Source organism: Zophobihabitans entericus, from assembly GCF_011745665.1.
Classification (GTDB): domain Bacteria; phylum Pseudomonadota; class Gammaproteobacteria; order Enterobacterales; family Orbaceae; genus Zophobihabitans; species Zophobihabitans entericus.
Genome location: NZ_CP050253.1, coordinates 1,845,486 through 2,634,037 on the forward strand (window position 1 = coordinate 1,845,486; position 788,552 = coordinate 2,634,037).

Sequence of the window (788,552 nt, forward strand, 5' to 3'; positions counted from 1 at the left end):
CGCTGATCCTGTTGAAGCATGGCAATCTATCGTAAGTGACCCAGAAAAAACAAAACTCTATAAGCAAAAACGTGGACGTGGTGGTTTTATCCGTTCCGACTGGCAAGAAGTTAATGAACTGATTGCCGCTTCAAATATCTATACGATTAAAGAATTTGGTCCCGACCGTATTGCGGGATTCTCGCCAATCCCGGCCATGTCGATGGTTTCTTATGCTGCAGGTTCACGCTATTTATCATTAATTGGTGGTGTCTGTTTAAGTTTCTACGACTGGTATTGTGATTTACCACCAGCATCACCGATGACTTGGGGTGAACAAACGGATGTACCTGAATCAGCAGATTGGTATAACTCTTCTTACATAATTGCCTGGGGCTCTAATGTTCCTCAAACGCGAACACCAGATGCCCACTTCTTTACTGAGGTCAGATATAAAGGCACCAAGACAGTCGCCATTTCTCCTGATTACTCTGAAGTGGCAAAATTTAGTGATGAGTGGTTAAGCCCAAAACAAGGTACTGATAGCGCACTCGCTTTAGCAATGGGGCACGTGATTTTAAAAGAGTATCATCATGCTGAGAAAAGTGCTTATTTTACGGATTATGTGCGTCGTTTCTCTGATTTCCCAATGCTTGTATTACTGGATAAAAATACTCAAGGCCAGTACTCAGCAGGCCGTTTATTGCGAGCCAGTGATTTAGTTGATCATTTAGGACAGAGCAATAATCCAGAGTGGAAAACGGTGGCTATTGATGAAGAAACTAAATCATTCGTCTGCCCACAAGGTTCAGCTGGTTTCCGTTGGGGAGAAGATGGCAAGTGGAACCTAGAAGCTAAAGAAGGGCTAAATCAAAAAGACGTTAAGTTGCAATTAAGCTTATTGAATGACCATGATAGCGTGGTTGATGTAGGGCTCCCATATTTTGGTGGTGAAGAGCAACAATATTTTGATAGCGTAAAATTGGATGACGTTCTCTATCGTAAACTGCCAGCTAAAACGGTTCAACTTGCTGATGGAACGGAAGCATTAGTCACCTCTGTTTATGATCTTATCATGGCAAACTATGGTGTTGAACGTGGTTTAAATGATGAAAATGCAGCGGCTAATTATGATGAAGTCAAAGCCTATACGCCGGCATGGGCAGAAAAAATTACAGGTGTTCCAAAAAACCGTATTATCAAAATAGCGCGTGAATTTGCCGATAATGCACATAAAACCCATGGTCGTTCAATGGTTATCGTGGGCGCTGGTCTAAACCATTGGTTCCATATGGATATGAATTACCGTGGTTTAATTAATATGCTGGTATTTTGTGGCTGTGTAGGACAATCGGGCGGTGGTTGGTCACATTATGTGGGACAAGAAAAACTACGTCCACAAACAGGTTGGTTGCCACTAGCTTTTGCGCTTGATTGGCAAAGACCACCACGTCATATGAATAGTACTTCGTTTTTCTATAATCATTCTGGACAGTGGCGCCATGAAACAGTATCTGCACATAACTTATTATCGCCTTTAGCGGATAAAGATAAATATTCAGACAGTTTGATTGACTTTAATGTGAGAGCTGAACGTATGGGATGGTTACCTTCAGCTCCCCAGTTAGATACTAATCCAATTAAAATTAGCAAACAGGCTGAAGCAGCAGGTCTTGATGCTGTTGAGTATACTGCTAAGGCGTTAAAAGATGGCAAGATTCACTTTGCGGCTGAAGCGCCAGACGATAGCAAAAATCATCCACGCCAAATGTTTATATGGCGCTCTAATCTATTAGGGTCTTCAGGTAAAGGACATGAATACTTATTACATTACCTACTTGGTACTGAAAATGGTATTCAAAATAAAGATTTAGGAGCGCAAGGCTTACAAAAACCAGAAGAGGTGAAATGGGAAGAGCAAGCCATTACAGGTAAATTAGATTTAGTTGTGACACTTGATTTTCGCATGTCCAGCACTTGTTTGTTTTCTGATATTGTTTTACCAACAGCAACCTGGTATGAAAAAGATGATATGAATACCTCGGATATGCATCCATTTATTCATCCACTCTCTGCTGCTGTTGATCCAGCCTGGGAAGCCAAAAGCGACTGGGATATTTATAAAGATTTAGCTGAGACATTCTCTAAATTATGTCCGGGTCATTTAGGTGAAGAAACCGATATTGTGACCTTACCCATTCAGCATGATTCTGCGGCCGAGCTTGGCCAGCCATTTGATGTAAAAGATTGGAAACGTGGTGAATGTGAGCTCATTCCGGGTAAAACGGCGCCGCATATTATGAAAGTTACCCGTAATTATCCAGAGACATATACGCGTTTTACTTCTGTTGGTCCTTTACTGGAAAAACACGGTAATGGTGGTAAAGGTATTAGCTGGAATACGGATAAAGAAGTCGAGTTCTTAAGACAACTCAATGGCAGTCAGGATAGTGAGAAGCACGGTTCTCGTCCAAAAATTAATACGGCTATTGATGCAGCAGAGGTTATTTTATCTCTTGCACCGGAAACTAATGGTCAGGTAGCAGTTAAAGCATGGGAAGCCCTTGGTGAAAAAACAGGACTTGATCATAAACATTTAGCGTTGAATAAAGAAGATGAAAAAATCCGTTTCCGAGATATTCAGGCACAACCGAGAAAAATCATCTCCAGCCCGACATGGTCAGGCCTTGAGGATGAACATGTTTCTTATAATGCAGGTTATACCAATGTCCATGAGTTAATTCCATGGCGTACCATTTCTGGTCGTCAGCAACTGTATCAAGATCATGTCTGGATGCGTGATTTTGGTGAAAGCTTAATTGCTTATCGTCCGCCGGTCGATACACGTTCTGTAGAACCGATGATGAATAAAAAATCTAACGGTAATCCTGAGTTAGCACTTAACTTTATTACGCCACATCAAAAATGGGGTATTCACTCAACATATAGTGAAAACATTCATATGTTAACACTTTCTCGTGGCGGTCCTGTTGTTTGGTTAAGTGAAGGTGATGCTAGTTCACTTGGAATTGTCGATAATGACTGGATTGAGGCATTTAATACTAATGGAGCACTAACAGCACGGGCTATTGTCAGCCAACGTGTTCCGGATGGTATGGTCATTATGTACCATGCTCAAGAACGTTTGGTCAATATTCCTGGTTCCGAAATTACAGGACAACGTGGGGGGATTCATAACTCAGTCACTCGTGTTTATCCAAAACCTACTCATATGATCGGTGGTTATGTCCATTTAGCTTATGGTTTTAACTATTACGGTACTGTAGGTTCTAATCGTGATGAATTTGTCGTGGTCAGAAAAATGAATAAAGTTGACTGGTTAGATCAAGACCAACAACAGGAGAACAAATAATGAAAATTCGTTCACAAATTGGCATGGTCCTTAATTTAGATAAATGTATTGGTTGTCATACATGCTCTGTAACTTGTAAGAATGTCTGGACGAATCGTAAAGGTGTTGAGTATGCGTGGTTTAATAACGTAGAAAGTAAACCAGGTGTAGGTTTTCCTGTTGAATGGGAAAATCAAGAGCGTTGGAACGGCGGCTGGAGTTTAAATAAAAGAGGTAAATTGGTTCTAAAAGCGGGGGGTAAAGTCAGCTTATTATCTAAAATCTTTGCCAATCCTGATTTACCTGAAATTGATGATTATTATGAACCTTTTGATTTTGACTATGCACATTTAAAAAATGCACCGGAATCAAAAGCACAGCCAATTGCTCGTCCAACCTCCAAAATTACAGGACTGCGTATAGAGAAAATTATTGCTGGTCCAAATTGGGAAGATGACTTAGGTGGTGAGTTCTCTATACGTGGTAAAGATGCTAATTTCCGAGAAATGGAAAAGCAAATTTATGGTCAGTTTGAAAATACGTTTCTCGCTTATTTACCGCGTTTATGTGAGCACTGCTTAAATCCGGCCTGTGCTGCATCATGTCCAAGTGGTGCTATTTATAAGCGTGAAGAAGACGGTATTGTTTTAATTGATCAGGATAAATGTCGTGGTTGGCGTATGTGTATCTCTGGATGCCCATACAAGAAAATTTATTTTAACTGGAATAGTGGCAAATCTGAAAAATGTATCTTCTGCTATCCGCGTATTGAATCAGGAATGCCAACGGTTTGTTCTGAAACATGTGTCGGTCGTATTCGATATTTAGGTGTTATTTTATATGATGCAGATAAGATAAAAGAAGCAGCTTCAACAACAGATGAAAAAGATTTATACAAACAGCAATTATCCGTATTCTTAGATCCAAATGATCCAGAAATTATTAAGCAGGCTTTAGCTGATGGTATACCACAAAGTGTTATTGACGCTGCACAAAAGTCACCGGTGTATAAACTTGCTATAGACTGGCAATTGGCATTACCACTCCATCCTGAGTATCGAACGTTACCAATGGTTTGGTATGTTCCTCCACTATCACCAATTCAATCTGCAATAGGGAATGATGAATCAAATGAGGCATTATTACCAAATATTGAACAGTTACGTATCCCATTACAATATCTAGCAAATTTATTAACTGCTGGTGATGTAGAACCGGTATTGCTTGCACTTAAACGTATGATGGCGATGCGTCAATATAAACGTGCAGAATTGGTTGATAATATAAAAGCTGAGGCACTCTTGACTGAAGTGGGCTTAACAGAAGCACAGATTCAGGAAATGTATCGTTATTTAGCTATTGCTAATTATGAAGATCGTTTTGTCATTCCAACCCATCATCCGGAACTCTCTCATCCTGTTTTTGCAGAAGCAGGAGGATGTGGTTTCTCATTTGGTGATGGTTGTAATGGTAGCGATAGTCGTTATAACTTATTTGATGCTCATCAGGCAAAACCCATTGAAGTGGTTGAACCAAGAAAAATGAAGGGGTAAATAATAATGAAAAGTTTAATGATTATCTCCTGTTTGCTGGAGCATCCTACAAAAGAGATCTGGCAGGCAAAAGACGAACTACTGACAGAAGTCGCGACTTGTGATGAGCTTTCTGTAGAACAAAAACATCAACTCATGTCGTTTATTCAGACTTATTTATCAATGCCTCTACTGGAAGCACAATCACTATATTGTGAGACGTTTGATTTAGGACAAGTAACATCCTTACTGATTTTTGAACATGTTCATGGTGATTCCCGTGAGCGTGGACAGGCGATGGTGGAACTGATGAACCATTATCAACAGGCTGGACTCATGTTACATGACCAAAAACAATTACCCGATTACTTGCCATTATTTTTGGAGTTTATTGCCCAATTACCGGTAGATAAGCAGCCATCATGGTTACATGGTATTGCAACAGTGATTCGTTTACTTGAAATGCGATTAGAGAAAAAAGAGAGTATCTATCAATCTCTATTTACACTCCTATTTGCCTTAAGTGCTACCCAAGTTGATGAACCAACACTACAGCAACAAGTTGCGCAAGAAGAGGTCAGCTATACGCCACAAATGCTAGATAAGATCTGGCAGGAAGAGCAAATATTATTTCAGGCTGGTTCATCTTGTCAGGATAATATTGCTGCAAAAAATCGTAATTATATGCAGGCCCCTGTTTACTATATTGATATGGATGAAGATAAAAGGAGTAGAGCATGAATTTTATTCATTCGTTCTTTTTTAATATTTACCCTTATATTGTGGTTACTGTCTTTATTGTTGGTAGCTTACTGCGTTATGATTATGGCCAATATACATGGAGAGCGGGTTCCAGCCAGTTACTGAGTAAGAAAAATATGCGTTGGGCCTCTAACTTATTTCATGTTGGAATTATTGGGATTTTCTTTGGACATCTTGTTGGCCTGTTAACACCACATTGGGTATATGAACCTTTTATTTCGGCTGGACATAAACAAATTTTAGCCATGACTGCTGGTGGGATTTTTGGAATAATGACGTTGATTGGTGGTGGAGCATTATTTTACCGTCGCCTGACTAATCAACGTGTACGAGCAACATCAAGTATTGCTGATATTTTAGTTATTGGCATTTTAGTGGTACAAGTGATACTAGGTTTAACTACTATTGTGTCATCAACTCAACATCTGGATGGTAGTGTTATGTTGCTTCTTTCTCAATGGTGTCAGGATATTGTGACATTTAGATTTGGTGCAGGTGATTTATTAATTAATGTTCCTTTGATTTTTAAATTACATATAGTACTTGGTATGACGATTTTCTTAATTTTTCCATTTACACGACTCGTACACATCTGGAGTGTACCATTGGAATATTTAACACGCCGTTATCAAATTGTACGAACCAGAAAATAAATTATTATTTGTAACAAAAAGGCGGTAAATCCGCCTTTTTTAATATCTAAATAAAATTCATCGATCGGTAATGACATCCCCTTTATTAAAAAAGATACCTGAGAATAGTTGGAAGTTGATCATCAATCCCTGATAGAATAAAATTCATTGTAGTAACAGAATTACTTCACCTATTAAATTAAGGACGCCAGAAATGCCAAAAATTACTGTTGAATACTCTAAAAATCTTACTGATCAACAAGCGTTTGATCCAAGAACATTATTGGTTGAAATTAATAAAGCAGTAAATTCTGTTGGTGAATTTAAAGAACAAAATATTCGTAGCGTTATTCATTGTAATGATGTTTTTGTTGTTGGTATTCATCCTGAAAATCGTGCATTTATTGAAGTGTCTATTCAAATTATTGACGGGCGCTCTTTTGCGATCAAAAATGATGTGACAACACGTGTTTTAAATGTGCTGAAAGCACAAGTGAAACCGGTTGGTAATTTAGGGATTAACTTTTCTGTTGATGTGAGCGATTTAAATCGTAACGTATTTGTAAATGAAGTCTTTGTGACGTTGCCAAATACCTGATTTATTTTTAATATCAGTTAAATAAACAGGCATCTTGCTACTATTGGAAGATGCCTATTTTCTTTCTGTGACATGTAAAACCGGATTATATTCAGAACGCATGTAGGAGAGATTATATTCACATGGTGTACCATCATTCAGATAAGTCACTTCTTCCAGTCTCAGTAACGGCACATTTTTAGTGATGTGTAGCAACGCAACCAGTTCATGATCAGTGGCACTCACCGCGGTAATGGTTTGAATTTGTTTCTTCATCTTTTTACCAGTACTGTGTTCAATATACTCAAATTTTGATTTTTCCAGTTCACTGAATTCAAATTGTGGGATCAGATAAGTCGGGATATAGGTATATTGCAGCACAACTGGGATTTCATCAAAACTGAGTAAACGCTTCACATAATAAACATAATCAGTGGCCTTAATTTTAAGGAAACTGGCCATCTCTTTATCCGGAACCGGAATAATGCTGGCGGAAATCACCTTACGCTGACCTTTATGCCCGCGCTTTTTAGCCTGATAGTCAAAATGGGAATGCACATTAAATTTACCAGTCAAATTCACTTTATTATTGGGTGAACCTAAATGAATTCCGGATCCTTTAATCCGATAAATCAGTCCTTCTTCAATTAAATGCCTCGTGGCTTCTCTGACGGTCACACGGGTCACACCTAATTCCTGAGCAATATTAATTTCAGTATCGATTTTATCGTCGATAGATAAGTTCTTTTTCTCTATCAATGCAGTAATGTAATCGATCACTGTTTGCTGTTTATTTGTAATTTTATTGCTCATGGCAGTCCTTACCTTGCATAGACAAATTGGAGCATTATAGCTTGAAATATTATTGTACCCTTTAACTTTATAGATAACGATAAATATTTCACCTGGCACACAATTCTATTAATAAATTTATTTTAAACATATAGTTATTACATTAATTGATATGTTGTTATGCAGTTTATCATAAAAAATAAAGAATTTGTGATCAAATTAACAAATTAAAAAGTTTATTAAAATTTTCTCTTTTCATCTTTTTTATTATCTCTATAATTCAATATGACTATACATAATTATCTTGTATATACAAATAAGTGATTTTTAAGATAAAAAAACACGATGCTGAGTAAAAATTCATAGTCTTTATCATTAAATATTTTATTTATATTAAGTTAAAGATTAATTTGATTTATTTTTAGAAAGAGAAAGCAAGTTGATTGTGTAGACAAATAAAGATTTTTATCCAAATATTTTGCAGTAACACAAATAAAGAAAGCTAAATCGATACACGTTAGGTTAGGCATAGCGCCTTTTCTGAAAACAATGCATAGAGATTTAAGAGGTATTTATTATGGTAAGCAAATGGTTAGATCTTGATAGTAAAGTAATCATCGTGACCGGCGGCAGCGCAGGTATTGGTGAAAATATTGTCGCTAATTTATTAGCAAATAACGCAGAGGTGGTGATAGCAGACAGAAATCCACCACAAGTATCTCATCCAAAAATAACCTTTATCCAATGTAACGTAGCGATCCGGGCTGACGTACAAAATATGGTGCAAAGTGTTATCTCAAAATTTCATCGAATCGATGGACTCGTCAATAATGCTGGTGTGAACCGGGCTCGTTTATTAGTTGATTATTATCATAACGATAAAAACCATGAGCTCAGTGACGATGATTTTGATCATATGGTCAACGTTAATCAAAAAGCGGTGTTCATCTGTAGTCAGGAAGTCGCACGACAAATGGTTAAACAACAATCGGGCGTCATTGTGAATATCGCGTCAGAAGCGGGTATTGAGGGTTCTAAAGGGCAGAGTTGTTATTCTGCCACTAAAGCCGCTGTGCATGCCTTTACGTTGTCGTGGGCTAAAGAACTGGGACAATTCAATATTCGTGTTGTGGGTGTTGCGCCAGGTATCAACGAACCAACGCCAATGGGCAATCCTGCTCATCAAAAAGATCTCGCTTATACCAGAGGCATGGAAGTCTCTGGTGTGAAAGGAAATTATCAACAATCTATTCCGCTTGGCCGTCCTGGGCGATTAGAGGAGATTGCTGATTTGGTCTCTTATTTGGTCTCTGACCACTCAAGTTATATCACTGGTACAACGGTAAATATTACTGGCGGAAAATCCAGAGGTTAATCAGCGTGTTAATTTGATTTTAGATTGTAACAAAACAGGAATATTCGATGAGTAAAACATCTACACTCCCGTGGATCTTAGTGGTAACCCACGGCAATTTTGGGCAAGAACTGGTGAAAAGCTGTGAAATGATTGTGGGAAAAATGAAGGATGTTTATTGTTTTTCTTTAATTGCAGACATGGCTCCGGAGCAGCTTTACGAAAAGATTGCCCAGACATTAAAAGACGCACCGACTGGTAGCATTATTTTAACCGATATTTATGGAGGAACCCCATCAAACGTAAGCGCTATATTTGCTAAAAAATATCAGTACCCAGTGATCAGTGGTATCAGTTTACCCATCTTAATTGAAGCTGATATGTCACGTGATGAATTACAGGGTAATGAGCTTTCTGGTCGAATATTTGAGACTGGTGTGCAAGGTATTAAAAACATCACTCAAATAGTAAATGAAAGGGGATAAGTATGAAAAATATAAAACTCGTTCGGGTCGATTTCCGACTGATTCATGGGCAAGTGATTACTAAATGGAAAAATATTATCGCCGCTAATCAAATCATTATTGTTGATGACAAATTAGCTAAAGATCCTTTTTTATCTGATATTTATGTAATGGCGGCGCCGCCTGATGTTGCAGTACATGTGCTTCCTGAAGATGACTTTGTGGCAAAAGTACAGCAAGGTACTTTTGATGATGGTAGCAGCAATGTTCTGATTTTATTCAAATCTATTGGTAATGTGCGTCGTATTGTCGAAAAAGGTGTGCCATTTTCTGAATTACAAATTGGTGGCTTAGGTGGTGGTGAAAACCGTAAAACTGTCGTCACTGGTGTTTCTATTGATACTAACGATCTTGAAGACCTGAAATTTATGCAAAGTAAAAATGTGAATGTGCATTTTCAGGTCACTCCAGAGGAGGCTAAGGTCGGTTTAGATAAAGCAATCAGTAAACTAGGAGGATAACTTATGTTAGGAGTCGCAATATTTGCAGGCTTATGGTACTGGATCTGTAAAACAGATATTGGTTATGCCATTACTCATGCTATCAGACAGCCTCTGTTTTCCGCGGTGATTATCGGGATCCTGATGAATGATATTACTCAGGCCGTCATTATCGGTGCTGCGATACAAATTCTTTATATTGGACTGGTTGCAGCCGGTTCTAATTTACCCGCTGATGACTGCTTAGCCGGACTGATCGCTATTCCCTTAGCGATTAAAACAGGATTAACACCAGAACTGGCTATAGCCATTGCGGTACCAATTGGTGTGATGGGTGTATTTATCGATCAGTTTAGAAAAACCGTCAATGCTGTGTTTGTCCATATGGCAGATAAATATGCCGATGAATGTAATGTCCGTCAGATAAAAATGTGTGCCATTGTCTACCCGACAATTCTGAGTTTCTTTTTACGTTTTCCGGTACCATTTTTAGCCATTATGTATGGTGAAAACAGTATTAATGCTTTCCTCAATAATGTTCCTGAGTGGCTGATTCATGGCTTTAGTGTGGCGGGCGGTTTATTACCTGCGCTGGGCTTTGCCTTAACCATTTTTGTGATTGGTAAAAAAGCCTTACTACCGTGGTTCTTTATTGGCTATTTCATCGTGCAATTTAGTGGCATTCCGGTATTTGGTGCAGCCGTATTTGGCTTATGTGCCGTACTACTTATTGCTCATTATCAAAGTAAAAAAGAAGCGTAAGAGGAATAACAAATGGATAATCAAATTACCGAAAAAGATGTCAAAAACAGCTGGCTTTATTACTACATTGTTTGTGAGATGGGGATCTCTTATGAGCGTCTGCAGGCACTGGGTTTTACTGTTGCCATGATCCCAATTCTGGAAAAACTTTATCCTAATAAAGAAGACTTAAAACAAGCGTTAAAGCGCCATCTGGTTTTTTATAATACTGAGGCCGTTTATGGTGCACCAATTAACGGTATTGTCATTGCAATGGAAGAACAAAAAGCCAAAGGCGCCGATATTGAAGATGACGCAATTACGGGAATTAAAACCGGACTTATGGGGCCTATGGCGGGTATTGGTGACTCAATTGACTGGGCAACGCTGAAGCCGATCATCTTTGGTTTAGCCGTAACTCTTTCTACTAATGGCAGTATTATCGGTGCGCTATTTATGCTACTCCTGCCGTTAATCCAAATCGTAGTGGGTAGAAAACTGGCGGCTTACGGTTACCGCGCAGGTCAGGCATCAATTCGTGAAATCTTAAATTCCGGACATATTAAAACACTCATTCTTGGTGCCAGTACGCTTGGTCTGTTTATGATGGGGGCATTATCTTCTACGTACGTCAAGCTAAGTACGCCGATTACCTTTAGTTTTGGCGATGCTAACCGGCCATTTGTATTACAAGACGTTATCAACAGTATTATTCCGGGTTTATTACCGCTGATTGCCGTCTTTGGTATCTATTGGTGGCTTTTGAAGAAAAACCAAAACTTTACCATGATTATGATCTTAATTGTAACTATCTCAATTGGTGGCTCATTTATTGGATTGTTTTAAATAACAAAGGCACCGGGTAGCTGACACCCGGTGCTAATTAAGATAATTTTTAGGAGAGTGAAAGTGAAAGCAATCCATTTTGGAGCTGGCAGTATCGGGCGCGGTTTTATTGGTGATTTACTGCATGATTCTGGTTATCAAATTGTGTTTATTGATGTTAATGCTCAGTTAGCCGAACAGATGAATAAAACCGGTAGTTATGATCTCTATTTAGTTGATGAGAACTACAAAAAGAAGACCATTAATCAGGTCTCGGCTCTGTCCCCTTTGACACAAAAAGAGCAGGTGATTGCAGCAATTTGTGATGCGGACTTAATCACTACATCAGTCTGGGCAGATAATCTGGCAAAAATTGCTCCGGTATTACATCTGGGCTTACTTGCCAGAAAAGCTAAAAACAGACCTAAAGTGAATGTTGTTGTTTGTGAAAATGCCATGGAAAATGGTGATATTTTGCTAGCAGAGCTTTTGAAATGTCAGCCATCAGTAACAAAATCTGAACTGAACCAACTGGCTTGTTTCCCAAATACTGCTGTAGATCGCTTAGTGTTAAATTCTCACCGGGACGGTAATGATACGATTGATATTGGTCGTGATTTTGAGCTGGTGATTGAAAAGCATAAACTCGTCGACTCTACTGATGAACCTATTAAAGGTGCTGAATATACCGATAATCTGAGTAAATATTTAGCGCGTAAACTCTATGTGATTAATGGTGGACATGCCTGGGCTGGTTATATCGGCTATGTGTATGGTTATGACATTATTCAGGATGTCTTTAATGATCAAAAACTGGTAGGTCAGGTTAAAGAGACGATGCGCGAAGTTGCCCAGCTACTGGTCAAACAATATCAGTTTGATTATCAGGAATTACTCGACTATATCGACTTTGCGGTGAATCGTTTCCAGACTCCGGGGATTGTTGACACCATTAATCGAGTTTGTCGTTCTCCAATTCGTAAATTAGCTCCTCAGGATCGTTTAGTCGGCCCGGCTGTACTTTGTGAACAATATCAGTGTGATAATCACTTCATAATCAAAGGTATTGCAGCTGCATTCCTATTCTTTAACGCTGATGACCAGCAATGTATTGAACTCAAACAATATATTGAACAAAACAGTATTGAAAAAGCAATTACACATTACACCGCGATCAAGCCGGAAGCTTCCATGTATCAGCAGATTTTACAAAATTATTATGAGTTAAAAGCAATTAAACAACAGCATCGACATGACGGGTAGGTGACAGAGATGAAATTTTCCAATAAAAGCGGGCTGTTTATTGTTGAACAGCTAATTACTGCGATACAGGCTAATAAAGAGTATCTCAGTGATATTGACGGTGCTGTAGGTGATGGCGATCACGGCATCAATATGAATAAAGGTTTCGCCTTAGCCAGAGAAGAACTGGATAACCAGACAATGAATCTGAGTGATGGTTTGATGACTATCAGTAAAGTGCTGGTGAATAAAATTGGTGGTTCCATGGGGCCACTCTATGGCAGCTTATTTAGAGGGCTGAGCGTGGCATCTCGCATCAGTGAGCAAATCGATAAAGAGGTGATGTTTGCCATGCTAGAAAAGGCCAGTAACAACGTTAAACAATTAACCACGGCGCAAGTTGGTGATAAGACGCTGATCGATGTACTTGACCCTGCAATAGCTGCTTATGAGCAGGCGTTGCAACAAAATAAATCTTTTATTGAATGTTTAGATGCGATGACTCATGCCAGTGAGAAAGGCTGGCAGTCGACCAAAGATTTAATTGCTAAAGTTGGGCGTGGTAGTCGTCTAGGTGAAAGAACAGTTGGTCATCTTGATGCCGGGGCAACATCCTGTCACATCATTTTGAACACTATCGCAGAGTCGGCAATGACTTTACTGCAAAAACAGGGGGAACAGTATGCAACGATTTATTAATGATCCTGACTTAGTGGTTGAAGATATGTTAAAGGGTTATCAAAAAGCCCATCAGGATTTAATTACGGTTTCTAAAAATAATGATCGAGTCATTAAACTAAAAAATGCGCCGATTAAAGGAAAAGTAGGCATTGTTACTGGTGGTGGTAGCGGGCATGAGCCCTGTTTTTTAGGCTATGTTGGTCATAATATGGTTGATGCGGTCGCGGTCGGAGAAGTGTTCTCATCACCAACCGCTCAGTCATTCTATGATGCCTTTACTGAAGCAGATGCCGGTCAGGGAGTCGCCTGTTTATTTGGTAACTATGCCGGTGACAATATGAACGTCAAAATGGCAATTCAAATGGCAGAAGATGATGGTATTACTGTGAAATACGTTACTGCCACAGATGATGTTGCCTCATCACCAAAAGAGACTCGTCATAAACGGCATGGCATTGCCGGTGGTGTCTTTATGTGGAAAGTTGGCGGCGCCAGAGCAGCACTTGGCGGCTCGCTTGATGAAGTAATAACTTCTGCACAAAAGGCGGTGGATAACACGCGCAGTATTTGTGTTGGGCTTTCAGCCTGTACGATTCCAGCTGTTGGTCATCCAAACTTTAAAATTGCTGAAAATACGATGGAATTTGGGATTGGTCATCATGGTGAAGCGGGTATTCGGGTTGAAGCCATTAAAACCGCAGATGAAATTGCCACAGAAATGACGCAGGCAATTTTAGATGATTTTTCTTTCTCTGATTCAAATCATGAACTGGCTGTCATGCTATCCGGGCTGGGTACCACACCAATTATGGAGTTGTATATCTTGTATGACAAAGTAGAAAAAATCCTCAAGGAAAAGGGACTCTGTATCTACAAAGTCTTTATCGGAAATTATGTGACATCGCTGGATATGAATGGGACTTGCCTGACCATTATGCAACTTGATGATGAGTTGAAAACTTTACTTGATCATCCTGCTAAATCAGTCGGAATTGAAATTAGCGCAAAATAATAACTAGATATTTTTATATGACTTAGAACTTCAATTTAACTAAAGGATAGTATGTATGAAACTACAATTAGCACTTGATGAGTTAAAACTTCCTGAAGCCTTAGCCTTAGCTGAAAAGGTGATTGATTATGTGGATATTATTGAAATTGGTACTCCGTTTGTGATCGATGAAGGAATGAATGCGGTCAGAAAATTTAGAGAGAAGTTTCCGCACGTAGAGATACTTTCTGACGAAAAGATTATGGATGGTGGGCACCTGGAGTCAAAGCTGGCTTTTGAAGCTGGGGCAAACTACGTTACGGTGCTTGGTGTGACTGATATTTTAACTGTTAAAGCATGTTTAAAAGCAGCAAAAGAGTATAACAAAGAAGTTGTAGTGGACATGATTTGTGTTGAAGATCTGCCGACAAAAATTCGTGAGATGGAAGAGATTGGCGCTCATGTTTTAGCGGTGCATACTGGCGCTGACCAGCAGGCAGCCGGGCGTCAGCCAATTGATGATTTAAAAGTGATGGTAGCTCATGCTAAAAAAGCCAAAATTGCAGTTGCTGGTGGAATTAACAGTAAGACTATTCATAAATACGTTGAGCTTAATCCGGATATTATTATTGTTGGTTCTGGGATTGGTAATGCAGCAGACCCGGTTGAAGAAGCTCGCCTGATTAAACAAGCCATGACTAAATAGGGAAGGAATATCGTATGTCAAAATGTAAAAATTTATTGGCGATTATTACTGAATTATCGAGTGATGCACAATTAGTTGATAGTAAGAGTGTGGAAAAAGTACAGAAGCTAATTTGTAATGCCAAGCGGATTTTTTTGGCCGGAGCAGGGCGTTCAGGTTTTGCTGCCAGGGCTTTCTCTAACCGCTTAATGCACTTGGGTTATACGGTGTATTTTGTGGGTGAACCGACAACTCCATCAATCCAAAAAGGTGACTTACTGATTATTGGATCAGGATCCGGCGAAACTGGGAGTTTGGTCACTATGGCGCAAAAAGCTCATAAACAAGGCGCTAAGATCGCAACATTGACAATCTTTCCTGAGAATACAATCGGCAAACTGGCAAGTGCTTGTATTAAGATTCCAGGAATGACGGCAAAAAGCGATTCTAAAAATGAGAAAGCAGAAACAGTACAGCCACTTGGTTCTTCGTTTGAGCAATTAAGCTGGCTGGTTTATGACAGCATGATTATTGAACTGAAGAAAATCACCGGGCAGTCAGATGAACAGATGTTTTATCGGCATGCGAATTTAGAGTAGGGATTGGGGCTGTTGGCCCCTTTTTAATGCGGATTTAGTGTTGTTATTAGCAGGGTATTTAAGCGGGGAGCACGCCCCACTTTACGTGTTTTTTGTGTAGTTAGTTGTTATTAGCATTGGGTTTGGGGCGGGCTGCGCCGCCCGTGCGTAATGTTTTGGTGATGTCATTAGTAGGGTTTTGAGTGGGGTAGTGACCCCACTGTCGCTTTGCTTTTGTTTTGTGTAGTGGCTGGTGCAGTGGGACTTGATGGCCTACCGCACCCCATAGGCACCCGCTCGAGGACTCGCTAAGACCTATGAGGTACGCTCTCCATCAATCACGGCAACGGCTTTGTAAATTACAGTACAACCATCAAAACTAATCATAATAAAATTAACATTAAAAATAGATTTTCTTATTAAATTCAATGTACAAATATAATCTTTATATCTTTGGATATTATAGAAAGTCAATTGAGCTTAGCGGTGCTATGGAGTAAGCGTTACATGGATTGCATGTTCAGCGCATCGGAATAGTACCGTTAAGCTCACCCACAGACTAATTATTGTCACCATACTAAGATCTATCAAGCGCGGCAGTGCCGCGCAACACATCAACTAAGCAACTTGAAAATATAAAAACTTCAATAAAATCAAATGCTTATAATTTTAACTATTTGATTTTATTACAGATTTTAATAAACGATAGACAATAAAAATGACCCTAAAGGCCATTTTTATTATAAACAGAATGAGATTTAGACTAACTGTTATAGCTCTTCCTGATGCTTCTTCCCAGCTTCGATAAAGTTAGCCAGTTGTTCCAGACCAATACGCAGTGCCTTTGGCATAGTATCAAGATCAATAGAATCCATCAGATTTTTAACATTTAACCCAAGCTCAGTATCACCCTCAATAATCAGGCGGCGCTGGAAAAATAGAGTATCTGGATCCTGACGGCGCGTTGCAATCAGTACTAAATCATTGGTCTCACCACTGAACGAGACATCAGGAATTTCATCCTGACTGACCACCAACTGATTATCAATAAGACTGATGAACCAGCTTAGCTGCAAGTCTCGGACTTCAATTTTCAGCCAACGGTTCTCCAGAAAATCTAAATCACCATCTTCAAGAGACTGCTGAAATTGTAATTGTAAGAGTTGTTCAATAAGTTTACGTTTTACCGAAAATGGAACATAACGCAGTGGCACACTTAATACATCCGGTGCTTTTTCCATGACCATTACATGTAATTTTTTGTACATATCCATCACGACTAATTCCTAGTTTTCATCTGATAACATTTTCTCGTAGAGGTCGAGATCATAACTTAAACGTTCGAATGTTTCATTAGTAATTGTATGTTGAGCTTTTAACTGATAAAGCGATGAACGTTCGGCACCAATGGCAACCAAGCGTAAACGACGTTCAAGATTCTCTGCTTCCAGTGATTTTTCTTCCAGATCTTTAAGACCAGTACGGCGACGCAGTGAAGCAAGAACACGTGAACTCACTTCATTGACAATGTCTAAATCAACACCAGAAGCGGTAGTTTTTTGTAAGCTATCATACATTTTTTCCAGTGATTCAATTGCCCCTTCTGCCATAATACCTTTAGCATACAGGAGCTCTTTATCAAGTTCTGAGGTGCTCATCGCCTCTGAATTTCTTAATAAGATTGGCATAATAATCACAGCAACAACTAATGAAATTAAAATAACACCAGTAGCAATAAAGACCAGCTCATAACGACCCGTAATTGACATTGGGATAGAGAGCACACCGGCGAGAGTAATCGCACCACGTACACCGGCAAAAGTTGAAATTAACAAATCTCGGGTTGAATACTTAGTGAAAGCCAATGCTGGTCGCTTACCAATTTTAGGTGAATGTCTCATCAGCCATAACCAGAAAAAGCGCATCGCCATTAAAGCAATGTAAACCAGAACCACAATAATGGTTAGTTGCCAAAGTTCGATCGAAGCATCGGTTTCATTTTCAATATAAGTATTAGTTACAATACGAGGTAACTGAATACCCAGTAGTGTAAAGACGAATCCGTTGAACGCGAAGGTCAGCATCGACCAGGTACTATCTGATTGTAAACGCATAGTCAGTGGAGCATTACGCATCATACCTGACTGGCTTACTGTCATACCAGCACTGACTGCCGCTAAGATACCTGAGAATCCAACATGTTCAGCGATGATATAGACCGCAAACGGGAGTAAAAATAGCAATAAAATCTGTGTCGCTGGGTCTTCATTAGTCAGCTTATTAATTAAACGCAGCACTCGGGTAAAAATCCATGTAACCAGAAAACCAGTCGCCAGACCACCAAGAGCCACAAATAAGAAGGTTAATGAAATATCAAACAAATTGAATTCCATCTGACCAACAGCGATTAAAATAGCAAATTTTAAACACACAAGGCCAGAAGCATCATTCATGAGAGCTTCACCCTCAATGATCTCCATTTTGCTTTTTTCAATACGGCCTTTACCGACGATACCACCTAAGGCCACGGCATCGGTTGGAGATAGAACAGCAGCGAGTGCTAAAGCAGCAGGTAGTGAAACATTTGGTAAAATCCAGTGCAACAGGTAACCTAGTGCAACTACGGTAATAATGACCAGTACTAAGGCAAGACCCACGATTTCTCTGACATTATGCACAAAATCTTTTAAAACTGTTTTACGACCATCATCAAATAATAATGGTGGAATAAACAGAACTAAGAATAGCTCAGGATCAAATTCTACATAGAAACCAAATGCGGCTAAAATGCAGCCCAGCAAAATTTGCATAAGTGGAAGTGGAATTTGAAAAGGAAGGATTTTAACCGCCACACCCGAGAGTGAAACGAGTAAGATAAGTGCAAGAATCGTCGAGAATAATACCATGATTTACAGACTTTTTTACGTAATTAATTTGGTAAGATTATATCTGATTTCAATAATTATTTCAGATAAAATTGATGATAATTTGTGCGGAAAAAAGAGGGAAATACAAAAATTATGCTCCCTATGCACAGAAATTTCCTGTACATAGGGAGAAAATAAGCATTTTTATAATGATGCTAAACGGTGACCTAAACTATTCCTGAATGCATAGTTCAATAGGTTTAAAGGCTTTTACATCAAATAAACCGGTTGAAGTCAGCTTCAATTGTGGAATAACGGGTAAGGTCATAAATACCAGCGTCATCAGAGGATGAGCTTTTGGATTGATACCAAATGACTCTTTAGCCACTTTTATCATCACTTCAAGCGACTCTGCTACTTCTTGTGCCGGTTTATCCGACATCAGACCACCAACAGGGAGTGGTAGGTTAGCCAGAATTTTACCGTTTTGACATAGGGAGAAACCACCGCCCATTTTCTCGATGTCTTTAACAGCTGCCAGCATATCGGCGTCATTGTCACCAACGACTACAATGTTATGTGAATCATGGGCTACTGATACAGCAATAGCGCCATTTTTTAAACCATAGTTAGCAATAACACCAAGCCCAATATTTCCTGTTGCATGATGGCGTTCAATAACTGCCAGTTTATTTAAACCATCGTTTAATTTAGCATCAAAATTACCATTAGCATCGGTATTGACGGTTAATTGCAGATGTGAGGTTAAAACACTACCAGGTTTAACCCCAATCGCATTCACTTTGGTTGAGCTTAAAGGGAGTTTAAAGCTATCAACCGATAATGGCGCTAAACGAATGGTATTAAGCACAGTATCTGACGTGTAGTTTGGTACTTCAACAATCATCTTACCATCACGGGCGACTTCTTTACCTGCAACAAAGACATGACGTGGTTTAAAGGCTTTCAGGTCTTCAACAATCAGTAAATCGGCATCATAACCCGGCGCGATAACACCTTTACCTTTGAGCCGGAAGCACTCAGCGGCATTAAGCGTTGCTAAAGAGATAGCAATCAGTGGATCAAGCCCATGTTCAACGGCCAGACGTAAACTCTTATTAATATGGCCGGTTGATAAAATATCTGCCGGTTCACGGTCATCAGTACAAAGTACACAACGACGGGAGTTAGCCGGAGTAATCGCTGGGATTAAGTTGAGTAAGTCTTTACAGGTTGAGCCTTCACGTAATAAGACATATTGGCCTAAACGAATACGCTCAAGCATTGCTGCCTGTGTGCTACATTCATGGTCAGTCATTATACCGCCCATCACATAAGCGGTCAGATCTTTACCTGTCACGCCCGGACTATGACCATCGATCACGCGATCATGCTTTTTCGCCATCAACAGTTTGTTCATCATGGAATCGGAATGATGAATAACACTTGGATAATCCATCACTTCACCAAGACCTAAAACCCCCGGATCCTTGATGAGCTGTTCTAAATCTTCTGCTTCAAGCACAGCACCAGCTTGCTCAAATGGAGTTGCAGGCACGCAGGAAGGTAGCATAATTCTGACATTAAGCGGCAGCTTACGAGAAGCATCTAACATATAACGAATACCATCTAAACCACAAACGTTAGCGATTTCATGCGGATCGGCAATAATCGTGGTGGTACCATAAGGCAGAATACAGCGGGCGAATTGAGGTGGTGTTAAGGATGAAGATTCGATATGTACATGACCATCGATTAAGCCTGGCATTACAAAACCACCTTTGGCATCGATCGTCTCTTTAGCCTGATAGCCTTCACCATAGCCGACAATTTTGCCATGGCCAATTGCCAGCGGGCCATCAACAATTGTTTGATTATAGACATCGATAACTTTACAGTTAGTGATAAGCAGGTCAGCAACTTTTCGTCCTGCTGCCATATCGATTAAATCATTGAGTTGGGTATGATTTGTCACAAGATACCTCTTTTAAACTATTTTAAAACGACAAAAGAAACAGCATCAGCATAGAGTAAATAGGTGGTGAAAACCACCTATCAAATACTTTGATACTGACTATTGTTTAGCCCCTTAGTGATGGCACTTCGGGTGTAACTTACCGTGGCTACAACCACATTTAAAGACCGGAGCAAAGGTTTTTTGTTCATGGAAATCAATCACACCAAGATCAGTAATTGCATAATCAGGAATTGCAGTGATTTGTAAACAACACATATAGAACAGAGGATCAGGTAGATCACAACCTAACTGACGAGCAAGTTGTAGGAGTTTCTCTTCCTCAGCAGCCATCGTGAATGGATCAAGATCAGAAACGATACCGCAAATTGGTAGTGATAAGAAGCCAAGCACTTTGCCATCTTTGACAATTACCTGACCACCGCCATTTTCAGCTAAATAGTTAATCGCAATTGCCATGTCTTCTGAATTGGTACCAATACAAACTACGTTGTTATCATCCGGCGCACAAGAACTTGCCATCGCACCCGCTTTCAATTTCCAGCCAGAACAAAAGCCAACAGCTGGTTTAGTCGTTGTTTTACCAAAACGTTCAACTACAGTTGCATATAAGACGTCGTTCGCTGGATCTGGCATTACAACACCATCTTTAATATCAAGCTCTACCTGACGACCACGGCGCACAAACGGAATATCAAAATCAACATCTAAGGAGAGTGCATGAACGCGCGCTTCTTTAAGATCTGTTCTGACTTTCATATCATCAGCAGTCACTGGTTTTAATTTCATGCTTTGCAGTAACACATTGCTGCGTTTTGGTGCCACAAAGTTATAGACCGTTTCATTGTCCTGAACCACGATTTGGCCTTTAGCAATCACGGTATCAATTTCAAACTTAACTAAATCCTCAACCAGCAGAATGTCTGCAAAACGTCCCGGAGAGATTGAACCTACTAAGTGGTCAATACGATACGCTTCTGCCGAGTTGATTGAGCCCATTTGAATGGCTGTCATTGGATCAACTCCGCGAGCAATTGCCATACGAATCAGTTTGTCCATATGACCATTAGCAATAATATCGGAAGCGATAACATCATCAGTACAGAAACTAACACGACGAGATAAGCGTGGATTTAGATGAGTAATCACTTTCACGTTTTCATCTAAGAAGTGAGAGATAGATGACTCACGAATAATCACATTCATGCCTTTACGGATTTTTTCCATCATCTCTTCGTGATCGTAGCTTTCGTGATCAAGACGTACACCGGCACAAAGGATTGAGTTTAATTTATGACCACGAGTCATCGGCGCACAACCAAATACCGGCAAACGATTAACACGAGCAAATTCAATGGCTTTCATCACGTCATCATGTTGATTCTCGATAAACTCGCTAACTGTTTCCCACACACCAAACACTTCAGGCCATTTTTGTACTTCAGCATGTGTTTGAGCTGTTACGTTAAAACCAACATTACTTTTTGGCAGAGTATAAGGTGTTAAGAATGGTAATCCCCAGAAAACTTTCAGTGGTGTACCATCAATTTCAGCTAAAATTTCTTTAATGCCTTCAAGGCCGGCTGTCACAATATATTGATCCAAACCAGAAATAATACTGGTGGTACCATGTGGCAGAACCGCTTTAGCAAAACTGGTCATGGATAATTTACTACATTCGATATGTAAATGACCATCGATTAAGCCAGGAACAATATATTTACCTTTAGCGTCAATTTCTTTAGTGTTATTACCGATATAAGCAGAAACATCACCGGTTGCAACGATTTTTGAGCGATAAATTGCTACATCAGCAGTATAAATTTCTGCTGAGTTAACGTTGACTAATTTACCGTTTTTGATAACTAAATCAGCCGGAATCTTAGCTGCACCAGCGTCGATCATTTCACGAATATCTTCTCTATACATTGTTGTCATAATAAAGGCTCCAAAATATATTAACTATTTGTAATATCTTCTAAATTAAAATAAAAATGCGTAACGGGCGAGGAATAGCACGGCCATTACTGCTGCACAGATGGTGATCTCTTTATAACGACCAGTGAACAGCTTCATAAATACGTAAGTGATAAATCCTGTTGCAATCCCCTCTGTGATAGTAAAACTAAAAGGCATCATAATGGTGGCAACAAACGCCGGTACTGCTTCGGTTAAATCATCCCACTTAACGCGGGCAAGATCAGACGCCATGAGTACCCCAATATAGATTAAAGCACCGGTTGTTGCATAAAGTGGCACCATTCTTTCCAGTGGTGATAAGAACACGGCACACAGGAATAACACACCAACACCAAGTGCCATCATCCCGGTACGACCACCAACAGCAACACCAGAAGCACTTTCCACATAAGCAGTGACGGCTGATGTTCCCATTGCTGCACCAAGAGCTGATGAAGCACTATCGATATATAGGGATTTCTGTTGATTTGGGTAACGGCCATCTTTATCAGCCAATCCAGCTTTTTCTGTTACGGCAATAAATGTACCTGAGGATTCAAACAGGTTAATTAGCATCACAGAAATGATGATACCAACCAGCGTAACTTCAAACACTTTAGAAAAATCTAATTGCCCGACCACACCAGAAATATCCGGCGGTAAGCTAACCAGACCGTGATAAGTCACTTCCGGGTCGATTGCCCAGCCAATTAAGGTCACAATCACAAAGGATAACAGGATAGAAGAGTTCCACTTGCGCTGTGCCAGAACGGCAACGATTAGAAAGCTTAAACAACCTAAAATAAACGGAATTGAGGTTGGATTACCTAAGCGAACCATCGTGTCGGGATCAGCAATAATAATATGTGCGTTATGTAAACCAATTAGGGTAATCAGAAGTCCACAACCACTACTCACACCAATACGTAGTGATAATGGAATATTTGAGATCATCCAGTAACGCAGACGGAAAACAGAAAGTAAAAACAGACCTGCTGCACCTAAAAAGATCAGAGTCATACCTGTTTGCCAGGTGAGTCCCATTGAACCAACAAGTACATAAGCAAAGTAGGCGTTAATGCCCATGCCAGGAGCCAGTGCGATTGGGAGTTTAGCCACAATCCCCATCAGCATACAGGCAATACCGGTAATGAGTGCGGTGGTAACAAATACCGCTTGAGAATCCATCCCTGCATCACCGAGAATTTTCGGGTTAACAAAGACGATATATACCATAGTAATAAAAGTAGTAAAACTGGCAATTAATTCAGTTTTTAGATTGGTACGATGCTCTTGAAATTGAAAATAGCGATCTAAAAACGATCTTTTTACAGATTGAGAATTATTAGTAGACACGGGAAAGCTCCAAAATGGGGTATTTGGTTAGATAAGTTATAATATGAGAATGTTTGGGAATCATTTAACAATCAGTCTGTTACTATGATGTCTTTGGCGCGGGCGCGCTAATAATAGCCATCATAGGCTGTGTCGTGGCGAATTATAACAAGTGTCTTAACAAAGCTCTATCATTATTTTTGATCGTTTTATCAGAGAAACGTTTTGATGATGTTAATATCTTATTATTAAATAAGTAATTTTGTTTTTGCTGAGAGTGATCAAATAATTCTATAAAAAGATCAGTGCAGTCATAAATATCAAAGTAGAAAGAACCATAAACAGGTAATCAAACCATCTTACTTTCATGATGACAAAATGAGTTCGGGGACTGTTTTCATCAAAGCCTTTGGACTCCATAGCAATAGCCAGACTTTCTGACCAGCGAATTGATTTTACCATCAGCGGAGTCAGAATATGTAAGGAGAGGGGGAAAGCTAAGCGCCCGCGTGCCTGCAAAGCATGGACACTCTTTTTATATTCGTATGGTAAAAGAGGCGCTAAGTTAAGGGCTGCTAAAATACCATAAGCAAATTTAGACGGCAGGCGGAATTGTTGTTCTAAAGAGTAAACAAACTGCTGCATATTAGTGGTTAAAGCAAACAAGAGTCCTAAACCTGCAAATGCATAAATTCTGGTTGCAAGTTGTAAGCCACTCTGTACTGAGACCGGCATCATTACGGCCTGATTTAAGCTGGTTGAAATAGATGTTTCTGGTGCTGATGAGAAGAAAAAACCAGCAGTAAAAAAGCCCGCTGCTGCTAACGAGACCCAAAACAGAATGATAAATAGCTTTTTGAGATTTGCTTTGGCCAGAAGGAGCAGGATTAATGCAACCACAAAAACGGTAAGATTAAAATAAATATGGTAGGTGAGAGAGAGTAAAATCCCGCAGATAATAATTGTCAGGCATTTATACGCCGGATTTAAATATTGCATTGTGATTCCTCCGAGCCTGTATAACAGTTGATAATCGTTCCTTCTTCACAATGATACCAATATTGTCCGTAAGATTTTGCCAGTTCAAGATCATGGGTGGTAAAAATGATTGAGATATGGCGCTCTTTCACTTGTCTGAGTAAAAAGTTCATCATATTTTGGGCTGAACGCCTGTCCAGTCCATAAGTTGGCTCGTCGCATAACAGAATTTCGCACTGGCAGGCCATTAAGGCACAAACAGCAAGTCGTCGTTGTTGTCCCTGACTGAGCATATAAGGAGAAAAGTCCCGGTACTGCCATAAGTTTACTTGTTGTAAATAATATTGAACGAGGGTAGGGATTTCTGCCTGATGAGCAATTTCCGGTAGACTAAAAGCGATCTCATCATAGACGCTATTGGTAATAAACTGATCCAGTGGATTTTGAAAAACAATACCCACTTTAATCGCATAAGATTTAGCCGAGATTTTTTTTATTGGTTTATCCTGCAGGAAAATAGTCCCCTGATAATTCAGCATTCTGGATAAAGCCGAGAGCAGAGAGCTTTTTCCACTGCCACTTTTACCGGTTAAGGCCGTCATCTTGCCCCGATAAAAATCCAAATTGATATCGTTAAGAATTTGTCTGTCTTCATAACGAATACCAACATTTTTTAAAGTAAAAATAGGTGCGTGTTTTATTGGTTCACTGGGTTCAAAAAGCGTCGGACGATAGGCCTGTTTGGGTAAAGCAACGCCGGCTTCTGTTAGTTTGTCGGAATACTGAGACAGATTATTTCTATCTATATGGCGGTATAAGATCTTACCTTTTGGGCCAAGGACAATCATCTCATCAGCGATGTTAATAAAATTACTGATATGGTGATCGACAATAATCAGTGTCGCCTGATGTTCTTGTTGGTAAGCAGCCAGTCGATCACAGAGTTTTTTAGAAGTCGCCGGATCGATATTGGCAAAGGGTTCATCCAGAATAATATACTGGCTACCCAAGGCAATCATACAGGCGAGCATCACTTGCTGTTTTTCTCCACCAGAGAGGGTATAGAGTTCACGGTGGCGCAAAGACTCGATGTGACAAAAGCTCAGGGTCTCATCAACTTTTGGCTGAATATCTGCTCTTGGTGTTTGAATATTTTCCAGACAGAAAATCAGCTCATTCTCGACCGTATTCATACAAAATTGCAGATTAGGATTTTGAAACATCAACCCTACAGTTTTAGCACGCTCAGCAGCGGGTAAATTTTGAATATCCTGACCATTGAACAATACTTCTCCGTGACTTATATGACCGGAATGTTTTGGATAAATGCCAGCTAATATATGACAAAGAGTACTTTTACCACATCCGGATGCACCGGTGAAAAGCACAACACTACCCTGAGGAATTTCAATATTGAAATCCTCAAGAATAGGTTCATCACTTTCCGGGTGATAATAAAATGTTAGCTGCTTAACGGACAATCCCTGTGTCATTTTGCACCTTTGGTTGGGTAATGTGTTTTCCTAGCGGATAACTTTTTAACACGCCTGATTTTGCCAGTCTGTCACCGCAGATTTTCATGAGTAGCCCGGCAAATATCAGAGAAGAAGCCAGACGGACTAAAAACATGGCAATCAGTATTCCGAACGATAACTGACCAAAACCAGAACGGAAAAAGCCCCAAATAAAACTCATAATGCAACATCCTGTTGCAGCACTACAAATGGCTAAAGTATCAAAACGTCTATAACGAAACAGGGCAAAGCCAAGCTCTGCACCAAGACCTTGTAAAAAACCGGAGACAAACACAATCGGACCATAGAAATTACCCATAATCACCTCGAGTAACGCTGCCAGCATTTCAGCAATAATTGCCACACCGGCTTTTTGCATAATATAAGCAGCCAGCGTTGCTGCCATAAACCAGATGCCAAAAACCAGTTCATTAGCAAATAGGGCTAAGCCAAATGGTGTTAACAAAACAGCAAGAAGCGCGGCAAAATGTACAGTTACCAGATAAATGACAGAAAAGAACAGAGCAAGGATTGCCACCATAATGATGTCTTTGAGTTGCCATTGATAAGTCTTTTTCATCTTAGTTCTCCATCACTTTTGATGGGCTATTAACTGATAAGGTTGCTTCCAGCACATAGTGAGGCAAATGTTGACGAGCATAAGCAAGAACCTCATCAAAATAGGCAAAAATCTGACTTGCTGAGCCGTTAATCATTGTCACGTAATGAGCTTTTTGGGGGCTTAATTGATATTTATGTGCCAGTTCAACGACGTGTTGAATATGTGACATATAACTATCCACACCAAAGGCATAGAAAGAGATTTTAGCGCTAACGGGAATATTTTTACCTTGGGGAATTGTGATTAAATTGTTAGCGATATCATCAGTATTTAAGAAACTATCAGCATCCACATCACCCGGGCAACCGCGCGAGAAGGTTAGTTCACTTACCATATGCAAGTTTGGTTGATAGGCGTAAATAAAAGCGGCTCTTACGCAATCAATCACATGCAACTGTTTACCGCGGTAAAGTGTACTTAAGTGATCAGTCTGTGCCCAGACTTTTTCAGTATTTAGTTTATGTATTGCTGACACAATAACTTCAACAAACTGGTCTGTCATTGGATAGAGAGAAAAGCGGCAACCGGTGACATCAACAGCACCTTGTGTACCACAGGCAGAAGAACAAGAGGACAAATTGGACATAAAAACTCCCTTCAATATTAGAATAATATTTGAGGAGTAAAAAATAGAAATCAGTGTGTTACGACTGAATAATTTATGACATTCTATTTAATACTCCCTTCGGCGGTATTAACCGCATCAGGTTCAACGGGTATCATCTCAGCTTGTTACAGCACCCCGGTATTCAAAAAAGTAACATAATCTGTTGGTGAGATCAAATGACACTTTTGTCATTGATAGTATTGATGGCAAACAGTTTAGTGATTTTTTATCAATAAAAACTTTAATAAAATCAAAGGGTTATGAATTTTACTTTAAGGTGTAGCTTATTGATTTTATTCGAGTTTTTGAAGTGTGTTTTCAGGTTTAAGCTCTGATTCTTCCTGAGCAATTTCTGCAATTTGTGGGTTAATTGGCTTTTTAACTTCAATCCCTTGTTCACGGAATTGTTCCAGCTGACCAATGACATTACCTCTGCCGCGTGACAGCTTATTCATAGCGCTTTGGAAGGTGTCCTGAGAACGTTCGATAATATTACCCAGATTCTCCATATCTTCGACAAAACCACGCATTTTGTCATACAGTTTGCTGGCTTTCTCGGCAATTTCTTGCGCATTACGGTTTTGATTATCATAACGCCATAAATTATTAATGGTTCTTAAAGCGACCAGTAATGTAGTTGGGCTCACCAGAATAATGTTATTTTTGAGTGCTTCATTAATCAAAGTTGGATCGCGATCAATGGCTGCCACAAACGCTGGCTCAACCGGAATAAACATTAAAATATAATCCAGTGATTTAATACCCAGTAGCTTGTGATAATCCTTTTGACTTAGTTGCTTAATGTGACTACGGACAGAGATTAGATGCTCACTTAACGCTTGTTCTTTCTTCTGTTCGTCATCACTATTAAAGTAACGTTCATAAGCCACCAGTGTCATTTTAGCATCGATAACTACGTCATGCCCGTGTGGTAAATGAACGAGGACATCAGGTTGAGAACGACCATTAGAGCCATCATCTTTTTGCAGGCTGGCCTGTACATCATATTCATAACCTTCACGCAGACCAGATGATTCAAGCACCCGGCTGAGAACGACTTCCCCCCAGTTACCCTGAGTTTTGTTATTCCCTTTTAACGCATTGGTAAGATTAACCGCATCTTTAGCCATCTGTTCATTAAGCTGTTTTAGGTGACGAATTTCAAACGCAAGAGTATGACGCTCTTTGGCTTCTTCGTTATAACTGTCCTGAACCTGTTTTTTAAAGCCTTCGAGTTGCTCTTTCAGTGGTGATAACATCAAATCTAAACTTTGCTTATTTTGTTGCTCAAATTTCTTACCACTTTGATCGAAAATACGATTGGCCAGATTTTCAAATTGTTCAGTCAGACGTTGTTCACTTTGTATGAGTAAACGTTGTTTTTCATCAGCGGCGGAGCGGGTCTCTTCCAGACGGGTTTTTGCTTCAGCCAGTTCTGCATAGAGCTGAGTGTTGGTGAGGCGTAATTGATTGAGCTCTTGTAGGAGCTTTTCTTGCTGCTGCTGATAGAGCGGAATTTGCTGGGCTTTTTCAGCTAGCGCAGCGTATTTGATATTGAGTTCACTACGTTCCTGATAAAGCTGTTGCAGAGTCTCTTCCGCTTTTTGGTAACTGGTTGCCAGTTCTAAGTTATCTTGTTGTCTTTCACGCAGTTGCAGTTCAGCAATTTGTTGCTGAGATTTCAAATTTAAACGAGATTTAATTGCATAGATGCAGAGAATCAGGCATAACACGGCCAGAATTATTGTCGCTGTCATTAATAATTCAGGTTGGTTCATGGCATTGACTCTCTGTTATGAATGGGATTCGTAAAATCTATAATTAAGCCTTGTCTATTGTGAAGGACATAACATCTTTCAGGCTTTGTGCTTCTAATGCTAACATAATTAATCGATCAAGACCTAATGCAACACCGGCACAATTTGGCAGACCTGCTGTTAACGCTGAAAGAAAGTTTTCATCAATCACTTGTTCTGGCAGGCCTTTTTCCTGACGAATTTGATTGTCCTTTTCAAAGCGATGACGCTGTTCTTCCACTTCAACCAGTTCTTTAAAGCCATTAGCCAGTTCTACACCTTTATAGTAAAACTCAAAGCGTTTAGCTACACGGTTATCTTCGGTACTGATTTCTGCCAGCGCAGCCTGAGAAGCAGGGAAGTTATAAACTACAATTGGTTTTTCTAAACCAATTTGTGGTTCAACACCAAAGGTGAATAAAAATTGTAGTAATGTATCATTATCTACATCTGTAGTCTCAAAGCCTAAGTTAAGATTATTCACTGCGGCAATTAAAGTGTCCCTATCGTCACTGAGCGGATCAATATCTAAATGGCGTTGGAAAGCTTTTTGGTAAGTAATCTGTTCGGCCGGTTCACAATCTAAAATAATCTGTAACAGATCGTCCACTTCATTAATAATTTGCAGCATATCAAACTGAATACGATACCATTCAAGCATAGTAAATTCAGGGTTGTGATAGCGGCCAGCCTCTTCATTACGGAAACATTTACAGATTTGATAAATTGGGCCACTACCTGCCGCAATCAGGCGTTTCATATGGTATTCAGGACTGGTAATCAAAGACAAAGCCTGTCCTTTTTGGTCATTTGGTGTGCCCGGTGTAAAGTACTCGGTATGGAAAGAGGCTAAATGTACATCTGTTACAGCAGCATGGCTAAGGATTGGAGTTTCCACTTCAATCACACCGCGATCAGCAAAAAATTGACGAATTTTGTTAATAATCTTCGTACGTTTTAATAAATTGGCAATGGGAGCATCTGGCTGCCACATTACTGACTCACTCATGAAAAGTAACCTTTCTATTTGAAAATTGCCGCATAGTTTACCGTCATTCTCAATATAAACAAAACCGAAATGATAACTGCTTAAAAATCATTTGATTATAAATTTCACGACACATCGTTTGGTAACGATGTAACAGAATTTATCTGGTTTAGGCAGACCTTCATAAACCGACAGATTTTTTAAAATGATAAAACAGACTGGGTTATTTTAGGGTTATGAATACTTATTTGAAGATGGCGATGTATACAGACAAAATAGCACAAGGATTTTCCTTATTAGAGCTGCTTTTTGTTATCAGTGTGATTGGTGTTTTATCTGCTATTGGCTTACATGGCTGGCAGACTATACAGCAGCGTGCTCAGCTCTCTTCTGCCACTATGCAATTGCTGGCTTTTATCAAAGAGGTACAGGATGATGCTAACTGGCGTAATCAAACCAATACGTTACATCTTTTTATAGGGAGTAAGTTTACGCCGTGGTGTCTGGCTGTTACAGAAGAGAGCAGACCGGTAAGTTGTGATACCAGGCTACGTTTTATTCAACCAGATCCGTCTGTTGAGATAACTGGTTTTACTGAAATCTCCACTTTAGCGTTTTATGGTAAACGAGAAATGGCACAAACAGGAACAATCAGACTGGAAAATAGCTTAGGGCAAACCAGAGTGATTGTATCTACCCGTGGGCGCATTCGTTACTGCGCCTATAACTTTTACTTAAGTGGATTTCCTAAATGTTAGAACGTGGATTCTCATTGTTTGAAATGCTTATCGTATTGAGTTTATCGAGCTTAATGATGATGGCTGCGATGGTATTTTACCCGCAATTACAACTGCAAATTGTTAAAGCATATCAGGTCTACCGACTCGATCAATCATTACGTGGTGCCTTAGCAGGACTTGGTAAAGATCTACGCAGAGCAGGGTTTATCGCCGGTGATACAGGTAATGCTGTTGGTGAACCGATAGAAATTAGCAGTGCTAAAGATTGTGTGATTATCCGCTATGACTTAGATCGTACCGGAAAGTGGGAGTATCACATTGGTGATGCAAAAACTTCAGATATTTTTGTCTATCGTCTGAATAAAAATAATCTGGAGTATCGTACTGGTGTACCAAATTGTACCGGCACAGGTTGGGAGAAAATCTTAGATGAAAAAGAGATCAAAATAGTGGCTTTTAAGTTACAGGAACAACATGGCTATATTCAAATTATCCTGACGGGTTTATTAAAGAATCAGATATCTATTGAGCAAACTCTTACACAAATTATTAAGTATGAAAATCGTTTATTATCCTGATAACTGTGATCAGCAGGGCTTTAGTGCTATTGCTCTGGTGCTGGTTTTATTATTGCTGGGGATGTTACTGTTGACCGGATTTTATCAGTCTCTGTTTATCTGGCAAAAAAGTGATGTGTATGAGAGGCGTTATTTCCGTTCTTATAATCAGGCCAGTTCAGGGCTGGTATGGGGAAAATTACAAAGCTGGAACACTCCAACAGAAAGCTGGCAATGTCAGAAAGAGCTCTCTTTGAAACTTGACGTGTGTGTTAAGCAAGCCTCTTTTGGAGGAATGATAATACTCAAAAGTATTGGTCAGGATTTAGTGTTATACCATTTGGCTTATTATGACTCAGTAACACAAAAACTGGTGTCAGAATCAGGTCACTGGCTGGATTTTTGCCCGGAGCGAGTAGGTTATGATTGTGAATAAATCTGGTTTAAGTGAATCGGGTATGAGTTTAGTTGAAACATTAATCGCACTCTTTTTATTTGCCGGTGTTATCGTGAGTTTACTGACTTACCAGCAAACCTTAACGGAGAGTTTTTATACCAAACAAAAACAGCAACAAGCATGGAGAATAGGGTTTCAGTTACTCGATAGTTATCCGGATTCTTTGTCGGGGATAATTCCAGATAACTGGCAGGCTCGGGTTAACGTGGTGAGACATCTTGAGGATTGTAAAGTAGTTGAGGTAAGTGTGAAGCCAGATATTGGGCAAATGATTAGTTTAGTCAGGCTTATTTGTTGAGTGGTTTGGGGCGGACTTCGCTGTCCGGAACCATGTTTTTTGTTTAGTGTTTGTTATTAGCATGGTATTGAGCGGGGGCACGCCCCGCTTGCGTGATCTCTTTGGTGAAGTGGCTGGTTCTGTGGGCTTGATGGCCTACCATACACCAGAGGCACCCGTTCGTCAGGCTCACTAAGACCTCTGGAATATGGTCTCCATCAATCAAAGCAATGTTGGCGGAAACAGGACACTTCTTTTATTTAGATTGATAAGATTTATACTGATTTGGTGAAGAATATTACTTTATCATGTAAAAATATTAACCATTTGATTTTATTTAAGAAATTTAAAGCTGTAATATTTCTGGTTTATTGGTGAATAATTAAATGATTTCAAAACGTTAACTATTCAAGAATCCTCATCATATCTCTATCCACAAATGACTAATATCATCATTTAATGACCAAGAATTTTTAGTTAAGTGATTAGGTCATGATGTTAAGTGTTTTATTTACTTTGCTTACTTTATTTACTTTGTTTACAACGGTGAAGCTTTGATTGATGGAGAGCGTACCTCATAGGTCTTAGCGAGTCCTCGAGCGGGTGCCTATGGGGTGCGGTAGGCCATCAAGTCTCACCGAATCTGCAACATCACCAAAAACATTGCGCCTAGGCGGCGCAGTCCGCCTCAAACCAAATGCTAATAACAAATAACAACACTAAAAAATTGCGCCCGGGCGGCGCAGTCCGCCCCAAACCCAATGTTAATAAACAGAGAAAACACGACAGCGGGGCGTGCTCCCCGCCAACTCCAGGCTAATAACCAAAAAAGCCCTAAATCGCTTTTATATATCCCTTAATAACATCTACCGAGTGCTTAAATTGCTCTTTCTCTTTAGCATTAAAATCCAGTTGAATGATTTTTTTAATGCCATGCTGATCAATAACTGCCGGTACGCCAATGGCGACATCTTTATAACCATATTCACCGTCCAGTACACAAGATACTGCAAGGGCACGATGGCTATTGGTGAAAATATTATGACAGATCTCTGCAATGGTGCTGGCGATACCATATTCAGTACGGCCTTTCTGGTTCAAAATCTCAAAGCCCATCTTTCTGGCTTTATCTCCAAGGGCGTCAAAATCAAGCGGAACACGTTCATAACCATTTAAATTCATGCCATAAACAGAAGAGTGTGACCAGACCGGAAATTGTGAATCACCATGTTCACCGACAATAAAGGCATCAATACTTTGTGGACCAATTTGTAATTCATCTGCAAGAATACGACGCAAGCGTGTGGTGTCGAGCCAAACCCCGGTCCCAATAATTTTATGGCGAGGTAAGCCGGATAACTTCCAGACCTGATAAGTAATAGCATCACAAGGATTGGTTGCGATAAGGAAAATACCTTTAAATCCATGTTTCATCATATCCGGAATTAGCGTCTTCATTATTCGGGATGTTCCTGCTAGTTCCTCTGTACGCGATTTTGAAGCAAGTCCACCTGTCAGAGTAATAATCGCAATATCAATATCAGCACAATCTGTTGACTCACGGACACTGATTTTTAACATGCTTGGTCGGTAAGATGCTGCATCCATTAAATCTTTGGCGTGACCCTGAACCAGCTCTTTATTGAGATCGACAAGTGCGATTTCTTCACAAATGCCACGATTGACGAGTGTATAAGTGCTGGTTGAACCTACATTGCCAACGCCAATAATCATTACTTTGCGTAGTTTCATAAGATGTTTCCTTTCATCATTAAGCATACAAATATATTAGGCTTGTGCCTGTAAATGATCAATAGAACGGATATAAAAGTCTCTGTCTTATTTCCTCTGATCTTTCTTGCTTAAAGATGAATTATCACTGGCAAATTATATTTGCTTTATATATAATACGCCGTCGCTTTCAACCAACTCTTTTTTCACGTTCCTTGCTTTCATGGGCTATGGTTGACCCGGACAGAAAGCTGATTAATCCGTAGGGAGCACTAATGCGTCATTACGAAATCGTATTTATGGTTCATCCAGACCAAAGCGAACAAGTGCCTGGTATGATTGAACGTTATACTGGTACTTTATCAACTGATGGTGGCAAGATTCATCGCCTGGAAGACTGGGGTCGTCGTCAATTGGCTTATCCAATCGAAAAATTGCACAAAGCACACTATGTTCTTATGAACGTAGAAGCTACTCAAGAAGCGGTTAACGAGTTAGAAGATAACTTCCGTTTCAACGATGCAGTGATTCGTAGTTTAATTATGCGTACTAAACACGCTGTGACTGAAACTTCTCCAATGTTAAAAGCAAAAGATGACCGTAAAGGAAATCAAGAAAGCTTTGCTGACGTTGATACAGAAGACAGTTCTGAGGAATCAGAAGATTAATCATTGATGGCTAATCGTTTGGTTATGTCGGGTACAGTGTATAAGACACCCATCCGAAAAGTAAGTCCAAATGGCATTCCGCATTGTCAGTTTTATTTAGAGCATAGCTCAAACCAAACTGAAGCAGGATTTAGCCGACAAGCGTGGTGTAACATCCCCGTTATTGTAAGTGGACACAATGATTTAACACACAGTATTAAAAAAGGCAGTAAGATTCAGGTAAGTGGTTTTATTAGTACACATAAAAGTCGTAATAATTTAAACCAACTGGTTTTACATGCTGACCATATTGAATTATTAGGAGAGTAGCCAATGGCTCGTTATTTCCGTCGTCGTAAATTCTGCCGTTTTACAGCAGAAGGCATTCAAGAAATTGATTACAAAGATATTTCTATGCTAAAAAGTTTTATCACTGAAAGTGGTAAAATTGTTCCTAGCCGTATCACTGGTACAAGCGCTAAATACCAACGCCAGTTAGCTCGCGCAATCAAACGCGCTCGTTACCTAGCTTTATTACCATATACTGATAACCATCAGTAATTAGCAACAGAGGAAAACATAATGCAAATTATTCTACTCGACAAAGTTGCTAATTTAGGCAGCTTAGGTGATCAAGTTAATGTTCGTGCAGGTTATGCTCGTAACTTTTTGATTCCACAAGGGAAAGCAGTTCCTGCAACTAAAAAGAACGTTGAGTTTTTCGAAGCTCGTCGTGCTGAATTAGAAGCTAAACTTGCTGACACATTAAAAGCAGCTGAAGCTCGTGCAGCATCAGTCGTAGCACTAGGTAGTGTATCTATCGCATCTAAAGCAGGTGACGAAGGTAAACTATTTGGTTCTATTGGTACGCGTGATATCGCAGATGCAGTTAAAGCAGCAGGTGTTGAAGTTTCTAAGAGCGAAGTTCGTTTACCAAATGGTGTATTACGTACACTTGGTGAACACGAAGTTTCTTTCCAACTTCACAGTGAAGTATTTGCGAAACTTATCGTAAATATCGTTGCTGAAGCTTAAGTATACTGGAACACAATTTCTAGTGTTTATATAAACCCGCGCTATGCGGGTTTTTTTATCCATAAAGCTATTCATAAGGCTTAGCTATAAGGCTTATTTATAAGGAAAGCAAAATGACAAAATCATTTGAGACTATTGAAGAACAGGCAAGCTATGGTATTGGTTTACAAATTGGCCAACAGCTACAAGAATCAGGCTTAAAGAATTTAAGCTCTAAAGCGATTGAAGCAGGTCTGGCTGATGTATTAGCAGGTAATCCACCAGCGCTTTCTCTGGAAGTGTTACACAATGCGTTAAGCAAATTGCATGAAGCTGCTGCACAAGAACGTCAGGAAAAATCTAAATTAGCAGCTAAAGAAGGTACTGAATTCTTAGCTGCTAATTTAGCTAAAGATGGTGTGAAGAGTACTGAATCAGGTTTACAATACAAAGTATTAAATCAGGGTTCTGGTGCAATTCCATCAGCGGCTGATCATGTACGTGTGCATTATACCGGTCGTTTAATCGATGGCACTGTATTTGATAGTTCAGAACAACGCGGACAACCTGCAGAGTTTCCGGTAAGTGGCGTTATTGCTGGTTGGGTTGAAGCATTACAACTTATGCCTGTCGGCTCTAAATGGCAGCTTTATATCCCTCAGGAACTGGCTTATGGTGAGCGTGGTGCTGGTGCATCAATTCCGCCATACAGTGCACTTATTTTTGATGTAGAGTTATTAGATATTATCTAATTATTATTCCTGATGAGGGTAATTTATACCCTCATATTCTTATTTCTATTGATTAATTCTGCGTTTAGAGCTTCTAAAGAAAATTCAGCTGTGATGCCTATTTGTTGTAAAAATAAGACGTCGTGAGAAACCAAGATCATTGTTCCCGTATAGCCTGATAGAACTTGGATGAGATACTCTTTGGTCGTGAGATCAATATTATTAGTGATTTCATCAAGTAGCAGTAAAACAGGAGGATTAGCCGTAATTTTAGCGAGACTTAATCTCACTTTTTCACCACCAGATAATGTCTCAACGGTTTGATTTAGTGCTTCATGTTTATAAAATAAAAATGTATTAAGATGTTGTCGAATCTGTTGTTCATTCCAGTCAGGTGCGGACTTTTCAAGTTCTTGTTGTACAGTTAAATGTAAATCTAGCTCAGGGTAATTTTGCTGTAAATAACCAATATCTTTTGGTTCAGGTAAATGCCAGCTTCCTGTTTTAAATAGTGTATTATCTCCATAAATTGCTCTTAGAAGTGTGGTTTTACCACTTCCATTATTACCTTGAATCACCAGTCTATCACCACTATAACACCTTAAATTAAGGTGATTTAGTAATGGCGAATCTTTTGTATATCCCAAACTTCCATCTCGTATCTCTATCACTAAACTATTTTTAATTATTTTAGGATTGAGCTGAAAAGTAGGGGAGAGCATTTTAGGAAGATAGAGTGAAGACATCTGTTGTTGTAATTTATCTTTTTGCTCGGCAATCAGCTTCTGTTTTTTACCAGTGTTCTCTTGTGCATAACTCGATTTCATATGGCCAACAATAGGTGACCATTTCTTATCTTGAATACTTTTAAGTCCTTTAGACTTACTTCTTGCTGTCCTTTTTTGTTCCTGCATGCGCTTATTGTGTAGCTCTTTTTGTTGCTGTTGTAACTGCCTTTGTTGCGAGGCAATACTCTCTTTTAACTGTTGGTTCACTGACAAATAATTTTCATAGCTACCACTAAATTGTGTGATTTTTTGATTATTGATATGCCAAAGCTCTGTCGTGCAGCGAGTAATCAGTTCCGGGTCATGAGTAACCACCAGTAAAGTACCCTGATAACGTTCCAAAAGAGCAAATAAACTCTTACGGTTTTTATGATCTAAATGATTGGTTGGCTCGTCTAGTAACAGAATATTTGGATGCTTAGCTAAAACTTGTGAGAGCTGCTTATTTAATGCTTGCCCGCCACTGAGTTGTTTATCATTGTCAAAAAACTGTGGTAAATAGCCGACAATAACATTATCAGGTAGAGATATTTGGCCGTCATGGACGATATTATTCGCAGAGTGTGAATGACTGAGCAGAGTTAATAGCGTTGATTTACCTGAACCATTATCTCCAATAATAGCGATTTTTTGGCCTGAATAAATAGTTGTGCTGAAATGACTAAAACAGGTTTTATGGGGAAACGATAAACCCAAATCGTTAATAGCAATAGGAGAATGCATAAACATGACCTTTTAACAGTAATAAGAAGAAGGACTTTGATTCTATGATTCAAGTTCAATCCACTTAGCTTGAATCTGTTAAAGATGTTTGTTCATGAGCTTTATTCTCCTGTGAGATAGATCTTTAAGACTTAAATATTGGTGCATACTTTAATCGTAAAATTATAGTGGAGTAAACAGTTATTTTGTCAAAATAAGCAACTTTATGGTTAACGTTTTAATAAAGAATAACTTTTATTCAGAGATTAATTTTAGTAAAAGCGAGTAAGAACGACTAAAACAGAGATAAACGTTATTCATAGTCAGAGTTAATTTTGCTACAATAAATTTTTATTTTATAAAAAAGAGATTCTCATGACAAATAATCCAATTCGAATTGCTATTGCAGGTGCTGGTGGGCGCATGGGGCGTCAGCTAATTCAGGCAACAGAACAACTTGATGGCGTGGTACTTGGTGCTGCATTTGAACGTACTGGTTCTTCATTACTTGGCGCTGATGCTGGTGAACTGGCGGGCATTGGTAAAAACGGTATTGTGGTAACAGACAGTCTGGATAAAGCCAAGGATCAGTTTGATGTTTTTATTGACTTTACCCGTCCGGAAGGAACCTTAGTACATCTGGAATTCTGTGTTGCTCATCATAAAAATATGGTAATTGGGACAACCGGTATTGATGATGCAGGTAAAGCAAAAATCAAGCAAGCAGCAGAGAAGATTGGTATTGTTTTTGCAGCTAACTTTAGTGTCGGTGTTAACGTATTATTAAAGTTGCTCGAAAAAGCCTCTAAAGTCATGGGCGATTATACTGATATTGAAATTATTGAAGCTCATCACCGTCATAAAGTTGATGCTCCGTCAGGAACAGCACTGGCAATGGGTGAAGTGATTGCTGAAACACTGGGGCGGGATCTTAAGAAGTGCGCCGTTTATGCCAGAGAGGGGCATACCGGTGAGCGTGCGCGGGATAGTATTGGTTTTGCCACTATTCGTGCCGGTGATATTATCGGCGAACATACGGCTATTTTTGCTGATATTGGTGAGCGCGTAGAGATTACTCATAAAGCATCAAGCCGCATGACATTTGCTAATGGCGCTGTACGTTCAGCCAACTGGCTGGCGAAACAACCGGTTGGTTTATATGATATGCGTGATGTGCTTGGTTTAAATGAATTGTAGTTAAGTTTAATTAAATCAAATGGTTATAAAAAGCGGGATTTCCCCGCTTTTCCTTTATTAGTCGTTCTTAAATTACTCGAGAAAACTGTTGCTGACGTGCTAAACGACGTAAATAAACATCAAAACACATACAGATATTACGAATCAACAGACGGCCTTTTGGTGTGACTTCCAGACTGGTTTCTGTCAGGTTAATCAGCTTATCCTGCACCAGTGGATTTAACAGTTGTAAATCTTCAGCAAAATACTCATCAAAATGGATGTTATGCAGTTTTTCAATCTGTGATTTATCAAGAGAGAAATGGCAAATAAGCTGCTTAATCACATCACGACGGATTTTATCATCTTCATTCATCACAAAGCCTTTCCAGAGTGCATGACCTTGTTTAGTCACTTCTGCTTCATAAACAGATAATTCTTTTTGATTTTGTGAATAACAGTCACCAAGCATACTGATAGCTGAAACACCAAGACCCAGCAGGTCATTATTCCCCTGTGTGGTATAACCCTGGAAGTTACGATGTAAAATACCTTCTTTTTGCGCCAGAGCCAGTTCATCTGTCGGTTTAGCAAAGTGATCCATGCCAATGAACTGATAACCTGATTGTGTTAAAAACTTAATCGTTTCCTGCAAAATTTTCAGTTTTTCTGGTGCTGTTGGCAAATCATGATCTTTGATTTTACGCTGCGCTGCAAAGCGTTGTGGTAAATGTGCGTAGTTAAAGACACTGAGTCTGTCCGGTGAAAGTTCTGCCACTTTTTGCAGTGTATACATAAAACTTTCTACCGTTTGTTTTGGTAAACCGTAAATTAAATCCAGATTGATAGACTGGAATTTCTGCTGTTTGGCACGCTCAATCAGGCTAGTAATGAATTTCTCATCCTGCTCACGGTTAACCAGTTTTTGGACTTCTTTATTAAAGTCTTGAATACCAATACTTAAACGATTAAATCCAACATGGGCTAAGTGATCAACCATGCTGAGATCGATTTCCCGCGGATCGACTTCTAAAGAAAGCTCGGCATCAGCTGCAAAGTTGAAGTTCTCACGTAACGCTTTCATTAAACGGTCAATTTCAAACTTATTTAAAAATGTTGGTGTTCCACCACCCCAGTGCATTTGAGTTACTGTTCTATTCTTAAATAGTTTGGCGCGTTGAATAATTTCCTGCTCAAGTATGTCCAGATAGCGGGTGACTTTATCCGTCTGGCGGGTAATCATTTTATTACAACCACAGAAGTAACAAAGCTTATGGCAAAATGGAATATGAATATATAAAGACAGGGCACGATCCGGATAGTGGTTCGTTTCGGTGAGAAATTGTTGCTCGGTAAAGGCTTCATTAAATTCCAGCGCAGTCGGGTAAGAGGTATAACGTGGTCCGGAATAGTTATACTTCTCGATTAGTGACTGATCCCACTCAACGGGCAGATTGACATTTGACATGCTACTTCCAAAGTTTATCAGCGCAACTTTTTATTATTTTTGATCTGGCTGTGATTTATTTTATTTAACTGATTCTTCTGTTTACGTTTTCTTAATCGATACAGGCATAGTCCGACGGTTATAACTAAACCGACATAAAAACTAAGCATGATTAATAGTAACATATTTACTGTTTCTTAAGTAAACTCATAATATCTTCTGGTTTATCATCTTCTTCATCGTCGTCATCTTCTCCTTCATATTGCAGACCTAATTTTTCCATTAGCACTTCAATACGGTCAAGAGAGCGATCAACATAACGTTGCTCTTCAGTTGATAAACTTTCCCCTTGTTCTAAGCGATCAAGTAATTGCTCTAACTTAGTATTATTTTCCAACTGAGTAAGTTCTTCCATTGGTGATAATTTTACTTTTTCTGCCGCCGGTTTGGCTTTAGTTGTACTCACTTTCCCATCAGCAATTAATGGAATTGGAGTTTTACTGCCTGTTCTTGGGTCTAAAGCCGCTTTACCGCCATGACCGTTATTTTGCTTAGACGCATCACTATGACGAGTTCCACTAGGCAAGCCTTTATGCTTACGCTTTTTCTTTAGTAGACGTCCTTCTTCATTTAGTTCCTGACGTGTTTTTTTCTGCTTTTTGCTTTTTGGAATATAGTTTGCCATGTTATGCCATAGTGTTAGTGAACAGACGTTATTTAGATACGTCTTAGATGTTGTAAAATGTATCAGAAAGGCAAAAAAAAGTATAGTTTGAACCATAAAGTACTTGCGGTTTTATCGTTCATTAGTAAAAATGTGCTATCAGAAATTGAATTACTTATTTATTAGGTCACTAAATTAAGTGGCTTTAAATTTGTCTTTGACAAAAATAACCAGCGAATAATATCAGTATGAGTATTAACATAAGCCCTTATATGAAGTTTGAGCGCCCGGAATGGGCAATGTTGCGGGACTCTGTACCTATGACATTAACTCAGGATGAATTGGCTTCACTGCAAGGGATAAATGAAAATCTTTCTTTAGATGAAGTCATTGATATTTATCTTCCCTTATCTCGTCTTATTAATTACTACATTAGTGCCAATATCAGTCGGCAATTAGTGTTATCTAAGTTTTTAGGAAAAAGTCAGAAGACACCTTATATTATTGGGATTGCCGGCAGTGTTGCTGTAGGTAAAAGTACGACTGCCCGTGTAATGCAGGCACTATTAACACGCTGGCCGGAACACAGAAAAGTCGCACTCGTTACAACAGATGGATTTTTATATCCAAATAAAGTATTACAAGAACGCGGTATCATGAATAAGAAGGGATTCCCGCAATCTTATGATACTAAAAAACTTTTGCAATTTGTCTCTGATATCAAGTCCGGTAAGCCAAAAGTGCTTGCACCGGTTTACTCCCATCTCGAGTATGATATTATACCCGACGAAAGTATCGTTATCGATAATCCAGACATTGTAATTTTGGAAGGACTCAACGTATTACAGGGAACGGTAAATTACTCCCAACAAGAGAACCGCGTCTTTGTTTCTGATTATGTTGATTTCTCTATCTATGTCGATGCTGACATTGATTTACTCCATCATTGGTATGTAAATCGATTCTTAAAGTTCCGTGCTGGTGCGTTTAGTGATCCCACGTCTTATTTTCATAATTATTCGAAATTGTCGGAAGATGAAGCGATGAAAGTGGCAAATACGATTTGGAAAGAGATCAATGAACGTAACTTAATGGAAAATGTATTACCTACTCGTGAACGTGCTAACCTGATTTTATCTAAAGGTGAAGAACATCGGGTTAATTGTGTTTATCTGCGTAAGTAGGTTCAATATAAAGGGTATAAAATAAATGATTTTTTGGAGAACATTAATGATGAAAAATCAATTAATGAAAGGAATTGTAGTTTTATCTGCACTGGTATCATTTAGTGCATTCGCAGCAAAAGGTAGCTACACTTGCGAAGCAAAAGCAAAAGAAGTTGAAAACCAAATTAGCTATGCTAAAGCGCATGGCAATACACACCGTGTAACAGGTTTAACTAAAGCTTTACTAGATATTCAACAATATTGTACTAATGGTGATCTTGAAGAAGATTACAAAGAAGAAGTCCAGGATAAACTAGAGGATGTTGCTGAGCGTGAAGCAGAGCTTGCTAAAGCGCGCATCAAAGGTGACCCGGATAAGATTATTAAGCAAGAAAACAAACTTGCTGAAGCGAAAGCTGAGCTTGAAAAAGCAAGAGCTGAACTTGAAGCATTCTATGCTGAGTTAAAAGCGAAATAGAACAATAAGTTAAGATTAAAGCAGCCAAGAGCTGCTTTTTTGTTATCTGAGAAAAAATAAAGTCCCTACATTTATTAATATTATTATCAATTAATGTGATAAGGATCACTTTAACTTTCGTTCGAAAGTTGTTTAATAAGCAACAACGGAGGGAAGTATGATTTTTAATATTCAGCGATATTCGACTCATGATGGTCCCGGTATTCGAACAGTTGTCTTTCTAAAGGGCTGTTCGCTAGGCTGTCGTTGGTGTCAAAACCCGGAAAGTCGTTCAGACAAAAAACAAGTTTTGTTCGATGCAAGGCTTTGTATTGCTGATTGTCAGTTGTGCTGCACAAGCATCCCTCATGGTTTTAATAAAGCGAATCAAACGCTCACTATCGATCGTAGTCAATTGACTGAACAGGATTATCAAAAACTAGAAAAACTTTGCCCAAGTCTGGCTCTTACTGTTTGTGGTAAAGATACTTCAGTTGATGACATCATGTCTGCGGTTAAAAAAGATGTTGCTTTTTATGAGCGAACAGGTGGTGGTGTGACATTGTCAGGTGGCGAACCTTTTATGCAACCCGATTTGTGCGCTGAAATCTTAAAGCGTTGTCATCATGAAAACTACCATACCGCAGTTGAAACTTGCTTACATGTTCCATGGAAATATATTGAACCATCGCTACCTTATCTGAATCTGTTTTTAGCTGATTTAAAACAGATCAATGATGTGATTTTTAAACAATGGACAGATGGTTCTGCAGCCAGGATTTTAGATAATTTCAGACGTCTGGCTAAAACTGATATTGAGATGATTATCCGTGTTCCTCTGATTCAGGGCTTTAATGCAGATGAGAAATCCGTGAAAGCCATTATTGATTTTACTGCTGATGAAAGCAGTGCTAAAGAGATTCATTTTTTACCTTATCACACATTGGGAATAAATAAGTACAACATGTTGAATATGTCTTATCAGGCACCACTGACGCCACTGGATGATTCAGCACTCATTGAATATGCACAGAACTATGCAAGTGAGAAGAACCTCACTGCTATTTTAAGAGGATAATACCATGACTACTCTTGATCTAAATACTGTTACACCTCGAATCAGGGCGCATAAAGATGCACTTGTTCACATTATTAAGCCACCAATTTGTGTGGAACGAGCGGAGCACTACACAGAATCTTATCAGGAACATTTAGCCCAGCCTGTAGCTGTTCGCCGTGCCTTGGCGCTTGCTAACCATTTAAAGAAACGTACTATCTGGATTAAAAATGATGAGTTAATCGTTGGTAATCAGGCAAGTCAGCCAAGAGCAGCGCCGATCTTTCCTGAATATACAGTTGGCTGGATTGAGAAAGAGATCGATATTTTAGGAGATCGCCCGGGTGCCGGGTTCCACGTTACTGATCATGATAAAGAAGTGTTACATCGAATCTGTCCATGGTGGCATGGCCAGACAGTACTTGATCGCTGTTTTGCACTTTTTTCTGATGAGCATAAATCGCTGCTTGATACAGTCATGATCAAAGCGGAAGGCAATATGAACTCCGGTGATGCTCATTTAGCGGTTAATTTTCCACTGATTCTTGAGAAAGGTTTAGATGGTATTGTTGAAAAGGTGAGAGAGCGTCGTAGCCGTATTGATCTGACTAATCTGGATGATTTTTATAAAGATCATTTCTTAAAAGCGGTTGATATTGCTATGGTTGCTATGAGTGAGCATATTGAGCGTTATGCTGAACTGGCTAAAGAGATGGCGGCTAAAGAGTCACGTGAATGGCGTCAAAAAGAGTTACTTGAAATTGCTGCTAACTGTGAGTTGATCGCACATAAACCGCCACAAACTTTCTGGCAGGCATTGCAGTTATCCTATTTTGTAATGTTACTGTTACAAATTGAATCGAATGGTCACTCAGTCTCTTTTGGTCGTTTAGATCAATATCTGGCTCCATGGTATGAGAGAGATGTTGAGACTAATAAAACGTTAGATAAAGAATATGCTATTGAGATGTTACATAGCTGCTGGTTGAAGCTACTTGAAGTGAACAAAATTCGTTCCGGCTCACATTCAAAAACCTCCGCAGGTAGTCCGATGTATCAAAATGTGACTATTGGTGGACAAAAACTGGTAAATGGCCAACCGGTTGATGCGGTGAATTCACTGTCTTACGCTATTTTAGAATCTTGTGGACGCTTGCGTTCAACTCAGCCAAATTTAAGTGTGCGCTATCATGCTGGCATTAATAATGACTTCCTTGATGCTTGTGTACAGGTTATTCGTTGTGGCTTTGGTATGCCGGCGTTTAATAATGATGAAATCGTGATTCCGGAATTTATTAAGCTGGGTGTGGAAAGAGAAGATGCCTACGAATACTCAGCGATTGGTTGTATTGAAACCGCCGTACCGGGTAAATGGGGATATCGTTGTACCGGGATGAGTTTTATTAACTTTGCTCGTGTAGTTCTGGCTGCGCTTGAAGGTGGTACAGATGCCACCAGCGGAGTGACTTATCTACCACAAGAGAAGGCACTGAGTAAAGGTAACTTTAAAGATTTTGCTGATGTCATGCAATCCTGGAATGAGCAAATTCGCTACTACACTCGTAAATCGATTGAAATTGAATACGTGATCGACACCATGCTGGAAGAAAATGCTCACGACATTATCTGTTCAGCACTGGTTGATGATTGTATTGAGCGTGGTAAAACGCTTAAAGAGGGCGGTGCAAAATACGACTGGGTATCTGGATTACAGGTCGGTATTGCAAATACAGGAAATAGTCTGGAAGCAGTCAAAAAACTGGTATTTGATGAAGGTATTATCGGGCAGCAAGAACTGGCAAAAGCACTGGCAAATGATTTTGAAGGTCTGGATGGTGAACAACTGCGTCAACGTCTGCTGAACGGTGCGCCAAAATATGGTAATGATGATGATGAAGTGGATATGTTACTGGTTGCAGCCTATAACAGTTATATCGAAGAGTTAAAACATTATCATAATCCGCGTTATGGCAGAGGACCGATCGGCGGTACTTATTATGCGGGTACGTCATCCATTTCTGCTAATGTGCCATTTGGTGCGCAAACAGCAGCAACACCGGATGGACGCAAAGCGTGGTCACCGCTGGCAGAAGGTGCAAGCCCGTCATCAGGTACTGATACTTTAGGACCAACAGCAGTGTTTAACTCTATTGGTAAATTACCGACAGATAAGATTTTAGGTGGTGTGTTGCTGAATCAGAAACTCAATCCATCGACGCTGGATAATCCAAGAGATCGTCAAAAACTGATGTTAATGTTACGTACTTTCTTTGAGGTGCATAAAGGCTGGCACGTGCAATATAATGTGGTTTCACGAGATACTTTAGTGGCAGCCAAAGCAAATCCTGATCGCTATCGTGATTTGGTAGTGCGTGTTGCCGGATATTCCGCGTTCTTCACAGCGTTATCACCAGATACTCAGGATGATATTATCGCCAGAACGGAGCATGTGATTTAAAGTAGTTAGATAGTTTTTCTATTAGTGGAAGATGGCGCGACTAAGGTCGCGCTATTTTTTTGTGCTTAGTTTGGTGTTTGGAGCTGCGCGCGCAATAGTGTTTTGGACAGGTAATTAGCAGGGTTTTAGGTGGGGTAGCGACCCCACTGTCGCTTTGTTTTTATTTTATGTAGTTGCAGGTTCCATGAAAAGAGAACATGTGTCACTATATTTTTTGTGTCATTGTTTGTTATTAGCATTGGGTTTGGGGTGGACAGGGCCACCTGTACGCAATGTTTTTAGGCTTGGGTCTGTTATTAGCTGGGTGGTTGGCAGGGGCACGCCCCCGCTGGCGTGTATCTTTTTGTGATTTTGTAGGTTCCGTGGGAGTTGATGGCCTACTGCCCCCCCACAGGCTAAGTATTCTCACAATCCTAAGATCTACAAAGCGCGGCCGCGCCGCGCAACTCAACATCATTATATCTATAAACATTTTGTGCTATTATAGGTAACTAATTTTTATTATTAAAAATCATTTTGCAGGGAATAATGGATGTTTGAATATTACAATAATTTTGCCCAATTTTTTGACCCGTTAAGTATTATCTGGGGTGGGATTAAATATGCATTATTAGCTTTAGTTTTAACGATTATCGTCTTGATTATTTTCAGACGTAAAATCTTAGTGCCACGCGCAAACAAATTTCTGACATTTTTGTCTTATTTTTATCTGATTTTTATTCCGGTTGTTATGATAGCGGGCGGCTTTTTCTACGGTTCTGTGCAAGCGACCAAGCAAGGATTACAGGAGAGTGAAGGGCAGTACAGGGCAGCTGTTCAGTCTTTACTTGATACCTATGTTGATGACTCTTTTGTGGTAAAAGTAGAATCTGATTTAACACTAGGACAAGCTGTTGATTCTGTGATTCCCTTAGTAAAAACAGAAATAGTAAAACAGCTTGAACTTGCAGAACTCCATAATAATAAAATTGCTGATCTGGCTTTAGTGGCGCTGGACACGCCTATGGCAACAGAGTTTTTACGTAATAAATTAACTGATTTAGTGGCAGGCCATCTGGGTACAGAATCAGGGCTGGTTGATGAGCTTTTTGAGCTTACACCACAGCAGTTTTTAACGGGTGAATTTGTGGTAAAAGTCGTATTTTATAAAGTGATGCAACAAATTGATTCTATTTATAGTAAAGTAAAAATTATCTGGGTATTACTGCTATTATTGCCACTGATTGAAATTATTATCGCTAATCGTCGTGATAAGAAAGTAAACCCGGCGTAGTCGCTATTTTAAGAGAGAGCTGAGATCATGTTACATTTTATGAATGAGCGTCAGGAAGTCATTTTATATAAAGTGAATGAAGTCGGGCAGATTAGTGTGGCTGAACTGGCTGAATTAACAGGTGTTTCAGTTGTGACTATCCGTCAGGATCTCAATTTTCTGGAACAAAATGGTCATTTAAAACGTGTACACGGTTCTGCGGTTGCTATCGACGGTGAAAGTGTTGATGCTCGTATGAAAGTCAATTTTGTCGTGAAGCAAAAAATTGCTGAATATGCGGCATCACTGGTTGAAAATGGTGAACGTATTTTCATCGAAGGTGGTAGTACCAACGCCTTACTGGCACGCTATTTAGCTTATAGTAAACGGATTACTCTGATTACTTCCAGTTACTATATCGCTCATTTGCTTGGTCAAATTGAAGCGCCGATCGAAGTGATTGTCCTGGGTGGTGAATATCAAAAGCATAGTGAAAGTGTGGTTGGTGATCTGGCTTGTCTTGGTATCGGTCATCTCTCTTTTAGTAAAGCATTTATTGGTATCGATGGTTATCACTCAAGCACCGGATTTGCCGGTCGTAATAAGCAACGTACGGAAGTGGTAAATGCCATTCTGGCTAAAGATAGTGAAAATATTGTTATCACCGACTCATCGAAATTTGGTCAGGTTCAGGCTTATCCTTTTATGTCGCCGGTGAATAATATTGATCGGGTAATCACCGATGGCTACCTACTTAATCAACATGAACAGCACTTAATTCAAAAAGGTGTGATTGTTGATAAAGTAATGGGTGAGTAAATTAATTTAAAGGAGTATCAGGATTAATGTTCCTTTTACTCCCCTAAAACTTTAATTTTATAACTTATTGATTTTATTGAATATTTTAATTGTTAAAGGCTCTTTCACCATGGCTGTTAATATCAAGACCTTCTCGTTCCTGATCTTCAGACACGCGTAAGCCGACACATTTATCAGCAATCTTATAAGCAATAAATGCAACAACACTAGTCCAGATGATACAAGTAATAATACTCATCGCCTGAATGCCAACTTGATCAAGCATAGTAATCCCTTCGCTATAGCCCACACCACCCAATGTTTCCGACGTAAATACTCCAGTCAGGATACAACCGATAATACCGCATACACCATGTACACCAAAAACGTCGCAGGTATCGTCAACGTGTAGTAAACGTTTGAGTGTTGATACTCCCCACACTCCAGCTGCACCACAGACTAAACCAATAATTAAAGCACCACCAACACCAACAAATCCGGCTGCGGGTGTAATACCAACTAATCCGGCAATCACGCCAGAGCTGGCACCTAAGCAGGAAGGCTTACCTCTGTGAATCCATTCAACCAGTGACCATGACAAAACAGCTGCAGCAGTAGCGACAAAGGTATTGATAAACGCTAGTCCGGCGATTTCATTAGCTTGACCTGCGGAACCGGCATTAAAGCCAAACCAGCCGATATAGAGAATAGCTGCACCAAGATAGACATAAGCTAAGTTAAAGGGTCTTAAAGACTCTTTATTAAAATCTAAGCGTTTTTTTAGTAAATAAGCACCAACCAGTCCGGCAACGGCAGCATTAATATGCACAACGGTACCACCAGCAAAATCCAACGCACCTTCGTCACCTAAAATTCCGCCGCCCCAAACCATGTGAGCGATCGGGATATAAGAAAAAGTAAACCAGAGCACCATAAAGATGAGTACTGCAGAAAAGCGAATACGCTCTGCAAATGCACCGGGAATCAGACAACAGGTGATACAGGCAAATGATCCCTGAAATGCCACCCAGATTAATTGATTCATAGTTCCTTGTACGTCAGCGAGTCCAATGCCTGAGAGTAAGATAGCGTCAAAATTACCAAAGAACCAGTTACCTGCACCAAAAGTGAGTGAATAACCATAAATAATCCATAACACCGAGATAAGGGAGAAGCTCACCAGTACTTGCGATAACATCGATAAAACGTTTTTAGAGCGCAATAAACCACCATAAAATAATGCAATACCGGGAATTGACATAAATAAGACCAGAGCAGTACAAATCATCATAAAACCATTGTCGGCTTTGTCTGCCACTTGAGCGACTTCTTCTATAACAACATCGTCAGCCAGTGCACTGCCTGATACAAGGAGACTGAATAAAACAATTAGTTTTCTACACATAGCGTTAACCCTACATTAGTTGATCCTGTAAATTATGCTTAGCACTATCCTATAATGCTGCCTCGTCTATTTCGCCGGTACGAATTCGTATGACGCTATCTAGTGTGGTAATAAAAATTTTGCCATCACCGATCTTGCCGGTATAGGTTGCTTTACTGATAGTGGACACTACGTCCTCAAGAAGATCATCGGTGATGGCAACTTCTACTTTGACTTTAGGCAGAAAGTTGACAGTGTATTCTGCACCGCGATAAAGCTCTGCATGTCCTTTCTGGCGGCCAAATCCTTTGACTTCGGTGACGGTGAGTCCATTTACACCAATATCAGATAATGCTTCTCTGACTTCCTCTAATTTAAAAGGTCTGATTACAACAGTGACTAGTTTCATCATTTGCTCCTGTTTAAGTGAAAACCACAACCAGGCTTTTGCAAGGAGTATGCCAAACATCAAAAATAAATTTATAACTTATTAATTAATAATGAGTAATTTTATATATTTCATAAGCTGGGATTAATTTTAAAAAGAAAGAAGAACAGATTATTTTTGTGCAAATGATCTGGCGACAAAACAGGGAAAATACGTTTATTGAATTGGTTTCTCAATAGTTCTCAATTGGTGCACTACAAAAATCAGGCTTCTCCCAAAAATGGCGCAATTGCCTTATAAATACACATTAGTTCTATTAATACTGAGCATAATATTATTAATTCGTTGAATTTCAGTATTTCTTAAAATTGCGTAAAAAATCTGTCTCAGACTTTGTTAATTGGTGTCTCACTCCACTTTTATATTTAGGGCTGGTATTGATATCCGGCTTATTGTCTGACTCAATCTGGCTTAGTATTTGCATAAACATAAAGTATAGATATAAACATATTTGGAATATGAAAAATATTGTTTAGTGCTGAGTTATTTTAGACAGCAATAAACAGATAAAAATGATAAAGAGGGCAATGATATGTTATACGACCAGCACTATGAGAAGGATAACTGCGGCTTTGGGTTAATCGCTCATATAGAAGGGAAAGCAAGTCATAAAGTGGTGCGAACCGCTATTCACGGTCTGGCAAGGATGCAACACCGTGGTGCGATTTTAGTTGATGGAAAAACCGGAGATGGCTGTGGCTTATTACTACAAAAGCCGGACAGATTTTTTCATATCGTGGCGCAGGAGGCGGGCTGGCGACTGGCCAGTAATTATGCGGTTGGAATGTTATTTCTTAGCCAAAATGAATCCGAGGCACAACTAAGTCGTGAGATTGTTGAAGAGGAACTGGCAAAAGAGACACTTTCATTGGTTGGCTGGCGGAAAGTACCAATTGATATCAGTGTGCTGGGTGAAATTGCGCTCTCTTCTTTACCACAAATTGAGCAGGTTTTTATTAATGCGCCGGCTGGCTGGAGTCATATTGATTTAGAACGCCGTTTATATATGGTGCGCAGACGTATTGAAAAACGAGTTATCGATGACTCTTTCTATATCTGTAGTTTCTCTAATCAGGTCAATATTTATAAAGGTTTGTGTATGCCTAAAGACCTGCCAAGATTCTATCTGGATTTGGCGGATTTACGTATGGAATCAGCAATCTGCCTGTTCCATCAACGCTTTTCCACCAATACGGTACCCAAGTGGCCACTGGCGCAGCCATTCAGACATTTAGCCCATAATGGCGAAATTAATACGATTGAGGGCAACCGCCAGTGGGCAAGAGCGCGCTCTTATAAATTCAAAACACCACTGATTCCTGATTTGCAGGAAGCTGCACCCTTTGTTAATGAAACAGGTTCCGACTCCAGCTCTTTAGATAATATGCTGGAACTGTTTTTAGTAGGTGGTATGGACATCGTACGGGCGATGCGTCTGCTGGTTCCGCCGGCCTGGCAAAACAATCCGGATATGAATGATGATCTGCGCGCTTTCTTTGATTTTAACTCTATGCATATGGAACCCTGGGATGGTCCGGCAGGGATTGTGATGTCAGACGGGCGTTACGCAGCCTGTAGTTTAGATCGCAACGGACTAAGACCAGCCCGATATGTGATGACAACGGATGGTTTAATTACCTGTGCTTCTGAAGTAGGTATCTGGGATTATGAGCCGGATGAAGTGATGAAAAAAGGCCGGGTCGGGCCCGGTGAGTTACTGGTTATTGATACTCACGAAGGGCGAATTTTACAATCAGCCGAAACCGATAATGACCTGCAAAAACGTCATCCGTATAAAACATGGCTGGCCAAAAATGTTAAATGCCTGACACCGTTTGAAGAACTACCAGATGACCATATCGGACAACGAGATTTTGATGATGCACTCCTTGCCAGTTATCAAAAACAATTTGCCTATTCCTTTGAGGAACTGGAACAGGTTATTCGTTCGCTGGGGGAAAATGGTCAGGAAGCGACAGGTTCAATGGGAGATGATACACCATTTGCTGTGCTCTCGAGTCGTCCACGTATTATTTATGATTACTTCAGACAAAAATTTGCTCAGGTCACCAATCCACCGATTGATTCGCTGCGAGAAGCGCATGTTATGTCTCTGTCAACCAGCATCGGCCGGGAGATGAATGTTTTTGCGGAAGCAGAAGGTCAAGCCTATCGGGTCTCTTTTAAATCACCAGTTCTGCTTTATTCTGATTTTACGCAGTTAACTGCATTAGAATCAAAGCACTATAAATCAGAAGTATTAGATATCACTTATGAGATTGATGATAATCTGAGTGATGCTATTGAGCAATTATGTAATGATGCTGAGACTAAAGTCAAAGCCGGAGCTGTGCTTTTGGTTTTGTCCGACAAAAATATCAGTGCCGATCGCCTGCCGGTTCCAGCACCAATGGCTGTTGGTGCAATACAACAGAGACTGGTTGAGCGTAATCTGCGTTGTGATGCCAATATTATTGTTGAAACGGCCAGCGTACGTGACCCTCATCAATTTGCTGTACTGATTGGTTTAGGTGCTACAGCCATTTATCCTTATCTGGCTTATGAAACACTGGCTCAGATGATAGACATGGGTACTATCGATAAAAGTTACCGTGAAGTGATGCTGAACTATCGTAACGGGATTAATAAAGGGCTGTATAAAATTATGTCCAAGATGGGGATTTCAACGGTTGCCTCGTACCGCTGTTCACAACTGTTTGAAGCAGTTGGACTACATCAGGACGTGATGAGGATGTGTTTTCCTGGAGTGAGTAGCCGTATTAGCGGAGCAAATTTTGATGATTTTCAACAAGACTTATTTAACCTGTCAAAACGAGCATGGCTAAAACGTAAACCTTTGGAGCAAGGTGGTCTGCTTAAATATATTCATGGTGGTGAATATCATGCTTACAATCCTGATGTGGTACAAAGCCTGCAACAAGCAGTAAATAGCGGAAATTATGCTGACTATCGTCAGTATGCCGATATTGTTAACCAGCGTCCGGTAACAACGCTTAGAGATTTATTAAAACTCACGCCACCAAAAGATGCTGCTATTGCCATTGAACAGGTTGAACCTTGTGAAGCATTATTTAAGCGGTTTGATTCAGCAGCTATGTCCATTGGAGCGCTCAGTCCTGAAGCTCATGAATCTTTAGCTGAAGCAATGAATACGCTGGGCGGGTATTCAAACTCTGGCGAAGGTGGTGAAGATCCTGCTCGTTATAATACCAATAAAGTTTCCCGAATTAAGCAGGTGGCTTCTGGTCGATTTGGTGTTACACCCGGCTATTTAATGAGTGCTGATGTGATTCAGATTAAAGTGGCACAGGGCGCAAAACCGGGTGAGGGTGGACAACTGCCGGGTGATAAAGTGACTCCGTATATTGCCAGACTACGTTTTTCTGTGCCGGGGGTGACGTTGATTTCTCCGCCACCACATCATGATATCTACTCAATTGAAGATTTAGCTCAGCTGATCTTTGACTTAAAACAGATCAATCCAAAAGCTATGATCTCAGTAAAACTGGTATCTGAACCGGGTGTTGGCACAATTGCGACCGGTGTGGCTAAAGCCTATGCCGATATGATTACCATCGCTGGCTATGATGGCGGTACAGGTGCCAGCCCACTCACTTCTGTTAAATATGCCGGTTCACCGTGGGAGCTGGGGTTGGTTGAAACCCAACAGGCGCTCGTGGCTAATGGTCTGCGTCACAAGATTCGTTTACAGGTTGATGGTGGGCTGAAAACCGGTCTGGATATTGTTAAAGCGGCTATTTTAGGTGCTGAGAGCTTTGGTTTTGGTACCGGACCAATGGTGGCTCTGGGTTGTAAGTATTTACGTATTTGTCATCTGAATAACTGTGCCACCGGTGTAGCTACTCAGGACGATAAACTGCGCAGGGATCATTATCATGGTTTGCCGGAAAAGGCGATGAATTACTTCCGCTTTTTGGCACAGGAGACCAGAGAAATTATGGCTGAACTGGGGGTCAGTCGTATTACTGATTTAATCGGACGCACGGATTTATTAACTGAACTTGATGGCTTTACAGCTAAGCAAAATAAACTGGATTTATCTGGTTTACTGGAAACTGCTGCACCAATCAATGGTTATGCGGTTTATCATACCGAGTCAAATTCCCCTTTTGATAAAGGTGTGTTAAATAACGAAATCATCACTCAGGCTAAAGAGTTTGTGGATAACAAGCAGTCTAAGCAGTTTTATTTTGATATTCAAAATACGCATCGCTCAATTGGTGCAACGCTATCAGGCTATATTGCTACACAGCATGGTGAACAGGGACTGGCAGCAGATCCAATCAAATTAAACTTTAGCGGTACTGCCGGGCAAAGTTTTGGTGTCTGGAATGCGGGTGGGGTAGAACTTACTCTGACTGGTGATGCGAATGATTACGTCGGTAAAGGGATGGCAGGTGGTCAGATTGTGATTCGTCCACCAGTTGGTTCAGCGTTTTTAAGTCATGAAGCAACCATTATTGGTAATACCTGTCTGTACGGCGCAACCGGTGGGCGATTATTTGCTGCCGGAACAGCGGGTGAAAGATTTGCTGTACGTAATTCAGGTGCTGTTACTGTTGTGGAAGGGATTGGTGATAACGGCTGTGAATATATGACTGGTGGTATTGTCTGTGTGCTGGGTAAAACCGGTGTCAATTTTGGTGCCGGCATGACTGGTGGTTTTGCCTACATTCTAAATGAAGATGGCGAATTTACTAAGCGCATTAATCAGGAGCTGGTTGAGATGCTGGATGTGACTCAATACGCTATTCATGAAGAACATCTGCGTGGTCTGATTATGGAACATGCCAACCTGACTCATTCATCACGGGCAGAAGACATTCTGGCTAACTGGCAGCAATATGCTAAACAGTTTGTGTTAGTTAAACCTAAATCAAGCGATATCAAAGCACTGCTTGGACACCGTAGCCGTTCGGCAGCAGAATTACGTGTACAGGCACAATAAGGAGAAACACTATGAGCCAAAATGTTTATCAATTCATCGATTTACAACGTGTTGATCCACCGAAGAAATCGCTAAAAGTCAGAAAGATTGAGTTTGTGGAAATCTATGAAGGGTTTTCACTGCCTCAGGCTAAAGCCCAGTCAGATCGTTGTTTATCATGTGGTAACCCTTACTGTGAATGGAAATGCCCGGTACATAACTACATTCCTAACTGGTTAAAACTGGTGAATGAAGGACGTATTTTAGAAGCGGTTGAACTATGTCATCAAACCAATAGCCTGCCGGAAGTATGTGGACGCGTTTGTCCACAAGACAGATTGTGTGAAGGCTCCTGTACGCTCAACGCAGAATTTGGTGCGGTAACCATTGGTAATATTGAAAAATATATTACTGATGAAGCCTTTAAGATGGGCTGGAAGCCCAATATGTCTGGCGTTGAAATGACCGGTAAACGAGTTGCTATTATTGGTGCCGGTCCGGCAGGACTGGCGTGTGCCGATGTACTTATTCGCCACGGCGTTACTCCGGTGGTTTTTGATCGCAATCCGGAGATTGGCGGACTGCTTACTTTTGGTATACCGGCCTTTAAGCTGGATAAAGATATTTTAATTAACCGCAGACGTATTTTTACTGAAATGGGCGTCGAGTTCCGCTTAAATACTGATGTGGGTACGGATATTACCTTAGCAGACTTACTCACTGAGTTTGATGCAGTATTTTTAGGTACTGGTACTTATCAATCTATGCGTGCCGGGCTTGAAAATGAAGATGCTAAAGGCGTTTATGAAGCGTTACCGTTTTTAATCGCTAATACTAAACATCTGATGAACCACTCTCAGGATGAACAGAATCCTTATGTAGATATGCAGGGTAAGAAGGTGGTCGTACTTGGTGGTGGTGATACGGCGATGGACTGCGTACGTACCTCAATTCGTCAGGGAGCAGAGACAGTGATTTGTGCTTATCGTCGTGATGAAGCAAATATGCCCGGTTCTAAGCGGGAAGTGAAAAACGCACGGGAAGAGGGTGTTGAATTTCTGTTTAATGTACAGCCAGTCAGTATTGAACTTGATAAAAGTGGGCAAGTCATCGGTATTAAAATGGTGAGAACAGTGCTGGGTGAGCCTGATGCTAAAGGTCGTCAGTCACCAGTTATCATTGCTGGCAGTGAGTTTGTATTACCTGCTGATGCGGTGATTATGGCATTTGGTTTTAAACCGCATGCGATGTCTTGGCTGACTGAACATAACGTTGAACTTGATCAACAAGGGAGGATTATTGCGCCTGAACAGCAAGGTTATCAGACTTCTAATCCTAAAATTTTTGCTGGTGGAGATATTGTCCGTGGCTCAGATTTAGTGGTGACAGCCATTGCAGAAGGACGTAAAGCAGCTGAGGGAATTTTAGATTATCTTGAGGTCTGATACTTTCATTAACGTCATTAAATCAGGCGCTATACAAGCAAGATATTGTGTAAAGCGGGGCAATGCCCCGCTCAAAAGCTAACTAATAGTGAGAAACTTTTGATTGTTAAAACCTTTCTATCATTACTTAATTTAAAAATACGTCTCTACCGCTTCCAGCACATTATACTGCCCATCAACAAAATAGAGCTGACGCCACTTATCAAAGGTAATACAAGGGTGCGAAGTGCCAAAAATTAAAATATCACCGACCTGCAAATCAACATCCTTACTGTAATGCAGCATAGCATGTTGATCCATAATGTTTTGTGTCTTCATAGTACCTGTAACAAAAGGCATTGCCTGACCGTGACGATAATGGGCAATTGGCTGAGGAAGCCCTTCATCAAAAGCAGCATCACGCTTACCAAAACCAATAATCGCTAAATCAGGCTCTGGCATAGATTGTACAAACGCACACAGTTCCATGGCTGAAGCTAAATCGCCCTGAATATGGCAGGCAAGTTCACTACGGTTTTTGAGCGCATTATGGGATTGTTGATATACGCCTTTATCCTGGGTTACGTAGCATCCCGGGCGAATGACATAACGTATATTCTGTCCCAGATTGGCTTGTTGCATTTGCTGGCAAACAAGGTCATACCAGACCGAGCCGGCTCCGGTTAAAATAACTTCTTCAGAGTCTGGGAATAAATTTAATTTAATCAAATTGTTAGATGTGTTGATGACACGAGTTAAAAAGCCATTAATTTTATCAATATCCGTCAGTTCATTTTGACTATGAATTACGCCCTCATAAAATTCGACACCAGACAATTTAAGCCCCGGTAAGGAATGGATATATTTTGCCAGCTCGATCGCTTCTGACTCAGAGCGGCAGCCGCATCTGCCTCCTTCAATACCAAGTTCCAGTAACACATTCATCGTTTGTTCTTGTGCAGCAAAATGGGTTGAAAGCTGTAAAGCATTCCCTTTATTATCTACACAACAAAAAATCTTAGTATTTGACTGTTGTTTGAGTTTTGACACAAATAACATATTGGCTTTACCAATCAGCTGATTTGCCATAATGATATTGGTGATACCCGATTCAATAGCAATTTTGGCCTGATAAGCTGTACCCACACCAATTCCCCATGCTCCGGCTTGTAACTGTTTCTTGAAAATAGCCGGCGTCATAGTGGTTTTACCATGAGGTGCTAAAGAAACCTGACAGGCATTTGTATAATCCTGCATCCAGCGAATGTTATTATCAAGTATCTGCTCTTTAATCACGACGACGGGTAAGCACACATCTTCATTAAGAATATTGATCTGTCCGTCCGTAGAATGAGACATGGCCGCGGCTTTATGATCCAGCTTGCCTGATATTAATTGATTTTTCATACTATCCCTCTTATTCATCACACTTTGATAAAATATTCAAAGCGCTACTAAAAATATTCTGTTCATCAATATAAAATCATTGAATGGATAAGAGAGGAGTAACCCTCTCTTATTAAGATTTACTGATGACTTAATCAATCACTTTTTTAAGCATTATTTTCACGCTCATCAGTGATCATTTTTAGGACTTCCTCGCGGGATAATTTATTTGCCGGAGTAACCAAGGTAACAAGTACAGAAGCAACTAAACTCACCGTTAAGGCAGGAATACATGGATTACCAAAATAAGCAGACCAGTCACTGTTTAGAATAATGGCTACTGACGTTAAGCTACCACCAAGTAACGCAGCGATACAACCTTGCCAGTTAAAGCGCATCCAGAATTTACCAAGTAATACAGAGATACACATACCTGACATTACGGTTGAAATCATTTTAGTGATATAACCGATGATGTCATTGGAAGTTAATGCAAAGACCAACGCCAAACAAATAACCACTAACAGGAATAAACGGGATAAGTTAATCGCTTTGTCTTTTGGCGGCATTTTGCCAGTAATTAAGGTATAAATATCGCGTAGAATAATAGAAACACCTGCGATTGCATCAGAACTACCTGATGACATATTGGCAGACATCCCAGCGATTAATACCACCATTGCCAATGCATAAGGTAAAGCGTTAGTTGCGTATAAGAAGGCGAAACTACTATTTTCAAGATTCGGTTCCATTACATGAGTTGCCATACCGATAATAGCCGGTAAGAACGAGAAACCCATATAGAGCAAACCAGTAATGATAAAGGATTGTCTGATAGCTGTGGTTGATTTTGCTGCGTAAATGCGTTGACGATAAGATGGTGTTGCTAAAACTCCAATACAAATCACTATTGAGAGCGAAATCGCTGGCAAAATACCTAACTTACCAATACCAAATGGGGTAAAGGCTTTTGGGTCAGTGTTAGCCACAACCACATCCCAGCCACCAACGTAACTGACTGACATCACTGCCAGAACAATAAAGCCTAGGAACAAGACAATAGATTGTAAAGTATCGATCCAGGATACTGCTTTATATCCGCCGATTCCGACATAGAAGATGAAGCCAACGGCAATAATGATTTTAGCAACAGTAATATCAATGTCAGCAGCCCAGGCTAAATACAGACCACCACCTAAAATATGTGCCCCCAGCCAGCCAAGAGAAGCTAAAAAGATAATTAGCGCCACCACGTTTTTTACGACTTTACTACCACCAGTGTAATAACAAAGTTCTTCACTCATAGTCATAAAACGCAGGTTACGCACCGGTCCAAATAACCAGGCAGTGACTAAAATACCCGTTGCACCGCCAATACCATATAGCATACCAGCCCAACCATTGGCATAACCAAAACTAACCGCACCGATACTTGAGCCTGTACCAACCATCGTACCAACAGTAGAGCCCAATGTGAGTAACATCGGTAACTTACGTCCACCAAGAATAAAATCATCACCGGTTTTTTGATGGCGGGTCACGTACCAGCCAATAAACATCATCCCAACCGCATAAAGTAGAAACCACATTAAAAAATTATCATGATTCATAAAGATATCTCCAGCTTACGTTACTTTGTAATCTATTTAATTTATTTGAATTTTTTATTAAAGCAGGTCATATCAACTTCAACCATGCAATCAACAACTAAGTCCGCAACACAGCACACTCTGGCTGGTGGACAATCACTAAAGAACTCTTTAAATACTTTATTAAATGATTGAAAGTAACGTGCGTCAGTAAGGAACACCTTCATATGCACAATATCTTCTTTACTAAATCCGGCTTGCTCAACAATATCCAGACAATTTTGGATTGCTAATTGTGACTGAGCGATAATACCGCCGTCAATAATTTCACCATCAATCATTGGGGTTTGCCCCGAAACATATAACCAACCGTCTGCGGCAACGGCTTTGGCAAAAGGTAAGGATTGTCCTCCTGTCCCTTTACCACCTTCAATGCCATATCGTTTAATCATGTTCTTGCTCCTATGCTTATCAATTTTGTTTTAATCATTTTTGTTGTATAGATACTATTGTTGTCTTTCGATAAATCGTCCTGCCCGTTTACCCGTCATCTGTTTTTGGGTATAAGTCAGAACGCCGTTTACAAACACATATTCAATGCCGTCAGCCTTTTGTTTTGGATCTTCAAATGTCGCGCTGGCATTAATTTTTTGCGGGTCAAATAACACTAAATCGGCAAAATAGTCCTCACGAATAAAGCCTCTGCCCGTGAGAGAGAAACGCTCTGCTGATTTACCTGTCATCTTGTGAATAGCGATGGCTAGTGGAAAGAGTTTCTCGTCTCGACTGTAATAACCTAAAACGCGAGGAAAGGTTCCCCATAAACGTGGGTGAGGATTAGGATCACAAGGCAGACCGTCTGACCCAATCATTGAAGTGTCATGTTGCAGGACGCGTCTGACATCGTCTTCATGCATCTGAAAATAAATGGCACCAGCAGGGAGAAGTTTTTCAGCTGCTGCAAGTAGTGTGACTGACCAGATTTTGGCAATCTCTGCCAGTGTTTTACCTGCCATCTCCGGATGAGGTGTTGACCATGAAATCACAATATCGTAATCAGAGGTAACCTGACCTAAATCCAGATTGGAAGAACCGGCACGATAAGGATAGCAATCACAACTGATGTCTTGTTGTTTACGATATTTATCAATCAGGGCTAATGTTTCAACTGTTCTACCCCAGTTTTTAGCACCGGCGCATTTATGATGAGAGATTTGAACCGGTACTTTGCCATGTCGGCCAATCAGGAAAGCCTCATGCATAGCGTCAATAATACAGTCATACTCAGTACGCATATGCGTTGCATAAAGTCCTTTATACTGCGCAAGCACTTCTGACAGAGCACAAATTTCTTCAGTTGAGGAGTTAATCGCGTTACCGTAGGATAAGCCTGTTGTCAGTCCTAAAGCACCTTGCTCCATGGCTTCAATAAGTTTTTGCTTCATCACGGCAACATTGGCTTCTGTTGCTGGTTTTAACAGTGACTCCACACAGTTATTACGTAAGGTGGTATGACCAACAAAGGTGCCGACATTGACACTGGGTGAGATATCATTAATTTTTTGCTTATAAGATTTGAGGTCAGGATAGACAAACTCATCCAGTTCACCGAGTAGGTTTATCGGATCAGGGACTTCGCCATGCATCGTAGCACAAACTCCACTGATACCACAGTTACCAACAATAATAGAGGTGACACCTTGTGAGGTTTTAGCCTCATACTCAGGTTGTCTGATCACCACTAAATCATCATGTGTGTGGACATCAATAAAACCGGGGGATAATATTTTATCCTGACAATCGATAACGATATTCGCCTCATCATCAATTTTCAGTGCAATTTTAGCTATTTTATCGTTTTTTACCGCAAGATCAGCACGGTAGCCTTCTTGTCCTGAGCCATCAATAATCGTGGCATTTTTAAATACATAATCATATTTCATACTATTTTTACCTTATTCACCTGTAATGTTATTTTGCTCACTAAAGTTTGTTAAAGCTTTGGTAAGCCTGAATAAATGCTGCTGCTTTTTGTCTTGTAGCGTCAGGGGATTGCCCGGCTTTATAGAGATCGCTGCCCAGCCCTGCACCGACACAACCTGCCCGCAAATAATCATGTAAGTTTTCTGGTGTAATTCCACCCACCGCGAAAATACCGATGTGTTTTGGAATCACCGCGGTTAAAGCTTTGATATAATCAGGACCAAAGGCAGAAGAGGGGAACACTTTTAAATTAGGCGAACCGGCATCAATAGCGGTAAAAGCTTCTGTGGCAGTGGCACACCCGGGGCAAATCACCAGTCCTAGTTGTAGGGCTTTTTTAATTACACTTTCATTGATATTTGGTGTCACAATTAATCGCCCGCCAAGACGGGCAACTTCTTCTACCTGTTCAGCTTTGAGGACTGTGCCGGCACCTATCAGAGCCAAATGTCCGTAACGTTCTACCGCAATACGAATACTTTCCTGCCAGTTTGGTGAGTTCAGCGGAATCTCTATCGCATCAAAGCCTGCTTCAATCAATAAGGAGATGTGCTGTTCAACTTCGTCAGGAGTGATTCCTCTTAAGATTGCAATTAAGGGAATTTTGGTTGTTTGCCATGTCATTGAGATATCTCCTTTTCAGATAATAAATTAGCTATTTTTGCCAGAGCGATAGAGCCTAAACCTGATAGGGGTTGTTCTTTTTGTTCGTTCAATTCGATAATTTTCCCGGTAAAAAAATCGTCGTGAGAAATCAATAGTTGTAGTGCTTGTTGTAGAATTTTTTTACCAGTCAGGATAATTGTGGTGTCAGCCTCAACGTTAAGAGCCTGACTTTGTTTAATCGTTAATAGATCGCCATATAGCACAGCGCCAAGTAGATAATTGGCTCGTTGATTGATCGTGGTCTGGCCAAATAAATCCAGCAGACGAACCAGAAAACAGCTACGTGCCAGACCGACGTCTTGGCAAGACGCAGCACCTTTTAGTAGATAATCCTGGTCAATTGATTTTGCAAATTGATGATCCAGTGAACCACTAATAATGGTTTGCTGGGTGATGATATCTAGCATCTCACCCGCTATCGTGGTGGTACAGGCAGTAATGTTTTTTTGTTGATCTATTTTGACAAATTTAGAGTGTGAGCCCGGTAAGACAATTAATGCTGGAGAGTTGATATCTGACAGGGAAAGAACACCTATTGTTTCGGTTTCTTCACCGCGCATGATATCCATCATTTCACAATCATCAAGACTAATAGGGTTAGCACTATTTTTAACGCCGGGAATAAACCAGACCGGTGAGGAGGATATTTCAGGCAATAATTTTTTTACCATATTGGCGGCTAAATCTTTCATGCTGACTGGTGTAACCAGATGAGGAATTTCACAAAGTCCCAGATTAGAGGTGATCATGCCACAAGCCAGAATCAATAAAGGTTGTTCAGGTTTAATTTTGGCAGTCAGTAAGGCTTCATCAAGCGCGGTTTTGACGGCTTGTTTTAATTTAATAGTATTTCCGGTAATGGCGGTATCGCGCACACCAACAGATTGAGTTGCTTCAGCAATCACTTTTTGTTCCGACCAGACTCTGACTCTGGTATTGGTTGTTCCAGAATCGATGGTGACTATAGGTAGTATTTCACTCATAACTTCTCCTAAAAAAAGGCAAAAAAATCCCCTGAATGACCAGTTATGAACTGGTCACTAAATTAAATTTAGTTTCTTTAATGAATATTTACTGGAGTACGCTAATCACCAAGAGGCTGTCTGTTGTTTCCTCCGCGGTGGCTATCTAGCGCAACTTTAACTCGCCTTAAGCGGTCTCTGGCATGGCGCTGATTAGAAACACCAAGTTCAGTCGCCAGTACGTCAATAGCAGCCAACATCACGTAGCGGGACGCAGTTGGTTTATAGATATAGTCATTTTCCTGAACGATGATGGGTAACAAGGCATCTGCATGTTTGGCAAGTGGTGTGTTTTCTTGCGTCACAATAATAATTTTTGCACCATATTGTTTAGCAATAGCGACACTTTCGATAATTTCATTGGTGTAACCGCCAAGAGAAAGGGCAATCACTACGTCATTTTTTTCAACTGCAGCAGTCACCATACGTACTAATAAGCCATCGTTATAGGATGTAACAGGGATTCCCAATCGGAATAAACGATGCTGAACTTCTTGTGCCACAAAACTGGAACCGCCGCCCATACCAATGACGATTGTGTGTCTGGCATGACTTACCCAGTTAGCGGCTTTTTTGAGAACCTTTTCATCAATGACATTACGATTGACCATTAATGCATTGATGATGGTACTATAGACACCCTGAATACCGTCTAGATCAGGAACGTCATTGATAAAGCGTTGTCCGGCGGAAAGTGACTGAGCCAGACTTAGTTTTAGGTCACGTACATCATCACAGCCGAGTGATTTTGCGAATCTCGTGATAGTAGCTGGGCTCACTGCCATTTCATGAGCGAGTTTGGCAATAGGTAAACGGCTAACAGATTCGATGTCATCCAAAATAAATTGGGCAACTCTCTTTTCAGAACCGGTCATTTCAACAAATTTCTCTTTAATGCGAGAAATAATATCAATACGATAATTCATGTCATTCTCCCACCAATAATCTGATGATAGGAAGTCTACAGGAAAATAGAAAGAAAACCTTGAAGGGACACACAAATACAGCAGGTTTTTATGATACTAAATATCATAATTTATGAGGAATTTTTAATTAGTTTTTTAAAATCAAAAAGTTAAAAAAGATACTGAAAATATAAAAACTAATAACCTTATTGATATAATGTTATTTAATATTTTTTGAGTTGCGCGACGTAGTCGCGCTTTTAGATCTTAGTGCAGTGAAAGTAATTAGGTTTTTTCGAGTTGCGTGGCGCAGCCACGCTTTGTGGCTCTTAGAGCGGTGTTGTAATTAGCCTGTGGGTGAGCTTAGCGGTACTATTCCGATGCGCTGGACATGCAAGCCATGTAACGCTTACTCCATAGCACTGCTAAGCTCAATTGACTTTCTATAATATCCAAAGATAGAAGATAATATTTTAGATTGGGTTTTGAGTTGCGCGACGTAGTCGCGCTTTATGGATCTTAGAACGGTGATTGTAATTAGCCTGTGGGTGAGCTTAGCGGTACTATTCCGATGCGCTGAACATGCAAGCCATGTAACGCTTACTCCATAGCACCGCTAAGCTTAGTCTACTTTTAATAACATCTAAAGATAAAAGATAAAATTAGATTCTGATTTTGATATGAGTTCTATAGTTTTCTGATATTTATTTTATGGTTGAGATAATTGATTTGATAGTTTTATTTCAAGTTACAGCACTGTTGCTATGATTGATGGAGAGCGTACCTCATAGGTCTTAGCGAGCCCTCGAGCGGGCGCCTATGGGGTGCGGTAGGCCATCAAGTCTCACTGAGCCTACAACATCACCAAAAACATTGCGCTGGGCGGCGCAGTCCGCCCCAAACCCCATGTTAATAACAAGCGCCAAACAAAAATTACACGCAGGGCGGGGCGTGCTCCCTGACAATCACCATGCTAATAACAACACCAAACCTTTAAAATCAGCACCTTTTCTACCCCGGTTATTTAAAAACTGTAATAAAATCAACAACTTATAATTAATTTAACTGTTTGATTTTATTAAATATTTTATTTCTTGATAAAAACCTGACAACAACGCTATCTTTTGCGACAATACTCACTGTTTTTATTTTTGGTCGATTATTTGTAGGATTAGGTAAGTTCATGTCAGCAAAAATTATTGATGGTAAGGCTTTAGCACAACAGGTTCGTAGTAAAGTCGCAGAACGTGTTAAAGAACGTTTAGCAAGTGGTTTAAGAGCTCCTGGTTTAGCTGTTATTCAGGTTGGTTCTGACCCGGCATCACAAATCTATGTAAATAATAAACGTAAAGCGTGTGATGAAGTGGGCTTAGTTTCTAAAGCGTATGATTTTCCTTCTTCGAGTACCGATGAACTGTTAGATTTAATTACTGAATTAAATAACGATCCCACTATCGATGGTATTTTAGTACAACTACCTTTACCGGATAATATCGATAAAACCCGAGTGCTTGAACACATTCACCCAAATAAAGATGTGGATGGTTTCCACCCTTATAATATTGGTCACCTGTGCCAGCGTGATCCAAAACTGCGTCCTTGTACGCCTTACGGTATAGTCACTATGCTTGAGTCAACCGGTGTTAAGCTTTCTGGCTTAAATGCGGTCGTTGTGGGTGCTTCAAATATTGTTGGTCGTCCGATGGCGATGGAATTATTACTTATTGGTTGCACGACCACAATTACTCACAGCCGTACCGTTGATTTAGAAGACCATGTGCGTCGTGCTGATGTGGTGATTGCCGGTGTTGGTATGCCGGGTTTTGTAAAAGGTGAATGGATTAAACCGGGAGCTATTGTGATCGATGTGGGGATTAATCGTCTTCCATCAGGCAAAGTTGTCGGTGATGTTGAGTTTGATACAGCAGCACAACGCGCTGGTTTTATTACGCCAGTTCCGGGTGGTGTAGGACCAATGACGGTTGCTACACTGATTAGAAATACACTTGAAGCTTGTGAAAAATTTCATTCTTAAGCGATAATAGCCACACAACTGAATATAGCTGCCCCTGAGGTTAGCATTGATTAATTATTTAAGGAAAAAATCATGATTATTTTTCATACCAATAAAGGCGATATTAAGATCAAAACGTTTGATAAAGAAGCACCGGAATCCTCTAAAAACTTTATCAAATATTGTCAGGACGGTTTTTATAACAACACGATTTTTCACCGTGTAATCAATGGTTTTATGATTCAGGGTGGTGGCTTTGAACCGGGTATGAAACAAAAACGTAACAATGCGCCTATCAAAAATGAAGCAGACAACGGTTTAAAAAATACTCGTGGTACGCTTTCTATGGCACGTACTTCTGATCCGCATTCAGCAACGTCTCAGTTCTTTATCAATGTGGTTGATAATGACTTCTTAAATTACCGTTCATCAGATATGAATGGCTGGGGATATGCCGTATTTGCTGAAGTGGTTGAAGGTATGGATGTAGTTGATGCCATCAAAGGTGTTAAAACTGGCCGTAACGGTATGCATCAGGATGTTCCTGTTGAGGACGTTGTGATTCAAAGCGTTACTGTTGAATAGTCATTGTTGAATAAATACCAATGACAAGTTTTTTTGTTGCGGACGTTCATTTAGATATCAAACAGCCTTCAATTACCGAAGGCTTTTTGCGTTTCCTGCATCGTTTACCTGATGGCAGTAATCTGTATATTTTAGGTGACCTTTTTGATTATTGGGTCGGGGATGACATTCTCACTGATTTTCATCAGCAAATTGCTGGCGAGTTAGCCGCGTTATCTGGACGTAACATCAAAACTTATTTTATTCAGGGTAATCGAGATTTTATGATCGGTCAGCCTTATGCGGCTTTGTGTAAGATGACACTGTTACCTGATGTGACTTTAATTACTCCAAATAATATTAAAGTGGTGATACTGCATGGCGATACGTTATGTACCAATGATGTGTCCTATCAGCGTTTTCGTCGTTTTACCCGTATTAAATTTTATCAAAAAATCTTTCTCTGGCTACCGCGCTCTTTCCGCCAAAAACTGGGCGGGGATATTCGTAAAGAGAGTCGTAAGCACAACAAAAAATACAACTCTGAGAAGTCAGCTTATATTTTAGATGTCAATCAGGATACTGTTGTTGAAACCATGGAAAAGTATCAGGCGACGATTATGATCCACGGGCATACACATAAACCGGCTGTTCATCAGTTTGAGATGAATGGGCAACCTGTACAACGTATTGTGCTGGGTGCGTGGCATGATGCCTGTGATTATGTGGTATTTGATGAGGCGCCGATTTTACTGCCTTTTATGAATTTATCATGAATACCTAAGTGGTGAGGAGGAGATTAAATGAAACCTATTGAGTCCCCGGCTGTTGCTGCTGTTTTTAATCATTATCCTGTTGAATACCAAAAATCTTTACTGGCAATTCGCCAGCTTATTTTTGATACCGCTGATACGCTCTCTCCTGAAATGATTGTTGCTGAAAGTTTGAAATGGAATCAGCCAAGTTATTCAACAAAATTTGGCTCACCGATTAGAATTGATCGCTTTGGTGATAATAAAATCGCGCTTCTTTTTCATTGTCAGACTTCACTTGTTGGAACATTCAGAGCAATGTTTGCTGACCTGTTTGAGTTTTCTAAGAATAGGGCTATTGTTCTTGACCCAAAGCAGAAATTACCGGTTAAAGAGCTTGCTCTGTGTATTGAGATGGCGCTTACTTATCATAAAAAGTAGTGGTGATTTCTCACGATTTTGTTCTATAACCAGTCTTTGAAATAATCACTTTCCAAAACTTGTGCTGTTGGGCCTGAGTTAATAATTTCACCCTGATTCATTACCAGTACATGACTGGCAATCTGCCGAGCTTCATTCATGTTATGTGTGACGTAGATGATTGGAATATTGATTTCCTGCACTAGTTTTTGGATATAAGTTAATAGTTCTTTTTTTCTTGGCATATCCAGCGCTGACAGGGGTTCATCCATCAGTAAGAAGCGTGGACCGGAAAGAAGTGCTCGTCCGATTGAGACACGCTGTTTTTCACCACCAGAAAGCATTGCCGGGTAACGATTGAGTAAGTTACGAATATTGAGGACATCAATAATTTCATCAAACCGGCGCTGCATATGAGGAGCCATACCATAAGTCAGATTATTGATGACTTTATAATGAGGAAAAAGTAAGGCTTCCTGAAATACGGTACCGATATGGCGTCTCTCAGGCGGAATGAAAATAGAATTCTCGGTATCGAACAGAATCGTATTATTCCACTGAATCAAGCCTTGATCAGGTTTAGTTAAGCCATTAATGAGATTGATTAAAGTCGTTTTTCCTGAACCTGATACGCCAAGTACAGCAGTGACTCCCTCACAGGCAAGCTGAGTATTAACACATAAGGTAAAGTGGGCGAGCCGTTTTTTAGCCTGAATAATTAGCATCATTTACCCCGCGAGTTTTCGTTTGTGCCAGCGCAATAGCCAGTCAGAAAAAAGCAGGGCACCAAGTGATAGAATAATAGCAATAACACATAGACGCATCGCAGCTTGCTCACCATTTGGACTTTCAATTAGCGTGTACATGGCTAGTGGTAAGGTACGGGTTTCGCCAGGAATATTAGACACAAAGGTAATTGTGGCGCCAAACTCCCCAAGACAACGGGCAAAACCAAGCACGATACCCATCAAGATTCCAGGTAAAGCCAGTGGCAGGGTGATAGTAAAAAAGATGCGTAATCTGGTCGCGCCCAGTGTTCTGGCTACATTTTCAAGCCGTAAATCGATCGATTCAATTGATAAACGAATAGAGCGAACAACCAGTGGAAAAGCCACAACGGCAGAAGCCAGTGCTGCACCTTTCCAGTTTAAACTAAAGCTGATATTAAAATGTTCGTATAGCCATGCACCGATAAAACCGCGCCTGCCCATGGTGATCAGTAACAGATAACCAAGCACAACAGGTGGCAAAACAAGCGGTAAATGGATGATGCTATCAAACAGAGATTTGCCCCAGAACTGGCGACGGGCAAGCAGCCATGCGACTAAAATGCCGAGCGGTAAACTAAAAACAATTGCTGCTCCGGCTATTTTTAAGCTGAGTAGCAATACCTGCCATTCTGAGTCAGTTAGTATCATTGAGTCACAAAACCATATTGATCAAATACTGCTTTAGCCAGATCAGTTTGTAAGAAGTTATAGAAACCTTCTGCATCTTTATTTAAAAGCGCAACCGGGTATTCAATGGATGCAAAAGTATCAGCCGGGAATTCACCGATGATTTTCACTTTATTACTTACTTTAGCATCTGTGCTGTAGACGATACCAATTGGTGTTTCTTGCAATTCGACTAAAGTTAGTGCTGCACGAACGTTATTAGCACGCGCAAGTTGTGGTTCAAGTTTGCTATATACACCTAGATTAGTCAGTGATTCTTTAGCATATAAACCAGCCGGAACGTGGTCAGGGTCACCAACAGCTAAACGCTCACCCGTTGGTAGTAATTGACTCCAGTCAGTTTGCTTATTGATTGTCACATCAGTTAGTGTTGAATCTGCTGCGGTAATTAATACCAGTGAGTTTTTTAGTAGGGTTTCTTTTTGTTTAACGATATTTTTCTCAATCAGGTAATCCATCCATTTTTGATCGGCAGACATAAAAATATCAACAGGTGCACCTTGTTCAATTTGTCTGGCTAGCGTTGATGATGAAGCAAAAGAGAAAACAATTTTAGTATCCTGATTTTGTTGCTCATATAACTTACCAATATCTTCCATGGCGTTAGTCAGAGAAGCAGCAGCAAAGACAGTGACTTTTTGTTCTGCATTAACATTTAAACAAAATAAGACAGCGATAATCCCAATCAGTTTTTTCATAACAGATCCCAGGTAATAGTGAGTGAGGACAAATATATTCGTTATATAATAAAAAACATAACGATAATATCAGATGTAAATCTGTTCGTACAGAGGAAGGAATCAAAGAAATTTTCTTGAATAGCGCGTATAATATGACACAATTATTTGATAACTATTTTTCGCCTGACAGGGTAAGTGTGCATAGAGCCTGATATGTCTGAATCTGAAATTTTATTAACCTTAAAACGAAATCAGCAACTGTTTGCTGATCCTCGTCGTATTGCTTTATTAAAACAGATCGATAAAACTGGTTCTTTATCTCAGGCGGCTAAAATTGTTGGGGTGAGTTATAAAACTGCCTGGGATGCGATTCATGAGATGAATCAGCTCTCTTTACATCCACTGGTTAATAGTATGACCGGAGGTAAAGGCGGTGGCGGTGCTCAGTTGACAGCTTATGCAGTACGTTTTATTCAGTTATATGATTTACTGACGACTATTCAGCATAATGCGTTCAATATCCTTAGTGACGATGATGCCCCACTGGATAATTTACTGGCAGCAACAGCCAGACTTTCGTTACAAACTAGTGCGCGTAATCAGTTGTATGGCACTATCTCTGACGTAATATCAAATACTGTTTATAGTCAGGTCATTATCATGCTAAATGATCAGCAAACAGTGATAAAAGTGAATGTGACAAGGCGTAGTATTGACCGTTTACAGTTAAGTAAAAATAAAGCGGTTATTCTCTTGATAAAAGCACCGGCAGTAGCCATATCCTTAACAAACTCGTTGAGTGAAAACAGTTTTAAAGCCACGATTAAACAAATTCGTCAGGATAATATCTGGAGTGAGCTGGATTTATCACTTTCAGATGATGTGGTGATTTGTGCAACCAAACTCACGCAGGAATTTCAGGCGCTCAATCTTCAGCTCAATCAAACGGTATATATCAATATTCATCCGGAAAATATTATTATTGCAACACTGGTGTGATAAAACTTATTGATTTATAAAGAGGTTTTAATATGTTAGCGATTAAACAAGCAAAATATCGTATTAGTGACACCCGAGTTTTTACCATTCCGGAGTTAACTATCTCTTCCGGTAGCAGCTGGGCTTTTGTTGGCAGTAATGGCAGCGGTAAATCAACACTGGCTAAAGCGTTAGCTAATGTTCTGCCATTATTGAGTGGTGAAGTGACGAATCAGTTTACGACTATTGCCCGTATTTCGCTTGAGCAATTGCAGAAATTGGTTGAAGAAGAGTGGCAACGCAATAATACTGATTTACTCAGCCCGGGCGAGGATGATACAGGAAGAACCACAGCTGAAATTATTCAGGAACATATTAAGAATGAAGCGCGTTGTCAGCAACTGGCACAGCAATTTGGTATCAGTCATTTACTGAGCCGTCGTTTTAAATATTTATCCACCGGTGAAACACGTAAAACATTATTGTGCCAGACATTAATGTCTGAACCGGATTTGTTAGTGCTGGATGAACCATTTGATGGACTGGATGTGTTATCGCGTCAACAATTGGCTAAGTTATTGGAACAACTTTCAGGTCATGGGATCACGATTGTACTTGTACTTAATCGGTTTGATGATATACCTGATTTTATTGAGAATATTGGCGTTCTAGTTGAGTGTGAATTAATTAAAACGGGTAAAAAAGCAGAGTTAATGGCTGACCCGGTGGTGACACAACTCAGTAATCTGGAACATTTAGAGCATATTACGTTGCCTGATGCTGATGAAGAACCTGTCAGACCATCAACAACCGATGCCTTAATTGTGCTTAATGATGCTCATGTTCACTATAATGATCGGCCGATTATTCAGGGGTTAAGCTGGCAGGTTAAGTCAGGTGAACACTGGCAGATTGTTGGTCCAAATGGAGCAGGTAAGTCAACACTGCTTAGTCTGGTGACAGGTGATCATCCTCAAGGGTACAGTAATGATTTGACCTTATTTGGACGAAGACGCGGTTCTGGTGAAACGATCTGGGATATCAAAAAGCATATTGGTTATGTCAGCAGCAGTCTGCATCTGGATTATCGGGTGAGTTCCAGCGTAATGAATGTACTGGTGTCAGGATATTTTGACTCTATTGGCGTTTATAATGCCATTAGTGATAAGCAGCGTAATCTGGCCATGCAGTGGCTGACCCTACTGGGACTAAATAAATACGCTGAGCAACCGTTTCATGCCTTGTCATGGGGACAGCAGCGTATTGTGTTAATCGCAAGAGCTTTAGTTAAACACCCGACACTGCTTATTCTGGATGAGCCGTTACAAGGCTTAGATCAGCTAAATCGTGAACTGGTAAAACGCTGGATCGATTTATTGATTCGGGAAGGGCAGAGTCAATTGTTATTTGTGTCTCATCATGCGGAAGATGCACCGGCTTGTATTACACATCGATTAACATTTGTTCATGTAAAAGAGAGTGTTTATCAATATCAGTTCGAACGTTTATAGGCGGGTAGCTGTCAAGCTATTAAAGTGCATTTAAAAATAGATAAAAAGTATTAAAAAAAATTTAAATTAGCCGGAATTTTTATCTTGGATTTTTACCCGTAAGGGAAAAAATATAGATAACACTAGGCTTTAGTAAGTTATCCCCGAAGGCTGTGGATAACTCTGTTGATAGTTTAATAGAAATGGCAAAAAATGCTGATAGCGTCTGTAATTAGGCTAATTTGTTTAGATTGTAATCATAAAACGTCATTTCTTTTAAAATCAAATAGTTATATTAAATCAATAACGATTTTGATAAGCATAAGTTAGTTAATTTTCCTCAAAAGAAGTAAAAAATGAAGAAAAATAAAAGGTCAAGCTTTTTTGGGGATAAATTTATTAATAGGTAAAATTTAAGGTACTATTTTAATGAAAAAATTTGAATTGTGTTCTAGCTTCAAACCAGCCGGTGATCAGCCAGAAGCAATTAGACGAATAAATGAAAATTTACAAGACGGTATTGCCCACCAGACTCTGCTTGGAGTAACGGGTTCAGGTAAAACATTTACTATGGCAAACGTCATTGCTACACATAATCGTCCAACGATCATTTTGGCACCGAATAAAACACTTGCGGCACAGTTATATGGAGAGATGAAAGAGTTTTTCCCCAATAATGCAGTTGAGTATTTTGTGTCGTACTATGATTATTATCAGCCGGAATCTTATGTGCCAACTACAGATACATTTATTGAAAAGGATGCGTCTATCAATGAGCATATAGAACAAATGCGTCTGTCAGCGACTAAATCGATGCTGGAACGTCGTGATGTCATTATTGTAGCTTCGGTCTCGGCAATCTATGGACTTGGTGCACCTGAAAGTTATATGGCAATGATTTTGCATTTAACTAAAGGCACAATTACCGATCAGCGTGCGATTTTAACTCGTCTGGCAGAACTTCAATATAAGCGTAATGATGTTGGCTTCTTCCGTGGTACGTTCCGCGTGCGTGGTGATGTGATTGATATTTTCCCGGCTGATTCAGATTCTACTGCGGTGAAAATCGAGTTATTTGATAACGAAGTTGAACGTATTAGTATTTTTGATCCGTTAACAGGTCACACGGTGAGTGAAGTACCACGTATCACTATTCACCCTAAAACGCATTATGCTACGCCGCGTGATATTTTGATGAAAGCGGTAGAACAGATTAAGGTGGATTTAACTAAACGCCAGAAAGAGCTGTTAGATAATCACCGTTTGGTTGAAGAGCAGCGATTAACACAGCGTACTCAGTTTGATTTAGAGATGATGACGGAAATGGGTTATTGTTCAGGGATCGAAAACTATTCACTGTATCTGGATCAGCGTCAAACCGGTGAACCACCATCGACCTTGTTCGACTATCTGCCGGCAGATGGCTTATTGTTTATTGATGAATCTCACGTTGGTGTTCCGCAAATCTCCGGTATGTATAATGGTGACCGTTCACGTAAGATGACACTGGTTGAATATGGTTTCCGTTTACCATCAGCACTGGATAACCGTCCACTGCGTTTTGCTGAATTTGAAAGTATTATGCCCCAGACCATCTATGTGTCAGCGACACCGGCTAAATATGAGTTAGAAAAATCAGGCACCGAGATTATTGAGCAGGTAGTGCGTCCAACCGGATTACTTGACCCAATTATTGAAGTCAGACCGGCAACAACACAGGTGGATGATTTGCTGTCAGAAATTCGTCAGCGCGTGGCTAATAATGAAAGGATTATCGTAACCACATTAACCAAACGTATGTCAGAGAACTTATCGGATTATCTGGCAGAGCATCAGGTCAATGTTAAGTATCTGCACTCAGATATTAATACCGTTGAGCGTATGGAAATCATTCGTGATTTACGTTTAGGTGAGATCGATGTACTGGTTGGGATCAACTTGTTACGAGAAGGTTTAGATATTCCGGAAGTCTCACTTGTGGCAGTGCTTGACGCGGATAGAGAAGGGTTCCTGCGCTCTGAAAGTGCACTCATGCAGACAGTTGGACGTGCCGCGCGTAATGCGAATGGTAAAGCAATTTTATATGCCGATAAGATTACGCCGTCAATGCAAAGAACGATTGATGAAACTGCGCGTCGTCGTATTAAGCAGGAAGCTTATAATACTGAGCATGGTATTACACCAAAATCGGTGATTAAACGGATTAAAGATATACTGGAAATTACTCAAATGGGTGGTAAGAAAACCAGTAAAGGTAAGGCGGCAGAGCAAACTAAACATTATGCAGCGTTATCGGTTAAAGATATTCATCAGCATATTAAAGAGCTGGAAGCACAAATGTATGAAGCTGCTAAGAATCTGGAATTTGAAAAAGCTGGCGTTCTGCGTGATGAGATTAAGCAGTTAAGAGAAGAATTTATTCAGATATCGTAAGGTATTAAGACAATATGCTGGATATGAAACAGGTATTGTCAGGAATTATATCAATATCATAAGAAAGGAGACATTATGTCTATTACAAGAATTGATCCGGCAGCTCGTTGGTCGGAAGCCGTTGTTCACAATGGCGTAGTTTATTACACCAGTGTTCCAGCTAATTTAGTGGCAGATGCCTATGAACAAACCAAAAGCACTCTGGCAGAAATTGATGCCATGCTTGCACGGGTAAATAGCGATAAATCAATGATCTTAGATGCCACGATTTTTTTGGTTAATAAAGAAGACTTTCAGGCGATGAATAAAGCGTGGGATGAATGGGTGGTTGCGGGTAGTGCTCCAGTTCGTTGTACTGTGCATTCAGGTCTGATGAAAGACAGCTACAAAGTTGAAATCAAAATTGTGGCTGCGGTGAAAGGGTAATTAGTCTTTACTTCAGCTTAAATAAAAAAAGCGACTTTATTAGTCGCTTTTTTGTAAATTCAGTTCAGGTATTTCCGGATTAGAACGCGCTGGTATCCTGGAATAGACCGACTTTAAGATCAGTTGCCTGATAAATGAGTTTACCATCAACAAAAACTTCGCCATCAGCTAAGCCCATGATTAATTTACGGTTAATGACACGTTTGAAGTGAATTTTGTAAACCACTTTTTTCGCCGTTGGCAGAACCTGACCAGTGAATTTAACTTCACCCACACCCAGTGCGCGACCTTTGCCTTTACCACCAAGCCAGCCTAAGTAGAAACCAACTAATTGCCACATCGCATCAAGGCCTAAACAACCAGGCATCACCGGATCGTTTTTAAAGTGACATTTGAAGAACCATAGATCAGGATTGATATCCAGTTCAGCTTCAACATAACCTTTTTCAAAATGGCCACCAGTTTCATTCATCTCATTGACGCGATCCATCATCAGCATATTATCTGCTGGTAATGGTGGGCCATCGTGACCAAATAGTTCGTTATTTCCTGATTTAATTAGGTCTTCTTTTGAGTAAGAGGATTTTCTTTCAAATGTCATAACTTACCTTAATTATAGATTTTAAGTGTTGATTAAAATTAGCGTACAAGTGTAAGCCGAAAAAACTTGATTTGCAAATATTTAATCGGCTTATTTGTGACTATTTAAACCATTTGGAAAACAAGCCGCCTTGCTTACGATCTAAACTTAGCATCTGCTGGATTCTGGTCTGAATCAGAGTATATAAATTAATCCCTGATTTATTCTTATATTCAATACCTGTCAGTAAATAGAGCGCTTCGCTAACATGTTCAACTGTCCAGATGGAGAACTGCTCATTTTTAATTGCGTCCAGTACTTCATCACTTAAACAGAGGTGGCGGCTGTTAGATGCGGGAATAACCACACCTTGTTGACCCGTTAAGCCCTGATTTTTACAAACCGCGTAGAAACCTTCAATCTTTTCGTTAATCCCGCCAATTGGCTGGATATTACCAAACTGGTCAACTGAACCTGTAACTGCCAGTTGTTGGTCGATAGGCTGTTCTGCCAGTGCGCTCATCAGCACACATAAACTGGCCAAAGAAGCACTATCACCATCAACTTCATTATATGATTGTTCAAATACCAGTGAGGCAGAAAACGGGAGCTGGTGTTGTAGCGCAAATTCTGAGGTAATAAATGATTGCATGATCATCATACCTTTGGAGTGAATATTGCCGGCCAGTTCATTCTTGCGCTCAATATCAATAAATTCACCATCACCAAAATGCACTACGCAGCTTAGTCTGGTCGGTTCACCAATCGCTTTTGGGTAACCCGGATATTCAATAACAGATAACCCATTGATTTGTCCAACGATCTGATCCTGAGTATTAATCATGATCTGTTTAGCATAGATTTGTTCACGGAAGCGCTGAAGTAAATAGCCTTCTCGCCAGTCTTTTTGCTGAATGGCTTTTTCAATCGCTTCGCCATTAATCACATTATCGGCATAGCGTGCAGCATCAGATAACAAACTATTCACCCAGTCAGGAGAAAGGGGGAAGTAATATTGATCTTCCAGATAACGGGTTGCCGCTTTCATGATTGGATTATAGGCGGAGCCATCCAGTTCTGGTAAATTTTGATATTTTGCAATGGCTTTTAGATAACTTGCCCAGTCAGTAATGACTTGTTCTTTATCAATAAAGAGATCTTCTTCAAATTCTGCATACAGCGCGGTTTGATAGAAATCGGGATCAAATTCCTGTAAATCGGATAAAGACACGCGATCGCCCACAAGAATAATACGTAAATCCAGTGGCAGTGGGGGAATAGAAAACGGTAACGGATGAGAGTCATCGTTAGAAAACCATTGATATTCCCGGTTGAGTACCATATTTTTCAAACGTAGCCAGAGCATTGGGTGATCAAGCAAAGACTGCAAGCCAATAATGAGTACTCCACCATTGGCTTTGTGTACCAGACCCGCTTGTAGTTTAAAAGTTTCATCATCAGGCTGACGGACGCAACCAAATAATATCTCGCTCTCTACCCACTGAGCTGCCAGACAGCTATCTGAGGCAGCAAAATTATCCTGACGATTTTGTGTTTCAGTCAATGTCACTTTATGTTCATTGATATGATAAGCAAAGGCGGTATTATTTTCTGGCAGACGTGATTTTATCTCACTTTGTAGCAGAGACAACATAAGATGACTGTCACTGGCCTTAATCAGCATAAACTGATGATCAAAATGACGCCGTTTGGTAGGGCACAAAATATCCAGACCAGATAGTAAACGTGACTGTAATGCTAAAGGGGAGACATCGCCAGAGGCAGATGTAAAAATGTCCGGAGCATTATCGATATTAGGTTGTATCTGTTCCCAGATTAATTGAGTAATTGCCAAAGTGTTGATCTTGTTTTTAGTGATTAATAGTTTGATTATAACAGGAAACCATACTGAGAATATATCCGAACAAAAATATTACAGAAAGATTTATCAAAATACGGTAAACTACTCAACAATTTTAATTAAACTAATCCCATTATGATACGGGTAATGACTGATATTAATTGTCTTAAACCTGTTTGATATTGAATAGACTCTATGCATAAGATAAAGAATAATCATACTAAAGATGAAAAATCATCCCAGATTGTTAGTTGGGGGCACTGGTTTACTCTTTTTAATATTTTTTTAGTGATTATTTTAGGTAGCCGTTACATACTCCTTGCTGACTGGCCATCGACTTTTATGGGGCGGTTTTATGCTATTATCAGCAGTCTTGGTCATTTTAGCTTTCTGACTTTTGCTGTTTATCTGATTCTGTTATTCCCGCTCAGTTTCTTCATTCACTCCCAGCGCTGGAACCGTATTATTGCAACTGTAGTGGCAACGATTGGAATCACGCTACTGCTTATTGATATTGAAGTCTTTGCCCGCTTTAGGATGCACCTTAATTTAACTATTTGGGATATTCTTACCTCAACGGAAGATAATATTCTCAATGCTGACTGGCAGAAACTATTTATCTTTGTCCCGCTCATCTTTTTTATTGAAACGGTCTTTTCTATCTGGAGCTGGAAAAAGCTGCGTAGCTTATCAAAGCGCAAGTTTATAGCCAGACCGATCGTGGTTATTCTGGTTTTATCATTCCTGTCTTCACATATCATTCATATCTGGGCTGATGCTAACTTCTATCGCCCAATTACGATGCAAAGAGCAAGTTATCCGCTATCTAATCCGCTGACAGCACGTCACTTCCTTGAAAAATATGGTTTCCTAAATCCTGGTGATTATAGTGAACGAGCAGAACAAGAGGGGAATCACTTTGCTGTTGCGGTTGAATATCCACTGAGTCGGGTGAGTTTTGACCGTCAGGATAATCCATATAATTTATTGTTGATAGTAATGGATGGATTGCCGGTACAGTCAATGACCAATGATATGCCATTTTTAACCAGTTTTTCTGGTCAAAACAGTAATTATACACAGCACTATAGCTCCAGTAATCGGGATACGCTTGGTGTGTTCTCGTTATTTTATGGTCTTGACCCTAACTATTATAATAGTATTTTGGCGAGTCATACCTCATCAGTATTGTTAGATGGCTTAACTCGCCAACGCTATAATTTAGGATTGTTCTCAACTGATGGCTTTAATCAGCCGCTCTATCGTCATGCTTTATTGTCAAATTTCTCCTTACCTAAGCCGAAATTTACCAACAATGGTACAGTGACTAAATATTGGGAAGAGTGGCTGGATAATTTAAATCAATCAGAGACACAGACGCCTTGGTTCTCGTTCTTAAATTATCAGGTAGTTGATAAAGAGAGAACGCTTAAATCTCCTGCGACAATGAGTGAGAAAGAGTTTAGCCAGTACCTGCAAAAAATGGATAATCAGATTAAAGAAGTGATTACTCATCTGGAAGAAAACGGGCAGCTGAATAATACAGTGGTTGTTATTACCGCAGCGAAAGGACTCATGACTGAAGGTCAAAAAGTGGTACTAAGCAATGATAGTGATTTACGTAGCTATGATCGTGAGTCTTTACATGTACCTTTAGTGATTTCGTGGCCAACTCAGGTTAATCAAATGGTAGATACACGAACAACACACACTGATATTATGCAGACTTTGATGCAAAACTTATTGCAAGCGAAAACATCGCCAGCTCAGTATAGTCAGGGTATGAATCTGTTTGATCTTTCTACCCGTAACTGGTTAATAGCGGGTAATGAGAGTGAAGTGGCTGCGCTTTATGAAGATAAGACGATTGTGATTGATTCATTCGGTCATTACCGTATTTATGATACAAATAATGAGTTACAAAAAGATGAAAAACTGAGTTTATCTATTTTCTTACAATTGATTACAACAAATCGTCGATTTATGGTAACTAATTAGATTTATAACTTATTGATTAATAAAGAAAAATATAAAAGATGCCAGATGGCACCTTTTATATTTATAGTGAAAAGATTAACGAGCTAACCAGCCACCATCAACAGCTACGGTGTAACCATTGATATAGTCAGATGCTGGGGAGGCAAGGAATACTACAGGTCCCATAACATCAGACGGGAAGCCCCAACGACCTGCCGGAATACGTCCTAAAATCTCATTACTGCGCGCTTCATCAGCACGAAGCTGTTCAGTATTATTGGTTGACATATAACCCGGAGCAATCGCATTAACATTGATATTATGCTTCGCCCATTCGTTAGCCATCAGGCGAGTAATCCCCATCACGCCGCTTTTTGATGCTGTATAAGAAGGTACACGAATCCCCCCCTGGAATGACAGCATCGAAGCGATGTTAATGATCTTGCCGCCAGTACCTTGTTTAATAAATTGTTTAGCAATCGCCTGAGACAGGAAGAATACGGTTTTGATATTCACATTCATCACATCATCCCAGTCTTTTTCTGAAAACTCGATAGCATCCTGACGGCGAATAATACCCGCATTATTAACCAGAATATCGATACGTCCAAAAACACTAATTGCTTTATCCGCTACTGTCTGAATGCTGTCATACTGACTCAAATCTGCAGAGATATTCACAAACTGACGTCCCAGTTTTTCAATTTGTTGCTTAGTTTCAACTGGTTCTGTAATATTTACACCGATAATATCACAGCCTGCTTGTGCAAGCCCGACTGCCATACCCTGTCCAAGTCCGGTATTACAACCCGTCACAAGAGCAACTTTCCCGGTTAATTTAAATTGATCTAAAATCATAATAATCCTCTATTCTTTATAAACTGATCACTCTTTATGAGCTAGTTTGCTATAAATTAGCGAATGTCTTTCATGGCGATATGATCCATATCATCAAAGGTTAAATTCTCACCAATCATACCCCAGATAAAGGTGTAACGTTTGGTACCCACACCTGAGTGAATTGACCAGCTTGGGGAGATAACGGCTTGTTCATTATGCATAACCACGTGACGGGTTTCTTGTGGTTTACCCATCATATGGAAGACAATAGTTTCATCATCCATATCGAAGTAGAAGTAAACTTCCATACGACGTTCATGAGTGTGAGTTGGCATTGAGTTCCAGTTGCTGCCTTCTTCCAGACGAGTCATTCCCATACTAAGCTGGCAGGTTTCCAGTACGTCAGGAACAAGGTATTTGCGAATAGTACGCTTATTACAGGTTTCTAAGCTGCCAAGTGGTTGGGCAACCGTATCATTTTTAGTAATAGTACGAGTTGGATAAGTGTGATGTGCCGGTGCGCTGTTATAATACAGTTTTGCTGGTTTACTGCTATCAACACTTTTAAATTCAAGCGATTTAGCGCCTTTACCAATATAAAGCGCCTCTTCATTTTTAACAGTATAAGTGGTGCCATCAACGATGATTGTGGCATCACCACCAATATTGATGAGTCCCAGTTCACGACGCTCCAAAAAATAGTTAACGCCAAATTGTTTACCTACTTCAGCACCAATTGTGACCGTATTTTTAACCGGCATAATACCGCCGATGACAATACGGTCGATATGGCTGTAAACCATTGTGTATTTATCAGCTTCAAAGATTTTTTCTACTAAAAATTCTTTTCTGATTCCGGTAGTATCAAGTGTTTTTGCATGATCACTGTGAATACTTTGTCTTACGTCCATGATATATCCTCTGTGTTATATACAATGACAAATGGGGCTAGTCCTATTTATCATTGTGTGTTGATATTCTGTTATTACAAGATGTTAACTAAAAATTCTTATCTTATTCTGCCGGAGCAGCAGCCGGAGCTGTTTGTGTACTGGCTTTTTTAATATGTTTTGCCCAAAGTGCCGTGATAATTGGTACAAGAATAGATGTTACAATCACGCTGGTTGCGACCAGTGCGGTAGCTGCAGGGGCAACAGGTGCAAAATCCGGAATCATTTCTGCAATCAAGACTGGCGTAGCTACTGCAGCACCTGCGGTACTTGACGCAGCAACACCAGCTGTTCCATCACCACCACCCAGGAATTTATCTGCCAGAATCAGTGGAATGCCAGTCACGATGATAACTGCAACGCCTAAGAAAATACCGGCAAAACCTGTTTGTACAATAACTTGTAGTTTGATGGTATTACCCAGAGCAAAGGCAAAGAACGGAATAAGTGTTTGAACTGCACCACCAAACATTTTACGTAGCTCTGGATCAAGATTACCTAGTGCAAAACCAACTAAGAAAGGAAGTACCGCACCAACAAAGAGTTGTGGTTCAAATGAAGCAATTCCGGCGGTACCTAAAATAATCATGGTCATTAAAGGACCAGATTCTAAAGACATTAAAACAAAGGCTCCGGCTTCTTCTTTTGAACCGTATTGATTCATGAGTGCTGCATATAAACCACCATTGGTCATATCCATTGCAGCAACCAGAGCAAGTGTTGAGATCCCTGCAAAAATTCCGGTTTGCACGCCGGTTAATGGCAGGAATGAACCAACTACCATCGCTACAACCCAGGCTGTAGCTATTTTGGTTACTACAAGCACGCCAGATTTTCTAAGCATTGTACCTGTTGCTTTGAGCTCTATTGATGCGCCCATACAAAAGAACCATACCGCTAAAATGGGAACGGTTCCAGTGATGAGGCCATTAGTAAATGAACCTAAATATTTACCTGTTCCGGGCGCAAGTGTATTACATAGTGCGCCTAAGAATAGTGGTACTAACATCAGACCACCGGGAATTTTGTCTATCGCTTTCTTGATTTGCATGATTCACTTCCTCAATTAATTTAAAATTAAACTATCAATTCATTGTCATGTACTACGGAAAACATATTTTTACTATTGACTCAATTCTCTTACTGACTTGCGTACTTACAAACTAAATAACTGTTTGGTTCAGACTACTTTTTTAGTCCAAAATTTATGGCATTAGATATTTTTTCTGTGGTGGCTAATAAATGGTTTAAGTATTCCTCCTTTTTACCATTAGCAAATTGAGAGACCATACCTGTCAGCCCGATGGCGCAAAGTACTTCTCCTTTGGTATTAAATACTGGGGCAGAGATACAGCGGATTTCATTAATATTCTCTCCGTCATCATAGGCCCAGCCTTGTTGTTTAACTAAAGCTAGGTGTTTTATAAAACTCTCTTTATCAGTAATTGTGGATTCAGTTTTTTTGACAAACTTTGCTTTATCCAGAATCTGATTTACTTGTTCGGTGGGTTTCCAGGCTAGTAAAATTTTCCCCAGAGAAGTACTGTGCAAACGAATGCGCTTACCTTCCCATGAGGTTAAAATAATCGCATGTGGAGATTGAATTTTGCTTAAGAAGAAAGCTTCATCACCTTCCATAATGCCCTGATGGCAGGTTAAACCGGTGAGTTCAACCAGTTCATGTAAATAGGGAATAACCTCCTGACGCATATCCAGCCCACTGGCTGCGAGTCCACCAAGTTCAAATAGGTGTAAGCCCAGAGCATAGCGACCATCGACACGCTGGCGCAGCATTTGTGTTTCACATAAAACATCAAGTAAATGATGAGTACTACTTTTAGGAATGGCGAGCTGAGAGCTAATTTCACTAAAACTAGCAGCTCCTTTCTCAGCGATGAAATCTAAAATCGCGACCAGCCTGACGGCTGCCGGTGCTTTACTTTCTTTTAAACTTTCAGGAATACTCATTATTATTTACTCTTTTTGTTTTATATATAGAACTTTAAATATCATAAGTGAAACTATAAAGAGAAGTAATAGAAAAAAACGTTAACCTGATCACATTATTTCACCAGATAAGGTTTTTAGTATAAAGATCGTGAATAGGATCACGTTTTTTTATTTCAGAGGATGTTTTTTATTTTTAAATAGAGGATATTCAATAAGACAATAAAATTTTCTATTTTTAATCAATCAGGGAGGTTTTATGATTATCGGTAATATTCATCACTTAGATCTGGTTCCTTATTTACCCGCAAAAATCAAGCAAGCAATTGAATTTGTTAGACAAAATATTAATGATAATACACCAGCAGGTGAGTATGAAATCGACGGACGTCAGGCTTATGTGATGTTGTCTGATACCGCAACTCGTCATATTCATGAAGCCTATCCGGAATATCATGCTAAATATCTGGATATTCAGATTGTATTTAAAGGACCGGAAGGAATGGCATTTAGTTTGCAGCCACCACATACTGAAATGGTGACAGATAAGCTAAAAGATAATGATATTGCTTTTGTGCAGACACCTAAAGATGAAACGATGATTGTCATGAATGAAGGAGATTTTATTATTTTTTATCCTCATGAAGTTCATAAACCGCTGTGTGTGATCAATGGTGTGGTTTCTCCTGTACGTAAAGCTGTCGTCAAAATCGCAGTAGATTACTTATAATTTAATCAGGACGAGAAAATTTATCCAATTAATCAGAAGGATTCTTTATGACAACAAATATTGCTGTGATTGGCGAGTGTATGATTGAACTTTCCGAAAAGCATAAGCAAGCTAAACGTAGCTTTGGTGGTGATACACTCAATACATCAGTTTATATGGCTCGTTTACTGCCTCATCAGGATTATAAAATTCATTATGTGACCGGTCTTGGAACCGATTCCTTTAGCGATGAGATGATCACTGCCTGGCAAAAAGAGGGTGTAGCTACTGATCTGGTACAGAGAATGGCGAATAAACTTCCTGGTTTATATGCAATTGTCACAGATGATAAAGGGGAGAGGAGTTTCTATTACTGGCGTAATGATGCTGCTGCACGTTTCTGGTTGAAGACGGCAGAAACAGAAATTATTTTAAAGCAGATAGAAAATTATCAATATCTCTATCTTAGTGGTATTAGTATTGCTATCTTAGATGGCGAAAGTCTTAGAAAACTGGTTGAGTTATTAAAACGATTCAGAGCTAAAGGCGGTAAAGTAGCATTTGATAACAATTATCGGCCAAGACTTTGGGCAGATCAGCAACAGGCTCAGGCGGTATATTGGGACATTTTGTCTTGTACTGATATTGCTTTTTTAACACTTGATGATGAAGATCTGTTATGGGGTAAACAATCCCTTGAATCTGTGATAAAACGCTCAAAACAATTAGGAATTTCTGAGATAATTATCAAGCGCGGTGCAGAGAGCTGTATCATTGATGCACCGGAAGGACAGTTTGATGTTCCGGCTAATAAGATTGCTAAATCGGCGATTGTTGATACCACAGCAGCAGGTGATTCATTTAGTGCAGGATATTTAGCTGCCCGTTTACAAGGTAAAGATCCTGTCAGTGCAGCCAAACAAGGTCATTTAGTCGCAGGAACAGTAATTCAACATCAAGGTGCAGTCATTCCAAAGGAAGCAATGCCCAAAATAAAGTAGGTTTATGATTCATGGCTGGTCCAAAGTTTTCAATTTTATCGCAAATTTCTATCGCCCATTTGGTCAGCCATATCCATATGATGGCACTGCCAGCACTGATGCCGTTTATGGTTGTCCAGACTGAACTGAGCTTTATTCAGATCGGTCTTGCGATTAGTGTGTTTAATATTGTGTCTGCCTTAATTCAGGCTCCGATGGGCTTTTTTGTCGATCATATTGGCGCTAAGCGGGTATTAATTGGCGCTCTTATCTTTGGTGGATGTTCGTTTATCTCAATTGGTTTAATTGATCACTATTACTGGCTGATTATTGCTATGGGACTGGCAGGGGTTGCCAATTCCGTCTACCATCCGGCGGATTATGCCATTTTATCCCAAAATATTGTAGAAAATCGTATGGGAAGAGCGTTTTCCATCCATACGTTCTGTGGCTTTTTAGGTACAGCTATTACTCCAGTATTATTACTCGCTATCGCAGCCTTTAGCGGTATTGCGTCTGCGTTTATTGTTACCGGGCTGATTGGGATTGTGTCAGCATTAGTCTTAATTCCACCCGCTAAAGAACAGGCAGTGGCTCGTCAGGTTGAAGCTAAACCGGTGGCAAAAAAACTGAATGTACGCAAAAGAGATTTGCTTACTCCATCCATTTTATTGATGTTGATGTTGTTTTTATTAACCAGCTTAAGTGGTGGGGCGATTCAAAACTTTTCAGTTTCTGCCTTTATTACCGGCTATGGCTTACCATTAACTGAAGCGAATATTGCATTAACCACGTTTTTATTTGCCAATGCTGCAGGTGTTTTAATTGGTGGACAACTAGCTGATTACACTCAGCGTCATGGCATGATAGCTGCAATGGCCTTGATATTTACTGCGATACTGGCGATGTTTATTGTCTATTATGATTTTTCTTCAATGACACTTCTGATCATTATGGGCTTGATGGGATGCGGTTCTGGTATCATTGCACCATCACGAGATATGCTGGTACGTGCTGCTGCCCCCGTTGGTGCTGAAGGGCGAGTATTTGGTATTGTTTCCACTGGCTTTAATATTGGGGGGACGATAGGCCCATTACTCTTTGCCTGGATTCTTGATCAGGGGCACCCAAGAGGTATTTTCTTGTGTGCCGCACTATTTATGGTGATGACATCAGCGATTGCAATTTATCAGGAGCTTTATGGAACGAAAAGAGCCCCAGTTGCTGCTGTTAGCTCTTAAGACTTCACCAGATACATAATCGCAGTAACAACGCTTAAAACCATAAGTACAATGCCAAAATATTGCATTGGGATCCAGTAAAAACGATGTTTATTATGTGGAGTCAAGCGATATTGTGGTTTGGTTTGGACCATTGAATCTTCTTGTGGGATCAATTCTTTATGCGTATTCCATTTTTTACCCAGAAAATAGATGATAATTCCTGATAATAAAAAGCTGGCAGCTATCCACATCAAAGACGTATCAGAAGAGAAAAAAGGAATTAATACCATAGCACTCACAACAACTACTAACGGGATCACTAACCCCCGACCTGACCAAGAAATGAACATATATATTTCCTAATTTTTATTTTTATATTGATTTATAGCCCGGCTATTCTATGCTCTAAATTAGAGATTAATCAAATAAATTAGAAGAATATTATCAGTTATCAATGTTTCTAATTAATGATATTTGTACTGATTTTTGGAACCTATATTTCACGGTATCAAATCATAGCCCTTATGATATAATTTCGCTCATTACTCAGAAATAACGAGAAGTCATTATGTGGTGTTTTATTTATCGAAGTACGAAAAAAATGGGTAGCTACTTGTATATTGAAAAAGAGAATGATTTTTCTCCGGTACCGGAAGAGCTCATGAAACTATTTGGTAAACCGGTTTTTGCGATGAAGTTATACTTAGACGATGCGCGTAAACTTGCCGCGGCAACACCACAAGAAATTAAGCAAAAAATGGCTGAACAAGGTTATTTTTTACAGATGTTAAGAGAAGACGATTTTAAAATTTAGCAGGTCAAGTATGAAACAATATACGAAATTATTTTTATCACTAGCCATTAGCGCAGTATTAATTAGTTGTTCTGATAATCAGCTAAGAGCAGAATCAACCAAAGATGAAATTATTTATACTGACTCGCGTGATGCTGAGCACTTCCCGCAATATGTTGAAGAACTTAAACAATATGCACGTTTAAATGGTATCGATGAAGAGACGATTAAGATCGCTTTTACTGATGTTTATCATATCGATCGGGTGATTACCGCTGACAGAAATCAGCCGGAAAAGAAAAGTGATCTTAATGAATATTTAACACGAGTGTTATCTGAAAATCGTTTAAAAACAACACAGCAAAAATATACTGAATTCCGTTCTGATTTAGCAACAGCAACAGAGCAGACAGGTGTTCCGGGCAATTATATTGTTTCACTCTGGGGCATTGAAAGTGGCTTTGGCCGTTATCAGGGTAATGAAGACGTGATTTCAGCCGTATCGACACTGGCTTTTGAAGGACGACGAGAGAAGTTTTTTGGACGTGAATTACTGGCGGCCTTAACTGTCCTGGAACGTGGATATATCACTAAAGATAAACTTAAAGGTTCCTGGGCGGGAGCGATGGGGCAGTCTCAGTTTATGCCATCGTCTTTACTGGCTTACGGTAAAGATGGTGATAATGATGGTGTGATTGATATCTGGAATAATCAACACGATGTTTTTGCCTCAATTGGTAATTATCTGGCAACAGTTGGGTGGAATGCTCAGGATCGCTGGGGTAATAAAGTCAATCTGCCAAAGAACTTTGATATCAGTTTGACCGGGCTTGATAACAATAAAGCTAAAACGATTGCTCAGTGGCAAAAACTGGGGGTGGTGATCACTGATGGTAAGCTGACACCAGCAAAAGAAACTAATGCCTGGGTTATTCTGCCTGATGACGAGCCCGCTAAGGCCTATCTGGTTTATAATAACTTCAAAACGTTAATGAACTGGAATCGTTCATATTACTTTGCATTAAGTGTGGGATTATTGGCAGATAGTCTGGATACTAAAACTACCGGTTCAACAAAATAGTCATTGAGAATAGAGAGATGAGTCAAAATCGTTTTTGGGAAACGAAAACCCTTGATGAAATGAGTGATGCAGAATGGGAACAGCTATGTGATGGTTGTGGTCAGTGCTGCCTGAATAAACTCATGGATGATGATACTGATGAAATTCTCTACACTAATGTGGCGTGTGATCAGCTAGATAGTCAGACCTGCCAGTGCAGGGACTATGAGAACCGATTTAAACTTGAGCCTGATTGTATTAAGTTAACCAGAGAGAGTGTGCTCACTATCCCTTGGCTACCTAAAACTTGTGCTTATGTGTTGATTGAAAACAAGCTACCGCTTGCCAGCTGGCATCCGCTTATTGCTGGCGATAAAACTAAGATGCATAAGAAGCGTATCTCGATTCGTAACCGTGTGGTGTATGAACGAGATGTGATTCACTGGGAAGATCATATTCTTTAATTATTCCTTTAAATTAATTTCTTCAATAAAATCAAAGGGTTATATTTTTATTTAACTCTTTGATTTTATTACTTTTTTACTGCTATTTTACTTCTTTACCCATCGCTTGTAGATCTGCATGATAGGATGAACGAACAAAAGGCCCACAAGCGGCGTGAGTAAAGCCCATATTAAGTGCCACTTGTTTTAATTCATCAAATTCTTGCGGAGAGACATAACGATGTAATGGGTGATGATGTTTGCTTGGTTGCAGATATTGCCCCAAAGTCAGCATAGTCACGCCATGAGTTCTTAAATCCTGCATAACTTTAATCAGCTCTTCATTGGTTTCACCAAGACCAACCATTAAACCTGATTTGGTTGGAATTTCCGGGTGGCGCTGTTTAAATTCAGCCAGTAAATCTAAAGAACCCTGATAACTTGCCCCTAAGCGAATCTCTTTATATAAACGGGGAACATTTTCCAGGTTGTGATTGAAAACATCAGGTGGTGTCTTGGTAAGTATGTCTAAAGCAATATCCATACGACCACGGAAATCCGGTACCAACGTTTCAATTTTAATCTCTGGATTTAGGGCGCGAATCTCTCTGATACTCTCAGCAAAATGTTGTGCTCCACCATCTTTAAGATCATCACGATCAACAGAAGTGATAACGATATAACGCAGCTTCATCTCCTGAATCATCTTAGCTAGTTTTGCGGGCTCGTGAGCATCAGGCGGTAAAGGCCGGCCATGTGCGACGTCACAAAATGAACAGCGGCGTGTACAGATATCACCTAAAATCATAAACGTTGCTGTACCGTGATGGAAACATTCAGACAGGTTAGGGCAGGCAGCTTCTTCACAAACTGAATGCAGGCCATGTTTACGCATTGTATCTTTGATATGTTGAATCTTTTCTGATGTTGCTGGGAGCTTAATTCTCATCCAGTCTGGTTTTTTCAGAGGTAAGTTATCTAAAGAAACAGTTGGAATCAGGCGAACTTTGTCTGCATCGCGGTATTTCGTACTTCGATTAACTGTTTGAGTTTCTACGCTATTATTCATTGTGTTACCACTTATCCGTATTGAGTGTTGTATTCGTAGTGAACATTGTCATAATGCAAAAGCTGAGTAAAAGTATTGACCATCTGCTGACAGACCTGTTGTTGGTCGATATCAGGAATATAGTCATGTAGTTGTGTCATTTGTAATCCTTGATAACCACAAGGATTGATATCATTAAAAGGTGATAAATCCATTTTTATGTTGAGGGCCAGTCCGTGTAAGGTGCAGCCTTTTTTAACATGTAAACCTAAAGAGGCAATTTTTTTGTGATCAATATACACACCGGGAGCACCGGGTTTGGTATAAGAATCTAAATGATATCTGCTTAGAGTTTGAGTGACGCTTTGCTCCAGAGCATCAACCAGTGTGCGAATATTCAACTCTGCTCGTCTTAAATCAATCATAACATACATAATCTGTTGGCCCGGACTATGGTAAGTCACTTGCCCACCGCGATCTGTGTGTACGATAGGAATATGGCTGGTTCGTAGGATATGTTCCGCTTTACCCGTTCTGCCTTGTGTAAAGGTGGGAAAGTGTTCGACTAACCAGATTTCATCCTGGGTATTTTGTGTTCGGGACGTCGTAAAGTTATGCATAGCCTGATAGGTATCGAGGTATGAAGTCAAACCAAGTTGTCGGATTTGCATCGATTTTTCGGTCATTGTACCTCTCATCCATGAAGTGCTGTCAATTGGTCAAGATTCTAACATTGAATAATTATTTATGTGAGTATAAAAAATAACTGTGATGTTATGCGTAACTTCAATTTATTCTTTTTAAAACCATTGAAAATTGAGATAAATCAAAAGGTACGGTTAATCCCCTAAATTAACTAGGGTATTAAATCAGGATAACGAATTAATTTAATAGGAAAAATCATAAGTTTTATGCTGGTCACTTGTTGATAGCTTTGATAATTTATTGCACAGCTTGATATTATTGGATAAGGGTATATATTTATGCGGTACAGTGCTGTATATTTATATTGTGCAACATCAAATATTTATACTCTTCCTGTCTTTAACTAAAGAGGCCACTACATGTCTGATATTTTAACAAATGATATCGATCCCATTGAAACAAAGGACTGGTTACAAAGCATCGAATCAGTGATCCGCGAAGAAGGTACAGAAAGAGCTCAATACATCATTGAGCAAATTATCAATCAAGCAAGACAAGGCGGCGTACCGCTACTGTTTGGTTCTTCAACAAGTAACTATATCAACACGATTCCAAAGGAAGAAGAGCCTGAATATCCTGGGGATTGGGAACTTGAGCGTCGCATTCGTTCTATCGTGCGTTGGAATGCGTTAATGATGGTACTTAGAGCGTCTAAAAAGGATTTAGACCTTGGTGGTCATATGGCATCATTCCAGTCTGCAGCAACATTTTATGAAGTGGGTTTTAACCATTTCTTCCGTGCTCGTAACGAGAAAGATGGCGGTGACTTAGTTTACTTCCAGGGGCATATTTCTCCGGGTGTTTATTCCCGCGCATTTATCGAAGGTCGTTTAACCGAAGCACAACTGGACAATTTCCGTCAGGAAGTCGATGGTAAAGGATTATCTTCTTATCCACATCCAAAATTAATGCCTGAATTCTGGCAGTTCCCAACAGTATCAATGGGTCTTGGGCCAATCAGTGCAATCTATCAAGCTCGTTTCTTAAAATACTTGCATAACCGTGGACTGAAAGATACATCAGAACAAACTGTATATGCGTTCCTTGGTGATGGCGAGATGGACGAGCCGGAATCAAAAGGTGCAATTACCGTTGCAACGCGTGAGAAGTTAGATAACTTAGTTTTTGTTATCAACTGTAACTTACAACGTCTGGATGGTCCGGTAACAGGTAATGGTAAAATCATCAATGAACTTGAAGGTATTTTTGCAGGTGCTGGCTGGCAGGTAATTAAAGTTATCTGGGGTGATCGTTGGGATAAATTACTGCAAAAAGACAAATCAGGTAAATTGATTCGTCTGATGAACGAAACATTAGATGGTGATTACCAAACATTTAAATCAAGAGATGGTGCTTATGTTCGTGAGCATTTCTTTGGTAAATATCCGGAAACCGCTGAACTGGTTAAAGATATGTCTGATGATGAGATCTTCCGCCTAAATCGTGGTGGTCAGGATCCGGCTAAGATGTTTACTGCTTTCCAAAAAGCGAAAGATACTAAAGGTTGTCCTACAGTGATTCTTGCACATACCATTAAAGGTTATGGTATGGGTGATGCAGCAGAAGGTAAAAATATCGCTCACCAGGTGAAGAAAATGAATATGGACAACGTGCGTCATGTTCGTGATTTCTTCAATATTCCGGTAACTGATGATGCGCTTGAAAAACTACCATATATCAAGTTTGAAGAGCATACACCTGAGTACAAATATTTACATGAACGTCGTCAAGCGTTAAAAGGTTATGTACCAAGTCGTTTACCGAACTTTACTCAACCGCTTTCAATTCCGCCATTAAGTGAATTCAGTTCATTACTTGAAGCACAATCTAAAGATATTTCAACCACGATCGGTTTTGTGCGTGCGTTAAATATCATGCTGAAAGATAAAGAACTTGCTCCACGCTTAGTGCCAATCTTAGCCGATGAAGCTCGTACATTTGGTATGGAAGGTCTGTTCCGTCAAATTGGTATTTATAATCCTCATGGTCAGCAATATATCCCTCAGGATAAAGAGCAAGTTGCTTATTACCGTGAAGACGAAAAAGGTCAAATTCTGCAAGAAGGTATCAATGAAATGGGTGCTGGTGCGTCATGGCTTGCAGCTGCAACGTCATACAGCACAAATGACTGCCCGATGATTCCTTTCTATGTTTACTACTCAATGTTTGGTTTCCAACGTATTGGCGATTTACTGTGGGCTGCGGGCGACCAACAAGCGCGCGGTTTCTTAATCGGTGGTACTTCTGGTCGTACAACACTGAATGGTGAAGGTTTACAACATGAAGATGGTCATAGCCATATTCAATCATTAACCATTCCTAACTGTATCTCTTATGATCCAGCTTATGTGTATGAAGTCGCGGTTATCATGCAAGATGGTTTACGTCGCATGTATGGTGATCAAGAGAATATTTACTACTACATTACTACCCTAAATGAAAACTATGCTCAACCGGCAATGCCAGAGGGTGCAGAAGAGGGTATTCGTAAAGGTATTTATAAACTTGATACTGTTAAAGGGCAGGATGGTAAACCAGCTATTCAGTTACTTGGTTCGGGTTCAATTCTACGCCACGTTCGCGATGCGGCAGATATCCTTGCCCGCGAGTATGGTATTACTTCTGATGTGTATAGTGTGACCTCATTCACTGAGGTAGCACGTGAAGGTCAGGATTGTGAACGCTGGAATATGTTAAATCCAACTGAAACACCAAAAGTACCTTACATTGCACAAGTTATGAATAAAGCACCTGCGATTGTTTCAACAGATTATATGAAACTATTAGCAGAGCAAGTTCGTGCTTATGTTCCGGCTGAAAGTTATAAAGTACTTGGTACAGACGGCTTTGGTCGTTCAGATAGTCGTGAGAACTTACGCCACCACTTCGAAGTTGATGCGTCATATGTTGTGGTTGCAGCACTGAGTGAATTGGCAAAACGTGGTGATATTAACGTATCTGTTGTGACTGATGCGATGAAGAAATTTAATATCGATCCAAACAAAGTTAACCCACGAATTGCTTAAGAGGTAAAGTTATGAGTATGGAAATTAAACTGCCTGATATCGGTTCGGATGAAGTTGAAGTTACCGAAATTCTGGTTAAAGTTGGCGATAAAGTCGAAGTTGATCAGTCGTTACTTTCTGTTGAAGGCGATAAAGCATCAATGGAAATCCCAGCATCTGTCGCGGGTGTTGTGAAATCAATTACAGTTGCTGTTGGTGATAAAGTTCAGACTGGTTCAAGCATTATGGTGTTTGATGTTGAAGGTACAGCTACGGCAGCGCCAGCTCCGGCACCAAAAGCTGAAGCTGCACCTGCTCCAGCCGCGGCTCCTGCTGCAGGTGGAACAACGACGCAAGATGTTGCTGTTCCGGACATTGGTCCAGATGAAGTTGAAGTAACAGAAGTTCTGGTTAAGGTTGGCGATAAAGTTGACGTTGATCAGTCACTACTGACTGTTGAAGGTGATAAAGCTTCAATGGAGATCCCGGCATCGGTTGCTGGTGTAGTGAAATCAATCAGTATCGCTGTTGGTGATAAAGTTAAAACTGGTTCTAAAGTGATGGTCTTTGAAGTGGCAGCTAGTGGCTCCGCTCCAGTGGCAGCACCGGCTCCTGCCGCTGCGCCTGAAGCACCAAAAGCAGCTGCTCCAGCCCCGGCAGCAACGCCAGCACCAGCTAAGTCATCAGGTAATGAATTTGTTGAAAATGATGCTTACGCCCATGCAACGCCATCAGTACGCCGTTTAGCACGTGAGTTTGGTGTTAACTTAGCTAAAGTTGCGGCAACAGGTGCGAAAAAACGCATCCTGCGCGAAGACTTACAAGCTTATGTGAAAAATGCAGTTAAACAAGTTGAATCAGGTTCGTCATCAGCGGGTGGTTCTTTACCTGGTTTATTACCATGGCCAAAAGTAGATTTCAGTAAATTTGGTCCAGTTGAAGAACTTGAACTGACTAAGATCCAAAAAATCTCAGGTGCGAATTTACATCGTAACTGGGTTATGATTCCTCATGTAACTCATTTTGATGAAACAGATATCACTGAACTTGAAGCATTCCGTAAGCAACAAAATGCAGAAGCAGAGAAGAAGAAACTTAATTTGAAAATTACGCCACTTGTTTTCATTATGAAAGCAGTAGCGAGTGCGCTTGAAGCCTACCCACGTGTGAACAGCTCGATTTCTGAAGATGGACAAAAATTGACGCTTAAGAAATATGTCAATATTGGTGTTGCGGTTGATACACCAAATGGTTTAGTTGTTCCTGTGATTAAAGATGTGAACAAGAAGGGTATTATTGCTCTTTCTAATGAACTTTCAGAAATTTCTAAGAAAGCACGTGACGGTAAATTGACGGGTGCTGATATGCAAGGTGGTTGTTTCACTATCTCTAGCCTTGGTGGTATTGGTACAACTTCATTTACACCGATTGTGAATGCACCAGAAGTAGCAATTTTAGGTGTTTCTCGTTCAGCGATGAAACCTGTCTGGAATGGTCAGACATTTGAACCTAAATTAATGCTTCCTCTATCATTATCATTTGATCACCGTGTGATTGATGGTGCTGATGGTGCGCGTTTCTTAAGTCACATTACATCAGTTCTTTCTGATGTTCGTCGTTTAATCATGTAATTTGGAGATAGCGATGAGTACAGAAATTAAAACTCAGGTTGTTGTTCTTGGTGCAGGTCCGGCTGGTTATTCAGCCGCTTTCCGTGCAGCAGATTTAGGTTTAAATGTTGTTCTGGTTGAGCGTTACTCTACCTTAGGTGGTGTGTGTTTAAATGTAGGTTGTATTCCATCTAAAGCCTTATTACATGTGGCCAAAGTTATTGATGAAGCGAAATCATTAACTGCTCATGGTATTGTATTTGGTGAACCAACACTTGATTTAGATAAAGTTCGTGGCTGGAAAGAGAAAGTTATCAACCAACTAACAGGTGGTCTTGGCGGAATGGCTAAGATGCGTAAAGTGACTGTGGTTGAAGGTGAAGGTAAGTTTGTCAGCGCTAATACTATTGAAGTGAAAACTAAAGACGGTATTACGAATGTTAACTTTGATAATGCAATTATTGCTGCTGGTTCTCGTCCGGTTAAATTACCATTTATTCCACATGATGATCCGCGCGTTTGGGATTCGACAGATGCACTTGCTCTGCGTGAAGTACCAAAACGCCTACTATTAATGGGTGGTGGTATTATCGGTCTGGAAATGGGGACGGTATACCATGCTCTGGGTTCAGAAGTTGATGTCGTGGAAATGTTTGATCAGGTTATTCCTCCTGCTGATAAAGATGTAGTGAAAGTCTTTACCAAACAAATCGAAAAGAAATTTAAACTGATTCTTGAAACGAAAGTGACAGCAGTTGAAGCTAAACCTGATGGTATTTATGTTTCAATGGAAGGCGATAAAGCACCTAAAGAGCCACAGCGTTATGATGCGGTATTAGTTGCGATTGGTCGTTCACCAAATGGTAAACTATTAGATGCAGAGAAAGCAGGTGTTAACGTTGATGAGCGTGGTTTTATCAAAGTTGATAAACAAATGCGTACCAATGTGCCAAACATTTATGCAATTGGTGATATTGTTGGTCAACCGATGCTTGCACATAAAGGTGTGCATGAAGGTCACGTTGCTGCAGAAGTTATTGCTGGTAAACAACACTATTTCGATCCAAAAGTGATTCCTTCTATCGCCTATACTGAGCCTGAAGTTGCCTGGGTTGGTGTAACGGAAAAAGAAGCGAAAGCTAAAGGTCTTAACTATGAAACTGCGGTATTCCCGTGGGCTGCTTCTGGTCGAGCGATTGCTTCTGACTGTGCAGAAGGTATGACTAAACTAATCTTTGATAAAGAGACTCACCGTATTTTAGGTGGGGCGATTGTCGGGGTGAATGGTGGTGAGCTACTTGGCGAAATCACCTTAGCTATTGAAATGGGTTGTGATGCAGAGGATATTGCTTTAACTATCCATGCTCACCCAACATTACATGAGTCAATTGGTTTAGCTGCAGAAATCTATGAAGGCTCTGTGACTGATTTACCAAATCCAAAAGCTAAGAAAAAGTAATATACTTATTTCTTACATATATGCAGAAAAGCCATCATAAAGATGGCTTTTTTATTAATAAACATAAAGTTATCGGTAACAAAAGCTAGTTATTCGAACTTTTAATTTAATTTTATTCTATTATAGTGATATTTATTTTATCTATTGATTTTTTGTGTATAATTTAGTCGGGATTTCTTTCTAATTGTATTGAGTTGATTCCTGTTTTCTTATTTGCATGCAAAATTTGAAAATAAACTTTCATTACTAACATTGAGATTTATCCCTGTCCGTTCCCTTGGCTCGATATCTACTCCGATATCGGGTCATTTTTTTATCTTAGAAAAAGTAAAGTTGTAAACTGACAGTTGTCATGATATTTTATTGTCATATGTCTTTTTTGATGGGTGAAGTATGACAAATAAAGTTAAAGAATATCGTAAGACTGCAGAACCAATAGCTTCTTCATACCATTCGGATAAGATTTGGCAATTAGCGGGATTCCCTGCTAGTGGTGGTCTTACTTTAATTCAAGAGTTACAACGTGGTTTATCGGTTGATGTTATTAACCGATTAAATAATGGGTTAAATTTATCCAAAAAATACGTATTAGAGATTACTGGTATTAATGAGCGAAATCTGGCACGTCGTAAAAAAACTGATGATCAAAGACTTAACCCGGAAGAGAGTGAAAGAGTTGCGCGTTTAGTTCGTGTCATGGATATTGCTATTGATCTATTCGATGGTGATAAAGATGCAGCAATTGACTGGTTAAATACACCTGCTATTGCGTTAGGGAACCGTTCTCCTGTAGAGCTACTGGCCACAGAAACAGGTGCTCTTGAAGTATCTAATTTGATCGGACGTCTTGAGCATGGAGTTTTTTCGTGAAACTCTACCGTATTGTGAAGACGGAACATATCGCCTCAGCCTGGTCTGGTTATGGGGCTCAGCAGTTTGGTGGCCGATGGAATCATCCGGGTCGGGCAATGGTATATACTGCCAGTAGTATTTCTTTAGCAATGCTTGAAATTTTGGTTCATCTGCAAAAAAGTCAGTTTATGTCGTCTTATTCTTTATTAAGTATTGAGATCCCTGATAAGAAGTTACTAAATTTGGATAGTGATAAATTAAGCCGTAAATGGAATACTTATCCGGCACTGGATGAAACTATGGACGTTGGTGATAAGTGGCTGGAAGAGGGGAAAAGTGTTGGATTAATTGTACCCTCTGTGATTATTCCACTGGAAAAAAATGTAGTACTCAATCCTGCTCATCCTGATTTTTCAGGTTATATTAAAGAGCAAACAATACAGCTTGTCTCTTTTGATTCGAGACTAATTAAGTAATCTGTTTTAAGTAAAAATTCTTCTCTTTATCTATTAAATTAATAGTTATCTATTTATTCATTAATGGATTATATTTAATCTTATACTGAATGAAATTTACACAATTTAGTATGTAAAGGTTTAGTAAAATAGCATTTTCAGTGCTATTTGTTACTAAATAAAGTTTGATAATGGATTTATTAAATGGTTTCTAATAGACAAGGATGAAATACTTCAATTATCTCTGGCGTTATCAGTAGGATTATGCTGATAGGAGATATAAGTCCTATTGTTCATTCTTGTTCAATGGCTAAAAGGAGGTTTCTATGTTTACGTTCAAAAAAACAATCATCGCATTAAGTTTATCATTACTATTCCCTCTCTCTTTTGCACAAGCAGCAAATGAAGGTGAAATTATTAATCCGGCTCTGGACTCTGCTGTTGTCATTAAAGGTGATAAACCAGTTGTTCCTGAAAAAAGCGAAGCACTATACTTTGTCAGTAAAACTGAAGATGGTAAGTTAAATATCATCTATTCTGACTTCAATAAAACTGACGCGAATCCAAATAATTATGTGATTGAGTTAAAACAAGTTGAGGGCATGTATGTATTCCCAAGATATATGCAAAACCCATTTGTTCCTTATGAAGTTGTAACTCATCGAGGTTATTATCCAAATGTAGTTGATTTAGATAAAGATGCGGTAAAAATTGCTGCAGAAAAAGGCGCGTTTGCTTATCAAATTTCCAGAGTAGAGGAAGTTAACTCTGACGGTGAGAATATCGATATGGATATTTCTCTTTATAATGCTGACGCTCCACTTAGACATATGGGTTCTGTTTATTACACTTATAATGGCCATACTGCACGTAAATTACCTTTGGGTATGATTAAACAAATGAACCCAACCAGTACTTTTTCTTTTGATACGGATGCATCGCTTGGCTATGCTTTAGAATTTGAAGCCGCTAAACAAGCTATTGATCGTGGAGCAAAAGCCTTCTATATCTCTAATATTCAGGAGTCTTCATCAAGTGTTCGCAAAACAGTTGATGTAAATATCTACTAATTTATGTATATAGTGAAAAGGCCATGTTAAGCCATGGCCTTTTTTATTAGTCATTATTTTGTATCTGTGTTCAAAAAATGCCTCTCTTTATCATATCTTGTTTGCTTTCAGTATATAAAATCGATAAGATTTAGCCTCAATAATTGCAGGGTCTGACTATGAGAAAAACATTATTAACCATCGCGTTGTGTGCATTTATCATTTTTACTTCTTTTAGTATGTACATTATGGCGACAGTAAAAAATAAAGATGTACTGAACTATAATATGGTTAATGCCTGTTCTCAGATTATTCAAGAAAAAAGTTCAGCCACAGATTCATGGAATATTTCAGATGTGAAAGTTTCATCGAATGTAACGTGGAGTAAGGATGAGATTAATAAATTCCTTAATCTTGAGCATAAAAATGTCAGTATGGATCAAGATATAGGCTTTAGTGATTTTTATAACACGACAGTATCTTTTAACTTTTCAATTGATAGTATCCAAGATTCTAAGGTAAGCTCTGCACAGTGTGAGATATTAACTTATCTGCAAGGTCGAACTTATAAAGTAGAGCGTTTAGACAGCCTTATGATTAATGAAGCAATATTGATCATGACAAGTGATGAATTAGCTTCTGTAAATAATATTTTTATTGAAGCTCAGGAAAATAACGTAATGAATCAATTTAGAGCTTATTTCAATAAATATTAATGATATAAGGTAAATACTGAAAGACTACAAATTTGTGGTCTTTTCATTACTAGGTGATTAGAGATTTAGCGAATATGAATCTTAACCTTTTAATTAAATTGAGTATTTTAAAGATGTTATTTTAATCTTAATTTAATTACGTATTACTTGACTCATTTACGTTTTTACTGTATATTTAAACAGTAGAAATGCCATTTTTGCGTATATTACAACAATCAGAAGACCGCGAAAGCGGTTTTTTTATGCCTAAAATTTAGTATTTACTTAACCGCCTTTTGGCGGTTTTTTATTGGAGAAAAATATGACAGTAAGACAAAATACAAATAACTTGGTTCCATCGAATAATATGAAAGATTTAAATGATAACACCATTATTCTTGATGAATGGGTAAATAGTGAAAATGATTATACTCAGGATCGTTTTGGTAATACGTTTGAAACACGAAAAAAGGTTTTGGCTGATTTGAGTAGTACAGTAAAAGAAATAAAAGAAGGGACAGGGTTTTTACCAATATCTGGTGGAGAACTATCCGGTAACTTAAATGTACAAGGTAAGTTACTACAAGAGAACGTTGATGTTTTAACAAAAAATGGTGGGGAAATTTCGGGTGATATTAATATTATTAGAAATATGACTATATCAGGTAATACAAATGTGAATGGTAATTTAAAACAAAATGGGGTTAATGTATTTACTGAAGATGGTGGAGTTGTCACTCGTAGAACAAACTTTACAGATAAACTACAGCAGAATAGCCATGATGTGTTGACTTCTGAGTCTTTTCCCCAGCAGTTACTTTATCCAAATGGAACGCCAGAAGCGCCGGATCAGCTTGTTGTTAATAATAGGGTATCTATTCCAAATCCATTGGGTGATTTAAGTAATACAAGAGTACAAGTTGAAATATTAGTTAATGGACAATGGGGAACATATAATAATGTAGTGAGGTCAATTGCTGAGGGCACAGGTTCATCGAGAGGGATAGGAATCAAAATTGAACTTGTTGAAAGCGACATTGTTATTCAGACAGGCACATCAGGATTACTTCAACCGTCAGCGGTGGATGGAAATCCATTTGGCTTAACAGTAGCAATTAATACCGTTCCTTATCGCGTAAGAGTTTTTAAGGTATAAACTAATAAGCCAGTTTTAACTGGCTTTTATAACTATTTCATTCAATTTCTTTGTATATACTACACAATTATCTGGTAGAGATTTATCTACAAATGATAGTGCACCAATGCGAACATTGTCACCAATGACAAATTCACCTCCTAGTATTACACTATTTGCGCCAGCATAAAAATTATTGCCTATTGTTATTTTTATGTGTTGTTCTCTATGCTTCATTCCAATTGTTACACCTTGTAATAATGTTGCGTTATCACCAATCTCAACCTTGTCATTAATAACTATTCCGCGTGTATGTGCAAGATGTAAGTTTTTCCCTATTTTTGCGCCAAGCAATATTTCAGTATTGTATTTCATCAACAGGTCACAGTTAATTGATAACGCAATATTCTTATACTTTTGATTTTCTGTTAAATACATTTCATTAGCCAGTCTCCACCAAAACCAATAAAATTCTTGTCTAGATTTTCGTTTTGACTCTTTAAGCCTGCGTAAAATTCTACGCCATTTAAATGATTTGTTTTTGATAATTTCAGATTGCCAAAATTCTTTTAATTTAGTTGTGTCATGTGTCATTAAAAAAATAAGTATGTGAATATATTTCATAGATACTCCTTTATCGTTTTTTTTATTGTACATAAAAAAGCCCTGATTAACAGGGCTTAATTAATTAAAATTCATTTAATGCTTGAGTTCTAATCATAGGTAAAACATTTTTCCAGTTTGTAGCTTGTTCGCCTTGATTATTCGCAATAATATGCTTGGTTTCCCTCTCAATAATAACTAGTGTCGTTTAGTTCTTCTGTGAGAATATGAATAGTTATATGAGTTTTAATTGTGATCATCGGTTGATGATAAATGACTGTTAAAAGTGACTAATAAGAGAGAGTGATTTTTGGGATATGGCTCGGAAAAATTACCAGTAATTTTCATTTGTGGATAACTGGGAAATGTGAATAAATCTGTTGATATTAAAATATTGGTAGCGGGGAATAATACAACTGGATATTACAAGTTTATTACAAGTGTGATTTTTGATGTTTATTTTGAGCTGTAGATTGTTGATTTTATTGGTATTTGATGGCTGGGGTACGAGGATTCGAACCTCGGAGTGGCGGGATCAAAACCCGCTGCCTTACCGCTTGGCTATACCCCATCAGAGGTAAGAAGTTTAAGATAAAATGGTGCGGGTGGAGAGACTTGAACTCACACGCCTCGCGGCGCCAGAACCTAAATCTGGTGCGTCTACCAATTTCGCCACACCCGCATTCTATCTTACTACTAACTTTTTAATGGTGGCTACGACGGGATTCGAACCTGTGACCCCATCATTATGAGTGATGTGCTCTAACCAACTGAGCTACGTAGCCAACTAATGTCGCAACGTCATAACCAACACTGCGAGGCGCATTATGCTTTTCTTCACGCTAATCGTCAACCCCTTTTTATAAAAAATTTTATCGATTGTTTGAGTTATAAACAATCTGCTGGAAAAAAAGACATGATTTTACCTGCTTTGTCGAGTTTTTAATCAAAAAGATAAAATTTTCAACAAAAATAAAATTAGCCTATTTTAGGGGAATGTTGTTTCCATTGTTCGACCGCTTTTACCCGGCGACGATGTAATTCGGTTTTAATATCTTTATCTTTATATCCATCAGAGATTACGTCTTGTACCGGAACTTGTTTAGCAACAAGATAGACATTACGCAGGTAGTCTGCTTGCGGATAGGGCTGATTTTCCCAGCCTGTGCGCCCTAATGAGTCTGCTTTACTGGATAGGACTAATTGCTCTAAGTTGTGTGGATTACGCCAGACATCTAATGAATCAAGTAAATTAACTAACGTATTACTACGTAGCTGATCAATGGTATGGACGATATCGTGATACTGGCAAATACGTAGCGCAGCATCGCGATAAGAATTAGGGATTTTAAATCGTTCACAAAGATTTTTAATCAAAGGCATTGCCGCAGGACCGTGCCCATGATGATGTGGCCATCTAGATGGTGGAGTCAAACCTTTACCTAAATCATGACACAGAACAGAAAATCGAACTTCCAGTTCATCAGTGAGTAAAGCTGCCTGTTTTAGAGATAACATGGTATGAATACCTGTGTCTATTTCAGGATGCCATTTGGCTGGCGCAGGGACACCATATAAGTTATCTATCTCTGGGAATAATACTTTTAGTCCATGACATTCACGCAGCACTTCAAAATAAATTTGTGGATCTTGAGTACGTAACGCCTTTTCCGTTTCTCGCCAGACACGTTCAGGCGTCAGATGAGATAACTCTCCCTGCTGAACAATTTCTGTCATTAAAGTCATGGTTTCTGGTGCGATAGTGAATCCTAAATGATAAAAACGTGCCGCAAAACGGGCAACTCGTAGAACTCTTAAGGGATCTTCACGAAAAGCGAGGGAGACATGGCGTAGAATTTTAGCGTTTAAATCGGTAACACCATGATAAGGATCGATGATCTTACCCTGAGCATCCTGCGCAATAGCATTAATTGTCAGATCTCGACGGATTAAATCTTGATCTAAAGTGATCTCTGAGCCGAAATCACAAATGAACCCAGTATAGCCTTTGCCTGATTTACGTTCAGTTCTGGCTAAGGCGTATTCTTCACCTGTCCTTGGGTGTAAAAATACCGGGAAGTCCTTACCAACTTGAATATAACCTTGCTGTAATAACTGTTCAGGTGTGCTACCAACTACTACCCAATCTTTTTCTGTAACGGGTAAGTTGAGCAGGGCGTCTCTGACTGCTCCTCCAACAAGGTAGATATCCATTAATTCATCCAGCGATCTTTCTTACGGCGACGAGGCATGATAATTGGTAAAATTAGACCAAGAAGCAGACCACCACCAGCAACAAGTCCACCATATAAGAACCAGGTTAGAATCAAACTTTGACGTTTTTCATCTAAATGATTGTTAAGTGAATCAATTTCTTTTTCAAGTGCGATAACTTGTAATTTTAAATCTTGATTCTCTGTTGTCAGGTTGCTAATTGTTGTTTCTGAGACAGAGACAGCATTTCTTAAGTCAGCAGTGGTATTTAAGTGATTATCACTGGTATTAGCAATTTCTTGTTTTAGCGTTTCAATTTGTTGCTCAAGTTCAGGAATACGAACTTTTAAACTTGGTAGATCGCTTAAAGCACTACTTTCTATCCAGGCGACTCGGCCACGTGCATCTCTAATTTGAGTAAATTTACCATCTGCACTGACTTCTAAAACGGTGACTTTCTCACCTGCATTTAAAGTACCAGACAGACCATATTGTACGCTTGGTCCTCTTCTTAAGAATGTAGAGAGATCATCAGACACATATTTTTCTGCTGCTAACACAGTTCCTGCTGTTAGTGTTGAACTAACCAATAAAAGTGTGGTTAAGAGTTTATTTATTTTCATGTTGATTTGATTCTTAAGTGACAATTAAATTGAACAAGATAATAGCATAATTTGTTGATAATAGTAAAAATATCAAAGTATATTCTCTTTTTGTTCTCTACCCGTTATAAATCTGTTATCTTACCGTTATATTTGTTTAATAATTGATGAATATTAATAATGACTAATCAAAAACTTACTCATATTAACCAGCATGGTGAAGCTCATATGGTTGATGTATCGGATAAGCAAATTACGTTCCGTGAGGCCAGAGCTGAAGCATTTATTTCTATGCGGGCAGAGACTTTACAAATGGTTTTAAATAATCAGTTAAAAAAAGGAGATGTACTGGCAACTGCACGTATTGCGGGTATTCAGGCTGCTAAAAAGACCTGGGATTTGATTCCTTTATGTCATCCGCTGTTACTTAGTAAAATAGAAATTATGATTGAACCGGATCTTAATAAGCAACAAATTAGGATTGAGTCGTTATGTAAGTTATCAGGACAAACTGGCGTAGAGATGGAAGCACTGGTCGCTGCATCAACGGCGGCATTAACAATTTATGATATGTGTAAAGCGGTACAAAAAGATATGGTGATTACTCAGATACGTTTATTGACTAAGACCGGTGGTAAATCAGGTGATTTTCGGGCGGATTAACTATGATTAAAGTATTATTTTTTGCTCAGATAAGAGAAATTATTGGTGAAAGTAGTCTGGAATTACAAGCTCAAGGTCAGTCGATCTCCGAATTATTGCGGAATTTAAGCCAGCGTAATAGCCGCTTTGCTTTAGCACTACAAGATAAGAAAGTATTGTGTTCTGTTAATAAAGTATTAGTTGATGAGCTATACATTATTCAGGATGGAGATGAAGTTGCATTTTTTCCTCCGGTAACAGGTGGTTAGAATGAATCGTATCGTTGTTAATTGTGAACCATTTGACGTTAATGAATTGTATCAATGGCTTTCAAGTTGTCCGCAAGATGGAGCGATTGTTACATTTACCGGGAAAGTAAGAAAGCTTGAATCTGAGACGATCAGCCTGTTTCTTGAACACTATGCCGGGATGACAGAAGCCGTTCTTGAGAAGATTATTCAACAGGCCAGAGCACGCTGGAGTTTAAATCGGGTTGTAGTGATTCACCGAATTGGTGAAATTCAGGCTAATGAATCGATCGTATTTGTTGGTGTGAGCAGTGCTCATCGGACTGATTCTTTTGCAGCAGCAGAATTTATTATGGATGTCTTAAAAACAGAAGCCCCATTTTGGAAGCGTGAAAAGACACCAACAGGAGAGAGCTGGGTAGAAGCAAAAAATTCTGACCAGGAATCCTTGAAAAAATGGCAATAGCCCTTATTTTATATGACAGAAGATTAATAAAATTTCTGTAGTACGTTTAACGTTATCATGGCATAATTGCCAATGAAGTTGTTTTTGCATGAGGGGTTTTTTAGATGAACAATTATTCACCTAATGGTTCAATTGTTGAACAAACAGGTAGTAAAATTCAAACATATATGAGCCATGTATATGGTTGGATGAGTGTTGGTTTATTATTAACTGGTTTAGTTGCCTGGTACGCATCAGGTAACTATACGTTGTTAAATATGTTATATAAAGGTATGTGGGTATTATTAATTGCCCAGTTAGGTTTAGTGTTTGTATTATCAGGAATGGTAAACAAATTATCTGGTTCGGTCGCAACCGGCTTATTTATGCTTTACTCTGTTTTAACGGGATTAACCTGTTCAATTTACTTCCTGGTTTATACCGGTGAGTCAATTGCAAGTACGTTCTTTATTACAACAGGTATGTTTGCTGCGTTAAGTATTTTTGGTTATACCACAAAACGTGATTTATCAGGTTTAGGTAGCTTCTTATTTATGGGATTAATCGGGATTGTTCTGGCGTCTCTGGTAAACTTATTCCTGCAAAGTGAGCCACTAATGTGGGCTGTAACTTATATTGGTGTGTTTGTATTTGCTGGTTTAACTGCTTATGATACACAAAAATTAAAGAATATTGGTGAACAATTACCTACTGATGATTCTAACGTATTCCGTCGTTATGTTATCTTAGGTGCATTAACATTATACTTAGACTTTATTAACCTATTTATCATGTTACTTCGTATCCTTGGTAACAGAAGATAATCAGAATTTAAGTAATAAAAAAGCATCCATTTGGATGCTTTTTTTATATCTATCTAATTTGATTAGGCACTAAGTGCTTTACTCGCCTGATCGTCCTGAATTAATTCAATCTTATATCCGTCAGGATCTTCCACAAAGGCGATGATAGTTGTACCACCTTTAACCGGACCTGCTTCACGAGTCACTTTACCGCCTGCTTTTTTGATATTTTCACAAGCGACAGCAACATCTTCAACACCTAGAGCAATATGACCAAAAGCATTACCGTGCTCATATTCTGAAACACCCCAGTTATAGGTTAGTTCGATAACAGAACCATGAGCCTCATCAGTATAACCAACAAAAGCCAGAGAATATTTATATTCAGGATTTTCATCCCGACGTAGCACTCGCATACCAAGTACTTTAGTGTAAAAATCAATAGAGCGGTTTAAATCACCGACTCGAATCATGGTATGCAATGTTCTCATTTCTCTTCCTTATTTTGAATTATTGACTATCTTTAATTTGCTGTTGATTTAACATGTAACGAGGTGAAGCATTAATTTGCTTACCGTTAGTAACTAAACGGACTTCCTGACCAACATAGAATTGATTAGCTGTTGCTTTTTGTACTAAAACGACAGTCCCACCATTTTCCTGTTGGACTTCAAGTTCTACCGCATTCACCTGGCTGACTTCATCTTCAACTGCTCCACCAACAACAGAACCGGCAATAGCACCTGTAGCAATAGCTAATGAACGACCAGAACCACTACCAATAGTATTACCTAAAAATCCACCTAAAATAGCACCACCCAGAGAACCGACAACATTATTGTTTGAACCTGATGTAGCATTAGTTTGTAATTTAACCGGACGGACAGAGGTGACTGTGCCGTAGCTAACGCGTTGTGCTTGTTTGGCCTGATCAGCGGTATAAACGTCACCTGAGTAAATATCACTGTTACGACAGCCTGCGAGTACAGCAACAACAATAGCAAGTGCGACAAATTTTTTCATGATTTTCTATTCCTTATTAAAAACATATCCCTATGTGAAAGACAGCATATTCCTAATTTCTAGTTTATGACAATCTCTTTTTACAATTTTAGCGATAGATGTTAATTTTCCAAGTGTTTTTAAGTATAATTGAGTGAATTATATTAGTCAGGATGGTTAACATGTTAGCATATACACGGAATATATTTATTACCTCACTTACAGCGCTATTTCTATTAACTGCATGTGATAATGATAAACCTCAGTTACAAAATGGGGGTGATTCAGCCTCAATTCAAGTCTCTGTACCCATTTCAACTTCTGAAACTGATGAGGCAGAATTAAATTCTCAAAACGTGGCAGATGAATGTCTTGATATTAATGAAGCAAATTCAACACAGACAGACTCTACAGTGAAGTTAGGTGCTCAGGCCGGCTTTAGTTGTTCACTGGATTAATATTACACATTATAAAAAAGAGAACAGATAATGAAGACAATTGAAATTGATGATGAACTTTATCATTATATTGCCAGTCAGACACAGCACATTGGTGAAAGTGCCTCAAGTATTTTACGTCGCTTATTAAAATGTGAAACGACAACTGTACCGTCAATGGTCGTAGCTAATGTAGCTTCCCAGACATCAATAAAACTGCCTGCTACCTCATTACTTTCACTAATTCATCACAGTAATTATATTGATGAGAAGAAAACAGTGAATCGTTTTCTAATGCTGTTGTCAGCACTTTATCAGGAAAATAGCTCTCGTTTTTCTTTAGCCGCAACGTCATTACATGGTAGTAAAAGACGATATTTAGCGACAGATGAAAAGTCACTCATAGATACGGGTAATAATACTAAGCCTAAAGCGATACCTGATACACCTTACTGGGTGGTTACTAACAATAATTCAGCACGTAAGAGCTATATTCTGAAAACGATTATGGATAATATGGAACTCTCCCCATCAATTATTACTACGGTACTTGATAATTTTATTGCTAAGGCTGGTGAGTGATGACACAAAAACATAATCGGGCAGGGCAACCGGCGCAAGCTGAAGATTTAATCGATGTCAGCCAGCTGATAAAAGATTACTATGATTCTCAGCCTGATGCTAGTGATGCCAGTCAATTAGTGATTTTTGGTACATCTGGTCATCGTGGTTCTTCCCATAGACAAACTTTTAATGAAAACCATATTTTAGCAGTAGCGCAAGCTATTGCTGATGTGCGTAAGCTACATAAAATTGATGGTCCTTGTTTTGTTGGTAAAGATACTCATGCTTTATCTGATTTAGCTCTACAAACTGTGCTGGAAGTTTTTGCGGCTAATCATATTGAAACTGTTATTGCTAAAGATCGTGGCTATACGCCAACACCAGTTATTTCTCACGCTATCATCACATATAATCAAAATCGACATGAACATTTTGCTGATGGAGTCGTCATTACACCGTCTCATAATCCACCGGAAGACGGTGGGATAAAGTATAACTGGATTAATGGTGGACCGGCTGATACGGTACTAACCAAAGCGATTGAACAAAGAGCTAATGAGCTACTACAAAATTCGCTTAATCAGGTCAAAAGAGTGCCATTAAAGCAAGCTCAGGAAAGTGGTTATATTCATGAGAAGCAATTTGAACAGGACTATATTAACGATTTAGTCAATGTAATTGATATTCAGGCTATTGCAGATTCTACCCTTAATATTGGTGTAGATCCACTTGGTGGAGCCGGGATCACCTATTGGCAACAAATTCAGGATCAATATGGTTTAAATCTGAATATTGTTAACAATAAAGTAGACCCAACCTTTAGCTTTATGCATTTGGATCACGACAATGTTATTCGTATGGACTGTTCAAGTGCTTATGCAATGGCAGGCCTATTGAAACATAAAAACCGTTTTGACTTAGCTTTTGGTAATGATACTGACTTTGATCGTCACGGTATTGTGACCCCGCAAGGGCTAATGAATCCAAATGCTTATTTATCCGTAGTGGCTAATTATCTGTTTCAGAACCGCCCGGACTGGAATGCCAATGTTGCTTTAGGTAAAACAGTGGTTACCAGTGCTATGCTTAATCGTGTAGCTGATTCACTTGAACGTGAATTTAAAGAATTCCCGGTTGGTTTTAAATGGTATTCTGAAGGGCTATTTTCAGGTGCTATTGGTTTTGCATGTGAAGAGAGTGCTGGTGCCTCATTCCTGCGCCATAACGGTAAAGTATGGACTACCGATAAAGATGGTATTATTTTATGTCTGATTGCTGCTGAAATTATGGCTAAAACAGGACTAGACCCGCAGGAGCATTATAAGCAACTTACCGACCAGTTTGGTATCTCTTATTATGGTCGAATTCAGGCTCCGGCAACATTTGCTGAAAAACAAAAACTATCTAAACTTGATGCGAACCAAATAACAGTGAGTAAATTAGCTGGGGAAGAGATTCAACAATCTCTTACTACCGCGCCAGCTAATGATGCACCAATAGGTGGCTTAAAAGTGATTACTGAAAATGGCTGGTTTGCTGCTCGCCCATCAGGGACAGAAGAAGCCTACAAAATCTATGCGGAAAGTTTTGTCAGTCATGACCATTTAAAACAATTAGAAGACGAAGCAGCTAAACTTATCTCAAAAGCTTTAAACTAATTGAAATATAAGTAATATAAAAAAAGAAGCGGTATATGAGTACCGCTTCTTTTTATTTGAGAATTGATTAAATACCAGAACGATAGTTTGGTGATTCTTTAGTAATTGCCACGTCATGTACATGGCTCTCTTTAATACCTGCGCCAGTAATACGAGAGAACTGAGATTTAGTTCTTAATTCATCAATCGTACCACAACCGGTTAATCCCATACATGAACGCAAGCCACCCATTTGTTGGTGAATGATTTCTTTCAAAGCACCTTTATAGGCCACACGACCTTCAATGCCTTCCGGGACCAGTTTGTCAGCAGCATTATCAGTCTGGAAGTAACGATCTGATGAACCTTTCGACATCGCACCAAGTGAACCCATACCACGGTAAGACTTGTAAGCACGACCCTGATAAAGTTCAATCTCACCAGGGGCTTCTTCTGTTCCTGCAAACATTGAACCAACCATAACGCAAGATGCGCCAGCAGCGATTGCTTTAGCAACGTCACCTGAATAACGAATACCACCGTCAGCAATAACCGGAATACCATGTTTACTGGCAGCTTCCACAGCATCCATAATAGCGGTAATCTGAGGTACACCAACACCAGTAACAATACGTGTAGTACAAATTGAGCCCGGGCCAATACCCACTTTTACAGCACTTACACCTGCTTTAATTAACGCTAAAGCACCTTCAGCAGTGGCAACATTACCGCCGATGATTTGTAAATCAGGGTAGGCTTTACGTGTCGCGTGAATACGCTGTAACACACCTTCTGAGTGACCATGTGATGAATCGATAAGTAAAACGTCAACACCAGCTTCAACCAGTGCTTTAATTCGTTCTTCATTACCAGGTGCTGCGCCAACAGCAGCGCCAACGCGTAAACGACCTTGTTCATCTTTACAGGCATTTGGTTTTTGTTCTGCTTTTTGAATATCGTTAACAGTGATCATACCTTTAAGGTGATAAGCATTATCAACAACCAGAACTTTTTCAATACGACGTTCATGCATACGCTGTAGGATTGTCTCTTTTGATTCGCCTTCAAGCACAGTGACTAAACGCTCTTTTGGTGTCATAACAGCAGTCACTGGTTGAGTTAAATCAGTGGCAAAGCGTACGTCGCGCGCAGTAATAATACCAACTAAATCTTTTTGTTTGGTGACTACCGGGAATCCTGCAAAACCGTGCTCTTTAGCCAGTTCAACCACGTCTTTAATCGTTGCGGTTGGCAGAACTGTGATTGGGTCTTGTACCACACCACTTTCATGTTTTTTTACTTTACGTACTGCTTCAGCCTGGCGCTCAATAGACATATTTTTATGGATAAAACCAATACCACCTTCCTGAGCAAGAGCAATAGCCAGACTTGCTTCTGTAACTGTATCCATTGCTGCCGATAGCATAGGAATATTTAAACGAATAGTTTTGGTTAACTGGGTGCTTAGATCAGCAGTATTTGGCAGAACTGTTGAGTGAGCAGGGATGAGAAGGACATCGTCAAATGTAAGGGCTTCTTTGATTATTCGAGACATGGCAATATTCACCGTTTTGAAGTTGAAAAATATTGCCGAGATATATTATAGATTTTTACGTGAAATTACCAGATTTTTTTATGGGAAATGTGAAAAATCTCAAAGTAAATTATTGAGAGGAGGTTAGCCAACCCCCTTACCTGAAGATTAATTTCTAGTTTTTATCAAATTAGTGACTTAACTTATACTGACTAATAAATGAAGTGGCCAATATAGTTAACATCAATATTGCGGCTTAAAGAAAACTCATTTTTAAGCAGGTGATATTCAATGCCGATAAATTCTTCAGTTTTTAAGTTAGCCTGACTAGCCCAGTTCATCATCTCCGATGGGCGAATAAATTTATGGAAGTCATGTGTTCCAATCGGTACTAAACGGGCGATATATTCGGCACCAACAATTAACATGAAGCGTGATTTATTATTACGATTAATTGTGGATAGAAACAGGTGTCCATCTGGTTTTAGAAGTGTTGCACAAGCCTGAATAATTGACTCCGGACTCGGGACGTGCTCCAGCATCTCCATACAGGTGATGACATCATATTTTTGAGGGTTATTCTGAGCGTGCTCTTCAACAGATTGTAGGATATATTGGATAGTTAGCTGATTCTGTGCTGCATGTGCCTTAGCTATATTTAACGAGGCTTCGGCCATATCCAGACCTGTGACAATTCCACCTTGTTTTGCCAGACTTTCGGTTAAAATACCGCCCCCGCAACCAACATCTAATATTTGTTTACCTGATAAATTGCCCGCTTTTTGTAAAACATAATCAAGGCGTAATGGATTGATTATATGTAGTGGCTTGAATTTACCCTTAGGGTCCCACCATTCTGCAGCCATAGCTGAAAACTTAGCAATTTCATCCTGATCAATATTGGTTGAGGAGTAATTGAATGACATGTTTAGTCCTTTAATAATTTATTAAGTTCGTTCATTAAGTACGAATGACATCTAAATAAGCATGGAGTATCTGTGCTGTGAGTCCCCAGATAATATACTGTTTATAAGGATAAAAATAAACGGCATGAGAAGAACGAATACGCCACTCTTTTGGGTGATTAGGAAGTAAGTTAAATGGAAAATCATCTGCTGGTTTTGAACCTGACTGCATATGTGCAATTTGAGGAGGACTCGCCAGTAGCCAGGAAACTGGGACTGTAAACACTTCAGCAACCTCATCCGGATTAATTTTTATATTCTCAGGATGGAGTATTTCTCCCATAACCGGAAAAATCTCCAGACCAAGTGCGGCATTAAATGAGGGTAAAATACCATGTACCAGAAGATCTTCGTCAGATAGCCCCAGTTCTTCACACGTTTCACGACAAGCCGCTGCAACAGGTGAACTATCAGAAGGTTCAATTTTACCGCCCGGAAAGCTAATATCTCCTGGTTGCCAGACTAAAGTATAAGAACGTACCTGAAAAAGGAGATGAAGCTCCTGATCAACTTCCACCAGTGGAATAAATACCGCTGCTTTAGGTAGTGAAACTTTTGTCGTTTTCGTTTTAGTGCTCTTAAGACGAGAAATAATGTCTGATTTCGTTTTCATAAATAACAATAACAGTAGATTTTAGCTTAATACTAGTCCTGTTCGGTATTTTACACAATAGCATCTGATTATTCTAAAAGCTTTATCTTATTTGAAATAATAAAAATTCGCCTCATATTATCAATAAGTTAGCAAAATATTGGGTAATGAAAGGGATTATGGTTGAGGCAAAATACCTGTTTAAAATGATTATTTTTAAATAGATTGGAAGTCCAATGTAATGCCTCTTTACCTTGAAAAGATAACATGTTAGATTGCGCATTGGAATATAAATGTGTGTAATGTCACATTTTTGGAGTCCATTTTTTTACATGCAACACTATATTGATGAAATAAATATAGAATTACAAGAACTTGCTCAATTAAGAAGAGAGCGAGCGCTGGTCGGTATGCCTGAAAATTACCAGCATGTTCTGTTATTATTACCAGCATTATTTCATCTGCATAAACCTTGTTTGCCAGGATATGAACAAGATAATGTTCCTTTTGGTATCGCGCACTACGAATTAAATTCTGATTTATTTCAAATCATTCAAAACCAATATCATTGTGAAATCTCACAGGAAGAGCTTGCCCATAAACCCGCTATTGCTGGTCTGTATACGATGGGTAGTACCAGTTCTTTAGGGCAATCAATTCTTTCTGATCTTGATATATGGGTCTGTATTGAACAGCCTTTATCGACCAGTGAAAAAGAAAGGCTCCAGCGTAAATGCCACTCGATTGAGTATTGGGCGGAAGCGCAGGGAGTCGAACTCAGTTTATTTATTGTTGACGTTAATCGTTTCAGAAATAATCATCATGACTGCCTGATCGGAGATAACTGCGGTTCAGCCCAGCATATGTTGCTACTGGAAGAGTTTTACCGGACAGCGAATGTGTTAGCTGGCAAATTGTTACTTTGGTATCGTATTCCTTCTGACTTAACCCTAAATGACGTGACATATTCTTCTTATGAAGAGTGCGTACAAGCATTGATTAATGAAAAAGCGATTAATCCGGATGACTGGTTAGATTTTGGCTCATTTGTGTCACTATCTGCAGAAGAGTACTTTGGTGCCAGCTTGTGGCAATTATATAAGAGTATTGATTCACCTTATAAAGCGGTGCTTAAAACATTACTGCTTGAGGCTTATTCCTGGGAATACCCAAATAATCGACCTGTTGCCTATGAAATTAAAGAACTCATTCACCATAACAGGATGCGTTATTTCCATCTGGATCCTTACTTTATGGTGTTTAATAAAGTCACTAAGTACCTGATTGCAATTCATGATGAAGAGCGTTTGTTGCTTGCCAGACGCTGTCTATATATGAAAGTGAACGAGAAGCTTTCAATACCATCAGATAATCCAAACTGGCGCCGTCAGGCACTTACTCAGTTGGTGGGTGAATGGGGCTGGGGGATTGAAGAGCTTACATATTTAGATCAATGTGATAAATGGACTATTCGTGAGGCCAGAGCCTCCCATGAAGAGTTGCTTCATGCCATGATGACCGGATATCGTAATTTATTGAATTTTGGTCGTCGTAATAACCTGGAAGCGCTAATCAGTCCGCAAGATCTGGCTATTTTGACCCGTAAACTGTATACCGCATTTGAAGTGTTACCGGGAAAAGTTTCTGTTATTAACCCTAACATAGCCAAAGATTTATCAGAGAAAAATTTAACATTCATCCATGTTAAAGAAGATCGGGTTAATCGTGCTGGTTGGTACTTATATAATCAACGACCAGATATTAAGTCTATTTTAGGACACCAGTATCTGGAGTTTACCCGTAATCTGGTCAAACTAGTGGCCTGGTCATATTTTAATGGCTTAATCTCCAAAGATACTGAGCTGTTCTTGTGGAATGGTGGTAATCGAGATAATAGTAAATTGGTTCAGCTGGTGAATGACCTAAGAGGCTATTTTCCGGTTAAAGTAGCAAGCGCTACAGAAGAGGCGCTCTATGGTCCATGTGAGATTCGTCATTTAGCTATTATTGTGAATCTGACGGATGATCCCACTGAAGAGCTAGCTAACAATATCAAAGAGCAAGATCAACTTTCTACCAATATGCTGAGTTATGGAGAGAAAGAACGTAACTTAGTCGGTTCAATTGATCTGCTGTATCGTAACTCTTGGAATGAAATTCGTATTTTAAATTTTAGCGGTGAACTGAGCGTACTTGATGCTTTAAAAACAGTTTTAAACCGTATGCATAAAGATGCCGATGTTCCTGACTCTATTGAAATATTTTGTTATAGCAAACATTTTAAACAGGTGATTACAGAACAGCTTCGTTCTTTAATGAATAAATGTGTTGAGCTCCGTTTAACCACCTCACAAAATAACTTATCAAAGTTTAAACCACTGCGTTTAGCCGGTAATTCGTGGGGGCTATTCTTCGAGCGTTTGGGTGTTTCCCTACATCAGTTTGATAATACTATCGACTTTTATGGGGCTATCTCAAATAATAAGCTGCAAGGTCGGGCACTAAATATTTTAGATGAGACTAATGAGCTCCCGAAAGAAATTGATAGCGTGGCCAGTGAAGGAATTATCCAGTTCTTCTTTGAAGACACAGCTACAGGCTTTGATCTCTATATTCTTAACGAACATAATCAGGTAGAAATTTACCGTAATTGTAACGGGTGTAAAGAAAGCATGGTTAACGATGTGAATCAGTTTTATACGCTTGCTGATGACCGTTTTACTTTTGCTTCCAGCTCATCGGTTAATTTTAACCTTCCTCAGTTTTACCAAATCATTCATTGTGTGGATGGTCCTCGTCAGGTTGTACCGTTTAGCTAAAATTGGCGAATAATACTTTTTGGCTAAAATTAATTTTTTATTTTTTTATGATTTCAATTGTAACTAATTGATTTTATTGTATATTTTAAAGATTTCTTTAATGAATAAAGTAATAACATGATGAAAATTAATCAGAAACATAAAAAACATACCAATTTATTGATAAATAATATTAAAATGTTGGGAACTTTTTTGAAATTTTAAACTCTAACCTTGTGAATGTGCATTGATTGAATAAATATTCAGGCCGTCAGAAGGTTGATTAATTAGTGGAGATGGCCTGAATGAGTGAGCAAGTGGCCGATCAAGTATTGGTTGAACGTGTTCTGCAAGGGGATAAAAATGCATTTAATCTATTGGTGATTCGTTACCAAAATAGATTATCTCATTTAGTCTCACGCTACGTTCTACAGGCAGAGGTGCCTGACGTAGTGCAGGAAACGTTTATCAAGGCTTATCGATCTTTAGCTTCTTTCAAAGGGGAAAGTATTTTTTATACCTGGTTGTATCGCATTGCGGTCAACACGGCGAAAAACTACCTGACCGCTCAAGGCCGGCGCCCACCATCATCAGATATTGATGTGGTTGATGCAGAAAATTATGAAAGTGCAGACTCATTGCGTGATATAGATAACCCGGAAAACTTAATGTTATCTAATGAAATTAAAAAAGTCGTTTTTGATGCAATAGAGGCGTTGCCAGAAGATTTAAAAACAGCGATTACCCTGCGTGAGATTGATGGTTTAAGTTACGAAGAAATCGCTGAAATAATGGATACACCTGTTGGAACTGTACGCTCGAGAATTTTTAGAGCGCGGGAAGCAATAGATGAAAAGCTCAAACCGCTAATTTAGTCACAGTAGTTAGAGTTATAGTAAAAAGATATTTTTTGATTATTAATTGTACAAATTAAGGTATTCAAATTATGCAAAAACAGACGCTTTCTTCATTAATGGATGGTGAATTAGTTGATAATATTGACTTATCTGCTATTACAGAAGAAGTGCAACAGGATTGGCATCGTTATCATATCATCCGTGAAAGTATGCGTGGGTCAGTACATTCACAATGTGTTAACCTTGATATGACCAGCCAAATTGCCAGTATTATTGCCAATGAAACCATTGAGCCTGTGATGAATGATCAGCCAGATCTCAGCAAGCAAGCACCGGTTAAAGTGAAGAATTTATTCTGGAGTAAAGTTATTGATGTAACTTCTCGCATCGGACAAGTTGGTTTAGCTGCTTGTGTAACACTTGCTATTATTGCCGGTGTGCAATTATACAGTAACGATCAGGGAGCTGGTGATGTGCCTGTCATAAATACAGTACCAATTGGGGTGCAAGTTTCTCCAGTTGGGGGAACACTTTCTCAGGACAACAGCAAATATCAAATTAATGAAAGTACGATAGATAAACAAGAGTCAGAAAAAATTCATCTATTACTACAAGATTACGAGTTACAAAAACGTTTAAATGCAAACCGATAGTTTTGTGCTTTTATCATTAAAATCGCTGACTGCTTTGACTTGTCGTAAAGTAGTAGCGGTTTTTTTATCGCTAATTTCATTTGCTCTTAGTCCTGCTGTCATGGCAGAACAAACAGAGACAATCAACCAAGCCAGCGCAGTTATCGAATCTCCTCAGGCAAATGGAATATCACTTAGTAGTGTGCAACTACTGAATAATATGCAGGACGCTGTTCTTAGCCAAAATTATCAGATCTCTTTTATCAATACCGAAAATGGTAAGTTAACTGATGCGTTTAAGTTTCGACATATTATCGTCGACGACAAGCCATTGGCACAGCTCCTTTATCTTGATGGACCCGCGAAAGAAATACTCTTACGTAACAATATTGTGAGCTACTTTCAGTTAGATAACGAGTCGTTTTCATTGAATAGTTCTCGTATTATCGAGGCTTTTCCGGATGTCGTTTTTAATAATTTTAATACGCTTGCCAATTACTATGATTTTTTCCCATTAGGAAAAGCCAGAGCGGCAAATCGTAGTTGTCAGCTTGTGCGTATTGTATCTAAAGATAAAGATCGCTATAGCTATATCATCTGGATCGATGATAAAACCTTCTTACCACTACGTGTTGATTTGTTTGATATGAATAACGCGCTGCTGGAACAATTTAAAGTTGTCGAACTTGAGTCAATTGAAGATCCGGCTGATTTTGAAAATTATGTGACTAAAACACCTTATCCAGTCCTATTGGCCGCAGAAGATGTAAAACCTGAAAGTGATACCTGGGAGCTGACAACACTGCCAGCCGGGTTCAAAGAGTTGTCTTATTCATCCCTGAATTTCCAGCAGGAAACGATTAGTTCTAAGTTATTCTCTGATGGCGTATTTTCTTTTACTATTAACGTCTCAAATTCAGCTGGAGATAATAAAAATCATGCGATACTGCGTGGTAGTCGTACTATCTATAATACTCATAGTAACGATAAAGATATTGTCATTATCGGTAACTTACCACTTGAGACAATTCAACAAATTGCAAAAAATATTGTAATTATTACTCACTAGTCTCTATCTAAAACTATGCTTAGCACTGATTAATGTGTAAAATGCACGACATTAAAATATTCTCTATTCAGTTTATTAAAGCGACAGTAATCTTAGATATATAATTATGAATAAAAACATTAGAAACTTCTCAATTATTGCCCATATTGATCATGGTAAATCAACATTATCCGATCGTATTATCCAGATTTGTGGTGGTTTATCTGACCGTGAAATGGAAGCTCAGGTTCTTGATTCAATGGATCTGGAACGGGAGCGTGGTATTACGATTAAAGCCCAAAGTGTAACTTTAGATTACCATGCACAAAATGGTGAGACTTATCAGCTTAACTTTATCGACACCCCGGGGCACGTTGACTTTTCATATGAGGTATCACGATCACTGGCTGCTTGTGAAGGTGCTTTACTGGTAGTTGACGCAGGTCAGGGAGTAGAAGCCCAGACTCTGGCTAACTGCTACACGGCGATCGAAATGGATTTAGAAGTGGTTCCTGTTCTGAATAAAATTGATTTACCTGCAGCTGAACCTGAACGCGTCGCTGAAGAGATTGAAGATATCGTTGGTATTGATGCGACAGATGCTGTGCGCTGTTCAGCTAAAACCGGTGTTGGTGTTGTTGATGTGATTGAGCGCTTAGTGCGTGATATTCCACCACCAGAAGGTGATTCTGATGCACCACTACAGGCACTGATTATTGACTCATGGTTTGACAACTACTTAGGTGTTGTTTCTTTAATTCGCGTAAAAAATGGTGTACTACGTAAAGGCGATAAAATTAAAGTCATGAGTACAGGTATGACTTACAACGTTGATCGTTTAGGTATCTCAACACCAAAACAAATTGATAAAGATGTATTAAATTGTGGTGAAGTGGGCTGGGTTGTCTGTGCGATTAAAGATATTCAGGGGGCTCCAGTAGGTGATACCTTAACTCTGGCTCGTAATCCTGCTGATAAAGCATTGCCAGGATTTAAAAAAGTAAAACCACAAGTTTATGCAGGTCTATTCCCAACTAGTTCTGATGATTATGAAGCATTTAGAGATGCACTGGCTAAACTTAGTTTAAATGATGCCTCACTATTCTACGAACCAGAAACATCCAGCGCACTTGGCTTTGGTTTCCGCTGCGGATTCTTAGGCCTGCTGCACATGGAGATTATTCAGGAACGTCTGGAACGTGAATATGACCTTGACTTGATTACAACCGCACCAACCGTTATTTATGAAGTATTAACCACTTCTAATGAAACCATTTATGTTGATAGCCCGGCTAAGTTACCTGCGCTAAATAATATTTTAGAACTTCGTGAACCGATCGCAGAATGTAATATTTTAGTGCCGCAAACTTATTTAGGTAATGTCATAACGCTATGTGTTGAAAAACGCGGCGTACAAACGAATATGGTCTACCATGGCAATCAGGTTGCGCTAACGTATGAAATTCCAATGGCAGAAGTGGTTCTTGATTTCTTTGATAAATTAAAATCAACTTCACGTGGTTATGCTTCACTGGATTACAGCTTTAAACGCTTCCAGACTTCTGACATGGTTCGTTTAGATGTATTATTAAACGGTGAACGTGTTGATGCCTTAGCCATTATTACTCACCGTGCTAATGCGCCATATCGTGGCAGAGAGCTGGTTGAAAAAATGAAAGATTTAATTCATCGTCAACAGTTTGATATCGCTATTCAGGCAGCTATTGGTAATCATATTATTGCCCGCTCGACGGTTAAACAATTACGTAAAAACGTACTGGCAAAATGTTACGGTGGGGACGTCAGTCGTAAGAAGAAACTTCTGCAAAAACAAAAAGAAGGTAAAAAACGTATGAAACAAGTAGGTAATGTTGAATTACCACAAGAAGCGTTTTTAGCGATACTGCACGTTGGTAAAGAGTAAATTTGCTGACTTTTTAAACTAAAAAATCAAAGGAAGCCTATGATAAATAGGCTTTTTTATTACTTTATAAAATAAGTAGTTAACACAACTTTTTCAAATTTCTTCGTATATTTGTACGAGAATTCGATTCCCATTTCCTATATGATGCGATACTATTAACAGCGAAATACTAAGTTTAGTTAGTATAAATTTATCACTAAAGTTTTGTTATCTTTAGTTTTAGGTTGTGTACCAACTGTAACGTTACATAGTATTTTTCCTATTATTACTTTGGCGTCTATATATAATATAGGCGCTCTTTTTTTATTAGCAGAATAAAGTCAGACAACTAACAGAGACTTGCTAATACATATCTTATATTGCAATAAAATCATCCAGTTAATATTTTATTCAATAAATTGTAAGATTCACGGTATAATATCTCATTTCAGGTTAAATAACCCTTGTAGAGGAAACACAATGGCGGGATCATTTGCCATCATATTGACGGTAGCGACATTTATTACAGGTATTTTGTGGTGTTTAGAAAGATTTAAGTGGGCTCCAGCTAGACAACGGAAAGTTGAAGAAGTTAGAAAACAAACAGAAGGAAAGATTGACGGTAATGTCCTTGCTGAAGTAGGAAAACCTAAAAACTGGGTAGATTCTTTAGCTTCGCTATTTCCTGTATTGTTTGTGGTATTTGTGATCCGTTCATTTATTTATGAACCGTTTCAGATTCCGTCAGGCTCTATGATGCCAAATTTACTTGTTGGTGATTTTATTGCAGTCGAGAAGTTTGCTTATGGTATTAAAGATCCAATCACTAACACGACATTGATTCCAACTGGTACACCGGAACGTGGTGACGTTGTGGTGTTTAAATATCCAAGAGATACACGTATTGATTTTATTAAACGTGTGGTAGGCCTGCCAGGTGATAAGATTACTTATAATGCCAATACTAAACAAGTGACTATTTACCCTGCATGTCAGGAAGATGAAGTGAACTGTCAGACCACTTCAACGACAACGCTTAACCTGCAATATTCACCTGTCGTTGATAGTAACTGGCAGCAAGTTTTCTCTGAAACATCAACAAATTTTTATACATTATCTCAGTTTGAAGATATCAAGGGTAATTTACCACGTAATACCCCTAACTTTAATCTGAAAACCCGAACCGAACATTTAGGTGAAGATGAACACGCGATTTTAACGCTACCAATGGTTATTTATCAACCGCGTGATTTTTATAAACAAGCTGACTTACCTTCAGGTGAATGGATCGTTCCGGAAGGGCAATATTTCATGATGGGCGATAACCGTGATAATAGCGAAGATAGCCGTTTCTGGGGATTTGTTCCGGAGAAGAATCTGGTTGGACGAGCTACATTCATCTGGCTCAGTTTAGAGAAACAACCTGATGAATGGCCAACAGGCATTCGATTCAGTCAGATGGGTAGAATTAAATAAGTGAATATTATGCATTCTTTATCTATAGAGCGCTTACAAAAACAACTTGGTTACCGCTTTAACAAGATTGAGCTGCTACAGCAAGCTTTAACACATCGTAGTGCGGATAAGTCGCACAATGAGCGTCTGGAGTTTTTAGGTGACTCTATTTTAAGTTTTGTGATCGCGAATGAACTTTTTCATCGTTTTCCGCAGGTGGCAGAAGGTGATCTGAGCCAGATGCGCTCAACACTTGTTTGTGGACAAGCCTTGGCTGATATTGGTAAAAACTTTGATTTAGGTGATAACTTAATCCTTGGCCCGGGTGAGTTAAAAAGTGGCGGTTGCCGTCGTGAATCTATCATCTCTGATGCGGTGGAAGCCATTATTGGTGCTGTTTATCTGGATAGTGATATGGCAACTATCAGTCAACTGTTATTACAGTGGTATCAGGAACGACTGGACGAGATTAAGCCGGGTAACAAGCAAAAAGATTCTAAAACACGTTTACAGGAATACTTACAAGGTATTCATCAGGAAAGACCGACTTATTTGATACTTGAAGTTAAAGGCTGTGATCATGAACAAGAGTTTGTGGTGCAATGCAAAATTCAGGATCAAGATCAAGAGTTTATCGGCCGTGGAGCCAGTCGCCGTAAAGCAGAACAAGCTGCCGCAGAAGAGGCGATCAATCAATTAGGAATAAAATGACAGAAAACACTATGCAAGATGAAACTAAACAACCTCATTGTGGTTTCGTTGCAATCGTAGGTCGCCCAAACGTAGGTAAATCAACTTTACTTAATCAATTGCTTGGGCAAAAGGTATCGATTACCTCCAAAAAGCCGCAAACTACGCGTCACCGTATTATGGGGATTGATACTCAGGATAATTATCAGGCGATCTATGTGGATACACCAGGTTTGCACGTGGAAGAGAAGCGTGCAATTAATCGCTTAATGAATCGTGCTGCCAATAGTTCAATTGGTGATGTGGAGTTGGTGATTTTTGTGGTGGAAGGCACTAAGTGGAATGATGACGATGAGATGGTGGTCAATAAACTAAAAAATCTTAAAAGCCCGGTGTTGCTGGCAATTAACAAAATTGACAATGTCACAGACAAAACCATTTTGTTACCGCATATTGCTAAAATTAGCCAAAAAATGAATTTTCTGAATGTAGTGCCGATTTGTGCTGAAACCGGTGAGGGGGTAGATACCATCGCCAAAATCGCCCGTGAGCATCTGCCTGTAGCAGAACATCACTTTCCGGAAGATTACATTACCGATCGTTCTCAACGGTTTATGGCGTCAGAAATCATTCGTGAAAAACTGATGCGCTTTTTGGGTGAAGAATTACCTTATTCAGTGACTGTTGAAATCGAACGTTTTGTGGTAAATGAAAAAGGTTATTTTGATATCAATGGTCTTATTCTGGTGGAACGTGATGGTCAAAAGAAAATGGTCATCGGTAATCAGGGACAGAAGATCAAGCAAATTGGTATTGAAGCACGCCGCGATATGCAGGAGTTTTTCCAGACTAAAGTGCATTTAGAACTTTGGGTAAAAGTCAAAGCTGGTTGGGCTGATGATGAGCGAGCTCTACGCAGTCTTGGCTATGTTGATGATTTATAAGTAATTTTTAATATTTTAACTCTTTGATTTTATTGAAGAAATTTTATGAGTAATTGGCAAAGGGCATTTGTATTACATAGTCGGCCTTATAGTGAAACCAGTTTACTTGTTGATCTTTTTGTTGAGCAAGCCGGGCGTGTGACTGTGCTTGCCAAAGGCGCCAGACGTAAGCGTTCAGCTCAAAAGGGCTCTTTGCAGCCCTTTACGCCTTTGATTGTCCAGTATAGTGGCAGTGGTAGCCTGAAAACGCTCAGGCAGGTGGAAGCTATATCATTAGCTTTACCTCTGTCAGGGACTAGCCTCTATAGTGCATTTTATTTGAATGAACTGGTTCACCGCGTGATTGTGGCTGAGTCAGATACAACTTCTCTCTTTCTGGAATATCTCAATTGTCTGCAATCTTTAGCACTACAGCAGCGTTCACCGGAACATGCGTTGCGTCGTTTTGAGCTGGCATTACTGGATAATCTAGGTTATACCGTTGATTTTATTCACTGCTCTGCTACAGGTGATGATGTGGCGGATGAGATGACTTACCAATACCGGGCTGAGAAAGGCTTTATAGGAAGTCTTATTACGGATAACTATAGTTTTACCGGACGGCAATTAAAGTCACTGGCAGCAAAAGAGTTTCCGGATGGAGAGTGTTTAAAAGCGGCTAAGCGTTTTACTCGAATTGCGTTAAAGCCTTATACAGGCTCCCAGCCATTTAAAAGCCGGGAGTTGTTTAGAAAATAGGAGTTCAGAAAAGAGGGCGAGTTGATTATTCATCAATCTCATCAAGGAAGTCACCAAGTACTGCCTCTTCACGTTTTTGCTGTTGTGACGTGTCAACATTACCATCTGCAGCTAAGAAGTCATGGCGCTGGAAATAAGCCTGACGCATAAAGCTATATGGATCGCTGCTGTTATTAAGCATATCTTCGTATTCAAGGAACTGCGCACGTGTTTCAAGCCCCTGGAAGATCCATTTAGTAATAACCAGTTCGCTGGTAAGTAAGCTTAGAGGTGGATAGAGGAAATCAACGACATCACCACCATCTTCACGCAGTGTTGCCTGACCATAGAAAGGTAGTACAACATATGGACCATAACCAACCTGATAATGTCCGAGTACGCTACCAAATGCTCTGGCTTCTGGTTTTTGTAACTGTGGATCGGCCATGCTAGCTACATCAATCAGACCACCTAAACCAAAGACAGTATTTAAGAAGAAACGAGTAAAGTGAATGGCGGCTTTTTTACCTTCACCTTGTAATAAATAGTTAACCATTGAAGCGGGTTCGCTCAGGTTAGATGTCACGTTAGAGATACCAATACGAACAGGTTTTGGAATATAGCTTTTCCAAAATACGGCAGCAGGGCGCACGATGTAAGGATCTAAAACATTATAGTTAAAATTGAACATAGTACGGTTAAAGCCTTCCATTGGATCGGAATAGCTATTTGTCTCAGGATCATAAGTTGCACAGCTGGTTAATGTGGTGAGCGCAAACAGAATCGTGATAAGAAATTTTTTCATAATGTTCAATTTAAATTTATTGTTCTATAAAATATGTGGCAGAATTGTATCATGTATTTTAACAGAGTCGAAAAACAATTATCTGATCTGACTCTTTCATTCTGATTTATTTATACATTTTCAATGTCCTCATAGTTAAATGGATATAACGAGCCCCTCCTAAGGGCTAGTTGCAGGTTCGATTCCTGCTGGGGACAAGATCTATTTTTATTGTATTGATTGACTGTATGAAAATGTTAGTCTTTACAAAATTATCGATTAATTTACATTTTATGCACAAAAAATAATTTTTTATTCTCTTAAAGAATAAATAGATATATTAAATATGAATAATAATCAATGGATTATATTTAGGACAAAAGTCCCGAGGGGAGTATGGAATTACTTGATTTAGAGTTAACTCATGAACAACAACAAGCAGCGGTGGAAGAAATTCAAAAGCTGATGGCAGAGGGGGTGAGTTGTGCTGAGGCGATCATCATCGTGGCCCAAAAAATCCGTGAAAATACTCCTGCGAACGATAAATAGCTGCTTAATTGTATGTTTTTTGCAAAATAATGTGATACGTGTCTTAAAATACCCGATTAAGCCCTTGCTTTAAGTGCCATTATATGCGGTAATAGTCGCGGACATAATTTGCAGTTCTGCTTGTTATAACATTGGGTATAAGTAGTTCCTGTTTAAACATAATCTTCGATTTAGCTTTAACAGATCTCTTCTTGGATGTTCTTATAAGTAAATGCTAATCTTATGGCCAAGAGAGCCGTTCCGGCTAATATTAATTATCGTTAGGAAGTTTAGTAATGACTAAGAAAACTGGCCACGTTAAGTGGTTCAATGAAAGCAAAGGTTTTGGTTTTATCACTCCAGCTGATGGAAGCAAAGATGTATTCGTACATTTCTCAGCAATCGCTGGTGATGGTTTCAAAACTTTAGCTGAAGGCCAACAAGTAGAGTTCGCTATCCAGGATAGCCCTCGTGGTCCAGCAGCGGCTGAAGTTGTTGTAATCTAACATCAGTTTGAATGATTAAAACCCGTCTTATGGCGGGTTTTGTTGTTTTAGGAAAGAATAAATTTAATGTAAACATTTAAAATTTATTTTAGTTAACATATAATTGAACCATACTCAGCTTATGGTGGAAATTATGTTATATCTTGTCATTGTTACTCTCATCTGGTCTTTTTCTTTTAGTTTCATTGGTGTGTACTTAAGCGGACAGGTTGACTCCTGGTTTGCGGTAGCTATCCGGATTGTACTGGCTTGTTTATTATTTTTACCTTTTCTGCGTTTTAAATCAGTATCACTTAAGCAGTGTATTCTCTTTATGTTGGTTGGAGCTTCTCAGCTCAGTATTATGTATATCTTTTACTATCATTCGTTTAACTACATCAGTGTGCCAGAGATTTTACTGTTCACCATCATGACGCCTGTTTATGTCACGCTAATATATGATCTCTTACAACGTCATCCACTACGCTGGGCCTATCTGTTTACTGCTGTTTTGGCAGTAATTGGTACCGCGATTATTCGTTATAACCAAATCAGCACTAATTTTATCGTTGGTTTTTTACTGATTCAGGGGGCAAATATTTTCTTTGCGCTGGGTCAGGTTGGTTATAAACGTATTATGGAGCTCTATCCGATGCCGCAGCATCAGGCCTTTTCCTGGGTCTATTTGGGGGCAGCAGTTGTGGCTGTAATTTGTTGGTTACTTTTTGGTGATATGAACAGGTTTCCAACCACGACAACGCAATGGATTGTACTGCTTTGGCTTGGTATCGTCGCATCAGGTGTGTGTTATTTTCTCTGGAATTATGGTGCGACAAAAGTGGATTCCGGTACCCTGGCAATTATGAATAATGCGGTAGTACCGCTGGGTATTTTAGTTAATGTGGTTGTCTGGCAACAACAGATAGAGTGGGGGCGATTTATTATTGGTTCGATTGTAATTATTGCAGCATTGGTTCTTCATCGATATTGGATTGTCAAAACAGACAGTTTATAATGCATGGCGCAGAAAAGAAAAAAGCCGCCTAAACTAAGGCGGCCGTTCATAATTTAAAATGAAAAATAATGCAGTGGCACTTATTAAGACAAACTAAAAATTAATAAGTTCCCCATAATATAAAAATAATTAAATATTTTTTGAAAAATGATCAAATAAGGCGACAGATGACGATACAGTGTGATTATTATGCAAAAAAACAGTGTCTATCCTGTCAGTGGTTAGCGAAGCCTTACACTAAACAAATTGAAGTTAAACAACATAATTTATCAGATAAACTCAAATCTTTTCATCCTGAATTAATTTTATCGCCTGTTGTTAGTGAACTATTTCATTTCCGTAATAAAGCCAAAATGGTTGTTACCGGAACAGTGGAAAAGCCGATTTTGGGTATTATTAATCATGAACAGCAAGGAATTGATCTATGCCACTGTCCTTTATATGAACGAGGTATTGCTGAAACACTTGAACTCTTAAAAGGGTTTATTAAAAAGAATAGTCTGGTTCCTTATAATATTAATAAAAAGAAAGGTGAACTTAAGTTCATTATTCTGACTGTGCATCAAACAAAAATCATGCTACGTTTTGTGTTGCGTTCTGAAAATATGGTGGAACAGATTCGGGTTGTTTTACCTGAACTACAACAATTAATTCCGAATCTGGTGGTAGTTTCTGCCAATATTCAGCCTAAACATGCAGCAATTTTAGAGGGTGAACAGGAAATTATCTTGACCGAGAATGGTGTACTACCTGTGATGCTTAATCAGATTCCACTATTTATCCGTCCACAAAGTTTTTTCCAAACCAACACCAACGTTGCTGAAAAACTCTATCAAACCGCAAATGAGTGGATCGATGAGTTAAATTGTTCCTCACAACAAGTGCAATCTATTTGGGACCTTTTTTGTGGTGTAGGTGGTTTTGGATTGCATTGCACTAAACCCAATATGCGCCTGACCGGGATTGAAATTAATCAGGAGGCGATCGCCTGTGCCAAAAAATCGGCGGAGCAATTAGGGTTGTCTCACACTGATTTTCGTTCTCTGGATTCCACCGCTTTTGCTCTGGCACAGCAAGATATTCCGGATTTAGTTCTGGTTAATCCACCCCGTCGGGGGATTGGCAAGGTACTGGCTGAATATCTGCAACAAGTCGCTCCAAAATATATTTTATATTCGAGTTGTAATCCAGATAGCTTAGGGCAGGACCTGCTTAGTTTGACTAATTATCAGCTAAATAAAGTACAACTTTTTGATATGTTTCCCCATACAGAACATATGGAAGTCATGGTACTATTAATTAAAAAATAACCATTTAAAAAATCTAACAAAAGGTCAGAATATGCAAACAATTGGCTTACTTGGCGGTATGAGCTGGGAAAGTACGGTGACTTATTATCAAGTGATTAACCGTATTATCAAAAAACAATTGGGTGGATTACACTCAGCAAAATGTGTTTTGTATAGCGTCGATTTTCAGGAGATTGAATCCTGTCAAGCCAATGGTGACTGGGAACAGAGCGCTAAAATTCTGACTAAGGCTGCTCAAAATCTGGAAAAAGCAGGTGCAGATTTTATTGTGATTTGTACTAATACTATGCATAAGGTAGCTTCGCAGATTCAGGCCGGTATCGCTATTCCAATTCATCATATTGCAGAGATGACAGCTAAACAATTACAGCATAAAAAGATTAAACGTGTTGCGTTATTAGGTACAAAATACACCATGGAGCAGGATTTTTACAAAAATGTGCTTATTAAGAATGGTATTGAAGTCTTGATCCCAGACGAAGAAGAACGTACTTGTGTTAACGATATTATCTATCATGAACTCTGTCTTGGTGTGATTAAATCTGAATCTAAACAACAATATTTAAGGATAATTGACCATTTAGTTAAACAAGGTGCTGAAGGTATTATTCTTGGTTGTACTGAGATTGGTTTATTAATTAATCAAACAGATACCAATGCACCATTATTTGATACCAGTTTAATTCATGCAACCAGTGCAGCACTACGGGCTATTGGACTTAATGAATAACATTTGATTATTACTGTTTAGTGATAAGAGTGATAGATAAAATCCCGACTGTATAAAGTGAAGTTATGTTATGATGAGCCACCTAAAAATAGGTATAATTAATAATTATCGCCAATTTATATTTATCTAAAGATGTGGAGGCAATTTTGATCCCAAATGTATCTAATGCTCTATCCTGGTTAGAGAAACACCATACCATTTTGCAAGGAATTCAACGTGGTTTAGAACGTGAAACGCTGAGAATTCTTCCGGATGGGACCTTAGCAAGTACGCCTTTCCCAAGTTCAATTGGTTCAGCTTTAACTCACCCTTGGGTGACCACTGATTTTGCGGAGTCAATGTTAGAGTTTATTACTCCAGTGAATTGTAACATCGATTATATGTTGACGTTTTTACGCGATCTGCATCGCTACACGAGTGTAAGTATTGGTGATGAGCTGATGTGGCCACTGAGCATGCCATGTTTTGTTGCCAAAGAAGATGACATTATTTTAGCGCAGTATGGTACGTCTAACGAAGGGCGTATGAAAACTCTTTATCGTGAAGGCTTAAAACGCCGTTATGGTGCAATGATGCAAACCATTTCCGGTGTTCATTATAACTTCTCTCTGCCGATGGCGTTTTGGCAGGCACGTGATGGTGTTAAAAATGCTGATGAAGGTAAAGATGTTATTTCAGAAGGCTATTTCAGACTCATTCGTAACTATTACCGATTTGGTTGGGTGATTCCATTCTTATTTGGTGCTTCACCATCTATGTGTTCTTCATTTATTAAAGATCCTAAGAAAGCGGCTGAGTTTGAAAAAATGACTCAGGGTAAAGGTTATTTACCTTATGCGACTTCTTTAAGAATGAGTGATTTAGGCTATACCAATGATGCGCAGCGTAGTCTGGGCATTACATTTAATCATTTAGATACTTACGCTGAAGGGCTTAAACGAGCAACTCAACTTAAGTCAGAAGAATTTAGTAAAATTGGTGTGAAAGTTGATGGTGAATATCGTCAGCTCAATGATAATATTTTGCAGATTGAAAATGAGTTTTATGGCCCAATTCGTCCTAAACGCGTGACTCAACCGGGTGAGACTCCGTCAGATGCTCTGCTACGTGGTGGCATTGAGTATATCGAGGTTCGGGCACTGGACGTTAATCCCTTCTCTCCAATTGGTATTACTGAAGAACAAATTCGTTTTATTGATCTATTCCTTATCTGGTGTGCTTTGGCTGATGCGCCGGACATGAGTGCAGCAGAGCTTGAGTGTGCTAAACTTAACTGGAGCAGGGTGATTATGGAAGGGCGTAAACCTGATCAGACTATCAGCTTTGAGTGTGATAGTTATCGCAAGCCATTATCAAAAGTAGGCCATGCATTATTTGATGATTTGCTCAGAGTAGCAGATGTTCTTGATCGTTCAGAACAGAAAAAACCATATCGTGAGGTTTGCGAACGTCTGCGTGTCACGTTTGATGAACCTGAACTTACATTATCAGGCAGGACTCTACAAGCGATCCGTGATTTAGGCACTGGGGAGTTTGGTCTGGCGCTGGCAAAACAATATCAACAGCAGCTGGTCAAAGAACCATTACAGGTTCTGACAGAAAAAGACTTCTTAAAACAAAGAGATCTCTCTTTAAATAAACAACGTACTAAAGAGTTACAGCAAACAGAAAGTTTTGATGAGTTTTTAGCAAAAAATAAATCCAAATAACCAGAGGATTCTGATGGCAGATGATATCTATACATTGAGATATTCCGCGAATAAAGATGTTGAGTTTATTCTGCCTGATCACAATATTATTGTGAATCATCCACTCTCAGACGAGAGAAAAATTGATGTTCTGGTCTGGAATATTTTTAAGCAAAAACGCTCTGCCTGGACGAGTGTACTGGAAAAATATGGCAAACCAAGTCAGCTGGTACTACTACAGGAAGCACAGACAACGCCTGAGCTGATCAATTACGTGACAAGAAATCACATCGTGGCTGATCAGGTTCCGGCGTTTTCATTCAACGATAATTATGCTGGTGTGATGACACTGGCCAAAACCTATCCGGTTTGTGCACTACCATTTAAAGAGCGTGAGCCTCTGATTCGTATTCCAAAATCAGCTCTTATTACTATTTATCCTCTTGCTCAAACACATCAAATGTTGATGGTGGCAAATATTCATGCAGTTAATTTTAGTTTTGGGATTAAAATTTATCAGCAGCAGATTCGTTTGTTATTAAATCGAATTTATCAGCATCAGGGGCCGGTTATTTTAGCTGGGGATTTTAACACCTGGAGCAAACAACGTTTAGATTTACTACATTATCTGACTACTTCGATTAACTTACAGCAGGTACGTTTTACGTCTGATATCCGTAAAACTTTTTTAGGCAGGCCTTTAGATTTTGTTTTCTATCGTGGGCTGGATATTGAGCAGGCCAGAACCATCTATACTATGGCATCTGACCATAATCCACTGTCAGTGACTTTTACTTACTAATTAACTGGAACTACCATTACGAACATTAATGGTTAGCTTGTCTCCTGGTCTAAGACGATCAGCATTTTTCAGATTATTCCATTTCAGAATTTCACTGACTTTTACATGATGGTTTTTTGCAATCATTGACAGGTTATCACCTGGCTTTACCTGATAAACGATCTGACTGTTACGACGATGTTGTTGTGCGTAAGTCTGTAAATCAATATCGGTGATACTTTTATATTTAAGGTTGGTTGATGTAATTGCATAAGCGTCATTAAGTTCAGCTTGTTGTGTTGCGCTAATCAGGTCAATGATTTCTGCCTGCGAATAGTTTTCACTCACCAGTCTCTCGTAGAGTAATTCCGCATAACTACTTGGAACTAAAAGATGGAAAGGGCCATTAAGTATTTGTTTAGAATAGCCAGCATTATAAGTTTTCAATTCTTCCATGGTCAGGTCGGTAAACTGAGAAACACGTTCTAATTTAATTTTTTCACCGATATCCACTTTTACTAGAGCATTACTGTAATCAAGTTCAGGTAAGGTAATACCATAATTACCACAATGTTTCACGATATCGATTAGAGCTAACATTTTAGGCACATATTGCATAGTTTCTTTAGGTAAATTTAATGCCCAGTAATGGGTTGGTAAGCCTTTGCTTTTATTCCATGCAATCGCACGACGTACCCGGCCTTCACCAGCATTATAAGCAGCCAGAGTTAATAACCAGTCACCATCAAAGCTTTTATTCAGATATTCCAGTAAATTCAGCGCAGTATTAGTTGATTCAATTAAATCACGACGAGGATCAAACCACTGATTTTTACTCATGCCATAGGCTGACGCAGTAATTGGAACAATTTGCCAAAGACCTGCAGCTTTAGCAGAAGATGTGGCTAAAGGATTATAAGCACTTTCGAGCAATGGTAGTAAGGCTAATTCAATAGGCATATTACGCTGATGTAATGAATTAACAATAAAGTACATATAAGGTTCAGAACGCATCGCTGTTCGCTCAAATGATATTTTATATTTAATAAAATTATCACGTTCAGCAATAATACGTTGATTTAACGGAATGTTAATCTGAGATTCATTTTGAATAAAGACCCACGGATTTTGTAAGTCAGCAGGGGCTGGTTTAGGCGTAGTAATTACTGTTGTATCAGGTTTTGGTTCTGCTGGTTTTTTGCTTGTTGTTTGGCAGCCAGCTAATGCAACAATAAGAATAATAAAGAGTTTTTTCATGTTGTTTTTTGTTTGCTAAGTTATTTTTATAGTTATTACTTGTAGCAGGCGCAAAAAACAGATTAGAATCGGTCCTTCATAGTGCGAAGCTTAGAAAATACTTGCTCACTATCCGTGATCTGTAATTTTTGTTGTATCCTTTCGTCATCCCATCTTAAAAAAAGATTAGTCCTTTTTTCAAGCTCAAGCGTCGTTGGTAACGTTATTTTATTATCTTTTCTTAGTTCTTTGATTTTTTCAAATTGTGCAAGTAAGTCTATGTCATCCGGCAGTACAGACAAGGCGAACTTGAAGTTGTCTAGTGTATATTCATGTGCGCAGCAAATCAATGTTTGATTTGGTAATTGGTATAACTTTTTGAGACTATTAAACATTTGCTCATGAGTCCCTTCAAAAATACGTCCACAACCACCAGCAAACAAAGTATCACCACAAAACAGGTAAGGGGCCTGATAATAGACTACATGATCAAGTGTGTGACCTGGTGTTTCTATAACCTGAAAATCAAAATTTTCTAGCTGAACTTTATCACTTTCATGTACGGTGTGAACAGGTAGTTGTAGTTTTTGCTGAATGGTAGCACTACCAAAGACCAAAATTTCCGGATAAGCCTTCACTAGTTCAGCAACGCCAGCTGTATGATCGTCATGATGATGAGTTAATAATATAGCCACGGGTTTAAGTGAATGCCTGGATAAATAATCAATAACAGGTTTTGCTGTACTTGGGTCAACAATGACAGTTTGTTGCTTGTCATTGGTCAGCAGCCAAATATAATTGGTTTCCAGAGCGGGAATTGTGGTTAATTGATACATAATTATCTCACTTAGCCATATAGAAAAAAACGATATTGAACAGCTATTCTTCAGATGGAATAAAACCTTCATCTTCATGTTTAGGATTTGCAGCTGAATTTCTGGCTAGCTCATCACAACGTTCGTTTTCCGGATGCCCGGCATGACCTTTCACCCAAATCCATTCAATATTTTGTTTAGGTGCCACTTCATCAAGACGCAGCCAAAGATCCAGATTTTTGACGGGTTTTCTATTACTTGTCTTCCAGTTATTACGTTTCCAGTTATAAATCCAGGTGGTAATACCGTTTTTGACGTACTGGCTGTCAGTATAAAGCTTAACATTACAGCGCTCTTTAAGAGTCGAAAGCCCAATAATCGTCGCCAGTAACTCCATTCTGTTGTTGGTAGTCAGATGATAGCCTTCGGTAAGTTCCAGCTCTTTTTTCTTGTAGCGTAAAATCACCGCATAGCCACCAGGCCCAGGGTTTCCAAGACATGAACCATCCGTATAAATTTCTACCTGTTTTAACATTAATCCTAAATCTCTGCTAAAATAATCTCATTGCGTGGAATATACACCACATTGATGTAGAGAACAAATAACAATACGAGCTGGCAGTTACCCTTATGACACAAAATAATCAACCTATACTCGAGCGTCAAATCGTTCTGGATACAGAAACAACCGGTATGAATATGGATGGTACTACTCATTATACCGGACATAAAATTATTGAAATTGGTGCTGTTGAAATTATCAACCGTCGTCTGACAGGTAATCATTTTCATGTGTATTTAAATCCAGGGCGAGCAGTTGATGCTGAAGCTTTTGCGGTCCACGGATTAAGTGATGAGTTTTTAAAAGATAAACCAAAATTTCAGGAAGTTGCAGAGAGCTTTAAACAGTTTATCTCTGGTGCTGAACTGGTCATTCACAACGCATCGTTCGACGTTGGATTTATCGATTATGAATATCGCTTGATGAATTCAGATTTCAAAGTTGAGCAGCACTGCAAAGTGACGGACTCTCTGGCGATGGCTCGTCGTATATTTCCGGGTAAACGGAATAACTTAGACGTACTTTGTGAACGTTATCAGATCGATAACTCTCACCGAACACTGCATGGTGCTTTACTGGATGCGGAGATTCTGGCGGAAGTTTATCTGGCGATGACTGGTGGTCAGACATCAATGTCATTTGTGCAAGATGAAGCTACTGCCAGTCAAACATCTCAAACAATTGAAGTGCCTCGTTTACAACGTAGTGAGTTTAAGTTAAAAGTAATTTCAGCATCTGACATTGAATTATCTGAACACGAAAACACTCTCAATCTGATTGATAAGAAAAGTGGTGGCTCTATCTGGCGAGCTGAATAATCGTCAGGATTGAGAATAAAGGGTCGGATACGTTGATTTTATGAACAATCAGACCCCACAGCAGAAAAAAGCTATTGACGGGCAGAGGATAAGCCTTTAATATTCTGCCTACTTCAAGCAGATACTGTTTGTGGTACGCGGAGCGGTAGTTCAGTTGGTTAGAATACCTGCCTGTCACGCAGGGGGTCGCGGGTTCGAGCCCCGTCCGTTCCGCCAATTTTCTTTTTTTTACCTCTAGTAATATTCAATAAAGTCTAATAAGTTAAAAAATATCAAATATATAATTTAGTTTTCTCCTGCTTTCCTATAATCTTTTATCTATTAAAATTCATTACATTTTAACCACTTCTCAAATCTAAACGCTGGTACAGACATAGGTTCAGTTTTGTCTATTTTTGATACTTATGCAGTCATAATTGGAGCTAGACTATGTGATTCATTATTTAAATGATTCTTTATTGCGTTTTTTAGCTAAAAGTATCAGTTGGATAGAACCATTAGGTTTGAGTAACAACAAAAACAGAATACACAAACACAGCATCCTATCAAAGATAAAGCTTACTACGATAGGATGATGCTGGATAAGACTTGGTCACCCCTTAAGGATGATCCGAATAGTAGACCGATTAATAATCAGGCTAATCGGACTCAAATCTACAATAACATCACCTACCATTATGATGAATTGGGTAATTTGATTAAGCGTGAGAAACCGAATGGGGAAACACTGTATTTAGCTTATGATAATGAAAATCAGCTTTCCTTATCTCACATTGTAAAGCCTAATCATACCGAAACTTGGGGCTATGCTTATGATGCCTTTGGTAGACGAATCAGTAAACATATTACCGATAAACTGGCGTTAAAAAACAACGAACAGCAACAAATACGCTTTGTTTGGGATGGGGCAAAGCTACAACAAGAACAACATAAACAAAACAATGGAATCTTTAGTTATATTTATGAAGCTACTGATAGCTTTGTGCCCATTGCACAAACGGTAAAAGACAATCTAACAGAAAACATCACCCTTAATTATCTACACACCGACCAAATTGGTATTCCTAAAGAGATGACCGATGAGCAGGGTAATTTAGCTTGGTTTGGGCAATACTCCGCTTGGGGTAAGGTAGAAAACGGGACGAATGTTTTACCTGCTCACCAACCGTTTAGATTGCAAAATCAGTATTATGACAATGAAACAGGTTTGCATTATAATTTGTTTAGGTATTATGAGCCTGAGTGTGAGAAGTTTGTTAATCAAGATCCGATTGGGTTGCTAGGTGGGGAGAATTTATACCAATACGCTTCAAACCCTTTTGAATGGATGGACCCTTGGGGGTTAAATCAATATAGAAAGCGTTCAGTTTCTTCCGTAGCAAAACTTAGACATAATTTCGATAAATCTGGAGGAGCAAGAGAAAGATACTTGAAAAAATTGGCAAAGACACCTGAAAAAACAAAAGCCACATTCAAATGTACTGACGAAGATATAGAGCAAATGAAAAAAGGGAAAGTCCCCAAAAATTTTGTTGTCCATCATAAAAAACCTTTATTTAGAGGAGGAAACAATCGTTTTAGCAACTTAACTTTAATGGATAAAAATATCATACAGATAACAATAAAATGTTGCATTGGTATGAAGAAGGAAAAAATTTTTATGGACTTAATTAGGAATAAAATTATGGAAACAATATGCCAAGAATGTCATTCTAAGTTTTTATTATCACAGGAACAAAAAGAATTTGTTTCAAGAATGCAAAGCACTGGGCTTAAAGTTATAATTATTGATTGTCCATACTGCAACAAACCAACTCCTTATACTGACGATTTAGCATTTAAAAATGTTATTTATCAGAATACTGTTGGTGAAAATTTATTACATTGCCCTGTTAGTCATTGTGATGGTTTGATTAGTTTTATTGACTACTCTAAACCCTATTTTTGGGGATGTGGTGAATGTGGTAAGGAATGGTACAAAGAAGAAGACTTGCAAAATGAAATATCCAAAATTGTTCAAAAATATCCTTACAGACAAACATGTTATGAGAAAAAAAAGGAAAAATGGATTGCAGCGCCAGAATCCCAAATTGTTGCAGATTATGAAAGTCTTGTTGAGAAAGAACCGTTTGATGTGTAGTTAATGTTAAGGTTTTTCTACAATAAGGGAAAGAGTAACTAATTCATCATGAAATTAATTCTATAAAACACAAATAATCGGACTAACATATATAGTCCCTTTTACCATTGTTGATTTTTACTTTAAATAAGAGGGAAAAAGAGTATGCTGTTTGAGCTGTGTTAACAGCGAGTTTCCATACTCGCCTCTTATTTAAAGTTAAAATCAATCACCCGTTAGGGCAATGGTATAGGGTGCCCTTTTTTTGCTGTCGTTTTTTTGGGTATGCAAAAAAATGAAGTCGCCATCAAGGCGAAACAAATTATCACAAACCCAACTGAACCCTAAAGACAAAAACCAATGGCTCATTGCCAGTGGCCCTGTCAAACGCAGTTACCTGTATGATAAAGCAGGTAACTTAAAACAAAGTACGGATTTAAGAACCGGTGCCACCAGTTATGTATACGATAAACTCGGGCAAATCTTAAAAGCAGGCAAAGAAACCTTTGCCTTTGACCCTGCCCATAATTTGATTGACCAAAAAGAACAACAAACCAATCAACCACAAAAATCGGTTAAAGACAAAGCTTATTATGACCGAATGATGGCAGATAAGACCTGGTCTCCCCTTAAAGATGACCCGAATAGCAGACCGATTAATACTTATGCTAATCGTACACAAATCTACAATAACATCACCTACCATTATGATGAATTGGGTAATTTGATTAAGCGTGAGAAACCCAATGGGGAAATGCTGCATTTAGCTTATGATAATGAAAATCAGCTATCCTTAGCGCATATTGAAACGCCGAATCAAACCGAAACTTGGGGCTATGCTTATGATGCTTTTGGTAGACGAATCAGTAAACAGATTACCAATAAACTGGCAGTAAAAAATAACGAACAGCAACAAATACGCTTTGTGTGGGATGTGGCGAAACTCCAACAAGAACTACATAAACAAAACAATAGATTCTTTAGTTATATTTATGAAGATACTGATAGCTTTGTGCCCATTGCACAAACAATAAAAGACAATCAAACAGAAAACATTACTCTTAATTATCTACACACCGACCAAATTGGTATCCCTAAAGAGATGACCAATGAGATGGAAGATTTAGCTTGGTTTGCTGAGTACTCAGCTTGGGGTAAGGTAGAAAACGAGACAAATGTTTTACCTGCTCACCAACCGTTTAGGTTGCAAAATCAGTATTATGACAATGAAACGGGTTTGCATTATAATTTGTTTAGGTATTATGAACCTGAATGTGGGAAGTTTGTTAATCAGGATCCTATTGGGTTATTTGGGGGAGAGAACCTTTATTTATTCGCCTCAAATGCTACTTCGTGGGCTGATTTTTGGGAACTAACTTCTAAAAAACCTAATAAATGTTGTACCTTAGTTTATAATCATAAAACAAAAGATAATAAGAAAACTAACAAAGCAGAACTGAGACGACAAATCAGGGGACAAATAGCAGGATTTAATAGGATTTTGGCTACAGAGGGTTTAGCAGGCTTAAAAAAAGAATTCAAGCATACTTAGATGACCCCACTATTGAGAAAAAAGGAAGGGATATTGCAAAAGCTAAAGGAAAGGCGGGTGAAGGGAAAGCTTGGCTCCATGAACCAGATATGTGTGCGGGAAGAGCTCCAGAGGACATTTCAGGTGTAGGAGACTCTCGAACCAACTCAATAATTGGAGGAAACTCTCGAACTATTGCTGATACTATAATGGCTTTACCTAATGACTCAAAAATCGAGAAATTTAGATATATATTGAAAATTACATAGCGTATAAGGGTTAACATGATGAAGAATATGAACATTGAAAAATACAAATCATTAGATTCAGATAATAAAAGAATTGAGTTTTTAAATGAATAAACCGATCCATTAGATTTAACTTTAGCCAATTTTTTTCTAGAAATAATAAAAGACAATAAACAAGACGATGAGGTTAGAATTGCAGCATTAAAAATTATTGGTCTCTATCATGGCGATTACGATCATACAGATATTTTAAACTCATTAGACAGTATCATTTTAAATGAAAAGGAAGATGAATATGTCAGAATTTATGCTCTTCGTGCAATTGAATTTAGCCCTATAACTGATAAAGAAATTCAAATATCATTAGATATTATAAAAAACATAAATGAAGATGTTAATTTAAGAGCTGCTGCTTTTGCTGTTATAAGAAGGCATAGAAAAGATAATATAGTAGCTATAGATGCCTTAAAAGAATTATTAAGTTTAAACGATAAAACATATACTCTTCTCGCCCAGCAAGCATTGGATAATCTGTAAAAAAAACTAAATGGATAAAAAGATAGTTGAAAATATATTGTATAACTATTTCAATTTTATCTTCATATAAGCATCTGGCTATGAATTAAGATAATTTGGAGGCTCCCAAACCACTCAGTTTCAATATGACCGTTTAGGCCAACTGATTGAAGCGAGCAACCAACACAGCCGTATTAGTTTAGCATACGATGAGCTAGGGCAACTAAAAGAAGGGCTACCATATCATGGCTCTAAATATGCAGGAACAAAAAAAGCTGCTTTTGAAAAAGCAGAAAAAGCTTATGCAGGGATGACAGAAAAGGGATATTTAAAGATACCAGGAACTAAAAATGCCATTGTTGAAAATATAACACTATCAGATGCAATCAAATATATAAAAAACATTACTCGTAGGAATACATATTTATGGACTTCATTTTAAAGAATTTTGATTATAGGTTTTTCATTTTAGACACAGTTATGTTAGAAAACACAATGAAAGACAACGGGAAAACTAGAACAAAAAACATTTTGAAATATCTTACGGCACATAAAAATGTATATGAACAATTATGCCAGAATGGATATTTTTTCCCAATACAAGAAATAAACTCTGGCGCTTTTCAGTTTTTTATTAATAAATTACCTAATTCGCTCCCCAGCGAATGGCAAAATATCAGAACATATCATGATCAATTTGATTTCATAGTCACAGATACGTCTTCTATTTGGATCATCGCTGGAGATCAATTATATGAATGGAATCATAACTATTATAAAAATCATCATGAAAAAATTGAAACAATTAATGGTAAAGACTATCTTGCTGGAAAAAAAATCTCTATTGAAGAGGGAATATATTCACTATCAATATCCGTTTTAAAAAGGAAAAACAAAACCCAAGAGCCAAATCTTGGATTTCTAATCAACTTTACTAAAGCTACCAACGCAAATAGCACTATCAATAACCTACCAACAGAATTTAACTTTAATGGAAACAGAGAGTAAAGCTTAGAAAATAATCTCTATATTTAGTTTAGATTAGACAAAGATGGCTTACCGCTTAAACGGATTAATGCCTTAGGCCATGCCTTCCAGTATCAATACGATCAAGCACGACGCTTAACCCAACTGATGAATGAAAATGGTGATGCTTACCGCTTTGAATACGATGCCGTAGACAATTTGATTCAGGAAATGGGTTGGGATGGTAAAGTCACCCAATACCAGTACAATGCCGCTGGCGAACTGATTACCCAATACGAACAAGGACAAGTGATTCACCCGAATGGTGAAGCCACCACCTTAATTGAACACCGCTTTGAACGCGATATATTAGGACAACTGACCAAAAAGACCAGCAGACGGCACTCAAGCTTACCGCAACAATTGTCTGACTGGCTGTTAAATGATAACCATATCAGTGCCAAAGACAGAGGGTTGTTTTTACCGCAAACCCAAACCACTCAGTTTCAATATGACCGTTTGGGCCAATTGATTGAAGCGAGCAACCAACACAGCCGTATTAGCTTAGCATACGATGAGTGAGGGCAACTGCTCAGCGAAACTTAGCTTATGATAATGAAAATCAGCTTTCACTAGCCCATATTGAACAACCCAACAATCAAACCATAAAATGTTCAATTAGTAGTTGCTTGGTATATTTGTATAATTAAAATCTTGTAAGAGTCATTAAGGCATATTAATATCCTTTCTGTTGTCATAGGTCTGGTCGTAGGTTACTTAAAATAGAATAAAAATATCTGAATAAAATCAGATGCATAATATGATTTTTGCGGACGTCCGTTCCTCCAATGCTCCCCTTTTTATATTATTTTCTTACTATTTCTCAAGTTGCCACCTATTTCAAATCTACTATTTTATTTCAAATAGATTTAATCATTTTCATCAATTGACTAATACATAATTACAAATCTATATTGTGCTCAATGACCTGATATATAATACATTAATTTACTTTGAGTAACATTTATCTGGTAACCACAAAGGAGAAAATGATGTCTATTGAACAAATAATCCATTATCAATCAAAACTTGCCTACGAAATGGATTCCGCCGACTTATATCTTTCTTTAAATCAAAAAGAAAACATTGTTATTGTTGATGGACGTTCTCCTGAAGCTTATGAAAATGAACATATTCCGGGAGCTATTAACTTGTGGCATAAAGAGATGTGCCTGAATAATGTTAATCATTTGGATAAAAATAAAGTTTATATTTGTTACTGTGATGGAATAGGTTGTAACGCATCTACAAAGACGGCTCTCAAATTATTAACGTTGGGTTTTCAGGTCAAAGAGTTAATCGGTGGTTTAGACTGGTGGAAGAGGGACGGGTATGCAACTGAAGGAATTAATGCAACAAGTGGTTCTGGAATTGGTTGTAGTTGTTAATTAGAGTGTTCTAATTAGGCTAGCATATATTGCATGCTAGCCATTTTATATAAAGCAAATAGTTAATGATTATTGTGGTTTATGCACAATATCAAAGTACTCAGTTTTACTGTCAGCATTTGGGTAAATGCGGTAAGTATACTCTTCCGGAGTTACTTTTACGTTTTCAACAGTACGTGTGAATAGGATATTACCACTGGCATCTTTAGCGACTAAAGTTCTGGTTTTTCCATCTTCACTCATACTCCAGTCACCTTGCATTTTAGGTTTTCCATCCGGAGATAACATTTTGAATGTATGATCAGCAAAATATTCAGCTACACCAAAATAATTACTGACACCTTGATCTGTGTTTGCAACAGTTTCACCTTTTTGGTTTAACGCTCCGGTTGTAATCCAGACAGGTCCAACCATGATTTTTTCATATTGATTCAATGTTTGAACTGCTTGTGTTGCAGAGATTGCTGTTGCTACAGGTTGGGTTTCTGCAGCCATTGCGTTAAAAGTAAAGCTAGTTGCGGCAATAATAACAAGAGTAGATAATTTGGTTAATTTCATAGATTTCCTCTCCTTAGGAATAAAAATATCAATATAACGGTACTACTTAGCCAGTGTAACATCGATTTTGAAAAATACTAGTAAACGGACATTTTGGTATACTGGCTAAAATTAATCTTATCCATTTGAATTTTATTTACTTATTTATAACTTTGACATTTCTAATTAAAACTCAATTATATTAATAATTGTATCCTATCGTAGATAAAATATTATTGTATACAATAAGTTGGGTGGAGTGGTTTAAATAGAAGGTTTTCTAATTATAAATATTATTTGGTGGAATTAGTTTGTTTTCTACTTCTTTGTTTAAGGAACTGAATAATTCTGCCACCAAAAACGTTAACACATAAACCAAGCATAACAATAAAAGCACCAATAATATCAATATAGCTAAGATGTTCACCCAGAATAATGGCTGCAGCACTTAAACCAAATATTGGCACCAGCAGAGAGAAAGGGGCGACAGTACTGACATTATATTTACGCATCAAACCACCCCAAATAGTATTACCATAAATGGTCGCGATGAGTGATGTATATAAAATAGCACAGACAAAAATGATATCTGCGGAGTGAATAGTTTGTACGATAGCTTCAGGTCCATCGATAACCAAAGAACCGATTAAAAAGGGTAGTAACGGCACAACACCAGTCCAGACGGTTAATGACTTCATATCTGTCCCGGTTAGCTTCTTCATTAAAATATTACCCATTGCCCAGCAGGAGCTGGCAGCTAAGGTAAAAATAAGTCCAATAATCGTGATTGATGCGTCAGCTTGTAAACAAATTAAGGTTAGTCCAGAAGCGGAAACACAAAGTCCAATAAAGCTTCTGATACGAAAGCTCTCACCCAGTAAAAAGGTGGCAAAGAAGACCGTAAAAAAGGCCTGTGCCTGTAAAACCATGGAGGCCATACCTGCAGGCATTCCCAGATTCATACCAAAGAGAAGTAGGGCAAATTGACAAAAATAGAGGACAAATCCATAAGCGATAAACATTTTTAAAGGAATTTTAGGTCGCTTAAAGAAGAACAGTAAAAACACAAAAGGTAAAAAGCGTAAAAATCCGAAAATAAAAGGTGTGGTGTAACTCATACCTATTTTCATGATAATAAAGTTCAGCCCCCATAAAGCGATGACGGAAAGAATGAGAAGTAAATCTTTAATCTGCATAATGTTTGGAAAATAGGAGGAGAAGAGAGGTTATTGTCTGCTTATTTGAGCAGGAAAGCAATGGATAAAACAGTCAAAGACACCATCCATTTTATGCGATGGTGTCTTTAGAGTTAAGCTACTTATTCTAACTCAACACCAGTTTTAGCCGGGATTAAGAATAAGGTTGCAAAAATATCTAACAGATATAAAGAGGCAAGCACTAAAATAGCAACATTAAATGAGAATCCACCAAATGTTACTGCCGCTGTAGCTGATAATGCAGCAACAACTGCTGGACCAAAGCCACCTACACCACGGCCAATATTAAATAATACGTTTTGTGCCGTTGCACGTGCATGAGTTGGATAGGCTTCTGAAATTAAAGCACCATATCCACCTAACATACCGTTAACAAAGATACCAAGAATTGCACCGCCAAATAGTAGTGCCATTGGGTCAACCAGTTGTGAGTAAAGAAGAACCATCACAGTTGCACCTACCTGATAAATCAGGAAGATTGGACGACGTCCAAAACGATCAGCAAGTTGACCAAACAACCAGATACCAAAACCCATACCAATGATAGTAACAGCTGTCCACATTGCCGATTTAGTTAAGGTATAGCCGAATTTATTAGCAAGGTAGCCAGGCATCCAAATCATAATACCGTAGTAACCAAAGTTTTGTACTGAGGTTAAAATGGTGATGCCAATACTGGTTCTGAGTGTTTTACCATCTTTAACCAGTTCTTTAAATGGACTTACTTTATCTTTTTTCTCTTGCATCTCTTTTTGTTTTTCAACAAAGATTTCAGGCTCGCCAATATAGTGACGAATCACGAAAGAGATGAAGGCCGGAATCACACCGACTAAGAACATTCCACGCCAGCCAATGAGTGGTAATAAAATAGGAGTAATAAGGGCGGCAACAAGTACACCAGCCTGCCAGCCTAAGCCAACGTAAGATGACATACGGGTTCTTTCACTTGGTTTACATGCTTCAGCAGCAAGTGCCATACCAATACCAAATTCACCACCAAGACCAAGCCCTGCAATTGTACGATAAACTAACAGATCCCAATATCCTTGCGCAAAAGCACAAAGACCGGTAAAACCAGCAAATAATACAATAGACCAGGTTAATACTTTGATACGGCCATATTTATCGCTCAGCGCACCAAAAATAAATCCACCAATTACTGAACCAATAAGTGTCCAGGTAACAAGTGAGCCAGCTTCGGTAGAAGTTAAACCTAAATCCGCAGAGATCGCGACTAATATGAAACCTAAAATAAGAAGATCAAAACCATCCAGCGCATAACCAACAGTTGAAGCAAGAACCGCTTTTTTAGCATAGCGCCCATCTTCAATCTGCGCCTGAACAGAATCCTGTGACGAATTACTTGACATAGATTAGTACCTTAAAATTTAGTTAACTATCACTCAAATATTAATACATTATAGTGACAAATTGCATATATATGCATCATGAGCGAAAGGATATGCTATTACCCGGGAAGTAAAAAATAGAGGGAATAAGCATACGCATTTTACGGATTGTCGCCCAGATTGCAACTTTTAGTTGCATAAAATTCTTCTTTTGGACTCCAAAATCAGCTTATGTTACACTTTCATAATAAGTTTTAAGAGAGAAATATATGAATACTTCGCATATTGATTATCTAGCTATTGGGCAGCGTTTACGCGCTTATCGAATCGCCGCTTCATTACGTGCAGAAGACGTGGCAGAAAATCTAAAAATCTCTCGGGCAGCAGTGTATCGTCTGGAAAAAGGTGAGCTCGTTAAAATTGAAACTCTAGATCGACTGGCAACATTACTTAATACATCACTGACCAGTCTGCTTGGAGTTGATACTGAGTATTACTCATCAGGTGATGGTTTTTTCGAAAGAATGCGCCAACTAGAAGAACAATCAACCACCGTTTATTCCCATTTTGATCCTTTTTCTTTCCTGTTAACATCAGATAATTATCTGCAACATTTATCTATGATGTTGATGGAATCGTCGTCACTGACTGTGACAGAAAAACATAAAATTGATAGTGCCTTGGCAATTCTCAGAGAGCGTAAAGCACACTTTCAGCAGCATTCCCCTCAGGTGATTAATCTGGTTGGCATTCAGCATATTGAGCGTTTCTTACATTTAGGGCTTGTGGGTAGCTTAAATCTTTCACCCAGTAAGAAAATGGAGAGAACGCTGCTGGCCAGACAAGAAGTTTTGCATCTTATTCAGCAAATCGAAGAGAATCCAAAAACACTGAAAATTGCTATTACTAAGAATGTCGTTCCGTCACTCACATTCCAGATTTTTTACCGGGAAGCTACGCCACTTTCTTTAGCGATTAGTCCGTTTCGTTTAGGAGAGTTCCCCAATGTCAGTACCGGAATTGCGTCGATTACTTCATCAATGGATGCGATAAGACGTTATCAAAAACTTTTTGATCAGCTCTGGGAAAATAGTGTTGAAAATAGCAAGGCGATTGATTTACTCAAAGAGACATTAGAGCGCTATTAAGTGATTTTTATTTTATAAGTTCGGGATTGGCCAATATCTTTGATTAGCCTTATTTTTTAGACAGCTCACCGCATCTTTTTATTGTTTGATGAACAGCTTAATTTATCCCTATTAACTGGTTGAGTTCTCTGTTTATTCCCTCTACAATGCAGAGTTGGTCTATTTAAATCAATTACGAAAAGAGAAATTTAATGTCTGAATCTGTTGCTTCTATTACATTACAACCTATTAAAAAATTCAGTGGCACAATTAATTTACCGGGTTCAAAAAGTGTTTCTAATCGGGCTCTTTTACTGGCCGCATTATCTAAAGGGCAAACACGCCTGACCAATTTGCTAGATAGTGATGATGTGCGCTATATGTTGAATGCATTAACTGAACTGGGCGTAAATTATCAGCTCTCTGATAACCGTACGATTTGTGATATTGATGGGATTGGCGGGGCATTTCAGACAAATAAACCTCTTGAGCTATTTCTTGGTAATGCCGGAACGGCTATGAGACCGCTGGCTGCTGCGTTGTGCCTTGGTTCTCATAATATTATTTTAACCGGTGAACCGCGGATGAAAGAGCGACCGATTGGTCATTTAGTTGACGCGTTAAGACAAGGCAGCGCTGAAGTTGATTATCTGGAGAATGAAGACTATCCGCCACTGCATATTCATGGTGGTTTTACTGGTGGGCATATTCAGGTTGATGGGTCGGTTTCCAGTCAGTTTTTAACCGCACTTTTGATGATGTCACCACTGGCTACACAAGATACAACCATTGCAATTATGGGGGACTTAGTGTCTAAGCCCTATATTGATATTACGCTGGCAATGATGAAAATCTTTGGTGTTGAAGTCCATAATCAAAACTATCAAACTTTCACGATTAAAGGTCAGCAATCTTATATTTCTCCTGGACAATATCTGGTAGAAGGTGATGCATCTTCAGCTTCTTATTTTTTAGCGGCGGCGGCCATTAAAGGTGGAACAGTCAGAGTAACCGGTGTGGGTAAAAAAAGCCTACAAGGTGACACCAAATTTGCTGATGTGTTGGCTAAAATGGGCGCCAAGATTATCTGGGCTGACGATTATATTGAATGTACCGCAGATAAGTTAGTCGCGGTCGATTTAGATATGAATCATATTCCTGATGCTGCAATGACAATTGCCACCACCGCTTTATTTGCCAAAGGGACAACCACTATTCGCAATATCTATAACTGGCGAGTGAAAGAGACCGATCGTTTAAATGCAATGGCAACAGAACTACGTAAAGTCGGTGCAATTGTTGAAGAAGGGCATGACTATATTACAATTACTCCGCCGGCTTACTTAAAGCATGCAGAAATTGCAACTTATAATGATCACCGTATGGCAATGTGCTTCTCTCTGGTGGCGCTGTCTGATACACCTGTGACGATTTTAGATCCTAAATGTACAGCAAAAACATTCCCGGATTATTTTGATAAATTTGCTCAAATGAGTCAGTTAAAATAAAAGTTTAATAAAATCAATTATTTATATAACTATTTGATTTTATTAAAGAAATTAAAATAAGGAAAATATTGATATGTCACTAACATCAACAAGTGTTCCGGTAATTGCCATTGATGGTCCAAGTGGTGTTGGCAAGGGGACATTATGTCAGGCTCTGGCTAAGCATTTTGGTTGGCATTTACTTGATTCAGGGGCAATTTATCGTGTGTTGGCACTGTCAGCATTGACTCAAAATGTGGCACTTAATAATGAAACGAAGCTGGTCGAGTTAGCTAAAAAGTTACCTTTAGAGTTTGTGACTCAAGGTGAACATGTTGTGACATTATTGAATAAGCAAGATGTGTCGCAAGCAATTCGTACTCAGGAGACAGGCGTGGCAGCATCTCAGGTGGCAGCGATTGGCTCAGTCAGAGATGCTCTGCTTGAGCGTCAAAGAGCCTTCCAGCAGGCACCAGGACTTATTGCTGATGGACGTGATATGGGCTCGGTGGTTTTTCCTGATGCACCGGTTAAAATCTTTCTGGATGCTAGTGCAGAAGCTCGTGCGGAAAGACGTATGAAACAGTTGCAAGAAAAGGGCGCTCATGCTATATTTGGTGAGATTTTACAGGAGATTAGTGAACGCGATTATCGAGACCGTAACCGAACGGTTGCGCCACTAAAGCCAACGAATGATGCCTTAGTGATTGATTCAACCTCTCTTACTATTTCGGAAGTCTTTGAAAAAGCACTAATTTACATAAAATCAAATCTAAAGCTGTAAGGCTTTAAAACCAAAGCTCTATTACAAGGATTAGTAGTGGAGTAATTTAAGCAACCCCATTAGGCATGATGCCAGATGGCCGTTAAATTTAACTAAAGAAAATAAATATGACTGAATCTTTTGCTCAACTCTTTGAAGAGTCACTTAACCAACTTGAAACTCGCTCTGGCGGTATTGTTCGTGGTACTGTTGTTGCTATCGATAAAGATGTCGTTCTTGTTGATGCAGGTCTTAAATCTGAATCTGCAATTCCAGCTGAACAATTTAAAAATGCTCAAGGCGAACTAGAAGTTAAAGTTGGCGATGAAGTTGATGTGGTGCTTGACTCTATTGAAGATGGCTTTGGTGAAACAATTCTTTCTCGTGAGAAAGCAAAACGTCATGAAGCATGGATTGTGCTTGAAAAAGCAGCTGAAGAGCATACTACAGTATTAGGTGTTATCAATGGTAAAGTCAAAGGCGGCTTTACGGTTGAACTAAACGGTGTTCGTGCGTTCCTTCCTGGATCACTTGTTGATGTTCGTCCATTACGCGACACTTCACACATCGAAAACCGTGAAATTGAATTAAAAGTTATCAAACTTGACCAAAAACGTAACAACGTAGTTGTATCTCGTCGTGCAGTAATCGAATCTGAAAGCAGCGCTGAAAGAGAACACTTACTTGAAAACCTACAAGAAGGTTCTGAAGTTAAAGGTGTTATCAAAAATCTTACTGACTACGGTGCATTCGTTGATCTTGGTGGTGTTGATGGTCTACTACATATCACTGATATGGCTTGGAAACGTGTTAAACATCCAAGTGAAGTGGTTGAAGTTGGTCAGGAAATCCTGGTTAAAGTTCTTAAATTCGACCGTGATCGTTCACGTGTATCTTTAGGCTTAAAACAATTAGGCGAAGATCCATGGATTTCAATTGCTAAACGTTACCCAGAAGGTACTAAAGCACGTGGTAAAGTAACTAACTTAACTGATTATGGTTGCTTTGTTGAAATTGAAACTGGCGTTGAAGGTCTGGTTCACGTATCTGAAATGGATTGGACAAACAAAAACATTCACCCATCTAAAGTGGTTAGCTTAGGTGACGTGGTTGATGTTGTTGTTCTTGAAATTGATGAAGAACGTCGTCGTATCTCTCTAGGTCTTAAACAATGTAAACCAAACCCATGGTTACAATTTGCTGAGACTCATAACAAAGGCGATCGCGTTGAAGGTAAGATCAAGTCAATCACTGACTTTGGTATCTTCATCGGTCTTGATGGTGGCATTGATGGGTTAGTTCACTTATCTGACATTTCTTGGAATGCACCAGGTGAAGAAACTGTTAAAGCATACAAAAAAGGCGACGATATTGCTGCTGTTGTATTACAAGTTGATGCAGAACGTGAGCGTATCTCTCTAGGTGTTAAACAACTAGAAGAAGATCCGTTTAATAACTTCTCTGCAAATAGCAAAAAAGGCGCTATTGTTAAAGGTAAAGTAACTGCAGTTGATGCTAAAGGTGCAACTATTGAGTTGGCTGATGGTATTGAAGGTTACCTTAAAGCACAAGATATTTCACGTGACCACGTGGAAGACGCATCACAAGTGTTAAAAGTTGGCGAAGAAGTTGAAGCCAAAATTATGAACATTGATCGTAAAACTCGTGCTGTTTCTTTATCAATCAAAGCAAAAGATGAAGCTGATGAAAAAGACGCTATTGCAGCAGTAAATAATACGCCGAAACAAGAAGAGGCTGCATTTACTAACGCTATGGCTGAAGCATTCAAAGCGGCATCAAAAAGCGAGTAATAAAACTGAATAAGGAGAGCGATCTCCTTATTCTTTATATTATAATAATAAGAATACTTAAAAATTCTAAGAGGATATATCATGAATAGATCAGATTTGACAGAAAAGTTAGCAAACTGGCGTACACACCTTCCTGTTCAAATTGTTGATGAAGCTGTGCGCGATATTATCGAGCAAATTTCAACAGCAATGGAAAAGAATGACCGTGTTGAAATTCGTGGTTTTGGTAGTTTTGCTTTAAATTACCGTGCCCCGCGCAAAGCTCGCAACCCAAGAACGGGTGGTAAAGTAACAGTTAAGCAAAAATATATACCTCATTTTAAACCAGGTAAAGAGTTAAGAGAGCGCGTAAACAACGCTTAATTTATTCTTTTAATGAATTAAAATTTTCTTAAGAACCTTCTGTAGTTTTACAGAAGGTTTTTTTGCTACTGTAACAGTAAAATTGTTTTTTCGAGTCAGCTCACATCACCTTAAAGGTTATCTTTTCTTCATGACCTAATTCATTACAGTATAGCTTTTGGCGATATTGTAATGCCTGTTTATATCTCTTTACTTGGTTTTAATCTTAGCTGTGTTATTTTATTATTTATAACAAGGCTACCAACAACTTTGGAACTTACTATTCTGAGTGTTCTGACACTGGTTATCTCACTTTGTATTTGCTGTATTACCAATTGCAAAAAATTATTACGTACAATGCTATGCTTTATTGTTATGGGACTGGTTGGGATATTATGGTCAACACTCAGTGCTAAGCAATATATGGCAAACATTCTGCCTTATATTGATAAACAACTGATGGTGCAGGGAATTGTCACTACAGCAAACATTGACGTTCAGGACGCTACTAGTAAAGAGAATCGATTTGTTTTATTTAATATAGATAGTATTGATAATCAGGAATTATCTGCAAGTGTGCCTATTGTCTTACAGTGGTCAGAACAATTTCCGGCTATTTTTGCAGGTCAGAAATGGCAACTATTAGTTCAGACGCGTGCCAGTCATAGCAGACTTAATGAAGGTAGCTTTGATAGTCAGCGCTGGTCTGTTGCCAACCGAACGGTACTACAGGGACGAGTTAAGAGTTACCAGCTACTTGAGCTGGAATATAGTTTACGGCAGACAATTATCTCTTCGGCCTTAGATTCTATAGGGCAATCTTCCAGGGCAGATATTTTAATTGCTTTAGCCTTTGGTGAGCGTGAACGGTTAACGGAAGAACATAAGCAGATACTTATGCAGACCGGTATTATGCATTTGATGGCGATATCAGGTATGCATATTATGCTGGTTGCTTTGGTCATCTGGCATTTGGTGAGAGCAGCCCAGTATATTCTGCCTAAGCAGTTTATCTCTTTGAAATATCCTATTTTCATCAGCTGGGCAGGCGCTTTATTTTATACCTGGTTATCTGGCATGAACCCTCCAGCTATTCGGGCCATGATAGCCATGAGTTGCTGGCTACTAGTCTATTCAAGACAAATTTATCTCTCTTCATGGCAGATATATCTGTGGGTTGTCACATTACTGTTGCTATTTGATCCTCTAATGGCGCTGTCTGATAGTTTTTGGTTATCCTGCTATGCTGTAGCCAGTCTGATTTTTCTGTTTCAGTGGTTACCACTACCTAAGGTAGTTAAGCGTAAAAAACGAGGGTATTTTGCGCGTTTATTACATTTACAGTTTGGTCTGCTTATTCTATTACTGCCTGTACAGTTTTGGATTTTTCAGGGAATGAGTTATGGGTCATTAATTGCTAATCTGGTGGCTATTCCCATTGTTTCCCTCATCACCTTTCCTGCTATTTTAATTGCTCTCATTCTGCATATATTTAATTTATCGTTATTAGAGTCATATTTTTGGTTTATCGCTAATGAGTCTTTAGAGTGGGTGTTATATTTTATTCAGGTTGTTGATGGTAGCTGGTATTACTTCTCAAAACACATGTATCTGCTAAGCCTTATAGGTTGGCTTGGTTTAATCATCTGGCGTACAGAGTTTTGGCGTTCATTTTATATCACCATAATGTCAGGTTTATTACTGATTTTTTTGCCTTTTTGGCAAAAAGAGCAGGGTGTCTGGCAATTACATGTACTGGATGTGGGACATGGCTTAGTAATTGTTATGCAGCAGGAACAAGATGTTGTTCTATATGATACGGGTCAGCTCTGGGAGTCAGGAAGTATGGCAGAGAAGGTGATTCTGCCTTTTTTACGGTGGAATGATTTTCGTCTAATAGGAATTATTGTCAGTCACGATGATAGCGATCACCGTGGAGGACTTGAAATCTTACAACGATACTATCCACAAAGCTGGTTATTAATGTCTTCAGCAACATCACCTGAGAATCACTGCATAAAAGGTAAATCATGGAAATGGATATCTTTAAATTTTGAAGTACTCTGGCCATTATCGGCAGTTGAACAAGCCAGAAATGCTGACTCTTGCGTGGTGAGAGTTTTTGACGGTAAACATTCAGTTTTATTGACAGGAGATTTGGAAAAAGCACAGGAGTACAGACTGGTAGAGCAGTATAAATATGGATTATCTTCAACAATTTTACAAATTCCTCATCATGGCAGTAATACGTCGTCCAGTTATGCCTTTTTAAACCATGTTATGCCGGAAATAGCGGTTAATTCTATTCCCCGTTATAATCCGTGGCATTTACCTTCAGATAAAGTCATAGCACGCTATAGTGATAAACAAATTCCTGTTTTTTCAACAGCCAGCGCTGGACAAATTAGTATACTGTTTACTCATGAGAATTGGCACGTCAACACATATAGACAACAAATAAAACCCCGTTGGTATCACGATTGGTTTGGTGCTTTGACGAATTAAAGGTAAAATAGATTAATTTTCTTTTAGATGGATTACATAGTGGATAATAAAGTAACTGATAAGGACTTTTCGGTCTGGCAAACCTTTAAACGTTTATGGCCGATGATATCTGTATTTAAAGCAGTTTTAATGATATCTGTCGTTTGTTTAATTATGAACGCAGTTGCGGATACTGCATTAATTTCTTTATTAAAACCGTTACTAGATGATGGTTTTGGTAAAAGTGACAGAAGTATTCTATTTTGGATGCCATTTGTTGTCGTAGGGCTCATTACTATGCGTGGTGTGGCTAACTATACATCAACTTATTGCTTGTCATGGGTTTCTGGCAAAATAGTGATGAATATTCGTCAGAAGATTTTTAACCATTTATTAAAAGCTCCAGTACCATTTTATGATCAAAATTCAACCGGACGATTACTTTCTCGTATTACTTATGATTCAGAACAAGTCGCGGCTTCTTCTGCCGGTGCACTTATTGTTGTTGTGCGAGAAACGGCTTATTTGATCGGGTTGTTTTCCATTATGTTTTACAACAGCTGGCAGCTATCTTTAGTACTTATTGTGATAGCACCAATTGTTGGAATTATTATTAAAATTGTTTCTAAGCGTTTTCGAGATATTAGTAAAAATATCCAAAATAGTATGGGCGCAGTGACTTCAGCAGCAGAGCAAATGCTAAGAGGCCATAAAGAAGTTCTGATTTTTGGTGCGCAGGAAGTAGAAAAGAATAACTTTGATAAAGTGAGTGATCATATTCGTAGATTGGGTATGAAGATGGTTTCTATTTCAGCATTATCGACACCGATTATTCAGATTATCGCTTCTTTTGCTCTGGCATTTATTTTGTTTATGGCAAGTAATTCTGATTTCTCTGATATCTCTGCCGGTTCATTCACAGTAGTCTTTTCAGCAATGGTCGCGTTGATGAAACCTTTAAAAGAACTGACCTCTGTAAATGCACAGTTCCAGCGCGGAATGGCCGCCTGTCAGACGCTATTTGCTCTACTAGATGAACCTCTGGAAGAAGATAAAGGAACACTTGAGGTTGAAAGGGTTAAAGGTGACATTGAGTTTAAAAATGTGGTATTTACTTATTCTACCCGTGAAGATCCGGCTTTGAATGATGTTAGCTTTACTGTACCTGCCGGTACAACTGTAGCATTAGTTGGTCGTTCCGGTTCTGGTAAATCAACAATAGCAAGCTTATTAACCCGTTTTTATGAGGTTGATCAAGGTGAGATTTTATTAGATCAACATAATATTAAAGAGTATACGCTGCAATCGTTAAGAAACCAGATCGGACTCGTTTCGCAAAATGTGCATCTGTTTCATGATACGATTGCGAATAATATCGCTTATGGTCGGGTTGGTGAATACACTCGTGAACAGATTGTTCAAGCAGCAACGCTTGCTCATGCGATGGACTTTATTGAAAAACTGGATAATGGTTTAGATACTATGGTGGGGGAGAACGGTGTTCTTCTTTCTGGTGGGCAGCGCCAACGTATCGCGATTGCGCGTGCTTTATTGCGTGATAATCCTATCCTTATTCTGGACGAAGCAACATCAGCGCTGGATACAGAATCTGAACGTGCGATTCAGTCAGCACTAGATGAATTACAAAAAAATCGTACCTCAATCGTTATTGCCCACCGCTTATCAACTATTGAAAAAGCTGATGAGATTATTGTCGTGCATGATGGACGTATTATTGAACGTGGTAGCCACAAAGTACTATTGGACAAAGGTGGTGCTTATATGCAATTACACAGTATGCAATTTGGTGAATAGATGATTGCCAGAATATGGTCAGGACAGAATAAGCTCTATTTATTATTACTGCCGTTTTCTCTGTTATATGGTTGTATTGCCACAGTTCGTCGCTGGTTATATAAAACAGGTGTTCTTCCTTCGTGGAAAGCACCTGTTCCTGTTATTGTGGTAGGTAATTTAAGTGTTGGTGGTAATGGTAAAACACCTGTTGTTATCTATCTGGTTGAAGAGTTACAAAAACGTGGGCATCGTGTTGGTGTGATCTCTCGTGGATATGGTGGTAAGAGTGAGAATTATCCATTAATTCTGAATGAGACGACTACAACAGCGCAAGCCGGAGATGAACCAGTACTGATTTTTCAACGGACACAAGTTCCAGTTGCTGTGGCACCAAAGCGTAGCGAAGCGGCTAAAGCGTTACTTGAGAAGTATCAACTGGATGTGATTGTTACTGATGATGGTCTGCAACATTATGCCCTGCAAAGAGATATTGAAATTGTGGTTATTGATGGTACGCGTTGGTTTGGTAATGGCTGGTGGTTACCTGCAGGTCCAATGCGTGAAAGTCAGCGTCGTTTAAAGTCTGTTGATTTTACGATTATTAACGGCAATTCTGAGAGTGACCATGGTTTAATTAACCCTGTGACTATGCAGCTTAAACCACAACAGGTAATTAATTTACAGACAGGTGAAAAACGTGGTTTAAGTGAGCTTTCTCATATTCAGGCGATGGCGGGAATTGGTCATCCGGCACGTTTTTTTGATATGTTAATGCAACTGGGAGCGATAGTTGAAAGTCAGCACGCTTTTGCTGATCATCAGGATTATCTGCAAGACCAGTTACAATGTTTAGCAACACCAGCACAATCTTTACTGATGACAGAAAAAGATGCTGTAAAATGCAGAAGTTATGCTCAGCAAAACTGGTGGTACTTACCGATTAGTGCAACACTACCTGAGACTTTTATTACTGATGTCACCAATAAGTTAGAGATATTAAAACATAAGGCATAAATAAAAATGGAACAACGTTTACTGGATGCATTAGCTTGCCCAAAATGTTTTGGCAAACTTATTTATAATAAAGAAAAGAACTGTTTAATTTGTCAAAAAGACCAACTGGTTTTTTTAATAAAAGATAATATTCCTGTGCTGCTCGAAAACGAAGCATTACCACTAAGTGGGGACAACTAAGATGGGATTTACAGTTATTATTCCTGCTCGTTTTGCATCAACTCGTTTGCCGGGTAAACCACTTGCTGATATCGCCGGTAAACCGATGGTGATTCGTGTGATGGAACAAGCCTTAAAATCAGGTGCGAATCGCGTGATTGTAGCAACGGATAATCAGGACGTATTTAATACAGTTAAACAACTTGGTGGTGAAGTCTGTTTGACCAGTGACAAGCACAATTCAGGGACTGAGCGCTTAGCAGAAGTCATCGATAAATATAAATTTAGCGATGATGAGATTATTGTGAATGTTCAGGGTGATGAGCCATTAATTCCACCGGTTATTATTGATCAGGTCGCACATAACTTAGTGCAATATAAAACAGGCATGGCAACACTAGCAGTTCCTATTGAAAGTGTTGAAGAGGCTTTTAATCCCGGAGCAGTAAAAGTTGTTATGGATAAAGATGGTTATGCACTTTATTTTTCCCGAGCAACAATCCCTTGGGATCGTGATCGTTTTGCAAAATCTAAAGACCAAATTGGTCAGTTTTATTTCCGCCATATCGGTATTTACGCTTATCGTGCTGGATTTATTCGCCAGTATATTCAGTGGCAACCGACTCAGCTGGAACAGATTGAGATGCTGGAACAATTACGTGTGCTTTGGTATGGTGAAAGAATTCATGTGGGTGTTGCTAAAGAGACGCCGGCAATTGGTGTTGATACTATTGAGGATTTAGAAGCAGTTCGTAAGATTTTTTTAAATAAAAAGTAGTCCATATTAATGGAATAAACATTAAAATCATAAGAGAGGCAGGGTATGAAAATTATTTATACAAAAGATTATCAGGCAATGTCTGCAGAAGGATTTAAAGTCATTAAGCATATCTTTGATACAGTACCAAATCCGGTTATCAATACCACCACAGGCGCCAGTTATGATGGTATTTTTGAACTGATGGTTAAGGCGATTAATGATGGAAGTATCAAGTTAGAAAATTGTGTGTTGATGAATCTGGATGAATATATTTCTCCTCGCCACGCATCTTATAATGTTTATACTTATATGCATAAAAAACTCTATGATTTGATTAAATCGCGTCCTAAAGTGATTGGTTTAATGGATGCTAGTGTGACAGACCGTCAGGCTGAGCTTAACCGCTATAATCAAATACTCGCTAAATATCCTCGTGATCTACAAATCGTCGGACTTGGTGTTAATGGTCATCTAGGAGCTAATGAACCCGGTACGTCATTTGATTCTCGCCTATTCTTTGCTAAAAGTGACGAGTCTACAGTGCAAAGTACCATGTTATATAATGGCTTAACACGTGATGAAGCACCAGAAGGTATGATGACGCTTGGTCTGGCTGATATAATGGATGCAAAACAAGTATTAGTGACAGCCTCAGGTAAACGTAAAGCGGAAGCTGTTAAAGGAATGATTGAAGGCCCGATTACGATAGATGTTCCAGCTTCTATTTTACAAAAACATCCTAATGTTGTTGTGGTACTAGACGAAGATGCGGCATCGCTATTAACGCAGCGTAAATAAAAATAATTTAGAAATGGCACATCAGGTTGCCATTTTATCTGTATTAATTAAAATGACATTTTAAATGATTTTTAACTTATTGATTTATTTATATTATTTAATTGATATTAAATGATGCAGATAACTATTATTGATAAGGTATGAGATGAAAACAAAATTTACCGGTTTTAGCCAGGAAGGTTTAAACTTTCTACAAACTGTTCGTTTAAAAAATGACAAAGAGTGGTTTGAAGAACATCGTCCAGTATATGAAAAGCGAGTGTTAGAACCCTTTAAATTATTAGTTGAAGAACTGACGCCTTGTATGTTGAAAATTGATCAATGGTTTGAAACTAAACCAGCTGTGAATAAAACCATATCACGTATTCATCGTGATACGCGCTTTTCTAATGACAAGACTCGTTACCGGGATCGCTTTTGGTTAACATTCAAGCGACCAAGTAAAGACTGGAAAGAGTCACCGGCTTATTTTTTTGAAATTGGACCTGATGCTTATCGCTATGGACTGGGTTATTATTGTACTTCAAAAGAGACGATGGATATTTTTCGTAAAGAAATTAACCGTGATCCGGAAGCGTTTTTAAACGTTGCTAAAAGCTGTAAGAAACCTTTTGAGCTGGTGGGTGAGAGTTATAAACGTCCATTAATAAAAGAACAACCAACCGAAATTGCAACCTGGTATAATCGTAAAAGTTTCGCGGTTATGGTCACAAGTCATCAAGTGGAAGAGACATTTAGTCCTGATCTTGTCAAGAGACTGACTAAAGGATTTCAACAACTAGTGCCATTATATGACTACTTAATGCGTGTTGAAATTATTAAGAATATTCCTGAGTAGTTTTTTCTAAGTTTATAAGAAACGTATCTAAGGAGGATTTCTTAGACACGCTCCTTAAATAAATCTTTATATAAGGTGACGGACATAAATAGAGTCACCTTGTGTATCAACAGCCACAGTAACTGGCATATCTTTCACAACAAATTCATAAATTGCTTCCATTCCCAGCTCTGGGAAAGCAACTACTTTCGCCTGTTTAATCGTTTGTGCTACCAGATAAGCCGCGCCACCAACAGCCATAAAATAAACTGCACCATTCTCTTTAATGGCGGTGACGGTATCATCCCCACGCTCGGCTTTACCAATCATACCTATTACACCTGTTTGCTCTAAAAGCTGGCGAGTAAATTTATCCATTCTGGTTGAAGTTGTTGGTCCTGCTGAGCCAACAACTTCGTCTTTAACCGGATCAACAGGACCGACGTAATAAATTATCTTATTGGTTAAATCAACCGGCAAAGGCTGATTGTTATTTAGCAGATCAATCAACTTTTTATGAGCGGCATCACGCGCAGTGAGTAATGTACCCGAGAGTAATACTTGCTCTCCTTGTTTGAGTGAACGGAGGTCTGCCTTAGTAATATTATCCAGATTAAGGCGCTTAGTGTTTGCCTGAGTTAAGTTAATATGTGGCCAGTCATAGGTGGGTGGAGTTAATTTAACTGGGCCATTACCATTTAAAGTAAAAGTAACATGACGGGTAGCAGCACAGTTAGGCACTAAAGCCACTGGCAGACTGGCGGCGTGAGTCGGGTAATCAAGAATTTTTACATCCAAAACTGTACTGAGTCCGCCAAGACCCTGAGCACCAATTTCCAATCGATTAATTTTTTCAAAGAGTGTCAGGCGCAGGGTTTCAATTGATGTTAGTTTTTGGTTAAATTTAACTTTTTCTTGAAGCTCATGAATGTCGACATGAGACATTAAAGATTGCTTAGCCATGAGCATCGCTTTTTCTGCAGTACCACCAATTCCAATGCCGATCACACCCGGAGGGCACCAGCCGGCTCCCAGTGTTGGTATCGTTTTTAATACCCAGTCAACGACGGAGTCTGAAGGATTTAACATAGCCAGACGGGCTTTATTTTCTGAGCCGCCACCTTTGGCTGAACAGGTAATTTCCAGTTCATCACCGGGAACTATGTCAACATGCAAAACGGCAGGAGTATTATCTTTGGTATTGATTCTGTTACCCGCAGGATCAGAAACTACAGAAGCTCTTAAGATATTATCTGTATGAAGATAAGCTCGCTTTACGCCTGCATTAACCATCTCTTCTAGTGAAAGTTTCGCATCCCACTGAATATTCATACCGACTTTAAGAAACACTGTAGCAATACCAGTATCCTGACAAAGTGGTCTTTTATTCTCAGCACACATCTGGCTGTTAATAATTATTTGAGCAAGGGCATTTTTAGCGGCCAGATTTCTTTCTTTTTTCCAGGCTGCGATCATGGCATCAATAAAATCTTGAGGATGGTAATAACTGATGAATTGAAATGCATCACTAATACTTTGAATAAAATCATCCTGTTTGATAACAGTCATAACCTTTGCCTTATTGCCTGAAAATGTAGGTACAATTTAAAAAAATAAGCGTAAATTCTACCTTATTTATGATTTTAAAAGAAATCTTAATCTAATTTTTTAGACAAAAATAAAATTAATTGGCAAAATAGAGGGCTTCAAATAAAAAGAACAATGAATAAGTGAGTCTGGTTCTATGTCTGTAAAACTTGTAATTCGCCGGCCAGATGACTGGCATCTGCATCTGCGGGATAATGAAATGTTGGCAACTGTATTACCTTATAGTAGCCAGATTTATGGTCGGGCAGTTGTTATGCCAAACCTTGTTCCACCACTCAAGACGACTTCTGCTATTAGTGATTATCGTGAGCGTATTTTAGGTTCTATGCCTGAAAATCATCACTTTCAGCCATTAATGACTGCTTATTTGTCTGACGATTCGGATGCTAAAGATTTACTAAGTGGCTATCAAAGTGGTGTAATTAAAGCGGTGAAACTTTATCCTGCACATGCAACAACTAACTCAGCTCATGGTGTGAGTTCTGTTGATGCGGTAATGCCAGTGCTTGAAATGATGCAAAAAGAGCGAATTCCGTTACTTATTCATGGTGAAGTGACAGACAGTCATATTGATGTTTTTGATCGCGAAGCTCGTTTTATTGAAACAATCTTAGTTCCGTTACTTAATCGCTTACCTGAATTAAAAGTCGTACTGGAACACGCTACAACGAAAGAAGCAGCCGAGTTTGTATTAAACGGAAAAGATAATTTAGCAGCAACAATTACCCCACAACATTTATTATTAAATCGTAATGCACTGTTTCAGGGCGGGCTCAGACCACACAATTATTGTTTACCGATCTTAAAGCGTGAGATTCACCGTCAGGCACTGGTTAAAGCAGTAACTTCTGGTTCATCACGTTTCTTCTTAGGTACAGATTCAGCACCACATGAGCAGGGCAAGAAAGAAGGTGCTTGTGGTTGTGCTGGTGCTTTTAATGTGATTACAGCTCTCTCTATTTATGCGCATATTTTTGAACAAGAAAATGCTCTGGATAAACTGGAAGCCTTCACCTCTTTAAATGGCCCACGTTTTTATGGACTCCCGACAAACACTGAAACTATTACTTTAATTAAACAACCAATGTTTGTACCGGAAAGTATTGAGGTTGTCAGTGGTGGAAAACTGATTCCATTTTTAGCCGGAGAGCTGCTTGAATGGTCGATAGTTACTGATTAGTTTATATAAGTTAACTCAAAATAAAAAAGGCTTGAATGATCAAGCCTTTGTTTTATCTGTTAGTAAATTCGTTAATTAAAACGGAATATCATCATCAAAATCCATCGGCGGTTCATTGCTCACTGGTTGCTGTGGTGCAGCCTGTTGAGCAGGGCGAGATGCTGCCGGCGCTGATGATTGATTGTTAGGACTTTGTCCCCAGCTTTGTTGGCCTGCGCCTTCACCCGCTGAACGAGAGCTAAGAATTTGCATCACACCACCGATGTTAACAACAACTTCTGTTGAGTAACGGTCCTGACCTGATTGATCCTGCCATTTACGCGTTTGTAGTGAACCTTCAATATAAACTTGTGAACCCTTTTTCAAATATTCACCTGCGATTTCTGCTAATTTACCGAAAATAACCACACGGTGCCATTCAGTACGATCTTTCTGTTCGCCAGTTTGTTTATCTTTCCATGTTTCCGAAGTAGCAATACTGATATTGGTGACCGCTCCACCATTAGGTAAATAACGCACCTCAGGATCTTGTCCAAGGTTACCTACAAGAATTACTTTATTGATACCGCGACTTGCCATTCTAGACTCCTAAACTAATTTTATCGGTATATTTATCGATATGAAATTTATTGCAGCATTGTAGCATAGCTAACAAAAATAACAGAATAGAATTCTACGGGTAATCAGTGAGTTTGGAATTTATGTCGCATTTTTACACAGAGATTATGTCCGAAAATTTTGCTTAATTAAAAACTACCTACTCTTGAAATAGGCATAATAACCAATACATCTTATATACAAATTTTGTTATAATGGACTGTTAATTTTATTAGTAAGAGATCTTATGTCTATCAAGAATATTGAAGTTCGTGGTGCGAGAACGCATAACTTAAAAAATATCAATTTAATCATCCCACGCGATAAATTAGTTGTTATTACTGGTCTGTCCGGTTCCGGAAAATCATCATTAGCATTTGATACTTTATATGCAGAAGGTCAACGTCGTTATGTTGAATCTCTGTCAGCTTATGCGCGTCAGTTTTTGTCATTAATGGAAAAACCAGATGTTGATCATATTGAAGGTTTGTCGCCAGCGATTTCAATTGAACAAAAATCGACATCACATAACCCGCGTTCAACAGTAGGTACTATCACTGAAATTTATGACTATTTACGTCTGTTATTTGCCCGTGTAGGCGAACCGCGTTGCCCTAACCATAATTTACCACTTAAAGCACAAACGGTAACGCAAATGGTCGATTTGATTATGGCATTGCCGGCAGAAAATCGTTATATGATTCTGGCTCCAGTAATCAAAGAACGTAAAGGCGAATATGTTAAATTATTTGAGCAGCTTTCAGCCAGTGGCTATATCCGTGTGCGTGTTGATGGCGAGATTTATGATCTATCTCAACCACCAGAACTTGAATTACAGAAAAAACATACTATTGAAGTGGTTGTTGACCGCTTCAGAATTCGTGATGATTTAAAATCACGTCTGGCTGAATCACTGGAGACAGCGCTAGATCTTGCCAGTGGGATTGTCACGATCGCTAATTTAGATGATCCAAAGGCAGAAGAAATCATTTTATCAGCTAACTTTGCCTGCCCAATTTGTGGTTATAGCTTAGCTGAACTTGAACCAAGATTATTCTCATTCAACAATCCGGCTGGGGCATGTCCTGATTGTGATGGTTTAGGTGTACAGCAATATTTTGATCCACAGCGTATTATTCATATGCCGGAAGTATCGCTGGCATCAGGTGCTATTAAAGGCTGGGATCGTCGCCATTTTTATTACTTTCAGATGTTAAAATCATTAGCAGAGCACTATAAATTTGATATCGATGCAGCTTATGAATCACTACCTGAAAATGTCAAAGATATTTTGTTAAATGGCTCTGGTGATGATGAAATTCAGTTTAAATATACCAATGATCGTGGGGATGTTGTACTGCGTACTCATCCATTTGAGGGTATTGTTAATAATTTAAGTCGTCGCTACCGTGAAACGGATTCACAAACGATTCGTGAAGAGCTCGCTAAATATATCAGTAATCGCTCATGTCCAACTTGTCATGGTTCTCGCTTATGTCGTGAAGCACGTAACGTATTTATTCATGATACTAATTTACCGTCTATCACAGACCTTGGCATTAAAAAAGCCAAACAGTTTTTTGATACTTTAGAGTTAAGTGGTCAAAGTGCTAAGATTGCTGAGAAAATCTTAAAAGAGATCAATGAACGCCTTCAGTTCTTAATTAATGTTGGGTTAGATTACTTAACGTTATCCCGCTCTGCTGAAACATTATCAGGTGGTGAGGCACAGCGTATCCGTCTGGCCAGTCAAATCGGTGCCGGCCTGGTTGGTGTAATGTACGTACTTGATGAACCCTCAATTGGTTTACATCAACGTGATAATTCACGCCTGATCGATACACTGACTCATTTAAGAAATTTAGGTAATACCGTGATTGTCGTTGAACATGATGAAGAAGCCATTATGGCTGCGGATTATGTGATCGATATTGGTCCGGGGGCAGGTGTACATGGCGGTGAAATTGTGGCACAAGGTACGCCACAAGATATCATGAATAATCCTAATTCCCTGACCGGTAAATTCCTGTCCGGTAAAGAGTGTATCGAAGTGCCTAAAAAACGTGTTAAACCAGATGCAAAGCGTCAGCTAGTACTACGAGGGGCAACAGGTAATAACTTAAAAGATGTCACACTGAGTATTCCGGTTGGTCTGTTTACTTGTATTACTGGTGTTTCCGGGTCAGGTAAATCAACACTGATTAATGATACTTTATATCCACTGGCTCAAAATGAACTGAATGGTGCGGAAAAAAGTGAAATTGCGCCTTATAAATCAATCGATGGTTTAAATCATTTTGATAAAGTGATCGCGATCGACCAAAGCCCGATTGGACGAACTCCACGTTCAAACCCGGCGACATATACCGGATTTTTCACCTCTATTCGTGAACTTTATGCAGGTGTTCCTGAGTCACGAGCGCGTGGTTATAATCCGGGGCGTTTTAGTTTTAACGTTAAAGGTGGGCGCTGCGAGGCATGTCAGGGTGATGGTCTAATTAAAGTAGAAATGCACTTTTTACCAGATATCTATGTTCCTTGTGATCAATGTCATGGTAAACGTTATAACCGTGAAACTCTGGAAATCAAATACAAAGGTAAATCAATTAACGAAATTCTGGATATGACTGTTGAAGAAGGTCGTGACTTCTTTGATGCTGTGCCGATGATTTCTCGTAAATTACAAACTCTGGTTGATGTTGGTCTGTCTTATATTACTATCGGCCAGTCAGCAACAACGTTATCAGGTGGTGAAGCACAGCGCGTTAAATTATCTAAAGAGTTATCTAAACGTGATACAGGTAATACACTATATATTTTAGATGAACCAACCACCGGTTTACACTTTGCCGATGTGAAACAGCTTCTTAATCAACTTCATGTGTTAAGCGAAAGAGGTAACACTGTCGTGGTTATTGAGCATAATCTTGACGTGATTAAGACAGCAGACTGGATTGTTGACCTTGGTCCTGAAGGCGGTAGTGGCGGTGGTGAAATTATTGCTGAAGGTACACCTGAAGATGTTGCTCAAGTGGCAAGATCTTACACTGGCCAATTCTTAAAGCCAATTTTAGAAAAAGCACTTGGTGTTACACTTAAAGCAAGTGATAAGCCTAAAATCAGTGCCAAAGACGCAAAATCTGCCCCGGCAGAAAAAGCGACTAAAGTAGCTAAAGATTCTAAAGTTGCTGAATCAGCTAAAACCGAGAAAGTAGCCAAAGAGACAAAACCAGTTAAAACAGTAAAAACGGTAAAAGCTACTAGCAAAGAGAAAGTTGTAGCGGAACCAGTTAAAAAGAAAACTACCCAAAAGACGACTAAAAAGTCATAATAGTTGTCAGTTGATGTAAACAAGGAGAATAGGGTTGTTATATTCAGTATTGATCATGATAGCTGTTGCTTATTTATGCGGATCACTGTCCGGGGCAATGATTATTAGTCGATTAATGCATTTAACTAATCCAACTGAACACGGCTCTTTAAATCCGGGTGCAACGAATATGCTGCGTTTAAACGGTGCGTTGCCCGGTGTTTTAGTCCTGCTCTTTGATATATTAAAAGGGATGCTACCTGTCTGGTTTGCTTATCGTTTAGGCATTTCTCCTTTCTTTCTTGGTATCATTGCTATTGCTGCTTGTCTTGGGCATATTTACCCATGCTTTTTTCATTTTAAAGGTGGTAAAGGCGTAGCCACTGCACTGGGAACAATGGCGGCTATTGGCTGGGATTTTTCAGCGCTATTCTCTGTGACCTGGTTGTTGGCTGTTTTAATTTCCGGTTACTCTTCTGTTGGTGCGATAGTAAGTTTTTTACTGGCACCATTATATGTATGGCTGTTTAAACCTGAATTAACCATGCCAGTGGCAATGCTATCTTGTCTCATTCTGGCAAGACATAGCAGTAATATACAAAGACTGTTTAAAGGTGAAGAACCCAAAGTCTGGCGCAAGAAAAAAATTAAATAAAAAAGAGAACTTAAAGTTCTCTTTTTTATTTAAGATATTTAATTATGATTCACTAAGAGGCCAGCGAGGCTTGACATTAATCGCTAAATCAACAGTTTCGTTACGTTTAAAGTGAATCATACCTGCATAAGCGATCATTGCACCATTATCGGTACAAAACTCAATACGAGGATAGAATACCTGCCCATGACGCTGTTCCATCATTTTGGCCAGTTTAGTTCGTAATGTTTTATTGGCACTGACACCACCAGCGATCACTAAACGATTAAAACCTGTTTGTTCCAGCGCCCTGCGGGATTTAATAATCAAAGTATCTACTAAGGCATCTTCAAATGCTCTGGCAATATCTGAGCGAGTTTGTTCATCCTGCTGGCCTTGTTCATTTTGATTTTGACGAATAGTATTGGCACTAAACGTTTTCAGTCCGGAGAAACTAAAATCCAGTCCTGGTCTGTCGGTCATTGGACGTGGAAAGGTGAAACGTTCTGAGTGACCCTGTTCAGCTAATTTGGATAAGCGGGCACCGCCGGGGTAATCAAGTCCAAGTAGTTTAGCTGTTTTATCAAAAGCTTCACCAGCAGCATCATCAATTGATTCACCCAGCAGTTTATATTCCCCAATTCCGGTTACACTAATTAGCTGTGTATGACCACCGGAAACCAGCAGAGCAACAAACGGAAACTCCGGTGGGTTATCTTCAAGCATCGGTGCAAGCAGATGGCCTTCCATATGATGTACTGCCACAGCCGGAACGTTCCATGCATAAGCCAGTGAACGACCTATTGATGCACCAACTAGCAGTGCTCCAATTAGTCCAGGACCAGCAGTATACGCCACGCCATCGATATCTTTAGAGGTCAGGTTAGCTTCTTGCAAAGCTGCCTGAATTAACGGAATGGTTTTACGGATATGATCACGAGAAGCAAGCTCAGGTACTACACCGCCATAATCGGCATGAAGTTTTACCTGACTATAAAGCTGATTAGCCAGTAAGCCTTTTTCATCATCATAAATAGCAATTCCTGTTTCATCACAGGAAGTCTCAATACCAAGTATGCGCATTACTTCTCATCTCTATCAATTTGGGACAAAATCTCATCACTCCAGAGTTCACTGTCGGTGACTGCTTCATTACTTGGGATTTTATTTTCTTCATTTGCCCAGTCACCAAGATCAATGAGCTGGCAACGCTTGCTACAAAATGGTCTGAATGGATTTTTTTCGTTCCACTCAACTCTTTTTTGACAAGTAGGGCAGTTTACATAAACAATTTCATCATTACTCATAAAGTTCTAACTCTATATGGCTAGCAGCAAGCCAGCTCAAATTGGAACGCACATCTTTGTTCCTGCTCACCGGTTTTAAAGGGTAAAAAACGGATAGCATAACGGGACTTAGCTCCGGAAACTTGTGGAAAAACACGTGGCTCTAAAGGCACACGGATACGTAATAGTTCGGCTTCTTCATTATTATCCTGATAGAAGTTACTATTACACTGATACGGTTTAAATATACTGGTCTGACGGATAAGCTGCATACAAATTGCTAAGGCATCATGTAACGAAGAGAAACAGCTAATCCAGTTAAGAACCTGGGTATCGCGCTCAGATTGGGGTAAATGCAGCCACAAGTAGAATGATGGCAAATCAAAGCTACAGCAACCACCAGGGATCATTAAACGCTGGCGAATAGAAGATAAGAAGCGATCCTCTTTTAATTCCTGTCCTAGTCTTGGATTGGTATTTAACTGAATCGATAAAGCAGATAGCTTATCTAGTAATGAGTGCAATAAAGCTACATCAACGCCATCGACATTTGACCAGACAGCTAATTTTTGTTTTTGGATTTCCAATTCTTTTAGCAAATCTGAACGTACATCGCTGCGTTCGACAATTTCCAACAACTCACTCAAGGTATGAAAGAATAACAGAGCATTATCCTGATTAAATATTTTATTGGTGTAAATCTGTTTAATTAGAAACTCAATCCGTAACCATGTACGCATTTTTTCACTTAAAGGATGTTCAAATATAATTTTAGGTAACGAATCGCTCATAACGTTAGTCTGCTCTAGTCATTATAATTGGTTGAAAGTTCAAGATACTTAGCATGTAATGTGTTCACTAAAGCAGTGAGTTCCTCCGTGGAATAATTATTCTCAATAATATCATCTGCATGCAGGCGTCGAACTGTATTAGATGCCTGTGATGATATCATGTTTTTAGCCAGATCCTCAGTAATATTATCTCGATTTTTCAGGCGTGAGATCTGGATCTCGGGTTTAACGTCAATGAGTAAAACTCGATTAGCACAAAATTGCAGATTATTTTCAATAAGTAATGGATTTACCCAGAGTAAATAGGGTGCTTTTATTTGTTCAAATTGTCTGAGCGTTTCTTGTTGAATAATCGGATGTAGTAGCTGATTGAGCCACAGTCTTTCCGCTTCATGACTAAAGATAATCGTACGTAATTTTGCCCGATTAAGGGAACCATCGGTATGTAAAATACCATCCCCGAAATGTTCGGTAATTTTTTGCAGAGCAACCGTTCCTTTTTCTACTACCTGACGGGCAATAATATCGGCGTCGACGATAGGTACACCAAGACGGGCAAAAAGTTTTTCAACTGTACTCTTACCACTGGCAATACCACCAGTCAGCGCCACAATATATGTCATAAGTTAACGAGTAAATTTAATTAGGGGAGAAATAAATCATAAGAAGCCAGCCACTCAATAGTAAACAAGGCCCAAAAGGAATCTTCCGTGGTAAGGACTTCTTAATCAGATACAGGTATAAACTATATCCTAGTCCGGCAAGAGAAGCAATTATCAGTAGGTAAGGGAGTTGTGTATAAGGAATCCATGTACCTAAAGCAGACAAGAGCTTAATATCTCCACCACCCAGTCCGGTCTTTTTAGTAAATAAGTAATATAAGTTAGCAGGTATCCAGAGTAGCAAAAAGCCGATTATGCAACCAAGAAAGGCTTGCTCCAAAGAAAGGAGCGTTATCTTCCAGCAGGCACAAAGTAAGCCAAACCAGAGTAATGGCAGGGTTAATATATCTGGTAGCAGGTAGTTATCTAGGTCAATTAAAGCGAGCACAATAAACCAGCAGCTGAGTCCGCAAAATAACATAATTTGAAGTGGGGTATTGAAGTGATTAGATAGCAGAATAAATACGGTGGTAGTTATGATTTCAATGACAAAATAACGGGAGGATATTTTAATAAAGCAGCTGCGACATTTACCTTTTAATAGTAGCCATGAAAATACCGGGATCAGATCTATGACTGAGAGCTGTATCTGGCAGTGAGGGCACCGGGAACGATCAAAAGTAATTAAGTTAAGTAAGTGCCAGACTGAAGACGCTTGTTGCCATCGGTATACAATAACATTCAGAAAGCTACCTACGCAGGCTCCGACTAGGGCGATAATTAATATATTCATAAAATTCCTGCAAGCTAATGAATAACGTCACCCAGCTGGAAGATAGGTAAATACATGGCAATGACCAGTCCACCAACAATAATTCCCAGAACTAACATTAGAATGGGTTCAAGTTTTTGTGATAATTGTTCTGCCAGTTCATTAGTCTGTTGTTGAAAATGCAAAGCGAGCTTTTCCAGCATTAAATCTAATGTTCCTGATTCTTCCCCAATACGTATAAGCTGATAACAGAGGCTTGGGAAATTATGTTGTTTTATTGACTGACTAAAGGAATGACCTTGCTCAATCGATTGTTGAATATGACTAAGAATGTTTTTATAAACTAAGCTTGATAGTGTGTTTTTAGTCGCCGTCAACCCTGCAAATAAAGGTATTCCGGCTGACTGAGTCATCATCAGAGTCTGAAAGATTTGGGCTAAATAACTAAGTTGTAACACTTTGCCAATAACAGGAAGCTGTAGTAACCGCACCTGAATCTGATAGGGATATTTAAGTAGCAAATACTTTTTATAGAACAGATAGATACTGAGAGAGAAGACGGGTAAAAATAGAAAATAGTCACGTAATAGCTCTGACAGGGAGATAATACTTTGAGTAAACCAGGGCAGCTGGGCATCAAAGCTGGCATAAACGGTCGCAAACTGAGGTAACACAAAAAGTAGCATTAATAGTGTCACAGCGATAGAGACACTCAGTAAAAAGAGTGGATAACGCAGCGTCTTTTTAACTTTCTTTTGTAGTGCTAAGCTGCTTTCTTGTTGTATAACCAGATGATAGCAACATTGTTCCAGCTGACCAGTTAGCTCGCCAGTGGCAATAAGTTGTCGGTAAAGTGGTGGAAATATTTCGGAATAATATGTTAATGAATCAGAGAAAGTATTCCCTTGTGCAATACGCTGCTCAATATCTGACAAAATAAAACGCCATTGTGATTGTGGATGTTCACTGGCAATTAACGTCAGGCAACTATTGAGAGGTAATCCGGCCTGCAGCATCGCGGCTAGTTGTCTGGTTATCAAAAGTAGGGCTGGTCTGGAAAAGTTACGAGATTCAATCTTAGGGCCACTTTGTATCTTTACCGGTAAATGACCTTTTAAGAGTAACCGGGCTCTGGCTTCTTGTACTGAGAGAGCAGCAATTTCACTCTGTTGATATTGTTGATTTTGATTGTAACCTTGCCATAGGTAAATTCGTAACGATGTCATAAATATCCTTAATTATCAAGAACTCTGACCAGTTCGCTGTAAGAAGTTATACCTTGTTTAACCAGAGAGAGTCCTGACTGATATAAACTTTGCATACCCTGTTGCTGCGCAACGGTTTGAATTTGTTTGACTGAAAACGATTGAGAAGAGAGCAGTAGTGCTTGTATTTCTGGTGAAATGATTAACAGTTCATATACACCAATACGCTGATAATAGCCTGATAAACAGTGCTCACAGCCTACTGGTATCCAGTGTTGAAAAGTATCATATTGCTGGTTGGTTTCAATGGTGATGGGTTCTGCTGCGTTCTGTTTACAATAAGGGCATAACTTACGGATTAAACGCTGGGCAATAACCAGTTTTAAACTAGAGGCTAACAGATAATTAGCGATTCCCATTTGATTAAGACGAATTAGTGTTTCATAACTGGAATTAGTATGCAGTGTAGAAAGAACCAGATGACCAGTCTGTGCAGCCTGCACGGCAATTTCCGCTGTTTCAGTATCACGAATCTCACCTACCATAATCACATCCGGATCCTGACGCAAAAATGAACGTAGTGTATGGGCAAAAGTGAGCCCTGATTTAGTATTAATTTGTGTCTGGTTAATCCCTGAAAGTGGAATTTCAATCGGGTCTTCAATACTACAGATATTATATCCTTCCTGATTGAGTTCTTTTAAACCGCTATACAGTGTCATTGTTTTACCACTTCCAGTCGGACCAGTGACCAGAATTAATCCCTGAGAATTATTTAAAACTTGCTGATACAGCGTGAGGGCTTCTTCTGCTAATCCTAGTTGACTAATATCCAGATGTTGCTGATTAGACTCTATCACTCTTAAGACAATTTTTTCACCATAATTCACTGGTAAAGTAGAAATTCGCATAGAAAACTGCTGTTCATAATGAGTAATGACCAGCAACCCGTCTTGCGGTAAACGATGCTCAGCAATATTTAGCTGTCCCATAATTTTGAGTCGTGCAGCGATTTGTCTGGCGATTGTTCTTGGTGGTGATAAATGGTGTTGCAAAACACCATCAATCCGAAAGCGAATACGATAGCTATCCTGATAAGGTTCAAAGTGAATATCTGAAGCCCGCTGATTTAGTGCATTAATTAAGATGTCATTCACCAGTTTGATAATGGATGTTTCTTCCTGTGTCAGAGACTTATTGTCAGCAGCAGACAAATAGCTTTGTACCTGTTTAAAGGCCTCTGTCAGTTGATGTTCACTCCAGATAGTGACCTGAATGGTACAACCAAGTGCAAACCTCAGTGCAGCATCCCTTTTTAAGGAATGTTCTGAGGCAGCAATTTCTAAATGTTTGTCGTGCAGAGATATCGGAACAACCTGATGTATCACACACTGATTTAATATTTCGAGACTAAAAGACTGGTAAGGGGACATAGTAGCTCACTCAATTAGAAACGAAAAACATCATTACAGGCATCAGTTAAACTGGTATTTGCTGGTGTAGCGACACAAGTTCTGGACCAGTTTAGATGACCATGAGTCGTATCAATAGTTGGTGTCATTGTTACAATAAGTCCGGATAGTGCACTTTGTCCGGTGAGAGTGATAACGCCACCAGATGTGCTAACAGACGTCACGTAGGTAGTTGTTTTGGTTGCCGGAATACCACTGCTACCCGAATTACAAGCGGTGAGGGCTCCTTGTTCTAAAGCGCAAATCTCTACACCTGTTTTATAAGGTGTCATGGTTTGCAGCATATCAGTCATCGCAGCTTTTTGTACGTAGCCCTGATAAGCAGGTAAACCTATTGCAGTTAAAATTGCGATAACTGCAATTGCAATCATCAGTTCAAACAGAGTAAAACCAGATTGATGGAAATGCATAACTTCTCCTTTTGGATTAAGTAAAAACTCAGGAGAGTTATAAAGCAATCACTTAAATAAGAAGGGGTTAATGAGTAAAATTGCCTGATAATGAGTAAACAGAAAGAGTGTGTTTGAGTCGTTGCAAGATTTTTGTGAGCGGACATCGAAATTCTCAATAGATTTAATAAGTAAAGGAAGGACAATAATTTGTTAAAAATATCTTTTTATGGTTTCTTTTGAGTGAGTAACTTATTAAAATAACGGGGTTATTTTATCAATTTTTAAAGGACTATATTTATGCGTTGGCAAGGTCGTCGTGAAAGTAATAATGTAGAAGACCGTCGTGGTCAATCACGCCAGGGAATTGGTGGCTTAGGTGGGCTTGTTACCGGTAAGGGTAAGATTGTTTTATTAGTTGTGGTACTGGTTGCTGGTTATTATGGTGTGGATCTGTCACCAATTCTTGGTGGTAGTAATAGCTTAACTTCAGGTTCAACCAATACTGAATATACCACTAGTTCTCCGGAAGAAGAAAAAGCCGCTCAATTTACTTCTATTATTTTAGCTTCCACAGAAGATACCTGGGCAGAGATATTTCAGGATATGAGCAAAACGTATGTGCCACCAAAACTCGTAATGTATACGGGTAGCACAAGAACAGGTTGTGGTACAGGTCAGGCAGTGATGGGACCATTTTATTGTCCAACAGACAGCACTGTTTATATCGATCTATCGTTTTATAATGATATGAAACAAAAATTAGGTGGTGGCGGTGACTTTGCTCAGGCTTATGTTATTGCTCATGAAGTTGGACACCATGTTCAAACTCTACTTGGTACAACAAATAAAGTCAGAGAGCTACAACAAGGCCAAAGCGAAAAACGTGTGAATCAGTTATCGGTGATGACTGAACTCCAGGCTGACTGTTATGCCGGTGTTTGGGGTGCTTCGCTTAAAGATCAAAATATTTTAGAAAGAGGTGATTTAGAAGCGGCATTAAGAACTGCTCAGGCGATTGGCGATGATCGCCTGCAACATCAAAGTTCAGGACGAGTAGTACCAGATAGCTTTACACACGGTACCTCACAACAACGTTATGACTGGTTCCAGCGTGGTTTTGAGAAAGGTGACATTACTCAGTGTAATACTTTTAAAAGTAATATCTAATCTGAGTAATGAATGAAATAAGTGAGAAACAGATGCATCCTGAAATAATCGATGGTTTTATGACAGGCATTAAGCAGGTTGCATCTCCTTACTTTAATGATCGCCCGGATAACCAGTTGCCGACTTTACTTGTTATTCATAATATTAGTTTACCACCAGATCGATATGGTGGTCCTCATGTCGAGCAGTTATTTACCGGTCAGCTCGATCCAAACGAGCATCCTTATTTTGCTACTATTGCCCATTTAGAAGTCTCCAGTCACTTTTTTATTCGTCGTACCGGTGAGCTTATTCAGTTTGTTTCCTGTGATAAGCGAGCATGGCATGCGGGTGTGTCAAGTTATCATGGACGAAAAAATTGTAACGATTTTTCAATTGGCATTGAACTGGAAGGTTGCGATACAGAAAGTTTTACCGATGTTCAGTATCAGGTACTGGCTAAGTTAACCGAACTGTTATTTCAGTTTTATCCCCTTACCGATATCGTTGGTCATAGCGATATAGCGCCAGGGCGTAAAACAGATCCTGGTCCTTATTTTGACTGGATACGTTATAGAACCTTAATCAATTTTAATCAGGAAAAGTCTATGCTTGAACAACATTTACCAGTGTTACAATTGTTAAATGATATTGAATCTGAAATGCGCAAGACGTCATTATGGCAGACTTCAGCACCAGAGCCATCTGCATTTGAGAGTGTCGAGCCATTTTGTGTGGACAGAATGCATGCACATGAATGGTTGCAATGGATTTTTCTGCCACGCATGAAAGCATTGATTGATATGCGGGCAGAGCTGCCTACTAATTTTGCTCTGCATCCTTACTTTGAAGAAGCATTTAAAGAGCAGGATGAGCATAATAAATTACTTGAGCTTATTAAGCAGCTGGACGAGTTGTCTCAGAATTAACTAACTGATTATTAACACAAATTATTGTTAATGTTTTTTTTAACCATTTGATTTTATTAAGAAAATTTGTAGCTGGTCATGCTTAAAGCCCCTAAGCTAAACTCTTCAGCAAAGACTTCTATTTTGTCACTTTCATTTTTACAACCTAAGATATAGATTAGTGGTAAAAAGTGATCCTCTGTCGGGACTGCGTATTTTGCTGCTGAATGGGTTTTATAGTTTAAAACGTTTCCGAGTTTATCATTGACGATTGCGTCTTTAATGTAAGAGTTAAACTCAATAGCCCATGGGTGAGGGAGTGCGTTTTCATTCCAAATAATCATACGTAAATTATGTACCACGTTACCGCTACCCAGAATAAGTACGCCTTGTTCACGCAGATAATTTAATTTTTTACCCAGTTCATAGTGATACTCGATCGGTTTACTTGAGTCAATGCTGAGTTGGACAACCGGAATATCTGCTTCAGGATAAAGATGAACGAGTACACTCCAGGCACCGTGATCAATTCCCCATTGCTCATTATCAGATAAAACAGTGATTTCTGGTGACAAGTGCTCTTTAATGCTTTTAACCAGTTCCTGTGAACCGGGAGCAGGGTATTGAATCGCGAATAACTCTGGTGGAAAACCATAAAAGTCATGAATCGTTTTTGGATGTTCAGAAGAGGTTACAGCAGTGGCTTTAACATACCAGTGAGCTGAGATAACTAAAATAGCTTTAGGTTTAGGAAAGGATTCAATTTGCTTTTTCCAGGCGGCTGTTACGCTATTGTTTTCAACCGCATTCATTGGACTACCATGGCCGATAAATAATGCTGGCATCTTCATTGAATCTTCTCCTTATATCATTAAAACTTCATGTTTATGAATTATCTTACACAGATAGAGAGAAATTACTTTTTAGTCTTACCCTGAGCTTTTAGCTTTTCAACATCGGCTTCAATTTCTGAGATTTTATTAGCGACAACACGTTGTAAATGCTGTAAATCGGTTAAAATTTTGGTGGCAAGATCGAGATCTTTATCTTTTTGTTGCAGTTTTAAAGCATCAAGTTCATTGATGATATTCACCAGAACCGGGTTGATCTCTTTCACTTCTTTATAGCGTTCACCATTACTATCTGCCGTGACCATTTTACGTTGACGTGGATATTTAAATTTTACACTACGGGCAAAGAATTCTCCTTTCTCTTTCACGAAGTAAATTTTTAAAATATCGTTCACTCCTTCCTGACGAAGGGTATAGTGGGTAATCTTCTCAGGGTCAAAAATACCTAATTGCTTAAGGTTTTTATACATAGAGGTGTCCTCAAAATTCCATTTTATAATGCACTGTTGGCAACAATTAATTGTTGTACTTTTTGTGATTCATTCACAAGACCTAATTGGTCATAAGCATTTTTCATCAGCACTAAGCCTTCACGTGTGGCTTCGGTATCTGAAAATTGCTCTAACATATAATTGACACGATTAATAACGGCAACATATGCCTGACGGTCAGTATAGTACTGAGCGATTTTTAATTGATATCTGGCTAAACGGTTTTTTAAATACGTTAAACGTTGTTGAGCATCATAACTGTAAGGGCTGTATGGATAGCTGGAAACAAGATAAGTGAAATCTTTAAATGCGGTTTCAGCAAAGTCCGGATCACGGTCTGAACGGTCAACGTTAAACCAACCCTGAATCTGATTATCATCCAGCGCCATGTTAGATAAACCGCGCAGGTAAATTACCCAGTCAATATTTGGATGAGTTGGATTTAATTTAAGGAAACGGTCAATAGAGGCAATAGCTAACGCTAAATCAGCAGCCTTATAATAAGAATAAATCAGGTTAAGCTGAACTTGTTGAGAGTAAGGTCCAAATGGGTAACTTTTATCCATTTCCTCTAGAACAGTCACGGCTGATTTCATCAAACCACCCTGAAGTTGCTCTTCTGCCTGACTGTACAAGTCAATTTCAGGAACGTCTTTAAGATCAGGTTTAGAAGTTGTACAACCAACAACTGTTAAAGCAAATAAACTTGTTAATAAAAGACGTGTACATAATTTCATTCTATTTTCTCGATTTTGCAAAATAAACATTAACCCTTTATGGCTGTTATGATACTCTAATTTGAAATTTCATAAAACTGAATCTTACTTTATTTAATATGTCGCAAGAAATTAATTTACAAGCTGAAATCGAATCATCGCAACTTGGTCAACGTTTAGACCAGGCATTAGCTGAATTGTTCCCGGATTATTCACGTTCTCGTATCAAAGACTGGATTTTGGATAACCGCGTAACCGTCAACGGTCAAATTGTCAATAAAGCGAAAGAAAAAGTCCTTGGCGGTGAACAAATTGTTATTCAGGCTACACTGGATGAAGACACTCGTTTTATTCCACAGGACATTGAGCTTAATATCGTCTATGAAGATGATGATATTCTGGTTATTAACAAACCGCGTGATTTAGTGGTTCATCCGGGAGCAGGTAATCCCGATGGTACTATTTTAAATGCACTTCTGCATCGCTATCCGGAAATTGCCAGTGTCCCACGCGCAGGTATTGTGCATCGTCTGGATAAAGACACGACAGGTTTAATGGTGGTAGCTAAAACGGTTGCCGCGCAGACTCATTTAGTTGAAATGCTGCAACTGCGAGAAATCACCCGTGAATATGAAGCTGTCGTCATGGGGACAATGACTGCTGGCGGTACCGTTGATCAGCCAATTGCCCGTCATCCAACTAAACGTACTCATATGTCTGTTTATCCAATGGGTAAACCAGCAGTGACACATTACCGGGTGATGGAAAAGTTCCGCTGTCATACGCGTCTGCGTCTGCGTCTGGAAACTGGACGTACTCACCAGATCCGTGTCCATATGGCCTATATTACTCATCCTTTAGTAGGGGATCAGTTATATGGTGGCCGACCAAAACCACCTAAAGGTGCATCTGACAAGTTCATGGATACTTTACGTAATTTTGACCGTCAGGCATTACATGCAACGATGCTGCGTTTGTTCCATCCAATTACTGGTGAACAGATGGAGTGGCATGCCCCGATTCCTGAAGATATGGAAAACCTGATAGCGGTATTACGTGAAGATACCGAACAATTTAAGGATCAACTAGATTGGTAATGTCATTGATTTATCCTGACTGGCCAGCGCCGGCAAATATTCGTGCGTTTACTACAACTCGTTTAGGTGGAGTGAGTGAAGGGGTATATCAATCGTTAAATTTGGGCACAAGAGTAGGCGATGATATCAATCATGTGTTGGAAAATCGCGCTCGCTTAAAGCAATTTTCTCAGTTACCTGCTGAACCTGTCTGGCTTAAACAAACTCATACGACTGATGTTGTCAATATTGATCAGGCAACACCTGATATTGTTTTAGATGCGGATGGAAGTTATAGCTCAAAAATAAATCGGGTCAATGTGGTGATGACTGCCGATTGTTTACCGGTTTTATTTTGTACTACGCAAAGCAGTGAAGTTGCTGCTGCCCATGCTGGTTGGCGGGGACTCTGTGACGGTATTTTAGAACAAACGGTTAAACATTTTACTGCTCCTTCATCATCAATCATGGCATGGCTTGGGCCGGCTATCGGACCTGAAAAATTTGAAGTAGGGCAAGAGGTCAAACAACTGTTTGAACAAGTCTGCGTTTCTGATGGCTCTGCGTTTAAACCGTCTCCAACAACATCAGGCAAATATTTTGCAGATATCTATGAGTTAGCTCGTTTACGTTTACATCGCATGGGCATCACCCGAATTTATGGCGGTGATTATTGTACGATGACTGATAGCGAGAGATTCTTTTCTTATCGCAGGGATAAACAAACCGGACGAATGGCTTCTTTGATCTGGTGTGAGTGAAAGCAGGCAATAATAAAAAAGCGATATTTGATTATCGCTTTTTTATTGGGTATTGATATCATTACCCAAAATGTTAATTTATTAATTAATAATGACTTTTATTTCTTTCTTTGAATAATACGCTCTAACTCAGCCATGGTTGATGTCCCTTCCATAGGCCCACGTTTTGAAATAGCAAAAGCACCGCTGGCATTGGCATATTGAAGTGCCTGTTCAACCGAATATCCTGCCAGCATTAAACTAACAAAAGTAGCACCAAAACAATCACCTGCTCCTGTTGGATCAATCGCTTCTGTCGGATAACTATCAACATGCGATGTTTTGAGATTACCTTGTTCATCTAAGCCATAATAGTTAGCGCCTTTACTGCCACATTTGACTACAATATGTTTGATACCTTTTTTTAGTAAGGCTTTAGCAACGTCGCTCTCAGAGTCTTTTGGATTATTAGCAAAGTAACTGACTTCTCCTTCGCTTGGCAGGAAAATGTCGGTATATTCCATAATATAATCAAAAGATTGTTCCATTTCCGGAATATCCAGCATCTCTTTACGAATATTAGGATCAAAGGAGACAGTGCCACCATTTTTCTTAATAATATCAATGGCTTTACGCATAGCATCGATCACTCTGAACGAGTATAAAGATGATCCCATGACATGCAGATGGGTACAATCCTCTAAAAGTTTTGCATCAATATTTTCAAAAGAAAGCAGGCCACAGGCACTGTTGGGAATATTGAAGATAAAATCTCTGTCATTTTGCCCACGGTAAGTGACAAAAGCACTACCAGTATTGGCTTTATTGTGACTAGAGATGCCATCAATAATCACACCATCCTGCTTTAAGCGGGAAATACACATTTTGCCAAAGGCATCTTTACCCACGCAGCTAAAGATCACAATAGGAAACCCCAGTTTAGCCACCTGATCGGCAAAAATTGCCGGGGCACCACTTGGGAAAGGGCCTAAAAACTCGCCAGTCTCATCAAAGCGTTGATTTGAGTTTTTAGCCAAAAATTCAACCAGTAATTCACCAATAGTACATATTTTAGTTGCCATCGTTTTACCCCTGAATTTTTTGATAAACGACACTTTTCTTATTTGTTAATGATTGCTTAAACTGACAATCAAGTAATTGTTGATGATATTCCGTCATCGCTGAACGCGAAAGAATCGCTGTATCAATATGTTCTAATAAACCAATACTGTTCACTTCGTTATGGGACATTCTTTGTGGTAGAACGATTACACTTTTATGCGCATTTTTGAGTAATAGCTGATAGCTACCCATTAAACCTGAATCCTGAATAATTAATTCATTTTCTGGACTAATAGCGTTGACTTCGGTAATAAAGAGTGAGACCGGATGATTTTTTAAAACTGAATCTAATTCTTTGTTATAAATAATCACATTGTGTTCTGAAATCATCCCGCCAATCACCAGTACTTCTGCCTGTGTAAACTCTTTCGCCAGTACCACATGAGAGATATCATTAACAATAATGGTCAAATTCTTCTTGTTATATAGATACGGAATCAACTTACGTAACAAGTTACCGTGACCTAAAAACAGCGTGTCATCATCATTAATCAGGTCAAGGCAGGCTAAAACCAGCTCTATATCATTGTTCTCTACACTATTTGTTAGCTGAGTATTACTGACCTTGGTATGGATGCCATGTTCAGGGGCGACATAAATTGCTCCACCAAAAGAACGCTTCAGATATCCTTGTTGTTCAAGATAATTAAGATCCTGCCGTATTGTTACTCCTGACACATTAAGAAGCTCAGAAAGCTCATCAACTTTCACTTCTCCTTTCTCTCGTACTATGTCTGCAATATCAAGTCTTCGCTTAAGTAACATTGAAGATGTCTTTGCCAATTTGCTCACCTCAGCAGTGAAAATCTCTCTCTATTATCTTTCATTTTTTAAATAAAAATAGATTTTTTATTTTCATTTTGAAAGTTAAAACCAAAATTGAGATCTTAATCACAGCTTTTTTTTGTTTTTAGGTTATATTTTGTAAGTATAAAAATGAAATTTAACTTTCATTTTGAAAGTTATCGTAGTTAATTAATCTGTAAATAAACCAGTAAGAGGTTATCACTCATGTATATTATTTCAAGTAGCAACATGTTAAAAAAAGCATATTCAGAAAAATATGCAGTACCTGCATTCAACGTACATAACCTAGAGACTATGCAGGTCATTGTTGAAACAGTTGCCCAGTATCAATCTCCTGTAATTCTTGCAGCAACACCAGGTACTTATAGCTACGCAGGTGTGGAAAATGTGATTGCAATTGCAGAAGCACTGGCGAAAAAGCATCGTGTTCCTCTGGCTGTTCATTTAGACCATCATGAAAGTTATAACGATATTGTTAATAAAATTAATTTAGGTATTCGTTCGGTCATGATCGATGGTTCTCATCATCCGTTTGATGAAAATGTCGAAATCGTTAAAAAAGTGGTTGAGTATGCTCATCGTTTTGATGTGAGTGTAGAAGCTGAACTGGGCCGTCTTGGTGGAGTTGAAGATGATTTAGTGGTTGACAGTAAAGATGCGCTTTATACCTCTCCAGCGCAAGCGGTTGAATTTATCGAAAGAACAGGTATCGATTCTTTAGCTGTAGCAATTGGTACTGCACATGGTATGTACGAATCTGAACCAAAACTGGATTTTGACCGTTTAGCTGAAATTAACTCAAGAGTAGATATTCCTTTGGTGCTGCATGGTGCTTCTGGTATTCCTGAGCGCGATGTTCGCAGATGTATTGAGAATGGTATTAGTAAAGTTAACGTTGCAACAGAACTGAAAATTGCTTTCTCTGACGCCCTAAAACAGTACTTTGCTGAAAATCCAAACGCTAACGACCCGCGCCACTATATGCAACCGGCTAAAGCGGCCATGAAGGAGATAGTAGAAAAAATTATTAACACTTGTGGCTGTGCTGGAAAACTGTAGCTGAGGCAGATCCATGATATATACATTAACACTTAATACAGCAATAGATATGAATATCCGGTGTAGTGGTTTGGCACCCAATACCGTTAACCGTACTTCTCATACTGAATATAGTCCAAACGGGAAAGCGATTAATGTCTCAATTGTATTAAAGAGATTTAGCATCGCTTCTACAGCAATGGGTTTTTTTGGTGGATTCTCTGGCAAATATATTTTTGACGAGATGATAAAGAGGGATATCACGACTAAACCTTGCTGGGTTGATGATATGACCCGTATTAATGTGTTTATTAATGATGGTAAAGATGAGTACAAACTGGTGGGTAAAGGGCCGTTTATCCCTGAGGATAAAAAAACAGAAATGTTGCAGCAGTTAGAGTCTTTAACTGATTGTACTCATTTAGTCATTAGCGGCAGCTTACCCAATAACGTAGAGCCTGAGTTTTATACCCATATTCTGACTCTTTGTGAGCGTAAAAAAATTGAAGTTATTCTGGATATCAGTCATCCAAAACTTCAGGAACTGTTAGCGTATAAACCATTATTAATTAAGCCTAATGATGACGAAGTGAAAGAGATCTTCGGGCTTGAGACCAAGACTGAAGAGCAAATTCTCTTTGCACTGCAACAAATTCACGCGCAAGGTGCCAGAAATATCTTACTGACACTTGGGGATAAAGGACTTTATTTCTCAAATGGTCAACATGTCTGGTTTTGTAATTCCGTAAAAATAAAACTTGTTAGTTCTGCCTGTGCCGGTGATGCCGCTTTAGCCGCCTTCCTTAGTGAATGGTTAAGCGCATCAACAAATCAGGAATCTATTGAGTTAGCAATAAAAAAAGCCTCGGCAACAGGAGCCAACGTCGCCGAATCAGATGGATTGGGGTTACTCGATAAAGTAACCACTTATATGCATCAACTTACCGTAACCCAAATAAAATAAAAGAGGGAGCAAGTATGAAGAAAATATTAGCTGTGACCGGATGTCCTACAGGTATTGCTCATACCTATATGGCAGAGGAAGCATTAAAAACTGCGGCTAAAAAGCTGGGAGTGGAAATTAAAGTAGAAACCAATGGTGCCGGCGGTGTGGACAACGCTATCACCGAACAAGATATCAGTGAAGCGGTTGGTGTCATCATCGCTGCAGATAAAGATGTCAATCCCGATCGGTTCAATGGTAAACCTGTGATCGAAGTGCCGGTTAAAGATGGTATTCATAAAGCAGGTGCTTTAGTTGAACAAATTCTGTCTGGTAATGTGCCTGTTCGTAAAGGACAAGCCTCTCAGACATCAAGCTCAGCAAAAAGTGATGAAGTTCAATCAGTACAACCAACAGAATCAATTGGTCGACAAATTTATAAGCATCTGATGAGTGGTGTTTCGAATATGTTACCGTTTGTTGTGGCTGGTGGTGTACTTATCGCCTTATCTTTCCTGTGGGGGATCTACTCAGCCGATCCAACTAATGAACAATATAACGCATTTGCTGCGTTACTGATGAAAATTGGTGGTCAGGCATTTGGTATCATGGTGCCGGTGTTTACTGCATTTATCGCAGCATCTATTGCAGGTCGTCCTGGTATGGTTGCCGGCTTTGTTGGTGGTTTAGTGGCCAATGCTACTGGTGCTGGGTTCTTAGGTGGCATCATCGCTGGTTTTGCCGCCGGTTATTTAATGCTGTACGTTAAAAAGATGCTTGATCATCTGCCGCGTCAGTTTGAAGGCTTAAAATCTATTTTCATCATGCCTCTGATTGGTGTATTTGTGATCGGTGCCTTTATGTTCCTGCTTGGTGAGCCAATAGCAAGTATTAACGAAGGCATGAAATCATGGTTAAGTTCACTACAAACTGCAAACCCAATTCTTCTTGGTATTGTGATTGGCGCAATGTGTTCATTTGACTTTGGTGGCCCGGTAAATAAAGCCGCTTATGTGACAGGTGTAATGCTGCTTGGTGAAGGTAACTTCTACTTTATGGCGGGTGTTTCTGCTGCGTGTATTGTTCCGCCGTTTGTTATTGCATTCTCAACCACTATCTTCCGTGGTAAGTGCTTTACTGATGATGAACGTGCTGCTGGTTTAGTGAACTACGTACTGGGCTCAACACATATTACTGAAGGTGCGATTCCATTTGCAGCTAAAGATCCATTACGCGTGATTCCTATCATGATGTTCTCATCAGCGATCGCTTCTGTACTGACATTCTTAAGTGGTATTCAAGTACCGGCACCACACGGTGGATTCTTAGTACTGCCACTGGTCAATAAACCACTCATGTGGGTGCTATGTATTTTTGCTGGTGCACTTGTTGGAGCTATTTTACTTGGTCTTACTCGTTTATCAGAAAAACGTAAGAATAAAGGCCCGGTAGCTGAACAGGCTGGTTAATATTGATTGAATAAGCATAAATAGCCGTCAAAAACTGGCGGCTATTCTAGATAAATAGGATAGACAGAATGAGTTCAATAACACTAAATATTGATGATATTACTTTATTAGATAAGCCAATCTCAAAAAGAGAAGCTATCAGTCAGGTTGCTCAAAAGATGATTGCAGGTGGGCTCGTTAAAGATGATTATGAACAAGCTATGTTTGATCGAGATGCACAAATCTCGACTTATCTGGGTAATGGTATTGCTATTCCCCATGGTACGACAGAGAAAAGAGATAGTGTACTCAATACCGGTCTTAAAGTTCTTTATAGTAAAGAGGGCATCACATGGGATGACGATGAAACCGCTCATATTGTCATCGGAATTGCCGCTAAATCTAATGAACATTTAAATATCTTACGACAATTAACACGCGTTGTTATTGATGAATCTGCTCTGACAAAAATCAAAGCGATTACTACCAGTCAGCAGTTATTAGCGCTCCTTACCGGTCAGGAAGAAGAACCTGTTTTAGAAACTCATAACCAGATATCTGGTGATGTTGAATTTACTGTCAAAATTTATAACCCACACGGTTTGCATACTCGTCCGGCAGCCGCTTTTGTTAAAGAAATAAAACCATTTGAAAGCGATATTCAGGTTGCTGATTTAGACGGTAGCGGCGAATTCATCAATGCAAAAAGTATGATGAAACTGGTTAGCTTAGGTGTAAAACCACTGAACACGTTGAAGTTTGTCATTACCGGTTCTGATGCAAAACAAGCTGCAGATACTATTAAACGCATTATTGATGAAGGACTTGGAGAAGATATCAGCTCCTTAAAACCGGAGTCATAATAAGTAGGACCGCTCAGTAGTTATTCAATTTTATTATTCACAATAATAGATTTGGAGTGAAATTATTTTTACTCAAAGCGCGCTTATATTATCAATATTTATAACTTATTGATTAATAAGCAAAAATATAATTAATGATAGGGTGTATGATAATGAAAAAAGACATGAAAAATAAATTAAAATATAGCTCAGTTTTGCTCGCCGCACTTATCGCTCTACCTACATCTGTTTTTGCCTGGGAAAAAGATACTGACTACAACATTACCATTTTACATACCAATGATCATCACGGACATTTTTGGAAAAATGAATTTGGTGAATATGGACTCGCTGCTCGTAAAACATTAATTGATAATATCCGCCAGGAAGTTGAAAAGAATGGTGGTTCAGTATTACTGCTTGATGGTGGTGACGTAAATAGTGGTGTGCCGGAGTCTGATTTACAAAACGCCAAACCGGATTTTGTCGGTATGGATCTGGCTGGTTATGATGCGATGGCGATCGGTAATCATGAATTTGATAAACCACTGTCGGTGCTTTTAGAGCAAGAAAAATGGGTGTCATTCCCGTTATTGTCTGCCAATATTTATCAAAAAAGTACCGGTCAAAGACTTTTCAAACCTTATACCATTTTTGATAAACAAGGTATTAAAATTGCCATCATTGGATTAACCACTGATGATACACCGCGTATTGGTAATCCAAAATTCTTTGATGATATTGCCTTTACCGATCCAAAAATTGAAGCGCAAGCGACTATCTATGAACTGAAAAATAACTACCAACCTGATATTATTATTGGTCTGACGCACATGGGACATTACGATGATGGTAACAGCGGTTCTAATGCTCCTGGTGATGTGACACTGGCTCGTTATTTAGAACCGGGTTCAATGAATATGATTATTGGTGGACATTCACAAGATCCGGTTTGTATGGCGGAAGAGAACAAAAAACAAATTAACTATGTACCGGGTACACCTTGTGCGCCAGATCGTCAAAATGGTACATGGATTGTACAAGCTCATGAATGGGGTAAATATTTAGGTCGTGCTGATTTCACTTTCCGTAATGGTGAATTTACTTTAACTAATTATCAGTTAATTCCGGTGAACCTAAAATCAAACAGAACACCCGATAGTGCGGATGATACAAATGATTTTTATACCCAAAAAATCACACCAAATAGTGACATGTTGACTCTGTTAACGCCATATCAGGAAAAAGCAGAAGAGATGCTGTCAGAAAAAGTGGCTACAGTTGATGGTCGTCTTGAGGGTAATCGTAATGAAGTGAGATTTAGACAAACCAATTTAGGTCGTCTGGTATTAACATCTTTAATTGATAAAGCGGACGCTGATTTAGGAGTAATGAGTGGTGGTTTGATTCGTGATTCTATTCAGGCGGGTGATATCACTTATCGTGATGTACTGCGTATTCAGCCATTTGGTTATACCTTAGCGTATGTCGATATAAAAGGTGACAAACTGTTTGATTACCTAACTGTTGCCGCTCACAGAAAACAAAATTCAGGTGGCTTTGCTCAGTTTGCGAATGTTGGTTTTACTGCTCACAGAAGTAATGAAACCATCAGTAATGTGACTATCAAAGGTGAGCCTTTAGATCTCAACAGAACTTACCGCCTGGCAACTATTAGCTTAAATGGTGGTGGTGGTGACGGTTACTACGTAGTATCAAATATGGATACTTATGTAGATACTGAAATTGTGGATGCTGAAATCTTTAAAGAGTACGTGCAAAAACATTCACCAATTCGTTTAAATGATTACGTGGTCACTGGTGAAGTGATTTATGAAGACTAAGACTATTTGAGATAAGTGAGTCATAATAAAAAAGCGGTAAATATACCGCTTTTTTATGCCATCTTTCTAATTAGAAAGTATAAGTAATACCTGTACTAAATACTGCATCATAAGACTTATCAACCATCGGGCTGTCTTTCGCTTCAGAACTCAGGAAAGAAACTCGTCCGGTTGCATAAAGTGTCCAGCTTGATGTTAAAGAATAATTAGCGTTTAGTGATAGATAGGTAGAAACACCGCTGTCAGCACTGTATTTTGACAGACCGCTGCGAGTAGATTCTGTACTGCTGACACCAAAGTAGTAATCATTAAACTGACGACTTTGCCACTGTACACCAATCCCCGGAGTAATACGGAATTTATCAATGTGAATTGGATAGAAATAAGCTAAATCTGCAATGATGCCATCACTTTTACCTAGTACGTCACCAGCAAGTTCTGCACGGATAATACCCCAGGTATCAGTATATTGATAACCAAGACCCGCCATCATAGTCGAACGACGTCTGTTTAACTGATTTAAGGCTTTATCATCACTATCTGATGGCTTGAAATGCAGTGGTGAATAATAAGCATTAACCGTTAAACGGTGATGATCATTTTTTAATAGAAACACACCCGCACTAATACCACGGACATAGAAATAATCATTTTCATAACTAATTACCGGCGCAGGCCAGAATTTAGTGTCATAACTTTTATAAGGGAGTTTGCCAACAGCAATACCAGCACCAAGAGAAACATTACCATTTGCGTGCGCTGTGCTGATCAGAAGTGTGCTGGCTAAAGTAAAAACACTCAAAGCCAGTGTTTTGGTCGAAAATTTACGACTCATTTTTTTCATCATTATTTCCTTTAATTAAATGTCGCACATATATTAATGGCTATCTTACATCAGAGAATTAGCAATTAGTGTGGTGTTTTATTAATTTTTGTCAAATATTTTATATGGTTAGTCTGTTTTACGTTTTAACATAAGTATTGCAATAAGTGTTGCGAATAAAGTACCTAGAATACTTATAAGTGACAGCAAAATTGAATGAAAAAATGTTGCCTTGATGCCATAGAAAATCAGTTCAGATAAGATGTTTAAACAAACAAGGTAAATGGCAAAACTACAAGGCACCATCAACATAAAGCGTTTTAAGGTAGAGAACTTAGGAGAAAGTATTCCATAACAAAGACCAAGCAAGAGACTAGGTACTGCCGTAAAAATATAAACCAAAGCCATAATGAGCCCGAAGTCTTCTGAAGAAGGCTCAAACGCTACAATAATCAAGCCATTAACTAAAGGACAAATAATCACAAAGAGTAAAATGGAAAAGAAGATATAAAGAGGTTTATTCATTATCATTTTTATTAAAAATCCTTGGTATATCAGTGCTTATCTTATGTGGTCAAATCTAGTTGTTAACTTAGTACTTTAGCTGTTTTAGTCTATCAGAATGTGTGCAATAAATGTGACTAGTAATGTACTTATTACACATAAGCTTGGATATATGACTAAATAATAGTGAGGTATTGCTATACCAGAGGCTATCACTGTAGCAATAAAATACCATAAAGCAGAATAGATAGTGATAGCAAAAATTGTCATTAATATAAAACGTATTAATGTGGAGGAGAGTAATGTAGTTAAACTATAAAAAAGTCCAGTTAAAATACAAACAGGCAAAATGATGCCATAGCATCCATTCAGGGGTACCCTTTCTATAGGAAACAAGAAAGACATAATATATAACAATAAAGGACATACAATTGAAAAAAGAAGCAGAGAACAGAGTATATGCAGTAATTTGTTCATGATATTCCTGTGGTTAGAGAAATATTTCCAACAATGAATTCAAAAATAACTTACCGTGACCAGTTAAATACCAGTTATTTTTATCTTCGGTTAAATAGCCTTTTTGTAGTGCTTCATCTATCTGTGCCTGAACACTTGATAGCGGTAAAAATGTGCGCTGACAAAAATCATTTTTTGGTGTGGCTTCAAATAAACGGAAGCGGTTCATAAAAAACTCAAACGGTAATTCACTTGATTCAACAGTATATTGCTTTTCTAAGTAGCGACCAGCCAGATAACCTTGTGGATGGCGAGTTTTTATTGTTCGAATAATTGTATTATCAGTCTGAGTTAATTTACCATGAGCACCACAACCAATGCCTAAATAGTCACCAAAGCGCCAGTAATTGAGATTATGCTGACATTGTAATCCCGGTTTTGAATAAGCGGAGGTTTCATATTGTTGATAACCAGCCTGACTTAGCAGCTGATGGCCCTGCTGATAGATATCCCATAGAATATCATCATCAGGTAGTACCGGTGGGCGTGAGCCAAATAAAGTATTAGGCTCAATCGTTAACTGGTACCATGACAGATGTGGAGGAGCGAGCAGGATTGCCTGGTTTAAGTCTGACAGCGCATCTTCTAAAGATTGCTCAGGCAAACCATGCATCAAATCTAAATTGAAACTACGTAAGTTCAGTGATTTTGCCAGTTGTGCTGCTTCAATCGCTTCTTGTACATTATGGACTCGGCCTAACCGCGCCAGCTTATCCGCCTGAAAACTTTGCACACCGATGGAAATACGATTGATTCCTGCCTGTTGATAACCTTTAAAACGCTCTGCATCAGCACTATTAGGATTAGCTTCAATGGTAATTTCAGCATCTGCTTCAAAAGGTATTTCCTGACGGATCTTATTGAGTAAAGTGTGAATCAGATCGGACGGAATCAGACTTGGCGTTCCTCCACCGATAAAAACAGAGTGAACAGGGCGGCCAGCTGTCAGGGGAATGTCTTTACGCAAATCGGTAAGCAAATGATCAATATAGGCCTGATAGTCCGATTCGCTTTTTAACTTATGAGAGTTAAAATCGCAATAAGGACATTTTTGTATACACCATGGAATATGGATATAAAGGCTTAACGGAATATTCATCATTACTCGATATTAGTTGTTTAACTGATGCATGTAATTTATAAACTTAACGCAGCCAGCATCTGTTTTAAGGCTTGACCGCGGTGAGAAATCAGACTTTTTTGCTCTCGTGGCAGTTCTGCTGAGGTACAACCCAGTTCAGGAACAAAAAATAGCGGGTCATAACCAAAACCACCTTCACCATGTTCTTCCGTCAGAATATAGCCTTCCCAAATACCTTGACAAATAATAGGCGTTGGATCTTCCGCATGACGCAAATAAACTAAAGCACAATGGAACTGAGCTCCACGTTTTTCTTTAGGTACGCCAGCCAGCGCTTGAAGTAACTTTTGATTATTCTTTTTATCATCACCATGCTCGCCGCTATAGCGCGCAGAATAAATACCTGGTGCACCTTGCAGATAATCGACCGCCAGTCCTGAATCATCAGCAATAGCTGGTAAACCCGTTAATGCTGATGCGTGACGTGCTTTAAGGATGGCATTTTCAACAAATGTTAAGCCGGTTTCATCAGCATCAGGAACATTGAACTGACTTTGAGCGATCACTTCATAACCAGCCCCGGCAAGGAGTGAATCCAGTTCCCGAACTTTACCCTGATTTCCTGTCGCTAAAACAATTTTTTTCATAGTTCCCTCGTGATGGTTCTCTTGTAATGATTTATTGTATCTGAACCTAAAAATCAGGCTCACAGGTAAATGTCACCCGCTCACCGGTTTTAGGATGAGTGATAGATAAAGATTGTGCGTGCAATTGTAATCGTTTTGCCATCGCTAGTCCTTCTGGTGTGGCGTAAAACTTATCACCTAAAATAGCATGACCCAGTGACTGCATATGTACGCGCAGCTGATGAGAACGACCAGTAAATGGAATAAGTTTGACCCGGGTTGTATTGTCGCTATCTCTGGAGATGACCTGATATTCCGTAAAGGCTTTTTTGCCATGTTCAAAGCAAACTTTCTGTTTTGGTCTGTTTGGCCAGTCACAAATCAGCGGTAAATCGACAGATCCCAAGTCGTGCTCTAAATGGCCAAATACTCTGGCGATATAATATTTTTTAGGTTCCCGTTCACGAAACTGACGCTTAAGCTCTCTTTCCGCTTCTTTGGTTAATGCAACAACCATGATACCACTGGTCGCCATATCTAAACGATGCACTGATTCAACAAAAGTAAAATCCCGTTGCAAGCGTGTGATAATGCTATCGGGGAACTGAGCGCCAGGTACTGACAATAAACCGCTTTGTTTATTAACAACAACGATGTGCTCATCCTGATAAAGGATATTTAGCCAGGGTGATGTGGGCGGATTGTATTCAAGTAACATATCATTATAGAAACCATAGACAGAAAATTAGCCGGCATTTTATCAGAAGTTCAGCAAATAGTGAAAAAGAGAAGAATGATTACCTTAATTTAAGGTTAAGTAAAACTCTAATAAAATCAAAGGGTTATAAAATGGGGTTTTACATTCAACCCTTTGATTTATTTTAATTATTCATTCCACATCGCGCGGTTACGAGGTTTGAATAATTGAGAAATAAGGACAAGTAAACCTACGATAAAATAACAAGAGAAAATAATTAGTAACCATTGAGACATTTCGATCGTTAAGAAATCCCAGACACGCTCAGAACAGACGCCATAAGGTTTAAACATCGCAGGGAACCATGAGTCTAAAGGTAACCAGCTTGGGAACTGTACATCGACCGGACATGAGTTAAAAATAGACGGTCTGAATTGTAGAACAACCTGATCATACGCGAGCAGAAAACCCTGAACAGCAGAGAATAACCAGATGATTATTGCAACAAAACGCAGGAAAAAACTCTTTGGTTTAATCATGGCAATCAGGCTGGAGATCATAATGCCTAATATTACACAACGTTGGTAGATACACAGAACACAGGGAGCAAGCGCTAAAACATGTTGAAAATAGAGAGCAACAATTTCAAATGAGACTGCTGATAGAAAAAGCAAGAACCAGGCAGTTCGCCCTCTTGAATACTGACTAAGTAAACGCAACATATTGATATCCTTCCAATCAAGATTCCATTTCAAACAAATTGGCATAGTTTAAGTTATTTTTATATAATGTACACATTATTCTTTAGCTTGTTAACCCCATATTGGCTTTGCATGACATCTTTATTACCTCAGGTTACTTTTATTACCGTTACATCTGAATACGCAGAACAGCGTATCGATAATTTCCTTCGTACTCAGTTAAAGGGCGTACCTAAAAGTATGATTTATCGTATTTTGCGTAAAGGTGAAGTCAGGGTAAATAAAAAACGAGTTAAACCAGAGTACAAACTTATAGATGGCGATGAAATCAGAATTCCACCCGTTCGAGTAGCCGAAAAAGAAACACCAGAAGTTTCACCTAAACTGGAAAAAGTTGCCAGTCTGGAAAGTACCATTATTTTTGAAGATGATTCACTGCTGGTGATCAATAAACCATCCGGTATTGCTGTGCATGGTGGTAGCGGACTCAGTTTTGGTGTTATTGAAGGATTACGTGCACTAAGACCAGAAGCGAAGTTTTTAGAACTGGTACATCGCATTGACCGTGAAACCTCCGGCATTTTACTCATTGCTAAAAAGCGCTCGGTGCTGCGTTCTTTACATGAACAACTGCGATTAAAACAGGTACAAAAAGACTATCTGGCACTTGTTAAAGGAACATGGCCATCTGCCTGTAAAGTGGTTGAAGCTCCTTTATTAAAAAATACCTTACAAAGCGGTGAACGAGTCGTGAAAGTTAATCGGGAAGGTAAACCTTCAGAAACCCGTTTTAAAGTCGAGGAACGTTTTGAACAGGCAACACTGATTAAAGCCAGCCCGGTAACTGGAAGGACTCACCAGATTCGTGTACATACTCAATATGTTGAGCATCCAATTGCTTTTGACCCACGTTATGGTGATGCTGAATTTGATCGAAAACTCTCAGCTACTGGCTTAACGCGCCTGTTTTTACACGCTGCTAATATTCGTTTTGAACACCCTAAAACGGGGGAAACGATGATTTTAAATGCACCATTAGATACGATGTTACAGAATTGTTTAAAACAACTACGTCATCAAAATCATTCATAAAACAACCAGATAAAATAAACAAGAATAAGGATAAACCATGAAAGATCTTAATCTCTACCTTGTACGCCACGGTGAAACTGAGTGGAATCTTCTTAATCAAATGCAGGGTTCACAAAACTCACCATTGACTGAAAAAGGGATTGCCGGTGCTAAAACAACAGGTAAGTTTTTAGCTAACGTTCCTTTCGTGAAAGCTTATTCAAGTAATCAAAAGCGCGCGATTGAGACCCGTGACTATATTCTGGCAGAACGCGCTGATAAAGGCGTTAATGTTCCGCGTAAGGAGCTACCGGGCTTTGCGGAAATGGATTTTGGTTCATGGGAAGGCGTATATGTACCAGATTTAGCTAAGCTACCAGAATTCCAAATCTATTTAACTTCACCAGAAAACTATGATCCAACCAGTAATCAGGGTGAATGGTATTTAGACGTACTGGCTAGAATGAAAGCGGCACTAGAGCAAGTGATTGCTGAAAATAGTACTGGTGATGTATTAATTGTTTCTCACGGTTCAGCACTGAGAATTTTATTACACGTGCTGCGTGGTGGTGACTGGCGTGAGCATCGTGAAGAAGAGCTTTGCCCGCGTATTTTAAATACCAGTATCAGTTTAGTGAATTATAAACAAGCTGAGGGTGAGAAAGAAGGAACTTACACATTCCAATGCTTTAATGATGTGAGTCATCTTGAATAATAGCTGATAGTAAATCAGCTATTATCTTTTAACTTTAGTGAATCAAACATTAGAAGATTTGTACCCACAGTGCTGATATTGGCATTACCAGTACTAAGCCAAATAACATATTGGCAACAGGGAAGGACTTAATTCCACAGATTCTAAAACCTGTTGCCAGCATGATCATTCCGCCGCAGGCAGAGAAGTCGCCAAACATTTCAGGTGTAACTAGTGGCTGAATTAAACTGGCCAGTAAAAAGAGGGCAGCCTGAATAATAAATTGTGGAATCGCAATTAACGAGACGGAATAGCCCAGCGTAATTGCGAAAATAGCCGCCGTAAATAAATCCAGACAAGCTTTTGTAATCAATAATGAAGGGTCGCCTGACATGCCTTCTGTTAATGAACCAAAGACTCCCATGCCACTGGCACAAAATAGCACAACTAACGCGACATATTTTTCAATGAATTCTTCGTGGCTGGCGTAAAGAACTGTATCCGGACTAGGTTTATCAACAAATTTACGAAGTTTTAGAGACAGGTTTTCTATACGATTTTCAAGGCGCAGAAGCTCACCAATTAAAGAACCTATCAACAAGGATAAAATGACAGCTGGAATGAAATTGACTTTGATAATAAGAGCCACACCAATACCCATTGACGCACAACCGAATGTCATTGGTAACGCTTCACGAACTCTGGCTGGAATTTTTTTACCAAAACTGGCACCAAAAAGACCGCCGATTAAAATGGCTGTGCCATTAACAATTGGACCTATCATCATACAAATTATCTCTTGAGGTTTATCTATAATACGAAGTGAGGAGATTGGTTTCTTCATTGATTGCAAGGTTATGAGACGAACAAGAACTAAGCTACCACCAATGATAAACAAATATCAATCGATACATCGACATGAGATTATTACGATAATTGTAGTAAAGCAGGTACAAATTTGGCATGAACGACATATGTTTGCACCCAAGAGCTTAATGCTGGTCATTTAAAAACAAGGCAATGACAGAGGAAAGAATCCTGTAAATAATATAAATGGATATTTTCTTTAGTCAATAAAATGTTTTATCTATTTGAAAAATAAATAAATTTATAATGACCAAATGATTTTCAGCGATAATTTAATAACTATCGCTGATAAGTGGCATATCGTTGCTGAAGTTGTTGTAACTGCGCTGCTCTGGCATCCAGACGGGCCAGCAGAATTTGATTATCTTTGGTATAACTTTTCGCGTTAGTTAGTAAATTAATCGCCTGAGCGAATTGCCCCTGCAAAGCTAAAACTTCAGCTCTGGCTGACATTTCTTCCGCGCGTAGACGCTGCGCAGAATAAACAGTTGCCAGCAGCTCCCAGCCATTAATATCACTGTTATTGGCATGAGTATAACGATGTAACAAACTTGAGGCGCGCTGATAGTCTTTATTTTGAATATAAGCATTAGCCAGATTGAGCTGTAATACCTGACTACTTGGATTGGCTTTAATTGCAGCTTGTAAACGTTCAATCGCCTGAGTTTTTTGATTGAGCTCTAAATCCAGATCGGTCATTAAGTCCACGTACCAGATATTGGTGCTATCCTGATTATAGAGCGGTTCTAATTTACTTCTGGCAGACTGATATTGTTGCTTAGTATATAACGACAATGCTTCACCATAGATAATGGCTTTTGCGATTTGAGCATTGTTGGTTTTTTTGTATTCATCCAGTATACGGTCAATGGCGCTTTTATCGTTACTAAATGCAGCAATACGCGCTTTAACCAGATAGTAATCCAGTGAAGACGCTACACTTTTTTGAGCAAACTGATTAGCGCGGTTACGCACGTCAGATAAACGGCTATCGGGTAATGGGTGAGTAAGTAAAATTTCTGGTGGTTTAGACATAAACCTTGCCTGATCTGCCAGTTTTTGTAAAAACTCTGGTGAAGCTTGTGGATCAAATCCAGCGCGGGTTAAAATTCTCATACCGGCACGGTCAGCTTCCTGCTCATTACTTTGAGTAAAACTGATCATACTTTGCTGGGAGCCAGCGATAGTGGTCGACATCGCTGCCATGCCTGCTTCAGGGCTGGCAAGTGCCAGAAGGACTGAACCCAGTGCAGCACCCCACACATAAGGACTGTTATTTTTTTGTGCTTCCATCGCTCTGGCTAAATGGCGCTGTGTGACGTGAGAGATTTCGTGCGCCATCACCGAAGCCAGCTGACTTTCATTATCTGTATCTAAAATTAAGCGAGAATGGATAACAACATTACCACCAAAAAAGGCAAACGCATTGAGCACATTACTGCGCATCACAAAGAAGTTAAATGGAGTTTGTACTGAATCAGCACTGGCAACTAATTTACCACCTAACTTATTCACATATTCTGAAATTAATGGATCATAAGTTAGCGGAGCACTGCCACGCAGCATACGCAGGTAATAGTCACCCATCTCAATCTCCTGACCGATACTGAGCGTACTGACCGCTGCCGTACCAATTTCAGGTAAATTTAAGTTGGTGCTATTAGCGCTCGCTGCAAGCGGTTGTATAAGTAAACCAGTCAGCAAAAGCGCCAGAATTGATTTCTTTGTTTTCATGCAAAAGTGCCTTTAGTCATTCCTGGTGGTGATTTTAGAACAATATCCTATATGATATCAGTTGTAAATGTGATTGTTTATCGATTGATGCGCCCTTGAATTGAAGAGTTCTGCTTACTAATTTAAGCAGAGTCATCTATAATAGCGCTCAATTTTATTTATTTAAGTCGGATTTAGACATGAGAACATTATTTGCCAGCACCAGTCGCGGGTTAGAAGAGCTGCTAAAAAGTGAACTGGAAGCACTGGGAGCACAAGAATGCCGCATCATTCAGGGTGGTGTTTCTTTTCAGGGTGATGATCATGTCATGTATCAAACGCTACTTTCTTGTCGTTTAGCATCGCGTATTCTTTTGCCTCTGGCTGAATTTAATATCTATAGTGATTTAGACTTGTATGCTTGTGTGAATAATATCAGCTGGACAGAGATATTTGATGTTGAGTCAACGTTTGTTATCGCATTTACCGGTACTAATGACTTTATTCGTAATAGTCAATATGGAGCCTTGAAAGTCAAAGATGCTATTGTCGATCACTTTGTACAGAAGCAGCAAAAACGCCCGGATATCGCTAAACAAGAGCCTGATATTCGTTTGCACGTCTATTTAAATCGTAATCAGGTAACGCTTTCTTTAGACCTTAGCGGACAAAGTCTGCATCAGCGTGGTTATCGTCAGGGTGCTGGTGAAGCGCCATTAAAAGAGAATTTATCTGCTGCGATTATTCTGCGTTCTGGCTGGCAAAAAGAAACTGTGCTTCTCGATCCAATGTGTGGTTCCGGTACTTTATTAATCGAAGCAGCAATGATGGCTGCTGATATTGCGCCGGGTATTACGCGTCAGCATTGGGGGTTTAAAGCCTGGAAAGATTTTAACCCAAGTTTATGGAATGAATGTTTGTTTAATGCCAGAGACAAAGCTAAATCGGGCGTGCAAAACGTAAATGGTAAGTTTATTGGTTATGATAACGATACCCGAGTGATTGAGCTGGCAAAAGAGAATGCTAAGCAGGCTGGTGTGGGTGATTTAATCGAATTTTCTGTGCAGGATGTGGCTAAGCTAACAAATCCATGCCCTGATTTAACCGGGACGGTGATCAGTAATCCACCTTATGGTGAGCGTTTAGAGAGTGAACCTGCGTTAATTGCGTTACATACTGCACTTGGGCGTATTATCAAACAAGAGTTTGCCGGCTGGCGAGTGTCACTATTTAGTGCAGCACCGGAGCTGCTTAATTGTTTACAGCTACGTGCCGACAGACAGTTTAAAGCTAAAAATGGTCCACTGGATTGCGTACAAAAAAATTATACTATTGCTGCTAAAAAAGCAGAACAGGTGCAGGAAAACAAAGATGTTACAGCAAAAGAGGAACCGCTCTTTGCCGCTGATTTTGCTAATCGTTTACGTAAGAATGAACAGAAACTTTCTAAATGGGCACAGCAACAAGGAATTGAGTGTTATCGCTTATATGATGCAGATTTACCTGAATACAATGTTGCCATTGACCGCTATAAAGATAAGATTGTGATTCAGGAATATGCACCGCCTAAAAATATCGATCCACAAAAAGCTCGTCAGCGTTTATTTGATGTGATTAATGCCACGCTGGTGACACTTAACTTATCGGCTAATCAGTTGATCTCTAAAACCCGTGAACGGCAAAAAGGTAAACAGCAATATCAAAAACTGGCGCAGAAACAGGACTATTTTTTAGTTAAAGAATATAACGCTCAGTTTTGGGTCAATCTGACAGATTATCTGGATACCGGACTGTTTTTAGATCACCGTATTGCCCGCCGTATGCTGGGTGAGATGTCTAAGGGTAAAGACTTCTTAAATCTGTTTGCTTATACAGGAACAGCGACAGTGCACGCCGGACTTGGTGGGGCTAAAACAACCACTACGGTGGATATGTCTAAAACGTATCTGGAGTGGGCAGATCGTAATTTACATCAAAACGGTTTAACCGGACGCAATCATCGACTGATTCAGGCTGATTGCTTATTCTATTTGAAAGAGAGCCGTGAACAGTTTGATGTAATTTTTATCGATCCACCAACATTTTCTAACTCCAAACGTATGACCGATACCTTTGATGTGCAGCGTGACCACCTGATGCTGATGGAAAATCTAAAGCGTTTATTACGCCCGGATGGCGTGATTATGTTCTCCAATAATAAACGTGGTTTTAAAATCGATGATGAAGGTATGCAGCGTTTGGGCTTAACTTATCAAAACATCACCGATAAGACCCGTTCACTTGATTTTGAACGTAATCGACAAATTCATAACTGTTATCTGATCAGACATCAGAAATAGACTAAATATCAATTAATAAATAAGACCGGATAATTATGGCTCTGATTAACTTATCTGACGCGTATCTCTCATTTAGTGATGCGCCTTTGCTTGACCACATGAATCTGTACATCGAACCGGGCGAGCGCGTCTGTCTGGTTGGGCGTAATGGTGCAGGTAAATCGACACTACTTAAAGTATTAAATAAAGAGTATCCTCTGGATGAAGGGCAGGTTATTTACGAGCAGGGGATTGTCGTTTCACGTTTACAACAAGATCCGCCGCGTAATGTGCAGGGCAGTGTGTTTGATTTTGTGGCAGAAGGTCTTAAAGATCAGGCTGCGCTGTTAAAAAAGTATCATGCGATCTCAAAACTGATCGAGCAAGATCCCAGTGAATCAAATTTAAAACAACTGGCAGATCTTCAGGATCAGTTAGATCATCATAATATTTGGCAGATCGAAAGCCGGATTACGAATGTTTTAATGCAGCTTGAGTTAAATGCTGATACTCAACTGGCATCACTCTCTGGTGGCTGGTTGCGTAAAGCGGCGCTGGCTAAAGCACTGGTATGTAATCCCGATGTTTTATTGCTGGATGAGCCAACCAACCATTTAGATATCGATGCGATTGAATGGCTGGAAATATTTTTGAAGAGTTTTTCCGGTAGTATTGTGTTTATCTCTCATGACCGTTCATTTATTCGTAATATGGCGACCCGAATTGTTGATTTAGACCGTGGACAAGCCTCATCATGGCCAGGAAATTACGACCAATATCTGATTAGTAAAGAAGAAGCTTTGCGTGTTGAAGAGTTACAAAATAACCTGTTTGATAAACGCTTAGCGCAAGAAGAAGTCTGGATTCGTCAGGGTATTAAAGCGCGCAGAACCCGTAATGAAGGTCGTGTTCGGGCATTAAAAGCGATGCGTCAGGAACGTGCAGAACGCCGTCAGGTAATGGGAACTGCGAGAATGCAGGTTGAAGAATCACTACGTTCAGGCAAAATCGTTTTTGAGCTGGAGGATGTCAATTATTCCATTGGTAATAAGCAACTGGTTAAAGATTTCACTGCTCAGGTACTGCGTGGTGACAAGATCGCGTTGATTGGCCCAAATGGTTGTGGTAAAACCACTTTATTGAAACTTATGTTGGAGCAAATTAAACCCGATTCAGGGACTGTACATTGTGGTACTAAGCTGGAAGTTGCGTATTTCGATCAGTACCGTGCTGAGCTCGATCCGGATAGAACGGTGATGGATAATCTGGCGGAAGGTAAGCAGGAAGTGATGGTCAATGGTCGCTCACGTCATGTGCTTGGCTATTTGCAGGACTTTTTATTCCACCCAAAACGAGCGATGACACCGGTTAGCGCACTGTCTGGTGGTGAGAGAAACCGTTTACTACTGGCTAAATTATTCTTAAAACCAAGTAATCTGTTAATTCTCGATGAGCCAACCAATGATCTGGATGTTGAAACACTGGAATTGCTGGAGGAGCTGGTTGATGAATATAAAGGAACTGTGCTACTGGTGAGTCATGATCGTCAGTTTGTTGATAATGCAGTGACACAGTGCTGGATTTTTGAAGGTAATGGTGTAATCAAACAATATGTTGGTGGTTATTTTGATGCTCACCAGCAGCAGCAAAATGTGAAGCAGACTCAACTTAAATCTGAAACAGTAAAAACTAAATCGGTGGAAGATAAAAAAGCCACCGGAAGCCCGGCTACAAATACGACAAAACCAAAAAGTACTCAGCGCCTTAGTTATAATCAAACCAGAGAGCTGGAACAATTACCACAAAAACTGGAACTGCTGGAAGCAAAAATTGCAGAGTTACAAGCACAGGTGAGTGATGTGGAGTTTTTCTCTAAACCCCATGATGTGACCAATAAAATTCTGGAACAATTAGCGCAGAGTGAGACTGAACTAGAACAGGCTTTTGAGCGCTGGGAAGAGTTAGAGTCGATAAAAAACAGTTAATTAATCTACTTACCTTCATTAATCAGTTTATGTTACTGCATAAACTGATTTTTCATGCTTTTTCGCAATTGATGCGTTATTGCTGTAATTGGTCTGGCAAACTATGGCGTCGCTATCAAATCTTTGATATAACAACACTCTTACTAATGCAAAATTGAATGTTACGCTAAATGGATGCCACTAAATTCGACAAAAATCCTTATGATGAACAATATATGTTGTGTCATCACTGTGATCTATTGGTCGAAATTCCTCGTGTAACTAATAAGCAAAATGTGAACTGCCCGCGCTGTCAGGAACGCTTAACGCGTTATCGTCAGGATACTAATCAGCAGGTGGTTGTATATTCGGTATGTGCACTGATTATGCTGGCGGTTGCCTGCTTGTTCTTCTTCGTCAATATTCGTGTGGTTGGTGTAACTAGCAATATGAGTCTGTTTATGGTGCCAAATATTCTTTGGGCAGATAACTACTCTTATTTATCGATGCTGTTTGTGTTTTTTGTGTTGGTCTTTCCTGCTCTTTGTTTGTTGATATTACTGGTTTTAAGCACTGATATTAAACTGCCGACCAGAGTAAAAGTGTTCTTACTGGTCTGGTTTAATCGCTTGCATATCTGGTGCATGGCAGAAATCTTTCTGGCTGGTGTTCTGGTGAGTTTTGTGAAGTTAACCAGTTATGGCGATATTGGTGTCAGTCTGAGCTTTTTACCCTATTGCGCTTTTGTATTGTTACAAATCAGGGCAATCTCTTTGTTTATTCCCCGTGCAGTCTGGCAAAAAATTGGCCCGACAATCTATGTCTTAACACCAATGGTGGCGGGTAAAACCGGTATTGAGCAAAATATTCGTTTATGTCGCTGTTGTCATGCCATTTTACCGATGAATATGAACCGTTGTCCGCGTTGTAAAGAGCATGGTAAAGTACGGGACGTAAAAGGTATTCAATGGACTATGGCACTGCTGCTGACCTCAATTATTTTATATATTCCGGCCAATATGTACTCGGTCATGAGCACCACATTTTTAGGCTCTACGTCTAATTCAACGATTATGGACGGTGTGATTTATATGTGGCAGGAGGGTGATTATCCTGTTGCGCTGGTTATTTTTATCGCCAGTATTGTGATTCCGGTCTTAAAAATTTTAGCATTGATTTGGTTATGTTATTTTGTGTTAAAGCTGAGAGAGCAAACGAGCGATCAAGATTGCTTAAAAATGAAAAAATTATATGACATAGTAGAGATTATTGGACGCTGGTCGATGATCGATATTTTTGTCGTGTCTGTTATCGCTTCACTCATTCGTAATGGTGAATTGATGGCAGTCTATCCAAATATAGGCGCAGTCTTTTTTGCTACCGTTGTGATACTCACGATGATAGCTGCGCATAAATATGATCCTCGTTTAATTTGGGATCGAACAAAATGAGATGGTACTGAGTATGGAAAACGAAACTAAACCAACCCATTCACAAAATAAGATGGCTAAAATTACCCGCTATAAATTTTGGTCTCCAATCTGGATTATTCCTATTGTGACTATTTTGATCGGGGCGTGGGTGATTTTTTCTCACTTTATGGAACAAGGTCGCTCCTTTACACTGATCACGTCTGATGCCAGTGGTATTGTGGCGGGTAAAACAGTGATAAAAAGCCGAAGTGTGGATGTTGGTGTGATCGAATCAGTTACACTCAGTGAAGACTTCTCACAAGTGGTGATTAAAGGCCGATTGAATCAGAATATGGATTCTTTGTTAAATAAAAACTCTATATTCTGGATTGTAAAACCACAAATTGATAAAGACGGTGTCTCAGGTCTTGGTACTTTACTCTCAGGTGTTTATATCGAACTATCGCCGGGTTCAGGAACTGATGAGTATAATAACAAGCCTTTTCAGTTACTTGAATCTGCGCCACTGGCCTCACCAAATACACCGGGTATTCGAATTAATCTGGTGAGTACTCAGTCAGGTGTTATCTCTAAAGGTGCGCCGGTACTATTTCGTGGCTTTAAAGTGGGTAACGTGGAAACATCTGACTTTGATCCGCTAAATCGTTCGATGACTTATCGTCTGTTTATCAAGCATCCATATGAATCACTGGTGACTGAAAATGTTCGCTTCTGGCGGGAAGGAGGAGTGAACTTTGACCTGTCTCCGCGTGGAGCAAGTCTGGAAGTTCCATCGATTGAGGTTCTGCTTGCCGGAGGGATTAGTTTTGATTTACCTGATGGTGCAGCCGCGGGTAATCAGGCGACTGAACTGGCTAAATATACGTTATTTGATGATAAGCGCTCTATTCAGGAATCTCAGTACACACAATATAAAGAGTATCTGTTATTCTTTAAAGACTCTATCGCAGGTTTGTCAAAAGGTGCACCTGTTGAATATCGTGGTATTCGTCTGGGAACCGTGTGGGAAGTCCCTTACTACGTGCCAGAAATGACCTCCATTGCTGCCTTCAAATTTAATATTCCGGTATTGATTCGTATGGAGCCGGAACGCCTGAGTGAAGTGAAAGTGGATGGGTTTGCTCTGCTTGATACTTTTATTGCTGAACAGAAAAATGGTCTGCGAGCAGCCATTAAATCGGCTAACTTATTTACTGGCTCAATGTATATCGATTTAGATTTTTATACCGAAGGTATTGAACAGACTAATGCAACACCAGAAAAAGCCTACGGTCTTGATGTTATTCAGACAGTACCTGCAGGACTTTCACAAATTCAGGCGAAAGTGATTCAGACTCTGGATAATCTGAACCGTTTACCGCTTGACCAAACAGTGGCAGAGATGAATAAAGTATTGGCAGAAGGCCAGAAGTTACTGGATTCATTAAATGGTATGGCGAGCAGTAAAGAAGCTCAGAATATTCCTAAAGATCTGCAGAATACGATTAAGCGTTTAGAAGAGACGTTAAAAGGATTACAACCAGGTTCTGATTTCCATAATTCACTCCAAACAGATATGGAAAAATTTGGTCAGACCTTGGAAAAATTACAACCATTACTTGATACTTTGAATGAGAAAAGTAATGCATTAATCTTTGCTGCTCCGACTAAACAGGATCCGCAGCCAAAAGCGAGAGAAAACTAATGAAGAAGCTAATTGTTACCCTTTGTGTATTATTTGTAGTGAGCTGCTCCAGCAGTTCACCTGCTAAACGCTACTTTCAATTAACCAGTGATTTTTCTCAGACTGAGCAGCCAGCTTCACAAGCGGTAAAAGATTTTATCTGGATTGAGTCCGTTAACGTGGCACCATACTTAAACACATTAGGTATTGTTTATCAAACTAATGATGTGGAATATGTAACGGCCAATAATAATCTGTGGGCATCTTCACTTTCTCAGCAAATTACTGCCCGGGTAGTGCATGACCTGTCTATGTTGTTGCCGGGTCGTCTGGTGTCTGATAAGCCATTAAGTAAACCAGTTACAACGCTGAAAGTCTTTATCGATAGCTTTCATGGTCATTACGCCGGCGATGCATTGATTAAAGGTCGCTGGATTATTAATCATAATGACACTATGACGGTTAAAAACTTTAACTATGTTATCAGACAGTCTCAGGACGGTTATGAAGACTTAGTGAAGACATTATCAAAAGGTTGGCAGGAAGAGGAAGTCGATTTAGTTAAAACTACGAAACTATAACTGCATAACGATTGTATAAAACTGCAAATAAATCAATAAGTTAAATTTATAACTCTTTGATTTATTTGCAGTTTTTATTTTAAAAGATTAAATCAATAATCATGACAATTAGATAAGACGAATTTCAAACCCAAAGGTTGTTGTTTCTTTATCAGAAGATTGTACTGGTTCAGCTATTCGTCCTGTTTCGACACAGACCATCTGTTTGTAGCTATCATTAGCCATATCTTGCATTGACGCAGCCCCTTCTTGCCACGGACTCCAGACTACTACGTTTGGAGCATTCAGGTGAGTGATGGCAATTGTGCGATAGGTATCGTGAATCAAGGTGGTTTTTTCTGGCGCTAAATACAGACGATCAATTGCCTGATTAAATGTCATAGAGCCATCAGTTAAAGACTCTTCTTTACCGGTTAAAAAGTTACGATAAGGATTACCCAGACCAGTAATTTTGACTTTTTCAATATCACTGATATTGAGGTAAGTGTGTAGTGCTGCGGTGAATGTGTAATTTCCCTGACTGGACAAATTGACCCGACAAGTATCACCGAGATAAATTTCAATAGTTAAAGTAAATGCATGATTCCAGAGCTTTCTGGTTTCGGCATTATCCTGTACCTGCAGCGTCAATGTTACACCGGCGGTATCTTCACTGTGTTTAATGAGTTGCCACATGGCCGTACGAACCACGCCATGAGAAGGTGGCCCACCAAGTTTATTAAACCATGGCCAGCACACAGGTACACCGCCACGAATAGCAAGTTCTGGTTTGAAAATAGCTTCTTCGCTCAACCAAATTACGGGATTATTAGTCTTTTTTGGTTGCCAAAAGAGTAAATGCCCACCATGCAGTGAAACGGCAGCAGTACAACGGGGATGATTGACTACCAGTACGGGTAAATCATTTTGTTGAATTTGTTTCAGATAAGGGCTGATGACTTTCGCCTGATTATTGGAGGCTAGTAATGCCTGAGTAATACTCATAGAACCTTCTTTCTTCTTGTTTTTATGATGACCGGAAATGATTATACATCAGAAAAAAGAATATTCTTTAGTTTTTTTACTGTGCGAATAAACTGATCGAGTTGAAAAAGATAAATTAAATAGTAAAGTCGTTTATTTTATCCTATCTGATATGATTAATATTTTATTTAACCTTTTATTTAATTTTAGTTTTTAATAAAAATTAATAAGAATAAAATGAAAACTAAGTTTTTTGTGCTATAAAAATTAAATCTATTCTGGTGAGACATTTCGGAGTGAGATAAAATACCTGCACTATACAAACGAGCTGTTGTGAGTAACTTATATAAACACGAGTAAATAGTTATTATTGATGTAGCTGATATAGTTACAGTGGCTTGTAAAACTTTATTATTTTATATGGTGAAAAAAGTGATAAAGTCATTTCATTCTTAAATATTATTATGGAGTAAGGTTCTATGAGCTATCAATTAGATATCGACTGGCCTCATTTTTTAGCCCACTATTGGCAAAAAAAACCGGTTGTTCTGAGAAAGGCATTTAAAAACTTTCAGGATCCTATTACTCCTGATGAATTGGCTGGTCTGGCAATGGAGCAGGAAATCGAAAGTCGTCTGGTGACAAATAAGCAAGGTAAGTGGGATGCTAAGTTTGGTCCTTTTGAATCTTACGACCATTTGGGTGAAACTAACTGGAGCTTATTAGTTCAGGCTGTTGATCACTGGCATGCAGAAGCGGCGACATTGGTTGAGCCATTTCGGTGTTTACCACAATGGATATTTGATGATCTGATGATTTCTTACGCGACACCAAAAGGTGGCGTGGGCCCGCATATTGATCAGTATGATGTGTTTATCATTCAGGGCATGGGTAAACGTCGCTGGCGGGTAGGGGATATTGACCCAAATTACAAGCAATTCTGCTCTCATCCGGCACTTTTACATGTAGAACAATTTACTCCAATTATTGATGAAGAAATTACTGCCGGGGATATTTTATATATTCCACCTGGATTCCCGCATGATGGTGTTTGTATCGATGAATCGTTAAGTTATTCCGTTGGTTTTAGATCACCAACAGCGCAAGACTTGCTGAGTGGTTTTGCTGATTATGTGCTTGAGCATGATGCGGGTAAGTATCATTATGCTAATCCGGATTTACAACTGGCGCCGGAAGCTATCACTATTCAGCCACATGAAATTAGTCGTCTGAAAGAGATGATGATTGAGCTGATTCAAAATGAAGAGCTGTTTAATAACTGGTTTGGTTGTCAGATTACTCATTCGATGCATGAACTAAATATTGTCCCGGTTGAACCTGAATATACGACGGATGAAGTTGCCGATATTTTATCGTCTGAATCTTTACATAAAGTCACTAGTATTAGAATTGTGAAAATTGCGGAGAATTACTTTATTCATGGTGAACCGCTCCGATTACCGGCATCACTTTGTGATCTGTTAGCGCAGCATTCTATTGTGGAACCTGAGCAATTTGCTGGTTATTTGCATAAGCCTGAAGTGATGAATGAGCTCGTTCAATTGATTAATAAAGGGTATTGGTATTTCTCTGATGAGGGAGAGGAATAAGGATTATTAGAGTTGTGTTGTAATTAGCAGAGTGTTTAGCGGGGGGAGCACGCCCCCGTTAACGTGTTGTTTTGGTGATGTTGCTTATTCTGTGGGCTTGATGGCCGACCATACCATAGAGGCGCCCGCTCGAGGACTCGCTAAGACCTCTAAAGTATGGTTTCCATCAATCAAGGCTCTGGTGATGTCTCAGAATAGTTTCTCAATATCAAGAAATTATCATCTAAAAGAAACTAAATAAGAAAAATTCTTAAATTCTTAAATTCTTAAAAAATCTGTTCTTATCTGTCTTGAAGGTCAACAGAATAAGATGTTATTCCTTTTTTAGTTACATCTCAGATGCCGTGATTGATGGAGAGCGTACCTCATAGGTCTTAGCGAGTCCTCGAGCGGGTGCCTATGGGGTGCGGTAGGCCATCAAGTCTCACAGAACTTGCAACAACACCCAAAACATTGCGCCAGGGCGGCGCAGTCCGCCCCAAATACCATACTAACAACACCACCAGCCTGATAAATAACAAATACAAAATAACAGTTAACAACTTTCTCGATACATAAAAATCCCCCCAAAAGCTGAACTTTTGGGGGGATGGAAGAAATTAATTTTTAAACTAAATTAAGATTACATTTTCTCAACAGCTTTAATACCAAGCATCTGGAAGCCAACAGCCAGTGTTTTAGCCGTTAACGCTGATAATCTTAAACGACTGAGTTTTTGTGTCTCCGTATTTGCTGCCAGCACCGGGCAATTCTCATAGAAGCTAGAAAATAACGTAGCGATATCATAAAGATATGCACAAAGAATATGCGGAAGTCCTTCTTTAGCAACGCTTTGAATCGCTTCTTCAAACTGCATTAAACGGGCAGCTAAAGCATATTCTTTTTCATGTTCTAAAGAAATTTCACCACTTAATTTATCAATATCTAATTCCGCTTTTCTAAATAAAGATAGCACACGGGTATAAGCATATTGTAAATAAGGTGCTGTATTACCTTCAAATGCCAGCATATTATCCCAGTCAAACACATAATCGGTAGTCCGGTTTTTAGAAAGATCAGCGTACTTCACGGCACCAATTGATACCGCTTCTGCGATTTCGTGTAATTCGGTTTCCGGTAAATCAGGATTTTTACCACGGATTAAAACCAGCGCACGTTCAAGCGCTTCATCTAATAGATCGTTAAGTTTAATTGTTTCACCTGAACGCGTTTTAAATGGCTTACCATCTTTACCCAGCATCATTCCAAACATATGGTGTTCAAGTTGCAGTGATTCAGGAATATAACCTGCTTTATGGGCAATCAGCCAGACTTGTTCTAAATGCTGATGCTGGCGTGAATCGGTATAATATAAAATACGATCGCAATGCAGTTTAGTGTAACGATAGATGATTGCCGCAATATCAGTGGTTGCGTAAAGATAGCCACCATCACGTTTCTGGATGATCACACCCATTGGCTCGCCATCTTTATTTTTATATTCATCTAAATAAACAACTGTCGCGCCATCGCTTTCAACTGCCAGACCTTTTTCTCTCAGATCTTTCACAACACCGGCCAGCATATCGTTATACAGGCTTTCACCCATCGTATCTTCAAGTGATAAAGTCACATTCAGGCGTTTATAAGTAGCTACGTTTTGTGACATGGTGATATCTACCAGTTTACGCCACATATCTAAACAATAAGCATCACCACCTTGTAGTTTAACTACATAATTACGGGCTTTTTCTGCAAAGACTTCATCTTCATCATAATGTTTTTTAGCTGCACGATAGAAAGATTCAAGATCAGATAATGCCAGTTCATTAGCATTCTCATTTTGCACTTTTTCTAAATAGGCAATGAGCATACCAAACTGTGTACCCCAGTCACCAACGTGGTTAGCACGAATAACGTTATGACCTAAAAACTCTAATGTTCTGACTGTCGCGTCACCAATGATAGTTGAACGCAAGTGACCAACGTGCATCTCTTTAGCGACGTTAGGTGCCGAGTAGTCAACCAATACCGTTTGTGGTTTGCTGGTTGTGGTGATATTTAATTTATCTGTTGTCAGCGCTAAATCAGCTTGTTTAGCTACCCAGTGCTTATTTAAATAAATATTAATAAAGCCCGGGCCTGCGATTTCAACTTTATCGGCAATATGAGTTAAATCTAAATGACTGATGACTTGTTCTGCCAGCTGGCGAGGTTGCATACCCATTTTTTTAGCTGCGGCCATAATGCCATTTGCCTGATAGTCGCCAAATTGTGCTTTAGCTGATTGTTTAACTAAAGCATCACAATCAGAAGGCGCGCCCGCTGCAATAAGCGCTTGCATGATTTTATCTGATAATAAAGATTGAATATTCACTGATTAGACCTTTTGATAATCTTAAGTAATCTTTAAAAAATGGTAAACATGATAACCGTAACCAAGGAAATTGTCATTTAAGAAACGGGATTTTATTGTGTAAAAGAAAATATAATGGCTAATTTCGTTCTCATTTTGTTAAAAATAATGGAGATTTATTTTTTATTGAGAAGTGATGCGCTAATAATATGTATTAACAATTTTGGTTAAAATTGAGTAAGATAATCAAAAGATAATTTAAGTCATGACTAATTGTTTGAATCTGTAACAAAAGGTTATATTATGAGCCAAATTATTAAAATAAAGAGCAACGGGTATCATTAATGGGTGTAACCACATCAAAGCCGGATCAGAAATCGTTATCTTATCGTATTCGTGATGAACTAAAGCAGGATATTCTTCAGGGTGTTTTATTACCAGGTACTCAACTGCGTCAGGAGTCACTGGCTAAGCGCTTTAATTCCAGCCGGATTCCTGTGAGGGAAGCTCTGCGCCAGCTTGAAGTTGAAGGGTTGGTTAAATCAAAACTAAATCGTGGTGCGATTGTTTCAACCCCTAATTTAAATGATGTTTGTGATCTGCTTGAAATTCGTATTGCACTTGAGTGTAGAGCCGCCAAGTTAGCAGTACCAAATATGACCTCAGAAGATATTGCCAGATTAACTGAAATTCTTAATGCATATAGCCTGGCAAAAACTCCGGCGGAGTGTGCAGAGAACAATCGTCAGTTTCATTTAGCATTGTGCCTGCCAGCTAATAACAAACAGTTGACAGCCTTGATTAAACAATACTGCATGAGTACGTCTTCTCCTTATGCTAATTTTCATTTAGATATGACAACAGCCACAGATATAGAAGCTGTGCATCAGGACCATTATGCGATTTTAGATGCCTGTAAAGCACGGGACGTTGAAGCAGTAGTTACCATTTTAGAAAATCATATTAAAGCGACTAAACTGTGTTTGTTAAAATTTCAGCAATGTGTATAAATGTTATTATTAGTGGAGTTGCGCGACATCGTCACGCTTATAGATATTTGATAGTGAAAAGCCATTAGCCTGTGCGTGAGCTTATCGGTACTATTCCGATGCGCTCGAAATGCAAGCATTAAACGCTGACTCCATAGAACCGATAAGCTCAATTAACACTTCATATAATCCAACGATTAATAAAAAAGGGCTGATTTAGCCCTTTTTTATTGTTCTGTTTTAATCAATCAAGTTAATCAAGACCACTAACATCTCTTTTTGGTAACAGAATGATCATCACCAGAGAAACTGTATAGAGCACGGCTAAAAACGTCATGGCGATAAGCATTGAGTGATGTTCTAGCAGATAACCGATGATAAATGGTGAGAAGCCACCAACAGCGCGGCCGGTATTAAAGATAACGTTATTGGCAGTACTTCTAATTGCGGTTGGATAATGATTACTGATCAGAGCACCATAACCGGCACTCATACCGTTTACAAAGAATCCAACTACAGTACCACCAATAAGCAGAGCGATACTATCTGAAATATAGACATAGACGAAAATAGAAATACCTGCTGCAATCAAGAAAAGTGGGTAAGCGCGTTTAGCCCCGAGTCTGTCCATGATTTGTCCAAAAGTAATCATACCAAGACACATGCCGGCAATAGTACTGATCATCCATAAAGATGAGCCGGTTACCGACAAACCTAATTCTTTTTGTAAGATAGATGGCAGCCAGTTCATCAGACCATAATAACCGGCAACCTGCACAGCAGCCATGACAGTTAAGGCAACAGTGGTAAAGGCTGTTTTAGGTGAATTAAATAGGGTACCAATTGAAATTCTTTGTGTTGGATCTTTTTTATGTTGTCTGAGCCAGGTTGGTGTTTCTTTTAGATGTTTGCGAACAAAGTAAATCCAAAAGACGGGTAATATACCGATCACAAACAGAACACGCCAGCCAAGCCATGGAATAATCAGTGCCGCAAGTAACGCTGCGGCAACAGCACCGGCTTGCCCACCAAGTGATATCATTGATGAAGCACGACCACGTTTATTCGCTGCATACACATCAGCCACCATCGCCATACCAATACCAAACTCACCACCGCCACCAACACCAGCCAGAAAGCGCAATACATATACCCAATAAATATTAGTTGCAAAAGCAGTTAGTGCAGTTGCAATAGCAAACAAGAAAATTGTATAAGTAAAAATACGTACTCGTCCGTAGCGGTCAGCCAGCAGACCAAAAATAACGCCACCAACCAGCATACCTAAGTTGGTGACAGTAGCGATCAGTCCTGCCTCAGCTGAACTAATCCCAAAGGAAACAATAATTGAGGAGAGCGCAAAGGACAGGAACATAATATCCATACCTTCCAGACCAAGCCCCATCATGGCACTACGTAATACTTTTCTTTGATAGGCAGGAGTAATCTCCATGCTGGTATCTTCTGTTGTTTGATTATTCATAGGTAACCTTATTATTTTGTTTGAAGAATTGCTTCGATAACAGTTTTTGCGACGTATTTATGTCTTGCTTGATAATCAGCATCAGACATCCATTTGTCCTGACTTCTGGCAACGTGAGCGACTAAACAGTTAGCAGCCGGCACACGGTACAGAGCAGATAATAGGTAAATAACTGCAGTTTCCATTTCAGCATTAAGTATTTGACGCTTTTTCCAGTAGGATAAAACTTGTTGTGCTTCTTCCTGCCCAAACAGATTGAGATCACGCCCCTGAGACAGATAGAAACCTTCAGCTGTTAAACCTATTCCGGTATGAATTTGGTCATCTTGATTAAATTGCCGATAGATTTGATTGAAGAGAAGGGGATCAGCACTGGCTGGATAAGTTTCAGGCACATAGCAGCTTAACATACCCTGGCTGCGTACCATGGCGTGATTCATAATGATATCACCGGCTTGTATATGGTCTTGCCATGCACCACAACCGCCAATACGCACCAGTCTTTTGGCTCCAGACTGAATTAATTCAATAACGGCAATTTCTGTTGAACCAATACCAATACCTGTGGAGGCAATAGAAATTCGGGTATTTTGATATAAGCCGGTAACACAAATAAACTCACGATTATTCACAATTTCTTTAGGACTATCTAATAATTCGGCAAACAGTTTTACGCGTCCGGGATCACCAACTAATATCGTCAGTTCTCCTGCATCTTGCTCTGTAAATCCCTTAAGATGGTGATTCTCAATTGACATATTAACCTCGAAAGTGAGTGCTTAAATCAACTATATGGATGTAATAATTTTAAACAGATCAAGACCTTGATATTGCTTCAAAAGTATTGAACAGTTTTAGCCAGGTTGATTTATAAGCACCAGAAAACACGGGTGGAAGAATGTATGAAAGCCTGTCACATCATAGTTTAAGTTATAAATAATTTCAAATTTCCATAATAAGAACTATAACTTTTTTAAAGTTTATTTAAATCAATATGTTAAAAAATAATATGTGATATTGGATACATTTTAATATTATTAGTATTAAAAAATGTATCCAATTATGGTTTAATAAAATGGATACATTTTGATAGTCCTTGTTGCTTGTTCAAACTTACTTATCAATTTAATACGTTTATAAGTAGGAATTGAACATAGCTAACCGATTATAGAGACAGTGATGGGTTAGCTATGTTCAAATTTAAAATTCAGAGGATATCATTATGAGTATAGCCAAAAAAGTTGTACCCAGTGCACTTGTTTTAGCTTTAACATCAATTTTCGTTAACGTATTGTGGGGAACCCCATTTCCATTAGTTAAAGAGATGTATGTGGAAATGAATTTACTACCGTCAATACTTGGAGATAACTATAACGGACAAGTTTTAACTGCAATCAGTATTCGTTTCTTTTTAGCTGGTATCATGACATTACTCATGGCGATGTGTATGAAGCAGAACATCTTTGCTGTAAGCAAAAAACAGTGGAAAGATGTGACTTATATGGGGCTGGTAAGTACAACGGCAGCTTATTTCTTTTTTAATATCGGTCTGGTGCATACGGTAACGATTAAATCGTCTATCTTAGCGCAGGCATCGATTTTCTTCTCTGTTTTACTTGCTCACTTTGCCTATAAAAATGACAGAATGAATAAAGCAAAATGGATCGGTTTACTGTTTGGATTTGCAGGACTGGTGATTGTCAACGTCGCTAAACCAACTGCTAATATTAGTGAATTATTTAGCTTTAATCTGCTGGGTGATGGCTTTATGTTACTTTATGGACTAGTTGCGGCAATTGGTATGATGCAGGCTCGAGCGATTGGTTCAACGCTACCAGTGTTTGTCATGACAGGCTGGAATCTGCTGATTGGTTCTATCGTTTTATTTGCTATCGGTATTTTTATGGGAGGTAGCTTATCGTTGATTCACTGGACACCACTTGGCACTATTTTACTCGTCTTCTTAGCATTACTTTCTAGTGTTACTTTTGGTTTATGGTACTGGGTTGTACAATATGCCAAAATTGGTGAAGTTTCTATGTACAAGTTCTTCATGCCGGTTTCAGGAAGTTTGCTTGCAATTATGATCGGTCAGGATGCATTCACAATTCCTTTAGCAATTGGTTTAATTTTAGTTTGTTTTGGTATTGTTATCGTTAATAAACCAGAAATTTTAGGTTTAAAAAAGAAAACAGCACAACAACCAGCAGAAACTATCGAAAAGAAAGAGTAGAATAGCGTACAGATTATTTATGAGTAGTGAATATTTTCACTACTCAAATTGATTAAATAGATAAATTAATGAGGTTTAAATATGAAGCAGCATATTGGTTTTATTGGTTCTGGTAATATGGGAACGGCAATTATTAAAGGTCTTGTTTCTAGTAAAGTTGCTAAAGCCAGCCAAATTTCTGTTTTTGATATTCAACTTGATAAAGTGAAAGCATTAAGCAAAGAGATTGGAATTAATGCGGTTGAGTCTCAAGACAAGATCATGGATGTGGCTGATATCATTTTCTTAGCAGTTAAACCTAATATTATGGGGAAAGTGCTTAGTGATATTAAAGCGAAACTAACAAAGAAATCAATTCTTGTATCAATCGCTGCTGGTGTAACGATTGATACAATTGAGAAAGTGATTGGCAAAGGCTACAAAATTGTACGTATCATGCCAAATACTCCGGCACTGGTGAATATGGGGATGTCATCTATCACGCCAAACGATAAAGTTACTGATAGTGAACTAAAAGTGATTTCAACTATTTTTGATAGCCTTGGTCGTTCTGAAGTGGTGCCAGAGTACTTAATTCACTCAGTCGTAGGTGTGAGTGGTTCTGCTCCGGCTTATGTATTTATGTTTATTGAAGCGATGGCAGATGCGGCTGTTCTGGCGGGTATGCCAAGAGCACAAGCTTATACTTTTGCGGCCCAAACAGTAATGGGTTCAGCCAAAATGGTAATGGAAACCGGTAAACATCCGGGCGAGCTAAAAGATATGGTCTGTTCACCAGGTGGTACAACTATTGAAGCAGTTAAAGTACTGGAAGAAAAAGGCTTCCGCGCAGCAGTCATTGACGCTATGATCAGCTGTATGGATAAGTCAGAAGCATTATCAAATAAATAAGTATTGCGACTTTTAAATACGAATAAACCCGATATATTATCGGGTTTATTTTTTGGTAAAATATTAATTCATTATTCTAAATCAGTTTCTTTAAATAATATCTTTTAGCAGGAAACTGATTTTTCAGTAAATTATAAATTAAATAATTTATCTACTGCTTTAATTTGCTCTGCATTGAGCTTACCACCAAAGTTACGGGAGTTTGGCTCCATATAACCGAATTTTCTCGAAACAGTTGTTTTGATGGTGGTAACAAAATCATCACCAATAGTATAAATACTTGATAAGCGTCCAATCTCTTTATGTAACTCTGCAACATCAGAAAGATTATTGGCTTTATAAGATTTAAATATTTGAGCAAATAGTTCCGGGACGACGTTGTTAAGACCGGATAATACACCACCGCCGCCATTCATCAGGTTAGGGACAAAGTATTCGTCAAATCCACCCCAGACACAGAAATCATCACGTAGCGGTTTTGTTGCCCGGACAATCGCTCGGGTATGAGAAGAGCAGTCCACAGTATCTTTAATACCAATAAATTTTGGACAATGTTGAATGAGTTTTGTGGCAAGTGCTGCATCCACATCACAACCGGTACGGGCAGGGAAGTTGTAGATAAACCAGTTACCCTGAAAACGAGAATCCAGATGCATATAATATTCAAACAGTTGGTTGGCAGTTTGTGCATAGTAATAAGGTGGTAATGCCATGACTGAATCATAACCTGTTTCAAACGCGGCATCAGCCAGTCTGACCATATCATCAATAACGGTAGTTGAAACATGAGCAATAACAGGCAGGTCAGTCATCTTATGAGCCTCTTTAATCAGAGATAGACGCTCTTCCATACTGAGATTTACGAACTCACCGATGGTTCCCATGAGAAGAATACCGGTAATACCTGAATCGGTCAGTCTGGCAAAATGTTTTTCTAAACCGTGGAAATCAATTTTATTGTCGGGCGTAAAAGGAATAATAGAAGGACAAACTGCACCAGTATAATCAATTTTTGCTTTTGTACTCATGATATTACCTCATTAAATAGTATTTAGATTAAATATAATTTAACACCTGTATATGGAGATAATTATCAGTATACTGAATTTTACAAATTATTCATGTTATTATTGATGATTTTGTGAACTAAATAACATATCTACTATGTAGAATAATTGTTAAATATTTATCTCTCTAAATTTTAAATAGTTATTTATAAAAAAGCTTACAATTCAAAGGATAAATTTGCCGGAAATATCATTATCGTGGATGTACTTTGGCAATAGGTCATTGGCAGAACATAGCAATACATTTAAACGATTTGTAGTATCATTTGTAGGAGTGAATTCAGGCTGCTGTTTGATGCTTATGTTAACGAATTTTTTCTGCCAGCATATTAGCAGCACAGATAACATGCTCAGAAAATTGGGCAATTTTTTCAGCCGGCATCTGAAAGACAACACCTGAAGTACTAATAGCTGCAACCACATTACCACGCTGATCAAAGACCGGAGCTGCAATACAGGTGACGCCGTCGTAGTCTTCACCATTATCAAATGCCCAGCCTTTTTGCCTGACAGTGGCAAGTTCTTGTTTAAAAGCTGTACGAGTGGAAATAGACTTGGTAGTTTTAACTGCAAGCTTTTCTTCCGGGAGTAGCTGGTCGATCTTCTCTTCCGGTAGCCAGGCCAGTAACACTTTACCCAGACTTGAAGTATGTAAGGATAATCGCTTACCTAACCAGCTTTTAATCATAATCGCATTCGGGCTTTCGACTTTAGCCAGATAAATGGCTGATTGTCCGTCTAAGATACCTAAGTGACAAGCCAGCTGAGTTTGATCACGCAGATAAGTGAGCGGTTCTATGGCCAGCTCTTTAATATTAAATTGTTCAATCGCTTTATTACCTAGCTCATAGAACATCAGTCCTAAAAAATATTTACCTTCACTTTGTCGGAGTAAACCATGTGCAACCAGACTGGCAAGCAGAGTAGAAGTCGAGCTTTGTGGTAAGGATAGTCCCTGATAGATCTGACTATAAGTAGACGCACCATTTTGCAGTAAAAACTGAAAAATACGGACACTTTTATCCAGAGCAGGGGTTTGGGTTGCTATTTCACTCATATTCAGTAGGAAAGTCAGTTAGTTAATAAGGGCTAGTATAATGGATTTTTGGATTTTCTAAATAGTCAGCCTGACAGATTGCGAATAAGATCAAAGAAAGTTAAATATGGATAAATTTATAGCAGATTTTATTGATACGCCTCTGGTGCTTTAGTGTTTTTACTGTATAATACTGCGCACCCACGTTACTAAACAATGCTTTTCCCGGTATTGTTTAATTTAGAATGATAGCTCGAAGGGGTTGCTGTTCTATGTTAAAAAGTGTAAATAAATAAAAGACTTATGTTTTTAATTTATTAACGTGAGATTAATATTTAATTGGGTAATTAACATAATGAAAACTTTTTCAGCTAAGCCAGAAACAGTTAAACGCGACTGGTATGTTGTTGACGCAACTGGTAAAACACTAGGTCGTTTAGCAACTGAACTTGCTCGTCGTTTACGCGGTAAGCACAAAGCAGAATATACACCACATGTTGATACAGGTGACTATTTAATCGTTATCAATGCGGACAAAGTTGCTGTAACAGGCAGAAAACGTACTGATAAGATCTATTATAGCTACACTGGTTACATTGGTGGTCTTAAAGAAGCAACATTCAATGAGATGATCGAACGTCATCCAGAACGTGTTATTGAAATTGCTGTAAAAGGCATGTTACCAAAAGGTCCTCTTGGTCGCGCAATGTACCGTAAACTTAAAGTTTATGCAGGTAGTGAGCACAATCATGCGGCACAACAACCGCAAGTATTAGACATTTAAGGGGATTAAAGATGGCTGACAATCAATATTACGGCACTGGTCGCCGCAAAAGTTCATCTGCACGTGTGTTTATCAAACCTGGCAGTGGAAATATCGTTATTAACCAACGCAGCTTAGAGCAATATTTTGGTCGCGATACTGCACGTATGGTGGTTATGCAACCACTAGAATTAGTTGAAATGACTAATAAACTTGATCTATACATCACTGTAGCTGGTGGTGGTATCTCTGGTCAGGCTGGTGCTATCCGTCACGGTATTACTCGTGCGCTAATGGAATATGATGAAACATTACGCCCGGCATTACGTCAGGCAGGTTTTGTAACACGTGATGCTCGTAAAGTTGAACGTAAGAAAGTGGGTCTACGCAAAGCGCGTCGTCGTCCACAATTCTCAAAACGTTAATTTTTGTTTTATCGTTTTATATCAAAACCCGGCTATGCCGGGTTTTTTATTGTTTATTTTTCAGCGTGCATAGTAAAACTGTTGAATAAATTATTCTATTTTGTTCTGTCAATTTAGTAAAAAATCGTGATGATTTTATTTTATAATTTTCAAATTACTTTAATAAATTCAAATAATAATAAGATATTTTAGCACTTTGTGTAACAATTTGATAAAATAGACAGATTCACTAATCTCTCTACATTGAATTCTACTTTTTTGGAGTTTTGCATGGTTGTCGCTGTTAATAAACGCTCTGTAATGACACTTTTTTCTGATACAACAAATATTTATGGTCATCAGATCCGTTTGGTTTTAGCTGAGAAGGGCGTAACTGCTGAAGTTGAAGTTGTTGAATCTTCCAACTTACCGCAGGAATTACTCGATCTTAATCCGTATGGAACAATTCCGACATTAATTGATCGTGATTTGACCCTTTATGAACCACATATTGCACTTGAATATCTTGATGAGCGTTTCCCTCATCCACCGCTTATGCCGGTATACCCGATTGCACGTGCAAATTCACGTTTAATTATGTACCGTATTCGTCGTGAATGGTACAGCGCATATGAAACGATTATCGATAATCCGGAATCAAAGAATGCTGCGGCTGCGCGTAAGGTATTACTGGAAGATTTAACAGCTATTTCTGCTATCTTCAAAGAAAAAGATTACTTTATGAGTGATGATTTTGGTTTAAATGATTGCTATATGGCTCCGCTATTATGGCGTCTGCCATTACTTGGTATTGAGTTCCCGAAAGTTGCGGAGAAGAACTTAACACCATATATGAATCGTTTATTTGAACGCGCTGCATTTATTGAATCATTAACCGAAGATGAGAAGAAAATAAGAGCTTAAAATGGAACTTTCTGAAATGTCACCGCGCCGTCCTTATTTGTTCAGGGCGTTTTATGACTGGATTTTAGATAATGAATTAACACCGTATGTGGTAGTAGACGCTACACGTTATGGTGTCGATGTTCCTTTTGAATTTGTTAAAGATGGGCAAATCGTATTAAATATTGCACCGCAATCTGTCGGGCAATTTAATTTAAATAATGATGGTCTGGCTTTTAACGCTCGTTTTGGTGGTGTCCCTCATCAGATTACGGTTCCGATGTCAGCAATTGAAGCGATCTACGCCCGTGAAAACGGAGCAGGTATCGCTTTTGAGCCGGAACCGTTCTATGATAAAGAACGTGATAAACAACTCGCACAGGAAGATGCGACGAACAAACCTGATACGAAAGGTCGTCCGACGTTTCGTGTTGTCAAGTAGTCACTCAGGATGAGCGGCTTCGTAAGTGTAAAAGGAATTTAGGTCATGATGGTCTTAATGGTCGCAATTGGCGGTGCAATCGGTTCAGTCCTGCGTTATTGGACGACAATTCTTTCAGTACAATGTCTTGGCACTTCTTTCCCTTTCGGCACGCTCATTGTTAACGTATTAGGTTCGTTTATCCTTGGACTCATGCTTTCCGCTGTTGAGTTTAATATTCTGCTTTCTCCCTACTGGAAACCACTGATTACAGTTGGTTTACTGGGTGGTTTCACGACATTCTCTACATTTTCATTTGATACTTTGGCTTTGTTTATGCAGGGTGAATATATCAAAGGTGGACTGAATATTGCATTAAACTTAGTGTTAGGTTTGATGGCAGTGTCGCTAGGTTACTATCTGTTAAAACAGTAACCCAGCTTACTTATTTGGTTGTTTTATTTGGCTTGGTTCAAGGCAGAGGCCGGTTTTGCAATCACAGCCTGATATTCTGGTTTTACTTCACTAATTTGCACCGTCAGACGATCAGCAATACGATAAGTTGTCTGATCTTTAATTTTTAGCAAACCTTCATCAGGGGAAATAGTCACATCTTCTTTAACCGGATGGATAAGTGAAGCTGGCATAAATGCCATCGCGCCAATTTCAGTTAGTTTTACTTTAATACCACCTTTATTGATATCGACAATTTCAGCTGCAAATGGTTCATCAATTTTATTTAGCAGATACTGTGCGTAGAGATAATTAGAGAGATCACGTTCAGCACCACGCATCTGTTTACGCCTTTCGACCATTTTTTCTAAAATGGACTCTTCTGGCTTAACAAATTGTTGTTGACGGATCATAGCTTTAATCAGGTGATGATTGAGCATATCGCTATATTTACGAATCGGTGATGTCCAGGTGGTATAAAGCTTAAAGCCTAAACCAAAATGTGGTCTTGGCTGGAAGGTGAAATCAGCCGGGGCCAGGTAACGACGTAATCGGGCATCTAAAAAAGAATTATTTTGCGTTAATCTCTTCAGTTGTATATAGCCATCAAATGAGGCCAGGGCTTCTTTATCAAATTGAGTGATTTGGTTATCAACCAGTATTTTGTGAACCGTTTCCAGATATTTCGGATCAAAACCGATATGAGCACTAAATACACCAAATCCCAATGTGTTTTCTAGTTGTGTCGCTAGTGCCTTATTGGCTGCAATCATCGCCTCTTCAACAATTTTATTTGCGGTGCGACGCTCTTCTTTGACAATACTTTGTACCTGATTTTGCTCATCCAGAATAAAGCGATAATCACTTTGGTCCTGAAACAAAATAGCATTATGATTACGCCACTGAATACGGGCATTAGCCATTTGTACTAAAAGGGGGAATTGTTGCTTAATTTGCTCGTTATCTGGTTGCCAGTCACCTTTGTTTTCCAAATAGTCAGAGACTAAATGGTAAGCAAGTTTGGCTTTTGACTCGATCCAGGCGAGTGTAAATGTAGCATCTTTTAGAATCTGCCCTTGAGGACTAATCATCACGTTACAGACAATTGCCGGGCGCTTAGCTTTTGCTTTTAAAGAACAAAGGTCGTTAGCGACATTTTGTGGTAACATCGACACATGATAATTAGGCAAATAAGTGGTGAAGATACGGTGTTTAGCAACGTTATCCAGAGGGCTATTTTCAGCGATATAAGCTGTTGGGTCAGCGATAGCGACAGATAATAGATAGTTACCATGCTCATCCAGACTAATTTTTAAGGCGTCATCCATATCATAGGTGTCAGCACTATCTATAGTGAAGAACGGCTCATTGGTTAAGTCCTGACGATTTTTCTCTTCACCGGCAAGGAGTTCTAATTGTACATCTTCAGGTGTTTCGGTCTCTAAATTATGACGAGTTAAGGTGATAAGCCACAATGCCAGTTTATTATTTTTATGAGTAATAAATTCAGTCACTTCAGCAGAGAAATGTTTACCATCTTTTTTCAGCGGGTGTTCCTTTAATTCAGCAATAACCCAGTCACCAGCCTCAAGACGTTGTTTTACTGATGGCATGACCTTGCCTCGAATCGTATTTCTGGTCATCAGATGATCAGCATGTAAAACGAGGTGATTATTTTCAAATGCCACACGAGCAATAAAACGAACTAACGGAGTTTCAATTAATGATTCTGGTTCAAATTGTTCCTTTCCATCTTGCTGTTGCAAAATCCCTGAAACACGATCGCCGTGGACCAGCTTACGCATTTGTGTATTAGGAATATAATAACTTTTTTTATTGTTATCTAATTCAAGAAAACCATAGCCTTTTTCATGAGCGCGTACGGTACCTTCGATACGAGGGGTTTCTTTGTGTAACTGTTGTTTAAGTTGAGCAAGTAGTGGATTATTTTGAAACATAAAAGCTAATTAATTCTTTCAGTTATTAGGTGAATTTCAATCTTAACACAAAGTATTTGTAGTAATAAATAGTTATCTCTTACCTGTATCAGTAACCACAATATTTAAAAGGATAAATTTTACCCGGCTAATGCGGTTATTGCCATATCTATACAGATAATCGCAACAGTTTAAATTTTCCTTAATTAATTTAGTGATGAGTATCAAACTTTTGATATTTAATGAAAAATAGCATTAGTAAATGAAAGGTCTTTATGATTAAAATACACCATTGTTTTTTTTAGTCATTTTATGAGGTTTTAAACATGAGTAATAGTTGGCTGGGCTTAGAGTCTGACGTATGTGTTATCACTGGTGCTGTTGGTGGCATGGGGTCTGAGATTTCCCGTGAATTTGCAAAGCAAAAAGCAAAATTAGTATTAGTCGATCTTGATGAAGCAAAATGCCAGCAATTCGCTGCTGAATTATCTAAAGAATATGGGATTGAAGCAATTGGGCTTTCTTGTAATACGACAAATGAAGCAAGTGTTGATGCAGCAGTCCAAAAAGTGAAAGAGAAATTTGGTCGTTGTGATGTGTTGGTCAATACCGCAGCGATTTTGCGTTTCTGTCCACTTGAAGATCTGCCTCTGGATGAGTGGAACCAAACAATTAATGTTAATATGACGGGTTATTTTCTAATGTCTCAACGCTTTGGTCGTTTAATGATCGAGCAAAAATCAGGTCGTATGGTACATATTTCAACTGTGGCGTCTCATACACCAGAAACATACAGTGGTGCATACAGTGCAACTAAAGCAGCAGTATCTATGATGTCTAAACAAATTGCTGCAGAATGGGGCCAATTTGGTATCCGTAGTAATGCGATTTGTCCTTGCTTTGTAAAAACGCCTTTATCAAAAAAATTCTATGAAGATAAAGCGGTAGAAGAAGGTCGTACTCGTATGATCGCAAGTCGTCGTATCGGTGAGACGATGGATATCGCTAATGCGGTGCTTTATCTTGCAAGTAAACGTTCTGATTACTCAAATGGTACAGAACTTGTGGTTGATGGTGGTTACGAAGTCATGCTTGGTGACTTAGTTCCACGCCCTGGTGGTCGTCGTCAGTTTGCTATCGAGCAACACGCAGCCGCGCAAGCAGCTAAAGCTGCAAAAAAATAGTTTTATGTGGTGTGTTTTTACAGGGAGCCTTGGCTCCCTTTTTTATTTTTCATTTCCTCTTATATTCATTATTCACTATAATGGAAAACTAAATCTTCTCTATAACAATGGGTTGTTATTTATGCATAACGCTGCACCTAAAGTTGCTATTGTGATGGGTTCTAAAAGTGATTGGTCAACCATGTTACATGCGGCTGATATCTTAACTGCTTTACAGATTGCCTATCATGTGGAAATTGTCTCTGCTCATCGTACTCCGGATAAACTATTCCAGTTTGCTGAAAATGCCAAAAAAAGTGGTTATGATGTGATTATTGCCGGTGCCGGTGGGGCTGCTCATCTGCCTGGAATGCTGGCAGCTAAAACACTTGTACCGGTATTTGGTGTTCCTGTACAAAGCGCTGCTTTGAGTGGAGTAGATAGTTTGTATTCAATTGTTCAGATGCCAAAAGGTATTCCGGTTGGAACACTCGCTATTGGTAAATCAGGTGCTGCTAATGCGGCGTTACTGGCTGCTCAGGTTTTAGCTTTGCATGATAAAGTGATTTATCAGCGTTTACAGGACTGGCGTTTAAAACAAACGCAGGAAGTGTTAGATAATCCTGATCCCACCGTTGAAGAGTAAGAAATAAGGAATCCTGTTAATGAAATCAGTATGTGTACTGGGTAATGGCCAGTTAGGTCGTATGTTACGTCAGGCTGGTGAGCCTTTGGGTATTAAAGTGTATCCTGTTGGTCTGGATGTTGATCCGGCAACGATCCCTTATCAAGATTCAGTGATTACTGCTGAAATTGAGCGTTGGCCGGAAACCCAATTTACTGAACTCCTTGCTAAACATGAACATTTTATCAATCGGGACGTCTTCCCAATCATTGCCGATCGTTTCACTCAAAAAGAGTTGATTGATGAATTATTACTGCCAACTGCACGCTGGTTCTCATTAAGTACACCAGAACAATGGCCATCTTTTTATACGGCGCTGGGTGATTTGTTAATTGTAAAACGACGTACCGGTGGATATGACGGACGCGGTCAGTGGCGAGTTCATCGTCATGAGTATCTGTCTGTTCCTGATGATGTCTATCACTCCTCTATTGTTGAACAAGCGATTAACTTTGATGGTGAAGTTTCACTGGTTGGGGCGCGTAGCAGCAAAGGTGAGTGTGTGTTTTACCCATTGACTAATAACCTGCATGAAGATGGCATTTTAAAAATGAGTGTAGCCCATCCTTATCTGGCAACGACTTACCAGACGCAGGCAGAAAAAATGCTGACAGCGATTATGGATAAGTTAAATTATGTTGGTGTGATGGCGATGGAGTGTTTTGTGGTTGGTGATCAGTTACTGATTAATGAGCTGGCTCCGCGCGTACATAATAGCGGCCACTGGACACAAAATGGTGCATCTATCAGTCAGTTTGAGTTACATTTGCGCGCAATTCTGGATTTACCACTGGTTAAACCTGTTGTGACCTCACCGTCAGTGATGGTCAATCTGATTGGAACAGAGCTGAATATGAACTGGTTATCAGAGCCATTGGTTCATCTACACTGGTACGAGAAAGAGGTCAGAGAAGGGCGTAAAGTCGGACATTTAAATCTCACTCATCCAGAACAACCGGCTTTACAGCAAGCTCTGAGCAAACTACAACCAACGCTGCCAAAAAGTTATCACTCAGCCATTGAGTGGGCAAAGAAACAGTTATTATAAGAGTCTGAATATGATCGATTTCAATAAAAAAATGAATTATCACCGCCACGTTGAAAAGCGCCGTGAGAATTTATCCGATGAATACGACATTGTTCGTTGTTTTGAAAGCGATCGCGGACGTATTATTAATTCTGCAGCTATTCGTCGTTTACAACAAAAAACGCAAGTTTTTCCATTAGAACGTAATGCAGTAGTCAGAACGCGCCTGACTCATTCTATGGAGGTTCAGCAGGTTGGGCGCTATATTGTTAAAGAGATCCTCTACAGATTAAGTAAAGATAATCAATTAGAATCATTAGGACTAAGTCAGTGGACTGTACCGATGGAAAGCATGGTTGAAATGGCTTGTCTGATGCATGATATCGGTAATCCTCCTTTTGGTCACTTTGGTGAGTCAGCAATTAATAAGTGGTTTAAACATAAACTAGCTTTAAATAAACCGTCTTATTACCACTTACTCAATGATGAAGCTGGTAAAGATAAACTTAATGAGTTACGTCATAAAATCAGGCAGGATCTTTGTCATTTTGAAGGTAATGCTCAGGCTATTCGCCTTGTTCATACTCTACTTAAACTCAATCTTACCTATTCGCAAATTGCCTGTATTTTAAAATATACTCGTCCGGCGTACTGGACAGAAGATATTCCAACAGATTATCAATATTTAATGAAAAAGCCGGGTTTTTATTTATCGGAAGAGGCCTTTATTCAGGAGCTACGAGAGAAGCTGGATATGAAGCCATTTTATCGTTATCCGCTAACTTATATTATGGAAGCAGCTGACGATATCTCTTACTGTATTGCCGACTTGGAAGATGCTGTTGAGAAGAAAATTTTTACTGTCGATAGACTTTATCAGTTATTAGGTAATGCCTGGGGTAAAGTGACTAAAGGTGACTTATTTGATCAAACGGTAAATGTGGCATATCAGCGTTTAAAAGATGCAGATTATTTGCCAACGGGTATCGATCAGTTCTTTATGTTTTTACGAGTGAATACTATTGCTAAACTCGTTCCGCACGCGACAGAGCGTTTCATTGAAAATTTACCGGCTATTTTTGATGGTTCATTTAATTCCGCCTTGCTTGAAGATAAAGGGGCAGAATATCAGCTACTGGAAATCTTTAAAACCGTCGGTTTTAATCACGTATTTAATCATGAATCGATTGAAACCATAGAGATGCAAGGCTACCGAATTATTAGTGGTTTACTGGATATTTATAGTCCGTTACTGGAGATGAATACTCAAGACTTTGCTGGATTGGCTGCTAATAAACGTTCAGTCGTAAAAAATTATATGATTGAATCCCGTTTATTCCATAAATTATCAGCTAAACATTGTGTAGCTTATAACGAAGCAATTAGTCGCTTAGATCCTAATGCTGATGATTATGCTATCTGGGAGTTTTACTATCGCTGTCGTTTGATTCAGGATTATATCAGTGGGATGACTGACCATTTTGCTTATGATGAGTATCGTAAGTTTATTGTGGCTGATTAAAATATTCACAAACTAATCTTCTTAGTGAATATGGCTAAGAGGATTAGCTTTTAATGAACCAGAAACTAAAGCTACTTAGCTCACAACTCCATCAATGTAATACCAGTGCCCATCTTCTTTCACAAAGCGACTTACTTCCTGCATTTTTTCTGCTTTACCATTAGCCGTTTTATATTTGGCGATGAATTCAACAAAAGCTTCATCAGGATTATTTTTTGATGTAGATGTATTTTTGATAATAAGCTCAATCCATTTAGTTGTAACATCATCAAATGAATCAGCACTCGGTCTTGTACTGCTATGCCAGGTTTGCTGAATATAATCCCATTTTTGTCTGGCATAAGCACTATAACGAGAACGCATTAGCAGTTCAGCAGTAGCCGGTATTTTCTGCTCTAAATGATAAGGTTCACAGCATTGACGATATAGTTTGTTGATATTACAAGGACACTGTTGTTCCGCTTTGATTTTTACCATGACTTTTACCTAAATATGCAGAAATAGTGTCATTAAAATCGGTACCAACAGACTTAATAAAAAGCCTTGTACAATGGCTGGTGGTACCATAGAAACACCACCACCTTTTTGTAAGATAGGTAAGGTAAAATCCATAGACGTTGCGCCGCATAAACCAAGCGTTGTCATACGATAACGACGAATCAGCGAAGGTATAAGGAGTACAGCAAACAATTCTCTGAGCAAATCATTAAAAAATGCAGTGCTGCCAAGAATTGGGCCATGAGCTTCTGTTAGTAAAATACCTGATAGTGAATACCAGCCAAAGCCGGAAGAGACAGCCAATCCGGTTTTAACCGGTAAATCTAAAATCACTGCCGCGATAGTGCCACCAATTAAAGCAGTAATAGCCACAATAACAGTCGTCATCAGCCCGATTTTATTCAGTAAAATTTGCTTAATTGTCATACCACTGCTACGTAACTGAATACCTACAATAAATAACAGAATAATTAAAGCAACTTCAATAACTTTGCTGGCATATTCGAAGAACGGTAAAGGTAATAGTCCTACTAAAAAACCAGCAACTAATGAGATACAAATCTGTAATGATTCTAAAATCATTTTTAGTGTTGATGGCAGAGCTTCTGCGTTGTTGCTCTCTTTCCATGGACGAATAACATCAAATACCATCAGAGCAATAAAATTACAACCAAAAGTACAGGCAAAAAAGACACCGGAGTAGATCATGATACTTTGCAGATTACCGCCCAGATCATCTAACTGTGCCAGACTAATTCCCATAAAAAACAGGATGATATAGACAAATAATCCCAGTAGCTTATTAATAAAGTCGAGTAACTTACGTTGCTTTAGCTTAATTAAGTAACCAATAAAGATTGGTAACAAAACAATAAGCAAACCTGAGTACATGGAATATCCTTTTAATTCGTATGAATTATTTTAATGTTGATAATTGTCCTGACACATTTTCTGCCAGTGCGTCAAGCAGGGCATAACGACTACGATATTCAGAACGCTTTTTACTGGCAATATCTTCCAGCGCTTTACGCTGTGTCACTAGAGGTAACACAAAAAGCTGTCTTTTATCCTGCTGGCCATCCAGCGTTAGCCAGAACTCATCATAGTCAGAATGGACATGTTTATGACGACGACGATAACGCCAGTTATTATAGATATGAGTTGAATTACTTACAGCAATAATTTGTTGTAAGCTGAAGTGGCTGGCGATTAGTTGTGCAACTTCAATCACTAAACGTTTAGGAAATAGCCCAAAACAGGCTTTGGTTGCCTGCTGAATAACCTGACGGGAATCAACCACATTGGCACCTTGTAAACCAGCGATAAACAAGGTTGGTTTATTTTGATAACTGATAATCGAAAACGTCAGATTAGCTAAAGAAATATTATCCTGATTAAAAATGGATAGGGTCAGTTCCCCTTCACGTGAGAATTTATCGGTACTTTGAAGTTCTACATAAAAAGTAGCCTCTGCTTTGCCGGTAATATCCGCTAATCGATAAGGTTGATCGTCATAAAATGCCTGTGTGACAGCATCTGGTTGTTGTTCTAAAAAATCATAATGAAAAATTAGCGCATCCAGTGCCTCTTTCTGACTGATACAAGATGACAAATAAGGACGCTGTAATTTACAAGGTAAATTTGTTTGTCTGGATAAGTAATACGGTAGCAGATGATATTGATACAGATGATCCAGCCATGTCAGGGTTTTTGGGTAAGCAAAATAGCTACGTAATAAAAACTTTTTACGATAAAGTGGCTTTTCCCAGAGTGGATTAAGAATGAGTTCACCTTTTACAAGTCGGTTAAAGAGATCTTTGCGACTGGTTGGTAATGGCATGGCTTTAATGTTATTCATATACAAAGGATGACCTTGTCAAATTTACTATACTAATTTTGCGTAATTTGGTATTGTTTTTTTAAATAATCTCTTAAGATAGCAATATTCAAAATTTAACTCAAACTATTAATTGCAGCGTATGAGCATACAGCACGTAATCCAAAAACAACATAGTGACGAAAAACAAAAACAGTTAGCGCCACCATCAAAATATCTGGTCGTTTTACATAATGATGATTACACCACGATGGATTTTGTGATAGAGGTCTTAATGAAATTCTTCGGACATGATGAGACAGCGGCAACGCAGATTATGTTTGCTGTGCATAAACAAGGACGCGGTATTTGTGGTATGTATACGGCCGAAATAGCCGAAACGAAAGTGCAACTTGTCACTGAGTATGCATATCAACATCAACACCCATTACGTTGTACCATGGAGAAAGCATCATGATAATGAACGAAAGTTTACAGTCTGCAATCAGCGAAGCATTTAATGAGGCTAACTCGTTTGGTTATGAATATCTGACGCTTGAGCACTTATTGATATCTTTATTAAAAGATAAATCGGTGGAAAAGACATTAACCGAGTTAGATGTCGACTTTGAGTCACTCATGAATGATCTGATTAATTATCTGGAACATAACATTACCTATTTACCCAATGATGAAAATATTGTGACTGAACCCACGATGGCGTTCCAGCGAGTGATTCAGCGCGCAGCATTACATGTAGAGTCATCCGGTAAAAATCAATTAGACAGTCTTGATGTTCTGGTGTCTATTTTAAGCGAGGAAGAGTGTCAGGCAGCGTATTTGCTCCAGCAGCAGGGTGTCGATCGCTTTAGATTAATTCAGCATATTTCACATAATCAGGCACCGGTGCATGCCCGTACTTCGATGCAATTTGATGAATCAGATGAGCCAAAATCACAGAACCAAAGTGCATTGGATCGTTATACTACAAACTTAAATCTGCTGGCTCAGGATGGTAAGCTTGATCCACTGGTTGGACGTGAGCAGGATATTGAACGAGTTTTACAGGTACTGTGTCGCCGCCGGAAAAATAATCCTATTTTAGTCGGTGAGGCTGGTGTTGGGAAAACAGCTATTGCAGAAGGTTTAGCCTGGTTAATTGAACAGAAAAAAGTACCAGAAATCATCAGTAATTCGGTTGTTTACTCTTTTGATATGGGAGCACTAATTGCTGGAACAACTTATCGTGGAGATTTTGAAAAGCGTTTTAATGAACTGGTTACAGAGCTGGAAAAACAAGAAAATTGCATTTTATTTATCGATGAAATTCATATGATTATTGGTGCTGGCGCTGCTGGTGAAAGTAAAGTAGATACAGCGAATCTATTTAAACCGTTACTTTCTTCTGGTCGAATCCGTGTGATGGGCTCAACCACTTATCAGGAATTTAGTCAGGTGTTTGAAAAAGATCGGGCGCTGGTCAGACGTTTCCAAAAAATTGATGTGCTTGAACCCTCAATTAGCGACACGATTAAGATTCTTAATGGTCTGAAGTCACGTTATGAGGAATATCATCATGTTCACTACACAGCAGGTGCGCTGAAGAATGCAGTAGAATTATCGGTTAAATATCTGCCGACACGTTTCTTACCTGATAAAGCTATCGATTTAATCGATGAAGCGGGTGCTAAGAATGCCTTATTACCAGTTAAAAAACGTAAGAAAACGATCGGTGTTGCTGAGATTGAAGCCATTATTGCTAAAATTGCCAGAATCCCGGAAGTGACTGTTTCTGTCAGTGATAAAACAAGATTACAACAACTACCTGAACAACTAAAATCGGCAGTTTTTGGGCAGGATAAAGCTATCGAAGTGTTATGTGATGCGATTACTTTAAGCCGGGCAGGGCTTGGGCGTGAGCAAAAACCGATCGGTTCATTTCTGTTTGCTGGGCCAACAGGTGTGGGTAAAACAGAGATCACTCTGCAGCTGGCTAAAGCCTTAAATATTGAGCTGCTGCGTTTTGATATGTCTGAATATAAAGAAGCACATACGGTCAGCCGTTTAATTGGATCTCCACCAGGTTACGTTGGATTTGAGCAGGGTGGCTTATTAACTGATGCAGTAATTAAAAAACCACATGCTGTGCTGCTGCTTGATGAAATTGAAAAAGCCCATCCGGATATTTTTAATCTGTTATTACAGATTATGGACAATGGTACTTTAACTGATAGTAATGGCCGTAAAGCAGACTTCCGTAATGTTATTTTAGTGATGACAACCAATGCGGGAGTACAGGAAACGGTCAGAAAAAGTATTGGTTTTGCTGCGCAGGATAATAGTACTGATGCGATGTATGAAATCAACCGTACCTTTAGTCCAGAATTCCGTAACCGTCTGGATAACATTATCTGGTTTAGTCATCTAACCGAAAAAATTGTCTATCAGGTTGCCAGTAAGTTTATCAATGAGCTGCAAACTCAGCTGGAAGCTAAACAGGTTGAGTTAATCATCAGCCAAAACGCTATTCAGTGGCTGGCACAAAAAGGTTATGACAAAACCATGGGCGCAAGGCCGATGAACCGCATTATTCAGGAATACGTCAAAAAACCACTGGCAGGGGAACTTCTGTTTGGAAGATTACAGCAGGGTGGTAAAGTGCAGATAAAACTAGCGAAAGATAAGTTAGAGTTTGTTTATAAGAGTGAGTAGTGGAAGAGTTGCGCGGCGCAGCCGCGCTTTTAGCTCTTGGAGCAGTGAAGGAATTAGATTGTTTGAGTTGTGCGACGTAGTCGCGCTTATAGATTTTGGGGTGGTGAAAGTCGTTAGACTTGGTGTGAGCTTATCGGTACTATTCCGATGCGCTGAACATGCAAGCATGTGTAACGCTTACTCCATAGCACCGCTAAGCTCAGTCTGCATCCAATAATATTTACTGATAAAGGAAAAGGTCAAAAGATTAGCCGATAATCTTTTAGATTTTGAATAGAAGCAGAAGAATTAAAATAAAAAATGCAATAAAATCAAATAGTTAAAATTTTTAAGTGTTTGATTTTATTAGAGTTTTTATATTGTAAATACATTTAAATTGTTATTGGCTTGCGCGGCATAGCCGAGTTTTATAGGTTTTAGTGTTGTGACGTAATGAGATTGTGTGGATTGTGCTACGTTGTCATGCTATTAGCTCTTTAGAGCAGTGGAATTTGATGGAGAGCGTATTCCATAGGTCTTAGCGAGTCCTCGAGCGGGTGCCTATGGTGTACGGTAGGCCATCAAACCCACGGACTATACAAACATCACCAAAACATTGAGCTCAGGCGGCGCACGCCGCCTCAACTCCCAAAGTTGATTCTATCACAAGTCTAAAAAACATTGTGCCAGAGCGGCGCACGCCGCTCCAACCGCCAATCTAATAAAATCACTATTCTAAAAACTATTCATTACCAGAAGAAATACTCACATGACTAACCCTACTCATCATAATCAACTTGCGAAGTAGTGGAGAAGTCAAAATATTGGCCTTGATAATTTTAGTCCAGAGTTTAAGACGCAGTTTTAAGGTTTTCTTTTGATAGGCTTTATTTGGATCATTTAGATTGTCATTCAAGATACCACTCAAAATCTCAGCGCTATCAAACGAATAACTAAACCCTTCTAAAGAACTGGCACTAATAAACCCAGCCGCTTCACCAATTAAAAATATATTCTGATCACCGCAAATAAAGTCAGAAAATTTAGACGGGCAAAGTACAGTACATTTTTCCGTTTTCTCTAATGTGCCAAATTTAAACTGATGACGAGTGAGCTTATGTTTTAACTGTTCAAATTTCTGGTTAGCTTCTTTCATCTCAAAAGCCCCGCCGATAATAAATGACTTATCTTTAGAAATGCTCCAGGCATAACAGGGGGTGATTGAACTATCAAAAATACAAGAATAGAACGGAGTAGCGTGATCTTCCTGAAACCATTGTTGAATCGCCAGATATTTACGAATTTCATGGTCAGGATAAAATGTTCGTCTGACAAGTGAATTAGCACCATCAGCACCAATTAAGTAACGAGCAGTGATGACCTTTATCTCACCATTTTCTTCAAATGTTACCTGATAACCTTGTGCTGTTTTTTCCAGTTTTTTACAAGTGGTATCATGATGAACTTCAACAGTACCCGGGATAAGCGTCTTAAGCCACAGATCGAATTGGTGACGGTTCAGATTGACATAAGGTCTTTGGTAGTTACGGATGATACTGGACTCAAGATCCACCGTTTTAACACTAAATATCTGCGGGTCAGACAAAATAAATTTAGGTAAATTCAGATTAAAACGGATAAAGGCTTTTTGGGCATCTAAAGCTAAAAGTCCGCCACAGGGTTTTTGAAAACCTTCAGTGCCGAAGGATTGTTTCTTATCGAGTGCGATAACTTTAAAACGTTTATTTAATAATCTGGCCAGTGTTGAACCAGCGGGGCCTAATCCAATAATTGCAATATCATAGTCTGGCATAGTCGTGTCATTAATTATTATTATATTGAAAAGTAGAGGTTACTCGTTTTAAACAAGTAACCCGACTATATTATCTTAATTTTTACACTTATATGCATTACCAAACAGAGTTGAGTTTGATGTACCTGCAGAGCTTTCAGTTTGGGTATTATGAGTCGTTTGAATATAAACTGAATCAGCACCTAATTTGTAAGCTTCATTCTTAAGTTCATTTCGGGCACCGATAAGTAAGTTAGTGTTGGTTGTATAACCACCAGTGAACCAGTTTCCTTGAGAACCCATGACTTCACCCATAAGTTGACATGTGCCATACGGAGGAGGAGAGTCTAAAATAGCAACTGTTTCTGCACCTTTATCTAGTGAGTTTGCGCTACAAGCTGATAATAAAACAGCGACTGAGAAACCTAAAACGAGTTTCGATACTTTATTCATTTATTATTTACCTGAAATTATTGTTCAAAAAGCGACTCATTCTATCCAACTCCTTGGGTCAAAGCAATTTACTTGATAGTTTTTACGGTCTTTAAACGTTAACTCCTCTTGATTTTTGTTATTCAAGTCTCCATTTATTTACTATTCTATGGTGTAATAACACGATTAAATGTATTAGCTCGAATCTATAAGGGACTTGAATGAGTAATCCACTATTAACAGCAACAGATTTACCACTATTTTCGCAAATTAAGCCAGAACATGTTGTACCTGCTGTTGAATCATCTATTGAACATTGCCGACAAATTATCACTTCTATTGTTGACCGTGGCGGGCCATATACATGGGACAATCTGGTACAACCAATTGATGAAGCAGACGAAAAATTTGGACGTGTCTGGTCACCAGTCAGTCATTTAAATTCAGTGAAAAACAGTAATGAGCTGCGTGAAGTATATGAGGCGTGTTTACCACTTCTGTCTGAATACAGCACTTGGGTAGGACAACATCAGGGTTTATATCAGGCATACAAAGAATTGAAAGGTAGTTCTGAATATTGCAATCTTAATCAGGCGCAACGCAAAACTATCGACAATACATTACGTGATTTTGAATTGTCAGGTATTGGCTTACCAACAGAACAGCAAAAACGTTATGGTGAAATTGTGGCTCGTTTATCTGAACTGGGTTCCAGCTACAGTAATAATGTGCTTGATGCCACAATGGGCTGGAGTAAATTAATTACAGATATAGAGCTACTGGGTGGTTTACCTGAAAGTGCACTGGCTGCAGCTAAAGCACTGGCAGAAGCTAAAGAACAGGAAGGCTGGTTATTTACACTGGATATGCCAAGTTATATCCCGGTCATGATGTACTGTGATAACCGCGAGCTACGCTATGAAATGTATCACGCTTATGTGACACGAGCTTCAGATCAAGGTCCAAATGCTGGTAAATGGGACAATACTGAAAATATTAAAGAGTTAATGAAGTTGCGTCATGAACTGGCTCAGTTACTTGGTTTTGATACTTACGCCGATAAGTCTTTGGCAACTAAAATGGCGGAGTCTCCAAAACAAGTATTAGACTTTTTACATGATTTAGCCGTTCGCGCTAAACCTCAAGGTGAAAAAGAGCTTGCTCAGTTAAAACGCTATGCTTATGAATATTTTGGTGCCAGCGAATTACAACCATGGGATGTTTCTTATTATAGTGAGAAACAAAAACAATTCCTGTATTCAATCAATGATGAAGAACTGCGTCCTTACTTCCCGGAACAGCGTGTGATTAACGGGCTGTTTGAAGTCATTCACCGCATTTTTGGTATTACTGCAAAAGAGCGTAAAGGTGTGGATGTCTGGTCACCGGAAGTCCGTTTTTTTGATTTGTTTGACTCAAAAGGCGAATTAAAAGGGAGTTTCTATCTGGACTTATACGCCCGTGAACATAAACGCGGCGGTGCCTGGATGGATGACTGTTTAAGCCGAATGCGTTTTGCTGATGGTCATGTACAAACTCCAGTGGCATATTTAACCTGTAACTTTAATCGCCCAATTGGTGATAAACCGGCATTATTTACTCATGATGAAGTAACAACACTATTCCATGAATTTGGTCATGGTTTACATCATATGTTGACAGAAATTGATACAGCGGGCGTATCTGGTATTTCCGGTGTGCCTTGGGATGCGGTGGAATTACCAAGTCAGTTTTTAGAAAACTGGTGCTGGCAACCAGAAGCACTTGAATTTATCTCTGGTCATTATGAAACAGGTGAACCGCTGCCTAAAGAGATGCTTGAGCGTATGCTGGAAGCGAAAAACTATCAGGCAGCACTGTTCATTTTACGTCAGTTAGAGTTTGGTCTGTTTGATTTCCGTTTACATTTTGAGTTCTCAACAAATGGAAACTCATCAGAAGCAGACACGAATATTCTGACTATGCTAAAACAAGTCCGTCAGGAAGTAGCCGTTGTTCCAACTGTTGAATGGGGACGATTTCCACATGCCTTTAGCCATATCTTTGCTGGTGGTTATGCGGCAGGTTATTACAGCTACTTATGGGCAGAAGTGCTTTCTGCTGATGCGTTCTCTCGTTTTGAAGAGGAAGGTATCTTTAATCCACATACCGGTCAGTCATTCTTAGCTCAGATTCTGTCTCGTGGTGGTTCAGATGAGCCGATGAATCTGTTTAAAAACTTCCGTGGTCGGGCTCCTGAGCTTGACGCGTTACTCAGACATTACGGCATTGCCAGTAAAAAGGCATAAGAAGTGATTCAACTTTTATGTGATGGTGATATTAACCCTGCTGCGCTAACAGAATTAGCCCAGCAGTGGTCTCTTTCACATGATGAAAATGCCACTTTAGCTTTAGTCTTAACGCCAGAAAGGCTAGAACTACGTAAACTGGATGAACCAAAACTGGGCGCCATTTATGTCGATTTTGTGTCTGGCGCCATGAATCATCGCCGTCAGTTTGGTGGTGGCAGAGGGGAAGCTGTTGCTAAAGCGGTTGGGATTAAAGGTGATTATCTACCCTATGTGGTTGATGGTACAGCGGGGCTTGGCCGTGATGCGTTTGTGCTGGCAGCAATTGGTTGTAAGGTAACAATGTTTGAGCGTCACCCTGTCGTTGCGGCTCTTCTGGCTGATGGGTTGAACCGTGCTTATCAGAATGCAGAAATTGGCTTCTGGGTAAAAGAGCGTTTGGGCTTAATTCATGATTCCAGTATTACCTCCCTTGCTGAAATAACGGAAAAGCCTGATGTGGTTTACCTTGATCCGATGTTTCCGCACCGTCAAAAAAGTGCTCTGGTTAAAAAAGAGATGCGAGTGTTTCAGTCGCTTGTTGGTAGTGATGATGATGCTGATAGTTTGTTATTGCCAGCCAGAAAGCTGGCTAAAAAACGTATTGTAGTTAAACGTCCTGATTATGCTCCGTTTTTAGATAACCAAAAGCCGCAGGCTGAACTAAAAACTAAAAATCATCGATTTGATATTTACGCTGCACTGAATTAACTTTTCTTTTATTGTTTGATGAGAAAATGCCAGACTTAATCTAATAATCATTTGAATTCGTACTCAGGCATAATATACTATTGTTTAATAAATTAAGGCTCTGTGGTTTTGCCATCAGGGCCTTTTCTCTTACAGTTTAATTTCAGGTATTAGGTATGCGTTTAGATAAGTTTCTGGCTCATCATTTAGGGATTAGCAGAACTCTAGTTGGTAGAGAGTTAAAGGCTCAAAATGTCACGGTTGATGGTGAGATTGTTAAATCCGGTTCTTATCAGCTATCTCTTGATCAAGTGGTTAAATATCAGGGGGAAGAGATTACACCAGTGGTGGATAAACGCTATTTTATGCTAAATAAACCGCAAGGTTATGTCTGTTCAACTGATGATCCTGATCATCCGACAATTCTGTATTTTATTGATGAACCAATGGCTGAAAAGCTACATGCAGCAGGGCGGCTAGATTTAGATACTACCGGACTGGTTTTATTAACTGATGATGGTCAGTGGTCACACCGTATAACTTCACCAAAACATCACTGTGAAAAGAGTTACTTAGTGACAGTTGAATCAGCACTGGAAGAAAAGCTAATTAAAATCTTTGAGGATGGTATTCAGCTTAATAATGAGAGAGATAAAACGAAACCGGCAAAATTGGAAATTTTAGATGATTTTCATGCCCGATTGATAATCAGCGAAGGCCGCTATCATCAGGTAAAACGCATGTTTGCAGCGGTTGGTAACCATGTTGTTGAGCTGCACCGTGAACGTATCGGGACGATCATGCTGGATATCGAAGAGGGCGAATATCGTCCGCTGACAGAAAGTGAAGTTAAATCAATAAGTTAGATTTATAAAGTTATTTTTATAACCTTTTGATTTTATTGAATATTTTATATTGGAAAACCTGTGCAACCACCAATTCAATCTGAAGAGCTTCAGTTAAAGCTGCCACGATCGCTGCTTATTTTTATTCTTGGGTTACTCTCCATGTTGATGCCTCTGTCCATCGATATGTATTTACCAAGTATGCCAACTATTGCCAGTGACTATGCTGTTTCTGACGGCATGGTGCAGCTGACAATTAGTTATTATTTACTGGGCTTTGCCGTTGGTCAGTTAATTTATGGACCACTGAGCGATAGTTTTGGACGTAAATCGATTATCCTGATCGGGCTGATTGTATTTGCTTTTGCGGCAGCGGTTTGTGCTTTATCACAATCTATTGAACAGCTAATTATGGCAAGGTTTTTCCATGGCTTAGCCGCGGCTTCAACCGCTGTCGTGATTAATGCTCTGATGCGGGATATTTTTAAACATCGGGACGAGTTCTCCCGTATGATGTCATTTGTGATGCTGATATCTAATGTGGCACCACTACTTGCGCCAATTCTTGGTGGCATCATTATGTTGTGGTTCAACTGGCATGCGATTTTTTATTCATTATCAGGTACAGCTATTCTTGCGTTTATTTTGGTTTTGTGTTGTATTCCGGAGACTTTATCAACAGCCAGACGTGTGAGTTTTAGCCTGTTTAATATTTTGAAAAACTTTGCATCACTGTTTCGTCACCGTCAGGTTCTGACTTATATGTTACTTGGGGCATTTTCTGGTGCTGGATTATTCTCATTTTTAAGTCTTGGGCCTTTTGTCTATATCAATTTATATGGCGTAGCACCCATTAACTTTGGTTACTATTTTGCGGTAAATATTTTTGTCATGATCGGAATGAATATGACAAATAGCCGTCTGGTTAAAAAGAAAGGTGCGATTAGTATGCTTAAGCTGGGGCTGGTGATACAGGCGAGCATGTCAGTGATTCTTCTGTTAGTCTCAAGTCTTGGTTTAGGTTTTATTCCATTAGTACTGAGTATTGCCGGATATATTGGCTGTATCGCCATTGTGGGTGGCAACGTAATGGCTGTTATTTTAGATATTTACCCGCATATGGCCGGAACTGCTGCGTCATTAACTGGGACATTTCGTTTTACTATTGCTGGTTTAGTTGGTGTATTATTAGCACAGCTTAATCAAACCTCACCAGAAATTGATCTTATCAACCAGATTGCACCGGCAAAAGATTATACTGCCCAGTGGCTGATGGTGGGTTCAATGATTATTTGTAATGTACTGGCCTGTAGTTTCTTTTTATTATCAGGCAAAGATAAAGGAGTGAAAGCATGATTTACCAACTTGATAACCTTAAGCCTGTCATTGATAAAAGCGCTTATATTGCGGATTCTGCTGACATTATTGGTGATGTGCAGCTGGCTAAAAATGTCACTATCTGGTTTAGTGCGGTATTGCGTGGTGATATCGCTTCTATTATTATCGGTGAAAACAGTAATGTGCAGGATAATTCCACCATTCATACTGATTATGGTGTGAATTGTGTTCTCGGTAAAAATGTGACCATTGGTCATAATGTTATTTTGCATAGCTGTGAAATTGATGACAACGTGATTATTGGCATGGGTAGTTGTATTTTAAATAAAGCTAAAATTGCTAAAAATTGTGTCGTGGGGGCCAATTCCTTAGTGACTCATAAACTGCCTTATGAAGAAGGCTGCTTAATTATGGGGCAACCGGCCAGGATTGTACGTAAATTAACAGCTGAAGAAATAGCCCATATTCAGGAAAATGCAGACCACTATAAAGAGAATGGCAAACGATATCAAAAACAGCTGATTGCTTGTTAATAACATAGCAAAGTATGGTAAACTATATCCATAGTAAGTCAGGGAATTCGATATAGTCAGGTGCTTTTTGAAAAAGTCAGAAACAACAAAAAATAATACAGCTAAATTTAGTAATCGCCAGTTAATGATTGAAGTTATTCTTCTGTTAATTGGCATTTCTGCGATCTATCTTTTTATCTCCTTAATTTCATTTGATCCGGCTGACCCAAGTTGGTCACAAACCGCCTTGCATGAACCTATTCGCAACTGGGGCGGTGCCGCAGGTGCTTATTTATCAGATATCTTTCTGCAATTCTTTGGCTTTGCAGCTTATTGTGTACCGTTTTTGGTATTGCTGATTTGTTGTCAGTTAGGCTTTTATATTTATCGTCATTATAATCAACCGATCAATTTCTTTAGTGGTTCTTTACGTGTTATTGGGTTACTGGCTTTTATTTTTAGTCTGACCGGATTTTTAGCCTTAAACGTGAATGACTGGGAGCAGTATCAATCCGGGGGGATTTTAGGTTCTCTGATTGCCGGTGAAACTTTCCCGATGTTTGGCCATTTAGGTTCTACACTGTTATTCATTGCTTTACTGCTAGTTAGCGTGACTTTGCTGACCAGTCTTTCATGGTTATTTATTCTGGAAATCATCGGGACTGTTGTCGTCTTTATTGGTACGCCTATTCTGGCTTTATTTAATCTTCTGTTCCGTAAAAAAGAGAAACCACTATCACGTAAAGAACGTGAGTTTGACGATTTAGGAGCGGAAGAAAATACTCAGGAAGATGAGTCAGGTGGTCAGCTGGAGCTGGTCGAACAGGAATTACCGATCGTCGAAGCTGATAAAGAACCTGTTATGACTGATATTTCGGAAGAAACTGAACATAATCTTCGAATGGAGCAGGAATTAACCAATGAAGTACTGAATAATGCACCTCAGGAAAATGAGACTCACTTGTCAGTTGAAGATCGTGATGATGATTATGTGATTGATAATAGCTTTCCTCCTGTTTATTCAGAAGTTCCGCATAATGCTACTGAGTTGCAGTCACCAAACTTTGGGATAAATCCTGATTACTATTCACCACTCACTCAAGATAGTGATGAAACAGAAGTGGTTGAAGATAAAGATGATGAAGATTCAATGATTGCTCCGGTTGGGACTTATGGTCATTTAGTTGAAGATGAGCCGATCATTGCACCAACACCAGAATCAAGAGTTCAGCATTTTTCTCCTGATGACGAGACAGAAGAACCGGTAGTTTCTGAGTCATATATTTCCGAGCATTCATCAACATACGGTACTAAGAACTCGTTAACATCTGAAGATTTTGATGATTTTAACGATGAAGATGAGGATGACGACGACAATATGGTTCATGAGCAGGAGATTGTTCGTGCTCCTGTTACCAAAGATAACATTCACGAGAGCCTGATTCATCCGTTATTAATGAAAAATGATAAGCCGGCAGCCAAACCAACAACGCCATTGCCGTCGCTGAATTTATTAACTTCCCCGCCTGTGCAGCAAGAGAAGATTGATCACGAAGCGTTAAAAGCCACAGCAGCACTTATCGAGAAAAGTCTGGCGGACTTTAGAGTTAAAGCACGTGTGGTTGATTATTTACCGGGTCCGGTGATTACCCGTTTTGAAATTGAACTGGCGCCGGGTGTTAAAGCGTCCCGTATTTCAACTCTTGATCGTGACCTAGCACGTTCTCTATCGATGCCTTCTGTGCGTGTCGTAGAAGTTATTCCGGGTAAACCTTACGTTGGTATTGAACTACCAAATAAAAATCGTCAGACAGTTTATTTTAGAGAAGTGTTGGATAGCCCACAATTTAGGGAGGCGAAATCGCCACTGACTGTCGTGCTGGGGAAAGATATTTCCGGTCAGTCAGTTGTTGCTGATTTAGCTAAAATGCCTCACTTATTGGTTGCTGGTACGACAGGTTCTGGTAAATCTGTGGGCGTGAACGCCATGATTTTAAGTGTGCTGTATAAATCTAAACCAGAAGACGTCCGTTTTATCATGATAGACCCGAAAATGCTTGAATTATCAGTGTATGAGGGTATTCCTCATCTGTTAACAGAAGTCGTAACTGACATGAAAGACGCCGCTAATGCGCTTAACTGGTGCGTGAATGAGATGGAGCGTCGTTACCGTTTAATGTCAGTACTTGGTGTACGTAATATTGCTGGGTATAACGAAAAGATTGCAATGGCTGAAGAGATGGGCAGACCAATTCCTGATCCTCTCTGGAAACCAACAGATAGCATGGATATTGAAATGCCGGTGCTGGAGAAATTACCATACATCATCGTTATGGTGGATGAGTTTGCAGATCTGATCATGGCTGTGGGTAAAAAAGTGGAAGAGCTGATTGCTCGTCTGGCACAAAAAGCCCGTGCTGCAGGGATTCACTTAGTGCTTGCGACTCAGCGTCCGTCTGTTGATGTTATTACTGGTTTAATTAAAGCCAATATTCCAACCCGAATCGCTTTTACAGTATCAAGTAAAATCGACTCACGAACGATTTTAGATCAAATGGGTGCTGAATCACTGCTTGGTATGGGGGATATGTTATATCTGGCTCCAAATAGTTCGATTCCAATTCGTGTGCACGGTGCATTTGTGCGTGATGAAGAAGTCCATGCAGTAGCACAAGACTGGAAAGCTCGCGGCACACCAAAATATATTGAAAATATCACGGCAAGTTCTGACGATGGTGACAGTGCCGGTGGATTTGATAATATGGAAGAAGAGTTAGATCCATTATTTGATCAGGTTGTGGCTTTTGTCGTGGATAAACGTAGAGCTTCAATTTCAAGTGTTCAAAGACAGTTTAGAATTGGCTATAACCGAGCTGCACGTATTGTTGAGCAAATGGAAATGCAAGGCATCGTCAGTGCGCCAAACCATAGCGGTAACCGGGAAGTGCTGGCTCCGCCATCTCATGGTGATTATTAATATTTGCAATATTCAGGAGAGAATATGAAAAAATTAGGATTGATTTTATGTGCATTAGTGCTATTTAGTAGCTCAGCCTGGGCTGATGCCAAAGATACATTACAACAACGTCTGGCTAAAATGGATGGTTTTTATGCACAGTTTAAGCAGACGGTCAAAACAGCAGATAATCAGCTAGTACAGGAAGGTAAAGGCGAGATCTGGTTAACCCGTCCTTACTATTTTAATTGGCTGATGACGGAGCCGGATGAGACAGAAATCATTTCAGATGGTGAAACAGTTTGGGTTTATACACCAATGGTTGAGCAGGTCACTGCAACATGGTTTAAAGATATTGTTGATAACCGTTTTCTTTTATTATTAACCGATAATGAAAGTCAGGTTTGGAATAATTATCAGGTTAATCGTCGACAAGATCAGTTTGATTTAATTCCAACGGATGATTCAAGTCAACGTTTTGTAATCACAATTTTACCAACAGGTATGATTTCTAATTTCACCATCGTGGAAGAAGATGGTCAGAATAGTTTTTATGACCTGTCTCACCAAAAAATGGGGGCGGTAGATGCGAAAAAATTCCAATTTACTGTTCCGGCTAATGTAACGCTTGACGATCAAAGACAATAGAAGGTTAAAACATGGCCAGCCTGACATTTGATTTTTCCAATAATGATTTTAAACCGTTGGCTGCCAGAATGCGCCCGCGTACGTTAAAAGAGTATATTGGACAAAAGCATCTGTTAGGAGAGAACAAGCCTTTACCTAAAGCAATTGAAGGTGGTCATCTCCACTCTATGATTTTATGGGGACCACCGGGGACAGGTAAAACCACACTGGCTGAAATTATCGCGCATCATGCTGATGCTAAAGTAGAGCGTTTGTCTGCCGTGACATCTGGTATTAAAGATATTCGTGAAGCGGTCGAAAGAGCTAAAATCAATCAGCAGGCAGGGCAAAGAACGATTTTGTTTGTTGATGAAGTTCATCGCTTTAATAAAAGCCAGCAGGATGCATTTTTACCTTTTGTTGAAGATGGTACCGTGACATTTATTGGTGCTACAACGGAAAATCCCTCTTTTGAATTAAATTCGGCACTGTTGTCCAGAGCGCGTATCTATTTACTTAAATCTTTGACTAATCAGGATATTGAAGAGATTATTCAACAAGCGATTGAAGATCCTGATAGAGGTTATGGTAAACGTCATCTTAAGCTACTCACTGAAACTAAAAAGCAACTGGCTGAATTTGCTAATGGTGATGGGCGTAGGTCATTAAACTTACTTGAAGCGTTAGTTGATATGGCAGGGGATACTGATACATTAACACCAGAACTACTGAAAGAAGTGGTTGGTGAGCGTAGTGCACGCTTTGATAATAAAGGCGATCGCTATTATGATTTAATCTCTGCTGTGCATAAATCAATTCGTGGTTCAGCTGCTGATGCTGCGCTATATTGGTATGCTCGAATTATCTCTGCCGGTGGTGATCCTTTATACGTGGCAAGACGTTTACTGGCAATTGCATCTGAAGATGTGGGGAATGCTGACCCAAGAGCTATGCAAGTGGCACTTGCTGCGTGGGATTGTTTTACCCGGGTAGGGCCGGCTGAAGGTGAAAGAGCTATAGCACAGGCGATTGTTTATCTTGCCTATGCACCAAAGAGTAATGCAGTTTACTTAGCTTTTAAACAAGCGATGTCTGATGCTCAGCAACTACCTGATTATGACGTACCTGAACATCTGCGTAATGCGCCGACAAGTCTAATGAAAGATTTAGGTTTTGGGGCTGAGTATCGCTATGCACATGATGAAGTTAATGCTTATGCGGCAGGTGAAAGTTACTTTCCTCCGGAGATGGCTGATAAAGAGTATTACGAGCCAACTTCGCGTGGAGCAGAAAAGCAATATTCAGAAAAGAAAGCTTGGCTTTTAGAACTGGATAAATCTAGTCCAAATAAACGTTATAAGAAAAAATAGACTGATATTTATGTATAAGAAAAAACGCGCCAGATGGCGCGTTTTTCGTTAATTGATAATGTTAGTTTCAATTGACGGGAAGTGCTGTTTTAGCGCTTCAATAAAAGATTATGGAATAATTTGAGCATCCACTGATTGTTTATTTCTTTTTATCATTCTATTTATATCCTGAATGTATTGTCTTATTTTTTCCATGATAGATTTGTATTTTTTATTACTTTAATCTGGACAAAAATTGCTGAGAAAATCGTCCAAAATACGTATTTACAGTTTTACTTATTGCTATATAGCGTATAATGATGAAATATCTTTTATTCGAATTTATAACAAAAAATAGGCCTTGATTATGCTAGATCCTAATTTACTTCGTAATGAACTTGACCTGGTGGCACAAAAGCTTGCGCGCCGTGGATTTAAGTTAGATGTTAATACTATTCGTCAGTTAGAAGAAAAACGTAAGGTGTTACAAGTTGAAACTGAATCCTTACAAGCTGAGCGTAATGCTCGTTCCAAAGAAATTGGCGCAGCAAAAGCACGTGGTGAAGATATTACATCTGTTCGCGAAGAAGTGAACAAATTAGGTGAGCGTCTGGATAAAGCAAAAGCTGAACTTGATGTGCTATTAACTCAAATTCATGATATCTCTGCCAATATTCCAAATATTCCGGATGATTCTGTCCCGGATGGCAAAGATGACAGCGAAAACTTTGAAGTCACTCGCTGGGGTACACCAAGAAAATTTGATTTTGAAGTACAAGATCATGTCGCATTAGGTGAGCGTCTTGATGGTTTAGATTTTGCAGCTGCAGTTAAATTAACAGGTGCCCGTTTTGTAGTGATGAAAGGGCAGATCGCTAAATTGCATCGTGCAATTTCTCAATTTATGTTAGACCTGCATACGAATGAGCATGGTTATCTGGAAACTTATGTTCCTTATTTAGTTAATCAGGCAACACTGTTTGGTACTGGTCAACTCCCTAAATTTGGTGAAGACCTATTCCATACTAAACCATTAACAGAAGAGAGTGAAACAAGTAACTACGGCTTAATTCCAACAGCAGAAGTTCCTGTGACTAACTTAATGCGTGATGAGATTGTTGATGAAAGCGAGCTGCCAATTAAAATGACTGCTCATACTCCATGTTTTCGTTCTGAAGCAGGTTCTTATGGACGTGATACTCGCGGTCTAATCCGTATGCACCAGTTTGATAAAGTAGAATTAGTACAAATTGTTAAACCAGAAGACTCTATGCAGGCACTGGAAGAGTTAACGGGTCATGCAGAAAAAGTATTACAACTGTTAGATCTTCCTTACCGTAAAGTACTGCTTTGTACTGGTGATATGGGTTTTGGTTCTCGTAAAACTTACGATTTAGAAGTTTGGGTTCCGGCACAAAATACGTATCGTGAAATCTCATCTTGTTCAAATATGTGGGATTTCCAGGCGCGTCGTATGCAGGCTCGTTATCGTCAACGCGCAGATAAAAAAGTTTCTTTAGTGCATACATTAAATGGTTCTGGCTTAGCTGTTGGTCGTACACTCGTTGCAGTGATGGAAAACTATCAACAAGCAGATGGTAGTATTAAAGTACCAACTGTGCTTATTCCATATATGCACGGAGTCACAGTGATTAGTTAATATTATTTGTCACTGAAGTAGTTTATTTAATGTAAATAGCGCTAATAGTTAATTAGCGCTTTATTTTTATACAATTCAGGTTAGTCAAATGTCTAATGTGGTAAAAGGTGTTGTCCTTTCAATTTTAGCTTCATGTTTATTCGGGCTTTTATACTATTATCCGGTAGTATTAAGACCGCTTACGACGGTTGAAATCTTTTGCTGGCGTTTACTGATGTCATTACCTGCTATTGCTTTGTTAATTACTGTTGAAAGACGCTGGTCTGCGGTTGTTGAACTGTTTATGCGGGTTAAACAAAAACCAGTGTTCTTTCTGGCTTTAGTACTCAATGCTGCGATGCTTTCTGTACAGATGATTCTGTTTATCTGGGCACCTTTGAATGGTCGGGCACTATCTACTTCTCTTGGTTATTTCATTTTACCTTTAGTCATGGTGGTCTGTGGGCGCTTTATTTATAAAGAGCGTTTTAGCTTTTTCCAAAAAATTGCTATTGGACTAGCTGTTATTGGTGTGGCGCTGGAGATTTATATCACTAATGCATTCTCATGGGAGACAGCAACAGCTGCCATTGGTTATCCTATTTATTTTATCTTCAGACGTGAGATGAAAATTGATGGTATTGCCGGAGTGTTTAGTGACTTCCTGTTTATTACCATTGGTTGTTTAATCTACATGTTAACTCAGTATGAAATGAGTAAAATTATCGCTGATTTTATGCAGTTTTCTTTCTATATTCCAATGCTTGGTATTATTACCGCAATTGCCTTTGCTGCGTATTTTACCTCTTGTAAATTACTACCTTTAGGCTTATTTGGTTTACTTGGCTATGTTGAGCCGGTATTACTGGCCATTGTGTCTGTGCTGTTCCTGAACGAGACTATCTCCAGTGAGCATATCTTCTCTTATGGATTAATCTGGTTAGCTGTTTGTGTACTTGTATTGGAAGGCACCATTTATACTATTTTAAGTATCAAAAGAAAGCGTATAAATAATATCCGCAATAAAGTTTAATTACTGGTCAGATATGGGGCGTACATCATTATAGCGTGATTTTCAGTAACTAAATTTTCTGTTACTGATGAGTTTCGGCTATCTGTTATGCGTTGCCAGATACGATTATGGCGAGTATATCCAACCCAGAGCTGCCGTTTTACCTGATGCTCAGTGTCAAAAACTTCAAAAATACTGTTTTGAACATGATCAGAGAGTAATTCACCATGCAGGTACTTATCATCTAACCATAAATGCAGTTGATAGGTTTGATCGGGTGCGATTAATCAATTGTAGATCCACATAATTATATGCCAGTGTAGCGCCACAGCCAAAAGGATTAGATAGTCTCTTTTGAATAAATAATCACGATATAATATAAGTTAAATAAAATCAAAAAGTTATATTTTTCATTAATACATCACTTTATGACCATAACTCTCAATAATACCTTTCACACGTTCGAGTGTCTCTTTTGACGGAGCTTCTACACCTTCCAGCATGTATTTTTCACCCATTGTTGTCCACTTGTGTTCACCAAGCTTGTGGTAAGGTAAAAGTTCTACTTTTTCAATGTTGGTCATACCTTTAATGAATCGACCTAAACGATGAGCAGAATCATCATCATCTGTCCAGCCAGGAACAACAACATAGCGAACCCAGGTACGTTTATTAATTTTAGCCAGATATTCAGCAAAATCTAAAACACGTTTATTCGGCACACCAACCAGATTTTGGTGAATGCTATCGTTGAGTTGCTTTAAATCTAGCATGACTAAATCAGTCACTTCCATCAGGTCTTCAATAGTTTGATCAATAGCACGGGCATAACCGTTAGTATCAAGACAAGTATGAATTCCTTCTTTATGGCAGGCTCTGAACCATTCAGTGACAAATTCCGCTTGCAGAATTGCTTCACCACCAGAAGCGGTAACCCCACCAGTTGGCATAATAAAGTTCTTATAAGTGACGATCTCTTTCATTAAATCATCAACAGTGACTTCACGGCCACCTTTTAAGTCCCACGTATCACGGTTATGGCAATATAAGCAGCGCATAAGACAGCCTTGAAAGAAGACGATAAAACGGATTCCTGGCCCATCGACGGTACCAAATGATTCAAAGGAGTGAATACGTCCTTTGATCGGTTGTTCTGATGACATTTAATTATGCTCCAACATTATTTATAACTGTTATTTTAGCGCGAAACGATAGGTTTTACATCTATTGAATTCATTAGTCATTTTAATTGTAAGTACTGATAAGTTCATTGTGTTTGAAAAATAATCTAATAAAACATATGGCTGGATAAAATTTTAAACTGATTAATTCAATTTTGTCTTTATTCATCAGAATGGTTATTAAGAAAATTTATATAAAAACAGCAACTAAAAATAGCTTAAAACGATCAATTTAATTATAATTAATAGGTTTTATTTAATTAAAATGAAGGAATTGATCGGTTATATGAATTTTATTTTATACGGAAAAGTGGTTATCCTTAGTCAAATTTTATTTAGTGATCAAATAGGCTATTTAGTATGAATGATACAGATTATTTATCCGGGGAGTGCGTTTGATTAAGAGCACTATAATTAATTCAAAAACAAAAATTAATATTATTTTTAAATATAAATCGCAATATAAAAAACAATAAATAGAAAATAGATGGGAAGGGAAGAATAAAATGAAGTTGATTTCTAAATTAAAATCTGGTGTGGGCAATGTCGTTTATGTGTCTTTATTTTTTCTAGCTTTCACAGAACCCTCTTATGCATTATTGTCAGCATCAAGTATTAATGTTATCCATGGTACAAAGCCACAGCTTACTAATGAAAGTACGATAGCATCCAATTTGAGTTTTACCCTTTCTTCTACAACTTATAAATTAAGTAATAACACTTATACTAGTTCAGTGCTTTTTGCGGCAACGAGCAAATTAAGTGATTTTAAAATTAATGCTTTGACTGGCAGTGATTTTTCTATGACTGATAACTATTTTGATAGTGAAGGTGACATTATTCTCAGTAATGCTCAGTTTACAGGGAAAACACCAACATATCGTTGGCTGGATAGAAATGGTGCGGTTATTCCAACTAGCTCGTACTCACAAACGATTGGAGGATGTTCAACAACTTTAAAAGCTCCGTTAACCCTTGAAATAACTGCATCTGTAAGTGTTAATTCTTCTTATGGCATTCCAACTGGAAGTGACCCGGTTATTATTAAACAAAGTTACAAAATTCAAAGTCCGGCCCAAATTTGTTATTTAAGACCAAATAGTCTGGATTGGGTTGGCTCTGACTGGAATACAGGTAGCACAACTCCAGATAAAGTGACCAGGGGCGGTGGATTTAATAGTGCAACTTTTAGTCAGAATAATGGATTTTTTATCTCCTCGAAGTTTCCAACAACGGGCTTTATTGGTGCACAATTTAAGCTAACAATGGATAGAGTTTCGCAGACAGATTATACCTATACTATGAGAACAAATAGTACGGCTATTTCAGTTGATACGAATGGGCTTGTTACATTCAAGAGTAAACCAAGTGGTGCGGTCACAATACGAGCTCAGGATAAAACATTGGCCAGTCGTTATATTGACTACTCATTTACCATCGCTAATTGGGTAGTTCCAAAACCTACAAAAGGTACCTATGCTCAAATATCTGGGGCTTGTGGAAGTACTGCTAATATTCCATCTCCATCCGTTTTAACTAATTCTCCACAAAGAACCTTACCGGCCAATATTACTCCTAATTATTACTCTCGGGATGTAGGAACAGTGTTCTCTGAGTGGGGACAAACGATAAAGCAGAAATATACAGGCTCTGACTGGCATTCTGACTGGAGTAATATGCCATATTTTTTACCTAATACACACAGTTCAGGATTGCGCTATTCTGTTTCATCTTTAAGCGGGCCTGTTATGGCCGTTGGTTCTGCTGATTTAGGATATATGGTATGTAAAGGATAGTTTATTTAATACTATTTATTACATTTGAGCAGATTCAGTTATTGATTGAATCTGTTTTTTTATATGAGCATTTAATTATTTGTGTTTAATGAATGTAGTGATAATAGAGCAAAATTAAGTATATTTGCTATAAAAAAGCGCCTCATATGAGGCGCTTTGTATTTTAGCTGAATCAAATTACATTGATTGAGTAAATGTACGTGTAATAACGTCTTGTTGTTGCTCTTTAGTTAAAGAGTTGAAACGAACCGCATAACCAGACACACGAATTGTTAATTGTGGGTATTTTTCTGGGTGTTCCACTGCATCAAGCAATGTTTCACGGTTAAGTACGTTCACGTTTAAGTGTTGGCCACCTTCAACAGTTGCTTCGTGGTGGAAGTAACCATCCATTAAGCCTGCTAAGTTAGCTTTACGTACATTATCATCTTTACCTAATGCGTTTGGAACGATAGAGAATGTATAAGAAATACCATCTTTAGCGTAAGCAAACGGTAGTTTAGCAACAGATGTTAATGATGCTACAGCACCTTTTTGGTCACGTCCATGCATTGGGTTTGCACCAGGTCCAAATGGAGCACCAGCGCGACGACCATCAGGAGTGTTACCTGTTTTCTTACCATATACAACGTTTGATGTAATTGTAAGAACTGATTGCGTAGGAATCGCATTACGATATGTTTTAAGTTTTTGAATTTTCTTCATGAAACGTTCAACAAGATCAACTGCGATATCATCAACACGTGGGTCGTTGTTACCAAATTGTGGGTATTCACCTTCGATTTCAAAGTCAATCGCTAAACCATCTTCATCACGAATTGTTTTAACTTTTGCATATTTGATTGCTGAAAGTGAGTCAGCTGCAACAGAAAGACCTGCAATACCACATGCCATTGTACGAACAACGTCACGGTCATGTAGAGCCATAAGTGATGCTTCGTAGCTGTATTTATCATGCATATAGTGAATTGCATTTAGCGCAGTTACGTATTGTTTTGCTAACCAATCCATGAAGTGATCTAAGCTGCTGAATACTTCATCAAAGTTTAGATATTCACCTTTAATTGGAGCGGTTTTTGGACCAACTTGCATTTTAAGTTTTTCGTCCACACCGCCGTTGATTGCATATAGCAATGTTTTAGCTAAGTTTGCACGAGCACCGAAGAATTGCATTTGTTTACCAATGATCATCGGGCTTACACAACATGCGATTGCATAGTCATCATTATTGAAATCAGGACGCATTAAATCGTCGTTTTCATATTGTAACGAAGAAGTATCGATAGACACTTTAGCTGCATATTGTTTGAATGTAGAAGGTAATTTTTCTGACCAAAGGATAGTCATGTTTGGTTCAGGGGATGGGCCCATTGTATATAATGTATTTAAGAAACGGAAAGTTGTCTTAGTTACAAGTGTACGACCATCAACACCCATACCAGCTAGTGATTCAGTTGCCCAGATTGGGTCACCAGAGAATAGCTCATCATACTCAGGAGTACGTAAGAAACGAACCATACGTAATTTCATTACGAAGTGGTCAATGATTTCTTGTGCTTGTTCTTCTGTAATTAAACCAGCTTTAATATCACGGTCAAAATAGATATCAAAGAATGTTGATGTACGACCTAGAGACATCGCCGCACCATTTTGAGATTTAACTGCAGCTAAGTAACCGAAGTAAGTCCATTGAACTGCTTCTTGTGCTGTTGTAGCTGGACCAGAAATATCGTAGCCATATTTAGCAGCCATTTCTTTGATTTGACCAAGAGCACGGAATTGTTCAACGATTTCTTCACGACGTTGCATAGTCATTTGTAAATCTACACCATTTTCAAAATCAGCTTGTAATGATGCAAATTGAGCTTGTTTGTCCGCTCTTAAGAAATCAATACCATATAGAGCAACACGACGGTAGTCACCAATGATACGACCACGGCCATAAGCATCAGGAAGACCTGTGATTACGCCTGATTTACGGCAAGCAAGGATATCTGGAGTATAGATATCAAATACGCCTTGGTTGTGAGTTTTACGGTATTCAGTGAAGATTTTTTTGATCATTGGATCAAGTTCACGACCATAAACTTTACATGAACCTTCAACCATTTTAATACCACCAAATGGAATGATAGCGCGTTTTAATGGTTTATCAGTTTGTAAGCCAACGATTTTTTCTAAATCTTTTTCAATATAACCAGCGTCATGAGCAGTGATAGTTGAAATAACATCAGTATCAAAATCTACAGGAGCATGAGTAGCATTTTCGATCTTAATGCCATCCATTACTTTGTCCCAAAGCTTAGTTGTTGCAGGAGTTGCACCAGCTAGGAAAGACTCATCACCCTCATAAGGCGTGTAGTTTTTTTGGATAAAATCACGGACATCGACAGTTTTTTGCCAATCTCCACCTTTAAAGCTTCCCCAAGCTTTAGATTGTTGCTCGTTTAAATTACTCATACTTTGTCACCTCAGATTTATGATAATTCATTTATTACTTATTTAAATATTGCGCTGATTAAGCAAAAATCAATGGGCCTTACGTAAATAAAGTCCAAAGTAAGTTAAGCCCACAGCTAAACCGCCAATAATATTGCCTATTGTAACAGGAATTAGGTTATTAAACACGAAATGTTCTACAGTGAGAGCACTATATGTATCGGCTGAAATCCCTATTGCCTGCCAAAACTCAGGTCCGGCAAAGTTTTGAATCACAATTCCCATAGGAATCATGAACATATTAGCAATACTATGTTCAAAGCCACTCGCGACAAACATCGCAACGGGTAAAATCATAATTAACATTTTATCAAGCAGACTACGTCCGGCATAACTCATCCATGCTGCAAGGCAAACCATAAGATTGGCCAGAATACCTAAGAAAACTGCTTCGATAAATGTGTGATGTAATTTGTGGTCAGCCGTTTTTAAAACATTAAGTCCCCACAAACCATCTGCTGCCATATGTTGGCCGGCAAACCACATCACCATAACAAAGATGATAGCGCCAATAAAGTTGCCAATATAAACTAACACCCAGTTTTTCAACATTTTGAACCAGGTGATTTTTTTAGTGGCTTTAGGAACAATAGTTAATACAGTTGAAGTAAAGAGGTCTGCACCACAACAAACGACAAGCATAAGTCCCATTGAGAAGCAGATACCGCCAACGAGTTTAGCCAGTCCCCAGGCGACACCGCCAGTGCCTGTGGTTACAGTAATATAGAAAACAAATGCAATCGAGATGAAAATACCTGCAGTAATTGCTGAAAAGATCGTGGTTAAGGATTTTTTATTAACTTTATAAAGTCCGATATTTTCTGCAACTTTGGTCATTTCGGCTGGCGATAATGAATCCAAAATTTTGTCAGTACTCAAACTAACCCCTCAAAAATACTATTTTTTATGGGGTCATTAGTATACTCGGAATTTGAACTAGATCACTATATTTTGTAAAAATAATTTATATAAAATGTTGGCGTAAATTATGCTTTATGAATATGAATCTTCACAATATTTCCGACTAAATTAGTCGGTTAATTGTTGTGGCTTTCTTGTTATCCATTAAAAATCATAAGGTTATTCTTCGGATTGAATCTCTTCTTTGTCCATCAAATGTTCAATTCGGGTATCTGGGATGATCCACATGATGGCAACAATGACATAAAAAACGATAGCAATCCAGGCATTTAACAGACCAAATAATATACCGCACAGATAAAGGACAACAGAAAGCTTTCCTTTGATATCTCTTCCTAACGCTTTTTTAAGTAATGAATGTTGACCCTGAGACGCAATAATTAAACGTTGTAACATATAGAAAGCAATTGCGGACATGAGCAGAATTACACCATAAATACTGGTAGAGAGAAGGGCGAAGTTAGTTTCTCCCATCCAGCTGGTACTGAACGGAATTAAAGATAGCCAGAATAATAAGTGGGTATTAGCCCATAGAATTTTACCGCTTACCTGTTTCACTGTTGCAAACAGGTGATGATGATTATTCCAGTAAAGCCCCACATAAATAAAACTGAGAACGTAGCTGAAAAAATGAGGAAGAAGATGAACGATAGAGCTGATATCTGCCTGACGAGGTGCTTTTAGTTCTAACACCATAATAGTGATAATAATAGCAAGTACACCATCACTAAATGCTTCAACACGGTTTTTAGTAAACATATACATCCCTGTTATAGTTAAATTTCTACATCCTGTAGAAATACTAAACTTGGTTAGAGTATACGCCAGATTAATAGACCCGGTAAGTATTATTGCTCTGGCGTATTTTATTTTTAACTAAACTTTTAAAGCAGTATGAAGTTTTTGATAAACGCTCATTAAGTTCTGATGAACTGGTAATTGATGTAAATCAGTATTAATAGCAAATAAGCCTTCAAATTTTATTTTACCTTGAACAACTTGCCACATTTTATTGACACATTCTTCACCATACATTTTATTAAAAGCAGGTTGATATTGTCCGAACTGTTTTACTTTACGTGAAAGTGCAAACTCTACCAGTGTTTTTAAACAACGATAGTCATGATTACGCTCGGCACTAAAAATTGACTGATTAAACTCAATCGTCCAGTCGACCCACTCTAATGCCTGTTCTAAATCACCACCAGCCAGAGCCAGCATTCCTTTTAACTCGCCTATTCGTAAAGTATACCAAGCATTATTTGCCCCGGTGGCCAGTCCAAGTAGTTCACGTACACGAGCAAAATCGTCTAAACTGTCATCATCAAGTTGCTCAATCAGTGCCAGATATTCTCTTTTTGGTAATTTTGATTTAGGCAGTGATAAAATGGTATCTCGCCAGTGAATTGCCATATTATTATTGGCAAGAATCAAGTCTTCTGGCGGATAGATTTCAGACATGCCAACAGCTAAAATGCGGCAAGTATAAACACCAAGGTGTTCATAATCCATAATGAGAACTTCAGTTTTCTGTTTATTCATAATTTGCATTAAATTAGCGAATTCTTGTTTTGTTTCACCACTAAAATTCCAGTGTACAAACGGATAATCAGCATCTTTTTTAAACAGGTCCCATGAGATAGAACCACTGGAGTCAATAAAGTGAGTCTCTAAATTACTTAAATCAGCTACATCATCATTATCAAAACTTGGTGGTGAGAAAACATCTAAATCTTTGAGGCTACGACCTTGTAAAAGTTCTGTTACTGTTCTTTCCAGTGCTACGCCAAAATCAGGATGTGCACCGAAAGAGGCAAAACAGGTACCGTTTTTAGGATTAAATAGAACCACACAAATAACCGGATAGACACCACCTAACGAACAATCATAACAATAAAGCGGGAAGCCTTCTTGTTCCAGAGTAGCAATAGCTTCAAAAACATTTGGGTAACTTTTTAAAATATCAGTTGGGATTTCAGGCAGGCTAATTGCTTCTGCAATGACTTTATTTTTTATCGCGCGTTCAAAGATTTCAGATAGCGCCTGAACACGCGCTTCATTTTGTGTATTACCTGCCGCCATACCATTAGAGGCGTAGAGGTTAGCAATTAAATTAACGGGTACATAAACTGTTTTTTGATCAGATTGTTGGACAAAGGGCAGGGCGCAAATGCCACGTTCCATATTACTGGATTGTAAATCGATTAAGTCACGACCTGTCAGCTCATTATCAGGATCATAAAACTTTAATAGTTTTTTAGATAATAAGCCTTTTGGCAAACCTTCTTCATCATCAATAGCAAACCATTTTTCATTTGGGTAATGTACAAAATCAGCATCAGCATTTTTTTGTCCCAAATAAAAGTCAGAAAAATAGTAATTCGTCGATAAACGCTCAAAATATTCACCAAGCGCTGAAGCTAAGGCTGATTTTTTGCTGCTGCCTTTACCATTAGAAAAACAGAGAGGGCACTCAACATTTTGAATATGCACCGACCAGACATTTGGCACAGGGTTAAGCCATGAGGCTTCTTTGGCTTCTAAATTAAACTTTTTTAATTGTTTTTGGAAATAATTGATAGAGTCTTCAAGTGCCGCGTCTTTACCGGGAATATAGGTTTTCATTATAAAAATCTCATTTAGAGTATAAAAGTATTGATTAATTAGCAGGTTTCATTTTTAATAGCTGCCCATAATAATATAAACAGGTATAAAAATAGAGTATACTCTATTCGTTATACTATTAAATTGCATCATATCATTAATATAGGAATTAATTATGAAAAAGCCTGATTGTAAATTTAAATGTAATTTTGATTTTAAAGAATTATTATTTTTTAACCGTTTAGTTATGCCACAAATCCTGACAGTTATTTACTGGATTGCGCTTGTTGGTGTTGTGTTATCTGGTATTTTCTTTATGCGATTCAGCTTCTTTGGTGGATTAATGCAAATCATCATCGGCGCTATTGGTGTGCGTATCTCATTTGAACTTATTTGTGTAGTATTTAGCATTAATCGTAATTTAGAGAAGCTAGTTGCTCTTCAATCAGGTGAGAAAGTTGAAGACTGTAAAGACTCAGTTTGTTGTAGTAAACAAGAAGAGATTGTGACAGAAACAAGTTCAGAAGAAAAACCTTCTGAAGAAGACAAATCTGAATAATAATCTATTGTTTATGCTTGGCACTTACGGTTGGTAATTGTAAGTGCCAGCAGATGGCTAAGAAACGAATCGTTAAGATTGTCACCATTCCAAGCAACATCGAATTTTCTAAGTTTAAACCAAAATATTCATACGCAGAAACATGTACCATACCACCGGCAATACAGGCTGTTGCATAGATATCTACTCTAAACACCATGGGTACTTCTCTGGCCAGCACATCACGCAGAACACCACCACCCACACCAGTTAAGACACCCATACAAATCGCGACTAAACCATTAACATCTGAAGCGATAGCTTTATTTACACCAATACCAACAAAAACGGATAAACCAACGGCATCAAAGCTGGACAGAATCCATTTAGGATAATTAATAAATGAAGTGTATCGGATAAATAAAATAGAGATCATAGAAACGACAATAGCTACAACTAAATCAGTTGAATCTGTAACCCAAAAGATAGGTCCATGATCCAGAATAATATCCCGGATAGTTCCACCACCAACTGCTGTCATTACCCCTAGAATAATTGCGCCAAAAGGATCCATGCCAGCTTTTGCTGCAACGAGCACGCCGGAAATCGCAAATACCGCTGTTCCTAAAATATCCAGCCAGAAGAAGAGTTGTGTCATGTGTATCAACCAAAAATATTAACGATGAGAAGTCATCTTTGAAATCATTGTTTCAACAATTAGGGATGACTGTTTTGCTGCAATAGGTAGAAATTCATCAAAACTCATTGGTGAAGCTTTATCCGCTACATCAGAAATTGCTCTCACTACCACAAAAGGAATATTAAATAATGAGCAGACATGACCAATAGCGGCGGCTTCCATCTCAACAGCAATCGCATTTGGGAAATTGTGTTGAATTAATTGTAATGGTTTATCACCATGAATAAAAGCATCGCCACTGCAAATGAGTCCTTGTACTGCGTGCAAATTATGTTGTTCAATACTATCTATCGCTAATTGTTGAGAAGTATGATCTGCTTTAAATGTCGCCGGACAGCCGGCCATTTGACCAAGCTGATATCCAAATGCGGTAACATCAGCATCGTGATAACAAACTTCAGTAGAAACGACGATATCACCAATATTAAGCGATTGATGAAGTCCACCTGCAGACCCGGTATTGATCACCACGTCTATGCCAAATTGATTGAGCAGAAGTGCCGTTCCTGTAGCCGCCGCAACTTTACCAATTCCAGACTTAAGTAGAGTGACATCTGTACCATTTAATTGGCCAGAATAGAACTCGAAACCGGCAATAGTGCGAGTTTCACAATTTTTGATTTTACTACGTAGAATATGCGCTTCTTCATCCATTGCAGCGATAATGGCAATTTTCATGCGGGACCTGTGAGTTTAACTAGTTTGCGTGCTATGATAACGCCTAGTGTAATGACAATTCAATAATGCTTAAGGAATTATTTTGAAATCAGTATTAATTACCGGTTGTTCAAGTGGCATAGGTCTGGTTGCTGCCAATGGATTACGTGAACGTGGATATCGGGTTATCGCTTCTTGTCGTAAGCAGAGTGACTTTGATTCGCTTATCACTCAAGGATTTGAAACAGTATTACTTGATCTGGATAATTCGCAGTCTATTCAACTGGCTGCAGAACAGGTTTTGTCACTCACTAATAATAACTTATACGCTATATTCAATAATGCCGGTTTTGGGGTTTATGGGCCACTGATGACAGTGAGCCGTCAACAGCTGGAACAGCAATTTGCGACTAACTTTTTTGGTTTGCATGAGTTAACACAATATCTGCTGCCAGCAATGAAATCTCAGGGAACAGGGCGAATTATTCAAATGAGCTCGATTATGGGCTTTATTTCTACACCGGGGCGTGGTGCTTATGCGGCAAGTAAATATGCGGTTGAAGCCTGGTCAGATGCCTTAAGACTGGAACTCTATAATACTAATATCAAAGTCTGTTTAATTGAACCGGGGCCGATTAATACTCATTTCTCACAAAATGTAAATCAAACGCAGCAACAAAATATTGTTAAAAACCCACCAATAGCTAAACGTTTTGCATTACCACCAGAGGCAATTTTACCTATTTTATATCACGCGTTGGAGAAAGCTTCTCCCAAAGTAAGATATCGGGTTACGTTGGTTACTAAGGCGACAGCAATATTAAAACGAGTATTGCCGGATAAGTTAATGGATTTAATATTAAAAAGTAAATAAAAGATGACCACGGCTCTTGAATTGAGAGTAAGACAACGCAATGTTAGATAAATCATCATAAATAAAATATATGGTATTTAAATTATGCAGAATCAGTTTATTGTTAATGTAACCGAACAAAATATCCAACAGGTGATTACCGAATCAACTCAAAAACCAGTGCTTTTCTATTTCTGGTCTGAGCGTAGCCCTCATTGCGTAGAGTTAACAGCGACACTGACTCAACTGGCCAATGATTACGCAGGTAAATTTGTCCTGGCTATGCTCAATTGTGACGAACAGAGAATGCTGGCAGGTCAGTTTGGTTTACGGGCAATTCCAACAGTTTATTTATTTCAAAATGGTCAACCAGTAGACGGGTTTGAAGGACCACAACCGGCAGAAGTAGTAAATCAACTGCTGGATAAAGTTCTGCCTAATGAAGATGAACTCAAACTTGTTGAAGGGCAAAGTTTGCTGGTAGAAGAGAAATATGCTGAAGCATTAGTGTTGCTTAATCAGGCATGGCTCGCTTTGAAAGATACTAATGGCAGAACACGTTCAGACATTGGTCTTTTAGTTGCTAAAGCACAAATTCAGTTAAAACAAATTGATGATGCTAAACAGACTTTAGCAACCATTCCTCTGCAAGATCAGGATACTGTTTATCAAGGGCTGGTAGCGGAAATTGAATTACTGGAGCAAGCAGCAGATTCGCCAGAGATTCAACATCTACAACAGCAGTTAGCAGAACAACCTAATAATTATGAAGTGATGATTCAACTGGCCTTACAACTGCATCAGGTGGGTCGTAATGAGGAAGCTCTGGAATTGCTCTTTACGCCACTACAAAAAGATTTAAATATTCAGGATGGTCAGGTGAAAAAGACGCTGATGGATATTTTATCCGCACTTGGTACGGCCAATCCACTAGCCGGAACTTATAGAAGAAAACTTTATTCGCTCTTGTACTAACTCCCATCTGAACTGGCACTTTATGCTGTAATTGTAAAGTGCCAGCCCTTAAAAATATTTACACTTTCGTAAATATTAAACTACATTTTCTGTCAGACATCCTTTTATTAACTTTTTAGTGTATAATCACGCCCACTTATTAATTTACTTATCAATTATATGGACAATTTAAGAGAGCTAACCCTACGTGGAATATTGCTTGGAGCAATTATCACTGTCATATTTACTGCGTCAAATGTCTACCTTGGACTAAAAGTCGGCTTAACATTTTCTTCTGCAATCCCAGCTGCCGTCATTTCAATGGCTATTTTACGTTTCTTCTCCGGAGCAACTATTCTGGAAAATAATATGGTACAAACTCAGGCATCTGCCGCGGGGACGTTATCATCAATTATTTTCGTGTTACCGGGACTATTAATGATTGGCTATTGGCATAGCTTCCCATTCTGGTCAACGATGGCGATTTGTGCCGCGGGTGGTATGCTCGGCGTATTATTCTCGATTCCACTACGTCACGTAATGGTAGTGAAAAGTACCTTACCTTATCCGGAAGGTGTGGCAGCTGCTGAAATTTTAAAAGCGGGTAGCGAATCAACCGAAGAGAGTGAAAAAAGCAATAGCGGTGGCTTAAAAGACATCTTATTTGGTGGTACAATCGCAGCTACTATTAGTGTACTTACCAATGGCTTACGTGCAATATCTGATGGTACTGCGTATTGGTTTACTCAAGGTAAATCTATTTTCCAATTACCGATGGGCTTTTCGCTAGCATTACTTAGTGCAGGTTATTTGATCGGTATCGTATCAGGTATTGCTATTTTAATTGGTAATGTTATCGCCTGGGGCGTAGCGATTCCTATTTTAAGTGCGTCAACTGATTATCCTGAAACGGCGTCTTTACCAAGTGTGGCAATGGGACTATGGGCAAGTGATATTCGTTTCATTGGTGCTGGTACTCTGGCGATTGCTGCAATCTGGACATTAATTACACTATTTAAACCAATGCTTGAAGGGCTTAAAATCTCTTTACGTGCACTGCGTTCTGATGTGGTTGCGAGCGAAATTCCTCGTACTGAAAAAGATATGTCACCAAAATCTATGCTACTGGTAATGGTGAGTATGCTGGCGATTTTAGTCGTGACGTTTTACTCTTTCATCTCTGACAGCGGATTATCAGCTGGGGTAGCCTGGTCTTTAGTTGCATGTTCAGTTATATTTGCTTTCATTATTGGTTTCTTAGTAGCTGCAGCATGTGGTTACATGGCTGGCTTAGTTGGGTCATCAGCGAGTCCAATATCTGGTATTGGTATTATTGCCGTCACTGTGATTTCACTGGTTCTACTTGGGCTTGGTGAAGCTAATGGTATGCTGGCAGAAGCTAATGGTAGTCAGTTTGCAACAGCTCTGGCACTATTTACTACCAGTGCAGTACTTGCGATAGCAACGATTTCAAATGATAACCTGCAAGATCTAAAAACGGGGTATTTAGTTAAAGCAACGCCTTGGCGTCAACAAGTTGCTTTGCTCATTGGTTGTGTGGTTGGTGCGGCTGTTATTGCTCCGGTGCTTGATATTCTTTATAACGCTTATGGTTTTACTGGTGCAATGCCTCGTCCTGATATGGACCCGGCACAAGTGCTGGCAGCTCCACAAGCAACACTGATGACCACGATTGCAAAAGGCATCTTCTCTCATAAACTTGAGTGGACGATGATTATTATTGGTCTGGTGCTTGGTGCAGTCATTATCGTGATCGATTTACTGCTTGGTAAAGCTAATTGTAAATTTAGAATTCCGGCACTGGCTGTGGGTATGGGAATTTACTTACCACCAGTGATTACTTCACCACTGATTATCGGTGCGTTGTTATCCTGGATTATTAAGCGCGCAGTGGCTAAGCGTAGTTCTGAAGCAAACTTTAAAGATAACTTTAAACAAGTTGATCGTCGTGCTGCTTTAATTGCGTCTGGTCTGATTGTTGGTGAAAGCCTGGTTGGCGTACTCATGGCGGTTGTCATCGTGATTAGTATCAGTAGTGGTGGCAGTGATGCGCCTCTGTCTATCGCACCATGGCTGACTTCGGTATTTGGTGAGAACTTTGGTATGGTTCATGAAATTGCAGGTCTGGCAATCTTCATCACGATCTGTATTACGTTCTGCCGTCGTGCACTTTCAGCACTCAAGAAATAAGTTATATTTAACGATCGAAAAGGGCGCTAATTAGCGCCTTTTTTATTATTGTTTAATCTATTTCTTGATTAAAAAAATCAGGGAAGAGTTAGCCCGTTATTAATAGAAAGATACTGCAATATTAAGGTCGGGTTGAGCCAGGTAATTTATTGTGAATTGTTTGGGATTAGTCGCACAAGATTATCGTATTCGATTTGAGATATCTAATTTCTGTTTACCTGACTAATCTTTAAGGGTTTTATAACTATTTGATTTTATTGAATAAATTTAAAAGCTATCTATATTGAGTATAGATAGCCTTAAAATAAGAGGTCTGAATGTAAATACAAAGTTTATTTGTGTTCAATAATACGCGGGAAGTCTTCGTCACTTCTTAATGTTAAAACTTCACAGCCGTTTTCTGTCACAAGCAGAGTATGTTCATATTGGGCTGATAGTCCGTGATCTTTGGTTTTAACGGTCCAGCCATCTTTCATGGTGCGAGTACGCCAGTCACCGGTATTTACCATCGGTTCAATAGTAAAAGTCATACCCGCTTTGAGAATAACACCACCATCATCAGCATCATAATGCAGAACTTGTGGTTCTTCATGATACACATCACCAATACCATGACCACAATATTCACGTACAGATGAATATCCCATTGACTCAACGTATTGCTGAATGGTTTTACCAATCTCTCTTAAACGGATGCCAGGTTTCACAACTTTAATGGCACGGTAAAGACTCTCTTGTGTTACTTTACACAGACGTTCACCTTGAATAGTAGGTTTACCAGCGATATACATTTTTGAGTTATCGCCATGATAACCATCTTTTATTACCGTGACATCAATATTTAAAATATCACCATCTTTAAGTTTCTTCTCAAAACTTGGAATACCGTGACACACAACATCATTGATAGAGATACAACTGGTATGTTGATAACCATGATAACCAATATTGGCCGGAATGGCTTTTTGTACATTGACAATATAGTCATGACAGATCTTATCCAATTCACCTGTGGTAACGCCTGGTTTTACATAAGGTTCTATCATTTCTAACACGTCGGCTGCTAATTTACCGGCGATACGCATCTTTTCGATCTGTTCTGGTGTTTTAAGTGTTATAGACATTTGACTAAAATCCTTTGCTTATATCTGTACTATTCTAACATAGATTCTCATTAGATAAGGGCAATAATTGTTAATATCAATGGTGTGGTTACCGAAGAAAGTACCGTTGATATAATTAAACTTGAGGCGATAGGGGCTTTTAACGCATCAAATTTACGTGCCATTAAGTACACGTTGATACCGATCGACATCGAACCTAACAGGACGACGACATTCGTTTCCAGTGTTGGTAAACCTAGCGCTAATGCTAAAAGCCAGACCACCAGCGGTTGAACCAGTAGCTTCATAAAACAGATAACGCTACTGATATGTAGTCCGTCAGTAATACGGTATTCGGCCAGCCCCATACCCAGTACTAAAAGTGATAAAGGTGCAGCCATGGTACTGATCATCGATGTTGGTTTATCAATAAATTCAGGCATCGGCAGGCCAGAAAAATTAAATAATAGTCCGGTGATTATACCGATGATCACCGGATTTTTAGTCAGCCCGATGACAATTTTAGTTAAACCTTTAAGAGAGAATTGCCCGACTCGCGCCCATTCAACAGAGACAGTAACCAGCGTCCACAGAATTAAGGTATTAAAAACAAGTACCAGAGCAACACAAGGTACAGATTCCGGACCAAGTAATACAATAGCGATTGGCAGTCCGACTAATACGTTATTAGAAAATACACCGGCAATAGAGAAAACTGAACCCGAAACACCATCTAATTTAAAGCACTTTTTAGCGATAAAACGCCCGATTAAAAAGACGATTAAGCAGCTGCCAAAAAAGGCATATAACAGACGATAATCAATATTATCCTGTTCAGAGAAGTTACTCATCATCTTGAACAGCATCACCGGGATGGAAACAGAAAAGGTAAATCGGGTCAGGCTATCTGTCGCTGTCTGGGGCCATTTACCGATTTTAATTAAAGCATATCCTACAAATATCAAAATAAACAACGGTAACGTTGCGTGGAACTGTGACCAAAGTGAGATGATAAACGTCATGATGAATATCTAATGGTTAAAGGTTAATTATTTAGCATGTTGTTCGCTACGTTTAAATACTAACTCCTTGTTCCCGGATTGTGTTTTATCAAATTGATAGCCTTCAAGATTAAACTCTTGCAGAGTTTTACTATCAGTAATTTGATGTTTAATGATAAAACGGCTCATTAAACCACGTGCCTTCTTGGCGTAAAAACTAATGACTTTATATTGCCCCTTTTTCTCGTCCAGAAAAACAGGCTTAATAATAGGTACTGATAATTGTTTGACTTGAACAGCTTTAAAATATTCATCAGACGCTAAATTGACTACCAGATCACTGTTTTGCTCAGCAAGAGTGTTATTGAGCACTTTGGTTATTTTATCGCCCCAAAACTGATAAAGATTATTACCTTTAGTATTTTTTAAGCGAATACCCATTTCCAGTCGGTAAGGTTGAATGAGATCAAGCGGACGTAATACACCGTACAGACCAGACAAAATACGTAGATGATTTTGGGCAAAAGCAAAATCTGCTTTAGTAAAATCATCCACATTCAGACCTTCATAAACATCACCTTTAAAAGCCAGGACAGCCTGGCGGGCATTATCTAGAGTGAACTTTGGTTGCCAGTCTTTAAAACGTTGTTCGTTAAGTTCAGCTAATTTATCGCTGATACTCATTAACTCCATCAAATCGGATGCTGTTAGTTTTTGGCAAACTTTAATTAACTGTTTTGACTCAGAAAGTAACTCGGGTTGAGTATACTCTTTTGTAGACAATGGGCTTTGATAGTCTAATGTCTTAGACGGAGAAACAAGTATTAACATTTGGATTGCCTGTACGATTGATTTAATAGAGAAAAATAATTTTACAGTGGATAAGTTAGCATTTATGGTTGATTATGCAACTAGAAAATGGTTTATTGTTAATGGATCAACCAATTAAAAGGAGTTATTTATGTCACAACAAGAACATCGTCATAATATCGAATCATGGGCGAAAGCTCGCGAAACATCTATTGAAATTGCTAAGGCAATTTTTGAACTTGCAGGAAATGATGAAGTATTAGCAGAAAAAATTTGGGAAGAGGGATCTGATCAAGTACTTCCTTTGGCTTTCTCAAAAACATGCGCTGATATTTTGTTTTGGGGCGAGCAAACGATAGAACGAAAAAATATTTAAATTCGGATAATCGTTAAAAACTATGTGCTTAATAATTAAAATTTTAAGATTTTCTTAATTATTAGATTGTAAAGTAGTTACAGTTTTAACAAAGGAGAGAAATTCAAATGAAAAAAATGACAATTGTTGCTGCAATACTTGGTTTAGCGATTTCTGGTTCAGCACTGGCTGTCGGTGGAGGCTTCTCGGGACCATCTGCAACACAAACCGATACAACAACGGGACAAGTCGTTGGTGGTTTTAATGGTCCCTCAGCAACAATTAATCCAACGACAGTTGAAGCTGCAAAACAATTGGCAGACGATTCTCGCGTTACTTTAACAGGTTATATTGTTCAGCACTTAAGAGGCGAAAACTATCTGTTCAAAGATGACACTGGCACGATCAATATTGAAATCGATCATAAGCGCTGGCGTGGACTTACTGTAACACCAGAAGATAAAGTACAAATTTATGGTGAAGTAGACAAAGATCGTGATTCTACTGAAATTGATGTGAAAAGCATTATCAAAGTAGCCCCATAATATTCAGATTATCCTCCTGAGTTTTCGTGATGAGAGTCACAAAATTCAGGATGGATAAAAAAATTCCTATTAAATTTATAAAAAAGTATTGCACTTTGCCAAAAAACGCGTATTTTCTATATTAAATCAAATTTTCAATCAGACTGAGATCAATACTTATGAATTCTATTTTTAATGCAATCGTCCTCATTATTAGCGTGGTGGTCATTATTCCATCGCGAGGGCGTTGCTTGAGAAAAATAGATTGATCAGATCTAGATTACCAACAAAGCCCTCGCAAAATGCGGGGGCTTTTTTTTGAATCAAATTTAAATAGAGAAATAGCGAAAATAGAGATGAGAGGCAAATTATGACAGGGTCACAGTGGATAGTTAAAACGCTTAAAAATCAAGGGGTTGAAATTGTTTTTGGATATCCTGGCGGACAAATAATGCCTCTTTATGACGCTTTGTATGATGGTGGGCTTGAACATCTGTTATGCCGTCATGAACAAGGTGCGGCAATGGCGGCTATTGGCTATGCAAGAGCAACCGGTAAAACAGGGGTATGTATTGCAACTTCTGGTCCGGGTGCAACAAACTTATTAACTGGTCTTGCTGATGCAATGATTGACTCCGTTCCGGTTGTGGCTATTACCGGACAAGTTCCTACTAATTTAATCGGTACCGATGCTTTTCAGGAAGTTGATGTATTAAGCCTGTCTTTAGCTTGTACTAAACATAGTTTTTTAGTTGAACGGGCAGAGGATTTGCCGGATACCATAAAACAGGCATTTGAAATTGCCAGCTCAGGACGTCCCGGACCCGTTTTAATTGATATTCCTAAAGACATCCAAATAGCTAAAGCCGATTTTGCCAGTTACTTAACTTCATCTTCTCCAACTTATACCTTACCTCAAGCCTCACCAGTGGATCTTGCAACCGCTAAACAGATGCTTTCTCAGTCACAAAAACCAATGTTATATGTTGGTGGTGGTGTTGGTCTTGCAAATGCCGTAACAGAATTAAGAGAATTCGAGGAAGAAACAGGTATTCCTTGTGTTTCAACACTGAAGGGACTTGGTGCGGCAGATTGTGACAATCCGTTTTACTTAGGGCTTCTTGGTATGCATGGTTCTAAGGCCGCTAATCTGGCCGTACAAGAGTGTGATTTATTGATTGCTGTTGGTGTGCGTTTTGATGACCGCGTAACAGGTAAATTAAATGAATTTGCTCGTGATGCGAAAGTGATTCATTTAGATATCGATCCCGCTGAAATTAATAAATTACGTCAGGTTCACGTGGCACTGGAAGGTGACCTGAAAGTATCTCTGCCTGTTTTAAAGCAACCAATGAATATCACTCAGTGGCAACAACATGTTCTTGATTTAACGAAACAATACCCGGTTAGATACGATCACCCGGGCGATGCTATTTATGCACCATTATTATTAAAACAAATCTCAGAACGAAAGTCTCCCCAAACTGTCGTTACAACTGATGTTGGGCAACACCAAATGTGGACTGCTCAGCATATGACCTTTACGTCCCCGGAAAACTTTATCACCTCGAGTGGTCTGGGAACAATGGGATTTGGATTACCTGCTGCAATTGGTGCACAAATTGCAAGACCCGGTGATTGTGTCGTCTGTGTTTCTGGCGATGGTTCATTTATGATGAACGTACAGGAACTGACGACAATTAAACGTAAAAAGCTGCCAGTCAAAATCGTTCTGATAGACAACCAAAGACTTGGTATGGTCAGACAATGGCAACAACTATTTTTTGACGCGCGCTATAGTGAAACTAATTTATCAGACAATCCTGACTTTTTGATCCTGGCCAGTGCGTTTGATATTCCCGGACAACGCATTACTTGTAAGCATGAAGTGTCTGAGGCTTTAGAGAAAATGTTTACTCATCAAGGTCCTTACCTGCTTCATGTTGCGATCGATGAGTTAGAAAACGTCTGGCCGCTTGTTCCACCGGGAGCAGCTAATGAAAAAATGTTAGAAAGTGCATCACAATAAGGATAATAGAATGAAAACCAAGCAATACAATTTTATGATTAAAGCCTATTATCGCTTAGGTGTATTGGAAAGAATGCTGAGAGTGATTCGCCATCGTGGTGGTTATATTCATCAGATGCAAATGGCAGAAAGTGGCGCTGAAACTTTAGAGCTATCACTAACACTTTCGACTGAACGTCCGCCGGAACTGTTGCAGGCACAGCTAAATAAACTGGTTGATGTGATCACGACCGAAATTGCGCCAAAGTAATTACACCAGGGTAATGTGGGCAAAAACAGAATTGAACTGAGTTATATCATTATAAAATTTGATTAAGGATTAATATTATGGGAACAACAAGTAAGTCAGACTATATTTGGTTTAATGGTGAAATGGTTGAATGGGCAAATGCTAAAGTCCACGTGATGTCACATGCCTTACATTATGGTTCATCAGTTTTTGAAGGTATTCGCTGTTATGATACCCATAAAGGTCCGGCTGTTTTCCGTCATCGTGAACATATGCAGCGTCTACATGATTCAGCTAAAATTTATCGTATGCCAATTGCTTATTCTGCTGATGAGCTGATGGCATCAACACGTGCTACGCTCGTCAAAAATAACCTGACCAGCGCTTATATTCGTCCTTTAGTGTTTATTGGTGATGTTGGCATGGGGGTTAATCCAAAAGAGGGATATAAAACAGACGTGATTATTGCGGCTTTCCCTTGGGGGGCTTATTTAGGTGAAGATGCTTTAGAACAAGGTATTAATGCGATGGTTTCATCATGGAACCGTGCAGCTCCAAATACCATTCCAACAGCTGCTAAAGCCGGTGGTAACTACCTATCGTCTTTACTGGTTGGTAACGAAGCCAGACGTCTTGGCTTTCAGGAAGGGATTGCACTGGATGTGAATGGCTATGTGTCAGAAGGAGCAGGGGAAAATATCTTCTTAGTGAAAAATGGTATTCTATTTACTCCAACCTTGACTTCTGCAGCTCTACCGGGGATTACTCGTGATGCTATTCTAACTTTAGCTAAAGATATTGGTATTGAGATCCGTGAACAGACATTATCACGTGAATCACTCTACTTAGCGGATGAAGTATTTATGACTGGTACTGCGGCTGAAATTACACCAGTACGCAGTATCGATGGCATTCAAATAGGTATTGGTCGTCGTGGTGCAGTAACGACTAAAATACAACAGGCTTTCTTTGGTTTATTTAACGGTCAGACAGAAGATAAATACGGCTGGCTGGATTTAGTTAAACCATAAAAATATTTATATAAATCACTCGAATTCTTATACATCTTTTGTAAGAATAGAGAAACTTATTTACTGACAATTTAATTATTGAAAATCGTGGAGTGGCATATGCCAAAGTATCGTTCAGCAACATCAATAGAAGGTCGTAATATGGCAGGTGCTCGTTCTTTATGGCGAGCAACCGGAATGAAAAATGAAGATTTTGGTAAGCCAATTATTGCAGTCGTTAACTCATTTACACAATTTGTTCCGGGTCACGTACATTTAAAAGATATTGGACAATTAGTAGCAAGACACATTGAAGATGCTGGCGGTGTGGCAAAAGAGTTTAATACTATCGCTGTTGATGATGGTATTGCTATGGGACATGGTGGGATGCTTTACTCGCTTCCTTCACGTGAACTGATTGCTGACTCGGTAGAGTATATGGTTAATGCGCACTGTGCTGACGCAATGATCTGTATTTCTAACTGTGACAAAATCACTCCGGGAATGTTGATGGCTGCGCTGCGTCTTAATATTCCGGCAATTTTCGTTTCCGGTGGTCCTATGGAAGCGGGCAAAACTAAGCTTTCCGATCAAATAATTAAACTGGATTTAATCGATGCCATGATTCAGGGCGCAAATCCGGATGTCAGTGATGAAGATAGCCAAAAAATTGAAGAATCTGCGTGTCCAACTTGTGGTTCTTGCTCTGGTATGTTTACTGCTAACTCCATGAACTGTTTAGCTGAAGCACTTGGTTTAGCACTGCCGGGCAACGGTTCTTTAGTGGCAACGCATAAGCAACGTGAACACTTATTTGTTGAAGCTGCAAAACGTATTGTGGATTTAACTAAACGCTACTACGAAAAAGATGATGCTTCAGTTCTGCCACGCGCTATTGCCAGCAAAGCCGCTTATGAAAATGCGATGGCACTAGACATTGCTATGGGTGGTTCAACCAACACTGTTCTGCATTTACTCGCGACAGCGCAAGAGGGTGAAGTCGATTTTGATATGACTGATATCGATCGTCTGTCTCGCTTAATTCCCCATTTATGTAAAGTAGCGCCAAGTACCCAAAAATACCATATGGAAGATGTACACCGTGCAGGTGGTGTTATTTCTATTTTAGCTGAACTTGATAAAGCAGGTTTGGTGAATAATCAGGTGAAAAACGTATTAGGATTAACCCTGTCAGAAACTATCCAACAGTACGATATTTTAAAAACAACCAATGAAGCCGTGAAAAAAATGTATCGTTCAGGGCCGGCGGGTATTCGTACCACTAAGGCATTCTCTCAGGATTGTTATTGGGATGAGCTGGATACCGATCGTGAAAATGGTTGTATCCGTTCTAAAGAGTTTGCTTATAGCCAGGACGGCGGTCTTGCAGCGTTATACGGTAACGTAGCACTGGATGGTGCAATTGTAAAAACAGCGGGTGTTTCAGCAGAAAACTTAGTGTTTAAAGGTCCTGCAAAAGTTTATGAAAGTCAGGAAGATGCTGTTAGTGCAATTCTTGGTGGTAAAGTTGTTGCTGGTGATGTTGTGGTTATCCGCTATGAAGGGCCTAAAGGCGGGCCGGGCATGCAAGAGATGCTATATCCAACCAGCTTCTTAAAATCAATGGGACTGGGTAAAGCGTGTGCGCTAATTACTGATGGTCGTTTCTCTGGCGGTACATCAGGGCTTTCAATTGGTCATATTTCACCAGAAGCAGCCAATGGCGGTATGATTGGTTTAGTTAAAGATGGTGACTTGATCGATATTGATATACCAAAACGTCGTTTAGAACTGCTTGTTTCTCCTGAAGAGTTAGACAGACGCCGAGTGGCAGAAGAGGAACGTGGTGATAAAGCCTGGACACCAAAAGATCGAAAACGTCAGGTTTCTTATGCACTACGTGCCTATGCAAGTCTGGCAACAAGTGCTGATAAAGGCGCAGTCAGAGATAAATCAAAATTAGGCGGTTAACGTGGTGATCAGAAAACAATCTATGACAGGAGCGGACTATTTAAAGGCTACTCTCTGTTCACCCGTTTATGACGTGGCTGTTGTGACTCCACTGGAAAGAATGGAGAAAATCTCAGATCGTTTGGGTAATCAGGTTTTTGTTAAACGCGAAGACCGTCAGCCAGTGCACAGCTTTAAAATTCGTGGTGCTCAGGCGATGATTGCCAGTCTTTCTGACGAAGAGCGCAAAAAAGGGGTTATTGCCGCCTCTGCGGGTAATCATGCACAAGGCGTAGCGCTGTCTGCTTCAAGACGTGGAATTAACTCTCTGATTGTGATGCCAATGACAACACCTGATATCAAAGTTGATGCAGTACGTAACTTTGGTGGGGAGGTGTTACTCTATGGTGCTAATTTTGATGAAGCGAAAACCAAAGCAATAGAGCTGGCAAAACAGCAGGGGCGTACTTTTATTCCACCGTTTGATCATCCGCTGGTGATTGCCGGTCAAGGCAGTGTGGCGATGGAGTTGTTACAGCAAAACGCCAGCCTTGATCGTATTTTTGTACCTGTTGGCGGCGGCGGACTGGCTGCTGGTGTTGCTGTGCTTATCAAACAAATTATGCCGTCGATTAAGGTGATTGCAGTTGAAGCGGAAGATTCTGCTTGTTTAAAAGCTGCGATGGAAGCGGGTGAGCCGGTTGATTTACCACGTGTTGGCTTGTTTGCTGAAGGTGTTGCAGTTAAACGTATTGGTGATGAAACCTTCCGTGTCTGTCAGCAATATTTAGATGATATCGTGGTGGTTGATAGCGATGAAATCTGTGCAGCAGTTAAAGACCTGTTTGATGACGTACGAGCAGTAGCAGAACCTTCAGGTGCACTGGCTCTGGCAGGACTCAAAAAATATGTTGATCAACATAACATTCGTGGTGAAAAGTTAGCACATGTGCTTTCTGGCGCAAATATGAATTTCCATAGTCTGCGTTATGTTTCTGAACGCTGCGAACTGGGCGAGAAACGTGAAGCACTCTTTGCTGTGACAATTCCGGAACAAAAAGGAAGTTTTTTAAAATTCTGTCAGTTACTTGGTGGTCGTTCTGTGACTGAGTTTAATTACCGTTATCACACAGCATCTGATGCCTGTATCTTTGTTGGTGTACGTATCTCTCGTGGTGAAGCAGAAAAAGAAGAGATCATTCGTGAGCTGTCTGTGGGTGGTTATGATGTAGTTGATCTTTCAGATGATGAAATGGCTAAACTCCATGTTCGTTATATGATTGGTGGAAAACCGTGCCAGCCAATTTCAGAACAGTTCTATAGTTTTGAATTTCCGGAATCACCTGGGGCACTACTTAAGTTCTTACAAACTCTGGGAACTAACTGGAATATCTCAATGTTCCATTATCGTAGTCATGGTACTGATTATGGACGTGTGCTGGCAGGATTTGAACTGTCAGAAAAAGATGTGGCTTTTGCCCGTCATTTATCTGAGCTCAATTATGATTATCATGATGAAACAGCCAATCCATCGTTAAAATTCTTTTTAACGCATTCAAAATAATTTCTTTAGTATTTTTCTTAAAAGCGCGACTACGTCGCGCAACTCAATTCAAACCTCTTGTTGGGGTATCAGTATGAGTTTGTTGGGGGAGCACGCCCCCTTTTGCATGTGTTTTTTAAGAGGATGCATACTGAGCTTATCGGTACTATGGAGTAAGCGTTACATGGCTTGCATGTTCAGCGCATCGGAATAGTACCGGTAAGCTCACACCCAGGTTAATACTTTCACCGCTCCAAGATCTACAAGCACGACTACATCGTGCAACACACTCAAGCTAATACTTTCACCACTCTAAGTTCTACAAAGCGCGACTGTGTCGCGCAACTCTAATAATTTCATATCTTAAGCAAAAGTGAAGTGCTATATTATACCCCACATCCATTTAATTATTCATGCTTGAAGGAGTAGGTTATGATTCGATTAGCTATCATTGGTACCAACTGGATTACGGATAAATTTGTTGACGCAGCTCATCAAACCGGCAAGATTAAATTAGTTGCTGTATATTCCAGAAAGATTGAACAAGCTAAAGAGTTTGGTAAAAAATATCACGTTGAACACTATTTTGATTCTTTAGAAGACATGGCAAATTCGGATCTGATCGATGCAGTTTATATTGCCAGCCCAAATTCATTTCACTACCCGCAAGCGAAGTTTTTCCTTGAGCATAAAAAACATGTTGTTTGCGAGAAACCAATCACATCAAATATCGAGCAAACAAGGTCTTTAATTAAGATTGCCAAAGAAAATCAAAAAATTATTTTTGAGGCCTTTAAAACTCCTTATTTGCCAAACTTTGAAGTGGTAAAACAGTTTTTACCAAAACTGGGCAAACTCCGTAAGGTGCTATTAACCTATTGTCAGTATTCATCACGTTACCAACGCTACCTGGATGGTGAAAACCCAAATACCTTTAATCCTGAATTCTCTAATGGTTCAATTATGGATATTGGTCTTTACCCGGCAGGTGCTGCAATTGCACTTTGGGGTAAACCAAAAACTGTTTATGCAAATGCAACACTGCTTGATTCTGGAGTGGATGCGCACGGTACAGTTGTGATGAATTATGGTGATTTTGATGTCACCATTTTCCACTCAAAAGTCAGTGATTCTAACATTCCAAGTGAAATTCAGGGTGAAGACGGCAGCATACTCATTGAACACGAATCAGTGATGGAGAAAGTCACCTTTATTCCAAGAAAAGGCTTAGGCGTGACAGAAAACCTGACTCTTGAGCAGAAAGAAAACACCATGTATTACGAGGCAGAAGTCTTTGCTAAGTTGGTTCAAGATAACCAACTGGATCATAAAGGGCTGGTTTATTCTGAACAGTTATCAGAACTTTTAACTGAAGTGAGAAGACAAACTGGCGTAGTATTTCCTGCTGATAAACAAAGCATTTAAAAATTGCTTATTAATCAAATGGTTATTATTAAAATTAAAAAGGATAAGTATCACTACTTATCCTTTTATTTTTTAAGGTGTTATTTATTTACCCAGTTGGGCATTCACAATTCCAACATAATAAGCTGCACCTGTGGTTAACACTTCATCGTTGAAGTTATAAGCAGGATTGTGTAAGTTTGCTCCCGGACCTGCACCTAACCAGATATAAGCACCCGGTTTTTCCTGTAACATAAAGGCGAAGTCTTCAGCGCCCATTGATGGTTCAACGTCAGTCACTACGTTTTCTGCTCCTACGATTTTAGAAGCTACTTCAATCGCTACATCAGTTTCTACTTTATGATTGATGGTGGCAGGGTAGCGACGCTCATAACGAACTTCAGCTTTAGCATTAAACGTAGCGGCAAGCCCCTGAGAAATCTCATTGATACGTTTTTCAGCCATATCCTGTACATCTTTTTTAAATGAACGCACAGTACCACGAATCACTGCTTCTTGTGGCAGAACGTTCCAGGTATCACCACTATGAATCTGAGTAATACTGACAACCAGCGAATCAAACGGATTAGCATTACGGCTGGCAATCGTCTGTAAAGCAATCGCAATGTGGCTGGCCAGAACAATAGTATCTTTGCCTAAATGTGGCGCAGCAGCGTGAGCACCAAGTCCGGTTAGTTTAATTTCAAACGTGTCATAAGCAGCCATAATTGGACCCTGACAAATTAAGAAATGGCCAAGTGGCATATTAGGTTGGTTATGCATACCAAATACAGACTCGATCGGGAAACGTTTGAATAAACCGTTTTCAACCATCACGCGTCCACCGCCTTCGTTCTCTTCAGCAGGTTGGAAGATTACAACCACAGTACCAGCAAAATCACGATGCTGAGCTAAATACTTTGCGGCACCAAGTAACATTGCGGTATGGCCATCATGACCGCAGGCATGCATTTTGCCCGGGATTTTAGAGCAGTAATTAATATCATTCTTTTCAATAACATCAAGAGCATCGATATCAGCACGTAGTCCGACCCATTTACCTTCTTTTTTACCTTTGATGATACCAACCACACCTGTTGGCGCAAATTCAGTATAAAGTTCATCAATACCAAATGATTTGAGTTGCTCGATAATATACTGAGTCGTTTTTTGTTCTTCAAAAGCAGTTTCAGGATAAGTATGGATATGATGACGCCAGTCAGTCATCTCTTTTTTTAGAGCTTCGATATCTTTAGAAATATTAGTCATTGCTTAGAGTCCTATTCTACAAAAGTCATTACTACACCAAACGTTTCACTTGCGGGAACTAAAATTGATGATTCCCTTTCAATAAATTTGATACTTCCGTCAGCCAGTGCTTGTCTTGTCTGTCCGAGAGATTTGGTTTTAAACGATAAGGCAACTTTACGATCTTTATCGTTTTTTGCTTTTGACAGTGTATCACCAAATTCTTTCTTTGTGGCTTCTGGTGTTAAATAATCGATGACTTTATTCTCAGCTTTAAGACGTAGTCCTCCGGCAATTTCAACAATCTGGCTACCTAGAAAGGTATTGCGCAACAGCTCAATGGATTTAGTCGGATCTTTCGCTTCCAGAACAACACGGACAATATTTAACACGCCATTTTTATGCTTTTGCCATTCAGGACGATAAACCAATTCAGGAGTTAAGTGGTCACAAAAGAAAATTTGCCCGTTTGGAGTATAACTTGGATCGAGTCTTACTGTTTTAAAGCGAGCTTCTGGCTTTGAACCATCAGGTAATTCAACCGGACGGAAGAATGATTTAGGACCATTACCATCGACTTTGACACCATGAGCGATTAATGATTTATATAAACCTTCGGAATCTTTAGTTTTAAACACTAAACCGGTTAAGCCGTTATCAAAGCGCCAGCTAGCATCTACTTTATCGGCATTTTGTGGTTCATAACCAAGGAGTTCCAGATAGGTAGTGCCAAAAATTGCCAGATTATTGCTGGTACCCAGTGAGTGATGACCGCGAGCAGTCATGGTAAAGCCTAATTTTTGATACTGCTTATAAGAGGCATCTAACTGGTCTGAAACAGTGATGACGACGTGGTCAATCTGCGGAATAATTTGTGTCATGCTTTTGCTCCTGTTTTGCTTAGAGTAAGACAGTCTTAAATGTGAATTGCTGGTGACATATCAATTAAACGGGGAGGATTCCAATTCTTCCCCGGCACAGCATCAAGTAGACTTTTGGTATACTCATGTTGTGGCTTGGTAAAAACTTGTGATGCAAGGCCTTGTTCAACAATATTACCGTTTTTCATGACGATAATTGAATCACAAATCTGAGCTGCAACGCGCAGATCATGGGTGATAAAAATTAATGTTAAGCCTAACTTTTCTCTTAGCTCAGCTAAAAGTTGTAATACTTGCTCTTGCACTGACACGTCTAGGGCTGAAACTGGCTCATCAGCCACCAGAATTTTAGGCTCCAGCGCTAATGCTCTGGCCAGACCAATACGCTGACGCTGACCACCAGAAAACTCATGGGGATAACGATGTACCGCTTCACTATCCAGACCGACTAATTTAAACAGCACTTTGGCTTTTTCCATGGCACTTTGCTTTGTCATTCCATATAGCTGAGGACCAATAGCTACTTGTTCTCCTACTTTTTTACGTGGATTGAGTGACGCATAAGGATCCTGAAACACCATCTGAATATTGCGTGAATATTGACGCAGAGTTTTACCTTTTAGGTCAGCAATATTGACGTTATCAAATTCAATTTGTCCCTCATCAATATTCAACAACTTTATGATACAACGTGCAAGTGTTGATTTACCGGAACCGCTCTCTCCAACAATCCCAATGGTGCCTCCCTGAGGAACGGTAAAACTGACATCATTAACAGCGTGAGTAATACGTCTATTGCGCTTAAACAGGCCACCGCTACGATAAGTTTTAGTTACATGATTTACATTTAATATGCTGTTTTGGCTAATTAAACGGGCATCGCTTGGTGATAGCGGCGGCACTGCAGCGATTAATCGTTGAGTATAAGGATGAGTCGGATGATTCAGGACGTCATTAACACTACCTTGTTCAACCAGTTCGCCTTTTTGAATCACAGCCACATGAGTGGCAATTTCTGCCACCACACCAAAGTCATGGGTGATAAACAGCACGGCAGTCCCTTTACGCTGCTGTAAATCACGGATTAGTTTTAAAATATGAGCCTGAGTCGTTACATCCAGCGCTGTTGTTGGTTCATCTGCGATCAAAACGGTGGGCTCTAATGCTAAAGCCATGGCTATCATCGCACGCTGGCGTTGTCCACCTGAGAGTTCATGCGGATAAGCTTTTGCGGCAGCCTCTGGGTTTGGAATCTGTACATCATTTAACAGCTCAAGCACTTTTTTATTGATGTCAGCTTTTTTTAACTTTGTATGGGTCCAATACATCTCTGCGATTTGATCTGCAATGGTACGCAGTGGATTAAGTGCGGTCATCGGCTCCTGAAAAATCATACCAATACGTGCGCCACGAATTTTACGCATCTGAGCATCGTTATAAGTCAGCAGATCTTCACCCTCAAACAGGATTTCACCGGAAGTCGCTTTTACCCGTTCAGGAAGTAATCCCATAATCGCACTGGACATCATCGATTTACCAGAACCGCTCTCACCGACAATACACAGAATTTCGTTATTGTTTAGCTCAAGAGAGACATTACTGATCGCATAGGGGCGATCAGCACCTTTAGGCAAGCTGACACTTAAATTGTGAATAGATAGTAGTGTACTCATCGTCTTTTTAGCCTCGGGTTTAAGGCATCGTTAATACCTTGTCCTACCAGTGAAACAGATAAAACTGTGAATAAAATAGCCAGACCCGGAATAGCGGAAACATACCACTGTGCGCGTAACACAGTGCGTCCACCACCAATTAAATTCCCCCATGATGGCACATTAGGATCAGAGAGATTTAAAAAGGCCAGCGCACTCTCCATTAAAATGGCGGTTGAAAGAATCACACTGGCATACATAATGACAGGTGGCAGGGCATTAGGCAGTATTTCACTAAAGATCAACCGGAAATTGGTCATACCTAGTGTTCGCCCGGCCTGTACAAATTCCTGATTACGTAAGGATAAAAATTCAGCCCGGGTTAAGCGCGCTACCGGCGGCCACGACACCAAGCCAATTGAGACAACGACAATTTCAATCGTCGAACCAAAAACAGCGACAGCCACAAGTAGTAGCAAGAAGTTAGGTAAAATTTGAAAGGCTTCTGTGATTCTCATCAACATATCATCAATAAAACCACCAAAAAAGCCGGAAACAGCGCCCACAGTAATACCGATAACGATAGAAATCACTGTAGCAATCAAGCCAATAAATAAAGAGATTCTGGCACCATGAAAGATTTGCGCTGCAATATTTCGCCCGACCTGATCTGTACCTAAGATAAATTTAGGATTATCCATTGGCCACTGTAGCGGACACCCGGCCAGACTTAATGGATTACCCGGATAAAACCAGTTTGCGCTCAAAGCAACAGCAATAATAACAAGCAACAGAATTAAACCCAATATGGCAACAGGGCTGCGAAAGTAATCTTTTACAAATGACATTTCTTCGCTCCTATTTTCTAATCGCAATACGTGGATCGAGTCTGGTATACAGCATATCGACGATAAAATTGATGATGATTACCACAATTGCTGACACAAAAACCACACCAAGCAGAGTATTCAGATCGCGCTGAATAACTGAGTCATAAGCTAAACGACCAAGCCCCGGAATCGCAAAAATACTTTCTATTACTACCGAACCACCAAGCATGGTTCCGGCTTGTAAGCCAATTAATGTCACCATTGGAAGCATGGCGTTGCGTAATACGTGTTTTACCAGAACCGCTCGTTTAGTGAGCCCTTTAGCACGCGCGGTACGAACAAAATCAAGAGTTGATACTTCAAGCAGCGATGCCCGCATAACGCGCAGGTAAATAGCTAAATAAGTCAGCGCTAAAGTGAATGTTGGCAGAATTAAATACCAGATAAGGTCGAGTACTGCACTAATCCCGGTTAAGGATTTATCAATTGACCCAAACCCACTTGGGGGTAACCAGTTTAAAAAAATAGAGAAGATTACAATTCCCATGAGTCCAAACCAGAAGGATGGAGTAGAGTAAAAAATTAAGCCCAAAATAGAGATTAACGAATCCTGCCAGCCATTGACTTTTTGTGCAGCTAAAATACCAAGTACGGTTCCAAGTGAAAACGCGATCAGCATAGCTGAACCCATCAGTAAAATAGTGGCTGGCAGACGTTCTAAGATAACGTCAACCACAGGTTTACCGTAAATTGCTGATTGTCCTAAATCTAAGTGAACTAAACGCCATAGGTAATTAGCCAGTCTGGAACTGACGCTCTGGTCCAGTTCATAATATTGACGCATTTCATCAATAACACTCTGTTCTGCTCCACCAATTTGTGCCAGCAGGGCGTCAACCGTATCGCCCGGTGCAAGTTGTAGCAGCAGAAACAGTCCTACCAAAATAATAATCAGTGATGGAATCGTGGTTAATAAGCGCCTGCCAGCCTGGCTAAGTAATTGCATCATGCGTTAATCCTTTTCCTTAAGCTTGAGTTACTTTTCAACCCAAACATCATACCAGCTGCTGGATGGCCATCTTGCGGTATTATGATGATTGTGAACTTTAGTACTGATGACAGAAATAAAGTTACGTTCTGTGGCAAACCAAAGTGGTAATTCATCATTTACGATTTGTACAAGTTCAGCATACATGGCTTTACGTTTTACCGGATCAATCTCAGAAGCCGCATTATCAATTAACGTATCGACTTTGTCAGATTGCCAGCCATATTGATTTGTCCACGGCGCACCGTCAGGACTGCCTGAACGTAACCAGACGGTAGTTGAAACAGCGGGATCACCACGGTATTGATGCCAGCCGGTTGCAATATCAAAATCATGTTGTTTATAGACAGCGTTTAGCGCACCGGCAGTATCCATATTGGCGATACTTACTTTGATACCCACTTCTGCTAAAGATTGTTGGATAAATGTGGCAAACATTGGAACATCTTCACTGTTATTAATGTGAACCAGTTTTAAATTAAAACGTGTACCATCAGCCTGACGTGGATATCCGGCTTCATCCAGCAATGCTTCAGCTTTTTGACGATCAAATGGATAAACCACTTTACTATCTTCTGGGTAGAAAGCTTTGGATGAGGACGGAATTAAACCCGTTGCCTGTTTTCCTTCACCATATAAGAAGTTCTCAATAAAGAAGGGGATATCTAAAGACTGTACAATCGCTTGTCTGACTTTTAGGTTAGCGATAATTGGATTCCTAAAGTTAAATTCAACGGTATTGTTAAATACGTTAGCTTCAGAACCTTTGGTTCTTACTTCAAATTGTGGATTACTTTTAAAACGATCAATATCAGCCAGCGTTAACTTAGAATAGACATTCATCTGAATTTGTCCGCTCTCCATAGCCGCTGCCGTTGATGATTTATCATCAATAATACGCCAGACGATTTTATCTAAGTAAGGATAGCCTTTACGCCAGTAATCAGGATTTTTCTCAACAATAATATGCTGACCACGTTGATATTCCACAAATTTGAACGGCCCGGTACCAACCGGTGCTGAGTTGTATGGATTTTCCAGTACATTGGTGCCTTCATACAGATGACGGGGAACCACATAGCCAAAATCAGCCAGTGCTCTGAGTAACAGATTCAATGGAATAGGGCGAGAATAGTTAAATACAGCAGTATGTTCATCGGGTGTATCAACAGATTCTAAGTTTAGTTGCAGAGCGGTTGAAAAATTCAGTTTGGTTTTCCAAAATTCTAAAGCACTGTACTGGACGTCAGCTGAAGTGAATGGTTTGCCGTCATGCCATTTTACGCCTTCACGCAGTTTGAACGTAATTGTCTTACCATCAGGGGAAGATATCCATGACGTTGCCAGAACCGGAACGATATTACTATCAGCATCAAGATCAACCAAAGATTCAACGATTTTACCTGAGATTTCATACACTCCAGTTGAAGCTCGCAGAGCAGGATTTAAAATTCGTTGTTCCCCCGAATAGTGCACAACCAGTGTTCCACCATAAACAGGAGTTTGCTGATCAGATTTTTCATCAGCAAATACACTAAACGGTGATAACGCTGCAATTAGCGCTGTCACCAATAAATTCTTCCGATTAAATAACTTCATTTCCTTGCTCCTGAGTCGTGATACCAGCGCTAATAATAGGGAAATAGATAAACCCTAATTTTCCATAAGACATGAAGAACAATATAGTTGAGTTTAAATAACGAAGAGAAATAACACTTTAGAATATCTTTATAACATTTAGATATATGTTGTAGAGGTAGCTGGTGGAGTGATGAGTCTTAAGTAAGGTCATAAACGAAAGTTATGATAAAAAGTTAAAGTTAAAAGAAGCTATAATTAACGAGAACTAAAATCTTATAATTAAAAGATATAAAGCAGTCAGGAGATAAGAAAAAGGGGCTTATGCCCCTTATCAATTTATAAATCTTTAAACTCTTCCATAAATTTCTCTGCATCTTCAACCATTGATTTAACACCAACAAAGAAAGGAGAACGTTGATGCAGTTCGGTTGGATTAATCTCCAGCACTCGGTTAAATCCGTCACTGGCTTTACCACCAGCTTGTTCTGCTAAAAACGCAATTGGGTTACATTCATAAAGCAGACGTAATTTACCTTTAGAATACTGGGCAGTATTTGGATAAATATAGATTCCGCCTTTAAGTAAATTACGGTGGAAGTCAGAAACCAGTGAACCAATATAACGAGAGGTATAAGGGCGTTTGGTTTTAGCGTCTTCTTCCTGACAATATTTAATATACTTTTTCACGCCGACCGGAAATTTCCAGTAGAAACCTTCATTGATAGAGTAAATATTACCAAATTTAGGGAACTGTACGTTTTCGTGTGATAAACAAAAAACACCAATAGACGGATCGTAAGTAAAAGCATGGACACCGCAACCGGTGGTATAAACCAACATGGTGGATGAACCATAAATAATATAACCTGCGGCTACTTGTTGATGACCGGGTTGTAAAAAGTCTTTTTCTGAAATTGGCTCACCAATTGGTGTGACACGATGATAGATCGAAAAGATGGTTCCGACAGAAACGTTAACATCGATGTTTGATGAACCATCGAGCGGATCCATAAGTACAACGTACTTAGCATGACACGCTTTATCATTACCGAAAATAACCAGTTCGTCTTCTTCCTCAGAAGCAATACCTGCTACAACGCCACGGGCTTCAAGTGCCGCTTTTAAGGTTTCATTGGCAAACACATCGAGTTTCATCTGTGTTTCGCCCTGAATATTTGAAGAACCATTAGCACCGATAATATCGACTAAACCTGCTTTATTGATATCGCGGTTAATAATTTTAGCGCCAAGTTTGATCGCTGACAGTAGTGCAGAAAGTTCACCTGTAGCATGTGGAAACTCATGCTGCTTTTCAATGATAAATTCACCAAGGGTTTTCATTACGATTATTTCCTGTTTAAACGACAGATTAAAATAAATAAGGGAACACATTATGTGAAGCGGTATAGATATACTATAAATAAGGTGAATAATCTATAAGAGATTGATTGCTTTTCACTATTCAAACAATTGCTGTGTCGCTATAATGCAGATTAAATGTACAAAGGATAACGTCTTATGCTAAATACAGAATTAGAGCAAATCATCAATAAAGAACTGAATGTGAATCTGTTCAAAGATTATACAACTAATGGTCTACAGGTTCAGGGTAAAAAGCAAATTCAAAAGATTGTGACCGGTGTGACAGCCTGTCAGCGTTTACTTGATGCAGCTGTTGAGCTTCAGGCAGATGCCGTGCTTGTTCATCATGGCTATTTTTGGGGTAATGAACCACAAATTATCACAGGCATGAAGTATAACCGTATCAAAACGTTGTTGACTAATGATATCAATTTACTGGCTTATCACTTGCCGTTAGATGGTCATTCGACTCTGGGTAATAACGTGTTACTCGCTGCTCTTCTTGGTATTGAGGTTTATCCTCGTCAGGATATTACCGATTTACTGTTTAAAGGTGAGTTTCAGACACCAATTTCAGCAGAACAATTAATCACGCGAATTGAACAGAAGTTGCACCATTCAGTGTTACATAGTGGTGATAATGCACCCGCGACTATAAAACGTATTGCCTGGTGTAGTGGTGGCGGGCAGGATTATCTGGAGCAAGCAGCTCAACAAGGATTTGATGCTTTTATTACCGGGGAAGTTTCTGAGAGAACTATTCACATCGCTCGTGAATATGGTCTTCACTTTTTTGCTGCAGGTCATCATGCGACTGAACGCTATGGAATTAAAGCCCTTGGTGAATGGTTGGCAAAAACACATCAACTATCTGTGGAATTTGTCGATATTGATAATCCGGCTTAAAGCCTGAGTTACAGAGAAAATAGCTTATAAATTCATCAATTATTATTGATAAAATTTATATCACTGCGTTGAATATAAATTGTTGCAATGTCAGGAATGACAAGGTTGAATTTACCTGAGAAATAACGCATACTTGCAACTTTACAGCACACTTATATCTAATCAATGAGAGGTATTTTATGTTTACAGGTAGTATCGTCGCAGTCGTGACCCCAATGGATGTTAAAGGCAATGTCGACCGAGTAAGCCTAAAGAAACTTGTTGATTATCATGTTGCCAGTGGTACATCTGCAATTGTTTCTGTTGGTACTACCGGTGAATCAGCGACACTTGATCACAAAGAACATATCGATGTGATTAAATTAACGGTGGAATATGCAGAAGGCCGTATCCCGGTGATCGCCGGTACAGGTGCTAATGCGACTGCTGAAGCTATCAGTTTAACTAAACAAGTGCAAACACTTGGCGTTGCCGGCTGTTTAACTGTAACTCCATATTACAATAAACCTACTCAGGAAGGTTTATATCAGCATTTTAAAGCAATTGCTGAAAATACGTCATTACCACAAATTCTGTATAACGTACCAGGTCGTACCGGTTGTGATATGCAACCTGAAACGGTCGGGCGTTTGGCCAAAATTAATAACATCGTAGCACTGAAAGATGCAACTGGCGATTTGTCCCGCGTATATAAAACTCGTCAGTTAGTCGGTGACAAATTTAAATTATTAAGTGGTGATGACAATACGTTTTTAGATTTCTTAATTTTAGGTGGTGATGGAACAATTTCTGTGACAGCCAATATTGCAGCCAGAGAACTAGCACGTATTTGCGAACTTGCCGCTGATAAACGCTTTGCTGAAGCGCGTGAAATGAATGAGCGTTTAATTCCACTGCATAGTAAATTATTTATGGAGCCTAACCCAATTCCGGTTAAATGGGCGTGTGAAAAATTAGGTTTAATCCAAAATGCAACTATGCGCTTACCGATGACTCCGCTCAGTGCAGCATCTGTTCCTGTTCTTGAACAGGCACTAAAGTTTGCTAAATTACTGTAAGACAATTTTCAATATGATACGCATTAAACGTATCATATTGATCTGAATTTGCGGTAGAATATGCCATCAATTATTTGAAAGACTTATCATCATGTTAAAAAAATCAGTTATAGTTATTGCCTCTGCGACATCTTTATTACTTGCTGCATGTAGTGCAGACCAGCGTTATAAACGAGAAGTCAACGGTGATGATACCTATCTTGAAACTCCAGCATTAAAACCACTTGTTGCTGCTGACGGTGTTCAGCTGCCGGCTAATCGTGGTGATTATTATGTTTACACTGCAACCACTCAGGGTGAAACAGGGCGTAATGTCGATATTCGTCCACCATCACAACCGATTGCGGCAATTGATGATTCAGTCGCTAATTATCGTCGTGGTGTAGCGTCACTTGACGCGCCAGCACAACCTGCGTTAATGCCTAAAATTGTGAGTGTGCTGCAAAGTATGAATATTCCATTCAGTGGTGATGCAAGTAGCCAGCAATTAAATGTTGGGCCGTATTTTGTCAATCGTGCTGATGAAGAGATCCCTTATGAAGCTGCTTATACTGTGCGTAATACCTCAAATGGTATGCGTCAATACTTAACAGTTGAGTTATCTTCACTCTCTAAACAGACAGTACCGGTAGAAAGCAGTATTGATACGCAACGATATACTGTCGATTTCTTCAATATGCTGGTCATTGAGATTAAAAAGCGAGACTCAATCGATTATAACGCCGGCATAGTAGTGCCATAGTATCTAAAAGAAGGAGCGGAATAAGCTCCTTTTTTCATTCGTAGGTTTTTTAATTATTAAATTTGAAAGGTTAATCAACATGCAAAAGCTAGCAGAACTTTATCGTGGTAAGGCAAAAACAGTTTATACAACCAGTAATCCTGATCTTTTAATTCTTGAATTCCGTAATGATACTTCCGCTTTTGATGGTTTGCGTATTGAACAACTTGATCGTAAAGGCATGGTGAACAATAAATTTAATCACTTTATTATGAGTAAATTAAGTGAGGCGGGGATTCCGACTCAGGTAGAAAAACTGTTATCTGATAATGAAGTGTTAGTTAAAAAACTGGATATGGTACCGGTTGAATGTGTGATTCGTAACCGTGCTGCAGGCTCACTGGTTAAACGCCTTGGTGTTGAAGAAGGGACGATTTTAAAACCAGCAACATTTGAACTTTTTTTGAAAAATGATGCGTTACATGATCCGATGGTAAACGAATATCACTGTCGTGCTTTTGGTTGGGCAACTGACGCTCAGCTGGATAAAATGAAAGAACTTAGTTTTAAAATTAATGAAATTTTGACTGCACTATTTGATAAAGCAGGCCTGATTTTAGTTGATTACAAATTAGAGTTTGGTGTGTTTAAAGGTGAAGTTGTATTGGGTGACGAGTTCTCACCAGATGGTTGCCGTCTGTGGGAGAAAGAGACACTGAAAAAAATGGACAAAGACCGCTTCCGTCAGGGGCTTGGTGGTGTAATTGAAGCCTATGAAGAAGTGGCAAAACGAATCGGTGTTCCACTTTAATTTTTATTTGAATAACGTTAAGCAATGGCAAATTTAGATATTACTTTTTTTGTATTACTCGCATTAGCAGCATTATGTTATGTCACTAACAATAATACTGTTACTTTTGCCATTTTGTTACTCCTTCTGTTTAAGCTGACGCCGCTGTCAGCTTATTTTCCTATGCTTAGCAAATACGGTATGACGGTGGGTATTGTGATACTGACTGCTGCGGTGATGGTTCCTTTAGCTAACGGTAGTATGGGGATACAAGAGATGCTTAAATCTTTTGTGCACTGGAAATCCTTGCTAGCGGTTATTGTAGGTATTTTTGTTTCATGGCTTGGGATGCGTGGTGTGAGCTTAATGAGCGCCAATCCAATGATTGTGAATGGGCTGATTGTTGGAACACTCATTGGTGTAGCTTTCTTAAAAGGTATCCCGGTTGGGCCGCTTATCGCTGCCGGTATGCTGTCTTTAGTTATTGGTAAGTCTTAAAGGCTCATTATAATGAACCTGCCAGCTCACGCTTTAAATCGGCAATTGATTATATTACAAGGTCAGCCATCCCGCCTTTATGCTGACTGCCGTGCTTTTATAAGCCACATTACTGGTGACTGGATTACACTTTCTTATCAAAGCTCCTTACCTAATGTTTTATCACCAGAGCAAGCAAAAAAGTTACTTGGGCAGGAATTTAAACACGCTATTTTTGATGCTACAGAAGGCTTTAATTTAGACGCTTTTGTTATTTTAGCGGGCACTTTATCTGCCGGGAGTGTCTGTCTGCTGCTACTACCTGAGAATCCAGCTCAATGCGCTGATATTGATAGTCTACGCTGGAATGAGTCACCAGAACCGATTCAGACACCTAATTTCTATACTTATTTACAGCAAATTATTGCCTGTACGCAAACTTTGGTTATTCCGTCCGGTTCTGCAGATATTCTTCAACTGATTACTCAGGTTCAGCAAAACAACCAAAGTGTGTCAGCGCAGAATTTGGGTAGGCTAACTCCTTCAGCTGAACAGCAACAGATCCTTGACCTGTTAAAGGTCACTAATAAACCCGCTGTGATATTAACTGCGAAAAGAGGGCGAGGAAAGTCTGCCTTAGCCGGACTCTTTACCTGGCAAAAATTCTGCTGGATTACCGCTCCTAATCGTCAGGCAACGGGTACTTTGCACGAATTTGCTAAGCCGGGTACACCATTTTTTGCACCGGATTGCCTGATCAATGAATTTCATGGGCTTAGTGAGAAACCAGAGTGGTTGATTATTGATGAAGCTGCCATGATTCCGCTCCCTCTCTTATTATCTCTGATTACATTGGGATCAAAAGTGCTTCTGACTACAACCATTGATGGATATGAAGGGACTGGGCAGGGATTTGTTCTAAAACTTTTGCCTCAGCTTAAGCAAGATTATGCATGGTTAACACTACAGGCGCCGATGCGTTGGTCAGATGATGATTCTCTGGAACACTTTGTTGATAGTTTACTTATGAATAACTTTAATCAAAACAAAGAGTTACATAATAAATCTTCAATTAAATCAATAGGTTATAATTATCTTAAGCAGGGTGATTTGATTGCCAGTCAGCCAAATTTAACTCAGATTTATCAATTGCTTAAACAGGCTCATTATCGTACGTCACCAGTTGATTTACGTCGTTTACTGGATGCCGGGAACATTCATATCAGCACAGCAAATAGTGCGCAGACTGTAGGCGTTATTCTCTCTATTGCTGAGGGTGGATTGTCTCCAGAACTTGCTCAGGCGGTCTGGGCAGGGATAAGAAGACCAAAAGGTAATCTGGTGGCTCAGTCACTTGCTGCTCATGCCGGAGTGCAGTTGGCAGCCGAGCTAAAATCATGGCGGGTTAATCGTATTGCTGTTACAGAAGAATATCGTCGACAGGGTATTGCAAAACATCTTATCAGGCAGCATATTCAACTGGCACAGGAGTATTTATGTGACTTTGTCTCTGTCAGCTTTGCTTATACAACAGAGATGGAAGAGTTTTGGACAGCTTGTGGATTTACTGTAGTGCATATTGGTAGTCATAAAGAGGCGAGTAGCGGTTGTTACGCGGCCATGGCTATTTATCCGTTAACACCAGCAGGGGATGGTTTGCAGCAAAAATTGGCTCAAAATCTTGCTCGTAACTGGTTTTGGCAACGGGATATTATCGAGCTCAGTTTACCTATTGAAATCGATACAAATCAAAAGCTTGATCAGCAGGATATTGAATTACTTTCTGGCTTTGCTGCTGCTTTTCGTCCTCTGGAAGGCAGTTATGCGATGCTGTGTCGTTTAATCAATACGTCAGAGCTGGCAGAGGTTTTATCACAATATGCGCCGGTGCTTTGTCTATTATTGAAAGAGAAAAAAACAGAACAACAAGTGATTGCACTTTTTCACTTAACGGGTAAGAATGAGCTGATTCAAGCAATGCGCCGGGAAGCCGGGCAGATTTTACAGATTATAGAAGGTAGAATTTAATTAAATGGAAAGAAAAACAGGTATTGATTACTTTGTACTCGGCTGGAAGTTGATTCAAAAACCCGGAATTACTCGCTTTGTGATATTACCGATGCTGGCAAATATTGTCGTGATGTCACTGCTGTTTTGGTGGCTGTTTGCCCATATTTCCACCTTAATGGATTTAGGTATGCATTATGTTCCCAGCTGGTTGCAGTGGCTGAGTTATATTGTGACCCTTATTGTAGTGGTAACGATGGCGATCTTCTTCTGTTACTTCTTTAGCACTATTACCAATATTATTGCCGCACCATTTAACGGACTTTTAGCTGAGCAGGTTGAAGCCTATTTGACGCAGCAGCCGGCACCAGATACCGGGATCTGGAGTTTAGTTAAAGATATTCCACGTATTTTGAAGCGTGAAGTATATAAACTGATCTATTATATTTTATGGGCGATTCCGCTGTTCTTCTTGTACTGGATTCCGGTATTTGGTCAGACAGTAGCGCCAATTATCTGGTTTATTTTTACTGCATGGATGATTAATATTCAGTATGCTGACTACGCATTTGATAATCATAAAGTGAGTTTTTCACGCATGCGTGAAATGCTAAAACAAGATAAAGCTGACAACCTCTCTTTTGGTGCGCTGGTCAGCCTGTTTACTATGATTCCGGTATTTAATCTGATTATTATGCCGGTGGCAGTGTGTGGTTCAACAGCACTTTGGGTCGATCGTTACCGTCAGCAGGTTTATGAGGACCAAATAGCTGAGCGGATCAGTGCTCAGAAGAGTCGTTTTTAACCTCGCTGTTAACTTCCTCTGCCGGATAATTAACAAACTGAGCAATCGTGCCTGAATGACCATCATGGCGGTTTTTAATAAAGAACTGACCATGATGTAATTTGGTGATACGGTTAACAATACTGAGTCCAAGCCCAATACCTTTATGACGCCTGTCCATGCGAAAGAAAGCTTGTTGTAACAGCTCTGCTTTACTTTCATCAATCCCAGTACCTTCATCTTTCACTTCAATCATAATACCTTGCTCATGATGAATACAGCTGACGGTAATCGTGCTTTCTGACGGGCTATAACGATAAGCATTTTCTACTAAGTTACGGATGAGTAAACGAATAAGTATTGCATCACCATCAAAAGAGATCTGTTTGTCCGGAATCTGCCAGACTAGCTGCTGATCTTTTTGCTGGGTCAGTTCAAATAACTCATCAAACAGAGGAATGGCAACGTCGTGCTCAAAATGAATCTTTTGATATTCACCGACAGTAAACTTTTGACTGGCTCTGGCCAGCAGTAATAATTGTTCAACAGTGCTGACCAGGCGGTCGATACGTTCAATCAGCTCTTTAGCATCAACGTTATAAGCTTTTTCCATAAGCTCTAAGTGCAGACGAATCCCAGCTAAAGGAGTACGCAGTTCATGGGCAACATCAGCCGTAAATAAACGCTCCTGTTGCAGCGTATCACTTAAACGCAGGAACAGATCATTGAGCGATAATGAAATAGACTGAATCTCATTCATTTTACTGGTGTTAGTCATTGGGGTTAAATTATCTGCAGTGCGCTGGACTAGTTCATGTTTTAGTGTTTCCAGCGGTTTTACAATCCATTTAATCGCTTTATAGGATAAAAATAGCGTAACGGCCATCATGGTAAAAGTAGACAAGAATAGGGCAAAAATCGCTTCCAGCTCTTCCCGATGAATAATTTCATCAATTGTTTCTGGTGTGAGGGTGAGATCAACTAAAGCCGCAATCTGTTCCTTACTTTCATGCCAAAGCCAGAGGACGGTGATCGTCTGGCTGATAAACATGATTACTGCCAGCAGGAAGAATAAGTTCCAGCGAATACTATAGCGTGCTTTTGATAGTGATTTCATAGTTGTTCTATTATTCGAATGTTAATCTATAACCATAACCACGAATGGTTTGAATATATTGTTTGCCAATTTTTTGACGTAAGCTGTGCATATAAACTTCCAGCACATTTGAGTTAGGATCGCTTTGCCAGTCATATAAATCATTTTGTAGCACGTCACGATGAACTTTTTCACCTGACTTGAGTGCTAATCGTGACAGAATAGCAAATTCTTTTGGAGTCAAAAATATTTCGTTATCATTTTGCCACACTTGCTGGTTCTTCAGATTAATCTTCAGATTACCAATCAAGAGAATATTATCCGTTGCACCCTGATCACGGCGAATTAGAGCCCGGATTCTGGCCAGAAGTTCTGATAAGGCAAAAGGTTTCACTAAATAGTCATCAGCACCAAAATCTAAACCTTCGACCCGATCTTCAATCGTATCTCTGGCAGTCAAAATCAGTATGGGCGTCTGTATCTTATTTTTCCGCCACTGTTGTAAAAGCTGTAAACCATCGCAATCAGGTAAACCTAAATCCAGTACAATCAAACTGTACTGGGTATAATCAACGAGTTGTGTGGCTTCTTGCCCTGTACCTGCAATTTCACAGGCATAGCCTTCATTTGTTATGCCCTTTAAAAGTCCTTTTTGTAATAAGTTATCGTCTTCAACAACCAGTATTTTCATTCTATTATTCCTGAATAGATTGGCAGGTTTGTAAAATATCTAATGATTTTTGATATTCAGATGTGTCCATATTAAAAATTCCCAGCAAAGAATGGAAGACATTATCCTGAGAAAATTGCTTTTCTTGTGATAATTTTTCTAAACACTGGTTATTAAGAGCATATTGTTTCTGATAACCTTCAGAAAACCAGAGTAAAAACGGGACAGTGGTTTGGCCTTCCGGTGCCACAGAATAAGGCATGCTATGTAGATAGATACCATTTTCTCCCAGTGATTCACCATGATCTGACATATACATCACGACCACGTTATATTCATCCTGATACTGTTTAGCAAATTCAATGGTCTTATTGACGATATAATCAACATAAACAATGGTGTTGTCGTAAGTATTTACTAGTGACTGCTCATCACAATTGTTGATCTCGTTAGTATCGCAAGTTGGGGTAAAACGTTTAAATTCATCCGGATAACGCTGATAATAAGTAGGACCGTGACTACCAATGGTATGTAGAATAATCAGATTATCTTGTTTGCTTTGGGTGGTAATTTTATCTTCTAAACCATCAAAAAGGGTATCATCATAACAAACACCGTTTTGACAATATTTAGGATTATTCTTAGCGGTCATGTCTTCATATTCAATCCGATCGCAAACTCCTTTACAACCGCCATCATTGTCGCGCCATAATACATTTACCTGAGCTTGTTTCAACATATCCAGCACATTAGATTGCCTGTTAGCTAACTTACCATCATAGTCGACTCTTGGCATATTAGAAAACATACATGGCAAAGAGTAAGCCGTTGCAGTACCACATGAAGAGGTATCTTTAAAATAGATAATATCTTGTCGTTGTGACAACAGTGGATTGGTCTGTTTTTCATAACCATTTAAAGAGAAGTTTTGCGCGCGGGATGTCTCACCCAACACTAAAAACATTAAGGTCTTTTTCTCACTGGCAGGAAGTGGCTTTTTAGTGACATCTTCCCCAATCGTAATAAAGGGTAAGTTTTTGGTTTTTTGGTAATCATATTGATTGTAGGTTGCAGCAATATAATTAGATGGTGTGATGTATTTTATTACACCATGATTATTACGCATAAAGGCGGCATAATCTTTATAGAAGAAGGCAGCAATAATTAAGATGACACCTACTGCCAGCGCAATAGAAATGAAACGACGCAGAAGATAAAATCCCCAGTTTTTTACCGGTTTGATTTTAATCAGTAACACCAAAATAGCCGGGATTACACCTAAAAAGAAGATATATCCTATTAATGTTGGTGTAAGTAATGCAGCGCTTTCTGCCTGATTGGTATCCAGAACGTTTTGTATCATTTCTCTGTCAATCATGATACTAAATGTCGACATAAAATAAGTCAGAGGCGCGCCGACTAAAATAAAAATCATGCCGACCAGTTTAATCAGGCGTGGAAAAATAAAGAAGTTCAATACAATGGTGATAACGCAAAAGATAACCAATGGCATAGTAAAGAAGAACAGCGCATTATTGAAAATACCGATATCCAAGCGTAATAAAATTTGTTTGTAATAAGCCAGATTAAGGATAGTGGCTTGATACCCTGCAATTAAAAAAATCAGTAGTGAACTGCTAATTTGATGACGATTTAAAAATGCTTTAATTTTATTCATTATTGTTTTTTCACTTCTTAGTATTTAATTAAACCTAGCTTAATAATAGGGGAAAATAACGAACGGTAAACTTTGAGCAGACTATGCATAAGCGGCTTCTCGATTTTGTTCCAGCTTTTGGCAATAAAGCAGGCACAAGCAAGACTAATCATACCGGCAGCTAAAATATCTTTTGGCCAGTGAACACCAAGATAGATACGGCTCCAGCCAACAAGACCTGCAATTAAGATCATAAGTCCGAGAACGGATTTATAACGAACAGAAGTTGGTAGTGGACGATTAAAAACCATGGCAAACAGCATGGCAAAAATAAAGCTGGCATGCTGACTAGGTAAAGAGTTAGTTGCAGAGTGGCGCAGGAAATTAGTACCGATGTGCTCCACAAATGGTCTTGGACTAGAAACAGCCATACGCATCAGGCTGGCAATCAGAAGGGTAAAACCAATAGTCAGGGTGATTTTGACAATAACTTCACGATATTGAGGCAAACGTAGCCAGCAAAAAAGGGTAAAGGCAGAACAAAAATAGACTAAATAATTCGCACAGAAAATAGCAAACTGAATCATCCAGACGTTGGCATTTTGCGCGGCATTAATAAAAAGAAATAATTCTGAATTGAGTTGAGCCAACATAATTTATCCTTATTTAAGTTGTGTGTATATAGCTTAAATAAGTAACCTTAAAATAACCTTAATGTTGGAATAGTGTTGAAATTTAAATTAGAGAGTTGCGCGACGAAGTCGCGCTGATAAGTTAAAAAAGAAAATAACAGCGAATGAGTTTACGATGGAGTCATGCAGATAGTCTAAAAAACTCATATGAAGACGTTGAACTTGACGGAGAGCGTACCTCATAGGTCTTAGCGAGTCCTCGAGCGGGCGCCTATGGGGTGCGGTAGGCCGTCAAGCCCACAGAATCTGAGATTATCCTCAGAAAATTATTGCGCCAGAGCGGCGCACGCCGCTCTAAACCCCAAAGTTAATTTATACTCAAACCCAAGAAGTTACTTCTTCTTCCAGTCATCCTCTTCATCATCGTCATACGGAATAGGTTTAATGCCTTTTTTCTTTTCCAGATACTCCTTAAAACTCAGTTTTTTTAAATCCTTAATGCCATTTAAAATAACTCCAAGTAAAAGAAGAGGAATTATTATCCACCAGTACTCTTTTAGCCACTCCATCTTAAGCTCCTTCTAAAGGCACTAACTAACCTGACCGCGATTTAAAATATTATTTAAAATACGCTGATAAATATTCACCAGTGTTTTTAAATCTGCACAACTCACGCACTCATTCACTTTATGAATAGTGGCATTTAGCGGACCAAGCTCAATAATTTGACAGCCCATCAAAGCGATAAAGCGACCATCTGAAGTACCACCGCTGGTGGAAAGCTCGGTAGTTAAACTGGTAAACTTCTTAATTGCTTCAGCGGTCACATCCGTTAATGTCCCTTGTGGGGTTAAAAACGGCTTACCAGACAAGCGCCAGCTTAAACTATAACGAAGCTGATACTTATCCAACAAAGCAGTCACACGCTGGCGAATCACATCATCGGTCAGCTCACTGCTATAACGAAAGTTAAACTGTACACTCAGCTCACCCGGAACAACATTTTCTGCACCAGTACCACCATTAATATTTGCTACCTGCATGGTTGTTGCCGGAAAATATTGGTTGCCCTGATCCCACTCGGTTGCGACCAGTTCAGCTAACGCGGGTGCAAAACGATGTACCGGATTGTCTGCCAGATGCGGATAGGCAACGTGTCCCTGTACTCCGTGTACTACTAAATTGGCGGTTAAAGAACCTCTGCGACCATTCTTAATCTGATCACCACATAGCTTGCTACTTGATGGTTCACCAACGATACAATAATCGACGCGCTCTTTGCGTGCCATTAAGGCTTCAACTACTTTTACAGTACCATCTGTTGCTGCGGCTTCTTCATCAGCGGTAATTAAGAATGCCACGCGGCCTTTATGATTTGGATTTTGTTTCACAAAGTTTTCAGCAGCGCAAACCATGGCAGCTAAGCCACCTTTCATATCGGCAGCACCACGACCATATAACATACCGTGTTCATCAATGGTTGGCTCAAAAGGAGGGTAAACCCAGCTATTTTCATTACCAGCTGGTACCACATCAGTATGACCGGCAAAGACCAGAGTCGGTTCATCAGGATTACCATGATAAGCCCACAAATTAAGTGTCTCACCAAATTGCATAGGCTCAAAAGTGAAACCAAGCGGTGTCAGACGATCGATAATCAACTGCTGACAACCTTGATCGGTCGGGCTAATCGACTTTCTCTGAATAAGCTGTTTGGTTAGCTCAATAACTGGATCACGCATTACTTCATGTCCTTAATAAATTGTTGATAGCCATCTGTACTAAAACCAAGCAGGGCTTTTTTACCTTTGACTAATAGAGGACGCTTAATGATTGAGGTATTTTCCAGCATCAACGCTTTAGCTGAGACTTCATTATCAATTGACTGGCGTGTTGCCTCATCCAGCTTACGCCATGTAGTCCCTTTAGTATTCAGTAGCGGCTGCCAGCCAACCAGATCGATAAAAGATTGTAATAATTCCGGAGATAAACCCTCTGTTTTATAATTGTGAAATTCAAACTCTACTTTGTTATCGTTTAACCAGTTAAGGGCTTTTTTCATAGTGTCACAATTTTTGATACCGTAAATTTTATACATAGTGTTTCATCCGTTTTAGTTCATTATATCAATATAACAAGTTTAAATTAATTGTCCTAACTGATTTGCAAAGCGCTCTTTATCTTTATTAGACAAGGCTGCCGGCCCACCAGATTGAACGCCACTGGCTCGCATGGTTTCCATAAAGTCACGCATTACCAGACGTTCTTTAATGGTATCCAGCGTATATCTTTCGCCACGTGGTGTTAAGACGTTAGCCTGTTTGTTTAGCACATCTGAGGCAAGAGGGATGTCAGAAGTAATGACTAAATCACCAGCCTGAACCTGCTCCACAATCTCGTTATCAGCAACATCAAACCCTTTTGGTACGCAGCGCATTTTAATAAAAGGAGAGGGCGGAATTTTAAGTGGCTGATTCGCCACCAGTGTAGTGATAATTTTTTTACGATCTGCCGCCCGAAACAGAATTTCTTTAATTCCGTTTGGGCAGGCATCGGCATCGATCCAAATTTGCATAATTGAGTTCGCTAAATCAGTATTTTTAAAGATTTTGATAGAGAAATAGTAAATTATTAATTAGAGTATATCAATAAACCTAAATTTTGTGATTTTAATCACGAAATATATCTCTATAATTTATTCATAAAATCAAATTCAACGATATAATTCTAAGTTATTGCCTGAATTTAATGAAATGGTAAGTCAATAAAAGAGATAGTAATGATCTCTGGTTATATTTAAATGTGTGATTATTTTCATTAAATTATCATATTAAAATTTTTAATAAAATCAAATAGTTATAAAATCTGTTTAGCGGAGGTAAACATGGCGAAATTATCAGGCGCCGAGATGGTAGTGCAATCCTTGATAGATCAGGGTGTAAAACAAGTGTTTGGTTATCCGGGCGGTAGTGTGCTGGATATCTATGATGCACTCCATACTTTAGGTGGTATCGAACATATTCTCGTTCGCCATGAGCAGGCAGCTGTACATATGGCTGATGGCTTTGCACGTTCAACCGGAGAAGTTGGTGTCGTACTTGTGACATCTGGTCCGGGCGCAACTAATACCATTACCGGTATTGCAACTGCGTATATGGATTCTGTACCGATGGTGGTGCTATCTGGTCAGGTAGCAACCAATCTGATTGGTAATGATGCCTTCCAGGAATGTGACATGATCGGGATTACCCGCCCGGTAGTTAAGCATAGCTTCTTAGTCAGAAATGCTCAGGATATTCCAGAGACAATTAAGAAAGCGTTTTATATTGCTTCGACTGGCCGTCCAGGTCCGGTGGTTGTTGATCTGCCAAAAGACATTTTAAATCCGGCACATAAATTTGCTTATCATTATCCTGAAACCGTTTCTCTGCGTTCTTATAATCCGACTCTGCAGGGCCATAAGGGGCAAATTAAGAAAGCGCTAAAACTACTGACTAGTGCTAAGAAGCCAGTGTTATATGTTGGTGGTGGTGTGATTTGTGCTAATGCCAGCGAGCAACTTAAGCAGTTTGCTGAGAAGTTAGATCTGCCTGTAGCCAGTTCACTGATGGGCTTAAGCGCTTTCCCGGGAACGCATAAACAGTCCTTAGGTATGCTGGGTATGCATGGTGTGTATGAAGCTAATATGGCGATGCACAATGCCGATGTCATTTTTGCTGTGGGTGTGCGTTTTGATGATCGTACCACTAATAATCTGGCGAAGTATTGTCCTAATGCGAAAGTGGTGCATGTTGATATTGATCCAACGTCGATCTCTAAAACTGTTCCTGTTACTGTTCCTGTGGTTGGTGATGCGAAAAGTGTACTTGAAGCGATGCTTGAACATTTAAAAACAGAAACAGTGACTCGTGACGTTGAAGCGATTATCGACTGGTGGAAACAGATCGAACACTGGCGTGCGCGTAAATGTTTATCCTATGCTCAAGAAGGTGAAAATATTAAGCCACAAGAAGCGATTGAAGCACTTTACCGCTTAACTAAAGGCGATGCTTATATTGCGACTGATGTTGGTCAGCACCAGATGTTTGCTGCTTTATATTATCCATTTGATAAACCGCGTCACTTTGTTACATCTGGTGGTCTTGGTACGATGGGCTTTGGTTTGCCGGCGGCGCTAGGGATTAAATTAGCTCATCCAGACAAAACTGTGGTATGTATCACGGGTGATGGTAGTATTCAGATGAATATTCAGGAACTGTCTACTGCACTTCAATACGGTTTACCAGTTATCATTTTAAATCTGAACAATGGTTTCCTTGGTATGGTGAAACAGTGGCAGGATATGATTTATTCAGGTCGTCACTCCAGTTCATATATGGAATCTCTGCCTAAGTTTGCACAAATAGCAGAAGCATATGGCCATGTCGGGATTTCTATTACCAAACGTTCAGAGCTTGAGAAGAAGCTAAAAGAAGCCTTAAAAATTAAGAATCGTTTAGTGTTTGTTGATGTCATGACTGACCCGACAGAACACGTTTATCCAATGCAGATTCGCGGTGGTTCAATGAGCGAAATGTGGTTAAGTAAGACGGAGAGAACCTAATATGTATAATATCTTATCCATTCTAATTGAAAATGAAGCCGGTGCATTGTCACGTGTTGTTGGTCTGTTTTCACAACGTGGTTTTAATATTGAATCACTGACAGTGGCACCAACAGAAGATGCCACTATGTCACGCATGACGATTAAAACATCCGGTGATGCGCACGTTCTTGAGCAAATCCAAAAGCAACTGCATAAACTTGTTGATGTATTCCGTGTAACGGACTTAACAGAAGGTCCGCATGTTGAGCGTGAAATTATGTTAGTTAAAGTGTCAGCCAAGGGCTCAGCAGCACGTGATGAAGTTAAGCGTTGTGCGGATATTTTCCGTGGCTCAATTGTGGATGTTACGGCAACTCAATATATCGTGCAACTTGCTGGCACCAGCAGTAAGCTGGAATCTTTCCTGGCGGCAATTCGTGAAACGTGTGATGTGATTGAAGTCGCCCGTTCAGGAACGGTAGGTCTATCACGTAGTGATAAATCAGCCAAATAAAATAAAAATGCAATAAAATCAACAGGTTATAAAATTGATTTTATTGCATCTCTTTTTATCTAATATCTTGATTATTAACGGCTTTGGTCATCCAGAGCAGCATTTAAAATATTCATTAATGTCGCACCACTTCGGGTACATACCCATTGCCCATCCACGTAGTCAAAATGATAACCTTGTTTGCGTGTTGCCAGCCAGATTTGATGTAATGGTTCCTGAGTATTAAGGATGATTTTACTGTTATTCTCAAAGCTAATTGTCAGAACATTGCCATGGGTTTCATAATCAATATCAACGTCATTTTTGTCCATATACGCATCAAGTATTGATTCCAGATCGGTCATGAGCTGTTCGCTCAATTGATAAAATTCATTGTTATTCATAATTCGTCCAACATTATTTGACAGGCAGATATGTTAAATACTATACAGGGAAATTGGCAAGAGGAAAACTCAGTCTACTTTATCGATTAAATTAGACTGAGTAATACCATTATTTTTTGTTATTAAGCGGGAGATCGCAGGCTATTTTAAAGAAGTTATAGCGCGGTGTATTTTTGTCGAGAACTTCCCAGCGTTTAGGTGCATCGTTAGTATAAAGTAGCTGACCTTCACCAAATAGATCCTGATAGGCATGAATAGTGCCTTTTCCTAATTCCATTTTATTGCAGTTGACATAGTAGGCAGTAACCAGCGATTGATAAGACTGAGTTTTATTATTAGAAATAATCTCTTGTCCCGGTACATAGTTAACAATTTCAGAAAATTGACGAATTCTCGTATTATATTGATGTAATTGAACTGAAGAACGATCAATATAAGTATAAGTTGTAGATTCACCAAAAGTTGATTTTTGCATAGGTAAAAATAGCGAAGGAACTCTTGGATCATTTAAGACCGGGCTTGTTGTCACAGAGGAAACATTACTACTTACCGCACCAAATGAAAGCAATAATAAAGGTAAAAAGGATAATTTATTCATATTAACTATTCTCTTCTAATAACTCTGTCGTATTTTGTTCCGGAGTTAATTCAATATCTTGTAGAAATTGAAGTTGCTTTAATTTTAGATCAGGGCGGTACATTGCAAGAACCGTCTCGCTGACATCACCTTGTAATGAACAGGAAAGAATGCTAGTCCCATCGGGCTGTTTCTCTAAAGATAGTGACTTTTCGACAGTGTGTGCTCTTGGAGCAATACCATCAATAACATAAGGATTTGGTGCCCATGTCGGTGAATCGGCTTGTGTATCAAGGATTTCAGTATTTGCGACATAAGCAGAACTTGAGTATTGTTGCCATTGCAGAGTATTCAGTTGTTGCTTAACCGTGTCCATATTCTCCTGAATAACAAATCCCCAGTAATAGTAATCACCAAGCAGGGCGGTTTTAACGTGAATATCCTGATAACCAATCAGAGTCAATCCATTAAAAGTTACCGGCTTTTTAAATTGGACAGTATGATTTTCTTTATCCGGGGCAATGTAGCCAATTTCTTCGGTTGTGATTACGCCAACAGCATCTTTAATCTCATCCTGAGTTTGTGCTAAGTGCTGAAAGAAAGTGTGATCACAATTTGTGAATGTATTTAATACAGTATTTGTTGAATTGCCTACCGCAGCTATGGACGTCTGGCTGAGAAGTGATAAGCATATTAAAGTAACAAGTTTCTTGGGCATGATAAACATCCTTTTTTATCTGATAGAACAAGGAATAGTACGCAGTTTTCGCTGAGTTTGTAAAGATACTTTAAGCCAGTCAGAAAGTCAATTTGTTAAAAGTAATAATGAGAATAAATTCACAGATTATTTAGTTTATTTAGTAATAAATACTATCAGGTTCCCTTTCTCAAAAGAAATGCTGACTAAATCGTCCTTTGCCTTGTTGCGCAAACTGGTTAAGCCACCCAGTTTTAAATCTGCCTTAGTAAGAGGATACTCAAATCCGGTCAGAGTCAGCCCAAAAACCTCTCCAAAAGGAATCAGAGAAATAGTCTTTCCCTTCACATTATTGAACTGCATTTGAGGTGAAGCAAAGAAAAACTGCGTGTAATTATCATAAAAAGTCAGTTGTAGTGAATCTTTATATTGCAAAGCGACAGACAGATTACCTAAAAAGTGATCGCTTGATTTACCGGAGGCACCATAGATATCGATGCGAGATATTCCCTTGTCCATTAAAAAGAGCAAGGATTTTTCAAAATCAGTTTTATCCTGAGCGGGTGTTGGAATAATAGTAACGCGAGGATCGATAGGTTTGTCGTGAATACTGTCCAGATCACCAATTAAAAAATCGGGCAGGATACCTGAATCTTGCAGATAATTGTGATAAGCACCATCAGTACAGGCAATAATGTTATAAGAAGTTAAGTTTTGAGGGAAAGAGGCTTCACCGTTAACAAATAAAATTGCTTTTTTTTCTGGTGACGTCATAAGTTGCCTCTTTATCGTTAGAATTGTTAGATTAATATTTAAAATGACTCACTAAAAACTTAAGGTATAAGCCATAATAATTGCATCTTCCCGCTGATTATTTTTTGCCGGATAATAGTTAGTTCTGATAGTTATCTCATTAAAGCCTAACTGGTTATATAAGTTAATTGCTGCTGTATTTGAAGCGCGGACTTCAAGCCAGAGTGTCACTACATTACGCGCAGCCAACTCTTCTATCAGGTGATTGAGAAGTTCTGTTGCCAGCCCCTGTTTTTGAAACGCTGGGTCGATAGCAATATTAAATAGATTTGCTTCATCCAGCACGACTTGCGTAATCAGAAAACCAACGATTTGCCCGTCACGCTCAATTTTTAAATTGAGGTAGCGCTCACCCTGATTGGACTCAAAGTTTTGCCAGCTCCACGGAAAAGCATGAGCGGCTTGCCCGATTTTAAACGCAGCAGGAAGATCAGCTTTGTTCAGTATGGAAATAGTGTTCATATTGACAGAGTTCTTGCCAGAGTTGACGTTTATCTTTAGGTGATTTAGCCAGTGCTGATAAAGAGAGTGTTTTAATGGTTGGTCTGTTGTTAACAGAACCACCAGCAGGCCAGCTTTCTGGTAATGGCTGATTAATAAACCAGACAACGGCATTAAACTGTTCCGGTAGCATAATCAGTTGCTCCGGCTTTAAAGTGAGGACATTTTGTCTGGTCAGGCGAATGGCTTTTAGAATATCATCAAAGATCTTTTCTTCAGTCGACTCAGCAGATACTGTGAGTAAACGAATCTCAGGAGTCAGTGTAATTGCTACTTCTCCCATTAAAGACGCAGGTCTGCGCACGGTATATTGGGTAATACCAAGTTGTTCAAGATACCAGTCACGATGATTCATATTGGATAATATTAGCTTATTCATAAGGTAAGATTGTATAATCAGCATCAGATTTTAGAAAGACTATTTTAGGAAAATATCATGAATTCAGCAACAACCCCTGCCAGTCAGGTCATTGAGCGTCATTTAGAAGAGTTTACGGACAGTAAAGTTCTGTTTGCTGGTGATTTACAGGATGATTTTCCTGCTTACCTTACTGCTAAAGCAGTAAAAGTACATACTACTCAGTTCCATTATTATCAGGGATTACATAAAAAGCTGGGTGAGAATATTCGCTTTGGGTTATTGCCTGTGGCTGATCTCTTTAATGACACTGATACTTTGATTTATTACTGGCCAAAAAGCAAAGCTGAAGCTCAGTTTCAGTTATCTGCGTTATTAAACCAGCTCTCTAAAGGTAGCCGGGTTTTTATTGTAGGTGAAAATCGGTCTGGTGTGCGCAGTGTTGAAACGATGCTGGCTGATTTTGGTCGAATTCAAAAAGTGGATACTGCACGTCGCTGTAGCTTATATCATTTTGAAGCAGAAAGCCGTCTGGCCTTTGATCTTAAAGAGTGGTGGCAAACATATCAGATTGATGATGTTACGATTAAAAGTTTACCTGGAGTGTTCAGTGCTCAGCATCTGGATGTTGGAAGCGAATTACTTTTAAGTGCTTTACAGGAAAAACCAGAGATTATTCGAGGTCAGATTCTCGATTTAGGTTGCGGGGCTGGTGTACTTGCTTCTGTAATTGGTACAGCTCATCAAGATGTCACTTTAACACTTACCGATGTTAGTGCCGCTGCGCTGGCAGCGAGTGAAGCAACGCTCAAAGCTAATGGATTAACCGGTAGTATTATCGCCAGTGATGTATTCTCTCATGTAGAAGGGAAGTTTGATTTAATTATTTCAAATCCACCTTTTCATGACGGACGTGAAACGAATTATACAGCAGTTGAGTCTTTGATCCGGGATGCCAAAAAACATCTGACCATCAATGGTAAAATCTGTTTAGTGGCAAATAGCTTTTTACCATATCCTGATTTACTTGACCGGGCTTTTGGACGTCATCAGGTTTTGGTACAAACGAATAAATTTAAGGTATATTTAGCTTAAGTTTTATGACTGACACTGAATGTCAGGTATAGTCTATTACAGTTGATATACATTTATCGTCATAGCAAGAGGGCAAAAGAATGGCAAAAGAGTCAAAAGGAAGTTGTTTGTGCGGTAAAGTCGCTATTACTGTTACTTTAAATAATACCGGCTTACATGCCTGTCATTGTAATACCTGTCGTAAATGGGGTGGTGGCCCTCTATTCGGCTATTTCCATGAAGGTCTGATTGCGTTAAAAGGTAAGGAGTATGTCTCTACTTATAACTCTTCTGACTGGGCGGAACGTTCGTTTTGCAAACATTGTGGCTCTCATTTGTTGTATAAAATAAAAGGGCAGGACATCTATTCTATTTCCGCCTGGATTTTAGATGATGTTGAAAATATTCACTTTGATAGTCAGGTCTTTATTGATAAAAAACCGGCGTATTACAGCCTGGCTGATAAGACCGAAGAGTATACGGAAGAGCAGGTGTTAGCTATGTATGCGAGTGAGAGTCAAAAATAATCATTTCCTCTGAATATAAAAAAGGGCTTACATAAGCCCTTTTTTATATGATTTTTAATGTGGGTTAGACATTAAATAAGAAGTTCATCACATCGCCATCTTTAACGATATAATCTTTTCCTTCTGAGCGCATTTTGCCCGCTTCTTTAGCACCTTGTTCACCTTTGTATTTGATGAAATCATCAAATGCGATAGTTTGAGCACGAATAAAGCCTTTTTCAAAATCGGTATGAATTTTACCGGCAGCTTGTGGTGCAGTATCACCAACAGAGATAGTCCAGGCACGAACTTCTTTTACACCAGCGGTGAAATAGGTTTGCAGATTTAGTAACTGATATCCGGCACGAATCACACGGTTTAGTCCGGGTTCTTCAAGTCCCAGTTCAGCCATAAATTCTGCACGTTCATCATCTTCCAATTCAGCAATATCAGATTCAACGGCTGCACAGACAGGAACAACAACCGCACCTTCATTTTTTGCGATTTCTCTGACGCGATCTAAATAAGGGTTATTTTCAAAACCATCTTCATTGACGTTGGCAATGTACATAGTTGGTTTTAATGTCAGGAAACTTAAGTATTTGATTGCGGCTAGTTCTTCTTTGTCTAAACCAAGTGAGCGGAGCATACCCGCATTCTCAAGTTGTGGCAGACATTTTTCCAGAACAGATTGCTCAAACTTAGCGTCTTTATCGCCACCTTTTGCTTTCTTCTGTACGCGTAAAATAGCACGCTCACATGTTTCAAGATCGGCAAGTGCCAGTTCTGTGTTAATGATATCGATATCTTCTGCTGGATCGATTTTACCCGCAACGTGAATGATATTTTCATTTTCAAAACAGCGCACAACATGGCCGATCGCTTCTGTTTCACGAATATTAGATAAGAACTGATTACCCAGACCCTCACCTTTTGATGCACCTTTAACCAAACCTGCAATATCCACAAACTCCATCGTTGTTGGAACTACGCGTTGTGGTTTGATAATTTCAGCCAGCTGATCTAATCGTGGATCAGGCATTGGTACAACACCAGTATTTGGTTCTATGGTACAGAAAGGAAAGTTAGCAGCTTCAATACCCGCTTTGGTTAGTGCATTAAATAGTGTTGATTTTCCAACATTAGGCAATCCAACAATCCCACATTTAAATCCCATGACAATACCTTTTTCTTTGATAAATTCTATTTAGCGTAGCTATTTTAATGTTAAAGTAACGGCGTATTATATACCAATTTATTCCATTTCCATAACTGAGAATCGATATGAATGTTCTTGCTCATCTTCATTTAGCCACTTTAGCGCAAAGTTCTTTAGTTGGTAATGTGGTTGCTGATTTTGTCAAAGGTAATCCATATCAACAATATCATACAGTGATTGCTGATGGCATTATGATGCACCGTCGTATTGATGCCATGATTGATAATATTCCTGAGGTCAGACAAGCTAAATCACTGTTTGCAACAGAGAATCAACGGGTAGCATTTATTACACTAGATGTCGTGTGGGATCATTTTTTATCTAAACATTGGTCTCAGTTTATGAAAAATAGTACTGTTACTGAATTTAGTGAAGCGGCAAGACAACAAATTCTGCCTGACTTTAGTATGATGCCGGAGAGTTTTCAGCGTTTTATGTCAGCACTATGGCGAGAAAACTGGCTGGAAGAGTATCGTCATATTGAAGCGATTGATGACACATTGAGTAGCATGGCAAAACGCCGACCAAAACTTTCTGCATTAAAAGATTCTTTTACCGATTTTACTTTGCATTATGATGCACTGGAACAGTTATTCTTCCAGTTTTATCCTCGTTTAATTGAGCTGGCTAAGAATGCTAAGCTATAGTTAATTTATACTCAGTTCAAAGGTCTTTTATATTTCTGAGGTAGAAGTAGATAATAATCAATTAAGATTATGCTATAATGTCGCCACATTTAACCCGTTCTATTTTATTGATATATGGCTAAACAAATTAAAGCAATTAAATGCCCACATTGTGGTAGTGTTGAAAAAACCAAACTAGATAAAGACCTCTACCATTGTGAGAACTGTCAGACAGATTATTTTTTAGATAATGATGATGTAAATATTAATATTAATCATAAAACAGATGACTCATCCAAAAAAGAGTTTTCTGATTATGCGAAAAATCCGTTATATATTGTAGGTTCTATTGTATCGGTATTAGTTATTGCTAGTTTTATTATTAGCAGTTTATTCTCAAGCAGTAAGCCTCCGGTACGCACAGTTGTCGTCACACAGCCGCCAGTTACCAGACCAACAGTGACACCGACTCCTGTGCCAACGCCTGAACCTAAGCCAAATAAATATCGTGTAAATCAGTATATGTATTATCCAATGGTGACTAAAAATAATAATATTTTATTACTGAGTTTGCACTATCGGACATATGACAGATCTGGCGATACATTAAATGGCTACTATTTTGAGGTGAAAGATCTCTCTATTATTGATCCAGCAAAACAGATAGTAAAAGAGCAACAGATTAAAGCAGCAGGAACTAAACAATATACCAGTACTTATGAAGACTGGGATTATCGTCAGTTTGCTGATGGTAATGTGTATTTAACTCTGGGGCAAAATAAAGTCTTTAAACTGGATCAGGAAACATTTGAATTTACTGACGTAACCAATACTATTTTTGGTAATCATAGTGAGTTTAGTTCAGGCTTTGCTACGATTAATCTTGCGCCGTGGGGCTATGAAGACAGTCTATATTTAATGACCAACAATGGTAAAGAGTACTACTATTATCCTCTGGCAGATCAGGTTTATGATGCATTTGGTACTGAAATCAGAACGAAGTTTAGCCAGTTAGATAAAGCGCGTAATGAGAGTGATGAGATCTACACCAGAACATCTTATATCTTTGCTAAAGATTCTGCAAAAGATGTAACTCGTCTGATCAAAGTGGTTTATGACACTAAGAATATTTCAGATAAAGATAAGTTCGGTTTTAGCTTCCCAGGTAAAGACGGTGCTCCTTATAAAATAAACTTCCAGTGGCAGGAAGGGCCCGTGCATGAAACTAAAGATCTGACCCCAGATCGTAGCTACTTTAATCCGGGTGTGGTTTATACTGATAAAGATACATTAATTATACGTACTAAACTTAATGCGGCACCTAATGCAGTATATAATCTGCAAAGTCTGGATCCGAATACGGGTGAAGTGAAATGGACGTTCAGAGGCGATGAAAAGCTCAATTTTACTTTACTGGCAACAATGGATACTCATAAACTTTATCAGCATAATGTGCTTGTTCCTTATGAGAAAGGTTATTTCTTGCTACTTGGATATGATAAATATCTATTTTTGAATAAAAATGGTGAGAAAATTAGGGAAAGCCAGTAATTTAGTTATATAAAAAAGCCTTCTGAACAGAAGGCTTTTTACTTTAAAATGAAGTCTTTAAGCTGCAATAGTTAAGATATATTCCACTTTAGCAATAATTTCAAACTTAACCTGACTATTTAATTGAATTAAATAATCTTTATATAACGGATTGTCACTATATATGATAACCATTTTCAATAGGATCGTATTGAATACGTTTAATTAGTAATGTGTTGTTTAAAGCAACAACAAAAATACCTTCAAGTGCTCCAAACCATGGTTTGATATTGATTAAAGCAATATCACCATGAGTTAACAAACCATTTGAACTGTCACCAGAAATCGTGGTCATAAATAGATTTTCATTCAGTAGTTTTTCTTTGCGTAACCAGTTTTTACTTAGTGACCATTGACCTAAAGTTTTGGGAGGATTCTCTTTATCAAGCAGACTATTGAAGTCAACTTCATTGATGAGGTAATTATTAGTTGAGCTGGCTGCTGTAAAGTTACCGCTGATATTATCATTTAATGTATAGCTGTTAGTATTTGTATCAGCAGGATCTTCACCAGTTGCTAGCCATGACACTGAGACATTCCCCACTTTAGCAATAATAAGTAAATTTTGTAGAGTCGGTTCAGAGTCACCACGAACATATTTTCTTATGGCACTTTCTGAAAGTTGACACATTTCAGCAAAAGTTGTCATCGATTGCTTTCCAATAACAAAACGTAGCCTTTGTGCAAATGTATTTGTTTCTTCATTTATATTAGGCAAACTAGTGCTATCCGGGGAATTGCTTTTACTGTTGGCTATCATCACAATGAAATCCTTCTATTTATTTCTAAAATTTACTATCGTCCAATTGATAATAGTATGTACACATTATTTATATGAGTTAGTCCTTTGCTTAAGGCATGATCGCATAAAGAATTGAAAAAATAAAGTGACATAAGCCTGCTTTATGACGTACTTAATGGACATGTTTTAGATAATTCTTAATGAATTTTTGATAAAAAAATCACATTAAATTTACTTTTTTGTAAAACAATTTACTAAAAAATAATAAAAAATTATCAATAATAATTTATCAGTATCAAAACCTCTTCTGATAAATTTGGTTTATGTGGTTAAAATAAGAGAGTGACATTAGAGGCTAATGATGGTTCTGATAAAAGAAGTTTTTGATTAAAAGAAAGAATGGATAATGTTAAATTAATATCCAAAAATATGTATAAAAAAGTGAATGTCCGATGATTCATTTCAATAAAATAAACTGTGAAATTTAACTGCCATGCTGTTACTGATTCTGGCGAATAAGCTGCAAGATAGCTCTAGGTATATTACAACCTTAAAACAAATAAATATAATGATTAACTATGAATATTATAATATCTGAATCATTCTAATTATGGGATTCTGACCAAAAAGAAAAAATATAAAAAGAATAAAAGTAATAATTATAGGTATTTTTGTCATAAAACGGATGTACTTATAAATAAAAAAATCAGTATAGTAAAGAACCTAAAAGAGTATTTTTAGTTCAAAAAATAATCAAAACGGCACAAAAAGATAAAGTTTATTTTTATCTACATTTTATTATTGCTCATTATTTTATTGATATTTATTATATTATTTTAGCAGAGCATTAAATAATTCTACTGTAACCCATTCTCCAGCTGTGACATTCCCGCGTTCTTTTTCGAGGATAATAAAACAATCAGCCAGACTTAAAGATTGAGTGATGTGAGAGCCTTGCTGGCCGGTTGTTGTGACGGTGAGTTCTCCTGATTGAGTGACAAGAAGTTGACCTCGTTGAAAATCCAATCGACCGGGTGATTTTTTTAGGTTAACCAAAGTTTTAGCTTGTAATCCCTGTATTGAAGGGGATTGAGTATATCCGGACATTTTCAAAATGAGTGGTTGGACTAATTGATAAAATGTGACTACTGCTGAAACAGGATTCCCAGGTAGACCACAAAATAGTGTTTTATGAATGTGACCAAAAGCAAAAGGCTTACCGGGTTTCATCGCAATTTTCCAGAAATTAATGTGTCCCAGTTCATTCAAGACTTGTTTAGTATAATCAGCATCACCAACAGAGACTCCTCCACTGGTAATCACTAAATCTGCTAAATCAGCTGCTTGTAAAAAAGCGCGCTTTATTTTTTGTTCATCATCCGGGATAATTCCTAAATCGATCACTTCACAACCAAGCTGTTTAAGTAACAGTAGTAGTGTGAATCGGTTACTATCATAAATCTGTCCCGATTTAAGTTCAGTTCCCAGAGAAACGAGCTCATCACCGGTAGAGAAAATAGCTACTTTCAGAGGTTTATAAACCTCAACCTGTGTAAGTCCAAGTGTTGCAAGGCTTGACAGCATTGGGATGGTCAATTTTTGTCCTGTCGGAATAATTTCCGCATTTTGTTTTGCATCTTCTCCCAGAAAACGAATATTTTGTTTAGGTTTTACTGGATGAGTAAAACGAATGCCAATATCGGTTATTTCAGTTTCTTCCTGCATAACAACAGCTTCAGCCTCTGTTGGCACAGGCGCTCCGGTCATGATTCTTAGGCAAGTACCGATTGGCCAGTCTGGAAGAGTACTTTGTCCGGCAAAGATTTTTCCGGCTACCGGTAAGACAGGTTGCTGAGACAGATCACTTAAACGAATAGCATAGCCATCCATAGCGGAATTATTAAAACCAGGTACATTAATGGGAGATATAATCGGTTTGGCAGTAATACGATGCAAGCAATCTAGAGTTGATAATGTTTCTATTTGTGGAAACGCGGTTGCATGAGCCAAAATTTGTTGTTTAGCATCTGCAAAATCTAAAAAAAGTGCTTGTTTAGTCATGGTATTCTCTTTAAGTAGCCTAATCGTTTTAACCTTAGCATTATTATTCAATAAACTGAGATAAAAAGTATAGTTATCTATTATAACGAGTGATTATATCACTGATAATTTATTTGATAGATCACAACTTTAGTTTAAAAAATAGATATACATCACATTATTAAAGATTAATTATTGTTCGAAAAAGAAAATAACTATATATATAATATATAAATATAATTAAAAACAACGAAAAGCTGTTTTATCATCTGAACTCATGTGGATTGATAAAAACAACATTCAGAACCTAAACATTAATGTTTAGGTTTTTTTTGTCTTGTGAGTATTGATATTACTGCTTATTTTTTATGGCGATTTTTTAAAATAGCGATGACATCTTTAAGGCAGAGCTCCTGATCTTGTAATAAAACTAGCAAGTGATAAATAAGATCAGCTGATTCATTTACTAGTTCATTTTTATCATGAACTGTGGCAGCCAGCGCAGTTTCTACACCTTCTTCACCTACTTTTTGGGCAATACGTTTTGTACCGGAGGCATATAATTTTGCTGTATAAGAACTCTCTGGAGAGGCTGCTTTCCGAGAAGCTAACAATTGTTCCAGTTGATATAGAAATCCCCATTCACTTTGTGTATTACCAAAGCAGCTTGAAGTTCCTAAGTGACAGGTTGGACCAACAGGCTCGGCCAAAATCAGTAACGTATCTTTATCACAATCAAGGCTAATATCGGTAATGTTAAGGTAGTTACCTGAACTTTCACCTTTAGTCCAAAGTCGTTGTTTAGTGCGAGAGTAAAAAGTGACTCTACCTAAGCGTTCTGTTTCAGCCAGTGCTTCCTGATTCATATAGCCAAGCATCAGCACCTCACCAGAAATTGCGTGTTGTATAATTGCCGGAATCAGGTTATCCACTTTTTGCCAGTCAATTTGTTGTTTTTGTTCAGCGCTTAACATATGCGTACCTCAATATTATTTTGAGCAAGAAATTGTTTTAGTTCACCAATATTAATAATTTGTTTGTGAAAAACAGATGCAGCCAGAGCCCCATCTACATTTGCGAGTTTGAAAGCATCTAAAAAGTGTTCCATTGTACCAGCACCACCAGAGGCGATAAGTGGAATATGGCAAACATTGCGGACTTGTTTTAATTGTGTGATATCATAACCATTACGAACACCGTCCTGGTTCATCATATTAAGCACAATTTCACCGGCTCCACGTTTTTGCACTTCCTGAACCCAGTCTAAAGTTTGCCAGGTTGTGGCAATAGTACGTTTTTCGTCTCCGGTAAATTGATAAACATGATAGCTATTCGTTTTTTCATCAAACCAGGTATCAATACCTACGACAATACACTGGACACCAAAGCGATCTGCGAGTTTTGTAATGAGTGAAGGATCTGCCAGAGCAGGGGAGTTGATGGAGATTTTATCAGCACCAAATGAGAGTATCTGCTGAGCATCATCAAGAGTCTTGATACCACCAGCAACACAAAATGGAATATCAATCACTTCTGCAACGCGAGAAACCCAGCTTTTATCTACAACGCGCCCGTCAGAAGATGCGGTAATATCATAAAAGACCAGTTCATCAGCACCTTCTTGTGCGTAACGCTTAGCCAGTGGCACGATATCGCCAATAATTTCGTGATTACGAAATTGTACACCTTTTACTACCTGACCATTGCGAACATCCAGACAGGGAATTATACGTTTTGCCAACATGCAATAGCCTCCGAAACTGTAAATTTACCTTCAAGTAAAGCGCGTCCAACAATAACACCAGTAACACCAGTATTTTTTAATGCTTCAATATCGTTAAGATCGCCAATACCGCCAGATGCCTGAAAATCAATTTGTGGATATTTTTGACAGACTTCTTTATAGAGTTCTACGTTAGAACCGGATAGGGTGCCATCTTTTGAAATATCAGTGCACAGAACATGTTTCAAACCAACATTTAAATAATCATCAATCACTTGCTCTAAGCGTTTATCTGAGTTTTCTTGCCAGCCATGAATGGCAACATATTTTTGCCCAGACTCATCGATTCTGACATCAAGTGCTAGTACCAGAGCATCAGCACCATATTGAGTAAACCATGATTTAACCAAAGCGGGTTCTTTGATGGCGGTTGAGCCAATGACTACGCGCGTGACTCCAGCATCAAGTAAATTTTTTACATCATTTTGAGTACGAATGCCACCACCAACCTGAACCGGGACATTAACTCCTTTAACTAATTTTTTAAGTAATGGAATCTGACGTTTATTAGGATCTTTTGCACCAGTAAGATCAACCAGATGTAAGATCTTTGCTCCCTGATCCTGATAATCCTGCAGGCGTAGTAAAGGATCATTGCCATAATCTCGTTTTTGTTCATAATCCCCCTGATGTAATCTGACGACAGTACCATCAATTAAATCTAAAGCCGGGATGATATAAGTTTGTTTACGCATGATCACATCTCCAGAAAGTTTTTGAGCAATTTCGCACCGGATTTGCCAGAACGTTCTGGATGAAATTGAACGCCGAAAAAGTTTTCTTTTTGTACGGCAGCGGTAAAGCTTTCTCCGTAATTGGTTTCTGCAATAGTGGCTGAGCATAATGGTAAGGCAAATCCATGAACAAAATAAAAATAGGCACCGGGTGTAATATCTCTAAATAAGCGATGACCGGCCTGAGCGTAAACTTTATTCCATCCCATATGTGGCAGAGGTAAACCATGATCAGGAATCGGGCGTATTGTCTCATCAATAATACCCAGTGTTTCAACGTGTCCTTCTTCACTAAATTTTGCCAGTAACTGCATACCAAGACAAATACCAAGAACAGGTTGAGTACAGACTTTTATCAGTTCGATAAGGTTACGTTCTTCCAGTTGTTGCATGGCAGCTTTTGCTGTACCTACACCTGGCAGGAGTAATTTATCTGAACTTAATACGATGTCAGGATCACGACTAACTACCGGCTGATAGCCTAAACGCTCAATCGCATATTTGACCGAAGAGAGATTTGCACAACCGGTATCTAAGATAACAACTTTAGTAGCTTTAAGTGCATCCATTACAAGACTCCTTTTGAGCTAGGTAGCAGATCACCATCAATGCGAATTGCCTGACGCAGCGCTCGTCCAAAGACTTTAAATAAACTCTCTACTTTGTGGTGATCATTATCACCAGTCGTTTCTAAATGCAGAGTACAAGCCATAGAGTAGGAGACGGAGTGGAAGAAGTGTTCCACCATTTCTGTGCTCATATCGCCCACTTTTTGATATTTATACTGAGCAGAATATTTAAGGTACGGGCGGCCTGAAATATCTAGTGCGCATTGAGCTAAACATTCATCCATTGGGAGCACAAAGCCAAAACGAGTAATACCACGTTTATCACCAAGGGCTTTTTTAAGAGCTTCACCCAGTGCCAGACCGGTATCTTCAATAGTGTGGTGATCATCAATATGCAGATCGCCCTGAGTTTGTACATTGAGTCTGAAACCACCATGAGTGGCAATCTGATCAAGCATATGATCGAAGAAACCAATACCGGTCTGAATGTGGCTATTACCTTCACGATCAAGCCAAACTTCTACCGTGATCGAAGTCTCTTTTGTCACTCGTTGTACTTTGGCATAACGATCTGCAGTTGTTAACTTTTGAGCTATTTCGCTCCAGTTTAATATTTTAGGATCGTAGTGTAGTGCTTTGATCCCCATATTTGTAGCCAGCTGAATATCTGTTTCTCTGTCACCAATCACATAGCTATTGGCTTTATCTAGCTGTCCACTAGTAAGATAAGACATGACAAGTGTTGTCTTTGGCTTACGACAATTACAATTATTTGCCGAAAAATGCGGGCAAATTAAGACCTCTTCAAATTTGATACCTTGAGAGGTGAAAATTTGCATCATTAAATTATGTGGTCCGTCAAAGTCAGCTTGCGGATAACTATCAGTACCAAGCCCGTCTTGATTGGTAACCATTACCAACTTAAAGCCTGCACGTTGCAGTTTTAATAAAGCTGGGATGACATTAGGTTCAAAGGCAAGTTTATCAAAGCGATCAACCTGAAAATCAACAGGGGGCTCGGTAATTAATGTTCCGTCACGATCAATAAAAAGATATTTTTGATTCATGTTCTTTCCTTACAATGAATTAAGGGCGCTGATGACTGCATCACATTCAGCCTGAGTACCAATACTGATTCGAATACAATTTTCCAGACCTGGTTGTTTATTTTGGTCTCGCAAAATAATGCCTTTATCCCATAATTGTTTAAACACATTACTATCCGCTTTAAATCTCACAAGGACATAGTTACCAAAGCTTGAGTAAACTTGCTCGACACAGAGTAATTGACGTAACTCATAAACAAATTTTGTTTTTTGAGCATTGATATTCACCACATGTAACTTCATCGTAGTGAGTCCATCACGAGTTAAAGCTTGTGCCGCGATCTCTGCTACAGGAGATGGCAATGGATACGGTGCGATAACCTTAGATAACGCCTGAATAACAGGTTCATTGGCTAGTGTAAATCCACAGCGTAGCCCTGCCAGTGCAAAAGCTTTTGAAAGTGTACGTAGTATCACTAAATGTGGGTATTCCTTTAACCAACTAGCTACTGAGTGCTCAGCAGCAAACTCAATATAGGCTTCATCAACCACAACCAACGCTCTGTTTTTTGCCAGTTTTAATACTGATTTAATATCTTCCGGATTAATTAAGTTACCTGTCGGGTTATTTGGGCTACAAATATAGATTAATTTAACATTTTCCATATTTGCTTCAATAGCAGGTAAATCAAGTTGCCAGTCAGATTTTGCCGGAACAGCTCTGGCTTGAACCCCAAGAGTTTCAGCACTAACTGAATACATACCATAAGTTGGCGGGCAGTAAATAATACTATCCTGATAGGGTTCACAAAAGGCACGCATAAGTAGTTCAATTGCTTCATCAGCACCACGACTGACCAGAACCTGAGTAGGCTGAACACCGGCATAACTGGCATATTGATTAATGACGGTTTCTGGTTGTGGCTCCGGATAACGATTTAGATTTGAATTTTGTAAGTTAAAGTGAGGAGCCAGCGGGTACTCATTGGCATTTAACCAAATATCTCCTTTACCACCAAGACGACGAGCAGATTGATAAGGTGTTAGGCTTTGGATATTTTTTCTGACTAACTTATTAATGTCGATATTCATTATTTGTTCCCTCGCCTTATTTTAGGAATTCTGCTGTTTAAGTGTCTGTACACGTAAAGTAACAGCCTGTTTATGAGCAGTAAGTTGTTCTGCTTGTGCCATGAGTTCAACTGTTGGCGCTAAGGCTAAGAGCCCTGCAGGCGTTAACTGTTGTACTGTCATACGCTTTTGGAAATCAGCTAAGCCAAGGCTAGAGTAGGTTGCTGTATAACCATAAGTAGGTAGCACGTGGTTAGTACCTGATGCATAGTCGCCAACAGATTCCGGAGACCAGTCACCCAGGAAGATGGAGCCGGCACTGGTAATTTTATCCACCAGCTGTTCAGCCTGACGAGTTTGAATAATAAGGTGCTCAGGACCATACTGGTTACTAATATTAATGCATTCTTCTAAGCCGGAAGTAACAATTAAACGGCTGGAACTTAGTGCCTGTTTGGCAATATCTTTACGTGACAATGTCACAAGTTGTTGCTCAATCTCCTGCTCAACAGCAATGGCAATTTTTTCATCCGGAGTGAGTAATATCACTTGTGAATCTGGTCCGTGCTCTGCTTGAGATAATAGGTCAGCAGCGATAAAGACTGGATTAGCACCACTATCAGCAATCACCAGAACTTCTGATGGCCCTGCCGGCATATCAATTGCTGAACCGTCATTACGCTGGCTTACCTGACGTTTAGCTTCGGTCACATAGGCGTTACCTGGGCCAAAGATTTTATCAACTTTTGGTACAGATTCAGTACCAAATGCCATAGCTGCGATAGCTTGTGCGCCACCTAGTTGATAAATTTCCTCAATACCACAAAGTTCTGCTGCATAAAGAATCTCATCAGCAATAGGTGGTGGTGAGCAAAGTACGATTTTACGGCAACCAGCAATTTTGGCAGGTGTAGCCAGCATCAATACGGTGGAAAGTAAAGGTGCTGAACCACCCGGAATATATAAACCAACAGAATTAATCGGGCGATTGACTAACTGACATGTAATACCGGGCATGGTTTCAACTATCAGTGGTGTTGGTTTTTGTGCCTGATGGAATGTATTAATATTAGCAACAGCCACTTGCATTGCTTGTTTTAATTCGTTACTTAGTCTGGAACCAGCAGATTTAATTGCTGTTTTTTCTAAACGAAGAGCGGAAATTTGTACACGGTCAAATTTAGCGCTGAGTTCTTTTAATGCTTCGTCACCGCGGGATTTTACTTGTTCTAAAATAGTACTGACCGATTGGCGAATAGCCTCTGACTCTGTGATTGCCGGGCGCATAAGTAGTGCTTCCTTTTGAGCATTATCACATTGTTGCCAGTAAGTAATCTTCATGTTGTTACTCCATCATTTTTTCAATTGGCAGGACAAGAATAGAACTGGCACCCAGTACTTTAAGCTGTTCCATTGTTTCCCAGAAAAGGGTTTCACTGCTTACCATGTGCATGGCAACACGGCTTTGATCGCCAGCAAGAGGCAAAATTGTCGGGCGTTCAGCTCCGGGTAATAGGGCTATAACATCTTCAAGTGCTGCACTTGGGGCATGTAACATAATATATTTTGACTCTCTGGCTTGCACAACACCCTGAATACGCGTCATCAGTTTATCAATCAGAGCTTGTTTTTCTGCTGAGATGTCGCCTTCACGTTGAATCAGACAGGCTTTGGATTGATAGATAGTTTGTACTTCAACTAAACCATTAGCTTCGAGTGTGGCTCCACTTGATACTAAGTCACAAATCACATCAGATAGACCTGCTCTCGGAGCTACTTCCACCGAACCATTTAACAGACAGGTTTTAAATGAGATATTTTTTTCAGACAGATAACGACGTAACAGGTGAGGATAGGTAGTAGCAATACGTTTTCCTTCTAAACTTTGTAAGCCTTCATACTTTTCATCACGAGGAGCAGCAATTGATAAGCGACAACCACCAAAATCCAGACGGCGTAACTTTTTATATTGAGGATTTTGCCCTTCAGCCTGACGATCCAGAACTTCCTCTTCCAGTACGTTTTCACCAACAATACCAATATCAACAACACCATCAATAACCAGACCAGGAATATCGTCATCACGTACACGCAGGATATCAATCGGCATATTTTCAGCAAAGGCGACTAAACGCTGTTCTTGTAAATTAATTTTGATGCCACATTGGGCTAACAGTTTTTTAGATTCGTCGCTTAAACGACCTGATTTTTGCATTGCAATACGTAAACGTGATTTATCTAACATAACGACCTCTATAATCTATTAATTTAATTGAGAAAGAGAGAGCGATAAAAATGAAAAAACCCTCGGAAGTTGATCTTCCGAGGGCTCTCTCTAATTGCGTTCACCGGAAGATCAAATGTCTTCCAGCACCAAATGCCCGAAGACTATTCAGGGAAATGATGGTGATGATGGAAACGAACGCTATTAGTAAACATAAAAAACCTCTTTAAATATGCTGTTTAATAACTTATACCAACTTTTTGTGGAAAGCAATAACAAATTTTATTTAATTGCTTAAAGAATCGGTGAATGGCGTAATAATTTTCGGTAATGTGGATTAATTTTTGTTAGAATAACGCGGTTATTTATTGGCTGATTATATTTAATTTCAAGGAGTTTAACATGGCGGAACCACTTATTATTGCTAAGAGTCAGGGGAAAGATTTAGTTATTCTACCGGCACTGGCAAATCGTCATGGATTAATTACCGGTGCAACAGGTACAGGTAAAACCGTTACATTGCAAAAAATGGCAGAAAGTTTTTCAAAAATTGGTGTGCCTGTCTTCTTAGCGGATGTCAAAGGGGACTTAACCGGTGTTGGTGTTGAAGGCGTGCTATCTGACAAACTCAAATCCCGTTTAGAAGGAATTGGTGTGACTGACTGGCAAGCGGGCTCATCACCAATTGAACTGTGGGACGTATTTGGTGAGAAAGGTCATCCAGTACGGGCAACGATTTCTGATATTGGACCGCTATTGCTGGCACGTTTACTGAATTTAAATGAAGTCCAATCCGGTATTTTACAACTGGTATTTAAAATTGCTGATGATAATGGTTTATTGTTACTTGATTTTAAAGATCTCAGAACCATGGTGCAGTATGTTGGTGAGAATGCGAAAAAATTTACTACTGAATATGGCAATATCTCCAGTGCTTCTATCGGTGCAATTCAACGTAGCTTACTCTCTTTAGAACAACAAGGAGCTGAGCATTTTCTTGGTGAGCCAATGCTGGATATTAAAGATCTTATGCGTTGTGATGCAGAGGGAAAAGGGGTTATTAATATTTTAGCAGCAGATAAACTTTATAATCTGCCTAAACTCTATTCGGTCTTTTTACTATGGCTATTGTCAGAACTATTTGAAAATTTACCTGAAGTTGGTGACCCGGAAAAACCAAAAATTGTCTTCTTTTTTGATGAGGCACATCTGCTTTTCAGTGATATTACTCCAGTGTTACTGCAAAAAATTGAACAAGTGGTTCGTTTAATTCGTTCTAAAGGAGTGGGTGTTTATTTTGTTACTCAAAATCCAACAGATATTCCGGAAAGTGTACTTGGCCAGTTAGGTAATCGGGTTCAGCATGCTCTGCGTGCATTTACGCCAAAAGATCAAAAAGCGGTAAGAGCCGCGGCACAAACGATGCGTGCAAATCCGGCATTAAATACTGAACAGGCAATTACGGAACTGGGTGTGGGTGAAGCATTAATTTCTTTTTTAGATGAAAAAGGGCGTCCAACTATTGTAGAAAGAGGCTCAATTATTGCACCTGATTCCCGTATGGGGCCTATGACGAGCGATGAATCTAATGGTGTCATTAATCATTCTGCTTTATATGGCAAGTATGAAGATGAAGTCGACAGAGAGTCTGCGTTTGAAATTCTTAAAGCCGGTTTTCAGGTTCCGGGTACCGAAGTCACAAGTACTAAAGAAGCGGCTAAGAAAGAGGTACAGGTTGAAGAAGACAGCGGTGGACTTTTTGGCGCTCTAAATAAATTACTATTTGGCAGTAAGGGCCCACGTGGTGGTCAGAAAGATGGTTTAGTGCAAACTGCGACGAAAACGGCTACCAGACAAATTGCTAATCAGATCGGTCGTAAAATTTCCCGTGGTATTTTAGGTGGATTAATGAAATAAGGTTGTCTATAGTTAAGTAAGATGATGGCTAAGTAATAATTTTTAACTACCTGGCCAGCTTAATTATATAGTTACTCGTTGAACATATTAAAGTGTAATAAAAAACCCGCTTCTGGCGGGTTTTTTATTTGGTTGAAATATTACTTAGTTAAAATTTTATTTTTTAACTTTAGTTAAATCAATCATTTCTGCTGTTGGAGCATTTTTCTTCACTGATTCAATACCTTCATCACGCGCTTTTTCTGATGTGTATTGTTCACTGGTACCAATCACCTGGCCATTGTCGACAGATTTAAGATTGAAATGTTTAGGTTTTTTGTCAAAAGCTTTGTCAAATTGAGAGTTCTTTTTAACTGAAAGAACACCTTTTTTACAGTTATCTTTGGTTGTATAACCTTCGCTTTGTAGGATTACTTGACCATTGCTAGCTTTTAAACGGAAATAAAATTGGTTATTTTTTGGGCTTTTGAAAACTTCGAATTTACCACTCATATCTAACTCCTTGTAGTTAAGTGAATAATAAGCTATTAATCTAAATAGCGTGTTTATATATTACATCTAATAGTTTCTTTGTCTAGTAAAATAAGTAAATAAATATCAATTATAATGATAGTTCAGACAGATAAAGTAAATGAAAATTAACCCTATAAAAATTGTTGTTTATGATAAGATCAGCAGGCTGTATATTTAAGTTATTTTACAAGGAGAAGTAACATGAAGAGACTTTTATTAACAACATCAGTTGTTGCATTATTACTTGTTGGATGTGATAAAAATGATGTTCCGCCAGCACCGGTAGCTACACCTGAATCGCAAACACAAGGAACTGTGAAAGAGATTGAAGTAGGACCAAAACTTGTTGATTGTGTTGGTGTTGCACCTATGCAATGTATGCTGGTAAGAGAAAACGGCGCCGATGAGTGGCAGCTATATTATAGCTCTATTGATGGTTTTGATTATGAACCGGGCTATACTTACAAATTAAAAATTGATGAAAAAAATATTGATCCGGCCAATACTCCGGCTGATGCTTCATCTATTCGTTGGAAGTTAATTGAAGTTTTAGGTAAAGCAGGGGAATCTGAGTAAGAATAGATGACTCAGGATAAATAAAAAGGAGACTATTATGGTCTCCTTTTTATTTTATTACTTATAACGCATTAATTTGTTGTTCTGCTTTGCTAATAGCCTGCACTTTATGTTCAGGAGAAATATCTACACCTTCTGCAATAACAGCTTTAATATCTGTAATACCTAATAAACCAAGTATAGATTGTAGATAAGGCAGTTGGAAGTCATATGAATTCATCGGTTCTTCGCTGTACATACCACCACGAGAGATTGCAAGATAAGTTGGTTTATCTTTAACTAATCCTTTGGGACCGGTTGCGGTATAAGCAAAGGTTCTGCCAGCCTGACAAACTTGATCTACCCATGATTTTAATGATGCCGGAACAGATAAGTTATACATTGGTGCACCAATAACAATAGCATCACACGTCATTAGTTCTTCAATTGAGCGTTCAATTTCAGCAACTTCTTGTTTTACCGCTGCTGATAAACCATCAGTATTACCTGTTCTGATTGCCATCGCTGCTTCTATAGATAAATAAGTAGCTGGACTTTTATATAAATCACGATAAGTCACTTTTGCATTGGGGTGCTTCTGTTTTAATTTTTCAACAATCTTAGCCGTTAACTGACGAGATGTTGAACTTGTTAAATTGATTGATGAATCAATGTGTAAAATATGCATTGTTTATTCCTTTATACTTTAGTGACTTAAGCGCTAACTTTTATACTAATGATAAAATATTATTCCATTAGAGCGCTTTTATCTCTTTAATTGCTGTGTTAATAATATCTAAAATGTGATGCTTTTCTTCTTCAGAACTGTCACGTTTAGCATGTAAAAGTGTTCTAAGCTGATGAATAGCCAGATGTAGCGATTCACCTTCAGGCATTTTGCTTTGTTCCTCAGAGAAAACTTGTTGCATTTGCTCGATCTTTTGACCAACTGCACGAAGTCTTGCATAAAGATCTTCTGCCTGATGGCGATTTTCAGCCAGATAAATTTTACCTGCCTCACTAATATGGTAACACTTTTTATTACTTTCAAGGGTAGCGGTCGCTAAATCACTTTCTTCTAAATAAGTGAGTACAGGATAGATCATGCCAGGGCTTGGTGCATAAAAACCAAACGTATGAGCCTTTAATTCTTTAATGATTTCATAACCGTGTTTTGGTTGTTTTTCGATCATTAGTAATACGATGAGTTGTAGTTCTTCTGAACGAATACGGCGTTTACTGCCAAAGTTATGCATATCAAACTCATCGCCATCCTGGCCATGGCAAAAACCAAGCCCACCCGGGTGGCGCCCACGTCGCATCATACCGTATTCCATACGTTGATCATGATGATGCCCGCGGTGGAAATGTCTGTTTTCACGGTCACAATGATTTATACCGTGATGGAAAGAATGGTGTTCATGATGACCGTGTGAGTACTGTTCCATGTGACGTGCTCTGCCATGAAAACTGTGATGATGTCGTTGTTTGAATTTAGGTTGGTCGGAGTGATGATGAGCACTTTGACGATCTTCAAAATGAAAATGTTTCATTATCTTTTCCTTTTATATAATAGTTAATAAAATATATCTTACGATACATTGAATGCAAAAATATATCTTAAGATATATTTTGTCAAGCAGATGTAGATAAATAAAATAGAGAGCATATTGCTCTCTATTATTTCTCTTTATTAATCAATTGGTTATTTTAATTTAAAATATTAGCAAAGGAAGGCTTATGAATAACAGAATCAGGAAATTGCATTCCTTCAGTGATTTCATTAGTGACAATTAGAGTGGTTAAATTAGCGTTAAGGGCCGCCAGAGAGCCGGTTGGTGTATCTTCAATCGCAAAAGCTTCAGCAGAAAGAATATTTAATCTTTCTAAAGCCAACAAATATAAATCCGGATGTGGCTTTAATTCTTTTACCTGATCGGCTGTTGCAATCGCGTCAAAGTAGGGTAGAAGTTGATACTTTTCTAAAAGAACATCAATATCATCTCTGGTTGAACTGGTAGCAATAGCCAGTTTTAAATTATGTTGTTTGGCGCGTTTAATGAGCTCTAAAGCTCCTGGACGCATTGGAATATGATGATAATTATTTTCTTTCCATTGCTTAACATATTGCACAAAAGGCTCTAACTCAAAATGAGGTAACAGGTGTTTTTGAGTATAACTATTTAGCCATTGTAAGTTTCGTCCTACAAAATATTGATAAGTTTTGATGGTAAAAGGGTAGTTATAGTTTTTCTCAAAATAGTCTTTGGTGGCATGGTATACAGCAGCTTCTGTATCAACCAGTGTTCCATCAAAATCAAAAACAACAGCTTTCATATTTTTCATGAATATATTTCAGCCTTATGGATCAATAAAAGTAAATTGTTTCGATTATACCGACAATAATATTTAATACCAGAAACATGAAAATACTAAAAAGAACTTCCTTCACATATTCGATTCATCTATGATAAAACCAATGAAACTATAGGTTATAAGGATTTGTCATGTTTAAGATGTTTATGAATTGGTACCAACGCCGTTTCAGTGATCCTCATGCAGTATCATTAGTCACGGTATTATTACTGTTCTTCTTGATCATCTATTTCTTTCATTCTATTTTGACGCCGATCCTGATTGCGATTGCTTTAGCCTATATCTTAGAAAAACCAGTTAATTTTCTGGTTCGTCGTGGTGTATCGAGAATTCTGGCGATAGTGACGATGATGTGTTTTTTTATTGCTATTGTGTTGATTGGTGTTGCAATTTTATTACCTCTCATTTGGCAACAAGGTGTGAGTTTAGTGACTAATTTACCCGTCATGTTAAATGCACTTAATCGGTATGTGATGACTTTGCCAGAGCTTTATCCGGAATTACTGGACGCAGGGCTATTTGATGCTTTAATTGAGAGTATTCGCAGTAAGATGTTACAGACGGGTAATTCTCTTGTGCAGTTTTCAATTGCTTCTTTATTTAGTTTAGTTTCCATTATTATTAACGCCGTTTTAGTCCCAATGATTATGTTCTTTTTGCTGAAAGATAAAAAATTAATCTTTGAATTTTGTGGCAAATTATTACCTAAAAATCGCACCACAATTAATCAGGTTGCAGAAGAGATGGACCAGCAAATCAGCAACTATATTAATGGTAAAGTGTTGGAGATTATTATTTTAACCGTTGCGACTTATATTCCATTTTGGTTTTTGAAACTGGATTATGCTTTACTACTGGCAGTTATTGTCGGGCTATCTGTTATTATTCCTTATATTGGGATTGTTATTGCCTCTATTCCTGTAATCTTAATTGCTTTATTCCAGTGGGGAGTCAGCTTAGAGTTCCTTTATTTAATGATTTGTTATTTTATTGTACAGACACTGGATGGTAATGTGGTAACTCCCATCCTCTTTTCTGAAGTATTAAATCTTCATCCATTAGTTGTTATTCTGGCGGTAGTTATTTTTGGAGGATTATGGGGATTCTGGGGGGTGTTTTTTGCTATTCCTCTGGCGACCTTAGTGAAGGCAGTGATTCATGCCTGGCCAAGCAGCTCGTCTGGTAAAAGTAAAACTGTAGCAACACAAGAATAGTTTTATAAAATAGAAAATAATAAAAAAGAGCGATTAAGTCGCTCTTTTTTATTTTGAAACAGTGAGATTATTTACTGGCCTGCTTCAGGTAATTTAACACAACCTCATGGTGATTACTGGTTTTAAAATCATCAAAGACTTTTTCTACTGTACCATTTGCACTGATTAAAAAACTAATACGGTGAATACCATCATAGGTTTTACCCATAAACTCTTTTTGTCCCCATACACCAAACTTTTCTGCCACTTCATGGCTTTCATCAGAAAGCAGGGTGAAGTTTAAAAGATCCTTCTCAACAAAACGAGAAAGTTTTTCTGGTTTATCTGTACTGATGCCAAGGATTGCTACGTTATACTTAGCGAAATCATCAAAGTTATCACGTAGGTTACACGCCTGTACTGTACAACCTGGGGTCATTGCTTTTGGATAAAAGTAAATAAGAACACGTTGTCCTTTAAATTCTTTTAAACTAACAAGTTCGCCATCCTGATCAGGAAGAGAAAACTGAGGTGCTTTTTCACCTTCGGATAGTGGTTTAATCATAAAATACCTATAAATATTTTGTCTGAATAAATATTAATCTTGTGCTCTTTAGTAAGAACCCATGAAATTTTAAAGTGTTGCAAAAAAGTTTCTGGTTGTATCAATCGTATGATTGATCTCTTCTTCCGTATGAGCCAGAGACATAAATCCAGCTTCAAACGCTGATGGTGCGAAGTATACACCGTTGTCTAACATATAGTGATAAAATTTTTTAAATAATTCCACGTCTGATGACATTACATCCTGATATGTAACAACTTCTGGTCGATTGGTAAAGAAAATACCAAACATCGCCCCTACATTATTGATAACCATCGGAATATTATATTCCTGAGCAACCTGACGTAATCCATTACAAAGCATCTCAGTCAGTTCATTGAGTTGTTCATAAACCCCAGTCTGAGTAAGTTGCGTCAAACATTCATATCCAGCAGCCATAGCAATTGGATTACCTGAAAGGGTTCCAGCCTGATAGATAGGACCAGTTGGTGCTAGTTGCTGCATAATATCTGCGCGACCACCAAAAGCACCTACAGGCATACCACCACCAATAATTTTGCCTAAACAAGTTAAGTCCGGTCTGATATTGTAATAATCCTGAGCACCACCTAAAGCCACACGGAATCCTGTCATTACTTCATCGATAATCAGCAAAGCGCCATATTGGTCACAAAGTGTACGTAAACCCTGTAAAAACTCAGGTTTAGCTGGAACACAGTTCATATTACCGGCGACCGGTTCAATAATAATACAAGCGATTTCATCGGGATATTGCTCAAAAGCTTGTTTTACTGATTCAAGATCATTGTAGTTACAAACCAATGTGTGTTTGACAAAATCAGCAGGTACCCCAGGAGAAGTCGGGTTACCAAAAGTCAGAGCACCAGAACCGGCTTTAACCAGCAGATAGTCTGCATGACCATGATAGCAGCCTTCAAATTTGATGATTTTATCCCGTCCGGTAAAACCACGCGCAACACGAATAGCACTCATGGTTGCTTCTGTACCAGAGTTAACCATACGCAGCATTTCAATTGATGGCATAATCTCAGTGACCAGTTCTGCTAGTTTTACTTCCATAGCGGTTGGGGCACCAAAGCTAAGACCATGTTTCATGGCTTTATAAACTGCACTGGCAATATTAGGATTGTTATGACCAAGAATCATCGGTCCCCAAGAGCCAACATAATCAATATAGGCTTTCCCATCCACATCATAGATATAAGCACCATCAGCACTTTCAATAAATAGTGGGGTACCGCCCACACCATTAAAAGCACGTACAGGAGAGTTAACTCCACCCGGCATGACTGTAATTGCTTCCTGATATAAGCTCTCTGACTTATTCATAATCTTAATGTCCCTAATATGATTGTTTTGCGGTATTTATCCATAAAACGCGGATAAGTTCAAGGGTTCAATATACTATTTGTGCGATTAAAACTATTTGTAATTCCTTATTTGGTCATATCGTAAATTGGTTTATAATAGCAAATAGCACTTTTATTGATGTTGAGGATATTATGAGTGACACACTACCACTAGAATTCACAGATGCTGCAGCTAAAAAAGTTAAAGATTTGATCTCTGATGAAGAGAATCCAAATCTAAAACTACGCGTATATATTACCGGCGGTGGTTGTAGTGGATTCCAATACGGCTTCACATTTGATGAAAAAACTAATGATGACGATTTAACCATTGAAAAAGATGGCGTAGCACTTGTTGTTGATCCGATGAGTCTGCAATATTTAATTGGTGGCATTATCGACTACACAGAAGGGCTTCAGGGTTCACGTTTTATCGTGAATAATCCTAATGCTACAACAACTTGTGGCTGTGGCTCATCGTTTAGCGTTTAACCAAATAAACCGTAATTAATCCATAGAAATATTGCGGTTTTATGTCGTTCATATTATAGTTTATATCTCATTAGCACTGCTAATGTATTCTCAGGGCGGGGTGTAAGTCCCCACCGGTGGTTATAGCCCACGAGCGCTTAGTTTTTTAAGGTATATTATTAAAAACTAAGGTCAGCAGATTTGGTGAAATTCCAAGGCCGACAGTTAAAGTCTGGATGAAAGAGAGTAGCTTATATAGTCATGTCTATTTTTTGTTCTTAAGCTAATCACTAGCCCTGGTTCTGGTATTTTTATATTTATTGAGGTTTTTACCATGAATCAGTCTACCCATAATCATTTTGATTTAAAAGAATTCGGCAATCCAAAAGAGCGTGTTGAACAGGCACTTGCTTCGCTACGTGCAGGTAAAGGTGTACTTGTTTTAGATGATGAAGATCGTGAGAACGAAGGAGATATCATCTGGGCGGCAGAAACCATTACTCCGGCGCAAATGGCACTCACTATTCGCTACGGTAGTGGGATTGTGTGTTTATGTTTACCCAAAGCTCGTTGTGAGCAATTAGATATTCCAATGATGGTAACCAATAATACCAGTAAAAATCAGACAGCTTTTACTGTGAGTATCGAAGCAGCAGAAGGTGTAACTACTGGTGTTTCTGCCGCTGATCGCGTCACGACAATTAAAGCAGCGATTGCGACCAATGCTAAGCCATCAGATTTAAGCAGACCAGGTCATGTTTATCCACTGGTTGCCCGTGAAGGTGGGGTATTAACCCGTCGTGGGCACACAGAGGCTACGATTGATTTAGTCACTTTAGCTGGTTTCAAACCTGCTGGTGTACTTTGCGAACTGACTAATGATGATGGTACTATGGCAAGAGCGCCGGAAGTGGTTGCCTTTGCCAAAGCTCACCATATGCCGGTTGTGACAATTGAAGATATTGTGCTGTTTTTAAAAGACAGAGCATAGTTCCAATTCAAAGAAAAAAGTCAGATTCAGTAGGTTATCTGGCTTTAAATTCAAAGGTGACTTGCAAATTAATTTAACATCACTGTTTAAAATGAAGAGAGTGATGATTTATTGCGAGTCACTTCGCACTATTAATCCATCTTCAGTCAATATTTTTAATATGAATACATACTTATTGCTATGTTTTTTATATTTGATAAATACTGATGAAAACACTTCGTATATTCTTACTCTGCTTATTACCTGTTATAGGTTATACCAACTGTCCTGATTATTCTGAATTTCAGGCAGAAAAAGAGCTCTCTTCATTAGCCAGTCAGATTGCCATATGGGATCAAGCTTATTTTGAACAAGGTCAGTCATTAATTAATGATGAGGTCTATGATCAGGTCTTGCTTCGTTACCAACAGCTACAGAGTTGCTTTCCCGATTATCAAATCACTACAACAGCTCAAAAAGTTGTTGAGAATAATAAAGTCATTCATCCTGCAGTACATACTGGTGTCAACAAACTTTATGATGAGCGAGAAATTGAAAAATGGATGACAGTATCTCCGACCGAGCTTTGGGCACAGCCTAAAGTAGATGGCGTAGCTGTTACATTAATCTATGAACAGGGAGAACTGGTTAGTGCCATTAGTCGCGGTGATGGTTATTATGGTGAAAACTGGTTAGATAAAATAAAACAGATACCCAATATACCTAAAATCATATTGACAGAACAACCGACTGTCATTCTACAAGGTGAGTTATTTTGGCACGTTAATGGTCATATACAACATCAAGAAGGTTCCAATAATTACCGCTCAAAAGTAGCCGGGCTGTTAATGTCAAAAATACCGGAAAATAAAAATCTACAACAGATTCATTTTTGGGTATGGGAGTGGGCAAATGGCCCTCTGACTATGCCTGACAGATTAGAGGGATTGGCAAAAATGGGATTTGTATTTGGTGTTAACGATACGCTGAAGATAACCAGTTTTACTCAAGCCAGAAATTACCGTGAGGAATTATTTCACTCACCATTAAATTATCCCACTGATGGTATCATTATTCGACAAGGCTATCGTCCTATGTATGATTCGTGGCAAGTAAAACCACCTTACTGGGTTATTGCATGGAAATACCCAGTGCAAGAGAAATTGACCACGGTGACAAACATTGAGTTTAATATTGGACGAACAGGTAAAATCTCTACCATTGTTAAAGTTGAACCTATAGAGATAGATGGTAAGGTGGTTAGTCGTGTTTACTTAGGTTCATTAAACGAATTTATCAGAAAAAATATCGGGATAGGGGATAGCGTGACTGTCACTTTATCCGGGCAGAGTATTCCTCAATTGCAGTCAGTAATTTTGAGAGCATCAGAGCGCCAGACTGTAAGTATTCCAGCAAAAGAGCACTTCAACTTTTCAAGTTGTTTTAATTATAGTGAGTTATGCCATAAACAGTTTTTATCCAGACTGGTATGGCTAAGTGGAAAACAAGGATTATATTTTCATAAAATTGCTGAAGGCACATGGCTAAAACTGATTCAGGCAAAACAATTAACAACATTAACAGACTGGCTGAATTTGACGACAGATGATTTAAAAAGTGTAAATGGTATTGGTCAGAAACAAGCGGTTCAGATTTATGAACAGTTTCAACTGGCTAAACAATTGTCATTTTTGCAATGGTTAAGTGCAATGGGATTTGTCGGATTAGTTGATGAGGTAAACCAGTATCACTGGCAAGATTTACTGATATGGTCAGTCAGTGATTGGCAACTAAAGATGTATCTGTCTAAAGCCAAAGCTCAGGAGTATTATCAACTGATTCACTCCAATGAAATTAAAGATTCAATTAATCTACTTACTGAACAAAATATAGCAGGATTTGGGTTACATTAAGTGAATTCTAAAAATTGAATTGATTGACCTGAGAGCAAATAACTGTAGTGATATATTTGATATGGTTCTATCGGAATTATATATAAAAGTATTTTGGTGTTATTGATTATCAAACCAACTTTCTAAAATAATTACCGCTGATGTAGCATCAACATGGCCTTTATTTAACGCCCGGTAGCCACCTGATTCAAATATATGAGATTTGGCTTCAACAGTAGTTAAACGTTCATCCTGTAGATGAACCTGATAACCAAAGCGACCATGGAGCCGGTTAGCAAACTTTTTGGCTCTTTCTGTCAGGGGTTGTTCTGTTCCATCCATATTTAAAGGAAGTCCAACGACTAAATAATCGGGTTGCCACTCTTTCAGAACTTTTTCTATTTTCTGCCAGTCAGGGATACCATCTCTGGCTTTAAAAGCAGTGAGTGGGCGAGCTGTTTTAGTGATATCTTGTCCAATGGCAGCACCGATACTACCGGTACCAAAATCAAAAGCAATCACAGTGGCCATCAGGCTTTGCCCATCTGAGAAGAGATTGTGGCAATATTAATACCCAGTTTCTCAGCTGCTTTTTGCCAGCGCTGTTCAATCGCAACATCAAAGATAATGCTCGGATCAGCTTTTATCACCAGCCAATCGTTTTCTACGATCTCTTTTTCTAGTTGTTGTTCCTGCCAGCCTGAGTAACCTAAAGAGAGAAAAATATTCTGTGGCTGATTAGACGTTCCAATTGAGCGTAGTAAATCAAGAGAAGTGGTTACCATCACATCATCTGAAATACGAATACTGGATGAAAAATTAGATTGCGGTGTATGTAAAATGAATCCTTGTTCTTCGGCAATAGGTCCGCCATTGAAAACGGGTTGTTCTAATTCGGCACACTGAGTAGCCGGAATAATATCTAAGCGATTAAGGACAGTTTCAACATTAAGATCATCAATCGGTTTATTGATGATGATCCCCATCGCTCCCTCATTATTATGCTCGCAGATATAGACCACTGACTGGGCAAAGAGTGGGTCACCTAAAGAGGGCATTGCAATCAAAAAATGATCTTTTAAGTTCATATAGTTTTATATTATTTTCAATGATTAAGAACGCAGTTTAATGCGTTGTTCAATACTGTCCATTAACATACCCGTAATAGAAATATCCGGTTGTGCTTCTTGTATCTGACAAACACCCGTTGGGCTGGTTACGTTAATTTCAGTCAGTTTACTGCCAATAATGTCCAAACCAACAAAGATGAGCCCTTTTTGTTTTAAAACAGGGCTTAGTGCATTGGCAATTTTCCAGTCGTTTTCACTAAGCGGTCTGACTTCACCACGACCACCAGCCGCTAAATTTCCGCGTGTTTCACCTTGTTTAGGAATTCTGGCTAAACAATAAGGAACAGGTTGTCCGTCAATAATAATAACGCGTTTATCTCCATCACGAATATCCGGAATAAAATTTTGTGCCATACAGTAGCGGGTATTATTTTCGGTTAAAGTTTCGATGATAACGGAGAGATTTGGATCATCTTGTTTCACACGGAAAATTGATGTACCACCCATGCCATCAAGTGGTTTTAAGATAATATCACCATGTTTTTGGTGGAAATCACGAAGACGTTGTGTCTGACGTGTGACTAAAGTATCCGGAGTAAATTCGGCAAACCAGGCTGTATAAAGTTTCTCGTTACAGTCACGTAAACTTTGTGGTTTATTGACAATTAAAGTTCCCAGATCCTCAGCACGCTCAAGAATATAAGTCGCATAAATAAATTCAGTATCAAATGGAGGATCTTTACGCATTAAAATAACGTCTAAATCACCCAGAGAGATATCTTGCTCTTCATGAAAATCAAACCAGTGCTCAGCATTTTTTTGTACTGTAAGGCGTTTTGTCGTGGCGTAAGGCTGACCTAAATGTAAATAGAGATCATTCATTTCCATGTAGTGAATCTCATAACCACGGCACTGAGCTTCCAGCAGCATGGCAAAACTGGTGTCTTTTTTAATATTTACTTCACTGATTGGATCCATAACGATGCCAAGCTTAATCATATAAACTCCTTAACCAAGGTCACCAAATCTGACCTGTAATGCTGTAATTGCTGTTAAAGCAGCAGTTTCCGTACGTAATATTCTTGATCCTAATAAGATATCAGTAAAATCATACTTTGTCGTCATGGTGATTTCATCTTCTGACAACCCACCCTCAGGACCAATTAATAAATAAATGGTATTACTTGTTAGCGTGAGACCATTTACACCGGATTTTGCTCGAGGATGGAGATTAAGTTTTAAGCTATCTGTTAGGTCAGTATTTAAGCTCTGACACCACTCTTCCAGCTGCATAACCGGATTAATTGTGGGAACAACATTCCTACCACATTGTTCACAGGCTGAAATAGCAATTTTTTGCCATTGTTGCTGTTTCTTTTCTAATCTTTCAGCATCAAGCTTCACGCCACAACGTTCAGAAAATAGGGGGGTAATGGTGTTTACTCCAAGTTCAACTGATTTTTGGATGGTGAACTCCATTTTTTCACCACGTGAGATAACCTGACCTAAATGGAGATTAAGTGGGGATTCCCGATTATCTAAAATACGTTGTGTGGTCTGTGCTGTTGCGGATTTCTTATTAACTTCAATAAGTTTGGCCGGGTAAATATAATTACTACCATCAAACAGTATTACTTCATCACCTTGCTTCATGCGCAGTACACGAATGGCATGATTAAATGCATCGTCATCCAGTAAAATCTGGTTATTTTCAGAAAGAGGTTGTGAGTGATAGAGTCGGGTCATAACTAAGTCTTCGCCAGAACAAATAAACAAGAATTATAACGTAAATAAATTAAATAAGCGAAATTAGCGAATGATTATTGAAGTAGGTAATTCCTAACAAATTATAAGCAATATCTAGTACACTATGAATATTTACAGATAAACAGGATTTTTTTATGAGTGATAAAGTTTTCATTGAAGGGCTGACAGTTATTACCACTATTGGTGCCTACGACTGGGAAAAGGATATCAAACAAAAGCTAGTGCTGGATATTGAAATGGATTTTGATAATCAACCTGCTGGTTTAAGTGACGATGTTAATTTATGTCTGGATTATGCCAAAGTGAGTCAGGCTGTTATTTCTCATCTGGAAAATGGCCGTTTCGAACTGATTGAACGAGTAGCTGAAGAGATTGCTGTACTGATTTTAACCCAGTTTTCTGTTACTAAAGTGAAAGTGAAAGTGAACAAACCGGGTGCTGTGGCTGAGGCTAAAAATGTTGCGGTTATGATTGAGCGTACTGCAACACACTGAACAAAAGTATAATACCAGAGAATTCTAGCTATCTGAATTTTCTGGTGTTATTTCCTGCCTTATTATTTTTTATACATACTTCCAATAATTAACAGTGCAAATGTGAACAACTGCACAATATTCACAATTATTCGTTATTTTCTTTAATTTTTTACCAATAATTCTTTTCGGATGACCTGTTGTTAAAGGTCAACAAGATAAATTCTTCTTAGAATAAATTGAAAAGAGCATCAAAGGTGGAGAATTATGGTTCAAAAACTATATAGCGATGATTTTTTTGTTTCTCATGAACAGGCGATTGCCATTGAGCCAAGAGTTCCACAATATGCTTACCCTGAACATTTTCACGATTTTAATGAAATCGTTATCGTGACAGGTGGTAAGGGAATGCATATTTTAAATGGGAAACCCTATGATTTACACGCAGGAATGATTTTTTATATTGAAGCTGCCGATCACCATCTATATGAAAATGTAGACGATCTGGTATTAACCAATATTCTTTATCGTCATCCTGACAGCTTTCACTTCTTAAATAATATTAGTTCACTTTTACCTGATAGAGAAACTGAACCAGATACTCATTGGTGTCTGGATAAACGCAATTTTCAACAGGTACAAAAGGTGATTGATGAAATGGTTAATCAACGTAGTTTGCCAGCAGTACAAAAAGAGAGCCTTTTTTTGCAAATGCTAATTAGTTTGCAACAAGGACGTTATTTTGAACAAGGGCAAGGGAAAACAGAAGACCGTATACATCAGCTTCTACGCTGGCTAAAAATTCATTTTTATGAAGAGATTGACTGGTTACAGCTGGCAGAAAAATTCTCTCTGTCTTTACGTACTTTACATCGCCATATGAAAAATGACACCGGTTATACACCACAACGTTACTTAACCAAATTAAGATTATCAGAGGCTTATTATCAGCTCTGTCATACCGATAAAAGTATTACTCATATAGCGTTGGATTGTGGTTTCAATGATAGCGCCTATTTTGCTACCAGTTTCAAAAATGAGTTTGAACTTACTCCCAGAGATTTACGAACTAAACCTCTGGTTCAAAATTAATTATTTGGATAAAACGGATTAATTTGAAATAAGTATCAAACTATTAAGGAACAGGTATGAGCAAAATACTTCATCTGTCCAGTCAGGACTATTTTATTTCCTCCCTGAATACTATTACTGTTGAGGAACGACGTAATCAGGAGCCATTTGCTTTGCATTCCCATGAATTTGATGAACTGGTGATCGTATCTGCAGGTCATGGTTTGCATGTCTGGAATGATATCTCTTACCCTATAACTTGTGGGGATATTTTCTATATTAATCATGATGATATACATAGTTATGAGTCAGTAAATAATCTGCGTCTGGATAACATTCTGTACAAGCGCGAGCAGTTATCAGTGCTCTCGATTATTGAACACTATTTACCATCTAAAAAAGCACCGGAAGCAGAGCGGTTCTGGAAGATCAATCCTTCCTATTTAGAACAAATTAGTACCTTAATTGATAATCTGGCCAAAGAGGTTGAAAAACCAGAACCACTGTCAATTCATCTGGCTGAGTCACTCTTCTTACAACTGGTGATTGTACTGTGTCGTTTTCGTTATCATCCTGACCAGATCACCACATCGTCAACGCATCAATTAGATATTCTGTTTTCTGTATTACACAACAACATGGCTACTTCATTTAATTTAGAACTGTTTTGTGAACAACAACAGATCTCATCTCGTTCTCTAAGGCGTCTGTTTAAAGCTAAAACAGGTATGACTATTAAAGGTTATTCTCAGCAGCTCAGAATGTGTAAGGCTATGAATTTATTGCGTAACTCAAAAGAATCAATTAGTACGATAGCAGCAGAATGTGGTTATGACGATAGTAACTACTTTTCCTCTGCTTTTCATAAAGAAACTTCACTAACACCGTCGGAATATCGGTCCCGATTTATTGTTAGCAAATAAGGTAATTGAAATTAAAAGGAGAATATGAATTTTGTGATCTGATTCTCAGGAGATTGTGTGACATGGACACGTTCTTATAAAAGTTGGCAGTGATTTCAAAGTATCTATTTATATATGGATTAAATTAGAGATGACTTATTTATCTTAGAGATATGCCATTAAAACATAACTTATAACTAAGCTTATCTATTAGCTATAAAACAGGAGTTATCGATTTATGCAGTCAAAGATTTCTGAACAGTTTTTTACTAAATCATTAATTAATTTAAGTGGTAGTTTTCCGACTCAACAGGCATTTTTTGAGTCAGCACATCAACATCTACATCAGCTTGGTTATGTTAATGAAAGTTATCTGCCTAATATCTTAATCAGAGAACAGGAATATCCAACAGGACTGGTTATGCCGACCATGAATATTGCTATTCCTCATACTGATCCTTCTCACATCATAAAACCTTTTATCGCGGTGACAAAGCTCACCAGACCTATCACGTTTATGGAAATGGGTACGCTGGATAGCCCGGTTGATGTTGATTGGATCTTTGCCTTAGGTGTCACTGATGGTGAGCATCAGGTGTGCCTGCTTCAGGCTTTGATGCAATTTTTCTGTAATGAAGAGAATGTGAATACCTTGAAGAAACTGAATTCAGTTGATGAAATTTATCATTTTTTAAAAGAACGTATTAGCCAATAACTAAGGGGACCAAGATGGTGATCTACAATATTAATGAAGCTCCATTTATTAAAGAGATGTCAGATATTACAACAAGACTCTGGGATAAAGGGTGGGCGGAAAGAAATGGCGGTAATATCAGCTATATTTTAAAGGAAGAAGAAGTCAGACCTTATTTAGATACATCCAGAGTACTATCAGAAGTTGAGATGGATTTTGCTGTCCCTTATCTGAAAAACCAAATCTTTTTAGTTTCCGGTTCCGGTAAATACTTTAGAAATGTGAAACAAAACCCGGCTGATAATTTAGTTATTTTACGTATTTCTGAAGATGGTAAAAAATATCAAATTCTTTGGGGACTGGTTAATGGTGGTCGCCCGACCAGCGAGCTGGCATCACACTTAAAATGTCACGAAACGCGCTTAAAACAAGATCCTAATCACCGCGTTATTTTACATACTCATGCAACCTCGACTATTGCCATGACTTTTGTTCATGATCTGAGTGAACAAAAGTTTTCTCGGACGCTCTGGCAACAAATTACTGAATGTTTAATTGTCTTCCCAGATGGAGTGGGGATTGTGCCATGGATGCCAGCTGGAACTATCGATCTGGGACTGGCTTCAGCTAAGAAGATGGAATATTGCCGTATTGTCATCTGGGCACATCACGGAATTATGGGAGCAGGGGATTCACTTGATGATGCCTTTGGTTTGGTTGAAACCGTTGATAAAGCTGCTGATATTTATCTTCGTTCAGCTTCTGTCACAACAGGCATTAAACAATCGATTACTGATAAAGAATTACTTGAATTATCAAAAGTTTTTAATGTTGTTCCAAGAAAAAATGTACTTATCTAATAGTAGATAATGTACAGATAAACCTTACTGAAGGTGATCTGTATAGATTGCTTTCAGTTAGTGTCATTTAATAAGGAGTTTTTAATGAAAAATATCAACATTATTTCAGTATGTGGTTCAGGAACTGTGACCAGCTCAATGATAGCAGGAAAAGTGAAGGATATGCTTGAGGAGCATGGCTATAAAGCAAAAACCGTTGAAGTAAATCCTGGCGGTGTTGATCAGCAACTGAGTTCTGGCAAGTGGGATTTAATTGTACATACCAGCCCACTAAAAGGTAAGTATGACCTGCCTTGTATCAATGCTGTTGGTCTACTGACTGGCATGGACGAAGAAGGATTTATTGAAGCCTTATTTAAGGCGGTTGATGGTCTTAAACTTTAATTAATAACTTATTAATTATTATTCCTATAACAATAACAGAGAGATAGATTATGCTTGATTTTCTTTCTAATATTATGAATTCCTTTGGCGCAGCGATTGTTGTTCCTGTGGTTATTTATGTCATTGCATTGATTATGAAAGTAAAACCGAAAAAAGCATTTCAGGCCGGTCTGAATGCGGGTATTGGTTTAACAGGTTTCTCAATGCTTATCGGTGCTTATACACCTGTTGTTACTCCCGTTATTAATCGCATGGTAGAGGTTTCAGGTATTTCTCTGCGTGTACTTGATACAGGCTGGCAGGCAACAAGTGTGGTAGCTTATTCAACTCAGGTTGGGATGATATTCTTGGGGCTGGGGCTATTATTTCAGGTTGTACTTTTCCTGACTCGTTATACTAATATCTTTATGCCATCAGATATGTGGAATAACTATTCCTTTATGCTTTGGGGCTCAATGCTCTATATTGCAACAGGGAATATCTATCTGGCTATTGGTTTAATGCTTCTGTCTAACCTTTATTCTCTGGCTTGTGCTGAAATTGTGGCTAAACGGTGGTCTAATTACTATGGATACCCCGGATGTACCATGACCGCTCCACATCATATTTGCTCAGTCCCTCTGGCTATAGTGGTGGACTGGATTCTTAATAAACTCGGTGCAAACAAAGTTCAATGGAACCCGCAAACATTACAAGATAAATTGGGTTTTATGGGTGAACCAATGAGTTTAGGTCTGGTACTCGGTTGTTTAATTGGCTTGGCTGGTAATATTACTCGTCTTGGAACGCTTGAGGCTTGGGGGGAAATTTGTAAAGTTGGTGTCGCAACGGCGGCTGTAATGTGTATCTTCCCTAAAATTGCAGGTGTATTTGCTTCAGCGTTTACAACTATTACGGATGCTTCCAGAAAAACTGCAAAAAGTGGTGGCAAGAATCGTGTTTGGTATTTAGCGATTAATGACGCTGCTGGCTATGGTGAATCTGCAACTTTATTAACAGGTATGTTATTGATTCCAATTGTGTTTGTGTTAGCGATTATTCTGCCAGGTAATGAAACGTTACCAATGGTCGATTTAATTGCGATTCCTTACATGATCCAGCTTATTATTGCTATTTCAAACGGTAATATTTTCAAATCTCTGATCTCCGGTGCGATTTGGTGTGTGGGTGGACTTTATATCATCACCGCTGTAGCACCGGTATTTACCGAGGTGGCGCGTGATGTCGGTGTAGCTTTACCTGTCGGTGTTATGTTGATTTGTAGTTTTGCAGTAATGACAAATCACATTATGGGTGGTTTATTCCTTATCTTCTTAACTCAAAACCCTCTGTGGATTGCATTAAGTGTGGTGGTTTATGTCATTTTCTATGTATTTGTGAGAGTGAAAAAAGAAGCGATTCACGAATATCTGGAAAGACAAGCGCTGGGTGCGGAGTATCAACCCGCTGAGTCAGAAGTGGCAACAAAAGGATAAACAGAATGAAAATAGTCGTAGTTGGTGATGCACTGGTCAGTAGCGCAACGTTGATTGATGCAGCAAAACAGATAAACTTCCCCGATAAGGGGGAAGTTCAAATCAAAACTTTTGAATGGTTTTCTGATCTTAAAAAAGAGCAGTTTCAGGAAAAAATTTTACTTATTGAGAAAAACGGTCCGGAAGCAGTTGATATTCCGGCTGGTATTCTGGAAGAAATTGTTGATGCTGACTATTTATTAGTTCACATCGCACCCGTTTCTAAAAAGATGATTGAGGCAGCTCAACAGCTAAAATTGATTGGTACCTGTCGTGGTGGTCTGGAGCATTTAGCTTTAGAGTCTATTAAAGCTAAGAATATTCCATTGATTCACGTTATTCGTAATGCAGAACCAGTGGCGGATTTTACAATTGGCCTCATGTATGCAGAAACACGTAACATTGCCAGAGCACATAATGCTATTAAAAATGGCGAGTGGCGTAAAGGGTTCTCTAACGATCCTTATAAAACCGTCCTGGCTAATCATACTGTTGGTTTACTTGGTCTGGGTTATATCGGCAAATTAGTGGTTAAGCGTCTGAATGGATTAGGTGTTAAGGTTATTGCTTATGATCCTTTTGTTGATATGGCTAAGATTAAAGCAGAAGGGCTGGATGTCACACTGCATGATTTAAATACGGTGGTATCACAGGCTGATATTTTATCGTTACATATGCGCTTAAGCCCTGAAACGGAAAATATGATCAATAAAGATATTATCAATCAGATGAAACCGGGTAGCTACATTATTAATACAGCCAGAGCAGGAGTGTTGCATAAAGGTGACTTAATTGAAGCTCTGCAAAATAAACGTATTGCAGGTGCTGCACTGGATGTTAGCTGGGTAGAACCCATTGAGCCAGGTGACCCGCTGCTGAGTCTGGATAATATTACGTTAACAACACATATTGCTGGAGACACAATCGACGCAATCCCACGAGCACCTTACTTACTGAAAACGGTATTAAATGATTATTTCAGAACTGGTGTGAGTGATATGTTAATTAAGTTATAACTTAATATTATATAGAAAACTGGTCGCCTATTCTCAAAGTATAAACAGGGGCTTTGGGGATAGGCGATTTTTTATGGGGGCATTTTGGTTGCGCGACGTAGTCGCGCTTGTAGATCTTAGAGCTGTAAAAGAATTAGCCTGTGTGTGAGCTTAGTGGTACTATTCCGATGCGCTGAACATGCAAGCATGTGTAACGCTTACTCCATAGCACCACTAAGCTCAGTCTATATCTAAGAATATTTACTGATAAAAGATTAAGAAGTTAAGAGATTATCTTTTAGATTTTGAATAGAAACAGAAGAATTAAAATGAAATCAAATAGTTATATTTGATTTCATTTTATTATGATTTTTATGTTGTGTATATTCAGATTGTTGTAGGGTTGTGCAGCACAGCCACGCTTTATAGATTTTAGAGCAGTGATATATTAGATTGTGTGGGTTGTACGGTGTGGTCGTGCTGTCAGGTCTTTAGGACCGCGGATTTGAACTTGATGGAGAGCGTATTCCATAGGTCGAAGCCGGCCTGACGAGCGGGTGCCTATGGTGTACGGTAGGCCATCAAACTCACGGAATCAGCAACTACTCTAAAAGAAACATCTCCAGACAAACATCAGACGAATACAGACACAAAACACAAGTGATTGCGCCCGGGCGGCGCAGTCTGCCCTAAACCCATGCTAATAACAAATAACTAAACAAAGAAATACGTAAAGTGGGCGTGTCCCCGCTCTACACCATGCTTTAAAAAAATAGCCCATAATTCTGGGCTATTTTTTATTAAATATATCTAAAAAGTCAATTAATAGATATCACGATATAGTTGTTCTATCTCTTTGATATTGGTATCGCGTGGATTACCTCCTGTACAAACATCAGCAAAAGCTGCTTTAGCTAAATCAGGAATATCTTCTTGTTTAACACCCACATCACGCAGTCTTGGTGGGATATTAACATCTTTATTTAACTGGATGACAGCATTTACGGCAGCTTCGCGGGCCTGCTCAATAGTCATCGTATCCGTTCCTTTGACACCCATGGCTTTTGCAATATCACGATATTTTTCACCAGTATAAGCAGCATTGTATGCCATGATATGTGGTAATAAAACGGCATTAGCCACGCCATGTGGAGTACTATAAAATGCCCCAAGTGGGTGAGCCATGCCATGCACGAGTCCTAAACCAACGTTTGAGAATCCCATACCTGCAACATATTGTCCAAGTGCCATATCTTCGCCACCTTTTGGATCACCTTTGACCGAAGCACGTAGTGAACGAGCGATTATCTCAATAGCTTTAATATGTACTGTATCACTTAGCTCCCACGCGCCTTTAGTGATATAACCTTCGATGGCATGCGTTAAAGCATCAACACCTGTCGCTGCTTTTAAACTTGCCGGCATACTGGCCATCATCTCAGAGTCGATAATTGCCACCACTGGAATATCATGTGGATCAACACAAACAAATTTACGACGATTTTCTTCATCAGTAATAACGTAGTTGATGGTAACTTCAGCGGCAGTTCCAGCTGTTGTTGGAATAGCGATAGTTGGAACTGCTGGTTTTTTAGTTGGAGCTACGCCTTCAAGACTACGCACGTCAGCAAACTCAGGGTTATTGATAATAATACCAATCGCTTTAGCTGTATCTTGCGGAGAACCGCCACCAATAGCGATAAGGTAATCAGCACCTGACTTTTTAAATACTTCGACACCTTTTTGGACTATAGCAATAGTTGGATTAGGTATGACTTCATCATAAATCTGGTAAGCAAGGCCAGCTTTATCAAGCAAGTCAGTGACTTTAGTGGCAACTTTGAATTTGAGTAAATCTTTATCAGTAACAAGTAATGCTTTTTTAAAACCACGTTTTTGAACTTCTTCAACAATATGCTTAATCGAACCGGCACCAAAATAAGATGTTTCATTTAAGATCATGCGATAGGTCATACTCACTCCTTAATAAAATAAAAGACAAAACAATTAATCGAAAATTTTACTTAGTTAAATTTGTATCAAACCTTTGTTATTACTAATTATTTGGTCACTATAAAAGTGACTAGCGCAGAGCTAAAACTTGTTTCTCGTATTGTCTGACCTCATCCAGCCAGTGTATATCTGTCGGGACATTATGCCTTTCACAGTACATATTCCAGACTGCTTGCCATGGGAGAGATTTTTGCTCTTCAAGCCAGGCTAAGCGCCCGGTAAAATCACCATCTTGTTCGAGTTGACGTAATTGTGTTATCGGTTCCAGTAGCGCACGTAAAAGAGCACGTTTCATATTTCTGGTACCAATGACCCAGGCGGCGATACGATTAATAGAGGCATCAAAAAAATCCAGCCCGATATGTACCCGGTCAAACAGCTGGTGACGCACAATTTCACTGGCAATAGCCTGAGTTTCATCATCCAGCAATACAACGTGATCACTATCCCAGCGGACTGGCCGGCTAACATGCAAAAGTAATTTATCAACAAAAGGTAAAACGGCAGAAATTTTATCTGAGATCACTTCAGTTGGATGGAAATGTCCAGCATCTAAACATAAAGCTGTGTTACGAGATACTGCATAACCTAAATAGAATTCATTGGAACCAACAGTATAAGCCTCAGCACCAATACCAAATAATTTACTTTCAACAGCATCAATGTGATAACGAGGATCTAATGTTTCACTCAGCATGTTATCGAGTGACTGAATCAATCTTTGTCGGGGAGCCAGACGATCTACTGGCAGATCTTTCATACCGTCAGGGATCCAGATATTCATCATTGATGGTGTACCCAGTTCCTGACCAAAGTAGGCAGAAATGTTACGACAGGCTTTACCATGATCAATCCAAAACTGGCGAATAGTATCGTTAGAGTGAGAGAGCGTTGCCTGTTCACTTAAAGGGTGAGAGAAAAATGACGGATTAAAATCTAAACCGAGTTGATGTTTTTTAGCCCACTGTACCCAGTTTTTAAAGTGCTCAGGTTTAATTTGGTTACGTTCAACAGGTAGATTTGATTCCAGATAAAGTGCGTGCAAGTTAACTCTTTTGGGGCCCGGAATAAGTGATAACGCTTGGTCTAAATCGGCTCTTAGTTCTGTAGCATTACGAGCTTTACCTGGATAGTTACCTGTGGCTTGTATTCCGCCAGTGAGTCTGGTATCTGGTTTTTCAAAACCGGCCACATCATCGCCTTGCCAGCAATGAATTGAGACAGGAATCTTTTCCATCATGGAGATAGCCAGTTCAGTATCAACACCAAACTGAGCAAATTGTTCTTGAGCTAAATGGTACGTTTTAAGTGTGATGGTCATTAATGAGGACTCTCCGAGTTTACTCTCAAACTTAATAACTAAAACTATTCAACAACTTTTCAACTTCATTCTATGCGTCATATCATGACGATTTATCACATCTTTTACGATTGATAGAATAGTATAATGATAAATCAGACACTATACTTTCAATTGGTTGCCAGTTTGAGGATAAAATTGACCATCAATTAAATATTTCGGAAAAGATATTTTATGCTCTATGATGAACATTATTCATAATTTTTATAAAAATGAAACAACTCATGTTAAAAAATAATAGATAAAATTGTTTTATGCCAGACAACGCACAAAGTGTGTAGGGACTTTCTTAAGAATTGGATTATGCTTTATGCCATTAACTTTAGAAAGTATGACTTATTGCTTAACGCTTTAAGAGGTTTTCAATGAGAAGGAAACTGCGTATGTTATTTATCTTTATCATACTGTTTATTATTGCTTCAATAATTTCAGTATATAGTTACGGAACCTTTGCTAAAAAAGCTAAAGGTGAAGATAGCTACGCATTACCAGTGATCGAAAACCAAACCCCTATCGATTTTGCTGTTGCCAAAGGATTAGCTGAACATCCGAATGAATCTGGATTAATACTGGTCACTGATAATTTAGACGCTTTTGCTATTCGCGCTATTACAGCCAGAGAGGCCGGACGAAGTCTTGATCTGCAATACTATATCTGGAAAGATGATTTAACTGGTAAGTTACTAGACTTAGAGCTACTTAAAGCTGCTGATCGAGGGGTTAAAATTCGGCTACTCCTTGATGATATGAACGCACATGGCCGTAATAGTATACTGGCTGCTTTAAATGTTCATCCTAATATTCAAATCCGTATGTTTAATCCAACACGTGCCCGGGATAATGGTCTTGTACGTGGTGTTGAACTTATTTTACGAGCCTTGAGTGTCAACCGGCGTATGCATAATAAAGCCTGGATTGCTGATGGCCGTATCGCAATTGTTGGTGGACGTAATGTGGGTGATGAATATTTTGCTGCCTCAAAAGAGAAGAACTTCTTTGATGCAGATTTAGTGATGTCAGGTCAGATTGTTGCAGAGACGTCGCATATTTTTGATCAATTCTGGAACAGTGATTCAGCCATTCCGCTGGAAGCCCTGATCAAGACAGATATTGATGCGCTGGATAATTTCAGAATCTCGATTATAGATGCCAGAAACAGTAAAAGCGCAGAGCCTTACATTGGTCAGATAGAGCAGACCGAAAGTATGAAGGCTGTTTTACAAGGTCAGGGTGAGATGAAGCTTCACTGGACAAAAGACGTTCATGTTTATTCTGATCCTCCTGAAAAAGTCACAGATGAAAATAAAGAGAACTGGCTTATTTACAAACTTCTTCCTGCGATGGTCAGTGCTGACTCAACTTTAAAAGTGATTTCACCATATTTTGTGCCAAGAGAAACGGGATTAGAAAAATTTGCTGAACTGAGTGAAAAGGGTATTCATATTGATATCTTGACCAACTCATTGGCCGCTAATGACGTATTACTTGTTCATGGTGGCTATGCGCCATATCGCGTTCCGTTATTAGAGCATGGTATCAATCTGTATGAATTGAAAACCTTTGGCAAAGTTGATCAGAGTTTTTTTGGTTCCAGTGGTGCAAGTTTACATACTAAAGCCTTTTTAGTTGATGACAGAATTGGTTTTGTGGGTTCATTAAATTTTGATCCTCGTTCAGTTATGCTAAATACTGAAATGGGGGTATTGTTCTCTGAGCCAACTATATTGGCTGCCTTAGCTAAAGAATTTGAGCAAAGAAGCTCTGCGGATTATAGTTATAAACTCATTTTAGAAGATGGTGATTTACGCTGGCTGGATGAATCAGATAAGCAAAACCCACAGATTTGGGATGAGGAACCGCAATCTTCATGGTGGCAGCGTATAACAGCTAAAATTGCTGGTTGGTTGCCAATTGAATCTCAACTATAAAATGGCAAAAATCAGCTCTAAAAGAGAAGACAATACTCTACTGAGTCACTATTCTTGCCAGTGTTAAAAAATAATCCTTACAATTAATAGGTATAGTTAAAATGATATTTCTATATAATGAATTGTAACTTTGGCAAGAGCTTGCCTAACCAAATCTTCACGTCAGTAGAATCAAATTTAATGGAACAAACAAAAACAATTTATTATGAGTTAGCTAATAAAAAAATTAGCCGGCTTTTTTGGCAATATGCGTTGCCAGCTATTATCGGGACAGTGGTTAATACACTTTATAACATTATCGATGGTGTCTTTATCGGGCACTGGGTAGGTAATGAGGCCTTAAGTGGTTTGGGTGTAATTCTTCCTGTTATGAACCTTGCAGCCGCAATTGGTATGCTTGTTGGCGTTGGTTCAGCTAGTCGAATTTCTATCGCTCTTGGGGCTAAAGATTATCAATTAGCAGAAAAGATAGTTGGTGCATCGTTTATTTTGACACTGGTACTGAGTGGTGCAGCACTACTTATAATGTTGTTCTTCTTAAAGCCATTACTGATGTTTGTTGGTGCCAGCGAAGTCACTTATCCATATGCCAGAGACTTCCTGCAAATCTTTTTACCAGGTAGTTTGTTCCTGACCCTCTGCTTTAACTTTAATAATATGATGCGTGCTTGTGGTTATCCGTTTAAAGCTATGATCACAATGTTTGTCAGTGTTATTGCTAACATCATTCTGGCGCCTATTTTTATTATTGTTTTTGGTTGGGGAATGAAAGGAGCGGCGATTGCAACTACCATTTCTATGGCGATTAGTTTTTGCTTTGTAATGCAGCATTTCTTAACCAGTAAAAGTACAATTCGTCTGAGACTGAAGAATATCCGTTTAAACTGGATGATGGTGAAATCAATCGTACCTATCGGGTTATCACCGTTTTTTATTCAAATCGCGGCTTCAATTATTGTGGTTGTGATGAATGCACAGAGCCGTCGTTATGCACCTAGTTATGGTGTCACTGGGGATGATGCAATTGCTGCTTACGCTAACTCTAACCGTCTGATTATGTTGATTGTAATGATTGTTGTTGGATTAACGCAAGGGATGCAGCCAATTATCGGGTATAACTTTGGTGCCAGAAACTTTGCCCGCGTAAAAGAAACACTATTTTATACCATTAAAGTGGCTACACTTTTTACTTTTAGTGGTTTTTTATTGAGCTTTTTAGCTTCGGAAACACTGGTGAGTATTTTTAGTAGTGATCAAGGTATGATTTACTTGTCTGGTATTGCTTTAAGGGATATTACTCTGGCATTTAGTGTGATTGGCTTCCAGATTGTGGTAACCAGTTTCTTCCAGTGTATTGGGATGCCAAAACAGGCTATTTTACTCAGTCTGTCCAGACAAATTTTATTCTCTATTCCGTTGCTGTTTATTGTGCCGATGTTCTTAGGTTTACAGGGAGTTTGGCTGGCAAACCCAATCGCTGATGTGATGGCGGCAGGTGTGACTGCATTCTTGCTATTTCATCAGTTACGACGGTTTAATAAGCAGGGGATAATGTAAGAGTTTTGTCTTATATTTAAATTTAAGAAGGTCACGTTGTAATAAGCGGGGGTGTGCTACCCGCTAAATATCCTGCTTATAATAGCACAGAAATAAAAACTGCAATAAAATCAAATAGTTATAATTTTAACTCCTTGATTCTATTACAGTTATCTAAAAACCTAAGCTTCCGGCGGTGTTTCTACTTCTACGTGCGTAGATAACAATTCCAGCAGCTTGTATTTCGCATTAACCACTTTCTCTGACTCTTTATGCAGAGCACTAGTCAGTGTTGGATTTAGTGTTTCTAAGCGACGGAAACGTTGCTCCTTCATTAAGATTTCGCTCAGCATCTCACTTGATGGAGGACGAGAATCCAGTGTCAGTGCCGCTTTTCCTTCCAGATTACGTGTTGGATCAAAACGATATAATGGCCAGAATCCACTCTTCACTAAGCCCTTCATCTGTTCATGTGAGAACGCTAAATCATAACCATGCTCTTCACACGGACTGTAAGCAATAATCAGTGACGGACCATCATAGGCTTCAGCTTCCTGAATGGCTTTAATCGTTTGGTTAAGCTGTGCACCAAGTGCAATTTGTGCCACATATACATGGCCGTACATCATGATGCTGACACCAAGATCTTTACGGGCTTTATGTTTGCCAAGTTCGGCAAATTTAGCCACAGAACCCATTGGTGTTGCTTTTGATTGCTGACCACCCGTATTTGAATAACACTGAGTATCAAGTACTAAAATATTGACGTTTTCGGTCAGGCTCATAACATGATCAAGACCACCAAACCCAATATCATACGCCCAGCCATCACCACCAATTGCCCAGACTGATTTATCCACCAGATAGTCTGCGTCATCAGCCAATTCTTTAGCTTTAGAAGCCGGCAGTTTAGCTAGTAATCGACGTAGTTGAGCAACTAAAGTACGTTTCTCTTCCACACTGGTTTCTTTTGCTTTTAAGCCAAGGACCAGTTCTGGTGGTAACTCTGCAGCTAACGCGTCAAGCAGACGTAACACACGCGCCTGATGCTGGTCATATGTCAGGCGGAAACCTAAGGCAAATTCAGCGTTATCTTCAAACAGAGAGTTTGCCCACGCCGGGCCACGTCCTTCTCTGTTGGTCGTATATGGTGTTGATGGTAAGTTACCACCATAAATAGATGAACAACCTGTGGCATTAGCAATGGCTAAGCGATCACCAAATAGTTGTGTTAATAGCTTGATATATGGTGTTTCACCACAGCCAGAACACGCACCAGAGAATTCAAATAGTGGAGTCAGAAGCTGTGAAGTACGAATATCAATACGTTCAATAGTATTTTTCTCTCTGTCCGGGAGAGCCTGATAGAATTCAAAATTAACTTTTTCTACTTCTAAATGCTCAAGACGAGAGTGCATATTAATCGCCTTGATCTCCATTTGATTACGGTCACGAGCAGGGCAGACTTCAACACAAAGATTACAACCAGTACAATCTTCAGGAGCAACTTGTAATACATAACGCTGACCTTTCATATCACGCGCTTTGACTTCAAGTGAAGCTAGTGTCTCTGGTGCGCCTTCCATATCTTCAGGCGATACCACTTTGGCTCGAATGGCCGCATGTGGGCAAGCCACGACACAGTGGTTACATTGAGTACAAAGATCAGGACGCCAGATTGGAATCTCTTCAGCAATATTACGTTTTTCCCACTTAGTTGTACCAGTTGGCCATGTACCATCAGGTGGGAAGGCGGAAACAGGTAAGGTATCACCCAGACCAGCGAGCATTGCTGCCGTAACAGTCTTTACAAAATCAGGTGCGTTATCAGGTACAACTGGTGGGCGCTCGTGACTGTTTTGGTCAAGACAACGTAAAGGAACTTGCTCCAGTGACTCAATGGCCATATTGAGTGCTTTCCAGTTACGTTCAACCAGTTCTGCACCTTTACTGCTATAACTTTTTGAAATAACGTCACGTAATTGTTGTAATGAAAAATCGCTTTTAAAGATTTCTGATAAATAGAAGAAGGCTGATTGCATCACGGTATTAATACGTGTTCCAAGTTCGCATTCACGGGCGATTTTAGCTGCATTAATAATATAAAAACGTGCATCTTTCTTAATTAGTTCAGCCTGTACTTCACGCGGCAAACGGTGCCATACTTCATCTTTACTATATGGCGTATTTAGCAGGAAAGTACCACCCGGACGCAGATTTTCAACAATCTGGTATTTATCAATGAATTGATCCTGATGACAACCGATAAAGTGCGCCTGATTAATCAGATAAGCTGATTGAATTGGGTGCAGACTTACGCGTAAATGGGAAACCGTTAAGCCACCGGCTTTTTTAGAGTCGTATACAAAGTAACCCTGTACATAGAATGGTGAACTGTCACCAATAATTTTGATATTATTTTTAGTTGCTGAAACTGTACCGTCACTACCTAAACCATAGAAGAGGGCTTCCAGTTCAGATTTTTGTGGGATAGACTCTTCTGGTAGTGGTAAAGATAGACCAGTAATGTCGTCATAAATACCCACAGTAAAGCGAGGACGAGGTTTCTCAAGGCTTAATTCATTATAAATAGCCAGTACACAACGCGGATCAAACTCTTTAGAAGATAAACCATAACGTCCACCAATAATAAGCGGCATCGTTACACTGTCACCTCGTGAAAAACTCTCTGCAAACGCGGTCATTACATCTAAATACAGAGGTTCAGCAGAAGCACCTGGTTCTTTGGTTCGGTCAAGAACAGCGATTTTCTTAACTGACTTTGGAATGACAGATAACAGGTGGCTGGCAGAGAATGGGCGGAATAGATGCACCACAACAATCCCCACTTTTTTTTGCTTCTCAAGCAGAACGTCAACTACTTCTTTACATGTACCTGCGCCAGAGCCCATCAGAATAATGATATTTTCTGCGTCAGGTGCACCATAATATTCAAATGGTTGATAGTAGCGGCCGGTTTCTTGTCCAAAAGCCAGCATTGCATCAACCACATGTTGATAGCCATTATCATAATAGGTATTAATCGCTTCACGGCACTGGAAGTAGGTATCAGGATTGGCTGAAGTACCACGAATAACCGGATGATCTGGTGTTAAAGCACGATCACGTTGTGCTTTAATCGCTTCCATCGGAAGTAATTTTTTAATTGTTGAATCAGTAACAGGCTCAATTTTATTGATTTCATGTGAAGTTCTAAAGCCATCAAAGAAATGAATAAACGGTAAACGGCTATTCAGTGAGGCAACTTGTGAAATCAGAGCAAAATCTTGTGCCTGCTGAACTGAACTGGCAGAAAGCATAGCACAACCAGTCTGGCGTACTGCCATCACGTCCGAGTGATCACCAAAGATAGATAATGCATGTGTTGCAACTGTTCTGGCTGCTACGTGCAGAACAAACGGTTGTAATTGCCCACCCAATTTATACAGAGTTGGGATCATTAATAGCAAGCCTTGAGATGAGGTAAAACTCGTCGCTAAGGCACCCGTTTGTAAGGCGCCATGAACGGTGGCAATCGCACCAGCCTCTGACTGCATTTCTATAATACGTGGAACATCACCAAAAACGTTCGTTTTTTTGTATTCCGACCAGTTACTTGCTTGTTCAGCCATAGCAGAACTTGGTGTAATTGGATAGATTGCGATGACTTCATTGGCACGATAGGCAACGGAAGAAACGGCACTATTAGCATCAGATGTGATCATGAGGAAACCTTTATAGCATGACATTAATAATATATTTGGGCTATTGTAACAGAATTTAAATAGTTTTTTACAGCAGCTTATGATGAATTGGCTTATTTCTCTGATAGTGTCAGGTCGATTTATATCTATCAGAGTGATTAATTAAACCTTACTTGCGTTTTGAAGAAGCAGCCATATGTTAATATAAAGGCTATTTGATAGCATAAAGATCACAACAGGAGCTTATTATGATCGAAATTCGTCCGTATGCAAAACTAGGAAGCGCTAATCACGGATGGCTAAATGCCAAACACCATTTTTCTTTTGCTAATTATTATGATGCGAATCGTATTCACTGGGGTCAATTACGCGTCTGGAATGATGATACCATCTCTCCACATAATGGTTTTTCACCTCATCCACATGAAGATATGGAAATTATAACTTATGTGTATCAGGGAGCAATTACTCATAAAGACAGCATGGGTAATGAAGGTCGTACCGAAGCTGGTGATGTACAAATTATGAGTGCTGGTACTGGTGTTATTCATAGTGAATATAATTTGGAAGATCAAGAAACGAAGTTATTCCAAATCTGGATTATTCCTGACAAAAAAGGCAATAAACCAACCTGGGGTACACGTAGTTTTCCTAAAGCGGAGCGCCATGGTCAGTTTTCTGTCTTAGCGAGTGGTTATCCTGAGGATAGTTCAGCTTTACCCATTCAGGTGAATGCTAAAGTACTGGCAATTACCTTAAAGGCTGGGCAATCTACAGAATACACGATAGAGTCAGGTAAAAAAGCTTATTTAGTCGCAGCTAAAGGACGCTATCAAGTCAATGGACATGATGTGAATGCTCATGATGGGGTAGCAGTAAAAGATGAGAAAAACCTGATGATACAAGCAGTAGAAGATAGTGAAATCGTTATGGTTGAAGTTTTTTAAAATTGTTGAAGTTAGCAAAATTGCGCGGCATAGCCGCGCTTTTTGTTTTGTGGCATGGTGATGGCATTAGGTTGTTGCTGTTGCGCGACGTAGTCACTCTTTTAGATCTTTGGTCTTTTGGAGTATCATCTTGTGTGTGAGCTTAGCGGTACTATTCCGCTGCGCTGAACATGCAAGCCATGTAACGCTTACTCCATAGCGCCGCTAAGCTCAGCAGGCATCCAATAACATTTACGGATAAAAGATTAAAAGATTATCTTTTATATTGTCATCTATCAGAGAGGTTTAGGGGATACACGGCATAGCCGCGTTTTGTCGCCTTAAACTGGTAAGGTCATTAGCCAGTGTATATTGCACGTTGTCGTCGCGCAGCGAGGCCCTTAGAACCGCGGATATTGAATTTGATGGAGAGCGTATTCCATAGGTCTTAGCGAGTCCCCGAGCGGGCGCCTATGGTGTACGGTAGGCCATCAAACCCACAGAACTGGCAGTCATACCTAAAGAAACATCGTCGGGGGATGTATCCTCCGTAAACATCAAGCTCATATAAACACAGAATAAAACTGATTGCGCCCGGGCGGCGCAGTCCGCCCAACCCCAATGCTAATAACAAACACAGCACAAAGAAACGCGTCAGCGGGGCGTGCTCCCCGCCAAAATACCCTGCTAATCACATCACCAGTCATCATTGCGTATGAGCGGCGATTGCCGCTCCAAAACCTATGATGATTGAAATCACCTATTGAATTAAGTACAGGAATCACTTTGTATTGATAAAGTATTTTCTTTATTCTCAATGATAGGAGTAGAATATCAGGGTTGATTTTACTGAAACAGAATAAATATATTCACTAACAAACACAAATAAATGATTAAGTTAGTCGGCAATGAATGTAGCGCTAAGAATATGTTACAGAAATAAAGTCAACATTAATAAAAAGATTAATAATGATAGGCAAAGGTAGAAAATGAAACGTGTATTTATTATGGTATTAGATTCCTTCGGTATTGGTTATAGCGAAGATGCAAAACGTTTTGGTGATGTCGGGGCAGATACCTTCGGTCATATCGCAAAAGAGTGTGCACTTGGTCGTGCTGATAAAGGTCGTAAAGGACCACTAAATTTACCTAATTTAAATCGTCTTGGCTTAGCCGAAGCTGCATTTGAATCAACAGGCCAATATCCGGCAGGCATGAGTAAGCAAACAGATATTATTGGTGCTTATGGTTATGCCAGCGAACTCTCATCTGGTAAGGATACACCATCAGGCCACTGGGAAATTGCCGGAGTTCCGGTTCTGTTTGACTGGGGATATTTCACCAATCAAACCAATAGTTTCCCGCAAGATCTGCTTGATCGTATTGTTAAAAGAGCTAACTTATCTGGTTATTTAGGTAATTGCCATTCATCAGGAACTGTCATTTTAGACGAGCTTGGTGAAGAACATATGCGTACCGGTAAGCCAATTTTCTATACTTCATCAGATTCCGTATTCCAAATTGCCTGTCATGAAGAAACCTACGGTTTAGATAAACTTTATGAACTTTGTGAAATCGTACGTGATGAACTCAATATCGGCGATTACAATATTGGCCGTGTTATTGCACGTCCGTTCGTTGGTAACAAAAAAGGTGAGTTTGTGCGTACCGGGAATCGTCATGATTTAGCGGTTGAGCCGCCAGCACCGACTGTGCTTAAAAAACTGGTTGATGAAAAGCAGGGGCAAGTGGTATCAATTGGTAAAATTGCCGATATTTATGCTAACGTTGGGATTACCAAAAAAGTAAAAGCGACAGGCTTACCTGCACTATTTGAAGCAACTATTACTGAGATGAAATCAGCAGGTGATAACACCATCGTATTTACCAACTTTGTTGATTTTGACTCATCTTATGGTCATCGTCGTGATGTGGCTGGATATGCAGCAGCACTTGAATATTTTGATTCAAGGGTTCCGGAGTTATTAAAATTAGTGACTAAAGATGATTTAATTATTTTCACTGCTGACCACGGTTGCGACCCGACATGGCAGGGTACAGATCATACCCGTGAACACATTCCGGCACTATTTTATAGTCCGGCGCTAAAAGCGGGCTCACTAGGTCATCGTGAAACATTTGCCGATATCGGTCAAACCGTTGCTGATTACTTTGGTTTATCACCAATGGAATATGGTAAATCGATTTTAAAGAAATAGTTTAGCTGTATTTCAGATAATAAAAAGCCACTTTAACTGTGGCTTTTTTAATGTGACAAAACAGAATTACTTATCGTATTTCTTAGTTAAAAGTCGTAGGGCATTAGCGGTAACCAGAGCTGTTGTACCTGAGTCAGCTAAAACGGCAATCCAAAGACCAGTGATCCCAAGTACGCTGGTCACTAAAAAAATAGCCTTAAAGCCCAGTGCCAGAACAATGTTTTGGCGGATATTAGCGTTAGCAGCCCGGGCTAAACGAATCAATTTAGGCAGACTCACCAGACTGTTTTTACTTAAAGCGGCATCTGCTGTTTCTAGCGCCACATCAGTACCACTACCCATAGCAATACCTACTGTTGCTGCTTTCATGGCCGGAGAGTCATTAATACCATCACCAACCATAGCAATAGGTGTGGTCAGGTTAATTTTTTCGATCTCTTTAAGTTTATCTTCCGGTAACAGCTCAGCCCGGTATTGCATATGTAGCAGTTCAGCAATGGCGTGAGCAGAACGCTGATTATCACCTGTTAACATGATAGAACTAATGCCAAGGTCATTAAGTTCTGCAATTGCCTGACTGGCTTCCGGACGGATTTCATCACGCAGAGCAATCAGCCCCAGAACTTGTTGACCATCAGCAACCACAATGACAGTTTTGCCTTCATCTTCAAAGTCAGATATCTGTTTTTGATGAACTGGTGTAATTGTTAACTGTAATCGTTCAGCTTTATTTGGTGAAATAATTGAAATAAGCTGCTGATGTACTTCACCCTGAATACCAATACCTGCTAGAGACTGGCGATTTTCTGCCTGCGTAAGCTCCACATTGAGTTCTTTTGCCTTATTAATCACAGCTTTGGCCAGCGGATGATGTGAACCGGCTTCAACAGCAGCGGCTAAATACAGAAGTTCCTCATCAGTCAGGTTATTGGTGATAATATCGGTAACTTGTGGTTTACCTTCAGTTAAAGTTCCGGTTTTATCAAAGGCAATTGTTTTAATCTGACCAAGTAGCTCAAGCGCTGCTCCGCCTTTAATTAACACGCCATTACGCGCCGCGGCAGAAAGGGCAGAGGTGATCGCTGCAGGAGTCGAAATAATTAGTGCACATGGACAACCAATAAGTAGTAAAGTTAATCCACGATAAATCCATGGATACCATTCTTGCCCCATAAATAGTGGTGGAATAACCGCAATAAGCAACGCAACGAGTGTGATTGACGGAGTATAGTAACGACTAAACTTATCAATAAAGCGTTCAATCGGTGCTTTGCGTTCTTCAGCATCTTCAATCAGTTGTAAAATACGATCGACTGCATTTTGTCCCGGTTCAGACACTACTTTGAGTTGTACTGTTCGGTCAATAATCAAGGAACCAGCTAAGATTTTTGCGCCACTGCGATATTCAACCGGAATTGATTCACCGGTTAAAGCACTTTCATCAATATTGGCAATCTCACTTATGAGTTCAACGTCAGCGGGCAAGCGACTACCGGAAGAGATCTCAATAATATCACCGGGTACCAGCGATTTACTGGAAACGACTTCACGTTTGCCATCAACGATTTTCACGGTTTCTTCTGGCATAAGTGCCATAAGGGAAGAGATACCTTTTTTAGCTTTATTGGCAGCAATGGCTTCGAGCAGCTCACCAATTAAGAACAAGAAGAGCACCATTGAGGCTTCTTCTGTTGCGCCAATAAACATCGCACCAATAGCTGAGATACTCATCAATGTTTCAATAGCAAAAAATGAGCCGGAACGAGCTAAGTTATACGATTTTTTTAAAATGGGAATTAACCCAATAATGGTTGAGAGAATAAAGGCATATTGCCCGTATTCCTCATTAAAGAAGCTCAGGATAAAGCTGCCTGCAATCATCACTGCAAGTACACCTAAATGGATAAAATCTTTTTTCTCCATTGAGTGTGAGTGTTGATGATTATGTTCTTCATCATCAAGCTGGAAACTATATCCAAGCGAAGTAATCTTATTTTCAATTGCCTGACGAGTTTTATCATCATGTTCAGAGACGCTAACTACCAGTTTTTCTGTAGAGAAAACCGTTTTGGCTTTTACCACATTAGGTAGTCCAAGCACACCACGCTCAATTTTTTGAGCGCAGCTTGGACAATCCATACCACTAATACGCCAGGTAAATGTGTCTGTGTCTGGAGTTGTAGTTGGCTGTGTATCGTCTACATTATTTTGATGTTCATGTTCATGTTCATGTTCATGTGAAGCGTGCTCATGGTCGTGATTTTGGTGCGAATGAGAGGTTTCATTTTCAAATTTGTTATTATATAACATAACGTTATCCTATTTGGTTAACAATAGGGATTGTACCCCAAATAAATAAAATTAAAATCTTTTTTAATCAAATTAGCAGATTTTTTAAAATTTGTGATGAAGTGGATTAAATTCTATTTTTAAATTAGTGTTTTATGCTAAAACCCGTTAATATGCAGAATTAGTTATCAAACCACATCAAATAAATTAATGAGGTCAATAATGAATTTTAATGGATTACAGCTTACTAAATCTGAAGAAAAGGGCGTCCCTGCAAAAGTAGAAGTCGTGTCGTTATCAACTGATGATTTACCTGCGGGTAATGTGACAATTAAAGTGAGTTATTCCACTTTAAATTATAAAGATGCACTTGCTATCACCAGTCATGTTCCGATCGCCAGAATCTCTCCGTTAGTACTTGGTATTGATGGTGTCGGTACTGTGACTGAAAGTCAGGATAACCGTTATAAAGTCGGACAAAAAGTGGTGTTAAATGGCTGGGGTGTGGGTGAAAAGCACTGGGGCTGTTTAGCTCAATATGCACGTCTTGATGCTGACTGGTTAATTCCATTACCAAAAGAGATTTCTGAGTGGGATGCTATGGCAATTGGTACTGCAGGTTATACTGCGGCTCTTTGTGTTGAGAGAATCCTTCATTTAGGTGTAAAACCTGAACATGGACCAGTACTTGTGACAGGTTCGACAGGTGGTGTTGGTTCTGTTGCAGTAGCATTACTGACTAAACTAGGTTATCAGGTTGCGGCCTCAACAGGTAAGCCAAATGAGGCCGATTATTTACGCAAACTGGGTGCCACACAGATTGTTGATCGTAATGAGTTTAGTCAGGCAGGTAAACCGTTGCAAAAAGAGATTTGGGCAGCAGCTGTTGATACGGTTGGCTCACATACACTGGCCAATGTTTGTGCACAGATGAAATATGATGGTGTTGTTGCAGCCTGTGGTTTAGCTCAGGGTATGGACTTTCCAGCGACAGTAGCTCCGTTTATTTTAAGAGGCGTAACACTGGCTGGTATTGATAGTGTTATGGTTCCTTATGCACGCCGAATTAAAGCGTGGAAATTTTTAGCTAAACATTTGGACATGTCTATCTTGCGTGATATTGCTACCACCATTACTTTAAAAGAGTGTGTCGCTGCAGGTGAAGCGATTATTGCTGGTAAAGTTAAAGGCCGCTATATTGTTGATGTGAATGCCTAAATTTCATTATATAAATCAAAGATTTAAAATTTTAAGTCTTTGATTTATTTGTATTTTATTTTTAATTATTTATCCTTAAAGTTAGTAGAAGAAGGTAGTTGAAATGAGTTTATTTGATCGCTTTAAAAAGAAAACGACAGAAGCAAATGATGTCGATCACTTATTATTAAATAAACTTAAACAGCAGCTAACGCAGATGGGTTATCAGGTTGCATTAATAGAGCATGGTGTTGTGATTGAATCTCATCTGACCATTCATCTGCATATTATTAAAGATCCTGATTTGCATCCATCTATGATGGCTGTTGCTGTCAAAATTGAAAATGAGTATTTACCTGAAGGGATAGAAGAAAATCTCACCGGTGTTGGTGAAACCGCAGAAGTACAAATTGATTCAGCATTAAAGAATTTTTTATCGATCTCTTTCCCGCCGGTGCTGGATGTGTTTTCAGAAAGCCACAAGTCAGATTTAGATTTTATGACTGAGATTGTCGGGCGCCGCATTCTGTTTCATCCAAAGGTAGGGAGTTTAGGTTTACAGGGTGAATGGACTGTAGCACCTAAGCAGGATGTGTTTTTTGAGTTACTTAAAAATCAGTTGTCAACACAGCTTCTTGACCGTAAATTTAACTGGTTGAAGATTTATGCCTCTAAGTTAAGTAATGGCTCAACTCATATCCAATGTTCTATGAATAATCAGGACTGGAAAGAGGGTGAGCAGATTATTCAAAATTATGTAGATACATGGAACACACCAACATCATTTTTAGGCCTCAAACAAACTATTATGTTTAGATTGTGTGATGCTTATGAGCAGACATCTTAAGGTTTTATTGTTCTTTTAACTTTGCTTTTTGTACTGCTGGCATTCTGTTTCTACAAACATGATTACGTCGTGAAACTTAATTAAAGTTTGTACTGGTATTAGCAAGGTGTTTGGTGGGAAGCACGCCCCGCGTTCGTATTTCTTGGTGTTGATGTTTATTATTAGCTTTGGGTTTGGGGCGAACAGCGCCGCCCTTACGCAATGTTATTGGATGCCTGCTGAGCTTAGCTGTGCGTTACATGACTTGCATGTTCAGCGCATCGGAATAGTACCCTAAGCTCACCCACAGGCTAATGACTTTCACCACTCTAAGAGCTAAAAAGCGCGACTATGTCGCGCAACTCTCCCCATAATAAAAAAGCCCCTGATTTTCAGAGGCTTTTATCGTATGAAATAGAGTATTAATTATAACTTACGATGCATCATCACAATTAACCTTGTGATCACGATAAATCACATGATTATAGCCATAATCTAAATTACGCTGTTCAATCACTTTACCATCACGAATAAAGAACCAATGTTTACTGATTGGTTTGTAGTAGTTTGTTGTTTTCATGCCGCTAATATCAGCACAAACAGAATAACCAAAAGTGGCTTCTTGTTTCTCTGAATTAGTCACGATATATTCCATACGTGGACTACTGATCGCAAGGTAGGTAACAGATTTAGGATTATCTAAATTATTATTACCCCATTTTTGCACAATCTCAGGATAATTGGTCGGATATTTGCCAAAGTTTGCTGTGGTCATATCCGGGCGCCAGTTCGGATCTGTTGGTGTTGTTGAACAGGCACTTAGTAATAATGTCGCAACACTAATCAGAAGAATTTGTTTTTTCATATTATTTATTTCCTGTAATAATTTCTTACGTAGTTTAACGTCATTATATAGGCTGTCAATCAGACTGTTAAATTATAGCATTTCCAGTGCTTGTTTACGTTTAGGTGCCGGGAAGGCTTTATCAAGTGTTGCCAAATCATCAGCACTTAATACAACTTTTAACGCATTGATATTATCCATAACGTGTTCACTGGAAGACGCTTTAGGAATGGCAATAATATCTTTACGGCGCAGTACCCACGCTAAAGCAATTTGAGCTGGCGTGACTGAATGCTCTTGAGCCAGCGTTGCAAGAACCGGGTGCTTTAAAATTCTGCCTTGCTCTATTGGCGAGTAGGCCATCGTAGGTAAGTGATATTGTTCACTCCATGGCAGTAAATCATACTCAATACCACGACGGCTGAGGTTATATAAAACCTGATTGGTGATGAGTTGTTTACTGGCGACATAATTTTCCAGTTCAAGCAGGTCATCAACATCAAAGTTACTCACACCCCAATGTTTAATCTTTCCCTGCTTGATTAATGTTTCCATCGCATTAACCGTTTCAGCTAAAGGAATTGAGCCAGGCCAGTGGAGAAGGTAGAGATCAACATAATCTGTTTTCATGCGGCGTAAACTGGCTTCACAAGCCTTGATAGTACCGTTTAAGCTAGCATGATAAGGTAACACTTTACTGACCAGAAAGACTTTATCCCGGCGATTCTCTATCGCCAGACCAACGACTTTTTCTGCTCCGCCATCAGCATACATCTCTGCAGTATCAATCAGCGTTAGGCCATTATCAATACCCAGTTGCAAAGCAGTGATTTCTTGTTTTTGCTTATGAGCGTTTTCACCCATAAACCAGGTTCCTTGTCCAAGAGCTGGGACTAAATCACCGGAAGGCAGAGTAACTTGTCGAATAGAAGAAGACATAAAAACTCCTTAATATAATGATTTCATAAAGAAATTTCTAAAGATCACTCTAGCATTTTTATCCTGAAATAGCAGTAAACTTTATAAAATTATTTTGTGACAATGTCACTTTTATTTGTGTTTTACCAAAAGAGTCAGACTCAGAGTTAATTTACTTATCAGGTAAGTCATACCGCTGATTAAAATAATAACCGGTACAGTAATACCAATAACAGAGTGATAAGACATGAGTGTGTGATAAACGATAAAGCCAAATATCCATAGCAGAGTATTTTTTAGATTAAACAATCTATCACTACTTATAGAGCCTTTTTTAAGTAAATAGTAATCAGTAAACAAAATAGCAAATAGCGGGGCAAACACAGAGCCAATTAAATAAAGGAAAGATTCATACTGGGACATTGAAATAAATAAGGCCATCAAGGTGCCCGTGATAGTGGCAAGAATCGCAGCCATCTTTTCACTTATTTTATGACCTAAGTTCGCTAAATTGATACCAGCAGAATAGACATCAAGAAAGGTGGTTGTAACCGTTGAAAATACCACAATAAACAGCGCTACGATACCAAGGCCGGCAGTGAGCAGAATTTGAGTAATATCAGAGCTTCCGACATAAATAGCTGCACCTAAACCAACAATAAACATAAAGCTACTGCCAATAAAGTAACTTATTACACTGGCAAACAGACCAGTCTGAATATTTTTAAGGCGACGAGTATAGTCAGCAATGAGTGGCATCCATGAAAGAGACATTGCGATATTGAGTTCAACAGTAGAACCAAAGCTCATGTTACCGTTAATAAAGATAATGTGCGATGGCTGATTAAAGACGGTATAAGCCAGCACACAAAAGGCTAAAAACAGGGCAGATACAATGATAATATTCACTCGAGTTAAGTTTTTGATACCAAGTAATACCCACAGGATAATTAAAGCGCCAATCAGTAGGCTCCACAGTGATTCGTCACTGTATTGCCACAAGGTAATAGAAATCACATCAAATGCTTTAGCTCCACTGATAATCATCACAGCGGTCCAGCCAAGTAACTGTAAAATATTGAGAACTGAGAAGGCATAAGAGCCATATTGACCAAATGAAAGCGACACAGTCTGTGCGGCGGATAAGCGATGATTCGCGCCAATTTTTCCAGCCAGATATAATATAAAAGCACCAATCAGGTGGCCTGTCAGAATGGCGATAATGCCTTGTTGCAGACCAAGTGGGGCAATCAATGCGCCGGTGATAATTTCAGCCAGAGAGACAGCAGCACCAAACCAGAGTAAAGCCTGACTAAATGAAGAAACAGAATGAGTTGTCGATGACATAAATTCCTCAGTACGTAGTTTTAGTTCAATAGCTAATACCGGGGAGAAATAAAAAAAGCTGCAAAGCAGCCAAGTCATCTAAAAAGGAACAGTTAGATAAATTGCTTCCCTACGTAGGTATTAACCAACAGGTTCAAAGGGTCAGGCTAAGCCTTCTCAACGATATAAATCGTCCCCCCGCACGAGAGAAAATATAGCACAAATAAAAATAGCGTCAATGGTAGGCCAGAGACGCTATTTAAAATGGAGTGAAGATGTAAGGTTAGTTACTCTTTGGTTTACTGTTTTTCCATGGATTATCAGATCTGTTTTTATTTTCAGATTTTGCTTTATTTGGCTGAGCAGAGCGGCCAGTTCTGGCTGGTTTACTTGAAAAGCTGTTACGTTTTGGCGCTGACTGTTTTGGTTTTTGAATAGGCTCCGCTTTAATTTTTGGATCTGGTTCAAAACCCTCGGTCTGCATACGAGGTAAAGAGGTTTTGAGTAATTTCTCAATATCTTTTAAAAGCTGTAATTCATCAACACAAACCAGAGAAACGGCTTGCCCCTGATGTTGAGCACGACCAGTACGCCCGATTCGATGTACATAATCTTCTGCAACTTGTGGTAATTCATAGTTTACAACATAAGGTAGCTGGTCAATATCAATACCACGTGCAGCGATATCGGTAGCAACGAGTACTGTAATGTTGCCGCTTTTAAAATCGGCTAAGGCTTTTGTTCTTGCTCCCTGGCTTTTATTACCATGAATCGCAGCCGCGGTGATACCATCTTTATTGAGTTGTTCCGCTAAATGATTTGCACCATGTTTAGTTCGCATAAATACTAAAACTTGTCGCCACTGCTGAGAACCAATTAAATAAGAGAGTAATTCACGTTTACGTTTTTTATCAACATGATGAATAAATTGCACAATTTGTTCAGAAGCACTATTAGGGCGAGCCACTTCAACCTGGGCAGGTGAATTTAAAAATGTGCCGGCTAGTTCTTTGATTTCATCAGAAAAAGTCGCAGAAAACAGTAAGTTTTGACGTTTTTTAGGTAACTTAGCAATAACCCGGCGAATATCGTGAATAAAGCCCATATCCAGCATTCTGTCAGCTTCATCAAGTACAAAAGTTTTAATCTGGCTAAGATCTACGGCATTTTGCTGTACTAAATCAAGCAGTCGTCCTGGTGTTGCAACTAAGATATCAACGCCACCACGTAGCTTCATCATTTGAGGATTAATACTTACACCACCAAAAACGACTAAAGAGCGAACCGGTAAATATTTGCTATATTCACGTACGTTTTCACCAATTTGAGCTGCAAGTTCTCTGGTTGGAGCCAGAATAAGTGCTTTTAACTGGCGTTTGCTACGCTTAGCCTGATCATTTGCAGGGGCTTTAGGTTGTGTATTTTGTATTTGTTGCAAAATAGGTAATACAAAACCAGCTGTTTTTCCTGTTCCTGTTTGAGCACTGGCCATTAAATCTTTACCGGAAAGTACTACCGGAATTGCTTGTTGTTGAATTGGTGTAGGAGTGGAATAACCCAGTTCTTGTACCGCTTGTAAAATCTCAGTACTTAAACCGAGTGAGGAAAATGACATCAGAAATCCTTGATAAGTCGTTAAATAAAGTATCCGCATAAAAGTACTAATGCAGAGACCTTATGCAAGGGCGCTATTGTGTCTGATTCTTTTAGTGCTGTAAATATAATTTATTATTTAGGGTTGCGCGACGTAGTCGCGCTTGTAGATCTTAGAGTAGTGAAGTAATTAAGATGTTAGGGTGGCGCGGCATAGCCGCGCTTTTAGGGTTTGATCTTGTGGAATATCAGCCAGTGTGTGAGCTTAGCGGTACTATTCCGATGCGCTGGACATGCAAGCCATGTAACGCTCACTCCATAGCACCGCTAAGCTCAGTCTGCATCGAATCACACTCACAGATAAAAGATTAAGAGATTAAAGGATTATTGTTTAGGTTTTAAAGAGAAACTGAAAAGTTAAATTTGATGGAGAGCGTATTCCATAGGTCTTAGCGAGTCCTCGAGCGGGTGCCTATGGCGTACGGTAGGCCATCAAACCCACGGAACCTGCAACTTTATTAAAGATATTGCGGCAGGGCGACGCAGTCCGCCCCCAAGCACCATGCTGATAACAACACTAATAAAACTATTGCGTACGAGCGGCGCATGCCGCTCCAAATCCAATGCTAATATTAAACAACTAAACAGAGAAACACGAACGCGGGGCGTGCTCCCCGCCAAACACCCTGCTAATACTAGCACAAGACTTGAATTGCGCGACGTAGTCGCGCATTTAAGAAAAATACTAAACTCTAGCCTTCAACTGTAAAATAGCTCTAGCCTCATCTGGCGAAGCAACCTCTTTATTGGCTTCTTTCACCAGACGAACAGCTCTTTCGACCAGTTCAGCATTTGATTTAGCCAGACGCCCTTTAGCATAGAACACATTATCTTCAAGACCTACACGAATATGCCCACCAAGCGCAAGTGCAGCGAGCATAATTGGAATATGCCCCTGACCAATACCAAGTGCTGACCAGGTTGAGCCAGCTGGTAACTGGCTTTTCAGATACACCAGATTTTCAACTGTGGCGGTTGAGCCACCCGGAGCACCAAGTACAAACTGATAATGAGCAGGAGCCTGAATGATTCCTTTCTTCATATAATATAAAGAGTTATAAATCATTCCTGCGTCAAATATTTCAATTTCCGGTTTCACCTGATTGTCTATCATCACCTGACCTAATTTCTCAAGAAACGCCGGATGATTCATAAATACAGTTGAATGCGCCCAGTTCATGGTTCCGCAGTCATATGAGCCCATCTCTGGTTTAAGCTCGATTAAATGCTCCATACGAGTCTCATCTGTCGCATTCAAATCACCTGATGTGGTCAGATTTAGTACGATGTCACATTTCTGTTTAATCAGTTCCACCGTTTTTTTAAAGCGCGCTTTATCCATCGTGCCCAGACCATTATCATCACGCATATGTAAATGAGCGATTGCTGCACCGGCTTGCCAACATTCATAAACATCCTGAGCGATCTCTTCCGGAGTCATAGGTACTGCCGGATTATGTTCTTTAGTTGGAAAGGCGCCAGTGGTTGCTACTGTGATGATCACTTTATCATTCATACTATTATTCATTTTATTGTTCATGGGAATTCCTAATTGGTTTTATGGTTAGTGTTAGGTAAAAATAGCATGGTAATTGCCGCAGCAAGGAAGAACAGGGCACAGATACCAATTCCGACGGTTAAACCATATTTGGCCGACACAAAGCCCAGGACAAATGGTGAAAAAGCGGAAAGACCACGACCAACGTTAAAACAAAATCCTGCACCAAGTGTTCTGACTCGGGTTGGATATAGCTCACCAAAATAAGAACCAAATAAACCCGCAAAAGAAATAAAGAAAGCATAAACAGGTCCTAGCCAAAGTAGGGCTATTGTGCTTTCAGACATGACATAAATAGGTAAGGTAACGGTTGTTCCTAAGAACGATAATATAATGGCTTTTTTGCGACCAATAATATCGGCTAAATAGCCAAATAAATTATATCCAACAAACATACCGATATTTAAGATTAAAAAGAAGATCGACATAGTTTGCATATCCAGTCCTCTTTCTTGTACTAAGAAAGTTGGAATCCATGTCGTTGACCCCCAATAAGCGACAAGTGCGAAGCTTGCAGCCAGTGTGGCAAAAAAGGTGATGCGGATAAGCTCTGGTGAGAAGATTTCACTAATAGAAACATTCACTGGTTCACCTTTTTGTAGGCGCTCTTCACGTTGCTTTTTCCACACTTCTGATTCAGGCACAAAAAGATAAATATATAAAGCTGCAACCAGTGAACCCGCACCAGCTAAAAATAGTCCACGCCAGCCATATAAAGGAATAATAACTGAAGCTAAAAAGGCAGAAATACCAGCGCCGGCAGGGAATGAACTTAAGACAAATGCAGCAGCACGACCACGTTGTTTAGCTGGCCATGTTTCAGCGATATAAGCAGCGATAATACCCCAGACACCACCAAGTCCAAGTCCGGCTAAAAAGCGTAAGATTAGAATGGTAATCCAGTTAGGACTTAGTGAAATAGCAGCGGTTAAAATACCAAATAGCACTAAACTCCAGATAAGTGCTTTTCTTCTGCCATAGTTATCAGAATACCAGCCAACTACAATACTACTAATACCAACACCAAGCAGAGTCGCTGTACCAAGCAGACCACCTTCAGCCATGGTCATATTCATATCTTTCATAATGACAGGCAAAGCAACGGCAAGTAAGGTAATATCCATGGCATCAAACATATAACTAAAGAAACCACCGGTTAAGACATGCCATTTGTTCACAATTTTTTCTTTCATCGTTCTTATCCTTATTATTATCGTTATGACAAGATTGCAACGGTTCTGGTCCAGCCAGCACTCGCTTTATGAATTTTAATTGGGAAACATGATACCTTAAATCCAAAAGGAGGTAATTGTTCCAAATTAGTGAGTTTTTCCAGATGGTAATATTCACTTTCAATACCGGCAAAGTGACCTTCCCAAATAATTGATGAATCGCGTGTTTCTCTAAACTCTTCTGCTACCAAAGGAAGAGGACGATCCCAGCTCCAGGCGTCGGTTCCGACAACTTTAACTCCCTGACTTAACAGATAGAGAGTTGCTTCTTTCCCCATGCCACAGCCTTTCACTAAATATTCTTTTGTGCCCCAATACTTTTGAGCACCGGATTGAATAAGAACAATATCCAGCGGTTTTAAAGTGTAATTAATGCGTTTTAGTTCTGCTTTAATGTCAGCTTCTGTGACCAGATAACCATCCGGAAAATGAGAAAAATCCAGCATTACACCATCAGAAAAACACCATTCCAGAGGCATATTATCAATAGTTGTAGCTTCTTCACCATGATTCATGGTTGGATGATAGTGCCACGGCGCATCAAGATGAGTGCCACTATGCGTGGTGAGAGTGATATATTCAATAGACCAGCCAAGCCCACCCGGTAAATCATCATCGGTGGCTTCAGGAAAGAATGTTTTGATATGTTCAGCACCTTTAGAGTGATCCCAATAGTCAATATTAGTTGGCATTGAAGGAGGATCACAAGGCGTTTGATGTTCGATAGAAACGCTTAAATCAATTATCTTCATAGTTTGTACCTTTTGCACAGTTATTTTAGGAAAGTAAAACTGTGCTAACCATAAAATTAATTGAACGACCGATCAATTTTTATTTATTGTAAATTCGAGGCTGATCACAATTATTTGAACGACCGACCAAATAATTTGATGGAAAATAAAGCGCTATTTTTATAACAGTTTGATTTATTTGCGTTTTTTATTGTCAGCTGTATGAATTAAGGTTAATTCAGAAAAAGTATTAGTAAAATCATAAGGTTGCTGACTCAGTACGGCTTTTAAACCGGCTGTGGCAAAATTGAATAAATACTGACAGGAAACTTCTGGTTTTTCGGTAGAACATAAACCAGAGGAGAGGCTATTGATGCGGTCAACTTCGGCAAAAGTATTACACATTGCACCGACTAAAAAATCAAATCCCCATTGAACTTGTTGCTCTGTTGCCTTTGGTGCTGATTTACGGATTTCTGCCAGAAAAAGTTCAGCACTAGGGTCAAACTGTTCTTGTAGAATGGATAAAGACAGATTAGAGCCTGATGAGAGCAGGCGAGCTACCAATTTAGCATAATCACGCCAGCCATCACCGCCATTTAACGTATTATAAAGATATGGCGCGATAAAAGACTCAACAATAAACTCCAGTGGAATCGCTTTTTTACCGTAGGATTCTTTATGTTTCATAAGTAACTGAGTTCTGTCACGACTTAAAATACCAATACGACGCTTGATGAGGGTACGATAAAGCTCTTCTTTAGAACCAAAGTGATAATGTGCCAGTGCCAGTTTGACTTCTGCCGTTTCGGTAATCTGACGAATAGACACTTCATTGTAGCTGTATTCGGCAAAAAGCTTCTCAGCAGCATTCAGTATTTTTTCGGCTGTTTTTAACGGTTTAGATTCTTTCATGGATCACTCAGTATGGATAATAAAACGCTTTATCATACGCTGTTTTGCCCAATAAGAAAATGTTAAGTTGAGCTTTTCCTTTGAAAATAAAGAAGTATTGCGGATAAGTAAATAATAAAATGAAAGTAATAAGATAGAGAATAAGAAATAAAAAAAGCACCAACATAATTTGGTGCTTTTTTGTTATTAATACAAACTAAACTAAATGAGCAATAAGCTCATCAGTTTGACCATGCAGGAAGTTAATTGGAGCGACTTCGATTACGGTATAAGCACCACTTGCTTGTTTCATTGACGCGCGAGCAGAAGAAACTAAGAACTGTGCAGTCAGAGCCGGGTTATTAATACGCATTGAATACTCAAATAATTGATTTTGCGTTTCACCAGAGACACCTTTATGAGTTAAATGTACGCCGTGTCCCATATCTTTTAAGGCATCAATACTTGGTACTTGTTTAACGTGGGTTTCATCAGAAGCAAAATAAGCATCCGCTTTTAAAGTTTTTTCAACAGTCGCAAAATCAGCGCCATTTTCCAGCTCAATATAAACTAAGCGACGATGTACACCAGTACCCAGTGGAATCGTCATTGATAGCGCATCTTTAACACCAGTGATAGCTTTAGCTGCCACGCTGTGCCCCATACTCATACCCGGACCAAAGTTAGTATAAGTAATCCCTTTTGGTGCCATGGCCAGCATTAACGTTCTGACGATTGAATCTGAACCCGGATCCCAGCCAGCAGAAATAATTGCTGTACTGTTATGTGCTTTAGCCATTTTATCCAGACTGTGTTTTAGGTCAACGATTTGAGAGTGAATATCAAAGCTATCAACTGTATTAATCCCTTTTGCCAGAATAGCCAGAGCGGTTTCTTTAATTGCACGAGTAGGGGAACATAAAATAGCAACATCAACGTTATCGAGCTTATCAATTGAATCAACAACTTTGTAAGCCGCCAGTTCTGCAGGATTATTTTGAGTACTGCGTCTGACAATACCTGCAATTTCAAAATCTTCTGCAGCGTTTAATGCTTCTAAAGTATATTTCCCGATGTTGCCATAGCCTATGATGGCAGCTCTGATTTTTTTCGTCACAATTCACTCCTTCTGAATAATTGATCTTAATATCTTAAAATAAGACGAGATCATTTTATTTACGTTTAATAATGGCTAAAAATTATAAAGGATTTCTAAAAGCAGGTTGATAAATAATTTTAATATCAGAATGTCTGATATAACCGACACTATAGCAAATCTGGTAAGTTAAATAGAAAATATTATGGAATATGCTATGATGCGCCCAATTAATTTTGATTTTTATCAGACCATTAAATAACTTATATGAAAATACTGTTAACCACATTAAATGCCCGATATGCTCACACTTCTTTGGGACTGCGCTATTTGTATGCCAATTTAGGCGAGCATCAAAAAAATGCGGTTATTTGTGAATATACGTTAGATCAGCGTCCAATTGATATTGTTGAGCAGCTACTCGCACAAGAGCCAGATGTGATTTCTCTGGGGGTTTATATCTGGAATATTCATCAAAGCGAAGCGATTGCTAAAATGATTAAAGCCGTAAGACCAGACATCATTTTAATTATTGGCGGGCCGGAGGTGAGTTACGAGCATCACTTAAACGCGATTGTTGATGTCGTTGATTATGTTATTTGTGGCTGGGGTGAAGCTAGTTTACCTAAACTCTTATCTGATATTGAAAACCAGCGCCGACCAGTGAATAAGATTATACAAGGGATTAAGTTACCACTTGATGACATTAAATTCCCTTATGATTATTATACCGATACTGATTTAGCTCAGCGTATTTTGTATGTGGAAGCATCACGTGGTTGCCCGTTTACCTGTGAGTTTTGTATTTCAAGTCTGGATGAAAGTGTACAGGCATTTAATATTGACGCTTTTCTGGCTGAAATGGAGAAGTTATTCCAGCGTGGTGCCAGAACGTTTAAATTTGTCGACCGTACATTTAATATCAAATTAGAAAACAGTAAGCGTATTTTACAGTTCTTTTTAGATAAGATTGCAAAGTATCCGGAAGAGGGGATCTTTGCCCATTTTGAGGTAGTACCTGATTATTTACCCGAAGAGTTAAGAAGGCTAATTCAGGCTTTTCCTAAAGGTGCCCTGCAGCTTGAAATTGGTATTCAGACACTAAATCGGGATGTGCAGCGCAATATCTCTCGCCGTACTCATTTAGGTAAGGCGAAAGAAAGTATTTCCTGGTTATCAACTCAAACCGGCGCTCACTTACATGTGGATTTAATTGCCGGATTACCGGGAGAAAATTTAGCCAGTTTTGCTAAAGGTTTTAATGAGCTCTGGAGCTGGCAACCACAAGAGATTCAACTTGGGATTTTGAAGCGTTTAAAAGGCACGCCAATTGTCAGACATACGGATAGCTTTGAATTTGTTTATGACGAATTAGCCCCTTTTGCAGCGTTAAAAAACCGTGATTTATCCTTCGTAGAATTACAGCATATTAATCGCCTGTCACGTTTTTGGGATCTTATTATTAACTCAGGACGATTCCCACATACTACGCCATTGATTTTAGGTGAAACACCGTTTGAAAATATGTGGGAGCTTAGCGACTGGATTTTTAAAACCACTAAACAGACCCATAAGATTGCCTTAGATCGACTGATAAAACTGATTTTTGACTGGTTAACTTCTAAAAACCTGCCAAAGCAAGAAATTATCAGCTTACTGAGTGCTGACTTTATGACAATGGGAATTCAGGGCTGGCCACATTATTTAGGTTCTCCACCAGAAGGATGGCGAGCTAAAGTTAATAATAAAGGGAGTAAAGGTACAGTACGTCAGGATCGTCATATGGTGGGTAATTAATATATTATTACTATTTACCTGTCTGGTGGGTTTTAGGTAAATGATAACGATGCAATTCTTTTGGTTACTTTATTTTAATTTTTATATATAGATAAATTTATCTCTTATACACATTTGGGTGCTGGTAGTAGAAGGTTTCTATCGCTTTATTTAAAGCAAGTTTCGCTGCTTTTGTTGACGTAAAATTATCTGTGATTTGTGAGATGAAATGGTAAGTTTCTGATTGATTATCTTCTGTCAGATACTCTAAATAAGCCACATACTCTTTGGTATCAATACGGTTAATAATACGTAATCGGTAGTGATAATCTGTATCCTCAAAACCTATTTCCCGGTAAGGGTGCTCCTGATAGACGTAGTGATTATAAAAATAACAGGTCTCAGAGCCTTCGTTAAGGAATATTTTACAGCGGACAGGTAACTCTGCTTGCATCACCGGGTGGTTAAACAGTTTATTAAAACGTGCGTCAATATCGAGTGTAAACTCAGAGTAGTTACTGTTTTTTGTCGTATCGATGACAGATTTATTATTGATTATGGCATCAATCACATCACTATCTTCCGGAAAATCCATGTCCCAAAGGACTTCTGTTGAAATATCATCCATTAGAATATCTTGGACGATATGAGTACTTGGATACAGGCTCAGTTTTTTTATTTCATGATTCTGTTCATCAAGTAAGTCGTCAATGGCATAAATATCGTTCCTGCTGATAATTGATGCAGCATGCATTTTGCCAATATAGCATTTCATATCTACAGCAATAATACTTGAAACGTATAATCCACCATGAACATGTAGTTTTCCGTGATTATATTTAGCGTAAATCAGTTCACCACGGACATTCCCACCAATATAATGTGTATGACCACAAAAATGCATATTTTTAGCTGATAAATTACCCAGCACAATAACAGCAGGAGAGAAATCAAGATCTTCACACATCAGGTAGGTTTGAATATGTAAATTTTTTAGAAAAATAATCCCTTGCACCTCAAAATCAGTAATTTGTTCACTAATCTCTGAGAGGTCAAATTTTGATAAATTAACATCATCTTTTGCTAATAGAAAACAGCTGTTGGTTTCTGCCAGTTCAAAAGAATAGGCATCATAGAGTTTCTCGTCACTACCAACACCGTGCAGTTCTTTAATATAGCTAAAGGCGTGTACTGCATCGATAATATCAAACGTATAATCACTAAATTGTATTGTTTGAGCCTTAAACGTTCTGGGAGTATTAAGCAGAGCGATTCGCCGTTTAAAATCTTCAGCACGATCTTGTTTTTGTTGCTGATAATTTTGTTCAGCAACTTCAAGATCCATTACCAGCTCTTTAAATCTAGCAAGCGCTTGCTCGTAGTGTTTTTCTGGCTGATTTTGCAGACTTTGCTGACTAAAAATAAAATTATCACCAATACTAATATGGGACTGATAAAAAAGCTCTACGGCAGATTGATGAGTTAATATGTAGTGATAGATCTCAAAATCATCTTCTTTGTCTGTATTACGATAACTTTTAGCCAGACTAATGCGTATAGTGTGATTTACCTGGTCTTGCTCAAAAAGATAAGTATATTTATTTCCAACATATTGATACTCATAGTTTTGTAAGTTTTGCACAAAATCACTATTGATGAGTTTTTGCATCAAGGCTGGTGTAATATATTGGTTAAATTCGTTGATCTTATTCATATTAACTGAGTGAGTCATATTCTTAGGGCTGTATTTTAGCGCATCTAAATTATAAAGATAGCTGATCAAGCCACCAACGTCCGGCTGGTCCGGGTGGTGAAACATTCGACCAGACAGCATCAATTGAGATGGTTTTTGGCCATCCGGCAATATTCAGCTCTTTTAATGGATAATGACTAAAACGTTTTACCAGCCAGCGCGGTAAGGCTGCCCAGCCAAAACCCAGCTCGGCCATTTCAAGTAAAAGAAGATAACTTGGTGCTGACCAGACAAGTCCCGATGACTTTAATTTATTATGCCCGGAATAGGTATTTAAATAGAGCTGACGGGAATTATTAAGTTGCTCTCTTGTTACTTGTTTCAAAGAAGCTAAAGGATGAGTTGCTGCTACAAAAATAGCAATATCTGTTTGGTGTGGTAAACGGTAATGACTGATGTCAGCCGGGTAAGAAGAGCGTGCTTCAATGACACCAATATTAGCACGACCCGTTTGTAACAGTTCTATCACATCTTCATCTTCTGCCAGCAGACACTCAAATTCAATATCCGGATATTGTTGTTCAAAATCATATAGATTTTTTTCATGGCGTTGAGAGTAATAAATATCTGATAAAATAAAGGTTAAACGAGATTCTGTTTGTGCTGATAAACGGGTTGCCAATTCATCTAGTTTTTCATTAGCGAGTAATATTTCCTTGACCTGATTTAAAATACGTTTCCCTTCCTTTGTTAAAACAGGGTGCTTAGCTTGACGATCAAAAAGAACAACATTAAGATCTGTTTCCAGATTAGCAATTGCAGTGCTGATCGTTGACTGGCTTTTATGTAATTTACGTGCTGCAGCAGAGAAAGAACCTAGCTGTGCAGCTTCTACAAAGGCTCTTAAGGCTTCCGGTGAATATGTCATATCTATCGATTTTCTAGATGGTTAATATCTTTTAAGTATCTCAAAAAACGATGATAATAACCAGCCATAACACAAACTATTTATAACACAAGTATTAGAGTCAGAGTCGAAGTTTATGAACAAATATAGCAGAACATTATATGAACGTATCTTTCATGCGGTCTGTTTCGAGGTGATCGCCATTTTAATTACCGCACCGGCATCAGCACTCATTATGAATCGGCCTATTTTTGATATGGGAGCACTGGCAGTTATCTTATCGACTGCTGCGATGCTGTGGAATGTTATCTATAATTTCATTTTTGACGTGATTTGGCCGGTGATTAAATATCCAAGAACCATGCGGGTCAGGGCGCTGCATGCTGTTGGTTTTGAGGTCGGATTTGGTGTTTTAGGTATAGGGCTTATTATTAGCTGGTTGGGTATTACTATTTTACAGGCATTAATGCTGGAGATAGGTTTTTTACTTTTCTTCTTACCTTATACGATGGTCTATAACTGGATTTATGATTATCTGAGAGAAAAGGTTATTAACAGAAAGACCCAAAAGCTGGCTGCTCAGGAACCAAGATACTAAAGATAATTTTTAAATTGGTATAAAAAAACGGTGACATTTGTCACCGTTTTTTGTTACTAATCTATCTTAGAAATTATAGCGATAACCTAAGTTCACCATAGTTTGATCGAACTGATTACCTTTAGCATAAGTGAAATCAATATATAAGTTATGTACGTTATCAATTTGTGCATTCACACCCACTGCATTATCGATCATATGACCTTTAAAGTTATAAGAGTTATTTTCCATACCATTAAATGCATAGGTTGTATTGCCTTCAAACTCTTTGACGTAACCTGTTTTTACATAGATATCAACCTGGTTATTGTTTTTATCATATGTGGTATAGCCAAGCAGGGCACTAACACGACCAATGACAGACTCATAAGAACCTAAGTTTGTTTTTAAGCCATTACTTGATGAAATAGTGGCTGCACTTTGGTGAGAGTATGTAATTTGAGCTTGTGGCTCAACATACCAGCGACCTTCATCTACTGTTGGTTGTTCAGTAAAGTAAAAACGTTTACCTGTTTCAAGTGATAAGCTGAATCCTTTAGAATCCCCATCACCATAAACTGAATAGCCACCACTCGTTGTTGTATTAAAGCTATTATTCATATTCAAATATTTAGCCACACCATCAACATAGAAGCCATTAACATGTTTGTAAGTACCGTAGAAACCTACATAGTAGCTATTAGTACTGCCGTCACCTTCCTGAAAATCAGTATAAGCACGAGATAAACCAACTACCGCACCGCCATAAATATCATAATCCTCTTCTGTGACAAATTTCTTATCAACACCGATTTGCATGCCCTGATATTTTACTTTAGAGTCTGATAGTGCCTGACTGCCAAAAGAGGTGAGGGCACCAGCATAAACACGACCCCAAACATCACCGTCCATATTAGGGGAACGTCGCAGTTCACCCATACGTTGTAATAATGTTTGGTTTTCAACATAGTTTAATAGATAGCTAATATTTAAGATATTAGCTGAGTTATCAGCAGTATTCGTTAAGCCTCTTTGACTGGTTAAATACCAGTCACTGGTACGTTCACTACGTATTGTGTCACCAGTACTAAGGCCATATTGATAAGCGCCCACATCAACAGTGCCACTGGCATTACTAATAGTAAAGTTTGCATTACCGCCTTCAGTTTTGATGATGTGAATGCGCTCATCACCAGTAACAGTTGAGCCACCATTTAAACTATCATTTACTGTTGTTTTATGATTACCATTTGCCACACCATCAATAACTAAAAAGTCAGTATGGTTATTTGAACCATCAATTTCAGAACGGAAAACGAAAGTACCAGAACCTTCAAGAGTTTTAGCTGTTAGTGTCACTTTATTACTAGGAATAACTGTACTTGTTTGATCTCCAAGTTGAATAGTTGCACCACTGACTTTTAAATCAGTAACAGTTGATGAGTTACTCATACGCCAGAGACTATTAGTACCACTAATATTTAAATTTAAAGTAGAATTCGCATCAACCGTAGTATTGCCTAAGAAGACAGAACCGTTTGTCATATTCAGGTCAATTTTACCGCCAGTTTGTGCCCGCATATTACCAGTTACAGTATAAACGCCTGATGTTCTGGTACCCGTATCTGAATTATTACTTGAAATAACAGAACCTGCACCAGTTGCCTGCATGGCATAACCGTTATTAACAACTGTGACTTTAGTGTCTCCTAATAGATCAACAACACTGCCACGAGTGACGCCACCGGCTGAACCTGCTTCAGCAAAAATACCGTAAGCATTTGCTTGTTTAGTTTCGATTTCAGTGCTACCAAGTTGAATAACACCACCACGGTTAGCATAAATTGCGTGGGCAGATGAGCCATTGGTTGTAATTTTGCTGTTATTACCAATTGTTACTCTGGCCTCACCCACAGCAGACGACGCTGTCCAGCTACGGATACCGGCATAAATACCATAACCTTTTGAGTCGAGAAGGTTTGAACCGCTACCACCAGTGATTACTTCTAAGTTGTCACCAATTTCGATAATGCTTGATACACCAACAGTTTTAGCGATGTTAGCACGTACACCTACACCATCTTGAGAGTAGATATAAGAGCCATTCCCCACTCTTACTGTTGAATTTAGTCCTGAAACATTTTCTGTGACGTTAATACCATCAGCAGAACTACCATAAGCATTGATAGTTAATTTTTCATAAGTTTGAAGAAGACCACCCGCATTCACCTGAATAGCATCAGCGGTGCTACCTTTAGTCGTAATCGTTACATTTTTTAAAGTATAGTTATTTCCATAAATGCCAAACCCCTGCAAAGGTGTGAAGCCTCCAGCAACAGTATTTGTATCAATAATAATTTCATCGTAGCTAGAAAGAGGAGTGGAACCTGAATAATAATAGAGAGTATTATTATAGTTTAGTGTTCCTGCCGCAAATATTGACGTGCTACTCATACCGAGGATTAATCCTATATGAGTATATAGAATTTTCTTTTTGAAGCTTTTCATATGCCACATTCCCAATTTAATTATTTAAAATAATTATTCTGTTTTTTTATTATTGTTGTTTTTTTGCATAGCTTTTATTTATAGATAAACCTTACTCATAACAAGGCTAAAAAAGTAGTACATTAATCAAATTTAATCGTTTTTAAACATAAAAAATACAATGTTAACGATCTATCATTAAAGTGCGTCAATACTATACCTTTTACAAGTTGTGTAAATCTAAATCAGCACTAAAAGCTAAAGAATTTATACCCTAAAAAAATTATGTTTATTAACATCAATAAGATAATAATTTCCAATTTTATATAAAAGTGATAAGGATTTATTAACTCAATGATATTTTAACTATAAATAAGTAAATTTTCGTTAAGAATTTGTTATTTTATTGTGATGAGACTAGCAATATTTTAATTTAAATCAAATAATTAACATTATTTAGATTATCTGTTTAGAGTCTTATGGTTCTATATTTACCTGACTTTTGTAAATTCCAATAATTTAAATGTGAGTATATTAACGCTCTTTATAAATCATTAAATTTATCGTTATTGATTAAAGTACAGATAAGAGAATCGTGAAGAACGAAAAATGTATAAATTTGATTATTTATTCAACAAATAATTTTTTTAAAAAGCAGGTGGATAAAAAATGAGTAAGTTCATTTTTCTCATTTTTCTGTTTTTTTTATGCGATAACTCCTTTTATAAGTTATATTTATAAATATTCATTCAATTGATTAAGTTTAATTTTTTTATCTTTCTCAGTAGTTTTCATAAGATAAAAAACGAATTAATTATTTATTTCTCTTTTAAAATAACTTATTATGCATAGATTAAAACGATCGATCTTTTTTATTTGATCGGCAAAATTAATTATTTTTATCTGCTTTTGCTTAATCGTTTTATTCAAAAAAACAATAATAAAAATAAATAAGTTATAGAAATAGAATTTGGGGAAAGAAAAAACATGAATGAATTTAGATTATTGAATAAATCTAGAATTGCCTTTGCTTTTTTACTGGTACTGCCTTTTAGTTCAACTCAGGCAGCTTATACAGCAACAACGATTGGTCAAATTAATGGTACACCACCATATCTTAATGATCCTTTGGGTAACAAGGTAGAAGATTATACTGAGCTACTCAAGATAAGAGTGAATAATCCTGCCGGTGGTTTTGATGAATATAAAACAACCGGAGTCATTACAGTTCCCAGATATACTAATATGTCTGATATAGAGGCTGCTCTTCCTTTTGATGCCTCTTCAATATATTTACTTGATAACAGTTATTCTCTCAATGATGATGATGGCGATACTCCAGCTACTTTTAATGGCTCTGTAAATATTACTTTTACAAAAAACAATCTAACAGTTGCTAAAGCAAATGTGCCTAATGAGGTTTTGACTAACTGTAATACTTATCAGTTAAGAGTTGCTGTTGCTGATATTAATGTAAAAACCACCGCAGGTTTACCAACTTCTGATCCTGCTCAGACTCCACTATACAGCAGAATAAATACTTATACTTTTCAAACTGATAGACCTGCTTTATGCTATATTAAAACAGTAGATTTGGATGTTTCAACAACGGCTAGTTATTGTAGGAATAACGCAACTAATTGTACTTATTCAGTTGGCTATAATCCAGATATCTATAACACGACTAATGGATTTCTTGTCGAGGCAGTAAGAAAGAATAACTTAAAATTCCCTGTTACCGCTTTCAGAGGCGCTCAATTTACATTAGTTGGCTCGGGGAGTGAAAGTGAGTGGAGTTGTAGTTCAACAAATAATACGAATATTTCATTATCTGGCTGTACGGTAAAATTTAATTCAAAAATGGCTGCACCAGCAACTATCACTATGACGCATACTTCAGGAGTGGTTGATACTTATGTGATTCCTGCAACTGAAACGTGGTTAGATCCATCACCAACCACATTAGCTTACTCCGCAAGTGCTACGTCTTATCCAGCAGCTTCATACTGTAGAGATGGCACAGCTACATCAGTGACAAGTCTGGCTGCAGCACATTCTTATTTTGTCCCGGTGAATAAGATTACCAATGCACCAGTAGAGTTAACGGGCTACGTACAAAATCTTAATAAGCGGTTTGCACGAGATTTAGATGGAACAGTGCTTGGTGAGTGGGGTAAATTAACAGCCTATACTGATTCCGGGTTTAATGTATTAAACTCAACAATCAGTTCATATAAAGATGTCTGGACATCGCAAAACTGGAGTGCGACTCAACAATTTAGTGTGGATGTGTCAAATGGGGTGGTGAGAGCAAGTCCTATGAGTCAATCGGCATATCCAATTGCTGCTTGTAGCAGATAATTAAATTTTATTATAAAGCGTTCACTCAATTTACCTCTTATAGAATAAACGACTATAAGAGGTATTTTTATATTTGCTTATTGTAATTTGTACATAAATATTAACCACAAATATAAATGAAATGGTTTCTATATAGCCACAAAATAAATAATCATTGTCGCAATTTTTATTAAAATAATCAGATGATTACTTTTTCTTTTATCTTTACTCGCTACACGCTATTCATTGTGGCATAATGTGCGCCAAATCACATTCTAACTATTTTAGTTTCCTATTCGAGAGTAAATCCAGTGTTAACAACTAGTAATATCACAATGCAATTTGGTAGTAAGCCACTTTTTGAAAATATTTCTGTCAAGTTTGGTAATGGTAATCGCTACGGCCTGATTGGGGCTAATGGTAGTGGTAAAACCACTTTTATGAAAATATTAGGTGGTGATTTAGTTCCTACATCTGGTAATGTTTCTTTAGACCCACATGAGCGCTTAGGAAAACTCAGACAAGATCAGTTTGCCTTTGAACAATACAGTGTTTTGGATACTGTCATCATGGGGCATCATGAACTGTGGCAAGTAAAAGAAGAGCGTGACCGTATTTATGCGTTAACTGAAATGAGTGAAGAAGACGGTTACAAAGTTGCAGATCTGGAAGTGCAATATGCAGAGATGGATGGCTATAGTGCGGAAGCCAGAGCTGGGGAGCTACTCCTTGGAGTGGGCATTCCAATTGAACAACATTATGGACTAATGAGTGAAGTTGCACCAGGCTGGAAGCTACGTGTGTTACTGGCTCAGGCACTATTTTCTAATCCGGATATTCTACTACTGGATGAGCCAACCAATAACTTAGATATCGATACCATTCGCTGGCTTGAGCAGACACTTAATGAACGCGAAAGTACCATGATTATTATTTCCCATGACCGCCACTTTCTTAATATGGTCTGTACTCATATGGCGGATATGGATTATGGTGAATTGCGCGTTTATCCTGGTAACTATGATGAATATATGACAGCCGCAACTCAGGCCAGAGAGCGCCTGCTGGCAGATAACGCCAAAAAGAAAGCACAAATTAGTGAACTACAGTCATTTGTTAGTCGTTTTAGTGCTAATGCTTCAAAATCAAAACAGGCAACATCACGAGCCAGACAGATTGATAAAATCCAGCTGGAAGAGGTTAAAGCATCCAGCCGTCAGAATCCATTTATTCGTTTTGAGCAAACTAAAAAGCTGTTTCGTAATGCATTAATCGTTCAAGATCTTGCAAAGGGTTTTGATAATGGTCCATTATTTAAAAACTTAAACCTGATGATTGAAGTCGGTGAAAAGGTGGCGATTTTAGGTACCAATGGTATAGGTAAATCGACTCTGCTGAAAACATTAATGGGTGAAATGGCGGCTGATAATGGTGAGATTAAATGGTCGGAGAACGCCAATATTGGTTATTATGCTCAGGATCATGAGTATGAATTTGAACAGGATTTAAATGTGTTTGACTGGATGAGCCAGTGGAAACAACCAAATGATGATGAGCAAGCGGTCAGAAGTATTCTTGGGCGTTTACTGTTTACTCAGGATGATATTAAAAAGAAAGTTAAAGTATTATCCGGTGGTGAGAAAGGGCGCATGTTATTTGGTAAGCTGATGATGCAACGCCCTAATATTATTGTTATGGATGAGCCGACTAACCATTTAGATATGGAGTCAATTGAGTCCCTGAATATGGCTTTAGAACTTTACCAGGGAACGCTGTTTTTTGTCTCTCACGATAGAGAGTTTGTGAGCTCTTTGGCATCAAGGATTATTGAAATTACACCTAATAAAGTTATTGACTATACTGGTAATTATGAAGATTATTTGCGTAGTCGGGGGATTGATGTGTAATTTTTAACTATTTGATTTTATTTAATAAATGTAAATTTCAAAACTATCAGAATAAATACGAATATTATCCTGGTAGTTTTGAATAATTGAAAGCTTAACTTTTTAATTTAACAAGAAAATTTGGTTAATATTAGATTTTTATCAATTTATTCGCTATATTATTAGTCCGATTATCAATAACATATATTTAAGAATACTGAACTATGAATACAGCTCCAAAATATTCTCCGTTACAAATGTTTATCCACTGGTTAAGCGCCATACTCGTTATTTTAGTCATTACTTTACCGCTTATGAAAGGTGTATTGGCTGACTCTTTTGGTGGAATGGGTAATCTGTTCATGATCCATAAATCATTGGGTGTGTTAATATTTTTTATCACTATCTGTCGAATTGTGGTTATCATTCGTCAAGGTGTACCGGAAGTATTAGCTAAACATCAAAAGCTGCAAAGAATATTATCGAAAGCTGTACAGGGCATGATTTATCTTTTATTGCTTGTTTTGCCACTTTCTGGCTACTTAATGAGCTCCAGAACGATTAGCTTTTTTGGTTTATTCACTATTAATGGTCTCAATTTACCAGCAAGTCTGCAATCTTTTCTGCACTCAGTACATATTTTTTCTGCTTACTTAATTATTGCTTTAATTTTATTACATATTCTGGCTGCTTTATATCATCACTACTGGTGTAAAGATAATGTTTTAAGATCAATGTTACCAATCAAGTAATTATTCTGCTGATGTGATTATGCTCAGTTTGAGTGTAATCACATTATTCTGATTAACTCTCCGATTTTACCCCTCTTTTACAGTACACTTATAATCTTTGCAAAGTTACATTTTATATTGCTATATATCAGCAATAATCTATATACATTGCTATTTAAGGTTGAAAAATAGAGATAAAAAATAGACAATGTGACCTTTAAATGGTTTAGCTGTTATGAGTTTTCTGATTATTGAGTATTTGAGCAATAATGATAACTGACTATTATTTCTGATTCTTGTCCTGAAATTTAAAATAATTATAAAATAGGAACTATTGTGTGGTTTATTCGCTTTAAGCAGATCGTTGCTTTTTTATTATTCCCCTGGCTACTTTCGGTATTAATTCAAAGTGCAGGGCGCGTTTTTCTGGTTGTAACAACTGATCTTTCAATTATCTTAACCTATTATAGAGAAGAGCTGTGGCGAGTTTTTACTACTGGTTTAGTTTTTGACATTCGTAGTGCCAGTATTGCTTATGCCATATTATTGGTTATTTCTCTGCCTGTCCTATTTCTACCGACTGTTATTTCTAAAATCTGGCAAACTTGCCTGTTATGGCTTTCAACGTTATTTACCACCATATTTTTAATTTTTACTCTCATTAATATCTTCTTTTATGATACTTATGATCGGCATATTGATGTTTTTATTTTTGGTCTCATTGATGATGATACAAGCGCTATTTTACAAACTGTCTGGTATGATTATCCAATTATTTGGGGAACTCTGGCTATTTTACTGGCGACTTATTTGATTGGGAAACTCTACCAAAAATGGCAACAATTTCTGTTACCTAAACTTAAGAAAACACAATCAAATTTCGTTGCGGTACCATTTCTTTTTCTTACTTTAGTTATCACCTTTATCGGTTGCCGTGGCTCAGTTGATGTTTTTCCGTTAAGAAAATCAGATGCTCAGGTGTCACGTAATAAAACGCTTAATATGTTTGTACCAAATGGATTAATTGCATTTGACTGGGCTTATAAAGATTACTTAGTCAATAATCAGTTTCTGGATATTTCTGATGAAATGAGCCAGCAATTGTTAGATTACTTTTTTATGCAACCAAAACCTAATTCATTAGAGGTTTTTGCCGGTAAAACAGCAACTAATTTAACTGCAGAGCAAAAGCCACCACATGTTATTTTGTCTGTAATGGAAAGTTTAGGCACGCATCTGTTTTTGTTTGATTCGCCACGCAATGATTTACTTGGTTCACTGCGACCGCACTGGCAGCAAGGCTGGAAGTTTACCCGTTTTATCTCTGAAGGTGATGGAACGATTGATACACTAAATCGTTTTTTTGTACGTAGTCCGGTGAGTAAAATTAGTCAGTCATCTGCACAATTTACTGACTTTGACAGTAATATGTTTAAGCCTTTTCTGGCAAAGGGTTACAAAATTGTTTTTATCACGACAGGTAATGGTGCATGGCGTAATTTGAATCAGTTTTTACCACATTTAGGTGTCAGTGAATTTGTGGAACAAACAACCTTAATTCATGAGTTTCCGGAAGCTTCAGCTGATGCATGGGGAGTCCCTGATGAATATATGTTTAAATATGCACAAAGACGCTTACTTGAGGCAGAAGAACAGGGCGATCATCTGCTGATTATGATGCTTTCTGTCACCAATCATCCTCCGTTCCATATCCCGCAAAGTCATGACTATATTAACTTTACATTAAATGCAGCAGAGCAGAAGCGTTTGTCTGATTTTGGTCCGGATGAAGAGGTCAATGATATGCTAAATACTTTCCGCTATAGCAATGATCAGCTTGGTGATTTTATTGACTGGATTAAATCTGAACCTTTGGGTGAGCATACGATTATGTCATTTACTGGTGATCACAATATGCGGGGGATTGGTTATCCTGATCCAAGAGAAAGAGTCCTCAGTCACGGAGTGCCTTTTTATCTGGATATACCTGAAAAATACCGGGTAAATGCTATCTATGATCCTGAGCGAATTGGCAGCCATAAGGATGTTTTCCCAACGCTCTATCAACTTGCCTTATCAGAGACTAATTACTATCAAACTGGTTGTAATTTACTGGCAAAACAACCAGACCCAATATGGTGTGGTGTAGGCTATAACCCGTATACAACGATCGACCAAAATGGTGCTTATTTTCTACAGGATAACGTATTTCATCCATGGCAAAATCAGTCAGAACTTTTGTTAGCTTCACCACAGCCGTTAACGTCTAACGAGGAACAGACTATGTTACGCTGGCAGAGTTTTTCTCAATTATTATATTGGCAAATTACCAAACAAATTGAATGACTTATCAAGATAAGAGTAAATGATATTGTTCGTGTTATTTGAGGTTTTATTTCTGCCTTAAACCAATTTGGATTTGAGATGTTTTCAACCTTTAAAGTTCTGGCTGTTTTTTCCTGCTTACAGTATGATTATGCTTAACTTATTTATAGGCAGGAAAAGCGATGTCTTCGTTACGTTTATTCATTTCTCACTCTTATGATCCCTGGTTTAATTTAGCGGTTGAAGATACTATTTTTCGACAAATGCCAACTGATCAAAGAGTGTTATTTTTATGGCGTAATGACAATACGGTAGTCATTGGCCGGGCGCAAAATCCCTGGAAAGAGTGTAATACCGGAAAAATGCAGGCTGATGGTATTAAATTAGCCCGTCGTAGCAGTGGTGGAGGCACCGTATTTCATGATCTGGGTAATACCTGTTTTACTTTTATGGCCGGTAAACCTGAATATAATAAAGAGATTTCAACTCAAATTATTGTAGATTCATTAAGAACACTTGGGCTGGACGTGCATGCTTCTGGTAGAAATGATTTAGTTCTTAAAACAGCTGATGGTGATAAAAAGATATCAGGCTCAGCTTATAAAGAGACGCTCGATCGTGGTTTCCATCATGGTACTATTTTACTTGATGCCAACTTAAATAAACTGGCGGAGTACTTAAATCCGGATCCTAAAAAACTCCAAGCCAAGGGAATTACCTCTGTTCGTTCCAGAGTAACTAATCTGAAAGAGTATCGCCCCGATATTAACCATGACATGATATGTCAGGTAGTTACGCAAGCATTCTTTAACCACTATGGTGCAGAAACTCAGGCTGAGATCATTTCTCCGGAACAGCTGCCTGATTTGCCCGGATTTAAAGAAATATTCGCCAAACAATCAAGCTGGGAATGGAATTTTGGTAATGCACCAGCCTTTAGTCATATATTGGAAGAGCGTTTTAGTTGGGGTGGTGTCGATTTTCATTTTGATGTCGAGCAAGGAGTAATTAGCCGATGCGAGATGTTTACCGATAGTTTAAATCCTGCTCCAATCAGGGAATTTGCCAGTTTATTATCCAATCAGCGATATAGTCCCGAAACCATTCAATTTGTAACCAGAGAAGTGAGCACTAGATATCCTGAGTTTGCAACTGAATTACTGGAAATGTCGGAATGGCTTATTCAATCCATTAAATAATTTTGTCTGTTTTTTATACAAATAAGTAAGAAATCAGACTAAATATTTTACATTATTTGATTGTAATCAATTATAAATAAATTTCTCTTTTCATAACTTACACCTATTTTTTTGATAGGCGTAAGTTTGCATCTCTTTGTTATATCAGAGCTTTTCCATGTTTTTTAATATGTAAAATCGATCAATAAATTTCATTTAATAGATTTTATCTATTTCAATTGGCAATATTGATCGGTATAAACGATTTTTATTTACTTAATTATTAGTTGATAATTTGCAAAAACCAGCTTAAAGCTTAACAGTTAGTGATTCTGATTTTTGATAATATATGTATATAAATTATATATTTATTAAATCAGATTCTCATGATTTATATAACGTTTAATAAAAAATAATCATAAATATTATAACAATAAATATTATAACAATAATGAACGGATGAAGATTATTATGATTAATGGCAACACTAGAATAATATCGCCAAAAATCTATCCGGATGAGCTTTTTAGTGAATCTGAAATTTTGGGCATATTATTATATTTGTGGTATCAAAATGACAAACATCGGGTTGTCGCTTTGGATGTCGCTATTGATAATATTATACCTATCATACAATCTCGCAATTTTGCTATTTTCATCGTCGATGACGTACCAATTGGTTATGTTAATTGGATCTATTTGAGTGAAGATCAGCAACAACACTATTTAAATAATCAGCTCAGTTACGTTGAAGCCGTCAAAGCATATTCTGTCGATGGTGATCATAAAGATATCTGGCTAATGACCTGGTTTAATTGTCAAAAAAATCATCGTATGCACCGCCTGAGTGAGAAGTACATTTTTAAAGGCAGAAAAGTCTGTTTTGTTTATCACAAAAGCACGGGCAATACTAAAAAAATCATATCAAGAATAGTAAATTAATTTTCTATAAAAATAACTGATAACGTTGATTATCAAGGGGAATGGAGTGAATAAAGTCTACAAATTAAAGTGGAACAAAAGTACGCAGACTTTTGTGGTTTGTTCTGAATTATCAAGATGTATCGGTAAACTGGGTCGCGTTGCGACGATGGTATCCATGCTGGCTTTTCCAGCAGTCAGTTTTGCTGTTGATTGTGTGCCTAACGGTAATGGTTCTTATAATCCTGGTGGAACAGGGGCTAACTATAGTTGTGATAATGTGCCAGACTCTGTAGGTATCGTTAATGTGACTGATTATTATGTATTGATAGATACAGGTGTACATGGAACTGTAACCATTGGTGATATTAATGGTATTGTGACCGGATGGGCGGGTATTGTTAACCGTTATGCCTCTGCTGCTTATGGCGGCTCACCACAAATTATTGCAGGGAATGTTAATTTAGAAATTAATATGGCTGATGGTAGTGCCGGTGGTATTGGTACTCATAGTGGTGTTAATTTAACAGCAAAAGATGTAGCGTTAAAAATTACCACAGGATATTCCGGCGGTAATAGTAGTGGAGGTGTTGCAACCTATGGTGTTTTAGTCGGTTCAACTGTTGATAGTGGTGAAAAAGATCCTAATAATAATGGTAAATTTGTGACTATTACTATGGATAATTTGAAACTTGATCAGACCGTAACCGGAGGAAAGCTTGTTCCTGTACTCAATACTGGTCTTAGAGCTATTCAGGGTGCAGCAGATGATAGTGGTGATGGTTATTCAGGACAAATTGTTGTTCATAATAATTTAGATATGACATTAACTGGTAATCGTATTGAAGCGATTTATGTTTCCGGTTCTGCAACAGATGCCAGTGGTAATGAGGCTACTTCTCAGGTTGTATTAAATAACTCTAATATCAAATTAATCCAAAACTCAACGACCAATAACCAAAGTAGTGTGATTAAAATTGGTAAAGCACGTCCGACTGGTACAGGTAAAGGTGCGGTATATTCACAGGGAATGATGAATGTAGATGCTTCAGGTGCAGTTGGTGATGCTATCAAACTGTATGAGACAGGTTCTCTGTTAAAAGCAGATTATAGTACAAGTAATACTAATGTCTTAGCTAATAAATCAGTTCTTTCTGTTAACTCTGCAGACTGGCAAGTTGCAGCGGGTGTGAATGCTGCTAATGATGTTGTTGCTTCATTTAGAAATGCCAACTTTAACACGGTAAGTACTACAGATTCTTTAGTTAAAGTCTATGGTAATGCGGATAATTTCACGCTCAATATTTCTGGCGATCAATCTGTGTTAAATGCAGCGAGTAATGGCTGGTTAATTGATGTGGGTGATGCTAGTCAGGCTGCCAGTTCAGCAACATTTAATGGGAGTGGTGGTAAATACTTTGGTTTAAGTAATGTGGCAAGCAATGCTTCACTAACCATGAATTTAACTGGTAGTAATACTGTCTGGTATCTGAAAGCTAAAGGAACCAGTAAAACAGCAACTGTAACTGAACTTAATCTGGAAGATGGTGCAACATTAAATGCATCAGGTACCGTTACTCCAGGTAGTCAGACTATTTCAATGCATGATGGTTACACTTTCCAGGCTGCTGATGGCAGCAATTTAACAACAACGGCGCTAACTTCAGATAATGATTTTACACTAGTCGGTAATGTTAATAATCTGTCTGGTGTTATTGATTTGGCAGAAGAGAAAGATCTTAATGCCTTAACTCAATATGTTACTACGTTGACTATTGATGGTGACTACACTGGTGGAAGTAATCAGCCAACTGAAGCTCAGCCTCAACCAAGTGGTAATGGTACGTTAATTGTCAATACGATCTGGAATAATGATAATGACTCTGTGTCAGACTCATTACATATTACCGGCACAGCAACCGGCTATACCGAAGTAAAAACTAAGAGCGGTATTATTGGTAATGTCACACAAGGTGCAACTGAAAAATACTCTGTAGCTGTAGTAACTGTGGATAACCATCAATTAGATTCTAATGCCTTCTATGGCTTTGCTGATACAACCGGAGCTGGTCAGGCGATTTTAGTTCAACAAGATGCGAATAATTATGCCTGGTACTTACCAGTTGGTAGCTCTACTGTCGATCCAATTAAACCAGAAATTCCTGCTTATAGCTTAATGCCAAGAGCCAATATGGAACTAGGATTTAATATCTTAGGGACATTACATCAACGTATTGGCGAGCAACAAACTATGGCATGGGATGATTGTTCTGAGTGTCAGACTGAACATAATTCAGGACAAATCTGGGGACGTCTGCTTGGTAACTATAGCAAAAATAAAGGTGATGACCGATTTGGCTATCGTTCTAAGATGTGGGGACTTCAATTTGGCTATGATTTTGATATCAATTATGACGCGGAGAATAACTCAAGACGCCATACCGGTATGATGTTGACTTATGCGAAAGATAATCTGAAATTTAATGATACTGACTATGTCACTTTTGACCAAAATACGGGTGATTATGTGAGTGGCAATGAGCAGACCGGTAAAGGTCAGTCAGATATGTTTGCCCTTGGTGTATATTCAACTTATTACAGTGAGTATGGCAGTTATTTAGATTTAGTGGGGCAAATTGATTATACACGTAATAAATACAGTTCAATTCGTTCTGATAATGTTAAAAATAACTCTTATGGATTATTACTTTCTGCTGAAGTGGGGCGTCCATTTGCGATTGCACAGAGCCAATGGTTAATTGAGCCACAAGCACAGCTAACTTATCAATATCGTGATTTCAGTAGTTTTAAAACTTTCCATGATGTGGATGTTGATCAGGATAGCCGTAATGCATTACGTGGCCGTGTTGGTTTCAGACTTGGTTATAATGACGGGACTGAACAGCTAAAAACTCAGACAGTTTACTTCACCGCGAATATTATTCATGACTTTATCGATAGTGATCGTGATGTACAAGTTGGTGATGACAGAGTAAAAGAGAAACTTGCCAGAACCTGGGGTGAGCTTGGTTTAGGTCTTCAATTACCGATAGGTGAGATGTCTTATATCTATTCTGATGTTCGTTATGCACACACATTTACTAATGATGATGGCTTAAGAAGAGAGTATCAGGGTAATTTAGGTATTAAGTGGCACTTTTAATTTAATATGTGAGTGTAAGGTAATCTCACTCACATAACTAATAAGGTATTTAAAGAATGAAAATAAAATTATTTAAAACAGGGATTCTGTCACTTTCTACTCTGGTGTTGTTTGCCTGTTCAAATATTGATGACCGCCTGAATGTTAAAAATAGCTGGTGCGCTGAAGAGGAAGAGCCAAAAACAATTGAAATTTTGGAACTATCTTCTGATGCGATGTTTGTTTATAACGGTTCTAAAGTGACCGATCTTCTGCCAGAAGGTCAGCAAAAGCTACAAGAACTGATTTTAATTTTACAAGATGACTATACGTCAATCAGTCAAATTACGATTACGGGTCATACCGATAGAATAGGTTCAGATAACTACAATGATAAGTTAGGTCTGGATCGTGCAACAGCGGTGAAAGCCTATCTGATTGATCATGGTTTAGATGCGACATATATCATTGAAACTAAAGGTAAGCGTGAACCGGTAACAAGTAGTTGCGTGGGTAATAAAGCGACGGCAGAGTTGAAAGCCTGTTTAGCGCCAGATCGACGTGTAGTTTTAGATATTGAAGGAATTAAAGAATAATTACATAACAAAAGGAGGTACTCTGGGAATATGAGTTTTTTACCGGTAAAAGATTTTGTATTTACTGGTGAGAATAGACAGTTCTATGTTTATTTTCCACCATTCTTACATTTCCGATTTTTGCCCTGCCTGTGCAGGGCCTTTTTATGCTCAGAGTAAAACAAATAGATAAATGATCTTTTAGTGATTGCAATAATCATTTTTTCTATTATTATGTATACCGATCTACCTAATTGAGGTTTTAATAAGATGAAATCAGCAAAAGATAAGATTCTAGATGCAGCATCTACGCTGTTTTATAACTATGGAATTACCAGCACAGGTATCAATACGATTACTGATAAAGCCAGTGTGGCTAAAATGTCGCTATATAATAATTTTCCTGCTAAATCAGACTTAGTTTTAGCGTATATTCAGGCAAGGCATCAGGAGTGGCTTGATCTATATGCTAAAAGAGTTGCCAAGACTCACTCTCCACAGGAAGGGATTCTGGCGGTGTTTGATGCTTATCAGGATCATGCAGAATTTGCTTATGAAAATGGCTTTAGAGGATGTGGTCTATTAAATGCTGCTGCTGAATTTCCTGCTAATAGTCCGGAACGGCTCTTAATTAAAGAGCATAAGGATGAAGTGGAAAACATATTAGTAGGTCATTTAACGGAGCTTATTGTAGATAAGCAAAAAGTTTCTCACTTAGCCTTATTACTCGCCTTTATTTTAGAAGGTTCTATTGCTAAAGCGGGGCTGGAGAGTTCCAGTCACAAATTAATTGCTGCTAAGCAGATGGCAAAAGAACTACTTACAAAAAGAACAACTATAAAAATAACCATAAAAAACGATCATAAAAAGAAAAACTTATGAATTTATCAACCAATCTTAATTACGGTTTTATCGCTGTACTCGTTGCCTCATTTCTATGGGGGACAACTGGAACAGTAGCCTCTTTTGCTCCTGATTTAAGCCCGTTAACTATTGGTGCAGCAGCAATGGGTGGTGGGGGATTATTACAGGCACTGCTGGCCAGAAAGAATATCCGACAATGTTTTATGGCTATTCAATATAATATCAAAATTATTTTAATAGGTGCACTTTCTGTTGGGATATATCCGTTAGCATTTTATTCATCAATGTACTATGCCGGAATAACTATTGGTACGGTGGTGACTATTGGTGCAGCCCCTTTATTTAGTGCAATACTTGAAATGCTCTTTGATAAAAAACCTTTATCTATTAGTTGGTTAATTAGTTTTATTTTTGGTATTACGGGAGTGATTTTTCTGTCTCTGGGGGAATCTCATGAAGCAGCTCTTCCTCAGGAGCTGATTACTGATAATAAATTATTGGGAATATTGTTAGGATTGTTAGCTGCTCTGACTTATGCTCTCTATTCATGGATCGCTAAAAAATTGATTGATCGAGGGATTGATTCTAAGGCATCGCTGGGGATTATCTTTGGTTTAGGTGCGATAATTCTATTACCAACTCTTTTTTTCACTGGTACTAATTTGTTTACTGAAAGTATTAATGTGATTGTAGTTGGATATATGATGTTGATACCCATGTTTTTAGGTTATGTATTATTTGGTTATGGACTTAAGAAAGTGCCTACCAGTCAGGCGGTGACGCTGACGTTATTCGAGCCTTTTGTGGCAGCTTTACTGGCGATGACATTAGTTGGGGAACAACTGGCGATGATTGGCTGGGTAGGGATGATTTTTATCTTTATTTGTCTGATTATTCTTTCAAAAAGCAATTAATTTAACTTATTGATTAATTTAAAGAATTTTTTATTGTGACAGGTTGTTTTATTGGTAATAAAAATACCAAATTGAGCGCTGATTTGAAGTAAATAATATATTAAACAGGCTGGATAGCTGAGTTTATAAGATAATCAGACTCGTTTTTTAGTGATATCCTGATGTGGTGCTGCACCAAACTGACGTTTATACTCTCTGCTAAACTGCGGTACACTTTCATATCCAACCTGAAAGGCTGCCGTTTTAGCATTTTTACCTTCCAGTAGCATAAGACGTTCTGCTTCATAAAGGCGTAGCTGTTTTTGTAGCTGGAGCGGACTAAAAGTGGTTATCTGACGAAAATATCGATGAAATGTAGAACCTGACATATTGACCAGCTTGGCCAGACTTGTCACATCAAGTGGCTGAGCATAGTTTTCTTTTAGCCATTGAACAGCCTGAACTATCTGGTGTGACTTTGTGCCTGTTGAGTTAACAAAACACAAACAATCGCCTTGGGAACTATTGAGTAGTAAAAAGTGAATTTCTCGAATAATCATCGGGGCCATCACTGCAATACTTGTTGGGTTATCAAGTAGTTCAATTAATCGTAAAAAAGCATCTTGTATCTCCTGACTTACTTCTGATACTACAATACCAGGAATGTTTTCTTTTTCAGGTAAAGAGCAGGGTGGCATCTCTGTTAAGAGCTGATTAATTGTGTACTTATCCAGTCGCAGTGCGACAGAGAGGAAAGGTTTCTCTGATGAGGCTTCAGTAATTTGATAAACACCAGGTAAATTAACCCCAACAACCATACAATGATTACGGCCATAAATATACTCTTCATTGCCGATAACAGAACGTTTTATACCTTGTAATACAACAGTAATTGTTGGTTGATAGAAATGTTTTCTGGGAGGAAAGGTACTGTCATAGCGAGAAAGTGTCAGTCCTTCAATATCCGTCTGAACAATACCTTGATCGTGTTCAGGTAACCACTGAAGTAACTTTTCTTGCAGATATTTACTGGTTTGTTCTAATCTATTCGTTGACATATTGCTGGTAAGTTCCATCTTTAACCATAATTACCACTATAGTGGTTATCCATATGATATAACCTTAACTATAGTGATAATAACTCAAAATGCAGCAGTATTATTTATTATTAATACGTGGGTCTTCATTTAGTTGTGAAACAGTGAAAGGTTTATCTTGAGAAGCAGTAGCACTGATTTCAGTTGTTTCAACAGTTTTAGTGAAGTGGTTTGTATATTGAGCATAGCTATAAGAAGTCACTAAAGTAAGCATAGCCGCAGCAGTAATAATAAATTTTTTCATGATATGTCCTTAATATATAAATAAAAATCTTTATGTAAACTAACATAAAGTGTAGATAAATATATAAGGATTACCCGGTGAAAACTATACATAAAATTACCTAAAATTTGCCTAATTCTATCATACATGGTAATTTTTAAATTGTGACATAGGTCTCATTTTATATAAAAATACATATAAAAACAATATGTTATATATATTAATTTCACCCTCTATTTGACGACATATTATACATAGTTATTTATGCATAAAATAGCACGATTTGTTAAAAATGATAATGATTCTTAATTATAAAACAGCACGTATAAGTATTTTCGTGTTCATTTTATTATTTTGTTTTAAAAGCAATGATAATTAACATAAACCAGCCAAACATAAAAGCAAATCCCCCAACAGGTGCAGTTCCAATGTTTGGTAAGCCAAAATAGGTGATGCTATACATTGTGCCAGAGAAGAAGATAATACCAAGAGTAAAAAGCCAACCTGCAATATTTAATAAAAGATTTTTCTTGTAATAACTAAAAATAGCTACACCAAAAAGAGCCAAAGCATGATAAAGCTGATATTGCACACCAAGTTTAAAAATATCGATCTGTTCTGGGGTCAAAATTGTTTTAAAAGCATGGGAGGAAAGGGCACCAAGAATAACACCGCTGGCACCAAATAGACCGGCTAAAATAAGAAAAATTCTGTTCATAAAATCCTGCTTAAACATCTCTGTAAATATCAGATAATTTTACCTAATAATCTTTATATTAACCAATTAAATATGGAGTAATGTTTGTTATGAGATATTTAATATAATATCTATATCATATTAATTTATATTAAGATAATTTTTCTATATAGCAGAAGAATATTGAATAGGTAAAAAGAGATACTGATAGAAAGGTTTAGATGATATTTTTTAAGTAAAGCCCATCATTTTATTCATCTATGATGGGCTTGTTAGCTATTTAAATTATTTATAGCGACTTTCTTTAAAAGTAGCAGACAAACATTTATTGTCTCTCATAGGTTCTCAAGAACTCTGCTGATTTAGCAAAATCACCCGTTAATGGTCTGTCATAATCAATTACATCAATCAGCTTTCGGTATTCGTTATACAGTTTAGACGTTGCCGGTGACATATTAAATTGACCACTTTTTTCTCTTCTTAAATCAATCGCTTGAGCTGCGTGGAACAGCTCAATACCATAGATTTGATATAAGTTATCAACCTGATGTTGAACTTTTTGTACCACATAAGGTGCATTAGTCGCAGCATCTTCAACCTGACCTTCTACCGGCGTGGTATTAAGCATTATAGGATTAGACAGGAACATATTTTCACCTTTAAGTGCAACTAATGGGTTTTGCATTGCACCCAGTGCATGAACAGTATTTTTAGTACCAAGGAAACGAGTTAAATGGCTAAAATATTCATCACTCAGACGAAGTGTTCTTTGTGTTGCTACGTTAGAATTTGCACCCACAGTCAGAGATAATCTTTCCAGTCCAACTACCCAAATTAATGGATCAAAGTTAGCGGTTGGAACAATCGCGCCACCACCCTGAATCTTAAATTTCATCTCCATTGGTGACAGGCTATTCGCTTTAGGTGAAATCAAAATACCTGGATTATCATCAGAAGAATTAAATTGAATGTTCATATCTTCATTTAGTTGATCAAAGGCCTGTTGTAATACAGCAATATAATACACAGAATCTCTGACACTTAACGGATCTTGTAGTACACGATCATCATTGACCTGCCATAAGTAACTACCTTGCAATAGATCACGTAGTTCTGCAGAAGTAGATACAAAGTATTTAAATGGACGAAGCTCATTAGCTTCTGCAGAGAATGGTGCAATATTACCGTTGATCGCTTCAAGCGTTAACGCATAATTCAGTTTTGAAATTTTTAATAAATGCTCAACATCAGCAAGTAGCAGGGCAGTAAGTGCTGATGAATAAGCATTGGAGCTTAAAATTGATAGCGCATCTTTACCAAAAAGTACGACAGGTTTAATGTTTTCTGCTTTAAAAGCATCTGCTGCCGGAACAATTTTACCCTGATACCAGACGTCACCTCTTCCCATCATCGCCAGACCAACGTGACCAAGAATCGTAATATCAGCCATACCAGTTGAACCTTTAGATGGAATAACCGGTAAGACATTTTGATTAAGCATTGTTTGTAGCATTTGTACAATTGATTCCTGAACACCACTACCGCCATGAAGCATGTTGTTCAGACGTGCAGCGAGTACTGCTCTGGTGGTTCTGATGTCTGCCGGTGCGCCTAAACCGCCACTATGTGAGTTAATCAGTCCGATATTAAATTCTCTTGAAGCGTTAATCACTTCTTCACTTAATTTGCCTTCAGCATTAACCATTTGGTGGTCTTTATTCATCCCCACCCCAACCGTTAATCCGTAAATTTCATGGCCAGTTTCAGCGCCATTAATTAAGATTTGATGAGAAATTTTAACCCGTTCCAGTGCTTGTGGCGCGATTTTTACTTCTTCACCGTCAGCAATTTTAACGATATCGGTATATTTGACTGAGTTTCCATCTAAAGTAATAGTGGCGGAAGCGAAGGTAGTAACGGAGAGAAGAACAGATGCAAAAACAGCTTTACAACTTGTGGCTAGGGTACTCTGATACAACTTATGCATAACTACTCCTGATGTTAAGTAAAAAATACTAATTCAAGTAACTGTTAATTATAAGTAAATAAAGTATACCCACAACCATGTATATAACGATGTGTGATATATGTTGTAAAAAATTATTAAATATCAATATAAAATGACGTTCAAACAAATAAATTAACGGCAGGGATTGAGGAATTTTTGACCAGAAGTGTTAGTATTTAGTCAAGATATTTACATAAAAAATGACCGGTTTTACCCGGTCATTTTAAGTGAATTATTTCATCGCTTTGATTGCAGCTTCAACACCTGCACCATATTCAGGATGAACATTACGGAATAGTTCAATTTGACGTTTTTGAATTTCTTCTGGTACCTGACAAAGCTCACCAGCAATACGTTTAAACATACGCTGATGCTCTTCTGCACTTAATAGATTATAAAGTGCACGTGGCTGGCTGTAATAGTCATTATCATCTTCACGATGGTTCCAGTGATCAGCAGCGCCACCAAGATTTAGTGGTGGTTCGCTAAAATCACGTTGTTCCTGATACAGACCATAGCTATTTGGTTCATAAGTTGCAGTATTGCCACTGTTACCATCAACACGCATAGCGCCATCACGGTGATAGTTATGGAACGGACAACGTGGTGCATTCACCGGAATTTGATGATGATTTACACCTAAACGATAACGCGCGGCATCACCATAAGAGAATAGACGACCTTGTAACATTCTGTCAGGAGAGAAACTAATACCTGGTACGACGTTAGCCGGATTAAATGCTGCTTGCTCAACTTCTGCAAAATAGTTTTCTGGATTGCGATTCAGCTCAAGAATACCCACTTCAATTAATGGATAATCTTTATGTGGCCAAATTTTAGTTAAATCAAATGGATGATAAGGGACTTTGAGTGCATCTTCTTCTGGCATGATTTGTACATAAAACTTCCAGCTTGGGAATTTACCTCGTTCAATATGATCATACAGGTCACGTTGTGAACTTTCTCTATCCTGACCAATTAAAACTTCAGCTTCATCATCCATCAGATTCTTAATACCTTGCTGAGTTTTAAGATGGAACTTAACCCAATAACGTTTATTATCAGCACTGATAAAACTAAAAGTATGACTACCAAAGCCATGAATATGACGATAAGATTTTGGTAAACCACGGTCACTAAAATCAATAGTTAATTGATGGAGAGATTCGGGTAATTGAGAGAAGAAATCCCATTTATAAGTTGCACTACGCAGGTTAGTACGAGGATCACGTTTTACCACATGGTTCAGATCAGGGAATTTTAGCGCATCACGGAAGTAGAAGACTGGAGTATTATTACCAACTAAGTCCCAGTTACCTTCTTCAGTATAGAACTTCATCGCAAAGCCACGAATATCACGTTCTGCATCAGCAGCACCGCGTTCACCGGCAACAGTTGAGAAACGGATAAATAGATCAGTTTTCTTACCAATTTCAGAGAAAATCTTAGCTCGAGTATATTTAGTAATATCGTGGGTAACAGTGAACGTTCCGTAAGCACCAGAACCTTTAGCATGCATACGGCGTTCAGGAATCACTTCACGGTCAAAATGAGCCAGCTTCTCAAGAAACCAGACATCTTGTAACAGCATCGGGCCACGTGGGCCAGCAGTGACTGAGTTATTGTTATCAACAACAGGTGCTCCAGCTCCAGTCGTTAGTTTCTTCTTCTCCATGTTATCTCCTATATCAAGTTGAGTTAAACCGTAGAAACATATTCACGCCGAATGATTACCAGAAATATGTTTCTTATTAATCGTTCACATGTATTTAAACTGTGTTTTTCCCTACCAGTTAACGACATTTGAATACAAATGTCATCCTTTATCCTTGTTACTTTATGAAGAACAAACAACCCATATTCTCTTAGCATCGAGTATATTGTGATGTAAGTCAAATAGATAAGTAGTAAATGACCAATTTTTTCTTAAATTCCACTCATTATAATAGATAAAAACTATGCTGAATATGTACTGATATATGGTAAAAATCAATCAGCTACCTGAATATCAGAGACTAATAATAAATAAGTTTCGTTCGTTATTTTTTTATAGGATAAGTGAGGAAAATAATACTATTATTGAATGTTTTTAGTTATTTTATTTCTGATAAGAAAAAGTAAAATTTCCTTAAAAAACATTGGGTAAATAATATATTAATGAATAAAAAAGAGATTTGTGATAACTGTCACTGTTTTTATTAAAAATATAGCTAAACTACTTGCGACTATAGTACATTGTGTTGCTATTTCGGAGGGTTAGAGTATGAACCTAATTTCAAATTTACATCCTTCTTGGGTTACCCTCGATCATCGTATTGCTTTTTACTTTCCTGAATAATTCCTCGTTTTTATTTTGTGTCTTACTGACACGATTCATTAGTTTATTTGCGTGAATTTATCATCGTGTTGAATATTTCATTTTGCACGCTGTGATGAGTAGTTGTTTGCGTTAAATAGCTAAAGATCTACCAGAAGTTCTCTATAAACATTTGTTTTATTAACAATACTGTCCGCCTGTCTTCTTGACGACCGGGGTATCTAATTAATTATTAATTGGAGGTATTGATTATGGCCATTAAGTATTTTCCTGAACCGTTCCGTATTAAATCTGTTGAACCTTTACGCATGCTAACCCGCGCTGAGCGTGAACAAAAAATCAAAGAAGCAAACTATAATTTATTCTATTTGAAAGGTGAGGATTGCTATATCGATCTGTTAACAGATTCTGGTACTAATGCCATGAGCCAGGAGCAGTGGGCAGGGGTTATGAAAGGTGATGAAGCCTATGCTGGTGCATCAAGTTATTACAAATTAGTGGAGGCGGGCAGAGATATTTTTAATTATGAATATATTCAGCCGGTACATCAGGGTAGAGCGGGGGAGAAAGTGCTTTTTCCTCTCTTTTTATCCAAGGGCAAAGTAGCTATATCCAATATGTTCTTTGATACAACACGAGCTCATGTTGAACTCGCTGGCGCCAGAGCTATTGACTGTGTCATCGAAGATGCTAAAGATCCGGCTAAACGCGTTAAATTTAAAGGGAATATGGATGTTGCTAAACTGGAAGCCTTAATTAAAGAACACGGTGCTGAAAATGTGGGACTGGTCGTTATGACTGTCACAAATAACTCAGCAGGTGGGCAGCCGGTTTCCATTAAAAATATCCGCGAATCCGCAGCGGTGTGTAAAAAGTATCATATTCCATTCCATATTGATGCAGCTCGTTATGCTGAAAACGCTTTCTTTATCAAACGTGATGAAGAAGAGTTCAAAAATACTTCAATTAAAGACATCATCCGTGAAACATTCAAATATGCAGAAACCTTTACTATGTCAGCCAAAAAGGATGCCATTGTTAATATGGGGGGCCTGATTGGTGTAAAAGATGGTAATTCTGATTTAGTGCTAAAAATTAAAGCTAACTGTATCTCCTTTGAAGGATTCTTTACTTATGGTGGACTGGCCGGGCGTGATTTAGAAGCGCTGGCTATTGGTCTATATGAAGGTATTGATGAAAGTTATTTACAATATCGTAATGGTCAAATGGAATATCTTGCTTCACGCCTTGATGATGCCGGTATTGCTTATCAGGCACCAATTGGTGGTCATGGTGCATTTATTGATGCTAAAGCGATGTTCCCAAATATTCCATATTATGAATTCCCGGGACAGGTGCTGGCAATAGAACTTTATAAAGAAGCAGGTATACGTACCTGTGATATTGGTTCTTATATGCTGGGAAATGATCCTGATACCAAAAAACAGCTAAAAGCAGATTTTGAGTTTACGCGTTTAGCAATTCCACGCCGTGTCTACACTCAGGCTCATATTGATATCATGGCTGATGCCTTGATAGAGATTAAACAAAATGCACATAAAATTACATCCGGCTATAAAATTACCTGGGAGCCACCTATCTTAAGACACTTCCAGGCACATTTAGAACCTGTGAAAAAATAACATTTAACTACGATACATAAATATATTAAGCAGTAGATCATTTGTAAAATATCAGCAAATGATCTACTGAGAGGATATCTGTATCTGTTTTTCTGGCATAAAATAAATTTAAACGTGATTGTATCTTATTAATTAATAAAAGATATTTTCATAAAGTTATTATAAACATGATATTGTCAGGAGAAGTTATGTCTAATTCATCTCCACAGCGTTATCACTCTTCCAAAGGTTCTCTGTTTGGTGGAGCAATGATTATCGGCGCAACTGTCGTTGGTGCCGGAATGTTTTCATTACCTATTGTGATGGCTGGCTCCTGGATATTTTGGGGTGGCCTGGTTTTAGTGTTAACCTGGTTTTGCATGTTAACGTCAGGAGCAATGCTTTTAGAGGCTAATCTACATTATCCTGTAGGATCCAGTTTTAATACGGTAGTTAAAGATTTGTTAGGTAATAAATGGAACGCATTAAATGGCTTTACTGTTGCATTTGTACTTTATATTTTGACCTACGCGTACATTTCGGCAAGTGGTTCTGTATTAAGTTTAACCGCGATTGATAAATTTGGTATACAAATTCCAGCCAGAATTACCGGGACTCTTTTTGCTCTGGTATTTGGCTTTTTTGTATGGGTAAGTACAGCTGCTGTCACACGTGTTGCGGCTTTTGTTTTAGGTGTCAAAATTCTTACTTTCTTTTTAACGTTTGGAAATTTACTTGGACAAGTCGATCCTTTTATTTTACTTAATGTTAATGAGGTTGATGCAAGCTATTTTCCTTATGTACTTATGATATTTCCTTTCTGTTTAGCTTCTTTTGGTTTCCACGGTAATGTCCCAAGTTTAATGATTTATTACGGTAAAGAACCAAGGAGGATTTTTAAGGCATTACTTTTTGGTTCACTGATTGCGCTGGTGCTTTACGTAATCTGGTTAATTTGTGCGATGGGAAATATACCAAGACCTGATTTTAAACCTATTATCGCTGGCGGTGGAAATATTGATACTTTGGTTTCAGCTTTAGGCGGAGTGAGTGAGAAAGGATGGGTACAGATTGTGTTACTGGTATTTTCTAACTTTGCTGTTGCCAGCTCATTTTTGGGTGTCACGCTTGGGTTATTTGATTATATGGCTGATTTGTTTAAATTTGATAATAGTCCGATTGGTCGTCTTAAGACTGCTTTGGTCACTTTTATTCCACCTGTTTTAGGCGGGCTGATTTATCCTAATGGTTTCTTATATGCGATTGGATTTGCTGGACTGGCTGCAACGATATGGGCTGTTATTGTTCCTGCTTTATTAGCACAAGAATCCAGAAGGCGCTTTACTGTCTCGACATTTAAAGTCTGGGGTGGAAAGGTCATGATATATATTGTGCTGCTGTTTGGCATTATTAATATTTTGGCCTTTGTATTATCAAGTCTGGATTTACTACCGGTGTATTAGCCTGGGTTATGAAGTTTTTGCAAAGAAAAGTTTTGAGTTAAACAGTTAATCAATTGATTGAGAAGTTTAACAGGATGTTATTTTAACTGAATCTGAAATTAAGTGAGGTAGTCATTATGAAAAAGATTATTAACACAGATAAATCACCAGCTGCAATTGGGCCTTATGTTCAGGCTATTGATTTAGGGCAATTCTTATTTATGTCCGGACAGCTACCTATTGACCCGGTAACAAATAAAATGCCTGCTGATGTGAATGAGCAGACCCAACAAAGTTTAGCTAATATTAAAGCGATTTTAACTGAAGCTAACTATGCTGTAGCTGACATCATTAAAACCACGATATTTTTAGCTGACATGAATGATTTTGTAGCGGTAAATACTATATATGAGCAGTTTTTTACTCATAATAAGGCCTCATTTCCGGCACGTTCCTGTGTACAGGTGGCTCGTTTGCCTAAAGATGCTAAGGTTGAGATAGAGATAATCGCATCAAAATAGTGTTGTTTTTAATAATCATCAAGAATGAAATGATAAGAGCCAGTCACCATCAGGGTGACTGGTTTTTTATTTATTATTAAATCAGAGTAATTATGACGGTAATCAGTTATGATGTAGCGCATATTTTACTGACTTGTTTTTATAAAAAACATTAATAATCTAAAGAGCTACTGTGGATTTATTATCTTTCTCATCATTACCTTTAAAAAAACCGTTACTGGATAATCTCCAGTTGATGGAATTTTCTTCAATGACACCTATTCAGGCACAATCATTACCATTAATCTTAACTGGCAAAGATGTTATTGCCAAAGCAAAAACCGGCAGCGGTAAAACCGTGGCATTTGGTTTAGGAATTTTATCTAAACTGAATGTTGAACAATTTACCACACAAGCACTCGTGATTTGCCCGACAAGAGAGCTCGCTGATCAGGTTGCAAATGAAATTCGTCGTTTAGCGCGTTTAATGAATAATGTTAAGGTATTAACACTGTGCGGTGGCGTGCCAATAGGACCACAAATTGGTTCTTTAGAACACAGTGCTCATATTATTATTGGGACTCCTGGCCGTTTGGTTGATCATCTGCAACGACAATCCCTCGATTTAAGCCATTTGAATCTATTAGTTCTTGATGAGGCTGATCGAATGCTTGAGATGGGTTTTGAAGATGATATTGAGCGTATTTTGACTAACTCTCCTGTATCTCGTCAGACATTATTATTCTCTGCGACTTATCCGGACAATATCATGCAAATGAGTAAACGAATGCAGAATTCTCCGGAGATGATTTCAGTTGATGAGCAAAATAATGAAATTGAACAGTATTTTTATGAGATTGATAATTATCAGCGCGATCAGGCATTAGCGAAAATTATTAATCTAAATCCTTGTGAATCAACTATTGTATTTTGTAATACTAAAATTGCGTGTCAGGAAGTTGAAGCATATTTGAATAAACAAGGTTTTAGTGCCATTGCTTTACACGGTGATTTGGAACAGAAGGAAAGGGAACAAGTCTTGTTTCAGTTTGCTAATAAAAGTCGTGCTATTTTAGTCGCCACAGATGTTGCCGCTCGTGGTTTAGATATCAAAGAACTGGATGTGGTGATTAATTATCAGATTACGCCAGATCCTGAAGTGCACGTTCACCGGGTTGGGCGCACAGGTCGTGCGGGTGCAAAAGGTTTAGCAGTAACGCTTGTTGCAACTAATGAAATCCAAAGAGCAAATATGATAGAAGAAGTGCTAAACAGTAAGCTAGTCTGGCAAACATTACCTAATCTAACTATCGATTCTGCAAATATTGTTCAACCAAATATGCAAACCATTTGTCTGACTATTGGACGAAAAAATAAAATAAGACCTGGCGATATCCTTGGAGCGTTAACAAAAGATGCCAATTTAGATGGCAAAAATATTGGTAAAATTAATATTACCGAACTCTATACTTATGTTGCTATTCATCATAATACCGTCAAACAGATGCTAACTTACTTTAAGGATGGAAAGATTAAAGGTAAAACGGTTCGGGCTCGGAAGTTATAATGCTTGATACAAAATAGAATAATGATTGGTGCCTGAGGCCGGACTCGAACCGGCACACCCGAAGGCGGTTGATTTTGAATCAACTGCGTCTACCGATTTCGCCACTCAGGCATAAAGAAGTGTGTTTGGGTAAACTGCACAAATTATACCCGCCTAAGATTTCCTTTCAACTGATTATTCCTGATTTAATTATTAATTGCATGAAAATGCAGCATTGATTAGAAATCTTGAATATTTTTGCTATGATATAGCCAAACCTATAACTCTCTATTAGGAATATCGTGATGTTTAAAAATGGAATTGTGATTGGTAAATTTGCACCGCTTACTCGTGGACATATCAACCTGATTAATATTGCTGCATGCCAATGTGAGCACTTAAAAGTGATCATTTCTTATGATCAGCGCTGGGTTGATCAGCAAAATGTCCGTGATCGCAAGAGACTCGGGCTTAAGAATCGCAAAAAGTGGTTGCTGCATACTTATCAGGAGATTAAACATATCTCAATCCATGTTATTGATGAAGCAGATATTCCGTCTTTCCCGGATGGCTGGAAGGAGTTTGCCGGGTTATTACAACCATTTGTTGGTGAAGATTGTGCTATTTTCTCTGGTGAGCCAGAAGAGGTTGCTCAGCTAAAACAATATATCCCAAGTATTACCCCAGTGATTGTTGATTCTCATCGTACTCGTGTTCCCATTTCTGCCACCATGGTGCGTGAAAATATCTATCAAAACTGGGATTATATTCCCTCTATTGTACGTAAAGATTACACCATCAGTGTCTGTCTAATTGGGCAGGAAAGTACCGGTAAATCAACCATGGCGATGATGCTGGGTAAATTATTTAATACCAGCTGGACAGAGGAGTACGGGCGCACATTCTCTGAAAAAGAGCTGTTTATGGATGAGTCGTTGTATGAAAGCTATGATTACGCCAAAATTGCCTATCGTAATAAAGAGCTGGAAGAGCAAGCCTTAAAGAGTGCCAATAAAATTGTCTTTATTGATACCAATGCCTTTATTACTGAGTACTATCATCGGTTATATGAAGGTGTAAGTAACCCAATTGTGACAGCAATCGCCGCCAGCGAGCATTATGACTATGTCATTCATTTAGCACCCACCGTGAAATGGGTTGATGATGGCTTGCGTGTTAACTCTGACAGAAGTAAAACATCACCACTGTTTGAATCTTTACTAAAAGAGTTCCCTAATCAATTACCACAAGGCAGAACATTGTCTATTACATCAGATAATTATCTGGAACGTTTTATGCAGGCAGTTCAATTCGCAGATAAGATTCTGGAGACGGTAAAACAAGGTAAGTATTAATCTCGTGATTGCTTTAAAAATAAAGGCTTTGATTTGATTCAAAGCCTTTTTATATTCTACAGTTTTTGAAAGTCGTTAGCGCTTCTTCTTTAACAAGAATATGCTGATTAATAAAAAGACAGTACTAGTGAGCAGGGCACCAATGATTGGATTAAAGCCAGCAACCACACTAAGTTGAGAGAAGACACTATCAGCTACGTAAAAGATGAACCCTCCAGTGATACCCGCCAGAACTCTTGCTCCCATTGATACAGAACGCAGTGGCCCAAAAATAAACGATAATGCCATAAGGGTCATTACCGCCACAGATAATGGTTTTAACAGTTTTTTCCAGAACAGTAATTTATAGTTAGATGCATCCTGTCCGGTACTTTCTAAATATTGCGTATATTCATATAAGCCACTGGCTGATAAAGAGTCAGGGTCTAGCGCAACAATGCTTAACTTATCAGGTGTGACATTGGTATTCCAGCGTTTATTTAACAAAGAAGTTCCCACTACGCGTTCCGGATTACTTAAGTCAGTTTCTTCAACTTGCATCATAGTCCATGTGCGATCTTTATAATAAGCATAAGCAGCATAAGTGAGCTTAGTCAGACGATCATTTTCAACTGTATAGATATTTAAATTATTGACTGAATTATCACTATTAACCCGACCAATATGAATAAATGTTGAACCATCTTTAGCCCAGACACTGCCCTGACTGGAGATAATTGAACTGCCATAAGTTCTTTCTGAACGCATACTTCTCGCTGTTTGTTCACCAATTGGGGCTACCCATTCTCCAATAGCCATTGTTAAAAGAACCAGCGGAATTGCTGTTTTCATGACTGCTTTGGCAATTTTAATACGGCTAAAGCCGGCTGTTTCCATAACAACCAGCTCACTTTTTGATGCCAGCATACCCAGGCCAATGAGTGCGCCGAGTAGTGCCGCCATCGGAAAGAAGAGCTCAATATCTTTAGGTACCATTAATAGCGCATATAGCCCAGCTGACAGTGCGTCATAGTTCTCTTTAATTTTACGTAATTGATCAATGAAACGAATGATGCCGGATAAGCTGACCAGCATAAACAGCGTAATACCGATAGTACCAAGAATTGTTTTGCCTAAATAGCGATCTAAAATTCCAAACATTACGCTAATCCTTTTATTCTAAAGCGAATCTTACGCATAAACAGGCTATTCCAGAGATTAATCGCGATGGCAAATAAGAAGTAGGCACCATTAACTACAGACATCCAGAGGACGGGATCAAGTCGTCCTTTTATCGCGTTTGCTTTAATGGCACTTTGTAACAGGAAATAGACCAGATACAGCAAAATAGCCGGTAAGAAGTTAGCCACTTTACCCTGACGGGGATTAACGGCACTGAGAGGAATTACCATAAAGGCCATCAGAGGCACGGATAAAATCAGTGTAATACGCCAGAAGTACTCAGTTTTGGCTCTTTGTGACCAGAGAGAGCGCAGCTCCGAGAAGCTTAACTGTTCAACATTACTGTCTTGTATACTGGAATCTATATCAACAGCTTTTGGCTGAATAATAGCCTGATAATCTTTAAATTCAGTAATTCTAAAGTCACGTAGTTGGGCGGTACCTTCGTAGCGGGTGGCGTCATTAAGCAGAATAATCTGGTTACCGTCTTTATCCTGAGCGATATGGCCTTTGCTAGAAATAATAATAGAAGGTCGCTGCGTCTCAGAGTTATTCATCTGAGCAATGAACACATTTTCCAGATTATTTCTGTTCACATTCCCTAAATATAAAACGGCATCACCTTTGGGAGAATGCTGGAATTGACCGGCTAATAGACCAGCTAAACTAGGATTGGCTTTAGCATTTTCAACCAGTTGCTTTTGCTGATACGCTGACCATGGCCCAAACCAGATGGAGTTAGTGAGAGTTAAAAGGCCGGTAACAATAGAGAGAAATAGCACAACATGATAAAGAAAACGCTTTTTTACCCCACATGCGAACATAGCCACCATTTCACTTTCTAAATACAGACGTCCAAAGGCGATTAAAATAGCCAGAAACAGACTAAGTGGCAAAATGAGTTGTGCCATCTCAGAAATCCCGAGCATAAGTAAAGGAAATATCAGGTTATTAGGAATATCACCTTCAACCGCACTGGACAAAATACGGATCAGTTTTTGTGAAAAGAAAATAAGTAACAACACGAATAGAATCGCGAACTGTGTTTTTAGTGTTTCTTTTACGACATATCGGGTGATAATCACATCAAGGGCCTGTTACAAGAGAATAATTAAATTAATGTCAGATATTATAGACTGAAATTACCTGATCTTACATACATTTTTTAGTTGCTAACATTGTGGCAAACTATAGAATAAAGGAATCAATGTTAAGGAGATAACAATGAAATTTTCAATTATTAGTGAAATTAAAAAACAAAAGATACCGTGTTTAGTTGTTGGGTTATTTGAGTCTGATAAATTATCACCCGCGATCAAACAACTGGACACCATTAGTGAAGGCTGGATTAGTCAACTGATTAAGAAAGGAGAAATTAGTACTAAACTAGGTGACACAACTCTTCTTTATCAGGTTCCTAATCTGCTTGTTGATAAATTGCTTTTTGTTGGCTGCGGTAAAGAAGCTGATTTTAATGAGAAAGAGTATAAACAGTTTGTCATTAAAGCAACCGGACAGATTATTACTAAGCAAATTTCTGATGTTGTCTTCTTGCTCTCTGATTTAAATAAATCTAAAGGTTATCAATTTGCTCGTCAATTAGTTGAAGAAGTTCATCAACAAGTGTACCGCTTTGACCAGTTTAAAGTGAAGAAAAAACAACCAGCTATTGCATTAAGTTCAGTGAAACTGGCAATTTCTGGGTCTAAAGAGAATATTAAACAAGCTAAACTGGGTTTAGAGCATGGTCTGGCTATTAGTTCTGCAATCAATGCTACTAAGGATTTAGCAAATTTACCGCCTAACATCTGTAATGCTGCTTACTTAGCTGCACAAGGTCAGCAACTGGCAAAATCTCATACCAGTATTAAAACGACTGTCGTTGGTGAAGCGGGGCTGAAGAAGCTTAAAATGGGTGCTTATCTTGCTGTTGGTGAGGGTTCAGCCAATGAATCTATGATGACTATTATGGAATATCAGGGTGCAGCTAATAAAAAAGCGAAACCAATTGTTTTGGTCGGTAAAGGATTAACGTTTGATTCAGGTGGTATCTCAATTAAGCCGGCTGCTGGCATGGACGAGATGAAATATGATATGTGTGGGGCCGCTTCTGTTTTTGGTGTTATGCAGGCAATTGCAGAGCTAAAACTGCCAGTCAATGTGACTGGTGTGATGGCAGGTTGTGAAAACATGCCAGGTTCTAAGGCTTATCGCCCGGGTGATATTTTAACTACCATGTCAGGTCAGACTGTTGAAGTGATGAATACTGACGCAGAAGGGCGTTTAGTACTTTGTGATGTGCTAACTTATGTTGAGCGTTTTAATCCTGAAGCTGTGATTGATATTGCCACACTAACTGGCGCTTGCATTGTCGCTCTTGGTCATCACTATACCGGTGTTATCGCTAATGATGATGAACTGGCGGCGCGTTTAGTGACTGCTTCAAAACAAGCCAGTGACAAAGCATGGCAGTTACCAATGGATGATGATTTCCAGAAGCAAATTGATTCTCCATTTGCTGATATGGCTAATGCTGCCGGACGTGATGGTGGTACAATTACTGCTGGTTGTTTCCTTGCTCGTTTTACCGAAAAATATCAATGGGCGCATTTAGATATTGCGGGTACCGCCTGGAAGTCAGGTGCTGCTAAAGGTGCGACAGGTCGTCCGGTAGCGATGCTGGTGCAATATCTGCTTAACCGTGTCGGTAAAAACTAAGGTGTAACAAGATATAATGAAAAAAGTCCTGTTCTATCTGTTCGAAGACGCTGCTAATAGTAATGCTGTTAGCGGCCAGCTTACGCCTGAAGAAATTTATGCCTGCCAGAAAGCCATTGAAGCGTGGAAGAATAAAGTCCGTGTTTTGATCGCCTGTCAGTCTCAGACTCAAGCAGAAAAGATAGATGAATATTTGTGGCAACTCAATACTGAAGACTTTGTTCCGCATAATCTAGCCGGAGAAGGGCCAAAAGGTGGTGCCCCGGTTGAAATCTGCTGGCCACAAAAAAGGGGGAGTGGTGCTCGTCAGTTATTAATTAATTTGCAAGATGACATTCCTGATTTTGCAGCATTTTTTAGTGATGTGATTGATTTTGTGCCATCACCGGAGCAACAAAAGAACTTAGCCCGTGAGCGTTATAAATCATATAAAAATCTTGGGTTTAATCTAAAAACGATTCCGGTTGTTAAATCATAAGTTTTGAGTGATAAATACTGCATCTAAGTCTTGTTATTTGGCTCTTCGATTAAATAAAAGACAAAATTTCTTGATCACTAAACATCTTATCGAATTTATAGTAATATATTCAGCAATTTTTAAATAAATCCGTAAATATCAAATACACAATAAACTGGCATAGTTTAAGTTTATTATTTGTCTGTTACTTTTAACTTGATTAGTCACGATAAACATGAAAAAAACATTAGATAAAACATATAATCCGTCAGAGATCGAACAACCTATTTACCGTCACTGGGAAGAGAGCGGTTATTTTCGACCAAATGGCGATAAATCTCAGCCAGGTTATTGTATTGCTATTCCACCACCAAATGTCACCGGTAGTCTGCACATGGGGCACGCGTTCCAGCAGACGATTATGGATGCGTTAATTCGTTATAATCGTATGCAAGGTAAAAATACTTTATGGCAGTCAGGGACTGACCATGCAGGTATTGCTACTCAAATGGTGGTTGAGCGTAAACTGGCAGCAGAAGAGAATAAAACCCGTTATGATTTTACTCGTGAAACATTTATTGAACGTATCTGGCAATGGAAAGCAGAATCTGGCGGTAGCATCACTCGTCAAATGCGCCGTTTAGGTGACTCTGTTGATTGGGAGCGTGAACGTTTTACGATGGATGAAGGCTTATCTAATGCGGTTAAAGAAGTCTTTGTTCAATTACATAAAGATGGGCTTATTTATCGTGGTAAGCGCTTAGTTAACTGGGATCCAAAATTCCGTACGGCTATTTCTGATCTGGAAGTCGAAAACAAAGAAGTTAACGGCTCAATGTGGCATTTACGTTATCCGCTTGCTGATGGCGCTAAAACGGCTGATGGTAAAGACTACCTTATTGTGGCAACTACACGTCCGGAAACTATGCTTGGTGATACTGGTGTTGCTGTAAATCCTGAAGATCCGCGTTATAAAAATTTAATTGGTAAATATGTTACTTTACCACTGGTTAATCGCCGTATTCCAATTATTGGTGATGAACACGCTGATATGGAAAAGGGTACCGGTTGCGTAAAAATTACTCCAGCTCATGACTTTAATGACTATGAAGTAGGTCGTCGTCACCAGTTACCAATGATTAATATCTTTACTTTAGATGCTGATATTCGTGAACAGGCACAGGTATTTGATACTCATGGTCAGGAAAGTGATGTGTACTCAGCTGAATTACCTGCACAGTTCCAAAAACTGGAACGCTTTGCTGCACGTAAAGCGGTGCTGGCCGAAATTGAAGCACTTGGGCTGCTGGAAAAAATTGAACCACATAATTTAACAATTCCATATGGCGATCGTAGTAGTGTGGTTATTGAGCCAATGCTGACCGATCAGTGGTATGTTAAAACTAAACCACTGGCAGAAGTTGCCATTAATGCAGTAAAAGATGGCCAAATTCAATTTGTACCAAAACAGTATGAAAATATGTATTTCTCCTGGATGAATGATATTCAGGATTGGTGTATTTCCCGTCAGTTATGGTGGGGGCATCGTATTCCTGCCTGGTATGATGAACAAGGTAATGTTTATGTTGGACGCAGTGAAGAAGAAGTGCGTAAAGATAACAACATTGCGGCAAACGTTGTATTAAATCAAGATGAAGACGTACTTGATACCTGGTTCTCATCGGGTCTTTGGACATTTTCAACGCTTGGCTGGCCAAATAAAACGGATGACTTAATGACATTCCATCCAACCAGCGTACTGGTGACAGGCTTTGATATTATCTTCTTCTGGGTTGCACGTATGATTATGCTTACGATGCACTTCCTGAAAAATGCTGATGGTACGCCACAGGTTCCGTTTAAAACGGTGTATGTAACTGGTCTTATTCGTGACGAAGAAGGTCAAAAAATGTCTAAATCTAAAGGGAATGTTATTGATCCTTTAGATATGATTGATGGTATCTCGCTTGAAGAATTACTGGAAAAACGTACCGGTAATATGATGCAGCCACAACTGGCAGAGAAAATTCGTAAACGTACCGAGAAACAATTCCCAACAGGTATTGAAGCGCACGGTACTGATGCTCTTCGTTTTACACTTGCTGCGCTGGCATCAACGGGCCGTGATATCAACTGGGATATGAAACGTCTTGAAGGCTATCGTAACTTCTGTAATAAACTATGGAACGCTAGCCGTTACGTAATGATGAATACAGAAGGGCATGACTGTGGCTTAAAAGGCGGGGCGATGGATTACTCTCTGGCAGATAAGTGGATTCTGGCTGAGTTTAATCAAACAGTGAAAGAGTACCGTGAAGCACTCGATACTTACCGTTTTGATATTGCTGCAGGTATTTTATATGAGTTTACCTGGAATCAATTCTGTGACTGGTATTTAGAGTTAACTAAACCTGTGATTGCAAATGGTTCAGCTGATGAACAACGCGCGACAAGACATACACTCGTGACTGTGCTTGAAGCGTTACTACGCTTAGCACATCCAATTATTCCGTTTATCACCGAAGAGATCTGGCAAAACATTAAGCCACTTAAAGGGATTACTGCTGATACAATCATGCTACAGGCAATACCTGAATTTGAGCATAAATGGGTTAATGAACAAGCCGTTGAAGATATTAACTGGATTAAGCAAGTCATTATTGCTGTGCGTAACATTCGGGCTGAAATGAACATTGCACCAAGTAAACCACTTGAGCTGCTTATTCGTGATGCTTCGCCGGCCACACATCGTCGAATCAGTGACAATGTCACGTTTATTGAATCTTTAGCTCGCCTGTCTGAAATTGTTATTTTAGAGAATGGTGAGAAAGGGCCACTATCTGTGACTAAGCTGGTAGATGGTGCAGAGTTACTGATTCCAATGGCGGGTTTAATTGATAAACACGCCGAGTTGGAAAGACTGACTAAAGAGATTGCCAAAGTAGAAGGTGAAATCAGCCGTATCGAAGGTAAACTATCTAATGCGAGTTTTGTTGATAAAGCACCTGAAGCTGTAGTAGCTAAAGAGAAAGAGAAGCTACAAGGTTATGCAGACGATAAAGCTAAACTACAAGAACAATATACTGTTATAAAAAATATGTAATAAAATCAACTGGTTATAATTTCAACTAAACCACCTTATTTTTAAGGTGGTTTTTTATCTGTCAAAATTAAGTGGATGATTATGTTTGAAGATATTCTAAGAGGTGCCATTATTTCCGGTAGCCTGATTATAGCCATCGGCGCCCAAAATCTATTTGTTCTGAAGCAGGGATTAATGAGAAACCATATTTTTTGGGTTTCATTGATCTGTTTTTTATGTGATGCCATCTTAATTAGTATTGGTGTACTTGGTGTAGGAGGTATTATCAGTCAGAGTACGATTGCCACTATCGTTTTAGCCTGTGGTGGAGCAATCTTTTTGCTCTGGTATGGTTTTAATGCGTTTAAGAGCGCCTATAAAGGCAATAGTTTTATTGATTTATCAGATAAAGATCTACGCAATAAAACCCCTCTGGCTAAAATTATTTTAGCAACACTGGCGATTACATTACTTAATCCACATGTTTATTTAGATACAGTTGTGATTATTGGTGGTATTGCCGGAACATTATCTTTTGAACAAAAAGCCTCATTCTTAATTGGTGCCGCTTCAGCTTCTTGTATTTGGTTTTTTGGATTGGGTTATGGTGCGAGACTTTTAACGCCAATGTTTAGAAGTAAAAGAATGTGGCAAATTTTAGATATTTTTGTCGGCTGTGTAATGTTTTTTATCGCTTATGGGCTAATTCGCTACGCGATAAGTATTATGTAGTTTAGTTTTTAAATATTTTATGACTGTTATTAAAAGCTAAAAGAGCGACTTGGTCGCACAAATGAAGACCTGTGATGTTATTAGCAGGGCTTTGCGGGGAGCACGCCCCGCGCACGTGTTTTAGTTTGTTATTAGCATTGGGTTAGGGGCGGACTGCACCGCCCGTGCGCAATGTTTTTGGTGATATTGCTTGTTCCGTGGGCTTGATGGCTGACCATACCATAGAGGCGCCCGCTCGGGGACTCGCTAAGACCTCTAAAGTATGGTTTCCATCAATCAAGGCTCTGGTGATGTCTCAAAATAGTTTCTCAATATCAAGAAACTACTATTTGAAAGAATTTGGATAAAAAAACTCTTAAATTCTTAAATTCTTAAATTCTTAAATTCTTAAATTCTTAAATTCTTAAATTCTTAAATTCTTAAATTCTTACAAGTATTTATTTTCTCTGTGTTGAATGTCAACAGAATAGGTTTTATTCTTTTTTAGCTACATCTCAGATGCAGTGATTGATGGAGAGTGTACCTCATAGGTCTTAGCGAGTCCTCGAGCGGGTGCCTATGGGGTGCGGTAGGCCATCAAGTCGCACTGAACCTGCAACCACATCAATAAAACATCACGCACGGGGGCGTGCTCCCCCAATAAAACCCTGCTAATACAAACTCAAAACAAAAGCGATGACGAAAGGATGGCACTGTCTGCCACAACCGAATGTTGATAAAAATAACGACACAAAAAACACGTACGCGGGGCGTGTTCCCCGCTAAAAAACCGCTAACAATACGAAACCAAAATATCGTAATAAAAAAAGAGCGCTAAATAGCGCTCTTATTATCATCTATCAAAAATCACTTAGGCAAAGCATAAGCAATCACATAATCCCCACGTTCAGGAGATTGTCTTGCACCACCAGCAGAGATCACGACATATTGACGACCTGTAGCAGGAGAGACATAAGTCATCGGCGTACCCTGACTACCAACCGGCAGACGAGCTTTCCAGATTTCTGCACCTGTTGTGCTATCAAAAGCACGTAGATAGAAATCTTGTGTACCGGCGAAGAATAATAGACCTGATTTAGTCGCCATTGAACCGCCAAGTGTTGGCATACCAATTGGCATTGGCAGATGCATCGGAATACCAAAAACACCTGTATCCATCACAGTACCAACTGGAACCTGCCATGCAATTTGTTGAGATCTTAAATCGATAGCCGTCATCGTTCCATAAGGCGGAGCCTGACACGGAACACCAATCACTGACATAAAGCGTTTACGCATTGCACCAAATGGTGTGCCTTCTTGCGGTACAATACCCATCTCAATACCGCTGGCATTTTGTGGGATTTGATCACGCGGAACCATCCAATTAGTTAAACCAATACGCATATCATTAACAAACATATAGCCTGTGGTCGGATCAACTGAAACACTTCCCCAGTTCATACCTCCTAAAGAGCCCGGGTACTGCAATGTTTTATTCATTCCCGGAGGAGTAAATAACCCCTGATATTCAGAGCCAACAAAGTCGATACGACAGAGTAATTGGTCAAATGGTGTAGCTCCCCACATATCAGCTTCTGTTAAAGTTTCATTACCAATTGATGGCATACCAACAGAATACGGCTGAGTTGCTGAATATCGTTCACCTTCAACATTACCTTGTGGTACCTCAATTTCCTCTACTTCGGCAATTGGTGTACCTGTCTCACGGTTTAGTAAGAAGATTTCACCCGATTTTGTGGTTTGTACTAAAGCCTTCGTTACGCCACCCTGACCATTTGGAATATCGTACAACAATGGTTGAGAAGGTAAGTCATAATCCCACAAATCGTGATGCACAGTCTGATAAACCCAGTCTACACGACCACTTTGACGATCAAGAGCGACAACTGAAGAGTTATGTTTCTCATCTGTCTCAGTACGCTGTGCACCATAGAAATCTGGTGTCGGGTTACCTGTTGCAGCATAGATTTTATCTAAGTCTGGATCGTATGAAAGGGTTGCCCACACATTAACACTGGAACGGGTATAAACACCATCAGCAGGCAGATTAGTTGTTGCTTCATTACCCGGATCCCATGCCCACATTTGTTGACCTGTGATCACATTAAAAGCTCGTACAACACCACCTGGTTCATCGGTTGAGAAGTTATCTGCCACGCGTCCACCGATCACAATCATGTCTTTAGCCACAAGCGGAGCAGCAGTTGGCTCATAATAACCTGGTTTGATTTCTCCCATATGCTTGGTTAAATCGACCACTCCATGGTCACCAAAGCTTTCAATTAACTCACCAGTTTTGCTATCTAGCGCCACTAAACGAGCATCAATCGTATTCATAATAATACGGCTGGTTGTGGCATCTTCATAGTAACTAAGACCACGACAACGCTGCCAGTTGGGTGCTGTGGCATGTGGGTCATACTTCCAGCGCTGTTCACCGGTATCAGCATCAACAGCGTAGACAATATTGGTTGCTGTACATAGATAAACAGTATCTTTAATTTGCAGAGGAGTACTTTGATCTTCCGCACCAGAACCATTACTTTGTGGAATATCACCAGTACGGAATGTCCAGGCGACTTCTAACTGATTAATATTATTTTTGGTGATTTGTTCAGCACCGGAAAAACGTGTGCCTTTGGTGGTATTAGCATATTGCTGCCAGTCAGTTGGTAAATCCTTTTGTGCTACAGGTAAAATCTCAGGCAGCGCAGAGTTTGGTATGACGTTATGGCGCATAAAGCCAAGGCCTACTGAAATCACCAGTAGCAGGGCAATAATGCCACCAAGTTTATAACCACCGGCAGATGGTCTTAAAGCAACGGCTTTTCTGAGTGATGGGTAAGCAAAAGCAACCAACATAGCAATTCCGCCAAGGAAGGCGAGTCTTGATAAGAGTGGCCAGTACTCAAAGCCCACTTCCCAAATTGCCCAGACGATAGTCAGAACATAAGCAATGCCATACAGCCAGGCACCAAAAGGTTTAAGTTTAAAGAAGTAGTATCCGGCAACAAGCATCGCAATACCCATGATAGCAAAGTACCAGCTGCCACCCAGAGTAATTAAATAAACGCCTGCAATAGTAAAAAATAGACCGGATAAGATAAGTAATAAGCCAACAATCCAGGCAAATAACTTACCAATGCTACTTAGATTATTATTAATTCCCATAACGAAACTCCATCTCTAATAAAGGAATGATACAAAGTAGTAAGATATTGATAAATCTAGTATGTAAAAAGATATGTAACACTATTTTGTTTGATAAAAATGTCGAATAAACAAAATAGTAACTCCTATTCTAGAACTCATACCGTGTAAGTCAACCCGATAAAATACCAATTGAATTAATAAGTTATATTGATTGAAAAATTTTTTTGTGACGTGAAGCGTTGTTTTCAGGAGAGTTACGTAGATTTTTGATTCCAAAAGTCACATGATTTTAAGTACTTAATTTGACATATTATTTTTATAAAAAGATAAAATAAGTATAAGCATCTAAATTTCACACAATAAACACAGGAATATATTCTTAAATATTCAATTACCACCACTCATTTTACTCATCAAAAAATAGAATAGACCATTCTGTTTTTATCTTTATATCTGTTGTTAAAAGATATTTCTATTATTTTATCTAGATAAAATAAATTTCATATAAATTAATTAGATAATTTGATATATATCATTATTTTATCTGATATCTATAGACATGGAACCGGTAAATGAATTAGCATAGCAACCAGATAAAATTATCTAAATAATTACAAATATTAATAATAAATACTTACAGGTTTTATGGATGAAAATAGCAAAGTTATTAACCTTTGCTGCGTTATTTCCCGTGGCGGCGTTTGCTGTTGAGACGTCATGGAGTGATCAGCAACTTATTAATCAACAAGAACGACAAAAAGCATTAGAAGAACGCCTTAATGTAAGTGCACCTGATATTAGTTTATTACCTAATATTCCTACATCTCAGATTATCAGCTTTCCGGAGGAGTCACCTTGTTTTCAAATTGATCAGGTGATTTTAGAAAAGCGTGATGAGCTGCCGTGGTGGATAACACTCAATAAATTGGCCAGACAGGCAGAAGGGCATTGTTTAGGTTCTCAGGGGATTAATATCCTTATGACCGAGTTACAAAATAAGCTTGTCGGTCATGGTTATATTACCACTCGCGTTGTTGCTCCGCCTCAGGATCTCACTCAGGGTCAACTCATTTTAACACTGGTCAAAGGTGTGACTCGCTACGTGTATTACACGCAAGAAAGTGATCCTTATGCCAAACTGTCCACTGCGATGCCAGTGACAGAAGGGGAAATTTTAGACCTGCGTGATATTGAACAAGGTCTGGAAAATTTACAGCGTTTACCAACCGTGCGGGCTGAAATGCAACTGATTCCGGGTGATGAACCGGGTGAAACTGATATTGTTATTCACCGTGAACAGTCACGTTTTTGGCGTGTTGGTGCTTCTCTGGATGATTCAGGGACAAGAGCAACCGGGCGTTATCAGGGCGGACTGACTTTCTATTTAGATAACCCTTTCCAGTTAAGTGATTCTTTTTATGTCTCGGGCGGGCGAGATATTGATGGTGAAAGGGATCGCTACGGATCATATAACTATCTTTTCCATTATTCTGTACCATTTGGCTACTGGCAATTTAGCACTTCACTGAGTGGTAATAAATATTATCAAACAGTTGCGGGTATTCCGGTTAATTATGAATATAGCGGTCGTAGCCGTAATGCCAGTTTCCAGTTAAGTCGAGTCTTACATCGTGACGAAGCGCAAAAGACTACGTTAACTTATGGTATTAATCTTCGCCAGTCACATAACTATATTAATGATGAAGAAATAGAGATTCAAAAACGTAAAACCACCAGCTGGCAGCTAGGTCTGCAACATCGCCATTATATTGGTAATAATACTCTTAATTTAGGTGTGAGTTATCAGCAAGGAGTACGTTGGTTTGCTGCGCACAAAGCACCGGAAGAGTACATCGATAATGGTACGGCACTTTCACAAATATTTCGTTATAACTTAGGCCTTTCTGTCCCATTTAATCTCTCTGAGGCTAATTTTCGTTACAACTTAGATATTCAAGGGCAACATACCAGACGTGGTATGTTAACTGCACAGGAGCGTTTTTCAATCGGTGGGCGCTGGAGTGTGCGTGGATTTGACGGTGAACTTTCTTTATCAGCAGATCGTGGTATTTCTGTCCGTAATGAACTTTCATGGATCTTACCTGAAAATCAGGAACTTTATTTAGGCATTGATTATGGGCAGGTTTATGGGAATGCATCGGAATATTTACTTGGAAGACATTTAAGTGGTGCAGCTTTAGGCCTGCGTGGTTCATATTGGGGATTCTATTATGATGCCTTTGTCGGGACACCAATTTATAAGCCCGATCTGTTTAAAGCAGATGATGCAACCTTTGGCTTTAATATTAACTGGAGCTACTAACGATGTCTGAATATCAGGTTATTGCACCACTGTTTTTTAACTCTAAACATAGTGAAGCCGAATGTTTAGGTATTGCTACCTGGCTATGGATGCATTCTGAGAATCATAAATATACACCAATTTATGCTTTACCTACTCTAATTTTACCGGCCATTAAAAGACAACAGTTTATTCTGATCATAAAAGATAATAAACCTGTTTGTTATATGAGCTGGGCCAATATGAGTGAAGAGACAGAACAGAAGTATTTACAGGATAAGAGTGCGTTATCGTTAACTGAGTCTGATTGGTATAGCGGTACGCGTATGTGGGCTATTGACTGGATTTCTCCTTTTGGTGAAACGCAAAAACTGGCTTCATTCGTTCTTAAAGACATTTTACCTGATTTTTGTTTCAGAGCGCTTTCTCATCAAGGGAAAAAGAGAGGCTTTCAGATAAAATTTTTCAAAGGTAAACATGTCTCTAAAGTTCAGGCACAACAGTGGCAAATAAATAATCCACTAATAATTAATAACTAAAACAATGACAATTTTAGCAAGGAATAAAAGGAAGTAAGGATGAATAAACATTTTTATCGTGTGGTTTTTAATCGCGCTCGCGGTATGTTAATGGTGGTGTCTGAACTGGTGCGTAGCCACAGTGGTGAATCACGCAGTAGCCAAAAAGCAGAGGCAACAGAAGGTAAAACGCTGGTAGCTAAACTGACATCAATTAGTTTTTTAACTTATTTATCCTTAGGACTCCTGACTGTTACCTTACCGGCACAGGCGACAACGATTCGCGTTGACCCAAACGCGGATAAAACTCAGCGCCCAACCGTGATTGAAAGTGCCAATGGTACAACACAAATCAATATTCAGACTCCAAACAGTAATGGCTTATCCCATAACCGCTATACTCAGTTTGATGTGTCAGACAAAGGGGTTATTTTAAATAACTCCAATAACTCATCAAATACTCAGCTGGGTGGCTGGATTAAGGGGAATGAGTTCTTAGGTGCCACAGGTGGCGCTAAAATTATCTTAAATGAAGTTAATACTAAAAATCCAAGTCAGATAGCCGGCTATATTGAAGTGGCAGGTCAGCGCGCTCAGGTCATTATTGCCAATGCAGCAGGAATTACCTGTAATGGCTGTGGATTTATTAACGCCAGTCGCGGCACCCTGACAACCGGTAAACCGATTATTGAAAACGGCCAACTTAAAGGTTATGAAGTGAGTCAAGGTCATATTGCCATTGAAGGTAAAGGGCTGGATAGCACGCGTCAGGATTATACCGACCTGATAGCCAGAACAGTGTCAATTAACTCCAGTATTCATGCCAATAACTTAAATGTCGTCACCGGACGTAACAGAGTGAGTGCTGATGCCCAGCAAGTCACTAAACTGGCTGATGATGGTTCAGCCGTGCCTGTTGTAGCACTGGACGTGTCTGCACTTGGCGGTATGTATGCTGGTAAGATTCAGATGATAGGGACAGAAGGTGGTGTTGGTGTCCGTAATGCCGGCAGCATTGGGGCCAGTGCGGGTAGTGTCACGATTTCTGCTGACGGACGAATTGAGAATAACGCCAAAATTTATGCCTCAGAAAATATAAATATTCAAAATAATCAAAGCACTATAAATAACGGTGAAATATCATCACAAAAGGGCTCAACCACAATTAATACCAAAGGTGAGCTGGTTAATAATGACAAGATTATTAGCCAGAATCAGCTGACGGTTACGGCTAAAGGAAATATTACCAATACAGGTTCAATGGGAACTATTGAGGGTAAAGCTGATATAAATAGTCAGGCAAATATTATCAATAGTGGAGAGCTATCATCTGAAAAAGGTGATCTGGTTATTCATGCCAATAATAACCTGACAAATACCGGTAAAATTTTTGCGGATAATAAAGCTCAAATCAATGCCGGTAATGAACTGAATAATCAGGGAACAGGGTCGATTGTTGCTGATCATATTCGTCTGCAAGCCATAACGATTAATAATGTGGCTAAAGACGATATTGCACCAGCTATTGCAGCACGCGCGCAGTTAGATATAGCAGCGCATACCATTAATAACGTCGGACATGCACTTATCTATAGTGATGGTGACATCAATATTGGTGGTCAGTTAGCGGATGAAAGTGGTGTGACTGGTCAGGCAGAAGAACTGAATAATCACAGCAGTAATATTGAAGCTGCTGATAATATCCAGTTATCAGTAAACAAAATTAATAATATCAATGACCATTTTGAAGTTGAAATTCAGGAAGTATCCAGAGAAAACATTATTGAATATCAACATGAAGGCTCTTATAAACGTTACTCACCAAGTGAAGTCTATTTCACACATGGTGAAGTAGACTATATGTGTATAAGAAGTACAGGTTCATGTAACGATTACTTCTATAAATATGTTTATGAACGAGTGATTGAAGAGACCGTTATCACTCAAACAGATCCGGCAAAAATTATTGCAGGTAAAGATATTACCATCAAGGCAGATCACCTGTTAAATGATAAGAGCCAAATTATTGCGGGTAATACGCTGACTATTAATGCGAATTCGATTGAGAATATTGAAGTTCCTGGACAGCGTTATATTAAAGATAACGGAACGGCTATTTATTACTACCGAATCCACGAAAAAGGCTCGGACAGTCAGGGTACCAGTTACTCAACCTACCGACCGACAAAAGTTGAAGATATCACGTTGAGACCTTCTGAATTAAAGTCTGAAACGATCGTCAGTGAAAGCGGTAAAGATCGTCATGATAATGTGATTTCATTAGATAATCCAGAGGTGACTTTACCGCCACCAAATAGTTTATTTCAGGTTAATCCGGATCCTCAAGGTAAATATCTGATTGAAACAGATTCACGCTTTACTAATCGTAGCGAGTGGCTGGGCAGTGATTATATGCTGACGCTACTGAAACAAGATCCAGATAATATTCAAAAGCGCTTGGGTGATGGCTACTATGAGCAAAAACTGGTTCGTGAACAAATTATTGAACTAACTGGGCAACGTTATCTGGGCGATTACACCTCTGACTTAGAACAATATAAAGCCTTAATGGATGCGGGTGTTGAGTTTGCTCAGGAACATAATCTCAGTATTGGTATTGCACTAACAGCAGAACAAATGAAGGCGCTTACCTCAGATATTGTCTGGATGGTCAGTAAAACGGTCACCTTAGCAGACGGGAGTCAGCAACAAGTACTTGTGCCTCAGGTTTATGCCGTTGTGAAACAAGGTGATTTAAATGGTAGTGGCGCACTCCTTGCCGGACGCGATATTGATTTGAGTGTCAGTGGTGATATCAATAATCAGGGACGTATTATTGCCGGTAACGAGATTAATATTACTGCTGAGAATATTAGCAATGGTAAAGGCGGTAATATTCAGGGCAGTGACATCTCTTTAACTGCACAGCAGGATATTAATAATATTGGTGGCCACATTAGTGCTAATGAAAGCTTAAGCTTAACGGCTGGCCGTGATATTACGATTAGCTCAACCATTAATAAAACTGAAGTAAGAGATGGTGATAACTCCTTTGTACAGAATACTATAGGTAGTGTTGGCTCGTTGTCTGTCAATAATGATGGTGGACAGATGTCAATTAACGCTGGCCGTGATGTAAATCTTAATGCTGCGCAAATCACCGCTAATGGCCAGGAAAGTCAGATTGCCATTGAAGCTGGCAATAACGTCAATCTTGGTGTTGTTGAAACCACAACCGGGCAAGCAGTCTATTTTGATAGCGACAATTACACCAAACAAACCATTACCACAGAAGTCGGTAGCGCCATTTTAGGTAATGGTGATATTTCCATTAAATCTGGTAACGACGTTGCGATTAAAGGTGCACAAATCAGTGCGCAAGACACACTAGACATTCAGGCTAAAAATGATCTGACGATTGAAGAAGCTCGTCAGCATATTGTTTATGAAGATCACACTAAAACAGAAGATCATAGCGGTGGTGGAACTTCACAAACGATCAATATGCACACTGAGCTTGATCATAATTTAGCACTGGGTAGTCAGCTAAGTGGTGGAGAGGTTAACCTGTCCGCGGGTCGCGATATGCTGGTACAAGGCAGTCAGGTAGTGAGTGAAACAGCAACCAACCTTGACGCCGGACGTGACATTACGATTACTGCAGCGGAGGAGCGTTTCACTGATAATCACTTTGAAAGTAAAGAAAAGTCTGGCTTTATGAGCGGTGGCGGACTTGGTTTTACTTATGGCACATTCAAAGAGTCTACAGATCAAAATGAAGTCGAAAAAAGCTATCTTGGCAGTATGCTAGGTAGTACAGAAGGTAGTGTAAATATCAATGCTGGCCGTGATGTTGCAGTACGTGGTAGTGAAATTATCGCTAAAGAAGATATTGCTGTAAATGCGGAAAATATCACTATTGAGTCACTGGACGCGACAACGCGTTATCAGGAACAGTATGAGATGGAAAAAACCGGGATTACGGTTGCGATCACAGGAACTGCATCTGATGTTTATAATGCGGGCCAAGCCGCACGCAATGCGCATGATCGTGGTAACTCAACCATTTCTGCTTTGAATGATATTAAAGCGGGACTGACCACCATTAATGCCGGACTTGATGTGGCTATGTCAGCACAAGAGAATAATCCACAAGGAAATGGTGCATCAATTGGTGTGAGTGCTTCAGTTGGTACTGAGCGTACAGAGCGTACTATAAATGAAGAAAGCCACAACGTAGTCGGTTCTGGTCTGTCAGCAGGTAATAATATTACCTTAAATGCCAGAGGTAATGAGGCTGGAGAAGGCGGTGATATTCTTATTAAAGGCAGTGAAGTCAGAGCGGGCAATGATATTAATCTGAGTGCTGCTAATGATGTTAATGTCATTGGTGATGTCAATACCCAGCACCGCGACATGGACGAGAAGAGTAGCAGTGCGAGCATTGGTGTGGGTGTTAGTGTAGGAGCTAATACCGGCTGGACTATCAGCGGCAATGCCAACTTTAGCCGTGAACGTGAAAACATGGACGGTTCAGCCTGGACAGAAAGTGTCATTGATGCGGGTAATAATCTCAATATTACGACCGGTCGTGATATGAATATCATTGGTGGTATTGTTAAAGGCGATACTGTCACCGCAGATATTGGTAATAACCTGAATATTGCCTCACTGCAAGACACCGATAACTACGATTACGATAAAATCAGTGGCTCCATCAGCGGGAGCTTTGGACCAAGTTCTGGTGCTGGCGGAAACATCAGCCTGTCCCAAACCGAGATGGAAAGTAACTGGTCAAGTGTCACAGACCAGTCGGGTATTTATGCAGGTAGCGGTGGGTTTGATATCCGGGTAGAGAACAATACCGACCTGAAAGGTGCGGTGATTGCCTCAGAAGCCAAAGATAAGAGTGATAACGTCTTAGATACTGGTACTATTAGTTTTAGCGATATCGAAAATAAAGCGGATTATAACGTTGACCATGTCTCGGTCAATATTGGGACTAATGGCGGGCTTATCCCATCGGCAGGCGCACCGACAACCTATGAAAACAGTGACAGCGCCTCCAGCACCACTCACTCAGCGGTCGAAGAAGGCACTTTAATTGTCCGTGATGAAGATAAACAAAAACAGGATGTGAACGAGTTAAGTCGCGATACTGAAAATGCCAATAACTCGCTGGGACAAATCTTTGATAAACAGAAAGAGCAGGACAGAATGGATACGCTTGATCTGTTGAATGATATTGCCGCACTCGCTAAAGATAGTCTGAATAAAGTGGATATGAATACCGCTTTATCGGATTACAATAATTTATCTGAGGATGAAAAAAGTCAGATAAAATTTGATGAATATTATAAAAATCGTCAGGAGAATGGTGAAACAGTCGGCGGAATGGGCAGCAGTGCCAATAAAGCGATTGATTCGGTTATCTCTATAGTAACGGGTTTAATTACCGGTGATGTGACTGGAGGACTGGCTGGAGCCAGTGCACCGTGGTTGGCTGAGCAGATTAAGAAAGCAACCACCACTTATGGTTCTGATGGTAAGCCTGTTGTGGATATGGAAGCGAATTTACTTGCTCACACCATACTGGGCGCTGTTGTTGCTGAGTTACAAGGCAATTCAGGCTTAGCAGGTGGTGCCGGAGCCCTGACCGGGGAGGCAGCCGCAGCTCTGATCATTAAAGAGTTATATGGTAACAGAGATGTTTCAGATTTAAGTGAAGCTGAAAAACAAAATATTAGCTCATTAGCTCAACTGGCAGCAGGTTTAGCTGCGGCAGCGGGAAGTGGTGGTGATGTAGGGGATATTGGTACAGCTGTTGCTGGAAGTAAAAATGCGGTGGAAAATAATAAGCTTTCACCTACGCAAAAATCAGAATTAGAAAAAGAAATTGCTGCTTGTGGTAGTGATTGGACATGTAACTTAAAAACTCAATTGAAATGGGCAAATATCAATCTACAACAAGACAATGCGTATGTTGATGGTCTAATTGTGGGATGGGGAGTGTCAGGGCCTATAGAATTAGCGGGAGCAGGATTAGCGGATATACTGGGTACATTTTCAACAAATCCAGCTGATTTAGCGAATAAAGATATAGAGCTGGGAAGTAACTTCTGGACTGTCATTGGTGCTATTGGTGATAAAGCAGAAACAATTAAAGACGGCTATATTAATTCAGAAGGCTATGAGTCTAACTTTAATGCAGGACAAGAGGCTGGAGAAGCCGGATTTAATGTTAAAATTTTATTAGATGGTGGTCGGTATATACTTGCCAATACCTCCAATAAAACAGCTGTAGTGGTAGATAGTACAGCTGGAACGACGAAAGTTATTGAAGGGGCAGGAAGTAGTGCTGGTACCAGTTCAGGTACAGGAAATGTAATCAACAAAGTTGAGAATATCACTTCTGATGTAGGAAAGGGGAATACAGGAAATAAGGCCGTTAACTCAATAGAAACACAGGTAAGTGTTGATAAGAAATTGACTACATACTTACTGGATAAAGACCATCCAGTAGGAGGAAGTAAAGCTGAGTGGTTTGATAAAGCACTTGGTTTTAACCAATCTAATTCAGGACAATTATCTAAACAGATTGTATTTGATACTAATACAGCAGTTCAAACTGGAGTAACAGAATTTGGTACTAAGTATAATCAAGTAATTAAAATTACTGGAGCAAACGGAAAACAAATCGATGTTAATTTTGGTTGGATAAAAAATAATGATGGGGTGGTAAGATTAGTTACTGCAATTCCAACCAAAAAATAACTTAATTTAGGATATGATTATTATGATTCAAGAAAACGATGTAGTTATTGCTAAAAAAGATTTATCAAAAATAGTTCTCAAAGGAAGTAAGGGGGCTGTTGTGATGGTATATAAAGAACCAAGATTAGGTTATGAAGTTGAATTTGTTAATAATCATGGTGAGACGTTGGATGTTATAACAGTTTACCCTGAAGATATTGAAGAACTACCTATAACTTCACCCAGAGGTAGAGAGAAAGGATAACCAGTAATAATATTATAGGGAGTTATTACAATATGGATAAAAAGTATTTGAGCCAACAACTAATTTTATAATCCATTATTCAAAAACAGGGGTACATATAGTACCGGCGAGACCATAAATTATGTATGCAGGTAAAACAAAAGAAGAACAAGTAAAAGTAGAAAATAGAATTAATCTATACACGATGTACGGTTTGATCGATCGAGCGTCTAAAAAGATGCGCGGAGTAACCGCAAGTATAGCTGGTCAAGATCTAACAATTGAAATGTTTTTTGATAGTGAGTTAACTGAGGAGGAAGAGGAGGAAATGGAATGTGCTCATACAGATGTTGTTTCCGATTTATATCAAGAGTTTGTCGGAATATATTTGAAGCTTACAGTTATTCCATCTTCCACACCGATATATGATCAAAGAGGTACTCTAGGCTGGATTTATCTGCGTAAAGAGTATTAATTAAAAATATAGATTCCAGCCTTATAAGCTGGGATCTTTTTACAGGGAAAGGAACGACGACTGTTAACACTCCAGATGGTATAAGTTTTAATATTGAACAACCTAAACATTTAGCAACTGTCGATGGGTTTACTCAATCTAAAGGCATTTCAGAACCAAGTAGTTAGTGATGGAGCGAAGGAATAAAAAATATGGAGCAAGGGAATTAGATTATGAATAAAAATTGCATGTTATATTTCTTTTTTCTTTTCTTTACCTTACTTATTCGAAGTTTAATAGCATTATTTGGCGCATATATATTTACTTTTTTTGTTTTAGATTTAATTAATTATATAAATGTTGATTGGAATAAATTATTCATTTTATTTCCATTAAAAAAGTTGATTGGCGGAAGCTTCGTTATGGGAATAACTGCTTGGTTATGGAGTATTCATAAATATAGAAAGTCCATAACAAGAGGGAAAGAAAGTTTAGAGATTTTATCTCAACATGGTTATAAGGCTGAAATTAATGATATATCTCCATTAATTACTATCCCATTTTACCAAATAAATGGAGAGCTTTTTCATAATCATTATCCATTAACTGCAAGAGATGTTAGTTTTGCTTTAGGGGGATTGAAAAAAATTATAAAAAAGAGCGAGATAAAAAATATCGTAATAAATTTAGTGGATGCTTCAGTTGATATTAATAAATTAAAGAAACAATTATTAAATAAGTATTCAGATAAATTAGATAAAATCTTGATCATAGATAAGTCAGGCAATGTTATTTCTCTGAAGTAATTATTATAAGTTTTGCCTATTAATTGTGGTACACGATAATTGAGCAATAGTGGAGTTAGGGCGAGATTGGGTAAAATCAATGAGAGGAAATAAAAAATATATTAATTTATTATGTTCATTAGTATTTTGGATTTTTATTGGTATTTTCACTATATTTATATCTTGCCTTATAGGATTATTTGTTTTAGAAAAAATCCATTATGTTACTGCTGATTGGAAGGTTTTTCTTGATTTAACTATACTCAAAAAAATTATTATAGGTGGTGGATTAATTGGGATTGCAGCTTGGTGGGTCAAAACTTTTGGCTCTGAGAGTAAAAAGAAAAAATAATCTCATAGAATTAGAAAAATCCCGGTTTAAAACTGGGATTTTTTATATCTGAATAAAATGTAACATTGACATGGAGTGATTGCCTCAGAAGCCGAAGACAAATCGAATAATATCTTAGATACCGGCACCATCAGTTTTAGTAATATCGAAAACAAAGCCGATTATGAAGTCACGCATGATTCCATTTCTGTCGGTACCGGTGGTTTTGGTGCAGGTGCACCGACAACCTATGAAAACAGTGACAGCGCCTCCAGCACCACTCACTCAGCGGTCGAAGAAGGCACTTTAATTGTCCGTGATGAAGACAAACAAAAACAGGATGTGAACGAGTTAAGTCGCGATACAGACAATGCCAATAACTCGCTGGAACAAATCTTTGATAAACAGAAAGAGCTGGACAGAATGGAGACGCTGGAACTGGTCAAAGACATTGGTGCGATGGCAAAAGAGAGTCTGAGTAAGGTAGATATGGCCAGTGCATTATCTGATTACAATCAATTATCGGATGATGAAAAAGAGAGTATCAACTTTGATGATTACTATAAAAACCGGCAGAAAGAGGGTGAAACAATTGGCGGAATGGGCAGCAGTGCCAATAAAGCGATTGATTCGGTTATCTCTATAGTAACGGGTTTAATTACGGGTGATGTGACTGGAGGACTGGCAGGAGCCAGTGCACCGTGGCTGGCGGAGCAGATTAAGAAAGCAACCACCACTTATGGTTCTGATGGTAAGCCTGTTGTGGATATGGAAGCGAATTTACTTGCTCACACCATACTGGGCGCTGTTGTTGCAGAGTTACAAGGCAACTCAGGCTTAGCGGGTGGTGCCGGAGCCCTGACCGGGGAGGCAGCCGCAGCTCTGATTATTAAAGAGTTATATGGTAACAGAGATGTTTCAGATTTAAGTGAAGCTGAAAAGCAGAATATCAGCTCATTAGCACAACTGGCAGCAGGTTTAGCTGCGGCAGCGGGTAGTGGTGGTGATGTGGGGGATATTGGTACCGCTGTTGCTGGGAGTAAGAATGCGACGGAGAATAATTTTCTTGATAAAATAGTACATCCTTCTACCGCCGACAATCTAGGTTCATATGTTCATAACGTACCCGCAATAGAATATAAATACATAGATAAAAATGGCATTGAACAAGCAGACATTTATATTCCATTAAATAATGAAGATACCATAAAAGGATTAAATGATGCTATAAAAGGTACAGGAATGCAAAATGGAAGTGATTATGCTTTAAAATGGGGAACTGAAACTCCGGTGATTGCAGCAACTTCTCTGGTTAGTGGTCCAGGAGGTACATATTTAGTTGCTACAGTTGTTGGTGGTGTAACTAATATTGTATATCAAATATCAACTAAACCATTAGATAAATTTGATATTACTGATACAGTTATCTCAACAGCTGTTTCTGCTCTATCAAAAGGAAAGGGTATTTGGGTTTCTACTGGAGTCGGTGGACTTGGTGGTTATGTGAATAGTTCCATAAAGGGTGATAATACAGTTTCAGGAACATTGAGTGGCGCAGCAAGTTCGGCTGGAGGCAAAGTTATAGGAGATATAACTGGACCAGTTGGAGGTGCAATCACTTCTGAATTTATTAATAATCAAATACAAGAAGCTCTCAGCCAATATGAATAAGGAAATTAGATGATTAGAATTTTTTGTTATTTCTTACTACGTTTCATTATACTTAGCACTATATTTATATTTAGTGTTTGTGCTGTATGTTTATTTGTTTTAGATATAACTGGATATGTAAATATTAACTGGAGCAATGTTTTCACTTTTCCTAATGTTACAAAACTTTTATTTGGTGGCGTAATTACAGGGATAGCTTCATGGGTTATGTTTTTTTATCAATATAAAAAATCAGTTGATAGAGGGAAAAGTAGTTTAGATATATTTTTGCAAAATGGTTATGAAATAGAGATAAACCAAATCTCTCCATTAATAGAAGTTCCTTTTTATAAGATTAATGGAAAGTTTTTTCATAATTATGCTCCAGAAGCAAGAGATATTAGTTATTTATTAAGCGGTATAAAGAAAATTGTAAATAAAAGTAGAACACGAAATATTGTTATTAATTTAATGGATTGTTCAATTGATCTTAATAAAGCAAAAAAACGTATCTTAGATAAGTTTAATGAAAAATTAGATAATATCTTGCTTATTGATGGCTCGGGTAATGTTATAAAGTTAAAATAATTAAATAAATACAAAGAGAAAAATAAATGTTGTGCCTTAAATGTGAACAAAAAGAAGCGTTAAGATATTCAGAAAAATGTGCAGATTGTGAAAATAAAGATTTAGGTTTTCTATGGGTGGCTGTAATTGCGCTTGCTATATTAGTTATTTCTATTGTTTTTCAACTAATTCAAACAATTAACCTGAGTGTGATGTTAATGAATTATAGCTATTACTATTTATTCATCCCGGTTATTTTTGAATTTGTTGGTTTATCACTTCTTTTGGCTTTAGCTATTTATACATGTAAATTATTTTGGCAGCGGAACAAGAAACTCCCTCTTATATTTATTATATTAGTCGTCTCTAATTTGATTTTTTACTTACTGGATTTAGCAATTACTTCTTATATTTACGAGATAAAGATTGATTCATCACTTCTGCCTTGGTTTATTAAAAGCTTTGCATTTACTATATTTTGGAGTTGCTACTTTTTAATCTCTGAAAAAGCTAAAAAAGTATTTATCAATTAACTGAGTCCTTCATTCAGCTACAAATAGAATAGCTCTTAAAAGAGTTATTCTATGAAGTGTGACCCAAACACTACCACCTCGTAAACTTTCCAATCATATCTGGGCTAATGCATAAATCTTTTTTTCTCAAAAGAGATTATGCTTAATTGCCCCATTTTTTACAGAGCTCCAGACAATACAGAAACAAACTCATAAGTATTCTTTTGTAAAAATAAACGAAATCACCCAAGTTATAGGATTATTACTATGAATAAGAAAGTGTCGTTGGTTACAGGGGGTAGTAAAGGTATTGGTTTTGCTGCTGCAAAAGCATTGCATGATTTAGGTCATGTGGTGATTATCGCAGCCAGAAATGAAGAACAATTAAATCAGGCTGTGGCTTCTTTTCAGTCCGAAAATGTACGCGGGATTCAGGAGGATGTCTCAAATCCGGATTCAGTAAAGGCGCTATTTAATCAAATTAAACAAGATTATGGTCGCTTAGATTTACTCTTTAATAATGCGGGTAATAATAGCCCAGTAACAACGATTGAAGACATTCCGTTTGAAGAGTGGAAGCGGGTATTTGATGTTAATATCCATGCCACATTCTTATGTGCGCAAGAAGCGATTAAAATCATGAAGAATCAAACACCAATGGGCGGTCGTATCATTAAAATGGTTCGATTTCAGCTAAAACACCAAGACTCTTTACTGCCGCGTATACCGCGTCAAAATATGCGGTTACCGGGCTAACCAAATCTATTTCGCTTGATTGTCGTAAGTTTAATATTGCCTGTAGTCAGATTAATATTGGTAATGCTGAAACAACAATGTCCAATAGAATGCGCAAGGGTGTCTATCAGGCGGATGGAACGATCCAGTCAGAAGCAATGATGAATGTTGAAGATGTTGGTGCAGCTATTGCCATGATGGCGTCATTACCAAATTCAACCAATGTGCTTGATTTAACCATTATGGCTAATGAGATGCCGTTTGTCGGGCGAGGATAGTTATTGTAAATTTGAGTTGTTATATAAAAATATTGCGAGTTACCTCGCAATATTTCATTTAAGATTATTTATCCTTCATCAGAAAACTATATCTTTTACGCATGATATAAGAATCAAGACTAAAGAACACCAGCGCTACCCAAATAAAGCCAAAGGTTAACATGGTGTAAAAATTTAGCGCTTCACCAAAATAGAAAACCGCCAGTAAAAATACCAGAGTTGGCGAGATATATTGTAAGAAGCCAATAGTTGAATATGGCAGGTTTTTAGCGGCAATATTAAACAGAATTAACGGAATTAACGTTAAAGGGCCTGCAAAAATCGCCAGCCACCATAAGTTACTATGCCAAAACTCACTTTGTAGAGTAACAGCTGACGGATGCAGCCAGAGCCAACATAAGGCAATAGGGACTAGTACCCAGGTTTCTACACACATTCCCGGTAATACTTTAATGGGTACGATTTTGCGTACTAAACCATAAATGGCAAAAGATAATCCTAAAAGCAGAGAAATCCATGGCAGTTTACCAAGCAAAATAATCTGAATCATTACACCAATAAGAGCCAGACCGATAGCAATCCACTGGAACAGGCGAAGTCTCTCTTTTAATACCACCATACCAAGGAACACTGAAAGTAATGGGTTGATATAGTAGCCAAGACTGGTTTCCAGCATATAGCCGCTATTAATTGCCCAGACATACAATAACCAGTTACCGGACAGCATCACACCAGTACAAATTAAAATTAACAGATATTTTGGCTTCTCAAGTAGGGGTTTCCACCACTGTTTTTGCTTGATAAAAGCCAGCAGAATCATACAACCAACTGCGGACCAGATAATTCGGTGGATTATAATCTCGCTCGCGGGTAAAGACTGAATACTTTTAAAGTAAAGCGGTGACAGCCCCCAAATAAAATAAGCGAGCATGGCGAGTAAACAAGCATTGAGTTTAGACATGATGGTACATTCTATCTATATGAGAAATAACAAAAGATTGTAACGCGTTTATTTTGTGAATGCTATCAGGGGAGGAAAATAAAGTATAACTTCTCTATACCGCCATTTTATCGCCACAATATTTTGATAAATAGAGTATAGATAAAGTAATGAAGTGGTGGGCTGTGGGGGGATCGAACCCACGACCAATTGATTAAGAGTCAACTGCTCTACCGACTGAGCTAACAGCCCACATGTCAAGATCTTACACCCAGAATAATCAACAAACAATATCTAAGTCTGGATTAATTTTAGATTATTCATCTGGTGAGATGAGTAATGAACTGAGAATATTTAAAATAATAACAGGCAGAACTGTAAATAAATCAATAAGTTAAATTTCATAACTCATTGATTAATAAGCAGAAATTATTCTACACTCTTAGGTTTAGCAAAGTAATCCAAAATATACTCAAATACATACTGATGTACCCGATCATAACGGGGCTTTTTAGGCCGACATAACAACACACGCCAGTAAATGGGATCATTAAATCGTTTTTCAATAATATTCTTATCCAGATGAAAGTCATGTACGGGTGAGGGCAAGACAGTTATAAAGTCTGAGTTTCTGGCAATTAACATTAAAAAGTCCCAGGATGATGACATGGTACATTTTTTAGGTTTAACCGAGTACTCGGTAAATTTCTTTTGCAGTTTATGGTGAATGATAAAACTGGGATCTAAAATTGCCATCATTTGATTATTCAGATCTGACCATTCCAGTTGTTCTTTTGTTGCCAGTGGGTTGTTGTGATTAAAAAAGGCTGTCAGCTCATCTTGCTTGAGTAAATGCTGGTCGATAATCTCCGGATTGATATTGGTTGGGTCGAGTAAAATAGCAAAATCCAGTTCATCCACCATAAACATTTTACTGAGTTCATAAGCGCCTTTTTCAATAATCTCAAACTCAATATTGGGATTATTAATGACCAGCTGCGCAATTACATCAGCAAATACCACGCCTAAAATAAGCGGAGGGATACCAATCCTGACTTTGCCTTTCATCTGGGTGGAGTCTTCCCGGATAGAAGTCAGCATCATGTTATATTGGTTTAAAATCGCTTTAGCATTGTCATAAAAGATCTCGCCCGTTGGCGTCAGACCTTGTAAACGTCCTTTATAACGTTCAAACAGGTAGATATTCTCATTTTCTTCAAACGCTTTAATAAACTGACTAAGTGCCGGCTGAGAGATATAGAGTCTTTTAGCGGCTAACGATAAATTAAAGTCAGATTTCACCACTTCTACAAAATATTCAAGCTGTCTGATATCCATAAGTACTACCTATGATTTTTAGAGAAAAACGGTTAACTATAAAATATTTTTTGTTGTTAAAACAAAACCTATGTTTGCAGTAATTCAAGTGAATTCTAGCATACATTAATCTATAAGTTAAATTTATAGCAGCTATAAAAAACAAGACTTAGACAAGAGCGCCTGTGCCATTTAGCATCATCAACAATTCTATTAGTTAGATCATGTTAAGAGGATACAGATATGAGAGAAGTTGTCATCGTTTCGGCAGTCAGAACAGCAATAGGTAGTTTTGGTGGGGTATTTAAAGATGTCACCGTGGTTGAACTGGGTGTGACTGCAGTGAAAGAAGCGATCAAACGTATTGGGCTGGATATTACACAAATCGATGAAGTGATTTTAGGTAATGTATTACAAGCAGGTCTTGGCCAAAACGTGGCAAGACAGATTTCAATTAAAGCAGGGATCCCTGATACAGTACCAAGTTTTACCGTGAATCAAGTGTGTGGTTCTGGTCTTAAAACGGTTGAACTGGCAGCGCAAGCAATTGCACTTGGTAATGCTGATGTTGTGATTGCCGGTGGTGCTGAAAGCATGAGCCAGTCTGCTTATGTTTTGCCTAAAGCACGCTTTGGTATCCGTATGGGTAATTCTGAAATCATTGATAGCATGATTGTTGATGGCTTAACTGATGCGTTTAATCACTATCATATGGGTGTAACGGCGGAGAATATAGCACAAAAATATGGTATCTCCCGTGAAGAGCAAGACAAGCTCGCTTTAGCCAGCCAAAATAAAGCTGAAGTTGCAATGAATGCGGGTCGTTTTAAAGATGAAATCGTGCCAGTAGTGATTCCAAGCCGTAAAGGTGAGCCAACCATTATCGATACTGACGAGCATCCAAAAGCAGGCATGACGCTGGATAAATTAGCTAAATTAAGACCCGCTTTTAATAAAGAAGGTTCTGTGACAGCGGGTAATGCATCAGGTATTAATGATGGTGCGGCAATTCTGATTTTAATGAGTAAAGAAAAGGCCCAGCAACTTGGTTTAACACCACTGGCTACTATTAAAAGCAGCGCGACAGCTGGCGTAGCACCAGAAATCATGGGAACAGGCCCAATTCCAGCAACTCAAAAAGCACTGAAAAAAGCAGGTATGACAATTAACGATCTGGATTTAATTGAAGCGAACGAAGCCTTTGCTGTACAGGCGCTAGCTGTACAAAAAGATCTGCACATTCCAGATGAAAAACTCAATGTTAATGGTGGTGCGATTGCACTTGGTCACCCAATTGGTGCCAGTGGTGCGCGTGTTTTGGTTTCTTTAGTTCATGAAATGCAAAAACGTAAGGCAAAATCAGGACTTGCCACACTTTGTATTGGTGGTGGGCAGGGTATTGCGATGATCATTACCAGATAATAAGGGGACGAAGATGAATAAATTAGTCAGTATTGAACAAGCCTTAGATGGTATTAAAGATGGTGCAGTCATTATGGTTGGCGGTTTTATGGCTAATGGTACACCAGAAAAGTTAGTTGATTACCTCTGTGCTAAAGGGATTAAGAACCTGACCCTTATCTGTAATGATACTGGTTTACCAGGTAAAGGCACCGGTAAGATGGTTGAAAAGAAACAATTTAGTAAAATTATCGCTTCACACGTTGGTTTAAATAAAGAAACTGGCCGTCAAATGAGTGCAGGTGAAACCGAAGTACAACTTATTCCACAAGGTACACTGGCTGAGCAGATTCGTTGTGGTGGTTATGGACTGGGTGGATTTTTAACACCAACTGGTATGGGAACCTTAATTGAAGAAGGTAAACAAAAGATTGAAGTGAACGGTAAACAATACCTGTTGGAACTGCCAATCAGAGCTGACTTTGCTTTACTCTTTGCTTCTAAAGTCGATAAAGCCGGCAATATGATCTATAAAGGCTCAATGAATAACTTTAATAATGTTATGGCATCTGCTGCTGATGTAACGATTGTAGAAGCGGGTGAGGTGGTAGAAATTGGTGCACTGGATCCAAATCAGGTGATGACTCCGGGCGTGTTCGTTAATTATGTGGTTGATGGAGGAAAATGCTAATGATGGATAAAGAGCAAATGCAAAACTATATTGCTAAACGCGTAGCGCAGGAACTTCGTGATGGCAATATCGTTAACTTAGGGATTGGACTCCCAACGCGAGTAGTTAATTTTATTCCTGAAAATATTCATATTACATTGCAGTCAGAAAATGGTTTCACCGGACTTGGCCCGACCCCTTCTGATGATCAACTGGATGAGACAATTGTTAATGCCGGCGGGCAAATTGTCTCAATTCAACCGGGCGGCTGCTTTTTTGATAGTGCGACATCCTTTGGGATCATTCGTGGTGGTCATGTTGATGCGACCGTTCTTGGCGCATTACAGGTTGATGAGAAAGGTAATATTGCTAACTACATGATTCCGGGCAAAATGGTACCAGGCATGGGGGGAGCGATGGATCTGATTACGGGCGCTAAAAGAGTGATTGTGGCTATGGAGCATACCTCTAAAGGTGCACTAAAAATCCTAAAATCCTGCTCTTTACCTTTAACTGCTGTGAATGCGGTTGATTTAATTGTTACTGAAATGGGAGTGATTAAAGTTACTGATAAAGGATTAGTGCTGACTGAACTTAATCCAGATTACACCGTTGAAGAAGTCATTGCCGCAACAGAGGCTCATTTAGAAATTGCAATTTAGCGATATATAACTAGCTTATACTTTTTAAATCTTGCCTCTTTCAGAAACTAGTCTTTTGACTAGTTTCTGCTTTTGGGAGATTACATTTATAATATTATGATTAACAATTGGGTATTTTATTTAGCAATGATTAACTGAATGTGGTGTTCTTCAAAATAATTAACATACTCATCACTTGGTAAAGAAGAAGTGATCACACCGGCAAGATCATCAATATGTGCATAAGTTAATAATGAATCGCGTCCAAATTTTGACTCATCGGCAAGTAGAAATACCTTACGAGAACGCTGTACAATTGCACTCTTTAATTCATGTTCCTGCACATCATAATTGGTCAAACCATTCTCAATTGAGAGCCCGGATGATGCCATAAAAGCTTTATTAATATTGTATTTATTTAAGACAACACTCAAACTACCGTCCCCGGTAAAAGAACGGGTTTTACGCCTAAAAATATTACCAATGACAACCAGATTAACGTTATCAAAATCAACAATACTCTCAATAATATCAAAGCTATTTGTAAGTACCGTAAAGTTAAAATCGCGAGGAAAGTATTTAACAATATTTTTCGTTGTCGTTCCTGCATCAATAAATATAAGTTCATTGGGTTGAATCAGTGTTGCTGCACTACGGACAATGCTGTCTTTAGCTTGTGGATTGATATTACCTCGAGTATCTGAACCGGGTAACTTTTGGTGCAATGTTGCAACTCCACCATAAACTTTTTGAATCGCACCTTGTTGTTCCAGAATATTAATATCTCGTCGGATTGTATTTTTAGACATATTGAATTTTTCACATAAACTTTCAATAGAAACAAGCTCGTAAGTATCAATATATTTTTTAATTTCCTGAATTCTTTTCTCTTTCATTGCCAGATTCTCTAAAATAGTTATTTAGTGTTTAATAAATAGAAAGTAATGAAATGGATATTTCCTGGTACAGATAGTCATAACAAAGTACTGGTGGATGGAAATTATAACTGATACAAAAATTATTGTCACATAAGTCACCATGTAAATTCAGAATATAACCAAAATATAATTAAGATTTGATCGTAAATGAGTTTGTTGATAAGGTTTAATGCATTGATTATTAATGAATTAATTTTATTTTTGCAGATTTAAGACATTATTGGGTTTTTTATACACCTCTGAGGGTGATAAAATGGATCGTCATTCACTTAATGGGTTTTGTTATGATCATCAGTGCCAGCAAACGCACGGATATTCCGGCATTTTATTCCGATTGGTTTTTCAATCGGTTACAGGCTGGTTATGTTTTGATTCAAAATCCACGCAATCCTCATATGTTCTCACGCGTGCGCTTAAATCCTGATGTTGTCGATTGTATTGTGTTTTGGACTAAAAATCCTTACCCAATGCTTGCTAAGCTGGATAAACTGCAACCTTATGATTACTATTTCCAGTTTACTTTAACTCCTTATGATCAACAGGTAGAAGCTAAGCTCCCGTCAGTTAAGCAACGCATTACTATTTTTAAACAACTTAGCGAGAAGATTGGTAAAGAGCGCGTGATCTGGCGCTATGATCCGATCTTTATCAGTCCTGAGCACAGTATTGAATATCATAAACAGCAATTTAGTTATTTGCTGGCAGAACTTAAAGACTATACACAAAAATGTGTGATTAGTTTTATTGATCATTATAAGCATCTTCACCAGACTTTTAATGCCAGAGCGATTAAGCCCATGACCAATGAGCAAATCAATGAACTGGCTGAGTATTTTGCAAAGCAAGCCAGACAAGCAGGTATCGTGCTGGAAACTTGTGCTGAAGAGGTGGATCTTGAGCAATATGGTATTGCTCATGGTGCTTGTATTAACTTACAACAAATTGAGCAGATTATTCAAAGTCCAATCAATGCGAAAATTGACAAAAACCAGCGTGAGGCTTGTGGTTGTATAGAAAGTATTGATATTGGAACCTATAACACCTGTTTACATGAATGTATTTATTGTTATGCCATTACCCGTCAAAATCAGGTGATAATTAATCGTCGTCAGCACGATAAGTTGTCACCTAAACTGATTGGTCAGATAGAACCGACAGATATTATTATTGATAAAATGGTGAGTTCTGTAAAAACTAAACAGGACTCACTTTTTTAAGCAAGGAAGGAAGATGTTAGATATACAACAATTAAAAGCTGAACAATTAAGTAAAGCCGGGCAGGTTATTCTCTCTGATGATTTTTCATTACCTGAAACAAATTTTTTAATTGGTGGGACTGATGTGGGCTTTGAGCAGGATGGTGAAATCACCAGAGCGGCTATTGTGGTACTTAAATATCCAAGTTTTGAAGTGATGGAATATCAAATTGCCCGTATTCCAACTACCATGCCTTATATTCCGGGTTATCTCTCTTTCCGTGAATATCCGGCTTTACTGAAAGCCTGGCAGCAACTTAAACAGAAACCACAATTACTGTTTGTTGACGGGCAGGGTGTAGCTCATCCAAGGCGTCTTGGTATTGCCAGCCATTTAGGACTGCTGCTTGATATTCCAACTATTGGGGTAGCAAAAAATCGTTTGTGCGGTAAACATGACATTTTACCAGAAGAAGTCGGGAGCCACGTTGCCTTAATTGATAAACAAGAGCAAATTGGCTGGGTGTTAAGGAGTAAAAAACGTTGTAATCCTCTATATATTTCAGCCGGGCATCGAATCAGTCATAATACAGCACTAAACTGGGTAGAGAAATGTTTAAAAGGTTACCGTTTACCAGAGCCAACACGTTTTGCTGATGCCTTTGCTTCCAATAAAAAGCTATTTCAAACTTATCTGGCAGAGAATAGCTAAAATAAAACCGGTTAAGACATTCCATTTAAGATACGAAAGATCTATATTATACGGCTTAAATCATTCCTAATTATAAAAGAGCTTCCCGTGTCACTTTCTTCCTACTTTCTTGCGCTTGTGGTAGTTATCACATGGGCTTATAACAATATTGCCGTAAAACTCGGCGGTGTTGAGATACCTCCTATTTGTTTAGTGACACTACGCTTTGTGGTAGTGGCCATTTTAGTGGTGCCATTTACCCGTGTGAGTAAAGAGCAGCTAAAAGTTGTGGTCTTACTGGCCTTTACTTTTGGACTGATGCATTTCTCTCTGTTATTTGTGAGTCTGCAATATGCAGAAGTTGGGATTAGTGCCATTCTGACTCAACTTGGAACACCTTTTGCTATCCTTATGGCGTGTGTGTTTTTGAAAGAAAAAATCAAACTAAAACAAATTATCGGTATCTTCATCTCATTTGTTGGCGTTGTTACACTGGCAGGTAGCCCAAGTATGCCACCAATTCCTATTATTATTTTACTATTAGGTAGTGCGCTGGGCTGGGCTGTGACCAATGTGATTATTAAGCAAAAAGCGGCTAATATTCCGCCTTTAACATTAACAGCCTGGGTTTCTTTTATCTCTATTCCGGTTGTGGGTTTTACCTCTTTTATTTTTGAATCAGGGCAGCTTGAAGCATTACAAAAAGCCTCATGGAATGGCTGGTTTGCAGTATTTTATAGCGCAATAGGTTCATCTATTTTCGCGTATTCTATCTGGTATTGGTTATTGAAGAAGTATCCGATTAACCAGGTGATTCCATTTTCACTATTAAGTCCGGTATTTTCAGTTTTATTTGGTATTTTACTCTTGAATGAACAGGTGAATATTTTTAAGATTATTGGATCCCTGTTAGTTATTGGCGGTATTTTCTTTGCAACAGTGGATATTAAGAGACTGATTTTCAGACGCCATTTACCACAATAATAATTATCTTAGAGATTACTTATCAAGAATTGTCAGAGATTCTCGTCCCTTAGTCAGGTTAACGAGAGTCTCCTGAAATAACTTAGCTTCTTCTGTCGGAATTGCCATTTTAATGGCTGGGCCTAGCGTGCCAAAAATTTGTTCATCAATGATCACATCAAAATCACGTAAACGATTTTCCAGAATTGGCCATTCATGATAGTGGCAGGAAAATTGATAATGTTGTCTGAGGATAATGGGTTTTAGTGGTGCCGACTGCAAACAGTGGGCAGCACATCCACCATAAGCACGAATAAGCCCGCCGGCCCCCAGTTTTATGCCACCAAACCAGCGAATAACCAGCACAACAACCTCATCTATTTGCTGACCTTCGATAGCCGATAAGATAGGACGACCGGCAGTGCCAGATGGCTCTCCATCATCACTAAAACGATACTGTTGACCTATCTTCCATGCCCAGCAGTTATGATTAGCTGTTGCATCACTATTTGCCTGAATAAATTGTTGAGCCTGTTCAGTTGTGGTTACAGGAGCACTCCGCACTAAAAAGCGACTTTTTTTAATTTCTTCCTGCCACTGATAAGGTTCAACTAAGGTAAAGGTCATGGAGCTATATGTCTGATGAGAAGTGAATGGCTTAGGATTATAGGAGAAATTATCAGTAGAGGAAACCCGCAATCTGCATAGTATTTAACAAATCCATGAGAAGGTCTTACAATACCTGATTATATTTTAAGGATTTTTAGTAAAAGGAATTCGTTAAAAGGAAGCAATAAATATATGCAACAAAATAAATATGATGACGAGACATTTTTTAATAAATACCATCAAATGGCACGCTCACAACAAGGGCTGGAAGCTGCTGGTGAATGGCATACATTAAAGTCGATGTTACCTGATTTTAAGGGTAAAAGATTGCTCGATCTGGGGTGTGGTTATGGCTGGCACTGTATTTATGCCATGGAGCAGGGAGCGAAATCAGCGGTTGGGGTAGATATCTCTGAGAAGATGCTGCAAAAAGCCAGAGAGATGAATACTTTTAAACAGGTTGAATACCAGCAGATGCCAATTGAGTCGATTCAGTTTCCTGAAGATAGTTTTGATATTGTGCTGAGTTCTCTGGCATTTCACTATGTTCAATCATTTGAGGATATTTGCCGTAAAGTTTCTGTTTGTTTAGCTGCTAAAGGGGATTTCATCTTTTCGGTAGAGCATCCGGTTTTTACTGCGTATGGAACGCAGGACTGGTACCGGGATGAGTCCGGGGAAATTAAACACTGGCCAGTTGATGGTTATTTTACTGAAGGTGTTCATCATACTCAGTTTTTGGGTGAGGAAGTGATTAAGTATCATAAGACACTGACAACTTATCTAAATACATTATTGCAAATGGGGTTTGAGATTACCGGGATTGTAGAGCCACAGCCAAATGAACATCTTTTAGCGACAGTTCCGGGAATGAGTTATGAGTTACGGCGTCCAATGATGTTACTGGTGAGTTGTCGGAAGAAGTAAAGAGAATTATTTTTATGAATGATTTCATACTAAAAGTGCGACTGCGTCGCGCAACTGAAGAGTGGTGTGGTTATTAGCATGGTGTTTGGCGGGGAACACGCCCCGCAGGCGTGTATTCTTTTTATGGTGTTTGTTATTAGCATGGGCTTAGGGCGGACGGCGCCGCCCATGCGCAATCAGGTTTGTTCTATGTTTTTGTTAGCTTGGTGTTTGTGGGGGAACATCCCCCAGAGATGTTTCTTTAGGAACGGTTGCCAGCTCCGTGGGCTTGATGGCCTACCGCACCCCATAGGCGCCCGTTCGTCAGGCTCACTAAGACCTATGAGGTACGCTCTCCATCAATCAGAGCAACTGTGCTGTAACTCTAAATAGAATATTAAAATCAATTAGCTAAATCATAAAATAAAGATTAGGAAAATTATAGGATTAAGATCTAAAAAGCGCGACACTGCCGCGCAATATAAACTCATATAAGATTTATAATTCTTAATACCAGAACTTAAAATAACAACTCTCAACCCGACCCAATCTAAAATATAATCTTTTAATCTTTTAATCTTTTATCAGTGAATCCTATTGGATATAGACTGAGCTTATCGGTGCTATGGAGTAAGCGTTACATGGCTTGCATGTTCAGCGCATCGGAATAGTACCGGTAAGCTCACACGCAGGCTAATGATCTTCACCGTTCTAAGATCTATAAGCGCGACTACGTCGCGCAACTCAAATAACCTAATGATTTCACGACTCTAAGATCCAAAAGCGCGACAGTGTCGCGCAACTTAATACATCATTATTGTGGATATTATGATTTTGAGATGGTCGATAGGGTAAGGCTATGATTTACTTGGAAAAACTGCAATAAACCTTATTTTATAACTATTTGATTTTATTGCAGTTTTTATTTGAAAATAATCTTGATTATTTGTTTAATAACAATTGGTTAAGATTTAATTACTCACCAAGAAAATTAACCAGAGTGAAACAGTTCACACCCATATCAGTTAATTTCTTTTCACCACCAAGGTCTGGTAGGTTAATAACAAATGCTGCGTCTTCAACAATGCCACCTGATTTTCTGATCAGATTTGCTGTAGCAGAAACAGTACCACCTGTTGCTAGTAAGTCATCAATAATCAGGATTTTTTCACCCGCATTGATTGCATCAGTGTGAATTTCTAACGTATCTGTACCGTATTCCAGTTGATATTCTTCTTTAAATACGTGACGCGGTAACTTTTTAGGTTTACGTACCGGAATAAACCCAGCACCAAGAGCCAGAGCAACAGGAGCTGCAAAGATAAAACCACGCGCTTCTGTCCCAACGACTTTATCAATTTTTTTATCTTTGTAGTGAGCGACAAGCAACTCAATCGTTAATCTGAATGCTTCCGGATTTTCAAGTAAACTGGTGATGTCACGAAACAGAATCCCCGGTTTTGGATAATCAGGAATAGTGATAATGCTATCTTTAATAAAAGATAATTTTTCAGATAAAGATTTCATAAAATAAGTTGTCTCTTCTTTTAATTAAATTAGACGAAGCCGCTATTATGCAAAGCTATTTTTGGAAATGCAATACACAAATAGACTAAAACAAAATAAAAAACCAGCTCATTAAGCTGGCTTTATTAATATAAATAAGGGGTATTTATTGAGATATTTTTGTTCTTTTAGAGGTGAAACAAAGAATATCAACAAAATAACCAAGTACTCCACCAACAAATGCCGGTACAATCCAGCCCACACCATCACTGTAAAGTGGTAAGTATTTATCAAATAATTGGTTGATCGCCGGGAACTCGATATTTGCGGCATTAAAACCATCAAAGATACTGATACATAACGTAAAGTACATCGCACCGATATAAACCAGCTTTTTACCACCAAACATTTTATGTGTAAAGGTCAGGATAATAAGCACAATCGTTAATGGATAAACAATACATAAAATAGGGACAGAGATAGAGATTAGCTGAGTAAGACCAACATTAGCAAACAAGGCACTAATAATTGAGAATAATACCGCATAAGCTCGGTAAGAAATTGATGGAATCAATTTTTGGAAGTAGTTAGAACAAGCCGTTGTTAGTCCGATACTAGTGGTTAAACACGCCATCAGAACAATAACACCTAAGACAGCATTACCACCAACACCAAAATACAGTGTAGAAACTTTTGATAAAACTTGTCCGCCATTTTCCTGAACACCAATAGCTGTCACTGATGTTGCACCAATATAAGCCAGTGACACATAAACAACCGCCAGTAAGAAACCAGCAATCAGACTGGCTTTAATACAGGCAGAAAGAATACTGCTGCGGCTTTTAATACCAATTTTCGCAATACTATAAATAACGATAATACCAAAGATGAAGGATGCTAAGGTATCCATGGTCAGGTAACCATTAGTAAATCCGGTAAAGAAAGCATTTTCCTGATAGGCTGGGGTCACTGCGGCAATAGGCTCACCCATTGGGGAGATAACCGTACTGATCACTAAAATTGCAATAAATAGTAGCATTAGGGGCGTTAAGAATTTACCGACAATATCCACAATACGGTTTGGATTGATTGAAAGTAAACAGCACAGTCCAAAATAGATCACAGTAAAAATCGGCAGGGCAATACTTGAGTATTCAGGATTAATAAAAGGGCGGATACCTATCTCATAAGATACGCTACCCGTTCTTGGCATCGCAAATAAAGGGCCGATCGAGAGATAAAGGCTGGTTGCAAATACAATACCAAAAATCACACCTGCACGTTGGGATACTTTCAAAAAGTCACTTTCACCGGAAAACCCTAAGGCAATAACACCAAGCAGGGGTAAAAATACACCGGTACAGACAAAGCCGAGGCTGGCTATCCAGACATATTCACCTGAGAGCTGTCCAAGCATGACAGGGAAGATTAAATTACCGGCTCCGAAGAATAATGCGAATAGCATTATCCCAATAAAAATAACATGAAGAGAAGATGATTTTGGCACTGTTATAAATTCCTAATTTAAATATTTCAGCGAAATTCTACCATCTATACAGAAAAATGTAGTTTTTTCTTATTAAAATTTTGCGAAAATTGTGAACAAGACATAGAATAGATTGCCTCTAAGCTGAGATATACTGGTAATAATCACATGATCTTTAATTATAAAAATATTGTTATCTCGTTTGTTTTATTATTTTTTGTTAGTTTTAAGGGATGGGCAGATTCTTCAACAGCACCGTTAACCGGAAGAATTGTTAAAGTTATTGATGGTGACACGGTTATTTTGTTAGTCGATAAAGAACAGATTAAAATTCGCTTGCTGGACATTGATGCACCAGAAAGAGGGCAAGCCTATTCACAAAAATCTCGCTTGAATTTAGCTCAATTAGTGTTAGATAAAGAGATTTCTGTCACTGTGAGTGGAAAAGACGTTTACGATCGTGTACTGGGTACCATTTTTGCTAACGGTATTAATGTGAATGCCGAACAGGTTAAACAAGGTTATGCCTGGGCATATCAGTATAAAGGTGTTGTCAATAATCCTGAATATAAACGTTTTGAAGAACAAGCGAAAGAGCAGGGACTGGGACTTTGGCAAGGTAATAAGCCAACACCACCCTGGGTATGGCGTCAGAATCACTAAGATGTCTGTCACTTTACCTGCGAACGGATTTACTTTTCAGCGTTTTTTTGTCGCTCATGACAAAAGCCCGATGAAAATCACCACTGACAGTGCCTTACTTGGGGCATGGGTTCCTGTTGAACCTGTGCCTGCTCGCGTTTTAGATATTGGTACCGGCTGCGGCGTCATTGCTCTTATGCTGGCTCAACGACTTGAGCATACAGTGACTCAAATTGCCGGTATTGATATTGATGAACAGGCCACTGAGCAGTGCCGGGAAAATAGCCAGAGTTCACCATTTCAATTAATAAATGTGATTTGTGGTTCTGTGATCGATTATGCAGAGCAGGTTTCATCACATTACGATTTAATCGTAAGTAATCCTCCCTATTTTGCCACCGCGGTTGAATGTCGTACAGAACAGAGGCAGAACGCTCGTTATACTGACAGTTTAAATCACGCTCAGTTATTGCTGGCAGCATATAAACTGTCTACATCTGACGGGAGATTCTGTTTAGTTTTACCGTGGTTAATTACCGATGAGTTTATTCAACTAGCTCAGAATATGGGCTGGTACTTAGCTGAACTTGTTAAAGTAAAATATTCCGAAAATAAAGACTACTCGTTAGCGTTACTGATGTTAACTAAGCAGCAACAAACAAAAAAAGAGTCTGAACTGTGTATGAGACATAATGACAGTTCTTACACTATGGAATTTGCTGATTTAATGCAGGACTTTTATCTAAGATTTAAATCAGAATAGTATTTTTATTTATTCGTTATTAGTATTTATTGATTGATAAAAATTACTGTAACAGATAAACGCTTCCATCGATTTGTAGTATGATAAAGACATGTTGTTATTTAGGACTAAGAACATGAATACACTTATTGATCATCCTACTGTCAAAATGCATTTAGCCAGTTATCCTGTTACGTTATTAACCATCGATAAACGACAAACCATTCTTACCTCTGAACCAGAAGGGCTCACTTTAATTCTAAAAGCAGGGTATGAATTAACGGCAGAGACCTGCTTTAAACACAATCCTCCAACACCTTATGAAATAGAACACGCAATTACGCTGGTTGAAGACGAGATTATGCTTATCGCAAAACAATTGCCAGCCAGTACTCAGCTGATTACCTCAGATAAGATCATCCATGATATTGCACTGCTTTCAGATGTTCACCAGTCAGAAGTGATGGTACTGAGCATTGAGGCACTGGAAAGAACCTTTAACCGGTTTGCTGATATTGTTTCTGGCCGCCCGGCAACACAGGAAAATTTACCAGCAGAACATGAGTTTGCTACGTCACTGTTGATTTTGCGTGAGCTAATGCATCATTTACGATTTGAGCAGATTACCATTATTAATTAAAAATACTGTGAATTGATGATAAGAAGACATTTCAGGAGATACCATGGATCTACAGCTTAAAAATAAAGTAGCCTTAGTGACCGGAGCAAGTACCGGGATTGGTTTTAGTATTTGTCAGGAACTGGCAGATAATGGTGTGCACCTAATCATGGTAGCCAGAACTAAAAAGACGCTGACTGATGCAGCCAATCAGCTATCTGAGCAATATGGTATTAAAACATTAGCTATTGCAGGTGATGTGACTGATATCAATTTCCCGACACAGGTTGTCTCTCAGGCTAAACACGTTTTTGAGAGCATTGATTTATTGGTTAACAATGCTGGCAAAGCTCATGCCGGGAATTTATTTTCTGCTTCAGAAGAAGACTGGGAAAGTATGACCGCCACAAAACTGTCAGCTATGCGTCGCTTTTGCTGCGCGGTGATTCCTGAAATGCAAAAACAGGGCTGGGGGCGTATTGTGAATATCTCCTCTATTGGTGGGCTCTATCCTAATCCGCAGTTAACGGTCTCTCATGTCTTAAGTGCTGCTATTAATAATCTGACACGTAGTTTAGCGCTGGATATTGCACCGAGTGGGATTTTAGTCAACGCTATTGGTGTTGGCGCGGTCACAACAGAGAACTGGGCCAACAATATGCTGCCAAATGTCCGGGCCAGACGTCCGGAGATTGCAGGTAAGAGCGATGAAGAGATTATGGCAATCCTTGGAAAGGAAAAAACACCGGTTGGTCGATTTGGTAAACCGGAGGATATTGCAGCTATCGCAGCGTTTTTACTGTCTAATCGTAATCAATTTGTAACAGGCCAGACGATTGAAGCATCGGGTGGGGCTGATCGATTCATGTAGTTTTGTCTGGTGTTAGCTATAAGTAGGTGAGTAGCGGGGAGCACGCCCCGCTGGCGTGGTTTTTTTCGGGTATTGTATGATTGAGGACGAACTGCGTTGCCATGAGTAACCGCTTTTTTGTGTTTGTTATTAGCATGGGGTTTGGGGCGGACTGCACCGCCCGTGCGCAATGTTTTTGGTGATATTGCTTGTTCCGTGGGCTTGATGCCTGACCATACCATAGAGGCGCCCGCTCGGGGACTCGCTAAGACCTCTAAAGTATGGTTTCCATCAATCAAGGCTCTGGTGATGTCTCAAAATAGTTTCTCAATATCAAGAAACCACTATCTAAAAGAATCTGAATAAAAAATTTCTTAAATTCTTAAATTCTTAAATTCTTAAATTCTTAAATTCTTAAAAGTATTAGTTTTATCTGTCTTGAGTGTCAAGTGAATATAAGGTGTTATTTCTTTTTTAGCTACATCTCAGATGCTGTGATTGATGGAGAGCGTACCTCATAGGTCTTAGCGAGTCCTCGAGCGGGTGCCTATGGGGTGCGGTAGGCCATCAAGTTCACGGAGCTGGCAACCACACCAAAAAAGATCACGCTAGCGGGGCGTGCTCCCCGCCGATCGCCATGTTAATACAAACACAGAACAAAAGATATTGCGCACGGGCGGCATAGTCTGCCCCATAAAATTCTTACACCTTATTATCCGCAATCAACGCCTCAATCACATCATCCCCGACGTGTCTGAAATCCTGTCCCTTAATGAAATAGAAAATAAACTCACAAATATTTTGGCAACGTGAACTGATTCTTAAAATAGAACGAGTACAGTTCAACACGCTGATAATATTTGGAATAGAGCGCGGATTTTCCATCATAAAGGTCATCAACTGGCGAATCATCGCCTCATAGTTTTGACCAATACGCTTATCTTCTTTATAAACGCGAATCGCTTCATTCAGATCCATTCTAGTGAAGGCATCAAGCACATCATGCAGCATCTGAACCACATGATTACCCATGGTATCCAGACCCGCTAAAATTGATTTATGTTCCTCTGGAAAGTTTTGGAGTGCTACCTGGCAAATATCTTTAGCTGAGTCACCAATTCTTTCCAGTTCAGCAATGGTCTTAATAATAACAATAATTAGACGCAAATCACTGGCCGTTGGCTGGCGCTTAGCAATAATTCTGACGCAGGCCTCATCAATCTTAACTTCCATTTGATTGACTTCCTGATCACTGGCCAGTACCTTATTGGCTAACTCCTGATCATGGTTAGAAACCGTACTGATAGCATTTGCCAGCTGGCTCTCTACCAATCCGCCCATCACCATAACTTGTGTTCGAATATGTGCTAATTCTGCATCAAATTGACCCGAAATATGTTTACCTAAATAGTTCATTTCATTCGCCTCAATAAAAAAATGTCATCAATACGTTCCAAACATATCCGAAAATCAACCATAACGACCGGTGATATAGTCTTCTGTCTGTTTCTTTTTAGGGGTGGTAAAGATAGAATCGGTATCACCAAATTCAATCAATTCACCTAAATACATAAACGCAGTGTAATCCGAACAACGCGCTGCCTGCTGCATGTTATGAGTTACTATCAGTACCGTATATTCAGATTTTAGTTCACTTATCAGTTCTTCAATACGACCTGTTGAGATAGGATCCAGTGCAGAGCAAGGCTCATCCAGCAGTAACACTTCAGGACGAATAGCAATACCACGAGCAATACACAGACGTTGCTGCTGACCCCCAGATAAGCTATAGCCACTTTGATTAAGCTTATCTTTCACTTCATCCCACAGCGCAGCTTTCGTTAATGCCCATTCAACACGTTCGTCCATCTCTGCCCGTGACAGCTTTTCAAATAAGCGAATCCCAAAGGCAATATTCTCATAGATTGACATCGGGAAAGGAGTCGGTTTCTGGAATACCATACCTACTTGCGCACGCAGTAATGACACATCCTGACTACTGGTTAAAATATCATTATCATTTAATAAAATCTCTCCGGTAGCATGCTGCTCAGGGTAAAGCTGATACATCTTATTAAAGGTGCGTAGTAGTGTCGATTTACCACAGCCGGAAGGGCCGATAAATGCCGTAACACTATTTTCTTTAATATCAATAGAGATATTTTTTAATGCATGAAACTTATCATAATAAAAATTAAGATTATTGACTTTAATTTTTGTTTCATTTGACATCATAATTGTCCTTAACGCTGCACGAATTCATTATCGCTTTTTCTGACTGAACAGAATACGAGCCATAATATTCAGGAATAATACAAACAAAGTAATCAGTAATACACCAGCCCACGCTAGTTGCTGCCATTCAATAAATGGACTCATCGCAAATTTAAAAATAGTCACTGGCAGGTTGGCAATTGGGTTATTCAGGTCCGTACTCCAGAACTGATTGGATAGGGCGGTAAAGAGTAACGGCGCTGTTTCACCGGCAATACGTGCAATCGCCAGTAAGATCCCGGTGACGATCCCCGACACTGATGCTTTTAACGTAATCTTTAAAATCACTTTCCAGCGCGGAGCACCTAAAGCATACGCTGCTTCACGCAGTGTATTTGGCACCAGCAGTAACATATTCTCAGTGGTTCGAATAATAATAGGTAGCTGAATCAGCGTTAAGGCGATAATTCCGGCCCAGCCAGAGAAGTGCCCCATACGTGTTACAACTAACATATAAACGAATAAGCCAACAATAATAGACGGTGCTGAAAGTAAAATATCATTGATAAAACGAATACACTCGGCAAGTACTGATTTTTTACCATACTCAGCTAAATAGATACCCGCTAAAATTCCAAGCGGTGTCCCAAAAACAGTTGCCCAGATAATGAGTAAGAAGCTACCGGCAATAGCATTCGCTAAACCACCGCCTTCAGTATTAGGCGGAGGCGTCATTTCTGTAAAAATTGACCATGACAGGCTATCAAATCCTTTTGTGAAGGTTGAATATAAGATCCAGATTAGCCAGAACAGACCAAATGCCATAGTAAAAAGCGATAGAGAAATGGCTATTTTGTTTTTAATCTTTCGCCAAATCTGTAAGCGTCTGATTTGTGATGCTTTATCAGAAGATCGATGTTGTGATGTTAAGTTCATTATCGACCCTCCTTCTTATTTAGTCTTAAAATAAGCAGTTTAGATAGAGCCAGAACAATAAATGTGATAGCAAATAGAATGAGTCCCAGTTCCATTAGTGCCGCGGTATGTAGTCCAGGTTCAGCTTCTGCAAATTCATTAGCAAGAGCGGAAGTAATACTGTTACCTGGCATAAAGAGTGACAAACTGTCTAACTGGTAAGTATTACCGATGATAAAGGTAACCGCCATCGTTTCACCCAAGGCGCGACCAAGACCAAGCATAATACCACCAATAACACCATTACGTGTGTAAGGTAGAACGACGTGACGAATACATTCCCATGTTGTACAACCTACACCATAAGCTGCTTCTTTCATAAGCACTGGCGTTTGTTCAAACACGTCACGCATAACAGAGGCGATATAAGGAATAATCATAATTGCCAGAATAATTCCGGCTGCAAGAATACCGATCCCAAAGGCTGGACCAGTAAAAAAGATATTTAAAATAGGGACACTGGCAAGGACCTCTGACACCGGCATTTGAAAGTAAACAGCAAACAGGGGCGCAAAGACAAACAGTCCCCACATCCCATAAACAATACTTGGAATAGCGGCTAAAAGCTCAATGGCAATACCAAGCGGACGTCGTAACCAGTTAGGGGATAGCTCAGTCAGGAACAGGGCGATCCCAAAGCTTACCGGGACAGCAATCACCAGAGCAATAATAGAGGTAACCAGTGTTCCATAGATGGGAACTAAGGCCCCAAATTCTTGCGCAGGCACGTCCCATTCTTTATGCCAGATGAATGAGAAACCATATTCTCTGATACTTGGCCATGAAGAAATGATAAGAGAGATAATAATCCCACTGAGTAGCAGGAGTACCAAAATCCCTGAGCATTTGACCAGAGTATCAAAAACAATATCTCCCCATTTACCCGGAGAGCGCTGTTTGTGTGACTTTATTTTTATCATATTAATATCGATATATTAAATGGTTAAAAGAACAGGTGGTGTGAGCCACCTGTTAGTCATGTTTTTTTATTGAGATAGTTTACTGTTATAAATTGTATTGCCATTACTATCTTTAATTTCGGTTGCCCATGCTGCTTTAATTTTACTTACTACAGCATCAGGCAGAGTTGCATAATCCAGCTCTGTCGCTTGTTTTGCACCATTGGCATACGTCCAGTCAAAGAATTTTAACACTTCAGCGGCCTTAGCTGCATCTTTATGAGTTTTATGAACCAGAATAAAAGTTGCTGAAGTAATTGGCCATGCATTATCACCAGCCTGATTAGTTAAGTCCTGAGCAAATGATTCATCCCATTTTGCTTTATCAGCTGCTGCGCTAAAGTTATCTTCTGATGGCAGAATCGCTTTACCATCGGCAGTGTAGAGTTTGGTGTAAGCTAAGTTATTTTGTTTTGCATAAGCATATTCAACATAACCAATTGAGCCCGGCAGACGCTGAATAAACGCCGCGACACCATCGTTACCTTTACCACCAATACCGGTTGGCCATTTAACGGTTGAGCCAGCGCCAACACTGTCTTTCCATTGCTCATTTACTTTATTTAAGTAACTGGTAAATACAAAGCTGGTACCAGAACCATCAGCACGACGCACAACATTAATCGTTTGATTTGGTAACGTTAAATCAGGATTGAGTTTAGCAATCGCCGGATCATTCCATTTAGTAATTTTGCCTAAGTAGATGTCGCCCAGTGTTTTACCATCCAAAACCATTTGCCCGGATTTTACATTAGGGATATTCACGGCAATTACGATACCACCGATAACGGTTGGGAATTGGAATAGATCGTCCTGAGCGAGTTGTGCATCAGAAAGTGGCGCATCGCTGGCACCAAAATCGACGGTATAAGCATTAATTTGTTTAACACCACCAGAAGAACCAATTGACTGGTAATTCACTTTATTACCGGTTTCTTTAAAGTAACTGTCTGCCCATTTTGCATAAACCGGAGCAGGGAAGGAAGCACCAGCACCAGTCAGGTTTACATTAGCTTGCGCTGATGCGCTAAAAACAAGTGCCGCTGAGGTGAATGCAGATATTAGTAATTTACGTTTCATATAGACTCCAATAATGTTATGTCCAACATAATAACTACCCAACGTGCCCATCATAGTAAAAAGTTATGACAGAAATATGACAGTCATCCTAAAATTTAATTAATGATGTAACGTGTCGGTAACGTAAAGGCAAAGCGGCTTCCTTTTCCCATTTCACTGGTTATTTCTAATTTAGTATTTGAATGATTAATTAGTGCATGTTTGACAATCGCCAGACCCAAACCAGAACCGCCTGCTTTATTGGTTCTGGCAGCATCAACCTGATAAAAACGCTCGGTCAAACGAGCCAGGTGGCGAGCCTCAATCCCGGGACCCGTATCTGTCACACTAAAATAAGCACCTGAAGTCGCGCGTTTCCAGTCAACGGTGATTTGTGTTCCTTCCGGATTATGTTTTACTGCGTTATAAATAAGATTACTGACGGCGCTATAAAGTTGTTCTTTATGTCCTTCAATCAAGAGCTTTTCATCAATATTAAAAATAAAGTGATATGAGGTATTAATCTGGCAGATATCATTTTGAATTTGCAGTAAAATTTCTGGCATATTCACTTTTTGTAGTTGCTCTTTAATTGGTGCGCTCTCAATTTGACTCAGCATTAATATCTGGCTAATCAGTAGTTCCATACGGGAGACCTGTCCCTGCATAATATTGAGGACTTCATCCTGTTTCTCAGACTTCACCAGACCTTCACTAAACATATCAAGGTAACCTTTCAGCACTGTAATGGGTGTACGGAGTTCATGGCTGGCATTCGTGAAAAAGTCATGGCGCAGTTTTTCTGCCAGATAGAGCTGATCGACATCACGCACTACAATTACCCATTGACCCTGACTATAGGGCAGAATTCGAAACTCAATATAACCACGCCCAAAGAGCAGGGTAAAAGGCTTAGAGAAATCTTTACTACGCATATAGTGAGCAAACTCAGGCTGACGAATCAGGTTGATAATATTTTGTCCTTTATCATCAGGCCAGCGAATATTTAGTTGAAACTGAGCCAGCTGATTACACCAGTCAATACGCCCATCTGCAGCGGTGATAATAATACTATCAGGCAAAGATTCCACACCATACCGAAAACGTTTAATCACTTCAGCCAGTTCATTTTGTCTTTGGCGGTGACGTTTTTGTCTGCGATGTAAACCATAAAAAATAATATCCCAGCTGCCATAACTACTGGGTGGATATAAACTATTTTGTCCCCAAAGCCAGCCAGAAAGTCTGATTTGGTTATAAAAATGCCAGCAAAGTAGCAGAAATAAAAAGATCAATAGAGTCGTAATTGGATAACCGATGATCAGTCCAAGAATCAGCGCTATTGTAATCACAATAGTGAGTTCGATTAAAATACGTTGCCAGCATAATTGTTTTAACAAAACAATCTCCAATTACTTATGAATAGAATGTTGATGAGCAGAAAAGCGGTAGCCCGCACCGCGCACTGTTTGTAACATTTTTTCATGCCCGCTGATTTCCAGTTGTTTACGTAATCGTCCAATATGCACATCAATAGTACGATCGTCGATATAAACATCTTGCCCCCAAATGTGATCAATTAGTTGATCACGACTAAATACCCGCTCTGGTTTAGTCATAAAAAAGGTCAGTAATTTAAATTCTGTTGGTCCCAGTTTTAATTCAGTATCGCCAGATGTTACACGATGAGAGTCCGGGTCAAGCACCAGACCATTAAGTTCGATAATATTAGACGAGTTTTCCGGATAGGTTCGACGAATCACAGCATGAATCCGCGCGATTAATTCTTTATTAGAAAAAGGCTTAGAGATGTAATCATCCGCGCCGACATTAAGGCCGGTAATACGATCATTTTCCATCTGTTTTGCGGTCAGCATAATGATTGGAATACTGGCCAAATCGGTATGTTGCTTAATATATTTAATGATTTGAATACCTGAACCGCCGGGTAGCATCCAGTCCAGTAATACCAGATGATAAGTCGCACTTTGCAGCTGGGTCAAAGCGCGCTTATAATCATCGGCTTCAATAACGGTAAAATCGTGTTGTTCCAGCAACAACTTCAACATCGACCTTACCGCTATATCATCTTCTATAACTAAAATAGTCTTTGTCATAACTTATCATCATGTATAAGAAAAACATTGCGACAATTATGCGATACTTTTATGACAGTTTTATGAAAATTGACAATAATCTTACAATTTCACTTAACTATTCATTTGTTCTCATAATTTAGATAGGTAAAACGCTTAATCTATTAATCTGCAAGTGGTTCTATGCTGATAATTTCATCTTTATTGATACTATTTGGATGACCCGTTTCTAAAATCTCGAATTGATAGAATCCGGTATCTTCATCAAACTTAGGTGAATCTGCGGTACGAATAACAGTACCATCTTTCATGGTAATTTGTGATGGGGTAGCACAGCCACCTAAAAGGGCAATACTTCCTGTAATAACTAAAGTGGCCAGTAATTTACTCTTCATATTATATCTCCTTTATAATATGTCGCTAATTTTTAAGTCATCAGCAACAGTAACTAAACTTATTACTATGTTATTCTTTAACTACAGCACTTTCAGTGTAGATCTTCCAATTTACTTTGACAATCTTATTACGAGAATTATTTAGCTTTGATCTTTTTTTGATAAAGAAGATGAATAATCGGGAATGGCTGACCAGAGCTGTCCAGTTCTGAGCGTCCGATAAATTCAAATCCCTTCTTTAAATAGAAGAAATGAGCAGCCGGATTTTCTTCATTAACATCAACTAAAATAGAACCTTTAATCCGTCTTTTTGCCCAGGTAATGAGTGAACTGCCAATACGTTGCCCATGAAAATTCGGATCAACAAACAGCATTTCAATTTTGTGATTTGAATCTTCCTGAGAGAATCCGATAAAACCTTTAATAATTCCATTGTCTTCATAAACCCAGACATCAAGCTGAGGAAGATAAATATCTCTTACTTGATCATAATAGAAATCGATATCTTGTTGAGTCAAAAAGAAATGAGTCGCTTTAACTGCTTCATACCAAATATTTACCAGTGTTGAAGCATCATCAGACCGAAAAGGGCGAACAGCCATGTAAAATCTCTTTAAATGAAGTTTAATTAGAAGAATTATAACACTTCAAAAGAAAATAAGAAAAAACTAGACTGTTTATCTGATGGAGACAATAATATCAATGTTACAACATTAACCATATAAAAATTGTGTCTTTAATATTATCCATATGAAGGAATGTTATGAAAAAGTTAATTTGTTCTATATTACTTATTTTACTGGCTCAAACTTCTCAGGCCAGAACGAATGATGAAATCATGAAATCGGGTATGCTTTTTATTGGTGTCCCGGGTGATTACGCACCACTGGCTTTTTTTAATGAAAATGGCCGTTTAACAGGTTTTGATGTTGATATGGCTAAAAATTTAGCTAAAACAATGAAGCTAACGCCAGTATTTGTATTAAGCAGTTGGCCAACACTTTCAGCCGATTTAGCTGCAGATAATTTTGATATCGCGATGGGTGGCGTCACTTATACAAATGGCCGTGCACAGCAGTTTCTACTGTCAGAGTCAGTGGTGCCTAATGGTAAAATTGCCTTAGCCAGCTGCCAGTCAGCACCAAAACTCACTGATATTGATGCTATTAATCAGGAAGATGTGCGTGTTGTGGTTAATCCGGGTGGTACTAATGAATCATTTGTAAATGGTAATATCCATACAGCACAAATTATTCGTGTAAAAGATAACTTTGATAATATTCAGGCTCTGCGTGACAAAACGGCTGATATGATGGTCACTGACCTGATTGAAGGCATGTACTACGAGCATAACGAACCGGGTGTATTATGTATGGCAACCACCAAGCCATTCGCCGGTACTGAAAGCTATAAAGTCTATATGCTAAAGAAAGAGAATCCTGAGTTATTACAAACGATTAATAACTGGTTGAATGAAGTGAATAAAGATGAGCTACTAGAGAAATGGGGCATCAAAGCTCATTAATCTGTTAGTACTTTAAGTCTTTAGGTGCTTAAAAAAAGATATCCAAATATAAGAATCCCATTTAATATGGGATTTTTTACAAGCTTTTACACCATTTTACAAAAACGGACAAAGTTCAGACAACTTTTTAGATCAGGTTAATCATAATACATACGGATTATCTAACAAGGACTATAATCATGAAAATAAAAACTCTGTTATCTGTATGTTGTTTGACGTTAACGGCTTTAGTTAACCCTGCTCAGGCAAAAACACAAATTACCGTTCGCTCTGAATTATCTTCTCCTATTATCTCTACTACTCAGCAAGATTCTAACTATTTAAAAATTTCTTTAACTGGAGCAAAAGGGGAAACAGAGCAACGCAGCCCGATTAATCTGGCTCTGGTGATTGACCGTTCAAGCTCTATGAGTGGTGATCGTATTGTACAAGCCAGAAATGCCGCTATTTTGGCGATTAATTTACTGGATAAGCAAGACACGATTTCAGTTGTAGCTTATGACACCAATGCTGAAGTGTTAATTCCGGCGACACCTGTCGTGAATAAAGAAGCATTAATTAAAATCATTAACGATAAAGTACACCCACAAGGAATGACGGCGCTATTTGCTGGTTTAAGTCGTGGAATTAATCAGTTAGATAAGTATTTAAATAAAGAACAGGTTAATCGTGTGATTTTACTTTCTGACGGGCAGGCAAATATTGGTCCAACGGCTTTAAATGATTTTGCTGAGCTTTCAACTATTGCCGCTAAACAAGGTATTTCAATTACAACGATTGGTATTGGTGCTGGTTATAATGAAAGACTAATGGCAGGTATTGCAGGTTATAGTGATGGTAATCATGTATTTATTAATGATGCATCAGACCTGGAAAAAGCATTTGTAAAAGAGTTTGATGAAGTAATGTCAGTTGTGGCACAGGAAGTCACTATCACTATTAAGGTAGATGAAAATGTTAAACCTGTTCGTTTACTGGGCCGTGAAGGGGTAATCAGAGGTAATACAGTTACCATTACCATGAATCAACTCTATGCCAATCAGGAAAAGTACGCGTTACTTGAAGTGATTCCTGCAACGGGTAATGCTAATGATAAGAAACCACTAGCTTCTGTTACGGTAAGTTATGACAACATGGCAACAAGACAATCAGAAAGCCAAACTGAAACAGTGATGATTGAGTACTCAAGTTCTGAACAAAAGGTCAAAGAAGCGGTGATTGAAACAGTTTTGGTTGATTCTGAAATTCAAAAAATGGCGCTGGAAAATGAACGTGCGCTTGAATTATATAATCAAGGGCAAGTTGCAGAAGCAAAAGCAGTGATGAATAACAGTACAGAGAAATTACGTATTATTTCAAGTACCTTACAGTCAGCTCCGGCGGTGACTCGTGCAATGGACAGAGTGGAAGCGAATGCGATTTTTGCAGACGAGATGGAAACTAAAGATCAAAGCATCTTTATGAAAGAGATGACTGAATCTCAGTATGAGTTAAAACAAAATACCAATAAATAGTTATTTTTAATTTCAATTTCTTTTAGGTTAGTTTTTATTATTGGCTTGGGTTTTAGGACTTAGGCCAATATTTTTTGTCTTGTGTTTGTTATTAGCAGGGTGGTTTAGCGGGGAGCACGCCCCGCTGGAGTGATTTTTTTATTGGTGTCTGCCATAAGCATGGGATTAGGGCGGACTGCGCCGCCCATGCGCAATCGCTTTTGTTCAGTGATTAATGGAGAGCGTACCTCATAGGTCTTAGCGAGTCCTCGAGCGGGTGCCTGTGGGGTGCGGTAGGCCATCAAACCCACGGAACCGGCAACCACACCCAAAGAAACATCTCCGGGGGATGTCTCCCCCGCAAACACCACACTAATACAAGCACAGAACCAACCTGATTGCGCCAGGGCGGCGCAGTCCGCTCTAAACCCAATGCTAATAACGCGCATCCGGGGCGTGCTCCCCGAAATAACCCTTAATAAAAAACGCGACAATTTGTCGCGTTTTCAATGACCTAAAAAGAGTCTAACTTATAGTTCTTTAACCAACTGAATAATCGTATTCAAATCTGAATAGACTGTATTTTTGGCCTCTTCAAGCGCTAAATTTGATAACTTACTGCGCGTTAATAACTCACCACTCGTTGAGTTACGATAATTAGTTGGCACATCACCCTCATATTTATATTCGGTTTGTTTTGAACTACGTGTGACAGTATTTGAATTACTGTATGAGATCGCACCGTAAGCTCGAACAGTAGTTTTGACAGTATACTGATTTTGAGATTCGGTAATTCGTTGATTAAAATAATACGTTTTATAGACGTTTTGCTTATATTGTGAACCATCAGGGTTAGTTAATGTCATCACTTTCTCAACCACATTTTCACTCATCGCATTAACACTAGTACGTGGTGGTGTTTGCTTGTAGCTTTCTGTAGCATCAGCTTTTACAATCACATCAGCAGCGGCGGAAGAATCCACAAATTTCACATAAGTGGCTACAAGTTTAGTACGCACCAGTGTGGTGTAATAAGATGATTCAACAAAGATTTTAACAATCCCTTTATCAGCATATTGTTTTTGCAGAGTAGTGGCATCCAGATATTGCCCGTAAGGTTTATAAATATCGATTGCTTGCTTATACAAATCGGCGACTTCTCGATATTGTTTATGGGTTCTGGCGGTTTTAGCTAAAGCCTGAGCCTGTTGATAGAAACCTTTGGCCTCTGCTGTACGATACTTACGATCATATTCAACATACAACGTCTGGCTATCTTTATACTTTCCTAAAGGTTTATAGACATCACTGGCTTTTTTGAATTGTTCTGAGGCTTCTTTATAACTACCGTCTTTAGCAAATTGCTGTCCTAAAGTATAAAACTCGCTGGCTGCAAGCTCCATATATTTCTTATTACTAGCGTTATAAAGCGTTTCAATATCTTTATATTTATACTGCTCAAGGCCTGATTTATATATACTGGCTTGCTGATAATACTCTTTAGAGGTTTGTGGTTTCAGAGATTTACCATATAAATAATATTCTTCAGCAATCAATTGACGCAACTGAAGGACTTCATATTTATTATTGAAGAAATAAACCTGCTGGCTATAAAATTTACTACCTATGCGGTTTTTCATGGTGAGAAGTGCTTTATAATCATCGATACGTCTGGCGTAATCAGTACGATCAGCAGCTAAAAGATCATTCTCATAATGAGACATGGCACCCTGAATGATTGTCTGGAAACGAATAATATCATCACCAGTTAGCTTACTTTGTCCGGTTTCTTCCATATATTGCGCAATCAGCTCAACACTTTCAAGATAACGTCCTTCTTTAAAGGCATCTTCAGCAGTACGTGCCATAGAGCAACTTGACAATAAAAGAATAAACAGAGAAGCAATGAATAAACGCATAACTTATAACCTTTTATTTATAATAATTGAAGTGATTATACTGATATTTCACAGTTAAGTCAGAGAATAAAATAATATTTTTGTCAGATTTTTTTATCCTGCTTCATCTATGTGTAGTAAATAATGTTTTTACAACTTTTTACAAATAAATACGGTTTGAGTACACTTAACACCAAATAGTTTGTTAATCTCTTTTCCGAATGTCTAAATAGGGTGACAAGGTACATCATGAAAATCAGTAAGCGTATCTTATTTTTTATTATCGTTATTGCTGCACTTGTGGCATTTATCCTCTATTTAGGTATTCAGACGATTAAACACGAAGCCTTATTACGTCAATATCAAAGTCAAAACTTTGCCAAGAGTCGTATTGAAAACATCTCTTTATCTGTTGAGGGTGTGCTGAAAGAAAAAGCCAGCCATTTTGATGTTATTGCTGAATATCTTTATCAAAATAAACTGAAACCAGAACAAGTTTTACCCAAAGAAGTTGAACTAAAAAATATTTTTATTATTAAAGATAATCAGATTACTTATCCTGAATATTCACAAAATTATACTGCGAGCAGTAAAGAACAGCGCTGGTTACAGATGATTGAGCCTATTGCGCAAGATCCCTCGATCCTCTGGAGTCACTATATGGACTCAGAACAATCTGACCCAAAAGCGGGGTGGGTCATGAGTTATGACAATAATGAGGCATTACTACTCTATTGGGCCAAAAAAGAAGAGACCATTATTGGTTTTCAGGTCTCTTATATTAAATTTTTGCTGGATACGATTAAGGTTTTAGATAATCAGTCAACCACAGAATCATTTGTCATCAAAGATAATGATAAGATTCTGTTTGAGAGCTTAAATAATGAGCTGGTTATCAATAATAAACCCGTTCTGACAGAAGCGTTAAAATACCCGTTACAAACCTGGCAGGTGAGCTACTATGCTCAGTCAGAAAGCTTTATGACGCTTTATTTAATTGGTGGTGGATTTATTCTGCTTGTGATTCTGATAGTTTGTGCTTTAGCACTTTATGCTTACCGCGAATATACCAGAACACTTAGACAAGCTCGTCAGCAGGTTAATTTTGTGGGTCAGGTTTCTCATGAGTTTAAGACACCGCTGACAAATATCACGCTATATTCAGAAATGCTAAAAGAGTACTTACAAGATGAGCCTAATCCGGTACCTGAATATCTTGATGTGATAAGTAAGGAGAGCCAGCGCCTGACTCGTTTAGTACAAAATGTGTTAAGTTTTACTAAATCACCAAAAACCTATTTTAAATCACATAACATTAATCAGTTGATAGAGAAAATTTATCAGACTTTCCAGCCCATTCTAGCGGCTAAATCAACTCAACTGAATTTTTCACCATTGACAGATAACCAGCAAGAGGTGATGACGGATGATGATAAAGTGATTCAAATTATCAGTAATTTCTTAAGTAATGCGGAAAAATATGCAGCAGGAAAACCTGTTGATCTCTCAATTACTAAAATAAATGATAATCAGGTCAAGATTACTGTACGTGATTATGGTGCTGGTATTCCGGGTTTTGCTTTAAAATCGATTTTTAAACCGTTTTATCGGGTGCATTCTGCTCAGACAGAAGGGGTTTCCGGAACGGGAATAGGGCTCACCATTGCTAAACAATTGGCTGATAATCTGCAAGGTACAATCATTGCTGAGAATAAGCAGCCCGGAATGGCATTCTCTTTAATTTTACCGACATCTTTATCACTCCAAGAGACTAAATAGATGAAAATTTTAATTGCTGAAGATGATAATAATATTCGCCGTGGCCTTGTTGATGTACTGTCACAGGAAGGTTACGACATTATTGAAGCCGCGAATGGCAAAATCGCTTTAGAGCTTTATCAAAAGACTCAACCTGATTTTGTTATTTTAGATATTATGATGCCTGAGCTGGACGGTTATAGTGTCTGTAAAGCAATTCGTAAGCAAGATGACCTTATTCCTATTGTCTTTTTATCGGCCAAGGATGAGGAGATTGACCGCGTAGTTGGGCTTGAACTTGGTGCTGATGATTATATTAATAAACCTTTTGGTATTCATGAACTACGAGCCAGAGTTAAAACAATTGCAAGGCGTTGTCTGCATAATAAACCTGCTATTAATATGTCAGAATCTTTTGCTTTTGGTGATCTGACAATTTATCCCAATGAGTTAAAAGCAGAGCGAACAGGGCAAACTATCGAGCTTTCCCTACGGGAAGTGAAGATTATTGAATGTCTGGCTAAAAACAAGAATCAGGTCGTTACCCGGGATATGTTGTTTGATTACGCATGGGGATATGATCATATGCCAAATAGCCGAACGCTGGATCAGCATATTTCTAAACTACGTAAATTGATTGAAGTGGATCCGTTAAATCCGGTGCTGATTCGTACTGTACATGGAGCTGGTTATCGTTATTAGCTGGGGATGAGCAGGGAGCACGCCCCGCGAGCGTGTTTTAGTTTGTTGTTTGTTATTAGCATGGGGTTGGGGCGGACTACGCCGCCCATGCGCAATCACTTTTGTTCTGTGCTTATATTAGCTTGATGTGTGCGGGGGAGACATCCCCCGGGTATGTTTTTAGGGTGTGGTTGCCGGTTCCGTGAGACTTGATGGCCTAGCGCACCCCATAGGCACCCGCTCGAGGACTCGCTAAGACCTATGAGGTACGCTCTCCATCAATCAATACTTCCCAGTCGCTAATTGCTAACAAAACAGAAAATATTGCGCGCAGGCGGCGCAGTCCGTCCTAAACTCACACTAATGACAGACACCAATAAAAAGATCACGCCAGCGGGGCGTGCTCCCCGCTCATCACCATGCTCATAACAACGCAAATCCTTGAACTTAAAAAGCGCGACTATGTCGCGCAACAAAAATACCCTTTGTCTCATTTTTGTGACAAGTTTTATTTAGTAAAATATCCGTTAAATAATTTATTCAATAAAATCAATTAATTATAAACTTAACTTTATTAAAAAAGATAAAATTTGTCTCAAAAATAATACTTTAACCTTTTCATTTATTTAGATATTTTTTCTTTTTTTAGTGTTGACCTGAAAAATAATCTCTTTAGAATAGCCCCTCGAGTCTATTTCTTATGTCGTTTAGGGAAATTGTTTTATGGGAAATATTTTTGTTACTCGATACTCAGAACGAAGCTCACCTATTCATTTTTCCTTCCTCCTTTTGGAGGATTTTTTTTGCCCAAAATTTGCCTTAATCATCAGAGAGAGAAGCCATGACAAATCGTGAACTGCTATTAAATACCCGTGATCAGAGTCTAAAATCATTCTTAATGAATAGTATTAAAGCAAGTGGTGGCTGGGTTAACTCCCATATGCATGCTGATCGGGCTTTTACTATTACCAGAGATAGTTTTGATATCTACCAAAAACAAACCTTAATGGAAAAGTGGGATACCGTTGATCGCTTAAAACGCTCTATGAGTCAGGATGATTACTACCGCCATATCAGCATGGCAATAGAACGAATGATAGAGCAGGGAGTCACTGCGGCAGGTTCATTTATCGACGTTGACCCGGTATGTGAAGAGCGCGCTATTCGGGCGGCTTTAAAAGTGAAAGAAACCTATAAAAGTGATATTACTTTTAAACTTGTGAATCAAACGCTAAAAGGTGTTATTGATAAAGAAGCTCGCTACTGGTTTGATAAAGGGGCTGACTTAGTTGATATTATTGGTGGTCTGCCACGTCGTGATGAACGTGATTATGGCAAAGGTGCAGAACATCTGGATATTCTGCTCACAACCGCTAAATCTCAGGGCAAGATGGCTCACGTACATGTTGATCAATTTAACTCTCAGGAAGAGCGTGAAACAGAGCAACTCACCGATAAAACCCTTGAACATGGTATGCATGGGCGAGTAGTAGCAATTCATAGTATCTCAATTACGGCTCATGATATTGAATATCGTCAAAATCTATATAAGAAAATGAAAGAAGCACAAATGATGGTTATTGCTTGTCCTTTTGCCTGGATTGATAGCCCGCGTCGTGAAGATCATGGTCCAACCCGTAATTCACTGACTCCGGTTGATGAGCTTTCTCAAGCTGGAATCCCGGTCGCTATCGGTACAGACAATATCGGTGATTATATGCTGCCATTTTCTGATGGGGATATGTGGGAAGAGCTAAAATTACTTGTTACAGGCTGTCGTTATACCGACTTAGATAATATTGTTAAAGTCGCCACAACTAATGGACGAAAAGTTCTGGGATTATAAATAACCTGATAAGTAAAACTTTATGGAAGACCAATTTATACAACAATATTTATCACTCTTTGAGATTCATTGAGATATAATCTTAAGAGTAAGAAACAGGAATAGAAATATATGACACCCTTTTATAATCCCACTTTAAGTTATGAAGAGAATTACCAGCAAGGTCCTTTTGGCCTTTTTGCGAGCGCTGATAAACCTGTTATTCCGGTAACTAAACCAACCTCATTTTTAGGTTATCAGGTGAATACGCCATTTGGTATTCCGGCAGGGCCATTACTCAATGCTAATTTTGCGCGAGCTGCCTTTGCGTATGGTTATGATATCTGTGTGTATAAAACCGTTCGTACTGTGGAACATAAAAGTCATCCGTTACCTAATGTTTTAGCTATTCACCCGGAAGGTAAGTTAAGTGCCCAGTTAGATACTGTTTTGGCTGATAATCATTATAGTCAGCCACTCTCAATTACTAACTCTTTTGGGGTTCCGTCATATAAACCAGAGATCTGGCAAGCGGATATGGCAAGGGCAGTACAGGCAACCGGAAAAGGTCAGATACTGATTGGTAGTTTTCAGGGGACACAAGGGCTTGGTTCAATTGAAGATGATTATGCACTTGCTGCTCGTCTTGTGGCGGAAACTAAAGCTCATGCACTGGAAGCCAATATGAGTTGTCCAAATGAAGGTGCTCATCATTTACTGTGTTTTGATTTTGATAAAGTTGAACGTATCGTCCATGCAATGAAAAATGCAGTACCTGATTTACCACTTCTCATTAAACTGGCTTACTTTTCTGATGAACAGTCACTGACTAATTTACTGAAAAAAATTGGGCATTTAGTTGATGGTTTTAGTACAATCAATACCTTGTCCGCGCGTCCGGTTAATGCTCAGGGGCAACCGGCGTTGTCAGCTAATCGTCCGGAAGGGGGCGTATGTGGTGATGCCATTCGCTGGGCTGGACTTGATATGGTACAGCGTTTAGCGTCTTTACGCGCTAGAATGGAATTAAAATTTGCTATTGTTGGTGTGGGTGGTGTTAATCAGCCGCAACATTTTAAGCAATATTTATCAGCGGGTGCTGATGCGGTAATGAGTGCAACTGGTGCTATGTGGCATCCAAATCTGGCTTTAGAGATCAAACAGAATTATCCAACAGGAGCTTTATAATGAGTCAATTAAATATTGTAGCTATTTTTACGGTTAAACCTGAATATGACAAAGAATTTCGTGTTGAGTTTAAAAAGATTGTTGAGGCGAGTCGTAAAGAAGCAGGGTGTGTGAGATATGATCTCAATCAGGATACTAAAAATCCATTAGTTTACGTATTTACTGAAAGCTGGGCATCTCAGCAAGCGATTGATGAACATAATGTGACCGAGCATTTCAAACACTTCAAAGCGTTTATTGATGGTAAATTAGAAGGCCGTCAGTTACATATTTTAAAACAACTTTTCTAAAGTATTACGCGACATAGTCGAGCTTTTTTTAACTTCTAAGATCTGTGCTGTTATAAGGGCGGACTGCGCCGCCCGGGCGCAATACTTTCTATTATGTTAGCAATTAGCGACTGGGAAGTATTGATTGATGGAGAGCGTACCTCATAGGTCTTAGCGAGCCCTCGAGCGGGTGCCTATGGGGTGTGCGGTAGGCCATCAAGTCTCACTGAGTCAGCAACCACACCAAAGAAGATCACGCCAGCGGGGCGTGCTCCCCGCCTAGCACCATGCTAATACAAACACAGAACAAAATATATTGCATGTGGGCGGCGATGTCCGCCCCAAACCCTGCTAATAACAACACAAAACCAAAAATCTACTTAGTCGCAATAAACACAGCTCGTTTAGGCGCCGGATATCCTTCAATCGTTTTGCTTGCATCATTTGGATCTAAAAAGTCCGATAAAGAATCAGACGTCATCCACTCAGTTTTGCGTTGCTCATTCGTTGTTGTAACCGAAACATCGACCACTTTAATGTCTTTAAAGCCACACTTAGTCAGCCAGTTTTTCATCGCTTCAATAGAAGGAATAAAATAGACATTACGCATCTGGGCATAACGTTCGCCGGGTACCAATACATCATTAATATCACCATCAATAATTAATGTTTCAAGCACCAGTTCACCACCCGATACCAGCTGATCTTTCAGTTGAATAAGATGATCAAGTGGCGAACGTCTGTGATATAACACACCCATTGAAAAAACGGTATCAAAAGCAGCCAGAGCAGGGAGCTGCTCAATACCAAGTGGTAAGAAATGTGCTCGGGTATCACCACCAAGTAACTGACGAATAGCTTCAAACTGACATAAATAGAGTGACATAGGATCAATACCGACAGCCAGTTTTGCTCCGGCTCCAACCATACGCCACAAGTGATAGCCACTATTACAGCCCACATCTAAAATTGTTCGCCCGTCCAGCGGTTGAATATGAGGAATAACCCGATCCCATTTCCAGTCAGAACGCCACTCAGTATCAACATGAAGTCCGTATAAGTGAAAAGGGCCTTTACGCCATGGACTTAACCCTTGTAACACATGAGTCAGGCGTTTTAATTCACCATCAGTTAATGGTTGGGTACTATTTACTGTAACACTATGTGTGAGATCAATATTGTCAGGCGAAACAACCGGCAGATTATCCAGACTTTTTAACCATTGACTGTAGCGATGATCATTATTCTGTGCTTGCCACTGTGCCAGTTGAGCTGGCAGCACTTCAAGCCAGTGACCCAGTTTACCTGTCGCTATTTGTTGATAAAAAGGAGAAAAATCAAACATAGTATTCCTTTATTATAGTTACTTAATGGTAATTACTTAATGGCAATAATCGAACCAAAATTAAAACATTGAAACCAGGTGCTGATATGCTCAAAACCAGCTTGTTTAAGACGATTTTTATGAGTTTCAATCGAGTCAGTTAACATCACGTTCTCCAGCATGCTACGCTTTTGACTGATTTCCAGTTCGCTATAGCCATTGGCACGTTTGAAGTCATGATGCATATCAAATAACAATTCATTAATCTGAGGATCTTTAAAACTAAACTTCTCTGATAACACCAAAACCCCTTTAGGATTTAATCCCTGATAGATTTTAGTTAACAGTTTTTGTCTGTCTTCTGGCGTTAAAAATTGTAAGGTAAAGTTTAAAACTACCATTGAAGCATTATTTATCTCAATATCACAAATGTCAGCACAGATAACATCAACAGGAGTACTTGATTTAAAAGCACTGATATGACGCTGACAACGCTCAATCATGGCCGGAGAGTTATCAACTGCAATAATACGGCAATTCTGTACATTACGGCGTATGGAGAGGGTTGCAGCCCCAAGTGAACAGCCTAAATCATAGACATTGGTGTCAGACTTTACAAAACGTCCGGCCAGCATCCCAATCATAGAGATAATGTTGGAATAACCAGGTACCGAGCGTTGGATCATATCAGGAAAAACTTCCGCAACTTTCTCATCAAATGTCCAGTCACCAAGTTTTTCAATAGGAGCGGAGAATAGGGTATCTTTATTCATAATAAATTAACTTAATTAGTAATGAATCCAACCACGTATTGATGAATCACCTTTTATTTTAATTGATGATGGTGGTTCGACAAAAATATAGTCAATACGATTATCTACTTTAGAAACCTGATAAGCAGATAATGTTTGACGGCCAGGTTTAGAAGAAGCATTACCATAAACCACCATTTCTAAATACATCGGTTTTCTGGAAAGGTTAATCACTAAAGCTTTATCAAGGCTTAAACCAAGTCTTGGTGCAATTTCAGCAACACGCCCATTTGGCAGGGTAATCTCAGTTGGGTAAACTGTGACAAATCGACTATATTCTTTGCTGCCTTCAGTTTCTCCAAAGATATACACTTCAGTCTTAAGTAAATGACCGCCAAAGACAGAGATAAAGAAGATGATTAACCATGCATAATAGCGTTTTTTAGAAGAGACGATGTGACGCCGTAACATAAAAACAATCAAGGATGGAACAGAAAGTGCGAAGATAACTAGCACGGTATAAAATGTATTTACTGAAATCATATTCTTCTATATATTCTATGGGTTTAATAAAGTGAAGCATTATAGCATTCAGAAACGCTAAAAACACTAGGCGAATGCTATTTCGATGAGTTGGTACTGTTTTTATTAGTAGAGAGTTTAAATGGGTCTGTTTTTTGTTATTGCGGTTGTCTTAAGTTTTGTCATTGCTGTTTATATTGGATGCCGACTACTGGCTATTTTCAACTACAGTCAATCAGGCTATTTTTCATCTTTACCTAAGAAGATTTTCTGGGTTGTTATTATTCTTGCCAGTTTATCCTTCATTTTAACCCGAATTTTTGCAAAACCAGATGATTACTGGTTTCCATTACTAAGTAACTATATTTTCTCATTTGTTTTATGTCTGTTTTTTACCTGTATACTTTTTGATATCTTTTTTGTACTGCGTTATGCCTTTACACGTCAACGCCTAAAACCAAAACGTAAGATTAAAATGGCATACTTAGTGATTGCTATTGGCATGTTTGCTATTGGTTTACATTCAGCCAGCAGTCCAAGAACTATTATTTATGATATTACAATAGATAAACCTGCACTGGTAAAAGATTTACGTATCGTTCAGTTATCTGATATTCACGTGAGCGAGACAACCAGCCCTGAATCAATCAAAGAGTTAGTTAATAAAGTGAATTCCCTAAATGCGGACTTTATTTTTATAACTGGTGATACATTGGATATGGCTTTATTTCCATATCTGGAAAAAGGACTGCCAGCAATATTGGCCACTTTAAAATCTACTTATGGCACAATCGTTATTTTTGGTAATCACGAACATTACGGCACAAGATTAGTGACAGAAAAGAATACTCTTGATGATATTACAAAAGCATTTGAAGACTCGAATATGTTGGTTTTGCGTGATCAGGTTAAATACTATCCGGAACTGGGTATTTCTTTAATTGGACGGGATGATTATGTGGTACCACAATTAGGCAGAACTCGTTTAGAACTTAATGATTTAATCACTCAGGTTGATACTGCAAAACCTGTTTTATTACTCGACCATCAACCACGCTTTTTACCAGAGGCTGCACGTGCAGGTGTTGATGTAATGTATTCGGGGCACACTCATGCCGGGCAAGTCTTCCCAATGAATTTACTCGTTGAAATGATGTATGATAACGCCTGGGGTCAATATATGATCGGCAATCATTTCACCAGTATTGTCAGCAGCGGTTATGGCTTATGGGGACCTCCGATTCGCTTGCTTACTCAAGCTGAAATTGTTGTTACTGACATTCACTTTCAACAATAGTCTATTTATATAAAAGTATAAGAAAAACAGGGTAGGATATTTTGAATTACCAATTAGTCACCACAGATAGTGAACTGGTCACGTTTTGTGAAAAAATTAAGAACAGCCAGCAGCTTGCTTTAGATACTGAATTTGTCAGAACCCGGACTTATTATCCCCGTCTGGGACTAATTCAGGTGTATAACGCTCAGCATCTGGCTTTGATCGATCCTTTAAATATCCAGAACTGGCAGTGTTTTACTGATATTTTAAAATCAGCAGAAAGCCAGAAGTACTTTCACGCCTGTAGTGAAGACCTTGATGTTTTTATGCATGAGTTCAATTTTATTCCACAACCCTTGCTGGATAGTCAGGTTGTCGCTGCATTTTTAGATAATCCAATTAGTAGTGGTTATGCGACTTTAGTCAATAAATATTTGGGTGTTGAACTTGATAAGAGTGAAACACGCACTGATTGGTTATTACGCCCATTGACGGATAAACAGTGTCATTATGCAGCTGCAGATGTTTATTATTTAATTCCGTTAATGGATAAGCTTATTGCTCAGATTAATGCAAAAGGATGGCTGGCTGCAGCTTATGAGGATTGTCAGTTATCAATTACCCGTAAAAAACAGGTTCTGGCGTCGGCTGATGCGTATTTAGTGATTAAAAATGCCTGGCAATTAAAGACTGAAGCCTTAAGTTATCTGAAAAGACTTGCTCAGTGGCGTTTAAATTATGCAAGGCAACATGATATTGCTGTGAATTTTATTGTCCATGAAGAAGTATTATGGAAAATTGCAAAATATAAACCAACTTCTTTAGCTGAGCTTGAGTCACTGGGGATGCGCGGTAAAGAGATTCGTTTATATGGACAGATTATTTTAGATTTTCTCAAAGAACCACTAACAGAGATGGTTGAGCCAATTAGACAAGTTATTGATTATCCTGATTATAAGAAGATCGCAACCCATATTAAGCAACAAGCAGAAATAGTTGCTAAAGATGCTGATTTAAGCCCGGAACTTATTGTTTCCCGCCGTCAGATTAACCAGTATGTTAAATGGCTAAATAAAGAAGAAGCTGAACAGCCAGAGCTGCTAAGTGGGTGGCGTGGAGAGCTGCTAAAGGGAAGGCTATAAGGGGATTTCTTGTAATTAATGGTTCCTGTGTGGTTATAAGCAGGGTATTTGGCGGGGAGCACGCCCCGCTGGCGTGTATCGTTTTATCGGTATGTCTGTTTGTCGGCGATACACCCTCGAAAATGTTTCTTATACCATGCGAATACCAGCATTAAACTTAAACTTGCGCGCTGCTCTACTGAAGACACAGAAAAACATGATTGCGCCCGGGTGGCGCAGTGCGCCCAAAAACTTTATTTCATATAGAACTATTTTTCTTCCGGGGTAAGTTTTTCTATGGAATATCTCAGCATGGTTCTTGGCATATCTTTGTAATGCTGATTTAAGAAATGAATGAGTTCATCTTTATTACATTTACCCATTTCTCTTAGCATCCAGCCCGTTGCTTTATGCATAAGGTCATGTTTATCACTCAGTAACTGACTGGATAGAGTGATAATATCAGTAAAATCATTATTCTTAATAAAGGTATAACAAGAAACAACTGCAATACGACGTTCCCATAGATTGATGCTTTTAGATAATCGATAAAGGATGGAACGTTCTCTTGAATCTTTGAGATGTTCTCCAACAATGAACCGACAACTTAAATCAACCAGATCCCAGTTATTGATGTGTTGGGTATGAGCTAGGTAAAAATCATAGATGATTTGACGATAAGCTGAATCCGCTTTTTTATATTGCTCAACCAGAATTAGCAGGGCACAAAGACGGATCTCATGATAGGGACTGGCTAAAAGCTGGGTAACTTCAGCAAGTGTTAATGACAGGTATTTTTTAGCCGTTTTTCTGATATCAGGAACAACAACACCTAAAAACAGATCGCCTTCTCCATATTCTCCTTTACCGGTTTTAAAGAAACGCGGTAACTGGATCTTCTTTTCTGGATCAGAAAGCCGGGTGAGCTCAGTTTCCATCTGTTTTAGTATCATAAGTATTTAGTATTATAAATAATTAATGTAACTGATTAAGTTGTTTAGACATCGTCATGAAGTCATGATAATTCATGTAATCATCATTAACTAAAAATAAATGTGTTCCACTTGCTTTAACTGCAATTTGCAGACGCTGTTTTTCACTGTCAGTTAAATCATTAGCACAAGCAACAATATAACTTGAAGTGCAGGCTAGTAATGCTTTTTCAATTACATCAACCATTTTTTGTGCCGGAATATAAGGTAACTGTACAACTTTAGATTCTGCCAGACCAGCATATTGAATCCAGCTACGTGCAAGCATAGGACGAGAAGATAACCATAATTGCCATTTATGCTGTTGATCTAACAGACGAAGTAAAGGTAATTGTTGTTGTAATACTTGTTGTAGTGGAGAGTCAAAAGCCACGGTATTAAGTTGTTCGCTTTGTGCGACGTGAATTTGACCTGATTTGATGATACGATTTGTTTTTAGATTTTGCATAACTCACCCGAATTACTGTATTAACATACAGTGTATATTAATACAGTATTTTGGGTTTGTAAAATATTATTTTATTTAATCTATTTTATTGTCAAATTAAACTTTTAAAAATTACCAATAACTTTAAAGAAACGCTGTGCTGTAACAGGTTCACCATTAATTTCAGCTTTAGGATTATTTCTGGAATATTCAAGCTGAGAATAAACTCCCGCTTTATATTCGTCATTAGAGAAGTCCACCACATTAAATACCGGGGAACGAGCCAGGAACATCGTTAAATATTGCAGAGTCTGATGCGCCTCCTGAATATCGTTGGATGAAACTTCTGGTGCATTTGAATTTTCAATTTGTGCAATCGAATAAGCCAGTACATCAAACGGAACACTTAAATTAAATTTAAAATCATCAACATTTTCTTCTTCAACGCTCGAGAGGCTAAAGCCATCAGACACATCAACATCAGATAGATTCATAAACAGGCTAAAATCCATAGTGCCTTGAGTATTAGTCCAGGACACATTTTCCAGATTAAAGGTAACATGTTCAAATTTAGATGCATCAAATGTCTCATCATAATAGCCGGTTAACTGATTCATCAAAGAATTGCTGAAAGTTTTAAGTGGTAAATTGACATAGGAGAATTTCATCTCACCACGGCCAAGCAATTGCATATCTTGTTTCCATTGGTCAAGATTAAATGATAAGTCACCATAAATATTAACATTATCATTAGAATAGTTATTGCTGGTAAGTTGAATACTATTTAGTGTAGTTTCGTTATCTTCTGATAAGACATTTAACTGCTCGATATTAATCAGGTTATTATTAGTAAAACCTATTGCATTAATCCCATCAGCAATACTGAACCCCATTGTATAGGTAATGCCTTTAAGCTCCGTATCATAAGCACGGTAACCTCTGTTATCACTAATAGTCAAAGAATCTACAGTGACTTTACCATCAACGCCTTGTTGATCTTTTTGAGGGATAACATTAAGAGTAAAATTCCTCACATCAAAGCCTAAATCATCTTTTTGCATAATCAATTTATCCATCTGGTAATTTAGAGTAGATTGAGTAAATTGTTTATCGGTAAAAAAGTATAAATTGGTTGCTGAAATATCTACGTGATCGACATCATGTTCTGTTCCGCCATCTTTTTCTTTATTATAAACAAGAGGTTGGGAATTAACGTTTAACTCCATATTTTCACTGTAATCGACGACCAGACCTGCAATTAACTGCGGTTCAAGATTAGAAACGGTTTCATCTTGTTTAATTGTATATTCAGCGCCAGCTAATTTAGGCATTAAGCTAAATGATTTTAGACGGTTAAGTGGGAAAGGGCCGTGATAAATAGTCACAGTATCATCAAAGATCACTTTATTAATCGGAATAGATGATGGCTCAAAGAAACCTTCATAAATTTCAGCCTCAGTACGAGGCTTTATAATCTCTGCTTTTAAATGAAAAGAGGTAGAAAAAACACCTTTTTCATAATCTGTATACGAAAGTTGTAAATCAAAATAATTTTGCTGACTATTAACAACTGTTTCAAATTGATTGAGTTTACGATCAATTTTTTCCTCGATCATATTACCTGTATACCATGATGCACCAATCCACGCACATCCAAGTACTGCAATAACACCAATAGCTATAACGCTTTTTTTCATGTTTAATTATTCCTATTTACTGAGTGTTTACATTGAGTCTCAATGTAATTTAATCTTATTGTAGCTAAATTTTTTACGCTTAACATTACCAACTATGTTGGCTAAAATCATCAAGCAAATTACGAATATATTGAATTCTGTCCATTCGTTCTAAATTTTCTTTCTGTAGCTTTAAGCGATTTGGTCCATCTAAACGGAAAAGTTTAGGTGACTTCTGAATCTGACTGATTAAATAATCCGGTGAAACACGATTTTTGTCACCAAATTCAATAAATCCGCCTTTTTCACTAAACTCAATTTTAGTAATGCCTAGTTTTTGAGCCTGCTGACGTAGTTCTGTGGTTTCCAGCAGGAAACGCACCGGATCAGGTAACAGTCCAAAGCGATCAATCATTTCAACTTTGATCTCATTGATCTCCTGTTCATTATCAGTACTGGCAATACGTTTATATAGAGATAAACGAGTATTAACATCTGGAATAAAGTTATCAGGAATAAGAGTCGGTAGACGTAGTTCAAGCTCTGTTTGATTACTGCTAAGTAGTGATTCAAGTGAGGGCTCTTTACCATCTTTTAGTGACTGTACAGCGTCTTCCAGTAGTTCCATATAAAGTGTAAAACCAATAGTTTCTATTTGGCCACTTTGGTCTTCACCTAATAGTTCACCGGCACCACGAATTTCAAGGTCGTGAGTGGCAAGCGCAAAACCTGCGCCTAAATCCTCAAGTGAGGCAATCGCATCAAGACGCTTTTTAGCGTCTGCTGTCATCGCTTTTGGTGGTGGTGTTAACAGATAAGCATAAGCCTGATGGTAAGAGCGCCCGACACGCCCACGTAATTGATGCAACTGTGCCAGACCAAATTTATCGGCACGTTCGATAATAATAGTATTGGCATTAGGTACGTCAATACCGGTTTCAATAATCGTAGTGCAGATTAGTACATTAAACTTTTGATGATGAAAGTCGTTCATCACACGTTCCAGATCGCGCTCATGCATCTGACCATGCCCGATTGCCAGACGAGCTTCAGGCACCAGCTCAGCAATCTTAGCACGCGTTTTTTCAATGTTTTCAACATCATTATGCAGATAGTAGACCTGACCACCACGTAAAATTTCACGTAGTATAGCTTCGCGAATGACTAACTTTTCATACTCTCTGACAAAGGTTTTTACAGCTAAGCGACGAGCGGGTGGAGTTGCAATAATAGACAAGTCACGCATGCCACTCATCGCCATATTAAGCGTTCGCGGAATTGGGGTGGCGGTTAATGTTAAAATATCAACGTCAGCTCGCATGGCTTTAATTCGTTCTTTCTGACGCACACCAAAACGGTGCTCTTCATCAACAATTAATAGGCCAAGATCTTTCCATTTAACGTCTGTTTGCAGCAGTTTATGTGTTCCGACCACAATATCAACTTTACCTTCAGTCACATCTTTTAAAATTGCCTGTTGTTCTTTAGCCGTTTTAAAGCGTGATAACACTTCAATTCTGACTGGCCAGTTGGCAAAGCGATCTCTAAAGTTTTCAAAATGTTGCTGAGCAAGCAGGGTGGTTGGCACTAAAATTGCCACTTGTTTATGGTTGATAACGGCTAAGAAAGTTGCTCGCATAGCTACTTCCGTTTTGCCAAATCCGACATCACCACAAACCAGTCGATCCATGGCTTTAGGTTCATGCATATCACCAAGTACTGCCGCAATTGCACTTTGCTGGTCCTCGGTAATTTGATAAGGGAATGACTGACAGAATTGTTCGTACTGTTCACGATCTTGTTTAAATTCAAACCCGGGTTTTGCTTCACGCTGTGCGTAAATATCTAACAGTTCAGCAGCAACATCTCTTACTTTTTCGGCCGCTTTTTGTCTTGCCCGACTCCAGGTATCAGTACCCAGTTTATGTAGTGGTGCATTTTCTTCATCACCACCCGAATAGCGACTGATCAGATTCAGTGATGATACTGGCACATATAATTTAGTATCGTTGGCATAGCTTAAAATCAGGTATTCAGCAGTAATTCCGCCAGCTTCAAGTGTTGTTAAACCAATATAGCGCCCGACACCATGTTCAAGATGCACAACCGGTTTACCGGGAGTCAGCTCCGCCAGACTGCGAATCAATGTATCTGTATTAATAACTTGTTTATTATCTTTCTTACGACGAATAATACGCTGACCAAGCAGATCATTTTCACTTATTAATGCCAGTTGCTGACGATTATCGATAAATCCTTGTTCAGCCATACCAAGCATTAAATAGAAACGCTCATCACTATTGATTTGTGATAAAGACTGAATGATTGTTGGACGAATTTTTATACGTTGCAGAAGATCTTGTAAGGCTTCACGACGTCCTTCTGATTCGACTGAAAAAACAATCTTACCAGTAAAACTTTCAGCAAATTGGCGGAACTGATGAAAAGGCTCTTTGTGTTGATGCTGAAGGGAAATATCGGGCAGAGCCTGAAAATCTAAATTCGTTTGCTGGCTCTTTTTACGAGCAAAAGCTTCAGCTGAAAGTTGTATACGTGGATAATGTTTAAATGAGGCATAGATCTCATCAACTTTACACCAAATCACTTCTGGTGAAAGTAACGGACGCATAGGATCCACTTTACGGCTTTCATAGCGCTGACCAATATCTTGCCAGTATTTTTCTGCTGCGGTCTGAATATTTGCGGTGTTTACGACTAAAGTATTTTGTGGCAGATAGCTAAATAACGGGGCAAGTGGCTCTTTAAAAAAGAGTGCCTGCCAGTATTCGATTCCAGTTGGTAAAATATTTTTACTGACCTGCTGATAGATACTTTCCGGTTCACGGCGTACATCAAATTGTTCACGCCACTGGCTACGAAACAGTTCAATAGCCTCTTTATCAAATGGAAATTCATGAGCTGGTAATAACTGTACTTCGTTTATTTCGCTAATCGTTCTTTGTGTTTCAATATCAAAAGTACGAATACTATCAATCTCATCATCAAAGAAGTCTAAACGATAGGGCGCTTGACTCCCCATAGGATAAATATCGAGTAAAGCACCACGTGTTGCATATTCACCGTGTTCCATCACCTGACTGACAGAGCGATAACCAGCATTATCTAGTTGCATACGTAAATTATCACGCGAGATCATCTGACCTTTTTTCATGATAAAAACATGACCGGATAAGAAACTGGCTGGGCAGACTTTTTGCATCAACGTTGTAATAGGCAACAGTAAAACTCGCTTATCTGAGTGGCCTAATTGATACAGACAGGAAAGACGGTCAGAGACGATATCCTGATGAGGAGAAAAGCTATCATAAGGTAATGTTTCCCAATCCGGGAAAATCATCGAGGAATCAGTCGAAAACTGTTTTAATTCTTCGTGTAAACGGGCTGCTTGTTGCATATCATCAGTAATAATCAAAAGTGAGCCTTGATGCTGAGCAATAATTTCTGCACAAATGAGTGCGCCAGCAGAACCAACTAACTGACCATATTCTTTAATTTCTCCCGGCTGCTGCGGAAGTGAAACTGACGGTGTATGAATTGACATTTAAACGCTATCTTTAGTTATTCGAATTTACGGGATAAGAAAATTATAGGTATCCATTATAAGGATTATTAACTGAAATAACGACTAGAATTAAAGTTCTTTTTTGATGTTGTTATAGAAGGGCTTTGGTTCTGTGTTTGTTATAAGCAGGGTGATTGGCGGGGAACTCGCCCCGCTGGCGTAATTTTTGTCTTTGTGTGGTTATTAGCTTGTGTTTGTTGGGGGATACACCCCCGAACGTGTTTCTTTGGTGTGGTTGCTCGTTCTGTGAGCTTGACGGCCTACCATACTGCAGAGGCGCCCGTTCGTCAGGCCGACTGCGACCTCTACAATATGGTCTCCATCAATTTCAATAACTGATCCTAAACCCTTAAAACCCATAAATGCTTTAAAAATACAGTTGCGCGGCATAGCCGCGCCTTTGGATCTTAAAAAATAATAAATTCTTCAATTTAATCAATTAGTTAATTAATTTAAATATATAATAATATATTGATTAATAAGCATTTTTATTTAAAAGATAAATAAAGAATCTATATTGATAGAAATTATATTGAATCTAATAAAGAGAATAAGTTAGATTCAGCCTTATTTTATTTGGTGTGGTAGGTAGTAAATGGATTTACAACTGGAAAGTGTTGATTGATGGAGAGCGTACCTCATAGGTCTTAGCGAGTCCTCGAGCGGGTGCCTATGGGGTGCGGTAGGCCATCAAGTCTCACGGAACGAGCAACCACACCAAAAAGATCACATATGCGGGGCGTGCTCCCCGCCACAAACCCTGCTAATACCAACACTAAACCCAAACTCCTACATAAGCAGCGCACACCCCCTATAAACGTTTAGTGCCTTAATAAAAAACATGATAAAATAGCAACATCATTCTTAATATAAAAAATGTAATAAAATCAATAGGTTATAAATTACATTAAAATCTATTCTGCTTTAAAGGATAACGATGTATCGCCCATTATCACTGTTTATTGGTTTTCGCTATGTTTATGGCAAAAATGCTGATCGTTTCGGGCGCTTTGTATCATGGTTGTCCATGATTGGTTTAACCCTTGGTTCAATCGCTCTAATAGTGGTACTTTCTGTCATGAATGGACTTGAGCGGGAAATGCAAAAAAGCATTCTGGATTTTATTCCTCAGGTACAAATCACTTCACCAAATAATACTTTAGATCCAACACAATACCCGGCGGATCGTTTTAAAGATCTTGAGCAGGTTCAGTCAGTGACATCTCTCGTTACCGGAGAGGTCATTTTGGAAAGTGCCAGTAGCTTAACTGTCACTACATTACTGGGTATTGATCCCTCTAATTCAAACGATCCAATTCAAAGACATCTGTTTTTTGGTGACTTTTCAGGACTCGTTGCTGGCCAATATAACTTAGTCATTGGACGTACTCTGGCTGACCAGTTAAATGTAGGACCGGGCGATAAAATCAGAGTTATGTCTACGCAGGCCAGTCAGATTACTCCAATTGGCAGAATCCCAAGCCAACGATTATTTACGATCACGGGCATATTTTCAGTTAACAGTGATATTAATAAAGCATTAATTTATGTCCATCAGGACGATGCAGCACGTCTGATGCGGTATCCACAAGGAACAATCACCAGCTGGCGTCTGTTTGTTAATAACCCTTTGGATATTGAAGAGATTACTGCTCAAAAGCTACCTGATAACCTTATCTTTAAAGACTGGCGTGAACAACGTGGTGAACTTTTTCAGGCGGTTAAAATGGAAAAAAATATGATCGCCTTAATTATCAGTTTAATTATCATTGTAGCGGTATTTAATATTATTACTTCACTGGGCTTACTGGTCATGGAAAAACAAGGTGAGGTCGCTATCTTAAAAACACAGGGCTTAACTCAGCGTAGTATCATGTCTATCTTTATTGTACAAGGCGCCAGTGCTGGTATTATCGGGACTGTGCTGGGCTCGGCTATTGGTATTACTGTTGCTTTATATCTCAATGATATTATGTCTTTCCTTGGTTTATCACTATCGGGAATCTATCTGCCGTCACTCGTGGACCTCGGACAGGTTATCACCATTGTATTATCGCTAATTACTGTATCAATACTGGCTACGCTTTATCCTGCATGGCAGGCTGCCAAAACTCATCCGGCTGAGGCTCTACGTTATGAATAATTCACTAAATCAAGCACCTTTATTATCAGTTAAAGATCTTTATAAAACCTATAAAGAGGGCAAACTAACAACTGAAGTATTAAAAGGGGTTTCTTTTGATATTCAACCTGGCGCACTCATGGCAATTGTTGGCAGTTCCGGCTCAGGTAAAAGTACCTTACTTCATCTGCTCGGTGGACTTGATGCGCCAACTTCCGGTGATGTCATTTTTAAATCATCATCCTTAAAGCAGCTCTCTGAAACAGAAAAATCCCGCCTGCGTAATAAAGAAATTGGCTTTATTTATCAGTTTCATCATCTATTACCTGATTTTACAGCGCTGGAAAATGTAGCGATGCCGCTTTTGATAGCCGGAGTCAATCCTAACGAAGCTAAAGAGCGCGCTAATCAGATGTTAAGTGCTGTTAATCTGGCTCACCGGGTTAATCACAGACCATCAGAATTATCTGGTGGTGAACGTCAACGTGTGGCAATTAGTCGGGCTTTAATTAATAATCCGTCACTGGTTATGGCCGATGAACCAACCGGAAATCTTGACCAGAGCACCGCTGAAACTGTCTTTGAACTACTTATTGATTTAAATAAAAAACAGGGAACAGCGTTTTTAGTGGTAACCCATGATTTGAATCTGGCTAAAAAACTCGATATTCAGCTGGAAATGCGTAGTGGTCAACTGATTCAGTCAGGAAATACACTATGACAGGTTCATTATCATTCCTGATTGGCTGGCGATTCAGAAAAGGGCGCAGACGTAGTGGGATGTTGTCACTGGTTTCAGTGATTTCTACCTTTAGTATTGCTCTTGGTATTGCGGCTCTCATTATTGGGCTTAGTGCCATGAATGGTTTTGAACGCGAACTTAAAACCCGTATTCTCTCTGTTGTTCCCCATGGTGAGGTGTATTCCCTTGGTGAACCATTGCATAACTGGCGTAGTGTACAGGCACAACTTAACAGTCAACCTCATATTGTAGCAACAGCACCTTATGTGGAAATTGTTGGCTTGCTTGAAAATGGGAATAAATTAACCGCGGTACAGGTTAAAGGCGTTGATCCACAGCAGGAAGAGAAGATCAGCTTACTTCCTCAATATGTACAAAATGGTGCCTGGCAAAACTTCAAGTCGGATCAGCAACAAATTATTATCGGACAAGGACTTGCTGACACACTTGGAGTACAGGAAGGGAGCTGGGTAACTTTACTCATTCCAGTGCTTAATGAGAGCCAGCAACTTAAACCGCCTAAAAGGGTACGTGTACAAATTGCTGGAATTCTTAATCTGACGGGTAATCTGGGACATAAATTTGCTTTAATGCCACTGGAAGATGCGCAAAAACAAACCAATATGGGTGACAGTGTCACAGGCATTATTGTTAATGTGGATGATGTGTATCAGTCCTATCGACTCATTACTCAGGCAGTAAACAATATTAACGATTTTGTGAGTATGCGCAGCTGGGAATTTGAATACGGCTATATGTACCGTGATATTCAAATGATTCGTTCAATCATGTACTTATCTATGATTCTGGTTATTGGTGTAGCGTGCTTCAATATTGTGTCTACACTAGTTATTGCCGTTAAAGATAAGCAATCAGACATTGCCATTTTAAAAACTTTAGGGGCAGATGACCGCCTTATTCGACGTATTTTTATCTGGTATGGTCTGATCGCTGGTAGTATTGGCAGTTTGGTGGGAGTCGTTCTTGGTATAGTGGCTTCTTTACAACTCTCCAATATTATTAAGTTTATTGAGTCACTCACCGGCCATAAATTTTTGGATAGTAAAATCTATTTTGTTGATTTTCTGCCCTCGGAACTACAGATTAAAGATGTCATTATCGTTTTTATTACTGCGATGATCTTAAGTCTGATCGCCAGCTATTATCCAGCCAGAAGGGCATGTAAAATTGATCCAGCCAGAGTGCTGAGTAAAAGTTAAAAATAGATATCAATTGAACAATATAAGAGGGATAAAAAATGCTATTTTTACTCCTCTTTTTTATTCGTTTTTTTAATAAAAATCGTATTGCTCAGTCACAAAAAATGCTATTTTTTTGCTTAAAAATCAATTTCTAAGAATATTGAAAATATTTTATTTCCGGCGTATTGATTTTCTTTTTTATAGGAGTATAAAGGAGAGGAATATTCATATATTCAAAAGAACATAATCATGAGTTCAAACTTTTAACTAAGGAAAGCAAAATGGCTAAAACTCCAGCTAAAGCTCCTGCGAAAGAGCCAGCAAAAGCACCAGCTAAAGCTCCAGCGAAAGCACCTGCTAAAAAGAAATAATTAAAAATTTCTTAATGTAATGAATTAAAGGGCGTATTCAAAAATAGGCCCTTTTTTGATCCTGCTATTTACCCGACTTATTCGTAATTTTTGAAGGTGAATTAATATCTGAAAAAATGTACCTGGCAGAATAATAAAGCCATACCTCTTTATTCATTCTGATTAAGATGTTCTTTATAAGTCTCACCCCAACTGTGCATAGCATCTAAAACAACTTTGAGTTCAGTTCCGTGTGTAGTTAAAGAGTATTCCACTTTAGGCGGAACCTCTGCATAAACAGTTCTGTTTACCAGTCCATCTTCTTCCATTGATCGTAGTTGCTGCGTTAACATTTTCTGGCTAATAGAGCCAATACTGGTACGTAGCTGACCAAATCGTTTAGTACCATCCATAAGGTCACGCAGGATTAATACTTTCCATTTATCACCAATCATGAGTAGTGTGGTTTCAACCGGGCAAGGAGGGAGTAATTTCATTTAATTTACCTATTTTTCCTTTATTAGTTACTTTTTGGTAACTAGATAACTAAAAGGTGCTTACTTTTCATTAGTAACTAATGGGAGTATTATAAATTCAATCAGATTATCTGGCAAACATTGTTAAGCTAATAATCTATTATGTAATTAGATGAAATAAGGAGAATCAAATGAAAGTTGCTGTAATTGGAGCTACAGGAAAGTCAGGTCAGCATATTGTGACAGAAGCATTAAATAAAGGTTATGAAGTCACCGCAATTGTACGTGATAAAACCAAAATCACACATGATAAAGTTAAAGTGCTAGAACGCAATATCTTTGATTTAACGGTTAATGATATTAAAGGTTTTGATGCAGTTATCAACGCTTTTAGTGCACCACAAAATGATCAGCATCAGCATGTGGTTGCCATGCAACACTTGATTAAAATCTTTGAGCAAGTTCCTCAGGTTCGTTTACTAGTAGTTGGCGGAGCTGGTAGTTTATATGTTGATCCACAAAAATCAGTGCGTTTATCCAGTACTCCTGATTTCCCTGACGCTTATAAACCGACGGCACTCAATATGGCAGAATCTTTTGATCTATTAAAAGTAAGTAAAGTAAACTGGACTTACTTCAGCCCGGCGGCATTTTATGATCCTGATGGAAAAAGAACAGGTAAATATCAATTAGGGACTGACTTTTTAATGACTAATAAAGAAGGGCAAAGCTATATCAGCTATGCTGATTATGCAATCGCAATGGTGGCTGAACTGGCTAATAAAGCATTTATTAAAAAACGTTTCACTATTGTTGCAGCATAATTCTATTGAGGTCATCCATTAGCCAATAATCAACAGGATTATTGGCTAATCACTTCTGATAAATCCGGATATTTTTGAATTAAAATTAACTTTTTGATAAATAAAATTTTTGCCTAAATCAAATAACTTATCGGTTTCAGCTATTTTATACCTGATTTTATTTATTCTTTAATATTGTATTCTATTAAAACATCATTATACTAGTTCAATGATACAAGACTAACTTATAAATCAAATCAGGAGTTTCCTTTGTCTTCTTCCAAAATTGAATTTTACGGTGGGCGATTTTTTGTCGCCGTGCCTATTATAGTGTTCTTAATTATCACCGTTTATCTGTTTATTTTTGAAAAAGCCTTTGATATGACAGGACTTGCCATGGGAGGATTCCTTGGTCTGGTTGCTGGTGCTTTCTTTTCTAAAAATTGGGTGAATTACTGGAACGGAGCTATTTCTGGTATTGCGACTGAACTGACGGGTGTTCTGGTTTGTATTTTAGTATTTGCTGGTATCTTCTCCGATATGATGAAAGCAGGTGGTATTGCCAGTGGGTTTGTCTGGCTAGGTGTTGAAACAGGTATTACAGGTGCACTATTTTGTGCTTTTACCTTTATTGCTACTGCAATTATTGCAACAGCGACTGGAACATCAATTGGTACCATATTTACCGCTGTACCAGTCTTTTTTGCTGCTGGTGTACAACTTGGCGGAGATCCAGCCATGCTTGCCGGAGCTATTTTAAGCGGTGCTATCTTTGGTGATAACCTGGCTCCGGTATCTGATGTAACAGTCATATCAGCCAGTACTCAAACTTATCAGGAGTCGGGGGCAACAGCAGAAGTTGGCGGTGTAGTTGTCTCCCGTACTCCATATGCCATAATTGCTGCGCTGCTTACAATTCCATTCTACTTAATCCTTGGTGGCAGCAGTAACGTCAGTTTTGAATTAATTGAGAATGCCAGTCCAACTGCTTTAATTATGTTATTACCTGTGATTGTTTTGGTGGTTCTGGCTATTATTACTAAAAATATCTTTCAGGCTTTGATTGTTGGTATTATTACTGGTGTTGTGGTTGGCTTGCTGGCCGGTCGTTTTGAACTGTCTCAAGTACTGTTAATTAAAGATGGTAATGTCAGCGGATTTATTTATGGTGGTATTTCCCATATGACCGGAACAATCATGCTATGTTTATCACTATTTGCGGTTATTGGTATCTTTGAAAAAAGTGGTGCACTGGATGCTATTACCAATAAACTACTGAAATCAGAAGGCTCAATCACTCCTCGCAGAACTGAAACAGTACTGGCTATTGGTTCACTTATTTGTTCAACACTATTTGCCGGTGTAACCAGTGCTGCATTGATTATGTTTGGCCCAATTGGTGATAAAGTCGGTAAACAATCAAATTTACATCCTTTCCGCCGCTCTCATATTATGAGCTCGATGGCAAATAGTATTCCAGTCCTGTTACCATTTAGCGCATTTGTCTTTATTGTGATGAGTGCTGTTAAGAGCCAGGTAATGGGAGATGTGCTGACCCCATTTACACTTTTATATAGCGCATTATATCCTTGGGCACTATTTGTTGTTTTTTCTGTCAGCATTTATACTGGTTGGGGACGTCGTTTTGAAGGTAAAAATAGGGCGTCAATCAAGCAAAATTCTCAGGAGCCAAACTGATGAATCACAATGATATCTTTCAATTATACGATTTACACGTTGAAGTTGTTCCGGGTGATAAGCCGTACGTTTGCTCTCATCATACCGGACAAGGATTTGATGTCGTCGGTGAAAACCTGATCTTTCCTGAAGGCGGTAAGTTCTCTTTATATGCCTTAGCAGCGTTACTGCCAATTTTACCAGCCAAACAACGCATGACACACAGTAATGACTGGATGACAACTGATGCTTTAATCGCTTGTCCTGATCCTTATTGTGGTGCCAGATTTAAAATTACCAGAACTAAAATGACTGAATTTAAACATAGTGATTGTACCGTTGTTCCTTTAAATTCTTCTGTAGATGCAGATAAGGATACACTGAATGTTAAATAAAAGAATGAATATCACTCCGGAATATAGTACTTGCCGTGTGATTAATGGTGGATGGCAGCTCTCTGAGGGGCATGCGCTACAAAATACAATTGATACAGCTCCGGTTCTTAAGGCTTTTCATCAATTAGTCGAGCAAGGCTTTAACACTTTTGACTGTGCAGATATTTATACTGGCGTTGAAGAACTTATTGGCCAGTTTATTTTGGAAAGAAAAAAGAGTATTGGGCGTGATGATACTCAGGTTCACACCAAATTTGTACCTGATTTGTCTATTCTGGGTGAAATTGATTTCAATTATGTAGAAAGAATCATCGTTCGTAGCCTGAAACGTTTAAATAAAGAACGGCTAGACTTAGTTCAATTCCACTGGTGGGATTATAATGTTAACGGTTGTCTGGATATTGCTGGTCATTTAGTTCGTTTAAAAGAAAAGGGGTTAATCGCCAATTTAGGCACGACTAACTTTGATACTAAACATTTAAAAGAACTGGTTAAAGCAGGGTATCCATTAGTCAGTAATCAGACTCAATATTCAGTCCTTGACCGTAGACCAGAAAAAGAAATGGTTGATTTCTGTCAGACAAATAATGTGAAATTACTCTGTTACGGTTCACTTGCGGGTGGTTTCTTGTCTGAACGCTGGATTGATCAGGCAAAACCAAGCAGTCTGGAAAATCGTTCTTTAGTTAAATATCAACTAGTCATTGAAGATTCACTTGGTTGGGATGGTTATCAAAAGCTGCTTAAACTCATGAAAGAAATAGGGCTTAAACGTGGATGTTCGTTGTCCAATGTTGCAACCATGTATGTGTTAAATAAACCGGCGGTAGCTGCGGCTATCATCGGAACCCGAAGTGAGCGCCATATTCTGTCCAATCAGCAGATATTTAAAGCAGAATTATTACCAGAAGACTACAAAGCCATTGATAAGTTAATTAATCAATATCCTATTATTGACGGTGAACCTTTTGAATTAGAGCGTCTGGAAGGTGGTAAACATCGTAATATTATGAAAATGAACCTGAATGAGGAATAGTTTCAATTATATAAATCATTTCATTATTCAATAATAAAAAAATTTCAAATAAAAGGATGGATATCACAATATTCATCCTTTTTTAAATCTGACTCATAATCCCTCATAAATTATTCCTCAATAAAACAAAATGTGACAACGTCACTAAAAAATCACTTATTTTTAACTATGACTTATAGGATCCAGATCTAAAAGAGTAGGATCTTGTGATCATATTTTCTTATGATCTGAGAATAATCAATTGTTCACAGGTGATAGTGAGCATTTGCTCACCTAAAATGAGCAAAAGTTTAGCTAAATTTAATAACTATAACTTTAACTTATAGGAAGTTTAGATTTTAAGAAACCAGGATATCATTCAGATTAGTTAGTGCATTTGCTTAATAAATTAGCTAACGATTGAAATTCCGTCATAGCGTCATACATATGTAATTTAACAACTTTTCTTGTTTATCCCAAAAGTTATTCACAGAATTTGTGAGTAACTTTTAGATTATCCACATATCAATTTAAGTGATGTGAGTAAGAATATGCATAAAGAGATAGCTAGTAATGACAAGGCTTAATCAAAATCTATGGAAACAACCTAAACATAAAATGATAAGAATGAAACAAAACTAAGACAATATATTCGATGATAAGCTAATTTAAAATTGAGATAGATAGATTTAAGAAATAAATTATGAATAAGATCTAAGATTAGAGATATCAAAACTTAACTTAGTTTTATAGAATTATTTTAATATTATGGTCAGCTTTTTGGTTCAGTTAATCAGAACCAGAGTGAACCTGGTTAAAAAGAAGTTATTAATTGTAGTAAAATAGATTAGTTTTTAGCTGGAAATCATCCGAAATTAAATCTGCTGGATAATTATATTGAAGACCTCTGAGATTGCTTATATTTATATTTTGGTTCGCATAATGTATATTATGTTAAATAATATAATGATAAATAATATTATTAATCAAAATGTTGCCTATACCTTGTGTTATATAGTAAATACCCACTAACTTATCTCGAAATAATAACTACCCTGCTTAATTTAAGCAAAAAATATAGTTTTTTGAATCTGACTCCTGTAGTAAAAACGCTAAAATGAAAACTTTATATTTGTAGTTATAAATATAAAAGTAAAAGTCAGCCAAAAATATCAGGAGGATTTTTATGACTATAAGAAATGATTCCATATCTAACGATAAAACGGTTTTAATAACTGGCTAGATTATCTCCGCTGGAACCTATTGTTCACAAAAAGATATAGCAAGTGTGTTAGTACATTGGAGGTGGATTGTAGCTGGATAATAAGCTCTCAGGTGATTCGAGTTAATGGTAGTTTTGCTTAACAACCTCTTAAACTGGCAAGTTCTTACCCTACTTCAAACCTTGAATTTTACTGTCCTGTATAAATAAATGTGGCTTGCCAGAACTTAAATTTCACTAAAAATTATTTTTAATTGATATCTGTCAATTATAAAAATAATTAATTAATTTTAATAACGCCAACAAATTATGCAATAAATTATCAAAATTTGAGATATAGATCCAAAATTCATCTCATTTAACAAATCGACAAAAATAAATGAAAATGTTAATCTACACCAAGACCCTTTCGCGACTGACTAATTGTATATAAACAATAAATAAAATAGAAATCTTTATCATGCATAATAACTCTTACAAAAGGCTACGCTCAAATAGCTATTCTGTGCCTTGTGAGCTTTGTAGTATAGGCTCCTTGTGTATTCCTATGATTCAGGACTGCACACTGGGAAACTTATTAAATCAGAAAAAAGCTCTTGCTAAAAATGAGATCGCAGTAAAAGCCGGCGATCCATTTAATAAATTATATGTGATCCACTCTGGTTGCCTGAAAAGCTATGTGATCACAAATAACGGTACCCAGCAGATCACCGGATTCTATTTACCGGGAGATATCCTTGGTTATGAAGCTATTTGTGAAAACAAATATCATAACTACATTGAAGCCCTGACCCATACATTAGTTTGTGAAGTCAAATATGACCGTCTGATTGCTTTTGGTAATGAAAGTGCTTCTATTCGTGAACACAATATTCGTTTAATGAGTAATGAAATCTTAAATCAACAAAGACTGATTATGATTTTTGCTCAGAAGAATGCTGAAGAACGTCTGGCAACATTTGTTTATTCAATGTATCGTCGATACGCTCAACGTGGTCATACTTCACTAAATATTAAATTAGCCATGAGCCGTGCAGATATTGCTAATCATCTGGGCTTAACTATTGAAACTGTGAGCCGTATCTTCACCCGACTACAGCAAGCAGAAATTTTGATGGTAAAAGGTAAATATATTCTGATCAAAAATTTATCTGAATTAATTAAAGCCGCCGGAGAGTCAGAATAACTTTTTCTGCTCTCTTTTTGCTATAAATCTATGATAGAATATCGCAGTTTCCTATTCTGATAAATAAGGTCTTACCCATGACTTCATTGAAAAAAACATTTTTAGCAGCCGCACTATTTACCCTATTACCTGTATCATTTAGTTCATTTGCTGCAGAAGAGCTTACTCCGGAAAGAGCTGAGGCCCTGACTTCATTTAAAGAAGTGACATCTCGTGGTACTTATATGAGTTTTAGTGATGCTGCTCGTGCAATATCTAAAATTGCAGATAAAGAAGGTGCAGCCTACTTTTATATAACAAGCATGAACACCCATAGCAGTAATCCATCTTTACGAATTGTTTACGCTAACCTCTATAAAGCTGATGCAGTAGCAAAAGAAGAAGAAAAACCTAAATTAAGACAATTCAGAGGCGTATACGAATATCCAAAAACAATTGCAGTTGGTTTTGAACCTTATGACTGGGTAAGATTACGTGCTTATTATCCTAACCAATATGATATCAATGAAGCTGTTGGTAAAGCGGCCGCAGCTAAAGGTGCTTACGCTTTCTATATTGATCGACAAATAGAAACCAACTCGCGTAATACTGAGGTTACTGCTTATTTATTTAAAGAAGATGCTCCTATTCGTCATGTGCAACCAGAAAATGCTATTCCATATGATTCAGAAGCAGGACGCCAGGCACTAGCCGAAGGTGGTGAAGCTGCATTACAAGTTGAGAAACCAGGCTACTATTCTTCAACAGCATTCAATGAACAGTATTATGCTGAGAAATTTGAAGGAACTAAATCAGGATCCCAATCAGCAACAACTGAACAAGTTAAACCAACTGCTACAGCTGAAACAACAGCAGTAAATACAGCTGGAGTAACAACACAAACCCCATCAACAGCAACTTCATCATCAATTTTACCACCTACAAGAAGTCGTTACACTGTCACGCTACCTAACGGCACTAAAGTTGAAGAATTAAATGATGCAACAGCGGCTAAGATGGTTCCGTTTGATTCGATCTCTTTCCGTGGCTATTTTGCGACAGATACAGATATTTCGTATCAGGCAGCAAAACGTGCAGCTGAAATGGGAGCGAAATATTATCATATTACTCGTGTAGCAGAAAATTCACGTGGTGTTAACAGAACAGTTTATATTGATTTATTCAGATAATTATTATTTTTTATAAATACAAGGGGGCATAAAGCCCCCTTTTTTATTTTCTACTAATCATTTATTTAACCTATTGTTATCCGTTTTTAGCAATATTATCAATCTGTTGAAAAATACGTTTTTCCGAAATTGGGTATGGCGTTCCAAGCTGCTGGGCAAAAAAGTTAACTCTAAGCTCTTCTATCATCCAGCGAATATCTGTTATTGTCGTATCTTGTTGTCTGTCAGCAGGTAGTTTTTTCAATAACTGCTGATAAGCAGTCTGAACCTGCTCAATTTTCAGCATATGTGCCCTGTCCTTGTTTGGATCAAGTAACATTTTCTCCAGACGCTTTTCAATCGCTGTTAAATAACGATACAGATCATTAAGCCTTGTTGCTCCAGTTTGAGTGACAAAACCTTTATAGATCAGATTGGATAATTGCGCTTTTATATCTGACATAGCAAAAGCCATATTTAGATCAAATCGTCCTTTTAGCTTTTTATTAATGTTAAAATTCAGAGTCAGAATCTTCTCGACTTGTTTAGCTATCTCTACCACTGATTCATTAATATGTCCTTTGACATAAGACAACAGCTGTTCAAACTCTTCATTATTCCAGACTAAACCCCCATGAGATTTAATCAGTTGTTCAATACCACAAATAATACAATCATCAATCAGATCTAAAACAGAGCCAAAAGTATTAAAATATAGGCCTAGTTTAGCTTTATTTGGTAACTTTTCATGTAGATATTTCACTGGTGATGGAATATTTAATAACAGTAAACGGCGTAATCCGATTAACGCTAAGCGTTGCTGTTCTGACTCTGAATCAACCAGTTTGATACTTACACTTTGATTATCATCAACTAACGCCGGATAAGCTTTAATGGTATATTGACCACGCTTACTTTCATAAGATTTTGGTAACTGGCCAAAGTCCCATTCTGTAATATTCCGCTTCTCAATTTGTTCACTTTTTGTCGTTTTAGAAAGTGTTTGCTGAACTTTATCTTTTAGATCAGTTTTTAAAGATTGCAGATCTTTACTTTCCTGTAGTTTACGATCGTTTTGATCCAACACTCTAAAAGTCATTTTAAGATGATCCGGAATCTGATCCCATTGCCACATTTCCCGATCGATTGTGACACCACTCATTCGTCGAAACTCACACTCTAAAGATTCAAGTAATGGCATACCGAGTGGCTCTGCCCGGGATAAAAATGCTTCAGCATAATTAGGAGCTGGGACAAAATGACGCCTTATTGGTTTTGGCAAAGATTTAATTAAAGCGATAATTAATTCTTGTCTAAGCCCCGGAATTTGCCAGTCAAAACCTTGTTCACTAACCTGATTTAACACTGCAACTGGAATATGAACTGTTACACCATCAGCCTCATTACCCGGTTCGAACTGATAAGATAACGGTAATTTTAAGTTATTTTGCTGCCAAGAGTCTGGATAATCTAGCTGACTTACCTTACCTGCTGATTCCTTAATTAACATACTTTTTTCAAAGTTTAATAAATCAGGTTGTGATCTTTCTGTCTTTTTCCACCAGTTATCAAAGTGTCTGGCAGATACAATATCCACAGGTAGACGTTTATCATAAAACTGATATAAAACCTCATCATCAACTAAAATATCCCGGCGTCTGGATTTATGTTCTAGATCTTCAACATCATCCATTAACTGACGATTTTTCTGGAAGAAAGCATGTTTAGTTTGCCAGTCACCTTCAACCAAAGCATGACGAATAAAGAGTTCACGGCTAATAATGGGATCTATTGGTGCATAATTAACCGAACGTTGATTCACAATAGGTAAGCCAAATAGTGTGACTTTCTCGTTTGCCAGCGTAGTGCCCTGCGATTTAGCCCAATGAGGTTCACTATAACTATGTTTAATTAAGTGCTCAGCGAGTGGTTCAATCCATTCAGGATCAATCTGTGCAGCGATGCGCCCCCAAAGTTTTGAGGTTTCTACCAGTTCAGCAACCACACACCATTTAGGTGGTTTTTTAAATAACCCTGAATTTGGGAAAATAGAGAATTTAATATTACGTGCACCGGTATATTCATGCTTTTCTAAATCTTTCAGACCAATATGAGATAAAAGTCCACTAAGTAAAGAGCAGTGGATTGCCCGATAATCAGCAGCAACACTATTTACCGGAAATTTAAGTTCTTTAATCACTTGTCTTAGCTGGGTATAAACATCTTGCCACTCTCTGACGCGTAAATAGTTCAGATAGTCCTGCTTACATAATTTACGGAACTGACTGGCTGATAATGCTTCTTGTTGCTCCTTAATATAATTCCAGAGATTAACAAAAGTGACAAAATCAGACTCTTTATCTAAAAAACGACGATGTTTTTCATCGGAAGCCTGTTGTTTTTCTAAAGGACGTTCTCTTGGATCCTGAATAGATAAAGCGGCAGTGATGATCATAATTTCTTTAATACAGCCCTGCTTTCTGGCTTCTACTACCATTCTGGCCAGACGAGGATCTATCGGCAACTGTGCCAAAGTTTGACCAATTTGAGTCAAATGATACTGGCTTTGTTTTTGGTAGATAGCACCAAGTTCTTCCAATAAACGAATACCATCCTGAATATTACGTTTATCCGGCGCTTCAACAAAAGGAAACGCAGCAATATCACCAAGTCCGAGTGAGGTCATCTGTAAAATAACAGAGGCCAGATTGGTTCTTAAAATTTCTGGCGCAGTAAATTCATCACGCGAGAGAAAATCTTGTTCATCATAAAGACGAATACAAATACCATCAGATGTCCGCCCACAGCGACCTTTACGCTGATTAGCTGATGCCTGAGAAATTGGCTCAATAGGTAAACGCTGAACTTTGGTACGAAAACTATAACGGCTAATTCTGGCTAGTCCCGGATCAATCACATATTTAATACCAGGAACAGTCAGTGACGTTTCTGCAACATTGGTTGCCAGAATAATTCGTCGTCCAGCATGAGACTGGAAAATTCGATTTTGTTCTGCGGCTGATAGACGTGCATATAAAGGTAATACTTCAGTATGTAATAAATTTAAGCGATTTAACGCATCAGCCACATCACGAATTTCCCGCTCGCCAGTTAAGAAGATTAGAATATCACCTTTAGTCTCATACGAGAGCTCATCAATTGCCTGAATGATGCCCTGTAATTGATCTCCTTCGTCTTCACTATTGTCAGTTAAAGGACGATAACGCACTTCTACTGGATAAGTTCGACCAGAAACTTCGATCATCGGTGCATTATTAAAATGTTTTGAGAAACGTTCAGGATCAATGGTCGCTGAAGTAATGATCACTTTTAGATCTGGACGTTTTGGCAGGATCTGCTTTAAATATCCCAGAATAAAATCGATATTAAGGCTACGTTCATGGGCTTCATCGATAATAATTGTGTCATATTGCATTAGCAGTCGATCTTGCTGAATTTCTGCCAGCAAGATACCGTCAGTCATGAGTTTAATTAAGGTATTTTCACTCACCTGATCACTAAAACGAACTTTATAACCAACAGCTGAACCTATTTCAGTCTTTAATTCTTCTGCAATACGACTGGCTACTGATCTCGCTGCCAGACGCCTTGGTTGAGTATGACCAATATAACCGGCGATGCCTCTGCCAAGTTCTAAACAGATTTTAGGAATCTGAGTCGTTTTACCAGAACCTGTTTCACCAGCAATAATAACAACCTGGTTATCGCGAATCGCTTCATAAATAGCTTGTTTCTTTTCTGCTACAGGTAAATTGTCAGGATAGACAATAGCCGGACAGGATAATTTTTTTTGTTGATAACGAGACAGTGCGTCAATCACTTTTTGTTCTACTTGTGATAAAGCTTCAGGCGTTATAGTCCCCTGCTTTTTCAGTGATAACAGTTGACGACTCAATTTGAGTTTATCGCTAAGACAAACTTTATCCAATTGATTAAATAGGTGCTTTAATTGTTGCTGTGACATGATTTTAATAGAAATTATGTTATATACTGGTTTTGGATTCCGTTATTCGTTAGAATATTAGTAACTAACCCATCATTTTATTTCATTATATAACAAAGGAGTGACTATGAAAAAACTTATTGTTTTAATTGCAGGAGCGGCAATGTTAGCAGGATTAGCAGGTTGTGACTCAACATCAGAAAAGACAGCAACAACTGAAGACCTTTTACATCATCGTTTTGTGTTAATTCAGGAAAATGGTAAAGAAGTGCCAGCTGATAAACAAGCTTATATCGAATTTGGTGAAGGCTTAATGATCAATGGTAAAATGTGTAACCGTTTCTTTGGTAAAACGACCTTAACTGACGGTGTACTAACCAGCCCGGGAATTGCTTCAACCAAAATGTTGTGTGCTGACGAGCAACTAAATGCTCTTGACTCAACTATTGGCCAAATCTTTAAAGATGGTGCTAAAGCAACATTATCAGATAAAAACCTAACTTTAACTTCAGGCACAACAACTTTAGTTTATAAGTTAAGTGATTTAGTGAACTAATTTTTTAGTTTATTTAAGATTGAAAAGGCCAATTTAGATTGGCCTTTTTTATTTTTGATGTGGATTTTAGCGGGGAGTACGCCCCGCTGGCGTGATTTTTTCGGGTATTGTATGGTTGAGGACGAACTGCGCTACCATGAGTAACCACTTTTTTATGTTTGTTATTAGCATGGGTGTCAGGGCGGACTGCGCCGCCCTGGCGCAATGTTTCTGGTGATGTTGCCTGTTCCGTGGGTTTGATGGCTGACCATACCATAGAGGTGCCCGCTCGGGGACTCGCTAAGACCTCTAAAGTATGGTTTCCATCAATCAAAGCGTCGGTGACTTCTCAAAATAGTTTCCAATATCAAAAAACCACTATCTAAAAGAATTTGGATAAAAAAATTCTTAAATTCTTAAATTCTTAAATTCTTAAATTCTTAAATTCTTAAAAGAATGTATTTTCTCTGTCTTGAATGTCAACTGAATAAGGTGTTATGTCTTTCTTAGTTAAGTATCAGATGCCGTGATTGATGGAGAGCGTACCTCATAGGTCTTAGCGAGTCCTCGAGCGGGTGCCTATGGGGTGCGGTAGGCCATCAAGTCGCACTGAAATTTGCAATCACATTCTAAAAAACATCCCCGGGGGATGTATCCCCCGCGCACACCAAGCTGATAATCACACCCTAAAAAACATACACACCAGCAGAATGTACTCCCCACCCAGACCCCAAGCTAATACATATACCATTTTTATCATTCATTTAAAATTGTTTATCTTACAAACAACCAATTGATTTATATTTAAAAAAATATACTTCTTTCATATAAAAAATAATAACCTTTATAATAAAAACCTTTATTTAAAAGCGGGATAGGACTATAATGAAACCGTATCCAGAACCCCCATTTAGTGAGTTAAGAACCTTGAATATAAACGTTTCTTCCTTACATAAGATAAATTGCAACAACCTAAAAAACTTAGGTCGATCCCTAGATCAACCTTAAAATCATACCAATGCCCAGGCATTGGTTTTTTTATTTTTAATAAACTTAAACCGGAACTAAGATATTATTATGAAAAAGACGAAAATTGTTTGTACTATTGGACCGAAGACAGAATCCAAAGAAATGTTAACAAAACTGCTTGCTGCAGGCATGAACGTAATGCGTCTTAATTTCTCTCATGGCGACTATCAAGAACATGGTCAACGTATCCAAAATCTGCGTGATGTAATTCAAGAAACTGGTCGTAAAGCGGCTATTCTACTCGATACTAAAGGTCCTGAAATCAGAACTATTAAACTTGAAGGTGGCAACGATGTTTCATTAGTTGCAGGTCAAACTTTCACTTTAACAACTGATAGCTCAGTGGTTGGTAATCAGGAACGCGTTGCTGTTACTTACAAAGGCTTAACTCAGGATTTACAAGTTGGTAATCGTGTTCTTATCGATGATGGTCTAATCGCGATGGAAGTTAAAGAGATCAAAGGTAACGATGTTATCTGTACTGTTCTTAATAACGGTGATCTTGGTGAAAATAAAGGTGTTAACTTACCGGGTGTTTCTATTCAACTTCCTGCTCTTGCTGAAAAAGATAAACAAGATCTTATCTTTGGTTGTGAGCAAGGTGTTGATTTCATCGCGGCATCGTTTATCCGTAAACGTTCTGACGTTGAAGAAATCCGCGCTCATTTAAAAGCTCATGGTGGCGAAAACATTCAAATTATTTCTAAGATTGAGAATCAGGAAGGTTTAGATAACTTTGATGAAATTCTTGAAGCTTCTGACGGTATCATGGTTGCTCGTGGTGACCTTGGTGTTGAAATCCCGGTAGAAGAAGTTATTTTTGCACAAAAAATGATGATTCAAAAATGTAATCGTGCATCAAAACCTGTTATCACTGCAACTCAAATGCTTGATTCAATGATTAAAAACCCACGCCCTACTCGCGCAGAAGCTGGCGACGTGGCAAATGCGATCCTTGATGGTACAGATGCAGTAATGTTATCTGGTGAAAGTGCTAAAGGTAAATATCCTTTAGAATCTGTTTCTGTAATGGCAACAATTTGTAGTCGTACAGACAATGTCATGCCAGCTTCACTTGAATTACTTCATAAACCAACTGAGAAACTACGTATTACTGCTGCTGTTTGTTGTGGTGCTGTTGAAATTGCTGAACGCTTAAATTCACCACTTATCATTGTTGCAACACGTAGTGGTAAGTCAGCGAAAGAAGTTCGTCATTACTTCCCAACTGCTCGTATTGTAGCATTAACATCTAATCCAAAAACAGCAAATCAACTAATCTTAACTAAAGGTGTTGAGCCAAGTTTAATTGACCCGATTAACTCGACTGATGACTTCTACCGTTTAGGTAAAGAAATCGCGTTAAGTAAAGGTCTGGCTAAACCAGGTGATACTGTTGTTATGGTTTCTGGTGCTCTTGTACCAAGTGGAACAACCAATACTACATCGGTACATCGTCTGTAACAGACATATGCTTTTTACTAAAGATGATAAAAACCAGCAAAATTGCTGGTTTTTTATTTTTTCTTTATTTAAAAAAGGTATACTGGACAAACTATTGAACTATTTTAAGTTACTTTCATATTTTCACTGATGTAAGGTAGATCTGGCAATGAATCAAGAGAATGTTTACCTCAAAAAGGAACTGAGCTGGTTAGCATTTAATGAACGAGTGTTGCAAGAGTCGGCAGATCAAAGCACGCCTTTAATTGAGCGTATTCGCTTTTTAGGAATTTATGCCAATAATCTGGATGAGTTTTATAAAGTTCAGTTTGCTGATTTAAAACGTACAGTCCTGATCAATCAGGAACAAGGTAATTCATCGGGTTCAAGCCAGTTACTTAAACAAGTGCAACAACGCGTTATGCAATCAGAAGTCCAGTTTGAAGCGCTATATAATGAACTTCTGCTTGAAATGGCACGTAATCAAATCTTCTTAGTCAATGAACGTCAGTTAACCTCCCATCAGGAAGAGTGGATTCGTCTCTACTTTAAGCAGAATTTACGCCAGTATATCACCCCTATTTTGCTTGATAGTTATACCGATTTGATTCAATTTCTAAAAGATGACTTTAGTTATCTGGCAGTTGAAATTATTAATGGTACGGAAACTAAATATGCACTGCTTGAGATTCCATCAGATAAAGTCTCCCGTTTTGTGCTATTGCCTTCTAGTGCTGCCAGTAAAAACAAATCTATTATCTTTTTAGATAATATATTACGTTACTGCTTATCAGATATTTTTAAGATTTTCTTTGATGCTACTGAGTTTAATGCTTATTCAATTAAAATTACACGTGATGCTGAATATGACATTATCTATGAACTCGATGCCAGTTTCCTTGATTTGATGTCTTTAGGTTTAAAACAGCGTTTAACCGCTGAGCCAGTACGTTTTATTTATCAAAAAAATATGCCTAAAGAGTTGATTGAGCTCCTGATGCGTAAGTTAAAAATTTCCGCTTATGATGCTATCCCGGGTGGTCGTTATCCAAATTTTAAAGACTTAATGCACTTCCCAAGTCTGGGGCGACCTAATTTACTGAATAAGCCATTACCACCTCTTTCTTATCAACGCTTTAAGAAGTTCCGCAATGCATTTGATACGATCAGAGAACAGGATGTGTTGCTCTATTATCCATACTACTCTTTTGAGCATGTACTGGAAATCATGCGTCAAGCCTCTTTTGACCCAAATGTCACTCAGATTCGTATCAATATTTACCGTGTAGCAAAAGATTCGCGCATAGTGAACGCTATGATTAATGCTGCTAATAATGGTAAAAAAGTAATGGTAGTTGTTGAGTTACAGGCTCGTTTTGATGAACAGGCTAACATTCACTGGGCTAAACGCCTGACAGAATCTGGTGTAAAAGTGATCTTCTCACCGACTCGTTTAAAAATTCACGCTAAGCTATTTTTGATAGACCGCAGAGAGAATGGTGAAATAGTTCGTTATGCGCATGTTGGTTCTGGTAACTTTAATGAAAAAACCGCTCGTCTTTATACTGACTTTTCCCTGTTGACAGCCGATCCGAATATCACGGCAGAAGTCAGAAAAGTGTTCAACTTTATTGAAGAACCTTATAAACCAGTGACGTTTGAACATTTACTGGTTTCACCACAAAATACCCGTGATCGTCTGTATTACTTCATTCAACGTGAAATTGATAATGCTGCACAAGGCAACTACGCAGCTATTCGCTTAAAAATCAATAGCCTGACCGATCAGGGACTGATTGATAAATTATATGAAGCTTCCCGTTCTGGAGTGAAAATCCGTATCGTATGTCGTGGTATGTGTGTTTTAGTACCGGGCATTGCTGATTTAAGTGAAAATATTGTCGTCACCAGTATTGTTGACCGCTTCCTGGAACATGCCCGGGTTTATATTTTTGAAAATGGCGGAGAGCAAGATACCTATATCTCCTCCGCTGACTGGATGCCACGTAATATTGATGGCCGAATTGAAGTCGGAGTAAAAGTTGTGAATCCGGCTTTAAAGAAAGTGATTCACGATATATTTAGCATACAAACCAGCGATAACGTCAAAGCAAGAATTATTGATAAAGAATTTAGTAATAAATATGTGCAACGTGGTAATAAACGTAAAGTACGCGCCCAGCTTGCTATCTATGATTATCTAAAACAACGAGAAAGTGACCCTAATTAACTGGAGATCTAATGGTTCCTCAATCTGTTCAAAATGATACAACATTCGACGAATATGCTGTTATTGACTTAGGTTCTAATAGTTTTCATATGGTTGTGGCTCGTCACGTTAATGGTTCATTTCAAATACTTAATCGAATCAAACAACAAGCTCGTTTAGCTGCTGGACTTAATAAAAATAAAGAGCTGGATCAGGAAAGTATTGATCGCGGAGTAGTTACACTGTCACTCTTTGCCGAACGATTAAAGAATTTTCCGCCAGAAAATGTCAAAATTGTCGGTACTCATTCCCTTCGTGTAGCAAGAAACCGTAACGAATTTTTAAAAGCTGCAGCTCAGGTATTACCCTATCCTATTGAAGTGATTTCCGGTCAGGAAGAAGCTCGTCTCATTTATTTTGGTGTGGTACAGACAGAACCGACTCATGATCTTAAACTGGTGATTGATATTGGTGGAGGTTCGACTGAACTGGCTATGGGCACTGATATAGAACCCAATTTTGTTGATAGTCGCCCGATGGGATGTGTAACCTATACTCAACAATTCTTCCCGGAGCAGAAAATCACACCACAAGCCTTTAAAAGAGCAACGCTTGCTGCGGAACAACAACTGGAGAAAATTGCGCTACCGATTCAAAAATCGGGCGCTCAGATTGCTTTTGGGGCCTCAGGCACAATTAAGTGTATCTATAATATCCTGCTGGATATGGGTGTTGAAGATGGAATTATCACGACTAAACGCTTAAATGACCTTATCTCTTACGTTTTTGAGTTTAAAACGTTTGATGAGATTAACTTCCCGTCTCTTTCTGCTGAGCGCAGACCTTTGTTTGTCGCCGGGCTAGCGATTTTAACCGGACTCTTTAATGCCTTAAAGTTAAAAGAGATGCACTATACACAAAGTGCTTTACGTGAAGGTGTTTTATATGAAATGACGGAACAATTCAGTGAATTAAATGTTCGTCAGCGTACAGCACTTGGATTATCAGCTCAATACAGTATTGATAATAAGCATGCCAATAAAGTCGTCAACACCACTAAACATTTATATCAACAGTGGAGTAAACAAGTTCCATCAACCTTAGCTAACCCGACGATGGAATCTATTTTATATTGGGCTGCCCTGCTGCATGAAGTAGGACTCAATATCAACTACTCTGGCATTCAAAAGCATTCAGCTTATATTTTACAAAACAGTAACATGCCCGGTTTTAATGAAGAACAACAGCTTCTGCTTGCAACTCTGGTACGTTTTCATCGTAAATCAATTAAAGTCCAAAGTATTCCTTCATTCAGCTTATTTGAGCCAAAACAGGTTGCAGCCCTAATACAGATTCTGCGTTTAGCAGTGCTGATTAATAACCAAAGACAGCTCGATCTACCGCTTGAGGCTTTTAAACTCAGTGTTTGTGACAAAATGACTAATTGCCTTTCACTCACAATTGATCAACAGATATCAGAACAACATGGGCTAATGTTATTAGATTTAGAGCAGGAACAAAATTACTGGGAACCGGTAAAAGACTGGCAGTTGCTTGTGAATGTTTGTTAGTAGTTCTGATATAATTCCAAATAATTATTTAAGGTAAAAATGCTGATTATTAAAGGGTTATTTCTAGGATTACTTTGTGGCGCCCCTCTTCATATCATTTTAATCACTTTTGTTGGGATTAAATATGATAAAGACCTCCCCCTTTAATTTTTGCTTTTTTTATCAGCCTTATGATAGCCTCTATTCCTTTTGGGATGGGAGCTAGTTAATTCTCCTAAATGGCATAAAAAAATATTAGAGGCCTATGTTTTTTGAAAAAGAATAATCGGGTATGTCATGATTAAAGAATTAAACAATAAATCAAGTATGAGCATAATTAGTACAATGAGAAAACGATCCTGAAAGACTGGAGTCATAATATTTAATGAAATACTCTAATAATTTTATGCGATATTCAAATTTTCAATATTACATTTCTACTAGTGTTTTTATATTAGTAAGCTTTTTATTAAGTGCTTGCACAACAAATCTTATAGTAACACCCAGAGAGTTACCTATAGGCATATTGGGAGAGCCCTATTATGCTGAAATAGATATTAAAGGTGGTTCTGGGCATATTAGTGGAGGAAGCTTTTCTTACTCCATTCATCCTTTAGATTCAGGAATAGAGCTTATACCTGACTACAGTATACCCACATCTTACAATCATCTAATTATTAGAGGTATACCAGGTAAACTTGAAAATATTAGAATTACTATAAGCGCAGAAACAATAAATACTTCATTTGGGAATAGCTCACAAATATTAGATAAAACTTATATTATTAAAATTGAAGAATCCAAATAAGGATCTATTTTTTCATTAGAAATAAATGAATAATCATGTTATAACAAGCTCCATTAAGCTATGAACATTACTAGTTGGAGCCAGAAACAAAGTTCGAACTCGCGACTTTTATTTTTTAATGGGTATGAGCAAATGGCAATAAAACCACAGAAAGAGATTCTTTTAACCAATAATCTGAGAAAGATTCGCTCACAGGTTCGTAAAGTCCCGACTTCCCTACTCGACCAACTTTTAACTAAGTTTCAGCAAGTGGTTAATGAACGCCATGAGTCAGATAAACAAGCTCAAAAAGCGTTAGCGGAACACAATAAGAAAGTCGAAAAATATCTGACGATGATGCACTCTGATGGCGTAAATATCAATGATTTAGTGATTGGTTCCACCTTTCCTGCTTTTAAAAAGCCACGCAGAACTCGCAAAACTCATGGACCCAAATATCAATATCAAAATCCAGCCGGAGAATTAAAAACCTGGAATGGACAAGGGCGTATGCCAAAACCTATCCGTGTAGCGATTGAGAAAAAGCAAAAGATGCTGAATGATTTTTTAATCAAATAATGTCTGCTTTTTGATTAGACTGGTATTTGCGGGGGAGACATCCCCCTATTATGTTTTTTGGGAGCGGTTGCAGGCTCCGTGGGTTTGATGGCCTACCGCACCCCATAGGGACCCGTTCGTCAGGCTCACTAAGACCTATGAGGTACGCGCTCCATCAATCATGACTTCTCAGTGATAATCAGGTCACTCCTACAAATAAAACATTGCTTAATTTAAGGACTCACATATTTTATTAAATATTTGATTTTAATGAATATTTCACCATTATTTTAAATTCACAACCCTTTGATTTTATTAAAGATTTTAATTGAAATATAAACTATTTAGTTGCTAACTGATAGCTGATATCAATCCTTTGGTAGATATCTTCTATCGGTAAAGAACCATCAAGACAGATGGTATACCAGTGCTTTTTATTCATATGATAGCCGGGAAAGAACGTTTTATGATCAACAACTGCAGTAACCTCTTCCGGATTAATTCTTAGATCGAGAATCTCGATTATTTCATCTGATTCAATACCTAATTTCCGTTTAGACAAAGTCAGTATTGCACCATACCATTTACTGGTATCTTTTCTTCTGAAAATTGCGTTATTAGGAAATTTTGGCCACAGAAACTCCAGCTCATCATGGTAAGTATTTCGGATGTATTCAATAATCTTTTTAGCATCATCACTTTTAAATATATTTAGTTCAAAACATTGTTCAGCAATTTTCTGCAACACATTATGATAATCCGCTCTGACCATACCGACAAACGATCCGCTGGCTTCAACGGTCTTGTGTAGTATTTATTCCTCATCTGATGCAAGATCAAGAACTTGGGTATTTATTTTTCCGTCTTTAGTGATTGTGACAACCATCTGAAACTGGTCATTAGCAATGTTTCCTAAATAGATGTGTTGATCATTATTTTTAGTAAAACCAAATGGAATCAGTTTATTTATATTTAATTTTCTATTGTTAAATATAGCGTCAGACATATGAATTCCCTTTCTGTAATTTTATTTAGGGAATTATAGTCTTTTTAGGATTTAAAATTAAAGTCGTGTTTGGAGTTGTTATCAGATGGTTTTTTGCGGGAGCACGTCCCGCGTTCGTGTTTCTTTGTGTCGTTGTTTGTTATTAGCATTGGGATTGGGGCGGACTGCGCCGCCCTGGCGCAATATTTTTGGTGTTGATTTTCGATTCTGTGAGTTTGATGGCCTACCGTACACCATAGGCACCCGCTCGAGGACTCGCTAAGACCTATGGAATACGCTCTCCATCAAATTTAATTTTCAGTATCTCTTTAAAAACCTAAACAATAATCTCTTGATTTCTTAATCTTTTATCTGTGAGTGTTATTTGATGCATACTGAGCTTGGCGGTGCTATGGAGTAAGCGTTACATGGCTTGCATGTTCAGCGCATCGGAATAGTACCGCTAAGCTCACCCACAGGTTAATATTCCACGAGACCAAAGATCAAAAAGCGCGGCATAGCCGCGCAACAAGATAAACTTAAAAACGTTTTTTAATTGCTCGTTTTACATCACCAAATTTGATCTGTTTAGAACGTCTGTTCTTACTTTTATCAACAACGACTTTACTCTTTTCTTCAACAGATAATCCCACTAAAGAACGTAAGTAGTTAACCTGATTTAAATCTAACTCAACCCAGCCACCTCTTGGCAAGCCTTTTGGTAAATCAATATTACCATAACGGATACGAATTAAGCGGCTGACTTGTACTTCAACAGCTTCCCACATACGACGTACTTCTCGATTACGACCTTCTGTCAGAACCACATTGAACCATTGATTTAAACCTTCACCACCTTGTGGTTTAATCACTTTAAAAGATGCCATGCCGTCTTCAAGCTGAACACCTTTTTTCAGTTGAAAAAGTTGCTTTTCTGTCACTTGTCCAAAAACACGCACAGCATATTCACGCTCAATTTCGTGTCTTGGGTGCATTAGACGATTGGCCAGCTCACCATCAGTAGTGAATAGTAATAAGCCAGAAGTATTGATATCCAGACGACCAATATTTACCCAACGAGCATTTTTTAGACTTGGCAAACGATCAAAAACGGTTGCACGACCTTCCGGATCATTACGAGTACAAACTTCACCTTCCGGCTTGTAATAAGCCATTACCCGGCAGATCTCTTTATCTTTAGCACGTAGTGGAATAACATGCCCATCTAAACGAATTACTGGTGACAGATTAATATCTACCCGATCACCCAGTTTAGAAATCTGTCCGTTTACACTGACTCGCCCAGCAGAAATTACCGTTTCCAGTTCACGGCGTGAACCATGACCCAAATTTGCTAATACTTTCTGAAGTTTCTCTGTTTTATCTGTACTCATCTTGTCCTCTCGTTACCTTCACAGGTATCAATAAAAATCATTTTAATCGTTTTATTCAAACGGTTTTGTATCACCACTACCCTGACGTAAAACAACAGGATAGCCACTGGTTAAATCAATAATTGTAGTTGGTTGCTGACCAATATAGCCGCCATGAATAATCGCGTCTAACTGATGCCCAATGCGATCTTCAATCTCTTCTGGATCGGACTGAGCAAAATCATCACCCGGTAAAATTAAAGTGGTGGACATTAAAGGTTCGCCAAGTCTTTCCAGTAAAGCTAAGTCAATTTTATTATCCGGAATACGTAAACCAATAGTTTTGCGTTTTTCGTTCATCAGCCGTCTTGGTACTTCTTTAGTTGCTTCCAGAATAAATACGTAGCAACCTGGAGTATTATTCTTTATTAATCTGAATGTTGTATTATCAACGTAAGCGTATAAAGAGAGTTCCGACAAATCACGGCACATCAAAGTAAAATTATGATTTTTATCCAGCTGTCTGATTTGGCAGATTCTTTCCATCGCCCCTTTGTTATCAAGTAAACAACCTAAAGAGTAACCCGAATCAGTCGGGTAAGCGATGACTCCACCATCTTTTAAAATCTCAATCACCTGATCAAGTAAGCGTGCCTGAGGGTTGTCGGGATGGATATAGAAAAATTCGCTCATCGTTATTTACTCACATAAAGGCCTGTTATTTAATTGAGGCACATTATACTACCAATTGTTCCAAATTGGCTGCACATTTTCAGATAATGGAGGTGTTTTACCAAGATCAAGATAATTATTGAAATCATGAAAATCTGAGCCACGTGAAGCTAAGAACTGGTACTGCATGGCATATTTAGCCAGCATATAGAAATCGTCCTGACTCTGACGGCTTTGTGAAACCTCAATTCCATCACCACCAGCTGCTTTAAATACATCAAATAGTTTACGTAATTTGGCCCCCGTTAAATCATAACGGGAAGGATGAGCCAGAACAGCCTGTCCACCTGCAGCATGAATGGTTTGTACTGCTTCTCCAATAGAACACCACATTGGTGGCACATAAGCGGTGCCACTTTTACCTAAATATTTTTTAAACGCTCGTTTAATGTCAGGAACAAAGCCCTTTTCAACTAAAAAGCGGGCAAAGTGAGCGCGGGATACAATCTCACCTTTAGCATGTTCCTGAGCACCTTCATAGGCATTCATAATACGTGTTCTTTCCAGCTTAGCGCTGATCGCTTTAGCCCGTTCAATACGATAAGCAGATTGATTTTTTAACAGTTCAATCAGTTGTGAATTATTTGGGTCAACATTTAAGCCAACAACATGAATATCTAACCCGCTCCAGACTGTTGAAATCTCAACACCATTAATTAGTTTTAATGGTAAGTCGTGAGTTTTAATTGCAGCATGAGCTTCTGCTAAACCATCTGTACTATCATGGTCGGTGATAGCCAGCACATCAACACCATTTTCAACAGCTCTGAGCACCACTTCTGTAGGCGATAAAATACCATCAGACGCGATGGTATGGCTATGCAGATCATAATTTTTAGGTTCAGCAGACATGTCGTTCACTTCTTAATAAATCAAACCAGTTCGGAGAGAATCTTAATGCTTTTTTACGATAACGGTGTAATATACCACATATTACTCATTTTTGATAAAAGTAGGTGTCTTATGAATAGTAAAATTGCATTAGAGCAACAAGAAACAGAGAATATCATTGATGAATTACTGGCTGATGGCAGTGATCCTGATGCGTTTTATCTTATCGAGCATCACTTATCTTCACCTGATTTTGACAAATTAGAGAAAGTGGCAGTTGAAGCATTTAAACTCGGTTATGAAGCAACAGATCCGGAAGAGTTTTTAGATGAAAATGATAATACACTTATCTGTTGTGATATTGTTTCTGAAGTTCCACTTGATGCAAAACTTATCAATGCACAAATTGCTCAACTGATTGAACTGGCTGAAAAGTTTGGCGTCAATTATGACGGCTGGGGCACCTATTTTGAAGGTGAAGATGATGCCAGTGATGACGAATATGATTATAGTGATGATGATGAAGACATCGATGGCGAGGATTATGACTCAGACGATGAGCAGATTCATTAAGATTTTTAGGGCGGATTAACCGCCCTTTCTTTTGGGTGCTATTTGCCTTATATCTTTTGTTCAGAGTAAATCTACGCCTAGTGTTTGTCGGGGGAAACATCCCCCCGGAGATGTTTCTTTTGGAGTGTTGCTAGTTCCGTGAGACTTGATGGCCTACCGCACCCCATAGGCACCCGCTCGATGACTCGCTAAGACCTATGGGGTACGCTCTCCATCAATCAATACTTTCCAGTTGTAAATCTATTGCTACCCACCATATCAAATAAAATGAAATTAGATCTGACTTTATTTTATTTGTCAGATTTATTAAAACTTCTCAATATAATTTCTATCAATGTAGATTCTTTACTTATCTCTTAAATAAAAAATTATTATTAATCAATAGGTTATTTTTACATTAAATTATTTAATCTTTTGATTAAATTGAAGAATTTACTATTTTTAAGATCCAAAAGTGCGGCTACGCCGCGCAACTGTATTTTTGAAGAATTTAGGGTTTTATATTTTAAGATCCTGAAACATTTCTGTTTCTAGAATTGACGGAGACCATATTGTAGAGGTCGCAGTCGGCCTGACGAACGGGCGCCTCTGCGGTATGGTAGGCCGTCAAGCTCACGGAGTCAGCAACCACACCTAAAGATACACGCCTGCGGGGCGTGCTCCCTGCTAATTCCCATGCTAATAAACCCTAAACCCATAAAAAAACGGGGCGAATGCCCCGTTTCATCTATAAATACAAATAAATAACTAACTATTAGTATCTAAATCATCAAAGCTTTTTACCACTTCGTCGATCGCTTTCATTTGTTTTAAGAAAGGTTCTAATTTTGCCAGTGGTAGTGCTGATGGGCCATCACATTTTGCACTGGTTGGATCCGGATGAGATTCAAGGAATAAACCGGCAATACCAATCGCCATACCAGAACGAGCCAGTTCTGTCACCTGACCACGACGTCCGCCTGATGCTGCACCCAGTGGATCACGGCATTGTAGTGAATGAGTTACGTCAAAAATAACCGGCGAACCTTTACTCACTTCTTTCATGATATTGAAGCCAAGCATATCAACCACAAGATTATCATAACCAAAGCAAACACCACGTTCACAAAGGATAATCTGGTCGTTACCTGCTTCTTCAAACTTCTCAACGATATTACCCATTTGACCTGGACTTGCAAATTGTGGTTTTTTCACATTGATTACAGCACCAGTTTTAGCCATTGCCACTACTAAATCAGTTTGACGTGCTAAAAATGCAGGTAACTGGATAACATCAACTACTTCAGAAACAGGTTGAGCCTGTTCTTCTGTATGAATATCAGTAATAATTTTCACACCAAAAGTCTTTTTCAGTTCCTGAAAAATTTTCATCCCTTCTTCAAGACCAGGACCACGATATGAATGAACAGAAGAACGGTTAGCTTTATCAAATGATGCTTTGAAAATATATGGAATGTTTAATTTATTTGTGACTTCAACATAATGTTCACAAACACGCATAGCCATATCACGAGACTCAAGAACATTCATTCCGGCAAATAGTGTAAACGGTAAATCATTTGCAACTTTGATATCACCAACTTTAACAATTTTCTGTTTCATAAATTAACCTTCCTTTAATGAGGGTAACGATTTAATAATCTATTTAGTAGTCTGTATAAACTAAATCTGTAACTAATATAATGCAAAACTAAGGTTTAAACCAACGTCCAAGAGTGACTCTATCATTACCGCTATAATCGGTATAGGTTGTCACCAGCTGAAAACCACGTTGTTTAAAAATCATCTGTACAGCCTCACCCTGCTGCCATCCATGTTCTATGAGTAACCAGCCATACTGTTTTAAGTGCTTAACAGAGACTTCGACAATGGTTTTAATATCAAGTAATCCCTGATCACCGGCAACCAAAGCACTCAGCGGTTCAAAACGCACATCACCACGGGATAAATGCGGGTCAGCGGCGTCAATATAAGGCGGATTACTGACTATCATTGAAAACTTTCTATTCTTAACCGGTTTAAACCAGTCACCTTGTAGAAAGTAGATATTATCTACGCCGATTCGGTCTGCATTAGACTGAGCCAGTTTGATCGCTTCAATATTGTAATCAATCGCAGTAAACAGACAATCAGGACGCTCCGTTGCCATAGCAATTGCAACAGCACCAGTACCAGTACCTAAATCCAGAATTTCACAAGGTTCTTTAGGTAAACGCTCAAGCGCCAATTCAACTAACTTTTCAGTATCAGGACGCGGAATTAACGTAACCGGAGAAACAGCAAACGAGAGTGACCAGAACTCTTTCTCACCAGTAATATAAGCAATCGGCTCACCTTTTTTACGACGTTCCAGATAGTTGTTAAGCTGAGTCATTTCTTCCTCTGTGAGCTTAGTTTCACTAAATGCCATCAAAAAGGTACGAGTTTTTCGTGTGACAAAACTTAAAATAATTTCAGCATCACGTTTTGGACTGCCACTGCCAGCCAAAGATTGTGTTGCTTGTTTTAGCCACTCTAAGTACGTCATTATTCTTGGTCCGATAACGCTGCTAATTGGTCTGCCTGGTATTCCTGAATGATTGGGTCAATCAGAGATTCTAACTTACCTTCCATCACTTCATCTAAACGATAAATCGTCAGGTTGATACGGTGATCAGTAACACGGCCTTGTGGGTAATTGTAAGTTCTAATACGATCTGAGCGATCACCAGAACCAAGTAAGTTACGACGAGTCGATGCTTCAGCCTGCTGGCGTTTTTGCATCTCAGCATCCTGAATACGTGCAGCAAGTACCGACATTGCTTTGGCTTTATTCTTATGTTGAGAACGCTCATCCTGACATTCAACCACAATTCCAGTTGGAATATGGGTGATACGAATCGCAGAATCGGTGGTATTAACGTGCTGACCACCGGCACCTGATGAGCGGAAAGTATCAATACGCAGATCAGAAGGATTAATTTCAGGTAATTCTGCTTCCGGGATTTCAGGCAGTACAGCTACAGTACACGCTGAGGTATGAATTCGACCTTGTGATTCAGTCTCAGGTACACGTTGTACACGGTGCCCACCTGATTCAAATTTAAAGTGACCATAAGCAGTATCACCACTGATCAGTAAAATAATTTCTTTATAGCCACCATGCTCACCATCGCTGCTGTTCATGACTTCTACGCGCCAGCGTTTAGATTCAGCATAACGGGCATACATACGATATAGATCACCAGCAAAAATAGCGGCTTCATCACCACCGGTACCAGCCCGGATTTCCACAAAGCAGTTACGATCATCATTAGGATCTTTTGGAAGTAATAATACCTGTAAGTGATTTTCCTGTTCTTCAACACGGGACTTGGCATCCTGCAGCTCTTCTTGCGCCATTTCCGCCATTTCAGGATCACTAAGCATCATTTCTGCTGCTTCAATATCGTCCTGAGTTTGTTTCCATGCTTCAAAGCATTTTACTACGTCAGTTAACTGAGAATATTCTTTAGATAGTGCTCTAAAACGATCCTGGTCTGAGATAGTCGCCGGATCGGAAAGTAACGCCTGAACTTCTTCATAACGTTCTTTAAGTGTTTCTAATTTTGCAATAATAGATGGTTTCATATAATGATTTTAGTCCAATTATAACTATTTGATTTTATTACGGTTTTTTTATTTTTCGATGAGTTATCTTGCTAAGGTTCATTAAGACCTAAGCTATCACTAAGTAGTGTCAGACATTCACACTCCTGACTTGCTGCGTAAGACAATGTCACGGTTGGGGCATGAATTAAACGATTAGTCAGACGATGACTAAGTAAACGAATCACTTCATTAACATCAGCACCCTGTTCAATGGCATGTAGTGCTTTATCTTCTAACTGCTGTTTAATAAGTTGTGCCTGCTGACGATACTCTTTAATAAGTTCAATTGCGGTGCGTGATTTTAACCATAGCATAAACTGCTCAGATTCTTCCTGAATGATATATTCGGCTTCCTGTGCTGCAACCGCTCTCTGCTCTAAATTGGTGCTAATAATACTTTGTAAATCGTCAACTGTATATAAATGTATATGTGCCAGATCAGCTACTTCTGCTTCAACATCACGGGGCACTGCCAGATCAATAAATAGCATCTCTTGATTATTGCGGGCCTGCAAGGTACGCTCAACCATACCTTTACCAATAATTGGTAGCGGGCTAGCTGTTGAGCTAATAACAATATCCACATCTTTTAAACGATGGGCAATTTCAGGCAAAGAGATAATTTCAGCATCAATATTGACGGCCAGTTTGAGCGCCTTCTCACGTGTGCGATTGGCGATAATAATTTTATTGAAGCCATGTTGTCTTAAATAGCGGGAGATCAGTTCAATTGTTTCACCAGCACCAACCAGCATAACGTTTAGCTGGTGAGCTTCGCTAAAAATCTGTCTTGCTACTGTACAGGCAGTATAAGCAACAGATGCTGTATTAGCCCCGATCTTTGTTTCTGTTCTGATACGCTTAGCGACATTAAATACTCGCTGGAACCACTTACTGAGCTCTACGCATGCTGTGCCATTTTCCTGTGCATACGAAAAGGCTTGTTTTACCTGACCAAAAATTTGTGGTTCACCAATAACCAGTGAATCAATCCCACATGCTACACGCATCAGATGATCAACCGCTTCTTTATCAGTATACCAATACAAACTGTCGGAATACTCTGCCAGTTCAATACCATGATATTGACATAACCATTTTTCGGTAGCTTTTTTGACGCGATCTAAGTCAGAAATCTGCTCAAAACTTAAATAGATTTCAGTACGATTACACGTGGACAAAATAACGCATCCACCAAGCAGTGGATGTTGAGATAAATGATAAAGCGCACGATCAATAGATTCCGGGTTGAAAGCAATCTTTTCCCGTAATTCAATTGGCGCTGTTTTGTGATTAACACCTAATATCGCTAATGACATGCAAACCGTATTGTTGATTTATATAGATAAAATTATACTATTTTGGTTAGTTGCAGATTATATCATAAAATTAGGAATAATTTATCAATCATCAATAATTCCGTTATAATATTTATTCACTACTTTCAGGTACCTATATTATTATGATTCAGACAGTATTTAATCGTTATAAAACCGTTTTAGTTTTAACCACAGCACTAATCCTAAGCGCTTGTACGACCAAAACTCAGCTATCAGGTACACCTGAAGAAAACTGGCAATCTCGCCAGGTTGAATTGCAAGCTATTACCTCTTTTCAGGTTAACGGAAGTCTGGCCTACCTGTCTGATAAAACAAAGCAGTATGCACGCTTTTTTGTTTCTCAAACATCTGTTTCTGATTATGAAATTAAGTTAACCACGCCACTTGGTAGTACTGTCATGACTTTGGTTTCTAAACCTAATATGGCATGGGCGATCGATAAAGATGGCAACCAGTTCAGCGGTGCAAATATGGAACAGATACTTTATCAGCTTACAGAGATGAATATTCCTCTTACCTCTTTACATCAGTGGTTAATCGGACTGTCAAATAACCCGGAACAGGATCAACTGGATTCATCCGGACGTTTAAGACAGACACAATTTAGTCAGGATGGTGTTAACTGGCAATTGAAGATTGATCGTTATATGAGTAGTAATAAGAACTTATCATTACCAGCACAACTGGAGCTTATGCACCGTGATGAAATTATTCGTTTAAAAATGAATAGCTGGACGTTATAAGATGATTCGTTGGCCATCTCCAGCAAAGCTGAATCTATTTTTATATATTACCGGTCGTCGTCCAAACAGTAGTTACCATAACTTGCAGACTTTGTTTCAGTTTCTGGATTATTGTGATTACTTAACTTTTCAGGTACGTGAAGATACTGAAATTAATCTTCTGACGCCAATTAAAAATGTTCCTGACCAATCTAATCTGATTGTAATTGCAGCTAAACTTCTGCGCTTATATGCGCTGGAAAATAAAATTCATACTGATAAACCAATGGGAGTGGATATCTCTATTGAGAAAATCTTACCGATGGGTGGTGGTATTGGTGGCGCCTCTTCTAATGCTGCTACAGTACTTGTGGCGATGAATAAGCTGTGGGATTTAAATCTATCTACTGAACAACTGATGGATTTAGGCCGCAAGATAGGTGCTGATGTGGCTATCTTTATTTATGGACACTGCGCTTTTGCAGAAGGTGTTGGTGATCAGTTCCAGCCCGTACATGTGGCTGAGAAGTGGTATATCGTCGCCCGCCCAGATGTTGAGATTTCAACGGCTAAAGTCTTTGGTGAACCTGACTTAAAACGTGACAGCGTAACTAAAAATATTACCGAACTGCTGAATTCCCCTTTTTCAAATGACTGTGAACCGGTAGTCAGACAGCAATATCCTGAAGTTGACCGTGTTATTCGAACTTTATCGAAGCATTCTCTGGCTCGCCTGACCGGAACAGGTTCTTGTGTTTTTGCTGAGTTTGAAAGTGAAGCAAAAGCCAGACAGGTTCAACAATGTTTACCAGATGATATTGAAAGTTTTGTGGCTAAAGGAGTCAATTACTCTCCTTTGTTAAATTTTTCCGCATAATATAAAATATCAAATAAAATCAAATAGTTACACTTAAAAAGTAAATCATCAATTTATATTAAAAGCCTGCATCAGCAGGCTTATCTTAATCTCAGTGTTCTAGATTCTTATCCTGATTCACCCAAATCAATTGTTGAGTATCAATATTTAATTCATAAGCGACAGTTAATAGTTCCTGCTTTAAATTCTCACTGATGGTTGGTGTTCTGGATAATATCCAGAAATATTTTAGACTTGAACCGACAATCACTGCATATTGATAATGCTCATCTAGCTTAACAATATTATATCCACCATAAAATGGACCAAAGAAAGAGACTTTCAAAGCACCTGTATCAGGCTCTCCTAAAAACTTAGCTGTTCCAATTGCCTCACTCCACTTTCCTTTAATCGGATTAAATCCACTATTAACGACTTTAACATCTCCATTTTCTTTTAAAGAATAAGCCGCTTTAACGTTATTTAAGCCTTTCTCAAAAGAGTGATCCAGTCTGGCAATTTCATACCAGGTGCCTAAATATTTTGAGATATCAAATTGATCGACAGGCTTAATGTCAGGAGGTACAGATACAGAGCAACCAGTAAACAAAAAAGCACTCAAAATTTTACCAATATGATGAAATTTGAACATATAAACCTCCGTGTTTAGGTATTCACTTATTTGAATTGATTTACAAATATTATCTTATCTATTTATGACTAAATTTAAATAGAGAAAGAAAAATATTATTGAATCTCTAGCTCTTTATTATAATTGAGCCCTCAAAAAAGCCCGCATTAGCGGGCTGATTATCAATAATTGATACCAATGATTACATCAACGTTTATAATTATACTGGAACATTAATAATTATTTCACTGTAACCACTGTTGATGCCTTTATTGTTTCATCAGTGAGTTCCTGACCAATACCAGGTAATTCCGGCACTTCATACATACCATTGACTGGTAAATAATTATATTTACAAGTTCTGGTATTTGGCTCAAGCAGTGCGTAACGATGTAATTCATGAATAACAAAGTTAGGAATCGCGGCTTCCATATGCAGTGCAACAGCGGTTGAGATAGGCCCACCACAGACGTGAATCTGCACAGTTTTGTCATAGACATGTGCCATATCACAAATTTTCTTCACTTCAGTCACACCACCACAAGTACAGATATCTGGTTGAATAACACTTAAGCTGCCATTTTCAAAAAATGGACGATAACCCCAGCGCCAATAAATACGTTCACCTGCTGCAATAGGAATATTGACCTTATCTGCCACTAATTTCATTTGGTTTGGATTTAGAGGCATCACCGGTTCTTCATAATAGAAAATACCTAGCTCTTCAATCATTCGGCCAAACTGAATGGCTGATGTTGTATCAGTAAAAGCGTGCATTTCAGCAATGATATCCACATCAGGACCAACTGCATCACGCATGGCAGCCATTCGGTCGTACCCCAAGCGTAATACTTTATCAGTTAAAGGACCTGTCAGATTTTGTTTATTCCAGTTACCTTGTCTGTCCATCGCAATAGTATCGACTTTTAAAGCGTCATACCCTTCACCGACAGCGATTCTGGCCGCATCTGCATACTGCTCAGGTTCAATAAGCATCGCTTTATCACTGCCTTCTCCCCAGCCAAATTGTAACTGACTGGCATAGGTTCTAATTTTATCGCGGGTTTTACCACCCAGTAACTGATAAAGCGGCACACCAAGGGCTTTACCCTTAATATCCCATAGTGCAATATCAATCCCGCTCATCCCAGCTGAAATCACACCACCACCACCTTGTCCCCAGAAGGTTTTTTTCAGCATTTTTTCCCAGATAGCTTCATTATTCATCGGATCCATACCAATAATTAATGCCGCTAAGTCTTTTGCCATACCAAATCCAGCTGAGGCTCCGACTCCATAAGCAAGTCCAACTTCACCAAAACCAGAAATTCCCTCATCAGTATTGATTCGAACTACAACAGGACGCCATTTACTGGTCGCGGACTGGAAATCATTAGCTACATCAATAATATCAACACTAGTAATTTTCATAATTCACTCCTGATTCTGTTTAGTATTTTTTGATCGTTAAAATGAGTGCTGCAACAATTGCAACCACACCGGTGACAACCAGACATAGCAGGCCTCCGGTATAGCCACCGGTTAACATAATAAATAAGCCAATAAAGGCCGGGGATAAAGAGGCTAAACCATTAGCTAAACCATTCATCATTCCTGCGGCTGTTGACATTGATGAGCCCGGAATTAAACCTTGCAATAAAGTCCATGCCACAGGTGTACCCATGGTGCAAAATGCGACAGCTAAGGATAAAAAGACGGCAGAAACATATTTATTCTCAACCACTGCTCCACAATAAACACATATTGCAGCTGAACACATGGCAACCATCAGTATTGGAGCATTGCGCCCCACTTTATCAGAGATAATCCCCGTCATTGCTTTAGAGAAAGTTGATAGGATAAATGGTAAAGATGCCAGCCACCCCATTTCAGCCCACGAAAATCCTCTGGCACTTTTTAAATAGGCCGGCAACCAGGTAATGAGCCCCCAATACATACCTTGTAAGCAAAGATACCAAAGCACCAGCAGCCAGTAGTGATAATTGGTGATAAAAGGTTTTACTCTGACCCAGAAAGATTCTGTTGACTTAACTGCCGGGGCTTCTTGCCCGGCTTCAATATGAGCAATTTCAGCTGCACTAATGCCTTTTAATTGCCTTGGCGTATCTGCTGTATGACGCCATAACAGATACAGGGGAATTAAACCAATAACAGCACAGAAGAAAAAGTTTGAACGCCAGCCAAACGTACCAATCCAGTAAGCAAAAAATGGCATAGCAATAGCCGGAGCGATAGATTGACCAACAATCCAGGCCGCATTTGCACGCCCTCGTTCTTGTTTAGGAAACCAATTTTTGATAAACACACTTTGCAATGGATAGTAAAAGCCTTCACCCACACCAAGTAAGATGCGACAAATAATGATCAAGGTGAACGAAGTGGCAAAACCACCGATTAATAGTGAAATAGTCCAAAGAACAATACATAAAATCATGGATTTTCTTGGACCAAGGTAATCACCAACTGGTGATAAGACAACATTGGCAATACCATAAGCAGCTAAAAAGACAGACATCATCATACCAATTTGTACAGGTAGACCTTGAATCCCCATATCGGTCAGGAATATATCATTAGCAGCTAAAACAGATACGTTAACACGATCCAGATAAGCAATAAAAATACCTACAAAAAGACAAGCAACTATAATAAAACGTTTTCGGGTAGGACGTATAGAAACATCATCTTGCATTCTCTCTTCCTCCTTAACATAACAATTAAATCGGTAAGCTAGCTTTTTCAGTTATTATCGTACATAGTACGCAGAATACCTTAGCAATCCTCTGAAATTATTTATAACGAGTTTTTTTATTCGATTAATTAGTTTTTCTAATAATAAAAAGAATATGGAGGGATGATGAATCTGACAATCAGACAATTCAGAGCATTTATTGCCGTAGCAAATACGCATAGCTTTACCGCTGCCGGACAACTACTTTTTATCACTCAAGGTGCCGTCAGCAGTTTGATTCGAGATCTGGAAGCACAAATGGGAATCTCTTTATTTGACCGTTGCTCCAGACATGTAACCTTATCACCAGATGGCAAAAGTTTCTTACCCATTGCCAGTCGGGCTGTTGATGAATTTGATCGTGCAGAGCGTTATGCCAAAGAGTTACACAAAGCCCGTTTAACACTTGTTCGTATTGTGGGTGCTCCACTCATTGCCAGTACATTACTCCCCATTATGATTGGAGAGTTTACCCGCAAAAATCCGGATATTCATATTGAACTCATTGATCATCCCATGTCGTTGTTACAATCTTGTGTGTTATCTGGTGATGCTGATTTTGGGATTGGACCACAACGCTGGCTTGAGCCTGACTTAATGGAAGAAACTCTTTTTAGTACCCCTATATCTGTATTATGTCGTCCTGATCACAAATTTGTAGAGAACTTTCCTTGCTGGCAGGACTTAAAAGATGAACAAGTGATAGGGGTTGGTGACGAATCTATCGCTTTTATCTCTGCAGATTCTGGGGTACCGATAAAAGCCAGAAGAGTAGTTAATCAAATGGCAACAGCGATGTCACTGGCAGCGCAAGGTGCAGGCATTGTACTGGCTGGACCATTTTCCATGCGTATGGCTCGTGGTTATTACCTTACTCTTTGCCCACTACTCCCCATTGTCAAACGTAATATGAATATTTACAGTCATACTACTCGTGAACTATCACCTGCTGCGCAAAAATTTAAACAGTTTTTACAACAATATGTCACAGAAAATGATCCAAATGCTTATATGACTTTATGATTAACTAATTAGAATATAACTGAGATTTACCCATTGTTTGCATCAATGGGTAATACACGATATTATTCAGTCATATTAAGTCAGAGTAACTAAAAACATGTCAAATCAATTCACTTTCTATTTCCATGATTATGAAACATTTGGAATCAGTCCCGCTTATGATCGCCCTGCACAATTTGCCGGGATCCGCACTGATAGTGATTTGAATATTATAGAAGAACCTTTAGTTGTTTACTGTAAACCCGCTAATGATTACCTGCCTAATCCTGATGCTGTTCTAATCACAGGCATTACTCCACAACTGGCACTTAAAAAAGGTCTGGTTGAAGCGGAATTTACCAAACAGATTCATGACGCTTTTAGCGAATCTAATACCTGTATTATTGGCTACAACAATATCCGTTTTGATGATGAAGTAACACGCAATATTCTTTATCGTAATTTCTATGATCCTTATGCATACAGCTGGCAAAATGGTAATTCTCGTTGGGATTTACTTGATGTTGTCAGGGCCTGTTATGCTTTGCGCCCGGAAGGTATTGAATGGCCGCTTAATGATGATGGTTTACCCAGCTTTCGCTTAGAGTACTTAACCAAAGCCAACAATATTACTCATGAACAGGCCCATGATGCCATGTCCGATGTATACGCAACCATTGCCATGGCGAAACTGATTAAAACCAAACAACCAAGACTTTTTGATTATCTTTTTTCATTAAGAAATAAAAATAAAGTCGCCGAACTCATCGATGTACTGAACATGACACCACTGGTACACGTGTCAGGTATGCTTGGTGCCTATCGTGGCAATACCAGCTGGGTGAGTCCGATTGTATGGCATCCGTTACAAAATAATGCGGTTGTTGTTTGTGATTTAATGGGAGATGTACAGACTTTACTGGATCTCTCAACACAGCAACTTAAAGAACGTCTTTATACTAAAAATGAAGACTTAGCTTTAGGTGAGTCTCGTATTCCGTTAAAGCTTGTTCATACCAATAAATGTCCTATTTTGACACCGGCTAAAACACTGCTTCCGGAAAATGCCGATCGATTGGGTATTGACAGAGATGCCTGTCTACAAAACTTGCAACTTTTAAAAGACAATCAGGCTTATATTCAGGATAAGATTACTGAACTTTTTAGTCAGCCGGAAGAATATCCGACAAAAACGGATGTTGATGGTCAGCTTTATGATGGTTTTTTTGATAATCAGGCTAAATCGGTTTGTCAGACCATCAGAACCACAAATCCGGAGCAACTATCCAGTCTAAACTTAAGTTTCACTGACCAAAGACTTAAAGCCCTGTTCTTCCGTTATAAAGCTCGTAACTATCCACAATCACTTAATGATTTAGAGCAAAAGCAGTGGCAGGCTTACCGGGCAGATAAGCTGAATCAACAATATGTGCACGACTATATCCTTGAGCTGGAAAATAAGTTAGAAGCTAATATCGGTAAAGACGATAAAGTGGCTTTGTTGAAAGATTTATACAACTATTGTCATTATCTGGTAGGCTAAAAAACCTATTTATAAAAACATTATATGATGTTGTAAACAAGCGATTCTTACCCATAACCGGAGTGAATTGTTTGCGGTTAATGTCAAAAAGCGTATGATAATAAATTATCTCATCAGAACTCATTTTATTGATTATGAAACATTGGCTATCTCATAAATCGACGCCCAAACATCGTTTATACTCTTTATATTACGTATTATTTGCTTACGTACGCGCCTTTCTAATCATTATTCTTTGTCTTTGGGCTGGTAATTTACTAAGTTATATTCTTCCTATCATGATTCCCGGGAGTATTTTGGGTTTGTTAATTCTGTTCTTCTTAATGAGTTTTCAGATTATTCCAACTAAGTGGGTGAAGTGTGGTTGTCAGCTGTTCATGCGTTATATGATGATTTTATTTGTTCCTGCTGCAATGGGAATTATGGATAACTACTATTTATTACTTTTCTCATTTATGCCTATTATTTTAGGAAGTCTGGGAAGTACCCTCATTGTTTTACTGTTAGTGGGCTATTTAACTCAATACCTACATACCAGACCAAGAAAAGAACCAAAACAGGAGGTGCAATAATGTGGTGGATGCTGCCTGTAACCATTATTGTCTTTTTTGCTGTGCGCTACGCGGCACAAAAAATAAAGAGTCCATTATTTAATCCTTTGGTTGTAACAACACTCATTTTGATTCCAATCTTATTAGTCACAGGAACTAGCTATTCAGAATATGCTGGTAATGTAAAAATTCTTAATGATTTATTGGCTTGTTCTGTGGTTGCTTTGGCCTTACCACTTTATGAACTATTACCACAAATTAAAGAGCGCTGGAAATCCATTCTTTTTATTACTTTTACTGGTAGTGTTGCTGCCATGATAACTGGTGTCTCAATTGCATTTTGGCTTGGCGCCACCCCAGAAATCGCGGCTTCAGTCTTACCTAAATCAGTCACAACACCAATTGCAGTCACCCTAGCTGCGAGTCAGGAAGGTATTCCCTCTATTGCGGCTTTTTGTGTGGTGTTAGTCGGAACACTGGGCGCTATTGTTGGACATTCAATTTTAAATCTGTTTAGAATAAAGCATCACGCTGCACGTGGACTGGCAATTGGTACCGTTTCTCATGCAGTTGGTACTGCGCGTTGTATTGAGCTTGATTATCAGGAAGGCGCATATAGTTCTTTAGCGTTAGTATTGTGTGGTATAATTACATCGATTTTAGCACCATTTTTGTTCCCAATCATGTTGCTACTCCATAATTTGGCGTAAATGAGACGGTTTTGATGAAGCTAAGAAAAATATGTAAAATAATCATTTACTTATTTATCATTACAATTGCTGCAATCTTATTGATTGATCGCTGGATTAGTCATAAAACCTCTCCTTATATTTATACAAGTATCGATGATCTGCCTAAGCGTTCAATCGGTGTCGTGCTTGGCACTGCCAAATATGTCCGCACAGGTGTGCTAAATCAGTTTTATACCTACCGTATTCAGGGTGCTATCGATTTATATCAAAGTTATAAGGTCGATCACTTACTCCTTAGTGGTGATAATGCATTAAGAAGTTATAACGAACCGATCACCATGCAGCGTGATTTACTAAAAGCTAAAATTCCCCTCTCCGCTATTCATCTGGATTTTGCCGGATTCAGAACGTTAGACTCAGTCATTCGTGCTAATCGTGTATTTGATGCGAATGAATTCACTATCATCACCCAAGAATTTCATTGTGAAAGAGCAATTTTTATCGCTTTATCACAAGGAATTCAGGCACAGTGTTATGCAGTTCCTTCACCAAGTGAGATGAAAATGGTCAGAGTGAGAGAAATTTTAGCTCGTATTGGCGCCTTTTTAGATGTGTATATTTTAAATAAAGAGCCAAAATTCTTAGGCCCTATGCTACCTATCATTCAGGAAGATAATCTTACTGAACCGTCTCAAAAAGTAGAATCCTTGTCTAATAATTCATCATCTGCACCCGCTGAAACCTCAAATCGCTAATTTACCCCAAACAAATATTGCATTTTTATGCAAAAAATATTAATATTTACGCATATTGTCTATAAATAAAGATTACATGAATATTAAATTAAGCCATATCAACTGTTTCTATGGTTCACATCAGGCACTACACGATATAACCATTGATTTCTCATTAGGAGAAACACTTGTATTACTTGGGCCGAGTGGTGCAGGAAAGAGCTCATTACTGAAGGTGTTCAACCTGCTAGAAATCCCTGCAACAGGTAGTATGAGAATCGCTAACAGTTTTTATACCACTTTCAATGGTAAAGCCATTGATACAAATGTGATTAACTCGTTACGTAAAAATGTGGGCATGGTTTTTCAAAACTATAATTTATGGCCACATTTAACTGTGATGGAAAACTTAATTGAAGCACCTTGTCAGGTCTTAAAATTAAGTAAAAAAGTAGCCACTGATAAAGCATTATCGTTACTGGCGCGTTTACAACTTTCAGCCTTTGCTGATCGTTACCCTCTCCACTTATCAGGTGGTCAGCAGCAACGTGTAGCCATTGCCAGAGCGCTTATGATGGAACCAAAGATTTTACTGTTTGATGAACCAACTGCCGCACTGGACCCGGAAATCACGGCACAAGTGGCAGAGATTATTAAAGAGTTAGCTGATGGTGGTATTACTCAGATTATTGTAACGCATGAAGTTGATTTTGCCCGTAAAGTTGCTTCACAAGTTATTTATATGGAAGATGGACATATTGTAGAACAAGGCGATGCGAGTTGTTTTAGTCATCCAAAAACTGAACAATTCAAAGCCTATTTATCACACTAAGAAGGTGCGTATTATGAAAAAGACATTACTCGTACTTGCCATGACAGGTTTATGTTTTAGCGCTGCAGCAAGAGATATCTCATTTGGTACAGAAGCGACTTATGCACCATTTGAGTTCTACAACGAAAGCAACGAACTGGTTGGTTTTGATATTGATATTGCCAATAAAATTTGTGAAGAGTTAAATGCAACCTGTAAATTTACTAATCAGGCTTACGATAGCTTAATTCCAAGTTTAAAAACCAGACGAATCGATGCAGCTATTGCCGGTATTGATATTACTGATGAAAGAAGTGAACAAGTCTCTTTTACTCAGTCTTATTATGATAACTCTGCTGAGTTCTTTGCATTAAAAGATAAATTCGCTGATGTTGCTGCTCTTGAAGGCAAACGAGTTGGCCTGCAAAACGGTACCACCCATCAAAAATATCTGATGGATAAGTTTCCAAATATTGTTGTTGTCAGCTATGACAGCTATCAAAATGCTATTTTGGATCTAAAAAGTGGCAGAATTGATGCAATCTTCAGTGATACCGCTGTAGGTGACGAGTGGTTAGAAAAAGAAACTAACTTAGTGGTCGTTGGTGAAAAAGTGACAGACCCGGCTTATTTTGGTAATGGGTTTGGGATTGCGGTTAGAAAAGGTAATGATAAATTACTGGATGAGTTCAACACAGCTTTAGATAAAATGAAAGCTGATGGCACTTATCAGACTATCTATGATAAATGGTTTGAATAATTTCTCATTCAATCCTGAGCATAAATAAACGCACTATTTTTAGTGCGTTTATTACTTTATAAAATTGACCAATAACTTAACTTGCTTATGAATAATTTAGTCTACCTGAGTAATGTCTGGCCTCTTCTACAGGCTTCAGGGGCCACTTTGTCTATCGCTTTAATCTCTTTAGTTGTGGGATTAACTTTGGCTATGGTGTTTGCTGTCCTTGAATCCATCAAAATCAAATTTATTGCCAGACTGGTCACTTTATTTGTCATGATGATTCGGGGATTACCTGAAATCTTAGTGGTTATTGCTATTTATAATGGTATTCCAATGATCCTCAATGCGCTGGCTGATGGCATTGCGATTAATCTTGGATTTATTGATTTTACTTTGCAAGTTGAAATTGAAGACTTTAATGTCAGCCCTATTCTATGTGGTATTATTGCCCTGTCCTTACTGTATGCCTCTTATGCCTCTCAAACCTTACGTGGTGCATTTAAAGCGATTCCAATTGGCCAATGGCAAGCAGCTGAAGTACTCGGGCTTAGCAAACAACGTACGCTGTTTAGAATCATTCTGCCACAAATCTGGAAACATGCACTACCAGGTCTTGGTAATCAGTGGCTGGTACTCCTGAAAGATACTGCTCTGGTCTCATTAATCACAGTGAATGATATTATGATGCAGACCAGAAGTATTATCTCTTATACTCGTGATCCTTTTACCTGGTATTTAATCGCAGCAGTCATTTATTTAATTATCTCGATAATTAGCCAAAAAATTCTGAAAAAAATAGAACAGAAATCACTCTATTTTGAAACAGGAGCGCGTCATGGATAAGTTATGGCTGTATACTTCAACCCTTGCTAAAGGGCTGCCTGTTACTATTTCATTAAGTGTCAGCGCAATTATTGTGGCATGTGGTTTAGCGATTTTACTCACTATTCTGCTTACCTCCCAAAAAGCGGTTTTGACCTCTATTATTCGTGGTTATATTCTGGTCTTTACCGGCACACCACTACTGGTACAAATCTTTCTGATTTATTATGGTTTGGCTCGTTTTGAAGCAATCCGTGACCACTTACCGCTGTTATGGGATCTCTTCTCACGTCCATGGTTCTGTGCTTTCTTAGCGTTAGCTTTAAACAGTGCGGCTTATACCACGTTAATCTTCCACGGTGCATTAAAAGCGGTTCCTGATGGTCACTGGCAGGCTTGTGCAGCACTTGGTATGAATCAACGTCAGACATTAAAAGTAGTTCTGCCTTATGCACTAAAACGTGCCCTATCATCTTATTCAAACGAAGTCATCTTTGTGGTAAAAGGCACTGCTTTAGCTTCAACCATCACCCTGATGGATCTGATGGCTTATAATCAGTTCCTGAACGGTCGTTATTATGAATTTTCAATTTTTATTATAACTGGTGCGATTTACCTCTTGATTAATGGGTTTTTAAGCATCATTATGAGAATTATAGAGAAAAAAGCCTTAGCCTTTGAATCACAATAACGAGAAATATGAGTAAGCAACAAGAGCCATTTGATTCTGTCGAGTTTCTAAAACATGTCCCTCATGAACCTGGTGTTTATCAGATGTTCAATAAGGACAATACGATCATTTATGTCGGTAAAGCAAAAGATCTGAATAAGCGTTTAAAAAGCTACTTTAATACCAGTAAAAAAACGCTTAAGACAGATACGCTGGTCAGTCATATCGCTCATGTCGAATACACAATCACCAATACCGAAACCGAAGCGTTGCTACTTGAACAAACTTATATTAAGAAGCATCAGCCGCGTTATAACGTGTTGCTTAAAGATGATAAGAGTTATCCATTTATCCGATTATCCAAAGATAAACACCCAAGACTCAGTATTTATCGCGGTTCGACCAATAAGAAAGAAGATGAGTTTTTTGGTCCTTATCCTAACTCCAGCGCTGTTAAAAATATCTTAGCTTTATTACAAAAAGCGATTCCGGTACGCCAGTGTGAAAACGCTACTTATAACAATCGTACCCGCCCTTGCCTGCAATACCAAATTAAACGCTGCTTAGGTCCTTGTGTGAAAGGCATTATCAGTGATGAAGATTATGCTGAACAGGTTAATTATGTTCGCATGTTCTTGCAGGGTCATACTGAAAAGATTATTCAGACACTGATTAAAGATATGACTCAGGCCAGCGAGGCACTGAATTTTGAAAAAGCGGCACAGCTGCGCGATCAGCTGCAAGCGATTCAGCAGATTTCTGAAAAACAAGTGATTTACAATAATCACGATAACCTTGATGTGATCGGATTCCATTATGAAGCAGGTATTGCCTGTATTTATGTGTTATTTATTCGTAACGGTATTACCTTTGGTCATCGTGCTTATTCACCAAAAATTCCGTCCAATACTGAACTTGATGAAGTGATTGAAACCTTCCTTGGGCAGTTTTATTTGCAGGGTAATTTTAACCGCAACATACCAAAGAAGATTCTGATCAACTATCCATTAAAAGATAAGTCATCTTTAGAAGAGTCATTATCTCAGCTGGCTAATCGTCAGGTTAAAATTATTACTGATCCAAAAGGTGATAATACTAAGCTACTGACAATGGCCACCATGAATGCCAAAAAAGAAGTCACTAATAAGCTGTTGGAGAACTCAACTATTTCTCAGCGTTATCAGTCACTGCAAACCTTCTTAAATATTCCTAAGATTAAACGTATGGAATGTTTTGATATCAGTCACTTTACTGGTACTAACACCGTCGCCTCTTGCGTGGTATTTGATGACAAAGGTCCATTAAAATCAGAATACAGACGTTACAACGTCACTGATATTACACCAGGTGATGATTATGCAGCAATGGAGCAAACCCTTCGTCGCCGCTATGATAAGAAAGATCTGCCGGAAGATAAGATTCCGGATGTCATCTTTATTGATGGCGGTAAAGGTCAGCTCGCTAAAGCCCTAAAAGTGTTTGAGGAACTCAACGTCAATTGGGATAAAAACAGACCTATTCTGATTGGTGTCGCTAAAGGTTCTGAACGTAAAGAAGGACTAGAAACCCTGTTCTTTGAATCCCATGGTCATGGTTCTTATTTAGATGCTCATTCTCCGGCCCTGCTACTTATACAGCAAATTCGTAACGAGTCGCATAACCATGCCATTATTGGCCAACGTCAAAAACGTATCAAAGTGACCAAAGAGAGCTCACTTGAGTCAATTGAAGGCATTGGAGCTAAACGTCGTCAGGCACTGTTAAATCATTTTGGTGGTTTACAGGAACTGAAAAAAGCCAGTATCGATCAGATTGCGAAAGTTCAGGGAATCTCTTTGGTACAAGCAGAAAAAATTTATTCTGCCTTAAAACACTAAAATCTTATGAAATGAAAATGTTTTAGTAAAATATGTTAATTTATTAACAAAGCATTGAAAGAGTAAAGTTTTTAAGGCAACATAAACACTAATTTGAAACAATAAAATCACATTTCACAACCCCTTGATTTTATTGAATAAATTTTACTGAGTCTGACATGAAAATAAACTTGCCCATTTTGCTAACTATATTTCGGGTTATTCTGATTCCCTTTTTTATTCTGGCATATTATTTGTTAGATGAATGGTCGGCGTTCTTCACTGCATTAATCTTCATGGTTGCTGCCTTTACTGATGTTTTTGATGGTTATTTAGCTCGCCGCTTAAAACAGACTACCCGTTTTGGTGCTTTCTTAGATCCCGTTGCAGATAAGCTGATGGTTGCTATCGCGCTGATCCTAGTAACAGAACACTACGCTTCCTGGTGGATATCAATTCCGGCGATTATTATTCTCTCTCGTGAAATGTTAATTTCAGCCCTGCGTGAATGGATGGCACAAATTGGTAAACGTGATAACGTGGCTGTTTCTGGTATGGGTAAAATCAAAACCATCTCACAGATGACCGCCCTGACCTGGTTGCTTTGGCGTCCAAATGACATTGTCATTATTGCCGGTATTGTTGTTCTATATATTTCAGTGATTTTAACTCTTTGGTCAATGTTTGAATATTTATGGGCAGCTCGCAAAGATTTACTCAGTGATAGCGGGGAATGATTCAAAAGTAACCAGTTGAGCACCTTTTTCTAAAAATTTTATTGACTGGAGAATTAAGATAAGTAAAATGCACTGCATTCGAAGCAATACTGAAATTCAGTAGCGTTGAGAAGCCCGGGTGGTGAAATCGGTAGACACAAGGGATTTAAAATCCCTCGGCCTTTTTGGCCGTGCGAGTTCAAGTCTCGCCCCGGGCACCACTTTAAAGCAACACTTCTATGCGGGAATAGCTCAGTTGGTAGAGCGCAACCTTGCCAAGGTTGAGGTCGCGAGTTCGAACCTCGTTTCCCGCTCCAAGCTTTATTCTAACGGTGTGCGTAGTCTTCCATTTCATGTCATAACCTCTTGTAACACAATACTTTTAACTACTTTGATTTTCCACTGGCGTGCATAGTCTTCCACTGACAGCCACAGAAACTTAGTACATAAATTAGTACATAACCATTTTGAAATTAGTACATAAGAAATTCGGTTTCTTTCTTATTTAATCATGTGCTTATGCTAATTTTCCCTAAACCTTATTTTTCAATGAGGAGTGCTTTTGGACTAACCCACATTCAAATGACTTTTTAGGAGATTAGTATTATGTCAATGTTAACTTTAAATGCTGCTAAAGCAGCAAAACCCAAAAAGAAAGAATATAGTATCAAAGATGGTCTAGGTCTTTTTCTAAGTGTTTTACCTTCTGGTGGAAAATATTGGGCATTTCGATTCTCATGGCAGGGCAAACAACAGCGTATATCACTAGGTGTTTTCCCTGATGTAGACATCAAAACTGCTAGGGAAAGACGTGATGCTTGTAGAGAGCTTATTATTACAGGTCTTGATCCTAGATTACCACGTCGCAAAGGCATAGAAGATGATACAGAAACAGTAAAAAGTGTAACGTTTGCAGAATATGCTGAAAATTGGAAAACTTTTAAACTCCTTAAATTAGCAAAAAAACGAGGAAACATTCAAAGTAAGGGGTTAAAACAAAAACCTGAACGCCAGAGTACTAAAATTCAAATAGAGCGATATTTACGTTTAGACTTTTTACCTTCTCTTGGCGAAATACCAATAAAGGACATTAAACGGCAAGATATTTTATCTGTTTTGAGAAAAATTGAAAAAAGAGGTTCTCTTTCTATTGTTAAGAAATGTATGACTTGGCTAAACGAGATATTTCGTTTTGCAATAGCGGAAGGTTTGATAGAAATGAATCCTGCTTCTGATCTCGATATCTTACTTTTAGAGCATGGCCCAGCTAAAAATAATCCACATTTGGCAAAAGAGGAGTTACCTAAGTTTTTATATGATCTTAGAAATTACAAAGGTGAGTATCAAACTATGTTGGGACTTCGTCTTTTATTATTAACAGGTGTACGTACTGGTGAATTACGATTTGCTTTTCCTGAAGAGTTTGATTTAGATAAAAAGCTCTGGCTCGTTCCACCTGAAACAGTTAAGCAGTTGCAGCGTAAAGTATTTGCAACTAAAGAGAAAATACCAGCATATATTGTACCTTTATCTGAGCAAGCAGTAGAAGTTGTCAAAGAATTACTCAGTTTATGTAGACCAGGTCAAAAATATTTGCTGTCGCATCGCACTGAACCTATGCAGTCAATAAGTGAAAATACACTTAATCACGGATTACACCGCATGGGATATAAAGATAAATTAACAGGTCATGGCATACGTGCTACGATTTCAACGGCTTTACATGAAATGAATTTTCCATCTTCATGGATTGATGCACAATTATCTCATTCTGATAAAAATACTACACGATTGGTTTACAACCATGCTCAATATGTTGAAGATAGACGTGGGATGATGCAAACGTGGGCTGATACCTTAGATGAACTGGAAAAGTCTTATGTCCCTGTTGTGTTAGATAAATTAGTCGCATAATTGCACTAATATGCCAAAAAAGACGACATCATTTGTCGTCTTTTTTTATCCTAAAAATTTATTTTCCCTTTTTAACATATTCGGTTACATGAAAATTTATTTAAACCAAATATTGAATACTGGTTATTTCTCGAACTATTTTATTTTATCTAGTACACCTAGATAAAATATCAGGTTATTATCTAATAAACATAATAATATCAAAATGCGCTTACGTTAAATCTGTATTTATCACCTAAAAATAGAAAAGTTAAATTAAGCTTTTCATGGAATGTATTTTTAAGTGTATTAAGGAATGGAATGGAGTTGCTATGCCTATTACTACCTCAGAATCAGAAAGAGAAAGAAGACCGCAATTACGAAAAACATATTATTACCCAATTGAAGTAGCAATACGTTGGAGTGGTCTACTGACTGAAGAACAGATAATTATCAATAGCTATAAGCATAATAGGCAACATAATCACAAAATTCCAGAGTGGGAAGAGTTTTATACAAAATTAGAGCAAATTTATGATGGGCTGATGAATGGTGAATTAGCGTATGGTAAATTTGGACAAAAAGATGTTTATATGAATATCTATGATCCTGCCCTGTCCATTCGACATGTGGATTTAAAGGCTTGGATGAGTAAATTTTACCCTTATGATAGACCAGAATTTTTATTTGACCCTTTAGAACGACAGCTTTTTCCTCCCACTTCCGGCTTTAATGTTGAATCATTGCAATTACTCTTTTTAGAGCGAGAATCATTAAAAACACAAGTTGATAAACACAAAGAAGCCATTAAAGAACTCAGTTATAAACTAGAAAATCCTACATTTAAAGATAAACTTAATTCCAAAAGTGAAAATACCTATCTGACCATCATTGGGGCATTGCTTGATCTCTTACACACTCCAGCTAAAAACCAAATACAACATTACAAAACGTTAGACTCGGTCATTGATGCGATCCTGACTCGGTATCCACGAATTTATGGGTTATCAGAACGAAATCTAAAAGGTAAATTTGCTCAGGCAAAAAGACACTTAACCTCAGAATTATAAAGTATCGGAATATTTAGTTAGTGCAAGTTGCACTATTAAAATTGCATCTGCATGTTATCGTTAAGCACTAATTGATTCAATTAAAACACTTTTTCATATAGGAGTGTTTTAAAATGAATACAGCCACGACTGCCCCTACTGTTCCTCCAAAAAGACGGATTATTCGCCTTCGAGAAGTAAGAAATCGAGTTGGCTATAAAACTTCAAATATCTATCGCTTAATTTCTCTAGGCGAATTTCCAAAACCTACTAAATTTTGTTCATACAGCGTTGGCTGGTATGAAGATGAAATTGCTGCATGGGTTAATGCCCGTACACAAAGAGAGCAAGGTACCAGTGATAATAGAATCATTCGTATGTCTGAAGTCGAAGAGTTAACTGGATTTAAAAGAAGTTATATCTACGGTTTAATCCGAAAAAATAAATTTCCGCAAAGTATTGCTATTGGTGCTCGCATTGTGGGTTGGGATGCCAATTCTGTTCTTGAATGGATTGAAGCTCAAAAAGTAAGTGAGTAATCCATGAAAAAACACAACTCAATTAAAAAGCTTGTCTTGTTCGCGTTACGTGAACACTGGCTCATCACTATTCAAAACAATCAATTGGTATTTAAAAAAGAGTCTCTTGGTACATCTTTTTATTTATGTATTGTGCCAACAAAACTTAAAAAATGGTTATCCATGCAAGGAATCAGAAATGTTTAAAAAAATACTACAAAGCACAAAACCAAATCAAGACAAAATAGACCCAACTGAAGAAGTCGCCATGATAGTCACATTGGATCAGTTACGTCCATATGAACATAATCCTCGTATTACACGTAATCCTTTATACGATGAGATTAAAGCGTCTATTCGAGAGCGTAACCTTGACCATGCTCCTAATATTACCCAAAGACCTAATGAAGATTTTTACATCATCTGTGATGGGGGAAATACTCGGTTAGCCATACTTAATGAGCTTTGGTCGGAGACAAAAGAAAAACGTTATTTTGAAATTCTCTGTTTTTTCAAACCGTGGCAAGGAGAACTCAAGGCATTAACCGGACATCTTGTCGAAGATGCTATGCACGGTCAACTGACCTTTATAGAACGAGCACTTGCCGTTGAAAAAACACGCAGCTTTTATGAAGAAGAGGTAGGCAGAGAAATCACTCAGAAAGAACTATCAGAGCATTTATCCAGTAGTGGTTATCCTGTATCACAAACACATATCAGTAGAATGCAAGATGCCATAAATTATCTCCTGCCTGTTTTGCCCATCGCTTTGTATGGTGGTCTGTCAAAAAATCAAATTTCTAAATTGTTAGGGCTAAGAAAATCAGCACAAACCGTTTGGAATGTACGCATCACTGTAATGGAAGTTTCTGAAAATTTTGCTGATGTTTTTCATGATTTATTGTCTTTATTCGATTGTGAACCAGAGCAATTTAATCTTGTTGGCTTTCAAGATGAATTAACACACCGTTTAGCAGAGTTGTTTCAATGTAGTTATGACCTCATCATACTTGAAATGAATGTAAAACCCGGACAATTACTCCAACCTCTTGTTTTGCCCCCACCCATTAATGTTATTGAGTCTGAGTCATCACAAGAATTGTCAGAATCAATAAAGCAACTGAAAGAGCCTATTGTCTTGCCTAAAGAGACACTGGCACATCAACAACAAGAGAGTGTAGTAAATGAAGCAGATGAAAATGAAGACGATGAAGAAACTCAAGAAACTGAAGCTAATGAGACAACAAGCACAAAAACGCATCTTGCATCTGCTGTGCAACCCGTGCCATCAAATAAAGTCAAAGCCATTCAACAACAATTAGCAGCGCTTACTGGTGAGTCTTTTCCTGATTTGGTGCAAAGTGCTGTGCAATCAATACCAGCACAAGCCAATAGCTTATATCCAATCACTGATATCTGGTTGATTGAACCTAACCAAGATGAACCACAACGGCTACGACTCTTAATAGGGCAATTTGCTTTAGAGATCGCGGACGAGCTGGAGCAAAGCAGCCTTATTGAAATGTGTGACAATGAACTCGGTTACATCATTGTGCAAGAAGAGTGTGATGACATTACAGGTCAAACCCTCACCATGCTACTCAAAGCCCTTTCTGGACAAGCTTGTGTGTGCCCTGACTTTTATATTCGATTATCAGCGTTTCTGATTGGTTTGAACCAACACACAACCGGTATTTCACGGCTGAGTGACACTGGACTGGTGAAACTTTTTCGCATCATTAGATTGGCTCGCCGCCTATACGACTTAACAGCAGCATAGAGGGAAGAAGAAATGGAAAATAATTTAATCAATCAGGCCATCATTGCCCAAGTACTATTTTGTATGAATAACGGCCAGTTAAGACGCTGTATGAGCCTTGGTTTTCAAGAAGATGACCTCAAATTTTTACGCGACCCTGAGGCACTAAGTATCCTGATGAATACCTCTGTTAGTTGGTGCAAAGTTTCTGTAGACAGAGAAGTTTTATTTCGTTTGCTGCAACGTGCTCAAGACAATGAACATGAAATTGAAAAAATAGACAAAATGTTGAATCTTGGTGCAAGCAGTAAAATGATCAGTGATGTCTTTGGATTGAATCACCGTGAAATCGCTTTTCGTAAAAGAATCTTAGGTATTGATAAAAAACAAGGTCGTTGGCCTGAAGTGACGGAAGAACAAGATCATCTACTCTGGCGTAAATGGCAAGACATTATTAAAAAAGACAAGTTGGAAATCACAAATCAAACAGACATGGCCTATTCATGTATGCGAGTATCAGAAGAGACAAATGTCGCAATGGCTATGATCTGGCAGATCATGACCGAAGAATGGCTCAATGATAACGAGAAAGATGACGATGACTAATTTACCCGATGGCTTTATTTATAGCGGTAATCCTCATGAAAGCGTCCCTCGGGCGCTTTTTTTAGATAGAAGGATCACACCAATAGAGCGTAATGCCTGGCAAGTAATTCGTATGTTGCTTCAAGCAGATCAAATCACAGCATTTCCTTCTTATGAAGAACTCAAGCCCTATTTAACTTCTTTACCCTACGCGGATAAAGCATCAAGTGAAACTGTAGCCAGAGCCATGACTATACTCAGGCTCACACGTTGGCTCAGTCTCTATAAAAAACGCCGTTCCTCTAGCGGTCATATCCAAAGCAATTTATACATATTACATGATGCACCAGTATCTCTACTTGAAGCGCTTGAACTTGACCCAGAATACTTATATTTAGTGTGCCAATCAGTCAATCATGCCAGTAAATCAATTCAAATTGTGGCAAGTAAAATTCTCGAAGAAATCAACCAAGACCCGACTTTATCAAAAGCTAAACTGCCAACAAGGCTCGAAATATTGATTGAACAAGTCAACAGACAACGTTATCCACAGCGATATGCCAGTTCGGAATCCGAAGTGACCCAAAACAACTTAATTCGGAATCAGAAAAAACAGCATTCGGAATCCGAATCAGGTCAAAAAGTCAATAATATCAATAGTGTTCGGAATCCGAAGTCAGACGTACGTAGTAGTAAAAGTAATAATATAAATATACTACTACAACAAGGTATGGTGATTCCTGAACGATTTAAGCAATTACCACAACAACAGCAACAAGCCGTTTTAACGTCTATGCAACATTTATCTTTACCACTACAGCAACAAGTGTTTATTGAATGGGATAAACGCTGTGCCACTCATCAAGTCAGAAATCCCCCTTCTTACCTATTTGGGATCATTCAAAAAGCCTACAAGGGTGAGTTAAATGCACTTGTTGAAACACCCACTATGCCACAACAATCAACCCCACCACCAATGGCACAACCTAAGACAGAACCAAAAATTGAATCAAAAAGAACGGATAGAGACACAGCACGTCAAAAATTAGCTGAAATAAAACAAATGATTAAGACTCATGGACGATAAATGGAAGAGTTTATGCCAGTTGGCATAAACTCTTCCATTTGATGTACACAACTAAAAACCAATAATTGCATGATGACAATTTGTATTTATTCTGACTAAAAGGCACAGAACCGCAATGCTACACACTCCTTTTATTCTTCAATCAACTTAGGAGTGATTAATTATGGCAGATTTAAATCTGGGCGCACTACGCAGTTCCATTCAACTCACCATTCATACACACCATGCGGCAAGACTTTGGAGTGGCAGAGCGCATACAGAGCAAGAGCGCGGTATTATTGGCTTAAACATCTTTTTGTCTATCGTCAATAAAATGAGTCGTGGCGAGGCTCTTGGCGATCCTTATGCAGACTACTGGATTTTAGAGACTAGAAGCAAACTTGACTCAGTGGATATATTACTTAAATCCATCAAGGAGGAAATCAAAGAAATTTATAGTTATGTGCCAGAAACGCTCAGTTTGACGGATAACTTAAATGTCCAACCAGCCAAAATTACGATTTTTGCCGGCTCTCCACTTGGGTTCAGTGCAATTTATCTTTTAACCGACTTTGACGAGATTGTCCGAAAAGCTATTTTAGCCTGTCATATTGCGTTAATTGACCGTGAAACCTTGCACCGTTGGATTAATGCCGGTGCTCATGCTTTGCGTAGTCTGTTTGCAATGGTGCTTCCTTACCAATACTCTGGCGCAAAACGCGAAGACTTCATTGCTAAAAATGCTGTTGCTCGTGCAGCAATTGAGAAATTTGGTATGTTGCCGCAATCCATCTTAGATGCACCTACCTCTCAAACCGATGCGCCAGAAGAAGTCCCCGAACTCGTTATCGAAGGCGAGGAGAGCTTGGCACAATTTGATGAAGCAGATGACTCAGAGGAGAAAGAATGACTCAACAAAACTTTTTTCCTTTGGAACAGAGTGTCTTCCAGAACTTGGAACATGCGCCCTCTCTAAAAGGTTTTATATTACCTTTTAAAAGTAAGAGAGCCATGAGCGATTTTGGGCAGATGTGTTTATCGCTCAGAACACAGTTAATTCATTTGGCGGAGTTCAATATCCTGGCGCAAACCAAATCATACCCCTTTGCGATTTTACCAGTGCAGTTGGCTTTACAAACCACTGGCGCAGGGACGGCATTTTTACGCTGGCGAACAATGGATCGATCGAAGATGGGTGTGTGGTTATGGCAAGAATTACTGAACAAAGTGCCTATTCACTTAATCGCAGATTTGTATGCCATAGAAAAGCAGCGAATCACACTAAACATGCAAATCAGCCTACTACACACGATGATGCGCCAAGCAAACGAATGCGCGTTAAAAATGGAACAAGCGCAGCAATGCTATGAAGCACGCTTGCCACAAAACAAGGAGAACACATAATGAGTACATTTTTTTTAGGAGAAGGCAATATCTGTTCAAAACCAGAGTTTCGCTCATTCCCAAACGGCAATAACCCACCTCGCACTATGATGCGTTTAAATGTGCGTTTTGATAATCCAGTTCCTAAAGACGGTGGTTATGAAGACCGAGGTGGTTTTTTTGCGCCAGTGGAAATTTGGCATTCTGATGCTGAACATTGGAGTGAAAATATCTATCAACGCGGTATGCGTATTTTGGTTGAAGGTCGAACGGTCATGCAAGAATGGGAAGACAATGACAAAAAACCGCGCTTAACATTTAAAATTGAAGCAAGACGTATTGCCATTTTACCGAATCGTGTGGTGACTATTGTGATGAAAGATAAACCATCACAGCAAGAGCCAGAAAACGAACCGCCAGAACTGTAAACTGTTCTTTTGGGGCGAAGGTGTCAGACACTTTCGCCCTTTTTATGTCCATCAATAATTCAGACTTACCTAAATCGCTTTATTCACCTTACTTGCTGCATAAATTTGTCATATTGAATCGTCTATCACAACTCATATGAGGTTAAATTTATGCGTTTATTTCTATGCGAAAAACCATCCCAAGCCAAGGATATTGCCAAAGTGCTTGGCGCAACACAAAGAGGCAATGGCTGTATTAACGGAGACGGTGTGACAATAACATGGTGTGTCGGTCATTTGCTTGAAACAGCCCCTCCAGAGGCTTATGACGAAAGCTATAAAAAATGGTCATTAAGTCAGTTACCCATTGTGCCGGACAAATGGTTACTCACAGTTAAAAAAGAGACTCAATCACAATTCAAAACAGTGAAAGCACTCCTTAAAAAAACCACTGAACTGATTATTGCGACAGATGCTGATCGTGAAGGTGAAATGATTGCGCGAGAATTGATTGATTATTGTTCATACCGTGGCAAGGTTAAAAGATTATGGTTATCCGCACTAAACGAATCATCCATTCGCCAAGCCCTATCGTCTTTGAAAGACGGCAATGAAACCTTGCCCTTGTATCATTCTGCATTGTCTCGTTCCCGAGCAGATTGGCTCATTGGCATGAATTTAAGTCGTTTGTTTACCTTGCTTGGACGACATGCAGGCTATGATGGTGTGTTGACTGTGGGACGTGTACAAACACCGACTTTAACACTGGTGGTCAACCGTGATATGCAGATTGAAAAGTTTGTTGCCAAGCCTTACTGGACAATTACCGCTAAACTTGCCAACAATCAAACGCCATTTATAGCCAACTGGATACCGCCTGAAGCTGTGACCGATGAACAAGGTCGATGTATTCACCAAAATGTAGCAGACAGCGTTTTCAATCAAATTCTGTCTGGCCCCAAAATGGCTCAAGTGCTGTCTGTCACAACAGAAGCCGTCAAAGAGACCGCCCCACTTGCTTTTGATTTAACAACATTACAAGTAGTCTGTTCCAATAAATTTGGCTTTGAGGCACAAGAGACCTTGGATATTGCCCAAGCTTTATATGAAAAACATAAAGCGACTACTTACCCGCGTTCAGATTGCGGCTATCTGCCTGAGTCAATGCGATCAGAAGCTGCGGTTGTGCTTGATGCTATTGGTAAGACTGACCCAAGTATGCTTCCTGTTCTTGCTAAATTGGATATCACCATTCAGTCACGTATCTGGAACGATAAAAAGCTTACCGCTCACCACGGCATTATTCCCACTCTTGAACCTGTGAATCTTGGCTCAATGACAGAAAAAGAGCGGTTGATGTATCAATTGATTCGTAGTCATTATCTGGCACAGTTTATGCCTCAACATGTTTACAACCGAACGGTGGCACAATTACAGTGTAATGATGCTTTGTTTCAAGCCACTGGTAAGCAGATTGTTGAAATGGGTTGGCGTTCTTTGATGAAAGACACCAGTGAAGAAGAGGTACTGGATACAACTCAAAGCCAAGTTTTACCCCCATTGACTGAAGGCATGGTATGCGAACTTAAACATGCAGAGCTTGAAACTAAGCAGACTAAACCACCAAAGCCTTATACACAGGGTGAACTGATCAAAGACATGAAGAATATTGCAAAATATGTGACCGACCCACGTTTGAAACAAAAACTACGTGATACAACAGGGATAGGCACGGAAGCAACACGAGCTGGCATCATTAAAAACCTGATCACAAGAGGCTTTTTAATCTCAAAGGGTAAATCAATTCGCTCAACGGGTGCGGCATTTTCTCTGATGGCTTTTGTGCCAAAGACCATTACTGATCCAGGCATGACTGCTATTTGGGAACAAGCTTTAGATGATATAGAGCAAGGTCATATCACAATTGATGATTTTATTGCAAAGCAAAGCCAGTGGATCACCCAACTGGTGCAGCAATACGCGCAATCCAGTATGAGTATTGAGCCAACAAAAACACCAGCAAAAGAAACGCTCCCTTGTCCAGAATGCGGTGCGGCCACTGTTCGCAGAAATGGTCAATACGGTGAGTTTCTGGCTTGCTCTCGTTATCCTGAATGTAAAGGCATTATTAAGGGGAAAAGCAAAAGTAAAAAGAAATAAACACCGCTTAATCCCATTTCTTTGTGTTTTTTATAAGGGATATAGGCAAAATAGCTTCTGACAACAAATGGCTATAGTTTTGTTGTCATAGAACTGAGTTTTATTTGTTATTCATATTTCTTATCCCTTTGCCGACTCTTTATGGGTCGGCCTTTTTTTGTCTGAAACAGACAGCTTTTCGTTTTGCATAACTGCTCGTTGATTTTCTTACACAGTTCAAAATTTCTCTGTGGCGATATGCCACGTAAATTTTTTAACCAACTATGTAAGGAAATCTATTATGATGATTTTAAGTTTATTTGATGGAATGAGTTGTGGTCGTGTGGCTATAGAGCGTGCCGGTATCCCTGTTACTGCCTACTATGCAAGTGAAATTGATAAGTTTGCCACCATCATCAGTCACAATAACTACCCTGATATTGTACGCCTTGGGGACGTGACAAGGTGGCGAACATGGGATATTGAATGGCAAAAAATTGACCTTCTAATCGCAGGTTCACCATGTCAGGGGTTCAGCTTCGCAGGCAAACAACTGGCTTTTGATGACCCTCGTTCAGCATTATTTTTTGTGTTTGTAGACATACTCAATCACATTAGAAAGCACAATCCAAACGTGAAGTTTTTACTGGAAAATGTACGCATGAAGAATATTCATAAAGACGTGATCAGCTCACTACTTAAGGTTGACCCCATTATGATCAATAGTGCGCTGCTTTCGGCTCAAGATCGTAAGCGACTTTATTGGTGCAACTGGTCTGTGACACAACCAGAAGACAAAAACATTCTACTGAATGATGTGCTTTTGCCAGTCTTCTCAGATGACTATTTGTGTAGCCCAGGCTGGCATCATTGGTGGGAAAAAAAAACAGTTTCAACTGCAAAAGAAATACTCATTAATTTGTAACAAGCAATCCAAAGCCATTACCCTGACCAGCAGAATGTATGCTAATTGGCAGGGAAATTTCCTTGATGTTTCTCATCACTTCATTTCTGAACCAAGACTCAATAAATTTTTACCCAATAACTCTACCGAGCGTTATGTTGGCTCACTTGGCAATGTGCATCAAAGTAGCCGAGTCTACAATACGGCCAGTAAATCCATAACACTAACACATAAGACGAACCCAACTGGTTTATACCTGCAACAAGATAACTTTCATACCTTGTCTGAAGGTACTTATATCCGCAGACTTGATCCAATTGAGTGCGAACGTCTGCAAACGCTGCCTGACAATTATTCAAAGGGTGTCAGTGATACGCAGCGATATAAAGCACTTGGGAACGGTTGGACGGTTGATGTCATCGCCCATATCTTAAGCCAGCTTTCTTAACTTCCTATCTTTGACCCAAGCCATAGCCTATTTAGGTTATGGCTTTTTTAATACAGATTATTCTAATCCGCATTTATCACCAGTTTATGCGAGTGTATCTCACATAATTCCTCTGCTAAACGCTGATGTTTTCAGCAGCACACCCAAGCAAGCCACAGTCTGCGAGGTTTGCGGTACATAAACATGTACTGGCTTCATTTCTTTTCAAACCTAATGGGATTTCACCTGTTAGTTAATTTCATTACCTATCCATTTTTCACATAAGGAAAATAAACCATGAATAATCAATGTATGAATCGTTTACAGATTACAGCAAATACCAAAAATATCGAGGCTCTGCATCAATGGGCTAAAGGCAAAACACCGCCAAATCATTTACGCGCCGTTAAACAAAGTATTAAATTTTTATTGGCTGGACATGTTGACCTTGTTCAACCGACCAAAAAATTTGAAACTCCAGCGCCTTATCCTTATTTATCACCTTATCGAGAACATGTTTTAAGCAATTACACCAAAGAAGATATCGCCTATACAAAATGGCTACGCTTTTTTAATCAAAATGCGTCTTTATCACCTAGAAATATAGACTCTATTAATCGCTGGTATCAAGAAAGTCAGTTAGCCAAAGTAAGATGGTATAGCCTAAGTGCTGTTCAACGTGAAATGATTTGGCTTGTATTGGATGGGCAATATTTATATTGGTCGTATCTGATGCAAGAAAGTCGTTATCTAACGCCTAAAGAGTTTTGGGATGCCTTGGATGCACCGCCTTCTCCATATCGTTTAGATTTTCGGGTCATTAAACCGAGTAGACTTAATTGTCATATCAATGGTACAGATGGCAAATTATTAATTGCACCTAAAGAGGATGAATTTCGGTTTAGTCTAGTAGATCGTTATTTAAAACTCTATTCAAACTCTCTTCCATATGGTTTGGATGTCAATATTTTACATGTAGACGCTGAAAACTTGGTGGTTGATTTTGATACTTCTGATCAGATGCTCAGTCATGGGATTTTAGAAAGCTTGTCAAAGGACTATCAGTGTCGTGTTGAGTATATGTTTTATAACAGAACTACTCAAGGTGTAACACGTTATGAAAACGGTCTGTTTGGTTATGTACATATGATTGAGTCTGATTCACTGATGTTTGAATTCAGCAGAAAAAAAGCATTGGATAACGTTGCTCAGTTATTTCACTATCCTCATTAAATTGTTTTGGTATTTTAGCCCTGTTCATTCAGGGCTATTTATCCTGAAATGCAAAATTACTTATTCTGCTTTCTTTCAGAGAATAAATCTAAATGATGCTATTTTACATTTTCATTCCTGCCCTGATAGGGAAGCAGCACACTCACTTTCATCTATGTGCGGACTGTTTTAATACAGTAGAAAGTTTATTATTTTAATACTGATGTAACTTTTCTGGTTTTATCGATAACCCAAGCAGGTTTTCTAATATTTTACCTGTTGAGATATTAGAAGACCTGCTCAGGTTATCAGTGTTCCTGCCTTGCTTGTAGGCGAATACAAGAACCGTTTGTGCATAGATTTGCGCCAAAATAAAGGCTCTCGCCACGACAATGAGCCGATAATGATTTTTCATTATTTTGTGGCAACTTTCTAATCGCCAGATATAAAACTCTGGTTATTTTTATCATTTATTCACAACAACTGAAAGGAGCAATATGCAAGAAATACGCTGTACCCATTGCAATAAAAAATTAGCTGAAGGCACACTTTTGAATTTACGCATTAAGTGTCTTCGTTGCAAAAGCATCAATTACTTTTCAACACATTAATCAAATAGAGTACCTAGAGTACCTAATCACCTAAACAAATAAGAGTACCGCGAGTGCCATACAAGGACATTGTATGACACTGATTCAACGCAATTTTAAGCATGACCCTACAAGATTTAACGTCTTATCGTCTGGTGGCGGCACACAAAGCATCGCCATCATATGCTTAATACACGCTAAAAAACTCCCTAAACCTGACTGCATTGTGATGATTGATACAGAGCGCGAAGCAAGCAATGCACTGAACTACCAGCGACAATACATGATGCCGATGTGTCATGAAATAGGACTGGATTACTATATTGTTGAAAAGTCTCTTATCAGCCCTATCGACCTTATTTACCCTAAAAATGGCACAGTCTTACCCGGTTATCATTCAGAATTTAATGGACGTAATAAGAGTGGTCACTGTAAAGGGAAACAACCAGGATATTGCTCAGTTAAATGGAAAAGTGACGTTTTTCAAAAGTTTCTAAATATGCAGTACGGTGAACGCTATCTGACTAAACGAGGGGTCAATATATGGCTTGGCATGTCTTTTGATGAGCCTAAACGCATTAAAACAATCCTTGGGAAGTGGCAAAGAAAATATCCATTGTTTGAAATGATGATTACAAGGGAGACGGCAATAAAATTAGTTGAAGATTATGGACTACCGACACCACCACGATCTGCTTGCTGGATGTGTCCGAACCGCAGTGATGCTGAATGGCTTTGGATGAAAGACAATGTACCAGAAGACTTTAAAAAAGCATGTGAGCATGAAAAAGAGCTTCAGCAAGATTTTCCTCACTTGTGGCTCACTCGGTATGGTGTTCCTTTAGATAAAGCCCCTTTTCTATCTCAAGACAATATGACCAATTTAACCCAGTTCTGTGATACCGGCATGTGCTTTAGTTAATGTACATCAGTATCTAATCCAGATAAATAGGGTTAGATACTGAATTTAAGAGCAATATTAACTTTCCGGTCTATGGCATATAATTCAGCATCTCGTGAATCAAAAGGAAATCCAATAATAGCGGTTTTATCTATAAACACCGATAATTGATGTTTTAATAGTTTGGCTTTATTTGCTTCTACTTCCATTTCAGCAGAAAATGGCTTTCCCATTAATTTTAGTATCTTATTATTTACTTGAATAAGTTCTTCTATACGCTCTTTGTGCTCAATAATATATTGAGGAAACGGATAATCATTATGGGTATCAGGAAGTAGAAATTTTCGTCCTGCGATTTCAATCATTATTGCTTCCATTTATTTCACAATCATTAATCTTATCGTTGATACCAAGATGATACATCAATATCACTTCTACGTGTTCAATCAAATTTTAAGTATAACAATAATCGTTTTTCACTTCACATGACTAAAACAGCCATATTAAAACACACACAACTTATATCCTGTTTTATCTGATTAATCCCCTCGGTATTACTACACTTTGAGGCTGTTTCGTTAGCGTTGCTGACAACACACCCAAGCGAGTTGCGGTCTGTGAAATTCGCGGTACATGTACTGTACTGGCTTTATTTATTTTAACCCAATAGGGGATACCCCTTTTGGGGGTGTGTACCTAATTTCTAAGGACATCTATCATGACAATTTACAATAATAGTTTATCTATTCTTACTTTTAAGCCTCAAATGGAGGAATTATTAGCCTTATTTGGTACTAAAAATGAAAGCAATTGTTACCAGCCTTTTCATTTAAGAGCAATTAGACACAGTATTAAACTCTTTACGGCTGGTTGTGCCGGTATTTTGCAGCCTGTCACTGACATGGCATATGCACCTTACCCTGATTTAGTTAAATTTGGACAAGGGGAAAATAATAAAGCCAATGAAGCTTTTAGTGTCTGGTTGAAATGTTTAGAAGCTGATATTCCACTTTCGTCAATACAAAGTGAAAGAATCTGTTCGCTATATGAAGACACCGAATTAACAAACCTAAATTGGTTTAATTTGTCACGAGAACAAATAGCCATCATCGTCCATTTGTTTAATCAAAATGGCGATTATTGGTTTGGGCATTCCGGGCAAATAACCGAAGATGATGCAATTTTTTATTGGAACAACTATTTAGATATACTTCCTTTGCAAGCTGATTTCGATTTGCGTTATATTGTACCCACAAGTTTAGCCTCGGAGCTTAATGGTCATAACAAATTGTTAAAAGGCATTGAATCTATTCGAGACTTTTATATCAAAACTTATTGTGTTGATAGTCCTGAAATCAATGAAATCAACGTCATGCCACAAAATGATTTTGGCCTTATTGTTGAATTTGATACGCAACTGGCACAACTCAGTGAAAATGTCATTATTGCGCTCTCAGGTCAACATAAATGTGATGTAGTCTATACTTACAATACATATGATAACCGATATGGTGATGTGATTGTGGCTCAAAAAGGACGCCTGCTCAAAATGAATGATGATTAATTCATAAAAAATAGCCCTGTATTAAGGGCTATTTTTCTTTTTACCAATGAGACACAAAATTAGAGTTTTGTTAAACGCGCAATCTCAGCAGCTAAATCAAATGACTCATCATCATCGTCTTCTTCATCTTCATCTTCATCATAGGCAGCCATATTACTTGGTTCGTATTCACTTATTCTTGTTCTATCAATACCATTGTAAGAACCAGTACCAAATTCGCTATCCTCGTCCAGTACATCTTCTGCTTCATCTATTCCATGTTCGACACACACTTCAAGTAATTCAATACCACGCTCTATTGTTTCTTGTGTTGAACCATTGAATACATAATGTTTACCTAGATTGAGCATAGCCCCTAAATGACCCTGCTCAATCGCCATTTCATAATATTTGACGGCCTCACCAAAGTTTTTCTCAATATCAAAAACAACACCCAAATTATATAAGACTTGAACATTCCCTGTATCGACAACGGAAAGTAATATCTCTTTCGCTTCTCCGATATTATCGTCATTCATAAGTACCGCACTAAGATTATTTGCAGCAGTGAAACTCCCCATTTCAACGCCTTTTCTTAACCATTGGGTTTCAGATTCAACATCATCTTGTTCTTCATACATTCTTGCAATCGATACACAAGCTTCTGCATGTCCTTTTTCGTATGCTTCTAAAAAATAGTCATAGGCTTTTTGACTGTCATCCATTTCTCTGTAGATCAGCCCCATATTGAAGATTGCTGGCACATAGCCTTTTTCACCTGCTTCTTTAAAGTATTTCAGTGCTTGTTTGTATTCACCCTGATCCATATGAATCCGCCCCATACCACTAATACCACGTGCATTACCAGCAGCTATTGCAGTGGTAAACCAATTATGAGCTTCATCAAAATCTTCATTATCTAAGAAATAAAATCCGAGTTGGCACATTGCATCGCTGTCACCTGCACCTGCTTGCTTTTTTAATAATGTTATGTCCATTTTCCTTTCCTATATGTTGCAGTTGTTGATTGATAATGTACTAATTAAGTCAATTAGTTATAAAAAGTTGATTGTCATTATCTATGATGAAGCGGATAAATAAAAATAGTTTTAAACGATCAATTTAAGATATATTGATCGCCCAAAACGATCAGATGAGGTGAATAAAAAAACAGGCTGAAATAGCCTGCTTTTTTGAGTTTAAGAAATTACATCAAATCTAGTATTTTGTATTCTAATCTTAATACATTATTTGAATAGAATAGTTCGGTTTGTAAAATAACACTCGTTTCTTTTCCATCTACAAATAGAATACATTCTACGTTCCATTGTCCATCAGTATATTGTATCTCGTCTTTTACCATACAACTATTATCTTCATCATACTTATCTTTATTGCCTTTTATAAAGTAAAATTGAATAAGATTATCTTTTTCTGGGTCATATTCTTTCAAAAATTGCTCTAATGGTGGTGGCTGTATCTTAATGGGCGGTTCGCTATATCCTTCACAATAATCAAGAATCAGTTCCTTTATTTCTTCAAATACCTCTTTGGCATCTACCTCTTCACCCTCTATTTCTGAAGTGTACAACTTATTAAAACTGTCTAAATCATCATTGTTTATCATGTCACACAGCTTTTGTAGTAAAGCATGGGTTTGTTTTTTTAAATCTATTCCAGATATTGCCATTATTTATACCCTTTTTCCGTTAACCAGAAGATTAGTACGTGAATTTTTTCTAAATCCACTTTGTTTTAAATCAGTCTGGGCTATTAAGACCAAACAATCTGCTTCATCATCTTTAAAACCTGCGTTTTTTAGGGACTCCCGAGCAATTCTTGCTTCTTCTGCTACATTATTTATGCGCCTAGCTTGTTTCTGAGTCTGGTTCGCAATGTGATGTGGTGTACCACCTGTTTTTTGAGGTTTAGGGCCAGGCTGTCTTCCTGTTATAGCAACCGTGATTGCTTTACTATAAACATAAGCTTTACCATTTTTACCTGTACCACTTAGACCTTTAAAGGCAGCTCCTTGAAAGATATGATGTGAATCCTGTAATGTACCTGTTATTCTATCTTGCACACTGGTGTGTGTTCCATACTGAATACCACGGTCATTGAGCATTTTCTCACACTCTTTTATCTTACATTTAGCTAACCCTAATGGATCAAGCCAAGTAAAGATATTTGGTGCAAATTGATAAGGATTTTCACCACCAACTAAACCAATTGGGTCTTGGCTAACAAATTTACCATTTAACGGTTCATAGTATCGAAACAAATTATAATGTAAACCTGTTTCATTGTCATAATACTGATTTTGCAGCCTAAACGGTTGGTGAGCATTCAGTATATTTGTTTCATTTTCCACGTTACCCCATGCGGAATATTCAGCAAACCACGCCAACTCACCTTGCTCAGTAGTCACTTCTTTTGGCATACCCACTTGGTCGGTATGCAGGTAATTAATCGTAATCGTCTCTGAGGTGTAGTTTCTGACTATTTGTGCCAGTGGAACATAAGTACTACTTTGATATAAGTAGCTATAAACCGTGTTTTGTTGATAATGATATTCTTGCAGTAATCGTGTGCCTTCCCATACAAATCGCACTAAAGACTGATTTTTGTTTTTTTGAGCAGCCATATCAATTTGTTGTTTGCTGATTCGTCTACCAAAGGCATCATAGGCATAGCCCCATGTTTCGCACCGTTCAGCCTGTTCAATATGGACTACTGATAATTGATTTTCAGTGTCGTAGGCTAAGTGCAACACTTCACCGTTGGGTTTCTCACGCTTAATTAAGTTACCTAGTTCATCATAATCATAATGAATCTGGTTATATACTTCAGTTCGGTTTGCATGAGTATTAATCGGTCTACTATTTGGGTCATCTTTAAGGGGAGACCATGTTTTATCTTGCATCATTCGGTCATAGTAGGCTTTATCTTTAACCGCTTTTTGTTGTTGTGGCTCAAGCGTAGAGTCAATGAGGTTATGTGCTGGGTCAAACGTAAAGCGTTCCTCCCCAACTTGAGTAATTTGGCCTAACTTGTCATAAAGGTAAGCAACCGTTCCTGTTCTTAAATCCGTACTTTGTTTGAGATTACCTGCTTTATCATATAGGTAACTACGCTTAACAGGGGCGGTTGCCACCAGCCATTGATTTTTATCTTCCGCTTTGAGTTGAGTCTGTGGTGTGGCTACTTGATGTTGGAGTCGCCCCAATGGGTCTAATCCAAAATAGCTGGAGAGTGAACCTTGGGTACGGCTGATTTCGCGATGTAAATCGTCTCGTTCAAAATCACTGATGATTGTCCCATCTATATTAATCTGATGCAGATGACCACTGCCATAGAACAAATAATTGATCATTTCACCATTAGGTAAGATGGTTTTTGTTCTGTTGCCAAGCGCATCATATTCATAGCCTACAGTGGTTTCTTGTCCTCTGTGTAAGGTTGATTCAAAGATTAATTGTCCCACTTCGTCATACTGTAATTTGATGCAACTGTGCTGATTTGTCGCTTCAATTAATTGCCCAAACCGGTCATAGTCAAACTGGCTGGTTTGGGTCTGTGGCGTAAACATTGCCCTGTCTTTGCTTGTCACGTTCTCATCATTAAACAGCCAGTCAGAAAGCTGTTCAGATAGACTACTGTGGCGATGACTGGTCTTTTTAATCAGTTGACCCAAAATATCATGTTCAAAACGATGCTCTATTAAAATACTGGCTTCACCGCGCTGGTGTATAATTTGCCCATGCTCATATTGAGCAATCAGTTCTTGAGCAGCATTAAACTGATATTGTGTGACTTTGCCATCCCAAGCTCTTTCTTGGGTTAAATTGCCCAGAGCATCATACTCAAGTGAGTAGTGGTCATGGTTTTCGTTGGCTAACAGGACAAGATTACGTAGCTTGTCATAAGAATAATGAAAAGCATGTCCTAGTGCATTAATGCGAGTAAGTGGTAAACCGTCTTTATCTAAATGATATTCTGTACGCTGTTTTAGGGCATCTTCAAATGCCGTTAATCTGCCTAAAGCATCATATTGGTAGGACTCGGTACTGCCATCAGGATAAATTATTTCAGTAAGCTGATTGAGTGAGTCATATTGATAGCGTGTCACATAATTTAACGCATCAGTGATTGCTTGTACCTGACCTTTGCTCGTGTACTGAATCTGTGTTTTTTTACCTGAACAATCTGTTAATTCTGTTAATTGTGCAAATTCATCATAATGAAATAAAGCATCTTTACCCAATGCATTAGTCGCAACAGTCAACAAACCACGTTCATCATATTGATAGGTGGTCTCATTATGTTGAGGATCAATAACTTTTGTTAAGTTGCCTTTTTTGTCATATTCGTAAACTGTACTATTACCTTCAGTGTCCATGATTTCAAGCGGTAGCCCTGCCAAATCTTCATCTTCATGATAGAAAATATCCAGTTGAGCACCAGCAGCGTCAATTGAAGTGCTCAGGTTCCCCATGTCATCATAGTAAAAACGAACAGTACGGTCTAAGGCATCTGTTTTGCTCATGATTTGCCCATAATCATTGCGCTCGATATGGGTTGCATTGCCCAGCGCATCAATCTCAAAAATGACTTCTTTATTATCGTCATAGCCAATGACATGAGTGTGACCTAAGACATTAGTAATTTGGGTTTGACCAATTTGATAATCAAATAGCCATTCTTCCTCTAAATTTGTCCAACTGCGTTTAACTTTACCTTTTAAATTATATTGATCATATTCATAATAGGATTCAAGCCCATCGGGTTGACCGTGCATTGTCATCATATGGTTGTTATAACTAAACTGACGTTGACATTGATTTGCACTGTTATAGATAGCAACTAAATCCCCTTTATCTGAGTAGTCATAACGAACCAATGTTTCATTATCTAAACTGACCTGAGTCAATCGATTGACTTTACCTTCATGGGGCAGAACACCACTTAAAGCAGATATTAACGTGGTTGCAGCATCGTAAGTAGCATCTGGTGCAAGCTCTATTACTTCAAACTTGAGTTTAAAAGCACGTCCAACACTGTCAATTAGTTCTGTTGGGTAAGCTGTATCATCATAAATTAGTCGAATATGCTGCTCATTGCGATCCAGCATAGCAACCATTGGGTAAATCTTATCTTGTGCCTGAACAGGACTAAACCATAGTCTTAAGGCTTTATCTGTTGATGTGATTTCATATACATTAGGACGAACAGCATTAAAATAGAGTAATTCGTATCGGTCAAAATAGGGTTCATCATCTGGTTCAGTGCTAAATTCTACTTCTGGTAACTCAATCTCTCTACCTTGGTCATCGATATAAATAAAGCCATCACTGGTTTTAATGAGACGATGGCTAAAGGGTAAAGACCAACCTTGACCTAACCAGCCGTTACCAATTTGATCTGAATAATAACTGCGTTGCCAAACAAGAGGCATAGTGCCATCAAAACGAAAATCTGTATCCAGTGAACCAAATAACGCTTTAATCCCTAAAATCGGATTAATTGGGTGTCCAACGGCTGGCTGACCTTTGCACTTCACACATTTAGCACTGCCCTGATCAATGATGCAACCATCAGCACCAAAGCCCGGAGGAGGTGAGCCTGTAATAATGGGGGTGGCAAATGTTTTAGCGGGTGGTAATGGCCCTTTTTTGCCTGGCACTAATGAAGCGGCCATCACTGCTGCTTGTGCTGCTTCAGATAATCCCTCATGTCCCATTGATGCAGCAACTTCACCGCCAACATCTGCGACCATTTCAACCATTTGTGGTAATTCTACATTGTCTATTTTTTCTGGTGGATTTGCGGAACTGGAAGGGATAATTGCAGGAGTGCTTGGTTTTGGTATCAGTACACCGACTGTATTGCCATATTTTGCCATGATTTAACCTTTGTATTGAACAGGCTAATTATGCAGCCTAATTATACAAAATAGTTAAATATAGAAAATAAAATGTGAAATAAGTATGCCTTAAGTATTATTTGTACAACAAAACATGACAAGCCTATTATTTTAAATAAATATCAGCATAAATTACGGTATCTGCTTTAATCAATATTAAGCTGACTTGTGAAACTCTTTCTCTATTTAATTAAATACTGACCAGCCCAATTCTCCTTTCTTTCTGACTCTTTTTACTAATCAAACGATGATACAGCCATGTTTAGTCGAGGTACTCGACAACATCCCAGGCAATCATGGTTTTTAAGATTGCGGTATCTGTTAAAGATACTAACCATCGGCCAGCTCGTCAAACACCCACCTACACGAGCGATTATCATTTTGATAAGGGTGTTCCATTTATTTAACCCTAAAGGGATTAGCCCTATAGGGCGACTCTCTTAATTTACAAAAGAGGAATGAATTATGTCTTTTTGCGCGAATCGTCTTGTTATTACTGCTACAGCTCCAAGAATGGAGTTTATCAAAGGTTTTTTTGGTTGGTCTGATAGTGTTGGGCCAGTTTATCCTGCCCATAAAATTGCTCTTAATCAGAGTCTAAAGTTTATTCTTTCTGGTTTTGCCGGTATTGTGAAAAACTTAGAGATACCTGAACGTCAAGAGGCACTGAGTTCTGAGCAAAAAAAAGCTGAAATGGCTGGAAGTCTGGCCTATTCATCCTGGCTTAATTTATTTCTCATTAACCAGCCCTTAACCAGTGCTACATGTGTCAAAATCAACGAGCTGTACCAGCAAAGTAAATTAAGTCAAATCAAATGGGTTGACTTAACCGTTAATCAAAAAGAGCTTATTGAGTTCTATTTAAGAACCGGCTCTTCAGATTGGTTTGGCCTTTCTAAAGTTCTTGCCAGTTCAGAAGTCGCGAACATTTGGGACAACATTTTAGAAGATATCCCGATGATGAGTAAACTTGATTTAAGATCGATTATTCCAACATCCATACAGTCTGAAATCAATGCTAATCTTAATTTGTTTAATGAGATACCTAGCCGACACGATTTCTATATCGACCAGTATGGTACGGAAATCGTGGAAATAGATTCATTAGAAATTCAAAAAAAAGGTTTTCAAATGATTATTGACTTTGATACACCTCTGACACAAGTGAATGAACAAGTCATTACAGAGCTTTCTAAACTTTTTCTATGTACTGTTGAGCATTATGCTTCTATGCAACAAAGTAATTACTGCTGTTACGTGAAAGCAGACAATGGTAATTGTCTTGCTGTACTCGATGACAACATTGAGAAAGATGAACAAGGTAATGTGATTGGTCCAAGTTTTATTATGTGTAATGTGGCTCATTACGGTAAAGACGACTAAGTTTATATCAATTCTATTTCTAACCCTTGGGGTATTCTTGCCCTCATGGGCTTTGAATATCCCTTTTCTTTTTAAAGGAACACTCATGGATATTCAAAGTATTGTCAGTTTAAAAGATTTGGCTTTAAAAAAGTCTCTTACCCTACCAGCTTCAATTTTAGATAAAAAAATTGAGTTGTTTTACCCCGAAGCCATCAAAAATGATGAATTTACACTCCATTATAATGAAGACGAGGAAATACTGACGCTTCACTATATGCAATATGACCCATTTGCAGATGACTATTGGGAATTTACTGATGTCGGTGAGTTCATCACTAAAGTGACAGATGAGTTGATTGAGTCATTAACTGAACAAAACAAACCGTTTTTTCAAATTGCGACTTATGAACACGGTACTGTTTATCATTATCCTATTGCATCAAGCGCAGATGTCTGTACTTGCCGTTGGGATACTCGCTTTGGTGGTGTGTTTGTCCCTTCTGAGTGGTTTATTCAAGATTGTGAAAACAACCAAGCTACTATGCTTGAGCGTTTAAAGTCTATCTTTTCAGCCTATTCTGACTGGTGTAATGGTGAGGTCTATGTACTTAAAAGCGATACTTACCATTTTAAACACTCAAATCAGGATGTCATTTTTATTGATGATTCGGATTGTACAAGCAACTATATTGGCTATTCCAGTACCTTGAATGAGTTACAACAACTTATTTAATTCTCATTTTCTTAACCCACAGGGGCATTCACCCCCTTTGGGATGCTCCTATTTTTTATATTTTAAGGAGTATTTTATGACTCAGGTTTTTTATGTTCCCGGCTCAACTGGTTTTATAGATATGGTACGTCATTCTGAAACGGATGATGAGCCACATGGTCTTTATAGTGGTCAACCTTTAAGCGTAAAGAAACAACAGTATCCTAACTTAATTGTTGATACAGAAGAAAATGTAATGAATGCCATTCGAGCCGCAGCCAGAACTTCTCCGAAAGAGATTTCAGAAGAAGATTATTGGAATGCCTTGGAATGTTTACCTCCTGTCGGTTTTTGTGGTGATCGTCAAAGCAGTTCATTTAAATTTCTTGAGGGGTATACATTAGATATCACTTATATTTATGTAAAAGTATTACATGAAAATAAATACCGATATTTTGAGTTCTTAGATGTAGAAACGCTTACCCATCAAGAAATCATGGCGATCATTCATGAAAGCAATGTACTGACCGTTCACAATTAGAACACACTAATTATTATTTTTTTAACAGTCCATAGGGATCAGCCTATGGGCTGTATCCCTTGATTGATATTCAAGGAGATGATTATGTTAGACAAACAACGAGTAAAAACAGAATTACCCCTACTGATTATGTTTCACCTTCCTCTTTATCAGGGTCATTATGACTATAAAATCATTGATGATAGCCCTAAAACACTTGTTAAAGACTTCGCTCCAAAACCGATACAAGGAGTCGTTGTCAATAAACTACTTGATGGTTCATTAGTCATTAAAACAGGTGAAAGAGCATTTTGTTTGGTTGAGCACACTTTACTGAAGAATATTCCCCAAATCGGTGATGAAGTACGTTTTATGCCCTATACAAAAAGAGATTTTGATGGAGAGTTTGTTATCCCCAAAAACACTTTACTTATCGAAGCCAATGGAAAGTTTTATCAAGAAAAACAAATGGTCGACTGTTCGGATAAAGTTTACCTACCTTTTTCATCTTATCGTTCTCGTTTAAGAGAGCTTAAAAATAAACTGGAAGAATTACGTGCTTCAGATGAAACGCGGCGCATAGCGCACATGCTTGTTGATGCTCATGCTCAAAACTTTTCATTAGAAGAACGATATAACCATTCTTTTGCCAAGCCTTTTTATAAGAAGAAAAAACCGTATATTCCGCCTTCTATCTCCTTTGATGTTTCTACAACAAAGTTTGAAGGACGTGTGGTGCTTTATTACCAAGAAAAAGAACAGCGTTTTGCGGTTCAATTAATCAAGGAGAATAACATCTTTCTTGATTTAGCTTTAAGCAGTCCTGATTTAGATTCAATTGGCTTTATTTTGGAACAACTCATTGATGATGGCAGTTGGAAAAAAATAAAAATTGAAGTATTAAACAAAAAGATACCTTTATGTTAATCCTCTTTGGGGCGTGAAATCTACATGTCCCAATTCTTATTTCTTGCCCCTTGTTTATTTCTAATCAACCAAAATGAGCCTGTCTTAGTCGATGTATTCGACAAGCCCAGGCAGTCTTTAGGTCTTCAAAGCTGCGGTATCTTTTCAAGATATTGACCATTGCCAGCTCGTCAAGCACTCAATACACGAGCGATTATCAATTTGATAAGAGTGTTTTTATTTTTTTATTAGAGGAGTTCGTTATGAATTGCTGTCTCAATCGTTGGTATATATCAGCGCCTACTTACAAAATGAAGCCCATTAATGTGTTTCTTGGTTTAGATAAACTTGATAATGATCCGTATTATGCGTTTTTATTTGCCATTAAAAGAAGCATAAAAATTTATGTTGCTGGTTGTGCTGGCATATTAAAGCCAGTAACAACTATATATAACGCACCAAACACTGAGATTATCAGTCATGGCATTGGTGAAATTACGCCAGAAAATACCGCATTTTCATACTGGTTATCCTTTCTGATTTCTGATTGCCCTTTAGATAGCATCTATAGTGGCATGATTGGTGATTTATATTATGAAACTGGTTTATTGAATTTGGCTTGGGAATTTATGCCAAAAGAACAGCAAACTATTATTCATGAACTGTTTAAGCGTAATAGTTTTAGCTGGTTTAAATTGAACACGCCAATTAGCTTAGAAGATGCGGGTTGTTTATGGTATTCATTGGATGACCCTGTTTGTCAGTTTGTCCCATTTGATTTGCGATATTTTATGCCAACGACTTTAGCTAAAGAGATTTTGAGTGAAAGTAGTTGTGATATCGAAAATAATCCAAGTTTTCAGCGTTATTTTGAACACTATGGTGTAGAGCAATCTCAATTCAAAATCATGAAACATCAATTAAATGATAATTCGACCATGATTGAGTTTGATACTGATAATACGTCATTATTGCCAGAAGTTATTAAGCAGTTTTCACAAAGGTATCAATGCAAATTAACGTATTATTACTTTTCTCTTAAATATGATTTTTGCGGCAAAGTGATTGCTCAAAAAGGTCAGCTAATAGAGGAGCGTGCGGATGAACTTCATTACACATACTCTTCAGATGGCGATGAAAAGAAGTTAATTGGCCCTGAATATATCCTTGACCAATTGATCTTATAAGTTGTCTTAAATCGTTGTACTTAGTTTTTTAACCCATTGGGGCATTTCCCCACAGGGTTAATGTCCCTAATTTTTTATTTCTTAGAGGACATTATCATGTTAAATCGCGAAACATTATCAGAAAAATATAAAGTAACTCTTTGGGGACGCAAAGCCAAAGTCCCTAAAGCAATCACCATTAATTACATTGATGGTTTTGCTTTAGGTAAAGGTATATTTGGACAAAGTGTAGACCCATCCCCATTTGAGGGCGAAGTTATTATTGTCGAAGAACAAGTGGTCATCGTACAGGCAAAAAAAAATGAGTTTTATATCATTGATCAAACCTTTATGAGTCAAGTACCGGAAGTTGGCGACAAAATTGCAGTCAACCCTTATTTCAGAAAAATGTTTAATGGGCAACGAATCAACAGTAAACATACACAATTGACTCAATATATGAATGGAGATTGTTTTGAAGCAAATTCAGCATTGCTTGGAGGAACGATATCCCATATACCCGGAAATAAAGTGAATAACCCTCAACTAAAGTATTTAGTTGATTATTTGGAAAACACTAAATTATCGGATGGTTATCGTAGTGTCACTCATATGTTGTTTGATGCAAAAGCAACAAATTTTATTGCAGTTGATCCTGTATCTGAGTCTGATCCAACTGAACCTAGCTTACAGTTTACTGTGGATACCGCTAAGTTTAAGGGGAATGTGAAAATTATTGCTCATGAAAATGATAATAATTTTTTCTCACCCAATCAGTTTACAGTCTATTTGACTGATCACGCTGGTAGTGAACAGATGCTCGAAACGGATGATAAAAGCTTATACAAATTGTTAGATGAAATGATTGATGATGGTAGCTGGAATACGATAGCTGTCAATATCATCAAAAAAGCACCTAAAAAACGTCAATAATTTTCATTAAAGACTCTCTTTTAAAGAGAGTCTTTCCCTATTTTAGCAAGGATAAAACCATGGCTTATCAACACTATTTTTACAATAACAAACCTGTTCCACAGGATAAATGGTTACATTTATGTATCTACGTAGCCGACATTTATCATTTTATGCAAAGAAATAAAATTGGCCACTTTGGCAAAGATATTGAGATATGTGATGTTCAAGGCTTAACACCTATTCATCATGTCAGTGAACTGTTTACGCAAACTGAAGGTATTTCAACCATTGCGTTTAATGGTAATAGAGCGAAACAACAATCTTGCGAGGCGTTTATCTTTCCACAAGCAGCATCGGATCACATTCATGTTGAATGCAAAACTCGAATGCAACCCTATGAGTTTATGGTGATGGCTGCCTTAATTCTTGCACATAACTTGTGTGGTGATTACTACAGTATTCATTCAGACTCACCCAAGCAAGAATGGCAATTAGTTCTGGCTTGGATCAACCTACATTTTGATGGCGGTTATACCTTACCTCCTATCGTAAATTGAGTTATTTGGTCTGTACCCTAAATGTCTGTATAGACATTTAGGGTATAATTTCTAATAATAAGTCTAATCATAGCAAAGGCAATAACATCATGAACGTTTATTATGTGAATCAAAAAGGATTAGATGCAATCAATAAAATTCTAAAAGAATATATGAAGCCTAATACATGTTTTGCACCTTATTCAATGAAGGAACTTTCACAACAGATTCTACAAATTGAACAAAGTGCAAACGAGGCACAAAAATCATCCGGTCGTTTTGAAATTCCCGGTCATCTATCTAAATCAGGCAATCCTGAAGCGTTCACCTTATTTGGTGATGAGCATTATGATATAGAAGAGTTTGTTGACGAAGAGTAAACAAAATCTATTCTCATTTTAAGCACCTTTTTAGGTGCTTTTTTTATCAATAAAAAACTTCACAGACAAATCCGCATTTATTATTACCAAAACACCTTATAAGAGCGAAGATACCACTATGTTTCGTTGACGTAGTCAACAACATCCCAGTCAGCAAGGGTCTTTAATGCTGAGGTATCTATTAGATATTGGCCCACTGCCAGCTCGTCAAACACCCACTTAACGAGCGATATCATTTCGATGATAGGGTGTCTCTTACTTTATCTTATTTAATTTTTTAAACCCATGCGGGATTGTCTCTTATCCCTATTGGGATAGTGCGCTCGCTATTATTTCTTTTGGAGAATAATTATGACCACTGTTGCTCAAACTACTCAAACAAATACCCAACCAAAACGCTATGAATTTCAAGCATCAGGTTTGGCTTATGTTAATAATATTCGTGATGTTAATCCTGAAAATGGAGATTCTTACCTTTCTTGTACCCTAGCTGTTTTAGAAGGCAAAGAAGGAAAAGTGAAGTACAAATATATTAACGTTAAAGTGGTTGGCGAAAAAAATATCCAACTCATTAACAATTGTCGTCTGGCTGTTACACAGGAACGTCCTGTTTTAGTCAGTTTCTCTATCAGCGATCTTAATTGGGAGATTTTTACCTATAAAAAAGGTGAAAAAGCTGGTCAACAAGGCATTAATCCTTATGCGCGTTTGTACTGCATTAATAGACTCATTGTGGGTGGTAAAGTTGTCTATGATCGTAAAGCTCAAGATAGTGAAGCATCACAGCAACATGCTGAAGCTGCTGCGCCAACTTTTGCTGAACCACAATCAACAACTGAAACAACTACTGAGTCTGTGCCAGCACAACCAGTAGAAACACCAACTGAACCTGTTACAACTGTAACTGAATCAGTTGAACCTCAACAGATAGTTAATCCTGTACCCACAGCAACAACACCTGCACCAGCAATTGCTGCTGTTTCTTTTTAAAAATTTTTTTTTCATCCTTTATTCAAACCGTTACTTATTAGTGATGGTTTGAATGCTTTTTCTTCTGAGGAATACCCCATGATTACCATACCCGGACAGTTATCAATACGCACTATTCACGGTAAGAACGGTGCTTTTAATGTTGCAAAACTTAATACACATATCGGTGACTTTGTTGTTAAAGATTCAGATATAGAACAGTACCCAGAGGGCAAATATGATGGTGATTTTATGATCCAAAATATTTCACCAACATATTACATGACTAATGGTCGTCTTGTGGTTGAAGTTAAAGCTCAACTGGCTGGTATGACCTTATCAGCAAGAGATAATCTAAGCAGTGAAGAAGCCGAGGCTATAACCGCTAAAGATGTTGATCCAATCGAACATGAAACATCTGCACCAGTTCAAACCACGACAAGTACATCAAAAGGAGTACCTACGTCTAATGAGCAAACTGCTTCAACTGTCACTGATTCTGTGCCAGCAAATGCAGAGGGTGAACATGCTTCAGATGATCAAATCTTATTTGGTCATTTATGGCCATTAGGATCAGAAGTCAAACTTGATTCGACAGTTGATCGCTTGCGTTATCGGAAACAAATTGAACGCCTACAGAAATTGGGCTATCTATTTGATCAGTTTAAGCAAGTTTGGTCTAACGCACCATTTTAATTCTACTACGGACAACAGGGCAAAAGCCCTATTGTCTTTTTCTTTGAAGGAAAGTTCTATGACTCGCTTATACAAAATTGAAGAATGCCCGGAACTCATGACAGATGCGTATGTGTGTGATGAATCCAATAACCTGATGTTTTTGTCAGTTTGGGGACGTGATACTTCTATTAAGTCATTTATTGCTCGTTTGGCATTAGGACAATCAGAACACGGTTTAAATGAGTTTAATATCATTAATGACCATGATTGTGCATTAAATGCCTATATTGGTAGTCCAAAGCGTCTGGATAAAAGTCTGACACGAGTGTATCGACAAACTTTATTTGGCACCTTGTCCCATTTATGGATATTCGACAAACGATTTCTGAAAGTGGATAAAGCCAATAATCAAGCCTTGTTGTTACCACCGTCTAATGAAAGCAAGGAAAACGTAAAGACCAGAATTTGGTATCTCGTCAAAGAAACCTGTTCATTACCCTTACTTGATTCATGGTGTGACTATGTTTTGAGTATTTTGTATCGGGAAGAAATGATCACAACGTTTCCTAAGACCAATATTGGTGATTTAACGGCTTATAAAATTCATCTGAATATTGAATTACTCAATACTTTACTTGGTGAAGCCATTCGTGAAGGAATGCTAACCACAGATCAACCAGCTTCTGGTTACTTAATCTAAGGAGTCTATTATGGCGCTGATGTTTCCACGTTTGGCACACAATTTTGCCAAAAACGGTTATTACCCCACTGATGAAGTCAGCATGGAACGCATACTCAGTATGTTAGAGCCTAGCGATGATGTGCAAGGTATTCGTATTGCTGATGTGTGTGCAGGTGAAGGCGTTGCTTTAGCTGAAGTAGCCCATCATTTGAAGTCTTGTAATCCAGAACGTGAAGTACGCTCTTATGGTGTCGAATATGATACTGAACGAGCTAAACACGCAACATCATTACTGGATGTGTGCATTCAGGGAGACTTTTTTGACACGATTATTTCTCCTGGTACTTTCGGATTGCTTTTTTTGAACCCACCTTACGGTGATTTAAGTCGTGAAGTGTGTAATCAATATGGTTATGACAACATAAAACGCCCAAGGTTAGAGAAAACTTTTTATCAAAAAAGCGTTCATCTTTTGCAACCTGACGGCATTATGGTATTGATTGTGCCATTTACTGTTTTGGATGATGAATTCAGTAGTTGGATCAGCAATCACTTTGATGAACTATCTATTTTTCGTGCTGCGACAGACCAATTTAAACAAGTCGTGATCATGGGACGAAAAATCAAAAGCAAAGATATTCATCGTGAACAAGCCAAAAAAAACCTACATTCATTGCGAAGTGTAGGTAGTGGCGATATTCAAGCACCTGTTCTACCAGAAACGCCGAATATGTTTTATACCGTACCGGCAAGTCATACTGAACTGAAACATTTTTACCGGGTGACACTTGAGCCAGAACAATTAGAGCAAGAAATTCATGCGCTAAAGGGTTTGTGGCCTGAATTTACCTCAAAGTTTAATGTGTCTCAGATTGGTTTTAGACAACCTGCCTGCGCTTTGTCCGAGTGGCATTTAGCTTTGGCTTTGGCTGCTGGTGCCATTTCTGGAACGGTTTCATCTAAAGAAGGTAAAACCTATATTTTGAAAGGTGATACTCATAAAGAAAAAGCCACTAAGGTGACTTTTGAAGAGCGTGAAGATGGTTCAATGGCTGAAGTAAGAACATTGACGGATAAATTTATACCCGTCATTCGAGCTTGGGACATGACTCCCGATTCACAGACCTTTGGTAATGTGTTAACCATTCGTTAATTTATTCAATCAAGACTATTTAAGTCTTTCCCAAAAGGGGTTATGTGCCCCTAATGGGTTGCCATAGCCTCTTTTTTATTTATTTAAAAAGGAGTTTGTTATGGCTGAACTTATATATTCATATGTGGGCGATCAACAACCTGTTGTTCCCCCTGCTGTTATTCAAAACAATGCTGATTTAATGCAATTGGCAACGTCTGATGCGTTAAGTATGTTTGCTGGTACAGATGATTTTGAGGTGATTGCTGAAGAATCAGATGACACTGAAACAGATGAAGCAGTATTTGATCCTCTTACCCTGTCGTTATCCGATTTTGTTTCCGAATTTGGGGATGAGTTACTGGATAAACTGAATGAGTCTAATCCCCCTGTTTATCAGGGGCAAATTAGACCACTCAGACAAGCCGTATTAGATGGGTTAAATCGTCAACTTTTTCCTGCTCAAGCCAATGTAGCCCATGCAGTCATGGAGCTTTTGGTTAATCGTGATGCACCGGCAGCAATCGTTAACGGTGAGATGGGTTGCGGTAAAACCACGATTGGGATTGCCATTGCAGCCATGCTTCATGCAGAAGGTTTTAAACGTATGCTGGTACTGTCTCCACCTCATTTGGTTTATAAATGGCGGCGAGAAATACTGGAAACGATACCGAATGCAAAAGTATGGGTATTGAATGGCCCAGATACGTTATCCAAGCTAATTGCTTTACGTCATAAATTGCGATTAGGACAGCAAGACAATGATGCACCAGAGTTTTATATTCTTGGTCGGGTGCGGATGCGAATGGGTTTTCATTGGCGACCAGCATTCAGACGAGTCAAAAGAAAATGTGGTGAACTGGCTTCCTGTCCGCATTGTGGGACGTATATTCAAGATGGTGAAAATTTTGTACCGCCTGATGTTCTGATCAATGAGGAAAAAAGACGTAAATGTGTCAAATGCCATAGTGCTTTGTGGACACTGATGCGCCCTAAAACCTTATCAGGAGAAGATCAAAAAAGCGCGGTGTTAAAGTCACTTAAACGTATTCCAACAATCGGCCCTGCTACTGCTGACAAGCTGATTAATAAATTTGGTGAAGAGTTCCTGGCATCAATGCTTGGTGACAATATTCATAATTTTATTAATTTAATGGATGGTCAAGGTCATTTAGTCTTCTCTGATAAGCAAGCTGCTCGTATGGAGAAAGCTTTGGCTAAGATGGAGTTTGGATTTGGTGAAGGTGGTTATCAACCCACTGAATACATCAAACGCTATCTACCCAAAGACACTTTTCAACTGATGATTGCTGATGAAGCACATGAGTATAAAAACTTGGGTTCTGCTCAAGGTCAGGCGATGGGCGTATTGGCTTCTAAAGTCAAAAAAATACTGCTCTTAACCGGCACACTGATGGGCGGCTATGCCGATGATATTTTCTATCTTCTCTTCAGATGTTTAACAAACAGTATGCTTGAAGACGGCTATAAACCGAAAAGAGGTAGTTTAACCTCTGCTGGTACTGCGTTTATGCGTGACCATGGCATATTAAAAGACGTGTATTCAGAAAGTAAAACCGAACATAAAACTGCCTCTGGCAGCAAAATGACGGTTAGAACTTCTAAGGCTCCGGGATTCGGGCCAAAAGGTGTGATGCGTTCTGTTATACCGTATACCGTTTTCTTACGTCTGAAACAATTGGGCAAAGTCTTACCGCCTTATGAGGAAGAATTTAGACATGTGTATATGTCAGATGCTCAGGCATCTTGCTATAAAGAGTTATCAGGCAACTTGACATACATACTCAGAAGAGCGTTAGCAAAAAGAGACACGACCTTACTCGGTTTGGTTCTCAATATACTGTTGCGCTGGCCTGAGACATGTTTTAAAGAAGAAGATATTCGTCATCCACGTACACGCAAGATATTAGCGAGTACACCAGAAATTTTTGATCCAACAGACATTAGCCCGAAAGAGCAAGAGTTAATCAATATCTGTAAAGCTGAAAAAGCAGCCGGACGCAAAGTATTAGCGTACAGCATCTACACAGGCAAACACGATACGCTGACACGTCTTAAAACGATTTTAGAGCGTGAAGGTTTAAAAGTGGGCATTTTGCGTGCTTCTGTGAAAGCAGAAGACCGCGAAGATGAGATTGCCAGATTGCTTGAACGAGGTATTGATGTGTTACTCACTAATCCTGATCTTGTGAAAACAGGTATGGATTTACTGGAGTTTCAAACGATTGTGTTTATGCAATCGGGCTATAACGTCTATACGTTGATGCAAGCTTCAAGAAGATCATGGCGAATTGGGCAAACTGAGTCAATTAAAGTGATTTTCTTAGGGTATGCACAAACATCACAAATTGCGTGTTTAGAGCTGATGGCGAAAAAAATCGCTGTGGCAATGAGTACGTCAGGTGAGATGCCAGACTCTGGTCTAGATGTTTTAAATTCTGATGGTGATTCAGTTGAAATTGAACTGGCTCGTCAATTAATTGCACAACAAGCCGCAATGAAAATGGCAGCTTAAACCGTTATCCCCTGAAAAGGGGATAACACTACTTTATCTATGAAAGGAATTTCTATGCAAGATCATCTTATTTCGGCAGTACCTAGTATGCCAACATGTAATCGAGACAATCCTTATGCGATAAATATAGGATTAGGCGACATAGTCAAAACGTGTCTTAGTGAAAAACAATTAAACAGAAAAGTTATACTTTGTGCTCACTTTCAAATCTTCGAAATACTGGAAAAACATTTAGCATTAAAAGGATTAAAAACAGCTAGATTGCGTTTTATGGGGGATGATTTCGAATTCAATGATATTGATGTTTTATTGATCACAACTTCTTACAGACAATTATCTTATGGATATAAATTATTGGAGTTCTCAACAATTATTATTACTGAGAGATTAACATTATCTCATTATGATAGCCTCGTTGCACGAGTGGTTCATTATGGTCAGACTAATTCAGTTAAAGTGTATGTTTCTGGTATTAAAAATCAACAGTATTATGTTGAACTGTGTCGCCTTGATAACCTTGTAGTACCGGATGACATTAAAGCTCAAGGTAATGATGCAATTTGTCAATGGGCGATAGAAAGTGATTTTGAAAGAGCCAATACCATAAGTTCTAAGTATTAATTTAATTTTAACCCTATCGGGATATTTTATCCCACAAGGGCTAGGATATCCCATATTATCTTGGAGATATCTTGATGAAATACTCACAATTAACTTGTGTACATTTAACTCAGAGCGATTTGGAAGACAACATACACTCAAATTTTGAGGATGTTGATTTTCCTGAATCACTGAATATTCGTTTTAATCCAGAATTAGTTCATTCAGCTAAACAGGCTTTATCATCTAACCCTCATTTCAAAGGTATTCTGATACCTGCCGAAGTAAATGTTGATGAAGAGTCATATATTAGTGTTGAAGAGGATGAAATTTTGGTGATGGGAGACGTGCTAAGAGCGCAGTTTAAAGATGGACAAACAGATGCACAATATCACGTTTGTTTTGATTTTACTGGCTGTTAACGTTTACTGATTATCTTATTTTACCCCAAAAGGGATACCTATCCCTTTTGGCATAGTGTATCCCTATTTTATTAAGGAAATACATTATGTCTGAGGCTCAAGAAAATTTGTCTAATTTGCAGATGGTTGAATTAACCATTGCTCATTATTTTAAACAGCAACCATTAATGATCCCTCAATTGGTACCTTCATTAAAAATGGTTATGCCCACCCTTCAGTTACGCAGCATCATGAGCATTATTTATGACCCTGACGCTGAAAATGAAGATTTTCGGGCAACGATGCTCAGTTATATTGACACATTTAAGCGGTTAAATGCCACTTATCAAGCATTACCAGAGTACGGTACAACAGCAAATATACCGATACCTGAGAGGATTGCGTATTTGCACTACTTTGCAGGTGGTTCTGACTGGTGGCTATTAGAGAAAGATACTGAGGAGCAAGATCAAAACCTTGCTTTTGGTGTGATTGCGCTTCATCAACAATATCCTGAGACTGGTTCAATTAGTTTAGATGAATTGGTTGCCAGTCCTTATGTTTCCTTGGATGAGCATTTTCAACCCAAGACGATTAAGGACATTCGGGAACTGTCTGATTTATGCAATCAGTAAAAGTATATTGATATTTATATATTAACTTGTTGTTTTATTTTAACCCCTAAAGGGATACCTATCCCTTGGGGGCATAGTGTATCCCAAAACAAACACTTATGGAGATACATGATGACTAAATTGTCTTATCAAGAAATGGTTCAAATTGCCACAACTGAGTTGATTAAAATCCAACCCACTGGTTTTCATTCAATGATTGAACAGGCAAACTTATATATGCCAGGTACTCGGCTAAGAGCAATTCTTAGCATATTTTTTGATTATGATAATAAACGTTGGAAGTCCATAACAGGACGTTACCGAAAGATGTTGTCTACGCTAAATACCCATTTTCAGAAGCTACCAAAATATGGTGCAACAAACAACACGCCCATTTCTGAGCGAATTGTTTATTTACACTACTCTGTGAATGGCTCAGATTGGTGGATATGGGAACTCGATACTGGAGCAAAGGGAGAATATCTTCTCTTTGGTATTACAGTTAATCGTCAACACCCAGAGATTACTCTGGAAACCTTTATTAGCCTTGATGAATTGATCTCAGATTCAGATGCGACTTTAGATGAACTTTTTCACCCAAAGCCAATTAAATATATTCCTTCTCTGAAGAACTTATGTTCAGGAAGAGAGGAGTAATTATGGCGTATTTATATATATCAGGCCAACGAGATTACTTTTGTTTAGCCAAGCAAGACTGTCAGGGAAATTGGATAAGTGAATCCAGTGAAGAAACACTGGATCAGCTTCGCCAAAAATACCCTACTATCATGGTTAAAACCAGAGATGAACTTGTTTTGGCAATCAATGATGTTGTGAAATATAAGCCTCAAGAAATTTCAGAAATGAATTTTATTGAAGCTTATGTTGACTTACGGACTTATGACTATTTTGAAAATGAACATTATTGTACATTTAAAAATATGATTAATTATAAAGTCTGTACCACAGATATTTATGTTCACCTCAAAAAAGAGGACATCTGTTTTAAGTTTGGTGATTATGAATTATTAACACCAGAAGAGTGCATCAAAATAGTCGAAGAGCATTACAAACTTTATTATTAAGACGAGTTATTCTAATTTTATCTCAAAGGAGATTCTTAATCTCTTTTGAGATAAAGAATCTCCATCATTTTTGGAGGTTTTATGAAACAAAATACTACAATTACATTAGAATTTAACGATGAATCACTGATAGAAGCAAATATTCATCAATCTGATCAGTGGGATGATACGCCCAAAGATTTAACCATTAGCTTTTTATTAGAACATTATCTGCAAAGTAAAATCATTTTCCAACAGTTCCCTGAACTGAGCAATGTTTCTTATGATGCTGATATGGTTAGTGAACAATTTCAAGGTAAAATCCGTGGTGAACAAATTTTATTCAGAAACGATGGCAAAATCTATGCAACATTTGTGAATGATTACTCTGGTACAGAGTATGAATTGTGTATCAATGAGCAAGTAGATGAATATATTAAGTTACATCATTCAGATTTAATTGGTGAAGATACTGAGGAACATGTATTTTGTGTCCACTTCACCAGTGATTATCGCTATGTGAATGTACCAACAAGTATTGTTCAGCAAGGCGAAGCTGCCATGGTTGAATATGTCGATAAGGCGTTTAGAACAAGACTTTTTTTTGCACCGCTTGATTTAGATGTGATCATGATTGATTACACAGAAAAAGCTTAATCAATTATTCAAATTTTTTGGAATATGCAAAGCCTCTCATTTGAGAGGCTTTTTTCATTGGTATTCACTCTTCAGATGTTTTCTTCAAAAAAAGAAATCAGATTTTGTAAAATCGCATTTTCTCTGACGTATTCAAATTTATTCTTCAATGTAGAGCCTTCTCTCACTACATTGAAGGTGTCATATGAAATCCCTTTATTTTTTATTGTCTCTTTCCATTGGTTTTTTGGTTGGTTGTTCTACACCCACTTCTGAACCAGCCCCCATAATTGCACCCACTGTCCAAACAGTACAAGAAGAAACAATCCCTGTTGTGCGTTATGGGCGTTATACCCTGATCGAGTTAATGCCAACGAAAAACCAAACGCATTTACTGGAACAAGTCATTGATGTCACGATCCCAAGCAATAACGAAAAACCTTACACATCTGTTAAAGATGCCGTGCAATATGTGTTGTTGCACTCTGGTTATCAACTATGCCCAAGTATAGAACTCAATGAGCGTTTATCTAAACTCCCACTACCAGCATCACATATTCATCTTGGTCCACTGACGCTCAAAGACACCCTTTCCACTCTTGTTGGCTCTGCTTATGTTTTGAAAGTAGAGGAGAGCACAAGAACAGTCTGTTTTGATTCTATACAAAATAATGTTGTGATCGCACAGGAGAACACACAATGAATTTTCAAACCATTAGAGAACTATGCAAAAAACAAGCTATTATTCTTACCGTTATTGGTATCTGGTTATTTACCTTAACTATTTTTGTTGTTTGCTCTCAAATCAGCATTTCAAACTCTATTAATGAGCAAACACAAGAAACGGCTCAGGATAGTGCCAATAGAGCACTACAAGCCAATATTCTTGCCGAGCTTGCACAAAAGCAAAAACAATTAGAGCAACAAAATTTGCAAGTTGACCAGAAGAATAAAGATAACCTGACCAAAATCCAGCAACTCTTTTTAGAACAACTGCGATTACTGGAAGAAAAGCAGCAAGCACAGATTGCCTCTGAGCCAGTTGACATTAATGAGCTTAAAGAGCAATTGTTACAACTTAAAGAGCAGTTTAATAAGCTTAAACCCACTACTGAACCAGTAGAAACCCCACAAGCGCAGCCAGTGAACCGTACTGGTACAAATAAACCAGCAGCAGCCCCTACCATTCCTTTTAAGATTTTAGGTGTTGAATTACGTGCATCTGAACAGTTCCTTGTGATTGTTCCAAGTAAAACCCCTTCTTTATCTCACGTCAAATTACTGCGCGTAGGCGATAAAGACGGTAATTGGCAACTGCAATCAATTGAAGGCAATAAAGCGATTTTTAAAGTGAATGGCGTGACTCGAAAACTCTCCATTCCAAAATAAGGACAAATAATATGTTACAAATCAAACCTAAATATTTGCTATTTGTTTTCTTGGCGTGGACTCTGGTTTTTGGACAAGGCTTACTTAATCAAGCTGTGGCTCAAAATAACAGCCAAAGCAATACATCTTACTCACAAGTTCAGTTGACTCAGGAACAAACACAAAAAGCCAGTGATTGGGGCTTAAAAAAAGACGAATGGCTTCGCTATGAGCAGTTAATGCGCGGCCCAATCGGTATCTACTCACCGAACCTTGATCCGCTAACTGTACTTGGTATTGAAGCGCGTACTGAAACAGAGCGTAGATACTTTGCTGAACTACAGGTTAAAGCAGAGTCAAACAGAGTACAAAAAGAACTGGCATATCAACGTGCTTATGATGAAGCATTTGCACGTTTATACCCGAACTTAATGCCCATTAGTGATGGTATGACTGACACACCGAGTACCAGTAGCAATATCCCTTCTCGGTTAGCTGTGTTTGTTAAAGACAATTGCATTGCCTGTGACAGTCGTGTGAAACAACTGCAAAGCAATAATCAGGAGTTTGATATTTATCTAGTTGGAAGTCGCAATAACGACAAATTGGTCAGAGATTGGGCTAATCGTATTGGCATAGATACACAAAAAGTCAAAGCTGGTGTCATCACGCTAAATCATGATGGAGGCAGATGGGTACAACTTGGCATTGGTGGTGATTTACCTGCAATTGTGAAAGAGGTAAATGGACAATGGCAACGTCAATAATCACTAAAAGCATCATGCTGCTTTCTGGCTTTATCATGATGGGTACAGCTTTCGCAAAAGAGTTACCGCCACCAGCTTATCAATTGGCTGCAAAGATGGGCGGTGTGCCTGCGGATATGCTGTATTCCATAGCTTTAGCTGAAAGTGGCATGAAAATCGGTACTAAAATTCGCCCTTGGCCGTGGACGTTAAACGTTGCTGGCGAAGCGAGACGCTTTAAAACTCAGCAAGCAGCATGTCAAAATCTTAAACTCACTTTACGTACAGTATCAGCTAAACGCATCGATGTTGGCTTGGCACAAGTGAATTATGGCTACCACCGTCATCGAGTATCAGACCCCTGCGATTTGCTTGACCCTTATCGTAACTTATCCATAGCAGCCTCTATCCTACGTGAACATTACTTAAAAGACAGTACAAGTGGCTGGTTGATTGCTGCCGGTCGTTATCATCATCCTGCTGGTGGCACTCATGCTGCGCGATACCGAGCCAGTGTTCAAAAACAATTAATACGTATTGGTTACAACAGCCAGTACGCATCATTCCCGAAAGCGAGTCAAATATGAAGTATTTATTCTTTATTATCGCCTTTATTAGCACTTTTTCTCACGCAAATTCTATTGTGGTTAAAAATAAAGGCGGTGTATCCGCATTACCTTATTATGAGGCGATTGGTTTAACCAAAGAGCCACCTTCCTCACCTGTTACCATTCAGCGTCCAACGAGGCCAAATAAAGTTGATGAGTCTGCATTTTTACCAGTTCAATCTAAATTACTGAATCCCGGAAGGTTCAGCGCAAGGCAAATGAAGATGCCGGGATTTAGCCCGATTTTTCTCATCGGTAATGACTCATTATCTAAACGCTGGTTAGCAGAAAACCAAACTAAACTGAAACTATTGGGTGCAATGGGCTTAGTTGTTCAAGTAGACAATATCCAGCAATTACACCAAATTCGCAGTATCGCTCCTGAACTCAAACTATCTCCTGTTTCTGGTGACGATATCGCAAAACGTCTTCGCCTTCAGCATTACCCTGTGCTGATTACTGAAAACGGTATTTCGCAATGAGGTCTGAGCAATGGCAAAAGAACTCATTAACGAAGTACTGTTGCGTCCAGCAGTTGAACTGTATTCAGTAGCAGCGTGTTTATTGGCAGCCACCCTTTGCATCTTCGCACCCTGGTCATTGGCTCTTTCTTCAGAAATTGGTTATGTCACGGCTGCTGGCTTCAGTGTTTTTGCATTTATTCGCTTTAAAGATGCAAGAGAAGTATTAAGGTACAGACGCAATATCAGACGTTTACCAGAATACTCAATGACAAGTGCTCAGATACCAATTAGCCGTCATAGTTTATTTATTGGTTTGGGCTTTAAGTGGCAACAACGGCATACACATAGACTGATGCAAACCTACCGAGCACAGTTCCGTGTCTATGTCGAACAACCCTATCTGTATCAACTTGCTCGTAAACTTGAACGCCAACTTGAGTTTATCCCAAGTCTCTATTGGATCAGTAAAATCACAGGCAGTCATAATCCTCTAAATCCTGTTCGACCACTGCCACCAGTCGGAGGTATGCCAAGACTACATGGTATTGAATTACATGAACAAGAAGTGACATTGCCACTAGGGGAGCGTGTTGGTCATACATTGGTTTTAGGGACAACACGCGTGGGTAAAACTCGTCTTGCAGAAATCTTTATTACACAAGACATTAGGCGTGGTGATGTCACAATCGTGTTTGACCCTAAAGGTGATGCAGATTTACTCATCAGAATGTTTATCGAAGCCGAACGCGCAGGCAGATTAGATGAATTGTATATCTTCCACTTGGGATGGCCTGATATTTCTGCAAGATACAATGCTGTCGGTCGTTTTGGGCGAATATCAGAAGTCGCTTCGCGTGTAGCTGGTCAGTTGTCTGGTGAAGGCAATTCCGCAGCATTTAAAGAATTTGCTTGGCGATTTGTCAATATCATAGCCCGAGCTTTGGTTGAACTTGGTCACAGACCAGACTATCTACAAATTCAAAGGCACGTTATTAATATCGATGAGCTATTTATCAAATATGCCCATTATTACTTTGAAAAAAATGAGCCTAAAGCGTGGGATGCCATTGTCCAGATTGAATCAAAGCTGAACGATAAAAATATCCCAAGAAATATGCAAGGACGTGAAAAGCGTGTTGTTGCAGTAGAACAATACCTATCTATGTCGCCTGTTTATGATCCAATACTTGATGGTTTGCGTTCTGCTGTGAGATACGATAAAACGTATTTCGATAAAATTGTCGCATCACTCTTGCCACTGCTAGAAAAACTCACGACTGGCAAAATAGCGCAACTCCTTGCCCCAAATTACTCTGATTTAAATGACACCAGACCAATTATTGATTGGATGCAAATAATCCGCCAAAAAGCAATAGTATATGTTGGCTTAGATGCGCTATCAGATACCTTTGTTGCTTCTGCTGTGGGTAATTCAATGTTTGCTGACCTAGTTTCTGTGGCTGGTCATATCTACAAATTCGGTGTAAATGATGGACTACCAGGCGCAGATAATTATGCAAAAGTACCCATTAACCTACATGCCGATGAATTTAACGAGCTAATGGGTGAAGAATTTTTGCCAATGATCAATAAAGGTGGTGGTGCAGGTTTGCAAATTACGGCTTACACACAAACCATGAGCGATATCGAAGCCAAAATCGGTAATAAACCAAAAGCAGGTCAAGTGATTGGTAACTTTAATAACTTAATTATGCTACGTGTGCGTGAGACTGCAACTGCTGAACTGTTAACGAATCAGTTACCAAAAGTCGAAGTCTATACAAGCACGGTTATGTCAGGCGCAACGGACAGTTCAGACCCGACTGGTCAAACTGCATTTACTTCTAATACAGTAGATCGTTTAACGGCTACTAATGTGCCATTAATAGAGCCAGCACATATTGTTTCACTGCCGAAGGGACAAGCATTTGCTTTGCTCGAAGGCGGCACACTTTGGAAAATCAGAATGCCACTGCCAAAAACTACCAAAGGCGAAAAGATTCCAACGAATATCCAGGCACTTGCTGATTATATGCGGACACAGTACACGGATTCTACCGAGTGGTGGCAGCAATCTGATTTTGCCTCAAACAACCATAATTTGCCCGATGACTTAATAGAGGAGAGCGGTTCAACAGAGGATATACAACCAATAGAGGAGCGTGAAGAATGAGTGATGCTGCGCGTTCTTATAACAACCAAACCAATAAACCTAAGACACTCTTTGGTAAAACAGTTTCGTTCCCTTTTGTCTTGTTTGGTGTGCTGTGTGGTTCTCTGTTTTTGTCTATAGTCGTTGAATGGTTAGGTATGTATTTTTTTTGGCAAGACCAAGGATATCATCATGCTGAACAGATGTTTTACTCAGAACTGGAAAATTTATCAGAGAACTTTACCCAAAGTATTATCTTGTCTGATCCATTACAGACTATTGAGTGGCTCATCAAAACTGTTTACGAATGGCTCTTTGTTAAAACAGGTTTGTCTGATCAGGTACAAACTATCGTAATCCCTAAAGACACTGATTCATGGCGAAAGATGACGTTTCGTGAAAACATCAATTTGGCTTTTAATTCAGTGCATGACTATAGTGTTGCTGCTGCGTTTACTGCCATGACTTTTTTAGTCAGAGTCCTAGTGCTTTGTCTGAGCATCCCCCTATTCATTCTCGCCCTGTTCGTTGGGTTGATAGATGGGCTGGTGAGACGTGATATTAGAAAATTTAGTGCTGGCCGTGAGTCGGGTTTTATTTACCATAGAGCCAAATCTCTTTTAATGCCTATATTGACTTTGCCTTGGGTAATTTACTTAGCATTACCAATAAGTGTTTCGCCACTTTGGATATTGTTACCCTCCGCAACATTACTGAGCATTGTCATGAACATTGCTGTAGGAAGTTTCAAAAAATATTTGTAATCGGTTTAATATAAACGTGCATGTCATATTTTTTATGTATACTTCTTTGATAAATTTATATCTAAGGTAGGAATGAATGGCTCTAGTGAAAGTGATTAAACGTTTATTATTGGGTGGTTTTGCTGTATGTGTCTTACTGACAATTGAACGTATTTTTTATGCTACTTCGTCATACTATCCTACTTTTTTTACCCATAAAATATCATTCATTGATATTTCTCCAGAAGTCGCATTACCAAGTGATGTTTTATGCCCAAATCAAGGGGCAGAGTTCATCACAAAAAGTAATGCAACCTTTGTTCGCTGTGGTTTTTTCATCTATAGCGGTATGTATGAAATTGTTGATTATGATGAATATAAACAAAAGTATGCGAATACTTTTTTATTTAATCGTAACCAATAAAACGATTGCTATGGATTTATCCTGATATTAGATATCCAGTTTATTCTATACCATGTAGCTATTCGTATGTATAATAGATAAAAATGCAGGTGGTTTATGATTAAGAAACTCTCAAATATAACGCTGAATCACACAAGAATTGAAATAGATGGTCGTGATAGTATGATTCGTGTTGCTGGCGAACTCTTACATGCTGCACTTTCATTTGATGAGCGTTATATTTTATTGTTTATCACTGATAATTGCCAATTTGAAGAAACATTATTCATTTATTTATTGGATACACAACAAAATAAAATTGTAGATGAAGCTGATATTTATCGAATGTATAGTCCTGGATATTTTGAAAATTTAAACATTATCTCTGACAACACTGTATCTTTTGAATTTATGGTAGAAGGTGTCTGGACTTTAACTTTATATAAAACCCCTAAAACAGCAATCTTACATCTATCCACAGTATTACCATTTCAATCTGTAAAACGCCCTTTTGCATTATCTCGATACTTTAATATTAAGCGAAGTAAAGGATAAGCCCTATTTATTTTCCCAACTTATTATTTTACGAAAGGAATCATCTTGGATACAGTTCTCAATAATGTAGCAGAACGACAAGAAATACTTAGCCCACAGGAAGTAGCAGCAAAGCAAGAGTTTGAATCCATTATCTCATCTATACGTTATACAATTAACGGCATAGCTGTACAAAGTATTCATGATAATAATATACGCATAAACTATAACTTTGAATTAGAGAGAATGAGTCAACAATTAAGGTTAGAGGCGCATTCTGGTAGAATGACATGGAGTCAAGCTGCAAGGCAAGCAAGTGAAACGCGTAATGTGGTTATGGAACTGCTTAGAGGGAAATCTTCTCCTCTTGGTCGCTCAATTGCAGAATGGATGAAACCGAAAGGCAGATCATTCTCAATGCTGTTGGATGTAAATGCCAATAGCTATTATGGTATGCAGTTTAACGCTTTGTCACCCTTACAACGAAATACAGTTTATGGGGCAATCGTGGCATCTGCCGGCAGAAATAATATTATGGTCAGTACAACACTTAATAGTGTCAGTAAATTTTGTCGCGGAATCATCATCTTTTCACTCGCAATATCTCTTTATAATATAGGTATGGCAGATAATCAGGTCGATACTGCAATGAAAGAAGGGGCAATGTTCACTGGTGGGATTTTGGGGAGTATAGCTGGTGGGGCAGTAGCAGGTTTAGCATGTGGGCCTGCATCTCCCATTTGCGTGCCGATTGGGGTATTTGTGGGAGGGGTAATGGCTGTGTATTCAGTCGATTACTATTGGTAAGCATTAACAGTCAAACTTTACAGTTCTCCTTCAATTTCGATTGTATGGATAACTGTTTCTACTTCTACACTAACAACATTTCAAATATATTCTTAAATTATGAAAATTTTGAGTGTTGCCCTGTATAAAAATCTCCTGCTTGCCTAGCTATAGATGCCATCTTTTTCTAAAACGATACAATTATTTAAACCTTAATATCCCTTTGGCTTATAGTGTTGAACATATAATTTCACTCTTTATTCCACTGTGCTTGTCTGTGTACATTTGAACAACATCGCATGTACGATAAATGGACAAGAATACTATCGTTAATAATTACTAATATATTGATTTTAAAATTAATTAAATTATTCTGATTGGAAATAATTTCTCTGTAATAGGTATTTTTATAAACCTCAATCTATTATTTTTCACACAAAGAGCATAAAAGCTGTAATAATTGACACCGTTTGGTTAAATAATCAAATAGGGTGTGAGAACCCTGACATACGAACACAACAGTCATCAAATTGTTGTGCCTGTAGTCGTTCGCCTTTTCAATGGTGACGCAAACAGGGCAGCCGTAAGGCTGAACAGTTCGTATGTCTGTTTCTCACCCCTGTTTGTCGTTGCCACCTCAAAGATGGCTCTATAGGAGGAGATATATTGGATAACGGACTGACATCCAGATTAGATAGCCCAAGTTGCTTAATTGCACGATTTTCAACAATCACAGATAATGAAGAAGCATTTCAACTTAATCTAACCGCTAAAAGAACTAAAGAAAACTTAGAAGCGGGTTTAGAAGCCCTTTCTATCATACTCAAAATAACCCCATCAGATGATGAAATACTTGCAGAGAACATCATGTTTATGATGCAGGACATAAAAGCATTAATTCGTGGCATCAATACCAGTATCTTATCAACATCAACTGCTAAAAAATTTAAAAACACCCAAATTCATATTACAAGAAGTTCCTAAAAATGCTGAACATTATGATGATTTGATGAGGCACTACTCAATTAACCCATGCGATAAAAAAGTATTTATAGATTCTCATTTTTATAAAATTGTAAAATCAACTCAGCTAAATTGTCGTCATCGGCATAGAAATAAGCTCTTGGTATATTAAGAGCATGAGCGATCCTTGCTACCGTTTCCATGTCTGCTTCATGTTTACCAGTTTCATATCGGTTTATTCGTGTACTTGCTACGAACTCATCAATACCAGCCAATATACCAAGTTTTTTTTGTGAGATGCCATGACTTGCTCTGATGTGCTTTAGTCGCTTGCTAAAAACTTCAATGCAAGGACTAAAATTAGAGTCATGTACGTTCTTCATTATGTCGCTTAATCTTAACAGAATATATTGATAAGCTACGATAATCGTAATTCATTCTTTCTAAATCTACTACGTTAAACGTAGTATTACGTATGCAATTAAATTTGCTAATGAAATTTTCTTAAAATATTCAGGAAAGGACAAATATCACAGTAAAACAAGAAAATACTTAAACCTAATAATCCCTTTCTCACAATCTCACAAAATAAATTTGCTTGTATTAATACTGTTACATAAAGACATTCATGTTGAATAATTTTTATATTATTTGGCATGAATGTTAATTCAAAAAAATAATCACGATAGAATACTGATATGGAACGACCACAACTAGAAATAGACTTAGAACATCAACAACTCCAACGTTTATTGCAAGAAAATGAACGTCAGTTAGAGTTTGAACGACTGGTTCAACAAAAGCTACCTGAAGCTGAAGAAAACGTTCAGGAACAACTCAAAAAACAGAAAAATCCTCTCAAAGAGTTCACTGAAGAAGAACAAAAAGTCTTAACTAAAGCATTATCTAAAAAAGTAGCCGCTAAAGGTCACGGTTATGAAGTGATTTATATTGCCCCTTATAAAGATAAAGACAAAGATAGTCATTTGATTGCATATTTTGACAAAAACCGCCCCCCTGCTCACATTAATATCCAAAAAACACTAAGAGAACACCAACTCGAACAACAAGCGTTATTAGCCAACCAGCAGCAACTAGAACAAAATTCAGTGCAATCAGATGACCAAATCAAACCTGACATTAAATCAATAGCACCTGATACGATATTGGAGGTTGAACAAGAAAAAACTCAACGTTCCGTCATTGCCCAACAAGGTGACTCTGCAATAAAAATAGCGCATAAACTTGATTCTGAGAATCCAAATCAAGCTTTAGGGCACTTATATCAATCAGGTCAAGTCAAAGATATTAAACTTAAAGATGAACATCAACATGTTATTCCTAATGTTAAACCAAACAAAGAATATACTTACGATCCTGAGCTTTATAATAATCAGGAAAAACAGCTTAACGATAAAATTGCTCGAAATATTATGAGCCAACAAACGCAAGTCAATGAACAAATCGACAGAATAAACGAACGAATAAGAGAACAACTAAAGCAGGATGAAATTAATCAATCATTATTGGTAAAACAGCAACAGCAAGATGAAAAAATATCTAACTTAGATAAAGAATCATTGTTTAATAAACAAGTTTCAGTTCAAAATATGCTTGCATTGAAAGTAGATACTCTGAGTTCTATTTCAACTAGATATACTGGTAACTGCAATGCTAAAAACCCCTACAAATATGATACACCTGAATTTTGGATACAAGAATGGGTTGGTAATTCAACATCTTGGCAACAGGCTCATCACGATCATTACTATAACAAAATGCAACAATTGACACCTGCCAAAACACAAGCGGAACATTATATATTTGCAAGGGCAATACAATCAGATCCCACTGCTGGTATCGTCAGATATACTTACTCTTTAACTGGTGCTGTTAGCGCATGGGGGTATTATGGAATGAAAAAAGTAGGTTCATTTAATGATGCCTCAGCAGCAGATATAGAACAAGCAAAATGGGGAACAAAAGGCTGGTTTGATGGACTACCAACTACACGAGGTGAAAAATATGCAATTATTAAAACGATACCGGGTGAATGTATTAAATACAAATAAAGAAAGTAATTAATGTTAAATATATTTTATAAGTTTTCACTATTATTTTGGGGGTTTGTCCTTTTACTCCTAGTGTTTGCCATTAGTACTTCTTTTTATTATGTTTTTACAGACGATAAACGTCTAACTCATGCTCGGAAAGAGATTGAAACAATTTGTAATGCAGCACACATATCAATGAATTTTTCAGATTTTGAACAAGAATTAATACGTTTAGATGTAAAAATTAAGCCTTCAGTCATGCCCTTTAGTGTTAATCAAAAGAGATATAGTTTTGTAAAACCTGTCATTAATGCGTCAAGAACGGGTATTGGCTGTCTAATTTTGGTTGATGAAAATAATTTAATTATTAAAAAAGATGTGCTTTAAATAGCAAAAAATGATCAACATTAACGATCAATATAGAGATAATTGATCGCTTAAAACGATTTCATATTTTATATTTAGTTATTGATAATACTTAAGAAAATAATGATCTCCCTAAATAAAAATTGATTTAAGGATAAAGTATGTCAATACAAATTCCCCAAGGTTGTCTCGAATATCCTGACACGGAAGAACTTATTGAACAATGTTATGCTTTGGTTGATGCAATTGCTGAATCAGATCATCAACGCTCAAAAGAAGTACTCTTTACGTTATTGAAAGAAAAAATAAAAATTTTGCGTTCTTGTTATCAAGTCGAAATTGGGAAAAAAGAAATCATCATGGTTTCTTCTCCCATTAATTGATAACTTAGCGATAAGGCACCCCATTAATCTACGTTTAAATTTGTATTTTTTAATGCAAATTTAAACGTAGACGACAAGCAAAAGCGCGTCAGAAAAAATAATTGTTGTGTACTAAATACTCTATCCATGTATAGACGTCTATACCTTATAGACCCTCATAAAAATAGCTTGTAAACATTGATATTTCTTGATTATACTTACCTTACTTATAGCACTCGTTGAGTGCAAGCCCAGAGGTACAGTTCCTTTAAGTGCCTGTTTCAAACCTAGGTTTGAATGGAACACAGCCATGATAGCGAACACTCGACACCTATCAGCCCCGTTTTACTTACGGGTAGAGTGCCAATTTTTTCTTATATTTTTATATATTGATACCATCAGGTTTTAACCTTACTGTGCCAGAGCATAGTTCTTTCATCTTTAGCTGTACCCAATCAGCTTAATTTTCCTATTGGCACAATTGCGCCAAGCTACTCCTATGCCTTTTTTGGCTGAAACAATCAAACATCACATCCATGTGGTGCACCATTTTTACGTGTTCACAGGCACTAAGGCGTCACTTTAAAAGCGTAAAGCGAAAAAGTGACGCCGTACTTCAACACCTTGCTAAGGCTTATTTCACTAGTGTTTCCACTCATTATTAGCGTGTGACACATCATTTTTCACTGATTTTTATCATTTTAAGGAGGACTAACGATACCAATGACAGGTTTTATAACCTGTGGGGCTTTACCTGTGTAAACAGGCGGCTGTACTGAGTACATCACCGTACCCCATATACCTCAACACTGATTCGCTTTGGTGCACAGGTATCGTTCAGGGAAAGTAAGCAGTTAATACTTTCCAATTAACACGCACCAGAGTTTTTTGTGTCACAAAAAAGAAAAATAGGAATAAGAAAAATGAAGTTAAAACCGACGATGTTTCAACTAGCCAAACAAGCCAGTGGTAGTCATAAAACGGTTCATGACCGTATTCGGATTACACAGTATTTTTGTGATTATCTGCAACAAATGAATATCCAGATTAAGAGTATTGAACATTTAAAGAGTAAACATATTGAGGGTTATATTACTGACCGATTAGCACATGGTATAAGCAAACGAACCCTACAAAATGAAATGGCTGCTATTCGAGCGATATTGAGACAAGCAGGACGAGAAAAGCTAGCTGATTTAGAACGACTCAACAACCAAAACTTAGGCATTGGCAATGCCAGTCGTGCTGGCACAAAAGAAGCGATACCTAATGAATTGTTTCAACAGATTATGGCACAAGCCATGATGAAAGATAGAGGTTTAGCTGTCACCATTCAACTTGCCAGACAATTAGGCTTACGTTCAGAAGAAGCCGTACAAAGTATTCATTCATTAAAAACATGGAAAAAAGCACTGGAACAAGGTAAAGCTCATGTGAATGTGGTGTTTGGTACTAAAGGTGGTCGAGCCAGAGATTCTGTTGTATTGAATCATGAGGAACTGCTGCAAACAGTTAATTTAGCCTTAGATATTGCTAAAGAGCAGAATGGTAAACTTATCAATAAACCGAATCTTAAAACAGCCATGACTTATTGGCGCAATCAAACTAGGTTACTGGGTTTATCTGGAAAGTATGCTCCACACAGTTTGCGTTATGCTTGGGCGCAGGAAGTAATGGCACATTATTTAGAACAAGGATTAAGTGAGAAAGAAGCTCAAGCAAGAGTATCGATGGATTTGGGGCATGGGGATGGCAGAGGAAGATATATAAAAAATGTTTATAGATTGTAAATGTATAAATATTGGTTGTATATTCATAAGTAATGGATATACAACCAATATTTATTATACGTTCATAAAAAATTAATTTTATATCTAAGCTAAACCGTTTTTAATGCTTTCTTCTTCTAATGTCTTTAATGATTGATTGTTCTGGTTAACCCAAATTTCACGACCATTGACTGAATATCCAAGAACAACAGCAGCAGCTTGGCTAGGACTGGCTGATAGCACATCTTTAGTAAACACATAATAATCACTATTTAGGTGAAGCTGCCCTTGTTCAATCAAATTATCTCTTATCTCTTTATTTTTATTGGAAAGTGAAGAACCGTCAACAAGCAGTGCTTTAGAATTTGCCAAAATAACCATACCCTCATCTGTACGTTGAGCGGTAGCAAATGCCTTTGCATTTTTGGTGTGAATATAAAATAAGTCATTATCCTGATTATTTTTTGTCGTATTTTTTATAGTTTCAGGCTTCACTGCAATATCAGTCAGTGGCTCTAAGAAGCGATGTCCCATTGCACCCAAAAGAACTAATTGGTTGCGAATAAATGCTTCCATCGCGGCGATATCACTCCGCGGAAGAGTGGAGCAAGTTGGTGTATTAGCATTAATGACTATATAACGCCCAGCTATTTTCGCCATATCGACTAAACGAGATTCAAGATACTTAATATGTGCTTTGGTGAGATTTTCATCTTTATTGGTGAAAAAAATCACTTCTTGCCAGAAATACTCTTCATTTTTGATGTGTTGCTTTAGTCGTTCATAGACATTTTCAGTCTCGCCAATATAAACGGTTGGAAGCCCATTTTCCTCATTAATACCAAACAAAAAATAAACACCCGGTCTGGTACTTTCCACCCAATCGGCTAAGGTACTAAGATGATTGCGTGGGCAGGATATTGCCTGACCCGTCCAATTAATAATCTCAGCATGACGAATTCCAGCAACGGAGCCATCTGTTAAATAAATACGAATTGTTTTGCCATTTTCCATCTTCAGTCCTGCATTACGTCATTATTTATAAATATTAAAAAACTAAGCACCTTTGAGCATATCAAACACCACACGGGCAAACCCTTTGGCAATTTCAGGATTAGATAAGTATTGCATCATCATTTCATGCTGTGCCTCGTTACTATCCATTACCGCATCATCAATTGCTTTGGGGAAATCACCCAGCATGGCTTGTTCTCGAGTATTATTGATAATTTGAGTCATGACCGTTTGATTTTCAGATAGCTTGTCACGAACTGCAAACGCATAATTAATCATATCCTTGTCAGTCAAATTATCCGTAATAAACAGCTCATTTAAACGCTCTAAAATTTTGGACAGATAATCTTCTTTTTTATCTTTAGGTTTTGCCGTACCTACGTCATTACTTGGCTCTAACTGATAATCTGCCGAATCTTCTTGGAGCTTAAGGTCTTGTTCACGTATTTTCGACAAACGATAATGACTCATCACCACATTATCTAAATCAATATCATCTTCTTGCAGATTCTGTTCATGCAATAATGGACGTAGATGGCGGGCATACAAGCTCAGTTTTTCCAGCTCTTTATCTTCATAATCAACCAGTTGTGACATAAATTCATAAAAACGCACAAAGCTGCCTAAATCTTTTTTGAAGATTTCCAAACGATCTTTTTCTTGTTTACACTCTTTAAATGAATTTTCTGCATTGGCAACCAATACCGCATCATGTGTTTTTTTAGTACGCTCAAATATTGCTTTTGCTTGTGTATAAGCCTCAACTGCTGACGTGTAACGTAGCTTCCAACGTTCTACAGCAGGTCTGCAAATATTGCTAATAGCCGCATTTGATTGTTTTTTAGTGAAAAAGGCCGTACAAAACTGTTCGACTTCCGTCCACATAAAAATACCGCCCGAACGAAGTTTTTCAAACAGATCAAACACCAAATTTGGATCAGTCACATCCAGTAGCTCAGCTGTTTGATAATAAGGCTGGAATGCAACCAGAATCTCTTCCGGTGGGTTATAAAAATCCAGTACAAATGTGCCCGATTGTGCTTTGCCGGGATAAATACGATTTAAACGCGACAGCGTTTGCACACATTCAACACCGCCCAGCGGTTTATCCACATACATGGCACATAATTTGGGTTGGTCAAAACCTGTCTGAAATTTATTTGCGACCAACATCACCTGATAATCATCACTGTTAAAAGCTTTACGCATATCCCGACCTTTTAAGCCCGGATTCATATTATTTTCAGTAAACTTTTGATTCAGCAAAGCAAGGCTATCTGGATCATTCTCATCGAACTCAACCTCACCAGAAAACGCCACCATCGCATTAATATGCTGATAATTATTTTGGGTAATATATTGATCAAAAGCCAACTTGTAACGTACCGCTTCTTTGCGTGAACTGGTGACTACCATTGCTTTGGCTTGACCACCAAGCAAGTGCATCACATGATTTTTATAATGCTCAACAATCACTTTTACTTTTTGGGAAATATTATAATCATGCAGACGTACCCATTGGCTAAGTTTGGTTTTAGCTTTTTTACTGTCCACTTCTTTATCTTCAGCCTCTAGTTTTTGTACCAACTTATAGGCGACTTGATAAGAGATATAGTTTTTCAGTACATCCAGAATAAAGCCTTCTTCAATAGCTTGACGCATAGAGTAAACATGAAATGCTTCTGGTTTATTGGTTTTAGATGGCGGTTCACTAGGGTTTGGACAACGACCAAATAACTCAATAGTTTTGGCTTTTGGGGTTGCAGTAAAAGCATAATAATTAAGGTTACGGTTGCCTTTACGTGCAGCCATAGTTGCATCCATAATGTCTTCCGATGAAAGTTCTTCATCAGTCTCTTCAATCATCAGCACTTCTTTTAATTTACGAGCCGTTGACCCACTTTGTGAAGAGTGTGCCTCATCGGCAATGACTGCATATCTTCGTTGTTTCAGACTGGTGCTGTTCTCAATTGCTTTTAATACAAAGGGAAAAGTTTGAATGGTCACAATAATAATCGCTTGTGAACCTTCCAAGGCCGCAGCAAGTTTTTCTGATTTTGAACCATCGCCAACTTTATTATTAATGCGCCCAACCACACCATCTGCATGTTCAAACTGGTAAATGGTATCCTGTAACTGGTCATCAAGCACAGTGCGGTCAGTCACCACAATCACTGAATGAAACTGCTTTTCGCCTTTTTCATCATATAATTTAGACAATTGATGGGCCGTCCAGGCAATAGAGTTTGATTTACCCGACCCAGCACTATGTTGGATGAGATATTTATTGCCAGTACCTTCATCAATAGCTGCAGCAATTAACTTTCGCACCACATCCCACTGGTGATAACGTGGAAAAATCAGGCTTTCTTTTTTACTTTTCAGCCCATTCCAGTCCTCTTTTTCTTCAATTTGTAAGTGAATATAGTTACCCAGAATACTCAACAAATTATCGGGCTGTAAGACCTCATTCCATAAATAGTCTGTGGCATAACACTCTTGATGCTCAGGAATATCATTACCGGCACCGCCTTCTTTGGTACCTTTATTAAACGGTAAAAAGAAGGTGTCATCCCCCTTAAGATGAGTGGTCATAAAAACTTCGTATTGGCTCACCGCAAAATGGACTAAAGCACCGCGCTTAAAAGTTAATAGCGGTTCTGGTTTATTGGTGACAAGGTCTTTGGGTAAACGGGTTTTCTGGTATTGCTTAATCGCATTTTGTACAGCTTGTTTAAATTCTGATTTCAGCTCAAGCGTTGCCACAGGTAAGCCATTAACAAACAATACCAAATCGATGCGCCAGCTTTTCGCTTTACTGCCTGTTGCGGCAAAGTGTTCTGCTGTGGCATAAGGGCTATAAACCAGCTCTGGCACAATGCGGCAGATATTTTGTTGGTAACGGGCAAGGGTTTCAGGGTTAAGATTATGCTCAGGTTTAAACTGGCACAGTGAAAATCGGGCATTACGAATCTTAAGCCCATGACGCAGCACACCAAGCGTGCCATAAGTACGTGACAGTTGATCCGTGGCATTGATGTCGGCTTTTTTAAGCTGTGCAACCAACGCATCTAAAAAATGACGTTCAGTATCCGTTGGGAAAACATTGGCAAATTTCTGCCACTCTTTTGGCTGACTAGTTTGTACAAAAGTCAGAGCATCTGGCGTATACAGTGCACGTTCACGGTCATAATTGTCAGGTTGACCAATTACCCAACCGTTAGCAACCATCTGGGCGATAATGTCATTTTGAAAAATTAATTCTTTGCTAATGTCTGTGCTCATATTATCGCTTCCTATGATTCAGAGTCGGTTGGGGCAACCCAGTGACGGACGTCAATTTTGCCTGTGACGGCGGCGGAGATAAGGGCAGTTCGGCGTTCTTGGAGTAACTCAATTTGGCGAGTTGCAATATTTTCTAATTGAGAATATTGATTCTCTAACTTTTCTATTTTCTCAACAATTATATCTTGCTCAGATTTAGGTGGAATAGGCATCATTATCCGACCTAACTCTTCAAAATAAAGACGTAACCTCATTTCCATTATACCTCTTGACCAACGTTTAAACTCTTGTTGAGTAAAATCAAGCCTAAATAGGTAATGATAGAATTTAGGATTTATATCATTTATTTTTCGAAGAATATCGTATGCAGGGCTTGTTACACCATCATAATTGGAGTAACCAACAGCCCCCATCCATGCAAGAAGCTTATTAACAATAATATCGCCTCTTTTAACTATCCAATACCCATCAGTACTAGATGCTTTGTTGCCTTTAGGTTCTAAATCTTTTCTTGGTGCAACTCCGACAGCTGTATATACGGATAATAATTCATGGTTATTATTTGTTTCTGATGGTTCAGTTACCAATCTAAACAATCTCTTAGTTGGTAAAACTTTCCAATGCTCTGGCACTTCTCCCAACCACTCAACACCTGAATCTTTCATTGGTACATTAGGATTTAGCCCTTTAGTCACAGCATGGCTGATAACAGCTTGGCGTTTTTCTTTGAGAAGTTCAATTAGATGTTGCTGTTTTTCGATTAGAGTATCGATTTTTGTCGTTTCATGATCCAGGAAAGAAATAATATGTTCTTGTTCAAGTTTTGATGGAAGCCAGATTGATAGATTTCTGAGAATTGCCTGTGTGATACTGAATACTTTAACACCTTTTACAGCATATCTAATTTGTGTTCTGAATTCTTTGCAATCAAGTAAATATGCCCAAAAACGGCTGTTTTTTCTATTCTGGGGACGAGCAATAATAGTATGATATCCTGCAAACACAGCTCCATCACTTATCAATTGGGTAAAGTTCCCTGAACCATCAATATCTTCTGATGTGTCTGCAAAAATAATATCCCCCTTAAGCAACAATGAGCTTTGGTTATTTTTTAAATATTGTTCATTCACACATTTTAATAGATGGATATTAGGATCGATCTCAAACCCATATTTTGAATGTACTTCACCATAACTAATACAAGGAACTCCCTCATCTTGAAGATTTTCTTTCGTAATAGTTAGTCCTTTACCAAAAGTAAACTTGTATCTAAGTTTGCTTAACGTCCAACCGCTAGGAATCTCCCCTAACCACTCAACACCTGAATCCTTATACTCAGGATAAGCGTGATACCGCTGTACTTTGTTTGTGCCAGCCATCAAGAATGCACCTCTTGCAGCAACTTCATAATTTCTGCACTAACGGCATCTAAATCCGCATCAATCTCTTCCAACGGGCGTGGTGGTTGATAAACATAAAAATGACGATTAAAGGGAATCTCATATCCGACTACACCAATTTCACCATCTTTTTCATCGCGCTTATCGGCATTTATCCAAGCATCACTAACATGCGGGGCTACTTCACGCAGAAAATAATCTTCAATCAGTTTATTTGTGGCAACTGCTGGATTTAATGGCACATTTTCGTTATCACGTAAATCACCGTCTTGTTCAAATTCAACCACTTTGCCTTTATAGTCAAATGAACCATACAAAGGTTGTGCTTTTTGTTTCAGGACTTTTTTCACTACCGGTTCAGCGGCAGGATTTTTGCAAGTAATCGCATCAATAAATTGCTTTTTCTCTTTATTATCCAACTTAATATTTGATGAACTTAACACCGCTTTTAATGTTAATTCAAACTGATTGAAATCATCACTGGCGGTATGCTTGCCGCCAGTTTTATCTGCAAATGCACTTTGAATTTGGCGCACTTTTTCCAGCAATGTGCGTTGTGCCTGCCATATTTTACTATCCAGTAAGTCTTTAACTTGTTTTTCTTTTAGCTCAGGGAAGTCTGCTTTAATGATTGCTCTGATTTCAGCTTCGCTATCCGTTAAGTTGCCATAAGTATGGTCAGACCATTGAGCACCAAACTCTTCATACAGGCGTTCCATCGGGGCATTAAGTGGTTTGGGTGCAAAACGCAGTGATTCAGCGGCGGCATCAGTTATTTGTGCCGATAAACGTAATGGGCGCTCAATGGTTAAGCGGCGGTAGCCAAAGTCTGTGCTGTTAAAAATTTTGCAGGCAAAGGTTTTGGGCGTTTCGGTTTTACTGGTGGTTGATTGACGACCACGATTGGATTTTTGTTCAGGTAACTTGTCTAGTCCTAATTCATCAAGTAGCGTAGGAGCAATCTCATTAAATGCCCCAAAGGTTTGGGTGATCAGTCTAATATCATCTTCACCCATTACATTACGTTTTGATCCCAAAGATTTACGCATTTTGCTGCATAAATTAGTGGCATCAATCAGTTGAACTTTGCCTTTACGTTCAGCTGCTTTTTTATTGGATAAAATCCAGATATAAGTGGCAATGCCTGTGTTATAGAACATATCAGTGGGTAGGGCGATAATTCCTTCCAGGAAATCAGCTTCTAAAATATAGCGTCTGATTTCACTTTCACCACTACCCGCACCGCCAGTAAATAGTGGTGAACCATTCAGAATAATACCAATGCGACTACCACCATTAAGAGAGCCATCTACATTGTGAATATCTTTCATTTTGCTGATCAGGTGCAGTAAAAACAATAAAGAACCGTCAGAGACACGAGGTAACCCTGCACCAAATCGACCATTAAAACCTTTTAATTTATGTTCATCATTAATTTCAGTTTCAATTTTTTTCCAGTCCACACCAAATGGCGGATTAGAGAGCATATAATCAAACTTATCGATCGGCAGTTGGTCATTTGATAAGGTATTGCCCAATTTAATCCGGCTCACGTCCTGATCTTTAATAAGCATATCGCCTTTACAAATCGCGTAAGACTCTGGGTTCAGTTCCTGACCAAAGGCTCGCATAACAGCATTCGGATTGCGTTTAAGCACATATTCCATGGTGGAAGATAAGAACCCCCCAGTTCCGGCAGTCGGGTCATAAATGGTTTTAATAATGCCCTCTTTGGATAGGAGGTCATCATCTTCCATCATCAGTAAGGAAGTGGCTAAATCAACAATATCACGTGGGGTAAAGTGTTCCCCAGCAGTCTCATTTGAACTCTCTGCAAAACGGCGGATTAACTCTTCAAACACCAATCCCATACTATAATTTGATACTGTATCAGGGCTTAAGTCAGTCGTAGCAAACTTTTGGATGACTTTAAATAATAAATTGGCATCGTTAAGCTGACCCACAAACTCACTGAATTTAAAGTGTTCGAAGATTTCGCGGGCATCTTTAGAAAAACATTGAATATAGTTTTCCAGATTGTCTTTAATATCATTTTGCCCCATATTGCTAAGATTCATGGGCGAGGTATTGAAGAATGACAGACCATTAGTCGCACGCAAAATAAGTTTTTCTTGTGCATCTTCTGGCAATAACTTGCCATCTTGTGTTTTTGTTTCTTTAGCTATTTTAGCCTGAGCAATCACATCGTTTTTACTTTTTTCCAGTACACACTCAAGACGACGTAATAAAGTAAAAGGTAAGATCACCCGACCATACTGAGATTGTTTAAAATCACCACGTAGCAGGTCAGCTACTGACCAAATAAAAGATGCAATTTGAGAGAAGTTAGTATCTGTCATTACAAAACCTAAAAGTGTATACAAAAAGTTAATGGATATTATACATGAATCAGATGTTTTTACAGTTCAATTAAGGACATATAAATAATTAACATCCTCTCTTGTTGTACTTAAAAAGGAAAGCAAACCTGATCTTGGCTTGCTTTGTGATGACATTATTTTTTAGTTGATGGTTCAGGTAAACCAACATGTCCTCTCATTATCTTTAGCCATGGCTCAGCCATTTTCTTTCGCTCCTCTTGGGTCAGTTTTTTGCTCTCTAGTTGTGTAGTTTTTTTGGTATCACAGGATGTTCTGTGGTTTTCATTGGTTTATGCTCCTCTCTCAGTTCCGATTCAGTGATGTAACATACATTTACACCACTGTTAGGACGAAAATAACCTTGTTGTGCTTTGCTGATTAATCGAAGTAAATAGCCTGTAGGATTTCGTATAATGGTATCTGTTCTTTGACAGATCATTGCCCATTCATTCAGTATTTCTTGTTGCATACGAGTATTTAAGGTGAGTAATGCCGATAATACATCTTGTTTTTGGTCAGATGTCAGAGAGCGGAATAAAACAGGCATTTTTAAATAATGTAATTCAGGAATGCTGAGTTGATAAACGATCATTTTTTTACCCTCTGACGTAAACGTACGTACGTTTTTATTAATATTATTATTTAAATCCGTACGTACGTTTTGTAGAACTGTAGTAATTTGTTTCATAGGGAAACCTCTTGAGATTGTTGAATGAAACGTCAGGGTAAAAAACTTGATGCGAAAAATCACAATAAATGCGGATTTGGTCTTGTCTGATTTCTTTTTTTATTAATAATTTTATTTAATTAATTGATTTTAAAGAAATTAATAATATAAAAATATTTTGGTGAAAATCACAGGTAAAAAAGAGATTTAAAAAGAAATAATGGTAAGGGTTATATTAAGGGAATGGTTTTTACTTTGAAAAGGTAAAAAGGATGTTGTTTGCATGGATTGATACTCAGCTTACAACTGTCTCAAAGTTATTGGAACTTCTCATAACATATCAAGTTTCTCTCATTTTGAAAGAAGTATGATAATCTGTTCGTTAAAATATTTAACCGTCTTTTGTATATTAAATTTTTCACTTTCCCAATCATCTTTAATAGTGCCTAAATATGCCTCACGCGCATGCACTAACACACTTTTCATCGGTTCAGGTAAATTTGGTATAACCCATGTTGCAGCCATGTCTTTGGTGACAAATGTTCCAGTAGCTGCGGTGTGCCATATCCTTGCAAGAGTTAGCAATACATTTCGTTCATCACCATCTAAACTATGGAGCAACACAGGTAAGATATCGTACATCGCACGTCTAATTTGAGTCGAAGATATTTCGGGTAAAAGCTCAATAGCAGCAGGACCATGCAATGAGATAGATTGTTGCCGTGCCTGCGCTAATAGTAAGGTGATTTCAGGGTCGCTTACAGGCATTGGAATAGTGCCTGCTTCAAATTCTTCTCTTAGCCATTCACCATAGATAAAATCTGCCTGAGCAGGAAAATGTAACATAGCAAGTTCGGATTTCTGTAATAATATTACTTCGATACAACGTGCACCAAGACCGCAAAATGGATGATGACCTGAAACTTGTAATAAGAAATCGATAAAGATTTTACGCTTCTCGTCTGTCAGAGGACAATCAATAATAAGGAGAAGGTCAATATCACTCTGAGGCTTTAATCCACCAGTGACAATTGAACCATGCAAATATGCCGCTATTAACTTTTCTCCAAATAAGCTGCGGCTCATATCCAATATAGATTGTACTTGTTCTGGAATATCTATTTTCTTTTCCTTCATTATGCATCCTGATTTATTACTTTAACTGGAACCTACTCAATAAAAGGTTTTAAAAACAAAAATTAAGTTCTTAATGTGGTTTCTATACTTGGTTAGTATAACGAAGTGTGTTTACTATCAGTTGAAATGCTGCTGATGATTGTCTGCGACTTGGGTAATAAAGATGATATCCAGGGAATGTTGGACTCCAATCATCAAGTACTTGAATTAAATCTCCTTTGATAATCGATTCCTGAACCAAATCTTCAGGGGCATAACAAAGCCCATAGCCGTCTAATGCTGCGGTTAGCCCTTGTGGGGAAGTGTTGAAAATCATTTGCCCTGTGACCTGAATATTTAATTTTTCCCCTTTCTTTTCAAACTCCCAGGCATAAATCCCTCCATAAGTGGCTAAACGAAGATTAATGCAATTATGAGACATCAGATCTTGTGGTACTTTAGGTTTTTCACGGGTAGAAAAATAAACCGGAGAACCTACAACAACCATTTTAAAATCGGGTGATATTCGTACAGCGATCATATCTTTAGCAATTTGATCACCAGCCCGAACACCTGCGTCAAACCTGCTATCGACAATATCCGTAAATTCATAAGCAATCGATAGTTCAAAATTTAATTCAGGGTATTCAGGTAATAATTTTGAGAGCTTTGGCCACAAAATAGTGTTAATAGCGTGATCGTGAGCTGTGATGCGTATTGTTCCAACGGGTTTTTCTTTGAGGTCGTTCAATACTTTTAGCTCATCTTCAATCCCACCATAAAGATGCCCAAGATTGCTAAATAAGCGTTCACCGACTTCCGTGGTGGAAACGCCACGCGTTGTTCGGGTTAGTAGCCTCACACCTAATTTTTCTTCTAATCTGCGAATCGAGTGACTTAATGCCGATTGTGAGACACCTAATTGTGCTGCCGCACGAGTAAAATTACGTTCTCGTGCCACAATGATAAAAGTAAACAGGCTATTAAAATCGATATTGTTCATTTATGAATTCCAGTCATGATGGTATTCTAATTTTACTATCTTCACTCATATATAGCGAGGGTTTATACTTTGTTTCATCTGAGTAACCTCTTAAATAAGGAAGATGTCATAATGCAAAAACGTAAACTAGGAAACAATGGTTTGGAAGTTTCCGCTATTGGGCTTGGCTGTATGGGCATGACTTTTGGTTATGGTCCTGCAATGGAAAAACCCGCAGCAATCAAGTTAATTCGGGATGCTTTTGATCGAGGCATTACTTTTTTTGATTCAGCAGAAGCTTATGGAGAAGCCAACGAAGTTCTTGTTGGTGAGGCACTATCGCCTATACGAGACAAAGTAATTATTGCAACTAAATTTGGCTGGAAAAATGGTGTATCCACAGAGGGGTTAGATAGTTCCCCCAAACGTATCCGCTTTGTGGCAGAACAGTCCTTGAAAAGAATGAATATTGATTGTATTGATCTGTTTTATCAACATCGCGTTGACCCTAATGTGCCGATTGAAGATGTAGCTGGAGCAGTTCAGGATTTAATTAAAGAAGGTAAAGTGAAACATTTTGGTTTATCTGAAGCTGGCGTTGAAATTATTCGTCGTGCCCATGCAGTCCAACCCGTGACGGCATTACAAAGCGAATATTCAATGTTTACTCGTGAACCAGAGGACGCCATTATTCCTACTTTAGAAGAACTGGGTATCGGATTTGTGCCTTTTAGCCCATTGGGTAAAGGTTGGTTAACTGGAAAGATAGACATCAGTACAACATTTAATGAAGGAGACATTCGAAACGTGTTACCGCGCTTTAGCGAAGATGTCCGTCAGGCTAATTTGAGATTAGTCGGTTTGATCGGTGAAATAGCGAAGCAAAAAGGGGTAACATCTGCGCAAATAGCCATAGCTTGGTTACTGGCACAAAAACCATGGGTTGCGCCTATCCCCGGGACAACCAAGCTTCATCGCCTTGAGGAAAATATTGGTGGAACTTCCGTGGTATTAACAGAAGAGGATTTAAGCGCACTAAAAACCCTATTAACTAATATGCCTGTACAGGGGAATCGTTATACTGTTCAGATGGAAAAACATATTAATCGTTAGTTAACTGTGTTGGCAAAGAACATAACTAAAAATATGTTCTTTGCCAATAGTGGTGATTTGGAAGTACATACTTTCGAGATTGGCTACAAATATTTTAAGTGCTTATTGCCTGAAAAATAGAATAAGTATAGAATTAAGTAGTTGTTTTGAGAGAAATAAAAAAATTCTTTTTTAATCATTAGGTTAGATTAACTGTCGCAAAGATCGTTTCCCGCTCCAATTCTTCATATCTGGAGCACTTCAAAGGCACTTAAAGCCTTAATTTTACAAGACTTTCAATCAAATACTATTCCACTGACGTGCGTAGTCTTCCACTGGCATTCACAACTATTTTGTACATTAAGTTGTACATCGGTGTTTTCCAATTGTACATCGGCTCTAAACTATACCCCAAAAGGCTTACCACCTGTTTTTCAAGGTAGCTATTTGTGTGTATTTTTAAAATGTACATCACCCCTACAGCCCCTAGTAACACAAAAAACCACTACATGTAATCTTTACCCAGTAAGGCAAGCAGCCCTGTTTAAGTACATAAATAAGTACTTTTTCAGTTCGAGTGAGTTATTTGAGTACTTATTATATACATCGGGTTATACATTCAAGAGTCTATTCACCCCATACCAATGTACAAACGAATTGCCTTTTCCCCTCCAAATTAAAATCAGACAAGAGCAAATCCGCATTTATTCCGATAATTTGAAAAATATTCGGTTTAATACCCTCATATTAGCAAGGAGGGCATTATGGCACTAACCGATACCGCAGTCAGACAAGCAAAAGCCAAAAAGACCGCATACTCACTCAAAGATATAGATGGCTTATTTTTATACATTGCGCCTAATGGCACAAAGAGTTGGCATTTTAGATACAATTTTAATAGTAAAGCTGTCAGGATATCCTTTGGCACCTATCCAGAACTGAGTCTAAAAGATGCACGTCAATACAGAGACGAGGCACGCTCACAAGTTGCCAAAGGCATAGACCCAAGAGTACACAAACAAAACCAACAATCCGAAAACATCCTGACCTTTGCCAAGTATATTGAGCACTGGAAAATCTTTAAACTCAAAAAACTGGGTTCAAAGAATCCCAATAGGAGACAAAGTACACAGGTTCAAATAGAACGCTATTTACGCAAAGACCTGTTACCGGCATTGGGTGAGTTACCTATGATAAATATCACCCGAGTAGAAATACTGGCTGTCTTACGCTCAATAGAAGGTAGAGGAGCGCTATCCATTGCTGAAAAATGCCGATGTTGGCTCAATGAAATCTTTCGTTTTGCCCTAGCCGAAGGTGTGGTACAACACAACCCTGCCTCAGATATGGACATACTGGCATTGCCACAAAACCCAGTAAAGCATAACCCCTTTCTGACCATGGCAGAGCTTCCGCCATTCTTAGCTGAATTACACCATTACAAAGGAGGCAGAGTCATACAACTGGGTGTTAAACTCTTGTTACTGACAGGTGTGCGTTCAGGAGAACTACGCTATGCAGAGCCGAGTCACTTTGATTTAGAAAAAGGATTGTGGAACATCCCTGCCGATATGGTTAAACAACTTAAAAGCCAAGTACGCAATATCAACAATACTGTACCGCCTTACGTTGTGCCATTAAGCCGTCAGGCAATAGACATAGTTAAAGAAATGCTCCTATATCGTTACAGCAGTTCAAAATACCTGATTGTTCATCGATATGACCCAAATCTTCCGTGTAGCGAGAACACCTTCAATCAAGCCATTAAACGTATGGGATATCATGAGCGATTAACAGGACACGGACTCAGAGCCACCCTATCCACTGCATTAAATGAGCTCGGTTACCAAAAAGAATGGATAGAAGCCCAATTGTCTCATTCAGATAAAGACCAAGTCAGACGAGCGTATAACCATGCTCAGTATATAGAGCAGCGTAGAGGGATGATGCAAGATTGGGCTGATAAATTGGATGGATGGACAGAAGAAGGAGTAAAACAACAAATAACCACATAAAACCTAAAATAAATTCAGTATAAACACAAATAAAAAGGACAACTGACCATTGTCCTTTTAAGCTTTCAAAGCAAAACCCATTCCCTTAACACAATTCCCTTACCTTTATTTTTCCTTTTAATCATGACAAGATATAATAAGTTACTTGTCAGCCTAACAGCTAAACTGTTATGCTGAACCGATATTAACCCCATAAAAGTGTCAAAAAATCGATGGATATAAAACTAGCTAAGAATGATAAACGCTATATAGAAAGTACAGATGATGTTTATGGCATTATGCAACGTATTCTATTGCGTGAAGATAAAATAGACATAGAAAAAGAACACTTCTGGATAATCGGTATGAATCAGGCTGGTTACATCCTTTATATCGAACTCATTGCACTTGGTACTTATAAATCAGTTGATATTGAACCCATGAATGTATTTCGTGTGGCAGTCATGAAAAACGCCTCTCGTGTGATTGCAGTGCATAATCATCCTTCAGGACGATTAGAGCCCTCTGAGGGAGATAAAGAAGTCACAGACCGTTTAATACAGGTTGGACGCATTTTAAATATTGAGCTTGTTGACCATCTGATTATTTCACCTATTTACTATTCTAGCTTTAGATCGACTGGTTTAATGGACGAGTTGGAGTTGAGCTTGAGATTTGTCCCAACTTATCAGGTTGTTGATCAGATTAGGAAGGAAGAGAAGAAGATTGCTAGGGAGAAACTAGCGATTGCAAATAGTAAAATTAAACTAGAAAAAGAGCGTCGTGAAAAATTAGAGCTAGCAATGGCTACAGCCCTTCTTGATAAAGGTATTGATATCGATACGATTGCTAAGATTATGGAAGTCACGCCTAAACAAATTCAAACTATATACAATAGAATAAATAATAAATAGAGGATCATATGGCTTATGATTTAACGAATAGACTTGTGATAGGCTTAGCATCAAGTGCTCTTTTTGATTTAGAAGAGTCTGATAATATATTCAGAGAACAAGGAGAAATAGCTTATCGAACATTTCAAAGAGATAATGAAAATAGCCCTTTAAAGAAAGGGGTCGCATTCCCGTTTATCCAGCGCATTCTATCTCTTAATGCTCTAAACCCCAAAGACCCGCCAGTTGAAGTTATTCTTTTATCAAGGAATGACCCTGATACAGGTCTTCGCGTAATGAATTCAATTGAGCATTATAAGTTAAATATGACAAGAGCTGTTTTTCTACAAGGATCATCCCCACTTAAATACATACCTGCATTTGATATAGAATTATTTTTATCTGCCAACATTCAAGATGTCAAGCAAGCAGTTAACGCTGGTTATCCTGCTGGTAGAGTATTGCAAGGTAATATAAAAGATGATATCAATGATAAAGAACTTCGTATTGCTTTTGACTTCGATGGTGTTATTATTGACGATGAAGCGGAAACAATTTACAAAGAAACCAGAGATTTAAGCCTTTTTCATGATAATGAAACCACTAAGGAAGATATTGTTCATAATCCAGGTCCTTTAAATAATTTTATTCGTAGATTAGCAAATATACAAGAACTTGAGCGCAAAAAAATAGAAACAGATTCAACTTATATTCCGATGCTAAGAACTGCTATTGTTACAGCTAGGAATGCTCCCTCACATAAAAGAGCGATACACACCTTAAGAGGTTTGGGAATAGAGATTAATGAGGCTTTTTTTCTAGGTGGTATTGAAAAAAGTAAAGTCTTAGAAATCATGAGACCGCATATCTTTTTTGATGACCAAATATCTCATTTGGAAGAACCCTCTAGAATACTGCCATCTGTGCATATTCCATTTGGTGTAGCCAATAAAAGTGATTAAATTCTCTCGTTATATCTAGGAGCCATTAAATGCTGCTATATCAGAAAAGCTGAAGTCAATATATCCAAAGCTTAGAGTGTCTATAAAACCTGAGTATTTGAAATATACTATTAACACTATCAAACTATCTCAATGTTATTACAAGCTAGAACAGGGTATTTATAAATACCCTGTTCTAGCTTGTATTTTAGATTATCTTAAATTAATGATATTTCTTGTAAAAATAGACATTATGCACTTTTAACTCTAATCACTTTTTAAACTTGCAGCTACAAATTTATCTAACAACACCTTACTTGGATGATTTGCTAAAGATACTAGTTTATTTGCAAGTGCAATTGGAATAATAGAATCATCATACATATGACATTTTAATTTTTGTATATTAAGGAGAATCACCTCTAAATTTTTATAATTTTTCTTATGGGGTACTAAATTTGAATCTTTATCTGTAGTTGGTACTGTCAAGACGAATATTTGATTATCATCAGAATGAAAAATAATTTTCCCTCCATAATATGAGGTACTCCCATAATGCATCTTAGTCGGATCTCCTGGAGTAATATATTTATAAGTATAGTTATTACTCAAAAGAAAATATTCACCATTTTTTAAAATAGGATCTCCCTTTGGGTTTAGGGAAATTTGCTGAGCATGTTCCACAAAAGGACCACTTTTTTCCAAGCCAACTAAAAATAGATTATGTTTTTCCTTTAAGAAATTACATAGATTTCTCATTGGTTTATGCATATTAGCTGTTTGCCCTGAAAAACTTAATGGCCCATCAGTAATAAATAAAAAGCTATTTAGAAGAGTTGCTTGATATGCATATATATATTTAATGAAATGGACTATTATTAGTTGCTCAATTAAACGCGTTAAATAACCAAGGATTCCTCCGGCACCGTGTTCCTCATCGACTGCTTCATGTAATCGGAACACATCTGTTAAATATACTTTACCATTTGGTGAATCAAACGTATAGTCAGCATTCATCTTCTCTTTTTTTAGTTCAAAGGAGCCGGTACCAGTACTTATATCTAAATTTGGATCATTAGATAATGAATAAGTATCTTTGGGTGAATCACTGTATTCTTGGAAAATAAACCACTTTAGTGTTTCCATGAATGTCGAATGATCTCTGCTTATCATAAAAAAATCATAGAGTGTTTTTCTTATAGAGTTTTTTAGTGATTCCTGATTATGGCTTAATATATTTTTTATTGGTAATGCTAACTTAAAGCGTTGAAGGTTATGAAGTTTCTTCATATCTTCAGGAAAAATGAAAGGTTTTTCTGATAAACGTTCTACATCATCTACACCAAAAAGAATTGCCCCAAATTGAAAAAAAGCAAATTGAGCACTAGGAAATTGTTTTTTAGGCTCAACTATTGTATAACCACCATCTACAGCTAAAAAGTGCTGAATTGGATTATTAGTTGGCAGTAACTTTTCAAAAATTTGTTCGCTTTTTATATCTATTTCATCTACATCTTTAGGCAAGAAACAGTTACTAATAAAATTTTTTATAAATGGGTCATTAATAATATGAGTATGATTTATTTTTGCAGCCCATTCATTAGGTTTATTCCCTCTGCTTGTAGTGCCCATAATTATTTTTTCCTATTGGCCAAGAATCTATCAATTTGAACAGGAACCACAAAAGGATTTGTATAGGTCTTCATTCTTGCAAAGCCTTTATCATTACCAGAACTGAATTTTAAAAGTGATGACATAAAGTCAGAAAAATCATAATATTTCCTTAACTCTTTTAATTCATCTTCATTATTTAAGTGTGCAATAAACCAATTTTGGGTGTTTTTTAGGATATTTGAACTAATTGAGCTGACTTCTTGAGTGGCATAAGCCATACCTAAATGAAGTTTAGCCCCTTCTTTTGCTAAACGATTGTATATTTGACTTAAATCTTTATCATCTTTCTTAGGAAAAAGGTTATGTGCTTCTTCAAAATAGAATTGAATAAAATTATTAGGAATATTCTTAGTAAATCGGTCCATTGAATCTTCAAAAATTTTACGTGCGATTTTTTCAGAATAGAGGTTTCTGATATTTTCCTCTCCCTGTGCTAAATCAATAATAATAATTTTCCCTTTTCTTAAGGCATTTAATATTTCAACTTCAAACGATACATTCGATAATTCAGTATGTAAGTTTTGAAACTCACGTAATAATCGAAATCCACTATAACTAGCTTGTTTACCTGGTCCAGGTTTTCTGGTCAAAAAAGTTAAAAGTGCTAACATATCTTCATCAAAGAAATCTTTTTCTTTTTCTTTTTTGTAATCAGCAAATTTTTGTTTATGTTCATCATTTGCTATTGCATCAAATATGTCTTTGAACCATTGAGTTGCCTGATCTAAGGTTAAACCATTATGCGGTGCTACATCAGGAATAATTTTATTTATCGTTTTTGCACACCCATAAAATTTAACAGTTGTTCTATCTTGAGGAGGTAAAAATCCAGCTTCTTTTAAACAACATTTATAAATAGCAATTTTTTTATCATATGCAATAGCTGCATGTTTTTCATCACTTGTTTTATCAGAAGTAGATTTGCGATATCCTTCAGGTTCATTTAAGTCAATAGTGCAAAAACTTTTAATGTATGTACTACTTTGATCTTGTAATCCCGTTTTTATTAAATTGAACCCAGTTTGTAAATCATTATAAAAATTAACTTTTAATACTTTAAATCCTAAATCTGTTTTGTCAGTGATTGAATATCTATCAACAATATCCGAATATAATTCAAAAATCGCTGTTCCTTCATCTTGAAGATTGGGGTTTGCATATTCACCGTTGATATCAAATATAATTTGCCCAATTGGGTATTGTGGAGCTCCCATTACTGTAAAAGCAGGTAGATTTGAAAAAGTTTTAGATAATTTTTTCTCAGGAGCTTTCATTGAAATTTCAGCAGTAGCTTCAATTATTTTCTTTACTGTATTTGATTTACCAGTTCGAGTCATGCCAAAAAGAGCTGTTCGCTTTCCGATAAAATCTTGAGGACTTATGAATACATCAACATTCGCTATGGATGACTGAAAACGTCTACTTGAACTATATCTAACAGTTCCAATCTTAAATTCATTTTCATTGCCAGCGATAATATCGCCATCTCTTTGGTTTACAATCTTTTTTAATACATTATCAGTTGCTTTGTATACACTGTAATTATTTGCAGCATAAAAATTTTCTAGATCTGCACCGAATTCTACTTTTTGAACTTTAGTCTGTTCGCCATCCCGTTCAACATCAATTTCTATTTTATAAAAAGCCCCTAATACTCGGCATTGGAGACCAGAAAAACTAAATTCATATCGAGTAAAGTCATCAAGTTTACTTGTTTGAATACTTCCAGCTCTTCCACTAATATCAGAGCCTTCTTTATAATACTCAATCATGGAGCTAACTACTTCCATATCAGTAGGTAGTTTAGATGGTGTTAATGCTCGCAAAAGAAGAGCTTCTTCTACCCCATCTTCACCATCATAAAAAGCAAGAAGAAAAGTACCTTGCGGTATGCCTTTAACACGATGTTTCCATGCATCTGAAACCAATATTTGTGCATTTTCATAATCTAGATAAAATGGTCGACCAACAAATAGCTCTTCATTCCGACCTTCTTTAAAGATGTCGACATCTACAATACCTTTAATTTTTTGCGTTATCATGTTTACATTCCATCCTTGCGATTTATTTTTAACTTAGAATTCAGTTCTGGATCTTCAAAACGAACAATGGAATCAGAAGCATATTTTTCATTTGCTTCTATTGCTATCCACTGACGTTTATATTTTTCAGCGCAATATCCCGTCGTATTGCTTCCAGCAAAGGGATCTAAAATTAAATCATTTTCATCAGTGAGAAATTCTGTAAAGAAATTGATTAATCCACTATTCATTCTTGCTGGATGAGGAGTAATACCTGATTGTTTACATTTTTTTAAATAATAATCATTAGATATGGTGTTAGAAAAACTCAAAACATTATGAGGAAGCCTAACCTCACGGTTTGAGTCTATATCTTCTAATTCAAACAAATTATGGGCAATACTGCCTCCATTGTCCTTGGTGAAAGCAGATGGGCTTATATTATGCTCAGAAGGTCTTTTCCCAGAATTAAATTTTTGTGTTTGCAGCAGTCTTTCCATACTTTTTGAATATGGTCTCAGAACTTTTGAATTATCAGCTTTAGGAAAATCACTTTTTGCCATCCACCAAACATGTGTATAGCTATCTACAGTTCTTAGTCTATTAACTGTAACCCATTGTGCTGGGGAAGGTAATCGAGAAGGGTTATAACAAATAAATTCTTGTATCAATCTTAGACCTGCATCAGGATGATTAACGAGCCCAAAGAGACACTCGAGATGTAATAAAGATTGAACTGGTCGTTCTGGTTCCCAAGCATTACCTATTTCAATAACTAACGAACCATCATCAGCGAGTAAGTCTGAAAAAATAGGAGCTAAACTTATAAACCAATTGTAATACTCTTTTCCCTGAAGATTGCCATATTGTTTTTTGTTATTCAATGGAAATGGGGGAGATGTTATTATCAAGTTAAATTTATTTTTATAATGTTTTCTTAAATAACTTTGTGAAATTTTCACTGAGTCGCCAACCAGTAATTTTCCATATTTAGTTCTATACAGTTCCGATTTCATTCCAGTAATTCCACTTTTAATTTAAATTTAACAGTATTATATAATAGCTTCATACCTTATCCATAATAAATATAGTTTTTATTTACATGAAATAATTAAAATTAATGGCAATAATTTTTGATTTAATCCAGAACTTCATTTATTTGATATTAATCTATAAACCGTTTTCACATACCTCCCCCTTCCATCCCCATGCCCCAAATCCATCGAAACCTTCGCTTGAGCTTCTTTTATGCTTAACCCTTGTTCTAAATAATGTACCATCACTTCCTGTGCCCAAGCATAACGCAGACTATGTGGAGCATACTTTCCAGATAAACCCAATAACCTCGTCTGATTACGCCAATAAGTCATGGCTGTTTTAAGATTGGGTTTCTTAATAAGTTTGCCATTTTGTTCTTTAGCAATACTCAGAGCTAAATTAACTGTTTGCAGCAGTTCTTCATGATTTAATACTAGAGAATCTCTGGCTCGACCACCTTTAGTACCAAACACCACATTGACATGGGTTTTACCTTGTTCCAGTGTTTTTTGCCATGTTTTTAAAGAATGAATACTTTGTACTGCTTCTTCTGAACGTAACCCCAATTGTCTGGCCAGTTGCATAGTGACAGCCAAACCTCTATCTTTCATTATGGCTTGTTCCATAATCTGTTGAAACAATTCATTAGGTATCGCTTCTTTTGTGCCAGCACGACTGGCATGGCCAATACCTAAGTTTTGATTATTGATTCGTTCTAAATCAGCGAGCTTTTCTCGTCCAGCTTGTCTGAGCAAAGCCCGAATAGCAGCCATTTCATTTTGTAGGGTTCGTTTGCCTATACCATGTGCTAATCGGTCGGTAATATAACCCTCAATATGTTTACTCTTTAAATGTTCAATGCTCTTAATCTGGATATTCATCTTTTGCAAATAATCACAAAAATACTGGGCAATCCGAATACGATCATGAACCGTTTTATAACTACCACTGGCTTGTTTGGCTAATTGAAACATCATCGGTTTTAACTTCATTTTTCTTTTCCTGTTTAGTGACACAAAAAACTCTGGTGCGTGTTAATTGGAAAGAAATCCTGTTTTATTCCTTTCCCTGAACGATACCTGTGCACCAAAGCGAATCAGTGTTGAGGTATATGGGGCACGGTGATGTACTCAGTACAGCCGCCTGTTTACACAGGTGAATCCCCACAGGTTATAAAACCTGTCATTGGTATCGTCAGTCCTCCTTAAAATGATAAAAATCAGTGAAAAATGATGTGTCACACGCTCATAATGAACGGAAACATTAATGAAATAAGCCCTGAAAGGGTATGAGTTGTCGGCGTCACTTTTTCGCTTTACGCTTTTAAAGTGACGCCTTCGTGCCAGTGAGCACATAAAAAATGGTGCACCACATGAATGTGATGTTTGATTGAATCAGCCAAAAGGCATAAGAGTATCTTGGCGCAATAATGCCAATAGAAAAATTACTGGATGGATACAGTCGCAAAATGAAAATAGACTCAGGTGCATATGAAGACGTATTCAATATGCACATTGAGCTGATGATTAAAATATGTTGCGCCAAACGCAAATTAATATAAATAAGTTCAATCTGTTTTACACAGACCAGTAACTCGCAGAATTCGTTACTTTGGGCTGGTTTCATTCGATATGGGTAACCGAACAGCACTTTCAGAAACTCTAATATGCTTTTTTCGCCCCTTTCTACTCAAAGTTAGACCAGATACTTAAAGGGGAACTGTACCTCTGGGATGTGTTCCATTCAAACCGAAGTTTGAAACAGGCAATTAAAGGAACGATGCCTCTGGGCTTGCACTCAACGAGTGCTATAAGTGAAGTGATTATAACGAGGTAAAATCAGGCTTTCAAGTAGTTTTTGGGGGATGTACACTTAATGGAAGACTACGCACGTCAGTGGAATGAAAATATTTTTTCTGACGCGCTTTTGCTTGTCGTCTACGTTTAGATTTGTATTAAAAAATACAAATCTAAACGTAGATTAGCTAATTTATCAATTAATGGGAGAAGAAACCATGATGAATTCTTTTTTTCCAATTTCAACCTGATAACAATCACGTAAGATTGTTAGTTTTTCTTTTAATAAGGTAAACAGTACTTCTTTTGAGCGCGAATGCTCTGATCCATCAATCACGTCAATCAAAGCATGACATTGTTCAATGAGTTCTTCCGTGTCAGGATATTCGAGACAACCTTGGGGAATTTGTATTGACATACTTTATCCTTAAATCAATTTTTATTTAGGGAGATCATTATTTTCTTAAGCATTATCAATAACTAAACATAAAATGTGAAATCGTTTTGAGCGATCAATTATCTCTATATTGATCGGTAAAAATGATCTTTAAATGAAGGTTATTTTTCAGGGAAAGGCATTTCTCGTCTAAAGTCTTCCATTGTTGATAAGTCTTTACCTTCAACCATTTGTTGACACTCACGCCAGAATTTTAAAACAGTTCTGTATTGATTAAAGGTGAATTGTTGTGGTTCACCACCGCTATCAGGATCAATAGAGTATTCAGTATATTCATTGGTAATCGCCATATGCCCAGGCAAAGCAACTGGAGGACAAAGCCATATTTGTTTCGCATTCATATCCCAATCAGCAAAACGTGGGTCTTGTGGCTGGTATTCTCCGTGTTCTACTTTTTGTAACAGTTCCTCAAAAGAGGCATCTTCTTTTTCACTTGTTGAATGTTCTACTATAAAATCTAATAATGTTAGGCCTATAGCCCTGTCTAGTTTTACATTATCACTTTTTAAAACTAGCTGTTGAATATAGTCACCCTCTTCAAACTTGAAAAGTTTAAATACTAAAGATTTATGGCTCATATTTAGGGTAACCTCTCCATTGTTTGACAGTACCTATAGGTTCATTGAAAATAAATTTTACATCACTTGATTTACCTTGCCAGATACCTTTTGTTTCATCTATTAACTTTTTATTCTCAAAAGCGTGGCTCATCTCAAGTTTACTTCGAGTAACAGACCAATCGGCAGGTGTTAAAGTGGATTTAGCACCATTATTGGTTTTTAAGTAAAAAGGCTCTCCATCCACTTGTCGCATACCCACTTTAGCCTTAATCGTACCATTACTGCCGACTGGCTCCAATAGCTCTGTAATGACCAAATCAGGCGAACGTGTAAAATGCCCGCCTTGTACTTTTCCCCTACCATTTTCAAAAATCCGAACATCTGCCTCAATATGTTTAAAATCAATATCCTGTTGATGCTTACGATAACTTTCTAAAGTCTGCTGAAAGTGACTAGGCTCTTTTGCTCGTTCCGCAAACTGACTGTAAATTTGTTTTTCTTTATGAATCGATAATTGTACATCTTGATGACGTTCTGACCAGTTACTAAAGGTTTGCTTATCTTGTGCGATTTTTTTGCTGACTTCTGTCACGGTACTGAGGTTTTGTTTTGAGATTGCCAGCTGAGGGGATACAGGTCGTAATTCAAAGCCTAATGCGCCTGTTTGATAACGCATCATACCAGTTGGCAAGACAACAGGTTTTACTGTAACACCATAACCACCATATCTTGTGGCTGCTTTACCCATTGCTAAACCAGCAGTTACACCACCAGCCAGTTCAGCAAAATCTCCATAACGACCTTGCATCAAAGCTGTTGTGCCGTGATAGCTGGTCACGCCAATGCCTGTAATAGGGTTACTCTGTAGCAATAATTCAGTTTGTGATGTGCCATTCTTATAAGCCTCAGCAGTACCACTTTTCATTTCAGGTAACCACATATCGGCACCTTGCTTATTACCTAAATAGTTATAAGTCACCGCAGCGCCTGCGACAGACATATCCCTGACCTGTAATACAGGCTCAACCACAAAGCCTTTTATTCCATTGACTAAACCTTGCCCAAATCGCTCGCTATAACTGGTTGATTGATGATATTCAGTCGGTAGATATTGATTGACCAATACGCGGTGTTTGAGTTGGTCTTCAAAAGAATTACGTGCCATTGATTCTTGTGGTTTAAATAAACTACTTAATATCTCATTGCTTTTCTGTTGTTCAAGGTTTTGTCTTTGTTGCTGTTGAATTTGAGCTTGAATAGTGTCAATTTGTTGATTGATTTTGGTTTGGCTACTCATTTGTTGTTTGGCAAGTAATTCGTTTTCTTTTAGTTGTTCCTGTGTGTAAATACTTGGGTCATAGCTATATTCTTTATTTGGTTTGATGTTGGGGACTAAATGCTGGTGCGCTTCTTTAAGCTGAATATCTTTTATTTGTCCTGAACGGTATAAATGCCCTAAAGCTGCCTCAGGATTGTCGGGGTCTAATTGTTTGGCAATAGACATGCCACTATCACCACTTTTGGCAATTGAAGTACTTATGGTTTGTTCAGGCTCTTTCTCAGGTACAGCGTGTTTGATGTCTTCTTTAGGCTGATATTGTGCCAAAAGAGCCTGAGTATCTAATTTAATGCTTTTATGAGGTGAGCCTACCAAGAGTTGAATCTGTTCCTTATTGATATCCACATAATGTACTTTAGGTGGGTGACCTGCATGGTCATCAATACTAAAACCTACCGCTTGCATTAATACTTGCTGTTCATGTTTGGGAAAAGGGGCTAGTTTTTCATGAATATGATGATGATAAATTGACTTATTAATCTCATTTAAGCGTTTATCGTCAGGCAAAGGACGTTCTAAGATATCTTGTTGTTTAGGCTGTTGTTGTGTCAGGGTTTGCTGGATATTAATATGAGCGGTTTTATCTCTGCCAACAAATGCCACTAAATATGTGCCATCTTTAGAATACCCAATTTTAACAATATCATCATGACCACTTTTTTTAGCCACTTCTTCTGATAGGGCATCACTTAATTGTTTTTGTTGTTCCTGAGTAAAGTCTTTGAGTAGCTGATTTTTATCTAAGTGTTGTTGAACGTCTTCAGCGGCTTCTGGTAGTTTTTGTTGTACACGCTGTAACTCTTCTTGCTCTTGTAGCCAACGCTGTTGTTGGAGCAATTCTAAATCTATTTCTAGGCGTGGGCGATCTTCCATGGAGCAATGAGGTAAAGAAGAGGATTAATGACATCAAGATTGTACAATAGCTTATATGCAGTATGGTTTGAAAAATAGTAAAACAATCAAATTAAACTCAGTTATGCTGTATTGATACAACGATTACGGTAAGTCTAAAGAAACATTATTGTACATTTTGAATCACATTAAAATATCGAGATAACGAAAAAGGACGTTTGACAACTAAAGATAGTGTGCCAGAGAATAAATGACGGATCTCTTTTTTAGGCGTTTTAAATAATTCTAAAGTCCAACCCCCTTCTACCATAAATTCAAAAGAAATCGTGTTTTTAGAATGAATGATTAAATCAGAGAAGATTCCTGAACGACACATCCGAGATATTTTTGCTTGATCAACAGTACAGTTTTGTTGAGTATCTATCAGATAAATGAATAACTCGTCTTCACCTTCAAATGGGTAGTCCTCGATGAGAAATAATAAAATATAACGTTCATCAAATAAAAGAGCCGCCTCTAACCATCTACCCTCAACACTAACTAAGCTATCGATACCATCAATTTCTATCGTATTGTGATTGAGTGTTACATTGGTTAATTTTTTGATCATAAACGGCTCTTGTTTTTTTATCTACTGCAAATAAATATATTGATACAGTATATGATAAAAACACACCTTTTTTAGTCCATGTGGAAAATAAAACTAGTCCAAAAGAAATCTTATTTTTTTAATTTATATCAATTTGTTATGCTAAATTTTGTATCAGCTTCTATATGGGTATATGGAGCAAAAACCAAAAGTATTTATTTTCATTAAACTTGAGATAAGAAAAAATTATCTCTTTTAACTAATATGTCAATCAAAGCAGCAAAACCAAAAATATTGAATACACCAAAAAAGATGGGGTTGGCCTATTTTTAAATATTTTACCAAACGGCACTAAACAATAGCTATTTCGTTTCTCTTGGAAAAAAAGCCAAAAACGTATGTCTCTTTTGTATTGCATAGGCTATTATGTCATTGATTATTTCGTTTACTTGTCTCTATATCTTATGATCCGTCTGAGGTCTCTTCCATAATGAGATAATCAGGGTATATAGGTTCATTAGTGGTTTTGACTATACGCCCATCCTGAGAAAAATATTCATTTTTCACCTGACCATCATCTAAATAGGTAACAAGATTAGTTTGTACACCTTCATCATTACGATAAATTGTTTGTCTATAATCCCCTGTTGCTTCATCACATATAGTCCTTCTTATTTCAACACCTTTGGCATTTTTAGTAATACCATAAATACAATGTCCATCTTTATTTGATTCACTTGAGGTTATTTCAATTATTTGTTTTTGCCCGTTATAAATTGTTCCAGTAATATAATGTTCTTTAGTAGAATCAGGCCAATATTTGGTTTCAGAGACCTGCCAGAGCATTAGATCAACTCTAACAGATGCAATAATATTTCCCATTTCTTTGATTACTTTATAATAGGACGGCTGCTCAATGGCTTCTCTTACAGATAAAAAATAAGGTTTATTATCTATTAAAGTAAAATAAAAAGTCCCATTTTCTAATGAAGATAATAATTCTGTATCCATCTCTACAGGAGTTCTACTTCTACGAATTGAATTAAAAGTTTTATATAAATAATCTTCGTTTATTTGGAAACTCTGAATTCTTTCATATTGTTCAACTTCTTCAACACTAATAGGTGATTTAATTGGGAAGCTAGGGTTAAAATATGGGTCTATTTCAGGCTTAACCCAATATTCCTGATTAGGTTGGATTCCTAAAGAAGTAGCTAAAGTCACTCTAGCCGCTCTTGCAGGTAAATCAGGACTTAAAATCATTACTCCTATTAAAGAAATAATCATACACATACTAATAAGGCGAAACGGTTTATTTATAAAAAACGCCATATTTATTTCCTGGTTAAATTATTATCTATATTAGATAATCAACTCATTACAGTTGTTACTATTTTCTCTGTGGCTTTTATATATTTCATGTTTTTGGGTCGTATTGAAACACCAAAAGAGAGAAGAACAAAAAATAAGAATACCATTAAGTCGTTAAAATTCAAATAATGAAGACTCATACTATCGGTGCATCCGACTAAACCAATACTTCATCTATTTTGGTTCTATCCAGTAAGAAAAACTTGGTGATTTGATTTAGATATCAATTTAATTTTGTGTTTTTGAGTAACAAATATTTCATCACTGTTGAGCCACCTCTCCAAACCATTGATTAAAAATATCACCAGAAGTCAGATTATCTTTATTACTGTATTGAAGGTCATAATAATACTGAGCTCCAAAAACACTTGTCTGGACGTTATAAACCATTTTCATTGCGGTTGGTATTTCTTTATTATGTTTTTTACATAATTCAAGGATGGATTTTAAATCTTCAATCCCATATTTTATTAATGCTCTTTGTCTGTCTATTGAAACGTTATAGGAGAATCCATTATTACTATCATTTAGTTTATGTTTTCTAAACACTCCATCCTGTAGCTCATAAAAGACATCAAAAGAAAGCATATTGTTCTCAAAAGCACAGTAAATATATACCGTGTCAGCTTGTTTGTTTACATACTCCAAGGAGAGAGAAACCATATCAGATTGTAATTCTGAGAAATAATCTTCAAATACTTTAGTCATTATTGTTTGCAACCTCATCAAACCATTGATCAAAAATATCATCAGAAATAAGATTCTCTTTATTACTGTATTGAAGGTCATAACAGTACTTTGCTTCAAAAGAACCTGTTTGAACGTTATATACCATTTTCATTTCTGTTGGCATTTCTCTATTATGGCTTTTACAGAGATTGTAGATTTTTTCTAAATCATCTACACCAATCTCTAAAACTTTCATCATTCTGTTCATGGAAACATTATAGTTAACGCCATTGCCAGCATCATTTACTTTATGTATACGCAAAAATTTACCATTAATTTTATAAAATAGGTCAAAAGAAAACATATTATTTTCACAAGCACTATAGATATATATATAATCAGCTTTATTATTTATATATTCTAAACCAATAGAAACCATGTCTGCTTGTAGCTCAGAGAAATAATCTTCAAATGTTCTAGTCATTATTTTGCAACCTCATCAAACCACTGGTCAAAAATATCCATTGCTATTAAATTCTTTGTATTTGAATGCTTTAGCTCATATGAATAATCAGCCGCTAAACTATTCTTTGTTACATCATAAATAAGCTTCATTTCTGTTGGCATTTCACGTTGGTATTCGTTAAATAATTGATGAATTTTTTGTAAGTCTTCTACTCCAATTTTTACGGCACCTTTTTGTCGATTGATTGATACATCATACGTGTTGCTATCAAGATCAGTGAGTTTATGTTTATGAACAGTTACACCATTAATTTCATAAAAGAAACTAAAGAAATAGGTATTGTTTTCGCAAGAACAATAAATATAAATCTTATCTGCTTTGTCAAAAGCATATTCAAGGGTGATATCAACCATATCAGTTTGTAATTCCAATAAATAATCTTCAAATGTTTTAGTTGCCATTACTAAACGAATCCTTCTGGTTGTTAGAATTAAAACACTTCACTCTGTCAAAAATCATCAATTGAATATTCAATTTCAAAGCTGCTTAATCACGTGGTAAATTGTTAAAAAAAAGATATGCTTAGTAGAATAAAATTTATTCTTGTTGTAAAGCAAAATTAATGATGTTAACTAATACCTTTTTAACCAAATTAAAATCAGAATATCAGCCATATACTTTGAATAATTTTGGTGGAAGGTACTATTTGACAAGATGAGTTATTTTGTACATCATGTTGTACATCGCATCCTGCGATAAAGTGAGAAACATTTAAATTATCAAGAGGTTATTATGTTGATACGCGTTACGTTTCCCGCTCCAACAATTTACAACCCATTGATTTATAAACAGTTTTTAATAAAACCCATCTCGATTTAGACTACACTTTTTCACTATTGATATCTGCAATAAAAACAGTTATTGACTATCTTTTGAAAATAAATGTTTTTATTCCTATTTTTACCTCGTAAGCCCCACAGGATTAAGGTTTTACAATCTTTTACAAATCAAAAATGAGGGATATGCTACCTTAGAATCTAATCATTAAATCAGCAAAATAATAAAACTATGATGAAAAAAACAATTCTCATTATTTTGATAACCTTATTTGTTGGCCATAAGCCACTACTTGCAAATGAACAAGGTGCAACCATGCCAATTCACACTACTTATATCAAAAATGGTATGCTCGCTTTTGGTTACCATATCATCAATGATCATATCTACTACATTCCTATGCAAAATTTCTATGAAGAGATTCCAGTAGATGCTGATATCACAGATTTTGAGATTTTGGATATAAATTATGCAAAAAATAAACAAGCCGTTTTTTATCAGGCTAAAAAGCTAAATGGCGTTGATCCGTTGAGCTTTGAAATATTGAAAGACTCATATACACGTGATAAAAACTTTGTCTATTACCAAAATACAGCCATAGCAGAATTAGATGTCAGCACATTTGAAGTTATTACTTACGACTATACAATAGATAAAAATGGCGTCTATTATCTGAATCATAAGCTTACAGGGGTCAGTTCTAGCGGATTTGAAATCATTCAACCATTTCATTATATTAAAAATACAGAAGCCGTGTATTACCAAAATCGAGAGAAGCTAATAGGAATTGATCCTGAAAGCTTTGAGATCATCACATTTAGCTACACAAAAGATAAAAACTTTGTCTATAAAAACCATCAAAAAATAGAGGGCGCCGACCCACAATCTTTTGAAATCATTGACCAATATTACACCCGAGATAAAAATTTTATCTATTTTGAAGATCAAAAGACAGCAATCACAGATCCATCAACCTTTGAAATTATTCGAGCTAGCGAAACCTCCCGATCATTATCATATCGATACACGAAGGACAAAAATGCAGTCTATTACAATGAGGTGAAAATTCCTGGGGCTGAGCCTGAGACTTTTAAAATCATTATGGACCACTGGTATACCTCGGATAAAAATAATATCTACTATGCAGGTAAAAAAATAGAAGGGGTAGATAAAGACTCGTTTGAAATCATGAATTACCAATATTCCAAAGATCGTCAGTCCGTTTTCTTTTTACATAAGAGACTGATTGGTGTTGATGTGAATACTTTTAAACTTAGACCAAGAGACATATTCTAAGCGAATCTATTGAGCTCAATACACAGACCTTAATTGCCTCATATATAAATACTGATATGTTGTAACAATATATTTTATTATCGTTTATTGCTAATCCATTCTTCGACTTCGATAGCAAAACTTTCTGGAGCCTTGACATAAATACTCCGGGAAATCTCCAGAATAGAATATTGTGCCAGCACGTCCTCCATACATTCTTATGCCATTTTCATTACAGAATGGATCCCGCAAATACCGGAACACGCCCATTTTGGTAGACAAGCTTATTGTTTTGTAAATAATAATCCTGAAATTAATAACAAAATACAGATATCCTGTTGTACTCTACTAATCAATAAAGTATAAATCTATCTCACTATTATTTAATCAGAGTCTTTTGGATATGAAAAAATTTAAAATTGAAAAATATATCAATCAGGAATTAGACGAGACCTACACCATTCCTGTGGCCTTTATTAGTATTTTGACCACTATCCTGCCTGCATCAGCCATTGAATCACTAACTCAGGCTGGATTTGATTTTAAAACGCTGATAGAGGCGAGTAAACAAGATTTAGCATATCAGTCTTCTGCTATGGTAGAAGAAAAAGGAATTTCAAAGAAAATTATCATTACTTTGCTGCCATAAAGCAGCCAAAATAAATCCTTATTAAAAATAGGGGTTTGTTATTGATTTATCATAATTAATTTTTATTAGTTTGATACAATCCTTATTTATCAATAGTTAGCCGATTTTTACATCGTTTCATGCCAATAAAGTGAACTAAATCATTATTATAATTAGATAAAATCGGATATTATTTATCTCCTTATTATAAAAAACAGGAATTGAGATGAAAAAAATAAGTTTAAGCCTATTAGCTGTAGGAGCTCTAGCAGTATCTTTTTCTGCCGCAGCTGATAATCACTCTTTCACTTTAGGGTATGCGCAAAGCAATATTGATATTATTGATAATATTAAAGGGGTTAACCTTAAATACCGTTATGAGTGGGATAGTTCACTAAGTGTCATCACCTCTTTTACTTATATGTCAGGTAATGAAACGATTAAGGATCTTTTTGTTCAGGATATTATTACGGATAAAATCGACCTGAAATACTACTCATTAGCAGCAGGCCCTGCTTATCGATTCAATGACTATGTCAGTGTTTATGGTATATTAGGGGTTGCTTATGTAAAAAATGATGTAAAAGAACACTGGCTGAACTATATTGGGCCTGGCCATGAAGACATGGGCACAGAGAACTATTCAAAAAATAGTGCCAATCTGGTTTACAGCGTAGGCGTTCAGTTTAATCCGATGGAAAATCTGGTTGTAGACGTTGCTTATGAAGGTTCAAAACTGAAGACTGTTGCAGAAGATAAATTAAGTTCTAACGGCTTTAATATTGGTGTTGGTTACCGATTCTAAGCATTTTATTTTCATACCGCAGTTTATTACAATCTACTGCGGTATGAATGAATTAACTAACCTAATCTATCTATTGCTTATCAGCTCTTCTGGGTTATTAATTTCCGGTATTTGAAAGATGAGACACATCATTATAATAAACCAGTGAATATGTTCCTTTTTCTTGCTCTGGAGATTTTTGATAATTAACTAAACTAATGCTGGTATTAAATGGTTTAGGGAAATATTCCTGAGTACGATGCTTATGCCAGTCCCCACCATTAATAACACATAGTAGTAGCCTCAATAATGTACCGTGCGTAACAATTAAGATATTACTGTCTTGTGCTGAAACTGAAGCAACGATCTCATCAAGCGCCTGTTGTGTACGTGTAAGAACATCCATAAATCCTTCACCCTGAACCAGAGAGTGATTATAACTTGCCGGCACATTCATATAATGGTGAAATTCTTTGTCCTGATGTAGTTCATCAATAGATACACCTTCCCAGATACCAAAGTCCATTTCTCTCAGACCTTTATGTATATCCACATCAGGGGAATTTGTTAATTGTTCTACAATATAATCGCGAGTATGAACTGCTCTCGTCAGGTCACTGGAATAAGCTTTTAGGAAGGGAATATTACTCAGGCTTCGACCAGTGATCTTCGCACCAGAAATACCTTTGTCTGTTAAAGGTGAATCCTGTATACCTTGCATCCAGTTTTTCAGATTCCACTCAGTTTCACCATGGCGAATAAAATAGAGATTAATATTTTTCACTCATATTTCCTTAAGTTTATCTTATGCTGATAGAAGGTGTTAATAATCTACTCAGCTGATAAATCGTCTGCTGGCAGTTCTTCTTCAATAGCAGAATCCCCTTCTTTGCGCTCTTCTTTGCTCTTAGTTACCATCGAGGTAATAACGTGATATAGCGCCTCTGAATGCTGTTCCACCGTTTCTACTGACAAAATACTGTCTTTACCAGAATGTGCATTTTTAATCTGAACTTTGTTATCTGCATCTAACGAACCGGCAGTGACCATCATATAATTTTTGAAAGTTGTTTCCATCTTACCTTCATGAAAGGTAACATTCTCAAGTTCACAATTAAAGTGTTTTGGTTTGAAGAATTGTAGTTGCTCGCCATTACCTAAACTATCAAGGAAGATGACTTTCTTTTTACGGACTTTATCTGAATAATTTTCCAGCATTTTGATACCATATCGGCTCGAAGTACCACCATCATAAAGTACAAATGCGACTTTCTTTTTCGTTTTCTTATCCAGCTTATTAATCGTATCCAGCATCACTAAAATACTGGAAGTATTACTGACAAAATTCTTTTTATTCGGAATACCGTTTTTGTATTTTAAAATAAAATAAAACAGAACCACAGTAGAGAGTACAGATGAGACACCCTGTACACTAAAGAAACCCAGTTCCTGAATTCCTGGAATAAAGACAAAATAGTTTAAGACTACAGACAGGGCGACTAAGATAAAAATAGGCAGTAAACTTAGAAAATAACGACCAGTTTTGAACTCTTGTTCAAATGCATAGATTTTAGATAAGTTAAAATAGTTTGCCCCGGTATCATAATAGGTACAAACGATCACATCCGCTTTATTAATATCACCGATATAGGCGTTATAATAGTTTTCATACTTCTTTTTAGCTAACTGTAATTTTGCAATCTTTGCATCAAGATGATAGCCAAGTTGTAGTAATTCTTTAGAAATTACTCGTAAAAAAGCTATCTTCTCTTTATAAGAAAAGCGACGGCCAAACAAAACACAGTAACGTAAAATTAAATCTTTTAAACTATCCATAATCCCCAATAACTATCAATGACAAAGCGAAGGTTAAAATTAGTACTGATGCGTTATACATCAGAAATTATGTAGAACATATTGTGAAAATGACTGATAGCATCATTATAACACTATCAGTCAAAATATTAATTAACACTAACCTCTGTGGGTTATTCGTTCAACAATTAATATATATTAATAGTCATCACCATCTGATGAACCAGAAGAGGCTGCAAGTACCGCCATAGCGTCTTGAATGTTCTCTTTTCCTGCTTCAACAGAATCGTTTGCCAGTTCATCAAGAGATGAAAACTCACGATTACAAACAGCTGTCACAACCATCGGTAGGCTCATGCCCGTAATTACACGAACCTTTGAACCAAGCTCTTGCCATTCAGGAACACATCTCATTGACGCATTGTATGGAGAAGCGCCAAATAAATCGACGAAAATAAGAACACCGTCGCCAGTGTTCAATTCTTTCGATTTATTGAAGATGTTAGTTTTCAGCTCGTTGACATCCTGACCCGGGACTAAAGCTAACGTTTCAAATTGCTCAGCTGCGCCTGCAATCATTCCAACGCTATCTTTCATACCTTCAGCCATTTTGCCGTGACTTACTAATAAAACTCCAATCATTTGGTTATCCTAATTATTAAGAGAATAATTTAATAGCGTCAGCTAACATGACTTTTTTCAGTGACGGAGTCGCCTGGAAATAGATATTCATGTTAGGGTAAGTGTTTTGCAGATCAACAAGCAGATCAAGTTGTGCTTTATTGATTGCCACTTCGCTAATAATTGGCGTAGCACCAGGAACTTGTGGAAGACCACCAAGGTTAAGGTTCTCAACCGGAACGCCACCTTTGATGATTTTATGCATAATTTCAATGCTTTTAGTAATTAACATGACATTGAAATCATCATATTGACGATCTTCCCAGTATCTGATCGCGCCATCTTCTTTAAGCACACGAATTTTATATCCGGTACGTGAACCCGCACCCATAATAATATTCTTTGTGAACTCATCGTTAGCTGACAGATCGTCAGCTACGAAAAGTGCATTTGCGCCTGCAGATTTAGACACGTTTGTTGCTACTTGCCCATGGATTAAACGACTATCCACGCGAGCTAATACTACTTTACCCATAACTTTAAAACCTCAAATAATTATTCTTGCTTATAAGATAACGTCATTAACTGACTATCTTATAAAAAGTGTACGATACTATACTCAATTGCTGCCCATACACCAAGGATAATTGTTAATCCAATTAATGCATTTGTTACTTTTAAGCCTTTCTTCGTGAAGTAGAAGTATAAACCACTTACAACAACTAATGGTAGAAGACCTGGTAAGATTTTGTCCAGAGTTTCCTGGATAACGAAGTCTTTACCAGAAAGGTTAAAGCGTAAGCTTGATGCAACTTTGATATAGCTAGCGGCTAAAATACCCATCATGAATAGACCTAGAATAGATAGGGCTTCAATGATCATTTGCATTTTAGTACCAACAACTTCAGTCGCTGCGTTTCTACCTAGTTTGAAACCTAATTGGCAGAAATAGTAACCAACAGATACTTGGTAAGTTACAAATGCGATGAATGGGAATAATGCACCGATAGCTAAACCTTGTTGTGCCCATGGTAACGCGATTGCGATGAAGATGTATTGAACTGTACCAGAGTCAATAGCATCACCGATACCAGCAAGAGCACCCATAAGACCTGCTTTAGTATTATAAAGTAAATCGTCATTAATACTAATTGGTTTACCTTCATAGGTTTCTTGTGCACGAACGATTTCTAACGATGATACGATACCAGTGATTGTACCACCACCCCAGGTTAACTGAGTGTTAAAGAATAATAAATGTCTTTGGTATGCTGCGATAAGATCATCTTTATCTTTATATAGTTTTTTAAGAATTGGCATTAAGCCCCATAGTAAAGCCGCTGCGATATAACGATCGAATGAATGCGGAATTTCGTTCGCATAGTAGAATCGTAACCATGCAACCATCACGTCTTTTTTCGTGATTTCTTCTGGCTTTAAATCAATACTTCTTTGTTGAATGTCAGTCATTCTGTATTCCTCTAAAAAATTTCTTATTCATCAATACGCTATTAATAATCGTCTTCTTCTGAAGAACCTGAGCTGACACTATTTGATGAGCCTAGGTTATCTTTAACAGTGTTAAATGTTTCAGATTTAACAAGAACGAAGATGAATGCAATGATTGCGCCAATGACAGCATAAGTTACCATTGTTACGTTTAACGGTTTTGCAACTACTGCTGCAAAGTAAGCTAATAGGAAGAATACGATATAGCTACGTTTACCAATAACATATACAGTTAATGCAATACCAACCGCAGCTAAACCACCACCAATTACGTTAAGAATGTGGAAGATCATGTCACTGGAGTTAGATTTAATCACGTCTGCAATTACTGGAGCACCGTAATATAGTGCCGCAAACATAAATGGAATATAAATAATGAAAGAAGCAACAATTGGAAGAATAATGATAGAGAATGTTAATCCACTAGCACTACCTCTTTCAGCAGCCGAGTCTACAAATTTTTTCATAATGAAAGTATTTACGAAAAATCTGAATTGGTATAAGTATGAACCTAAAAGACCGACCGGAACAGCAACCGCAACAGCAGCAGCTGGAGTCATGTTACCAAGTAATGCAACCGGAACTGCGATAGCTGTAGCAACAGCTGGCTCAGATGGCATTTGACCACCAGGTGAGAATACACCCATATAAATTAATTGGATAGCAGCAGTTGTGATCATCGCACTTTCAATATTATTGAACACGATACCAACAACTAAACCAGTCATCATTGGTGAGAAGCGCAGTGTTAACGTTGCACCACCAAACAATGATCTTGACATAACTAAGGCAACCCAAATCGCAAGGATTATGGCTTGCAGAAATGTTACATGCATCTCTTGCATATTTTTACTCCATTGTTTCAACATGAAATAATTCCGAAATAGTCACAAATGTATCTATTAAGGAACGAATTATTATTAATTTCGGATAATCACTAGTTCAATATAGTTCATTCAGGTTTGAAAGAAACTAATAACTATCCGGATTTACACCACGACTCTTAACTATCAATAAACAATTAAGAGACAACACTTTCTAACGGTTTATTAGAAATCAAATTTTCAACATCTGCTACACACTTCTCACCCATCCCTTGCAGACATTCAATTGCATAAGCAGAAGTATGTGGCGTAACCAAAATCTTACTGTGCTTAACAAAAGGATGATCATTAAAGGAAGGTTCGCTGTACATAACATCTGTCGCATAGCCAGCTACAATACCCGCGTCTAATGCTTTGAGTATTGCATCTTGTTCAATTAACTCTGCACGTGCAGTGTTAGTAATGTACACACCTTTTTTCATCAAGGAAAACTCTCTGTCTTTCAAGAGATTCTTACTAGTCTCGTTTAATGAAGCATTTAACGAGATAACATCTGCATGAGATAGCAGATAATCTAAATCGACAACTTCAGCACCGACTTTCTTAGCCCAAGCTTGATCGATTTTTGGGTCAACGACAAGTAATCTTGCGTTATAACCAAATTTTAGGATTTCAGCAACACGGCTCCCAATGTTACCACAGCCAACAACACCCACTGTTTTACCTGTAACGTTGATACCTAAGAAAGTCGCACGTTTAGACCATTCGTTATTCTTAACAGCTTCTTGAGAATCCACTGTACGACGAATAAGTGCCATTAAGTTAGCTACTGCATTTTCAGCAACAGCGTCTCTTTCAACCAGAGCTGGAACGATAGTAACAACTGTACCATGTGCTTTAGCAGCAACAACATCAACGTTGTTAAAACCAATCCCGTGACGAGAAAGAAGTAGTAATTCATCTTTATTATCAAAAAATTCTTTATTGAAGAATGGTCTTACGCTGGCAATAATGATATTAAAACCGTTTAATGCTTTAGCTAAATCTTTACCACTAATATCATTATCAAAAACAAAAGACTCAACTTCACCGATCTTTTTTAATCTTTCCAGTTGCTGTGGAAAGTATTTTCCGAAGCTACTGGAATTGACGATGGCTATTTTATAGCTTTTCACAAAAAGTTCCTCATTCAAACATCAACTTCTAATCACAAAACATTCACCTAAATACTATTCTTGTTATTTTCTATTTAGGTGAATCATTAAAACAACTTATTTAGCACCTTCAACTGCTTCTTTAGCTAGTTTAGTAATACCAGCAAAATCACCTTTAGCGATAAGATCAGTTGGAACAAACCATGAACCACCCACACAAAGCACATTTTTAAGTGCTAAGTAATCACGGTAGTTTTTTGGACTGATACCGCCAGTTGGGCAGAATTTTGCATCAGGAATTGGGCCAGCAAATGCTTTAAGTGCTGCAATACCGCCGTTGATTTCAGCCGGGAAGAATTTAAATGCAGTTAAGCCAGCTTCTTTCGCTGTCATTAGTTCACCAATTGTTGCCACGCCAGGAATCACCGGTACAGTGCCTTCAACTGCTGCTTTTAAAATTGACGGCGTTAAGCCCGGAGTGATGATGAACTCAACACCAGCAGCGGTGACTTCTTTTAATTGTTCAACAGAGGTTACTGTACCGGCACCCACTACTGCACCCGGGACTTCTTTGATGATTTTTTTAATTGCATCTAAACCACAAGCAGTACGTAAAGTCACTTCAAGTACTTTCACGCCACCAGCCATTAACGCTTTTGCAAGAGGAACAGCATCTTCAATCTTCTCAATAACAATAACCGGAACTACTGGTCCAAGAGATAAAACTTCTTCTGCTGATCTTTTCCAATTTTTCATAACACTAACCTCAAATAATCAATAAAAATAATATCTGTATAGCTTGACTGATATATAACTACCAGAGTAATTCCTTAGAATTACTCTGTCATTCAATAATTATATAACAGAATGTTGTGGTTTATCCCCAGCTAAAACACGAACGACTTCTTCAGCTGCCATAACTAACGTTTTCACTACTGCGTCGCTCGTAAAAGCACCAGTATGTGGAGTCATAATTACGTTGTTTAAGCTGAAGAAACGTGAATCAGTAAATGGTTCAGTCGTAAATGCATCAAGACCAGCACCACCAATTGAACCATTCGTTAATGCTTCAAATAATGCATCATCATCAATTAACTCACCACGAGCAGTGTTGATGATATAAACACTTTTCTTCATCTTGCTGATGCTTTGACGATTGATCATATGATGAGTTTTATCTGTAGCTGGTAAATGTAAAGAGATAAAATCAGCTTGTTCAAACATCGGATCCATTTCGTCATAATACTTAACGCCATATTTTTCTTTTAATTCTGCGTTAGGATAAAGATCATAAGCAATGACTTTCATTCCGAAAGCTAAACAACGAATCGCTAAGTTTTTACCAATTGCCCCTGTACCAAAAATAGCGATAGTTTTGCCGTAAAGCTCCATACCGTTTTCTCTTTTCCAGGAACCTGCACGCACGTTTTTATCCATAAGATGGATTTTACGAGCCAGACCAGTAATAAATGAGAATGCCAGTTCACAAACAGAAACACTGTTTGTACCTGGTGTGATTGTTACATAAACATTGTTCTTTTTAGCTGCATCAAGATCAACACGGTCATAACCAACACCATTACGAGCAATAATTTTTAATTTTGGTGCTGAGTTAATGACGTCTGCAGTAATAAAATCCAGACCAGCAATCGCTGCATCAACATCCTTAATTAGTGGAATAAGTTCTTCCGCTTTTAATGGTTTTTCTGGCGTAACAAGTTTAATTTCATGTCCCGCATCGGTCAGAACTTTCTTTGCCTCTTCACAGGTTGCAAATGCTCTCGCTGTTGTAAGCACTACTGCCATTTTAAGTCACTCCTATATTTTTGCTTATTTTAATATCTTTTAAAAATTGGAAAGTTACCGGTAAATAATGTACTGAACTTGCCAATAAATTGCTACTTAAAAATGAAAACTATAAATTTAATCCACTGATTATTATTATTTTTTTATCCGGGATAATACAGCTTTCACAAAGTTACCGGGAACAAGATAGCGCTATTATAATTAATACAAAAATAAAATCTGTAAAATAGATCACATATTTGGAAAGTACTCTATCCCCACTGGATAAACGTTTAGTTTTCAAAATGATAATCTACTCAACTTACACTACTTATTAACTTTTCTATGGCTAAATAAAACAAAAAGGAGATCATTTTTAACAATCTCCCTATTTATTAAACTAAAAACTATCAGCGCCCTCTTCAGCCGAAGATAGATTGTTACGTAAAGAACCAAATAATTCGCGCCCAAACCCTGAGTGGAAAGGAGTCAGGTCAAATTCAAAAGCTTTACGTGTTGCTAATTCTTGATCTGAAACCAGTAACGTCATTTCACCTGTCAAACCATTGATACGAATAAGATCGCCTTCTTGTACTTTATTAAGTAACCCGCCAATACTTGCTTCCGGTGTCACATGGATAGCCGCAGGTACTTTACCAGAAGCACCAGATAAACGTCCATCCGTTAATAACGCCACTTTGTATCCTCTATCTTGTAAAACCCCAAGCGGCGTGATTAATTTATGCAGTTCAGGCATACCAATTGCTTTTGGTCCCTGGAATCTGACAACAACAACACAGTCTTTATCTAACTTACCGGCTTTGAACTGCGCATCTAAATCATACTGACTATTAAATATTACAGCTGGTGCTTCAATAATTTGATGTTCAGAAGAGACTGCAGAAGTTTTCATAACTGCTCGTCCTAAATTCCCCTTCATCACTTTTAAACCGCCATGAGAATTAAATGGTTTATTGATTGAAGCAATGATAGTGTCATCCAGTGATTTTTCTGGTGATTCACGATAGATTAATTTACCATTTTCGAGAATAGGTTCTTTAGTATAGCGGCTAAGCCCACGACCAACGACAGTCTCTACATCCTCATGTAGTAAACCACCTTTAAGTAGCTCCCTGACAAGGACGGCAGTACCACCAGCAGCCTGGAATGAGTTAATATCTGTTGGACCATTTGGATAGATACGACAAAGCAGAGGTACGACTTCAGATAAGTCTGAAATATCATCCCAGTTGATAATAATCCCAGCTGATTTTGCCATAGAAACCAGATGCATGGTCAGGTTAGTTGAACCACCGGTTGAAAGTAGTGCCACCAGACCATTGACAATAACACGCTCATCCACCATTTTACCTACTGGTAAATAGTTACCTGATTGCTCTGTTAAACGGGTAATTTGTTTTGCCGCAGCATTAGTTAATTCATGTCGCAATTGAGTATCTGGTGGCACAAATGCCGCCCCTGGCAAATGTAGGCCCATTAACTCAATCACCATTTCATTACTGTTGGCTGTACCATAGAATGTACAAGTACCCGCAGTATGGTATGACGCGATTTCTGACTCAAGCAGATCTTCACGCGTTGCTTTACCTTCAGAATAAAGCTGACGAATACGGACTTTTTCTTTATTTGGAAGCCCTGATGGCATTGGGCCTGACGGAACAAAAATAGCAGGTAAATGACCAAAAGTGAGGGCCCCAACAAATAGTCCCGGAACTATTTTGTCACAAACACCTAAATACATCGCGCCATCAAACATATTGTGAGACAGCGCAATCGCGACAGACATCGCAATTACGTCACGACTCATTAACGAGATATCCATTCCCGGTTCACCTTGCGTCACCCCGTCACACATAGCAGGAACACCACCGGCCATTTGTCCGACTGCACCCACTTCGTGTAATACTTTTTTAATTTGTTCCGGGTAACATGCATAAGGCTGATGAGCGGATAACATATCGTTATAAGAACTAATAATACCGATATTACTTTTTAGAAGATTTTTTAAATCATTTTTATCCTGAGCACAACAACCCGCAAAGCCATGTGCTAAGTTACTGCATGGTAAAGATGAGCGGGAAACCTTTTTCGTTGCCGCATGTTCTATCTTAGCCAGATATGCCTGACGAGTTGCCTTTGAACGCTCAATGATTCTTTTAGTTACATTTTGGACAGTTATATTCACATTTGCCTCTGATTGCTTCTAATGTAAGATAAGTAGTTAAAATTATTTTTATATACTTATTAAAGTTAATTTAAATTAAATGTTACTGGTAACATTAATTCTATCACAAAAATAAATCAACAAAAAGAAGCAAAAATTGCGACGTAAATCACAGTCGTTAATTGATAATTAAAATCTATTGAAAAAAGTAGGGTTATTTCATAACAAGCTGATTAATTTGAATAATTGATAGGATTTATATAAGTATAAATCCCTAAATAGAAAATCAGATACTACCGCCATCCAGATATTGCACTGGTAAATCGATGACACTTGATGATAGCTTTTCACCACTCAGACGTTTAAGTAGCATCTCTGCGGCAATTTTTCCCATCTCCATTCGAGGGGTGAGTACTGAAGCTAGCTGAGGAGTAACCGCCCGCCCTACATCATGGCCGTGGAATCCGGCAATCGCTAATTGTTCAGGAACTTTGATATTAATTCTTTGGCATTCAAATAACACACCTAGTGCTAGGTTATCATTACTACAGAAAATACCATCTACTTTATCATTTTCTTTCAGAGCCTGATGAAGCAGCTTACCACCCAGAGTATAAGATGATAACTCTTTGGTTGAGATAGTATAACTATTTAAACCATTCTCCTGCATGGCTGCTTCATAACCTTTTTGACGAATAATACTTCGTTCATCAAGACGCGCACCAACATAGACGATATTCTTCTTTCCTTTAGAAATGATACGATTAACAATATTTTTTGCAGCTGTAAAGTTATCAAACCCAACTGCCATATCAATACATGGCGATACACTATCCATCATCTCAACAACAGGTATATCTGCCAGCTCAATCATTTTTAATGTATTAGGTGTATGAATACGTTCGGTTAAAATCAAGCCATCCACATTATAAGAAAGTAAAGAACGAAGTCTCATCTCTTCTTTATCTTTATAGTAGCCGGTATGGGCAATCATTGTTTGATAACCCGCCTTGTCTGTGATCATCTCAATCCCTTTTAACACCTCCGCAAACACCTGATTGGTCAAAGAAGGTAAAAAGACACCAATGGCATGGCTTTTAGCATTAGATAACATGTTAGGCGCTTTATTTGGGATATAACCAAGTTTATCAATGGCTTCTGAGAGTTGCTGCTGTAGTGCTGGAGAGACCAGATTTGGATCACGTAAAAAACGACTCACAGTCATTTTACTTACACCGACAATATTTGCGATATCTAAAAGACCTGTGCGACGTTTCTTCATTTTAGTGCTACCTTAAAGTAATTCTATCTAACTAACTTTTTTATTCTATATAAAAAACTTTCTTTCGCAAAATTCTATTAGGACTTTTGTCCACATTAGTGATCTATATCCTGTTATTTGCTTAAAAAAACAACACGAAGTAAAAGGTAGATGTAAATTATTAGCAATCATTATTTCGATGTAACTTTTTCATTTAAAAAAGAAATGATTGTGAATACGTTATCTATATCGCATAAAAAATTTTTATGCGTTATACTTTACGAAAATTTATCTTCTATACATAAAAAAAAACAGGATCATGAAATGAAATTTAAAACAATATCAGCACTACTTGTTTGTACTTCTTTATTATTAAGTGGTTGTGGCTACGTTAGAAACACTTATGTAAGCGATCAAGATATCAAAGAAAAGACTGCTTTTGCTTTAGATGTTCCGGTGGAGCACATTACCATTATTGATAAAGATCCTGGTCTTAGCGATATCAAATATACAGTTCAAATTAAAGGTCAAACTAAAACGAAACAGTGCTACTTTACTACTATTTTAGCCACTGACTCACAAGCAGTTTGCGCAGGAACCTCAAATCCTTTAACAAAATAGTTATCTACAAATAAGGTGCCTTGTGCACCTTATCTTTAGCTTTTTGATACAAAAGTTTTATACTCTTGCTTAAATATCCACATCGCCAGCTATCTCTTTTCAGTCGTCCTGATATCACTTTACACAAAAAGAGCTGTTTTATCTAACTCTATGAATAACAAGGGATCGTCAAACTTTCTTTTACAAAAAAATAGGTCTATACTTTTAAAACTATCAGTCCTTTTAATCGGACATAAAGTACATCTCCATTCTATTTTTTGTCTGAACAAAACAGAGATGTAAAGATATTATCCTCACATTCACTCAACAATCATTAATTATTTACATGGAGTAAGAATAATGACAATGAAGATACTTGGCTATGCCGCTAAAGCCTCTAAAGCACCACTAGAACCTTACCGTTTTGAACGTCGTGAACCTCGTTCTGATGACGTCGTAATTGAAATCCTTTATTGCGGTGTATGTCATTCAGACTTACATCATGTTAATGGTGACTGGTCAACTAACTATCCTGTTGTTCCAGGACACGAAATTATCGGACGTGTAACTAGTGTTGGTAAAGATGTTAAAAAATTTAAAGTAGGTGATCATGTTGGCGTTGGTTGTATGGTTGACTCCTGCCAGCATTGTAATTCTTGTAAGCATGACCTTGAACAGTACTGTGAAAATGGTGCGACTCTGACCTATAACAGCCTTGATCGCCATGATCACATGCCAACTTTTGGTGGCTATTCAGAAAAAATTGTCGTATCAGACAAGTTTGTGCTCCATATTCCAGATGGACTAGATTTAAAAAGCGCTGCACCTCTGCTTTGTGCTGGTATTACAACCTGGTCTCCGCTCAGACACTGGAATGTAAAAAAAGGCAGTAATGTTGCTGTTGTTGGCCTTGGTGGACTTGGTCATATGGCGATTAAACTAGCCAAAGGTTTAGGCGCTCACGTCACCTTATTTACGCGTTCCCCAGGTAAAGAAGCGGATGCTCGTCGATTAGGTGCTGACGAAATAGTCTTATCAACAGATCCTGCTCAAATGAAAGCGGTAAAAAACAAATTTGAATTGATTGTTGATACTGTTCCTTATAACCACGATGTTAATCCTTATATTTCTACACTTGCAACAAGCGGTACGATTGTACTGGTTGGTTATTTAGGTGAACTAACACCAACTGTTAACGGCGGTCCTCTTGTAACAGCCCGTAAAGCAGTGGCGGGGTCTATGATCGGTGGTATCAAAGAAACTCAGGAAATGCTTGATTTCTGTGGTAAACACGGCATTACTTCTGATGTAGAAATGATCAATATTCAGGATATTAACACCGCTTATAAACGTATGTTAAAAAGTGATGTGAAATATCGTTTTGTCATCGATATGGCATCATTAAAGAAATAATTTATAGTCAATAATGAAGAGCAAAACAGCCTGAATTGTACAGGCTGTTTTTTTATGTTACTCCAGACAAAATCACCGCACATTCTCAATAATATTATCAATACACTTTTAGCTAAAGATGTGATTGTTTTCATCTTCAACTTAGAATTAATCAAATAAAACAAAAAGATAAATTGTAGCTGGTTTATTACTAAACATGATGAGTAATCCCATGTTTCTTTTCCAAACTGAACGATGATATAATCTCACCATATTTATAATAAAACAGAGAATCATATTGATCAAAAAAGTGATCTATTGGGGAATTGGCGCAGTAACGATGATTTTTATCATCATGCTAATGACATTCTACAATAGCAGCAAAAGGCCGCAAGAGCCGGATATCACGAGAAAAGAACAAGGAAGACCAACAAACCTATTACAGCATATTCAGACTCGTCAGGAACTTCGGGTTGGTATGTTGCGTACGCTGACACCTTTTTATATCAATTACCGTAGCCCTAATAAAATGAGTGGTTTTGACCACGCCTTACTCACCCTGTTTGCTAATTCTTTAAATGTTAAATTAAAAGTAACACTAGCCGATACCATGCCAGAATTACTGGAAAAAATGGAGAACGGGGAGCTGGACATCATCGCTGAGGAAGTTCAGGGATATAGTGAATATTCAGATAAATTCTTAGCCAGTCAGCCTTATCACTCAATATCACAACAAGTTGTCTATCGTAAAGGTTCCACTAAGCCTTACTCATTTGAAGAACTCACTAACGGTACACTAGCCGTGTCAGAAAAATCACTACAAAATGTGATTTTAGACGATCTTAAAAATGATTACCCAGATTTAACCTGGGACTGCTCACCAACACTTAATCAGGAAGAGCTACTGAAACTGGTCTTTGATCAAGAGATCGATTATACCATTGCTGATTCTTATACGGTCTTACTGATGCAGCGTATCTATCCTGCTTTAACTGTTGCTTTTACCGCCGTGCAGGAACAACCTCTGCATTGGTATTTTTTACAAAATAACGATAAGAGTTTACTGGAACAAGCTAACCGCTTTATTCATTCCTCACGGGAAAGTGGTACGATTAAACGCCTTGAGCTCCGCTACTTTGGCTATATGAACAGTTTTGATTATGTGGATACGCGAACTTTTATTCGTGCGATTCAACATACCTTGCCAGATTACCAACCCCTATTTGAAAAGTATGCGCAGGAGAATAATCTCGACTGGCGCTTACTGGCTGCAATGGCCTATCAGGAATCACACTGGAATCCTAAAGCAATATCCTCAACAGGTGTACGAGGTATGATGATGCTCACTCAATCTACCGCTCAGTCCCTGAATGTTACCAACCGGCTTGATGCAGAACAAAGTATTCGTGGTGGTACACAATATTTAAGGCAGCTTATTAATCGCCTGCCAAAAAGTATCCCGGAAGATGAACGCGTGTGGTTTGCTTTAGCTGCTTATAATATGGGATATGCACATTTACTTGATGCTCGCAGGCTGGCTACACGTCTTGGTAAAAACCCGGATAGCTGGATTGACGTAAAACAGATGCTACCGCTGTTAACCGAAGAAGAGTACTACACCACTCTTAAATATGGTGCTGCGCGTGGTTATCAGGCTGTACATTTTGTAAATAGTATCCGTCAGTATAATGTCAGCCTGTCAGGATACTTAATGGAAAAAGAGTATCGCCAAAAAGAGATCGAAACCAAAATCGAAATTGCTAATCAGCTCTCTACTAATAATGATTCCTGACTTTTCTTTTGTTGCTTAATTTCCTGACGGCGACGCCGGAAAAACTCGCTGAGCAAACTACTACACTGTTCCTGCAAGACACCTGACGAAATCTGTACACAGTGATTAATACCCGGATAACGCAACAGATCGATAAACGAACCGGCAGCTCCTGTTTTAAAATCACTGGCTCCGTAGACCAGCCGTTCAATACGACTGTGAATAATCGCTCCGGCACACATCATGCAAGGCTCAAGTGTCACATATAAGGTTGCCCCCACCAAACGATAGTTTTGCTGACTCAGTCCAGCTTCTTCCAGCGCCATAATCTCTGCGTGTGCGGTTGGATTATGTAAAGTAATGGTCTGATTCCAGCCTTCGCCAATGATTTGATTATTCAGAACAACGACAGCGCCAACGGGGATCTCATTTTGTTGCTCTGCCCGTTTTGCCCGCTCAAGTGCTTGTTCCATCCAATATTCATCTGAATACAATTCACTCAACTTATTTGCCCCATATTTTCAATATCATCGACTTAATGCAGAATATTATAACGAACTATTGGTATAAAAAGCGAGGCATCGTATAATGAGCGCCGGAAAACGGAGAGTAACATGGCTTTATTAATAACCACCAAATGTATCAATTGTGATATGTGTGAACCTGAATGCCCTAATGATGCTATTTCAATGGGGTTTGAGACTTATCAAATTGATCCTGCGCGTTGTACCGAGTGCGTTGGTTATTATGATCACTCGACTTGTCAGAGCGTATGCCCAATTAGTGGTGTAATCATTCTGGATCCCGATCACATCGAAACACCTGAACAATTACAGGAAAAAGCAGAGAAATTAAAAGCAGAAAAGGCCTAAATTATAACCATTTGATTTATTTGAATATTTTAATTTTATTTATATTAAACAACGAATTAGCTAACAATTCATTTTCTGCCGGCTAACTGGTGATTACTCTGCACAGTCAGCATTAAGACTCATTTTTTACATCGAGTCGTAATTCTTTCGGAATTTCAAAAATAATATCCTCTTTGATACCTTCCATCTCAACCACTTCATGCCCGGCAACACTTTTCAGGTGTTCAATAACATCGTTAACCAAAATTTCCGGAGCAGAGGCGCCGGCAGTGACGCCTACAGTTTTGATACCTTTTAGCCACTCAGGTTGAATATCCAGATAAGAATCAATTAAATAAGCAGGTTTACCAGCACGCTGCACAAGTTCTGCTAAACGATTTGAGTTAGAGGAGTTTTTAGAACCAACGACAAGTACCAGCTCAGCATTGACGGCTAAATCGTAAGCAGCTTTTTGACGGTTAGTGGTTGCATAGCAAATATCATTTTTACGCGGACCACGTATAGCAGGAAAACGCTTATTTAAAGCAGCAATAATATCCAGCGTATCCTCAACAGAAAGGGTCGTTTGAGTGGTAAAACACAAATCCGTCTCATCTTTCACCTGTAATTTTGCCACGTCTTCAACAGACTCAACCAGATAGATACCGCCTTCCGGATTACTATATTGCCCCATGGTACCAACCACTTCAATATGTCCGGCATGACCAATTAAAATCACCTCTTCACCACGGTAACTTGAACGAGCGACTTCCATATGCACTTTAGTTACCAGCGGACAAGTCGCGTCAAAAACACGCAGTGGACGTGATTTTGCTTCAGCACGTACTGCTTTAGACACACCATGAGCAGAGAAGATTAAAATTGCATTATCGGGAACATCGCTTAAATCTTCAATGAAGATAGCGCCCATCTCTTTTAGACGATTCACTACATAGCGATTATGCACTACTTCGTGCCTGACATAGACCGGGGTTCCAAACAGCTCTATCGCGCGTTCAACAATGCTAATAGCACGATCAACACCAGCACAAAATCCTCTTGGATTAGCAAGTAAGACAGCCATGATTACTCCTGCTTCTCACGCTTTTTAGACATAAAACTGCTAATTAGCAACAAGCCAACACCCACACAAATGGCGATATCCGCAATATTAAAAATCGGGTAATGCCAGGTGCCGATAAAGAAATCAAAGAAATCTACGACGAAGCCATGATAAAGGCGATCAAATAAGTTACCGATCGCCCCGCCAAGAATCAAAGCATAGGAACAATTAGCCAGCTTCTCCTCTTTTGGGCTTTTATAAAGTAATCGAATAATAAATAGACTCATCGCAATAGCAATTATTGCAAGGATCCATCGTTGGCCAAGGAAAAAGCTAAAAGCAGCGCCAAAGTTTTGTACGTAAGTTAATGAGAAGAACGGTAATAGATTCACCGAATCATAAAGATCAAACTGAGATAAAACAATAAACTTACTTCCGACATCAACTAAAAAGATAATGACAGATAAAGCTAACCAGTTTAATCCATTAGACTTTGTCGTTTGTTGCATGCAAATCCTCTTCTATTCAACTTTCTTAATATAAAAGCGGCTAAAGCCGCTTTTATTGAAGTTACTTTGGTATCACTTACTTTACAGCATTAAGCAAAATGACGAACTTCACCCTGACCATTAACATTAGTCTGACAACGTGAACACAGGTGTGTATCTGCCAGATAATCCGTTGTATAGTGCCAGCAGCGTGGGCATTTCTCACCTTCTGCTTTAGCAAATGCCACTTTCAGACTCTTAATTTCACTTAATTGTGCTGTTGCTGGCGCGCTGGCAAATGGTAAAACACTGGCTTTAGAGGTTAACAGGACAAAACGTAATTCATCTTGTAGTTTATTTAAACTGTCCGCCAGTTCTGGTTCTGCATACAATGTCACAGATGCTTCAAGTGAACCACCAATAACTTTATCATTACGAGCTTGTTCAAGCACTTTATTGACTTCATCACGAACATTTAAGATGTTGTCCCAATACTCATTGTTCATCGATTCTTTAGCATCAAGATCAAACAGTCCGTCATAAAACTCATCAGTAAAGACAAACTCACCACGCTCACCCGGTAGGTATTCCCAGATTTCGTCCGCAGTAAAGGACATAACAGGTGCCATCCAGCGTACCAGAGCTTCAGCAATATGATAAAGCGCAGTCTGACAGCTATGACGAGCAAGGCTATCTGTTTTAGCGGTATACTGACGATCTTTAATGATATCCAGATAGAATGAACCCATTTCAACCGAACAAAAACGCATTAAGCGCTGTACCACACGGTGGAAGTCATAATTATCATAGGCATCGATGATATCAGCCTGTGCCGCTTTAGTCACACCAACCGCCCAGCGATCCAGGACAACCATATCTTCTGGTTTGACTAAATGTTTAGCTGGATCAAAGCCATTTAAGTTTGCTAGTAAGAAACGAGCAGTATTACGGATACGACGATAAGCATCGGCTGAACGTTTCATGATTTCATCAGAGAACGCAATCTCTCCAGAATAATCAGTTGAAGCGATCCACAGACGCATAATATCTGCACCAAGTTTATTCATAACATCTTGTGGCAGAACGATATTACCCAGTGACTTAGACATCTTACGACCCTGACCATCAACAGTAAAACCGTGTGTCAGGACTTGTTTATATGGCGCTTCATTTTTGATCGCAGTTGCAATCATAAGCGACGACATAAACCAGCCACGATGTTGGTCTGAACCTTCTAAATACATATCAGGAGCATGGCCATTAAGTTCAGGACGCTGATCGATAACAGAGAAATGTGTCGCTCCTGAATCAAACCAAACGTCGAGTGTATCAGGTACTTTCATATAATCTTGTGCATCCGGACCAAGTAGCTCGGCGATATCAAGATCCCACCACGCCTGAATACCTTTTTTCTCTACCAGTTGAGCGACTTTTTCCATCAGCTCAAGCGTATCAGGATGAAGCTCCTGCGTATCTTTATGTACAAACAGAGACATCGGCGTTCCCCACGTTCTTTGACGTGAAATACACCAGTCAGGGCGATTTGCCACCATGTTTTCAATACGCGCCTGACCCCAATCAGGGATCCAGCGTACTTCTTTAATCTCTTTTAGAGACTGAGCGCGCAGACCTTGTTTATCCATGCTAATAAACCACTGTGGCGTAGCACGGAAAATAACCGGTGTTTTATGACGCCAGCAACATGGGTAACTATGTTGAATTTTTTCAAGATGCAGTAGTGCACCCTTCTCTTTTAACAGCTCAACAATGATATCATTCGCTTTAAAAATGAAGATACCATCTAAGCCGGCTCCTGTATCAGGCAGGTAACAACCATTACCAGCAACAGGATTGGCGACTTCTAAATTATATTTTTGACCAACGACAAAGTCTTCCTGACCATGACCCGGAGCCGTATGCACAGCACCAGTACCTGCATCAAGAGTAACGTGCTCACCCAGTACAATTGGCTCAGCAAAATCAAGGAATGGATGTTTAAAAGTCAGTAACTCCAGGTCACTACCTTTACAAGCGCCAAGCACTTTATACTCAGTGATAGCTGCGCGTTTCATCACGTCAGCAACCAGATCCTGAGCAAGAATTAAGCACTCGTTACCATTCACCTGAACTAGCTGATAATCAAATTCTGCATTAAGTGCAATACCGCGGCTGGCTGGTAGTGTCCATGGCGTCGTGGTCCAGATAACTGCAAATACAGGTAAATCTGTAGTCACACCAAATTTAGCAGCAACGGCTACTGCATCAACGGCTTTGAATTTCACGTCGATTGATGGTGAGGTTTTGTCATAATATTCAACTTCAGCTTCTGCTAAAGAAGACATACATGAAGTACACCAATGCACAGGCTTAGCCCCTTTATGCATATGACCATTTTTGATGATGCGGGCTAAAGCACGAATAGTATTGGCTTCGGTCGAAAATTCCATCGTACGATAAGGATTTTGCCAGTCACCAATCACACCCATCCGGATGAAATCTTTCTTCTGGTTCTCAATTTGAGAGGCTGCATAATCCCGACAAATTTGACGGAATTCAGACGCAGAGACTTTCTCGTTTGGTTTACCAACCTGCTCTTCAACTTTTAGTTCAATTGGCAATCCATGACAGTCCCAGCCTGGAATATAAGGTGAGTCATAGCCCATCAGGCTTTTTGACTTAACAATAATATCTTTTAAAATTTTATTAACCGCATGACCTACGTGAAGATTCCCATTTGCATAAGGAGGGCCGTCGTGCAGGATAAACATTTTTTTGCCTTTTTTGGCATTACGAATTTTACGATAAAGCTCTTTATCGTACCAATTCTGTAACATAGCCGGCTCACGTTTAGCCAGATCACCACGCATTGGAAAACCTGTTTCAGGCAGGTTTAAGGTGTTCTTATAGTCTGTCATGCTTGCTATTTCCGCTTATATTAATAAAAAGTGTAATAAAATCAATAACTTACAAAATAACCCATTATTCATTTATATAAATAAAATTTGTAGCGGTTGCTGCTCGTTTATTACGTTAAATACTAAAAGTTAAAATTTTGCACTAATCTGTCTGGCGATGCAAACATCTTGTGCAATTTGTTGTTTAAGTTCATTCAGTGAAGCAAACTTTTTCTCGTTTCTGAGTTTTTCATGGAAAACCACATTCAGATGATGCCCATAGATATCATTACTAAAATCAAATAAGTTAACTTCTAAAACGGTGGTTTTACCGTTAATCGTCGGGCGTTGTCCAATATTAGCAATACCGTGATAGTGGTGATGTTTTTCTACATCACTTACCGTGACAAAATAGACACCTTGTAATGCCGCATTTTTACGGTGCAGGTGAATATTAGCGGTTGGAAATCCTAACTGACGCGCTAGTGCATTACCGTGAACTACTTTACCTTCAATGGCATAAGGTCTGCCAAGTAGTCGGGTCGCTAACTGGAAATCATCATTAGCTAGCGCTTCCCGTACTGCACTACTGCTCACACGCACACCATCAACAAAAAACGAAGGTAAGTTCTCTACCTGAAAGCAGCCTTGCTGTGCATAATTTGCCAAGAGTTCAAAGCTACCGGCACGGGCTTTACCAAATTTAAAATCATCACCAATAATAATATATTGTGCCTGAAGTTGCTTAATCAACCACTGCTCAACAAAAGCCTCTGCCGGCAAATCAGCCATGGTATGATTGAAAGGAACACAAAGTAAATAATCAACGCCTAGCTCTTTAAAGTAAGCATACTTTTCCTGAAAACTGGTTAAACGTGCAGGTGCCTTTTCTGCCAAGAAGAACTCCAGAGGCTGTGGTTCAAAGATCATCACCACAGTTGGCAAATCCAGCTCTTTAGCAATTTGTTTTAAACGAGTAATTAATGACTGATGTCCTAAATGAATGCCATCAAAATTCCCCATTGTGAGCGCACAACGAGAAAACTGATGTTTGAGATTATAGATACCACGAATTATTTTCATTCACTAAACAGGCTAAGTTGTCACTAAAATATCAAATGATTATAACAGGATGTAAAAGTAAGTTACAGTAGCATATGGTAGTTATTACAAGGTTTTCCATTAAAAAAACAGGACAGTGTTTCCAACTCACTCCTTGAGTTAAAGAAACGCTATCCTGTTATTTTTATCTGTAAATATCGTTAAGAAGCAAAATAATTATTGAGGGATAAAATTTACACTTTGCTTAAGACTTTCTAATGAGTTTTAACAAGCTACTGGATTTCACAAGAGTGAAGGCACCATCACCAAGTAAAGCTAATACAAAAGCTGTCACAGAAAGGTAAATTGGATATTCCCAACCCCCACCAGGATTACCAAAGCCCCAGCCATTACCAAAGTGTACTGTTGCTGCAACAAATAATTGAACCGTTGCAGCCAGACCAATTAAGCGAGGAATAATCCCGATAATTAGCATGATACCGCCAAAGATTTCAAATGCGATCACCAGATAAGCTGTCCATCCTGGAAAACCTATCGAGGAGAAAAACGCCGCAGTCCCTGCTGGTGTAAAGACAAGATACTTTGTTAAACCATGTGCGAGAAACATAATTCCTAGTACTACTCGCAGTAAAAATATTCCAAAAGGTCCGGTTTTTGAATCAAACATAACTACTCCTGATAATTCTTAATTCATTCCATTATTTATTGTTTGTTTTAAGCCATCCATGGCCTGGGTCGGTAAAGATTGAATGTCCATTTCTTTATCTTGAACACATTATATTTGTTTCATTTATCTAGTTAAATAGGTAAAATTGAAACTTATTGTTCTAAAAAGTGGGATAATCATGAGTAAAGAAATTGAGATGCAAGTCTTTGTAGCCATTGTTGATACAGGAAATTTTATCAATGCCGCCAATAAATTATCACTTTCTAAATCAGCTATATCTCGCTTTTTAAATTCGCTTGAGCAGCGTTTAGGCGTCAGGTTATTGCAAAGAACCACGCGGAAAATGACGTTAACCAACGAAGGACAGACATTTTATTTACGCGCTAAAGAAATTCTAGCATTAATTTCTGAATCAGAATCTGAATTGCATCCGACACAAAGTGAACCTGTTGGTCTCGTCCGTATTAATGTTCCGGTCTCTTTTGGGATTGACCACTTAGCCCCGCTTTGGGCTAAATTTATGGAGCGCTATCCACAAGTAAAACTGAGTGTTACACTGAATGATCGCGTGGTTGATTTACTGGATGAAGGTTTTGATTTAGCCGTGCGAATAGCACAACTACCAAACTCCTCTTTGATCTCGCGTAAACTTGCTTCAACCAAAGTATGTGTTTGTGCCTCTCCAGAATATTTAGCCAAACATGGAACGCCTGAGCACCCGTCCGAATTATCAAAACATCAGATCATTGCTTACAATCATATTGGTGTAGACAATGATTTGAATTTTATTGGTAAAGAAGGAAGCGTTAATGTTCGTTGTCAAGCAGCGCTGCATACCAATAATGGCGATACTTGCCGAATGATTGCTCTGCATCATGGCGGAATTATTCTCCAGCCTGATTTTTTAATTGGTGAGGATTTAAAACAAGGAACCTTAGTTGAAGTTTTAACTGAATATCATCATAAAACACTAGATATTTATGCTATCTACCCTAGCAGAAAGTTACTTCCGCTGAGGGTACGTTGTCTGATTGACTTTTTAATTGAAGAGTTTAAAAAACCGAGCTGGTCAGCTCATCAATAATGTCTGAGTGAACGCAAAAATTCCTGACGAGTTGTCGCCTTAGTTTTAAAACCACCACCAAGTGCGGTTGTGGTTGTTGAACTGGTGGCATCTTTTACGCCGCGGGCTTTAACACAGTAGTGTGTTGCATCGATAGACACCGCCACATTATGTGTACCCAATAAGGTTTGTAGTGCCACCAAAATCTGCTGCGTTAAACGCTCCTGCACTTGCGGTCGCTGAGAGAAAAATTCTACAATACGGTTAATTTTAGATAAGCCAATCACATAATCTTTAGGAATATAAGAAACCGTTGCTTTACCATCAATTGTCACAAAATGGTGTTCACAGATACTGGTCAAAGTGATATCACGTACCGTCACCATCTCATCCACCTGCATTTTGTTTTCAATCAGGGTAATTTTAGGGAAATTTTCATAATTAAGACCGGAGAAAATCTCATCCACATACATCTTAGCTAAACGCTGCGGTGTTTCCATCAAACTATCATCAGAAAGATCAAGTTCCATCAGTTGCATGATCGATAAAAAATGTTGCTGGATTTGTTGCTTACGTTCATCAGACGTTAACGAAATACGTTTTAATGGTGTTTCAAGCTTTTTTGCTTCCAGTGCATTTTTTACCAGTAAGGCTTCTTTACTTAACGTTGTCATAGATACCTGATGTCATAATTGAAAATAACTACACATAATTTAGCACATTCCCTATTAATGATTGAGTTTTTTTATTGCATTATTGTTTTTAAGCACGATGCATAACACCACAAAAATACCAATAGCATATAAACTTTTATAGCCGATCACGGCCAGCAGGCCTAAACAGATAACAGCACTAATCATCGCCAAAATGCGTGACTGACCTTTTAATAATTTAATCGCTGCAACCATAGCCAGCAAATAGATCAGAACAAATACACCATTTGAATATTCCAGTAAGTGATCAAGTGGAATATGCACAAAATAAATTAATACTGATGCAATTAAACTACATAAAATAACTGCTGTCAGCGCATTAACCGGCGTTTGACGACGAGATAGCTGTGCAAAACGACTATCTGGATAATCAATACTCGTTTGTGACCAGATCAAACGAGCAAAACTTTGAATATACACATTAATTGAAGCAAAACAGGCTAAATAACCAATAATACAAATAACCCATAGTCCCGCCTGACCAAATAACAATTCAATAATTTTCGGGAGTGCTGTTGTTGGCGTGGCATCTATTGGTAAAAAGTATAGAATCGCAGCTGTACAAGCCCAATAAACAAAACCAGCAATAATAAGCCCGATAATTAATGCCCGCGGAAAATCCCGTTCTGCATTTTTAAACTCTGACGTTAAGTGGACAAAGGCTTCCAGCCCAACAAAACACCAAAACATGACTGCAAAGGCGCTGAAGATATTATTGGCATTTACTGATGAGATAGATGGCCATTCAATAGATAAGACAGTCGGTGATGGTACTAAGCAAATTGTCGCCATCAGCCCAATAATCAAAATAGCAATTGCTGATTGAATCCAGCCACTGGCTCCTGCACCAAATAATCCGACACTCCAAATAAGAAGTAACGTGATAATCTGAATTAGTAATTCCATATAACCGGGTAAGTTAAACAAAGAGATCCAAAACCCGGAACTAATATATAGCGCAGCAGGCAAACCAAATGGAATGACGGATAAAAATGCCCAGGCAGTTGCTCTGCCAAGTTTTGGGCTAAATGCTCTGGCGATAAAATAAGCAACACCACCCGCACTTGGATAACGCTTACCTAACTGAGCAAAAATGATAGCAACCGGAAAAACCAGCACTAATAATAGTGGCCACGCCCAAAGACCATCACCACCTGCACCATAAGCAACAATTGCCGGAACGGCAAACACCCCAGTCCCCAGAAGAGAGGTGGAAAGTAAACCTATACCTTGCAATAAACTGAGTTCTTTTTTTAGCTCTGACCCGGCCATAATCACCAACGTATTATTATTTTATTATGTAAGATTAAACAAAAAAGCAGAATAACAGATTTTAATCTATTACTCTGCTTTTATAGAAGAAATATAAAATTAACTAAGTTTTTTTATTGCGTTAACAATGTTAGTAGTTGAGCAACCATCTTCAAAATTCATAATTTTGACTTCACCACCAGCAGCAATCACTTCAGCACCACCTGCAATCTGTTCCGGTTTATAGTCACCACCTTTAGCCAGAACGTCAGGTAAAATTTTAGCAATTAAGCGTTGCGGAGTATCTTCCTCAAACGGAACTACCCAGTCAACAGAACTCAGCGCGCCAAGTACGATCATACGCTGCATCAGTGGATTGATTGGTCTGGATGGCCCTTTCAATACTTTTACAGATGTGTCACTGTTTACCGCGACAATTAAACGATCACCGAGTTTTCTGGCGTTATCTAAATAAGAGACATGACCAGCATGTAAAATATCAAAGCAACCGTTAGTCATTACAATTTTCTCGCCGCGCAGACGAGCTTTACGCACTTCTTCCTGTAGTTCATCTTCGGTCATAACACCAAACCCGGTATGCGTTCTGGCACGGATGGCATCTTCTAACTCAACCTGAGAAACTGTTGAAGTACCCAGTTTACCAACTACAACACCGGCTGCCGCATTAGCTAAGAAGCAACCTTCCTCAATTGAAGTACCCGCAGCAAGAGACGCCGCAAGAGACGCAATCACAGTATCACCAGCACCGGTCACATCAAATACTTCTTTAGCTTGGGTCGGCAAATGAACAAGCTGTTTACCCAGTTGCAGCAGTGTCATTCCTTTTTCTGAACGGGTAATTAACAGACCTTTCAGATCATATTTTTCGATCAGTTCATAGCCTTTTTCAACCATAACGTCTTCATCGGCACAATGCCCGACAACAGCTTCAAATTCAGACATATTAGGTGTAAGTAAAGTAGCACCACGATAGCGCTCAAAATCAGCACCTTTTGGGTCGATAAGAACTGGAATATTCGCCTGTTTAGCCAGTTGAATCATCTGCTGTACTGATGTCAGTACACCTTTAGCATAATCAGACAAGACCATCACTTTAACATTTGGTAGGGCTTGTTTAACTCGCTCAAGCAGTAGTGTTGGGTCTACATCGCAAAACCCTTCTTCAAAGTCCAGACGAATCAGTTGTTGGTTACGCGCTAAAACTCGTAATTTAGTAATCGTTGGATGAGATGATAACGGCACGAAATCACAAACCACGCGTTGTTTAGTTAACTGCTCATCTAAAATTTTAGCAGCTTCATCCACACCGGTTAAACCAATTAATCTTACATTACCACCAAGAGAAGTAATGTTCATGGCCACGTTCGCTGCCCCGCCAGGTCTTTCTTCGGATTCATTCACTTTAACAACCGGAACAGGTGCTTCCGGAGAAATTCGGTTAGTCGAACCATGCCAGTAGCGATCCAGCATAATGTCGCCGACGACCAGAACTTGAGATTGGCTATAATCAGGTAATATAACGTTCATCAATAAAACCTCAGTTAAGTACAATTCTTTGAAAGAATTAGCACAAATAATTTTTAAATGACAAGATATTGTGGAGCAGTTTATCAGAGAAATAAGCGAAGATTAAGTCTTGATATCTTCGAACTATGATTAATTCATTTCGCTTTCTTCTGTCTCTTCTCGTGGCTTATAAAAACGAGAGAAAAAGAGCCCTACTTCAAATAAAATACAAATTGGAATTGCCAGTAATATTTGTGAAAAAACATCAGGTGGTGTAAAAAACATCCCGATCACAAAAGCCAGTACTATAATGTAAGGGCGTTTACTTCTCAGACTTTCTGTTGTAGTAATGCCACCCCAGCATAGCAAAATAATAGCAATAGGCACTTCAAACGCAAACCCAAAGACAATAAATAGCATCATGACAAAATCCAGATATTTTGTAATATCGGTATTAATCATCACGTTATCTGGTGCAGTGTGAATAAAGAAATAAAATGCCAGAGGAAATAATACAAAGTAGGCAAACATAATACCTAAATAAAACAGAACTGTACTTGACACGATAAGTGGCAGAACTAGCCGTCTTTCATTCTTATATAACGCAGGTGCAATAAATCCCCATAATTGATAAAGAATATAGGGAATTGAGATAAAGATCGCAACAATAGCTGTCAGCTTAATCGGCGCCAGTAGTGGTGAAGCAATATCTGTCGCGATCATGTAACTGCCTTCTGGCAGTTGATTCACTAAAGGTCTTGAGACTAATGAATAAATATCATTAGAGAAATAGAGTAATCCAAGAAAGACCACAACCACACAAATCAAAGCACGCAATATCCTTGAGCGTAATTCAATAAGGTGTTCAATCAGTGGCTGGGAAGTATCTTCTTTTGTCATCGTTACTTCTCTTGCGGCTCTTCTGGTTTTTCTGTTACTGCATCAGAGATATCATCTTTGACTTTCATTAGTGGTGCCTGAATATCATCCTGATAAGCCTTTTTCATCGAATCAGTAACACGTTTTAAGTCATCAATGGAGGCTTGAATTTCAGGAGTAATGCTCTTTAAACCACTCTCTTCTGCTTTTTTTAAACTATCCTGTAACTCTTGTAATTTGAGCTCACGGCTTAGCTCCAGCTGAACTGTAGCAGAAATTGAACGAAGTGTTTTAATCCAACCCGCAACCGTTTTTATTGCGACAGGTAACTTTTTAGGGCCAAGTACAACCAGCCCAACAATCAGTACCAGAAATAGTTGACCAAAACTGATATCAAACACAATTTACTCTTTTTTGTTATCTTCAACACTGTTCGTATTGTCTTTTACTTCATTTTCTTTTGAAAACTCAGCATCTTTTTTATCTGCCGGTTTATCATCATCGTCATTCATTGACTTCTTAAACCCTTTGATGGCAGCGCCTAAATCCGAACCAATATTGCGTAATTTTTTTGTTCCAAACAGTAAAACAACAACTGCGATTAAAATCAGTAGTTGCGGTAAACTTGGCATCATAACAACACCTCTATCCTTTTATATTACAATAAATAAAAGTACTGCAATAATCACTACAGTACCGATCAATAAGTAGAACTGATTTCTCTGTTTCTTTTGAGAAGTATACAACTGCAAAGACAATTGGTCTAATTTTGATTTCAATAATCGGTTAGCCCGTTCCTGTTGATTAATTCGATTTGGTAATTCCGGTAATAACTCAACCCATGCTGGACCATTATTGACTACCTGTTTAACCATGTATTTTATGCTTGTCTGCTCTTTATACCAGCTTTCTAAAAATGGTTTAGCGGTTACCCACAGATCAAGTTGCGGATAAAGCTGACGACCCAGACCTTCGATATAAAACAGTGTTTTTTCCAGTAAAATGAGTTGTGGCTGAACCTGCATATTAAACTGACGTGCCACATGAAATAAACTAAACAGGACTTGTGCAAATGAGATCTCACCCAAAGGTTTGGCAAAAACAGGTTCGCAAACATCATGCATAGCTGCTTCAAATGCATCAATATCAGTATCTTCTGCCACCCAACCGGAATCAATATAGAGTTCAGCAATCTTACGATAATCCCGATTAAAAAAAGCCATAAAGTTTTTCGCCAGATAACGTTGATCTTCTTTTGTCAGTTCACCCACTACCGCACAATCAATACCAATGTAGCGGGGATCCTGCGGATTAGTGACATCGACAAAAATATTTCCCGGATGCATATCAGCATGGAAAAAGTTATCTCTAAAGACCTGAGTAAAAAAGGCTTGTACACCACGTTCAGCCAGTAGTTTAAAATCAACATTATGCTGTCTGAGCTGTTCCATGTCAGAGATAGGTATACCCCAAACACGTTCTTCAACCAGTAATGTTTCACGGCTAAATTCCGGATAGACATACGGGATATAAAGAATCTCACTATTAATAAAATTACTTCGCAGGCGGCGTGTATTCTCAGCTTCCTGTACAAAGTTTAGTTCTTTATAAATAGTTCTTTCGTAATCCTGAACAACCTCTGTTGCTCGCAGTTTACCTGCGTCTTTAAACCAGACAGACAGCTGCTCAGCGACAAAGTACATTAACTCAATATCGGCTTTGATTGATGGCAAAATATCAGGTCGGCGGATCTTAATTACCACATCAGCTTTACTACTTTTCATTTTAGCTGCATGTACCTGAGCAATAGAAGCTGAGGCTAGTGGTGTTAAATCAAAATCGAAGAAAATATCTTCAAGCGGTTTCCCCAGCGCTTCTTCGATTAACGTCTTAGCCAGTTTTCCGTCAAATGGGACAACATCATCTTGTAGCAGTGTTAGTTGATTAGCCACGTCTGCTGGCAGAATATCCCGGCGGGTCGATAACATTTGACCAAACTTAATCCAGATTGGTCCCAGTTCTTGCAATGCTAAGCGTAAGCGCTCGCCAATCGGTTCGTGTTTGGCTTTTGCTCTGACCCAAAACAGACACGCCAGACCAGCTTTAAATTTTACCGACAGGCGATGCTCAGGAAGCAGTTCACCCAACTGGTAAGCTTTAAAAATAGCCAGAACTTTATACAGACGTGAATATTTGGTCATGACCAGACTAATTCCTTAAAACTTAAAACCAAGGTGTAAGGCAACAATACCACCTGTCATGTTATAGTACTTAACGTCACCAAATCCGGCATCAGTCATCATCTGTTTTAAAGTATTTTGGTCAGGATGCATACGAATAGATTCGGCTAAATAACGGTAGCTATCAGAATCATTGGCTACAACTTTCCCCATAAAAGGTAAGACATGGAAAGAGTATAAGTCATAAGCTTTATTCAGCAGTGAATATTGTGGTTTAGAGAACTCCAGAACAATCAGACGCCCACCAGGCTTAAGTACACGCCACATGGAACGTAGTGCCTTATCTTTATCGGTGACATTACGCAGACCAAAAGAAATAGTAATACAGTCAAAGTAGTTATCCGGGAAAGGCAAAGCTTCGGCATTTGCCTGCACATATTCAATATTTTTAATCAGACCTTTATCACGGAGCTTATCTCGACCCACTTTTAACATTGAGTCATTGATATCAGCCAGAATAACTAAACCATCATCACCAACAAGCTCGGAAAATTTTGCTGTTAAGTCCCCTGTGCCACCTGCTAAGTCTAATATTTTTTGACCTTTTCTGACACTACAATGTTCAATCGTGAGCTTTTTCCAGATCCGGTGAATACCAAATGACATTAAGTCATTCATCACATCATATTTATCAGCAACAGAATGGAAAACATCCGCAACGCGGTTAACTTTTTCTTGTTTAGGAACTTGTTCGAAACCAAAATCAATTGTATCCCGATCCTGATCATGAGGTTTATTCGACATAACAGAGACCACTATTTATCAATAATTTGGCTATTCTAACATAAATTTAATGAGCAGATAGGGATCTTTTATTAGCTGGCAACAGGCTGCAAAGAATTTATACAGCAATAAAAAAGGGCATCATTTCTGATGCCCTTTGTTCTTACAGGAGGAGACATCGTTAAGTAGATCTTAGTAATAACCAACCATATTAATAAAGAAGCCTTTATATTTATAGTCGAACTTGGATAAATCATCACTAAAGTCAGTGAAGTTATAACCAATACCAATTCTTAAGTTACTGGTGATATCACGGTCAACACCAACTAACCAACCTTGTTTCACCCCATCGTCTTTTACTTTTAACACGCGGTATTCGCCCATAACGTGCCATTGGTCGATCAGATCATAACGAGCCTGTACTGCCCCAAATGTTGTTTGTGAATCAAACCATTGACCACTGTTACGACCAAAGCGAACTTCACCTTCACGCTGAGCAAGTTTTGCTGCAAATTCCCAGTCCGCGTTATATTTGTGTACACCTTCAAGAGAGAAAATATGTGAACGTTGATCATAATAATCAGCATTATTTTCTTGTTCAGAAGATGACATATTATAGATGTAGCTATAACGACCAAATAGAGCCCATTTATCGCTATCAACTGGACGCCATGCAAAACCAAGTCCACTTTCAACAAATCTTGCGCCATCATAACGAGATTCATAATCTTTAGTCTCAGACAGATTTAATCTTGCTGAAATACGCCAGCTTTCATCAAGCTTCATGGATAAACGGTTAGTTGTTACCCATTGTCTGCGGTGTTCTGCACCAACATCACGACGTAGCTCGATCTTAGTCGACCAGTCCATATCTTCAGTAGTACGACTTGCACTTACACTCACAGCAGAACGGTGGATTGTGCCGCCATTCACGCTATCAAGCTTACCATCCTGAACAGTGATACTTGAACTCCAGCCACCATCAAACAAATAGTCCATACCAACAGTATTTGCCACACCTGTAGAACCATCGGTATCTTTCAGGTTTTGGGTTTCATTGAACATATTTAAACGATCAGTTAAGCGCCAGCGTTGACCAACCGTCCAGCCACGATTTTGATTTGAGTTAAACACAGAATCATAATCTGAACGCGTATTTGCCAAAGAGTAGTTACCATATACTGTATGATCAGAACTGATACGATGTTCTGCAGATAATAAAGCACCATAACCACGTGAACCGGTTGTTCCTTCAAGCCCAATTGATGATAAATCACCATATAGATATTTGAAACCAGCCGTCACCGCATCATTATTTTCGTAATTACCACCATCGTTACTTAGTGTTAACTGACCTGTACCATATAGCTCAAGTGCAGGAGTCATTTTCCAGCTATAGCGGACTGCACCAAGTGTACCTGTTGCATCTTCACTTGCTGTTTTAGTTTGTACCCGACGAACTTCACCAGTCACTGTCGTCACATCAGTCAGACGATATTCACTGGTAAGTTGTGTTTGTGTATAACTACTTTCACCACGCTCAGCTTTAGTATGACGTGTATAGAAACTTAAACCATCAATTGGTTCAGCAGAGGCTTCCGCACCGTATTCAGTAATTTCCTGACCTGTGTCGCTGCTACTTGTAGAGTAACCATCACTAACTTTATGCCACCATGCTCCGGCGTTTAAGTTGAAATCAACAACACCCAGTTCCTGGAAGTTTACACGACCATCGATCGCTTTCGCATTACCTGACCGGTCAGTATTATCGGTATTTAATTTCGCAAAACTTAAACCACCATTATCAGAGAAGAAGATCGGTACGCCTGTTGATTCAGTTTTGGTATATTCTGCCTTCAAATAAGTACCATTACCGGCTTTAAGTGTAACGTCTGCACCTTTCATCGTGTAGTCATTACCAGACTGGTTTTCATCAACGTAAGTTACACCGACGCCAATATGATCACCTATCCACTGTTTACCTCTGGCACCAACAGTAATTGAGTCAGTTTCAAAGCCTGATGGAATATATTCATAGTCGGCGATTAAACGTTGCTCGTAACCATTAATCGGACGGTCGTGAGTAATACTTGGCAGATTATCAAGTGTTAACTGAGTCAGCGGTTTAGTTAAGATAATACGACCTTGAGTTGCATCAATCTCATAATCTACGCCACGAACAAGGCTAACGATTGCTTCTGTTCTGCCGGTTAATTTGTCACGGACTTCTAACTGAACTTTATCTGAGCCTGATAAAATGTTAGCGTGTTTTAAGTAGTACAAACTACCACCAGTTCCTAAGAATTCAGTATGACCTGGTGCACTTTGAGCTTCTGAACCAAATGCTCTTAATTGAGTTTTTGCTTCACCCCATTTATTGTTATCTTGTGAGCGCCAGTTTAATGCTGCACCATAAAGAGAACGAGTATAGCGACCATATTCAGTTCCTGAGATACCTGTATTATAGTTACCCCATAACGCTTGACTCTTATCCCAGTCTACACGTGCATAGAAACGACCTTGTGTATCTACATCACGGTAAACATTTGAATCATCACCATAAGTTGGATAATACATATCAGGGTCTAAGCTACGGAAAAGATCATCTGGATACGCTTTACCAAATCCACTAAATAAGTGTTCAATCTCACGTTCAGTTGTATCAGCTTGTGCCGTTACTGTATATTTGCCATCGATTTTAGTTTTCATATAAAACGCTAAACGACCATCTGTTAGCAAGTCTTTATCACCTTGGGTTGCGAGAGTTTCCCCTTTACCACTGGCTTTATTCTGATACATCGTGACATCAGCAAGACCTACTAAGAAGAATGAAGAACCAGTAACATTGACATCCAGTGTTTTCTCAACAGGGTCACCATTCTTATTCTGTACTTCGATATCAAATCTGTGCTCACCAACAGGTAATAAGAAAGACGCTGAGAATTTTCTATCTAAATCAACAGGATATGATTCTCCATTAATAAGCAAACTGCCTTCAGGAATACGGTTACCCTGAATACGCACACGCGAACCATAAATTGGAATATTTTGCTGATAAAGATTATTAGAACCAATAACATCATTAATTAAACTTTCCGCCAGCGCTTCCTCTTTAGTCATTGACTGGCCTTTAATTCGAGAAGCCGTATCGCTAAGCGCAACATTACCACGTTCATCTTCTTCTGGTGTGACTAATTTAATTGTTTTTGCGTATGTCTCGTCAAAGTTACCACTACTGTTATAAGCTCTGAGAACATAGATAAGTTCATCATCAACCCGGAAATTATACTTACTTGGTAATTCTCCGTTCCAGTCCAATGAAGAAACAGATTTAACTTCTAAAGGTAAAACCACAATCGGTTCAACTAAATCGGTGTCTTTACCACGATAAATAGATAATTCATAGTGATCAACAAACGCAGAGTAATTAGAACGCACATAAAACTGTATTGGTTTAGTAATACGTCCATTGCTAAAGGCGATGTAAGACGGTGCAGAGATAGATAATTCTGCTTGTCCAACGTTTGAGTCTTCTGAAGCCCAAACCATACCACCATTTGGTAATGTAATCGCAAATTTACCCCCACCTTTGGCTTCGCCAGCAATTGGGCCAAGTTCCTGGTTAGTCATTTCCGACTTTGGACGCACTTTAAATAATGCCTCGTCATTTACAGTCTCTTGCGCGGACGCAGAGACTGTAAAACCGGCTAAGATTGACAGTAAAGTGTAATCCAGTAATTTCATGCGTGTTTTCATTTTGTTTTTAAATAACGTTTTCATTATTGTTCTCCTTTCGCTGGAGAAGCTGAATTGTCTTGGCTAGCTGCACTTGATGTCACAACTAACGATTTTGAATCACTCATGAATTTACTTAACTCATTTTTCAGTGTTTCTGCTCTTTGTGTTGCAAGCGTACTATTCACTTTTGTAATGATGATTACTTCACTAATCTGATTCTCCTCAATCGCTTTTGCCATATCAGCAATTGTTGACTGATGCTGAGGATTAATCGCTGCAGCTCCGGATGTAAATAGCTTATCGCTCACTTCCAGTATTGACTCTTCCTGGAATTTCACACCAAAATCAAAACGTACTGGTAAGCCCGGAGTAATTCTTCTCACTAATGGATTATTAGTGGTGAATTCCGCCCCTGTCGGCAGGGATGCCGGATCAACCTTCAAGATAAAGTTTCTGCCATGACTCCATTTACCACCAGAAATTCCTTCTAAATGGTAGCGTCCATATTGGTCAGTCTCTATAATTAGGCCTTCCACGCTGATAATTTTCACACCTGGAATACCTGGTTCACCTTTATCTTGTACACGGTTGCCATTTCGGTCATGGTAAACAGTACCAAAGATTAAACTTTCATCGATTAGTGGATCCTTATCAGTGACCACCACATCTGCTGAAGCTCGATTTGAGATCGATTTACTAGAAATCGAAGAGAAGGCTTCAGCTGTTGTGGTATAAGTTCCTGCACTCACCCCTGCACCGACTCGTAGAATGAAAGTAATCGTTAATTCACTACCTGCATTTAGATTTAATCCACCTACGCTTAATGGACCTGTACCAGCCACTATCAACGTATCTGATGATGTAGTTGTGACAGAATCATTGACGTATGAGAATCCATCCGGTAATGAATTAATAACGGTAAAGTTATTCGCATTTGATGACCCTACATTTTCAATACGTGCAGTATAACGAACCAGATCACCAATCTTGACTTCATTTGCAGAAGGCTTCAATGTGATACGTAATGATGCATTGTCTTCGTAAGTGACTGATGCAGTATTAATTGATGCAGCACTATTGACTGTATAACCAAATACATCTGTACCTACATTGGTTGATTTAGTGGTAATTGAGTAAGTACCATCGCCATTATCAACAGTTGAAGCATCCGGAGTACCAATTGCTGTCCCATTGACAGTAATAGCAACACTATCGCCACCCGTTGTTATGTAGTTACCTGTTGCATCAAGTAGTTGTACGGTAACAGTTGAGATAGTTATACCATCAGCTGTAATCGTTGTCGGATTTGCAGTGATAATAGACATATTGGCATCTGCAGGTCCAACCACATAAGTAACTTGTGCACGTTGCGAACTCAATACATTATTCACCGTAAAGGCAATATTATCAAAACCAACACGAGTTGATCTTAACTCCATGGTATAACTACCATCATTGTTATTGACTAGATTCGTTAATTGGCCAAGACCATTATGTGAAAGCAATTGCATTTCAACAACATTTGAACCATCAGTTAAGTTATTACCATTAGCATCTCTTAACTGTACTGTGATAATTGAAACATCTACACCATCAGCAGTAATCGTTGTCGGATTTGCTGTAATAAGTGAATTACCCGGATCAACCACACCTGGTTCATAAGTCACCGTTGCTGTCGTGGCTCCTGCTACTGCATCAACAGTAAAGCCAAAGGTATCTGAACCTGCCACAGTTGATTTGGTGGTGATTGAATAAGTACCATCACCATTATCAACCACAGTAGTATCTGGATTACCTACAGTCACTCCCTGAACAGGAATTGTCACCGTGTTACCACCTGTTGTCAGGTTGTTACCTTGAGCATCTTTCAACTGAACGGTGATAGTTGAAGTCATTGAACCATTGGCAACAATATTTGTCGGAACAGCAGTAATAGTTGATGTTGAAGCATCTGCCGCACCTGCCGTATATGTCACAGTTGCTGTTGCTACTCCATCGGTACCATTAATAGTGAATCCAAACGTATCTGTACCTGTTACTGTCGATTTAGTGGTAATCGTATAAGTTCCATCACCATTATTAATGACTGTTGTATCAGGTGTACCAACCGCAGTTCCTTGTACAGAAATAGTTACGGTATCAGAACCTGTTGTTAGGTTATTACCCTGTGCATCTTTCAGCTGCACGGTAATGGTGGAAATCGTTACCCCATCCGCCGTGATGCTGGTTGGGCTTGCCACAATTGTTGATGTGGTGATATCCGCAGCACCTGCAATATAAGTAACAGTCGCTGTTGTGCTACCAGTTACACCATTTACAGTAAAGCCGAAGGTATCAGTCCCTGTGACTGTGGATTTGGTGGTGATCGTATACGTTCCGTTACCTACATCAGTCACCGTGGTATCCGGTATCCCGACCGCAGTACCTTGTGCCGTGATCGTCACCGTATCGCCACCCGCCACTAAGTTATTGCCCTGTGCGTCTTTCAGCTGCACGGTAATGGTGGAGATTGTCACCCCATCCGCCGTGATACTGGTTGGATCTGCCACAATGGTTGACGTGGTGCCGTCCGCGGCACCGGCTGTATAGGTGACAGTCGCCGTGCCCGTTCCCGCAGCACCATTCACGGTAAAGCCAAACGTATCTGTCCCTGTGACTGTGGATTTAGTGGTGATCGTATACGTTCCGTTACCTACATCAGTCACCGTGGTATCCGGTGTCCCGACCGCAGTACCTTGTGCCGTGATCGTCACCGTATCGCCACCCGCCACTAAGTTATTGCCCTGTGCGTCTTTCAGCTGCACGGTAATGGTGGAAATCGTCACCCCATCTGCCGTGATACTGGTTGGATCTGCCACAATGGTTGACGTGGTACCGTCTGCAGCACCGGCAATATAAGTAACAGCCGCTGTTGTGCTACCAGTTACACCATTTACAGTAAAGCCGAAGGTATCAGTCCCTGTGACTGTGGATTTGGTGGTGATCGTATACGTTCCGTTACCTACATCAGTCACCGTGGTATCCGGCGTCCCCACGGCAGTACCTTGTGCCGTGATCGTCACCGTATCGCCACCCGCCACTAAGTTATTGCCCTGTGCGTCTTTCAGCTGCACGGTAATGGTGGAGATCGTCACCCCATCTGCTGTGATGCTGGCCGGATTTGCCACAATGGTTGACGTGGTGCCATCCGCAGCACCGGCTGTATAGGTGACAGTCGCCGTTGCAGTACCCGACACTGAATTAACCGTAAAGCCGAAGGTATCAGTCCCTGTGACTGTGGATTTGGTGGTGATCGTATACGTTCCGTTACCTACATCAGTCACCGTGGTATCCGGTGTCCCGACCGCAGTACCTTGTGCCGTGATCGTCACCGTATCGCCACCTGCTGTCAGGTTATTGCCCTGTGCGTCTTTCAGCTGCACGGTAATGGTGGAGATCGTCACCCCATCTGCCGTGATACTGGTTGGATCTGCCACAATGGTTGACGTGGTACCGTCCGCAGCACCGGCTGTATAGGTCACAGTCGCCGTGCCTGTTCCCGCAGCACCATTCACGGTAAAGCCGAAGGTATCAGTCCCTGTGATTGTGGATTTGGTGGTAATTGAGTAAGTACCATCACCATTATTCGTGACTGTTGTTTCCGGCGTCCCCACAGCAGTACCTTGTGCCGTGATCGTCACCGTATCCGTTCCGCCTGTTAAATTATTACCAAACTGGTCTTTTAACTGCACGGTAATCGTTGACAGCATTACCCCATCCGCCGTGATACTGGCCGGATTTGCCACAATGGTTGACGTGGTTGCCTCCGCCGTGCCGGCTGTATAGGTGACAGTGGCCGTCGCAGTACCCGGCACTGAATTGACCGTAAAGCCAAACGTATCTGTCCCTGTCACCGTGGATTTGGTGGTAATTGTATACGTTCCGTTACCTACATCAATCACCGTGGTATCCGGCGTCCCCACGGCAGTACCTTGTGCCGTGATCGTCACCGTATCGCCACCCGCCACTAAGTTATTGCCCTGTGCGTCTTTCAGCTGCACGGTAATGGTGGAGATTGTCACCCCATCTGCCGTGATACTGGTTGGATCTGCCACAATGGTTGACGTGGTGATATCCGCAGCACCGGCTGTATAGGTGACAGTCGCCGTGCCTGTTCCCGCAGTACCATTCACGGTAAAACCAAACGTATCAGTCCCTGTCACTGTGGATTTGGTGGTGATCGTATACGTTCCGTTACCTACATCAGTCACCGTGGTATCCGGTGTCCCGACCGCAGTACCTTGTGCCGTGATCGTCACCGTATCGCCACCCGCCACTAAGTTATTGCCCTGCGTATCTTTCAGCTGCACGGAAATGGTGGAGATCGTCACCCCATCCGCCGTGATACTGGTTGGATCTGCCACAATGGTTGACGTGGTACCGTCCGCAGCACCGGCTGTATAGGTCACAGTCGCCGTGCCTGTTCCCGCAGCACCATTCACGGTAAAGCCGAAGGTATCAGTCCCTGTGACTGTCGATTTGGTGGTAATTGAGTAAGTACCATCACCATTATTCGTGACTGTTGTTTCCGGCGTCCCCACAGCAGTACCTTGTGCCGTGATCGTCACCGTATCTGTTCCGCCTGTTAAATTATTACCAAACTGGTCTTTTAACTGCACGGTAATCGTTGACAGCATTACCCCATCCGCCGTGATACTGGCTGGATTTGCCACGATTGTTGACGTGGTTGCCTCCGCCGTGCCGGCTGTATAGGTCACAGTGGCCGTTGCAGTACCCGGCACTGAATTGACCGTAAAGCCAAACGTATCTGTCCCTGTGACTGTGGATTTGGTGGTGATCGTATACGTTCCGTTACCTACATCAGTCACCGTGGTATCCGGCGTCCCGACCGCAGTACCTTGTGCCGTGATCGTCACCGTATCGCCACCCGCCACTAAGTTATTGCCCTGTGCGTCTTTCAGCTGCACGGTAATGGTGGAGATCGTCACCCCATCTGCCGTGATACTGGTTGGATCTGCCACAATGGTTGACGTGGTACCGTCCGCAGCACCGGCTGTATAAGTCACAGTCGCCGTGCCTGTTCCCGCAGCACCATTCACGGTAAAACCAAACGTATCAGTCCCTGTGACTGTCGATTTGGTGGTAATTGAGTAAGTACCATCACCATTATTCGTGACTGTTGTTTCCGGCGTCCCCACAGCAGTACCTTGTGCCGTGATCGTCACCGTATCTGTTCCGCCTGTTAAATTATTACCAAACTGGTCTTTTAACTGCACGGTAATCGTTGACAGCATTACCCCATCTGCCGTGATACTGGTCGGATTTGCCACAATTGTTGACGTGGTTGCCTCCGCCGTACCGGCTGTATAGGTGACAGTGGCCGTCGCAGTACCCGACACTGAATTGACCATAAAGCCAAACGTATCTGTTCCTGTGACTGTGGATTTGGTGGTAATTGTATACGTTCCGTTACCTACATCAGTCACCGTGGTATCTGGTGTCCCGACCGCAGTACCTTGTGCCGTGATCGTCACCGTATCGCCACCCGCCACTAAGTTATTGCCCTGCGCATCTTTCAGCTGCACGGTAATGGTGGAGATCGTCACCCCATCTGCCGTGATACTGGTTGGATCTGCCACAATGGTTGACGTGGTGCCATCCGCGGCACCAACCAGATAAGTCACAGTCGCCGTGCCTGTTCCCGCAGTACCATTCACGGTAAAACCAAACGTATCAGTCCCTGTGACTGTGGATTTGGTGGTGATCGTATACGTTCCGTTACCTACATCAGTCACCGTGGTATCCGGCGTCCCGACCGCAGTACCTTGTGCCGTGATCGTCACCGTATCGCCACCCGCCACTAAGTTATTGCCCTGCGCATCTTTCAGCTGCACGGTAATGGTGGAGATCGTCACCCCATCCGCCGTGATACTGGTCGGATCTGCCACAATGGTTGACGTGGTACCGTCCGCAGCACCGGCTGTATAAGTCACAGTCGCCGTGCCTGTTCCCGCAGCACCATTCACGGTAAAACCAAACGTATCAGTCCCTGTGACTGTGGATTTGGTGGTAATTGAGTAAGTGCCATTACCATTATTCGTGACTGTTGTCTCCGGTGTCCCCACAGCAGTACCTTGTGCCGTGATCGTCACCGTATCTGTTCCGCCTGTTAAATTATTACCAAACTGGTCTTTTAACTGCACGGTAATCGTTGACAGCATTACCCCATCTGCCGTGATACTGGTCGGATTTGCCACGATCGTTGATACAGTGGCATTAGCTGCTCCTGGTAAATATGTAACAGAAGCAGTTGCCGAACTTGTAACCGTATTGAGAGTAAAGCCGAAGGTATCTGTACCTGCCACTGTTGATTTAGTGGTAATAGTATAAGTACCATCACCATTATTTACAGTAGTCGCATCCGGTGTACCAACCGCAGTTCCATTAACAGTAATTTCTACAATATCAGTACCCGTTGTTAGGTTATTACCGTTCACGTCTTTTAGTTGTACCGTAATGGTCGAAATAGTCACACCATCAGCCGTGATACTGACAGGATTAGCATTAATGGTTGAAGTTGTTATATCAGCCACACCTGGTGTATAAGTTACACTTGCAGTTGCCGCCCCTGCTGCACCGTTAACAGTAAAGTTGAAGATATCAGTACCTGTTACTGTCGATTTTGTATTAATACTATAAGTACCATTGTTATGGTCGATAACAATCGTCTCTGGTATACCAATCGCAGTACCATTGACAAAAATAGTGACGCTATCCCCACCTGTAGGTAAGTTATTACCATATTGGTCTTTCAGACGAACTGTTATTGTCGATGTTGTCGAACCATCCGCAAGAATACTTGTAGGATTTGCTGTAATTGTTGACGTACCCGGATCAGCTGGACCTGCTGTATAAGTAACTGGTGCATTACCATTACCTGTTGCAGTATTTACCGTATATACAAAGGTGTCTGTACCTGCTACTGTCGATTTGGTAATGATTGTATAAGTACCATCACCATGATCTGTTACAGTTGCATCAGGTGTACCTATTGTCGTATTTGAGGTTGTGATAGTCACATTATCACCGCCTGAAACTAATGCATTATTGTAAGCATCATATAGTTTCACAGTGATTGTTGAGTATTCAATATTGTCAGCAATAATTGTTGTCGGGCTCGCGACAATCGTAGACTGAGTCGCATCCGCAATACCTGGTACATAAGTCACTGTCGTTGTACCATTCCCAGCCACAGAATCTACGGTATATTTGAAAGTATCCACACCTGTTACAGTTGAAGTTACTGTTGCAATATATGTACCATCTGCTCGGTCAATTGTATGAGACAAACTACCAATCGCTGTACCATCAATACTAATTAATACGGTATTACCACCAGTAACAAGGTCATTGCCATATTGGTCTCTTAGCTGTACTGTCACTGTTGATACTGTAGTACCATTTGCAGTAATCGAAACAGGATTTGCCGTAATAATTGATTGGCTTGGATCTGCCACTCCCGGTGTATAAGTTACATTTGCTGTACCATTACCTGCATCAGAATTCACAGTATATTCAAAAGTATCTGTGCCTACTGTTGTCGATTTTGTAGTAATTGTATAAGTACCATTACCATGATCTTGAACAGTCGTTTCTGGCGTACCTATTGCCGTACCTTGTACAGTAATTGTTACAGTATCGCCACCAGTAATTAAATTATTCCCATATTGGTCTCTTAACTGAACTCTTACTGTCGATGTCGTTGTATTATTCGCAACAATACTTGTTGGACTAGCGCTAATCACAGATTGTCCAGCTACTGCAGTTCCTGGTAAATATGTTACTGGAGCAGTGCCTGTACCATTTATACCATCTACTGTATAGATAAAGTTATCTGTACCAGTTTTGGTAGATTTGGTTGTAATTGAGTAAGTACCATCACCATGATCAACCACTGTTGTATCTGGAGTCCCTAACGCAGTACCATTAGTAATAATAGTGACAGTATTACCACCTGTAGTTAGGTTATTACCATATTGGTCTCTTAACTGAACTGTAATTGTTGATGTTTCAATATTATCTGCAACAATACTAGCTGGCGTTGCAGAAATTAAAGATTGTGACGCATCGGCTGCACCAACAGTATAAGTTACAGAAGCGGTACCATTACCCGGTAAATCATAGACAGTAAAACCAAATGTATCTGTACCAGTCACTGTTGATGTTGTTGTGATTGTATAAGTACCATTCAAATGATCAAGTATTGCTGATTGAGAACCCACTGGTGTTCCATCAACAAAAATCTCAACACTATCATGGCCAGTAGTGAGTCTATTACCATATTGGTCTTTTAATGTCACTGTTACTGTTGAAGATGTAACACCATCAGCAGTAATGCTGGTTGGATTAGCAACAATCTCAGATTTGGATGGGTCAGCCGGACCTGAAGTATAAGTTACAGAGTCAGTCGCAGTACCAGCAACAGAATTAACTGTAAATCCAAATGTATCAGTACCTGCTGTTATTGATTTTGTGGTAATTGTATAAGTACCATTATTTTGATCCACCACCGTTGTATCTGGCGTACCTATTGCAGTACTAATAGTTGCAATTGTCACAGTATCACCACCGGTAATCAGATTATTACCGTATATATCTTTTAATTGGACTGTCACTGTTGACGTAACAATATTATCAGCAGTAATACTATCTGGCGCCGCAACAATTGTTGACTGACTTGCTACAGCAGCACCTGGTAAATAAGTGACTGAAGCACTACCTGCACCCTGAGCAATATTTACTGTATATTCAAATACATCTGTACCTGTAACTGTTGATTTGGTTGTAATTGAATACGTACCGTCATTATTATCTTGAACAGTAGAATCCGGAGTACCAATCGCAGTACCGTTTACATAAATAGTTACAAGATCACCACCTGTGGTCAGATTATTACTATTAATATCTCTTAACTGTACAGTAATGGTTGATGTTTCAGTATTATCCGCAACTATTGAGGTTGGCGTAGCTGAAATGAGTGACTTATCACCAACAGCAATACCAGAAGTATAAATTACACTTGCGGTATTGCTTGAAGTAGTACTATTAACACTAAAACCAAACGTATCTGTGCCTGTAACAATTGATCTGGTAGTAATAGAATACGTACCATCACCATTATCAATAGTTGTACTGTCAGGTAAACCTATTGCGGTACCATTGACAGTAATTTGTACCGCATCACCGCCGACAGTAATATCGTTACCTTGAGCATCTTTCAACTGTACAGTAATTGTTGAGCGTGTTGAACCATCAGCCGTAATACTTGTTGGATTGGCTGCAATCGTTGAAGTATTTGGATCTGCTACACCAACCAGGTAAGCAACAGTCGCAGTACCACTACCTGTTGCACCATTTACGGTATAACCAAAGATATCACTACCCGTTACTGTTGATGTCGTTGTAATAGAATATGAGCCATCACCGTTATCCTGAACGGTTAAATTTGGTGTACCTATCGCTGTACCTTGAGGGATAATCGTAACAGTGTCACCACCTGTCGTTAAGCTGTTACCTTGCGCATCTTTCAGACGGACAGTAATTGTTGCTTCTTCAACCCCATCAGCAATAATACTGGTTGGGAATACCTCAATAGTTGAAGTGGTTGCATCCGCAGCACCAACAACATAAGTCACTGTTGCGGTATTTGCTCCAGTTGCATTATTCACCGTAAAACCAAAGTTATCACTACCAACAACGGTTGATTTAGTAGTAATTGTATAGGTTCCATCATTATGGTTCACAACTGTACCATCTGGTGTCCCTATTGCAGTACCATTAACAAAAATGGTAACTGTAGCATGGCCATCAGTGACATTATTATTGTTCGCATCTTTCAACTGAACAGTAATGGTTGAGATTGTTACACCATCGGCGGTAATGCTCGTTGGGTTGGCAATAATTGTTGATGTGGTTGCATCTGGAGCATCAGTAACATAATTAACATCAGCATTATTAGGACTATTCACACCATTTACAGAGAAACCAAAGTTATCAGTCCCTGTTACAGTAGATTTAGTCGTAATGGTATAAGTACCGTCACCATGATCCTGCACTGTAAAATCTGGATTACCGACTTGAGAGCCATTAACAAAAATGACAACAGTATCACCACCTGTCGTTAAGTTATTACCATACTGATCTCGTAATTGAACAGTAATTGTTGAAGTTGCTGAGCCATTGGCCAAAATTTCAGTTGGGCTAGCCGTAATAATAGATTGATTAGGGTCAGCAGCATCGGTAATGTAATTAACATCAGCGTTATTAGGACTATTCACACCATTTACAGAGAAACCAAAATTATCTGTACCTGTTACTGTAGACTTTGTCGTAATTGTGTAAGAACCATTACCGTGATCCTGAACAGTGAAATTTGGATTACCAATTTGCGTACCATTAATAAAGAATGATACCGAATCACCACCTGTTGTCAGATTATTACCTTGTGCATCTTTTAATTGCACTGTAATTGTAGAGATTGTTGACCCATCAGCAAAAATGTCTGTTGGATTGGCGGTAATCGTTGAAGTATTCGGATCCGCTGCACCTACAACATAAATAACAGAAACATTACCATTACCAAGTACACCATTTACGGTATATTCAAATGTATCTGTACCAACAACTGTTGATTTTGTTGTAATCGAATAAGTACCATCACCATTATCATTTACAGTGGTTTCAGGTGTCCCTACAGCTGTACCTTGAACAGGAATAGTCACTGTATCACCACCTGCTGTCAGGTTATTACCATGAATATCTTTTAGTTGAACAGTCACTGTCGAGATGGTTGTACCATCAGCTGTGATAGTAGTCGGACTTGCTACAATTGTTGACTTACTCGGGTCAGCAACGCCAACAACATAAGTGACAGACGCTGTACCATTGCCAAGTGAACCATTAACAGTATATTCAAAGACATCTGTCCCTGTCACAGTGGATTTAGTCGTAATAAAATACGTACCATCATGGTTATCCAGAGTTACTGCGTCAGGTAAACCAATTGCTGTACCACCTTGAACAGTAATATTTACTGTATCTCCACCTGTCGTTAAATTATTACCGAATTGGTCTCTTAACTGAACACCAACACTTGAAATTGTTGCACCATCAGCAAGAATAGTTGTTGGATAGGCAATAATTGATGATTGTGTTGGATCTGCTGGACCGGCAACATAAGTTACATCCGCAGTACCATTACCAATATCTCCATTTACGGTGTAATCAAATGTATCCGTACCAGTGACTGTTGATTTAGTAGTAATAGTATAAGTACCATTAAAATGGTCTTGAACGGTAGTATCTGGCGAACCAATTGCAGTGCCATTCACTGTAATTGTTACAGTATCACCACCATTAATTAAATCATTACCATTTGAGTCTCTTAATTGAACAGTCACTGTTGATATAGTCACACCATCAGCAGTAATACTAGTTGGACTCGCAGAAATTAAAGATTGGCTAGCATCTGGCGCACCAATTTCATAGTTTACTGTTGCTAAACCACTACCAGAGACACCATTAACAGTGTAGCCAAAATTATCTAAACCAGCAGCTGTCGATTTAGTTGTAATTTTATAAGTACCATCACCATTATCGAGCACAGTGGTATCTGGGGTACCAATAATCGGCGCAATAGCCTCAATCGTAACAGTATCACCACCAATTGTCAGATTATTACCATAACTATCTCTGACTTGTACTGTCACCGTTGAAATGGCAACACCATCTGCGGCAATTGTAGTTGGATTTGCTGAAATAATTGATTGAGTTGCATCTGCTAAACCATGCACATAAGTTACAGATGCTGTACCATTACCCACAACACTATTTACAGTATATTCAAAGACATCAGTACCCGTTACAGTTGAAGTCACTGTTGCAGTATATGTGCCATTTGCTCTATCTGCTGTGTTTGATAATGTCCCAATTGGAGTACCGTTCACACTAATTAAAACAGTATCACCACCTACCGTTAACTCATTTCCATATTGGTCTTTTAATTGAACAGTAATTGTTGAAGAGTTTGAACCATTTGCCGTAATTGAAGTTGGGTTTGCACTAATTACAGATTGTGTTGGGTCAGCTGCCCCTGCAACATAAGTCACAGTTGTAGTGCCATTACCTGCAACACTATTTACAGTATATTCAAAAGTATCCACACCAACAGCTGTTGATTTAGTCGTAATGCTGTAAGTACCATTACCATTGTCAATTACTGTTGTATCTGCCGTACCTACAGGTGTACCGTTGACGGTAATTGTGACAGTATCTCCACCTGTTGTTAAACTATTACCATATTGGTCTTTTAGCTGAACGGTAACAGTTGATGTTGCTGTATTGTCCGCCGTAATTGTGGAAGGGTTAGCTGAAATGGCTGATTGAGATGCATCAGCTGTGCCTGCAACATAAGTCACAGTTGTTGAACCATTACCTGTCACACTATTTACAGTATAAACAAAAGTATCTGTACCAACAGCTGTTGATTTAGTTGTAATGCTGTAAGTACCATTACCATTGTCAATTGCTGTTGTATCAGCTGTACCTACAGGTGTACCGTTGACAGTAATTGTGACAGTATCGCCACCAATAGTTAAGTTATTACCATATTGGTCTCTTAGTTGTACAGTCACGGTTGAAGTTTCAGTATTATCTGCAACAATTGTTGCTGGATTAGCTGAAATCACTGACTGAGTTGGATCTGCACCGCCACTTATATAAGTCACTGTTGCATTGCCATTACCCTGAGTCCCATCTACAGTATATGCAAAAGTATCTGTTCCTGTTGTGGTTGAACTTGTTGTTACACGATAAGTACCATCATTATTATTTACCGTCGTTGACACATTACCAATAGCGCCAGCAGGCACAGAAATCACAACTGTATTTGGACTTGTAGTCAGGTTATTACCAAATTGGTCACGTAGTTGTACAGTGACTGTCGATAAGGTCACACCATTGGCTTCAATAGAAACAGGATCCGCGGTAATAATTGATTGAGTAGGATCTGCCGCACCAGGAAGATAAGTAACAGATGCAGTACCATTACCCATATCAGAATTTACTGTATATTCAAAGACATCAGTACCTGTAACTGTTGATTTAGTTGTTATAGTATACTTACCATTATTATTGTCCTGAACCGCTGTTTGAGTACCAATTGGGGTACCAGAAACAGTAATATCTACAGTATCTCCGCCTGTAATTAAATTATTATTAAATTGGTCGCGCAGCTGAACGGTTACCGTTGAGATTGTTACCCCATCTGCAGTAATGCTGGTCGGATTGGCTGAAATTAATGATTTAGTCGCATCTGCAGCACCTGGTAAATAGGTAACAGTTGTCGTATCACCGCCATTATCACCATTAACAGTAAAAATAAAATCATCTGTTCCTGCAACAGTTGATTTAGTCGTAATACTATAAGTACCATTTCCATTATCTACGACTGTTGTATCTGGCTGACCTGTTTCTGCACCATTAACGTAAATAGTGACTGTATCGCCACCAGCGATCAGATTATTACCAAACTGATCTTTTAGCTGAACAGTTACCGTTGAAATAGTTACTCCATCAGCAACGATACTTGACGGATTAGCCGAAATCGTGGACATTGCAGCATCAGCAGCTCCCGCCGTATAAGTTACAGATGCTGTTGATGTACCGGTTACTGTATTAACAGTGAAACCAAATGTATCTGTACCTGTGACCGTTGATTTGGTGGTAATTGAGTAAGTACCATTACCATTATTGGTTACAGTTGTTTCTGGGGTACCAATCACAGTACCTTGAGCAGTAATTTCTACTGTATCAGTACCACCTGTTAAGTTATTACCCTGACCATCTTTCAACTGTACTGTAACAGTCGAAATAGTTATCCCATCTGCCGTAATACTGGTTGGATTAGCAGAGATAGTTGAAGTCGTTGCATCTGCCGCCCCCGGGACATAAGTCACGGTTGCATTGCCATTACCAGTGACTGTATTCACGGTATACACAAACTTATCTACACCGGTCACCGTTGATGTTGTTGTAATGGTATACGTACCATTACCGTTATCTTGTACTGACGTTGCGCTCCCCACTGGTGTACCATCTACAGTGATGGTCACGTCATCACCGCCAGCAGTTAAATTGTTACCTTGTGCATCTTTTAACTGAACAGTCACTGTTGAGGAAGCCACACCATCTGCGGTAATACTAGTTGGGTTTGCTACAATAGTTGAAGTGCTTGCATCTGCTGCACCCGGAATATAAGTTACCGTTGCATCGCCGTTACCAGTGACTGTATTCACGGTATACACAAACTTGTCAATGCCAGTTACTGTTGATTTGGTAGTTAGAGTATATGTACCATTGCCATTATCTTGTACTGCCGTTGTACTACCTACTGGCGTACCATCTACAGTGATAGTCACGTCATCACCACCAGCCGTCAGGTTATTACCCTGAGCATCTTTCAACTGTACTGTAACAGTTGAAATGGTTGTACCATCTGCCGTAATACTGGTTGGATTAGCTACAATTGTCGAAGTTGTTGCGTCTGCAGCGCCGGCCACATAGGTCACAGTTGCATCACCGTTACCAGTGACTGTATTTACGGTATATACAAACTTGTCTGCACCCGTTACCGTTGAGGTTGTTGTAATAGTATACGTACCATTACCATTATCTTGTACTGCCGTTGCACTACCCACTGGCGTACCATCTACAGTGATGGTCACGTCATCACCACCAGTCGTCAGGTTATTACCCTGAGTATCTTTTAGTTGTACTGTAATTGTTGATGCTGTTGTACCATCAGCTGTAATACTAGTTGGAGCGGCTACAATGGTTGATGTGCTTGCATCTGCCACACCTGGGGTATACGTGACGGAAGCATCCCCATTACCTGTATCGCCATTTACACTATAAATAAATGTATCTGTACCTGTTACTGTTGATTTCGTTTTAATGGTATAAGTACCATCAAGATTATCTTCAATCGTTGTAACAGTCCCTACAGGTGTAGCATTTGTCGTAATAAGGACTGTATCTCCACCAGTTGTTAAATTATTGCCTTGGGCATCTTTTAATTGAACTGTCACGATAGATTCTGTTGAACCATCTGCCGTAATACTGGTTGGATTAGCTACAATTGTCGAAGTTGTTGCATCTGCAGCGCCGGCCACATAGGTCACAGTTGCATCACCGTTACCAGTGACTGTATTTACGGTATATACAAACTTGTCTGCACCCGTTACCGTTGAGGTTGTTGTAATAGTATACGTACCATTACCATTATCTTGTACTGCCGTTGCACTACCCACTGGCGTACCATCTACAGTGATGGTCACGTCATCACCACCAGTCGTCAGGTTATTACCCTGAGCATCTTTTAGTTGTACTGTAATTGTTGATGCTGTTGTACCATCAGCTGTAATACTAGTTGGAGCGGCTACAATAGTTGACGTCGTTGGTTCAGCTGCTCCAGCAACATAAGTCACTGTGGCATCACCATTACCAGTAACTGTATTTACGGTATACACAAATTTATCCACACCTGTGACGCTGGATTTTGTGGTCAGACTATATGTACCATCACCATTGTCCTGTACTGTTGTTACAGTACCAACTGGCGTACCATCAATAGTGATCTCTACGTCATCACCACCAACAGTTAAATTATTACCCTGTTCATCTTTTAGCTGAACAGTAATTGTTGAAATTGTTGTACCATCTGCGGTAATACTAACAGGGTCAGCAACAATAGTTGATTGTCCTGCATAAGCGACACCCGTTTCATAAGTGACTGTCGCATCACCAGTACCTGTAACCGTATTAACCGTATAAATAAATTTATCCGCACCAGTCACTGTTGATGTTGTTGTCAGACTATAAGTACCATCCCCATTATCCTGAACAGCTGTCGCAGTACCAACTGGAGTACCATCTACAGTAATAGTAACGTCATCACCACCAGTCGTCAGGTTATTGCCCTCAGCATCTTTTAGCTGAACAGTTACCGTTGATGCTGTCGTACCATCCGCCACAACATTTGTAGGATCAGCCACAATAGTTGAAGTTGTTGGATCAGCGGCACCCGCAACATAAGTGACAGTCACATCTCCTGCACCTGTCACCGTATTTACGGTATATACGAACTTATCAGCACCCGTTGTAGTTGATTTCGTTTTAATGGAATATGTACCATCATTATTATCTACAACTGTCGCATCTGGCGTCCCTACAGCAGTGCCATCAACAGTAATTGCAACAGTATCACCACCAATAGTTAAATTATTACCATTTGTATCTTTTAATTGAACAGTAATTGTTGATTCAGTCGTACCGTCAGCCGTGATACTTAACGGATCTGCAGTAATCGTTGATTTAGATGGATCTGGGGTAATGACTGAGTTAGTTAAAATACAGGCAATAACGTCACCATAGCTAGGTGTAACGGTAAATGATTGCCCATTACCTGATGGCAATGTTGTAGAACTGTTTGTATAAGTATTAGTACACTGAAGAAGCGTACTATAGCGATTCAAGGTACTTACACTTCCAGAAGCCATTGATTCATCAAGAGTATAATCCGTAGCTGCTACAGCACTTACAACGCCTGTTGTTGCAGAGGTTGCTGTTCCCGTTGTGGTTCCGGTGCTTGTTGTTGTACCGTCAGTGATTTGAACAGTAAATTGATCTGCTGCATTGTAACGAGCGACAACTGATTTATCTAACTGTAAAGTAGGTAACTTACCATTTTCAAATTCACAGGAAATATTTTTACCCTCAATAATATCTGTTGCCGGGATTTCTAAAATATTGCCATTTAGTGTTGTCGATAGTGTTGCAGAACCATCCGTACAAACTGCACCAATTGTTGTCCACCCTGTTGGTAATGTTTGTGTAATAACAACAGGTACCCCAACAGAATCAAAAGCATGTATTGACGTTGCTGATTGTTCAACTACCGTATTTTCAGAAACAGTCGTTAATGATTCAGAATTAGTTGAACCATTAGTATTACCAATATTAGTCATTGCATAGGTAAATGTTTCAACACCACCCACAGATTTTGCGGACAATTCGAGAAAACCGGCAGCAACAAATGAGCGATAATCTTCTACCTCACCATCAACAACCCATGGTACTGAACCATTTGTAGTTGTTGGTTGTGGCATACCTGTCGCATTTAAACTCTGAGTAGAGCTGATACGGAAACGAGTATAAAATGGTGTATATCCCATTGAAGCAACAGAAGGAATAGTATAGTTAAATGTAATTACGCCATCACCATCGCTATCTTGTAAATCTGATGCCATTTGTGTCGTAAAGGTTGTTGTTGCACCTGATGCATTCCAGCCAATCCATGCATTTAAATAACCACGAGTTTTAGCCGTACCATTCACAATAACTTTAAATGTATAAGATTCATTCGCCAGTAATTCGGCATCTTGTAATGGAACTTCAGCACCATCAATAATGACAAAAACACCATCATGAGAGCTGACTGAATCAGCACTAGTTGTTGGCTGACCATCACTTTGAATAGAAACAGAATTACCTAAATATAATTGTCCATTAGGACCGTTAACATGAGCAGCGCCATTACTTGCATCTAATGTTCCAAAAGTATTTGGTGCATCACCATAGTTACGAACTGTCGTCAAACCAAAGCTAGCATCAGCAACTTCATCATCGCTGGTCATCACAATTTTTGAAACAAATTGGCCATCAGTGAGTAAATTAATAGATGTGCTATTTTGATCATAACCAGCAGATCCCTTAGCACCATAACAAACCCCGGAACTTGATATTTCAAGGAAATTATTTACACCATTAGAACAATATGCTGTAACAGGGTTTAAAGTACCACCAGCACTTGCCCAAGTTTGCATGGCATTATTAGAACTGATAGTTGGTTGAACTAAGCGAATGTAATAAGTGGCATTTGTAGAATCGACAATATAACTATATTCACCAGATCCATCTGTCTGAACACTTGCTTTATAAACTGGAGTACCGCCTTCTTCTTTCCAGATTTCAACATTGATATTAGAAATCCCTTCTTCACTACCCGTTATAGCACCAGTAGCAGCAGTATCATTATAAACTTTACCTTTAATAACTGGTGCTGTTTGACACGATGCTAAATCAAAAATATTACCAGTGATACCCGTGGTACCAGATGTGCCAACAACAGTTGCCACACCTGTTAATACATCAACACGATAAAGGTTAGTTGAAGCAGTTGTACTTACATATAATTTACCATCAACAAATGCCATTCCCCACATATCAGAAGTCGTAGGAATACCAGTAATTTGTCTGACTTTGTTATATACCCAACCAGAGCCATTACCACCAGGGATCACCCTTACTAACCAACGAGGAGAACTGCTACCCACTAATACATAGGCATTACCATCAGCATCAATCGCCATATCAGATGCAATATAAGAGTTACTAACATCAGTAGAATCTGTAGGTGTTTTTGGTAGGATTAGACCACTATTAATAGCGGCACCTGTTTGTGGATTAAAAATGAGAATACGAAAATTATTACGAAATTGAGCATCTTCCCCTGAGGTAAAGTAGATCTCACCTGTTTTTTGGTTAACTTCACCACCTGACCAGTAATTATACGCACTGCTTCCTGGTGCTGGTTGGTTATAAGGGGATTCAACTATTTCAGTTTCACCCTCTGCAATTTGAGTTAACTTCCAACCTGCTGCCCAAGACCAATGATACATGGTTAACGAGTTACCACTATTTTTACCACCAGGACGACCAAGAGCAATTGTTGAGACTGGGTCAGCAGTATATCCAGTACCACTGGTTGGATAATATAAACGTGTTGCGGCACCAGTATTTAAATCGACTGAATACACAGAACCGGACGTCCCCGTACCATTACTACTTGCATATAGTGTTTTACAATCAAATGCTACAGGACTCTGTACAATTGTGGTATTTAACGCATATACAGGGCTGGAAGCCCCCATAGTAAGGAAAATAAACGACAGGAAAATCGCTATTTTTGCGGTTATAATTGAAAAAAGACCAAAACCAACAGTTTTACTCTTTTTTACGACGGCAGTGCTAACAGAATGAATATTCATCACATTTCCCTGTCTATTCTCATTTACTCAAGGTTTACCAGCCGAGCAGCATGGGCTATGGAGAGAAGGTGCAATACCATCTCTCCATCCAGCTGCTTTCGCTATATTTTTTTACATTTCCCAGCAATATATAAAAATCATTTAGTTTTATTCTTATTAACAATATTTGATCTTTACTATCACCTTATTTTTTATATTTTTACTACTAACGCATTCAAAAGTATCTCAATCTTGATTTTTATCACTAATCAAGAAATAAATGTAATTTAACAGTAACTTACATTTTTTAGAGAAACTATAATTTCGGTTATCGAAATAAGTAATCTATGTATTTGATAATATTTTGATTTTTTTCAAAAAATTATTTTTATTTACTATTAACTTACAATAAGAGCCAGTTTCCCGCGATAATACGCCAATGGTTGTAAAAAATAAAGCATGGTTTGCTAAAAAATTGCAAAGAAATGTTAATGGAATGGATAAAAAAAGTATGTAAATATTGATTTTCTCTCGCAAAATCAATACCCATAAAGAAATAAATGATATTACCTATTAATGACATCACTATTTACTATAAATTTTTGATTGCTTATTATATTTTTGAATAAATAATTATAAATACCGCTTAAAATTCACATAACATAGCTCAGTAATTTTATTTAGTAAAATATATTACTTATTGATAATACTAAGATAAATGAGATTTAACTTGTTCCAAAATAGTGTCGAAATATGCAGATCGAGAACTCATCTTTTTATCCACAGTAAGGTCAATCGTAAGATCAAAAGAGAGGTGAGAAATAAGCCCATCAATGAGGGGGTTTTTATGGCCAAATACAGTTTTAAAATAAGATTGTAGTGTGACAAAATCTAAATCGGTAAATATATAGCGATTTGCCCGGTAAGCTGACTCTTCAAGGCGCTGTGCATGAAGCAGAGCAATATTGATATAGTCATCTTCTTGCAGCACATGTTCCTTATGATTTAACTCGCGCTGAATATAGTTGATATACCCATTTGAGATATATTCAGTATTATAAAAGTTAGCAAACTGCTGTGCTAAGTTACCTGATTCTTTATTGCCAATAATACAAATTCGCTTCACAAAAAAAGGTCGTGCCGCCTTCGCAATAAACCCCCAATTATCATAGGGATTCATGCGGATTTTAGTCGCACTAATATTCATAAATGAACGGTCTTCATCAACCAGTTTGACCGGACATCCATAATATAGAGCATGTCGTTCAGCATCCTGTGGTTCACTGGTAAAAATCACTGTTGGTGTAACGTTCTTCTGCTTTAAAATAGATTTAACGCGATCACTCCAGTCCTTCCAGCCATTAGGATAGTACGCGATACCAGCTTCATCCAGCACATGGATTTGAATATTAGGGCGGTTTTTAAAAGTCTCTTGTAGCCATAAGAATCGGTCTTTCACCATTGGCTGTTTAGGCAGGTTACTTTCCTGAAAAAGTTTTAGATCGCGTTCGGCCTCACACCCTAAAATAACATGCAGTTCATCAACCTGGCTTGCCGCCTTTTCAATCATAAAAATATGACCGCTGTGCAGCGGATAAAATTTACCAAAAGCCAGACCAACTGAATACGATTTGTGATGTGTGGATTTCATAATTAAGCGAGTTAAAAATAAAGTGATAGTACCTTAACTAATTTAAATTATTTTTCTAAACAATTGATGCTTTTTGAATGGTAATCTAATCATATGAGCACTTTATCACCATATTAAAATAATATAGTGATAAGCCTCTGTAATATTTAAGATTTAGCTTGTTGCTGCCACTGTGCCAGTAATATACCTGTAGCCACAGAAATATTTAACGACGGCATAGCCTGATTACCAGCCAGATAGACCACATTATCCACTTGTTTCAGCAGTATCGTATTCACTTGTTGGAATAACACAAATACCGTTTTAGGTGCAAGTTTTACTGTTTGTAACACTTCTGACTCAATCGCTTTCATTTTACAAGGTAACAGTGCCGTAATCTGATATCCTTGTTGTTTAAACTGTGTAAGGGTTACAGCCAGATCATCAGCTCTAATTGGTGTTACATATTCAGCACCACCCTCAGCAACCCGAAGAGCTGAACCAGAATCAAACACCTGAGTTTGGCGTAAAATCACACCATTTACATTAAAGAAAGTTGCTGAACGGATCAAGCCACCTAAATTATGTGGATTATTTATATCATCAACAGCCAGCACACAATCCACTTTTGCGGATTTAACTTGTTTAAAATAGTCAGTCGCTAGCACAACCTGACGCTTTTTCACAATAAAGCAAACGCCACCATGATGAGGAGTACCGGCAATCTTAGCCATTTCATCATCAGAAATAACATCATAGCCTTTACGTTGCTCTGCCAGCCACATCACTAAATCTCTAAACTTAGTGGTCATTTCCTGAACCAGAAAGACTTTTAAAATATCATCAGGGCGTTTTTTAAAAATTGCTTTACAGCTATTCTCGCTATAAACAGTGGTCTCTTCTCTTTTTTGCTGACGACGCCACTCATCTTCTAAAGACTCTGTATCATCAGTCTCAAAAGTTGGTAGCTGTGGTTGTTTACGTACACGGCTTTTCCATGGTGAGTCACTTTGCTCATCGCTATGCTTATCATTACTATACTTTTCACTTTTCTGATACTTACGTTCTTCTCGCGGTGCTGAAGGCTGAAAAGTTTCGATACGGCTGCTACGCTCACCAATATTTTTTTCTTTATTCTGACGATCCTGATAAGGTCTGTCTTTATTTGATCTATCACTATATGGTCTATCTTTACCAGAACGTTCACCATAAGGTTTATCTTTATATGGTTTATCATCTGAAGCGCGAGCAGCATAAGCCCTGTCTTTTGATGGGCGATCTTTATAATTTCTGCTTTTAGATGAATCATCATTAAATGATTTGTCTTTTGAGCCTCTGTCCTTAAATAGTTTCTCCTGATAAGGTTTATCACTTTTAGAATTAGATGGCTTACGACGGCGATCTGAATGTTTTTTACCAGAGGTATCTTCACTTTTCTTCTGGGTATAAAAAACAGTGGGTTTACTTTTTTCAGTTTTTTCGTTATCGCTCATAATTTTCTCACTAATCGCTGAAATTGCGTTTATCAGACATAAACATTTAATGCACATTGCATTTAATCCGGCTATGATACAACGAACCCTATCTCATAGCCAGAAATAGCAATAAATAATCCCGGAGAGAATATGTTAACAGGTAATATCCATCACTTAGATTTAGTTCCTTATTTACCAAAACAATTACGTCAGGCCATTGAGTATTTAAAAAATAACATTAACGATAATACCCCGCCGGGAACATACGAGATAGACGGTAAAAATATCTTTGTTATGGTATCTGAAACACAAACCCGATTACAGTCAGAAGCAGAACCTGAATATCATCAAAAATATCTGGATATTCAGGTTATTTTAAATGGGCCGGAAGGTATGGCATTTAGTAATCTGCCGCCTCATACAGAAGTTACCATTAATGATTTAGCAGAAAAAGATATCGCATTTGTCAAAACACCCGCTGATGAGAAGCTATTTGAAATGCAATCAGGTGATTTTATCATTTTCTATCCGGGAGAAGTGCACAAACCTCTTTGTGCTATCAATAATAAAATCACCCCCGTCAGAAAGGCGGTAATTAAAGTTTTAGTTTCATCACTAACAAAGTAATCTTGCTTGTAGAAAAGACAAAAAATAAGGACGAATAATCGTCCTTATTTTAAATCTATGATTGATATTACTAACGAGTACGAATTGTCGGCGCAATCTTATCCAGCACACCATTAACAAATTTATGGCTATCTTCTGCACCAAATGTTTTAGTTAATTCAATCGCTTCGTTGATAACCACTTTGTAAGGAACGTCTTCTCGTTTAGTCAGTTCATACAATGCTAAACGTAAAATCGCACGTTCTACCTGACCAAGTTCTTCTACAGAACGATCTGTCAGGTAAGGCTTCATTGCTTCATCAAATTCGCCATAGTGACGAACCACACCCTGAAGTAATTCACGAAAATATTTAGTATCCACGCCTTTCATGTCTTGCTCAGCCATAAAACTGACCTCAACATCAGTGATACTATTTTGAGATAATTGCCATGAATAAATTGCCTGAACCGCACATTCACGAGCTCGATGACGAGCGTTTGGTTTCACAACTTACTCCTTTACAGCTTTGAGGACATTTAGCATCTCAAGCGTAGTTAATGCAGCTTCCGCACCTTTGTTACCTGCTTTAGTGCCTGCACGCTCAATTGCTTGCTCAATACTTTCTGTGGTTAAAATACCAAAACCAACAGGAATGCTGTATTCAAGAGAAGCTGCAAGTAAACCTGAACTTGACTCACCTGCAACAAAATCAAAATGTGCCGTACTACCACGAATAACAGTACCTAATGCCACAATAGCATCATATTTTTTACTTTGAGCCACAGCCTTAGCTGTTAATGGAATCTCGTAAGCACCTGGTACCCAGATTACTGTAATATTATCATCTTTAACCTGACCAATGCGTTTAAGTGCGTCCACCGCACCATCAACTAAACTATCATTAATAAAATGGTTAAATCTTGCGACAATAATTGCTACACGAGCTTTTGGTGCAGTCACTGAAGCTTCAATAGTTTTCATGAGAATTCCTTTAAACTGATAAAAACGAGATAATTGGCGCTAATTCTAGCATACAAAATGCGACTTCGGCTATGCGCTTTTAGTGAATCTTTACTTAGATGATTTACACGTTAATGAATAAAGATAATATATTGTTCAGCTACCAGCGGCCTGAGGCTCCGCCGCCACCGCTGCGACCACCACCGCCACTGAAACCACCACGACCTCCACCAAATCCACCGGATGAACGGCCACCGCCTCTAAATGAACCACCAGAACCACCGCCACGGTTAGCACTCATGACTCCACTGAGTATGGTACTTACCACAAAACCGGCAAAGATCGCTTTAATGATGACATCTCCGGGGAATCCGTGATAACCCACAAAACCGCCAGTTGCTAAACCATTAATAGCTCCCGCGACCAAGCTTTGTCTACCTTTAGATTTTTTAACAAATGACCATGGTAAAGCGCGTGAAATAAGTTGAGAGGCAAACAAAGAGATAAAAAAGAACACCACGATATTTTTTTCAACTAACTCATCAATATTCTGAGCATTACTTTTAGCTGAATTAGTCAGTCCTGTCGGTTCATTAAGTACAAGAGCCATAATTGACTCCATAGCATCACTAATCCCGGTGAAATAATCATCATTTTTAAATGCTGGCACCATCTGACGGTTAATAATACGGCTAGCTTGTAAATCAGGAATAACACCTTCAAATCCATAGCCGACTTCAATCCGCATTTGCCGGTCATCTTTAGCTACCAGTATTAAAATACCATTATCCTGACCTTTCTGACCCAGTTGCCACTTATCAAATACGGCTAAGGCAGCTTGTTCAATTGCAGTGCCGTCCAGTGTTGGAACCATTAATACAGCGATTTGTGCACCGCTATCTTGTTGCTGTTCAAATTCAATCAGTTTCTGCTCCAGCTGATCCACCTGTGCAGCACTAAGTGTCTGAGTTAAATCAGTGACTCTTTGTGTTAACTGAGGAACCTGAAATTCAGCCCATGCTGACGCACTAAGCATCAGCATTAAAACCGGAAACAGAAACTTTCTAAAAGCAGATAGCATTAGTCAAAGCTCACTTGCGGAGCCTGAGAAATCTCTTTCTCATTTTCTACAGTGAATTGTGCTTTTGGCTGACTACCAATAAAGCTGGCCAGTAACATGCCTGGTAGACGACGAATATAAGAGTTATATTCCTGAATTGACTCAATATAACGTCCACGCGCCACAGCAATACGGTTTTCCGTTCCTTCAAGCTGAGTCATTAAATTACTATATAATTCACTGGCTTTAAGTTCCGGGTAGTTTTCACTGACTGCGATTAAACGACTAAGAGCAGAACTCAACTCCTGTTGTGCTTGTTGGAAGCGTTTTACTGCCGCCTCATCAGTTAATTGATCAACAGTTAATTGTACTGAACCCACTTTAGCTCTGGCATTCGTTAGCTCCACCAGAACTTCTCTCTCATGAGTAGTATATCCTTTGACAGTATTGACTAAGTTCGGGATAAGATCGGCACGGCGCTGATACTGATTCACCACCTCAGACCAGGCTGCCGCTACTTTTTCATCATTACCAGCAATGCGGTTATAGGCATTAATCAGAGTGAAAGCACCAACAACCAAAATGACGAGAAGAATATAAATCGGTTTAATTCCATTTTTCATGTTATGTCTCTAAAAATAGTTAAGAAGATTGAGTAAACTAAATATATCTCACACCTACCAAAGACGCTGTCCACTAGAATCTCTGATTAGATAAACGATTGTTCACATAATAATGCAATTAAATACTAACAACAATGAGATTTCTGTAATAGCTATTTCATGTTGTTAATCATTAGGATTTAAAACAAAGATGAGAGAAAGTATTTGCCACAAAAAATAAAAGCCGAATAACTTCGGCTTTTATTGTATCTATTACCCACTGAACTAAATTAGTTCTTAAATGAGTGAATTGGTGCAGGAATATGTCCGCCACGGTGAATAAACTCAGCAGAACTAAATGGATTAACCGGCATCACCGGAGCATGGCCAAGTAAACCACCAAACTCAACATTATCACCCACTTTAGTACCAACCGCAGGAATAATGCGAACAGCCGTTGTTTTATGGTTAATCACACCAATTGCTGCTTCATCAGCAATAATTGCCGATAGTGTTTCAGCCGAAGTATCACCAGGTACTGCAATCATATCTAAACCAACAGAACAAACACAGGTCATTGCTTCCAGTTTTTCCAGATTTAGTGAGCCTTTATTTACTGCATCAATCATACCAGCATCTTCAGAGACCGGAATAAATGCACCACTAAGTCCACCAACATGACCACACGCCATGACACCGCCTTTTTTCACAGCGTCATTAAGCATTGCCAGCGCAGCAGTTGTACCGTGTGTACCAACAACTTCCAGTCCCATTTCTTCAAGAATATGTGCAACAGAGTCACCAATTGCTGGAGTCGGCGCCAGTGACAAATCAACAATACCAAATTTAACACCTAAACGTGCCGATGCTTCCTGACCCACTAACTGCCCCATACGGGTAATTTTAAATGCAGTCTTTTTGATGGTTTCAGCCAGAACATCAAATGATTGTCCTTTGACTTTTTCCAGTGCACGCTTAACCACGCCCGGACCACTCACACCAACGTTAATAACACAATCCGCCTCACCTACGCCATGGAAAGCACCCGCCATAAATGGATTATCTTCAACCGCATTAGCAAACACTACTAGTTTTGCACAGCCTAAACTTTGATTATCTTTAGTCAGTTCAGCGGCTTCTTTAATCACTTGCCCCATACGCTTAACAGCATCCATATTGATACCAGCCTGAGTTGAGCCCACATTTACTGATGAGCATACACGTTCAGTTTGGGCTAAAGCACGGGCAATAGAGTCAATTAAAATCTTATCACCTTTGTGATAACCTTTTTGCACTAAAGCAGAGAAACCACCAATAAAATTAACCCCAACAGCTTTAGCTGCAGCATCAAGGGTTTTAGCGTATTCAACATAATCTTTATCATCACTGGCACCTGCGATCAGCGCAATAGGTGTCACAGAGATACGTTTATTGATGATAGGAATACCAAACTCAGAGGTGATATCCTCACCCACTTTCACTAAATCTTTAGCTAAACGAGTAATTTTGTCATAAATTTTTTGACGAGCCTTAGCGCCATCACTATCAATACAATCTAATAAAGAGATACCCATTGTAATCGTTCGAATATCGAGTTTCTCTTCTTCGATCATTTTGATTGTTTCAAGAATCTGTTTTGTTTCCATGAGTTCTTTTGACCTTTGCTGTACTTAATTTAAAAGAATAAGATGAATTAAAGACGATGCATCGCATCAAAAATCTCTTCACGTTGCACATTAACTTTAACTTGTAACTTCTCACCAACCCCGTTTAATACGCCTTTTGCTTCATCAAAAGATGTATTAACCTTTGACAGGTCCAACAGCATAATCATAGTGAAGTATTCATCCATGATAGTTTGAGTCACATCAAGGATGTTGATATTTAATTCGAATAGCTTTTGACTAATACCTGCAACAATACCTGGTTTATCTTTACCAATAACAGTTAGAATGGTTTTCATGCCTAGCTCCGCGGTGTTAAAAAAATATTTTGAATGAACAATAATAACATCTTCAAAAATTATCGAAATAGGAGTAGATTAGTTTATTCGATAATTGTTTATCCGAACAACAAGGATTCGAAAATAATAAAGTAGCCAAAATAAAAGGGAAACACTATGACCACCAATTTTGAAAAATCACATAAATTAGAGAACGTTTGCTATGATATTCGAGGACCAATCCTTGATCATGCCAGACGTTTAGAAGATGAAGGTCAAAAAATTCTAAAACTAAATATTGGGAATCCCGCCCCATTTGGCTTCGAAGCCCCAGACGAAATTCTGGTTGATATCATTCGTAATTTACCGACTTCACAAGGTTATTGTGATTCTAAAGGTCTTTACTCTGCGCGTAAAGCAATTATGCAATATTATCAGTCACTAAACATCAAAACTATCGGCGTAGAAGATATCTATGTGGGTAATGGCGTCTCTGAGCTTATCGTTCAGTCTATGCAGGCACTGGTCAATGATGGTGACGAGATCTTAATTCCAATGCCAGATTATCCGCTCTGGACAGCAGCTGTAACACTGTCTGGCGGTAAAGCTGTGCACTATATCTGTGATGAAGAAGCAGATTGGTTCCCGGATATCAATGATATTCGTAGTAAAATTACGTCAAGAACCAAAGGGATTGTGATCATCAATCCAAACAATCCAACAGGCGCTGTTTATAGTAAAGATCTGCTGTTACAAATTGTTGAAGTGGCCCGTGAACATAATCTGATTATCTTCTCTGACGAGATCTACGACAAAATTCTTTATGATGGGGCTGTTCATCACCCAATTGCAGCACTGGCTGAAGATCTGTTTATGGTCACATTTGGTGGTTTATCAAAAACTTACCGTGTCGCTGGGTTCCGTCAAGGCTGGATGGCGTTAAGTGGTCCTAAAAAACATGTTAAAGGTTATATTGAAGGTCTGAATATGCTCGCGTCTATGCGCCTTTGCGCTAACGTACCGATGCAGCATGGTATTCAAACTGCACTAGGCGGTTATCAAAGTATCAATGAGTTTATCGTGCCTGGTGGTCGTTTATATGATCAGTGCCACTTAGCATGGAAACTGCTTAATGATATTCCGGGCGTGTCTTGCGTGAAACCTAAAGGTGCTTTATATCTATTCCCTAAACTGGATATGAAGAAATTCAATCTGCACAATGACCAAAAGCTAGTACTTGATTTCCTGTTACAACAAAAAGTGTTACTGGTACAAGGTTCAGGCTTTAACTGGCACCAGCCAGATCACGTTCGTATCGTTGCTCTGCCGTATTCAGGTGAACTGGAAGTTGCGATTAAACGTTTTGGGCAATTCCTGTCGGATTATCGTCAATAGTATTTATATCTGTGTTGGAGCGGCATGCGCCGCCGCTCTGATGCAATGTTTTGTTTTTGTTGTTGCTAGTTTCGTGGGTTTAACGACCTACCGCACTATACACCTCACCCAACATTCTTATTAAAATATCTTCATTAGCCGCGATCTTGTAAGATTTATCATCCCAACAAATACATTAGAATTGTGTTGAGCGGCCAGCGCCACTCTGACGCAATGGTTTGTTTTGCTGTTGCAAGTTTCGTGAGGTTTGACGGCCTACCGCACCCCATAGGCACCCGTTCGACAGGCTCACTAAGACCTATGAGGTACGCTCTCCGTCAATCATAGCACCACTGAAACTGCCTGATACTGATTAAATTCCTCTTCTTTATTTTTCATATATTCAATCAAATATATAAACTTATAAATCAATAAAATCATTTTGTGTGATTTTATTATATTTTTATATTCATATTAAAAAACCAAAATATAATCTTTTATCAGTGAATGTTATTGGATACCTACTGAGCTTAGTGGTGCTATGGAGTAAGCGTTACATGGCTTGCATGTTCAGCGCATCGGAATAGTACCGGTAAGCTCACACAGGCTAATTTTTTCACCGTACCAAGATCTTAAAAGCGCGACTCCGTCGCGCAACTCAAACACTTAACTCTTTTAAAATCGCCGCAACCAACATATCACTCGCAGATAAGCCTTCTGAAGTCTGATAATTAAATAACTCCCCCGCGCTTCGATGTGAAATATCCGTATTTTCATTAAGCTGCCACTTCACCTGCGGATAAGATTGCTCAATCAGCCACTGCCCACCAGCCCACGCCACCCAATCTTCAAAAGATTGCGATAACTGCTTTTTAGCTACCTGTATATAAAAACCACGAACATTGAGCCAATGCTCTGCTACCGGATCGGGTGTCTGGCGATAAATCTGTGCCATTTTTATGAAATTACCTCTTAACGCAGGCAGCGTTTCATGATTACCTGTGCCAACCGGATCAAGTGTCACTAAATAATCGGTAGTAATGTCATAAGAAGCAAAAATATGGGAAAGATGTGCGCTATTCCAGCCACCTAAACTATGCCCCACAATATAAACATGAGTATTTTTACCAATCCGCTCGATAAGCTGCTGAAATTTAGGATTACTGATAACATCAATCTTATCCAGATTAAAATCAATATCTTTGATTTCATCATAAAATATCTCGGTATAACTTAAATACTCATAGCGATATTGTTGATGCAGCACTTGCTGACTAATGCCTTGCTGAGCAGCTTGCTCTGTGAGTTTTTGATTAAAACTCTCTGCCACTTCTCTCATCGTGTAATGCGGCCATACATCGGTAAAAGGGACTTTAATATCTCCCCATAAGAAAGACTCTTTGTCGGCAGCACCGCCCACAAATAATACATAACAATGAGGTTTTGTTTTATTTATCATCATTTACTTACCGTCAGTTGCGTATTGAATATTAAGCAAGTCAGTTTATTTAAGTTATGTACTACAAATACTTAGCCACTAATTTCACTTATTTTTCCTAAAAATTTATGACAAAAATCAAAAAAACTGATGAAATTTTTTATTATATATGGGAGAATCGTCTCACTTCAAAAACACTATATATAGTCTCTATATAATCAATAGGAACTATATATTGTATTTATCAGAAAAATGTCATTACTATATCGCTCTATAATTATTGATATTATGAATACAAAAAGGATTATTCTCAATGAACAAATCAATGCTTGTCACAAAACGGGATGGACACAAAGAGCCAATCGATTTAGATAAAATTCACCGTGTAATCACCTGGGCAGCTGAAGGCCTGCACAACGTCTCCGTTTCACAAGTTGAATTGCGTTCACATATCCAGTTTTATGATGGAATTAAAACAGAAGATATTCATGAGACGATCATTCGCGCTGCAGCTGATTTGATCTCTCAAGAGTCTCCTGACTATCAATATTTAGCGGCACGTCTGGCTATTTTCCATTTACGCAAAAAAGCCTATAACCAGTTTGAACCGCCAAAACTTTATGATCATGTTAAAAAATTAGTCTCTTTAGGCCGATATGACAAACACCTGTTAAGTGATTACTCACAATCTGAATTTGAACAGATGAATGAATTTATCGATCACTGGCGTGATATGAACTTCTCCTATGCTGCGGTTAAGCAACTTGAAGGTAAATATTTAGTTCAAAACCGTGTAACGGGTGAAATCTACGAAAGTGCACAGTTCTTATATATTCTGGTAGCTGCCTGCTTATTTGCCAACTATCCAAAAGAGACTCGTCTTGACTACGTCAAACGTTTTTATGATGCGATTTCTACTTTCAAGATTTCTCTGCCAACACCAATCATGGCTGGTGTGCGTACACCAACTCGCCAGTTCAGCTCCTGTGTACTTATTGAGTGTGACGATAGCCTTGATTCAATCAACGCTACGGCAAGTGCGGTAGTTAAATATGTTTCGCAGCGTGCTGGTATTGGTATCAATGCAGGTCGTATTCGTGCACTAGGTAGTCCAATTCGTGATGGTGAAGCATTCCATACCGGTTGTATTCCTTTTTATAAATACTTCCAGACAGCCGTTAAATCCTGTTCACAAGGTGGCGTACGTGGTGGTGCAGCAACTGTTTTCTATCCAATCTGGCATTTAGAAGTTGAAAGCTTACTCGTGCTACGTAATAACCGTGGTGTGGAAGAAAACCGTGTTCGTCACTTAGACTACGGTGTACAAATCAATAAACTGATGTACCAACGTTTAATTAAAAACGAAAATATCACGTTATTCAGCCCGTCAGATGTCCCGGGACTTTATGATGCATTCTTTGCTGATCAAAATGAATTTGAACGTTTATATCAACAATATGAACAAGATCCAGCGATTCGTAAACGTGAAGTCAAAGCGGTTGAGCTATTCTCACTAATGATGCAAGAACGTGCTTCAACAGGTCGTATCTATATTCAAAACGTTGACCACTGTAATACACACAGCCCGTTCAACCCACACGTTGCACCGGTCAGACAATCTAACCTATGTTTAGAGATTGCCCTGCCAACTAAACCATTAACTAACATTAATGATGAAACAGGTGAAATTGCCCTATGTACTTTATCTGCATTTAACTTAGGTTCAATTGAAAAACTGTCTGATCTAGAAGAGCTAGCAGATCTTGCAGTACGTGCGCTTGACTCACTGCTTGATTATCAGGATTACCCAATTCCGGCAGCGCGTAATTCATCAATGAATCGTCGTACACTGGGTATTGGTGTTATTAACTTTGCTTACTACTTAGCAAAACACGGCGTGAAATATTCAGACGGTAGCGCAAATAACTTAACGCATAAAACGTTTGAAGCTATTCAGTACTATTTATTAAAAGCGTCTAACTTACTGGCTAAAGAACAAGGTGCCTGCCCGCTGTTCAATGAAACAACGTATTCAGAAGGTATTTTACCAATTGATACTTATAAGAAAGATTTAGATACACTAACTCAAGAGCCATTACATCTTGATTGGGAGTCACTACGTCAATCAATCAAAACTTATGGTCTGCGTAACTCTACTCTTTCTGCGCTTATGCCATCAGAGACATCTTCACAAATCTCGAATGCAACAAATGGTATTGAGCCACCACGTGGTTATATCAGCGTTAAAGCATCAAAAGATGGTATTTTGCGTCAGGTTGTACCAGAATATGAGAAGTTAAAATATAATTATGAACTATTATGGCAAATGCCTGATAGTACGGGTTATTTACACTTAGTCGGTATCATGCAGAAGTTTATTGATCAGGCAATTTCAGCAAATACTAACTATGACCCAACAAAATTCCCGAACGATAAAGTTCCGATGAAAAAACTGTTGGCAGATCTATTAACAGCCTATAAATATGGCGTTAAAACATTGTATTATCACAATACTCGTGATGGTGCAGAAGATAGCCAAACAGATATCGCTGCGGTAGCAGATGATGGTTGTGAAGGCGGCGCGTGTAAGATCTAACCAGATAACAAGATCTAACTGTATAATTAATTAAATAAAATCAAAGGGTTAAACAATAGCATTAAAATTATAACTCTTTGATTTATTTACAGTTTTTATAATATCATTTTTAAATTCAGGCTGAATGGAGTCTAACATGGCTTATACCACTTTCTCTCAAACTCATAATGATCAGTTAAAAGAACCGATGTTCCTTGGACAACCGGTTAACGTCGCGCGTTATGACCAACAAAAATATGAAATGTTTGAAAAACTGATCGAGAAACAACTCTCTTTCTTCTGGCGTCCGGAAGAAGTTGATATTTCAAAAGATCGTATCGACTATCAGGCTTTACCTGAACATGAAAAGCATATTTTTATCAGTAATCTAAAATATCAAACCCTGCTTGATTCAATTCAGGGACGTAGTCCTAACGTAGCGCTGTTACCGCTGATCTCTATTCCGGAACTGGAAACATGGGTAGAAACCTGGTCATTCTCGGAAACGATTCATTCACGTTCGTATACACATATTATTCGTAATATTATGAACGATCCGTCGGTTGTTTTTGATGACATCGTCAACAACGAAGAGATCCTAAAACGTGCCAGCGATATTTCTGGTTATTATGATGATCTAATCACTTATACCAACTATTACAACTTATTTGGTGAAGGTACGCACACAATTAGCGGTAAAGTTATCACTGTTAATCGTAAGTTGCTGAAAAAGAAACTCTATCTTTGCCTGATGAGCGTTAATGCGCTGGAAGCGATCCGTTTTTATGTCAGCTTTGCTTGTTCTTTCGCTTTTGCTGAGCGTGAACTCATGGAAGGTAACGCTAAGATCATTAAGTTGATTGCTCGTGACGAAGCACTGCATTTAACCGGTACTCAGTTTATGATTAATACTTTGCGCTCAGGTGAAGATGATCCGGAAATGGCCATCATTGCTAAAGAGTGTGAGCAAGAAGCTTACGACTTATTTGTGCAAGCAGCAAATCAGGAAAAAGAGTGGGCAGATTACCTGTTCTCTGGTGGTTCTATGATTGGACTTAACCGCGATATTCTTTGCCAATACGTTGAATATATTACCAATATTCGTATGCAGGCGGTAGGGCTGGCACTACCATTTGAAACACGCTCAAACCCAATTCCATGGATTAATAACTGGTTAGTTTCTGATAACGTACAAGTTGCGCCACAAGAGTCAGAAATCAGTTCTTACCTGGTTGGACAAATTGATTCATCTGTCAATGAAGATGATTTAAGTGGATTTGAGCTGTAAAGCGTAAAAACTCAACAGAATGTGTTAAGCTTTTGAAAAGATGAAGCTGGCAAATTGAGGTGATTAAAAATAGTCGATATACTCCAAAGTGTCCTATTGTAGCGTTAAGTACTCCCTGTACCTACCGTTCTGTGGATTTCTTAATTTTTGTTTATTTTTATCCCTGAAATTCTTTTTGCTGGATTTTACCCCATAAAATCCAGCTTTTTTTTCTGACTATTCATGCTGTTGTCTTGACAGTGCAATCAAATAACGCAACGATATACATAAATCCATCTTCCTATATGGTCGCAAATGTCTGATTCATCAACTATGTTTACTTATACGCCATTACCAAGTCATTTTACTGATGAACAACTCACACTACCTATGCTAAAACAGCAATTAGATACATTTACTCAGTGGTCTGTTGAACAATTTAAGCATGAAATGCCGATCGAAACCTTGATTCTTGGGCGTAGCCAATATATTGATGAATTATTACAACGCTTGTGGCAACACTCTGGCATTACTCAACAAGCACCTAACAATCGTTTAGCGTTGATTGCTGTTGGAGGATATGGCCGACAGGAACTCCACCCTTTATCTGATATTGATTTATTAATCCTGAGCGATAAGCCGCTTAATCCCGAACAAGAACACAGCTTAAGTAAACTCATTAGTCTGCTGTGGGATCTGCGTCTTAATGTTGGTCACAGTGTACGTACTCTGTTAGCCTGTCAGGAAGAAGCGACTGCTGATTTAACTGTGATGACGAACTTAATCGAATCCCGTTTACTCAGTGGAGACAGTTCACTGCTTGATGAGCTGCACCAGATTATTTTTTCTGATGCCATCTGGCCATCACCGACATTCTTTCGCGCTAAAATTGAAGAACAAACCAAGCGTCATAAGCAATATCATAGTACCAGCTATAATCTTGAGCCAGATATTAAAAACAGCCCGGGTGGACTGCGTGATATACAAACCATTCAGTGGATTGCCATTCGACACTTTGGTGGTATCTCTCTGGAGGAGATCAAACCGTTTAATTACCTTACCGATGAAGAGATTGAAGAGTTTAAAAATTGCCGGGCATTTTTATGGAGAATGCGTTTTGCTCTACACTCGGTCATCACTCGTTATGATAATCGTCTATTGTTTGATCGTCAGTTAAGTATTGCTCACCTGCTTGGCTATCTGGGCGATGGTAACGAACCGGTCGAAAAAATGATGCATGATTACTACCGTGTCGTGCATAACATCACCGAACTGAACCAAATGTTATTACAACTATTTGATGAGTCTATTTTAGCCCTCAATCCTAATAATAAACCGTATGATATTGATGAGTATTTCCAGATTCGTGATGGCTTAATTGATATTAAAGATGAGCGGTTATTTCAACATAATCCGACCATGATTTTGCGTCTGTTTAATACTATGGTCAGACATCCTGAAGTCAAAGGTATTTACTCTAATACTATTCGTTGCCTGCGTTCAGCCCGCAGACAACTCACTGGTTTACTATGCGAACAAGCTGAGGCCAGACAGTGCTTTCTGGCAATTATTAAACATCCTCAGGCAATAAAAAAAGCCTTACTACCAATGCACGAGCTGGGGATTCTGGCGGTGTATATTCCGGGCTGGCAACACATTTGTGGTTTGATGCAGTTTGATCTGTTCCACGCTTATACTGTTGATGAACATACCATCCGCTTATTACAAGAGATTGATAGTTTTACCACTGATGATGGTAAAAAACGCCATCCAACCAGCTCTAAAGCCTTTTCAGAATTGCCAAAGCCTGAGCTGCTGATTATTGCAGCGCTGTTCCATGATATTGCTAAAGGTCGATCTGGTGATCACTCAGAACTTGGCGCAATTCAGGTCGCTGAGTTCTGTCAGCTACATAATCTGGACGAAAAGGACACCCATTTAGTCGTCTGGCTGGTTAAATATCATTTAGTTATGTCTGTTACTGCTCAGTCGCGGGACATTCAGGATCCGGCAGTTATGCGTGAGTTTACCCAGCTGGTTAAAAATAAAAACCGCCTTCAATATCTGCTATGTCTGACAGTAGCCGATGTTTGTGCCACCAATGAAACACTCTGGAACAGCTGGAAACAGAGCCTGATGCGTGAACTCTATCATCTGACGTTACACTATTTTGATTTAGGGATTAATCAGATTCCGGAGCAGCGTAGTATTGCCCGTCAACATAAGCGTGACGCTTTGGTCCTACTGGCTGAGCAAGGGATTAGTGAAGAGTCAGTGCAAAGAATCTGGCAATCATGCCGGTTTGATTACTTCCTGCGTTACACTGCGGATCAACTGGTCTGGCACGCTATTCACCTGTTAAAACATGACCTGTCACAAACTCTGGTGCTGATTAATTCAGAGTCCTGTCACGGTGGTACTGAAATTTTTATCTATTCCCCGGACAGGCCTTATCTGTTTGCTGCTGTCAGTAATGAGCTAGATGTCAGAAATCTCAATATCCATGAAGCACTCATTATTACCAATAAGGATGGATTTGCCTTAGATACATTTATTGTTCTTGAGCCAAGTGGTAGAATTGTCGACACAGAGCGCCATCTGTCAATTAAAGAAGGACTAGAGAAAGTTCTACGCCAGACTCACTTTAAGCGTAAGCGAATCAGACGGACGTCTTCTAAACTCAAGAGTTTTCAGGTACCAACACAAGTCACCTTTTTATCCACTGTTAAAGATAGAAAAACCTATATTGAACTGGTTGCGTTAGACAGACCGGGACTACTGGCCTGTATCGGTGAAGTATTTGCTAAATTAGAGCTCTCTTTACACAGTGCTAAAATTATTACCATCGGTGAGCAGGTAGAAGACTTATTTATTTTAACAGATAAGAATAATAATGCGCTGGATGATAAGCTATGTCTGGCACTCAGGGATGCCCTGATCAATGCAATTGATGAAATGGATTAAAACAATTTAAGCGAGAGTATATGCACTTTTTTCTGATATTATTTCCGATATTTTGTATTTTTATTGTGGGCTTTATCGGTCAAAAAACCTTACGTTTTGATATTTCTGCCTTATCCAAAATGGCATTATATGTCCTCTCGCCTTTTCTCTCGTTTAAAACATTCTATAGTCACGAACTCACTATCAGCTACCTCTACTATGTGTTCTATGTTCTGTTACTGTGTGTCATTTTAGCCAGCATTGTTACACTTTGGGCTTATCTGATGAAATATAACCTCAAAGAACGCTGTGCTTTAGTTCTGGCTTCATGCTTTATGAATAATGGTAACTACGGAACTCCAGTGATTTTGGTCTTTTTTGGCGCGATTGGCTTTGATGTTGCTGTTATCCTGATGGTGCTACAACAATTTATCATGAGCACCATTGGTGTTTACTTTGCTGCTAAAGGTAGTGAATACTCAATTAGCCAGAAAGAAGTATTTAAACGTGTCTTCCGTATGCCAATCGCTTACGGTGCTCTGCTTGGTATCATGTTCCAGCTACTGCATATCCCCCTTTCAGATCAGATTATGCTGGCAGTTTCCATGATCGGTGATTCCTCAATCCCGGTGATTATGTTAATTTTGGGTATGCAACTGGCCACTTTACATATCAGACAAGTTGAGATTGCCAAAGTCTCATTTGCCCTGCTTATCCGCATGGTGGTTTCACCACTGGTCGCTTTAGTGCTGGTCTATTTCATGCCAATTGATTATATGTCAAAACAGGTTTTGATTGTGCTGGCAGCTATGCCTTCAGCGGCTAATACCACTCTGCTTTCGGTACAGTTTAATACCAAGCCGGAGATGGTCTCGAGTGCCACATTTCTTAGCACTCTGATTAGTCTGATCACTCTTCCGATCGTTTTATGGCTGGTTGATCCACCGATTGTTTTCTAAATACTGGAAGCAAAAAGGGCTGAAATATCAGCCCTTTTAATGTATGACTTTTATCGGTTTCGCAGGCGCTACTTGTAAAATAAAAACACCTGCGATGAAGTCCCCAAAAATTGGGCACAAAAACCCAATTTTCGAGTGGTGGATTTCCACTTAAATAAGAGCGCTAATTATTAATTAGAACCCGCCTTTCTCATACACTGCATCAGGATTTGGTCCAGTACGGAAGCCTTCATTCAGACTAGCGATTTTCTTCATCTCATCCGCAGTTAATTCAAAATCAAAGATCTGGCTGTTTTCAGCAATACGGGATGGCGTCACGGATTTAGGAATCACGATATAACCATTTTGCACGTGCCAGCGCAGAGTAATTTGTGAAGCTGACTTGTTATATTTTACGGCGATCTCTTGCAGTAATTTCTCGTCATTAACTCGACCACGCGCTAGTGGGCTCCATGCTTCAATGGCAATCTGTTCTTTTCTCAGATAAGCCACCAGTTCATCCTGAGTGAGGTACGGATGAATCTCAATCTGGTTGATCATGGGTTTAACATTTGCTTTAGTTGCTAAACGTTCAAAATGCGAGATGTGGAAATTGCACACACCAATTGCACGTGCTCTTTTTTGCTCATAAATCGTTTCTATTGCACGCCAGGTATCAAGGAACGGCTCTTTAAGTGGCCAGTGCACCAGAAACAGATCAACATAATCCATCTGCAAATCTGTTAACGATTTATCAAATGCTTTAAGCGTCGAATCATAACCCTGATTATCATTAGCAATTTTAGTGGTAATAAAATATTCATTACGTTTTAAACCGCAATTTTTAAAGACTTTGCCCAGCATCTCTTCATTACCGTATAACTGCGCTGTATCAAACGCACGGTAACCCGATTTAATTGCAGCAGCAATGGCTGTTGTTGCTTCATTAAATTCTGTTACTTTGAATGTTCCAAAGCCAAGTTGTGGGATGGCAACACCATTACTCAATTTAACTGAATCTTTCATCGAAGACATGTTATAAACCTCAGATAGATAAAATGATATGAGTGAAAAGTAAGTTCTTACCAGTAAGTAAAAACTTAAAAAAGATCGTAAATTGTTAATAACAATAATATATATGTTCAATAATCACAAGCAATTAAACTCTCTAACTCAATATAATTATTCAATATTTGATCTATTTAACATTGTTAAAATTTATCTGATATCACTTTTGCTTCTTGGCGAGTTTACCTTGTTGAGTTAATCTATCTTAGTTATATACAACGAGTTTTATGGAACGTATTTAATTAATTTGGAGGTTGTCATGAAGTTATATTATTCCCCGGGTGCTTGTTCTCTTTCTCCTCATATCGTTTTATGTGAAGCAGGTCTGAAATTTGAGACTCAACAAGTAAATTTAAGAACTAAAGAGCTTGAAGGCGGTGGCAATTTCTTTGAAATTAATCCAAAAGGTCAGGTCCCTACTCTCCAGCTTGATTCCGGTAAAATTTTAACTGAGGGCGCTGCGATTGTTCAGTATATTGCTGATCTGGTTCCGGAGAAAAAACTACTGGCACCGGTTGGTGAATTTGAGCGTTATCAGGCTATTGCCTGGTTAAACTATGTAGGAACTGAAATTCATAAAAACTATGGTCCAATTTTCCGTGGTGATAGTAGCGAAGAAGCCAAACTGGCTGCTTGTGACGTACTGGCTAAAAAGTTTGAATATGTTGAAGAAGTACTCAGTAAACAAGACTATTTAGTCAATAACCAATTTACTGTCGCGGATGCATATCTGTTTACCACTCTGCGCTGGAGAAAATATATGCCACGCGTTGCAACCTATCCGGCAACTGAAAAGTATATGTCCAGAATGCAAGCCAGAGCATCAGTCACTAAAGCAATTGCAGAAGAAGAAGGTCGCTAGAATCAGACACTGATCTTAGTGATAAATGAATAATAAAAGTCAGATTTACCGCTGGCTTTTATTATTTATAACCCATTGATTAATAAGCAGTTTTTATTTATTATCTTTAAATAAATCAACAACATAAGTTGCCAGCCAAATGAGTTTTGTGTAGACTCCATTTCTCACTTCTTTTTAAGGTTTTCCATGAAAGCAAATACCGCCACCTTGTATGGTATACTGGCCATTGTCCTGTGGAGCAGTCTCATCGCGCTGATTCGTAGTGTTGCCAGCAATTTTGGTGCTATTACAGGCGCTGCTTCCATCTATTCTCTTGGTGCTATTTTACTGCTTGTTGTGGTAGGTTTGCCTAATCTGAAAAAGAGTTCTCCGACTTATCTAATCGTTTGTGGTCTGATGTTTGCTGTCTATGAGATCTGTTTAGCGCTCTCCATCGGATTTGCCCATAATCATACTCAGACGATCGAAGTGAGTATGCTTAACTATTTATGGCCGTGCCTAACGGTGATTTTTGCTATTTTTATGAACAATCAGCGTGCCAGCTTACTTATTATTCCGGGCTCACTACTGGCCCTTTTTGGCATAGCCTGGATTTTAAGTGGTAATAACTTTTCACTCATTAGCATATATAACAATTTAAAGACAAATCCATTGAGCTATGGGCTGGCTTTTTCTGGTGCTGTGATTTGGGCGTTATATTGCAACATTACCAAGCGTTTTTCTGATCAAAAAAATGGAGTAACGCTGTTTTTTGCCATTACCGCAGCTTGTTTATGGACGATGCACTTTATGAGTCATAAAACGATTCCGCAAGTGGGTGGTTTTGCTTATCTTGAGCTACTGATGGCAGCGGCAGCCATGGCGTGTGGTTATGCTCTTTGGAACGTAGGTATTACTAAAGGTAATATGACACTTCTGGCAACCGCTTCTTATTTTACACCGGTACTGTCATCAGCCTTTGCAACTTTTTGGCTGGGGAGCTCACTTAACTGGCAATTCTGGCAAGGTGCCGGACTAGTTATTTGCGGCTCACTGATTTGCTGGTGGTCAACGCGTCAGCCTGCGCAAATTAAGGAAGTTCATAAGAAATCTTAATATCTGATGAACTATACCTGATGAACCATGGCTGGATATGTGTAATCTCTTTTTACCCAGCCATCTTTTTAAATATAAATGAATTACTTGTTATTACTCACTTCTGCCAGTTCCTGATTATCCGTTTCTTTTAGAACTGGTGGTTTACGTCGATTTATCGAAAGTACAGTTCCAACAGATGAAATCACAATACAGACGATAGCAAACCATTGTATCGTACTCAGTCTTTCACTTAAAAAGATAAAACCTGACAAAGAAGCAAGCACTGGTGACAAACTCATCAGTGTGCTAAATGTCTGAGCCGGTAAACGTGGCATGACTATCATCTCAATTCCATACGGCAGCGCAGAAGCAAGAAAGGCCACTAAGAATGCCATTGGAATAATATCCGGTGAGAACATGACATCACCACTAGTCCAGACACCAAGAGGAAACACAAATAACATCGCAATCATCGTTCCAAGTGCCACGCTGGAAGAGCCATGCACAGAACCAGCCCAGCGGCCAAACACGATATAACTTGCCCAACCAGCACCGGCAATAAGTGCCAGTAAAATACCAATAGGATCTAAATCAGCACTGGCTTCATGTAGTGGCAGTAGCATCACTAAACCAAAAACAGCCAGCCCTAACCAGACAAAATCCCACAGGCGACGAGACATAAACATCGCGACAGAAATCGGACCAATTAACTCGATAGCAACAGTAACACCAAGAGGAATTCGCTGAATCGCGTAGTAGAAGGATAAATTCATACAGCCAAGCGCGATACCATAAATAACAATGGGTAACGCTGCTTGTTTGGTGATTTTCTTTTTCCACGGTTTAAACACTAAAGAGAGCATGATACAGGAAAAGACTAAACGCCACGCCGTCATACCTGCCGGACCAAGAACCGGGAATAGATATTTAGCTAAAGAGGCACTCCCCTGAACTGATGACATCGATACCAGTAATAACAGAATCGGCCAGATTGCCAGCGAAACTCTTTTCATGTTTATTCCTTATCCGAATGAATCTCATCCGGACAAATTAAGCGTTTTGGTGATAACAGGGAATGATGACGTAGTCCCATACCCAGAAATTGCTGCTGTCCGTTATAATCTGCGTAGATGCGTACCAGCTGTTCGCTTTTATCTTCACTATCAAGACGGATAGTACGTCCCAGTAAAATATCTTGTCCTTGCGCTTCATTTAAGTGTTCAATCGGGTAATCCTGTACCGGGCTATCCATTGGCATCAGCAGATGAGTTAAAAACTCAATATCATCTTGATGCTGCTGTAGAAACTCTAACGTAACCATACGTTCGATCGGGTATTTAGAAACCTGTAAACGGCGCAAATAAATAACATGTGCACCACAACCGAGCATCTCACCCAGATCATCGATAATCGTGCGGATATAAGTACCTTTAGAGCAGTGAATTTCCAGTTCTAACTCATCGCCTTCTAAACGAATAAACAAGAGTTCATACACGGTAATATCACGCGCTTCACGCTCAATCGTTATCCCCTGACGCGCATATTCATACAGCGGTCGCCCCTGATGTTTAAGGGCTGAAAACATGGTCGGAACTTGTTTAATTGGCCCACGGAACTTATCCAGCGCCAGCTCAAGTTCAGCCTGAGTAAAGGTAATGGCTCTGCGCTCAATAATCTGACCATCTGAATCTGACGTATCAGTACGTTCACCAAGTCTGGCGATCACCCGGTAGCGTTTATCAGAATCAAGCAGGTACTGAGAAAACTTGGTTGCTTCCCCAAAGCAGATAGGCAACATGCCTGTTGCCAACGGATCTAATGCACCAGTATGTCCGGCCTTTTTAGCCTGAAATAGTCGTTTTACTTTTTGCAATGCATCATTAGATGAAAGACCAGTTGGTTTATCTAATAATAAAACGCCGTGAATGTCACGGCCTTTTCTACGTCTTGCCATAGGGAAATTTAGTCTTCGTTATGGCGCTGTATATCTTTGCGTACCACATCTGAAACTAAGTTTGACATGCGCATCCCTTCTACTAAAGAATCGTCATAAACAAATGTTAGTTCAGGTACGATACGTAAGCTCATCGCTTTACCAATTAACGTACGGATAAATCCGGTCGCATCATTAAGAATTTTGATCGCCTGTGGGACATTGAAATTGTCATCAGTGGCAAGAAAGGTCACAAACACTTTGGCATAAGCCAGGTCGCGTGAAATATCTACACCAGAAACAGTCACAAACCCAAGACGAGGATCTTTCATCTCACGTTGTAGAATAATCGCAATTTCTTTCTGTAACTCTTGCGATACTCGTTGAGAACGGCTAAATGTTTTTGCCATAGGTTCCTTCCGATAGTCATATTGATAGCTCCTTATATAAAGGGCTATCTTATAGAAAACAAAGGCGAGAAATTCTCGCCTCATTTATGCTTGTTAGATGGTACGCTTAACTTCGATAGTTTCAAAGACCTCAATCATGTCACCTGCGCGAACATCATTGTAGTTTTTAACCCCGATACCACACTCCATACCGTTACGGACTTCGTTCACGTCATCTTTAAAGCGGCGTAATGATTCCAGCTCACCTTCATAAATAACGATATTATCACGTAATACACGGATAGGGTTGTGACGTTTAACCACACCTTCTGTTACCATACAGCCCGCGATAGCACCAAATTTAGGTGATTTAAACACATCACGCACTTCTGCCAGACCAATGATCTCTTGTTTGTATTCAGGCGCAAGCATACCGCTCATCGCTTGTTTAACTTCATCAATCAGGTCATAGATAACTGAATAGTAACGTAGATCTAAGCTTTCAGATTCAATCACTTTACGCGCAGATGCATCAGCACGAACGTTAAAGCCAAGGATAATAGCATTTGATGCTGCTGCCAGTGATGCGTCAGTTTCAGTGATACCACCTACACCTGAACCCACAATCTTCACTTTCACTTCATCAGTTGAAAGTTTCAATAATGAATCACTGATTGCTTCCACAGAACCTTGTACGTCAGATTTAAGTACGATATTTAGTTCAGATACATCGCCTTCAGTCATGTTAGTAAACATGTTCTCAAGTTTAGATTTTTGCTGACGAGCCAGTTTAATATCACGGAATTTACCCTGACGGTAAAGCGCAACTTCACGTGCTTTTTTCTCATCACGTACAACTGTGACTTCGTCACCTGCTGCTGGTACACCAGACAGACCTAAAATCTCAACCGGAATAGAAGGACCAGCACTACTGACTTCCTGACCGACTTCATTACGCATTGCTCTTACGCGACCATATTCAAAGCCACACAGAACGATATCGCCTTTATGTAAGGTACCTGATTGAATCAGAACAGTTGCAACAGGACCACGTCCTTTATCAAGGAATGATTCAATCACAACACCACTTGCCATACCAGTATCAATCGCTGTTAGCTCAAGTACTTCTGATTGCAGAAGGATCGCTTCAAGTAAATTATCAATACCTGTACCTGCTTTTGCTGAGACGTGCACGAACTGAGTATCACCACCCCACTCTTCCGGGATAACATTACGTTGTGCTAATTCATTTTTAACACGATCAGGATCCGCTTCAGGTTTATCAATTTTATTTACCGCAACAACCATTGGTACATTGGCTGCTTTAGCATGTTGAATCGCTTCAACAGTTTGTGGCATCACACCATCGTCAGCAGCAACGACCAGTACCACGATATCTGTTGCTTTAGCACCACGAGCACGCATTGAAGTAAACGCCGCATGTCCCGGTGTATCTAAGAATGTAATCATGCCATTTGGCGTTTTAACGTGATATGCACCGATGTGCTGAGTAATACCACCGGCCTCACCAGAAGCAATTTTAGTTTTACGAATATAATCAAGCAGAGACGTTTTACCATGGTCAACATGCCCCATGATGGTAACAACCGGCGCACGAGAAACTTTCTCTGCCCCTGTATCACGGTCGCTCATCAATGATTCTTCAAGTTCATTTTCACGACGAAGAATAACTTTATGTCCCATTTCTTCAGCGACAAGTTGAGCTGTTTCCTGGTCAATTACCTGATTAATGGTCGCCATTGCGCCCATTTTCATCATCACTTTGATGACTTCTGAACCTTTTACTGCCATTTTACTAGCAAGCTCAGCCACAGTGATGGTTTCACCGATCATAACATCACGGTTAACTGCCTGAGCTGGTTTAGTAAAGCTTTGTTGTAAAGAGCTTTTACCTTTTTTCTTACCACCACGAGTAATAACGCGTGCTTCTTCACGCTCTGCTTTACTTTCAGAAAGCTTGCTACCTTTCTTCTGTTTAGCAACACCACGTCCACCGCGACCAGCGCGACCACGTCCACTTTCAACTTCACGATCAGTTTCATCTTCCGCTGCACGCGCATATGTTGAAGTTGTTAAATGGTAATCCTGCTCATCTTCAGAGTCTCTCGTACTCTCTGAGTTGTTATACTGATCAGCAAGTTGACGAGCTTCTTCTGCCATACGTTTAGCATCTGCTTCAAGCTTACGACGATTTTCTTCTTCTGCTTTACGTTTGATTTCTGCAGATTCAGCTTCACGACGTGCTTTTTCAGCCTGAGCTTGTTTAGTTTTTTCATCAACTTCAACAGGTTTTGTTGTCGCCTGTTTTGTTTGTTTCGTCTGTTCTTGCTTCGCTTTTTCGGCTTGTTCTTTCTCTTTGCGAGCTTTTTCTTCTGCTTCGCGTTTTGCCTGAGCTTCTGCTTCTAAACGAGCTTTCTCTTCTGCTTCACGTTTTGCCTGCTCTTCCGCTTCTTTACGTGCTTTCTCTTCTTCAGCACGTAGCTCTTCCGGATCACGCTTCACAAATGTTCTGGTTTTACGAACTTCCACTTTAACTTCTTTCTTACCACCAGAACCGTGAATATTTAACGTATTGGTATTTTTCTTACGTTGCAGAGTTAACTTATTTGTTGATTGCTGTGGGCTTAAATGCGCCAGCAATGCTTCTTTTTCCTGTTGGCTAACGGTATCTGACGCGGTCTTTTTCATGCCCGCATCGGCAAACTGTTGCAACAGGTGTTCCACTGGAATATTAATCTCTTCCGCCAGTGTTTGAATCGCTACTTTTGTCATTCTGTTCCTTCCTGTTACGTTTTAGTTACTCATTAGCAAACCAGCAAATATTACGTGCTGCCATGATTAACTTACCGGCTTGTTCGCTGTTTAGCTCTTCAATTTCAGTTAAATCGTCAACACCTTGTTCCGCCAGGTCTTCGAGTGTAATAATGCCATGTTCAGCCAGCTTGTAAGCAAGCTCGCGTGTCATTTCTGGCATATTTAATAAATCTTGTGCTGGCTGTTTATCGCCATGACTTAATGCAATTGAAGTTAATGCGTCTTTAGCACGTGTTCTTAGTGCATCAACCAAATCTTCATCAAAATCTTCAATCTCAAGTAGTTCATTGACCGGTACATACGCTAGCTCTTCAAGAGAATTAAAGCCTTCTTCTACCAGCAATTTTGCTAAATCTTCATCGATATCAAGATGTTGCATAAAGTTTTTGATTGCAGCAAAAGATTCTGCATGATGTTTTTCCTGCAGTTCTTCAACTTTCATCACGTTCAATGTCCAGCCCGTTAGTTGTGACGCTAAACGAATGTTTTGTCCGTTACGACCAATTGCCTGTGGTAGATTTTCTGCTTCAACGGCGATATCCATAGTGTGTTTATCTTCATTCACCACAATAGAAACAACATCAGCAGGAGCCATGGCATTGATCACGTATTGCGCCGGATTATCATCCCACAATACAATATCGATACGCTCACCACCAAACTCGTTAGAAACTGCCTGCACACGCGCACCACACATACCCACACAAGCACCAACCGGGTCAATACGACGGTCATTACTTTTCACCGCAATTTTAGCGCGCGAACCAGGGTCACGAGCTACGCCTTTGATGTCGATCATCTCTTCACCAATTTCTGGCACTTCGATTCTAAATAACTCTTCCATCATTTGTGGATTAGAACGGCTGACACCAAGTTGCGCTGGTTTATTTTCGTTTTCAACGATGTATAAAATACCGCGAATACGATCACCAACACGGAAGTTTTCACGCGGTAACATATCTTCACGAGTCATCATTGCTTCAGCATTGTTGCCTAAGTCCAGAATGATGCTGTCACGGTTAGTTTTCTTAGCAATACCTGTTACGATTTCACCAATTCGGCTACGGAACTGGTCAATCACCATTGCACGTTCAGCTTCACGTACTTTTTGTACGATAACTTGTTTTGCGGTTTGGGTTGTAATACGGTCAAATGCCACAGAATCAATTTGTTCTTCAACATAATCGCCCAGTTTTACACTTGGGTCTTCAAAGTTTGCTGCATCAAAAGTGATTTCACGAATTGGCTGAGTCACCTCTTCAACAACTAACCAACGACGGAATGTATCATAATCACCTGTTTTTTGATCAATACGAACCACAACATCGATATCTAAACCGTTTTTCTTTTTAGTCGCTGTTGCCAGTGCCGTTTCTAAGGCTTCAAAAATTTTATCTCTTGGCAAAGCTTTCTCGTTTGATACCGCTTCAACTACCGCTAAAATCTCTTTATTCATCCTTTTTACCTACTTAAATTAAAATTTAGGCACAATATTCGCTTTTTGGATATTACTAAAAGCAAATACTTCATCTTTTCCATCAACAGTTAATGTGATCATTTCACCTTCAATAGCTTTAATCACACCTTGCCATTTACGACGATTAAACATCGCAATACGCAAAGCAACTGTCACTTCTTGTCCAATAAATCGTTGATAGTGCTCAGTCGTAAATAGTGGTCGGTCTAGTCCCGGAGACGATACTTCCAGGTTATATGCTGCTGTAATTGGATCTTCAACATCCAGTACAGCACTGACCTGACGACTGACATCAGCACAATCATCAACAGTAACACCATCATCACTATCGATAAAAATACGTAATACAGGGTAACGACCTCGAATATATTCGATGCCGACTAATTCGAAACCCAGTGCATTCACAGGTTCCTGAATAATTGCTGTTAATTGCTGTTCTACGTTGCTCAAGCAATTCCTCCACTGCAAAAATAAAAAAAGGGCTAACGCCCAACATTGTTAAGTTCTATCCAAGAAAATCTGTTGGACTAACTTTCTGTTGTCTGTACTTTGGACAATAAAAAACCCCGACAAGCGAGGCAATAAACATCATTGAGCCTATACATACCACAGAAGAAAGTGGTTGCGGGGGCTGGATTTGAACCAACGACCTTCGGGTTATGAGCCCGACGAGCTACCAAGCTGCTCCACCCCGCGTCAGATGGATTGAGAGTATACATTATTTTGTTAAAAATGCAACTGTGTTAATTGTCATTCTGGAAATGGTGCCGAGGGCGGGACTTGAACCCGCAAGCCCTTTCGAGCACTACCACCTCAAGGTAGCGTGTCTACCAATTTCACCACCACGGCACTTACAATAATTACAATTTTCTTACAATAAATTAGCAAATCAGCAGTTAACAAATTAATGTTAGTCAGGAATATCCAATGCTGGATTTGTCGCTGGTTGTTCTGGTGTAACAACTTGTTCTACAGGTACATTATCTTCGATATTATCAAAATCACCTCTTGAAGACGATGTTGATAAGCTACCTAAGTTCGCCAGCACTAAGCTGATAACAAAGAATAGCAGACCAAGGATACTGGTTGAACGAGTTAAGAAGTTACCTGTTCCGGCTGAACCAAATAGAGTCGCAGAAGCCCCAGCACCAAAAGAAGCGCCCATATCAGCACCTTTACCATGCTGAACAAGAACTAAACAGATGATTGCCAGAGAAATCACTAAAAATGCGATTAATAGAATTTCGTACATTTCGACCTACAAAAATTTTATGCTAAATATAACAAATATTGATGGCGAATATTAACGAAAGCAAGCAAAACAAGCAAGCAGATTTTACCAATTTACGTAATATAACTGAAAACAAAGGTACGCTTTTTCCATGAAAACAGTATAATGGCGGGCAATTTTTAATTGCTATGATCACCTAATATGAAATTTATTATTAAGCTTTTCCCTGAAATTACCATTAAAAGCGATTCCGTTCGTTTACGCTTTATCAAGATTCTTACCAGCAGTATTCGTAATATTTTAAAACATCATGTCGAAGATATCGCAGTCGTCAGACATTGGGACTATATTGAGGTTCGTCCTAAATCAGAGGCGACAGAAAAAATTGCTCAGGACTTGTTAACTCGTATTCCAGGTATTCACCATATCTTAGCTGTTGAAGAGCTACCATTTACTGATATGCATGATATTTTTGAAAAAGCGTTAGCTGCATATGGGACATCAATCGAAAATAAAACCTTTTGTGTGCGAGTCAAGCGTCGCGGTAAACATGAATTTACGTCAATTGATGTGGAACGATATGTAGGCGGTGGTTTAAATCAACACGTAGCATCAGCCAAAGTAAAATTAACTAAACCAGACGTGACTGTTAATTTGGAAATTGAGGACGATAAGCTATTACTAGTTAAAGCCCGTTACGAGGGCCTTGGTGGATTCCCAATTGGAACTCAGGAAGATGTTATCTCTCTGATCTCTGGCGGCTTTGATTCTGGTGTGTCCAGCTATATGTTGATGCGCCGTGGTTGTCGTGTTCACTACTGCTTTTTTAATCTGGGCGGAGCGACACATGAAATTGGTGTAAAACAGATGGCTCACTATTTATGGAGTCGTTTTGGTAGCTCACACAAAGTTCGTTTCATTGCCATTGATTTTGCTGATGTGGTTGGTGAAATTTTAGAGAAGATCGATGACAGTCAAATGGGTGTAATCTTAAAACGTATGATGGTCAGAGCGGCATCACAAGTTGCAGAACGTTATAAAGTAGAAGCAATTGTAACCGGTGAAGCGCTTGGTCAGGTTTCCAGCCAGACGTTAACTAATTTACGTTTAATCGATAACGCCAGTGATACTTTAATTCTGCGCCCACTGATTACTCATGATAAAGAGCATATTATTAAACTGGCCAGAGAGATTGGTACTGAAGATATCGCTAAAACCATGCCGGAGTTTTGTGGCGTGATATCTAAAAGCCCAACAGTTAAGGCAGTAAAAGAGAAGATTTTGGCTGAAGAGCAAAATTTTGATTTTGAGATTTTAAATCGTGCCGTAGCAGAAGCTGAAAATATTGATATTCGTGATATTGCCAAGCAAACCGAGCAGCAAATCCAGGAGGTGGAAACCGTTACAGCTTTTGGTGAGAACGACATTTTAATTGATATCCGCTCCCCTGATGAGCAGGAAGACAAACCACTCGAGCTGGATAATGTGATAATTCAGTCTATTCCTTTCTATAAATTAGCGACTCAGTTTGCTGGTTTAGATTCCAGTAAGAATTATCTACTTTATTGTGAGCGTGGCGTGATGAGTAAATTACAGGCACTCTATCTGGCGGAAAATGGGTTTACGAATGTTAAGGTGTTTAGAGGGAAGATCTAAACAGGGTTGTGTGAAGGCGGGGCACACCCCCGCTATGCGTGTGTCTTTTTGTATAGTGATGTTATTAGTGTAGGTTTTGAGCGGACTGCGCCGCCCGAGCGCAATCTTTTTCTTAAAAGCGCGACTACGTCGCGCAACTAAAAATATTATGATGCTATTAGCAGGTTTTCGCGCGGGGAGCACGCCCCGCTCACAACCATACTTATAAATAATACTAAACATCTATTTCTTCAAATAAATCAAATGGTTATTCAAATAATCATTAATCCATAACTCATTGATTTATTTAAAGAATTTTACAAATATTTACTTGTAATTATAAATACCACTCGGCAGCACTAGCTGGCCGGCAACCTCTGCTGCTTTTTCTTTTCCAAGTAACGTATCAATAATTTTTAGTGCAAAATCAATCGAAGTTGCTGGCCCCTGACTGGTTAAAACCCGATTTTCAGCATCATAATAAGCGCGATCATCTTTCCAAAATTTAAAGTTACCTTTCGTCGTCGGGAACCCCGTCATATACGCAGTCGGGAATAAATTATGATGCTGAAAAACCATAGCTGGCGAGGCACAAATGGCGGCTACAACTTTACCATCTTTGTGAGTTGTTTTTAGCTTTTCAATAACATCCGGAGAATCACGGTAATTTTCGGCCCCTTTCACACCACCAGGCAGGATCACTACATCAAAATCCATATCTTTTATTTGTGAAAATGTCTTTTGTGCTAAAATGATCACACCTCTGGAACAGTGAATTTCCCGGTGCTCTGTGATACTTGCAGATGTCACATAAATACCTGCCCGAGTCAGTAAATCAATAACTGTAACAGCTTCAGTCTCTTCACAACCATCTGCCAGTAAAATCAGTGCTTGTTTACTCATCATTTTCTCCTTCTGACTAAAACAAAAAGCCATTTAATAACTCAGTTTATACTGTAATTAAATGGCTTTTATCAAGATTGATGTTTAATACTAACTAATACGTTCGATCTTGGCCCCAAGTCCACGTAATTTTTCTACAATATTTTCATACCCGCGGTCAATATGGTAAATCTCATCAACAATCGTCGTCCCATTAGCAATACAACCTGCCATCACCATACTTGCTGATGCACGTAAATCCGTTGCTGCCACTTGCACACCCGTTAACTTATCAACTCCGTGCGTAATTAAAGTATTACCTTCAATTTCAGCTTTAGCTCCCATACGAATCAACTCTGGTACGTGCATAAAGCGATTTTCAAAAATCGTTTCATTAATAATACCCGTTCCTGTCGCAACCATATTGAGTAATGAAAACTGTGATTGCATATCAGTTGGGAATCCCGGATACGGCGCAGTATAAATATTCACAGCCTTAGGACGTTTGCCGTGCATATCAAGCATGATCCAGTCATCCCCGGTTTCAATTGTCGCACCCGCTTCACGCAATTTAGCCAGTACCGCATCAAGGAAGCCCGGACAGGTCTTATGACAGGTAATTTTACCGCCAGAAATAGCCGCTGCAATTAAAAACGTACCTGTTTCAATACGGTCAGGCAGGATTGAATGGGTACCACCATGTAAACGTTCAACACCTTCAATAGTAATATGGTCAGTACCGGCACCACTAATTTTAGCACCAAGTGTATTAAGGAACTTAGCCGTATCAACAATTTCCGGCTCACACGCTGCGTTTTCAATAACGGTTTTACCTTCCGCCAGAGTTGCTGCACACATAATAGTGACCGTTGCACCAACACTCACTTTATCCATAAAAATATGTGCGCCTTTTAAACGACCATCAACAGTGGCTTTAACATAACCCTCTTCAAGAGTAATCTTAGCACCCAGTTTTTCAAGACCATAGATATGTAGATCAACTGGTCTGGCACCAATGGCACACCCCCCCGGTAGAGCAACCTGCCCCTGACCAAAACGAGCAACTAGTGGCCCTAAAGCCCAGATAGATGCGCGCATGGTTTTAACCAGATCATATGGAGCACAATAGTTATTCACCTGACTGGCATCAACATCAACAAAACCATTGCGATGAACTTTTGCACCGATACGCTCAAGCAGTTCAAGCGTAGTATCAATATCTTTTAATTTTGGTACATTGCGAATTTCGACTGGCTCAGCGGTCAGTAATGACGCAAATAAAATAGGTAATGCCGCATTTTTAGCACCAGAAATTGATACATCACCACTAAGTTGTACCGGACCTGTAACTTTAAACTTTTCCATATGACTCTCTGACTTTTATTATTCTTTACGGGTACTATTCTTTACAGACTACAAACCCATTAACTTTCTTTCACGTCGCCACTCAGTTGGCGTATATGTTTTAATTGATACTGCGTGAATACGATTATCTGCAATATAAGCAGCAAGCGGAGTAAAAATAGTTTGCTGTTTTTTGACCCGACTCATCGTATCAAATATTTCACCTACAGCAATAATCTGAAAGTGGCTGCCATCTTCACTGGAAACATGGACTTCATCTAAATCAACGGCATTTTTCAATACCTGAGAAATTTCATCGTTCGTTATCATTGTACTTTTATCACTGTAGATAGGTTATAGAGCTCAATCAAGGTACTTAGCTGACTACTGACACCACGCAATGCAATATCATGATGAGTGCAATAATAGGCAAGCAGTGCCAGCCCGGCAGAATCAACGCGAGTTAATGCAGAAACATCTATACTCTGCATATTTTGTGCGATGTCGGTTTCCTGCCAGATAGTGTTTAGAGTATTACGGTCAAGCACACCACTTAAGACTAGTGTCTGTTGTTGCTTTTGCCATTGTACCGATTGTGACATATTCATGTTTAATTACTTCGTTTGTTCCGGTTTAACCGGCTGACTGGCAAGTTGTTGCAATTGCTTAGTTAGCGCATCAATGCCGTTTTGACGAAGTGTCGTCGCCCACTCATTTTGTTTAGTGGTGATCATGCTGACACCTTCAGCAATCATATCATAAGCTTTCCACTCACCTGAGCGAGTATTTTTACGCCACTGAAAATCTAAACGAATTGGTTGTTGGTTTTTATCCGCGCTGATAAGCAGAATACGAATAGAAACAATACTTTTACCATCAACACTTTTCTCAGCCTCAACCTGATAGCTTTGGCCATCATATAATGATAAAGCTTGTGCAAATGCCTGCACTAAATAATCCTCAAATGCAGCAAAATAAGCGTCACGCTGAGCTTCTGTTGCATCGCGATAGTAGTTACCTAAAATCAGTGCACCGGCATATTTAGTTTGTACATAAGGGAGTAAATCCTGACGAACCAGATCTTTTAGAAGATCAGGATTACGTTTAATATCAGCCTGTTTAGCATCAAAGGTTTTAAACAACTGATCAGCTGCCACCTGCATTTGTTTATATGGGTTAGTTGTACCGTCAGCTGCCATAACTGATGACATAAAGAAAAATGCTACAATAACGAGCGCTTTTTTTAACATATCTTATTCCTTCTTCTCACTTTCACCAGTCTCTGAAGTATCTGATTTATACAGGAACTGGCCAATTAAATCTTCAAGCACCATTGCCGGCTTGGTATTGTGAATCACAAAACCTTCACTGAAATAGGCTGGTCGATTATCTGCTGGGGCTGCTGGTGCATCCGGTGCATCAAGCATATCCAGCTCATCTTCAATACTTTTATCAATTCCAAGGTCAACAGAAATAAACTGTTCACCAAGTAAGCCTGAGGTTTTGATCGATAACGCACTGCTGCTTGGAATAGTTTTATACTGGCTTTGAATATCCATTGAAACATAGGGTTTATAAGTTTCAGAATCTAATGAGATATTATCGATTCGGCCAATCACCACACCACCAATTTTAATCGGTGAACGTGCTTTTAAACCACCTACGTTATCAAAAATAGCATATACACGATAGCTTGAGCCACTGCTAATTGAACTGGCATCTGTAACTTTGAAACAAAGAAACAGTACAGAACAAATAACGATCAGCATAAATAGACCGACTGTAATTTCTACTTTTTTACTTTGCATTTATGTGACCTCAACTAAACATTAATGCGGTTAGAATAAAATCTAACCCTAAAATCGTTAATGATGAATAAACAACCGTACTGGTTGTTGCTTTACTGATTCCTTCTGATGTAGGAACACAGTCATATCCGTTAAAGAGAGCAATCCATGTTGATGCAATGGCAAATACAAAGCTCTTGATAAAGCAATTCATCGTGTCATGCCAGAAGTCCACATTACTTTGGATGGACGACCAGAAAAATCCGGAATCAATACCTTTCCACTCCACACCAACAATTGCCCCACCGAGAATACCAACGGCAACAAAGATAGCGGATAAGAATGGCATACAGAAAAAACCCGCCCAGAAACGCGGAGAGATAATACGACGCAGCGGATCAACCGCCATCATCTCCATACTTGAAAGTTGTTCTGTGGCTTTCATTAAACCAATTTCAGCAGTCAGTGCTGAGCCTGCGCGTCCGGCAAATAATAGCCCTGTCACAACCGGCCCAAGTTCACGCAGTAAAGACAGCGCAACCAACATACCCAGGCTAGCTTCTGCACTAAATGTCGTCAGAATAAAATAGCCTTGTAAACCAAGCACCATACCAATAAACAGACCAGAAACAATAATGATAGTGAGTGATTGCACACCAACAAAATAGAATTGCTTAATCAATAAAGGAAATTGCTTTCTAAACTCAGGACGCCCGATCAGTGCACCAAATAACATCATGCCTGAACGACCAAGCATTGCACAAAAATTAATCCCGGACTGACCCAGTTTAGCTAAAAAGTTCAGCATCAGAGACGACCTCCTGCATTGATAAGGTCATTTTTATAATTATTCGCCGGATAGTGGAAAGGTACAGGACCATCAGCTAAACCTTCTAAGAATTGTTTCACTCTCATATCTGAGTTATTACGCAGCTCATCTGCCGTACCACCGGCAATAATACGCTGCTCTGCAACAATATACGCATAATCAGCAATACTTAATACTTCGTTCACGTCATGGGTTACCACGATACAGGTCAGCCCTAAAGAACGGTTAATCTCGGCAATCAGTTTAACGATCACGCCCATTGAGATCGGATCTTGTCCGGCAAACGGTTCATCAAACATAATTAAATCAGGATCAAGTGCAATCGCTCGAGCCAGTGCTGCACGTCTGGCCATACCACCAGAGAGTTCAGAAGGCATCATATAGGCTGCACCACGTAGTCCAACTGATTCTAATTTCATTAACACTAAATTATGTAAGATAGGTTCAGGTAAATCGAAGTGTTCACGCAGAGGATAAGCCACATTATCAAAAACATTAAGATCAGTAAACAGAGCCCCTGACTGGAATAACATGCTGATACGTTTACGTACTTCATAGAGACGGGAACGGGATAAGGCTGGAATATTATGTCCATCAAACAGGATAGTGCCACTTTGTGGTTTTAGTTGCCCACCGATTAAACGCAGTAATGTGGTTTTACCAATACCGGAAGGCCCCATAATCGCGATCACTTTGCCTTTTGGCACCACAAGATCCATATTTTTATAGATAGGACGGCTACCCCGGTAGAAAGACATATCATGAATTTCAACCAGATTCTCTTGCGAAGAAAACGTTGTAGTCTGTGTCACGCAACAATCCCTATTGTTCAATTATTTGGGTATTCTACTAGAAAATCGCCTGAGAAACAAAGTTCCCATGATCTTTCTGAGCTATCATTTATTGTTATAAAAATAGCCTTAGTAAATAGCCATTGTCCGGTCAACGTTTTTCGCCCACTGGTCAATTCCACCAGCTAAGTTATAAATTCGCTCAGCATCAAAACCCGCTTCAATCAGATAATGTGCAACCGATAAACTTCTTACTCCATGATGGCAATAGATTACAATATCTTGTTCATCGGGAATTTTATCCATATTTAAAGGGATCATATTCATCGGAATGTGCACCGCGCCATCAAGAGTACAAATTGCGACTTCTCTGGGCTCACGAACATCTAACAGGAAGATTTTGTCGTGATTTTTAATTTTCTCTGCTAATTCTAAAACGGATAGCTCCTGTACAACTTGTTCCATATCCACGTTGGTTATTCCTTAACTAGCCAGTGCTTTAGTAATTTTTTCATATAAGTCATTAGATAGCTTATCCAGTTTTAATAAACGTTCTAAGGCTGATCTCATCAATTTTTGACGTGTTGCATCATAGCGTTTTAAACGAATTAACGGGTCGATTAAACGTGCGGCTACTTGTGGGTTTTTCTGATTCAGCTCCATCAGCATTTCCACTAAAAAATCATACCCTTTTCCATCAATTGCGTGGAAAGCGACTGGATTATTAGATACAAATGCACCAATCAGAGAACGAATACGATTTGGGTTAGACAGACTAAATGACCGATGAGTCAGTAGTTTTTTCACTTGCTTTAATACATCTTTAGCCGGACTTGTCGCTTGCAGTGCAAACCATTTATCCATAACTAAACCATCCTGATGCCATTTATCTTCAAAATCCATCATCAGTGCATAATGGCACTCTAGCTGAGCTTTCATGGCTGCTGAAAGCGCAGCAAGCACATCAGTCATATTATCGGCAGAGCGATACTGAGTTTTAACCAACTGATTTGCCATCATTTGATCTGGTGACGTCGCCAGATAAGCTAAACAGCAGTTTTTCAGTGCACGTTTAGCAATATCATTATGTTCAATTTGATAATGCGGTGTTTTATTAGTTTGATAAACTGCCCAGAGCTCATCCTGCATCTCTGTTGCAAATTGTTGAATAATATACGCACGCACCAAAGCGATAGCATCAGGGTCAACAACATCAAATAAGTTGGCGATTTCATTTTCTGAAGGCAAAGTCAGCATTTGAGCAATCAACGCTTTATCTAACACATCAGATAGCAGAACTGCCCTAAAAGCATCGATCACATTTTCTGGTAATTCCAGTGGTTGGTTGTTTTGAGCGAGTCTGACATTTAAACGAATATATTTGGCCAATAAAGTCTGCGCTGCATCATAACGGCTAAATTCATTAGTAGCGTGCTGCATTAAAAATACCAGTTCACTATCCTGATAATCATAATGTAGTTTTACTGGAGCAGAAAACTCACGCAGAAGAGAAATCACCGGTTTTTCCGGTACCTGATCAAAAATAAACTGCTGCGTTGCCTGCTGAACATTCAAGACGTGATGTACCGCTTTACCCTGATGTTGCAAAGCAATCACTTGCCCTTTTGAATCGTAAAGTTCAATATCCAGTGGAATATGTAGGGCTTGTTTCTCTTTCTGATCAAGAGTCGCCGGAGTTACCTGAGAAACAGTTAAAGTATATTGTTTAGTTTTAGCATCATAATGATCTGTTACAGTGAGTTCTGGCGTACCTGACTGGCTATACCATAATTTAAAGTGAGTCAGATCAATACCAGACGCGTCCTGCATCGCCTGTACAAAATCATCGCAGGTTGCAGCACTACCGTCATGACGCTTGAAATAGAGCTTCATCCCTTTCTGGAATTTTTCTTCTCCAAGCAGGGTATGCATCATACGAATCACTTCAGAACCTTTCTCATACACAGTTAATGTATAAAAGTTATTCATTTCAATAACCTGATCAGGACGAATCGGATGCGCCATTGGACTGGCATCTTCAGTAAACTGAGCACTACGCATAACGCGCACATTATTAATTCGATTGACGGCTCGTGAACCTAAATCTGAACTAAATTCTTGATCACGAAAAACCGTCAAACCCTCTTTTAAGCTAAGCTGAAACCAGTCACGGCAAGTCACGCGGTTACCTGTCCAGTTATGGAAGTATTCATGACCAATAACTGACTCTATCCCTAAATAGTCATCATCTGTTGCGGTATCAGCTTTAGCTAGTACGTATTTAGAGTTGAAAACATTAAGCCCTTTGTTTTCCATCGCGCCCATATTAAAGAAATCAACAGCTACGATCATAAAAATATCTAAATCATATTCCAGATCAAAGCGCTCTTCATCCCAGCGCATGGAGTTTTTTAAACTTTCCATCGCCCAGTAAGTACGGTCTAAGTTACCGCGGTCAACATAAATTTCAAGCTCGATATTACGTTTGGATTTCGTCACAAAGTGATCTTTTAATACATCAAAGTCACCAGCAACGAGTGCAAACAGATAACTTGGTTTTGGGAATGGGTCTTGCCACTGAATCCAGTGACGACCATTGTCCAGCTCACCCTGAGAAATACGATTACCATTAGAGAGCAGATACGGATATTTTTGTTTATCTGCAATAATTTTAGTCGTAAAACGAGCCAGTACATCCGGACGATCTAAGTAATAAGTGATATGACGGAAGCCTTCAGCTTCACATTGTGTGCACAGTGCATCACCAGAAACGTATAATCCTTCCAGCGCAGTGTTATCAATTGGTTTGATTTCATTTACAATAGTTAATGTAAAATCAGACGGTACATTATTTAGGAGCAGTGCAGATTCAGTTAACTGGTAATCTGTCCATGGCTGTTCATCGATATTAACCGAAACCAGCTTGAGATCTTCTCCATCTAACACAAACTGGGTTGCTTGTGCATTTTTGCGAACAACCTGACTTCTGGCTGTGACTGTAGTGATTTCTGCAGCAAGTTCAAAAGTAAGTTCAATATCTGTAATAGTGAAATCAGGTTGTTTATAATCTAATCGATATTTAGCTGTTGGTTGTGTCTGGCTCATACTTTAATCCATAAAAAATCTGAAATTATGTGACGTATCACTAAATTATATATAAAAAAATCAAGAATTGATGATTAATATACTCCAAAAAAATTATTCTGCTATAATCACCGGACGAATCCCGTTTTATATTATTAACAACTACACATGCTAACACATTGTAAAAAACCTTCATCCGAACCAATCCTGAAGTCCATACTTGATACTGATGCATATAAATTACATATGCAACAAGCGGCCTTTCACCATTATCCGGATGCGGTTGTTGCGGCAGAATTCCGCTGCCGAAGTGACGACTTATTAGGTCAGTATGCTGATGAGATCCGTCATCAGGTTCAGTTAATGGGACAATTATCCTTAACCAACGATGAATTTAATTATCTTTCTTCTATTCCTTTTTTTAAAGAAGACTATTTGTCCTGGCTGAAAGATTTTCGTTATAATCCGTCTCTGGTAGATATTCAGGATGTTAATGGTCGTTTAAATATCAGAATTGAAGGTCGCTGGCTGGACGTTATCTTATGGGAAGTTCCCCTGCTTGCTGTGGTAAGTGAAGTTATTCATAGTCAAAGAACAGCAAATATTGGTGTGCCAGAAGCGCTGGAACGTTTGAAAGTTAAGCTCAACCAATTTAAATATGATACAGCAGACTTGGATCTTTCCCAGTTTCATCTTATGGATTTTGGTACGCGTCGCCGCTATTCTGCCGCGGTTCAGGAAGCGGTAGTTGTTCATTTAAAAGAGTATTTTCCCGGCTTTAATAGTACCAGTAATTACCATTTAGCTCATAAATATGGGTTAAATCCGGTAGGTACTCAGGCGCATGAATGGTTTCAGGCACATCAAAGATTAACGAATAATCTAGGCGATAGTCAGCGTTTAGCGCTGCAAGTTTGGTTAGATGAATATCCAAATGATCTTGATATTGCATTAACAGATTGTATTACTATGGATGCATTTCTGCATGATTTTAATAAATCATTTGCAGAAAGTTATCAGGGATTACGTCATGATTCAGGTGACCCTATTGAGTGGGGCGAAAAGGCTATTGCTCATTATGAAAGTTTAGGCGTTGATCCGAAAAAGAAAATTTTAGTTTTTTCTGACAGCCTTAATTTCACTAAAGCTATAAAAATTTATAAACACTTCTATAATAGAGTGAAATTATCCTTTGGTATCGGTGGTCATTTAACGTGTGATCTGCCTTTAACTGATACATCAAATACCAAAGCATTAAATATTGTGATTAAATTAGTTGAATGTAATGGTAAAGCTGTAGCAAAATTGTCTGATAGTCCAGGGAAAACAATTTCTCAGGACACAGCATTTATTGCTGAGCTAAAACGTGCATTTAATGTCAAAGATTAATTTTATTTTAAATAATAAAGAGAGTTTGTTATGTCTGTTGCAACAATTGTTGATGTTTTACAAGGTAAAATCGCAGTAGGAAGTACAGTAACTGTACAAGGCTGGGTCAGAACACGTCGTGACTCAAAAGCAGGGATTTCTTTCCTGGCTGTTTATGATGGTTCTTGTTTTAGTCCTATTCAGGCTGTTATTGAAAGTAATCTGCCTAACTATCAGCAAGACGTTTTACGTTTAACGACAGGCTGTTCAGTACGTGTAACAGGAAAAATTGTTGAGTCTCAAGGTCAGGGCCAACAATTTGAGTTACAAGCATCACAAGTTGAAGTCATGGGCTTAGTAGAAGATCCAGATACTTACCCAATGGCCGCTAAGCGTCACTCTATCGAATACTTGCGTGAAGTTGCTCATCTGCGTGCTCGTACTAATATTGTTGGTGCTGTTACCCGTATTCGTCATACTTTAGCGCAAGCTATCCACCAATTTTTTGATGAACAAGGATTCTTCTGGATCTCTACACCAATTATTACTGCTTCTGACACTGAAGGGGCGGGTGAGATGTTCCGTGTTTCTACTTTAGATTTAGCAAATTTACCAAAAACACCTAAAGATGATGTTGATTTTGATAAAGACTTTTTCGGTCGTGAAGCATTTTTAACAGTATCTGGTCAGCTAAACGTAGAAACTTATGCTTGTGCACTATCTAAAGTTTATACTTTTGGACCAACATTCCGCGCAGAGAACTCAAATACAACTCGTCACTTAGCAGAATTCTGGATGATTGAACCGGAAGTCGCTTTTGCTGATTTAAATGATGTCGCTGGTTTAGCTGAAAAGATGCTTAAACATGTCTTTAAAGTCGTTCTTGAGCGTCGTGCGGATGATATGCAATTCTTTGCTGAGCATGTTGATAAAGAAGCAATTACTCGTTTAGAACAATTTGTCAGTTCTGACTTTGCTCAAATCGATTATACTGATGCGATTGAAATACTCCTTGCCAGCGGTCAAAAATTTGAAAACCCGGTAAGCTGGGGAATTGATCTATCATCTGAACATGAACGCTTCCTTGCAGAAAAACACTTTAAAGCACCTGTCGTCGTTAAAAACTATCCAAAAGATATTAAAGCATTCTATATGCGTATGAATGAAGATGGCAAAACTGTAGCCGCTATGGACGTCCTTGCGCCGGGTATTGGTGAAATCATCGGTGGTTCTCAGCGTGAAGAGCGTTTAGATAAATTAGATGAGCGTATGCTGGCAATGGGCTTAAATAAAGAAGATTATTGGTGGTATCGTGATCTTCGTCGTTATGGAACTGTGCCACATGCAGGATTTGGACTTGGATTTGAGCGCTTAATCGCGTATATTACAGGCATACAAAATGTGAGGGATGTAATTCCATTCCCAAGAACACCAAGAAACGCGAGTTTTTAATAGAGTAAAATAGTAAGAAAGACAAATTATTGGTCAAAAAATAAGCAAAGAGACCGTATTTTCTATATAGACAGCACTTTTTCGTAAAAGTTCGCTTGATTTTATAAAAAAATAAATATAATTTGTCCAATTGAAATAATTGGTAATAGTTTAAATACGTTTTTTCTATTATCACGATAACACTGACACCAAACTCTCAATGGTGAAAACCTAGAGCAGTGGCAGGTGTCCTAATAACACCAATGAGGGTATAAAATGAAACGTAATCTACTAGCTATCGCTATCCCGGCTCTTCTAGTTGCTGGCGCTGCTAACGCATCTATCGAGATCTGGAACAAAGATGGTAACAAATTAAACGTGAACGGTCGTGTTTACGCATTAAACTACATCACTTCACATGAAAACACTACTGATGTTGACGGTGACCACACTACAGCTCGTTTAGGTTTCACTGGTGAAACTCAAATCACTGATTCTCTAGTTGGTTACGGCCGTGCTGAGTGGAACACTAACGTAGGTAAAGGTGCTTCAACTGAAACTCGTTATGCGTTTGCTGGTTTAAAATTCGGTAACTTAGGTTCTATCGATTACGGTCGTAACGACGGTATCGTTAAAGGCTTAACAGCTTATACCGACGTATTACCAGAGTTCGGTGGTGATGCAACTGCTTACAACCTAGGTGGTCGTACTAGCAGCGTATTAACTTACCGTAATGCTGATTTCTTCGGTTTAGTTGATGGTTTAAGCTTCGCATTACAATATGCTGACGGTGACCAATATACTGATATCGACGACACAACAACTCCAGTAACAAAAACAACTGGTTTTAACCACGAGTCATACGGTATTTCTGCTGATTATGCAATCCTAGATTCAGGTTTCTCTGTAGCTGGTGTATATGCTGAAACTTCAAAAGATAACCTAAAAACTTGGTCTTTAGGTGCTAAATACGACGCTAACAACCTATATGTAGCTGGTATCTTCATTCAAGAGAAAGATGATTTCCAAAAAGTACAAGGTTATGAAATCGTTGCTCAATACGGTATCGACTTTGAAGTTGGTCGTTTAACTCCATCTGTTGCTTACATCCAACATAAAGACAAAACTGCTGATGCAGATTTAGTTAAATATGTAGAAGTTGGTGCAACTTATGACTTCAACAAAAACTTAAGCGCAATCGTTGACTACAAAATCAACCTTCTTGATGAAGATGATGGTTTTGCTAAAGGCGACACTAAAGACACAGTTGCTCTAGGTTTAATCTACCAATTCTAATTAAATATAGAAATATATTTATATGAATCTAAAAAAGGCACTTCGGTGCCTTTTTTTATTGCCTCATATTGCACTTTATAGTTAACTCTGATAAAACCATAAATTATATATGGTTAATAAGGATCTAACATGCAACTCACCAAACGTCTTATCCCTGTCAAAAAGAATATTGCCTTAGTTGCTCATGACCACTGTAAAAGTAGTTTATTACAATGGTGTGAAACCAATAAACAAGAGCTTTCCCTACATAATTTATACGCTACAGGCACAACCGGAACACTTATTCAGAAAAATACTGGTTTATCTATCACAGCAATGCTGAGTGGCCCGATGGGTGGAGACCAACAAATTGGTGCACTTATCTCCGAAGGTAAGATCGATATCTTAATTTTCTTCTGGGATCCATTAAACGCAGTACCTCATGATCCTGATGTTAAAGCTTTATTACGTCTGGCTACAGTCTGGAATATTCCGGTAGCGACTAACCGGGCCACAGCTGACGTATTTGTTAATTCTCCACTTTTTAATAATGAACTTGAAATAGAGATCCCTGACTATAATGGATATTTAGCAGCCAGAATTAATTAACTTTACGAGAGATAATATGCCACTCCCCTCGAAAGCCCGTAAAATGGGCAGAACAATTTTATTATTAGATAATCTATTTATTGTTCTTGGGTTTTTTATTGTATTTCCGTTAGTTTCTACTCACTTTGTAAGCCAAATTGGTTGGAGTGCCCTCTTTGTTGGCTTTGCTTTAGGTTTTCGTCAATTCGTTCAGCAAGGATTTGGAATTATTGGTGGCGCCATCGCCGATCGCTTTGGTGCTAAACCAATGATTATCTCTGGCATGATTTTACGCGGTCTGGGATTTAGCTCTATGGCACTTGCCAGTGAGCCCTGGATTTTAATTCTCTCCTGTTTACTGTCAGCTCTAGGCGGACTCCTGTTTGATCCTCCTCGCATGGCTCTGGCAATTAAATTCACACGTCCACATGAACGTGGTCGATTCATCTCATTACTCATTATTCAGGATAATGCTGGTGCGGTTATCGGTGCTTTAATCGGCGGCTGGTTGATTGATTATGACTTTCAGTTTGTCTGCTGGATGGGGGCGCTTATTTTCTTTTTATGCGCTATCTTTAATGTGATATTCCTGCCTAACTATCATATCTCTGTCAGTAAGGCTCCAATTATTGCTGGTATGAAATCAGTAGTAAAAGATCAAAAATTTCGCTCTTATGTTCTCACCCTGACAGGCTACTATGTTCTCTGGGTACAGGTTATGCTGATGTTACCTCTTACTGTAACTGTCATATCCGGTAGCCCTAGTTACGTAAAATGGATGTATGCTATTCAGGCCATGCTTTCGCTCGGTTTACTTTACCCTATTGCGCGCTGGAGTGAAAAACGTTTCCGCTTAGACCAAAGGCTTATTTTTGGGCTTTGTCTGATGACTTTTGGCTTTATTGTCATTACATTTATTTCTGAGCTATATCTGCTGTTTATCTTTATTGCTATTTTCTATTTTGGTTCAATCATCGCAGAGCCAGCCAGAGAAACCTTAAGCTCATTTTTAGCGAATCCAAGGTCTAAGGGTAGCTATATGGGATTTAGTCGCTTAGGGCTCGCCCTAGGCGGTTTTATAGGCTATACAGGTGCAGGATGGTTGTATGATATTGCTAATCAGATTAATTTCCCTAAATTACCATGGATAATTTTATCAGCGATCGGAATATTAACCCTGATCAGATTAAAATATTTATTCAGAAATGAACAACCGCACGTAAAAACAACACATACACTATAAAAAATATTATCTACTTTATCTGTAAACCGTTTTTAAATAGTTCGTAATGTTCTGGCTGAATTTTATGCCAGTGCTCGTTACTGGTTAGTGGCTGAGTAGCAATAACAGTCACAATATCAGTCGGCGAAGTATGTTTTTGAAAGTCAATTTCTACTTCTTCATCAATGAGTTTAGCTTTACCAAATGGTGCCTGCCTTGTGATCCAGTGTAGGTTAGTTGAGCAATAAGCAATAACGTATTGCCCGTCAGACAATAGCATATTAAACACACCAAGCTTACTGAGCTCTTTGGCACACTTAGCAATATAGCGAAATACACCTGCCCACTGTTTAGGCCTTTGCGGATATTTAGTGATCAATTTATGTAATAGATAACAAAAAGCATATTCACTATCTGTTTCACCAACCGGTTGAAAAAAACCTGTTTCTAACTTCTGATAATCTGTCAACTGCCCGTTATGAGCAAACGTCCAGTATTTTCCCCAGAGTTCCCGGGTAAAGGGATGCGTATTTTCTAAAGCCACGACACCACTATTAGCCTGACGAATATGGGCAATAACCGCCATAGATTTAATCGGGTAGTTCTGTACCATGTTTGCTACTGGTGAAAGATAACTGGGTTCAGGATCTTTAAAGGCACGATACCCCTTACCTTCATAGAAGGTAATTCCCCAGCCATCTTTATGAGGCCCAGTACCCCCACCTCGTTTTACCAGTCCAGTAAAACTAAAGCAGATATCTGTTGGCACGTTGGCACTCATTCCCAGTAGTTCACACATAATAATCTTAGATCCTATTTACGAACCATCTCTTTTTCAACTAACAAAATTAAGATATGAATCACTTTGATATGAATTTCCTGAACACGGTCAGCATAGCCAAAATGAGGAACACAGATTTCAACATCTGCCAGACCTTTCATTTTGCCGCCATCTTTACCGGTCAAAACGATCACTTTCATACCTTGTTTTCTGGCTTCTTCAATTGCTTTAAGGACATTAGCAGAATTACCAGAAGTAGAGATCCCAAGCAGCACATCACCTTTACGGCCAACTGCTTCTACATAGCGGGAAAAAATATGGTCATAACCAAAGTCATTACCTACACAAGAGATATGGCTTGGATCTGAAATAGCAATCGCCGGATAAGCCGGGCGATTTTCGCGGAAGCGTCCAGTGAGTTCTTCAGCAAAATGCATTGCATCACAATGAGAACCGCCATTACCACAAGATAAAACTTTACCACCCTGCTTAAAAGAATTAGCTAACAAGATAGCAGCATCCTGAATCGTCTTAATATTATGCTCATTAGAAATAAACTTCGTAAGTACATCAACCGCCTCTGACAGCTCGTGTTTAATCTGATCTTGATACATAGTTATAATCCCAGTTGAAAAGTAAAAATTGATTTATATTGTAATCTGTCATATTTTTATTGGAAACCACTATTTGAATTATTATATTTAATTGCTCTAAACTTCAAGGATAGCTATAAATGTCACAAAGCTCTAATTCCAGACATAAGGAATATGCGGTAATTTTAGCGCTTATTACTCTACCGATCGTCTTTTTCAGTCAGGCAACTCAAAGCCTGCTGGTTATGATCCTGATCAACCTCTTATCAATTACCGCTATTTTATATAGCGCATTTAGTGTTGTCCGTCATGCTGATATTTTTGCCCACCGCCTGGGGGAACCTTATGGTTCATTGATTTTGAGTTTATCTGTGGTCATTTTAGAGGTGAGTCTAATCTCAGCTTTAATGGCAACAGGTAAAGCTGGCCCGACCTTAATGAGAGATACTCTCTATTCCATCATTATGATAGTCACATGTGGCTTAGTTGGTATCGCACTTCTGCTTGGTGGCCGAAAGTTTGCTACTCAATATGTTAATCTGGCCGGCATTAAGCAATACCTGATGGCCATCTTCCCACTAGCTATGATTGTTCTGGTGTTACCTATTACGTTAGTAGATAACACATTTTCCATGCTTCAAATGGCTGTGGTTGCTCTACTCTCTGCTGGTATGTATGCAGTTTTTCTGATAATCCAGACCAAGACTCATCAGGAACTTTTCATCTATCAGCATGAAGATGAAGAACACGATAGTGATGGTGGACACCACGGGAAGCCATCGTCACATAGTAATCTATGGCATGCTATTTGGTTAATTGTGCATTTAGTGTCCGTTATCGCAATCACTAAAGTTAATGCAGTACCACTTGAACATTTACTGGAAAGAATGAATGCACCGGCACAATTTACTGGTTTTCTGGTAGCACTATTGATTTTATCACCAGAAGGGCTAGGGGCACTCAAAGCAGTCGTTAATAATCACGTCCAGAGAGCAATGAATATTTTCTTTGGCTCAGTGCTTGCAACAATTTCATTAACTGTTCCTGCAGTAACCCTGATTGCACTTATTACAGGTCAGTCTCTGGTCTTTGGTCTATCCTTAGCTAATGCTGTTCTTCTCTCTACTGCCTTGTTGTTATCTATTGTTTCTTTTGGAACAGGCAGAACTAATCAGCTCAATGGTACTGCTCATTTAGTCGTGTTTATTGCTTATTTGATGCTTTTATTAACAACTGGATAGAGAATCTAAGATTTTTCTTTAAAAGGTCTATTTTATGATTGAGTTGCGCGACGCAGTCGCGCTTTTGGGTCTTTAGAACAGTGGAGTTTGAATTTGAATTTGATGGAGAGCGTATTCCATAGGTCTTAGCGAGTCCTCGAGCGGGCGCCTATGGTGTACGGTAGGCCATCAAACCCACGGAATCTGCCACATCACCAACAAACTTTAGTTGTGCAAGGGTGGCACAACCCACCCCAAACCCAATGCTAACAATAGCACCAAAAAAACACGCCAAGTGGGGCGTGCTCCCCACCCAAACACCCTGCTAATAACACCACAAAACTCTAGTTACGCAAGGGCGGTGAGTCCACCCCAACGTACCATACTAATAACAAGCACTACACTAAACTGCACGCCAACGGGGCGTGCTTCCCGCGCAATCACCCTGCTAACACCAACACAGGACATTAGCTACACAACATAGCCATGCTTTTAAAAACAAACACCAGATAAAACAATAACCATTTGATTTAATTGCATATTTCAATTGATAAATGCTTATTAATCAATAGATTAGAGTAAAATATGGCTATATAAATACCCGGCCCTGCTCCGGTGTCGAACCCTGACAAGGGTTCTTTTACCGTCTCGAACTGCCAGAAATAAAAAAGAGACCCTAAGGTCTCTTTTTTATTTCTGGCGGTGAGAGAGGGATTCGAACCCTCGATACGTTGCCGTATACACACTTTCCAGGCGTGCTCCTTCAGCCACTCGGACATCTCACCTAATACGGTATTTCTAAATTCAGGTGGCATACTATAATGAGTTGCCGCCCATCGGTCAATGGGAACTTAGAATAAAAAGACTTGCGATCCAAATAAAGTGATTAGACCGAGGAAAAAAACAACAGCACATAGTGCCAGTTTAAGATCCGTTGACATAACTCCTCCTAAAATACAAATGTTCTTCGTCTATTTACCAATATTAATATTAAATATTTGGCCTTTACTTCTCAGGGTTTCTTCAACCACATCATTAAAACTTTTACCTTCGATCTCCGGATATAAAGGAACCATATCCTGAGCAATTTGCACAGCTTCATCTAAGAAGGCATCCGGAGCTTTATAATCTTCAGGTAATTCATCTAAATTCTTAATTACAGGTAATCCGGCTCTGGTTAAACGTTCATTAGTTCTGTCCAGTTCACGCTTATCATTTTCTGCCTGCTCTTGTTCACGCTTCGCTTTATTTAATGACACAATATATTGACGATCTTTTTCCGCATTGTAACGAATGATATCTTCTTCAATATAAGCAAACTCTGGATTATTACTAATACGAACCGCATGAGCACGATTTAACTCTGGTAAAATCGAAGCAATATTTCTTAATGATTGATATTTTGCCACACGGATACTATCCCACGGCAAAGCATTATCCATAAAGCGTTCACCCGTCTCAGAAGCTAACTGAGTTTTCGTCATCGCAATATCCGGCTCAACACCTTTTAGCTGAGTACTTCCACCATTAATACGGTAGAATTTTTGAATAGTATATTGAACACCACCCAGTGCCGGCCAATCAGGATGTAGTTTCTCATCCATTGGATAGGCTATATTACGAGAAGTTTGAACAGTACCTTTACCAAAGGTTGTCTCACCGACAATGACAGCGCGTCCATAATCCTGCATTGCTGCTGAAAAAATTTCTGAAGCAGAAGCACTATACCGATTCACAATAACAACCATCGGACCTTTGTAATAAACAACACCATCACGATCATCATATTGAATAATTTTTTGTAAATTATCTCTAACCTGAACTACCGGACCTGATTCAATAAATAGACCAGTTAAAGAAATAACTTCAGCTAAAGAACCACCACCGTTGTTACGCAGATCAATGACCAGACTTGAGACGTTATCTTTCTCCATCTCACCCAGTAGCTCTTTAACTTTATCCGTCAATCCCATATAGAAACCAGGAATCTCGATTACACCAACTTTGCCGCGTTCATTTTCAACCACAGACAACTTAGCTTCACGATCTTCAAAACGAATGGTATCACGGATCAACTCAATGGTTTTTGGTTTAGAGTTGCTACCGCTTGGTAAAATTTCCAGAACGACCGTTGTCTCTTTTGGACCACGAATCAGCTCGACAACATCATCTAAACGCCATCCGATTACGTCTTCAATCGATTGGCCTTTTTGACCAACACCTATGATTCTATCACCAATAGAAAGTAAACCACTACGCTCAGCCGGACCACCGGTCACAAATGACATAATAACCGTATAGTCATCTTCCTGACTAAGGGTTGCACCAATGCCTTCAAAGGACAGGCTCATATCTGCATCGAAGTCACGTTTCTTTCTTGGAGCTAAATAACTGGTATGAGGATCGATCTCACGGGCAAAGGCATTCATAAACACCTGAAATGCATCTTCACTGTTTGTTTGAGTTAAGGTTTTCAAAGCACGGGTATAACGTTTAGTCAGTGCTTCTCTGATTTCATCTTCAGTTTTACCCGTCAACGCCAGACTTAATTCATCATATCGAACACGTGCACGCCAGTAATCATCCAGCTCCTGTTCTGATGCTGCCCACGGTTTATCGTCACTGTTATAGTCTATCTCTTCATCCGTATCAAAATTCATCGGTTCTTTCAGTAAACCAAGCGCATATTGATAGCGAATAAAGCGTTTTTCTAATGATAAATTATAAAGCTCGTAAGCAAGCACTAACTGACCAGTTTTTAGTTCTCTGGCAATCTGTGTTTCTTTACCTTTGAATTGTTCAATATCCGAGGTAGTAAAAATTAACTTACCATAATCCAATTGTTTTAAATAACGATCAAAAATCTTAGCAGAAAATTCGTCGTCTAATTTAAAGTCACGATAATGGGATTGAGTAAAATAGTTAGTTACCCGTCGCGCCACTGTTTCATGGATATCGTCAGGCTGTAAAGACGGGAGCTGCTGAATGGTATAATCTTTCGCATTACTGGTAGACAAAATACCAAAACTAATTGCCGCAAATAATATAACTTTTACTAATTTATTCATTCCATTTCTCAAATAGTACACAGCTAAGAGCTGCGCTCATAAGGCTAATCCTATTATACTACAATATGTTCCGGTTTAACGGTTAATTCCATACCTGAAGCAATTTTTACTTTGACACAATCCTTTTCAATTGCTGTTAATGTAGCACTAACTGGATTGCGGCTTAAACTGACCTTAACTTCATCGCCCACATTTAAGCGGCTAAGATCTGCCTTTTTATACGAAACAGCGGGTTGGGCTTTTGGCGCTACCGCCGTTTTATTCGTTTCTTTTGTTTTTGGATTTACAGAAGAATTCGCTGTTTTAGGCTTTTTAACAAATTTAGCCGGTGCGGACTTATCACTCTTTTTATTATTTTTACTTTCAGCAATACGTTGTGCTTTAACTTTTTCTTTAGCTTCTTTTAGTTGTTGCTGCGCGTGGGCGACATGTTCGGCAGTTAATACTTCACCAGAATTACCATCTAAATCAACACGATGAACACCTTCTTTAATGCTATGCAGATAACGCCAGCTCATAGTATAAGTACGTAACGCTGAACGAAGTTTGGCATTACTGACATTCTCATCATCGGCTAAACGAGTAACTAAATCCTGAAAAATGCCTATTTTAAGAGGTTTCGCATCACCTTCTAGTGTAAAACATTGAGGGAACTCGGCAGACAGGTATGAAATGATTTCTTTACTGGTTTTTAATTTCGATTGGTTTTCCATTTGTATTCCAACTAACAGATAAAAGAATAAATTTAAAAAATCTGGGCATCATTATAATAAGTTTAACACATTAAAGTATAGAGAAATGATAAGCTAGACGTGAAAAATCCTCAATAGTTCTAGTAGTAGAACCGCATAATTTTTAAAATTGAGTCATTTAATTGGCTAAAGATAAATAATTTATATTATTTTACAAAGAGTTAATCTAAATTTTATGATTTATTCTTATCATCAAAGTGAGTTATCAAATTTATTAACTCACGAATGCCATATCTCAAGACCCATTTAAATATCAGATCTTGTTCTGCTTCCGTCAGTTCCTGATAGACACTTACCCAAACATCAAGCGGTTTAACATGTGGAGAATATATCGCCGGATCCTCTTTGAGTCTCAGACTATTTTGAATAAATTCCGGAAAACTACTCATGTGATATTCTACGCCACGTCCTTGGACACCGGTACGTTTACGACGCTTCCAATTTTCAGCACGAGCTCTTTTATTAATGCCTTGAGTTGTTGAAGGCAAGCCATCTACTGCTATAAGTTCTTTGGATGTAAACCACTCTTTCTTCATCATGCTCTACTCTGTATCTTAAAACAGTTTTAGGAAACCTTTAAGAAAATATGTTAATTTTTAAGAAATTTTGTTACTATAAAACCGGTAATCTGTACCAATTAACAACAATTCTAACTTGTTTTACTTACTAGTTCACGTAATAAATGTAAAAAGAATAGCATAGAACGATAAAAAGGAAATAAATCATGAAAAAAATAGCTTCAGATTGGCATCCCGCAGATATTCTTGCTGAACTAAAAAAGCGAGGATTAACATTAGCGGAGTTATCCCGACAATCTGGTTTTAGTTCTTCAACTTTAAGTAATGCCCTGATCAGACCCTGGACAAAAGGAGAGGTAATTATAGCCAATGCATTAGACAAAAAACCTGAGGAAATCTGGCCAAGCAGATATATAGACAAATACACACAAAAACCGATAAAAAGAACAATACGTGCTACATCAGAAAAAAATCGCTCAAATTCGCAAAATTAGTCCTGTCAGGAATTCTATAATGTCCGAGATCATATATCGGACATTGTAGTGTATCTGATTGACTAATAATCGTTCATTTAGTTTCTTAAAAACTACATTATTCGCTATATACTCATCATTAACTTATTTCTAAGGATAGTAATATATGGCGAGATTAACACCATCATTTCAAGATTTGTCCAGTCTACGCGGCAAATGGGGCTGGTTCCTAATCATTGGTATTGTGCTCCTGGTACTTGGCTGTCTGGCTCTCAGCCACCAACTTATTGCGACTGTTTTTTCTGTTTATTATATCGGTATCTTACTCGTTATTGCCGGTCTCGCTCAGGCGATTCAATCTTTTCAGATCAAAGGCTTTGGGCAAACTGCACTGTGGGCCGTAATGGGTGTACTTTATATCTTAATCGGTATTTTAGCGCTTTTTCAACCTCTGCTGATTTCTTCTGCACTGACACTTATTCTGGCAATTACTCTTATTATCAGTGGTGTCTCACAAACGCTAGGCTCTTTAAATAACCGCGCACTGCCACTTTGGGGATGGCTGCTATTTTCAGGTCTGATTACTCTGATATTAGGGATCATTATTCTGTCAGGATGGCCAGAAGCAAGTCTTTGGGTACTTGGAATGTTTTTAGGTATCGACTTAGCCTTCCAGGGGTGGGCTTATATTGCGATGAGTTTTGCGATTAAAAATTTAAAATAGATCCAGGCAGTATAAGAGGTTCAAGCCTGATTTTGAGCCTCTTTTTATTTATATGATTTATTACTGCGGCTTTTTACATCAGCCATTGAGGCTAAAATACGGTGGTAATTATCAAAACGGGAAACAGTAATCTTACCCTCACAAACTGCTTGTTGTAAGGCACATCCCGGATCATCCTGATGTTTACAATCTCTGAACTTACACAGCCCTAAATACTCACCAAATTCAATAAAGCCTTGTGTCACTTGCTGAGGCTCTAAGTGCCATAAGCCAAATTCCCGGACTCCCGGTGAATCAATAATTTTACCACCACCTGTCAGATGATACAGACGAGCAGTCGTTGTTGTATGTTGACCGAGCCCGGAGTTTTCAGAAACAGCACCAGTCGTTGCATGCAACTCCTCAGGTAATAACTGATTAATCAAACTGGATTTACCTACACCTGACTGTCCGACAAAAATAGAGATTCGATCTTTTAAAATAGCTGCCAGTTCTGCCATACCCTGTCTGTTTTCACTGGACACACACAGAACCTGATAACCAATATCAGTATAGATAGCCAGCTGTTTATCGATTTGCTCTTTTTGTTCTGGCGTTAATAAATCAATCTTATTAAGGACAATAACTGGCGGGATATGCGTTGCTTCGCAGGCAACTAAGTAACGATCAATAATATTTAATGAGAATTCAGGTAAGACAGCAGATACAATAATAATCTGGTCGACGTTAGCCGCAATAGGTTTCACACCATCATAAAAATCCGGACGAGAAAGTACAGAAGTACGATCATAAACGGCTTCAATAATTCCGTTTGTTTGCTCATCCAGACTGGCGCGCCAAAGAACTTTATCTCCGGTAACCAGTGACGGTAGAGTACGTCTGATATTACAACGATGCTGCTGACCAGAACTATCTTCAACCGCAGCCAGTTTACCAAAACGACTAATCACGATTCCTTCCTGCACTTCACCAAACAGGGAATCACCGCTGTTCTCATTATCTGAGTCTGCAAGATTGATTTGCTCACGGCGCTGCTCATGCTTGGCATTCACGCGACGCTGCTGGTTTTTAGATAGTCGATTCTTACTCACAATTTCTTACTCACCGCTTTTTATTTTACAAGAACAAATTCAGCTTAACTATTCTCTACAGGATTTGCCGAATATGCTACACTAGTTGGGTATAAAAAGATAATTATCTATCGTCTATTGATTGGTTACTACTATGACAGCACAAAGTAATGAAAATAATCTCATCTGGATCGATCTGGAAATGACAGGTTTAAATCCTGAACGTGATCGTATTATCGAAATCGCCACCATTGTGACCGACTCGAATTTAAATATTCTGGCTGAAGGACCAGTATTTGCTGTGCATCAAACTGAACAACAACTGGCTCTGATGGACGAATGGAATACCACAACTCATGGTCAGACTGGACTTACTGAGCGAGTCAGAAAAAGTAGCGTGACAGAAGCCGAAGCTGAGCAAAAAACTATTGAATTTTTGTCTCAGTGGGTACCAGAAAACTGCTCCCCTATTTGTGGTAACAGCATTGGCCAGGACAGACGATTCCTCTATCGTTACATGCCGCAATTAGAATCTTACTTTCACTATCGATACTTAGACGTGAGTACCTTAAAAGAATTAGCTAAACGCTGGAAACCAGAAATTCTAGCCGGCTTCACTAAGCAAAGTACCCATCAGGCACTGGATGATATAAAAGATTCAATCGCTGAACTGGCTTATTATCGTAAGTATTTTATTAAAGAATAAGACAAGCACGATGCAGATACTCTACACGGTTTTACTTTACCTTATTCAACCTTTTGTCTGGCTACGTCTACTGCTACGCAGTCGTAAAGCACCAGATTATCGTAAACGCTGGTCGGAACGTTATGGTTTTTGTAAGAATAAAGTCAAACCTCTGGGTATATTAATTCATGCAGTTTCTGTTGGAGAAACCATCGCTGCGATTCCTCTGGTAAATTTACTACAAGAACAATATCCGGATCTGCCAATAACTATCACCACCATGACACCAACCGGCTCAGTCCGGGTAACAGCGACCTTTGGTGATCGCGTTAGCCATGTCTATTTACCTTATGATCTACCTTGCGCCATAAGTCGTTTTCTGAATACTTTGCAGCCTAAAATAGTGGTGATTATGGAAACAGAGCTCTGGCCAAATCTGATTTCTCAGCTCCATAAGCGCCATATTCCACTTATTCTGGCTAATGCCCGTTTATCTGAACGGTCAGCGAAAGGTTATGCCCGACTTGGCAAATCAATGCAAAGACTGTTACAACAAATAACCTTAATCGCTGCCCAAAATCAACAGGATGGTGACCGGTTTATTCAGTTGGGTTTACCAAAAGAAAATCTGGTTGTGACTGGCAGTGTGAAGTTTGATATTCATTTATCAGAACAACAAAAGCAAACAATTGCTACCCTTAAACAACAATGGCAACTTCAACGCCCGGTACTCATTGCTGCCAGCACGCACGCAGGTGAAGATGAAATTATTCTGGCCGCTTTTAAGCAACTCTTACTTAAATTTCCTGAACTGTTATTAATTTTAGTACCACGCCATCCGGAACGTTTTAAAACGGTCGAGAAACTGATTTCAGATCAAGGAGTTAATTATCAGCTTCGTTCTCAACATTTAATTCCGACTCATGACACTCAGGTTATTCTGGGCGATACTATGGGTGAATTAATTACACTTTATGGTATGGCTAATATTGCTTTTGTTGGCGGTAGTCTGGTTGAAAATGGCGGGCATAACCCACTTGAACCGGCATTACATAAACTACCCATTATTATGGGTGAACATACATTTAATTTCCGGGTAATCTGCCGCTTACTCTCTCAGGCACAAGGTCTGATTACTATTAAATCAACCGCTGATTCACTATATCAGGCAGTTAATAATTTACTGACTAATCCGGAAGTTCAACAACAAACAGGACAGGCTGCTTTTCAGGTATTACATGAAAATCAGGGTGCTTTACTACGCTTAAACAATCTTATTAAACGGTATTTATAATCTGATGATAAAACAAAATATAGGGATATTACTGGTCAATTTAGGCACCCCTGATGCGCCAACACCACAAGCCATCAAGCCATATTTAAGTGAGTTTTTATCCGATCGGCATGTCGTTGATGTAAGTCCAATTATCTGGTGGCCATTACTACGTTTTATTATTATTCCAAAACGAATCAAACATATTACACAACGCTACGCCTCCATCTGGACAGAACAAGGCTCACCGCTATTAAAATATAGCCGCTCTCTGTGTGAAAAATTAAGCCAAAAATACCCAGACAAACAGATAGAACTGGCGATGACCTATGGTAATCCAGATTTGCAGCAAGCACTGGAAAAGCTAAAACAGTGCGATGTGATTAAAGTGTTACCCCTCTACCCACAGTTTTCAACCACAACGACAGATGCTGTCATTGATAAAGTCAAAGCTCTAACTACAACATGGTCACAAAAACCTGAGTTTGAGTTTGTTCGTGACTACGCTGATCATATCGCCTATATCAATGGTTTATGTCAGCATATTGAGCAGGCATTTACGCTGCATGGTAAGCCAGATACTCTGCTCTTTTCCTATCATGGTATTCCGGAAAGCTATATTCGCGACCGTAAAGATAACTATGTCGATCGCTGTGAGCTGACCACTTTACTGGTCAACTCTGCTTTGCAGGCAAAAGGTGTTCAGGTAGACGTTCAGATGAGTTATCAGTCCCGCTTTGGTAAAGCAAAATGGGTAGAACCTGATACGACACCAACCCTGATTGAGCTGGCCAAACAAGGAAAACAACACATTCAGGTAATTTGTCCGGGATTTGCTGTGGATTGTATTGAAACATTAGATGAGATCGACGAACTTAATCGTCAGGAGTTCTTACAAGCTGGTGGTAAACAGTTTTACTACATCCCAGCTCTAAATGACTCACCAGAGCAGGTGAGTCTTATGGCAGAACTACTTAATCTATAAATTTAACTCATTGATTAATAATCAGTTATTTTGAAATTTGTTTTAACCAAGTGGTAACGTCTTTACCCAGTCCAGTATGACGCATTGCATATTCAATAAATGCCTGCACATAACCTAACTTATTACCACAATCATGGCTACGCCCTTTAATACAATATGCATCAACCGGATCAGTCTCCATTAATAATGCAATAGCGTCTGTTAGCTGGATTTCATCTCCGGCTCCTGGAGGCGTTCGGGCGAGTAGTGGCCAAATTTTTTCTGATAACACATATCGTCCAACGATCGATAAATTAGAGGGGGCATTCTCTATTGCTGGTTTTTCCACCACACTATACATCTGTGCTTTGTCACCAGCTTTAAGTTCAGCTCCCTGACAATCAACAATACCATAAGATGAAACCAAATTTTGTGGTACAGGCTCAACCATAATCTGACTATGTTTTGATTCATGATAATTAGTGATCATCGAGCTGAGATTATCTTTAGTCAGGTTACTTTCATATTCATCAATAATCACATCTGGCAGCACAACTGCAAACGGTTCATTACCCACTAAAGGATAGGCACATAATACCGCGTGACCAAGACCTTTAGCTAAACCTTGTCTGACACTACTAATTGTCACATGCTTTGGACAAATCGATTTCACTTCAGCCAGTAGCTGACGTTTAACACGGGCTTCAAGCATAGCTTCCAGTTCAAAGCTGGTATCAAAATGGTTTTCAATCGAGTTTTTCGAGGAGTGAGTCACAAAGATAATTTCCGTGATACCTGCGGCAATACATTCACTCACCACATACTGAATCAGCGGTTTATCAACCAGTGGCAGCATCTCTTTAGGAATGGCCTTAGTTGCCGGCAGCATACGCGTACCAAGTCCTGCAACTGGAATAACTGCTTTTGTAACCTTACCAAGTGACATTGGAGCCAGATGAGAAAACATATTCATAACCTTCAAGTGATATCAGTAGTTGAGTATGTTAACAGAACATGACAGGAATAAAAATTATTCCTGTCAGATCAGACTAAAATAAATCTATTCGACACAAAGTGTATAAGCAAAAGCACTAATATGAAAATAGTGAATATTACCTGTCGCCAACTCGCCTACCTGATAGTTATTGCTTGAAGCCAGTGTTTTAGACCAATAAGCATTTGACGTTGACGGGCTAGCGATTTCTGTCGTTTGAATAATCATTTCACTCACTGGTTTTGATTTCAGTGTTACGACACTATTACTTACTTCGGCTTCACTAGTATTACTACTACTCCAGGTAAATTGATTGCCAGTCATGCCACTCAATGCGATCCAGACCATTACTGGCAAATACTTTGGCATCAATAGTTAACAAATCACCAGTTTGACCACTCAAGCTAGCTGGTAGTAATAAATTGATCGCCTCCTACTTTTGATATTCCAGCACAATATTATTATTACTCTGTACCAGATCATAGCGGCTACCCTGCAGACTTCTCATCACAGCAACCTGTTTCGGATCAAGAACATCCTGCCAACTCTGATTAAATTGGTAATTGAGACTAAAATTGATACGGTTATCATCATGACTGGCAGCATTTGCTAAAGAAACAGATGAAGAGGCAATTTGGGTTTCTGACAGAAGGTTAGTCGGTTCAGAAGATGGCTCAACAGCCAAAACTGAACCGGTAAAAGAGATGAAAAATAATGCAGAAATAACTGCGCGATAAATTGAACGATTTTGTCCATGTTTAGCAGGTCACATCATAGACTAAAAAATTTCACTTTACTAAAAGGGAACACCAATAAATGAAATAAATCAATTTTATTCGTTCTTACCAAGTAAGGTAATATTTTTTTCCTCTATTGCAGAGACATCTACATATTCATTGCTTTTATAATCGATCTGAAAATAAACAACTTCACAATTCTCTAAAATAGCCTGACGAAAAATCATACGTGAATTACGCAGCATCGTTTCCCGCTGAGCGCTAGTGAGGTAGAAGTCATTATAATCATCATAAACCAGTGTTCCGACTCGAGCCCCAAACGGGTAACTGCTACGACCAAATCCGAAACCTAAGAAAGGGGAAACACGAGGGTAATCCCGAATAATGACATTATCAGTCAATTTGCCCTTAAGCCCGGCATATCCATCATAAGGTAAAGTGCCGGCTTCCCGGCTTTGTGCTACATAGACTGCTTTATATCCTTCGTTTTGTTCCGACTCGGGTAACGTATTAAAAACAAACAGCTCTCCACTTACTGTCTCATAATGACACTCTTCCAGCACATCTGGTTTTGTCTGACCATTTAACGCACCACATCCGGATAAACTGAGTAAAGCAATTAACCATAATCCATATTTCTTCATTCTTTATCTCCGCTATCAGCCACATAAGTCTGGCGTGTCATAACATATCTTATTATTTGATTATGCTATAATTACCACAATTACGCTATTATAGGACTTCCCATGTCAAACTACCAACTTAGTTCAAAGCAACAGCAAATTATCGAACAGACTCAAAAATTTGTTACAGAAAAGCTGGCACATGATACCTCCGGACATGACTTTGCTCATATTCAGCGTGTAGTGAATTTAGCCAGACAAATCCTGAACACAGAACCAGCTAGTGATCCCTTTATTGTGTTAATGAGCGCCTACTTACATGACGTGATTGATACAAAGGTCATCGCGGATGTGATACAGGCCAAAGCAGAATTACGAGACTTTCTGGCAGACAATCAAGTCCCCCTAACTGATACTCAAAAGATTTTCGATATTATTGAAAATATGTCCTACAGTAAAAATTTAGAAAGCAAAAAAGTCTTATCTTTGGACGGACAGATTGTTCAGGATGCAGATCGTCTTGATGCACTTGGCGCAATCGGTATCGGACGCACTTTCTATTATGGCGGACATAAAAAGAATATTATGTACAATCCGGATATTGCGCCGCGTACCTCACTGACAGAACAAAATTATCGTCAGGAAAATACCGTCATCAATCACTTCTATGAAAAGCTCTTTCTGCTTAAAGATATGATGAACACGGAAGAAGGGAAAAGAATTGCCAGTAAACGCCACCAGATTTTAGTCGATTTTGTACAAGCGTTTGAAAATGAGTGGCGTGGTAAAATCTAAACAAAGAGTGAGTCAGACCCACTCTTACATTTACACTTTCTTTTGTTTAGTGATCAGCGGAGATAATGCCGCATAAGACAAACCATCTAAAATCGGACAATCCGGGTCATCATTACCACAGCATGAAGAAGCCAGATTTTGCAGTACTTTACGCATAGCCTGCATCTCTTTAATTCTATCTTCAAGCTCTTTAATATGGGTCATTACCAATTGCTTTACTTCGGCACTGGTACGTTTTTCATTATTCCAGAGAGCCAATAATTCCTTAATTTGCTCCAGTGAAAATCCAAGCGAACGAGTATGTTTAATAAATGCCAGCATCTGAACATCCATTTCCGAATAAATTCGATAATTGGATAATGTTCTCTTAATAGGTGGAATAAGGCCTATTGTTTCATAATGACGAATCATTTTAGCACTCACACCACTCATTTCTGATGCCTGACCTATCTCGTAAAAACCATGAGCATGAGCTTCACTCAGTTCTATTTGAGATTGTACTGTAGCTTTTTTCATCTTTCCACCTTCTTATCCCTTATTAAGGTTGATCAGCTTTGCCTTTCCAGCGGCGTAGCAATAACGCATTAGTTACCACACTCACACTACTCAGAGCCATCGCTCCACCTGCAATCATTGGATTTAGTAAGCCAAATGCAGCTAAAGGCACACCAATCACATTATAGATAAATGCCCAGAACAAGTTCTGTTTTATTTTACGATAAGTCAGAGAAGAGATATCAATAGCATCAGCGACTAAAGCAGGATTACCACGCATCAGCGTAATGGCAGCAGTATGCATTGCCACATCAGTCCCCGTCCCCATGGCGATACCAACATCAGCCGCAGCTAAAGCAGGCGCATCATTAACACCATCACCAACCATGGCAACAACGCCGTATTCTTCATGTAGCTGATTAATCTTCTCTGCTTTATCAGCAGGTTTTACTTCAGCAATCACTTCATCAATACCTAATTGATCACCAACATGTTTTGCCGCACCGGCATTATCCCCGGTTAGCATGATAGTTTTAATCTGTTGATGTTGTAGCTGCTTAATTGCCACTTTGGCTGTTTCTTTTAATGTGTCAGAGAAACCAAGCAGAGCCAAAACATGAGCTGCTGCACCTTGTGTCTCAACCAGCCATGACACGCTACATCCTTCTTGTTCCAGTTGTTTGCGCTGCGCTTCAAACTCTTTCAGATCAGCACCAAGTTCAGTCATCCAGCGGGAATTACCTAAACAAAGGGAACGACCATCAACAATTGCCTGTACACCAGAACCAGCCACAATTTTCATATCAACAGCGTGAGAATAACTGATCTCATCTCGTTTTGCTTTAGAAATTACAGCTCTGGCTAGTGGATGTTCACTCCCAGCCTGTAAAGACGCTGCCATCGATAATGCTTTCACAGTATCGCTATTTTTAGGTGTAATAAATGCTGTGAGTTGAGGTTTGCCTTCAGTTAAAGTACCGGTCTTATCAAATGCTAATGCTTTAACAGCATGGGTGATTTCCAGTGTTTCTGCATCTTTTATTAAAATACCATGACGTGCAGCCGTTCCGGTACCAACCATAATTGCTGTTGGTGTTGCCAATCCAAGCGCACAAGGACAAGCGATAACCAGTACGGCAACAGCATTAAGTACACCATGTTCCCAATTACCGGTGACAAATCCCCAGCCAAGCAATGTTAGTAAAGCTAAAATAATAATGACAGGTACGAAGATACTACTAATTTTATCGACAACACGTTGAATTGGTGCCTTTTTCGCCTGAGCGGATTCGACTAGCTGAATAATTTTAGCCAGAGTACTTTCAGCACTAATCGCAGTTGTTTTGATTAACAAGAGTCCTTCACCATTGATTGCACCACCGGTCACACTATCGCCAACGGATTTAGTTACCGGCAGACTTTCCCCGGTAATTAAAGATTCATCAACACTGGAGCTACCTTCCTGTACATCGCCATCAACCGGGATTCTTTCACCGGGCTTAACCACGACTAAATCACCAGGCATGACTTGTTCAACTGCAATATCAAGATCCTGATTTTGACGACGCACGGTTGCTCGTTCTGGGCGTAGTGCCGCCAAAGCACGTATTGCTTCTGAGGTTTGAGTTTTAGCCCGGGCTTCCAGCCATTTACCAAGCAGAATTAACGTAATAATGACAGCTGATGATTCAAAATAGAGATGCGCCTCTTGCCCAGAACTTACGTTGAGTAACTGATAAACCGATAAACCATAAGCAGCACTGGTACCAAGCGCTACCAGCATATCCATATTGCCGCTTAAAGCTTTAAGCGCTTTCCATGCACCTTTATAGAAACGCCAGCCTAACCAAAATTGTACTGGTGTTGCCAATAGCCACTGAACCCAGCCAGGCAGCATCCAGTGTAAACCAAAGGGTTCTGCCAGCATTGGCAAGACCAGAGGTAGTGCAAAAAGAGCAGAAACAATAACAGGCCAGATCGGTGCCCGTTTACGAGGTTGTGCCTGAGCCTGATTAGAAGACTCTTCTATCACCTGAGCTTCATACCCAGCATCGATAACTGCCTGAATTAAAATGCCCGCTTCTAAATGAGTCCCTTTCACCGTAGCTTTTTCTGTTGCCAGATTGACCTCAGCAGAATCAACTCCCTCGACATGAGATAATGCTTTTTCTACTCGTCCCACACAGGAAGCACAGCTCATACCACCAATAGATAAGGTTATTTCATGATCGGAGTTATGAGAAGGTTTAGGAGCAGCAATAACAGTGTAACCTGCATCAACTACAGCCTGATGTAAGTCCCCATCCAGCACTTGTGGCTCGGCGATAACTTGTGCCCGTTCGGTCGCAAGATTGACACTTACCGAAAGTACGCCGGGTACTTTAGTTAAGGCTTTTTCAACCCGACCAACACAAGAAGCACAGCTCATATCACCAACCTGAAATGAGTGTTCCACAGATGGAACTGATGATTGTTTATTCTTTTCCACAATAACCTCCTCATTGTAATTAGTACGAGTATTTCGTATTAATTACATAAATCCTTTTATAATAAAATCAAAGCTAATTACGCTTGTTTCACGTATTCAAAACCAGCGTCATTAATAGCTTTAATTGCTGCCTCAAGAGAGACATTGCCGGTTATAGCAACTTCTTTTTTAGCTAAATCGACATCAACTTTAGCCGCAGAATCAATAGACTGGATAGCTTTAGTCACAGTCTTAACACAGTGACCACAAGACATATTATTTACGATAAGTTTCATAATTGGCTCCTTCATTAGTTCCATAATAACAGTTAATCTTAACGAACAAACTTACTATAAAGGTTACCATGGGGGTAAGGTCAAGAGATTACAATTTCTTTTTTGAAATGTTTTATTATATGCTGGGTTGCGCGACATAGTCGCGCTTTTTGGATCTTGGAATGGCGATGTAGTTAGATTGTGTGGATTGCGCGACGCAGTCGCGCTTGTAGATCTTGGAGCGGTGAAAGAATTAGCCTCTACTTCCCAATACAAAACGATCCAAAAATCGCCCCAAGTAAATCATCAGAAGTAAACTCCCCGGTGATCTCACTTAACGATTCCTGAGCCAGTCTCAATTCTTCTGCCAATAGTTCTCCGGCATGGAATACCACTAATTGCTCTTTGCCTTGTGCCAGGTGCTGTGCAGCAACTTCAAGCGCCTGCAGATGACGACGACGAGCCAAAAAACCACCTTCGGTATTACTGGTAAAGCCCATGCTTTCTTTCAGATGCTCACGCAGAGTCTGCACACCATCCCCAGTACGGGCAGAAAGCTTCACAAGAGAGTAACCATTTACTTCGCTATAACCCAGCTCTTCACCAGTGATATCTGCTTTATTACGAATCACGGTAACCGGAACAGATTTTGGTAGTCTTGCCATAAACTCTGGCCAGAGTTTGTTGGGTTCTGATTCCGCAGACGTTGTACCATCAACCATAAAGAGAACGCGATCGGCTTGTTCAATCTCCTGCCACGCTCGCTCAATACCAATACGTTCAACCTCATCACTGGCTTCACGCAGGCCAGCAGTATCAATAATATGTAGCGGCATACCATCAATATGAATATGTTCACGCAGCACGTCACGCGTGGTACCAGCAATATCCGTTACAATTGCCGCATCTCTCCCGGCAAGGGCATTAAGCAAACTTGATTTGCCAGCATTTGGACGACCAGCAATCACCACTTTCATACCCTCACGCAACAACGAGCCCTGACGCGCTTCTTTACGTACATCTTCCAGCTCACCAATCACGTTATTCAATTGCGCTTCAATTTTACCATCAGACAGGAAATCAATTTCCTCTTCCGGAAAATCGATCGCTGCTTCAACAAAAATACGCAGATTAATCAGTTCACCAACTAAATGATGAATTTTATTAGAAAACACGCCTTGTAGTGATGACATCGCTGATTTAGCTGCTTGTTCTGAACTGGCATCGATTAAATCAGCAATAGCCTCAGCCTGCGCCAGATCGAGCTTGTCATTCATAAATGCACGTTCAGAGAACTCCCCCGGACGAGCAACCCGAATTTTTGGGAGTGATAAAACTCGCTTAAGCAATAGATCTAAAATCACCGGCCCGCCATGCCCTTGCAGCTCAAGCACATCTTCACCGGTAAATGAGTTAGGATTTGGAAAATAAAGGGCAATACCCTGATCGATCACTGAACCATCGTGATCTAAAAAAGGTAAATATTCTGCATAACGAGGTTTTGGTATTTTACCAAGCAATGCTAAAGCTACTGTCTGCGCCTGAGAGCCTGATACTCTCAAAATTCCAACGCCTCCACGCCCGGGTGGTGTGGCTTGTGCTACAATTGTTTCTGTCATAACCAGTTATCTATTTTTAAATTAAAATTACTTATTTATCCGTGGTGAAATTTGCCGAAATGAACAGGACTAAGTCCATATTAGTACCGTAATCTTTAGCATCCATACTCACCCGAACATAAAAATACATATTATCTTTTCGATATACCACATTACGCGAGACGACACTTTCACCATCTCTCACGCCGGCTGTTAATATATCCAGATAACGCACACCACTTGATGTGGTTAACTCTCTTTGATCCAGTATCTGTTCACCTGACAGTGCAAGTTTACTTTTTAGCCAGTCAGCAGGTGCAATATCAACCAGAACCTCTTCGTAATAAACATTGGTCTCAATAAACGGTGCCTCAGCGTCCAGATCTTTAATCGTCTGATAAGTCCCAATCTCTGTGATATTTGCGCCGGGAATAGGCTCCGGCTCAATAGAGATCGGCTTCATATAATTTGGCAGCACAATTTTATAAGCTAGTGCTTCACCAGCAGAAGAATAAGAACAACGCCAGAAGTTCTTTACTAAATAATCTTTATCAAAGTTATAGGTCGTTGGGAATAAAGCACCAGCCGCCATACCTGCTCCACAATAAAAAAGAAAAAATAAACTAAATATCAAGGCTTTTAGTTTCATCGTTTTTAACTTCATAATTTTCCTGCTTATATATTACTTACTCTGACGACAAAAACACTCTTCAAAATGGTCATCAACCAACCCCATCGATTGCATAAATGCATAACAGATGGTTGAACCAACGAAGGTAAAACCCTTTTTCTTCAAGGCTTTTGACATTTTATCTGAAATCTCGGTACTGGCAGGCACGTCTTTCATCGCTTTGTAGTGATTAACAATGGTTTTATTATCCACAAAAGACCAGATAAACTCGGCAAAATCTTCACCATTTTTCTGCATTTCTAAATAAGCCTTAGCATTTTTAATAATGGCATTGAGTTTTAAGCGATTACGAATCAAACCTTTATTTTCCATCATTGGCTCAATAGATTCAATTTTGATGATTTTTTTAGGATCAAAATTGAAAAAACAACGACGATATTCCTCACGTTTTTTTAGTACCGTAATCCATGAAAGCCCTGCTTGCTGCCCTTCCAGACAAATCTTCTCAAATAACTTTATGCTACTGTGTTGTGGCTTGCCCCATTCTTTATCATGATACTCAATATAAATTGGATCATCTGATACCCAGCTACAACGTTTAATCGTTTTTGTCATTTTCTATCCTAGATTCGAATAATTTTCACGGAAAAGCACCAATCTGTTAAGATTAACACTTCCTTATTGAATAATAAACAGTATAGAATAAGGGATTAATTTATCATTCATTATTCATCAGATAATAGACAATCATCATGCAAAAGTTCGATGTTAAAACATTTCAAGGATTAATCCTGACATTACAGGATTACTGGGCAAATCAAGGATGTACTGTCATTCAACCACTTGATATGGAAGTGGGTGCCGGCACATCTCATCCAATGACGTGCCTGCGGGCAATCGGGCCTGAGCCAATTGCGCTCGCTTATGTGCAACCGTCACGTCGTCCAACTGATGGGCGCTATGGTGAGAACCCTAACCGTTTGCAACACTATTATCAGTTTCAGGTGATTATTAAGCCTTCTCCTGACAATATTCAGGAACTTTATTTGGGCTCACTAAAAGCGTTAGGCCTAGATCCACTTATTAACGACATCCGTTTTGTTGAAGATAACTGGGAAAACCCAACTCTTGGTGCCTGGGGACTGGGCTGGGAAGTCTGGCTTAACGGTATGGAAGTGACACAATTTACTTATTTTCAACAAGTTGGTGGACTTGAATGTAAGCCAGTAACTGGTGAAATTACTTATGGACTTGAGCGCCTAGCCATGTATATTCAGGGTGTTGATAGCGTTTACGATCTGGTCTGGAGTAATGGTCCACTTGGCGTAACCACTTATGGTGATGTTTTCCATCAAAATGAAGTTGAGCAATCAACTTATAACTTTGAATATGCCGATGTTGATTTCCTATTCTACTGTTTTGATCAGTATGAAAAAGAAGCCAAACACTTACTTGAGCTGGAAAAACCACTGCCGCTACCGGCTTATGAACGTATTTTAAAAGCAGCACACTGTTTTAACTTACTTGACGCACGTAAAGCGATCTCTGTAACAGAACGTCAACGTTATATTTTAAGAATTCGTACGTTAACCAAATCTGTTGCCGAAGCTTATTATGCTTCCCGAGAAGCACTAGGATTCCCAATGTGCCAAAGAACGAGTAAGGAGAAATAGTCATGCAACAAACATTCTTAGTTGAAATCGGCACAGAAGAGCTACCACCAAAATCACTACGCACGCTGGCAGAAAGCTTCTCAGCTAATCTCATTGATCAATTAAATAACGCTGGTATCGAACATGGCGAGGTACTTTGGTACGCATCACCGCGCCGCTTAGCTTTAAAAGTGTTAGCGCTAAATGATACACAGCCAGACACGCAAATTGTCAAACGTGGTCCGGCGGTGGCTCAGGCATTTGATGCAAGTGGTAACCCAACGCCTGCTGCACAAGGCTGGGCTAAAGGTTGTGGTATCACAGTTGATCAGGCTGAACGCGTGCAAACCGATAAAGGTGAATGGCTATCTTACACATTAAACCAAAAAGGTAAGCCGGTTACTGAGCTGCTTGCTGATATGGTAAAAACTGCGCTGGATAAGCTTCCTATTCCAAAAGCAATGCGCTGGGGTGATAAGTCTATTCAATTCATCCGTCCGGTTCATACCGTGACAATGCTATATGCATCTGAATTGATTAAAGGGACCATTTTAGGTATTGAATCAGGTAACATCATTCGTGGTCACCGCTTTATGGGAGAAGCTGAATTTGCTATCTCTCACGCTGATGAGTATCCGGAGATTTTAGAGCAGAAAGGTAAAGTTATCGCTGATTACCAAAAACGTAAAGCGATTATTTTAGAGCAAGCGACTGCTGCTGCAACAAAACTTAACGGTAAAGCCGATCTGACTGATAGTTTAGTAGAAGAAGTGACTTCACTGGTTGAATGGCCGGTAGTATTAACTGCTAAATTTGAAGAAAAATTTCTGGCTGTCCCATCAGAAGCCTTAGTTTATACTATGAAAGGGGATCAAAAATACTTCCCTGTCTATGATAAACAAAACAAATTACTCCCAAATTTTATTTTTGTTACTAATATCGAATCAAAAGATCCGATGCAAATTATTGCCGGTAATGAGAAAGTGGTTCGTCCTCGTCTGGCTGATGCTGAATTCTTCTATAAAACTGACCTAAAACAGCGTTTAGAAGACCATTTACCACGTTTGGAAACTGTATTATTCCAACAACAACTTGGTACCCTGCGTGATAAAACAGCTCGAATTGAAGAGCTATCTGGCTGGATTGCAAGCCAAATTGGTGCAAATGAACTACATGCTAAACGTGCCGGCCTGTTATCTAAATGTGACCTGATGACTAATGTGGTGTTTGAATTCCCGGAAACTCAGGGCATTGTGGGTATGCACTTAGCCTACCACGACAAAGAAGATTCAGAAGTCGCAGTTGCTATTAACGAACAATATATGCCACGTTTTTCTGGCGATGAACTACCAGGCTCTTTAATTGCCTGCGCTGTTGCTATCGCGGATAAAATGGATACTTTAGCGGGAATTTTTGGTATTGGCCAGCATCCAAAAGGTGATAAAGATCCATTTGCTCTGCGCCGGGCTGCCATTGGTGTGCTGCGTATTTTAGTTGAAAAATCACTACCGCTTGATCTGCAAACGCTGACTGAAAAAGCTGTTGAGTTGTATGGCAGCAAGTTAACAAATCAAAACGTAGTTGAGGACGTTGTTAACTTTATGCAAGGCCGCTTCCGTGCCTGGTATCAGGAGCAAGGTTATGCGATTGATACTATTCAGGCTGTTCTGGCACGTAACCCGACACGTCCGACTGATTTTGATGCACGTGTTAAAGCAGTAACCCACTTTAGAACGCTGGAAGCAGCAAGTGCATTGGCAGCAGCTAACAAACGTGTAGCCAATATTCTGTCTAAAGTAGAAGGCGAGTTACCTGTTAAAGTTAATACTTCGTTAATCCAGGCAGGGGCTGAAGGTGAACTGGCTAAATGCGTCGTGGTACTTCATGACAAGCTGGAACCTTATTTTGAAGCTGGCCGCTATCAGGAAGCGTTAGTAGAACTTGCCACGCTCAGACAACCCGTTGATCAGTTCTTTGAACAAGTAATGGTAATGGTTGATGATCAGCAGTTAAAAATGAACCGTCTGGCTCTGCTCAACCACTTACAAGCGCTGTTCTTAAAAGTGGCTGATATTTCACTATTACAATCTTAATGACTTAGTGAGAAGTATTGTGATGATCAATACTTCTCACGACATAAATATGATTTAAAAGGTTAATTTATGCCATTATCATTCTCTGCCATTTTTTCTGATACCAAGAATTTTATTTTTAATCGGTTGTTACAAATTTTCATCATTCTGCTGATACTGGCGATTATCACGCAAATGATCACTTTTATGGTGATTCCAAATCAAGATATCCTAAAACCGATAGAACAATTTTTACAGCAAACTGCTGCTGCACAAGGCGACTTCTCATTACAGTCTGTTCAGTCAGCCTTAGCCAGGTTATCACCATCTCAGCAACAGGAAATTGTCAGTGCTCTTGGCAGCTATGCATTTCGCTTGTTGATCGTGTATGTCATTAGTAATTTGTTGGGTACCAGTATTATTCTGGCCATGATCGCTAACTTATCTCATAGCGATACACTTAATATCCCGCAGCTAATTGGCAGAGCTTTAACGCATATTCCACAGCTACTAACATTTATGATTGTCAGTATTCCGTTCTTTGTTGGTTTATCTGTTGTGGGTATGCTGATTGCGCCGTTGATGATATTCATTTTACTAATTGGTATGTTTATCTATACCATTGTCTATAATGTCTTTTTATCCTGCCTGATAGAGCCTAAAGAACAAACCACTCTGTTTAATAAGATTGGAGAGAGCTTTCAGCGCTCAAAAGCTTATGCCAAACTGATTTTACCGATGGTTGGGATCTGGCTGGTAGCACTAATTGTGGTCAGCTCACTGGTAAGTAATTTGACTACTGATAACTTCATTTTGAATGTGGTAGTAAATATTGTTGGTCTGTTCTTAAACTTCTTTTTAATCAGCTATTGTTATCGGCTTTACACATTAACGCCAATTCCGGTAAAACCTAATGACACCCGCTATTAATTTACTCAAAAAGTTAAAAGTAGTATTTAATGTGCATCAATATCAGCATGACACCGCTGATACACATTTTGGAGAGGAGGCCGTAGCAAAACTGGCTACTCGCCTCCAAATACTGCCTGAACAGATTTTTAAAACACTAGTAATAAGTCTCAATGGCGATAATAAACAACTGGCGGTTGTCGTATTACCTGTTGTTTGTCGCTTAGATCTCAAGAAAGCAGCGAAAGCACTTAACTGTAAAAATGCGGATATGGCAGATCCGGTGCAAGCACAAAAAATCACGGGTTATCTGGTTGGTGGCATTAGCCCTGTCGGTCAGAAGAAACTCCTCCCTACACTTATTCATGAAAGTGCTAAAGAACATAACACCATGTTTGTTTCTGGTGGCAAACGTGGGCTTGAAATAGAGCTATCTCCACAAGATTTAGCCAGTACATTATCGGCTCAGTTTGTTGATATCTCCTGTTAAGCGGATAAATTACAAATCATAACCCTTTGATTTTATTAAATAAATGTAATCTATTGATTTATTTAAACTTAAAAAAAGGCTACTCCGTCAATAAGTAGCCTTTAGTACAAGAATCTTACTCAATAAAAAATTAACATTAATAAATTAAAATATTACATCCACTCCAAAACCCATTTATTTTGGCTCATCCAACATCAGAATTAACACAAATCCGACAGCAGCACAGATACCAAAATAGGTAAATACAGCACTAAAAGCACCTGTTGAATCAAGCAAGAATCCGGCAATCATCGGGGATGCAAAACCGCCAAGGTTACCACCACTATTAATCAGTGAAATGGCAATCGGATAGTTTTTTTGATCGGTTACACCCATCGGATAAGCGGTAAATGCAGGCCAGCCAATATTTAACATTAAACCAACAAAAAATAATGAGGCAGCAACAGCGACGCTACTATCAGGAATATTCAGCATCACCAGCATCATGACAACAGTCGCCAGTGCAGTAAATAGCATGGTTGGTTTACGACGACGACCAAAGATGTTATCAGAGATCCAGCCACCAGAAATAGAACCGATAAAGCCACCAATAAATGGCATCGCCGCCACAAAGCCCATTCCCATAAAAGAGAAGCCTTTTTCTTTAACCAGATACATCGGAATCCAGGTTAACAAACCGTATAGCACACTTACCATCATAAAATAAGCTAAGCAGTCACCCCAAATATTCTTAGAGGTAAAGACTTTACCCACCGTATCAAGCGGAGTCAGTTTTTTCACACGGATAATTTTATCCAGCGTAGCGAACTTACTACCTTCGACAATATTACCAACAGGTTTATCCACCGTTACCGTAGCGCCGCTGGTACGAATATATTTCACTTCACTTTCAGAAACAAAACGGCTCTCTTCCGGTTTTGATTTAACAAAAAGCCACCAAATAATGGCCAGAATAATCCCCGGTGTTGCGAACGAGAAAAATACCCAGCGCCAGCCATAAGTAATTGCGATCCAGACGGCAAGCGGAGGAACAATGATTGGCGCAAACATGGTTGAAGCAATATAGACACCCGTTGCTGTAGCTTTCTCTTTCGCAGGAAACCAGTTATTAATCGTTGAGGTTAAACCAACGGGCGTCGGACCTTCTGTTAAACCAAGACCTAATCGGATCCATTTAATGGCAAATGCTGATGATGCTGTACCAATTAACCAGGTAAAAGCGGAAAAGCCTAAAATAGACAAGGACACAAGCCCTCTGGTACCACGCTTAGCCATCCAGAAACCAGCCGGAATCTGACTGACTGCGTAGCCTAAAAAAAACATACTGGCAAGAGAGCCTGCTTCAAAGTTGGAAAGTTGGAATTCTTCAATAATAAAAGGTAAAACGGCACCAATATTTGTTCGGTCTGCATAGTTAACGGCATAAACTAAAAAGATAAGTGCTAAAACAACCCAACGATAATTCGTCTGCGGTTTTATCGAACTCATGTTTGTCATAATAACTACCCTCATTAATAGGTGATTTATTTTTTTAACTTATTAACTCGAATCCAGTCGCTTATTTATCGTATTACGACAATAAGCTATGCATTGTTTCTTTTAAATTTGGATATAACGCACTGTAAATGCCAAAATGTTTGTCATAAACTTCGTTAATTGCTTTATCTTTATTCGGTTTAAAAAGAATATCCTCCGTTCTGATAATTGGGAGGTCAGGATCGTTCACTCCACAGAAATATCCTGCCCCAGTTGCACCGATCATTGCTGCACCAAATGCTGCTGCATCACTGGTTTGAGCAATGCTGTACTCAACCTGTAAAATATCGGCTTTAATCTGTGTCCAGAGATGATTGCGCGAACCACCACCAACACTAAGTAATTCATCTAACTTAATGCCCCACTTTTTACTGGCGATATCAACTAACTGACGCAAGCCAAAAGCGGTACCTTCAAACGCAGCCCGAATCATATCGCTACGGGTATGAGATAAACGCAGGCCAAGCCATGCACCAGAAGCTTTCACGTCCCAGATTGGACTTCTCTCCCCGGCCAGATAAGGTAGATAAACTAACCCTTTTGCTCCGGGTTCAGACTCACGAGCTAATTGTTCGAGCGTTTCATGATTATCTATTTCCGGCCAGACTGACTTATTGAGCCAGCCAAATGTCCCCCCGGTCGTTGACATGGCACCATGTGCCAACCATTGATTAGGAACAACGTGATAACGATTCATAAAGCGGGAATCAAAATCTGGTTTTTCTAAGCAAAAGGTAATCACTCCAGATGTACCGGTAGATTCAAATGCTGTTCCACCATCAATCAACCCAACAGCAAAAGCCGCTGCTGCTGTATCTGCAGAACCCAGTGTGATAGCTGTGTCCTGCTTTAACCCCGTCTGTTTTGCTGCCTGCGCACTGACCCGTCCGACAACAGCAAAACTTGGATAAATCGGCGCCAGTAAACTATGGTCAAAATTCCAATAGCTCAGGAGCTCTTTTGACCATTTTGGCGCACCGGCAAGTACCACAGCTCCTGAATAAGCTGCTTGAGTAGGATCGATACCTGCTTTACCGCCAAGGCGTGTCGCTAAAAAGCCATTGAACAGAACTATCTTATGGACCTTTTTCATCAGTTCCGGTTGCTGACTCTGTAACCAGCCAATGGTTCCAACCCAGCAGGAGGAAGGGCTTGGACTGTTACTGGATAATGACATAACGTGCTCTTTATTCTCACCTAATGTTTTATGAATAAAGTCTTCAGAACGCCCGTCCAAATAAGTGATAGCGTTACAAATCGGATTATTATTTTTATCCAGGAGAACAATTGTTGGGCAAGCCACTGATAAACCAATAGAAACAATATTGTCAAACCTCTGGGTCATCTCATTAATGGCTGCAACGGTTTGTTCCCAATATTCATTAAGATCTAGCTCATGATGTCTGGATGATTTAGAAATAATTTTAGTTTCTCTGGAAGCCTTTCCAAGCAGCTCACCCCGGTGGTTAAAAGCACAGACTTTTACTCCACTACTACCAGCATCAATCCCTAAATAGATTTCTTCTTTCATTGCCTGACTCCTTAGCGTGTCTTCAATAAAAACTGAACTACAAATAGACTCATTACGCTAAAATTATGCGTCGTTTGTAATTAGGATTTTTATTGCAGCACCATCTAAAGCACAGGCAAAGGCAGCATTAATATCATCAAGTTTGAAACGGTGAGTTACCAGTTTTTCAACATTGATTTTGCCGGAAGAAATAAGATTCAGAGCAGTTTGATAGCCTTGTCGGCTCAGCGCACTTGCGCCTGTTATGCTCAGTTCATTATAATGAATAAGATTGACATCGATATTTGACATATCACCGGCAGAGAAACCAGCAAACAGATTTACTCGTCCACCTTTACGCACTAAAGATAAAGCTGGGTTAACCAGAGCAGGCACACCGATCGCCATAATAACCACATCAGCACCCATACCGTCAGTCAGTTGTTTAATTTTTTCATCCAAATTCTCTTTACTGGAATCAACAACTAAGTCAGCACCACAGTCAAGCGCTGCTAAACGACGCTTTTCATTTAGCTCACTGACAATAATCGTTTTAGCACCTGATAAACGTGCCAGCATAATGTGCATGAGGCCAATTGGCCCTGCGCCAAGAATTACCACAGTGTCACCGAGTTCTATCCCGACATTTTTTTGTCCGTTGATACAACACGCTAAAGGCTCAGCAAGTGCAGCCGCTTCAAAAGAGATTCCTTGAGGAACTTTGAAAACATTACCGGTTTTTAAAGCAATCGCCGGAATACGCAGGTACTCTGCGAAAGCACCGTCAAACTCATAACCAATCGCCTGACGGTTTTTGCAGACATTCTCTTTACCTGAAAGGCAATAAACACATGAACAACAAGGAATAACCGGATCAACTGCAACAGCATCACCACACTGAAAATTAGTTACACCAGTACCCACTTCAACCACTTCACCGGAAAATTCATGGCCGATGACGGAAGGATAGCGAACACCTTTGGTTTTTTTGCCTGTGACAATACGACCATCAGTTCCACAAATTGCTGAAGCTTTGACTTTGATTACCAAATCACCGGGACCAGCAACTGGTTTTTCAATTTGAGTAACGTTTAATTTGTTTGCTGCGAATAATACTGCTGCTTTCATAATCTTACCCTCTATTATTATTGTTATTTGCCACCAGCTTGTTTATAAATAGCAACGGCCTGATCAACACTTGCATCATCATTAATTAATGCATTGAGTGCACAAACTACTGCTGTTGGCGTTTCATGCTGCCAGACAAAGCGACCATAAGTCACCCCACCCACACCAATATCCAGCGCTTTACGTGTATTGGTTAAGAAGCTCACCAGGTCATTACCCATGTCACCACCGGCAAGTGCGACCATAGTCGGGCAGCAATCAACCACTTCTTTAAAGGTTTCTGCTGAGCCTGACCACAAGGTTTTAATAATATCGACACCTAACTCAGCACCAGCACGGGTACAATAAGCTAAGTTTTTAGCATCAAAAGAGTCTTTAATCATTGGGCCTTTTGGATAGATATGCGCGACAAGCGGCAAACCAGCAGAAGACGCAGCCTTAGAAATCTGGCCTAAAAAAGTCAGTTGTTTTGCCTGTTCAGGTCCACCCATAATACAACCAACAGAAATAGCATCTGCGCCAAGGCGAATTGCTTCTTCAACATCAGCAACTGGCGTATCAAACGCTTCGTGGTAAGGAATAGAGTAGCTGGTTGCTTTCATGATTAAGGAGATATCTTCCCCTGCATACGGAGGGTAGACATTTTCAATAATTCCTTTATGTAACGTTATGGCATCAGGTTTACCTGCAACCACTTCTCCCATTACTTTGCGAATATTCCCAATACCAGGTAAAACACCGCGTGTAATCGGATGATCCATAGTGATAGCCAGCAATCGGCCTGATTTCTTGTTTAATAATCTTTTTAAACGTATTTCTTTACCTAAAAACATATTTAACCCCTTAATTAATCAATTAAAATAGTTAACAACGACTTATGGATTCACCACGTTTTGCGGTGTGCCAGATAAAAATGCTTCAATATTGTCCATCAGCATGTCAGCAAGAGACTGAATGGCTTCAAAACTTGCCCATGAGATATGAGGTGTAAGAATAAAATTAGACAGATTGGTCAGCTTCATGATGACGTCATCCGGTTTTGGAGGCTCATTTTTAGTGACATCAAACGCAGCACCGGCAATCACCTTATTAATGAGTGCATCACAAAGCGCTTCTTCATTGACAATGCCTCCTCTGGCTGTATTAATCAGTAAAGCGGTCGACTTCATCTGATTGAATTCAGCCTCATCAATCATATTGCGGGTTGAATCTGTAAGAGGACAATGAATAGAGATGATGTCACTGTGTTTTAAAACATCTTCAAACGGAGTATATAAAGGCCCCATATTGGGAACACCTTTATAAGCAGAAAATAGTACTTTCATACCAAATGCTTTTGCGACTTCAGCAACAGCTTTGCCAAGTACGCCATCACCGATTAGCCCTAAAGTCGAATTAGCCAGATTTTTGATAGGATAGTCAAAATAGCAAAACTGGTTTGCTTCCTGCCAGCGGCCTGCCCGTACAGACTCATGATAAGCAATAATACTACGACGCAGAGCCAGTATTAGTGCAAAAGTATGTTCGGGTACAGTATTAATAGCGTAGTTGCGAATATTTGAAACAGGAATACCTTTTTCCTTACAAGCAAACAAGTCAATCACATCAGTCCCAGTTGCAGCAACGGCAATAAAGCGTAATTTTCGTGCCTGCTTTAAAATATCCTGAGTAATTTTTACTTTATTTGTGATGACAATATCTGCATCAGCAATACGCTCTACTACTTGTTCAGGTGAGGTATGATCGTACGAAATAATCTCATTTTGATGAGAAATAGATTTTAACTTAATGTCAGCCGGGAATGTTTCTCTGTCTAAAAATACAATTTTAGTTGCCATAATGATTTATCACTCCTAAAAACTCGAATAAAAAATCTATAAAGTTAATGCATCAGTGGTGAACAAAATATCAATTAATGTTCTTTATAACAAAAAATCATTTTCTTTTCTAAGCCAGTATAAAAGTAAAAAATCAATTTTCATCATGCAAAATAACAATTTTAACTCGTTAATTTTCCTTTATTATTATGCTTAAGCACAAAACAATGATAACTTCATCACAAATTTTGCTTCTTTTGTGAATAGAATCACAGAATCCTATTTTTAGCTTAAAATTCAATTGTTTTTAATAAAAATCAAAAAGATAATTAAATAAAAATGAAAAATTCATTTCATTTAACATATGTTATTATAATTAACACTTGATCATTTGGGTGGAGCTATTTTTTGCTTTTGTGACGGGTTGCGCATATTTTGGTAATAAAAGATAATTAAGCTATGTCAGAATTAATATTTAAAATATACAGAGAACTTTAAGAAAATAAGAATAATGAAAGCAACTCAAGAAATTCATGCAAAATTTAGCCGGAGCCTCCTCCATCCTCGTTATTGGTTAACGTGGTTCGGTATTGGTATTCTCTATTTGCTTGTGTTACTTCCTTATGGTGTGATTTATCAAATTGGTAAAACACTTGGATTGCTATCGATGAAAATTGCTAAGCGCCGTGTTGTTATCGCAACACGAAATTTAGAATTATGTTTTCCGGATAAATCAGAGCAGGAAAGAGCGCAACTACTAAGAGAAAACTTTATTTCCACTGGCATAGCGATCTTTGAAACGGGTATGGCCTGGTTTTGGTCAGATAGAAGAATTGCCAAACATTCAACAACTATTGGTGTTGAAAATATCTTAGAACCTCAGGAACATAATCAGGGTGTCTTGTTAGTAGGTATTCACTTTCTAACTCTGGAACTTGGAGCAAGAATTATTGGCTTGGCCCGCCCAGGTATTGGCGTTTATCGTCCAAACGATAATCCTGTGATGGATTATGTACAAATAAAAGGTCGATTAAAATCAAATAAATACATGCTCGATCGACGTAACCTGAAAGGCATGATTCGTTCTCTTAAACAAGGAGAAATGCTCTGGTATGCTCCGGATCATGATTATGGTCCTAAAAATAGTGTATTTGTCCCTTTCTTTGCCGTTGAAAAAGCAGCAACAACAGTTGGTACTTCTATTCTGGTGAAAATGGCAGATCCTAATATTGTCCCTTTTACACCTAAAAGAGATAAAAAAGGCTATACTTTAGTTATTCAGCCGGCTTTAGTTGGCTTTCCAAAAGATGATGAGACGGCTGCCGCTGCGTTTATGAATAAGGCAATTGAGAAAGAAATTTTGCAAGCGCCTGAACAATATATGTGGTTACATCGTCGTTTTAAAACTCGCCCCAAAGGTGAGCCTTCTCTGTATGATTAATTTACAATTTCTGAACTGACTTTTTATCAATAAAGGCAGAGATTCCACGGAGATGTGAATTAAATCACCTTAAAAATTTGATCCATATCAAATTTTAATGAATTTTATCTCAATATTCTTTATTTTTTACACAGGATTAATTATATTAACAACTATAATAATAGGGATACTCTAATCTCAGTAAAATAATAATCTAGCAATGAATGTATATAATGTAATGTCAGACTTTTAAGGAGTCCTTATGCTATTTAACCGTAGACAGTTCTTTAAGATCTGTGCTGGTGGTATGGCAGGCACAACTGTAGCAACCCTTGGACTTGCTCCAAACGTTGCTCTCGCGCAAACTCGCCAGTATAAATTACTCAAATCTAAAGAAACTCGTAACAACTGTACCTACTGTTCTGTAGGTTGTGGACTGTTGTTATATAGCCGCGGAGATGGAGCTCTTAACAATCGCTTAAGTATTTTCCATGTTGAAGGAGATCCCGATCATCCGGTAAGCAGAGGCTCACTTTGTCCTAAAGGTGCCGGTGTACTTGATTATATAAAGAGTGAAAACCGTGTTCAGTTCCCTGAATATCGTGCACCAGGTTCAGACAAGTGGCAAAAAATCAGCTGGGATGATGCCATTGATCGTATTGCCCGCTTAATGAAAGAAGATCGTGATAAAAACTTTATTGAAAAAAATGCTCAGGGTACAACGGTTAATCGTTGGACAACAACTGGCTGGCTAGTAACTTCTGCTGCCAGTAATGAAACCGGTTGGTTAGCCTTTAAAGTTGCACGTGCACTGGGTATGCTCAGTCTTGAAACTCAGGCTCGTGTGTGCCATGGTCCTTCTGTTTCAAGTTTAGCGGCAACCTATGGCCGTGGAGCTATGACCAATAACTGGAATGACATTAAAAATGCGAATGTCGTGATCGTTATGGGTGGTAATGCGGCAGAAGCGCATCCGGTTGGGTTTAAATGGGCAATTGAAGCCAAAATCAACAACGGTGCAGAACTCATTGCTGTTGACCCGAGATTCCACCGCACAGCTGCTGTTGCTGACTTATATGTTCCAATCCGAGCCGGTTCTGATATCGCCTTCCTGCTTGGTGTAATTAACTATTTAATCACTAATGATGAAGTCAATCACGAATATTTAGTGACTCACTCTAATGCCAGCCTGTTGGTACGTGATGATTATGATTTCAACGTCGAAGATGGATTATTTAGTGGCTATAATGCAGAAAAACGTCAGTACGACCAATCCAGCTGGACTTATCAAACCGATGCTAATGGTTATGCACTTCGCGATGCCACTTTGCAACATCCACGCAGTGTCTGGCAACTATTAAAACAACACGTTAGTCGCTATACACCTGAAGTGGTCAATAATATTACCGGTACACCAGTTGATAACTTCTTACATGTTTGTCGTTCTCTTGCCAGCACTAAGACTAATGACCGTGCAGCAACATTCTTATATGCACTAGGCTGGACACAACATAGTTATGGTACGCAAATTATTCGTACTGCTGCTATGATCCAACTAATACTAGGTAATATCGGTGTGATGGGTGGTGGTATTAACGCACTACGCGGACACTCAAATATTCAAGGTTTAACTGACGTAGGTCTGTTATCTAACCGTTTACCTGCTTATCTAGATTTACCTAAAGATTCACAAATTACATTAGAGCAATATCTGGCAGAAAAAACACCAAAACCATTTGGTCCAACAGAAGTTAACTTCTGGGCAAATTATCCTAAATTCTTTGTCAGCTTCATGAAATCCATGTATGGAGATAAAGCAACTAAAGAGAATAACTGGGGCTTTGACTGGTTACCAAAATGGGATAAAACTTACGACGTTTTACAATTTAGTAAAATGATGCGTGACGGTGATGCTAATGGCTTTATCTGTCAGGGCTTTAACCCGCTAGCGGCTTTCCCGGATAAAAACAGTGTCCGTGATGGTTTATCAAAATTAAAATTCTTAATCAACATCGACCCTATGCCGACAGAAACGGCGGAGTTTTGGAAAAACCACGGTGAATCCAACGATGTTGATTCAAGTAAGATTCAAACAGAAGTGTTCCGATTACCATCCAACTGCTTTGCAGAGGAAGATGGTACGATTGTTAACTCTTCTCGCTGGTTGCAATGGCACTGGGCGGCAGCAAAACCTCCATTTGAAGCAAAATACGATCCGGAAATCATCTCTCGTATTTTCTTAAGAATGAAAGAGTTGTATGCAGAAGAAGGCGGACCAGGTCAGGAACCAATGAATAGTCTGGTATGGGATTATAAAGAATCACATGAGCCTTCAGCTGAAGAGTTAGCTAAAGACTATAACGGCCGTGCACTGGCTGATTTAAAAGATGCCAACGGCAATGTAACGATTAAAAAAGGTCAGTTACTCAGTGGTTTTGGTCAATTGAAAGATGATGGTACAACTTCCTGCGGTATCTGGATCTTCTGTGGCTGCTGGACAGAAGCAGGTAACCAGATGGCCAGACGAGATCCAAGCGATCCATCCGGTAAAGGTATTCATGCCGGTTGGGCATGGGCATGGCCAATGAATCGTCGGGTACTTTATAACCGCGCTTCGGCTGATGCTAACGGTAAACCTTGGGATCCAAACCGTGTTCTTATTAAATGGGATGGTTCCAGCTGGACAGGTAATGATATTCCTGACTTTACAGCAACCTTACCACCAAGTTCTGGTGCCGGTGCGTTTATCATGAATAATGATGGACTAGGTGGTTTATTCTGCCTTAACAGATTGGTTGATGGTCCGTTCCCTGAGCATTATGAACCATTTGAAACACCAATTAGTACCAACCCGCTACATCCTAAACAAATTAGTAGCCCGGCTGCACGTGTGTTCCCGGAAGACCTTGCTCGTTTAGGTACGGCAGAAAACTTCCCTTATGTTGCAACGACTTACAGTATTACTGAGCATTTCCATTTCTGGACACAACACGCAAGAATTAATGCGATTACTCAGCCAGAACAATTTATTGAGATGAGTGAAAACTTAGCCAATAAGAAGGGAATCAAACTGGGTGATACTGTCAAGGTGAGCTCTAACCGGGGCTATGTTAAGGCTAAAGCAGTAGTGACCAAACGTTTACCAACATTGATGGTAAATGGTAAAGAAGTAGAGACAATTGGTGTTCCTATTGTCTGGGGTTTCACTGGTCAAACGAAAAAAGGCTTTTTAACCAATGGGTTAACACCACATTTAGGTGATGCAAATTCACAGACACCTGAATATAAGTCTTTCTTAGTTAACATTGAAAAAATCTCAGCGTAATGGATAGGAGGCAAAAATATGTCATTACAAACTCAAGACATTATTAAACGTTCAGCCACTAGTTCATTGACGCCTGCGCCAAGAGCAAGAGATTATCAACAGGAAGTGGCTAAACTCATCGACGTCAGTACCTGTATTGGCTGTAAAGCTTGTCAGGTAGCCTGTAACGAGTGGAACGATCTACGCCCGGAAATTGGGCATAACGTTGGTGTCTATGATAATCCGGCTGATTTAGAGCCAAAAGCGTGGACTGTGATGCGTTATTCTGAAGTTGAGATGAATAACAAACTGGAATGGTTAATTCGTAAAGATGGCTGTATGCACTGTAGCGATCCGGGCTGCTTAAAATCTTGTCCGGCCGAAGGTGCTATCATCCAATACGCGAATGGTATCGTCGATTTTCAGTCTGAACACTGTATCGGTTGTGGTTATTGCGTTGCGGGTTGTCCATTTAACGTACCACGTATCAGTAAAGAAGATAACCGCGCTTATAAGTGTACTCTGTGTGTTGACCGCGTAGCCGTGGGTCAGGAACCTGCCTGTGTCAAAACTTGCCCGACGGGTGCAATTCGTTTTGGTACTAAAGCAGATATGATAAAATATGCGGATAATCGTATTGCAGATCTGAAAAACCGTGGTTACGAAAATGCTGGGCTTTATAATCCGGAAGGTGTTGGTGGTACACACGTAATGTACGTACTTCATCACTCAGATCAACCGGGTCTTTATCACAATCTACCAAAAGATCCAACAATTAGCGGCGTAGTTAGTTTCTGGAAAGGGGCGTTAAAACCAATTTCAGCTGCAGCATTTGTTGCAACGTTTGCCGGTCTGGTATTCCACTATATGGCCGTTGGACCTATCGAAGTTGATGAGGAAGACATTGAGCATGAAAAACAGGATGCTGATAAAATTCGTGCTGAATTAGCAGATAAGACAACATCTAAGGAGAATCATCATGAATAAGAAAGAGATGATTTACCGTACACCACTTTCGGTGCGTTTTTGCCATATCGGTATTGTAATTTGCTTTCTTTTAGCTGCATTATCCGGTTTATCACTGTTTTTCCCATCTCTGCATCTGTTTGGTTCAGTGTTGGGAACACCACAACTCGTGCGTGTTCTGCATCCATTTTTAGGATGTGTCGTCTTTATATTACTGATGTTTATGCTAATTAAATTAGCACATCATAATCTTCCTAATAAAGATGACGTTCGTTGGGTTAAAAATATTGATAAAGTCATTGCAGGTAATGAGCCATCTGATGTTCCGGTGGGCAAATACAATGCGGGTCAAAAATTCCTGTTCTGGGGAATTATGTCACTAATCACAGTACTATTTATTACTGGTCTGATTATGTGGCGTCGTTATTTTTCTGACTATTTCCCAATTGAGATTATCCGTCTGGCTATCTTCTTCCACGCTATTGCAGCAATTTGTTTGATTTTACTTATTATTGGACATGCTTACATGGCAATTTGGGTGAAGGGATCAATCAAAGGCATGATCGTTGGTTCTGTTTCCCGTGCCTGGGCGCGTAAAAACCACTCTAAGTGGTACCGCGACGAAATGGAAAAAACCTACAAAGACGAACAACAAATTTCTAACCAACAGGAAATTAGCAAATAATGACGATTCGAATTGTTCCACAAGAACAACTAGAACAGCATGATGAAACTAAAACAAGTGTAGTGGGTCACACCCCACTACTCTTTTATCCATCTCCAAAAACACTTTATCATCATCGCTTAAAAAGATTAACCGAGCTCGCTAAAGACAACCCTTTCTCCGAATACCTTAAGTTTTGTGCACAATTAGTCGCCAAACAGGAACAACTGCTGAAAGAGTATCCAATTCAAAAAGATTTAGCGGATGTAGTGAAACAAGGTGCAGAAAAAAATCTGGCACCACTCTCTTTAGATAATTATTCATTAACTGATGAATGGGAAATCTATTTAAAACCGCTTTGTCAGGCGCTTAAGGGCTATAACCCTGAAATAGATAAGACTATCGAAGTACTTGAATCAGAGACAAAATCCAGTTTACAGGAGCAGGCTATATCTCTCATCAAAGGAGAGCTAAGTCATATTGATAGTAATAAAGCTATTTTTATCTGGACAGCTTTATCACTCTATTACTCTCAACTAGCCAGCCAGTTACCCGGTAAAGCAAAAGTCGATATTGTTGAACAACGTCAATATTGCCCGGTTTGCCGCGCGGCACCAATTGCCAGTGTAATACATCTTGGTCAAAACGTTGGTCTGCGCTACCTGCATTGTAGTTTGTGTGAAACTGAGTGGAATGTAACCCGGGTGATATGTACTAATTGTGAAGATACTTCAGCACTGGATTACTATTCACTTGATAAAGAGCTCAGCTCAGTCAAAGCTGAATGTTGTGAGTCATGTAATAGTTATTTAAAAGTTTTTTATCAGGATTTAGATCCTCATCTTGAAGTTATCGCTGACGATTTAGCAACACTTATTCTGGATATCAAAACAGAAGAAGAAGGCTTTACAAAAACCGGGCAAAATCCATTTTTATTTGCCAAACAGTAAGCTTTCTTTATAATCCTTAAGAATAAAAACAATATGTTGTGAAAAGATCTGGAGAAATAATTAAATGACTAAACGCTATACTTATCTCATTGGCATGCTCTTCTCTGCCCTACTTATCTTCTCAGCACCAACTTATGCTGAAATCACCGGACAACTACGCTTTACTCTAAAAGCGGCTGAAATGGGTGATGCGGAAGCTCAGTTCTATTTAGGCATGGCTTATGATGAAGGGGATGGTGTAGAAGTTGACCATGCTAAAGCTGTTGAGTGGTATCAAAAAGCAGCTGATCAAGGGTTTGCACGCGCTCAATATAATCTTGCTATCAGTTATGATGAAGGTGAAGGTGTTGAGCTTGACGACCAAATGGCTATTTTTTGGTATACCAAAGCGGCTGAACAAAACCACCGTAACGCTCAAAATAACTTAGGTGTTATGTATGAAGATGGTGAAGGCACTGAAGTGGATTATGAAAAAGCGATCTACTGGTACACTAAATCAGCTGAAAATGGTAACTCTCAAGCACAATATAATCTTGCTATGATGTACCGTAACGGCCTTGGTATGGAAGTGAATAAGATTGAAGCCTATGCCTGGTTTGCTATTGCAGCTGAGAATGGTAAAGCTAATGCTGACACTCGCCGTAAAGAGGTCTGGAAAGAGCTAAGCAAAGAAGAACGCCGTGAAGCACGTGCTCTGGCGAAGCAATATATTGATCTCTATTCTGATTATGAAGATGATGAAGACGAAGATCTCTGGTGATTTATCTTCTTGATTTGAATCTGAAAAACCATCTTCATTGATGGTTTTTTTTATTTTGTCGTTAAATTTTTTTAAGCTAAACTGTTCTTTACTGAAAATTATTAGTGAGAGGGCTTATCTCTTTCTAATCTTATGCTATACTCCCAAATAGCGTTTTCAAACGCGGTACAATTTTAACAAAAAAGGGTTCAGACCAATGAAAAAATACTATAAATACATCACTGCGCTTTTCCTGACAGCTATCTTTACTGTATCAATGCCGGTTCTTGCTGCAGCAGAAAGCTCTCAAGTCCGTATGACTCGTGTAGCTGCTGAAAGTGGTGATGCAGAAGCACAATACCATTTAGCATTAGCTTATGATTCAGGTGATGGCATCGAGCTAGATCATGAAAAAGCAGTATACTGGTATCAAAAAGCGGCAGATCAAGGTTATGTTGATGCAATGTTCAATCTTGCTGTTAGTTATGATGAAGGTGAAGGTGTTGAACTTGATGATCAAATGGCTATTTTCTGGTACACCAAAGCTGCTGAACTCAACGATTCAGACGCACAAAATAACTTAGCGGTTATGTATGAAGATGGCGAAGGTACTGATGTTGATTATGCTAAAGCATTATATTGGTACACTAAATCAGCTGAAAACGGTAACTCACTAGCACAATATAACTTAGCTGACCTTTACTACAATGGTCGTGGTGTTGCACCAAACAAAATCGAAGCTTACGCATGGTTTGCTGTTGCTGCAGAAAACGATGAATCAGGTGCTGATGAGCGCCGTCGTGGTGTCTGGAGAGAGCTAAACAAAGATGACCGTATCAAAGCGCGTGAACTTGCTGCACAATATATTGATGAATATACACTATAATCAACGTTGATTATATTTGAGATATTTAGGGGGAGCTACTTAGCTCCCCGTTTTTTATCTGCATTATCTGTTCTGCCAATCATTCACTGATTTTTTTCATAATAATTTTTAATTGATCATTTACATTTAGTAAAAGTCAGGTACAATAAAACCATTGTACTAGTTTAGAGATACAAAATGTTAAAGTTAAAAAAATCAATTATTACCGCCCTATTGCTACTAGGCAGTTTATTTCAATTTGCTCAGGCACAAGAAGTTAAACAAGTCGCCATTACTTCAATTGTAGAACATCCTTCTTTAGATAATATTCGCCGTGGTGTACAGGATGAATTAGTTGCACAGGGCTATACACTTGGTCAGGATCTTATTGTTCAATATCGTAGTGCTCAAGGTAGTAGTGCTACTGCTGCACAAATTGCCAAACAGTTTGCTGCCAGTAAACCCGATGTAATTGTAGCTATCGCGACACCAAGTGCTCAGGCTGTTGCCGCTGCAACAAGAACGGTACCGTTGGTATTTGCTGCAATTACTGATCCTATTGCAGCTAAGCTCATTAAAGGCTGGGAGCCAACAGGTACCAACATCACGGGCGTATCAGATATGTTACCGCTGGAGCCACAAATTGATTTGATGCTAAAAATTCGCCCGGATTTAAAAACAGTAGGTTATGTTTATAGTCCAGGTGAAGTTAACTCTACAGCAGTATTACGTCGTCTTGAAGAAGCATTAGCAAAAAGAAACATCAATGTACTGGCAGCTCCTGCCCAGAAAACATCTGATGTCATCTCAGCAGCACGTAGCTTAAGAGGAAAAGTAGAACTCATCTACACAACAACTGATAATAATGTTGTATCTGCCTATGAAGCATTAGTTAAATTTGCCAGCGAAAGTAAGATTCCATTAGTTGCTTCTGACCCTGATTCAGTTGAACGCGGTGCAGCAGCTGCTCTGGGCATCAGTTATTATGAATTTGGACGTCAAACTGGCCAAGTTGTGCTACAGATCCTAAAAGGAGAAAAACCCGGTGATATCACTCCGACAATTAGTAACAGCACTACACTAATTTTGAACCCGGCCGCTGCACATCAGCAGGGGGTCACGTTCTCAGCAGAGTTATTACAAAGTGCGAGTAAAATTATTGATAAGTAAAACTTATCCACTTAACGTAGAATAATTTGTAAGGGTAGCAGCAATGTTACCTTTTTTATTTTATAATAGCTCGGCACCATTCTTAATTTGTCAGGACAAAAATATGGATACTAACAACAACAATAAACCACAATCAGGAAGTTTCTTCCAACTTAATACTAAAAAAACATGCCAACAAGCAATTACTGTGGGCTGGATTGCGGCAGTGATTTCTTGCTTATTAACGCTCGCTGTTGCAATGGCATTATCACCTTATTTCTATGTCGATGTCGTTCTGCTTGCTGTCTTAGCTTTTTTTGTGTACAAAAAAAGCCGTGTTGCTTCAACAATTTTGGTCGTTTACTTTGTAGCGTCTAAATTATTGCAAATATCATGGGGCATTTCACCAGGACAACTCATCTTTGCATTACTTTTTATCTTCTGTTATGTACAAGCAATGCGTGCTACTTATATTTGGCATAAAAATTATGCAGATAGTAAACCAGAAGAACCAGGTACTTTAGTTAAATAACCATATATTTATCTTATAAAACCAGCGTCTAGCTGGTTTTTTTATACCCACACTTTTAACGTAAACTATTTTTTACAATAAAATTCTCTATTGACTGTTAATTCCTTTGTAATTATTATGAATTAAATCACTTTATTAAGTGTAAATATTTTTATACAAGGATAACTTTATGAAATTCAGAAACAAAAATATCCTTGCTGTGATTAGTTTATTCGCCTTTTCTTTCTTTAGTCAGGCACAAGATATTAAATCTGTTGCGATCACAGCAATTGTTGAGCATCCATCTTTAGATAGAGTCCGCTTAGGCGTTGAGGATGAACTAAAAGCAAATGGCTATGTTGTCGGTCAAAACATTAAGATTCAATATCAAAGTGCCCAAGGAAGTAGTGCCAATGCAGCGCAAATTGCTAAACAATTTGTTGCCAGCAAACCAGATGTTATTGTTGCCATTGCAACACCTAGTGCTCAGGCGCTTGCAGCAACAACAAAATCTATTCCGATCGTTTTCACTGCAGTGACGGATCCCGTTGCCGCCAGATTAACTAAAAGCTGGGATGCTTCAGAAACCAATATCACCGGTGTATCTGATGCCCTTTCTTTAGATAAGCAAATTGAACTCATGCTTAAAGTTAAACCTGATTTAAAAACAATTGGTTATGTTTATAGTCCAGGTGAAGTTAACTCAACAATCGTACTTAAACAACTACAAGAGTCGTTAGCTAAATTGAATATCAATGTGATTGCTGCACCCGCGCAACGTACGTCAGATATTCCAGCTGCGGCCAGAAGTTTAAAAGGTAGGGTTGATTTAATTTATACCACAACAGATAATAACGTTGTCTCTGCATATGAGTCACTTGTTAAAGTTGCAAATGAAAGTAAGATTCCTTTGATCGCATCTGATCCAGATCCAGTTGCTCGCGGCGCAGTTGCTGCTATTGGCATGAGCTACTACGACCTTGGTCGTCAGGCTGGTAAAATTGTTATCAGAATTCTTAACGGTGAAAATCCGGGGAATATCCCGCCAGAAATTGGTAATGTTTCTCAACTAGCTGTTAATTTGGTTGCAGCTGAGCGTCAGGGTATTGTGCTTTCAGAAGATTTAGTAAAATCAGCCGAACAAGTGATAGATAAATAATGCAATAACCGAATTTATAGGAATTATTAAAATGAATAACTTAAAAAGCAGATTGCTGCTCTTACTGTCTTCATTATTGCTCACTGTTTCTGTCCAGGCCCAGGATGTTAAATTTGTTGCTATTACCTCTATTGTCGAACACCCAGCTCTGGACAATGTCCGCCGCGGTGTGGAAGATGAATTAAAAGATAATGGCTACATCGTTGGTCAAAATTTAAAATTACAATTTCAAAGTGCTCAAGGTAGCAGCGCGAATGCGGCTCAAATCGCTAAACAATTTGTTGCCAGTAAACCCGATGTTATGGTCGCTATCTCAACACCAAGCGCCCAGTCTTTAGCAGCAACCACTAAATCTATTCCAATTGTGTTTACTGCTGTAACAGACCCTGTTGCAGCAAAATTAACGCGTAGCTGGGAAGCGTCCGGCACTAATGTAACGGGTGTTTCTGATGCATTATCTCTGGATAAGCAAATTGAGTTGATGCTGAAAGTTAAACCAGATTTAAAAAATATTGGTTATATCTACAGCCCGGGTGAAGTCAATTCAACCATGACTTTACGACAATTACAAGAACAGCTTAAACCACTGAATATCAATATTCTAGCGGTTCCCGCTCAACGTACTTCAGATATCCCTGCCGCTGCCCGTAGCTTAAAAGGTAAGGTTGATTTAATTTACACGACAACCGATAATAACGTCGTTTCAGCTTACGAATCATTAACCAAAGTCGCTAACGAAAGTAAAATTCCACTGGTTGCTTCAAATCCGGAAGCCGTTGAACGTGGTGCTTTAGCTGCACTTGGAATGAGTTATTATGACCTTGGTCGTCAGGCTGGTAAATTAGTTATCCGTATTTTAAATGGTGAAAAACCAGGTGATATGCCACCAGAAATTGGTAATATCACTCAACTCGTCGTGAGTACGATAGCTGCTGAGCGTCAGGGCATAACGTTGCCAGAGGATTTAATTCAATCAGCAGAACAAGTGATAGATAAATAATCTTATATTCACTCGACTCATGTATTAATATAGGTTTATTTATGTCACTTGAAATCCTTTATGGAACAATGGAAATTGGACTCATCTATGCTCTTGTGAGCTTAGGTGTGTTCATTTCCTTTCGAATGTTAGACTTTCCTGATTTAACTGCAGATGGCAGCTTTCCTTTAGGTGGTGCTGTTTGTGGACTTTGCTTATATATGGGTGTCAATCCATGGCTGGCAACACTTTACGGAACCCTTGCTGGGGCTTGTGCTGGAATGATTACTGCCTGGTTATATGTCCGTTTAAATATTCTACAACTACTCGCCAGTATTATCGTGATGATTGGGCTGTACTCTATTAACTTACGTATTTTAGGGCTGGCTCCATATTTAATGAATGAAACACCAAGAATGTCAGGCTCTCCTAATCTGCCACTTCTTGATGCACATACCATATTCACACCACTTGTCGCAGAAGACTTCAGTAATCAATTTATCGTTCAGCCATTATTAATTTTAGGCTTTGTTATCGCTGGCTGGATGTTCTTAAATGCTTTCTTAAATACACAAAAAGGGTTAGCGTTAAGAGCAACCGGTGCTAATGCCAGAATGGCGAGCGCACAAGGAATTGCCACTGGTAGAATGGTGATACTTGGTATGGCAATCTCTAACGGGCTTATCGCCCTAGGTGGCTCGCTGTTTGTGCAGACACAAGGTAATGCTGATATCTCTATCGGTGTTGGTACCATCGTGATTGGTTTAGCAGCAGTTATTATTGGTGAAAGTTTAATGCCGGCTAAACGTATGTGGATTATCACGCTGTCTGTCATTTTTGGTTCTATTTTATATCGCTTATTTATTGCTGTTGCACTGGGTAATCAGACGCTACAAAACATTGGCATTGGTACTGAGGATCTCAACTTAATTACTGCAGTTTTGGTCACACTAGCACTTGTTCTGCCAAAACAGATCAAAAAGTGGACACGCAGAGGAGGAGCATCATGATTAAAGTTGAAGAACTTGAACTGACATTTAATCGTGGTACTCCAATTGAGAACTACGTATTACGAAATCTTAATCTGAATATTAAAGAAGGTGAATTTGTAACAGTCATCGGTAGTAACGGTGCAGGTAAAAGTTCCTTACTGAATATTATTAGTGGTAATTTAATTGCCGATTCAGGTTATGTCATTATTAATGAGAAAGATGTCTCTAAGTTACCGGCATGGCAGCGCGCCGGTTTGGTCGCACGAGTATTTCAGGACCCGATGGCTGGGACGTGTGAGAAGCTCACTATTGAAGAGAATTTAGCACTGGCTTATAGCCGTGGGCGCAAGAGAAGCCTGTTACCGGCTTTAAATCGCCATTTACGTATCTTATTCAAAGATAAGCTGGCAACATTAAATCTAGGTCTTGAGAATCGCCTTAGCGATATGATGGGACTACTCTCTGGCGGACAACGTCAGGCAATTAGTTTGCTTATGTCCTCTTTACAACCGTCAAAGATTTTACTGCTTGATGAACATACCGCAGCGCTTGATCCAAAGACTGCACAGTTTGTATTGCAGCTCACCAATCAAATTGTTTCCGAAAATAAACTGACGACGATGATGGTTACCCATTCTATGAAACAAGCTCTGGAATATGGTACACGTACCGTTATGTTACATCAGGGGCAAGTGGTATTGGATGTTTCTGGCGAGGAGCGCAGTAAACTTGGTGTTGCCGACCTGCTTAATATGTTTGAACAAACCCGCGGTGAAAAAATTAGTGATGATGCTTTGCTGCTTGGGTAATTGTTTGGATTAGTGGTTGTTATTAGCAGTGTGTGGCGGGGAGCATGCCCCGCTAGCTTGTTTTTTGTACTGTTGCATGTATTAGCATTGAGTTTAGGGCGGACTGCGCCGCCCATGCGCAATATCTTTTGTTCTGTGTTTATTTCGGCTTGGTTTAAGTACCATAGCTCAGCATCTTTTCAAAAACCTTAATATCAATCTCAAAATAGAATCTGATTAAAATCTTATTGATGTATCTGTTTATAATAAAATCAACAAGTTATATTTTGAGATATTTTAGAAACGAATAAATTTAAATATATAAAAAGAAATTTCTTTTTTCCTATTCTTTTGGATTCGAACTGTAAAGCATTGATTGATGGAGAGCGTACCTCATAGGTCTTAGCGAGTCCTCGAGCGGGTGCCTATGGGGTGCGGTAGGCCATCAAGTCCCACGGAACCTGCAACATCACCAAAAAGATTGCGCATGGGCGGCGCAGTCCGCCCCAAATCCCATGCTAATACCCACAAAAAACTCTCCAAAAAACATAAAAAAAGAGCCAACCTAAGTCAGCTCTTTTATTTACTAAACAAATACTATCTATTCAGCACTGTCTTCTGCTGATTCCGATACTTCACCATCAAGGTTTTCTTCGTATTCCGCGTCTTCATCATCAGTTTCAGCAACTCTCTGCAAACCAACTACGCTTTCATCAGTTGCAGTACGGATTAGCGTTACACCTTGTGTGTTACGTCCAATAATACTTACTTCTGATACGCGTGTTCTGACCAGTGTTCCAGCATCTGTGATTAACATGATTTGGTCAGTATCTTCAACTTGTACAGCACCAACAACCTCGCCGTTACGCTCACTCACTTTGATTGAGATAACACCCTGAGTTGCACGAGATTTAGTTGGATATTCTGCCTGTTCTGTACGTTTACCATAACCATTTTGCGTTACAGTTAAAATCGCACCATCACCACGTGGGATAATCAGTGACACGACACGGTCCTTATCAGCAAGTTTAATACCACGAACACCCGCTGCGGTACGACCTACTGCACGAACACCTTTAATTGTGCCGTCTTCAAGCTCTTCACCTTCATGGAAACGAACCACTTTACCACTGGCAGAGAACAACATAATTTCATTGCTACCGTCAGTTAAATCCACACCAATTAACTCATCATCTTCACGTAAATTAATCGCGATAATACCGCCAGAACGTGGACGACTAAATTCTGATAATGCGGTTTTCTTAACAGTACCTGCAGCTGTTGCCATAAAGACATAATGCTCATCATCAAACTCTTTAACCGGCAGAATTGCGGTAATACGCTCATCTTTCTCAAGTGGTAATAAATTAATAATTGGACGACCACGCGCTCCACGGCTCGCTTCTGGTAACTGATATACCTTCATCCAGTACAGACGACCACGGCTTGAGAAGCATAAAATCATATCATGTGTATTGGCTACAAGAAGACGCTCAATAAAGTCTTCTTCTTTGATACGTGCTGCTGACTTACCTTTACCGCCACGGCGCTGCGCTTCATAATCTGTCAGTGGCTGATACTTCACATAACCTTCATGTGATAGAGTCACCACAACATCTTCCTGAGCGATTAAATCTTCTAAATTAATATCCGCACTACTTGCTGTGATCTCAGTACGACGAGCATCACCAAACTGATCACGAGCAGAAACCAGCTCTTCACGGATAACTTCCATCAGACGATCAGCACTTTCAAGGATATAGATAAGTGCCGCGATTTGATCAAGTAATTCTTTATACTCATCAAGAATTCTTTCATGCTCAAGGCCAGTTAATTTTTGCAGACGTAAATCCAAAATTGCCTGAGCTTGCGCTTCTGATAAGTAGTAATGTCCATCACGAATACCCAGTGATGCATCTAAATCTTCTGGACGTGCAGCGTCATCACCGGCTTTTTCAAGCATTGCTGAAACATTACCCAGCTCCCATGCTTTAGCAAGTAAGCCTGCTTTTGCTTCAGCAGGTGTTGCAGCGTGACGAATAAGTTCAATAATAGGATCGATATTGGCTAAAGCAATTGCTAAGCCTTCTAAGATATGCGCTCGTTCACGTGCTTTACGTAATTCAAAAATAGTACGACGCGTTACAACTTCACGGCGATGCAGAACAAACGCCTCAATCATATCTTTTAGGTTAAGTAATTTTGGCTGACCTTTATGCAGAGCCACCATATTGAAACCAAAAGAGACTTGCAACTGTGTTTGAGCATAAAGATTATTCAGGACAATCTCACCCACGCCGTCACGTTTGATCTCAATAACAATACGCATACCATCTTTATCTGACTCGTCGCGTAATGCAGAAATACCTTCAACTTTCTTATCTTTTACCAGTTCAGCAATCTTCTCAATTAGTTTTGCTTTATTAACCTGATAAGGAATTTCAGTGACGATAATCGTTTCACGCCCTGATTTTTCATCGACTTCAATCTCAGCACGAGAACGAATATAAATTTTACCACGGCCAGTACGATAAGCATCTTCAATCCCTTTACGACCATTAATAATGGCACTGGTCGGAAAGTCTGGTCCCGGAATATGCTGCATTAAGCCTTCAATTGAGATATTCTCATCTTCAATATAAGCAAGACAGCCATTGATTACTTCCGTTAAGTTATGCGGAGGAATGTTAGTTGCCATACCAACAGCGATACCGGACGAACCATTCACCAGTAAAGCAGGAATACGCGTTGGCAGAACATCAGGAATCTGCTCAGTACCATCATAGTTTGGAGAGAAATCGACAGTTTCTTTTTCTAAATCAGCCAAAAGCTCATGAGCAATACGCGACATACGCACCTCGGTATAACGCATCGCAGCCGCAGAGTCACCATCAACCGAACCAAAGTTCCCTTGCCCATCAACCAGCATATAACGTAAAGAGAACGGTTGCGCCATACGTACAATCGTATCGTAAACTGCGGTATCGCCATGCGGATGATATTTACCGATTACGTCACCCACCACACGGGCAGATTTTTTGTAGGCTTTATTCCAGTCATTACCCAGTACATTCATGGCAAATAATACGCGACGATGTACAGGTTTTAAACCATCACGAACATCAGGCAGAGCACGCCCAACGATAACTGACATGGCATAATCTAAATAGGAATTTTTTAATTCTTCTTCGATATTAATGGGGGTAATTTCTTTAGCTAAATCGGTCATAGAACCACTATCTCTCTACAGTAAATTTTATAGGAACAACATTAAATAATTATACCACAAAATTGCCGTAAAATGCAGTGAAATATGGAAAATCATACAGATAAGTTACAAGATAAATCAGAACAGATAAAATAAATGACACCGAGGTCTCCCAGGGTGCCATTTTTCAGATTTGAATAAAAACTATTCGTTATGATTAATGCGATTTAACAGACGATTTAGCGGAGCAGATGTTTTCTCTGTCGGCGCTTCTTCTGTACCACTTTCCGTACCAGAACTACCTTCAGAGCCCTTAATTGAGTTTTGCAGACGATCTTTCAACTTATCCAGACCCTGCTGAATCTTATCACTAAATTGATCACGTATAATCTTCTCAATATCTAATTGATAATGTAAACCAGTGAAGGCACCATAGATACGTAGTGGAATAACGATTTGTTGTAGTTTCTGAATGGTTTCACTCTTACCATTCCAACCACCTAACAATTTAACGTTTAGGTTCACATCCATATCCTGTTTTACTAAACCAACATAACCTTGACCTTTAATATCCAGAGTTTCAGAATTAGCCAAGATTGACGTTAGATTTAGCTGACCATTAGCCAGTTTACCATCAGCCGATAACTCATGAACCTCAGTATATTTTTGCTGCACATCAGCACTGACTACATCTTTGGTGTACTGAGCAACCGCAGACTGAATAATTTGTTGAATATTCACATTTTCCAGACGGGCATTATTCACCACCAGCTTCATATCACCATTAAGCGCGGATAATAATCTACTGCTATCTATCGTATTAGTATTAATTGTCCCTTGCGCATTTAAACTACCAGAGAAATGATTACTAATATCCAACTGTGTAAATAACGTGCCTAAATCGATATCTGCCGCTTTAGTATCCAGACGAATCGCGGTTGTTGCTTGCTGGCCATTAGCTGAACCTGAAGCCGAAATATTACCTTTAGCAATGTCCAGATTCACTTTATGAAGTGTAGCAACGCCAGCTTTGTTATTCGCATCGACTTCAAAATTGCTGGCAATAAGTTTATTTGCCACAATTTCTTTCACTTTTAGATTAAATTTCGCATCAAATGCCTTTAAGAATGCCAGTTCGTTACCTTTGGCTGGCGTAGATGCCACAACAGGTGCCGATGGTGTGCCATTTGTTGTTGATTGTTCTTCTTCTGTTGACGAAGTCATAAATGGAGTGAGGTCAATCTTATCTGACGCAAGAATTGCCTCAAAATAAGGTGTTTTGCCACCAAGATTAGCCTGTAATTCACCACTTAATTTATTATCATTTAGTGTTACTACTAAATCTTTAGCATCAAAACTTAGTGGTGATTGAACATAATTTAACTTAGCACTTGCTGTACCAACCAATCCCTGTTCGGGTAAGCCTATACCTTTAAAATCATAAGTAAACTTATTCAAACCAATTGAAGCACTAGCAGGGTATTTTTCAAGATTAACGTCAGCGTTAAGCGTTAATACTAAATCACGTTGATCGCGATTAATTGCACCACGCAGATCAACTTCCAGATTATTTTTATCTTTTTGATAAACAGAAATATTAATATCTCTGAAATTGATAATATCATCCGGAGACTGTTGCCATGCTACAGTGCTGTCAGCGATTTCCAGTTTATTTAACACAAATGTCCATGATGAACCTTTATCTGAAGTTTGTGTCTCTGGCGTTTGTTGCTGATTATTAATCGTGGCTTGTGACTGGTTACCTGCGGCAACTTTACCTTTACTTTCATCTGTAATATTAATAACAGCCGATTTTACCAGTACGTTTTTAACAGATAACTCTTTAGAGAAGAGCGGAAATAACTCTACATCTAAACGCATATTATCAGCGGTCAGAATCGGTTTTTTAGCACCTTCATCTTCTAAACGCACAGCGCCAGATAAGATGCTAATTTGTGGCCACACGTGCCAGCGCAGATCACCTTCAATAGTCAGTTCATAACCGGTTTTATCTTTTACTGTTTCCGAGATAAAGCCACGGAAATTATTCGGATCAACGAACAGAACCAGCGATACCAGCCCTACTACAATCAGAATAATCAGAACTAATAAAGTAATTAGTATTTTCTTGATCATTGGATAACTCCTGTCCTTAGTCTTTATCAATTCTGCTGGCAACGGCACCTTGTTGATCTCGGTACTTTGCATCCTGACGACGATTGTAAGGTCGTGCAGCAGGTCCACTCAATGTTTCAAAGCTCAAAGCACCTATAGTCATTCCCGGACGTAGTGCTAAGGGCAATTTACCTGAATTATAAAACTCTAATACAATTTGTCCATGCCAGCCCGGATCGATTCGGTGTGCTGTTACATGTACCATCAGCCCTAAACGAGCCAGTGATGAACGCCCGTCTAACCAGCCCACTAAATCATCCGGAATCACCACTGATTCAAGAGTGACCGCCAGAGCCAGCTCCCCCGGATGCAAATAGAATGCTTCGCCTTCCGGCAGCACAATCTCTTCACTCATCACGCGTTCAAGCGAAGCGGAGACTTCATTTTTAGGACCACTTAAATCAATATAAGGAATGGTATGTTCACGGAAAGTGCGGAATTGGTTACCTAAACGGACATCTACTGTTGCACCGTTAATACTTTCAACAGGTGGTTGCGGTGTGATTTTTAGCTTACCATTAGCTAAATAAGCTTCAATATCCCGATCACATAATCTCATGCACTGAACTCCCGGTCATAATTTCAATCATAAATTGAGCTTATTTTAACAGGTTATCCGCTATTTGCTAAATGATATTATAGGATAAAACTGCCTGAATAGCCTTTTTTGATCAGATTTTTCCTATTATTGATACATATGAAATTAATGAAAATTTATTATATGATAATGAATCGCATTATCTCTTACAGCGAAAACAATAATTCCTAAAAAATCAGTCTAAAAGGAGACAGTTATGCCAGGTTACCGTTACCGAATTCAGGTTGAACCATTATCCGATCGCCACGGCGCTCCTATTGATAAACCAACACTGGTATTTGAAACTGAAAATCACGATGAAATTTTAAAGATCGTTGAGTATTTGCAAAACCGTGAAGACATCGATTTTGGTAAAGACAAAACTGCAGCTTTTGCTGTGGGTTTAAAACTCTTCTCTGAAACTATGATGGAACACCGTAAACACCCGCTGTTTGCGCCACTGCGCGATGCGTTTAAAGAGTTTATGATCAATCTTAAAAAAGGTGCACCTGCAAAAGATAAAGCAAAACCTGCTGATGAGTAATTGAGAAACGCACATCAGTGCGTTTCTGCTTTCATAAACTCCACAAGTTGGCATTTATAGTCAGACTGATAATTTATCGGAAAAATATATTTTATTACCCATCTTGCATATTGAATTTCGGCTGAGTAAGATGCTCATCAATTTGATTCTTTTTAAGTCGTTCCTTTTATGCCACCGCTTCTCATTACAGTTATTATGCTGACTTTAAGCAATGTTTTTATGACATTTGCCTGGTATGGTCATTTAAAATTTTTCCATAATCGAGTCTGGATCATTGCAGCGCTAGTTAGCTGGGGAATTGCTCTGTTTGAATACCTATTACAGGTTCCGGCCAATCGTATCGGTTATGAAGTAGCCAGTGCCGGGCAGCTTAAAATCATTCAGGAAGTGTTAAGTCTGGCAGTATTTATTCCATTCTCCCTCTACATTCTAAAAGAACCATTTAAGATGGATTACATCTGGGCAATGCTGTGTTTAATTGGTGCGGTATTTTTTATGTTCCGGGATAAGATTTTTAGCTAGGTCAGGATTTCAACTGGCATTACTAAAACTCAGCGCGTATACTATTTTTGCAATAAACAGTCTTTGGCTAATCGGGACGACCTGATTACGCATCACATTTTGGGGACGACCCCACACAGGTATTTATATCGTTATGGCTTGGATCTCTCTTTTTATCGCGGGTATTCTCGAAGTTATATGGGCTATGGGACTAAAATATAGTCACGGTTTTACCAGAGTCACCCCTAGTATTATTACTGTAGTTGCAATGGGCTTAAGTGTGCTGTTACTTGCTTATGCAATGAAAACTTTACCTCTTGGCACAGCTTACGCTATCTGGACAGGAATTGGTGCTGTTGGTGCCGCTATCGTTGGTATCATTATCTTTAAAGAACCCGCGACAGCGCCCCGTTTGATTAGTTTAAGTTTTATTATCCTCGGTATTATTGGACTAAAACTCTTCACCAAATAAAAACTACAAATAAATCAATAACTTATAAATTTAAGTTGTTGATTTATTTTACTATTTATACTTGCTTAAATGAAATAGCCGATGGTACAACCTCACCCTGCCAGTATAAAGCGGCAGCCACACTATCAGCAATCTCACAATAATAACGAGTAAACTCACTATCTGGCTGATTAATTACTGTTGGAGTGCCGTTATCTAAATCCTGACGCAGTGAACGATGCAACGGAATCTGCCCAAGTAATTGAGTGTGATATTGTTCTGCCAGCTGTCTTGCACCACCCTCACCAAAAATCGCTTCATGGTGACCACAGTTTTCACAGATGTGATAACTCATATTCTCAATCACACCAAGCGTTGGAATATTTACTTGTTTAAACATTGTCAGCCCTTTACGCGCATCAACCAAAGCAATGTCTTGTGGAGTTGTCACAATCACACTTGCCGTAACCGGAATATTTTGCGCTAATGTTAATTGGATATCGCCCGTTCCCGGTGGCATGTCGATCACCATATAATCAAGTTCTGGCCATAGTGTATCTTGTAAAATCTGTAGTAATGCCTTGCTTGCCATTGGACCACGCCAAACCATCGCGCCATCTTGTGCAACCAAATAGCCAATTGAACTAGTGGCTAACCCATGCGCCATAATGGGTGACATATGTTTATTATCCGGCGATAACGGTTGCTCATTTTTTGTACCAAGCATAGTTGGAATTGATGGTCCATAAATATCAGCATCAAGTAAACCGACTTTACCACCCTCTTTAGCCAGTGCCAGTGCCAAATTAACTGCAGTACTTGATTTACCAACACCACCTTTACCTGAACTAACCGCAATAATATTTTTGACGTTTTTAAGTAAAGACTGATTATTTGCCTGTTTTAATGTGGCGACCTCATAACTGATCGACCACTTAACTTGTTTAACCTCTGGAATTGCTAATAACTTTGCCTCAAGTGTTGCTTGTAATTGCGCAAATACTGAGTCCCAAACAAAAGGCATTTTAAGAGATAAATAAAGAGTACCATCAACTAATTCACAACGACTTAATGCCTTAATCGCCACTAAATTTTTTTGTAAAGTTGGGTGCTGGAATGTTGCTAAAAGACCGCTAACCGTTTGATTGATTGAGTTTACGTGATTCATGTTTATCCTGTTCCGTGGCCACATAATAGAGGTATAATCAAAAATTAACATAAATTATTGCACAAATCTGGTGATAATCCTATGTTTGTTGTACTATCACCGATTAGACTTTTCATTTCCATCATTATTTCGTATTTAAGGTAAGAGAGATCATGACAACACAAAAACGACAAATACTGGTAACCTGTGCCCTCCCTTATGCCAATGGTTCAATCCATCTTGGTCATATGCTTGAGCATATCCAAGCGGATATTTGGGTTCGTTATCAGCGAATGCGTGGTCAGGAGATCTATTTTATCTGTGCTGATGACGCCCATGGCACACCAATTATGCTTAAAGCACAGCAACTAGGTATTACACCGGAAGAAATGATCGATGCGATGAAAGCAGAACATCAGGCTGACTTTTCTGCCTTTAATATTAGTTTTGATAACTATTACTCAACCCATAGCCCTGAGTGCCGCGAGTTGTCTGAGCTGATCTATGGTCGCTTAAAACAAAACGGTTACATCAAAACTAAAGTGATTTCTCAGTTATTTGATCCGGAAAAACTGATGTTTTTACCTGATCGTTATGTCAAAGGCACGTGTCCGAAATGTAAAGCGCCAGATCAATATGGTGATAACTGTGAAGTATGTAGCGCAACCTACAGCCCAATTGATTTGATCAATCCACGCTCTGTCGTTTCTGGCGCAACGCCAATTGTTAAAGAGTCAGAGCACTTCTTCTTTGATTTACCGGCGTTTAAAGGTATGTTACAAGAGTGGATCCGCTCCGGTTCTTTACAGGAACAAGTAGCTAATAAAATGCAGGAGTGGTTTGATTCAGGTCTGCAACCTTGGGATATCAGTCGCGATGCACCTTATTTTGGTTTTGAAATTCCAAATGCGCCAGGTAAATACTTCTACGTTTGGCTGGATGCGCCAATTGGCTATATGGCGTCTTTCAAAAATTACTGTGCTCAGGTAAAAACAGCCGATTTCGATACATTCTGGAAGAAAGATTCAACTGCAGAGCTTTATCATTTTATCGGTAAAGATATTGTCTATTTCCACAGTTTATTCTGGCCGGCAATGCTTGAAGGTAGTCAGTTCCGAAAACCAAGCAATGTATTTGTACATGGTTATGTGACAGTGAATGGCGCTAAAATGTCAAAATCACGTGGTACCTTTATTCAGGCTAACACCTATTTACAACATTTAGATCCGGACTGTTTACGTTACTATTACGCAGCTAAATTAACACCACGTATTGATGATATCGACCTGAATCTGGAAGATTTCGTACAACGTGTAAATAGCGATATTGTCAATAAAGTCGTAAACCTCGCTTCACGTAGTGCTGGTTTTATCACTAAACGTTTTAATGGCAAGCTATCACATCGTATTGATGATCAGATGTTATATGATCTATTTATGCATAAAGCTGAACTGATTGCTGAATATTATGAGCAACGTGAAATCGGAAAAGCAATTCGTGAAATTATGGCGCTAGCTGATGAAGCGAATCGTTATATCGATGAAAAAGCACCGTGGACAATTGCTAAACAAGAAGGCAAAGATCAAGAGTTGCAAGATGTGTGCTCAATGGGTATTCACCTGTTCCGCATTTTAATGACATATTTAAAACCAGTGGTGCCAAGTTTAACTGAACGTGCAGAGAGCTTCCTGGATGTAACCCTAATCTGGGACGAGCCACAAAATACTCGTCTTGGTCATACAATAAAACCATTTAAAGCACTGTTTAATCGTATGGAAATGGACAAAGTGAATAATATGATCGAAGCATCTAAAGAACTTATCAATGCCAAACCTAAAGTAACAGGCCCGCTTGCCGATGAACCAATACTTGAAACAATCAAGTTTGATGATTTTGCTAAAATTGATTTACGTGTAGCACTGATTCAAAAAGCAGATTTTGTTGAAGGTTCAGACAAACTACTCCAACTGACTTTAGACCTTGGTGGCGAAATTCGTAATGTGTTCTCTGGTATTCGTAGTGCTTATCCGGATCCAAAGAAACTGGAAGGCCGATTAACCGTTATGGTTGCTAATCTGGCACCACGCAAAATGCGTTTTGGTATATCTGAAGGCATGGTACTGGCTGCCGGTGGCGCCGGGGATGATGAAATCTACTTACTTTCTCCGGATAGCAACGCTAAACCAGGCATGGCAGTACGTTAGTTCTTAACGACCAAATAGGCTACTAATGTAGCCTATTTTTTTGATTAAACTCATTATTCTTTACTTAATGCACAAATAATCATCTAAAAATATTTCCCTTTCCCCTTATTTACTGCCATACTGCACTTGCTTGGATGAAAATAAAAACAAGAAAGGTATATTTAGAATATGACTCTATTACTTGGGATTCTTTTGTTGTTGGTTGTTATTGCAGCATTTATCAACCTTCAGGGAAAGTTTAACCATCTCCAACAACAACTAGAAGAATTAAAAAAAGTTGTTAACAAAGATTTATCCCCAACATCACCCACAACTGTAACGCCACAAGCTGCTATTACAGAAAAAGCAGAAACACCTCCTGCTGATAATATCCCTGAACCAAAAACGACTGTTATTGAGACACAACCAACTCCGGTTGACGCTAAAACAGAAGCGATAAAACCGGCATCAACTGTGGCTGTTTTCTCATCTAAACCAACTGCAAATGTTGTGGTACAAAAACAAGCAGCCTCAGCTACAAATCAGGCACAAGTGCAAACTCAGCAAAATAAAACAGACGAGCCGGATTTAGGTAAAAAACTTTGGTTATGGTTTGTTAATGGTAATCCAGTGGCCAAACTGGCGATTATCATTCTATTCTTTGGCTTCTCTTACCTATTTAAATATAGTATTGACCACCAACTATTATCACCAGAAGTTCGTATTTTAGGGGCACTCGTCTTAGGCGGAATACTTCTTGGTGTTGGTTGGCGTTTACGTAAAACCAAAGAGCTCTATGCACTGATACTACAAGGTGGTGCAATTGGTGTCTTATATCTCACGATATTTGCAGCTATCAAGCTCTATACCATGATTCCATTTATACTCGCCTTCATTCTACTAGTTGTTATCTGTAGTTGCAGTGTGATGTTGGCTGTTCTGCAACGAGCAATCAGTCTGGCAGTTATCGCCTGTATTGGCGGCTATTTAGCACCAGTTTTACTGTCATCAAATGCAGGAAACCATATTGGATTATTTAGTTATTATTTACTGATCTCCAGTGCAATTTTAGCCATTAGTTTCTGGCAGTCATGGCGCGTTCTAAACTTAATTGGCTTTATCTTTACCTTTGTTGTTGCCTTTATGTGGGGCGTGGACAGATATCAACCCGCCTTCTACTTTGAGTGTCAGATCTTTATCATTGCTAACTTACTCATCTATGGCGTTATCGCGGTTCTGACCTCTGTCAGAAGTGAGAAACAGGAAAAATATCAACACGTTATTGATCTTATCTTACTGTTCAGTGCACCACTAATCGGCTTTAGTCTGCAATATTCAATTGTTGGACATATCGAATTTGGTCCGGCTTACTCGGCGTTATTCTTTGGTTTATTCTATTTAGTCGGTGGTTACTTAGTGTTACGTAAATGGCAACAAGATGCTCGTCGTCTGGCTGTTTATGGACTGGCACTTGGTGTTGGTTTTATTACGCTAACCTTCCCGCTGGCCTTTAGTGCACAGTGGACTTCACTCTCATGGCTGATTGAAGGTACTGTAATTAGCTGGGCAGCTTTATCACAAAGACAACATCGCTTTGCCTGGATCGGTGCCTTTATTACCATTTTAGGTAGCCTGAGTCTGTTCCTGACTAACTTTAGCTATAATTATGGGCTGGATAATACTTCATTTATCACACTCTATATCACCTTAAGTATTATTGCATTATTCAGCGCTTGTTTATGGCATCATTATCGACATTTAGATATCAGTACTTTTGTTATAAAAGTTCTATTCCTGATTATTGCAGCACTTAGCTGGACAATACTCATCATTGATAGTACTTTACGCTTCACTACCAGTGATTACCCGGTACAAATCATTCTGTTTGGATTTGTGGCAGCCGTTTGGTTCTGGTACTTTATTGGTCGCAAACAAAACTGGGATATGTTGCAATATTCTGTTATTGCGCTTTGGCCAATCTTATTTATATCACTATTTACCAGTTTTGTTGCTGGCACCTATACAATTCCAGCAGGATTACTTGGGCTGAGCTGGATTGCCGCATTTGGTAGTGCTTATTTCTATCTGAATCAACTTCAGAAAAATAGTCTGGCACTAACACCTTTAGCGCTGCAACTCTTACATATCAGCTTATTCTGGATTCTGCTCCTTTGGATTGCTAATGAAATCAGATGGGTATTTAGCCACCTGCCATGGGGCTTTGAGTCACTTGAACTAGCGATTGTTCTGGCCGTGCTCGCCTTAGTCATCTTTATCGGTTATATCCTGAGAAATCAATTTCCGTTTAAGCAATATCAACAAGCTTATTGGTTTGCCGGCTTAGCACCAGTGATTGTGTGTACCATACTAGTACTCTTTACCGGACTTTATGATTCAGGACAAATACTTGGTTTAACTTTTGTACCAATTTTAAATCCATTGGAACAAGGGGCTATTTTTGCTCTGATGATGCTCACTGTCTGGTCTCTCAGAACCAAACAATTGAAACCTGCTGCTGCAACCTTTATTACAGTATTCCAGCTAGTTTTAGTACTCTTCATTTTCTTATGGGGTAATAGCATCATACTGAGAACATTAAGTACTTTAATGAATATCTCCTGGTCATTCAAAGCACTATGGAACACCAGCGAAGTACAGGTTGTCTTCTCATTAACCTGGATGCTTATTGCTCTGATTCTTGTTGTGGCAGCAAACAGATACAAACAACGCTATATCTGGTTTAGCGGAGCTGCCCTGCAAGGTATTGTAGTCTTAAAACTTATTCTGGTTGATAGTATTGAACTGGATGGATTATTACGCGCATTTGTGTTTATTGGCGTGGCTATACTGATGTTAATTATTGGCTACTTTGCACCACTACCACCAAGAAATGCTGAATTAACATCAAAAGAATTAACTGAGGAAGTAAAATAATATGTCTAAATCACTAAATATAACGACATTGGCTGGCTTATTATTCGTAAGTTCTTTCGCAATGGCAGAGCCATCAGTCATGACACCAAATGATTACGCTTATGGTGCTAAAATTGTCTTAACTGATAATACCAGTGCTTTTAGTCAACTAGAGCTTTCTAAAGATGTCTATTTACAAACGGCCTCTCCTCAACTTACTGATTTGCGTGTCTTTAACCGCAGTGGTCAGCTAGTACCTTTTGCTGTGACTTATACCCAAAAACCACAAGAACGTCTGCCTGATGTACCGATGACAATTTACCGACTACAAAATAATGAGAGTCAAAATTCCACTACTGAATCTAATAAATACTCTGTTTCAGTCAATGGCAAAGATGTAAATGTATATATTGATAATCAGGCTTATACTGGTAAAAGACGCTACACCGAAACTTATCTACTGCAGGCTCCTGCGGATATGAAATATTCTCAACCATTTAATGGAGTAAAATTCCAGTGGGAAGAAGAAAATCGTAACTGGCAAGCCAACATCTCCTTATCTACAGCCAGTGACCTAAAAAACTGGTACTCACTGGTTAGTCAAGACACGATAATGGAGCTACATAGCGAAAATAATACTACTCTGAAGCGAGAAGTCGTTGATTTCAGCTACTCAACTAAAAATAAAAACTGGTTACTGACCATCTATTCAGATAATCCTCTACCTAAATTATCTGGCGTGAGTGCACTCCAGGCTCCGGAGAGAAGTTATAACGAACTTATCTCTTTTGATTTTACTTTAGAGTCATCAGATAGTGCTCAGGCCACATATGCTTTACCATCAGCACAGCCACTCTATGATTTATCCATCTCTTTAAGCGCATACAACACTGTTCAGCCAACGGCTATTTTTTACAAAACCTCGGATGACAGAGAAGAGTGGATAAAGCTTGAAGACCGCGTACTTAGCAGCATGAGTGCAACAAACAATAACACTATTACTTTTGCCAGAAATGTCCCACCACTGGTTAAATACATTCAGTTACGTGCAATTAATAGCGCGTGGAACAATCCACCAACAGTAAGTGGTACTCGTCCACAAATGCGTATTGTGTTTAATAGTGCTAACAATGGCCCATTTATCTTAGCGTGGGGAAGACATAATCAGGAAAGTGTGGCATTACAGATTAACTCATTATTACCAGCTACTCAGGATATCCGTGACATTCCTTATGCCTTCTTAGGTGAAAATATTACTTTAGGTGGAGAAAAAGCCTTATTACCTGACCAGCCAGAGAGTTCAGGCATTCCGCGCTGGGTTATTTGGGCGGGTTTAATCGCTGGAGCATTACTACTTGTCTTTATCGCCTTCAAACTGGCTAAAGAACTGAAAAAAGAACAAAAGAATAATGAGTAATCAAGACTAAACAAAAAGGGGCATAAGCCCCTTTTTTATTGATACAAGTTAAATAATACAGAGAGAAGCTCCGTCTTATTCACTCCAGCTATCACGTAAACCAACAGTACGGTTAAAGACTAAATTATCTTCTGAACCATCTTTACTGTCTAAACAGAAATATCCTTCACGCTCAAATTGGTAAGCTACACCAACTTTAGCCTGACGCAAACTCGGCTCAACAAAACCTTGTTTTACGATCAAAGAATCAGGATTAATGGTTGATAAGAAGTCATCTTCAGAACCCGGATTTGGTGTATTAAACAGACGATCATACACACGGATTTCAGCTGGTAGTGCATGTTTGGCTGATACCCAGTGAATAACGCCTTTAATCTTACGGCCATCTTCCGGATTTTTATTCAGCGTGGTTGGATCATAAGTACAGTAAATTGTTGTGATATTACCATCACTATCTTTCTCAACACGTTCAGCTTTAATCACATAAGCGTTACGCAGACGCACTTCTTTACCAAGTACTAAACGTTTATAATTTTTATTAGCTTCTTCTTTAAAGTCTGCACGATCGATATAGATTTCATTACTAAATGGCGCCTGACGTTCACCCAGCTCCGGACGATTTGGATGATTTTGCATAGAAAGCACTTCATCCACACCAGAAGCCATATTTTCAATAATCACTTTAACCGGATCAAGAACAGCCATCGCACGCGGTGCATTTTCGTTTAAATCTTCACGAATACAAAATTCAAGCGCACTCATCTCTACGGTATTTTCTTGTTTTGTTACACCAATACGGTAACAGAAATCACGAATAGATGAAGGTGTATAACCACGACGACGTAAACCTGAAATGGTTGGCATACGCGGATCATCCCAGCCATCAACAATCTTCTCAGTCACAAGTAAATTAAGTTTACGTTTAGAGGTAATCGCATACTCAAGGTTAAGACGAGAAAACTCATATTGATGCGGACGTGCACCGATAGAAATATTATCCAGAACCCAGTCATATAAACGGCGGTTATCCTGAAACTCTAAAGTACACAGTGAGTGAGTGATATTTTCGATCGCATCAGAAATACAATGAGTAAAATCATACATCGGATAAATACACCACTCATCACCTGTTTGATGATGTTCAGCAAATTTAATACGATATAAAACCGGATCACGCATAACAATAAATGGTGATGCCATATCAATTTTAGCACGCAGACATGCAGCACCTTCAGCAAATTCGCCATCACGCATTTTCTTAAACAGTGATAAATTTTCTGTAATTGAACGATCACGATATGGGCTATTTTTACCCGGCTGAGTTAAAGTACCGCGATATTCACGGATCTCCTCAGCTGATAATTCATCAACATAAGCTAAACCTTTATTGATTAGTTCGATTGCATATTGATAAAGCTGCTCAAAATAATCAGAAGAGTAACGAACTTCACCATCCCACTGGAAACCTAGCCACTGCACATCACGCTTAATAGATTCTACGTACTCCATATCTTCTTTGGCTGGATTCGTGTCATCAAAACGCAGATTACATTTACCATGATAATCCATCGCAATCCCAAAATTGAGACAAATAGATTTAGCATGGCCAATATGCAGATAGCCATTTGGTTCTGGCGGAAATCTGGTATGCGTCGTTTTATATTTCTTCGCAGCGAGATCCGCATCAATGATTTGACGGATAAAATTTGTTGGACGAGCTTCCATTTCGCTCATAAAAACCCCTAAAAGACTTAACGAATATATTAACTTTACGAGTCAATAATAATTGACGGCGGATAACAGACGACTATAACAAATTTTTCCTGTTTCGCAAATGCTCAGAAGAAGGATTTCTGCATTCACTATTTTCGTCTAAAAAAACATCACTTTTGTCTAAAAAATAATACTATTTATAATTCAACTAATTAAATTATATTAAGATTTTTTCTGTAGACACTCAATTAAAAGTACCTATAATAGCCTCGCACTCGTTGCCGACCTTAAGTAAAGTCTCTTAGAAAATTAAAGGTATTGTATGTCAAACGATAATAACTACAGTCAAGAAGCAGTTCCTCAGTCAGCTAAAAAGAATCTTCTCTCATTAACATTTATCATGCTCAGCCTCACTTTCTTCTCTGCCAGTATGTGGGCAGGCGGGACACTCGGAACTGGTCTAACTTTTAGCCAGTTTTTTTTTGCCCTATTTATTGGTAATCTTCTACTCGGTATCTACAGCGCTACTCTTGGATATATTGGTGCAAAAACAGGATTCTCAACACATCTGCTCGCTCGTTTCTCATTCGGTTTAAAAGGCTCCTGGTTACCCTCTTTCTTGCTCAGTAGTACACAAGTCGGCTGGTTTGGTGTTGGTCTGGCTATGTTTGCTTTCCCGGTCAGTAAAGCAACCGGTATCAATCCCTATGTTTTAATAGCCATCTTCGGTATCTTAATGACATTAACGGTTGCGATAGAAGGAATTAAAGCACTACTTTATCTCTCAATTATCGCTGTGCCGGCAATTGCCATCCTTGGTTGCTACTCTGTCTGGATTGCCGTCAGTGACATTGGCGGACTTAGTGAATTGACAGGTATTACCCCAACCAACCCGATTTCCTTTTCAACTTCGTTAACTATTGTCGTCGGATCCTTTATTAGTGCCGGCACTTTAACAGCAGACTTTGTACGTTTTGGCAAACGCGCTAAACACGTATTCCTGATTACTATCTTTGCCTTCTTATTTGGTAACTCACTGATGTTTATCTTTGGAGCCGCAGGAGCTGCTGCAGTCGGAATGTCAGATATTTCTGATGTGATGATTGCTCAGGGGCTACTCATTCCGGCAATTTTAGTTCTTGGCTTAAATATCTGGACCACGAATGATAATGCCCTGTATGCCTCAGGACTTGGCATGGCAAATATCACAGGGCTATCAAGTAAAACCATGTCAATCGTTAACGGCTTACTGGGAACCCTCTGCGCAGTCTGGCTATATAATAACTTCGTGGGTTGGTTAACCTTCCTCTCAACCGCCATTCCACCAATTGGTGGCGTGTTAATTGCGGACTATTTACTCCATAAGAAAAGCTATCAGCATCTGGCTAATGGTAGTCGTCAGCAAGTTAACTGGTTTGCCATTGCCGCTGTGATTATTGGTGTACTGTGTGCTAAATTTTTACCGGGCATTGTACCAGTCAACTCTGTCCTGGGAAGTGCAATTAGTTATATAATACTGAACGTAGTTGCTAAAAAAGCTATCTATCCAATATCAGAGGTAAAAAATGTCGGATAATACACTGATTATTCATCATGCACGTTTAACTAATCGTGAAGGCTTATGGCAAATAACCATTAAAAACGGTCTGTTTATCAGTATTCAACCGCAATCAGATTCAATCGTTTCTGGTCTTGATGCACAAGGAGGATTGGTTATTCCTCCTTTTGTTGAACCGCATATTCATCTAGATACCACACAAACTGCAGGGCAGCCTGCCTGGAATCAATCTGGAACTCTCTTTGAAGGTATCGAACGCTGGGCAGAAAGAAAAGCACAACTAACTCATGCCGACGTAAAAGAGCGTGCTGTTAAAACCTTAAAATGGCAAATTGCCAATGGTATCCAGCACGTTAGAACGCATATTGATGTATCAGACCCAACTCTCATCGCCCTAAAAGCGATGCTAGAAGTAAAACAAGAGATCGCCCCATGGGTTGATCTGCAAATTGTAGCCTTCCCGCAAGAGGGTATTCTCTCCTATCCTAATGGTGAAGCTTTACTCGAAGAAGCGGTTAAACTTGGTGCTGATGTTATTGGTGCAATTCCACACTTTGAATTCACTCGTGAATATGGTGTGGAATCATTACATAAAATATTCGCTTTAGCTAAAAAGTATGACCGCCTGATCGATGTTCACTGTGATGAAATCGATGATGAACAATCCCGCTTTGTTGAAACTGTTGCGGCACTGGCTCACAAAGAAAGTATTGGCAAAAAAGTTACAGCCAGCCACACGACAGCGATGCACTCCTATAATGGCGCTTATACCTCACGTCTTTTCCGCTTACTGAAAATGTCAGAGATCAACTTCGTGGCTAACCCTTTAGTCAATATTCATTTGCAAGGTCGCTTTGATACTTATCCAAAACGCCGTGGTGTAACGCGCGTAAAAGAGATGCTGGAAGCCGGTATCAATGTCTGCTTCGGCCACGATGACGTCTTTGACCCATGGTACCCGCTTGGCACAGCGAACATGTTACAAGTTCTGCATATGGGGCTACATGTCTGTCAGTTAATGGGTTATCAGCAAATCAATCAGGGACTGGATCTCATTACTTACAACAGTGCTAAAACCCTACATCTGCAAAAATACGGAATAGAGGAAGGTAACCCGGCAAACTTGGTAATACTGGCGGCTGAAAACGGTTTTGATGCCGTACGCCGCCAAACACCTGTAAGATACTCAATCCGCCACGGAAAAGTCATCGCAGAAACCAAACTAGCAGAGACAACCATCCACTTATCCAAATCAGAATCGGTTAATTTTAACTAATTCATTTGCAAAACTTTTCTTGTACTTAATCACACTAGTACAAGAAAAGATCCTTTCACTTAAAGTTTTCATTTAAAAATATACAAATAAATCAATATGTTATAATATTAATTCCTTATTAGATCCAAAGATGCAATGATTTGACGGAGAGCATACCTCATAGGTCTTAGCGAGCCCTCGAACGGGCGCCTATGGGGTGGGCTAGGCCGTCAAACCCACTGAACTTAGTCCCCGCCACCAAAAACAGACTGCGCCAGAGCGGCCCTCGCCGCTCAACAAACCAAGCCAAGATAAACCCAGATTCACAGAGACAACGATTGACGGAGAGCGTACCCTATAGATCTTAGCGAATCTGTCGAACGAGCGCCTATAGGGTGCGCTAGGCAGTCAAACCCACTGAACTTAATCACCACACCAAAAACAGACTGTGCCAGAGCGGCGCACGCCGCTCAACAACCCCCCACTAATAAAAAAACCCCATTACAGGGGCTTTTTCACATCATAACTAAAACAATTTACTTTAATTCACCAGAAATATTCTGTTTTTTCTCATCCAACAGATAGATCCCAATTAAAACCCCAAGACCAAACAGAATCATCACATAATAAGGATGTGCTTTCACACTCACCAGTGAAGTTAACAGTGACATCATAAGTGGTGTTAAACCACCGGCAATTGCATACGCCATATTAAATGAGAACGATAAACCAGAGAAACGAACTGTCGGTGGAAAACCTCTTACCATAAAGAATGCAAAACACCCGATCACACCCACACCAAAACCAGCCAGAGGATAGGTAATAAACAGGTAATCCATATGATTAAATAAAGAGAAATAAAATACACCAACAGCGACGATACAATACGCACAACCAACAATTAATACTTTAGCAAAACCAAACTTGTCCGCTAAGGTACCAAATAGCATACATCCAAGTGCCACACCAATAATTGCTAGACTATTTGCCTGTAAAGCAACCACCGGATCAACTGAAAATACTTTTTGCAGATAAGTTGGGGCCAGTAAAATAACCACCATAATCCCGGCTGACAAAACCCAAGTAAGTAACATTGAGATCACGACTGAATGTTTATGCTCTTTTAACACCGTCACCACAGGAACATTTTTATCTAAGTTCTTACGTTGTTGCATCTCAGCAAAGATCGGTGTCTCCTTTAACCAGCGACGTAAATACATTGAACAAATACCAAATACACCACCAAGCAGGAACGGCAAACGCCAGCCCCAGATTAGCATATTTTCATCACTCACATATTTATGAATAAGGGTGGAAACAATAGAGCCAATTAGAATACCCACAACCAGACCGGCTGTTAAAGTACCACAGGCAAAACCAACACGTTTAGTTGGTACGTGTTCTGCCACAAAGGTCCATGCCCCCGGAATTTCACCACCAACAGCAGCTCCCTGACAAACTCGCATCAGAAGTAATAATAAAGGAGCAGCAATACCAATAGAATCATAAGTTGGTAAACAACCAATTAACAAAGTTGGTACCGACATCATCAGAATACTAAAGGTAAACATGCGTTTACGACCGAACAAATCGCCAAAGTGCGCCATAATAATGCCGCCAAATGGGCGAGCCAGATAACCAGCAGCAAAAATACCAAACGTTTGCACCTGAGTTAGCCAATCCGGCATATTATGAGGGAAAAATAAGTGGCCGATCGTTAATGAGAAGAAAACATAGATAATAAAATCATAAAACTCTAATGCTCCACCTAATGCGGCTAAAGATAAAGTTTTGTAATCTTGCATATTTAACGGGCGGGTTTTTACTACTTGTGTTTGTGATTGTGCTGCTGACATTTCCATGGGGATAACTTCACTGTATTTAATTAACTTTAATTATTGAAAAACGGGAACTTTCGTTAATATATCGTTAATTAAATAAGCGAGATAATTAGTTTTGCTTATTTCTACAAAAAAATTAAAAGTAAAAGTTATTTTCTGACCGCTGCCTTAGGTCTGAAGGCTTTTACCACTTCGTCATAGGTTTCGATATAAGGGCCTTCAAGTAACTGAATACAATAAGGTACACTGGCAAAAATTCCGGAAACCAAAACTTTCCCGCTTTCATCTTTAACACCTTCCAGCGTTTCTTTGATAGATTTTGGCTGTCCGGGTAAATTGAGAATCAGTGATGATTTACGAATTACACCGACCTGACGAGAGAGAATAGCCGTTGGTACAAAGTGCAAACTAATCTGTCTCATTTGTTCACCAAAGCCGGGCATTATGCGATCGGCAATTGCCATAGTAGCGTCTGGTGTAACATCACGCAGTGCAGGGCCTGTACCCCCTGTAGTCAAAACTAAATGACAGTGATGTGTATCAACCAGTTCACATAAAGTCGCCTCAATAACTGATTGTTCATCAGCGATCAGGCGTTTCTCAAGTGTAAACGGTGTTTTCAAAGCTGTTGAGAGCCACGCTTCAAGTTCCGGTAAACCTTTGTCTTCATATACACCAGCAGATGCCCGATCAGAGATAGAGACTAAGCCAATTTTAAAGAGTTCTGTCATACCCTGTCCTTGAATTAATGAGTCAATGTTGAGAGGTATTATAGAGTAAAACTACTGTTTGGTGGAATTTTGTTAGATGGGGGTTGAGCGGCATGTGCCGCTCCAACACCAATTTTTTAAATATCATTCGCTGTATATTTATCTTTAACCAGATATAAATGCAGGCCAACTACTGCACCGAGTACAAACAGCGCTGATACATAATACGCTGGAGCTAAGTGACTAACAAAATCAGTTAACAGAGAGATTAATAATGGTGTTAAACCACCTGCAATCGCATACGCCATATTAAACGAGAAGGAAACCCCGCTATAACGGACTTGTGCCGGGTAAGCGCGTACCATAAAGAAAGCAAACGCACCCACAGCCCCAACACCATATCCAGCAATACCATAAGTTAAAAATAGCAGATCCAGATGATTTTCTAAAGACAGATAGAAAACCATAATAGAAACAGCACCAAACAGGCAACTTGCTATCATGACACGTGCCACACCAAATTTATCTGCCAGTGTTCCGTTAACAATACAGCCTAAAATGAGTCCGATAATTGCAATCGTGTTAGCTTGTAGCGCCACAACGGCTGGAACATTAACCTGACGTTGTAAATAAATTGGCGCCATCAAAATTGCGACCATAATTCCTGCTGACAAAACCCATGTCAGTAACATCGAAATAATAGTTTGTGGCAAATAGGTTGAAATTACTGTTACAACAGGTAAACGAGTATTTGTTTCTGACTGTTTACGTTTTTGCATCTCAGCAAAGATTGGTGTCTCTTTTAACCAACGACGTAAATACATGGATAACAAACCAAACACCCCACCTAAAATAAATGGAATTCTCCAGCCCCATGCCAACATATCATCCGGCTGAACTGTCGCATTTAAAAACGTGGAAATTAGTGAACCAAGTAAAATCCCCAGACTAAGTCCAGCCGTTAAAATACCACAGGCAAAACCGACGCGGTTTTTAGGAACATGTTCTGCAACAAATGTCCAGGCTCCTGGTACTTCACCACCTACAGCCAGCCCCTGACATAAACGCATAAGCAGAAGTAATAGGGGTGCAAAAATACCAATTGAAGCGTAAGTCGGTAAACAGCCGATCAGCAGTGTAGGCACCGCCATCAACAGAATACTAAGTGTAAACATTCGTTTGCGGCCAAAGAGGTCGCCAAAATGGGCCATTACAATGCCACCAAACGGACGAATCAGATAGCCTGCCGCAAAAATACCAAAGGTTTGCACCTGTGCAAGCCAGCCCGGCATATCAGGTGGGAAAAACAATTTACCAATTGTAATAGAGAAGAAAACGAAAATAATAAAATCATAGAACTCTAAAGCGCCACCTAAGGCAGATAGTGAAAGGGTTTTATAATCCTGATTATTTAATGTTCGGGTTGGTGCAATAGCCACATCTATAGACATAATTTATTATCCGTAAAATATTATTTACATTTATCGTAAATAAATATACACGATTTTGACAGATATGCAATAAAAGTGAGTGGAAAAGTCTATTTTATATACACATGAAAATTATGGATATATTTTTATCATGAAAATGAATAATTACATAAAATATTATTGTATTTTTAGTTAAATACCTTTAATCTTCAACATTTGTAACAATAGAGGAGCAGATTCAATGAGTCGTTAAGTTTAGCGTGGTAGCGATGAGACTTAACAAAAGGTGAATTTGCCGAAATATAACAAACGACCAAATTTGTTATATTGGGCTTGTACTAAATAAGTATAAGACTGTCATTGTCCATTGTGAACAATGTTGCGCTATTGCTTTCTTTCTCTCTGCTTACCCTCGTTAGATTGAACTGGAAGTCATGCGTTGCTAATTTTATATTTAGAACTCATAGGTTTAATTTTGAACGAGATACTACAACTAGTTAACGAATTCTTTGCTTTTATCGGTCCAATTACTGATGCTATCTGGGACTTCCCAACTAATCTGGATTGGTATGCGGCAATTCCTGTTATCGGGCAATTCTCCTTTCCAGTTATTCTTTTAATTGGTGTTGGGATCTATTTCACCATTAAGACACGTTTTATTCAGGGACAAAGTTTTGGTCCTGCGATTAAAATTATGCTCAGTAAACAAAAGTCTAAACGTGGTATTACTGCTGCAGGTTCTTTTATGCTTGGACTGGCAATGCGTGCCGGTCCAGGTAATATCGTCGGAATTACCGGTGCCATTTCTATTGGTGGTCCGGGCTCACTATTTTGGATGTGGGTTGCTGCGTTCTTTGGTATGTCTTCAGCATTTATGGAATCAGTTCTGGCTCAGCTATTTAAAGAGAAGAAAGGGACTGAATATGTTGGCGGGTTGCCATTTTATGGTCGTCGTCTGCTTGGTAACAAACGTTTTGTTGGCCTGTTTTTGTCATGTGTATTTATCTTCTATGCGCTATTTAATATTCCAGCGCAAACCTTTAATGTGTTCTCCGCAATTGGTACCATTGCAGAAACCGTGATTGGTGAGCCTGTTGAGCGCCAATCAACCTTATATTATTCGATTGCAGTCTGCCTTGTTATTGCCTGTGCTTTTATTATCTTTGGTGGCATCCGCCGGGTAGTTGCATATTCTGATGTGCTGGTACCAATGAAAGCTATTTTATTCTGCGGTATGTCATTTATTATTATTTTGATTAACTTCCCATTAATTCCTTATTTCTTTAAAGAAGTGGTGGTGGGTGCGTTTTTACCTCATGCTATTTTTGGTGGTGCTATTGGTACGGCTCTGGCACAGGGTGTAAAGCGAGGATTAATGTCCAATGAAGCTGGTCAGGGTACAATTACAATGGCAGCAGCAGTAGCAGAAAATAAACATCCTTGTGAACAAGGCTTAGTGCAAAGTTTTGGCGTGTTTTTTGATACGATGGTCATTTGTACTTTGACCGGATTTATTGTGGTTATGGCACATGTCTGGACTGGTTATACAGCAGGCCCTGAGTGGGAATCGATCAGAGCTTCTAAAATTACCTTATATTTAACCTCTGTTCAGACTCTGATTCCAGGTTCTATCGCCGGTATTGTAAAAATTATTATGTGTGCTTGTTATGGTCTGTTTGCCTTTACAACATTACTTGGAATGATCTCATTTGCTGAGATTTCTTCTAATTTTATCTCTAAGAAACATGGATTTATCTTATTCATTCGTACTATGGGATCGCTGGTCTTTGTTCCTTTTGGCGCACTAACCATTCTGGCTGGGCTTGAGCTTGGTAACCTTTGGTATATTTCTGATTTAATGAATATCATTATGGTTTACCTGAATATTCCGTTACTGCTGATCGGCGCTCCGCTGGTGTATAAAGCTTTAGCACATTATAGAAAAACCAAAGGTGGCAAGTTTGTATCTAAAGACTTTGGATTTGAGACCGAGTGCTGGAAAGAAGATCAGGAAGAGCACCGTAGTTAATATATTTTAGTTAAAAAGAGCTGCCTTAGGGCGGCTTTTTTTATGTTATTAGCATTGGTGGTGGAGCGGTATGCGCCGCTCTGGCGCAGTATATTTCTGGTGTAGTGATTAAGTTCAGTGAGTTTGACGGCCTAGCGCACCCCACAGGCGCCTGCTCGAGGGCTAGCTAAGACCTGTAGGATACGCTCTCCGTCAATCATTGCATCTGTAGAGCTGATTAAGAATTAGAAATAATTTCTTTCTTTTGAATTAAAATAAAATAACCAATTGATTTAATTAAATAAATCATTCCCTTTCCAAAGCATGAATTGGATCGAGTTTAGCAGCTCTCCGTGCCGGGAAGAACCCGAAAATTAAACCAATTGCACTTGAACAGGTAAAAGCAGCAACAATCGCGGCGATTGAGAAAATCATCGAGAAACTGGTTACAAAATAACTAAAGATTACACCAATCAAGAGGGAAAGCGTAATTCCTAGCGTACCACCAATTAAACAGACTAGCACCGCTTCACTCAGGAACTGCTGCAAAATATCACTGGAACGAGCACCAACGGCCATGCGCACACCGATCTCTTTAGTTCGTTCGGTCACAGATACTAGCATAATATTCATCACCCCAATCCCACCAACAATTAGTGAGATAAGCGCAATCATAGAGACCAGCAGAGTCATAGTCGCTGTTGTTGATTCAATAGTTTGACGAATACTATCAGAGTTAAAGATGAAGAAGTCTTTCGAACCATGACGCTGAATCATCAGGCGTTCAATCGCCTGCTCAGCAATATTCATATCAACATCATCTTTCACACGTACCGTAATACTACGCAGTGGCGTTTGCCCAACCATACGATTAATCACCGTCGTATAAGGCAACCAGACATTTAGATTTTCATTACTACCAAAACCTTGTTGCTGGCGATCTGCCACACCAATAATACGAACAGGTAGTGATCCCAAATGCATAATCTGACCGATAGGATCCTGATTTTTAAACAGTTGCTTGACGGTATTGACATCAATGACTGCATCTTGTGCTGATGTTGCCACACTTTCCAGATCAAACGCTTTACCCTGAGTAATCGTATAACCACGCACCGCAAAGAACTGTTCGCCGGCACCATTCACCGTTCCACTAACCGCCTGATTCCCGACCCGGAAATAAGCACTAGTTGAAACATTTGGTGATGCACTGTGAATATAGCTTTGCTGTGCTAAGGCATCGGCATCAGACGAGCGTAATGTAGTTATCCGGTTAGCATTACGATCACCAAAACCCGAACCTCTAAAAATCTCAAGAGTACTGGTACCCATGGAGCTGATTTCAGCCAGAATCTGGCGTCTGGAGCCCTCACCAAGCGCCACTACCGAAACTACCGACGCGATCCCAATGATAATCCCAAGCATGGTTAAAAACGTACGCAGACGCTGGGTAGTCATGGAGAGAATAGCCATTTTAAACGCATCAAAAAAGCGATCGCGTTTAGAGGCAAAATTATCATTGGTTTTGGTGACGTGAATTTCCTGAATCTGACGATTCGGATCAATATCAATATTTTCATTACGGGAATCAGCAATAATATTGCCATCACTGATTTCAATGATTCGTTCTGCGTTCTGAGCAATTTGTGGATCGTGGGTAACGATAATGACAGTATGACCTTGCTTATGCAAATCACGTAAAATCTGCATCACTTCTTTACCGCTTTGACGATCAAGGGCGCCGGTTGGTTCATCGGCTAATATAATTTGTCCACCATTCATCAGAGCACGTGCAATACTGACACGCTGTTGCTGACCACCAGAAAGCTGAGTGGGTTTATTATGAATTTTATCAGCCAGACCTAAACGAGTCAGCAGTGCCTGTGCTCGTTCTCTACGCTTTTGTTTATCGGTGCCAGCATAAATTGCCGGAATCTCTACATTACCTTCAGCAGTTAAAGCACTCAGCAAATGATAACGCTGAAAGATAAAACCAAAATGTTCGCGGCGTAGTTCTGCCAGCTCATCAGGCTCCAGCTTATTAGTCACCCGCCCACCGATGGTATATACCCCATTCGTTGGTTTATCCAAACAACCCAAAATATTCATCAGCGTTGATTTACCGGAACCGGACGCACCAACAATCGCAACCATCTCTCCAGCATTAATTGTCAGATTGATCTGTTTTAATACCTGAATTGTCGTCTCACCGGCAGGAAACTCGCGGGTGATATTTTCCAGTTTAATTAATGGCTCTGACATAGCGTTACATTCTCAAGCGTGGCATTGCTGAACCACTTTTATTCACTGTCGCGGCCATACTACTAATTATCACAGTTTCGCCTTCGTTCAGACCAGATAAGATCTCCACATTAATATTGTTATTAATGCCTAATTTGACTGTACGTTCTACCGCATTACCTGAACTGTCGACCACGTAAACAATACCTTCATCCAGACCATTACTGCCTTGTATTGCCATAGATGGAACCAGAATCACATCTTTAGCTGATGCTAAAACAATATATACTTGTGCAGTCATAGAAATACGTAGCGTTTGTTCCGGGTTATCCACATCAAATAAGCCATTATAGTAGATAGCCGTGGTTGTAGATGATGAGCTGGAAGACGTTGACGTTTCAGTATTAATTGAGTCTGGAGCTGGTTCAATAGCACGCAGACTAAGTCCATCATAACGCTGGTTCAGACGACCTAAAATGGTGAAGTAAACCGGCATCCCCTCTTTCACGTTGATAACATCAGCTTCTGAAATTTGTGCTTCCACTGTCATTTTATCAAGCTGTGCCACTTTAACAATGGTTGGTGCACTTTGTACGGAGTTCACCGTTTGGCCTTCTTCAACCGGAATTGCTACAATCACACCATCCATTGGTGACACAATCTTGGTATAACCTAAATTTAACTGAGCTGTATCAACAGCAATCTGAGCGCTAATAATATTAGCATCTAACGCTTTAATATCAGCCCGAATGGCATCGAGTTGTGCTTGTGCTTCATCTAAATCAGACTGCGCGCCGGCACCACGATTAACCAGTTTTAATTGACGGTCATAAGTTAATTGATAATTTCTGAGTGTTGCTTCTTTAGATGTACGTTGTGCTTCAAGACTTGTTAAAGAGGCTTCTGCCTGTTTTAAGTTATTTTGTTGAGTTAAATCATCGATCTCAGCAATTAACTGATCTTTAGTCACTGACTGGCCCAATACAACATAGAGTTTTTTAATCTGACCCGAAACCTGCGCACCCACACTAACTTGTTTATAGGCACTAATAGTACCATCAGCTAACACAGTTTGTTCAATATTACCGCGGAATACTTTCGTTGTAATATAATTTGGTGCAACCGGTGCAGGAAAAATAATGGATACGATGAAGAAACCTACTACGGCAATAATTGCAGCAATAATCAGGTACTTTATTTTTAAATATTTTTTTAACTTCATGTGTTAACCTACTCCAGTGGAAACATCCATACTCAATTATTTTGTTTATATTATATGATTCTATCTTTATTTTTGATAATGATAATCATTTTATCTTAATGATGGACTAAATTGTCCAAAAAATGAATTATTTATCGATAATCGTCTGTTAAATTATACGTAAATTTTACTTAATTCATTTATTATCATTGGGTTAGTTCTTATACTAAACCTTAATCAAACAATTGTATAACTGAATTATTAAGAAGAAATTAATTTTTTGTTTCTCTTTTAATAAAGCATAATTAATCAATACGTAAGATGAGATTTCCTATGACAATTAAAACCATTCAGATCGTAGTGACCGGGCAAGTACAGGGTGTTGGTTTTCGTTTCTCGACGTATCAGAAAGCCACCAAAATTAAACTTACCGGATATGTGAAAAACTTATCCACCGGGCAGGTAGAAATTGTTACTCAGGGGTCAGAAGAACAGATAAAAGAGTTATTACAATGGCTTGATGACGGAGGTCCTCGTTCTGCACATATTGAAAGATATCACGTGACCGATTATACCAAAGACACTGTTTTTTCACGATTTGCAGTAACGTATTAGTATGGCTAAAAAGTCTAGTTAATATTATTGTAAATTTAGCGTAGAATACCAAACCAGAAAATGAACGACAGGCACAGACATTAAGCATGAATAAAAAATCGTGGATCTATATCATACTAATCGTACTCGCAATCAGTATCTATTATTATCAAACAGGTCCTGACGCAGTTGATTATGATCCGTCGCTTTCTGCCTCTGAAGCTCCAACTTATCAAAGCAATGATATGTTGACTGTCGTTTATGATCCTTCTGGTGATTTATTATATAAAATTGTGGCAACGAAAGTGCAATATTTTGAAAATACCGGAGAGACACATTTTGAAAATCCAAATGTGACGCTATATGACAAAGAAAAGTCAGCATCGTGGAATGCAAAATCAAATACCGCTATACTGACTAAAAATCGCATTTTGTATTTATATGAACAGGTTGAATTTAATAATTTAACACCAAATGCACAGCTTGAACGTATTTCGATGGATAATGCCAAAGTGAATCTGATCACGCAGATCATCACATCGGAAGACGAAGTGAAAATACAAGGTCCCGGATTTTATTCCACGGGCGATAAATTACGCGGTAATTTGAGAGAGAAAACCGCTAATTTACTGGAAAATGTAAAGACCTATTATGGCGGCCAACTGACGACGGAAGAGTAAAATTAAATTTATGAAGAAATCAATTAAGCAACTAAAAATAGGATTAAGTGCTGCACTCCTCCTAATGTTACCAGGTCTGGCGATGAGTAATACCAATGCCGTAACACCGACGGTACGCAATCAGCCAATCACTATTGATGCCGATCATCAGGAATTTAGTATTCAAAATAATACCATTACCTTTACCGGCAATGTTGTTATTTTGCAGGAAGGTTTAAAAGTGACTGCTGATAAGGTCGTTATCAGCAATACGCAAAGTCAGACTGATCAAAAAATTACTGCTTTTGGTAAACCGGTGCGTTTTCAGCAAAGTTTAGAAGGTAATCGCAGTATTAATGGTCATTCACAACAACTTGATTATGACGTGAGAACAGCAACCGTGACTTTAACTGGCAAAGCGGAGCTGACTCAACAAGATAACCAGATCAGCAGTAATAAAATTATTTATAAAGTGAATGAGCAACAAATTATCGCGGAAGGTAACTCAAATAATCGAGTGAAAACCACTATTGTTCCAAATCAATTAAATTAGAGACAGATAAATCGTATGGCAACATTACAAGCACTTAATTTGGCAAAAGTTTATAAAGGCCGTCGGGTGGTGGAAAACGTAAGTTTGACCGTCAACTCTGGCGAGATTGTCGGATTATTGGGCCCAAATGGTGCCGGCAAAACCACGACATTTTATATGGTCGTCGGTATTGTTACATTAGAAGCAGGTCAAATCTCGATTGATGATACTGATATTGGCGTTTTACCACTGCACGAACGTGCCCGTTTAGGTATTGGCTATTTACCACAAGAAGCGTCTATTTTCAGACGTTTATCCGTTTATGACAACATTATGGCAGTGCTTGAAATTCGCCCTGATCTCAATTCTGATGAGAAAAAAGAACGTGCCGAGGAGCTGCTTGAAGAGTTCCATATTACTCATATTCGTGACAATTTAGGCCAATCTCTGTCTGGAGGTGAACGCCGCCGGGTTGAGATCGCCCGCGCTCTGGCAGCTAACCCAAAATTCATTCTGCTGGATGAACCCTTTGCAGGTGTTGATCCAATCTCAGTTATTGATATTAAAAATATCATCACTCATCTGCGTGATCGCGGTCTGGGTGTCTTAATCACTGACCATAACGTACGTGAAACACTGGATGTATGTGAACGTGCATACATTGTAAGTAAAGGCCACCTCATCGCCGAAGGCTCGCCAAATAGTATTCTAAATGACGACCACGTAAAACGCGTGTATCTTGGCGAAGAATTTAGACTATAAACGTTTATCATTATGATAAAACAAGGCTTGCAACTCAAACTCTCACAACAACTGGCAATGACCCCCCAGTTGCAGCAAGCTATTCGTCTGTTACAACTCTCCACTCTGGAACTAAAACAAGAGTTGGAGCTGGCGCTGGAGAACAATCCACTGCTTGAAGTTGCCGACCATTTTGATGAAGTCACCGTTTCGGAAGAGATCGCCGATGAGCAGATCGATACCCGTGACATGATGGAACAAAAAAATATTCCTGATGATATCCCGCTTGATGCTTCGCTCGATGATATTTATACCGCAGGTACTCCTTCTGGTACACACTCTGACTACCGTAGTGACGAACTGCCAGTTTATCAGGGTGAAACCATCCAGACACTACAAGATTATTTGAACTGGCAGCTGGATCTCACTCCTTTTACCGAACAAGATCGCGTCATCGCCACATCAATTATTGAAGCCATTGATGAAAGAGGTTATCTGACCGTTTCTCTGAAAGAAATTTTAGACGCTCAGGGCAATGATCAAATCGAGCAGGATGAAGTTGAGGCTGTCCTTAAGCGTATCCAGCATTTTGATCCAATCGGCGTTGGTGCCCGTGATTTACAAGAGTGCCTGTCAATTCAGTTGAATCAGTTGCCCTCAGAAACCTCTCATCTGGCAGAAGCGAAACAAATTGTCGATCATCATCTAGTGCTGCTTGGTCAGCGTGATTTCAGGACCCTGAAAAAAATCCTGTCTATTCGGGAAGAAGCTCTTAAAGAAGCAGTAGCTCTGATTCAGCAGCTCAATCCTTATCCAGGTGAATCCATTTCCACCCAGACACCGGACTATATTATTCCGGATATTTTAGTTAAAAAGATTCGCGGACGCTGGCATGTTCTGCTCAGTAATGACAACCTGCCAAACTTACGCATCAATCAGCAATATGCTGCGCTGGAAAAGCTCGCCAACGAGACTGATGGGCAGTTTATTCGTGCTCATTTGCAGGAAGCCAACTGGCTGATAAAAAGTGTTGAAAATCGTCAGGACACCTTGTTGCGCGTTAGCCACTTTATCGTCGAGCACCAGCAAGCCTTTTTTGAATTTGGTGATGAACATATGAAACCGATGGTTTTATCCGACGTGGCTGATGCAATTGATATGCATGAATCGACGATTTCCCGCATTACCACTCAAAAATACCTGCAATGCCCACGCGGTATCTTTGAGCTAAAATACTTTTTCTCCAGCCACGTGAACACACAAAGCGGCGGAGAAGCCTCATCAACAGCGATTCGTGCATTTATTAAAAAAATGATCGCAGCAGAAGATAGCCAAAAACCATTAAGTGATAGTAAGATAGCAAGTCTGTTAGAAGAACAAGGTTTGATCGTGGCAAGGCGTACTGTGGCAAAATATCGGGAATCTCTCTCTATTCCACCATCAAACCAGCGTAAACAGCTATAAATACAATAATACTCACAAAGTATAATAAACTGGAGTGGTAGCATGATATTAATGATAGTGAGCGGTCGCTCAGGTTCAGGTAAATCTATTGCCTTGCGAGCTTTAGAGGATATGGGCTTTTATTGTGTAGATAATATTCCAATCGTCCTGCTACCGGAACTGGCAAAAACCCTGAAAGATAACAATACACCAGTTGCGGTGAGTGTGGATATTCGTAACTTACCGGCTCATCCGGAACAGTTTGAAGAAACACTGCAACAACTACCAAAATCTATCACTCCGCAGGTTGTCTTTTTAGATAGCGATCGTAATACGTTAATACGCCGTTATAGTGAAACCCGTCGTCAGCATCCGCTTTCCAGTCAAAATCACTCTTTAGAAGAGGCCATTGATCTGGAAGATCAATATCTTGAGCCAATTCGTTCACATGCTGATCTGGTGATTAATACAGCTAATCTTTCAGTACACGAATTATCTGATCTGTTACGCCAACGCGTGCTGGGTAAAAAAGAGCGTGAACTAACCATCGTCTTTGAATCTTTTGGTTTTAAATATGGTATTCCTACCGAATCTGATTTTGTATTTGATGTACGTTTTCTGCCAAATCCGCACTGGGATCCGGATTTACGCCCACTGACCGGACTTGACCAAGGTGTGATCGATTTTCTATCCAGACACTGGGAAGTAAACAACTTTATTTATCAGACCAACAACTACTTATTACAATGGCTGCCAATGCTTGAGCGTAACAATCGCAGCTACTTAACCATTGCTATTGGCTGTACCGGCGGGCAACATCGTTCTGTATATATCGTTGAACAACTGGCAGAGTTCTTCAGAAGTCGTGGTAAACAGGTACAAACCCGCCATCGTAGTTTAGAGAAAGGCTTACACAAGAAATAACCGTAATAAAATCAAAGATCTAGATTTAACATAACCCATTGATTTTATTAGGCTTTTTAGATAAGAAATATGCAATTACATCTGGTAGTAAACACCTTTGGTGCTGATTTACAGCACCGATATGGTGAAAAGATTTATAAGCTAACCCTGCACGGTGGCTTTAGCTGCCCTAATCGGGATGGTACGCTTGGCCGTGGCGGATGTACATTTTGCAATGTCTCTTCTTTTGCTGATGAGTCTTTACAGGTCAAATCTATCTCTGAACAGCTTGAGCAACAAGCCAGACAGATGAAAAAATCAAAACGCTATCTGGCTTACTTTCAGGCCTATACCAGCACTTATGCTGAAGTTGAAATCCTGAAAGCGATGTATGAAGAGGCGTTAAGAAGTACTGATATCATCGGCTTATCAGTCGGTACCCGACCAGATTGTGTGCCGGATGAGGCACTGCAACTGCTTGCAACTTATCAGCAACAAGGTTATGAAGTGTGGCTGGAACTTGGACTACAAACAGCTAATGATAAAACCTTAAAACAGATCAATCGCGGTCACACTTATCAGGATTATCATCAGACGGTACAAAAAGCACGTCAGCTTGGCATCAAAGTTTGTAGCCATATCATTATCGGTCTGCCAAAAGAGACTCGTGCAGATAACTTTTATACACTGGAAAAAGTACTGGAAACAGGTGTCGATGGTATCAAGCTCCACCCTCTGCATATTGTTGAAGGAAGTATTATGGCGAAAGCCTGGCGGGCAGGTCGTCTGCCAGTACTCACTCTGGATGAGTACGTCGATATTGCCGGTGATCTGATTCGTGCTACACCAAAAGATATTCTCTATCACAGAGTTTCTGCCAACGCCCGTAAACCTACGCTACTCGCTCCTGACTGGTGTGAAAATCACTGGGAGTCGATGAATGCCGTGGATAAAAATCTACGGGGAAAAGGCAGTCAGGGCGCAGCACTTGGCGATCCTTATCAATATAAAGAATAAACACCATGGCAGGTTTTGATTATTGGTAATATTCAAAATAAGCCTGTTAATCCCCCATTAATTTTATGCTAAAATCTTTCCCTAAAATTTAGATAAGAACGATTTAAACAGGAATACTTATGCTTTGGTTTAAAAATGCAATTGTGTATCAGCTTAATAAAGATGATCATCTGACAAAAGAAAATGTTGAGAAAGCACTTCAATCACACCCTTTTATTCCTTGTGGTAGCCAGGACAGCACTAAGTTTGGCTGGGTATCTCCATTTGGTGATAGTCAGGATGTCAATCTGTTTGAAATTCAGGGACACATGCTGCTTAAAGCCAAAAAAGAGACAAAGCTCCTGCCATCGTCAGTCGTTAAGCAAGCGCTACAGGCCAAAGTAGAAAAGCTGGAAAATGCCCAAAGTCGTAAACTTAAAAAAATCGAAAAAGACTCATTAAAAGATGAAGTGATGATCGATTTACTGCCACGCGCTTTTAGTAAATATAATTATTACTGGCTCTGGATCGATACCAAAAATAAACGTGTCATCGCAGATTCTGGCAGTCACAAACAGGCAGAAGATCTATTAGCGTTACTACGCAAAGGTCTTGGCACGCTGGCACTTACACCGCTTCATTATGATACACCGCTTGAACAAATCATGACTACCTGGGTGCAAAAACAACAAATCCATCCACCATTTATCTTAGGTGATGAAGCAGAGCTTAAAGATCCACTGGAAGGTAATGGTATTATTCGTTGTAAAAATCAGGAAGTTACTTCTGAAGAGATTCTGTCCCACATCGAAGCTGGTAAACAGATTACAAAATTAAAACTGTATGAAGAAGAAAAACTCAACTTCATGTTACATCATGATATTACGATTAAACGTATAAAATATGAAACAACTCTGCTCGATCAAAATGAAGATATCGGCAAAGATGAGCGTGAAAAACGCTTAGAAGCAGACTTTCTTCTTATGAGTCAAGCACTAAGCAGTACATTAAATAATCTATTATCGGTGATTGAGAAAGTAGCAAAAAACACCTAAATAAATTATTTTTATGTATAAAAACCTTTTATTTCTGTAGAAATACCAGTATTTTATGATACAATCACCAAGCCATAAGTATAATTGTTTTTGACAAGATATATTTAAATGGAATTTTACAAAACAAACATTTGAGGCGTTAAAATGAAAAAGACAACTCTAGCTTTAGCAGTGGCAATTGCAAGCTTAACAACAGCGGCATACGCAGCACAACCAGAAAACACCTGGTATATCGGTGGTAAAGCTGGTTGGTCTAGTTACCATGATGCAACTTTCTACAACGGTGCAAGCGATAACATGCATATCTCTAAAGACCGTGTAGGTGGTGGTGTATTCCTTGGCTATCAAGCAACGGATTATGCAGCTATCGAATTAGGCTATGACTGGTTAGGTCACGCTGACTACCGTGATAAAACAACAGGTGACAAATCTCAGTTACGTGTTCAAGGTATTCAATTAGCAGCTAAATTAAGCTACCCACTATCATTCATTAGTGAAGATTTAGATATTTATACTCGTTTAGGTGGTTTCATTGCCATGACTAAATATAAGAGCCCAACATTAACAGATAGCGACTCTGACGTTGCTCCGTTAATCGCTGCTGGTTTTGAGTATAAATTAAGTGAAGACTTCGCTGCACGTTTAGACTACCAATGGATCAATAACATTGATAACAAAGGTGACTTACGTCCAGACAACTCTTTACTATCACTCGGTATTAGCTATAACTTCGGCGGTGGTGCACCAGCGAAGACAACTTCTATCGATTATAAAGAAAACCGTTATGTGTTAAATGAAGATGTTCTATTTGGTTACAACCAATCTACATTAAAAGCAGAAGGTGAAGAAGCATTAAATGGTTTAGTTTCTGCATTAACAAAAATTAACCCATCTGAAGGTGCTGTAGTTGTTATCGGCCATACTGACCGTATCGGTTCAGCGGCTTATAACCAAAAACTTTCTGAACAACGTGCTAAAACAGTTATGGATTACCTAGTAGCTAAAGGTATCCCATCTGACTTAATCACTGCTAAAGGTGCTGGTAAATCTAGCCCAATTACTGGTGATAAATGTAACAGCTTAACTGGCGCAGACTTAAAAGCATGTTTAGCACCAGATCGTCGCGTTGAAATTGAAATCAATGCTAAAAACGTAGAAGAAGTTGAAGTAACTAACTAATATTTAGTTAAATCACTTTTCAAGTATAAAAACCCGATACTATATCGGGTTTTTTATTGTCTATAATTATAATTTATCCACAGCCGATTAAACCTTATCCATACAGTATTTTCTACTATTTCTATTACCTATAATTTTTTACTTTATACACTTTCATAAATTTATCTGTTGATAAAACTGAATATAATTAAGTGATTAAAGAGTTTTCTGTGAGTAATTTCGATTTCTTTACAATTAGAGAGGATCTTATCCAAGATTTAAGCTATAATTATTGGATTATTTTGTGTGTAACATGGTATTAAGGAGCCGTT

Annotated in this window: 697 protein-coding genes, 12 tRNA genes, 4 pseudogenes, 4 riboswitches and 1 other annotated feature (1 of these 718 only partly in view); of the genes and pseudogenes, 395 read left to right on the plus strand and 318 right to left on the minus strand. The window is 38.8% G+C overall.

The annotated features are described in order from the left end of the window. The 5 genes from IPMB12_RS08350 to IPMB12_RS08370 form a co-directional block, all read left to right on the plus strand. Positions 1 to 3,352 carry the 3' portion of a nitrate reductase subunit alpha gene (locus IPMB12_RS08350; protein WP_166916749.1) on the plus strand. The gene continues 386 nt to the left of window position 1, outside the view, so only the last 3,352 of its 3,738 coding nucleotides appear in the window; the start codon falls outside the window, past its left edge; its stop codon occupies positions 3,350 to 3,352. Further along, positions 3,352 to 4,884 (plus strand): nitrate reductase subunit beta, encoded by a 1,533-nt coding sequence (gene narH / locus IPMB12_RS08355; RefSeq protein ID WP_166916751.1) that lies wholly within the window; start codon positions 3,352 to 3,354, stop codon positions 4,882 to 4,884. The genes IPMB12_RS08350 and narH overlap by 1 nt, the downstream gene beginning before the upstream one ends. A 6-nt stretch (positions 4,885 to 4,890) precedes the next feature. Further along, positions 4,891 to 5,604, plus strand: a complete 714-nt coding sequence (gene narJ, locus IPMB12_RS08360; protein WP_166916753.1) for a nitrate reductase molybdenum cofactor assembly chaperone — start codon at positions 4,891 to 4,893, stop codon at positions 5,602 to 5,604. After that, positions 5,601 to 6,278: a respiratory nitrate reductase subunit gamma gene (gene narI, locus IPMB12_RS08365; RefSeq protein ID WP_166916755.1), complete on the plus strand. Its 678-nt coding sequence runs from the start codon at positions 5,601 to 5,603 to the stop codon at positions 6,276 to 6,278. The genes narJ and narI overlap by 4 nt, the downstream gene beginning before the upstream one ends. Before the next feature lie 193 nt (positions 6,279 to 6,471). Further along, entirely contained in the window at positions 6,472 to 6,855 is a 384-nt protein-coding gene (locus IPMB12_RS08370; protein WP_166916757.1) for a 5-carboxymethyl-2-hydroxymuconate Delta-isomerase, read from the plus strand. A 54-nt stretch (positions 6,856 to 6,909) separates the two neighbouring features. On the opposite strand, the gene IPMB12_RS08375 is transcribed toward IPMB12_RS08370, so the two are convergent. Next, positions 6,910 to 7,647 (minus strand): GntR family transcriptional regulator, encoded by a 738-nt coding sequence (locus tag IPMB12_RS08375; protein WP_166916759.1) that lies wholly within the window; start codon positions 7,645 to 7,647, stop codon positions 6,910 to 6,912. Between the two features lie 556 nt (positions 7,648 to 8,203). Here IPMB12_RS08375 and IPMB12_RS08380 point away from each other — a divergent pair. The 10 genes from IPMB12_RS08380 to hxlB all read left to right on the plus strand — a co-directional run bounded on the left by IPMB12_RS08380 (position 8,204) and on the right by hxlB (position 15,708). Next, on the plus strand, positions 8,204 to 9,001 hold the full coding sequence (locus IPMB12_RS08380) for an SDR family oxidoreductase (RefSeq protein ID WP_166916761.1): 798 nt from the start codon (positions 8,204 to 8,206) through the stop codon (positions 8,999 to 9,001). A gap of 47 nt (positions 9,002 to 9,048) precedes the next feature. Beyond that, positions 9,049 to 9,465 (plus strand): PTS sugar transporter subunit IIA, encoded by a 417-nt coding sequence (locus IPMB12_RS08385; protein ID WP_166916763.1) that lies wholly within the window; start codon positions 9,049 to 9,051, stop codon positions 9,463 to 9,465. Positions 9,466 to 9,467: 2 nt separating this feature from the next. Next, on the plus strand, positions 9,468 to 9,965 hold the full coding sequence (locus IPMB12_RS08390) for a PTS sugar transporter subunit IIB (RefSeq protein WP_166916765.1): 498 nt from the start codon (positions 9,468 to 9,470) through the stop codon (positions 9,963 to 9,965). A 3-nt stretch (positions 9,966 to 9,968) separates the two neighbouring features. Continuing rightward, positions 9,969 to 10,706 carry a PTS mannose/fructose/sorbose/N-acetylgalactosamine transporter subunit IIC gene (locus IPMB12_RS08395; protein ID WP_166916772.1) on the plus strand — a complete coding sequence of 246 codons (738 nt, stop codon included), beginning with the start codon at positions 9,969 to 9,971 and terminating at the stop codon, positions 10,704 to 10,706. 12 nt (positions 10,707 to 10,718) lie between these two features. Continuing rightward, positions 10,719 to 11,531: a PTS system mannose/fructose/sorbose family transporter subunit IID gene (locus tag IPMB12_RS08400; RefSeq protein WP_166916774.1), complete on the plus strand. Its 813-nt coding sequence runs from the start codon at positions 10,719 to 10,721 to the stop codon at positions 11,529 to 11,531. Between the two features lie 63 nt (positions 11,532 to 11,594). After that, positions 11,595 to 12,773: a mannitol dehydrogenase family protein gene (locus IPMB12_RS08405; protein WP_166916776.1), complete on the plus strand. Its 1,179-nt coding sequence runs from the start codon at positions 11,595 to 11,597 to the stop codon at positions 12,771 to 12,773. A 9-nt stretch (positions 12,774 to 12,782) separates the two neighbouring features. Further along, positions 12,783 to 13,451, plus strand: a complete 669-nt coding sequence (gene dhaL / locus IPMB12_RS08410) for a dihydroxyacetone kinase subunit DhaL (protein ID WP_166916778.1) — start codon at positions 12,783 to 12,785, stop codon at positions 13,449 to 13,451. Continuing rightward, on the plus strand, positions 13,435 to 14,445 hold the full coding sequence (locus IPMB12_RS08415) for a dihydroxyacetone kinase subunit DhaK (protein ID WP_166916780.1): 1,011 nt from the start codon (positions 13,435 to 13,437) through the stop codon (positions 14,443 to 14,445). Before dhaL ends, IPMB12_RS08415 begins: the two co-directional genes overlap by 17 nt. A gap of 55 nt (positions 14,446 to 14,500) precedes the next feature. Next, positions 14,501 to 15,130: a 3-hexulose-6-phosphate synthase gene (gene hxlA / locus IPMB12_RS08420; RefSeq protein WP_166916782.1), complete on the plus strand. Its 630-nt coding sequence runs from the start codon at positions 14,501 to 14,503 to the stop codon at positions 15,128 to 15,130. Positions 15,131 to 15,144: 14 nt separating this feature from the next. Beyond that, entirely contained in the window at positions 15,145 to 15,708 is a 564-nt protein-coding gene (hxlB, locus tag IPMB12_RS08425) for a 6-phospho-3-hexuloisomerase (protein ID WP_166916784.1), read from the plus strand. Positions 15,709 to 16,457: 749 nt separating this feature from the next. On the opposite strand, the gene ubiT is transcribed toward hxlB, so the two are convergent. The 11 genes from ubiT to epmA all read right to left on the minus strand — a co-directional run bounded on the left by ubiT (position 16,458) and on the right by epmA (position 30,349). Beyond that, positions 16,458 to 16,955, minus strand: coding sequence for a ubiquinone anaerobic biosynthesis accessory factor UbiT (ubiT, locus tag IPMB12_RS08430; protein WP_166917748.1), 498 nt, complete (start codon positions 16,953 to 16,955; stop codon positions 16,458 to 16,460). Positions 16,956 to 16,973: 18 nt separating this feature from the next. Continuing rightward, on the minus strand, positions 16,974 to 18,593 hold the full coding sequence (locus IPMB12_RS08435; RefSeq protein ID WP_166916786.1) for a Na+/H+ antiporter: 1,620 nt from the start codon (positions 18,591 to 18,593) through the stop codon (positions 16,974 to 16,976). A gap of 193 nt (positions 18,594 to 18,786) precedes the next feature. Beyond that, complete coding sequence (ade, locus tag IPMB12_RS08440; protein WP_208293468.1) at positions 18,787 to 20,529, minus strand: adenine deaminase; 1,743 nt, start codon at positions 20,527 to 20,529, stop codon at positions 18,787 to 18,789. Positions 20,530 to 20,643: 114 nt separating this feature from the next. Beyond that, the gene (locus IPMB12_RS08445; protein WP_166917750.1) at positions 20,644 to 22,458 is read right to left on the minus strand and encodes an adenine deaminase; all 1,815 of its coding nucleotides are present in this window, start codon (positions 22,456 to 22,458) and stop codon (positions 20,644 to 20,646) included. 54 nt (positions 22,459 to 22,512) lie between these two features. Further along, positions 22,513 to 23,844, minus strand: a complete 1,332-nt coding sequence (locus tag IPMB12_RS08450; RefSeq protein ID WP_166916789.1) for an NCS2 family permease — start codon at positions 23,842 to 23,844, stop codon at positions 22,513 to 22,515. 270 nt (positions 23,845 to 24,114) lie between these two features. Beyond that, on the minus strand, positions 24,115 to 24,822 hold the full coding sequence (locus tag IPMB12_RS08455; RefSeq protein ID WP_166916791.1) for an energy-coupling factor transporter transmembrane component T family protein: 708 nt from the start codon (positions 24,820 to 24,822) through the stop codon (positions 24,115 to 24,117). Then, positions 24,810 to 26,294 carry an ABC transporter ATP-binding protein gene (locus IPMB12_RS08460; protein ID WP_166916793.1) on the minus strand — a complete coding sequence of 495 codons (1,485 nt, stop codon included), beginning with the start codon at positions 26,292 to 26,294 and terminating at the stop codon, positions 24,810 to 24,812. The genes IPMB12_RS08455 and IPMB12_RS08460 overlap by 13 nt, the downstream gene beginning before the upstream one ends. Then, on the minus strand, positions 26,272 to 26,895 hold the full coding sequence (locus tag IPMB12_RS08465) for an ECF transporter S component (protein ID WP_166916795.1): 624 nt from the start codon (positions 26,893 to 26,895) through the stop codon (positions 26,272 to 26,274). The genes IPMB12_RS08460 and IPMB12_RS08465 overlap by 23 nt, the downstream gene beginning before the upstream one ends. Position 26,896: 1 nt before the next feature. Further along, positions 26,897 to 27,523 (minus strand): YkoF family thiamine/hydroxymethylpyrimidine-binding protein, encoded by a 627-nt coding sequence (locus IPMB12_RS08470; protein ID WP_166916797.1) that lies wholly within the window; start codon positions 27,521 to 27,523, stop codon positions 26,897 to 26,899. A 77-nt stretch (positions 27,524 to 27,600) separates the two neighbouring features. After that, a riboswitch (TPP riboswitch) is annotated at positions 27,601 to 27,692 on the minus strand. 145 nt (positions 27,693 to 27,837) lie between these two features. Then, on the minus strand, positions 27,838 to 29,322 hold the full coding sequence (rmuC, locus tag IPMB12_RS08475) for a DNA recombination protein RmuC (RefSeq protein WP_166916799.1): 1,485 nt from the start codon (positions 29,320 to 29,322) through the stop codon (positions 27,838 to 27,840). Positions 29,323 to 29,365: 43 nt separating this feature from the next. After that, on the minus strand, positions 29,366 to 30,349 hold the full coding sequence (gene epmA / locus IPMB12_RS08480; protein WP_166916801.1) for an elongation factor P--(R)-beta-lysine ligase: 984 nt from the start codon (positions 30,347 to 30,349) through the stop codon (positions 29,366 to 29,368). Positions 30,350 to 30,564: 215 nt separating this feature from the next. Between epmA and IPMB12_RS08485 the strand changes: the two genes are divergently transcribed. The 4 genes from IPMB12_RS08485 to IPMB12_RS08500 are packed head-to-tail and all read left to right on the plus strand — an operon-like array spanning position 30,565 to position 32,380. Then, entirely contained in the window at positions 30,565 to 31,086 is a 522-nt protein-coding gene (locus tag IPMB12_RS08485; protein WP_166916803.1) for a prepilin-type N-terminal cleavage/methylation domain-containing protein, read from the plus strand. Beyond that, complete coding sequence (locus IPMB12_RS08490) at positions 31,080 to 31,646, plus strand: prepilin peptidase-dependent protein (protein ID WP_166916805.1); 567 nt, start codon at positions 31,080 to 31,082, stop codon at positions 31,644 to 31,646. The genes IPMB12_RS08485 and IPMB12_RS08490 overlap by 7 nt, the downstream gene beginning before the upstream one ends. Further along, positions 31,624 to 32,061 (plus strand): DUF2509 family protein, encoded by a 438-nt coding sequence (locus IPMB12_RS08495; RefSeq protein WP_166916807.1) that lies wholly within the window; start codon positions 31,624 to 31,626, stop codon positions 32,059 to 32,061. The genes IPMB12_RS08490 and IPMB12_RS08495 overlap by 23 nt, the downstream gene beginning before the upstream one ends. Continuing rightward, entirely contained in the window at positions 32,048 to 32,380 is a 333-nt protein-coding gene (locus IPMB12_RS08500) for a prepilin-type N-terminal cleavage/methylation domain-containing protein (RefSeq protein ID WP_166916809.1), read from the plus strand. The genes IPMB12_RS08495 and IPMB12_RS08500 overlap by 14 nt, the downstream gene beginning before the upstream one ends. Positions 32,381 to 33,193: 813 nt before the next feature. Here the strand turns inward: IPMB12_RS08500 and IPMB12_RS08505 are convergent. Next, positions 33,194 to 34,111, minus strand: a complete 918-nt coding sequence (locus IPMB12_RS08505) for an L-lactate dehydrogenase (protein WP_166916811.1) — start codon at positions 34,109 to 34,111, stop codon at positions 33,194 to 33,196. Positions 34,112 to 34,365: 254 nt separating this feature from the next. Between IPMB12_RS08505 and rpsF the strand changes: the two genes are divergently transcribed. From rpsF to IPMB12_RS08530, 5 genes are all read left to right on the plus strand, one after another. Beyond that, a complete protein-coding gene (gene rpsF, locus IPMB12_RS08510; RefSeq protein WP_166916813.1) occupies positions 34,366 to 34,758 on the plus strand; it encodes a 30S ribosomal protein S6 in 393 nt (130 codons plus the stop codon). Between the two features lie 6 nt (positions 34,759 to 34,764). Beyond that, positions 34,765 to 35,067 carry a primosomal replication protein N gene (gene priB, locus IPMB12_RS08515; protein WP_166916815.1) on the plus strand — a complete coding sequence of 101 codons (303 nt, stop codon included), beginning with the start codon at positions 34,765 to 34,767 and terminating at the stop codon, positions 35,065 to 35,067. 3 nt (positions 35,068 to 35,070) lie between these two features. Continuing rightward, on the plus strand, positions 35,071 to 35,298 hold the full coding sequence (rpsR, locus tag IPMB12_RS08520) for a 30S ribosomal protein S18 (protein WP_166916817.1): 228 nt from the start codon (positions 35,071 to 35,073) through the stop codon (positions 35,296 to 35,298). A gap of 21 nt (positions 35,299 to 35,319) precedes the next feature. After that, positions 35,320 to 35,772 carry a 50S ribosomal protein L9 gene (gene rplI, locus IPMB12_RS08525; protein WP_166916819.1) on the plus strand — a complete coding sequence of 151 codons (453 nt, stop codon included), beginning with the start codon at positions 35,320 to 35,322 and terminating at the stop codon, positions 35,770 to 35,772. Positions 35,773 to 35,885: 113 nt separating this feature from the next. Further along, positions 35,886 to 36,503 (plus strand): FKBP-type peptidyl-prolyl cis-trans isomerase, encoded by a 618-nt coding sequence (locus IPMB12_RS08530; RefSeq protein ID WP_166916821.1) that lies wholly within the window; start codon positions 35,886 to 35,888, stop codon positions 36,501 to 36,503. Positions 36,504 to 36,526: 23 nt separating this feature from the next. Here IPMB12_RS08530 and IPMB12_RS08535 read toward each other — a convergent pair whose 3' ends face one another. Further along, positions 36,527 to 37,993: an ATP-binding cassette domain-containing protein gene (locus IPMB12_RS08535; protein ID WP_166916823.1), complete on the minus strand. Its 1,467-nt coding sequence runs from the start codon at positions 37,991 to 37,993 to the stop codon at positions 36,527 to 36,529. 354 nt (positions 37,994 to 38,347) lie between these two features. On the opposite strand from IPMB12_RS08535, the gene dapB reads away from it, so the two are divergent. After that, positions 38,348 to 39,169: a 4-hydroxy-tetrahydrodipicolinate reductase gene (gene dapB / locus IPMB12_RS08540; RefSeq protein ID WP_166916825.1), complete on the plus strand. Its 822-nt coding sequence runs from the start codon at positions 38,348 to 38,350 to the stop codon at positions 39,167 to 39,169. Between the two features lie 67 nt (positions 39,170 to 39,236). On the opposite strand, the gene hemN is transcribed toward dapB, so the two are convergent. Both hemN and yihI read right to left on the minus strand, forming a co-directional pair. Next, on the minus strand, positions 39,237 to 40,616 hold the full coding sequence (gene hemN, locus IPMB12_RS08545; RefSeq protein WP_166916827.1) for an oxygen-independent coproporphyrinogen III oxidase: 1,380 nt from the start codon (positions 40,614 to 40,616) through the stop codon (positions 39,237 to 39,239). 166 nt (positions 40,617 to 40,782) lie between these two features. After that, positions 40,783 to 41,280, minus strand: a complete 498-nt coding sequence (gene yihI / locus IPMB12_RS08550) for a Der GTPase-activating protein YihI (protein WP_166916829.1) — start codon at positions 41,278 to 41,280, stop codon at positions 40,783 to 40,785. Positions 41,281 to 41,507: 227 nt separating this feature from the next. Between yihI and coaA the strand changes: the two genes are divergently transcribed. The 6 genes from coaA to IPMB12_RS08580 all read left to right on the plus strand — a co-directional run bounded on the left by coaA (position 41,508) and on the right by IPMB12_RS08580 (position 48,468). Beyond that, the gene (gene coaA, locus IPMB12_RS08555; protein ID WP_166916831.1) at positions 41,508 to 42,443 is read left to right on the plus strand and encodes a type I pantothenate kinase; all 936 of its coding nucleotides are present in this window, start codon (positions 41,508 to 41,510) and stop codon (positions 42,441 to 42,443) included. 46 nt (positions 42,444 to 42,489) lie between these two features. Then, the gene (locus IPMB12_RS08560; RefSeq protein ID WP_208293470.1) at positions 42,490 to 42,903 is read left to right on the plus strand and encodes a DUF1090 domain-containing protein; all 414 of its coding nucleotides are present in this window, start codon (positions 42,490 to 42,492) and stop codon (positions 42,901 to 42,903) included. 157 nt (positions 42,904 to 43,060) lie between these two features. Next, complete coding sequence (locus IPMB12_RS08565; RefSeq protein WP_166916833.1) at positions 43,061 to 43,960, plus strand: glycyl-radical enzyme activating protein; 900 nt, start codon at positions 43,061 to 43,063, stop codon at positions 43,958 to 43,960. 4 nt (positions 43,961 to 43,964) lie between these two features. Further along, positions 43,965 to 46,397: a formate C-acetyltransferase/glycerol dehydratase family glycyl radical enzyme gene (locus IPMB12_RS08570; RefSeq protein ID WP_166916835.1), complete on the plus strand. Its 2,433-nt coding sequence runs from the start codon at positions 43,965 to 43,967 to the stop codon at positions 46,395 to 46,397. Positions 46,398 to 46,929: 532 nt separating this feature from the next. Then, on the plus strand, positions 46,930 to 47,670 hold the full coding sequence (locus IPMB12_RS08575; protein WP_166916836.1) for a hypothetical protein: 741 nt from the start codon (positions 46,930 to 46,932) through the stop codon (positions 47,668 to 47,670). A 39-nt stretch (positions 47,671 to 47,709) separates the two neighbouring features. Beyond that, on the plus strand, positions 47,710 to 48,468 hold the full coding sequence (locus tag IPMB12_RS08580) for a DeoR/GlpR family DNA-binding transcription regulator (protein WP_166917752.1): 759 nt from the start codon (positions 47,710 to 47,712) through the stop codon (positions 48,466 to 48,468). A gap of 85 nt (positions 48,469 to 48,553) precedes the next feature. Here the strand turns inward: IPMB12_RS08580 and amtB are convergent, their stop codons facing one another. Continuing rightward, positions 48,554 to 49,852 carry an ammonium transporter AmtB gene (gene amtB / locus IPMB12_RS08585; RefSeq protein ID WP_166916838.1) on the minus strand — a complete coding sequence of 433 codons (1,299 nt, stop codon included), beginning with the start codon at positions 49,850 to 49,852 and terminating at the stop codon, positions 48,554 to 48,556. 49 nt (positions 49,853 to 49,901) lie between these two features. Beyond that, positions 49,902 to 50,240 carry a P-II family nitrogen regulator gene (gene glnK / locus IPMB12_RS08590; RefSeq protein WP_166917753.1) on the minus strand — a complete coding sequence of 113 codons (339 nt, stop codon included), beginning with the start codon at positions 50,238 to 50,240 and terminating at the stop codon, positions 49,902 to 49,904. A gap of 571 nt (positions 50,241 to 50,811) precedes the next feature. Between glnK and gltB the strand changes: the two genes are divergently transcribed. Next, positions 50,812 to 55,269 carry a glutamate synthase large subunit gene (gene gltB / locus IPMB12_RS08595; protein WP_166916840.1) on the plus strand — a complete coding sequence of 1,486 codons (4,458 nt, stop codon included), beginning with the start codon at positions 50,812 to 50,814 and terminating at the stop codon, positions 55,267 to 55,269. An 11-nt stretch (positions 55,270 to 55,280) separates the two neighbouring features. Continuing rightward, on the plus strand, positions 55,281 to 56,693 hold the full coding sequence (locus tag IPMB12_RS08600; RefSeq protein WP_166916843.1) for an FAD-dependent oxidoreductase: 1,413 nt from the start codon (positions 55,281 to 55,283) through the stop codon (positions 56,691 to 56,693). 132 nt (positions 56,694 to 56,825) lie between these two features. On the opposite strand, the gene IPMB12_RS08605 is transcribed toward IPMB12_RS08600, so the two are convergent. From IPMB12_RS08605 to IPMB12_RS08635, 7 genes are all read right to left on the minus strand, one after another. After that, complete coding sequence (locus IPMB12_RS08605) at positions 56,826 to 58,079, minus strand: amino acid deaminase (protein ID WP_166916845.1); 1,254 nt, start codon at positions 58,077 to 58,079, stop codon at positions 56,826 to 56,828. Positions 58,080 to 58,225: 146 nt separating this feature from the next. Next, positions 58,226 to 59,668, minus strand: coding sequence for a sodium:solute symporter family protein (locus IPMB12_RS08610; RefSeq protein WP_166916847.1), 1,443 nt, complete (start codon positions 59,666 to 59,668; stop codon positions 58,226 to 58,228). Positions 59,669 to 59,709: 41 nt separating this feature from the next. Continuing rightward, the gene (locus IPMB12_RS08615) at positions 59,710 to 60,099 is read right to left on the minus strand and encodes a RidA family protein (protein WP_166916849.1); all 390 of its coding nucleotides are present in this window, start codon (positions 60,097 to 60,099) and stop codon (positions 59,710 to 59,712) included. Between the two features lie 54 nt (positions 60,100 to 60,153). After that, the gene (locus IPMB12_RS08620; protein ID WP_166916851.1) at positions 60,154 to 61,590 is read right to left on the minus strand and encodes an N-acyl-D-amino-acid deacylase family protein; all 1,437 of its coding nucleotides are present in this window, start codon (positions 61,588 to 61,590) and stop codon (positions 60,154 to 60,156) included. Between the two features lie 40 nt (positions 61,591 to 61,630). Beyond that, the gene (locus tag IPMB12_RS08625; protein ID WP_166916853.1) at positions 61,631 to 62,254 is read right to left on the minus strand and encodes a 2-dehydro-3-deoxy-6-phosphogalactonate aldolase; all 624 of its coding nucleotides are present in this window, start codon (positions 62,252 to 62,254) and stop codon (positions 61,631 to 61,633) included. Continuing rightward, positions 62,251 to 63,279, minus strand: coding sequence for a 2-dehydro-3-deoxygalactonokinase (locus IPMB12_RS08630; RefSeq protein WP_166916855.1), 1,029 nt, complete (start codon positions 63,277 to 63,279; stop codon positions 62,251 to 62,253). The genes IPMB12_RS08625 and IPMB12_RS08630 overlap by 4 nt, the downstream gene beginning before the upstream one ends. A gap of 101 nt (positions 63,280 to 63,380) precedes the next feature. Continuing rightward, complete coding sequence (locus IPMB12_RS08635; RefSeq protein WP_166916856.1) at positions 63,381 to 64,244, minus strand: MurR/RpiR family transcriptional regulator; 864 nt, start codon at positions 64,242 to 64,244, stop codon at positions 63,381 to 63,383. Between the two features lie 1,162 nt (positions 64,245 to 65,406). On the opposite strand from IPMB12_RS08635, the gene folD reads away from it, so the two are divergent. The 4 genes from folD to IPMB12_RS08655 all read left to right on the plus strand — a co-directional run bounded on the left by folD (position 65,407) and on the right by IPMB12_RS08655 (position 67,994). Beyond that, positions 65,407 to 66,258, plus strand: coding sequence for a bifunctional methylenetetrahydrofolate dehydrogenase/methenyltetrahydrofolate cyclohydrolase FolD (gene folD / locus IPMB12_RS08640; protein ID WP_166916859.1), 852 nt, complete (start codon positions 65,407 to 65,409; stop codon positions 66,256 to 66,258). A gap of 72 nt (positions 66,259 to 66,330) precedes the next feature. Beyond that, a complete protein-coding gene (ppiB, locus tag IPMB12_RS08645) occupies positions 66,331 to 66,822 on the plus strand; it encodes a peptidylprolyl isomerase B (RefSeq protein WP_166916861.1) in 492 nt (163 codons plus the stop codon). Between the two features lie 20 nt (positions 66,823 to 66,842). Further along, positions 66,843 to 67,577, plus strand: coding sequence for a UDP-2,3-diacylglucosamine diphosphatase (locus tag IPMB12_RS08650; RefSeq protein WP_166916863.1), 735 nt, complete (start codon positions 66,843 to 66,845; stop codon positions 67,575 to 67,577). Positions 67,578 to 67,604: 27 nt separating this feature from the next. Next, a complete protein-coding gene (locus IPMB12_RS08655; protein WP_166916865.1) occupies positions 67,605 to 67,994 on the plus strand; it encodes a DUF1801 domain-containing protein in 390 nt (129 codons plus the stop codon). A gap of 23 nt (positions 67,995 to 68,017) precedes the next feature. Here IPMB12_RS08655 and modC read toward each other — a convergent pair whose 3' ends face one another. Genes modC through modA form a run of 3 tightly spaced genes read right to left on the minus strand, consistent with a single transcriptional unit; the run spans position 68,018 to position 70,128 of the window. Continuing rightward, a complete protein-coding gene (modC, locus tag IPMB12_RS08660) occupies positions 68,018 to 68,701 on the minus strand; it encodes a molybdenum ABC transporter ATP-binding protein (RefSeq protein WP_166916867.1) in 684 nt (227 codons plus the stop codon). Next, positions 68,702 to 69,391: a molybdate ABC transporter permease subunit gene (modB, locus tag IPMB12_RS08665; protein ID WP_166916869.1), complete on the minus strand. Its 690-nt coding sequence runs from the start codon at positions 69,389 to 69,391 to the stop codon at positions 68,702 to 68,704. Beyond that, a complete protein-coding gene (gene modA, locus IPMB12_RS08670) occupies positions 69,388 to 70,128 on the minus strand; it encodes a molybdate ABC transporter substrate-binding protein (protein ID WP_166916871.1) in 741 nt (246 codons plus the stop codon). The genes modB and modA overlap by 4 nt, the downstream gene beginning before the upstream one ends. A gap of 195 nt (positions 70,129 to 70,323) precedes the next feature. Here modA and IPMB12_RS08675 point away from each other — a divergent pair, with 195 nt between their 5' ends. From IPMB12_RS08675 to IPMB12_RS08690, 4 genes are all read left to right on the plus strand, one after another. Next, entirely contained in the window at positions 70,324 to 71,109 is a 786-nt protein-coding gene (locus tag IPMB12_RS08675) for a TOBE domain-containing protein (RefSeq protein ID WP_166916873.1), read from the plus strand. Positions 71,110 to 71,141: 32 nt separating this feature from the next. Then, complete coding sequence (modF, locus tag IPMB12_RS08680; protein ID WP_166916875.1) at positions 71,142 to 72,599, plus strand: molybdate ABC transporter ATP-binding protein ModF; 1,458 nt, start codon at positions 71,142 to 71,144, stop codon at positions 72,597 to 72,599. 408 nt (positions 72,600 to 73,007) lie between these two features. After that, positions 73,008 to 75,011, plus strand: coding sequence for an excinuclease ABC subunit UvrB (uvrB, locus tag IPMB12_RS08685; protein WP_166916878.1), 2,004 nt, complete (start codon positions 73,008 to 73,010; stop codon positions 75,009 to 75,011). 75 nt (positions 75,012 to 75,086) lie between these two features. Then, entirely contained in the window at positions 75,087 to 75,437 is a 351-nt protein-coding gene (locus IPMB12_RS08690; RefSeq protein ID WP_166916880.1) for a RidA family protein, read from the plus strand. A gap of 79 nt (positions 75,438 to 75,516) precedes the next feature. Here the strand turns inward: IPMB12_RS08690 and fabA are convergent, their stop codons facing one another. Next, entirely contained in the window at positions 75,517 to 76,038 is a 522-nt protein-coding gene (fabA, locus tag IPMB12_RS08695; RefSeq protein WP_166916882.1) for a bifunctional 3-hydroxydecanoyl-ACP dehydratase/trans-2-decenoyl-ACP isomerase, read from the minus strand. Between the two features lie 100 nt (positions 76,039 to 76,138). Then, positions 76,139 to 77,872: an AAA family ATPase gene (locus IPMB12_RS08700; protein ID WP_208293471.1), complete on the minus strand. Its 1,734-nt coding sequence runs from the start codon at positions 77,870 to 77,872 to the stop codon at positions 76,139 to 76,141. Positions 77,873 to 78,073: 201 nt separating this feature from the next. Between IPMB12_RS08700 and IPMB12_RS08705 the strand changes: the two genes are divergently transcribed. Further along, complete coding sequence (locus IPMB12_RS08705; protein WP_166916884.1) at positions 78,074 to 79,876, plus strand: DUF3413 domain-containing protein; 1,803 nt, start codon at positions 78,074 to 78,076, stop codon at positions 79,874 to 79,876. 75 nt (positions 79,877 to 79,951) lie between these two features. On the opposite strand, the gene kduD is transcribed toward IPMB12_RS08705, so the two are convergent. The 4 genes from kduD to IPMB12_RS08725 all read right to left on the minus strand — a co-directional run bounded on the left by kduD (position 79,952) and on the right by IPMB12_RS08725 (position 83,613). Beyond that, the gene (kduD, locus tag IPMB12_RS08710) at positions 79,952 to 80,713 is read right to left on the minus strand and encodes a 2-dehydro-3-deoxy-D-gluconate 5-dehydrogenase KduD (RefSeq protein WP_166916886.1); all 762 of its coding nucleotides are present in this window, start codon (positions 80,711 to 80,713) and stop codon (positions 79,952 to 79,954) included. A gap of 56 nt (positions 80,714 to 80,769) precedes the next feature. Continuing rightward, positions 80,770 to 81,606 (minus strand): 5-dehydro-4-deoxy-D-glucuronate isomerase, encoded by an 837-nt coding sequence (gene kduI, locus IPMB12_RS08715; protein WP_166916888.1) that lies wholly within the window; start codon positions 81,604 to 81,606, stop codon positions 80,770 to 80,772. A gap of 103 nt (positions 81,607 to 81,709) precedes the next feature. Then, positions 81,710 to 82,696, minus strand: a complete 987-nt coding sequence (gene kdgT, locus IPMB12_RS08720) for a 2-keto-3-deoxygluconate transporter (protein ID WP_166916890.1) — start codon at positions 82,694 to 82,696, stop codon at positions 81,710 to 81,712. A 134-nt stretch (positions 82,697 to 82,830) separates the two neighbouring features. After that, positions 82,831 to 83,613: an IclR family transcriptional regulator gene (locus IPMB12_RS08725; RefSeq protein ID WP_166916892.1), complete on the minus strand. Its 783-nt coding sequence runs from the start codon at positions 83,611 to 83,613 to the stop codon at positions 82,831 to 82,833. 238 nt (positions 83,614 to 83,851) lie between these two features. Between IPMB12_RS08725 and IPMB12_RS08730 the strand changes: the two genes are divergently transcribed. The 3 genes from IPMB12_RS08730 to IPMB12_RS08740 are packed head-to-tail and all read left to right on the plus strand — an operon-like array spanning position 83,852 to position 86,522. Continuing rightward, on the plus strand, positions 83,852 to 84,322 hold the full coding sequence (locus IPMB12_RS08730; RefSeq protein ID WP_166916894.1) for a YhcH/YjgK/YiaL family protein: 471 nt from the start codon (positions 83,852 to 83,854) through the stop codon (positions 84,320 to 84,322). Between the two features lie 47 nt (positions 84,323 to 84,369). Next, positions 84,370 to 85,302 (plus strand): 2-dehydro-3-deoxygluconokinase, encoded by a 933-nt coding sequence (gene kdgK, locus IPMB12_RS08735; protein ID WP_166916896.1) that lies wholly within the window; start codon positions 84,370 to 84,372, stop codon positions 85,300 to 85,302. 11 nt (positions 85,303 to 85,313) lie between these two features. Continuing rightward, positions 85,314 to 86,522, plus strand: coding sequence for an MFS transporter (locus IPMB12_RS08740; RefSeq protein ID WP_166916898.1), 1,209 nt, complete (start codon positions 85,314 to 85,316; stop codon positions 86,520 to 86,522). Here the strand turns inward: IPMB12_RS08740 and IPMB12_RS08745 are convergent. Next, on the minus strand, positions 86,519 to 86,854 hold the full coding sequence (locus tag IPMB12_RS08745; protein ID WP_166916900.1) for a hypothetical protein: 336 nt from the start codon (positions 86,852 to 86,854) through the stop codon (positions 86,519 to 86,521). The genes IPMB12_RS08740 and IPMB12_RS08745 overlap by 4 nt on opposite strands. 218 nt (positions 86,855 to 87,072) lie before the next feature. Between IPMB12_RS08745 and IPMB12_RS08750 the strand changes: the two genes are divergently transcribed. From IPMB12_RS08750 to IPMB12_RS08760, 3 genes are read left to right on the plus strand one after another with little or no spacing between them, the layout of a single operon-like run. After that, a complete protein-coding gene (locus IPMB12_RS08750) occupies positions 87,073 to 87,318 on the plus strand; it encodes a YcgL domain-containing protein (RefSeq protein ID WP_166916902.1) in 246 nt (81 codons plus the stop codon). Positions 87,319 to 87,328: 10 nt separating this feature from the next. After that, positions 87,329 to 88,378 carry a lytic murein transglycosylase gene (locus tag IPMB12_RS08755; protein WP_166916904.1) on the plus strand — a complete coding sequence of 350 codons (1,050 nt, stop codon included), beginning with the start codon at positions 87,329 to 87,331 and terminating at the stop codon, positions 88,376 to 88,378. Positions 88,379 to 88,395: 17 nt separating this feature from the next. Continuing rightward, positions 88,396 to 88,821 (plus strand): YcgN family cysteine cluster protein, encoded by a 426-nt coding sequence (locus tag IPMB12_RS08760; protein WP_166916905.1) that lies wholly within the window; start codon positions 88,396 to 88,398, stop codon positions 88,819 to 88,821. 82 nt (positions 88,822 to 88,903) lie between these two features. Here the strand turns inward: IPMB12_RS08760 and lipA are convergent, their stop codons facing one another. Beyond that, positions 88,904 to 89,869 carry a lipoyl synthase gene (lipA, locus tag IPMB12_RS08765; protein ID WP_166916906.1) on the minus strand — a complete coding sequence of 322 codons (966 nt, stop codon included), beginning with the start codon at positions 89,867 to 89,869 and terminating at the stop codon, positions 88,904 to 88,906. An 11-nt stretch (positions 89,870 to 89,880) separates the two neighbouring features. Continuing rightward, complete coding sequence (gene lipB / locus IPMB12_RS08770) at positions 89,881 to 90,534, minus strand: lipoyl(octanoyl) transferase LipB (RefSeq protein WP_166916907.1); 654 nt, start codon at positions 90,532 to 90,534, stop codon at positions 89,881 to 89,883. A gap of 378 nt (positions 90,535 to 90,912) precedes the next feature. Between lipB and aceE the strand changes: the two genes are divergently transcribed. From aceE to IPMB12_RS08810, 8 genes are all read left to right on the plus strand, one after another. Next, positions 90,913 to 93,579 carry a pyruvate dehydrogenase (acetyl-transferring), homodimeric type gene (gene aceE, locus IPMB12_RS08775; protein ID WP_166916908.1) on the plus strand — a complete coding sequence of 889 codons (2,667 nt, stop codon included), beginning with the start codon at positions 90,913 to 90,915 and terminating at the stop codon, positions 93,577 to 93,579. An 11-nt stretch (positions 93,580 to 93,590) separates the two neighbouring features. After that, a complete protein-coding gene (gene aceF, locus IPMB12_RS08780) occupies positions 93,591 to 95,189 on the plus strand; it encodes a pyruvate dehydrogenase complex dihydrolipoyllysine-residue acetyltransferase (protein ID WP_166916909.1) in 1,599 nt (532 codons plus the stop codon). Positions 95,190 to 95,202: 13 nt separating this feature from the next. Then, positions 95,203 to 96,627: a dihydrolipoyl dehydrogenase gene (gene lpdA, locus IPMB12_RS08785; protein WP_166916910.1), complete on the plus strand. Its 1,425-nt coding sequence runs from the start codon at positions 95,203 to 95,205 to the stop codon at positions 96,625 to 96,627. 393 nt (positions 96,628 to 97,020) lie between these two features. Further along, entirely contained in the window at positions 97,021 to 97,497 is a 477-nt protein-coding gene (parS, locus tag IPMB12_RS08790; RefSeq protein ID WP_166916911.1) for a type II RES/Xre toxin-antitoxin system antitoxin, read from the plus strand. After that, positions 97,494 to 97,955 carry an RES family NAD+ phosphorylase gene (locus IPMB12_RS08795; RefSeq protein ID WP_166916912.1) on the plus strand — a complete coding sequence of 154 codons (462 nt, stop codon included), beginning with the start codon at positions 97,494 to 97,496 and terminating at the stop codon, positions 97,953 to 97,955. The genes parS and IPMB12_RS08795 overlap by 4 nt, the downstream gene beginning before the upstream one ends. A 305-nt stretch (positions 97,956 to 98,260) precedes the next feature. Beyond that, a complete protein-coding gene (locus IPMB12_RS08800; protein ID WP_166916913.1) occupies positions 98,261 to 99,004 on the plus strand; it encodes a DUF1471 domain-containing protein in 744 nt (247 codons plus the stop codon). 158 nt (positions 99,005 to 99,162) lie between these two features. Next, complete coding sequence (locus IPMB12_RS08805; protein WP_166916914.1) at positions 99,163 to 99,699, plus strand: hypothetical protein; 537 nt, start codon at positions 99,163 to 99,165, stop codon at positions 99,697 to 99,699. Between the two features lie 301 nt (positions 99,700 to 100,000). After that, entirely contained in the window at positions 100,001 to 100,834 is an 834-nt protein-coding gene (locus IPMB12_RS08810) for a hypothetical protein (protein ID WP_166916915.1), read from the plus strand. 15 nt (positions 100,835 to 100,849) lie between these two features. Here IPMB12_RS08810 and IPMB12_RS08815 read toward each other — a convergent pair whose 3' ends face one another. The 6 genes from IPMB12_RS08815 to IPMB12_RS08840 all read right to left on the minus strand — a co-directional run bounded on the left by IPMB12_RS08815 (position 100,850) and on the right by IPMB12_RS08840 (position 104,253). Continuing rightward, a complete protein-coding gene (locus tag IPMB12_RS08815) occupies positions 100,850 to 101,437 on the minus strand; it encodes a serine acetyltransferase (RefSeq protein WP_166916916.1) in 588 nt (195 codons plus the stop codon). Positions 101,438 to 101,912: 475 nt separating this feature from the next. Further along, positions 101,913 to 101,987: transfer RNA gene (locus IPMB12_RS08820), tRNA-Gln, on the minus strand. A 26-nt stretch (positions 101,988 to 102,013) separates the two neighbouring features. Further along, a tRNA-Leu gene (locus IPMB12_RS08825) sits at positions 102,014 to 102,098 on the minus strand. 26 nt (positions 102,099 to 102,124) lie between these two features. Next, positions 102,125 to 102,201 (minus strand) — tRNA-Met (locus IPMB12_RS08830). A gap of 193 nt (positions 102,202 to 102,394) precedes the next feature. After that, positions 102,395 to 103,630 (minus strand): multifunctional CCA addition/repair protein, encoded by a 1,236-nt coding sequence (locus IPMB12_RS08835; RefSeq protein WP_166916917.1) that lies wholly within the window; start codon positions 103,628 to 103,630, stop codon positions 102,395 to 102,397. After that, on the minus strand, positions 103,630 to 104,253 hold the full coding sequence (locus tag IPMB12_RS08840) for a TIGR04211 family SH3 domain-containing protein (RefSeq protein WP_166916918.1): 624 nt from the start codon (positions 104,251 to 104,253) through the stop codon (positions 103,630 to 103,632). The genes IPMB12_RS08835 and IPMB12_RS08840 overlap by 1 nt, the downstream gene beginning before the upstream one ends. Before the next feature lie 159 nt (positions 104,254 to 104,412). Between IPMB12_RS08840 and moaC the strand changes: the two genes are divergently transcribed. The 4 genes from moaC (at position 104,413) to IPMB12_RS08860 (ending at position 106,391) form a co-directional block, all read left to right on the plus strand. Further along, entirely contained in the window at positions 104,413 to 104,895 is a 483-nt protein-coding gene (gene moaC / locus IPMB12_RS08845) for a cyclic pyranopterin monophosphate synthase MoaC (protein WP_166916920.1), read from the plus strand. 2 nt (positions 104,896 to 104,897) lie between these two features. Next, positions 104,898 to 105,143 (plus strand): molybdopterin synthase sulfur carrier subunit, encoded by a 246-nt coding sequence (gene moaD, locus IPMB12_RS08850; protein WP_166916922.1) that lies wholly within the window; start codon positions 104,898 to 104,900, stop codon positions 105,141 to 105,143. A gap of 1 nt (position 105,144) precedes the next feature. Beyond that, on the plus strand, positions 105,145 to 105,588 hold the full coding sequence (moaE, locus tag IPMB12_RS08855) for a molybdopterin synthase catalytic subunit MoaE (RefSeq protein ID WP_166916924.1): 444 nt from the start codon (positions 105,145 to 105,147) through the stop codon (positions 105,586 to 105,588). Between the two features lie 104 nt (positions 105,589 to 105,692). Next, positions 105,693 to 106,391, plus strand: coding sequence for a Bax inhibitor-1/YccA family protein (locus tag IPMB12_RS08860; RefSeq protein ID WP_166916926.1), 699 nt, complete (start codon positions 105,693 to 105,695; stop codon positions 106,389 to 106,391). 62 nt (positions 106,392 to 106,453) lie between these two features. On the opposite strand, the gene gloA is transcribed toward IPMB12_RS08860, so the two are convergent. Further along, positions 106,454 to 106,861, minus strand: a complete 408-nt coding sequence (gloA, locus tag IPMB12_RS08865; protein WP_166916928.1) for a lactoylglutathione lyase — start codon at positions 106,859 to 106,861, stop codon at positions 106,454 to 106,456. Between the two features lie 19 nt (positions 106,862 to 106,880). Further along, a complete protein-coding gene (locus IPMB12_RS08870; protein WP_166917755.1) occupies positions 106,881 to 107,396 on the minus strand; it encodes an outer membrane lipoprotein in 516 nt (171 codons plus the stop codon). 158 nt (positions 107,397 to 107,554) lie between these two features. On the opposite strand from IPMB12_RS08870, the gene IPMB12_RS08875 reads away from it, so the two are divergent. From IPMB12_RS08875 to pgm, 3 genes are read left to right on the plus strand one after another with little or no spacing between them, the layout of a single operon-like run. Further along, positions 107,555 to 107,830 carry a hypothetical protein gene (locus IPMB12_RS08875; protein ID WP_166916930.1) on the plus strand — a complete coding sequence of 92 codons (276 nt, stop codon included), beginning with the start codon at positions 107,555 to 107,557 and terminating at the stop codon, positions 107,828 to 107,830. 30 nt (positions 107,831 to 107,860) lie between these two features. Next, positions 107,861 to 108,391: a replication initiation negative regulator SeqA gene (gene seqA / locus IPMB12_RS08880; RefSeq protein ID WP_166916932.1), complete on the plus strand. Its 531-nt coding sequence runs from the start codon at positions 107,861 to 107,863 to the stop codon at positions 108,389 to 108,391. Further along, complete coding sequence (gene pgm, locus IPMB12_RS08885) at positions 108,391 to 110,031, plus strand: phosphoglucomutase (alpha-D-glucose-1,6-bisphosphate-dependent) (RefSeq protein ID WP_166916934.1); 1,641 nt, start codon at positions 108,391 to 108,393, stop codon at positions 110,029 to 110,031. The genes seqA and pgm overlap by 1 nt, the downstream gene beginning before the upstream one ends. A 67-nt stretch (positions 110,032 to 110,098) precedes the next feature. Here pgm and guaB read toward each other — a convergent pair whose 3' ends face one another. From guaB to IPMB12_RS08900, 3 genes are all read right to left on the minus strand, one after another. After that, complete coding sequence (gene guaB, locus IPMB12_RS08890) at positions 110,099 to 111,565, minus strand: IMP dehydrogenase (protein ID WP_166916936.1); 1,467 nt, start codon at positions 111,563 to 111,565, stop codon at positions 110,099 to 110,101. Positions 111,566 to 111,756: 191 nt separating this feature from the next. After that, positions 111,757 to 112,470, minus strand: coding sequence for a bifunctional 2-polyprenyl-6-hydroxyphenol methylase/3-demethylubiquinol 3-O-methyltransferase UbiG (ubiG, locus tag IPMB12_RS08895; RefSeq protein WP_166916938.1), 714 nt, complete (start codon positions 112,468 to 112,470; stop codon positions 111,757 to 111,759). A 34-nt stretch (positions 112,471 to 112,504) separates the two neighbouring features. Beyond that, positions 112,505 to 113,122, minus strand: a complete 618-nt coding sequence (locus IPMB12_RS08900) for an NUDIX hydrolase (protein ID WP_166916940.1) — start codon at positions 113,120 to 113,122, stop codon at positions 112,505 to 112,507. Positions 113,123 to 113,433: 311 nt separating this feature from the next. Here IPMB12_RS08900 and IPMB12_RS08905 point away from each other — a divergent pair, with 311 nt between their 5' ends. The 9 genes from IPMB12_RS08905 (at position 113,434) to recO (ending at position 124,166) form a co-directional block, all read left to right on the plus strand. Then, entirely contained in the window at positions 113,434 to 115,920 is a 2,487-nt protein-coding gene (locus IPMB12_RS08905; protein ID WP_166916942.1) for a class I adenylate cyclase, read from the plus strand. 284 nt (positions 115,921 to 116,204) lie between these two features. Beyond that, a complete protein-coding gene (gene rpoE / locus IPMB12_RS08910) occupies positions 116,205 to 116,774 on the plus strand; it encodes an RNA polymerase sigma factor RpoE (RefSeq protein WP_166916944.1) in 570 nt (189 codons plus the stop codon). Between the two features lie 71 nt (positions 116,775 to 116,845). After that, positions 116,846 to 117,409, plus strand: coding sequence for an RseA family anti-sigma factor (locus tag IPMB12_RS08915; RefSeq protein ID WP_166916946.1), 564 nt, complete (start codon positions 116,846 to 116,848; stop codon positions 117,407 to 117,409). Continuing rightward, positions 117,396 to 118,457: a MucB/RseB C-terminal domain-containing protein gene (locus IPMB12_RS08920; RefSeq protein ID WP_166916949.1), complete on the plus strand. Its 1,062-nt coding sequence runs from the start codon at positions 117,396 to 117,398 to the stop codon at positions 118,455 to 118,457. The genes IPMB12_RS08915 and IPMB12_RS08920 overlap by 14 nt, the downstream gene beginning before the upstream one ends. A 106-nt stretch (positions 118,458 to 118,563) precedes the next feature. Then, complete coding sequence (gene lepA, locus IPMB12_RS08925) at positions 118,564 to 120,360, plus strand: translation elongation factor 4 (RefSeq protein WP_166916951.1); 1,797 nt, start codon at positions 118,564 to 118,566, stop codon at positions 120,358 to 120,360. Between the two features lie 459 nt (positions 120,361 to 120,819). Then, positions 120,820 to 121,815, plus strand: coding sequence for a signal peptidase I (lepB, locus tag IPMB12_RS08930; protein ID WP_166916953.1), 996 nt, complete (start codon positions 120,820 to 120,822; stop codon positions 121,813 to 121,815). A 9-nt stretch (positions 121,816 to 121,824) separates the two neighbouring features. Beyond that, positions 121,825 to 122,505, plus strand: a complete 681-nt coding sequence (rnc, locus tag IPMB12_RS08935) for a ribonuclease III (protein ID WP_166916955.1) — start codon at positions 121,825 to 121,827, stop codon at positions 122,503 to 122,505. A gap of 11 nt (positions 122,506 to 122,516) precedes the next feature. Then, complete coding sequence (era, locus tag IPMB12_RS08940) at positions 122,517 to 123,428, plus strand: GTPase Era (RefSeq protein ID WP_166917756.1); 912 nt, start codon at positions 122,517 to 122,519, stop codon at positions 123,426 to 123,428. A gap of 45 nt (positions 123,429 to 123,473) precedes the next feature. After that, positions 123,474 to 124,166, plus strand: coding sequence for a DNA repair protein RecO (gene recO, locus IPMB12_RS08945; protein ID WP_166916957.1), 693 nt, complete (start codon positions 123,474 to 123,476; stop codon positions 124,164 to 124,166). 25 nt (positions 124,167 to 124,191) lie between these two features. On the opposite strand, the gene IPMB12_RS08950 is transcribed toward recO, so the two are convergent. Next, entirely contained in the window at positions 124,192 to 124,950 is a 759-nt protein-coding gene (locus tag IPMB12_RS08950; protein ID WP_166916959.1) for an MlaA family lipoprotein, read from the minus strand. Between the two features lie 125 nt (positions 124,951 to 125,075). Between IPMB12_RS08950 and IPMB12_RS08955 the strand changes: the two genes are divergently transcribed. The 8 genes from IPMB12_RS08955 (at position 125,076) to IPMB12_RS08990 (ending at position 131,487) form a co-directional block, all read left to right on the plus strand. Further along, positions 125,076 to 125,147 (plus strand) — tRNA-Arg (locus IPMB12_RS08955). Between the two features lie 178 nt (positions 125,148 to 125,325). Beyond that, entirely contained in the window at positions 125,326 to 125,478 is a 153-nt protein-coding gene (locus tag IPMB12_RS08960) for a YoaH family protein (protein ID WP_166916961.1), read from the plus strand. Positions 125,479 to 125,753: 275 nt separating this feature from the next. Continuing rightward, positions 125,754 to 125,963 (plus strand): transcription antiterminator/RNA stability regulator CspE, encoded by a 210-nt coding sequence (gene cspE / locus IPMB12_RS08965; RefSeq protein WP_166916963.1) that lies wholly within the window; start codon positions 125,754 to 125,756, stop codon positions 125,961 to 125,963. Positions 125,964 to 126,096: 133 nt separating this feature from the next. After that, a complete protein-coding gene (locus IPMB12_RS08970) occupies positions 126,097 to 126,957 on the plus strand; it encodes a carboxylate/amino acid/amine transporter (RefSeq protein WP_166916964.1) in 861 nt (286 codons plus the stop codon). 173 nt (positions 126,958 to 127,130) lie between these two features. Next, positions 127,131 to 128,267, plus strand: a complete 1,137-nt coding sequence (gene rlmC / locus IPMB12_RS08975) for a 23S rRNA (uracil(747)-C(5))-methyltransferase RlmC (protein ID WP_407704082.1) — start codon at positions 127,131 to 127,133, stop codon at positions 128,265 to 128,267. A gap of 31 nt (positions 128,268 to 128,298) precedes the next feature. Next, positions 128,299 to 128,997 carry an aspartate/glutamate racemase family protein gene (locus IPMB12_RS08980; RefSeq protein ID WP_166916968.1) on the plus strand — a complete coding sequence of 233 codons (699 nt, stop codon included), beginning with the start codon at positions 128,299 to 128,301 and terminating at the stop codon, positions 128,995 to 128,997. 146 nt (positions 128,998 to 129,143) lie between these two features. Further along, on the plus strand, positions 129,144 to 130,706 hold the full coding sequence (gene gshA / locus IPMB12_RS08985; RefSeq protein ID WP_166916970.1) for a glutamate--cysteine ligase: 1,563 nt from the start codon (positions 129,144 to 129,146) through the stop codon (positions 130,704 to 130,706). A gap of 13 nt (positions 130,707 to 130,719) precedes the next feature. Then, positions 130,720 to 131,487 (plus strand): endonuclease/exonuclease/phosphatase family protein, encoded by a 768-nt coding sequence (locus IPMB12_RS08990; protein WP_166916973.1) that lies wholly within the window; start codon positions 130,720 to 130,722, stop codon positions 131,485 to 131,487. Here the strand turns inward: IPMB12_RS08990 and IPMB12_RS08995 are convergent, their stop codons facing one another. From IPMB12_RS08995 to rnhA, 3 genes are all read right to left on the minus strand, one after another. Beyond that, on the minus strand, positions 131,488 to 132,723 hold the full coding sequence (locus IPMB12_RS08995) for a transglycosylase SLT domain-containing protein (protein ID WP_166916975.1): 1,236 nt from the start codon (positions 132,721 to 132,723) through the stop codon (positions 131,488 to 131,490). A gap of 62 nt (positions 132,724 to 132,785) precedes the next feature. Then, entirely contained in the window at positions 132,786 to 133,538 is a 753-nt protein-coding gene (gene gloB, locus IPMB12_RS09000) for a hydroxyacylglutathione hydrolase (RefSeq protein ID WP_166916977.1), read from the minus strand. A 43-nt stretch (positions 133,539 to 133,581) separates the two neighbouring features. Next, positions 133,582 to 134,052 (minus strand): ribonuclease HI, encoded by a 471-nt coding sequence (gene rnhA, locus IPMB12_RS09005; protein WP_166916979.1) that lies wholly within the window; start codon positions 134,050 to 134,052, stop codon positions 133,582 to 133,584. A 95-nt stretch (positions 134,053 to 134,147) separates the two neighbouring features. On the opposite strand from rnhA, the gene dnaQ reads away from it, so the two are divergent. From dnaQ to IPMB12_RS09050, 8 genes are all read left to right on the plus strand, one after another. Continuing rightward, on the plus strand, positions 134,148 to 134,897 hold the full coding sequence (gene dnaQ / locus IPMB12_RS09010; RefSeq protein ID WP_166916981.1) for a DNA polymerase III subunit epsilon: 750 nt from the start codon (positions 134,148 to 134,150) through the stop codon (positions 134,895 to 134,897). Positions 134,898 to 135,036: 139 nt separating this feature from the next. Further along, positions 135,037 to 135,113 (plus strand) — tRNA-Asp (locus IPMB12_RS09015). A 355-nt stretch (positions 135,114 to 135,468) separates the two neighbouring features. Then, entirely contained in the window at positions 135,469 to 137,037 is a 1,569-nt protein-coding gene (locus IPMB12_RS09020) for an RHS repeat-associated core domain-containing protein (RefSeq protein WP_166916983.1), read from the plus strand. A 274-nt stretch (positions 137,038 to 137,311) separates the two neighbouring features. Next, positions 137,312 to 138,568: an RHS repeat domain-containing protein gene (locus IPMB12_RS09025; protein WP_166916985.1), complete on the plus strand. Its 1,257-nt coding sequence runs from the start codon at positions 137,312 to 137,314 to the stop codon at positions 138,566 to 138,568. Between the two features lie 32 nt (positions 138,569 to 138,600). Further along, positions 138,601 to 138,816 (plus strand): polymorphic toxin type 15 domain-containing protein, encoded by a 216-nt coding sequence (locus tag IPMB12_RS12275; protein ID WP_407704083.1) that lies wholly within the window; start codon positions 138,601 to 138,603, stop codon positions 138,814 to 138,816. Between the two features lie 921 nt (positions 138,817 to 139,737). Further along, positions 139,738 to 140,319, plus strand: coding sequence for a hypothetical protein (locus tag IPMB12_RS09040; protein WP_166916987.1), 582 nt, complete (start codon positions 139,738 to 139,740; stop codon positions 140,317 to 140,319). A gap of 177 nt (positions 140,320 to 140,496) precedes the next feature. Continuing rightward, positions 140,497 to 140,859, plus strand: coding sequence for an RHS repeat domain-containing protein (locus IPMB12_RS09045; RefSeq protein WP_208293472.1), 363 nt, complete (start codon positions 140,497 to 140,499; stop codon positions 140,857 to 140,859). Between the two features lie 467 nt (positions 140,860 to 141,326). Next, complete coding sequence (locus tag IPMB12_RS09050) at positions 141,327 to 141,725, plus strand: rhodanese-like domain-containing protein (RefSeq protein ID WP_166916989.1); 399 nt, start codon at positions 141,327 to 141,329, stop codon at positions 141,723 to 141,725. Between the two features lie 69 nt (positions 141,726 to 141,794). Here the strand turns inward: IPMB12_RS09050 and IPMB12_RS09055 are convergent, their stop codons facing one another. The 3 genes from IPMB12_RS09055 to IPMB12_RS09065 form a co-directional block, all read right to left on the minus strand. After that, entirely contained in the window at positions 141,795 to 142,283 is a 489-nt protein-coding gene (locus IPMB12_RS09055) for a DUF4822 domain-containing protein (protein ID WP_166916991.1), read from the minus strand. Between the two features lie 272 nt (positions 142,284 to 142,555). Then, positions 142,556 to 143,458: an EamA family transporter gene (locus IPMB12_RS09060; RefSeq protein ID WP_166916993.1), complete on the minus strand. Its 903-nt coding sequence runs from the start codon at positions 143,456 to 143,458 to the stop codon at positions 142,556 to 142,558. Between the two features lie 122 nt (positions 143,459 to 143,580). Further along, positions 143,581 to 144,849, minus strand: coding sequence for an MFS transporter (locus IPMB12_RS09065; protein ID WP_166916995.1), 1,269 nt, complete (start codon positions 144,847 to 144,849; stop codon positions 143,581 to 143,583). Between the two features lie 248 nt (positions 144,850 to 145,097). Between IPMB12_RS09065 and IPMB12_RS09070 the strand changes: the two genes are divergently transcribed. The 12 genes from IPMB12_RS09070 to IPMB12_RS09125 all read left to right on the plus strand — a co-directional run bounded on the left by IPMB12_RS09070 (position 145,098) and on the right by IPMB12_RS09125 (position 158,208). Next, positions 145,098 to 145,976 (plus strand): helix-turn-helix domain-containing protein, encoded by an 879-nt coding sequence (locus tag IPMB12_RS09070; RefSeq protein WP_166916997.1) that lies wholly within the window; start codon positions 145,098 to 145,100, stop codon positions 145,974 to 145,976. A gap of 191 nt (positions 145,977 to 146,167) precedes the next feature. Next, positions 146,168 to 147,463, plus strand: coding sequence for a 3-phosphoshikimate 1-carboxyvinyltransferase (aroA, locus tag IPMB12_RS09075; RefSeq protein WP_166916999.1), 1,296 nt, complete (start codon positions 146,168 to 146,170; stop codon positions 147,461 to 147,463). A gap of 73 nt (positions 147,464 to 147,536) precedes the next feature. Then, positions 147,537 to 148,226 (plus strand): (d)CMP kinase, encoded by a 690-nt coding sequence (gene cmk / locus IPMB12_RS09080; protein WP_166917001.1) that lies wholly within the window; start codon positions 147,537 to 147,539, stop codon positions 148,224 to 148,226. A gap of 107 nt (positions 148,227 to 148,333) precedes the next feature. Continuing rightward, positions 148,334 to 150,016, plus strand: a complete 1,683-nt coding sequence (rpsA, locus tag IPMB12_RS09085; protein ID WP_166917003.1) for a 30S ribosomal protein S1 — start codon at positions 148,334 to 148,336, stop codon at positions 150,014 to 150,016. Positions 150,017 to 150,097: 81 nt separating this feature from the next. After that, positions 150,098 to 150,379, plus strand: coding sequence for an integration host factor subunit beta (locus IPMB12_RS09090; RefSeq protein ID WP_166917005.1), 282 nt, complete (start codon positions 150,098 to 150,100; stop codon positions 150,377 to 150,379). Positions 150,380 to 150,550: 171 nt separating this feature from the next. Continuing rightward, positions 150,551 to 152,863, plus strand: a complete 2,313-nt coding sequence (locus tag IPMB12_RS09095) for a DNA internalization-related competence protein ComEC/Rec2 (protein ID WP_166917007.1) — start codon at positions 150,551 to 150,553, stop codon at positions 152,861 to 152,863. A gap of 102 nt (positions 152,864 to 152,965) precedes the next feature. Next, positions 152,966 to 154,657 carry a lipid A ABC transporter ATP-binding protein/permease MsbA gene (gene msbA / locus IPMB12_RS09100; RefSeq protein WP_407704084.1) on the plus strand — a complete coding sequence of 564 codons (1,692 nt, stop codon included), beginning with the start codon at positions 152,966 to 152,968 and terminating at the stop codon, positions 154,655 to 154,657. After that, a complete protein-coding gene (gene lpxK / locus IPMB12_RS09105; protein WP_166917011.1) occupies positions 154,658 to 155,653 on the plus strand; it encodes a tetraacyldisaccharide 4'-kinase in 996 nt (331 codons plus the stop codon). It begins immediately after the preceding gene. Between the two features lie 6 nt (positions 155,654 to 155,659). Continuing rightward, entirely contained in the window at positions 155,660 to 155,833 is a 174-nt protein-coding gene (locus IPMB12_RS09110) for a Trm112 family protein (RefSeq protein WP_166917013.1), read from the plus strand. Between the two features lies 1 nt (position 155,834). Then, complete coding sequence (kdsB, locus tag IPMB12_RS09115) at positions 155,835 to 156,590, plus strand: 3-deoxy-manno-octulosonate cytidylyltransferase (RefSeq protein WP_166917015.1); 756 nt, start codon at positions 155,835 to 155,837, stop codon at positions 156,588 to 156,590. Between the two features lie 45 nt (positions 156,591 to 156,635). Beyond that, on the plus strand, positions 156,636 to 157,370 hold the full coding sequence (locus IPMB12_RS09120; protein ID WP_166917017.1) for a glucosamine-6-phosphate deaminase: 735 nt from the start codon (positions 156,636 to 156,638) through the stop codon (positions 157,368 to 157,370). A 145-nt stretch (positions 157,371 to 157,515) separates the two neighbouring features. Then, on the plus strand, positions 157,516 to 158,208 hold the full coding sequence (locus IPMB12_RS09125; protein ID WP_166917019.1) for a DUF2461 domain-containing protein: 693 nt from the start codon (positions 157,516 to 157,518) through the stop codon (positions 158,206 to 158,208). Positions 158,209 to 158,274: 66 nt separating this feature from the next. Here IPMB12_RS09125 and IPMB12_RS09130 read toward each other — a convergent pair whose 3' ends face one another. Continuing rightward, complete coding sequence (locus IPMB12_RS09130) at positions 158,275 to 159,756, minus strand: fumarate hydratase (RefSeq protein WP_166917021.1); 1,482 nt, start codon at positions 159,754 to 159,756, stop codon at positions 158,275 to 158,277. Between the two features lie 175 nt (positions 159,757 to 159,931). Here IPMB12_RS09130 and pyrC point away from each other — a divergent pair, with 175 nt between their 5' ends. Beyond that, complete coding sequence (gene pyrC / locus IPMB12_RS09135; RefSeq protein WP_166917023.1) at positions 159,932 to 160,975, plus strand: dihydroorotase; 1,044 nt, start codon at positions 159,932 to 159,934, stop codon at positions 160,973 to 160,975. A 75-nt stretch (positions 160,976 to 161,050) separates the two neighbouring features. Here pyrC and IPMB12_RS09140 read toward each other — a convergent pair whose 3' ends face one another. Then, entirely contained in the window at positions 161,051 to 161,554 is a 504-nt protein-coding gene (locus IPMB12_RS09140; RefSeq protein ID WP_166917024.1) for a single-stranded DNA-binding protein, read from the minus strand. Between the two features lie 271 nt (positions 161,555 to 161,825). Here IPMB12_RS09140 and uvrA point away from each other — a divergent pair. Both uvrA and plsY read left to right on the plus strand, forming a co-directional pair. Continuing rightward, positions 161,826 to 164,651: pseudogene (gene uvrA / locus IPMB12_RS09145) on the plus strand (excinuclease ABC subunit UvrA); the annotation flags it as partial. A 286-nt stretch (positions 164,652 to 164,937) separates the two neighbouring features. After that, complete coding sequence (gene plsY / locus IPMB12_RS09150; RefSeq protein WP_166917026.1) at positions 164,938 to 165,537, plus strand: glycerol-3-phosphate 1-O-acyltransferase PlsY; 600 nt, start codon at positions 164,938 to 164,940, stop codon at positions 165,535 to 165,537. Positions 165,538 to 165,579: 42 nt separating this feature from the next. Here plsY and tsaD read toward each other — a convergent pair whose 3' ends face one another. The 8 genes from tsaD to ppdD are packed head-to-tail and all read right to left on the minus strand — an operon-like array spanning position 165,580 to position 172,054. Next, on the minus strand, positions 165,580 to 166,599 hold the full coding sequence (gene tsaD / locus IPMB12_RS09155; RefSeq protein ID WP_166917028.1) for a tRNA (adenosine(37)-N6)-threonylcarbamoyltransferase complex transferase subunit TsaD: 1,020 nt from the start codon (positions 166,597 to 166,599) through the stop codon (positions 165,580 to 165,582). Then, positions 166,599 to 166,823 (minus strand): DNA gyrase inhibitor YacG, encoded by a 225-nt coding sequence (gene yacG, locus IPMB12_RS09160; protein WP_166917030.1) that lies wholly within the window; start codon positions 166,821 to 166,823, stop codon positions 166,599 to 166,601. The genes tsaD and yacG overlap by 1 nt, the downstream gene beginning before the upstream one ends. A 20-nt stretch (positions 166,824 to 166,843) precedes the next feature. Next, a complete protein-coding gene (gene zapD, locus IPMB12_RS09165; protein WP_166917032.1) occupies positions 166,844 to 167,593 on the minus strand; it encodes a cell division protein ZapD in 750 nt (249 codons plus the stop codon). Positions 167,594 to 167,607: 14 nt separating this feature from the next. Continuing rightward, the gene (coaE, locus tag IPMB12_RS09170; RefSeq protein ID WP_166917034.1) at positions 167,608 to 168,216 is read right to left on the minus strand and encodes a dephospho-CoA kinase; all 609 of its coding nucleotides are present in this window, start codon (positions 168,214 to 168,216) and stop codon (positions 167,608 to 167,610) included. A 16-nt stretch (positions 168,217 to 168,232) separates the two neighbouring features. Next, on the minus strand, positions 168,233 to 168,988 hold the full coding sequence (locus IPMB12_RS09175) for a prepilin peptidase (protein ID WP_166917036.1): 756 nt from the start codon (positions 168,986 to 168,988) through the stop codon (positions 168,233 to 168,235). Positions 168,989 to 169,002: 14 nt separating this feature from the next. After that, positions 169,003 to 170,193 carry a protein transport protein HofC gene (gene hofC, locus IPMB12_RS09180; RefSeq protein ID WP_166917038.1) on the minus strand — a complete coding sequence of 397 codons (1,191 nt, stop codon included), beginning with the start codon at positions 170,191 to 170,193 and terminating at the stop codon, positions 169,003 to 169,005. Between the two features lie 8 nt (positions 170,194 to 170,201). Beyond that, a complete protein-coding gene (gene gspE, locus IPMB12_RS09185) occupies positions 170,202 to 171,605 on the minus strand; it encodes a type II secretion system protein GspE (protein WP_166917040.1) in 1,404 nt (467 codons plus the stop codon). A gap of 14 nt (positions 171,606 to 171,619) precedes the next feature. Beyond that, positions 171,620 to 172,054 carry a prepilin peptidase-dependent pilin gene (gene ppdD, locus IPMB12_RS09190; RefSeq protein WP_166917042.1) on the minus strand — a complete coding sequence of 145 codons (435 nt, stop codon included), beginning with the start codon at positions 172,052 to 172,054 and terminating at the stop codon, positions 171,620 to 171,622. A gap of 279 nt (positions 172,055 to 172,333) precedes the next feature. Between ppdD and ypfJ the strand changes: the two genes are divergently transcribed. The 3 genes and pseudogenes from ypfJ to IPMB12_RS12285 all read left to right on the plus strand — a co-directional run bounded on the left by ypfJ (position 172,334) and on the right by IPMB12_RS12285 (position 174,111). Continuing rightward, on the plus strand, positions 172,334 to 173,203 hold the full coding sequence (ypfJ, locus tag IPMB12_RS09195) for a KPN_02809 family neutral zinc metallopeptidase (protein ID WP_166917044.1): 870 nt from the start codon (positions 172,334 to 172,336) through the stop codon (positions 173,201 to 173,203). Positions 173,204 to 173,235: 32 nt separating this feature from the next. Then, positions 173,236 to 173,787, plus strand: a pseudogene (ampD, locus tag IPMB12_RS12280) (1,6-anhydro-N-acetylmuramyl-L-alanine amidase AmpD); the annotation flags it as partial. 57 nt (positions 173,788 to 173,844) lie between these two features. Next, positions 173,845 to 174,111, plus strand: a complete 267-nt coding sequence (locus tag IPMB12_RS12285) for a YqcC family protein (protein ID WP_407704085.1) — start codon at positions 173,845 to 173,847, stop codon at positions 174,109 to 174,111. A gap of 56 nt (positions 174,112 to 174,167) precedes the next feature. Here the strand turns inward: IPMB12_RS12285 and ygiD are convergent, their stop codons facing one another. From ygiD to bamD, 3 genes are all read right to left on the minus strand, one after another. After that, entirely contained in the window at positions 174,168 to 174,935 is a 768-nt protein-coding gene (ygiD, locus tag IPMB12_RS09205) for a 4,5-DOPA-extradiol-dioxygenase (protein WP_166917761.1), read from the minus strand. 71 nt (positions 174,936 to 175,006) lie between these two features. After that, entirely contained in the window at positions 175,007 to 175,411 is a 405-nt protein-coding gene (locus IPMB12_RS09210) for a DUF3461 family protein (protein WP_166917048.1), read from the minus strand. A 23-nt stretch (positions 175,412 to 175,434) separates the two neighbouring features. Next, entirely contained in the window at positions 175,435 to 176,169 is a 735-nt protein-coding gene (bamD, locus tag IPMB12_RS09215) for an outer membrane protein assembly factor BamD (protein ID WP_166917050.1), read from the minus strand. 98 nt (positions 176,170 to 176,267) lie between these two features. Between bamD and rluD the strand changes: the two genes are divergently transcribed. Beyond that, on the plus strand, positions 176,268 to 177,245 hold the full coding sequence (rluD, locus tag IPMB12_RS09220; RefSeq protein ID WP_166917052.1) for a 23S rRNA pseudouridine(1911/1915/1917) synthase RluD: 978 nt from the start codon (positions 176,268 to 176,270) through the stop codon (positions 177,243 to 177,245). Further along, positions 177,245 to 177,985, plus strand: coding sequence for a peptidoglycan editing factor PgeF (gene pgeF / locus IPMB12_RS09225; protein ID WP_166917054.1), 741 nt, complete (start codon positions 177,245 to 177,247; stop codon positions 177,983 to 177,985). The genes rluD and pgeF overlap by 1 nt, the downstream gene beginning before the upstream one ends. A gap of 98 nt (positions 177,986 to 178,083) precedes the next feature. On the opposite strand, the gene IPMB12_RS09230 is transcribed toward pgeF, so the two are convergent. After that, positions 178,084 to 179,046, minus strand: coding sequence for a sugar kinase (locus tag IPMB12_RS09230; protein WP_166917056.1), 963 nt, complete (start codon positions 179,044 to 179,046; stop codon positions 178,084 to 178,086). A gap of 4 nt (positions 179,047 to 179,050) precedes the next feature. After that, the gene (locus IPMB12_RS09235; RefSeq protein WP_407704086.1) at positions 179,051 to 179,851 is read right to left on the minus strand and encodes a DeoR/GlpR family DNA-binding transcription regulator; all 801 of its coding nucleotides are present in this window, start codon (positions 179,849 to 179,851) and stop codon (positions 179,051 to 179,053) included. Positions 179,852 to 180,097: 246 nt separating this feature from the next. Here IPMB12_RS09235 and IPMB12_RS09240 point away from each other — a divergent pair, with 246 nt between their 5' ends. The 5 genes from IPMB12_RS09240 to ushA all read left to right on the plus strand — a co-directional run bounded on the left by IPMB12_RS09240 (position 180,098) and on the right by ushA (position 186,008). Next, on the plus strand, positions 180,098 to 180,952 hold the full coding sequence (locus IPMB12_RS09240; protein WP_166917060.1) for a tagatose bisphosphate family class II aldolase: 855 nt from the start codon (positions 180,098 to 180,100) through the stop codon (positions 180,950 to 180,952). Positions 180,953 to 180,965: 13 nt separating this feature from the next. Further along, positions 180,966 to 181,895, plus strand: coding sequence for a 1-phosphofructokinase (pfkB, locus tag IPMB12_RS09245; protein ID WP_166917062.1), 930 nt, complete (start codon positions 180,966 to 180,968; stop codon positions 181,893 to 181,895). 14 nt (positions 181,896 to 181,909) lie between these two features. After that, positions 181,910 to 183,343: a PTS fructose transporter subunit IIC gene (locus IPMB12_RS09250; protein WP_166917064.1), complete on the plus strand. Its 1,434-nt coding sequence runs from the start codon at positions 181,910 to 181,912 to the stop codon at positions 183,341 to 183,343. A 68-nt stretch (positions 183,344 to 183,411) separates the two neighbouring features. After that, positions 183,412 to 184,185, plus strand: coding sequence for an HPr family phosphocarrier protein (locus tag IPMB12_RS09255; protein WP_166917066.1), 774 nt, complete (start codon positions 183,412 to 183,414; stop codon positions 184,183 to 184,185). Positions 184,186 to 184,349: 164 nt separating this feature from the next. After that, positions 184,350 to 186,008 carry a bifunctional UDP-sugar hydrolase/5'-nucleotidase UshA gene (ushA, locus tag IPMB12_RS09260; protein ID WP_166917762.1) on the plus strand — a complete coding sequence of 553 codons (1,659 nt, stop codon included), beginning with the start codon at positions 184,350 to 184,352 and terminating at the stop codon, positions 186,006 to 186,008. A gap of 70 nt (positions 186,009 to 186,078) precedes the next feature. Here the strand turns inward: ushA and IPMB12_RS09265 are convergent, their stop codons facing one another. The 6 genes from IPMB12_RS09265 to dsbB form a co-directional block, all read right to left on the minus strand. After that, positions 186,079 to 186,855 (minus strand): MipA/OmpV family protein, encoded by a 777-nt coding sequence (locus tag IPMB12_RS09265; RefSeq protein ID WP_208293478.1) that lies wholly within the window; start codon positions 186,853 to 186,855, stop codon positions 186,079 to 186,081. Between the two features lie 105 nt (positions 186,856 to 186,960). Further along, positions 186,961 to 187,362, minus strand: coding sequence for a hypothetical protein (locus IPMB12_RS09270; protein ID WP_166917068.1), 402 nt, complete (start codon positions 187,360 to 187,362; stop codon positions 186,961 to 186,963). Positions 187,363 to 187,825: 463 nt separating this feature from the next. Continuing rightward, positions 187,826 to 188,953, minus strand: a complete 1,128-nt coding sequence (gene hemW, locus IPMB12_RS09275) for a radical SAM family heme chaperone HemW (protein WP_166917070.1) — start codon at positions 188,951 to 188,953, stop codon at positions 187,826 to 187,828. Positions 188,954 to 188,988: 35 nt separating this feature from the next. After that, positions 188,989 to 189,579: an XTP/dITP diphosphatase gene (locus tag IPMB12_RS09280; RefSeq protein WP_166917072.1), complete on the minus strand. Its 591-nt coding sequence runs from the start codon at positions 189,577 to 189,579 to the stop codon at positions 188,989 to 188,991. Between the two features lie 46 nt (positions 189,580 to 189,625). Further along, complete coding sequence (gene rluA / locus IPMB12_RS09285) at positions 189,626 to 190,276, minus strand: bifunctional tRNA pseudouridine(32) synthase/23S rRNA pseudouridine(746) synthase RluA (protein WP_166917074.1); 651 nt, start codon at positions 190,274 to 190,276, stop codon at positions 189,626 to 189,628. Positions 190,277 to 190,443: 167 nt separating this feature from the next. Beyond that, positions 190,444 to 190,977 (minus strand): disulfide bond formation protein DsbB, encoded by a 534-nt coding sequence (gene dsbB, locus IPMB12_RS09290; protein WP_166917075.1) that lies wholly within the window; start codon positions 190,975 to 190,977, stop codon positions 190,444 to 190,446. Between the two features lie 111 nt (positions 190,978 to 191,088). Between dsbB and rluC the strand changes: the two genes are divergently transcribed. Together rluC and IPMB12_RS09300 are read left to right on the plus strand one after the other, a co-directional pair. Further along, positions 191,089 to 192,048 carry a 23S rRNA pseudouridine(955/2504/2580) synthase RluC gene (gene rluC, locus IPMB12_RS09295; RefSeq protein ID WP_166917076.1) on the plus strand — a complete coding sequence of 320 codons (960 nt, stop codon included), beginning with the start codon at positions 191,089 to 191,091 and terminating at the stop codon, positions 192,046 to 192,048. Between the two features lie 37 nt (positions 192,049 to 192,085). After that, complete coding sequence (locus tag IPMB12_RS09300; RefSeq protein ID WP_166917077.1) at positions 192,086 to 192,742, plus strand: histidine phosphatase family protein; 657 nt, start codon at positions 192,086 to 192,088, stop codon at positions 192,740 to 192,742. A gap of 49 nt (positions 192,743 to 192,791) precedes the next feature. Here IPMB12_RS09300 and IPMB12_RS09305 read toward each other — a convergent pair whose 3' ends face one another. Both IPMB12_RS09305 and bepA read right to left on the minus strand, forming a co-directional pair. After that, entirely contained in the window at positions 192,792 to 193,508 is a 717-nt protein-coding gene (locus IPMB12_RS09305; protein ID WP_166917078.1) for a DUF554 domain-containing protein, read from the minus strand. A 359-nt stretch (positions 193,509 to 193,867) separates the two neighbouring features. Further along, the gene (gene bepA, locus IPMB12_RS09310; RefSeq protein ID WP_166917079.1) at positions 193,868 to 195,322 is read right to left on the minus strand and encodes a beta-barrel assembly-enhancing protease; all 1,455 of its coding nucleotides are present in this window, start codon (positions 195,320 to 195,322) and stop codon (positions 193,868 to 193,870) included. 179 nt (positions 195,323 to 195,501) lie between these two features. Between bepA and rlmKL the strand changes: the two genes are divergently transcribed. The 5 genes from rlmKL (at position 195,502) to IPMB12_RS09335 (ending at position 203,260) form a co-directional block, all read left to right on the plus strand. Further along, the gene (gene rlmKL / locus IPMB12_RS09315; protein WP_166917080.1) at positions 195,502 to 197,640 is read left to right on the plus strand and encodes a bifunctional 23S rRNA (guanine(2069)-N(7))-methyltransferase RlmK/23S rRNA (guanine(2445)-N(2))-methyltransferase RlmL; all 2,139 of its coding nucleotides are present in this window, start codon (positions 195,502 to 195,504) and stop codon (positions 197,638 to 197,640) included. A 35-nt stretch (positions 197,641 to 197,675) separates the two neighbouring features. After that, complete coding sequence (locus tag IPMB12_RS09320; RefSeq protein ID WP_166917081.1) at positions 197,676 to 199,604, plus strand: ABC transporter ATP-binding protein; 1,929 nt, start codon at positions 197,676 to 197,678, stop codon at positions 199,602 to 199,604. Positions 199,605 to 199,774: 170 nt separating this feature from the next. Then, positions 199,775 to 201,034: a PqiA/YebS family transporter subunit gene (locus IPMB12_RS09325; RefSeq protein WP_166917083.1), complete on the plus strand. Its 1,260-nt coding sequence runs from the start codon at positions 199,775 to 199,777 to the stop codon at positions 201,032 to 201,034. 13 nt (positions 201,035 to 201,047) lie between these two features. Further along, positions 201,048 to 202,700 (plus strand): intermembrane transport protein PqiB, encoded by a 1,653-nt coding sequence (pqiB, locus tag IPMB12_RS09330; RefSeq protein ID WP_166917085.1) that lies wholly within the window; start codon positions 201,048 to 201,050, stop codon positions 202,698 to 202,700. Next, positions 202,700 to 203,260 carry an ABC-type transport auxiliary lipoprotein family protein gene (locus tag IPMB12_RS09335; protein ID WP_166917087.1) on the plus strand — a complete coding sequence of 187 codons (561 nt, stop codon included), beginning with the start codon at positions 202,700 to 202,702 and terminating at the stop codon, positions 203,258 to 203,260. The genes pqiB and IPMB12_RS09335 overlap by 1 nt, the downstream gene beginning before the upstream one ends. Positions 203,261 to 203,368: 108 nt before the next feature. On the opposite strand, the gene IPMB12_RS09340 is transcribed toward IPMB12_RS09335, so the two are convergent. Next, the gene (locus IPMB12_RS09340) at positions 203,369 to 204,244 is read right to left on the minus strand and encodes a D-hexose-6-phosphate mutarotase (protein WP_166917088.1); all 876 of its coding nucleotides are present in this window, start codon (positions 204,242 to 204,244) and stop codon (positions 203,369 to 203,371) included. A 458-nt stretch (positions 204,245 to 204,702) separates the two neighbouring features. Here IPMB12_RS09340 and IPMB12_RS09345 point away from each other — a divergent pair, with 458 nt between their 5' ends. Then, the gene (locus tag IPMB12_RS09345) at positions 204,703 to 205,833 is read left to right on the plus strand and encodes a ribosomal protein uL16 3-hydroxylase (protein ID WP_166917089.1); all 1,131 of its coding nucleotides are present in this window, start codon (positions 204,703 to 204,705) and stop codon (positions 205,831 to 205,833) included. Between the two features lie 622 nt (positions 205,834 to 206,455). Here IPMB12_RS09345 and argS read toward each other — a convergent pair. Continuing rightward, a complete protein-coding gene (gene argS / locus IPMB12_RS09350) occupies positions 206,456 to 208,189 on the minus strand; it encodes an arginine--tRNA ligase (protein WP_166917090.1) in 1,734 nt (577 codons plus the stop codon). A 323-nt stretch (positions 208,190 to 208,512) separates the two neighbouring features. On the opposite strand from argS, the gene IPMB12_RS09355 reads away from it, so the two are divergent. Next, a complete protein-coding gene (locus IPMB12_RS09355) occupies positions 208,513 to 209,178 on the plus strand; it encodes a GntR family transcriptional regulator (protein ID WP_166917091.1) in 666 nt (221 codons plus the stop codon). Positions 209,179 to 209,410: 232 nt separating this feature from the next. On the opposite strand, the gene IPMB12_RS09360 is transcribed toward IPMB12_RS09355, so the two are convergent. Beyond that, positions 209,411 to 210,610: an MFS transporter gene (locus IPMB12_RS09360; RefSeq protein ID WP_166917764.1), complete on the minus strand. Its 1,200-nt coding sequence runs from the start codon at positions 210,608 to 210,610 to the stop codon at positions 209,411 to 209,413. Between the two features lie 41 nt (positions 210,611 to 210,651). After that, positions 210,652 to 211,398, minus strand: coding sequence for a nucleoside phosphorylase (locus tag IPMB12_RS09365; protein ID WP_166917092.1), 747 nt, complete (start codon positions 211,396 to 211,398; stop codon positions 210,652 to 210,654). Between the two features lie 464 nt (positions 211,399 to 211,862). On the opposite strand from IPMB12_RS09365, the gene IPMB12_RS09370 reads away from it, so the two are divergent. Both IPMB12_RS09370 and proC read left to right on the plus strand, forming a co-directional pair. Next, on the plus strand, positions 211,863 to 212,873 hold the full coding sequence (locus tag IPMB12_RS09370; protein ID WP_166917093.1) for a DMT family transporter: 1,011 nt from the start codon (positions 211,863 to 211,865) through the stop codon (positions 212,871 to 212,873). Positions 212,874 to 212,954: 81 nt separating this feature from the next. Further along, a complete protein-coding gene (gene proC, locus IPMB12_RS09375) occupies positions 212,955 to 213,764 on the plus strand; it encodes a pyrroline-5-carboxylate reductase (RefSeq protein ID WP_166917094.1) in 810 nt (269 codons plus the stop codon). 131 nt (positions 213,765 to 213,895) lie between these two features. Here proC and IPMB12_RS09380 read toward each other — a convergent pair whose 3' ends face one another. Both IPMB12_RS09380 and IPMB12_RS09385 read right to left on the minus strand, forming a co-directional pair. After that, positions 213,896 to 214,792 (minus strand): dihydrodipicolinate synthase family protein, encoded by an 897-nt coding sequence (locus IPMB12_RS09380; protein ID WP_166917095.1) that lies wholly within the window; start codon positions 214,790 to 214,792, stop codon positions 213,896 to 213,898. Positions 214,793 to 215,135: 343 nt separating this feature from the next. Then, entirely contained in the window at positions 215,136 to 215,888 is a 753-nt protein-coding gene (locus IPMB12_RS09385) for an IclR family transcriptional regulator (protein ID WP_208293480.1), read from the minus strand. A gap of 334 nt (positions 215,889 to 216,222) precedes the next feature. Between IPMB12_RS09385 and rplM the strand changes: the two genes are divergently transcribed. From rplM to crcB, 5 genes are all read left to right on the plus strand, one after another. Then, positions 216,223 to 216,651, plus strand: coding sequence for a 50S ribosomal protein L13 (gene rplM / locus IPMB12_RS09390; protein ID WP_166917096.1), 429 nt, complete (start codon positions 216,223 to 216,225; stop codon positions 216,649 to 216,651). Positions 216,652 to 216,662: 11 nt separating this feature from the next. Then, positions 216,663 to 217,055 carry a 30S ribosomal protein S9 gene (gene rpsI, locus IPMB12_RS09395; RefSeq protein ID WP_166917097.1) on the plus strand — a complete coding sequence of 131 codons (393 nt, stop codon included), beginning with the start codon at positions 216,663 to 216,665 and terminating at the stop codon, positions 217,053 to 217,055. A 270-nt stretch (positions 217,056 to 217,325) separates the two neighbouring features. Next, positions 217,326 to 217,958: a stringent starvation protein SspA gene (gene sspA / locus IPMB12_RS09400; RefSeq protein WP_166917098.1), complete on the plus strand. Its 633-nt coding sequence runs from the start codon at positions 217,326 to 217,328 to the stop codon at positions 217,956 to 217,958. A gap of 1 nt (position 217,959) precedes the next feature. Next, a complete protein-coding gene (locus IPMB12_RS09405; RefSeq protein WP_166917099.1) occupies positions 217,960 to 218,379 on the plus strand; it encodes a ClpXP protease specificity-enhancing factor in 420 nt (139 codons plus the stop codon). A 45-nt stretch (positions 218,380 to 218,424) separates the two neighbouring features. Beyond that, a complete protein-coding gene (gene crcB, locus IPMB12_RS09410) occupies positions 218,425 to 218,793 on the plus strand; it encodes a fluoride efflux transporter CrcB (RefSeq protein WP_166917100.1) in 369 nt (122 codons plus the stop codon). Positions 218,794 to 218,816: 23 nt separating this feature from the next. Here the strand turns inward: crcB and IPMB12_RS09415 are convergent, their stop codons facing one another. Next, complete coding sequence (locus IPMB12_RS09415; RefSeq protein WP_166917101.1) at positions 218,817 to 220,769, minus strand: exoribonuclease II; 1,953 nt, start codon at positions 220,767 to 220,769, stop codon at positions 218,817 to 218,819. A 305-nt stretch (positions 220,770 to 221,074) separates the two neighbouring features. Between IPMB12_RS09415 and IPMB12_RS09420 the strand changes: the two genes are divergently transcribed. The 4 genes from IPMB12_RS09420 (at position 221,075) to dgt (ending at position 225,145) form a co-directional block, all read left to right on the plus strand. Beyond that, positions 221,075 to 221,932: an SDR family NAD(P)-dependent oxidoreductase gene (locus tag IPMB12_RS09420; RefSeq protein ID WP_166917102.1), complete on the plus strand. Its 858-nt coding sequence runs from the start codon at positions 221,075 to 221,077 to the stop codon at positions 221,930 to 221,932. Between the two features lie 121 nt (positions 221,933 to 222,053). Next, the gene (purE, locus tag IPMB12_RS09425; RefSeq protein ID WP_166917103.1) at positions 222,054 to 222,557 is read left to right on the plus strand and encodes a 5-(carboxyamino)imidazole ribonucleotide mutase; all 504 of its coding nucleotides are present in this window, start codon (positions 222,054 to 222,056) and stop codon (positions 222,555 to 222,557) included. Positions 222,558 to 222,576: 19 nt separating this feature from the next. Next, complete coding sequence (purK, locus tag IPMB12_RS09430; RefSeq protein ID WP_166917105.1) at positions 222,577 to 223,644, plus strand: 5-(carboxyamino)imidazole ribonucleotide synthase; 1,068 nt, start codon at positions 222,577 to 222,579, stop codon at positions 223,642 to 223,644. A gap of 4 nt (positions 223,645 to 223,648) precedes the next feature. After that, positions 223,649 to 225,145, plus strand: coding sequence for a dGTPase (gene dgt / locus IPMB12_RS09435; protein WP_166917766.1), 1,497 nt, complete (start codon positions 223,649 to 223,651; stop codon positions 225,143 to 225,145). Between the two features lie 75 nt (positions 225,146 to 225,220). Here the strand turns inward: dgt and IPMB12_RS09440 are convergent, their stop codons facing one another. Genes IPMB12_RS09440 through IPMB12_RS09450 form a run of 3 tightly spaced genes read right to left on the minus strand, consistent with a single transcriptional unit; the run spans position 225,221 to position 227,501 of the window. Beyond that, positions 225,221 to 225,622, minus strand: a complete 402-nt coding sequence (locus IPMB12_RS09440; RefSeq protein ID WP_166917107.1) for a YchJ family protein — start codon at positions 225,620 to 225,622, stop codon at positions 225,221 to 225,223. Between the two features lie 9 nt (positions 225,623 to 225,631). Beyond that, positions 225,632 to 226,534, minus strand: coding sequence for a lysine exporter LysO family protein (locus tag IPMB12_RS09445; RefSeq protein WP_166917109.1), 903 nt, complete (start codon positions 226,532 to 226,534; stop codon positions 225,632 to 225,634). Positions 226,535 to 226,559: 25 nt separating this feature from the next. After that, positions 226,560 to 227,501: a VirK/YbjX family protein gene (locus IPMB12_RS09450; protein ID WP_166917111.1), complete on the minus strand. Its 942-nt coding sequence runs from the start codon at positions 227,499 to 227,501 to the stop codon at positions 226,560 to 226,562. A 121-nt stretch (positions 227,502 to 227,622) separates the two neighbouring features. Here IPMB12_RS09450 and clpS point away from each other — a divergent pair, with 121 nt between their 5' ends. Both clpS and clpA read left to right on the plus strand, forming a co-directional pair. Next, a complete protein-coding gene (gene clpS, locus IPMB12_RS09455) occupies positions 227,623 to 227,937 on the plus strand; it encodes an ATP-dependent Clp protease adapter ClpS (RefSeq protein ID WP_166917113.1) in 315 nt (104 codons plus the stop codon). After that, complete coding sequence (gene clpA / locus IPMB12_RS09460) at positions 227,937 to 230,171, plus strand: ATP-dependent Clp protease ATP-binding subunit ClpA (protein ID WP_166917767.1); 2,235 nt, start codon at positions 227,937 to 227,939, stop codon at positions 230,169 to 230,171. The genes clpS and clpA overlap by 1 nt, the downstream gene beginning before the upstream one ends. Positions 230,172 to 230,892: 721 nt before the next feature. Here clpA and IPMB12_RS09465 read toward each other — a convergent pair. Both IPMB12_RS09465 and IPMB12_RS09470 read right to left on the minus strand, forming a co-directional pair. Further along, positions 230,893 to 231,963, minus strand: coding sequence for an FAD-binding protein (locus IPMB12_RS09465; protein WP_166917115.1), 1,071 nt, complete (start codon positions 231,961 to 231,963; stop codon positions 230,893 to 230,895). Positions 231,964 to 232,038: 75 nt separating this feature from the next. Continuing rightward, complete coding sequence (locus tag IPMB12_RS09470; RefSeq protein WP_166917117.1) at positions 232,039 to 232,395, minus strand: DUF4156 domain-containing protein; 357 nt, start codon at positions 232,393 to 232,395, stop codon at positions 232,039 to 232,041. 200 nt (positions 232,396 to 232,595) lie between these two features. Here IPMB12_RS09470 and prlC point away from each other — a divergent pair, with 200 nt between their 5' ends. The 10 genes from prlC (at position 232,596) to rarD (IPMB12_RS09520) (ending at position 245,690) form a co-directional block, all read left to right on the plus strand. Next, a complete protein-coding gene (gene prlC / locus IPMB12_RS09475) occupies positions 232,596 to 234,662 on the plus strand; it encodes an oligopeptidase A (RefSeq protein ID WP_166917119.1) in 2,067 nt (688 codons plus the stop codon). 3 nt (positions 234,663 to 234,665) lie between these two features. Next, positions 234,666 to 235,412 carry a 16S rRNA (guanine(1516)-N(2))-methyltransferase RsmJ gene (rsmJ, locus tag IPMB12_RS09480; RefSeq protein ID WP_166917121.1) on the plus strand — a complete coding sequence of 249 codons (747 nt, stop codon included), beginning with the start codon at positions 234,666 to 234,668 and terminating at the stop codon, positions 235,410 to 235,412. Between the two features lie 155 nt (positions 235,413 to 235,567). Continuing rightward, the gene (rsuA, locus tag IPMB12_RS09485) at positions 235,568 to 236,257 is read left to right on the plus strand and encodes a 16S rRNA pseudouridine(516) synthase RsuA (protein ID WP_166917123.1); all 690 of its coding nucleotides are present in this window, start codon (positions 235,568 to 235,570) and stop codon (positions 236,255 to 236,257) included. 141 nt (positions 236,258 to 236,398) lie between these two features. Then, on the plus strand, positions 236,399 to 237,592 hold the full coding sequence (locus IPMB12_RS09490; RefSeq protein WP_166917768.1) for a Bcr/CflA family multidrug efflux MFS transporter: 1,194 nt from the start codon (positions 236,399 to 236,401) through the stop codon (positions 237,590 to 237,592). Continuing rightward, positions 237,589 to 238,107 carry a gamma carbonic anhydrase family protein gene (locus tag IPMB12_RS09495; protein ID WP_166917125.1) on the plus strand — a complete coding sequence of 173 codons (519 nt, stop codon included), beginning with the start codon at positions 237,589 to 237,591 and terminating at the stop codon, positions 238,105 to 238,107. The genes IPMB12_RS09490 and IPMB12_RS09495 overlap by 4 nt, the downstream gene beginning before the upstream one ends. Positions 238,108 to 238,174: 67 nt before the next feature. Then, positions 238,175 to 241,063, plus strand: a complete 2,889-nt coding sequence (locus tag IPMB12_RS12290; protein WP_228720367.1) for a DNA translocase FtsK 4TM domain-containing protein — start codon at positions 238,175 to 238,177, stop codon at positions 241,061 to 241,063. A 24-nt stretch (positions 241,064 to 241,087) separates the two neighbouring features. Further along, entirely contained in the window at positions 241,088 to 241,690 is a 603-nt protein-coding gene (gene lolA / locus IPMB12_RS09505) for an outer membrane lipoprotein chaperone LolA (protein ID WP_166917127.1), read from the plus strand. An 11-nt stretch (positions 241,691 to 241,701) separates the two neighbouring features. Beyond that, positions 241,702 to 243,039 carry a replication-associated recombination protein A gene (locus tag IPMB12_RS09510; RefSeq protein ID WP_166917129.1) on the plus strand — a complete coding sequence of 446 codons (1,338 nt, stop codon included), beginning with the start codon at positions 241,702 to 241,704 and terminating at the stop codon, positions 243,037 to 243,039. 346 nt (positions 243,040 to 243,385) lie between these two features. Continuing rightward, positions 243,386 to 244,678: a serine--tRNA ligase gene (gene serS / locus IPMB12_RS09515; RefSeq protein WP_166917131.1), complete on the plus strand. Its 1,293-nt coding sequence runs from the start codon at positions 243,386 to 243,388 to the stop codon at positions 244,676 to 244,678. A gap of 88 nt (positions 244,679 to 244,766) precedes the next feature. Next, on the plus strand, positions 244,767 to 245,690 hold the full coding sequence (gene rarD / locus IPMB12_RS09520) for an EamA family transporter RarD (protein WP_166917133.1): 924 nt from the start codon (positions 244,767 to 244,769) through the stop codon (positions 245,688 to 245,690). Positions 245,691 to 246,082: 392 nt separating this feature from the next. Here the strand turns inward: rarD (IPMB12_RS09520) and pflA are convergent, their stop codons facing one another. Then, complete coding sequence (gene pflA / locus IPMB12_RS09525; protein WP_166917135.1) at positions 246,083 to 246,832, minus strand: pyruvate formate lyase 1-activating protein; 750 nt, start codon at positions 246,830 to 246,832, stop codon at positions 246,083 to 246,085. A 524-nt stretch (positions 246,833 to 247,356) separates the two neighbouring features. On the opposite strand from pflA, the gene IPMB12_RS09530 reads away from it, so the two are divergent. Further along, entirely contained in the window at positions 247,357 to 248,646 is a 1,290-nt protein-coding gene (locus IPMB12_RS09530) for a hypothetical protein (protein ID WP_166917137.1), read from the plus strand. Positions 248,647 to 248,823: 177 nt separating this feature from the next. Here IPMB12_RS09530 and pflB read toward each other — a convergent pair whose 3' ends face one another. The 4 genes from pflB to ycaO form a co-directional block, all read right to left on the minus strand. Then, positions 248,824 to 251,106 carry a formate C-acetyltransferase gene (pflB, locus tag IPMB12_RS09535; protein WP_166917139.1) on the minus strand — a complete coding sequence of 761 codons (2,283 nt, stop codon included), beginning with the start codon at positions 251,104 to 251,106 and terminating at the stop codon, positions 248,824 to 248,826. A 69-nt stretch (positions 251,107 to 251,175) separates the two neighbouring features. Next, positions 251,176 to 252,024, minus strand: a complete 849-nt coding sequence (focA, locus tag IPMB12_RS09540) for a formate transporter FocA (protein ID WP_228720368.1) — start codon at positions 252,022 to 252,024, stop codon at positions 251,176 to 251,178. 201 nt (positions 252,025 to 252,225) lie between these two features. After that, positions 252,226 to 252,825: a TMEM175 family protein gene (locus IPMB12_RS09545; RefSeq protein WP_166917141.1), complete on the minus strand. Its 600-nt coding sequence runs from the start codon at positions 252,823 to 252,825 to the stop codon at positions 252,226 to 252,228. Positions 252,826 to 252,942: 117 nt separating this feature from the next. Beyond that, entirely contained in the window at positions 252,943 to 254,694 is a 1,752-nt protein-coding gene (ycaO, locus tag IPMB12_RS09550) for a 30S ribosomal protein S12 methylthiotransferase accessory factor YcaO (protein WP_166917771.1), read from the minus strand. A 151-nt stretch (positions 254,695 to 254,845) separates the two neighbouring features. Between ycaO and IPMB12_RS09555 the strand changes: the two genes are divergently transcribed. Beyond that, the gene (locus tag IPMB12_RS09555) at positions 254,846 to 255,229 is read left to right on the plus strand and encodes a DUF4282 domain-containing protein (RefSeq protein ID WP_166917143.1); all 384 of its coding nucleotides are present in this window, start codon (positions 254,846 to 254,848) and stop codon (positions 255,227 to 255,229) included. 4 nt (positions 255,230 to 255,233) lie between these two features. On the opposite strand, the gene IPMB12_RS09560 is transcribed toward IPMB12_RS09555, so the two are convergent. Together IPMB12_RS09560 and mtnN are read right to left on the minus strand one after the other, a co-directional pair. After that, a complete protein-coding gene (locus IPMB12_RS09560) occupies positions 255,234 to 255,866 on the minus strand; it encodes a TRIC cation channel family protein (RefSeq protein ID WP_166917145.1) in 633 nt (210 codons plus the stop codon). A gap of 18 nt (positions 255,867 to 255,884) precedes the next feature. Beyond that, positions 255,885 to 256,586, minus strand: a complete 702-nt coding sequence (gene mtnN / locus IPMB12_RS09565; RefSeq protein ID WP_166917147.1) for a 5'-methylthioadenosine/S-adenosylhomocysteine nucleosidase — start codon at positions 256,584 to 256,586, stop codon at positions 255,885 to 255,887. 79 nt (positions 256,587 to 256,665) lie between these two features. On the opposite strand from mtnN, the gene IPMB12_RS09570 reads away from it, so the two are divergent. The 3 genes from IPMB12_RS09570 (at position 256,666) to IPMB12_RS09580 (ending at position 260,583) form a co-directional block, all read left to right on the plus strand. Then, on the plus strand, positions 256,666 to 257,439 hold the full coding sequence (locus IPMB12_RS09570; protein ID WP_166917772.1) for an SDR family oxidoreductase: 774 nt from the start codon (positions 256,666 to 256,668) through the stop codon (positions 257,437 to 257,439). 84 nt (positions 257,440 to 257,523) lie between these two features. After that, the gene (locus IPMB12_RS09575; protein WP_166917149.1) at positions 257,524 to 258,393 is read left to right on the plus strand and encodes a co-chaperone YbbN; all 870 of its coding nucleotides are present in this window, start codon (positions 257,524 to 257,526) and stop codon (positions 258,391 to 258,393) included. 159 nt (positions 258,394 to 258,552) lie between these two features. Then, positions 258,553 to 260,583, plus strand: a complete 2,031-nt coding sequence (locus IPMB12_RS09580) for an OPT family oligopeptide transporter (protein WP_166917151.1) — start codon at positions 258,553 to 258,555, stop codon at positions 260,581 to 260,583. A gap of 332 nt (positions 260,584 to 260,915) precedes the next feature. On the opposite strand, the gene map is transcribed toward IPMB12_RS09580, so the two are convergent. The 3 genes from map to yaaA are packed head-to-tail and all read right to left on the minus strand — an operon-like array spanning position 260,916 to position 263,518. After that, a complete protein-coding gene (gene map / locus IPMB12_RS09585) occupies positions 260,916 to 261,707 on the minus strand; it encodes a type I methionyl aminopeptidase (protein WP_166917153.1) in 792 nt (263 codons plus the stop codon). A gap of 50 nt (positions 261,708 to 261,757) precedes the next feature. Beyond that, entirely contained in the window at positions 261,758 to 262,711 is a 954-nt protein-coding gene (locus IPMB12_RS09590) for an AEC family transporter (RefSeq protein ID WP_166917773.1), read from the minus strand. 24 nt (positions 262,712 to 262,735) lie between these two features. Then, complete coding sequence (gene yaaA, locus IPMB12_RS09595; RefSeq protein ID WP_166917155.1) at positions 262,736 to 263,518, minus strand: peroxide stress protein YaaA; 783 nt, start codon at positions 263,516 to 263,518, stop codon at positions 262,736 to 262,738. Between the two features lie 130 nt (positions 263,519 to 263,648). On the opposite strand from yaaA, the gene IPMB12_RS09600 reads away from it, so the two are divergent. The 8 genes from IPMB12_RS09600 (at position 263,649) to IPMB12_RS09635 (ending at position 272,562) form a co-directional block, all read left to right on the plus strand. Next, positions 263,649 to 263,873, plus strand: a complete 225-nt coding sequence (locus tag IPMB12_RS09600; RefSeq protein WP_166917157.1) for a YccJ family protein — start codon at positions 263,649 to 263,651, stop codon at positions 263,871 to 263,873. A 107-nt stretch (positions 263,874 to 263,980) separates the two neighbouring features. After that, positions 263,981 to 264,397 (plus strand): YgiW/YdeI family stress tolerance OB fold protein, encoded by a 417-nt coding sequence (locus IPMB12_RS09605; RefSeq protein WP_166917159.1) that lies wholly within the window; start codon positions 263,981 to 263,983, stop codon positions 264,395 to 264,397. Between the two features lie 349 nt (positions 264,398 to 264,746). After that, positions 264,747 to 266,405 (plus strand): acetolactate synthase 2 catalytic subunit, encoded by a 1,659-nt coding sequence (gene ilvG, locus IPMB12_RS09610; protein WP_166917161.1) that lies wholly within the window; start codon positions 264,747 to 264,749, stop codon positions 266,403 to 266,405. 10 nt (positions 266,406 to 266,415) lie between these two features. After that, on the plus strand, positions 266,416 to 266,655 hold the full coding sequence (gene ilvM, locus IPMB12_RS09615; protein WP_166917163.1) for an acetolactate synthase 2 small subunit: 240 nt from the start codon (positions 266,416 to 266,418) through the stop codon (positions 266,653 to 266,655). Positions 266,656 to 266,732: 77 nt separating this feature from the next. Further along, on the plus strand, positions 266,733 to 267,665 hold the full coding sequence (locus tag IPMB12_RS09620) for a branched-chain amino acid transaminase (protein ID WP_166917165.1): 933 nt from the start codon (positions 266,733 to 266,735) through the stop codon (positions 267,663 to 267,665). A gap of 99 nt (positions 267,666 to 267,764) precedes the next feature. Then, on the plus strand, positions 267,765 to 269,615 hold the full coding sequence (gene ilvD / locus IPMB12_RS09625; RefSeq protein WP_166917167.1) for a dihydroxy-acid dehydratase: 1,851 nt from the start codon (positions 267,765 to 267,767) through the stop codon (positions 269,613 to 269,615). A 22-nt stretch (positions 269,616 to 269,637) separates the two neighbouring features. Next, positions 269,638 to 271,158, plus strand: coding sequence for a threonine ammonia-lyase, biosynthetic (ilvA, locus tag IPMB12_RS09630; protein WP_166917169.1), 1,521 nt, complete (start codon positions 269,638 to 269,640; stop codon positions 271,156 to 271,158). 411 nt (positions 271,159 to 271,569) lie between these two features. After that, entirely contained in the window at positions 271,570 to 272,562 is a 993-nt protein-coding gene (locus IPMB12_RS09635) for a Gfo/Idh/MocA family protein (protein ID WP_166917171.1), read from the plus strand. An 84-nt stretch (positions 272,563 to 272,646) separates the two neighbouring features. Here the strand turns inward: IPMB12_RS09635 and IPMB12_RS09640 are convergent, their stop codons facing one another. The 7 genes from IPMB12_RS09640 to fbp all read right to left on the minus strand — a co-directional run bounded on the left by IPMB12_RS09640 (position 272,647) and on the right by fbp (position 281,122). After that, complete coding sequence (locus IPMB12_RS09640; protein WP_166917175.1) at positions 272,647 to 273,810, minus strand: M20 aminoacylase family protein; 1,164 nt, start codon at positions 273,808 to 273,810, stop codon at positions 272,647 to 272,649. An 11-nt stretch (positions 273,811 to 273,821) separates the two neighbouring features. Beyond that, positions 273,822 to 274,670 carry a VOC family protein gene (locus IPMB12_RS09645; RefSeq protein ID WP_166917178.1) on the minus strand — a complete coding sequence of 283 codons (849 nt, stop codon included), beginning with the start codon at positions 274,668 to 274,670 and terminating at the stop codon, positions 273,822 to 273,824. Between the two features lie 35 nt (positions 274,671 to 274,705). Then, a complete protein-coding gene (locus IPMB12_RS09650) occupies positions 274,706 to 276,343 on the minus strand; it encodes an ABC transporter ATP-binding protein (protein WP_166917180.1) in 1,638 nt (545 codons plus the stop codon). After that, a complete protein-coding gene (locus tag IPMB12_RS09655; RefSeq protein WP_166917182.1) occupies positions 276,340 to 277,170 on the minus strand; it encodes an ABC transporter permease in 831 nt (276 codons plus the stop codon). Before IPMB12_RS09655 ends, IPMB12_RS09650 begins: the two co-directional genes overlap by 4 nt. A 10-nt stretch (positions 277,171 to 277,180) precedes the next feature. Further along, complete coding sequence (locus IPMB12_RS09660) at positions 277,181 to 278,158, minus strand: ABC transporter permease (RefSeq protein WP_166917774.1); 978 nt, start codon at positions 278,156 to 278,158, stop codon at positions 277,181 to 277,183. A gap of 30 nt (positions 278,159 to 278,188) precedes the next feature. Continuing rightward, positions 278,189 to 279,799, minus strand: coding sequence for an ABC transporter substrate-binding protein (locus IPMB12_RS09665; protein ID WP_166917184.1), 1,611 nt, complete (start codon positions 279,797 to 279,799; stop codon positions 278,189 to 278,191). A 318-nt stretch (positions 279,800 to 280,117) separates the two neighbouring features. After that, positions 280,118 to 281,122 carry a class 1 fructose-bisphosphatase gene (gene fbp, locus IPMB12_RS09670; RefSeq protein ID WP_166917186.1) on the minus strand — a complete coding sequence of 335 codons (1,005 nt, stop codon included), beginning with the start codon at positions 281,120 to 281,122 and terminating at the stop codon, positions 280,118 to 280,120. Positions 281,123 to 281,299: 177 nt separating this feature from the next. Here fbp and IPMB12_RS09675 point away from each other — a divergent pair, with 177 nt between their 5' ends. The 7 genes from IPMB12_RS09675 to cysZ all read left to right on the plus strand — a co-directional run bounded on the left by IPMB12_RS09675 (position 281,300) and on the right by cysZ (position 287,907). After that, positions 281,300 to 282,049: a Nif3-like dinuclear metal center hexameric protein gene (locus IPMB12_RS09675; protein ID WP_166917188.1), complete on the plus strand. Its 750-nt coding sequence runs from the start codon at positions 281,300 to 281,302 to the stop codon at positions 282,047 to 282,049. Positions 282,050 to 282,228: 179 nt separating this feature from the next. Continuing rightward, positions 282,229 to 283,107 (plus strand): 4-hydroxy-tetrahydrodipicolinate synthase, encoded by an 879-nt coding sequence (dapA, locus tag IPMB12_RS09680; RefSeq protein WP_166917190.1) that lies wholly within the window; start codon positions 282,229 to 282,231, stop codon positions 283,105 to 283,107. 91 nt (positions 283,108 to 283,198) lie between these two features. Beyond that, positions 283,199 to 283,849: an outer membrane protein assembly factor BamC gene (bamC, locus tag IPMB12_RS09685; protein ID WP_166917192.1), complete on the plus strand. Its 651-nt coding sequence runs from the start codon at positions 283,199 to 283,201 to the stop codon at positions 283,847 to 283,849. A gap of 79 nt (positions 283,850 to 283,928) precedes the next feature. Then, positions 283,929 to 284,639 carry a phosphoribosylaminoimidazolesuccinocarboxamide synthase gene (purC, locus tag IPMB12_RS09690; RefSeq protein ID WP_166917194.1) on the plus strand — a complete coding sequence of 237 codons (711 nt, stop codon included), beginning with the start codon at positions 283,929 to 283,931 and terminating at the stop codon, positions 284,637 to 284,639. A 24-nt stretch (positions 284,640 to 284,663) separates the two neighbouring features. After that, positions 284,664 to 285,116: a DUF441 domain-containing protein gene (locus tag IPMB12_RS09695; protein WP_166917196.1), complete on the plus strand. Its 453-nt coding sequence runs from the start codon at positions 284,664 to 284,666 to the stop codon at positions 285,114 to 285,116. Between the two features lie 12 nt (positions 285,117 to 285,128). Continuing rightward, positions 285,129 to 287,123, plus strand: a complete 1,995-nt coding sequence (locus tag IPMB12_RS09700) for a GNAT family N-acetyltransferase (RefSeq protein WP_166917198.1) — start codon at positions 285,129 to 285,131, stop codon at positions 287,121 to 287,123. A 4-nt stretch (positions 287,124 to 287,127) separates the two neighbouring features. Continuing rightward, complete coding sequence (cysZ, locus tag IPMB12_RS09705; protein WP_166917200.1) at positions 287,128 to 287,907, plus strand: sulfate transporter CysZ; 780 nt, start codon at positions 287,128 to 287,130, stop codon at positions 287,905 to 287,907. On the opposite strand, the gene pmrB is transcribed toward cysZ, so the two are convergent. The 8 genes from pmrB to IPMB12_RS09745 all read right to left on the minus strand — a co-directional run bounded on the left by pmrB (position 287,882) and on the right by IPMB12_RS09745 (position 294,516). Beyond that, a complete protein-coding gene (pmrB, locus tag IPMB12_RS09710) occupies positions 287,882 to 289,003 on the minus strand; it encodes a two-component system sensor histidine kinase PmrB (protein ID WP_166917202.1) in 1,122 nt (373 codons plus the stop codon). The genes cysZ and pmrB overlap by 26 nt on opposite strands. Before the next feature lie 10 nt (positions 289,004 to 289,013). After that, a complete protein-coding gene (gene pmrA, locus IPMB12_RS09715; protein WP_166917204.1) occupies positions 289,014 to 289,673 on the minus strand; it encodes a two-component system response regulator PmrA in 660 nt (219 codons plus the stop codon). A 4-nt stretch (positions 289,674 to 289,677) separates the two neighbouring features. Next, entirely contained in the window at positions 289,678 to 291,330 is a 1,653-nt protein-coding gene (gene eptA, locus IPMB12_RS09720) for a phosphoethanolamine transferase EptA (protein WP_166917206.1), read from the minus strand. 17 nt (positions 291,331 to 291,347) lie between these two features. Further along, the gene (locus IPMB12_RS09725) at positions 291,348 to 291,962 is read right to left on the minus strand and encodes a phosphatase PAP2 family protein (RefSeq protein WP_166917208.1); all 615 of its coding nucleotides are present in this window, start codon (positions 291,960 to 291,962) and stop codon (positions 291,348 to 291,350) included. A 371-nt stretch (positions 291,963 to 292,333) separates the two neighbouring features. Then, positions 292,334 to 292,510 carry a YpfN family protein gene (locus IPMB12_RS09730; protein ID WP_166917210.1) on the minus strand — a complete coding sequence of 59 codons (177 nt, stop codon included), beginning with the start codon at positions 292,508 to 292,510 and terminating at the stop codon, positions 292,334 to 292,336. A gap of 21 nt (positions 292,511 to 292,531) precedes the next feature. Continuing rightward, entirely contained in the window at positions 292,532 to 293,683 is a 1,152-nt protein-coding gene (gene dapE / locus IPMB12_RS09735) for a succinyl-diaminopimelate desuccinylase (RefSeq protein WP_166917212.1), read from the minus strand. After that, positions 293,683 to 294,039 carry an ArsC family reductase gene (locus IPMB12_RS09740; protein ID WP_166917215.1) on the minus strand — a complete coding sequence of 119 codons (357 nt, stop codon included), beginning with the start codon at positions 294,037 to 294,039 and terminating at the stop codon, positions 293,683 to 293,685. The genes dapE and IPMB12_RS09740 overlap by 1 nt, the downstream gene beginning before the upstream one ends. A 42-nt stretch (positions 294,040 to 294,081) precedes the next feature. After that, entirely contained in the window at positions 294,082 to 294,516 is a 435-nt protein-coding gene (locus IPMB12_RS09745) for a YaiI/YqxD family protein (protein ID WP_166917217.1), read from the minus strand. Between the two features lie 309 nt (positions 294,517 to 294,825). Here IPMB12_RS09745 and ilvI point away from each other — a divergent pair, with 309 nt between their 5' ends. Beyond that, positions 294,826 to 296,544: an acetolactate synthase 3 large subunit gene (gene ilvI / locus IPMB12_RS09750; RefSeq protein WP_166917219.1), complete on the plus strand. Its 1,719-nt coding sequence runs from the start codon at positions 294,826 to 294,828 to the stop codon at positions 296,542 to 296,544. A 1-nt stretch (position 296,545) separates the two neighbouring features. After that, a complete protein-coding gene (gene ilvN, locus IPMB12_RS09755) occupies positions 296,546 to 297,040 on the plus strand; it encodes an acetolactate synthase small subunit (RefSeq protein WP_166917222.1) in 495 nt (164 codons plus the stop codon). A 74-nt stretch (positions 297,041 to 297,114) separates the two neighbouring features. On the opposite strand, the gene cyaY is transcribed toward ilvN, so the two are convergent. The 6 genes from cyaY to IPMB12_RS09785 all read right to left on the minus strand — a co-directional run bounded on the left by cyaY (position 297,115) and on the right by IPMB12_RS09785 (position 300,390). Beyond that, entirely contained in the window at positions 297,115 to 297,423 is a 309-nt protein-coding gene (gene cyaY, locus IPMB12_RS09760) for an iron donor protein CyaY (protein WP_166917224.1), read from the minus strand. A gap of 109 nt (positions 297,424 to 297,532) precedes the next feature. Beyond that, complete coding sequence (locus IPMB12_RS09765; protein ID WP_166917227.1) at positions 297,533 to 298,021, minus strand: surface-adhesin E family protein; 489 nt, start codon at positions 298,019 to 298,021, stop codon at positions 297,533 to 297,535. Position 298,022: 1 nt separating this feature from the next. Continuing rightward, positions 298,023 to 298,718 carry a hypothetical protein gene (locus IPMB12_RS09770; RefSeq protein WP_166917229.1) on the minus strand — a complete coding sequence of 232 codons (696 nt, stop codon included), beginning with the start codon at positions 298,716 to 298,718 and terminating at the stop codon, positions 298,023 to 298,025. 135 nt (positions 298,719 to 298,853) lie between these two features. Beyond that, positions 298,854 to 299,471 (minus strand): thiamine diphosphokinase, encoded by a 618-nt coding sequence (locus tag IPMB12_RS09775; protein ID WP_166917231.1) that lies wholly within the window; start codon positions 299,469 to 299,471, stop codon positions 298,854 to 298,856. A 51-nt stretch (positions 299,472 to 299,522) separates the two neighbouring features. Beyond that, entirely contained in the window at positions 299,523 to 299,972 is a 450-nt protein-coding gene (gene rimI / locus IPMB12_RS09780) for a ribosomal protein S18-alanine N-acetyltransferase (protein ID WP_166917233.1), read from the minus strand. After that, positions 299,941 to 300,390, minus strand: coding sequence for a DNA polymerase III subunit psi (locus tag IPMB12_RS09785; protein ID WP_166917235.1), 450 nt, complete (start codon positions 300,388 to 300,390; stop codon positions 299,941 to 299,943). The genes rimI and IPMB12_RS09785 overlap by 32 nt, the downstream gene beginning before the upstream one ends. Before the next feature lie 57 nt (positions 300,391 to 300,447). Here IPMB12_RS09785 and rsmC point away from each other — a divergent pair, with 57 nt between their 5' ends. Beyond that, the gene (gene rsmC, locus IPMB12_RS09790; protein ID WP_166917237.1) at positions 300,448 to 301,464 is read left to right on the plus strand and encodes a 16S rRNA (guanine(1207)-N(2))-methyltransferase RsmC; all 1,017 of its coding nucleotides are present in this window, start codon (positions 300,448 to 300,450) and stop codon (positions 301,462 to 301,464) included. An 80-nt stretch (positions 301,465 to 301,544) separates the two neighbouring features. Beyond that, the gene (locus IPMB12_RS09795; RefSeq protein ID WP_166917239.1) at positions 301,545 to 301,970 is read left to right on the plus strand and encodes a GFA family protein; all 426 of its coding nucleotides are present in this window, start codon (positions 301,545 to 301,547) and stop codon (positions 301,968 to 301,970) included. 64 nt (positions 301,971 to 302,034) lie between these two features. On the opposite strand, the gene ychF is transcribed toward IPMB12_RS09795, so the two are convergent. Then, positions 302,035 to 303,126, minus strand: a complete 1,092-nt coding sequence (gene ychF, locus IPMB12_RS09800) for a redox-regulated ATPase YchF (protein ID WP_166917241.1) — start codon at positions 303,124 to 303,126, stop codon at positions 302,035 to 302,037. A 107-nt stretch (positions 303,127 to 303,233) separates the two neighbouring features. Here ychF and IPMB12_RS09805 point away from each other — a divergent pair, with 107 nt between their 5' ends. Both IPMB12_RS09805 and IPMB12_RS09810 read left to right on the plus strand, forming a co-directional pair. Next, positions 303,234 to 303,815, plus strand: coding sequence for an acyl carrier protein phosphodiesterase (locus IPMB12_RS09805; protein WP_166917243.1), 582 nt, complete (start codon positions 303,234 to 303,236; stop codon positions 303,813 to 303,815). Between the two features lie 114 nt (positions 303,816 to 303,929). Beyond that, a complete protein-coding gene (locus IPMB12_RS09810; protein WP_166917245.1) occupies positions 303,930 to 305,345 on the plus strand; it encodes a hypothetical protein in 1,416 nt (471 codons plus the stop codon). Positions 305,346 to 305,502: 157 nt separating this feature from the next. On the opposite strand, the gene IPMB12_RS09815 is transcribed toward IPMB12_RS09810, so the two are convergent. The 10 genes from IPMB12_RS09815 to hisG all read right to left on the minus strand — a co-directional run bounded on the left by IPMB12_RS09815 (position 305,503) and on the right by hisG (position 315,614). Next, positions 305,503 to 306,144: an XRE family transcriptional regulator gene (locus IPMB12_RS09815; protein WP_228720420.1), complete on the minus strand. Its 642-nt coding sequence runs from the start codon at positions 306,142 to 306,144 to the stop codon at positions 305,503 to 305,505. A gap of 813 nt (positions 306,145 to 306,957) precedes the next feature. Beyond that, the gene (gene moeA, locus IPMB12_RS09820) at positions 306,958 to 308,187 is read right to left on the minus strand and encodes a molybdopterin molybdotransferase MoeA (RefSeq protein ID WP_166917248.1); all 1,230 of its coding nucleotides are present in this window, start codon (positions 308,185 to 308,187) and stop codon (positions 306,958 to 306,960) included. 338 nt (positions 308,188 to 308,525) lie between these two features. Beyond that, entirely contained in the window at positions 308,526 to 309,140 is a 615-nt protein-coding gene (hisIE, locus tag IPMB12_RS09825; protein ID WP_166917249.1) for a bifunctional phosphoribosyl-AMP cyclohydrolase/phosphoribosyl-ATP diphosphatase HisIE, read from the minus strand. Then, entirely contained in the window at positions 309,134 to 309,910 is a 777-nt protein-coding gene (gene hisF / locus IPMB12_RS09830; protein ID WP_166917250.1) for an imidazole glycerol phosphate synthase subunit HisF, read from the minus strand. The genes hisIE and hisF overlap by 7 nt, the downstream gene beginning before the upstream one ends. Further along, the gene (gene hisA / locus IPMB12_RS09835; protein WP_166917251.1) at positions 309,892 to 310,644 is read right to left on the minus strand and encodes a 1-(5-phosphoribosyl)-5-[(5-phosphoribosylamino)methylideneamino]imidazole-4-carboxamide isomerase; all 753 of its coding nucleotides are present in this window, start codon (positions 310,642 to 310,644) and stop codon (positions 309,892 to 309,894) included. Before hisA ends, hisF begins: the two co-directional genes overlap by 19 nt. A gap of 2 nt (positions 310,645 to 310,646) precedes the next feature. Further along, complete coding sequence (hisH, locus tag IPMB12_RS09840; protein ID WP_166917252.1) at positions 310,647 to 311,252, minus strand: imidazole glycerol phosphate synthase subunit HisH; 606 nt, start codon at positions 311,250 to 311,252, stop codon at positions 310,647 to 310,649. Then, positions 311,252 to 312,319, minus strand: coding sequence for a bifunctional histidinol-phosphatase/imidazoleglycerol-phosphate dehydratase HisB (gene hisB / locus IPMB12_RS09845; RefSeq protein WP_166917253.1), 1,068 nt, complete (start codon positions 312,317 to 312,319; stop codon positions 311,252 to 311,254). Before hisB ends, hisH begins: the two co-directional genes overlap by 1 nt. A 9-nt stretch (positions 312,320 to 312,328) precedes the next feature. Further along, positions 312,329 to 313,390, minus strand: coding sequence for a histidinol-phosphate transaminase (hisC, locus tag IPMB12_RS09850; RefSeq protein ID WP_166917254.1), 1,062 nt, complete (start codon positions 313,388 to 313,390; stop codon positions 312,329 to 312,331). A gap of 21 nt (positions 313,391 to 313,411) precedes the next feature. After that, positions 313,412 to 314,710 (minus strand): histidinol dehydrogenase, encoded by a 1,299-nt coding sequence (gene hisD / locus IPMB12_RS09855; RefSeq protein ID WP_166917255.1) that lies wholly within the window; start codon positions 314,708 to 314,710, stop codon positions 313,412 to 313,414. Positions 314,711 to 314,714: 4 nt separating this feature from the next. After that, positions 314,715 to 315,614, minus strand: coding sequence for an ATP phosphoribosyltransferase (gene hisG, locus IPMB12_RS09860; protein ID WP_166917256.1), 900 nt, complete (start codon positions 315,612 to 315,614; stop codon positions 314,715 to 314,717). Between the two features lie 50 nt (positions 315,615 to 315,664). Continuing rightward, positions 315,665 to 315,782, minus strand: a sequence feature (His leader region). A gap of 213 nt (positions 315,783 to 315,995) precedes the next feature. Between hisG and IPMB12_RS09865 the strand changes: the two genes are divergently transcribed. Then, positions 315,996 to 317,510 carry a helicase HerA-like C-terminal domain-containing protein gene (locus IPMB12_RS09865; RefSeq protein ID WP_166917257.1) on the plus strand — a complete coding sequence of 505 codons (1,515 nt, stop codon included), beginning with the start codon at positions 315,996 to 315,998 and terminating at the stop codon, positions 317,508 to 317,510. A 156-nt stretch (positions 317,511 to 317,666) separates the two neighbouring features. Here IPMB12_RS09865 and IPMB12_RS09870 read toward each other — a convergent pair whose 3' ends face one another. Continuing rightward, positions 317,667 to 318,002, minus strand: a complete 336-nt coding sequence (locus IPMB12_RS09870) for a YegP family protein (RefSeq protein ID WP_166917258.1) — start codon at positions 318,000 to 318,002, stop codon at positions 317,667 to 317,669. A gap of 222 nt (positions 318,003 to 318,224) precedes the next feature. On the opposite strand from IPMB12_RS09870, the gene IPMB12_RS09875 reads away from it, so the two are divergent. Next, positions 318,225 to 318,599: a DUF4377 domain-containing protein gene (locus tag IPMB12_RS09875; protein ID WP_166917259.1), complete on the plus strand. Its 375-nt coding sequence runs from the start codon at positions 318,225 to 318,227 to the stop codon at positions 318,597 to 318,599. A gap of 61 nt (positions 318,600 to 318,660) precedes the next feature. Here the strand turns inward: IPMB12_RS09875 and IPMB12_RS09880 are convergent, their stop codons facing one another. The 3 genes from IPMB12_RS09880 to IPMB12_RS09890 form a co-directional block, all read right to left on the minus strand. Then, positions 318,661 to 319,266, minus strand: a complete 606-nt coding sequence (locus IPMB12_RS09880; RefSeq protein WP_166917260.1) for an FMN-dependent NADH-azoreductase — start codon at positions 319,264 to 319,266, stop codon at positions 318,661 to 318,663. 67 nt (positions 319,267 to 319,333) lie between these two features. After that, positions 319,334 to 320,131 carry a PadR family transcriptional regulator gene (locus tag IPMB12_RS09885; protein ID WP_166917261.1) on the minus strand — a complete coding sequence of 266 codons (798 nt, stop codon included), beginning with the start codon at positions 320,129 to 320,131 and terminating at the stop codon, positions 319,334 to 319,336. A gap of 157 nt (positions 320,132 to 320,288) precedes the next feature. Then, on the minus strand, positions 320,289 to 320,924 hold the full coding sequence (locus tag IPMB12_RS09890; RefSeq protein ID WP_166917262.1) for an HAD family hydrolase: 636 nt from the start codon (positions 320,922 to 320,924) through the stop codon (positions 320,289 to 320,291). 161 nt (positions 320,925 to 321,085) lie between these two features. Between IPMB12_RS09890 and IPMB12_RS09895 the strand changes: the two genes are divergently transcribed. Next, positions 321,086 to 322,168, plus strand: coding sequence for an AI-2E family transporter (locus tag IPMB12_RS09895; RefSeq protein WP_166917263.1), 1,083 nt, complete (start codon positions 321,086 to 321,088; stop codon positions 322,166 to 322,168). Between the two features lie 67 nt (positions 322,169 to 322,235). Here IPMB12_RS09895 and bcp read toward each other — a convergent pair whose 3' ends face one another. Continuing rightward, positions 322,236 to 322,709, minus strand: coding sequence for a thioredoxin-dependent thiol peroxidase (gene bcp / locus IPMB12_RS09900; RefSeq protein WP_166917775.1), 474 nt, complete (start codon positions 322,707 to 322,709; stop codon positions 322,236 to 322,238). 72 nt (positions 322,710 to 322,781) lie between these two features. Then, on the minus strand, positions 322,782 to 324,062 hold the full coding sequence (gene hemL / locus IPMB12_RS09905; protein WP_166917264.1) for a glutamate-1-semialdehyde 2,1-aminomutase: 1,281 nt from the start codon (positions 324,060 to 324,062) through the stop codon (positions 322,782 to 322,784). A 173-nt stretch (positions 324,063 to 324,235) separates the two neighbouring features. Here hemL and erpA point away from each other — a divergent pair, with 173 nt between their 5' ends. The 3 genes from erpA to ligB all read left to right on the plus strand — a co-directional run bounded on the left by erpA (position 324,236) and on the right by ligB (position 327,436). Continuing rightward, the gene (erpA, locus tag IPMB12_RS09910; protein ID WP_166917265.1) at positions 324,236 to 324,574 is read left to right on the plus strand and encodes an iron-sulfur cluster insertion protein ErpA; all 339 of its coding nucleotides are present in this window, start codon (positions 324,236 to 324,238) and stop codon (positions 324,572 to 324,574) included. Between the two features lie 82 nt (positions 324,575 to 324,656). Continuing rightward, positions 324,657 to 324,805: riboswitch (FMN riboswitch) on the plus strand. Between the two features lie 82 nt (positions 324,806 to 324,887). Next, entirely contained in the window at positions 324,888 to 325,544 is a 657-nt protein-coding gene (gene ribB / locus IPMB12_RS09915) for a 3,4-dihydroxy-2-butanone-4-phosphate synthase (RefSeq protein WP_166917266.1), read from the plus strand. A 206-nt stretch (positions 325,545 to 325,750) separates the two neighbouring features. Next, complete coding sequence (gene ligB, locus IPMB12_RS09920) at positions 325,751 to 327,436, plus strand: NAD-dependent DNA ligase LigB (protein ID WP_166917267.1); 1,686 nt, start codon at positions 325,751 to 325,753, stop codon at positions 327,434 to 327,436. A 99-nt stretch (positions 327,437 to 327,535) separates the two neighbouring features. On the opposite strand, the gene ruvX is transcribed toward ligB, so the two are convergent. Genes ruvX through rsmE form a run of 4 tightly spaced genes read right to left on the minus strand, consistent with a single transcriptional unit; the run spans position 327,536 to position 330,231 of the window. After that, positions 327,536 to 327,946, minus strand: coding sequence for a Holliday junction resolvase RuvX (gene ruvX / locus IPMB12_RS09925; protein WP_166917268.1), 411 nt, complete (start codon positions 327,944 to 327,946; stop codon positions 327,536 to 327,538). Further along, positions 327,946 to 328,503, minus strand: a complete 558-nt coding sequence (locus IPMB12_RS09930) for a YqgE/AlgH family protein (RefSeq protein WP_166917269.1) — start codon at positions 328,501 to 328,503, stop codon at positions 327,946 to 327,948. Before IPMB12_RS09930 ends, ruvX begins: the two co-directional genes overlap by 1 nt. Before the next feature lie 24 nt (positions 328,504 to 328,527). Further along, complete coding sequence (gene gshB, locus IPMB12_RS09935; RefSeq protein ID WP_166917270.1) at positions 328,528 to 329,484, minus strand: glutathione synthase; 957 nt, start codon at positions 329,482 to 329,484, stop codon at positions 328,528 to 328,530. A 9-nt stretch (positions 329,485 to 329,493) separates the two neighbouring features. Then, the gene (gene rsmE / locus IPMB12_RS09940) at positions 329,494 to 330,231 is read right to left on the minus strand and encodes a 16S rRNA (uracil(1498)-N(3))-methyltransferase (protein WP_166917271.1); all 738 of its coding nucleotides are present in this window, start codon (positions 330,229 to 330,231) and stop codon (positions 329,494 to 329,496) included. Positions 330,232 to 330,386: 155 nt separating this feature from the next. Here rsmE and folB point away from each other — a divergent pair, with 155 nt between their 5' ends. The 8 genes from folB (at position 330,387) to IPMB12_RS09980 (ending at position 337,166) form a co-directional block, all read left to right on the plus strand. Then, positions 330,387 to 330,746 carry a dihydroneopterin aldolase gene (folB, locus tag IPMB12_RS09945; protein ID WP_166917272.1) on the plus strand — a complete coding sequence of 120 codons (360 nt, stop codon included), beginning with the start codon at positions 330,387 to 330,389 and terminating at the stop codon, positions 330,744 to 330,746. Positions 330,747 to 330,992: 246 nt separating this feature from the next. Continuing rightward, positions 330,993 to 331,817, plus strand: a complete 825-nt coding sequence (gene rhaS, locus IPMB12_RS09950; RefSeq protein WP_166917273.1) for an HTH-type transcriptional activator RhaS — start codon at positions 330,993 to 330,995, stop codon at positions 331,815 to 331,817. Positions 331,818 to 331,873: 56 nt separating this feature from the next. Continuing rightward, positions 331,874 to 332,719 carry a helix-turn-helix domain-containing protein gene (locus IPMB12_RS09955; protein WP_166917274.1) on the plus strand — a complete coding sequence of 282 codons (846 nt, stop codon included), beginning with the start codon at positions 331,874 to 331,876 and terminating at the stop codon, positions 332,717 to 332,719. A 217-nt stretch (positions 332,720 to 332,936) separates the two neighbouring features. Beyond that, positions 332,937 to 333,413 carry a PTS sugar transporter subunit IIA gene (locus IPMB12_RS09960; protein WP_166917275.1) on the plus strand — a complete coding sequence of 159 codons (477 nt, stop codon included), beginning with the start codon at positions 332,937 to 332,939 and terminating at the stop codon, positions 333,411 to 333,413. Positions 333,414 to 333,427: 14 nt separating this feature from the next. Continuing rightward, a complete protein-coding gene (rhaD, locus tag IPMB12_RS09965) occupies positions 333,428 to 334,252 on the plus strand; it encodes a rhamnulose-1-phosphate aldolase (RefSeq protein ID WP_166917276.1) in 825 nt (274 codons plus the stop codon). Positions 334,253 to 334,336: 84 nt separating this feature from the next. Beyond that, the gene (locus IPMB12_RS09970) at positions 334,337 to 334,636 is read left to right on the plus strand and encodes a PTS sugar transporter subunit IIB (RefSeq protein WP_166917277.1); all 300 of its coding nucleotides are present in this window, start codon (positions 334,337 to 334,339) and stop codon (positions 334,634 to 334,636) included. Between the two features lie 50 nt (positions 334,637 to 334,686). Further along, a complete protein-coding gene (locus IPMB12_RS09975; protein ID WP_166917278.1) occupies positions 334,687 to 336,111 on the plus strand; it encodes a PTS galactitol transporter subunit IIC in 1,425 nt (474 codons plus the stop codon). Positions 336,112 to 336,116: 5 nt separating this feature from the next. Next, positions 336,117 to 337,166, plus strand: a complete 1,050-nt coding sequence (locus IPMB12_RS09980; protein WP_166917279.1) for a 2-hydroxyacid dehydrogenase — start codon at positions 336,117 to 336,119, stop codon at positions 337,164 to 337,166. 801 nt (positions 337,167 to 337,967) lie between these two features. Here IPMB12_RS09980 and fucO read toward each other — a convergent pair. After that, positions 337,968 to 339,119 carry a lactaldehyde reductase gene (gene fucO, locus IPMB12_RS09985; RefSeq protein WP_166917280.1) on the minus strand — a complete coding sequence of 384 codons (1,152 nt, stop codon included), beginning with the start codon at positions 339,117 to 339,119 and terminating at the stop codon, positions 337,968 to 337,970. Positions 339,120 to 339,228: 109 nt separating this feature from the next. Then, complete coding sequence (locus tag IPMB12_RS09990; protein ID WP_166917281.1) at positions 339,229 to 340,479, minus strand: L-rhamnose isomerase; 1,251 nt, start codon at positions 340,477 to 340,479, stop codon at positions 339,229 to 339,231. 422 nt (positions 340,480 to 340,901) lie between these two features. Between IPMB12_RS09990 and IPMB12_RS09995 the strand changes: the two genes are divergently transcribed. Further along, the gene (locus tag IPMB12_RS09995; protein WP_208293486.1) at positions 340,902 to 342,446 is read left to right on the plus strand and encodes a phospholipase D family protein; all 1,545 of its coding nucleotides are present in this window, start codon (positions 340,902 to 340,904) and stop codon (positions 342,444 to 342,446) included. A 180-nt stretch (positions 342,447 to 342,626) separates the two neighbouring features. After that, positions 342,627 to 344,003 carry an MATE family efflux transporter gene (locus IPMB12_RS10000; protein WP_166917283.1) on the plus strand — a complete coding sequence of 459 codons (1,377 nt, stop codon included), beginning with the start codon at positions 342,627 to 342,629 and terminating at the stop codon, positions 344,001 to 344,003. Positions 344,004 to 344,164: 161 nt separating this feature from the next. Here the strand turns inward: IPMB12_RS10000 and nifJ are convergent, their stop codons facing one another. After that, positions 344,165 to 347,707: a pyruvate:ferredoxin (flavodoxin) oxidoreductase gene (gene nifJ, locus IPMB12_RS10005; RefSeq protein WP_166917284.1), complete on the minus strand. Its 3,543-nt coding sequence runs from the start codon at positions 347,705 to 347,707 to the stop codon at positions 344,165 to 344,167. A gap of 227 nt (positions 347,708 to 347,934) precedes the next feature. On the opposite strand from nifJ, the gene IPMB12_RS10010 reads away from it, so the two are divergent. Both IPMB12_RS10010 and deoB read left to right on the plus strand, forming a co-directional pair. Then, positions 347,935 to 348,633, plus strand: coding sequence for a pirin family protein (locus IPMB12_RS10010; RefSeq protein WP_166917285.1), 699 nt, complete (start codon positions 347,935 to 347,937; stop codon positions 348,631 to 348,633). 968 nt (positions 348,634 to 349,601) lie between these two features. Beyond that, on the plus strand, positions 349,602 to 350,831 hold the full coding sequence (gene deoB / locus IPMB12_RS10015; protein ID WP_166917286.1) for a phosphopentomutase: 1,230 nt from the start codon (positions 349,602 to 349,604) through the stop codon (positions 350,829 to 350,831). Between the two features lie 66 nt (positions 350,832 to 350,897). Here the strand turns inward: deoB and IPMB12_RS10020 are convergent, their stop codons facing one another. Continuing rightward, positions 350,898 to 353,141, minus strand: coding sequence for a zinc/cadmium/mercury/lead-transporting ATPase (locus IPMB12_RS10020; protein WP_166917287.1), 2,244 nt, complete (start codon positions 353,139 to 353,141; stop codon positions 350,898 to 350,900). A 201-nt stretch (positions 353,142 to 353,342) separates the two neighbouring features. Here IPMB12_RS10020 and acuI point away from each other — a divergent pair, with 201 nt between their 5' ends. Together acuI and IPMB12_RS10030 are read left to right on the plus strand one after the other, a co-directional pair. Then, positions 353,343 to 354,338, plus strand: coding sequence for an acrylyl-CoA reductase (NADPH) (gene acuI, locus IPMB12_RS10025; RefSeq protein ID WP_166917288.1), 996 nt, complete (start codon positions 353,343 to 353,345; stop codon positions 354,336 to 354,338). Positions 354,339 to 354,441: 103 nt separating this feature from the next. Further along, on the plus strand, positions 354,442 to 355,164 hold the full coding sequence (locus IPMB12_RS10030; RefSeq protein ID WP_166917289.1) for a DUF6348 family protein: 723 nt from the start codon (positions 354,442 to 354,444) through the stop codon (positions 355,162 to 355,164). Between the two features lie 412 nt (positions 355,165 to 355,576). Here the strand turns inward: IPMB12_RS10030 and IPMB12_RS10035 are convergent, their stop codons facing one another. The 9 genes from IPMB12_RS10035 to IPMB12_RS10075 form a co-directional block, all read right to left on the minus strand. Further along, complete coding sequence (locus IPMB12_RS10035; protein WP_166917290.1) at positions 355,577 to 356,008, minus strand: hypothetical protein; 432 nt, start codon at positions 356,006 to 356,008, stop codon at positions 355,577 to 355,579. A gap of 72 nt (positions 356,009 to 356,080) precedes the next feature. Then, entirely contained in the window at positions 356,081 to 356,926 is an 846-nt protein-coding gene (locus IPMB12_RS10040; protein ID WP_323811311.1) for an aldo/keto reductase, read from the minus strand. A gap of 111 nt (positions 356,927 to 357,037) precedes the next feature. Next, a complete protein-coding gene (gene cytX, locus IPMB12_RS10045) occupies positions 357,038 to 358,252 on the minus strand; it encodes a putative hydroxymethylpyrimidine transporter CytX (RefSeq protein WP_166917291.1) in 1,215 nt (404 codons plus the stop codon). Between the two features lie 88 nt (positions 358,253 to 358,340). Further along, positions 358,341 to 358,441, minus strand: a riboswitch (TPP riboswitch). A 73-nt stretch (positions 358,442 to 358,514) separates the two neighbouring features. Continuing rightward, entirely contained in the window at positions 358,515 to 359,846 is a 1,332-nt protein-coding gene (gene rhlE / locus IPMB12_RS10050) for an ATP-dependent RNA helicase RhlE (RefSeq protein WP_166917292.1), read from the minus strand. Between the two features lie 723 nt (positions 359,847 to 360,569). Next, a complete protein-coding gene (locus tag IPMB12_RS10055) occupies positions 360,570 to 361,424 on the minus strand; it encodes a BKACE family enzyme (RefSeq protein ID WP_208293487.1) in 855 nt (284 codons plus the stop codon). Between the two features lie 8 nt (positions 361,425 to 361,432). Next, entirely contained in the window at positions 361,433 to 362,635 is a 1,203-nt protein-coding gene (locus IPMB12_RS10060; RefSeq protein WP_166917293.1) for an MFS transporter, read from the minus strand. Positions 362,636 to 362,658: 23 nt separating this feature from the next. Next, the gene (locus IPMB12_RS10065) at positions 362,659 to 363,426 is read right to left on the minus strand and encodes a cyclase family protein (RefSeq protein WP_166917294.1); all 768 of its coding nucleotides are present in this window, start codon (positions 363,424 to 363,426) and stop codon (positions 362,659 to 362,661) included. A 174-nt stretch (positions 363,427 to 363,600) separates the two neighbouring features. Continuing rightward, positions 363,601 to 364,320: a TetR/AcrR family transcriptional regulator gene (locus tag IPMB12_RS10070; protein WP_166917295.1), complete on the minus strand. Its 720-nt coding sequence runs from the start codon at positions 364,318 to 364,320 to the stop codon at positions 363,601 to 363,603. Positions 364,321 to 364,516: 196 nt separating this feature from the next. After that, complete coding sequence (locus IPMB12_RS10075; RefSeq protein WP_166917296.1) at positions 364,517 to 365,416, minus strand: diaminopimelate dehydrogenase; 900 nt, start codon at positions 365,414 to 365,416, stop codon at positions 364,517 to 364,519. 246 nt (positions 365,417 to 365,662) lie between these two features. Here IPMB12_RS10075 and IPMB12_RS10080 point away from each other — a divergent pair, with 246 nt between their 5' ends. Next, positions 365,663 to 367,192, plus strand: coding sequence for a B12-binding domain-containing radical SAM protein (locus tag IPMB12_RS10080; protein ID WP_166917297.1), 1,530 nt, complete (start codon positions 365,663 to 365,665; stop codon positions 367,190 to 367,192). Between the two features lie 97 nt (positions 367,193 to 367,289). Here IPMB12_RS10080 and IPMB12_RS10085 read toward each other — a convergent pair whose 3' ends face one another. Together IPMB12_RS10085 and IPMB12_RS10090 are read right to left on the minus strand one after the other, a co-directional pair. Next, positions 367,290 to 368,990 (minus strand): hypothetical protein, encoded by a 1,701-nt coding sequence (locus IPMB12_RS10085; protein WP_166917298.1) that lies wholly within the window; start codon positions 368,988 to 368,990, stop codon positions 367,290 to 367,292. Then, positions 368,935 to 369,792 (minus strand): LysR family transcriptional regulator, encoded by an 858-nt coding sequence (locus IPMB12_RS10090; RefSeq protein WP_166917299.1) that lies wholly within the window; start codon positions 369,790 to 369,792, stop codon positions 368,935 to 368,937. The genes IPMB12_RS10085 and IPMB12_RS10090 overlap by 56 nt, the downstream gene beginning before the upstream one ends. 115 nt (positions 369,793 to 369,907) lie before the next feature. On the opposite strand from IPMB12_RS10090, the gene IPMB12_RS10095 reads away from it, so the two are divergent. Then, a complete protein-coding gene (locus IPMB12_RS10095; RefSeq protein ID WP_166917300.1) occupies positions 369,908 to 370,369 on the plus strand; it encodes a multidrug/biocide efflux PACE transporter in 462 nt (153 codons plus the stop codon). Between the two features lie 66 nt (positions 370,370 to 370,435). On the opposite strand, the gene IPMB12_RS10100 is transcribed toward IPMB12_RS10095, so the two are convergent. Further along, positions 370,436 to 372,802: an autotransporter outer membrane beta-barrel domain-containing protein gene (locus IPMB12_RS10100; protein WP_166917301.1), complete on the minus strand. Its 2,367-nt coding sequence runs from the start codon at positions 372,800 to 372,802 to the stop codon at positions 370,436 to 370,438. 1,020 nt (positions 372,803 to 373,822) lie between these two features. Between IPMB12_RS10100 and IPMB12_RS10105 the strand changes: the two genes are divergently transcribed. From IPMB12_RS10105 to IPMB12_RS10150, 10 genes are all read left to right on the plus strand, one after another. Further along, the gene (locus IPMB12_RS10105; RefSeq protein ID WP_166917302.1) at positions 373,823 to 375,196 is read left to right on the plus strand and encodes a hypothetical protein; all 1,374 of its coding nucleotides are present in this window, start codon (positions 373,823 to 373,825) and stop codon (positions 375,194 to 375,196) included. A 290-nt stretch (positions 375,197 to 375,486) separates the two neighbouring features. After that, complete coding sequence (locus IPMB12_RS10110; RefSeq protein ID WP_166917303.1) at positions 375,487 to 377,082, plus strand: ABC-F family ATPase; 1,596 nt, start codon at positions 375,487 to 375,489, stop codon at positions 377,080 to 377,082. Between the two features lie 203 nt (positions 377,083 to 377,285). Further along, positions 377,286 to 377,813 (plus strand): cytochrome b, encoded by a 528-nt coding sequence (locus IPMB12_RS10115; RefSeq protein WP_166917304.1) that lies wholly within the window; start codon positions 377,286 to 377,288, stop codon positions 377,811 to 377,813. 315 nt (positions 377,814 to 378,128) lie between these two features. Next, positions 378,129 to 380,138 carry an LTA synthase family protein gene (locus tag IPMB12_RS10120; RefSeq protein ID WP_166917305.1) on the plus strand — a complete coding sequence of 670 codons (2,010 nt, stop codon included), beginning with the start codon at positions 378,129 to 378,131 and terminating at the stop codon, positions 380,136 to 380,138. Positions 380,139 to 380,299: 161 nt separating this feature from the next. Next, the gene (locus IPMB12_RS10125) at positions 380,300 to 381,316 is read left to right on the plus strand and encodes a lipoate--protein ligase (RefSeq protein WP_166917306.1); all 1,017 of its coding nucleotides are present in this window, start codon (positions 380,300 to 380,302) and stop codon (positions 381,314 to 381,316) included. A gap of 450 nt (positions 381,317 to 381,766) precedes the next feature. Continuing rightward, positions 381,767 to 382,237, plus strand: a complete 471-nt coding sequence (locus IPMB12_RS10130) for a toxin-activating lysine-acyltransferase (protein WP_166917307.1) — start codon at positions 381,767 to 381,769, stop codon at positions 382,235 to 382,237. Between the two features lie 46 nt (positions 382,238 to 382,283). Continuing rightward, positions 382,284 to 385,379, plus strand: coding sequence for an autotransporter outer membrane beta-barrel domain-containing protein (locus IPMB12_RS10135; RefSeq protein WP_166917308.1), 3,096 nt, complete (start codon positions 382,284 to 382,286; stop codon positions 385,377 to 385,379). Positions 385,380 to 385,435: 56 nt separating this feature from the next. Beyond that, positions 385,436 to 385,954, plus strand: a complete 519-nt coding sequence (locus IPMB12_RS10140; RefSeq protein ID WP_166917309.1) for an OmpA family protein — start codon at positions 385,436 to 385,438, stop codon at positions 385,952 to 385,954. A gap of 249 nt (positions 385,955 to 386,203) precedes the next feature. After that, the gene (locus tag IPMB12_RS10145) at positions 386,204 to 386,815 is read left to right on the plus strand and encodes a TetR/AcrR family transcriptional regulator (protein ID WP_166917310.1); all 612 of its coding nucleotides are present in this window, start codon (positions 386,204 to 386,206) and stop codon (positions 386,813 to 386,815) included. Further along, on the plus strand, positions 386,812 to 387,711 hold the full coding sequence (locus IPMB12_RS10150) for a DMT family transporter (protein WP_166917311.1): 900 nt from the start codon (positions 386,812 to 386,814) through the stop codon (positions 387,709 to 387,711). The genes IPMB12_RS10145 and IPMB12_RS10150 overlap by 4 nt, the downstream gene beginning before the upstream one ends. 134 nt (positions 387,712 to 387,845) lie before the next feature. Here the strand turns inward: IPMB12_RS10150 and IPMB12_RS10155 are convergent, their stop codons facing one another. The 5 genes from IPMB12_RS10155 to IPMB12_RS10175 all read right to left on the minus strand — a co-directional run bounded on the left by IPMB12_RS10155 (position 387,846) and on the right by IPMB12_RS10175 (position 393,390). After that, complete coding sequence (locus tag IPMB12_RS10155; RefSeq protein ID WP_166917312.1) at positions 387,846 to 388,748, minus strand: AraC family transcriptional regulator; 903 nt, start codon at positions 388,746 to 388,748, stop codon at positions 387,846 to 387,848. Between the two features lie 100 nt (positions 388,749 to 388,848). Further along, positions 388,849 to 389,031: a hypothetical protein gene (locus tag IPMB12_RS10160; protein ID WP_166917313.1), complete on the minus strand. Its 183-nt coding sequence runs from the start codon at positions 389,029 to 389,031 to the stop codon at positions 388,849 to 388,851. A gap of 328 nt (positions 389,032 to 389,359) precedes the next feature. Beyond that, entirely contained in the window at positions 389,360 to 389,728 is a 369-nt protein-coding gene (locus tag IPMB12_RS10165) for a DUF423 domain-containing protein (protein WP_166917314.1), read from the minus strand. 304 nt (positions 389,729 to 390,032) lie between these two features. After that, positions 390,033 to 391,694: an HAL/PAL/TAL family ammonia-lyase gene (locus tag IPMB12_RS10170; RefSeq protein WP_166917315.1), complete on the minus strand. Its 1,662-nt coding sequence runs from the start codon at positions 391,692 to 391,694 to the stop codon at positions 390,033 to 390,035. Between the two features lie 253 nt (positions 391,695 to 391,947). After that, on the minus strand, positions 391,948 to 393,390 hold the full coding sequence (locus IPMB12_RS10175) for a catalase (RefSeq protein WP_166917316.1): 1,443 nt from the start codon (positions 393,388 to 393,390) through the stop codon (positions 391,948 to 391,950). Between the two features lie 588 nt (positions 393,391 to 393,978). On the opposite strand from IPMB12_RS10175, the gene tnaC reads away from it, so the two are divergent. The 5 genes from tnaC (at position 393,979) to dbpA (ending at position 399,163) form a co-directional block, all read left to right on the plus strand. Continuing rightward, on the plus strand, positions 393,979 to 394,053 hold the full coding sequence (gene tnaC, locus IPMB12_RS12295; RefSeq protein ID WP_166917778.1) for a tryptophanase leader peptide: 75 nt from the start codon (positions 393,979 to 393,981) through the stop codon (positions 394,051 to 394,053). A 230-nt stretch (positions 394,054 to 394,283) separates the two neighbouring features. Beyond that, positions 394,284 to 395,675, plus strand: a complete 1,392-nt coding sequence (locus IPMB12_RS10185) for a tryptophanase (protein ID WP_166917317.1) — start codon at positions 394,284 to 394,286, stop codon at positions 395,673 to 395,675. A 188-nt stretch (positions 395,676 to 395,863) separates the two neighbouring features. Beyond that, positions 395,864 to 397,117 carry a tryptophan permease gene (gene mtr, locus IPMB12_RS10190; protein WP_166917318.1) on the plus strand — a complete coding sequence of 418 codons (1,254 nt, stop codon included), beginning with the start codon at positions 395,864 to 395,866 and terminating at the stop codon, positions 397,115 to 397,117. A gap of 116 nt (positions 397,118 to 397,233) precedes the next feature. Then, positions 397,234 to 397,617: a RidA family protein gene (locus tag IPMB12_RS10195; protein ID WP_166917319.1), complete on the plus strand. Its 384-nt coding sequence runs from the start codon at positions 397,234 to 397,236 to the stop codon at positions 397,615 to 397,617. A 172-nt stretch (positions 397,618 to 397,789) separates the two neighbouring features. Beyond that, positions 397,790 to 399,163: an ATP-dependent RNA helicase DbpA gene (gene dbpA / locus IPMB12_RS10200; protein WP_166917320.1), complete on the plus strand. Its 1,374-nt coding sequence runs from the start codon at positions 397,790 to 397,792 to the stop codon at positions 399,161 to 399,163. A 26-nt stretch (positions 399,164 to 399,189) separates the two neighbouring features. On the opposite strand, the gene IPMB12_RS10205 is transcribed toward dbpA, so the two are convergent. Beyond that, positions 399,190 to 399,274, minus strand: a tRNA-Leu gene (locus IPMB12_RS10205). Between the two features lie 173 nt (positions 399,275 to 399,447). On the opposite strand from IPMB12_RS10205, the gene nadR (IPMB12_RS10210) reads away from it, so the two are divergent. Then, positions 399,448 to 400,497 (plus strand): multifunctional transcriptional regulator/nicotinamide-nucleotide adenylyltransferase/ribosylnicotinamide kinase NadR, encoded by a 1,050-nt coding sequence (nadR, locus tag IPMB12_RS10210; protein ID WP_166917321.1) that lies wholly within the window; start codon positions 399,448 to 399,450, stop codon positions 400,495 to 400,497. A 75-nt stretch (positions 400,498 to 400,572) separates the two neighbouring features. Here nadR (IPMB12_RS10210) and lptG read toward each other — a convergent pair whose 3' ends face one another. Further along, positions 400,573 to 401,637, minus strand: a complete 1,065-nt coding sequence (gene lptG, locus IPMB12_RS10215) for an LPS export ABC transporter permease LptG (RefSeq protein WP_166917322.1) — start codon at positions 401,635 to 401,637, stop codon at positions 400,573 to 400,575. Next, complete coding sequence (lptF, locus tag IPMB12_RS10220; RefSeq protein WP_166917323.1) at positions 401,637 to 402,743, minus strand: LPS export ABC transporter permease LptF; 1,107 nt, start codon at positions 402,741 to 402,743, stop codon at positions 401,637 to 401,639. The genes lptG and lptF overlap by 1 nt, the downstream gene beginning before the upstream one ends. Positions 402,744 to 402,882: 139 nt before the next feature. Here lptF and IPMB12_RS10225 point away from each other — a divergent pair, with 139 nt between their 5' ends. From IPMB12_RS10225 to IPMB12_RS10240, 4 genes are all read left to right on the plus strand, one after another. Then, positions 402,883 to 404,376 carry a leucyl aminopeptidase gene (locus tag IPMB12_RS10225; RefSeq protein WP_166917324.1) on the plus strand — a complete coding sequence of 498 codons (1,494 nt, stop codon included), beginning with the start codon at positions 402,883 to 402,885 and terminating at the stop codon, positions 404,374 to 404,376. 16 nt (positions 404,377 to 404,392) lie between these two features. Further along, positions 404,393 to 404,854: a DNA polymerase III subunit chi gene (locus IPMB12_RS10230; RefSeq protein WP_166917325.1), complete on the plus strand. Its 462-nt coding sequence runs from the start codon at positions 404,393 to 404,395 to the stop codon at positions 404,852 to 404,854. 214 nt (positions 404,855 to 405,068) lie between these two features. Then, positions 405,069 to 407,936: a valine--tRNA ligase gene (locus tag IPMB12_RS10235; protein ID WP_166917326.1), complete on the plus strand. Its 2,868-nt coding sequence runs from the start codon at positions 405,069 to 405,071 to the stop codon at positions 407,934 to 407,936. An 81-nt stretch (positions 407,937 to 408,017) separates the two neighbouring features. Continuing rightward, the gene (locus IPMB12_RS10240; protein WP_166917327.1) at positions 408,018 to 408,647 is read left to right on the plus strand and encodes a LysE/ArgO family amino acid transporter; all 630 of its coding nucleotides are present in this window, start codon (positions 408,018 to 408,020) and stop codon (positions 408,645 to 408,647) included. Positions 408,648 to 409,493: 846 nt separating this feature from the next. Here the strand turns inward: IPMB12_RS10240 and IPMB12_RS10245 are convergent. Further along, a complete protein-coding gene (locus IPMB12_RS10245) occupies positions 409,494 to 411,821 on the minus strand; it encodes a membrane-bound PQQ-dependent dehydrogenase, glucose/quinate/shikimate family (protein WP_166917328.1) in 2,328 nt (775 codons plus the stop codon). A gap of 631 nt (positions 411,822 to 412,452) precedes the next feature. On the opposite strand from IPMB12_RS10245, the gene IPMB12_RS10250 reads away from it, so the two are divergent. From IPMB12_RS10250 to IPMB12_RS10305, 12 genes and pseudogenes are all read left to right on the plus strand, one after another. Beyond that, complete coding sequence (locus IPMB12_RS10250; protein WP_166917329.1) at positions 412,453 to 414,126, plus strand: ShlB/FhaC/HecB family hemolysin secretion/activation protein; 1,674 nt, start codon at positions 412,453 to 412,455, stop codon at positions 414,124 to 414,126. A gap of 2 nt (positions 414,127 to 414,128) precedes the next feature. Next, the gene (locus IPMB12_RS10255; protein ID WP_166917330.1) at positions 414,129 to 414,644 is read left to right on the plus strand and encodes a toxin-activating lysine-acyltransferase; all 516 of its coding nucleotides are present in this window, start codon (positions 414,129 to 414,131) and stop codon (positions 414,642 to 414,644) included. A 39-nt stretch (positions 414,645 to 414,683) separates the two neighbouring features. Next, positions 414,684 to 421,397: a two-partner secretion domain-containing protein gene (locus tag IPMB12_RS10260; protein WP_166917331.1), complete on the plus strand. Its 6,714-nt coding sequence runs from the start codon at positions 414,684 to 414,686 to the stop codon at positions 421,395 to 421,397. Positions 421,398 to 421,419: 22 nt separating this feature from the next. After that, positions 421,420 to 421,641, plus strand: a complete 222-nt coding sequence (locus IPMB12_RS10265; RefSeq protein ID WP_166917332.1) for a DUF4926 domain-containing protein — start codon at positions 421,420 to 421,422, stop codon at positions 421,639 to 421,641. A gap of 70 nt (positions 421,642 to 421,711) precedes the next feature. Then, complete coding sequence (locus tag IPMB12_RS12300) at positions 421,712 to 421,759, plus strand: hypothetical protein (RefSeq protein ID WP_407704087.1); 48 nt, start codon at positions 421,712 to 421,714, stop codon at positions 421,757 to 421,759. Between the two features lie 3 nt (positions 421,760 to 421,762). Beyond that, a complete protein-coding gene (locus tag IPMB12_RS10275; protein ID WP_166917333.1) occupies positions 421,763 to 422,095 on the plus strand; it encodes a hypothetical protein in 333 nt (110 codons plus the stop codon). Between the two features lie 212 nt (positions 422,096 to 422,307). Then, complete coding sequence (locus tag IPMB12_RS10280; protein WP_166917334.1) at positions 422,308 to 422,880, plus strand: hypothetical protein; 573 nt, start codon at positions 422,308 to 422,310, stop codon at positions 422,878 to 422,880. Positions 422,881 to 422,959: 79 nt separating this feature from the next. Then, a complete protein-coding gene (locus IPMB12_RS10285; protein ID WP_166917335.1) occupies positions 422,960 to 423,211 on the plus strand; it encodes a hypothetical protein in 252 nt (83 codons plus the stop codon). A gap of 75 nt (positions 423,212 to 423,286) precedes the next feature. Next, complete coding sequence (locus IPMB12_RS10290; RefSeq protein WP_166917336.1) at positions 423,287 to 424,861, plus strand: VENN motif pre-toxin domain-containing protein; 1,575 nt, start codon at positions 423,287 to 423,289, stop codon at positions 424,859 to 424,861. Between the two features lie 9 nt (positions 424,862 to 424,870). Then, complete coding sequence (locus tag IPMB12_RS10295; protein WP_166917337.1) at positions 424,871 to 425,428, plus strand: CdiA C-terminal domain-containing protein; 558 nt, start codon at positions 424,871 to 424,873, stop codon at positions 425,426 to 425,428. A 26-nt stretch (positions 425,429 to 425,454) separates the two neighbouring features. Then, entirely contained in the window at positions 425,455 to 425,940 is a 486-nt protein-coding gene (locus IPMB12_RS10300; RefSeq protein ID WP_166917338.1) for a DUF2569 family protein, read from the plus strand. 246 nt (positions 425,941 to 426,186) lie between these two features. Further along, positions 426,187 to 426,932, plus strand: a pseudogene (locus tag IPMB12_RS10305) (SDR family oxidoreductase). A 64-nt stretch (positions 426,933 to 426,996) separates the two neighbouring features. Here the strand turns inward: IPMB12_RS10305 and rarD (IPMB12_RS10310) are convergent. The 3 genes from rarD (IPMB12_RS10310) to IPMB12_RS10320 all read right to left on the minus strand — a co-directional run bounded on the left by rarD (IPMB12_RS10310) (position 426,997) and on the right by IPMB12_RS10320 (position 429,210). Continuing rightward, positions 426,997 to 427,893: an EamA family transporter RarD gene (rarD, locus tag IPMB12_RS10310; RefSeq protein ID WP_166917339.1), complete on the minus strand. Its 897-nt coding sequence runs from the start codon at positions 427,891 to 427,893 to the stop codon at positions 426,997 to 426,999. A 155-nt stretch (positions 427,894 to 428,048) separates the two neighbouring features. Further along, a tRNA-Lys gene (locus tag IPMB12_RS10315) sits at positions 428,049 to 428,124 on the minus strand. Positions 428,125 to 428,301: 177 nt separating this feature from the next. Then, positions 428,302 to 429,210: a LysR family transcriptional regulator gene (locus IPMB12_RS10320; RefSeq protein WP_166917340.1), complete on the minus strand. Its 909-nt coding sequence runs from the start codon at positions 429,208 to 429,210 to the stop codon at positions 428,302 to 428,304. Between the two features lie 222 nt (positions 429,211 to 429,432). On the opposite strand from IPMB12_RS10320, the gene IPMB12_RS10325 reads away from it, so the two are divergent. Genes IPMB12_RS10325 through IPMB12_RS10335 form a run of 3 tightly spaced genes read left to right on the plus strand, consistent with a single transcriptional unit; the run spans position 429,433 to position 431,922 of the window. Then, the gene (locus tag IPMB12_RS10325) at positions 429,433 to 430,611 is read left to right on the plus strand and encodes an acetyl-CoA C-acetyltransferase (protein ID WP_166917341.1); all 1,179 of its coding nucleotides are present in this window, start codon (positions 429,433 to 429,435) and stop codon (positions 430,609 to 430,611) included. Positions 430,612 to 430,624: 13 nt separating this feature from the next. After that, on the plus strand, positions 430,625 to 431,281 hold the full coding sequence (locus IPMB12_RS10330; RefSeq protein WP_166917342.1) for a CoA transferase subunit A: 657 nt from the start codon (positions 430,625 to 430,627) through the stop codon (positions 431,279 to 431,281). Positions 431,282 to 431,283: 2 nt separating this feature from the next. Beyond that, on the plus strand, positions 431,284 to 431,922 hold the full coding sequence (locus tag IPMB12_RS10335; protein ID WP_166917780.1) for a 3-oxoacid CoA-transferase subunit B: 639 nt from the start codon (positions 431,284 to 431,286) through the stop codon (positions 431,920 to 431,922). A 116-nt stretch (positions 431,923 to 432,038) separates the two neighbouring features. On the opposite strand, the gene IPMB12_RS10340 is transcribed toward IPMB12_RS10335, so the two are convergent. Further along, entirely contained in the window at positions 432,039 to 432,797 is a 759-nt protein-coding gene (locus IPMB12_RS10340; protein WP_166917343.1) for a DeoR/GlpR family DNA-binding transcription regulator, read from the minus strand. A 326-nt stretch (positions 432,798 to 433,123) separates the two neighbouring features. On the opposite strand from IPMB12_RS10340, the gene IPMB12_RS10345 reads away from it, so the two are divergent. From IPMB12_RS10345 to IPMB12_RS10355, 3 genes are all read left to right on the plus strand, one after another. Next, positions 433,124 to 434,056 carry a DUF1848 domain-containing protein gene (locus tag IPMB12_RS10345; RefSeq protein WP_166917344.1) on the plus strand — a complete coding sequence of 311 codons (933 nt, stop codon included), beginning with the start codon at positions 433,124 to 433,126 and terminating at the stop codon, positions 434,054 to 434,056. Positions 434,057 to 434,069: 13 nt separating this feature from the next. Next, complete coding sequence (nfi, locus tag IPMB12_RS10350; RefSeq protein ID WP_166917345.1) at positions 434,070 to 434,747, plus strand: deoxyribonuclease V; 678 nt, start codon at positions 434,070 to 434,072, stop codon at positions 434,745 to 434,747. A gap of 87 nt (positions 434,748 to 434,834) precedes the next feature. Beyond that, the gene (locus tag IPMB12_RS10355) at positions 434,835 to 435,710 is read left to right on the plus strand and encodes a DMT family transporter (RefSeq protein WP_166917346.1); all 876 of its coding nucleotides are present in this window, start codon (positions 434,835 to 434,837) and stop codon (positions 435,708 to 435,710) included. 15 nt (positions 435,711 to 435,725) lie between these two features. Here the strand turns inward: IPMB12_RS10355 and IPMB12_RS10360 are convergent, their stop codons facing one another. Next, positions 435,726 to 436,316: an IMPACT family protein gene (locus IPMB12_RS10360; RefSeq protein ID WP_166917347.1), complete on the minus strand. Its 591-nt coding sequence runs from the start codon at positions 436,314 to 436,316 to the stop codon at positions 435,726 to 435,728. A 174-nt stretch (positions 436,317 to 436,490) separates the two neighbouring features. Here IPMB12_RS10360 and IPMB12_RS10365 point away from each other — a divergent pair, with 174 nt between their 5' ends. After that, positions 436,491 to 437,225: a class I SAM-dependent methyltransferase gene (locus IPMB12_RS10365; protein ID WP_166917348.1), complete on the plus strand. Its 735-nt coding sequence runs from the start codon at positions 436,491 to 436,493 to the stop codon at positions 437,223 to 437,225. Between the two features lie 954 nt (positions 437,226 to 438,179). Here IPMB12_RS10365 and apt read toward each other — a convergent pair. Beyond that, positions 438,180 to 438,731, minus strand: a complete 552-nt coding sequence (gene apt / locus IPMB12_RS10370; RefSeq protein WP_166917349.1) for an adenine phosphoribosyltransferase — start codon at positions 438,729 to 438,731, stop codon at positions 438,180 to 438,182. A gap of 145 nt (positions 438,732 to 438,876) precedes the next feature. After that, positions 438,877 to 440,175: a branched-chain amino acid transport system II carrier protein gene (gene brnQ / locus IPMB12_RS10375; protein ID WP_166917781.1), complete on the minus strand. Its 1,299-nt coding sequence runs from the start codon at positions 440,173 to 440,175 to the stop codon at positions 438,877 to 438,879. Positions 440,176 to 440,364: 189 nt separating this feature from the next. On the opposite strand from brnQ, the gene IPMB12_RS10380 reads away from it, so the two are divergent. The 4 genes from IPMB12_RS10380 to IPMB12_RS10395 all read left to right on the plus strand — a co-directional run bounded on the left by IPMB12_RS10380 (position 440,365) and on the right by IPMB12_RS10395 (position 443,070). After that, positions 440,365 to 440,859, plus strand: coding sequence for a thermonuclease family protein (locus IPMB12_RS10380; protein ID WP_166917350.1), 495 nt, complete (start codon positions 440,365 to 440,367; stop codon positions 440,857 to 440,859). A 1-nt stretch (position 440,860) separates the two neighbouring features. Then, a complete protein-coding gene (locus IPMB12_RS10385; RefSeq protein ID WP_166917351.1) occupies positions 440,861 to 441,601 on the plus strand; it encodes a tRNA1(Val) (adenine(37)-N6)-methyltransferase in 741 nt (246 codons plus the stop codon). Positions 441,602 to 441,716: 115 nt separating this feature from the next. Further along, the gene (locus IPMB12_RS10390; protein ID WP_166917352.1) at positions 441,717 to 442,220 is read left to right on the plus strand and encodes a hypothetical protein; all 504 of its coding nucleotides are present in this window, start codon (positions 441,717 to 441,719) and stop codon (positions 442,218 to 442,220) included. 43 nt (positions 442,221 to 442,263) lie between these two features. Next, the gene (locus IPMB12_RS10395; protein WP_166917353.1) at positions 442,264 to 443,070 is read left to right on the plus strand and encodes an SDR family NAD(P)-dependent oxidoreductase; all 807 of its coding nucleotides are present in this window, start codon (positions 442,264 to 442,266) and stop codon (positions 443,068 to 443,070) included. Between the two features lie 681 nt (positions 443,071 to 443,751). On the opposite strand, the gene phoU is transcribed toward IPMB12_RS10395, so the two are convergent. The 9 genes from phoU to IPMB12_RS10440 all read right to left on the minus strand — a co-directional run bounded on the left by phoU (position 443,752) and on the right by IPMB12_RS10440 (position 451,349). Further along, positions 443,752 to 444,465, minus strand: coding sequence for a phosphate signaling complex protein PhoU (gene phoU / locus IPMB12_RS10400; RefSeq protein WP_166917354.1), 714 nt, complete (start codon positions 444,463 to 444,465; stop codon positions 443,752 to 443,754). Positions 444,466 to 444,519: 54 nt separating this feature from the next. Next, positions 444,520 to 445,284, minus strand: a complete 765-nt coding sequence (pstB, locus tag IPMB12_RS10405) for a phosphate ABC transporter ATP-binding protein PstB (RefSeq protein WP_166917355.1) — start codon at positions 445,282 to 445,284, stop codon at positions 444,520 to 444,522. 27 nt (positions 445,285 to 445,311) lie between these two features. Next, on the minus strand, positions 445,312 to 446,199 hold the full coding sequence (pstA, locus tag IPMB12_RS10410; protein WP_166917356.1) for a phosphate ABC transporter permease PstA: 888 nt from the start codon (positions 446,197 to 446,199) through the stop codon (positions 445,312 to 445,314). After that, positions 446,199 to 447,158: a phosphate ABC transporter permease PstC gene (pstC, locus tag IPMB12_RS10415; protein WP_166917357.1), complete on the minus strand. Its 960-nt coding sequence runs from the start codon at positions 447,156 to 447,158 to the stop codon at positions 446,199 to 446,201. Before pstC ends, pstA begins: the two co-directional genes overlap by 1 nt. Positions 447,159 to 447,224: 66 nt before the next feature. Continuing rightward, positions 447,225 to 448,277 (minus strand): phosphate ABC transporter substrate-binding protein PstS, encoded by a 1,053-nt coding sequence (gene pstS / locus IPMB12_RS10420; RefSeq protein ID WP_166917358.1) that lies wholly within the window; start codon positions 448,275 to 448,277, stop codon positions 447,225 to 447,227. A 95-nt stretch (positions 448,278 to 448,372) separates the two neighbouring features. Then, on the minus strand, positions 448,373 to 449,656 hold the full coding sequence (gene phoR, locus IPMB12_RS10425) for a phosphate regulon sensor histidine kinase PhoR (RefSeq protein WP_166917359.1): 1,284 nt from the start codon (positions 449,654 to 449,656) through the stop codon (positions 448,373 to 448,375). Positions 449,657 to 449,668: 12 nt separating this feature from the next. After that, the gene (phoB, locus tag IPMB12_RS10430) at positions 449,669 to 450,373 is read right to left on the minus strand and encodes a phosphate regulon transcriptional regulator PhoB (protein ID WP_166917360.1); all 705 of its coding nucleotides are present in this window, start codon (positions 450,371 to 450,373) and stop codon (positions 449,669 to 449,671) included. Positions 450,374 to 450,516: 143 nt separating this feature from the next. Next, a complete protein-coding gene (locus tag IPMB12_RS10435) occupies positions 450,517 to 450,747 on the minus strand; it encodes a YgdI/YgdR family lipoprotein (protein WP_166917361.1) in 231 nt (76 codons plus the stop codon). Between the two features lie 137 nt (positions 450,748 to 450,884). Next, the gene (locus IPMB12_RS10440; RefSeq protein ID WP_166917362.1) at positions 450,885 to 451,349 is read right to left on the minus strand and encodes a GNAT family N-acetyltransferase; all 465 of its coding nucleotides are present in this window, start codon (positions 451,347 to 451,349) and stop codon (positions 450,885 to 450,887) included. A gap of 161 nt (positions 451,350 to 451,510) precedes the next feature. Between IPMB12_RS10440 and IPMB12_RS10445 the strand changes: the two genes are divergently transcribed. Next, positions 451,511 to 452,272, plus strand: coding sequence for a transporter substrate-binding domain-containing protein (locus IPMB12_RS10445; protein ID WP_166917363.1), 762 nt, complete (start codon positions 451,511 to 451,513; stop codon positions 452,270 to 452,272). A gap of 179 nt (positions 452,273 to 452,451) precedes the next feature. Continuing rightward, positions 452,452 to 453,786, plus strand: a complete 1,335-nt coding sequence (locus tag IPMB12_RS10450; protein ID WP_166917364.1) for a vWA domain-containing protein — start codon at positions 452,452 to 452,454, stop codon at positions 453,784 to 453,786. Positions 453,787 to 454,295: 509 nt separating this feature from the next. Here IPMB12_RS10450 and IPMB12_RS10455 read toward each other — a convergent pair. Further along, positions 454,296 to 455,684, minus strand: a complete 1,389-nt coding sequence (locus tag IPMB12_RS10455) for a hypothetical protein (protein ID WP_166917365.1) — start codon at positions 455,682 to 455,684, stop codon at positions 454,296 to 454,298. A 228-nt stretch (positions 455,685 to 455,912) separates the two neighbouring features. Here IPMB12_RS10455 and IPMB12_RS10460 point away from each other — a divergent pair, with 228 nt between their 5' ends. The 5 genes from IPMB12_RS10460 to IPMB12_RS10480 all read left to right on the plus strand — a co-directional run bounded on the left by IPMB12_RS10460 (position 455,913) and on the right by IPMB12_RS10480 (position 461,405). Then, the gene (locus tag IPMB12_RS10460) at positions 455,913 to 457,442 is read left to right on the plus strand and encodes a sensor histidine kinase (protein ID WP_166917366.1); all 1,530 of its coding nucleotides are present in this window, start codon (positions 455,913 to 455,915) and stop codon (positions 457,440 to 457,442) included. After that, on the plus strand, positions 457,443 to 458,123 hold the full coding sequence (locus IPMB12_RS10465) for a response regulator transcription factor (RefSeq protein ID WP_166917367.1): 681 nt from the start codon (positions 457,443 to 457,445) through the stop codon (positions 458,121 to 458,123). An 820-nt stretch (positions 458,124 to 458,943) separates the two neighbouring features. After that, positions 458,944 to 459,948 carry an amidohydrolase family protein gene (locus IPMB12_RS10470; RefSeq protein WP_166917368.1) on the plus strand — a complete coding sequence of 335 codons (1,005 nt, stop codon included), beginning with the start codon at positions 458,944 to 458,946 and terminating at the stop codon, positions 459,946 to 459,948. A gap of 111 nt (positions 459,949 to 460,059) precedes the next feature. After that, complete coding sequence (locus IPMB12_RS10475) at positions 460,060 to 461,115, plus strand: tRNA-dihydrouridine synthase (RefSeq protein WP_166917369.1); 1,056 nt, start codon at positions 460,060 to 460,062, stop codon at positions 461,113 to 461,115. Continuing rightward, on the plus strand, positions 461,115 to 461,405 hold the full coding sequence (locus IPMB12_RS10480; RefSeq protein WP_166917370.1) for a putative quinol monooxygenase: 291 nt from the start codon (positions 461,115 to 461,117) through the stop codon (positions 461,403 to 461,405). Before IPMB12_RS10475 ends, IPMB12_RS10480 begins: the two co-directional genes overlap by 1 nt. A 355-nt stretch (positions 461,406 to 461,760) precedes the next feature. Here the strand turns inward: IPMB12_RS10480 and cmoB are convergent, their stop codons facing one another. Genes cmoB through IPMB12_RS10495 form a run of 3 tightly spaced genes read right to left on the minus strand, consistent with a single transcriptional unit; the run spans position 461,761 to position 464,003 of the window. Then, positions 461,761 to 462,729 (minus strand): tRNA 5-methoxyuridine(34)/uridine 5-oxyacetic acid(34) synthase CmoB, encoded by a 969-nt coding sequence (gene cmoB, locus IPMB12_RS10485; protein WP_166917371.1) that lies wholly within the window; start codon positions 462,727 to 462,729, stop codon positions 461,761 to 461,763. A gap of 32 nt (positions 462,730 to 462,761) precedes the next feature. Further along, positions 462,762 to 463,484, minus strand: coding sequence for a carboxy-S-adenosyl-L-methionine synthase CmoA (gene cmoA / locus IPMB12_RS10490; RefSeq protein ID WP_407704088.1), 723 nt, complete (start codon positions 463,482 to 463,484; stop codon positions 462,762 to 462,764). Positions 463,485 to 463,496: 12 nt separating this feature from the next. Continuing rightward, a complete protein-coding gene (locus IPMB12_RS10495) occupies positions 463,497 to 464,003 on the minus strand; it encodes a hypothetical protein (protein WP_166917373.1) in 507 nt (168 codons plus the stop codon). Positions 464,004 to 464,124: 121 nt separating this feature from the next. On the opposite strand from IPMB12_RS10495, the gene IPMB12_RS10500 reads away from it, so the two are divergent. Then, complete coding sequence (locus IPMB12_RS10500; RefSeq protein WP_166917374.1) at positions 464,125 to 465,279, plus strand: metallophosphoesterase; 1,155 nt, start codon at positions 464,125 to 464,127, stop codon at positions 465,277 to 465,279. 41 nt (positions 465,280 to 465,320) lie between these two features. Beyond that, on the plus strand, positions 465,321 to 466,403 hold the full coding sequence (gene rnd / locus IPMB12_RS10505) for a ribonuclease D (protein ID WP_166917375.1): 1,083 nt from the start codon (positions 465,321 to 465,323) through the stop codon (positions 466,401 to 466,403). A gap of 248 nt (positions 466,404 to 466,651) precedes the next feature. On the opposite strand, the gene IPMB12_RS10510 is transcribed toward rnd, so the two are convergent. From IPMB12_RS10510 to mfd, 4 genes are all read right to left on the minus strand, one after another. Beyond that, positions 466,652 to 467,335: a DNA alkylation repair protein gene (locus IPMB12_RS10510; RefSeq protein WP_166917376.1), complete on the minus strand. Its 684-nt coding sequence runs from the start codon at positions 467,333 to 467,335 to the stop codon at positions 466,652 to 466,654. A gap of 22 nt (positions 467,336 to 467,357) precedes the next feature. Further along, on the minus strand, positions 467,358 to 467,822 hold the full coding sequence (locus tag IPMB12_RS10515; protein WP_166917377.1) for a SulA-like leucine-rich domain-containing protein: 465 nt from the start codon (positions 467,820 to 467,822) through the stop codon (positions 467,358 to 467,360). 104 nt (positions 467,823 to 467,926) lie between these two features. Continuing rightward, a complete protein-coding gene (locus tag IPMB12_RS10520) occupies positions 467,927 to 469,498 on the minus strand; it encodes a YdgA family protein (RefSeq protein WP_166917378.1) in 1,572 nt (523 codons plus the stop codon). Between the two features lie 85 nt (positions 469,499 to 469,583). Further along, positions 469,584 to 473,039 (minus strand): transcription-repair coupling factor, encoded by a 3,456-nt coding sequence (gene mfd / locus IPMB12_RS10525; RefSeq protein ID WP_166917379.1) that lies wholly within the window; start codon positions 473,037 to 473,039, stop codon positions 469,584 to 469,586. Positions 473,040 to 473,997: 958 nt separating this feature from the next. On the opposite strand from mfd, the gene lolC reads away from it, so the two are divergent. The 3 genes from lolC to lolE are packed head-to-tail and all read left to right on the plus strand — an operon-like array spanning position 473,998 to position 477,144. Further along, the gene (gene lolC / locus IPMB12_RS10530) at positions 473,998 to 475,203 is read left to right on the plus strand and encodes a lipoprotein-releasing ABC transporter permease subunit LolC (protein WP_166917380.1); all 1,206 of its coding nucleotides are present in this window, start codon (positions 473,998 to 474,000) and stop codon (positions 475,201 to 475,203) included. Further along, the gene (gene lolD, locus IPMB12_RS10535; protein WP_166917381.1) at positions 475,196 to 475,903 is read left to right on the plus strand and encodes a lipoprotein-releasing ABC transporter ATP-binding protein LolD; all 708 of its coding nucleotides are present in this window, start codon (positions 475,196 to 475,198) and stop codon (positions 475,901 to 475,903) included. The genes lolC and lolD overlap by 8 nt, the downstream gene beginning before the upstream one ends. Beyond that, entirely contained in the window at positions 475,900 to 477,144 is a 1,245-nt protein-coding gene (gene lolE / locus IPMB12_RS10540; RefSeq protein WP_166917382.1) for a lipoprotein-releasing ABC transporter permease subunit LolE, read from the plus strand. The genes lolD and lolE overlap by 4 nt, the downstream gene beginning before the upstream one ends. Positions 477,145 to 477,646: 502 nt before the next feature. Here lolE and IPMB12_RS10550 read toward each other — a convergent pair. After that, on the minus strand, positions 477,647 to 477,973 hold the full coding sequence (locus IPMB12_RS10550; RefSeq protein ID WP_166917383.1) for a winged helix-turn-helix transcriptional regulator: 327 nt from the start codon (positions 477,971 to 477,973) through the stop codon (positions 477,647 to 477,649). Positions 477,974 to 478,143: 170 nt separating this feature from the next. Here IPMB12_RS10550 and IPMB12_RS10555 point away from each other — a divergent pair, with 170 nt between their 5' ends. The 6 genes from IPMB12_RS10555 (at position 478,144) to IPMB12_RS10580 (ending at position 485,419) form a co-directional block, all read left to right on the plus strand. Beyond that, complete coding sequence (locus IPMB12_RS10555; protein ID WP_166917384.1) at positions 478,144 to 478,776, plus strand: NAD(P)-dependent oxidoreductase; 633 nt, start codon at positions 478,144 to 478,146, stop codon at positions 478,774 to 478,776. 249 nt (positions 478,777 to 479,025) lie between these two features. Then, positions 479,026 to 480,453 (plus strand): Na+/H+ antiporter NhaC family protein, encoded by a 1,428-nt coding sequence (locus IPMB12_RS10560; protein WP_166917385.1) that lies wholly within the window; start codon positions 479,026 to 479,028, stop codon positions 480,451 to 480,453. Beyond that, the gene (locus tag IPMB12_RS10565; protein ID WP_166917386.1) at positions 480,453 to 480,827 is read left to right on the plus strand and encodes a TIGR04076 family protein; all 375 of its coding nucleotides are present in this window, start codon (positions 480,453 to 480,455) and stop codon (positions 480,825 to 480,827) included. Before IPMB12_RS10560 ends, IPMB12_RS10565 begins: the two co-directional genes overlap by 1 nt. Further along, positions 480,817 to 481,863, plus strand: a complete 1,047-nt coding sequence (locus tag IPMB12_RS10570; protein WP_166917387.1) for an aldo/keto reductase — start codon at positions 480,817 to 480,819, stop codon at positions 481,861 to 481,863. Before IPMB12_RS10565 ends, IPMB12_RS10570 begins: the two co-directional genes overlap by 11 nt. A 1,661-nt stretch (positions 481,864 to 483,524) precedes the next feature. Then, entirely contained in the window at positions 483,525 to 484,250 is a 726-nt protein-coding gene (fnr, locus tag IPMB12_RS10575) for a fumarate/nitrate reduction transcriptional regulator Fnr (protein ID WP_166917388.1), read from the plus strand. 77 nt (positions 484,251 to 484,327) lie between these two features. Beyond that, entirely contained in the window at positions 484,328 to 485,419 is a 1,092-nt protein-coding gene (locus tag IPMB12_RS10580) for a YdgH/BhsA/McbA-like domain containing protein (RefSeq protein ID WP_166917389.1), read from the plus strand. 76 nt (positions 485,420 to 485,495) lie between these two features. On the opposite strand, the gene hrpA is transcribed toward IPMB12_RS10580, so the two are convergent. Continuing rightward, positions 485,496 to 489,383, minus strand: coding sequence for an ATP-dependent RNA helicase HrpA (hrpA, locus tag IPMB12_RS10585; protein WP_166917390.1), 3,888 nt, complete (start codon positions 489,381 to 489,383; stop codon positions 485,496 to 485,498). A 106-nt stretch (positions 489,384 to 489,489) separates the two neighbouring features. Here hrpA and IPMB12_RS10590 point away from each other — a divergent pair, with 106 nt between their 5' ends. From IPMB12_RS10590 to IPMB12_RS10615, 6 genes are all read left to right on the plus strand, one after another. Then, positions 489,490 to 489,918: an META domain-containing protein gene (locus IPMB12_RS10590; RefSeq protein ID WP_166917391.1), complete on the plus strand. Its 429-nt coding sequence runs from the start codon at positions 489,490 to 489,492 to the stop codon at positions 489,916 to 489,918. A 1,056-nt stretch (positions 489,919 to 490,974) separates the two neighbouring features. Next, entirely contained in the window at positions 490,975 to 492,390 is a 1,416-nt protein-coding gene (pykF, locus tag IPMB12_RS10595; protein WP_166917392.1) for a pyruvate kinase PykF, read from the plus strand. 148 nt (positions 492,391 to 492,538) lie between these two features. Next, positions 492,539 to 494,599, plus strand: a complete 2,061-nt coding sequence (gene ppk1, locus IPMB12_RS10600) for a polyphosphate kinase 1 (protein ID WP_166917393.1) — start codon at positions 492,539 to 492,541, stop codon at positions 494,597 to 494,599. 11 nt (positions 494,600 to 494,610) lie between these two features. Beyond that, entirely contained in the window at positions 494,611 to 496,149 is a 1,539-nt protein-coding gene (ppx, locus tag IPMB12_RS10605) for an exopolyphosphatase (protein WP_166917394.1), read from the plus strand. Positions 496,150 to 496,513: 364 nt separating this feature from the next. Next, a complete protein-coding gene (locus IPMB12_RS10610) occupies positions 496,514 to 496,936 on the plus strand; it encodes a hypothetical protein (protein ID WP_166917395.1) in 423 nt (140 codons plus the stop codon). Positions 496,937 to 497,068: 132 nt separating this feature from the next. After that, entirely contained in the window at positions 497,069 to 497,494 is a 426-nt protein-coding gene (locus IPMB12_RS10615) for an H-NS family histone-like protein (protein WP_166917396.1), read from the plus strand. 319 nt (positions 497,495 to 497,813) lie between these two features. Here the strand turns inward: IPMB12_RS10615 and IPMB12_RS12130 are convergent, their stop codons facing one another. From IPMB12_RS12130 to IPMB12_RS10635, 5 genes are all read right to left on the minus strand, one after another. Beyond that, positions 497,814 to 498,245 (minus strand): MmcQ/YjbR family DNA-binding protein, encoded by a 432-nt coding sequence (locus IPMB12_RS12130; protein ID WP_208293491.1) that lies wholly within the window; start codon positions 498,243 to 498,245, stop codon positions 497,814 to 497,816. Positions 498,246 to 498,287: 42 nt separating this feature from the next. Further along, entirely contained in the window at positions 498,288 to 498,479 is a 192-nt protein-coding gene (locus IPMB12_RS12135; protein WP_208293492.1) for a hypothetical protein, read from the minus strand. A gap of 518 nt (positions 498,480 to 498,997) precedes the next feature. Further along, positions 498,998 to 499,852 (minus strand): 23S rRNA pseudouridine(2605) synthase RluB, encoded by an 855-nt coding sequence (gene rluB, locus IPMB12_RS10625; RefSeq protein ID WP_166917397.1) that lies wholly within the window; start codon positions 499,850 to 499,852, stop codon positions 498,998 to 499,000. Positions 499,853 to 499,903: 51 nt separating this feature from the next. After that, the gene (locus IPMB12_RS10630; protein WP_166917398.1) at positions 499,904 to 500,524 is read right to left on the minus strand and encodes an L-threonylcarbamoyladenylate synthase; all 621 of its coding nucleotides are present in this window, start codon (positions 500,522 to 500,524) and stop codon (positions 499,904 to 499,906) included. Between the two features lie 48 nt (positions 500,525 to 500,572). Next, entirely contained in the window at positions 500,573 to 501,415 is an 843-nt protein-coding gene (locus tag IPMB12_RS10635) for a PHP domain-containing protein (protein ID WP_166917399.1), read from the minus strand. A 111-nt stretch (positions 501,416 to 501,526) separates the two neighbouring features. Here IPMB12_RS10635 and rraB point away from each other — a divergent pair, with 111 nt between their 5' ends. Further along, a complete protein-coding gene (gene rraB / locus IPMB12_RS10640; protein WP_166917400.1) occupies positions 501,527 to 501,967 on the plus strand; it encodes a ribonuclease E inhibitor RraB in 441 nt (146 codons plus the stop codon). 747 nt (positions 501,968 to 502,714) lie between these two features. Here rraB and kdsA read toward each other — a convergent pair. From kdsA to hemA, 4 genes are all read right to left on the minus strand, one after another. After that, positions 502,715 to 503,569 (minus strand): 3-deoxy-8-phosphooctulonate synthase, encoded by an 855-nt coding sequence (gene kdsA / locus IPMB12_RS10645; protein ID WP_166917401.1) that lies wholly within the window; start codon positions 503,567 to 503,569, stop codon positions 502,715 to 502,717. Positions 503,570 to 503,657: 88 nt separating this feature from the next. Next, on the minus strand, positions 503,658 to 504,494 hold the full coding sequence (gene prmC, locus IPMB12_RS10650) for a peptide chain release factor N(5)-glutamine methyltransferase (RefSeq protein WP_166917402.1): 837 nt from the start codon (positions 504,492 to 504,494) through the stop codon (positions 503,658 to 503,660). After that, positions 504,494 to 505,576, minus strand: coding sequence for a peptide chain release factor 1 (prfA, locus tag IPMB12_RS10655; protein WP_166917403.1), 1,083 nt, complete (start codon positions 505,574 to 505,576; stop codon positions 504,494 to 504,496). Before prfA ends, prmC begins: the two co-directional genes overlap by 1 nt. A 71-nt stretch (positions 505,577 to 505,647) precedes the next feature. Further along, positions 505,648 to 506,916: a glutamyl-tRNA reductase gene (gene hemA, locus IPMB12_RS10660; protein ID WP_166917404.1), complete on the minus strand. Its 1,269-nt coding sequence runs from the start codon at positions 506,914 to 506,916 to the stop codon at positions 505,648 to 505,650. Positions 506,917 to 507,059: 143 nt separating this feature from the next. On the opposite strand from hemA, the gene lolB reads away from it, so the two are divergent. Both lolB and ispE read left to right on the plus strand, forming a co-directional pair. Further along, the gene (gene lolB, locus IPMB12_RS10665; RefSeq protein ID WP_166917405.1) at positions 507,060 to 507,680 is read left to right on the plus strand and encodes a lipoprotein insertase outer membrane protein LolB; all 621 of its coding nucleotides are present in this window, start codon (positions 507,060 to 507,062) and stop codon (positions 507,678 to 507,680) included. A gap of 1 nt (position 507,681) precedes the next feature. Then, a complete protein-coding gene (ispE, locus tag IPMB12_RS10670) occupies positions 507,682 to 508,536 on the plus strand; it encodes a 4-(cytidine 5'-diphospho)-2-C-methyl-D-erythritol kinase (protein ID WP_166917406.1) in 855 nt (284 codons plus the stop codon). 91 nt (positions 508,537 to 508,627) lie between these two features. Here ispE and IPMB12_RS10675 read toward each other — a convergent pair whose 3' ends face one another. The 3 genes from IPMB12_RS10675 to IPMB12_RS10685 form a co-directional block, all read right to left on the minus strand. Next, a complete protein-coding gene (locus tag IPMB12_RS10675) occupies positions 508,628 to 509,167 on the minus strand; it encodes a lipocalin family protein (RefSeq protein WP_166917407.1) in 540 nt (179 codons plus the stop codon). 219 nt (positions 509,168 to 509,386) lie between these two features. Then, a complete protein-coding gene (locus IPMB12_RS10680; protein ID WP_208293494.1) occupies positions 509,387 to 510,577 on the minus strand; it encodes a mandelate racemase/muconate lactonizing enzyme family protein in 1,191 nt (396 codons plus the stop codon). Positions 510,578 to 510,596: 19 nt separating this feature from the next. After that, a complete protein-coding gene (locus IPMB12_RS10685; RefSeq protein WP_166917408.1) occupies positions 510,597 to 511,859 on the minus strand; it encodes an MFS transporter in 1,263 nt (420 codons plus the stop codon). A gap of 165 nt (positions 511,860 to 512,024) precedes the next feature. Between IPMB12_RS10685 and IPMB12_RS10690 the strand changes: the two genes are divergently transcribed. The 29 genes from IPMB12_RS10690 (at position 512,025) to IPMB12_RS10835 (ending at position 536,894) form a co-directional block, all read left to right on the plus strand. Continuing rightward, positions 512,025 to 512,921, plus strand: coding sequence for a LysR family transcriptional regulator (locus tag IPMB12_RS10690; RefSeq protein WP_166917783.1), 897 nt, complete (start codon positions 512,025 to 512,027; stop codon positions 512,919 to 512,921). A 97-nt stretch (positions 512,922 to 513,018) separates the two neighbouring features. Then, on the plus strand, positions 513,019 to 514,443 hold the full coding sequence (sbcB, locus tag IPMB12_RS10695) for an exodeoxyribonuclease I (RefSeq protein WP_166917409.1): 1,425 nt from the start codon (positions 513,019 to 513,021) through the stop codon (positions 514,441 to 514,443). Positions 514,444 to 514,577: 134 nt separating this feature from the next. Beyond that, positions 514,578 to 515,015, plus strand: a complete 438-nt coding sequence (locus tag IPMB12_RS10700) for a CidA/LrgA family protein (RefSeq protein ID WP_166917410.1) — start codon at positions 514,578 to 514,580, stop codon at positions 515,013 to 515,015. After that, positions 515,015 to 515,704, plus strand: a complete 690-nt coding sequence (locus IPMB12_RS10705) for a CidB/LrgB family autolysis modulator (RefSeq protein WP_166917411.1) — start codon at positions 515,015 to 515,017, stop codon at positions 515,702 to 515,704. Before IPMB12_RS10700 ends, IPMB12_RS10705 begins: the two co-directional genes overlap by 1 nt. A 14-nt stretch (positions 515,705 to 515,718) precedes the next feature. After that, positions 515,719 to 516,441: an ElyC/SanA/YdcF family protein gene (locus IPMB12_RS10710; RefSeq protein ID WP_166917412.1), complete on the plus strand. Its 723-nt coding sequence runs from the start codon at positions 515,719 to 515,721 to the stop codon at positions 516,439 to 516,441. A gap of 76 nt (positions 516,442 to 516,517) precedes the next feature. Continuing rightward, entirely contained in the window at positions 516,518 to 517,252 is a 735-nt protein-coding gene (gene artP, locus IPMB12_RS10715; RefSeq protein ID WP_166917413.1) for an arginine ABC transporter ATP-binding protein ArtP, read from the plus strand. 13 nt (positions 517,253 to 517,265) lie between these two features. Beyond that, positions 517,266 to 517,991, plus strand: coding sequence for an arginine ABC transporter substrate-binding protein (locus IPMB12_RS10720; protein WP_166917414.1), 726 nt, complete (start codon positions 517,266 to 517,268; stop codon positions 517,989 to 517,991). Positions 517,992 to 518,096: 105 nt separating this feature from the next. Further along, entirely contained in the window at positions 518,097 to 518,819 is a 723-nt protein-coding gene (artQ, locus tag IPMB12_RS10725; RefSeq protein WP_166917784.1) for an arginine ABC transporter permease ArtQ, read from the plus strand. Next, on the plus strand, positions 518,812 to 519,489 hold the full coding sequence (artM, locus tag IPMB12_RS10730) for an arginine ABC transporter permease ArtM (protein WP_166917415.1): 678 nt from the start codon (positions 518,812 to 518,814) through the stop codon (positions 519,487 to 519,489). The genes artQ and artM overlap by 8 nt, the downstream gene beginning before the upstream one ends. Positions 519,490 to 519,497: 8 nt before the next feature. Further along, positions 519,498 to 521,345: an excinuclease ABC subunit UvrC gene (gene uvrC / locus IPMB12_RS10735; protein WP_166917416.1), complete on the plus strand. Its 1,848-nt coding sequence runs from the start codon at positions 519,498 to 519,500 to the stop codon at positions 521,343 to 521,345. A gap of 158 nt (positions 521,346 to 521,503) precedes the next feature. Beyond that, positions 521,504 to 522,061 (plus strand): CDP-diacylglycerol--glycerol-3-phosphate 3-phosphatidyltransferase, encoded by a 558-nt coding sequence (pgsA, locus tag IPMB12_RS10740; protein WP_166917417.1) that lies wholly within the window; start codon positions 521,504 to 521,506, stop codon positions 522,059 to 522,061. Positions 522,062 to 522,173: 112 nt separating this feature from the next. Next, positions 522,174 to 522,261, plus strand: a tRNA-Leu gene (locus IPMB12_RS10745). A 20-nt stretch (positions 522,262 to 522,281) separates the two neighbouring features. After that, positions 522,282 to 522,357 (plus strand) — tRNA-Gly (locus IPMB12_RS10750). Positions 522,358 to 522,646: 289 nt separating this feature from the next. Next, the gene (locus IPMB12_RS10755; RefSeq protein ID WP_208293497.1) at positions 522,647 to 523,954 is read left to right on the plus strand and encodes a tyrosine-type recombinase/integrase; all 1,308 of its coding nucleotides are present in this window, start codon (positions 522,647 to 522,649) and stop codon (positions 523,952 to 523,954) included. 311 nt (positions 523,955 to 524,265) lie between these two features. After that, positions 524,266 to 525,003, plus strand: coding sequence for a hypothetical protein (locus IPMB12_RS10760; protein WP_166917418.1), 738 nt, complete (start codon positions 524,266 to 524,268; stop codon positions 525,001 to 525,003). 113 nt (positions 525,004 to 525,116) lie between these two features. Beyond that, positions 525,117 to 525,521: a helix-turn-helix transcriptional regulator gene (locus IPMB12_RS12140; protein WP_208293498.1), complete on the plus strand. Its 405-nt coding sequence runs from the start codon at positions 525,117 to 525,119 to the stop codon at positions 525,519 to 525,521. 3 nt (positions 525,522 to 525,524) lie between these two features. After that, entirely contained in the window at positions 525,525 to 525,707 is a 183-nt protein-coding gene (locus IPMB12_RS10775) for a hypothetical protein (protein ID WP_166917419.1), read from the plus strand. Further along, positions 525,700 to 527,280, plus strand: a complete 1,581-nt coding sequence (locus IPMB12_RS10780) for a ParB family protein (RefSeq protein ID WP_166917420.1) — start codon at positions 525,700 to 525,702, stop codon at positions 527,278 to 527,280. The genes IPMB12_RS10775 and IPMB12_RS10780 overlap by 8 nt, the downstream gene beginning before the upstream one ends. A gap of 12 nt (positions 527,281 to 527,292) precedes the next feature. Continuing rightward, positions 527,293 to 527,865 (plus strand): DUF2857 domain-containing protein, encoded by a 573-nt coding sequence (locus IPMB12_RS10785; RefSeq protein WP_166917421.1) that lies wholly within the window; start codon positions 527,293 to 527,295, stop codon positions 527,863 to 527,865. Further along, positions 527,858 to 528,931 carry an STY4528 family pathogenicity island replication protein gene (locus IPMB12_RS10790; protein WP_166917422.1) on the plus strand — a complete coding sequence of 358 codons (1,074 nt, stop codon included), beginning with the start codon at positions 527,858 to 527,860 and terminating at the stop codon, positions 528,929 to 528,931. The genes IPMB12_RS10785 and IPMB12_RS10790 overlap by 8 nt, the downstream gene beginning before the upstream one ends. A gap of 163 nt (positions 528,932 to 529,094) precedes the next feature. Beyond that, entirely contained in the window at positions 529,095 to 529,820 is a 726-nt protein-coding gene (locus tag IPMB12_RS10795; protein ID WP_166917423.1) for a PFL_4669 family integrating conjugative element protein, read from the plus strand. Further along, positions 529,817 to 530,314, plus strand: coding sequence for a DUF3158 family protein (locus tag IPMB12_RS10800; RefSeq protein ID WP_166917424.1), 498 nt, complete (start codon positions 529,817 to 529,819; stop codon positions 530,312 to 530,314). The genes IPMB12_RS10795 and IPMB12_RS10800 overlap by 4 nt, the downstream gene beginning before the upstream one ends. Further along, positions 530,314 to 530,721, plus strand: coding sequence for a single-stranded DNA-binding protein (locus IPMB12_RS10805; RefSeq protein WP_166917425.1), 408 nt, complete (start codon positions 530,314 to 530,316; stop codon positions 530,719 to 530,721). The genes IPMB12_RS10800 and IPMB12_RS10805 overlap by 1 nt, the downstream gene beginning before the upstream one ends. Before the next feature lie 150 nt (positions 530,722 to 530,871). Beyond that, complete coding sequence (locus tag IPMB12_RS10810; protein ID WP_166917426.1) at positions 530,872 to 532,860, plus strand: DNA topoisomerase III; 1,989 nt, start codon at positions 530,872 to 530,874, stop codon at positions 532,858 to 532,860. A 280-nt stretch (positions 532,861 to 533,140) separates the two neighbouring features. Then, the gene (locus IPMB12_RS10815; RefSeq protein ID WP_166917427.1) at positions 533,141 to 533,764 is read left to right on the plus strand and encodes a DNA cytosine methyltransferase; all 624 of its coding nucleotides are present in this window, start codon (positions 533,141 to 533,143) and stop codon (positions 533,762 to 533,764) included. Further along, positions 533,679 to 534,191, plus strand: a complete 513-nt coding sequence (locus IPMB12_RS10820; RefSeq protein WP_208293499.1) for a DNA cytosine methyltransferase — start codon at positions 533,679 to 533,681, stop codon at positions 534,189 to 534,191. Before IPMB12_RS10815 ends, IPMB12_RS10820 begins: the two co-directional genes overlap by 86 nt. A 276-nt stretch (positions 534,192 to 534,467) precedes the next feature. Continuing rightward, complete coding sequence (locus IPMB12_RS10825) at positions 534,468 to 535,403, plus strand: DUF1281 domain-containing protein (RefSeq protein ID WP_166917429.1); 936 nt, start codon at positions 534,468 to 534,470, stop codon at positions 535,401 to 535,403. Between the two features lie 476 nt (positions 535,404 to 535,879). Further along, positions 535,880 to 535,993 carry a Com family DNA-binding transcriptional regulator gene (locus IPMB12_RS12305; RefSeq protein WP_166917430.1) on the plus strand — a complete coding sequence of 38 codons (114 nt, stop codon included), beginning with the start codon at positions 535,880 to 535,882 and terminating at the stop codon, positions 535,991 to 535,993. A 73-nt stretch (positions 535,994 to 536,066) separates the two neighbouring features. After that, positions 536,067 to 536,894 (plus strand): hypothetical protein, encoded by an 828-nt coding sequence (locus IPMB12_RS10835; protein ID WP_166917431.1) that lies wholly within the window; start codon positions 536,067 to 536,069, stop codon positions 536,892 to 536,894. 32 nt (positions 536,895 to 536,926) lie between these two features. Here the strand turns inward: IPMB12_RS10835 and IPMB12_RS10840 are convergent, their stop codons facing one another. Then, on the minus strand, positions 536,927 to 537,238 hold the full coding sequence (locus IPMB12_RS10840; protein ID WP_166917432.1) for a hypothetical protein: 312 nt from the start codon (positions 537,236 to 537,238) through the stop codon (positions 536,927 to 536,929). A 353-nt stretch (positions 537,239 to 537,591) separates the two neighbouring features. On the opposite strand from IPMB12_RS10840, the gene IPMB12_RS10845 reads away from it, so the two are divergent. Continuing rightward, complete coding sequence (locus tag IPMB12_RS10845) at positions 537,592 to 538,437, plus strand: DUF1281 domain-containing protein (protein ID WP_166917433.1); 846 nt, start codon at positions 537,592 to 537,594, stop codon at positions 538,435 to 538,437. 59 nt (positions 538,438 to 538,496) lie between these two features. On the opposite strand, the gene IPMB12_RS10850 is transcribed toward IPMB12_RS10845, so the two are convergent. The 3 genes from IPMB12_RS10850 to IPMB12_RS10860 form a co-directional block, all read right to left on the minus strand. Then, entirely contained in the window at positions 538,497 to 539,363 is an 867-nt protein-coding gene (locus tag IPMB12_RS10850) for a tetratricopeptide repeat protein (RefSeq protein ID WP_166917434.1), read from the minus strand. A 260-nt stretch (positions 539,364 to 539,623) separates the two neighbouring features. Continuing rightward, positions 539,624 to 540,106 carry a hypothetical protein gene (locus tag IPMB12_RS10855; RefSeq protein ID WP_166917435.1) on the minus strand — a complete coding sequence of 161 codons (483 nt, stop codon included), beginning with the start codon at positions 540,104 to 540,106 and terminating at the stop codon, positions 539,624 to 539,626. A gap of 3 nt (positions 540,107 to 540,109) precedes the next feature. Then, positions 540,110 to 544,318 carry an RHS repeat-associated core domain-containing protein gene (locus IPMB12_RS10860; RefSeq protein ID WP_166917436.1) on the minus strand — a complete coding sequence of 1,403 codons (4,209 nt, stop codon included), beginning with the start codon at positions 544,316 to 544,318 and terminating at the stop codon, positions 540,110 to 540,112. Between the two features lie 486 nt (positions 544,319 to 544,804). On the opposite strand from IPMB12_RS10860, the gene IPMB12_RS10865 reads away from it, so the two are divergent. The 30 genes from IPMB12_RS10865 (at position 544,805) to IPMB12_RS11010 (ending at position 568,939) form a co-directional block, all read left to right on the plus strand. Next, positions 544,805 to 545,722, plus strand: a complete 918-nt coding sequence (locus IPMB12_RS10865; protein WP_166917437.1) for a DUF1281 domain-containing protein — start codon at positions 544,805 to 544,807, stop codon at positions 545,720 to 545,722. Positions 545,723 to 545,807: 85 nt separating this feature from the next. Beyond that, on the plus strand, positions 545,808 to 546,437 hold the full coding sequence (locus IPMB12_RS10870) for a hypothetical protein (protein WP_166917438.1): 630 nt from the start codon (positions 545,808 to 545,810) through the stop codon (positions 546,435 to 546,437). Between the two features lie 76 nt (positions 546,438 to 546,513). After that, positions 546,514 to 546,957, plus strand: a complete 444-nt coding sequence (locus IPMB12_RS10875; protein WP_166917439.1) for a hypothetical protein — start codon at positions 546,514 to 546,516, stop codon at positions 546,955 to 546,957. Positions 546,958 to 547,041: 84 nt separating this feature from the next. Beyond that, positions 547,042 to 547,863: a hypothetical protein gene (locus IPMB12_RS10880; RefSeq protein ID WP_166917440.1), complete on the plus strand. Its 822-nt coding sequence runs from the start codon at positions 547,042 to 547,044 to the stop codon at positions 547,861 to 547,863. A 242-nt stretch (positions 547,864 to 548,105) separates the two neighbouring features. Further along, positions 548,106 to 549,029: a DUF1281 domain-containing protein gene (locus IPMB12_RS10885; RefSeq protein ID WP_166917441.1), complete on the plus strand. Its 924-nt coding sequence runs from the start codon at positions 548,106 to 548,108 to the stop codon at positions 549,027 to 549,029. A 96-nt stretch (positions 549,030 to 549,125) separates the two neighbouring features. Then, positions 549,126 to 549,941, plus strand: a complete 816-nt coding sequence (locus tag IPMB12_RS10890) for a hypothetical protein (RefSeq protein ID WP_166917442.1) — start codon at positions 549,126 to 549,128, stop codon at positions 549,939 to 549,941. 59 nt (positions 549,942 to 550,000) lie between these two features. Beyond that, the gene (locus tag IPMB12_RS10895; RefSeq protein WP_166917443.1) at positions 550,001 to 550,480 is read left to right on the plus strand and encodes a hypothetical protein; all 480 of its coding nucleotides are present in this window, start codon (positions 550,001 to 550,003) and stop codon (positions 550,478 to 550,480) included. A gap of 89 nt (positions 550,481 to 550,569) precedes the next feature. After that, the gene (locus tag IPMB12_RS10900; RefSeq protein ID WP_166917444.1) at positions 550,570 to 550,839 is read left to right on the plus strand and encodes a hypothetical protein; all 270 of its coding nucleotides are present in this window, start codon (positions 550,570 to 550,572) and stop codon (positions 550,837 to 550,839) included. Between the two features lie 351 nt (positions 550,840 to 551,190). Continuing rightward, positions 551,191 to 551,829: a DUF3577 domain-containing protein gene (locus IPMB12_RS10905; protein ID WP_166917445.1), complete on the plus strand. Its 639-nt coding sequence runs from the start codon at positions 551,191 to 551,193 to the stop codon at positions 551,827 to 551,829. Between the two features lie 78 nt (positions 551,830 to 551,907). Beyond that, entirely contained in the window at positions 551,908 to 552,504 is a 597-nt protein-coding gene (locus IPMB12_RS10910; RefSeq protein WP_166917446.1) for a DUF3275 family protein, read from the plus strand. A 58-nt stretch (positions 552,505 to 552,562) separates the two neighbouring features. After that, positions 552,563 to 553,186 (plus strand): hypothetical protein, encoded by a 624-nt coding sequence (locus IPMB12_RS10915; RefSeq protein WP_166917447.1) that lies wholly within the window; start codon positions 552,563 to 552,565, stop codon positions 553,184 to 553,186. A 10-nt stretch (positions 553,187 to 553,196) separates the two neighbouring features. Continuing rightward, positions 553,197 to 554,321, plus strand: coding sequence for a DUF6094 domain-containing protein (locus IPMB12_RS10920; protein WP_166917448.1), 1,125 nt, complete (start codon positions 553,197 to 553,199; stop codon positions 554,319 to 554,321). A 211-nt stretch (positions 554,322 to 554,532) separates the two neighbouring features. Continuing rightward, positions 554,533 to 556,836, plus strand: coding sequence for a helicase-related protein (locus IPMB12_RS10925; protein ID WP_166917787.1), 2,304 nt, complete (start codon positions 554,533 to 554,535; stop codon positions 556,834 to 556,836). A gap of 54 nt (positions 556,837 to 556,890) precedes the next feature. Then, entirely contained in the window at positions 556,891 to 557,457 is a 567-nt protein-coding gene (locus IPMB12_RS10930) for an SWF/SNF helicase family protein (protein WP_166917449.1), read from the plus strand. A gap of 74 nt (positions 557,458 to 557,531) precedes the next feature. Then, positions 557,532 to 557,858: a hypothetical protein gene (locus IPMB12_RS10935; RefSeq protein ID WP_166917450.1), complete on the plus strand. Its 327-nt coding sequence runs from the start codon at positions 557,532 to 557,534 to the stop codon at positions 557,856 to 557,858. Between the two features lie 86 nt (positions 557,859 to 557,944). Beyond that, positions 557,945 to 558,472, plus strand: a complete 528-nt coding sequence (locus tag IPMB12_RS10940; protein ID WP_166917451.1) for a DUF2958 domain-containing protein — start codon at positions 557,945 to 557,947, stop codon at positions 558,470 to 558,472. A 108-nt stretch (positions 558,473 to 558,580) separates the two neighbouring features. Beyond that, positions 558,581 to 559,108, plus strand: coding sequence for a hypothetical protein (locus IPMB12_RS10945; protein WP_166917452.1), 528 nt, complete (start codon positions 558,581 to 558,583; stop codon positions 559,106 to 559,108). Between the two features lie 2 nt (positions 559,109 to 559,110). After that, positions 559,111 to 559,536, plus strand: a complete 426-nt coding sequence (locus IPMB12_RS10950; protein WP_166917453.1) for a hypothetical protein — start codon at positions 559,111 to 559,113, stop codon at positions 559,534 to 559,536. 81 nt (positions 559,537 to 559,617) lie between these two features. Next, positions 559,618 to 560,172 (plus strand): hypothetical protein, encoded by a 555-nt coding sequence (locus IPMB12_RS10955; RefSeq protein ID WP_166917454.1) that lies wholly within the window; start codon positions 559,618 to 559,620, stop codon positions 560,170 to 560,172. Positions 560,173 to 560,356: 184 nt separating this feature from the next. Beyond that, on the plus strand, positions 560,357 to 560,854 hold the full coding sequence (pilL2, locus tag IPMB12_RS10960; protein ID WP_166917455.1) for a PFGI-1 class ICE element type IV pilus protein PilL2: 498 nt from the start codon (positions 560,357 to 560,359) through the stop codon (positions 560,852 to 560,854). Further along, the gene (locus IPMB12_RS10965; RefSeq protein WP_166917456.1) at positions 560,851 to 561,540 is read left to right on the plus strand and encodes a hypothetical protein; all 690 of its coding nucleotides are present in this window, start codon (positions 560,851 to 560,853) and stop codon (positions 561,538 to 561,540) included. The genes pilL2 and IPMB12_RS10965 overlap by 4 nt, the downstream gene beginning before the upstream one ends. A gap of 11 nt (positions 561,541 to 561,551) precedes the next feature. Next, the gene (locus tag IPMB12_RS10970) at positions 561,552 to 562,286 is read left to right on the plus strand and encodes a TIGR03759 family integrating conjugative element protein (protein ID WP_166917457.1); all 735 of its coding nucleotides are present in this window, start codon (positions 561,552 to 561,554) and stop codon (positions 562,284 to 562,286) included. Further along, positions 562,271 to 562,852 carry a transglycosylase SLT domain-containing protein gene (locus tag IPMB12_RS10975; RefSeq protein WP_166917458.1) on the plus strand — a complete coding sequence of 194 codons (582 nt, stop codon included), beginning with the start codon at positions 562,271 to 562,273 and terminating at the stop codon, positions 562,850 to 562,852. The genes IPMB12_RS10970 and IPMB12_RS10975 overlap by 16 nt, the downstream gene beginning before the upstream one ends. Next, the gene (locus tag IPMB12_RS10980) at positions 562,849 to 563,355 is read left to right on the plus strand and encodes an integrating conjugative element protein (protein WP_166917459.1); all 507 of its coding nucleotides are present in this window, start codon (positions 562,849 to 562,851) and stop codon (positions 563,353 to 563,355) included. Before IPMB12_RS10975 ends, IPMB12_RS10980 begins: the two co-directional genes overlap by 4 nt. A gap of 10 nt (positions 563,356 to 563,365) precedes the next feature. Next, complete coding sequence (gene traD, locus IPMB12_RS10985) at positions 563,366 to 565,510, plus strand: type IV conjugative transfer system coupling protein TraD (protein ID WP_166917460.1); 2,145 nt, start codon at positions 563,366 to 563,368, stop codon at positions 565,508 to 565,510. Next, on the plus strand, positions 565,507 to 566,253 hold the full coding sequence (locus tag IPMB12_RS10990) for a TIGR03747 family integrating conjugative element membrane protein (protein WP_166917461.1): 747 nt from the start codon (positions 565,507 to 565,509) through the stop codon (positions 566,251 to 566,253). The genes traD and IPMB12_RS10990 overlap by 4 nt, the downstream gene beginning before the upstream one ends. Positions 566,254 to 566,329: 76 nt before the next feature. Next, entirely contained in the window at positions 566,330 to 566,656 is a 327-nt protein-coding gene (locus tag IPMB12_RS10995; protein ID WP_166917462.1) for a hypothetical protein, read from the plus strand. Positions 566,657 to 566,752: 96 nt separating this feature from the next. Beyond that, positions 566,753 to 567,190 carry a hypothetical protein gene (locus IPMB12_RS11000; RefSeq protein ID WP_166917463.1) on the plus strand — a complete coding sequence of 146 codons (438 nt, stop codon included), beginning with the start codon at positions 566,753 to 566,755 and terminating at the stop codon, positions 567,188 to 567,190. 45 nt (positions 567,191 to 567,235) lie between these two features. Continuing rightward, entirely contained in the window at positions 567,236 to 567,976 is a 741-nt protein-coding gene (locus IPMB12_RS11005) for a hypothetical protein (protein ID WP_166917464.1), read from the plus strand. Between the two features lie 645 nt (positions 567,977 to 568,621). Continuing rightward, entirely contained in the window at positions 568,622 to 568,939 is a 318-nt protein-coding gene (locus IPMB12_RS11010; protein WP_166917465.1) for a hypothetical protein, read from the plus strand. A 65-nt stretch (positions 568,940 to 569,004) separates the two neighbouring features. Here IPMB12_RS11010 and IPMB12_RS11015 read toward each other — a convergent pair whose 3' ends face one another. Next, a complete protein-coding gene (locus tag IPMB12_RS11015) occupies positions 569,005 to 569,301 on the minus strand; it encodes a helix-turn-helix domain-containing protein (protein ID WP_166917466.1) in 297 nt (98 codons plus the stop codon). A 315-nt stretch (positions 569,302 to 569,616) separates the two neighbouring features. Here IPMB12_RS11015 and IPMB12_RS11020 point away from each other — a divergent pair, with 315 nt between their 5' ends. From IPMB12_RS11020 to IPMB12_RS11035, 4 genes are all read left to right on the plus strand, one after another. Further along, positions 569,617 to 570,990, plus strand: coding sequence for a hypothetical protein (locus IPMB12_RS11020; RefSeq protein ID WP_166917467.1), 1,374 nt, complete (start codon positions 569,617 to 569,619; stop codon positions 570,988 to 570,990). A gap of 12 nt (positions 570,991 to 571,002) precedes the next feature. After that, positions 571,003 to 571,359 (plus strand): hypothetical protein, encoded by a 357-nt coding sequence (locus tag IPMB12_RS11025; protein ID WP_166917468.1) that lies wholly within the window; start codon positions 571,003 to 571,005, stop codon positions 571,357 to 571,359. 140 nt (positions 571,360 to 571,499) lie between these two features. Then, positions 571,500 to 571,721, plus strand: coding sequence for a hypothetical protein (locus tag IPMB12_RS11030; RefSeq protein WP_166917469.1), 222 nt, complete (start codon positions 571,500 to 571,502; stop codon positions 571,719 to 571,721). Between the two features lie 902 nt (positions 571,722 to 572,623). Next, positions 572,624 to 573,490 (plus strand): integrase domain-containing protein, encoded by an 867-nt coding sequence (locus IPMB12_RS11035; RefSeq protein WP_166917470.1) that lies wholly within the window; start codon positions 572,624 to 572,626, stop codon positions 573,488 to 573,490. A gap of 84 nt (positions 573,491 to 573,574) precedes the next feature. Here IPMB12_RS11035 and IPMB12_RS11040 read toward each other — a convergent pair whose 3' ends face one another. The 7 genes from IPMB12_RS11040 to IPMB12_RS11070 form a co-directional block, all read right to left on the minus strand. Beyond that, positions 573,575 to 574,483, minus strand: coding sequence for a GIY-YIG nuclease family protein (locus IPMB12_RS11040; protein ID WP_166917471.1), 909 nt, complete (start codon positions 574,481 to 574,483; stop codon positions 573,575 to 573,577). 42 nt (positions 574,484 to 574,525) lie between these two features. Then, a complete protein-coding gene (locus IPMB12_RS11045) occupies positions 574,526 to 577,768 on the minus strand; it encodes a type I restriction endonuclease subunit R (protein WP_166917472.1) in 3,243 nt (1,080 codons plus the stop codon). Between the two features lie 11 nt (positions 577,769 to 577,779). Beyond that, positions 577,780 to 579,147: a restriction endonuclease subunit S gene (locus IPMB12_RS11050; RefSeq protein WP_166917473.1), complete on the minus strand. Its 1,368-nt coding sequence runs from the start codon at positions 579,145 to 579,147 to the stop codon at positions 577,780 to 577,782. Then, positions 579,147 to 581,528, minus strand: coding sequence for a type I restriction-modification system subunit M (locus tag IPMB12_RS11055; RefSeq protein WP_166917474.1), 2,382 nt, complete (start codon positions 581,526 to 581,528; stop codon positions 579,147 to 579,149). Before IPMB12_RS11055 ends, IPMB12_RS11050 begins: the two co-directional genes overlap by 1 nt. A gap of 259 nt (positions 581,529 to 581,787) precedes the next feature. Further along, positions 581,788 to 582,237 (minus strand): hypothetical protein, encoded by a 450-nt coding sequence (locus IPMB12_RS11060; protein ID WP_166917475.1) that lies wholly within the window; start codon positions 582,235 to 582,237, stop codon positions 581,788 to 581,790. A gap of 330 nt (positions 582,238 to 582,567) precedes the next feature. Continuing rightward, a complete protein-coding gene (locus IPMB12_RS11065; protein ID WP_166917476.1) occupies positions 582,568 to 583,353 on the minus strand; it encodes an aminoglycoside adenylyltransferase family protein in 786 nt (261 codons plus the stop codon). 82 nt (positions 583,354 to 583,435) lie between these two features. Continuing rightward, entirely contained in the window at positions 583,436 to 584,335 is a 900-nt protein-coding gene (locus IPMB12_RS11070; protein WP_166917477.1) for a LysR family transcriptional regulator, read from the minus strand. 111 nt (positions 584,336 to 584,446) lie between these two features. On the opposite strand from IPMB12_RS11070, the gene IPMB12_RS11075 reads away from it, so the two are divergent. The 4 genes from IPMB12_RS11075 (at position 584,447) to IPMB12_RS11090 (ending at position 589,255) form a co-directional block, all read left to right on the plus strand. After that, entirely contained in the window at positions 584,447 to 585,427 is a 981-nt protein-coding gene (locus tag IPMB12_RS11075) for an aldo/keto reductase (protein WP_166917478.1), read from the plus strand. A gap of 743 nt (positions 585,428 to 586,170) precedes the next feature. Next, positions 586,171 to 587,421 (plus strand): tyrosine-type recombinase/integrase, encoded by a 1,251-nt coding sequence (locus IPMB12_RS11080; protein WP_166917479.1) that lies wholly within the window; start codon positions 586,171 to 586,173, stop codon positions 587,419 to 587,421. A 212-nt stretch (positions 587,422 to 587,633) separates the two neighbouring features. Beyond that, the gene (locus IPMB12_RS11085; RefSeq protein WP_166917480.1) at positions 587,634 to 588,314 is read left to right on the plus strand and encodes a JAB domain-containing protein; all 681 of its coding nucleotides are present in this window, start codon (positions 587,634 to 587,636) and stop codon (positions 588,312 to 588,314) included. Between the two features lie 8 nt (positions 588,315 to 588,322). After that, the gene (locus tag IPMB12_RS11090) at positions 588,323 to 589,255 is read left to right on the plus strand and encodes a 5'-nucleotidase (RefSeq protein WP_166917481.1); all 933 of its coding nucleotides are present in this window, start codon (positions 588,323 to 588,325) and stop codon (positions 589,253 to 589,255) included. A 246-nt stretch (positions 589,256 to 589,501) separates the two neighbouring features. On the opposite strand, the gene IPMB12_RS11095 is transcribed toward IPMB12_RS11090, so the two are convergent. The 12 genes from IPMB12_RS11095 to IPMB12_RS11150 form a co-directional block, all read right to left on the minus strand. After that, positions 589,502 to 590,866 (minus strand): DNA double-strand break repair nuclease NurA, encoded by a 1,365-nt coding sequence (locus IPMB12_RS11095; RefSeq protein ID WP_166917482.1) that lies wholly within the window; start codon positions 590,864 to 590,866, stop codon positions 589,502 to 589,504. Between the two features lie 2 nt (positions 590,867 to 590,868). Further along, entirely contained in the window at positions 590,869 to 592,950 is a 2,082-nt protein-coding gene (locus IPMB12_RS11100; RefSeq protein ID WP_166917483.1) for an ATP-binding protein, read from the minus strand. Between the two features lie 2 nt (positions 592,951 to 592,952). Then, positions 592,953 to 593,945 (minus strand): DNA-methyltransferase, encoded by a 993-nt coding sequence (locus IPMB12_RS11105; RefSeq protein WP_166917484.1) that lies wholly within the window; start codon positions 593,943 to 593,945, stop codon positions 592,953 to 592,955. 135 nt (positions 593,946 to 594,080) lie between these two features. Continuing rightward, positions 594,081 to 594,959 (minus strand): integrase domain-containing protein, encoded by an 879-nt coding sequence (locus IPMB12_RS11110; RefSeq protein ID WP_208293500.1) that lies wholly within the window; start codon positions 594,957 to 594,959, stop codon positions 594,081 to 594,083. A gap of 1,000 nt (positions 594,960 to 595,959) precedes the next feature. Next, the gene (locus IPMB12_RS11115; protein ID WP_166917485.1) at positions 595,960 to 596,181 is read right to left on the minus strand and encodes a hypothetical protein; all 222 of its coding nucleotides are present in this window, start codon (positions 596,179 to 596,181) and stop codon (positions 595,960 to 595,962) included. Between the two features lie 140 nt (positions 596,182 to 596,321). Then, entirely contained in the window at positions 596,322 to 596,798 is a 477-nt protein-coding gene (locus tag IPMB12_RS11120; RefSeq protein ID WP_166917486.1) for a hypothetical protein, read from the minus strand. Then, on the minus strand, positions 596,788 to 598,956 hold the full coding sequence (locus IPMB12_RS11125) for a hypothetical protein (protein WP_166917487.1): 2,169 nt from the start codon (positions 598,954 to 598,956) through the stop codon (positions 596,788 to 596,790). Before IPMB12_RS11125 ends, IPMB12_RS11120 begins: the two co-directional genes overlap by 11 nt. Before the next feature lie 181 nt (positions 598,957 to 599,137). Then, a complete protein-coding gene (locus tag IPMB12_RS11130) occupies positions 599,138 to 599,581 on the minus strand; it encodes a hypothetical protein (RefSeq protein WP_166917488.1) in 444 nt (147 codons plus the stop codon). A gap of 441 nt (positions 599,582 to 600,022) precedes the next feature. Next, entirely contained in the window at positions 600,023 to 600,892 is an 870-nt protein-coding gene (locus IPMB12_RS11135; RefSeq protein ID WP_166917489.1) for a hypothetical protein, read from the minus strand. A gap of 300 nt (positions 600,893 to 601,192) precedes the next feature. After that, on the minus strand, positions 601,193 to 601,639 hold the full coding sequence (locus IPMB12_RS11140) for a DUF600 domain-containing protein (protein ID WP_166917490.1): 447 nt from the start codon (positions 601,637 to 601,639) through the stop codon (positions 601,193 to 601,195). Further along, positions 601,632 to 602,084, minus strand: a complete 453-nt coding sequence (locus tag IPMB12_RS11145; RefSeq protein ID WP_166917491.1) for a DUF600 domain-containing protein — start codon at positions 602,082 to 602,084, stop codon at positions 601,632 to 601,634. The genes IPMB12_RS11140 and IPMB12_RS11145 overlap by 8 nt, the downstream gene beginning before the upstream one ends. After that, entirely contained in the window at positions 602,084 to 602,527 is a 444-nt protein-coding gene (locus IPMB12_RS11150; protein WP_166917492.1) for a DUF600 domain-containing protein, read from the minus strand. The genes IPMB12_RS11145 and IPMB12_RS11150 overlap by 1 nt, the downstream gene beginning before the upstream one ends. A gap of 607 nt (positions 602,528 to 603,134) precedes the next feature. Here IPMB12_RS11150 and IPMB12_RS11155 point away from each other — a divergent pair. The 3 genes from IPMB12_RS11155 (at position 603,135) to IPMB12_RS11165 (ending at position 605,611) form a co-directional block, all read left to right on the plus strand. Further along, a complete protein-coding gene (locus tag IPMB12_RS11155) occupies positions 603,135 to 604,199 on the plus strand; it encodes a DKNYY domain-containing protein (RefSeq protein ID WP_166917493.1) in 1,065 nt (354 codons plus the stop codon). Between the two features lie 382 nt (positions 604,200 to 604,581). Beyond that, positions 604,582 to 604,827 carry a DUF2868 domain-containing protein gene (locus tag IPMB12_RS11160; RefSeq protein WP_166917494.1) on the plus strand — a complete coding sequence of 82 codons (246 nt, stop codon included), beginning with the start codon at positions 604,582 to 604,584 and terminating at the stop codon, positions 604,825 to 604,827. A gap of 205 nt (positions 604,828 to 605,032) precedes the next feature. Continuing rightward, positions 605,033 to 605,611 carry an Ail/Lom family outer membrane beta-barrel protein gene (locus IPMB12_RS11165; RefSeq protein ID WP_166917495.1) on the plus strand — a complete coding sequence of 193 codons (579 nt, stop codon included), beginning with the start codon at positions 605,033 to 605,035 and terminating at the stop codon, positions 605,609 to 605,611. A 97-nt stretch (positions 605,612 to 605,708) separates the two neighbouring features. On the opposite strand, the gene IPMB12_RS11170 is transcribed toward IPMB12_RS11165, so the two are convergent. The 11 genes from IPMB12_RS11170 to gntR form a co-directional block, all read right to left on the minus strand. After that, positions 605,709 to 606,374 (minus strand): histidine phosphatase family protein, encoded by a 666-nt coding sequence (locus IPMB12_RS11170; RefSeq protein ID WP_166917496.1) that lies wholly within the window; start codon positions 606,372 to 606,374, stop codon positions 605,709 to 605,711. Between the two features lie 47 nt (positions 606,375 to 606,421). Beyond that, the gene (locus tag IPMB12_RS11175) at positions 606,422 to 607,426 is read right to left on the minus strand and encodes a hypothetical protein (RefSeq protein ID WP_166917497.1); all 1,005 of its coding nucleotides are present in this window, start codon (positions 607,424 to 607,426) and stop codon (positions 606,422 to 606,424) included. Between the two features lie 177 nt (positions 607,427 to 607,603). After that, positions 607,604 to 608,047 (minus strand): PTS sugar transporter subunit IIA, encoded by a 444-nt coding sequence (locus tag IPMB12_RS11180; RefSeq protein ID WP_166917498.1) that lies wholly within the window; start codon positions 608,045 to 608,047, stop codon positions 607,604 to 607,606. Between the two features lie 16 nt (positions 608,048 to 608,063). Continuing rightward, entirely contained in the window at positions 608,064 to 608,561 is a 498-nt protein-coding gene (locus IPMB12_RS11185) for a PTS system mannose/fructose/N-acetylgalactosamine-transporter subunit IIB (RefSeq protein WP_166917499.1), read from the minus strand. 59 nt (positions 608,562 to 608,620) lie between these two features. Then, complete coding sequence (locus tag IPMB12_RS11190; RefSeq protein ID WP_166917500.1) at positions 608,621 to 609,496, minus strand: PTS system mannose/fructose/sorbose family transporter subunit IID; 876 nt, start codon at positions 609,494 to 609,496, stop codon at positions 608,621 to 608,623. Positions 609,497 to 609,537: 41 nt separating this feature from the next. Beyond that, positions 609,538 to 610,371, minus strand: coding sequence for a PTS mannose/fructose/sorbose/N-acetylgalactosamine transporter subunit IIC (locus IPMB12_RS11195; protein WP_166917789.1), 834 nt, complete (start codon positions 610,369 to 610,371; stop codon positions 609,538 to 609,540). 185 nt (positions 610,372 to 610,556) lie between these two features. Then, a complete protein-coding gene (locus IPMB12_RS11200) occupies positions 610,557 to 611,534 on the minus strand; it encodes a D-isomer specific 2-hydroxyacid dehydrogenase family protein (protein ID WP_166917501.1) in 978 nt (325 codons plus the stop codon). Between the two features lie 96 nt (positions 611,535 to 611,630). Further along, positions 611,631 to 612,269: a bifunctional 4-hydroxy-2-oxoglutarate aldolase/2-dehydro-3-deoxy-phosphogluconate aldolase gene (locus IPMB12_RS11205; protein WP_166915579.1), complete on the minus strand. Its 639-nt coding sequence runs from the start codon at positions 612,267 to 612,269 to the stop codon at positions 611,631 to 611,633. A 99-nt stretch (positions 612,270 to 612,368) separates the two neighbouring features. Further along, positions 612,369 to 613,319, minus strand: coding sequence for a phosphoglycerate dehydrogenase (locus IPMB12_RS11210; RefSeq protein ID WP_166917502.1), 951 nt, complete (start codon positions 613,317 to 613,319; stop codon positions 612,369 to 612,371). Between the two features lie 379 nt (positions 613,320 to 613,698). Continuing rightward, a complete protein-coding gene (gene edd / locus IPMB12_RS11215; protein ID WP_166917503.1) occupies positions 613,699 to 615,504 on the minus strand; it encodes a phosphogluconate dehydratase in 1,806 nt (601 codons plus the stop codon). A 265-nt stretch (positions 615,505 to 615,769) separates the two neighbouring features. Beyond that, positions 615,770 to 616,765: a gluconate operon transcriptional repressor GntR gene (gene gntR, locus IPMB12_RS11220; protein ID WP_166917504.1), complete on the minus strand. Its 996-nt coding sequence runs from the start codon at positions 616,763 to 616,765 to the stop codon at positions 615,770 to 615,772. Positions 616,766 to 617,068: 303 nt separating this feature from the next. On the opposite strand from gntR, the gene IPMB12_RS11225 reads away from it, so the two are divergent. From IPMB12_RS11225 to mltF, 3 genes are all read left to right on the plus strand, one after another. Continuing rightward, complete coding sequence (locus IPMB12_RS11225) at positions 617,069 to 617,365, plus strand: hypothetical protein (protein WP_166917505.1); 297 nt, start codon at positions 617,069 to 617,071, stop codon at positions 617,363 to 617,365. A gap of 339 nt (positions 617,366 to 617,704) precedes the next feature. After that, positions 617,705 to 618,757 carry an NAD(P)-dependent alcohol dehydrogenase gene (locus tag IPMB12_RS11230; RefSeq protein ID WP_323811313.1) on the plus strand — a complete coding sequence of 351 codons (1,053 nt, stop codon included), beginning with the start codon at positions 617,705 to 617,707 and terminating at the stop codon, positions 618,755 to 618,757. Positions 618,758 to 619,034: 277 nt separating this feature from the next. Beyond that, complete coding sequence (gene mltF, locus IPMB12_RS11235; protein ID WP_166917506.1) at positions 619,035 to 620,528, plus strand: membrane-bound lytic murein transglycosylase MltF; 1,494 nt, start codon at positions 619,035 to 619,037, stop codon at positions 620,526 to 620,528. Here the strand turns inward: mltF and tadA are convergent. Beyond that, a complete protein-coding gene (gene tadA / locus IPMB12_RS11240; RefSeq protein ID WP_166917507.1) occupies positions 620,501 to 621,010 on the minus strand; it encodes a tRNA adenosine(34) deaminase TadA in 510 nt (169 codons plus the stop codon). The genes mltF and tadA overlap by 28 nt on opposite strands. Positions 621,011 to 621,121: 111 nt before the next feature. On the opposite strand from tadA, the gene IPMB12_RS11245 reads away from it, so the two are divergent. Further along, a complete protein-coding gene (locus tag IPMB12_RS11245) occupies positions 621,122 to 621,379 on the plus strand; it encodes a YfhL family 4Fe-4S dicluster ferredoxin (protein ID WP_166917508.1) in 258 nt (85 codons plus the stop codon). Positions 621,380 to 621,491: 112 nt separating this feature from the next. On the opposite strand, the gene ispH is transcribed toward IPMB12_RS11245, so the two are convergent. From ispH to IPMB12_RS11270, 5 genes are all read right to left on the minus strand, one after another. Continuing rightward, positions 621,492 to 622,442 carry a 4-hydroxy-3-methylbut-2-enyl diphosphate reductase gene (ispH, locus tag IPMB12_RS11250; protein WP_166917509.1) on the minus strand — a complete coding sequence of 317 codons (951 nt, stop codon included), beginning with the start codon at positions 622,440 to 622,442 and terminating at the stop codon, positions 621,492 to 621,494. A gap of 2 nt (positions 622,443 to 622,444) precedes the next feature. Further along, positions 622,445 to 622,930 carry a signal peptidase II gene (gene lspA / locus IPMB12_RS11255; RefSeq protein WP_166917510.1) on the minus strand — a complete coding sequence of 162 codons (486 nt, stop codon included), beginning with the start codon at positions 622,928 to 622,930 and terminating at the stop codon, positions 622,445 to 622,447. Between the two features lie 89 nt (positions 622,931 to 623,019). Next, positions 623,020 to 625,824: an isoleucine--tRNA ligase gene (gene ileS / locus IPMB12_RS11260; RefSeq protein ID WP_166917511.1), complete on the minus strand. Its 2,805-nt coding sequence runs from the start codon at positions 625,822 to 625,824 to the stop codon at positions 623,020 to 623,022. A gap of 129 nt (positions 625,825 to 625,953) precedes the next feature. Then, positions 625,954 to 626,886 (minus strand): bifunctional riboflavin kinase/FAD synthetase, encoded by a 933-nt coding sequence (ribF, locus tag IPMB12_RS11265; RefSeq protein ID WP_166917512.1) that lies wholly within the window; start codon positions 626,884 to 626,886, stop codon positions 625,954 to 625,956. A gap of 223 nt (positions 626,887 to 627,109) precedes the next feature. Next, on the minus strand, positions 627,110 to 627,532 hold the full coding sequence (locus tag IPMB12_RS11270) for a DoxX family protein (protein WP_166917513.1): 423 nt from the start codon (positions 627,530 to 627,532) through the stop codon (positions 627,110 to 627,112). 178 nt (positions 627,533 to 627,710) lie between these two features. Here IPMB12_RS11270 and IPMB12_RS11275 point away from each other — a divergent pair, with 178 nt between their 5' ends. Then, positions 627,711 to 628,616, plus strand: a complete 906-nt coding sequence (locus IPMB12_RS11275; protein WP_166917514.1) for a LysR family transcriptional regulator — start codon at positions 627,711 to 627,713, stop codon at positions 628,614 to 628,616. Here the strand turns inward: IPMB12_RS11275 and folE are convergent. From folE to IPMB12_RS11335, 12 genes and pseudogenes are all read right to left on the minus strand, one after another. Then, positions 628,610 to 629,269: a GTP cyclohydrolase I FolE gene (gene folE / locus IPMB12_RS11280; protein WP_166917515.1), complete on the minus strand. Its 660-nt coding sequence runs from the start codon at positions 629,267 to 629,269 to the stop codon at positions 628,610 to 628,612. The genes IPMB12_RS11275 and folE overlap by 7 nt on opposite strands. A 54-nt stretch (positions 629,270 to 629,323) precedes the next feature. After that, positions 629,324 to 630,580, minus strand: coding sequence for an L-methionine/branched-chain amino acid transporter (yjeH, locus tag IPMB12_RS11285; protein WP_166917516.1), 1,257 nt, complete (start codon positions 630,578 to 630,580; stop codon positions 629,324 to 629,326). A gap of 99 nt (positions 630,581 to 630,679) precedes the next feature. Next, positions 630,680 to 632,107, minus strand: coding sequence for a bifunctional D-glycero-beta-D-manno-heptose-7-phosphate kinase/D-glycero-beta-D-manno-heptose 1-phosphate adenylyltransferase HldE (gene hldE, locus IPMB12_RS11290; protein ID WP_166917517.1), 1,428 nt, complete (start codon positions 632,105 to 632,107; stop codon positions 630,680 to 630,682). A 129-nt stretch (positions 632,108 to 632,236) separates the two neighbouring features. Further along, the gene (tatC, locus tag IPMB12_RS11295) at positions 632,237 to 632,986 is read right to left on the minus strand and encodes a twin-arginine translocase subunit TatC (protein WP_166917518.1); all 750 of its coding nucleotides are present in this window, start codon (positions 632,984 to 632,986) and stop codon (positions 632,237 to 632,239) included. A gap of 121 nt (positions 632,987 to 633,107) precedes the next feature. Beyond that, a pseudogene (gene tatB, locus IPMB12_RS11300) lies at positions 633,108 to 633,366 on the minus strand (Sec-independent protein translocase protein TatB); the annotation flags it as partial. A 3-nt stretch (positions 633,367 to 633,369) separates the two neighbouring features. Beyond that, positions 633,370 to 633,600, minus strand: a complete 231-nt coding sequence (gene tatA, locus IPMB12_RS11305) for a twin-arginine translocase TatA/TatE family subunit (RefSeq protein ID WP_166917520.1) — start codon at positions 633,598 to 633,600, stop codon at positions 633,370 to 633,372. Between the two features lie 18 nt (positions 633,601 to 633,618). After that, positions 633,619 to 635,166 carry a ubiquinone biosynthesis regulatory protein kinase UbiB gene (gene ubiB, locus IPMB12_RS11310; RefSeq protein ID WP_166917521.1) on the minus strand — a complete coding sequence of 516 codons (1,548 nt, stop codon included), beginning with the start codon at positions 635,164 to 635,166 and terminating at the stop codon, positions 633,619 to 633,621. Between the two features lie 15 nt (positions 635,167 to 635,181). After that, positions 635,182 to 635,949: a bifunctional demethylmenaquinone methyltransferase/2-methoxy-6-polyprenyl-1,4-benzoquinol methylase UbiE gene (ubiE, locus tag IPMB12_RS11315; protein WP_166917522.1), complete on the minus strand. Its 768-nt coding sequence runs from the start codon at positions 635,947 to 635,949 to the stop codon at positions 635,182 to 635,184. 171 nt (positions 635,950 to 636,120) lie between these two features. Next, a complete protein-coding gene (locus tag IPMB12_RS11320; protein WP_166917523.1) occupies positions 636,121 to 639,708 on the minus strand; it encodes a TonB-dependent receptor in 3,588 nt (1,195 codons plus the stop codon). Continuing rightward, positions 639,708 to 658,832, minus strand: coding sequence for an invasin domain 3-containing protein (locus IPMB12_RS11325; RefSeq protein ID WP_166917524.1), 19,125 nt, complete (start codon positions 658,830 to 658,832; stop codon positions 639,708 to 639,710). The genes IPMB12_RS11320 and IPMB12_RS11325 overlap by 1 nt, the downstream gene beginning before the upstream one ends. 688 nt (positions 658,833 to 659,520) lie before the next feature. Beyond that, entirely contained in the window at positions 659,521 to 660,462 is a 942-nt protein-coding gene (nadR, locus tag IPMB12_RS11330; protein ID WP_166917525.1) for a multifunctional transcriptional regulator/nicotinamide-nucleotide adenylyltransferase/ribosylnicotinamide kinase NadR, read from the minus strand. A gap of 146 nt (positions 660,463 to 660,608) precedes the next feature. Further along, positions 660,609 to 661,934 carry a tRNA/rRNA methyltransferase gene (locus IPMB12_RS11335; RefSeq protein WP_166917526.1) on the minus strand — a complete coding sequence of 442 codons (1,326 nt, stop codon included), beginning with the start codon at positions 661,932 to 661,934 and terminating at the stop codon, positions 660,609 to 660,611. Positions 661,935 to 662,066: 132 nt separating this feature from the next. Here IPMB12_RS11335 and IPMB12_RS11340 point away from each other — a divergent pair, with 132 nt between their 5' ends. After that, positions 662,067 to 662,543, plus strand: a complete 477-nt coding sequence (locus IPMB12_RS11340) for a YhcH/YjgK/YiaL family protein (RefSeq protein WP_166917527.1) — start codon at positions 662,067 to 662,069, stop codon at positions 662,541 to 662,543. Between the two features lie 70 nt (positions 662,544 to 662,613). Here IPMB12_RS11340 and nusB read toward each other — a convergent pair whose 3' ends face one another. The 6 genes from nusB to IPMB12_RS11370 form a co-directional block, all read right to left on the minus strand. Continuing rightward, complete coding sequence (gene nusB, locus IPMB12_RS11345; protein WP_166917528.1) at positions 662,614 to 663,030, minus strand: transcription antitermination factor NusB; 417 nt, start codon at positions 663,028 to 663,030, stop codon at positions 662,614 to 662,616. A gap of 3 nt (positions 663,031 to 663,033) precedes the next feature. Beyond that, entirely contained in the window at positions 663,034 to 663,504 is a 471-nt protein-coding gene (gene ribH / locus IPMB12_RS11350) for a 6,7-dimethyl-8-ribityllumazine synthase (RefSeq protein ID WP_166917529.1), read from the minus strand. Between the two features lie 139 nt (positions 663,505 to 663,643). Then, positions 663,644 to 664,564, minus strand: coding sequence for a TPM domain-containing protein (locus IPMB12_RS11355; RefSeq protein WP_166917530.1), 921 nt, complete (start codon positions 664,562 to 664,564; stop codon positions 663,644 to 663,646). After that, positions 664,564 to 665,166 carry a LemA family protein gene (locus IPMB12_RS11360; RefSeq protein WP_166917531.1) on the minus strand — a complete coding sequence of 201 codons (603 nt, stop codon included), beginning with the start codon at positions 665,164 to 665,166 and terminating at the stop codon, positions 664,564 to 664,566. The genes IPMB12_RS11355 and IPMB12_RS11360 overlap by 1 nt, the downstream gene beginning before the upstream one ends. Positions 665,167 to 665,435: 269 nt before the next feature. Next, complete coding sequence (locus tag IPMB12_RS11365) at positions 665,436 to 666,791, minus strand: PFL family protein (RefSeq protein WP_166917532.1); 1,356 nt, start codon at positions 666,789 to 666,791, stop codon at positions 665,436 to 665,438. A gap of 47 nt (positions 666,792 to 666,838) precedes the next feature. Continuing rightward, positions 666,839 to 667,108: an ACT domain-containing protein gene (locus tag IPMB12_RS11370; RefSeq protein WP_166917533.1), complete on the minus strand. Its 270-nt coding sequence runs from the start codon at positions 667,106 to 667,108 to the stop codon at positions 666,839 to 666,841. Between the two features lie 156 nt (positions 667,109 to 667,264). On the opposite strand from IPMB12_RS11370, the gene IPMB12_RS11375 reads away from it, so the two are divergent. Continuing rightward, positions 667,265 to 668,482, plus strand: a complete 1,218-nt coding sequence (locus tag IPMB12_RS11375) for a pyridoxal phosphate-dependent aminotransferase (RefSeq protein WP_166917534.1) — start codon at positions 667,265 to 667,267, stop codon at positions 668,480 to 668,482. Between the two features lie 637 nt (positions 668,483 to 669,119). Here the strand turns inward: IPMB12_RS11375 and IPMB12_RS11380 are convergent. Then, complete coding sequence (locus IPMB12_RS11380) at positions 669,120 to 669,923, minus strand: hypothetical protein (protein WP_166917535.1); 804 nt, start codon at positions 669,921 to 669,923, stop codon at positions 669,120 to 669,122. A gap of 289 nt (positions 669,924 to 670,212) precedes the next feature. Here IPMB12_RS11380 and nrdA point away from each other — a divergent pair, with 289 nt between their 5' ends. The 4 genes from nrdA to IPMB12_RS11400 all read left to right on the plus strand — a co-directional run bounded on the left by nrdA (position 670,213) and on the right by IPMB12_RS11400 (position 677,643). After that, the gene (gene nrdA / locus IPMB12_RS11385) at positions 670,213 to 672,495 is read left to right on the plus strand and encodes a class 1a ribonucleoside-diphosphate reductase subunit alpha (protein ID WP_166917536.1); all 2,283 of its coding nucleotides are present in this window, start codon (positions 670,213 to 670,215) and stop codon (positions 672,493 to 672,495) included. Between the two features lie 136 nt (positions 672,496 to 672,631). After that, positions 672,632 to 673,762 carry a class Ia ribonucleoside-diphosphate reductase subunit beta gene (nrdB, locus tag IPMB12_RS11390; RefSeq protein ID WP_166917537.1) on the plus strand — a complete coding sequence of 377 codons (1,131 nt, stop codon included), beginning with the start codon at positions 672,632 to 672,634 and terminating at the stop codon, positions 673,760 to 673,762. 294 nt (positions 673,763 to 674,056) lie between these two features. After that, on the plus strand, positions 674,057 to 676,705 hold the full coding sequence (glnD, locus tag IPMB12_RS11395) for a bifunctional uridylyltransferase/uridylyl-removing protein GlnD (protein ID WP_166917538.1): 2,649 nt from the start codon (positions 674,057 to 674,059) through the stop codon (positions 676,703 to 676,705). Positions 676,706 to 676,725: 20 nt separating this feature from the next. Beyond that, complete coding sequence (locus IPMB12_RS11400) at positions 676,726 to 677,643, plus strand: AEC family transporter (RefSeq protein ID WP_166917539.1); 918 nt, start codon at positions 676,726 to 676,728, stop codon at positions 677,641 to 677,643. Positions 677,644 to 677,817: 174 nt separating this feature from the next. On the opposite strand, the gene IPMB12_RS11405 is transcribed toward IPMB12_RS11400, so the two are convergent. Next, positions 677,818 to 678,657, minus strand: coding sequence for an aldo/keto reductase (locus IPMB12_RS11405; protein ID WP_166917540.1), 840 nt, complete (start codon positions 678,655 to 678,657; stop codon positions 677,818 to 677,820). A gap of 292 nt (positions 678,658 to 678,949) precedes the next feature. Here IPMB12_RS11405 and gstA point away from each other — a divergent pair, with 292 nt between their 5' ends. Continuing rightward, a complete protein-coding gene (gene gstA, locus IPMB12_RS11410; RefSeq protein ID WP_166917541.1) occupies positions 678,950 to 679,552 on the plus strand; it encodes a glutathione transferase GstA in 603 nt (200 codons plus the stop codon). A gap of 186 nt (positions 679,553 to 679,738) precedes the next feature. After that, positions 679,739 to 680,647, plus strand: a complete 909-nt coding sequence (gene yddG / locus IPMB12_RS11415; protein ID WP_166917542.1) for an aromatic amino acid DMT transporter YddG — start codon at positions 679,739 to 679,741, stop codon at positions 680,645 to 680,647. Positions 680,648 to 680,730: 83 nt separating this feature from the next. Here yddG and IPMB12_RS11420 read toward each other — a convergent pair whose 3' ends face one another. The 9 genes from IPMB12_RS11420 to secG form a co-directional block, all read right to left on the minus strand. Further along, positions 680,731 to 681,642, minus strand: coding sequence for an EamA family transporter (locus IPMB12_RS11420; RefSeq protein WP_166917543.1), 912 nt, complete (start codon positions 681,640 to 681,642; stop codon positions 680,731 to 680,733). A gap of 2 nt (positions 681,643 to 681,644) precedes the next feature. Further along, positions 681,645 to 682,583 (minus strand): tRNA pseudouridine(55) synthase TruB, encoded by a 939-nt coding sequence (gene truB / locus IPMB12_RS11425; protein WP_166917544.1) that lies wholly within the window; start codon positions 682,581 to 682,583, stop codon positions 681,645 to 681,647. 8 nt (positions 682,584 to 682,591) lie between these two features. Next, positions 682,592 to 682,972 (minus strand): 30S ribosome-binding factor RbfA, encoded by a 381-nt coding sequence (rbfA, locus tag IPMB12_RS11430; protein WP_166917545.1) that lies wholly within the window; start codon positions 682,970 to 682,972, stop codon positions 682,592 to 682,594. Between the two features lie 93 nt (positions 682,973 to 683,065). After that, positions 683,066 to 685,744: a translation initiation factor IF-2 gene (gene infB / locus IPMB12_RS11435; RefSeq protein ID WP_166917546.1), complete on the minus strand. Its 2,679-nt coding sequence runs from the start codon at positions 685,742 to 685,744 to the stop codon at positions 683,066 to 683,068. A 25-nt stretch (positions 685,745 to 685,769) separates the two neighbouring features. Next, positions 685,770 to 687,242, minus strand: a complete 1,473-nt coding sequence (gene nusA, locus IPMB12_RS11440) for a transcription termination factor NusA (RefSeq protein WP_166917547.1) — start codon at positions 687,240 to 687,242, stop codon at positions 685,770 to 685,772. Between the two features lie 18 nt (positions 687,243 to 687,260). Continuing rightward, on the minus strand, positions 687,261 to 687,713 hold the full coding sequence (gene rimP, locus IPMB12_RS11445; RefSeq protein ID WP_166917548.1) for a ribosome maturation factor RimP: 453 nt from the start codon (positions 687,711 to 687,713) through the stop codon (positions 687,261 to 687,263). Between the two features lie 169 nt (positions 687,714 to 687,882). Further along, positions 687,883 to 687,959 (minus strand) — tRNA-Met (locus IPMB12_RS11450). Positions 687,960 to 688,025: 66 nt separating this feature from the next. Further along, positions 688,026 to 688,112: transfer RNA gene (locus IPMB12_RS11455), tRNA-Leu, on the minus strand. A gap of 61 nt (positions 688,113 to 688,173) precedes the next feature. Then, on the minus strand, positions 688,174 to 688,515 hold the full coding sequence (secG, locus tag IPMB12_RS11460) for a preprotein translocase subunit SecG (protein ID WP_166917549.1): 342 nt from the start codon (positions 688,513 to 688,515) through the stop codon (positions 688,174 to 688,176). Between the two features lie 180 nt (positions 688,516 to 688,695). On the opposite strand from secG, the gene thiI reads away from it, so the two are divergent. Then, the gene (gene thiI, locus IPMB12_RS11465; RefSeq protein WP_166917550.1) at positions 688,696 to 690,150 is read left to right on the plus strand and encodes a tRNA uracil 4-sulfurtransferase ThiI; all 1,455 of its coding nucleotides are present in this window, start codon (positions 688,696 to 688,698) and stop codon (positions 690,148 to 690,150) included. A 306-nt stretch (positions 690,151 to 690,456) separates the two neighbouring features. Here the strand turns inward: thiI and IPMB12_RS11470 are convergent, their stop codons facing one another. From IPMB12_RS11470 to pepN, 10 genes are all read right to left on the minus strand, one after another. Next, complete coding sequence (locus tag IPMB12_RS11470; protein ID WP_166917791.1) at positions 690,457 to 691,032, minus strand: DJ-1 family glyoxalase III; 576 nt, start codon at positions 691,030 to 691,032, stop codon at positions 690,457 to 690,459. 90 nt (positions 691,033 to 691,122) lie between these two features. Beyond that, complete coding sequence (gene murA / locus IPMB12_RS11475) at positions 691,123 to 692,376, minus strand: UDP-N-acetylglucosamine 1-carboxyvinyltransferase (RefSeq protein ID WP_166917551.1); 1,254 nt, start codon at positions 692,374 to 692,376, stop codon at positions 691,123 to 691,125. A 48-nt stretch (positions 692,377 to 692,424) separates the two neighbouring features. Next, entirely contained in the window at positions 692,425 to 692,682 is a 258-nt protein-coding gene (gene ibaG / locus IPMB12_RS11480; protein WP_166917792.1) for a BolA family iron metabolism protein IbaG, read from the minus strand. Beyond that, entirely contained in the window at positions 692,682 to 692,963 is a 282-nt protein-coding gene (locus IPMB12_RS11485; RefSeq protein WP_208293502.1) for an STAS domain-containing protein, read from the minus strand. Before IPMB12_RS11485 ends, ibaG begins: the two co-directional genes overlap by 1 nt. A gap of 6 nt (positions 692,964 to 692,969) precedes the next feature. Beyond that, a complete protein-coding gene (mlaC, locus tag IPMB12_RS11490) occupies positions 692,970 to 693,605 on the minus strand; it encodes a phospholipid-binding protein MlaC (RefSeq protein ID WP_166917552.1) in 636 nt (211 codons plus the stop codon). A gap of 3 nt (positions 693,606 to 693,608) precedes the next feature. Then, positions 693,609 to 694,163: an outer membrane lipid asymmetry maintenance protein MlaD gene (gene mlaD / locus IPMB12_RS11495; protein WP_166917553.1), complete on the minus strand. Its 555-nt coding sequence runs from the start codon at positions 694,161 to 694,163 to the stop codon at positions 693,609 to 693,611. A 10-nt stretch (positions 694,164 to 694,173) separates the two neighbouring features. Continuing rightward, the gene (mlaE, locus tag IPMB12_RS11500) at positions 694,174 to 694,950 is read right to left on the minus strand and encodes a lipid asymmetry maintenance ABC transporter permease subunit MlaE (protein ID WP_228720373.1); all 777 of its coding nucleotides are present in this window, start codon (positions 694,948 to 694,950) and stop codon (positions 694,174 to 694,176) included. Beyond that, positions 694,950 to 695,729 carry a phospholipid ABC transporter ATP-binding protein MlaF gene (gene mlaF, locus IPMB12_RS11505; RefSeq protein ID WP_166917795.1) on the minus strand — a complete coding sequence of 260 codons (780 nt, stop codon included), beginning with the start codon at positions 695,727 to 695,729 and terminating at the stop codon, positions 694,950 to 694,952. The genes mlaE and mlaF overlap by 1 nt, the downstream gene beginning before the upstream one ends. A gap of 162 nt (positions 695,730 to 695,891) precedes the next feature. Next, positions 695,892 to 696,227, minus strand: coding sequence for a rhodanese-like domain-containing protein (locus IPMB12_RS11510; RefSeq protein ID WP_166917554.1), 336 nt, complete (start codon positions 696,225 to 696,227; stop codon positions 695,892 to 695,894). A gap of 18 nt (positions 696,228 to 696,245) precedes the next feature. Next, positions 696,246 to 698,867, minus strand: coding sequence for an aminopeptidase N (gene pepN, locus IPMB12_RS11515; RefSeq protein WP_166917555.1), 2,622 nt, complete (start codon positions 698,865 to 698,867; stop codon positions 696,246 to 696,248). Between the two features lie 147 nt (positions 698,868 to 699,014). On the opposite strand from pepN, the gene pncB reads away from it, so the two are divergent. The 5 genes from pncB (at position 699,015) to mdtH (ending at position 704,751) form a co-directional block, all read left to right on the plus strand. Beyond that, positions 699,015 to 700,235 carry a nicotinate phosphoribosyltransferase gene (gene pncB, locus IPMB12_RS11520; protein WP_166917556.1) on the plus strand — a complete coding sequence of 407 codons (1,221 nt, stop codon included), beginning with the start codon at positions 699,015 to 699,017 and terminating at the stop codon, positions 700,233 to 700,235. Positions 700,236 to 700,265: 30 nt separating this feature from the next. Further along, positions 700,266 to 701,666: an asparagine--tRNA ligase gene (gene asnS / locus IPMB12_RS11525; RefSeq protein WP_166917557.1), complete on the plus strand. Its 1,401-nt coding sequence runs from the start codon at positions 700,266 to 700,268 to the stop codon at positions 701,664 to 701,666. A gap of 255 nt (positions 701,667 to 701,921) precedes the next feature. Then, entirely contained in the window at positions 701,922 to 702,941 is a 1,020-nt protein-coding gene (locus tag IPMB12_RS11530) for a porin (protein WP_166917558.1), read from the plus strand. Between the two features lie 129 nt (positions 702,942 to 703,070). Next, the gene (locus IPMB12_RS11535; RefSeq protein ID WP_166917559.1) at positions 703,071 to 703,529 is read left to right on the plus strand and encodes a methylglyoxal synthase; all 459 of its coding nucleotides are present in this window, start codon (positions 703,071 to 703,073) and stop codon (positions 703,527 to 703,529) included. 16 nt (positions 703,530 to 703,545) lie between these two features. Further along, positions 703,546 to 704,751 carry a multidrug efflux MFS transporter MdtH gene (gene mdtH / locus IPMB12_RS11540; protein WP_166917560.1) on the plus strand — a complete coding sequence of 402 codons (1,206 nt, stop codon included), beginning with the start codon at positions 703,546 to 703,548 and terminating at the stop codon, positions 704,749 to 704,751. A 10-nt stretch (positions 704,752 to 704,761) separates the two neighbouring features. Here the strand turns inward: mdtH and IPMB12_RS11545 are convergent, their stop codons facing one another. Together IPMB12_RS11545 and lpcA are read right to left on the minus strand one after the other, a co-directional pair. Further along, positions 704,762 to 705,529 carry a class II glutamine amidotransferase gene (locus tag IPMB12_RS11545; RefSeq protein WP_166917561.1) on the minus strand — a complete coding sequence of 256 codons (768 nt, stop codon included), beginning with the start codon at positions 705,527 to 705,529 and terminating at the stop codon, positions 704,762 to 704,764. 14 nt (positions 705,530 to 705,543) lie between these two features. Continuing rightward, positions 705,544 to 706,125 carry a D-sedoheptulose 7-phosphate isomerase gene (gene lpcA / locus IPMB12_RS11550; protein WP_166917562.1) on the minus strand — a complete coding sequence of 194 codons (582 nt, stop codon included), beginning with the start codon at positions 706,123 to 706,125 and terminating at the stop codon, positions 705,544 to 705,546. Between the two features lie 119 nt (positions 706,126 to 706,244). Between lpcA and chaA the strand changes: the two genes are divergently transcribed. Next, positions 706,245 to 707,345 carry a sodium-potassium/proton antiporter ChaA gene (chaA, locus tag IPMB12_RS11555; RefSeq protein WP_166917563.1) on the plus strand — a complete coding sequence of 367 codons (1,101 nt, stop codon included), beginning with the start codon at positions 706,245 to 706,247 and terminating at the stop codon, positions 707,343 to 707,345. Between the two features lie 148 nt (positions 707,346 to 707,493). Here chaA and IPMB12_RS12195 read toward each other — a convergent pair whose 3' ends face one another. The 5 genes from IPMB12_RS12195 to IPMB12_RS11575 form a co-directional block, all read right to left on the minus strand. Further along, complete coding sequence (locus IPMB12_RS12195; RefSeq protein ID WP_267313347.1) at positions 707,494 to 707,619, minus strand: hypothetical protein; 126 nt, start codon at positions 707,617 to 707,619, stop codon at positions 707,494 to 707,496. 402 nt (positions 707,620 to 708,021) lie between these two features. Beyond that, positions 708,022 to 708,109 (minus strand) — tRNA-Ser (locus IPMB12_RS11560). A 186-nt stretch (positions 708,110 to 708,295) separates the two neighbouring features. Continuing rightward, positions 708,296 to 710,392: a carboxy terminal-processing peptidase gene (gene prc / locus IPMB12_RS11565; RefSeq protein WP_166917564.1), complete on the minus strand. Its 2,097-nt coding sequence runs from the start codon at positions 710,390 to 710,392 to the stop codon at positions 708,296 to 708,298. A gap of 53 nt (positions 710,393 to 710,445) precedes the next feature. Beyond that, positions 710,446 to 711,105 (minus strand): RNA chaperone ProQ, encoded by a 660-nt coding sequence (proQ, locus tag IPMB12_RS11570; protein WP_166917565.1) that lies wholly within the window; start codon positions 711,103 to 711,105, stop codon positions 710,446 to 710,448. Between the two features lie 212 nt (positions 711,106 to 711,317). Next, on the minus strand, positions 711,318 to 711,683 hold the full coding sequence (locus IPMB12_RS11575; RefSeq protein WP_208293503.1) for a DNA-binding protein: 366 nt from the start codon (positions 711,681 to 711,683) through the stop codon (positions 711,318 to 711,320). 185 nt (positions 711,684 to 711,868) lie between these two features. Between IPMB12_RS11575 and IPMB12_RS11580 the strand changes: the two genes are divergently transcribed. After that, positions 711,869 to 712,156, plus strand: a complete 288-nt coding sequence (locus IPMB12_RS11580; protein ID WP_166917566.1) for a helix-turn-helix domain-containing protein — start codon at positions 711,869 to 711,871, stop codon at positions 712,154 to 712,156. A 145-nt stretch (positions 712,157 to 712,301) separates the two neighbouring features. Next, a complete protein-coding gene (locus tag IPMB12_RS11585) occupies positions 712,302 to 712,859 on the plus strand; it encodes an HdeD family acid-resistance protein (RefSeq protein WP_166917567.1) in 558 nt (185 codons plus the stop codon). 44 nt (positions 712,860 to 712,903) lie between these two features. Here the strand turns inward: IPMB12_RS11585 and rsgA are convergent, their stop codons facing one another. Continuing rightward, positions 712,904 to 713,950 (minus strand): small ribosomal subunit biogenesis GTPase RsgA, encoded by a 1,047-nt coding sequence (rsgA, locus tag IPMB12_RS11590; protein WP_166917568.1) that lies wholly within the window; start codon positions 713,948 to 713,950, stop codon positions 712,904 to 712,906. A gap of 133 nt (positions 713,951 to 714,083) precedes the next feature. Between rsgA and orn the strand changes: the two genes are divergently transcribed. From orn to hemH, 3 genes are read left to right on the plus strand one after another with little or no spacing between them, the layout of a single operon-like run. Next, positions 714,084 to 714,635, plus strand: coding sequence for an oligoribonuclease (gene orn, locus IPMB12_RS11595; RefSeq protein WP_166917569.1), 552 nt, complete (start codon positions 714,084 to 714,086; stop codon positions 714,633 to 714,635). Between the two features lie 10 nt (positions 714,636 to 714,645). Then, on the plus strand, positions 714,646 to 715,908 hold the full coding sequence (gene waaA / locus IPMB12_RS11600) for a lipid IV(A) 3-deoxy-D-manno-octulosonic acid transferase (RefSeq protein ID WP_166917570.1): 1,263 nt from the start codon (positions 714,646 to 714,648) through the stop codon (positions 715,906 to 715,908). 4 nt (positions 715,909 to 715,912) lie between these two features. After that, positions 715,913 to 716,872, plus strand: a complete 960-nt coding sequence (gene hemH / locus IPMB12_RS11605; protein WP_166917571.1) for a ferrochelatase — start codon at positions 715,913 to 715,915, stop codon at positions 716,870 to 716,872. A gap of 25 nt (positions 716,873 to 716,897) precedes the next feature. Here hemH and galU read toward each other — a convergent pair whose 3' ends face one another. From galU to IPMB12_RS11625, 4 genes are all read right to left on the minus strand, one after another. Further along, a complete protein-coding gene (gene galU / locus IPMB12_RS11610) occupies positions 716,898 to 717,818 on the minus strand; it encodes a UTP--glucose-1-phosphate uridylyltransferase GalU (RefSeq protein WP_228720375.1) in 921 nt (306 codons plus the stop codon). Positions 717,819 to 717,911: 93 nt separating this feature from the next. After that, a complete protein-coding gene (locus IPMB12_RS11615) occupies positions 717,912 to 718,169 on the minus strand; it encodes a hypothetical protein (RefSeq protein ID WP_166917572.1) in 258 nt (85 codons plus the stop codon). 109 nt (positions 718,170 to 718,278) lie between these two features. Continuing rightward, on the minus strand, positions 718,279 to 718,530 hold the full coding sequence (locus IPMB12_RS11620) for an inverse autotransporter beta domain-containing protein (RefSeq protein ID WP_166917573.1): 252 nt from the start codon (positions 718,528 to 718,530) through the stop codon (positions 718,279 to 718,281). Positions 718,531 to 718,677: 147 nt separating this feature from the next. Further along, a complete protein-coding gene (locus IPMB12_RS11625) occupies positions 718,678 to 719,226 on the minus strand; it encodes a hypothetical protein (RefSeq protein ID WP_166917574.1) in 549 nt (182 codons plus the stop codon). A 102-nt stretch (positions 719,227 to 719,328) separates the two neighbouring features. Here IPMB12_RS11625 and IPMB12_RS11630 point away from each other — a divergent pair, with 102 nt between their 5' ends. Continuing rightward, a complete protein-coding gene (locus IPMB12_RS11630) occupies positions 719,329 to 720,000 on the plus strand; it encodes an HD domain-containing protein (protein WP_166917575.1) in 672 nt (223 codons plus the stop codon). Positions 720,001 to 720,030: 30 nt separating this feature from the next. On the opposite strand, the gene cueR is transcribed toward IPMB12_RS11630, so the two are convergent. From cueR to IPMB12_RS11660, 6 genes are all read right to left on the minus strand, one after another. Further along, positions 720,031 to 720,516, minus strand: a complete 486-nt coding sequence (gene cueR, locus IPMB12_RS11635; RefSeq protein WP_166917576.1) for a Cu(I)-responsive transcriptional regulator — start codon at positions 720,514 to 720,516, stop codon at positions 720,031 to 720,033. A 22-nt stretch (positions 720,517 to 720,538) separates the two neighbouring features. Further along, complete coding sequence (locus IPMB12_RS11640; RefSeq protein ID WP_166917798.1) at positions 720,539 to 722,923, minus strand: heavy metal translocating P-type ATPase; 2,385 nt, start codon at positions 722,921 to 722,923, stop codon at positions 720,539 to 720,541. Between the two features lie 137 nt (positions 722,924 to 723,060). Continuing rightward, positions 723,061 to 723,258 (minus strand): heavy-metal-associated domain-containing protein, encoded by a 198-nt coding sequence (locus IPMB12_RS11645; RefSeq protein WP_208293504.1) that lies wholly within the window; start codon positions 723,256 to 723,258, stop codon positions 723,061 to 723,063. A gap of 239 nt (positions 723,259 to 723,497) precedes the next feature. Next, a complete protein-coding gene (mnmE, locus tag IPMB12_RS11650; protein WP_208293505.1) occupies positions 723,498 to 724,856 on the minus strand; it encodes a tRNA uridine-5-carboxymethylaminomethyl(34) synthesis GTPase MnmE in 1,359 nt (452 codons plus the stop codon). Positions 724,857 to 724,887: 31 nt separating this feature from the next. Next, positions 724,888 to 725,499 (minus strand): hypothetical protein, encoded by a 612-nt coding sequence (locus tag IPMB12_RS11655; RefSeq protein ID WP_166917577.1) that lies wholly within the window; start codon positions 725,497 to 725,499, stop codon positions 724,888 to 724,890. A gap of 18 nt (positions 725,500 to 725,517) precedes the next feature. Then, positions 725,518 to 726,081, minus strand: a complete 564-nt coding sequence (locus IPMB12_RS11660) for a DNA-3-methyladenine glycosylase I (RefSeq protein ID WP_166917578.1) — start codon at positions 726,079 to 726,081, stop codon at positions 725,518 to 725,520. 137 nt (positions 726,082 to 726,218) lie between these two features. Here IPMB12_RS11660 and glyQ point away from each other — a divergent pair, with 137 nt between their 5' ends. The 4 genes from glyQ to ybaK all read left to right on the plus strand — a co-directional run bounded on the left by glyQ (position 726,219) and on the right by ybaK (position 730,589). Then, the gene (gene glyQ, locus IPMB12_RS11665; protein ID WP_166917579.1) at positions 726,219 to 727,139 is read left to right on the plus strand and encodes a glycine--tRNA ligase subunit alpha; all 921 of its coding nucleotides are present in this window, start codon (positions 726,219 to 726,221) and stop codon (positions 727,137 to 727,139) included. Positions 727,140 to 727,141: 2 nt separating this feature from the next. Beyond that, entirely contained in the window at positions 727,142 to 729,211 is a 2,070-nt protein-coding gene (gene glyS / locus IPMB12_RS11670; RefSeq protein WP_166917580.1) for a glycine--tRNA ligase subunit beta, read from the plus strand. A gap of 69 nt (positions 729,212 to 729,280) precedes the next feature. After that, entirely contained in the window at positions 729,281 to 730,120 is an 840-nt protein-coding gene (locus tag IPMB12_RS11675; RefSeq protein WP_166917581.1) for a YciC family protein, read from the plus strand. Then, positions 730,104 to 730,589: a Cys-tRNA(Pro) deacylase gene (gene ybaK, locus IPMB12_RS11680; protein ID WP_166917582.1), complete on the plus strand. Its 486-nt coding sequence runs from the start codon at positions 730,104 to 730,106 to the stop codon at positions 730,587 to 730,589. Before IPMB12_RS11675 ends, ybaK begins: the two co-directional genes overlap by 17 nt. A gap of 174 nt (positions 730,590 to 730,763) precedes the next feature. Here ybaK and IPMB12_RS11685 read toward each other — a convergent pair whose 3' ends face one another. The 5 genes from IPMB12_RS11685 to IPMB12_RS11705 all read right to left on the minus strand — a co-directional run bounded on the left by IPMB12_RS11685 (position 730,764) and on the right by IPMB12_RS11705 (position 736,601). Continuing rightward, the gene (locus tag IPMB12_RS11685) at positions 730,764 to 732,086 is read right to left on the minus strand and encodes an MFS transporter (RefSeq protein WP_166917583.1); all 1,323 of its coding nucleotides are present in this window, start codon (positions 732,084 to 732,086) and stop codon (positions 730,764 to 730,766) included. Positions 732,087 to 732,159: 73 nt separating this feature from the next. Further along, positions 732,160 to 733,656, minus strand: coding sequence for a xylulokinase (locus IPMB12_RS11690; RefSeq protein WP_166917584.1), 1,497 nt, complete (start codon positions 733,654 to 733,656; stop codon positions 732,160 to 732,162). A 63-nt stretch (positions 733,657 to 733,719) separates the two neighbouring features. Then, on the minus strand, positions 733,720 to 734,763 hold the full coding sequence (locus IPMB12_RS11695; protein WP_166917585.1) for a zinc-dependent dehydrogenase: 1,044 nt from the start codon (positions 734,761 to 734,763) through the stop codon (positions 733,720 to 733,722). A gap of 23 nt (positions 734,764 to 734,786) precedes the next feature. After that, positions 734,787 to 735,596, minus strand: a complete 810-nt coding sequence (locus tag IPMB12_RS11700; protein ID WP_166917586.1) for a class I fructose-bisphosphate aldolase — start codon at positions 735,594 to 735,596, stop codon at positions 734,787 to 734,789. Positions 735,597 to 735,638: 42 nt separating this feature from the next. Continuing rightward, the gene (locus IPMB12_RS11705; protein WP_166917587.1) at positions 735,639 to 736,601 is read right to left on the minus strand and encodes a D-2-hydroxyacid dehydrogenase; all 963 of its coding nucleotides are present in this window, start codon (positions 736,599 to 736,601) and stop codon (positions 735,639 to 735,641) included. A 490-nt stretch (positions 736,602 to 737,091) separates the two neighbouring features. On the opposite strand from IPMB12_RS11705, the gene IPMB12_RS11710 reads away from it, so the two are divergent. The 13 genes from IPMB12_RS11710 to IPMB12_RS11770 all read left to right on the plus strand — a co-directional run bounded on the left by IPMB12_RS11710 (position 737,092) and on the right by IPMB12_RS11770 (position 751,087). After that, on the plus strand, positions 737,092 to 738,021 hold the full coding sequence (locus IPMB12_RS11710) for a Kdo(2)-lipid IV(A) acyltransferase (protein ID WP_166917588.1): 930 nt from the start codon (positions 737,092 to 737,094) through the stop codon (positions 738,019 to 738,021). A gap of 241 nt (positions 738,022 to 738,262) precedes the next feature. Further along, positions 738,263 to 741,325, plus strand: coding sequence for a formate dehydrogenase-N subunit alpha (gene fdnG, locus IPMB12_RS11715; RefSeq protein WP_166917589.1), 3,063 nt, complete (start codon positions 738,263 to 738,265; stop codon positions 741,323 to 741,325). Positions 741,326 to 741,343: 18 nt separating this feature from the next. Continuing rightward, on the plus strand, positions 741,344 to 742,291 hold the full coding sequence (gene fdxH / locus IPMB12_RS11720; RefSeq protein ID WP_166917590.1) for a formate dehydrogenase subunit beta: 948 nt from the start codon (positions 741,344 to 741,346) through the stop codon (positions 742,289 to 742,291). Further along, a complete protein-coding gene (locus IPMB12_RS11725; RefSeq protein ID WP_166917591.1) occupies positions 742,284 to 742,955 on the plus strand; it encodes a formate dehydrogenase subunit gamma in 672 nt (223 codons plus the stop codon). Before fdxH ends, IPMB12_RS11725 begins: the two co-directional genes overlap by 8 nt. Further along, complete coding sequence (fdhE, locus tag IPMB12_RS11730) at positions 742,955 to 743,884, plus strand: formate dehydrogenase accessory protein FdhE (protein WP_166917592.1); 930 nt, start codon at positions 742,955 to 742,957, stop codon at positions 743,882 to 743,884. The genes IPMB12_RS11725 and fdhE overlap by 1 nt, the downstream gene beginning before the upstream one ends. 64 nt (positions 743,885 to 743,948) lie before the next feature. Beyond that, a complete protein-coding gene (locus IPMB12_RS11735; protein WP_166917593.1) occupies positions 743,949 to 744,644 on the plus strand; it encodes a tetratricopeptide repeat protein in 696 nt (231 codons plus the stop codon). A 196-nt stretch (positions 744,645 to 744,840) separates the two neighbouring features. After that, the gene (locus tag IPMB12_RS11740) at positions 744,841 to 745,509 is read left to right on the plus strand and encodes a tetratricopeptide repeat protein (protein WP_166917594.1); all 669 of its coding nucleotides are present in this window, start codon (positions 744,841 to 744,843) and stop codon (positions 745,507 to 745,509) included. A 177-nt stretch (positions 745,510 to 745,686) separates the two neighbouring features. Further along, positions 745,687 to 746,658: an ABC transporter substrate-binding protein gene (locus IPMB12_RS11745; protein WP_166917595.1), complete on the plus strand. Its 972-nt coding sequence runs from the start codon at positions 745,687 to 745,689 to the stop codon at positions 746,656 to 746,658. Positions 746,659 to 746,701: 43 nt separating this feature from the next. After that, positions 746,702 to 747,169, plus strand: coding sequence for a hypothetical protein (locus tag IPMB12_RS11750; RefSeq protein ID WP_166917596.1), 468 nt, complete (start codon positions 746,702 to 746,704; stop codon positions 747,167 to 747,169). Between the two features lie 169 nt (positions 747,170 to 747,338). Then, positions 747,339 to 748,307: an ABC transporter substrate-binding protein gene (locus tag IPMB12_RS11755; protein ID WP_166917597.1), complete on the plus strand. Its 969-nt coding sequence runs from the start codon at positions 747,339 to 747,341 to the stop codon at positions 748,305 to 748,307. A gap of 31 nt (positions 748,308 to 748,338) precedes the next feature. Beyond that, complete coding sequence (locus tag IPMB12_RS11760) at positions 748,339 to 749,307, plus strand: ABC transporter substrate-binding protein (protein WP_166917598.1); 969 nt, start codon at positions 748,339 to 748,341, stop codon at positions 749,305 to 749,307. Between the two features lie 41 nt (positions 749,308 to 749,348). Beyond that, positions 749,349 to 750,296 carry an ABC transporter permease gene (locus IPMB12_RS11765; RefSeq protein WP_166917599.1) on the plus strand — a complete coding sequence of 316 codons (948 nt, stop codon included), beginning with the start codon at positions 749,349 to 749,351 and terminating at the stop codon, positions 750,294 to 750,296. Continuing rightward, positions 750,293 to 751,087, plus strand: a complete 795-nt coding sequence (locus IPMB12_RS11770) for an ABC transporter ATP-binding protein (RefSeq protein ID WP_166917600.1) — start codon at positions 750,293 to 750,295, stop codon at positions 751,085 to 751,087. The genes IPMB12_RS11765 and IPMB12_RS11770 overlap by 4 nt, the downstream gene beginning before the upstream one ends. A 580-nt stretch (positions 751,088 to 751,667) precedes the next feature. Here the strand turns inward: IPMB12_RS11770 and gyrA are convergent. From gyrA to dcd, 3 genes are all read right to left on the minus strand, one after another. Then, positions 751,668 to 754,295, minus strand: a complete 2,628-nt coding sequence (gene gyrA / locus IPMB12_RS11775) for a DNA topoisomerase (ATP-hydrolyzing) subunit A (protein WP_166917601.1) — start codon at positions 754,293 to 754,295, stop codon at positions 751,668 to 751,670. Positions 754,296 to 754,478: 183 nt separating this feature from the next. Continuing rightward, positions 754,479 to 756,410 (minus strand): outer membrane assembly protein AsmA, encoded by a 1,932-nt coding sequence (gene asmA / locus IPMB12_RS11780; RefSeq protein WP_166917602.1) that lies wholly within the window; start codon positions 756,408 to 756,410, stop codon positions 754,479 to 754,481. 16 nt (positions 756,411 to 756,426) lie between these two features. Continuing rightward, positions 756,427 to 757,008, minus strand: coding sequence for a dCTP deaminase (gene dcd, locus IPMB12_RS11785; protein WP_166917603.1), 582 nt, complete (start codon positions 757,006 to 757,008; stop codon positions 756,427 to 756,429). A 235-nt stretch (positions 757,009 to 757,243) separates the two neighbouring features. Here dcd and IPMB12_RS11790 point away from each other — a divergent pair, with 235 nt between their 5' ends. The 3 genes from IPMB12_RS11790 to sugE all read left to right on the plus strand — a co-directional run bounded on the left by IPMB12_RS11790 (position 757,244) and on the right by sugE (position 758,543). After that, positions 757,244 to 757,570 carry a DUF3861 domain-containing protein gene (locus tag IPMB12_RS11790; RefSeq protein ID WP_166917604.1) on the plus strand — a complete coding sequence of 109 codons (327 nt, stop codon included), beginning with the start codon at positions 757,244 to 757,246 and terminating at the stop codon, positions 757,568 to 757,570. 168 nt (positions 757,571 to 757,738) lie between these two features. Continuing rightward, a complete protein-coding gene (locus IPMB12_RS11795; protein WP_166917605.1) occupies positions 757,739 to 758,092 on the plus strand; it encodes a DMT family protein in 354 nt (117 codons plus the stop codon). Positions 758,093 to 758,225: 133 nt separating this feature from the next. Further along, the gene (sugE, locus tag IPMB12_RS11800) at positions 758,226 to 758,543 is read left to right on the plus strand and encodes a quaternary ammonium compound efflux SMR transporter SugE (RefSeq protein WP_166917606.1); all 318 of its coding nucleotides are present in this window, start codon (positions 758,226 to 758,228) and stop codon (positions 758,541 to 758,543) included. Between the two features lie 55 nt (positions 758,544 to 758,598). On the opposite strand, the gene apbC is transcribed toward sugE, so the two are convergent. Then, the gene (gene apbC / locus IPMB12_RS11805) at positions 758,599 to 759,690 is read right to left on the minus strand and encodes an iron-sulfur cluster carrier protein ApbC (RefSeq protein WP_166917607.1); all 1,092 of its coding nucleotides are present in this window, start codon (positions 759,688 to 759,690) and stop codon (positions 758,599 to 758,601) included. Between the two features lie 152 nt (positions 759,691 to 759,842). Here apbC and metG point away from each other — a divergent pair, with 152 nt between their 5' ends. The 3 genes from metG (at position 759,843) to IPMB12_RS11820 (ending at position 766,182) form a co-directional block, all read left to right on the plus strand. Then, the gene (metG, locus tag IPMB12_RS11810) at positions 759,843 to 761,873 is read left to right on the plus strand and encodes a methionine--tRNA ligase (protein ID WP_166917608.1); all 2,031 of its coding nucleotides are present in this window, start codon (positions 759,843 to 759,845) and stop codon (positions 761,871 to 761,873) included. A gap of 168 nt (positions 761,874 to 762,041) precedes the next feature. After that, positions 762,042 to 764,786: a DUF2339 domain-containing protein gene (locus IPMB12_RS11815; RefSeq protein ID WP_166917609.1), complete on the plus strand. Its 2,745-nt coding sequence runs from the start codon at positions 762,042 to 762,044 to the stop codon at positions 764,784 to 764,786. Position 764,787: 1 nt separating this feature from the next. Beyond that, positions 764,788 to 766,182, plus strand: coding sequence for a DUF3999 family protein (locus IPMB12_RS11820; RefSeq protein WP_166917610.1), 1,395 nt, complete (start codon positions 764,788 to 764,790; stop codon positions 766,180 to 766,182). Positions 766,183 to 766,257: 75 nt separating this feature from the next. Here IPMB12_RS11820 and glnS read toward each other — a convergent pair whose 3' ends face one another. After that, on the minus strand, positions 766,258 to 767,916 hold the full coding sequence (gene glnS / locus IPMB12_RS11825) for a glutamine--tRNA ligase (protein ID WP_166917611.1): 1,659 nt from the start codon (positions 767,914 to 767,916) through the stop codon (positions 766,258 to 766,260). 301 nt (positions 767,917 to 768,217) lie between these two features. Here glnS and codB point away from each other — a divergent pair, with 301 nt between their 5' ends. Beyond that, positions 768,218 to 769,471, plus strand: a complete 1,254-nt coding sequence (gene codB, locus IPMB12_RS11830; protein WP_166917612.1) for a cytosine permease — start codon at positions 768,218 to 768,220, stop codon at positions 769,469 to 769,471. Beyond that, entirely contained in the window at positions 769,461 to 770,729 is a 1,269-nt protein-coding gene (locus IPMB12_RS11835) for a cytosine deaminase (RefSeq protein ID WP_166917613.1), read from the plus strand. Before codB ends, IPMB12_RS11835 begins: the two co-directional genes overlap by 11 nt. Positions 770,730 to 771,244: 515 nt before the next feature. On the opposite strand, the gene IPMB12_RS11840 is transcribed toward IPMB12_RS11835, so the two are convergent. The 3 genes from IPMB12_RS11840 to IPMB12_RS11850 form a co-directional block, all read right to left on the minus strand. Next, positions 771,245 to 772,576 (minus strand): MFS transporter, encoded by a 1,332-nt coding sequence (locus IPMB12_RS11840; RefSeq protein ID WP_407704089.1) that lies wholly within the window; start codon positions 772,574 to 772,576, stop codon positions 771,245 to 771,247. A gap of 122 nt (positions 772,577 to 772,698) precedes the next feature. Further along, positions 772,699 to 773,280 carry a molybdopterin adenylyltransferase gene (gene mog / locus IPMB12_RS11845; protein WP_166917614.1) on the minus strand — a complete coding sequence of 194 codons (582 nt, stop codon included), beginning with the start codon at positions 773,278 to 773,280 and terminating at the stop codon, positions 772,699 to 772,701. 116 nt (positions 773,281 to 773,396) lie between these two features. Continuing rightward, positions 773,397 to 774,710, minus strand: a complete 1,314-nt coding sequence (locus IPMB12_RS11850; protein ID WP_166917615.1) for an MFS transporter — start codon at positions 774,708 to 774,710, stop codon at positions 773,397 to 773,399. 196 nt (positions 774,711 to 774,906) lie between these two features. Then, positions 774,907 to 775,084: riboswitch (Lysine riboswitch) on the plus strand. An 80-nt stretch (positions 775,085 to 775,164) separates the two neighbouring features. Between IPMB12_RS11850 and IPMB12_RS11855 the strand changes: the two genes are divergently transcribed. Beyond that, complete coding sequence (locus IPMB12_RS11855) at positions 775,165 to 776,718, plus strand: alanine/glycine:cation symporter family protein (RefSeq protein ID WP_166917616.1); 1,554 nt, start codon at positions 775,165 to 775,167, stop codon at positions 776,716 to 776,718. Between the two features lie 285 nt (positions 776,719 to 777,003). Here IPMB12_RS11855 and IPMB12_RS11860 read toward each other — a convergent pair whose 3' ends face one another. Both IPMB12_RS11860 and IPMB12_RS11865 read right to left on the minus strand, forming a co-directional pair. Next, positions 777,004 to 778,959, minus strand: a complete 1,956-nt coding sequence (locus IPMB12_RS11860; protein WP_166917617.1) for a MacB family efflux pump subunit — start codon at positions 778,957 to 778,959, stop codon at positions 777,004 to 777,006. Positions 778,960 to 778,963: 4 nt separating this feature from the next. Next, entirely contained in the window at positions 778,964 to 780,160 is a 1,197-nt protein-coding gene (locus IPMB12_RS11865) for an efflux RND transporter periplasmic adaptor subunit (protein WP_166917618.1), read from the minus strand. Between the two features lie 312 nt (positions 780,161 to 780,472). On the opposite strand from IPMB12_RS11865, the gene yccX reads away from it, so the two are divergent. From yccX to ompA, 9 genes are all read left to right on the plus strand, one after another. Continuing rightward, positions 780,473 to 780,754, plus strand: a complete 282-nt coding sequence (gene yccX, locus IPMB12_RS11870) for an acylphosphatase (RefSeq protein ID WP_166917619.1) — start codon at positions 780,473 to 780,475, stop codon at positions 780,752 to 780,754. 86 nt (positions 780,755 to 780,840) lie between these two features. After that, on the plus strand, positions 780,841 to 781,413 hold the full coding sequence (gene lptC / locus IPMB12_RS11875) for an LPS export ABC transporter periplasmic protein LptC (protein WP_166917620.1): 573 nt from the start codon (positions 780,841 to 780,843) through the stop codon (positions 781,411 to 781,413). Positions 781,414 to 781,423: 10 nt separating this feature from the next. Then, positions 781,424 to 781,945, plus strand: a complete 522-nt coding sequence (gene lptA / locus IPMB12_RS11880) for a lipopolysaccharide transport periplasmic protein LptA (protein WP_166917621.1) — start codon at positions 781,424 to 781,426, stop codon at positions 781,943 to 781,945. Positions 781,946 to 781,960: 15 nt separating this feature from the next. Continuing rightward, entirely contained in the window at positions 781,961 to 782,686 is a 726-nt protein-coding gene (gene lptB / locus IPMB12_RS11885; RefSeq protein WP_166917622.1) for an LPS export ABC transporter ATP-binding protein, read from the plus strand. A 15-nt stretch (positions 782,687 to 782,701) separates the two neighbouring features. Continuing rightward, entirely contained in the window at positions 782,702 to 784,129 is a 1,428-nt protein-coding gene (locus IPMB12_RS11890; protein WP_166917802.1) for an RNA polymerase factor sigma-54, read from the plus strand. Positions 784,130 to 784,171: 42 nt separating this feature from the next. Beyond that, positions 784,172 to 785,032 (plus strand): RNase adapter RapZ, encoded by an 861-nt coding sequence (gene rapZ / locus IPMB12_RS11895; protein ID WP_166917623.1) that lies wholly within the window; start codon positions 784,172 to 784,174, stop codon positions 785,030 to 785,032. Between the two features lie 69 nt (positions 785,033 to 785,101). Beyond that, the gene (locus tag IPMB12_RS11900) at positions 785,102 to 786,028 is read left to right on the plus strand and encodes a TIGR01212 family radical SAM protein (protein ID WP_166917624.1); all 927 of its coding nucleotides are present in this window, start codon (positions 785,102 to 785,104) and stop codon (positions 786,026 to 786,028) included. A gap of 119 nt (positions 786,029 to 786,147) precedes the next feature. Beyond that, complete coding sequence (gene rdgC / locus IPMB12_RS11905) at positions 786,148 to 787,062, plus strand: recombination-associated protein RdgC (RefSeq protein WP_166917625.1); 915 nt, start codon at positions 786,148 to 786,150, stop codon at positions 787,060 to 787,062. Positions 787,063 to 787,206: 144 nt separating this feature from the next. Continuing rightward, on the plus strand, positions 787,207 to 788,241 hold the full coding sequence (ompA, locus tag IPMB12_RS11910; RefSeq protein ID WP_166917626.1) for a porin OmpA: 1,035 nt from the start codon (positions 787,207 to 787,209) through the stop codon (positions 788,239 to 788,241). Positions 788,242 to 788,552: the final 311 nt, after the last annotated feature.

What these genes read in the sequence shown, in the direction of transcription:
- narH (WP_166916751.1), top strand. Translation starts at nt 3,352, where the DNA reads ATGAAAATTCGTTCACAAATTGGCATGGTCCTTAATTTAGATAAATGT.
- narJ (WP_166916753.1), top strand. Translation starts at nt 4,891, where the DNA reads ATGAAAAGTTTAATGATTATCTCCTGTTTGCTGGAGCATCCTACAAAA.
- narI (WP_166916755.1), top strand. Translation starts at nt 5,601, where the DNA reads ATGAATTTTATTCATTCGTTCTTTTTTAATATTTACCCTTATATTGTG.
- IPMB12_RS08370 (WP_166916757.1), top strand. Translation starts at nt 6,472, where the DNA reads ATGCCAAAAATTACTGTTGAATACTCTAAAAATCTTACTGATCAACAA.
- IPMB12_RS08375 (WP_166916759.1), bottom strand. Translation starts at nt 7,647, where the DNA reads ATGAGCAATAAAATTACAAATAAACAGCAAACAGTGATCGATTACATT.
- IPMB12_RS08380 (WP_166916761.1), top strand. Translation starts at nt 8,204, where the DNA reads ATGGTAAGCAAATGGTTAGATCTTGATAGTAAAGTAATCATCGTGACC.
- IPMB12_RS08385 (WP_166916763.1), top strand. Translation starts at nt 9,049, where the DNA reads ATGAGTAAAACATCTACACTCCCGTGGATCTTAGTGGTAACCCACGGC.
- IPMB12_RS08390 (WP_166916765.1), top strand. Translation starts at nt 9,468, where the DNA reads ATGAAAAATATAAAACTCGTTCGGGTCGATTTCCGACTGATTCATGGG.
- IPMB12_RS08395 (WP_166916772.1), top strand. Translation starts at nt 9,969, where the DNA reads ATGTTAGGAGTCGCAATATTTGCAGGCTTATGGTACTGGATCTGTAAA.
- IPMB12_RS08400 (WP_166916774.1), top strand. Translation starts at nt 10,719, where the DNA reads ATGGATAATCAAATTACCGAAAAAGATGTCAAAAACAGCTGGCTTTAT.
- dhaL (WP_166916778.1), top strand. Translation starts at nt 12,783, where the DNA reads ATGAAATTTTCCAATAAAAGCGGGCTGTTTATTGTTGAACAGCTAATT.
- IPMB12_RS08415 (WP_166916780.1), top strand. Translation starts at nt 13,435, where the DNA reads ATGCAACGATTTATTAATGATCCTGACTTAGTGGTTGAAGATATGTTA.
- hxlA (WP_166916782.1), top strand. Translation starts at nt 14,501, where the DNA reads ATGAAACTACAATTAGCACTTGATGAGTTAAAACTTCCTGAAGCCTTA.
- hxlB (WP_166916784.1), top strand. Translation starts at nt 15,145, where the DNA reads ATGTCAAAATGTAAAAATTTATTGGCGATTATTACTGAATTATCGAGT.
- ubiT (WP_166917748.1), bottom strand. Translation starts at nt 16,955, where the DNA reads ATGTACAAAAAATTACATGTAATGGTCATGGAAAAAGCACCGGATGTA.
- IPMB12_RS08435 (WP_166916786.1), bottom strand. Translation starts at nt 18,593, where the DNA reads ATGGTATTATTCTCGACGATTCTTGCACTTATCTTACTCGTTTCACTC.
- IPMB12_RS08445 (WP_166917750.1), bottom strand. Translation starts at nt 22,458, where the DNA reads ATGTATAGAGAAGATATTCGTGAAATGATCGACGCTGGTGCAGCTAAG.
- IPMB12_RS08455 (WP_166916791.1), bottom strand. Translation starts at nt 24,822, where the DNA reads ATGCAATATTTAAATCCGGCGTATAAATGCCTGACAATTATTATCTGC.
- IPMB12_RS08460 (WP_166916793.1), bottom strand. Translation starts at nt 26,294, where the DNA reads ATGACACAGGGATTGTCCGTTAAGCAGCTAACATTTTATTATCACCCG.
- IPMB12_RS08465 (WP_166916795.1), bottom strand. Translation starts at nt 26,895, where the DNA reads ATGAAAAAGACTTATCAATGGCAACTCAAAGACATCATTATGGTGGCA.
- IPMB12_RS08470 (WP_166916797.1), bottom strand. Translation starts at nt 27,523, where the DNA reads ATGTCCAATTTGTCCTCTTGTTCTTCTGCCTGTGGTACACAAGGTGCT.
- rmuC (WP_166916799.1), bottom strand. Translation starts at nt 29,322, where the DNA reads ATGAACCAACCTGAATTATTAATGACAGCGACAATAATTCTGGCCGTG.
- epmA (WP_166916801.1), bottom strand. Translation starts at nt 30,349, where the DNA reads ATGAGTGAGTCAGTAATGTGGCAGCCAGATGCTCCCATTGCCAATTTA.
- IPMB12_RS08485 (WP_166916803.1), top strand. Translation starts at nt 30,565, where the DNA reads ATGAATACTTATTTGAAGATGGCGATGTATACAGACAAAATAGCACAA.
- IPMB12_RS08490 (WP_166916805.1), top strand. Translation starts at nt 31,080, where the DNA reads ATGTTAGAACGTGGATTCTCATTGTTTGAAATGCTTATCGTATTGAGT.
- IPMB12_RS08495 (WP_166916807.1), top strand. Translation starts at nt 31,624, where the DNA reads ATGAAAATCGTTTATTATCCTGATAACTGTGATCAGCAGGGCTTTAGT.
- IPMB12_RS08500 (WP_166916809.1), top strand. Translation starts at nt 32,048, where the DNA reads ATGATTGTGAATAAATCTGGTTTAAGTGAATCGGGTATGAGTTTAGTT.
- IPMB12_RS08505 (WP_166916811.1), bottom strand. Translation starts at nt 34,111, where the DNA reads ATGAAACTACGCAAAGTAATGATTATTGGCGTTGGCAATGTAGGTTCA.
- rpsF (WP_166916813.1), top strand. Translation starts at nt 34,366, where the DNA reads ATGCGTCATTACGAAATCGTATTTATGGTTCATCCAGACCAAAGCGAA.
- priB (WP_166916815.1), top strand. Translation starts at nt 34,765, where the DNA reads ATGGCTAATCGTTTGGTTATGTCGGGTACAGTGTATAAGACACCCATC.
- rpsR (WP_166916817.1), top strand. Translation starts at nt 35,071, where the DNA reads ATGGCTCGTTATTTCCGTCGTCGTAAATTCTGCCGTTTTACAGCAGAA.
- rplI (WP_166916819.1), top strand. Translation starts at nt 35,320, where the DNA reads ATGCAAATTATTCTACTCGACAAAGTTGCTAATTTAGGCAGCTTAGGT.
- IPMB12_RS08530 (WP_166916821.1), top strand. Translation starts at nt 35,886, where the DNA reads ATGACAAAATCATTTGAGACTATTGAAGAACAGGCAAGCTATGGTATT.
- IPMB12_RS08535 (WP_166916823.1), bottom strand. Translation starts at nt 37,993, where the DNA reads ATGCATTCTCCTATTGCTATTAACGATTTGGGTTTATCGTTTCCCCAT.
- dapB (WP_166916825.1), top strand. Translation starts at nt 38,348, where the DNA reads ATGACAAATAATCCAATTCGAATTGCTATTGCAGGTGCTGGTGGGCGC.
- hemN (WP_166916827.1), bottom strand. Translation starts at nt 40,616, where the DNA reads ATGTCAAATGTCAATCTGCCCGTTGAGTGGGATCAGTCACTAATCGAG.
- yihI (WP_166916829.1), bottom strand. Translation starts at nt 41,280, where the DNA reads ATGGCAAACTATATTCCAAAAAGCAAAAAGCAGAAAAAAACACGTCAG.
- coaA (WP_166916831.1), top strand. Translation starts at nt 41,508, where the DNA reads ATGAGTATTAACATAAGCCCTTATATGAAGTTTGAGCGCCCGGAATGG.
- IPMB12_RS08560 (WP_208293470.1), top strand. Translation starts at nt 42,490, where the DNA reads ATGATGAAAAATCAATTAATGAAAGGAATTGTAGTTTTATCTGCACTG.
- IPMB12_RS08565 (WP_166916833.1), top strand. Translation starts at nt 43,061, where the DNA reads ATGATTTTTAATATTCAGCGATATTCGACTCATGATGGTCCCGGTATT.
- IPMB12_RS08570 (WP_166916835.1), top strand. Translation starts at nt 43,965, where the DNA reads ATGACTACTCTTGATCTAAATACTGTTACACCTCGAATCAGGGCGCAT.
- IPMB12_RS08575 (WP_166916836.1), top strand. Translation starts at nt 46,930, where the DNA reads ATGTTTGAATATTACAATAATTTTGCCCAATTTTTTGACCCGTTAAGT.
- IPMB12_RS08580 (WP_166917752.1), top strand. Translation starts at nt 47,710, where the DNA reads ATGAATGAGCGTCAGGAAGTCATTTTATATAAAGTGAATGAAGTCGGG.
- amtB (WP_166916838.1), bottom strand. Translation starts at nt 49,852, where the DNA reads ATGTGTAGAAAACTAATTGTTTTATTCAGTCTCCTTGTATCAGGCAGT.
- glnK (WP_166917753.1), bottom strand. Translation starts at nt 50,240, where the DNA reads ATGAAACTAGTCACTGTTGTAATCAGACCTTTTAAATTAGAGGAAGTC.
- gltB (WP_166916840.1), top strand. Translation starts at nt 50,812, where the DNA reads ATGTTATACGACCAGCACTATGAGAAGGATAACTGCGGCTTTGGGTTA.
- IPMB12_RS08600 (WP_166916843.1), top strand. Translation starts at nt 55,281, where the DNA reads ATGAGCCAAAATGTTTATCAATTCATCGATTTACAACGTGTTGATCCA.
- IPMB12_RS08605 (WP_166916845.1), bottom strand. Translation starts at nt 58,079, where the DNA reads ATGAAAAATCAATTAATATCAGGCAAGCTGGATCATAAAGCCGCGGCC.
- IPMB12_RS08610 (WP_166916847.1), bottom strand. Translation starts at nt 59,668, where the DNA reads ATGAATCATGATAATTTTTTAATGTGGTTTCTACTTTATGCGGTTGGG.
- IPMB12_RS08615 (WP_166916849.1), bottom strand. Translation starts at nt 60,099, where the DNA reads ATGATTAAACGATATGGCATTGAAGGTGGTAAAGGGACAGGAGGACAA.
- IPMB12_RS08620 (WP_166916851.1), bottom strand. Translation starts at nt 61,590, where the DNA reads ATGAAATATGATTATGTATTTAAAAATGCCACGATTATTGATGGCTCA.
- IPMB12_RS08625 (WP_166916853.1), bottom strand. Translation starts at nt 62,254, where the DNA reads ATGACATGGCAAACAACCAAAATTCCCTTAATTGCAATCTTAAGAGGA.
- IPMB12_RS08630 (WP_166916855.1), bottom strand. Translation starts at nt 63,279, where the DNA reads ATGAGTGAAATACTACCTATAGTCACCATCGATTCTGGAACAACCAAT.
- IPMB12_RS08635 (WP_166916856.1), bottom strand. Translation starts at nt 64,244, where the DNA reads ATGAATTATCGTATTGATATTATTTCTCGCATTAAAGAGAAATTTGTT.
- folD (WP_166916859.1), top strand. Translation starts at nt 65,407, where the DNA reads ATGTCAGCAAAAATTATTGATGGTAAGGCTTTAGCACAACAGGTTCGT.
- ppiB (WP_166916861.1), top strand. Translation starts at nt 66,331, where the DNA reads ATGATTATTTTTCATACCAATAAAGGCGATATTAAGATCAAAACGTTT.
- IPMB12_RS08650 (WP_166916863.1), top strand. Translation starts at nt 66,843, where the DNA reads ATGACAAGTTTTTTTGTTGCGGACGTTCATTTAGATATCAAACAGCCT.
- IPMB12_RS08655 (WP_166916865.1), top strand. Translation starts at nt 67,605, where the DNA reads ATGAAACCTATTGAGTCCCCGGCTGTTGCTGCTGTTTTTAATCATTAT.
- modC (WP_166916867.1), bottom strand. Translation starts at nt 68,701, where the DNA reads ATGATGCTAATTATTCAGGCTAAAAAACGGCTCGCCCACTTTACCTTA.
- modB (WP_166916869.1), bottom strand. Translation starts at nt 69,391, where the DNA reads ATGATACTAACTGACTCAGAATGGCAGGTATTGCTACTCAGCTTAAAA.
- modA (WP_166916871.1), bottom strand. Translation starts at nt 70,128, where the DNA reads ATGAAAAAACTGATTGGGATTATCGCTGTCTTATTTTGTTTAAATGTT.
- IPMB12_RS08675 (WP_166916873.1), top strand. Translation starts at nt 70,324, where the DNA reads ATGTCTGAATCTGAAATTTTATTAACCTTAAAACGAAATCAGCAACTG.
- modF (WP_166916875.1), top strand. Translation starts at nt 71,142, where the DNA reads ATGTTAGCGATTAAACAAGCAAAATATCGTATTAGTGACACCCGAGTT.
- uvrB (WP_166916878.1), top strand. Translation starts at nt 73,008, where the DNA reads ATGAAAAAATTTGAATTGTGTTCTAGCTTCAAACCAGCCGGTGATCAG.
- IPMB12_RS08690 (WP_166916880.1), top strand. Translation starts at nt 75,087, where the DNA reads ATGTCTATTACAAGAATTGATCCGGCAGCTCGTTGGTCGGAAGCCGTT.
- fabA (WP_166916882.1), bottom strand. Translation starts at nt 76,038, where the DNA reads ATGACATTTGAAAGAAAATCCTCTTACTCAAAAGAAGACCTAATTAAA.
- IPMB12_RS08705 (WP_166916884.1), top strand. Translation starts at nt 78,074, where the DNA reads ATGCATAAGATAAAGAATAATCATACTAAAGATGAAAAATCATCCCAG.
- kduD (WP_166916886.1), bottom strand. Translation starts at nt 80,713, where the DNA reads ATGATTTTAGATCAATTTAAATTAACCGGGAAAGTTGCTCTTGTGACG.
- kduI (WP_166916888.1), bottom strand. Translation starts at nt 81,606, where the DNA reads ATGGACGTAAGACAAAGTATTCACAGTGATCATGCAAAAACACTTGAT.
- kdgT (WP_166916890.1), bottom strand. Translation starts at nt 82,696, where the DNA reads ATGCAAATCAAGAAAGCGATAGACAAAATTCCCGGTGGTCTGATGTTA.
- IPMB12_RS08725 (WP_166916892.1), bottom strand. Translation starts at nt 83,613, where the DNA reads ATGAGTATTCCTGAAAGTTTAAAAGAAAGTAAAGCACCGGCAGCCGTC.
- IPMB12_RS08730 (WP_166916894.1), top strand. Translation starts at nt 83,852, where the DNA reads ATGATTATCGGTAATATTCATCACTTAGATCTGGTTCCTTATTTACCC.
- kdgK (WP_166916896.1), top strand. Translation starts at nt 84,370, where the DNA reads ATGACAACAAATATTGCTGTGATTGGCGAGTGTATGATTGAACTTTCC.
- IPMB12_RS08740 (WP_166916898.1), top strand. Translation starts at nt 85,314, where the DNA reads ATGGCTGGTCCAAAGTTTTCAATTTTATCGCAAATTTCTATCGCCCAT.
- IPMB12_RS08745 (WP_166916900.1), bottom strand. Translation starts at nt 86,854, where the DNA reads ATGTTCATTTCTTGGTCAGGTCGGGGGTTAGTGATCCCGTTAGTAGTT.
- IPMB12_RS08750 (WP_166916902.1), top strand. Translation starts at nt 87,073, where the DNA reads ATGTGGTGTTTTATTTATCGAAGTACGAAAAAAATGGGTAGCTACTTG.
- IPMB12_RS08755 (WP_166916904.1), top strand. Translation starts at nt 87,329, where the DNA reads ATGAAACAATATACGAAATTATTTTTATCACTAGCCATTAGCGCAGTA.
- IPMB12_RS08760 (WP_166916905.1), top strand. Translation starts at nt 88,396, where the DNA reads ATGAGTCAAAATCGTTTTTGGGAAACGAAAACCCTTGATGAAATGAGT.
- lipA (WP_166916906.1), bottom strand. Translation starts at nt 89,869, where the DNA reads ATGAATAATAGCGTAGAAACTCAAACAGTTAATCGAAGTACGAAATAC.
- lipB (WP_166916907.1), bottom strand. Translation starts at nt 90,534, where the DNA reads ATGACCGAAAAATCGATGCAAATCCGACAACTTGGTTTGACTTCATAC.
- aceE (WP_166916908.1), top strand. Translation starts at nt 90,913, where the DNA reads ATGTCTGATATTTTAACAAATGATATCGATCCCATTGAAACAAAGGAC.
- aceF (WP_166916909.1), top strand. Translation starts at nt 93,591, where the DNA reads ATGAGTATGGAAATTAAACTGCCTGATATCGGTTCGGATGAAGTTGAA.
- lpdA (WP_166916910.1), top strand. Translation starts at nt 95,203, where the DNA reads ATGAGTACAGAAATTAAAACTCAGGTTGTTGTTCTTGGTGCAGGTCCG.
- parS (WP_166916911.1), top strand. Translation starts at nt 97,021, where the DNA reads ATGACAAATAAAGTTAAAGAATATCGTAAGACTGCAGAACCAATAGCT.
- IPMB12_RS08800 (WP_166916913.1), top strand. Translation starts at nt 98,261, where the DNA reads ATGTTTACGTTCAAAAAAACAATCATCGCATTAAGTTTATCATTACTA.
- IPMB12_RS08805 (WP_166916914.1), top strand. Translation starts at nt 99,163, where the DNA reads ATGAGAAAAACATTATTAACCATCGCGTTGTGTGCATTTATCATTTTT.
- IPMB12_RS08810 (WP_166916915.1), top strand. Translation starts at nt 100,001, where the DNA reads ATGACAGTAAGACAAAATACAAATAACTTGGTTCCATCGAATAATATG.
- IPMB12_RS08815 (WP_166916916.1), bottom strand. Translation starts at nt 101,437, where the DNA reads ATGAAATATATTCACATACTTATTTTTTTAATGACACATGACACAACT.
- IPMB12_RS08835 (WP_166916917.1), bottom strand. Translation starts at nt 103,630, where the DNA reads ATGGATATCTACCTTGTTGGAGGAGCAGTCAGAGACGCCCTGCTCAAC.
- IPMB12_RS08840 (WP_166916918.1), bottom strand. Translation starts at nt 104,253, where the DNA reads ATGAAAATAAATAAACTCTTAACCACACTTTTATTGGTTAGTTCAACA.
- moaC (WP_166916920.1), top strand. Translation starts at nt 104,413, where the DNA reads ATGACTAATCAAAAACTTACTCATATTAACCAGCATGGTGAAGCTCAT.
- moaD (WP_166916922.1), top strand. Translation starts at nt 104,898, where the DNA reads ATGATTAAAGTATTATTTTTTGCTCAGATAAGAGAAATTATTGGTGAA.
- moaE (WP_166916924.1), top strand. Translation starts at nt 105,145, where the DNA reads ATGAATCGTATCGTTGTTAATTGTGAACCATTTGACGTTAATGAATTG.
- IPMB12_RS08860 (WP_166916926.1), top strand. Translation starts at nt 105,693, where the DNA reads ATGAACAATTATTCACCTAATGGTTCAATTGTTGAACAAACAGGTAGT.
- gloA (WP_166916928.1), bottom strand. Translation starts at nt 106,861, where the DNA reads ATGAGAACATTGCATACCATGATTCGAGTCGGTGATTTAAACCGCTCT.
- IPMB12_RS08875 (WP_166916930.1), top strand. Translation starts at nt 107,555, where the DNA reads ATGTTAGCATATACACGGAATATATTTATTACCTCACTTACAGCGCTA.
- seqA (WP_166916932.1), top strand. Translation starts at nt 107,861, where the DNA reads ATGAAGACAATTGAAATTGATGATGAACTTTATCATTATATTGCCAGT.
- pgm (WP_166916934.1), top strand. Translation starts at nt 108,391, where the DNA reads ATGACACAAAAACATAATCGGGCAGGGCAACCGGCGCAAGCTGAAGAT.
- guaB (WP_166916936.1), bottom strand. Translation starts at nt 111,565, where the DNA reads ATGTCTCGAATAATCAAAGAAGCCCTTACATTTGACGATGTCCTTCTC.
- ubiG (WP_166916938.1), bottom strand. Translation starts at nt 112,470, where the DNA reads ATGTCATTCAATTACTCCTCAACCAATATTGATCAGGATGAAATTGCT.
- IPMB12_RS08900 (WP_166916940.1), bottom strand. Translation starts at nt 113,122, where the DNA reads ATGAAAACGAAATCAGACATTATTTCTCGTCTTAAGAGCACTAAAACG.
- IPMB12_RS08905 (WP_166916942.1), top strand. Translation starts at nt 113,434, where the DNA reads ATGCAACACTATATTGATGAAATAAATATAGAATTACAAGAACTTGCT.
- rpoE (WP_166916944.1), top strand. Translation starts at nt 116,205, where the DNA reads ATGAGTGAGCAAGTGGCCGATCAAGTATTGGTTGAACGTGTTCTGCAA.
- IPMB12_RS08915 (WP_166916946.1), top strand. Translation starts at nt 116,846, where the DNA reads ATGCAAAAACAGACGCTTTCTTCATTAATGGATGGTGAATTAGTTGAT.
- IPMB12_RS08920 (WP_166916949.1), top strand. Translation starts at nt 117,396, where the DNA reads ATGCAAACCGATAGTTTTGTGCTTTTATCATTAAAATCGCTGACTGCT.
- lepA (WP_166916951.1), top strand. Translation starts at nt 118,564, where the DNA reads ATGAATAAAAACATTAGAAACTTCTCAATTATTGCCCATATTGATCAT.
- lepB (WP_166916953.1), top strand. Translation starts at nt 120,820, where the DNA reads ATGGCGGGATCATTTGCCATCATATTGACGGTAGCGACATTTATTACA.
- rnc (WP_166916955.1), top strand. Translation starts at nt 121,825, where the DNA reads ATGCATTCTTTATCTATAGAGCGCTTACAAAAACAACTTGGTTACCGC.
- era (WP_166917756.1), top strand. Translation starts at nt 122,517, where the DNA reads ATGCAAGATGAAACTAAACAACCTCATTGTGGTTTCGTTGCAATCGTA.
- recO (WP_166916957.1), top strand. Translation starts at nt 123,474, where the DNA reads ATGAGTAATTGGCAAAGGGCATTTGTATTACATAGTCGGCCTTATAGT.
- IPMB12_RS08950 (WP_166916959.1), bottom strand. Translation starts at nt 124,950, where the DNA reads ATGAAAAAATTTCTTATCACGATTCTGTTTGCGCTCACCACATTAACC.
- IPMB12_RS08960 (WP_166916961.1), top strand. Translation starts at nt 125,326, where the DNA reads ATGGAATTACTTGATTTAGAGTTAACTCATGAACAACAACAAGCAGCG.
- cspE (WP_166916963.1), top strand. Translation starts at nt 125,754, where the DNA reads ATGACTAAGAAAACTGGCCACGTTAAGTGGTTCAATGAAAGCAAAGGT.
- IPMB12_RS08970 (WP_166916964.1), top strand. Translation starts at nt 126,097, where the DNA reads ATGTTATATCTTGTCATTGTTACTCTCATCTGGTCTTTTTCTTTTAGT.
- IPMB12_RS08980 (WP_166916968.1), top strand. Translation starts at nt 128,299, where the DNA reads ATGCAAACAATTGGCTTACTTGGCGGTATGAGCTGGGAAAGTACGGTG.
- IPMB12_RS08990 (WP_166916973.1), top strand. Translation starts at nt 130,720, where the DNA reads ATGGCAGATGATATCTATACATTGAGATATTCCGCGAATAAAGATGTT.
- IPMB12_RS08995 (WP_166916975.1), bottom strand. Translation starts at nt 132,723, where the DNA reads ATGAAAAAACTCTTTATTATTCTTATTGTTGCATTAGCTGGCTGCCAA.
- gloB (WP_166916977.1), bottom strand. Translation starts at nt 133,538, where the DNA reads ATGTATCAATTAACCACAATTCCCGCTCTGGAAACCAATTATATTTGG.
- rnhA (WP_166916979.1), bottom strand. Translation starts at nt 134,052, where the DNA reads ATGTTAAAACAGGTAGAAATTTATACGGATGGTTCATGTCTTGGAAAC.
- dnaQ (WP_166916981.1), top strand. Translation starts at nt 134,148, where the DNA reads ATGACACAAAATAATCAACCTATACTCGAGCGTCAAATCGTTCTGGAT.
- IPMB12_RS09020 (WP_166916983.1), top strand. Translation starts at nt 135,469, where the DNA reads ATGATGCTGGATAAGACTTGGTCACCCCTTAAGGATGATCCGAATAGT.
- IPMB12_RS09025 (WP_166916985.1), top strand. Translation starts at nt 137,312, where the DNA reads ATGAAGTCGCCATCAAGGCGAAACAAATTATCACAAACCCAACTGAAC.
- IPMB12_RS09040 (WP_166916987.1), top strand. Translation starts at nt 139,738, where the DNA reads ATGGACTTCATTTTAAAGAATTTTGATTATAGGTTTTTCATTTTAGAC.
- IPMB12_RS09050 (WP_166916989.1), top strand. Translation starts at nt 141,327, where the DNA reads ATGATGTCTATTGAACAAATAATCCATTATCAATCAAAACTTGCCTAC.
- IPMB12_RS09055 (WP_166916991.1), bottom strand. Translation starts at nt 142,283, where the DNA reads ATGAAATTAACCAAATTATCTACTCTTGTTATTATTGCCGCAACTAGC.
- IPMB12_RS09060 (WP_166916993.1), bottom strand. Translation starts at nt 143,458, where the DNA reads ATGCAGATTAAAGATTTACTTCTCATTCTTTCCGTCATCGCTTTATGG.
- IPMB12_RS09065 (WP_166916995.1), bottom strand. Translation starts at nt 144,849, where the DNA reads ATGTCAAGTAATTCGTCACAGGATTCTGTTCAGGCGCAGATTGAAGAT.
- IPMB12_RS09070 (WP_166916997.1), top strand. Translation starts at nt 145,098, where the DNA reads ATGAATACTTCGCATATTGATTATCTAGCTATTGGGCAGCGTTTACGC.
- aroA (WP_166916999.1), top strand. Translation starts at nt 146,168, where the DNA reads ATGTCTGAATCTGTTGCTTCTATTACATTACAACCTATTAAAAAATTC.
- cmk (WP_166917001.1), top strand. Translation starts at nt 147,537, where the DNA reads ATGTCACTAACATCAACAAGTGTTCCGGTAATTGCCATTGATGGTCCA.
- rpsA (WP_166917003.1), top strand. Translation starts at nt 148,334, where the DNA reads ATGACTGAATCTTTTGCTCAACTCTTTGAAGAGTCACTTAACCAACTT.
- IPMB12_RS09090 (WP_166917005.1), top strand. Translation starts at nt 150,098, where the DNA reads ATGAATAGATCAGATTTGACAGAAAAGTTAGCAAACTGGCGTACACAC.
- IPMB12_RS09095 (WP_166917007.1), top strand. Translation starts at nt 150,551, where the DNA reads ATGCCTGTTTATATCTCTTTACTTGGTTTTAATCTTAGCTGTGTTATT.
- msbA (WP_407704084.1), top strand. Translation starts at nt 152,966, where the DNA reads ATGATATCTGTATTTAAAGCAGTTTTAATGATATCTGTCGTTTGTTTA.
- lpxK (WP_166917011.1), top strand. Translation starts at nt 154,658, where the DNA reads ATGATTGCCAGAATATGGTCAGGACAGAATAAGCTCTATTTATTATTA.
- IPMB12_RS09110 (WP_166917013.1), top strand. Translation starts at nt 155,660, where the DNA reads ATGGAACAACGTTTACTGGATGCATTAGCTTGCCCAAAATGTTTTGGC.
- kdsB (WP_166917015.1), top strand. Translation starts at nt 155,835, where the DNA reads ATGGGATTTACAGTTATTATTCCTGCTCGTTTTGCATCAACTCGTTTG.
- IPMB12_RS09120 (WP_166917017.1), top strand. Translation starts at nt 156,636, where the DNA reads ATGAAAATTATTTATACAAAAGATTATCAGGCAATGTCTGCAGAAGGA.
- IPMB12_RS09125 (WP_166917019.1), top strand. Translation starts at nt 157,516, where the DNA reads ATGAAAACAAAATTTACCGGTTTTAGCCAGGAAGGTTTAAACTTTCTA.
- IPMB12_RS09130 (WP_166917021.1), bottom strand. Translation starts at nt 159,756, where the DNA reads ATGACTGTTATCAAACAGGATGATTTTATTCAAAGTATTAGTGATGCA.
- pyrC (WP_166917023.1), top strand. Translation starts at nt 159,932, where the DNA reads ATGTCTGTAAAACTTGTAATTCGCCGGCCAGATGACTGGCATCTGCAT.
- IPMB12_RS09140 (WP_166917024.1), bottom strand. Translation starts at nt 161,554, where the DNA reads ATGGCAAGTCGCGGTATCAATAAAGTAATTCTTGTAGGTAACCTTGGA.
- tsaD (WP_166917028.1), bottom strand. Translation starts at nt 166,599, where the DNA reads ATGCGCATACTTGGTATTGAGACTTCCTGTGATGAAACAGGAATTGCT.
- yacG (WP_166917030.1), bottom strand. Translation starts at nt 166,823, where the DNA reads ATGAGTAATGATGAAATTGTTTATGTAAACTGCCCTACTTGTCAAAAA.
- zapD (WP_166917032.1), bottom strand. Translation starts at nt 167,593, where the DNA reads ATGAGCGATTCGTTACCTAAAATTATATTTGAACATCCTTTAAGTGAA.
- coaE (WP_166917034.1), bottom strand. Translation starts at nt 168,216, where the DNA reads ATGACATATATTGTGGCGCTGACTGGTGGTATTGCCAGTGGTAAGAGT.
- IPMB12_RS09175 (WP_166917036.1), bottom strand. Translation starts at nt 168,988, where the DNA reads ATGAATATATTAATTATCGCCCTAGTCGGAGCCTGCGTAGGTAGCTTT.
- hofC (WP_166917038.1), bottom strand. Translation starts at nt 170,193, where the DNA reads ATGACATCGTTACGAATTTACCTATGGCAAGGTTACAATCAAAATCAA.
- gspE (WP_166917040.1), bottom strand. Translation starts at nt 171,605, where the DNA reads ATGTCCCCTTACCAGTCTTTTAGTCTCGAAATATTAAATCAGTGTGTG.
- ppdD (WP_166917042.1), bottom strand. Translation starts at nt 172,054, where the DNA reads ATGCATTTCCATCAATCTGGTTTTACTCTGTTTGAACTGATGATTGCA.
- ypfJ (WP_166917044.1), top strand. Translation starts at nt 172,334, where the DNA reads ATGCGTTGGCAAGGTCGTCGTGAAAGTAATAATGTAGAAGACCGTCGT.
- IPMB12_RS12285 (WP_407704085.1), top strand. Translation starts at nt 173,845, where the DNA reads ATGCGCAAGACGTCATTATGGCAGACTTCAGCACCAGAGCCATCTGCA.
- ygiD (WP_166917761.1), bottom strand. Translation starts at nt 174,935, where the DNA reads ATGCCAGCATTATTTATCGGCCATGGTAGTCCAATGAATGCGGTTGAA.
- IPMB12_RS09210 (WP_166917048.1), bottom strand. Translation starts at nt 175,411, where the DNA reads ATGTATAAAAACCTTAAGCAATTAGGTATTTTTGACCCTGAGAAGATT.
- bamD (WP_166917050.1), bottom strand. Translation starts at nt 176,169, where the DNA reads ATGAAATTATGTACACGTCTTTTATTAACAAGTTTATTTGCTTTAACA.
- rluD (WP_166917052.1), top strand. Translation starts at nt 176,268, where the DNA reads ATGTCGCAAGAAATTAATTTACAAGCTGAAATCGAATCATCGCAACTT.
- pgeF (WP_166917054.1), top strand. Translation starts at nt 177,245, where the DNA reads ATGTCATTGATTTATCCTGACTGGCCAGCGCCGGCAAATATTCGTGCG.
- IPMB12_RS09230 (WP_166917056.1), bottom strand. Translation starts at nt 179,046, where the DNA reads ATGGCAACTAAAATATGTACTATTGGTGAATTACTGGTTGAATTTTTG.
- IPMB12_RS09235 (WP_407704086.1), bottom strand. Translation starts at nt 179,851, where the DNA reads ATGTTACTTAAGCGAAGACTTGATATTGCAGACATAGTACGAGAGAAA.
- IPMB12_RS09240 (WP_166917060.1), top strand. Translation starts at nt 180,098, where the DNA reads ATGTATATTATTTCAAGTAGCAACATGTTAAAAAAAGCATATTCAGAA.
- pfkB (WP_166917062.1), top strand. Translation starts at nt 180,966, where the DNA reads ATGATATATACATTAACACTTAATACAGCAATAGATATGAATATCCGG.
- IPMB12_RS09250 (WP_166917064.1), top strand. Translation starts at nt 181,910, where the DNA reads ATGAAGAAAATATTAGCTGTGACCGGATGTCCTACAGGTATTGCTCAT.
- IPMB12_RS09255 (WP_166917066.1), top strand. Translation starts at nt 183,412, where the DNA reads ATGAGTTCAATAACACTAAATATTGATGATATTACTTTATTAGATAAG.
- ushA (WP_166917762.1), top strand. Translation starts at nt 184,350, where the DNA reads ATGAAAAATAAATTAAAATATAGCTCAGTTTTGCTCGCCGCACTTATC.
- IPMB12_RS09265 (WP_208293478.1), bottom strand. Translation starts at nt 186,855, where the DNA reads ATGATGAAAAAAATGAGTCGTAAATTTTCGACCAAAACACTGGCTTTG.
- IPMB12_RS09270 (WP_166917068.1), bottom strand. Translation starts at nt 187,362, where the DNA reads ATGATAATGAATAAACCTCTTTATATCTTCTTTTCCATTTTACTCTTT.
- hemW (WP_166917070.1), bottom strand. Translation starts at nt 188,953, where the DNA reads ATGATGAATATTCCGTTAAGCCTTTATATCCATATTCCATGGTGTATA.
- IPMB12_RS09280 (WP_166917072.1), bottom strand. Translation starts at nt 189,579, where the DNA reads ATGAAAAAAATTGTTTTAGCGACAGGAAATCAGGGTAAAGTTCGGGAA.
- rluA (WP_166917074.1), bottom strand. Translation starts at nt 190,276, where the DNA reads ATGTTACTTGAATACAATCCGCCCACATCACCCTGGCTAAATATCCTT.
- dsbB (WP_166917075.1), bottom strand. Translation starts at nt 190,977, where the DNA reads ATGTTGCGTTTACTTAGTCAGTATTCAAGAGGGCGAACTGCCTGGTTC.
- rluC (WP_166917076.1), top strand. Translation starts at nt 191,089, where the DNA reads ATGACATCTTTATTACCTCAGGTTACTTTTATTACCGTTACATCTGAA.
- IPMB12_RS09300 (WP_166917077.1), top strand. Translation starts at nt 192,086, where the DNA reads ATGAAAGATCTTAATCTCTACCTTGTACGCCACGGTGAAACTGAGTGG.
- IPMB12_RS09305 (WP_166917078.1), bottom strand. Translation starts at nt 193,508, where the DNA reads ATGATGATAGGTCCAATTGTTAATGGCACAGCCATTTTAATCGGCGGT.
- bepA (WP_166917079.1), bottom strand. Translation starts at nt 195,322, where the DNA reads ATGAAAACAAAGAAATCAATTCTGGCGCTTTTGCTGACTGGTTTACTT.
- rlmKL (WP_166917080.1), top strand. Translation starts at nt 195,502, where the DNA reads ATGAGAACATTATTTGCCAGCACCAGTCGCGGGTTAGAAGAGCTGCTA.
- IPMB12_RS09320 (WP_166917081.1), top strand. Translation starts at nt 197,676, where the DNA reads ATGGCTCTGATTAACTTATCTGACGCGTATCTCTCATTTAGTGATGCG.
- IPMB12_RS09325 (WP_166917083.1), top strand. Translation starts at nt 199,775, where the DNA reads ATGGATGCCACTAAATTCGACAAAAATCCTTATGATGAACAATATATG.
- pqiB (WP_166917085.1), top strand. Translation starts at nt 201,048, where the DNA reads ATGGAAAACGAAACTAAACCAACCCATTCACAAAATAAGATGGCTAAA.
- IPMB12_RS09335 (WP_166917087.1), top strand. Translation starts at nt 202,700, where the DNA reads ATGAAGAAGCTAATTGTTACCCTTTGTGTATTATTTGTAGTGAGCTGC.
- IPMB12_RS09340 (WP_166917088.1), bottom strand. Translation starts at nt 204,244, where the DNA reads ATGAGTATTACTCAGGCATTACTAGCCTCCAATAATCAGGCGAAAGTC.
- IPMB12_RS09345 (WP_166917089.1), top strand. Translation starts at nt 204,703, where the DNA reads ATGAGCTATCAATTAGATATCGACTGGCCTCATTTTTTAGCCCACTAT.
- IPMB12_RS09355 (WP_166917091.1), top strand. Translation starts at nt 208,513, where the DNA reads ATGGGTGTAACCACATCAAAGCCGGATCAGAAATCGTTATCTTATCGT.
- IPMB12_RS09360 (WP_166917764.1), bottom strand. Translation starts at nt 210,610, where the DNA reads ATGGAGATTACTCCTGCCTATCAAAGAAAAGTATTACGTAGTGCCATG.
- IPMB12_RS09365 (WP_166917092.1), bottom strand. Translation starts at nt 211,398, where the DNA reads ATGTCAATTGAGAATCACCATCTTAAGGGATTTACAGAGCAAGATGCA.
- IPMB12_RS09370 (WP_166917093.1), top strand. Translation starts at nt 211,863, where the DNA reads ATGAGTATAGCCAAAAAAGTTGTACCCAGTGCACTTGTTTTAGCTTTA.
- proC (WP_166917094.1), top strand. Translation starts at nt 212,955, where the DNA reads ATGAAGCAGCATATTGGTTTTATTGGTTCTGGTAATATGGGAACGGCA.
- IPMB12_RS09380 (WP_166917095.1), bottom strand. Translation starts at nt 214,792, where the DNA reads ATGAGTACAAAAGCAAAAATTGATTATACTGGTGCAGTTTGTCCTTCT.
- IPMB12_RS09385 (WP_208293480.1), bottom strand. Translation starts at nt 215,888, where the DNA reads ATGAGTGAAATAGCAACCCAAACCCCTGCTCTGGATAAAAGTGTCCGT.
- rplM (WP_166917096.1), top strand. Translation starts at nt 216,223, where the DNA reads ATGAAAACTTTTTCAGCTAAGCCAGAAACAGTTAAACGCGACTGGTAT.
- rpsI (WP_166917097.1), top strand. Translation starts at nt 216,663, where the DNA reads ATGGCTGACAATCAATATTACGGCACTGGTCGCCGCAAAAGTTCATCT.
- sspA (WP_166917098.1), top strand. Translation starts at nt 217,326, where the DNA reads ATGGTTGTCGCTGTTAATAAACGCTCTGTAATGACACTTTTTTCTGAT.
- IPMB12_RS09405 (WP_166917099.1), top strand. Translation starts at nt 217,960, where the DNA reads ATGGAACTTTCTGAAATGTCACCGCGCCGTCCTTATTTGTTCAGGGCG.
- crcB (WP_166917100.1), top strand. Translation starts at nt 218,425, where the DNA reads ATGATGGTCTTAATGGTCGCAATTGGCGGTGCAATCGGTTCAGTCCTG.
- IPMB12_RS09415 (WP_166917101.1), bottom strand. Translation starts at nt 220,769, where the DNA reads ATGTTTCAAAATAATCCACTACTTGCTCAACTTAAACAACAGTTACAC.
- IPMB12_RS09420 (WP_166917102.1), top strand. Translation starts at nt 221,075, where the DNA reads ATGAGTAATAGTTGGCTGGGCTTAGAGTCTGACGTATGTGTTATCACT.
- purE (WP_166917103.1), top strand. Translation starts at nt 222,054, where the DNA reads ATGCATAACGCTGCACCTAAAGTTGCTATTGTGATGGGTTCTAAAAGT.
- purK (WP_166917105.1), top strand. Translation starts at nt 222,577, where the DNA reads ATGAAATCAGTATGTGTACTGGGTAATGGCCAGTTAGGTCGTATGTTA.
- IPMB12_RS09440 (WP_166917107.1), bottom strand. Translation starts at nt 225,622, where the DNA reads ATGGTAAAAATCAAAGCGGAACAACAGTGTCCTTGTAATATCAACAAA.
- IPMB12_RS09445 (WP_166917109.1), bottom strand. Translation starts at nt 226,534, where the DNA reads ATGTACTCAGGTTTGCTTATTGTTTTGTTACCAATCTTTATTGGTTAC.
- IPMB12_RS09450 (WP_166917111.1), bottom strand. Translation starts at nt 227,501, where the DNA reads ATGAATAACATTAAAGCCATGCCATTACCAACCAGTCGCAAAGATCTC.
- clpS (WP_166917113.1), top strand. Translation starts at nt 227,623, where the DNA reads ATGAGCATACAGCACGTAATCCAAAAACAACATAGTGACGAAAAACAA.
- IPMB12_RS09465 (WP_166917115.1), bottom strand. Translation starts at nt 231,963, where the DNA reads ATGCCAGACTATGATATTGCAATTATTGGATTAGGCCCCGCTGGTTCA.
- IPMB12_RS09470 (WP_166917117.1), bottom strand. Translation starts at nt 232,395, where the DNA reads ATGAATAAAGTATCGAAACTCGTTTTAGGTTTCTCAGTCGCTGTTTTA.
- prlC (WP_166917119.1), top strand. Translation starts at nt 232,596, where the DNA reads ATGAGTAATCCACTATTAACAGCAACAGATTTACCACTATTTTCGCAA.
- rsuA (WP_166917123.1), top strand. Translation starts at nt 235,568, where the DNA reads ATGCGTTTAGATAAGTTTCTGGCTCATCATTTAGGGATTAGCAGAACT.
- IPMB12_RS09490 (WP_166917768.1), top strand. Translation starts at nt 236,399, where the DNA reads ATGTTGATGCCTCTGTCCATCGATATGTATTTACCAAGTATGCCAACT.
- IPMB12_RS09495 (WP_166917125.1), top strand. Translation starts at nt 237,589, where the DNA reads ATGATTTACCAACTTGATAACCTTAAGCCTGTCATTGATAAAAGCGCT.
- lolA (WP_166917127.1), top strand. Translation starts at nt 241,088, where the DNA reads ATGAAAAAATTAGGATTGATTTTATGTGCATTAGTGCTATTTAGTAGC.
- IPMB12_RS09510 (WP_166917129.1), top strand. Translation starts at nt 241,702, where the DNA reads ATGGCCAGCCTGACATTTGATTTTTCCAATAATGATTTTAAACCGTTG.
- serS (WP_166917131.1), top strand. Translation starts at nt 243,386, where the DNA reads ATGCTAGATCCTAATTTACTTCGTAATGAACTTGACCTGGTGGCACAA.
- rarD (WP_166917133.1), top strand. Translation starts at nt 244,767, where the DNA reads ATGTCTAATGTGGTAAAAGGTGTTGTCCTTTCAATTTTAGCTTCATGT.
- pflA (WP_166917135.1), bottom strand. Translation starts at nt 246,832, where the DNA reads ATGTCATCAGAACAACCGATCAAAGGACGTATTCACTCCTTTGAATCA.
- IPMB12_RS09530 (WP_166917137.1), top strand. Translation starts at nt 247,357, where the DNA reads ATGAAGTTGATTTCTAAATTAAAATCTGGTGTGGGCAATGTCGTTTAT.
- pflB (WP_166917139.1), bottom strand. Translation starts at nt 251,106, where the DNA reads ATGAGTAATTTAAACGAGCAACAATCTAAAGCTTGGGGAAGCTTTAAA.
- IPMB12_RS09545 (WP_166917141.1), bottom strand. Translation starts at nt 252,825, where the DNA reads ATGTTTACTAAAAACCGTGTTGAAGCATTTAGTGATGGTGTACTTGCT.
- IPMB12_RS09555 (WP_166917143.1), top strand. Translation starts at nt 254,846, where the DNA reads ATGAAAAAGCCTGATTGTAAATTTAAATGTAATTTTGATTTTAAAGAA.
- IPMB12_RS09560 (WP_166917145.1), bottom strand. Translation starts at nt 255,866, where the DNA reads ATGACACAACTCTTCTTCTGGCTGGATATTTTAGGAACAGCGGTATTT.
- mtnN (WP_166917147.1), bottom strand. Translation starts at nt 256,586, where the DNA reads ATGAAAATTGCCATTATCGCTGCAATGGATGAAGAAGCGCATATTCTA.
- IPMB12_RS09575 (WP_166917149.1), top strand. Translation starts at nt 257,524, where the DNA reads ATGCAGAATCAGTTTATTGTTAATGTAACCGAACAAAATATCCAACAG.
- IPMB12_RS09580 (WP_166917151.1), top strand. Translation starts at nt 258,553, where the DNA reads ATGGACAATTTAAGAGAGCTAACCCTACGTGGAATATTGCTTGGAGCA.
- map (WP_166917153.1), bottom strand. Translation starts at nt 261,707, where the DNA reads ATGTCTATAACACTTAAAACACCAGAACAGATCGAAAAGATGCGTATC.
- yaaA (WP_166917155.1), bottom strand. Translation starts at nt 263,518, where the DNA reads ATGTTAATACTTGTTTCTCCGTCTAAGACATTAGACTATCAAAGCCCA.
- IPMB12_RS09600 (WP_166917157.1), top strand. Translation starts at nt 263,649, where the DNA reads ATGTCACAACAAGAACATCGTCATAATATCGAATCATGGGCGAAAGCT.
- IPMB12_RS09605 (WP_166917159.1), top strand. Translation starts at nt 263,981, where the DNA reads ATGAAAAAAATGACAATTGTTGCTGCAATACTTGGTTTAGCGATTTCT.
- ilvG (WP_166917161.1), top strand. Translation starts at nt 264,747, where the DNA reads ATGACAGGGTCACAGTGGATAGTTAAAACGCTTAAAAATCAAGGGGTT.
- ilvM (WP_166917163.1), top strand. Translation starts at nt 266,416, where the DNA reads ATGAAAACCAAGCAATACAATTTTATGATTAAAGCCTATTATCGCTTA.
- IPMB12_RS09620 (WP_166917165.1), top strand. Translation starts at nt 266,733, where the DNA reads ATGGGAACAACAAGTAAGTCAGACTATATTTGGTTTAATGGTGAAATG.
- ilvD (WP_166917167.1), top strand. Translation starts at nt 267,765, where the DNA reads ATGCCAAAGTATCGTTCAGCAACATCAATAGAAGGTCGTAATATGGCA.
- ilvA (WP_166917169.1), top strand. Translation starts at nt 269,638, where the DNA reads ATGACAGGAGCGGACTATTTAAAGGCTACTCTCTGTTCACCCGTTTAT.
- IPMB12_RS09635 (WP_166917171.1), top strand. Translation starts at nt 271,570, where the DNA reads ATGATTCGATTAGCTATCATTGGTACCAACTGGATTACGGATAAATTT.
- IPMB12_RS09640 (WP_166917175.1), bottom strand. Translation starts at nt 273,810, where the DNA reads ATGACTAATATTTCTAAAGATATCGAAGCTCTAAAAAAAGAGATGACT.
- IPMB12_RS09645 (WP_166917178.1), bottom strand. Translation starts at nt 274,670, where the DNA reads ATGACACAAATTATTCCGCAGATTGACCACGTCGTCATCACTGTTTCA.
- IPMB12_RS09650 (WP_166917180.1), bottom strand. Translation starts at nt 276,343, where the DNA reads ATGAGTACACTACTATCTATTCACAATTTAAGTGTCAGCTTGCCTAAA.
- IPMB12_RS09655 (WP_166917182.1), bottom strand. Translation starts at nt 277,170, where the DNA reads ATGTCATTTGTAAAAGATTACTTTCGCAGCCCTGTTGCCATATTGGGT.
- IPMB12_RS09660 (WP_166917774.1), bottom strand. Translation starts at nt 278,158, where the DNA reads ATGCAATTACTTAGCCAGGCTGGCAGGCGCTTATTAACCACGATTCCA.
- IPMB12_RS09665 (WP_166917184.1), bottom strand. Translation starts at nt 279,799, where the DNA reads ATGAAGTTATTTAATCGGAAGAATTTATTGGTGACAGCGCTAATTGCA.
- fbp (WP_166917186.1), bottom strand. Translation starts at nt 281,122, where the DNA reads ATGAAAACCCTTGGTGAATTTATCATTGAAAAGCAGCATGAGTTTCCA.
- IPMB12_RS09675 (WP_166917188.1), top strand. Translation starts at nt 281,300, where the DNA reads ATGCTAAATACAGAATTAGAGCAAATCATCAATAAAGAACTGAATGTG.
- dapA (WP_166917190.1), top strand. Translation starts at nt 282,229, where the DNA reads ATGTTTACAGGTAGTATCGTCGCAGTCGTGACCCCAATGGATGTTAAA.
- bamC (WP_166917192.1), top strand. Translation starts at nt 283,199, where the DNA reads ATGTTAAAAAAATCAGTTATAGTTATTGCCTCTGCGACATCTTTATTA.
- purC (WP_166917194.1), top strand. Translation starts at nt 283,929, where the DNA reads ATGCAAAAGCTAGCAGAACTTTATCGTGGTAAGGCAAAAACAGTTTAT.
- IPMB12_RS09695 (WP_166917196.1), top strand. Translation starts at nt 284,664, where the DNA reads ATGGCAAATTTAGATATTACTTTTTTTGTATTACTCGCATTAGCAGCA.
- IPMB12_RS09700 (WP_166917198.1), top strand. Translation starts at nt 285,129, where the DNA reads ATGAACCTGCCAGCTCACGCTTTAAATCGGCAATTGATTATATTACAA.
- cysZ (WP_166917200.1), top strand. Translation starts at nt 287,128, where the DNA reads ATGGAAAGAAAAACAGGTATTGATTACTTTGTACTCGGCTGGAAGTTG.
- pmrB (WP_166917202.1), bottom strand. Translation starts at nt 289,003, where the DNA reads ATGAAATCACTATCAAAAGCACGCTATAGTATTCGCTGGAACTTATTC.
- pmrA (WP_166917204.1), bottom strand. Translation starts at nt 289,673, where the DNA reads ATGAAAATACTGGTTGTTGAAGACGATAACTTATTACAAAAAGGACTT.
- eptA (WP_166917206.1), bottom strand. Translation starts at nt 291,330, where the DNA reads ATGAATAAAATTAAAGCATTTTTAAATCGTCATCAAATTAGCAGTTCA.
- IPMB12_RS09725 (WP_166917208.1), bottom strand. Translation starts at nt 291,962, where the DNA reads ATGTTGGCTCAACTCAATTCAGAATTATTTCTTTTTATTAATGCCGCG.
- IPMB12_RS09730 (WP_166917210.1), bottom strand. Translation starts at nt 292,510, where the DNA reads ATGGAGTGGCTAAAAGAGTACTGGTGGATAATAATTCCTCTTCTTTTA.
- dapE (WP_166917212.1), bottom strand. Translation starts at nt 293,683, where the DNA reads ATGCGTGATCCAGTTATTGAGCTAACCAAACAGCTTATTCAGAGAAAG.
- IPMB12_RS09740 (WP_166917215.1), bottom strand. Translation starts at nt 294,039, where the DNA reads ATGTATAAAATTTACGGTATCAAAAATTGTGACACTATGAAAAAAGCC.
- IPMB12_RS09745 (WP_166917217.1), bottom strand. Translation starts at nt 294,516, where the DNA reads ATGCAAATTTGGATCGATGCCGATGCCTGCCCAAACGGAATTAAAGAA.
- ilvI (WP_166917219.1), top strand. Translation starts at nt 294,826, where the DNA reads ATGGCGAAATTATCAGGCGCCGAGATGGTAGTGCAATCCTTGATAGAT.
- ilvN (WP_166917222.1), top strand. Translation starts at nt 296,546, where the DNA reads ATGTATAATATCTTATCCATTCTAATTGAAAATGAAGCCGGTGCATTG.
- cyaY (WP_166917224.1), bottom strand. Translation starts at nt 297,423, where the DNA reads ATGAATAACAATGAATTTTATCAATTGAGCGAACAGCTCATGACCGAT.
- IPMB12_RS09765 (WP_166917227.1), bottom strand. Translation starts at nt 298,021, where the DNA reads ATGAATAAATTATCCTTTTTACCTTTATTATTGCTTTCATTTGGTGCG.
- IPMB12_RS09770 (WP_166917229.1), bottom strand. Translation starts at nt 298,718, where the DNA reads ATGCCCAAGAAACTTGTTACTTTAATATGCTTATCACTTCTCAGCCAG.
- IPMB12_RS09775 (WP_166917231.1), bottom strand. Translation starts at nt 299,471, where the DNA reads ATGACGTCACCAGAAAAAAAAGCAATTTTATTTGTTAACGGTGAAGCC.
- rimI (WP_166917233.1), bottom strand. Translation starts at nt 299,972, where the DNA reads ATGAACACTATTTCCATACTGAACAAAGCTGATCTTCCTGCTGCGTTT.
- IPMB12_RS09785 (WP_166917235.1), bottom strand. Translation starts at nt 300,390, where the DNA reads ATGAATAAGCTAATATTATCCAATATGAATCATCGTGACTGGTATCTT.
- rsmC (WP_166917237.1), top strand. Translation starts at nt 300,448, where the DNA reads ATGAATTCAGCAACAACCCCTGCCAGTCAGGTCATTGAGCGTCATTTA.
- IPMB12_RS09795 (WP_166917239.1), top strand. Translation starts at nt 301,545, where the DNA reads ATGGCAAAAGAGTCAAAAGGAAGTTGTTTGTGCGGTAAAGTCGCTATT.
- ychF (WP_166917241.1), bottom strand. Translation starts at nt 303,126, where the DNA reads ATGGGATTTAAATGTGGGATTGTTGGATTGCCTAATGTTGGAAAATCA.
- IPMB12_RS09805 (WP_166917243.1), top strand. Translation starts at nt 303,234, where the DNA reads ATGAATGTTCTTGCTCATCTTCATTTAGCCACTTTAGCGCAAAGTTCT.
- IPMB12_RS09810 (WP_166917245.1), top strand. Translation starts at nt 303,930, where the DNA reads ATGGCTAAACAAATTAAAGCAATTAAATGCCCACATTGTGGTAGTGTT.
- IPMB12_RS09815 (WP_228720420.1), bottom strand. Translation starts at nt 306,144, where the DNA reads ATGATAGCCAACAGTAAAAGCAATTCCCCGGATAGCACTAGTTTGCCT.
- moeA (WP_166917248.1), bottom strand. Translation starts at nt 308,187, where the DNA reads ATGACTAAACAAGCACTTTTTTTAGATTTTGCAGATGCTAAACAACAA.
- hisIE (WP_166917249.1), bottom strand. Translation starts at nt 309,140, where the DNA reads ATGTTAAGCGCTGAACAAAAACAACAAATTGACTGGCAAAAAGTGGAT.
- hisF (WP_166917250.1), bottom strand. Translation starts at nt 309,910, where the DNA reads ATGTTGGCAAAACGTATAATTCCCTGTCTGGATGTTCGCAATGGTCAG.
- hisA (WP_166917251.1), bottom strand. Translation starts at nt 310,644, where the DNA reads ATGCGTAAACAAACTTATATCATCCCGGCTTTAGATTTAATTGATGGT.
- hisH (WP_166917252.1), bottom strand. Translation starts at nt 311,252, where the DNA reads ATGGATGCACTTAAAGCTACTAAAGTTGTTATCTTAGATACCGGTTGT.
- hisB (WP_166917253.1), bottom strand. Translation starts at nt 312,319, where the DNA reads ATGAATCAAAAATATCTTTTTATTGATCGTGACGGAACATTAATTACC.
- hisC (WP_166917254.1), bottom strand. Translation starts at nt 313,390, where the DNA reads ATGAATATCGACATTAATAAGTTAGTCAGAAAAAATATCCAAAGCCTA.
- hisD (WP_166917255.1), bottom strand. Translation starts at nt 314,710, where the DNA reads ATGAAGATTACTTACTGGCAACAATGTGATAATGCTCAAAAGGAAGCA.
- hisG (WP_166917256.1), bottom strand. Translation starts at nt 315,614, where the DNA reads ATGTTAGATAAATCACGTTTACGTATTGCAATGCAAAAATCAGGTCGT.
- IPMB12_RS09865 (WP_166917257.1), top strand. Translation starts at nt 315,996, where the DNA reads ATGGCGGAACCACTTATTATTGCTAAGAGTCAGGGGAAAGATTTAGTT.
- IPMB12_RS09870 (WP_166917258.1), bottom strand. Translation starts at nt 318,002, where the DNA reads ATGAGTGGTAAATTCGAAGTTTTCAAAAGCCCAAAAAATAACCAATTT.
- IPMB12_RS09875 (WP_166917259.1), top strand. Translation starts at nt 318,225, where the DNA reads ATGAAGAGACTTTTATTAACAACATCAGTTGTTGCATTATTACTTGTT.
- IPMB12_RS09880 (WP_166917260.1), bottom strand. Translation starts at nt 319,266, where the DNA reads ATGCATATTTTACACATTGATTCATCAATCAATTTAACAAGTTCAACA.
- IPMB12_RS09885 (WP_166917261.1), bottom strand. Translation starts at nt 320,131, where the DNA reads ATGAAACATTTTCATTTTGAAGATCGTCAAAGTGCTCATCATCACTCC.
- IPMB12_RS09890 (WP_166917262.1), bottom strand. Translation starts at nt 320,924, where the DNA reads ATGAAAAATATGAAAGCTGTTGTTTTTGATTTTGATGGAACACTGGTT.
- IPMB12_RS09895 (WP_166917263.1), top strand. Translation starts at nt 321,086, where the DNA reads ATGTTTAAGATGTTTATGAATTGGTACCAACGCCGTTTCAGTGATCCT.
- hemL (WP_166917264.1), bottom strand. Translation starts at nt 324,062, where the DNA reads ATGAATAAGTCAGAGAGCTTATATCAGGAAGCAATTACAGTCATGCCG.
- erpA (WP_166917265.1), top strand. Translation starts at nt 324,236, where the DNA reads ATGAGTGACACACTACCACTAGAATTCACAGATGCTGCAGCTAAAAAA.
- ribB (WP_166917266.1), top strand. Translation starts at nt 324,888, where the DNA reads ATGAATCAGTCTACCCATAATCATTTTGATTTAAAAGAATTCGGCAAT.
- ligB (WP_166917267.1), top strand. Translation starts at nt 325,751, where the DNA reads ATGAAAACACTTCGTATATTCTTACTCTGCTTATTACCTGTTATAGGT.
- ruvX (WP_166917268.1), bottom strand. Translation starts at nt 327,946, where the DNA reads ATGGCCACTGTGATTGCTTTTGATTTTGGTACCGGTAGTATCGGTGCT.
- IPMB12_RS09930 (WP_166917269.1), bottom strand. Translation starts at nt 328,503, where the DNA reads ATGAACTTAAAAGATCATTTTTTGATTGCAATGCCCTCTTTAGGTGAC.
- gshB (WP_166917270.1), bottom strand. Translation starts at nt 329,484, where the DNA reads ATGATTAAGCTTGGCATCGTTATGGATCCAATCAGTGAAGTAAATATT.
- rsmE (WP_166917271.1), bottom strand. Translation starts at nt 330,231, where the DNA reads ATGACCCGACTCTATCACTCACAACCTCTTTCTGAAAATAACCAGATT.
- folB (WP_166917272.1), top strand. Translation starts at nt 330,387, where the DNA reads ATGAGTGATAAAGTTTTCATTGAAGGGCTGACAGTTATTACCACTATT.
- rhaS (WP_166917273.1), top strand. Translation starts at nt 330,993, where the DNA reads ATGGTTCAAAAACTATATAGCGATGATTTTTTTGTTTCTCATGAACAG.
- IPMB12_RS09955 (WP_166917274.1), top strand. Translation starts at nt 331,874, where the DNA reads ATGAGCAAAATACTTCATCTGTCCAGTCAGGACTATTTTATTTCCTCC.
- IPMB12_RS09960 (WP_166917275.1), top strand. Translation starts at nt 332,937, where the DNA reads ATGCAGTCAAAGATTTCTGAACAGTTTTTTACTAAATCATTAATTAAT.
- rhaD (WP_166917276.1), top strand. Translation starts at nt 333,428, where the DNA reads ATGGTGATCTACAATATTAATGAAGCTCCATTTATTAAAGAGATGTCA.
- IPMB12_RS09970 (WP_166917277.1), top strand. Translation starts at nt 334,337, where the DNA reads ATGAAAAATATCAACATTATTTCAGTATGTGGTTCAGGAACTGTGACC.
- IPMB12_RS09975 (WP_166917278.1), top strand. Translation starts at nt 334,687, where the DNA reads ATGCTTGATTTTCTTTCTAATATTATGAATTCCTTTGGCGCAGCGATT.
- IPMB12_RS09980 (WP_166917279.1), top strand. Translation starts at nt 336,117, where the DNA reads ATGAAAATAGTCGTAGTTGGTGATGCACTGGTCAGTAGCGCAACGTTG.
- fucO (WP_166917280.1), bottom strand. Translation starts at nt 339,119, where the DNA reads ATGACCTATCGCATGATCTTAAATGAAACATCTTATTTTGGTGCCGGT.
- IPMB12_RS09990 (WP_166917281.1), bottom strand. Translation starts at nt 340,479, where the DNA reads ATGACCATCACACTTAAAACGTACCATTTAGCTCAAGAACAATTTGCT.
- IPMB12_RS09995 (WP_208293486.1), top strand. Translation starts at nt 340,902, where the DNA reads ATGTTATTTATCTTTATCATACTGTTTATTATTGCTTCAATAATTTCA.
- IPMB12_RS10000 (WP_166917283.1), top strand. Translation starts at nt 342,627, where the DNA reads ATGGAACAAACAAAAACAATTTATTATGAGTTAGCTAATAAAAAAATT.
- nifJ (WP_166917284.1), bottom strand. Translation starts at nt 347,707, where the DNA reads ATGATCACATCTGATGCTAATAGTGCCGTTTCTTCCGTTGCCTATCGT.
- IPMB12_RS10010 (WP_166917285.1), top strand. Translation starts at nt 347,935, where the DNA reads ATGATCGAAATTCGTCCGTATGCAAAACTAGGAAGCGCTAATCACGGA.
- deoB (WP_166917286.1), top strand. Translation starts at nt 349,602, where the DNA reads ATGAAACGTGTATTTATTATGGTATTAGATTCCTTCGGTATTGGTTAT.
- IPMB12_RS10020 (WP_166917287.1), bottom strand. Translation starts at nt 353,141, where the DNA reads ATGTTATATAATAACAAATTTGAAAATGAAACCTCTCATTCGCACCAA.
- acuI (WP_166917288.1), top strand. Translation starts at nt 353,343, where the DNA reads ATGAATTTTAATGGATTACAGCTTACTAAATCTGAAGAAAAGGGCGTC.
- IPMB12_RS10030 (WP_166917289.1), top strand. Translation starts at nt 354,442, where the DNA reads ATGAGTTTATTTGATCGCTTTAAAAAGAAAACGACAGAAGCAAATGAT.
- IPMB12_RS10035 (WP_166917290.1), bottom strand. Translation starts at nt 356,008, where the DNA reads ATGAAAAAACAAATTCTTCTGATTAGTGTTGCGACATTATTACTAAGT.
- IPMB12_RS10040 (WP_323811311.1), bottom strand. Translation starts at nt 356,926, where the DNA reads ATGTCTTCTTCTATTCGACAAGTTACTCTGCCTTCCGGTGATTTAGTC.
- cytX (WP_166917291.1), bottom strand. Translation starts at nt 358,252, where the DNA reads ATGTCATCGACAACTCATTCTGTTTCTTCATTTAGTCAGGCTTTACTC.
- rhlE (WP_166917292.1), bottom strand. Translation starts at nt 359,846, where the DNA reads ATGTCATTTTCCTCACTCGGTTTAAGTACTGAGATTTTACAAGCGGTA.
- IPMB12_RS10055 (WP_208293487.1), bottom strand. Translation starts at nt 361,424, where the DNA reads ATGAACAATAAAATGAATAATAGTATGAATGATAAAGTGATCATCACA.
- IPMB12_RS10060 (WP_166917293.1), bottom strand. Translation starts at nt 362,635, where the DNA reads ATGAAAGAAAAAATTGTGAACAAATGGCATGTCTTAACCGGTGGTTTC.
- IPMB12_RS10065 (WP_166917294.1), bottom strand. Translation starts at nt 363,426, where the DNA reads ATGAAGATAATTGATTTAAGCGTTTCTATCGAACATCAAACGCCTTGT.
- IPMB12_RS10070 (WP_166917295.1), bottom strand. Translation starts at nt 364,320, where the DNA reads ATGAAAGAATCTAAACCGTTAAAAACAGCCGAAAAAATACTGAATGCT.
- IPMB12_RS10080 (WP_166917297.1), top strand. Translation starts at nt 365,663, where the DNA reads ATGAAAATACTGTTAACCACATTAAATGCCCGATATGCTCACACTTCT.
- IPMB12_RS10085 (WP_166917298.1), bottom strand. Translation starts at nt 368,990, where the DNA reads ATGTTTCACCACCCGGACCAGCCGGACGTTGGTGGCTTGATCAGCTAT.
- IPMB12_RS10090 (WP_166917299.1), bottom strand. Translation starts at nt 369,792, where the DNA reads ATGACATATTCACCGGAAGCCTTAAGAGCCTTTGTAGAAGCTGCACAG.
- IPMB12_RS10095 (WP_166917300.1), top strand. Translation starts at nt 369,908, where the DNA reads ATGAACAAATATAGCAGAACATTATATGAACGTATCTTTCATGCGGTC.
- IPMB12_RS10100 (WP_166917301.1), bottom strand. Translation starts at nt 372,802, where the DNA reads ATGAGTAGCACGTCAATATTTGCGGCAGGAACACTAAACTATAATAAT.
- IPMB12_RS10105 (WP_166917302.1), top strand. Translation starts at nt 373,823, where the DNA reads ATGAATGAATTTAGATTATTGAATAAATCTAGAATTGCCTTTGCTTTT.
- IPMB12_RS10115 (WP_166917304.1), top strand. Translation starts at nt 377,286, where the DNA reads ATGAATACAGCTCCAAAATATTCTCCGTTACAAATGTTTATCCACTGG.
- IPMB12_RS10125 (WP_166917306.1), top strand. Translation starts at nt 380,300, where the DNA reads ATGTCTTCGTTACGTTTATTCATTTCTCACTCTTATGATCCCTGGTTT.
- IPMB12_RS10130 (WP_166917307.1), top strand. Translation starts at nt 381,767, where the DNA reads ATGATTAATGGCAACACTAGAATAATATCGCCAAAAATCTATCCGGAT.
- IPMB12_RS10140 (WP_166917309.1), top strand. Translation starts at nt 385,436, where the DNA reads ATGAAAATAAAATTATTTAAAACAGGGATTCTGTCACTTTCTACTCTG.
- IPMB12_RS10145 (WP_166917310.1), top strand. Translation starts at nt 386,204, where the DNA reads ATGAAATCAGCAAAAGATAAGATTCTAGATGCAGCATCTACGCTGTTT.
- IPMB12_RS10150 (WP_166917311.1), top strand. Translation starts at nt 386,812, where the DNA reads ATGAATTTATCAACCAATCTTAATTACGGTTTTATCGCTGTACTCGTT.
- IPMB12_RS10155 (WP_166917312.1), bottom strand. Translation starts at nt 388,748, where the DNA reads ATGTCAACGAATAGATTAGAACAAACCAGTAAATATCTGCAAGAAAAG.
- IPMB12_RS10160 (WP_166917313.1), bottom strand. Translation starts at nt 389,031, where the DNA reads ATGAAAAAATTTATTATTACTGCTGCGGCTATGCTTACTTTAGTGACT.
- IPMB12_RS10165 (WP_166917314.1), bottom strand. Translation starts at nt 389,728, where the DNA reads ATGAACAGAATTTTTCTTATTTTAGCCGGTCTATTTGGTGCCAGCGGT.
- IPMB12_RS10170 (WP_166917315.1), bottom strand. Translation starts at nt 391,694, where the DNA reads ATGCATAAGTTGTATCAGAGTACCCTAGCCACAAGTTGTAAAGCTGTT.
- IPMB12_RS10175 (WP_166917316.1), bottom strand. Translation starts at nt 393,390, where the DNA reads ATGGAGAAGAAGAAACTAACGACTGGAGCTGGAGCACCTGTTGTTGAT.
- IPMB12_RS10185 (WP_166917317.1), top strand. Translation starts at nt 394,284, where the DNA reads ATGGCCATTAAGTATTTTCCTGAACCGTTCCGTATTAAATCTGTTGAA.
- mtr (WP_166917318.1), top strand. Translation starts at nt 395,864, where the DNA reads ATGTCTAATTCATCTCCACAGCGTTATCACTCTTCCAAAGGTTCTCTG.
- IPMB12_RS10195 (WP_166917319.1), top strand. Translation starts at nt 397,234, where the DNA reads ATGAAAAAGATTATTAACACAGATAAATCACCAGCTGCAATTGGGCCT.
- nadR (WP_166917321.1), top strand. Translation starts at nt 399,448, where the DNA reads ATGTTTAAAAATGGAATTGTGATTGGTAAATTTGCACCGCTTACTCGT.
- lptG (WP_166917322.1), bottom strand. Translation starts at nt 401,637, where the DNA reads ATGTTTGGAATTTTAGATCGCTATTTAGGCAAAACAATTCTTGGTACT.
- IPMB12_RS10225 (WP_166917324.1), top strand. Translation starts at nt 402,883, where the DNA reads ATGAAATTTTCAATTATTAGTGAAATTAAAAAACAAAAGATACCGTGT.
- IPMB12_RS10230 (WP_166917325.1), top strand. Translation starts at nt 404,393, where the DNA reads ATGAAAAAAGTCCTGTTCTATCTGTTCGAAGACGCTGCTAATAGTAAT.
- IPMB12_RS10235 (WP_166917326.1), top strand. Translation starts at nt 405,069, where the DNA reads ATGAAAAAAACATTAGATAAAACATATAATCCGTCAGAGATCGAACAA.
- IPMB12_RS10240 (WP_166917327.1), top strand. Translation starts at nt 408,018, where the DNA reads ATGTTTGAAGATATTCTAAGAGGTGCCATTATTTCCGGTAGCCTGATT.
- IPMB12_RS10245 (WP_166917328.1), bottom strand. Translation starts at nt 411,821, where the DNA reads ATGGGAATTAATAATAATCTAAGTAGCATTGGTAAGTTATTTGCCTGG.
- IPMB12_RS10250 (WP_166917329.1), top strand. Translation starts at nt 412,453, where the DNA reads ATGAAAATAGCAAAGTTATTAACCTTTGCTGCGTTATTTCCCGTGGCG.
- IPMB12_RS10255 (WP_166917330.1), top strand. Translation starts at nt 414,129, where the DNA reads ATGTCTGAATATCAGGTTATTGCACCACTGTTTTTTAACTCTAAACAT.
- IPMB12_RS10260 (WP_166917331.1), top strand. Translation starts at nt 414,684, where the DNA reads ATGAATAAACATTTTTATCGTGTGGTTTTTAATCGCGCTCGCGGTATG.
- IPMB12_RS10265 (WP_166917332.1), top strand. Translation starts at nt 421,420, where the DNA reads ATGATTCAAGAAAACGATGTAGTTATTGCTAAAAAAGATTTATCAAAA.
- IPMB12_RS10275 (WP_166917333.1), top strand. Translation starts at nt 421,763, where the DNA reads ATGTATGCAGGTAAAACAAAAGAAGAACAAGTAAAAGTAGAAAATAGA.
- IPMB12_RS10280 (WP_166917334.1), top strand. Translation starts at nt 422,308, where the DNA reads ATGAATAAAAATTGCATGTTATATTTCTTTTTTCTTTTCTTTACCTTA.
- IPMB12_RS10285 (WP_166917335.1), top strand. Translation starts at nt 422,960, where the DNA reads ATGAGAGGAAATAAAAAATATATTAATTTATTATGTTCATTAGTATTT.
- IPMB12_RS10295 (WP_166917337.1), top strand. Translation starts at nt 424,871, where the DNA reads ATGATTAGAATTTTTTGTTATTTCTTACTACGTTTCATTATACTTAGC.
- IPMB12_RS10300 (WP_166917338.1), top strand. Translation starts at nt 425,455, where the DNA reads ATGTTGTGCCTTAAATGTGAACAAAAAGAAGCGTTAAGATATTCAGAA.
- rarD (WP_166917339.1), bottom strand. Translation starts at nt 427,893, where the DNA reads ATGTCTAAACTCAATGCTTGTTTACTCGCCATGCTCGCTTATTTTATT.
- IPMB12_RS10320 (WP_166917340.1), bottom strand. Translation starts at nt 429,210, where the DNA reads ATGGATATCAGACAGCTTGAATATTTTGTAGAAGTGGTGAAATCTGAC.
- IPMB12_RS10325 (WP_166917341.1), top strand. Translation starts at nt 429,433, where the DNA reads ATGAGAGAAGTTGTCATCGTTTCGGCAGTCAGAACAGCAATAGGTAGT.
- IPMB12_RS10330 (WP_166917342.1), top strand. Translation starts at nt 430,625, where the DNA reads ATGAATAAATTAGTCAGTATTGAACAAGCCTTAGATGGTATTAAAGAT.
- IPMB12_RS10335 (WP_166917780.1), top strand. Translation starts at nt 431,284, where the DNA reads ATGGATAAAGAGCAAATGCAAAACTATATTGCTAAACGCGTAGCGCAG.
- IPMB12_RS10340 (WP_166917343.1), bottom strand. Translation starts at nt 432,797, where the DNA reads ATGAAAGAGAAAAGAATTCAGGAAATTAAAAAATATATTGATACTTAC.
- IPMB12_RS10345 (WP_166917344.1), top strand. Translation starts at nt 433,124, where the DNA reads ATGATCATCAGTGCCAGCAAACGCACGGATATTCCGGCATTTTATTCC.
- nfi (WP_166917345.1), top strand. Translation starts at nt 434,070, where the DNA reads ATGTTAGATATACAACAATTAAAAGCTGAACAATTAAGTAAAGCCGGG.
- IPMB12_RS10360 (WP_166917347.1), bottom strand. Translation starts at nt 436,316, where the DNA reads ATGACCTTTACCTTAGTTGAACCTTATCAGTGGCAGGAAGAAATTAAA.
- IPMB12_RS10365 (WP_166917348.1), top strand. Translation starts at nt 436,491, where the DNA reads ATGCAACAAAATAAATATGATGACGAGACATTTTTTAATAAATACCAT.
- apt (WP_166917349.1), bottom strand. Translation starts at nt 438,731, where the DNA reads ATGAAATCTTTATCTGAAAAATTATCTTTTATTAAAGATAGCATTATC.
- brnQ (WP_166917781.1), bottom strand. Translation starts at nt 440,175, where the DNA reads ATGCTATTCGCATTATTCTTCGGAGCCGGTAATTTAATCTTCCCTGTC.
- IPMB12_RS10380 (WP_166917350.1), top strand. Translation starts at nt 440,365, where the DNA reads ATGATCTTTAATTATAAAAATATTGTTATCTCGTTTGTTTTATTATTT.
- IPMB12_RS10385 (WP_166917351.1), top strand. Translation starts at nt 440,861, where the DNA reads ATGTCTGTCACTTTACCTGCGAACGGATTTACTTTTCAGCGTTTTTTT.
- IPMB12_RS10390 (WP_166917352.1), top strand. Translation starts at nt 441,717, where the DNA reads ATGAATACACTTATTGATCATCCTACTGTCAAAATGCATTTAGCCAGT.
- IPMB12_RS10395 (WP_166917353.1), top strand. Translation starts at nt 442,264, where the DNA reads ATGGATCTACAGCTTAAAAATAAAGTAGCCTTAGTGACCGGAGCAAGT.
- phoU (WP_166917354.1), bottom strand. Translation starts at nt 444,465, where the DNA reads ATGAACTATTTAGGTAAACATATTTCGGGTCAATTTGATGCAGAATTA.
- pstB (WP_166917355.1), bottom strand. Translation starts at nt 445,284, where the DNA reads ATGATGTCAAATGAAACAAAAATTAAAGTCAATAATCTTAATTTTTAT.
- pstA (WP_166917356.1), bottom strand. Translation starts at nt 446,199, where the DNA reads ATGAACTTAACATCACAACATCGATCTTCTGATAAAGCATCACAAATC.
- pstC (WP_166917357.1), bottom strand. Translation starts at nt 447,158, where the DNA reads ATGATAAAAATAAAGTCACACAAACAGCGCTCTCCGGGTAAATGGGGA.
- pstS (WP_166917358.1), bottom strand. Translation starts at nt 448,277, where the DNA reads ATGAAACGTAAATTACTAATATCTGCATTCACCTCAGCGGCACTTGTT.
- phoB (WP_166917360.1), bottom strand. Translation starts at nt 450,373, where the DNA reads ATGACAAAGACTATTTTAGTTATAGAAGATGATATAGCGGTAAGGTCG.
- IPMB12_RS10435 (WP_166917361.1), bottom strand. Translation starts at nt 450,747, where the DNA reads ATGAAGAGTAAATTACTGGCCACTTTAGTTATTACAGGAAGTATTGCC.
- IPMB12_RS10440 (WP_166917362.1), bottom strand. Translation starts at nt 451,349, where the DNA reads ATGGCTGTTCGCCCTTTTCGGTCTGATGATGCTTCAACACTGGTAAAT.
- IPMB12_RS10445 (WP_166917363.1), top strand. Translation starts at nt 451,511, where the DNA reads ATGAAAAAGTTAATTTGTTCTATATTACTTATTTTACTGGCTCAAACT.
- IPMB12_RS10450 (WP_166917364.1), top strand. Translation starts at nt 452,452, where the DNA reads ATGAAAATAAAAACTCTGTTATCTGTATGTTGTTTGACGTTAACGGCT.
- IPMB12_RS10455 (WP_166917365.1), bottom strand. Translation starts at nt 455,684, where the DNA reads ATGCGTTTATTCATTGCTTCTCTGTTTATTCTTTTATTGTCAAGTTGC.
- IPMB12_RS10460 (WP_166917366.1), top strand. Translation starts at nt 455,913, where the DNA reads ATGAAAATCAGTAAGCGTATCTTATTTTTTATTATCGTTATTGCTGCA.
- IPMB12_RS10465 (WP_166917367.1), top strand. Translation starts at nt 457,443, where the DNA reads ATGAAAATTTTAATTGCTGAAGATGATAATAATATTCGCCGTGGCCTT.
- IPMB12_RS10470 (WP_166917368.1), top strand. Translation starts at nt 458,944, where the DNA reads ATGACAAATCGTGAACTGCTATTAAATACCCGTGATCAGAGTCTAAAA.
- IPMB12_RS10475 (WP_166917369.1), top strand. Translation starts at nt 460,060, where the DNA reads ATGACACCCTTTTATAATCCCACTTTAAGTTATGAAGAGAATTACCAG.
- IPMB12_RS10480 (WP_166917370.1), top strand. Translation starts at nt 461,115, where the DNA reads ATGAGTCAATTAAATATTGTAGCTATTTTTACGGTTAAACCTGAATAT.
- cmoB (WP_166917371.1), bottom strand. Translation starts at nt 462,729, where the DNA reads ATGTTTGATTTTTCTCCTTTTTATCAACAAATAGCGACAGGTAAACTG.
- IPMB12_RS10495 (WP_166917373.1), bottom strand. Translation starts at nt 464,003, where the DNA reads ATGATTTCAGTAAATACATTTTATACCGTGCTAGTTATCTTCGCACTT.
- IPMB12_RS10500 (WP_166917374.1), top strand. Translation starts at nt 464,125, where the DNA reads ATGGGTCTGTTTTTTGTTATTGCGGTTGTCTTAAGTTTTGTCATTGCT.
- IPMB12_RS10510 (WP_166917376.1), bottom strand. Translation starts at nt 467,335, where the DNA reads ATGATACTAAAACAGATGGAAACTGAGCTCACCCGGCTTTCTGATCCA.
- IPMB12_RS10515 (WP_166917377.1), bottom strand. Translation starts at nt 467,822, where the DNA reads ATGCAAAATCTAAAAACAAATCGTATCATCAAATCAGGTCAAATTCAC.
- IPMB12_RS10520 (WP_166917378.1), bottom strand. Translation starts at nt 469,498, where the DNA reads ATGAAAAAAAGCGTTATAGCTATTGGTGTTATTGCAGTACTTGGATGT.
- mfd (WP_166917379.1), bottom strand. Translation starts at nt 473,039, where the DNA reads ATGTCAATTCATACACCGTCAGTTTCACTTCCGCAGCAGCCGGGAGAA.
- lolC (WP_166917380.1), top strand. Translation starts at nt 473,998, where the DNA reads ATGTATCGCCCATTATCACTGTTTATTGGTTTTCGCTATGTTTATGGC.
- lolD (WP_166917381.1), top strand. Translation starts at nt 475,196, where the DNA reads ATGAATAATTCACTAAATCAAGCACCTTTATTATCAGTTAAAGATCTT.
- lolE (WP_166917382.1), top strand. Translation starts at nt 475,900, where the DNA reads ATGACAGGTTCATTATCATTCCTGATTGGCTGGCGATTCAGAAAAGGG.
- IPMB12_RS10550 (WP_166917383.1), bottom strand. Translation starts at nt 477,973, where the DNA reads ATGAAATTACTCCCTCCTTGCCCGGTTGAAACCACACTACTCATGATT.
- IPMB12_RS10555 (WP_166917384.1), top strand. Translation starts at nt 478,144, where the DNA reads ATGAAAGTTGCTGTAATTGGAGCTACAGGAAAGTCAGGTCAGCATATT.
- IPMB12_RS10565 (WP_166917386.1), top strand. Translation starts at nt 480,453, where the DNA reads ATGAATCACAATGATATCTTTCAATTATACGATTTACACGTTGAAGTT.
- IPMB12_RS10570 (WP_166917387.1), top strand. Translation starts at nt 480,817, where the DNA reads ATGTTAAATAAAAGAATGAATATCACTCCGGAATATAGTACTTGCCGT.
- fnr (WP_166917388.1), top strand. Translation starts at nt 483,525, where the DNA reads ATGCATAATAACTCTTACAAAAGGCTACGCTCAAATAGCTATTCTGTG.
- IPMB12_RS10580 (WP_166917389.1), top strand. Translation starts at nt 484,328, where the DNA reads ATGACTTCATTGAAAAAAACATTTTTAGCAGCCGCACTATTTACCCTA.
- hrpA (WP_166917390.1), bottom strand. Translation starts at nt 489,383, where the DNA reads ATGTCACAGCAACAATTAAAGCACCTATTTAATCAATTGGATAAAGTT.
- IPMB12_RS10590 (WP_166917391.1), top strand. Translation starts at nt 489,490, where the DNA reads ATGAAAAAACTTATTGTTTTAATTGCAGGAGCGGCAATGTTAGCAGGA.
- pykF (WP_166917392.1), top strand. Translation starts at nt 490,975, where the DNA reads ATGAAAAAGACGAAAATTGTTTGTACTATTGGACCGAAGACAGAATCC.
- ppk1 (WP_166917393.1), top strand. Translation starts at nt 492,539, where the DNA reads ATGAATCAAGAGAATGTTTACCTCAAAAAGGAACTGAGCTGGTTAGCA.
- ppx (WP_166917394.1), top strand. Translation starts at nt 494,611, where the DNA reads ATGGTTCCTCAATCTGTTCAAAATGATACAACATTCGACGAATATGCT.
- IPMB12_RS10610 (WP_166917395.1), top strand. Translation starts at nt 496,514, where the DNA reads ATGAAATACTCTAATAATTTTATGCGATATTCAAATTTTCAATATTAC.
- IPMB12_RS10615 (WP_166917396.1), top strand. Translation starts at nt 497,069, where the DNA reads ATGGCAATAAAACCACAGAAAGAGATTCTTTTAACCAATAATCTGAGA.
- IPMB12_RS12130 (WP_208293491.1), bottom strand. Translation starts at nt 498,245, where the DNA reads ATGGTCAGAGCGGATTATCATAATGTGTTGCAGAAAATTGCTGAACAA.
- IPMB12_RS12135 (WP_208293492.1), bottom strand. Translation starts at nt 498,479, where the DNA reads ATGTCTGACGCTATATTTAACAATAGAAAATTAAATATAAATAAACTG.
- rluB (WP_166917397.1), bottom strand. Translation starts at nt 499,852, where the DNA reads ATGAGTACAGATAAAACAGAGAAACTTCAGAAAGTATTAGCAAATTTG.
- IPMB12_RS10630 (WP_166917398.1), bottom strand. Translation starts at nt 500,524, where the DNA reads ATGAGCGAATTTTTCTATATCCATCCCGACAACCCTCAGGCACGCTTA.
- IPMB12_RS10635 (WP_166917399.1), bottom strand. Translation starts at nt 501,415, where the DNA reads ATGTCTGCTGAACCTAAAAATTATGATCTGCATAGCCATACCATCGCG.
- rraB (WP_166917400.1), top strand. Translation starts at nt 501,527, where the DNA reads ATGAATAGTAAAATTGCATTAGAGCAACAAGAAACAGAGAATATCATT.
- kdsA (WP_166917401.1), bottom strand. Translation starts at nt 503,569, where the DNA reads ATGAAACAGAAAATTGTTAAAGTTGGTGATATCAAAGTTGCAAATGAT.
- prmC (WP_166917402.1), bottom strand. Translation starts at nt 504,494, where the DNA reads ATGACGTACTTAGAGTGGCTAAAACAAGCAACACAATCTTTGGCTGGC.
- prfA (WP_166917403.1), bottom strand. Translation starts at nt 505,576, where the DNA reads ATGAAACCATCTATTATTGCAAAATTAGAAACACTTAAAGAACGTTAT.
- hemA (WP_166917404.1), bottom strand. Translation starts at nt 506,916, where the DNA reads ATGTCATTAGCGATATTAGGTGTTAATCACAAAACAGCGCCAATTGAA.
- lolB (WP_166917405.1), top strand. Translation starts at nt 507,060, where the DNA reads ATGATTCAGACAGTATTTAATCGTTATAAAACCGTTTTAGTTTTAACC.
- ispE (WP_166917406.1), top strand. Translation starts at nt 507,682, where the DNA reads ATGATTCGTTGGCCATCTCCAGCAAAGCTGAATCTATTTTTATATATT.
- IPMB12_RS10675 (WP_166917407.1), bottom strand. Translation starts at nt 509,167, where the DNA reads ATGTTCAAATTTCATCATATTGGTAAAATTTTGAGTGCTTTTTTGTTT.
- IPMB12_RS10680 (WP_208293494.1), bottom strand. Translation starts at nt 510,577, where the DNA reads ATGAAAATTACTAGTGTTGATATTATTGATGTAGCTAATGATTTCCAG.
- IPMB12_RS10685 (WP_166917408.1), bottom strand. Translation starts at nt 511,859, where the DNA reads ATGCAAGATGATGTTTCTATACGTCCTACCCGAAAACGTTTTATTATA.
- IPMB12_RS10690 (WP_166917783.1), top strand. Translation starts at nt 512,025, where the DNA reads ATGAATCTGACAATCAGACAATTCAGAGCATTTATTGCCGTAGCAAAT.
- sbcB (WP_166917409.1), top strand. Translation starts at nt 513,019, where the DNA reads ATGTCAAATCAATTCACTTTCTATTTCCATGATTATGAAACATTTGGA.
- IPMB12_RS10700 (WP_166917410.1), top strand. Translation starts at nt 514,578, where the DNA reads ATGAAACATTGGCTATCTCATAAATCGACGCCCAAACATCGTTTATAC.
- IPMB12_RS10705 (WP_166917411.1), top strand. Translation starts at nt 515,015, where the DNA reads ATGTGGTGGATGCTGCCTGTAACCATTATTGTCTTTTTTGCTGTGCGC.
- IPMB12_RS10710 (WP_166917412.1), top strand. Translation starts at nt 515,719, where the DNA reads ATGAAGCTAAGAAAAATATGTAAAATAATCATTTACTTATTTATCATT.
- artP (WP_166917413.1), top strand. Translation starts at nt 516,518, where the DNA reads ATGAATATTAAATTAAGCCATATCAACTGTTTCTATGGTTCACATCAG.
- IPMB12_RS10720 (WP_166917414.1), top strand. Translation starts at nt 517,266, where the DNA reads ATGAAAAAGACATTACTCGTACTTGCCATGACAGGTTTATGTTTTAGC.
- artM (WP_166917415.1), top strand. Translation starts at nt 518,812, where the DNA reads ATGGATAAGTTATGGCTGTATACTTCAACCCTTGCTAAAGGGCTGCCT.
- uvrC (WP_166917416.1), top strand. Translation starts at nt 519,498, where the DNA reads ATGAGTAAGCAACAAGAGCCATTTGATTCTGTCGAGTTTCTAAAACAT.
- pgsA (WP_166917417.1), top strand. Translation starts at nt 521,504, where the DNA reads ATGAAAATAAACTTGCCCATTTTGCTAACTATATTTCGGGTTATTCTG.
- IPMB12_RS10755 (WP_208293497.1), top strand. Translation starts at nt 522,647, where the DNA reads ATGTCAATGTTAACTTTAAATGCTGCTAAAGCAGCAAAACCCAAAAAG.
- IPMB12_RS10760 (WP_166917418.1), top strand. Translation starts at nt 524,266, where the DNA reads ATGCCTATTACTACCTCAGAATCAGAAAGAGAAAGAAGACCGCAATTA.
- IPMB12_RS12140 (WP_208293498.1), top strand. Translation starts at nt 525,117, where the DNA reads ATGAATACAGCCACGACTGCCCCTACTGTTCCTCCAAAAAGACGGATT.
- IPMB12_RS10775 (WP_166917419.1), top strand. Translation starts at nt 525,525, where the DNA reads ATGAAAAAACACAACTCAATTAAAAAGCTTGTCTTGTTCGCGTTACGT.
- IPMB12_RS10780 (WP_166917420.1), top strand. Translation starts at nt 525,700, where the DNA reads ATGTTTAAAAAAATACTACAAAGCACAAAACCAAATCAAGACAAAATA.
- IPMB12_RS10785 (WP_166917421.1), top strand. Translation starts at nt 527,293, where the DNA reads ATGGAAAATAATTTAATCAATCAGGCCATCATTGCCCAAGTACTATTT.
- IPMB12_RS10790 (WP_166917422.1), top strand. Translation starts at nt 527,858, where the DNA reads ATGACTAATTTACCCGATGGCTTTATTTATAGCGGTAATCCTCATGAA.
- IPMB12_RS10795 (WP_166917423.1), top strand. Translation starts at nt 529,095, where the DNA reads ATGGCAGATTTAAATCTGGGCGCACTACGCAGTTCCATTCAACTCACC.
- IPMB12_RS10800 (WP_166917424.1), top strand. Translation starts at nt 529,817, where the DNA reads ATGACTCAACAAAACTTTTTTCCTTTGGAACAGAGTGTCTTCCAGAAC.
- IPMB12_RS10805 (WP_166917425.1), top strand. Translation starts at nt 530,314, where the DNA reads ATGAGTACATTTTTTTTAGGAGAAGGCAATATCTGTTCAAAACCAGAG.
- IPMB12_RS10810 (WP_166917426.1), top strand. Translation starts at nt 530,872, where the DNA reads ATGCGTTTATTTCTATGCGAAAAACCATCCCAAGCCAAGGATATTGCC.
- IPMB12_RS10815 (WP_166917427.1), top strand. Translation starts at nt 533,141, where the DNA reads ATGATGATTTTAAGTTTATTTGATGGAATGAGTTGTGGTCGTGTGGCT.
- IPMB12_RS10820 (WP_208293499.1), top strand. Translation starts at nt 533,679, where the DNA reads ATGACTATTTGTGTAGCCCAGGCTGGCATCATTGGTGGGAAAAAAAAA.
- IPMB12_RS10825 (WP_166917429.1), top strand. Translation starts at nt 534,468, where the DNA reads ATGAATAATCAATGTATGAATCGTTTACAGATTACAGCAAATACCAAA.
- IPMB12_RS12305 (WP_166917430.1), top strand. Translation starts at nt 535,880, where the DNA reads ATGCAAGAAATACGCTGTACCCATTGCAATAAAAAATTAGCTGAAGGC.
- IPMB12_RS10835 (WP_166917431.1), top strand. Translation starts at nt 536,067, where the DNA reads ATGACACTGATTCAACGCAATTTTAAGCATGACCCTACAAGATTTAAC.
- IPMB12_RS10840 (WP_166917432.1), bottom strand. Translation starts at nt 537,238, where the DNA reads ATGATTGAAATCGCAGGACGAAAATTTCTACTTCCTGATACCCATAAT.
- IPMB12_RS10845 (WP_166917433.1), top strand. Translation starts at nt 537,592, where the DNA reads ATGACAATTTACAATAATAGTTTATCTATTCTTACTTTTAAGCCTCAA.
- IPMB12_RS10850 (WP_166917434.1), bottom strand. Translation starts at nt 539,363, where the DNA reads ATGTGCCAACTCGGATTTTATTTCTTAGATAATGAAGATTTTGATGAA.
- IPMB12_RS10855 (WP_166917435.1), bottom strand. Translation starts at nt 540,106, where the DNA reads ATGGCAATATCTGGAATAGATTTAAAAAAACAAACCCATGCTTTACTA.
- IPMB12_RS10860 (WP_166917436.1), bottom strand. Translation starts at nt 544,318, where the DNA reads ATGGCAAAATATGGCAATACAGTCGGTGTACTGATACCAAAACCAAGC.
- IPMB12_RS10865 (WP_166917437.1), top strand. Translation starts at nt 544,805, where the DNA reads ATGTCTTTTTGCGCGAATCGTCTTGTTATTACTGCTACAGCTCCAAGA.
- IPMB12_RS10870 (WP_166917438.1), top strand. Translation starts at nt 545,808, where the DNA reads ATGGATATTCAAAGTATTGTCAGTTTAAAAGATTTGGCTTTAAAAAAG.
- IPMB12_RS10875 (WP_166917439.1), top strand. Translation starts at nt 546,514, where the DNA reads ATGACTCAGGTTTTTTATGTTCCCGGCTCAACTGGTTTTATAGATATG.
- IPMB12_RS10880 (WP_166917440.1), top strand. Translation starts at nt 547,042, where the DNA reads ATGTTAGACAAACAACGAGTAAAAACAGAATTACCCCTACTGATTATG.
- IPMB12_RS10885 (WP_166917441.1), top strand. Translation starts at nt 548,106, where the DNA reads ATGAATTGCTGTCTCAATCGTTGGTATATATCAGCGCCTACTTACAAA.
- IPMB12_RS10890 (WP_166917442.1), top strand. Translation starts at nt 549,126, where the DNA reads ATGTTAAATCGCGAAACATTATCAGAAAAATATAAAGTAACTCTTTGG.
- IPMB12_RS10895 (WP_166917443.1), top strand. Translation starts at nt 550,001, where the DNA reads ATGGCTTATCAACACTATTTTTACAATAACAAACCTGTTCCACAGGAT.
- IPMB12_RS10900 (WP_166917444.1), top strand. Translation starts at nt 550,570, where the DNA reads ATGAACGTTTATTATGTGAATCAAAAAGGATTAGATGCAATCAATAAA.
- IPMB12_RS10905 (WP_166917445.1), top strand. Translation starts at nt 551,191, where the DNA reads ATGACCACTGTTGCTCAAACTACTCAAACAAATACCCAACCAAAACGC.
- IPMB12_RS10910 (WP_166917446.1), top strand. Translation starts at nt 551,908, where the DNA reads ATGATTACCATACCCGGACAGTTATCAATACGCACTATTCACGGTAAG.
- IPMB12_RS10915 (WP_166917447.1), top strand. Translation starts at nt 552,563, where the DNA reads ATGACTCGCTTATACAAAATTGAAGAATGCCCGGAACTCATGACAGAT.
- IPMB12_RS10920 (WP_166917448.1), top strand. Translation starts at nt 553,197, where the DNA reads ATGGCGCTGATGTTTCCACGTTTGGCACACAATTTTGCCAAAAACGGT.
- IPMB12_RS10925 (WP_166917787.1), top strand. Translation starts at nt 554,533, where the DNA reads ATGTTTGCTGGTACAGATGATTTTGAGGTGATTGCTGAAGAATCAGAT.
- IPMB12_RS10930 (WP_166917449.1), top strand. Translation starts at nt 556,891, where the DNA reads ATGCAAGATCATCTTATTTCGGCAGTACCTAGTATGCCAACATGTAAT.
- IPMB12_RS10935 (WP_166917450.1), top strand. Translation starts at nt 557,532, where the DNA reads ATGAAATACTCACAATTAACTTGTGTACATTTAACTCAGAGCGATTTG.
- IPMB12_RS10940 (WP_166917451.1), top strand. Translation starts at nt 557,945, where the DNA reads ATGTCTGAGGCTCAAGAAAATTTGTCTAATTTGCAGATGGTTGAATTA.
- IPMB12_RS10945 (WP_166917452.1), top strand. Translation starts at nt 558,581, where the DNA reads ATGATGACTAAATTGTCTTATCAAGAAATGGTTCAAATTGCCACAACT.
- IPMB12_RS10950 (WP_166917453.1), top strand. Translation starts at nt 559,111, where the DNA reads ATGGCGTATTTATATATATCAGGCCAACGAGATTACTTTTGTTTAGCC.
- IPMB12_RS10955 (WP_166917454.1), top strand. Translation starts at nt 559,618, where the DNA reads ATGAAACAAAATACTACAATTACATTAGAATTTAACGATGAATCACTG.
- pilL2 (WP_166917455.1), top strand. Translation starts at nt 560,357, where the DNA reads ATGAAATCCCTTTATTTTTTATTGTCTCTTTCCATTGGTTTTTTGGTT.
- IPMB12_RS10965 (WP_166917456.1), top strand. Translation starts at nt 560,851, where the DNA reads ATGAATTTTCAAACCATTAGAGAACTATGCAAAAAACAAGCTATTATT.
- IPMB12_RS10970 (WP_166917457.1), top strand. Translation starts at nt 561,552, where the DNA reads ATGTTACAAATCAAACCTAAATATTTGCTATTTGTTTTCTTGGCGTGG.
- IPMB12_RS10975 (WP_166917458.1), top strand. Translation starts at nt 562,271, where the DNA reads ATGGCAACGTCAATAATCACTAAAAGCATCATGCTGCTTTCTGGCTTT.
- IPMB12_RS10980 (WP_166917459.1), top strand. Translation starts at nt 562,849, where the DNA reads ATGAAGTATTTATTCTTTATTATCGCCTTTATTAGCACTTTTTCTCAC.
- traD (WP_166917460.1), top strand. Translation starts at nt 563,366, where the DNA reads ATGGCAAAAGAACTCATTAACGAAGTACTGTTGCGTCCAGCAGTTGAA.
- IPMB12_RS10990 (WP_166917461.1), top strand. Translation starts at nt 565,507, where the DNA reads ATGAGTGATGCTGCGCGTTCTTATAACAACCAAACCAATAAACCTAAG.
- IPMB12_RS10995 (WP_166917462.1), top strand. Translation starts at nt 566,330, where the DNA reads ATGGCTCTAGTGAAAGTGATTAAACGTTTATTATTGGGTGGTTTTGCT.
- IPMB12_RS11000 (WP_166917463.1), top strand. Translation starts at nt 566,753, where the DNA reads ATGATTAAGAAACTCTCAAATATAACGCTGAATCACACAAGAATTGAA.
- IPMB12_RS11015 (WP_166917466.1), bottom strand. Translation starts at nt 569,301, where the DNA reads ATGAAGAACGTACATGACTCTAATTTTAGTCCTTGCATTGAAGTTTTT.
- IPMB12_RS11020 (WP_166917467.1), top strand. Translation starts at nt 569,617, where the DNA reads ATGGAACGACCACAACTAGAAATAGACTTAGAACATCAACAACTCCAA.
- IPMB12_RS11025 (WP_166917468.1), top strand. Translation starts at nt 571,003, where the DNA reads ATGTTAAATATATTTTATAAGTTTTCACTATTATTTTGGGGGTTTGTC.
- IPMB12_RS11030 (WP_166917469.1), top strand. Translation starts at nt 571,500, where the DNA reads ATGTCAATACAAATTCCCCAAGGTTGTCTCGAATATCCTGACACGGAA.
- IPMB12_RS11035 (WP_166917470.1), top strand. Translation starts at nt 572,624, where the DNA reads ATGAAGTTAAAACCGACGATGTTTCAACTAGCCAAACAAGCCAGTGGT.
- IPMB12_RS11040 (WP_166917471.1), bottom strand. Translation starts at nt 574,483, where the DNA reads ATGGAAAATGGCAAAACAATTCGTATTTATTTAACAGATGGCTCCGTT.
- IPMB12_RS11045 (WP_166917472.1), bottom strand. Translation starts at nt 577,768, where the DNA reads ATGAGCACAGACATTAGCAAAGAATTAATTTTTCAAAATGACATTATC.
- IPMB12_RS11050 (WP_166917473.1), bottom strand. Translation starts at nt 579,147, where the DNA reads ATGGCTGGCACAAACAAAGTACAGCGGTATCACGCTTATCCTGAGTAT.
- IPMB12_RS11055 (WP_166917474.1), bottom strand. Translation starts at nt 581,528, where the DNA reads ATGACAGATACTAACTTCTCTCAAATTGCATCTTTTATTTGGTCAGTA.
- IPMB12_RS11060 (WP_166917475.1), bottom strand. Translation starts at nt 582,237, where the DNA reads ATGAAACAAATTACTACAGTTCTACAAAACGTACGTACGGATTTAAAT.
- IPMB12_RS11065 (WP_166917476.1), bottom strand. Translation starts at nt 583,353, where the DNA reads ATGAAGGAAAAGAAAATAGATATTCCAGAACAAGTACAATCTATATTG.
- IPMB12_RS11070 (WP_166917477.1), bottom strand. Translation starts at nt 584,335, where the DNA reads ATGAACAATATCGATTTTAATAGCCTGTTTACTTTTATCATTGTGGCA.
- IPMB12_RS11075 (WP_166917478.1), top strand. Translation starts at nt 584,447, where the DNA reads ATGCAAAAACGTAAACTAGGAAACAATGGTTTGGAAGTTTCCGCTATT.
- IPMB12_RS11080 (WP_166917479.1), top strand. Translation starts at nt 586,171, where the DNA reads ATGGCACTAACCGATACCGCAGTCAGACAAGCAAAAGCCAAAAAGACC.
- IPMB12_RS11085 (WP_166917480.1), top strand. Translation starts at nt 587,634, where the DNA reads ATGGATATAAAACTAGCTAAGAATGATAAACGCTATATAGAAAGTACA.
- IPMB12_RS11090 (WP_166917481.1), top strand. Translation starts at nt 588,323, where the DNA reads ATGGCTTATGATTTAACGAATAGACTTGTGATAGGCTTAGCATCAAGT.
- IPMB12_RS11095 (WP_166917482.1), bottom strand. Translation starts at nt 590,866, where the DNA reads ATGGGCACTACAAGCAGAGGGAATAAACCTAATGAATGGGCTGCAAAA.
- IPMB12_RS11100 (WP_166917483.1), bottom strand. Translation starts at nt 592,950, where the DNA reads ATGATAACGCAAAAAATTAAAGGTATTGTAGATGTCGACATCTTTAAA.
- IPMB12_RS11105 (WP_166917484.1), bottom strand. Translation starts at nt 593,945, where the DNA reads ATGAAATCGGAACTGTATAGAACTAAATATGGAAAATTACTGGTTGGC.
- IPMB12_RS11110 (WP_208293500.1), bottom strand. Translation starts at nt 594,959, where the DNA reads ATGAAGTTAAAACCGATGATGTTTCAATTAGCCAAACAAGCCAGTGGT.
- IPMB12_RS11115 (WP_166917485.1), bottom strand. Translation starts at nt 596,181, where the DNA reads ATGTCAATACAAATTCCCCAAGGTTGTCTCGAATATCCTGACACGGAA.
- IPMB12_RS11120 (WP_166917486.1), bottom strand. Translation starts at nt 596,798, where the DNA reads ATGAGCCATAAATCTTTAGTATTTAAACTTTTCAAGTTTGAAGAGGGT.
- IPMB12_RS11130 (WP_166917488.1), bottom strand. Translation starts at nt 599,581, where the DNA reads ATGATCAAAAAATTAACCAATGTAACACTCAATCACAATACGATAGAA.
- IPMB12_RS11135 (WP_166917489.1), bottom strand. Translation starts at nt 600,892, where the DNA reads ATGGCGTTTTTTATAAATAAACCGTTTCGCCTTATTAGTATGTGTATG.
- IPMB12_RS11140 (WP_166917490.1), bottom strand. Translation starts at nt 601,639, where the DNA reads ATGACTAAAGTATTTGAAGATTATTTCTCAGAATTACAATCTGATATG.
- IPMB12_RS11145 (WP_166917491.1), bottom strand. Translation starts at nt 602,084, where the DNA reads ATGACTAGAACATTTGAAGATTATTTCTCTGAGCTACAAGCAGACATG.
- IPMB12_RS11150 (WP_166917492.1), bottom strand. Translation starts at nt 602,527, where the DNA reads ATGGCAACTAAAACATTTGAAGATTATTTATTGGAATTACAAACTGAT.
- IPMB12_RS11155 (WP_166917493.1), top strand. Translation starts at nt 603,135, where the DNA reads ATGATGAAAAAAACAATTCTCATTATTTTGATAACCTTATTTGTTGGC.
- IPMB12_RS11160 (WP_166917494.1), top strand. Translation starts at nt 604,582, where the DNA reads ATGAAAAAATTTAAAATTGAAAAATATATCAATCAGGAATTAGACGAG.
- IPMB12_RS11165 (WP_166917495.1), top strand. Translation starts at nt 605,033, where the DNA reads ATGAAAAAAATAAGTTTAAGCCTATTAGCTGTAGGAGCTCTAGCAGTA.
- IPMB12_RS11175 (WP_166917497.1), bottom strand. Translation starts at nt 607,426, where the DNA reads ATGGATAGTTTAAAAGATTTAATTTTACGTTACTGTGTTTTGTTTGGC.
- IPMB12_RS11180 (WP_166917498.1), bottom strand. Translation starts at nt 608,047, where the DNA reads ATGATTGGAGTTTTATTAGTAAGTCACGGCAAAATGGCTGAAGGTATG.
- IPMB12_RS11185 (WP_166917499.1), bottom strand. Translation starts at nt 608,561, where the DNA reads ATGGGTAAAGTAGTATTAGCTCGCGTGGATAGTCGTTTAATCCATGGG.
- IPMB12_RS11190 (WP_166917500.1), bottom strand. Translation starts at nt 609,496, where the DNA reads ATGACTGACATTCAACAAAGAAGTATTGATTTAAAGCCAGAAGAAATC.
- IPMB12_RS11195 (WP_166917789.1), bottom strand. Translation starts at nt 610,371, where the DNA reads ATGCATGTAACATTTCTGCAAGCCATAATCCTTGCGATTTGGGTTGCC.
- IPMB12_RS11205 (WP_166915579.1), bottom strand. Translation starts at nt 612,269, where the DNA reads ATGAAAAATTGGAAAAGATCAGCAGAAGAAGTTTTATCTCTTGGACCA.
- IPMB12_RS11210 (WP_166917502.1), bottom strand. Translation starts at nt 613,319, where the DNA reads ATGGCAGTAGTGCTTACAACAGCGAGAGCATTTGCAACCTGTGAAGAG.
- gntR (WP_166917504.1), bottom strand. Translation starts at nt 616,765, where the DNA reads ATGAAGAAACGTCGCACAGGTCTTTTAGATATCGCAAATATTGTCGGT.
- IPMB12_RS11225 (WP_166917505.1), top strand. Translation starts at nt 617,069, where the DNA reads ATGAAATTTAAAACAATATCAGCACTACTTGTTTGTACTTCTTTATTA.
- IPMB12_RS11230 (WP_323811313.1), top strand. Translation starts at nt 617,705, where the DNA reads ATGACAATGAAGATACTTGGCTATGCCGCTAAAGCCTCTAAAGCACCA.
- IPMB12_RS11245 (WP_166917508.1), top strand. Translation starts at nt 621,122, where the DNA reads ATGGCTTTATTAATAACCACCAAATGTATCAATTGTGATATGTGTGAA.
- ispH (WP_166917509.1), bottom strand. Translation starts at nt 622,442, where the DNA reads ATGGCTGTCTTACTTGCTAATCCAAGAGGATTTTGTGCTGGTGTTGAT.
- lspA (WP_166917510.1), bottom strand. Translation starts at nt 622,930, where the DNA reads ATGCAACAAACGACAAAGTCTAATGGATTAAACTGGTTAGCTTTATCT.
- ileS (WP_166917511.1), bottom strand. Translation starts at nt 625,824, where the DNA reads ATGACAGACTATAAGAACACCTTAAACCTGCCTGAAACAGGTTTTCCA.
- ribF (WP_166917512.1), bottom strand. Translation starts at nt 626,886, where the DNA reads ATGAAAATAATTCGTGGTATCTATAATCTCAAACATCAGTTTTCTCGT.
- IPMB12_RS11270 (WP_166917513.1), bottom strand. Translation starts at nt 627,532, where the DNA reads ATGTTTGATTCAAAAACCGGACCTTTTGGAATATTTTTACTGCGAGTA.
- IPMB12_RS11275 (WP_166917514.1), top strand. Translation starts at nt 627,711, where the DNA reads ATGAGTAAAGAAATTGAGATGCAAGTCTTTGTAGCCATTGTTGATACA.
- folE (WP_166917515.1), bottom strand. Translation starts at nt 629,269, where the DNA reads ATGACAACGTTAAGTAAAGAAGCCTTACTGGTAAAAAATGCACTGGAA.
- yjeH (WP_166917516.1), bottom strand. Translation starts at nt 630,580, where the DNA reads ATGGCCGGGTCAGAGCTAAAAAAAGAACTCAGTTTATTGCAAGGTATA.
- hldE (WP_166917517.1), bottom strand. Translation starts at nt 632,107, where the DNA reads ATGAACGTTATATTACCTGATTATAGCCAATCTCAAGTTCTGGTCGTC.
- tatC (WP_166917518.1), bottom strand. Translation starts at nt 632,986, where the DNA reads ATGACAAAAGAAGATACTTCCCAGCCACTGATTGAACACCTTATTGAA.
- tatA (WP_166917520.1), bottom strand. Translation starts at nt 633,600, where the DNA reads ATGATGCCAAGTTTACCGCAACTACTGATTTTAATCGCAGTTGTTGTT.
- ubiB (WP_166917521.1), bottom strand. Translation starts at nt 635,166, where the DNA reads ATGACCAAATATTCACGTCTGTATAAAGTTCTGGCTATTTTTAAAGCT.
- ubiE (WP_166917522.1), bottom strand. Translation starts at nt 635,949, where the DNA reads ATGTCGAATAAACCTCATGATCAGGATCGGGATACAATTGATTTTGGT.
- IPMB12_RS11320 (WP_166917523.1), bottom strand. Translation starts at nt 639,708, where the DNA reads ATGAAAACGTTATTTAAAAACAAAATGAAAACACGCATGAAATTACTG.
- IPMB12_RS11325 (WP_166917524.1), bottom strand. Translation starts at nt 658,832, where the DNA reads ATGAATATTCATTCTGTTAGCACTGCCGTCGTAAAAAAGAGTAAAACT.
- nadR (WP_166917525.1), bottom strand. Translation starts at nt 660,462, where the DNA reads ATGAAATCCACACATCACAAATCGTATTCAGTTGGTCTGGCTTTTGGT.
- IPMB12_RS11335 (WP_166917526.1), bottom strand. Translation starts at nt 661,934, where the DNA reads ATGAGCGATAACGAAAAAACTGAAAAAAGTAAACCCACTGTTTTTTAT.
- IPMB12_RS11340 (WP_166917527.1), top strand. Translation starts at nt 662,067, where the DNA reads ATGTTAACAGGTAATATCCATCACTTAGATTTAGTTCCTTATTTACCA.
- ribH (WP_166917529.1), bottom strand. Translation starts at nt 663,504, where the DNA reads ATGAAAACTATTGAAGCTTCAGTGACTGCACCAAAAGCTCGTGTAGCA.
- IPMB12_RS11355 (WP_166917530.1), bottom strand. Translation starts at nt 664,564, where the DNA reads ATGCTATCTGCTTTTAGAAAGTTTCTGTTTCCGGTTTTAATGCTGATG.
- IPMB12_RS11360 (WP_166917531.1), bottom strand. Translation starts at nt 665,166, where the DNA reads ATGAAAAATGGAATTAAACCGATTTATATTCTTCTCGTCATTTTGGTT.
- IPMB12_RS11365 (WP_166917532.1), bottom strand. Translation starts at nt 666,791, where the DNA reads ATGGAAACAAAACAGATTCTTGAAACAATCAAAATGATCGAAGAAGAG.
- IPMB12_RS11370 (WP_166917533.1), bottom strand. Translation starts at nt 667,108, where the DNA reads ATGAAAACCATTCTAACTGTTATTGGTAAAGATAAACCAGGTATTGTT.
- IPMB12_RS11375 (WP_166917534.1), top strand. Translation starts at nt 667,265, where the DNA reads ATGACCACCAATTTTGAAAAATCACATAAATTAGAGAACGTTTGCTAT.
- IPMB12_RS11380 (WP_166917535.1), bottom strand. Translation starts at nt 669,923, where the DNA reads ATGATGATAAATAAAACAAAACCTCATTGTTATGTATTATTTGTGGGC.
- nrdA (WP_166917536.1), top strand. Translation starts at nt 670,213, where the DNA reads ATGAACAAATCAATGCTTGTCACAAAACGGGATGGACACAAAGAGCCA.
- nrdB (WP_166917537.1), top strand. Translation starts at nt 672,632, where the DNA reads ATGGCTTATACCACTTTCTCTCAAACTCATAATGATCAGTTAAAAGAA.
- glnD (WP_166917538.1), top strand. Translation starts at nt 674,057, where the DNA reads ATGTCTGATTCATCAACTATGTTTACTTATACGCCATTACCAAGTCAT.
- IPMB12_RS11400 (WP_166917539.1), top strand. Translation starts at nt 676,726, where the DNA reads ATGCACTTTTTTCTGATATTATTTCCGATATTTTGTATTTTTATTGTG.
- IPMB12_RS11405 (WP_166917540.1), bottom strand. Translation starts at nt 678,657, where the DNA reads ATGTCTTCGATGAAAGATTCAGTTAAATTGAGTAATGGTGTTGCCATC.
- gstA (WP_166917541.1), top strand. Translation starts at nt 678,950, where the DNA reads ATGAAGTTATATTATTCCCCGGGTGCTTGTTCTCTTTCTCCTCATATC.
- yddG (WP_166917542.1), top strand. Translation starts at nt 679,739, where the DNA reads ATGAAAGCAAATACCGCCACCTTGTATGGTATACTGGCCATTGTCCTG.
- IPMB12_RS11420 (WP_166917543.1), bottom strand. Translation starts at nt 681,642, where the DNA reads ATGAAAAGAGTTTCGCTGGCAATCTGGCCGATTCTGTTATTACTGGTA.
- truB (WP_166917544.1), bottom strand. Translation starts at nt 682,583, where the DNA reads ATGGCAAGACGTAGAAAAGGCCGTGACATTCACGGCGTTTTATTATTA.
- rbfA (WP_166917545.1), bottom strand. Translation starts at nt 682,972, where the DNA reads ATGGCAAAAACATTTAGCCGTTCTCAACGAGTATCGCAAGAGTTACAG.
- infB (WP_166917546.1), bottom strand. Translation starts at nt 685,744, where the DNA reads ATGACAAAAGTAGCGATTCAAACACTGGCGGAAGAGATTAATATTCCA.
- nusA (WP_166917547.1), bottom strand. Translation starts at nt 687,242, where the DNA reads ATGAATAAAGAGATTTTAGCGGTAGTTGAAGCGGTATCAAACGAGAAA.
- secG (WP_166917549.1), bottom strand. Translation starts at nt 688,515, where the DNA reads ATGTACGAAATTCTATTAATCGCATTTTTAGTGATTTCTCTGGCAATC.
- thiI (WP_166917550.1), top strand. Translation starts at nt 688,696, where the DNA reads ATGAAATTTATTATTAAGCTTTTCCCTGAAATTACCATTAAAAGCGAT.
- IPMB12_RS11470 (WP_166917791.1), bottom strand. Translation starts at nt 691,032, where the DNA reads ATGAGTAAACAAGCACTGATTTTACTGGCAGATGGTTGTGAAGAGACT.
- murA (WP_166917551.1), bottom strand. Translation starts at nt 692,376, where the DNA reads ATGGAAAAGTTTAAAGTTACAGGTCCGGTACAACTTAGTGGTGATGTA.
- IPMB12_RS11485 (WP_208293502.1), bottom strand. Translation starts at nt 692,963, where the DNA reads ATGAATATGTCACAATCGGTACAATGGCAAAAGCAACAACAGACACTA.
- mlaC (WP_166917552.1), bottom strand. Translation starts at nt 693,605, where the DNA reads ATGTTAAAAAAAGCGCTCGTTATTGTAGCATTTTTCTTTATGTCATCA.
- mlaD (WP_166917553.1), bottom strand. Translation starts at nt 694,163, where the DNA reads ATGCAAAGTAAAAAAGTAGAAATTACAGTCGGTCTATTTATGCTGATC.
- mlaE (WP_228720373.1), bottom strand. Translation starts at nt 694,950, where the DNA reads ATGCTGAACTTTTTAGCTAAACTGGGTCAGTCCGGGATTAATTTTTGT.
- mlaF (WP_166917795.1), bottom strand. Translation starts at nt 695,729, where the DNA reads ATGTCTTTCTACCGGGGTAGCCGTCCTATCTATAAAAATATGGATCTT.
- IPMB12_RS11510 (WP_166917554.1), bottom strand. Translation starts at nt 696,227, where the DNA reads ATGGAACAAGTTGTACAGGAGCTATCCGTTTTAGAATTAGCAGAGAAA.
- pepN (WP_166917555.1), bottom strand. Translation starts at nt 698,867, where the DNA reads ATGAGCCAGACACAACCAACAGCTAAATATCGATTAGATTATAAACAA.
- pncB (WP_166917556.1), top strand. Translation starts at nt 699,015, where the DNA reads ATGCTAACACATTGTAAAAAACCTTCATCCGAACCAATCCTGAAGTCC.
- asnS (WP_166917557.1), top strand. Translation starts at nt 700,266, where the DNA reads ATGTCTGTTGCAACAATTGTTGATGTTTTACAAGGTAAAATCGCAGTA.
- IPMB12_RS11530 (WP_166917558.1), top strand. Translation starts at nt 701,922, where the DNA reads ATGAAACGTAATCTACTAGCTATCGCTATCCCGGCTCTTCTAGTTGCT.
- IPMB12_RS11535 (WP_166917559.1), top strand. Translation starts at nt 703,071, where the DNA reads ATGCAACTCACCAAACGTCTTATCCCTGTCAAAAAGAATATTGCCTTA.
- mdtH (WP_166917560.1), top strand. Translation starts at nt 703,546, where the DNA reads ATGCCACTCCCCTCGAAAGCCCGTAAAATGGGCAGAACAATTTTATTA.
- IPMB12_RS11545 (WP_166917561.1), bottom strand. Translation starts at nt 705,529, where the DNA reads ATGTGTGAACTACTGGGAATGAGTGCCAACGTGCCAACAGATATCTGC.
- lpcA (WP_166917562.1), bottom strand. Translation starts at nt 706,125, where the DNA reads ATGTATCAAGATCAGATTAAACACGAGCTGTCAGAGGCGGTTGATGTA.
- chaA (WP_166917563.1), top strand. Translation starts at nt 706,245, where the DNA reads ATGTCACAAAGCTCTAATTCCAGACATAAGGAATATGCGGTAATTTTA.
- prc (WP_166917564.1), bottom strand. Translation starts at nt 710,392, where the DNA reads ATGAATAAATTAGTAAAAGTTATATTATTTGCGGCAATTAGTTTTGGT.
- proQ (WP_166917565.1), bottom strand. Translation starts at nt 711,105, where the DNA reads ATGGAAAACCAATCGAAATTAAAAACCAGTAAAGAAATCATTTCATAC.
- IPMB12_RS11575 (WP_208293503.1), bottom strand. Translation starts at nt 711,683, where the DNA reads ATGATGAAGAAAGAGTGGTTTACATCCAAAGAACTTATAGCAGTAGAT.
- IPMB12_RS11580 (WP_166917566.1), top strand. Translation starts at nt 711,869, where the DNA reads ATGAAAAAAATAGCTTCAGATTGGCATCCCGCAGATATTCTTGCTGAA.
- IPMB12_RS11585 (WP_166917567.1), top strand. Translation starts at nt 712,302, where the DNA reads ATGGCGAGATTAACACCATCATTTCAAGATTTGTCCAGTCTACGCGGC.
- orn (WP_166917569.1), top strand. Translation starts at nt 714,084, where the DNA reads ATGACAGCACAAAGTAATGAAAATAATCTCATCTGGATCGATCTGGAA.
- waaA (WP_166917570.1), top strand. Translation starts at nt 714,646, where the DNA reads ATGCAGATACTCTACACGGTTTTACTTTACCTTATTCAACCTTTTGTC.
- hemH (WP_166917571.1), top strand. Translation starts at nt 715,913, where the DNA reads ATGATAAAACAAAATATAGGGATATTACTGGTCAATTTAGGCACCCCT.
- galU (WP_228720375.1), bottom strand. Translation starts at nt 717,818, where the DNA reads ATGTTTTCTCATCTGGCTCCAATGTCACTTGGTAAGGTTACAAAAGCA.
- IPMB12_RS11615 (WP_166917572.1), bottom strand. Translation starts at nt 718,169, where the DNA reads ATGACTGGCAATCAATTTACCTGGAGTAGTAGTAATACTAGTGAAGCC.
- IPMB12_RS11625 (WP_166917574.1), bottom strand. Translation starts at nt 719,226, where the DNA reads ATGAAGAAATATGGATTATGGTTAATTGCTTTACTCAGTTTATCCGGA.
- IPMB12_RS11630 (WP_166917575.1), top strand. Translation starts at nt 719,329, where the DNA reads ATGTCAAACTACCAACTTAGTTCAAAGCAACAGCAAATTATCGAACAG.
- cueR (WP_166917576.1), bottom strand. Translation starts at nt 720,516, where the DNA reads ATGAAAAAAGCTACAGTACAATCTCAAATAGAACTGAGTGAAGCTCAT.
- IPMB12_RS11640 (WP_166917798.1), bottom strand. Translation starts at nt 722,923, where the DNA reads ATGAGCTGTGCTTCTTGTGTTGGTCGGGTTGAAAAAGCCTTAACTAAA.
- IPMB12_RS11645 (WP_208293504.1), bottom strand. Translation starts at nt 723,258, where the DNA reads ATGAAACTTATCGTAAATAATATGTCTTGTGGTCACTGTGTTAAGACT.
- mnmE (WP_208293505.1), bottom strand. Translation starts at nt 724,856, where the DNA reads ATGACAGAAACAATTGTAGCACAAGCCACACCACCCGGGCGTGGAGGC.
- IPMB12_RS11655 (WP_166917577.1), bottom strand. Translation starts at nt 725,499, where the DNA reads ATGAAGTTAAAAACGATGAAACTAAAAGCCTTGATATTTAGTTTATTT.
- IPMB12_RS11660 (WP_166917578.1), bottom strand. Translation starts at nt 726,081, where the DNA reads ATGACAAAAACGATTAAACGTTGTAGCTGGGTATCAGATGATCCAATT.
- glyQ (WP_166917579.1), top strand. Translation starts at nt 726,219, where the DNA reads ATGCAAAAGTTCGATGTTAAAACATTTCAAGGATTAATCCTGACATTA.
- glyS (WP_166917580.1), top strand. Translation starts at nt 727,142, where the DNA reads ATGCAACAAACATTCTTAGTTGAAATCGGCACAGAAGAGCTACCACCA.
- IPMB12_RS11675 (WP_166917581.1), top strand. Translation starts at nt 729,281, where the DNA reads ATGCCATTATCATTCTCTGCCATTTTTTCTGATACCAAGAATTTTATT.
- ybaK (WP_166917582.1), top strand. Translation starts at nt 730,104, where the DNA reads ATGACACCCGCTATTAATTTACTCAAAAAGTTAAAAGTAGTATTTAAT.
- IPMB12_RS11685 (WP_166917583.1), bottom strand. Translation starts at nt 732,086, where the DNA reads ATGACAAACATGAGTTCGATAAAACCGCAGACGAATTATCGTTGGGTT.
- IPMB12_RS11690 (WP_166917584.1), bottom strand. Translation starts at nt 733,656, where the DNA reads ATGAAAGAAGAAATCTATTTAGGGATTGATGCTGGTAGTAGTGGAGTA.
- IPMB12_RS11695 (WP_166917585.1), bottom strand. Translation starts at nt 734,763, where the DNA reads ATGAAAGCAGCAGTATTATTCGCAGCAAACAAATTAAACGTTACTCAA.
- IPMB12_RS11700 (WP_166917586.1), bottom strand. Translation starts at nt 735,596, where the DNA reads ATGTTTTTAGGTAAAGAAATACGTTTAAAAAGATTATTAAACAAGAAA.
- IPMB12_RS11705 (WP_166917587.1), bottom strand. Translation starts at nt 736,601, where the DNA reads ATGGCAACTAAAATTGTATTTTTAGACAGAGAAACATTCCCGGCTGAC.
- IPMB12_RS11710 (WP_166917588.1), top strand. Translation starts at nt 737,092, where the DNA reads ATGAAAGCAACTCAAGAAATTCATGCAAAATTTAGCCGGAGCCTCCTC.
- fdnG (WP_166917589.1), top strand. Translation starts at nt 738,263, where the DNA reads ATGCTATTTAACCGTAGACAGTTCTTTAAGATCTGTGCTGGTGGTATG.
- fdxH (WP_166917590.1), top strand. Translation starts at nt 741,344, where the DNA reads ATGTCATTACAAACTCAAGACATTATTAAACGTTCAGCCACTAGTTCA.
- IPMB12_RS11725 (WP_166917591.1), top strand. Translation starts at nt 742,284, where the DNA reads ATGAATAAGAAAGAGATGATTTACCGTACACCACTTTCGGTGCGTTTT.
- fdhE (WP_166917592.1), top strand. Translation starts at nt 742,955, where the DNA reads ATGACGATTCGAATTGTTCCACAAGAACAACTAGAACAGCATGATGAA.
- IPMB12_RS11735 (WP_166917593.1), top strand. Translation starts at nt 743,949, where the DNA reads ATGACTAAACGCTATACTTATCTCATTGGCATGCTCTTCTCTGCCCTA.
- IPMB12_RS11740 (WP_166917594.1), top strand. Translation starts at nt 744,841, where the DNA reads ATGAAAAAATACTATAAATACATCACTGCGCTTTTCCTGACAGCTATC.
- IPMB12_RS11745 (WP_166917595.1), top strand. Translation starts at nt 745,687, where the DNA reads ATGTTAAAGTTAAAAAAATCAATTATTACCGCCCTATTGCTACTAGGC.
- IPMB12_RS11750 (WP_166917596.1), top strand. Translation starts at nt 746,702, where the DNA reads ATGTTACCTTTTTTATTTTATAATAGCTCGGCACCATTCTTAATTTGT.
- IPMB12_RS11755 (WP_166917597.1), top strand. Translation starts at nt 747,339, where the DNA reads ATGAAATTCAGAAACAAAAATATCCTTGCTGTGATTAGTTTATTCGCC.
- IPMB12_RS11760 (WP_166917598.1), top strand. Translation starts at nt 748,339, where the DNA reads ATGAATAACTTAAAAAGCAGATTGCTGCTCTTACTGTCTTCATTATTG.
- IPMB12_RS11765 (WP_166917599.1), top strand. Translation starts at nt 749,349, where the DNA reads ATGTCACTTGAAATCCTTTATGGAACAATGGAAATTGGACTCATCTAT.
- IPMB12_RS11770 (WP_166917600.1), top strand. Translation starts at nt 750,293, where the DNA reads ATGATTAAAGTTGAAGAACTTGAACTGACATTTAATCGTGGTACTCCA.
- gyrA (WP_166917601.1), bottom strand. Translation starts at nt 754,295, where the DNA reads ATGACCGATTTAGCTAAAGAAATTACCCCCATTAATATCGAAGAAGAA.
- asmA (WP_166917602.1), bottom strand. Translation starts at nt 756,410, where the DNA reads ATGATCAAGAAAATACTAATTACTTTATTAGTTCTGATTATTCTGATT.
- dcd (WP_166917603.1), bottom strand. Translation starts at nt 757,008, where the DNA reads ATGAGATTATGTGATCGGGATATTGAAGCTTATTTAGCTAATGGTAAG.
- IPMB12_RS11790 (WP_166917604.1), top strand. Translation starts at nt 757,244, where the DNA reads ATGCCAGGTTACCGTTACCGAATTCAGGTTGAACCATTATCCGATCGC.
- IPMB12_RS11795 (WP_166917605.1), top strand. Translation starts at nt 757,739, where the DNA reads ATGCCACCGCTTCTCATTACAGTTATTATGCTGACTTTAAGCAATGTT.
- sugE (WP_166917606.1), top strand. Translation starts at nt 758,226, where the DNA reads ATGGCTTGGATCTCTCTTTTTATCGCGGGTATTCTCGAAGTTATATGG.
- apbC (WP_166917607.1), bottom strand. Translation starts at nt 759,690, where the DNA reads ATGAATCACGTAAACTCAATCAATCAAACGGTTAGCGGTCTTTTAGCA.
- metG (WP_166917608.1), top strand. Translation starts at nt 759,843, where the DNA reads ATGACAACACAAAAACGACAAATACTGGTAACCTGTGCCCTCCCTTAT.
- IPMB12_RS11815 (WP_166917609.1), top strand. Translation starts at nt 762,042, where the DNA reads ATGACTCTATTACTTGGGATTCTTTTGTTGTTGGTTGTTATTGCAGCA.
- IPMB12_RS11820 (WP_166917610.1), top strand. Translation starts at nt 764,788, where the DNA reads ATGTCTAAATCACTAAATATAACGACATTGGCTGGCTTATTATTCGTA.
- glnS (WP_166917611.1), bottom strand. Translation starts at nt 767,916, where the DNA reads ATGAGCGAAATGGAAGCTCGTCCAACAAATTTTATCCGTCAAATCATT.
- codB (WP_166917612.1), top strand. Translation starts at nt 768,218, where the DNA reads ATGTCAAACGATAATAACTACAGTCAAGAAGCAGTTCCTCAGTCAGCT.
- IPMB12_RS11835 (WP_166917613.1), top strand. Translation starts at nt 769,461, where the DNA reads ATGTCGGATAATACACTGATTATTCATCATGCACGTTTAACTAATCGT.
- mog (WP_166917614.1), bottom strand. Translation starts at nt 773,280, where the DNA reads ATGACAGAACTCTTTAAAATTGGCTTAGTCTCTATCTCTGATCGGGCA.
- IPMB12_RS11850 (WP_166917615.1), bottom strand. Translation starts at nt 774,710, where the DNA reads ATGTCTATAGATGTGGCTATTGCACCAACCCGAACATTAAATAATCAG.
- IPMB12_RS11860 (WP_166917617.1), bottom strand. Translation starts at nt 778,959, where the DNA reads ATGTCAGAGCCATTAATTAAACTGGAAAATATCACCCGCGAGTTTCCT.
- IPMB12_RS11865 (WP_166917618.1), bottom strand. Translation starts at nt 780,160, where the DNA reads ATGAAGTTAAAAAAATATTTAAAAATAAAGTACCTGATTATTGCTGCA.
- yccX (WP_166917619.1), top strand. Translation starts at nt 780,473, where the DNA reads ATGACAATTAAAACCATTCAGATCGTAGTGACCGGGCAAGTACAGGGT.
- lptC (WP_166917620.1), top strand. Translation starts at nt 780,841, where the DNA reads ATGAATAAAAAATCGTGGATCTATATCATACTAATCGTACTCGCAATC.
- lptA (WP_166917621.1), top strand. Translation starts at nt 781,424, where the DNA reads ATGAAGAAATCAATTAAGCAACTAAAAATAGGATTAAGTGCTGCACTC.
- lptB (WP_166917622.1), top strand. Translation starts at nt 781,961, where the DNA reads ATGGCAACATTACAAGCACTTAATTTGGCAAAAGTTTATAAAGGCCGT.
- rapZ (WP_166917623.1), top strand. Translation starts at nt 784,172, where the DNA reads ATGATATTAATGATAGTGAGCGGTCGCTCAGGTTCAGGTAAATCTATT.
- IPMB12_RS11900 (WP_166917624.1), top strand. Translation starts at nt 785,102, where the DNA reads ATGCAATTACATCTGGTAGTAAACACCTTTGGTGCTGATTTACAGCAC.
- rdgC (WP_166917625.1), top strand. Translation starts at nt 786,148, where the DNA reads ATGCTTTGGTTTAAAAATGCAATTGTGTATCAGCTTAATAAAGATGAT.
- ompA (WP_166917626.1), top strand. Translation starts at nt 787,207, where the DNA reads ATGAAAAAGACAACTCTAGCTTTAGCAGTGGCAATTGCAAGCTTAACA.